Below are 900,535 nucleotides of genomic sequence, written 5' to 3' on the forward strand. Positions count from 1 at the left end.
CCGCACCAGCGCGGTGCGCTCATCCACCCGCACCGGCACGCTGCGGCCGTTGATGCTCAGCGTCAGCTCGTGGCCCTCGGCGCGCTGCATCACCGCGGCCACCGCGCCATTGTTCATGGAACTGCCGGGCGTCAGGTCCCACTCCGACTGGAACTGCCGCGTGGCGCTCGCCGGCAGCACCGTCACGGCCACGGCGCGCAGCCCGTCGCCCGCGGGCTCCGCCACCACGCCGAGATTGGTCCCCGGCGTCAGCTCCGCCAGCGTCGCGCGGCGCAGCGCGGAGACCGGCGCGTTCTCCGGCAGCGTCACCCTGGCTTGGCCGCCGTCGCGCGTCGCCACCGTCAGCACGCCATCGGCGAAGCCGGCGACGCGGCCGCGCAGGCGCAGCGCGGGCGCGCCCTGCGCGCTCGCACGCGTCGCCGCGAACGCCATGGAACCAACCGCGAGCACCGCGCGGCGAGACACACTCGGCATGACGCTCACCCCTTGGGAAGCACCGAGCCTATCACGCCCGTTCCGGAAGCAAGCGCCGAACTGCGAAGGTGGCGAAGTGTTAAAGCGCCGCGGTTCAGCCGACCGCTTCCGCCTCCACCTCCACCACGTAGCGGGGGTCGGCCAGCCCCGCCACCAGCAGCAGCGTGCTGCAGGGCTGGATCGGCCCGAACGCCTTGTCGCGCTCCGCCCGCCAGGTCGGGATCAGCGCCCGGTCGGTCAGGAACACGCCGAGCTTCACGATATGCTCCGGCCCCATCCCATGCGCGGCCAGGATCGCCTTGAGGTTCGCCAGCACCTGGCGCACCTGGTCCTCCCCGGCCGGCGCCACGCTGCCGTCCGGTGCCGCGCCGATCTGGCCGGAGACCACCAGCCGCCGCCCCGGCCCCTCGATCAGCGCGGCGTGCGAATAGCGCGAGCCCGGCGGCCGCACGCCCTCGGGGTTGCTGAACGTCACGGGCATGGTCGCTCTCCTCATGCTTGCAAGGCTGCCCGCAGCGCGGGCCGAGGCCGCGAATGCGGCCGCCCGGCGCCCGAGGGCACGGACGAAAAAATCAGCTCCTTGGCAGTTCCTCGCGCTCGATGCCGCCCGGCGCGCCGACCGGCGGCGGCGCCGCCCCCTCCACCAGCCAGGCCCGCAGCGCGCGGCGGATCTGGAACTCGAACTCCACGTTCAGCTCCTCCATCGCCTGGCGCACCACCTCCTCGGCCGCGCTGTTTCGCGCTGCCTCGGATTGCCCGCCGGGAAGGGTCCGCTGGCGCGTCGCCTGCGCCTCCACGAAGCCGACGCGCTGGCCCTCGCCCGAGACGATCTCCAGCCGCGCCTGCATCCGCACCGCGAAGCGGATGCCCGGGCCGCCGCCGAACAGCCCGCCGCCCCCGCCCGTCGATTCCCGCCGGAACTCCGCCGTCTGGATCAGGAAGCGCGCCTGGCCGGCGGTGCCCATCGGCACCAGCCGCTCCTCCGCCATCCGGCGCATCTCGGCATCCGGCCGCAGCGGCGCCGGCAGGTCCACCCGCACCGCGGTGGCTGGTGGCTCCGGAATCTCCACCGTCGCCACGTTCAGCCGGATCGGCGTCAGGTGCCGGTAGCCGCTGACCAGCGGCGGCAGCGGCTCCGGCTCGGCGCCCCCGCCGCCGGCGCAGCCCGCCAGCAGGGCGGGCAGGGCGACCAGCAGGGTCCGCCGCTGCGGCATCGGGCGTTTCTCGGCGCGCATGCGATAAGTGTAGCCCGGAAGCCGCGCGGAAGGGAAAGTCATGCCCGCCCGGCCCGGCCCTGCACCTCGTCGCGCTCGAAGCGGAAGTCGAGGTTGCAGAACTCGCAGGTCATGGTGATCGCCCCGCCCTCGGCCATGTGGTCCAGGTCGTCCGGGGGGAAGCCTTCCAGCACCTGCGCCAGCCGCGCGCGGGAACAGCGGCAGCCATAGGACAGCGCCCGCGCCCGATCGAGCGCCAGCCCCTCCGCATGGAACAGCCGGTGCAGCAGCCGTTCCGAGGCCAGGGAATCGTCCAGCAGCTCCTCCACCGTGATCGTGCCGGCCAGCATCAGCGCGGTCTGCCAGGCATCCTCCTGCGCTTCCGCATCGGCCTGCGGGTCCACCCCGCCCTCGCCGGCGACGCGTTCCAGCACCAGGGCCGCGGCGCGCCAGCCGGCCTCGGTCCGCGCGCAGGCCAGGTGGACCTTGCTCTGCAACTGCTCCGAGCTGCGGAAATAGGAGGCCGTCATGTCCGCCAGCGTCACGCCTTCCAGCGCGACGATGCCCTGGTAGCGGTCCATCTCCGGCCCCTGGTCGCAGGTGAAGGCGAGATAGCCGGTGCCGAGCAGCGCGCCCGCCGGCGGCGTGGGTTCCGCGCGCAGCATGCGGTTGAGCTTGTCCGCATCGGCCCGCGCATAGCCGCGCAGGGCGCCGCCTTCGGTGCAGTCGGCCAGCAGCATCGGCACAGGCCCGTCGCCCTTGGCCTGCAGGCTGAAGGAGCCGCGGAATTTCAGCGCGGTGGCCAGCGCCGCGGTCAGCGCCATGGCCTCGCCCATCATGGCCAGCACGGAAGGATGCAGGCTCTCGTGCCGGCCGAGCAGCGCCTCCGCCAGCGGGCCGAGCCGCACCAGCCGCCCGCGCACGGGCTTCAGGTGCAGATGGAAGGGCTGCACGCCGCGCGGCACCACCAGGTCGGGCACCGGCGGGCGGTCATGGTTCAGGAAGGCGGGGGTCGCCGAAGGCAGGGTGGGGTCGGTCAAGAGGCGGGACACCAGGGCAGGGGGAGGAAGGATCGCCCCCCTAGATAGGGTCACACGCCCCCGACGGCCACGCCGGAACTATCCGCCCAGTCCCGCCCAGCCCAGCCAGCGCTGAAAGAAGGTCTCGGAGCGCGGCTGCACGATGGGCGTGTCGCCCTCGGTGGTCTCGCGGCCGAGCGCGGCGTTCTCGCGCAGGCGCTGCGATTCCCGCGTGGGGTCCACCATGATGCCGGGCGTCGGCGGCGTGTTGAACCAGTTCATCAGCCGATCCACCGTGCCCTGCGGCGGCCGGTCGAGGCGCAGCGTCTCGGCATCCACCTGGCGGCGGATGTCGCCCCCCACCGGCCCGCCCGCCTGCGCCACCAGGGCGCGCTCCGCCGAGCTGGGCGCCGCGGCGGTGGCGCCGGGTGCGAGGATGGCGGCGGGGTCGCGGTTGTCCTGCGGCCGCGGGGCGCCCGGCGTCGGCACCGGCAACTCGCCAAGCCGCGGCGGCACCGAGAGCGGCGCGCGGGTGGTCACCTGGAACTCGTCCGGCGCGTCGCGGGTGAAGCCGAGGGTCCGGGCGGTGTCCCCGCCGCAGCCGGCGAGCGCCAGCAGCGGCAAGGCGATCAGGGCAGGGCGCAAGGCGATCATGGCTCCGAACGCTTAACCCTGGGCGATGGCCGGAACAAGGCGTCCGCGACCAGGGTCAGCACGCCGAGCACGATCGCGGCGTCGGCCACGTTGAACACGTACCAGTGCCAACCCCAGGCATGGGCATCGAGGAAGTCCACCACGGCGCCGAAGCGGATGCGGTCGATCACGTTCCCGATGGCGCCCCCGACCACGGCGCCGAGCGCCAGCGCGGTGGCGCGGTTCTCCGCCCGCGCCATCCAGCGCAGCAGGAAGCCCGCGATCACCAGCGCCAGCGCGCCGAGCGCGATCTGGGTCCAGGCCGCGTCGCCCGCCAGCAACCCGAAGGTCACGCCGCGGTTCCAGACCATGGTCAGGTCGAAGCCGAACGGGCCCCAGGCGATCAGCGGGATCTGCCCGACCTCGTCGAGGTCGAGCGTCTCCAGGATGAACCACTTGCTGACCTGGTCGGCGACCAGGATGACGGCGGCGAGGGTCAGGCCAAGGCGGAGCATCAGCCCCCCTGACCCTCCACCACCGCCTCGCATCGCCGGCACAGCGTCGGATGTGCGGCGGACTGCCCAACCTCCGGCAGCACCCGCCAGCAGCGGTCGCACTTGGCGCCGGGAGCCGGCTCCACCGCCACCTCGACCTCCGCGCCGCCGTGCAGCGCCACCTGGGAGGCGATCAGCACCTCCTCCCAGGCTTCGGCGGAGAGCGGCGCGAAGGCATTGCCGGTCAGCGCCACGCGCGCCTGCAGGGAGGACCCGATCATCCCGTTGCGCCGCGCCACTTCAAGCTCCGCCGTCGCGATGCCGCGGGCTTCCCGCAGGGTGGCCCACTTCGCACCCAAGGCTTCGTCTCGCCACGTCTCCGGCAGCACCGGCCAGTCCTGCAGGTGCACGCTCTCGCTCTCCGGGAAGCGCGCGAGCCAGGCTTCCTCGGCGGTGAAGACCAGCACCGGCGCGAGCCATGTCGTCAGGCAGCGATGCAGCTGGTCGATCACCGTGCGCGCGCTGCGGCGACGCAGGGAATCCTTCGCATCGCAATAGAGGCTGTCCTTGCGGATATCGAAGTAGAAGGCCGACAGGTCGCTCGCGCAGAAGGCGTGGATCTCGGGATAGACGCCGGTCCAGTCATGGTCGCGCTGCGCCTTTCGCAACTTCGCGTCCAGCTCCGTCAGCCGGTGCAGCACCCAGCGTTCCAGCTCCGGCAGCTCGGCATGCGGGACGATCTCGCTGCCGTCGAAGCCGTCGAGGTTGCCGAGCAGCCAGCGCAACGTGTTGCGGATGCGGCGATACAGCTCGCCCTGCTGCTCCAGGATGTTCTTGCCGATGCGCTGGTCCTCGGTGACGTCGGTGTTCATCACCCAGAGGCGCAGGATGTCGGCGCCGGACTTGGAGACGACTTCCTGCGGCGCCACCACGTTGCCGAGCGACTTCGACATCTTCCGGCCCTGCTCGTCGAGCACGAAGCCATGCGTCAGGATCGCCTTGAACGGCGCCACCCCGCGCGTGCCGACGCTTTCCAGCAGCGAGGACTGGAACCAGCCGCGATGCTGGTCGGAGCCTTCGAGATAGAGATCCGCCGGCCAGGGCAGGCCGCGTTCCGGCGTCAGGACGAAGGCGTGGGTGGAGCCCGACTCGAACCAGACATCCACGATGTCCATGACCTGCTCGTAGTCCGCAGGATCGCGCCCTTCGCCCAGGAATCGTGCGGCGGCGCCAGGCTGGTACCAGGCATCGGCGCCCTCCGCGGTGAAGGCCGCGACGATGCGGTCCATCACCGCCTGGTCGCGCAGCGGCTCGCCGGTGCGCTTGTCCACGAAGACGGCGATGGGCACGCCCCAGGCGCGCTGGCGGCTGATGCACCAGTCGGGGCGGTTCTGCACCATGGAGCCGATGCGGTTGCGCCCGATGTCCGGCACGAAATGCGTCGCCGCGATCGCGTCGAGCGCCTTCCGGCGGATCGTGTTGGTGTCATCCGTCCCGCCGGAGGCGGGCTCTCCATCCATCCGGATGAACCACTGCGGCGTCGCGCGGAAGATGACGGGCTTCTTGGAGCGCCAGCTATGCGGGTAGCTGTGCGTCAGCTTCCCCTTGCCGGCCAGCGTGCCGAGCGCCTGCATCGCGGCATAAACGGCGTCATGCGCCTTCCACACATGCAGCCCCTCGAAGCCGTGGGCGTGGCGCGTGTAGGTGCCGTCGTCGCCGACGGTCTCGGGGATCGGCAGGCCATGCGCGCGACCCAGAAGAAAATCGTCCTCGCCATGGCCGGGCGCGATGTGGACGAAGCCGGTGCCGGCCTCCGTGGTGACGAAGTCGCCGGGCAGCAGCGGCACCGCGAAGTCGTAGCCGCCTTCCGCCTCCGGCATGCCCTTCAGCGGATGCGTGGCGACGGCGCCGGCAAGCTCCGCGCCCTTCAGCACGCGCTTGATGGAATGCGCGCCGAGGCCCGTGTCCTTCTCGAACTGCGGCAGCAGCGGCAGCGCGACGAGCAGGAACTCTCCGACGCGCAGCAGGCTGCCCTCGTTCACGCCTTCCACATGCAGCAGCGCGTAGTCGATCTCCTCCCCATAGGCGACGGCGCGGTTGCCGGGGATGGTCCATGGCGTGGTGGTCCAGATCACCACGCTCGCGCCGACCAGGTCGGGTGCGCCGGCCTTCACGATGGAAAAACGCGCCCAGAGCGTGGGCGAGACGTGGTCGTGGTATTCGATCTCCGCCTCGGCCAGCGCGGTCTTCTCGACCGGGCTCCACATCACCGGGCGCAGGCCGCGATAGAGCGAGCCGTTCATCAGGAACTTGCCGATCTCGCCGGCGATCACCGCCTCGGACGGAAAGTCCATCGTGGCGTAGCGGCCCTGCCAGTCGCCTGCGACGCCGAGGCGCTTGAACTCGTCGCGCTGCACGCCGAGCCAGTGCTGCGCATAGGCACGGCATTCGGCGCGGAATTCCAGGACGGGCACCTCGTCCTTGTTCTTCTTCTTCGCGCGGTACTCCTCCTCGACCTTCCATTCGATCGGCAGGCCGTGGCAGTCCCAGCCCGGGACGTAGTCGGCGTCATGGCCGGCCATCTGGGCGGCGCGGTTGATGACGTCCTTCAGGATCTTGTTCAGCGCCGTGCCGATATGCAGCGGGCCGTTGGCATAGGGCGGGCCGTCATGCAGCACGAATTTCGGCTTGCCCGCCGAGGCGGTGCGAAGCCGGTTCCACAGCTCCATCCTCTCCCAACGGGCGAGCCAGTCGGGCTCGCGCTTCGGCAGGTCGCCGCGCATGGGAAAGTCGGTCTTCGGCAGGATCACCGTGCCGCGGTAGTCGCGGGCGGTCGGCGTCTCGGGAGCGTCGTTCATCGGTCGGGTCTCGGGCGGCCGGACGGGCCGCGGGGTTCAGCGGGATGCGCGCGCGCGAAATTCCCGGCCTTCAGCCGAAGGCCGGGCGGATAATTCGGGCAGGGACGAACATCCGGACCATGGCGGACATATGCGGACCCGGACGCCCGGGGGTCAAGCGCGGGGCGCGAGGCCCAGGGATGCGGCGAAGGCGGTGATCTCCTCCCGCAGGCGGGGGATGGCGCGGGCGGCAAGTTCGACGTTCGGAGCGGCCTTCCGATAGTCAAACCCTTCATAGACATGGCGGAAGACGTGTCGGAAGCCGAGCAGTTCCGCCAAGGACTTCTCGCTCTCCGGGCTGATGATGGCCGGGCGCACGCCGTCCACGGCCCGGGCGGCGCGCCGAAGCAGATCGCGGTGGAAGGTCCGCCCCTGCGGCACGTCGCCGTCCACAAGCTCCACCAGACGCTCAAGCGCCTTCTCCGCGGCACAATAGGCGTCGTGCAGATGCTTGCCGATGGCGAGCCCGTAGCTTTCCCGGTCGATGCCCTCGCGCTCCGCCAGCAGCGCCGCGCTGGCCGAGGCGCGCACGGCTTGCCGCGCCGCCATGTCGAGATCTGCCTCGATGTCAGTCCAGGCTGGAGGCGTCACGGCCCGTCTCCCGAATGCGATCCGCCAGGCGCTGCGAGGCATCAGGCAGGAAGACGATATCCGGCTCGAACCCCTCGCTGGCCGCGGCGCCGAACACCGCCCCGGCGGCTTCGTTCAGCACCTCCTCCGGCCCCTCCAGCGCCAGGTCGAGGTCCGAGCTGCGGTGGAAGCGCCCCGTCGCGAGCGAGCCGAAGACGATCACCTTCACGCCGAAGCGCGCCGCGGCCTCGGCAGCGGCCTTCGCGGCCTTGATCGCCTGCGCGCGATGCGCGGCGATGTGCCGGGCGTTGATCGTCTCCCAATCCGGATAGGTGCCGCTCATGCGGCGCAACCTACCACGCCGCGCCAAGCGCCTGCACGCCCCAGGCCACCGCGACGCCCGCCGGGATGGACAGGCCCATGTTGCGGGTGAGGATCTGCACCACCACCACGGCCACCGCGCCGGCCCAGGCGTACAGACCGCCATTGACCAGCGGCGGCGCGACATAGGCGGCGAACAGCGCGCCGGGCAGGTGGCGCAGCATCGCCTCCACGAAGGGCGGCGGGCGGAAGGTGCGGAGCAGGGCGTAGCCGCCGGCGCGGCACGCATAGGTCGCCAGCGCCATGCCGAGGATGGCGACAAGCACGTCCCATCGCACGGTCATGGCGTGGCCTTCCGGCGCATCTCGAACCAGGCGCCGAGCGTGGCGCCGGCGATGGTGCCGGCCAGCAGCGGCAGCGGGACCGGCAGGCCGAGCCGATGCGCCGCCACCGCGACCGCGGCGGCCACCAGCCAGGGCAGCAGGTCCGCCCGAGGCCCGCGCCACAGGCCGACCAGGATCGATATGAAGGCGGCGACCCCGGCGAAATAGAGCGGATGGCCCGGTGGCAGCCGCACGGCGCTGGCGCCGAGATAGCCGATGGCGGTCGTCACCACCCAGGCCACCCACAACCCCGCACCGATGCCGAGCAGGTAGCCCGCATCGCGCCCGCCGCGCCGCTGCTCCTGGATCGACAGCGCGAAGGAGTGGTCCACCATCGTCCACAGCGTGCCCCACAGCCGGATGCCGCGCAGGCGGTCCAGCCAGGAGGCGAGCGCCGCGCCCATCGGCGCCATGCGGATGTTCACCACGAAGGCGGCGATGATCACGGCGCCGATCGGCACGGGGTCCTGCCACAGTTCCAGAACCACGAGCTGCGCGGCGCCAGCATAGACCAGCGCGCTCATCAGCACCGTCTCGGCGAAGGACAGGCCCTTGCCGTCGGCAAGCACGCCGATCACCAGGCCGAAGGGCAGCATGCCGAGCCAGAGCGGCAGCCCGTCCCGCACGCCGCGCCACACGCCGTTGCGCGTGAAGATCACGCGGCGCGCGGCCGCCTGCGTTTCCTCCATCAGGGGACCGTCACGCCTGACGGGCGGCGAGCAGCCGCGCTTCGGCCTCGTCCGGCGGCATGGCGAGCGCGCGCTGCGCCACCGCGCGCGCGAAGCCGGCGCGGGCAAGGGCGCCGAGCGCCTTCAGGTCCGCGCCGTCCGCTGCCTCACGCGCGAAGGGGCCGATGCGGCGGCGGCGGCAGAAGGCGAGGGCGGCGTCGAGCTCGACCTCCTCGCCTGCCGGCAGCGCGGCGAGCGCGGTCTCCGCCTCCACGCCCTTCGCCCGCAGATGCGCCAGCGCGGCGCGCTGCGAGCGGCCGCTGCGCAGCAGGCGGCGCGCGCGGCTCTCGGCAAAGGCGCCGTCGTCCACCGCGCCCTGCGCCACCATTTGCCGCGCGACCTCCGCGGCCTGTGCCTTGGCCGTGGCTGCGCGGGAGGTGCAATCCGGCTGGCCTTCCTGCTCCGCGGCGCGCGCCCAGCGATCCACGCGGCGCTGCAGCACGCGGCGCAGCCCGGCCTCTGTCGCGGCGAAGCGGGCAAGATGCGCGAGCGCAATCTCCTGCAGCCTTGCGGCGTCGGGCGGTGGGCCGGCGGGGCGTGGCGTGGACTGGCGGCGTTGGTCGGCCATGCCTTGCTTCTGCCACGGCGCAGGCCGGGATGACGACCCATCCTTGCGCCGGTGCGGAACCGGACAGGTCGGGATCGCGTTCACGGGGCGCAATCACGGCAGGAGAAGCAACGCATGTCGAACACCAATCGCTGGCTGATGATGACGACGGCCGCCGCCATCTGCGCCGCGCCGATGCTCGCCTTCGGCCAGGCGAACACTGGTGGCGCAGCGCCCGGCGGCGACACGCAGCGCATGGACCAGATGGAGCGCGTGCAGCAGAACCCGGCGAACACCACGGGCAACGACGCCCGCCCCGGCGCCGCAAGCAGCACCGACGGCACGCCGGGCAACCCGCCCTCCACCGCGACGCAGCGCGCGCTCGATTCGGTGACCGGCCAGCGCACCGATCCGGACGGCACCGGCAACAACCCGCCCGGCACCGCCGCCGGCCGTGCCATCGATCGCGCCACCGACGGCAACACGACCACGACCACCACGACCACGCCGTCCAACCAGGCGACCGGTGCGACCACCACGGGCATGGCGGTGGACAGCGCGCGACTGAACGACGGCCGCCGCGCCAGCAAGATGATCGGCGCGAATGTCTACAACGAGAACAACGACAGCATCGGCGAGGTAGACGACCTGATCGTGCCGCAGGCCGGCGGGCAGCCGGTGGCGATCCTGTCGGTGGGCGGCTTCCTTGGCATCGGCGCGCGCCTGATCGCCGTGCCGTATGAGCGGCTGCAGTGGAACGCCGAGCGCGAGCGCTGGACGCTGCCGGGCGCCACCAAGGACAGCCTGCAGAGCCTGCCGGCCTACGAATACCAGAACGGGAACCGCCGCGGCTGAGCCGCGGACCGACCGCAACGCTGCCCGGCCGCCCCCGCGCGGCCGGGCGTTCCAGCCAAAGGATGATCCGATGACCCGCTTCCTTCTCGTGGCGGCGCTCGCGCTGCCCGTCGTCGCCTGCGCCGAATCGCGCGACGGCACGCCCGGCAACCCGGCCTCCACCGCGACGCAGCGCGCCTATGACCAGGCGACGGGCAGCCCGCGCACCAGCCCGGACGGCACCGGCAACAACCCGTCCGGCACGGCGGCGGAGCGCGCCTTCGATCGCGCGGCCGGCACCAACACCTCCGGCGCCTATCCCTCGCAGAGCGACGGGCGGGCGGGCAACCCGCCTGGCACGGCGGTGGAGCGCGCCTATGACCGCGCCACGGGGTCGAACACCTCGGGCGCGTATCCCTCGAACAGCGGCGGCGTGCGCCAGTAGTCGGCGCCCCGCGGCACCTGCCGCGGAACGACATGGCGGGCCGGTGGGGCATGCATGCCTCGCCGGCCCGTTGCGTTTTGACCCGCCGTGGCGATTCGGGCATTTTCGCCGGCTTCCGCGCCTGCCGGGGCAATCCGCCCGCGGCCCGCGCGGAGCTGGAGGAAGCGAGGAACATCGTGATTCCCGCCCTGATGCCGAACTACAACCGTGCCGACCTTGCCTTCGAGCGGGGCGAGGGCGCGCGCCTGTGGACGGCGGATGGCCGACGATTCCTCGATTTCGGCGCGGGCATCGCCACCACCTCGCTCGGCCACGGCCACCCGCACCTGGTGAAGGCCATCGCCGAGCAGGCGGCGAAGGTGATGCACGTCTCCAACCTGTATCGCGTGCCGCAGGCCGAGCAGCTTGCCGCGCGGCACGTGGAGAATTCCTTCGCGGACAGCGTGCTGTTCTGCAACTCGGGCGCCGAGGCGAACGAGGGCATGATCAAGGCCGTGCGCAAGTACCACGCCGAGAACGGCCACCCCGAGCGCTACCGCACCATCTGCTTCGAGGGTGCCTTCCACGGCCGCACGCTGGCGATGATCTCGGCGACCGGCAATGCGAAGTATCTCGCCGGCTTCGGCCCGCCGGTGGAAGGCTTCGACCATGTGCCCTTCGAGAACATGAATGCGCTGCGCGACGCGATCACGAAGGAGACGGCCGCGATCCTGATCGAGCCGATCCAGGGCGAGGGCGGCGTGCGCCCGGCCTCGCTGCGCTTCCTGAAGGAGCTGCGCGCGGTCTGCGACGAATACGGCCTGCTGCTGGCACTCGATGAGGTGCAGACCGGCATGGGCCGCTCGGGCAAGCTCTGGGCCTATCAATGGGCAGGGATCGAGCCGGACGTGATGTCCTCGGCGAAGGGCATCGGCGGCGGCTTTCCGCTCGGCGCCGTCTTCGCCAAGGAGCATGTGGCGAAATACCTGAAGCCCGGCACGCATGGGCACACCTATGGCGGCAACCCGCTGGCCTGCGCGGCGGGGAATGCCGTGCTGGACGTGATGCTGGCGCCGGGCTTCCTCGATGGCGTGGACCGCGTGGCGCGGCATCTCTGGCGTGGCATGGAAGGCCTGGCGCGCCGCCACCCCGAGGTGATCGCGGGCGTGCAGGGGGCGGGGCTGCTGGTCGGTCTCAAGCTGCACGACGTCGTGACCAACACGGCGCTGCAGGATGCCGCCGCGGCGGAGGGGCTGCTGACCGTGGCGGCGGGCATGAACGTGCTGCGCCTGGCGCCGCCGCTGATCATCACCGATGCCGATGCGGACGAGGCGATCGCGCTGCTCGACCGCGCCTGCCTGCGGGTCGCGCCGGATGGCGCGCGGGCGCACGCATCGCCGGCGAAGGTCGCGGCGCAGTGAGCGCTGCGCTGAAGGTGGCGGGCGGGGGGACCCAATCCCCCCGCCACTTCCTGGAGATCATGGATCACGATGCCGCGACGCTGCGCCGCATGCTCGACCTGGGTGTGCAGGCGAAGCGCGGCGGGGTGCAAGGCAAGCCGCTTGCGGGCAAGACCGTTGCGCTGATCTTCGAGAAGCCCTCCACCCGCACCCGCGTGAGCTTCGAGGTGGGCGTCCGGCAGCTTGGCGGGGACGTTGTCGTGCTGTCGTCGAAGGACATGCAGCTCGGCCGCGGCGAGACGCCGGCGGATACGGCGCGTGTGCTGTCGCGCTACGTGGACGCGATCATGCTGCGCACCGACAACGTCGCGAAGATCCGGGAGCTGGCGGAATATGCGACGGTGCCGGTGATCAACGGCCTGACCGATGTCTCGCATCCCTGCCAGATCATGGCGGATGTGATGACCTTCGAGGAGCATCGCGGCGGCATCGCGGGCCAGGTGATCGCCTGGACCGGCGACGGCAACAATGTGGCGCAGAGTTTCATCCAGGCTGCGGCGCGCTTCGGCTTCACCTTGCGCATCGCGACGCCGCCGGAGCTTGCTCCGCCGACGCAGCTGATCGACTGGGCGCGCGCGGAAGGGGCGAAGATCGAGCTGACCTCCGACCCGATCGCCGCGGTGAAGGATGCGCGCTGCGTCGTGACCGACACCTGGGTCTCGATGTCGGACGAGAAGCCGGACGGTGCGACGATCAGCCGGCACAACCTGCTGGCGCCCTACCAGCTCAACGCCGCGCTGCTGAAGCATGCCGCACCGGATGCGGTGGTGATGCATTGCCTGCCCGCGCATCGCGGCGAGGAGATCACCGACGAGGTGATGGACGGCCCGCAGAGCGTGGTGTTCGACGAGGCCGAGAACCGCCTGCACGCCCAGAAGGGCGTCCTGCTCTGGGCGCTGGGCCAGGGCTGACGCAGGAAGGGGTCCGCTGAGGGACGTCCTCCCCGGTTTTTCCGATCGTCAGGTCGCGTCGTAATCCACGGCGAGCGACGGCGTCGTCGGCCGGCTCTGGCAGGTGAGCACGAAGCCTGCCTCCGTCTCCCAGGGCTGCAGCGAGTAGTTGGTGTCCATCGCCACCGTGCCCTCGGTGACCTTGGCGCGGCAGGTGCAGCACATGCCGCCGCGGCAGGACCAGGGCACGTCGAGACCTTCGCGCAGCGCGGCTTCGAGCACGGTCTCGCCCGCTTGCATGGCGACGCTGCGGGTGACGCCGTCGAGCGTGATGGTGGCGGTGGCGACGTTTGCCACGGCGGCGGGATCCGCTTTCGCAGGCACGGGATGGGACGACGGCGTCGCGGACAGGAAGCGCTCGACATGGATGCGCTCGGGCGCGAGGCCGAGGGCTGCGAGGGCTTCGGTCGCCGCTTCAGGAAACCCGGTCGGGCCGCAAAGGAAGGCTTCGGCGATGCTGCCGGGCGGCGCCAGGCCGGGCAGCAGCGCCTGGATGCGTGCGGCATCGAGGCGGCCATGCAGGCTTTCCAGCTCGTGCTTCTCGCGCGACAGCACATGCAGCACGGCGAAGCGGTCGAGGTGGCGGTCCTTCAGCTCCTCGATCGCAGTGCGGAACATGATGTCGGCGGCGCTGCGGTTGCCGTAGAGCAGCACGAACCGGCTGCGGGGCTCACGCGCGAGGACGCTCGCGGCAATGGAGAGGATCGGCGTGATGCCGCTGCCGCAGGCGATGCCGAGGAACGTGCGCGGCGGCGCCGCGGGATCGGGCAGCAGGCCGAAGCGGCCTTCGGGCGGCATCGCGTCCAGCACGTCGCCGGGCTTCAGGTGATCCACCGCCCAGTCGGAGAAGCGGCCGCCCGGCACGCGCTTGACGCCGACGCGCAGCGCGCCCTCGTCGAGGCCGGCGCAGATCGAGTAGCTGCGGCGGATCTCCTCGCCGTCCACGATGCGGCGGAAGGTGAGGTACTGGCCCGGGGTGAAGGCGAATTGTTCGGCCGTTGCCAGGTCCGGCTGCAGGGTGATCGCGATGGCGTCGGGCGTCTCGCGGGCGATGTGCGTGACGCGCAGCGGATGGAAGCGCGTGCTGGTGACGGCGGTCATGGATGCGCGGTCCTGGCAGGGCGCGTGATTCGGCGCGGTGCATCGAAGGTGGGCGATGCGGACCCACCCTCACCCCATTCCTCTCCCGCCCTGCGGGAGAGGGGGCCTGTGGCCCCGGGCCTGGCGGGGGCGCGCATCGCTACAAACACTTGAAGTGGTCGAAAGGTTCGCGGCAGGCGGTGCAGCGCCAGAGCGCCTTGCAGGCGGTGCTGCCGAACTCGCTGAGCTTCTCGGTCGATGTGCTGCCGCAGCGCGGGCAGGCGATGTCCTCGTCCATGCCGAACAGGGCGCGGCGGCTGGCCTTCGGCGCGGGCGGGGCGATGCCGTATTCGCGCAGCCTGTCGCGGCCGGACTGCGTCATCCAGTCGGTGGTCCAGGCTGGGGAGAGCACCAGCTTCACGCGCGCGGCGATGCCGTGTTCGGCCAGTGCCGTCTCGATGTTGAGCGCGATCATGCTCATGGCGGGGCAGCCGGAATAGGTCGGCGTGATGTCGATCTCGACGGCACCGTGCTCGTCGACGCGCGCGTCGCGCAGCACGCCGAGATCGGCGATGGTGAGGACGGGAATTTCCGGATCGGGGATCTCGCCGGCGATGGCGAGGGCGGTGGTGCGGCGATGATCCGCATTGCCGGCGGTTGCGCTGCCCCCACCCCATCCCTCCCCCGCACGCGGGGGAGGGAGGCTCCGATGCGGGGCAGGAATCGAAGGGTCCTGCGACATCGCCATCACCACGTCGCCCCGGGATAGGCGCGTTGCAGGTGCTGCATCGTCGCGAGCATGTGGCCGAGATGCTCGGTGTGCACGCCGTGGCGGCCGCCCTGGTGCATCCAGCCATCCTTCGGACGCTCGAGCGTCGCCTCCGCCAGCACGCGCGTGACGGTCGCTTCCCACACCGGACGGATCGCTTCGGGGTCGGGCAGGACGCCGGCTGCGATCAGTGCGGAATCACTCTCCGAACGCACGAAAAACTCGCCGGTGAAGCGCCACAGGCGGTCCAGCGCATCGGCCGCGCGCGCGTGGCTTTCGGCGGTGCCGTCGCCGAGGCGGATCATCCATTCGGCGCTGTGGCGCAGATGGTAGGCGACCTCCTTCTCCGCCTTCGCGGCGATGGCGGCGAGGGTCGGGTCCTTGCTGCGCATCGCCGCCTGCCACCAGGGATGCAGGAAGGCGGAATGGAGGAACAGGCGCGCGATGGTCAGCGCGAAATCGCCCTTCGGCTGTTCCAGCAGCAGGAGATTTCGGAAGCCCGGCGCGTCGCGGAGATAGGCGTAGTCGTCCTCGGTGCGGCCGACGCCCTCGATCTCGGAGGCGTACTGGTACAGTGCACGCGCCTGTCCCAGCAGGTCGAGCGCGACATTCGCCAGCGCCAGGTCCTCCTCCAGCATCGGCGCATGGCCGCACCATTCGGAGAGGCGATGCGCATGCACCAGCGCATCGTCAGCGCGGGCGAGGATCGCATTCAGCAGCGGTGCGTCGGCGAGGGTGATGGTGGTCATCGAAAGGACTCCGCCCGGTCTCGATTCACGCAGCGGGAGAATGTGGACCCACCCTCACCCCGACCCTCTCCCGCCCTGCGGGAGAGGGAGACGGAAGGCGGGGCGGGCAGCGCCGCATCACATGTGCCCGACTTCGTCGGGCACCTCGTAGAAGGTCGGGTGGCGGTAGATCTTGTCGGCCGTCGGCTCGAACAGGCTGTCCTTGTCGGCCGGGTCGGACGCGGTGATCGCGGCCGACGGCACCACCCAGATCGAAAGCCCCTCGCCGCGGCGCGTGTAGGTGTCGCGCGCGGCCTGCAGCGCCATCTCGGCATCCGGCGCGTGCACGCTGCCGGCATGGCGATGCGCCAGTCCCGCGCGGGCACGAATGAACACTTCCCAGATCGGCATGGGCGCTTCGGTCATCGGCTTCACTCCGCGGCCAGCTTCTGCGCGGCCTGCCGGGCCCTGCGCTTCGCCGCATGCGCCAGCGCGGCCTCCCGCACCCAGGCGCCTTCGGCATGCGCGGCGCGGCGCGCTTCGATCCGTTCGCGGTTGCAGGGGCCGTTGCCGGCCAGCACCTGGCGGAACTCCCCCCAGTCGATCGCGCCGAATTCCCAGTGCTTCGTGGCGTCGTTGAAGCGCAGCGCCGGGTCGGGAAAGGTCAGGCCGAGATAGTGGCCCTGCGGCACCGTCGCGTCGACGAATTGCTGGCGCAGCGCGTCGTTGGTGAAGCGCTTGATCTTCCAGCGCATGGACTGGTCGGTGTGCGCGCTCTCGGCATCCGGCGGGCCGAACATCATCAGGGACGGCCACCACCATCGGTCCAGCGCATCCTGCGCCATCGCCTTCTGCTGCGCCGTCCCGCGGCAGAGCGTGAGCATGATCTCGTAGCCCTGGCGCTGGTGGAAGCTCTCCTCCTTGCAGATGCGGACCATGGCGCGGGCATAGGGGCCGAAGCTCGTCCGGCAGAGCGGGATCTGGTTCATGATCGCCGCGCCATCCACAAGCCAGCCGATCGCGCCGATATCGGCCCAGCTCAGCGTCGGGTAGTTGAAGATGGAGCTGTACTTCGCCTTGCCCGACAGAAGCTGCTCGACCAGCGCCTCGCGGCTGGTCCCCAGCGTTTCCGCCGCGGCGTACAGATAGAGGCCGTGGCCGCCCTCGTCCTGCACCTTGGCCAGCAGCGCGGCCTTGCGGCGCAGCGATGGCGCGCGGGTGATCCAGTTGCCCTCCGGCAGCATGCCGACGATCTCGGAATGGGCGTGCTGGCTGATCTGCCGCGTCAGGGTGCGGCGATACGCAGCCGGCATCCAGTCATTGGGCTCGACCTTGTCCTCGGCGGCGACGCGCGCCTCGAAGCGGGCCAGGCGCACGGGATCCTCGGCCTCGGCCGGGGCGGTGTCCTTCTGGTTCAGCGCCTGGGTGTACATGGGCGCGCGTCCTCCCTGAGGCATGGACGCCGCCTGATATGTCACAGGGGGTGCCGATAGCAAGCAAAATCCGTAACGCGTCAGCCGGTCGTGAAGCGCGGTGGGGTGGCGGCCGGCGGCAAGGGACCCGCCTCGTTGCGGCCTTCGGCGTCCAGCCAGCCTTCCGCATCGGGCGCGAGACGCGCGTACAGCCGCGCTGCCAGGGCACGGGCCTGATGGCCCGGCCAATCCCCGGGCAGCAGGGCGGCGGGCAGCAGCGGGTCGCGCAGCACCAGGCGGCGCCATTCATGCACCAGCAGCAACCGCAGGGGCAGTGCCTCCGCCGCGCGGAAGCGCGCTCCGGCCAGAGGCGCGAAGGCGTCGTGGAAACGGGCATAGCCGTCCGCCAGCCCTTCCAGCGGCCAGGCGCGGGCGGCGAGCAGCCGGGCCTCGTCGCCGTCGCGCGGCGGGGCGGCGAGCACGGGCGCGCCCTTCGGCAGCAACGCGGGATCGCCGGCCACGCCGAGCATCGCGCCCCCTGGAAGGTTGCCGAAACCCTGCGCCAGCAGCGCTTCCCGCACCGCCGGTTCGGCCAGCAGCACCAGTCGGAACCGCCCGTCCCAGTCGGGCGGCGCGCCGGCATAGATGCGCGCGGCGGCCGCGGCGAAGGCCTGCTCGCCGCGCGCGCCCAGGCGATAGAAGGAGTTGCGGCCGACGCGGTTGCGCGCGAGCCAGCCTTCCTCGGTCAGGCGCGACATCGCCGTGCGCACCTGGCCGGGCGTGCAGCCGAAGTGGTCGAGGATCGCCTGCAGGCTGCCGAGCCAGAGCGAGCCGCCGCGCGGCGCTACCGCATCGCCCCAGACCGTGACGATGAAGGAGGCGATGCGGGGCGCGCCCGTGCGCGCCAGCGTGGCGGCCAGGACGGATGCTTCACTCATGCCGTGTGGCGGCGCGGGCAGCCTCGCCGGCCGCGTCCGGAACGCCCGCGGCTTGTTCCATCGTCCATGGGCATGGAGAATAGGCCGTTCTGCCGGGACGCGAAGAGGGAGGCGAAAGAGAACGATGGCGACGTACAGCCTGACAGGCCTGCCGAACGACAACCTCTCCGGTGCCGACACCGTGGCGGACATCTTCGTCGTCGCCGGCCCGAACCGGCTTGTCGCCACGGATACGGTGCAGGGCGGTGGCGGCGCCTTCTCCGACCTGCTGCGCATCACGGCCAGCATCACCCTCGCGGCCTCCGCCTTCGCCAATGTGCGCGGCATCGAGCGGTTGCAGATCACCGCGGCCGGCGGCGCCGCGGTGACGCTGGGCGACGCGATGGCAAGCGACGGCGCGCTGGCCGCCTTCTACGTGTTCGGCAGCGGCGGGGGCGACACGCTGGTCGGCAGCGAGGTGTTGTCCAAGCCGCTGGCGATGACCGGCGATGCCGGGGATGACTGGCTGGTGGGCGGCGGCGGCGCGGATTCCATCGCCCCGGGAATCGGCGCCGACACGGTGGATGGCGGCGCCGGCAACGACACGGTCGAGATGGCGTTCGCCGCATTGACCGCGCAGGACCTGCTGGATGGCGGCGCGGGCAATGACGACCTGCTGCGGCTGACCGGCCCCTTCGCCAATCTGTCCGCCGCCTTCTTCGCGAATCTCGCCGGCTTCGAGCGGATCGAGCTGGATGCGGCGGCCCTCACGCCGCTGACCGCGACCGTCGGCGCCGGCTACACGGCTGGCGGCAACGCGCTGACCCTCAACGGCGCACTGGGCAACGACACGCTGCGCGCGATGGAGGCGCAGCTTGCGGTGGTGTTCCTTGGCGGCGCCGGCGACGACCGGCTGATCGGCGGCGGGTTCGGCGACACGCTGGTGGGCGATGCCGGCAATGATGTGCTGTTCGGCATGGGCGGCAGCGATGTGCTGGATGGCGGCGACGGCAATGACCGCCTGGTCGGCGATACCGGCAACGACCAGCTGATCGGCGGCAGCGGCAACGACACGCTGTTCGGCGGCAGCGGCGCCGACACGCTGTCGCTCGGCGCGGGGGTGGACCGGGCCGATGGCGGCAGCGGCAGCGACCGCTACCTCGTCTCGGTGACGGACCTGACCTCGGCCGACCTGATCGCGGACGAGGACGGCTCCGCGGATACGTTGGAGCTGCTGGATGTGTTCGACCGGGTGGCGCAGAGCTTCGCCGGCATCAGCATCAGCGGGACGCTGGCCGGACGCCTGCTGGGAATCGAGCGGTTCCTCATGGGATCGGGCAACGACACGGTGCTGGCCGCCAGCGCGATCGGCGACAGCGCCGGGGCGGATGCGGTGACCATCATCGGGGGCGCGGGCAACGACCGGCTGGATGTTGCTCAGGTGATGCGGCTCACCACGCCGCTGGGCGCCCTGCTCGACGGCGGGGAAGGAGCCGACACGCTGGTCGGCGGCCGCGGCGCCGATACGCTGGTGGCCGGCACCGGCAACGACCGGCTGCTTGGTGGGCTGGGCAACGACCTTGTCCTCGTGGCCGCGGAGGATCTCACCAGCGCCGACACGCTGAATGGCGAGGGCGGTACGGACACGCTGCGGCTGGTCGGCAATGCCTCGCTGGCCGCAACCGCCTTCGCCGGGGTTTCCGGCATCGAGGTCGTCGAACTGGCCAATGGCGGCCAGTCGGTGACGCTGCCCGGCGCCTTCGCCGATGGGCTCGGCTTCACCATGTCCACCATCCGCGGCGGGAACGGCGACGACTCCATCGATGTCAGCGCCTTCGCCTCCAACCGGCGCGTCACGACCGAGCTTGGCGCCGGCAACGACACGCTGATCGGCGGCGCGGGCAACGACACCGTGTTCGCCGGGGCAGGCGTGGACGAGATCCAGGTCGGCGCCGGCATCAACCGCGTGACCTTCGGCGCGGGCGAGCTTTCCGGGCTCGACATCGTCTCGGCCAGCACCGCAGGCGCCTTCGACACGCTGGTCGTGGGCGTTGCGGCGGGGCGGACCCTGGCCCAGGGCGCGTTCGCCGGGGTGACAGGGTTTGACACCTTCAACCTCGACGGCGGCGCGGGATCCGCCGCACGGCTGCCGTCCACCCTGATCACGCAGAGCGGGCAGTCCAGCGTGAATATCAACGTGGTCGGCGACAGCATGGCGGTGGATGGCCGCGCGATCGCCAGCGCCTTCCGCCTGGATGGCGGCGCCGGCAACGACACGCTGTTCGGCGGCAGCGGCGCCGACACGCTGGTCGGCAACAGCGGCGACGACGTGCATGTCGGCGGCGTGGGTGGCGACCGCATCTTCCTCGGCGCATCCGTGGCGTCGGACGACGTGGCGCTGCTGCGATCCGTGTCGGACGGGACGGCCGACATCAACACCACGCAGGACATCGCCGGCGCCGACAGCGTGAGCGGAACGGAGTTCGACGGCAACTACATCAAGGTGGACAGCTTCGGCTTCGGCCTCGCCGATTCCACGACATGGTTCGTCAGCAGCGTTCAGAACATCAGCCTGAACTACTCGGCGGCGCGGCTGGAAGGCGTGTCCGTCATCGGCGACGCCTTCGGATCGCTGAGCGCCGTCCGCAACGCGGTCGGGTCGCGTCTCACGAACAATGATCCGACGGTCTTCGAGAAGCTCATCCTGGTGATCACCGGGTTCTCGACGACGCGATTCGGCGTCTATTACTTCGAGGATCGCGACCACAACGCGACGGTGGACAGCGCCGACGTGCTGCGCCTGCTGGCCATCGGCACCGGGCCGGGGCCCACCTTCAGCGGCAATTCCGGCTTCCGCCTGACCTCGGATTTCGAGCTGCTGTAGATCTTGCGGCATGGCGCCGCCGCGCCACATCGGCGGCGCCATGACGCATCACCGCACGCCGCTGGTCGCCCCGCCACGCGCCTCCTTGCCGCCGATGCCGGGTTGGCTCGTGCAGGAACTGCGCAGCGACCATGCCGGGGAGACCGGTGCGGTGATGATCTATCGCGGGATCCTCGCCGTCTCCCGGGACGCGGGCGTGCGCGATTTCGCGTCACGGCACCGTGCGACGGAGCAGGGGCATCTGGACATGCTGGAGGCGCTGCTGCCGCCGGCGCGGCGCTCCCGGCTGCTGCCGATCTGGAAGGTCGCGGGCTTTCTCACCGGCGCGCTGCCGGCGCTGTTCGGGCCGCGCGCGGTGCATGTGACCATCGATGCGGTGGAGAGCTTCGTGGACCACCATTACCAGCAGCAGCTCGACCGGCTGGATGCGGAGGGCATCCATCCGGAGATCCGCGCGCTGCTGGCGCAGTGCCAGGCGGAAGAGGTGGAGCACCGCGACGAGGCGCGGGATCTGCATGGCGGCGCACCGGGCGTGCTGTTGCGCGCCTGGGGCTGGATTGTCGGTGCCGGCTCCGCCGCCGCGGTGATGGCGGCGAAGCGCATCTAGGCCGCCTGCCAGGGGCGCAGCGGACCCGGAATACGGAAATCGGCCGGCGGCTCGAAATCCCGCGCGGCACCGCGCGCAGTCTGCGCGCCCTGCGGGAAGCCGGTGCGGCCGGCATAGGCGTGGGTCGCGCGTTGCCGCGCCTCCCGATCCGCTTCCTCGCTGCGCAGCGCCTCCGCGCAAAGGAGGTCGAGCAGCGTGACGCCGCCGACGGCGGCGAGTCCGAGCGCCAGGCCCGCGGGGTTGCGGCTGCTGCGCAGGAACGCAAGCAGGGTCGCCATATCGAGCGCGTCGCCGGCGATGCGCCCCTGCATCCAGGGGCGGCGGTCCGTGGCGGCGAGCAGGCCGACGCCGTTCAGGATCTCGCGCAGACCGAAGGCGCGCAGCAGCGTCTCCTGCCCGCGCATCCCGAGGCCGCGCGCCAGGGGCCGCGCCGCCGCGACCTCCAGCAGGCCGAGGCCGATGGAGAACCAGCCGAGATGGCCGGCCATGCGCCCGGCGCTGCCGCGATGGCGATGTTGCGTCATGGCTTCAGCACCACCTTCACGCAGCCATCCTGCTTGTCGCGGAATGTCCTGTACATCTCCGGCCCCTCGGCCAGCGGCACGGTGTGGGTGATGACGAAGGAGGGATCGATCTGGCCGTCCTCGATCCGACGCAGCAGGTCGTCGGTCCAGCGGCGCACATGGGTCTGGCCGGTGCGGATCGTCAGGCCCTTGTTCATCACCACGCCCATCGGGAACTTGTCTGCGAGCCCACCATAGACGCCGGGCACGCTCAGCACGCCGCCAGGGCGCGCGAGGTAGATCATCTCCCGTAGCACATGGATGCGGTCGCTGCTCAGCATCACCGCCTGCTTTACCCGGTCATAGACGCTGTCGAGCGTGGAGGTGGCGTGCGCTTCCATTCCGACGGCGTCGATGCACTTCTCCGGCCCCTTGCGGTCGGTGAGCTGGTCGATGCGCTCCATCACGCTCTCTTCGTCGAAATTGATCGTGATGGCGCCGCCGGCCCGCGCCATGGCCAGGCGCTCCGGCACGCGGTCGATCGCGATCACCTGCTTCGCGCCGAGCAGCACGGCGGAGCGGATGCACATCTGCCCGACCGGGCCGCAGCCCCAGATCGCAACCGTGTCTTCTGGCTGGATGTCGCATTGCACGGCGCCCTGCCAGCCGGTGGGGAAGATGTCGGAGAGGAACAGCACCTGCTCGTCCGTCAGGCTGGACGGCACCTTGATGTGCGTCTCGTCGGCATAGGGCACGCGCAGGTATTCCGCCTGGCCGCCGGGATAGCCGCCGGTGAGCTGGGTGTAGCCGAACAGCCCCGCGGCGCGGCGGCCGAACACCTCTTCCTGCAGCTTGGCATTACGGTTGGTGGTCTCGCACAGCGAGAAATTGCCGCGCCTGCATTGCGAGCACTCGCCGCAGGTGATGGTGAAGGGGATCACCACGCGGTCGCCGACCTTCAGCTTGCCGCGCATGTCGGAGCCGACCTCGACCACCTCGCCCATCGTCTCGTGGCCCATGATGTCGCCCGACTGCATGGCGGGGATCATGTTGTCGTAGAGGTGCAGGTCGGAGCCGCAGATCGCGCAGGACGTTACCTTGATGATGGCGTCGCGCGGATGCTCGATGCGGGGATCCGGCACGCTTTCGCAGCGGATGTCTTCCTTGCCGTGCCAGGTGAGCGCCTTCATGCGCCGGGCCTCCGCCGATGTGTGCGGGCGGAACACGGGGCAGGGGGCGGGGTTCCGCCTGGCACGCTTCGGCAAATGCCTGCAGGCAACGCTACGGGCACGGTTTGACCCGGCGGGTGCGCACCCGTCATCTGCGCGGCAGGAACGCATGACCAACGGGGAGAACGCCATGCTTCGTCTGCTTCGCCGCGGCCTGCTGGCCGCCATGCTGGCCGCGCTGGCGCTGCCCGCGACCGCGCAGGATCGCAGCATCACCGTCGCCTCCACCACCAGCACCGAGCAATCCGGGCTGTTCGGTCACATCCTGCCCATCTTCACGCGCGAGACCGGCATCCAGGTGCGCGTCGTTGCGCTGGGCACCGGCCAGGCGCTGGATGTCGGCCGGCGCGGCGATGCGGATGTGGTGTTCGTGCATGACCGCGCGGCGGAGCAGCGCTTCGTGCAGGAAGGCCATGGGCTCGAGCGCAAGCATGTGATGTTCAACGACTTCGTCATCGTCGGTCCCGCCAGCGATCCCGCGGGCATCGCGGGCACGCGCGACACGGCGGAGGCGCTGCGCCGCATCGCCGCGGCGAAGGCGCCCTTCGTCTCGCGCGGCGATCGCAGCGGCACGCATGCGGCGGAGCTGCGGCTGTGGCAGCAGGCGGGTGTCGATCCGGCCACGGGCCGCGGCCAGTGGTATCGCGAGGTCGGGCAGGGCATGGGCCCCGCGCTGAACACCGCCGCGGCGCAGAATGCCTACATCCTGGCCGACCGCGGCACCTGGCTTTCCTTCCGCAACCGACAGGACCTGAAGGTCGTCGTGGAGGGCGATCCGCGCCTGTTCAACCAGTATGGCGTGATGCTGGTGAACCCGCAGCGCCACGCGCATGTGAAGCAGGCGGATGCGCAGCGCTTCGTGGACTGGCTGGTCTCGCCCGCTGGGCAGGAGGCGATCGCCGGCTACAAGATCAACGGGCAGCAGCTGTTCTTCCCGAATGCCCGCCAGCCCGAGCCGGTGAGCTGAGGAAGTCGAGCAGGCGGGCGTTGAAGGCCTCCGCCTGCTCCCAGTTGATGGCGTGGCCGGCTTCCGGCAGCACGTGCCACGCATGCGGCGGCAGATGCGCGGCCCAGACGCGCATCAGCGCCGGCGGCGCGTAGAGATCCGCGCCGGCCGCCATCACCAGCACCGGGCAGGATATCGCGCCGATCTTTTCGTATGTGTTCGGGGTGCGCAGGGGCTGCGCGGGCGCGCCCTTCTGCTGCGCGGATGCCTCGATGGCGATCCAGCGCGCCGTGCCCTCGGGATCGAGGGCGCGGAAGGTCGGGCCGACCTCGCGCAGCACGGCGGGCAGCGCCTTGAACTCGGGTGGGGTCAGCCGCGCATAGAGCGCCTGCAGGTCGGGCTCGCTGAACTGCCCGTTGCTGGCTGCGACGGTGAGGCTCAGCAGGCGGCCCGGCTGCCAGCCGGCGAAGTCGAGCGCCGCGAACCCGCCGCCGGCGACGCCGAGCAGGTGGAAATGGTCGAGCCCCAGGTGATCGGCGAGGGCGGCGAGATCCTCCGCGATGGAGCCGGGCTGCGCACCCGTCTCCGGCGCGGCCAGGCTGCTGCCCCAGCCGCGCCGGTCGAAGGCGATCACGCGGAATCCGGCCTGCGTCAGCGGCGGGAATTGCTTCTCCCAGACCGCGCTGGTGCCGGTGTTGGGATGCAGCAGGATGATGGGCGCTCCTTCGCCGCCGCTGTCGCGGTAGCAGAGGCGGACGCCGGGCAGATCGGCGTAACGCGCCGCGGGAAGTGCCGTGTCCTGCATCGCCGTGCCGATCCCTTGTCTTAGGTCAATCATACGGACTATGGGGACAAAAGGAAGCAGCCGGGACGATGCGGGCCATGACGAGCGCCGAGGATTTCGCCTTCGTGGATTGCGCGGGGCTCGACACCGCAGCGGCCTATCGGCTGGTGGTGGGCTGCGTCGTGCCGCGGCCGATCGCCTGGATCACGACGGTGGACGCGGCCGGGCGCGTGAATGCCGCGCCCTTCAGCAGCTACAACTACGTGGCGACGAGCCCGCCCATGCTGGCTGTGAACATCGCACAGCGCGCCGGCGACGGCGCCATCAAGGACACCGCGCGCAACATCCGCGACAGCGGCGAATTCGTGGTGAACGTCGCCACGGAGGAGACGATGGAGGCGATGCATGCGACCGGCTTCGAATACCCGCCGGAGCAGAGCGAGGCGCTCGCGCTCGACCTCGCGCTGCTGCCCAGCCGGCATGTACGCGTGCCGCGGCTGGCGGCGACGCCGGTGCAGATGGAGTGCCGGCTGGACAAGATCGTGCCGCTCGGACGCGGTGTGAACACGCTCTATATCGGGGAGGTCGTGGCCTTCCACCTGGCGCATCGCGTCTATGACGGCACGCGCGTGGACAGCGTGGCGATGCGGCCGGTCGCGCGGCTGGGCGGGCCGTATTATGCGGCGCTCGGCGAGATCATCCACCGTCCGATGCTGCAGCGCCCGCCGGGTGGGGAAGGCTGGACGGGCGCGGAGAAGCCGTAGCGCCGCCTGGCAGCAGCCGCGCATAGAGCGCGACGAGGCGCGCCGCTTCCGCCGGCCAGCCGAAGCGCGTGAGCGCGGCGGCGCGGCCGCAGGCGCCGAGTTCCGCGCGCAACGCCGGGTCGCGCAGGCGCAGCGCGGCCTCGGCGACGGCGCGCGCATCGGCGGTGTCCACCGCCAGTCCGCATCCGGCGGCGGCGACGACGTCCAGCACCTCCTCGGCGAAGTCCGGCACGATCACGGGCAGGCCGAGCAGCATCGCGTCGAACAGCTTGTGCGGCAGGGCCAGGCGATGGTTCTCGACGCCTGGCTGGAACAGCACGAGCGCGATGTCGCAGCGCGCGGCCTCAGCCAGCGCCGCCTCGCGCGGCAGCCAGCCATGCTTCTCGATGCGGTGCGCGACATCCAGCGCAGCGGCGCGTGCATCGAAGGCGGCCTCGCTGCCGTCGGTGAAGCGGCCGACCAGCACCAGGCGCGCATCCGCCGGCAGCAGCGCCAGCGCATCCAGCATGGTGAAGGCGCCGCGCGAGGCGCCGAGCGCACCGAGATGCAGCAGGCGCAGCGGGCCGGGCGCGTGGATGCGCGGCGGAATGCCGGGATCCCCGGCGTAATTGCGCACGCGGGTGCAGCGCGCTTCGCCGCCGAAGGCGTCGTCCAGCCCATCCTTCGCCACCACGACCGCATCGGCGCCGAGCGCCAGCAGGCGGCACAGCGCGGTCAGCGCGGCGCGGCCCAGCGGGCGCAGCGCGCGCGGCAGGCGCGGATCGAGGCGCGAGGGGTAATGCTCGTGCACGTCCAGCACCATGCGCGCGCCGCAGCGCCAAGCGGCGAGGCGGGCGGCCGCCCAGGAATCCGGCTCATGCGCGTGGATCACCGCGGGACGTTGCGCGGCAGCGGCGCGGGCCAGCGCGGCGATGCCCAGCACGCGCCCGCGCCAGCCCCGGCGCTTCGGCCCGTGGCTGTGCAGCGCCACGCCGTGCAGCACGGGCGCAGGCGGATCGCCGGGCGCGAGATGGATCACGCGATGCCCCGCCGCCGCCAGCGCCGCGCCTTCCTTGGCGACGATGCGGATGTCGTCGGGCGGGTGCGCGGCGGAGAGCATCAGCACGCAGCCCGTCACGCCACCGTCTCCACCAGCGCGACGAGATCGGCGGCGATGCGGCGCGCATCGAAGCGCTGCTCGGCCAGCCGCCGGCCATTGCGGCCCATCCGCGCGCGCAGCGCGGGATCGGCGGCAAGCGCGCGCAGCGCCGCAGCGAGTTGGGCGGCGTCGCCTGGCGGCACGGCGATGCCGCAGGCGCCGTCCGTGACCAGCCGTGCCGCGCGGCCGGGAACATTGGTGAGCATCGGCAGTCCCGCGGCGAAGCCGTCCACCAGCTTGTTCGGCGCCGTCCACTCCGCGAAGGCGGCGACCGGCGCCAGGCAATGCAGGCCGAGATCGGCGCCGGCGAGCAGCGCGGCCAGGCGCGGCTTCGGCAGCGGATCGAGGAAGCGCACCGGCAGGTTCTCGGACGCGGCGCGCGCCATCAGCGCCGGCTTGCGCGCGCCCTCGCCGACCAGCAGCAGCGTGATGCCGGCGCCGCGGAGCAGCGCGGCGGCGTCCAGCAGCGCCTCCAGCCCGTTCGCGGCGCCATGCGCGCCGGCATAGACGGCGAGCACCTCGCCCGGCGCGATCTCGGGCGGGCGCCAGGGCGCGACATGCGGGCCGAACAGGTCGAGATCCACGCCCTGCGGCAGCACCCGCGTTTTTCGCTCGCCGGCGCCCCGGGCGATGGCGGTCTGCGCGATGCCTTCGGTCAGCGCGATGACGGCGCTTGCGTTGCGGCAGGCTGCGTCGGCCAGCCGGTCCATCGCCGCCAGCACCGGCTTCGGCACGCCGCCGCCATGCGCGGACAGCGCGCGCGGCAGCTCGGGCCAGGGGTCGCGGATCTCGAACAGGAAGGGCGTGCCGCGCCGGCGCTGCGCCAGCAGGGCGGGGATCGCCACGGTCAGCGGCGTGGAGGAGGCGATCACCAGGTCCCAGGGCTCGACGAGCGCCACGCGCGTGGCGCGCGCGGCATAGCGCAGGAAGGCGGCGCTGCGCGCGGCGAGGCCCTGGGCGTTGCCGCAGGCGATGTCGCATTCGCGCAGCGCGAATCCCGCGACGATGCCGTGTCGCTCGCCGTGGCGGAACGGCCCTTCCAGGCCTGTCACCGCGCCCTGGTAGCGGCCGCAGAGCAGCGTGACGTCATGCCCCGCCGCCGCCAGCGCCGCGGCGTGGTGGAGGGACCGCGTTGCGGTGCTGCCCTCGGGCCGGGAGAAATGCTGGTGCAGGTAGAGAATGCGCAGCACGCGCGCGGAGCGTGCGGAGGCATGGGCGCGCGCAAGCGTAGCCGGCTCAGCGCCGGGCACAGGCCCGCACCGTCTCGATCACCCGCGCCTGCTCCGCCGGTGTCATCGTGCTGCCCGAGGGCAGGCAGAGGCCGCGGTCGAACAGCGCCGCCGCCGCGTCCCCGCCGGAATAGGGCGCATCACGGAACGCAGGCTGCAGGTGCAGCGGCTTCCAGGCGGGGCGGCTTTCCACGCCGGCCGCATCCAGCGCGCGGCGCACCGCCTCCCGGTCGGCGCCGAAGGCGGCCGGCTCGATCAGCGCGACGGTGAGCCAGCGATTGGACCGGCCCCAGTTCGGCTCCGTCAGGAAGGACAGGCCGGGCAGGTCGCCGAGCCCCGCGGCATAGGCGGCGAAGATCGCGCGGCGCCGCGCCACCCGCTCAGGCAGGGCGGGAAGCTGCGCCAGCCCCAGCGAGGCCAGGACCGAGGACAGACCATAGGCGTAGCCCGTCGTCTCATGCTGGTAATGCGCCGCAGGCTCCCGCGCCTGGCCGGCCAGCGCGCGGGCGCGGGCGATCAGCGCGGGATCGTCGGCGGCAAGCGCGCCGCCGCCGCCGGTGGTGACGATCTTGTTGCCGTTGAAGGAGAAGGCCGCGAGCCGCGCGCCACGGCCGGCATGCTGGCCGCCCCGGCCGAGCGAGCCCATCGCCGCCGCGCTGTCGCACAGCACCGGCACCCCCCAGCGTTCGCAGGCGGTGCCGATGGCGTCGAGGTCGCAGCATTGGCCGTAGAGGTCCACCGGCACCACGACGCGGGGCAGCCTGCCGCGGCGCGCGGCGCGGGACAGTTCCTCGGCCAGCAGGCCGGGATCGAGCGTGCCGCCCGGGCCGGTGGCGTCCAGGAAGCGCGGCACCGCGCCCATCTGCACCGCCGGCGCGACGGTGGCGACGAAGGTGAGCGTGGGCGCCCAGACCTCGTCCCCAGGCGCCACGCCGAGCACCCGGAAGCCGAGATGCAGCGCCGCCGTTCCGGCGGTGGTCGCCAGGACATCGGTGAAGCCGGTGGTCTCGGCCAGCGCGGCTTCGAAGGCGGCGGGCGTCGGACCCGCGGGGGCGACCCAGCCGGATTCGAGCGTCGCCCGCAGCCTGTCCAACTCGGTGCCGGCGAGGGCGGGGGGCGACAGCAGCAGCCTTGGCCGGGTTGGGCGCGGGAAGCGCAGCAGCGGATTGCGGATAACAGGCCCGGGCAGCACCACGCCATGAACCGTCAAGGCGAATTATCCTCAGCTCACAATCGCATCATGGTTGATAATTGGTGACCGAAGCAAGCGCTGGATGTGATGCAACCGAACCAGTTCAACCGATGTTCCCATCCGGGCCGTGGAAGGGCGGCGATGTTGCATGCCCGGGCGCACTGGCGCCGCGGCCGGAGACCCAGACCCGCAGCGTGCCGAGGATCAGCCGCAGGTCGGCCCCGAGGGTCGGTGGCGTGGTGGCGTAGTCCACGGCAAGGTCCAGGCGCAGGCCCCAGGGCACCGCATTGCGGCCGGCGGCGACGCCCGGCCCCGCGATGCCGGGCCGCACCCGCAGCATGCGCGCCTGACGGGCGGAGTAGTGCTGGAGGTAGTCGAGCGGCAGGGGTCGCGGCCCGACCAGGCTCATCTCGCCCCGCAGCACGTTGAAAAGCTGGGGCAACTCGTCCAGGCCGCTGCGGCGCAGCAGGCGGCCGAAGCCGTCCAGCCGCTCGGCGTCGCTGCCCGGCCCGGCCCGCATGGAGCGGAACTTCAGGAGTGCGAAGGGCTGGCCGCCGCGCCCGGCGCGCAGCTGGACGAAGACGATGGGCGAACCCAGCCGCAGCCGCACCGCCAGCGCCACCATCAGCCAGAGCGGCGCGGTGGCTACCAGCAGCGCCATCGCGCCGACGATGTCCAAGACGCGCTTACCCCAGCGCTCATACATGGCGGGGCACCGATGCGCGGGCCGGCGCGGAGGCGACGCCGAGGCTGAGCGCCAGGCCCAGCGCGAACCAGGCCATGCGGTTGCCGAGATCGGTGGAGACCATCACCGTCAGCGCGACCGGCAGCACCATCGCCGCGATGCGCGCGGCGCGCGGGGGCGCGTTGTGCCGCAGCAGCCGGATCGCGGCGACAAGCCCGCCGGCGAAGGCGCCGAGCCAGAGCAGCAGGCCCGGCAGGCCGGCCTCGGCCAGGGCTTCCAGCGCGTGGTTGTGCGGGTAGAGGCCGCGCCGCTCGCCATGCCCCGCGGCAATGGTGAACCCGCCGGTGCCGAGGCCGAAGGGCGCGGCGCGGCCGGCCCAATCCAGCGCCGCCTGCCACAGGCCGAGTCGCGCCTCCAGCCCGGCGGCCTCGCCGGTCAGGCGCTCCAGGGTGCGCAGCCCTTCGGCTTCCTGCGGTCGGAGCAGGAGAAGCAGCAGGAACAGCAGCCCGGCGGCGACGCAGGCAGCCAGCCAGGCGGCGGCAGCGCCGCGGCGTCCGTCCAGCCCGAGCCGCAATGCCGGCGCGAGGGCGACGCCGAGGCCGAGGGCGAGCAGCGCGGTGCGCCCGCCCGGCAGCAGCGCGGCGACGGCGAGCGCGCCCACCAGCAGCAGCCAGCCCAGCGCGGGGAGGGCGCCGCGCGATTCGGCCGCGCGGACCGCGGCGAGGCCCGCGGCAATGGCGAGCGCGAGGCCGGCGAGCTGGTGATGCACCTTGCCTGCTTCGGGGTCGAGCGCGGCGCGCCAGCCGCCAGCGAAGCGCCAGAGGATCACCGCCGCCAGCACCACGCCGATCAGCAGCGAGGCCGCGGCCAGCGCGCGGCGCGCGGCGGGCTCGGCGCCCACCAGCATGCCAATGGCGAGCATCGCCGGCCCGGCCAGCACCACCTCCGGCAGCTTGTCCGCGGCGACCAGGCGGGAAGCGGTCCAGCTTCCCGCGATCACCAGCCAAAGCGGCAGCAGCAGCGCCGCCGCCAGCGGCAGCGCCAGCACGGGATCGAGCCGCCAGCGCGCGGTGGTCGCCAGCACCGCCAGCAGCGGCAGCAGCAGGGCGAAGGCGGCCAGCGAGAGGTCGAAGGGCAGGGCGGCAAAGGGCGGCGCGGTCTTCAGCGCGCCTGCAAGCTGCAGGGTCGCGGCCAGCCAGCCGGCCACCAGGGCCAAAGCGTGGCGCGGCGCCGGGATCATTCGGCGGGCTCGGGCAGCGCGCCGAAGGGCGGCGGGCGGCGGGCGCGGCGCAGCAGCACGCCGGCAGCGACAAGCGCCAGCGATGCCAGGGGCGCGGCGACCAGCAGCAGCAGCAGCAACAGCGGGCGGTTGGGCAGGCTGGGCCGGATGCCCACGCTCGGCGCCGAGACCAGCCGCGCCGCCACCGCCTCATCCGCGGCGGCGACCACGCCGGCGCGCTGGCTCTGCGCGAGCAGTTCGTAGAGCGACTGGCGGATGTAGAGGTCGGGCTCGCGGTTCAGCCGATCCTCCAGCGCGGCGACCCGGCGGCGCGCGAGTTCCTCCAGGTCGGCGCGCACCTTGGCCTCGGCGAAGCCGTGCAGGTGTTCCAGCAGCGCCAGCGCCTGGTCGCGCTCGGGATGCGCGAGCGAGATCGTCCAGGTGACGGCGCCAAGATTCTGCGTGACGCCGAGGTTCCGTTCGAGCCAGGAGCGGAGGTCGTCAAGATCCGCCGCCTGTCGCAGGCCGAGCAGCGCGCGGATCTCGCCGCGAGGCGAGGCGGTGCGCCACGTGGTCAGTTCATCGAGGATCGGCGTCTCCGCCGCCAGTGCGCGCGCCGCCTCCACCGAGCGCAGCGCGCCGAGATAGATCGCGAAGTTGCCGGTCGGGCGGGGGTCGAGCAGCCCGCCGATGGTGGGCGTGGCGGAGAGCAGGGTGGAGGTGGCGATGCCGGTGGTCTCCGCCGGCGCGACGGTGGCTTCCGCCACATAGCTGCGCGGCCAGAGCAGCACGGTCGTGGCGCCGGCGCCGAGGAACAGCAGCGCCAGTAGGATGACGCGCACGCGGCGCGCCCAGAGGCCGGCGAACAGGTCATCGAGCGGCATCGGCTGCTGCCTCCGCGTGCAGGGTGATGGTGGTCGTCACGTCGCGGATGGGCGCGTCCGCGCGGATGCGCAGCACGGGCACGCGGCGGATGCGGCCGTAGCCAGGGCTTTCCCAACCGGTGAGCAGTTCGCAGGCGAAGGGCGCATCGGCCTGCGCGCGGAGCGTCGCGGCGGGACCGGTGATGCCATCGGCGTGCAGAGTCCAGTCGCCCGGCAGCAGGCGCCAATGCCAGGCGACGGATCGGAACGGCCCGCGCAGGCGATCCGCTACGGTCCAGGCGCGGCCGGCGACGGCGATGCGGCGCTCCGTGCGGTTGCCGCGCGAATCGCGTGCGACGGCGCCATCGGGCAGCGCCGCCATGCGCGGCCAGCCCGCCAGCAGGAAGCGTCCGGCGCGGGCCATCGGCTCGGTGTCGTCGAAGACCGGCGCGTTGTGCGCGGCGGCGCCCGAGAGCGCCGGCCACCACCAATCCGCCGGCGGGTCATAGCTGCCGGTGCCGCCGTCGCGGATCACCCAGTCGTCGCCGTTGCGCAGCGAGAGGTGCAGCAGGTCGCACTGGAAGGGCCGGAAGCGCAGTGGTCCGGTGCGCAGCACCGCGAAGGCGTCGCCCTCGCGCCAGCCCATGCTGCCGGCAGCGCTCCATCGCGCCGGCCGCGCCAGCATCGCTGGCGGTGTCGCCAGGCCGAGCCAGGCGCAACCGGGATCATCGGGTGCATCAGCCGACGACGCGCAGAAAAGCCTGGCCGCGCGCTCCAGGCTGCCGCGCGCATCGGCGGGACCGCGCAGCGCGAGATCGGCCAGCGCCGAGCCATCCTCCAGGCCCAGAGGCGGCGTCGCGCCGGTCGTGGGGTCGACCAGCCCGTGCAGCCAGCGCGTCAGCGCCGCCGCGCGATCGGCGAGCGGCGCGGGGAAGGGCGGCGCGCCATGCCGCCGGCGCAGCCACTCGACGACCGAGAGCGTGTCCAGCAGCACCCGCGCATAGCCCGGCGAGACCTGGGAGAAGCCGCCATCCGACGCGACCAGCCGCGCGACGCACCGCGAAAGCCGCGCCGCCGCGGCCCGCGTATCGCGCCCGAGCAGCAGCGCGCAGGCGAAAGCGCCGGCGGCCTCGCTGATCGGGTGGTTGTTGTCCTGCGCCAGCGCATAGAGCGGCGTCGCGGCGATCCGCGCGGCGCAGCATTCCAGAAGCGCGCGCGCGCCCGACGGCGGATTGCGGTCGGCCTCGAGCAGCGCCAGCGCCAGGGCCAGGTGGAGCGCGCGGAAGGCGGCTTCCTGGCCGCAGGCCCAGGCGACGCCGCGGAAGGGCGGGTTGGCGCGGCACCAATCCGCCAGCAGCGACTCGGCGCGGGCGAGATGGGCCGCCTCGGGTGCAATCCGCGCGGCCTGCGCCAGCAGCGGCAGTGCGGCCAGGCGGTTCGCTTCCCACACCGACCGGGCGCCGCCGGCGCGATGCAGCGCGATGTCGAGCGCATGCGCCACGGGATCGAAGCCGCCATGCCAGTCGGGCCGTTCCGGCAGCGCCGCCACCGCGGCCAGCACCTGCGCCGCCGCCGCATCCGCCAGCCCGGCTGGGGGCGGCGCGCGGCCGGGCAGGAAGGGAGAAACCGGAACAGGCCCGTCCCGCAGCCATCGCCGGGCCAGACCGACCTTCCGCGCCGCGCGGTCGGCGATCCAGAGGCCCAGCGGGCGTGGCCCCAATCGCCAGGCAGCGGAAAGCAGCGGGCCGGCCCTGCCCGTGCCGGCTGCCGACCCTGGCGGGTACGCAACCAGAACGTCATGGCTCGGCGAAGAAGCGGCTTGGTCAAGCATGGACTGCCTGACTATGCTACAACAGGTCGTGAATGATGCAGCACAATTTCATCTTGCAGTTGAGACTGCCTCGGTTACGTGCAGCCCTGTTGCTGGTGACCCTCGTGCTTGGCGTTCCGGCTCTGGCGCAGACCGGACCGGGCCAGCCCAGCGCGCCGGTCGGGCCCGGCAGCGCCACCCTGGCGCCGCCGCCCCTGCCGCCAACACTGCCCGGCGGCCTGCCCCTGCCGCAGCTTCCGGCCGGTGCCCAGCAGGAAATCCTGCAGCGCATCCTGGATGCCGCCGGCGGTCGCGCGCCGCCCGGCCCGTTGCCGGCCCCGGCCGCGCCGGCGGCCGCCATGCCGCCGCAATCCTATCCGGCTCCGATGCCGCCGCCAGCCTGGCAGCAGAACGGCGACCCGCTCTCCCACACCGAGGCGTTCTTCGCCGAGCGGCTGGGCATGCCGCTGCGCCAGTTCGGCTATGACAGCTTCCGGGGCGGACCGCCTTCCAGCCCTGTCATCGGTGCGCTGCCCGACGACTACATGGTCGGCCGCGACGACGAGCTGCTGCTGGCGCTGCGCGGCCGCACCCGCGCCACGCTGACGCTGCGCGTGCTGCGCGACGGCACGATCCTCGCCCCGGATTTCCCGCCCATCCCGGCCGCCGGGCGCACGCTGCGCGAACTGCGCGCCGACCTCGAAGCGCGCGTCGCGCGCGACATGCCCGGCACGGAGCTGTTCCTGTCCATCGGCCAGGTGCGTCAGATCGCGATCTTCGTCGGCGGCGAGGTGATGCGGCCGGGGATGCAGCCGCTGACCGCGCTGGCCACGGTGCTGGATGCGCTGCAACTGGCAGGCGGCGTGCGCAAGACCGGGTCGCTGCGCGCCATCCGCATCGACGGGCCCGGCGGCAGCCGCGTGCTGGACCTCTACACCGTTATCGCCGGCGTGCCGGGCAACCCCGACATCCGCCTGCGCGAGGGCGACCGCATCCTGGTGCCGGCGCTGGGCGGCGTCGTCGCGGTGGCCGGGGAGGTGACGCGGCCGGCGATCTACGAGCTTCCGGCCGGCGCGGTTTCCGCCCCGGTGACGACGATGCTCGGCCTGGCGGGCGATCCGCTGCGGCCGGCCGGCAACCGGCTGCTGGTGCAGGGCACGGACGGCGCGGGGCGGCGCTCCTTCACCGAGCTCGGCGCCGGCGGGATCGTGCGGCGCGGCGATTCCGTGCTGGTGCAGCCGGGTGCGGACGTTGTGGCGAACCGGTTGCGACTGGCAGGCCATGTCTCGGCACCCGTGACCCGTGCCGCCGCGCGCGGCGGCACGCTGCGCGCGCTGCTGGCCGACCCGCGGCTGCTGAAGCCCGATCCGTATCCGCGGCTCGGCGTGATCCTGCGGCTCGATCCGCGCACGCGGGTGCGGCAATTCGTGCCCTTCGACCTGGCCCGCGTGATGCAGGGCGGCGCCAATCCCGGGCTGCAGGAAGGCGACGAGGTGATCGTGCTCGGCAATGCCGACATCGCCTTCCTCGCCAGCCCGCCCGTCCAGCGCGCCCTGCGGGGCGAGGCGCCGCCCGCCGAGGCCTGCCCGGCGCTCGCGCAGCTTGCCATCGCCGCGCGATCGGCGCCGGCGCGCTTCGCCTTCGCCCGCGGCGCGGGCTTTCCCGACATCGGCGCGCCGCTCTGCCCGCAGGTCTTCCTCGACTATCCCCCGCTGCTCGCGTACCTGATCGACACCGCCGTGCTGGTGACGGGCGAGGTGAAGCAGCCCGGCCTGTTCCCGATCAGCGACGATACCGGCCTCGACCTCGTGCTGGCGGCGGCGGGCGGGATCACGGATGGGGCGGACCTCTCCGCCGTGGAACTCGCGCGCGAACCGAACGACCAGAGCGGCGCGATCCCCCTGACCCGCACGCTGCTCGACCTGCGCAGCCGCAATTTCCGCGCCGTGCGCCTTTCGCCGCGCGACGTCATCCGCGTGCCGCGCGGCTTCACCGACCGCGAGACCGGACCGGTCACGCTGGTGGGCGAGGCGGTGCGGCCCGGCGTCTACGACATCCGCCGCGGCGAGCGGCTTTCCGAACTGCTGGCGCGCGCCGGCGGGCTGACGCCGCAGGCCTACGCCTTCGGCACGGTCTTCACGCGGGAGAGCGTGCGCATCCGCCAGCAGCAGGGCTTCGAACGCTCCGCGCGCGACCTGGAATCCTCGCTGCTCTCCGTCGCCGCGGGCCAGGCGAATGCCGGCGGGCTCGGGCAGCAGCGCGTGGACCTCGGCGGCCTCGTCAACGCCGGGCGCGAGTTGGCCAACACGCTGCGCCAGGCACAGGCGGCGGGGCGCATGGTGGTGGAGGCCAACCCGGTGGTGCTCGCCGCGCGCCCCGAACTCGACGTGCTGCTGGAACCGGGCGACCTCATTGTCATCCCCAAGCGGCCGAACGAGGTCACCGTCGTCGGCGCGGTGCTGAACGCGGGCAGCCTGCAATTCGTCTCCGGCTGGCGCGCCAGCGACTACGTGCGCGCGGCCGGTGGCACGCAGCGCTTCGCCGACACCTCCCGCGCCTTCGTTGTGCTGCCCAACGGCCAGTCATCCCCCGCGGGCATGTCCGGCTGGCAGAGCGGCGGGCCGCCCGTGCCGCCCGGCAGCCTGGTGGTCGTGCCGCAGGACCCCTCCCCCTTCGAAACCCGCGGCCTGATCCGCGACCTCACGGCGATCCTGAGCCAGGTGACGATCTCCTCCGCGGCCCTGGCGGTGATCGCGCGCGAACTGCAGTGAGGGCGGGTGCCTCGGCAGGGGGGCGTTGCCCCCCTGCACCCCCCACCAGGAAGCTGAGCTTCCTGGACCTGCATTCCCTTCATGTCCCGAAGGGAGGGGGGCCGAAGTGCCCCCCTCCCTTCGGGACATAAACGAGTGTCGGGGTCCGGGGAGCTTCAAGCTCCCCGGCGGGGGCGCGGTGGCAGTGCCCCCGCCAAAGCACTGGCCCTCATAGCACTTCTCGCCGCGGCACCCGCCAACGCGCAGGAGGTGCCCGGCACTGGCTCGGATCTCGGGGGCGTGGGTCTGCTCGAGATGCGCAATGCGCGGTTCCGGCCGGATGGCACGCTGGAGGCGGGGGCGTCGTTGCGGCATCAGCGGCGGCTGTGGTTCGTGAACTTCCAGGCCTTGCCGTGGCTGGAGACGACGTTCCGCATTGCCGAGCGGCTGGATGGCACGACCGGCAGCGGCATGACGACCGACCGCTCCTTCGACGTGAAGATCCGGCTGGTGGAGGAGGACGATTTGTGGCCCGCGGTGGCGATCGGGCTGCAGGATTTCATCGGCACCGGCATCTATGGCGGCGAGTACATCGTCGCGTCGAAGCGCTTCGGGCCGCTGGATGTCACGGCTGGCATGGGGTGGGGGCGGCTCGGAACGTACAACGACGTGCAGAACCCGCTGACCCTGATCTCGCCCCGCTTCGAGCAGCGAGACCGGGAGGTGGGCGAGGGCGGGTTGTTGGGGCCGGGGACGTATTTCCGCGGCGAGGATGTCTCGCTGTTCGGCGGGCTGGAGTATTCGCTGCCGCCGCTCTGGACGCCGCTGGGCAGCGTGGAGGGCATCCGCGCGAAGGTGGAGGTTTCGGGCGATGCGCTGCGCGACGAGCGCGGCGGCTATCCCGCGAATGTCGCGAGCCTGGCGGGCCAGGCGCGCAGCCGCGTGAACTACGGGGTGCAATGGTCGAATGGCTGGCTCGATATCGGCGCCGGCTGGCTCTACGGCACGGATTTCGTGTTCCGCCTCTCGGCTCGCTTCGATCCGGCGAACCCGCCGGAGATCGAGCAGGCCCTGCCGCCGGCGATCGCGTCGCGCCCCGAGGCGACGCTGCCGGATGCGGAGGAAGCTACGAAGGCTGCCTTGCGGGAGGCGGGGTTCCGTCCTGTGGCCCTGCGCATCGCTGGCGCCGAGGCGCGCATCGCCGTGGCGGATGGGCCGTATCGCACGCTGGCGCAGGTGGCGGGGCGCGTGATGCGCGCGGCGCAGCCCTTCCTGCCGGCGGAGGTGCAGCTCGTCGTGCTGTCCTGGCGGCTGGCCGGGACGGAGATCGCGCGGCTGCGGATTCCGCGCGCCGCCTTCGAAGCCGCGCTCCGCGGCCATGGCAGCGCGGAGGAGCTGTTCTACGTGTCGGAGCTCGGGCCTGCGGCGGCGGATGAATTCGGCCGGATGAATGGCGGGCCGGGCTTCACCTGGGGCGTGGAGCCGCGCGTGCAGACGATCCTTGGCGATCCCTCCCGCACCTTGCGCTGGCAGGTGGCGGCGGTGGCGGGCGCGCGGGCGGAGGCAGGCTACGGCTTCGCGCTGGCGGGCAGCCTTTCGCTGGCGCTGATGGGCAACCTGGATGGCGGGCTGCCATCGGACAGCCAGTTGCCGCATGTGCGCAGCGACTATGCGCGGTATGCGCAGGAAGGCTCGGTCGCGATTCCGGCGCTGTATGCGGAGCGCATCTGGGCGCCGGCGCGCGACCTGTTCGCGCGCGTCACCGCCGGCATCCTGGAGCCGATGTACAGCGGCGTCTCGGCGGAGCTCCTGTGGCGGCCTTATGACAAGCCCTATGCGCTGGGCGTGGACATCGCGCAGGTGGTGCAGCGCGACTACGACGGCGGCTTCGGCACGCTGGGCTACAACGTGACGACGGGGCAGGTTTCGCTCTACACGGACCTGCCATGGTACGGGCTCTACACGGTGCTGCGCGCGGGGCGGTATCTCGCGGGCGACTGGGGCGGCACGATCGAGATCGGGCGGCGCTTCGACAGCGGCATCGAGGTGGGCGGCTTCGCCACCTTCACCGACGTGCCGTTCGCGACCTTCGGGGAGGGCAGCTTCGACCGCGGCATCTATGTGCGCGTGCCGCTGGACCTGTTCGGCATCGCGACGCGCAACATCGCGAGCGCGCTGATCCGCGGCGTGCAGCGCGATGGCGGCCAGCGCCTGGCGGTGGACAACCCGCTGTGGGAGATCACGCGGCCGGGGCGGGAGCGGGCGCTGGAGGAGGGCTATCGCGGCTTCCTGCGGTGAGGGAGTCAGGGGCGCTTCTCGATCCGCCCCTCGTAGCGCCCGCGCGAATCGTATTGCCGCACGGCGCCGCCGCTGCGCTCCGCGCGTCCGACATAGCGGCCGCGGTCATCGTAGTCACGGCGCGTGCCTTGCCCGTATTCGCTGCGGCCGGAATAGGCGCCGCGGTCGTCGTAGCGGCGGACCGACCCGTCGCGCTGCTCGGCGCGGCCGGTGTAGCGGCCGCTTTCGTCGTAGTGGCGCGTGGTGTCGCCATTGCGCTCGGCGCGCCCGACATAGCGGCCGCGGTCGTCGTAGAAGCGCGTGGTGTCGCCGTTGCGCTCGGCCCGGCCGATATAGCGGCCGCGATCGTCATAGCGCCGCTCGGTCTGAGCCAGGACCGGCAGCGCCACGCAGAGGAACAGCAGGACGAAGCGAAAAATCCGCATGGCGCGCAGGATGCTGCGCGTGGGTTGCGGCGGGGTTACGGCAGCATTCTGAAGATCGTGACCTCGCGCAGGGTGCGGTCCTCCAGCTCCAGGCTGGTCGGCACGGCGTGCCGCGCCATCGGCTCCAGGCCGTGGCCGGGCAGGTAGGCGCGGCCGGGATCGGCGACCCAGACCTCGCATTCCGACGCCATGGCGCGGAGCCAGGGCAGGATATGCGCGGTCATCGGCGCCTCGTAGCAGACATCGCCGGCGAGGATGACGTCCCAGCGGCATGCCGCGCCGACGATGTCGCCTTCCGGCGTCTGCACAGCCACGCCGTTCAGCGCGGCGTTGAGGCGGATGGCAGCCAGGGCGAGCGGATCGATCTCCGCCGCTTCCACGCGCGCCGCGCCGGCCATCGCCGCGGCGATGGCGGCGATTCCGCACCCCGCGGCGAAATCCAGCACGCGCTTGCCGCGCACACGCGCGGGCTCGTCCAGCAGAATCCGCGCGGTGGCCTGCCCGCCGGGCCAGGCGAAGGCCCAGAAGGGCGGCTCGATGTTCTTCTCGCGAAGCCAATCCTCGGTGGCCTGCCAGATCGGCGTGATTTCCGTCGCCAGGTGCAGCGCGATCTCCGGCACCAGGGATGCGCGCGCGACGGTGGTATGCGCGGCGACGAAGTCCTCCGGCGTCACAGCCGGCCGATCAGGAAGGCCAGCGCGATGACCAGCCCGGCTTCGCGATTGGACTTGAACAGGCGCAGGCACAGCGCGGGGTCGTGGATGTCGAGCGCCTGTGCCTGCCGCGACAGCATCCAGGCCGGCAACAGCAGCGCCAGGAAGAACCCGATGGAGGCATCCGCCAGAATTCCCGCCACGCCGAGCAGCAGGATCGTCGCCGCGTAGCAGTTCGACACGAAAGCGGTCGAATCGGCGCCGAACTTTCGGGCGGTGGAGCGGATGCCGACGAGCGCATCGTCCTCGCGGTCCTGATGCGCGTACACCGTGTCGTAGCCGAGGATCCAGAAGAAGCCCGCCGCCCAGAGCGCGAAGGCGGCCGGTTCCAGCGTGCCCGTCGCCGCCGCCCAGCCGGTCGGCGCCGCCCAGGAGAAGACGAAGCCCAGCACCGCCTGTGGCCAGTCCGTGATGCGCTTCGCCAGCGGATAGAGCGCGATCGGCACCAGCGAGAACAACCCGACCACGATCGCCGTCTTCGGCAGCGAGAACAGCACTGCCGCGCCGATCACGCACAGCGCCGCGAGGAACGCCACCGCCTGCCACGGCGTCACCGCGCCGGAGGCCAGCGGCCGCCCGCGCGTGCGCTCCACCTGCCGGTCCAGCTCGCGGTCCCAGAGGTCGTTCACCACGCAACCCGCGCCGCGCATCGCGAAGGCGCCGAGGGTGAACAGCAGGACCAGCCACGCGCCCTCCGCCCAGCCCGGCGCCGCGGCGGCGATGGCCCAGTAGCCCGGCAGCACCAGCAGCCAGGCACCGATCGGCCGGTCGAACCGCGCCAGCAGCATGTAGGGTCGCCAGGAGGAAGGCAGCCGCGCCACCCAGCCCTGCGCCCGGATATCCGTGAACCCGCTCATCCGGCATACCTGCCGGGGGGAGCCACCGCATGTCCATCCCACGCCTGCACCTGGACGAGACCCTGCGCGAGGGCGTGGAGCTGGAGGCCGCGCCCGGCCAGGCGCATCACCTCGGCACCGTGCTGCGCCGGTCGGTGGGCGATGCGGTGCGCGTGTTCAATGCGCGCGACGGCGAGCACGACGCCACCATCGCCTTCCTGCGCAAGGACCGGGCGCGATTCGCGATCGGGCCGCGCCGGCGCGATCCCGCGCCGGAGCCCGCGCTGCGCCTGCTGGTCGGCGCGCTGAAGCGCGACCCGATGGACTGGCTGGTGGAGAAGGCGACGGAGCTCGGCGCGACGCACATCCAGCCGGTGCTCACGCGCCGCACCATCGCCGACCGCGCCAATGCCGCCCGCCTTTCCGCCATCGCGCGCGGCGCCGCCGAGCAGTGCGAGCGGCTTTCGGTGCCGGAGGTGGCCGAGGCCCTGCCGCTGCACCGCGTGCTGGATGGCTGGGACGGCACAAGGCTGGTCGTCGCGATGGAGCGCAGCGCGGCGCCGCCCCTGCGGGAGGCCGTTGCCGGGCTGTCATCGCCGCTGGCGCTGCTGGTGGGGCCGGAAGGGGGGTTCGAGGGGGCGGAGCTTGACGATCTCCGCCGGCGTGCCTTTGTTGTGCCAGCCGCGCTCGGGCCCCGCATCCTGCGGGCGGAGACCGCCGCGGTGGCCGGTCTCGCGGCGCTGCAGGCGCTGGTCGGGGACTGGGCCGGAGCACCTGGGCGGGACTCCTCCCTGCACCAGGCAACACGCGGGTAGAGAACGCCAGCACGATGTCCAATCCCGGCGAGGCCGACCTCACGCCGATCACATCGGTTCGCCAGCTTGCGCTGTGGTTCGCCGCGGGCAGCAAGCCGCGCACGGATTGGCGCATCGGCACCGAGCACGAGAAGTTCGGCTTCGGCCGTGCCAATCTGGCGCCGCCGCCATACGAGCCTGCAGGCATCCGCGCGATGCTGGAAGGCATTGCGGCGAAGGGGTGGGAGCCCATCCTCGACAACGGCAGGCCGATCGGGCTGAAGCGCGGCGACGCCTCGGTCAGCCTGGAGCCGGGCGGGCAGTTCGAGCTGTCCGGCGCGCCGGTGCCGGACCTGCACGAGACCCGCGTGGAACTCGCGGCGCATCTGCGCGAGGTGCATGAGGTTGCGGGACCGCTCGGCCTCGGCTTCGCGCCGCTCGGCTTCCATCCGCTGGCGACGCGCGAGCAGATGCCCTGGATGCCGAAGGGGCGCTACGCGATCATGCGGAACTACATGCCGCGCGTCGGCGGCATGGGGCTCGACATGATGCTCCGCACCTGCACGGTGCAGGTGAACCTGGATTTCGGCGACGAGGCCGACATGGTGGAGAAGCTGCGCGTTTCGCTCGCGCTGCAGCCGCTGGCCACCGCGCTGTTCGCCAACTCGCCCTTCCTGGAAGGCAAGCCGAGCGGCTGGCTCTCGCTGCGCGGTCGCGTCTGGACGGACACCGATCCGGACCGCACCGGCATCCCGCCCGTGGCCTTCGAGGATGGCTTCGGCTTCGAGCGCTTCGCCGAGTACGCGCTGGACGTGCCGATGTATTTCATCATGCGCGACGGCCGCTACATCGACGCCGCCGGCGTGCCCTTCCGTGCCTTCATGGAAGGCCGTGCTGAGAAGCTGGCGGGCCACACCGCGACGATGGGCGACTTCGCCGACCACGTGACGACGATCTTCACGGATGTGCGGCTGAAGCGATTCCTGGAGATGCGCGGCGCCGATGCCGGCGGCGTGCCGATGCTGATGGCCAAGCCTGCACTTTGGACCGGCCTGCTGTACGATGCCGCCGCGCAGAAGGCGGCCGCCGCGCTGATCCGCGGCTGGTCGGTGCAGGACATGCGCGCGCTGCGGCTGGAAGTGCCGAAGACGGCGCTGAAGGCGACGGTCGGCGGCCGCGCGCTGCGCGACGTCGCACGTGACGTGCTGGCGATCTCGCGCGACGGGCTGCGCGCGCGCGGGCTGGGCGAGGAGGTGTATCTCGCGCCGCTGGAGGAGATCGCGGCGAGCGGCATGACGCAGGCCGAGCGCTGGCTGCAGCGCTACGATCGCGCCTGGGGCGGCGACGTCAGCCGGATCTTTGCCGAGGCGGAGGTGTGAATCCTGCCGCCTCCCCCGCATGCGGGGGAGGGTCGGGGTGGGGGCCGCGGCGACCCGACTCCCTCAGTACCTGCTCCGCCGCAGCCGCGCCGGCGCCTGGTCCGCCAGCGCGCGTTCCAGCAGGTCCGCCATCGCATTGTCCGATGACGCGATCATCAGCTTCGTCGCGGTCTTCGCATCCCGCGCGCGCAGCGCCGCCAGCAGCGCGCGGTGGCTTTCGGCGCTGCGCGCCAGCCGACCCGGGCCGAAGCCAAGCCTGAGCCGCAGCGCCTCCACCAGCGCCCAGCTGCGGTCCATCACCGCCGCCGCATCGGGGTTGCGCGCCAGCGCCAGCAGCGCGCGGTGGAAATCCTGGTTCGCCGCCATCGCGCCCACGCCATCGCCAGCCCGCGCCGCATCCCGGAAGCGCTCATCCAGCGCCGAGAGCGCTTCCAGATCCGCATCCGAGACGTGCCGCACCACATCCGGCACCAACAGCCCGAGCACCGCGCCGCGCAGGCGATAAAGGTTGCGGATGTCCTGCGGCGCCAGCACGCGCACCCAGGCGCCGCGATGCGGGTGGCTCTCCACCAGCCCCTCGCCTTCCAGCAGGCGCAGCGCGGCGCGCAGCGGCGTGGCGCTGACGCCGAGGCGCGCGGAGAGCGCGGCGACCGTCAGCTTCGCGCCGGGCGCCAGCGCGCCCTGCACGATCAGGCGGCGGAGCTGGGCGGTGACGTCGTCCTCGGCGGTGGCCATGCTTGATTCTATCAAATCCATACGGTTTGATGCAATCCAGCCAAGGGAGGAAAGCCGGCATGCGCCTGGCCGCCGGGCAGTTCCGCGAGTTGACGCAGGAGGATCTCGCCTTCGCGCGGCAGATCGGTTGCAGCGGCGTGACGGTGAACAAGCCGGATCTCGACAGCCCTGCCTGGGTCGCCTTCCTGAATCGCCAGTTCACCGCGAAGGCCGGGCCGCGCGCGCCGACGCGGCGCTGGTCGGCGCTCGACCTGATCCAGCTGCGCAGCGCGGTGGAGGCGCATGGCCTGGTGCTGGACTGCATCGAGGGCGTGCCGGCGAACCGGCTCGACAAGGCGATGCTCGGCCTGCCCGGCGCCGAGGAGCAGATCGCGGATTTCCAGGCGACGCTCCGCGCCATGGGCCAGGCCGGCATTCCCGTGCTCGGCTACAACTGGATCCCCGATGGCGTGTGGCGGACCGCGAAGGCCGCGCATGGCCGCGGCGGCGCGCTGGTGACCGCCTATGACGACGCGATCGGACAACGCGTGGCGACCGGCACGCTGCCGCCGCGCAGCGAGGCCGAGATGTGGGCGAACTGGGAACGCTTCATCGCCGCCGTGCTGCCCGTGGCGGAGGAAGCCGGCGTGAGGCTCTCGCTGCACCCCGACGACCCGCCGGTTCCCGTGCTGGACGGCGTCGCCCGCATCTTCCGATCCGAAGAGAGCTTCGCGCGCGCGATGGCCCATGCCGACAGCCCGATGCACGGCATCGCCTTCTGCACCGGCACCTTCGCCGAGTCCGGCGCGGACAGCATGATGCGCGCGCTTCGCCGCTTCGCGCGCGCGGGCCGCATCCACTACGTGCACCTCCGCAGCGTCGCCGGAGAATTGCCGCGCTTCGCCGAAGCCTTCGTGGACGAAGGCACGGTGGACCCCGTCGCCGTGCTGCGTGTGCTGCTGGATGCCGGTTTCGACGGCTTCGTCATCGACGACCACGTGCCGCATCTCGTGGACGACACTGTCTGGGGGCATCGCGGCCGGGCGCATGCCACCGGCTATATCGCCGGCATCCTGCGCGCGCTGCGCGCCTGAACGGGAGGAACGACATGACCGACATCACACGCCGCGCCGCGCTCGCGCTGCCGGGCCTGCTGCTCGCGCGCGGCGCAAGCGCACAGGATCGCCCGCTGCGCGTCGTCGTGCCCTTCCCGCCCGGCGGCACCTCCGACCTCATCGCGCGGCTGGTGCAGCCGGAGGTGCAGCGCATCCTCGGCCAGGTGGTGGTGGTGGACAATCGCGGCGGCGCCGCCGGCAATCTCGGCGCGGACAACGTCGCGAAGAGCCCGCCGGACGGCACGACGGTGCTGCTGACCGATCCCGGCATCCTGACCACCAGCCCGAGTCTGTTCTCCCGCCTGACCTACGATCCGGCGAAGGACTTCGATCCCGTCACGATGCTGATCTACGCGCCGTACATCCTGGCGGTGCATCCGGGGCTGCCGGTGCGCAACGCGGCGGAGCTTGCGGCCTATGCCAAGGCCAATCCGGGGAAGATCAACTTCGCCCATTCCGGGGTCGGCGCGCTGAACCACCTGACCGCGCTGGTGGCGGTGCAGCATTGGGGCGGCGAGGTGACGGAAGTGTTCTATCGCGGCGGCATGCTGGGCATCCAGGCCGCCTCGACCGGCGAGAGCCAGATGGTGGTGAACGGGGCGACCGCGACGCTGCCCTTCGTGAAGGATGGCCGGCTGCGCGCCATCGCCGTGACGGGCCCGCGCCGCCTGGCGGACCTGCCGGATGTGCCGACCTTCGCGGAACTCGGTTGGCCGGCGGCGGAAGCGGGCATCTGGCAGGGTCTGCTGGCACCGGCGGGGACGCCGGGCGCGATCATCGAGCGGCAGTACCGCGCCTTCGCGGAGGCGCTGCGCACGCCGACACTGACGCAGCGGCTGACGACGCTCGGCGCAGAGGTGCGGGCGGATGGTCCCGCGGATTTTCGCCGCTGGCTGGCGGCGGAGACGGAGGCCTGGGGCGCGGTGATCCGCGCCCGCGGCATCAAGCTGGACTGAGGTCGCGCCGCGTGGTGCGCCCTGCCTCGCGGTCGCTTCGCCGTTCGGGGATGGCGTTGGCGGGATCGGGGCGCTGGTCGGTCTCGCCGGGGCCCTTGCGCTCGCCGCCCGGACGTTCGGGGCGCAGCGCATCCTCCGTGCCACGGGGTTCGTCGATGCGGTCCTTGTCGTCCATGTCGGCCTCCTGACGGAGGAAACGCCCGGGCTGCCGGCGCGGTTCGCGCGCTCAGCCGGCGGCGACCGCGACGGCGACGGGTGAAGCGTCCAGCAGGTCCACCAGCCGCAAGGCGCCGCCGCGCAGCAGCGATTCCTGCTGGCCGGGGCGCAGCAGCCGCCAGACGCCGCGCTGGCGCAGGCGTTCGGGCAGGATCAGCGAGGTTGCGCGCCGCCCGCCGCCGACGGCCGGCGCCAGCCTGCCCGGCACCAGCCGTCCGAGCGGATGCAGCAGCCCCGCCACCAGCACGATGTCATCGCCGGCCATGCGCGCGGCGGCGATCACATGCTCGCGCAGCATGCCCTGGCAGGACAGCGGCTGCCATGAGCCTTCCTGGAACAGCATTGGATGCGCGCGGCGCAGGCCGAGCAGCGTCTGCGTCCAGTGCTGCTTGATCACGCCGTCCTGCCAATCCCGCGAAGGCGCGTCCAGCGTGCGGCGGCGCAGGTCGTAATCCACGGGGCGGCGGTTGTCGGGATCGACCAGCGAGAGATCCCAGAACTCCGTGCCCTGGTAGATGTCGGGCACGCCCGGCGCGAGGCATTTCAGCGCCACCTGCACCAGGCCCTTTGCCGCGCCGGCGGCGGCGATGGCTTCGGCCTGGGCGGCCACCTCGCGGTCGAAGCCGGCGGGGCGGGCGGGGTCGAAGATGCTGCGCAGGAAGCCGGCGCAGGCTTCCTCATAGGCGGTGTTGGGCATCGCCCAGTCGCTGTGCCGCTTGCCCTCGCGCAGCGCCTTCTGCAGCCAGCCCTGCATGCGGTCCAGGAAGGCGTCGAGGCTTGCGCGGTCAGCGGGATCCAGGCCGAGCGGCCAGGCACCGACCAGCGTCTGGTAGAGGTGCAGCTCGTCCGCCGCGTCGGGCGCCTGCGTGTCGTCCAGCAGCGCACGCAGCGGCGCGTTGAGGCGCCGCCAGCGTTCCACCGTCGCGGCCCAGCCTTCGGCCTGCTCGCTCAGCACCGAAAGCCGCGCGCGCACATCCTCGCCGCGCTTGTGGTCATGCGTCGCCGTGGCCGACAGCGCGAAGGGATCGCGCCGGCGCGCGCGCATGAAGCGGTGGAAGGTGGCGGGCGGGATCGCGAGCTGCGACGGGTCGGAGCCGACCTCGTTGCGCGAGACCAGGCGGAGGTAGCGGTAGAAGGCGGTGTCCTCCACCGATTTCGCGGCGACGGGGCCGGTGAGCTGCTGGAAGCGTCGCACCGCCTGATACGCGTCCTGCCGCTCCGGTCCCGGCTTCGCCTGGCGCAGCGCGGCGCCGGAGACGATCGGGCGGATCAGCGCGAGCAGGTCGCGCTGCGTCGCGCGCAGGTGGCGCGCGGCGCGGCTGAAGGCCCAGTCCAGCACATAGGCGTCGGCCTCGCGCCCGCCGGACAGCGAGGCGTAGGTGCGGTAGACCGGGAACTCCGCGACCACCGCGCGCAGCACGCGGCGCACGGCGGTGAGGGTGTGGTCGCGCGTTCGCAGGTCGCGCTGCAGCACGCGATGCACCAGAAGCGCGACGCCCGCGAGTTCCGCGGCCAGGTAGTCCGCCAGGATCTGCTGCCGCGCCGCGCGCTCCACCGCGTGGAAATCCGTGGCCGCCGGCGCGGCAGCGGCCCAGATCGCGTTGAGCGCAGGCTCGCCGGCGGGTTCGTGCAGCAGAGCGCCGATGCGGTCCATCACCTCGTAGCCGGTGGTGCCGTCCGTCATCCATTCCGCGGGCAGCTGCTCATGCCGCGCGATGATCTTCTCCACGACGATCCAGGGCTCGCGCGACAGGCCCTCCGGGCGTTCCGCGGCGCGTGCGGCCATGCGGCGGCGAAGCTTGCGGCAATAGGCGCGGGGATCGGCAAGGCCGTCCACATGGTCGATGCGAAAGCCGTCCACCAGCCCCGCCGCCCAGAGATCGAGCACCAGGCCATGCGCGGCTTCGAAAGCACCGGGGACTTCCACGCGGAAGCCGGCGAGGCCGTTGATGTCGAAGAAGCGCCGGTAGTTGATCTCGTCCGCCGCGGCGCGCCACCAGGACAGCCGGTAGTACTGGCGTTCCAGCAGCGCATGGAGCGCTGCGTCGCCGTCCTGGCGGGCATCGAAGCGTGCGAGCGCGGCGTCTACCGCGTCGCGCGCGGCGGGGTCGGCCAGCGCCTCGGCCAGCGCGCGCTTCGCCGCGGCGGCGCGCTCCCGCTGCTGCCGGCGCGGCGCAAGGCGCAGGCTGCGCCAGGCCTCGATTGCGGCATCCAGCGCCACATGGCCGCTGGGTGCGTCCGGCAGGATCGCAGCATAGTCGCGCGCGGCGATCGGGAAGCGGTGGTCAAAATACCAGGCGGAGATCGAGCCGTCCTGCGCATCGGCGCGCAGCGCGATCTCGCCGGCTTCCAGCGCCTCGCCATAGGGCAGGCCGAGGAAGGGTGCGAGGACGCGGCCCTGCAGCCGTACGTCGGCGGGATTCCAGTCGATGTCGAACCAGGTGGCGCAGGGGCTCGCCTCCCCCCATTCCAGCACGTCGAGCCACAGCGCGTTGTCGGCGCCGCCGACGCCCATGTGGTTCGGCACGATATCCAGCAGCAGGCCCATGCCATGCGCGCGCAGCGTGGCGACCAGCGAATCCAGCGCTGCGCGGCCGCCGAGGGCCGGGTTGATGCGCCCGAAATCCGTGATGTCGTAGCCATGCGTCGAGCCCGCGCGCGCCGCGAGCAGCGGCGAGGCGTAGAGATGCGAGACGCCGAGCGCATGCAGATACGGCACGATCGCTCGTGCGTCGTGCAGGGTGAAGCCGTCGTGGAACTGCAGGCGATACGTTGCGGTCGGCGTCATCCGCCGCCCTCGCGCCGCGCCGCATCCAGCGCGCCGAGGATTGCCACGGCCGGCTCCGCCTCCAGCAGCGCCGGCACCGGCGCGGGCAGGCGGCGGCGCCAGTTCGGATGCGCATCCGTCGTGCCCGGCAGGTTCACCTGCGGCTCCGACAGGATCGCGTCCTCGATGGGCAGCATCGCCAGCACGGATGGGGTGCGGCCGAGGAAGCGCGCGACGGCGGCGCCGAGGCGCGGCTCCGGCCCGGCCGGCGCATCGCCCTCGGCGCCGCCCTCCTCGTGCAGGCGCTGCCAGAGCGCATCGCGTTCGCGCTGCCGCGCCGCGCCTTCCGCGGCTTCGTCCTGGCCTTCGGGCAGCAGGCCGAGGCCAGCGCGCAGCCCGATATCCGCGCCGCGCCACCAGCCCGCGAGTGTCGGCATGTCATGCGTGGTGCTTGTCGCCACGGCGCGCGAATCGTAGCGCCAGGATGGCGCGAAGGCGCCGTCGTTCTCGCGTTCGAAGAACAGCACGCGCAGGCCGAGCAGCCCGGTCGAGACCAGCAGGTCGCGGAAGCCGTCGGGCAGCGTGCCGAGATCCTCGCCCACCACCACGGCCTGGCGCTTGTGCGATTCGGCGGCCAGCAGCCGCATCATGTCGCCGACGGGGAAGCGCAGATAGGCGCCCTCCGTCGCGCGCGCGCCGTCCGGCACGCACCAGATGCGCGCAAGCCCCATGACGTGATCGATGCGCACGCCGCCGGCGAAGGACATGGCAGTTGCGAGATCGTCGAGGAAAGGCGCGTAGCCCTGCGCGGCGAGCCTGGTCGGCGCGAAGGTGGTCAGCCCCCAATTCTGGCCAAGCAGGTTGAGCTGGTCCGGCGGCGCGCCGATGGAGACGCCTTCGAGCAATGCGGCGGTGCGCGACCAGGCGCGGCTGCCGCCGGCCTGCGTGCCGACGGCAAGATCGGCAATCAGTCCGATGCCCATGCCGGAATCGCGCGCCGCGCGCTGCGCGGCAGTGAGCTGGCGCGTGGCCAGCCATTGCAGGAAGACGTGGAATGCGACCTCCTCCGCATGCGCGGCGGCGAAGGTAGCGACCTCTGTGCTGCGGGGATCGCGCATCGGCGCGGGCCAGTTCCGCCAGTCCCAGGCATAGGGATCGGCGCGGAGGTGATGCGCGTGCAACGCCTCGAAATGCGCATGATCCTCGAGCCTCGTGCCGCCGTCCTGGCGGAAGCGCAGGAATTCGGCGCCCATCGCGCTCGGCGGGTGGAGATGCGCGGCGGCGAACTGCGCATGCAGCGCGCGCAGCAGCCGAAGGCGCAGCGGCAGCGCAGCGCCGTACTCCACCAGCGGCGCCGCTTCCGCGTCGGCGAGCGCATCGGCGATGCCAAGCTGCGCGGCGAGCGCCGCCGTCTTCGCGACCTCCGGCATGCCGCCGGGATCGACAAGCCAGCCATTCAGCCGCGTGCGACTGGACGGCGCATAGGGGCTGAAATGGCCGGCATCGGCGGCGAAGAGCGCGTGCACGGGGCTGAGCGCCAGCGCATCCGCGCCGCGCCGCGCCGCTGCGCGCGCCGCATCGGCCAATGCGCCGTAATGGCCGAGGCCGCCATCGCCGTCCTTGCGAAGACCGTAGATCTGCACGCCCAGTCCCCAGCACCGGCGCGATTCCAGCGGCCCCTGGAAGCAGCGCCGCGGCGCGATGGTGAGCGCGGCCTCGCCTTGCAGCGCGCCGCCGAGCATCAGCCGCGCCTCGCCCGGCTCGTCCGGCAGCATCAACACCAGCACGGGGCGTGGATCGCAAACCGGCTGCGCCAGGCCGTCCTGCACCACGCCCGAGTCTGTCTCGATGCGCCAGGCGATGGGCTGGTCCGGCGGGCAGTCGATGGGCAGCGCGACGTGCAAGTGCTGCCCAGCCGTGCCGGTGAGACGCGGCGGCAGGGGCGCGCGGGCCGCTTCGTCCAGCGCTGCGCCCAGCGCCGCCTCGGGATCATGCGCGTCGACGCCCTGCGCGCGCAGCAACAGGCGCAGCGTGTCGAGCCCGACGTGGTGATGGCGCCCCCGGAAGTCCTGCCACTGCGGTTCGAATCCGTGCAGCGTGGCCAGGCGGAGCAGTGCGTCGTCCGCGCCGCTCATGGCGCGGCGCCGCCATCCAGGCACCACACCGTCGCATGGCCCGGCAGCGTGCCGGAAGCGACCGCGGCGGCGGCATCGGGCGGCGTGGCATGCAGCGGCGCCGTATCGTGCGGCTGGATCGCGACGGGCTCGGCGCCGAGGTTGCACAGAAGGCGCAGCGTGCTGCCATCGCCCATGCGCCAGGCCGAGCGCACCGCCGCGGCGCCGATCGCTTCCGCCGCCAGCGCGGCGGCGCCCTGCAGGCGCGGCATGATCGCCGTGCGGCGCAGCGCGAGCAGCGCGCGCGTCGCCTCCAGCGCCGCGGCGTGCGCGGCCTGTGTCGCTTCCAGCGGATCGGCGCGAGACGCTTCGAAGGTCGCGGGCGCGTTGGGGTCGGGGATCGCGGCGCGTGCGGCATCGCCGGCGAAGGCGGCGAAGCGCGAGAATTCCCGCAGCCGTCCCTCTCGCACCGCCTTCGCCAGGTCGCCGGTGTAGTCGGTGAAGTAGAGGAAGGGCCGGCGGCTGGCCCATTCCTCGCCCATGAACAGCATCGGCACTTGCGGGCAGAGCAGCAGCAGTGCGCGCGCCGCATCCAGCGCGGCGGGCTCCGCCAGCGCAGTCAGCCGCTCGCCCAGCGCACGGTTGCCGATCTGGTCGTGGTTCTGCAGGAACAGCACGAAGGCGGTGGGCGGCAGATGGCCGGAAGGCTCGCCGCGCGGCACCCCGCCGCGATGCGGGGAGGCCTCGCCCTGATAGGCGAAGCCCTGCGACAGGCAGCGGGCGAGCAGCGCAGCCGGTGCCTCGGCGTAGTCGGCGTAGTAGCCATCCTCCTCGCCGGTCAGCAGCACATGCAGGCAGTGATGGCCGTCGTCGTTCCATTGCGCGTCGTAGCTGCCCGCGCCCAGATGCGACGCGGCGTTCTCGTCATGCTCCAGCACGAGATGCACGTGGCGGCCGGGCTCGACTTCCGCGCGAATCCGTTGCGCCATCTCCTTCAGCACATCGCGCCCGGGTGCGGATTCGATGGCGTGCACGGCGTCGAAGCGCAGACCGTCGAAGCGGTACTCGTTGATCCAGAGGATCGCGTTCTGCGTGAAGACATCGCGCACCGGCGCCTTCGAGAAGTCGATGGCCGCGCCCCAGGGCGTGTGCGTGCCGACCGCGAAGAAGGGTTCGGCATAGGCGTGCAGCCAGTTCCCTTCCGGTCCGAAGTGGTTGTAGACGACGTCGAGGAACACCATCAGGCCGAGCCCGTGCGCGGCATCCACCAGCGCCTTGAGATCGTCGGGCGTGCCATAGGCCTCGTCGGGCGCGAAGGGCAGCACGCCGTCATAGCCCCAGTTGCGCCGGCCCGCGAAATCCGCCACCGGCATCAGCTCCACCGCGGTGATGCCGAGCTGCGCGAGGCGCGGCAGTTCCGCCATCACGCCGCGGAAGCCGCCGAAGCTGCCGGGATGCAGCTCATACAGCACCGTCTCGTGCCAGGGCCTTCCCTGCCAGTCGCCATGCTGCCATGCGAAGGCTTCCGCGTCCGTCACGACGGACCAGCCCATCACATCGCCATCCTGCGCCCGCGCGGCGGGATCGGGCACGGCGAGATCGGGCGCGACTCGGTAGCGATACCGCGTGCCCGGCGGCGCCTTGGTCTCCACGCCGAACCAGCCCTGGCCTTCGGGCTGCATCGCAACCTCCGCACCGTCGCGCAGCACCACCGCCACGGCACGCGCGGACGGCGCCCAGAGGCGGAAGCGCGTGATGCCGTCGGCGCCCGGCTCGGCGCCGAAAGGCAGGTGGTGGCGGAAGCGGCGGACCGTCATGCGCTGGAGACCCTGGCGGCGAACACCGCCAACGCATGCGCGGGGAGCTCGATGCCTTCCTCGTCCATCTGCAACGGTGCTTCCGGCGCGCCCGTGTCCAGCACGGGCTGGAATTCCGCGCCGTTCACCGGTGCGCGGGTGAAGCGCACGGGCTGCCCGGCACCGTTCAGCATGATGCGCAGCACATCCGTGACGCCCGGCGCCGCGGCCGGTCCGGCAAGCTGCAACATCAGCGCGCGCCGCGTGGGATCGTGCCAACCTTCGGGCGACACCGGCGTGCCGTCCGGTTCCGACCAGGCGATGTCCGGCAGTCCCGGCAGCACGTCCGCGCCATGCAGGAAGCGGTCGGAGCGCAGCACCGGATAGGCGCGGCGGAGCTGGGTGAGGCGCGCGACGAAGGTGCTGATCTCCGCCGCTTCCGGCGGCGCGTCATCGCCCCAACGCATCCAGGAGATCGCGGTGTCCTGGCAATAGGCGTTGTTGTTGCCGCCCTGCGTGCGCCAGGCGGCGTCGCCCATCAGGATCATCGGCGTGCCGTGGGAGACGAAGACGGTGGCCAGCATCGCGCGTGCCACGCGAAGCCGCAGCGCCCGCAGCCCGGCATCCTCCGTCTCGCCCTCCTCGCCCCAGTTGGCGGAGTGGTTTTCCGAATGGCCGTCGCGATTCTCCTCGCCATTCGCCTCGTTGTGGCGCTCGGCGTAGGAGACGATGTCGCGCAGGGTGAAGCCGTCATGCGCGGCGACGAAGTTCACGCTCGCCCAAGCGCGGCGGCGGTCGTGGTCGAACAGGTCGGCCGAGCCGGCGATGCGCGCCGCGAGTTCCGGCCGCAGGCCTTCGTCGCCGCGCCAGAAGCGGCGCACGCCGTCGCGGAAGCGGTCGTTCCATTCGGCGAAGCCCGGCGGATGGTTGCCGAGCTGGTAGCCGCCGGGGCCGATGTCCCAGGGTTCCGCGATCAGCTTCACGCCGGCCAGCAGCGGGTCCTGGCGCAGCGCATCGAAGAAGCCGCTGCCGGGGTCGAAGCCGTTCGTCTCCCGCCCAAGGATCGTGCAGAGGTCGAAGCGGAAGCCGTTCACGCCATACTGCGTCACCCAATGCCGCAGGCTGTCCGTCACCATCTGGATGACGCGGGGGTGGGAGAGGTTCAGCGTGTTCCCGGTGCCGGTGTCGTTGATGTGGTGGCGGCGGTTGTCCGGCAGCAGGCGGTAGTAGCTGGCATTGTCGATGCCGCGGAAGGACAGCGTCGGCCCGCGCTCGTTGCCCTCCGCCGTGTGGTTGTACACGACGTCCAGGATCACCTCGATCCCGGCGGATTGCAGGCGCCGGACGGCGAGCCGCACTTCCTCGGGGTCGCGGCGGGAGAGGTAACGCGGCTCCGGCGCGAAGAAGCCGAGCGTGCTGTAGCCCCAATAGTTCTTCAGCCCGCGCTCGACCAGGAAACGGTCGTCCACGAAGGCGTGCACCGGCATCAGTTCCACCGCCGTCACGCCGATGCGCTGCAGGTGGTCCAGAACATAGGGATCGGCGAGGGCTGCGAAGGTGCCGCGCTCATGCGGCGGCAAATCCTGCAGCGTCGCCGTGAGGCCCTTCACATGTGCCTCGTAGATCACCGTGTCACGCCAGGGCCGGGGCGCGAAGTGCTGCGGCGGCAGCGCGACATCCGCCACGACCACGCCCTTCGGCATCGCCGCGGCGCTGTCGCGGCGGTCGAAGGACAGGTCCTCCCGCGTCGCGCCGATGCGGTAGCCGTACAGCGCGTCGCTCCAGCGGAGATCGCCGATCAGCGCGCGCGCGTAAGGGTCGAGCAGCAGCTTGTTCGGGTTGAAGCGGTGGCCTTCCTGCGGGCGGTAGGGACCATGCACGCGATAGCCATAGGGCCAGCCCGGCCCGATGCCGGGCAGGTAGCCATGCCAGACGCCATCGGTGCATTCCGGCAGCTCGAAGCGCGCAACCTCCTTGCGGCCGAGCTTGTCGAACAGGCAGACCACCACGCGCTCGGCGTGGTCGGAGAACAGCGCGAAATTCACTCCCATGCCGTCGAAGGTGGCGCCGAGCGGATGGGCGCGGCCGGCCTCCAGCCGGTCGGGAAAGCGCGGCACGCGCTCAGCCGCCCGCCGCGAGCAGGATCACCGTGCCGAGCGGCGGCAGGCTGAGCGAGAGCGAGTCGCCACGGCCATGGCTCGGCACCGGCTCAGCCGAAAGCGTGCCGTTGCAGACGCCGCTGCCGCCATAGACGGGCGAGTCGGTGTTGATCCGCTCGGTCCATTGTCCGCCCGCCGGCACGCCGATGCGGTAGCCGTGGCGCGGCACCGGCGTGAAGTTGCAGACCACCAGCGCGGAGGGCTCGCCCCAGGCGCCGTGACGCAGGAAGGCGTACACGCTGTTGACGCGGTCGTCGCCGATCACCCAGGAGAATCCTTCAGGGTCCGTGTCGCGGCGATGCAGCGCCGGCGTCTCGCGCATCACCAGATTCAGGTCGCGCACCAGGCGCTGGACGCCGGCATGCATGGGGTCATCGAGCGCCGGCCAGTCAAGCTGGGCGTCATGGTTCCACTCCCGCTCCTGCGCGATCTCTCCACCCATGAACAGCAGCTTCTTTCCCGGATGCGCCCACATGAACCCGAAATAGGCACGAAGGTTCGCGAAGCGCTGCCAGCGATCGCCGGGCATCTTGCCGATCAGGCTGCCCTTGCCGTGCACCACCTCGTCATGGCTCAGCGGCAGCACGAAATGCTCGCTGAAGGCGTAGACCAGGCCGAAGGTCATCTCGTCGTGGTGGTGCGTGCGGTGGATGGGATCGCGCGAGACATAGTCCAGCGTGTCGTGCATCCACCCCATGTTCCACTTGTAGCCGAAGCCGAGCCCGCCTTCGGAAACGGGCGCGGAGACCTTCGGCCAGGCGGTGGATTCCTCGGCGATCACCGTGGCCCAGGGGGCGTGCTGCGCCACCGCCTCGTTCAGCTCGCGCAGGAAGGCGACGGCTTCCAGGTTCTCCCGCCCGCCATGCACGTTCGGCACCCACTCGCCGGGCTGGCGGGAGTAGTCGCGGTAGAGCATGGAGGCCACGGCATCCACGCGCAGCCCGTCGCAGCCGAAGTCGCGCAGCCAATGCAGCGCGGAGGCGATAAGGTAGCCGCGCACCTCGTGCCGGCCGAAATTGTAGATCAGCGTGGACCAGTCGCGATGGAAGCCCTCGCGCGGGTCGGCATGTTCATAGAGCGCGGTGCCGTCGAAACGGCCGAGGCCATGCGCATCGGTCGGGAAATGCGCGGGCACCCAGTCCACGATCACGCCGAGCCCCGCGGCATGCGCGCGCGCGACGAAGCGGCGGAACCCATCGGGCGGCCCGAGGCGGGAGGTCGGCGCGAACATGCCGATGGGCTGGTAGCCCCAGCTTCCCTCGAAGGGGTGTTCCGTCACCGGCAGCAGTTCGAGATGGGTGAAGCCCATGCCGCTGGCGTAGGGGATCAGCTTGTCGGCCAGCGCGTCCCAGTTCAGCGGCTGGCCATCCTCGTGCCGCATCCAGGACAGCACATGCACCTCGTAGATCGAGATCGGCGCGTCGGGCGCGTGGGACGGACCGTCGCCATGGCTGACCGCTGGTGGGGCCGGTTCCGGCACGATGGAGGCGGTCGCGGGCGGGCGTTCCGCCTGGCCGCCACAGGGATCGGCCTTCAGCGGCAGCAGCACGCCCTCGGCGCCGATCAGCTCGTATTTGTAGCGTGCACCGGCGCCGAGGCGGGGGATGAAGATCTCCCACACGCCGGCTTCCACGCGCCGGCGCATCGGGTGCCGCCGGCCGTCCCAGCCGTTGAAGTCGCCGACCACGGAGACGCGCTGCGCATTCGGCGCCCAGACGGCGAAGCGCACGCCGGGCACGTCCTCCACCGTCATCACATGCGCGCCGAGCACGCGGCCGAGTTCGCGGTGGCGGCCTTCGGCGATCAGGTGCAGGTCGAGATCGCCGAGCAGCGGCGGGAAGGCGTAGGGGTCCTCCGTCTCCTGCACGGCGTCGGGCCAGGCGATGCGCAGGCGATAGGGCACGGGCTTCGAGAGTCGGCCGGCGAAGAGGCCACGCGGCTCCTCCGGTTCGAGCCGGCCGAGCACCGCGCCGTCGCGCGCGATGGCCTCCACGCCGCGGGCGCCCGGCAGGAAGGCGCGCACCAGCGTGCCCCCCTTCGCGTCGTGCGGGCCGAGCAGCGCAAAGGGGTCGCCATGGCGGCCTTCGGCGAGGGCGGCGAGGGCGGAATCCTGTGCTGCCATGTCACGCGGACTCCACGGTGGCGGCCTCGGCGCCCGCGAGAGCCAGAAGCGCCTCGATCGGGATGATCGCCCAGGCCGGGCGGTTGCGCAGTTCATAGGCAAGCTCGTAGGCGGCCTTGGCGGCGACGAAGAGGTCGGTCAGCGTGTCGCGCTGCGCCGGATCGGCCGGCCAGGCGGGGCTGTCCGCCATGGTCGCGCGATAGGCATCGAGGAAGACCTCGCGTGCTTCCTGCGCCCAGCGCGCCACGGCGGCGGGGCGCGGATCGGGCGCGCTGCCGGCATGCGGCGTCAGGTCGCGCAGCGCGGCGGCGGCGGCGTAGTCCAGGCTGCGCAGCATGCCCGCGACATCGCGCGCCGGCGTGCTGCGCGCGCGGCGTTCCTCCAGCGGGCGCAGCGGCTCGCCTTCGAAATCCACGATCACCGCGTCGCCGGCGGCGACCAGCACCTGCCCGAGATGCAGGTCGCCATGGATGCGCGTCTGCAGGCCGCCCGCATCGCCCTCGATCGGCTGCGCGACGCGTTGGAGCAGCGCCGCCCGGGCATCGAGCAGCGCGGCCGCCGGGCCGCGCGTCGCCTCCGGCAGATCGGCCAGACGGGCGCCGAGCAGGTCCAGCGCCGCCGCCATCTCCTGACGCGCCTCCGCCTGCCAGCGGTCAAGATCGGACTCACGAAGCGGCTCGGGCGCGAAGTCGGGATCGTCGGTCTCGCGCGCAAGCGCCAGGTGCATCTCCGCGACGCGGCGGCCAAGGGTGGCGAGGAAGGCCGGCAACGCATCGGGTGCGCCGTCCGCGACGGCGGCGGAGGCAACCTCCGCCTCGGTCGCGGCATCCTTCACCAGCGCATCCTCCAGCCGGCGCTTGAGCTGCGCCAGCGTCCAGGACCAGGCATCGCCCTGGTTGCGCACGAAGGCCTGCGCGACCGCGAGCGTGCGCTGCGACCCGTCGGGCTCGACATGCACGACATCGCCGAGGAAGGTGGGCGTGCCGTCGAAGCCGCCGGGTCCGGTGAGGTAGCGGCACATCTCCGCTTCCGGATGCTCGCCGAGGAAGGTGTGGCGCACGATCTTCAGCACGACCTCGCCGAGCATCAGCGTGGTGTTGGACTGCTCGCCGCCGAAGCGGCTGACCTCGGCTTCGCCGTCCGGCGCCATCCCGGCCAGGCGCTCGGCGGGGCGGAAGCGGATCTCGCCCTTGCCGCAGGGCAGCGTCGTGCCTTCCGCAAGCGCGGCGACCATGGCGCGCACGAAGGCATCGCGCGAGACGGCATCGGTGACGAGGCCAACGCGCCGGCCGCGGCGCGCGCGCGCCAGGGCAAGCTGGCTGGACAGCGCGGGGATGCGCTCGCGATCCTCGAACACCACCGCCAGCGGCAGGAAGTAGCGGTCGGTGCTGTCGGGCACGGTCTGCACCTCGATCAGCATCATCTCGCCTTCCGCGGTCTTCAGCGTGGCGCCGGCGGTCACGGGCGCTTCCGTCAGCCGCCTGCCCTTGCCCTGGTACCAGCGGCGCAGCGGCAGGTAGGCGGGCAGCACCGTGCGTTCGAAGGTGGCGCGGTCCTGCTCGCCGAAGGCGGTGGTGAGACCGTCGCGCAGCACGAAGGTGACGAGGTCCGGCATCATTGCCGGCGCCGGGCTGTGCCAGCGCGGCAGCGCCTGCTCATCCTCCAGCACGAACCAGTAGAAGCCATAGGCCGGCAGCGTCAGCAGATAGGGCAGGTCGCCGATCGGCGGGAAGGGCGTGCGGCCCAGCAGCTCCAGCGGCACGCGCGCATGCCAGGCGGAGAGATCGAGCTCCACCGCCTGCGGCGAGCGTGCGAGGTTGGCGACGCAGAGGATCGCCTCGCCCTCATGCTCGCGCACATAGGCCAGCACCTTGCGGTTGCCGGGATAGAGGAAGCGGTAGCCGCCGCGGCCGAAGGTGGCGGCATGCGCCTGGCGCACCGCGATCATGCGGCGCATCCAGTTCAGCAGGCTGTGCGGGTCCTGCGATTGCGCCTCCACGTTCAGCGCCTGGAAGCCGTAGATCGGGTCCATGATCGGCGGCAGCACCAGGCGCGCAAAATCCGCGCGGCTGAAGCCGCCATTGCGGTCGGGCGACCACTGCATCGGCGTGCGCACGCCGTCGCGGTCGCCGAGGAAGATGTTGTCGCCCATGCCGATCTCGTCGCCGTAGTAGATCACCGGCGTGCCGGGCATCGACAGCAGCAGCGAGTTCATCAGCTCCACGCGCCGCCGGTCATGCTGCATCAGCGGCGCGAGGCGGCGGCGGATGCCGAGGTTCAGCCGCGCGCGGCGATCCGTGGCATAGGTGCTCCAGAGATAGTCGCGCTCCTCATCCGTCACCATCTCGAGCGTCAGCTCGTCGTGGTTGCGCAGGAAGATCGCCCATTGGCAGGTCTCCGGGATGGGCGGCGTCTGGCGCAGGATGTCGGTGATCGGGTAGCGGTCCTCCTGCGCGATGGCCATGTACATCCGCGGCATCAGCGGGAAGTGGAAGGCCATGTGGCATTCGTCGGCATTGCCGAAATAGGCCTGCACGTCCTCCGGCCACTGGTTCGCCTCCGCCAGCAGCATGCGGTCGGTGTAGTGGGCGTCGATCTCCGCGCGGATCTTCTTGATGACGTCGTGCGTCTCCGGCAGGTTCTCGTTGATCGTGCCCTCGCGCTCCACCAGGTAGGGCACGGCGTCCAGCCGCAACCCGTCCACGCCCATCTTCAGCCACATGTGCATCACGTCGGTGATGGCGCGCAGCACGCGGGGATTGTCGAAGTTCAGGTCGGGCTGGTGGCTGTAGAAACGGTGCCAGTAGTAGGCCTGCGCCTCCTCGTCCCACGCCCAGTTCGACTTCTCCGTGTCGAGGAAGATGATGCGCGTCTCGGAGAAGCCCTTGTCGTCGTCGGCCCAGACGTAGAAGTCCCGCTGCCAGGATCCCTTCTTCGCCTTGCGCGCGCGCTTGAACCATTCGTGCTGGTCGGAGGTGTGGTTCACCACCAGCTCCGTGATCACGCGCAGGCCGCGCTTGTGCGCCTCCGCCACGAAGCGGCTGAAGTCGCGCATCGTGCCGTAGTCCGGATGGATGCCGCGGTAGTCGGCGATGTCGTAGCCGTCGTCGCGCCGCGGCGACGGATAGAAGGGCAGCAGCCAGACGGTGTTCACGCCGAGCCCGGCGATGTAGTCGAGCTTGCGGATCAGGCCCTCGAAGTCCCCGATTCCGTCGTCGTTGGAATCGAAGAAGGACTTCACATGCACCTGGTAGATGATGGCGTCCTTGTACCAGAGCGGGTCGGTCTCGGTCATGCACTCATTCCAGGGCGGGAGAGGCGCCAGATGGCGTAGGGAAGGATGGCAGGATCCAGGCGTCGGTGCTGCACCTTGCCGCGCCACCGCCAGGAATGGCCGGTGACGAGATCCTCGACCGCGATCTCGCCGTCGTCGGGCAGGCCGAATTCCCAGAGCGGCACCTCGAAGCCCGCTTCCTGCGCACGGAAGGGATCGAGGTTCACCAGCACCATGACCATGTTCGAGCGGTCCGGCGTCATCTTGCGGTAGGCGATGATCGCGTCGTTCCAGCAGTTCAGGAACTGCACGCCGAGATGCGTCTGCAGCGCGGGGTTCTCCCGCCGGATGCGGTTCAGCGCGGTGACCTCCTCGACGATGTTGCCGGGGCGGTCCCAGTCCCAGGCGCGCAGCTCGTACTTCTCCGAGTCGAGGTATTCCTCCTTCCCCGGCATCGGCGCGGCCTGGCACAGCTCGAAGCCGGTATAGACGCCCCAGAGGCCCGACAGCGTCGCGGCCAGCGCGGCGCGAATCAGGTGGCCCGGGCGGCCGGTCTCCTGCAGGAAGCGCGGATTGATGTCGGGCGTGTTGACGAAGAAATGCGGGCGGTAGAAATCCGCCGCTTCCGTCGTGGTCAGCTCCGACAGGTATTCCGTCAGCTCCGGCTTCGTGTTGCGCCAGGTGAAGTAGGTGTAGGATTGCGTGAAGCCGGCCTTCGCCAGGCGCTTCATCATCTTCGGCCGGGTGAAGGCTTCGGACAGGAAGATGGTGTCGGGGTGGCGCGCCTGGATGTCGGCGATCATCCACTCCCAGAAGGGCAGCGGCTTGGTGTGGGGATTGTCCACGCGGAAGGTGCGCACGCCCTGCTCGATCCAGTGCAGGATCACGTCGCGCAGCGCGATCCACAGGCCCGGGACGGCGTCGGGCGCGTAGAAATCGACGTTGACGATGTCCTCGTATTTCTTCGGCGGGTTCTCCGCGTAGCGCATGCTGCCGTCCGGCCGCCAGGCGAACCAGCCGGGATGTTCCGCCAGCCAGGGATGATCGGGGCTGCACTGGATCGCGAAATCCAGCGCGAGCTCCAGCCCATGCGCTTCCGCCGCGTCGACGAGACGGCGGAAGGCGGCGAGGTCGCCGAGTTCGGGATGCAGCGCGTCGTGCCCGCCTTCCTTCGCGCCGATCGCATAGGGGCTGCCGGGATCGCCGGGCCCGGCCTTCAGCGTGTTGTTGCGGCCCTTGCGGTTCTTCCGCCCGATCGGGTGGATCGGCGTGAAATACAGCACGTCGAAGCCCATTGCGCGCACACGCGGCAGATGTCCGATCACGTCGTCGAAGGTGCCGTGCCGCGTCACGTCGTTCGCGGCGGAACGCGGGAACATCTCATACCAGGAGGCGAAGGCGGCGGCGCGGCGATCCGCCATCACGGGATATTCCGCCGCGCTGCGGACCGACTGCGTGCGCTCCGCCCAGCGGCGCATCATCAGCCGCGTCTCCTCCGACAGCAGGTCGTGCAGCCGCCCGCCTTCCTCCGCCGCGACGAGCCGGCGCAGCAGGGCGGAGAAGCGCTCGGCATCCGCGCCCGTGGCCCGCGAGGCCGCGTGCTCCACCAGCGCGATACCTTCCTGCAGCTCCAGCACGATGGGCACGTCGGCCGCGTGCTTCTTCTCCACCTCGTCGCGCCAGGTGGCGAACAGGTCGCGCCAGGCTTCCACGACGAAATGGTGAAGGCCGGGCGCCATCAGCGGCAGGCGGCCGGTCCAGCGGTCGTTCTCGCCGCGGGTCATGCGCGCTTCCTGCCAGTCGTCGCTGCCCGGCGTGCGCCAGCGCAGCACGGCGGCAAGCTGGTCGTGGCCATCGGCGAAGATGTCGGCCGAGACCTCCACCGCCTCGCCCGCCAGGCGCTTCACCGGGAAGCGGCCATCGTCGGCGGCGGGGGCGACGCGCTCGATGGCGATGCGCGCGGCGGCGCGGGCGGCCCCGGCGCGGAGCGGCGGCGGCGAGGGCGCATCGCGCTGCGCGGCGCGGCCGGCGAAGACGCGGACCTCGCCGGGCGCCAGCACCACCGGACGGCCGGGCACGAGCAGGTCGGCCTCGGCGCCGGCGGGATGCACCTGGCGCAGCGCGGGAAAGCGCCCGTCGAAGGCGGCAAGCGCCGCATCGGGCAGCACGCTGGCCGCGGCGTTGGGGTAAGCATTGGCGAAGACCAGCGCGGCTTCGTTCGCGCGGCGCAGGTCGCCGCCGGCCACGCGCGCGAAGGCCGCGACAGGTGCGCCGGGGCCGGAAAGCGGCATGGCCTGGCCGGGCATGGCCAGCGCCGCCGTCGCGCGCATCAGGCTTATCGCGGCGGCGACGGCATCGGCCGGGCCGGCCTCGCCGCGGTCCTCCTGCCAGGTCCAATCCGCCTGGCGGTCGGCGGTGAGGTCGAGCGGGCGAGCGGCGCCCTGCTCGAAGCCCATGGGCATCAGCAGCCCGGTGCCGGTGGTGGCAGCCAGCATCGCCGCCCGCTCCAGCCCGCGCCGCCGGGCGGCGGGGTCCGCCGGCAGGCCGGCGGCGAGGCGCGGGCCGGCCGGGTCCTCCACCAGGCCGATGGCCGGCAGCTGCAGCCGGCGCCCTTCGTATTCGCGCAGCAGCCAGGGCGCCCTTCCATCCCACCAGGGCGTGCTGCCGACGCTGTGGGTGAAACCGGCGGCGGCCAGCGTTTCCAGCGCGGCCGGCCCGAGACCGGGGGTCCAGGCGATGGCGAGCAGGTCGGGCCGCAGGGCCTTGGCGCGGCCGAGCAACGCGCGCCAGACATCCCCCGGCACCCTGTCGGGGTCGAGCGCGCGCAGCCCGCCCAGCCCGGCCTCGACCCAGCCGGCGAGAATCGGCGTGAGAAGCCCGACCAGGTCGGCCAGGCAGTTGGGATCGTTGTAGCGCGGCGTGACCCGCTCGGGGCGCGACATGCCGCGGCGCGGATCGGGCGGCGTGTCGCCGCGGCCGGCGGCCGCGCGGAACAGCCGGGGATGGGCCGCGACCAACGGGGAATCCGCGGCCAGGCGGTGCAGCGGCAGGTCCACGGCGAGACGCAGCCCCTGTCGCTCCGCGGCGGCGGCGAGCGCCCGCAGGTAGTCCTGCGTCGTCCCGCCGCCGAGGGCGGGGTGGACCCGGTCGAAATCGGCGATGTCGAGGAGGTTGCCACTCAGCCCGGGCTGGCAGGGCGGCGCGATCAGCAGCGTGTCGAAGCCGAGATCGGCGATACGCGCCAGATGCACCTCCGCCGCCTCCGCCGTGCCGAGCATCAGCGGCGAGGCGTAGTAGATCGCGGGCGCGGCCGTGCGCCGCGTGGCCGGGTCGGTTCGGGCGACGTGCGGATGGGTTGCAGGAATAGCTCTTACTCCCAGGATGGCATCGATGCGGCGTTTCCCGAAAGGATATAAATAACGTCGGGCGCAGGGCGGCTTTCCGCCGGTGCGACTGGAAGTCCAGCGACCGAGGCCCGCGGGCCGGCACGCCGCAAGCGGTCGCGCCTCGCGCCGCAGGGCTTGGCGTAGGTGCCCGCTTCTGGCTTCAAGGTCAAAGCGTTTCTCGATCAACCCCGATTGAGGTCGGTCGATGTTTTTCTGTTCTTGAGCGATTCAGCGGGTGGAAGCGTGTCTCTCCTTATCGTGATCGGACGCAAGCCGGGCCTGTCCCGGTCTCGTCCGTGCCCCTTGCCTGGGTTGACGCGCCGGAGGCGGCGGCGTTTCAAGCCCGCGTCATTCTTCGCGATGGAGCCGCCGCGCATGGACCCCGCCATCAAGTCCGCCCTGATGGGCGTGACCACCGCCACGCTGACGACGGTGCTGCTGAAGAAGGGCGTGCGCTTCTGCTACGTGAACGGCGCCCGGCCCATCGTGCCCGGCAATTTCGCCCGCATCGTCGGCCCGGCCTTCACGCTGCGCTTCACGCCGACGCGGGAGGACCTGGCGACGGTGGATAGCTGGTCCTCGCCGCGGTCCACCCGCGCCGCGATCGAGGACATGCCGGAAGGCTGCGTCGCCATCGCCGATGCGATGGGGCTCACCACCGCCGGCATCTTCGGCGACATCCTCTGCGCCCGGATGAAGGTGAAGGGCGTGGCGGGGCTGGTGACCGACGGCATGGTGCGCGACGGCCAGGGCGTGATCGGCACCGGCCTGCCGGTGTTCTGCCAGGGCTATGTGGCGCCGGCCTCGGTTGCCGCGCTGAACTTCGTCGGCTGGCAGGAGACGATCGGCTGCGGCGGCGTGACCGTGGTGCCGGGCGACATCGTGGTGGCGGATGGCGACGGCGCGGTGGTGATCCCGCAGGCCATGCTGGCCGCCGTGACCGAGGCCGCGGTGGAGCAGGAGCGGCTGGAAGGCTGGATCATGAAGGAGGTCAACAAGGGCCTCGCTTTGCCCGGCCTCTATCCCGCCAATGCCGAGCACAAGGCGCGCTACGAGGCCGACAAGAAGGCTGGGCGCGCCTGACGCCCTCGGGCAGGGGGTATCCCGCGAACATGGCGGAATTGTCACCCGCCAGGGTATCGCGCGCGCCATAACCTTCCCGCGGGGGAAGCGGAGGGCGCAGGCCATGCGGGCCACGATGTTCGGGATTGCCGGCGCGCTGGCGCTGGCCGGTTGTGCCGCCCTGCCGCCGGAACCCGGCCCGCCGCCACCGGCCGGGTGGCAGAGCGTGGACCAGGGGCCGGAGTGGCGGATCGAGGACCGCGCCGCCTTCTACACCCAGGACCAGGGCTCCGAGATCATGCCGGCGGCCTGGATGGCGGCGCTGCGGCAGCCGGATGGCCAGCCGTTCCTGGCCGACCGCCTCACCCGCTACGGCTACCTGGTCAACGACACGAACCCGACCGCCAGCCTGCCGGTCGGCTTCACCCTGGCCGGCCCGCCCGGGCGGCAGGTGGTCGGCATGACCTGCGCCGCCTGCCACACGCGGGAGATCGAGATCCAGGGACGCCCCTATCGCATCGATGGCGGGCCGGCGCTGGCGGATTTCGAGCGCTTCCTGCTCGACCTCCGCGCCGCCGTGGCGCGGGTGCAGGACGACCACCTGGTGTTCGAGGCCTTCGCGACCGAGGTGCTCGGCGCGGGCGCCGACCTCCGCGGCAAGGAGGCGCTGCGGCGGGAGCTGGATGTCTGGTGGCGTCGCTACGCCACGATCATCGACCGCTCCCTGCCGAATGAGCGGATGTGGGGGCCGGGGCGGCTCGACGCGATCTCCATGATCTTCAACCGCGTCGCCGGGCTGGATATCGGCGCCGGGCCGGACCGGATCATCGAATCCAACATGGCCCCGGCGGATGCGCCGACGCGCTACCCCTTCCTGTGGAACGCCTCGCGGCAGGACCAGACGCAGTGGCCGGGCTTCGCCGAGAACGGCAACGACGTGCTGGCGCTGATCCGCAACCTCGGCCAGGTCTATGGCGTCTTCGCCAGCTTCCACCCGGTGCCCGACCGCCGCGTGCCGATCTTCCGCGTGAACTACGTGGCGCAGAACTCCGCGAATTTCGCGGGCCTCGGGCGGCTCGAGGAGCTGATCCAGCGCATCGGCCCCCCGCGCGCGCCCTTCATCCGCCGCACCCCGCAGAGCGATGCGCTGGCCGTGCAGGGCCGCGCGATCTTCGCCCGCGATCCGGCCCAGGGCGGCTGCGCGGTGTGCCACGACCCGCAGCCCGGCGCCTTCCGCTCGCTCACCCGCGAAAGCTGGCTGACGACGATCCGCGATGTCGGTACGGACAGCCGCGAGATCGGGCTGCTGGGGCGGCAGGTGCAGACCGGCGTGCTGGCGGGCAAGGGCATCCCGGGCTTCGGCACGCTGGGCACGACAGACAAGGCGGTGTCCGTGCTGGCGCTGACGGTGATCGGCGCCATCGTGCAGTATCCCTTCACCGGCCGGCTCGACCAGATGAGTCCGGACCGCCTGATCTCCCTGCCCGGCGAGGCGGGCGCGGCGGCCGCGGTGGTCACGACGCGCCGCCTGCGCCAGGCGATCCGCACCGAGTTGCCGACCGGCGCGCCCTATGAATCGCGGGTGCTGCAGGGGATCTGGGCCGCCGCGCCCTATCTGCACAACGGCTCCGTGCCCACGCTGGCGGACCTGCTGGAACCTGCGGCGAACCGGCCGGCGGCGTTCGAGGTCGGCACGGCCTATGATCCCGTGCTGGTCGGCCTGGCGCGGGAGCAGCCGCGCTCGCGCGGCCGGATCGTGACGACGGATTGCAGCGACCGGAACTCCGGCAACAGCCGCTGCGGGCATGAATACGGCACGGGGCTGTCGATCGTGGAGAAGCAGGCGCTGCTGGAGTATCTGCGGCGGCTGTAAGGAAAGACCCGGCGCCGCAAGGCACCGGGGCGACTGGCGTCCGCACGGGATGTGCGGATCACCGATGCGCGGCAGCGACGCTCAGCGGGCGGTGAGGGCGGCCTGGAAGAAGGCGACGACCCGCTGCGTTCCGTCCTGCGCGACGGCGGCGTTCCGCTGGAAGCGCACCATGCCGCCGGCGCCGCGGGCCGCGGCGGGGTCGCGGTAGTTCGCCGGGCGCTGCGTGTCCCAGCCATGCGTCGCGCCCGGGAAGACCTGCACCTGCGCCCGTGCCTGCGCCTGCGCATTGCCCGCCGCCGCGATCTTGCGGCAGGAGGCGCCGCCATCGGCATCGTAGTCGTCATCGGCGCCGGCCAGGATCAGCATGCGCATGCGGGGGAAGGCCTGGTTGACCAGCGCGGCCGCCGGGCCGCCGGCGTCATAGGCCCAGCAGGCTGGGTAGATCGGCAGCGCGGCGCGGAAATCGGGCCCGCCCGTGCCATAGGCCCGCCGCACCCCGTCGGTCGCGACCAGGATCGAGAGCCCGCCGCCATAGGACATGCCCATCACGCCCAACCGTCCGGGGTCGACCCGCGGGTCAGCCGCCAGGAAGCGCGCCGCGCCATAGACGTCCGGCAGCACGTCGGCGGAGCGGGGGCGGTTCGCCACGCCCTGGCCGGCGCCGATGCCGCGCGGCCGGAACATGTCCACCTCGAGGCTGGCGATGCCAGCCTGCTGCAGGGCCCGCGCATAGGCCTCGCCCCGGCCGTCCACGCCGCCCGAGCCATGCAGGATGATGACCGCCGCGACGCGCCCGGTGCCGGCCGGCAGGCGCAGCGTTCCGGGGATCTGCGAAGGCGGCGCGGCGCGCGGCTGCGCCCATTGCGGCAGGTTGGCCGGCAGGTAGGGCGGGAAGGTCACGGACCGGCTGTCCTGCGCGCCGGCCGGCGCGGCGAGGGAGGCGACCAGCCCGAGGGCCAGGAACAGGCTTCGCATGGTCGTCTCCGTCCGCCGCGAGGGCAGCGTCGCATGACCGTTGCGCCGTGCCAACCATCCACCGGTGGCGCGCTGCGCAGCTTCCCGTTTGCGGGCGTGGCGGAGGGCGCGCAAAAAAAGCCCCGGCACCTTGCGGGGCCGGGGCGAAGTGAGGTCCGCACGGCATGTGCGGAACCGCCGGGAGAAAACGTCGAGGCATCGCCTTGACGGTATGCAATCTAGTTCGGCGCCGCTCACGGCGCCGTGACGCCAGCATGAATCCCATGCAAGCTGCCGCCCCGAAAGGCAGGTGTCACCCGACGGCCACAGCGGTGGCGGCGTTCTGCGCAGGGGGCGGGCAGGCCTCGCGCAGCAGCGCGCCCTGCGCGCGCAGCCCGGCCTGGAGTTCCGCCACATCCACGGCGCGCGGCGCCACGCCGCGGTCGGCCGCGATGGCGGCCGCGACGCCGGCGGCGTGGCCGGTCAGCCAGCACTGGGGAATCTCGCGCAGGAAGGAATGGCTGGTGGCGTCGCAGGCCAGGTGCCGGCCCGGCGCCAGCAGCCCGTCCAGCGCCGCCGGGACGATGGCGCCGTAGGGCACCGAGACGGGCGCGAATTTCGGCGCGAGGCTGGGGGAGAGGCCGATCTCGTCCGGTGCGATGCGGCCGTCCCAGCAATCCCGCGTCACCGGGGACACGCCGCCCAGCCGCCGCGCATGGCGCACGCCGAGCTGCGGCGCCGACAGCATCGGGAAGGCGTTCTGGAAGCCCGGCGCCTCCGCCCGGTAGCGTTCGAGGTGGCGGAACATCAGGCGGTGGGAGATCACCTCCACCTCGCTCAGATCGTCCACCATCACGGCGGAATAGCCTGCCAGCCGCGGCCCCATGAACAGCGCCACGTCGTCGCGCCAGCTTGCGAAGGCCTTGTCGAAGAAGCCCACCGCTTCCTTGCCGCGGCGGACGAACTCGGAAAATTCCTCGGGCTGCCCGCCGCGCCAGGCGAGGTAGCGCGGCATGTCCACGCCGCCGAACACCCAGGAGGTGTTCATGCAGTGGTGGATGTCGCGGGTGTCGATGTCCTCGGCGAAGGCCGCCCCGGCCGCGGCGAACAGGTCGCCGTCGCCGGTGGCATCCACCGTCACCTTCGCCAGCACCGCGCGGCGGCCCTGCTTGCTCTCGAAGATTGCGCCGGCCACGGCGTCGTCGCGCAGGATCGGCGCGGCGCCCCAGGCGTGGAACACCAGATCCACCCCGGCTTCCGCCGCCATCTCCAGGCTCGCGGCCTTCAGGTGCTCGGGGCAGACGGTGGGGGAGTGGGTGACGATGCCGTGGAAGGCGGCGGTGCGCAGCGCCCACCAGGCGGCGGTCGCGGCCTCGCGCGAGCCCCAGGCCTCCCGCGGCGGGCCGGCCACCGCCTCCTTCGGCAGGCGGTCCAGCAATTCCTCCGCCAGGCCGCGGATCAGCAACTCGCCGTCCCAGCCGGTCATGCGGTCGATCCAGACGACGAGGCCCCCGGTGGAGAGTCCGCCCAGGTGGTTGTGGCGTTCCAGCAGCATCGTGCGGGCGCCGCGCCGCGCTGCGGCGACCGCGGCGGCCCAGCCGGCCGGCCCGCCGCCCACCACCAGCACGTCCACGACGGCATGCACGGGGATGTCCCGCGCGGCTTCGGTGACCGTCAGCCCGGTGGGCGCGCGGCGCCGTGCCGGGTCGCGCGCCGAAAAAACCTCGGAACGGAAGAACAGCCGGCCGCCCTCGGCCTGGTCCTGGTTGGTGCCCATCCCGCGAGCCTAGCCACGCACGGGCATCCGGCCCAGCTTCTTCCCGTTCCCCGGCGCGGCAATTATGGTCGGGTCATGCGCAACCTGCTGCAGGACGCCGACCGCGACCGCCTTCTCGCGCCGCTTGCCGGCGCGCTGGTCGGCGAAGTGCTGCTCGCCGGGCGGCCGCATCGCGCCGTGGCGGAGACGCTGGGCAGCAGCCTGTATCCGGCCCAGGCCAATGCCGCGGCCGTCGAACTGCTGTTCCAGCCGGGCATCCGGCCGGCGCATGCGGCGCTGGGCGACGCGCTGCTGGATTTCGTGATGGCGATGGCGGACGCGCCGGTCCCCAGCCGCCGCGCCGCAGCCGGCGGGCTGGCGCTGCAACGCGACGACCCGGGCGCGGTGGAGGCGGAGACGCCGTTCAGCCGCTTCTCCGGCGACCTGATGCGTGGCGAGGTGCGGCAGGCCCTGCGGGGTGGGGCCGCGATCCGGCACACCGGCAACCTGGTGGAGTTCCGCATCGGCCATCGCCGGTTCTGCGTGGATGCCGAGGAGACCATCGTCTCGGCCGGCGCGGTGCAGGAGGTGGACCGCATCGTGCTGCACCATGTCAGCACGATACGCGGCGAGGCCGGGCTGCTCCGCCCGCGGCCGGTCGAGGCCGGCACGCTGGAGATGCGCTACGAGTTGCGCGGCGACAGCCCCGTGGTGCGGGTGAAGGCCCGCTTCACGGCGGCGCGACGCCTCGGCCGAGTGCGCATCACCACGGCGGTGGACGGGCTGGACGACAGCGGGCTGGAGATCGGCGCGGCCCGGCTGCTGGAAGGCGGCGCCTGGCGGGAGGCGACGCCCCCCGCCGCGCCCGGCGCGACGAAATGGACGCAGGCGACGCCGGTGGCGCATCTCGCCCTCGGCCGTCCCGGCTTCCCGGAGGCGGCGCCGGTGCTGCATCTGCGCCCGCGCGACCCGGCGAAGGTCATGTCGGTCACGGCGCAGGCGCAGCGCGGCGGCGTGCTGCACTGGCTGCTGCTGCGGCACGGGCCGGTCTCGCTGGCCGCCGGGGAGACGCTGGCGGTGGAGGAGGAGCGCTTCCTCGGCGCCGGCGCCGTGGCGACCATCGCGGCGGCGATGGAACGGGGCGGGACGGGGTTCGACCTGGATGCGGCGCCGCCCTCGGGCGCGGCGATGCAGGCGGCCGCGGCGGCGCTGCTGCTGGATGACCGCGCCACGCCCGCGCGGCGGGAGGCGCTGCGCGGATTCCTGGGGCGGCAGGCCGAGCGGATCGAGGCGGCCGAGCCCGTGCCTGGCGACCTGGCCGGCGCGGCGATCGCCGCGGACATGCTCCGCCGTGCCGGCGAGGCGGAGGCCGCGGCCTTGCAGGCGCGGCTGCTGGCTCGCCTGGCGACGCTCTGCGACGCGGAGACGGGGGTCGTCCGGCCGGCATCGCTGGGCGGGCAGGCGCTGGCGATCCTGGCCTTCGCACGCGCGGCGGTGCGGCCCGATGCGCCCGATGAGGCGCGGCTGGTGGCGCGGCTGCTCGGGGCGGTGGCGGCGGAGCCGGGATCGGGGCTGCTGCTTGCCGGCGCGCCGGTGGATGCGGCGGCGGACCCCGAAGGGGTGGCGCTGCTCGCCCGTGCCGCCGGCTGCGCGGCGCTGGCGGCGGAGGCCGGCGGGTCCTTGCCCGAGGAGGTGGCCAACCGCGCGCGGGACCTGCACCGGGCCGCGGTGGCGCTGCTGCGCCCGCTGGTGCGGCCGCGGCTCGGCATTTTGGAGGTGGTGGGGCCGGCGGGGGTCACGGCGTCGCTGCAGACGCTTGCCACCTTGGCGCTGCTGGCGCCCGACCGGCTGATGCTGGACAGCCGCCCCGCGGATGCGGCCCCGGCGTGAGGCCACCGCTCCCGCTGCTGTATCTGTTGGCGCTGGCCGCCTGTGCCGCGCCGCCGCCGCCGGTGGTCTATCCGCCTTCGGCGGCGGAGCGCGTGGTGCGCATCGCGCTGTCGGAATGGCAGGATTGGGGTGGGCTGCAGCGCGACGCTTTCGCGCCTCCGTCGGAGGAAAGCCCCGAGGCCGACCCGCAGAACTTCCCCCGGGTGCTGGCCTATTGGCGCGCCGTGCCGACCGATTATGGCGCCATCGCCCGCAACCGCCAGCGCTACGAGGCGCTGATGGCGGGCGCGAGGCCGCCGCGCGGCTCGCTCTGGGGCGACTTCGCGTGGTCGGCGGCCTTCGTGTCCTGGGTGTTCGTCTCGGCCGGGGTGGATGCGCGGGAATTCCCGCCGAGCGCCACGCATTCTCGTTACCTGGACGGGCTGATCGCGGAGTGGCGGTACTACCCGCACCAGGCGCCTTTCGTGCCGCATGCGCCCGAGGAATACGCGCCGCGGGCGGGCGACCTGCTCTGCGTCGACCGCAGCCGGCGGCCCGTGCAGCACTGGACGCAGCTTGCCGCCGACAACGGCCGCGCGCGGCCGATGCATTGCGACATCGTCGTGCGCACCGCGCCCGGCGTGATCGAGGCAGTGGGCGGCAACGTGCTGGATTCCGTCACCCTGACGCGCTTCCCCGCCGACACGGCGGGAAGGGTGCTGCCCGCGCCCGATTGGGCGCCGCCCTTCGTGCTGGTGATGGAAAGCCGGCTCGGGCGGCTGCCGCCCTGGACAGCGGGCGACGCGCCCGCGACACCGCAAAATCAGCCGGTCGCGAGCTCCGCGGCGGCGCCGGGAGTACGCTGAATGACCGACCTGTTTGACCCGCTGACGCTGCGCGGCGTGACCTTCGCCAACCGCATCGGCGTCTCGCCCATGTGCATGTATTGCTGCGCCGACGACGGGAAGCCGACCGACTGGCACCTGGCGCATCTGCTGCAGCGCGCCATCGGTGGGGCGGGGATGGTGATGGTGGAGGCGACCGGCATCACCGCCGATGGCCGCATCACGCCGGGCGATGTCGGGCTGTGGGAGGATGGGCAGATTCCCGCCCATGCGCGGCTGGTCCAGGCGCTGGCGCATGCCGGCACGGTGCCGGCGATCCAGATCGGCCATGCCGGGCGCAAGGGATCGCGCCTGCCGGCCTGGTTCGACGGGCCGGCCGATCCGGGGTGGCAGATCGTCTCGGCCTCCGACCTGCCGATGGGCAAGTTCGACGCGCCGCGCGCCATGTCGGAGGAGGAGGTGGCGGCGATCCCGGGCCTGTTCGCCGCCTGCGCGCGCCGCGCGGTGCAGGCCGGCTACCGGCTGATCGAGGTGCATGGCGCGCATGGCTACCTGCTGCACCAGTTCTTCTCGCCGATCTCGAACCGCCGCAACGACCGCTGGGGCGGCGATTTCGAGGGGCGGACGCGGCTGACGGTGGAATCGGTGCGGGCCGTCCGCGCCGCGATCCCGGAGGACATGCCGCTGGCGCTGCGCATCTCCCATACCGACTGGATCGAGGGCGGCTGGACCACCGCGGACAGCGTGGAACTGGCGAAGCGGGTGAAGGCGCTCGGCGTCGATCTTGTCGACTGCTCCTCGGGCGGCATCGACCCGGACGCCCAGAAGATCCCGATCGGGCCGGGCTACCAGGTGCCGGGCTCGGTCGCGGTGCGGGGAGGCGCGGGCATCGCGACGGCGGCGGTCGGCCTGATCACGGAGCCTGAGCAGGCGCAGGCGATCGTGGCGGAGGGCAAGGCGGACATGGTCCTGCTGGCCCGCGCCGTGCTGCGCGACCCCTACTGGCCGGCCCGCGCGGCGGCCGCGCTGGGGCGGGTGGATGCCATCAAGGGCCCGCCGCAATACGACCGGGCCTGGGGGCAGATCGGGAAATTCGGCATCCGGCTGGAGACCGGCCTGCCGCTGCCGCCCCTGCCCGCGCCGCCGGGGCGTTGAGCCGCCTTCAACTCGCGAGTCCCGGCTGGTAAGGTGCCCGACCCCGCCGCAAGGCGGATCGGAGGCCATGCGGGCCTCGGCACCGTGCCGGGGCCGCCGCGAGACGTCGGGAAGTCGGGTGCCATGAAGTTCTCGGTGGACAGGGCAGTGCTGCTCAAGGCGCTCGCGCATGTGCAGAGCGTGGTCGAGCGGCGGAACACCATCCCGATCCTCGCCAACGTCCTGCTGGAGGCGCGCGAGGGCGGTCTGAAGCTGACGGCCACCGACATGGAGATCGCGGTGGTGGAGGAAGTGCCGGGCGTGACGGTGTCGCGCCAGGGCCGCACCACGGCGCCGGCGGCGACGCTGTATGAGATCGTGCGCAAGCTGCCGGAGACGGCGAAGCTGGAGCTGGACCATCCTGGCGGCGACGCGCAACTGACCCTGCGGGCCGGGCGCTTCGACGCGAAGCTCGCCGTGCTGCCGGTGGACGACTTTCCCTCGATGACGGAAGGCAAGCTGCCGCACCGCTTCGCCCTGCCGGCGGGCCAGTTGCGCGAACTCATCGACCGCACGCGCTTCGCCATCAGCACCGAAGAGACGCGCTACTACCTGAACGGCATCTACCTGCACGCGACCGAAGCCGGTGGCGCCAAGGTGCTGCGCGCCGTGGCAACCGACGGCCACCGGCTGGCGCGCGTCGAGGAGCCGCTGCCGGAGGGTGCCTCCGGCATGCCCGGCGTGATCATTCCCCGCAAGACCGTGAACGAGCTGCGCAAGCTGGCCGAGGAGGTGCAGGACGAGATCGCCGTCGCGCTCTCCGACACCAAGATCCGCTTCACGCTCGGGCCGGTGCAGCTCACCTCCAAGCTGATCGACGGCACCTTCCCCGAATACGAGCGGGTGATCCCGCGCGGCAACGACAAGGTGCTGAAGGTCAGCAAGAAGGACTTCGCCGAGGCGGTGGGCCGCGTGGCCGGCATCAGCAGCGAGCGGTCGCGGCCGGTGAAGCTGAGCGTCGACCGCAACCACCTGCTGTTGAGCGCGGCCAGCCCGGAGCTGGGCCAGGCGCAGGAGGAGCTGGACGGCGACACCGTGAGCTACGAGGCCGGGCCGCTCGAGATCGGCTTCCAGGCGCGCTACCTGAACGACATCACCGACCAGATCGTGGAGCAGGTGGAGTTCCGCTTCGCCGACGGCTCCGCCCCCACCATCGTGACCGACAGCGCAAAGCCCGAGGCGCTGTATGTCCTGATGCCGATGCGGGTGTAGCCACGGCTGCCGCGCCGCGGCCTGTGCGGCGGCGCGAGGATTGGTGAAACGGAAGGAGTGACGTCGCAGCGAACCGCGGAGGCTTCCGGCGGTTCTGGTCCCCGACAGGGACCGGACTCGCTTGGAGATCGTGACCGATGCGACGAAGGACTCTGCTCACCGCAGGCTGCTTCCTGCTGGCCACCCCCATGCTTGCGCGCGCCCAAGGCGCGGAAGGGGAGGTGGACCTCCTCCTCGTGCTGGCGGCGGATGTCTCGCAATCGATGCGGCCGGATGAGCTGCGGCTGCAGCGCCAGGGCTATGCGGCGGCGCTGCGCAATGCCGATGTACACACCGCCGTCGGCTCCGGCTTCTGCGGCGCCATCGGCGTGCTCTACATCGAATGGTCCGGGCTGAACGACCAGCAGGTGCTGGTGCCCTGGACCCGGCTGGCCAGCGAGGCGGATGCGGACGACATCGCCCGCGTGATCGAGACCGAGCCCCGCCGGGGCGGCGGCTGGACCTCGATCTCCGGCGCGATCGCGGCGGCGCGGGAGCAGATGGCGAAGGCGCCCTTCCAGGCGATGCGCCGCGTGATCGACATCTCCGGCGATGGCGAGAACAACCAGGGCGCCTCGCCGGAGGAGGAACGCGACGCGGCGATCGCCGAGGGCATCACCATCAACGGCCTGCCCATCGTGCAGGAAGGCGATCGCCTGGCGGCGGCGGGCCGGCCGGGCGAGACGCAGCTCGAGGAGCATTACCGGCGGCTGGTGATCGGCGGCGCCGGCGCCTTCCTGGTGCCGACACGCGGTTTCGAGGGCTTCCATCGCGCGATACGGCGCAAGCTGATCCTGGAGATCGCGGCGACCCCGCAGGCGCGGGCGCTGGCCGCCCTGGCTTGAAGTTCCGGCTTCGTTCGCCTAATATGCTATCGTTGATAGCAAGGGCGGAACGGAGCGGATGCCCCAGCTTCTGGTACGCAATGTCGATGAGGAGACGATCGCGCGGCTGAAGGCCCGCGCGGCGGCCAATGGCCGTTCGATGGAAGCGGAGTTGCGGGACGTGATCCGCACGGCTCTCAGCGCCCCATCGCTGGATGACCGCTGGGAGGAGTTCGAGCGCCTGGCAGCCCTGTCCCGCGCGATGACGGTCGAACGCCCGGCCGGCGCTGCGACGGCCGAGGAGTTGCTGCGCGAGTCCCGCGACGAACGATGAGTGCCTGCGTCCTGGATGCGTCCGTCGCGATCAAGCTGGTGGTGACGGAGCCGGGATCGGAGCACGCGCAGCGCCTGCGCGGCTGGCGTCTTCTTGCACCGGACCTGCTCTGGCCGGAATGCGCCAACATCCTCTGGAAGGCGGTGCGCCGTGGCATCTTCGGCCCCGTGCAGGCCGAGATGGCCTGTGCGGCGCTGCTGCGCCTGCCGTTCGAGATCGCGGGTTCCGCGGCCCTCATGCCTGGGGCGCTGCGGCGCGCGATGGCGCTCGGTCATCCCGCCTATGACTGCCTGTATCTCGAACTCGCGGAGCGGGAGGGCCTGCCGCTGGTAACCGCCGATCGCCGTCTGCTGACGATTGCCGATGCCGGTACGCGCGTGATCGGGCTGGAAGCGCTGCCCTGAGCCCCCCGCCCCCGCCGCTGCGCCTTACGCGCCTGCGGCTTACCGATTTCCGCTCCTACCCTGCCTTCGAGGCGCGCTTCGCGGGCCGTGTCGTCGCGATCGCCGGCGAGAACGGCGTGGGCAAGACCAACCTGCTGGAGGCGATCAGCCTGCTCGGCCCCGGCCGCGGGCTGCGCGGCGCGCGGGCGGCGGAGATCGGCCGTCGCTCGGGCGCGGAAAGCCGCGCCTGGGCTGCCTGGGGCCGCTTCGAGGGGCCGCTCGGCGCCTGCGACATCGCCACCGGCACGGTGGGCGAGGAGGGCGCGGATGCGCGGCGCAAGTGGCGGCTGGACGATGAGCCGCTGCGCTCCGGCGCCGAGTTGGCGGACCGCGCCGCGGCGGTGTGGTTGACGCCGCAGATGGACCGGTTGTTCCAGGAGGGTGCGAGCGGCCGCCGCCGCTTCCTCGACCGTCTGGTGTGGGCGCTGGAGCCGCACCATGCGCGGGAGGTCGCGGCGCATGAGACCGCCATGTCGGGCCGCAACCGCCTGTTGGCGGAGGGGCGGCGCGATGCGCGCTGGCTGGCGGCGCTCGAGGATGCGATGGCGCGGCACGCGGTCGCCGCCGCCGCGGCGCGCCGGGCGCTCGCCATGCGGTTGAATGCAGTGCTGGAAGCCGGCACCGCGACCGGCGCCTTTCCCGCGGCGCGACTCGACCTGCTGGACCCCATCGCGGCCGCGCTGGACCAGGCGCCGGCGCTGGCGGTGGAGGATCGCGTGCGCGAGGATCTGGCCGCCAATCGTGCCCGCGATGCCGCCGCGGGCGGCGCCGCGGTAGGCGCGCATCGCGCCGATCTCGGCCTGGTCCACCTGCCCAAGGACATGCCCGCGGAACTCTGTTCGACCGGGGAGCAGAAGGCGCTGCTGGTCTCGGTGGTGCTGGCGCATGCCGCGCTGATCGGCGCGGCCCGCGGCTTTGCCCCGCTGCTGCTGCTGGACGAGGTGGCGGCGCATCTGGACCAGGCGCGGCGGGAGGCGCTGTACGCGGCGCTTGCCGAACTGCCGGCGCAGGTCTTCCTGACGGGCACCGAGCCCGATATCTTCGCGTCCCTGAAAGGGTTCGCGGAAGGCTTCCGCGCCACCCCCTCCGGACTTGTTGCCCTGCCGGAATTCCCCGTGCCGAATCCCGCCTGAATCCCTATATTCAGCGGGATCAGCCGCATCACCCGAGGAGCCATCGCCGGCATGTCCGACGCCGCCGCGCGCGCCAATCCGCCGACCCCCGCAAATGAGGGTCCGGACGCCTATGACAGCGCCTCCATCACCGTGCTGCGGGGGCTCGAAGCCGTGCGCAAGCGGCCGGGCATGTATATCGGCGACACCGATGACGGCTCCGGCCTGCACCACATGGCCTTCGAGATCATCGACAACGCGGTGGACGAGGCGCAGGCCGGCTTCGCCACGCGCTGCGAAGTCACGCTGAACGGCGACGGCAGCGTCACCGTGGTGGACGATGGCCGCGGCATTCCCGTGGACATCCACCCGGAGGAAGGCGTCTCCGCGGCCGAAGTGGTGCTGACGCGGCTGCATGCGGGAGGAAAATTCAACCAGAACTCCTACAAGGTCTCGGGCGGCCTGCATGGCGTGGGCGCGGCGGTAGTGAACGCGCTGTCGGAGTGGATGGAAGTCCGCATCTGGCGCGACGGCACGGAGCATTTCATTCGCTTCGAGCATGGCGAGACGGTGCAGCCGCTGAAGATCATCGGGCCGTCGGAGCACGCCAACGGCACGGAGGTGACGTTCAAGCCTTCCGACAAGACCTTCACGAAGACCGAATACGAGTTCGCGGTGCTGGAACGCCGCCTGCGCGAGCTGGCCTTCCTGAACAGCGGCCTGGCGATAGAGCTGCGCGACGACCGGCACGTGCCCGCGCAGGAAGCGAAGTTCCGCTTCGACGGCGGGCTGGTGGCCTTCGTCGAATGGCTCGATCGCAGCAAGCAGCCGATCTTCAAGCCGCCGATCTCGCTGGTCAGCAAGGACACCGACATCGGCATCCGCGTGGAACTCGCGATGTGGTGGAACGACAGCCCGCATGAGGTGGCGCTGTGCTTCACCAACAACATCCCGCAGCGCGACGGCGGCACGCACCAGGCCGGCTTCCGCCAGGCGCTGACCCGCGTGGTGGCGAAATACGCCGACGACCTCGCGAAGAAGGAGAAGGTGGAGCTTTCCGGCGAGGACATGCGCGAGGGGCTGACCGCGGTCCTCAGCGTGAAGGTGCCGGACCCGAAATTCTCGTCCCAGACCAAGGACAAGCTGGTCAGTTCCGAGGTGCAGCCGGTCGTGCAGATGGCGGTGGCGGACGCGCTCGGCCATTGGTTCGAGACGCATCCGAAGGAAGCCAAGCAGGTCCTGGAGCAGGTCGTGCTCGCCGCCGCTGCGCGCAAGGCGGCGCAGTTGGCGCGCGAGAAGGTCGGGCGGAAGAACGCGCTGGATATCAGCACGCTGCCCGGCAAGCTCGCCGACTGCCAGGAGAAGGACCCGGCCAAGTCCGAGCTCTTCATCGTCGAGGGCGACAGCGCCGGCGGCTCCGCGAAGCAGGGGCGCGACCGGCGCTTCCAGGCGATCCTGCCGCTCAAGGGCAAGATTCTGAACGTGGAACGCGCGCGGATGGACAAGATGCTGTCCAGCGCGGAAGTCGGCACGCTGATCACGGCGCTCGGCACCGGCATCGGGCCGGGGCCTTCCGACAAGGGCGGCTTCGATCCCGCGAAGCTGCGCTACCACCGCATCGTCATCATGACCGACGCCGATGTGGACGGCAGCCATATCCGCACGCTGCTGCTGACCTTCTTCTTCCGCCAGATGCATGAGCTGATCAGCCGCGGGCACCTGTTCATCGCGCAGCCGCCGCTGTACCGGGCGAAGCGCGGCAATGACGAGCGCTACCTTAAGGACGACCGCGCGCTGGAGGACTTCCTGCTGGAGAAGGCGCTGGCGAATGCGCATCTGCGCTTCGCCGATGGGCGGGAGCTGCGCGGCGACGAACTGCGCGAGGAGGTGGACCGGCTGCGCCAGGTGCAGGCGCGCATCCGCCGCCTGGCGACGCAGGTTCCGGCCGAGATCGTGGAGCAGGCCGCCGTCGCCGGCGCGCTGACGCTGGATGCCGAGCGCGCGCCGAATGCCGCCGCGGTGCTGCAGCAGCGGCTGGATGCGCTGGCGCCCGAGAGCGAGCGGGGCTGGAAGGCCACGGCGGATGGATCGAGCCTGTCTCTCGGCCGCGTGGTGCGCAGCGTGGCGGAGCGCCATGTGCTCGACACCGCCGCGCTCAAGAGCGCGGAGGCGCGCTGGCTGGACGAGCGGCGCGAGGCCTTCGGCCGCGACTACGCCGCCGGGCCGGCGGTGCTGGGCTTCGATTCCTCGGAGAGCATGCAGCACGGCCCGCTGATGGTGTGGGACCGCATCATCGCCCAGGGGCGCCGCGGCCTGACCATCCAGCGCTTCAAGGGCCTGGGTGAGATGAATCCCGATCAGCTCTGGAAGACCACGCTCGATCCCGCGAACCGCACGCTGCTGCGTGTGCGCGTGGAGGACATCGAGGATGCCGAGCAGGTCTTCTCCACGCTGATGGGCGACGTGGTGGAACCGCGCCGCGACTTCATCGTGGAGAATGCGCTGAAGGTGGCGAACCTCGACGTGTGAGGCGGATCAGCGCCAGCCGATTCCGGCGCGCTGCATCAGCCGCATGACATAGGCCAGCCAGGCGATTTGCAGCGCGAGCGCCGGCAGTCCCGCCACCGCCTTGTATGGCGAGGGGATCGTCAGGAAGGCGACGACCATCAGCGCGTTGAAGGCGGCGAAGCCCCAATGCATCGCCGCCACTGCGCGCACGCCCATGCCGGAGCGCTGCGCGAGCTGGTACAGATGGGTGCGGTGCCCCTCGGTCAGGCGCGCGCCCATCAGCGCGCGGCGGGCCAGCGTGAAGCCGGCGTCGAACAGCAGGCCGAACATCAGCAGCGGCACGATGACGAAGGAGAGCTGCTGCTGGTCGAAGCGCGCCGCCGCGATGCCCAGCACCGCCATCATGAAGCCGGCGAACTGGCTGCCGACATCGCCCATGAAGATGCGCGCGGGATGCAGGTTGAAGGGCAGGAAGCCGGCGAAGCCCGCGGCCAGGAACAGCGCGGCGGCATAGACGAACCAGCCGCCCTGCCAGGCGGCGATGGCGCAGAGCGCGGCGGAGACGATCAGCAGCGTGCCGCCGACCAGCCCGTCCAGCCCGTCCATGAAGTTCACCGCATTGGTGCAGCTGACGATCCAGACCAGCGTCACCACCGGCGCGAGCCATCCGAGCTGCAGGATGCCGCCCCAGGGCATGGCGAGTTGCGTCACCACCAGCCCCATCGCCACTGCCACCAGCGCGGCCGCGCATTGCGCCAGCAGCCGGAAGCGGGCCGAGAGGCTGCGCATGTCGTCCGCCAGCGCGACGCCCGCGATGGCCAGCGCGGCCGCGATGACGCCGAGGAAGGGGCGCTCCGCGATACGCGCGAAATTCGCGGTGAGATATAGCACCAGCATCCCCGCCACGAAGGCCAGCACCACACCCACGCCGCCGCCGCGCGGCGTCGGCTGGGTATGCGCGCTGCGCGCGTTGGGCTGGTCGAGGATGGGGAAGGCGATCATCAGCCGTACGGCGATGGCGGAGAGCACGGCCAGCCCGGCCGCGAAGGCGAGGTGGGCGAGAAGAGCGGAAAGCTGCATCAGCGGATCAGCCGCGCCGGCTCCAGGCTGGCATAGATGTCGCCCGAATTCGCCTCATGCGGCAGTGCGGCGATCCAGGCGGCCATCGCGACGGCGTCCAGCGGCGCGTCATGCGCGAATACCATCTCCTCGCCCAGGCAGGCGTTGAAGGCGCGATAGCCCAGCAAATGCAGCCGATGGAGGCATGTCGCGGCGACGGCGCGCTGGATGGTGGTGAACTCGAAGGACAGGCTGCGCGGCGCGACCGTGAGGCCGGACAGCGCGACGGCCTCGTAGCCTTCCACGTCGATCTTCACGAAGTCCGGGCGGCCATGCGCCGCGGCGAGCGCGTCGAGCGTCGTCACGGGCAGGGGCAGTGCCGCATCCCAGACCTGGCCTTCCCAGCCCGCCGCGCCCTCCGCCGCGGCGACGAACTCCGCCGAGGCGGTGGCGACGGTGGGGTTCGCAGTGTTGATGCGCAGCACCGCCTCGCCGGGCTCGGCGCCGACCAGCGCCGCGATGCGGACGACGCCGGGATCGCGACCGAAGAACAGGCGCAGCAGGCGTACGAGGCGCGGCTGCGGTTCGACGGCGACGGCCCGGGCGCCCACCCGCCGGAAGCTGGCTGTCCGGTCGCCGACATGCGCGCCCACGTCGAAGCCCAGCTCCCCGGGCCCCAGGAAGCGCGCGTGGAAGATGTCCAGCGCCACGGCGCGGCCCGGCGCGTAGTAGGTGCGCAGGGAGCGGCGGATCGCGGCCGCGCTCGTCATGCGAAGACGACGGCCGCCCCGCCGGCCTGCTCGGGCGGCACCATGAGGCCCTCCGGCGCGTCGCGCAGCGGCAGGCCGGCGAGCAGCGCGCGCGCCGAGGCGCCGGCGTCGCTTGTGCGGATCACCACGCCCGCGATGAAGGGCAGCGCCGGCGCCGTCACGCCCGGCAGGGCGCGGTCCAGCGCCTCGGCCGGCAGCACGCGGATGCGGGTTTCCATCGCCGGGCTGCCCGGCCCTGCCGCGCGTGCCGCGCCGGGCAGGCGCAGGCGGAAGCCGGCGAGCGGGTCGGGCTCGGCCGGCACGCCCGCCAGGCGGGCGAGGCGGGCCATGGTCTCGGCGGGCTCGGCGCTGGCGACGATCACGCTTTCCAGCGACAACGCGCCGTTGCGATGGCCCATCCAGCGCGCATCCCAGACGAGTTCCGGCGTCAGGTGCTGCACGAGCTGCACGCGGCCTTCCGGCGCGTCGGGGAAGGGCAGGCGCGCGAAGCGCGCGATTGGCCCGCCAGGCTCGACCGGGCGCTGCAGCCAAGCGATGCCGGGGATGGCGAGGCCACCTGCGCGCAGCCGCGCCAGGTTGCCCTCGGCGTCGTCCATGGCCAGCGCCAGGATGTGGGCGCCGGCGTAGCGGGCGATGAAGCGATCCACCCCATTGGCGAAGAGTGTCGGGTCGGCGATGCCCAGTAGCTCGACATAGCCGTGGCGCAGGAAGGCGCAGCGGTTGACCGTGCCGAAGGGCTCGACCTCGCTGTCCGGGGTGCGGCGGCCGGATTGCTGCGCGACGGGCGAGAGCGCGAAGCCGAGCCGCTCCCACGCGGCCCAAAGGGGCGCGGGATCGGCGGTGCAGAGGCCGACATGGTCAAGGGCGAGTGCGATGCCGGTCATGGCTTGGGCCTCCCCCTCTCACGAACCGTCCTGCCCTCTCCACCCAAAGGGGGGAGAGGGAATGACGGGGGCATACTGCCCCACACCGCTCACGCCGGGCTCTCGTATTTGTCGAGCAGCCACTCGCGCGGCTCCGCCGCTGCCTCGCGGTACCAGCGATCGACCAGCGGATGCGCGCGCACGGCCTGGCAATAGGCCTGCGTCACGGCCGAAAGCTCCGGCTGCCAGGTGAGGAACCGAGTCACCACCGGCGCATACATCGCATCCGCCAGCGTGAAGGCGCGGCCGAACAGGAAGGGGCCCGTATGCGCGGCCAGCGCCTCCGCCCACAGCGCCTCGATGCGGGCGATGTCGGCCAGGCATTCGGGATTGCGGCCCCTGCCGGGGAAGCTGCGGCCGAGGTTCATCGGCATGGCCATGCGCAGCGCGCGGAAGCCGGCATGCATCTCGGCGGCGATGCTGCGGGCATGGGCGCGGGCGATACGGTCGGTCGGCCACAGGCTCGGCACATGCTCGGCGCAGTATTCGGCGATGGCGCTGCTTTCCCAGAGCCGCGCGCCGAGATGTTCCAGATAGGGCACCAGCCCGTTGGGCGAGATCGCCTTGATCGCCTCGGTCCCGCCGCCACCGGCCAGCGGCACCACCACCTCCTCCACGTCGAGGCCCGCCATCTGGACCATCAGCCAGCCGCGCAGGCTCCAGGAGGAGTAGCGCTTCGTCCCGATCACCAGCCTGCCATCGGCCATCAAAGGGTCTCCCGGTGTTGCGGCGCGGCTTATGGCACGCGCCCTGCCTTCCGGCCACGCCCCGCCGGGTCTATGGGGACCGGGCCATGGCTGCCACGGCTCGCGACCGAATCCTGACGAATCTGGGCCTCGACGCGGCGCTGGCCGCGCTCGCGGTGCCGGGGGCGCTGTGGCTGGCCGCGCCGGGCGCCTGGCCGCCGGCCACCTGGTGGCTGCTCGGCCTGCCTGGCGGCGCCGCCTGCCTGCTGCTGGCGGGCTGGCCCATCGGCCTGCCGCGGCAGTACTGGCGCTTCGCCTCGCTGCCGGACCTGCTGGTGATCGCCGGGTCGGCGGCGCTGGGGGCGGCGCTGTTCTGGGGGCTGCTGCATGCCACCGGCGCCTGGCGGCCGCCGAACCTCGCCTTTCCCGCGATCCATGCGCTGCTGCTGGGCGCGCTGCTCGGCGCGCCGCGCGTCGTGGCGCGGCTGCGCCATGCGGGGCGCATCGGGCCGCTGAACGGATCGCCGGTGCAGAGCGTGCTGCTGGTCGGCGCCGGCGATGGCACCGACCTCTACATCCGCGCCCTGTCGCAGGAACGCGGCGCCGCCTATCGCGTGATGGGCATCCTCTCGCTGCGCTCGCGGCAGATGGGGCGGCGGATCCAGGGGGTGGAGGTGCTGGGCACCGCGGAGGACGCGCCCGCCATCCTGGACATGCTGCGCGACGAGGCGCGGCTGCCTGCGGTCGTCGCCATCGCGACCACGCAGCTCCAGGGGACGGAGCTGCAGCACCTGCTGGATGCGTGCGACCGGCATGGCGTGCCGGTGAAGCGCCTGCCGAATCTCACCGCTCTGCGCCCCGCCGCCCGCCGCCCCGGCGAGCGGGCGGAGCCCGAGGCGCCCGTCGCGCTCCGCCCCATCGAGATCGAGGACCTGCTGGACCGCCCGCAGGTGCCGCTCGACCGCGAGGGCATGGCGCGGCTGATCCAGGGGCGGCGCGTGCTGGTCACGGGCGCGGGCGGCACCATCGGCGGGGAGTTGGCGCGGCAGGTGGCGGCGCTCGGGCCTTCCAGCCTGACGCTGCTCGATCACGGCGAATACGTGCTCTACGAGATCGACCTGGAATTGCGGGAGCGCCATCCGGAAGTGCCGCGCCGCGCGGTGCTGGCGGATGTGCGCGACGAGGATCGCATCCGCCGGCTCTGCGCGGAGATCCGGCCGGAGCTGGTGTTCCACGCCGCCGCGCTGAAGCACGTGCCGATGGTCGAGAACGACCCGCTGGAGGGGCTGCTGACCAACGCGCTGGGCACCCGCGTGGTGGCCGATGCGGCCCGGGACGCCGGCTGTGGGCTGATGGTGTTCATCTCCACCGACAAGGCGGTGAACCCGACCAGCGTGATGGGGGCCAGCAAGCGACTGGCGGAGATGTACTGCCAGGCGCGCGACCGCGAGGCGCGCGGGAATGGCGGGATGCGCGTGGTCACCGTGCGCTTCGGCAACGTGCTGGGCTCGACGGGGTCGGTGGTGCCGCTGTTCCGCCGGCAGCTCGAGCGCGGCGGGCCGCTGACCGTCACCCACCCCGACATGAGCCGCTACTTCATGACGGTGCGGGAGGCGGTGGGGCTGGTGCTGCAGGCCGCGGTGGTGGGCGCCACAGATCCCGCCGATGCGCCCCGGGAACTGCGCGATGGCGGCATCTTCGTGCTGGACATGGGCGAGCCGGTGAAGATCGTGGACCTCGCACGGCGGATGATCCGGCTGGCGGGGCTGCGGCCCGAGCAGGACGTGGAGATCCGCTTCACCGGGCTGCGCCCCGGCGAGAAGCTGTTCGAGGAGCTGTTCCACGGCCAGGAGCCGCCGCGCGCGACGCAGTTTCCGGGCCTGCTGGTGGCGGTGCCGCGCACCACGGATGCCGCCGAGATGGCCGCGGCGATCGACCGCATCGCGGCCTCCGCCACCGCCGGCGACGGCGAGGCCGCGCTGGCGGAACTGTCGCGCCTGGTGCCGGAATTCGCCTCGCCGGAGATCGGCTGAAGGCGCCTCAGCCCTGCCGGAAATACGGCCGTTGCCTGAGGCGCATCAGCACGATCGGGTAGGCCATCAGCGCCGCCTCGGCTGGCCGCGCGCCCGCGGCCAGCCTCCTCGCGGCTATTGCGGCGGTGGCGCCGGGGCCTGGCCGGACCGGGCGGCGTTGTAGCCCTGCAGGTAGGTGTTCCGCTGCTGCTCCAGGTGGTGGTTGTAGAGCGCGCCACCGGCCAGGCCGACACCGGCGCCGATCAGCGCGCCCACGCCCGCACTGGCCGAGAGCGAGCCGATGGCCAGGCCGCCCAGCGCGCCGGCGGCGGTGCCGATGGCCAGGCGCTCCTCCTGCGGGGTGATGGTGATGGGCTGCAGATTGCCGCCCGAGCAGGCCGAGAGACCGAGAAGCCCGATCACGGGCAGGATCATGATGCGTCGCATGGTCCGGCTTCCTCTCAGCGGCGGGCGCGGGTGGACGTGGCCGGCGCCGGCGGGCAGGGCCAGGTGGCGGCGGCGAAGCGGACCAGCCCATCCACGGCGGCGTCCTGCCCGTATTGCGGGTTGGCGCGCGCCCATGCGGCGAAGGCGGTCTGGAATTCCTGCTGGGTCGGGCCCGGACTGGGCATGCAGAAGGCCGGCCGCGTGCCTGCGACGCGCGAGACCACCGCGTGATGCTGGCCGGCGCCGATGATGAAGCCGCGGCAGAAGGCCGTTGCCGGCGCCTCCGAGGTCGCCGGGGCGGCGCCGCAGAGTTGGGCGAGGGTGGCGGTGCTGAGCGCCTCGCTGGCCGGCGTCTGCGCGAGCGCCGCGCCTCCGCTGCAGGCCAGTGCCAGGGCCGCGGCTGGCAGCCAACGGGTCATGGGCTTGTCTCTCCTTCCGCCGGGCTCGATGCCCGGTCTCATCGCAGGCTAGACGCAGGGCGCGCGTCGCTCCAAGCCTCGACCGAGGGTTTCGCTATCCCGATCCTGCCGCTCGCGGGCCGCCCGGGGCGCATGGCTGCCCCTCCGGCCGGCGGCATTGAGGCACGGGCGCATCGAGCGATAGCGTTCCACCCGATGCCGCCCTCGCAGAACAAGATGGCCCTGGATTCGCGCATGCGGGCGAATCTTCTTCTCCTGGCCATCTGCCAGGCGCTCGGCCAGGCCTGCAACACGATGATGCTCTCGGCCACCGCGTTGTCGGTGGTGACTTTCTACGCGAACCGCGACCTCGCGACGCTGCCGGTGACGATGCAGCATCTCGGCGTGATGCTGTGGGTGTTCCCGGCGGCGCTGCTGATGCAGCGGATGGGGCGCCGCTTCGGCTTCCGCGTGGGATCGCTGTTCGGGATGGCCGGGGCGGCGACGATCGGCACCGGCCTGTATCACGGCAGCTTCCTGGTGATGTGCGCAGGCGGCTTCCTGCTCGGCTATGCGGTGGCCTGCCTGCACCAGTACCGCTTCGCGGCGGTGGAGCTGGTGCCGCTCTCGCACCGCGCCAAGGCGATCTCCTGGGTGACGGCGGGCGGCATCGTCGCGGCCTTCGTGGGGCCGAGCCTGGTGCGCTGGACGCATGACCAGTGGATCCCCGTCTATATCGGCACCTATGCGGCGATCTTCCTGATCCATGCCGTCATCTTCACGGTGATGTCCTTCATCCGCTTCCCCGAATCGCGGATCGCGACATCGGGCGTGCCGGATTCCGGCACGGCGCCGCCGCGCCCGCTGGCGGAGATCGCGCGGCAGCCGCGTTTCGTCGCGGCGGTGGTCGCGGCGATGGTCGGCTATGGCGTGATGGTGTTCCTGATGGGCGCCTCGCCGCTGGCCATCGTCGGTTGCGGCATGCCGCATACCGAGGCGCATACGGTGATCCTGATGCATGTGCTGGGCATGTTCGTGCCGGCGCTGTTCACCGGCAACCTGATCACCCGCTACGGCACCACGCGCATCATGGCGGTGGGCGTGGTGCTGCTGCTGGCCGGTGTCGCCGCCGGGCTTGGCGGGCTCACCGAATGGAATTTCCGCATCGCGCTGACGCTGAACGGCGTCGGCTGGAACTTCCTGTTCGTCGGCGCGACGACGCTGGTGACCACCTGCTACCGGCCCAATGAGCGCGGCAAGGTGCAGGCACTGAACGACTTCCTGATCTTCGGCACGACGGCGATGATGAGCTTCACCGCCGGCTTCCTGCAGGAGCGGCTGGGCTGGTTCGCGCTGAACTGGTTCTCGCTGGCGCTACTGGCGATGGCGGCGCTGGCGGTGGCCTGGCTCGGCCTGCGGGAGCGGCGGCCGGTTGCGGCGGCGGCCTGACGGCGCGACGATCGGAACTGGCGCGCAGCCCCGCTTTCGCTGCTGGAGCAGATCGCCGTCCAGCCGATGCTCGGATGAGGAAGCCTTCCATGCGCATCGCGATGTTCAGCACCAAACCTTATGACCGCCGCTCCTTCGAGGCGGTGAATGCCGGGCACGACATCCTCTACCTCGAGCCACGCCTGGCGCCGGAAACCGCACCGCTGGCGGCCGGCGCGGAGGCAGTCTGCGTCTTCGTGAACGACGACGTCTCGGCCCGCGTGCTGCAGGTTCTGCATGCCGGCGGCACGCGGCTCGTGCTGCTGCGCTGCGCCGGGTTCAACAACGTGGACCTGAAGGAGGCGGAGCGGCTCGGGCTGCGCGTGGCGCGGGTGCCCGCCTATTCGCCGCATGCGGTCGCAGAATTCACCATCGGCCTGCTGCTGTCCCTGGTGCGCGGCATCCATCGCGCCTACCAGCGCACGCGCGACGGCAATTTCGCGCTGGAGGGGCTGCTCGGCTTCGACCTGCATGGCCGCACCGCCGGCGTGATCGGCACCGGCCGGATCGGCGTCCTTGTCGCGCGGGCGCTGGCGGCGGGCTTCGGCTGCCGCGTGCTGGCCTACGATATCCATCCCGATCCCGAACTCCAGGCGCTCGGCGTGATCTACACCGACCCGCGCAGCATCGCCGCCGAATCCGATATCATCACCCTGCACTGCCCGCTGACGCCGGAGACGCACCACATCATCCGCGCCGAGACGCTGGCGCTGGCCAAGCCCGGCCTGGTGCTGGTGAACACCAGCCGGGGCGGGCTGATCGACGCGGAGGCGGCGATCGAGGCGCTGAAGACAGGACGCCTCGGCGGCCTCGCCATCGACGTGTACGAACAGGAAGCGGATGTCTTCTTCGAGGACCTGTCGAACGAGATCCTGACCGACGACCTGCTGGCGCGCCTGCTGACCTTCCCCAACGTGCTGGTCACCGGCCACCAGGCCTTCTTCACCCGCGACGCCCTCGGCGCCATCGCGACGACCACGCTGAACAACGCGATCCTCATCGAATCCGGCCGCCCGCTCGGCGCATCCGACGTGCCGGCGCCGCGCGGGCCCTGAACGGCGCCGGGAGGGACGCCGTCCCTCCCGGACCCTCCCTGCCAAGGGGCAGTGGCCCCTTGGAACCCTTGAGTTCATGGGTTGGAGAGGGAGGGGTTCGGGGAGGGCAGCGCCCTCCCCGGCGCGTCTAGTAGCCCGCCGCGGCGTACGGCGTCGGTGCGTCGCGGCGGTAGACCAGCAGGTCGCGGCGGTAGGAGACGATGCAGCGGCCCTGCATGTCGCGGGCTTCCGTCTGCACGCTGAGGATTCCCTCATGCGGGCGGGACTTCGAATCGCGCTTGCCCAGCACGCGCGATTCCGCCTCGACGGTGTCGCCCACATGCACGGGGTGGGGCAGGCGGATCTCCGTCCAGCCGAGATTGGCGACGACGCGGCCGAAGCTGCGGGTAGAGAGCGCGGCGGCGGCGCCGATGACGAAGGTCTCCGGCACCTTCATGCGGCCTTCGCCGTGGCGCGCGATCCAGTCCAGGTCCTGGGTGCGCGGATCGGTGTCGAAGGCGCGGCGGCCGTATTCCACGCATTCATGCGCGTGGAAGCTGCGGCGCGGCGCGTGGAGGAAGCAGTCGCCCTCCCGGAAATCCTCGAAGAAGATGCCGACCTGCTCGGTGAGCGCGCCGTCGGCTTCCCGGCGGTACCCGGCGAAGCGCGGGTCGTCGTCGGCGCTGCCCTGCGGCGCGTCGGGTGCGGCGCCGCGGCGATGGATGGCGAGCGTGCCGCGCAGCTTGGCCACCACGGTGCCGTCCGGCTTCACGCAGCGGAACTCCACGGTCACGGCGCCGGTCGGGCCGTCGCTGGCGCTGTCCACCGCCAGCACCTCGCTCTCGGCATAGATCGTGTCGCCGCCGAACAGCGGCGCGGACAGCGCGATGCTGTCGAAGCCGAGGATCGCCGCGCGGTCGCCATAGGTCTTGTTCGCCATGCCGACCACCCGCTGCACGGTGGCGGTGGAGACCATCAGCGGCCGCTTCCACGCGGTCTGGTCGGCGTAATGCGCGTCGTAATGCAGCATCGCGGCGTTGAAGGTATCCAGCGCCTCCTCGACGTTGTCGCGCTGCGAGAGGGTGATGCCGGGACGATGGCGGAAGCGCATGCCCGGCGCGAAGGCTTCGAGCGGCAGCCCCCAATGCTCGCGCCAGCGCTGCGTGCCGACGGCGTAGTAGAAGCCATGCATCAGGTCGCATCTCCCAGGTCAGGCAGGCCGGCGCGGCGCAGCGAAGCGGTGTGCACGTAGCGGCCGGCGGGAAACAGGCTGCGGCTTGCCAGCAGCAGGCGTCCGGACCGGCCGAGATAGACGCGCCGCGTGAGTAGCGCCGCGCCGCCGGTCGGTGCCTGCAGCGTGGCGGCGTCGTCCGGTGGCAGGGCCACCGCTTCCAGGCTCTGGCGGATCGCCTCGACGTTCTCGGCATTGGCACGGGCGAGGCGCGTGGCGAGCGAGCCGCGGAAATCGTGCAGCGGTTCCGCCGCGATGCCGAGCGCGCGCGGCAGGCGATGGACCGAAAGGCACACCGGCAGGCCACCGGGCCCGCGGCGCAGCGCGCGCAGCGTGATCATCGCCGTGCCGGCGGCGATGCCGAACTCCCGCGCGGTGTCCGCATCGGCCGGCGCCTGTTCGCGCGACAGCAGGTCGAAGGCGAGGTCGGCGGTGAAGCGCAGCACCTCGTCCACGCTGCTGGCGTCGTGGACATAGAGATCGCGCGCCTCGGCCGCTTCGACGCGCGTGCCCGCGCCGCGTCGGCGGCTGACCAGGCCGCGCCGTTCCAGCTCCGCCAGCGCGTGGCGCAGCGTGATGCGGCTGGCGCCGAAGCGCTCGCAGAGCGCATGCTCGCCGGGCAGCAGGGCGCCCACGGGCGGATCGCCGGCGCGGATGCGCGCGGCCAGCGCCTGCGCGATCTCCTGCCAGCGCGCCGGCATCACACCACGCCGGCTTCGCGCAGCGCGGCGATCTCGCCGGCGTCGAAGCCGGCTTCCGCGAGCACCGCATCGGTATCGGCGCCCAGCGCGGGCGCGGGCGAGGAGGGGCGCGCGGCGACGGTGCTGCGCACGGGATTGGCCAGCACCTTCACCTCCGCGCCCTCGGCGCTGCGCAGCGTCTCGACCATGCCGCGCGCATGCACGAAGGGATTTTCGAGCGCCTGCGCGACATCATGGATCGGCGCCGCAGGGATGGCGCCGCCGAAGATCGCGAGCCATTCGGCGGTGGAGCGGTGGGAAAGCAGGCCGTCCAGCATCTCCGTCAGCTCGTGGCGCGCGCGCAGCCGGTCGGGAAAGCGGGCGTAGCGCGGATCCTGCCCGAGCTCCGGCACGCCCATCTTCTCGCAGAGCAGGGGCCAGAACTTCTCCTTGTTGCACATCAGGTAGATCCAGCCGTCGCGCGTGCGATAGGCCTGGCAGGGCACCAGCGAGGGATGCGCTGAGCGCGGCAGCCGGGTAGTGACGGCGCCGGCATTCAGGTACCAGTGCGCGATGTAGTTCAGGTCGAACAGCGCCAGGTCGAACAGGCTGACATCCACATCCATGCCCTGCCCCGTGCCGCGCGCGCGCATCACGCCGGAGACCAGCGCCAGGCCCAGCACCACGCCGGTCATCAGGTCGATGACCGACAGACCCATGCGGGAGGGCGCGCCCTCCGGGTCGCCGGTCAGGTGGAAGATCCCGGCCTCGGCCTGCATCAGGTAGTCGTAGCCGGGCCACTTCGCGCGCTCCCCATCGCGGCCATAGCCCGACAGATGCGCGCAGACGATGCGCGGATTGGCCGCGGCCAGCGCGGCGTGATCCAGGCCGAGCGCCTTCGGCACGTCGCCGCGCAGGTTGGTCGCGACCGCATCCGCCTTCGCCGCCAGCCGCGCGAAGGCGGCGCGGCCTTCCGGCCTGCCGAGATCCAGCGTGACACTGCGCTTGCCGCGGTTCAGACCCTGGAAGAACACGCTGCGCGCGGTCTCCGGCATCTCCGGCAGGAAATGCGGGCCGACGCTGCGCGCCATGTCGCCGCCATCGGACGGGTTCTCGATCTTGATCACCTCGGCGCCGAGGTCGGCCAGGAACTGGGTGCCGAAGGGTCCCGCGCCATACTGCTCCACCGACAGGATCCGCACGCCTTCGAGCAGGGGCAGCATGGTTTCTCCTTCAGGCGATGCGTTGCGGGGGTGGGCAAGTTGTCATAACAATTCACCGGGCCAGCGCCCCGCGCAAGCGGTCGGCGCCGGCCGGAGACATGGGAGGAAGTGCATGGCGGCAGCGAGCATCACGCGTCGCGCGGCGGGTCTGGCCGCGCTCGGCGCGATGGCGGCGGGCGGGGCGCGCGCCCAGGCCTGGCCGACGCGGCCGATCCGCCTGATCGTGCCCTTCCCCGCCGGGAATGCCGGCGACATCACCGCCCGCGTGATGGGCGAGGAACTCTCCAAGCGGCTCGGGCAGCCGGTGGTGGTGGACAACCGCGCGGGCGGCTCGGGCAGCATCGGCATCCAGGCCGTGCTGCAGGCGCCGGCGGATGGCTATACGCTGCTGGTCACCTCGCTCTCGCCGCTGTCCATCGTGCCGGCGCTGAATGCGAACCTGCCCTATGACGTGGAGCGCGACCTGGTGCCGGTCGCGCTGATCGGCTGGACCGGCATGATGCTGGTCGCCGCGCCGGATTTTCCCGCGACAGACCTGGCGGGCGTGATCCGGGAACTGCGCGCCAATCCCGGCAAGCACAACTTCGCCAATGTCGGCCCGGGCACGCTGAGCCATCTGACCGCGGAGCTGTTCCGCATAAGCCTCGGCCTGGAATTCGAGGGCGTGACCTATCGCGGCAGCGGCCAGGCGCTGATGGACGTGAATGCCGGGCGCGTGCCGCTGATGTTCGACGGCATGACCTCCTCGCTCGCGCAGGCACGGGGCGGGCGGGTGAAGCCGATCGCGGTATCCTCGGCGCGCCGCTCGATCTTCGCGCAGGACGTGCCGGCGCTGGCGGAATCGGGCGATGCGCGGCTGGCCGGATTCGAATCCGTCGGCTGGACCGGCATGCTCGCCGCGCGCGGCACGCCGCGCCCGATCGTCGATCGGCTGAACGCCGTGGTGAACGAGGCGCTGGCCGATCCCGCGCTGGCGCAGCGTTTTGCCGCGCAGGCGCTGGAGGTGTTCCCGCCCAGCACGCCCGAGCATTTCGCCAGCTATATCCGCGCCGATTCCGAGCGTTGGCGGCGCGTGGTGCGGGAGGCGAAGATCTCGGTGAACAACTGACTGCCGGACGCGGCGAAGCGCGTCGCTTCTTGACGCGGATCAACGCGCGCGCGGCGGTCCGGCGCCATCCTGCTCGGCAATCGAGAGGATGGCGCCATGTCCGGGACTTGGCACGACTGGCCGATCACCGCTGACCTGCGGGCGTACCGCGTCGGCGTGTTCGAGCAGCGCGCCGTCGTGCTCACGCGCTATCGTCTGGACAAGCGCGTGCAACTCGGCGCCTGTCCCGGCCTCTCCCTCGAATGGATCCGCCAGCACCAGCGCTGGCCCAACCAGACCTCGGCGGAACGGCTGCATGACCTCGACAAGCCGGAGGTCTGGGAGGATGCGGCGGATTACAGCTTCGGGTTCAACGATGCTCCGAGGCCGACCTATCCGGAGCGGATGCAGGAAGGCCTGCTGCTCGAGCCGAAGGTCACCTTCGAATCGGCCGATCCGATCGGCGAAGCTGCGGAATTCTGCACCTTCTTCGACCCGACGAACAAATACACGATGATCATCGTGCATCTGGATGGGGTGGACGCCGTCCATGTCTGCGCCGGGTTCAGCAGCAGCGCGGGGCGCTTCATCAGGACCAAGAGCCTGCTGCTGTTCGACGCGAACTATGGGGAGTTCGTCGTGGAATTGACGGGGTCCGCCATGCGCAGGTTCATGAAGGCATGGGTCGGGCAGTTCGCCACCTATGTGAACGGCCGCACGGGTGCGCATATCCCGCTGAAGGTCAAGCGGATCGAGGTGACGCAGCTCCAGGACGTCATCGGCACGCGCCCGCGTCGCTGACCGCGTGGTTCCGGGAAACACTGCCCGATATCAGGGCGCCCCCTCCGCTTCCAGCGCGCGCGCCGCGCGGTGACGGCGCAGCAGCCACCAGCCGAGGCCGATGGACACCGCGAGCAGCAGCCCCGCCAGGGATAGCTGCCAGGCGCCATCCACGCGGATGCCCTTGCCCAGCAGGGCAAAGACGATCGTCTGCGGCAGGTAGCCGAGCGCGGAGCCCAGCAGGAAGGGGCCGGGCTTGAGCGCGGCCATGCCGGCCAGCAGGTTCAGCGCGATGTTGCTGCCGACCGGCAGCAGGCGGAGCGCTAGCGTCGCCTCGAAAGGGCTGGCGGCGAGCACGTCGCGCAGCGGCCGCAGGCGCTTGCCGAAGCGCCCGCGCAGGCGGCGTTCCGCCCAATCGCGGCCGAGCAGCCGGGCCCAGCCATAGCTCGCCGCGCAGCCCAGCATCTGCGCGGCCAGCGCCAGCACGCTGCCGAGCACGGTGCCGTAGGCATAGCCGCCGAGGAAGGCGACGGATTGCCGCGGCACGCCGGCCGCCGTCAGCGCGGCGCCGACCAGCACGAACACGGCTTCGCCCCGAAACCCCTCGCCGCGGATCGAGCGGTCCACCCAGGCGGTACCGGGCACGCCGCCCATCTCCCGCAGCAGCGCGCCGGCGCCGAGCAGCCCGGCCGCGAGCAGCAGCAGCTTGCCGAGCGCCATCCAGCGCCCGCGCGGGTCGGCGGCCATTGCCGCGTTCAGCGCGGCGGCAGGCGCTGCGCGACGGGCCGCTTCCAGCGCCGCTGCAGCCAGATCACGCCGAGCATGTCGGAGACGCTGACCACCAGACGATCCAGCGTGCCGTAGTTGGACTTGCCGCGGATGCGTGGGCGGTGGTTCACCGGCTCGCTGACCACGCGCCCGCCCTGGCGCAGCACCAGGGCCGGCAGGTAGCGGTGCATGTGGTCGAAGCGCGGCAGGTCGAGGAACAGCGCGCGCGGGAAAAGCTTGAGGCCGCAGCCGGTGTCCGGCGTCGCGTCGCCGAGCAGGCGGGCGCGCACGGCATTGGCGATCCTGCTGGTCACGCGCTTCACGCCGCTGTCCTTGCGCGCGACGCGGTGGCCCGCCACCAGCAGCGGCACGCCCGACGCCGCCTCGGCGCGCGCGCGCGACCAGAGCTTCGGGATGTCGGCGGGATCGTTCTGGCCGTCGCCGTCCAGCGTGGCGATCCAGGGGGCGCGGGCCGCGAGCACGCCGCTGATCACCGCGGCGGATTGGCCGCAGGAGGTCGCGTGGCGCAGCGCCACCACGGGGAAGCGGGCCATCGCCTCGGCCAGCCGGGCGGCGGTCTCGTCGGAGGAGCCGTCGTCGACGCAGACCACCTCGAAGCGCACGCCGTCCAGCGCGGCCGCGATCTCCTCGACCAGCGGCAGGACGTTCGGCGCCTCGTTGCGCATGGGGATGACGACGGAGAGCAGCGGCGCGTCCTGCGCCACCGCCATTGCGGCAGCGGGACGATCCTCGGCGAGCAGGGCGTCGGTGTCGCTTGCGGCCGGCACCGGGTCGGCGCTGGCGGGCCGGTCCGGCCCCGGGGACAGGGCGGGGGCCATGCCCGGCGGGGTAGCAGGGGGGCGTGCGCGCGGCAAGCAGCCGGGACATTTGCGCCGTGGATGTGGGCGCGGGGCCTCGGCTTCACTATTATGTCGAACGATGCCCTTCGACCTACGCCCCCTGAGCCTGCCCGAGGCCGACCATCCCGCCCGCCGTGACGCCCGCGCCGTTGCGCGCTGGCTGCTGGGCGTTGCCGGGCTGGTGTGGCTGATGGTGGCGATCGGCGGCGCGACACGGCTGACCGGGTCTGGCCTGTCCATCATGGAATGGGCGCCGCTGTCCGGCGCGTTGCCGCCGATGACGGAGGCGGAATGGAACCGCCTCTACGACCTCTACCGCAGCATCCCGCAATATGCGCTGGTCAACCAGGGTTTCGGGCTGGAGGGGTTCAAGGGCATCTTCTGGCTGGAATGGCTGCACCGCCAATGGGGGCGGCTGATCGGCTTGGCCTTCGTCACCGGGCTGGCCTGGTTCTGGGTGCGCGGGCGCATTCCCCGCGGCTACAAGCCGCGTCTGCTGGGCCTTCTGGCGCTTGGCGGGCTGCAGGGCGCGATCGGGTGGTACATGGTCGCCTCCGGCTTCGAGGCGGATCGCACCGCCGTCTCGCCCTATCGCCTTGTCATCCATCTCGGCCTGGCGCTGGTGATCTATGGCGCGCTGGTCTGGACCGCGCTCGGCCTGCTGCGCCCGGCACCGGAAGGGCCGCCGGAGGCGCGGCCGGTTGCGGCGCTGGTGCGCGTCACCTTCTGGGCCCTGGTTGCGGCGATGCTGGCGGGCGGCTTCGTCGCCGGGACCCGCGCCGGTTTCACATGGAACACCTTTCCCCTGATGGATGGCGCGCTGGTGCCCACAGGCCTGCTGGCGCTGGATCCCTGGTGGCGGAACCTGACGGCCAATCTGCTCACCGTCCAGTTCAACCATCGGGTGCTGGCGACGCTGGCGGGGCTGGCGGCGCTCGGCGCCGTGCTGCTGGCGCTGTGGCGCCTGCCGCCGGGGCGGCCGCGGCGCGCGGTGCTGGGGCTGGGCGCGGCGGTGGCGCTGCAATACGCGCTGGGTGTCGCGACGCTGCTCTGGGTGGTGCCGGTCGCGCTCGGCACGCTGCACCAGGCGACGGCCGTGCTGGTGCTGACCGCGGCGCTGGTCGCGCTGCATGCCCTGCGCCCGGCACGCGCCCCCTGACATGGGCGCCGAGGCGCTGGCGCGCAGCATCCTCGATACGCTGCCGCAGGCGATCAGCGCCGTCGACGGGCAGGGCCGCTTCGCCTACGCCAATCCCGCCTTCTGGGAGGCGCTCGGCCTCGGGCCGGATTCCTGCCCCCTCGGCAGCCCCGTGCGCGACGTGGTGCGGCTGCTGGCCTATCGCGGCCGCTACGGCCCCGGCGATCCCGAAGCCCAGGTCGAGGCGGTGCTCGCCATCGACCGCAGCCGCCCGGCGCGGCGGCTGGTGACGCTGCCGGACAGCGCGCGCAGCGTCGAGATCGTCTCGGTCCCGCTACCGGATGGCGGCTATCTCAACATCGGCAGCGATGTCACCCCGCTTGTGCATGCGCGCGAGGAGCAGGCCGCGCGGGCGCGGCTGCTGGAAGGCACGCTCGCCCATCTGCGCAGCGGCATCGTGCGCTTCGATTCGGATCTCCGGGTCAGCGTCTGCAATCCCGCCTATGACGCGCTGGTCGGCCTGCCCGGCGGCTCGACCCGGCCGGGCCTGACGCATCGCGACCTCGTAGCCCTGCTCGACCGTCACGGAGAGTTCGCCAGCAGCGGCGAGGCGGAGGAGGTGATCGTCGCGCTGGAGCGGAACCGCAGCACCTCCGGCATGCGGCAGCGACGGCGCCCGACCGGCGAGGTGCTGCGATTCGACACCCAGCCGACACCCGATGGCGGCTGCCTGGTGGAGACCACGGACATCACCGCGCTGAAGCGGGCGGAGGACGAGGCCACGCGCCGCGCCGCGCTGCTGGACGGCATGCTGGCGGCGCTGCCGAACGGGGTCTGCGTCTACGGTCCCGATCGCCGGCTGCTGATGGTCAATGCCGCGTATCGACGCTTGATGTCCGGCACCGAGGCGGCGATCGGCGATCATGTGGAGGAGGTGGCCGCGCGCCGCGTGCGCAGCGGCGAATACGACGCCGAGACGGCGGCGCAGGTGCTGGCCCGCTATGGGCCGGCAGGCGCCGACCTGCCGCCGATGCGGCGCCATCGCCCGAACGGCATGGTGCTGGAGAACCGGATGGCCCGCATGCCCGATGGCGGCATCGTCTCGGTCTTCACCGACGTCACCGCGCTGCACCAGGCGGAGGAAGCCGCGCGGCAGCGCGCGGCGCTGCTGGACGGCGTGCTGGAGGCGCTGCCGCATGGCGTCTGCGTCTATGGCGGCGACCGCCGCGTAGCGATGGTGAACGAGGCCTATCGCCGGATCATGCAGGGCTCCCCGATCGCCGTCGGTGAGCATATCGAGCATGTCGCCGGGCGGCGCATCGCGGAGGGCGAGTTCAGCGCGGAATACGCCGCGGAGGTCCTGGCCGATCCCATTGGCGGCCTCGGCCAGAACGGCGAGCGCGTGCGCCGCCGCCGCAACGGCACCGTGATCGCGATCCGCGCGGCGCATCTGCCGGGCGGCGGCCACATCTCCGTCGTCACCGACGTCACCGCGCTGCACGCCGCGCAGCAGGAACTGCGCCATCGCGCCGCGATGCAGGCAGCGATGCTCGGTACGATCCGCCACGGCATCATCCTGTACGGGCCGGACCGGCGCGTGCTGGCGACCAATGCCAAGACGACCGAGCTGACCGGCATCCCACCCGACCGGCTGCTGCCCGGGCGTCTGATGGAGGACCTGCTGGACGAGCAGGTGGCGCGCGGCCAGATCGCCGCCGCCCAGGCCGCGCAGATGAAGGCCTATGACCGCAGCCAGCCGCTGCGCTACAGCCGCGTACGGCCGGACGGGCGCGTTCTCGACACCGTCTCGGAGCCGACGCCGGATGGCGGCTTCGTCATCACCTACAGCGACGTCACCGAGGAACGGGAGATCCGCGCCGAGCTGGAGCGTGCGCGCGCCCAGGCCGAGGCGGCGTCCGAGGCGAAGTCGCGCTTCCTGGCGACGATGAGCCACGAGCTGCGCACGCCGCTGAACGTGGTGATCGGGCTGTCCGAGGCGATCGGCCTGGAACGCGACGCGGAGCAGGCGCGCGACTACGCCGCCATGATCAACGAGGCGGGGCGGCAATTGTTGCAGCTGGTGGACGACATCCTCGACGTGGCGCGCAGCCAGACCGGGGCGCTGGCGATCCAGGACGCGCCGATCTGCTCGGCCGAGATCATCACGGGCGCCTTGGCCGCGGCGATGCCGGCGGCCGAGGTGGCACAGCTTCGGCTGGCCGCCGAACTCTCGGAAGGATTGCCGGCGCTGCGCGGCGACGGGCGACGCCTGCGGCAGATCCTCGACAAGCTGCTGTCCAATGCGCTGAAGTTCACGCCGCCGGGCGGCCGCATCACCGTCTCCGCGCGGACGGAGGCGGAGGGTCTGGCGATCCGGGTGATCGACACCGGGATCGGCATCCCCCCCGGCGAGCGGGAGCGCATGTTCGAGCCTTTCACCCAGCTCGACAGCTCCCTGTCGCGCCGCTTCCAGGGTTCCGGGCTGGGGCTGCACCTGGCGCGGACGCTGACTGTCGCGCTTGGAGGCACGCTGGGGCTGGAGGAGCCGGAGGGCTCGGGCACCGTCGCCGTGCTGTTCTTCCCGCCGGAGCGCCTGCTCCCCATATCCGAGGACGTGCCCGAGGCCGCGGGCGTGCTGCCGGCCTGAGTTCCCAGACCGAGGATCGCATCTTGACCGACGCGCTCGCCGCCACCGACACGCTGTTCTTCTCCACCCTCGACCGCGCGGCGGCCGAACGCCTGACCGCCGAGGCCGCGCGCGGTGCGGAGGATGGCGAGCTGTTCCTGGAGCACCGGGAGAGCGAGGCGATCAGCCTGGAGGATGGGCGTATCCGCTCCGCCTCCTTCGACGCGACGCGCGGCTTCGGCCTGCGCAGCGTCGCCGGCGAGGCCGCCGGCTATGCGCATGCCGCCGAGCTCTCGGAAGCGGCGCTGGCGCGCGCGGCGGAGACGGTGAAGGCGGTGGCGGCGGGCCATTCCGGCACGCTGGATGTCGCGCCGCGCAGCACCAACCGCCAGCTCTATTCCGAGCTGAACCCGCTGAGCGCAATGGATTTCGCGGCGAAGACCGGGCTGCTGCAGGAGATCGACGCCTATGCCCGCGCGAGCGATCCGCGCGTGAAGCAGGTGATGGCCAGCATCACCGGCGAATGGCAGGCGGTGCAGATCCTTCGCCCCGATGGGCGGCGCGTGGCCGATCTGCGCCCGCTGGTGCGGATGAACGTTGCCGTGGTGGTCGAGGCGAACGGAAGGCGCGAGACGGGCAGCTACGGCACCGGCGGACGTTTCGCCTACGATCGCGTGCTGGGCGAGGCGACCTGGAAGGCCGCGGTGGACGAGGCGCTGCGCCAGGCGCTGGTCAATCTCGACAGCGTGCCGGCCCCGGCGGGCGAGATGGAAGTTGTGCTCGGCCCGGGCTGGCCTGGCATCCTGCTGCACGAAGCCATCGGCCACGGGCTGGAGGGCGACTTCAATCGCAAGAAGACCAGCGCCTTCGCAGGCCTGCTCGGGCAGCGCATCGCCTCGCCCGGGGTGACGGTGGTGGATGACGGCACCATCCCCGACCGCCGCGGCAGCATCACCGTGGATGACGAGGGGACGCCGTCCGGCCGTACCGTGCTGATCGAGGATGGCGTGCTCGTCGGCTTCCTGCAGGACCGGCAGAATGCGCGGCTGATGGGCGTGCAGCCCACCGGCAACGGGCGGCGCCAGAGCCACGCCCACATCCCGATGCCGCGCATGACGAACACCGTGATGCTCGGCGGCACGCATGCGCCCGAGGAGATTATCTCCAGTGTGAAGCGCGGCATCTACGCGGTGAATTTCGGCGGCGGGCAGGTGGACATCACCTCCGGCAAGTTCGTGTTCAGCGCGTCGGAAGCCTATCTGATCGAGAACGGGAAACTCGGCGCGCCGGTGAAGGGCGCGACGCTGATCGGCAACGGGCCGGATGCGCTGACCAAGGTGGCGATGGTCGGCAACGACATGGGCCTCGATCCCGGCATCGGCACCTGCGGCAAGCAGGGCCAGGGCGTTCCGGTGGGCGTGGGTCAGCCGACGCTGAAGATGACGGGCCTGACCATCGGCGGCACGGCGGTGTAGCGCCATGCAGATCACGCGTGCGGGCACGCACCCATCCGGCAAGGGGCCGGCCGAGTATTTCACCGGCGCGGTGCGCATCGACCCGCTGTTCGACGCGGCCGATCCTGCGCGCGTCGCCGGCGCCAGCGTCACCTTCGAGCCGGGCGCGCGCACCGCTTGGCACACGCATCCGCTCGGGCAGACGATCATCGTCACCGCCGGCCTCGGATGGGCGCAGCGCGACGGCGGCGCGGTGGAGGAGATCCGTCCCGGCGACGTGGTGTGGTTCCCGCCGGGCGAGAAGCATTGGCACGGCGCGACGCCGACCACGGCGATGACGCATATCGCCATCCAGGAGAAGCTGGACGGCAAGGCCGTGACCTGGCTCGAGCAGGTCAGCGACGAGCAGTATCGCCGCTGAACGTATTCCCCCTTCACGAATCCGTGCGGCATTCAGCCTAGCCGCGATGTTGGCGTTCCCATCATGCCATCCGAACATGGCGGAGGCGGAAGGGAGGACGCAGGATGCGGCAGACGATCGTGGCGTTGGCTGGATGCATCACTGCGGCGATCTGGACGCCCGCGCCTGCGCAGGCGCAGGTGACGCTGTCCATCTCCTGCAGCGCGCTCGGCATCGAGGCACGGCTCTGCCGGGAGGGCGCGGAAGCCTGGGCGCAGCGCACCGGCAACCAGGTGCGGCTGGTCTCCACCCCCAACAGCGGCACGGAACGCCTGGCGCTGTATCAGCAGCTTCTCGCCGCGCGTTCTCCGGATATCGACGTGTTCCAGGTGGACGTGGTCTGGCCGGGCATCCTGGGCGATCACCTGCTGGACCTGAGCGGCAAGATCGACCCCGCGCCCTACTTTCCCGAGGTGATCCGCAACAACACGGTGGATGGGCGGCTGGTTGCGATTCCCTGGTTCGTCAGCGCCGGCCTGCTCTACTACCGCCGCGACCTGCTGGAGCAGCACGGGCATCAGGTGCCCGAGACCTGGCAGGACCTCACGCGCACCGCCACCGCCATCATGCAGGCGGAGCGTAGTGCCGGGAGCGAGCGCATGTGGGGCTATGTCTTCCAGGGCCGCGCCTATGAAGGGCTGACGGTAAACGGCATCGAATGGCTCGCCAGCCACGATGCCGGGCACATCGTCGAACAGGATGGCTCCGTCTCCGTGAACAATCCGCGTGCGGTGCAGGCGCTGACGCTCGCGCGCTCCTGGGTCGGGGAGATCACGCCGCAGGGCGTGCTCAACTACGCCGAGGAGGAGACCCGTGGCGTGTTCCAGTCCGGCAACGCCGTGTTCATGCGTAACTGGCCCTATGCCTGGCCGCTGCTGAATGCCGAGGACAGCCCCGTGCGCGACAAGGTGGGCGTCGCGGTGCTTCCGCGCGGGGACGTGCCGGGCGGGATCCATGCGGCTGGCCTGGGTGGGGAGCAGCTGGCCGTCTCGCGCTACACGGCGCATCCGGATGAGGCCATCGATCTGGTGCGTCACCTGACCAGTGCGGCGGAGCAGAAGCGCCGCGCCGTCGCCGGCGCCTTCTCGCCGGCGATCCGGGCACTGTACCGCGACGAGGAAGTCCTTGCGCCCAACCCGTTCTTCCGCGACCTGGTCGGCACGCTGGAAAGCGCCGTGGCGCGACCCTCCGCGGTGACGGGACAGCGCTACAACCGGGTGTCGGCGGAATTCGCGGAAACGTTGCATGCCGTGCTGTCCGGCCAGTCCGAACCCGCCGCGGCGCTGACGCGCCTCGACCGGCAACTTACGCGGATCGGGCGGGCGGGCCGCTGGTGAGCGCGGCTGGCGAACGGGTGGGGCGCTCGGCGGCGCCGGCCGCGCCGTTGCGCCTCCGCGCGCGGCTCTCCGGCATGCAGCGCCGGCGCCGGCGTGCCGCCTGGCTGTTCCTGGCGCCGATGCTGGTGGTGCTGGCGGCGGTCGCAGGCTGGCCGCTGCTGCGCACCGTCTACTTCGCCTTCACCGACGCCACGCTGTTCGAGATCGCCGACCATCAGTGGATCGGGGTCGAGAACTTCAGCTTCCTGGCCTCCGACCCGGATTGGTGGCAGGCGGTGTGGAACACCCTGCTCTTCGCCACGGTCTCAGTCGCGATCGAGACGGTGCTGGGCCTGGTCATCGCGCTGACGCTGAACACGAAGCTGCGCGGCCGCGGGCCGCTGCGCGCGGCGATGCTGATCCCCTGGGCGATCCCGACCGTCGTCTCCGCGCAGATGTGGAACTGGATGCTGCACGACCAGTATGGCGTCATCAACGCGGTGCTGCTGTCGCTCGGCGTCATCGCGACGCCCTGGGCCTGGGTGGCGGACCCGACGCTTGCGTTGTGGTCCGTGGTCGCGGTGGATGTCTGGAAGACCACGCCCTTCATGGCGCTGCTGCTGCTGGCCGCGCTGCAGCTCGTGCCGAACGACGTGTACGAAGCGGCGCGGATCGACGGGCTTGGGCCGGTTGGCATCTTCTTCCGCATCACCCTGCCGCTGATCCGGCCCGCGCTGATGGTGGCCGTGCTGTTCCGCGCGCTGGATGCGCTGCGCGTCTTCGACCTGATGTATGTGCTGACCGGGAACAGCCCCTCCGCCGCCTCGATGTCGGTCTATGCGCGCCAGCAGCTCGTCGATTTCCAGGATGTCGGCATGGGCTCCGCCGCCTCCAGCTTCCTGGTGATGGTGGTTGCCGCCTGCGCGGCGCTGATCATCACCGCGGGCCGCGTGCGCTTCGATACGGCGGGCCGGTGAGATGCGCCGCCCGTTTCGCCGCGCGCTCGGCCGCATCGCGCTCTATCTGCTGGTGGCGGTCATCGTGGTGTACACGGTGTTTCCCTTCTACTGGGCGGTCGTCTCCTCCCTGAAGAGCGGGCAGGCGCTGTTCGGCACGGAGCTCTGGCCGCGCGACCCGCAATGGAGCAACTACACCGCGCTGTTCAGCCAGCAGCCCTTCGCGCGCAACATCCTCAACTCGGTCTTCGTCGCCGGATCGGTGGTGCTGGTCTCGCTGGCGCTCGGCGCGGGCGCCGCCTATGCGCTGGGGCGCGTGCGCTTCCGCGGCCGCGTGCCGCTGCTGATGGTGATCCTGTCCGTCTCGATGTTTCCGCAGGTGGCGGTGCTGTCGGGCATGTTCGAGCTGATCCGCTTTCTCGGCCTCTACAACAACCTGTTGGGGCTGACGCTGAGCTACCTGATCTTCACCCTGCCCTTCACCGTCTGGGTGCTGACCACCTTCATGCGCGAATTGCCGCAGGAGCTGGAGGAAGCGGCGATGGTGGATGGCGCGACACCCTTCGTCACCGTCACGCGCGTCTTCCTGCCGTTGATGGCGCCCGCCATGGCAACCGCGGGGCTGCTGGCCTTCATCGCGGCGTGGAACGAGTTTCTCTTCGCGCTGACCTTCACCCTCACCAACGAGATGCGCACGGTCCCCGTGGCCATCGCGCTGATCAGCGGCGCTTCCGCCTTCGAGCTGCCCTGGGGGCGGATCATGGCGGCGTCGGTGATCGTGACGGTGCCGCTGATCCTGCTGGTGCTGGTGTTCCAGCGCCGGATCGTCTCCGGCCTGACGGCGGGCGCGGTGAAGGGCTGACCCGGCTTCCCTTTTGGCGCCTTTGCGGAGACAACAGCGGCACGGGCCGCGCTCCCCGACGGCCCGCGAGGGAACGCCCATGACGCCGCGCGGCCGCCACTTCTTCGCCAATCCGGGCCCGACCAACATCCCGGACAGCATCCAGCAGGCCGTGGCCCACCACACCGTGGACTTCAACGGCCCGGACTTCCTCGCGGTCTATGATGCCTGCATCGCCGGGCTGAAGCGCGTGCTGCGCACGCAGCAGCACCTGTTCATGTACACCGGCTCCGGCCATGCCGCCTGGGAAGCGACGCTGGCCAACCTGCTGTCCCCCGACGATCCGATCCTGGTCATCGAGACGGGCTATTTTTCCGAGACCTGGGGGCGCATGGCGACGGATCTGGGGCTGCAGGTGGAGACGCTGCCCGCCGACTGGCGCCGCGGCGTGGACTACGCCTCGCTGCGCGCGGCACTGGCGGCGGACACGGCGCATCGCTTCAAGGCGGTCTGCGCGGTGCACAACGAAACCTCCACCGGCATGACGCTGGACCTCCCGCGTATCCGGGCGCTGCTGGACGAGACGAAGCACCCCGCGCTGTTCCTGGTGGACACCATCTCCTCGCTTGGCTCGCTGGAGTATCGCCACGACGATTGGGGCGTGGATGCCGCGGTCGGCGGCAGCCAGAAGGGGCTCATGCTGCCGGTGGGCTTCAGCTTCACCGCCGTATCGGAGAAGGGGATGCGGGCGCATGAGTCCGCGCGCCTGTCCAAGCATTACTTCCACTGGAGCCGCATGCTGGAACGCCGGCATCGCAGCTTCATCGGCACGGTGCCGATCGCGCTGTTCTACGGCCTGCGCGAATCGCTGCGGCTGATCGAGGAGGAGGGCCTGGACAACGTCATCGCCCGCCACCATCGCCTGGCTGAGGCGGTTCGCCGCTGCGTGCGGCAATGGGCGGGCAATGACGGGCCGCAGCTCTTCTGCCTCTCGCCGGAGCGTGTCTCCGATTCAGTCAGCTCGATCCTTGTGCCGGAGGGGACCGACGCGGATGCGCTGCGCCGGCGCGTCGGCAGCATGAATGTCGCGCTCGGCGGCGGTCTCGGCCGGCTTGGGGGCAAGGTCTTTCGGATCGGCCATCTCGGCGACCTGAACGAGGCGATGATCCTGGGCATCCTCGGCGCGACGGAGATCGGGCTGCGGCTGGAACGCATGCCGCACGCCGATGGCGGCGTGGAGGCGGCGATGGGCTATCTGGCGGAGACCGCCGGCTGAGCACGGAATGCCCCGCCGGTATCTCGACCAGCGGCTGAAGCTGCCGCTGCTGCGCGTCGCGGACGCGCTGGAAGCGCATGGCAGCCTGCTGAAGGCCGCCTCCGCGCTCGGCCTCGGCCAGCCCGCGCTGACGCGCAGCCTGCAGGAGCTGGAGGAGATCGTCGGCACGCGGCTGTTCGATCGCCATCCGCGCGGCGTGCGCCCGACCGAGGGGGGGATGGTCGTCGTGCGCCTGGCGCGCCGGGTGCTGGCCGAGCTCCGCCGCGCGGACGACGAGCTGGACGCAGTCGGCAGCGCGGAGGGCGGCAGCGTCGCCATCGGCGTGCTGCCCGTGGCCGCGGTGGGCGTGCTGCCCGGTGCGCTGATCCGGCTGAAGCAGCGCCATCCCGCCATCCAGGTGCGATTGCAGCAGGGCCGCACGGAGGAACTGCTCGCGTTGCTCGCGGCGCGCGAGGTGGAGCTGGTCGTTGGCCGCCTCTACGCGCCGCCGGTCCCCGACGGCTTCCTGCGCGAGGCGCTGTGGGAGGAGCCGATTTCCATTCTGGCGCGCGCCGACCATCCGATCCTGGCCGGCGGCAGCCCCGTGACCAAGGATGCGCTCGCCCGCCACGACCTGGTGCTGCCCACCGTGACGCAGCGCGTCGGGCAGGAGATCGAGCAGCTTCTGTCGCTGCTCGGCCTGCTGCCGGCGGCGCCGCTCCGCTCCTCCTCCTACGGTTTCATCCGGGAGATGCTGCTGGCCAGCGACAGCCTCTCGGTCATGCCGCGGCTGATGATGGCCGGCGACCTGCTGCGCGGCACGCTGCGCGTGGTGCCGTTGCCGATCCCGGCGCCGGCGCGGCCCGCGGGGCTGATCCTTCCGCCGGATGCGGCGCCGTCCCCTGCGGCCGCCGCCTTCCTTGCCTGCCTGCGCGACCACCTCGCGGAGATTTCCGCCCGCGGGCTTGCCGATATGCCGAACAGTGATACCAAGCCGGCAAGAAGCGATAAGACTCGGCAGCGTGCCCGGCCTAGGTAGCGCGACAGGATGGAGGAGCGCGGCATGCAGGGCGAGGAGCCTGTCTGGGACATCGCCCATCTCGGGCATGTCGAGCTGCTGACGCCGAAGCCGGAGGAAAGCCTGCGCTTCTTCCGCGACGTCATGGGCATGACGGTCAGCGGCGAGAAGGGCGACAGCGTCTTCCTGCGCGGCTGGGACGATTACGAGCGCTATTCGTTGCAGCTCACCGCCTCGCACACCTCCGGCCTCGGCCACGCCGCCTTCCGCACCCGCAGCGCGCAGGCGCTGGAACGTCGCCTCGCCGCGTTGCGCGCCGATGGCTGCGAGGCGACGCGCCACGACGACAGCTTCGGCCATGGCGAGAGCTTCCGTTTCCGCGATCCGGACGGCCATGTCTTCGAGCTCTATTGGGAAACGGCGTGGTACGAAGCGCCGGCGGATCGCCGCCCCGCGCTGAAGAACCAGGCGGAACGCTATCCCGCGCGCGGCGTGAATGTCCGTCGGCTCGATCACTTCAATTGCCTGGCCGTGGATGTCCGCGCCTGCCGCGAATTCCTCCAGCGCACCCTCGGCCTGCGCTGCACGGAGCGCATCGAGCTCGACAGCGGGGAGGAAGCCGGGATGTGGCTGGCCTCCAACAACAAATCCTACGACCTCGCCTTCACCAAGGAAGCGCATGGCGTGCCCGGCCGCTTCCACCACGTCACCTTCGCGCTCGACAGCCGCGAGGCGATCCTGCAAGCCGCCGACGCCTTCCTCGAGGCCGGCGTCTTCATCGAGACCGGGCCGCACAAGCACGCCGTGCAGCAGACCTTCTTCCTGTATGTGTGGGAGCCCGGCGGCAACCGCGTGGAGGTCGCGCATGCCGGCGCGCGGCTGATCCTCGCGCCGGACTGGAAGACCATCACCTGGACCGAGACCGAGCGGAAGAAGGGCCAGGCCTGGGGCCTGAAGACCATCGAGAGTTTCCATACGCACGGCACGCCGCCGCTGCCCGACAGCAAGAGGTAGATGAAGATGCCCGCGAACACTGCACTCGTCGTCAGCGCGCATTCCGCCGATTTCGTCTGGCGCGCCGGCGGCGCCATCGCGCTGCACGCCGCGAAGGGCTACGAGGTCACCGTGATCTGCCTGAGCTACGGCGAGCGTGGCGAGAGCGCGAAGCTCTGGCGTCAGCCCGGCATGAGGATGGATCGCGTGAAGCAGGGACGCGAGGCGGAGGCGAAGCGCGCGGCGCAGGTGCTGGGCGTGCACGACATCCAGTTCTGGGACCTCGGCGACTATCCCATCAACCTGACCAGCGAAGCCTTCTTCCGCCTGGTGGACGTGTTCCGCGCGATCCACCCGAAGTTCATGCTGACCCATTCGGAGAAGGACATCTACAACCACGACCATCCCGCGGTGACCGCCTGGGCGCAGAACGCGCGCATCACCGCGCAGGCGCATGGCCACAACCCGCACCAGAAGGTGTTGGGCGCGCCGCCGGTCTTCCTGTTCGAGCCGCACCAGCCCGAGCAGTGCGACTGGAAGCCGGATGTGCTGCTGGGCATCGACAGCGCATGGGAGAAGAAGCGCGCGGCCATCGAGTGCATGGAAGGCCAGGAGCATCTGTGGGAGTACTACACTCGCGTCGCCCTGCAGCGCGGCGCGCAGGCGGCGCGCAACTCCGAGAAGAAGATCACCTATGGCGAGGGCTACCAGGCGGTGTTCCCGCATGTGGTGGAGACGCTGGCGTGAGCTTCCGGGTACCTCCGCGCCGCGCCGGCTTCGTGGACAGGCCCGATGGCGCGCGCATCGCCTATGAGGTCACGGGCGAAGGCCCGGCCATCGTCTTCGCGCATGGCCTGGGCGGCAACCTGATGTCCTGGTGGCAGCAGGTGGCGCATTTCGCGCCGCGCCACACCTGCGTGGCCTTCTCGCATCGCGGCTTCTTTCCGTCCGTCGCGCCCGCGGGAGGTCCCGATCCTGCCGAATACGCGGGTGACCTGGCGGCGCTGGTGGATGCGCTGGACCTCGGCGACATCCGCATCGTCTGCCAGTCCATGGGCGGCTGGACCGGCGTGGAATACGCACTGCTGCGCCCGGGCCGCGTGAAGGCGCTGGTGCTGGGGGCCACGATCGGCTCGCTCGATCCGCGCCAGGCGCCGGGCGGCGCGCCAACGCATGACGCGGCGGCGGCGCGGGCGGAGCTGGTGGCGCGCGGCATCAACCCCGCCGCAGGCGCGCGCATGGCGGAGGAGCAGCCGGCGCTGCACCACCTCTACAACCACATCTACGGTCTGAGCCAGGGCTTCGACCGGGAAGCGGTGCGCGCGAAGCTTCATGCCGGCCGCAATCGCGCACCGGCGAGCTTTGCCGCGGCGCAGACGCCGGTTCTGTTCCTGCCGAGCGAGGAGGATGTGGTGCTGCCCTATTCGGGCGCTGCCATGGCCGCGGCCGTGCCGGGCGCGCGTGCCGTGACGCTGCGCCGCGCTGGCCACTCCGGCCATTTCGAGCGCGCGGCGGAGTTCAACGCGATCGTCGAGACCTTCTTCCGCGAGGTCGGCGCATGAGTGTCGTCAGGCGCAACCCGCCCCGCGTGGCGCCGGAGCTCGCGGCGCAGTTCGCGCCCTATGGCGTCGCCACGATCCATGAGGCGCAGGGCCGCAAGGGCCTGCTGCAATCGCACATGCGCCCGATCTATCCGCGCGCACGCGCCATCGGCACGGCGGTGACCGTTTCCATCCCGCCAGCCGACAACTGGATGATCCATGTCGCGGTGGAGCAGTGCCGCGAAGGCGACATCCTGGTGGTCGCGCCGACCTCGCCCTCGGACGCCGGCTATTTCGGCGAGCTTCTGGCCTGCTCGCTGGCCGCCCGCGGCGTCGTCGGCCTGGTGATCGAGGCCGGCTGCCGCGACGTCGCGGCGCTGCACGACATGAACTTCCCGGTCTGGTCCAAGGCGGTCTCCGCCCAGGGCACGGTGAAGGAGACGCTCGGCAGCGTGAATGTGCCGGTCGTGATCGCCGGGCAGTCCGTGCATCCCGGCGACCTCGTCATCGGCGACGATGACGGCGTGGTGGTAGTGAAGCGCGGCGAGGCCGAGGCGGTGCTGAAGGCCAGCGCCGCGCGCGAGGCGAAGGAGAATGCGACGCGCGCGCGCCTCAAGGCCGGTGAGCTCGGCCTCGACATCTACGGCATGCGGGATGCGCTTGCGAAGAAGGGACTGCGCTACGAGGACCACGATGCCTGATCCCGTGACGCTGCGCGCCGCCATCGGCCGCTATCCGCACACCGAGGCGATCCTGTCGGGCGCCATTGCCTCGCCGACCGTCAAGCTGGACTGCGTGGACCTGCCGGTGCCGAGCCGCGCCTTCGCGCCGATGGTTCGGGAAGCGCGCTACGACGTCAGCGAGATGGCGATCGCCACCTTCCTGATGGCGAAGGCCTGGGGCAAGCCGCTGGTTCTGCTGCCCGTCACGCTCGCCGCCCGCTTTCAGGAGGGTGCGCTGCTCTGCCGCAAGGATGGGCCCGTGCAGCGGCCGGAAGACCTGGCGGGCAAGCGCGTCGGCGTGCGTGCCTACAGCCAGACCACGGGCCTGTGGCTGCGCGGCGTGCTGGCGGAACGGCACGGCGTCGCGTCGGACTCCGTGCGCTGGGTCACCTTCGAGGACGCGCATGTCGCCGAATACAGCGACCCACCCTTCGTGCAGCGCGCGCCGAAGGGATCGGACCTGCTTTCGATGCTGAAGGCGGGCGAGCTCGACGCCGCCATCTTCGGCAACGACACGCCGAGCGACCCGGCCCTGCGCACCGTCTTCCCCGATGTCGCCGCGGCGGGCGCCGCCTTCCAGGCGCAGCACGGCTTCGTGCCGGTGAACCACCTGGTCTGCGTGCGGCAGGACATCGCCGAGCAGCATCCGGCGATCGTGGCGGAGGTCGCGCGCATGCTGTGCAGCGCCACGGCGGGTACGTCGCTGCCGCAGGGCCGCGGTGCTCTGCGGCCGGCCATTGCGCTGGCCATCGAATACTGCGCCGAGCAGGGCCTGCTGCCGCGCAGGCTGACCTTGGAAGACGCCTGGGCCGGGCTGCCGCCCGGGATCGGCTGAAGTCGTATTTCATTCAGCAGGGAGGAAGAACACCATGTCCCGCATCACCCGCCGCGCGACTCTCGCCGCGGCGCTCACGCTGCCCGTTGCCGCGCGTGCGCAGACCTTCAACCGCCCGATCCGCATCATCGTGCCCTTCGGCACCGGCGGCGTCGCGGACCTGACGGCGCGCGCCGTCGCGCAGAACATCCAGCCGATCCTCGGCCAACCCGTGGTGGTGGAGAACCGGCCGGGCGCCGGCGGCATCGTCGCCGCGCAGGCGCTGATGCAGGCGCCGGCGGATGGCCACACGCTGATGGTGGCCAGCAACGGCACCGCGATCAGCGCCAGCCTGTTCCGCAACATGCCGCTCGATCCGCCGAAGGACCTGGCGCCGATCGTGATCATGGGCGCCTTCCCCATCGCGATCGTCGTGAAGCCGGATTCGCCGATCAAGGACGTGGCGGACCTCGTCGCCCGCATGAAGGCGGAGCCGGGCAAGCTGAACATCGGCACCATCACCCGCGGCAGCACCCAGAACCTCTCGGCGGAGCTGTTCAAGATCCGCACCGGGACCCAGGCGGAGACGGTGGTGTTCCCGCAGACGCCGCAGCTCGTCACTGCGCTGCTGCGCGGCGACGTGGACGCCGCCTTCGAGATCACCGGCCCGATCTTCGGCCAGATCCAGTCCGGCGCGATCCGCGTGCTGGGCGTGACCTCGGCCGAGCGGGCGGCGAATTTGCCGAACGTGCCCACGCTGCAGCAGCAGGGCGTGCCGGACTACGATGTCTCCTCCTGGAATGCGCTGGTCGCGCGCGCCGGAACGCCGGCCGAGGCGATCACCGCGATCAACCGCGCGGTGAACGAGGCGCTGGTCAAGCCCGAGCTGCGCAACGCGCTGACCGCGGTGGGCGTGGAGCCGCGCGGGGGAACGCCGGCGCAGATGGGCGCCCTGCTCGCGGCCGACACGGCGCGCTGGGCCGAGGTGATTCAGAAGGCGGGGATCGCGCAGCAGGGATGAGCAACACGCGCCAGATACCGACCTGCAAGGGGCCGGACCCGGATACGAAGACGCCGCGCTACCGGCCGCCGCCAGGCGCCTGCGATACGCATTGCCACATCTTCGGCCCGGGCGACGTGTTTCCCTACGCGCCCGACCGCGCCTACACGCCGCCCGACAACGGCTACGAGAACCTGGTGCGGCTGCACCGCATCCTCGGCATCTCCCGCGCCGTGATCGTGCATGCCTCCTGCCACGGCAGCGACATGACGGTGACGCTGGACGGCATCGCGCGCTCCGGCGGCACGATGCGCGGCGTGGCGGTGGTGGATCCCGGCGTCACCGATGCCGAACTCGCGCGGCTGCATGCGGGCGGCATCCGCGGCGTGCGCTTCAACTTCGTCAAGCATCTCGGCGGCATGCCGGACATGGCGTTCTTCCAGCGCGTGCTGGCGCAGGTGGAGCCGATGGGCTGGCATGTGGTGCTGCACCTGGACGCGCAGGACATCGTGCCGCTCGCGCCGGTGATCTCCGCGATCCGCATCCCCTTCGTCATCGACCATATGGCGCGCGTGAAGGCGAAGGACGGCGTGGATCAGCCGGCCTTCGCGCAGCTGCGCACGCTGATGCAGAACCCGCTGGCCTGGGTGAAGATCTGCGGCGCGGAGCGCATCAGCTCCACCGGCGCGCCGTTCCGCGATGCGCTGCCCTTCATCCGCACGCTGGCCGGCGATGCGCCGGACCGTCTGCTGTGGGGCACGGACTGGCCGCACCCGAACATTTCCGGCGACATGCCGAACGACGGCGACCTGGTGGACCTGCTGGCCGAGGCGATCGCCGACGAGGCGCTGCGCCAGAAGGTGCTGGTGGACAATCCGACGCGGCTGTACTGGGCGGACTGAAACTCAGCCCTTCCCGGTCGGCGCAAGGCGACTCGACAGCAATTCGCCGCGCCGCTCCAGCAGCGGATGCGCCACCGCCGCGATGTGCCCGCCGACGCGCCGCAGGTCGCGGATGGCATCCAGCACGAAGCCCGGCGTCGCGCCGGGCTCGCCCAGCGGCAGCGGGGCTGCGCGGGCGGCGCGGCGGGCCGCCGCGCGTTCGGTCGCGCGCAGCTCCTCCTTTGACTGGACGAGGCGGCGCGCGGCGGCGGCATCCTCCACCATGAACACCGCGACGGCCATGCGAAGCTGCTCGCGCAGCGCCTCGTGCAGCGCGTCGAGGTCGTGCCGGTCGCCTTCCGCCAGCGTCACGCCGCGCCGCATGCGCTTGGTGGCGTGGCGTGCGACGTCGCGGCTCAGCACGTCGGCGGCGTGTTCCAGCGCGATGGCGAAGGCCTGGATCTCGTTCAGGCGCCGCCCATCCTCCTCCGCCAGGCGTTCGATTGGGATCGCCGCCAGATAGGCCAGCACTGCGCGGTGCAGCCGGTCGACCACGTCGTCCATCTCGGCGAGTGTCTTCGCGGAGTCGCGATCCTCCGTGCCGAAGGCGCGGGCAGAGGCGTCCAGCATGCGCTCCAGGACATCGGCGATGCGCAGAACCTCCCGCTGCGCATTCGCCATGGCGACCGCGGGCAGGTCGGTCGCATGCGCATCGAGGTAGCGCGGCGCGGCCTCGTCCAGGGCGGGATTGTCGGGAAGCAGGCGCCGCAGCGCCCAGGCGAGCGGGCGCAGCATCGGAAAGGCGAGAAGGCTCATCGCCAGGTTGAAGGCGAGATGCGCATTCGCCACCAGCCGCACCGGCGAATCGTCCAGCGCTTCCAGCCAGCCCGTCACCTGCGGCAGGAAGGCCAGCACCAGCACGCAGCCCAGCACCCGGTTGACCAGGTTGCCCAGCGGCAGCCGCAGGCGCGCGCGGTCGCCGGCGCGGCCGCCGGATTGCAGCAGCGGGTTGATCGCGCTGCCGAGATTGGCGCCGACCACCATCGCGACCGCGGCCGGCGCCGTCAGCACGCCACCGCCGGCCAGCGTCGCGACGAACAGCACGCCCGCGATGGAGGAATGCGCCGCCCAGGCGATCACGGCCGCTAGCAGCAGGTTCGGCAGCGCCTCGTCGGCCAGTGCCGCCAGCACGCGGCCGAGCGTGGGCGAGGCCTCGACCGGCGCCAGCGTCTGCACCAGCATGTGCAGCGCCAGCAGCATCAGCCCGAGCCCGATGCCCACGCGGCCGAGATCGCGCCATTGTGCGCGGCTGCTCTTCCGGAAGGCGATGACGCCGACCAGGATCAGCAAGGGCGAGAGCCAGCCGATGTCGAAGGACAGCAGCTGCACGATCAGCGCCGTGCCGACATTGGCGCCGAGCATCGCGGCCAGGGCCGGCACCAGCGCCACGGCGCCGGTGGAGGCAAAGCCCGCGATCATCAGCGCGGTCGCCGTGCTGCTCTGCAGCGCCGCGGTCACGCCGAGCCCTGCCAGCATTGCCCGCCAGGGCCGGCCGAGCGCCATGCCGAGCATCGCCTGCAGCCGCCCGCCGAAGGCGCGCTCCACGCCGGACTGCACCATGTGCAGGCCCCAGAGCAGCAGCGCCGCCTCGCCGGCGAGCTGGACAAGCAGGCGCAGCTCGCTCATCGCCTGCGTGCCTCCGTCATGTCATCCGAAGGCAGAACGCGCGAAGCGGGCCAGGTTGTCATGGCCCATGCGCGCATAGGTGAGGGGGTGCGCCTTGGCGGGGTCCTGCTCGGCCTCCACCACCAGCCAGCCGGCATAGCCCGCGGCAGCGAGCGGCTTCAGCACGGCGTCGTAGTCCACGCAGCCATCGCCGGGGACGGTGAAGACGCCTTCCAGCACGGCGGCGAGGAAGGGCAGGTCGCGCGCCTTCACGTCCCGCATCACATCCGCGCGGATGTCCTTGCAGTGCACATGCACCACGCGTGCGGCGTGCTGCTTCGCGGCTCGCACGGGGTCGCCACCGGCAAAGGTCAGGTGGCCGGTGTCGAGCAGCAGACCCACATCCGGCCCGGTGCTGGCCATCAGCCGGTCCACATCCGCCTGGCTTTCGATGACGGTGCCCATGTGGTGGTGATAGGCGAGGTGCAGTCCGCGCGCCTTCAGCCGCCTGCCGAATTCCTCCATGCGCGGTGTCAGCACCTGCCAGTCGTCTTCCGACAGCACCGGGCGCCGCGACAAGGGCGTGGTGCGTTCGCCATGAATGGCGCGCGAGACTTCCGCATGCACCATCACGGTGCAGCCGAGCGCCGTCAGCAGCGCGATGTGCGGCTCCGCCTCCACCATCTCGGCGTCCACATCGCGTTCCAGCAGGCGCGAGCCGTACCAGCCGGAGACCAGCGCCAGCCCGTGCCGCTGCAGGATGGGCCCGAGTTGCGCGGCTTCGCGCGGGAACTTGTTGCCGAGCTCGAAGCCTTCGAAGCCGGCTTGTCTGCCTTCCGCCAGGCAGGTCTCGAGCGGCGTCTCCGCGCCGAGCTCCGGCATGTCGTCATTGGTCCAGGTGAGCGGGTTAATCCCGAGGCGGATTGCCATGCTCACGCTCCTGCGCCCTGGCGCTTGCGGTTGGTCTCGTAGTCCTGGCGCGCTTCCTTCTGCGCCGGCGTCGCAGGGGCGGCGGTGACCGGCACCTCCCACCAGGCGCCGCCTTCCGCGGTGCCGGTCTGCGGGTCCGTGTCGATCACGATCACCTGGGTCCGCTTCGCAGCCAGCGCTGCGGGCAAGGCCGCTTCGAGGCCGGCGATGCCGTCCACCTTCTGCGCTTCCGCGCCCAGCGCGGCGGCATGCGCGGCGAAATCCACGAAGGGCGCGGCATCGGGCAGCAGGTTGTTGAAGGGATCGCCGCCGGTGCCGCGCTGCAGGCGGTTGATGCAGCCGAAGCCGCGATTGTCCAGCACCACGATGGTGAGCTTCGCGCCGACCGCGACGGAGGTCGCGATCTCGCTGTTCATCATGAGGTAGCTGCCATCGCCGACCAGCACCACCACCTCGCGATCCGGCGCCGCGAGCTTCGCGCCGAGCCCGCCGGCGATCTCGTAGCCCATGCAGGAATAGCCGTATTCCAGGTGGTAGCTGGCGGCATCCGTGGCGCGCCACAGCTTGTGCAACTCGCCCGGCAGGCCGCCCGCGGCGCAGAGCACGATGCCACGCTTCGGCATGGCGCGGTTCACCGCGCCCAGCACCTGCGCATCGCTGGGCAGCGCGTTGGCCTTGGGCTTCGGCGCGGCGGTGACGCGATCCACCACGCGCTGCCAGCGCGCAACGGCGACGGTCGCCTTTTCCCGCCAGGGCTGCGGCGCCCCCCAGCGGCCGAGCGCGGCGGAGAGCGCCGCCAGGCCACGCGCCGCATCCGCCACCAGCGGCTGGGCGCCGTGCTTGTACGCATCGAAGGCCACGACGTTCAGCCCGAGCAGTCGCGCCTTGGGAAACAGCGCGCGCGAGCCGGTCGAAAAATCCTGCAGCCGCGTGCCGACGGCCAGTACGAGGTCGGCTTGCGCCGCCAGCGCATTCGCCGCCGCCGTGCCCGTCACGCCGATCGCGCCGAGATTGCCCGGAGCATCCCAGGCCAGGCTGCCCTTGCCCGCCTGCGTCTCCGTCACCGGCACGCCGTGGCGCCGTGCGAAGTTTGCGAGCGTTTCCTCCGCACCGCTGTATTTCACGCCGCCGCCGGCGATGATCAGCGGACGCTTCGCCGCCTTCAGCGCCGCAACCGCACCGCGCAGTTCGTTCGCGTCCGGCTCCGGTGCGCGTGGGCGCCAGAGGCGCTTTCGGAAGAAGTCGGACGGGACGTCGAATGCCTCCGTCTGCACGTCCTGGGGAAAGGCCAGCGTGACCGGCCCGCACTCCGCGGGATCGGTCAGCACGCGGAGCGCGGCCGGCAGCGCCACCAGCAACTGTTCCGGCCGCATGATGCGGTCGAAATAGCGCGACACCGGCCGGAAGCAGTCGTTCGCGGACACGGTCGCGTCGCCGAAATCCTCGACCTGTTGCAGCACCGGGTCAGGGCGACGACTCGCGAAGATATCGCTGGGCAGCAGCAGCACCGGCAGGCGGTTCACATGCGCCAGCGCCGCGGCGGTGACCATGTTGGTCGCGCCCGGCCCGATGGAGGTCGTGCAGGCCATCATCCGCCGCCGCGCATGGGTCTTGGCATAGGCGATGGCGGCATGCGCCATCGCCTGCTCGTTATGCGCGCGGAAGGTGGGCAGGACACGCCGATGCGCGTGCAGCGCGGGCCCCAGCCCGGCCACGTTCCCATGCCCGAAGATCGCCCAGATGCCGCCGAACAGGGGCAGGGTCCGGCCGCCGATCTCGGTCTGCTGTGCCGCCAGGAAACGGACCGTTGCCTCGGCCGCGGTGAGGCGTAGGCTGGCCATGAATCCTCCTCGCCGGGGGAGTTGTCCGGCGCGTCTTCTGTGTTACGGTTTGATGACAGTGGCCGCAAGCGGCCCAACCCGGAAAACGCCCAGAAAGCGCCCCAGTACACACGATGCTGCACTTCGCACAGTTCGGCGCCGGCAGGATCGGCGCCATCCATGCCGCCAACCTCGCAGCCTCCGGCCGCGCGCGGCTGAAGCACGTGGTGGACGTCCATCGGCCCGCGGCAGAGGCGCTGGCCGGCAGGTACGGCGCCGCCGTCAGCACAACCGAGGCCGCCCTTGCGGACCCCGAGGTCGGCGCGGTCATCATCGCCTCCTCCACCGACACGCATGCGGACCTGGTGATCGCCGCGGCGCGGGCCGGCAAGGCGATCTTCTGCGAGAAGCCGATCGATCTCTCCCTGGCGCGCGTGGATGCCTGCCTGGCGGAGGTGAAGAGGGCCGGCGTGCCGATGCTGGTCGGCTTCAACCGCCGCTTCGATCCGTCCTTCGCCGAACTGCACCGGCGCATCGGCGCCGGCGCCATCGGCACGGTGGAGCAGGTGGTCATCACCAGCCGCGACCCCGGCCCGCCGCCCGTCTCCTACATCAAGGTCTCCGGCGGGCTGTTCCGCGACATGACGATCCACGATTTCGACATGGCGCGCTGGATGCTGGGCGAGGAGCCGGTCGAAGTCTTTGCCCACGGCGCCAACCTCGTGGACCCCGCGATCGGCGCGGCCGGCGATATCGACAGTGCGATGGTGCTGCTGAAGACGGCGTCCGGCCGCATGGCCCACATCAACAACAGCCGCCGCGCCAGCTACGGCTACGACCAGCGCGTCGAGGTGTTCGGCAGCGGCGGGCGGCTGATCGCGGGCAACCGCACCGCAACCACGGTGGAACTGGCCGATGGCAACGCCGTCTCCGCCGACAAGCCGCTGCACTTCTTCCTGGAACGCTATGCCGACGCCTATCGGATCGAACTCGACGCCTTCCTCGATGCCTTGACGAACAAGACGCCGATGCCGGTCGGCGCCGAGGATGGCCGGCAGGCGCTGGTGCTGGCCGACGCCGCCTTCGAATCGCTGCGCAGCGGCGCCCCGGTGAAGCTGGGATGAGCATGCTGCCGAAGGTGCGGCTGGATGGCCGCACCATCCTGGTCACCGGCGGCACGCAGGGTATCGGCGAGGGCTGCGCACTGGCCGCGGCCGAGGCCGGCGCGGCGGGCGTCTGCATCACCGGGCGCAACGCGGCACGCGGCGCGGCCGTGGTGGCGAAGCTGCAGGCACTCGGCGCGCGCGCGCATTTCGTCGCGGCTGATCTCGCGGATGCCGCGGCGACGGCTGGCATCGTCGCGCAGGCGGAAGCCGCGCTCGGCCTGGTGGACGGGCTGGTCAACGCGGCGGGGCTGACGGATCGCGGCACCATCCTCGACACGTCCCTCGACCTCTGGGACCGGCTGTTCGCCATCAACGCCCGCGCGCCCTTCCTGCTGACGCAGGCCATGGCGCGGCGCCTGAAGGCAGCCGGCAGGCCCGGCGCCATCGTCAACGTCATCACCATGTCGAGCCATGGCGGCCAGCCCTTCCTCACCGGCTACGCCGCGTCCAAAGGCGCGCTCGCGACGCTGACGAAGAACACCGCGCTCGGGTTGCGGCCGCTGCGCATCCGCGTGAACGGCATAAACCTCGGCTGGGCCGACACGCCCGGCGAGCACGCGATCCAGCAGAAGGACGGCAACCCCGCCGACTGGCTGCAGCGCGCGGAACCGGCGCAGCCCTTCGGCCGGCTGATCCGCCCTGGCGACCTGGCGGGCCTCGCCACCTACCTGCTGTCGGACGCCGCGGCGATGATGACCGGCGCGCTGATCGACTTCGACCAGAACGTGATGGGTGCCTATGAATGACGCCGGCTGAACTCGCGCGCCGCCTGGATGCGATCGCGCCCGTCGCGCAGCAGGCAGCCGACCTTGCCGCGCGCATGCGCGCGAACGGCATGGCCGAGACGACGATGAAGGGCGCGCAGGATTTCCTGACGGAAGCCGATGGCGCCACCGAGCATTTCATCCGCCAGCAGCTCGAACGCCTGTTTCCCGGCGAGCCGGTGCTCGGCGAGGAAGGTGGCGGCACAGTGCCGAAGGACGGCCCGCTCTGGATCCTCGACCCGATCGACGGCACGGCGAATTTCGCGCGCGATGCGCATCGCTGGTGCGTCTCCATCGGCATGGCGCTGGATGGGCGCGCGATGCTGGGCGCCATCGCGCGCCATGCGCCGGCCGAGCTGATCCTGGGTGCCGAAGGCTGCGGCGCCACGCTGAACGGCGCGCCGATCCGCGCCGCCGCGACGTCGGATATCGGGCGCGCCATCGTCGAGGTCGGCTGGTCGCTGCGCCGACCGGCGGCGGCCTTCGTCGCCCTGGTGGGGCGCGTGATGGCCTCCGGCGCCGGCGTGCGCTCCTCCGGCTCCGGCACGCTGGGCCTGGTGGATGCCGCCATCGGCCGGCAGGACGCCTATATCGAGCTGCACATCAATGCCTGGGACGCCTGCGGCGCGCTGGCCATCGCGCGCGAGGCCGGCTGCTGGACGAACGACTTCGATAGTGGAGAATGGCTCCAGGCCGGCAACCCGATCTGCTTCGCGGCGCCGGCGCTCGGGCCGCGTCTTGCAGCGCTGATGCAGGACTGAGATCGTGCGATGATCAGGGAGGAAAGAACGATGAAGGCACCCCGCCGCCTTTTCGGCGCCATGCTCGCCGGCGCGCTCGCCGCGCTGCTGCCCGGCGCCGCCAGCGCCCAGGGCCAGCTCACCGTCTACTGCTCGGTGCAGGAGGAATGGTGCCGCCCGATGATGGCCGCCTTCGAGCGCGCCACCGGTATTCGCGTATCCATGACGCGCCGCAGCTCCGGCGAGACGATGACGCAGATCCGCGCCGAGGCGCAGAACCCGCGCGGCGACGTGTGGTGGGGCGGCACCGGCGATCCGCACATGCAGGCCGCGCAGGAGAACCTGACGGTCGAATATCGATCCCCCATGCTGTCGCAGCTGCATGACTGGGCGGTGCGCCAGGCGGAGCAGACCGGCTTCCGCACCGTCGGCATCTACGCCGGCGCGCTCGGCTATTCCTACAACGTGCCGGAGCTGAACCGCCGCCGCATCGCCGCGCCGCGCTGCTGGGCCGACCTGATCAAGCCGGAGTTCCGCGGCGAGGTGCAGATGGCCGATCCCAATACCTCGGGCACGGCCTACACCATGCTGGCGACGCTGGTGCAGATCATGGGCGAGGACCCGGCCTTCACCTATCTTCGCGCCCTGCATCGCAACATCAACCAGTACACCCGTTCCGGCGCGGCGCCGGCGCGTGCCGCCGCCACGGGCGAGACGCTGGTCGGCATCACCTTCCTGCATGATGCGGTGACGCAGAAGGTGAACGGCGCGCCCGTGGAACTCGTCGCGCCCTGCGAGGGCACCGGCTACGAGATCGGCTCCATGTCCATCATCCGCGGCGCCCGCAACATGGAACAGGCGCGGCGCTTCTACGACTGGGCGCTGACCGCGGAGGCGCAGGCGCTGGCCGAGCAGGCCAAGGCCTACCAGCTGCCGTCCAACCGCAACGCGCCCATCCCGCCGCAGGCGCCGCGCTTCGAGAACATCCGCCTGATCGACTACGACTTCGCGCGTTGGGGCAATGCGGAGACGCGCACCGCCCTGCTGACGCGGTGGGAACGCGAGGTGCGTGCCGGCGCCCGCTGATCCTGCGCCGCTGAGGGGGGCCACGCCTTGGGCGCGCTGAGCCTGGCCCGCCTTGCGCTGCTCTGCGCCGCGCTGGGGCTCTTGCTGCCTTGGCACGGCCTCGAAGGCGGCCTCTCGGAGGCCACGGCCTGGCCGGGCGGGGCCGCAGCGCCGCTGCCGGCCCTGCTGCTCGGCGGGGCGCGCTGGTGGCTGTGGCCGGTGCTTGCACTGCTGGCGCTGGCCGCGCTGCCGGTGCTGCGTGGCCGGGCGCCGGGCGGCACGCTCACGCTTGCCGGGGCCGGCATCCTCGCCTGGGTATTCCTGATGGGCGAGGCGATCGGGCTGCGCGGCCTCGAATGGCCGTGGCTCGCGCCGCTGCTCGGCGCGCCGCCGCCGCAGCCCGCGCTGGGCTGGGGCGCGCTGTTCGTCCTGGTCGCCGCCGCCGGCCTGTTCTCCGCCGGCATCGCGGCGCGGGGCGCCTTCCGCGCGGACGCCTTCATCGCCTTCCTGGTGGCGGGCAGCGCGCTGCTGCTGTTCCTGTTCGTCTTCGCACCGCTGACCACCATCCTCACCGCCGCCATCTATGACGGCGAGCGCTTCGCCCCCGACGTGCTGGCCGCGCGGCTTGCCGCGCCGGAAGCCTGGAGCCTGGCGTGCCTCGCCACCCACGAAGGCTGCGGCGTGGTGTGGAACACGCTGCTGCTGGCAACCCTGACGGCCACGCTCTCCACCGCCATCGGCCTGTTCTTCGCGCTGCTTGCGGTGCGCGGCGGCGTGCGCGCCGCGCCGGTGTTCCGCGCCATGACGATCCTGCCGCTGATCACGCCGCCCTTCGTTGTGGCGATGGCGCTGATCGTGCTGTTCGGCCGCACCGGCATCGTCACCACCTTCCTGTGGGACTGGTTCGATATCCCGCGCAGCCGCTGGATCTACGGCCTGCCCGGCGTGCTGCTGGCGCAGGTGCTGGCGCAGGCGCCGATCGGCTTCCTGCTGCTGGACGGGGCGCTGCGCGCGATCTCGCCGAGCCTCGAGGAAGCCTCCGCCACCATGGGTGCGCGGCGCTTCACCATCTTCCGCACCGTCACCTGGCCGCTGCTGAAGCCCGCGCTGGCCGCCGCCTTCCTGCTCGGCTTCGTCGAGTCGCTGGCGGATTTCGGCAACCCGCTTGTGCTGGGCGGTGATTTCGACGTGCTCTCCACGCGGATCTTCTTCGCCATCGCCGGCGCGCGCCACGATCCCGGCCGCGCCGCGGCGCTGGCGCTGCTGCTGCTGGCGCTGACCTTCGGCGCCTTCGCGCTGCAGGCGCTCTGGCTCGGCAGGCGGCGCTACACGACCGTCACGGGCAAGGGCGATTCCGGCCTCCCCGCGCCGCTGCCCAGGGGGCTGAAGCTCGGCGCCTCCCTCGTTGTGTGGCCGTGGATGGTGTTCACCGCGCTGGTCTACGGCATCATCCTGGTCGGCGGCTTCGTGCACGACATCGGCCGCGGCGACATGAGCTTCACCTGGCGCCACCTGGTCACTGCCTTCGAGGTGGAATGGCAGGGTGGGCCGGCGCTGCGCGGCGCCGCCTGGGACAGCCTGATCACCACCGTGGAGGTCGCCGCCATTGCCGCGCCGATCACGGCGGGGCTCGGCGTGCTGCTGGCCTGGCTGATCGCGCGGCAGGATTTCCGCGGGCGGCGCCTGCTGGAATTCATGACCATGCTGTCCTTCGCCATTCCCGGCACCGTGGTCGGCGTGTCCTATGTGATGGCGTTCAACGTGCCGCCGATCGAACTCACCGGCACGGCGCTGATCCTGATCCTGTGCTTCGTCTTCCGGAACCTGCCGGTCGGCGTGCGCGGCGGCATCGCGGCCCTGGCGCAGATCGACAAGTCACTGGACGAGGCGAGCGCCACCATGGGCGCGGGCGCGCTGGACACGCTGCGCCGCGTCGTGCTGCCGCTGATGCGGCCTGCCATCATCACCGCGCTCGCCTTCAGCTTCGTGCATGCGATGACGGCGGTGTCCGCGGTGATCTTCCTCGTCTCCGCGCGGCACAACCTGGCCACGGTCTACATCGTCGGCCGCGTCGAAGCCGGCGAGATGGCGTTGGCCATCGCCTATTCCACCGTGCTGATCGTCATCATGCTGGCCGTGGTGCTGGGCATCGAGAAGGTGGTGGGCCGCGCCCAGATCGGCCGGCGCGCCGGCACCAGCGCGGCGCGCGCCGCGCCCGCGACAGCGCCCGTCCGGGCGGGAGCCTAGATGTCAGACACCGCCATCGTCTTCGATCGCGTCACCAAGGCCTTCGGCACCGTCCGCGCCGTGGATGCGGTAAGCTTCTCCTTCCCGCAGGGCGCGCTGGTGACGCTGCTGGGCCCATCCGGCTGCGGCAAGACCACCACGCTGCGCCTGGTCGCCGGCCTGGAACTGCCGACCGAGGGCACCATCACCATCGAGGGCCGTGACGTCACCCGCCTTGCCGCCGCGGAACGCCGCATCGCCATGGTGTTCCAATCCTACGCGCTGTTCCCGCACATGAACGTGCTGGAGAACGTAGCCTACGGCCTGGTGGTGAACGGCGCGCGCAAGGCGGCGGCCGAGGCCGATGCGCAGGCGATGCTGAAGACGCTGGGGCTGGAGGGCCTTGGCGAACGTCTGCCCTCGGAGCTCTCGGGCGGGCAGCAGCAGCGCGTGGCCGTCGCGCGCGCGCTGGTGCTGCGGCCGAAGGTGCTTCTGTTCGACGAGCCGCTGTCCAATCTCGACGCCCGCCTGCGCCGCCGCGTGCGGGAGGATATCCGCGACCTGCAGAAGCGCCTCGGCCTCTCCGTGGTCTATGTCACGCACGACCAGCAGGAGGCGCTGGCGGTCTCCGACCTGGTTTGCGTGATGCGCAACGGCCGGATCGCGCAGATGGGCACGCCGACGGAGCTGTACGAGGATCCCGCCGACGCCTTCATCGCCGATTTCATGGGCGAGGCGAATGTGGTGGCGGGCGAGGTGCTGGGTCCCGGCCGGATCGCCATCGGCGGTGTCGCCCTGGAGACGCGGATGCGCGACCATCCCGCCGGGCGGGCGGAGCTGGCCGTGCGCCCGGAATCGATCACCCTGCTGCCGGGCGGCGAGGCCGGCCTGCCCGGCCGTATCCAGCGCGCGGCGTTCCTGGGGCAGACACGGGAATACGAGGTGGAGACCGCGGCCGGCGTGCTCTTCGTCGTCACCCCTGCCGCGGCCACGCCCTTCGCGGAAGGCGAGGGGGTTGCCTGCCGGCTGGAGCGGACGATTCCGTTGCGCAGTTAACGTGCGCGGCCGCGCGGGCGGCGATAGGCTGGCGCCATCCGCCCGACGGAGACCTGTCCATGCGCCACCTTCTCACCCCCTGCGCCGCGCTGCTGCTCGCGGTCGCCGCGCTGATGCCGAACGCGGCGCGCGCCGATTCGATCGACGGCAACTGGTGCACCGACACGGGGCTGCGAATGACGATCCAGGGGCCGAGCCTCGTCTCGCCCGGCGGTGCGCGCATGGCCGGCGACTACACGCGGCACGGCTTCAGCTACACAGCCCCGGCCGGCGAGCCCGGCGGCGGCGGGACCGTGACGCTGACCCTGATGGGCGAGAACATGGTCCGCGCGCAGGCGGCTTCGGGCAGCATCGAGCCGACCTGGCGCCGCTGCGGCCCGCCGGTGAGCTGACGCCTCCGCGCTACGCCTGGTGCGTGGCGGGGTGGAACAGTTCCTCCGGCGTCACCTCGCGCGTCGCGAGCCCATCCGCCACGGCATAGCGGCACATGGCGGCGATCTCGTCGCGGTTGCGCGCGAAGCCGTAGGGCCAGGGATCGCCACCCATGAAGGCGGCCTGCGACGCGGCCTCGGCCGCGATCCAGGGCAGCGAGACGCGCAGCACGTTCACCATCGCCAGCTCCGCCAGCGCCTGCGCCTTGGCCTCGGCGAAGGCGCGGTGCAGCGCCGCGGGCAGCTCCGGATGCGCGTCTGCCACGTCGCGACGGATCGCGATGCAATGCATGATCGGGAAGAAGCCGGTGGCCTTGAAATAGGCCTCCTCCGCCGCGCGCGCATCGAGGAACAGGCGCGTCACCGGCGCTGTCTGCTGCAGGAAGCAGGCGGGCGGGCGCGGGCCGATGAAGGCGTCGAGCCTTCCGTCCGCCAGCATCGCCTCCAGCGTCTCGCCGGCCGCGATGGTCTGCACGTCGAGGCCCGGCGGCAGTTGCAGCGGCGTGCGCTCGCCGCTGGAACGCCAGGCGATGCCGCGCGTGTCCACGCCGTGCTGGTCGCGCAGCATGCCGCGCACCCATAGCGCGGCGGTCTGCTGGTATTCCGGCACGCCGATGCGGCGCCCGGCCAGGTCTTCCGGGCGGTCGATGCCGCGATCGGTGCGCACATAGATCGCGCCATGCCGGAAGGCACGGGAGGGGAAGACCGGCACGCCGATGTAGCGGCTGTCGCCGCGCGCGACGGAGAGGATGTGGCTCGCCATGGAGAGCTCGGTGATCTCGTGCCGTGCTTCCCGCATGGCGATGCGGAACAGGTCTTCCGGCTCGCCGGCGATGCGGGCGATGTCGAAGCCTTCGATCGTCACGCGCCCCTCGTGGATAGGGCGCGTCCGGTCGCTCATCGTGCAGGCGAGGGTGAGGGTCATGTTGCCTTGGCGAGGTTCTCGGGCGTGAAGGGCCAGTGCCGGACGCGGACGCCGAGCGCATCGGCGATGGCGTTGGCAATGGCGCCGATGGTGGGGCCGAGGCTGCATTCCCCGGCGCCGAGCGGCGGCGCCTCCGGCCGCGCGATCAGCTCCACCGCGACCTCCGGCACTTCCGGGAAGCGCAGGATCGGGTAGCGCTCCCACGCATCGGAGGTGATGGCGCGCGTGTCGTGCCGCACCGCTTCCAGCAGGCACATCGAGGTCGCCTGGATGGCGCCGCCTTCCACCTGGTTCGCGATGCCGTCCGGGTTGATCGGCTCGCCCACATCCGCGGCGAGCCAGAGCCGGCGGCAGAAGACGCGCTCGGCGCATTCCACCTCCGCCACCGCCGCGCACCAGGCGCCGGTGCCCTTGTAGCGCGAGACCGCCAGGCCGAAGCCGCGGCCTTCATGCTTCGCGCGCGTCTCCCATCCCGCCATCCGCGCGGCGCGGGCGAGCACGTCGCGCGCGCGCGCATCGTCCAGGTGGCGCAGGCGATGCGCGAGCGGATCTTCGCCGACGCGCGCGGCGATCTCGTCCATCACGCTCTCGATCGCCCAGACATTCACCAGCGCGCCGAGGCCGCGCAGCGCACTCGCGCGGATCGGCATGGCCTGCAGCGTGTGCATCCCGACATGCAGCGCCGGCACGCGATACGGCGGCACGGCGTTGCGCTGCGCCCCGCCGCCGCCGGCCAGCGGCGGATTGATCGAGAGCGGCACCTCGAAGCCGTCCGCGATCATGGACGCCGCGAGCAGCGTCGGCAGCGCGCCGCGCCCGGGCCGCCCGGAATGGCCGTTGGAGGTCACCTGATGCGTCCACGCCAGCAGCGTGCCTTGCGCATCCGCCTCGGCCTCGATCTCCACCAGCATCGCGGGCGAGAAGGGCGACCAGCCCAGCTCCTCGGCGCGGGACCACATCAGGCGGATCGGCGTGCCGGGATGCGCGCGCGCGACCAGCGCGGCATCCAGCGCCACGTCGTCGGCGCCGTTGTGGCCGTAGCAGCCCGCGCCCTCCAAATGGTGCAGGACGATGTTCTCGGGCGGCAGGCGCAGCGTCTTCGCGAGGTCGGTGCGCAAATTGTAGATGCCCTGCGAATGCGTCCAGAGCTCCATCGTCGCGCCGTCCCAGCGCGCGACGGCGCAGGACGGCCCGATCGAGCCATGTGCCAGGAAGGGCCGGAAGAATTTTTCTTCGATTCGATGCGTCGGCTGCGGCGTCTGCGCGCTGCGTTCGGTGACGACGGATGTCTCGCGCGGTGCGCTGCGCAGCCAGTCCTCCAGCGCGGACTCATGGGGCAGCGTGTCGCGCTCGTCCCAGCGCGTACGGCGCGCGACGCGCTCCGCCGCCTGCTCCGCGTGGTGCTCCTCCGCGGCGACGACGGCGACGAAATTGCCGTCGCGCAGCACCGTCGCGCCGCCGGGCAGCGCGCCCTCATCCACCGCCGTCAGCACCGCGCCGCGGGAGGGCGGGCGCACCAGGCGCGCATGCAGCATGCCCGGCAGCCGCAGGTCGTGCACGAAGCGCGGCGCGCCGAAGACCTTGTCGGGCAGGTCGCGGCGCGGCGTGGAGGTTCCGGCGACGCGGCGCTCTGCGGCCGGCTTCGGCTTCGCCTCCGGCGAGGCCTCCACGGCCAGCAACCCCGCATCGGCCATGCTCCAATAAGAGCCGAGCACGCGGCCATCCGGCGCGCAGAATTCCCCGTCGCGAACGACGATGTCGTCGAGCGACACGCCGCTGCGCTGGGCGACAACGGACACAAAAATGCGGCGCGCATCGGCGCAGGCGTGGCGCAGCGCCATGCCGCTCTCCTGGATGGAGAGCGAGCCGGATGTCACCGCCTCGTCCGGGCTGTCCGGCGTCGCGGCGGGCTGCACGCGGATGCGCGCGAGCGCGACGTCCAACTCCTCCGCGCCGATCTGCGCGAGCGCGGTCAGGATGCCCTGGCCGAGCTCCACCTTGCCCGGCGAGATCGTGACGAAGCCCTGCGCGTCGAAGCGCAGCCAGCGGTCCAGCCGTCGGTTGACGTGCAGGCTGCCCGGCAGTCGCGGCCGTCCGTCGTCCACGACACCCTTGAAGGCCAGGTTCATGCCGGCGCCATCGCCTCTGCCGCGCGCCGCACGGCGCGGATGATGCGGTTGTGCGAGCCGCAGCGACAGAGATGCGGCGCGAGCGCCGCCGTGATCTCCGCATCGGATGGCTGCGCGACGCGCCGCAGAAGTGCTGCCGCCGCCATCAGGATGCCGGAGAGGCAATAGCCGCATTGCCCCGCCTGCAGGTCGAGGAAGGCCGCCTGCAGCGGATGCGGCGCCTCGGGCGTGCCGAGCCCCTCCACCGTCTCCACCTGCCGTCCCGCGGCGGCCGAGACGGGCAGCGTGCAGGCGAAGGCCGGCGCGCCATCGAGCAGCACGACGCAGGCGCCGCACTGCTCCGTCCCGCAGCCGAAGCGCGGGCCGGAAAGGCCGAGCGGCCCGCGCAGCGCGGCGAGCAGCGGCGCATCCGGCTCGATCTCCGGCGCGACCGGCGCGCCGTTCAGTCGGAATGGAATGGGCAGTGGTGTTTCCCCCACCCCGGTCCTCCCCCGCGAGGGCGGGGGAGGGAGAGGTACTCAGGCTGGCGTCATCTTCGCCATGCGGATGAACTCCGCCTGGCGGGTGATGTCGCGGCGCAGGAAGGCGTCGAATTCCGCGATGCTCATCGGCATCGGCGCGGCGCCCATGCGCGCTTGGCTCTCGCGCGTGGCGGGCAGGGCGAGGATGCGGTTGATCTCGGCGTTGATGCGCTCGCGGATCGGCAGCGGCGTCGCCGCCGGCGCCATGATGCCGAGCCAGATGGAGGCCTCGTAGCCCGGCAGCGCCTCGGCCACCGCGGGCAGGTTCGGCAGCAGCGGGCTGCGCTGCGGGCCGGTGGTGGCGAGCCCCCGCACGCGGCCTTCCTCGATCTGCGGGCGCATGGTGGGGATCGCATCGAACATGATAGGCACCTGACCCGAGATCAGCGCCGTGCGCGCCTCGTTCGAGCCGCGGAAGGGCACATGCGTCGCCTGCGCGCCGGCCATGGCCAGGAACACCTCGGCCGCCACGTGATAGGGCGTGCCGGGGCCGGAGGAGGCGTAGTCGTATTTCCCCGGATTCGCCTTCAGGAGTGCGATGAACTCCTGCAGGTTCTGCGCGGGCAGCGAGGGGTGGATCGCCAGAACGTGGTGCGCGATGTTGAGCGCCGCCACCGGCGACAGGTCGCGCATCAGCTGATACGGCCGGTTCGGCAGCAGCGTCTCGTTCGCCGTGTGCGTGTTCGACATCAGCAGCAGCGAGTAGCCGTCGGGCGCGGACTTCACCACGTTGTCCGCGCCGATCGTGCCGCCCGCGCCGGGCCGGTTCTCGATGACGAAGGGCTGGCCGAAGGCCTGCTGCAGCGGCTCCGCCAGGAAGCGCGCGGCGACATCGGCGGAGCCGCCGAGGCCGAAGGGCACCACGATTCGGACATTGCGCTGCGGCCAAGTGCCTTGGGCCTGCGCTATGGCGGGCACTGCCAGGCTCGCGGCGAGAATCGTACGGCGACGGATCATGGTCTTTCCTCCTTCGTCCCTTTCGGCGGAAAATCAGGCCTGATGGCCGAATCGGCAACCCCTCCGCCGCAACGTCGCGGGCGCCGACGACGCAACCCTGTCCGGAAGGCACATCCATGGCCGATACCACCCCGATGGAAACCCGCTTCGCCGCGGTGCGCACGCTGGCGCGTGGCTGGTGGCTGTTCCTGCTGCGCGGCATTGCCGGCATCCTGTTCGGCATCCTCGTCTTCATGTTCCCGGGTGCGGGGCTGGCGCTGATCCTCGCCTTCATCGCGGCCTGGATGGCGGTGGATGGCATCGCCTCCCTGATCCAGGCGGCGCGCGGCGAGCCCGACCTCACGGGCCGCCACCGCTCCCGCACCTGGCTGGCGCTGGACGGCGTGTTCTCGTTGCTGTTCGCGGCGGTGGTGCTGTTCATGCCGGGTCTGTCGGCCGTTGCGCTGGTGATCGCGGTGGGCGCCTGGGCGATGGTGGTGGGCGTGTTGCGGCTGGTGCTGGCCTGGCGCGCCGGGGACTGGATGCTGGGCGCGCTCGGCGCCCTGTCCGTGCTGATCGGGATCTGGCTGATGGCGGCGCCCGGGCCGGGCATCCTGGCGCTGGTCTGGCTGGTCGGGATCGAGGCGATCATGATGGGCGTGCTGTTCGTCGCCTTCGGCTGGCGCCTGCGCGCAATCGCCAACGACCCGCACGCGCCCCACGCGACGTAGAAGCGAGGCGGGGCGGCGAATGCCGCCCGCCCGCGACCCTCAGGGGATCACGAAGATGTCGGCGCTGGTGATGGCCGGCGCGCCGGTGAGCGTCGCGATGAGGGTGGCGCCGAACGCGCCGGTGCCGTCCGCGTCGAAAGACAGCGCGCCGCTGGCGTACAGCACCTGCGGCAGGGCGGCGGTCGGCGCGCCGGCGGCGAAATTCGCCGGGTTCAGCGTACCGACCGGCAGGCCCTTGAAGAAGCTGGCGTCGAGCTGGATCACGTCGGTGCCGGGCTGGAAATCCGTGATCATGTCGCCGCCATCCACCGGGCGGACATAGCGGAAGAAGTCGGCGCCCAAGCCGCCCGTCAGCGTATCCGCCCCCGCATCGCCGATCAGGATGTCGTTGCCGTTGTTGCCGATCAGCCGGTCGTTGCCGGTGCCGCCCACCAGCACGTCGCGCTGGTTGCTGCCGGCCAGTGTGTCGTTGCCGGCGCCGCCCGCCTGCTGGGACGCGCTGCCGGGAGCGCCGAAATTGTCGTCCGCCGCACCGCCGACCCGCGCCACGAAGGCGGAGGCCACGTTCTCCACCGTGCCGTCGCCATCCGTGTAGCGCGCCACCGCGCGCATCAGCGTGCCGTGCAGCGCCGCGCCGGGCACGAAGCCCGTGCCGTTCGCGCCCGCGATGTCCTGCCACGCCCCGCCCGTGAAGGCCTGCCAACGGAAGGCGATGTCGCCGAGGCCGTCCACGTCCTTGAGGTCGGCCGAGGCGGTCATCACGTTCGACCCGCCGTTCAGCAGCAGATTCACGATCCCCGTCGGCGCGTCGTTCAGCGGCGTCAGGTCCATGCGCGCCACGGCGCCGACCTTGTTCGCGCCGTCAGAGACGTCGAAGGCGAAGACGACGTTGCTGTTGTCGTTCAACGCGGGCGTGAAGCTCCAGGTGCCGTTGCCGTTGTCCACCAGCGTGCCGACGGGGTCGGAGATCACCGCGAGATCGAGCGCCTGCAGCGCCGCGCCTTCCGGGTCGGACCAGCCGGCCAGAAGCTGCGCCGGGGTGATCACCCGCGTCGCGTCCTCCGCGGACGGTGCCAGCGTCACCACGCGCGGGCCGGCGGGTGCGTCGTCCTCGGCCGTCACGGCGACGGCCAGGGAGGCGGCGGGCGGGGTGACGTTGCGCCATGCGGCAAGCTTGCCGCCGCCGAAGCCGCCGGCCACGAGGTCCGCGTGCCCGTCTCCGTCGAAGTCACCCAGTGTCGGCGTGCTGTCCTCCAACAACACACCATAGGAAAAGGGGCTGGTGGCGAGGCGGACGAAGCCCGAGTCGGTGTTGCGCCAGACCTCCAGCCTGGCGTTGTCATCGCCGAGGACGAGGTCGGCGCGCCCGTCCCGATCGATGTCGCCCAAGGCGGGCGCTGCATAGTCGAATGCCGGGACCCCGGCGAAGGGGTTGGTCGCGAACAGCTCGAAGCCCAGGCCCGTGTTGCGCCAGGCCGCGAGCGCGCCGAAATCCTCCCCCACCACGAGATCGGGCAGTCCGTCGGCATCGATGTCCCCGAATGCCGGCGTGCTGCGGGTGCCTACGTCGATCCCGGCGAAAGGATTGGTCGGGAAGTCCTCGAAGCCGCTGCCCGTGTTCCGCCAAGCCGACACGGTCCCATTCGCATTGCCGACGGCCAGGTCCAGCAGGCCATCGCCGTTGATGTCGCCAAGCGCGGGCTTGCTCAAGTCGCCCACGTCGATCAGCGCGAAAGGGTTTGTGACGAACGGTTCGAAGCCCGCCCCTGTATTGCGCCAGGCCGAAAGCATGCCGCTGGAATTGCCGACCACGAGATCCGGCAGTCCGTCGCCGTCGATATCCCCGAGCGCGGGCGCGGCGCCGCTGCCCGCGTTGATCGCGGCGAAGGGGTTCGCTGCGTCGCTGAGCAGCGTGAAGGCCGGGGCGGCCGGGCCGCCTGGGGCGCCGCCATTCGCCTGCACCAGATCGAGCGTCAGCGTGCGGAACAGCGTCGGCGTCTCGCTCGCATTGGCATAGGCCAGCCGCCCGAGCAGCGCCTGCACGGCCGGGCCGTCCGCCGCACCGGTCAGCGAGACGACGAAGGGCGCGCCCTCGCCGCCCGAGGCGGTGCCGAGCTCCGTCCCGCCGAAGCGGATGACCGTGCCGTCGAAGCCGATCTGTCCGGGCGCGTCGCCCTGCGGGAGGATGGTCACCCGGTCCTCCGCCAGGAGCCCGGCCACGGTCAGCGTCGCACCGGCGAGCGTGTCGCCCAGCGCGAAGGTGGCGGCCGGTGCGAGCAGCCGCGGCGCTGTATTCACCTGCCCCTCGGCAAAGGCCGCGAAGGCGCCGACGCCGCCGAGGCGCGGCACCTCCGGCACATTCGTGACGGTGATCGCGACGGCCTGGATGGTGGTGGCCGTGCCGTCCGATACGGCGACAACGATGTCGTGGACGTTGTCCCGGCCCTGGTCCTGCGGCTGCTCGAAGTCCGGCGCAAGGGCGAAGCGCACCGCGCCCGTGGCGTCGATGGTGAACAGCGCGGCATCGGCGCCGGCGAGCGACCAGGAGAGCGGGCCCGTGGCGTCCGCATCGCTGGCCGTCGCCTGCACGACGATGGCGCTGCCGTTCTCCGCGAAGGTCACGCTGCCCGACACGGTGAGCACGGGCAGGTCGTTCTCCGCGGTCACGGTGACCGAGACGGCGGGCAGGTCCGCCGTGCCGCGCCACGCGGTGAAGCGGTCGAAGAATTCGCCCGCGATCAGGTCGGCGCGTCCGTCGCCATCCACGTCCCCGATGGCGGGCTTGCTGGTGGCGCTCAGCGTCGCGCCGGTGAAGGGGTTGGCGGCAAGGGCCTGGAAGCCGGCACCCGTATTGCGCCACACGGAAAGCCCGCCCTCCTCGTCGCCGAGCACGAGGTCCAGCAGCCCGTCGCCGTCAAGGTCGCCCAGCGAGGGCGCGCTGAATTCCGTGACGCTGATGCCGTCGAAGGGGTTCGTGGCGAAGGCCACGAACCCCGTGCCGGTGTTGCGCCAAGCCGAGAGCGTGCCGTCGCTGCCGCCAAGCACGAGGTCCAGCAGCCCGTCGCCGTCGAGATCCCCGAGAGCCGGCGCCGCGCCGACGGGCGCGGTCACCCCGGCGAATTGGTTGCCCGGCAGCGCCTCCCAGCCCGTGTCGGCATTGCGATAGGCCGCGAGCCCTCCGCTGGAGCCCACCACGATGTCGGCCAGCCCGTCGCCGTCGAGATCCCCCAGCGCGGGCACCCCCCATGGCGCGACCGGCAGGCCCTCGAAAGCCGCGAACGGCTCGAAGCCCGTGCCCGTGTTGCGCCACGCCGACAGCCGGAAGCCGCCATCCGTACCGATCGCCACGAGGTCAAGGCGCCCGTCGCCGTCGAGGTCGCCCAGCGCGGGGGAAGCCCAGGCCCCGGCCTCGAAGCCGTCCACCGGGCTGGCCGCGCCCGTGAGCAGCGCGAAGCTCGGCGTCCAGGGGCTGCCGATCTTCTGGCCCGACGCGTCCGTCGCCATCAGCGTCAGCGTGCGTGCCGCGGTCGGCGTGTCGCTGACATTCGCATAGGCCAGCGCGCGGATCACCGCCTGCGTCGATTCCGCCGTCGCTGCATCATTGAAGCGCAGGATCAGCGCGGTTCCGTCCCCGCCCGTCGCCGTGCCGACCGCGATGCCGCCATAGCGGATGGTGGTTCCCTCGAACCCGACCTCGTCCGCCCCGTTTCCCTGGCTCAGGATCGTGATGCGGTCTTCCGGCAGCAGCCCGGCGACATGCAGCGTCCCGCCGGCCATCCCGTTCTCGGCGCTGAAGGCCACGGCGGGAAACAGCAGCAGCGGCCCCGCATTGGCGGCGTTCTCCCCGAAGGTCAGCGCGCCGGGCAGCACGGCCAGCCTCGGCGGTTCGTTGACATTCGTCACGACGATGTCCACCGCGCGGGATGCGCTGGCGAGCCCGTCGCTCACCGTCACCGTGATCCTGTGGACGTTGTCGGCCAGGGAATTCAGCGGGCCCTCGAAGTCCGGCGCCTGGTTGAACCGCACCGCGCCTGCGGAATCGATGGTGAACTGCGACGCGTCGAGGCCCTGCAGCGACCAGGTAAGGCCTGTCGCGCCGTCCGGATCGATCGCCGCAGCCTGGTAGGCGATGCCTGTCCCGTTCTCCGCGAAGCTCGCCGCACTGCCCGAGACGATCAGCGGCGCGTCGTTCTCCCGCGTGACAGCGACGGTGACGTTGCGCACCGTCGCGCTGCCGAACAGGGGCTCGATCGCGAGCGTCAGGGTCCGCGCGGTCGCCGGGGCGTCGAAGACGTTGGCATAGGTCAGCGCCTGGATCAGCGCATCCAGCGCCGTCGCGCTGGGCGCCGCGGTGAACGCGACGGTGAAGGTGCCGCCGACCCCGCCCGAGACCGTGCCGAACGGCAGGCCGCCGAAGCTGACGACGCTGCCGTTGAAGCCGATCTGGCCGGCGCCGATGCCCTGATTGGCGATCGAGACCCGATCCTGCGCGAGGAGGCCCGAGACCGAGATGCCGGTCAGCGCGACCGGGCCGCTGTAGCTGAGCGTCACGTCGCCATCGATGACCTGCGGCGCCGCGTTCACGGCGTTCTCGCCGAAGGTGACGCTCGGCCCGAAGCCTGTCAGGCTGATGGACATGTCCGCTCTCCGCCGCGCCCTTGGCGGGCCCCGGCGCCCGCGGCGTAGAGATTTATCAGCGTGTCGTCGTTCCGCAACGTTCCGCGCGGGCGGCGCCGGTCAGCCGGCGATTTCCACCATCACCGGCACGTGGTCGGACGCGCGCTCCCACCCTCGGGCGTCCTTCAGCACGTGATGCGCGCGCAGCCCGCCGGCGAGGTCGGGCGAGACCCAGACATGATCGAGCCGCCGCCCACGATCCGATGCGCGCCAGTCCTGCGCGCGGTAGCTCCACCACGTGTAGAGCTTCTGGTCCTCCGGCACGAAGTGGCGCACGGCGTCGTACCACTGGCCAGCGCGCATCATCGCCGTCAGCGCCTCCGTCTCCACCGGCGTGTGGGAGACGACGTCGAGAAGCTGCCGATGCGACCACACGTCGTGCTCCAGCGGCGCGATGTTGAGGTCGCCGACCAGCACGGCGCGCCGGAAGCCGCCGGCGTCGCGCCGCGCGGCGGACCAGGCGGTGGCCTCCGCGACGAAATCCAGCTTGTGGGCGAATTTCGGGTTGGCGTTGCGATCGGGCACGTCGCCCCCCGCGGGGATGTAGAAATCGTGCAGCTCGATCGGTCCGCCCGGCGCATCCAGCTCGACCGCCAGGTGCCGGCAATCGCCCTTGCCGCACCAGTCGGGATCGGTGCCCTCACGCACGGCGAAGGGCCGCTTCGAGAGGATGGCGACGCCGTTGTAGCCCTTCATCCCGCGCACGGCGCGATGCGGGAAGCCGAGTGCCTCCACGCCCTCATGCGGGAAGTGCTCGTCGGGGCACTTCGTCTCCTGCAGGCAGATCACGTCCGGCTCCAGGGCGGCCGAAAGATCCTTCAGCAGCGGCAGGCGCAGCCGGACGGAGTTGATGTTCCAGGTGACGATGCGCAGCGTCTTGCGCGCGGGCTTGCGGGCCAAGGCGTGTCCCTCGGAGTTCGGCGAACGCCCTATCTGCCCGCAGCGCCCGGCGTTGCAAAGCCGGCGCGCGCGGGGGATCGTCGGCGCCTCGGCGAAGGAGGCAGGGCATGTCGGACGATTACGCGCGGCGCAGCTATGGCGAGATCGGCGTCGGCTTCGGCCGCAAGCCGGGCATCGTGGTGGTGGACTTCATGCTGGCCTTCACCGACCCGGCCTATCCGCTGGGCGGCGCGCCGCTGGTGCTGCGCGCCTTCGAGAACACGCGCAGGCTGCTGGAGGTCGCGCGGCGATACGACGTGCCGGTCGCCACCTGCAACACCGCCTACATGAACGAGCGGGAGATGCCGTACTGGAAGATCACCGCCGTGCGCGAGACCTTCCGGCACGACCACCCGAGCGCGGCGATCGATCCGCGCATCTATGACCCGTCCTATGACCTCGCGGTCTGCAAGAAGGGGCCGAGCATCTTCTTCCAGACCGGCGTCGCGGACTATTTCGCGAAGGAGCGGGTGGACACGGTGATCGTGACGGGCTGCAACACCTCGGGCTGCATCCGTGCGAGCGCCATCGACAGCTTCAGCCACCGCTACCGCACCATCGTGCCGGAGGATTGCGTCGGCGACATCGAGGAGCAGCCGCACCGCGACAATCTGCGCGACATCGGCCGCCGCTACGTGGATGTCAGCGACCTGCAGACCGTGCTGGCGCAGATCGAGGAGTGGCGGAAGGGGAACGGGTAGCGATGGGGCGCGGAGCGAAACTGGCCCGAGCAAACAGTCCCGCCGGCACACTGCGCCCCCTGGCGCCCTGTCGTGGCTTTGCCACGACAGGATGAGCCGAACCCGCCAGGATCAGGTGCCAAGGCGGGGCCCCACGACGGTGCGAAGCGCCGTCGTGGGGAGTGAATCAGACGATCTTCGTCTTCACCTCGCCGACGCCCTCGACGAAGCCCTCGAGCACGTCGCCCTTCACCACGGCGGCGACGCCTTCCGGGGTGCCGGTCATGATCAGGTCGCCGGGCTCCAGCCGCACCAGGCCGGAGAGGTTGGCGATCACCTCGGGCACCGACCAGATCAGCTTCGACAGGTCGGACACCTGCGTGACCTTGCCGTTGACCTTCAGCTCGATCTTGCCCTTGGAGCCGTCATAGGACCCGTCATGCTTCACCAGCAGGCCCATCGGCGCCGAGTGGTCGAAGCCCTTGCCCATGTCCCAGGGGCGGCCGGTCTTCTTCGCCTCGTTCTGGATGTCGCGGCGGGTCATGTCGAGGCCGGCGCACCAGCCCCAGACATGCTTCAGTGCATCGCTGATGGCGATGTTCTCGCCGCCGGTGCCGATGGCGACCACCAGCTCCATCTCGTGGTGCAGGTTCTTGGTCTGGCTCGGATAGGGCATGTCGGCCCCGTCGATCACCACGGAATCGGACGGCTTCGCGAAATAGAAGGGCGGCTCGCGCGTGGGGTCGGAGCCCATTTCGATGGCATGCTCGGCATAGTTGCGCCCGACGCAGAAGATGCGGCGCACCGGGAACTTGCCGCCGCCCTTCACGGGCAGGTAGGCGACCTTGGGCGGTGCGATGACGAAGTCGGACATGCGTGTTCCCCAACTGGCAGCGCGGCCCTCTTACCCGTTGGCGGCGCGCGCGCAAGATCGTGAGGCGGGAATTCCGGGCCGTCGCGTCGAAAGAAAAGACGCCCGGTCAGGGGGGTGACCGGGCGCTACTTTCTACTTCCGATCGGAATGGTCGGGCGAGCCGGCAGGGGAACCGGACCGCTCCCCGGCGTAGTAGGGCCGGTTTGCAGACAATAGCGCGGCCAAGGCCTTCCATGCAAAAGGCGAATGCGCGTCCGTGCCACAGATTCGGCAAAAAGCGCATCAGGTCGCGCCGACTTGAACAGGTTCAACCGCCCGGCGGTTGACGTGCTCAGGCCGCAGCCAGGCGACGTGCCGCCGCTTCCGGGCGCTCGCCGGCCGACCAGGCGGCAGCGGCGGCGCCGAAGGCCTCGAACAGGGCGCGGCTCAGCCTGTCCTCCTCCCAATCATATTCGGGGTGCCACTGGACCCCCAGCACGAAACCCGGCGCATCCGCCACATGCACCGCCTCGATCGTGCCGTCCGGCGCCCAGGCTTCGGCGACCAGCCGCGGCGCCAGGCGCTTGATGCCCTGGTTGTGCAGCGAATTCACCGCCACGCCGTCCGGCCGCCAAGGCAGGCCCGCGCCGTTCCAGATCCGCGCCAGCATGCCATCCGTAGCCACGCGCAGTGCATGCGCCTTGCCCGTGCGCACCTTCGGCAGCTTCTGGTCGGAAGGGGTGGAGTGGTCGATCCGGCCCGGCAGGTCCTGGATGCGCTGGTCCAGCGAGCCGCCGAGCGCCACGTTCAGCTCCTGGAAGCCGCGGCAGATGGCCAGCACCGGCAGGCCCTGCGCGATGGCGGCCCGGATCAGCGGCAGGGTGGTGGCGTCGCGCAGCGGGTCCTCGGGCGTGCCCTCCGCATGCGCAGGACCCTCGTAATGGTCGGGGTGCACGTTGGACCGGCTGCCGGTGAGGATCAGCCCGTCCAGCCGCGGCAGGATCTCCGGCACAAGCGCCTCCCCGGCGGCGGGCAGCAGCACCGGCACGCCACCGGCCGGACCCAGGGTGCAGCGGACATAGCTGTCCGACGCGGCGTGGTTCGGCGTGCCGAAGAGCCCGAAGGCCTTGTTGCAGCAGGAGATGCCGACCATCGCGCGCATGTCCTCTAATGTCCTGCGCAGATGTGGCGGGATCAAGACATCGTTGCGTGTGTCGACTCGCCCTGCGCTGCATGGCTGGCGCGCCCGCTGTGCACATCGCAGACTGATTGCCGCGGCAAGGAGCAGATCATGATCGGACGACGGGGCACGCTCGGCGGGATGATCGCCGCGACCGGGCTCGCGGCGGGTCCCACGCGCGCCCAGGGGCCGGCCGGCTGGCCCGCGCGGCCGATCCGCTGGGTGGTGGGCTATCCCGCCGGCGGCGCCTCCGACATCTTCGCGCGGCTGATCGCGGGGCTTATGGGACCGGCGCTCGGCCAGGAGGTGCTGGTGGAGAACCGGCCCGGCGGCGGTGCCGTGCTGGCCGCGGAATCCGTCGCCCGCAGCCCGGCCGACGGCCACAGCTGGATGCATGTGGACAACGGCATCCTGGTCTACAATCCCGCGCTCTATACCCGCCTGCCCTACGATCCCGACCGCGACTTCACCGGCGTCGGCTTCATCGGCCTTTTCCCGCTCTATGTCGTGGTGCGCCCCGACAGCCCCTGGCGCGACTTCGCGGCGTTGCGCCGGGCGTCCCAGGCGAAGCCGCCGAGCTATGGCACGCCCGCCGTCGCCTCCCCGCACCATCTGGCGATGGAGTTGCTGAAGCGGCGCAGCGGCCTGTTCGCCGAGCATGTGCCCTATCGCGGCGGCCCGGCGGCGATGCAGGACCTGCTGGCGGGCAATGTGGACGTGGTGGTGATCGACACCTTCACCGGTGCGCCCTTCATCCGCGACAACCAGGTGCGCACCCTGCTGGCGCTGACCGAGCGCCGCACGCCGCTGGCGCCGGCGGTGCCGACCGCGAAGGAACTGGGCTACGACGCCGTCGCCTATGGCTGGCAGGGGATGAGCGTGCCCGCGGCGACGCCGGCGCCGATCCTGGATCGGCTGTCCCGGGAGATGATCGCGGCGATGCGGACGGAGCTGCTGACCAGCCGCCTGCGCGACCGCGACATCGAGTACCGCCCGCAATCGCCCGCCGAGTTCCAGGCCTTCGTGCAGGCGGAGAATGCGCGGTGGCGGCCGCTGATCCGCGAACTGGGAATCCGCCTGGACAGTTAGGGCGCGGCGAACTGCCCCGAATTTGCCGCGCCGGCGACAACACGGCGTCAATCCTTGTGCGTCAGAATGGGACTGGCCGGGCGGTGACACCGCCTGCCGCCAGGACGGCCCCTTCGCCCGCACCAGGTGACACGCCATGTCCGAGACGCTGCACCGCGTGATCGCCAGCCTCCGCCGCTGGCTGACCTACCGCCCTGAACGACGCTTCATGCGCGGCAGCCCCTGATCGGCCGCCGCGCGGCGGCATCAGGCATCGCGCTGGCTGTCGGCCAGGCCCTTGCCCATCAGCAGGCCAAGCTCGCCAGGGCGATCGCTGTATTCCCGCATGGTGCGATAGGGCACGGCGGTGATCTCGGTGATGACGTTGAGCTTCTCCGCGACGCTCAGCGCATCGAACTTCCGGCCGCCCGGCCATTTCTCGAACAGGATCGCCACCGCCTGCACCGTGCGCGCCGGAACGATCTTCAGCACCCGCTCATGTTCCGGGGTGATGTCGGCGGTGGTCAGGGTGCGGTTGGGCACGCTGGTGAAGGCCTGGCGGCCTTCCTGCGCCCGCGTGGCGACGGTCTTCGCGGCGGCAGGTGGCGTCGCGGTCAGGTCGCCGGCGCGGAAATCCAGCTCCGCGCCGTTCTCCTGCTCGATGAAGACGCGGTCGCCGTCGCATTCCACCACCGTGCCGCTGCGCTTTCCGTCCTTGTGCCAGACCTTCTGTCCCACGGCGAACATGCATCGGTCCCTTGCCGAAAGCCGCGGGAAGCCCGCAGCGTCGTTCCCGTTATGGCACGCCGGCGCGGTTCCGGCGACCGGAAGGCTCAGCGGAACACCAGCACCGGCACGCGGCAGGCGCGCAACAGGGCGGTGGTGGTGCTGCCGACCAGCAGGGTGCGGATGCGCGAATGGCCATAGGCCCCCATCGCCAGCAGGTCGATCCCGGCGGCGCCGACATAGGCCGCGATGGCGCCTTCCGGCTCGCCATGCAGGACCTCGGTGACGACCTGGAGACCGCCGCCCCGCAGCAGCTCCGCGGGCCGGTCGAGCTTCGGCGCGGCGGCTTGCGGCGCCACCGTCACCAGGTGGCATTCCAGTCCCTTCAGCAGCTTCTGCCGCACCGCGTAGTCGATGGCCTTCAGCGCGGCCGCTCCGCCATCATAAGCGATCAGCACGCGTGCGATGGGGCGGAAGGCGCGCGCCGCGACAAGGACGGGCAGCGCGCTGGCGCGTACCACGCGCTCCAGGTTCGCGCCGAGATGGCCCTTGTCGAAATCCGCCGCCTCGCCGCGCTTGCCGATCACGACGAGATCGGCGCCCGCCTCGAACTCCGTCACGGTCTCGACCACCGAGCCGTGCCGCTGGGTGAGCGTCACCTGCCCGACGCCGGCGGCGCGCAGGCGGCGCTCGGCGTCGTCCAGCAGCGCGCGGGCACGGCGCAGCGCCACGCGGCCGCGGGCCGCATCCACTTCCGCCAATTCGCGCAGCAATTCCTCGGAGGCGTCGAAGCCGATGGCGCCGCTGTGGTCGGCCGGCGGCCCGGACACCGCGCGGTCGAGCACGTGCAGCACCTGCACCGTCGCACCGCCCAGCCGCTGCGCCGCCCAGGCGGCGTGGTCGTAGATGCTTGCCGCGTAGACCGAGCCATCGGTGCAGGCCAGGATCCGGGACATCGCCGCCCCCCTCAATGCGCCGCCAGGCGTTCGAGCGCGCCCGGCTTGTCATGCGTGCCGAGGCGATCCACCAGCGTCGCGCTCGCCTCGTTCATGCCGAGCACCTCCACCTCCGTGCCCTCGCGGCGGAACTTCAGCACCACGCGGTCGAGTGCCGCGACCGCCGTCAGGTCCCAGACATGCGCGGCGGAGACGTCGATGACCACGCGCTCGATCGCCTCGCGGACGTCGAAGGCCTCGGCGAAGGCCTCGGCCGAGGCGAAGAAGACCTGGCCGGTGACGATGTAGCTGCGGGTGCGGCCATCCGCGGAGAGCTCCGAGCGGATGCGGAACAGCCGCGCGACCTTGCGGGCGAAGAAGATGCCCGAGAGCAGCACGCCCACCAGCACGCCCTGCGCCAGGTCGTGCGTGGCGACGGTGACGGCGACGGTGGCCAGCATGACGATGCTCGAGCTCTTCGGATGGACGCGCAGGTCGGCGATGGATTTCCAGGAGAAGGTGCCGATCGAGACCATGATCATCACCGCGACCAGCGCCGGCATCGGCATGTGCCGCACCAGGTCGCCCAGCACCATGATCAGGAACAGCAGGAAGCCGCCGGCGAACAGCGTGGAGAGCCGGCCGCGCCCGCCCGACTTCACGTTGATGACGGACTGTCCGATCATCGCGCAGCCGGCCATGCCGCCGAAGCAGCCGGCGACGATGTTGGCGATGCCCTGCCCGGCGCATTCGCGGTTCTTGTCGGAGCCGGTGTCGGTCAGCTCGTCCACGATCGAGGCGGTCATCAGCGATTCCAGCAACCCGACCACCGCCAGCGTCGCGGAATAGGGCAGGATGATCCAGAGCGTCTCCAGCGTGAGCGGCACCTGCGGCAGCAGGAAGGCCGGCAGGTCGGACGGCAGCTCGCCCATGTCGCCGACCGTGCGCACATCGAGGCCGAGCGCGATGGACACCGCCGTCAGCACCACGATCGCGACAAGCGGGGAGGGCACCGCGCGCGTGACGCGCGGCAGCAGGTAGATGATGGCCAGGCCCGCGGCGACCATGACGTAGGTGATCCCGGTGACGCCGATCAGCTCCGGCAGCTGCGCCATGAAGATCAGGATGGCCAGCGCGTTCACGAAGCCCGTCATGACGGAGCGCGAGACGAAGCGGATCAGCACGCCGAGCTTCAGCAGGCCGGCCAGGATCTGCAGCAGGCCGGTCAGGAGCGTCGCGGCCAGCAGGTATTGCAGCCCGTGCTCCTTCACCAGCGTGACCATCACCAGCGCCATCGCGCCGGTGGCGGCCGAGATCATGGCGGGACGACCGCCGACGACGGCGATGACCACGGCGATGCAGAAGGAGGCGTAGAGCCCGACCTTCGGATCGACGCCGGCAATGATGGAGAAGGCGATCGCCTCCGGGATCAGGGCGAGGGCGACCACCATGCCGGCGAGGATGTCGGCACGGATGTTCGGGAACCATTCGGCGCGCAGCCGGGCCAGGGACATGAACGGACTCCGGGAAGGCCGGCGGCGGCGGCCGGAGGCTTCGGTCAGACGGGGAAATGCGCGGAAGACGCCGGACAACCTGGGCCGCGGCATGGCTCCGCCGGGCGCATGGGCTGCACGGAGCGGCTCCTGGCGAGCCGCGACGGCCGGTCTTACGGGGGCGCGAACAGCATCGCGAAAGGTCTACCAGCGGCGTGCTGCAATGCACAATACAAAATCGGCCGGGCGCTTCAGCGCGCGGCTTCGAGCGCCTCCACCAGCATGCCCAGCAGGGTCACGCCGAAGACCCGCATGTTGTCGGCGCGGTCGGTGCTGCCGGTCTCGATGGTGCGCGCAAGCGTGACAGGGCCTGCGACGGCGAAGACGCCATGGCCCGCGGCATGGCCGTAGCGGTTGCCCGTGGGACCGGCCGCCCCCGCCTCGCCGAGGCCCCAGGTCGCGCCGAGGCGGCGCCGCGCAGCATCCGCCAGCAGCGCCGCCATCGCTTCCGAGGCCGGCGGCGTGGTCCGCAGCACATCGCCGGGGATGCCGAGCAGGGCCTCGCGTGCCGCCCGCGTGTAGACCACGCTTCCGCCGACGAAATAGGCGGAGGCACCGGGCAGCGCGAGCAGTGCGGCGGACACCAGGCCGCCGGTGGAACTCTCCGCGACGGCGATCGTCTCGCCACGCGCCTTGAGCAGCGTGCCGGCGCGTTCGGCCAGCGGCATCAGCCGGTCCATGGCTACGGCACCTCCGCGGCGGGCGGAGCGGGCGCGAGGTGCCTGATCGGCAGGCCGATCGCCTCCGCCACCAGGGTGCGGTGGCATTGGGCGGGATCGGCCTCCAGACAGAGCAGGCAGACCGGCTCCCGCGCCGCGCGCGCCTTGAGTTCGGCGAGCGCCGCCTGCGGCTCCACCCCGGCGAGATGGGCTGCGAAGATGCGGCGCATCGCCTCCGGCTTGCCAGCCCGCGCCGCCTGACGGCCGGCGGCCGGCGTGCCGAGGGCGGGCACGTGGTCATAGACGATGCCGGCCTCGGCCAGCGCGGCGGCCAGCGCCCGCTTGGCGAAGCCGGGGCGCCGGCTGTTGGCCAGCGCCCGCACATCCACCACCGTCGCGATGCCGGCCCGCTTCAGCGCCGCGACCAGCGCCGCCGGCGTCGCGGTCTCATAGCCGATCGTCGCGACGGATCGCTGCGTCACGTGCTGGCGGCCGTGTGCGCCATTCATTTCGACGCCGCGGCATGCGCCGCGAGGCAGGCGACGTCGAGGATCTGGTTCACCCCCGCCGACATCGGCACGATCTGCGCCGAATGCGTCAGCCCCGTCAGCAGCGGGCCGATCACCTGCGCGCTGGTCAGCTTCGGCACCGCCTTGGTCAGCACATGGGCGGCGTGCAGGCCGGGCATGATCAGCACATTCGCCGGCCCGGTCAGGCGGCAGAAGGGATAGAGCGCCGCGCGCAGCGCGGGATCGAGCGCCACGTCGGCCGACATCTCGCCGTCGAACTCGAAATCCGCGCCGCGCTCCGTCAGCAGCTTCACCGCTTCCCGGATGGAGCCGGGGATGGTGCCGCGCGGATCGCCGAAGGTGGAGAAGGAGAGGAAGGCCACGCGCGGCTCCAGCCCCAGCCGCCGCGCCGCCGCGGCCGAGCCGCGCGCGATCGCGGCCAGCGTCTCGGCGTTCGGGCGCTCATGGATCGCCGTGTCGGCCACCAGCACCGTGCCCGCGCGGCGCGCGACGACGATCGAGAGGCCGAAGATGGAGCGTCCGGGGATCGGGTCGATCGCCATGGAGATGCCTTCCATGGCCGCGGAGTAGGAGCGCGTGACACCGGTGACGATCGCATCCGCATCGCCGCAGGCCACCATGCAGGCGGCGAAGACGTTGCGGTCCTGGTTCACCAGGCGCTGGCAGTCGCGGAACAGGAAGCCGTCGCGCTGCCGGCGCGCATAGAGGAACTCCGCATAGCGGACGTTGGAATCCGACACGCGCGCATTCTGCACCTCGATCCCCGCCGGCAAAGGGATGCCGAGCGCGGCGGTGGTCGCGTTGATGCGGTCCTCCCGACCGACCAGCACCGGCGTGCCGTAGCCCGCATTGTGGAAGGCGATCGCGGCGCGGATCACCTTCTCCTCCTCGCCCTCGGCGAAGACCACGCGCTTCGGATTGTTGCGCACCGCCTCCGCGATGGCCTCCAGCGCGCCGACCGTTGCGTCCAGCCGGTTCGCCAGGTCGCGGGCGTAGCGGTTCAGGTCGGCCATCGGCTTGCGCGCGACGCCGCTGTCCATCGCCGCCTTGGCGACCGCCGGCGAGACGCGGGAGATCAGCCGCGGGTCGAAGGCGTTGGGGATGATGTATTCGGGGCCGAAGCGCAGCGACTTGCCGGCGCCGGCGCCGGCCACCTCCTCCGGCACGTCCTCCCGCGCGAGCATCGCCAGCGCCTCGGCGGCGGCGATCTTCATGGGATCGTTGATCGTGCTGGCGCGCACATCCAGCGCGCCGCGGAAGATGAAGGGGAAGCCGAGGACGTTGTTGACCTGGTTCGGATAGTCGGACCGACCCGTGGCGACGATCGCATCCGGCCGCGCGGCGCGCGCCTCGTCCGGCGTGATCTCCGGGTCGGGGTTGGCCATGGCGAAGATGATCGGCTTCGGCGCCATGGCGCGCACCATCTCCTGCGTCAGCGCGCCCTTGACCGACAGGCCGAAGAACACATCCGCGCCGTCAAGAGCCTGGGTCAGGGTGCGCGCCGTGGTGTCCACCGCATGGGCGGACTTCCACTGGTTCATGCCCTCCGTGCGGCCGCGCCAGATCACCCCCTTGGTGTCGCAGAGCAGCACGTTCTCGGGCCGCATGCCCATTGCCTTGACCAGCTCGGCGCAGGCGATGGAGGCGGCGCCGGCGCCGTTGATGACCAGCTTCGTCTGCTTGATGTCGCGCCCGGTCAGGTGGATCGCGTTGATCAGCCCGGCCGCCGCCACGATCGCCGTGCCATGCTGGTCGTCGTGGAAGACCGGGATGTCCATCAGCTCGCGCAGGCGCTGCTCGATGACGAAGCACTCGGGTGCCTTGATGTCCTCGAGGTTGATGCCGCCGAAGCTCGGCCCGAGATAGCGCACCGAGTTGACGAAGGCGTCCACATCCTCGGTATCGACGCAGAGATCGATGGAATCGACGTCGGCGAAACGCTTGAACAGCGCCGCCTTGCCTTCCATCACCGGCTTCGAGGCCAGCGCGCCGAGATTGCCGAGGCCGAGCACCGCCGTGCCGTTCGACACCACGGCCACGAAATTGCCCTTGGCCGTGTAGTCATAGGCCAGCTTCTTGTCGCGGTGGATGTGCAGGCAGGGCTCGGCCACGCCGGGGCTGTAGGCCAGCGAGAGGTCGCGCGCGGTGATCAGCGGCTTGGTCAGGCGGATCTCCAGCTTGCCGGGGCGGCCCTCGGCATGCATGGCCAGCGCTTCCTCGCCGGTGATGCGGGCCGTGCGGGTGTCGCTCACCGCTTCGCCCGGCGTCTTGCGCGCGTCGTCCATGGAAACCCGGTTCTCCCCAACCATCCACGCTTCATTGCAGCCCACGGCCCCGGAGGGAAGCGGGGCGCTTCGCAGATGCGAGCAGCGCCCGCGCCGCGGCTAGGCGCGCCGGACGTTCCAGGGATAGGGCGAGGAGCCGGGCAGGATGCCGGTGATGTCGCGCCGGAAGGCGGTGCGGATCACGAACTGTCCCAGCGGCACGAAGGACACGTCCTCCAGCGCCAGCTTGCCGAGTTCCGAGGCGATGGCGCGCTGGCGCGCCTCGTCCGGCGCGTTCACCCAGTCCTCGGCGAGCTGCTCGGCCTTGTCGTTCTTCCACCAGCCGAACCAGCCGCGCTCGCCCTGGCCGCGCACCAGGAAGGAGATGGCCGGGTTCGCCCAGGCGCTGGCGCCGCCGGTGGTGTGCAGCATGGACCAGCCGCCGCGCTCCACCGGCTCGCGATTGGTGCGGCGCTGCACGACCGTGCCCCAATCGGTCTCGGCAAGCTCGACATTCATCCCGATCCGCTTCAGCCGGTCCGCGCTGACCTGGCCGAGCGGGCCGATATCGGGGAAGTCCGTGGGGTTGATGATCACGGCCTTCTGCCCGGCATAGCCGGCTTCCCGCAGCGCGGCGCGGGCGCGGTCGAGGTCGCCCGGCATCACCGACGCGCCGAGATCCTCGAAATAGGGCGTGTGGCGCGGCCAGAGGCTGCGGCCGACCGACCAGTCCGGGCTGTCGCCGCCGCGGGAGGCGCGCATGTATTCCTCCTGCGCCACCGAAAGCCGCACGGCGCGGCGGATGCGCACGTCGTCGAAGGGCGGGTGCAGGCAGTTCATGCGCATCACCGCGAGCCGGCCGGCGGTGTCCGTCACCTCGCGCCGGATGTCGCGGGAGCGCGCCAGCAGCGCCTGCAGGTCGGGATGCGGGCGTTCCCACCAATCCACCTCGCCGGCCTGCAGCGCGGCGGCCGCGGTCGCGGCGTCCGGCAGGATGTGCCACTCGATGCGCGGGAAATGCGCGACCTTGCCGCCGGAGGTCCAGGTCGGCGTCTCCTGGCGCGGGATGTAGCCGTCGAACTTCTCGTAGACGACCTTGCTGCCGGAATTGAACTCGTTGGCCAGGAAGCGGTAGGGGCCGGAGCCGATCATCTCCGTAATGGCGCGGTTGGGGTCGGTGCGCGCGATGCGTTCCGGCATGATGAAGGGCACGGATGAATCCGGCTTGGCCAGCGCGTCCAGCATCAGCGGGAAGGGGCGCTTGAGCCGGATCACCATGGTGCGGTCATCCGGCGCGCTCCATTCCTCCGCCTGGCGGATCATGAGCTGGCCGAAGGGCTCGCGTGCGCACCAGCGCTGGATGGAGGCGATGCAGTCCACCGCGCGCACCGGCGTGCCGTCGTGGAACTTCAGCCCCTCGCGCAGGCGGATGCGCCAGGTGAGGCCATCGGCCGAAACCTCGTGCCCTTCCGCCATCTGCGGCTTCGGCTTGAGTTCCGCATCCACGCCATAGAGGGTGTCGAACACGTAGTAGCCGTGGTTGCCGGTGACGGTCGCGGTGGTGAAGATCGGGTCCAGCACCGCGAGGTTCGCCTGCGGCACCAGGCGCAGCGTGCTCGCGCGCGTGTTCTGCGCGACCGCGGGTGCGGCGATCGGGAGCGCCGCGGCAGTGGCGGCGGCCAGGAAGTCTCGGCGTTTCATCGTGAAGCGTCCCCCCTCAGACGGCAAAGGTCAGTTCGACCATGATCCCCGTGGGATCGTGCAGGAAGATCTGGTGCAGGGGGAAGCCGGGGACCGGCGCCTCGGTGAAGGCGACGCCAAGCCCGGCGAGCCTGTCCCGCGTCTCCTGCAGGCCTTCGGCGCGCAGGGCGACATGGCCGAAGGTGCCGTGCCCGACCGGCAGCGCCTCGTCCTCATCCACGCGGCAGATGACGTGCACCACCGCACGCGCGCCGGCCCAGAACCAGATGCCGGGCCGGTCGAAATTCGGCCGGTCGCCTTCCGTCAGCCCGACCACCTCGCCCCAGAAGCGGCGCATCGCCGGCAGGTCCTGTTCGCGGCAGCGGATGTTGATGTGGTCGAGCCCTGACACGGCCATGGCACGGTTCCTCCCTTGGGGAACGGAGCCTGCGCCCTTCAAGCGTTGCGCGTCCAGGCTTCGCGGGGGCACGGGTCAGATGCTGAAGGCGTAGTTCGCCACAAGGATCGCCGCCGCCCCGACCAGGATCGAGAGCAGCCGGATGAGGATGATCAGCCGCACGTCGCCGAAATAGATCTCCTGACCGTGCTCGGTGCGCCGCGGCGGCCGCTTCGTGTAGGCAACGCGCCCCGGCCCGTGCGAGCCGAGGCCCATCACCAGATAGGGGCGCCCCCGGTGCAGCCAGAGCCAGACAGGCCAGGCGAGGGTGGCGAAGGCGAGCCTGGCGCCGGCCCGCAGCCAGAACAGCAGCCGGGAATTGCGATACAGATGCAGCACGATCCAGGGATGGCGCCAATCGGCCAGGACCGTGACGAGCTCCGCCTTCTGCGCGGCGCCGCCGACGATGACATAGGCGATGACGAGGTCCTTGGCCCAGCCCGGCACCGCGAAGGGCAGCCAGAAGAACACGACGTCGAAGATGGTATGGAACACGACGGCGTAGGTCCTGAACAGCCCGGCCACCACGGTCGCCAGCGGCAGGCTCGCGAGGTCCAGCACCAGCTTCGCGGTGGAGACGGCGCCCATGGCGATGCCGATCCAGGCATAGGCGCCACCGATGCCCGCGCGATAGCTCGGCGGCGGGCGCTGTCGGCGCGGGTCCGGCATCGATCCTCCCTCCGGCGGGTGCGAAGCGTGCCCGCGCGACGGCCCGGCGGGCAAGCGACGCTTCGCAGGTCCGCCGGCAGGCGCTAGTCAAGCCGGGTGACAGACGGATCGGCCTCCGCCCCGCGCGACCGCGTCCCCCCCGCCGATGGCGCGACCCCTGCCATGGCGCAGTGGTTCGCGGCCAAGGCGGCGCATCCCGACGCCTTCGTCTTGTTCCGCATGGGCGATTTCTTCGAGCTCTTCTTCAGCGATGCCGAGGAAGCTGCGTCCATCCTGGACATCGCCGTCAGCCATCGCGGCGAGCATCGCGGCCAGCCCGTACCGATGGCGGGCGTGCCGGCGCATGCGCTGGACGCGTACCTTGCCCGGCTGATCCGCGCCGGCGCGCGCGTGGCGATCTGCGACCAGATGGAGACGCCGGAGGAAGCCAAGCGCCGCAAGGCGCCGACCATAAGGCGCGAGGTCGTGCGGGTCGTCACGCCCGCGACCGTGACCGAGGACGGGCTGCTCGAAGCCGCGCGGCCCGCCTGGCTGCTGGCGCTGGCGCCCGCCGAGGCCAAGGGCGAGGGAGATCTGGGGGCGGCCTGGCTCGACATCTCCACCGGCGGCTTCTGCACCGCCGTGCTGCCGCGCGCGGAACTGGGCACGCTGCTGGCCCAACTGGAACCGGCCGAGGCCGTCACCGTGCCGGACCTGGCGGAAGACCACGAGCTTGCGCAGCGCCTGCCCGGGCGCATCGCGCCGCGCCTGGTGCCGCGCGATGCGGCGCGGCTGGTGCGGGAGGCCTATGGCGTCGCCACGCTGGACGGTTTCGGCCGCTTCGCCGAGGCGGAGCTGGCCGCCGCCGCGCTCGCCCTCGGCTACGTCCGCGAAACCCAGGCCGGGCTGCTGCCGCGCCTCGACCCGCCGAGGCCGCAGACCGATGCCGCCGGCGCCCTGGCGCTGGATGCCGCGACGCGGCGCAGCCTGGAGATTCTCCGGGATCAGCGCGGTGGCACCGAAGCGACGCTGCTGGGCGCGGTGGACCGCACCCTGACGGCGGCGGGCGCGCGCGAATTGGCCGCGCGCCTGGCTGCGCCGTTGGCCGAGGCCGCGCCCATTGCCGCGCGGCACGATGCCGTCGCCTTCCTGCTGGGCGACGAGGCGACGCGCGGCGCGATCCGCACGGCGTTGAAGGGCGCGCCGGACATGGCGCGCGCGCTGGCGCGGCTGGCGCTGGATCGTTTTGCGCCGCGCGACCTCGGCGCGTTGCAGGCCGGGCTCGATCTCGCCGCGCATCTCGCGGCGACGCTCGCCGCGCCCGCCCTGCCGGTGCCGGCGCTGGTGGCCGAGGCCGCCGCCGCGCTGCGTGTCGACCCCGCGCTGGGGCAGGAGCTGGGCCGGGCGCTGGCCGAAAAACTGCCGGCGCGGCTGGAGGATGGCGGGATCATCGCCCCCGGCTACGACGGGGAGCTGGACGCGCTGCGCCGCCTGCGCGATGGCGGGCGGGAGGCGATCGCGGCTTTGCAGTTGGACCTCGCCCAGGCCTGGGGCGTGGCGAGCCTCAAGATCCGCCACCACCAGCAATTCGGCTTCCTCGCCGAACTCCCCGCCGCGCCGGCGGAGAAGCTGCTGCGCGATCCGCCGAAGGGCCTCAGGCCGGAGCACGCGCCGATCCACCGCCAGACCATGGCCAACGCCGTGCGCTTCACCTGCACGGCGCTGGCGGAGCTGGACCGCAAGGTGGCGGAGGCCGGCACCCGCGCCGCGGAGCGGGAGCGCGCCTGCGTCAAGCACATCCGGCGCATGCTGCTGGACGCCGGCGCGCCGATCGCGGAGGCCGCGCGCGCCATCGCGGAACTTGACATGCACGCGGCCGCCGCCGCGCTGGCGGCCGAGGGCGGCTGGTGCCGGCCGGAGATCACGGATCGTCCGGAGTTCTGCATCGTCGGCGGCCGCCATCCCGTGGTGGAGGCGGCGCTGCGCCGGGCGCGCGGTCCCGCTTTCGTGCCGAATGATTGCGACCTCTCGCCGGGACGGCGGCTTTGTCTGCTGACCGGCCCGAACATGGCCGGCAAGTCCACCTGGCTCCGGCAGAACGCGCTGATCGTGGTGCTGGCGCAGGCCGGGCTGTTCGTGCCCGCCGCCTCCGCCCGGCTCGGCCTGGTGGACCGGCTGTTCTCCCGCGTCGGCGGCGGCGACGACATCGCCGGCGGGCGCTCCACCTTCATGGTCGAGATGGCGGAGACCGCCGCCATCCTCAACGGCGCCTCGCCCCGCTCCCTCGTCGTGCTGGACGAGGTCGGGCGCGGGACCGCCACCTGGGACGGGCTTGCCATCGCCTGGGCAGTCCTGGAGGCGCTGCATGACCGCATCCGCTGCCGTGCCATCTTCGCCACGCATTTCCATGAACTCACCGCGCTGGCCGGCCGCCTGCCGGAACTGCGCCTGGCACAAATGAAGGTGCGGGAATGGCGAGGCGAGGTGGTGTTCCAGCATCTGGTCGGAGACGGCGCAGCCGAGAAATCCTGGGGCGTGCATGTCGCCCGCCTCGCCGGGGTGCCGCGGGTCGTGCTTGCCCGCGCGGGCCAGGTGCTGAGCGCGCTGGAGGCCAGGGCACGGGCGGGCGGCCCGGACGCGCTGGCTGAGGAACTTCCGCTCTTTGCAAGCGCCGCCACGCCAGCCCGGACCCCTCCGACCGACCCTCTGCACGCGACGCTTGCGGAGCTGGACCCTGATGCCCTCTCTCCGCGCGAGGCGCAGGAGGCGCTCTACCGCCTGAAAGCGATTGTTGCCCAGGATGCCGCAGCGCAACACGACGACACTGTTGCAGGCGACCCCGAGGCGGTATCGTGAAAGCGTGATCCGAATGAGCCTTGCGCACGCGCCGGACGCGGCTGGTTCGCCCGCCGCGGAGTCGCCCGAAGTGCTGCCCGACCTGGTCGCCGCGCTGCTGCCCGGTGGCCGGCCCATCCCGCGCGACGGCGCGCTGGGCCAGCTTCGCCGGCAGCTCGGCCGCATCCAGGGCAAGGTGCAGCGCGCCTTCGAGGCGCATGAGCTCTCCGGCCTGGCCGCGGCCCGCTGGCTGGCGGCGCTGACGGACGGGCTGGTCTCGGCCATCCATGCCTATACCGTCGCCATGGTGCCCTCCGGCCCCGAGGGCGGAACCAGGGCGGAGCCGGCCTTCGCCCTGATCGCCACCGGCGGCTATGGCCGCGGCGTGCTGGCGCCCTATTCGGATATCGACCTGCTGTTCCTGTCGGACCGGCCGCTCGGGCCGCAGGGGCGTCGGGCGGTGGAGTTCATGCTGTATCTGCTGTGGGACCTCGGCCTGAAGGTGGGCCATGCCACCCGCACCGTGTCCGAGTGCATCGAGGACGCCCGCGGCGACACCACGATCCAGACCGCGCTGATCGACGCCCGTTTCCTGGCCGGCGACGCCGCGGTGCATGCGCATTTCGACGCGGCCTTCGCCGCCTTCCGCAAGCAGTCGGGCCTGGCGGCCTTCCTCGCCGCCAAGCGCGCGGAGCGCGGCGCCCGCCATGCGCGCTATGGCGAGAGCCCCTTCCTCGTGGAGCCGCATGTCAAGGAAGGGCGCGGCGGGCTGCGCGACCTGCAGACGCTCTACTGGCTGGCGCGCCACGCCTTCGGCGTGCAGCGCATGCCGGAGCTGGTGGGCAAGGACAGCCCCGGCGGCGGGCTGCTGACGCCGCAGGAAGCGCGCGCCATCCGCCGCGCCTGGAATTTCCTTTGGACGGTGCGCTTCCACCTGCACTACGTGACGGGCCGCGCCGAGGAACGCCTCACCTTCGACCTGCAGCCCGTGGTCGGCGCGCGCATGGGCTACACGCGCCATGGCGTGCAGGACGGCGTCGAGCGCTTCATGAAGCACCTGTTCCTGACCGCGCGGGACGTGGTGCGGCTGACGCGCCTGCTGGAACCGGCGCTGGAACGCGCGGCCCTCGGCCCGCCCGCGGTGCTGCCCGCGGGGGACGCGGCGCTGACCCAGGCGGGAATGTCGCTGGCGGACGGCAAGGTGCTGTTCTCGCCCGACCGCAACGTCGCCGAGGACCCGGCCATCATGCTGCGGCTGGTGCGGGCCGCGCGCGACCGCGGGCTGGAGGTGCATCCACTGGCGCATCGCGCGCTGGTGCGCAATGCGCGCTACGCCGTCCGGCTGCGCGACGACGCGGCGGCCAACGCCATCTTCCTGGACATCCTCTCCGGCCGCGATGCGGCGCGCTGGCTGCGCATGCTGAACGAGGTCGGCTTCCTCAGCCGCTTCATCCCGGACTGGGCGCGCATCGTCGGGCTGATGCAGTTCGACACCTACCACGTCTTCACCGTGGAGGAGCACACGATCGAGGCGATCGGCGTGCTCGGCCAGCTCGAGCGTGGCGAGCTGCATGAGATCGCGCCGGTCGCATCGGAGCTGATCGGCCAGATCCAGTCGCGCCGTGCGCTGTATGTCGCGGTGCTGCTGCACGACATCGCCAAGGGCCGCGGCGGCGACCATTCCGAACTCGGCGCGGAGATCGCGCTGGATCTCTGCCCGCGCTTCGGCCTGACGCCGGAGGAGACGGAGACCGTTTCCTGGCTGGTGCTGAACCACCTGCTGGTCAGCCAGACCGCCTTCAAGCGCGACATCGACGACCCCAAGACCATCCTCGACATCGCCGAGACCGTGCAATCGCCGGAGCGGCTGCGGCTGCTGCTGGTGCTGACCGTCGCCGACATGCGCGCCGTCGGGCCGAAGGTGTGGAACGGCTGGAAGGCGACGCTGCTGCGCGAACTGTATTGGCGCGTGGCGGAGGTGCTGGCCGGCGGGCTTTCCGTGCCGGAACGCGACACCCGCGTGGCGCGGGCGCGGCAGGCTGCGGCGGCGCTGCTGGAAGGCATGCCGGAAGCCGATCTCGATCGCTTCCTCGGCCTCGGCTATCCCGGCTACTGGCTCTCCTTCGACCCCGAGACCCATGCGCGCCACGCCCGCATGATCCACGATGCCGAGAGCGACGGCGCGCCCCTGACCGTGCGCACCCGCGTGATCGAGGCGCGCGCGGTGACGGAAGTCACGGTCTATTGCGCGGACCATCCCGGCCTGTTCAGCCGCATCGCCGGCGCGCTGGCGGTGGCGGGTGCGAGCATCGTGGATGCGCGCATCCACACCATGACCAACGGCATGGCGCTCGACACCTTCTGGGTGCAGGACGCGGCCGGCGGCGCCTTCGATGCGCCGCATCGGCTGGCGCGGCTGGCGGTGCTGATCGAGCAGTCGCTCTCCGGGCGCCTGCGCCTGGAGGCCGAGATCGGCAAGCTGCGGCGCGAGCCCGCGCGGCTGCGCGCGGTGCAGATCCCACCGCGGGTGGTGATCGACAACCATGCCTCGAATTCGCACACGGTGATCGAGGTGAACGGCCGCGACCGGCCGGGCCTTCTGCACGACGTGACAGCGGCGATCAGCGAGAACGGGCTGCAGATCGGCAGCGCGCACATCACCACCTATGGCGTGCGCGCCGTGGACGTCTTCTATGTGAAGGACGTTTTCGGCCTGAAGGTGGAGAATGAGCGCAAGCTGAAGACGCTGCGCGACGCGCTGGTCGCCGCGCTCGGGGGCGCCGAGGCTGCGCCGGCGGAGGACGCCGTCAGGGCGGTGTGACCGCCCGCACCCGCATGGCGACCGCGAAGGCGGCCAGCGCGATGGCCGACGCCGCGAACAGCACGGTGCCCGCGGCGATGGCCGGGTTGCTGCCGATCCCCGCCAGCGCCGCGCAGAGCGCGCCGATCGCCATCTGGGCGAAGCCGTATAGGCCGGAGGCCGAGCCCGCCGCGCGCGGATTCACGCTGAGTGCCTCGCCCAGCGCCGCCGGGGAGGCCATGCCGGCGCCGAAGGTGAAGAGCATCATCGGCGCGACGACCAACGGAACGCTGAGCGCGCCGGCGAGTGCCGCACCCAGGAAAACCGCCGCGCCCGCCCCGCCGATCAGCGTGCCGCCGAACAGCAGCCGGCGCACCGGCACGCGCTGCACCAGGCGGCTGGCGGCCAGGCTGCCGAGCCAGGCGCCGAAGATGTTCAGCGCGAGATAGAGCCCGACCTCGCCGGGCGGGCGTCCGAGCTCGACGCCGAGGATGAAGGGCGCCGCGGCGATATAGGCGTACATCGCCGTCGTCGCGCAGCCGCCGCCGATCGCGAAGCCGAGGAAGCGCGGCGAGGCCGCGAGCCGGCGATAGCTGCGCAGCACCGCGGCGACTGATTGCCCTGTGCCGCGATGCGTCTCCGGCAGCAGCCGCCAGGCGAGCAGCAGGTTGAGCAGCCCGAGCAGGCTCAGCGCGACGAAGATCGAGCGCCATCCCGTCAGCGCGGCCAGCGCTGCGCCGATCAGCGGCGCCAGGCCGGGGCCGAGGATGACCATGAGGTTCATCAGCGCCAGGCGCTGCGCGGCCAGTGCCGTGGTCGTCCCGTCGCGAAGCATGGCGCGTGCGATCACCAGCCCGGCGCAGCCGCCGAGCGCCTGCACCAGCCGCGCCGCGGTGAGGGACTGCACGCCCGGCGCGGCGGTCGCCCAGAGACCGGCGGCGGTGAACAGTGCAAGGCCGGCCATCAGCACCGGGCGGCGGCCGAAGCGGTCGGAGACGGGGCCATAGACGAGCTGTCCGAGCGCCAGGCCGAGCACGTAGAAGCTGACGGTGAGCTGCATCGCGGCGGGCGTGGCGCCGAGCGCGGCGCCTGCTTCCGGCAGGGCGGGCACGAAGACATGCATCGCCATCGTGCCGCTGAGCGTGATCAGCGCGAGCAGCCAGAGCGGCGGCCGCGGATCGGGCGGCGCGCCGGGCTGGCCCGGCCTGTCCTGCTGCATGGGCCGAGCGTAGGCGATCCGGCGGGCGATGATAAGCGACGCGCCGGCGCGCGTGCTGCATGACGCTTCCTGACCAATTCGCACCGTGGCGGATGCGGAATGGCCTTGCCGCGTGAAGGCGCGCTGCGCAGGGTATCGCGATGCGATTGGCCGTTCTGATCGATGCCGAGAATGTGCCGCCATCCGCGCTCGACCAGGTGATGAGCGCGGTGTCGAAGCGCGGCACGGCAGAGACGAGGCGCGCCTACGGGCGTTGGCCGGAGGGCAAGATCGCCGCGTGGAAGGATGTGCTGCGCCGCCACGCCTTCTGCCGCGTTTCGCTGGACCCCTGCCTGCCGGGCAAGAATGCCGCCGACATCGCGCTGACGATCGGTGCGATGGAATTGCTGCACGAGGGGAAGCACGAGGGCTTCTGCATCGTCTCCAGCGACAGCGACTTCGCGCCGTTGGCGCGGCGCCTGCGTGAATCGTCGCGCAAGGTGTTCGGCTTCGGGGAGAGCAAAGCCTCGCCGGCTTGGCGAGAGGAGTGCAGCGCCTTCGTCGAGATCGGCGTCGTGCCTGAAGCGCCGGAGCGCATCGCGCTTCGCAAGCAAATCCTCGCGACTGTAAAGGCCGCCGGCGGCGTCGACGACTACATCCGTCTCAGCGCCGTCGGGCAGAAGCTGAGCGCTCAAGGCAAGCCGGTGCGCGGGCTGCTCAAGGTTATCGAAAGCGACCTTTTTAGCGGATCAGGCCTGCTCCAACTCAAGCGGCAGGGTATGCCGCCGGATGTCTTTGTCAGGCTGCTGTCAGCGGCGGCCGAATAGCCCTCCTACCACCGATACCCATACGGCCGCCCCCAATAGCCGTAGCCGCGCCAGGCGCCATACGGATAGCGCGGTCCCCAGTAGTAGGGCGCAGGCACCGGAACCGGCGCGACATAGGGATACGCGTAAGGATACGGATAGACCGGCGCGGCATAGGGCACCGCCACCGGCACCGGCGGCCCCTGCACGCTGTTGCCCGCTGCCGTCATGCATTGCGCGTAGGCCACGTCGTAATTCGCCTGCAGCCCCGCCGAGGACACCGCCGCCGTGTTGGCGCCCGCGATCGAGCCCGCCGCCAGCCCCGCGCCCGCCCCGATCGCCGCACCCGCGCCGGCCTGGCCGGTGGCCGAGCCGACCAGCGCGCCCGCGGCGGCGCCCACCGCCGTGCCGATTGCGGCGCTGCCGACCGCGGCATTCGTCGCCGCCTGCGCCGGTCCGCCATAGCCCGTTCGGGCCGCCGCGTAGTTGCGGCAGTTCAGGTCCTGCGCCTGGAATCGCTGCAGGTCGCCGCCTTGCGGCGGCATGGCCAGCACGGTCGGCCCCGAGGGCGGCACCACGGCACAACCGCCGAGGAGAAGGATCGGGAGAAAACGGACAGCGAATGGCTTCTGCATGGATCGAACAGATGAGGCTAAGTGAAGCTTTCGCAGCAGGCAACGCAACGTCAACAACCATACCGCGCGCCGACGCAAATGAGCAGCGTGGCATGCCAGCGTGAACGGAATCTTCGAAATTATCGGATACTCTGGAATATTGATGGCGTTGAGGACCGCAACTGCATATTGACTTGCTCTTCACCAGCAGCCTGCCCAGCGCCGCCGATGGCTCGTCCCGTAGGCGCAACCATAGCCGAGCCAGCACCGTTGTGGCTCGGCCTGCCATCTGTTGCCGTTACAGGCGGAAGACCAGGGTTTGCTGGCCGCACCGTATCGAGCAGGCAGGCTGGGTAGGGGTCACAGGGTCGAGCGCCGCTCGCCTGAGCCTTTGCCATGCCCATCGGCGCAACGACGCAGACAAGAACAACAAGAACGAACGGCACGGAGGAGAGTAAATACATGTCAATTTTCCTCAGTTTGGTCCACGCGGTTCGGGAACGATCATTGATACACCTCGGAAGGCGAAAGCGACTGGCCTTTCGAATTCGCGATCGGCAGAAAAATTGTTTCGTGACAAATGACTTCCGCCAACACCCCCCTGCGGTGAGCCTTCATTATTGTTGCGTCCGACTGATAATGAGGCGGAACTGTCACTGCGGCGTGCCCGACGCATTTCTATACGTTCGGTCGAAAAGACATAACTTACCATCAAGAGGCCTACTTCCACACTCTCGTCGATCATCTCCGGGCCGTGGACCATCTGTATTACGCGGGCCAACCTGTCCTTTCGACACTGATTGCTTTGCTCCGCGCACCACTTTGCGAGCTCTATGCTCGCTGACCAAGCATCGATTCCATAGCCGACAGCATGCGGGATGCTGATCTCCTCGAGGAATTCCGAATTGGAAGACCCATGAAGTTGGGCCGTATAAGCGCCAGCCGAAGCAAATGCAGTCCCGTCGATCTGACGTGTAATGTGAGGAAATCCGACTATAGAAACTGCAATTCTCCGATCTCCTTGTTCAACCGAGTATTGAAGGCGTCGGTTTATCCCTTGTGGTTCGCCCCGATTCTGCACAGATGTGTCACTGCCAGCCGGTTCGATCGACCGCTGCCGCGGGAAAACGGGCCGTCTGTGGATCGCATCGAGCAGAAGCTCATCAAGATTAACGTGCCCGATCCTGACGCCATGCCTGACGAGAGGCTCAGGCCTTTGATCTTGTTTTCGAATTGGAAATGCCCAAAGATCACCGACGTGCACATCCTCGCTGGGTGGATAAACGGGTCGCAATCCAATCGATTGCATGTTCTGAGCCCATATTTCCGGCGCAGTAGGGTCGGTGAACTGCTGACCGGCTGCAGTGCTCCGCACAGGCGCAAAGGCCTCGGTCGCAACCATCGCAGCGACTACGACTGCACACGATAGAGCAACGATCCGACCTTGATGCAGCACGATCGCTCTCGTAACGCCTGAACTGCGCGGAGGCTACGCTTCAGCCACCCAAATTAGCAATCAAGAATTTCCGCCTATCCCAGCAGCCGCCCGATCACCCGCGCCGTGTAGTCCACCACCGGCACGATCCTGCCGTAGTTGATTCGCGTCGGCCCCACCACGCCGATCGCGCCGACGATCCGCTGGTCCTGGGCGCTGCGGAACGGCGCGACCACCATCGACAGGCCGGCGCTGTCGAACAGGCCGCTCTCCGCGCCGATGAAGATCTGCACGCCCTCGCCGCGCTGCGCGAGGTCCAGCAGGCGCAGCATCGTCTCCTGCGTCTCCAGCCGGTCGAACAGGGACTGGATCTCCTGCACGCGCTGCACCTGGTCCAGGTTCTGCAACAGCTTCGCCTGGCCCCGCAGGATCAGCGTGCCGCCGACACCGCCCGACCAGGTGGCGAGACCCGCGGCGATCACCTGCTGCGTGAGTTCGTCGAGCGCCGTACGGTTCGCCGCCATCTCCGCCTGCACCGCGCTGCGGGTGTCGTCCAGCGTGCGGCCTGAAAGGCGGGCATTGAGGTAGTTGCCGGCCTGCACCAGCGCCGAGGGCGGCAGGCCGGGCGGCACCTCGATCACGCGGTTCTCCACCTGGCCATCGGCAGTGACCAGCACCACCAGCGCGCGGCCGGGGCCGAGGGCGACGAACTCGATATGCCGAAGCGGCGCCTCGCTTTTCGGCGCAACCACCAGTCCGGCCGCGCCGGCCAGGCCTGACAGCATCTGCCCCGCCTCGGCCAACGTGTCCTGCAGGCTGCGGCCGCCGGCGGCGCAGCGGGCGGCAATGGCGTCCCGCTCCTCCTCCGGCAGGGCTCCGAATTGCAGCAGCCCGTCCACGAAGAGGCGCAGGCCGCGCTCGGTCGGCAGGCGCCCGGCGGAGGTGTGCGGGGCAAACAGCAGGCCGGCATCCTCCAGATCCGCCATAACGTTGCGGATCGTGGCCGGGGAGAGCGCCTGCGGCAGGCGGCGGGAGAGGGTGCGGCTGCCCACCGGCTCCCCGGTCGCGACGTAGAGCTCCACCAACTCGCGCAGGATGGCGGCGCCGCGGTCGTCCAGGCCGGGCGGCAGCGGCGGCACCGCGGCGGCGGAGAGAGACATGGCCGGCGCCCGGACGGGGCGCGGTGGCCGGTGCATCGGACCCATCGTCCACAAGAGTAGGGAAGCGGCGCGTCCGGGGTCAACCGCGCCTGGACGCAGGGTCGGCGCCATCGCAGGGTGCGCCGCGATGCGCCGCCCCGCCCTTCTCGCGCTGCTCGCCAGCCTCGCCGCCGCGCCGGCACTGGCGCAGGACGATCCGTGGACGGCCTGCGGCCGCGCCATCGCGGAGGCCGAGCGCGGCGCCGGCATCCCTTCCGGCCTGCTGCTGGCCATCGCGCGGGTGGAAAGCGGCCGTCCGGCGCCGGGCGGGGGGGGCGCGCCCTGGCCCTTCGCCATCAACGCCGATGGCAGCGGGCGCTTCCCCGCCACGAAGCAGGCCGCCATCGCCGAGGTCGAGGCGCTGCGCGCCCGCGGCATCCGCTCGATGGATGTGGGCTGCATGCAGGTGAACCTGTTCCATCACCCGAACGCGTTCGCGGATCTCGACGCCGCCTTCGATCCGCCGCGGAACGTGGCCTATGCCGTGCGATTCCTGCGCGACCTGCGGACACGAACGGGCAACTGGTCCGATGCCGTGGCGCAATACCATTCGATGGAGCCGGGGCGGGGCCTCGCCTATCACTCGCGCGTGCGCATCGCGCGCGTGGCGGGCGGCACGCTGCTGTCCTCGCCTGCCGTGCTGCGGGGTCTTTGTGCACCGGGGCGGCAGGCGGCGGTGCTGGTCGGACGCAACGGCAAGCCGCGGATCGTCTGCCGGCGCTGAGGCGGCCGGCGCATCCGGGTTGCCCTGTCGCCCGTAGCGCCTGCATGGTTGCCACGATGAACGCCCCCACCGACCTTGCGCCGCTGCTGGCCGCCGTGGCGCGCGGCGATCGTGCGGCGCTGCGTGGCGTGTATGAACGTCAGTCGGTGCGGTTGTTCGGCGTGGCCAACGCCATCCTGCGCGACCGGGACGCCGCGGCCGATGCCCTGCAGGACGCCTTCCTGCGCGTGGCGCGGCGCGCCGGGCAATTCGACCCGGCGCGCGGCAGCGCGGAGGCCTGGCTCGCCGCCATCGTGCGCCACGCCGCGCTCGACATCGCCCGTGCCCGCGGGCGGGAGATCCCGACCGACGATCCCGCGCTGGGCGACCAGCCGGTGGAGGCCGATGCGCTGGACCGCGTCGCTGCCAGCGCCGAAGGCCGCCGCCTGCGCGACTGCCTGGCCGCGCTGGAGGCGAAGAACCGCGAGGGCATCCTGCTGGCCTTCGTGCATGGCCTTTCGCATGCGCAGATCGCTGCGCGGCTGGAGATCCCGCTCGGCACAGCGAAGGCCTGGATCCGGCGCGGCCTGCTGCGGCTGCGGGAGTGCCTGGCATGATCCCGGCCGATCCCGCAGCCCGCGACGCGCTGGCCGCCGAATACGTGCTCGGCACCTTGGAGGCGAGGGAAGCGACCGAGGTGGCGCACGCCTTGGCCACCGACGCCGCTTTGGCCGAAGCGGTGGCGCGGTGGGAGGCGCGGCTGGCGCCGCTCGCCGCGCTGGCGATGCCGGAGGCGCCGCCACCCGATCTCTGGTCGCGCATCGAGGCGAAGCTCGACCCCAGGCCCGCGGCGCCCGCGGCGTGGTGGCGGAAGCTGGCCGATCCCTGGCGGATTGGCGCGCTCGGTGCGACCGCCGTCGCGGCGGGGCTGGCGGCGTTCATCCTGCTGCGCCCCGCGCCCGCGCCGATGCTGATGACGGTGCTGCTGACCGACCAGCAGCAGCCCGCCTGGCTGGTGCAGGCCGAGGGCCGGGAGATCCGCCTGGCCGCGCTGAACACCCGCCCGCCGCCGTCCGATCGCGTGCTGGAACTGTGGGCGCTGCCGCAAGGTGCGACGGCGCCAACCTCGCTCGGCCTGATCCCCTCGGATGGGCGCGTGACGGTGCGGCCGACCACCATCCGGCCCTCGCCGGGCATGCTGATCGAGATCACGCTGGAGCCGCCGGGGGGCTCGCCCATCGGGCGACCGACCGGTCCTATCCAGTTCATCGGCCGCTTGGCGCCGGCCGCGGGGACGTAGCCCTACCGCCGCTTGCGCGGCTTCGGCGCGGCGAGGGCATGCGCTGCGTTCAGCGCGGCGACCAGCACCGCCTCCTCGACCGAAGCCAGGTCGCAGCGCGTCGCGCCCATGCGGCCCCAGCCGCCCGGAACCGGGCTGAAGGCGCCGGGGGCACGCTCGCAGAAATGGTCGCGCAGATCCGGGTCGAACATCAGGTTGATGTCGCCCGCCACGGGATCGAGCGTCGCGAAGGTCTTGCGCGGCGTGCGGAAGGCGGTGCGATGGAAATGCGGCGCTTCCGTCGCCGCCGGCAGGGCGAGAGCAAGGGCGCGGGCGCGATCGGGACTGACGGCCATGCCCGCAGCATGACGCCCCGTGTCGGCACGGCAACCGGCCGACGAAATTATTCGGCTCGCCTGCATCCGCCCATCGCGCCGACCCGTAGCGCCAGCAGCGGGGCCGTTCGGCGCCGCGCCACAAGGCAGGAGATCCGGTATGACGACCACACTCCGTTGCGCGCTGCTGGCGGCCGGGATGATCGCGGCCGCGCAGGCCGCCGAGGCCACCACGCTGATCGGCCTCACCGCCGACAACATGCTGCTGCGCATCGACAGCGAGACGCGCCGCGCCAGCGCGCCCGTTCGCATCACCGGCGCCGATGGCCGGCTGCTCGGCATCGACCAGCGCCCCGCCGACGGCAAGCTGTATGGCGTGACGGAGCGCGGGCAGATCGTCACGCTCGATCCGATGACCGGCGCCGCGACGCAGGTGTCCCGGCTGAACATGCCCTTCGAGAGCGGCGGGCGCGCCGTGGTGGACTTCAACCCCGTCGCCAACCGTCTGCGCCTGATGGGCATGACCGGCGTGAATTTCCGCGTGAACGTGGATAATGGCGAGGTGGCGCGCGACGGCACGCTGAAATACCAGGCCGGCGGCCAGTTCGCCGAGACGACGCCGCGCATCGTTGCCGGAGCCTACACCAACAGCGTCGCGGGGACGACGACGACCGCGCTCTACACCATCGACACGCTGGTCGGGGCCTTCAACCTGCAGGCGCCGCCGAATGACGGCGTGCAGCAGCCCAAGGGCATGTTCGGCACCAGCCTGCCGCCTGGCGTCGCCTTCGACATCCTGGCTGGCGAGGGCGGCGCCAATGCCGGCTTCGTCCTGGCGGCCGGCACGCTGCACAGGATCAACCTGGAGACCGGCGCGCTGACCGAAGCGGGCAGCGTGAGCGGCCTGCCGGGCAGCGAGCTTCTCGACATCGCCGCGATGCGCTGACCCGATCCCCTCCCCAGTGCATCGAGGCGGCCCGCCGTCGTCGCGCCCCAGCGACGACGGCGGGAAGGCTTTTTCAGGTCCGGTAGCTGGGGTCGATCCTGTCGAGCTTGCGCAGCAGCGCGGGCCACTCCATCACGCCATAGGGCCGCCGCGTGCCCGGCTGGTAGTTGTTCCAGGTCTCGTCCACGACCTTCTGCGGCACCTGCACGATCGTCTGCCCCGTCGCCTGCGCGGCAAGCTGCGCCTTGCAGGACAGTTCCAGGCGATGCATCCAGTTGAACGCCTCGCCGATCGTGCGGCCGACCGTCAGCAGGCCGTGGTTGCGCAGGATCAGCGCGGGGAAATCCGCGAGGTCATTGACCAGCTTGTCCTGCATGGCGACGTCGAGCACCACGCCCTCGTAGTCGTGGTAGCCGATCTTCGCGAAGCGCATCGCGGTCTGGTTCATCGGCAGCAGGCCGCATTCCAGGCTGCTGACCGCCATGCCGGGCCAGGTGTGGGTGTGGATGACGCATTTGTATTCCGGCTTGGCCTGGTGGATCGCGCCATGGATCACGAAGCCGGCGCGGTTCACCCCGTAGTTCAGCCCGTCCGGGAATTCCGGCTTCATCAGCACGTTGCCGTGGATGTCGATCTTGGTCAGCGAGGAGGCGGTGATCTCCTCGTACAACATGCCGTAGGAATTGATCAGGAAGGCGCCTTCCTCGCCGGGCACCGCCAGCGAGACATGGTTCGCGCCCATGTCGGCCATGCCGTAGATCTCCAGCAGCCGGTAGCAGGCCGCGAGGTCGATGCGGGCGTTCCATTCCGCCTCGCTCACGCGCTCGCGCAGCGAGGGGATCGTGAAGCGGTCGGCGGCGCTGTCGGGCATGGCGGCTTTCCTCCGTCGTGGCGGGCTGATGGCGTTGCCGCCTTTATCGCGCGGAAGCGGCGGCAGGCAAAGCGGCCGGCCGGCTACTCCGTCCGCAAGGCCTGGATCGGGTCGAGCATGGCCGCGCGGCGGGCGGGCCAGAAGCCGAAGAACAGGCCGGTCAGGCCCGATACGGCCACCGCCAGTCCCACCGCATCCCACTGGATCAGCACCGGCCAGCCGGCCCATTGCGACATGAGCTGCGACACCCCGATGCCCGCCGCCACGCCCGCGGCCCCGCCGAGCAGCGCGAGCGTCACCGCTTCCAGCAGGAACTGCCAGAGGATGTCGCGCCGCCTGGCGCCCACGGCCAGCCGCAACCCGATCTCCCGCGTGCGCTCCGTCACGCTCACCAGCATGATGTTCATCACCCCGATCCCGCCCACCACCAGCGACACGGCGGCGACGGCGGCGAGCAGCGTGGAGAGGGTGCGCGCGGAGGCGTCGCGCGTCGCGGCCACCTCCGCCAGATTGCGGATCTGCACCGTGTCGGGCTCGTTCGCGACCACGCGGTGGCGCTGGCGGAACAGCGCACGGAGCTGTTCCTCCACCACCTTCAGGTCCTCGCCCTCATGCACCTTCACGCTGATCGCGTTGACCGAGCGGAACCAGGCGCGCGACGCGCCCATGATGGACCGCCGCGCGGTCCAGAAGGGGATCAGCACGATGTCGTCCTGGTCCCAGCCGCCCTGGCCCTCGCCCTTGGCCGCGAGCACGCCCGCCACCTCGAAGGGCGTCGTGCGGATGCGCACCTGCTGGCCGACCGGATCGGCCTCGCCGAACAGGTTCTGCGCGACGGTGGCGCCGAGCAGCGCGAGCTTGCGCCCGCCGGCCGCTTCCTCCGGCGTGAAGAAGCGGCCGGCGGCGAGCGTCCATTCATGCGCGACCAGGTATTCCGGGTCGATGCCCTGCACGAAGGTCGGCCAGTTCTGGTTCTGGGCGACAAGCTGCTGCGGGCTGCGGATGAAGCCGGCGGCGACTTCGACCGCGGGCAGTTCGCGCTCGATCGCGCGGGCGTCATCCCAGGTGAGGTTCTGGCGCGCGCCCGCGCCCATGCGCACGCCGCCGAGGTTGATGCTGCCGGGCGTGATGACCAGCAGGTTCGATCCCAGGCTGCGGATCTGCGCCAGCACCTGTTCCCGCGCGCCGGCGCCGACGCCGACGGTCGCGATCACCGCAGCGACGCCGATGAAGATGCCGAGCGCGGTGAGCATCGCGCGCAGCTTGTTGGCGGCGAGCGCGGAGAGCGCGCCCCGCACGGCTTCGGGGAAGTCCATCCCGGGGCGGGTGGGCGGGAGAGGTGGGAGGATGCGCGCGGCGGCCTGCGTCGCGTTGGCCGCGGCCGTGCGGGTGGGGCGCTCGATGGTCACGCTGCCACGCCCTGCGGAAGCATCGCCGCCAGCGCCTCCGCCGCGTCGCGCGGCGCGTGCCGCGTATCCGCCACCAGCCGCCCGTCGCGGAAGCGCAGCATGCGCGCGGCGAAGCCAGCGACCTCGGCATCATGCGTCACCATCAGGATGGCGACGCCGGCCGCGTTCAGCGCCTGGAACAGCGCCATGATCTCCAGCCCCGTCACGGAATCCAGCGCGCCGGTCGGCTCGTCCGCCAGCAGCAGGTCCGGGCCGTTCACCAGCGCGCGCGCGATCGCCACGCGCTGCATCTGCCCGCCGGAGAGCTGGCTCGGCCGGTGGTGCAGCCGCTCGCCCAGCCCGACCATGGAAAGCGCCTCCGCCGCGCGGTCGCGGCGCAGGCGGCGACCCAGGCCGCGATAGATCATCGGCAGCTCGACATTGCCCAGCGCATCCACCCGCGGCAGCAGGTTGAAGGACTGGAACACGAAGCCCAGCCGGCGCGAGCGCAACGCCGCCAGGCGGTCGGCGGAGAGCGCGCCGGTATCCTCGCCCATCAGCCGGTAACGGCCGCGCGTCGGGCGATCCAGGCATCCGATCAGGTTGAGGAAGGTGGACTTGCCCGAGCCGGACGGCCCCATCGCCGCGACGAAGGCGCCGGGCTCCACCGCGACCGAGACCTCCTGCAACGCAGGAACGACGCCCTCCCCGGCGGGGTAGTGGCGCGTCAGGCCCTCCGTCTCGATCAGCGCGCCGCTCACCGGATGCTCCGCGGCGCACCGGCGGAGGCGCTGCGCGTCGCGCGCTCCGTGCCGATGACCACCTGCATGCCGTCCTCGAGGCCGCTGATGATCTCGGTAAGGCTGCCATCGGTGAGGCCGCTGCGGACCGCCATGGCGCGCGGTGCGCCGGTGGCCTCGTCCAACACCCACACGGTGCCGGCGGTGCCCCGCCCGGCGCCGCCGCCGCGCCCGGTGGCGAGCTTGGCGCGCTGGTCGCCGGTCAGCGCGCCGTTGAAGCGCGCGATCAGGCGCCGCCGCGCTGCCTGGGCCTGCACGCGGCGCGCCTCGCCATCCTGCGCCAGCGCCGCCATCCTTTCGCGGAACTCCGCTTCGGCCGCCGCGATCTCGGTGCGCTGCGCGGCGGTCAGGTCCTCCAGCTCGCGCAGCGCCTGCGCGATCATGTCGCGGCTGGCTTCCACCGCGGCGCCGCCTTCCGCGCCGCTGCCCGGCGGCCGCCAGCGCAGCGCGGCATTGGGCACGCGCAGCACATCCTCGCGCTGGTCGGCAATGATGCGCATGTTCGCCGTCATGCCCGGTAGCATCCGCCCGCCGACATTCGGCGCGGCGATCACCACCGTGTAGGTCACCACGTTCTGCACCGTGGTGGGGACCAGGCGGATCTCCTTCACGCGGCCTTCCAGCGGGAAGGCGGGATGTGCGGCGACGGTGAAGGTCACCGTCTGCCCGGCGCGGATGCGGCCGATGTCGCTCTCGTCCACTGTTGCCCAGACCTCCATCTCGTCCAGGCTGGCGGCGATCATGAACAGGATCGGCGATTGCAGGCTGGCCGCGACGGTCTGGCCGATGTCGATGTTGCGCGAGATCACCACGCCGTCGATCGGCGCGCGGATCGTCGCGTTCGCCAGGTCCACCTCCACCTGGCGCAGCTGCGCGGCGCGCTGCGCCTCCGCCGCCTCCGCCGCCGTCACCTGCGCCGCGGCGGTGCGCTGCGCCGCCTCCGCGCCGAGCAGCTCGGCCTGCTGCTGGGCGATGGCGGCGCGGGCGGCGGCGGTCTCCGCGCGCAGCCGCTCCGCCAGGAAGCGGGCGCGGGACAGGTCGCGCTCCGCGTTCACGCCACGGCTGCGCAGTTCCTGTGCGCGGGCGAGTTCGGCATCGGCGTCGCGCATCTGCGCTTCGGCGCTGTCCAGCCGGGCGCGGGCGGAATCGAGCTGGGCGCGGGCGGAGTCGAGATCGGCGGCCGCCTTGTCGCCATTGGCGCGGGCCACCAGCACCGCGGCGCTGGCGGATTGCAGGTCGGCCTCCGCGGCGGCCTGCCGCGCCTCGATGGTGCGGGTGTCGAGCCGCGCGACGGGCTGGCCGGCCGTGACGCGGCTGTTGAAGTCGGCGAAGAGCTCCCGGATCTGGCCGGACAGCTGGCTGCCGACCTGCACGGACAGCACCGGATTCACCGTGCCGGTGGCGGAGACGACCGCAGTGATGGTGCCGCGATCGACCTCCGCCAGGCGCAGGCGTGGGCCATCGGTGGCGGCGCCGCCCGCCCAGCCGGGCAGCCAGCCGCTCGCGGGCGCACCGGCCCACCACCCGGCGGCGCCGAGCAGGGCAAGCACGATCAGGATCAGCGGCAGGCGGCGCATCGCGGCCCCTATTTGCGCCCGGTGTTGTAACCCGCCTATCTCCACGGCGCATCCGGTGATGGGCGGGGAGGGGCAGCATGCGGCTGCTGGTTCTGGGGGCGGGGGCGCTCGGCGGCTATTTCGGCGGGCGTGCGCTGGAGCGGGGCCTGGAGGTGGTGTTCCTGGTGCGGCCGCGCCGCGCCGCGCAACTGGCGCGCGACGGGCTGCGCGTGGAGAGCCCGCTCGGCGACATCAGGCGCGCCGTGCAGACGGCGGAACGCGCAGGGCCGGGCTTCGACGCGGTGTTGCTCTCCTGCAAGGCCTATGACCTGGAGGACGCCATCGCCGCGATCCGCCCGGCGGTGGAGGCCGGCGCCTGCGTGCTGCCGGTGCTGAACGGGCTGGCCCATATGGACACGCTGAACGACGCCTTCGGCCCGGCCCAGATCTGGGGCGGGCTGGCGAAGTGCCAGGCGACGCTGGCCGCCGACGGCGTGGTGAAGCATCTCGGCGACTGGCGCTGGCTGACCTTCGGCGAACAGGATGGCCGCATGGATGGCCGCGCCGCGGCGCTGGCCGAAGCGCTCGGCAAGTCCAAGGGGCTGGAGGCCGAGGCCGTGCCGGACATCCAGCGGCGCATGTGGGAGAAGCTGGTGCATCTCGGCACCGTCGCGGCCGGCACGGTGCTGATGCGGGCCAATGTGGGCGAGATCGTTCGCGCGGGGGGGCGGGACTTCCTGCTGGCGCTGCTGGAGCGGAACGCGGCCATCGCGGCGGCGCATGGGCATGCGATGACGCCGGCCTTCCTGGACAGCTACCGCGCGTTGTTCTCCGACCCCGCCAGCGCCTACACCGCCTCGATGCTGCGCGACCTGGAGGCGGGCGGGCGGACGGAAGCCGAGCACATCCTCGGTTACCTCGCCGAGGCGGCGCGCCGCGCGGGGGTGGAGGACACGCTGCACGCGATGGCGCTGCTGCATGCCCGGGCCTACGACCAGCGCCGCCAGGCCGGGCGGCTGGCCTGATCCGGCCGTTCCCCCTATGGTCCCGGCGGCAAGGACCAGGGTTTGACCATGCGTGACCAGCGACAGACCGGCTACACGCCCGTGCTGCTGCCCGGCGTGACGCCGGAGGAGACGATCACGGTGCAGGAGCGGAAGGTGGGCTGCGACGGCGGCGGCGGTGCGCTCGGCCATCCGCTGGTCTATCTGCGCATCGTGGACCAGCAGGTGACCTGCCCCTATTGCTCCCGCACCTTTGTGCTGGCCGAGGGCGCAGGTGACGAGCACGGACACTAGCCCCGCCGCAGGCGGGACGGAGACGGCGCCGGAGGCCGGTGCGAACGGCAACGGCAATGGCCTTGGCCCGGTCGCGCCGGGGCAGAAGCGCCTGATCCTGGTGGATGGCTCGGGCTACATCTTCCGCGCCTTCCACGCCCTGCCGCCGATGACGCGGCCCGATGGCGTGCATGTGAACGCCGTCTACGGCTTCACCCAGATGCTGGCGCAATTCCTGTCGAAGCATGCCGCGAGCCATATCGCCGTGGTGTTCGACAGCGCGCGCCTGACCTTCCGCAACGACATCTACCCCGACTACAAGGCGCACCGGCCGGAGCCGCCGCCCGAGCTGATCCCGCAATTCGAGCTGATCCGCGAGGCGACCGAGGCGCTGGGCGTCTGCAAGGTGGAACAGCCGGGCTACGAGGCGGACGACATGATCGCCGCCTATGCCAAGGCCTTCGTGGCCGAAGGCGGCAGCGTCTCCATCGTGTCTTCCGACAAGGATTTGATGCAGCTGATCGGTCCCGGCGTGGAGATGCTCGACCCGATCAAGCAGAAGCCGATCCGCGAGCCGGAAGTGCTGGAGAAATTCGGCGTGACGCCGGACAAGGTGGTGGAGGTGCAGGCGCTGGCCGGCGACAGCACCGACAACGTGCCGGGCGTGCCCGGCATTGGCGTGAAGACCGCGGCGCAGCTCATCACGGAGTATGGCGACCTCGAGACGCTGCTGGCCAATGCCGAGAAGATCAAGCAGCCGAAGCGGCGCGAGGCGTTGATCGCCAATGCCGAGAAGGCGCGCATCAGCCGCCGCTTGGTGCAGCTCGACGCTGACGCGCCGATGCCCATCGCGGTCGAGAAGATGGTCGCCCGCGCGCCGCAGGCGGCGACGCTCGAAAAATTCCTGCGCGAGAATGGCTTCCGCAGCCTGCTCGCGCGGCTCGGCTTCGGCGACGGCGCGGGCACGGCGCGCGCGGTGCGCCACGCCGTCGCGGCCCCCGCCGCCCCCGCCGCCGCGCCGCAGGAGGCGCCCTTCGGGTCGTACGAGACGGTCACGACGATGGCGGCGCTGGAAGGCTGGATCGCCGCCGCGCGCACCGCCGGGGTCATCGGCTTCGACACCGAGACGGACGGGCTGAACTGCCTGCGCTGCAGCCTGGTCGGGCTTTCGCTCGCTGTTGCGCCGGGCAAGGCCTGCTACGTGCCGCTCGCGCACGAAGGCAGCGGCGACCTGATGGGCGAAGCGCGGCCGGATCAGCTGGACGCCGCGCAGGCGCTGGCCGCGCTGAAGCCGCTGCTGGAGGATCCTGCCGTCCTCAAGGTGCTGCACAACGCGAAATACGATTTGGAAGTGCTGTGCCGCGCGGAGAATGGCGGCATCGCCGTCTCCCCCGTGGATGACACGATGCTGATCTCCTACTCCATGGATGCCGGGCGCTGGGGCCAGGGCATGGACGAGCTGTCGCGCCAGCATCTCGGCCACCAGCCCGTCACCTTCGACAGCGTCACCGGCACCGGCCGCAACCGCATCCCCTTCAGCAAGGTGCCGCTCGACAAGGCGACCGCCTATGCCGCCGAGGATGCGGACGTCACGTTGCGGCTGTGGCTGCTGCTGCGCCCGCGCCTGCGGGAGGCGAAGGCGCTGGCGCTCTATGAGCAGGTGGAGCGCCGCATGGTGCCGGTACTGCGCGACATGGAGCTGCGCGGCATCAAGATCGACGCCGCCGAGCTCGCCCGCATCGGCGAGGATTTTTCCGGCAAGCTCGCGCAGTACGAGAAGCAGTTGCACGAGCTCGCCGGCCGCCCCTTCAATGTCGGCTCGCCGAAGCAACTCGGCGAGATCCTGTTCGACGAGATGAAGCTGCCGGGCGGGCGGCGCAGCAAGCTGACCGGCGCCTGGAGCACCGATGCCTCGGTGCTGGAGGAACTGGCCGCCAAGGGCGTGCAGATCGCCGAGGTCGCGATGTCGCACCGGCAGATCCAGAAGCTGAAATCCACCTATGTCGAGGCGCTGGCCCAGGCCGCGGATGCGCAGGGTCGCATCCACACCGACTACGCGATGGCCGTCACCACCACCGGCCGCCTCTCCTCCAACGATCCGAATCTGCAGAACATCCCGATCCGGACCGAGGAAGGTGCCCGCATCCGCGGCGCCTTCGTCGCCGATCCCGGGCATGTGCTGCTGTCGGCCGACTACAGCCAGATCGAGCTGCGAATCCTCGCGCATGTCGCGGACGTGCCGAGCTTGAAGCAGGCCTTCGCGCGCGGGGAGGACATCCATTCGCGCACCGCCGCCGACATCTTCCGGCTCGACCCCGCGCAGGTGGACAAGGAAGCCAGGCGACGGGCCAAGACGATCAATTTCGGCCTGATCTACGGCATGTCCGCCTTCGGCCTCGCGGCGCGGCTCGGCATTCCGCCGGGCGAGGCGCGCGCGATCATCGACGCCTATTTCGGCCAGTATCCCGGCGTGCGCGACGCGATGGAGCGCATCAAGGAGGACGCCCGCACCCGCGGCTACGTCCAGACCCCGTTCGGCCGGAAGATCTGGATTGCCGATATCGGCGCGAAGGACCCCGCCCGCCGAGCCGGCGCGGAGCGTGCGGCGATCAACGCGCCCTTCCAGGGCGGCGCGGCCGAGATCATCAAGCGCGCCATGGTGCGCGTGCCGCATGCGCTGCGCGATGCGGGCCTGCATGCGCGCATGCTGCTGCAGGTGCATGACGAACTCGTCTTCGAGGTGCCGGAAGCCGAGGTGGAGGCGACTGCCGCCCTGGTGCGGCGCGTGATGGAGGAGGCGGCGACGCTCTCCGTGCCGCTCTCGGTCGAAGTGGGGCATGGCCGCTCCTGGGCGGAGGCGCATTGAGCATCGCCACGGCGCCGCCGGAGGCCGCCGCAAGCTGGACGCCGGCCGAGCGCCGCCTGCTCGGCGCGGTCTCCGCCGCGCATGCGCAGAGCCATATCCACATGCTGGTCTTCCCGCCGCTGTTCCCGCTGCTGCGGGACCAGCTGGGCGTCGGCTTCCTGGAGCTTGGCCTCGTGGTCACCGTGTTCAGCGTGGTCTCCGCTCTGACCCAGGCGCCCGTGGGATTCATGGTGGACCGCCTCGGGCCGCGGCGGGTGCTGACGGCGGGGCTCGTCACCGGCGGCATTGCCTTCACCAGCTTCGCGCTGTTCGGCGGCTATGGCTGGATGATCCTGGCGGGCGCGATCGCGGGCCTGGCGAATGCCACCTTCCATCCTGCCGACTACGCGCTGCTGAATGGCGGCATCGGCGGCGCGCGCATGGGGCGCGCCTTCTCGCTGCACACCTTCGCCGGCTATGCCGGTGGCGCGGCGGCGCCGATGCTGATGCTGGGCCTGGCCGCGGCCTTCGGCGTGCAGGGCGCGGTGCTGGGCGCGGGGCTGATGGCCTTCGCCGCGGCGGCGATCGTCTGGCTGGCCTGTCCGCGCGACGTGAAGCCCGCGCGCGCAAGGCCGGGCGAGGGCAAGCCTGCCCGCGTGCTGTCGCCGGCGATCCTTGGCCTGACCGTTTTCTTCGTGCTGATCGCGCTGTCCATCGGCGGCACCAATGGCTTCGCGGTGGCGGCGCTGGTGGCAGGGCATGGCCTGTCGCTGACGATGGCGAGTGCGGCGCTGACGGCGCTGCTCGTCGGCAGTGCGACGGGCGTGCTGCTGGGCGGGCGGCTCGCCGACCGGTCGAGCCGGCACGGGCTGGTGGCCGCGGCGGGCTTCGCGGGTGCGGCGGTGGCGACGCTGGCCGTGGCGCTGCTGCCGTTGCCGGGCGTGCTGATCGTGGTGCTGCTCGGTGCCTCCGGCATCCTCAGCGGGCTCTGCATGCCGTCCCGCGACATGATGGTCCGCGCCGCCGCGCCGCCAGGCCAGGCGGGCGCCACCTTCGGCATCGTCTCCACCGGCTTCAACATCGGCGGGATGATCGCGCCGATCCTGTTCGGCTGGCTGATGGATGCGGGGCAGCCGAACGCGGTGTTCCTTCTGGGCGCCGTGTTCATGGTGATCACCGCGCTGGCGGCCGCGCTTCCGGAACTGCGGCGGCGGTAGGCTACGCGTCCAGCGCGTGCGCCTTCAGGTGGTCCAGGGCGACCACGGCCAGCGCCGCGACATGGGTGGCTTCCAGCAGCACGGGCGGCGCGACATTCGCCAGCCGCGCTTCCTCCCACCGCGCGGCACAGAGGCACCAGCGGTCACCTGGCTTGAGGCCGGCGAAGCCGTATTCCGGCATCGGCGTGGAGAGGTCGTTGCCGCGCGCCCGGCTGAAGTCCAGGAACTCGGCTGTCACCTGCGCGCAGACCACATGCAGGCCGAGGTCATGCGGCCCGGTGTTGCAGCAGCCGTCGCGGAAGAAGCCGGTCAGCGGCACGACCGAGCAGGGCAGCAGGGTGCCGCCGAGCACATTCTTCGCCGGCGCCGGGCCTTCGCCGCGTCCGCCGCGGCGCTGCGTGTCATCGAGGGGCATGTCAGGCCTCGATCAGCCCGAGGTGGCGCTTCACCTGCTCCATGTCGCCGCCGATGCGGTCAACGCGGCGCGACAGGCTGGCATATTGCGATTCGAGGATGCCCAGCCGCTCCTTGACCTCGGCGAGGTCAGCGCGGATCTCGCCCTGCTCCGCGCGAATGGCGCGGAGCAGCTCCAGAATCAGATCGGCGCGGCTGTCGCTCATGGCCGGAAGATAGGCGCGGCGGTCTCGCCGCGCCAGAAGCTTCGGCTCACGCCGCCGCGCGGATCGCGGCGGCCTTCACATCCTCGCCGACGGCGCCGGCGAAGCTCTCGAAGTTCGCCTCGAACAGGCTCACCAGGTGCTTCGCCTGCTTGTCATAGGCGTCCTTGTCCGCCCAGCTGTCGCGCGGGTTCAGCACGTTCGCGGGGATGCCCGGCACGGACTTCGGCATCATCAGGCCGAAGAAGGGATCGCGCACGAATTCCACCTGCGCCAGCGAGCCATCGAGCGCGGCGCGCAGCAGCGCGCGCGTGTGCTGGATGCTCATCCGCTTGCCGGTGCCATAGGCGCCGCCGGTCCAGCCGGTGTTCACCAGCCAGACCTGCGCGTTGTCCTGCTTGATGCGCTGCTCCAGCATCCGGCCGTACACCTCCGGATGGCGCGGCAGGAAGGGGGCGCCGAAGCAGGTGGAGAAGGTCGCCTGCGGCTCCTTGCCCAGACCCTTCTCGGTGCCCGCCACGCGCGCGGTGTAGCCCGACAGGAAGTGGTACATCGCCTGCGCCGGCGTCAGCTTCGCGATCGGCGGCAGCACGCCGAAGGCGTCGGCGGTCAGCATCACCACGTTCTTCGGCTTGCCCGCCATCCCGCCGGCGACGGTGTTGGGGATGAACTCGATCGGATAGCAGGACCGCGTATTCTCGGTCAGGCCGTTGTCGTCGAGGTCGAGGCTGCCGTAGTCGTCGCCCACCACATTCTCCAGCACCGCGCCGAAGCGATGGGTGGCGTCCCAGATCTGCGGCTCGGCCTCGCGCGAAAGCTTGATGACCTTGGCGTAGCAGCCGCCTTCGAAGTTGAAGATGCCCGCGTCCGACCAGCCATGCTCGTCATCGCCGATCAGCGCGCGCTCGGGGTCGCTGCTGAGCGTGGTCTTGCCGGTGCCGGACAGACCGAAGAACAGCGCGGAATCGCCGGCCTTGCCGACATTGGCGCTGCAATGCATCGGCAGCACGCCACGATCCGGCAGGATCCAGTTCATCACCGTGAAGATCGACTTCTTGATCTCGCCGGCATAGCTGGTGCCGGCGATGCAGATGGTGCGCGCGGCGAAGCTCAGCGCGATGCAGGTGCCGGTGCGGCAGCCGATCTCGGCCGGGTCGGCCTCGAATTCCGGCGCGTGCAGGATCACGTAGTCCGGCTTGAAGGAGGCCAGTTCCTCCCGCGCGGGGCGGATGAACATGTTGCGCGCGAACAGCGCGTGCCAGGCATTGGTCGTGACCAGGCGCACGCGGATGCGATGCGCGGGATCGGCGCCGGCGTAGAGATCCTGGGTGAAGAGCTCCGGCTTCTGGCCGAGCCAATCGCGCACCTGGCTGGTGAACTTCGCGAAATTGGCCGGTGGCATCGGCCGGTTCACCTTGCCCCACCAGACCGCGTCATGCACCTCCGGGTCGTCCACCACGAACTTGTCCTGCACCGAGCGTCCGGTGTGCTGCCCCGTGACCGCCATGAAGGCACCATCCGCGGAAAGCCGGCCTTCGCCCCGGCGCAGCGCATGGGCGTAGAGCCCGTTGGCAGTCAGATTGGCGTGAATATCCGCCGGGCCGGCGACGCCGGTCCCCGCGAGCGCTGCATCAGCGGACGTCATCAAGTGCCTCCACAGGGATGCGCGGACCGGGCGGGCGGGCGTCGAGCCGGTATCACCGCGCAATATCCACCCTTTGATGGGTGACTGCGGCGAAATTACGCCAGCTAAGCGATTGTGACAACGCGAACCGGCTGGTTACTCGCCTGACAAGCGCTTGTTCAGGGTGCTTCGCGCATCGCGGGTGGCGCGCACCAGTTCCACACGTGCGCCATTCGCGTCCTCGATCGGCGCGGACCAGCACAGGCGCAGCACGCGCTGCTCCAGTGCCAGGTCGCAACCATCGCTGTCCACCGCCGTCATCCGCCATGCGCCGGCCTCGCCGCCCAGCAGACCTTGCGCGATCGCGGCCACCGCATCGGCGTGGTCGGCGTTCATGTGCTCCAGGATGCCGGACTCGGCCTCCGACACCGCTGCCACGGCCTCCGGCTTCGGCAGCAGGTCGGACAGCTTCAGCCGCGTGGCGCGGGCGAAGCCGCCGACCAGCAGCGCCCCGCCCGGCTTGACCCGCCACAGCGCGAAATCGCCGAAATCGGCGTAGAGCGCCGCATAGGGATGCCGGGCGAGCCAGCGCGCCTTCAGCGCCGGCGCCTCGGCCTCCGGCACCGGCTCCGCCAGGCCGCTCAGCGTGACGCGGGGCGCGGTCTGCGGGTTCGGCCCCTCCGGCGCGCCGGTGAACAGCAAGGCGCAGCGCGGCTCCGTGCGCAGGTGCCGCGTATGTTCCGAAAGGCTCGACAGCAGCATCAGGGGCGAGAGATCCGGCGCGGTGGCCGGCGTGACCAGGCTGGCGAAGGGCTGCCCTTCCGCGCTGGTGGCGAGCGTCGCGGAAATCGCGCCGCGGATCAGCCGCCGCGCCTCGAAGCCAAGCCCTTCCGTCGCCATATCGTATCCCGCTGCCCGACCCGTCTTTGCCACAATCCGGCGCCAGATTGCGCACCGAGCATCGCCGCGGCGCGGCCATCCGTCGCCCCGCACATGCCCCAGGAGCATAGACCGTGCCCCCCACCATCGCGCTCGTGGACGACGACCGCAACATCCTCACCTCCGTCTCCATGACGCTGGAGCAGGAGGGTTTCCAGGTCCGCACCTACACCGACGGCGAATCCGCGCTGCAAGGCCTGCTGGCGCGCCCGGCCGACCTCGCCGTGCTGGACATCAAGATGCCGCGGATGGACGGGATGGAACTGCTGCAGCGCCTGCGCCAGCGCAGCCAGCTTCCGGTCATCTTCCTCACCAGCAAGGATGACGAGCTGGACGAGCTGATGGGCCTTCGCCTCGGCGCCGACGACTACATCACCAAGCCCTTCAGCCAGCGCCTGCTGCTGGAGCGTATCCGGGCCCTGTTGCGGCGGAACGAGGCCAGCCGCGCCGAAGGCAGCGGCACGCCGGCCGGCGGCATCATCGCCCGCGGCGACCTGGTGCTGGACGAGACCAAGCACACCTGCCTGTGGAAGGGCCAGCAGGTGCAGCTGACCGTCACCGAATTCCTGCTGGTGAAGGCGCTGGCCGTCCGCCCCGGCATGGTGAAGAACCGCGACCAGCTGATCGACGCCGCCTATGGCGAGAACATCTACGTGGACGACCGCACCATCGACAGCCACGTCAAGCGCGTGCGCAAGAAGTTCCGCCAGGTGGACAACGACTTCGCGCAGATCGAGACGCTGTACGGCCTGGGATACCGCTACAAGGAGGCGTGATCCCGGCCCTTCTGGCCGGGGCACCGATCCGCTAGCCTTGAGACGGAACGGATACGGGCCCGGATGCCGGACGCAAGCGGCGCGCCGCTGACGACTACGCGAAGCAAGGCCCGGCAGCGCCGCTGGCTCTCGCCGCTGCTGCGCCGCATCCTGCTGCTGAACGCGCTGCCGCCCGCGCTGCTGGCGGCGGCGCTGCTCTATCTCGACCAGTACCAGAACGGCCTGCTTGCGGCCGAGGTCGAGGCGCTGCGCACCCAGGCCCGCATCTATGCCGGCGCGATCGCCGAAGCCGCCACCCGCACCCGCGACGACCGCACCGTCCTCGTCCCCGAAGCCGCGCGCCCGTTGCTGCGCCGCCTGGTCGAGCCCTCGCCCAACACCCAGGCGCGGCTGTTCGACACCACCGGCCTGCTGGTTGCCGACAGCCGCGTGCGCGAGGGGCCGGGCGGCGCGATCACGACCGAGCCGCTCTCCCCACCGGAACCGCGCGGCGCCTTCGCCGGCACGGTGGGTGGCCTCTATGATCGCATCCTGTCCTTCCTGCCGATGCGCGGCTCGCCCGAAACTGTCACGGTGGATGTGAATCCGGACGCGCCCTCCTTCGACTGGCAGCCGGAATTCGGCGGTACGGGCAGCGCCCAGACCAGCAGCGACCGGCGGGAGGAGCTGCGCCTGGCGCTGGAAGGCGGCGTGCGCCCCTATATCCGCCGCACCGCGGAAGGCCGCCTGCTCGTCTCGGTCGCCGAGCCCGCGCGCCGTGGCGCAACTTCGGTCGGCATCGTGCTGCTGACCCGCGAGGCGCGCGAGGTCGATGCGCGCCTGCTGGAGATCCGCGTCTCCGTCCTCGCGCTGTTCGGCCTGGCGCTGGTGCTGACGGTCCTCGCCTCCTTCTACCTGGCGCGCACCCTCGCCACGCCGATCCTGCAGCTGGCGGAATCCGCGGCCGCCATGCGCGAAGGGGAAGGCCGCGCCGGCAGCGTTCCCGCCGCCGTGCTGGCGCGGAACGACGAGATCGGCGTGCTCGCACGCGACCTGCAGGACGCCGCCCGCGCGTTGTGGGCCCGCATCGACGCCAATGAGCGCTTCGCCGCCGATGTCGCGCACGAACTGCGCAACCCGCTCACCTCCGTCCGCTCTGCCATCGAGACGCTGCGCCGGATCGAGGACCCGCCGAAGCAGCGCCGGCTGCTGCAGATCATTTCCGACGACGCGGTTCGCATGGACCGGCTGATCAACGACATCGCCGACAGTTCCAAGGTGGATGCCGAACTCTCCCGCACCGTCGCGCAGCCGGTGGACGTGGCGCCCATCCTCGGCGCGCTCGGCGAACTCCACGCCGCCACGCGCGACGACGACGACCCGATCGTGGAGATCGAGACACCCGAACGCCTGATCGTGCGCGGCGTGGAGGGGCGCCTCGTGCAGGTGTTCCGCAACCTCATCGGCAACGCGGTGTCCTTCAGCCCGCAGGACGGCCATGTCTGGGTGCGCGCGCGGCCGGTCGGGGCCTTCGTCGAGGTCACCGTGGAGGACGAAGGCCCCGGCATCCCCGAAGCCAAGCTGGAAAGCATCTTCGACCGCTTCTACAGCGAACGCCCCACGGGGGAACGCTTCGGCCAACACTCCGGCCTCGGCCTGTCCATCTCCCGCCAGATCGTCGAAGGCCTGCGCGGCCGCATCGCCGCCGAGAACCGCCGCGACGCCGAAGGCCGCATACGAGGCGCGCGGTTCATCGTGCGACTGCCGGCGGCATAAGGGCGCGCGCGTTCGGGGATGGTCTCTCGGGGAGGACGCTGTCCTCCCCGAACCCCTCCTGCCAAGGGCCTGTGGGCCCTTGGAACCCATGCTTTCATGGTTGAGAGAGGGAGGGGGATGGAGGGCGCGATGGGCCAAGCGGCGGCGTTGGCCCCCTCCCTCTCTCAACCATTGAAGGGAGGTCCAGGAACCTCAGGTTCCTGGCAGGGAGGGTCCGGGAGGGACAGCGTCCCTCCCGGGAGCCGCGCCGAGCGTGTGTGCCCCTACGCCGCCGCGGCCGTCACGCGTGACCCGGCGTTCTCGTTCGCGGCTTTCACCAGCGCGGCGCGGTAGCGGTCGCGGCGCCATTGGAGGAAGCGCCAGGCGCCGCGGGCGGCGAGGTCGGAGAGGCGGCCGCGGGGTTCGAGGCCGATGGACTTGAAGATCATGCCCATGCCGCGCTCGATGTGGCGGTAGCGGTAGTGGGCCATGGCGCGGCCCATGTAGCCGGTGATGCAGCGGTCGTGCTCGTAGGGCGTCGCGGGATCTTCGTTGGAGCAGTGGAAGGCGTAGGCGAGCTCGTCGTCCTCACTTTCCCCGATGCGCCCGGCGGCGACCTTCAGCCGCTGCACGAAGGAGAGGTTCTCGCGCGCCAGGTAGCGGCGCATGTGGTCGTAGAACAGCTTGAAGTGCCGGTATTCGTCGGCCGCGATCAGGCGGCAGATCTCCTTCAGCACCGGCTCCTCGGAGGCCTCGCCGAGCGCCGTGTAGTAGGAGGACGTGCCGGTCTCCACCATGCAGCGCGCGATCAGCTCGCCGGTGCGGCTGCCGCGGATGGAGGCGTCGGCCTTGGTGTCGATGGTGTAGCCCGCGCGGTAGCGTGCGAAGGCCGCGGCGAAATCCCAGCCCGGATCGGCCAGGGAGGCCCAGCGGCCGAGCGCATCGCCGTGCTGGTTCTCTTCCACGGCCCAGTGGTTCGCCGCCTGCTGGAAATCGGGGTCATCGTGGAAGACGGAGTTGAGGTAGAGCGCGTAGTCGTCGCCGTTCCGCTCCACCATGGCGGCCGCCTTCACCAGCGGGATCGTCTCCGGGTCCACCTTTGACGGATCGAAGCGGTTCCAGGACACCTGCTCGATGCGCCAGTGCTTCATGGATCCCCCAAAGGCGCGAAAGGCGCCCGCAACCCTATGTTTTGCGAGCGCCTTTCCGATTCAAGCACCCGGCGGACCGGGCGAACAGGCCTGTCAGGCAGCCTGGGCGGCCTGCAGCATGGCGCGGGCGGAGAGCAGGCGCTCCATGGCTGCGTCCTGGCGCTCCGGCGATTCGCCGGCCGCGGCCGCGTAGGAGGCCTCGGCCTCCCGGATGCGGGTTTCGGCCTCGGCGCGGGAGAGCTCGGCCACCGGGGTGGCTTCGTCCGCGAGCACCGTGCAGCGTTCCGGCGTCACCTCGGCGAAGCCGCCGCCGACGAAGAGGCGATCGGTCACCTGACCGTTCTCCGTCACCTGGATCACGCCGCCGCGGAGCGTCACGATCATCGGCGCGTGTCCCGGCAGCACGCCCATCTCACCTTCGGCGGCGGGGATGACAGCCATCTCCACCTGCCGGCTGAGCAGCAGCTTTTCCGGGCTCACCAGTTCAAGCTGGAAGGTCGCCAATCAAACCCCCTTCGTGTTTCAACTCAGGCGGGCGGCGCAGCCGACCGAGGCCGCGAAGGCGGCCCGCCGCAAGTGCGGCGAGCCAAGGCCGCGGATGCGGCCGCCCGGCGCCTGAGGGCACCAAAAAGAAAGCTGAAGTCTGCCGCCGTCAGGCAGCAGCCTTCAGCGACTCGCCCTTCTTCACGGCGTCTTCGATCGTGCCGACCATGTAGAAGGCGGCTTCCGGCAGGTGGTCGTATTCGCCGGAGATGATCGCCGCGAAGCTGCGGATCGTGTCTTCCAGCTTCACGAAGACGCCCGGCGTGCCGGTGAACACCTCGGCGACGTGGAAGGGCTGGCTGAGGAAGCGCTGGATCTTGCGCGCGCGCGCCACGATCAGCTTGTCCTCTTCCGAGAGCTCGTCCATGCCCAGGATCGCGATGATGTCCTGCAGCGACTTGTAGGTCTGCAGGATGCGCTGCGTCTCGCGCGCCACCCGGTAATGCTCCTCGCCCACCACGCGGGGATCGAGCGCGCGGCTGGTCGAGTCGAGCGGGTCCACCGCCGGGAAGATCGCCATCTCCGCGATGGAGCGGCTCAGCACGGTCGTGGCGTCGAGGTGCGCGAAGGAGGTGGCCGGCGCCGGGTCGGTCAGGTCGTCCGCGGGCACGTAGATCGCCTGCACCGAGGTGATCGAGCCCTTCTTGGTGGAGGTGATCCGCTCCTGCAGCGCGCCCATGTCGGTGGCGAGCGTCGGCTGGTAGCCCACCGCGGAGGGGATGCGGCCCAGCAGCGCCGACACTTCCGCGCCGGCCTGGGTGAAGCGGAAGATGTTGTCGATGAAGAACAGCACGTCCTGGCCCTGCTCGTCGCGGAAATACTCCGCCATCGAGAGGCCGGAGAGCGCCACGCGCGCGCGGGCGCCCGGCGGCTCGTTCATCTGGCCATAGACCAGCGCCACCTTGGAGCCGTCGGTGTTGCCCTCGTTCAGCTTGATGACGCCGGCGTCCACCATCTCGTGGTAGAGGTCGTTGCCCTCGCGCGTGCGCTCGCCCACGCCGGCGAAGACGGACACGCCGCCATGCGCCTTCGCGACGTTGTTGATCAGCTCCTGGATGGTGACGGTCTTGCCGACGCCGGCGCCGCCGAACAGGCCGATCTTGCCGCCCTTCAGGTACGGGGCGAGCAGGTCGATCACCTTGATGCCGGTGACCAGGATCTCGGCGCTCGTCGCCTGGTCCTCGAAGGCGGGGGCGTCGCGGTGGATCGTGTAGTGCTTCTCGGCGACCACCGCGCCGCGCTCGTCGATCGGCTCGCCGATGACGTTCACGATGCGGCCGAGCGTGCCGTTGCCGACGGGCACGGCGATGCCCGCGCCGGTGTCGACCACCTCGGAGCCGCGGACCAGGCCGTCCGTGGTGTCCATGGCGATGGTGCGCACGGTGCGCTCGCCCAGGTGCTGCGCAACCTCGAGAACCAGCGTGCGATCCTCGATCTTCACGGTCAGCGCGTTGAGGATGGCGGGCAGGTCGTTCGGGAACTGCACGTCCACGACCGCGCCGAGGACCTGCGTCACCTTGCCAACGTTGTTCTTCATCGGTGCATCTTCCTCGTCAGACGGCCTCGGCCCCGGAGATGATCTCGATCAGCTCCTTGGTGATGTTGGCCTGTCGCGTGCGGTTGTAGTTGAGCGTGAGCTTGTTGATCATCTCGCCGGCGTTGCGCGTGGCGTTATCCATCGCGTTCATCTGGCTGCCGTAGAAGCCGGCATTGTTCTCCAGAAGCGCGCGATAGACCTGGATCGCCAGGTTGCGCGGCAGCAGCGTGGCGAGGATCTCCTCCTCGGCCGGCTCGTATTCGTAGAGCGCCTGCGGCCCGGTGCTGGCGGCTTCCGCCTCCGGCAGCGGCGCCGGGATCAGGCGCTGGGCGGTCGCCACCTGGGTGATCACGCTCTGGAATCGGTTGTAGATGAGCGTGCAGACGTCGAACTCGCCCGCTTCCAGCATCGCGGTGATGCGCTCGGCGACCGTCGCCGCATCCTCGAAGCCGATCCGCTTCTTCCCCATGAAGCTGATCTCGCCGACGATCTGGCGCGGAAATTCGCGCTTGAGATAGCTGGCGCCCTTGCGGCCCACGCTCAGCACCTTGACCGTCTTGCCTTCCGCTTCCAGCGCGCGGATGCGGTTGCGTGCGAAGCGGCCGACATTGGTGTTGAACGGGCCGGCCAGGCCGCGATCCGCGGTGACGACCACCAGCAGATGCACCTGGTCGCGCCCGGTGCCGACCAGCAGGGGCGGCGCGGAAGGCGAGCCGGCAACCGAGGCGCCGAGCGAGGCGAGCATGCGCGCCATGCGCTCGGCATAGGGGCGCGCCTGCTCGGCCTGGCTTTGCGCACGGCGCAGCTTCGCCGCAGCCACCATCTTCATGGCCTGCGTGATCTTGCGCGTGGACTTCACGCTGTTGATCCGGCCCCGGAGAGCCTTCAGGCTGGGCATGGTCCGCTACCTGGCGCCGGGGGTCAGACGAAGGACTTGGCGAAGCCGTCGAGGAAAGCCGTCAGCTTGTCCTCGGTCTCCTTCTTGATCTCGCGGTCGTTGCGGATCGCGGTCAGGATCTCCGGCGCGCGGGCCTTCATCTCCGAGAGCATCTGGCGCTCGAACTCGCCCACCTTGTTGACGGGGATGCGGTCGAGGTAGCCGCGCGTGCCGGCGAAGATCGCCGCCACCTGCTCCTCGACCGGCACGGGCGCGTATTGCGGCTGCTTCAGCAGCTCGGTCAGGCGCGCGCCGCGGGCGAGCAGTGCCTGCGTCGTCGCATCGAGGTCGGAGGCGAACTGCGCGAAGGCCGCCATCTCGCGGTACTGCGCCAGCTCCAGCTTGATCTTGCCGGCGACCTGCTTCATCGCCTTGATCTGCGCCGCCGAGCCCACGCGGGACACGCTGAGACCGACATTCACCGCGGGGCGGATGCCCTTGAAGAACAGTTCCGTCTCCAGGAAGATCTGCCCGTCCGTGATCGAGATCACGTTGGTCGGGATGTAGGCGGAGACGTCGCCGGCCTGCGTCTCGATGACCGGCAGCGCCGTCAGCGAGCCCGCGCCGAAATCGTCGTTCATCTTCGCCGCACGCTCAAGCAGGCGGGAGTGCAGGTAGAACACGTCGCCCGGATAGGCCTCGCGGCCCGGCGGGCGGCGCAGCAGCAGCGACATCTGGCGATAGGCCACGGCCTGCTTGGACAGGTCGTCGTAGAAGATCACCGCGTGCATGCCGTTGTCGCGGAAGTATTCGCCCATCGTGCAGCCGGTGTAGGGCGCGATGTACTGCATCGGTGCCGGGTCGGACGCGGTGGCGGCGACGACGATCGAGTACTCGAGCGCGCCGTTCTCCTCCAGCGTCTTGACCAGCTGGGCGACGGTGGAGCGCTTCTGCCCGATCGCGACGTAGATCGTGTAGAGCTTCTTGCTCTCGTCGCCGCTGGCGTTGACGCCCTTCTGGTTGATGATGGTGTCCAGGATCACGGCCGTCTTGCCGGTCTGGCGGTCGCCGATGATCAGCTCGCGCTGGCCGCGCCCGATCGGGATCAGCGCGTCGATCGCCTTGATGCCGGTCTGCATCGGCTCATGCACGGACTTGCGCGGGATGATGCCCGGCGCCTTCACCTCGACGCGGCGGCGCTCGGCGCCCTGGATCGGGCCCTTGCCGTCGATCGGGTTGCCGAGGCCGTCCACCACGCGCCCGAGCAGGCCCTTGCCCACGGGCACGTCCACGATCTCGCCGGTGCGGCTGACCGTGTCGCCTTCCTTGACGCCCTTGTCGTCGCCGAAGATCACGACGCCGACATTGTCGGTCTCGAGGTTCAGCGCCATGCCCTTGATGCCGGCGCCAGGAAATTCCACCAGCTCGCCGGCCATCACGTTCTGCAGGCCATAGACGCGGGCGATGCCGTCGCCGACCGTCAGCACCGTGCCGACCTCGGCCACGTTCGCCTCGGAGTCGAAGCCCTGGATCTGCTGCTTCAGGATCTCCGAGATCTCGGCAGGACGGATATCCATGTCAGGCAGCCCCCTTCATCGCGTACTGCAGTCGCTGCAGCTTTGACTTGATCGAGTTGTCGTAGAGGCGTGAGCCGATGCGGACGACGAGACCCCCCAGAAGCGAGGGGTCCACGTTCTCCTTCAACTGCACGCCGGAGAAGCCTGCTTCCGTCAGCCGCGCCACGATCTGGGCGCGCTGCGTGTCGGACAGCGGATGAGCGGTGTTCACATGCGCGATCTGCTGGCCGCGCCGTTCCGACAGCAGCGCCCCGAAGGAGGCGGCCACGGCAGGAAGCTGGTCGAGCCTGCGGTTCATGATCAGCACGCCGAGCAGGTTGCGCACCTCCGTGCCGATGCCCGCCTTCTCCAGGATGGCGAAGGCACCGCGGCGCTGCGCGCCGGAATCGAGGCGCGGATCGGCGACGAAGGCGCGGAAGCCCGCATCCTCGCGCCACACGGCGTAGAGCCGGTCGAGGTCGCCCCCGATGCGGTCCGCGGCGCCTGCCTCCTTCTGGCGGAGGTCGTCGACCACGCCGAGCAGGGCGAGCGCGTAGCGCTCCGCCACGCCGGTCGGATTCGGGGCCTGTACGGAGGCCGAGACGATGTCTGTGGAAGCGGAGGCCAAGGCGGTCCCGGTCCTGTGTCTTGGGCGGCACGCCGGCTTCGGCGCGGCCGATGGAGGCGCGCCAGGGGAAGGCCTAGGCAACCCCCCGGCAGCGGCGGCGCGGCCTTAACACGGGCTCTTGTGCACGGCAATATGTGCGGGACGCCGCGAGCGCCGGCGAGCCATGCGCGGCGGCGCTTCAGCGGCTGCCGATCAGCACCAGCACCACGCCGGCCACCACCACCAGGGCGCCGGCCATCTCCGCGGGCTTGGCCTTCTCCTTCAGGTAGAAGCGGCTGAAGGCCAGGGTGAACAGGATCTCCACCTGCCCCACCGCGCGCACCAGCGCCACCGGCGCCAGGGCGAAGGCGGAGAACCAGCAGGCCGAGCCGAAGGCCGAGAGCGCCCCCACCTGGGCGGAACTGCGCCAGCTTGCCAGGATCGCCCGCATCGAACCCGGCTCCCGCCAGGCCACCCAGGCGCCCTGCATCAGGGTCTGCAGCATGTTGGTGACCACCAGGATGGTCAGCGCCTTGTGGATGAGGTCGCCCGCCGGCATGGACTGGTTCGCCCAGCGGATCAGCACCGCGGTGAAGGCGAAGCCGAAGCCCGCCCCGATGCCGCAGAGCGCCGCGGGCTGGGTGATGCCGCGCAGCAACGCCGCCGGCGCCGTGCCCCGCCCGGCCAGCGAGAGATACAGTACCCCGCCGACGCCCACCGCGATGCCGAGCCAGGAGAGCGGGGCGAGGTTCTCGCCCATCAGCACCAGGCCCATGAGCGCGGCCTGCATGGCCTCGGTCTTGGAATAGGCCGTGCCGACGGCGAAGTTGCGGTAGCCGAAGGCCATGATCAGCAGGTTGGTGCCGAGGATTTGGCCGAAGCCGCCGAGCGCGCAGAGCAGGACGACGAAAGCTGTCATGCCCGGCACCGGCGCACCGCTCACCAGGCTGTAGAGCAGCAGCAGCGCCAGCCCGAAGGGCACGCCGTAGAGGTAACGCACCAGCCCCGCCGCGTTCACGGAAAGCTCGCCGCGCAGCCTCTGCTGCAGGGCGGTGCGCCAGCACTGGAACAGCGCGGCGGCAAGCGTAAACGGGATCCAGGGGGCCATCCGCTACCGTCTACTCCCTCCCCCGCTCGCGGGGGGTTCGATGCGCAGCATCGGACGCCGAAGTTGCGGCGACCCGACGCCGCTTACGCAGGCTGGTCGGGGTGGGGGCGGCGCGCCCTCTCAATCGGATGGCATCACCCCAGGCGCGGATCCAGCCAGGGGCGGTCCATGCGCTTCCAGGGCGCATGCGGTCCCGGGCCGAGCCGGATGCCGAGGCCGGGCGCCTGCGGCAGCGGCGCGGCCCCCTGGGCGAAGCGGAGGCTCTCGCCCTCGACCATGTCGAAGAAGGCCTCGGTCTCGCCGAACTGCACTTCCAGCAGCACGAAGTTCGGGATGACGGCGCAGAGATGCACCGAATGCGCGTGGCAGATGGGGCCGGTCGGGTTGTGCGGCCCGATCTCCACGCCCGCGGTCTGGGCCAGGGCGGCGATGCGGCGGATCTCCTCGATGCCGCCGGCATGCTTGGCATCCGGCATCAGTACGTCGTAGCAGCCGGCCTCGATCACCGGCCGATAGGCCGCCAGGCCCGCCAGCGATTCGGCGCCGGCCAGCCGCATGCCGCGGTCATTCGCCATGCCGCGCAGACGCACGATCTCGGCCCGGTTGGCCTCCGCAACCGGACATTCCAGCCAGAACAGGCGGAATTCCGCCACGTCGCGGACCAGCCCCGCCGCGCCGCCGGGGGAGAAGCGCCAATGCGCGTCCACCATCACCTCGATGCCCGGCCCCACCGCCGCGCGCACCGCGGCGATGCGCGCCAGACCCTCGGCATAGGCGGCGCGGTTCGTCTCGGTGAAGCCGTCCTCCCAGACCATCGGGTCGAAGGGGGCGAGCTTCACCGCGCCGAAGCCCTGCTCCACCGCGCGACGCGCGGCGGCGGCGAAGCCCTCCGGGCTGCGCGGGTTCGCGCCGCGGTTGATGTTGGCATAGAGCCGCACCGGATCGCGCAGCGCGCCGCCGAGGAACAGGTGCAGCGGCTGCCCCACGCGCTGCGCCGCCAGGTCGCACAGCGCCTGCTCGAAGGCCGAAACCACCGTCGCCGCGACGAGGCCGCCCTGAGCATGCGGAATCAGCCGCGCCAGGCGGTTGCGATGGCGTGCGTCCTCGCCGGCGACGTTGGCGGCAAGCCGCGTCGCCTCGGCCTCCAGCAGCGGCTCGTTGTTCGCCAGCGTGCATTCGCCGAGGCCGGTCAGCCCGTCCTCGGTGCTGACTTCCAGGAAGCACCAGTTGGTCTTCGGCGTGACGTTGATGCCGCGGAAGGCAAGGCTCCGGATGCGTGACACGGGGCTGCTACTCGACCTTGATGTTGGCGCGCTGCGCCAGGTCGCGCCATTTGGCGATGTCGCTGCGCACACGCGCCGCCAGCACATCCGGCGTGCTGGTGACCACCTGGCCGCCGATCAGCTTCACCTTGTCCGCGACTTCCGGCAGGCGGCCGATGCGCTGCAGTTCGGGCACCAGCCGGTCCACGATGGGCTGCGGCAGGCCCTTCGGGCCGAACAGCCCGTTCCATGCGATGGTCTCGAAGCCGGGCAGGCCGCTTTCGTTCAGGGTCGGCACGTTGGGCAGGTCGGGCCAGCGCTGCATGCTGGTCACCGCCAGCAGCTTCACCTCGCCGCGCGCGACGAAGGGATAGATGTTCACCAGGTTCGCGATCAGGAAGGGCGCGTCGCCGGTGATGACCGCCTGGCCGAACTGCGAGGCGCCGCGATAGGGGATGTGCTCCATCTGCACGCCGGCCATCTGCTTGAACAGTTCGGCCGAGAGATGCGCCGAGGAGCCGACCCCGCCACTGCCGTAGTTGTAGTGGTTGGGCGGCTTCGCCTTGATCGCCGCGATCAGCTCCGCGACGGTGTTCACCGGGAAGATGCGCGGATTGACCACCAGGGCATTCGGCCCCGTGACCAGCAGCGAGATCGGCGTGAAGTCGGTCTCCAGGTTGTATGGCAGGTCGCGGTAGATCGCGGCATTGATCCCGTTCGATCCGGCATTGCCGATCAGCAGCGTGGTGCCGTCGGGCGCGGACCGGAACACGTTCTCCACGCCGACGCGGCCGCCGGCGCCGGGCCGGTTCTCGACCACGAAGGACTGGCCGAAGGCGCGGTCCAGATGCGGGGCGAAGAGGCGGATGGTGGTGTCGTTGCCGCCGCCCGGCGCGCCCGGTTCGACGATCCGCACGGGGCGCGTCGGCCAGGACTGGGCACGGGCGAGGCCGGGCGCGGCGAGCAGGCTCGATGCGGCGAGCAAGGTGCGGCGGTGCATGGGCGTTGGTCCTCCGGGTTGTTCTTGCTGTCTGGCGGGTTTCCCCCACCCTGGCCCTCCCCCGCAAGGGCAGGGGAGGGAAGCGGTGCGATCAGCGGCGGATGCGGCCCCAGCCGGGATCCTCCGCCACCATGGCGCGCAGGCCGGAGCGGTCGAGCATCTGCTCCGATTCGCGGATCGCCGCCGCGTTGATGGCGGCGGGGTCGAGGTGCGCGGCCACCGCCTCCCGTAACAGCACGCGCCCGCCGACCACCACGTCGCGCACGTCATGGCCGTTGGCGAAATAGACCACGCGCGCCACCGGCATGTTCGCGGGCACCATGTGCGGGCCGGTGAGGTCCACGGTGATCACATCGGCCAGCTTGCCGACCTCCAGGCTGCCCAGCGTGTCGTCCAGGCCCATGCCCTTCGCGGCGTCGATCGTCACCATCTCCAGCGCCTTGCCCGGCGGGATCATCGTCTCGTCGCGGAAGGCGCGCTGGTGGTAGCGGATGCACTGGAACATGTGGCGGAACATGTCGCCCGAGCGATCCGGCGCGGTCGCGTCGGAGCCGATCATCACGGTGACGCCCGCCTCCATCAGCTTCGGCGCCGGGCAGTAGCCACGCACGGCGGCGATGGCCGACGGGTTGTGGACCACGCTCGCCCCCTTGCTGGCGAGGGTATCGATATCGGCGTCCGTCAGATCCGTGCAGTGGCTGTGCCAGGAATCCGGGCCGATCAGGCCGAACATGCGGTCCGCCATCTCGATGGAGCCGTTGCGGTGCCCGTCCTGGTGGAACCAGGCGCCGCGCTTGCGGCCGGCTTCGCGCACCAGATGTCCCTGGCGTTCGATCTCCTTCACCTTGGCCGGGTCGTGCTTGGCTTCGCGATACACCGGCATCAGCACGGCGACGCGGACATTCCCCTTGCCGTGCCAACGCTCCACGCCCGCGGTGATCGTGTCGAGCTGCTGCTCGAAGGAGACGGGGTGCTCGACGCCGTCCGGTCCGACATAGGGACGCGGGAAGGGCGGGCGTGTGGGGCCAAGCACCAGGACGGAGCGGATGCCCACCTCCTCCGTCGCCTGCGCATGCGCGTCGGTGAAGGCCGGATCATCCACGCGCCCGATGGAATCGCCGCCGCCGAGCAGCGAGACGCCGGTCGTCACGCCGAAGCGCAGGCGTTCATAGGCCGCAAGCTGCGCCTCCGCGCGCCAGAAGCTGGGCGGGGAGGCGAGGGTGTAGATGATGCGGCAGGCTTCCGACCAGGCGGCGCCGTCATTGTTGCCCATGGTCTTGACCAGCCCGTGGCCGGCATGGGCGTGGCCGTCGATGAGCCCGGGCAGGATCGCCTTGCCGCGCGCCTCGATCACCTGCTGCGCGCCAGGATGCGCGGACTCGACCTCGGCGGTCGGGCCGACGGCCAGGATCTTCCCATCCTTGATGGCGACCGCACCGTCCGCGATGACGCGGCGCTGCGGGTCCATGGTGATGACGGTGCCGCCACGGAGGAGGAGGTCGATCATATCGCGATGTCTCTCGGCGCTGCTTCTTTCCCTCGCCCCCCGGCAGGGGGAGAGGGTCGCAAAGGCTCGGCGCGCAGCGCCTAGCCGGAGCGGGTGAGCGGGGGTGCGCGACGCGCTGGAAGCGATGTGCCGACCAGCTTCGCGACCCCCTCACCCAGCCCTCTCCCCCTTCCAGGGGGAGAGGGTTCTTTCTGGAGCGGGAGAGGGCGCTCTCAATCCACCTTCACCAGCCACAGGCGCAGCCGGTTGTCCGGCGCCTGGCGCAGGTCGATGCCGCGCCGCGACGCCCAGGCGATGGGCTGCTGGAACAGCGGCACATGCGCGATTTCGGCGCGCTCGATCGCCAGCGCCTCGCGGATGAAGCGCTGGCGGCTCTGCTCGTCCGGCGCCTCGGCGGCCTGCGCCACCAGCGCGTCGAAGGCGGCGTTGGACCAGCGGCCGTAGTTCAGCCCGCCGGTGGTCGGCGAGTTGGTGCGCAGCACCTCGTTGAGCGTGGAATAGCTGTCCGCCAGCGGCAGGCCGGCATGGCCGAGCATGAACATCGAGAAGTCGCGGTTCGCGGTGCGCCGCGACCACACCGCGGTCGGCTCGCTCTGCAACTGCAGGCGGATCCCGACGCGCGCCAGCATGCCCGCGATGGCCTGGCAGGTGCGCTCGTCATTCACGTAGCGGTCGTTCGGGCAGACGATGCCGACGGTGAAGCCGTTCGGGTAACCCGCCTCGGCCAGCAGGCGCTTCGACATCTCCGGATCGAAGGGCAGGCGCGCATTGAGGTCCTGCGGCGCGCCGGCCAGGAAGGGGGAGACCATCATGCCCGCCGGCCACGCCTTGCCGCGCATCACGCCGCGCACCAGGGCGTCCACGTCGATGGCGCGGTAGATCGCCTCCCGCACGCGGCGGTCCTTCAGCGGGTTGCGGCCCTGCACGTCGCTGTAGAGAAGCTGGTCGCGCTCATGGTCGAAGCCGAGATAGATGGTGCGCAGCTCCGGCCCCTCGATCACCTGCACGCGCGGGTCCTGCATCAGGCGCGGAATGTCCTGCAGCGGGATCTCCACCGCGGCGTCGATCCCGCCCGAGAGCAGCGTCGCGGTGCGCGTCGCCGCCGAGCGGATCGGCTGGAAGGTGACGCGGGTCAGGTTGTGCTGCGGCGTGTCCCACCAGCGCGCATGCGGCTCCAGCACGGTGCGCTCGTCCGGGCGGCGGTCCACGATGCGGAAGGGGCCGGTGCCGTTCGCCGCGCGCGTCGCGCCGGATTCCTGCTGCTGCGCCAGGTTGGCCGGGTTCTCGGCGTTGTTCGCGCGGCTCCAGCCCTCGTCCATCATGTAGAACTGCGTGATGGATGCCAGCAGGATCGGGAAGGGACGATGCGTCTCGATCTCGATCGTGTGGCTGTCGATCTTGCGCACTTCCTTGATCTGGCCGAGCAGGCCGCGCGCCATGGACCCCGGCGCATTCACGCGCCGCCAGGTGAACAGCACGTCGTCCGCGTCGAAGCTCTCGCCATTGTGGAAGACCACGCCCTGGCGCAGCTTGAACCGCCAGACCGTGGGGCTGGTGCGTTCCCAGCTTTCGGCCAGCACCGGCTCGATCTCGATCCTGTCGTTGTGGCGCACCAGCGCCTCATAGACATTGCCGAGGAAGCTGTTGGTGAAGGTGTTGTTGGAAGAGTGCGGATCGAGCGTCAGCACATCCGCATTGTAGGCCCAGGTGAAGGGCTTGGCGGCGGCGGGCTGCGCCAAGACGGCGCCCACGGCAAGCAGGGCGCCGAACGCCCACGGTCGGAGTGCATGCCGCATCCGTCTTGTCTCCCTGTTCGGCAACAAGCCGAAAGCCTCCGACGCGGCGGGTGCGGCGTCAACTGGCCGAGCGGCCGAAATCCCGGCGAGCGTGGCGCGGTGGCGCGATGGGATCCCGGCAGGTCGTCATCGTCCCGTTAAGGAATCGCCTTCCGGGCTTCATCGCGGTGCGGTAACGGGTGGACGACCCCTGGGGAAGAGCATCCGACATGGCTGCCTGGATCAACGAGTTCCACTACGACAACGCTGGCGCCGACAGCGGCGAATTCATCGAGATCGCAGGCGCTGCCGGCACCGATCTCAGCGGTTGGGCGCTGGTGCGCTACAATGGCACCGTGCCGACCGCGGCGGTTGTGTATACCTCGCCGGGCACAATCACACTGACAGGCGTCATCCCGGACCAGCAGAACGGCTTCGGCGCGCTGTCCTTCAGCCTGCCGCAGGACGGGCTGCAGAATGGCGGCAATGACGGCTTCGCCCTGGTGGATGGCGACGGCATTGTCGTGCAGCTTCTCAGCTATGAAGGCGTGTTCACCGCCTCCGGCGGGGCGGCGGACGGGCTGACCAGCACCGATGTCGGCGTGGCGGAAAGCGGCAGCACCCCGGTCGGCGCCTCGCTGCATCTCGTCGGCTCCGGCGATGCCTATGAGGATTTCACCTGGGCCGCGACGACCGACGACAGCCCCGGCGCGGTGAATGCCGGCCAGACCTTCCAGGCCGCGGTGGTGATGCCCGTCATCAACGAGTTCAGCTTCAGCACCACCGGCCCCGATGTCGAGTATGTCGAGGTGAAGGCCGCGGCGAACACCGCCCTCTCCACGCTCTACCTGCTGCAGATCGAAGGCGATGCCGGCAGCAGCGCCGGCACCGTGGACAGCGTGCTGCAGGTCGGCACCACAGACGCCGCCGGCTACTGGCTCGGCAATGTCGCCGCCAACACCTTCGAGAACGGCACCGTCACCCTGCTGCTGGTCTCGGACTGGAGCGGCACGGTCGGCACCGACCTCGACGCCGACAATGACGGCGTCCTCGACACGACGCCCTGGACCGCGATCCTGGATAGTGTCGCGGTGAACGATGGCGGCGCGGGCGACATCACCTATGGCGGCGCGCCGGTGCTTGGCGTGGCCTATGACGGGCTGAGCTTCGCGCCCGGCGGCGCCAGCCGCATCCCCGACGGCGCGGACACGGATGCGAGCGCAGACTGGGTGCGCAACGATTTCGATCTGGCCGGCATCCCGGGCTTCACCGGCACGCCGGTGGTGGGCGAGGCGATCAACACGCCGGGCGCGCCCAACCAGGCCTACGCCCTGCCCACGGGCGCCAGCATCACCATCAATGACGCCGCCATCGCGGAAGGCAATGCCGGCACGACGCTGCTGACCTTCACGGTGGAGCGCAGCGACAACAGCGGCGCCTTCACGCTCGACTACGCGACGAGCGATGGCACGGCGACGGCGGGCAGCGACTACGAGGCGGCGAGCGGCACGCTGAGCTTCACGGCCGGCGGCGCGCTCAGCCAGACCATCACCGTCACGCTGAACGGCGACACCGATTTCGAGGCGAACGAGACCTTCTCCGTCACGCTGTCCAACCTGGTGAACAGCGTCGGCAGCGCCACGCTGGGCGATGCCGTCGGCGCCGGCACCATCGTCAACGACGATGCGAACCTGACGAAGATCCACGCCGTGCAGGGCGCGGGCGCGGCAAGCCCGCTGGTCGGCCAGACCGTCACGGTGGACGCCATCGTCGTCGGTGACTTCCAGAACGGCGACGGCGATGCCAGCCGCAACCTGCAGGGCTTCTACCTGCAGGAGGAGGATGCCGACGCGGACGCCGACGCACTGACCTCCGAGGGCATCTTCGTCTTCCAGGGCGCGAGCGTGCTCGGCGACGTGAATATCGGCGACCGCGTGCAGGTCACCGGCACGGTGTCCGAGTTCTTCGGCATGACCCAGATCAGCGCGGCCAGCATCACGGTCGTCAGCGCGGGCAACGCGCTGCCCACCGCCGCGGAGATCCTGCTGCCCGCCGCCGGCACCACGCTCAGCCAGATCAACGACATCCAGCCTGACCTGGAAGCCTATGAGGGCATGCGCGTCGTCTTCCCGCAGGTGCTGACCGTCACCGAGCAGTTCCAGCTGGACCGCTTCAACGAGATCAAGCTCGTCGCCGGCGACCGCCCGGTGCAGTTCACGCAGGAGAACGCGCCGGATGCCGCCGGCTACCAGGCGGCGCTGCAGGAGGTTGGCGCGCGGACCATCACCTATGACGATGGGCTCAATATCCAGAACGGCCCGATCGGCACGCTCGATGGCTTCGGCCCCACCTATGCCACCGCCAACGCGCCGCGCATGGGCGACACCGTCACCGGCCTGACCGGCGTGCTCGACTATCAATGGGCTGGCAACGCCGCCAGCGGCGCCACCTGGCGCGTGCGCGCGACGGAGGACGGTGCCAACAGCTTCGAGACGGCGAATGCGCGGCCGGAGTCCCCGCCGGATGTCGGCGGCACGCTGAAGGTCGCGTCCTTCAACGTGCTGAACTTCTTCACCACGCTCAATGCGAACGGCGCGACCACCGCCATCGGCCTGGAGCCGCGTGGCGCCAACAGCATCGAGGAGTTCCTCCGCCAGGCGGAGAAGCTGCTGACCACGCTAGATCTGCTGGGCGCCGACATCATCGGCCTGATCGAGCTGGAGAACGACTTCGCGCCCGGTTCCTCCGGCAACGCCATCGAGTACATCGTCAACGGGCTGAACGCGCTGGAAGGCGACGATGCCTGGTCCTGGGTGAACCCGGATACGCAGTTCGTCGGCACCGACGCGATCGGCGTCGGGCTGATCTACCGCAACGATGCGGTGCAGCTTGCCGATGGCACGACGGTGGCCATCCTCGACAGCGGCCTGATCGCGGAGGATGGCCGCGCGCCGATCGCGGCGAGCTTCGAGGATCTCGGCAGCGGCGAGGTCTTCACCGTCACGGTGAACCACTTCAAGTCGAAGGGCAGCGCCGCCGGCCTGCCGGGCGATGCCGATCTGGGCGACGGCCAGGGCTTCTCCAACGCCACGCGCGTGCAGCAGGCGCAGGAACTGGTGGATTGGCTTGCCACCGACCCGACCGGCGCGGATGACGCCGACGTGCTGATCATCGGCGACCTGAACGCCTATGCAAAGGAAGACCCGATCGCGCTGCTCGAAGCCGCGGGCTACGTGAATCTCGAGCAGCCCGGCGAGTACTCCTATGTGTTCGACGGGCTGACCGGCTCGCTCGACCACGCGCTCGCCTCGGCGTCCCTGGCCGCGAAGGTGGCGGGTGCGGCGGCCTGGCACATCAATGCCGACGAGGCGGATGCGCTGGACTACAACCTGGATTTCGGCCGCGACCCGGCGATCTTCGACGGCACCGTGCCGTTCCGCACCTCGGACCACGATCCGCTCGTGGTCGGCTTCGACTTCGCGGCAGCACCGGTGGCGGCCACGCTGACCTTCGACATCTTCCGCACCGGCACGCCTTCGGGCGACATCGCCGGCTTCGGCGGCCAGGTGACGGAGATCGCGTATCGCGACGACACCACCGGCGGCGTCAGCCTCACCGACACGCGCGACGCGGACGCGCCGCTGGCGGAGGACGGCGTGACGATCTCCGCCGAGGATGGCGACTTCGCGATCCACGGCATCGCCTTCAGCGACAATTCCGGCAATCGCCGCGCCGGCGCGGATCCGCTGCTGACGGTGACCTGGGACGAGAGCGGCCAGGAAGCCTCGATCGAGCTGCTCCGCACCTGGAACAGCTGGAAGAACCTGGTGGTGGAGAGCTTCGACGGCACTGCGCTGTCGGTGGACAACTTCGTCCATGTGGTCGTGGACCTCGCCGAGGCCATGGCGGACCTGACGATCGCGCTGCAGGGCACGAAGCGCGCGGATGTGACCACCGGCGACGGGGACGATGCGATCACGGTCGGCATCGACAGCAACACGGGCGCGCGCAACCTCATCAGCGTCGATGCCGGCGCCGGCGACGACATCGTGCGGCTCGGCGCCGCCGATCGCGCCTATGCGGCGCCGGTCTTCGGCCTCTCGCAGTTCGACACGCGGGCGGTGACGGAGGTGGTGCTGGGCGAGGGCGACGACCTGCTCTACGGCACGGCGTCGGACCACGACATGGCGATCTATGCCGACGCGCGCGAGGATGTGTCCTTCGCCGCCATCGCCGGCGGGGTGCGGGTGAGCACGCTGACCGAAGGCACGGACGAGCTGTTCGACGTCGAGTTCGTGCAGCTTGCGGGCATCCGCTACGCGCTGGACGCGCTGGTCTGATCATGGCGCGGGGCGGCGGGCCGGGTTAGCCTGCCGCTCCGTGAGCCCCCGCGACATCTCCGAACGGGCCGAGGCCGGCACCGGCGCGGCGAGCACCCGCCCGCGCCCGCCGATCTGGCTGCTCGTGGCCATGATCGGGCTCGGCCCCTTCACCATGCAGATCGTGGTGCCCTCGCTGCCGGCGATGGCGCGCGACCTCGGCGCCTCCATCGCCACCATCCAGCTCACCGTCACGCTGTATCTTCTGGCGGTCGGGATCGGTCAGCTCATCTACGGTCCGCTCTCGGACAGGTTCGGCCGGCGGCCGCTGCTGATGGGCGGGCTTGCGGTCTATGCCGTCTCGAGCCTCGCGGCGGCGCTCACCGATGGCGTGCTCGGGCTGGTGGTGGCGCGCAGCTTCCAGGCGGTGGGCGCCTGCGCCGGCGTGGTGCTGGCGCGCGCCGTGATCCGCGACGTCTGGTCGCGCGAGCAGGCGACCAGCGTGCTCGGCTACGTCACCATGGGCATGACCATCGCGCCGATGCTGGCGCCGGTGCTGGGCAGCCTGCTCGATGAAATCGCTGGCTGGCGCAGCACCATGCTGGCCTGCCTGGCCTTCGTGCTGCCGCTGGCCTTCGCGGCGTGGTTCCGCCTGCCGGAGACGCTGGCGGTGCCGCAGCGATTGCCGGGCATCGCCGCGATCTGGGGCGCCTATCGCAGCCTCTGGGCGGTGCCGGCCTTCCGTGCCTATGCCACGCTGACGGCCTGCGCCACGGGGGTGTTCTTCGCCTTCCTCGGTGGCGCGCCCTATGTCGTGGTTCAGGGCATGGGCTATTCGCCCGTGACCTTCGGCCTGGCCTTCGCCGCCGTGTCGATCGCCTTCGCGCTCGGCAACTGGATCGCCGGACGCTTCGCCGCGCGGCTCGGGCCGCTGCGCCTGCTGGAGATCGGCGTGGTGACCTGCACGGCAGGATCGCTGCTGGCCACGCTGCTGCTGGTGGCGCTGCCGCCGCACATCCTCAGCTTCTTCCTGCCGATGGGGCTGGTCGCGGTGGGCAACGGCATGACGCAGCCGAGTTCCATCGCCGGCGCGCTCTCCGCCCGGCCGCAACTCGCGGGCACCGCCTCCTCGCTGGTCGGCGCGATGCAGATGGTGTTCGGCGCGCTGATGAGCTTCGTCGTCGGCCTGGTCGAGTTCGGCGCCGGTGTGGGCACGGGGCTGACCATGGCGGGATGCGGGGTTGGCGCGCTGCTGGCGCTGCGCGCGGTGCGGCACGTCTCGCCGCGATAGCCCGCCGGCCTACCGCTGCGCCGCCTGCTCGGCCGGACGGCGGATCAGCACCGTGACGGGTGCGACGACCACGCCGCGCGATTCCAGCCCGGCGCTCCAGGCCGCGATCGCGGCGACGACGGAGGGCACCGGATCATTCGCCAGGCCCAGCGCGGAACCCTGGCGCTTCGCCATTTCCTCGAGCTCCGTCAGGCGGCGCTCGACCTCCACCCGCACGGCGGAGGGCTCGTCCAGCAGCAGGTCCACGCTGCGGCCGAAGGCACGCGCGGGCTGCGGCGCGCCGGGGCGGGGGTCGATGTAGAGCAGGCCGCGGCGGGTGAGGTTGGCCTGCACGATGCCCAGCAGCTCGGCATTGGCGGCGAAGCGCTCGCCGCGCATGCCGCCGAGGCCGCCGATGGCGCCCACCGCACCCTGGATGCGGGAGACCGACCAGTCGAGCCGATCCAGGTTCTCGCCCACGGTCAGGCTGGTCAGCAACGCGCGCTCGCCCGGATCGGCCTGCGCGCCGTAGCCCTGCGGCTCCAGCGGCAGCGCGATCAGCAGTTCCATGCCGCGGGCGCGGGCGCGTTCCAGCAGCGGCTCCTGGCGCAGGCCGTAGGGGCTGAAGGCGAGCGTCACGCCGCTGGGCAGGCGACGGATCGCCTCCTCGGAATGCTGCGCGAACAGGCCCATGTTGTTGATGATGATGCCCACGCGCGGTCGGCGGTCCTCGCGATCGAAGGGCCGGGCATAGGTGCGGATGGCGGACCGGCCTTCCGGACCCAGCCGCGGCACGGGGCCGTGCCGCGACGGTTCCAGGAGCGCCGGATCGGGCGGTGCGATCACGGGATCGGAGGTGACGAGCCGCGCCTGGGCGGCGCCCAGCGGGGGTGGCTCGGGCGCCAGCGGCGGGGCGGCTGGCAGGGGCTGCGCCACCGGCGTGGCCGGCGCGGAAGGGGGTTCCGGTTGGTTGGGCGGCACCGATGCCGCTGACGGTCCTCCCGAGGCCGCCGTCGGCGCGGCGATGGGCGCGGACGGCGGCTCCGCGGCCTGAGGCGCCATGGCCGCCGGAGCGGCATCGGGCGGCCCGAGCCATTGCAGCACGCCCGCGCCGCCGGCGAGGCCAAGCAGCACCACCGCCCAGAAGAGCGCGAGCAGCCTCATTCCCTCATTCCCCGTTCTCCGCGGGGAAGCGCCTCAGCCCGGCCGCCTCAGCGCTGCGCGCGGCGCTGCGGGCCGCCCTGGGCCGATGCCAGGTTGCGCAGGAACTGCACGGCCTGCTGGAGCTGATGGTCGGTCTCCGGCTTGGTGGGATCGAAGGCGGGCGCGCCTTCGGCGGGCATCTTCACGACCCGGTCCTGCACCCCGGCCGGCAGGTTCAGCGGCGGCGGCGGCGTGGCCGGCGGCTGCTGCTCGGTGGTGCGTTCCCCATTGTCGTTGCGCAGCGCTCGGCGCAGGTCGGCCTCGCGGTCGCGATGCGGGGCATTGGGATCGGGCCGCGTGGCCAGCACCTCGATGTCGGGCTCGATGCCGGTCGCCTGGATGGAGCGGCCGGACGGCGTGTAGTAGCGGGCGGTCGTCAGCCGGATCGCGCCATTGCCCGGGATGGGCATGACGGTCTGCACGCTGCCCTTGCCGAAGCTCTTCACGCCCATGACCACCGCGCGGCGGTGGTCCTGCAGCGCGCCGGCCACGATCTCGGAGGCGCTGGCCGAGCCGCCATTGATCAGGACCACCATCGGCAGGCCCTGCGCGATGTCGCCCGCCCGGGCGTTCCAGCGCTGCGCATCCTCGGCGCGGCGGGCGCGGGTGGAGACGATCTCCCCCTGGTCGAGGAAGTCGTCGGCCACCTGCACCGCCTGGTCGAGCAGGCCACCGGGATTGTTGCGCAGATCCAGGATCAGGCCCTTCAGGTTGCCGCCGGCCTGCTGACGCATCGTGGTGATGGCGCGGCGCAGCGCCGCCTCGGTCTGCTCATTGAAGGCGGTGAGGCGGACATAGGCGATGTCGCCGCCCTCCAGCCGGAAGCGGGCCACCTGCGGGCGGATCACGTCGCGGGTCAGCGTGAGTTCCACCGGCGCGCGCTCGCCCTCCCGCCGGATGGTCAGGCGGATCTGCGTGCCGCGCTCCCCGCGCATCTGCTCGACCGCTTCCTGCAGGGTCAGGCCCTGGGTGGACTGGCCGTTGATGTGGGTGATCAGGTCGCCCGGCTTCACCCCGGCGCGGGCCGCCGGCGTCTCGTCGATCGGGGAGATGACCTTGACGTAGCCATTCTCCTGCGTGACCTCGATGCCGAGGCCGCCGAACTCGCCGCGCGTCTGCACCTGCATGTCGCGGAAGCTGCGCGGGTTCATGTAGGAGCTGTGCGGGTCGAGGCCCTGGAGCATGCCGTTGATTGCGCTCTCGATCACGTCGCGATCGTTCACCTGCTCGACATATTCGGCACGGATGCGCTCGAACACGTCGCCGAACAGGTTCAGCAGGCGATAGGTCTCGGCCCGGCCGCTGTCCTGGGCGAAGGCCTGGATGGTCGGCACGGCGATGATCGGTCCGATCGCCGCCCCGGCCAGGAAGGCCGCACCGATGGCGCCCATGCCGAGCAGCCGGCGACGCCGGCCGCCGGCGGGCGCCGGTTGCGTGGCCTCCACGCTCGGAACCCTGGCGTCACGCCGCTGCGACGAACCCTGTCCAGACATGCCGGTCATGCGACCTTCCGATCCCTGCGCAGGCGCCGGGGGGCGCCCGCTTGCACACTATACACATCCATCGGGCCGATCACCCGACAGTCACCCGCGCGCCGCGAACCAGGGGCGCGGATCCACCGGCTGCCCGTTCCGACGCAACTCCACATAGAGCCTGGCGCCGCCATTGCCAGCGCTCCCTAGCAGTCCGACGGGCTCGCCCGCCAGCAGGCGCCTGCCCGCCGCGGTGTCGAGCCGGTCGAGCCCGGCCAGGACGAAATGGTATCCCCCGCCGCAATCCACAATCAACAACAGCCCGTAGGAGCGGAAAGGCGCGGCATAGACCGCACGGCCGGCGCAGGGAGAGACCACCCTGGCGCCGCCCGCGGCGGCGAAGGTCAGCCCGCGATGCGGCCCGCCGGCCACCCGGTCGCCCCAATCGGTCACCACGCGCCCCGCCACCGGCAAGGCGCGGCCCAAACGGGATGCCAGGGGCAGCGCGGCTTCCTGCCGCGACTCCGGGCGCGATTCCGGCGCATCGCGCGCCGCGCGCCGGTCGGCCTCGGCCAGGCGCCGCTCACGGGCCGCCTCGGCCTGGCGGCGCGCCTCGGCGGCGGCCCGGGCGGCGGTGTTGGCGCGCTCACGGGCTTCCTGCCTGGCCTGTTCGCGTTCCAGGCGCCGCACCGCCTCGGCCAGGTCGCGCGCCTCGCCGGCGGCGGCCTGGGCGCGCTCGGCGGCTTCGTCCCGTTCCTCCTCGGCGGCGGCCCGCAGCCGGCGCGCCTCGGCCAGCTCGGCCTCCACGGCCGCCTCGGCGGCGCGGGCCTCGCGCTCGGCCTCGGCCAGGGCGACCTCCTCGCGGCGCGCCGTGGCCAGCGCCTCGGCCGCTTCGTGCTGGGCTTCGCGCAGGCCGGCAGCCTCGTCCTCCAGCCGACGCACCAGGCCGCGCAGCACCAGGGCGCCGCGCAGCGCCTCCTCCGGCTCGGCGGGCACCGCGAGCACGGTCTCCGCGGGCCAGATGGCGAGACGGAGCATCACCGGCAGCACGGGGCGGAGCTGCTCGGCCTTGCTGCGCACTGCCGCGGCGGCGAGCTGGCCCGCCTGCCGTGCCGCAGCGGCGCGGGATTCCGCCTCGGTCAGCGCTTCCTCGGCAAGCTGGGCGCGCCGTGCGGCGTCCACCAGCCGGTCGGCAAGGCGGACCTCCTCCTCGGCGCGCTGCCGCGCCGCCGCCTCGGCGGCGTCTGCCGCGCGACGCCGTTCCGCCGCGACGCGCTCGGCCTCCCGCACGTCGCGGGCCGATTGCGGCAGGGCGGGCGCGGCGGGCAGGGCGAGCAGCAGCGCGAGGAGGGAGGCCTGCATGAACCTCCCGCCCGGCTGGCGGCCCGATGATGCGCTGCGCTGATCCTGCTGCATGCGTGCGGTCGCGATCCGACTCCCGTTGCCTTCCGGCGGCGCCGCAGTTTCGGCGCCCGGATGGGCTCCGCGCAAGGAACGCGGCGTTGCCGATCGTGGCAAAGCGTGACCGCGGAGCCGATCGGCCCCGGGCGAAAGGTGGCGGGGGGCGGGGCGTGCGCAATCGTCGCCTTCGCTTTGCCACAGGACGTTGCGATTGGGTGAAACAGGAATGTTGACCGCGACCTGCCGAATTCGTATCGCTTCGGCCCGCGCTGGCTGGCCCCCCCGGCCCTGCGAGACCTCCCGATCGATGCGTTCCGGATGACGGCTCCCCGGGTGCCGCATATTCACGATTGCGTGCAACTACCGGCCAAGAAAACAAAGTTCATTGTTCAACCCAGTGATGAACGGCGCAGGGCAATGCAACCACCCTTTCCCGCGGGCCTTGCCCCGGCACTCGCCGATCTCTGCGAGGCGCTCTGCGCGCGTGGTCTGGCGCTGACCTTCCGCCCTGATGCCGCGGGACCCGCGGAGGTGCTGCTGACCGTCGGCGACGGCCGCCTGCCGGACATTTCGCGCCTGCCGAGGCTGGCTGCTGGTGAGACCCACTGCATGCAGGACCCGGCCTCAGGGTGGGTCGGACATGTCGCGGCGACCTGCCATCATGGCACGCTCGAAATGGTTGTATACCGGGAATCGGTTGCGCTTACACCACAGGAATTGCTGACGGCACGGGCTATTCTCCGGACAGTAACGATAGCCCTCTGCGTCAATTCCTAGCGACGCACGCAATCCAAAGAGTTTCGCTCCGGAATTTTTATGCGCGCATCGATATGATCGATGCGCTATCCTTCGCCGTGCGGTGCTGCCGCGACATCCAACGAATGGCATGTCTTCAACGCCGACCTTACGGAATGAGGCCGCCATGCTTGAGATTTGTGAACCGGGTCATTGGGGCTCCGAGTCGCTGCGCCCGGTGCTGGTTGATGCAACTGCGGGGCTGGGATTGCGCGCGGCGGGCGTGATGATCCGGCTGGGGGGGGCGACGGCGATCGTGGTGAGCCACGGTCTCGAGCCCGACGCCATCGACGCCTATATCCGGCACTGGCATCGCATGGACCCCTGCCTTGCCGCGCTGGGCGGGCCGGTGGAAGCGCGGGCGGTGCGCGGTACCTCCCTGGTGGGCGGCGGCCTGTTGCAGCGTTCCTCCTTCCATCATGGCTGGCTGGTGCCGAACGGACTGGGTCCGTCTGCCTTCGCCGACATCTCCTATGGCGGCGGCGCGGCGGCTTGGCTGTTCGCCTATCGCGCGGAAGGTGAGCGGACCTTCTCCCGCAGCGACCTGCTGACACTGAAGGCGCTGGCCGGTGCGCTCTCCCTCTCCTTCCAGAGCCGCGCGCTGTCGGGCGGCGCGCTGGCGGCGGCCGCGATCCTGCGCAACGCGCCGGTGCCGCTGCTGCTGCTGCGCACCGATGCCACGCTGGTCTGGGCCAATGCGGCGGGCACGGCACTGACCCAGGTTGATGGCCCGCTGCGCCGCGCAGGCTCGCACGTTCTGCCGCAGGGCGTCGGCGCGGAGGCCTTCAGCCGCGTGCTGGAGGCGACGGCGACCAGCGGCCGGCCGCGCGCGCTGCGGTTGGATGGCCGCGCCGGTCCGACGGCGGCGAAGCTGCATCCGCTGCGGACGGGAAGCGGCCGCGCAACCGCCGTGGTGCTCGTCGCGCCGCGCGAGAACACGCCGCTGCCGGACACCGATACGCTGAGCTCCGTGCTCGGCCTGACGCGCGTGCAGGCCGAGGTCGCAACCCTGCTCTGCCGCGGGACGGAGACGCAGGACATGGCGACGCGGCTGGGCATCAGTCCGCACACGCTGAACGGGTATCTCGGCCGCATCTATGATCGTCTCGGGGTTACCAACAGGGTGCAGGCTGTGGTGCGCCTGCTCGGCGTATCCGCCGCATTGGCGCTGCTTTCCGACGATCCGGGCAGCGCGGAACGGGCCGAGCCGTCGCTAGAATCGGTGTAAGCGACGGTTGTATTTGCGCCCGACGCGGACAGTCTTCCCATCCATCCTCAGGCCGCAACGAAAAGCGGGCGCCTCCTAGACTTCGATCCAGCCGGTCAGTTCTCGCTGCCGGCCTCCCGCGCCAGTCCTGGCACGAGAGATCCCATCGAACTCAGGAGACGGGTCTCATGGCATTCTTCAAGTTCAAGCCCATCAATTTCCTGAAGTACCAGCTCAAGGGCACCGCGGCGGATGAGATGGTCGACATCTCCGACCAGATCATCCAGGCGGCCGAGACGAGCAACAGCCCGCCGCTGGCGAGCGACTTCGACTTCGACCTGCTGAGCCTTGCCGAGTTCACCACCATCGTGGTGAAGGCCGGCGGCGGCGCCGACACGGTGATCGGCGGCAACACGCTGCAGGCGATGCTCGACGCGAATGGCGGCGCCGGCAACGACTTCATCGAAGGCGGCGCGAATGTCGACAAGATCCTGGGCGCCCAGGGCAACGACACGCTGAACGGCTACGACAACAACGACTACCTCGATGGCGGCGCGGGCGCCGATTCCATCCTCGGCGGCAACGGCGCGGACACCATGCTGGGCGGCGACGGCGCCGATTCCATGTATGGCGAGGACGGCGACGACAGCATGGATGGCGGGCTCAGCGCCAACCTGATGGATGGCGGCGCCGGCAACGACACCATGACCGCCGGCACCCACAACGACACGATGTACGGCAGCGACGGCAATGACGACATCAATGCCGGCGGCGGCTGGAACCTGGTGTCCGGCGGCGAGGGCAACGACACCGTCGTGGCGCTCGGCGGCAACGACACGATCTATGGCGACAACGGCAACGACGTGATCGACGCCGGGGACGGCAACAACGAGGTGTATGGCGGCGACGGCAACGACGACATCTCGGGCGGTGCCCACAAGGACTATGTCGAGGGCGGCACCGGCGATGACACGATCGCCACCGATGGCGGCCAGGACACGGTGCTCGGCGGCTGGGGCGATGACGACATCAATGGCGGCGGCGGCGCCGATTCGCTCGATGGCGGGAAGGACGACGACACCATCGTCGGTGGCGGCGGCGCGGACACGATCAGCGACGGCTCGGGCGAGGACTGCGTCATCCTGTCGGATGGCAACAACGACCGTGTCATCGTCGCCAAGGACAATGACGCTGACTTCTTCAAGTGGGAGTCGCTGGGCGCCCCGGGCGGCAACCCCGAGCGCGACCTGCTCACCTATTTCGATGCAGGCGACCTGAACTCGACCAACTCCGACCACATCGACCTGCGCGGCAATGGTGCGCTGATCCTGCAGGTCTTCGGCCAGGTCGAGGGCGATGGCTGGCAGCTGTTCAATGGCGGCGCGCTGGCAGTCTACACCAGCGAGGCGGCATTCCTCGCCCACACCGCGAGCCTGATCATCGACATCGCGCCCGGCAGCTACGGGAATGCGACCTTCGGGATCAACGAGTTCGCCGAGGTGATCTTCGACCTCGGCACGAAGGTCTACGACGGCAACGGCGGCAGCATCTTCGGCTGACCCGACCGGCGTATCGGGGGCGGCTGCGCAAGCGGCCGCCCTTTTCTGCTGCCTCACGACGCAATTTCGCGGAATCGTGAGCACCGATTCTCGGATTATATTTTCTTCCTTAAATTGAGATGCGTTACGCTGCTGGAAACCAGGAGGCGAGCGGATGTCCAACATCATCGGCGATGGCGACAACGAAACGCTGGTGGGCGGCGCGGGCGATGACAGCATCATCGGCGGCGGCGGCGCGGACAGCCTGGTGGGCAATGGCGGCGACGACACCCTGGTCGCGGATGGCGGCGATACGCTGGAAGGCGGCACCGGCGAGGACGAGCTGATCGCCAGCGGCGCGCCCAACACCCTGTTCGGTGGCGAGGAGGACGACACCTACATCCTCAATTCCGCCGGCCACACCATCGTCGATACCGGCGGCGAGCAGGACTACATCCAGCTCGGCAATGCCGTGACCAGCTACACGCTGGGCGACGGCATCGAGAATCTCGGCGCGCTCGACGCCTTCAACGCCGGGGCGAATTTCGCGCTGACAGGCAACAGCGCAGACAACGTGATCAACGGCGCCGGCGGGGCGGACACCCTGATCGGCGGCGGCGGCAACGACTTCCTGGTCGGGCTGTTCGGGAACGACTCCCTCGTCGGCGATGGCGGCGACACGCTGCTCGGCACCGACGGCGCCGACACGATGGAGGCCACCGGCAGCGGCAACAACCTCCAGGGCGGCAACAACGACGACACCTATGTCCTGCTCGGCACCGGCAACACGATCACGGAAGGCGCGGCCGCCGGCACCGACACCGTGCTGGTGGGCGACGCCGTCACCAGCCAGACCCTGGCCGCGAATTTCGAGGTGCTGCGCACGCTGGACGCCAACAGCACGACCAGCTTCGCGCTGAGCGGCGGCGCCGGCGCGAACACCGTCGTCGGCGCGCTGGGCAACGACACGCTCAGCGGCGGCGGCGGCGCGGACAGCCTGGTCGGCGGCGGCGGGAACGACAGCCTCACCGCCAACGCCAACGACACCCTGCAGGGCGGCGCGGGCGCCGATACGCTGGCCGCCAGCGGCAGCGGCAACAACCTGCAGGGCGGCAACGACAATGACACCTATGTGCTGTCGTCGAACGCCACCATCACGGAAACGGGCGGCACGGATACGGTGCTGCTCAGCGGCTCGCTCGCCACCTACAGCATCAACAACACCGACCTGGAGGCGCTGGGCGCAGCGGACGCCGCCAGCACCGCGAACTACAACCTCACCGGCAGCGCGGGGGCGAATACGCTGTTCGGCGCGGCGGGCGCCGACACGATCACCGGCCGCGACGGCGACGACAGCATCAGCGGCGGCAGCGGCGGCGCCGACAGCCTGCTCGGTGGCGCCGGCGCCGACACCATCGAGGCCAGCGGCGGCGCTTCCACGCTGATCGGCGGCGCCGATGGCGACAGGCTCGTCGGCAACGGCAATGATTCGCTCGATGGCGGCGGCGGGGCGGACACCATCTCGCTCGATGGCGAGGGCAGCACCGCGGATGCGGGCGCCGGCACCGCCGATGTGCTGACCTTCGGCACCTCCGGCCTCTACACCGTCAGCGAAACGGCCGACGGGAATGACTTCTACACCGTCACCGGGCCTGGCGGTCAGACGAACCTGGTGAAGAACTTCGAGTTCGTCGGCGGTCCCACCGGCAACGAGGCCTTCGCGGCCGGCGGCAGCTTCGTCGTCTGCTTCGCGACGGGCACGCTGATCCGCACCGTGGCCGGCGAGGTGCCGGTGGAGACGCTGCGCGCCGGCGACCTGGTGGCGACCGTCTCCGGCCTCGGCGCGCCGTTCAAGCCCGTGCTCTGGGTCGGGCGCCGTCGCATCGTGCTGGCCGGGCATCCGGCGGCGGAGGCGCTGATGCCCGTGCGCGTGCGCGCCGGCGCGCTGGGCGAGAACACGCCGCGACGCGACCTGCTGGTCTCGCCGGACCACTGCCTGTTCCTCGATGGCGCGCTGGTGCCGGCGCGGCTGCTGGTGAACGGCAGCAGCATCGTCGTGGAGCAGCGGATGGCCGAGGTCACCTACTTCCATGTCGAGCTCGAAAGCCACGACGTGCTCCTGGCCGAAGGCGCGGCGGCGGAAAGCTGGATGGAGTGCGACAACCGGAGCTGGTTCGAGAATGCGCCGGTGGCGCTGCTCGCAGTGACCGGCACGCTGCAGGAAGCCGGCTCGGGCTGGGACGCCGGCCGCGCCTGCGCGCCCCTGCTGCATGGCGGGGAGCGGCTCGCCGCGATCCGTGCCGCTATCGCTGCGCGGGCGACGGAGCGACTGCGCGCGGCGAGCTAGCCCAGCAGCGACCGCCCCGTCATCGCCTCCGGCTGCTGCAGGCCCAGCAGGGCCAGCAGCGTCGGCGCGAGGTCGGCCAGCCTGCCGTCATGCAACGCCGCGCCGGTGGGCGCGTTGTGCAGCAGCACCGGCACGGGGTTGGTGGTGTGCGCGGTGTGCGGGCCGCCGGTGACGGGGTCCTTCATCAGCTCGGCATTGCCATGGTCGGCGGTGACGAGCAGCCGCCCGCCCGCCGCCGTGATCGCCTGCGCGATGCGCGCGAGGCCCGCATCCACCGCCTCGCAGGCCTTCGTCGCGGCGGGCAGGCTGCCGGTGTGGCCGACCATGTCGGCATTGGCGAAGTTCAGCACGATCAGGTCGTATTTCCCCGCCCCGATCGCCTGCACCGCCTTCTCCGTCAGGTCCGGCGCCGACATCTCCGGCTGCAGGTCATAGGTCGCGACCTTGGGCGAGGGCACCATGATGCGGTCCTCGCCGGGATAGACCGCTTCCTCGCCGCCATTCAGGAAATAGGTGACGTGCGGATACTTCTCGGTCTCCGCCATGCGGAGCTGCGTCAGCCCGGCCTTGCTGACGACCTCGCCCAGGATGTCGGCCATGGATTGCGGCGGGAACAGCGTCAGCAGGAAGGGGTTCAGCGCGGTGCTGTATTCCGTCATGCCCGCAGCGGCGGAGAAGCGCACGGTCGGGTCTGCGGCAAAGCCGTCGAAGGAAGGGTCGAGCAGGGCCGCAAGGATCTCCCGCACGCGGTCGGCGCGGAAATTGAAGCAGAGCAGCCCGTCGCCGTGATGCATTCCCGTGTAGTCGCCAATCGCCGCGGCGGGGACGAATTCGTCGAATTTCCCGTTCGCATGCGCGGCGGCGATGGCCTCCTGCGCGGTGGCGTAGCGGGCGCCTTCCGGGTTCACCATCACGTCATAGGCCTGCTGCACGCGATCCCACCGCTTGTCGCGGTCCATCGCGAAGTAGCGGCCGCAGACGGTGGCGATGCGCGCCCCCGGGGGAAGCTTCGCCTCGAAATCGGCCAGGAATTGCGGCGCGGCCTGCGGCGCGGTGTCGCGGCCATCGGTCCAGGCATGAACAAGAACCTGCAGCCCCGCCGCGGTCGCCGCCTTCGCCAGGGCGAGGGCGTGCTCCTGGTGGCTGTGCACGCCGCCGGGCGAGAGCAGGCCGAGCAGGTGCAGTCTGCCGCTGCCGGCCTTCACCTTCTCCGCCAGCGCCAGGAAGGCCGGCAGGCGGGCAATGCTTCCATCCTCGCAGGCGGCGTCGATGCGCACGAGGTCCTGCATCACCACGCGGCCGGCGCCGATGTTGAGGTGCCCGACCTCGGAATTGCCCATCTGCCCCTCGGGCAGGCCGACATCGCGGCCGGAGGTACGCAGGAAGGCGCGCGGCCCCTTGGCCCAGAGCGCGTCGAAGCACGGCGTCTTCGCCTGCTTCACCGCATTGTCCGCCCCATCCTCCCGCCAGCCCCAGCCATCGAGGATGACGAGCATGACCGGGCGGTGGGCAGGGCGGGGCATGGCAAGGTCCGTCAGCGGGGTGCGCGGCAGCTAGGACCTGCGCCCGCCAGGGTCAACCTTGCCGCGCGGCGCGCAGCTCCCGCACCTCCGTGCGCAGCGCGCGGATCTCGGCCAGCAGCACCTGGCTGTCGAGATGCGCTTCCGAACGCGCCGCGTCCGTCGCGGCCTGCACCGAGGCCGTGGTCGGGACGTCGCGCTGCTCGCGCAGCGTCTGGATGCTGTCCACGATCACGCCGATGAACAGGTTCAGCACGACGAAGGTCGCGATCAGGATGAAGGGCACGAAGAACATCCAGGCCAGCGGCTGCTGCGCCAGGATCGGGCGGACATTCGCCTCCGCCCAGCTTTCCAGCGTCATCATCTGGAACAGGGTGAACAGGCTCTGGCCCAGCGTGCCGAAGCGCTCCGGCGCGAGATCGCCGTAGAGCTTCGTCGCCATCACCGCGAAGACATAGAAGATCAGGCCCATCAGCAGGACGATGCTGCCCATGCCCGGCAGCGCCTTCAGCATCGCCTCTACCACCAGCCGCATCGAGGGCACGGCGCTCACCAGCCGCAGCACCCGCAGCACGCGCAATGCGCGCAGCACGGAGAGCGGGCCGGATGCCGGCATCCAGGCCAGGCCGACCACCACCAGGTCGAACAGCCCCCATGGATCGCGGAAGAAGCGGCCGCGGAAGGCATAGATCCGCAGCGCGAGTTCGGCCGTGAACAGCACCAGCAGGGTGCGGTCCACCGCCAGCAGCAGCCCGCCCCAGCCGGCCATGATGCTGTCGGAGGTCTCGAGCCCCAGCGTCACCGCGTTCAGCACGATCAGGCCGATGACGGTCTTCTGGAAGGCAGGCGACAGCACCAGGCGCGCGGTACGCGCGCGCGCATCGTCGGCCTCGTCGGCCCGCGTGAGGACTTCCTGCATGGTTCCCGGCTTCGTGAGGAGCTTTGTTGCCGCAGGGAATGGCGCCACGGCCGGGAGAGTTCAAGGGCGCCGACGTGGACGGTCAGCGATCCGATTCAGGTCAAGGGGCGCCCTACCCGCCGATGATCAGCGCCGGTACGCCGAAGATGCCGCGGTGGAAATGCAGCAGCGCCGCCCACAGGACCAGCCCGACCACCGGCGGCATCCAGCCGATCTCCGACAGCGCCAGCCGGTTCCGCCCGGCCAGGATCGCGCCGAAGGGCAGGATGGACGTCTTCGCCGCGAAGCCGCGCCAGGCCTCCGGTTGGCGCCGCGCGAGCTTGGCGTCGATGGAGGGCATGCCGGCAAGCGCGGTGACGAGGAAGGCGCCGAAGAACGCCAGGCTGGCGGTGTCGCCATTGCCGATCAGGTGCACGCCGGCCCAGAGGGCGAAGGACCACAGCATGGGGTGGCGGGTGATCCGCTGGATGCCGCGCGGTTCCTCGCCAAGCCCCTTGTTCCCCACGGCCGTCGGGTTTCGCTTGTGGCTTGCCATGAACAGCACGAAGGCCGCCAGCATGACGAAGGCCAGGATCCAACGCAGCCAGCCCGGCGCCGCCCAGAGGAAGGTGGTCTCGGCATTCTGCCAGGCCAGCACCAGCAGCAGGATGCTGACCGCGGACGCCACCGAAAAGGCGATCATGAATCGCCCTTCGCCCAGTCGCACCACCACGGCATCCCGCAGCCGCGTGCCGGAGACGCCGATATGGATGAAGATCCAGAGGGCGGCGGCGAGGATCAGCAGGGTCACGCGGCGGGCTCCGTGGCGGGGATACCGCAGCCTGCCCTGCCGGTGCCCGACCGGGCAACAGCGGGTGGCTCAGCGCGCGCCGCCGCGGGCCAGCAGCGTTGCCACCTCGGCGCCGCTGCGGCCGGCCCGGTCGCCGATCGTCGCCAGCGTCTCATGCGGCGCGGCCTCGATCCCGGCGGCGCGCAGCCGCGCAACCGCGGCATCGGGCGTCACGCCGAAGGCAGGCGCGGCCGCCTCCAGCCTTGCCCGCGACAGCGCGCCGAAGATCGCGCCGGGGCTGGCGTTGGAGGTGCTGCCGGTCATGCCGGTGAAGGCGACCGAGGCGCCGGCCGAGACCACGAAGGCGGCCAGCGCCAGGTTGCGCCGCAGATAGCCCGCGAAGGGCCGCCAGTTCTTCGTCAGGTGCCAGATCGCCACGGCCGAGAACACCACGCTCAGCCATTCGTGCGAGAAGCGGACCAGCCCGGCATTCCAGTGCAGCAGCAGCATGATGCCGGTCACGGTCGAGACCAGGAAGGCGACGATCGTCACGGGGGTCACGACGTCGCGGGTGATCAGTCGCGCAAGGCCGGGACTGCGATGGCTGGCGGGTGCGGTGGCGGCGGACATCGGGGAGGGCTCCTATGCTGCGATGCAACATCCGGAGCTTTCACCCTGCATGTTACGCGCCTGCGACGACGCGGCATGTTTCCTGCGACGAAGTGTGTCGGCCGCCGCTCAGCCTGGCCGCCAGGCGCGATGATAGGGATGGTTCTGCCGGATCGCCTGCGCGCGGTAGAGCTGTTCCGCCAGCATCCCCCGCACCAGGAAATGCGGCCAGGTCATCGGTCCCAGCGCGAGGCGATGGTCGGCCCGCGCCAGCACCGCCGGGTCCAGGCCCTCGGCGCCGCCGATCAGGAAGGCCAGCGGCTTTCCCGTGCCAGACCAGCGCTCCAGCAGGGCGGCGAAGCCCTCGCTGGGCGGCATTGCGCCGCCAAGGTCCAGCGCGACCGCAATCGCCCCGTCCGGCAGGGCGGCGAGCAGCGCCGCGCCCTCGCGTCGGCGCACCTCCGCGGCGCTGCCGCGCGCCTCCGCAATCTCCGTGACGGTCGGGGGCGGGCGCAGGCGGGCGGCATAGTGTTCGAACAGGGCGCGCTCCGGCCCGGGCTTGAGGCGCCCGACGGCCAGCAGCACGACAGGCCTATTCGTCGTCATCCTCCGTGGCGGTGGAGCCGCCCTGGCCGTCATCCGGCAGTACGGCGCGGTCCTCCGGCCCCGCGGCGGCGGGGCTGTCCGGGCCCCACATGCGCTCCAGCGCGTAGAGGCCGCGGGCTTCCGGCTTGAACAGATGCACCACCAGGTCGCCGGCATCGATCAGCACCCAGTCGGGGCTGCCCTGGATGGCGTCGCGCCGCAGCGTCAGCCCCTCCTTCTCGAAGGCGTCTTCCAGATGGGTGGCCATCGCCTGGATCTGCCGCTCGGCCAGGCCGGTGGCGATCACGAGGCGGTCGGCGTAGTCGGCGCGGCCGGTGACGTCGAGCACCACGACATTCTCGGCCTTGTCGTCCTCCAGGCTCTTCCGCGCCGCCTGGACCAGGCGGTCGAGCAGCGCGGGCTGGATCTTCGGCTGGCGGGCGCGCGGGGCACGGGCAGGGCGCGGAGCGGCGGGCTTCGCGGCAGGTTTCGCGGCCGGCTTGGCCGCGGGCTTTGCGGATGCGGTCCGGACCGCGGCCTTCGGCTTGGCGGACGGCTTGGCGGCCGGCGCGGCAGCCTTCCTCGCAGCCGGCTTGGCCGGCGCCTTGGCCGGCTTCGCCTTGGACGCCGCGGCGGGCTTGGTCGCGGCAGCCTTCCTTGGCTTCGCCGGTGGCGCCTTGGCCGCCGCGCGACGCGGCGCGGCCTTGGTGGTGTCCGGGTCTGCCTTTGGGGCGCGGGCTATGTCCGCCTCCTCTCGATTCGCCTCATGCTTCACCTAGCAGCCAGAGGCGCCGGCCGCATCCGCGGCAATGACGGCATGGCGCGCATTGCCGCCCGGCGTGGCGCGGGCGCATGCGCCGCGGCACCGCCCGCGGCGCGGATGGCCGTGGCGGAGGCGGGATGCTCGGCCGCGGGCACGAAGGCTAAGGGTGCGTGGGCCGGCTTGGCGCCGGCCAGCAGCGCGCCGGGCTTGCGACGATGTCGCGCCAGGCGCCGCGCTGCCTTGCCGGCCAGCGCCTTCCGCGTCCAGCCCGGTCGCGGCAGCACGGCGATGGGTGTCTTCGCCGCCAGCCGGGTCCAGCCCTGCCATCGTGGCAACTGCACCAAATTGTCGGCGCCGATCACGAAGACGAAGCGACTGCGCGGGAAGCGCCGGTGCACCGCGCGCAGCGTGTCCTCGGTGTAGCTTGTGCCGAGTTGCGCCTCGATGTCGGTGGCGATGATGCGCCGCCCATCGGCGATGGCGCGCGCCGAGGCCAGCCGGTCCTTCAGCGACGCCATGCCGGCGCGCGGCTTCAGCGGGTTGCCGGGCGAGACGAGCAGCCAGACCTCGTCCAGCCGCAGCGCGCGGCGCACGGTCTCCGCCACATGGCGGTGCCCGGCATGGGCCGGATTGAAGCTGCCGCCCAGCAGACCGATGCGGCGCTGCCTGCGGTCGCCGCGGGGGTTCGGACTCACGCTTCGGCGCCTGCGCGCGCCAGACGGCCGAAGGAACTCAACGGAAGCGGACGTCCACATGGACCGGCTGCGCGGCGAGGCCCTCATAGGTGACGCGGTAGCTGCGGCCCGCCTCCGGCCGGACCGGGGCGGAGAAGCCGCCGAGCGAGACGTAGTCGCCCGCCCGCAGCGTCCGTCCGCGCGCCTTGAGATCCGCCACCAGCCAGGCCAGCGCGTTCAGCGGCTGGCCCAGGATGGCGCGGCCGGGGGCGCGGCCCAGCTCCTTCGTGTCGTCGGCGAGCACCACCGTCATGCCGGCCAGCCGGGCGGCGAAGTCGGCGGTTGCCTCGGCCGGGATCGGCTCGCCCAGCACGCCGAAGCGGGCGCCGACATTGATCGCGACGATCATCGGCGCGGTCCAGGGTGCGTTGGGGGGATAGACGAGGTCGGCCAGCTCGATGAAGGGGATCACGCTCTCGACATGGCGGAGCAGGGCGATGGGATCGTCGCCGGCGGTGTTCACGCCCTCGTCACGGATGCGCACCAGCAGGTCGCTCTCGACGATCGGCAGGATGCCGAAATTCGCCGGCAGCTCGGCGCCGGAGCGTTCGCGGATGGTGCCGTGGAAGATCGCGCCGGCGACGGGATGGTTCACGCCGAAGCGGCCCTGGATCACCGGGTTGGTCAGCCCGACCTTCCAGCCGACCTGGTCGCCGAAGGGCTGGGCCAGCACCGCTACCAGCCGGTCCTGCGCGCAGAGCGCATCGGCCATGGTGAGGTCCGGATAGGGTGGCGGCGCCGGCGGGGCGCTGCGGTCCAGATAGGCGCGGGCGAAGCGCGCGACATCGGGAACCGAGGGGCAGGCAGCGAAGGCCATGCCGGGCGCAAGCGCCAGGCAGAGGGCGGCGAGAAGGCGGCGCATGGTTCCTCCCGTGCGAGGGGGCGGACTCTACACCAGCTTCGCGCCGCGCTGAATCGCTCCCTGCTATCGCCTCCGTCGGAGGCAAATGAGTTCGGACTCCATGGCGGAGCCGCCCAGCAGCAGCGACTGCGTGCCTTCGGCGGCGGCTGGGTGACAGCGCTGCGTTGCCTCAAGCTGCGCATCGCCGCTCTCTACAGCAAGCGGTCCGGACTGGTCGTCTTGTCGAGGTACGGAGTTTGGGCGAGATGCAGCGCCGGGGGATCCGAGGATGGCAACGATACTTGCTCTGGTTCGATTCGATGGCGAGCTCGATCGTAAGAGCTACTTACTGCGGCTTCTATGGCTGCTGGTGAGCGCCACCTTCTTCATCGTCGTGATTTGGACTCTGAGCGTCGCAGTCGGCGTACATATCGATGCGTTTTCGAGAGCACTACTGAGTACGAATTTGTCGCATGGCCCACTGTATCTCAGCATGACGGCAGCGCTTTACGTCCTGGCGGCCTTCCTCAGTGTTGCGGTTTCAGCAGCGACCGTCAGGCGTGTCAGGAATACAGGCTATAACCCGCTGTTCGCCGCTATCCCGATTGCATGCGGTGCTCTGGAAATTGTTTCGATGCCAGGCCCGCTCAAAGATTCGTTGAGTGCGTTGAACTTGATGCTGATGGCTGTGCTGCTGCTGTGGCCACCCCAGAAAAGCACGACGGATCGAGAATAGAAGGCCTGACAAGCAGTCGCCGCCGTCGGCCCTGGGCGGCAGCCCAAGGCTCAGGGGCTGTTGGAGAATGCCGGCGGCGCGTAGCCTTCGACGAACACCACCTCGCTGCGCGTGCTGGCCAGGCGCAGCTCCAGGAGGGGGCGGTATGCCGGGCTGGCGTAGAAGCCCTGCAGCGCTGCCATGGAGGGGAATTCCAGGACCACCAGCCGCTTCAGCGGCAGGTTGCCCTCCACCGCGCTCAGCGCGCCGCCACGCACAAGATAGCGCCCGCCATGCGCGGCGATCACCGCCGGCACGGCTTCGCGGTAGCGCTCGAAGCCGGCGGGGTCGGTGACCTCGATATTGGCGATGAGATAGGCGGCCATGCAGCGGGTCTCCGCGAGGGTCAGGGCCGGGTCTGGCCCGTGCCGATCACCTGGTAGCGATAGGTGCAGAGCTGCTCGAGGCCGACCGGGCCGCGCGCATGCAGCCGCCCGGTGGCGATGCCGATCTCCGCGCCGAAGCCGAACTCGCCGCCGTCGCAGAATTGCGTCGAGGCATTCCACATCCCCACCGCCGAACCGAGCCGCGCGAGGAAGCGCTGCGCCACCGACTCGTCCTGCGTGACGATGGCTTCGGTGTGCTCGCTGCCATAGCGGCGGATGTGATCCAGCGCGTCGTCCACGCCATCCACCACCTTCACGGAGAGGATCGCGTCGAGCCATTCCGTGCGGAAGTCATCCTCGGTCGCGGCGCGAAGGTCGGCACAGATCGCGCGCGCGCGATCATCCGCACGGAAGTCGCAGCCCAACGCGCGCAGATCGGCGACGATCGCGGGCAACAGGACGGGCGCGATGGCGGCGTCGATCAGCAGCGTCTCCGTCGCGCCGCAGATGCCGGTGCGGCGCATCTTCGCATTGGCGACGAGGCTGCGCGCCATCGCGTGGTCGGCTGCTGCGTGGATGTAGGTGTGGCAGAGACCCTCCGCATGCGCGAGCACGGGCACGCGCGCCTCCTCCATCACGCGGGTGACGAGGCCCTTGCCGCCGCGCGGCACGATCAGGTCGATCAGCCCCGCCGCGCGCAGCATCGCCGCGACGAAGCCGCGATCGGCGGTCGGCGCCACCTGCACCGCGGCTTCGGGCAGCCCGGCCTCGCGCAGCCCCTGTGCGATGCAGGCATGGATCGCCAGTGCGGAATGCAGGCTCTCGCTTCCGCCGCGCAGGATGACCGCGCTGCCCGCCTTGAGGCAGAGCGCGCCGGCATCGGCCGTCACGTTCGGGCGGCTCTCGTAGATCATACCCACCACGCCGATGGGCTGCGCCACGCGGCGGATCAGCAGGCCGTTCGGCCGCGTCCATTCGGTGATGACGCGGCCGACCGGGTCGGGCAGCGCCGCGACCTCCTCGATGCCCTGCGCCATCGCCTCCACCCGCGCCGGCGTCAGTGCCAGGCGGTCGCGGAAGGCGGGCGTCAGGCCGGTAGCCGCCGAGAGATCCTGCGCATTCGCTTCCAGCACCGACGCACTGCGCGCACGCAACGCGGCGGCCGCGGCGTGCAGCGCCGCATCCTTCTGCGGTCGCGGCGCGACGGACAGCGCATGCGCGGCTTCGCGCGCGTCGCGCGCGGCGGATTGCAGCAGGCGGGTGGCCTCGTCGGCGAGGGCGGTCATCGTGCGGGTCTCCTGGCGCCAGGACTAGCCTGGGGCGCGGACGGAGGGAAGCGTGCGCGCCGCAAGCCTCGCCTCATTCCCGATCCGAATGAGGCCGATGCGCGCCCGCGATTGGGCTTGCCGGGGAGCGCTGCACATCTGTCGCCGCGATGCAGGCGTCGTGCGCGAAACCCAAGCAATGCGCCGTTGTCGCACGCGAGTTCGTTGGCGACACGCTGCGGAAACGTGGCGCACGCAGATTGCCGGACATCGGAACACCGCGAAGGCAGCAGCCAGGCGGTGCCGAGGCGGCCAGGCAGAGCCAGGCCGCAACGGAAACCAGGAACAGGAGTATGAGTATCATGAACGCAGTCATCCGCTTCGCCGCCGGCGCGCTCGTCACGGTGGCCTTCGGCAGCGCCGCCGCGGCGCAGGACCAGTACGGCGTGCGCGTCGTCGGCTCGGGCGAGAACGCCTCGATGGTGTACAGCGGGCCGAGCGCGAACATCGTCGGCGGCGCGCGGACGCGCGTGGTCGGCTATGGCGAGAGCGCCCAGACCGTGGTCGACGAGGTGCAGTATGTGCAGCCCAGCCGCGTGGCTCGCGTGGTCGGCTCCGGCGAGAACATGAGCATCGTGTACGACGACGTCGCGCCGACGAGCCTGATGGCCAAGAGCGGTCAGCAGGACTGAGTGACGCGGCGGCGATGGGGCGGCGGGGATGCCGCCGTCCCATCGCGCGCCTCAGCGCGGCAGGCGCAAGCCCGCGAGGCGGACGATGCCGTCCGGGCGCGGTTCGAAGCCCTGCAGATCGCTGCGCATCGCCCAGAACCAGCGATAGTGGTAGAGGACGATGAAGGGCCGCTCGGCGAGCCAGATGCGCGCCGCCTCGCGATAGAGGCGCTGGCGCTCCGGCACGGCGGTCACGGCGCGGGCCCGCGCGAGCAGCGTGTCGAGCGCCGCGTTCGAATACTTGCCCCGGTTGAGGAAGCCGTCCGTCGCCACCCAGAAGGCGATGTTGCCATCCGGATCGGGACGGCCCGACCAGATGTTCATGGTCGCCTCGAAGTCGCCGCGCTGCGCCGCCGCGACCATGGTGGCGGCCTCCGTCACCTCCAGCTTGATGTCGAAGCCGCCCTCCGCCGCCATCGCCTGGATGATCTCCGCGATCTGCGCTTCGAGCGGCTGGTTCGGCACGCGGAAGGTGAAGCTCACCCGGTCATGCCCCGCCGCGCGCAGCAGCGCGCGCGCGCGCGCCGGATCGCGCGCGGGCGGCGCCAGATCGGCGAAGTGGAAGGTGGTGCCCGGAGGCTCGGGCTGGTTGTTCGGCGTGAAGCGCCCTTCCAGCGCGACCTGGTTGATGATGGCGCGGTCGATGGAAAGCTCGAACGCCTCGCGCACGCGCGGATCGGTGCCGAGCGGGTTCTGCGCCGCCGGCCCGTGGCCCGTGTTGATCTGGATGCCCTGATAGGCGATCGAGGCGCCGGCGACGAGGCGCAGCCGCCGGTCGCGCTCCAGCGCCGGGATGTCGGTGGGCGAGACGCGCTCGATCAGGTCGAGCTGCCCGCCGCGCAGGTTCAGCAGGCGCACGTTGTTGTCGGTGAGCGGCAGGAAGACCAGCCGGTCGAAATGGATGTTGGCGGCGTTCCAGTGGCCGGTGTGCTTCTCCATCTCGATCCGGTCCTGCGCGACGCGGCGCGTCAGGCGGAAGGGGCCGGAGCAGACGGGGTTCTCGCTCACGCGCTCGGCCATCGGCAGCACCGCGGGCGAGAGCATCATGCCGGCGCGGTCCGACAGCACGGACAGCAGCGGCGCGAAGGGTTCGCGCAGCAACAGGCGCACGGTGCGCGCATCCGGCGTCTCCACCGCGCTGACCTGCTGCAATTCGCTGCGGCGGCGGCTTTCCCGCGCGGTGCGATAGCGGTCGAGGTTGGCCTTCACAGCGGCGGCATCCACCGGCGCGCCATCGTGGAAGCGCGCGCCGTCTCGCAGCGTCAGCGTCAGCGCGCGACCATCGGACGACCATGCCCAGGCGGTCGCGAGTTCCGGCTGGAATTGCAGGTCGGGCCCGACATCCACGAGCTTGTCGCACATGGCCGCGAAGACGACGCGATCCACGAAGGCGCTGGACTGCGCGGGATCGAGCTGGTTCGGATCGGCGCCGATCCCGATGCGCAGCGTCGTCTGCGCGAAGGCGGGCGTGGCGAGCGCGAGAAGGGCGGCGGCAAGTCGAACGGATCGCATGGCGATGTCTCCTGCGGCGAAGCGGGAAGCCTGCCGCAGGATGCGCGTTGTGCGAAGCCTCGGTCGCTCAGGTGCCGGCCAGCACCACCAGATCGTCGCGATGGATGATCTCGTCCCGGCCCCGCCAGCCGAGGATGTCTTCCAGTTCCTCGCTGCGGTGGCCGGCTATGCGAGCCGCTTCGGCGGAATCATACGCCACCAGCCCGCGTGCCAGCTCATTCCCCCTGGCATCGCGCACGCTGACGGGATCGCCACGGCGGAACTCGCCCTCCACCGCGCGCACGCCGGCGGGCAGCAGCGAGGATCCCCGCGCCAGCGCACGCGCCGCGCCGGCATCCACCACCAGCGCACCCAGCGGCGCGAGCGAACCCGCGATCCAGCGCTTGCGCGCGGAGCGGCCGGCGGGCTCCGGCAGGAACCAGGTGCAGCGCGCGCCCTGCTCCATCGCGTGCAACGGGCGCTCCGCCTTGCCGAGCGCGATCGCCATGGCGCAGCCGGCGCCGGTGGCGATGCGGGCCGCGATCAGCTTGGTGCGCATGCCGCCGGAGGAATAGCCGGGCGGCGGCTCGCCCCCCATCGCCATGATGCGGTCGGTCACCTGCGGCACGATGCCGAGATGCTCGGCCGCCGGGTCCTTGCGCGGATCGGCGGTGTAGAGGCCGTCGATGTCGGAGAGCAGCACCAGCGCATCCGCCTCCACCATCTCGGCCACGCGGGCGGCCAGGCGGTCATTGTCGCCGAAGCGGATTTCCGTCGTCGCGACGGTGTCGTTCTCGTTGATGACGGGGATGCAGCCGAGCGAGAGCAGCGTGCCGAGCGTCGCGCGCGCGTTGAGGTAGCGCCGGCGGTCCTCGCTGTCCTCCAGCGTCAGCAGCAATTGCGCGGCGTTGAGCCCGACGGCGGACAGTGCCTGCGCCCAGGCACCGGCAAGCCGGATCTGGCCGACCGCGGCGGCGGCCTGCTTCTCCTCCAGCCGCAGCTTGCGCCGGGTGAGGCCCAGCGCGCGGCGGGCCAGCGCGATGGCGCCGGAGGAGACCAGTATCACCTCCGTCCCGCGCGCGCGCAGCGCCGCGACGTCGGCCGCCACGCCGGCCAGCCACGCTTCGCGCGGCGCCGCCGTCGCCTCGTCCACCACCAGGGCGGAGCCGATCTTCACCACCACGCGGCGGGCGCTGCGGAGATCGGGCTGGGCTTGGGCCGTCTGCTGCATGGCGGGCGCGCTTAGCACGCGAAGCCGGGGAGTGGGAGGGCGGCAGCGTACGTGCCGCAGGGTTTGATTCAGACGACGCCGAGCAGCGTCAGCAGCCCGGCCCCGGCGAGCCACAGCCACATCGTCTGTTGCAGCGGCAGGCCGGCGCGCTCTGCCACCGCGGCGGGCAGGGCGGAGAGTAGCAGCGTGCCGGTGGCGACGATCAGGCTCGCGCCGTAGAAGATCAGTTCCTGCACCGGCGTGATCACCGGCGGATACCAGAGCGGCCAGAGGCCGAAGACCAGGCCGAGCATGGGGCTGAACAGCCCGTTGGTCAGGCTGACGGCGACGATCAGGGCGAAGACGTTCTGCGGGGCCATGGCGATGCGCTCAGCCGGCCGGTGGCGCGAATCGCGGCGCCCAGCCCGCCGCCCACAGCCCGATGCCCAGCACCATGCGCAGCGTGAACACCCAGAAGGCGGCAACCAGCGGCAGGAAGCCCGGCGCCACGAAGCTCGGCACCATCCGGGCGGCGATGGCGACGGCCCAGTCCGTCAGGCGCCGGAAGGCGCGCCAGATATAAAGCGCGCTGTCCTGCGGGACGAGGAATTGCAGCATGAACCGCCCGATCAGCGTCCACCCGATCGCGGCGAGCCCGTAGATCACCACCCAGAAGGGCAGGTGTCCCAGGATGAAGTCCGATCCCTGCATGCGGGCCGCATCGCATGGAAGCCCGGACAAGGAAAGGGGCGGGGCGCCACCGGCACCCCGCCCCCCATGCTCGCCCGGCGATGCGCGTCAGTCGAGCGCGCGTTCGCCCTCCACCAGCCGCACGCCGCCGCGCGGGGTGCGGATGCTGTCGATGAAGTCCTGCATCGACTGGGATGGCGCCTGCGTCATCAGGCTGACGACATAGGTGACCAGGAAGGCCGCGGGGATGCCGAACAGTCCGCAGGAGATGTTGCGCACCCCAAACCAGAGCGGCATGGCGTAGTATTGCGTGCCGATCAGGTAGAACAGGCACACGCCGTAGCCCGCGATCATGCCGCAGATCGCGCCCGCCGATGTGGTGCGCTTCCACCACACGCCCATCACCAGCGCCGGGAACAGCCCCGATGCGGCGATGGAGAAGGCCCAGGCCACCATGGCCAGGATGCCCGCCGGCCGCGTGCTGGCCACCCAGGCCGCGACGATCGCCACGCAGATCAGCAGGATGCGCGCGACGATCAGGCGACGCTTGGCGTTCGCGTTCGGGTCGATCATCCGATAGTAGATGTCGTGGCTGAGCGCGTTGGCGATGGCCAGCAGCAGGCCATCCGCGGTGGAGAGCGCGGCGGCCAGGCCACCGGCGGCCACCAGGCCGGCGATCACATAGGGCAGGCCCGCGATCTCCGGCGTCGCCAGCACGATGGCGTCGGCGTTGATGGTGAATTCGCGGAACTGCAGGATGCCGTCGCTGTTGGCGTCGGCGATCCGCACCAGGCCGATGTCGGACCAGATGCCGACCCAGGCCGGCAGCTGCGAGATCGGCGTGCCGATCACGTTGGTGAAGACTTCCAGCTTGGCGAAGGCGGCATAGGCCGGCGCCGTGAAGTAGAGCAGGAAGATGAAGAAGAGCGACCACGCCACGCTCTGCCGCGCATCGCGCACGGAGGGCGTGGTGAAGTAGCGCATCAGGATGTGCGGCAGCGAGGCCGTGCCGACCATCAGGCAGAAGATCAGCCCGAAATAGTTGAGCGGATCATAGGTGGTGAAGGGCGTGATGTGCGACCGCGCGCCTTCCAGGGCCGGTTTGGTCGCGATCAGCGTCTCGATCTGCTCCAGCGCCTGGCCGTACATCAGCTGCGGCACCGGCACGCCGGTCACCTTGGCGGAGAGCAGCACCACCGGGATCAGGTAGGCGATGATCAGGATGATGTACTGCGCCACCTGGGTCCAGGTGACGGCGCGCATGCCGCCCAGCATCGAACAGACCAGGATGCCGGCAAGGCCGACGAAGACCGCGACCTCGAATGAGATGCCGAGGAAGCGGGAGGCGATGATGCCGGTGCCGAAGATCTGCGCCACCACATAGGTGAAGGACGCCGACATCAGCACCACCACGCCGCAGAGTCGCGCGAGGTTGCCGCCATAGCGGGCGCCGAGGAAGTCCGGCACGGTATAGGCGCCAAACTTCCGCAGATAGGGCGCGAGCAGGATCGCCACCAGCACGTAGCCGCCGGTCCAGCCCAGCACGAAGGCGAGGCCGTCATAGCCCAGCAGGTAGAGCGTGCCGGCCATGCCGATGAAGCTGGCCGCGGACATCCAGTCCGAGCCCGTGGCCATGCCGTTGTAGAAGGCCGGCACGCGCCGCCCCGCGACGTAGTATTCGGAGACCTGTGCTGTGCGCGAGAGATAGCCGATCAGCGCATAGACGCCGATGGTGAGGAAGACGAAGAGGTAGCCGATGATCCGGTTCGGCACCCCGATCTGCTCGAGGATGGCGAGGAAGATCACGAAGCCGGCGAAGCCGCCGGTGTACCAACCGTAGATCTTCCCAAGGTTCGAGAGGAAGTCGCCGCCCTGCGACTTGCCAGCGGGTGTGTCGGACATCCTATTCCTCCTCCACCCCGAACTCCTCGTCGATCGCGTTCTGGCGCTTCGCGAACCAGAACAGCATCACGACGAAGATGATCAGGCTGCCCTGCGCGGCCATGTAGAAGCCGAGCGGGAAGCCGATGAAGTGGATCTCGTTGAGCGAGGGCGCGAAGGCGTGGACGACGAACCCGGCCAGCAGCCAGATGATCAGCATCGTCCACATCAGCCCGGACGTCTTGCGCCAGTAGGCATCGGCGGTGGCCTTGTCCACCGCGGCGCCGGGTGGTCCCCGGCGCTCTTGTACGTCTCCCACCAAAGGCATACTCGTTTCTCCCCAAGAGTGTCGCGTCCCGGACATTCCGGTCCCGGCGATCGGATGTTACCGGCATTTCTGCGCCGTGAAATCTTCTCCTTCCGGGTCGCCATCATCTATCTGAAGGGAAAGCCGGCACCGGTGCCAAGGGGGAGTTCTTAAGAAATGGTCATCCGCCTGCTCCAGGGGCTCCGCCGGCGGCCCTCGGCCGAACCGGCCGAGCTGGAAACCTTCCTCGCGCGTCAGGCGGCCTACGTCGCGCAGAAGACCGTGCTGGACTATTGCCGCGTGAAGGTCGGGCGTGCGGAGCGCGAGGCCTTCGCCGATCCGGACTTCCAGGCAGCGTTGCAGCATTGCCGGTGGCAGACCTTCGCCGCGAGCGTCCAGGACGTGACCGCTATGCTGGAAGCCTGGCTCCGGCCGCATGCCCCAGGGCGCGAACCGGCGCTCGCCGCGGCGCTGTCGGCGATGGCGGGTGCGGTACTCGATTCGGCGCCGGCCCCGGCGGAGGAACGCCCGACGCTGGACGCGGCGCGGGAGGCGCTGCCGCACCACCTCGGCGTGCTGCAGGCGGTGCCGCCGGAGCCGGCGGACCGCATGCCGCTGCTGGCCGAAGGTCCGTTGTTCGCCACGCTGCCGATCCCGCCCGAGCAACGAATCGGCGAAACGCCCTCGATCAAGGGGTCGCTGCGGTTTCATTTCGTGGCCGTGCAGGGCGAGCTGGAGCGCAGGTTCGACGCGGCCGCCCTGGCGGCGCGCCTCACCGGGTGAGGGTGAGGGGCGCTGCCATACGGGGCGTTTGCAGGCGGCATGTCAGCGGTGCAATATGTTACGAATTTCCAAGGCTGACACTTAATCTGGACACAAATTAATCGGGCAACCCCTTGTTTGCACATGGAGCGTCAAGGATTTTGTGCGCCGCAGCATGGCTTGTGCCGGCTGTCGGCGCGTCCTGCGCGCCGGTCACATGCAACCGGGCCGGAGAAGCGGCCGGAAGGGGAAGGGATGGCAAGAGCGGTGGGTGCATCGGCGCGGCCGATGACGCCGGAGGAGCGGAAGGTCATCCTGGCCTCGTCGCTCGGAACGGTTTTCGAATGGTATGATTTCTACTTGTATGGTTCGCTCGCCGCCGTCATCGGCGCGAAGTTCTTCGGCATGTATGACGAGACCACGCGCAACATCTTCGCGCTGCTCGCCTTCGCCGCCGGCTTCCTGGTGCGGCCCCTGGGCGCGCTGGTCTTCGGGCGGCTCGGCGACCTGGTCGGGCGGAAATACACCTTCCTGATCACCATCCTGATCATGGGCGCGTCCACCTTCATCGTCGGCATCCTGCCCACCTCCGACCAGATCGGCTTCCTCGCCCCGATCATCCTGATCGTGCTGCGCATGCTGCAGGGCCTGGCGCTCGGCGGCGAGTATGGCGGCGCGGCGACCTATGTCGCCGAACACGCGCCGAACGGGCGCCGCGGCTTCTACACCAGCTTCATCCAGATCACCGCGACGGCCGGCCTGTTCCTGTCGCTGCTGGTGATCCTGTCCACCCGCTCGATCCTGGGCGAGGCGGTCTTCGCCGAGTGGGGCTGGCGCGTGCCCTTCCTGCTCTCGATCGTGCTGCTCGGCGTGTCCGTCTGGATCCGCATGCAGATGCAGGAAAGCCCCGCCTTCAAGAAGATGAAGGAGGAAGGCACGGGTTCCAAGGCGCCGATCAGCGAAGCCTTCGGCCAGTGGAAGAACGCCAAAATCGCGCTGTTCGCCCTGCTTGGCCTGGTGATGGGCCAGGCGGTGGTCTGGTACACCGGCCAGTTCTACGCGCTGTTCTTCCTCGGCACCGTGCTGAAGGTGGATGGCTTCACCACCAACATGCTGATCGCCTGGTCGCTGCTGCTGGGCTCGGGCGGCTTCGTCCTGTTCGGCTGGCTGTCCGACAAGGTGGGCCGCAAGCCGATCATCCTCGGCGGCTGCCTGATCGCGGCGGTGACCTACTTCCCACTGTTCCACGCCATCAGCCAGAACGCCAACCCGGCGCTGACCCGGGCGCATGAGACGATCGTCACCACGGTGGCGGTGGACCGCTCGACCTGCTCCTTCCAGTTCAACCCGACGGGCACGGCCAAGTTCACCCAGCCCTGCGACATCGCCAAGGCGGCGCTCGCGCGGCTCTCGGTGAACTACTCGGTGGAGAATGCGCCGGGCCAGCGCGACGCGGTGGTCCGCGTCGGCACCCATGAGGTCACGACGGCGCAGCCCAACTTCGCCCAGGCGCTGGCGGCGGCGGTGACGGAGGCGGGCTATCCGGCGGCGTCGAACCCGACCGTCATCAAGATGTCCAGCGCGTTCGACATCTTCAACGCAAGGGCGCTGACGCTGGTCGGCATCCTGACGCTGCTGGTGATCTACGTGACCATGGTCTACGGCCCGATCGCCGCGGCGCTGGTGGAACTGTTCCCGACGCGGATCCGCTACACCTCCATGTCGCTGCCCTACCACATCGGCAATGGCTGGTTCGGCGGGCTGATGCCGGCCACCGCCTTCGCGATCATCGCCCAGACCGGCGACGTGTATTCCGGCCTCTGGTACCCCGTGATCATCGCGGCGGCCACGGTGGTGATCGGCGCGCTGATGATCCCGGAAACCAAGGACCGGGACATCTTCGCCGACGACGCCGGTGGCGCGGTGCGCCATCGCGCGCCGCATGCGCTGGAGCCGGAATCCAGCCTGCCCTGAGCCGGCCGGCCAGGATGGATGCGCGCGGCGCCGGGGGGGCAACCTCCGGCGCCGTTGCGTTTCCGGGCCGGGCGGCTTGCTTTGGGTCAAGCCGGAAGGCTGCCAGTCATGGCAGGTTGCTCGGCATGACCGCGCCCTCGCCCGCCGCCGCCCTGCTTCACCCCGCCGCGCGTGCCGTGGGCGCCGTGCCGCCCGCCCTGCCGCCGGAGACGCCGGTGGCGGAGGCGGTGGCCGCCATGGTCGCCGCCCGCGCCTCCTGCGTGCTGGCGGCCGATGCGCAGGGCCGGCCGGTCGGCATCCTGACCGAGCAGGACATCGCCCGCCGCGTCGCCTTCCGCCTGCCGCCGGAGGCGCCGCTCTCCGCGGCGATGACGGCGCCGGTGATCGGCATCGGCGCGGAGGACGGGCTGTGGCGTGCCGTGGCCCTGCTGCGGGCGCATCGCCTGCGGCACCTGCCGCTGCTGGATGCGGAGGGGCGCTGCACCGGCATGCTGCATCGTGCCGAGGCGCTGGAGGCGGCGTCAGGCCGCATGATCGCGCACCTGGATGCCCTGGCCGGCGACGACGCCGCGGTGAAGCAGGCACAGGCAGGGCTGGCGACCGCGCTGCTGGACGAGGGGCTCTCCGCCAGCGAGGTCGTCGCGCTGGTGAGCGGCATCAATGCCGACCTGCATCGCCGCATCCTGGAACGCGCCGTCGCGGCGGAAGCCGAGGCTCCGACGGTGCCCTTCACCCTGCTGCTGATGGGCAGCCTCGGCCGCGGCGAATCGCTGCTGCGGCCGGACCAGGACAACGGCTTCATCCTGGATGACTACGACGACGCCGCGCATGACCGGGTGGATGCCTGGTTCCGCCGCGTGTCGGAGCGCTTCTGCATCGCGTTGGACCAGGCCGGCTTCACCCTGTGCAAGGGCGGGGTGATGGCGATGAACCCGCTCTGGCGGAAAAGTCGCACGCAATGGCGCGACCAGATGCGGCTCTGGGCCAGGCGGCGCGCGGGGGCGGCGCTGCTCTTCGCCGACATCTTCCTCGATTTCCGCGCCGGCTGGGGCGATCCGGCGCCGGCCGAGGCGCTGCGGGCGGAGGCGATGACGCTGCTGGCTGCGGAACCGGCCTGGATGGCGGTGCTGGCGGCGCAGAACGCGCAGCTCGGGATCGGTCTGACCTTCTGGGGCGGCTTCGCGGATGACGAGCCGGGTCCCGGCGCGCGCACCGACCTGAAGCTGCATGGGCTGATGCCGCTGGTCGCCGCGGCGCGGCTTTCGGCGCTACGCGCGGGCGTGGCGGAACCCGGCACGCCGGACCGCCTGGCGGGGCTGGCCACACGCGGCGTCATCTCCGCGAGCGAGGCGGAGCGGCTGCAGGCCGCCTTCGCCACGCTGCTCGATGCGGTGCTGCGCCAGCAGCTTGCGGATCTGGCAGCGGGCGTGGCGCCCGGCTCGCTGGTGGACACGGCCGCGATGCCGCCGGCCTCCCGCGCCGCGCTGAAGGAGGCGCTGAAGGCCGTGCGCGCCTTCGCGAAATCCACGACCGCCAACCTGACCGGCCGGGTGTGGTGAACGGCACGCTTGCGCTGACGCTGCAAAGTCTGGCCTGCTCTGCGCATAACGAACCGGAGGCTTCCCCGCATGACCACTCGCCGACGCCTGCTCGCCGCACTGCCGGCCAGCCTGCTCACCGCGCCCGCCCTGGCGCAGGGCACCGGAGGCTGGCCGAACCGCCCGATCCGCCTGGTGGTGCCGTATCCGCCCGGTGGCGGCAGCGACATCGCCGGCCGGCTGCAGGCGCAGGTGCTGCAGGAGGGGCTGGGCGTGCCGGTGGTGGTGGACAACCGCGCGGGCGCCGGCGGCACGGTCGGCACGGCGCATGTCGCCCAGGCCGCGCCGGATGGCTACGTGATCATGATGGCGAGCCCGTCCTCGCATATCGGCGCGCCGCTGATGTTCAAGACGCCGGGCTACGAGGGCGTGGACGACTTCACCGCCATCGGCACCTTCGCCAAGGGCACCGCGATGGTCTGCGTCAATCCGCGCGTCCCGGTGAACAACATCCAGGAGCTGATCGCCTATGCGAAGGCGAATCCGGGCAAGCTGAACTATGGCTCGGCCGGGGCGGGCGGCGCCAACCACATGCTCGGCGTGCTGTTCATGCAGCGCACGGGCGTGGAGCTGACGCATGTGCCGTATCGCGGCGCCGCGCCGGCCCTGGCCGACGTGATCGCCGGCAACATCCAGCTGGTCTTCGACAATTATGTCGGCGTCATCAGCACGGTGCGGGCCGGCCAGCTGCGCGCGCTGGCGGTCACCAGCCCGGAGCGCTGGCCGCTGGCGCCGGAATACCCGACGGTGCAGGAGCAGGGCGTGCCGAACTACGACCTGCCGAGCTTCTCCTCCGTGATGGGGCCGAAGGGCATCCCGGAGCCGATCGTCGCGCGGATGAACAGCATCCTGAACAACGCGCTGACCTCGCCCGACCTGATCGCCAAGCTGCATGCGCAAGGGCTCGCGCCCTTCCCCTCCACCCCGGCGCAGTTCGCCACGCTGATGCGCGAGCAGCGCACGGTGTGGCGCGAGCTGATCCGCTCGACCGGCCTGCAGCCGGAGTAGCCGCGCCGCTACGCCGGGGCGAGGGCGAGCCTGTCATAGGCCGCCTTCGCCGCCAGCGGGCTGGCGACGACGCCCTGATGCGTCCGGGCATGCTCGATAAGGCGCTGGAACTGCTCGAGCCAGCGCGGCTCGGCGATCGAGGTGTTGTGGAAGAGGTAGTGCACGAATTGCGGCCGGCCGCGCGCGGCGCCGCGGGCGCGGATCGCCTCATAGACCCGCACCAGGTTCGCCAGGTCGGACTTCTCGTTGTAGAGCGTGTTGATGTCGTCGGCGCCGGTGCCGTCATTGCCGAGCGGGATCTCGAACACGCGCGAGCGCGTGCCGCGTCCTTCCGGCCAGGTCGGGTCCTCCAGGCTGAGATAGCCGCCATCGTCCGGCGCGCCGATCCAGTTCGCATGGCAGAGCGGCTCGCTATAGCCGGGCGCGCCGGAGAGGTCGGCATGCAGCCCGGCTTCGTCGAGGATCGCGGTCATCCAGGCCGGGTAGGAGAAATGCCCGCCCTTGTAGGCGGTGGCGGTGACGCCGGCGGCCGCAAGCTCCGCCATGCGCAGCCGCACCATCTCCCGCATGTAGTCGGGCGTGATGTGGCCGGTGCCCTTGCCACGCAACTCCTCATGCGGATGGATGGCCACCTCCGCGCCCTGCGCGGCGGCCAGGCGGTACTGCTCCAGGAAGGGCGGTCGGTAGAAGGCGTCGCGGTTGTAGGCGCCGGTATGGACGGCCAGCACGTATTGCCCCTCCAGGAAGGCGCCGAGCCGCGCCACCACCTGCGCCAGCTCCTCGGCGCATTGCGCTTCCGGCGGCGGATCGGCGATGAAGTTCCGGTGCGGGCGCATCGGCCCGAAATTCGCCCAGCACACGTCGAGCGAGGGAACAAGATAGACGAGTGGCTCGGCCATGGGGCGCTCCGCTGCGGCTGCTGCGCGGCGAGTGTCACGGCAGGCGCGTGCCGGCGCAAGCGACGCAATTCAGAAGTTCTGCGCGACCTCCGCGATGCGCGCCGCCATGCGGCTGCGCAAGGCGAGGTCCGGCAGGCTGACCACGCCGCGGGCGGAGGCGCGCGACAGCAGGCTCATCCACAGCGCCGCCGTGGCGCGGGCATCGCCCAGCGCGTGGTGCCGGTGCTCGATCACCAGCCCGGCGCGACCGCAGAGCCCGTCGAGCGAGACGTCGGGCTCCCGCGGGTCCAGCCAGCGGGCCAGCATCATGGAGCACATCGCCGGGTTGGGCAGGCGCGGCGCACCCTGCCGCTCCGCCGCGCCGGCCAGCGCGGTGAGGTCGAAAGCGGCGTTGTGTGCCACCAGCACCGCGCCGGCGGCGAAGTCGCGAAAGGCGGCAAGCGCCTCGGCGGGCTTCGGCGCGTCGACGACCATTGCGTCGGTGACTCCGTGATAGCGGATGGAAACCGGCGGGATGCGCCGGCCGGGATGCACCAGGGTTGCGAAGCTGCCGGCTTCGACGCCGCCTTCCAGCCGAACGGCGCCGATCTGCACGATGGCGTCGCTCAGGCTCGGGCGCAGCCCCGTGGTTTCCAGGTCGAAGACGACATAGGGCTGCGCCTCGACCGGGCCATCCGGCAAGGGCGCGGCGGCGGGCGCCACTGGCGAGCCGACGGGCAGCGCCGTGAACAGCGAACGCCAGGATTGCCAGACGCCTCCCGCCATGCGCAGGAGGATGGCACAATGACCGCTGGCTGCGGAAGCACGGCGCCGTGCAACCGCGAGAGGGAGGATGGGGGATGGCCGGGAGCGTAACGGCGAGCCGCTACGACGCGGCTTACAGCGGCTGGAAGGCTGATCCCGACGCCTTCTGGACCCGTGCGGCGCGCGCGATCGACTGGACGACGCCGCCGGCCACGATCTTCGACCCATCTCTCGGCGTCTATGGTCGCTGGTTCCCTGATGGCGAGCTGAATACCTGCTGGAACGCCGTGGACCGGCATGTCGGCGCCGGACGCGGCGCGCAGGCCGCGATCATCTGGGACAGTCCCATCACCGGCCGCAGCGCGACGATCACTTATGCGCAGCTTCTGGACCGCGTCTCGCGCGTCGCCGGCGCTCTGGCGGCCCGCGGCGTGGCCAAGGGCGATCGGGTCATCATCTACATGCCGATGGTGCCGGAAGCGGCCATCGCGATGCTGGCTTGCGCGCGGCTTGGCGCGGTGCATTCGGTGGTGTTCGGCGGCTTCGCCGCGGCGGAGCTCGCGGCGCGCATCGCCGATGCCAAGCCGAAGGCGATCGTCAGCGCGTCCTGCGGGCTCGAGCCTGGGCGCATCGTGAAATACAAGCCGCTGCTGGACGCGGCGATCGCGCTCTCGCCGCACAAGCCGGGCTTCTGCCTGATCCTGCAGCGGCCGGAGAGCCCCTGCGAATTGACGCCCGGACGGGACGTGGACTTCCTGGAAGCCGAGGCGGAGGCGCCGAACGAGCCCTGCACGCCGGTGGCCGCGACCGATCCGCTCTACATCCTCTACACCTCCGGCACGACGGGCGCGCCAAAGGGCATCGTGCGCGACAATGGCGGGCATGCCGTGGCGGTGATGAATTCCATGGGCATGCTGTACGGGCTGCGCGCGGGCGACGTGATGTGGACGGCGTCCGATGTCGGCTGGGTGGTGGGGCATTCCTACATCGTCTACGGGCCGCTCTTCGCTGGCTGCACCAGCGTGCTGTATGAGGGCAAGCCGGTCGGCACGCCGGATGCCGGCGCCTTCTGGCGGGTTTGCGCGCAGCACGGCGTGAAGGTGCTGTTCACCGCGCCGACCGCGCTGCGCGCCATCAAGAAGGAAGACCCGGAGGGCCGCTTCGTCGGGCAATACGACCTGTCGAAGCTTGAGGCGCTGTTCCTCGCCGGCGAGCGCTGTGATCCGCCGACCGCGGAGTGGATCAGCGCGTTGCTGAACAAGCCGGTGATCGACCATTGGTGGCAGACCGAGACGGGCTGGTCCATCAGCGGCAATTTCCGCGGCTTCGGCCTGTTCGACAGCCGCTTCGGATCGGGCGGCAAGCCGGCGCCGGGCTACGACCTGCGCGTGCTGGACGAGGGCGGGCAGGAAGTGCCGCGCGGGCAGATCGGCACGCTGGCGGTGAAACTGCCGCTGCCGCCTTCCAACCTGCCGACGCTGTGGAACGCGGATGACCGCTTCCGCTCCGCCTATCTCGAGACCTTCCCGGGCTACTACAACACCTCGGACGCGGGGATGGTGGACGAGGACGGCTATGTCTGGGTGATGAGCCGCACCGACGACATCATCAACGTCGCCGGCCACCGCCTCTCCACCGGCGCGATGGAGGAGGTGCTGGCGGCGCATCCGGACGTCGCGGAATGCGCGGTGGTCGGCGTGAAGGATTCGCTCAAGGGCCAGGCGCCGATCGGGCTCGTCGTTCTGAAGGCCGGTGTCGCGCGCTCCGAGCCCGACATCGCGAAGGAACTCATCGCCCTGGTGCGCGAGCGCATCGGTCCGGTGGCGGCGTTCAAGGATGCGCGCGTGGTGGCGCGCTTGCCGAAGACACGCAGCGGAAAGATCCTGCGCGGGACGATCCGCAGGATCGCCGATGGCGAGAGCTACGCCGTGCCGCCGACCATTGACGACCCGGTCATCCTCGACGAGATCGGGGAGGTGTTGCGGGCCGCGGAGAAGTAGGATGGATGGCGGGAGCGCGCTGCTGCTGCGCAGCGACACGGAGCAGGGCGTCACGACCATCGCGCTCAACCGCCCGGCGCAGCGCAATGCCCTCTCCTTCGCGCTGCTGGGCGCGCTGCGGGATGCGTTGGCGCAGATCGCAGATGATCCGCGCGTGCGCGTGGTGATCCTGGCGGCGGAAGGCCCGGTGTTCTCTGCTGGGCACGATCTGCGGGAGATCACCGCGCGTCGGGACGATGCCGATGGCGGCCGCGGCTTCTTCGACACGGCGATGCAGCGCTGCGCGCAGGTGATGCAGGCTATCGTCGCCCTGCCGCAGCCGGTGATCGCGCAGGTGCAGGGCGTCGCCACCGCCGCCGGCTGCCAGCTTGTCGCCACCTGCGACCTGGCGGTGGCGAGCGAGGCCGCGCGCTTCGCGACGCCGGGCGTCGATATCGGCCTGTTCTGCTCGACGCCGGCCGTCGCGCTCTCCCGCGCGGTGCCGGCCAAGGCGGCGATGGAGATGCTGCTGACCGGCGAGATGATCGATGCCGAGGCGGCGCGGCGCATCGGCCTGGTGAACCGCGTGGTGCCGCCCGCGGTGCTTGCCGAGGCGACGCTGTCACTCGCTGCGCGTATCGCCTCGCGCAGCGCGCATACCGTGCGCATCGGAAAGGCCGCATTCCACCGCCAGCGCGGCCTGCCCCTGGCGGACGCCTACGCCCACTGCGCCGCGGTGATGACCGACAACCTGCTGGCCGAGGATGCGATCGAGGGGATCGGCGCCTTCCTCGGCAAACGCACGCCCATCTGGAAAGACCGCTAGAATGGCCGCCGCCGACTACGACGCCCTGCCGCGCGTCCCCGCCAACCATGTCCCGCTGACTCCGCTGCTGTTCATGGAGCGCGCGGCGCAGGTGTTCCCGGACAACACCGCGGTGGTGCATGGCGCGATCCGCCGCACCTACCGCGACCTGCGCGACCGCTGCGTGAAGCTGGCGCATGCGCTGAGCAAGGCCGGGATCGGCCGCGGCGACACGGTGGCGGCGCTGCTGCCGAACATCCCGCAGATGCTGGAATGCCATTACGGCGTGCCGATGACCGGCGGCGTGCTGAACACGCTGAACACGCGGCTGGATGCCGGCACCATCGCCTATTGCCTCGACCATGGCGAGGCGAAGGCGGTGATCGTGGACCGCGAACTGGTGCCGCTGCTGCGCGTCGCGCTGACGCAATGCAAGGCGAAGCCGATCCTGATCGAGGTGGACGACGCGGAAGCGAGTGAGGCCGCGCGCGCCAACCGCCTGGACGGCGCGACCGACTACGAAGCGTTCATCGCACAGGGCGATGCCGCCTGGCCCTGGATCATGCCCGGCGACGAGTGGGATGCGATCACGCTGAACTACACCTCCGGCACCACCGGCCGGCCGAAGGGCGTCGTGTACCATCATCGCGGCGCGCAGCTGCTGGCGATCGGCAACGTGCTCAGCGCGGGGATGGGCAAGCATCCCGTCTATCTCTGGACGCTGCCGATGTTCCACTGCAACGGCTGGTGCTTCCCCTGGACGGTCACCGCGCAGGCCGGCGTGCATGTGTGCCTGCGCGCCGTGCGCGGCGCCGACATGTGGCGGCTGATGGCGGCCGAGGGCGTGACGCACATGTGCGGCGCGCCCATCGTGATGTCCACGCTTCTGGCGACGCCGGAGGCCGAGAAGACGGCGCTGCCGCGCCAGGTGCAGTTCGTCGTCGCCGGCGCGCCGCCGCCGGAAGCGGTGCTGGCCGCGATGAAGGAAGCCGGCTTCGCGGTGTGCCACGTGTATGGCCTGACCGAGGTCTATGGCCCCGCCGTGGTGAACGAGTGGCACGCTGAATGGAACGCGAAGCCCACTCAGGACCAGGCCGGCCTCATGGCGCGCCAGGGCGTGCGCTACCTCGCGCTCGAGGGTCTCGACGTGATGGACCCCGACAGCATGGCGCCCGTCCCCGCCGATGGCGCCGCGATGGGCGAGGTGATGATGCGCGGCAACGTCGTGATGAAGGGCTACCTGAAGGACGCGGAGGCGACCCAAAGAGCCTTCGCCGGCGGGTGGTTCCACACCGGCGACCTCGCGGTGAAATACCCGGATGGCTACATCCAGCTGAAGGATCGCTCGAAGGACATCATCATCTCCGGCGGCGAGAACATTTCGTCCATCGAGGTCGAGGACGCGCTGTACAAGCACCCCGCGGTTGCCGTCGCCGCCGTGGTGGCGAAGCCCGACGAGAAATGGGGCGAGGTGCCCTGCGCCTTCGTCGAGCTCCGCCCCGGCATGACCGCGACCGCCGAGGAGCTGATCGTGCATTGCCGCCAGTTCCTCGCCGGCTTCAAGCTGCCCAAGCAGGTGCTGTTCGACGAGCTGCCCAAGACCAGCACCGGCAAGATCCAGAAGCATGTGCTGCGGACGAAGGCGAAGGGCTGACGCGAATTTCGCTTGCCTTGCGCGCCGCAGCACCCCAACCTTCCCTCATCGTCAACAACCGAAAGGAGGTGATCCAGTGTCTCATTGCAGTTCGGCGTATGCCGCGTCCGCGGCCTGGATCACTGCCATCGCCACCGCGACGGCGGGTCACTGAGGCGCCTGGGGCGTAATTGCGGCCGGCACGCCACCGGCAATGCGGGGCCTCGCGGCGGAAGCCGCGGGGCCCTTTCTCATTGTGCGAAGTTGTCTGCCGGCCTTGTTCGCGTTGCAGCCCGACAACATCATGCCGCCATGCGAGAGACGGCACGTGCCCTGCACCGGGTCAGCCTGCTTCTGAACGCCTGCGAGAAGGGCGAGGGCCGATTCCCGCCGACCGAGTTGTTCAACGAGGGCTGGATGCTGCGGCTCCTGCTCGACGCCGTGCGGGAGGTCGGGGCGCATGCGCATCCGCTGGCAATCGAGCCAGGGGCGACCTGGTTTTCCGAAGCGCTGCTCGGCTCCGCGTTCAGGCCGGCGCGTCGCGGAGATCCGCTCGGCGAAGGCTTCACCAGCGCGGATGCGGTGCTCGGCCACTTCGCTTTCCACGCGGGCAAGGCCGCCGGCCTGCGCCTGCTGCCAGACGCCCGCCAATTTGTCGTCGTGGAGGCCAAGATGTTCTCCGGCCTGTCCCCGGGCGTGCGGCAGGCGCCCGGCTTCAACCAGGCCGCCCGGAACATCGCCTGCATGGCCGAGGCCATCGCGGCTGCAGGTCTGGCGGTGGATCGCCTTGGCAGTCTCGGCTTCTTTGTCGTCGCCCCGCTGCCGGCCCGGCGTGGTCCGGCCGGCTGGAAGCTCGAGGCCCAGCTGGATCCCTGCGACATCCTGGCCACGGTGCGGGAGCGCATCGCCGGCTATGAACGCGCCGGGCGCGCCGAAGCCGCCAGGCTGCGAAGCTGGGAGCGCAGCCATGTCATGCCGCTGGTCACGCGGCTCGCCGATGAGAGGCGGCTTGGCGTCCTGTCCTGGGAAGCCTGCATCGACGCGGTTGCCGGCGTGGATCCGGCCGCCGGATCCGAGCTTGCGGGCTTCTACGGTCGCTGCGTCACCTTCGGTCGGCTTGCGGCCGCGTAGCGATCAGGCCGGCCTGCCGTAGCCCTTCAGCTGGGCCGCTGCTTCCGCAAGCTCCGCCTCTGACAGCAGCACGGGATCGAGCCGGGCTGCCAGCAGGTCCAGATACTGCCCCGCCAGGTTCTCGACCTCTCGCGCCAGCGCGACCGCGCCGGCCAGCGTCGCGCCGAGTGCGACCACGCCATGGTTCGCCAGCAGGGTCGCGCGCAGCCCGTCTCCCAGCGTGGCGACGCATTCCTGCGCCAGCGCCTCGGTGCCGAAGGTGGCGTGGGGCGCGCAGGGGATGCCCGCGCGCCCCACCGGGCCCGCCAGCGTGATCATGTAGTGGATGGGCGGGATGCCGCGCCGCGCGCAGGCCAATGCGGTCGCGCGCGGCGCATGGGTGTGCACGACCGCCTGCGCATCCGGCCTTGCGCGGTAGATGGCCGCGTGAAGCCGCCATTCCGAGGATGGAAGGCCATCGGTCAATGGCGTGCCATCCGGTGCGCAGTCCACCAGCGCGGCCTCGGTCATCGCGGCATAGGGCAGGCCGGAGGGCGTGATGACGAAGCCCTGCGCCGTGCGCAGCGACAGGTTGCCGGATTTCTGCGGCATATGCCCGGCCGCATCCAGCGCGCTTGCGGCGGCGACGAGCGCAGCGCGATCGGTCATCGGCGAATCCTCCTTCCGCGCATCATTGCGCGAAGCCGCCCCGCGCATCCATCATCCCTGCGAACCGGCGGGAACCGTGATCCATGATGGCGGCGATCTTCGGCGCGATGCTGCTCGCCCTGGTGCTGGCCGAGCTTCGGCGGACGTTGCTGGCCAATGCCGCGATCGCGCTCTGCATCGTCCTGGCGCTGTGGCTGTTCCAGTGGGAGATCCACAGCCCGGAAACCGGTTATGCCATCCCGTGGCTGCGGTGGTGATCGCGGTGCACGCGACGTTTGCCGCGCGGCTCGACCATCTGTTCCAGCTTGGCGTGCTGGCCGTGCTGGTCGGCATCCTCGCGGCCGCGCTGGTGATGCAGTTCGCCTATGGCGAGCTGCCCTGCCCGCTATGCCTGCTGGAACGCGTGGCGATGTTCGGCGTCGGCTTCGCCATCGTGCAGAATTTCCGCAACGGCTTCAGCGAGCGGATGACGGGGCTCGCGCTGATCTTTGCCGTGCTGCTGCTGGTGATCGCGACGCGGCAGAGCATGCTGGACATCGCCCCGCGCCCCGGCCACGCCTATATCGGTTCGGCCGTGCTTGGGCTGCACATGCCGGTCTGGGCGGCGGTGATCGGGCTGCTGCTGATCCTGGCGCATGCGCTGAAGATCACGCTGCTGGGCGCTTCGGCGCCAGGCGCGACGCCGATGCCGCTGCTGGCGGCGGCAGGGCGCGTGCTCGGCCTGGCGCTGCTCGGCCTGTGTGCCGTGAACTTCGTGGCGGTGGTGCTGCAATGCGGCCTGAACGAGTGCCACACCTTCAGCTACCAGTTGCTGTCCTGACCGTCGCCAGCGCCGCGAGGTCGGGCAGCGGCCGCCGACATTCGGCGATGTCGGCAAAGTGCCGTTCCAGCGCCAGCGCGGCATCCAGCGTGAAGGCGTCCGCGCCGCGCGGCCCCACCACCTGCAGGCCGAAGGGCATGCGGTTCTCGTCCAGGCCGCAGGGGATGCAGATCGCCGGATGCCCCATCATGGAGATGCCGTAGGTCACGCCGGAGGTGTCGAAATAGCCGGTCAGCGGAATGCCCTCCATCTCCGTCGGGAAAGGCAGTTCCTTCGGGAAGGGCGTCAGCGCCTGGCAGGGCAGCAGCAGCAGGTCGTGGCGCGTGAAGAAGTCCTGGAAGGCGCGGTAGATCCGCGTCTGCTCCGCCTGCGCGGCGGCGACATCCGCCAGCGAGTAGCGCAGCCCTTCCTCGTAGTTGCTGCGGGTGTTGCGGCCGAGAAGCGCCGGGTCCTGCTCATAGTATTTGCGGAAGCCGGCCAGGAAATTCGCGCAGCGGATCACCCGGTACGCCCGGTCGATGCCGGCCATGTCCGGATCCTCCGCCTCGCAGCGGCCGAGCGCGGGGGCGAGCGCCGCCATGCGCGAGAGGAAGACGCGGCGGATGCTCGGCGCAACCGGCGCGAAGCCGAGATCCACGGTGGTGGCGACGCGCAGCGAGGAGAGATCCACCGGCCGGCGCAGCGTCAGCGCCTGCGGATCGCCGAGGCGCGGATCGGCCATCGGGTCGCGGCTGTCCGCGCTCGCCATCACGCCGAGCAGCAGCGCGGTGTCAGCGACGTCGCGCCCCATCGGCCCCTGCACCGACAGCGTGGACCAGCCGATGCGCCGCTTCTCCGAGGCGACGAGCCCGGGCGTCGGCCGGAAGCCGACCACGCCGGACCAGGCGGCGGGCTTGCGGAGCGACCCGCCAGTGTCGGAGCCGGTGCAGAGCGGCAGCATGGAGGTGGCGAGCGCCACGCCCGATCCGCCGCTCGATCCCGCGCAGGACAGCGCGGGATCGAAGGCGTTGCCCGTGGCGCCGTAGACATCGTTCAGGGTGTTGCCGCCGGTGCCGAATTCCGGCGTGTTGGTCTTGGCGAGAATGATCGCGCCGGCCTGGCGCAGCGCGGCGACGATGCGCTCGTCCTTCTCCGGCACGTTGTCGCGGAACATCGGCGAGCCATAGGTGGTGCGCAGTCCCGCCGTGTCGTTCAGGTCCTTGATGCCGACGGGCAGGCCGTGCAGCGGGCCGAGCCTGTCGCCGCGCATCACCGCCGCTTCCGCGTCGCGCGCGGCGTCCAGGCCGCGGTCGAAATCGGTGGCGACCACGGCATTCACCGCGGGGTTCACCGCCTCGATCCGGCTGATGCAGTCGCGCAGCAACTGCACCGGGGAGATGCGGCGCGTGCCGATCAGCCGGCGGAGCTCCACCGCCGGCAGGTCGCAGAGCAGGGCGGCTGCGCCCTTCACGGTGCGCGCCGCGTCGCCATGGCCAGCGTGCCCTGGTTGGCCTGCGGCACATAGACGAGATCGGGCTTCGTCGCCCAGGTGGAGACCCAGAAGACCAGCGGCAGGATGGCGCGGTCGTTCATCACCGTGACCATCGTCTCCTGCAGGATCTGCCGGCGCCTGTCGTCGTCCACGGTGACCAGCGCCTGGCGGATGGCCGCATCCACCTGCGGGTTGGAATAGCGCCCACGGTTGGAACCGCCGAAGGCGCCGCCGCGGGTGTGCACGATGCCGACGAAGGTGCCCGCCGCCTCGCCGGTGCCGGCGCCCCAGCTATGCAGCATGTGCGACAGCTCGTTGCGCGCGGTGCGGCCGGAATAGACGGTGTGCGGCATCGTCTCGATCGAGGTGCGGATGCCGATGCGGCCCCACATCTGCGCCACCACCTGCACCGTGCGCGTGGCATTGACGATGCGGTCGTTGCTGGTGTGCAGCACGATGCGGAAGCCGTCCGGGTATCCCGCCTCGGCCAGCAATTGCCGCGCGCGCTCGGGGTTCGGCGTCTCCGGCTGGATCGCCGGATTGTAGCCGAAGAAGCCTTCGGGAACGAGCTGGTTGGCGCGCACCGCCTCGCCCTCGTTCACGCGGTCCACGATGATGTCGCGGTCGATCGCGAGCGAGAGCGCCTGGCGCACGCGCAGGTCCTGCATCGGGTTGCGCGGCAGCGGGTTGCCGTTGTTGTCGCTGGCATTGCCGGGGATCGGCACGGCGTTGTGCACGTCCACCGACAGGAAGGTCATGCGGTTGGTCTGGCCGGACCAGAGCCTGATGTTGGACTGCTGGCGCAGCCGCGTGATGTCGGTGCTCGGCACCTCGTTGATCATCTCGACATCGCCGGCGAGCATCGCGGCGACGCGTGCGGGGCCGAGGGCGATGACGCGGAAGGTCACGCGCTCCCACGGCTCGGCGCCGCCCCAGTAGTTCGGGTTGCGCTCATACACCATGCGGTCGCCGGGGATGTGCTGCACCAGGCGATAGGGGCCGGTGCCGATGGCCGCGCGCACCGCCTGGTAGTCCGGCGTGGTGGCCCCTTCGCCATGCTTGCGGGAGATGATGGAGACGGAGCTGAGGTCGATCGCCAGCAGCGGAGCCGGCCCATCCGTGTGCAGGCGGATGGTGTGCGGGTCCACCACCGTCCAGCCCTTGATCTGCTTGGTGTAGGTGCCGAAGGAACTCGGGCTGTTCGGCACGCGCGGCGCGCGCTCCAGCGTGAAGGCGACGTCGTCGGCGGTGAAGGGCGAGCCGTCATGGAAGGTGACGCCGCGACGCAGCCGGAACTCCCAGGTCGTGTCGTCCACCAGCCGCCAGGATTCCGCCAGGCCGGGTTCGATCTGCTGGTTGGCGTCCTGCTGGGTCAGCGAATCGAAGACATGCCGTGCCTGTGCGTTGTTGACGCCGTTGTTGTGGAAATGCGGATCGAGCGAGGTCGGCGCGGCGGCCAATCCGATGCGAAGCTCCTGCGCATGCAGGGTGGCAGCGGGGGCCATCGCGGCAAGCAGCAGCGTCAGGCTTCCGGCGGCAAGGCGGCTGATGGTGGCCATCGCGATCTCCGTTCGGTTGCAATGCGTGTCGCGCCGGGACGGCGCCTCGATACGTTCCTTCAGTCCTTGGCAAGCAGGTCGGTCAGCACGCGGTCGAAATCCTCCGCCGCCTCGTAGCTGACCCAATGGCCGGCGCCGGGGATCACGCGGAAGGGCACGACCGGGTCGGCTTCGCGCAGCACGGCGTGCCGCAGTTCCAGCGCGCCGCGCGCGATGTTGTCCTGCTCGCCCCAGATCGCGGCGAGCCGGCCGCGCAGTGCGGGCAGGCTGCGGCGCAGGATGTCGGTGCGGCTGATCTCCGGCGTGCGGATGCGCCCGGCTTCGGCATTGCGCTCCTGCAGGTGCAGCGCCAGCGGATCGATGCGCGACGGGTTCGCGAGCATCAGCACCTCCAGCGTCTGCCGGTGCACGGCCAGCCTTGCGTCGCGGTCGGGCAGGCGCCGCCAGGATCCCATGGGCGCCATCGGCGCGCGGGGCACGCCGAGCCCGTTGGAGCCGACGATCACGAAGCGCCGCAGGGACGCACCGAGCCGCACCGCGATGGGTCCGCCCAGCACGCCGCCGAAGGAGAAGCCGGCGAGGTCGATCTTGGTGCCTGCAGGCAGCAGCCGGTGCAGCCCGTCCACCACGATGTCGGCCATCACGCCGGCATCCTCCGGATCGAGCGGCGTTGCCGATTCGCCCATGCCCGGCAGGTCCGGCGCGATCACCATCCGCATACGCGACAGCGGCAGCACGTTGCGGATCCAGTGGCTCCAGGAGCCATAACCGCCATGCAGCAGCAACATCGGCGCACCCTCGCCCCAGATGCGCCAGACCATGCTGCCAGTGCCGCAGGGCGTCTCGACGCGCCGCGACAGGCCGGCGACATGCGCCTCGATCGCGGCGGGAGTTTCGCCCAGCGCCGCCATGTCCGGCGGGATCGGCGCCGGCGCGGTGAGCACCTGCTGCATCAGCGGCCCTGGAACACCGGCGGGCGCTTTTCCATGAAGGCCTTGCGGCCCTCGGTGTAGTCGGCGCTGTTGAAGCAGGTCTCGACATGGCCGCGCATCATCGCGGAATCCTGCTGGCTCTCCGGCTTCATCAGCTCGTTGACGATCGCCTTGGACGCCCGCTGCGACAGCGGCGCCTTCTCGGTCAGCGTGGTGGCGTAGCTGCGCACCGCCTCCTCCAGCGCCTCCGGCGCGACGACGCGGTTGATCAGCCCGACGCGAAGCGCTTCCTCCGCATCCAGGCGCCTGGCGGAGAACAGGATGTCCTTGGCGACCGAAGGCCCGACAAGGTTCACCAGCCGGCGCAGATTGTCCTGCGAATAGGCGATGCCGAGATTGGCCGCGGGGATGCCGAATTTGGAATCGGATGCAGCGAAGCGCAGGTCGGCCGTCATGGCGATGCCGAGCCCGCCGCCCATGCAGTAGCCCCGGATCAGCGCGATCAGCGGCTTGTCCAGCGCGGCCAGCGCGGCGCGCGCGCCGTCAGACACCTTGGCATAAGCCGCGGCCGCATCGGCATCCGCGCGCGACTTCTCGAACTGGGAGATGTCGGCGCCGGAGACGAAGGCCTTGTCGCCATCGCCCTGCATCACCACCACGCGGATCGCGGGATCGGCCTGGAAGTCGCGCAGGATCTCCGCCATGGCGCCCCACATTTCCAGCGACATCGCGTTGCGCTTGGCGGGATTGCTGAAGGTCATCCAGCCGATCCCGCCGGTCTTCTCCGACAGCATTCGTCCGGTCATCGTGGCGTTTCCTCAGATCACGTTGGTCTTGCGCAGGTCGGCGATCGCCTCGGCGTCGTAGCCGAGCTCCGCCAGTACCGCGTCGCTGTGCTCGCCGAGTTCCGGCGTAGGCATGCGCAGCGTCTCCGGCTGCGGCGCGGCGGACATGTTGATGGGCTGCCCGACGACGCCGAGCGTGCCGAGGCGGCCATGCTCCACCTTGCGCGCGATGCCGAGGTGCTGGACCTGCGGATCGTTGAAGGTCTGGTCGATGCTGTAGATCGGGCCGCAGGGCACGCCCGCCTTGGTCAGCAGGTCCACCAGGTCCTTGCTGCTCATCCCGCGCGTGACCTCGGCGATGGTCGCGTTCAGCGCGGCGCGGTTGCGGCTGCGCTTGCCGGTGTCGCTGAAATCGGGATGCGTCACCAGGTCCGGCCGGCCCAGCGCCTCGCACAGGCGGCGATACAGCCGGTCGCCGGCGGCGGCGATGTTCACCGTGCCGTCGCTTGTCGGGAAGACGCCGGTGGGCGTGCTGGTGGGGTGGTCGTTGCCGGCCTGGCCGGGCACCTCGTGGTCGATCAGCCAGCGGCTGCCCTGGAAATCGAGCATCGCGATCTGCGCTTCCAGCAGCGAGGTGTGCACCCACTGGCCCTCGCCGGTGTGCTCCCGGTCGAGCAGCGCGATCAGCACGCCCTGCGCCAGGAAATGGCCGGAGGTCAGGTCGGCGATGGGGATGCCGACGCGCACCGGCCCCTGGCCGGGTAGGCCGGTGATGGACATCAGCCCGCCCATCCCCTGCGCGATCTGGTCCACGCCAGGGCGCGTGGCGTAGGGGCCGCTCTGGCCGAAGCCGGCGATGCTGCCATAGACGATGCGCGGGTTGACCTTGCGGCAGGATTCGTAGTCCACGCCCAGCCGGGTCTTCACGTCCGAACGGTAGTTCTCCAGCACCACGTCGGCGCCTTCGACCAGCTTGAAGAAGATCGCCTTGCCCTTCGGATCCTTCAGGTTGAGCGTCAGGCTGCGCTTGTTGCGGTGCAGGTTCTGGAAGTCCGAGCCGTGCCGCCGCCCGATCAGCCCGCCGCCGGGCTCGTCGTCCAGCGCCGCGGGCGGCTCGATCTTGATGACGTCGGCGCCCCAGTCGGCGAGTTGCCGCGCGCAGGTCGGCCCGGCGCGATGGGCGGTGAGATCCAGCACGCGGAAGCGCGACAAGGGCAGGCGCGCTGCGGACATCGTTGTTCCTCCGGTCCCGGCGCCGCATGGCGCACATGGCAGGATGGCACCATGCGGCGAGGGGGGCGAGCAAGTCAGGCCCCCGCCACGCTTCCGCTGAACGGAATTTCCTGTTCCGTCAGCCTGGCGCCGGCAGGCTGCCCATGACGCGGGAAAGCCGCGCCGCGCGGTCCTTCAGCAGGCCGGCAAAGCGCGCCTCGTCGCCGGCCGAGAAGCGTGCCTGCGGCAGGGTGATGCAGAGATCCGCCACGACACGCCCGCGCGCGCCGAAAACGGGCGCCGCGATGCCGACCGCACCCTTCGTCTGCTCGCCGCGCGTGATGGCGTAGCCGCGCGCCCGGAAGCGGGCGAGGCGCTCGGCCAGCGCCGCGCGGTCCGGCGGCACCTGGCCATCCACCGGCGAAGGCTCGCCGCGCGCGAGGATGTCAGACAGTGCCCGCGGGCCGAGCCAGGCCAGCATGCAGAGGCCGGTGGCGCCCCAGAGCAGGGAGCGATTGCGGTGCATGCGGATCTCGTAGGGCACCGGCCGTGCCGCCGGGGCCATGTCCACGAACATCATCGTCAGCGTCTGCGGCAGCAGCACACCCAGCATGCAGGTCTCCGCCGTTTCCTGCGCGACATCCTCCAGCACCGGGCGCGCCAGGCGCAGCACGCCCGCCTTGCGCGCGGCCAGCGCGCCGATCCGGCTGAACTCCGCGCTGACCCGATAGCGCCGCTGCGGCGCGCGCTCGATCATGCCGGCTTCGATCAGCTGGTCCAGCAGGCGGTGCAGGGTGCTCGGCGCCAGGCCGAGCGCTTCGGACAACTCCTTGATGGAGGCGCTGCCCTGCGCTTCCGCCATGCTGCGGAGCAGGCCCACCACGCGTGCGACGACGCTCACCCCCGACGCGTCCGCCGCAGCGTCGCGCCCTGCCCTCTGCCTGCCGGGAAACGCGGCCGCCATGCATCCTCCGCCCATCCGCGGGCCATGCGGCGGGGCACGCATTCCGCAGAGCGGAAGCTGTCGCGATCGGACCCCCGGCGCAGGACCGCCTGCGGTGGTAATGTCATCATGTCGGACAGACCGCATCCAGGGGGAATTTGCACGATGACCACACATGGCGGGCCGCTGGCCGGCAAGGTTGCCATCGTCACCGGCGCGGCGCGGCGCAACGGGCGGGACACTGCCTATGCGCTTGCGGGTGCCGGCGCCGCTGTCGTGGTGAATACCCGTGCCTCGATGGCGGAGGTCGAGGGCGTGGCGGCGGAAATCCGCGCCCGCGGCGGCCGCGCGCTCGCGGTGCTGGCCGACGTCACGGAGGAAGCCGACGTCGCGCGCATGGTGGCGCGGACGGTGGAGGAGTTCGGGCGGCTCGACATCCTCGTGAACAACGCCGCCGACCGCGCGATCGCCCCCTTCACCGAATTGCCGCTGGCGGAATGGCGCCGCGTGATCGGCATCATCCTGGACGGCGCCTTCCTCTGCGCCCGCGCCGCCATCCCGCACATGATCGCGGTCGGCGGCGGGCGCATCGTCAACATGGGCGGCGTGACCGGACATATCGGGGCGCATCAGCGCGCCCATGTCAGCACCGCGAAGGCCGGGCTGGTTGGGCTGACCAAGGCGCTCGCGGTGGAATTCGGCGCGCAGGGCATCACCGTGAACTGCGTCGTCCCCGGCAAGATCGGCGGCCCGCGGAGCGCGACGGCGGGCGAGGCGCCGGGCAGCGGCGGCGGCGCGCGGGTGCTGACCGGCGGCGAAGGGATGACGGAGGAGGTGGCGGCGATGATCCTGCATCTCTGCCTGCCGGTCAGCCGCTTCATCACCGGGCAGTCGATCCACATCAGCGGTGGCGCCTACCTGCCTTGACCATGCCGCGCCCAGCGGGGCCAAGGACCTTCAGCCCGCAGCACGCCGGGAGGCATCCGCATGAGCAACGACACGACACCCGCCGGCGCAGCGCCGATGCAGGGGCATGGCGCCTACAACAGGCGCTCTGCCGTGCAGGCCTCCGGCGCCTCCCCGGCCTTGCCGCTGCTCGAGGATGCCGCGCGCGAGGTGGCGGTGCCGGCGGGAGAGGGGCCGGTCGTCATCGTCGATTATGGCTGCTCGGAGGGGCGCAATTCGCTCCTGCCGATGGCGGCGGCGATCGGCGCCCTGCGGAGGCGCATCGGATCCGCGCGCGAGATTTCGGTGGTGCATACCGACCTGCCGGGGAACGACTTCGCCTCGCTGTTCGAACTGCTCGCCTCCGATCCCGAGAGCTACCTGCGCAACGACGCGGCGACCTTCCCCAGCGCGGTCGGACGCTCCTTCTACGCGCAGATACTGCCCGCCTCGAGCGTCACCCTAGGCTGGAGCGCATGGGCCGTGCAGTGGCTCAGCCGCATTCCCGCACCGATCCCCGATCACGTGCAGGTCGCCTGCAGCCGCGACAGCGCGGCGCGCGAGGCCTTTGCCTGGCAGGCCGCGGAAGACTGGGCGACCTTCCTCGCCTGCCGCGGTCGCGAGTTGCATCCCGGCGGGAAACTGGTCGTGCTGACGATGGCGCGCACCGACGAGGGCGATTTCGGCTACCGTGCCCTGCTGGCCGCCATGTACGACACCCTGCGCGCCCTGGTCGCCGACGGTGTCGTGCGGGCGGAGGAGGCGGCGCGGATGGCAATCCCCACCGTCGGCCGCACCCGCGCCGAGTTCTCCGCGCCGTTCTCTGGGGCGGCCTTTGCTGGCCTGACGCTGGAACGTCTCGACATGCTGGATGGCGAGGACGGGATCTGGGACGACTTCGCGCGCGATGGTGATGCGCAGGCTTTCGGATCGCGCTGGGCGGGCTTTGCCAGTGCTTCGGTGCTGCCGACCCTGGCGCGCGATCTCGCCGGCGGCGCCGAGGATGCGCGGGCGGCGACGTTCATCGCGCGCATGGAGGCGGGGATGGCGGCGCGCCTGGCTGCCGCACCGGAACCGATGCTGATCCCGCTCGCCGCACTCGTGCTGGCCCGCGCCGCGGATCGCGGGTGATCCGCGCGCCAGCCACGGGAACGCTCCGCATCGCCGGCGGCCTGCGACCGCATGCAGCGGCAAGGCAGCGAAGTGTGTGCCGCGTTGCTGGCGGTGCATGAGGCGCCGATCTGCGCGGCCGAGACGGGCGCCTGACTGGTAGCGGGGCGAACGGATCCGCGCCCCGTTGCTACCTGCCTGCTACAGAGGCTGTTAGAGGCCTCGGTGGCGGGCTTGCTATGTGCTTGGAAAGATTGGCGGACCCGACACGATTCGAACGTGCGACCTTTGCCTTCGGAGGGCAACGCTCTATCCAGCTGAGCTACGGGTCCTTCCAGGCCTGCATACCCCGCCCGGCCGCCTCGGGGAAGTCCCGATGGTGCCGGTGCGCGCGCCTTGGGGAAGGGTCGGGCTGTGCGTTCATGCAGGCCCGGGCCGTTGCTCGCCTCGGCCGCAACGACGTGGCGCTTGGGTCCGGCGCCGTCCCGCAGATCGGGCCGATCCGACGGCACACGGCAACAACCCCCACAGCCAAACCGTCCAGCTTTGACGACAAAAGCGGCAGCTTGGCAGATTTTGTCGATAAGGATTGCCATGGCAGCGGGATCTGATCATGCTGCGCCCGACCATGGCCGCACCGCGACCCACAGCCGCTGCGCCGTCCGGCCCGGAGACGCAGGCGACGGCCGCTTTCCGGCGGCTGCGCGCGGAGATCCTGCAGGGACGGCTCGCACCCGGCGCCCGGCTCAAGGTTCTTGACCTCGCCGCGCGTTATGCGATCGGCCCGGCGCCGCTGCGCGAGGCACTGTCGCAACTCGCCGCCGAAGGCTTGGCGCGGCGGATCGAGCAGCGCGGCTTCCGCGTGGCCGATGCCGATCCGGCCGACTTCACCGGGCTGATCCGCACCCGTTGCCTGGTGGAGCCGCTCGCCCTGCGTGAAGCGGTGCAGTGCGGCGATGCCGCGTGGGAGGATGGCATTGCCGGCGCTGAGCGACGCCTGGCCCGCCTGCCACGCTCGCTCGAACGGCTGCGCTACGTTCCCAACCCGGCCTGGGAAGCGGCGCATCTCGCCTTCCACCGCGCCCTGATCGCCGCCTGCGGCGCGCCGCCGCTCATCGCCTTCTGCGAACGCCTGCGGGAGGAAGCCGACCGTTATCGCGCCCTGGCCGGCCCGCTCGGCTACCCATCCCGCGACGTGGCCGCGGAGCATGCAGCGATCGCGGCCGCTGCGCTGGACCGCGACGCGCCGCGCGCGGCAGAGCTTCTCACGCAGCATCTTGCCACCACCGGGGATTTCGTTCGCCAAGCGCTGGACGGCGTCGCGGCAACCCTGGGCCACGGCCGGCGCCGCATGACCCACGCCGACCACGACGCCGACCGATAGGGAAGCAGGGAAGGGAACGCATGCCCGCCAACGAGAGCCTGTTGCCGACGACGGTCGTCGGCAGCTACCCGCAGCCGGACTGGCTGGTGGACCGCGCCGTGCTCGCAAAGAACCTGGTGCCGCGCGTGCGCATGAAGCAGATCTGGCGCGTCGCGGAGGATGCGCTGGAGCAGGCGCAGGACGACGCGACTCTCGTCGCCATCCGCGACATGGAGCGGGCCGGCATCGACATCATCACCGATGGCGAGATCCGCCGCGAAAGCTATTCGAACCGCTTCGCGTTGGCGCTGGACGGGGTCGACGTCGACACGCCGGCCGAGGTGGTCGGGCGCACCGGCAAGGTCACGCTGGTGCCGCGCGTGGTGGGAAAGCTTCGCCGGCGCGAGCCGGTCGAGGTGCGCGACATGCGGTTCCTGCGCGCGAACACCGACCGGAAGGCCAAGATCACGCTGCCCGGCCCCTTCACGTTGTCGATGCAGGCGCATGACGAGCATTATGGCGACGAGGAAGCGCTCGCCATGGCCTATGCCGAGGTGGTCGCGGAAGAGGCGCGCGCGCTGAAGGAAGCCGGCGCCGACGTCATCCAGCTCGACGAGCCGTGGCTGCAGGCGCGGCCGGAACAGGCGAAGCGCTACGGCGTCAAGGCGATCAACCGCGCGCTGCAAGGCGTGCCCGGGCCGACGGTGGTGCATCTCTGCTTCGGTTATGCAGCGATCGTGACGGAGAAGCCCTCCGGCTATTCCTTCCTGCCGCAGCTTTCCGATTCCGTCGCCGACCAGATCTCGATCGAGGCGGCGCAGCCGAAGCTCGACCTCGGGATCCTGAGTGACCTGTCGAACAAGACGGTGATGCTGGGCGTGCTCGACCTCGGCTCACCGGAGGTCGAAACCGCCGAGACGGTGGCGGCGCGCCTGCGAGCCGGGCTCAAGCATGTCGCGCCGGAGCGGCTGGTGGCTGCGCCCGATTGCGGCATGAAGTACATGCCGCGCGAGCGCGCCTTCGGGAAGCTGAAGGCGCTGGCCGAGGGCGCGGCCATCGTGCGGCGGGAGCTGGCGGGCTGATGCGGCTGCTCGGCCTCTGCGGCAGCACTCGCACCGGGTCCTGGAATCGAGCGCTGCTGGATGCCGCGGCGGAACTCGCGCCGGCGGGCGTGACGATCGAGCCCTGGGATCTCCGGCGCCTGCCGATGTACGACGACGACATCCGCCTGGCCGGCTTTCCTGCGGAGGTCGTGGCGTTCCGCGAGGCGGTGCGCGCGGCGGACGGGCTGGTCTTCGCGACGCCGGAATACAACCGCTCCCTGCCGACCATCCTGAAGAACGCGATCGACTGGGCTTCGCGTGCGCCGGACCAGCCCTTCAACGGGAAGAAGGCGGCGATCATGACGGCGTCGAACGGCGCGCTGGGCGGCGCGCTCGCCAACCATCATCTGCGGCAGGTGCTGGTCTATCTGAATGTCTTCGTGCTGCCCGGGCCGGAGGTGATGGTCGGGCTCTCGCCGACGAAGTTCAAGGACGGCCGCCTGGCCGACGAGCCGACGCGGGAGGCGGTGCGCCGGCACATGGCGGCCCTGGCATCCTTCGCCAGGGCATAGGCGGCGTGCGGGAAGGGCGCTGCCCTCCCCGCCGTCTCACGAGGCCTTGGCGCGCGCTGCCAGATACTGTTCCAGGCTGATCCGGTTCGGCACCACCATGCCGGGCTTCGGCGTCACGCCGGCGAAGGGCGTCGCGTCGTCGTACCAGCATTGCGGCGCGGGATAGCCCCAATCCATCGTCGCCTTGCGCTTCGCCTCGTCCCAGCGCACCGGTTCCTGCTCCAGGTCCAGCATCTGCTTCGGCGATTCCGGGATGATCTCCACGCGGTGGCCGTCCGGGTCGCGGAAATAGGTGTACTGCACATGCCCCTGGTTGTGCCGCGCGGGGCCGCGTTCGACGAGCTGGCCGAAGCCGTGGATGCCGGCGGCGTCGCAGGCCTTCATCATGTCCTGCACGCTCGGCGTGCCATAGGCGAAGTGGTGCAGGCGCGGGCCGGGCCCCGGCATGAACACGATGTCCCAGGGGATGTCCTTGCGGTGCATGAACACGCCGGTCAGCGTGTCCTCCGGCCCGGCCACCACATAGTCCGACGTGCGGAAGCCGAGGCTGGTCCAGAAGGCGCAGGCGCCGGGGATGTCGGCGCTGTGCACCTGCAGGTGGTCGAAGCGCAGCGCGGCGGCGCCAGGGAAGTGGTCGGTCTCGATGGTCCGGCGCGGCATCAGCGTCATGCGCGCGCAGAACTCCACGGGCATGTCGTAGGGATCGCGCACCGCCAGCGTCCTGCCCTGGTGCGGGCGATCCACCCAGGCGGCGTGCAGCCCTTGTGCCTGAAAATGCTCGTGCGCCTTGTCGAGTTCGAGCTCGGTCAGCACGCGGAAGCCGATACGCTCGCAGCGCGGCTCCTCCGTCGTCTCGCGCAGGATCAGGCTGTGATGGCCCACCTCCTCGATGCCGCGGAGCCAGGCGACGTTCCCCTCGCGCGCGCTGACCACCAGGCCGAGCACGCGGGTGTAGAAGCGCAGGCTGCGCTCCATGTCGTTCACCGTCATCGCCGCGTAGCTGACGCGGGTGATGTTGAAGGGCGGGTAGAAGACCGGGGGCGGGATCGTGGCCATGATGGGATCTCCGAAGCGGGCGCGCGTCAGGCGCGCTTGAACCAGGGCTCGAGCGCGACGCGCAGCGGGCCGTTGATGCGTGCAACCGCGTTGTACCAGGCCACCGCCATCACCAGGTCCATCGCCTCGCGCAGCGGGAAGGCGGCGGTCAGCGCGTTCCAGGTGGCGTCGGTGACCTCGACATGCTTCGTCGCCTCGATCGCATAGGCGAGCACGGCGCGTTCCTTCGCATCGAACAGCGGCGAGGCGAGCAGGTCCTCAGGCTCCGTGCAGGCTTCCATCGCCTCGAGCTGCTCGCGCGGCGCGCCGCCCTTCAGCGCGGCGTTCCAATGCTTGTTGAATTCGTAGGTGGAGTTCGCCGCGCGCGCCGTCATGCACACGCCAAGCTCGCGGTAGCGTGCCGGCATCACCGCACCGCGCCGCATCTCCCCGGTGAAGTCCAGCAGCGGCGCCAGCAGGTTCGGCATGTTGCACAGCGCGAGGAAGACATGCGGCGCCGGGTCGCCGCGCTCCTTCAGCATGCGGTCGTAGACGGGCCGGAGTTCCTCCGGGAAGTCCTCGCGGCCGGGGAGAGGCACACGCGCCATGCAGTACGGCTCCGATCTGGGCGGGCGCCGGCCTGGCGCCCGCAATGCCTCAGGCGGCGATGTTGCGGTCGCGCACGAGCTTGCCCCAGAGCTGCCATTCGCGTTCCACCTTGGCGCGGAAATCCGCCTGGCTGAGCGAAGGCGCGAGCATCGAGGCCTCGAAGACGCGGCGCTGATTGGCGGGCTCCGCCATGATCTCGGAACAGGTGGCGTGCAGCTTCGCGACGATCTCCGGATCGGTGCCGGCGGGGGCGAAGAGGCCGAGCCAGAAGTCCGAATTGACCGCCGGCGCCACGGTCTCCGACACCAGCGGCACATCCGGGAAGATCGGCGACCGGCGCTCGCCCACCTGCGCCAGAGCGCGGCCATAGCCGTTGCGCACCAGGGGTGCACCATTCAGCACGTCGAACAGCGCGACATGCACCTGGCCCTGCATCACGCCCTGCGCCAGCAAGGCGCCGCCGTTGAAGGGCACATGCACCATCTCGGTGCCCGTCTCCGCCATGAACAGCTCCATGGAGACATGGCTGAAGGCGCCGATGCCGTGGCTGCCCAGGTTGAACTTGCCGGGATTGGCGCGCAGCTCCGCGACCAGTTCCTGGATGGTGTTGGCCTTGATCTCGCGTCCGACGACGATGATGGAGGGACCGGCCAGCGTTTGCACGATCGGCACCAGGTCGCGCGGCGTCTCGTAGGGGACGGGCCGGCGAAGATGCGGGCCAACCACCATCGGGCTGCTCGAGGCGAAGAGCAGCGTGTGGCCGTCCGGCGCGGCGCGGATGACGTACTGGGTGCCGACGATGCCGCCGGCGCCGGGGCGCAGTTCCACCGCAAAGGGGCGACCGAGCCGGCGTTGCAGCGGCTCCGCCAGCACGCGCGCGAAGATGTCGGGGCTGCCGCCGGGTCCCGTCGGGGCGATGATCGTCACCGCCCGGTTCGGATAGCTGCCCTGGGCGCGCAGGAGAGAGGGCATGCCGAGGGTCATCAGCCCTGCCCCGGTCAGCAGCGCGCCGCGTCTGGTGATGGTCATCTCGTTCCTCCCGCGATGGTGCGCCGCGGTCGCCGCCTGCGCGGCGATCCGGGCATCCCACTTGCTTCTGTCGAGCCTTGTTCCCGCGCGCCGGCCCGCAGCCGGGCGGTACGCGCGGAGCAGTTGAGAATCGATATTCCGGCGAGGCAAGGCGGATTATCGAGATTCTGTCGGGAGGGCCGCGGGCCGGGATGCCGCGGCATTTCCGGACCGTGGCTGGCTCGGCTAGCCTGTGCCGGAAACCGCCCACCGGCGCGCTGCACGGCCGCGCACGAAGGAAACAAGCCGATGAACGATGGACCCGTCCCCGGCTCCAACGAGGCCCGCAGCCTGCTCCAGGCGCTCTATGCGGAGATGGCGCCGCAGCATCTCTATCCGCTGTGGGAGGTGCTGAGCGCGCTGGTCACGCCCACGCCCAGCTCGCCCGTCCAGCCGCATCTCTGGCGCTACGATCCCGCGCGCACGCATCTGCTGCGCGCCGGCGACCTGATCACGGCGGAGCAGGCCGAGCGCCGCGTGCTGATCCTGGAGAATCCGGGCCTGCCCGGCAGTTCCGCCGTCACCACCAGCCTTTATGCGGGGTTACAGCTGATCCTGCCGGGCGAGGTCGCGCCCTGCCATCGCCATACCCAGTGCGCGCTGCGCTTCGTGATGGAAGGCGACGGCGCCTTCACCGCGCTGGACGGCGAGAAGGCGATCATGCGGCCGTTCGACCTGGTGCTGACGCCGAACTGGCAGTGGCACGACCACGGCAATGCCAGCGGCAGGCCGATGATCTGGCTGGACGGGCTCGACATTCCCACCGTGCGGCACTTCGCCGCCTCCTTCGCCGAGCGCCTGCCGGATGGCGCCATGGCGCATGCGGAGACGGCGCCGCCCGGCGACACGCTGGCGCGCTACGGACGGAACCTTCGGCCTTTCGGCGGGACCGCCTCGGCCCGACGCCCGGCCGGGCAGCCGCTGTTCCACTATCCCTATGCCGAATGGCGCGAGAGCCTGGCGGCGATGGCGCGCGCGGGCGATCCCGATCCGCATCTTGGCCATGCCCTGGAATTCGTGAACCCGGCGGATGGCGGGCCGGTGATGCCGACCATTGCCGCGCATGTCCGCCTGCTGCCCAAGGGCTTCGCGACGCGGCCACGCCGCGCCACGGATGCGACGGTCTTCGTGGTGGTCGAAGGCGCGGGACGCGCGCAGGTCGGCGAGCAGGATCTCGCCCTGGCGCCGCGCGACCTGCTGGTGGTGCCGGCCTGGGCCAGCCTGCGTCTGGCGGCGGACAGCGATCTGGTGCTGTTCGGCTATTCCGATGCCGCCGCGCAGCAGAAGCTGGGCCTGTGGCGGGAGGCACGGCTGTAGCCGCGCGTCCCTACCGGTCCATCAGCCCGTCGATCAGGTTGCGCAACACGGCGACGCCATCCGCCAGCCCGTCGAGTTGCGCCGGCCGGCCGGCAGCGTTGCCGGGCGCCGCGGCGAAGCCGCCGGCGCGGTCCTGCGTGAGTTCCGCCGCCGAAAGCCGCCCGTCGCCGTCGTAATCCAGGCTCTCCACCAGCAGCCGCGCCGCCAGGATGCCGCCCAGCGCGCCGGCGGCGACGGATCCGGCGACGCTTTCCTGCGTGCCGCCATCCTGCACCGCCGCGAGCCAGGCGGCGCCGCGCAGCAGCCGGGCGATCTCCGCCGGCGAGAGCTTGCCGTCGCCGCTGACATCGCCCTGGCGCAGCACCGCTTCCGCGCAGGCGCCGGGCGCCCCGCCCGTGCAGGACGCCTCGATCTGCTCCAGCGCGGCGAGGAAGGCGATGCCTTCCCCATGCAGCGCGGTGACGCTGGCGGGTGGCGTGGGGCAGCGGCGCCAGGCGATGACAGGCGCGTCGCCGGGCAGTCGGTCGTCGCGCGTCTTCGCCTCGGGCTCGATCGTCTCCAGGCCCTCCGGCCGCGCGCGGAACATCAGTCGCGGCGCTTCCGGCCCGTTTCCGATGCCGAGCGTGTAGGTGCCTGCCGGCCGTGTCTCGACAAAGCGAAACAGCCGGCCCGGCGCCTCCGCTTCGAGCAGCGCCGCGCTGCGGGCGGTCAGCGCCAGCATCGCATCGGGATCGGCGCAGTCGCCGCTGAACCAGGCGCCGCGAAGCGGCAGCGGCACCTCCTGCGCCGAGGCCGGGGCGGCCAGCAGCAGGGTGGCGAGAGCGGCCACCATGGCGCATGCGGTCTTCATCGGATCTCGATCTCCTCGCCGGCGCAGAGATCCACGCCGCGGCGCAGGACCTCGCGCCCGTCGCGGAACACGGCGACGAGGTCTGCGGCACAGGACTCCGCATCGGCCGGCTCGATCTCCAGGGTCATGCCGATCGGCAGGATGTCGTCGCCGAGCCGGTCCTCGCCACGCGGACCGCCGGGCGGCCCCGCATGGACCGCGATGATCGGCAGCCCGCCGCCATTGCGCAGCCGCAGCGCGCCGGGCGCCTGCGCGGCCGGCTCGGGCAGGACGGGTTCCTCCTCGTCCAGCCGCTCGGCGACCACCCAGCCGGGCCGCAGCACGATGCGGGTCGTCGCGCAGATATCCAGGGCGCGCCGTTCCTCCGCGGCGCCCTCGGCGAAGACGATGCGCAGATCGGCGAGGCAGGCGCCTTCCATCTCCACCGTCGTGTCCTCGTCCACGGCGAGCATCGCGGCGTTCAGCCGGTCCGGCCCCCAGTCGGAGTCGGACGAGGGCGAGAGATAGACCTGCCGTACCGTCGCCAGGTGGCGGTTGGCGAGCACGATGCGCCGCATCGGCGCCCGGTCGCTGCCGGTGCGGTCGAAGGCGATCTCGCGCGCGCCGCAGAGGTCCACGCGCCCGCGGACTTCCCCGCGTCCGTCGTCATAGACGGCGCGCAGGTCGAAGACGCAGTCGCGCGTGCGCATGCGCAGCAGGAAGCGGCCGGCGGGGGGGATGGCGGCCTGGCCGAGGCGGTCGCGGCCCCAATCCGGCGGCCCGCCGGCCGAGACGTAGAGCTCCCGCAGCCGCACCTGGCTGCGATTCGCGACCACCACCTGCAGCGTCGGCAGCGACGGGTCGCCGAAGACCAGGCGCGGCGTGGCGCAGAGATCGACCCCGTGCCGCACCTCCTCGCTGCCATCGGCGAAGCGCGCGACGGCGTCGAACACGCAGGCCGGCACGCGGCCCAGGTTGATCCGGTGGGTGCTCGCGGGGCGCACCACCTCGGCGCCGAGCAGATCCGGGCTGCGCAGGCCGCTGTCCGGTGGCGACAGGAAGAACTGCATCAGCACGAGGTCGGTCTCGTTCTGCAGCAGCACCGCGCGCTCGGCCGCAGGGGGAGAGGAGGGCGCGGGCGCCAAGGGCTGTGCCCGCACGGGCGCAACCAGCACGGCAAGCAGGGCCAGGGCGGCAAGCGCGCCGCGCGTCGGGGGGCCGAACGTCGTCATCCCGCTCCTCCGGTCGCTCCGTGGCTGGGACGGCGACAATGCTTCGGCCGGCCTGCACCCGGCAAGCGGGGGCGGTCCGTGCTGCCGGAGGGTTCAGCCTTCCATCGCCTCCGGCGTCGCTTGCGGCCGCAGCAGGGCGAAGGCGAGCAGGATCGCCAGCAGCAGGGCACCGGCCAGGGCGGGCGCGCGCCAGTCGCCGGCCAGGACGCGGTTGACCAGCAGCGCAGCGCAGACCAGGGCGCCGGCGGCCGGCACCGGCCAGGGCACCTCGAAGCCGCCATGCGGCTCGCCCGGGCGGCGCTGCAGGACCAGCAGCGCGAGATTCACCACGCTGAACACGGCCAACAGCAGCAGCACCGTGGCGGCGGCAAGCTGGCCGATGTCGCCGGCCAGGACGAGCACGACGATCACCGGCAGCAGCGCCAGGATCGCGACATGCGGCGTGTGGCGGCGCGGGTGGATCCGAGTGAGGGCGCGGGGGAACAGCCCGTGCCGCGCCAGGCCGAGCAGCAGCCGCGACGCGGTCACGTAGTTCAGCAGCCCGGTATTGGCGACGGCGAACAGCGTGATCGCCGCATAGCCCCATGGCGGGAACCAGGGTGCGGCGCGCGCCATCACCTCCACCAGCGGGCCCGGCGCCGCCGCCAACTCCTGCCAGGGCACCACCGAGACCGCCGTGATCGCCACGGCGATGTAGAGCGCGGTCGCCGCCAGCATCGCGGCGATGATGCCGATGGGCAGCGTGCGCCGCGGATCGCGTGCCTCCTCGGCGACGTTCAGCGTGTCCTCGAAGCCGATGAAGGCGAAGAAGGTCAGGATCGCGCCGGTCATCAGGAAGGACAGGCCGATGCCTTCGCCGGTCGGCGTCTCCAGCAGGGGCTGGCTGCCCCACCAGCTTGCGCCGACCGCGATCACCAGCAGCAGGCCGGCCGCTTCCACCACGGTGCAGACGATGTTCACCCACATGCTCTCGCGGATGCCGCGCAGCACGATGCCGGCGAGGATGAGCACGAAGCCGAGCGCGATCAGCACCGGCGGCACCGCGGGCAGGCCGGCGAGCGCGATCAGGTTCGCCGCCACCACATGCGACTGCGTCGCGACCGAAGTCAGGCCGGAAGCCATCACGGCAAGGCCCACGGTCCAGGTCAGCAGCGGCATCGCGAAGGCGCGGCCGGTGACATAGGCCGCGCCGCCCGCGCGCGGATAGCGGCTGCCGAGCGAGGCATAGGACAGGCCGGTCAGCAGCGCCGCCACCATGGCGACGACGAAGCCGAGCCAGACCGCCGATCCCAACTCGCCCGCGGCGCGCCCGACCAGGCCATAGATCCCCGCGCCGAGCATGCCGCCGAGCGTGTAGGCGAAGAGCTGGAACGGCCCGATGCTGCGCCGGAGGGCGGGCTGGGACGCGGCAGCCTGGTCGGTCATAGGCGGCTCCCCATGCAGTCGAGACGCGCCGGGCGCCCGGGCGGTTGCAACCGCCCGCCGTTTGCGCCGGTTCTGCGGCTGGCCTAGGCTTCGCGCAATGCCACGGATCGGTCGATTCCAGGGAGGAACCATGAGCTTCCGTCGCCGCAACGTCCTGACTGCCGCGCTCGGCCTTTCCGCCGGGGGCATGCTGTCCTGGCCCGCCGCCGCGCAGCAGCGCTTCGCGAACCTCTTCATGTTCATCCCTGCCGGCCCGGGCGGTGGCTGGGACGGGCTTGGCCGTGCCATCGAGCAGGTGGCGCGCGGCGCCGGCCTGGTCGGCAACTTCCAGTTCGAGAATGTCGGCGGCGCGGGCGGCATGGTCGGGCTGCCGCGCTTCGTGGCGCAGCGCCGCGGCCGCGGCGACGCGCTGATGGTCGGCGGTTCCGTCATGGTCGGCGCCGGCATCACCAACAAGTCGCCGATCACGATCAAGGATGTCGTGCCGATCGCCCGCATGACGGAGGAGATCGGCGTGGTCGTGGTGCCTGCCGCCTCCGAGTTCCAGAACATCGGGCAGGTGCTGCAGGCGCTGCGCAGCAATCCCGGCGCGGTGGCGGTGGGCGGCGGATCGGCCGGCGGCACGGACCACATCACGCTCGGCCTGGTGCTGAAGGCGCTCGGCCGCAACCCGCGCGAGGCGTCCTATGTCGCCTTCGCGGGCGGCGGGCCGGCCCAGGCGGCCATCATCGGCGGGCAGGTGAAGGCGGGCATCTCCGGCTATTCCGAGTTTGCCGAGCAGATCAAGGCCGGCCGGATGCGCGCCCTGGCCACCACCGGGGAACGCCGGTCCGATCCGAACATCCCGACGCTGAAGGAGAGCGGCGTGGATGTCGTCACCTCCAACTGGCGCGGCGTGTTCGGCGCGCCCGGCATCAGCGCGCAGCAGCGCCAGGCGCTGGTGGACCTGATGACGGCGATCCATGCGCTGCCGGCCTGGAAGCAGATGCTGGAGACCCGCGGCTGGGACGATGCCTTCCTGGCCGGGCAGCCCTTCGCCGAGTATCTGACGCGCGACATCACCGCGACCGAGGGTGTGCTGCGCGACCTCGGCCTCGCCACGTGAGGCAGGCACGGCCCGACCGCGCCGATCTCGGCGCCGGGCTGTTCGTCGTTGCGCTGGGCGGGCTTGCCGTCTGGCAGGCCCTGGCGATCCCGACCTCGCCGCTCTACGCGCAGGTCGGGCCGAAGCTGGTGCCCTGGCTCATCGCCGCCGGGTTGCTGGTACTCGGCGTCCTGCTGACGCTGGAGGCGCTGCGCGGCGGATGGTCGGCGGACATCCCGGACATCGCGGAGGCGCCGCCGCCCAATCCGCGATCGCTTGCGCTGCTGCTGGCGGCGCTGCTGGCGAACCTGGTGCTGATCGAGCCGCTGGGCTTCACGCTCGCGGCGACGGTGCAGTTCACGCTGGTGGCGGCCGCGTTCGGCTCCCGCGCCTGGCTGCGCAACGCGGCGATCGCCTTCGTCGTGGCGCTTGCGGCCTACACGCTGTTCGTCAAGCTGCTCGGCGTGAACATCGGTGCCGGGCTGGTCGAAGGCCTGGTGTTCGGGTGGCCGGAGTGAACCCGGCGGGGATGCGGTAATGGATGCCATCGCCGGCCTCTCGATGGGTTTCGCGAATGCGCTGAGCCTGACCAATCTCGGCTGGGCGTTGCTCGGCTGCTTCCTGGGCACGGCCATCGGGGTGCTGCCGGGCCTCGGCCCGGCGCTGACCATCGCGCTGCTGCTGCCGATCACCTTCAGCGTCAGCGCCACGGGTGCCTTCATCCTGTTCTGCGGCATCTTCTACGGCGCCATGTACGGCGGCTCCACCACCTCCATCCTGCTGAACACGCCGGGCGAGAGCGGCTCGATCATCACCGCGCTCGAAGGGGCGAAGATGGCACGCAACGGCCGTGCCGGGCCGGCGCTGGCGACCTCGGCCATCGGCAGCTTCGTCGCCGGCACGGTCGGCACGCTCGGCATCGCCTTCCTCGGCCCCGTCGTGGTGGAACTCGCGCTGCAACTCGGCCCGGCCGAGTATTTCTCCCTCATGGTGCTGTGCTTCGTCACGGTGTCCGCGGTGCTGGGCGGCAGCGCGCTGCGTGGGCTGACGAGCCTGTTCTTCGGCCTGCTGCTGGGGCTGGTGGGCATCGACCTGCAGACCGGCCAGCCGCGCCTGACCTTCGGAATCGTCGAGCTGCTGGACGGCGTGAACGTGGTGCTGGTCGCGGTTGCGTTGTTCGCGGTGGGGGAGACGCTCTACCTCGCCTGGCGCCATGTGGAGGGCAAGGCAGAGGTCCTGCCGGTCGGGCGCATCATGATGTCGCGCAGCGACTGGAAGCGGAGCGTCTGGCCGTGGGTTCGCGGCGCCGGCCTCGGCTTCCCCTTCGGCGTGATGCCGGCGGGCGGGTCGGAGATGCCGACCATGCTGAGCTACTACGCCGAGCGGAAGCTGGCCTCGCCGGAGGCGCGCAAAGAATTCGGCACGACCGGCGCGATCGAGGGCGTCGCCGGGCCCGAGGCGGCGAACAACGCCGCCGCGGCGGGCGTGCTGGTGCCGATGCTGACGCTTGGGCTGCCGACCAGCGCGACGGCGGCGATCATGCTGTCGGCCTTCCAGAGCTACGGCATCCAGCCGGGACCGCTGCTGTTCACGACGCAAGCGGAGCTGGTCTGGACGCTGATCGCGAGCCTCTTCATCGCCAATGTCATGCTCGTGGTGCTGAACCTGCCGCTGGTGGGGCTGTGGGCGCGCATCCTGAAGATTCCCCAACCCCAGCTGTACGCCGGCATCCTGATCTTCGCGACCATCGGCACATACGGCATCAGCAATTCCGTGGTCGATCTGATGCTGCTCTACGGCATCGGCATCATCGCCATGTTCATGCGGCGCTTCGACTTCCCGGTTGCGCCGGTGGTGATCGGCATGATCCTCGGCCCGATGGCGGAACAGGCGATGCGCCAGGCGCTGACCATCAGCCAGGGCGATTGGACCACCTTCCTGACGCGGCCCGTCAGCCTGGTGATCCTGCTGGTGGCGGCGGCGGCGCTGCTGGGCCCGCGGCTATATGGACGCTGGGTGCGGCGGATGGCGGGTTAGCGCTGGCAGCCTTTGCTTGCAGTGCACAGCAGATTGTGCGATTTTTGCACATGACCTTGCGTGACTACTTGCGAAGGACCGGAACGACGCTGACTGCCTTCGGCGATCGTGTCGGCGTGTCCCATACGACGGTCATGCGTTGGGCCGCCGGCCAGGCAGCGCCGCGCGACAAGGCGACCATGGAGGCCGTGGCAAGGGCGACGGACGGCGCCGTGACAGCAGCAGATTTCTTCACTCCGGCCGGACCGGCGCCGAGTCAGGGCCTGGCAGAAAGCCAAGCTCCCTTCGCCGAAGCCCGCGCCCTTGGTCTCGACCCCGACGCCGTCGCAGTGCGGGCGATCCAGGACGCCATCCGCGCGGAAAAGGCACGCCGCTGGCAGGAAGAGAACCGCGAGGCACTCGAAGCGCAGAACGCGTGGATCGAGAAGCACGGCCTGCCGCTTGCGAAGTATCGGATATTCTGACCAGGTGGCGCGCTTCGAACTGCATCGTGCGCCGCATGGGAGCGGCTACCTCCTGAACCTCCAGCACGACCTGCATGCGCATCTCTCGACACGGGTCGTCGCACCGCTTCTGCCGGTGGCCGATGCGCCGCCACCCGCGCGGGGCCTTAACCCGCAATTCGCGCTGGACGACGGCCCCCACATCCTCTTCCCACAATTCATGGCCGCTGTGCCGAGACGCGAGCTCGGCCGCTCGGTCGGCAGCCTCGATGCGCATCGCGACGAGATCACCCGCGCCCTGGACCTGCTGCTGACCGGCTTCTGAGCGCGACGGATCACGAAGTCGTTTGGTCTGTTTCCCGGAGGTTTCCGGCAGGACAGCGCGCTTGATCCGCTGCGCCCTTCACCCGAAATCCCCGCCATGATCGACGCCAAACAACTTCTCGACCGCTTCCTGGGATCGCAGGGCGGCAACCGCGCGCCCGGCGCGCCGGCATCGCCGGGCGCCGGGTTCCAGCTTCCCTCCGGCCTGTCAGACCTGACGCGGCATGTGCCCGGCGGCGCCGCCGGACTTGCGGCCGGTGCCGGGCTGCTGGCCACGATGCTTGGCGGGAAGAAGATGCGGAAGATGGCGGGCGGCGCCATCGGCTATGGCGGCGCTGCGGCGCTCGGCGCGCTGGCCTATCGCGCCTGGCAGAACTGGCAGGCACAGCCCGCCGCGCAGGCGGGGCAGCCCGCACCGCCCACGGCACCGGAGCGCTTCCTGCCCGGCGCAGCGCCGGCGGCCGATGGCGCGCCTTTCGAACTGGCCCTCGTGCGCGTGATGGTCGCCGCGGCGAAGGCTGACGGCCACGTCGATGCCACCGAGCAGCGCGCCATCTTCGAGGCGGTGGAGCGCGCCGGGCTGGATGCCGAGGCGAAAGCCTTCGTCTTCGACCTGTTGCGCCGCGACATCCCCTTCGAGGAGATCGCCGGCGGGGCCGCGACCCCGGAACAGGCGGCCGAACTCTATGTCGCCGCGCGCCTGTCGATCGATCCGGACGAGGCTGCCGAGCGCGCCTGGCTTGCCGCGCTGGCGCATCGCCTGTCGCTGCCCGACGGGCTGGTGGCGCAGATCGAGGCGGAAGCGCAGCGCAACGGCTAACCCATCCCGCGCCGGCCATGCCATGCTGTCCGGCACAGGAGGAGGGAACGCCATGATCCAACGCAGGATGCTGCTGGCGGCGGCAGCCGCCACGCTCGCCGCGCCGCGCGCCATGGCCTGGCCGGATCGGCAGGTGCGCTTGCTGGTGGGCTTTGCGCCCGGCGGCGCGGTGGACACCGTGGCGCGGCTGATCGCCGGCCCGATGGGCGAGACGCTCGGGCAGTCCGTGGTGGTGGAGAACCGCCCCGGCGCCAGCGCGAATATCGCCGCGGCCGCACTCGTCAGCAGCCCGGCCGATGGTCACACCGTGCTGATGGGCGCCTTCGCGCATGGCGTGAATCCCAGCCTGATCAACCTCGGCTACGACCTGCGGGAGCTGAAGCCGGTGCTGCAGCTCACCCGCGTGCCCACCGTGCTGATCGTGCACAAGGACAGCCCCTGGCAGAGCGCGGCGGAGCTGGTCGCCGCTGGCAAGGCGAAGCCGGAGGGGCTGACCTATGCCTCCGGCGGCGCCGGCACGGCGAGCCACCTGGCGCCGGAGCTGTTCGTGCGGCGCGTCGGCATGAAGGCGACGCATGTGCCGTTCCGCGGTGGCGCGCCGGCGATGCAGGCGGTGATGGGCCGGCAGGTGGACTTCATGTGCGAGAACCCGCAGCCCGCCTTCATGGCGGCGGGATCGCCGATCCGCCCGCTGGCGGTGTTCCGCACCACGCGGCTGCCGCTGTTCCCGGATGTGCCCGCGATCACCGAGGCAGGCTTCGGCGCGGGCCTCACGATCAATTCCTGGCACGGCCTGTTCGTGCGCAACGGTGCGCCGGACGAGGCCATCCAGCGCATCGTCGCCGCGGCGCAAGCGGCGATGGCGCGGCCGGAGGTGCGCACGCGGATCGAATCGCTGACGATCGAACCGGTGGAGAGCTCGCCCGCCGCCTTCGCCGCCTTCTTCGCCGACCAGGTGGAGACCTGGGGCAAGGTGGTGCGCGAGGCCGGCATCTCCGTGCAGTAGCTGCCGCACGCCCGCCATCATCCTGGCCGATGCGACGGGCGTGACCGACGAGAATCCGCTGCTGCGGCGCGCGCTGTTCGGCGCGCTGGTCGCGGCGATCGCCCTGCTGCTGCTGTGGCTGGCCTGGCGCGCCCTGGCGGCGGGCGGCGTGAACGCCATCGAGGCGTTGATCCTGCTGGCCGTGCTGCTGGTGACGCCCTGGGCGGCGCTCTCGGCCGCCAATTCGCTGGTGGGGCTGGCGATCCTGCTGGGATCGCGCGATCCGCCCGCCGCGGTGCTGCCGGCGCTGCGGCTCGCGCGGCCGGGCGTGCCGAACGCCGTCACCGCGCTCGCCGTCTGCATCCGCAACGAGGACATGGACGCCGTGTTGCCGCCGCTGGCGCGGCTGCTGGATGACCTCGCGGCGGCGGAAGCCGGCGACCGCTTCCGGCTGTGGCTGCTGTCCGACACGCAGGATGCGGCGCTGGCCGCGGCCGAGGAAGCGGCTGTGGCGCGCTTCGCCGACGGGCGCGCCAATGTCCGCTACCGGCGGCGGACGGAGAACACCGGCTTCAAGGCCGGCAACGTGATGGACTTCCTCGACCACCACGCAACGGACGAAAAGTTCTTCATCACGCTGGATGCGGACAGCGTCATGACAGCCGAGGCCGTGCGGCGCCTGGTCGCGGTGATGGAGGCCGATCCGCGTCTCGCTATCGTGCAGCAACTCATCGTAGGGCGGCCGGCGCTCGCGGCCTTCCCGCGGCTGTTCCAGTTCGGCATGCGCGCGGGCATGCGGAGCTGGGCGACGGGGCAGGCCTGGTGGCAGCTCGATGCCGGGCCGTATTGGGGGCACAACGCGATCCTTCGCTGCGAGCCGTTCCGGCAGCATGCACGGCTGGAGGCGCTGCCGGATGGCAGCCGCATCCTGTCCCACGACATGGTGGAATCGGTGCGGCTGCAGGCCGCCGGCTGGCGCGTGCGCTGCCTGCCGGAGGAGTCCGGCAGCCTGGAGGCGAACCCGCCCGCCATGCCGGAATTCATGCGCCGCGACGAACGCTGGGGCGCGGGCAACATGCAGTACTGGCAGTTGCTGCGCCTGCCGAACTTCACCGCGATGGGGCGCCTGCAACTGCTCCAGGCGATTCTTCTGTTCGTGGGCGCGCCGCTCTACGCCGCGATCCTGTTTCTCGCGGCGATCAACGCAGTCTCGGGCGGTGGCGCGGCGACGCCGATGGGCGCGCTGGCGTTGGCCATCTTCGCGCAGTGGCTCTGCTACTTCGCGCCGAAGCTTGCGGGCTACGCGCATGCCCTGCTGAAGGGCGAGGTCGCCGCGCGCTATGGCGGGCGCGCCGCCTTCGCGAAGGGCGCGCTGGCCGAGATCCTGTTCATGCAGCTCTTCGAGCCGCTCTCGACGCTCAACAAGGCGATCTTCCTGGCCACGCTGCCCTTCGGCCGCCGTACCGGCTGGGCGCCGCAGAACCGCGCGGAGCGCGGCATCGCCTGGGGCGACGCGGCGCGGCTGCTGTGGCCGCATACGCTGGTCGGCGTTGCGCTGACGCTCGCCTTCGCCAGCGTCTCGCTGCCGGCGCTGCTGCTGGCGCTGCCCTTCACGCTGGGGATGGTGCTGGCCGTGCCGCTCTGCGTGCTCAGCGCCGATCCCCGGATATCCGCCTGGCTGCGCGAACGCCGAATCGCCGCGACGCCGGAAGAACGGGTCAGCGGGTGACCACTTCCAGGAAATCGAGCAGCGCGCGGAGATCGGCCTCGTTGCCGACGCGCTGGATCGGCATCTTCGTCCCCGGCGTCACGACGTCCGGTCCGCGCGTGAACAGGTCCGCCACGCTCTCCCGCGTCCAGACGATGTCGCCGCGCGCCAGGCGGTCGGAGTATTCGTAGCCGGCGACGCTGCCCATGCGGCGGCCGAACAGGTTGTGCAGATGCGGCCCGGCCATGTTGCCGCCTTCGGCGGTCAGCGAATGGCAGGCCGCGCAGGCGCGGAACACGCGCGCGCCGTGCGGGCTTGCGCCCTCCGGGATGGCCTGCTCCGCCTCCGCGCCGAGCGGGCCGATGGGCCGGCCCGTCGCCGCGTCCCACCGCCGCACGCGGCGATCCGTGCCGCCGGTCCAGAGGCTCTTCCCGTCCGGCGCGAAGACCGCCGACCATACCGGCAGGCCGGGGCCTTCCAGCGTGTGCCGCAGGCGCAGCGTCGCCGGCTCCCACAGCGTGACGCTGCCGCCGAGCGAGGCGGCGGCGAGCAGCCCGCCATCCGCCGTCCCCGCCAGCGCGACGAGCGGCCGCGCGCCGGCCCGCACCTCCCGCACGCCGCCGTCGGGCGCGACGAGGCGCAGCATGCCGTCCACCCCGCCCACCGCCAGCGTGCCGTCCGGCAGCGCCGCCAGCGTGTTCTGCGGGAAGCCGAATTCTGCCAGCACCAGGCCCGGCTCGCCTTCCGGCCAGGTCCGGACCGTGCCGTCGAAGCCTGCCGTCGCCACGATGCCGTCGGGGCGGAAGGCCACCGCGTTGACGTTGCCCTGGTGGCCTTCCAGCACGCGCGCCGCGCCGGTCGCCAGGTCCCAGACTCGCGCCGTGCCGTCCCAGGCGGCCGAGGCCAGGAACCGCCCATCCGGCGAGAGTGCCAGCGCGGCGACCGGCTCCGTGTGTCCTTCCAGGATGCGCTCCGGCTGCGCCCCCGGTCGCACCGGCCAGAGCGCGATGCGCCCATCCTCGCCAGCCGAGGCGAAGCCGCCCCCTGGCAGCGGTGCCAGCGCATTCACCGCGCCTGCATGCCAGCGCACCACGGCGCGCGCGCGCCCGGCCTCGGGGTCCCAGACGATCATGGACTGGTCGAAGCCGGCGGAGGCCAGCGCGCCGCCGGAGACCGCCAGCACGCGCACCGGGCCGCCATGCACGGCCTCCTGCGCCTGGGCGGCGGGCGTAATCAGCAAGAGCAGCAGGAGAAGGAAGCGCATCGCGGCAAATTGCCGAACTCGCCGCCGGCTGCAACCATCCACGCCCCGATCCGCACTCAAGGAGCCGCGCCCATGACGACACATGACGAGGAGGTCGCCTGGGCGCGGCTGACCGCCGCCGAGATCCAGGCCCGCGCCAGGCCTGAGACCGTGGTGCTGATCCCCACCGCCTCCATCGAGCAGCACGGGCCGCACCTGGCAACCGGCGTGGACATGTGGCTGGCCTCGGCCGTTGCCGAACGCACCGCCCGCAAGCTGCAGGCGGCCGGCACGCCGGCGCTCGTCACGCCCTGCATCTGGTCCGGCTTGGCCGATCACCACATGCCCTTCGGCGGCACGCTGACCCTGGACGTGGACGGCTTCGCCGCGGTGGTCGGCGGCATCGCGCGATCCGTCGCGCGGCACGGCTTCCGGCGCATCGCGCTGGTCAACGGCCATGGCGGCAATGTGGAAGCGATCTTCACCGCCGCCATCGAGCTGACCAAATCGCTCGGCGTGCCGGTGGTGGGCGTCACCTACTGGCAGGCGAGCGCCGACCGCTTCGCGGCGATCCTCGAGACGCAGACCAATGTGCAGCATGCCTGCGAGGCCGAGACATCGATGGTCATGGCCGTGCAGCCGGATTGCGTGCGGGCGGAGAACATCGCGCGCGCGGTGCCGAAGCGCGCCAGGCCGCCAGCGCCGCCCGGCTTCAAGCGCCACCGCGGCTTCGTCGAGATGACCGACACCGGCGTGATGGGTGACCCCCGCGCGGCCAGCGCGGAGAAGGGCGAGCGCCTGCTGGAGGCGGCTTCCGGGCGCCTGGCGGAGGAGATGGCGCGGCCGGAGCTGTGGAACTAGAGAACGAGATCGTTCACCGAAAGCTGGCCCGGGATCAGCCCGGCCAGCAGCACGCCATCGCCGCCGCCGAGCGCGATGGAGATGCCGCCGGCCACGCCCTGCGCGATGTCCAGCACCGCAGCGGCATCCAGCCCGAAGCCGGTCAACACCAGCCGGTCCTGGCCAGGCGTGAAATCCTCGATGCGATCGAAGCCGTCGCCATGCCGCAGCACGAAGCTGTCGGCGCCGAGCCCGCCGCGCAGCGTGTCCGCGCCGGTGCCGCCCTCGATCATGTCGGGGCCGCCCGCGCCATCCAGGCTGTCATTCGCCGCGCCGCCGAGCAGGTGGTTCGCCGCGTCATTGCCGATGCCGATCCGGCCCGAGCTGCCAAGCCGCAGCATCTCCACTCCGCTGGGCAGCACGATGGCGAGCGGCGTCTCGACGATCAGCCGGTCGAGCTCGCCGCCGGCATCCTCGATCACGCGATCGGACGGGTCCTGCACGACATAGGTGTCGAAGCCGGCACCGCCCCGCATCGTGTCCGCGCCGGCGCCGCCGATGAGCAGGTCGCTGCCCTCGCGCCCGTCCAGCCAGTCCGCGCCGCCGCCGCCTTCCAGCCGGTTCGCCGCCTGGTTGCCCGCCAGCGTGTCGGCGCCGTCGCCGCCGATGGCGTTCTCGATCAATGAGGCGGTGTTGCCCTCGAAGAGCAGGCTGTTGAAGACGTTGCCGCGCGCCTTGGTGCCGTCGCGCGTATCCAGCGTGGCGAGCTGCCCGGCGGACAGCACCGACCAGGCGCCGGGCGCGAGGTCCACCGCGACGCCGTCGCCATAGTTCGACAGGTCGTAGGTGTCGCTGCCGCCGCCGTCCCATATCGTGAGGAAGACGCGGTTGGCATTGCCGCCGATGCCGGCGCCCGGTGCGCCCTGGCCGATGCCGTCCACGAAGCTTTCGCCTGTGGTCGGGTTCCAGCGATAGACGGTGTTCCCGGCACGATACCCGTAGTCGGCGCCGTAGAGCGACTGCAGTGCGGCGATGTCCAGCATCATCCAGCCCTGCGCATAGTCGAAGGTGCCGTTGGTGTAGCCCGAGGTTGTGGAGGCGCCGGTCTTCGACCGGTACGACATCACCGTGAATTCCAGGCTGTCCCATTCCAGCGGCATCGGCGCGAAGCCGTTCCAGCTCTCGTGCGGATGCTTCAGGCCGAGCGCATGGCCAAGCTCATGCACCGCCACCATGAACTGGTAGGTACCGAGCCGCGGCAGGTCGAAATTGTAGCGGCTGCCGAACCAGACATCGCCGCCCTCGCGCCCGTTCGGATAATAGGCCCAGGCGGTGGAGGGCGCCGAGGAGCGCGCGATGCGGATATCCGCCCATTGGTCCTGCGTTCCTTCCTGCAGCACCAGGCCGGTGAAGGACATCACGGATGGACCAGGGCTTCCCGGTCCGGTGCTGACGCCGGCCGCATCGCCCATCAGGATCTTGCGCACCGCGTCGCGCATCTGCGACCCGACCTGCGCGAAGCCGCGGGCCGGTTCCGAACTGCCGTAGAACGCCTCGTAGTCCGAGGCGCTGTCGGGAAAGGCAAAGGAGACGGGGTCGCCCAGGCTCCAGGCATACCCGCTCAGCACGCCATCCACCCCGGCGTGACCCGTGGGGGTCAGGCGAAGGGCCGGCGCCGTGGGCTCGGCCGAGGGGGCCGTGACGCCGAGGGGCGAATCCGAGCTGAAGCCGGTGGAGGCCCAGCACTGCCAACACATGGGAAAGGAGGTTCGCGGAGGGCCCGGCGTGGCGGCCGGTCCTTCTGACCTGGCCGGCCTCCGCCTCCTGCGGGGTGCGGGGCCACGCGCCGGCGCGCCCCGCAAGTCGCACCATCGCAGACGGCGGTGAAGGCTTGGTGAATGCCGCGCCCACCGGCATCACCGCCGGGCCGATTGAATGCCGCGCCGGTCCGGGCTAACGGAGGGGTCGCCGATGGGGCGTAGCCAAGCGGTAAGGCAGCGGTTTTTGGTACCGCCATTCCCAGGTTCGAATCCTGGCGCCCCAACCTTTTTGTAGGTCATGTGATGTGCGCCGTGCTGCGCACGTCGCCCTCAGACGCCGGCGCGCGCCTCCGCGCGCTTGGCTTCGCGGCACCGGCCGCGGCCGCCATTCGGCGGCTCGCCCGCCTCCGGCGGGCGCCCTTCCCGTGGCTCAGTCGGTGTGGGGTGCCAGGTTGGCCCGCGCCCGGCGGAGCAGCGCGACCAGGGTGGCGCGTTCCTCCCCGGACATGTCGCGCATCGCCTCGTCCAGCACGGCATGCGCCTCCGGCAGCAGCTTCTCGCGCAAGGCGCGGCCGGATGGCGTGAGGTGGATGGCCACCTTGCGGCGATCCTCCGTGCTCGGCTCGCGCCGGATCCAGCCGGCGGCCTCCATGCCGCGCAGCGCGATCACCGCGGTGGGTTCCTGCATGCCTGTGCGCTGCGCGAGCTCGCGCTGCGTCACGCCGTCGCGTTCCCACAGCACACGGAGAAAGTACCAGGCACCGAGCGTCGCGCCATGCGGCTGGATGCGCGCCTGGAGGTTGCGCTGGATGGCGCGGTTCAGTTCCCGCACCTGGTAGCCCAGGCTTTCGTCGAAGGGCAGCGGTGCGGCGCGCGGCCGCCTGGTCATCGCGGGCGGTTCGCGGCGGCGGTGAGCGTCGCGATCATGTCCTGCTCGGCCGCCGCGGCACTCATGTAGCGCGGCGCGGTGGTGACGAAGGGGCTTTGCGAGTCCGCGGGCATGTAGACGGCCAGGTAGAACAGGCCGGTCGCGGGATCGCGGGTCGGCTCGATGCGCAGCGTTGCCATGGCCTGTCCTCAATCCCCCGTTGCGACCTGGTGCCGCAGCGTCACCTCCTGCCCGGTGCGGGCAGAGTGCAGCAGCGCCAGGCAGGCCTCAAGCGTGGCCATGCCCCAGGCGCCGGTGTGCAGCGGCGCGACGCCGTCCAGCACGGCGGCGCAGAATTCGTCCAGCACCTCGCCGCGCGGCACCTCCGGCAGCGGCGCCTTGTGCAGCCAGCGACGGTCATCGGCATGCACCAGCACACCCTCCGCGGTCAGGCGGAGGTCGGCGCCTTCACAACAGGCGAGCAGGAAGCCGAACTGGTTGTGGAATGCGGGCGGCGCCGGATTGGGCAGGGGCGGCGTGTCGGGGCCGTAGGCGCGGCGTGCCTTGGCCGCCGTCTCGTCGGTGAGCGCGGCGAGCGCGCGGCGGGCGGTGCCGTAGCTTTCGGGATCGCGGCGCTGGCCCATCTCGCCGATCCAGCCCATCAGCTCGTCGGAATCGTAGCGGCCATGGCCGCTGTAGGTCAGCGTCGCGGTGGCGCCATCTGCGAAGCTCAGCAAGGCGGCATAGGCACCTTCGGTCGGTCGGGCGGGATCGAAGCCGAAGGTCTGCGCGCGCAGGCTGCGCAGCAGGCCGCCGCCGAGCAGCCGCACGATGTCGATCTGATGCGCGCCCTGGCTGAACACCACGCCGCCGCCCTGTTCCGTCACCAGTTCCTCCGGCCGGCGCGGGCGGTAGAGGAAATCGGTGAAGGTCAGCGCCGTCATCATCCGCAAGCGTCCATGCGCGCCGGAGGCGATCAGCCGCCGCGCTGCCAGCACCGGCCCGTCCTGGCTGTGGCTGTGGCCGATGACGAGTTGCACGCCCGCGCGCGCCGCCGCCTCCACCATCGCCGCGCAGTCTTCCAGCGTGACGGCCATCGGCTTCTCGACCAGGCAATGCAGGCCGGCGGCGCAGGCGGCCAGCACATCGGCGGCATGGAACTGGTGCGGCGTCGCGATGTAGACCGCCTCCACCTCGGGATCCGCGCAGAGCGCGGCGGCGTCGGCGTAGCCACGGCTGCCCCGAAAATCCTGTGCGAAGCGGGCGCGCGCCTCCGGCCGGGGATCGGCACAGGCGACGAGCTGCACGCGCTGATGCCAGGCCAGCGTCGGCAGCATCAGCGTGAAGGCGCGGCTGAGGCCGACGACGCCGAGCTTCAGCCGCCGCGTCACAGGTCCAGCACCAGCTCATCCGTGCCCGGCGCAGCGCGGGAGACGCAGGGCATGATCTGCGTGGCCTTCTCGTGCTCCATCAGCACGAGGTCGCGATGATCCGCGTTGCCGGCAACCAGCCGCGTGCGGCAGGTGCCGCAGGTGCCGGTCTCGCAGGAGGAGGCGACGTCGTGCCCCGCGGTGCGCAGGGCTTCGAGAATCGTCGTGCCGGCGGGCACCTGGATCACCGCATCGCTGCGCGCAAGCCGCACGCGGAACGGCACGTCATCGGGGCGCGTCGCCGCGGCGCCGGAAAAATCCTCGAAATGCACGGCGGAGGCGGGCCAGTGGCCGGTCATGTCGCGCACCGCCTGCATCAGCCCGCGCGGGCCGCAGCAATGCACGTGGCGACCCTTCGGCTGTTCCAGCACGGGCCAGAGATCGAAGGCGCGGTCGAGGTCGCCGCCATCGTGGTGGACCACCACCTTGCCCTTCAGCGACGGCGCGCGGAGGTCTTCCAGGAAGGCCGTCTCCGCCGGCGAGCGCGTGAGGTAGTAGAGCTTCCAGGGCGGCCGCCCCTCGGCCTGCAACTGGTGGATCATCGCCATGATCGGCGTGATGCCGATGCCGCCCGCGATGAAGATTCGCGACACCGGGCTACCCGCCATTGCGAAGTCGTTGCGCGGTGCCGTGGCCGGCAGCAGGTCGCCGGCCCTGATGCCGTCGCAGAGCGAGGCGCTGCCGCCTTGTCCGTTCGCCTCCCGCTTCACGGCGATGCTGTACCGGCTGGTGTCGCCGGGATCGCTGCACAGCGAATAGCGCCGCACCATGCCGTTCGGCACACGAAGCTGCAGATGCGCGCCGGCGGTGAACTCCGGCAGCGCCGCGCCTTCCGGGTCCGCCAGGTCGAAGCGGTGGATGTCCTGCGCAATGCGCTCGGCGGCCACGACCCGAAGCGGGCGGAAGGCGTCATCCTGCTGCATGCGCGGCTTTCTCCCGTCGGCTCGGACCACTTAGCCTTCTAATCATCCGGGTCAAGTGGGCGCGCGGCCGCCTTGCTGCCCCGGCCCTTAGACTGCTAAGCATCCGATCCTGTCCGGGCCGGCGACCGGAGCGAGGAGGACGCCCATGCTCACGCACGACGAGAACATGCTGCTCTGCCGCGTCGAAGGCGACGCGCCGATGGGCCGCTTCATGCGCCAGCACTGGCTGCCGGTTTGCCTTTCCGAGGAGGTCGAGGAGCCCGAGGGCAAGCCCGTGCGCGTGGAGATTCTGGGCGAGAAGCTGGTCGCCTATCGCGACGCCGAGGGACGGGTCGGCCTGGTCGGCGAGTTCTGCCCGCACCGCAAGGCGTCGCTGGTCTATGGCCGCAACGAGGAAGGCGGGCTGCGCTGCCTGTATCACGGCTGGAAAGTGGACGCCGAGGGCAATGTGGTGGAGATGCCCTCCGAACCGCCGGAAGCCTGCGCCGCCGCGAAGTTCAGGCACCCTGCCTATCCCACCGCCGAGGCGGGCGGCTTCGTCTGGGCCTGGATGGGCGCGCGCGACGCCATGCCGGACTTCGAGCCGCCGCCCTTCGCGCCGACGCCGGAGACGCGTGTCTCCATCGGCACGGCGCGCGTGGATTGCAACTGGGCGCAGGTGGTGGAAGGGCAGATCGACAGCGCGCATTCCTCCTCCCTGCATTCGTCCGACATGGTGCCGGCGCGGGTGGGGCGCGCGGGCGCGAATGCGAAGAACTGGACGCGGCCTTCCACTGACAAGGCGCCGCGGCTGCAGGTGCAACTCACCTCCTACGGCTTCCGCTATGCCGCGATCCGCAGGCCGATCCAGAACGCGGCGACGCACGACTATGTGCGCATCACCACCTTCGTCGCGCCGGTGACCAGCCTGATCCCGCCGAACGCCAGCTACAACGTGGCGCAGGTGACGGTGCCGGTGAACGACACCACCTGCATGTTCCACTTCATCGCCTGGGGCGAGGGGCCGGACGTGCCCTCCATGGCGGAGTGGCGGAAGTTCCTGTCGCTGACCCCCGGCGTGGACGTGGACCCCGCGCATGGCTGGCGGCGCCTGCGCGTGCGGGAGAATGACTACCTGCAGGACCGCAACCTGATGAAGACCGGCAACTTCACGGGTATCAAGGGCATCCCGGCGCAGGACATGGCGATGTGGGAGAGCATGGGCCCGATCGCCGATCGCACCAGCGAGCGCCTGGGCGCGAGCGACGTGGCGATCGTGCAATGGCGCCGGCTGATGATCGAGGCCGCGCGTGCCTTCGCCGAGGGCGCGCCCGCGCTCGGCCGCACGGAGCCGCATGTGCCGCTGCTGGACATCGCGAGCTTCGAAGGCGTGGTGCCGAAGACCGTGGATTGGCGCACGCTCGGCACGACGGAGCTGGAACGCGAGCTCTTCGTCGGCGCGCCGCCGGCCGTCGCCGCAGAGTAGCGCTACCTCCCCCGCCAGCGCCTCCCTCCCCCGTACTTGCGGGGGAGGGATGGGGTTGGGAAGCACCCTGAACGCCTCCGCGCACACGTCACCCAGGCGCCTCTCCCCCACCCCGATCCCCCCCCCCCCCCCCCCCGCGACGTGGCGGGGGAGGGAGCAGGAGCAGCGATGTCCGACCTTCAGCTCTCCATCGCCATCGGCCCCTATGACCGCATGATGCCGCTGGTCCGCGGCGAGGTGCGGATCGACGCGGTGGACCCGCAATTCATGCTGCTGGAGCCGGAGGAGATCTTCTTTCGTGCCATGCGGCACGAGGCCTTCGACATCTGCGAGCTGTCGCTGTCCAGCTACAGCCTGCGCGTCGCGCGCGGCGACAGCCCCTATGTCGCGGTGCCGGTCTATCCCTCCCGCGCCTTCCGCCACACCTGTATCGTGGTGCGCACGGATCGCGGCATCCACACGCCCGCCGATATGCGCGGCAAGCGCATCGGCATGCCGGAATACCAGCTCACCGCCAATGTCTGGGCGCGCGCCATCCTCGAGGAGGAATACGGCGTGCACCAGCGCGACATCGCCTGGGTGCGCGGCGGCTATGAGACGCCGGGCCGCATCGAGAAACTGAGCGTGACGCTGCCCGAAGGCGTGCGCGTGGAGAGTGCGCCGGAGGGCAAGACGATCTCCGGCATGCTCGCGGCCGGCGAGCTGGACGGCGTGATGGGCCCGCGCGCGCCCTCCTGCTTCGAGCGCGGCGACCCCAACATCAGGTGGCTGTTCGACGACCCGACGGCGGAAGCGACGGCATGGTTCGCCAAGACCCGCATTTTCCCGGTGATGCATGTGCTGGGCATCCGGAAGTCGCTGGTCGAGAAGCACGGCTGGCTGCCCGGCGCCGTGATGAAAGCGTTCGAGGCGTCGAAGCGCGTCGCGCTGGAACGCCTGACCGACACCTCCGCCACCAAGGTCACGCTGCCCTTCGTGGAGGAGAATCTGCGCCGCGCCCGCCAGTTGATGGGCGAGGATTTTTTCTCGTATGGCCTGTCAGCCAACCGGCATGTGTTCGAGTATTTCCTGCGTCATCACCATGCGCAGGGCCTGTCGGACCGCGTGCTGTCGCCGGAGGAACTGTTCCACCCGGCGACGCTCGAATCGCACAAGGTGTAGGGCGCTACTGCACCTTGATCTGCGCGGCCTCGATCACGCCGCGCCATTTCGCCGCTTCCGCCGCCATGAATCGCGCGAACTCGGCCGGCGTGTCGCCCACCGGCGCGAAGCCCAGCGTGGTGATGCGCTGGCGCGCTTCCGGCCGGGCCAGGGCCGCGACGAAGACGCCGTGCAGCCGATCGATCACCGGCTGCGGCGTGCCGGCCGGCGCCAGCAGCCCGTACCAGGCTTCCACGGAGATGTCGGGACCGCCAGATTCCTTGACCGTCGGCACCTCCGGGAAGGCGGGGAAGCGCGCAGGCGTGGTGACTGCCAGCGCCACCACATTGCCCGCGCGCACATGCTGCATGCTCGCGGGGCTGTCGAAGAACACCGCGGTGTCGCCGCGCATCACGCTCTGCGTCGCATCCGGCGTCTGGCGATAGGTGACGTTCGTCATCTGGATGCCGGCCGCGCGCAGAAACAGCTCCGTCGCCAGATGCGGCACCGTGCCGTTGCCGGCGGTGGCGTAGTTCAGCGCACCGGGCCGGGCCTTCGCCGCGGCGATCAGGTCGCCGATGGTGCGGAAGCCGAGCTCCTTGTTGGCGATCACCAGCAGCGGGCCGGTCGTCAGGCGCGAGATCGGCGCCAGGTCCTTCGCGGGATCGAAGCCCATGTCGCGATAGAGCCACTGGTTGATCACCAGCGGCGAGGCTGCGTTCAGCACCAGCGTATAGCCATCCGGCGCCGACTGCGTGACCGCACGCGTGCCGATGTTGCCGCCCGCGCCGGCGCGGTTCTCGATCACCACGGGCTGGCCGAGCGCTGCGGCGACCGGCTCGGCCAGCACGCGCGCGACGATGTCCGTGGGGCCGCCGGCGCCGAACGGCACCATGACCTTCACCGGCCGCTCCGGCCAATTCCCCTGCGCGCGCGCGCCCGGCACCACCGCCGGCGCGGCGAGCGTGGCGGCAAGCAGCGCGCGGCGTCGCAAGCGAAGACCCAGCATCGTTCTTCTCCTCCCTGTGGCGCTCGCGGCGCCTTCGTGTCGTTCAGACCGGATAGGCTTCCAGCAGGTCCACCGGATCGCCGTAGCGCTCGGCCATCGCACGGACCGCGGGATCGCGCAGCGAGAGCAGGTAGCCATCCTCGATCATCGGCTTGTTGCCGGCCGTCACCGTGCTGTCATAGGTGACGAGGTCCATGTGGATATGCGGCTCCTCCCAGTTCGGCATGACGCGCCGCAGATACTCGGAAGGCTGCAGCGCATTGATGCCGAAATGCAGCGCGCCCGGGGAATTCGGGCCGGCGGGATAGATGTCGAAGCGCGGCGCCTTCGGCACATGCCCGCAGCCCACCTCCTCCAGCGTGCCGCCGATCAGGTAGTCGCGCAGCACCTCCGCCTCGAAGCCCTCGCCATGCACGGCATGCACCACGTCGTCGCGGAACTCCACGCCGACCGGGCTGGCGAAAGGCTTGTCGAAGCCCACCGCCCATTGCGCCCAGATCATGCCCTCGATGCCGATCTTCTCCTCCGGCTGCAGGCCGACCATGCCGGGTTCGAACAGGTTGGGGCCATGCGTCGGCAGGTAGTGGACGTAGCAGCCATCCTCCTCGGCGGTGTTCTGGCCGCGCCAGCGATTGTGCCGCTTCAGCTTCTGCAGCATCGCGTCGCTGTAAGGGATGCGGAAATCGGTGCCGCGCGGATCGGTGAAGCGCATCAGGAAGTCGCCCTTCTCCGGGAACAGGCGGCCGGTGGCGCGCACGATCTCGCCCAGCAGCTCCACCGGGAACTGCGCCTGCGGCGTGTGCAGCAGGTCCAGGTCGCGGAAGAAGGTGATCTTCACCCAGCGCTGCCCCTTGTTGCGGCGAAGCGCCATGCAGAAGGGATCGATCACGCTGGCGAACCAGGTGGAGACGACGAAGGTCGCCCGTTCCAGCAGCGCCTTCGCCTCGTCCGGGATCGTCACGTAGCGCGTGCTGTCGCCCATGTAGGAGATGAAGGTTGCGCCGCGGCCGCGCGCCAGGCCTTGTACCGCCTGGATCACGCGGGGATCGAGCAGCGGATCGGTCAGCATCACCACATGGTCGCCGGGACGGATCGCCATGACGCGGCAGAAATTGTCCACGCCCTTCATGTAGGCGGCGACGTCGGATTGCGGGTGCGTCAGCTTGCGCGGCAGCCCGCGCCGGGTGGAGGAGGCGAGGATGTCCTCGATCCGGTTGGCGAAGCCGGGCATGACGATCTCCTCCTGGACGGTGCGCGGCGTGGCCGGCCGGCCGTTCAACTTCGAGACCTAAGTATCCCACCGCGCGAAGCTGTCAACCTTGCGGCGGAGGCTCAGCCCTTGCGGTCGCCGGGCAGTGGGATGCCCGTCAGCGCCTGCCAGACGCGAATGACGAAGCCATCGTCCGCACGGCCGTGCCCCATCGCGCTGGCCGCGGTGAAGAGCTGCTGCGCCTGGCTGGCGAGCGGCACCGGATGGTTCAGGCCGCGCGCCATCTCCGCCACCAGGCCGAGGTCCTTGACGAAGATGTCCACCGCGCTGCGTGGGGCGTCGTCGCCTTCCAGCACGCGCGCCATCCGGTTCTCGAACATCCAGGAATTGCCGGCGGCGCTGGTCACCACGTCATAGAGCTGGCGCGGATCGGCGCCGGCGCGGATGCCCAGTGCCATCGCCTCCGCCGCCACGGCGATATGCACGCCGGCCAGAAGCTGGTGCACCACCTTCACGGTGGCGCCGATGCCCGGTGCATCGCCCAGGCGCCAGACCTTGGTGGCGACGGCATCCAGCACGGATTGCGCGCGGTCGAAGGCGGCGGGGCTGCCGGAGGCCATCACCGTCATCTCGCCGCTCGCCGCCTTGGCGGCACCGCCGGAGACGGGCGCATCGAGGTAGAGCAGGCCACGCGCTTCCGCGGTCGCGGCCAGGCGGCGCGCATCGTCGGGCGACATGGTCGCGGAGGAGATCAACACGCCGCCGGGTGCGATGCGCGCGGCGCAGCCGGCCTCACCGAACAGCGCGGCCTCGGTCTGCGCGGCATTCACCACCAGCAGCAGCACGGCGTCCGTGCCTTCCGGGACTTCCGCCGGGCTGGCGCAGGCGGCTCCGCCGGCCGCGACGAATTCGGCGCGCGCGGCCTCCCGCAGGTCGCAGCCGGTGGTGGCCAGGCCCGCCCGCAGGCAGGACTTCGCCGCGCCCATGCCCATGGCACCCAGGCCGATCACCGCAACCTTCATCGTCCGCGCTCCTCCGCTGGCGCCAGGGTCGCGCCCGCGGCCGGTCAGCGCAAGACGAGCACGCCGATCTGGATCACGGCGGCGACGACGAGCAGCACCAGCACGATGCGGCTGAGGGTGGAGATCGGCGGCATCTGCCGCAGATGGTGCGGCCGGGGCGCTGCCGGAAGCCCCCGGCCCGCGCTATGCTTCCGCAGCTCCGCCCTCCGCCGCCGCGTCGCGGCGGCTGGCGAGGACGCGCTTCGCGAAGGAGACCTGCCGTGACCATCGTTCTGCTGCACGGGATCGGCGGCCCTTCCTGGGGCGACCTGCTGCCGGACGCGATGCATTGGCCCATGCCGGGCTTCTGCGGCACGCCCGCGCTGCCGGAGATGACCTTCCCGGCCCTGGCCGATGCGCTGCTGGAATCGCTGGACGTGAATCGGGTGTTCGAGGCGGTGCTGGTCGGGCACTCCATGGGCGGGATGCTCGCGCAGGAATTCTACGCGCGTTTTCCGCACCGCGTGTCGAAGCTGGTGCTCTATGCGACGACCGCGGCCTTCGGCGGCCGAGATCCCTCCTTCGCCGAAGCCTTCCTGAAGGCCCGGCTCGGCCCGCTGGAGGATGGGCGCAGCATGGCCGAGGCGGCGCCGGCCATGCTCGATGGGATGTTCGCCCCCGGCGCCGACCCCGAGGCGATGCCGCGCGCGATCGAGGCGATGGCCGCGATCCCGGTGGATGTCTATCGCGACACGCTGCGCTGCCTGACCACCTTCGACCGCCGCGCAGACCTGCCGAAGATCGCCGTGCCGACCCTGCTGATCGCGGGGGAGCGCGACCAGACCGCGCCGGCGAAGACGATGCAGCGCATGGCGGAGTCCATCCCCGGCGCGCGGCTGCAGGTGATCCCGCATTCCGGGCATCTCGCGCATCTGGAACATCCCGCCGCGTTCCGCGCGGCGTTGCTGCCCTTCCTGGCATGACGATGCCGGCTGCGCGGTATCCGTGCACCGTCATCAGCTGGCCCGTGCTGGCACGCTTTGCGCGCGGCAAGCTGGCAAGCACGGCCCAGCGCACGATCGTCAGCCGAGCAGGGTGATTCGGTGCCCGAAGCTGCGGCTCTCACCGGGCTCCAGGATCTGCAGCGCGGGCTTGTGGTGAAACTCGGTTGGCCGTCCGGCGAAATCCGTATGGCCGGCCCAGGGCTCGATGCACAGGAACTCCGCGCCCGGCTTCATCCAGATGCCGAGCTGTTCGAAGCCCTGCCACGCCACTTCCAGCCCCGGCGCGCCGGGTGCGGAGAAGCGCACATGGCGGCTTGCCGGCGCCAGCATCACCAGCGCGCCGCCATCGAACACGGAATCGCGCAGCGACAGGACGCGGCCATGCACCGGCGAAGGCTGCGGCGTCGGATCGAGCAGCCCGACGTTGCCGGGGCGATAGACTGGGGCCTCTTCCACCTGCTCGAATTCCAGCTTGTGCGAGGCCTTCTGCCCGGCGCCTGGCAACGGCCAGCGGAAGGCAGGATGCGCGCCGATGGAGAAGGGCAGGGGTGCCTCGGCCGGGTTCGTCACGGTGTAGCCGATGGCCAGGCTCGCCTCGTGCACCACGTAGGAAACCTCGAGCCGGAAGGCGAAAGGATAGGCCGTGTGCGTCGCGGGATTGTCGCGCAGCAGGAAGCGGCAGCCGGTGCCGGAATGCTCGGTCAGGTCGAAACGCTGGTCGCGCGCGAAGCCGTGCTGGCCGATGGGGTAGCGCTTGTCGCCTAGCCGCAGCAAATCGTCGTTCAGCCGGCCGATGATGGGGAACAGGATCGGTGCGTGCCGCGGCCAGGCCTCGCCGGCCTGCCACAGGAATTCCTCCCCGGCCGCGTCGCGCAGGCTGCACAGCTCCGCACCCTGTGGCTTCACGCGGGCAGTGACCCGATCGGAGCCGATCTCGACAATGCCGTCTTGACCTTCGCGCTCCGGCTGTATCTCTCGTGCCATGGCCCGCCTCGTCATGCTGCGGAGACTGCCTACCCTGCGCCCCCGGCCTCGCCAAGGCGCGGCGCTGCTGCTGCTCGGCCTGCTGGCGCTGGCCGGCTGCACGCCGGTGGTGCTGCCCGCCGGCCCGGCCATGACCGCGCCAGGATTGCGGGAGGATGCAATCATCGCCGCGGATGGCGCGGAACTGCCGCTGCGCCGCTTCGCGCCGGAAGGCCCGCCGCGCGCCGTGCTGCTGGCGCTGCACGGTTTCAACGATCACTCCGGCAATTTCCTGACCGACAGCATCGAGGCGCTGAACGGCGCCGGCTTGCTGGTCTATGCCTATGACCAGCGCGGCTTCGGCCGTGCGCCGAACCGTGGCTATTGGGCGGGGGCTGAGACGCTGGCGTCCGATGCGAACGCGGCGGCGCGGCTGTTGCGGCGGCGGCATCCGGACCTGCCGCTGTACCTGATGGGCGAGAGCATGGGCGGCGCCGTCGCCATCGTCGCCAGCGGCAGCGACATCCCGCCGCCTGTGGATGGCTATGTGCTGCTCACGCCGGCGATCTGGTCGCGCGAGGCGATGAACGGGCTGATGCGCGGGGGCCTCTGGTTCGTCTCCCGCACCATTCCTGCCTTGCCCTTCCAGGGCGGCGTCGGCGGTGTGGTGGCCAGCGACAACCCGGCCGCGCTGCGCCGCCTCGGCCGCGATCCGCTGGTGATCCGCAGCACGCGGGTGGACTCCGCCGTGGGGCTCGTGGACCTGATGGATGCGGCGGTCGCCGCCCTGCCGCTCTGCTGCCGCAACGCCGCAGGGCAACATGTGCCGACGCTGCTGCTGATCGGCGCGAAGGACAGCGTGGTGCCGAACTTCGCGAGCCGCGCCGCGCTGGCGCGGTTGCCGCCCGGCGCGCCCATGCGCCTCGGCGTCTATGCCGGCGGGTACCACCTGCTGCTGGCGGGGCGCGAGCGTGCGACGGTGGTGGACGACGTTCTCGCCTTCCTGGCTGCGCCGCAGGCGGCCTTGCCGTCCCGCGCGGACGACAACGTCGCGCCCTGGCTGGCCGGGCGCACGTTGCCGGTGACGGCCGTCAATCCAGGGTCTTGAAGACCGCGAACAGTTCGTTCTTCGCCTCGAAGCCGATGCCCGGGATGTCTGGCATCTGCACGCGGCTGTCCCGCACCGGCACGTCGTCGGCGAAGCCGCCAAACGGCGCGAAGACCTCCGGATAGCTCTCGTTCCCGCCGAGGCCGAGCCCGACGGCGATGTTCAGCGCGAATTGGTGCCCGCCATGCGGCACGCAGCGCCGCGGCGACCAGCCATGCTCCACCAGCATCTGCAGCGTGCGCAGGTATTCGACCAGGCCGTAGGACAGCGCCGGGTCGAATTGCAGGATGTCGCGGTTCGGCCGCAGCCCGCCATGGCGGATCAGGTTGCGCGCATCCAGCATGCTGAACAGGTTTTCTCCCGTTGCGATCGGCGGGCCGTAATGCTCGGCCAGCGTCGCATGGGTGCTGTAGTCGAGCGGATCGAGCGGCTCCTCGTACCAGCGCAGGTTGAAGGGGCGCAGCGCGGCGGCGTAGGTCAGCGCGGCATGCAGGCCGAAGCGGCCATTCACGTCCACGCAGAGTTTCTGGCCATCGCCGCCCAGCAGCTTCACCACGGCTTCGATGCGGGCGAGATCCTCCGTCAGCGCCTCCTTCAGGCCGGTGCCGGGCGCGCCGCCGATCTTCATCTTCACGGTGGAATAGCCCATGCCGAGGTAGCGCTTCATCTCCTCGACGAGCTGGTCCACGCCCTTGCCCGGATAGTAGTAGCCGCCGGCGGCATAGACCCACGCCGCCGCGTCGGCCTGGCCGCCATTGTAGCGGTCTGCGAGCAGGCGCCAGAGCGGCACGCCTTCCAGCTTCGCGGCCGCGTCCCAAAGCGCCATGTCCAACACGCCGACGGCGACGCTGCGCTCGCCATGGCCACCCGGCTTCTCGTTCTTCATCATCGCGGCCCAGGCGCCGGCAGGATCGAGGCGGCCCTGCGTGTCGGTGACCTGCGCGTCCGTCGCCTCGGTCAGGCGGGGCACGAACCGTTCCGCCAGCAGGCCCGGCTGGGCGTAGCGACCGTTGGAATTGAAGCCGTAGCCCGTCGCGCGCTTCCCGTCGCCTTCCACCGTCACCGCGACGATCGAGGCCGTCATCTTGGAGAAGTCGATATAGGCGTTGGCGATGGCGCTGCTGATCGGGGCGACGCCCTGCTTCACGCTGACGATGCGCATGCGGTTCGGTCCTGACTTTCCGCCCCCCTTGTCGCCCCGGCCCCGCCGGCCGCACAAGAGGCGACCGAGGAGACACCGATGAGCGACATCCTGCACGAGACGCGCGGGCCCGTGGCCTGGACCACGCTGAACCGCCCCCAGGCCCGCAACGCCATGACCTTCGCCATGTACGAAGGCCTGTTCGAGCAGGCGAAGGCGGTGGCGGAGAACCCCGCCATCCGCGCCTGGGTCATCACCGGCGCCGGCGGCAAGGCCTTCGCGGCGGGGACCGACATCAGCCAGTTCAAGGAATTCCGCACCGGCCAGGATGCGCTGGACTACGAGGCGCGGATCGACCGCGTTCTCTCCGCCATCGAGGACTGCCCGAAGCCGGTGATCGCCGCCATCGCCGGCGCCTGCACCGGCGGCGGGCTCGGCATCGCGGGCGTCTGCGACCTGCGCATCGCCGCGGCCAATGCGCGCTTCGGCCTGCCGATCGCGCGCACCCTGGGCAATTGCCTGTCCATGGCGAACTACGCGCGCTTCGCCGCGCTGATCGGCCCCGCGCGGGTGAAGGAGCTGGTCTTTACCGCCCGTCTCGTCGAGGCCGATGAAGCCCTGAAGGCTGGCCTCGTTTCCGAGTTGCTGGAGACGCCGGAGGCGCTGGAGACGCGCGCGATGGAGTTGGCGAACCACATCGCCGGCCTCGCCCCGCGCACGCTGACCGCGACGAAATTCGCCCTCAAGCGCCTGCGCCAGGCCGCCGGCACGATCCATGGCGACGACCTGGTGACGCTGTGCTTCGGCAGCCAGGATTTCCAGGAGGGCGTGACGGCGTTCCTGGAGAAGCGCGCGCCGAACTGGACCGGGAACTAGACCGGTTTCATCGCGGGCAGACGCGGCGAAACCGGTCTCGCTCCTTGAATGATCGCGTTTCCGAGTCGCCAAGCGTGTCCGCTTGGCTCGAAAATGCTCTATGCGTTCCGTCCCAGCACCTCCTTGTTGACCACCACGTCGGGATCGAGCGTTCCGGCGAAGAACCCAAGGACGGCCGCGGCGCTCTCCAGCGCCATGCGCCGCAGGCCTTCCTGCGTGCTGGCCGCGACATGGGGCGTGAGGATCAGGTTCGGCGCCGAGAGCAGCGCGATCGGCGTCTCGACCGGCTCCTCCTCGAACACGTCGAGGCCGGCGGCGGAGAGATGGCCGTCGGTGAGCGCGGCGGCCAGCGCCGCTTCCTCGACCAGGGTGCCGCGCGCGGTGTTCAGCAGCACCGCGCCGCGCTTCATGCCGCGCAGGAAGGCGCCATCCACCATGCCGCGCGTCTCGGCGTTGGAGGGGCAGTGCAAGGTGACGACGTCCGCCTCCGCTGACGCGGCCGCGAGATCCTCCACCGGCTCGTAGCCGGCGCCGCGGATCGTGCCCTTCGGCATGTAGGGATCGCGCACCAGCACGCGCATGCCGAAGGCCTGGCAGAGCCGCGCGACGCGCGTGCCGATGCGACCGAAGCCGAAGACCAGCACCGTCTTGCCGGCCAGCTCGAAGCTCGGCAGGTTCGCCTGCCCGCCCCAGACAAAACTCCGGACATTCGCGTCATAGCCGCGCAGCTTCCGCATGCTGGCCAGCATGAGCATCAGCGCGTGCTCCGCCACGCTGACGGCATTCGCCTCCGGCGTGATGGTCAGCGGGATCTTCCGGCGGGTCAGCGCGGGCACGTCGATGATGTCGTAGCCGACGCCGTGCCGGGCCAGGATCTGCAACCGGGAACAGTGCGACAGGAAGTCCTCGTCGACGCGGATGGTGCGCAGGATCAGTGCATCGGCTTCCGGCAGGCGCGCCGCCAGACCGGCCGGGCTGCGATCGGTCAACGTCTCCACCGTGAAGCCCGGCGTGGCGCGAATCACCGCCTCCGCATCCGGGTGGATCGGGTGGGAGCAGATCACATGCGGCATACGGCGGCCTTCAGAGTTGGTGATGCGCGGCAGGGCCGAGCACGGCTTCGCGGAAGCGCGCGGTGAGATAGGCGCCCTCGCGCGGCGGCAGCACCAGCGGGTGATTGCCCGGCGCGACCTTGACGTTGGCGAAGACCGGCGCGCTCGCCGCATGGATCGCCTCGCGCAGCGGCCCCAGCTCCTGCGCGCCATGCACCACGCGGGAATCCGCGATGCCGGCGCCGCGCGCGATGGCGGCGAGGTCCACGCCGTGGCGCGTCGCCGTCTCCTGCCCGCCTGTCTCGCTGTAATGCTCGTTGTCGAGCACCACGACCGAGAGATTGGCCGGCTTCTTCACCGCGATGGTGCAAAGCGCGCCGAGGCCCATCAGCATCTCGCCATCGCCGGTGATCACCAGCACGCGGCGCTGCGGCTGCGCCAGCGCGAGGCCGAGGCCCAGCATCGCCGCCCCGCCCATGCCGCCCCAGAGCGGAAAATTCTGCGGGCAATCGCCCGCTTCCGTGATGTCCCAGGCGGAGGCGCCGAGCCCCGCCACCACCAGAAGGTCGCCGCGATCCTTGAGCAGGGCCGGCACCACCTCGCGTCGGTCGAGCATCGCCCTCAATCCTTGCCGAAGGTCTTGGCGCCGATCAGCCGCTGCCCGAGCAGCGCCGCGGTCGGGCGATAGGTGTTGAAGGCGAGGCGGATCACCGCATCCACCACCGCCGGCACGTCCTGCGGCACGTCCGCGCGGCGCACCAGCGTGCCCATCGCTTCCAGCGTCGGCTGCACGGCGTTGCCCATCGGGATCTGCGCCGGGTTGAACTCCCCGAAGTCGCCGCGCATCGTCACGACCATCGGCAGCGGCGCGCGGTGCAGCACCGCCAGCGACAGCATGTTGATGCAGTTGCCGACGCCGGAGGACTGCATCAGCAGCACGCCCTTCGCGCCGCCGAGCCAGGAGCCCACGAGCATCGCCACGCCCTCCTCCTCGGTGGTCAGCGTCACGACGGTCATGGCGGGGTCGGCCAGGCAGCGGCGGATCAGCCGGGCGTGCCCGGCATCCGGCACCAGCGCCACCTGCGTGATGCCGTGGGTCTTGAGGATATCGAAGATGCGGTCCGGCCAATCGGCCGCCGCATCGGGGCGCATTTCCAGCGCGTCGCGGTCCATCCCGGTCCTCCCGAAGAGGGCGCATCCTTGGGCGGGGTCGTGCGGGCTGGCAAGACGGGGCGGGGGATGCCATCTGTGGCGGCATGGGCTTCGCGCACACGGTGGGCGGCACGCGCCATGTCTTTTCCGACCTCCGCACCCTGCTGGCGCGGGCAACGCCGCTGCGCTCCGGCGACGTGCTGGCCGGCGTGGCGGCGGAAAGCGCGGCGGAGCGCGTGGCCGCGCAGCGCGCCCTGGCCGACCTGCCGCTTTGCCATTTTCTTTCGGAAACGGTGGTTCCCTACGAGGACGACGAGGTCACGCGGCTGATCGTTGATGGCCACGACGCTGCCGCCTTCGCGCCGGTGTCGCACCTCACCGTCGGCGGCTTCCGCGACTGGCTGCTGGGCGACGCGGATAGCGCCGCGCTGGCAGCCCTGGCGCCCGGCCTGACGCCGGAGATGGTGGCGGCGGTCAGCAAGATCTGCCGGCTGCAGGACCTGGTGACGATCGCCGCCAAGTGCCGGGTGACCACGCGCTTTCGCAACACCATTGGCCTGCCGGGCACGCTCTCGATCCGGTTGCAGCCCAACGATCCCGTGGACGCCCCGAAGGGCGTCGCCGCGCAGATCCTGGACGGCCTGTTGCTGGGTGCGGGCGATGCCGTGATCGGCGTGAACCCCGCCACCGACAACGTCGAGAATCTCTGCCGCCTGCTGGCGATGCTGGACGGCATCCGCACGCGCTTCGATATCCCGACGCAGACCTGCGTGCTGGCGCATGTCACCACCACGCTGCTGGCGATCGAGCGCGGCGCTCCGGTGGACCTGGTGTTCCAGTCCATCGGCGGCACCCAGGCCACGAATGAAAGCTTCGGCGTGTCGCTCGCGCTGCTGCAGGAAGCGCGGGAGGCCGCGCTGGCCTTGAAGCGCGGCACCCTCGGCGACGACCTGATGTATTTCGAGACCGGGCAGGGCAGCGCGCTGAGCGCGGAGGCGCATCACGGCTGCGACCAGCAGACCATCGAGGCGCGCGCCTACGCCGTGGCCCGCGCCTTCTCGCCGCTGCTGGTGAACAGCGTGGTCGGCTTCATCGGCCCGGAATACCTGTTCGACGGCAAGCAGATCACGCGTGCGGGGCTGGAGGACCATTTCTGCGGCAAGCTGCTCGGCCTGCCGATGGGTGTGGATGTTTGCTACACCAACCACGCGGAGGCCGACCAGGACGACATGGATGCGCTGCTGACGCTGCTCGGCGTCGCGGGCGTCACCTATGTGATGGGCGTCGCGGGCGCGGATGACGTGATGCTCGCCTACCAGTCCACCTCCTTCCACGACGGGCTCTATGCGCGCGCCGCCCTCGGCAAGCGGCCCGCACCGGAATTCGCCGCCTGGCTGGGACGCATGGGCCTGGCGGAGCGCACGCCGGATGCGCTGCCTGCGCCGATGACGGACCTGCTGCGATGAGCGCGCCGACCTTGTGGCGCGACCTGCGGCGGTACACCCCGGCGCGCGTCGCGCTCGGCCGCGCCGGCAACGCGCTGCCGACAGCGGCGCATCTCGACTTCCAGGAAGCGCATGCGCGCGCCCGCGACGCCGTCTGGTCCGCGCTGGACGTTCCGGCGCTGGAGCGCGACGTCGCCGCGCTGGGTGCCTCCGTGCATCGCGTGGCGAGCGCCGCGCCGGATCGGCGCAGCTATCTGCTGCGGCCCGATCTCGGGCGGCGCTTGCCGGATGCGGATGCCGCCGCGCTGGCGGATGCCGCGATGCCTGGCAGCTTTGCCATCGTGCTGGCCGACGGGCTCTGCGGCACCGGCGTGCAGGCGCATGCGGTGCCGATGCTGGCGGCACTGCTGCCCGGCCTGCGCGCCGCCGGTTGGCGCCTCGCGCCCGTGGTGATCGCGCACCAGGCGCGCGTGGCCCTCGGCGATGCAATCGGCGAGTCCCTGCAGGCCGCCGCGGTCGCCGTGCTCATCGGCGAGCGCCCGGGCCTCTCGGCCACCGACAGCCTGGGCTGCTACCTGACCTGGGCGCCGCGGCGCGGCCGCAGCGATGCCGAGCGCAACTGCATCAGCAACATCCGCCCGGAGGGCCTGCCGCCGGACGACGCCGCGCGCAAGCTGCTGTGGCTGGTCGCCGCCGCGAAGCGGCTTGGCCAGACCGGAGTCGCGCTGAAGGACGAGGAGCCGGCGGTGTCGGCGCTGTCAGCCGAAGACGTCGGCCGGCGAATCGGCCCTTAAGCTCGCGCCGAGTTCCTGCCCGAGCCGCGCCGCATCCGCCTTCGCGCCGCACAGGCGTCGCTTCAGGAGGAAGGATCCGTCGGCGCGCGCGACCAGCCCGGTCAGCTCCACACTGCCATCCGCCTGCAGCCGCGCATGGCCGCCGATCGGCGTGCGGCAGGAACCGTCCAGCTCGGCCAGCAGCGCGCGCTCCGCACGGCTGGCGATGGCGGCCTCGGGGTCCTCGATGATGGAGAGCAGCTCACGCAGTTCCACGTCGTCGGTGCGCACCGTCACGCCGACGATGCCCTGGCAGGTCGCGGGCACCATGATCTCCGGGTCGAGAACGCTGCCGGCCTCATGCGCCAGTTCCAGGCGGCGCAGACCGGCGAGCGCCAGCAGCGAGGCCTGCGGCCCGCCCTCGGCGCGCACCTTGGCCAGCCGGGATCCGACATTGCCGCGGATCATCTCCACCTGCAGGTCGGGGCGTGCATGCAGAAGCTGGCTCTGCCGGCGGACGGAAGCGGTGCCGACAAGCGCGCCGTGTGGCAGGCAGGCGAAGGGGTCCTCCGCGTGGGGCGCGTTGCATTCCGGGCCGAGCACGATGGCATCGCGCGGATCCTCCCGGCGCAGCGTGCAGGCCAGCGCGATGCCCGGCGGCAGTTCCGTCTCCAGGTCCTTCAGGCTGTGCACGGCGAAATCGATGCGCCCGTCCGCCAGCGCCTCGTGGATCTCCTTCGCGAAGAGTCCCTTGCCGCCGATATCCGCCAGGCGCTTGTCCTGGATCTTGTCGCCGCTCGTCGCGATCTGATGTTCCTCGAAGGCGTTCACCTCCCGCAAGAGCGGGCAGACCCGGGTGATCAGCGAGAGGAAATGCCGCGTCTGCCACAGCGCGAGCGGCGAGCCGCGCGTGCCGACGCGCAGGGGCAGCGCGCGCGTCGTGCCGTGGCGATGCGGGGAGCCGCCGCCCGCGGAGCGGGCATCGAGGGCGGCGTCGAGCGAGGAAAGGCGCATCAGTCAGTCACTCCAGCGGGTCGCACGCGGGTCATGCACGGGCGAACCCGAACAGGTGGGCTAGGTCTTTGAAGAAGATCCGCACATGCGCCAGCGGATCGCGGCGCACGAGTTCCTTGTTCATGTAGCTCTGCCAGGTCAGGCGCTGGACGTCCTTGTCCTCGCAGATCTTGACGAACTTCTCCCGCCGCTTGTCGGAGGAGTACCAGAAATACTGCATGATCCCGAGGATCCAGAAGACGCGGCCGTGCTGCTTCATGAAGCGCTTGCGCGCCAGGCCGAGCGCCGCGGGATTGCCGGACGCACTGAATTCCTCCGCTGCGTCGGCGGCCAGCCGCCCGCCGAGCATCGCGTAGTAGATCCCCTCGCCGGAGGCCGGCGCGACGACACCCGCGGCGTCGCCCGCCAGGAGCACGTCGCGGCCGTTGTCCCACTTCTTCAGCGGCTTGAGCGGGATCGGCGCGCCTTCGTGGCGGATGGTGCGCACGCGGTCGAAGCCCGTGGCCTTGCGCAGCTCCGCCACCGAGCCGCGCAGCCCGAAGCCCTTGTGCATGGAGCCGGTGCCGATGCTGACGCGGTCCCCATGCGGGAAGATCCAGGCGTAGAAGTCGGGCGAGAGCTTCCCCTGGTAATAGACGTCGCAGCGGTCGGCGTCGTATTTCGGCACCTCGTCCTTCGGCGCCTCGACGATCTCGTGATAGGCGAAGACGCACTTCACCTTGTCCGCGCCCGGCACGGCCTGCTTGCCCACCTGGCTTCGTGCGCCATCGGCGCCGATCACCAGGCGGGCGCGCACGCGGGCGAGCGGCGCATCATCCTTCGCGCCTTTCGGCCGGTATTCCACCACCGCGACGCCATCGGGGTCGCGCGCAAGCGTCTCGAAGCTGCCGGTGGCGCGCACCGCGCCGGCCTCGGCTGCGCGCACGCGGAGGAACTCGTCGAAATCCTCGCGGTCCACCATGCCGACATAGCCGCCGGTGTCGATCGGCATGTCGACCTCCTTGTCGGAGGGCGAGACCATGCGGGCCGAGGTGATGCGCGCGACGATCAGATGAGCGGGGATATCGAAGTCGCGGATCAGCCGCGGCGGGATCGCGCCGCCACACGGCTTGATGCGCCCTGCCTTGTCCAGCAGCAGCACGCTGCGGCCGTTGCGCGCCAGTTCATGCGCCGCCGTCGCGCCGGAAGGCCCGCCGCCCACCACCACGACATCGAAGGTCTCGGCCGTCATCCCGCTTCCCCTGTCATGGTGCGGCCGGCGCCGCGTTGCCGAAGCCGCTGGCGCGTTCGGCGGCGCCCTTGCCGATGCGCAAGGCGAGTGCGGCCGCAACCAGGAACAGCGCCGCATCCGCCAGGAACACCACGGCAAAGCCGCCGCTCGCACTGCCGGTGAGAAGCCGCCCGAGGTCCAGCACCACCGTGCCGAGGAATCCGCCGAGGCCGAAGGCGATGGCCTGCGCCGCGCCGAACATCCCCATGCGCACGCCCTCGCGCCCGGGCCGGCCGTCGGCGACGAGTTGCATCATCGCGGCAATGGCCGCGGCGGCGAAGGCGCCATTCGCGACGCCCAGCGCGAAGAAGGCGGAGCGTAGCGGGAAATCGCCGCCCTGCGCCCCGGCGAAGGCGAGCACCAGCAGCACGCCGCAGGCCAGCAGGCACCCGCCGAGGATCCAGCCGCGCAGCGCGCGGATTCCACCTTTCGCCAGGCTGCCGACGATCGCGATCAGGATCATCCCCGCCAGCACGCCGCCATGCTGCACGGAAGAGAGGCGCGTGGATTCGCCGAGCGTCATGCCGAACACCGCGCCGGCGAAAGGCTCCAGGATCAGGTCCTGCGCGCTGTAGGCCAGCATGGAGACGAAGACGAAGAGCGTGAAGTGACGCGCCACCGGCTCGTCCCACACCTCGCGCAGCGCGGTGCGGAAGGCGGTCGGCGCCACATGCTCCCGCCGCGCGGCGACCGAGCCTTCGATGCCCGCCACGGCGAGCAGCGCAACAACGAAGGCGATGACCGAGACGGCCGCGCTGACCGCGATCAGGCGCTCCGGCGCATAGGGATCGAGCAGGCGGCCGGTCGTCGCGGTGGTCACCACAAAGCCCGCGATCATCATGATCCAGACGATGGAGGCCGCGGCCGGCTTGCGGGCCGGCGCCACGCGAGCGGCCAGCAGCACCAGCAGCGAGGTTCCCGCCGCGCCCACGCCAACACCGACCAGCAGGAAGGCGATCACGGCGAGCAGGATGCCCGGCAGCGGCGCCGTGGCCATCCACGCCGTCGCCACCGCGGCGAGCACGCCGCCCAGGCCGAGCACCGCCATGCCGCCGATGATCCAGGGCGTGCGCCGCCCGCCCTGGTCCGAGCCATGCCCGAGCCGCGGCCGCAGCATCTGCACCGCGTAGTGCAGCCCGACCAGCACGCCGGGCAGCGTCGCCGGCAGCGCGTGCTCCACCACCATCACCCGGTTCAGCGCGGCCGTGGTCAGCACGACGATCGCGCCGAGCGCCGTCTGCACCAGCCCAAGGCGGAGGATGCCGAGCCAGCCGAGGGGGGCCTGCATGCTCATGGCGCCAGCGCCACCGAGCAGGTCATCATGCCCGCGACGAACAGCGTCACGCCTGCGCCATTGTACCAGGGCGCCAGTCCGCGCGGATCGGTCAGCCACTTGCGCATGGCCAGGCCCTGCAGCCCGACCAGCACCGCGACGATGCCCGCCGCCACCGGCAAGCCCCAGACGAGCAGCAGCGCGACGACGATCATCTGCGGCACCGCCATCACCCAGCACGCCGCCAGCGCCGCGCGTTCCGGCCCCAACATCACCGGCAGGGATTGCAGGCCGAAGCGGCGGTCGCCCTCGATCGACTTGAAGTCGTTGATCGTCATGATGCCATGCGCCGCGAGGCCGTAGAGCAGCGCCACCGCCACCACGCGCGGATCCGGGGCCATGCCGGCCAGAACCGCCGCGCCGGTGATCCAGGGCAGCGCCTCGTAGCTCAGGCCGCAGGCGAGCGGACCCCAGATGCCGCTGCGCTTCAGCCGCAGCGGCGGCGCGCTGTAGATCCAGGCGAGCGTGCAGGCCAGCACCGTCGCGCCGAACCCCCAGGGCCCCAGCAGGGCGCCGACGAACAGCGACACGCCTGTCCAGCCGATCGCGACATACAGGCCCCACCGGCCGGGCATGCGTCCGGAGGGAATCGGCCGGTGCGGCTCGTTCACCGCATCCACATGCCGGTCGAACCAGTCGTTCACCGCCTGGCTCATCCCGCAGACCAGCGGCCCTGCCAGCAGGACGCCGAGAAGCGCCATCGGCCAGCGATCCCACAGCGAGGCGCCGGAGGCGACCACACCGCAGGCGAACGCCCACATGGGCGGAAACCAGGTGACCGGCTTCAGCAGTTCCAGCACCACGGCCGGCGAGGGCCGCGTGCGCGTAACGGTGGCGGTGATGTCTGCCTGGCCGGACATTCAGCTCTCCGGCCCGTCATCGCCGAGGTCGCCGAGCCCGTAGCGCCGCAGCTTCACGTAAAGGCTCTGCCGGCTGAGCCCGAGCATCTCGGCCGCGGAGGCGCGGTTGTCGCCGGTGAGGTCCAGCGCCGCCTCGATGCACAGCCGCTCGATCGCGTCCGTGGCCTCCCGCACCAGGTCCTTCAGCGGGACGCGGCCGATCAGCTCGGTCAACTGCTCGACGGATCGGGTCGCGCCGTTGCCCATGCGCGCCGGCGGCTTCGCCCGGGGCCCGATGTCACGCAGCAGGAAGCCGAAGCAGGGCTCCCCCCCATGCAGCACCGAGACGGCGGAAACCTCGACTTCCGTCAGCGCGCCGAGGTCGCCGCGCAGCATGGTCGTGAACATCCGGACGGAGCCGCGGCTTCGCAACGTCGCCAGCAGCACTTCCAGTTCGACGCCCTGCCGGCCCACCCAGCGCTCCAGCGCGACGCCACGCGCCTGCTCCTCGCCGGTGATCTGCACCATGTCCAGGAAGGCGGCGTTGGCGCTGAGGATGCGCGCATCGCGGTCCGTCACGACGAAGGCGTCCGGCACGCCGTCCATCACCTTCAGCAGCCTGGCGCCCTGCGCCACATTGCCATCGGCCGCCGCGGCGCCCTCCGCGCGTTCCAGCCGCACCAGGATCAGGACGCTGCCTTCCTGGCGGAAGGTGGAGGCCGAGACCAGCAGTTCCGGCCCGTCCTCGCCCAACCGGGCGCGCATGTCGTCCACGCGTCCGGCGCTGCGCAGCGTGGCGAGCATGGTCTGCAACCCCGCGCGATCCTGCGCGCAGAACAACTCCGGCACGGGTCGGCCTGGCAGGCGCCGCGTGGCCTGGGCGAACAGGCGCTGGGCCGCGGGATTGGCTTCGAGGATGCGCAGCGACTCGGAATCCAGCACCAGCAGCGGATCCACGGACATCTGGAACAGCAGCCGGTAGCGGGTCTCTGCCTGGCGCAGGCGGGAATAGTCGCGCTCCATCGACTGCTGCACCTCGACCAGGCGCTGTTGCAGCTGGGAGAGCGGACGAAGATCGCGACCGAACACCACGCGCCGCCCGGCGCGGCCGAGCGGCGCGATGGCGCAGAGGATCGGCACGGTGCTGCCTTCGGCCAGCACGTGGTTCACATGGCGCCAGCGCGGCGCATCCGAAGGCGTCGACGGATCGAGCAGCGCCTCCACCTTGCCGCGGCTGTCGCGGCTGACCGTGTCGATCCAGGGGCGGCCGAGCCAGGTGCCGCCATTGTCGAGGTCGTTCGCCAGCTCGTCGCTGCCGAAGCCGACATCGCGGATCGCGCCGGCATCATCCAGCACGAGAGCGACATCCGCGGACGCGACAACCAGTCCCGATGCCGCCTCCGCATCGAGCTGTCCGAGCGACGTCTTGGGGGCATTGAATGCTCTCACACCGCATCCCGTCCTTCATGCCGGGGGACCCCTCTGCAACCCGTCCTCCTGGTGGTCAATCATCGCAGTCGAAAATTGCGTCTGACGCCGAGTCTGTTGTTGTCAACTGTCATGCAAGAGAAGCGCGAGGAGCGTCTCGGCCTTCAGCACAGCCTGCTGCCCGTCCTGCGCCGTGGCATCCGCACCGACCAGCGCGGCGAGCTCCGGCCGGTCCACGAAGGCAAGGCCGCCCACCAGCACGCCGAGCTGCGGATTGCGCGAGGCGCGGCGAATGTCATGGATCAACGCCGCCAGCGCATCCGTCCGTGTCTCGCAGGCCAGCGAGAAGCCGACCATGCTGAACCACTGCTTGCGCGCCGTCGCGACCAGCTCGCGCGCCGAGGCGCCGGTGGCGCTGAACACCTCCCAGCCCTGGCGGCGGAAGAACTCGCTGACGAGCAGCAGGCCGAAGCTGTGCTGTTCGCCCGGCACGGCGGCGAGCAGGATGCGGCGCAGCGCGTCGTTGCGGCCGGGCCGCGCCTCGAATGCGTGGCTGTTCTCCAGCACCAGTTGCTGCAGGCAGCACAGGCCGACGGTGACGCTGGCGAAGTCGCAGCGATCCGCCAGCCAAAGATCGCCCAGCCGGCGCGCGACCGGCGCCAGCAGGTCCAGGTAGATGCACACCAGGGTCACGTCGCGCGCGCGCAGCCTTCCGATGAAGGCGCTGCCGCCGACGAGGTCGCCGGTCATGACGATGGCGGTGAGAGCCTCGACTTCCTCCGGCGTCGGCGCCTGCGCCGCCCTGTCGCCGCCGTCCGGCGTTGCTTCGGGCGGTCGCCGCGCCAGCACCAGGCGCGGAATGACGTCGACCTCCAGCGCCCGCGCAAGCCAAGCGACGCGCTGGCGTTCCGCCGCACGGTCGCGGGCGTTCAGCGCCCCCTCGGCATCGGCGAGCACGTCAGGCGTGGCGGGGGAGAACCCCGCCGGCACCGCCTGCACGCACTGTGCCGTGCTTTCACGCATCTCCACCTGTGGCTCTCCAGCAGCCATGGGTTTCGAGGTCATCGCCCTCTCCCGATCAGACTGTCACGGCGGCGGCCCCGAATGTCAATTCCGATTTACGTCAATGAAGCTTGACACCCGTGACGGCGCTTCTCTAGCCTTGCTCTACGAAGCGCGAAGTGGGGAGAAACATGCGGAAGTGCCTTGTCGCCGAAGCCGGAGATGATCGGCTGCGATGCAAGTCCTTCCGCGGCCTGCCGCAAAGTGCGGCGGCAGAACCCGCGCGACGCCCAGCGGACCGCCTTTGACAGAGGGTTGTCAAGCTATGCTTACAGCTAGCCGGATTGCCGGCCTTCTCGACGCCCTCGACAGCGCCCCGTGGGGTGCGACCTCGGGCCGGCGCATCGGCCGCGGCGACCAGCCGGGGCCTGCGCTCTACACCCCGGAGGAGCGGCGCCGCCGCGATTCCTCTCCATGGACGATGGTGCAGGGCGTCCTGGCCCCGCTGCAATTCGTGGTTTTCCTCGTCAGCCTCGGCCTGGTGCTGAACTACCTTGCCACCGGGGAAGGCCTGGCAACCGCCACGGCCTCGGTCGTGGTGAAGACCATGGTGCTCTACACGATCATGATCACCGGCTGCATCTGGGAGAAGGAGGTGTTCGGCCGCTGGCTCTTCGCGCCGGCCTTCTTCTGGGAAGACGTCTTCTCGATGCTCGTGCTCGCGCTGCACACGGCCTATCTGCTGGCGGTCTTCGCTGGCGTCGGCGACGGGCAGGGTCAGATGCTGCTCGCGCTGGCAGCCTATGCGGCCTATGTCGTCAACGCCGCGCAGTTCGTGCTGAAGCTGCGTGCCGCCAGGCGGCAGGAAGCGCGCATGGCACCGCTCGGGGGCATGCAGGCCACATGAGCGTCGCCTCGGCTGCCCCGATTGCCGTCGCCGGCTGCGCCCCGCGGCCGGTGCTGCGGGAGCGCGGGCAGCACGAGGTGTTCTGCGGCCTGACCGGCATCGTCTGGCTGCATCGCAAGATCCAGGACGCCTTCTTCCTTGTCGTCGGCAGCCGCACCTGCGCGCATCTGCTGCAATCCGCCGCCGGCGTGATGATCTTCGCCGAGCCGCGCTTCGCCACCGCGATCATCGACGAGCGCGACCTCGCCGGCCTTGCGGACTGCAACGACGAGCTCGACCGTGTCGTCGCCAGGCTTGTGGAGCGGCGGCCGGACATCCGCCTGCTGTTCCTCGTCGGCTCCTGCCCCTCCGAGGTGATCAAGCTCGATCTCTCCCGCGCGGCGCAGCGCCTGTCGCGCCGCTTCATGCCGAAGGTTCGCGTGCTGAGCTATTCCGGCAGCGGGATCGAGACCACCTTCACCCAGGGCGAGGATGCCTGTCTGGCATCGCTGGTGCCGGAGATGCCGGCCGAGCCCGGCACGGCGCGCTCCCTGCTGGTCGTCGGCGCGCTTGCCGAGGTGGTCGAGGACCAGATGCTGCGCCACTTCGCGGCGCTTGGCGTGGGGCCAGTGCGCTTCCTGCCGGGCCGGCGCGCCGCGGAACTGCCGCCGATTGGCCCGGGCACCCGCGTGCTGCTGGCGCAGCCTTTCCTCGGCGACACGCTGCGCGCGCTGGAATCGCGCGGGGCAACGCGGATCCCCGCCCCATTCCCGCTGGGCGTCGAAGGCACCAGCGCCTGGCTGCGTGCCGCGGCCGAGGCATGGGGCTGCCCGTCGGCGCGCATTGCGGAGTCGCTCGCCGCGGGCGAAGCGCGCGGGCGCGCCGCGCTCGCACGGCATCGCGACTCGCTGGCCGGCAAGCGCATCTTCTTCTTCCCGGACAGCCAGCTCGAGATTCCGCTGGCCCGGTTCCTCTCGCGCGAAATGGCGATGGAGCTGACCGAGGTCGGCACGCCCTATCTGCATCGCGACATCATGGCGGAGGAGCTGGCGCTGCTGCCCGACTCCGCGCGCCTGTCCGAAGGGCAGGACGTCGATCGCCAGCTCGATCGCTGCCGCGACGCGCAGCCGGACATCACCGTCTGCGGGCTCGGTCTCGCCAACCCGCTGGAGGCGGAGGGGATGGCCACGAAGTGGTCCATCGAGCTCGTCTTCACGCCGATCCAGGGCTACGACCAGGCGGGCGATCTCGCCGGCCTCTTCGCGCGTCCGCTGGACCGGCGCGCGCGGCTGGAGCTGTAGCCATGCAGCTCGCTGTCTGGACCTATGAAGGTCCGCCCCATGTCGGCGCGATGCGCATCGCCACCGCGATGCAGGGCGTCCACTACGTGCTCCACGCGCCGCAGGGCGACACCTACGCCGACCTGTTGTTCACGATGATCGAGCGCCGCGCCGCGCGCCCGCCCGTCACCTACACCACCTTCCAGGCGCGCGATCTCGGCGGCGACACGGCGGAGCTGTTCAAGACCGCGGTGCGCGACGCGTACGATCGCTACCGCCCGCAAGCGATGCTGGTCGGCGCTTCCTGCACGGCGGAGCTGATCCAGGACGATCCGGGCGGTCTCGCGAAGACGCTCGGCCTGCCGATTCCGGTCGTGCCGCTGGAACTGCCGGCCTATCAGCGCAAGGAGAACTGGGGCGCGGCCGAGACCTTCTACCAGCTCGTCCGCGCCTTGGCCGGCCCGCATGCGCCGCCGCCCGGCGAAGCCTCAAGCAGGCGCGCCTCCGGCGCGACGCGCGGCGCGGGCCGCCGCTGCAACATCCTCGGCCCGACGGCGCTCGGCTTCCGGCATCGCGACGACGTGGCGGAGATCCGCACGCTGCTGCAGGCGATGGGCTGCGAGGTGAACGTCGTTGCCCCGCTCGGCGCGACGCCCGCGGATCTCGCGCGACTCGGCGAGGCCGACTTCAACGTGGTGCTGTATCCGGAGGTCGCCGGTCAGGCGGCAGGCTGGCTCAAGCGAAGCTTCGGCCAGCCCTGCACCACGACGGTGCCGATCGGCGTCGGTGCCACGCGCCGGTTCTGCGCCGAGGTCGCGGCGCTGGCGGGCCTTCCGGCGCGGGCCGAAGACGCGGCGCTGCGCATGCCCTGGTACTCGCGCTCGGTGGACAGCACCTATCTCACCGGCAAGCGCGTCTTCGTCTTCGGCGACGCGACGCACGCCATCGCCGCCGCGCAGGTCGCCGCGAAGGAGCTCGCCTTCGAGGTGGTGGGCCTCGGCAGCTACAGTCGCGAATTCGGCCGCGAGGTGCGCGACGCCGCGAAGGCGCATGGCGTCGAGGCGCTGATCACGGACGACTACCTCGATGTGGAGGCGGCGATCGCCGCGGCGCAGCCCGAGCTGGTGCTGGGCACGCAGATGGAGCGCCACATCGCCAAGCGCCTGGGCATCCCCTGCGCGGTGATCTCGGCGCCCGTGCATGTTCAGGACTTCCCCGCGAGGCATTCGCCGCAGATGGGCGTCGAAGGCGCAAACGTCCTGTTCGATACCTGGGTCCATCCGCTGATGATGGGCCTGGAGGAGCATCTGCTGACGATGTTCCGAGACGATTTCGAATTCCATGACGGCGCCGCCGCATCGCACCTGGGTGCGAAGGCGGCGCCGGCCGAGCTGGGTCACGGGGCGGCGCCCGCCGCGCCTTCCGTGCCCGCGCCCGCGGCGGTGACTCCCCACGCCGTCGCGGGCGACCCCATCGCCTGGGGGACCGAAGCCGAGCAGGAGCTGAAAAAGATCCCCTTCTTCGTGCGGGGGAAGGCCCGTCGCAACACCGAACGATTTGCCGCCGAGCGCGGCATCGGCGTGATCACCCTCGAGACGCTGTACGATGCCAAGGCCCATTTCGCGCGCTGACGCGCCCGTGGTCCGCGTGGCGATCGTCACGATGGACAGCCACCTCGCCGGCGCGATGCTGCAGGCGCGAGGGGACCTGGCGCGCGAGATTCCCGGTCTGCAACTCGTCGTCCACGCCGCCGACCGCTGGTCCGGCGATCCCGGCGCGCTCGCCGCGTGCAACGAGGACATCGCCCAGGCAGACATCGTCGTCGCCGCCATGCTGTTCCTGGAGGAGCACATCGCTGCCGTGCTGCCGGCGCTGGCCGCGCGACGGAACGGCTGCGATGCGATGGTGTGCATGCTGTCGGCCGGCGAGGTGATGAAGCTCACGCGCCTCGGCCGGTTCGACATGGGTGTCGAAGCCACCGGCGTGATGGCGCTGCTCAAGAAATTGCGCGGCGCGAAGAAGGGCGGCAGCTCCTCCGGCCAGGGGCAGATGCGCATGCTGCGGGAACTGCCGCGGCTGCTGCGCTTCATCCCCGGCACGGCGCAGGACGTCAGGGCGTATTTCCTCGCGCTGCAATACTGGCTGGCCGGCAGCCGCGCGAACCTGGCCAATATGGTCCGCCTGCTGGTCAACCGCTACGCGACCGGGCCGCGCAAGGCGCTGGCCGGCACGCTGAAGGTCGCGGCGCCGGAGCACTATCCCGAAGTCGGCCTGTATCATCCGACGCTTCCCGCCCGCGTGACGGAACGGCTGGATCAGATCCCCGGCAAGGGCGCTGCCGGCACCGTCGGTCTGCTGGTGATGCGCAGCTACGTGCTCGCCGGCAACGCCGCGCACTACGACGGCGTGATTGCAGCGCTCGAATCGCGCGGGCTTCGCGTGATTCCCGCCTTCGCGTCCGGCCTCGACAACCGGCCCGCGGTCGAGCGCTTCTTCGTCAGGGACGGCGTGCCAGCGGTGGACGCGGTGGTGTCGCTGACCGGCTTCTCCCTGGTTGGCGGTCCCGCCTACAACGACAGCCATGCGGCAGAGGAGCTGCTCGCGAGGCTCGACGTGCCCTACATCGCGGCGCATCCGCTGGAATTCCAGACGATGCGCCAGTGGCAGGCGGATCCGCGCGGATTGCTTCCGGTGGAAGCGACGATGATGGTCGCGATCCCGGAGCTGGATGGCGGCATCTGGCCGATGACGTACGGCGGCCGCTGCGGCGCGGATGCGCAAGGCAAGACCTGCCCGGGCTGTGATGGCGTATCCTGCCAGCGCGACATGCGCGCGCATCCCGAGCGCGCCGAGCGGCTGGCGGAGCGGGTGGCGCGGCTGGTGGCGCTGCGGCGATCCGAACGGCGCGACCGCAAGGTGGCGATGGTGCTGTTCAGCTTCCCGCCGAATGCCGGGAACATCGGCACGGCCGCCTATCTCGGGGTCTTCGAATCGCTGCTGAACGCACTGCGCGCCATGGCGGCTGCCGGCTACGACGTCGAGGTGCCGGCGAGCCTGGAGGCGCTGCGCGACCGCGTGTTGCATGGCAACGCGGCGCAGTTCGGCGCGATCGCCAATGTCGCGGCCCGGATCGGTGCGGACGACCATGTCCGGCGGGAACGCTACCTGCCTGAGATCGAGAAGCAGTGGGGCCCCTCGCCGGGCCGCGCACAGTCGGACGGCGCCAGCATCCATGTGCTCGGTGCGCGATTCGGCAATGTCTTCATCGGCATCCAGCCCGGCTTCGGCTGGGAAGGTGATCCGATGCGCCTGCTGTTCGAGCGCGGCTTCGCACCGACTCACGCGTTCAGCGCCTTCTACCGCTGGATCCGCGAGGATTTCGGCGCGCATGCCGTGCTGCATTTCGGCACGCATGGCGCGCTGGAGTTCATGCCGGGCAAGCAGGCGGGGCTCTCCGCGGAATGCTGGCCGGACCGGCTGATCGGCGAGCTGCCGAATTTCTACCTCTATGCCTCGAACAATCCCTCTGAGGGGATGCTGGCGAAACGCCGAGCGGGCGCCGCGCTGATCTCCTATCTCACGCCGCCGGTGGCGAATGCTGGGCTGTATCGTGGCCTGCTCGACCTGAAGGCATCGCTCGATCGCTGGCGCGGGCTCGACCCGGCAGGCGACCCGGCCATGCGCGATGCCCTCGCGGAACTGGTGCAGGCGCAGGCGGCGGCGGTGGATCTTGCACCGGCCGAACCCGCCTGGTGCGCGGCCGAGCTGGATGCGCAGGTCGTCTCGCTCACCGCGGCGCTGCTGGAGCTCGAATACACGCTGATCCCGCACGGCCTGCATGTGATCGGCAGCGTGCTGACGCCCGATCAGCGGGCGCAGACGCTGGACGCGGCAGGCGTGACCGATGCGGCGGAGCGCGCGCGGCTGGAGGGCCTGCTTTCGGTCGATCCGGAACTGCCGGCGATCCTGCATGCGCTGGATGGCGGCTACATCCGCCCCGCGCCGGGTGGCGACCTGCTGCGGAGCACGGCCGTGCTGCCGACCGGGCGCAACCTGCACGGCTTCGACCCCTTCAAGATCCCGTCGGCCTTCGCCGTCCAGGATGGTGCGCGCCAGGCGGACCGCCTGCTGGCACGCCATGCCGAAGGCGGCGGAACGCTGCCGGAGACGGTGGCGATCGTTCTGTGGGGCACCGACAACCTGAAGACCGAGGGCGGTCCGATCGCGCAGGCGCTCTGGCTGATGGGCGCGGAGCCGCGGCATGACAGCTATGGCCGTGTCTCCGGCGCCAAGCTCATTCCACTCGAGAAGCTGGGCCGTCCGCGGATCGACGTGATGATGACCCTCTCCGGGATCTTCCGCGACCTGCTGCCGCTGCAGACGAAGCTGCTGGCGGAAGCCGCGCTGCTGGCGGCCAAGGCGGACGAGCCGCCCGCGCAGAACTACATCCGCAAGCACGCGCTGGATTTCCAGTCGCGCCATGGCGGCGAGATCGAGCAGGCGGCGCTGCGGGTCTTCGGCAACGCCGAGGGCGCCTATGGTTCCAACGTCAACGGCATGATCGACGCCGGCGTCTGGACCGACGAGGACGAGCTCGCCGAGACCTATGTGCGCCGCAAGGGCTTCGCCTATGGCGTGGACGGCAAGCCGGCGCGGCAGGACCAGGTGCTGGGCCATCTGCTCGGCAGCGTCGAGGTCACCTACCAGAACCTCGACAGCGTCGAGGTCGGGCTGACCACGATCGACCAGTATTTCGACACGCTCGGCGGCATCAGCCGCGCTGTCCGGCGGGCGCGCAACGGCGCGGAGGCCGCCGTCTATGTCGGCGACCAGACGCGCGGCGAGGGCACCATCCGCACCGTGGCGGAGCAGGTCGCACTGGAGACACGCACCCGCGCTCTCAATCCGAAGTGGTTCGAGGCGCTTCTGGCGCATGGCTATGAGGGTGTGCGCCAGATCGAGGCGCAGGTGACCAACACCATGGGCTGGTCCGCCACGACCGGCCAGGTCGCACCCTGGATCTACCAGCAGCTCGCACAGACCTACATGCTCGATCCCGAGATGCGCGTGCGCCTCGCAAAGCTGAATCCGACAGCATCCGTCCGCATCGCCAACCGTCTGATCGAGGCGCACGAGCGGAACTATTGGCAGCCGAGCGAGGACACCATCGAGGCGCTGCGCCGCGCCGGCGAGGAACTCGAGGACCGGTTGGAAGGCATTGCCGTGGAGATGGCCGCTTGACCGTAATCATGAGACCGCCGCCGAATTCCTCTTCTTCCCGCCTTGGCGACGGGGAAGGGTCCGTGCAGGTCCATGCCGATCCCCTCGCGAAGATCGAAGGGGCGACCGTCTTCGCCATCTACGGCAAGGGCGGCATCGGCAAGTCGACCACCAGCTCCAACCTCTCGGTGGCCTTCACCAAGCTGGGCAAGCGCGTGCTGCAGATCGGCTGCGACCCCAAGCACGACAGCACCTTCACCCTGACCGGGAAGATGATCCCGACGGTGATCGACGTGCTGGATTCCGTCGGCTTCCATGCCGAGGAACTGCGCGCCGAGGACTTCGTGTTCGAAGGCTACAACGGCGTGCTGTGCATCGAGGCCGGCGGGCCACCGGCGGGCACGGGCTGCGGCGGCTATGTCGTCGGACAGACGGTGAAGCTGCTCAAGGAGCACCACCTGCTCGAAGAAACGGACATCGTCATCTTCGACGTCCTGGGCGACGTGGTCTGCGGCGGCTTTGCGGCCCCGCTGCTGCACGCCGACCGCGGGCTGATCGTTGCCGCCAACGATTTCGACAGCATCTTCGCGATGAACCGCATCGTCGCCGCCATCAAGGCGAAGTCGGTGAACTACGGCGTGCGCCTCGGCGGCGTCATCGCCAACCGCTCACGCGACACCGACCAGATCGAGCGGTTCAACGCGGCATCGGGCATGAAGACGCTGGCGCATTTCCCCGATCTGGACGTCATCCGGCGCTCGCGGCTGGCGAAGAAGAGCCTGTTCCAGATGGACGACGCGGTGGCGGACGTGAAGGCGGCGCAGGACGAATATCTCCGCCTCGCGGCCTCCCTTCTCGCCGGTGTGACGCCGTTGGAAGCGGTGCCCCTGAAGGACCGCGAGATCTTCGACCTGCTGGGGTTCGACTGATGCCGACCCTGACCTACCAGGCCCGCCGCGGCGAGCTGCACGAGTATTTCGACCGCACAGCGATGCGGGCGTGGGAGCGGCTGACGTCGGATGCGCCGGTCAGCGGCATCCGCGCCACCGTGCGCGCCGGCCGCGACGCGATGCGCGGCACGTTGCTGTCATGGCTGCCGGCCGACCTGCAAGGTCTTCGGCTGCTGGACGCCGGCTGCGGCACCGGCGCACTGGCGATCGAGGCGGCGCAGCGCGGTGCGGACGTCGTCGCGGTGGACATCGCCCCGGCGCTGGTGCAACTGGCGCGCAACCGTGCGGCGGCCGCCGGCGTGGCGGAGCGCATCGTCTTCGGCGAAGGCGACATGCTCGATCCCGCACATGGCCGCTTCGACCACGTCGTCGCGATGGACAGCCTGATCCACTACCGGCCCGAGGACACGGTGCGCGTGCTGGCAGGGCTGGCCGCGCGCACGACCAGGTCAATGCTGTTCACCTTCGCGCCGCGCACGCCGCTGCTGGCGGCGATGCATGCCGCTGGCCGGTTTTTCCCGCGCGGAGACCGCGCACCCTCCATCGTGCCTGTCGCTGAAGCCGGCCTGCGCCGCCTGATCGCGGGCGAGCCTGCCATGGAGGGCTGGGCCCCCGGGCGCGACCGGCGCATCGCTTCGGGCTTCTATACCTCCCATGCGCTGGAGCTCGTCCGGCGATGAACCGCTTCGAGGCGAAGCTGGCGCGCATCTGGACGAAGGTCGGCAGCGAGATGCTGCCCTTCGCCGATGCCGTCTCGGCCGAGCTTCCGTGGTCGCGGCTGCTGCGCCTCTCGCTGTTCCAGCTCTCCTGCGGCATGATGGCGGTGCTGCTGATCGGCACGCTGAATCGCGTGATGATCGTGGAGCTGGCGGTCCCGGCGAGCATTGTCGCCACGATGCTGGCGCTGCCGCTGGTCTTCGCGCCCCTGCGCGCGCTGATCGGGTTCAAGTCGGACACCTACCGATCCGTGCTCGGCTGGCGCCGTGTGCCCTATATCTGGTTCGGCAGCATCGCTCAGTTCTCCGGCCTCGCCATGATGCCCTTCGCGCTGATCGTGCTCTCGGGCGACACCTGGGCGCCGCCCTGGGCGGGGCAGCTTGCCGCGGCCATCGCCTTCCTGTGCGTGGGTGCGGGCATGCACACAGTGCAGACCGTCGGCCTTGCGCTGGCCTGCGACCTGTCGCCGCGGAAGGCGCAGCCGAATGTCGTCGCCGTGCTGTCCCTGATGCTGCTGCTGGGCATGGTGGTCTCGGCGGTGCTGTTCGGCCTGCTGCTCTCGGATTTCAGCCAGCTGCGCCTGATCCAGGTGATCCAGGGCTGCGCCGCGGCGACGCTCGTCATCAACTTCATCGCCATGTGGAAGCAGGAGCCGCGCAACCCCGAGCGGACCAAGGGCATGGAGGAAGGCGACGCCGGCTTCGCGGAGAGTCTGCGGCAGTTGCGTGCCACGGGACCCTGGGGGCGGCGTCTCCTGGCGGCGGGGCTCGGCTTCGCCGGCTTCGCGATGCAGGACGTGCTGCTCGAGCCCTTCGGCGGCGAGATCCTCGGCCTGGGCGTCGGGGCTACCACGGGGCTCACGGCCCTGCTCGCCGGCGGCAGCGCCATCGGCTTCGTCGCGGCCGCTCGCTGGCTGGGACGCGGCGCTGATGCCCATCGGCTGGCCGCCTATGGCGCGCTGGTCGGCGCCTTCGCCTTCGGCCTCGTCGTCGTCTCCGCGCCGCTTCTCTCGATCCCGGCCTTCGCCCTGGGCGCGCTGGCGATCGGCCTCGGCGGCGGGCTCTTCGCCCACGCCACCTTGACCTCCTGCATGCGCTTCGCGCCGTCGAACCAGATCGGCCTCGCGCTCGGCGTCTGGGGGGCGGTGCAGGCCACCACCGCGGGCCTTGCGATCGCAACCGGCGGCATCCTGCGCGACGTGCTGAACGGCCTCGCCCTGACGGGCGCGCTGGGCGACGCGATGGCCGGGCCGGCCACCGGCTACCTGGCGGTGTACGGCATCGAGATCGTGCTTCTCTTCCTCACCGTGGCCGTCTTCGGTCCGCTCGTGCGTGGCACGGGCGCGCCGATGCGGTCGCAACCTGGATCCGGCCTTGCCGGGTCCGCCCAGATCTGAGGGATCAACGGAGGTCCGCCATGCCCACAGCCCCGACATCGGTCTTCCAGGACCTGGCTGCGCTATCGCTCTACCTGTTCTTCGCCTTCTTCGCCCTGCTGGTGCTGTGGCTGCACCGGGAAGGCAAGCGGGAGGGCTATCCGCTGATCTCGGATCGCGTCGGCCATCCGCTGCGCGCGCCCATCGAAGGCTTCCCGGCCACGCCGGAGCCGAAGCGCTTCCGCATGGCGCATGGCCATCACGACGTCCTCGCGCCCGGCCCGCATGAGGAGCGCGACATGGACCCGCTGATGACGCCCTATGATCCGTTCCCCGGCGCGTCCCAGATCGCGACCGCGGAGCCGATGCAGGCCGGCATCGGCGCGGCGTCCTACGCGCTGCGCTCCGACACGCCGGACCTGACCTGGGACACGCAGGAGGCGAAGATCGTCCCGCTGCGTGCCGCGCCGGGCTGGCACATCGCCGAGGGCGACCCTGAGATTCGCGGCCGGCCTGTCTTCGGGCTGGATGGCAAGGTCGCCGGCACCGTGGTGGATCTCTGGGTGGACAAGTCCGAGGTGCTGCTGCGTTACGTCGAGGTCGAGGTGATCGGCAGCGGCAAGCGCGTGCTGATCCCGCTCGGCCTGGTGCATTGGTGGGGCGACGGCCCGGTGAAGGCCGATACCGCCACCGGCGCGCAGATCGCCGCAGCGCCGACCACGGCGCATCCCGAGCGCGTGACGCTGCGCGAGGAAGACCGCATCAGCGGCTACTTCGGCGGCGGCGAGCTCTACGCGACGCCCGAGCGGGTCGAGCCGCTGGCATGAGCACCGCGCATCGCCCCACCTTCAGCGAGCATGACAGCGAGCCGGTGCCCGGCCTGCCCGGCCCGCTGCCGCAAGGCGAAGCGATCCTCTGGCAGGGCAGCCCCGGCTGGCGCGGCCTGGCGCGGCGCGCGATGCATCTGCGCGCGCTCGCCATCTACTTCGCCATCCTCGGCGCATGGAGCGCCGCGGTGCTGTCCTCGGAAGGCGCGGGCAAGCTCGCCGCCATCCAGGGCATGGGCTTCGTCCTGCTTCTCGGCACCGTGCCGATCGCGCTGCTCGCGCTCTATGCCTGGGCTTCCGCGCGCAGCACGCTCTACACCATCACGACGCGGCGCATCGTGGTGCGGACCGGCGTGGCGCTGCCGATGACGATCAACATCCCCTTCGCGGTGATCGGCAGCGCCGGCGTGGCGCAGCATGCGGATGGCACCGGCGACATCCTGCTGCAGGTGATGCCGCCGAATCGCATCTCCTGGCTGGCGCTGTGGCCGCATACGCGTTCCTTCCGGGTGCTGCGGCCGCAACCGATGCTGCGCGCCGTGGCGCAGCCCGACAGCGTCGCGCAGATCCTCGGTCGCGCGCTGGCTGCCGCGGCGGCGGTGCCGGTGCAGCCCATCGGCGCGCGTGCGCCGGCGAAGGCGGCGGACCGGCCCGCGGAAGCGATGGCCTGACGCCATGGCACAGGCGCTTCCCCGTCCGGCCTTCCTGCCGCGCAGCATGCTGCTGGCCGCTGCGGCGGTGGTCGGCGGCACGCTGATCCTGGCGGTGCTCGGTCACAAGGCGCCGGTGAACCCCGCCAGCACCGGCGAGAGGCCGGTCGCCACGCGCGACCTGCGCTTCGCCGATCGCGACGACGGGGCTGTGGTGATCACGGATGCGCGCACCGGCGGCGTGATCGAGGTGCTGCCGGGCGGCACCGAGGGCTTCGTGCGCGGCGCGATGCGCGGGCTGGTGCGGCAGCGGCGCGTGGCGGGGCAGGGAACCGAGCCGCCCTTCCGGCTCAGCACCTGGTCCGACGGACGGATCACGCTGGTGGATACGGCAACAGGCAACACGATGGAGCTGCACGCCTTCGGCAGGACCAATGCGGAGGCATTCCTGAAACTCTTGGCAACCGGGGAGTAGAGCCATGACGGACCACTGGGGAGTGGGCCGGGCGATCTTCGGCGGAAAGACCGTCGAAGTGCCTTGCACAGTGGAGATCGAGCGGACAGCGGAGTATTTCTTCGCCAACGCCATACCCGAAGGGATCGAGTTGCGTCCGGGCGACCGCGTGCTGGTGCATGGCACGCCGGATCACGTCGAGTTCGGCGAGAAGCGCGCCTTCGCCACCACGGCGACCGTGTATCTCGCCGGCCCCATCGAGCGCTTCTGGACCCGCTGGTCCGCGCTGTTCGAGGTGACCGAGCTCTATCACTGCGGCTTCGAGCCGAAGGAGGTCGCGGCATGAACGCGATGACGCCGGCGGGCCGCCCGTCCTCCTCCTCCGAAACGACGAAGATGGCGCTGACCGAGACGGTCCTGTCGCCGCGCTTCTACACCACCGATTTCGCCGCGATGGACTCGATCAGCGTCGAGCCGGTGCGCGAGCAGTGGGACCGGCTGATGGCGGAGTTCCACGCCGATCCGAACAAGGGCCATTTCATCCGCACCGCCGAGTTCGACGAATTCGACATCGAGAGCCTGCCCGTACCGCTGCAGAAGGAGTTCGTCGAGTTCCTCGTCAGCAGCGTCACGGCGGAGTTCTCCGGCTGCGTGCTCTACGCCGAGATCAAGAAGCGCGTGACCAATCCGGACATGAAGGACCTGTTCGGCGTAATGGCGCGTGACGAGTCGCGCCATGCCGGCTTCATCAACGACACGCTGAAGGACATGAAGGTCGGCGTGGACCTGGGCTTCCTGACCCGGGCGAAGAAGTACCACTACTTCCAGCCGAAGTTCATCTTCTACGCAACCTACCTGTCGGAGAAGATCGGCTACGCCCGCTACATCACCATCTTCCGCCAGTTCGAACGGCATCCGGAGCTGCGCATCCACCCGATCTTCAAGTGGTTCGAGAAGTGGTGCAACGACGAGTTCCGCCATGGCGAGGCCTTCGCACTGCTGATGCGCGCCAACCCCGACCTGGTGAAGGGCGTGAACCGCTACTGGGCGCGCTTCTTCCAGCTTGCGGTCTTCGCCACCATGTATGTGCGCGATCACGCACGGCCGGAATTCCACAAGGCGCTGGGGATGGACGCCACCGAATACGACATGCGCGTCTTCCGCATCACCGAGGAGATCTGCCGCCAGGTCTTCCCGGACACGCTGGACGTCGACCACCCCGCCTTCCTGCGCAACTTGCAGCGGTTGAACGGCATCGCGGAGGCGCTGGGCCGCGCCAAGGCGCAGGGCGGCATCCTGGGCAAGGCGAAGCAGGCGGCGCTGTCGACGGCGGCGGCGGCGATCTTCGCGCGGCTTTACCTGCTGCGTCCGCGCCGCCACGCGCTGCCGGACGACGCCCGCCTGTCGCCGGCCTGGTAGCGAAGGCGCCGCGTATGGCCGAGTTCGGGCTTCCCGCCCTCTTCACCCTCCTGATCTGGTGGTCGAGCACGGGCTTGATCATCTTCCTGGACGGGCTGCGGCGGGAGACCTTCCGCTGGACGATGCTCGGCGCCACCACGCTGCTGCTGACCGGCCTGTTCGGCCTGCATGTCCTGGCGCACGACACCAGCGTCACGGCCGCTTGGCTCGGCTTCGTCTGCGGGGTGCTGTGCTGGGCCTGGATCGAGATCGCCTTCCTCACCGGTGCCGTCACCGGGCCGCGCCGCACCGCCATCCCGCCGGATCTGTCGGGATGGCCGCGGCTGCGTGCGGCGATCGCCGTGCTGCTGTGGCATGAACTGGCGATCATGGCGCTCGCGGCGGCGATCGTGGCCTTGACATGGGGCGCGCCGAACCAGATCGGAACCTGGACCTTCCTTGCCTTCTGGGCCATGCGGCAGAGCGCGAAGCTGAACCTCTATCTGGGCGTGCGGAACCTTTCCGAATCCTTCCTTCCGGATCACCTGCGGTATCTGGAAAGCTATTTCGCGCGCCGTCGGATGAACCTGTTGTTTCCCGTCTCGGTGATTGCGGGGGTGACGGCCGTGGTGATGCTGGCGCTGGCTGCCATGGCACCGGACGCCACGCGGCACGAGACGGTGGGGCTCACGCTGCTCGCCACGCTCGTGGTTCTCGGCCTGCTCGAGCACGTGTTCATGGTGCTGCCGGTGCCGGCCGATGTGCTCTGGCGCTGGGGCCTTGCCTCGCGCACGCGGGAGGGACGGCAGGAACCGTCGAGCGCGGCATGACGGCGTCGTGCTTGATGCCGATCAAGGCCGCTGCGCCCTTCCGCCATCAGATTGCCTGTCGCGCCGCGCCGCCGCGACAGCGCCCGTGCCGCTCGGCGCCGATCCGTCACTGGGGGCCAAGATGAACTACGAAAGCTTCTTCCGCGGGCAGCTCGACGGCCTCCGGCGCGAAGGGCGCTACCGCGTCTTCGCCGATATCGAGCGGCAGGCCGGCAGCTTTCCCCGCGCCATCCGCCACGATGGCGGCCGCGCGCGGGAAGTGACGGTCTGGTGCAGCAACGACTATCTCGGCATGGGGCAGCATCCGAAGGTGCTGGCGGCGATGCATGCGGCGCTCGATCGCTATGGCGCCGGCGCCGGCGGCACGCGCAACATCTCCGGCACGAACCATGAGCATGTCCTGCTGGAGCGTGACCTGGCCGATCTGCACGGCACGGAATCGGCGCTGCTGTTCAACTCCGGCTACATGTCGAACTGGGCGACGCTGTCCACCCTCGCGGCGCGGATGCCCGGCTGCGTCATCGTCTCCGACGAGATGAACCATGCCTCGATGATCGAGGGCATGCGCCATTCCCGGGCCGAGCGGCGCCTGTTCCGCCACAATGACGTCGCGGATCTGCGCCGCGTCCTGGCCGAATTGCCGGCGGATGCACCGAAGCTGGTCGCCTTCGAATCGGTCTACAGCATGGATGGCGACATCGCGCCGATCGCTGCGATCTGCGACGCCGCCGATGAGTTCGGCGCGATGACCTTCTGCGACGAGGTCCACGCCACGGGGCTCTATGGCGCGCGCGGCGGCGGCATCACGCAGCGCGATGGCGTGGCGCACCGCGTCACCGTCATCGAGGGTACGCTGGCCAAGGCCTTCGGCGTGATCGGCGGCTACATCGCCGGGAGCACGGCGATGTGCGATTTCGTCCGCAGCTTCGCCTCGGGCTTCATCTTCTCCACGGCGCTGCCGCCTGCCGTCGCCGCCGGTGCGCGTGCGGCGATTGCGCATCTGAAGGGCAGCAACGAGGAGCGTGAGGCACTGCAGGAACGCGCCCGCACGCTGCGCCGGCGGCTGGATGCGATCCAGGTGCCGCATCTCGACAATCCCAGCCACATCGTCCCGGTGATGGTTTACGACCCGGTGCAGTGCAAGGCGATCAGCGACATCCTTCTGGACCACTACGGTGTGTATGTGCAGCCGATCAATTACCCCACGGTGCCGCGTGGCACGGAGCGGCTGCGCATCACGCCCGGCCCGGTGCACAGCGACGCCGACATGGACCATCTGGTCGCGAGCCTGGAGGCGGTTTGGTCGCAGTTCAGCCTGAGGCGGGCCGCCTGATGGACGCCGCCGGTTCCCAGGGGAGGGGAGCCGGGCGGGCCGCGGAGGTGCAGGACGACGCCGCGGCAGGTCCGATGCGGTCGCGCAGGGCAGCGAAGCCCGTCGCGCGGCCGGTGTTTCCGTTCTCCGCCATCGTCGGGCAGGACGAGATGAAGCTCGCCCTGTTGATCGCCGCGGTGGATCCCGCGCTGGGCGGCGTGCTGGTCTTCGGCGACCGCGGCACGGGCAAGTCCACCACGGTGCGCGCGCTCGCCGCGCTGCTGCCGCCGATGAAGGCGGTGGCGGGCTGCTCCTTCGCCTGCGATCCCGCGCGCCCCGCGCAGCTCTGCGAGGCCTGCCGCGCCGCCCCGCGGCGCGTGGCGATCACGGTGCCGGTGCCCGTGGTGGACCTGCCGCTCGGCGCCACCGAGGATCGCGTGACCGGCGCGCTCGACATCGAACGCGCGCTGGCCGAAGGCGTGAAGGCATTCGAGCCCGGCCTGCTCGCCCGCGCGCATCGCGGCTTCCTCTACATCGACGAGGTGAACCTGCTGGAGGACCACCTGGTGGACCTTCTGCTGGATGTCGCGGCCTCCGGCGAGAATGTCGTGGAGCGGGAGGGCATTTCGATCCGCCATCCCGCCCGCTTCGTGCTGATCGGCAGCGGCAACCCGGAGGAAGGCGAGTTGCGCCCGCAGCTCACCGACCGCTTCGGCCTCGCGGTGGAGGTGCGCACGCCGCAGGACCTGCCGACGCGGATCGAGGTGGTGAAGCGGCGCGATTCCTTCGATCGCGACCCGAAGCGCTTCTGCGCCGCCTGGGCGAAGGAGGAAGCGGCGACGCGCAAGCGCCTGCTGGCCGCGCGGCGCCTGCTGCCCAAGGTGCGCGTGCCGGAAGCGGCGCTGGAAGCGGCGACGCGCCTCTGCCTCGCCCTCGGCACCGATGGCCTGCGCGGCGAGCTGACGCTCATGCGTGCCGCGCGCGCGCTCGCGGCGCTCGATGGCGATCGCGAGGTCACGCTCGATCATCTGCGCCGCATCGCCTCGCCCGCGCTGCGCCACCGCTTGCGGCGCGATCCGCTCGACGAATCCGTTGCCGCGACCCGCGTGGAGCGTGCGCTCGCGGAAGTGCTGCCGGCGTGACCATGCGCGCTTCTCCCTCTCCCGCGTCAGCGGGGGAGGGTCGGGGCTTTCTCGCCGCCGATATCGAGCAGGCCGCACGGCTGCTTGCCGTGGATCCCTTGGGCCTCGGCGGCGCAGTGCTGCGCGCCCCGCCCGGCGCCGCCCGCGATGCCTGGCTCGCCGTGCTGCGCTCCGCCTTGCCGCACGGCACGTCCTGGCGCCGCCTGCCGCTCGGCGTGCCGGACAGCCGCCTGCTCGGCGGGCTCGACCTGTCCGCGACCCTCGCCGCCGGCCGCCCGATCGCCGAGCGCGGCGTGCTGGCCGAGGCCGATGGCGGCATCCTCCTCGCTGCCATGGCGGAGCGGATGGAGACGGCGACCGCCGCGCGCATCTGCGCCGTGATGGATGCCGGCGCCGTCGTCATGCAGCGCGACGGCCTGTCGGACCGTCTGCCCGCGCGCTTCGCGCTGGTGGCGCTGGACGAGGGAATCGCGCCCGAGGAGGTCGCGCCCGCCGCGCTGCGCGCCCGCCTCGCTTTCCATATCACGCTGCCCGACTCCGTCGCCGCGGCGGCATCAAGTGCCGTGAGTGCAGCGCAGGATGCGCGCACCCTGCTTCCGCACGTCACGCTGAACGACGACGTCGCGGAGGCCCTCTGCGCCGCCGCTGCCGCGCTCGGCGTGGACGATCCCCGCGCGGCGCTCTTCGCGCTGCGCGCCGCCCGCGCCGCCGCCGCGCTGGATGGCCGCCTCACCGTGAGCCGCGAGGACGCCAACCTCGCGGCGCGCCTCGTTATCGCCCCGCGCGCCACGCGCCTGCCGGCCAATGAGGAAGACCAGCCGGAGCCTCCGCCGCCCGAGCCGCCGCCTCCCGACAGCAGCGCGCAGAACGAGGACCAGCCCGATCGCGGGCCCGATGAGCGCGACCTGCAGGAGATGCTGGTCGCCGCCGCCCGCGCCGCGCTCCCCGCCGGCCTGCTCGAAGCGCTGCAACTCCGTGACGCCGCGCGCAAGCGCAACGGCGCCGAGGGCAAGGCCGGCGCGCGGCGCGACCAGGCGCAGCGCGGCCGGCCCGTCGGTACCCGCGCCGGCCAACTCCGGTCCGGCGCGCGCCTCGCGCTGGTGGAGACGCTGCGCAACGCCGCGCCCTGGCAGCCACTGCGCCGGCGCGAACGGCCGCACGGCCCGCCGATCCAGGTGCGCAAGGAGGACATCCGGCTCCGCCGCTTCCGTCACAAGGCGGGCACGACGGCGATCTTCGTCGTGGACGCCTCCGGCTCGGCCGCGTTGCATCGGCTGGCGGAGGCAAAGGGCGCGGTGGAGATGCTGCTGGCCGATTGCTACGTGCGGCGCGACCAGGTGGCGGTGGTCGCCTTCCGCGGCCAGCGTGCGGAGGTGCTGCTGCCACCCACGCCCTCGCTCGTGCGCGCGAAGCGAAGCCTCGCCGGCCTGCCCGGCGGTGGGCCGACGCCGCTCGCCTCCGGCATGGAGGCCGCCGCCGCCATCGCAGCCGAAAGCACGCGGCGCGGCCGCACGCCGTTGCTCGTGCTGCTGACCGATGGTCGCGCCAACATCGCGCGCGACGGCACGCAGGGAAGGCCGGCGGCGGAAGCCGATGCGCTCGCCGCCGCGGCGCCGATCCGGCTTGCCGGCATCCCGTCGCTGCTGGTGGACACCGCGCCACGCCCGCATCCCTTCGCGAAGCGCGTGGCCGAGGCGATGGGCGCCCGCTACCTGCCGCTGCCCGCCGCCGATTCCGCGCGACTCTCCGGCGCCGTCGCCGCCGCCAGGCCCGCGTGACCCATGGTGGACCGCCCCAACTGGGAGCGTGACGGGCGCGACTGGCCGAATCGCGAGCACAGCCGCTTCGTCACCGCCGCCGGTCTGCGCTGGCATGTGCAGATCGCGGGGCAGGGGCCAGACCTGCTGCTGATCCATGGCACTGCCGCCGCGACGCATTCCTGGCGCGACCTGTTGCCGCTGCTCTCGCCAAGTTTCCGCGTGATCGCGCCCGATCTTCCCGGCCATGGCTTCACCGACCTGCCGCCGCCGCAACGCCTGTCGCTGCCGGGCATGGCGGCCTCCGTCGCGGCGCTGCTGCAGGCCATGCAGGTGCGACCGGCCATCGTCGCGGGGCATTCCGCCGGGGCGGCCGTGGCGCTGCGCCTGGCACTGGATGGCCGCATCGCGCCCGATGTCATCGTGGCCTTCAACGGCGCGCTGCAGCCGCTCGGCGACAAGCACGCGGCCTTCTTCACGCGCGCCGCGCGCATGCTGGCCGGCCTGCCCTTCGTGCCGAGCCTGATGGCCTGGCGTGCCTCCAACCGCGCGGTGGCGGAGCGGCTGCTGATCGACACGGGCAGCCGCATCTCCGCGCGCGGCGTGGACCTCTATGCGCGGCTGTTCCGCCACACCAGCCATGTCGCCGCGGCGCTCGGCATGATGGCGAACTGGGACCTGCATCCCCTGCTGCGCGACCTGCCGCGATTGAAGCCGGCGCTGGTGCTGGCGGTCGGCAGCAACGACCGCGCCGTCCCCCCTGCGCAGGCGGAGCGCGTGCGGGCGAAGCTGCCGGCGGCGCGCATCGTCCGGCTGCCCGGCCTCGGTCACCTCGCGCATGAGGAACAGCCGGGGCAGGCCGCGGACCTGCTGCTGGAGGAGTTCGGCCGGCAGGACCGCACAAGCATCTCGCCCTCCGTGTCAGACTTGCCTTACAGTCGGGCCGGGTGACACGAGGGCTGGGGGATGCCGTTCGACGCGCCGGAGACCGTGCAAGCCGACCTGGCCGCCTGTCGCGGCCTGCTGGCCGGCGGCTCGAAATCCTTCGCCGCCGCGGCGCGGTTGCTGCCGCGCCGCGTGGCGGAGCCGGCAACCGCGCTCTACGCCTTCTGCCGGATCGCCGACGACCTGATCGACGAAGGCGGCGGCGCCGCGGGCATGGCGGAACTCACCGCGCGGCTGGACGGCATCTATGCCGGCACGCCGGCCGCCCATCCCGCCGACCGCGCCTTCGCCCGCGTCGTCGCGCGCTTCGGCATCCCGCGCGCCCTGCCGGAAGCGCTGCTGGAGGGTCTCGCCTGGGACACCGAAGGCCGGCAATGCCCGGACGAGCCGGCGCTGGAAGCCTATGCGGCCCGTGTCGCCGCGGCCGTCGGCGCGATCATGACGCTGCTGATGGGCGTGCGAGCCCCGGCCGCGCTTGCCCGCGCCTGCGATCTCGGCGTCGCGATGCAATACACCAACATTGCCCGCGACGTGGGCGAGGATGCGCGCAATGGGCGGCTCTACCTGCCGCATGACTGGCTGCGTGCGGAAGGCATCGAGCCGCGCGCCTTCCTCGACGCGCCGGCCTTCTCCCCCGCGCTCGGCCGCGTCGTCGCCCGGCTGCTGCGGCAGGCGGATGTTCTCTACCGGCGCTCCGAAGCCGGTATCGCCCTGCTGCCGCGGGATTGCCGGGCCGGCATCGGGGCCGCCCGGCTGATCTATGCCGAGATCGGCCGCCAGCTGGAGCGCCAGGGCCTGGATTCCGTCGCGCGCCGTGCCGTCGTGCCCCGGCATCGCAAGCTGCGATTGATGGCCGGCAGCCTGCGTCTGCCCGCCCCGCGTGCCGCGGATGTCGCGGCCCCGCCCCTGCCGGGCACCGACTTCCTGGTGCGCGCGGTGGAGGCCATGCCGCTCGAAGCCGGGCCGCCGAACGGCTTCAAGGAGCGCCTGCTGTGGGCGGTCGAGCTGTTCGACCGCCTGGAGAACCACACCGGCACAACTGTCAGGCTGGCTTGACACACATCAAGGCCAGGGACCTCCGCTTCGGGTGACGCTGCGTCGTCCGGCGCTTGCCGGAGAGGGAGCGTTCCAATGCGAATCGTCCTGATCCATCCGAACTACCATTCCGGCGGCGCCGAGATCGCCGGCAACTGGCCCCCCGCCTGGGTCGCCTATCTCTCCGGCTACCTGAAGGCCGAGGGTTTTTCCGACATCACCTTCATCGACGCGATGACGAACCACCTGAGCCACGATCAGGTGCGCAACCGTCTGCTGGATCTGAAGCCCGACGTGATCGGCGCCACCGCCATCACGCCCGCCATCTACGAGGCCGAATCGCTGCTGAAGATCGCCAAGGAAGCCTGCCCCGATGCCGTGACGGTGCTCGGCGGCATCCACGGCACCTTCATGTACGCCCAGGTGCTGGCCGAGGCGCCCTGGATCGACTGCGTCGTGCGCGGCGAGGGCGAGCAGGTGCTGACCGACCTCGTGCGCTGCGTGGACGAAGGGCGCTGGCCGGCGGAACGTGGCAGCGTGAAGGGCATCGCCTATGCCGAGGACGGCAAGGTGGTCGCCACGCCCGCCTGCCCGCCGATCAAGGATGTGGACCGCATCGTCGCCGACTGGGGCATCCTCGACTGGTCGAAATACATCTACATCCCCATGAACACGAAGGTCGCGATTCCCAACCTCGCGCGCGGCTGCCCCTTCACCTGCTCCTTCTGCAGCCAGTGGAAATTCTGGCGCGACTACCGCGTGCGCGACCCGAAGAAGGTGGTGGACGAGATCGAGGACCTGGTGCGCAACCACGGCGTCGGCTTCTTCATCCTGGCCGACGAGGAGCCGACGATCCACAAGAAGAAGTTCGTCGAGTTCTGCGAGGTGCTGGTCGAGCGCAACCTGCCCGTGCTCTGGGGCATCAACACCCGCGTCACCGACATTCTCCGAGATGAGGCGCTGCTTCCCTTGTACCGGAAGGCCGGACTCATCCACGTGTCCCTCGGCACGGAAGCGGCGGCGCAGCTGAAGCTCGACATGTTCAACAAGGAGACGACGGTCGCGCAGAACAAGAAGGCCATCCAGCTGTTGCGCCAGAACGGCATCGTGGCCGAGGCGCAGTTCATCGTCGGCCTCGACAACGAGACGCCGGAGACGCTGGAAGAGACCTATCGCATGGCACTCGACTGGGATCCGGACATGGCGAACTGGGCGATGTACACGCCCTGGCCCTTCAACGACCTGTTCAAGGAGCTGGGCGACAAGGTCGAGGTGTTCGACTTCTCGAAATACAACTTCGTCACGCCGATCATGAAGCCGGAGGCGATGGACCGCGCCACGCTGCTCGATCGCACGATGAACAACTACCGCCGCTTCTACCTGCGCAAGACCTTCCTGGGCTACCCGTGGATCCGCGACAAGGTGAAGCGGAAATACATGCTGGGCTGCCTCTGGGCCTTCGCGAAATCCGGCTTCCAGCGCACCTTCTACGACCTGGGCAAGGTCGGCTACTGGGGGCCGCAATCGAAGAAGAACGTGGACTTCCACTTCGACGAGAGCCGCACGCTGACAGCCGATGCCGCCCGCGCGCCGCACAACGCGATGTGGAAGACGATGCACCGCCCGAAGGTGAAGCTGCCCGCCGCGAACGCCGCGGCCGCGAAGGCCTGCGGCGGCGGCACGCAGCAACTGCCCGAATCCGTGAACAGCGCATCGCGGGACTGATCCGTTCTCTCCCTCCCCTGCGAAGCGGGGGAGGGTCGGGGTGGGGGCATCCACACACAGCCATGCACGCCGCCCTGACCGCTGCCGCCCGCATTGGCCCCAACGCCGTGACGCGCTTCGCAGAGGCGCTGGGGCCCGCGCGAGCGCAGGACATCTTCGCGCGCGCGGGTCTTTCCGACCGCCTCGCTAACCCGCCCGGCCGGATGGTGCCCGAAGCGGAGGTCACCGCGCTGCATCGCGTTGCGCGATCGCTGCTTGGGGAGACCGACGCCGAAGCTGCCTCCCGCGAGGCCGGCCGCCTCACCGCGCTTTACCTGCTCGCCAACCGCATCCCGCGCGTGCTCCAGGCGGTGCTGAAGCGACTGCCGGCCGGCCTCGCCGCGCGCATCCTGACCGACGCAATCGGCCGCCACGCCTGGACCTTCGCCGGCAGCGGGACGTTTCGCGTCATCCCCGGCCCGCCGATGCGCCTGGAGGTCGCGGGCGGCCCCATCCCGCGCGCGGGCGCCGCCGACCACCCGGTCTGCGGCTACTACGCCGCCACTTTCGAGACGCTGTTCCGCGCGCTGGTCAGCCCGCGCACGCAGGTGGCGGAGGTCGCCTGCGAAGCCATGGGCGCCCCCGCCTGCGTCTTCGAGCTGCGCTGGTAGCTACGCGACCACCGCGCGATACAGGTGCCAGGTCGCGTGCCCCAGCACCGGCAGCACCACCGCCAGGCCGATGAACAGCGGCAGCGACCCCAGGAACAGCAGAACCGCCACGATCAGCCCCCAGACCGCCATCGGCAGCGGGTTCACCGCGAAGGCGCGCACCGAGGTCGCCACCGCCTCCGCCACGCCGCCGTCGCGGTCCAGCAGCATCGGGAAGGAGATCGCGGTCAGCACCAGCACCGCCGCCGCGAAGCAGAAGCCGACGAGGTTGCCGAGCCAGATCATCCGCCAGCCCTCCGGCGTTTCGAACAGCGCCTGCTGCAGCGGCAGGTCCGCAGGCAGATGGCCGAGCGTCGCCGCGAAGATCGCATCGGCCGCCCAAAGCCACAGCAGGAACACGCCGACCAGCAGCACGCCGAGCGCGAAGATCGAGCCGATCGCGGGCGAGCGCAGCACGTCGAAGACGTTCACCCAGCTTGCCGCCAGCCCGCGTTCACGGCGCCGGCTGATCTCATAGAGGCCAAGCGCCGCAATCGGACCGACCAGCGCGAAGCCTGCCGCCATCGGATAGAACAGGTGCATCGCGTTGCCGCCGGCGGCGAGCGTCGCCGCCACCAGCCCGATCGCAGGGTACAGCACGCAGAGGAAGATGAGCTGCGTCGGCGTCTGCAGGAAATCCTGCAGCCCGGCCCGCAGCGCGGCCCCCAGCGCGTCCATGCCGATGCGCCGCACCTCCGGCGCCGATGTGGCGGTTCCCGGAGCTGTTCTCAGCACCTTGTCCACGCACGCCTCCTTCCCTTGGCTGGCGGGACTGCCCTTGCCGGTGCCGGCGGGGCCCGCTGCGGGCGACATGGCGAGGGTCGCGCCTGCCGTCGCCTCACACCCCTGCGAGCGGACGCTGCGTCGAAAGGCGTTGACTTGACTGTCAGGAAAAGCTGACACTGTCTTTGACAGGAAAGATTGACGGTCGGCTCCTGTCGCGCTGACGGACGGGCGCGGCGGGCCGAAGGGGGAGCCACCGCATGGATATCGCAGCGCGCATCGAGTCCAGCCTGGCGGACGCCGTGCTGCTCGCAGAGGCGACGGGTGCGCCGCCGCGCCTCGCCGCGGCGCTGCGGCACGCGGTGTTCCCCAAGGGCGCACGGATCCGCCCGCGCCTCACCCTCGCGGTTTCCGGCGCCTGCGGCGATGATCGACCCGCACTCGCCACCGCCGCCGCAGCAGCGATCGAGTTGCTGCACTGCGCCAGCCTCGTGCATGACGACATGCCCTGCTTCGACGATGCAGAGACGCGGCGCGGCAAGCCCAGCGTGCATCGCAGCTTCGGCGTGCCGCTGGCGGTGCTGGCCGGCGACGCGCTGATCATCCTCGCCTTCCAGACACTGGCGCGCGCCGCCTGTGCCGCGCCCGAGCGGATCGGCCCCGTGATCCTCGCGGTCGGCGATGGTGTCGGCGTGCCCTTCGGCATCGTTGCCGGCCAGGCCTGGGAATGCGAGCCGAAGGTGGATCTCTCCGAATACCAGCGCCAGAAGACCGGCGCGCTGTTCGCTGCCGCCTGTGTCGCCGGCGCAGCCGCAGCCGGCCATGTGGAGCCGGAATCCTGGCGCCTGCTCGGGGACCGCCTGGGCGAGGCGTATCAGGTCGCGGACGATCTGCGCGACGCGGTGGAGACGGAGGAGAGCCTCGGCAAGCCCGTCGGGCGCGACGTGGTGCTGGGGCGGCCGAGCGCCGTCGCGGAGTTCGGGCTGGATGGCGCCGTGGCACGGCTGCGCGCGCTCAGCGAAGCTGCCGTCGCCGCCATTCCGTGTTGTCCCGGGCAGGCCGCGCTGCGCGCGCTGATGCTGCAGGAAGCGCAGCGCCTGGTGCCGCGCAAGCTCGCCGCCGCGGCATGAGCGCGAGCCTGCGCATGGCGGCGGCGATGCCGCCGGGCTGGCGCGACCGCTTCCGGACGTGGCGCGAAGGATTGACCGCATCGCCGGGCTTCCGGCGCTGGGCTGCGGGGTTCCCGCTGACACGTCCCTTCGCACGGCGCCGGGCGCGTGCGCTGTTCGATCTCTGCGCGGGCTTCGTCTATTCGCAGGTGCTGCTGGCCTGCGTGCGACTGCATCTGTTCGACCTGCTCGAGCACGGGCCGGCGACGGAAGCCGCGCTGGCCAGCCGTACGCAGCTTCCGCCGGAGGCGCTGCAGCGCCTGTTGCGGGCGGCCGCCGCGCTGGACCTGCTGGCGCAGCGCGAGGACGGGCGCTGGGCGCTCGGCCCACTCGGCGCGGCCATGGTCGGCAATCCCGGCATCGCGGCGATGGTGGAGCATCACGCACTGCTCTATGCCGACCTCGCCGACCCGGTGGCGCTGCTGCGCCGGCCCCGCGGCGGCAATGCGCTGTCGGGCTACTGGGCCTATGCCGGCGCCACCGCGCCGCAGGCGCTGGGGCGGGACAGCACGCAGGACTACACGGCGCTGATGGCGGCCTCCCAGCCGATGGTCGCGGAGGAGGTGCTGGCCGCGTACGATTTCCGCCGGCATCGCTGCCTGCTCGATGTCGGCGGCGGCAGTGGCGCCTTCCTCGCTGCGGTCGCCGCTGCCGCGCCCGATCTGCGCCTGATGCTGTTCGACCTGCCTGCGGTGGCCGAACAGGGGCGCGAGCGCTTCGCGCGACTCGGCCTGGAAGGGCGTGCCAGCGTGCATGGCGGCGACTTCACGGCCGATCCGCTGCCCGAAGGCGCCGACCTGGTGAGCCTCGTGCGCGTGCTGCACGACCATGACGATGCGGTGGTGCTCGCGCTGTTGCGGCGCGTCCGCGCGGTGCTGCCGAAGGGGGGGCGGCTGCTGATCGCAGAGCCGATGTCCGCCACGGCGGGCGCGGAGCCGGCGGGCGATGCCTATTTCGGCTTCTACCTGCTGGCGATGGGTCGCGGGCGCCCGCGCCGGCCCGATGAGCTGCAGGCCCTGCTGGCGGAAGCTGGCTTCTCCGGCGCGCGGCTCCTGCCCACGCACACCCCGCTTCTGACGCGCGTGATGGTCGCAGATGCGGGGCATTAGTGATTCCAGTGTCAATTATGCTTGACAGTAAATCTTGTCAGGATACCCTGACGGTCGACAAAGGCTCGGAATAACCGGTGGACACGCTCGCTGTCGTCCTTGAAGCGCCAGAAAAGCTTGCACTCAGCAGGCTCGATCTCCTCGCACCCGGCGCGGAGGACGTCGTCGTCGACGTCGAGTTCAGCGGGATCAGCACCGGCACCGAGCGCCTGCTCTTCACTGGGCGCATGCCGAACTTTCCCGGCATGGGATACCCGCTGGTGCCGGGCTACGAATCCGTCGGCCGCGTCGTGGAAGCGGGGGCGCAAGCGAAGCGGCGCCTTGGCGAGCGCGTCTTCGTGCCGGGCTCGCGCTGTTTCGCGCCACGCGATGGCCAGGCGGTGCGTGGGCTGTTCGGCGGCGCGGCGCGCCGGCTGATCGTGCCGGCCGCGCGCGCGGTGCAGGTGGACGATGCGCTCGGCGCAGATGGCGTGTTGCTGGCGCTTGCTGCGACCGCGCAGCATGCGATCGCTGCGGGCGGGGTGATGCCCGACCTGATCGTCGGTCACGGCGTGCTGGGGCGGTTGATCGCGCGACTCGTCGTCGCTGCTGGCGGGCCACCCCCGGTCGTCTGGGAGCAGGACCCGAGGCGCGCGGATGGCGCGCAGGGCTACGACGTGCGCACGCCGGATGGCGATGAGCGCCGCGACTATCGATGCATCTGTGACGTGAGCGGCGATTCCGGCCTGCTCGATACGCTGATCCAGCGCCTCGCGGCGGGCGGCGAGATCGTGCTCGCCGGCTTCTACAGCGCGCCGCTGTCCTTCGCCTTTCCTCCGGCCTTCATGCGCGAGGCCCGCATCCGCGTCGCCGCGGAATGGCGCGAGCCCGACCTCGCCGCGGTGCAGTCGCTGCTCGCGGAAGGCAGGCTCCGGCTGGACGGCCTGGTAACGCATCGCAGCGACTACGCGCAGGCGGCGGAAGCCTATCGCACCGCCTTCGAGGATCCGCTTTGCCTGAAGATGGTACTCGACTGGAGGAACTGCCGATGAATGCCCCGGGCGGCTTCCAGCCGAACCGTACGCCGCAGGCTTCCATGGTCGAATCGCTGCGCGAGGAAGCCGCGCAGGGACCCGACCCCGTGCACACCGAGCCCGCGAAGAAGCAGACGCAGGTGATTGCCATCTACGGCAAGGGTGGTATCGGCAAGTCCTTCACCCTGGCCAATCTCAGCTACATGATGGCGCAGCAGGGCAAGCGCGTGCTGCTGATCGGCTGCGACCCGAAGAGCGACACGACCAGCCTGCTGTTCGGCGGCAAGGCCTGCCCCACCATCATCGAGACATCGTCGCGCAAGAAGGCCGCCGGCGAGCAGGTCGTGATCGGCGATGTCTGCTTCAAGCGCGACGGCGTCTTCGCCATGGAGCTCGGCGGGCCGGAGGTCGGCCGCGGCTGCGGCGGCCGCGGCATCATCCACGGATTCGAATTGCTGGAGAAGCTCGGCTTCCACGAATGGGATTTCGACTTCGTCCTGCTGGACTTCCTGGGCGATGTCGTGTGCGGCGGCTTTGGCCTGCCGATCGCGCGCGACATGTGCCAGAAGGTGATCATCGTCGGCTCGAACGATCTGCAGAGCCTCTACGTCGCCAACAACGTCTGCTCGGCCGTGGAGTATTTCCGCAAGCTCGGCGGGAATGTCGGCGTCGCCGGCCTGGTGGTGAACAAGGATGACGGCACCGGCGAAGCGCAGGCCTTCGCTGAGGCCGCCGGCATTCCGGTGCTCGCCGCGATTCCCGCGCATGAGGACATCCGCCGCAAGAGCGCGAACTACGAGATCGTCGGCCGGCCCGGCGGCGAATGGGCGCCGTTGTTCGAGGCATTGGGCGTTCAGGTGGCCGATGCGCCGCCGCTGCGCCCGACGCCCCTGACGCAGGATGCGTTGCTGGGCCTGTTCAAGGGCGATGTGGTGGGCCGCGACGTCGTGCTGCAGCCGGCCTCGCAGGAAGACATGCGCGCGGCAGGGGTCGTGCAGAAGCCCTCGCTCGAAGTGGTCTACGAGGGCGCCTGATGGACACGCTTCCGCCCGCCATCGCGCCTTCCGCGCCCGACGCTGCCGATCTCGGCTGCCATGCCGGCGCCGCGACGATGCAGGCGGCGGCGCGAGCGGCCGGCAAGAGCGCGGCGCTCGACCAGCTTGCGAAGGATTATCCGCGCGGCCCGCATGACCAGCCGCAGAGCATGTGCCCCGCTTTCGGCAGCCTGCGCGTCGGGCTGCGCATGCGCCGCGTCGCCACAATCCTCTCCGGCAGCGCCTGCTGCGTCTACGGCCTGACCTTCACCAGCCACTTCTATGGCGCACGCCGCACCGTGGGCTACGTGCCTTTCAATTCGGAGACGCTCGTCACCGGGAAGCTGTTCGAGGACATCCGCGACGCCGTGCATGAGACGGCGAAGCCGGAAGAGTATGACGCGGTCGTCGTCATCAATCTCTGTGTTCCGACCGCCTCCGGTGTGCCGCTGGAACTGCTGCCGAAGCAGATCGACGGCGTGCGGGTCATCGGGATCGACGTGCCGGGCTTCGGCGTGCCGACGCATGCGGAGGCAAAGGACGTGCTCGCCGGCGCCATGCTGCGCTACGCACGCACCGAGGCCGAGGCCGGCCCGGTCGCGCGTCCGCGCGCGATGGTGGCGGGCGAGCGGACCATCGCTTTGATCGGTGAGCTCTTCCCTGCCGATCCGATGGGAATCGGCGCGCTGCTGGCCCCGATGGGGCTGGGCCTGGCGCCGCAGACACCGGCGCGGGAATGGCGCGATCTCTATGCGGCGCTGGACTCTGTCGCGGTTGCGGCCGTGCATCCCTTCTACACGGCCTCGGTGCGGGAGTTCCGCGCCGCAGGCCGGCCGGTCGTGGGCTCCGGCCCGGTCGGCGTGGAGGGCACCGCCTCCTGGATGGAGGGCATCGCGAAGGCCGCGGATGTGCCGGCCGCGATGCTCGACGCCGCGAAGGCACGCATGCTGCCCGCGATCAAGGCCGCGATGGCCGCAGCACCGATCAGGGCGCGAATCACCGTCTCCGGCTACGAAGGGTCCGAGCTGCTCGTCGCGCGTCTGCTCAGCGAGGCCGGTGCGGACGTGCCCTATGTCGGCACGGCCTGCCCGCGCACGGAATGGTCGGACGCCGATCGCGAATGGCTGGAAGCGCGCGGCACGCATGTGCAGTACCGCGCCAGTCTCGAGCAGGACATGTACGCGATGCTCGATGCGAAGCCCGATCTCGCTCTCGGCACCACGCCGCTGGTGCAGAAGGCGAAGGAGCACGGCATCCCGGCGCTCTATTTCACCAACATGGTCAGTGCGCGGCCGCTCTTCGGTCCGGCCGGCGCCGGATCCATGGCGGGCATCGTCGCGGCGCAGACCGCCGGGCGCGAGCGCTTCGCGCGCATGGTGTCGTTCTTCGAGGGCGTCGGCACGCCGGATGGCGCGGGCTACGGCTTCAAGGACAGGCCGCAGGACCCGCCCGGCTTCCGCGAACGCCAGCGCAAGCTGCGCCTTGCGAAGCTCAAGGCCGAAGAAGCGGTTGGGACCTGACGATGCTCGTCCTCGATCATGATCGCGCTGGCGGCTACTGGGGGGCGATCTATGCCTTCTCGGCGGTGCGCGGCCTGCGCGTGGTGATCGACGGCCCGGTGGGCTGCGAGAACCTGCCTGTCACCGCCGTGCTGCACTACACCGATGCGCTGCCGCCGCACGAACTGCCGATCGTCGTCACCGGCCTGGACGAGGACAGCCTCAGCCAGAACGGCACCGAGCCGAATCTGAAGCGCGCCGCGGCGACGCAGGATCCGGACCTGCCGGCAGTGGTCGTCACCGGCTCGATCGCGGAGATGATCGGCGGCGGCGTCACGCCGCAGGGCAGCAACCTGCAGCGCTTCATCTGCCGCACCATCGACGAGGATCAGTGGCAGGCCGCGGACCGCGCCATCATGTGGCTGTGGACCGAATTCGGCGCGCGCGGGCGCAAGGTGCGCGCGCGCAACCCGAAGCTCGGGCCGCAGCCGCGCGTCAACCTGATCGGCCCGATCTACGGCACCTTCAACATGCCGTCGGACCTGGCGGAGATCCGGCGCTTGGTGGAAGGCATCGGCTGCGCGGTGAACCTGGTCTTCCCGCTCGGCAGCCATGTCGAGGACATCGCGAAGCTGCCCGACGCGGACGTGAACATCTGCCTCTACCGCGAATTCGGCCGCAAGCTCTGCGAGGAGCTCGACCGGCCCTGGCTGCGTGCGCCGATGGGCCTCTTCGCCACCACCAACTTCCTGCGCAAGCTGGGGGAGCTGACGGGCCTCGACCCCGAGCCCTTCATCGAGCGCGAGAAGCACACCACGATCAAGCCGCTGTGGGATCTCTGGCGCAGCGTCACGCAGGACTTCTTTGCCAGCGCGTCCTTCGCGGTGGTCGCGACCGAGACCTACACCCGTGGCCTGCAACGCTTCCTGGGCGAGGAGATGGGCGTGCCCTGCGCCTTCGCCTTCGCGCGCAAGCCGGGCGAGAAGCCGGACAACACGGCCGTGCGCGAGGCGATGAAGAAGAGCCCGCCGCTGGTGCTGTTCGGCAGCTACAACGAGCGGATGTACGCGGCGGAGCTGCGCAGCCGCGCCACCTACATCCCGGCCAGCTTTCCCGGCGCGATCATCCGGCGCGCCACCGGCACGCCCTTCATGGGGTACGCCGGCGCCACCTACATCGTGCAGGAATACTGCAACGCGCTGTTCGACGCGCTGTTCCACATCCTGCCGCTCGGCACCGATCTCGACCGTGTGGAGCCGACACCCGTCCGCCCCGCGGAAACATGGGACGAGGAGGCGGTGTCCCTCCTTGACGAACGCGTGGAGGCGGAGCCGTTCCTGCTTCGCATCTCCGCGGCCAAACGCCTGCGCGAGCAGGTGGAGAAGGCAGCACGCACTGCTGGGGAGCAGCGCGTCACAGCGGACCGTGTCGCACGCACGCTTTTGGAGAGCGTGGGATGAGCCCCGGTTCCCCAGCAAGTTCCCGCGCTTCGAACCGGCCGGCATCCGCCGCGCCGGCTCGGGGCGCGGGGCCGCCATGGCGGTTCGCCGCCTGGCAACCCGGCCGCGCGGGGTCTGCGCGGTAACGGCCGAAAGGCCAATAGGAGGCTCGAGGCATGGCCGAAGGTTCGCGAACCGGCCTGACTGAGGGCGAAGCGCGGGAGATCCACCGCCTGTTGATTCAGGGGTGGGCCTTCTCCGTCTTCGCATCCATGGGTGCCCACATCCTGGTGTGGCTGTGGCGCCCGCTCGTCTACGGCAACCAGATCGTCCCGCCCGACTGGCGTTTCTTCTAGTCGGACGGGAAGGAGAGACAGTCCATGCACAAGATCTGGATGGTGGTTGATCCGCGACGCTCGCTGTTCCTGGCGATGATCGCGGTAATCGCCGTGGCGACGATCCTGCATTTCGTCGTCATGAGCTCGCCCCGCTACTGCGACCACTGGGGCTGGTGCGCGACGTCGCCGACCTTCGTGCCCGGTCAGCCGGTCATCAGGTAGCGGCGGTCGCCGATGTCGATCCGCGGCAGCGGGTGGAGACCAACCGATCCCGCGGCCGGTGCGCATAACGATGCGCAAAGGCCGCGGTGCGGCGGGCCTCGCCCGCTGCCGGGGACGACGCAAGGGTCGGGCAAGCTGCTGCCTGGCCAGGATGGGAGCCTCAGTCCATGGCAATGCTGACCTTCGAACGCAAATACCGGGTCCGCGGGGGGACCCTGGTCGGCGGCGACCTGTTCGATTTCTGGATCGGGCCCTTCTGGGTCGGGTTCTTCGGGGTCACGACCGCTTTCTTCACCTTCATCGGCACGGCGCTGATCTTCATGGGCGCGGCCAAGCAGGGCACCTTCAATCCCTGGCTCATCAACATCCCGCCGCCCGACCTGGCCTATGGCTTGCGCCTCGCGCCGATGTACGAAGGCGGGCTGTGGCAATGGATCACCTTCTGCGCCATCGGGGCCTTCGTCTCCTGGGCGCTGCGCCAGGTGGAGATCAGCCGGAAGCTGGGCATGGGGTACCATATTCCCGTCGCCTACAGCGTCGCGGTCTTCGCCTATGTCACGCTCGTCGTGATCCGCCCCCTGCTGATGGGCGCCTGGGGCCACGGCTTCCCGTACGGGATCTGGAGCCACCTCGATTGGGTGTCGAACGTCGGCTACCAGCACCTGCATTTCCACTACAACCCGGCGCACATGATCGCCATCACCTTCTTCTTCACCACGGTGCTGGCGCTGGCGATGCATGGCGGCCTGGTGCTCTCCGCGGTGAACCCGCCGAAGGGCGACGTCGTGAAGTCGGCCGAGCATGAGAACGTCTATTTCCGCGACCTGATCGGCTACTCGATCGGCACGCTGGGCATCCATCGCCTCGGCCTCTTCCTCGCGCTGTCCGCCGGCTTCTGGAGCGCGGTGTGCATCGTGATCAGCGGGCCCTTCTACACCCGTGGCTGGCCCGAATGGTGGGGCTGGTGGCTCAATCTGCCGATCTGGCGCAACATCCACTAGGGGACGGGACACAATGAGCGCCGTCGTCGTCTACCAGAACATCTTCACGCGCATCCAGGTGCGCCCGCCGGAGGCCTATCCGGGCATTCCGCTGCCGCGCGGCGATGCCGAACGGGAAGGCAAGCCGACCTTCGTCCACCTGTTCGGCCTGCTGGGCGATGCGCAGGTCGGGCCGATCTATCTCGGCCTGCTCGGCGTGCTTTCGATCTTCACCGGCACGCTGGCTTTCGTGATCATCGGCCTGAACATGCTGGCCTCCGTGCAGTGGGACATCATCCAGTTCTTCCGCCAGTTCTTCTGGCTGGCGCTGGAGCCGCCGCTGCAGCAGCACGGCCTGCGCTTCCCGCCGATGCGCGAGGGCGGATGGTGGTTGGTCGCGGGCTTCTTCCTGACGATCTCCATCCTGCTGTGGTGGGCGCGAACCTATCGCCGCGCACGGCAGCTCGGCCTCGGCACGCATGTGGCCTGGGCCTTCGCGGCAGCGATCTGGCTGTATCTGGTGCTTGGCTTCTTCCGCCCGCTCGCCATGGGCGCCTGGAGCGAGGGCGTGCCCTTCGGCATCTTCCCGCACCTCGACTGGACCGCGGCGTTCTCGCTGCGCTACGGCAATCTCTTCTACAACCCCTTCCACGCGCTCAGCATCGTGTTCCTTTACGGCGCCACGCTGCTCTTCGCGATGCACGGCGCCACGATCCTGGCGCTTGGCCGCTATGGCGGAGAACGGGAGATCGAGCTGATCGTGGATCGCGGCACGGCGGCGGAGCGCGGCATGCTCTTCTGGCGCTGGTGCATGGGATTCAACGCGAGCTTCGAGAGCATCCATCGCTGGGCCTGGTGGTTCGCCGTGCTGTGCCCGCTGACCGGCGGCATCGGCATCCTGCTGACCGGCACCGTGGTGGACAACTGGTTCCTGTGGGCTGTCGAGCGTGGCTTCGCCCCTGAATATCCGCAACTCTGGGCGCCGGTCGCCGACCCGGCCCTGGCGCAGGGAGTGACGCGATGAAACCGCTGAAGCTCAGCTGGACCGCGCAGGCGCTGCTGGCCATCGCGGCCCTGCTGGTCGTCTATCTGGTGATCGATACCTTCGAGCGGCCGCCCATCCGGTCCACGCAGAACGGCTACCGCGGCACTGCGATGGAGCAGCTGCAGAACCCGCGCACCTTCCGCCTGGTGGCGGCGCGGAATGTCGTGCCGGAGGCGCAGCCGGCGGCGGAACCGCCGACGGACGACGCCGACAAGGCCTCGGCCGTCTATCAGAACGTGCAGGTGCTGGGCGAACTCAGCAACGGCCAGTTCCTGCGCCTGATGCAGGCGATGACCGAGTGGGTGGTGCCGGCGGCGATCCGGGACGAGGGGAATGGCTGCAACTACTGCCACAACCCTGAGAACCTCGCTTCCGACGAGGTCTACACAAAGGTCGTGACGCGCCGCATGCTGCAGATGACGCGCACGATCAACGCGGACTGGACCAGCCACGTCGCGGAGACGGGCGTCACCTGCTACACCTGCCATCGCGGCCAGCCTGTCCCGGCGAATGTCTGGACGACCTTCACCGACAATCGGTCGGGCCTGGTCGGTCCCACCGGACAGAATCGCGTGGCGCCGGCGGCCAACCTGTCGTCGCTGCCCTATGATCCCTTCACGCCCTTCCTGCTGGGCGACCAGGACATCCGCAACCTCAGCACCACCTGGCATCCGGGCACGAACCCCGACAACATCCGCGTGTCGGAGTGGACCTACTCGCTGATGATGTCGATGTCGCAGAGCCTCGGCGTGAACTGCACCTTCTGCCACAACACGCGTGCGATGGGCAGCTGGGCGCAGAGCCCGCCGCAGCGACTGACGGCCTGGCACGGCATCCGCCTCGCCCGTGCCTTGAACAACGACTACCTGCAGCCGCTCTCGCCGACCTTCGCGGCGCATCCCTGGGGGCCCGAGCAGTTCCAGAACGGCACGCGCCGCGTCGGCGAGATGCATGGCGACGCGCTGAAGGTGAACTGCGCCACCTGCCACCAGGGCGTGAACAAGCCGTTGCTCGGCGCGCCCATGCTCCGCGACTATCCGGAGCTGAACATGGTGAACCGCGCACCGCCGCGCACGGCGGCGGCGGTGCCCACGACGCAGGCCGCCCGCAACTAGGGCGCCCCGCCGCATGAACGCAGCACGGCCGGCGCACCCTTGCAGGGGTTCGCCGGCCGCAGCACATCCGGGCGCCGCCCATGACGACGCTCGCGACCTATCTCGGCCTGTTCGCCGCGGCCCTTGGCGCCGCTTCCATCCTGCCGATGCAGTCGGAGCCGATCCTCGTCGCGCTGCTCCTGCTGGGCGAGCAGCCGGCCTGGGCGCTGGTGGCGGTGGCGAGCCTCGGCAACACGCTCGGCTCCTGCCTCAACTGGCTCCTAGGGCGATGGGTGGAGCATTACCGCGACCGCAAATGGTTCCCGGTGCCGCGCGACAAGCTGGCGCGGGCGGAAGGCTGGTATCATCGCTGGGGCCGCTGGTCGCTGCTGATGAGCTGGGCGCCGATCGTGGGCGATCCGCTCACCGTCATCGCCGGCGTGCTGCGCGAGCCCTTCTGGAGTTTCCTGTGCCTCGTCGCCATCGCCAAGACCGGACGCTACGTGGCGCTTGCGCTGATCACCATCGGCTTCACCTGAACGGAGGCCCGCCATGCTCGACGCCATGACCGACCCGCGCCCGCATGCGGTGGTGATCGGTTCCGGCTTCGGTGGCCTGGCTGCAGCGGTCCGGCTCGGCGCGCGCGGCTGGCGCGTGACGGTGCTGGAGAAGCTGGATGCACCCGGCGGACGCGCCTATGTCTTCCGCCAGGACGGCTTCAGCTTCGACGCGGGCCCCACCATCATCACCGCGCCATACCTGCTGGAGGAGTTGTGGCAGCTCTGCGGCCGGCGGATGAGCGACGACGTCACGCTGCGCGCGATGGACCCGTTCTACCGGATACGCTTCGACGACGGCACGGTGATGGCGTGCTCCGCCGATCCCGAGACGACGCGCGCCGAGGTTGCGCGCATCGCGCCGGAGGACCTGCCCGGCTTCGAGCGCTTCATGCGCGATTCCGAGGCGATCTACCGTGTCGCCTTCGGTGAGCTGGCGGACAAGCCGTTCCACAGCTTCGGTGCGCTCCTGCGCGCCGCGCCCGACATGATCCGCCTGCAGGGCTACCGCACGGTGTTCGGCAAGGTCGGCGACTATTTCCGCAACCCGAAGCTCCGCATCGCCTTCAGCTTCCACCCGCTGCTGATCGGCGGAAACCCGATGACCACCACCGCCTATTACTGCCTGATCGCGCATCTGGAGCGGATGCATGGCGTGCACTACGCGATGGGCGGCATGGGCGCGCTGGTCAACGGCATCGCGGGCCTGATCGACGACCTCGGCGGCCGCATCCGCTGCAATGCGGAGGTGGCGGAGATCCTGGCGGAGAACGGTCGCGCGACAGGCGTGCGGCTCGCGGATGGCGAGCGGGTCGCGGCCGACATCGTCGTCTCCAATGCCGATGTCGGCTGGACCTATTCGAAGCTGCTGGCGAAGCACAAGCGGCGCCGCTGGACGGACCGCAAGGTGGCCCGCGCGCGCTACTCGATGTCTCTCTTCGTCTGGTATTTCGGCACGAACCGGAAGTTCGACGACGTCTATCACCACACCATGGTGCTTGGCCCGCGCTACGAAGGGCTGCTGCATGACATCTTCACCCGCAAGCACCTCTCCGAGGATTTCTCCCTGTATCTGCACCGTCCGACCATGACGGACCCTTCCCTGGCGCCGCCGGGCTGTGATGCCTTCTACGTTCTCTCGCCGGTGCCGCATCTCGGCAGCGGGGTGGACTGGGGCACGCGTGCGGAGCCCTATCGCGCGGCGATCCAGAAGCGGCTTGAGGAGACGGTGATGCCCGGCCTGGGCGACGCCATCGTCACCTCGCGCATGCTGACGCCGCAGGATTTCCGCGACCGCCTGCTGTCGGTGAACGGCGCGGCCTTCTCGCTGGAGCCACAGCTGTTCCAGAGCGCCTGGTTCCGCCCGCACAACCGCAGCGAGGAGCTGGAGGGCCTCTACCTCGTCGGCGCCGGCACGCATCCCGGCGCGGGTGTGCCCGGCGTGATCAGCTCGGCGAAGGTGCTCGACCAGCTGGTGCCGGAGGCGCTCGCCTTCCGGCGCTGAGCATCAGGCGGGCGCCGCCACGCGCAGCGCCCGCCCTGCGCCGCCGGCGAGATCCTCCAGCACCCTCGCCGCCGCCAGCCGCCCCGACATTGCCGCCATGGGGATGCCGGCACCCGGATGCACCGAGCCGCCGGCGCAGTAGAGGCCCGGCAGGCGCGTGGCGGCGCCTGGTCGCGCGAAGGTGCCGGTCGCGCCATGGCCCGCGCGCCCATACAGCGCGCCGCCGCTCGCCGGGAACAGCGCGTCGAAGCCGGTCGGCGTGGTCGGCACGGCTTCGCCCAGGTCGAGCTCCAGCCCGCAATCGCGCAGCACGCCGAGCGTGCGATCCGCCAGCGCCGGAAGCTCCGGCGTGAAGTCGTGGCTGTCGCCGTCGGGCGGCGCGTTGATCAGCAGCAGCATGCGCTCCGGCGTACCGTCGCCGATCTCCCCGAAGCCACGATCCTGCGCGCAGAGATAGACCGTCGGCGCGGCGCAGATCGCGCGCCGGCGGAAGACGGCGTCGAACTCCCCGGCGTAGTCCTCGGCGAAGAACACGTTGTGGTGCAGCAGCGGGAAGCCGCGCGTCGGCGCGTGCACGCACCAGGTCACGGCGGACAGCGATCGCGCGGCATCCGGCGTATCCGGCGCGGCGCGGCGGACGGCCTGCCCGAGCATCCCGCGCGCCAGCGCCGCGACATCGCCGTTGAACACGATGGCGTCGGCGGCGATCTCCTCGCCATCCGCAAGGCGCACGCCGCAGGCGCGGCCGTCGCGGAGGAGGATCTCCGCGACATGCGCGCCGAAGCGGAATCGCGCACCCTGCCGCTCGGCGAGCGCCTGCAGCGCCTGCGCCACGCGCACCATGCCGCCCTGCACCAGCCACACCCCGTCCTGCTCCACATGCGCGATCAGCATCAGCGTCGCCGGCGCCAGGAAGGGCGAGCAGCCGGTGTAGGTGGCGTAGCGCCCGAAAAGCTGCCTCAGCCGCGGATCGCGGAAGTGATCGCCCAGCGCCGACCACAGCGTGCGCCAGGGCGCGGTGCGCCACAGCGCGTCCAGCCGCCCCCAGCCGACACGCCGCACCAGCTCCAGCGGGGAAGGGCGCTCGGCGGCCATGAAGCTGCGCAGCAGCGTGCGGTGGATGTCGGCGCTGCGCGCGACGAAGTCGCGATAGCCCTGCGCATCGGCGGCGCCCGCAAAGTCGCCGATCGCCTCCGCCGAGCGGTCCACGTCGGCGAAGAGGTCGAGCCTGCCGCCCTGCCGCCACGCGTGCCGCGCCAGGATCTCCGCTGGCGCCAACGACAGGGCGTCGTCGAGACGCTCCCCGGCATCGGCGAACAGGCCCTCGAAGATCCAGCGCATGGTGAAGACGGTGGGGCCGGCATCCACGCCCTGCACCTGGCGCATCTTGCCGCCCGGTGTCGCCGCGCGTTCCAGTACGGTCACCGCGGCGCCGCGCCGCGCGAGGTCGGCGGCCGCCGCCAGCCCGCCCATGCCGGCGCCGATCACCAGCACGCGGTCCTGGCGGCGCCCCATGCCGCCATCCATGCTCAGGCCGCCTGCGCCAGTTCGCCGCGTCGACGCAGCCGCGCCGCGCGATCGATCGCCAGCCGGTGCCAGATGATGATGACCAGCCCGACGCTCAGGGGGATCGCCCACATCACCGGATGCAGTGCGAGCTCGGGGAAGATCCGCACGGAGCCGAAGGCCATGAAGGCGGTGTAGACGCTGATGCCCGCGCCGACGAGCGCCTTCACATGCTCCTTCAGCCAGTCCTCCCGCGTCGGATTGTCCTTCGCCAGGAACCACAGATTCGTCGCGCCCGTCGCGAGGCCGACCACGGCGAGGCCGATCAGCAGCTTCTCGCCCATCAGCCAGCCCTGGAAAGCGCAGTTGGCCGAGGTGGCGATGACGATCCACTGCCAGGCATACATCGCGCGTGTGCGGTTCAGCGCCTGCCGCCCGCGATGCCGCACCAGCATCCAGCCGTACCAGGTCAGGTTGATCGTCAGCGTGGAGGCGCAGAGCATCAGATGGCCGAAGAAGCCGCGCACGAACACCTCGTCGAAGCGCCCGACGAGCTGCGGATGCGTTCCCATCGGGTCAACCAGCGACAGCAGGCTCATGCCGAGGGCGAAGACGCCGGTGCACAGCAGCGCGAGCGTGAACACCTGCCCCCAGCGGCGATGGTTCACGCCGCCCTTGCGCCCGATCACCGGCACCCAGAAGGCGATGGCACCCGTCGCACCCGACAGGATGTGGGCGATGACCAGGGTATGGAAGATCCACAGCTCCACTCGCAGACCTCCTGTGGGCCGAAGTGACAATGCCACTTGACACTTTCGGCTGTAAAGCAGCGGAATGGGCGTCGTTGTAAGTCGCTGATGACAGGGCGACCCGGGCAGGACGGCATGACCGACGCGCCGATCATCGAGGACGCACCGGCGCGACGCGCCGGCGCGGCGGGCTGGGCGCCCTTCGTCCCGCCCTACACGCCGCCATGGCCCGCCGTGCCGTCGCTGTTCCGCGCGATGCTGCGCGGCGACGGCGACCTGCTCTCGCTGCTGCCGCGCGAGGCGTACCACATGAAGATCGGTCCGCTCGGCTATTCGCGCCGCTCGATCGTGGTGGTGAACGAGCCGGCGATGGTCCGCCACGTGCTGGCCGACCCCGAGGGCATCTTCCCCAAATCCGACCTGATGGTGCACGCGCTGGAGCCGCTGATCGGCGACAGTATCTTCGTGTCGTCAGGGGCGACGTGGCGCAGGCAGCGCGAGGCGATCGATCCCGCGTTGTCCATGATGCGCGTGAACCGCGCCTTTCCCGCGATGGAAGCCGGCTGCGAATCGGCCGAGGCCGAATACGACGGCCACGCGCAACAGGGCACGCCCTTCAGCCTCGACCTGGCGATGAGCCACCTGACGGCCGACATCATCTGCCGCACCGTCTTCACCACGACGCTGGCCACAAAGACCGCGCATGACGTCTTCGACGCCTTCACCGAATTCGAACGCCGCGTCGCCCAGGTGGAGATCCGCCGGCTGATATGGGACAAGGCCTGGACCAAGGCGCCGCAGAAGGCGCCGGTGCTGGAGGCCTGCGCCGTGATCCGCGCGCGCATCGGCGAATTGCTGGACACGCATCTCGATGCCGGCGCCAGCTTCGACGACATCGCGCAGCAGGTGATCGAGGCGCGCGACGACCTCGGCGCCAAGGCCTTCGACCGCGAGGAACTGATCGACCAGCTCGGCGTGCTGTTCCTGGCGGGGCACGAGACATCCGCCAGCGCGCTCACCTGGGCCTTCGCGATCCTCGCCTCGCAACCCGCGCTTGTCGCGCGCCTGCGCGCGGAGGTGGAGGAAGTGACAGCCGGCGGCCCGATCGAATTCCACCACATCAAGCGCCTGACGCTGACGCGCAACATCTTCCGGGAGACGTTGCGGCTCTATCCGCCGATCACCTTCCTGCCGCGCGTCGCGAACGCGGCGACCTCGCTGAACGGCTATCGCCTGAAGAGGGGCGCGCTGGTGATGGTGGCGCCCTGGGTGCTGCATCGCCATCGGCTTTACTGGAAGGACCCGAACCGCTTCGATCCCGACCGCTTCCTGCCGGAACGCGAGGATCAGATCACCTCCGGCGCCTATATCCCCTTCGGCATCGGGCCACGCATCTGTGCCGGCGCCGCCTTCGCCACGATCGAGGCGACGCTGCTGATCGCGCGGCTGTTCCGCCGCTACGACTGGACGCTGGACGCGCCCGACCGCATCCGCCCCGCCGCGCGCCTCACCACGCGACCCGTGGAGCAGGTCATGTGCCGCGTGAGGATGGCGTGACCGGCACCGTCCTCGTCACCCTCGGACGCCTGCCGAAAGGCCTCGACATCTGCCGCAGCTTCGCCCTGGCCGGCTGGCGCGTGGTGGTGGCGGAGCCGCATGCGCGCCATCTCTGCGGCGCGTCCAACAGCGTCACCCGCAGCGTCCCCCTGCCCGCGCCGGCGGAGGGCAAGCGCCTCTACCTCCAGCGGCTGGCGGAGGTCGCGCGCGCCCACGGCGCCGACCTCGTCGTGCCGGTCTCGGAGGAGGCGCTGCATGTCGCCTTCCTGCCGCGATTCCTGCCGGAGGTGCCGGTGTTCGCCATGCCGCCCGGCACGATGCTCGCGCTGCACCACAAGGGCCGCTTCACGGAGGTTGCGCGGGAGGCAGGCGTCGCGGTGCCGGAGACGCATCCGCTCGGCAGCGAGGACGCGGCAGCGCTGGCGCGTGCCGGCCGCGTCGTGGTGAAGCCCGTCCACTCCGCCGCCGGCCGCGGGGTGCGGGTGCTGGCCGAGGGCGAGTCGCTGCCCGCGCCTGAGCCCGGCGCGCCCGCCGTGGTGCAGCGCTTCCTGCCCGGTGCGGAGTTCAGCTCCTGCACGCTGGCGCGGCAGGGCAGCGTGCTCGGCACGGTGATCTATCGCGGCGTGCAGTTCGCCGGCTCCGTCGCCTGCGCCTTCGAACGGGTGGAGCACGCGGAGGCCGAGGCCTGGATCGCCCAACTGGTCGAAAGACTGGGCTGGTCCGGCTTCATCGCCTTCGACATGCGCGAGGACGCCGAGGGCCGCATCCACGGCATCGAGTGCAACCCGCGCACCACCAGCGGCCTGCACTTCTTCGAGACCGAGGACATCGCCGCTGCCATCCTCGGCGCGCGGGACACGGTGCGCCACCGCGAGGCCACGCGCCTGCAGCAATTCTGGTCCTGCCTGACCGAGACGCAGCTGGCGCTGTTCCGCCGCGATCCCGCCTTCGGCCGCCACCTGCGCAACCTGTTCAGCACGCGCGACGTCACCTGGGCGGCGCGCGACATGGCGCCACTGCTGACCATGCCCTGGACCGCCTGGCCGATCATGCGCGACGCCGCGCGCCAGCGCGTTCCCTTCGGGGAGGTCGCGACCCAGGACGTCGGCTGGTTCGAGGGCGAGGTGCGCGCCGCGCCTACCGCAGCGGCCGCGGCACCCGAAAGGGCAGCATCGCGTACATCAGCGGCGACCTGAAGCGATCCAGCGACAGGCTCTCATGCACGCCGGGCGCGTCCTGCCCCAGCAGCCGCGTGTGGATCTCCGAGCGCGAGTAGAACGGCGCATCGGTCAGCGTACGCGTCACGCGTACGGGGCCCTCCGCCCGCGTCGGCCGGCGGAGCCGCCACAGCGTGCGCGGCAGTTCCGCTTCTGGGGGCGGCGGGAAATCGGTCAGCGCGCCGTCATCCGTGGCCTTCAGCGCGAGAGACTGGGTGGTGCCGTCGCGGCGCTGCGTGTTGTAGAGAATCGCCGTCGCATCCGGCAGCGCCGCCCGACACCAGTCCCACTCGCGGAAATCCTGCTCGAGCGGCGCGGCGCCGGCATTGGTGTCGAAATAGGCCGCGCCCGACCAGCGCAGCGCCGGGCTTTCCAGTTCGACCTCCACGCGGGAGCGCGGCGCGATGGGCTGCCATTCGTGCCGCCCATCCGAATCGAGCGTCAGCCGCCGCGTGGACAGCGCCGTCGGATGCAGCCGCACCACGCCGCGCAGGCGCGAGGGGATCGGCGCCGTCACTTCCTCGATGCGCACGGTCAGCGTCGTGCCGTCCCATGTGAGCCCGCTCGGCCCGATCGTCAGCGTGTTGGCGTCGCGCCGCAGCGCATGCCGCCGGCGGTCCGTCATCGCCCATCGGGCGGGCGTGCCGTACAGCACGACGTTCAGGCAGCAATGGTCGTGCGGATCGCCGCCCGTGCCGCCCTCGGCCATCCGCGCCAGCGCATACCAGGGCGAGAACACCGTGCCGATGAAGGCGATGATCGTGATGCCGTGCTTCCCGTCGTCGGACAGCGCATCGAGGTACCACCAGCAATAGCCGCGCCGCGGCACCGGCCGGTCGAAGGCCCAGTCTCTCAAGCACGTTCCTCCACCACCCGCGCCGCGGCCAGTCGGCCGGAGATCGCGGCCATCGCCACCCCTGCGCCGGGATGCGTGCTGCCGCCCGCCAGGTACAGCCCCGGGAGCTTCGTGCGCGCGCCGGGGCGGCTGAACGCGGCCTGCCAGCCATGCACCGCCGGTCCGTACAGCGCGCCGCCGCTGCCAGGGAACAGCCGCTCGAATCCGGCCGGCGTGGTCACCGCGGCGTCCTCCGGCCGGCCATCCAGCGCGAAGCCGGCGCGGCGCAGGCGCTCGAACGCCGTTTCGCCACACCGCGCGATCGCTTCGGGCGGGATCGGCCGCGACTCCGCGCGTGCGGGGGCGCTGATCATCGCCAGCAGCCGTTCCGGTCCCGCGGGCGGCGCGGCCCCGCCGCCGCGGTCCAGCGCCCAGAGCGTCACCGTCGGCGTGGTCGGCAGCCTGGCGCGGTAACCGATCTCGGCATACTCGGCGGTGGGATCGTCGGCATGCGCCACGGCCTGCATCGCCAAGGGCAGACCCTCGGCCTGCGCCCGCAGCGCCCATGTGACCGCGGAGAAGGAGCGCCGCTCCGGCGCCAGGCGCTCCACTGCGCCGGCGGCGGCCGCGCCGAACCGCCCGGCGCCCAGGGCGGCGGCGTCCGCGTTCAGCACGACGGCGGCGGCGTCCAGCGTCTCTCCATCCGCAAGCCGCACGCCCTGCGCGCGGCCGCCCGCCACCAGGATCTCCCGCACCTCTGCCGCGTAGCGGAAGGTCGCGCCACGCGCGGCGGCGACGGCGGCCAGTGCTTCCGGCAGCCGCTGCATGCCGCCTTCCACCGACCAGAGCCCCTGCATTTCCACATGCGCCACCAGCATCAGGGTCGCCGGCGCCTGCAACGGGGAGGAGCCGACATAGCTTGCCACGCGGGCGAAGACCTGGCGCAGCCGCGGATCGGGGAAATGCTCGCCGAGCGCATCCCAGAGCGACGCGAAGGGGGAGGCGCCGAGCAGGCCCCGCAGCCCTGCCTGCGCCGCCAGCGCCAGCGCCCCCGGGCGCTGCGCCCGCAGGAAGGGCTGTTCCAGCGCGTCATGGATGCGCTTCGCCCGCTCGCGGAATGTGCGGTAGCCGCGCGATGCAGGCGCGCCGGCGAAGTCGCCGATCGCCGCAGCGGCCGCCTCGGCCTCCGCTGGCAGGTCGAGTTGCCTTCCGTCGGCCCAGGCATGCCGCCCAAGCAGTGGCTCGGCGCGCAGCGACAGCCTTGCTTCGAGGCTGTCGCCGGCCGCCTCGAAGATCTCCTCGAAGACATGGCGCAAGGTGAGCATCGCGGGGCCGGCGCCGATCCTTGTGCTGCTCGCCTCGACCTCCCGTATCTTCCCGCCGGGGGCGGCGGCCCGGTCGAGCACGAGGACCTCCCGGCCGCGTGCTGCCAGCAGCGCTGCGGCGACGAGGCCGCCGATGCCGGCGCCGACCACGATCACGCGCTGGCTGCGCCCCATCATGCGGCCAGGGAAAGACAAATCACGCGCATGTGTCAAGATCGCTTGACACTATGTCATGTTAAGCAAAGTGCTGACCACCCACTTGTTCTGGACAGGGTCCGTGTCTAAATTTGCGGCTCCGACGACAGCCACAGACCCGTTCTTCATCGCCCTCCCAGCGGAGATGGACGCCTCATGTCACGTCACGCCGCCGCCTGCCTTTCAGCTTGCGCTCGCGTGTTCGTGAGCGCAGATACCGCATCGTCATGAGCCGCGTCGTCGTCACCCAGCCGGATGTCACGCTGGTCCTCGACTGGGACGGGATCATCCGCGATGCGTCGGTCTCCGCCAGCCTGACAAGCGGCGGCTTGCAGGGCTGGGTCGGCCGCCATTGGACCGAGACGGTGGGCGAGCCCGCCAGCGACCAGGTCCGCCGGATGGTGGAGGACGCGCGCGCCAGCGGCGTTTCCGCCTTCCTCCAGGTCACCCAGCGTTTCCCCTCCGGCATCGAGTTGCCGATCGAATACACCACCGTGCGGCTCGGGGCGCAGGCCGGGCTGGTTGCGGTGGGCAAGAGCCTGCAGACGGTCCGGGAACTCCAGGCCCGGTTGCTCGCGGCACAGCAGGCGCGCGAGCAGGACTACTGGAAGTTGCGGGAAGTGGAGATGCGCTCCCGCCTGCTCTTCGACGCCTCCTCCGAGGCGGTCCTGGTGCTCGGCGCAGCCGATCTCCGTGTGATCGAAGCCAATCCCGCGGCGATCCGCGAACTCGGCCTGGCGCCTGGCTGGGACTTCGCCCAGGAAGTCGCGCCGCGCGATCGCAAGGCCTTCGCCGCGCTGCTCGGCCGAGCCAGGGAATCCGGCCGCGCGCCGGGCGTGCTGATGCATCTCGGCGCCGCCGGAGCGCCCTGGCTGCTGCGCGTGTCGCTGATGGTCGGCGATCCGGATCCGGCCTTCCTGATCCAGCTCGCCCGCGGCATGCCCGAGCCGGGGCTCGGCCTGCCGCGCGCCACGCCGCCGCGGACCGACGAGCTTCTCGAAGCCATGCCCGACGGCTTCGTGGTCGCCGATGCCGATGGCATCGTGCGCCGCGCCAACCGCGCCTTCCTCGACCTGGCCCAGACCGCGACCGAGGCGGCCGTTCTCGGCGAGCCGCTGACGCGCTGGTTCACGACGCCCGGCCAGGATGCCGCGATGCTGCTGCGCACCCTGCGGGAGCATGGCGAGGTCCGGCTGTTCCGGAGCACCGTCACCGGCGTTCTCGGCAGCGAGGAGGAGGTGGAGATCTGCGGTACCGCCAGCAGCGCTGGTGGTCCCGTGGCGATCTGCCTGCTGGTCCGCCCGGTCGGCCGCCGCCTGCAGGACGGACAGGGCGAGTTGCGCACCGCGCTCGGCGACGTGCTGAAGGAGATGGGCCGCCTGCCGCTGCCCGTGCTGGTGCGCAACACCGCGGCCGTGGTCGAGCGCGCCTGCATCGCGCAGGCGCTGCGCGGCGCCGACGGCAACCGCACCGCGGCTGCCGATGCGCTCGGGCTCAGCCGGCAGAGCCTCTACGCCAAGCTCGAACGCTACGGGCTGGTCGGGCCGCGCGATGCGGCCGAGGGCATCCTGGGATGAACGAGGTCGATCCCGCCGGATCGGCCGCGGCGCCGCGTGCCGCCGCCACCGAGGCCGACTTCGCCACCTGCGAGCGCGAACCGATCCATCAGCCCGGGCTGGTCCAGCCCTTCGGCCTGCTGCTGTTCGTGAGCGAGCCCGATTGCGTCGTGCTGCAGGCCAGCGCCAATGCCGCGGCGATGCTCGGCTATGACAAGGTGGTGGGCAGGCAGCTCCGCGACCTCGGCGGCGACCTTGCCAGCGCGATCCTGCCGCGCACGCTGGAGCCGCTGGACGGCGTGCCGGCGGTGCTCACCCTGCATGCCGGCGCCGACAATGCGCCCTTCGACGCGATGCTGCATCGCCCGCCCGGCGGCGGCCTCATCATCGAGCTCGAGCCCGCCCTCCCGCAGCCGCACATCGCGCGGCAGGTGGAGAACGCGCTGCACGCCTTCCTGTCCTGCTACGCTCTCAAGCCGCTCTGCGACGAGGCGTCGCGCGTGTTCCGCGAGCTCACCGGCTACGACCGCGTGATGGTGTTCCTGTTCGCGCAGGAAGGCCATGGAGAGGTCTATGCCGAGGAGCGGCGGCCAGACCTCGAAGCCTATCTCGGCAACCGCTACCCCGCGTCGGACATCCCGCAGGTCGCGCGGCGGCTCTATGTCCGTTCGCGCGTGCGGGTCACCGCCGATGTCGGCTACACGCCGGTGCCGGTGGAACCGGCGCTGAACCCGCTGACCGGCGGCCCGCTGGACATGTCGCTCTGCCTGCTGCGGAGCATCTCGCCCTCGCACATCCAGTTCCTGCGCAACATGAAGGTCGGCGCCTCGCTGGTGTGCTCGATCCTGGTGGGCGGGCAGTTGCGCGGCCTGGTCGCCTGCCATCACGACTCGCCGCGCCGTCCCTCCTTCGCGCTCCGCGGCGCCTGCGATCTGCTGGCCGAGGCGCTCGGCACGCGCATCGCGGCGCTGGAAGCCTTCGTGCAGTCGCAGGCGGAGCTCTCGGCCCGCCGGCTGGAGCAGCGCCTGGTGGAGGCGATGTCGCGCAAAGGCGACTGGCAGACGGCGCTGTTCGACAACCCGCTCACGCTGCTGCAGCCGATCGGTGCGAGCGGCGCGGCGCTGCTGTTCGAGGGCGGCGTGCAGACCGCGGGCGACGTCCCGGGGACCGACGCGCTGCGCGAGCTTGCGGCGTGGCTCGATTCGCGGCCGCGCGCGGGTCCGGTGGCAACGAACGCGCTGCGCGAGGTCGCGCCGCATCTCGCCGCGCTCACGCCCGTCGCGGCGGGCGTGCTCGCGGTGCCGATCTCCGATTCGCCCGGCGAGTATCTCGTCTGGTTCCGCCCGGAGCAGCCGCGCACCATCGTCTGGGGCGGGGACCCGCGCAAATCCGTGGAGATTCAGGGCGACCGGCGTCGCCTGATGCCGCGCTCCTCCTTCGCCAAATGGGTCGAGCTGGTCGAGGGCTCGGCCGAGCCGTGGTCGCCGGCCGAACTCGCCACCGCGCGGCTTGTCGGCGATTCCGTCGCCGATGCGGTCGTGCAGTTCCGGGCCGTGCGGCTGCTGATCGCGGAGGATCAGCTCGCGCAGGTGCGGCGGCAGGTCGCCGTCTCCTCGCAGCCGCTGGTGATCTGTGATGCGGATGGCGCAATCGGGCTGATGAACGCGGCGATGGAGCGGCTGCTGCCGGCGTTGCAGGGCGCGCGGCCGCGCCATGTGGAGGAACTCGCCCGCTTCTTCGCCAGCCCCGGCGAGGTGCGCCGCCGCCTGATGGAGCTGATCGACCTGCGCCAGTCCTGGAGCGGCGATGTGCGCCTGGCCGATGACGACGAGGGCGGCAGGCCGGTGACGGTGCGCGCCGATCCCGTTGTCGCCGCGCAGGACCGCGTGCTGGGCTTCGTGCTGATGTTCAATGATCTCGGCCAGAGGAAGGCGGCCGATGCGGCGCGGCGGCGATTCCAGGACGCGATCGCCGAAAGCCATCGCAGCCGCGCCGGCTGGCTCGACCACCAGGCCGATCCCGGTTTCCAGGCGGTGCTCGCCGCGGTGGTCGAGAATGCGCAGCTCGCCGCGCTGGAGATCGCCGAGGGCATCGAGATTGCGCGCATGCCCGCGATGCTCGAAAGCGTGCGCGCTTCGGTGACGCGGACCACCGAGGTGCTGGAGATGCTGGCGCGCCAGCTCGGTGCGCCGAAGCCCGGCGGCGGCGTCGGCGCTGGCGACTGAGATGCCGGAGGACGGCTCCCCCGGCAGCGTGCGCGCGATGCTGCGCGCCGCGACGGATGCGCAGCACCAGCGGCTGCACGTCCTGCCGGCCTTCGCGGCCCTGGCCGAGGGCCGTATCGCGTTGCACGACTACGCCGCGCTGTTGCAGCGAAAGCTCGGCTTCCATGCTGCGCTGGACGCGCGGCTCGAGGGCGTGGACGACCTCGCCGCGCTTGGTATCGACCTGGCGGAGCGGCGCCGCACTCCTCTGCTGCGGGACGACCTGCGCTGGCTCGGCATGTCCGACGCCGTGCCGCTCGCGCCGCTGCCGGTCTTGCGCGGCGCCGCGGAGGCGATGGGCGCGCTCTACGTCGCGGAAGGTTCGACGCTCGGCGGTCGGCAACTCGCCCGCGCCTTGGATGGGCTGCTGCCGCCAGGCGAGGATGGCCGCCGCTTCCTGTTGGGCCATGGCGCGCGGCATGGCGCGATGTGGCGCGACTTCTGCGGCGCGCTGGAGCGCTGCGGTGCCGACCTCGCGGCGCGTGATGCGATGATCGCCGGCGCCATCGCCACCTTCGCCGCCTTCGAGGCGTGGTTCAGCGTGCCGGAGGCGATAGCGGCCGCGTAACCGCAGCCCTCACCCGATCGCGCCCTCCGCCTCCAGCCCGCTGCCGCCATAGAGCCAGGCCAGGGTATCCCGCCATTCCGCCTGCGACTTCGCGCGCATCACCGCGTTGCGCAGCGCCGCATGCGCGCCGGCGGGGTGATACACATGCTCGCCGATCGCGCGCGACTGCAGCTGCACCCGCGCGGTGCGCAGCGCGCGCTGCGCGTTGTAGGCCGGCAGCGCGCGCGTCGCGTCGCCCTGATGCGCCTCCATCATGTGCGCCAGGCACACCGCATCCTCCATCGCCATGCAGGCGCCTTGCGCCATGTACTGCATCATCGGATGCGCGGCGTCGCCGAGCAGCGCGACGTTGCCGTCCACCCAGGTCGCCACCGGGTCACGGTCGCACAGCACCCACAGCCGCCAGTCGCGGCCGCGGCGGATGATGGATTGCGCGGTGGGATGCACATGCTGGAAGCCGGCGAAGACCTCGGCCGCGTCCACCGGCTTCCCTGCCACCGGCTCCGGCGCATCGTTGTGGTAGGTGACGACCAGGTTGAAGGTCTTCCAGCCCTGCAGCGGGTAATGGACGATGTGGCATTTCGGGCCCGCCCACAGCGTCGCCGCGTTCCAGCGCAGGTCCTCCGGCATGTCCTCCGTCGGGATCACGCTGCGATAGGTGGTGTGGCCGGAGACGCGCGGCCGGCCGTCGCCCACCACCTGCCGCCGCACGTTGGACCAAAGCCCATCCGCGCCGATCAGCGCGGCGCCGCGCACCGCCTCGCCATCCGCCAGGAAGGCCGTGACGCCGCCGGGGTCCTGTTCGTAGCGCGCGACGTCCGCGCTGGTGCGCAGGGCGACTCGGGGATGCGCGCGGCAGGCCTGCAGGAACACGCCATGCAGGTCGCCGCGATGGATGACGGCATAGGGATTGCCGAACCGCGTGCGAAACTCCTCGCCGAGATCGATGTGGCAGATCTCCTCGGCCGTCAGCGCATCCATCAGGCGCAGCCGGTCCACATAGATCGCCATCGCCCGCGCGGTGTCGCCGACACCGAGCCAGTCGAAGGCGTGGAAGGCATTCGGCCCAAGCTGGATGCCCGCGCCAACCTCGCCAAGCTGCGGTGCCTTCTCCAGCACCTGCACGTGGAAGCCCTTGTTGGCGAGGCCGAGCGCGGCGGCCAGCCCGCCGATGCCGCCGCCGGCGATCAGGATCGGAAGGGTCACTCCGGCTGGATTCCCGCTTCGTCCGCGATTCGCCCGTTCTTCGCGTTCTCCTCCGCGAGGAAGGCGGCGAAGCTGGCGGGGGTGTCGGTGGTGAAGGGATCGGCGCCCATCGCCGCCAGGCGCTGCGCGATCTCCGGCTCCTTGCCGATCTCCCGCAGCTTCGCAGCGACGGAATCGGCCGTGGCCGCTTGCAGGCCCTTCGGGCCCCACACCGCATACCACAGCGTGAAATGCAGGCCCGGCAGCCCGGCCTCGTCCACCGTCGGCACATCGGGCATTGCTGCGCTGCGGGCGGCCGAGGTGACGGCGAAGGCGCGCAGCCTGCCGCTGTCCACCAGCGGCTTGGCCGAGAGCAGCGGCGCCACCATCAGCGCGACATTGCCCGCCACCGCGTCGTTGATGGCCGGCGCCGTGCCGCGGTAATGCGCCACCACCGCGTCCGCCGCGCCGACGCGCCGCTTCAGCCCCTCGGCCGCCAGATGCGCCATCGAGCCCGCGCCGGAGGTGGAGAGCGTGTAGCGCTTCGGATCCGCCTTCATCTGGTCGGCGAGCTGCGCCAGCGTCTGCGCGCGCGAGGCTTCGGGATGGCCGACGATGACCAGCGGCGCGGTCGCCACGCGTCCGATCCCGGTAAAGTCGGTCATCGGATCGTAGGTAAGGCCGCGCACGACGCGGGCGCCCATCAGGTGGATGTCGGCATTCACCAGGAAGCTCTGGCCATCCGGCGCGCTGCGCGCGACATCGGCGGCGCCGATCGTGTTGTTGCCCCCGGCGCGATTCTCCACCACCCAGGCCTGGCCGCTCAGCGCCGCCAGCCGCGCGGCATAGAGCCGGCCGATCACGTCGATGGCGCCGCCCGGCGGGGCCGGCACCACCAGCCGCACCGGGCGCCCCTGGGCCAGCGCCCCGCGCGCGGCGAAAGCCGTGGTGGCCGCGGTCAGCAGCCTCCTGCGAAGCATGCGCAATCCTCCCCGTTCGTGGCGCAGAGCATCGCTGCCCGCCGGGCACTGTCAATCGCTCCGCGCTCCCTGCCCCGCCCTTGCGGGGGAGGGCCGGGGTGGGGGAAACCACGCAAGTCGATCTCAGCGGAACACCGAATGGATCCCCAGACCGAACTGGCCAAGGTGAAGGCCCGCATCCGCGCGCTTGCCGCGCGCACGGTCGAGCGCGGCTGCTCCGAGGCCGAGGCGATGGCCGCCGCCGCGAAGGTGGGCGAGCTGCTGGAGGTCTATGGCCTGTCCATGTCCGAGGTGGAACTGCGCGAGGAAGCCTGCGTGCAGCGCGTGATGGTCTTCAACGACCCGCGCCGCCAGGCGATGGGCTGGCTGTTCCCGGCCCTGCTGCGCTTCACCGAATGCCGCGGCTGGACGGCGGGCCGCGCCGACTACGTGATCTTCGGCCTGGAGCCCGACGTTCAGATGGCCGAGTACCTGATGCACGTCATCGCCGGCGCGTTGGGGTACGAGGAGGTGCGCTTCCGCAACAGCACTGACTATGCGCGGTCACGTGCCGCGCCGCAGGCCGTGCTGCGCAGTTTTCGCATCGGCTATGCCGACCGCGTCGCCGCCCGGCTCGAGGAACTCGGCGCGCATCGGCGTGAGACCGCGCGCCAGGCGCAAGCCGAGGCACAGCGCGCCGGCAGCGCCGGCACCGCGCTGGTGCTGGTGAAGGAGCGCAAGATCGAGGAAGGCTTTCGCGCGCTCGGCGTGCGGCTGCGCACCGTCAGCCGCAGCACCGTGGTACGCGACAAGGGCGCCTATGGCCGCGGGCGGGAAGCCGGCGGGCGGGTCGGCCTCGATCGCCCGGTGGGGCAGGGGCCCGGCACGGGGCGCCTGCCGCGGCGATGAGCCGCCGCGACGCCGCCGCGCGCCGGCTCTATGCCTGGGAGGATGCGGTGGTCGCGCCGCGCGACCGCAGCCTGGTGCCCTTCGCGCAGCTGCAGGCGCTGGTGGATCATGTCTGGGCGGCCGAGGGCCGGCACTTCCCGCCGCGCGTCCGCCCCCTGCCGAAGCAGGCGCGCCGCACCGTCGCCCGTGCGACGCGCACCGCCATCGAGGCCCCGGCGGAACTCGCCACCTGGGTGCTGCTGCACGAGCTGGCGCATGCGCTGGTCGCCGATGTGGACGGCAACGGGCTCGGCCACGGGCCTGACTTCGTCGGCACCTATCTGCGGCTGCTCGTCACCTATGCGCGCTTGGACAGTGCGATGCTGGAAGCGACGCTGCGCGAGGCCGGCCTCGCCTGGACGCCGGCCTGAGGCCGCTCAGCCTTCCCTGCGGCGCACCGTTCCGGCCAGCCCCAACATGCCGAGCGCGCCGGCCAGCAGCGGCAGGCTCGCCGGCGCCGGCACCTCGGTCGCCGCGCGGAACACGACGGTGAGGGTGTCCTGGGTCGCCAGCGTGTAGACATAGCTGCCCGGCGTCACGCCCATGGTGGCGAAGTCGGTGCCGGTGAAGGTCATGCTGCCGGTCATCGCGTCGCCGCTGACGTAGGTGGCCTCCACCCAGAGCAGGCCGCCGCCCACGAGCCCGCCGAACAGGTGCAGCACGAGCCCCGATCTTGAATCCGCAATCGTGTTCGTCACACCTGGGCCGAAGGCGTCCGGACCGAGGACATCATAGCCGTTCGTGGCGGTGCCCGCTGCTTCCGCCGAGACGATCACCGCGAGGCTCGGGAAGATCAGCGCACCGCTCGTCAGGCCGCCGATCGGCGATGTTGCCGGCAGGTCGAGCGAGCCGGAGAGCGTGCCGACGACATTCCCGCCCTGCTCGACGAAGGTGAAGGTGGCCGCTGCGTCGGCCTTGCCCGCCCACATTCCCCCGGCCGCCGCGAGCACCGCAGCCATCATTGCAGCACGCAGTCCACGCATCGCTCCGCTCCCCCTGTTCCGTGACGCGATCGTAAGGTGTGGTCGGGCCTGCGCGCAACCCCGGCGTGCAATCAGCCTCGCCGGCGCACCACCCCGCACAGGGCCACCATGCCCAGCGCCCCGGCCAGCAACGGCAGGCTCGCCGGCGTCGGGATCGCCGCGCCGAGGTTGCGGAAGCTCAACGTGAAGGTGTCGCCGTTCGAGAGTGTCCAGACATGGTCGCCGAACGCCACGCCGAGCTCGGCCATGGTCGCGTTCAGGATCATCGTGCCGTTCATCTCGGCACCGCTGACGTAATCCGTGCCGACCGCGACGACGTTGTCGAAAAGCTGGATCACCGAGCCGAGCACGAAGGCCGGGACCGCTCCATTGCCGGATCCGAAATTGGCCGGGCCCGTGACCGTGTAGCTGGACAGGGTGTCGCCCGTGGGGCTGCCGGCCACGAAATACGGGACATAAGGCGTGAAGGCGGCGGGCAGGGCCGGCATCGTTCCGGTGGGCGCCGGCAGGTCCAGGCTGCCCGACAGCGTGCCGACCGTGTCGCCGCCGGACTCCACGAAGATGTAGCTGGCGGCGGCGAGGGCCGGCCCTGCCGCGCCGATCCAGGAAGCCATCGCAAGTGCAGCCGCCGCGGCACAACAGCGCGTCATCGCGCGGCGGAAGCAGCGCGCGCCCCTGTCGCGGCCTGTGCCGCCACGGGCCGGCGCTGCACCCACCGCATGCATGAGCGGCATTGTCCCGGCTCCTCGTTCCCATGCGTATCGTAACGGTGGTGTCGTGCAAGGAAAAGCGGCTGCTTGACGCAGGCGCCCGTCGAAGGCGAGGCTCGGCCCACAGGCGGCGCCAGCACCGCCGGGGAAGGAGACGTTGCCCAATGGCGGTCCAGAAGCCCTGGTCCGGCGTCATCGCCGCGCCGTTCCTGCCCTTCGACACCGATCTCGCGATCGATTGGCGCACGCTCGAACGCTACATCGCATCCATCGCCGCCTCCGGCCCGCGCGCCATCGCGATGAACATGTCGGCGAGCGAAGCCTATTCGATGGAGCCGGAGGAACATGCGGAGGTCATCCGCGTGTGCAAGCGCGCGGTGGCCGGCGCGGTGCCGATCCTGTCGGGCATCACCAGCTCCTACAACGCGGGCGCGCGCCAGGCGGCACAGCGCATGCTGGATGCGGGCGCGGATGGCCTCGTCGTCTTCCCGCCACTCCCGATCACCCTGTTCAAGCCTGTCTCGCTGCAGATGGTGGTGGATTTCCACGCCGCCGTGACGACGGCGGCGGATGTGCCGGTCTTCGCCTTCCAGACGCCGACTTCGCCCTATCCCGCCGGCGCGACCGAGGCGCTGTCGCGCCTGCCCGGCATGGTGGGGATCAAGGATGCGGGCTTCAGCGTGGAGGGCACCTGGCAGACCATCCAGGAAGCCAAGGCGGGCGGCGATGCGCTGGCCGTGCTGACCGGCAGCGACACCTTCATCCTCGAAGCCATGCTGATGGGCTGCGATGGCGCGCTGATCGGCTATGCCGGCACGGCGACGACGGAGCTGATCCGCATGCACGAGCATGCGCGCGCCAACCGCGTGGCGGAGGCATACGAGATCTGGCGACGCCTGGCGCCGCTGGCGCAGGAATGCTGGAAGGCGCCGCTGATCAATTACCGCGTGCGCGTGAAATACGCGCTGCTGCGCCAGGGCATCTTCCCGAACGCGCTGTCGCGCCCGCCGCAGCCCGCGCTGACCGAGGAAGACCGCCGTGCGGTGGACGCGCTGTTCGCCGCGCATCGCTACGATGATCCGCGCTACCTGCCCGGCGCGCGCTGAGGGAAGGGAATACACCATGCGCATCCCGCGCCGCGGCCTGGCCGCGCTGCTGACGCTCGCCGCGCTGCCCGCGCGCGCCGAATCCTGGCCGCCCGCCAATCTCCGCCTGATCCTGCCCTACCCGCCCGGCGGGGTCGGCGATCTCACCGCGCGTCTTCTGACGCAGCACATGCAGGAGGCGATCCCGACGCGCATCGTGGTGGACAACCGCGGCGGCGGCGCCACGGTGCCGGGCACGCGCGCGATCCAGGCCGCGGCGCCGGACGGCACGACGATCGGCATGGTGGACAACGCCTTCACGATCAATCCCGGGCTGATGGGCGCGGACCTGCCCTATGACCCGCTGCGCGACTTCAGCTTCATCAGCCATGTCGCCGCGGCACCGATGGTTCTGGTGGTGCATCCCTCGCTCGGCGTGACCGACGTGCAGTCCTTCATCGCGCTGGCGAAGCAGCGTGGCGATTCCCTCGCCTTCGGCTCGGCCGGCAACGGCACGCCGGTGCACATCGCCGGCGAGCTGTTCCGCCGCGCCGCCGGAATCACCTGGACGCATGCACCCTATCGCGGTGCCGGGCCGATGATGACGGACCTGGTTGCCGGCACCGTGCAGGTCGCCTTCGCCACCGTGCCGACCGCGCTGGCCCAGGCGCGCGACGGCCGCATCCGCGTCCTCGCCGCCTCGGGGCGGGAGCGCCCGGCGCTGATGCCGGATGTGCCGAGCATGGCGGAGGCCGGGCTGCCGGATGTGTCGATCCGGGTGAATCTGGCGCTCGTCGGCCCCGCGGCGCTGCCGCCAGAGCATGTGAACGGGCTGTCGGCGACGGTGAAGCGGGTTCTCGCGCAGCAGGCGGTGCAGGAAAGGCTGCGCGCGCTGGGGCTGGTGCCGGTCGGCAGCACGCCCGACGAATTGCGCGCGCTGTTCGCAGCGGAGATCGCGCAGATGGCGGCGGTGATCAAGGAGGCCGGGATCAAGCCGGGGTAGGATAGGGCGACGCGCCTTACTCCGGCTTCTTGCCGCCCTGCAGCGTTTCCAACTGCCGGCGCAGCCGCTCCACCTCGGCCTGCAGCGCGACGATCCGCGCGGCCTCCCCTTGCGGCTCCGCCGGGTCCTGCCCGGCGCGGAAGGGCGCGAACAGGGTCATGGCGCGCTCCATCATCGCCATGTTCTGCTTGCCGATCTCCTCAAGCCCGCCGAACGGGTTGAACCCGCCCATGGACTGCTCCATCGCCCGGCGCATCTGGTCCTGCTGGCGGGAGAAGGCGCCCATGACGTTCTCCAGGTAGCGCGGCACCAGGGACTGCATGCTGTCGCCGTAAAAGCCGATGATCTGGCGCAGGAAGCTGGTGGGCAGCAGGCTCCGGCCCTTCGCCTCCTCCTCGACGATGATCTGGGTGAGCACGGAACGGGTGATGTCCTCGCCGGATTTCGCGTCGTAGACGACGAAGTGCCGACCCTGCCGCACCATCGTCGCCAGGTCGTCGAGCGTCACGTATGACGAGGATTCCGTGTTGTAGAGGCGCCTGTTCGCGTATTTCTTGACCACGACCGGCGGGGAGGCCGGCGTTTCGGCCGGAGCCGCCGGGGGGAGTGTGGTGTCTTGTGACATGCTGTCGCCCGCCTTCCGCGCGGCCGTTCCGCCGCATGATGCGGATGCTAACATGGGCTGCGCTGCGGTGCGAAATGCCCGATGCGTACCGCGGGCAATTCGCGCAGGGCGAGTTCCCGTCCCATGTGCCGGGACGCTAGAAGTGCGGCATGACCGGGGATCCCCCCAAACCCGACGACGCCGAGATCGAGCGACTTGCCGAGGACTGGATCACGCTCTGGCAGAGCGAGATCGCCGGTCTCGCGGCCGATCGCGAGGCCGCCGAGGCCTGGGCCGCCGCCACCTCCGCCTGGGCGGCGCTCGGCGCGGCCTGGCTGCGCGCGGCCGCGGCGCCGCCCTTCGGCCGCCCGCCCCCGGCCTGGCCCTTCCCAACCCCATTCCCCGGCCCGTTCGGCCATGACGGCGCCGCTGCGCCGCCGCGGACCCCGGCCGCTGCCGCTCCATCTGCTGATGGGAGCGAGCCGGGGGTGGCTGGCGCTGGCCGGGACGATGACGCAGTCCGCCAGCGCCTTGCCGAGCTGGAACGGCGGCTTGCCGATCTCGAAGGCGGGCCAGGCGGAACAGGCGCGGATCCTCGGTCGCCTCGCCGACGGAAACCACGCGCCTGAGCAGTTCCGGGCGGCGGTGCTGCGCCGCCTGCTGCGGGAGGACCGGGCGCTGCTGGCCGGCATCGCCGCCTATCGCCGCCATCCCTACACCCGCCGCCTGTCCGACCCGCCCGTGCGCTGGTCGGAGGGCGGGTCGCGCCTGCTGGACTATGCCGCGCCGGGCGCCGCGGGTCCGCCGGTGGTCTTCGTCCCTTCCCTGGTCAACCGTGCCTATGTCCTCGACCTCGACGAACGCAATTCGCTGCTGCGCTTCCTGGCGGGGCAGGGGGTGCGGGCCATGCTGCTGGACTGGGGCTGGCCGGGTGAGGCCGAGCGCCCGTTCACCCTGACGGACTATGTCGCCGGGCGGCTGGAGCGGGCGCTGATGGCGCTGCCGGAGCCCGCGGTGGTGGTGGGCTACTGCATGGGCGGGCTGCTGGCGCTGGCGGCCGCGCTGCGCCGGCCGGACCGGGTCCGCGCGCTCGGCCTGCTCGCCACGCCCTGGGACTTCCACGCGACGCCGGAGGAGACCACGCGCGCCGCCGCTGCCGCGGCGCTGCTGCCGGGGCTCGAGCCGCTGATGCAGGCCACCGGCACCCTGCCGGTGGACGTGATCCAGACGCTGTTCGCCGGCCTCGACCCTTGGGGCATCCCGCGCAAGTTCAGGGCTTTCGCCCGGCTGGACCAGGCCTCCCCCCGCGCCGCCCTGTTCGTGGCGCTGGAGGATTGGCTGAACGATGGCGTGCCCCTGGCTGCCCCCGTGGCGCGGGAGACGCTGGGCGGCTGGTATGGCGCGAATGCCCCGGCGCGGCTCGCCTGGCGCGTCGCCGGCGCGGCGGTGGACCCGGCCGAGGCGCGGCTGCCCGCCTTCGTCGCCATTCCCCATCGCGACAGGATCGTGCCGCCCGCCTCCGCCAGGGCGCTTGCCGCAAGGCTGCCGGCGGCGCGGGTGCATGAGGCCGAGGCCGGGCATATCGGCATGGCCGCGGGCAGCGCGGCGGAAGCGGCACTCTGGCGCCCGCTGCTGGCATGGCTGCAAAGCTTGTAGCGGACGCTGCGGCGCACCAAACTGCGGCCAACGCCAGATCCTGAGGAAGGGAAGCACCTCCCATGACCGAGATCGTCATCGCCTCCGCCGCACGCACGCCGGTCGGGGCCTTCAACGGGGCCTTCGCCAGCCTGCCCGCCCATGCCCTCGGCACCGTGGCCATCAAGGCCGCGCTGGACCGCGCCGGGGTGAAGCCGGAGGAGGTGGACGAGGTGATCCTCGGCCAGATCCTGACCGCCGGCGAAGGCCAGAACCCCGCCCGCCAGGCCTCGGTGGCCGCCGGCATCCCGGTGGAGCGCACCGCCTTCGGCATCAACCAGCTCTGCGGCTCCGGCCTGCGTGCCGTGGCGCTCGCCGCGCAGCAGATCGCCACCGGCGACGCCGCGATCATGGTCGCCGGCGGGCAGGAGAGCATGACCCAGGCGCCGCACTGCGCGAATCTGCGCGCCGGCCAGAAGATGGGCGGGCTGGAGCTGGTGGACACCATGCTCAAGGACGGCCTGTGGGACGCCTTCCAGGGCTACCACATGGGCAACACTGCCGAGAACGTCGCGCAGAAATACCAGTTGACCCGCCAGGAACAGGACGAGTTCGCCGCCGCCAGCCAGCGCAAGGCGGGCGAGGCGATGAAGGCCGGCCGTTTCAAGGACGAGATCGCGCCGGTGACGGTGAAGACCCGCAAGGGCGAGATCGTGATCAGCGAGGACGAGTATCCGAAGCCCGACACCACCATGGAGATCCTGGCCAAGCTGCGCCCCGCCTTCGCCAAGGACGGCACGGTCACGGCCGGCAATGCCTCCGGCATCAATGACGGCGCGGCCGCGGTGGTGGTGATGAGCGCGGCCGAGGCGGCGAAGCGCGGCATCACGCCGATGGCCCGCATCGTGAGCTGGGCGACGGCCGGCGTCGATCCCGCGATCATGGGGACGGGGCCCATCCCGGCCAGCCGCAAGGCGCTGCAGAAGGCCGGCTGGTCCATCGACACGCTCGACCTGATCGAGGCGAACGAGGCCTTCGCGGCGCAGGCCTGCGCGGTGAACAAGGATCTGGGCTGGGATCCGGCGAAGGTGAACGTGAATGGCGGCGCGATTGCGCTCGGCCATCCCATCGGCGCCTCGGGCGCGCGCGTGCTGAACACCCTGCTGTTCGAGATGCAGCGCCGCGGCGCCAAGCGCGGCCTGGCCACGCTGTGCATCGGCGGCGGCATGGGCGTCGCGATGTGCATCGAGCGCGCGTAGCGCTCCTGGGCGAAGGCAGGAGCGCCTGACCTAGGCGCCTCCGCGCCCGCTTCTACTCTCCCTCCCCCGCTTTGCGGGGGAGGGTCGGGGTGGGGGCACGACCGACGCTCTCCCAATCCCGCTCCCACCCACGCACGCCGCGACCACCAGCCCCACCACATCCTCCGCCACTTGCGGCGACCACAACGCGCCGACACCCTCCGCCCGCAATGTGCTGAACCCGTGCACCGCGGACCAGGCCAGTGCGAGCCGCGCCCGCCGCGCGCGCGGATCCATCCCCGGCACCGCCGCCGCCATCGCCTGGTCCAGCACCGCGAAAGCGTCCTCCGCCGCGGCGCGCCAGGCGGGATCGCCCCGGTCGATCAGGTCGGTGCGGAACATCAGCCGAAAATGGGCCGGGTTCGCCTGCGCGAAGCCGATATAGCCCCGCCCCGTCGCCGCCAGCCGCGCTGCCGCATCCGCTTCGGCCGGCAGCGCCGCGACCTCCGCGCGCATCGTCGCGGCCAGCCTTGCCTCCCCTTCCGTGACGAAGGCCGTCAGCAGGCCGCGCTTGTCGCCGAAATGCGGCGCGGCGGCGGAGTGCGAGACGCCCGCGCGCCGCGCACATTCGCGCAGGCTGACCGCCTCCGGCCCCGCTTCCCGCACGATGTCCGCGACCGCATCCAGCAGGGCGCGCCGCAGGGCGCCGTGATGATGCCGTCCTGCCCCCTTCGGTGTGACCGCCATGCCATGATCCTGGCCTCGCATGCAAAACTTGACAACGGTCAGTTGATTGGGCGAAAAACTGACCATTGGTCAGATCCGGGAGGCTCCATGCCCGCCGAGACGATCTTCTCCGCCGCCAACATGCTGGCCATGGCCGGTTGGCTGGCGCTGCTGCTCGCGCCGCGCGCCCGCTGGGCCAACTGGCGCCTCGCTGGCCTCGCCGTCCCCGGCCTGCTCGCCGCCCTCTACGTCGTGCTCCTGGCGATCCACGCCCCGGGCACGGAGGGCGGCTTCTCATCGTTGGCCGGTGTCGCCGCGCTGTTCCGGACGGAGGGCGTGCTGCTCGCCGGCTGGGTTCACTACCTCGCCTTCGATCTCTTCATCGGCGCCTGGATCTGCCGGCGCGGCGCGGCGGAGGGGATGAACGACTGGCTGGTGCGCCTCTGCCTGCCACCCACCTTCCTGGCGGGCCCCGCTGGCCTGCTGCTGTTCCTTGGCCTGCGACTGGCCTTCGCGAAGCGGGAGATCCCGGCATGAGCGCCGCCCTGCACGCCCCGACGGCGCCGGGCGCCATCTTCGCCGAGCTGCATCGCCGCCAGCCGATCCTGGCCAGTCTCGGCTGGGCCATGCTCGCGCTGCTGTTGCTCTGCCTTGCGGCCGCGGCGATCGACCCGCGGCAGTTCAACGGCGTCTCGGTCTGGGCGAAGCCGGCGAAATTCGCCGCCTCCTTCATCCCCTGGTTCTGGACCCTCGCCTGGGCCTGGGGCGTGCTGGCGCCCGCGGCCGCGAGAAGCGTCCCGGCGCAGTCGATCCTCTGGGGCACGGTCGCGGCCGCCCTGTTCGAGCAGGCCTGGATCACCTGGCGCGCCGCCTTCGGCCTGCCGAGCCACTTCGCCGAGGATCCGCTGGGCGGCGTGATGTACGGGTTGATGGGGCTCGGCGCGGTCACGCTCGTCGCGCTCGCCGCGCTCCTCGGCCTGCTCGTGCTGCTGCGCCCGCGCGCCGATCAGCCGCGACCCTGGGTGCTGGCGGTCGGCCTCGGCCTGCTGCTTGGCGGCGTGCTGGGCGGCATCTCGGGCGCGACCATCTCCGTGCTCGGCTCGCCGCATCTCGGCGGCACCGCGTCCAATGCCGGCGGCTTCGCACCCTTCTTCTGGTCGCGCGACGGCGGCGACCTGCGCATCGCGCATTTCCTCGGCGTGCATGCGATGCAGGCGCTGCCGATCCTCGCCCTGCTCGGCGCCGGATCGCGCGGCGTCCTGCTCGGTGCCGCGGGCTGGACCGTCCTGACCGCCGCCGCTTTCGCCCTCGCGCTTCGCGGCGTTCCGCTCTCGCCCTGAAGGCCCGTCTCGCGCAGCCTTGAGCGCCGGCACAACCGTCGCGCGTGCCATGCTGCCTTCCGGGCCCGCCACGGAGCCCTGGGAGGGAAGCTGTCATGACCAACGTCCGCCTCGCGCGGCGCGGCCTGCTTGCCGCTGCCGCCGCCGTCGCCGCGACACCCGCGCTGGCCCAGCGCCAGTATGGCCGCGGCGCGCCGCCGCAGCGCTATCCGGACCCCGACATCGTCGCCATCGACCCGCGCCGCTTCACCATGGGGCTCGGCAACGCCGCGATCCGGCGCCTGCACACCGGCATGCAATGGGCCGAGGGCCCCGCCTGGCACGCCACCGGCCGCTTCCTGGTCTGGTCCGACATCCCCTCCGACGAGGCGCTGCGGCTGAACGAGGAGGACCTCAGCGTCCATCGCCGCTTCCGCAGCCCCTCCGGCTTCTCCAACGGCAACACCTTCGACCGCGAGGGAAGGCAGATCGCCTTCCGCCACCTGCACCGCGACGTGGTGCGCTACGAGCCGGATGGCCGTGTCACCGTGCTCGCCGCGCGCGGCCCGGACGGGGCGTTCAACGCACCGAATGACGGCGTGGTCCATCCCGAGGACGGCGCGCTGTGGTTCACCGATCCCGGCTATGGCGCGCTGATGAACTACGAGGGTGAGCGCGTGCCGGACTCCGCCAATTCGCCGCGCCCCTTCATCAAGGAAGCGGTGTATCGCATCGATGCGCAATCGGGCGCGGTGACGAAGGTGACAGACGCGCCCTTCAAGCCGAACGGGCTCTGTTTCTCGCCCGACTACCGCATCCTCTATGTCGCCGACACCGGCGCCAGCCATTATCCGGAGGCCAAGAAGATCATCTGGGCCTTCGACGTGGACGGCCCGCGGCTGCGCAACCCGCGCACCTTCGCCGACACGACGCTGGACGGGAAGGCGGGCATGGCGGACGGCATCCGCGCCGATGAGCGCGGCAACATCTGGGCCGGCATGGGCTGGGTCGGCGACGGCTATGACGGCGTGCACATCTTCGCGCCGAATGGCGACCGCATCGGCCAGATCAAGCTGCCGGAGATCTGCTCGAATGTGTGCTTCGGCGGCACGCGGCGGAACATCCTGTTCATGACCGCGAGCCAGTCGCTCTACGCCCTGCCGGTGGAGACGCGCGGCGCGCATTTCTGCTGACACTCCGGCACCCCCGGCGATTGCGCTTGACGGGCGCGGTGTGCGCAAGGCGCAATCGCCGCAACGACAGGGAGGAGGACGCGCCATGATGCGCATGCAGGTTCTGCGTCGCGCCGCCATCGCCACGCTGCTGGCTGCCGGGCTCGGGCGCACAGCGTTCGCGCAACAGCCGTTGCAGATCGTCGTGCCTTTCCCCGCCGGCGGCGCAACCGATCTGATCGGGCGCATCATGCAGCCGGAACTCGGCCGGCTGCTCGGGCAGCCCGTGCTGGTGCGCAACGTCACCGGCGCCGCCGGCACCATCGGCACCGCGGAAGTGGCGCGGGCGCGCCCGGCGGGCGATGCGATGCCGACGCTGCTGCTCACGCCGATCGGGCCGATCTCGCTGCAGCCGCATATGCGCCGCCTTCCCTATGCGCCGCTGGCGGATTTCGTGCCGGTCTGCCAGGTGGCCGACACGCCGCTCTTCCTGCTGGTGAAGCCCGACGGCCCGGTGCGCGACGCCGCGTCGCTCGCCGCGGCGGCGCAGGCGCGGCGTGGGGAGCTGGCCTATGGCTCGGGCGGCGTCGGCACCATGCCGCATATCGCGGGGCTCTCGCTGACCCGCGCGATGGGGCTGGAGATGATCCATGTCCCCTATCGCGGCTCGGCCGAGAGCGGCCAGGCGGTGATCGCCGGGACGGTGGTGTTCACCATCGAGCAGGCGCCGCTGATCCACCAGTTCGGCATGCGCCCGGTGATGGTCTTCGCCGAATCGCGCAGCCCCGAACTGCCGGATGTGCCGACGGCGAAGGAAGCGATCGGCCAGGATCTGCGCTTCTCCATCTGGAACGGCCTGTTCGCGCCGGCCGGCACGCCGCCGGCGATCCTGGCGCGGCTGGAGCAGGCCTGCGCCGAGACGATGGCGACCGCGCCCGTCGTGGCTGGCATGGAACGCCTGAACACCCCGATCCGGCTGCGCCGAGGCGCGGCATTCGCCAGCCATCTCGCGGCCGAGGCGGCGGTGATGAGCCGGCTGATCGCGGAGAGTGGCGTGCGCGCGGAATGATCCGCGCGCGGCGGCCTCAACGCGCCTGAACCAGGACCCTACGCCGGACAGCGACCGCGCCGGCCGGCACGCCGGCGAACAGGTCCTTGCAGGCCTCCACGACGATGACACCGGCCAGCCGCGGGCAGGCCACGCGACCGCAGCGTTCCAGCACCGGCGCGGCCTTGCCCATCCAGCGCAGCCCGTAGGGCGGCACGAACAGCGCGGCCTCCTTCCGCTCGGCGCGGAACAGGTGGCGCGCGAGCAGCCGCTCGATCTGGCCGCGCGAATAGGGCTGGCCATGGCCGAAGGGGGTGCGGTCCAGATGCGCCCACATCCCCACCCGGTTCGGCACCACCAGCATCAGCCGGCCATCGTCGCGCAGCACCCGCCAGACCTCGCGCAGCAGGCGGCGCGCATTCTCCGCCCCCTCCAGCCCATGCACCAGCAGCACCCGGTCGAAGCTGCCGTCGGGCAGGGGCAGGTTCTCCTCCTCGGCCAGCAGCGTGGCGATGCCCGCGCGTGGCCGGAGCGGCTGGCCTCCGGCCAGATGTTCCGGCACCAGCGCCACGCAGCGATAGGCCTCCGCCCGCCACAGGCCCAGATAGGGTCCGGCCCAGCCCAGCCCCAGCACCGATTGGCCGGGCAGGGCGGGCCACAGCGCGGCCAGCCGCGCCGCCACCAGCCGCGCGGCGACATCCCCGCCGCGCGAGGCATAGAAGGCGGCCAGGCCGTGGACCTCGGTCGTCATGCGGACGATATAGGGCTTTCGGGCGCCGCATGGCACGGTGCCGCGGGCCCAGGCCGGGCAACGGGCGAGGGAGTGACGCGATGTCGCTGCGAATCGAGGCGGTTCCCTGCCTCCAGGACAACTATCTCTGGCTGCTGAAGGACGGGCCGACCGGCGCGGTCGCGATCTGCGACCCCGGCGAGGCCGGGCCCGCCATCGCGGCGGTGGAGCAGGCGGGCGGGCGGCTCGATTCCATCCTGCTGACGCATCACCATGGCGACCATGTCGCCGGCGTGGCCGAGCTCAAGGCCCGCTTTCCCGCGGCCAGGGTGGTCGGCGCCGCGCTGGACGCGCACCGCCTGCCACCGCTCGACCTGGTGGTGAAGGAAGGCGACATGGTGCCCGTCGGTGCCGCGCAGGCAGAGGTGCTTCACCTGCCCGGCCACACCACGGGCCATATCGCCTTCCACTTCGTGGCCGACCATGCGCTGCTCTGCGGTGACGTGGTCTTCGCCCTCGGCTGCGGCCGCCCGCTCGAGGCCGGGGGCATGGAGGCGCTGTGGCACTCGCTGCGCCGCGTCGCGCGGATGCCCGCCAACACCCGGCTCTGCTGCGGCCATGAATACACCGAGAGCAACGCCCGCTTCGCGCTGCATGTGGACCCCGACAACAAGGCGCTGAAGGCGGAAGCCGAAGCCGCCGGCGCGCTGCGGGCGGCGGGCCGCCCCACCGTGCCGACGACGCTGGCGCAGGAACTCGCGGCCAACCCCTTCCTGCGCGCGAAGGACCTGGCGGAGTTCACGGCCCGGCGCGAAGAGAAGAACCATTTCAAGGGATGAGCCACAGATGGCCATGAAGCTGCATTACAGCGCCAACAGCCCCTTCGCCCGGAAGGTGATGGCCTGCGCCGTCGCCCGCGGCATCGCCGACCGGATCGAGACGGTCGGCAGCAACCCGCATGTCTCGCCGGACGACCTGCTCCGGTCCAACCCGCTCTCCAAGATCCCCTGCCTGGTGCTTGAGGACGGCACGGCGATCTTCGACAGCCCGGTGATCTGCGAGTACCTCGATTCGGTGGGCGAGGCGAACGGCCTGTTCCCGAGTTCCGGCACGCCGCGCTGGGTGCGGATCTCCGTGATGCATGCGCTGGCCGACGGCATCGCCGATGCGCTGGTGGCGCGGCGGATGCATGGCGGCGCGCCGATGGACGAGGCCCGCAGCGCCTTCCTCGCCCGCCAGAAGGCGGCGGTGGCGCGCGGCCTTGCGGTGCTGGAATCCGATCCGCCCAAGGGCCTGTCCGACATCGGCGCGATCGCGGTGGCCTGTGCGCTCGGCTATCTCGATTTCCGCTTTGCCGACGAGCCCTGGCGCGCGGCGCATCCGCGGCTTGCCGCGTGGTTCGCCGAGGTCTCGCCGCTGGAGCCGCTCGCGCGGACCGTGCCGGGCGCATGAGCACCTCGCTCGCCTGGGACGAGCGCTTCGCCGGCGGCGACTTCCAGTTCGGCGAGGCGCCGAACCGCTACCTGGAGGAGCTTCGCCCCTGGCTCGCGGCGGGCATGCGCGCGCTGGCGCTGGGCGATGGCGAGGGCCGCAACGGCGTGTGGCTGGCCGCACAGGGGCTGCGGGTGACGTCGCTCGACTGGTCCGCTGTCGGCATGGCGAAGGCGGCGGCGCTTGCGGAACGCCGCGGCGTGGCGCTGGCGACCGTCGTCGCCGACGCCGCGGCGTGGGACTACCCCGAATCCGGCTTCGACCTCGTCGCCTGGATCTATGTCCACCTGCCGCCCGAGGACCGCGCGGCCGCCGCGCGCGGCGTGCTGCGCGCCATGGCGCCCGGTGGGCTGCTGGCGCTGGAATGCTTCACGCCGGCACAGCAGGGGCGGCGCAGCGGCGGGCCGAAGATGCCGGAGCTGCTGTGGTCGCGCGCCATCGTGGAGGAGCTGTTCGGCGAGCTGGAGGTGCTGGAACTGCTGGAAGGCACCGTCAGCCTGGATGAAGGCCCGCGCCACCAGGGCCCGGCCGAGGTGGTGCGGGCGCTGCTGCGCAAGCGCGGGTGATCAGCGTGCCCGCGCCGCGATGAAGCCGCCGCCGGCGACCATCAGCGTCGCGGCCGCCACGCGCAGCGACATGGTGCCCTCGCCGGCCGCGATCAGCAGCAGCGTGCTGGCCACCGGCACCGCATAAGCCAGCGTGCCGAGGAGCCGCGGATCGCCGCGCTTCATGCCGACATCCCACAGGAAGAAGGCCGCGCCCACCGGCCCGAGACCCAGTCCGACCGTCGCCAGCCATTGCCTCCCATCCGGCAAAACCGTGCCTTCAAACACCAGGTGCAGCAGCGCCGCCAGCGCCGCCGTCGCCAGGCAGAACCCCGCCACCGCCTCGGTCGGCACGCGCGACAGGCGCTGCGTGCCGGAGGTGACGGAATAGACCGACCACACCACCGCGCAGCCCGCCGCGGCCAGGAAGCCGGGCATGGCCTCCGGCGGGAAGGCGGCGCCGGGCCCGACGATCAGCAGGCAGCCCGCGAAGCCCAGCGCCACGCCCGCCAGCCGCGCCGGCCCCAGGCGCAGCCCCAGGATCGGCGCGGAGAGCAGCACGATCAGCAGCGGCCAGAGATAGTTGATGAGGTTCACCTCCACCGCCGGGGCCAGGGCGAAGGCGAGGAAATACAGCGCGTGGTAGCCGAACAGCCCGCCGACGCCGTGCAGCCAGGCGATCGGCGGCTGCGCCAGCCGCCGCGCCTCGCCGCGCGCCACCACGACGACGAGCCCGATCGTGCCGCCGATGGCGAAGCCCATCGCTGTCAGCTGCAGCGGCGGGATGCCGGCGGCCAGCCGGGACAGCAGCGCGAGGAACGCCCAGAGGATCAGCGCGCCGCAGCCGGCAAGCGTGGCGGAGGACATGGCGCGGCCTCATAGCCGCGCGCGGCACCCAGGCGAAGCCGGGGCGGGGGGCAGCGCTCGCCCCCCGCCCGTCGCAGTCTCAGAAGCGATAGCGCACGGCCGCGCCGATGACCCAGGGATTGAGGTCCGCCTGGCCGGTGACCGCACCGCCATTCACCCGCACGTCAGGGCTCAGATAGAGCTTCTTCACGTCCACATTGCCGATCCAGTTCGGCGTGATCTCCACGTCGACGCCGGCATTCAGCGCCCAGCCCCAGGCATTCTCGATGTCCACGGAGGTGATGCCCGCGCTGCGGCTGCCGCCCTCGCCGTAGAACACGGTGTAGTTCAGCCCGACGCCGAGGTAGGGGCTGATGCGGGAGGCCGGCAGCGGGTGGTACTGCAGCGTCACCGTCGGCGGCAGCGCCCAGACGCGGCCGAGATCGATGGTGCCGGCGCCCGGCACGTTGTTCACCTCCACGTCGTGGCGCGAGGTCGCCGCGATCACGTTCACCGCGACGTTCGGCGTGATGTAGTAGGTGAGGTCGAGCTGCGGCGTGATGGAATCGCTGGCGTTCGGCGTGCCGCCGATGCTGGTGCTGCCGCCGGACATGGGCAGAACGCCGATCAGCCCGGCACCGAGCACGAAATCGCCGGCGCGGAAGCCGCGTACCTCCTGGCCGAGCGCAGGCGCGGCCGCGACGGCGAGTGCCAGGGTCGCGGCGATCATCTTCACATTCATCTTCGAGGCCTTCCGATCCGCGGCGCGCCGCTGCGCGGCCGCGAACGGAAGTTTTCGACCCCGGGCGCGAAACAACCTTGATGCAGGTCAACCGGATGCTGCATCGCAGCGCGACGTTGCCGATATGCAACGCCCTGTCATTCCGGGAATCTCATCCCTTCTTCTTCTTCTTCTTCCGGGCGGCTTCCCCTGTCGGCCAGCCTGCCGCGTGCAGTTCCGCCAGCCGCGCCGGCAGCGCTGCACGCACAGCGGGCCGCGCCTGTTTGTCCTTCTTCCAGCGCTTCTTCTCGGGCTTGCTCATGCCGCAGCCGAGGCACCAGCCGGTGGCCTCGTCGTAGCGGCAGACATCGATGCAGGGACTCGCCATGCCCGCGCAACGCGCGGGCCGCCGCCGGGTGTCACGGCCAGAAGCGGTAGGCCACCGTCAGCCCGACCACGCCCTGGGTGGCGCTGCCGCGTTGCACCAGCGGGCTGTCCGCGGAATCGCCGAGGATGCGGCCGACCTCGCCGAAGGCGATCAGCGCCCAGCGGTCGTTGATCACATAGGTCGCGCCGCCCGCGAGGGCCGCGAACCAGTAGTCGTTCGGGGTGAACACCGCGTAGCCGCTGGTCTGCGACTGGGACGGGTCCACGCCGAACCAGGCCTCGGCGAAGCCGGAATTGCCCCAGGAGAGCCGGGGTCCGGCGGACAGGATCAGGTCCTGCCGCGGCCGGAAGATGCGGTCCAGCCGGGCTTCGGCCACCACGCCCGAATAGCCGCCGAAGGCCTGCCGCACCTCGCCGCGCGCCAGCCATTCGCGCGTGCCGTAGGAGACGAAGGCGCCGCCCTCGCCGGAGATGCCGATATCGCCCATGCCTGCCAGCGCAGGGTTGTCGTCCTGGTCGCGGCCGAAGCGCGGCTTGAGCACCAGCCCGGCGCTGAACCCGCCATCCCGCAGCAGCGTGGTCCCGAGGCCGTCGCGGAAGGACAGGAAGAAGGTGTCGTTCGGCGAGCGGATGTCGGGCGAGGCGAGCGGCCGGACGATGAAATCGTTGGAGCCGAGGTAGTCCGGCGAGAACAATGCGCCGACGCCGAGGCCGACACGCCACCGATCCTGCTGCGGCTGGCCGAAGGCCGGCGCGGCCTGCGGGGCGAGGCCGGTCTGTGCCAGGGCGGGTGCCGCGAGAAGGCACGGCAGCAGCGCGGCAAGGCCGCGCAGAAGGCGGTTCATCGAAGCGGGTCCCAGCGAGTTTCGCGGCGAGATGGTGTTCCGGCGCACGAATTCCACCGCTTTACCTTTCGCGCCCTCCCGGATAAGCGCCCGCGGGACACACTGCACAATCCGGAGACCAGCGCGGCATGCCGACGGACCTCGAGATCGCCCGCGCCGCGACCCTGCGCCCCATTGCCGAGATCGCGGAACGCGCCGGCATCCCCGCCGAGGCGCTGGAGCCCTATGGCAAATACAAGGCCAAGATCGACCAGGACTTCGTCGCGGAAGTCAGCGCCCGTCCGCCCGGCAAGCTGGTGCTCGTTACCGGCATCAGCCCGACCCCCGCCGGGGAGGGCAAGACCACCACCACCATCGGCCTCGGCGATGCGCTGAACGCGCTGGGCAGCAAGGCCATGATCGCGCTGCGCGAGCCCTCGCTCGGCCCCTGCTTCGGCGTGAAGGGCGGCGCCACCGGAGGCGGCCATGCGCAGGTGCTGCCGATGGAGGACATCAACCTCCACTTCACCGGCGACTTCCACGCCATCACCAGCGCCAACAACCTGCTCTCCGCGATGGTGGACAACCACCTCTACTGGGGCAACGAGCTTGGCCTCGATCCGCGCCGCGTCACCTGGCGGCGGGCGATGGACATGAACGACCGCAACCTTCGCGACTGCGTCGTCGGCCTCGGCGGGGCGACGCAGGGCGTGGTGCGGGAGGACGGATTCGACATCACCGTCGCATCCGAGGTGATGGCGGTGTTCTGCCTGGCGCGCGACCTGGCGGACCTGAAGGCGCGGCTCGGCCGCATGATCGTCGGCCGCACGCGGGACGGGAAGGCAATCACCGCCGCCGACCTCAAGGCCGATGGCGCGATGGCCGTGCTGCTGCGCGACGCGCTGTCGCCGAACCTGGTGCAGACCATCGCCGGCTCGCCCGCGCTGGTGCATGGCGGGCCCTTCGCCAACATCGCGCATGGCTGCAACAGCGTGGTGGCCACGCGCCTTGCGCTCGGCCTGTCCGACGTCGTCGTGACGGAGGCCGGCTTCGGTGCCGATCTCGGTGCGGAGAAGTTCCTGGACATCAAGTGCCGCATGGCGGGGCTGGAGCCCGGCGCCTGCGTCGTCGTCGCGACGGTGCGCGCGCTGAAGATGCATGGCGGCGTCGCCAAGGCCGATCTGGGCCGGGAGGACGTGGCGGCGGTGGAGCGCGGCGTGGTCAACCTCGCGCGTCATGTCGAGAACATGCACAAATTCGGCCTGCCCGTGGTGGTGGCGCTGAACCGCTTCACCTCCGACACGGCGGCCGAGATCGCCGCGGTCCAGCAGGCGATGGCGCGGCTGGATACGGAGGCCTTCCTGTGCACGCACTGGGCTGATGGCGCGGCGGGTGCGCTCGATCTCGCGCGCGCGGTGAAGGCGCGGCTGGATCGTGGCGCGGCCCGCTTCGCGCCGCTCTATCCCGATGCGATGCCTCTGGCGGAAAAGCTCCGCACCATCGCACGCGAGATCTACCGCGCCGCCGACGTCTCCATTCCCGCGCCGATGGCCCAGCGCCTGGCGCGCTGGGAACAGGAAGGCTTCGGCGGCCTGCCGGTCTGCGTGGCGAAGACGCAGTATTCCTTCAGCGCCGATCCGGCCGCGCTCGGCGCGCCGAGCGGCCATGTGCTGCCTCTGCGAGACGTGCGTCTCTCGGCTGGTGCCGGCTTCGTCGTGGCCATCTGCGGGGAGATCATGACCATGCCCGGCCTGCCGCGCCGCCCCGCCGCCGAATCCATCACGCTGGATGAAGCGGGTCGCATCGACGGGCTATTCTGAAGCGCGCCCCCGCGGCCAGCGCGGCGCGTCCAGCAGGCGCGCCAGCTCGTCCGGCACCGGCTCGGCGAGCGCGGCATCGTAGCGACGGGCCAGTTCGTCCCGCAGCCAGCGGTCGAAGGCCTGGTTGCCCGGATCATCCTCGTCGTGGTCGGGCTCTCGGCGCACCGCCGGGGGCGGTGGCGCCCCCGAGGATCGGAGTTGTGCGCTCATGCGGGAAGGAGCGTCCTGCGGGCCTCGTGGTTCCGCCTGTTCTCGCACGGCGGCAATGCAACCGTCACGAGGCGCAGCCCGCATCTGGAGCGATGGTTGCGCTGTGCCGTCCGTGCCGGTCCCACGTCATGCGAATACTTCGCGGGACCTTTCAGCGCCGCGCGTCGCCCACGCCCTGCAGGATGAAGCCGGCGAGCACGCGCGCCAGGCAGTCATGCAGCGCGTCGGCGACCTTCACGCGCCGATCCCGCGGCGCACGCTCCAGGTCGAGCGCCTCGGTCTCCGCCCAGTGGTTCATGATCTGCCAGCGGCTGAACAGCTGGCTTCCGGCCGCGGCTGCGGCGATGCGAAGCTGGTCGCGATACGGTTCCACATTCGCATTCGCGCGGAAGAAGCGCGAGAACTGCATGTCCATCAGGATCACGTCGGTCAGCTCGCCTCGGGTGGCGCGCAGCCGCGCCGCCGCCTCCTGGACAGAAGCCGACATCTCCTCGGGCGGCAGGCCGCGCGCCGCCTCCACCGTGCCGAGCTGCCAGATGATGAGATGCGGGCGGAACCGAGCGGCTTCCATCGCGATGATGCGCGCGTGCTCCGCCGCCGTGGTGCCCCGCCCCCCGAACACCTCGAGCTGCACTCTGGCTGGCGCCAGCCGTGATGCCAGCAGCGCCTGCAACCGCCGCGGCCAGCTGGCATCGGGGCCGGAGGTGCCGCCGCCGGCTGTGGAGGCGCTGCCCACCACCATGATCCGCAGGTCGCCGCGCGCGATGGCGGCGAAGGTGCCGGGCAGGGGGGCGGCCTCGGCCATGTCGGGCGGGGCAGGGCAGGCGTGTTCGGCGCGAGCGGTCGTCGCGCCCGGCGGCGAAAGCGCCAGGGCGGGGGCCAGCAGCAGGATCGCAGCCAGGCGGCGCATCGCGTTCATGGCGTAGCCGGCCCGCTCTGCGCCGGCAAGCTGGGCGGCGGGGGCTTCTTCCGCCGGCTGCCTTCGTTGCCATACCAGGCCCAGACCGCGCCCACGGCAACGAGCGCGGCCAGCCCCGCGAGGTTGACGGCAAGCTGCATCGGCACGCCTGCCGAGACCTCGATGGCGAGGCGCCCCAGGAAGGACAGGAAGATGCCGGCGCAGAAGACCGGCAGGCTCTGCTGCCCCATCAGGACAAAGGGCGTGCCCAGCCGGCCATGCAGGAACCGCGCCTGTGGCGGCATCAGATGCGCGATCAGCCAGGCCATCACCAGCACGCTGGCCAGCCTTGCCGGGTGCAGCCCGGCCTTGTCCACCCCCGCCATCCAGGCCGCGATCGCCTCGGGCCGTTCCAGGCCGAAGGCCGGGCCGTGCCAGACCAGGTTCAGCATCACCGCCACGGAAGCGAGACCCAGGATGGCAAGCGCCGCGACCCAGCGGTTCCAGGGAAAGCGTCGCGCGAGCCACGCCGGATCGGCGCGCGCCATCACCACGCCGATGGCGAACAGAAGCTGCCAGGCGAGGGGGTTGAAGAACCAGTCCCGCCCCGCCCAGCCTTGCGGCGCCAGGTCCAGCAGCCGCGCCGCGAGGTAGAGCGCCAGCGAAAGCACCAGCAGCAGGACCGGCCGCGCCAGCAGCGGCAGCGCCAGGGCGAACATCGCCAGCACCACGATGTAGAGCGGCAGGATGTCCAGGAAGGCGGGCTGGTAGCGCAGCAGCAGCGCCTCCAGCAGGGCGCGGTAGGGCTCCTGACCGAACGGGTCGAGCGCCAACTCGTCCAGATAGGCCGCCTGGTCGAGCAGTGCGGCGGAATAGCCGACCTGCGCGGTGAAGACGACGAAGAGGAAGATGTGGGCGACATAGAGCGTGCCCACCCGCCCGGCGATGCGCGCCGCGGCCGGCGCCCAGCCGTCGCGCTCCATCATGCGGCCATAGGCGAGGCCGGAGGCATAGCCGGCAAGCAGCACGAAGCCCTCCGTCGCATCGCAGAAGGCCACGTTGCGCAAGGTGAGATGGCCGAGCAGATTGCCGGGCGTGTGGTCGATGAAGATGAACCAGAGCGCCAGCCCCCGGACGAAGTCCACGCGAAGGTCGCGTCCGGGCCGGACGAGGGCAGAGAGGGCGCGCAGCATGCCACGCCACCTTCGCGGAGCCGGGACGGATGGCGCAAGCCTCGGTTGACGAACTCCTGCGCGAGGGTGCCGCGCGTCAAGCGCGGGGCGACCTGGATGGCGCCGCGCGGATGTACCGGAAGGTGCTCGCGCAGCAGCCGCGCAACGGCAATGCGCTGAACCTGCTGGGGCTGGTGGCGCGCCAGCGCGGCGATAGCGCTCGGGCCCTGGAACTTTCCACCCAGGCCGTGGCGCTGCGGCCGGACAGCCCGATCTTCCTGGCGAATCACGGAGCGGCACTGGCCGAGGCGGGCCGGCTGCAGGAAGCGGTGGCGGCGCTGCGGGCGGCGCTGGCGCGGCGGCCGGACGATGCGGTGGCGCTGCGCAACCTCGGGCAGGCGCTGACCACGGCCGGCAAGGCCTCGGCCGCGCTGGAGCCGTTGCGCCGCGCCGTGGCGCTGGCGCCCGAGGCGCCGGAGCCCTGGCTCGCCCTGGCGCATGCACTGCGCGAGGCGAAGGCGGAGGGCGCGGCGGAGGCGGCGCGGCGCGTGCTGGCGCTGCCCGCGGGCGTCGCGCTGCACGCCCAGGCGCGCTTCCTGCTCGCCGCGCTGGGCGAGGAGGCGGCGCCGGAACGCGCCCCCGCCGCCTATGTGCGGGAGCTGTTCGACCAGTATGCGCCGCGCTTCGACGCCGATCTGGAAGGCCGCCTCGGCTACCGCACGCCGGCGCTGCTGGCGGCGCTATTGGAGGCTGCCGGCGTCGCCGCGGACGGGTCGCGCCGCGTGCTCGACCTCGGCTGCGGCACGGGGCTGTCGGGCGTGGCGTTGAAGCCCTTCGCGAAGCGGCTCGTCGGCCTCGACCTGGCGCCGCGCATGCTGGCGGAGGCGGCGAAGCGCAGGCTTTACGATTCGCTGGAGGAAGCCGACCTGCTTGACGCCCTGCCGCGCCAGCGCGGCCGCTTCGACCTGGTCGCCGCGGCGGACGTGCTGAACTATCTCGGCGATCTCGCCCCCGCGTTGCACGGGATCGCGGAGGCGCTGGCGCCGGGCGGCCTCGCCGCCTTCAGCATCGAGGCCGGCGAGGGCGCGCCTTTCGCGCTCGGCGAGGGGCTGCGCTACCGCCACGATCCCGCGCATGTGGCCGTGCTGGCCGAGGCCGCCGGGCTCGTGCCCCATGCGCGGGAGGAGGCCGTGCTGCGCGAGGAGAAGGGCGTGCCGGTGCGCGGCGTGCTGTTCGTGCTACGGCGCGACTGAGCGCGCGATCGCGGCGACGTCGGCCGCCGCGGCGCAGGTGGGATGGCGCGTGAGCAGCGGCGTCTGCGCGCGGATCGCCTCCGGCACCTTCGCATCGCGCCGCACCAGCCCGGCGAGATCCAGCCCGCGGCCGAGGAAACGCCGCGTCGCCGCTTCCAGCGCGCCATGCACGCGCCGCGCGGCGGCCGGGCCGGCGGCCATGTTCACCACCAGGCGGGGCGCGGCCTGCGGCGCATCCTGCGCCAGCAGCTTCAGCACGGCATAGGCGTCGGTGAGGCTTGTCGGCTCCTCCGTCGCGAGCACCAGCGGGAGGTCGGATGCCGCCAGAAGCCGGCGCTGCGCCGGCCCGATGCCGGCCCCGATATCCAGGACGACATGCTGGAACGAGCCTGCGAGTTGCGCGGGCAAGGCCAGCACCGCCTGCATCTCCGCCGCGCCGAGTTCCGCCAGCGCGCCGGAGCCGGAGCGGCCCGGCAGCACGTAGAAGCCGGCGGGATGCGCGACCAGCGCTTCCTCCGCCGTCGCGCGCCCAGCGATCACCGCGCCGAGGTCGCGCGCCGGTGCCAGGCCGAGCTGCACATCGGCATTGGCCAGCCCGAGATCGGCATCCAGCAGCACCGCGCGCCGGCCAAGCTGCGCCAGCGCGTGCGCCAGCGTGATGGCGAACCAGGTCTTGCCCACGCCGCCCTTGCCCGAGGCCACAGCGATCACCTGCCCTGTCACGACGCCCCCTGCGCAAGACGCTGCGCCAACCAGCCGGGCGCCAGCGGCGTCAGCCCGGTTGCAATGTCCATGCCCGTGCCGGCCTCGGTGAAGGCGAGGTCGGCGGAGGCCGCCGCGGCCAGCACGCCGCCCAGCCGGCGCGCCGCATCCAGCCGTGTCGGCAGCAGGTGCCGGCAGCCCAGCAGGTGGAAGGCGCGCGCGGTCTCCGCCGCTTCCTCGGCGTCCAGCCCCGCGGGCAGCACCAGGACCTGCCGTCCCTGCGCGGCCTCGGCCAGCGCGGCGTGGCGGCGCGCGGCGGCATCGTCGAAGGGATCGCAGCCGGGCATGTCCACCAGGGCCGGCTGCCCCGCCGCGCGCCGTGCCAGCGCCTTCGCCAGCGCAGCCGGCGAATTCGCAATGGCCAGAGGCAGATCCAGCACGCGCGCGAAGGCGGCAAGCTGCTCCGCCGCGCCCGCGCGCCGCCCGTCGGCCGAGACCAGCAGCGGTTTCGTGCCGGCCAGCACCAGCCGCGTGGCGAGCTTCGCGCAACTCGTCGTCTTGCCCGCACCGGGCGGGCCGGCCAGCAGAAGTGCTGGTCCGTCGAGCGGCAGCGCTTCGAACCGGAAGACGCGTGCGATCGCCGCATCCAGCGCGCCGCCGGCGAGGCGCTGAGCCAGCGTCGCGGGCAGGTTGTGCCGGTGCAGCGCCGCGGGGATGGCCGAGGCGGCGCGCGCGGCATCGGGCGCGATCACCAGCGGCTCGTCGTCCGTGCTCTCCTGCGCAGCCGTCACCTCCACGCCGCCGGCGATGCGCCGCGTGCCGAGAATCACCGCCTCCTCGCCGAGTTCGGCGCGCAGCGTGGCCATCGCCTCGCTCATCCGCGCCGCACGTATGGTCCGCAGCCTCATCCGGCGACGGTACCCACCGTGCGGATGCGCGCGCGCGGGTGGATCTCGGCATGCGCCAGCACCACGGTCTGCGGCCGGAAGCGCTCCACCACGGCGCGCACATGCGCGCGGATGCCGCCCGAGCAGACCAGCACCGCCGGCTCGCCCTGCGCGCTCGCGCCGTCGAAGGCCTCGCGCAGCGCGCCCATGAACGCCGACAGGCGCGAGGGCGCCATGGCCAACTGCTTCTCCTCGCCCGGGCCGACCAGCGATTCGGCAAAGTCGCGTTCCCATTCCGGCGCGAGCGCGACGATGGGGATGGCGCCATGCGGCGCCCGCGCGGCGTCGCTGATCTGCCGCGCAAGCCGCGCACGCACCGTGGCGACGATGCCCGGCAGGCTGCGCGTGCCGGAGGCGGCGGCTTCCTGGATGCCTTCCAGGATCGTCGGCAGGTCGCGGATGGAAACCCGCTCCGCCAGCAGCGCCTGCAGCACGCGCTGCACAGTGCCGAGGTTGGCCTGCGCCGGGATCAGGTCCGAGACCAGGCGGCGATGTTCGGGCGGCAGCTCGTCGAGCAGCTTCTGCGTCTCGGCGAAGGAGAGCAGTTCCGGCATCGTGTCGCGCACGATCTCGGTCAGGTGCGTCGCCAGCACGCCGGCGCAATCCACCACGGTGCAGCCGAGCGCCAGCGCCTCCTCGCGCCGCGCTTCCTCGATCCAGGCGGCGGGCAGGCCGAAGCTCGGTTCCTGCACGCGCTCGCCCTGGATCGGCGGCGGATTGCCGGACGGATCGATGGCGAGGTGCAGCGGCGGCTTCAGCACGCCGCGCCCGGCCTCGATCTCCTTCACGCGGACGACGTAGGTGTCGGGCGGAAGCTGCAGATTGTCCTGGATGCGCACGCTGGGCAGCACGAAGCCCATCTCCTGCGCCGTCGTGCGACGCAGCGCGCGGATCTGTTCCGACAGCCGCGGCGCGTCGCCGGCCGCGAGGCTGAGCAACCCGTAGCCGAGCTCGAGCCGCAGCAGGTCCATCTTCAGCGCCTCTGCCGGCGGTGGCTCGCCCGGCGGGGGCGGCGGCGCGGCGGCCTCCGCCTCCTTGCGCTTCTCGCTGCGCCATTGCTCGCGCGCCAGCCAGCCGGCGACGCCCGCAAGGCTGAGGAAGGGCAGCGCCGGCATGCCCGGCAGCAGCGCCAGGAAGCCCGCCGCGCCGGCCGCCAGCGCCAGCGGCTTGGTCCCGCCGAGCTGCAGCGCCAGCGCCTTGTCCGCGCGCCCTTCCAGCCCGCCCTTCGTCACCACGATGCCCGCGGCGACCGAGACCAGCAGCGCCGGGATCTGCCCGACGAGACCATCGCCGACCGTCAGGAACGAGAAGGTCGTCACCGCCTCGCCGAAGTCCAGCCCGTGGCGCAAGGTGCCGATGGCGATGCCGGCGAGCAGGTTGATGCAGGTGGTGACAAGCCCCGCGATGGCGTCGCCGCGGACGAATTTCGCGGCACCGTCCATCGCGCCGTAGAAGCCGCTCTCCTCCTCCAGCTCCTTGCGCCGCGTGCGGGCCTCGGCCTCCGTGATGATGCCGGCGGAGAGGTCGGCGTCGATCGCCATCTGCTTGCCCGGCATGGCGTCCAGGCTGAAGCGCGCCGCGACCTCCGCGATGCGGCCCGAGCCCTTCGTCACCACGACGAAGTTCACCAGCAGCAGGATGGAGAAGACGATCAGCCCCACCAGCACGTCGCCGCCCATCAGGAAGCTGCCGAACGCGGAGATCACCGCGCCCGCCGATTGCGGCCCCTCATGCCCGCTGCTGAGGATCGCGCGCGTGGTCGCGACATTCAGCGCCAGGCGCAGCAGCGTGGTCAGCAGCAGCACCGTTGGGAAGGCGGTGAAGTCCAGCGGCCGGTGCATGAAGAGCGACACCATCAGCACCAGCACCGAGGCGGTGATGGACATCGCCAGCCCCATGTCCAGCAGCCAGGCCGGCAGCGGCACGACCAGTATGGCCACGAGCAGCACCACGCCGAGCCCGAGCGCGACATCGCCCGAGGGCTTCGCGTGGCCGACCCAATGCGGAAGGACGATGGTGCGCATGGCCTAGCCGAAGGGCAGCGCGATCGGCGCCTGCCCCGGTGCGGGCGGCACCGCGATGCCGGCGGCGCGATATTCCTGCAGCTTGTTGCGCAGCGTGCGGATGGAGATGCCGAGGATCTCCGCCGCGCGCGTGCGGTTGCCGAGGCAATGCGTCAGCGTCTCGAGGATCAGCTCCTGCTCCACCTCCTCCACCTTGCGCCCGACCAGTCCCGTGATGCGGAGCGCCGGGGAAGGCTGCGGGGCCGGCGCGCCGACCGGCGCTTCCGGTTGCCGCGGCTGCGTCAGCTCGATCGCGTCCAGCCCGATCTCCGCGCCATCCGCCAGCAGCACGGCGCGATGTACGCAGTTCTCGAGTTCGCGTACATTGCCCGGCCAGGGATGCGCGAGCAGCGCCGCCCGCGCCTGCGGCGAGAAGCCGCGCTGCGGCAGCCCGTTGGCGCGGGCGTAGCGCGCCCCGAAATGCTCGGCGAGCGGCAGGATGTCCGCCGGCCGTCCCCGTAGCGGCGGGATGTGCAGCGCGAGCACGTTCAGGCGGAAATACAGGTCCTCGCGGAAGCGGCCGCGCGAAACCTCCGCCGTCAGGTCGCGATGCGTCGCGGCCAGCAGCCGCACATCCACGCGCACCGGCGCCGTGCCGCCGAGCCGGTCCACTTCGCGTTCCTGGATGACGCGCAGGATCTTGGCTTGCAGGCGGGGATCCATCTCGCCGATCTCGTCCAGCAGCAGCGTCCCGCCATCGGCCTGTTCGAATTTTCCTTTCCGCGACGCGACCGCGCCGCTGAAGGCGCCCTTCTCGTGGCCGAACAGCTCGCTTTCCAGCAGCGTCTCCGGCAGGGCGGCGCAGTTCAGCGCGACGAAGGGGCCGCGCGCACGCCCGCTCAGCGCGTGGATGTGGCGCGCCAGCACCTCCTTGCCGGTGCCGCTTTCCCCGGTGATGAGCAGGCTCGCCTCGGCGCGCGCCAGTTGGGTGGCGCGCGCCAGCAGCGTGAGCATCGCGGGATCACGCGCGATCGGGCCTTCCGGCGGCGGCTCCGCGCCGGCGGCCTCCAGCATGGCGACGATCAAATCCGCATCCGGGGGCAGCGGCAGGAAGTCGCGTGCGCCGGCCTCGATGGCGCGCACGGCGGCGTCCGCATCCTCGGCATGGCCGCAGGCGACCACCGGGCAGGCGATGCGTTCGGCGTGCAGCGCGCCGACCAGCCAGGCCACGTCGTGGCGCAGATCCACCAGCGCGAGATCGGCGCCTTCCGACCGCAGACGCCCGAGCCCCGCGGCCACGCCTTCCGCATGCGCGAGCTTCGCCCCGCGCGCGATCGCCACGCGCGCCGCGGCCCCGAGTTCGCCTTCAAGCGAGCCGACGATCAGCAAGCGCGACATCACTGCCCTCCGCGATCGGCCTTGACGATTTCCGTCATCGTCACGCCGAGCCGGTTGTCATCCACCATCACCACCTCGCCGCGCGCGACCAGGCGGTTGTTGACGTAGATGTCCACCGCCTCGCCCAGCTTGCGGTCGAGTTCCACCACGGCGCCTCGGCCAAGCTTGAGAAGCTGGCTGACCTGCATCGTCGCGCGCCCCAGCACCGCGCTGACCTGCACGGGGATGTCGTACACCGCGTCCAGGTCGCGTTGCCCCGCCTGGCCCGCGCCCTGCTGCGCTTCCGTCACGGGGACGGGCTCGAAGCCTTCCTCGCCGCTCATGCTTCCTCGCTCCCGATCTCGAAGCCGGCCTCGCGCAGCGCGGCACGCACCGCCTCGCGCCGTGTTTCCAGTTCCACCAGGCAGGCGCCGTCGCGCCACGCGATGCGCGCATCGCCGTCCGGCAGGCTCGCATCGGATTCCACCGTCGGTCCGTGCGGCAAGTGCTGCGCGACGGCGTCCGCCAGTGCCGGCGCGACGAAGATCTTCGCCTCCGGCCGGTCCGCCAGTGCCGGCAGCAGCGTCGCCGCGACGCGTGCGATGAAGGGTGCGCCGCAGCGCGCCGCTTCCCCGGGCAACGCCGCATCCATCGCCGCGAGCAGCGTCGCGGCCAGCGCCTCCGCGGCCTCCTCCGCTGCCTGCCGGCCCTGTGCGGCGGCGTCGTGCAGTGCCGCCGCCACCTGCGCCAGGCTTGCTGCGATCGCCGCCTGCTGCGCAGCCGCCTGGCGGCGGATGCCTTCCTGCATGCCCTCGGCGAAGCCCCGCGCATGGCCATCCGCCTCGCCCTCGGTGCGCACCGCATCCAGCAACGCGGGATCGGGCGGCGCCGGCGTGTCCACCGGCGGCGGGCGCGACAGGTCCGGCAGGTGCAGCGCGAAGGCGGCCACGCGGAAATCCACGCTCATGCGATCATCTCGTCCTCGCGCCCGTCGGCCAGCTGGATCTGCCCCTGCGCAGCGAGGTCCTTCGCCTGCGAGACGATGGTGGCCTGCGCCTCGTCCACATCGCGCAGCCGCACGGGGCCGAGCGCGGCGAGGTCGTCCTTCAGCAGCTTCGCCGCGCGTTCCGAAAGGTTGCGGAAGAACATGTCGCGCATGGTCTCCGACGAGCCCTTCAGCGCCAGCACCAGCTTGTCCTTCGGGACGCTGCGCAGCAGCACCTGGATGCCGGCCTGGTCCAGCCGCTGCAGGTCGTCGAAGGTGAACATCAGCGCGCGGATCTTCTCGGCGCTTTCGCGGTTGCGTTCCTCCAGCGCGGCCAGGATCCGTGTCTCCGCCGCACGATCCAGGTTGTTGAAGATTTCCGCCATCACCTCATGCGCGTCGCGGCGCGACCCGCGGGCGAGGTTGGACATGAACTCCAGCCGCAGCGTGCGCTCCACGCCTTCCAGTGCTTCCTTCTGCACCGTCTCCATGCGCAGCATGCGCATCACCACCTCCATCGCGAAGCCTTCCGGCAGCAGCGACAGCACGCGCGCGGCATGGTCGGGCCGCACCTTGGACAGCACGACGGCGACGGTCTGCGGGTATTCGTTCTTCAGGTAGTTCGCCAGCACCGCCTCATTCACGTTGCCCAGCTTGTCCCACATGGTGCGGCCCGCGGGGCCGCGGATCTCCTCCATGATCTGCTGCACGCGCTCCTTCGGCAGCGATTTCAGCAGCAGCCGCTCCGTCACCTCGAAGGAGCCGACGAGATGCCCGGTCTGGCCCAGCGCCGCGGTGAATTCCCGCGCCACCTCCTCCACCTGCGTGGAGGAGACGGTGCCGAGCGCGGCCATGGCGATGGACAGGTCGCGGATCTCGTCCTCATGCATCAGCGCGAAGATCTTGGCCGCCTGCTCCTCGCGCAGCGCCAGCATCAGCGTCGCCGCCTTCTGCGGGCCGCTCAGTCCCTTGCCGCGGGCCATCAATCGTTATCCTCCGGCATCAGCCAGCGGCGCAGCACGGCGGCGCTCTGGTCGGGGCTGGCATCCACCATCTCCGCCAGCGCCTGCAGCGCGGAGGCGCGCAACTGGCCCTCCACCCGCTCCACGCTGACCAGGCGGTCCTCGGCCGGCGCGCCGTTCTCGCTTGCGGCGCCGGGCAGCGCCGCGGTGCCGCCGCCGGCGATGGCGGCCGGGCTGCCGCCGGGCAGCGCGCCCTCCGCGTCCACCCCGCCGGGCAGCGCGCCGGCGCCGGCCGCGGCGAGCGCGGGCGGCGGCGCCAGCGCCAGGCCGATGCGCCCCACCAGGGGGCGGCCGAGCAGCAGGATCGCCACCAGCGCCACCAGCGCCAGGATCGCGCTTTCCACGATGCGGCCCATCAGCGCGGGCGGGACAGTCTGGCCGAGGATGACGAAGCCTTCCGGCGGCGCATCGGCGGGCGGCGGCTCGGCGAAGCGCAGGCTGACGACCTCCACCTTGTCCCCGCGACGCTCGTCGAAGCCCACCGCGGAGCGCGCCAACGCGGCGATGCGTTCCATCTCGTCCGCCGTGCGCTCGCGCCAGCGCGGCGGGCCGCCCTCCACCGGCTCCCACACGCCATCCACCAGAACGGCCACCGAGATGCGCTTCAGCGAAGGCTGCTCGCGCGTGGTGCTGCGCGTCGTGCGGCCGATCTCGAAATTCGTCGTCTCCTCCTGGCGGGACTGGTCGGTGCGCGCGCCGCCCTGCTCGTTGGCGCCGCCGGGAAGCTGGTTCTGCACGGAGACATTGCCCGGTTCCGTGCTGCGGTTCGTCTCCTGCGTGGACTGCGTGCTGCGCGGCACCTGGTTCTCGGGGTCGAAGCGCTCCTCCTGCGTCTGCACGCGGTCGAAGTCGAGCTCCACCGCTGCTTCCGCGCGCACGCGGCCAGTGCCGAGCGTGCGTTCCAGCAGGTCCTCCACCGCGCGCGCCAGGCGCATCTCCTGCGTGCGTCGCAGCTCGTCGGCGGTCTGCGCCGCGGCCGGCCCGGACAGCGGCTGGCCGCCGCGCGCCAGCAGCTCGCCGCGGCTGTCCACGATGGAGACGTTCTGCGGCCGCAACCCGGGAACGGCGGTGGAGACCAGGTGCAGCACCGCCTGCACGCCTTCCCGGTCCAGCCGCTGCGCACCGAGCATGGTCAGCACCACGCTGGCCTGCGCCTCCCCGCGTTCGCGCGAGAAGGGCTCGCGCCGCGGCAGCACCAGGTGCACGCGCGCCTGGCGCACGCCGCTCAGGCCGCGGATGGTGCGCGACAGCTCGCCTTCCAGCGCGCGGAGGCGGTTGATGTCCTGCTGGAACGGCGTGGTGGTCAGGCGTTCGCCACGGTCGAAGATCTCGTAGCCGACGGACCCGCCCGCGGGCAGCCCTTCGCGCGCCAGCAGCAGGCGGATGCGCGGCACCTCGGCCTCCGGCACCAGCACCTGGCTGCCGCCGCCGGCCAGGCGGTGCGGGATGCGCTGGCGTTCCAGCGTGGCCACCACCTGCGCCGCGTCGCGCTGGTCCAGCTCGCCATACAGCAGCGCCATCGGGGGATCCGCCGCGCGCAGCGCCAGGAAGGCCAGCAGCCCCAGGATGGCGGCGCCGACGCCCGCCAGCGCGGCCAGGCGCATCGGCCCGAAGCCGCGCAACTGCGCGATCAGCCCGCCCATGCGCATCCTGCGCAGATCATCCCGGCACCTTGCTCCGCCGACCCTCGGCGGGCAGTTCTTGCCGGGTAGCGGTAACGGCGGAGTTAAGAGGACGGCATTTCCCGCAACTGATCGAATCCGACCGTCGCCGCGCCCATGCGCAGGATCAGTGCGCCGTCGCTGCGCGCGGCACCGGTCACGCGGCCCGTGACGGCAGCGGTGAGCGGCAGGTCCGTGCCATCTTCGGCGCGGCCGGTGACCACCACGCGATAGGCGCCGTCCTGGCGTTGCGTGCCGCTCGCGTCGCGGCCGTCCCAGCTCCAGCTCGTTGCCGCGCTGCCCAGCGTCACCGTCTCCCGCCGCAGCGCATTGCCGGTGGAATCCTGCACCTCGATCACCGCGCGCCGCGCCGCGCCCGCCGCCGGCAGCGCCACCTCCGCACGGCCATCCTGCAGCGGCAGCACGTCGCTCTCCACCGTCACGCGCCGGCCGATGAGGGAGGCCGTCTCCGCAAGCTGCCCGGCCTGCTGCAGCGTCAGCAGGCGTTCCAGCGTCTGGTTGCCGGCAAGCTGCTGCTCCACGGTGGCGAACTGCACGAGCTGCTGGGTCAGCGTCTCGGTGTCCATCGGCTTGGTCGGGTCCTGGTTCCGCAGCTGCGTGGTCAGCAGCGTCAGGAAAGTGCCGAGATCGGCCGAAAGGCGCGGCCCTGTCGCGGTGCCGCTGCTGCTGGTGGCGGAGACGGAGAGGCTGCCGCTCATCGCGCGAAATCCTTCTTCACAGGGCGAGGTCGATCAGGCCGCGCGGCGCGCCGCGCTGCGTCGTGGCGGCTGCTTCGCCGCGCGGGGCGGCTGGCGTCTGCGCCCGGGCGCCGCGGCGCTCCCGGCGTTCGCCGCCCTCGCCGCCAAGGCCGAAGGAGAGGCTCGCGCTGCGTCCCTCGCCACCAAGGCCGGCATCCGACAGCGCGCGCTCCAGCTCCGCACGGTCGCGCTGCAGCAGGGCGAGCGTCTCCGGCCGTTCGGCGCGCAGGCTGACGACGGCATCGCCGCCGCTGCGCTCGATCGCCACCTCCACGCGGCCAAGCTCGCCGGGTTCCAGCGTGAGTTCCAGCCGCGAATCCGGGCCGAGCGCGAGCGCGACCGCGAAGGGCGCCACCTGCCGCGCCGGCCAGGGCACGGGTGTGGCGGAACGTCCGGGCGTCGGGGCCGGATCGGCAGGTGTCGGCGCGGGCGGCGCCGTGGAGCTCGGCGCGACGAGGCCGCTCGTGTCGGGCGTGGTTGCCGTGGCGTCGGATGGCGCGGCGCCATGCCGGCGTTCCTCCGGTGACGGAGCGGCCGGCGGCGGCCCCGGCGCCGCCGGCGTTTCCGGGCTGGCTTGCACCGACGGCATGTCGGTAGCGGGTGGCGGCCGTGTTGGCGCCGCGGAAGACGTCCAGGGCGTGTCGCCGCGCGGCGTCGCTGCTTCGATCGCGGCCATGCGCGGTGCCGCCGCCGGCACGGCAGGAGGCTGCCGCGGCGGCGGCAGGGTTGCCGCCGCGCCGGGGACGGACGGCAGGGCAGCCGTTGCTTCCGTGCGCGGCTGCGCGGCATCCGGCGCAGGCGTGGCCGCCGCCTCGGCCACCGACGGCACCGGCTGAGGCGATGCGCCGTCCAATCGATGCGCGGCGTGGGGCGGGGCCGCTCCCGACCCGGCCTGCGCGACCGGTCGCACGACCTCCGGGGCCGCTTCCGCGACCTTCATCCGCGGCGCGGTGTCCGGCAGGCCGGCCGTCGCCTCGGGGATCGCGTCGCCTGGCGGCATCGCGACGGCTTCGGGCCGGGGCAATCCTGTCATGATCGTCGCGTCGCGGAGGTCAGGCGACACGGTGTCGGAAACGGGCGTGTCGATGGCGGCATGCAGCCCCGTCCGCGGCGTCGCGTCCGGCTGCGCCGCGACCGTCTCCGATGCGTCCGGCGCGATGCGGGCCGCCGCATGCGGCGTCGGCGTCATGCCCGGCCTCGGCGAGCCCGAGACCAGGGCGGCCGCTTCGAGGACGGGCGCTTCCCCCAGGGCTCGTTGCGGCAGAGCGGCCGGCGGCGCAGGGGGCATGGGAGGCATTGGCGGCGCAAGGACCGGTGGCGGCGTGTCCGACCGATCCGGCGTCGTCCCGGGCTCTGCGGCGGGCGCGTCACCCCGCTGTTCCTCCCCGCCCACGCCCGCCGGGCCCATGGCGAGCGCCGTCGCCGGCATCGCGGGAACGAGCGAGCCCGCCTCCGCCTCCGGGACCGGTTCCGCTTGCATCACGGGTGCGACGAGGCCGGCGAGCAGCGCCGCGAAGCCCGGCGCACCATCGGCGTCCGGCATGCCGGAGGCCGGCAGCGCCGGGAGGGCGGGAAGGGCGGGCAGCGCATCCATCGGCGCGCTCCTGCGCAAGCGTCATGCCGCGCCGTCGCCGCTCGCAGCCGGCAATCCTGCCCCTCCGCGCGGCAGAACCTGCCGGGACGCGGCAAGGCGCGCAGCACCCGGCCCTGCGCAGCGCTGGCACGGCGGTTGCGATCCCATGCGGCGAACGAATCCGCCACGAGGACCATCCCGGATGTCGCTGCTCGGCTCGATGACCACCGCGATCAGCGGCCTGACGGCGCAATCGCGTGCGCTCGGCAATGTCTCGGACAATGTCGCGAACAGCCAGACCGTGGGCTTCAAGCGCGTGGACACGAACTTCACGAGCTGGCTGACGCGCTCCACGCTCCGCCTGCACATGCCCGGCAGCGTGGAGGCGCGGCCCGACTACACCAACACCGTGCAGGGCGCGATCGAGCAGGTGGAGAACCCGCTGGCCATGGCCATCGCCGGCCAGGGCTTCTTCTCCGTCGCGCAGGCGCGGGGCGGCACGATCGGCAATCCGCAGTTCGACGAGCGGCAGTTCTTCACCCGCGCCGGCGACTTCGCGCTCGACCGCGACGGCTACATGGTAAACGGCTCGAGCTATTACCTCGAAGGCTGGCGCATGCTGCCGACCGGGGAGCCGGACCGCACCACGCTCGCGCCCATCCGCATCACCGAGCTGGTCTACAACCCGGTGCCGACCAGCAGCATCGACCTGGCGGCGAACCTGCCCTTCAACGTGCCGCAGGTCGCGGCCGTGCCGGCGGCCGCGCCCTGGGCGCCGGCGGAGCCACCGGTCTCCTCGGTGCTGCAGATCTTCGATGCGCTCGGCAACCAGCGCCAGGTGACGCTCGACTGGTGGAAGCTCGACGACGACACCTGGCGCCTGCGCATCACGCCGGCCGACGACACCCTGGCCCCGGCGAACGGCCGCTTCGTGGACGTCAATTTCGGCGGCACCATTGCCGCCGGCCCGCCCGTCGTCACCGCGCCGCCGGGCACCATCTCGTCCATCGTGCCGCTCGCGGGCACCACGGGCACGGTGCCGGCGCCGCTCGACACCGGCGATCCGGCCTTCCTCGGCTTCACCACGGATTACGGCTTCGGCGCGCAGGACATCAGCCTGCGCCTCGGCGGCTATGGCCTGCCGACGGGCCTCACGAACTATGCCGGCACCGAATACAGCGTGCGCGACCTCAGCCAGGACGGCGTGCCGCTCGGCGCCTATTCCGGCGTGATCGTGCGGGAGAATGGCGACGTCGCCGTCAACTACGACAACGGCCAGACGCGCATCGTCGCGCGCGTGCCAGTCGTCGCCTTCAACGACCCGGACAAGCTGCAGCGCCTGGACGGCCAGGCCTTCATGCGCACGGTCGAAAGCGGGGAGGCGCGGGTGACGGACGCCGCGACCAACGGCGTCGGCAAGCTGGTGACCGGTGCGGTGGAGCGTTCCAACGTGGACATCGCCAGCGAATTCTCGAAGCTGATCCTCGCGCAGCGCGCCTACACCTCCAACACGCGCATCGTCACCGCGGCGGATGAGATGCTGCAGGACACCATCAACATGCGGAGATAGCGCGTGAGTATCGTGCCCTCAAACGGCGGGCGCGCGCTCCGCGCGCTTGCCTTGCGCGTCACGCGCTGGCGTGCCGGCGGTGCGGGCAGCCTGGGCGCGGCGCGCATTCGCGCGCTCGGCCGGCCGATGGCCGGCCGCCAGTTCCGCGCCGTCGTCAGTGGTGTCCGATGACCCTCGATCTTGCCCTCTCCGTCGCGCGCAGCGGGTTGCGGCTGCTCGATCGGCAGATGGCGCGGACGGCGGACGACATCGCCAATGCCGGCACCGACGGCCACACGCGGAAGATCATCGAGGGCAAGGCGCTCTCGGCCGAGGGCATCGGCATCGGCGTGCGCAGCCTTCCCGTGGCGCGCGACGTGGATCTCGCGCTCCAGGCCGCCGAGATGCGCGCTGGCGGCGATGTCGCCGGGGCGGCGCTGCGCACCGACCTGCTCGCCGCCGTCGAGACCGCGCATGGACGGCCGGAGGATGGCGACAGCATCGGCGGCCTGCTCTCCGCGCTCCGCGCCGACTTCATCAGCCTGCGCGAGGCACCGGAGGACCCGATCCGCCGCAGCGCCGTGGTCTCCGCCGCCGGTGACCTCGCCGCGCGCTTCAACGGCGTCTCCACCGCGCTGGAACACACCCGCCAGGCCGCGCATGATGCGCTGGTCGACGAGGCCACAGCCGCGAATGCCGCCCTGGCGGAGATCGCTGGCCTCACCGTGGACATCCGGCGCGAACTGGCCGCCGGCCGCACCGCCGCCGATCTCGAGGACAAGCGCGACCTGGCGCTCGGAAGGCTGGCGGAGTCGCTCGACATCAGCGTGATCCGCGGCAACATGGGCGACGTCACCATCGTCGCGCGCGGCGGGATGGTGCTGCCGCTGGATGGTGCGCCGGCCTTCTCCGTCACGCCGGCGACCGTCGGCGTCGGCGCCTGGCATGGCGGCGCGGGCACGCTGCCCGGCCTGATGCTGCGCGGCGAGGACGTGACGCGCCGCGTCATCGGCGGCCGCATGGCGGCCGCGGCGGAACTGCGCGACCTGACCCTGCCGCGCATGCAGGCGGAGCTGGATCTCGCCGCGGCGCACACCGCCGCACGGTTCGAGGCGCAGGGCCTGCGCCTGTTCACCGATGCCGCCGGCACGGTGCCCGATGTCAGCCTGCCCTATCCGGGCGGCCCGATGCTGGGCTTCGCCGCGGCGATCAGCGTCAGTTCCGCGGTTGCCGCCGATCCGCGGCTGGTGCGCGACGGCACGCACGCCGTCGTCGCCGCACCCGGCGGCGCCACCGCCTTCACGCCGAACGTGCCGGGCGGCCCGACCGGCTTCGCGACGCTGCTCGACCGCGTGCTGGACTTCACCTTCGGTGCGAATGTCGCGACGGGCAGCGCGCAGCCGGCCATCCCGACGGGCGGGCTCGGGCCGGACGGCACGCTCGTCTCGGCGCTCTCCGGCCTTGCCTCGCTCGAATCCTATGGCGGTGCGCTGGTCGCCGCACAATCCGGCGCGCGCGCCGAGGCGGAAGCCGCGCGCGACCGCGCCAGCGCGCTCGGCGATCTGCTGGGCACGCGCATGCAGCAGCGTTCCGGCGTGGATGTGGACAAGGAGGTCGCGGCGATGGTCGAGCTGCAGAATGCCTACACGATCAACGCGCGCGTGATCGCGACCATCCAGGCGATGTGGGACGCGCTGTTCGGTGCCGTGAGGTGACGTCGCGGGCCGTGCTGAACCGCCGGACACCGGCGACGGAGGTGAAGGGAACCACCGCATGGCGATGATCACCACCCTCGGCGGCATGGCGCTGGACCAGCTCCGCCTGCGGCAGGACCTGGCGGTGATGACGCGCCAGGTCTCCACCGGCTTCGTCGGCGAGACGCATGGCGACCTTGGCGCCGGCTCCCGCCGTGCCATCAGCCTGCGCGGCGAGATCGCGCGCCGCGAATCCTATGTCGGCGCCGCCGATACGGCGCTCGCCCGCATGGACATGACGCAGGAGGTGCTCGCACGGCTGGAGGGAATCGCGTCCGAAGTCGCGGCGGAGACGCAGCGCGCCCGCACCCTCGGCACCTCCGGCGTCGAGACGCTGGCGCGGCGTGCGCAATCCGCGCTGGAGGAAGCGGCCTCGCTGCTCAACACGCGGCATGATGGCGACTATCTCTTTGCGGGCAGCGACCTCACGGGCATGCCGGTGCCGGACGACACGGCGATCTCCACCGGCGCCATGGCCACGGCGATCGCGGCGTCCGTCGCCACGCTCACGCCGCTGAACGCATCCGCGGTGCTGGCCGACACCGCCCTGATCGCCTCCGATCCGCTCACGCGCCCCTTCAGCGCGCATCTCGAAGGCGCCGCCCTCGGCGAGTCGCGCCGCGCGCTGCAGCTTGCCGATGGCGAGCGCGTCCAATGGGGCGTGCTGGCCAGCCAGGATCACACCGGGGAGGTTGCGCTCTCCTGGGGCCGCGAACTGCTGCGCGGGCTGGCGACGCTCGCCGCGCTGACGCCGGCCTCCGCCGCGCAGGTCGGCGGGTACGATGCGCTGCTCTCCGGCGTCGCCGACAACCTCTCGGGCGCGACCCGCGGGCTGACGCAGGAGCGCAGCGCGCTGGGCGCGGCGGAGCAGCGCGTGGAGCAGGGCCGCGAACGTCACGAGAACCTGCTGGTCGCGCTGGGCAGCCAGCTCGGCGCGATCGAGGAGGTGGACCTCGCCGCTGTCTCCGCCGCGCTGCGCCAGACGGAGCTCCGTCTGCAGGCCTCCTACGAGACCACGGCGACGCTCTCGCGGCTTTCGCTCGCGGCGCTGCTGCGGTGATCGCCTTCAGCGGCGGTTAAGCGGATGGGATGCAAGGTGGCAGCGTGCCGGATCGGTGGAGACTTGCGCCGCGGCACCTCCCGAGGATCGGGCACGCGGCGCGCCGCGTGGCGGCGAAGATCGCGCAGTCGCCGGCAAAGGCCGGCTGCCGGCAGGGCGGCCCACCCCCCGCTGCCCTGTCGACAGGTTGGGAGAGTGGCATGTCCACACTGGTGCTCGAATTGCGGGCGGGCGACCTGCTGGTCGTCAATGGCGCGTCGCTGCGCTTCCGCAGCCGCACGCGGGTGGAGCTCGTGGCGCGGGCGCGCTTCCTGTTCGGCAAGCAGGTGATGTCGCCCGAATCCGCGAACACGCCCGCGCGGCGCATCTATTTCGCGCTGCAATGCGCCTATGTCGGGCCGGAGGAGGAGCGCGAGCCGGCCATGGCGGATGCGCATCGCCTTGTCGCCGAGTTCCAGGAGGCGACGACGTCGAACATGGCGCGCCAGCTGCTGGAGCGCGCGCTGGCGCTGGCCGAGCAGGATGAGTGGTACCAGGCGCTGCGCCTGGTACGGCATGTGATGCGGCACGAGGCGACGGTGCTCGGGCTCGATCCGCAGACCGGGACCGCGCTGCCGCCGGGCGTGGCCGGGGCTGGCGCCGTGGCGATGGCGCGACCTGCACTGCACCACGCCGCGCAATGAGGACGTCATCCGGGTGCGCGACGTGCTGGCGCACGTCGCCCTCAGTCGCCGGCGCGCGCCTCCGCGCGCTTGGCTGCGCGGCACCGGCCGCGGCCGCCATTCGGCGGCTCGCCCGCCTGCGGCGGGCGCAGGGCGGCGCTTCGCGATCAGCTTTCTCGCCCTGCCTTCACGCTTCCTTCACCCGCTGAAGGCAGGATGATCGGGCGGCGCCGCGACAGGCGCCGCCTCCCGGTGCGGCATCTGCCGCACCGCCACCGCGGAAGGTCGCCAAGACGGCCCAGCCTCCGCGGAACGCAGGATCCAGGAGAGAGGACCATGTCCTCCGTCAACACCAATGTCGCCGCGATGGCGGCGATCCGTTCGCTGAGCTCCATCTCGAAGGACATGGGCAACACCCAGGCCCGCATCGAGAGCGGCTATCGCATCAGCCAGGCCAATCACGACCCCGCGGTCTTCGCCATCGCGCAGAACATGCGCGCCGACCTGAACGGCATGTCCGCGGTGAAGGACAGCCTGTCCTTCGGCAAGGCCGCGCTGACCACGGCGCGGGACGCGGCCACGAAGATCAGCGACGAGCTGGGCAAGCTGAAGCAGACCGTCACGCAGGGCCAGCAGCAGGGCGTGGACGTCAACCAGATCAACGCGCAGATCACCAACGCGCTGGCGAATATCGACGCCTATGCGCGCACGGCCACCTTCAACGGCGTGAACCTGCTGACCTCCGGCGTCGCGGGCGTGACCGGCGTGACGGACAACAACCTGAACGTCGTGCGCGACATCAACGGCACCACCACCTCCGTCACCGGCACGAACAGCACGGCGGCGGGGCTGGCTCTGGCCGGCCTGACTGCGGCCACCGGCGGCCGGACGCTGACCTTCGACGCGACCTTCGCCGCGGCGAATGCGGACACGATCAGCTTCAGCCAGGGCGGCACGACCTACACCTTCGAGTTCAGCGACGGCTCCGCGCCGCTCACCAGCACGCCGGGCCCGAACGCCCAGGTGTTCGACGTGCAGATCACCGCGACGGATTCGCCGCTGCAGGCGGTCTCCAAGCTGATCGGCCGGATGCAGTCCGAGGGCTTCGACGCCAGCCTGGACAACCAGGGCCGCCTGGTGGTGAACGGCAACATCGGTGCGATCACGCCGACCTTCGCCTCGGGCGGCGCCACCGCCGGCACGCTGCCGGGCGGCACGGGCGCGATCGCCGCGGTGGAAGGCGCGATCGACACGATGGGCACGCGGCTCGCCACCATCGGCGCCGCGCTGCGCCAGGTGGAGGGGCTGCAGGACTTCACCACCAAGCTGAACGACTCGCTGAAGGAAGGCCTCGGCGCGCTGGTGGATGCCGACCTCGCGGAGGAATCCGCGCGGCTGACCAGCCTGCAGACGCGCCAGCAGCTTGCGACGCAGTCGCTCTCCATCGCGAACCAGCAGAGCCAGTCGCTGCTCAGCCTGTTCCGGTGATCCGCCGCGCGGGGGCCAACACGGCCCTCGCGCCTCTCCTCGCGCCAGGGAAAGCGCCGCCGCCGCATGATGCACGCACGCTACGCCGCCCAGCAGAACGCCGCCGCCAATCCGCGCGAGATCGAGCTGCGCGCCTTCCGCTACGTGAACGGCCTTCTCGCCGGCGCCACCGACACGCCGGGCCGCGTCGCGGCGCTGCATAAGACGCATCGGCTCTGGTCGCTGCTGATTGCCGACCTCGCGCAGCCCGGCAACGCGCTCCCACCCGATCTCAAGGGCCGGCTTCTCTCGCTCGGCCTCTGGGCGCAGAAGGAGGCGGATGCGCGCATGGGCGACGCGTCCAGCCTTGAACCGCTGCTCGCCCTGCACCGTGACATGATCGCGGGGCTGGAGGCGCAGCGCCCGGCCGCCGCGGCGCCGCCCACCTTCGTCGCCGGCGCCGCCTGACATGCTCGCGGGCATCGGCGGCCTCGCGGCGCTGAACGTGGTGGAGCGACAGGGCGCCGCCCTGCAGGAACGCTTCAACGCCCGCCGCGACGTCGCCGCCGACATGGACCGCTTCCGCGAACGCGCCGCGGCTATCCCCGACATCGAGGCGCTGCTGAAGGACCGCCGCACGCTGAATGTCGTGCTGGAGGCCTTCCAGCTCGAAACCGAGATCGACAAGCGCGCCATGCTGCGAAAGGTGCTGACCGAGGATCCCGCCGCCGAAGGCAGCCTGGTCGGCCGCCTGACCGACCCGCGCTGGAAGCAGCTTGCGCAGGCCTTCGCCGGCCGTGCGGAGAGCCCGCTTGCCGACGGCGCGCTGGTGGAGCGCATCGTCGCCGGCGCGCTCACCAACCGCTACGAGAAGGAAATGGGGGAGGCCAATCCCGGCCTGCGGGAGGCGCTCTACTTCAAGCGGATGGCATCCAGCGCCACGACCATCCCCCAACTCATGTCCGATCGCGCGCTGGCCACGGTCGCGCGCGGCGCGCTCGGCCTGCCTTCGCAGTTCGGCCTGCTGCAGTTCGAGCAGCAGAGGGACGTGCTGACGCGGCGGCTGGATGTGGCGGATCTGCAGGATCCGAAGGCGGTCTCGCGCATGGTGCAGCGCTATGTCGCGCAGCTTCCGGCGACGCAGGCGAGCAGCCCGCTGACGGCGCTGCTCGACGGGTCCGGCAGCGCGAACGCGATCGCGAGCCTGGCCGCCGGCCTGCGACTCAGCGCCTGACGTCCAGCACCGGCGTCGCCTCGGCCGGTGCGGTGCGATAGGCGTCCAGTTCGCGCGCCGTCGGGATCGTGTGCACCTCCCCCTGCGAATCGCGAAACTCCAGCACCACCAGGTTCAAGGCGCTGTCGATGCGGACGCTCGGATTGGGCGTCGGCGGCGTGGCAGGGGCAACGTCCGGCGGCTGGGTCGGCGATGCGGCGGCGCTCGGCCGTGCGTGCTGGCGGGGCGGGGCCGGGGCGGCGGGATCGGGGATCATGACGGCCAGTCTACCTTCGGCGCCGTCCTGGCCAGTCACGCCACGCATCGGGGCTTCGCGCGGCCATCCCTCAGCCTATGCGACAGGCATGAAGGAATGCTTGCCGTGCCATGGCCCCGGCGCGGTTTGACGCGCGCGCCGCCCGGGCCGAAGCTGCGCGGCGGAACCTCCCCGTTGCTGCGTCTCACCGATCCCCGATTGCCGCCCCTGCTCTGGACAGCCGCGGCCGCCGTGCTTGGCGGCATGCTGTTCACGCTGCTGCACATCCCTCTGGCCTGGATGCTGGGCGCGATGGCGGCGACGGGCGCGCTGGCCTGGCACGAGAAGGCGGCGGTCGCCAAGCCGACACGCCCGATCGCGCTGATCTTCCTTGGACTCGGGCTGGGCCAGACCTTCACCCAGCCCGTGATGGCGGCGCTGGCCTGGGCGCTGCCCTGGCTGGTGCTGGGCGGGTTCCTGGCGATCCTGGCCGGCGCCTTCACCGCGAAGGTCTTCGCGCGGCTGGCCGGCACCGACCCGGAGACGGGCTACTACGCCTCGGTCCCCGGGGGCGTGATCGTCATGGCCATCCTGGCGCAGCGTGCCGGCGTCTCGGTGCCGGCGGTGACCTTGGCGCAGACGATCCGGGTGATGGTGGTGGTGGTGGTGGTGCCGCCGCTGGTCACCTGGCTGGCGCCGCGCGGCGGCGCCGACGCCTTCCTCAGCGAGCGGCCGGAGGTGGATCTCGCGGGCCTCGCGCTGCTCGTCGCGGCGGGCACCGCGGCGGCGCTGGCGCTGACGCGCACCGGGCTGGCGAACCCCTGGATGCTCGGCCCCTGCGCGCTGGTGATCGGCCTCTCGGCCTTCGGCGTGCTGCCCTCCGGCGTGCCCGTGTGGATGGTGAATGCGGCGCAGGTCGGCATGGGGATGTCGCTTGGCGTGCGGATGACGCGCAGCTTCATCCTCTCCTCGCGCCGGATCGCGCAGACCTCGGTGCTGACGACGCTGCTGCTGATCCTGCTGATGGCGGCGCTGGCGGTTGGCCTCGCTTTCGTCTCCCACCTGCCGATCGCCGGCGCGATCCTCGGCATGGCGCCGGGCGGCATGCCGGAGATGACGATCACGGCAAAGGCGCTGGAGGTCGGCGTGCCGCTGGTGCTCGGCTTCCACATCGTGCGTACGCTGATCTGCAACCTGTTCGTGCTGCCGATCTGGCGCCTCGCCCGCCGCCTCGGCTTCGCCTGAGGGCACAGCAAACGCGGCCCGCGCAGCGGGCCGAGCCAAGGCCGCGGATGCGGCCGCCCGGCGCTTGAGGGCACAGCAGAAGCGGCCCGCGCAGCGGGCCGAGCCGCCGAATGGCGGCCGCCGCTTGTGCGGCGAGCCAAGGCCGCGGATGCGGCCGCCCGGCGCTTGAGGGCACAGCAGAAGCGGCCCGCGCAGCGGGCCGAGCCAAGGCCGCGGATGCGGCCGCCCGGCGCTTGAGGGCACAGCAGAAGCGGCCCGCGTAGCGGGCCGAGCCAAGGCCGCGGATGCGGCCGCCCGGCGCTCGAGGGCACAGAAGAAGCGGCCCGCGCAGCGGGCCCGCGTCAGCCGGCCTGGAAGCCCAGACGGCGGTGGAGCCATTCCCGATAGGCCAGGGCAGCCTCGGGCCCGGGGCAGAGCGTGGCCAGCGCCTCCGCGGCTTCCTGTGCGCGCACCTGCCGCAGGCCGGACTCGGCGGAATCAGGCTCCGCCTCGCCCCAGCGCCGCGCCGCCGCCCGCCACAGCGCCACCACATCCGCCGAGGTCAGAGCGGGCAGCACCACCAGGGCCCGCGTTCGCAACCCCGCCGCGGCGGCACGGCAGCCGGCCAGCAGGTCGGGTTGCGCGGGGTCGGCCAGTACCTCGCCCAGCGTCGGGACATCGGGCAGGGCAGGGTCTCGCCCGTGCTTCGTACCGTCGAAGGCGAACCAGGGCGTCAGCCCGACGGCGGTGGCGCGAGCGGCGGCGCCTGGACCGGTCAACACCACGGCATCGGCCGAGCCGAGCGTCACCGCGACCTCCGGCGCCATGCCGGCCGGCAGGAACACCGGGGTTGCCGCGCGGCCGAGCAGGTCGAGCGCCAGCAGCCCCGCTGTCTCCGCCGCGGCCGGCCCGGGCAGGGCCAGGCGGACCGTCCCGGCCGCATTCAGTGCACCGCGCCCGGCCAGCAGCGCCGGCGCCAGGTTGCCCGCCACGGCAGGCCATTGGCGCGGCTCGAAACGGGCGCGGGGATCGCCGATCAGCAGGCTCTGCGTCGCCAGGCCCGGCAGCACCAGCAGCACACGACCATCGGCGGGCGTGGACACGGCGAAGCGGTTCGCCGCGGTGATGCCGTCGGCGCCGCCGAGCACGCTCACGCGCAACGCGGCGGCCTGCACCAGCCCACGGGCCAGCCCGCGCGCGGCGCGATGCGCGTAGCTCGCCGAGGCGCCCTCTTCCGGCCCCGGCGCGAGCAGCGTGGCGGCCTCCGGCACCGCGGTAGCCGCAGCCAGCGGGCGTGCCGCCGCCGCAGCGATGACGCTGCCCAGGACAGCCCGCCGGGTGGCGAATGGATGGGTCATCCCTCTGGCCTCCCTCCGGTTGAAGGGGCAGCTAGAGCCGGGGAATGGGGCCAAAAGGTGGCAACAACCGTCAGGCTTCCAGTCCGGGAGGGTTCAGCCATCCCGCCCCGCCGTCACGCCCGCGGCCCGGGACAGAGCCTGGAGCGTGCGATCCACCAGCCGCGGCAGCCCCGCCACGACGTGCCGCGCCTCCGCCTCCGCGCCCTCGACGGCAGCGCGTTCCAAGGCGGTGGCGGCCTCCCGCAGGGCGGCGGCGCCGAAGGTGCCGGCGGCGGATTGCAGCGCATGGGCCTCCGCCTCGATCAGCGCGAGCGGCGGTGCCTCCTGCAGCCGGCGCAGGCGGGAGAGGGTCTCGGCGGCGAAGACCCCGATCAGGTCGGGCAGCCGCCCGGGACCCACCGCGGCACGCAACTCCTCCAGCGTGTCGCGGACCAGCAGGGCATGGGCGGGGCCGGGTTCGGCCGCAGGCGGCACCGCACGCGGCCGGGCCGGCGCCGCCCCGAGCAGGGCCGCCACGGCGCCGAGCAGCCCGGCGCGGTCCACCGGCTTGGTCAGATGCGCGTCCATCCCCGCGGCCAGGCTGCGCGCCGTATCGTCCGGCATGGCGGAGGCGGTGAGCGCCAGGATGCGCACGCGCCCCGCCGGCCCTGACAGCGCGCGGATGCGCCGCGTCGCCGCATGCCCGTCGAGCCCCGGCATCCGCACATCCATCAGGATCGCGTCATAGGAACCGCTGGCCGCGGCCTCCACGGCGCTCTCCCCGTCGCGCACCAGGTCCACGTCGTAGCCCGCCTTGCGCAGGATGGACGCGGCGACGAGCTGGCTGGCCTCGCTGTCCTCGGCCAGCAGCAGGCGGGCGAAGGGCGCCTCCCCCGCGCGACGCGTCGGCAGCGGCGCGGCGGCTGGCCGCGCGGGCTCCAGCGGCGTGTCCGCCGATGCCTCCCGCAGCGGCAGCGTGAAGCGGAAGACGCTACCGGCGCCGGGCTCGCTTTCCACCCCGATCTCGCCGCCCATCAGCCCGACCAGGCGCCGGCAGATCATCAGCCCCAGGCCCGATCCGCCATGCCGGCGCGCCGTGCCGGCATCCGCCTGCTGGAAGCGCCGGAACAGGCGGCGGCGCAGCGACGGGCTGATCCCCGGCCCGGTGTCACGCACCGCCACATCCATCCGCCCGCCGTCGCGCGTCACGCGGACCTCGACGCTGCCGGCAGCGGTGAACCGGATGGCGTTGTCCACCAGGTTCATCAGCACCTGCCGCAGGCGCCCCGGATCGCCCATCACCCGCGCAGGCAGCATCGCGTCCAGGCTGGCGGTCAGCCGCAGCCCCTTGTCGGCGGCCGCGGCAGCCTGCAGCGACAGCACCTCCCGCACCGGTTGCGCGGGGTCGAAGGCGATCTCTTCCAGCTCCAGCTTGCCCGCCTCGATGCGCGACAGGTCCAGCAGCTCGTTCACCGTCCAGAGCAGCGTCTCGCCCGATCGCCGGGCCGTCTCGGCATAGGCGCTCTGCTCGGCGTCGAGCGGCGTGTCCAGCAGCAGGGACAGCGTGCCGAGCACGCCGTTGAGCGGCGTGCGCACCTCATGGCTGACGAAGGCGAGGAAGTCGGACTTCTCGGCGCTCGCGCGCTCCGCGGCGCGGCGGGCGAGGGCTTCCGCGCGCTGCGCCCGGCGCGCTTCCTCCTCGGCCTTCACGCGTTCGGTGACGTCGTGCTGGATGCCCATGAAATACAGGAGCTTCCCCGCGGCGTCGTGCACCGGCGAGATATGCAGCTCGTTGACGAAGCGCCGCCCGTCGCGCCGGTAGTTGGTGAGTCGGATGTCGATGGGCCGTGCCGCCGCGATGGCCTCGCGGATCGCCCGCACATCGGCCGCCGTGGTGCCGGGGCCCTGGAGGAAGCGGCAGTTGCGGCCGAGCACCTCATCCGGCGCGTAGCCGGTGATGGCGTAGAAGGCGCTGTTGGCGAAGACGATCGGGCAGTCCGGCTGGTTCGGGTCGGAGATGACCACGCCGGTCGGGGCCGCAGCCACGGCCGTGGCGATCGCCTCCGCGAAGCGCCCGGCCTCCGCCATCGCGATGGCGCCGCCCGGCGCCGCGCGATCAGCTGTCGTAGGCGATGAGCGCTTCGAACGGGACATCGAGGCGGTCGCGCCCCTTCAGGAAGGTCAGCTCGATCAGGCAGGCGGCGCAGGGCACCACCGCGCCGGCCTGGCGCAGCAGGGAGATGCCGGCGGACATCGTGCCGCCGGTGGCCAGCAGGTCATCCAGCACCACGACGCGCTGGCCCTTCTCCACGGCGTCCGCCTGCATCTCGATCCGGTCGGTGCCGTATTCCAGCGCGTAGTTCAGCCCGATGGTGAGCCCCGGCAGCTTGCGCGGCTTGCGCAGCATGACGAAACCCAGGCCGAGTTCGAGCGCGAGCGGCGCGGCGACCAGGAAGCCGCGGCTCTCGATGCCGGCCAGCACGTCCGGCTTGTGGGGCGCGATCTTGTCGGCCATCCGCGCCATGGCCGTGCGCCAGGCGCGCCCATGCCGCAGCAGGGTGGAGATGTCGTAGAACAGGATGCCCGGCTTCGGGAAATCCGGGATGCCGCGGATGTGGTCGCGCAGGTCGATCGCGGGGTCTGCTTCGAGCCGCGAGAAGGCGGCGGGGCTCGGCGTATCGGGCATCGGCAGCGTCGCACTCGTCACTCGTGGCGGAATGCGCGCGGATCGCCCGGCGCCGCAATGCCTGCGGCGCGGCCCGACCCGATTGCCTTCCTCGCCGGACAGGCTACGCCGCCGGGGGGTGGCGCCGCAACCGGGAGCGGCCCTTGGCAGCCTGCCGGCGCCGGGCCACATCGCGCGCGATGTCGCGCATGCTGATCGCCCTGATCGTCGGCTCCCTTGGCTTCCTGCTCTATGTCGGGACGGTGGTGTGGCTGGCCGACTGGGTGCTGGGCACCCATTGGCTGGTCGAGCTTGCCTATTTCCTCGTCGCCGGCATCGCCTGGGTCTGGCCGGCGCGCGCGCTGATGTTCTGGGCGGCGCGCGCCGGCGCATGAGCGCGGCCGTGGATCAGAATGGGCGCGAGATCGTGGCGTAGACCCGGTTGTCGCAGATCTTCTGGCCGCCGAAGCACTCGGTCTGGCTGAGATTGGTGAAGCTGAAGCCGACGGTGCCGATGAAGCCCCAGACGATCTCGCGCGAGACGGCGACCGAGCCCACCATGTAGTCGGGCGCGCCCCAGTAGCCGTCGTTCGGCCGGTTCACGCTGGCGAAGTTGCGGTCGATCCACTGGTAGCCGAGCCGGCCCGAGAGCGTGAACGCGTAGGGCAGGGCGACGTCCACGCCGCCTTCCAGGTAGAAGCCGTTGCCGGATTCGAAGTTGTAGTCGGGCGACCAGGCGAAGGTGCCGAGCAGCTTGAAGGGCGCGATCTCGTAGCTGACCTTCGCCTGCAGTTCCCACCAGTTGGGCGAGAAGCCGCCGGGCGGCTCGTCGTAGCCGGGATAGGCGAAATAGACGGCGCCAAGGTCGAACTTGGCACCGAGCGCCTGGAAGCGGTAGCCGAGGAAGCCGTCCAGCTCCTGGCGGATGTTGGTGCCGGCGAACATGGCGTTGGAGAGGAAAGCGCCGACATAGATGCCGCTCTCGTGCTCGACGTCGAGCGTGCCCTGGATCGCGGGCCGGTCGCGCGTCTGGCTGATGCCGCGGAACAGGTAGTCCGTGGCGACCAGCGGTGTTGTCGTGACGGTGAGGCCGAGGCTTTCGATGGTCTGCTGCGCCTGCGCCGCCCAGGGCGCGAGCAGGGACGCGCCAAGCAGGACGGCAGCGCCCAGGGAATGTGCAGAGGTCATGCGATCTCCGGAACGTGGGTGGATAGCCACACGCGCCGTCGCAAGCTGCACGCCAGGATCGCCGTGATGGAGAATTATTAATTCGTAACCGGATCGAGTATGTCGCGAACGAAAAACCCCGCCAGGGAGTGATCCCTGGCGGGGTTCGTGCGCCGCGCGCCGTCTGGTCGGAGTGAGAGGATTCGAACCTCCGGCCCCTGCGTCCCGAACACAGTGCTCTACCAGGCTGAGCTACACTCCGGCATGGCGCCTGGCCCATGCGGGCAGGCGTCGTCGGCGGCAGCGCGGCGAGGCGGGCCGTATAGCGAAGCGGCCGGGGCGCGGCAAGCCGGGTGCAACGCTTCGTCACGCTTCGGGCCGTTGCGCCCCCGTGAAGGCGCTGCAACCTTCGCGCGTCCCAGAGGAGGGGATGTCATATGCGCGTATGGAGACTGGCGGCCCTCGCGGCCGCGGGGTTGGGAATGGCAGGCGCCGCGATGGCGCAGGGCAACGTCATCGCCGAACGCAAGGACGGCATGCGGGAAATGGGGCGCCACCTCGAAGCCATCAACGGCATCCTGCAGTCGCGCGGCAATCAGGCGCAGATCGCTACCGCGGCGGATCGGATCATCGCCTTCTACAGCAACATCAATGCCCTCTATCCGGCGTCCTCGCTGACGCCGCCGGTTCCGCAGGGCCGCAGCGACGGACAGACTCGCGCCCTTGCGGCCATCGAGCCGAATCGCGCGGCATTCACGGAGTATTCGTCCGACATGGTGCGCCAGCTCACTGCCATGAAGACGGCGGCCGCGACCGGCGGCGTCACCCCGGAGATGCTCCGCGCAGCAGGCCAAGTGTGCGCAGGCTGCCACAACCAGTTCCGAGCGCGCTGAACGGCCGCCCTTTCCCTGGCCGGGCTGGGGAGAGGGCGCGCACGCCGCGCGGCCGCGCGATCAGAACATCGAATCCGGCCGCAGCGTCGTGATCCACCACACGAAGCCCACCGACCCGGCGAGGAGCACGGCTGCCAGCGCCGGGCTACCCAGCCTCGGGGCGATCAGCGGCTCGCTCCGTGGCACATCGATCACGCCCGTCACCATCGGCTTGACGAGGTTTCGCCCCAGCGCGCGGTAGACGATGACGGCCAGCACGTGCAGCACAGCGAAGGCCAGCAGGAGCCAGAACAGGCGCACATGCACCGATGTCGCCGCCGCGCTCAGATTGCCGTCCACCCGGCGCGCCAGGGGGCCGGCGGACAGCACGTCGTCGTCGGCGAACAGGCCTAGCGTCGCCTGCGCCAGCAGCAGGAGCAGCAGCAGCAGGACCATCCAGCCGCCGGCGGCATTGTGGCCGACCTCGAGCGGCGCATCGCGCCGCCGCAGATGTGCGAGGTGCCGCAGCGCCGCACCGGGCGCACGCAGGAAATGCGTGAAGCGGGCCGTCTCCGATCCCACCAGCCCCCAGGCGATCCGGAACAGCACCAGCGCCAGGATCGCGTAGCCCGAAAGGAAATGCAGGTCGAAGCGGCCGGTCTCGGCCGTCCACCAGGAAAACGGGATCAGCAGGACGATGGACCAATGGACCAGGCGGACCCAGGGGTCCCATACCTTCAGCCGGCGCACCGTGCCGGCCTGCTGCTGAACCGCCATGCCTGATCCCATCTGCTGCCGCGCGCAGTGTGGTGGGGAGGCGACGCGCCGGGCAAGTAACGGCCGGTGACGCGCCAACGCCGGAGGACGGATGCGGCTGCCTGAGGTGATCGCGACGCTCGACCTGCAGCGTGGCCCGGCCCTGGCGCTGGTGGTTGCGCTCGGCCTCGCGCTGGCGGCGCGCGCGCTGCGCCGGCCGCTGCCGGTCGGGCTGGCCGGCGGCGTGGCGGTGCTCGTTGGCTGGTGGCTGACCTTCGGCCTGCTGACCGCCAGCCCGCGGCAATTGCCGGAACGCCTGCCGCTGCTCCTGCTGATGCTGCTGTTGGCGACGCTGATCCTGCTGCCTCTGGCCCTGCGGTGGCGCAGGCTTGCGCCGGTGGCCGCGCTGCTTGGCGCGCTGGCGGCGGGGTGGTGGATGGCCGGCGCGCCGCTGGTCCGCGCGGACCTGCAGCGCGCGGCGCCGGTGCTGCTGGCGGTCGCCTCGGCGACGCTGCTGCTGGCTCTGCGGATGGCGCCCCGCTGGTCCTTCCTGGCGGCGGCCGCATCGCTGTTGGCGGGCCTGCTGCTTGTGCCCCTGCCGGGGCCGCCGCCGGTGCTCGGCGCGGTGCTTGTTGCCGCCGCGCTTGGCGCCGCCTGGGTCCCGGCGCGCGGCGAGGCCGCCCCCGCTGTCGCGGCACTGCCGCTGGCAGGCGCGATCATCGGCCTGGCGGCCTTGCCGGTGATTGCGCGTGGCGTGCCCGCCGACTGGGCGGTGGCCGCGGCGCCGCTCTGCGCCGTACTGCTGGGCATCCCGCTCGGCGGATGGCTGGCGGGCCGGTCCGGCGCCGCCCTGGGCGCGATCCTGGCCGGCGGCGGCTGTGCGTTTTTCGCTTTTCTGATACGCTGACGCATGATTGACTTGACTGCCGGAGTATCCCGGTGCCGGCGGAGGGGTCTGGGTCGGGAGCAATGACCGCCAGCGGGCGTGCCCTCCTCATCGTGGTTGCGGTCACCGCGGGGCTCGCCGGCTTCGTGGCTTCCCGCTTCGTCGCGCTCGCGCCGCAACCCGCGCCGTCCGCAGACGTGCCCGTGGCGGTCGAACCCCGCCCGCCGGCCGCGCAGGCGAGCGCGACGCCCCGTCCCGTCGCGGCCTCGTCGCAGCCGACGGCGCCGGCCGCGCCGGAGCCGCCCCGCTTCGACGTGGTGCGCATCGGGGCGCGCGGCGGCGCCGTGGTCGCGGGCCGGGCCGCGGCCGGCGCCGAGGTCGTGCTGATGGAGGAAGGCCGCGAGATGGGTCGCGCCCGCGCCGATTCGCGCGGCGAATGGGTGATCCTGCCGCCCGACCCGCTGCCGGCGGGCACGCGCCATCTGACGCTGCTCGCCCGCCTCGGCGGCGAGGACATGCCCGGCCCCGACACCGTGGTGGTGGTGGTGCCGGAGGCGCCGGCCCTGGCCGAGGCGCCACGGCTGCCCGCCGCCCAGGCCTTGCCGCCGCCCGCGCCGGCTGCCGCGGCCGGCCCGCCCCTCGCCGTGTCCACACCGGCTGCGGTGGCGATGGCGAGCGCCCTGCCGTCCGGGCCGGGCGAGGCGGCGCTTCCGGCGTTGCCGCGCCCTGCTATCGGGCCGGCCACGCCGGCGCCGCAGCCGGCAGGGACGGCCACGCCCGCTACCCGGCCCGCCGCCTCCCCGTCCTCGGCCGATCCGCCGGCCTCACCCCCTGCCACGCCTGCCCCGCCCGTGGCCGCGGAGGCGCCGCGTGCCATCGCGAGTCCCGGACAGCCCGCCGCCCCCGCGGCGCCCGCGCGCATCGCCGCCACGGGACAGCCGCTGGTCGTGCTGCTGCCGGGGGCGCAGCCGGAGGCGCGCGTGCTGCAGGCGCCCGCACCGCGACAGGGCCTGGCGCTCGGCCAGGTGGACTACGATCAGGCGGGCGCGATCCGCTTCGCCGGCACCGCTGCGCCCGGCGCCACCGTCCGGCTCTATGTCAATGACCGCCACACCGGCGACGCCCAGGCCGATGACCAGGGCCGCTGGAGCCTGGCGCCCGGCGAGGCCATCGCGATCGGGCGGCACCGCCTGCGCGTGGACCAGGTGGCCGCCGCCGGCGCGGTCGCCGCCCGCATCGAAGTGCCCTTCCAGCGTGACCGCCTGCCCGAAAGCGAGACGGCGCATGGCCGGGTGATCGTGCAGCCCGGCCACAGCCTCTGGCGCATGGCGCGGTCGGTCTATGGCCAGGGCGTCCGCTATACCGTGATCTACGAGGCGAACCGCGAGCAGATCCGCAACCCGCACCGGATCTTCCCGGGTCAGGTCTTCGCCATGCCCGGCATGGCGCCCGATGGCGGCGAAACGGCGCCGGCGGAATCCAGCCGGTCCAGATAGGGATCGAGCGCGAGGGCGAAGCCGACGAGCTGCCCGACGAGGGCGGTGGCGGTGGTCGGCGCCGGCAGCGCCGTCTCCGATTCCAGCCTCAGCCGATGGTCCGGCAGCAGGCGCAGCCGCCAGCCCGGCGGCAGTTCCGACGGCAGGGTGCCGAGCGCCGCCAGCATGCCCGCCCGCAGACCGGGCGACTCCGCGGTGTAGGGGATGGCGCCGGCGACGGCCGAAAGGCGCATGCGCCCGGCATCGAGCCGCGCCTCGCAGCCGCGCCCGCGCCAGGTGAAGCGCAGCGAGGGTGTCTCCCGCGCGTGCAGGCTGCCATCCGCTTCGACCAGGAAGGGGCCGTGCGGGATGCTAAGTTCGGGCTGCCGCGCGCCCTCGCGCGCGATCTCGGCTGCGGCCTGCATGCGCTCATGTTGTCCGGGAAGGGTGAAGGGACCATAACCGGGCGCATGGACCTTTCCTCGACGATCCGCCTGGTGCTCGCGAAGCCCCACCCGGCGGGCCGCCCCTTCATCTGGGGCGGCGCCGCCGTGGCGGTGGTCGGCGGCCTTATCCTCGGCGCCTGGCTGTTCTGGATCGCCGCCGCCTTCACCGCCTTCTGCCTCTACTTCTTCCGCGACCCGGAGCGTGTCGTGCCGAACCGGCATGGTGCCGTCGTCGCGCCGGCCGATGGCCGTATCGTCTCCGTCATGCCCGCGGTACCGCCGTCCGAGCTCGGGCTGGGAGACACGCCGCGCTGGCGCGTGGCGATCTTCCTGTCGGTGCTCGACGTGCATGTGAACCGCGCTCCGGTCGAGGGACGGATCACGCGCATCGCCTATCGCCACGGCGCCTTCGTCAACGCCGCGATGGACAAGGCGAGCGAGGACAACGAACGCAACGCGCTGGCGATCCGCCTGCCGGACGGGCGCGACATGGCGGTGGTGCAGATCGCCGGCCTGATCGCGCGCCGCATCGTCTGCACCGTGCGGGAGGGCGACATGGTCGCCACGGGCGAGCGCATCGGCATCATCCGCTTCGGCAGCCGCACCGACCTCTATCTGCCGGAAGGCGTGCGGCCGCTGGTCGCGGAGGGCCAGACGATGATCGGCGGCGAGACGGTGGTGGCGGAACTGCCGCCGCTCGTGGCGCGATGAGCGACCCGGCCCGCCGGCCGCAGTCGCTGCACCGCCTGCGCCGGCGCTTCCGCCCGCGCACCCGGCCGCGCTTCGAGGGGCTGAGCTTCAACCGGCTGATCCCCAACATCATGACCATGCTCGGCCTCTGCGCCGGGCTGGTGGCGATCCGCTTCGCGATCGACGGGCGCTGGCCGCAGGCCGCGGCCTTCATCGTGGTCGCGGGCGTGATCGATGGGCTGGACGGGCGCCTCGCGCGGCTGCTGAAGGCGACCAGCCGCTTCGGCGCCGAGTTCGACAGCCTGGCCGACTTCCTCTCCTTCGGCGTGGCGCCGGCGCTGGTGCTGTATCTCTGGTCGATGAACACGGTCGGGCCGCTGGGCTTCGTGCCCTGCTTGCTCTTCGCCGTCTGCTCCTCCCTGCGGCTTGCGCGCTTCAACGCGGCGCTGGATGTCGGGCTGGAGAAGCCGAAGCCTGCCTATGCCTACAACTTCTTCACCGGCGTGCCGGCGCCGGCCGGTGCGGGCTGTGCGCTGTTCCCGCTGTTCCTTGGCCTCGCACTGGATGAGCGCGGCTGGCATGCGACGGCGGAGGCGTTCCGCCATCCGATCCTGGTCGGCCTGGTGCTGGTGACGGTCGGCGGGCTGATGGTCAGCACGCTGCCGACCTGGTCCTTCAAGAACTTCAAGATCCGGCGCGAGATGGTGCTGCCGCTGCTGCTGGGCGTCGGGCTGTTCGTGGCGCTGCTGGTGGCCGAGCCCTGGGCGGCGCTGGCCGCGGCGGGGATCATCTATCTCGGCATGCTGCCCTTCTCCGTGCGGTCCTACCTGGCGCTGAAGGCGGAGGCGGAGGCGCTGATCGAGGACGCGCCGAAGGCGCCGGCGAACCTGCCTTGACCATGGGGCGCGCCGCCCCAGGTGCCGGGTGACGACAACGGGAAGCTCGGCATGGCGCGCGCAGTCTGGAATGGCCAGGTGATCGCCGAAAGCGATCGGTTCGAACTGGTCGAGGGCAATGTCTATTTCCCGCGCGCGGCGGTGAATGCGGAGTACCTCCGGCCTTCCGCACGCAGCACCGTCTGCCCCTGGAAGGGCACCGCCAGCTACCACGACGTGGTGGTGGACGGGCAGGTGAATGCCGGCGCGGCCTGGTTCTACGCCGATCCGAAGCCGGCGGCCGCGAATATTCGCGACCACATCGCCTTCTGGCAGGGCGTTGAGGTGGAGCGGTAGCAGACACATCGTTGCGCTGGGCGTCGCTCTGAGGCAGCATCCTTCCCGCGCTGGCAAGGCGCTTGGGGGAGAGCGATTCCGTGAAACGTCTGCTGTGCGCGGCGGTGGCCGCGCTGTGGTTCGCCGCCCCCGCGGTGGCGCAGGACGCCGCGCTGCTGGAGCGCGGGCGCTATCTCGTGGAGGTCACCGCGGCCTGCGGCAACTGCCACACGCCGATGGGCCCGCAGGGTCCGATGCCCGGGCGCCACCTGGCCGGCGGTGCGGTGTTCGACGAACAGCCCTTCCGCGCCGTCGCACCGAACATCACGCCGGACCCCGAGACCGGCATCGGCCGCTGGACTGACGCGCAGGTGGCCCGCGCCATCCGCGAGGGGATCCGTCCCGACGGCACGCTGATCGGGCCACCCATGCCCTTCGCCTTCTATCGCGGCCTGTCGGACCGCGACCTGGCCGCGATGGTCGCCTATCTCCGCACCGTCCCGCCGGTGCGCAACGCGACGGAGAAGAGCGTCTATCGCATCCCGCTCCCGCCGGCGTACGGCCCACCCGTCGCCAGCGTGCCGCCGCCGGCGGACAACGCGGTGGCGCGCGGGGCCTATCTCGCCGGGCCGGTCGCCCACTGCCTGGAATGTCACACGCCGATGGCGAACGGGCATAGCGACATGACCCGCCTGGGCGCCGGCGGCATGGAGTTCCGCGGCCCCTGGGGCGTTTCGGTCGCCCGCAACATCACGCCCGCGGGCCTGGGAAGCTGGTCCGACGCCGAGATCGAGAAGGCGATCCGGGAGGGCGTCTCGAAGGATGGGCGGCAGCTGTTCCCGCCGATGGCCTTCTGGGCCTATCGCACCATGAGCGCGGGGGACATGCGCGACCTGATCGCCTATCTCCGCAGCATGCCCGCGCAAAGGTGAGGATCCGCGGCACGCTGCCGCTGGTCGTGGCGGGCCGCGCGGTGACGATCACCGGCGGCCCGTTCGATGCCATCCCGCAGGGCGCCTTCGGCGTCTGCCTCGAGCCGGCGGCGCAGAAGGCGTGGCTGGCCGACATCGCGCTGCCCACGCCCGATTTCGGCCTGCCCGACCCCGTGGCGCTGCGCGCGGCCGTCGCCGCCGCGCTGGCGCAATTGGAAGCCGAGCCGGGGCGGCCGCTGCATGTCGGCTGCCGCGCCGGCATCGGCCGCACTGGCCTTTTTCTCTCGTGCCTGGCGCGCGCCGCGGGGGTGGAGGGCGACGCGCTGGACTATGTCCGCCGCCACTACCTGCCGGACGCCGCGGAGACCGAGGCGCAACAGGCTATGGCGCGGGGCTTCACCTGGCCCTGAGCCAGGCGAGCGCGCGGCCGTCGATCACCAGCAGCCCCAGCGCGATCACCGCCATGCCCGCGAAATGCCGCGCGGCCAGCGTCTCGTCCAGAAGCTGCGTGCCGAGCAGCAGCGCCGTCACCGGCACGAGCAGCGTCACCAGCATCGCATTCGTTGCGCCGGCCCGCGCGATCAGCGTGTAGAACATCCAGTAGGCCAGCGCGGTCGAGAACAGCCCGAAGCCGACCAATGCGATCACAGCAGCCTGCGGCGGCGCGGCGAGCGTCCAGGGCTGGTCGAACAGCAGCACCAGCGGCAGCATGATCAACGTGGAGGCGGCGCATTGCCCGGTCGCGGCCGGCAGCGGCGCCAGCCCCGCCCGCTTCACCCGCCGCGCCCAGACCCCCGACAGCCCGTAGGAAAGGCAGGCGCCGAGCGACAGCACGATGCCCAGCAGCTCCGCGCCATGCCCCGCCGTGAAGGCGGCCGGCCCGGCCAGGATCGCCACGCCGACCAGCCCCGTCAGCGCGCCGCCGAGCCGGTTCGGCGTGAGCTTCTCGTCCGTGGTCAGCCAGTGTGCGCAGAGCACGGCAAAGACCGGCGTCGCCGCGTTCACCACGGCGGCGAGGCCGGAGGGAATGTAGCGCTGGCCCATGATGATCAGCGCGAAGGGCACGGCGTTGTTGAGCAGGCCCATCCCGGCGCAGGCCAGCCATTGCGCGCGTCCGCGCGGCAATTCCATGCCGAGCAGCCGGCAGGCGAGCGCCAGCGCCGCGGCCGCGATGGCGACGCGCGCGAGCACGATGGTGAAGGGCGGGAAGCCCGTCAGCGCGACCGCGGCGAAGAAGAAGGAGGCACCCCAGACCAGCGAGAGCGCCAGCAGCAGCCCCCACTGCCGCGGCGTCATCGGACCCGGCATGGATCGCATCTGCGCCCGATTGGCCGTCGCCCGCCATCCGGTGGTTGCGCGCGTCTGGCATGTGCCAGAGTGGCCGACCCGGATGCATGACGACTGTCGGTCGTGCCCTCACCCACCCTCGCTGCGCGAGGGTCCCCCCTCTCCCGTTGTCACGGGAGAGGGCCAGCTTCGGCGCGACACGCTTGCCTCGTTCTCCCTCTCCACCCGCAGGGGGGAGAGGGTCGGGGTGAGGGGGGCGCGCAGGATGATGCGATGCCCGCTCTACCGCGCCGGCGTCGCTTCCATCAGCTGCGCCGTCACCAGCCGCCGCACCGGCGACAGCGCGGCGCCGAGCCGCAGCACTGCGCCGCGCAGCGCCCGCGCCGGCGCGCGATCATCGGTGTAGAGACTCGCGATGGTGTTCGTCGCCGCATAGAGCGGGAACGTCGCGCGGCGATGCGCCATCTCGTAGCGCAGCAGCCCGCCGGGATCGGCGATGTCGCGCCGGCGCGCGAGCGCGGCCCGCACCTGCTCCGCCAGGCGCTGCGCGCCGGCCAGGCCGAAGTTGAAGCCGTGCGCGGTGACGGGATGCATGCCCACCGCCGCATCGCCGATCAGCGCGAAGCGCGTGCCGACGAAGCGCATCGCATAGGTCGTCACCAGGGGATAGGCGTGCCGCGTGCCCGCGAGCGTCAGCGCGCCCCAGCGCGCATCCGTCCGGCGCGTCACATCGGCACCGAAGGCTTCGGGGGTCACCTCCATGAGGTCCGCAATCTCCCGCGCCGACAGCGTCAGCACGATGGAGGAGACATCGCCGCGCAAGGGCAGCATCGCCACCGTCTGCCCGCGCCCGAACCACTCCGTCGCGATGCCGTCATGCGGCTTCTCATGCGCGACGCGCGCCACCAGCATGGACTTGCCGAAGTCGCGCATGCGCGCCGCAATGCCCATCTGGCGACGCGCTTCCGACATGCGCGTATCCGCGGCGACGATCAGCCGCGCGCGGATCTCCCGCCCATCCGCCAGCGTCAGCGTGCCGCCGCGCGGCGCGGTGCGCACCGCGGTCACCGCCACGCCCGCGATCAGCGTCGCGCAGCCTTCGGCCTGCACGCTGTCGAACAACGCCTTCCGGATCAGGTGATTCGGCACGAGCATCCCGAGCGGCGTCTCGCCGGGCGGCGCGAAGTCCAGCACGAAGGGCGAGGCGCCGTCCTGCACGCGCGCGCGCTTCAGCGGCGCCATCTGCTCCTTCGGGATGCGGTCCCAGGCGCCGATCTCGTCCAGGATCTCCTGCGAGTGATGCGTCAGCGCGATCTCGCGCCCGTCGAAGGCAGGCTCGGCCAGCGCGGCTTCCGGCGCGCGTTCCACCAGCACCACGGACAGGCCGCTGCCGGCCAGCAGCCGCGCGAAGGACAGGCCCGCCGGGCCGGCGCCGATCACCGCGATGTCGCAATCCTGCATGGCCCGCTGCCTTCCGTTCAACGTTGCGCCGTCACCACCACGCCCGCGGCCTCGAGCTCCGCGATCTCCGCCTCGGAGAAGCCATGCGCCGCCAGGATGTCCGTGCCGTGCTCGTTGAAGCGTGGCGGGACGCTGCGTGCGCCGCCGGGCGTGCGGCTCATCTTGATCGGCGTGCCGAGGCCGCGGAACCAGTCGAGCTCCGCCACCATGCCGCGATGCGCGGTGTGCGGCGCGGCCATCGCCTCGTCCACGAACAGCACGGGGCCCGCCGGCAGGCCGGCGCGCAGCATGCGGTCGCACAGCGCATGCCCATCCTCGCTCGCCAGGCGTTCGTCCAGCAGCGCGTTCAGCGCCGCGCGGTTCTCCACGCGCAGCGCGTTGGTCGCGAAGCGCGGGTCCGCCACGAGGTGCTGAAGCTGGAGAAACTCGCAGAATTTCCGCCAGGCAGGCTCGTTGCCGCAGGCGACGAAGATCTCGCAGGTCTTCGTCGCGAACTTCGAGTAGGGGCTGATGTTCGGATGCGGGTTGCCCAGCGCCTTCGGCCGCTTGCCGTTCAGGAAGTAGTTGGCCGCCTGCGGGTGCAGCAGCGCCATGCCGCAATCATGCAGCGACATGTCGAGGAACTGCCCCTTGCCGCTGCGCGTGCGCTCGTTCAGCGCCATCAGGATGGCGATCGTCGAATAGAGCCCGGTGGCGAGATCCACGATCGGCGTGCCCATGCGCAGCGGCCCGGTGGTGTCGTCGCCATTGATGGACATCAGCCCGACCATCGCCTGGATCACCGCGTCGTAGCCCGGCAGCGCGCCGAGCGGCCCGTCGCCGCCGAAGCCGGAGACGCGGCAATGGATCAGGCCGGGAAAGCGCTTGGACAGCACATCGGCATAGCCGATGCCCCACTTCTCCATGCTGCCCGGCTTGTAGTTCTCCACCAGCACATCCGCGCCTTCCAGCAGGCGCAGCAGCACCGCGCGGCCTTCCGGCTTGGAGAGATCGAGCGCCAGCGCCTTCTTGTTGCGGTTCACGCCGATGAAATAGCTGGCATCGGCCTCGTGGAAAGGGGGACCCCAGCCGCGCGTCTCGTCGCCCTGCGGCGGCTCGATCTTGATCACCTCCGCGCCGTGGTCCGAGAGGATCATCGTGCAATAGGGGCCGCCCAGCACGCGCGTCAGGTCGATCACCTTCAGCCCGGCCAGCGAACCGGGCGAGGTCGCGAGCCCCTTGCCCTCGGTCATCGGGATCGCGTCGGTCATGCGGCCAGTCTCCTGTTGAACACGCGCGCGCAGAATTCCGGGTAGGTCTCGAGCATCCCGTCGCAGACCGGGCCGCGCAGCAACGCCAGTTCCTGCTCGGTCGGGTCCGGCGTCTCCGGCACTGCGTCTGCCACGTCGAAATCGAAGCCGGTCTGCGCGCGGATGGACTGCACGGTCTCGCCGGGATGCACGCTTTCCAGCGCGAAGCGCGCGCGCGCCGCGTCGAAGCGGAACACGCAGCGCCCGGTCACCAGCGCCTGCGCCATGCCGCGGCGGAACACGCCGGGTGGCGAGACTCCGGGTGCGGAGATCATGTCCACCTTTTCCACCAGCACGCGCGGGGAATGTTCCTCGCGGAACAGGATGGTGCGGCCGGTCATCATGTACATGAAGGCGCTGCCGAAGCTGCCGGGGAAGCGCGCTGCGGTGCCGGGCCATTCGCCGGTGCCGAGCAGGTTGATGTTCGCCTGCCCGTCGATCTGCCCGCCGCCAAGAAAGAAGAGATCCACGCGGCCCTGGCCGGTGAGGTCGAACAGCTCCCGCCCGCCCTCGGTGAAGGGATTGCCGCGCGGGCGCGTCAGCAGCGAGATGCGCAGCGGATTGCCCATCGCCTTCACCAGCAGGCAGGCGGCGGCCGGGATGGCGGAGGCATTGCCCACCGCCGCATGCCGCACCGGCGGCGCCGACGGGTCCAGGATCAGCCGCGCGACGGCGGTGGCCAGGCGTTCCTCGGGGCGGATGGTCATTCCGCGGCCTCCGCGCGGGGCGCCAGCACGTAGCGGTCGAGGTATTCGCGGAACCCGGCCTCGGTCTTCGCCAGCCGCGCATACTCTGCGTAATGCGCGATGTCGGCGGATCGCTCGTCCAGCAGCCCGCTCGGCCAGCTTCCGCGCGCGGCAACAGCGACCGCATCGATATAGGTGGCGGAGATGCAACCCGGCGCCAGGCGCTCATCCTCCAGCATGTTGCCGGGCACCATGCGCTCCACCGTGACGATGCTGCGCAGCGCGGCATGGGCGATGGTCGCCACCTCCCTCCGGCGGCCGACCCAGACATTGCCTTCCTCGTCGGCCATCGCGGCGTGGAAGGCGGCGATGTCCGGGCGGATGGCGGGCACCAGCAGGATCTGGTCCTCGGTGTCCGCGAAGGGGTTCTGCACCACCTTCCAGTCCGGGCGATGCGCCAGGATGTCGCTGCCGATCACCCCGCGCAGCGGCATGAAGGGCACGCCTTTCTCAGCCGCCTGCAGCGCCGTATGGATGGCGGGGCAGGTGGCGTCGCGCATGCGGATGCGCCCGGCGCGGACGGCCGCGGTGAAGCAGGGGGCGAAGCCGGCCTCGCCCAGCGTCACCGCGCTGGATTCGACCTCCGCCACGCAGCCGGCGCCGACCAGCAGGTCGGCGACATAGCCCGTGATGGGCACGCCCAGCACCCGCAGGCCCTTCGCCCCGCGCCGCACCAGGGCATGGCCCAGCGCGCAGGGCGGCAGGGAGTAGTCCGGCGGCACGGCAATCAACGCGCCATCCGGCACGGTCGCGGCCAGCGCATCGGCATTCGCCAGGAACATGCTTCCCTCCTTCGCCGACCCTACCTAATGGCTTGGCGAGGCAGCGCGAAGGGGGAAGGGCGCCGGTTCGCCCGGCGCGGGGCGCATGCTAGCCTCGGGCCATGTCCGGTCAGCCTGTCACCCTGCGCGGCCCGCGGGTCGTCCTGCGCCCCTGGCGCCTGCCGGAGGACCTCGATCCGCTTTTCGCCATCAACGGCGATCCCGCGGCCATGCGCTTCTTCCCGAATGTCCACGACCGCGCCGAGAGCGACGATTGGGGCCGCCGGATCGCTGCCGATTGCGCGAGCCGCAGCTACGGCTTCTGGGCGCTGGAGCTGCCCGGCGAGGGCCTGGTCGGCGCGGTCGGCATCAAGCCCGCGCCCTTCGAGGCCGACTTCACACCCTGCACCGAGATCGGCTGGCGAATCGCCACCCGCTTCCAGCGCCGCGGCCTGGCGGAGGAGGGGGCACGGCTGGCCCTGGCGCATGGCTTCGGCCCAGCCGGGCTGGACCGCATCGTCGCCTGGACCCCGCCTGTCAACGAGCCCTCCTGGCGGCTGATGGAGAAGCTCGGCATGCGGCGGGAGCGTGTCTTCGATCATCCGAGCCTGCCGGAGGGGCATCCCCTGCGGGCGCACCTGCTGTATGCGATCGGCCGCGCGGAGTGGATCGCGCAGCGCCTCGGCTGATCCCGCTTGCCAGCCGGCGCGCCATTCACCAATTAGCGGGGATGCGGCGCGCTCCCCCGGTCCTCGTCGTCATCGCGCTCGCCCCGTTGCTGGGCGGCGCCGCCTCGCCCGGCCCCACGGCGCCGGAGCTGGAGGCCGCGGGCTGGCGCAAGCTGCAATGGAACGGCATCCGACCGGCCAATTTCGCCGCCACCCCGAGCGGGGGCATCCGCATCTCCGGGCGGGGCGAGGCCAGCGTGCTCGCCAAGCCTCTGCAGGGCGCGGCCACCTGCCTGGCCTGGCGTTGGCGCGTGGATGCGGGTCCGCCGTCCACCGACCTTGCCCGCCGCGGCGGAGACGATCGGGCCGTGGCGATCGGCATCGGCTTCGCCGGCTTCGGGCCGCAGGCCGATCTCTCGGTGCGCATCCAGCATGCGGCGGCGCAGGTCGCCAGCGGCCAGTCCCGCCTGCCGCGCAGCGTGCTGATGTATGTCTGGGGCGGCACGGGCATGGAGGGGCAGGATTCGCCCGGCGGCTTCTTTCCCAGCCCGTGGAACCGCGGCATCGCGATGCTGCGCGTCCAGCGCCCCGCCGCCGCGCCGCGCGGCCGCTGGGTGGAGGAGCGGGTCAATCTCGGTGCCGATTGGCAGGCCGCTTTCGGCAGCAACGCGGTGCCGGCGGTGATGGAGGTGATCGTCTCCACCGACAGCGACGACACCGGCACGCCGGTGGAGGCGCAGGTCGAGAACATCCGGCTGGTGCCCTGCCGCTGAGGCAGCCCGGCGCGCGGGCTTTGCAGCCGCGCCGCCAGGCACCATCTTCCTGCCGATGGAGACCCTGCCGGCATGAGCGTCAGCCGCGATGAGTTCCGCGATGCGATGGCCCGGCTGGGCGCGGCGGTGAATGTCGTCACCACCGATGGCATCGCCGGCCGTGCCGGATTCACCGCCAGCGCCGTCTGCTCCGTCACGGACGATCCGCCGACGCTGCTGGTCTGCCTCAACCGCGCCAGCCGTGGCAATGCGCTGTTCAAGCGCAACGGCGTGCTCTGCGTGAACACGCTCGCTTCCGGCTGCCGGTCGCTCTCGGATGCCTTCGCCGGCAAGGGCGGGCTCGACACCGATGGCCGCTTCGCCCTGGCGCAGTGGAGCCGCCTGGTCACCGGCGCGCCGGTGCTGGACGACGCGGCGGTGGTCGCCTTCGACTGCCGCATCGCCGAGGTGCTGGAGAAGGGCACGCACAGCGTGCTGTTCGCGGAGATCGAGGCGATCCGCCAGGGCGCGCCCGGCGGCGCGCTGATCTGGTACCGCCGCGGCTATCATCCCGTGGGGGAAGTCGAGGCGGTCTGACTCCGTTCCCGGCCTGATTCCGCGTTTGAATCGGATTTGCGCCCCTGCCAGGCTGCCGGGCCGGAGGACAGGGCGATGTCGAACAACTATGCCGGGCTGCGCAAGGCCCTCGCGCGCGACAAGCCTGCGCTGAAGCGCTGCGCCGAACGCCTGCTCGCGCTGCGCCAGCACTTGGCACCGCTGCGCAAGCGCAAGAGCGACAGCACCCTGCTGCTGGCGACCTGGAACATCCGCGACTTCGATTCGAACAAGTTCAAGTTCGGCCCGCGGCTGCCGGAGACCTTCTACTACCTGGCCGAGATCATCTCCTGCTTCGACCTCGTCGCGCTGCAGGAGGTGGATCGCGACCTCCGCCCGCTGGAGACGCTGATGCGGATCCTCGGCCGCGAATGGGACTACATCGCGACCGACACCACGGAAGGCACCGGCGGCAACGGCGAACGCATGGCCTTCGTGTTCAACCGGGAGAAGGTGTTCTTCCGCAAGGTCGCGGGTGAGGTGGTGCTGCCGGAAGGGCAGCTCGTCGTCTCCCGCAAGAAGGTGAAGCCGCCGAAGGAGCAGCCGGAAGCGGAAGCGACCGATGTCGAGGTCAAGCAGCAATTCGCACGCACGCCCTTCCTCGTCGCCTTCCAGTCGGGCTGGTTCCGCTTCAGCCTCTGCACTGTCCACATCTACTACGGCAACGAGTCCGGCGAGCAGTTGAAGCGCCGCATCGACGAGATCGAGCGTCTCGTCCGCTTCTTCGCGGACCGCCAGGACAAGGCGAGCAAGCAGGAGAAGGACAGCAGCGGGGCGGTGGAGAACTACATCCTGCTCGGCGACTTCAACGTGGTCAGCCCCGAGCACAAGACGATGGCCGCGCTGAAGAGCGAGGGATTCACCGTCCCGGCGGCGATCGACGGCCGAAAGGTGCGCGGCCCGGACGACCATTTCTACGACCAGATCGCGGTCCGGGTGAAGGATGAGCGCTTCCGCGTGGCAGGCGGCGGCATCGTGAACATGTTCGCCGCCGTGTTCCGCGACACGCCGGAGGATCGTGCGATCTACGCGCCGCACATGCCGAAGGCGGACCCCGAGAAGGATGCCAGGTTCCGCGCGAAGACGCCGGAGGCGCTCTACCGCAAATGGCGCACCTGGCAGATGTCGGACCACGCGCCGCTATGGATCGAGATCGACACGGACTTCTCCGAAAGCTACCTCGCCGGGATCGCGGCAGGATGATCCGCTACCACTCGCCGTAGAACACGCCGGCCGCCTTGTGGCGGTCGGTGCGGAGCTCCGCCTCGGCCCAGGTGAGCGTGGTGCGCCGCTTCAGCCGCGTGAACCACGCCAGCAGCCGCTCCCGCATCGCGTCCATCACCGCATCGCAGGAGGGATCGGCGCCACGATCGAAGAACTCCTGCGGATCGGCGGCGAGGTCGAAGAGCTGCGGGCGGTAGCCGCTGGTCCAGTGCACGTATTTCCAGCGCGCATCGCGCACCATCCAGGCATGGTGCTGCCCCGTCGGATGGCCGAGCCGCCGGCGCGCGCCGCGGAAGGTCCAGTCCAATTCGCTGAACACCGCGTCGCGCCAGCCATCCGCGCTGGCGCGTGTCAGCGGCAGCAGGGAACGCCCCTCCACGACATGCTCGGCCGGATCGAGCGCCAGCGCATCGAGGATGGTCGGCACCACGTCGATCGCCTCGACGAAGCGATCCTCGGCCCTGCCGCGCGTGGCGTCGGCATCGGGTGAAGGATCGTAGAGGACGAAAGGAATGCGCTGGACGCAGTCGTGGAACAGCTCCTTCTCGCCCAGCCAGTGATCGCCGAGATAATCGCCATGGTCGGAGCAGAACACGACCAGCGTGTCCTTCCAGCGACCGAGCCGCTCCATCTCCGCCCACACGCGACCCAGATGGTGGTCGAGCTGCGAGATCAGCCCCTGGTACGCCGGGCGCACGGTGCGGATGCAGGCATCGTCCTGGAAGCTGCGCGAGACCTCCTCCTCCTGCCAGGCGCGCATCACCGGGTGGGCATCCGGCCCGCGCTCATCGGGGTGGCGGGAGACGGGCAGGCACTCGTTCTCGGAATACATCGCATGCCACGGCGCGGGCGCGATGTAGGGCCAGTGCGGCTTCACATAGGACAGGTGCAGCACCCAGGGCGCATCGCCCTGGCGACGCATGAAGTCGAGCGCGACATCGGTGGTGTAGGCCGTCTCGCTGTGCTGCTCCTTCACGCGCGCGGGCAGGCGCGCGTTGCGCATCTTCCAGCCGTTCAGCACGCGGCCATCGGCGTCCTCCACGGCGATGACGTAGTCGGTCCAGGGGTCCTTGCTGTCGTAGCCCTGCGCGCGCAGCCACGCGGCATAGGCGCTGTCAGGTTCGGCATGATGGCCGTCATGGCGGTCCACCAGGGTGAACCAGCCTTCGTCGAGCAGGGCCTTCAGGTCGTGCTGGCCATCAAGCTGCAGCCGCTTCATGCCGCGCGCATCGGGCAGCACATGCGTCTTTCCCGCGAGTGCCAGCGTTCGCCCCGCTTCGCGCAGGTGCCAGCCCAGCGTCACCTCGCCCACCGAGAGCGGCACGCGGTTGTGCGTGGCGCCGTGGGAGGAGACGTAGCGCCCGGTGTAGTAGCTCATCCGCGAAGGCCCGCAGATGCCGGACTGCACATAGGCCTGGGTGAAGCGCACACCCTTCGCCGCCAGCGCGTCCAGGTTCGGCGTCTTGAGGAAGGGATGGCCGGCGCAGCCCATGTGGTCCCAGCGCAGCTGGTCGCACATGATGAACAGCACGTTGCGGATGGCGGACATGGGATGCGTTCCGTTCTCGCCTCCGCGGCGCAGGGCGGGGGAGGCCGGGGTGTGGAAGGCCGCCGGGAAACCGGTGCGCCTGCGCAGGAGAGAACCACCGCACCCGGATGCAGGCAATGCACGCGGTGCCTGCCGTTCATCCCGACTCCGGCGCGACCTCGATCAGCGTCTGGCCGGGGCGCGCGGCGATCACGCGGCGCTCCGCCGTGCCGCCCTGCGCGAAGCGGGCGCTGAAGCGCAGCGTTCCGTCCGGCAGCGCCTCCAGCCGCGGCCCCGCGGCGTCCGCCACCACGACCGGCGGCACCGGGCGATCCGAGGTCTCGTCCGTCTCCAGCCAGGCGATCGCCGCGGCAAGCTGCGCGGCCGTGGCGCCGGAGCCGAGCAGCCCGTGCCAGTCGTCCTCGGCCTGGAAGCCGGGCCGCACCACGCCGGATTGCGTCACCAGCGCCTTCAGCCGCAGCCGCAGCCCTTCCGCATAGGCGAAGGCACGCACCGGCCGCAGCGGCGCGATGGAGACCAGGTGCGCGCCGGGCTCGGCGATGCCGAAGCGGCGCAGGTAATCGCGGTAGCGCTGCTCCGTTCCGGCCACGTGTCGCTCAACGCGGGATCAGCAGGCGGTGGCCGGCGGTCAGCGTGGGCCAGGCATTGGTCGCGGCATTCACCGCGATGTCGGGATTGGCGCGCACCAGCGCGGCTTCGGAGACGCCGTTCTGCGCCGCGATCCCCGCGCGCGTCTCGCCCGCGATCACCCAGTGGTCGCGCGCGCCGGGCAGGAAGGCGGTGGCGGGCAGCGTGTCGGTGATGCCGGGATTGGCCGCCTCGATCGCCGCCCGTGCCACGCCGCTGCGGGTAGCCAGGTCATCCAGGCCGGTGATCCCGGACGGGATGCGCAAGGCGCGCGCCGCGCCGGAAGCAGGCAGGCCGGTAAGCTGCGCGCCGGCTGGATCGAGGCCGATCATCTCGACATGGCCCTGGAAGAAGGCGGCGCGCACCGCCGCTTCGCCGACGCCGGCATGCGCCGTGCCGCCAGGTGGCGTGCCGCCGTCGCGGATGCGCTCGGCCTGGGCGCGATGCGCGACATACTGGGTGGGGCTTGCGCGGTCGGTCAGCAGCGTCGCGTCGGGCGTGGCGGGCGACAGCGCGCCTTCCACGGTGCGGCGCAGCGGTTCGGCGGTGCCGGCGCGCAGCTTCGGCATCACGTCGGTGTTCAGCGTGGACACCGTGAACATCTCGGTGAAGCCTTCCTTCATCGTCCCGCGGCCCTGGTCGGCCGCGGTGAAGGCGGGATGCGTCTGCAGGTGCAGCGTCTCATGCGTCGCGGTCTTGAAGGTGGACCAGCGCTGCTGGAGTTCCGCGCGGTTGCGGTCGGCACCGGGATCGAAGCGCGATTGCAGCGTGATGCCGCCGGTGCCGCGCTCGCTCCAGTCGGCCATGCGGTAGTCGATCAGCATGCGCCGGTTGTCCGGCCTGCCGACGGTGCTGGCGGCGGCGTATTCGTTCGCCACTTCCCAGCGGAAGGCGCCGCCCGGATCATCGGCGGAGGAATAATTGTGCGCCGCCAGGATGTCGGTGGCGAAGCGCCTTGATCCCGCGGCGCCTGCCGCGCCGGGCACGTCGTTCTCGAACAGCCACCAGGCGACGCCGGGCGCCAGGTCGGCGGAGCCGGTCATCGTGCTGCGGTCGGCTTCGCTCGAGATGTCGAAGATGTTCTGGCCGGCGCCGCTGGCGACGCGCGGCGCGCGATTGGCGACCTGTGCCGGCGAACTCGCCGCGGCATCCATCCTGCTGCCGTAGCGCCGCTCCAGCTCACCTCGCGCGGCATTGGCGATGTCCACCACGCCGGTCGGTGCCGGCCCGGCAGCCCCCGGGGCGGCGGCCGGTGCGATGAAGTCCACGCGCGGCCGCGCCAGCGCGGCGGTCACGGTCGGCAGCTTGAAGGTGAGGTAGGCATCGTAGGCGGCGAACAGCTCCGCCTTCATGGCCGCGCGCATCGCCATGGCGTGCAGGATCAGGGGCATCAGCGGCAGGCGCGGCACGCCGTCCCAGGGCGTGCGAGCCGGCGTCGGTGCCGGCGCCGGCCCGGGCCCGCCGGGCGCGGCAGGTGCAGGTGGCGCCACCGGCGCGGGGCGGCTGCTGGGGTCGAGCTCGAAGCCGATCTCGCGCGCCAGATCCGAACCCGGCACGGACGCGGCCGGCCCTCCGCCGATGCCGGCGCGCTGGTCCGGCCCGCGCGTCGTCGCGACCGGTGGCGCGGGCGCCGGCCCGGGAGGCGGGAAAGGCGCGTAGCCGGTATAGGGCCCGGCAGGCGGGGGCACCTGCATCTGCGCAACGCCGCTGGGCGCGCCGGACCTGGGCGCGCCGGAGCCGGTCGCGCGCGGCTGCGCCGGCGGCAGCGCTGTCACCCCGGCCTGGGCGGCGCTGCCCATGCGGGTCGCCTCGCTCTCCAGGGCCGGGTCCTGGTTCACCGCCACGCCGCCGCGCTGCCCGGTCGGCGAAACGCGCCCTTGCCGCTGCTGCATCGCATGCCAGGCCTCATGCGGCAGATGTGCCTCCTGCCCCGGGCCGAGATGGATCTCCGCACCGCGTGCGAAGGCGAGCGCGCCCAGCATGCCGGGCTGCGGCGAATCCCGATGCACCGCGATGCCGGCGGCGGAGAGGCCCGACAGGCGTTCTATGCCGCCGCGCAAGGGCTGCGGCAGGCCGGAGGGCGGCGGAGCGGGCGCAAGGCGCCAGTCGAAATAGCCTGGCTCGCGCGGCGGCATCGCCTCGCTCAGAAGCTGAACGGCCGGCGCGGGCTGGGCGAGGGAAGCCGGCTCGCCCTGCCGGACGGGCGAGGCGGGCGTTCGCGGCTTCTGGTGCACGGCCTGGCGCATGCGGCAGCCCCCGGACGAGGCGACGATACGGCCTGCGCGTCGGCGCATGCAAGAATTCGCGGCACGGCTGCGCTATCCTCCGGCCGAGGAGGACCACGTCATGCTTTCACGCCGCTGCCTCGCGCTTGCCGCGATGACGCTTGCCACGCCCGCCCTGGCGCAATCGGATCCGCTGCGCATCATCGTCAACTTTCCGCCAGGCGGTGCGCTGGACGGCACCGCGCGGCTGATCGCGGAGCATGCGATGCGCGCCGGGCGCGGCACGGTGGTGGTGGAGAACCGGCCGGGCGCCGGCGGCAATATCGGCGCGGCGGCGGCTGCACGCGCGCGGCCGGACGGGCGCACGGTGCTGGCGGCGCTCGACACCTCCGTCACGGTCAATCCGCATCTCTACCGCAATCTCGGCTACGAGGTGCAGGCGCTGGCGCCGGTCGCCAATCTCGGCAGCTTCGCGCTGGTGCTGCTGGTGCACCCTACGCATCCGGCGAAGACGCTGCCGGCGTTCCTGGCGGCGGCGCGGCGGGAGCCGCTGTTCTATTCCTCGGGCAGCGTCGGCTCCCCCGGGCACCTGGCGATGGAGCATCTGCGCCAGCTTACCGGCCTGCCGCCGGTGGCGCTGGAGCATGTGCCCCAGCGCGGCAATGCGGAGGCGCTGACGGCCATCGTCTCGGGCCAGGTGCCGGCGGGATTCCTGGCGCTCGGCGGCGGGCCGCAGCTTGTCGCCTCCGGGCGGCTGCGCGCGCTCGCAGTGTCCGGCGCCGCGCGCCATCCGCTGCTGCCGGACGTGCCGACCGTGATCGAGAGCGGCGTGCCCGGCTTCGAGGTGCGGATCGCCAACATCCTGTTCGCGCCAAGCGGCACGCCGGAAGCGGCGATGCAGGAGTGGTCCGCGCTGGCGCGCGACGCCCTTGCGACGGAGGCCGCGAAGCAGCGGCTGGCGGGCTGGGGGATCGATGCGCCGGAAGCGACCGCCGCCGCCTTCATCGCGGCAAATGACGCGCGCTGGGGGCGCGTGGTGCGGGAATCCGGTATGCGGCTGGATTGAACGTCCGGCGACTGCCCCCCACCCCGACCCTCCCCCGCAAGAGCGGGGGAGGGAGAGGGCGGCGGGAAGGCCGGATCACATCTCGGCGTAGGAGCCGTTCTTCCACACGTAGAACACGTAGTCCGGAACGGTGACGTCGCCCTTCTCGGTGAAGGAGATCTCGCCGAGCACGCTCTGCCAAGGGCCCTGCGCCTTCAGCGCCTGCGCGATGCGTCGCGGGTCCACGCCGTTGGTCTTCTTCGCCGCGTCCGCCCAGATCTGGATCGCCGCATAGGTGTAGAGAACATAGCCCTCGGGATCGACGTTCTTCGCCCGGAAGGCCTGCACGACCTGCGCCGCGGTGGCGCGCTTGCGCGGGTCGGAGCTGAAGGTCATCAGCGTGCCCTCGCCGGCCGCGCCGGTGATCTGCCAGAACTCGTTGGTCACCAGCGCGTCGCCGCCGATGAGCGTGATGTTCATCCCGCGCTCCTTGGCCTGGCGCAGGATCAGCCCGCTCTCGGTGTGGTAGCCGCCGACATAGACCACGCCGATATTGGCCGCCTGCAGGCGGGAGACGATGGCGGAGTAGTCGCGCTCGCCGGGGTTGTAGGCGCTGAAGAGCGTCTCCTGCTTGCCGGCGGCGTTCATCGCCTTCTTCGTCTCCTCCGCCAGGCCGCGGCCATAGGCGGAGTTGTCGTGCAGGATGGCGATGTTCCGGTCGCGCATGTTCTGCGCGATGTAGCGCCCGGCGACCTGGCCCTGCTGGTCGTCACGGCCGCAGACGCGGAAGGTGTTCCATTTGCCTTCCTCGGTGAAGCGCGGATTGGTGGAGGCGGGGCTGATCTGCAGCACGCCTTCCTCGGCATAGACGTCGCGCGCCGGGATCGAGCTGCCGGAGCAGAAATGCCCGGCCATCAGCGCGATGCGCCGGCCGGCCATCTGGTTCGCCACGCTCACCGCCTGGCGCGGGTCGCAGGCGTCGTCGCCGATCTCGAGCGCCAGTTGCCGGCCCAGCACGCCGCCCGCGGCGTTGAGGTCGGCCACCGCCTGCTCGGCGCCGGCGCGCATCTGGCCGCCGAAGGCCGCATACTGGCCGGTCATCGGCCCCGCGGTTGCGATGCGGATCGGGCCGCTGCCCTGCGCGAGGGCGCCGCGGCTCCCCGCCAGAATGGCCGGCGCGCCGAGCGCGCCCAGCATCACCGTCCTGCGCTTCAGCATCTTGCTATTCTCCCTGTGCTGCCGGCGCGGCCCGCGCCGCCTGCCTCAACCTAGGCGAGCCGCCCCGGCCGTGCCAGCCCGACCTTGCAACGGAGGGTCACGGCCCCGGAACGGTCAGCCCTGCAGCGCATCGATCGCCTGCGCCAGCGCGACGTCCCGTGCGGAGAGCCCGCCGGCGTCATGCGTGGTGAGAAGGATCTCCACCCGGTTCCACACATTGGACCATTCGGGGTGGTGGTCATGCTTCTCGGCCAGCAGCGCGACGCGGGCCATGAAGCCCCAGGCAGCGGAAAAATCCGCGAAGCGGAAGTCGCGGCGGATCGCGTCGCGCCCCTCGACCATCCGCCACTGCGGCAGGGTCCGCGGCAGGGCGGCGCGGGCGGCATCATCCAGTTTCTCGACCATGAACGAGATTCCTCCGGCTTGACGGGGCGATGCCGCTTGAGGTGGATGCGCCATGCCGCGCTTCCACCACCCGCCGACGATCGAGGACATCGTGGAACTGGCCGAGCAGGCCTTCGCAGCGATCCCGAAGGAACTGCGCGACCTGGTCCGTGGCACTGCCATCCTGGTCGAGGACGTGGCGGATGAGGAGACGGCCCGCGCGGTCGGGCTGGAAAGCCCCTGGGCGCTGACCGGCCTCTACCGCGGCACGCCGATGACGATGAAGAGCGTGCTGGACGTGCCCGCCGAGCCCGACACCGTTACCCTCTATCGCGAGCCGATCCTGCTGGAATGGATCGAGACCGGCGAGGACCTGTTCCGCCTGGTCCGCAACGTGCTGATCCACGAGATCGCCCACCATTTCGGCTTTTCCGACGAGGATATCGAGCGGCTGGAAGGCGACGGCGGCTGAACGCCCGCCGCCCCGCGCCCGCCCTTCACCCGCCGAAGGCGAGGATCGCCGCGGCAAGATCCTCCCCGGCCCAGCCGACCGACTTGAACACCGTCACCTCATCCTCCCGCCGGCGCCCCGGATGCGCGCTGCGGCAGAGTTCGGCCAACTCCGCGGCGACCGAGGCCTCGGTGATCGCGCCCTCGGCGATGGCTTGCACCACGTCCCCCGCCTCGGCCAGCCCGCCGGCGCGGGTGTCCAGCACCAGGGTGGCGCGGGCGAGCAGGGCCGCATCGCTCTCCCGCATGGCGGGGCGGAAGGCGCCGACCAGGTCCACATGCGTGCCGGGATCGACTTCGGCGCCGCGGACCAGCGGGGTCTCGGACAGGGTGGCCGCGGAGACGATGTCGAAGCCGCGTGGATCGGGGCTGGCGGCGGCGCGCGCCGGCAGGCCATGCGCGGCGAGGCGCACGGCCAGCGCGGCGGCATGGTCCGGGTTGCGCGACCAGATTGCCGCCTCCGTGATCGGGAAGCGGTCGCACCAGGCCTCGGCCAGCGCGGCCGCCACCCGCCCCGATCCGAGCACCAGCAGGCGGCGGCTGTCGGGGCGGGCGAGGAAGCGGCCGGCCAGGGTGCTGGCGGCGGCGGTGCGCCGGTCGGTCAACTCCCCGCCATCCAGCAGCGCCAGCGGCTCGCCCGTGGCCGCATCGGAGAGCAGGTAGGAGGCGTGCACCGCCGGCAGCCCGCGTGCCCCGTTCGCGGGCAGGACATGCACGATCTTCACGCCGGAATGCTGCCGGCCTGCACCGCCCGGCCGTTCCCAGGCGGGCATCAGGAGCAACGTTCCCTCCGGCCCTTCGGCCTGGGGCAGGGCGTGGCGATGGCGCAGCGGCGCTTCGCAGCCCTCCCGGAAGATCCGCTCCAGCGCCGCCTCCAGCGCCGGCCATGCCAGGGCCCTGCGCAGTTCCTCCGCCCCGATCTGGCGCATGGGTGCCCCCTTTTCCCGGCTGCCGATCGTCTGGCACCCCCGCGCCGGGGCGGGAAGGGGGCAGTGTTGACGCCGGGCCTCCCCCGCCCTGAAAGAATACCACCGTTGATCCCTTTGCAGGGCTGGCGCAGTCTCGCCAACGAAGCAGAGGGGGAGGCGGCCCGCAGCCGGCGGGCCGCACCACGTGAAGGAGAACACGCCGATGAAGGCATTGCACCGTGTCGTGACCCGCGCCGCAGGGGGGATCGCGCTCGCGGCGACCATTTCCCTGCCGGTCCTTGCCCAGCCCGCGGTGAGCGGCCCGACGCTCGATACCATCCGCCAGCGCGGCACGCTGATCTGCGGCGTCAACACCGGCCTGGCCGGCTTCGCCCAGCCGGACAGCCAGGGCGTCTGGCGCGGCTTCGACGTGGATTATTGCCGCGCGGTCGCCATCGCCCTGTTCAACGACCCGGGCAAGGTCCGCTACGTGCCGACCACGGCGCAGAATCGCTTTACCGCGCTGCAGTCCGGCGAAGTGGACATGCTGAGCCGCAACACGACCTGGACGCTGTCGCGCGACACCTCGCTCGGCTTCGACTTCACGGGCATCAACTTCTATGACGGCCAGGGCTTCATGGTGAAGGCCTCGACCGGCGTGAAGACGGCCAAGGAACTGGACGGCGCGACGATCTGCGTGCAGCCGGGCACCACCACCGAGCAGAACCTGACCGACTGGGCACGCGCCAACCGCATCAACTTCACCCCGGTCGTGATCGAGCGGCTGGAGGAAGTGGTGCAGGCCTATGTCGCCGGTCGCTGCGACGCCTACACGACGGACGTGTCCGGCCTGGCGGCCACCCGCTCCGCCCAGCCGCGCCCGGCCGAGCACACCATCCTGCCCGACGTGATCTCCAAGGAGCCGCTCGGGCCGCTGGTGCGGCATGGCGACCAGGCCTTCGCGGATCTGGTGCGCTGGATCCACTACGGCCTGCTGACCGCCGAGGAACTCGGGATCAATGCGGGCAATGTCCAGCAGGCGGTGCAGGGCGACAACCGCCCGGATGCGCAGCGCCTCGTCGGCCGCACCGGCGGCCTCGGGCGCATGCTCGGCGTGGACAACGCCTTCATGGTCAACATCATCAGCGGCCTCGGCAACTACGGCGAGATCTTCCAGCGCAACCTGGCGCCGATCGGGCTGCAGCGCGGGCCGAATGCGCTCTGGAACCAGGGCGGCCTGCAGTATCCGCCGCCCTTCCGGTGAGGGCATGGGGGCCGCGGCGCCGATCGTGGCCCCCTTCTTGCTTCGCAACCTATGCGACAGCCTGCATGACCGGACGAATGACGCAACGGATGTCTGACCGACTGGCTGCCGCCGACCGGCACTGCGCCCCCCGGCGCAGGGTCGCGCGCATGCCGGCGCCGGGCCGGGCGCCGCGAAGGGACTGAGCCCATGTCCTCCTCCACGTCGGATCCGCGCTTCTCCGCCGCAGGGCCGCCACGGCGGCCGCTGCGCCTGTCCTGGGGCGACGAGAGGCTGCGCGGCATCGTCTGGCAGTTGCTCGTCGTCGGACTGGTGGTGAGCGTCTTCTGGTGGCTCTGGTCCAACACCGTCCACAACCTCGAGGTGCGGCGCATCGCGACCGGCTTCGGGTTCCTGCAGCGCGAGGCGGGGCTGCCGATCGGCGAGAGCCTGATCCCCTACACGCCCGCGGACACCTATCTGCGCGCGTTGACCGTCGGCGTGCTGAACACGCTGAAGGTGGCGGTGATCGGCATCATCCTGGCCACCATCCTCGGCACGCTGGTGGGCATCGCGCGGCTGTCGCACAACTGGCTGCTGTCGAAGCTGGCCGCCTTCTACGTCGAGGTGATCCGCGACCTGCCGCTGCTGCTGCAACTGCTGTTCTGGTACACCATCCTGCAGGGCCTGCCCGGGCCGCGCCAGGCGCTGAACCCGGCGGAGGGCGTGTTCCTCTCCAACCGCGGCATGAAGCTGCCCTTCATCGAATGGACCAGCGTGCACTGGCTGGCGCTGCTGGCCATGGTGGTGGGCATCGTGCTGACCTGGCTCTATGCCCGCGTGGCGCGCGCGAAGCAGTATGCGGATGGCCAGCCGCGCAAGGTGTGGCCGGCGGGCGTCGCGCTGATCATCGGCCTGCCGCTGGCGGTGTGGGCCGCGCTCGGCGCGCCCTTCACGCCGGACATCCCGGCGCTGCGGGGCTTCAACTTCCAGGGCGGCATCACCGTCAGCCCGGAATTCTTCGCCCTGCTGATCGGCCTGGTCACCTACACCGCGGGCTTCATCGCGGAGATCGTCCGCGCCGGCATCCAGTCGGTGAATCAGGGCCAGTGGGAGGCCGCGGAGGCGCTGGGTCTCCGGCGCGGCGACATCCTGCGCAAGATCGTGCTGCCGCAGGCGCTGCGCGTGATCGTGCCCCCGATGACCAGCCAGTATCTGAACCTGACGAAGAACAGCTCGCTCGCCGTCGCCATCGGCTACCAGGACATCGTCAGCATCGCGAACACGACGCTGAACCAGACAGGCCAGGCGATCGAGGGCATCGCGATCATCATGCTGGTCTACCTGACGATCAGCCTGTCCATCTCGCTGTTCATGAACTGGTACAACGCGCGCATCGCGCTGGTGGAGCGCTGAGCGATGTCCGACATCACGCTCAACACTGCCGTCTCCCGCGTGCCCGGCGACGCATCCGCGCCGCGGGAGGCGCCGATCCGCACGACAGGCGCCGTCGCCTGGGCGCGGCAGAACCTGTTCGGAAGCTGGCTCTCCACGGCCGTCACGCTGCTGCTCGGCTACCTGATCGTCCGCTGGAGCATCGGCATCGTCGAATGGGCGTTCCTCAACGCGATCTGGGAGGTGCCGGTCGTCAACGGCCAGGCGCAGACCCAGGCCTGCCGGGAGATCAAGGGCATCGGCGCCTGCTGGGCGGTGATCACGGAGAAGCACCGCTTCATCCTGTTCGGCACCTATCCCTTCGAGGAGCACTGGCGCCCCGCGCTGGTCTGCGTCCTGTTCGTCTGCCTCTACGTCGTCTCCGCGATGCGGCGCTTCTGGAACTGGACGCTGGTGCCGATCTGGCTGGTGACGCTGACCGTCATCGGCGTCCTGATGTGGGGCGGCATCCTCGGGCTCAGCTATGTCCCGCAGGAGCGCTGGGGCGGGCTGCCGATCACGCTGATCCTGTCCACCTTCGGCCTCGCCTTCGCCTTCCCGCTGGCGATCCTGGTCGCGCTCGGCCGGCGGTCGAAGCTGCCCGCGATCAAGATGCTCTGCGTGCTGTATGTCGAGCTGATCCGCGGCGTGCCGCTGATCTCGCTGCTGTTCATGGCGAGCGTGATGTTCCCGCTGTTCCTTCCGGAAGGCATGAACATCGACAAGCTGCTGCGCGCGCAGGTGGCGATCACGCTGTTCGCCGGCGCCTACCTGGCGGAGGTGGTGCGCGGCGGCCTGCAGGCGCTGCCGCGCGGCCAGTACGAGGCGGCGGATGCGCTGGGTCTCAGCTACTGGCAGAAGACCGGCCTCATCATCCTGCCGCAGGCGCTGCGCCTGGTGATCCCGCCGCTGGTGAACACCTTCATCGGCTTCTTCAAGGACACCTCGCTGGTGCTGATCATCGGCATCTTCGACCTGCTGACGGCCGGTAAGACCGCGATCGTGGAACCCGCCTGGCAGGGCTTCGGCATCGAGGTCTACATCACCGTCGGTCTGATCTACCTTTGCTTCTGCTTCGCCATGTCGAAATACAGCCAGGGGCTGGAGCGCGACCTCAACCGGCATCGGCGCCGCTAGCCGATGCCGCCGCGCCTCAGCGACGAAAGGATGACAGGGGGTTCGAATGGGTGAGACTGCGACCGAGGTGCATATCGCCTCCGCCATGCGCACGGATGCGCCGCCGGCGATCGTGCTGGACGGCGTGAACAAGTGGTTCGGCGCGTTGCACGTGCTGCGCGATGTCAACCTCCAGGTCGCGGCGGGCGAGCGCGTGGTGGTCTGCGGGCCATCGGGGTCCGGCAAGTCCACCATGATCCGCTGCATCAACCGGCTGGAGCAGCACCAGGAAGGCCGGATCATGGTGGACGGCATCGAGCTGACCGACGACCTGCGCAGCCTGGACGCGATCCGGCGCGAGGTCGGCATGGTGTTCCAGAGCTTCAACCTGTTCCCGCACCTGACGATCCTGGAGAACTGCACCCTCGCGCCGATCTGGGTGCGCCGGATGCCGAAGCGCGAAGCCGAGGAACTGGCAATGGAATACCTGACCCGGGTGCGCATCCCGGAGCAGGCGAAGAAGTATCCGGGCCAGCTTTCCGGCGGCCAGCAGCAGCGCGTGGCGATCGCCCGCGCGCTCTGCATGAAGCCGAAGATCATGCTGTTCGACGAGCCGACCTCCGCCCTCGACCCCGAGATGATCAAGGAGGTGCTGGACACCATGGTGATGCTCGCCAACGAGGGCATGACCATGATCTGCGTGACGCATGAGATGGGCTTCGCGCGCCAGGTCGCGGACCGCGTGGTGTTCATGGACCGGGGCGAGATCGTGGAGAGCGGCGAGCCGGAGGCGATCTTCAGCAACCCGCAGACCGACCGCCTCAAGCTGTTCCTCAGCCAGATCCTGCGCGGCCACTAGGACCGGGGCACGGCGGCAGGGGCGCCGCGCTTGCGCCGCCACCGCGCCCGGCTCTATGCGTATGCGCGTTCCGCTACCGGAGCGCGATCTTGAGCCACTCTCCCGCGGCCGCCCGTCCGGTGACGGTCGCCGCCCTCATCGGCGTGCTCGGCGTCGTCTATGGCGACATCGGCACCAGCCCCCTCTACGCCCTGCGCGCGGCCCTGCTGCACTTCTCGGATGACGGGATCGAGCGCTGGGAGATCCTCGGGCTGCTCAGCCTGATCTTCTGGTCGCTGATCCTGACCGTCACGATCAAATACGTCACCTTCGTGCTGCGCGCCGACAACCGCGGCGAAGGCGGCATCCTCGCGCTGATGGCGCTGGCGCAGCGGCATGCGGCGACACCGCGCGGGCGGTGGGTCGTCGCGCTGATCGGCATCGCCGGCGCCTCGCTCTTCTTCGGCGACGGCATCATCACGCCGGCCATCTCCGTGCTGTCGGCCGTCGAAGGGCTAAAGGTGATCTCGCCCGCCTTCGAGGACCTGGTCATCCCGATCGCGCTCGGCATCCTGCTCGCCCTGTTCCTGGTGCAGTACCGTGGCACCGGCAGCATGGGCCGCATCTTCGGCCCGGTCTGCGCCCTGTGGTTCGGCGTCATCGGCCTGCTCGGCCTGATCGAGGTGGTGAAGGAGCCGGAAGTGCTGGTGGCGCTGTCGCCGCACCATGCCGTCACCTTCTGCATGCACTACAAGCTTGCGGCCTTCATCGCCTTTGGCTCCGTCGTGCTGGCGGTGACCGGGGCGGAAGCGCTGTATGCCGACATGGGCCATTTCGGCCGCAAGCCGATCGTGCGCGCCTGGGTCGCCTTCGTGCTGCCGGCGCTGTCGCTGAACTATTTCGGCCAGGGCGCGCTGCTGCTCTCCGACCCCGCCGCGATCGAGAACCCCTTCTTCCTGCTGGCGCCGCAATGGTTCCGCCTGCCGCTGGTCGTGCTGGCAACGGCTGCGACCATCATCGCCAGCCAGGCCATGATCTCCGGCGCCTATTCGATCGCGCGGCAATGCGTGCAGCTCGGCTTCCTGCCGCGGCTCGACGTGAAGCACACCAGCGAAACCGAGCAGGGCCAGATCTACATGCCACAGGTCAACATGATGCTGCTGATCGGCGTGGTGATCCTGGTGCTGGAGTTCCGCAATTCCGACAGCCTGGCGGCGGCCTACGGCCTGGCGGTGACGGGCACCTTCCTCTGCACCTCGAGCCTCGCGATCCTCGTCTTCCGCCGCGCCTTCGGCTGGCCCTGGGTCTTCGTGCTCGGCGTGTTCGGCCCGCTGTGGCTGCTCGATCTGGCCTATTTCATCTCGACCGCGCTGAAGATCCCGGATGGCGGCTATGTGCCGCTGATCCTCGGCATCGTGACCTTCACGCTGATGCTGACCTGGAAGCAGGGGCGGGAGCTGCTCTTCGCGCGCTTCCGCCAGGACAGCCTGCCGCTGAAATCCTTCCTCGCGCGCCTGCCGCAGAGCCGCACGGTGCGGGTGCCCGGCATCGCGGTGTTCATGACCGGGCAGGAGGATTTCGTCCCCGGCGCACTGCTGCACAACCTGAAGCACAACAAGGTGCTGCACGAACGGGTGCTGTTCGTCACGGTCGTGAACGAGGACGTGCCGCGCGCCGAGGATCGACGCGAAGTGACCGAACTCGCCCCCGGCATCCATCGCGTCATCCTGCGCTACGGCTTCCAGGAAAGCCCGAACATCCCGAAGGAGCTTGAATCGCTCAAGGATGTCGGGATCCCCTTCGAGCCGATGCAGGCCAGCTACTTCCTGGGGCGGGAGACGGTGGTCGCCGCCGCGGTGCCGAAGATGTCACGCTGGCGGCAGTGGCTGTTCACGCTGCTCAGCCGCAACGCCATCGCCGCGACGGAGTATTTCCGCATCCCGTCCGACCGTGTGGTGGAGCTGGGGGTGCGGGTGGCGATCTGAACTCCCGCCCGCGCCCTGGCGTTGTGCCGGCGCGTGGGTTGGACGGGAAAGGAGCGCGGGGTGACGGCCGAGCGGCTGGTGACGGTGACGCTGGCCCGTGCCTGGGACGCCGGCGAGCGGGCGGAGGAGGCCGGGCACATCGAGTTCGGCATCGTGCTGGATTCGCAGGGCCGCCCCGACATGCTCGCCTGGGAGCAGGACCCCGAGCCCTGGCCCGCGCAGCGCGTCGGACCGGGCCAGGCGGCGGAGCCTGGCGACGTCGCGCATGACGAGGATGGCTGGCAGCTGCGCTTCTTCGGCGCCGACGGCCCGGCGGCCGACGCGCCGCCGCATCGCATCCTCGATGCGTCCGGCCCGCTGCGCCCGGGCGAGGTGCTGACGCTGCGCGCGCCCGACGGCGAGGAGACCGCCTGGCGCGTGGTGAATGTCAGCGCGCGGGAGGGATAGGGCGACTCACTCCGCCGGCAGCATCGCCGCCGCGCGCCGCGGCACCGGAACCAGCAGCAGGCGCAGCAGCCGCCCGAGGAACAGCAGCGCGCCGAGCAGCCAGACCATGCCGGCCGCGATCGCCAGCCCCGGCGCCTCATGGATCACGGCGAAGTAGATGCCCACGGGAAAGGCCAGCGCCGATCCGGCGGACAGCGCGAATTGCAGCATCGCCGTCCTGCCCTCGGCCAGCGCGGGCCAGGCGCGCAGCGTGAGACCCATCAGCGCCAGCGATGCCCAGCCCACCAGGTTGGTGTGCGCATGCACCGGCATCAGCCGGAAGTCATGCGCCATGCCCATGCCGATGCCGAGCATGACGCCGGCCACCATGCAGGTCGCGGCGGTGACGAGGAACAGCAGGGGAAGGCGGGACATGGACGGTTTTCTCCTTGGAAGGTCCCGCCCGTATCGCGGCGCGATGTTTCGGCCTGATGCCACGCGGCGCGGAATCGGGTTGCGCGCGTGACAGCGTTCGAAACAGGTGAAATGCGCCTGAGCGCCCGGGGGCGGGTCAGCTCAGCAGTTGCCCGCCATCCACCACGATGGTCTGCCCCGTCACCCAGCGCGCGGCCGGGCCGGCCAGGAACAGCACGACATCCGCCACCTCCTCCGGCGTGCCGAGGCGGCCGAAGGGGATCGAGTCCAGGATGCGGTTGTAGAGGGCGGGATCGGTCGTGCGCCGCTGTTCCCAGCTTCCGCCGGGGAACTCGATGGAGCCGGGCGCCACGGCATTCACCCGCACGCCCTGCTGCGCGAAGGCCGCGGCCTGGCTCTGCGTGTAGTTGATCAGCAGTGCCTTCACCGCCGCATAGGCCGGGCTGCGCAGCGAAGGCCGGTAGCCGGAGATCGAGGAGACATTCACGATGCAGCCGCCGACCGCCTGCAGCAGGGGCGCGGCGGCGCGGCTGGCGCGCACCGTCGCCATCACATCCACCTGCAGGCCCTTCGCCCAGTCCTCCTCCGTGTCGCGCGCGCCGAAGCCGGAGGCGTTGTTCACCAGCACGTCCACGCCGCCCAGCGCCGCCGCGGCCTGCATCACCCAGCGCGTGACCGCCTGCGCTTCTGCAAGGTCGGTGGGGAGTGCATGGGCGCCGACGCCGAGCGCGGCGATCTCCGCCCGCGTCGCCTCCAGCGCCTCGGCGCCGCGCGCGCAGATGGAAACGGCGGCGCCCTGTCGTGCGAAGCCCAGCGCGATGGCGCGCCCGATCCCCTTGCTACCGCCCGCCACCAGCACGCGCTTGCCCGTGAATGCCGTCATCTTGTCCGCCCTTCCGTCATGCGCCGCCATGCAAGGCGTGCGGGCGCGGAATGGCAAGCCGACGGGGTGACGCTGCGAAGCGCGCGATGCATAACCGGCGGCAAGCTGATCGGGAGGGGTCCGATGCCGGACGACATGGGGCGCGGCGCAGCGCCGGCGACGGTGGCGGAAGCGTTGCTGGCCGACCTGGCGCGCCGCGGCACGCGGCGGATCTGGGGCGTGCCTGGCGGCGGCTCCTCGCTCGATCTCCTGCTCGGCATGCCGCGCTTCGGCATCGACTTCGTGCTGACGAAGCATGAGGGCGCGGCGGCGATGGCCGCGCTGGCCGATGCCGAGCTCACAGGCGCGCCGGGCGTGGTGCTGACCACCAAGGGGCCGGGCGTGGGCAATGCGCTGAACGGCCTGGCCTGCGCCAGCCTGGAACGCGCGCCGGTGGTCCTGGTCTCGGATGGCTTCACGCCGCAACAGCTCGACTGGGTGACGCACCAGGTCTTCGACCAGCGCGCCGCGAGCGCGCCCTATGTCGCGGGCTACGACACGGGCGAGGACGCCGCGAGCATCGCCGCGCTGCTCGATACGGCGCATCGCGAGCGCAGGCCCGTGCATCTCGACCTCACCGGCACCACGGCGCGCCGCGCACCTGGCGCGCGCAAGCCGCGCGCGCTGGCCGAGAAGCGCGCGCCCAATCTCGGCCATGGCGCCGCGCTGCTGTTGAATGCGCGCCGACCGGTGCTGATCGCGGGGCTGGAGGCAGCGGAACCGGACGCCGCCGTGGCGCTGCGCGAACTGGCGGAGGCGCTCGGCGCGCCGGTTCTTGTCACCTACAAGGCGAAGGGCGTGTTGCCCGATGCCCATCCGCTGCATGCGGGGATCTTCACCGGCGGCGCGCTGGAAGCGCCCTTCGTCGCGACGGCGGACCTGATCCTGACGGTCGGCCTCGATCCGGTGGAGCTGATCCTGCAGCCCTGGCCGTACCAGGCGCCTGTGGTGGACATCGCGCGGCGGCCCTTCCCGGTGCGCTATGTCGCGCCTTCCGCCACGCTGCACGGGCCGCTCGCGGCTTCCCTGCGCGGCCTGCATCGCGCCGTGCATCCGCTGGACTGGACGATGGCCGAGATCGAGGCGCATCGCGCCCGGGCCGAGCAGGCGCTGACATGGGACGGCGACCGCTTCGTGTCGCCGCCCGACATCGTGCGCATCGCGCAGCAGGAGGCACGGCGCGCCGGCCTGGCGCCGCGGGTCGCGGTGGATGCCGGCGCGCACATGTTCTCCGCCACCGCCTTCTGGCAGTGCGAAGCACCGCGCGACCTGCTGATCTCGAACGGCTTGGCGTCCATGGGTTACGCGCTGCCGGCCGGCATCGCGGCGGCGCTGCATGATCCCGCGCGCGGTGCGATCTGCTTCACCGGCGATGGCGGGCTGATGATGGTGGCGGGCGAGCTGGCGACCGCCGCGGCCGCCGGCGCGCGGCTGGTGACGGTGGTGTTCAATGACGGCGCGCTGTCGCTCATCGACATCAAGCAGCAGAGCCGGCAGTTGCCGCCCGCTGGCGTGCGATGGACGCGGCCCGACTTCGCCCGCGTCGCAGAAGGCTTCGGCGTGACGGGATTTGTCGCGACCGACGCCGAATCCTATCGCGACGCACTGCGCGCTGCCTTCGCATTGGACGGTCCTTCGCTGATCGACGTGCATGTGGACCCCGCCGGCTATCCGGCGCAGTTGCGGGCGATGCGAGGCTGATGACCACCACGATACCGGCGCTGCGTCTGGGCACGGCCTGGGCGCGACTCTGCGGGCTGATGGACGAAGCGGCGGAGACCTTCGTCCGCACCTCCTTCTCCTCCGTCGTGCGCGACAACTGGGACATGGCGGTCGGGCTGATGGACAGCGCGGGAAGGCAGGTTGCGCAATCCTCCCGCTCCGTGCCGAGCTTCGTCGGCACCATGCCGCGCACGCTGGCCTCGATGCTGGAGCGCATTCCGGTCGCGCGACTTTCGCCCGGCGACGTGCTGATCAGCAATGACGGCTATCTCGGCACCGGCCACCTCAACGACATCACCATGATCCGCCCGCTGTTCCGCAACGGCAGGATCGCCGCCTGGATCGGTAGCACCTTCCATTGCACCGACATTGGTGGCGCGCCGAGCGTTGACGCCCGCGATTCCTGGGAGGAAGGGCTGACCATTCCCGTCGCGCGCATCCTGCGCGGCGGCGAGGAGAACGAGGACGTCATCGCCTTCCTCGAAGCCAATCTCCGCATGCCGGAGGAAGCGCTGGGCGACATCCGCGCGCAGTTCGCGATGTACGACCAGGCCGCGCCGCGCCTGTTCCGCATACTGGAGGAGGAGGGCATCCCGGACCTTGATGCGCTCGCTGCCGACATCTTTGCGCGCTCCGAACGCGCGATGCGAGCCGCCATCGCGGCCGTGCCGGATGGCGAGGTGACGGACGAAGTGACCGCGGACGGCTTCGATCATCCCGTGACGATCCGCCTGCGCCTCGCAATCCAGGGCGACGGCATCACGCTGGATTTCACCGGCACGGATCCGCAGATCGCGCGGCCCGTGAACTCGCCGCTGAATTTCTCGCGCGCCTATTCGAACTATGCCGTGAAATGCGCCTTCGATCCGGCGACGCCCAACAACGACGGCAGCTTCCGGCCGATTACGCTGGTCGCGCCCGAAGGCTGCATCGTGAATCCGCGCCGCCCCGCGCCGGTCTGGGGTCGGCATCTGACCGGGCATTACCTGCCGATGCTGGTGCTCGCCGCGCTCGGTAGGCTGATGCCCGACCGGGTCATCGCGGAATCCGGCAGCCCGTTGTGGAACGTGTATTTCACCGGCGAGCATGCGGACGGCCGCCGCTACACGCGCATGTTCTTCATGAATGGCGGCCATGGCGCGGCGGCGTCGCATGACGGCCCGTCCTGCCTGTCCTTCCCATCCAACGTCGCGACGCAGCCGGTGGAGCAGTTCGAGAATGCCGTTCCGATGCTGCTGACGGAGAAGGCGCTGATCGCGGGGTCGGGCGGTGACGGCGCGCGCCGCGGTGGCCTCGGCCAGCGGCTTTCCTTCGAGGTCGCCGGCGAGAAGCCGGTGACCGCGACCTACCGCCACGAACGCGTGCAGCACCCGCCGCGCGGGTTGCTCGGCGGCGGCAGCGGTCGCGGCGGGCGCGACCTGGTCAACGGCAAGCCCGTGCCGGCCAAGGCGCGGATCGTGCTGCAGCCGGGCGACGTCATCACCTTCGAGACACCGGGCGGCGGCGGCTTCGGCGACGTGCGCGCGCGCAGCGCCGAGGATCGCGCACGCGACGTGGCGGAGGGCTACGTCTGATGAATGCGCGTGGCCCCCACCCTAACCCTCCCCCGCACTGCGGGGGAGGGAACAGGCGCCACCGCTCCGCTTCTCCCTCCCCCGCAGTGCGGGGGAGGGTCGGGGTGGGGGCCGCGCAACCGTCCAGTGAACATTGCGCATGACCGCCCCTTTCCGCATCGGCGTCGACATCGGCGGCACCTTCACCGACCTGGTCCTGCTGGACACGCGCGACGGCCGCCTGTTCAACGGCAAGATCCTCACCACGCCGCACGCGCCCGAGCAGGCCGTGCTGGACGGCGTGCGCGGCCTGCTCGCCGAGCACGGCGTCGCGGCGAATGAAATCCGCCACGTCATCCACGGCACCACGCTCGTCGCCAATGCGCTGATCGAGCGCCGCGGCGTGAAGACCGGATTCCTCACCACGCAGGGCTTCCGGGACGTGCAGGAGATCGGCACCGAGCTCCGCCACGACACCTACGACCTGTTCATGCGCCGCCCCGACCCGCTGGTGCCGCGCCGCCTTCGCTTGGACATCCCCGAACGCCTGCTGCCCGATGGCGGCATCCGCGCGCCGCTCGACGAAGCTGCCACGCGCGCCGCGATCCGTACGTTGCGTGAGGACGGCGTGAGCGCCATCGCCGTCTGCCTGCTGCACGCCTTCGCCAACCCCGCGCATGAACGCCGCATCGCCGAACTCGCGGCGGAGGAAGCGCCCGATGTCGCGCTCTGCCTGTCCTCCGACCTCGTGCCGGAGATCGGCGAATACGAGCGCGGCTCCACCACCATCGCCAACGCCTATGTCCTGCCGGTCTTCGCGCGCTACCTCGCACGCCTGGAATCCGGCCTGTGCGAGGCCGGCATCACGGGGCCGCTGTTCCTGATGCTCTCCGATGGCGGCACGGTCGCCGGCGCCGTCGCGGCGCGCCATCCGATCCGCCTGGTGCAGTCCGGCCCCGCCGGCGGCGTGCAGGCCGCGCGCGTCATCGGCGCCGCGGCCGAGGCGCCCGACGTGCTCTGCTTCGACATGGGCGGCACCACGGCGAAGGCCGCGCTGATCGATGGCGGCCAGCCGCAGCGCAGCCTGGACTTCGAAGTCTCCCGCGTCGATCGCTTCCGCAAGGGCAGCGGCCTGCCGCTGAAGGTGCCGGTCGTCGAGATGATCGAGATCGGCGCCGGCGGCGGTTCCATCGCGCGCGTCGATGCGCTGGGTCTCGTGCGCGTCGGCCCCGACAGCGCCAGCAGCGATCCCGGCCCGGCCTGCTACGGCCTCGGCGGCACGCAACCCACCGTGACGGATTGCGACCTGCTGCTCGGCTACCTCGCACCCAACAGCTTCCTCGGCGGCGCGATGCGGCTGGATGTCGCTGCGGCCGAAGCCGCGGTGCGCGAGACGCTGGCGAAACCGCTCGGCCTCTTGCCGGTCGAGGCGGCGTTCGCCGTGCATGAGACGGTCAACACCGCGATGGCGCAGGCCGCCGCGATCCACGCACTGGAGAAGGCACGCAGCATCGAGGGCTACACGCTGGTTCCCATCGGCGGCGCCGGCCCCGTGCATGCGGTGGAGGTCGCGCGCAAGCTCGGCATCGCGCGGCTGGTCGTGCCCGCGGGCGCGGGCGTCGCCTCCGCCTTCGGCTTCCTCGCCGCGCCAATCAGCTTCTCGCTCCTGCGCGGGCAGGTGGCGGCGCTCGCCACGCTCGACCTGGATGCGCTGCGCGCGATGCTCGCCGGCATGGAAACCGAAGGTCGCGCGCTGGTCGCGCAGGCCGGCGTGGAGGCCGCGGAGATTCGCGTCCGTGCTGCCATGCGCTATGCGGGACAGGGCTACCAGGTGGAGGCCGACGTCACCGCGCTCGATCGCGACGCGCTGCGAACCGCCTTCGAGGCGGAATACCGCCGGCTCTATGGCCGCGTCGAAAGCAACCTGCCGGTGGAATGCGTCGGGTGGCGCGTCACCGTCAGCGGCCCGACGCCGCAACTCGATCTCGCCGCCGCGCCCGCTGTGCATGGCAGCGCAGGCAAGGGCACGCGCCCCGCCTGGTTCGGCGGCCGCTTCCTCGAGGCCATGGTGCATGATCGCGGCGCCCTCGCCGCCGGCGATACCATCGTTGGCCCGGCGCTGATCGAGGAACGCGAGAGCACCCTGGTGCTGCCGCCCGGCGCGACGGCCCGCTGCGATGCCGCGCGCAACCTCGTGGTGACGGTCGGATAGGCGCGCCGGGGGCGTTCCCTGCGGGGCTACACCGCCGTCCGCCACTCCGAATGGGCGTCGGTCGTGCCGCGCACGACCGCTTCGTAGGCCGTCTGCAGGCGACGTGTCGTCGCGCCCGGCTTGCCGTCGCCGACGGGCAGGCGGTCCACGCTGGTCACCGCGACCAGTTCCTGCCCGGTGCCGCACAGAAACACCTCGTCGGCGATGTAGAGCTCCGTGCGGTCCACCTCGCGTTCCTCGAGCGGGATGGCATGTTCGCGGGCCAGGGTCATCACCGTGTCGCGCGTGATGCTTTCCAGGATGTCGCTGCCGCGATGCGGCGTCACCAGCACGCCGTCGCGCACCAGGAACAGGCAGGCGGCCGCCGCTTCGCTGACCTTGCCGCGCTGCGTCAGCAGCAGCGCGCTGTCATAGCCGTCGGCCTTGGCCTGCAGCGTGGCCAGGCGCGAGGCGTGGTAGTTCGCGCTCGCCTTTATCCGTGGCGGCATCGCGTTGTCCGGCAGCCGGGTCCAGGAGGAGACGGTCGCGGCGAGTCCCGTGGCGAATTTCGTGCTGCGCTCGCGCGGCAGGGCGGCGGCGATCCAGCCGACCGGTCCGGTGGTGGCCATCATGCCCATCGCCTCGATCTGCACCTGCACGCGCAGATAGGCGTCCTCATCCGGCGCGTTCAGCCGGATCACCTCCAGCACCGCATCGCGCAGCGTGTCCTTGGAAGGCGGGTCGGCCAGGCGCAGCACCTTCATGCCCTGCGCCAGCCGATCCAGGTGCTCGTCCAGCCGGAACACGGTGAAGGACCCGCTGGGGTGCCGATAGGCGCGCAGCCCCTCGAACACCGCGATGCCGAATGCGACGCCAAGCGCCAGTGGATGGATCCGCGCTTCCTCGAAGGGGATCGCCTTGCCGTTGTGGATGATGGTGTGCGCCTGCCACATGGACCCTTGCCGCCAGCTTGTGCGGGGGCGATCCTTGCGCCGAGGGCGGGGCGCGACAAGCCGCCCGCAGGGAATGCCAGGATGTCCGCATGGCCGTGATCGCCAGCACCGCCGATCCGCGATCCGAAACGTATCGCGCGAATGCCGCCGCGATGGACACGCTGGCGGCGGGCCTGCGCGCAACAGTGGAACGCATCCGCGAAGGTGGCGGCGAGGTCGCGCGCAAGCGCCATCTGGACCGTGGCAAGCTGCTGCCGCGGGAACGCATCCGCACCCTGCTCGACGCCGCCTCGCCCTTCCTCGAATTCTCCCAACTGGCGGCGCAAGGGATGTACGGAGAGGAGATCCCGGCCGCCGGCATCATCACCGGCATCGGCCGCGTCTCGGGCCGCGAATGCGTGATCGTCGCGAACGACGCGACGGTGAAGGGCGGCACCTACTACCCGATCACGGTGAAGAAGCATCTGCGCGCGCAGGAGATCGCAGAGCAGAACCGGCTGCCCTGCCTCTACCTCGTGGATTCCGGCGGCGCGAACCTGCCGAACCAGGACGAGGTCTTCCCCGACCGCGACCATTTCGGCCGCATCTTCTTCAACCAGGCGCGGATGAGCGCGGCGGGCGTTCCGCAGATCGCGGTGGTGATGGGAAGCTGCACCGCGGGCGGCGCCTATGTGCCGGCGATGTCCGACCAGGCGATCATCGTGCGCAACCAGGGCACCATCTTCCTCGGCGGCCCGCCGCTGGTGAAGGCCGCGACGGGCGAGGTGGTGACGGCGGAGGATCTCGGCGGCGGCGACCTGCACAGCCGCACCTCCGGCGTCACGGACCACCTGGCGGAGAGCGACGCACATGCGCTGGGCCTCGCGCGGCGCATCGTGGCCGGGTTGAACCGCGCGAAGGCCGCGGGCACCGACGATCCCGCGCCGCCCCGCGCGCCGCTGTACGAAGGCATTGGCGGCGTGATCCCTGCCGACATCCGCGAGCCCTATGACGTGCGGGAAGTGGTTGCCCGCCTCGTGGACGGGTCCGAGTTCGACGAGTTCAAGCCGCTCTACGGCCCCACGCTCGTCACGGGGTTCGCGCGCATCTGGGGCTATCGCGTCGGCATCGTCGCCAATAACGGAGTCCTGTTCAGCGAGAGCGCGCAGAAGGGCGCGCATTTCATCGAGCTCTGCGACCAGCGCGGCATCCCGCTGGTCTTCCTGCAGAACATAACCGGCTTCATGGTCGGCCGGAAATACGAGGCCGGCGGTATCGCCAAGGATGGCGCCAAGATGGTGACGGCGGTCGCCACCGCGCGCGTGCCGAAGTTCACGGTGATCATCGGCGGCAGTTTCGGCGCGGGCAATTACGGCATGTGCGGCCGCGCCTATTCGCCGCGCTTCCTGTTCATGTGGCCGAATGCGCGCATCAGCGTCATGGGCGGCACCCAGGCGGCGAGCGTGCTGTCGCAGATCCGGCGCGATGCGCTGGAAGCGCGCGGCCAGCAATGGCCGGAAGACGACGAACGAAAATTCAAGGCGCCGATCGAGGCGCAGTACGAGGCGCAGGGCAACCCGACCTATGCCAGCGCGCGACTGTGGGACGATGGCGTGATCGCGCCCGAGGATACGCGCATGGTGCTGGCGCTGTGCCTCTCGGCTTCGCGCAACAACCCCGTCGCGGGCTGGGCGGGGGAGGCGCGCTTCGGCGCGTTCCGGATGTGAGGCAAGTGGCGCGCATACCCCCACCCCGACCCTCCCCCGCTCCGCGGGAGAGGGAGTGTGTCGCTCCGGCCCAACAGACTCCCTCTCCCGCTTGCGGGGGAGGGTTGGGGTGGGGGGCCTCCGCTCCATGACCTTCTCCACCCTCCTCATCGCCAACCGCGGCGAGATCGCCTGCCGCGTCATCCGCACCGCGCGGCGCATGGGCCTGCGCACCGTCGCCGTCTTCTCCGATGCCGATGCCGATGCGATGCATGTCGCGCTTGCCGACGCCGCGATCCGCATCGGCCCCGCCCCCGCGCGCGAAAGCTATCTCAGCATCCCCGCGCTCCTCTCCGCCGCGCGCGAGGCCGGCGCGGAGGCCATCCATCCCGGCTACGGCTTCCTCTCCGAGAATGCCGACTTCGCCGAGGCCTGTGCGCAGGCCGGCATCGTCTTCGTCGGCCCGCCGCCCGCCGCGATCCGCGCCATGGGCAGCAAGGCCGCGGCGAAGGCGCTGATGGAGCAGGCCGGCGTGCCGCTCGTGCCCGGCTACCACGGCGACGACCAATCGGACGCCACGTTGCGCGACGCCGCCGCGCGCATCGGCTTCCCGATCCTGGTCAAGGCCAGCGCCGGCGGCGGCGGCAAGGGCATGAAGATCGCGGCCGATGCCGCGGCGCTCGAGGAAGCCATCGCACTCGCGCGCGGCGAGGCCAGCGCCGCCTTCGGCGACGACCGCCTGCTGCTGGAACGCTACCTGACGAAGCCGCGCCACATCGAGATTCAGGTTTTCGGCGACACCCACGGCAACGTCGTCAGCCTGTTCGAGCGCGACTGCTCCATCCAGCGCCGCCACCAGAAGGTCGTGGAGGAAGCGCCCGCGCCCGGCATGACGCCGGAACGCCGCGCCGCCATGGGCAAGGCCGCCTGCGACGCCGCGCGCGCCATCGGCTATGTCGGCGCCGGCACGGTCGAGTTCATCGCGGAGGGCAACACCTTCGCCTTCATGGAGATGAACACCCGTCTGCAGGTGGAACACCCTGTCACGGAAGCCATCACGGGCCTCGACCTGGTCGAATGGCAGTTGCGCGTCGCCGCCGGCGAGCCCCTGCCGACCCTGCAACCCGCGATCACGGGTCACGCCATCGAGGTCCGCCTTTACGCCGAGGATCCCGCCCGCGATTTCGCGCCCAGTGTCGGCATGCTGAAGCACCTGGCGCTGCCGCAGGGCGCGGGAATCCGCGTGGATGCCGGCGTGCGCACGGGCGACGCCATCCCGATCCACTACGACCCGATGATCGCCAAGATCATCGCCCATGGCGCGGACCGCGAGGAAGCGCGCCGCCGCCTGCTGCGCGCCGTCACGCAGACGGAAGTCGCGGGCGTGCGCACCAACCTGCCGCTGCTGCGCGCGATCCTCGCCAACCCGGATTTCACCGCGGCCGATCTCGACACCGGCTTCATCGCCCGCAATGCCGAGACGCTGCTCGCCCCCGCGCCGTCCGCGCCGCGCGCCGCACGCGCCGCCGCCGTGCTGCGCCTGCTGCGCGACGAGCCCGTGACCGATCCCGCGGACCCGCACTCGCCCTGGGGCCTGGCCAATGCCTGGCGGCTCAATGGCGAAGGCTGGCAGAATTTTTCGCTTGTGGATGGCGAGGCGACGCACATCATCCGCGCGCATCTCGGTGCGGCCGTCACCCTCGACCTCCCCGATGGCCCTGCGCGCATCGAAGGCGCACGCCACGATGGCGACGCGCTGTCCTTCCGCCTGGACGGCAACGCCATCCGCGCGCGCGTGCTGCGGGATGGCGATGCGCTCTCCGTCATCCTCGACGGCGCGACGCATGAGCTGCGCCACCGCGATCCGCGCGCCCCTTCGGGCATCGCCGACAGCGCCGGCGGGCGCGTCATCGCGCCGATGCCGGGCCGCGTGCTGCATATCCTCGTCGCACCCGGCGATGCCGTCGCGCGCGGCGCCGTGCTGCTGGTGATCGAGGCGATGAAGGTGCAGATGCGCATCACCGCGCCGGCCGAGGGCATCGTCGCCGCGATCCGCTGCGCCGTGGGCGAGCTGGTGGAGGATGGCGCCGAGCTCGTGACGCTCGAGGCCCCGCCGGGCTGAGTCGCACCGCGAAACCTGCTATGCAGCCACCATCTCAGGGGGAGGAAACACGATGAACAGCATCACCCGCCGTGGCGCGCTTGCGCTCGGTCTCGGCGCGCTCGCGATGCCCGCGCTGGCGCAGAACCGCACCGTGCGCTTCGTCGTGCCCTATCCGCCGGGCGGCACCACCGACCTCACCGGGCGCCTGATCGCGCCGAAGGCGGCCGAGGCGCTCGGCCAGACCTGGGTGATCGAGAACCGTTCCGGCGCGAATGGCGCGGTGGGCGCGGAGGCGGTGGCGCGCAGCGCGGCGGATGGCAACACGCTACTCTACTCGAACGAGGTGCTGACCGTGCTGCCCTTCGTGCAGCGCAACGTGCCCTTCGACCTGCAGGCCGATTTCACCCCGGTCGCGCGCACCGTCTCGATCCCCTATGTGATGATCGGCACGCCCGGCCTGGCGCCGCGCGACCTGGCCTCGCTGCTCGCGGCGCTGCGCGCGAAGCCCAACGACTTCTCCTTCGCCGGCTCCTCGCTCGGCTCGGTGGGCCAGCTTGCCACCGCGGCGCTGTGGCAGAAGCTCGGCGTCGAGACGACCTTCGTCTCCTACCGGGGCACAGGCCCGGCGATCAACGACCTCGTCGCGGGTTCGGTCAGCCTGTTCATCGCACCCGTCGGGCCGGCCGTACCGCTGATCCGCGACGGCCGCGCCCGCGCCTATGCCGTCACCAGCGCCCGGCGCGAGGCGGTGCTGCCGGATGTGCCGACCCTGGCGGAATCCGGCTTTCCCGACCTGGTCTATGAAGGCTGGTGCGGCATGTGGGCGCCGAAGGGCCTCGCGGCCGATCTCACGGCGCGGATCAACGCCGCGGTGAATGCCGGTGCGAACGACCCGGCGGTGAAGGAACGCATGGCGGGCCTGGGCCTCACTGCGCTGAACGAGACGCCGCAGCGCTTCGCCGAGATCATCGCCGCGGAGATCCCGCGCAACCGCGATCTGGTCGCCGCCGCCCGCATCCAGCCGCAGTAGCCCGCGTCGCCGCTTTCTCCCTCCCCCGCATGGGGGGAGGGTCGGGGTGGGGGTAAGCGCGCCTCTGCTGCCCAGGCGCGTCCTTCAGCCCCGCCCGCCGCGCCGCGCGGCGCTCGCCGGCGGCGTCGCGCCCGGCGGGCGACCCGCATCGAAGCCAAGGAAGCCGATATCCGGCTGCGGCGCACCGCCGTCATTCGCCCAGAGCCGCGCTGAGCGGGGCAGCGAAGGCTGGGACTGCTGTCGCGAGGAGGCACGCGCCGCCGCCGTCAGCGCGGCGTCGCGCCGCGCCTGGTTCGCGGCGGGCCGCTGTGCCGGCGCGGCGTCGGGCGGCGGCGCCTGCAGGCCGAGCGGGCCGGGCGCGGGCGGCGGGCTGCTGCCACCCTGCGCCATGTCGCGGGCCGAGAGCAGGTAGAAGGCGATCTCGTGCCGTCCCTGATCCACTGCCGCGTCGATCGGGCTCAGGCCGAGTGCGTTGCGCGCGCTGAGATCCGCCCCGCGCGAGACGGCATCCCGCGCCGCGGCAAGGTCCCCGCGGGCGATGGCATCGAACAGCGCGGCGTTGGGCGACAGGGTCGCGTTGCCCTCCCCCGGCGGGATCGGCGCCGGGCTCGGACGGGCGGAGATGCCGGGAAGCGCCGGCGCCGGGGCGCTTCGGACCTGCGGGGCCTGCTGCGGACGGATCATCCCGGGGCCGCTGCCCTGGGCCGCCGCGTCGGGAGCAGGCAGCAGTCCCGGCATGGCCAGCAGCGGGGCGAGGAGTGTGAGGCGGAGGGCAGCGCGCATGCCGCGAAACTAGGCGGCCAGTGGGGGCGAGGGAAGGCCGTTCCGCCGGTTCAGCAGCCCTGTCCGCGGAAGGTGAAGTTCTCCACCACCTGGTTGCGGAGGATGAAGGTGACGTCGCAGGTGACGGTGGCGTAGCTCGCCGGGGCCGGCCAGCCGCCGCGATAGCCCCAGGGGCCCCACATCGGCGCATAGGCGGGCGCAGCCACGGGGATGACGCTGCGCTGCTCGAACAGCAGGAAGCGCCGCCCGTCCAGCTCATAGGTGCGGGTCGGCACGCCCAGCTCGCTCAGCAGGTCCAGTTCGCTGCGTCCGATCCAGACGGACAGCCGCTCCTGCAGGGTCGGCCCCTGGGCGCAGGCGGCCGCCAGCAGCGCCAGGGCCAGGGCGAGACCACGTGGCGCGGTCATCTCCCTTCCCGCCGCCAGGCCACCACCGCCAGGCCGAGCACCAGCGGCAGCGCCAGCCAGGGCGGCAGCAGCGGCACCGCGGTGATGCCGGTGACGGTGTGGTCGGCATTGCGCCGCAGCCCGATCCAGCCCGGACCATGGGTGTCGCGCCCGAGCGCCACGCGGCGCAGCTCCGGCAATGCGGGCGTCGCCTCGGCGCCGAGCCAGCGGATCGCGCCGCCGGTCGCATCGCTGACCGGGCGCAGCCGGTGATCGTCGGCGCGGAGGTCGGCGATCTCCAGCGGGTTGCCGGCCTCGGCCGCGGCGAAGGCGGTGCGACGGCCATCGGTGGCCTGCCAGACGCCCGGCGTGGTCGCGGGCATCTCCACCACGGCGCGGCCGCCCTGCGCCACGGGCGTGTGGCGGCTCGTGCTGCCATCGGGGGTGGTCACCGTGATCTCCGGCGGCGGGCCGGCCTCCAGGCTGCGCCGCAGCACGGTGAGCTGGCCGTGCTCGATGCGCGCCGTCAGGTCCTCCTCCTCCAGCTCAGGCTCCTTCATCGTCCAGTGGGCGATGCGGCGCAGCAGCTCGGCCTGCGGACCGCCGCCGTCATGGCCGCGCGACCAGAGCCAGATGTGGTCGGACAATACAAGCGCGACGCGCCCCTCGCCCACGCGGTCCAGCACCATCAGCGGCGTCCCGCCGGGACCATCCATCACCGTCGCGCCGGAACGTGCATCCGCGCGCAGCGCGCGGTACCAGCGGCCCCAGCTCGGATCTCCCGGCCCCTCGGCCGGGTTGGCGCCGGGCAGGTCCTCGGTCACCGGGTGCCGTGCACCGGTCGGGGTCACGCGCGGCCGGAAGGGCTGTTCGAGCAGTGCCGCCTGCGCCGCGCCCGGCCCGGTCGGCGGCCGCGCCGGCAGGATCTGGCCGAGCGGCGTGGCCGCCAGGCTGGTCGGGCCGAGGAATTCCGGCCCCACCGCCATCAGCAGCGCGCCGCCGCTGCGCACGTAGTCGGCGATGTTGCGCAGATAGACCGGCGGCAGCAGGCCGCGATTGGCGAAGCGGTCGAAGACGATCAGGTCGAAGTCGCGCAGCTTCACCTGGAACAGCTCGCGCACCGGGAAGGCGATGAGCGCCAGCTCGTGCAGCGGCGTCAGGTCGTCCTTCTCTGGCGGGCGCAGGATGGTGAAGTGGACCAGGTCCACATTGGGGTCGGCCTTCAGCAGGCGCCGCCAGGTGCGTTCCCCGGCATGCGGCTCTCCCGAAACCAGCAGCACCCGAAGGCGGTCGCGCACGCCGTTGATGCTGACCACGGCGCGGTTGTTGATCTCCGCGACCTCCCCGCCGCGCGGGTCGCCCGCGACGCCCGGCCGCGTCTCCGCCGTCATCTCCACCACGGTCGGGCCGCCGCGCTCGATGGTGAGCGCGATGCGGTGCTCGCGCCCGACGGGCACGGATTCGACGCGGGGCGTGCCGCCGTCGCGCCGGATGGACAGGCGCGCGGCACCGCCGGCGTTCGGCACGCCGAGATCCTCGACGACGACGCGCAGCTCCACCTGCCGTCCGACGATGCCGTAGCCCGGCGCCTCCACCACGCGGATGCGCCGGTCCACCTCGCCCTCGCGGCCCGGAAGCAGCAGGTGCAGCGGCGCGTCCAGCGTGGGTGCGGGCGGAATGTCGTGCACCTGGCCATCGCTCAGCGCGATCACGCCGGCCAGCCGCGCGCGCGGGATCTCCGCCAGCGCCCGCTCCATCGCGGTCCAGAGCCGCGTGCCCTGATTGCCCGCTTCCGGCACGTCCACCATGCGCAGTTCGAGTTCCGTCAGCCGCTTGGCGCGGGCCTCAAGCGCAGCGCGCGCCGCCTCGATCTGCGCGGCGCGGGGACCGAGCATGGCGCTGTCGCTGCGGTCCACGACCATCAGTGCGATGTCCGGTCGGGTCTCCCGCGTCTCCTCGACAAGACGCGGGTTGGCCAGAGCGAGGACCAGCGCCGCGAAGGCCGCGAGGCGCAGCAGCGCGCCGCGCGCGGGCAGGATGCGCCGCTTGCCCTCGGCGGTGGTGACGACGCGGATCAGCGCGGGCGCCAGCGCAAGCAGAGCGACGACGGCGAGCGCGATCAGCAGCCAGACGGGGATGACCGGCGCGAAATCGATGCCGGCGAGCACGTGGTTCATTTATCGAATGCCCTCAGACGCCGCGCGGCCGCTCCGCGGCCTTGGCTTGCGCGCCTCAGACATGGGACGCCAGGCGGGCAGGGCGTGAGCCGCGCGGGGCCGCTGTCGCGGCCTTCTGCCCTCAGACGCCGGGCGGCCGCTCCGCGGCCTTGGCTTGCGCGCCTCAGACGTGGGACGCCAGGCGGGCAGGGCGTGAGCCGCGCGGGGCCGCTGTCGCGGCCTTCTGCCCTCAGACGCCGGGCGGCCGCTCCGCGGCCTTGCCTTGCGCGCCTCAGACACGGTGTGCCGACGGGGCGGGGCGTGAGCCGCGCGGGGCGCTGCGCGGCCCAAGAGGTAGGGGGGCGCGCCATCAATTCCCCAGCCTTTCCAGGATGGCCGGCACATGGACCTGGTCGCCCTTGTAGTTGCCGGTGAGCGCGTACATCACAAGGTTCACGCCGAAACGGTAGGCCAGCGTGCGCTGCCGCGCGCCGCCGGGAATGGTGGCGTAGGGGTTGTTGCCGCGCGCATCCACGGCCCAGGCCGCCGCCCAGTCATGGCCGCCGATGATCACGGGGCTCACGCTGTCATTCGCGCGGTCCTGCTCCCGCGCCACCCAGACGCTGCCGCCAGTGAAGCGGCCCGGCAGGTCCTGGAGCAGGTAGAAGGCACGCTTCAGGACATGGTCCTCCGCCACCGGCGCAAGCGGCGGCACCGTCAGGTCGCGCGAGACCCGCCGCAAAGCGGCGCGGGAACCCGGAGAAAAACCCTCGCCGGAGCCCTCGTCGCGGGTGTCGAACAGGATGATCCCGCCTTGGCGCATGAAGGCGTTCAGCGCCGCCGCGGCGCGCGCATCGGGCTGCGGCGCATCGGGCAGCACCGGCCAGTAGAGCAGCGGGAAGAAGGAGAGGTCGTCCTGCCCCGGCGTCACGCCATGCGGATCGGCCAGCGCGGCGGCGGTGCGGCGGTTCACGAAATCGGAAAGCCCCACCAGGCCGGTGCGGGAGATCTCGTCCACCTCCGCATTGCCGGTCAGGACATAGGCCAGCCGCGTCGCCAGCGCGGCATTGCCCTCCGGCTGCGGCTGCGCCGCGGCGGGCATGGCCAGCAGCGGCGCGAGCAGCAGCGGCAGCATCACGCCGCGCGCCAGGGCCGCGCGTGGCCGCGCAAGCAAGCCCCGCAGCAGCAGCGAGACGATCAGATCCGCCACCAGCAGCAGCAGCGCCGCCGCCAGCAGCCACGGCCCGAGGTCGCGCTCCGCTGGCACGCCGCCGATCGCCTGAAGGCTCGACCCCGGCGGCGGCGCGGCCGCGACGCGCGGCGCGGGAATGCCGGCGCCGAGATTGAGCGCGCGGCGCTGCGTGGTCTCGCTGCCGGCCACGCCGAGCCCGTACCAGCCGGGCGGATGCCGCGGGGAAGGTGGCTCGGCCTCGATGCGGGACGCCGCGATGGGCTGGGCGCCGGCCAGCGGCGGGCCGAGCCGCCCGAAGCCGTCCAGCGTCTCCAGCGGCGCCAGCGGCGCTTCCCCATCCGCGCCGGCGACGCCGGCCGAGAGCGCGACGACACGCCGCAGCATGTCCACGAACAGGCCTGACAGCGGCAGGTTGGACCAGTCGGCATTGGCGGTGATGTGGAACAGGACGATCCGCCCCGCGCCGCGTGCTTCCTGCGTCACCAGCGGCGTGCCGTCCGCCAGCCGCGCCCAGGTCTTGCCGGTAAGGCGGGCGGAGGGCTCCGCCAGCACCTGCCGTTCGACCGTGACTTCCGAAGGGGGTGTGAGCGTGGCGAAGGGCGAGCCTTCGGGGAAGGGTGCCAGACGCTGCGGCTGCTCCCAGGAGAGTGCGCCGCCGATCTGCCGCTCGCCCGCCCGCAGCGGCACGGGGAGCAGCGGATCGGGCGCTTCCGCCACGCGCGGCCCGGCGAAGCGCAGCAGCGTGCCGCCTTCCTCCACCCAGCGCGCCAGGGCCTGCCGCTCGCGCTCCTCCGCGATGGGACGGTCGGCCAGGACCAGCACGGAGAGGCGGCGCTGCAGCAGTTCCTCCACCGTGCCGCGACGCATCTCCGCGAAGGGCGAGAGCGCGCGGTCGATGTAGAACAGCTCGCCGATCAGCGGGGCGTCGACGGCGGTGCTGGCGCCGCCGGCGATCAGCCCGACCGGGCGACGGCGGAAGCGCTCATCCAGCAGCACCGTCGCATTGGCGCCGTTCACCCCATCCAGGTCGAGCCGCACCACCTGGTTGCGGATCTCCAGAGGCAGGGGCAGCGCGGCCTCGGCCTCCGAAGCGCCGGCCGGCACCGGCACCACGGCGCGGTCGAGGGTGCGGCCATCGCCGGTGCGCGCCAGCACCACCGCTTCCGATGGCACCGGCAGCGGCGTGGTGCGCAGCGTGACGATGAGGCGGTCCGCCTCAGCGCGCGGCGTGGTCAGCACGCGGGTCGGGCGTCCTTCCGAGCGCGCGACGGTCAGCGCGCCGCCTTCGGCCAGGGCAGCGGCCAGGGGCGAGAAGCCGTCGCCCTCCCGCGCATGCTCGATCCCGTCGGCGACATAGAGCGCGGCGAAGGGGCCGGGATTCTGCTCCCGCCAGGCGGCGAGCGCCGCGAAGGCCGCGCCGCGATCCGGCGCCCAGGGCTTCGGCCGCAGCGCGGCGACGCGCCCGGCCATCTCCTCCGCCGGCATCAGACCGGTGGCGCGCAGCGCTTCCGGCCCCGCGGCGGGGGCGGTGAGCAGCAGCGCGGTGCGGCGGCCCTCCCGCGCGGCGGAGGTGAGCGCGGCTTCCACCGCGGCGGCGCGGTCCGGCCAATCGGCGCCGGCGGCCCAGCCATCATCCATCACGATCAGCAATGGGCCCGCCCCGCCCTGCGCGCCGGACGGTCCCCAGACCGGGCGGGCAAGGCCCAGGATGATCAGCGCCGCGGCGACCAGGCGCAGCAGCAGCAGCCACCAGGGCGTGCGCTGCGGAGTCTCCTCCGGCGCGGGCAGGTCGCGCAGCAGGCCGATGCCGGGGAAGTCCTGGCGCTTCGGCGCGGGCGGGGTGACGCGCAGAAGCCAGTAGAGGATCGGCAGCGCGGGAAGGGCGAGGAGCAGCCACGGGGCCGCGAAGGCAATGGGGCCGAGGGTCAGCATGGGGTGCGTCTGTCGTCACGAGTGCCGGCTGTCGGTCGGGCCCCCACCCCAGCCCTCCCCCGCACTGCGGGGGAGGGAGCGCCGGCGCAACCTGCTCCCTCCCCTGCGAAGCGGGGGAGGGTCGGGGTGGGGGCGCGACCGACCTCGATCGACCGAAAAAACATCACGCCGGCGCCAGCATCTGGTGCAGCGCCAGCAGCGCCGATTCCGGCGGCTGGTCCGTGCGATGCGTCGCGAAGGTCCAGCCGGCGGATTGCGCGATCGCGGCGAGGCCGGCGCGATGCCGCGCCAGACGTTCCGCATACAGCTCCCGCACCGCTTCCACGCGGGGCACCAGGGCAGGGGGCATCGCCGACTCGCCGACCTCCTCGAAGCGGACCCGGCCGGCATAGGGAAGCGTCTCCTCCGCCGGGTCCAGCACCTGCACCAGATGGCCTCGCACCCCCTGGGTGGCCAGCGCCCCGATCGCCTTGCGCGTCGCTTCCAGCGGTTCCCAGAAATCGCCGAACAGCACGGCGCGGGCATGGCGGGCGATTCGGGCATCCTCCGGCCGCGGCGCCATCTGCGGCAGCGATCCGGCGATGACCGGCAGCGCATGGCGCCCCGCGAAGGGGCGCGGCAGGCCGAACAGCCGCACCCGCTCGCCGCCGCGCAGCAGCAGCGAGGCCAGCGCCAGCAGCAGCAGTTCCGCGCGCAGCGTCTTGCTCGGCATCTCCTTCGAGGACCGCCACGCCATGCCCGGCCCGGTGGCGGCCCAGAGCGCGACCGTCTGCGCCGCCTCCCACTCCGTCTCGCGGATGAAGAGGCGGTCGGACTTGCCCGACTGCCGCCAGTCGATGCGGCTCGCCTGGTCGCCGGCGACATAGGGCCGGAACTGCCAGAAGGCCTCGCCGGGACCGGCGCGACGGCGGCCATGCAGGCCCGGCATCACCGTCGCGGCGACGCGCTCCGCCTGCACCAGCAGGGGCGGCAGGCTCGCGCCGAGCTGTTCCGCCCAGGGGACGACGAGGGCAGCCGGCGACCTAGCCAAGCTGCGCCTTCAGCCGGTCGAGGATTTCGGACAAATGGACGCCGTCCGCACGGGCGGAGAAGTTCAGCGCCATGCGGTGCCGCAGCACCGGCTCGGTCAGCGCCAGCACGTCCTCGATGCTGGGCGAGAGGCGCCCTTCCAGCACGGCGCGGGCGCGGGTGGCCAGCATCAACGCCTGCGCCGCGCGCGGCCCCGGCCCATAGGCCAGGTGGCGCCGCACATCCTCGAGCTCGGTCGTCTCGGGCCGGGCGCCACGCACCAGGCGCAGGATCGCCTCCACCACGCCCTCGCCCACGGGCATTCGGCGGATCAGGGTCTGCGCCGCCAGCAGCTCGGGCCCGCTCATCGCCTGGATGGGCTTCGCCTCGCTCGCGCCCGTCGTCGCCAGCAGCATCGCCCGCTCGGCGGCGAGATCGGGGTAGGAGACGTCGATCTCCAGCAGGAAGCGGTCGAGCTGGGCTTCGGGAAGGGGATAGGTCCCTTCCTGCTCGATCGGGTTCTGGGTGGCCAGCACGTGGAAGGGGCCGGGCAGGGGATGCACCTCGCCGGCGATCGCCACCTTGTGCTCCTGCATCGCCTGCAGCAGCGCCGACTGCGTGCGGGGGGAGGCGCGGTTGATCTCGTCGGCCATCAGCAGCTGGCAGAAGATCGGTCCCTTGATGAAGCGGAAATGGCGCTTGCCGTGCGCGTCCTCCTCCAGCACCTCGGAGCCGAGGATGTCGGAGGGCATCAGGTCCGGGGTGAACTGCACCCGCTTCGCGTCCAGCCCGAGAACGGTGCCGAGGGTCTCGACCAGCTTGGTCTTGCCTAGGCCCGGCACGCCGACCAGCAGCACATGGCCGCCGGAGAGAAGGGTGATCAGCGTGCGCTCCACGACCTGTTCCTGGCCGAAGATGACGCGGCCGATGGATTGGCGGACGCGGGCGAGGCGCTCGGCCAGGGCTTCCGCCTCGGCGACAAGCAATCTCGGTTCCGTGGGGTCTGCCACTTCAACCATGCGGGTGAGGCTCCCTATATCCGCAGCCGGTGCATATGGTCCGAGTATCCAACTTGCCCATCCGCTCCGCCAGCACGGTTACACCTTGTGTCAGGGGCGGGTGGCATGGCTGGTGGCGCGACGGTGGGCACGGGACGGCGCGGATGCTCGGACAGGGTGCGGGTACTTCACGGATGCGGGAACAGCCATGACGATCGGCCATCCGGAGAAGGCGCGGAACGGGCAGCAGGGACGCGGCGGCCCGCCCCGCCAGCGCCATGATTGCGGCGCCTTTCCCATGCGGATCGCCAAGGACGGCACTTGGTTCTACCGGGGCAGCCCGATCGGCCGGAAGGAGCTGGTCTGCCTCTTCGCCTCCGTCCTGAAGCGCGAATCGGACGGCGCCTATGTGCTGGAGACGCCGGTGGAGCGCGGCCGGATCGAGGTGGAGGACGCGCCCTTCGTCGCGGTCGAGATGTTCTGGCGCGACTGCGCCGATCCCTTCGTGCCCAACCCCAAGCCGCGGCAGTGCCTGACCTTCCGCACCAATCTCGACGAGATGGTCACCGCCGATGGCGACCACCCGATTCGCGTCGCCATCGACCCGAAGTCGCGCGAGCCGCGCCCCTACATCACCGTGCGCCCGGGGCTGGAAGCGCGGATCAACCGCGCGGTGTTCTACGAACTGGTCGCCCTTGCGCAGCCGGAGACGCTCGACGGGCGGGAAGTGCTGGGCGTGTGGTCCGAGGGCGTGTTCTTCCCGATCGACGAGGCGCCGGCCGAGATGGGCCTCCGCCGCGCCGCGGAGTGAAACCGCTTCTCACGCGCGAGCATATCGCCGAGCGTCTCGCCGACCCCCTGGCCCTCGCGCGCGCGGCCCCGACCTTCTCCGACGATGCCGAGGCCGCTTCCCTGGCGGGTGGCCTGCGCGAGGCCGCGGTGCTGGTGCCCATCGTCTGGCACGACGCCACGCCCTCCATCCTGCTGACGTTGCGCTCCGAGCGCCTGACGGCGCATGCCGGCCAGGTCGCCTTTCCCGGGGGGCGGCTGGAGCGCGGCGAGACCGCCGAGGCCGCGGCGCTGCGCGAGGCCGCCGAGGAGGTCGGGCTGGATCCTCGTCTGCCGGTCATCGCCGGGCAGTTGCCGGAGCACCTCACCGGCACCGGGTTCCGGGTGACGCCGGTGGTCGCCTTCCTCGATCCGCCGCTGACCCTCACCCCCGATCCCGGCGAGGTCGCGGCGATCTTCGAACTGCCGCTGGCGACCGTGCTCGACCCCGCGGCGCCGGAACGCCGCAAGGCGGATTTCCGCGGACGCCTGCGGGAATTCTGGGTCTGGCCGCATCCCGAGCACCTGATCTGGGGCGCCACCGCGACCATGCTGGTGAGCCTGGCGCGCGTCCTTCGGGACTGAAGCGGGGTGCCGGTCCCGGCCAGGGCCTCTATATCCGACTCATGGCCGCCGTCATTGCTGTCCTGCTCACGCTGCTGCCCTTCGCGCTCTATGTCGCCTGGCGACGCTATGGGCCGAGCACCGGCGAACCTTCCTCCGGCATGGTGGTGTCGTTGCTGCTGGGCGTCGGGCTGATGCTCGGGGTCGCGGTGTGGTGGGGGCTGTCGCGCAGCTTCGATCCGCAGGGGCAATACGTGCCTGCCGTGCTCGGCCCGGATGGCCGCGTGCAGCCCGGCCATGCGGAGCCGCGCCCGTGACCATCGGCGGGGACGATCCGCCGCAGGCACGCATCGCCCCGCCCGCCTTCCTCTCCGATCCCGCCCCGGCCGCGGTGCTGGCCGCACTGCCCGGCGCGCGCGCCGTCGGCGGCTGCGTGCGCGATGCGTTGGCCGGGCGGGCCGTGCATGACGTGGACGTCGCCGCGCCGCTGCCGCCGGCCGAGATCGTGGACAGGCTGCGCGAGGCCGGGCTGAAGGTGTTCGAGACCGGGCTGGCGCATGGCACCGTCACCGCCGTGCTGCAGCACCAGCCGGTGGAGGTCACCGCACTGCGCCGCGACATCGCCACGGATGGCCGCCACGCCGAGGTGGAATGGACCACCGACTGGCGCGAGGACGCGGCCCGGCGCGACTTTTCCATCAATGCCATGTCCTGCGACGCGGCGGGCAACCTCTGGGACTATTTCGGCGGGCGGGAGGATCTGGCGGCGGGGCGGGTGCGCTTCGTCGGCGATGCCGCGACCCGGCTTGCCGAGGACTACCTTCGCGCGCTGCGATTCTTCCGGTTCTGGGCGCGCTACGGCCGTGGCGCGGCCGATCCGGCGGCGCTCGCGGCGATCGCCGACGCGGTGGAGGGCTTCCGCGTCCGCATCGCGCCCGAGCGGATCTGGATGGAGCTGAAGCGCCTGCTGCAGGCGCCCGACCCGGTGCCGGCCATCGCGCTGATGGAGGGCACCGGGCTGCGCGCGGCGGCGCTGCCGGAAGCGGGTCCGGTCGAGTCGCTGCGCCGGCTGATCGCGCTCGGTGCGCCGGCGGACCCGCTGCTGCGGCTGGCGGCGTGGCTGCCCTTCGGGGCAGGCGTCGTACCGGGCCTGGCGCGGCGGCTGCGGCTGTCCGGCGAGGAGCGCGGGCGGCTGATGGCGCTGTGCGAGTCGTTGGAGTCGCGGCCCCCACCCCAACCCTCCCCCGCAAGCGGGAGAGGGAGTGTGTCGCTCGGGGCCACCGGGCTCCCTCTCCCGCGGAGCGGGGGAGGGCGGGGGTGGGGGGAGGACGACGCCGCGCTCCGCCGCGTCCTCGCCACGCGCCCGAAGCGGCAGGCGCTCGACGAAGCCTGGCTTGCCGAGGCCCGCGACGGCCACGACCGGGCCGGACTCCGCGCGCGCATCGCCGCGATGGACGCACCTGTCTTTCCGCTGTTCGGCCGCGACCTCGTGGCGCGCGGCGTCCCGCCGGGACCGGCCGTCGGCGCCCTGCTTACCGGTCTGAAGTCCTGGTGGCTCGACTCCGGCTGCACCGCGACTCGCGCGGAGCTTCTGGACGAACTGGAGCGCCGGAAAGATGCCGGGGCGGCGGACGGGCCCGCCGCCCCGGCTGGAGGAAAGCCGGCGGGGACCTGACAGATCCGCCGACGCTTCGGAACAAAACTAGAACTAGCGCATCCCCGCCGCGAAGGCAAGCCCCTCGCGCCGCCCCCCTCTCCAGGCTAGACCGCGGGCCATGGCCCGCCCTGCCTTCGATGCCGCCTCCCTCCCGCTGGTCCGGCGGCTCTGGCGGGAGCATGTCAGCCAGCATCCGCGCCTGCTGATCCTCGCGACGGTCTGCACCATCGGCGTGGCCGGCTTCACCGCGCTCTATCCCCTCATCATCCAGCAGGCCTTCAACCGCTTCACCGAGGGCGATCCGAACGTCGTCTGGTACCTGCCGCCGATCATCATCGCGGTCACCTCCGGCAAGGCGCTGTTCCAGTTTGGCCAGGCGGTCGCCACGCAATCCGTCGTGCTGCGGGTGATCGAGGGCATCCAGCGCCGCCTGTTTGCCGCGCTGACCCGCGCCGACCTCGCGCAGGTCGCCCGCGTCGCCCCGGCCAGCAACGCCGCGCGCTTCACCACCGATGCCGGCCTGATCCGGGAGGCGCTGACCAAGGCGATCAGCGGCGTCGCCGATGTCTTCACCATCATCGGCCTGGTCGGCTCGATGCTGTGGATGGACTGGAAGATGGCGCTGCTGGCCGCGGCACTCTATCCCGTCGCCGCCGTACCGATCCTGCGCATCGGCAAGCGCATCCGGCGCGCATCCGCTGGCATGCAGGACCGCGTGGGCGAGACCGCGGCGCTGCTGACCGAAAGCTTCGGCGCCGCGCGCGTGGTGCGGACCTATCGCCTGGAACAGGCGGAGCAGGCGCGCGCCGACGCCGCCTTCGAACGCCTGCGTGAGAGCACCTACACGATCCAGCGCAACCGCGCCCGGCTCGACCCCGTGCTGGAGGCGCTTGGCGGCCTGGCGGTGGCGGGCGTGCTGGGCTTCGTCGGCTGGCGCGTGGCGGAAGGGCTCGGCACGATCGGCGACTTCACCGGCTTCGTCGCCGCGCTGCTGATCGCGGCGCGCCCGGTGCGCGCGCTCGGCAGCCTGAACGCCGCGCTGCAGGAAGGACTGGCGGGGCTTTCGCGGGTCTACGCCACGGTGGACGACAAGCCGCGCATCCAGGATGCGCCCGATGCGCGCCCGCTGCCGGAGGGCCATGGCCGGATCGTCTTCGACGCCGTCGGCTTCGCGTATGAGGGCGTGCCCGACGCCGCGCTGCGCGATCTTTCGTTCCTGGCCGAGCCCGGCCGGACCGTTGCCCTTGTGGGGCCTTCGGGCGCGGGGAAATCCACGGCGCTCGCGCTGGTGCCGCGGCTCTATGACGTCACGAACGGACGCATAACGCTGGATGGCGCGGACCTGCGCGGCGTGACGCTCGCCTCGCTGCGCGACGCGATCGCCTATGTCGGCCAGGACGCGGTGATCTTCGACGACACCGCGCTGGCCAACATCGCCTGCGGCCGCCCCGGCGCGACCCGCGCGGAGGTGGAGGACGCGGCCCGCGCCGCCGCCGCGCATGATTTTCTTTCCACGCTGCCGCAGGGCTACGACACGGTGCTTGGCCCCGGCGGGCAGCGGCTGTCCGGCGGCCAACGTCAGCGCGTGGCGCTCGCCCGCGCCCTGCTGCGCAACCCGCGCGTGCTGCTGCTGGACGAGGCGACGAGCGCGCTCGACGCCGAGAACGAGGCCCTGGTGCAGGAGGCGATCGGGCGGCTCCGCGCCGGTCGCACGACCCTGGTGATCGCGCATCGCCTGTCGACCGTGCGCGATGCCGACCTGATCGTGGCCATGGAGAATGGCAGCGCGGTGGAACAGGGCACCCATGCCGAGCTCATGGCGCGCGAAGGATTGTACGCGCGGCTGGTCCGCACCCAGGCCTTCGTGGCGTAGAGCGGCGGCATTCCGTGATTGCCAGCCGAGCGACCGCGTGCTGGGTTGTGCCTGCGCGTGTGTTTCGCGCAATGGTTGAGTGAGCGAGGGCTTGGCGAGCAACGGACCCCATCTGCCGGCGCTTGATGGCCTGCGTGGCGTCGCGGCGATGTGGGTCTTCGCCCTGCATCTCTTCGACGAGGGCAGCGGCCATGCCTCGCCCGGCTATCTCGGCGTCGATGTCTTCTTCGTCCTGTCCGGCTTCGTGCTGTCGCATGCCTATGGCCGGCGCCTGAAGGACACCGGCGACTATGCGCGCTTCCTTCGCGCCCGCCTGGCGCGCATCTACCCGCTGCACCTGCTGACGCTTCTGGTCGTCGGCGCGCTGGTGCTGCTCTGGCCCGGCTTCGCCGCCTCCTATGGCGATGTCGAGGAGCGCTTCGGCCCCGCCGCCTTCGTCGCGCAGCTCCTGCTGGTGCAGAACTGGGCGTATTTCCTGCCGACCTCCTTCAACACCCCCGCCTGGTCGCTGAGCGCGGAATGGGCGGGCTACCTGGTGTTCCCGGCCTTTCTCCTGATCGCCGCGCGCGGGCGGCATCCCTTCTGGCTCGCCACGGGCTGCATGGCCTGCCTGGCTGCGCTGCTGCTGCTCTGGGGCGTCGAGGAAGGCGGCACGGGATCGCCGGGCATGCTGCGGATGGCCTTCGGCATCCTCGCGGGCTGCCTGGTGCATCGGGCCTATGTCGCGGGCTACCGGCTGCCGCCGGTTCCGGCCTCCCTGGCCATCCTGCTGCTGCTGGCCCTGGCCCATATCCCGGATGCGTCGCTGATCGGCCTGCTCGGCTTCCCGGCGCTCGTGCTGCTCTGCGCCCGCGGCGACGGTCCCCTGGCGCGGGTCTGCGGCGCACGGCCGGTCGTGTGGCTCGGCGTGATCTCCTACTCGATCTATCTCTGGCACTGGATCGTGATCCAGGTGGCCGTTCGCCTGCCCTGGCCGGACGCGGCCGAGCCGGTCCAGCCGCTTGTCATCGTCGCCGTCGTGATCGGGCTCAGCGCCGCGTCCTATGCCTGGGTCGAGAAGCCGGTGCGTGCGCGCGTCATGCGTGGTGGCCAGGCGGCCGCGGCCACACCCGCGCATGGCGCGCCCGTCGAGGCGGAGCTATCCCGGCGCCTGCCCTGAGGCGGCGGTCATGGCCGCCCCGCAAGGAGAGGCCGAGCCGATGCGCCAGGACTTCCCCGATCCCGACCTGCTGCACCCCATCCCCGCCACGCCGCGCGTGGTCCAGCTCGCCCCGCTGATCGCTTCGCAGGACGCGGTCGCCAATGTCTCTGCCGGGCGCTTCAGCTATTACGACGACCCGGAGCACGCGACCGGCTTCCTGGCGCGCAACGTCCTCTACAATTTCGGCTTCTCCGGCGCGCGGCTCGAGATCGGCAGCTTCTGCGCCATCGCGACCGGCGCGCGCTTCGTCATGCCGGATGCGATGCATGCGATGGGCGGCGTCTCCACCTTTCCCTTCGCGATCCTGGGCGGCGCCTTCGCCGCCGGGCTCGATCTCGGCGCCTATCCCTTTCCGCAGGCGCGCGACACCGTCATCGGCCACGATGTCTGGATCGGGATGGAGGCGCTGGTGATGCCGGGCGTGCGCATCGGCCATGGCGCGGTGGTGGCGGCGCGCGCGGTGGTGACGCAGGACGTGCCCGACTATGCCGTGGTCGCCGGCAACCCCGCCCGCGTGGTGCGCCGGCGCTTTCCGGAGGATGAGGCGGCGCGGCTCGTCGCGCTCGGCTGGTGGGACTGGCCGGTGCAGCGCATCGCCGCCGCGATCCCGGCCCTGGTGCAGGGCGGCATCGCCGCGCTGGAGCGGGCCGCCGCCCGGCATTGACTCCCGGCGTGGATGCGAAAGACCATTGCGCGTCTGCAAACAGGGAGCCGACAAAGATGTCCTGGGGACGAGGCCTTACGGCCGCGGCCGTCGCCGCCTGCGCCGCCTTCTTCACCACGCCGGCCTCGGCCGGTCCGACGCTCGACGCGATCCGCGCGCGCGGCCAATTGGTCTGCGGCATCCACACCGGCGTCGCCGGCTTCGCGCTGCCGGACAGCCGCGGCACCTGGCAGGGGATGGATGTCGATCTCTGCCGCGGGCTGGCGGTGGCGATCTTCAACGACGCGTCGAAGGTGCGCTTCGTGCCGCTCTCCTCCTCCACGCGCTTCACGGCGCTGGGCTCGGGCGAGATCGACGTGCTGTTCCGCACCTCGACGCAGACGATGCTGCGCGACACCACGCTCGGCCTGCGGCATGCGGTGACCTATTTCTACGACGGCCACGGCTTCATGGTGCGCGCCAATCTCGGCGTGCAGAAGGTGGCGGAGCTCAACGGCGCGACGATCTGCCTGATCCAGGGCACGACGAACGAGCAGGTGACCGCGGACTACTTCCGCAGCATCAACGTGCCGTTCCGCCCGGTGGTGTTCGAGCGCACCGACCAGGCCTCCGAGGCGCTGTCCGCCGGCCGCTGCGACGCCTTCGGCACCGATGCCTCGCAGCTTGCCGGCGTGCGATCCTCCATGCCGAGCCCGAACGACTGGACCATCCTGCCGGAGCGCTTCTCGAAGGAGCCCTACGGCGCGTATCTGCGCCGCGGCGACGACGAATGGTTCGACCTGGTGCGCTGGTACACCTATGCCGTCATCGAGGCCGAGGAGCAGGGCATCACCCGCGCCAATGCCGAGGAGCGGCGCCGCACCAGCGTGAACCCGAACACGCGCCGCCTGCTGGGCGTGACGCCGGAGCTTGGCCAGTCGCTGAAGCTCGATCCGCTCTGGGCCTACAACGTGGTCCGCGCGATGGGGAATTACGGCGAGATCTATGACCGCCATTTCGGCCCGCAGACCCCGGTGAACCTGCCGCGCGGCCCGAACCAGCTCTGGATGAATGGCGGCCTGATCTACGCGCTGCCGCTGCGCTGAGCGAAGCGGGCGCTGCGCCGCCGACAAGCCCTCTCCACCCGCAAGGGGGGAGAGGGTTGGGTGAGGGGGGGCGCCGAGGAGGCAGTCCGGCCTTCCTCGCAGGCGTCTTCCCCCAGCCGATCCCTTTGCCGCGAACGGGGGCCGCGCGTCCTACTCCCTGCGCAGCACCCCATCCACCAGCCGGTCGGCCCAGGCCTTGCTCGTGAAGGCCGCGCGCAGCGCCGCCTCGTCATAATCCTCCCGCACCCAGTCCAGGAACGGCTTCGGTCCGCGCGCCGCGACGAAGGCCGCGTATTCGCGGAAGAAGGCGTCGAGGATCCCCGTTCGGCTCGCCGCCACATGGCCGAAGCGCCAGTGCAACTGGTCGAGCGCCGCCTGGACCGGGCGCCCCTGCAGCAGCAGCCAGATCCCCGCGACCAGGCCCGTGCGGTCGGCGCCCGACTTGCAGTGGATCAGCAGCGGCTCCGGCATGTCGGCGAACAGGCCGGCGATGCGCAGGATGCGGTCCTTGTGCGGCGCGCCACGGCTCTCGAAGGGCGCATCGGCATGGATCAGGCCCAGCTCCCCGGCCCGCGCGCGCCCCAGCGCGTCCGACCCGCAATCCTGCCGGTGTCCGCGCAGATTGATGACGCTGCGCAGCCCGTGGCGGCGCTGCGCCTGGGCCAGTTGCCAGGGGAGCGGGTGGTTGGAGCGATACAGCCGGCCCGGCTCCACCACGCCCCAGTTGCGCCAGGACAGGCGCAGCAGGGCGTGATCCACCAGAAGGCTGTTGAGCCAGGCGCCGCGGCGGCCGGCCTGGGTCGAGAGGTCGGGAGGCACGGCGCCGATATGGCCGGGCCCGGCGCCGAAGGCCAGATGCCGCGCGAACGCGATGCGCGGCGGGGCGTTCTGGTCCCTCCATCACAGGGACAGGACGTCATGTCGAACAAGGCCAAGATGCCGCCGGTGCCGGCGGACCAGGTCAGCCCCGCCGGAACGGGCAGCGCCACGCCCGGAAAGGGAAGGCTGCCGCAGGAACAGGCGGAGCAGAACGCGGAATCCAAGAACCGCGAGACCGAGCAGCAGGGCCGCCAGGGCAACACCTGGCAGAACACGCACCACCAGGGCTACCAGCAGGATCGGTAGGGGATCGGCGGCAGGCGGAAGACCGGGGCAACCAGCCCCGGCCCCCGCCAACGCTGGCTACTCGACGCGGGCGCCGCTGACCCGCACCGCCTCGACCCAGCCCGGCCGGTCGCGGTCGGCGCGGGCGGACATCTCCTCCGGCGTGGACCACACGGCCAGGGCGCCGGCGCGGAGGAAGCGCTGCTTGAAGCTGTCCTCCGCGGCGATGCCGCGCAGCGCCTCGTTCAGCCGCGCGATGATCGGGCGCGGCGTGCCGGCGGGGAAGACAAAGCCCTGCCAGGAGGTCAACACGAAGTTGGGCACGCCCGCCTCCGCCATGGTCGGCACGTCCGGCATGGTCGGCCAGCGCTCGGCCGAGGTCACGGCCAGGCAGCGCATCCGGCCCTCGGTGATCACCGGAACGTAGCTGGCGAGGTTGTCCAGCGCGAAGTCGAGATCGCCCGAGAGCATCGCCGGGATGGTCTGCGCCGCGCCGCGGAACGGCACATGCGTCGCCTCGATGCCCAGGCGCGCGGCGAACAGCGCGCCGGAGAGATGCGGCGTCGTGCCGACGCCCGGCGAACCGTAGGAGATCCCGCCGCGCTTGGCCTTCGCCCAGGTGATGAACTCGCCGAGCGTCTTCGCCGGGTTGTGCTGCGCCGCGACGATGGCCGCGTTCGGCAGGTCCCAGGCGATGCCGGCGGGCACCAGGTCCTTTGCGGGGTCGTAGGGCAGGCGGGCATACAGCACCGGGTTGATGCAGAGATGCCCGACCGAGGCGATGGAGAACACCGACCCGTCCGGCGTGGACTTCGCCATCGCGTCGAGGCCGATATTGCCGCCGGCGCCCGCGCGGTTCTCCACCAGGAAATTCGCGCCGAGCACCGCCTGCAGACGCTCGGCGTAGAGCCGCACCAGCACGTCGGTGGAGCCGCCGGGCGGCCAGGGCACGATGATCCGCACATTGCCCGAGGGCCATTGCGGCTGGCCGAGCGCCGGCGCGGCAAGGGGTGCGGCCAGCGCGGTGGCGAGCAGGCTGCGGCGTGCGATCATCGGGCGTCTCCCTGTTGCTTGACGCCGCGTCGGTGGCACGGGGAGGGGCGCAAGGCAAGGTGCCGTGCCGCTCCCCGGCCTGCGCCGGAAGCCTGCCGCGGATCAGCCGTCCCGGCGTGCCTGCGCCGCCTTGTTCTGCTGGCTGACGCTGCCGACGCGGCCCGGATTGACGCCGCGATGGCCCTTCCCGCTCGGGTTGGCGCGCATGCCGCGGCCGGCCGTCGGGCCGCCCTGCGGATGCGCGGCCCGCGCCGCCTGCTTGCGCGCCAGTGCCGCCCGCATCGCCGCGCGATGCTCCTCCCGCCGGCGCTCCTCGGTCAGCGCGTCGAAGCGGCTGTTCACGCGCTTCAGCGCCGCGGCATAGACCTGCTTGCGCTGCGCCAGCTTGCCGTGCTCGGCGGTCGCGGCGCGGCGGGCATCGCCCTTGCCGGACCGGGCGCGGCGGCCCTCGCGCAGCAGGTCGCGCGCCTTGGCATGGTGCTCGCGCAGGCGGTTCGCCAGGCTGCGCAGTTCCTCGGCGGGCAGCGCCTCGATCTCCGGGTAGTGGGTCGGTGCCACGACCTGATAGGCCGCTTCCCCGAGCAGGGCGCGCTCGTCGCGCTTGGTGGTCGCCATGTCTGAAGTCCTCCTCGCGCGCTGATACGGTGCCGGCGCGACCGGGTCCAGGCCCACCCTTCTCAGGCTTGGCCGAGGCGTTCCTGGCTGAAGGGGAGGCTGCGGATGCGCCGGCCGGTCAGCACCGCGAGCGCATTCGCCACCGCCGGCGGCACGCCCGGCACGCCGGGCTCGCCCACGCCGCCCATCGGCGCGCCGCTCTCCACGATGCGCACCTGCACGCGCGGCATCTCGGCGCGCGACAGGATGCGGTAGGTGTCGAAATTGCGCTGGCGCGGCCTGCCATCCTCGAACACCACCGCCTCGAAGGCGGCTGAGGACAGGCCGATGCAGACGGCGCTTTCCACCTGCGCCGCGACGATGGCGGGATTGACCACGCTTCCCGGATCGATCGCCACGAAGACCTCGTGCACCACCGCCGCCCCGTCGCGGACGGACACCTCCGCGATGGTCGCGACCTCCGAGCCGAAGGGCGAGGCCATGGCAAGGCCGCGCGCGCGGCGCGTGCCATCCGGCGTGTCGTAGGGCCCGCGCCGCCAGCCGCCCGAAAGCTCAACCACCGCGTCCAGCAGCGCGAGGTGCCGCGCGCTATGCGCCAGATGCGCCCGGCGGAAGGCCAGCGGGTCCTGCCCCGCGGCCTCGGCGACCTCGTCGAGGAAGGCCTCGTAGAAGAAGTCGTTCATCGAGTGCCCGACCGAGCGCCAGAAGCCGATGTTCACCGCATGCGGCACATGCACCCAGTCCACCCGGCGGTTCGGGATGTCGTAGGGCTTGCCGGCGAGGCCCTCCACCGCGCTGCTGTCCATCGGCGGGTTGCCGAGCCGCTCCGGGCCGAAATGCCGCGCCACCGGCCCTTCGCCGGGCACGGTCGCATGCAGCGCCACGATGCGGCCCTGCCCGTCCAGCCCCGCGCGCAGCCGTGCGAAGGACAGCGGCCGGTAGGCGTCGCGCGAGAACTCCTCCTCGCGCGTCCAGATCACCTTCACCGGCTTCTCCACCGCGCGTGCCAGGCGGATGGCCTGGTTCATCGGGTGCTGTGGGCCATAGGCGAAGTGCCGGCCGAAGAAGCCGCCGAGCAGCGGCGAATGGATGCGCACCTTTGCCGCCTCGATCCCCGCCTCGCGCGCGGCGATGCCCTGGAACAGCTCCGGCGCCTGGTTCGGCACCCAGGCATCCAGCGTGCCGTCGGCGTTGAAGCCCACCGTGGCAGAGGGCGGCTCGAGCTGGGCATGGGCGAGATAGGGCGCGTCGTAATCCGCCTCCACGCGCTGCGCCGCGGCCGCCAGCGCGGCCGGCGCGTCGCCGCGGAGGTCGCCGGCAGGGTTGCCGCCCGCATCGGCCTGCGCCCGCAGCAGCCCGAGATGCCCGGCGGAGGAAAAATCCTCCGGCACCACCGCCTGGCCGGAGAGCGCGGTCCAGACCACCTCCAGCTTCGCCGCCGCCTGGCGGGCGCGCCAGAAGCTGTCGGCCAGCACGGCCACCGCGCCGGGCAGGCGGTGGACGGAATGCACGCCGGGCATGGCGCGCAACGCCGCCTCGTTCAGCACCTCGCCCGGCTCGGCGCCCGCTCGCGGGGCGTGCCGCACCGCGGCCTGCAGCATGCCCTCCACCGCCATGTCGATGGCGTAGCGCGCCTGGCCGGTGGCCTTGGCGCGGCTGTCGAGCCGCGGCGCCGGGTGGCCGATCAGCCGGAACGGACCGGCCTTCGGCCGCGCATCGGCCGGCACGGGCAGCGCCGCGGCGTCCTGCGCCAGGGCGCCATAGGCAATGCGGCGGCCGGAGGGTGCATGCACGACGAAGCCCGGCTCGGTGCTGCATTCCGTCAACGGCACCGCCAGCCGTTCGGCCGCGGCCTGCACCAGCATCGCCCGCGCGGTGGCGCCGAGCAGGCGGAAATGCGCGTAGCTGCCGCGCACGGAGAAGCTTCCGCCGGTGACGCGGCGCGTGCCGCCCGCCAGCACCTGGTAGTCAGCGCCGGCGGGCGCCGTCTCGACCGCGAAGGCGTCGAGATCGGCGTCCAGCTCCTCCGCCACGATCTGCGCGACCGCGGTGTGGATGCCCTGGCCGCCCTCCGCGAAGGGGCTTTGGAGCGTGATGCGGCCATCCGGCGCGATGGCCAGATAGGCCGCGACCTTGCGCGCATGGGGCGTGGCCGGCGCCGGCTTTGCGCGCCCTTCGCGGCGCGGCAGGCCGATGGCCAGCACCAGCCCGCCGCCCAAGGCGCCGGCCAGCGCGGCACGGCGCGAGAGATTGCGCGCCCTCACGCCGGCTCCGCCGCGCGCCGCACCCCGGCGGCGATCGCGTTGTAGGTGCCGCAGCGACACAGATTGCTCATCGCGGCCTGGATTGCGGCCTCGGAGGGCCTCGGCGCCTGCTTCAGCAGGGCGGTGGCCGCCATCACCTGGCCGGACTGGCAGTAGCCGCATTGCGGCACGTCCAGCGCCACCCAGGCCTCCACCACGCGCCGCCCGACCGGATCGGCCTCGACCGCCTCGATGGTGGTGATGGCGCGCCCGCCGAGATCCGCCACCGGCAACTGACACGAACGTATGGCGACGCCGTCCACCAGAACCGTGCAGGCGCCGCATTGCGCGATGCCGCAGCCGTATTTCGTGCCGGTGAGGCCCAGCGTGTCGCGCAGCACCCAGAGCAGCGGCGTATCGCCTTCGACCTCCACGCGGCGCCGTTCGCCATTCACGGTGATCTCGACCATTCCCGGCCTTCTCCTGGACGCGCTCCCCGAAGGCGCCTGGCCGGCAAGGTGTCGCCCCCGGCGCAGCCTGTCGAGCGACGGCTTGTATCGGTGCGCCGCCGCAATCGGCCTGTCAGGGCCAGCCGGTCTCCGGCGGCAGGGACATCAGGATGGCCTCGACATTCCCGCCGGTCTTGAGCCCGAAGATGGTGCCGCGGTCGTAGAGCAGGTTGAACTCCACGTAGCGCCCGCGGCGGACCAGCTGGTGCGCGCGTTCCTCCGCCGTCCAGGGCTCGTGCATCCGCTTGCGGACGATGGCGGGGTAGGATTGCAGGAAGGCCTCGCCGACGTCGCGGGTGAAGGCGAAGTCGGCCTCGATCCCCTTGCCCGGCGTGCGGTCGCCCAGCCAGTCGTAGAAGATGCCGCCGAGGCCGCGCGGCTCCTTGCGGTGCGGCAGGTAGAAATACTCGTCGCACCACTGCTTGAAGCGCGGGTAATAGGTCTCGTCGTGGCGGTCGCAGGCGGCCTTGAAGGCGGCGTGGAAATCGGCCGCGTCGTCCTTCGAGTGCGGCGCGGCGTGGTCCATCGGCGTGATGTCTCCGCCGCCGCCGAACCAGGCATTCGTGGTGACGATGAAGCGCGTGTTCATGTGCGCCGCCGGCACGCGCGGACTGCGCATATGCGCGACGAGCGAGACGCCGGTGGCGAGGAAGCGCGGATCGGCCTCGGCGCCCGGGATCTGCTTGCGGAATTCCGGGGAGAACTCGCCGAAAACGGTGGAGACGTTGACGCCCACCTTCTCGAAGACGCGGCCCTTCATCACGGACATCACGCCGCCGCCGCCCTCGGGCCGGTCCCAGGCGGTGCGGACGAAGCGGCCCGGGGGCATCCCGGCATGCGGGCCGGACGCAAGCGCATCCTCGCAGGCCTCGAAGGCGGCGCAGAGCCGGTCGCGCAGCGATTCGAACCAGCCGCGGGCGGTGGGGACCAGGGGGTGGTCGAGCGGGGCGGGCTGCCCGGTCATCGTGTGGCGAATCCTCCGCGCGGCGCGGTGATCGCGCCCGTGCGGGCAAGATTGGCAGGGCCCCGCAGGGCTGGCGACCCCCGCGCGGCGCGCGCCTTGCCGCGATTTCAGGATCGGGGCCGGATGGACAGCCTTGAAGTCGCGCCTTTATATGCGCCGCAACGTCGCCGTGGGCCGGCGCAGGCAACCCATGCTCGTCCGCGTTGCGGCGGGCGCCGGGGCCGCGTCAGCCAGGATTGGATTGACGCCGCGCGCCGCCGCCAGCGGTGGCGTGTCGCGGAAGGGGAAGAACGATGGCCGAAGCGATGGCGCCCCACCCGGCGCCCCATGGGGAGGCGGGTGACACCCGCCGCGACTTCCTGAAGCTCACCGCGGGTGCCTTCGCAGCGGTCGGCGTCGGCGCGATCGCCTGGCCCTTCATCGATTCGATGAACCCGGCGCGCGACGTGCTGGCGCTCTCCAGCACCGAGGCGGACCTTGCGCCGGTGGCGGTGGGGCAGGCGATCACCGTGTCCTGGCGCGGCAAGCCGGTCTTCATCAAGCGCCGCACGGAGGAGGAGATCCGCGCCGCGCGCGCCGTGCCGCTCTCCGAGCTGCGCGATCCGCAGACGGACCAGTCCCGCGTGATCCGCGATCCCTGGCTGGTGGTGATCGGGGTCTGCACGCATCTGGGCTGCATCCCGCTGGGCCAGAAGCCGACCGACCCGCATGGCGATTTCGGCGGCTGGTTCTGCCCCTGCCACGGCAGCCACTACGACACATCGGGGCGCATCCGCCTCGGCCCGGCGCCGGCGAACCTTGCGGTTCCCGAATACGCCTTCACCTCCGACACGCAGATCCGCATCGGCTGATCCGGCGCCGGGGCGCCTTCCGCGTCCCATCCGGCGGCCCGACCAACCCGAGGAGCCACAGTCCCGATGGCCATCGGCCTTCACCAGAGCGACTTCAAGAACCCGGTTGTGCGCTGGATCGACAGCCGCATGCCGATCTTCACCATGATGCAGAAGGAGTACGGGACGTTCCCAACGCCCCGTAACTTCAACTACTTCTGGAATTTCGGCGCGCTCGCGATGATCAACCTGATGATCATGATCGCGACCGGCATCTTCCTGTCGATGCACTACACCGCGCATACCTCGATGGCGTTCGACAGCGTCGAGCGCATCATGCGCGACGTGAATTTCGGCTGGCTGCTGCGCTACGTGCACATGAACGGCGCCAGCATGTTCTTCATCGTCGTCTACATCCACATCTGGCGCGGCCTCTGGTACGGTTCCTACAAGGCGCCGCGCGAGCTGCTGTGGATCCTCGGCGTGGTGATCTTCCTGCTGATGATGGCCACCGCCTTCATGGGCTACGTGCTGCCGTGGGGCCAGATGTCCTTCTGGGGCGCCACCGTCATCACCAACCTGTTCAGCGCCATCCCCATCGTCGGCGAGAACATCGTGATCTGGCTGTGGGGCGGCTTCAGCGTGGACAACCCGACGCTCAGCCGGTTCTTCAGCCTGCACTACCTGCTGCCCTTCGTGATCGTCGGCGTGGTGTTCCTGCATGTCGCGGCGCTGCACATCACAGGCTCGAACAACCCGCTCGGCATCGACCCGAAGGGCCCGCAGGACACCATCCCCTTCCATCCCTACTACACCATCAAGGACAGCGTCGGGATGGTGGTTTATTTCATCGTCTTCGCCTTCCTGGTGTTCTTCGCGCCGAACTACCTGGGCCATCCGGACAACTACATTCCTGCCAACCCGCTGGTGACGCCGGCGCATATCGTGCCGGAGTGGTACTTCCTGCCCTTCTACGCGATCCTGCGCGCGGTGCCGGACAAGCTGGGCGGCGTGGTGCTGATGTTCGCCTCCATCGCCATCCTGTTCATCCTGCCCTGGCTCGACACCTCCTCGGTGCGCTCCATGCGCTTCCGCCCGGTGGCGAAGTGGTTCCTGGTGCTCTGGGGGCTGAACTTTGCGGTGCTGATGTGGGTGGGCGCGAAGCCGGCCGAGGGCCACTACGTGACCATCGCCCGCTTCGCGACGGCGTATTACTTCCTGTATTTCCTGGTGATCCTGCCGCTGCTCGGCCGGCTTGAGCGGCCGCTGAGCCTGCCGGAAAGCATCGCCAAGCCCGTGCTGCGCGGGGGTGGGCCGCTGCCCGCCGGCGCCGCGGCGAAGCCGATGGAGAAGGCCTGATGCCGCGCGTTCTCGCGAAGATGGGGCGCAACCTGGTGGGCGCCCTGATGCTGGGCGCCGCGGCGCTGGCGGTGACGCCGATGGCCTCCACCCCGGCGCGCGCCGCCGGGGAGGCCATTCCGCTGCCGGCGACGCAGTTCTCCTTCGAGGGGCTGTTCGGCACCTTCGACCGCGCCAGCCTGCAGCGCGGCTTCCAGGTCTACAAGGAGGTCTGCTCCGCCTGCCACGGCATGCGCCAGCTCTTCTACCGCAACCTGCTCGAGATCGGCCTGACCGAGGCGCAGGTGCGCAACATCGCCGCACAGTTCGAGGTGCAGGACGGGCCCAACGATTTGGGCGAGATGTTCGAGCGGCCGGCACGCATCTCCGACCATTTCCGCCGCCCCTTCCCGAATGACCAGGCGGCGCGCGCGGCAAACAACGGCGCCCTGCCGCCCGACCTTTCGGTGATCGTCAAGGCGCGGGCCGGCGGCGCGGACTACATCCACGCCCTGCTGACAGGCTACACCGACCCGCCCGAGGGATTCACCCTCATGGACGGGATGAACTACAACAAGTACTTCCCCGGCCATCAGATCGCGATGCCGAACGTCCTCAACCCGGGCCAGGTGGAATACGCCGACGGCACCGAGGCGACGGTGGACCAGATGGCGCGGGACGTGACGACCTTCCTCGCCTGGGCGGCCGAGCCGGAGCTCGAGCAGCGGCGCCAGATGGGCGTGAAGATCATCCTGTTCCTGATCGTGATGGGTGGTCTGACCTACGCCGTGAAGCGCCGCATCTGGGCCGATGTGAAGCACTGAGCGGCCGAGACCTGCCGCAGGGATCGAAGGGGCCGCCCCCAGGGGCGGCCTCTTGCCGTTCAGGCACCAGCCGCCGGATACCCGGAAGCCCGTGACGCGCAAGCCGCCCGACCTTGCCTTCGGCCTGGAGGATCTGCCTCCGCCGGCCGTGCTGCTTGCGACCGCGCTGCAGCAGCTCACCATCATCGTCATCATCATCTTCCCCGCCATCATCGTCGCGCGGGTGATCGAGGCGCCGCCAGAGCAGGCCGCGGCGCTTCTGAGCCTGACGATCCTCGCCTGCGGGGTCGGCACGATGCTGCAGGCGATACGGTCCCGCTGGATCGGCGCCGGCTATCTCGGGACGATCGCGGCCGCTTCGTCCCATTTGCCGCCCTCGATCATCGCGGCGCAGCAGGGCGGGCTGCCGCTGGTGGCCGGCATGACGGTGGCGAGCGGGCTGTTCACACTGCTGCTGGCGCGGTTGCTTCACCGGCTGCGCGCGCTGATGCCGCCCGAGATCGTCGGCGTGGTGGTCATGCTGATCGGCCTCGGCGTCGGGCTCGCGGGTCTGCGCCTGCTGTTCGGCGCAACCGAAGCCGCACCGCCCATGGCCGAGGACCTGCTCATCGCCGCGGCGACGCTGGCGCTGACCGGCGGCCTGTCGGTGTGGGGGCGCGGGCCATTGCGCTGGGCCTGCGTGGTGGTCGCGATGCTGGCCGGCAGCCTGCTCGCCGCGGCGCTGGGCCGGCTTGACGGCGCGGGCGCAGCGCTCGGTTCCGTACCCCTGGCCGGCCTGCCGAGCCTCGGGCACCTCGGCTACGCCTTCGATCCGGCGCTGCTGCCGGTCTTCATGGTCGCCGCGGTCGTCTCCGCGCTGAAGACGGTCGGCCTTGTCGCGACGCTGCAGAAGATGAACGACGCCGCCTGGGTCCGGCCCGAGCCGCGCAGCCTCGCCGGTGGCGTCACGGCCGATGGCGTCGCGACCGTCCTGGCGGGTCTGATGGGTGCACCGGCAGTCAACATGAGCCCGACCGGCGTCGCGATCCAGTCGGCCACCGGCGTCACCAGCCGGATCATCGCGCTCGGGGTCGGCGCGCTGGCGGTGCTGGTCGCCTGCTCGCCGCGCCTCACCGCGCTGCTGGCGCTGGTGCCGGGCCCGGTGATCGCCGGCGTGCTGGTACACGCCGGCGCGCTGATGATGGCGAACGGCATGCAGGTGACGACCTCCCGCATGATGGATGCGCGGCGCAGCCAGGTGGTCGGCCTGTCCATCCTGGCGGCGCTGGCGGTGGAGACGCTGCCGCAACTCGCCGCCTCGGCGCCGGCGTTGCTGCGACCCGTTCTCTCCGCCGCGGCCTGCGGCACCCTCGTCGCGCTCCTGCTGAACGCGGCGCTGCGCATCGGCGTGCGGCGGCAGGTCAGCCTGACGGTGCCGGCGGACGCGATCATCGAGGCCGAGGTCGCCGATTTCGCGACGCGCGCCGGTGCCTCCTGGGGCGCACGGCCGGAGGTGGTGGCGCGCGCCGCTGAACTGGTTTCCTGGTGCCTCGACGCGATCATCCATTCCGGCCTGGCGCGGGGGCCCGTGACGGTGAAGCTCGCCTTCGACGAGTTCCGCCTGGACGTGCTGATCAGCTATCGCGGCGCGCCGATCGAACTGGCGGAGACGGCGCCGACGCCCGACGAATTGCTGGACGATGACGGCGCGGCGGCGCGGCTGGCCGGCCACATGATCCGCCGCCGGGCGGAGCGCGCCGCGATCCGCAGCCGAGACGGCACCACGGAGCTGCGCCTCGCGCTCGACCACTGATCGGCACCGAGGCTACATCTGCCCGATCAGCTGCTGCCGGAGTCCCCTCCATGTCCGACCAGATCACCCCCGTCATCGGCCTGATCGGCGGATCGGGCCTCTACGACATCCCCGGCCTCGAGGAGCGGGAATGGCGGCGGGTGGAGACGCCCTGGGGCGTGCCCTCCGACGAGATCCTGTTCGGGCGCCTGGCCGGCGTGCCGGTGCGCTTCCTGCCGCGGCATGGCCGCGGCCACCCGACCCCGCCCTCCGACCTGAACTACCGTGCCAATATCGACGCGATGAAGCGCGCGGGCTGCACGGAGATCCTCTCGCTCTCCGCGGTCGGCTCGCTGAAGGAGCATCTGCCGCCCGGCCATTTCGTCATCGTGGACCAGTTCATCGACCGCACCTTCGCGCGGAAGAAGACCTTCTTCGAGACAGGCTGCGTTGCGCATGTCTCCATGGCGCATCCGGTCTGCCCGCGACTGGGCGACACGCTGGAAGCCAGCGCGCGCAAGCTCGGCCTGCCGGTCACGCGCGGCGGCACCTACCTGGTGATGGAAGGTCCGCAATTCTCGACCAAGGCGGAGAGCGAGCTGTATCGCCAATGGGGCTGCAGCGTGATCGGCATGACCAACATGCCCGAGGCGAAACTCGCCCGCGAGGCGGAGCTCTGCTACGCGACCGTCGCGATGGTGACCGATTTCGACTGCTGGCACCCCGACCACGACCACGTCACCGTCGAGCAGGTGGTCAAGGTGCTTTTCTCGAACGCGGACAAGGCACGCGCCCTGGTCGCCGATGTGGTTCCGGCGCTGGGGGCACGGCGCGGCCCGTGCCCGGCGGGCTGCGACCGTGCGCTGGACAACGCGATCATCACCGCGCCGGAGAAGCGCGATCCCGCGCTGATCGCGAAGCTGGACGCGGTGGCCGCCCGGGTTTTCTGACGTTTCGCCTGCCCCCGCGTGCTCTTCTCCCTCCCCCGCGTGCGGGGGAGGGCGGGGGTAGGGGCTGAGCGCCGACTACCCCAGGTGCTTCCTGAAGAAGTCCAGCGTGCGGCCCCAGGCCTGCTCGGAGAGTTCCTTGTTGTAGCTGCCGCGGTCGTCGCAGCCGAAGCCGTGCTGCCCGCCCTCATAGACGAAGATCGTGACGTTCGGCTGGGCCTCGCGGATCGCCTCCACGTCCTTCATGGGGATCGAGGTGTCGAGCGTGCCGAAATGCAGCTCCACCGGGCAGTTCGGCGTCTCGTTCCGCGTGCCGGCGATGCCGCCGCCGTACCAGCCATTCGCCGCGGCGAAGCTCCTGGTGCGCGTGGCGCCCCACCAGGCGACGGTGCCGCCCCAGCAATAGCCGACGATGCCCTTCTTCGCGCCGGAGGGCAGTGCCGCCGCCGCGGCCTCGATGTCGGCGATCGTGCCGGCTTCCGGCACCTTGCTGCGCAGCTCACGCCCGCGCGCCACGTCCTCCGCGGTGTAGCCGAGCTCCACGCCGCGCTCCGTGCGGTCGAACAGCGCCGGCGCGATGACGGCGTAGCCCTGCTGCACGAAGCGGTCGCAGACATGGCGCATGTGGCTGTTGACGCCGAAGATCTCCTGCACGACGACGAGCGCCTTCTTGGCGTCCTCCGGCCCGTCCTTCCAGGCGGAAAGCGTGTGTCCGTCGGCGGCGGTGAGGTCGATCCACATGGCGCATTCCTTCCTGGCGAGTGTGCGCCTAATCTCCCCGCATGGCGGAGATCGTCAACCTCAGCAGGGCCAGGAAGGCGCGTGCCAGGGCCGAGGCCGAGGCGCAGGCCGCGGCGAACCGCGCCAGGCACGGCCGCAGCAAGGGGCAGAAGCAGTCCGACCGCGCCGAGGAAGACCGGCGGCGTCGCCTGCTGGACGGCGCGAAGCGCGCGGATGAGCCGGAGCGATGAGGCCGTTCACACCGGTCTGAGCCGTGCCCGACCCGCGAGAGCGTTGTAAAAAAGGTCGTTTCGTGTCAGTATTCGACCAAACTCGAGGCGCCGGCCGATCGACCTGCCGCGCCGCCCGTCCGACCGGAGAAGGCCGATCATGGCGACGTTCCAGTATCTGCTCGACAAGGTGCGACAGGCGCCGTTCGAGACGGAGCCATTCAAGCACGTCTACATCACCGATTTCTTCTCGCGCGACGACTTCGCCCGCATCGTCGCCGACCCGCAGATCAAGCTGCGGCCGGCCAAGGACGACCGCGACCTCGTCAACACCCTGCATGCCGCCGGCTACAAGGAGATCAGCTTCCCCGGCACCACGACGGATGTCGAGACCTACCTGGCCTGGCACAACAGCGGCGCGCGGCAGACGGGGGTGAACAACGAGAACTGCGAAGGCTTCGGCGTGACCATGCGCCTCAAGCAGCCGCAGCCCGGCTCGATCCTGGCGGATCTCGACCGCTTCATGCGCACGCGGGCCTTCTGGTCGGTCCTCGCCGACAAGTTCGGCATCGACCTCGACGACGTGACACCGGATTCCGGCATCCAGAAATATCTCGACGGCTATGAGATCAGCCCGCATCCGGACATCCGCCGCAAGGCGCTGACCTTCATGATCAACATCAATCCCGCCGAGGATTCCGAGAACATCGAGTACCACACGCACTACATGCGCTTCAAACCGGAGCACGACCACATCCGCGTCAAGTGGCGCGACGAGACCGACAAGGAGCGCGAGTGGGTGCCCTGGTCGAACTGCGAGACCATCCGCCTGCAGCGCCCGAACAACAGCATCGTCATCTTCCACCCGACGGAGGAGACGCTGCACGCGGTGCGCGCGAACTACGATCACCTGGGCACCCAGCGCACGCAGTGCTACGGCAATCTCTGGTACTCGAAGCCCGGCCCGCTCGGCTCCTACTGGAGCATGCCCGCAACAGTCGCCCGAAAGGTTGTTTCCATCTTCCGCTGACCCTGGGATTACGAAGGGCTTGCGGCTATCAATCCGGGGTTATGGCCGCCCTTACAACCAGACAGCGAATCGCGGATCGGGTCGGCAATCTCCTGGGTGGCGCCACCTGGGGGGTTGTCGCGGCCGCGACGGCCATCCTTCCGGCCTATAGCCGGCGGCGCGTGCGCGACCAGGCGATCCGCCATGCGCGGCTCGCCTATCTCCTTGGCGGCGGCTCGGGCGTGGAACGGCTCGGCTACGATGAGCCGGAGACCCGTGCCTATCTCGACGACCACGTGACCGGAGAGGGCGTGTTCTGGGACATCGGTGCGAATATCGGGGAATTCGCGCTGCACTGCGCCGCACGTAACGACCGGGTGCGGATCTATGCCTTCGAGCCGGTCGCGGAGAACTACGCCGTGCTCGCGGAACGGGTGCGCGATGGCGGCCTCGGGGACCGCGTGCATGCCCTGCCGCTGGCGCTCGCCGCGCGCAACGAGCTGACCGCGATCACCCTGTCCAACCTGTTTGCCGGCTCCGTCCGCAACGTGCTGGACGGCCGCACCGACCAATACGGCAACGTGCCCAAGGCCGGTCGCCAGGCGGTCCTCGCCATCCGTCCGGACGATGCGGTCGCGCTGTTCGGCGTGCCGCGGCCCGATCACATCAAGCTCGATGTGGACGGGCTGGAGCCCGAGATCCTTGGCGCCGCGCCGGACATCCTGCGTTCGGTCCGCAGCGTCCTGGTCGAGGTGAAGGGCCGCTACGCCGAGAACGCCGCGCTGATCGAAGCGCCGCTGCAGGCGGGCGGCCTGGCCGAGGACATGGCCTTCCGCGAACGCTGGGGCGGCGAGAACCGGCTTTTCCTGCGCCCGGCCTGAATCGCTTCTGTCGAAATCGGCACGGCTTGCGCGTCATCTTGTCGGCGGCGCATCGGCGCGCGCCGGGACAGGAGAGACGACGATGCAGGCGATGCTGCTGATCTACAGCGACCCCGACGGCATGAAGACGGTGAGCGAGGCGGATCTCGCCACCATGTGGCAGGCCTATGGCGCCTATACCGAGGCGTTGAAGGCCGCCGGCGCCTTCCTCGCCGGCGCGCCGCTGGAAGCCGCCGCCACGGCGCACACCGTGCGGCTTGCGGCGGGCGCGCCGCAGGTGCTGGACGGCCCCTATGCCGAGACCCGCGAGCAGCTCGGCGGCTACTACCTGATCGAGGTGGAGGACATGGCATCGGCGCTGCGCTGGGCCGCGCGCTGTCCCGGCGCCGCGCATGGCATCGTCGAGGTGCGCGGCGTGCGCCGGGGTCCCGGCGATTGAACGCGGCCTCCGTCGCGGAGGCCGTCGCGCGGGAGGGGTATGGGCGGCTGCTCGCCTTCCTCCTCGCGCGCGGTACGCCGCTGGCCGAGGCCGAGGACGCGCTGGCCGAGGCCTTCGCCGCCGCGCTGGCGCATTGGCCGGCGCGCGGCGTACCGGAGAAGCCGGAGGCTTGGCTGCTCACCGCCGCGCGGCGGAAGCTCGCGGACGGCCATCGCCGCCGCGCCACGGCGGGCGCCGCCGCCCCGGAGCTGCGCCGCCGCGCGGCGCTGGCCGGCAGTGCCGAGGAGGAGGAGGCGATCCCCGACCATCGCCTCGCCCTGCTGCTCGCCTGCGCGGCGCCCGAGGTGGAGCCAGCAGCGCGCGCGCCGCTGATGCTGCAATGCGTGCTGGGCCTGGACGCGGCGCGCATCGCCTCGGCCTTCCTGGTGGCGCCGGCCGCCATGTCGCAGCGCCTGGTGCGGGCCAAGCGGCGCATCGCGGAGGATGGCGCCCGCTTCGGCCTGCCGGGACGGGATGCGCTGGCGACGCGGCTCGCGCCGGTGCTGGAGGCGATCTATGCCGCCTACACCGCCGGCGGGAACGACGCCGCGGATGGCAGCGCGCTGGCGGCCGAGGCGGCCTGGCTCGCCCGGCTCTGTGCCGCGCTGGCACCGGAGGAGGCGGAAGCGGCGGGCCTCGCCGCGCTGCTGCTGCATCTGGAGGCGCGCCGTCCGGCCGCGCGCGATGCCGAAGGACGCTACGTGCCGCTCTCCGCCCATGACACCGCGCGGTGGAACCTGCCGATGCAGGCCGAGGCCGAGCGCCTGCTGCGCCAGGCATCGGCGCTCGGCCGGCACGGCCGCTACCAGTGGGAGGCCGCGGTGCAGTCCGTGCATGCGGCGCGGCGCGTGACGGGGCGGACGGACTGGCCGGCGATCCGCCTGCTCTATGACGCGCTGCTCGTCGCGACGGGCTCGCCGGTGGTCGCGGTGAACCGCGCCGTGGCAGTGGCGGAGACCGAGGGCGCGGCGGCGGGCCTGGCGGCGCTGCGCGCTGCCGGCGCCGACGCGCGGCTGGCGGAATACCAGCCCTATTGGGCGGCGGTCGCCGCGCTGGCCGCGCGCGCCGGCGAGGCGGCAGTGGCGGAGGCGGCGCGGCAGCGTGCGGCGGGCCTCGCCACGGACCCCGCGATCCGCGCCTTCCTGCTGCGCACCGAGGCGCCGCCGGCCTAGGATGCGGCGGAACCCAGGGAGGACGGGATGCCGCGCACCACGACGAGCCATGCCGCCGATGCCAGCTTCGAACGCGGGCTGCGCGCCTTCTTCGAATACCGCGACCTCGGCATCCGCGGCGCGACGGAAGGCGCCTATGGCGCGCATGTCATCCGCGCCGTGCCGGGCGCGCATGCCACGGGCCAGTGGCACACCCATGACCTCGCCTTCCAGATGTTCTTTGTGCTGAAGGGCTGGGTGCGCTTCGAATACGAGGACGTCGGCGAGAAGACCTTCCGCGCCGGCGATTCCTGCTACCAGCCGCCGCGCATCCGCCATCGCGAGATCGCCCATTCGGACGACCTCGAGCTGCTTGAGATCACCGGCCCCGCCGAGTTCGCGACCGCCGAGGTCAGCGCGCCATGACGGGCTGATGTCCGGCGTCCGATGGCTTGACGTTGCCGCTGCTGCGGTTACGACTGCGCGCCGAGACAACATCCCGCGAGCGGCGGGAACCGTGCTCCCGAAGCGCCTAGGATGCCCCTGGCGATCGGTGCATCCGAAGGTGGGGACATCCATGCAGCGCAAACTCGTGGCGGAGTGCCTTGGCACGCTCTGGCTCGTGCTCGGTGGCTGCGGCAGCGCCGTGCTGGCCGCGAAATTCCCGGAAGTCGGCATCGGCCTGGTCGGGGTCTCGCTGGCCTTCGGCCTGACGGTCCTGACCATGGCCTACGCCATCGGCCATGTGTCGGGCTGCCACCTCAACCCCGCGGTCACGCTGGGCCTGGTCGCGGCCGGTCGCTTCAGGGCCAGCGATGCGCCCGGCTACATCGGCGCGCAGGTGGTCGGCGCGATCCTCGGGGCCCTGCTGCTCTACATCATCGCCTCCGGCGCCCCCGGCTTTACGGGCGGGCTGGCGGCGAACGGCTACGGCTCGGCTTCGCCGGGCCAGTACGGCCTGTTTTCCGGCCTGGTCACCGAAGTGGTGATGACCTTCTTCTTCCTGTTCATCATCATCGGCTCGACGCACGGCAAGGCGCCCGCCGGCTTCGCGCCGATCGCCATCGGCCTCGGCCTCACGCTCATCCACCTGATCTCGATCCCGGTGACCAACACGAGCGTGAACCCGGCGCGCAGCACCGGCCCGGCGCTGTTCTCCGGCGGCACGGCCATTGCGCAGCTCTGGCTGTTCTGGCTGGCGCCGATCGCCGGCGCGGTGCTGGCCGGCCTCGCCGCGCGCTGGCTGCATGACGAGGCGCCGGGCGCGATCATCGAGGGCGACCGCGCGCGCTGACGGCGCGCCATCGACCAGCACGCTTCCGCGTGACGCGGCGGGCACGCTCCGGCGTGACCCGCCGCAATGGCGCTTTCCAATTGGGCGTCCCAGCAGGCTAGGCTGGCGGAACCGACACGTCCGGCCCGCGAAGGCCGGCGCATGGGGGACGCCAGGATGTCGCGCACGCCGCTCTTCGCCGCGCTTCGCCACGCCGTGACCTTGGCGGCTGCGGCGCGGGCGCCCTCGGCGCCGCCGCTCGACGAGCTTGCCGATCCGGCACGCTTCGGCCGTCGTCGCCTGCTCGGCGGCGCTGCGGTCGCGCTGCTTGCGCCTGCGCTCCCCGCCCGCGCGGAGATCCGCATCGCGCGGCGCGATGCGCGCATCGCGGTGGTGGGTGCGGGCCTCGCCGGCTTGGTCGCGGCGCATCACCTGGCCGAGGCCGGCGGCAACGTCACCCTCTACGAAGCGAATACCCGCATCGGCGGGCGCATCCTCTCGGGCCGCGGCGTGGTGGGGGAGGGGACCGTCGTCGAACTCGGCGGCAGCTTCATCAATGGCGAGCATGCGGACATGCTGGCGCTTGCCCGCGAATTCGGCCTGCCGCTGGAGGATGGCGCGGCGGAGGCCGGCCCGCCGCTGCTCGGCACCTTCTTCTTCGCGGGCGCCCATCGCACGCTTGCCGAGATCGCCGCCGAATCTGCTGCCTTCCTGCCGCGGCTGGAGGCGATGCGCGCCCTGCCGGAGGCGGCGAAGGCCGAACTCGACCAGCGTTCCGCCGCCGCGCTGCTGGATGAGTTTGGCGTCTCCGGCTGGCTGCGCAGCCTGCTCGACATCGGCCTGACGCAGGAAATGGGGCTGGAGCCCGACCGCATGTCGGCGCTGTACCTCGTGGAGTATTTCGCGCCGGACCCCGCGCGGCCGCAGCGCGGCCTGTTCTCCTCCGACCAGCGCTTCCAGATCGAAGGCGGCAACGACCGGCTGCCGGCCGCCATCGCGGCGAAGGTCGGTGGCCGCATCCGCCCCGGCCACCGCCTGGTCGCGCTGCGCCGCCGCGGCAGCGGCTACGTCCTGAGCTTCGACCGCGGCACGTCGCGCGAGGTGACCGCCGACATCGTCGTGCTGGCGCTGCCGGCGACGATCCTACGGAGCGTGCGCCTCGACATCGACGCGCCGCCGCTGACCCGCCGCGCCATCGCGGAGCTGGGCTACGGCACGAACGCGAAGCTCTTCGCCGGGCTGACGGCGCGGCCCTGGCGCGCGCAGGGGCGCAGCGGCGAATGCCTGAGCGACCTCGGCATGCAGACGGTGTGGGAGGATCACGGCCGCCCCGGCACCGGCGCCGGCGCAATGACGATCTTCGCCGGCGGTCGCGTTGGGGCGGGCTTCGGCCAGGGCCGCGCACCGGACCGCGCGCGGGCGGCAATCATGGCGGTGGACGCCGCGCTGCCCGGCGCGGCCGTCGCCTTCAACGGCCGCACCAGCCGGATGAACTGGCCCGGCAACCCCTATGTCGGCGGCAGCTATTCCTGCTTCGGGCCGGGGCAATGGATGGGCTTCGCCAACGCCTTCGATCCGGTGGATCGCGTGATCTTCGCGGGCGAGCACACGGCGGAACACTCCGGCTACATGGACGGCGCCGCGCAGTCGGGGCGCGCCGCCGCGGAAGCGGTGGCGCGGGTGCTGGCGTGACTGCTGCCTTCACTCCACCTTGGCGCCGGAAATCTGCACCAGGCGCTGCCAGCGCGGCGTCTCGTCGCGGATGAGCTGGACGGCGGCGGCGGGCGTCTCGCTGACAACGGCGTCGTAGCCGAAGGGGCGCAAGGCCGCGACGAAATCGGGCGCGCTGCCGACGCGGCGGATCGCGGCGTGCAGCCGCACCACCTCGACCTCCGGCGTCGCGGCCGGCAACATGATCGCGTTCCAGGAGCGGATGTCGAAGCCCTCGAGGCCCGGCGTCTCGGCGAAGGCGGGCACGTCCGGCAGCAGCGCCATGCGCCGGCCGGAGGTCGCACCAAGAAGCTTCACGCGGCCCGCGGTGGCCTGCGGGATCAGCGTGGCGGGCAGGTCGGCGCTGCCCTCGATCGTGCCGGCGATCAGGTCCGTCGCCGCCTGCGCGCCGCCGCGATACGGCACCAGCGTGAGGTCCGCGCGCGACTGCGCCACCAGCGCCGACATCGCGAGATGCGTCACCGTGCCCGCGCCGGCATGCGCCACGCGGAAGCCGCCGGGATTGGCGCGCGCCCAGTCCAGCAGCGCCGCCAGGCTGGTCCAGCCGCGCTGCTGCGCGATCTGCGCATTCGCCGCCAGCAGCACCGCGCTGTCGGTGATCTGGGTGACCGCGCGCAGGTCGCGCGCCACGTCGAAGGGCATCGAGGGCTGCAGGAAGGGCGCGGCGCAGAGCGTGGCGGCGCCGATGATGCCGATGGTCGTGCCGTCCGCCGGCGCCTTGGCGACGGCATCCGCGCCGATCAGCCCGCCGCCGCCGCTGCGGTTCTCCACGATCACCTGCTGGTCCAGCACCGGCATCAGCCGGTCCGCCAGAGCGCGCCCCATGCTGTCCACGCCGCCGCCGGGAGGGAAGGGCACGACGATGCGCAGCGGGCGGCGCTGCTGCTGCGCCAGCGCGGGTGTCGCGAGGGTGGCGAGCAGCAGCGTGCGGCGGGCAAGGCGGGGCATCGGGTTCTTCTCCGGCAGTTGTCCGCCCCAGCCTAGGCTGGGCCCGGCCGGATCGGAAAGCTCAACCGAAGGGACCGCGCGCGGCGATGCCGGCGGGGATGGCGCCGCGCCGCGCCGCTTCCTCCCACACCCGCGTGATGGCGGCGCGCCCGCGGCGCGTGACGCTGGCGGCATCGGCCGTCATCACTTGGCCGCCGCGCAGCAGCATGCGCCCCTCCACCATCGACAGCACCAGGTCCGCCGCGCTGCCATTGGTGATCAGCGCCTTCAACGGATCCCACACCGGCTGGTAGCGCGAGGAGGAGAGGTCGAACATCACCAGGTCCGCGCGCTGGCCCTTCGCGATCAGGCCGAGATCGTCGCGCTGCAGCGCCAGCGCCGAATCGCGCGTCGCCGCGCGCAGGATGCGCGGTGCGGCCAGGCCATGCGGCGCGCCCGACTGCACCTTTGCGAAGATCGATGCCGTGCGGATCTCGTGCAGCATGTCGAGCGTCACGCCATCCGTGCCGATCCCCAGGCGCAGCCCCGCCTTCTCCATCCGCGCCAGCGGCACGAATCGGCCGGAGCGCGCGAAGGCGAGCGGGCAGGAGGCCAGCGCGGCGCCTTCCTGCGCGATGGTCGAGAACTCCTCGTCCGTCGCGAACATCCCATGCGCCAGCACCACGCCCGGCCGCAGCAGCCCGAGGTCGCGCAGATGGTCGATGGAGCCCTTGCCGTATTGCTCCTTCACGCGGGCGATCTCGATGAGGTTCTGCGCGGCGTGGATGGAGACGATGGTCTGCCGTGCCCGCGCCGCTTCGTTGATGCGGCGCAGCAGTTCCGGCGTGTTGGAATCCGGGCCGTGCGGGCCGAAGCCCACGCGCGTGACGCCGCGCGGGCCCTCGTCGAAGCGGTCGAACAGCGCGAGCGTCGCCTCGAAGCCCGTTTCGCGCGCCGTCGTGTAGGTCGCCTTGCCGTCCGCGGTCATGCCGACCGTCTCGCTGAAGGTGTAGGGGCAGGACCAGGAGCGCAGGCCGAGCCGCTTCGCGCGTTCGATGAACGGCCACTGCGCCACGCGATACACGTCCAGCAGGCCGGTCATGCCGCAGCGCAGCCCTTCCAGCAGCGCCATCTCCGCGGCGTCGCCGATCTCCTCCTCCGTCATCACCGCCGCCGCGACGTCGCCGAGCGGCATCAGCAGGGAGAAGACGATGTGGCCCGGCAGGTCGCCCGGCGCGATGTCGTCCGCCAGGCCCCGGAACAGCGGCCCCGACAGTGCGTGGTTGTGCAGGTTGATCAGGCCGGGCAGCAGAAGCGCATCCGGTGCGGCGATGCGCTCGGCATCGAGCGTCGGACGTTCGGTGACGACATCGGCAATGGCGCCGTCGCGCACGATCACATGCACGCCGCGGCGCAAGCCATGCTCCGCGTCCCACACCCAGCCCGGCTCGATCACCAGCGTCACGGCAGCGTCCCCCGGAAATGCGCGATCAGCGCGGAGATGGTCAGCACGGACAACGCGGTGGAGACCACCACGGCGCTGCCGGAGCGGTCGGCGCCGGTGGCGTAGCGGCGCGCCAGGATGAAGGCGTTGGCGCCGGTGGGCAGCGCCGCCATCGTGACCGCGACCGCCATGTCGATCGGCGCGAGGCCGAGCAGCAGGCCCGCCGCGAAGACCAGCGCCGGCAGCACGAAGAGCTTGGCGATGACGATGGCCGCTGTCTCCTTCAAGACCGCGCTGGCCGCGATGCCGGCGAGTCCGCCGCCGAGGCAGAACAGCGCCATCGGCGGCGCGGCGCCGCCGAGGAAATCGAGCGTGCGCCGCAGCACCGGCGGAACGGGCAGCCCAAGCAGGTTCCAGGCGAGCGCGGCGAAGACGGCCAGCACCACGGGATTGCGTGCCATGCCCAGCAGCGTCGCCTTCACCAGCCGGCGCCAGGGCGCGGTGGCGTTCAGCCCGACCTCGATCATCATCGTCGCCATGCCCAGCACGATGACGGTCTGCAGGCCGAGGATCGCCAGCATCGGCGGCACGCCGGCCTGTCCGTATGCCGAGAGGATGATCGGCACGCCCATCATCACGGAATTGCCGAACACGCAGGACAGTCCGAACACCGCGGCTTCCGCCATCGTCAGCTTCAGCATGCGCTGTGCGAGCGGGATCAGCGCGAAGAAGAAGACGACGGAGACGCCGAGCAGCGCCACCGCCGCGCCGCCGCCGCCCTCATGCGGCCTTGTGCCGCCGGAGAACAGCAGCGCGGGCGCGGCGAGGCCGAAGACGAAGAGCGTCATGCCCTTGAATGCCGCGTCGTCCAGGATCTTCCGCCAGGCCGCGACGTAACCGAGCGCGATCAGCGCGAAGACCGGCGTGACGATCTCGAGGAGTTCGGTCATGGGGTGATGAAAAGTCCTCTCCACCCGAAGGGGGGAGAGGGTTGGGTGAGGGGGGCGTGCCGATGGGGCGTCGCCGCTTGAACGAAAGGCCCCCCGAACCCGCTCACCGCGCCAGCAACCCCTCCACGAACCCCGGCACCCAGGGCTGCCGCGCGCGCGTGCTGCGGGAGGCGTGCAGGATCGCGCGCACCTCCGCGACCGTCCGGTCGAAGTCACGGTTCACCAGCACATGGTCGAAATCGGCCCAATGCGCGATCTCCGTGCGGGCGATGTCGAGCCGCCGCGCGATCTCCGCCTCGCTCTCCTGCGCACGCCCGCGCAGCCGTCGTTCCAGCTCCGCCAGGGAAGGCGGCAGCAGATGGATGCCGACCACGTCGCCGGGGAGCCTTTCGCGCAACTGCCGATGGCCTTGCCACTCGATGTCGAACAGCACGTCGCGGCCTTCCGCCAGCGCCTGCTCCACCGGGCCGCGCGGCGTGCCGTAGGACCGATCGAGGAAGCGCGCGTATTCCAACAGCTCGCCGCGCTCCACCATCGCGTCGAACTCCGCTTCCGAGCGGAAGAAATAATGCACGCCGTCCAGCTCACCGGGCCGCCGAGCGCGCGTCGTCGCGCTGATCGACAGCGACAGGTCTGGCTCCATCTCCAGCAGCGCGCGCGACACGCTGGTCTTGCCGACGCCCGGCGCCGAGGACAGCACCAGGCACACGCCGCGACGCTGCATCGCGCTGCTCACTCGACGTTTGCCGACTGCTCGCGCAGCCGCTCGATTGCGGCCTTCAGCTCCAGCCCCAGCCGCGTCAGCCCGACGCTCGCGCTTTTCGAGCACAGCGTGTTGGCCTCGCGCACGAATTCCTGCGTCAGGAACTCCAGCTTGCGCCCCACCGCATCGCCGGCGCCGAGCAGCCGCCGCGCCTCCGCGACATGCGCGGCCAGCCGGTCCAGCTCCTCCCGCACATCGGAGCGTTGCGCCAGCAGCGCCACTTCCTGCGCCAGGCGTTCCTCCGGGATGCGTGCGCGCACCTCGCCTTCACCCAGGATCTTCGCGAGATTCTCCATCAGGCGCTGGCGCTGCGCCTCCGGCTGATTCGCGGCCTCGCCGGCGGCCTGCACGCGCAGCGCCTCGATCTCGTCCAGCAGCACGCCGAGAATTTTCGCGAGTTGCGCGCCTTCCCGCGCGCGGGACGCCGCCAGCGCGGCCAGCGCGGTGTCGAAGGCGGCGAGCATGGTCGCGCGCTTCGCCTCCTCCACCGCCTCGTCCGGCTCGGCGATCTCGGCGCGCAGCACGCCGGGCAGGGCCAGGATCGCCTCGGCGCGCGGTGGCGGCGCGCCGAGGCGCTGGGCGACCGCCTGCGCCAGGGCGATGGCCTGGTCCAGCGCGGCCGGATCGGGGGTGAGGCGCGGCGCGCGTTCCTCGCGCTTCAGCGTCAGCGTGGCGGAGACATTGCCGCGCTTCAGCCGCTTGCCCGCGGCCTCCCGCAGCGGCGCTTCCAGCGCGTCCAGACCGTTCGGCACGCGCAGCCGCAGGTCCAGCCCCCGCCCGTTGACGCTCCGCACCTCCCAGACGAAGGAGGTGCCGTCCGGCAGCGTGCCGCTTTCGCGGGCGAAGCCGGTCATGGAGGCGAGCGTGCTCATGCGCGGGTTGTCCTCCGAGGCGGGCAGGAGGGCAAGCGTGGCAGCGTGGCCGTGGACCGATGTGGCGATCACCGGGGCGTCGTCCGGCCTGGGCCGGGCCTTGGCGGAGACCTGCGCCGCGCCGGGCGTCACCCTGCATCTTTCCGGCCGCGACGCGGCGCGGCTGGCGGCGGCCGCCGATACCTGCCGGGCGCGCGGCGCGACGGTGCGGGACGCCGTGCTGGACGTCACCGACGCCGCCGCCACCGAGGCCTGGCTCCGCGCCTGCGGACGGCTCGACCTGGTGATCGCCAATGCCGGCATCTCCGGCGGCACCGGCGGCGTGACGGAGCCCGCGGCGCAGGCGCAGCGGATCTTCGCCACCAACGTCACGGGCGTGCTGAACACCGCGCTGCCGGCGATCGAGGCCATGGCCGCCCAGCCTGCCGGCGCCGACGGCGTGCGCGGGAGGGTCGCCGTGATCGCCTCCATCGCCGCCTTCGTCGCCGCGCCCGGCGCGCCGGCCTATTGCGCCTCCAAATCCGCGGTGCAGCGCTGGGCGGAGGCGCTGGACGGCGCGGAACGCCTGCGCGGCGTGCGCCTGCACGCGGTCTGCCCCGGCTACATCCGCACGCCGATGACGGCGAAGAACGACTTCCCCATGCCGTTCCTGATGGATGCGGAGGAGGCCGCGCGCCGCACGCTGCGCGGCATCGCCCGCGGCCGCCTCCGCGTGGCCTACCCGCTGCCGCTCTACCTGGCGGCGCGACTCGTCGGCGCGCTGCCGCCGGGGCTGCGGAACGCGCTGTTCAGCGGGGTGCCGGCGAAGCGCGTGGCGGAGTGAGCGGGAGCGGGGAGGGCGCTGCCCTCCCCGAGCCCCACCCGCCAGGAGCCTGAGGCTCCTGGACCTGCCTTCAATGGGTTGGAGAGGGAGGGGGCGGGCACGCGCTCAGGGCCATGCGGTCGTGCGGCCCCCTCCCTCTCCAACCCATGAACTCAAGGGTTCCAAGGGGCCACTGCCCCTTGGTGGGGAGGGTCCGGGAGGGGCAAGGCCCCTCCCGCCACAGCTACCGCGCTCGCGTCGTCGCCAGCCACACGCCGGCCAGCACGATCGCGCCGCCTGTCAGCACTAGCGCCGAGGGCATCTCGCCCAGCAGCAGCGCGCCGACGGCCGCCGCGAAGGGGGGCTGCAGGTAGCCGACCATGGAGGCGTCGGTGACGCGCGCCCGCGCCAGCAGGCTCAGGAACATGGTCAGCGGCACGGCCGAGGCGAAGATGCCGAGCAGCGCGATCACCAGCAGCGTCTCCACGGGCACGGCATAGGCGCCGGCCGGGGCCAGGGGCAGCGAGATCAGCAGCGCCGCGCCGCCGGAGACCAGCTGCTGCCCCAGGGCAAGCTGCGCGGGCGATTCGGGCCGCACCCGCCGCGCATAGATCGTACCCAGCGCGTAGGAGAAGCCGGAGAGCAGCACCATCAGCCCGCCGGTGAAGGAGGCGCGGCCCGCCAGCGCGTCCGGCCCCAGCAGCACGGCAATGCCGGCGAAGCCCACCAGCAGCCCTGCCACGGCGCGCCGCCCCGGCCGTTCCTCCCGCAGCAGCGCCACGGTCAGCAGCGCCACGATCAGCGGCGTCGCGGCATGGATCAGCGCGGCCGGCGCCGCCTCGATCCGGCCGAGCGCATAGGCGGTGAGGAGATTCGGGACCCAGCCATTCGTCGTGCCGAGCAGCAGCCAGTCCCGCAGCCGCAGCCGCCCGCCGAGCTGTCGTGTGACCAGCAGGAAGGCCAGCACGCCGGCCGCCGCGAACAGCCCGCGCAGCGCGGCCAGCGCCAGAGGCGACATGTCCATCGCCACCATGCGCAGCAGCGGGAAGGACGACCCCCAGAGCCCCCCGATGACGAGAAGCCGCCACCAGAGCGCCGGACCCGTCAGGGTCATCGCGTGCCGCCGGCGTTCCTCTGCCGCTCGATCTCGCGCCAGCGGGCGACGTTGCGGTTGTGGTCGTCCAGCGTGCGCGCGAAGGCATGGCCGCCGCTGCCATCGGCGACGAAATACAGGAACTCCGTGTCCTCTGGGTTCAGCACGGCGCGCAGCGCATCGCGGCCTGGGCTGGCGATCGGGCCGGGCGGCAGGCCGCGGGTGCGATAGGTGTTGAAGGGGTGGTCGCGGTCGAGGTCGGCACGGGTCAGCGGCCGGTCCAGCACGCCGCCATCGGCGGCGGCATAGGCGACGGTGGGGTCGGATTGCAGCGGCATGCCCCGCCGCAGCCGGTTGATGAAGACGCCGGCGACCTTGCCGCGCTCCTCCGCCTTGCCGGTCTCGCGTTCCACGATGGAGGCCAGGATCACCGCCTGGCGCGGCGTCACCAGCGGCAGGTTGGGCTGCCGCGCCGCCCAGAGCTCGGCCAGCGCCGCATCCATCGCCTGGTCGGCGCGGCGGACGACCGCGGCGCGCGAATCGCCCCACTGATAGGCGTAGGTCTCCGGCAGGATCTGGCCTTCGTCGAAGCGCGGCATGGCGCCGGTCAGCCCCTCGGCGCGCTCCAGGATGGCGGTGATCTGGCCGACGGTGAGGCCCTCGGGGATGGTCAGGCGGCGCTGCACGGGGCGGGCGGTGCGCAGCACCGCCAGCACCTCCTGCAGGCTGGCGCCGGCGGGGAAGACGAACTCCGCGGCGCGCAGCGCGCCCTGGCTTCGCGTCGCCCAGGCAGCGACGAGGAATTCACGCTGGTCCGCGATCACGCCGCGCTCGGCCAGCGCGCCGGCGATGGCCGTCAGCCCGCCCCGCGGCACCACCATCTGCGTCGGCTCGGCCAGCGGTCCGGGCGCGACATAGGCGCGCTGCGCAAACCACCAGCCGCCTGCGCCGAGGCCGGCAAGCAACAGGAGGAGGATGACGAGGACGGAGGAAAGGCGACGCATGCGCCCTGTCCTCTGGCCGTCGCGGCGCCGGGTGGCAAGGGGCGCCGGCGCCGCTTCGTGTAACGTGTGGTCGTCCGCTCGCCGGCCTGGCCTGCGTCAGCCTGCCTTGCGCGGGTGCCGTCGGCGCTGCGCGAGAAGCAGGACACCGGTGGCCAGCAGGACGAGCGAGCCCGGCTCCGGCACGCCGACAGGGTTGCCGTTCTCGTCGGTGAGCCACTGGATCTGGATCTGCCCATCGCCGAAGATATTGCCGCCCGCCGTCGCGAAGAAATCCAGCGCGAATTGCGGGTTGTACCACGAACTGCCCCCGCCACCGGCGCCGCCGTCGGAGGACAGGAAGTTGCCCTGCCCGCCGCCGCCGCCGCCGCTGTAGCCGCCGCCCCCGCCACTGCCGGCGCCGTCGATGAAGCTGCAGGCGCCGGCGCCGCCGCCGCCGAAGCCGCCGGCTGCGCCGATGCAGCCGCCCGGTCCGCCCGGTGTCCCGCCGGCGCCGCCGTTGAGGAAGCTCAGCCCGCCCGTGGAGGTCGGCCCGTTGCCGCCGTCGCCGGAGAATCCACCCCCGCCGGCGCCGCCGCCGGCTGCCGTCGCGCCGCCCCCGCCGGTGCCGGCCGTACCGCCGGCACCGGCGCCATCCTGCTTCCCTGCGCCGCTCGGGACGCCGGGACTGTCCTCCACGGCGCGTCCGTCCTGGCCTCCGAACTCGCTTGGTCCGCCGCTGCCGCCGCCCGCGATCAACAGCGGCACGGGACCGCCTCCGCCGCGCTGCAGCACGATGAAGCTGCCGCCGCCCCCACCGCCGGCAAAGGGGATCGCCGTGCCGGGCTGCGGCGGCACCGACTGGCCTCGGCCGCCGACGAGGATCGTCAGGACGTCGCCTGCTTCAAGGAGAAACCGGCCGGCGATCACCGCGCCTTTCCCGCCGGGGTAGATATCCGTGGGTGGACCTTCGATCGAACCGTCTCCGCCATCCGCGCCATAGGCAATGAGGCGGTAGGTCCCGGCGTAGGGGATGGTGCAGGACTGCATGGCGCCGGTGTAGGTGAAGCCCACGTTGATCGGGCCTCCGACGCAGTAATTGACCGGCCCTGCTTCGGCCCGCCCAGCCGCGATGAGGACAGCAGGTACCAGCAGGCCCACGGCCGCCAGGCCATGCAGGATGCGCATGCAATGTCTCCCGGTCCGGGTCCGGCAGACCCGATGCGGGCATGACACTAGATGCCGTTGCGAGAGCGCGACAAGCAGCCTGCGGTTGCACGTCGACGCCGGGCGCTGGCGGCCATCACGCGCGCGGCGCACGCCGCGCGCGACAGCGTAAGAAAGCCGCGCTACGCGGCGCGGCGGAACACGATGCTGGCGTTGGTGCCGCCGAAGCCGAAGCTGTTCGACAGCGCGACCTCGATCTTCCGCTCCTGCGCCTGATTCGCCACGCGGTCGATCGGGCTCTCGCGAGAGGGATTGTCCAGGTTGAGTGTCGGCGGGGCGATGCCGTCGCGGATCGCCATGATGGAGAAGATGCCCTCCACGGCACCCGCGGCACCCAGCAGGTGGCCGACGGCCGACTTGGTCGAGGACATCGCGAGCCCCTTCGCCGCGTCGCCCCAGAGCCGCTCGACCGCGCCCAGTTCGATGTCGTCGCCCATCGGCGTGGAGGTGCCGTGCGCGTTCACGTACTGCACCTGGTCCGGCCGCACGCCGGCCGAAGCGAGCGCCGCCCGCATCGAGCGATAGGCGCCATCGCCGTCCTCGCTTGGCGCGGTGATGTGGTGCGCGTCGCCGGACATGCCGTAGCCCACCACCTCGGCGTAGATCTTCGCGCCGCGCTTCTTCGCGTGCTCGTATTCCTCGAGCACCACCACGCCCGCGCCCTCGCCCATGACGAAGCCGTCGCGGTCCTTGTCCCAGGGGCGGGAGGCCTTGGTCGGCGTGTCGTTGAAGGCGGTGGAAAGCGCGCGGGAGGCGCAGAAGCCGGCCATGCCGATCTCGCTGACCGCCGCCTCGGCGCCGCCGGCGACCATCACGTCGGCATCGCCGAGCGCGATCAGCCGGGCCGCGTCGCCGAGCGCATGCACGCCGGTGGCGCAGGCCGTGACCACGGAATGGTTCGGTCCCTTGAAGCCGTAGCGGATCGAGACATGGCCGGAGGCCAGGTTGATGAGCGCGGAGGGGATGAAGAAGGGCGAGAGGCGGCGCGTCTTGCCCTGGAAGATCTGCACCGACGCCTCGTAGATGGTCGGCAGCCCGCCGATGCCGGAGCCGATCATCACGCCGGTGCGGACGCGGGATTCCTCGTCCTCCGGCAGCCAGCCGGCGTCCTGCACCGCTTCCTCCGCCGCGACGAGCGCGAGCTGGATGAAGCGGTCCATCTTCTTGACGTCCTTGACCGGGATCCACTCCGCGACGTCAAGCTTGCCCTCGGATTTCGGCCCCTGCGGCACCTGGCCGGCGACCTTCGATGGCAGCGCGCTGACATCGAAGGACTGGATGGCGCCGAGGCCGGATTCACCGGCCGTCATGCGCTTCCAGACATGCTCCACGCCGAGCCCGAGCGGGCAGGCGATTCCCATGCCCGTGACAACGACGCGCCGGGGCGCCGCAAGATGACCGAACACGCCCGATTTCCCCCTGCCTTGCCGTGCGAAAGCGGGCGGCTCAGGCCGCCTTCTGCTTCTCGATGTAGTCGATCGCGTCCTTGACGGTGGTGATCTTCTCGGCGGCGTCGTCCGGGATCTCGACCCCGAAGGCCTCCTCGAACGCCATGACCAGCTCGACCGTGTCGAGGCTGTCGGCGCCGAGGTCGTCGATGAAGGACGCCTCCGGCGTGACCTTCGCCTCTTCCACGCCGAGGTGCTCCACGACGATCTTCTTCACCTTCTCCGCGGTGTCGCTCATGGACCGGGGTCTCTCCTGCTGCGGTCGTGCCGTGCCCGCCTGGTGCGGGGCGGTTCCTTGTAGGCTGTCCGAAACGCCATGCCGAGCCTGCGGGCGCGGCCGCCCGGGACCGGGAGGCCGGGGCGGCGCGGCTCTAACATGGAAGCGTCACTTGGCCTAGGCGCGCGCGATGTGCAAGCGGTCGTGTCCAACTCCCGGGGGCGCCGGCCCCACCCCCCCGCGCCGCAGCCTTCCGGACCATTGGACGCTGGATGCCGGCTGCCGTAGCGTAAATGCCGGCCGATGCAAGTAATGACCCTGCCCTCCGTGCTGCGCGTCCGGCCCGGCGAGAGCCATCCCGGCCGGGACGGGCTGTTCGGGCGCGTGCACGCCTTCCGGCTGGTGCCGGGGCGCGAGGGCAGCATGGAGGTGCGCACAGTCCAGCTCGGCGCGGCCACCATCGGGATCGTCGAGTCGGTGGGCCATGACATCGCGCTCGACGAGCCGGCCCGCCTCACCTTCCTTGTGCCGCTTGCCGGCGGGCTTGGCGTGGATGCCGGGCGTGGCCGGCTGGAGGCGCGGTCGGGCGGCGGCCTTCTGCTCGGCACCGGCCATCGTTCCACGCAGGTGCGGGCGCCGCGATCGGGCCTGTTCCGGGCGCTGGTCGCGATGACGCCGTGCCGGTCCGACCCCGATGGCGGTCCGGCGGAGACGCCGTTCCGGACCGTGCCGCGGCTCGGCGCGGAACCGGCGGCGCGCGCGCTGACCGCCTATCTGCACTACCTCGCCCGGGAGCTTGTCCGGCCGGACGGTGCGCTGAAGCGCCCCACGACCCGCCGCGCCGCGGGGGCGCTGATCCTCGACCTGATGGCCGAGCTGGACCAGGTCGGGGCCGGGACGCCAGCGTCCGGATCAGGCGCGGCCGAAGGCCGGGTTCGCCTGGCCGAAGGCTACATGGAGGCGAGGGCGGGGGACGAATTGACGATGGCCGAGGTGGCGCGCGCGGCGGGCATCGGGGTGCGGGCGCTGCAACTGGATTTCCAGCGCATCCGGGGCATGTCGCCGCGGGCGGTCCTGCACCGCTTCAGGCTGGAACGCGCCTATGCCCGCCTCCTTGCCGGCGATCCCGCGACGACGGTGACGGACATCGCCCTGCTCTGCGGCTTCACCCATCTCGGCCGCTTCGCGGCGTCCTATCGCGCCCGATTCGGCGAGACCCCCTCCGAGACGCTGGCGCGCGGGCGGCGCTGATCCGCGCCGATTCGCTTTGCGGACAGGCCGCTTCGCAAAGCGGATTTCCGGCTCCCGCGCGGCCTGCCAGACCTTCCGCAACGGGTTCTGCACGGTGCCGGATCGGCCGGCAGGGTGCGGCCCTGACGAAGGGATGGGCCACGCCATGCTGCACCGCCTCCTGCTTGCCGCCAGCCTGCTCGGTACCGGTCTCGGGCTCGTTGGCTGCAACCAGCCGCCCCCGCCTGCGGCCTCGACGCCCCCGGCCGCGGCAACGCCCGCCGCGGCCAGCGCGCCGGCCGCCCCCGCCCGCCCGGCCGCGCCCAGCGTCGCCGACCTGGTGGGCGCGCGCGGTTCCAGCGGCGAATCGGAACTGCAGTCGCGCGGCTATACGCCGGCGCGCACCCGGGGGCTCACCGCCTATTGGTGGCACCTGGGCGGCGCCTGCGTGCGGGTCGTGACCAACCAGGGCCGCTACCAGACCGTGGAGAACGTCGCTGCCTCGAATTGCGGGCACTGACGCAAGCCCCGCCATGCCGCGCCCCCCGCGGCATGGCGGGCACCCACCTTCCCCGAGGGAGCGACGCGATGCGCCTGTCCGCCAGCCTGCTCGGCACGATCCTTCTGCTGCTCGGCCAGATCGCGCCGGCCGCGGCGGATGATCCGGTCCGGCATGTGCGCGTGCATTTCGAGCGCGGCACCAGCGGCGCGACCCTGAACGGCCATGTCGAGGGACGGGAGAGCATCGAATACAAGCTCAATGCCCGGCAGGGGCAGATGATGCGTGTGGACCTGCAATCGCGCAGCACCGCCGTGTATTTCAACATCTTCGAGCCGGGGCGCCGGCCGGGCAGGGATGCCGCGCTCTTCATCGGCGAGACCGGCGGCAACAGCGCCGAGTTCCGCACCGCGCATGCAGGCGACTACCTCGTGCAGGTGTTCCTGGTCCGCGCGGCGGCGCGGCGCGGCGAGAGCGCGGCGTATTCGGTGCGCTTCGCCATCACGGGCGACAGCCCCCAGGCGCAGGCGGCGCATGCCGCGCCGCGACCCTCGACGGATGCCCGTGTGCCGGGCACCGCGTTCAACGCCACCGGCGAGATCCCCTGCGCCCGCGAACGCGGCCAGCCGATGGGCTCCTGCCGATTCGGCGTGCGGCGGGAGGGCAACGGCAATGGCGCGATCACCGTCTTCTGGCCGGGTGGCGGGAACCGCGTGATCTTCTTCGAGGACAACACGCCGATGCGTTTCGATGAATCGCAGGCCGATGGCGGTGCCCGCATGACGGTCGGGCACGAGGCGGACCTCTATCAGGTCCGCATCGGCAACCAGCGCTTCGAGATCCCCGAGGCGGTGATGACCGGCGGCTGAGCGCGCTGCCGACCGGCCGGATTCCGTGCTTCCGGCGGGGAGGGCGCGCCTCAGAACATCGCCATTCCGCCATTGACGTGGATGGTCTGCCCGGTGACCCAGCCGGCCTCGGCGCTGGCCAGGTAGACCACCGCCGCGGCCACGTCCTCGGGATTGCCCATCTTCTGCGTGGGGATGCGCGACAGCAGCGTGGTCCGCGCCGCTTCCGGCAGCGCATCCGTCATGGCGGTCTTCACGAAGCCGGGGGCCACCACGTTCACCGTGACGCCGCGTGTCGCGACCTCCTGGGCGAGGGACTTCGACATGCCGATCAGCCCGGCCTTGGCGGCGGCGTAGTTCGCCTGGCCGGCATTGCCGGTGACGCCGACGATGGAGGCGATGGAGACCACGCGACCCCAGCGCTTCTTCATCATCCCCCGCAGCGCCGACCGCGCCAGCCGGAAGGGGGCGTTCAGATCCACCTCCAGCACCGCGTTCCAGTCGGCGTCGCCCATGCGCAGCGCCAGCATGTCCCGCGTGAAGCCGGCATTGTTGACCAGGATGTCGAGGCTGCCGGCCTCCGCCTCGATCTTCTCGACCAGCGCGGCCGGCGCGGCGGGGTCGGTCAGGTCGGCCGGCGCCACGATCACCCGCGCGCCGCCGAGCGACTCGGCCACGCGGGCCAGTTCCGCCTCGCGCCGACCGGTGATGGCGACGGTCGCGCCCTGGCCGTGCAGCGCCTTGGCGATCGCCTCGCCGATGCCGCCGGTTGCCCCCGTGACGAGGGCGACCTTGCCCGTCAGATCGAACATGGTGCGGCCCTCCCTCTCAGAGCGTCTTGAGAAAAGCTTCGACATCGGCGGGCGTGCCGACGGCCTCGGCCTTCGCCTCGGGTGCGAGACGCTTCATCAGGCCGGTCAGCACCTTGCCGGAGCCGATCTCGACGAAGCGGTCGCAGCCCATGCCGGCCATCGCCAGGATGCATTCGCGCCAGCGCACCGTGCCGGTGACCTGCTTCACCAGCAGGTCGCGGATCTCCGCCGGGTCGGTCGCCTTGGCGGCGGTGACGTTGGCGACCACCGGCACGACGGGGGCGCGCATCGCCGCGCGGTCCAGCGCCTCCGCCATCACATCGGCGGCGGGCGCCATCAGGGCGGAATGGAAGGGTGCCGAGACGGGAAGCTTCATAGCCCGCTTCACCCCGGTTTCCTTCGCCTTCTCGATGGCGCGGTCCACCGCGGCGGCGGCGCCGGAGATCACGATCTGCCCGCCGCCATTGTCGTTGGCGACCTCCACCACCTCGCGCTTGCCCGTCTCGGGGTCGGTCGCGGCGGCAGCGCAGATCTCGCGCGCCTGGTCGAATTCGGCGCCGAGCAACGCGGCCATCGCGCCGGTGCCGGGCGGCGTCGCCTTCTGCATCGCCTCCCCGCGCAGGCGCAGCAGGCGCGCGGCGGTGGGGATGTCGAAGGTGCCGGCGGCGGCCAGCGCGGCGTATTCGCCGAGGGAATGGCCGGCCACCAGCGCCACCTTGTCGCGCAGCGCGAAGCCGCCTTCCTTCTCGATGACGCGCAGCACGGCGAGGGAGACCGCCATCAGCGCGGGCTGGGCATTGGCGGTGAGCGTCAGCTCCTCGGCCGGGCCCTCGAACATCAGGCGGGAGAGCTTCTGCTTGAGGGTCTCGTCCACCTCCTCGAACACCTCGCGGGCGACGGGGAAAGCGGCAGCGAGGTCGCGGCCCATGCCGGGGGCCTGGGAGCCCTGGCCGGGAAAGGTGAAGGCGAGCGCCATGACGGAGCCGTGATCCTGGCGGTTGGAGGTCGGGCCGCCTAGGGCGAGGAAAGGGGGGGCGTCAAGGGGCGGGGCTTCCGCCTCGCCCCGCCGCGGGCGCTCAGGGGAAGATCCGCGCCCAATCCTGCTTCATGGAAATCAGCTGCCAGCCGCGGCGCGGCGCCTCGTCCATCGCGCGGGCCAGATGGCCGATCTGGCTCTCCCGGTCATAGGCGTATTCGCGCTCGGCATCGTCGTGATGAACGATCATGCCGAGCCGCTTGCCCGATCCTTCCGTGGCGTATTGCAGCATCTGGAAGTCGCCGTCGGAATTGCCGAAGGCGGCGATCGGCCGCTGGCCGATCTGGCGGGCGATGCCCACCGGCTTGCCCGGCCCGTCATCGACGAAGTCCACCGAGGGCTCGCGCGTCAGCACCACGCGCCCGTCGCGCTCGCCCGGCTTCAGCGCGAAGGTGGAGCCCACCACGCGCCAGGGCGGGATGCCGTAGGTCGCCTGGCTGAAGGCGCGGACGAACTCCACGCCCCCGCCGGTGACGATGAAGCAGGTGAAGCCGCTCGCCTTCAGGAAGGCCAGCACCTCCAGCATCGGCTGGTAGACGAGCTGCGTGTAGGGCCGCTGCCAGCGCGAATCGCGCGCGGTGGCGAGCCAGTCCGCGGCGACGCTGCCGAATTCCTCCGGCGTGTTCCCGGCCTGCGCGGCGCCGGCCAGGCGCATGATCCCGTGCACGCCGCCGGCCGCGACTCCGCGCAGGTCTCCGGCGACCGCGGCGCGGAACACCGGGTCATGCGTCCAGTCCGGGTGCTGCGCCGCCAGCGCCTTCATGCGGTCCATGATGAAGAGGACCTGCGTGTAGACCGGCTGTTCCACCCAGAGCGTGCCGTCATTGTCGAAGGTGGCGATGCGGCTCTCCGGGGGCACGAAATCCGGCCCGCCCTCCCGCGTGACCGCGCCGACGAAATCGCGCAGCGCCTGCTTGCGCGGCCCGTCGCGCCAGGAGGGCAGGGGATCGGCCGGCTGGGCCTGCGCGCGCGCGAGGAGGGGCGCGGCGGCAAGGCCGAGGGCGGAGAGGCTCAGCGCCCGCCGTGTCAGTGCGAAGGGTCTGTTGCCTGTCATGGGCGATGCTCCTCCCGCGGGTGTCATGCCGGTGTCGTGCCGGACGCGGCGACGGATCATGCTTCGCCGCCGCGTCCGCGCAACACTACTGATTCATGCGCCGCCCACGTTCGATCGCCCGCTCCACCTGCTGCTTCACCTCCTCCATGTTGAAGGACGCTCCTCTCTGCATCGGGGGGAACTCGACGAAGGTCTCAGCATAGCGCGCGACCTCCTGCTGCACGAAGACGAATCGCCAGAACTCATGGACGTAGAACTGATAGAAGTTGAGCGTCCCGTTCGCGCCGTTCGGCATGCCCAGGCGCTCGAAGGGATCGAGGCGGAGATTGGTGATGATCGGCCAGTCGAGCTGCACGGTGCCGCCCAGCCAGCCCTGCGGCTGGTCGAGGAAGCGGTATTTGTAGTCGCCGATGCGCACCGCGGCGAGCTGCGTCTGGGTGAAGTAGAAGATCTCGTTGCGGCTGCTCGGGCCCCGGCCGGTGATCAGGTGCGTCTGGTCGTAGCCGTCGAGATGCACCTTGTAGCTCGTGCCGTTGAGATCCTTGCCCTGGCGCAGCTCCGTCTTGATGTCGGCGTTGCCGGCGAGGCTCACGAAGGTGGGGAACCAGTCGAGACCGGAGATGAGCCCGTTCTCGACCTTGCCGGCGGGGATGCGGTTCGGCCAGCGTGCGATGCAGGGCACGCGGAAGCCGCCTTCCAGGCCCATGCCCTTGGCGCCGGCGAAGGGCGTGTTGCCGCCATCGGGCCAGGTGAAGGTCTCCGCGCCGTTGTCGGTGGTGAAGACGACGATGGTGTTGTCGTCCAGCCCCTGCCTGCGCAGATGCTCCATCACCGCGCCGACATTGTCGTCGAGCTGCTTCATCCCCGCCTCGTATTCGTACCAGCCATTCTGGCCGTTGCGCTGGCCCTGGTAGTGCGGGGAGAGATGCGTGATGACGTGCATGCGCGTCGGGTTCATCCAGCAGAAGAACGGCTTGCCCGCCTGCACGGAGCGGTCGATGAAGTCCTTGACGTTCTCCGTGATGGCTTCGTCGAAGGTCTGCATGTTGTAGCGGATGCCGTCCATCGGGCGCGGCGGCAGCGGTCCCTCGTCGATGATGCGCTGCTTGCCCACCTTGCCCCAGCGCGGCTGCTCGGTGGGATCGTCCACATTGGTGGCGAAGCTGCGCACCAGGTTGCGCGGCCCGACGCGGTCCTTCAGCTCCTGCGGGTAGGAGAACCAGAACGGGTCCTCCATCGCGTCGAGATGGTAGAGGTAGCCGAAGAACTCGTCGAAGCCGTGCAGGGTCGGCAGGTATTCGTTCCGGTCGCCGAGGTGGTTCTTGCCGAACTGGCCGGTGGCGTAGCCCATCGCCTTCAGCGCCGTCGCGATGGTGGGCGCCGCGGCCGGCATGCCCACCGTCGCGCCGGCCTGGCCCACCGTGGTGAGGCCGGTGCGGATCGGCAACTCGCCCGTGATGAAGTTGGCGCGGCCGGCGGTGCAGGAGGCTTCCGCGTAATAGTCGGTGAACAGCATGCCCTCCGCGGCGAGCCTGTCGAGGTTCGGCGTCGAGGTGTTCATGATGCCGCGGTTGTACGCGCCGATGTTGAACCAGCCGACATCGTCGGCCATGATGAACAGGATGTTGGGCTGACGTCGCGCGCCTGTTGTCGCGGCCGGCGCCGCGGCCGGAGCGGGCGCGCCCGGCCTTGGCTGCGCCAGTGCGGGGCCACCGAGTGCGGCGCTTGCTGCCAGGGCGCTGCCGCCAAGCAGCAGGCTGCGGCGGGAATTGCGTCGTTCCATGTCATGTCCCTCCGATACTAGAGTACTGAGCGCGCAATCAGCCGCCCCGCCGATCGCGATGGATGCAGTGGAAGCCGACATGGCTCATGCCGGTGTCCACCATCCGCGGTTGCCGCGTCGCCGGCCGGTCGAGGCGGCAGCGGGAGTGCGCGCATGAGACGCTGCCGCCCTTCACCACCTTGCGCGCGGTCGTAGCTGCCCTTCATTGCTGGCCCGAGCGGGACGCGGCAGGGCTTCGGCGGAGCGGCGGCATCGCGCGCGGCGAACCTGTCCGTGGTCCACTGCCAGACATTGCCGGCATCCGGGCGATCGCCCATGATTTCCACAATGGCAACGATCGCCACCAAGTCCCGCCCTCGCGTGTCGAAGAAAGGTTGCCACCGCCTGCGGCCCATCGCTAATGAGCAGAGCGCAATCTCGTCTTCCATCCAGGTTATGGCCTGAGTGGACCAGCGAAGTGTCGGCTCGATATGCTTGAAACCCGCGACCTTCGCCTGCTCCGCGCCATCGCGAGCAATGGCAGCCTGGTGCGCGCCGCGCGCGAACTCGGTGTCAGCCAGCCTGCGCTCACCCGCAGCCTCGCGGCGCTGGAGGCGAAGCTGCGCGGGCCCGTCTTCGAGCGTAGCCGCAAGGGCGTGATCCCCACCAATCTCGGTCGCGTGCTGCTGGCCGAAGCCGACGAGATCCTCCTCCGTCTGGAACGCCTCGAGCGTACGGCAACGGAAGCGAATGGCGGCAGCATGCGCGAATTGCGCATCGCAGCCGGCAACTACGTCACCGAAGCCGTGGGTGGCCGCGCTGCGGCACGCATGCTGGCGGTCCAGCCTTGCACCCGCGTGCGCCTCATTCCCGGCGACTGGGCGGACGTTCAGCGTCTGCTGAACGCGCGCGAGGCTTCGCTGGGCCTTCTCGACCTCGGCGGCTTCGACCGCGATTCCGGTCTTGAGGCGAAGGCGCTGCCGCCCCTGCCCGGCTTCTTTCTCGCGCGCCGCGGTCATCCGCTGAGCCGGCTCGACGCGCCGACGCTTGCCGACATCCTGGCTTGGCCCGTCATCCTGATCGGCCGCGTCACGCAGAACCTTCAGGGGCCGATGGTGACAGCCCGGGAGACTGCACGACTTGCCGCCCATGCGCATGCCGCCTTCCCGGCGATGGTGAACGAGAGCCCCGCCGCCGCGGTCAACCTGCTGCCGTACTGCGACGCCGTGCTGCCCCTCACCTTGCCGAATGCCGGCGCCGCCTTGCGCAGCGGTGAGGTGGTGCCGATCCGCTGGCGGGAGCCGTGGCTTTGCCTGCATCCCGGCGTCGTCCGGCTGCGCAACCGCCCCTTGGGTGAGGCGGAACGGGCTTTTCTCGATCTGTTGCAGGATGCCACGAGCATGGCCGAGGCCGAGAGTCGTGCCTTCCTGCAGGACCTCGGCCTGTCGGCGGAGTGCCTCTGAAGCAAGATCCGACCGGCTGTGAACGACCGACCGGATCTTGCAGCAGAAAGAGCGTTCGAGCGGCGCCCGTTCAGCCTCCCGACGCCGCCTCTTCCATCTGGCGCAGCACGCCTTCCAGGTTGAAGCTGTCCGGACGCTGGCGCGGCGGGAACTCCTTGAAGCTCTCGTAGAACTGCCGCGCCATCGCCTGCGCCGGCACGAACAGGTAGACGCGGTCCATCACCCAGTCATTGTAGGTGTTGCTGCTCTCGTCGGCGCGTTCGAAGGGGTCCATGCGCAGGTCGAACAGCTTCGGCACGCGCAGCGTCACGAAAGGCTCACGCCAAACGCCGAAGCCCACGCCGCGATTCTCCAGGAACACGACCTTCCAGCGCTCATAGCGCATCGCGACCATCGCGCCATCGTCGTTGAAGTAATAGAATTCCTTGCGCGGGCCTTCCTGCGTCTGGCCGGTGAGCACGGGAAGCTGGTTGTAGCCGTCCAGATGCACCTTGTAGGTGCGGCCCTGCGTCGTGAAACCCTGCAGCAGCTTCTGCTTGATGTCGGCATCGCCCGCCGCGGCCACCAGGGTGGGGAACCAATCGAGATTGGAGATGATGTTGTTGCTCACGCTGCCGGGCGCGATCCGGCCCGGCCAGCGCACGGCGCAGGCCGTGCGGAACGCGCCTTCCCAATTGCTGTTCTTCTCGCTGCGGAAGGGCGTGATGCCGGCATCGGGCCAGGTGTTGAAATGCGGGCCGTTGTCCGTGCCGTAGATGACGATGGTGTCGTTCGCCATGCCGAGGTCGTCGATCTTCTTCAGGATCTGCCCGACCTGGTCGTCATGCTGGAGCATGCCGTCGGCATACTCGTTGAGCCCCGAGCGGCCGCGGTAGTCCGCCGGCACATGCGTGCGGAAATGCATGCGGGTCGCGTTGAACCAGACGAACATCGGCTCGCTCGCGCGGTGCTTGCGGTCGATGAAGTCGAGGGCCGCGGTCAGGAACTCGCCGTCCACGGTTTCCATCCGCTTGCGCGTCAGCGGGCCGGTGTTCTCGATGCGCTGCGTCCCGTCCGGATTGGCGAAGGACTTGATGACGCCGCGCGGGCCGAAGCGGCGGCGGAACTCGGGGTTGCGCGGGTAGTCCTCGTTCTCCGGCTCCTCCTCGGCGTTCAGGTGATACAGGTTGCCGAAGAACTCGTCGAAGCCGTGCATGGTCGGCAGGTGTTCGTCGCGGTCGCCGAGGTGGTTCTTGCCGAACTGGCCCGTCGCGTAGCCCATCCCTTTCAGGATGCGCGCGATGGTCGGGTCCTCGGGCTTCATGCCGGCCTGCGCGCCGGGCAGCCCGACCTTGGAGAGGCCCGTGCGCACCGTCGCCTGGCCCGTGATGAAGGAAGACCGGCCGGCGGTGCAGGACTGCTCCGCGTAGTAGTCGGTGAAGCTCATGCCTTCGTTGAACACGCGGTCGATGTTGGGCGTGCGGTAGCCCATCTGGCCGCGGCTGTTGTAGCTGATGTTCCACCAGCCGACGTCGTCGCCCCAGATGACGATGATGTTCGGGCGCCGGGCGGCGCCACCGGCGGGCGCGGGCGCGGCCTGCTGCGCCTGGGCGAGTTGCGTGCCGGGCAGCGCGCCGGTCGCGAGCCCCGCGGCGCTGCCGAGCAGAATGTTACGGCGCGACGCCGCGCGCGTCTGGTCTGCCATCGTCGTCTTCTCCCTATGGTCCATTCGTCATGCGTCGCGGAGCACGCAGCGGAAGCCGATGTGGCTCATGCCCGTGTCCACCATCTGCGCGTGCCGCGCAGCAGGCCGATAGCGCCGGCAGTAGGAGGGCGCGCAGAGGAAGCTGCCGCCCTTCACCACCTTGCGCGGGATGCGGATGCGCGGCTGCGCGGGGTCGTAGCTGCCCTCCATCGCCGGTCCGCGCGGGTCGGCCGGGGCGCAGCAGGGCTTGGCGGGATCGGCGGCATGGCGCGCCGCGAACCAGTCCGTCGTCCACTGCCAGACATTGCCGGCCATGTCGTGCAGGCCGTAGCCGTTCGGCGGATAGCTGGCGACCGGTGCGGTGCTCGCATGGCCGTCGGCGGCGAAGTTGCGCCAGGGGAAGGGGCCCTGCCAGGTGTTTGCCATGTGCCGCCCGCCCGGCGTCAGCTCGTCGCCCCAGACGAACTCGGCGCCATCCAGGCCGCCGCGCGCGGCGAACTCCCATTCCGCCTCGGTCGGCAGGTCCTTGCCGGCCCAGCGGGCATAGGCCTCGGCATCCTCATAGGCCACCTGCACCACGGGATGGTCGGCCCGGGTCTCGATGTCGCTGCCGGGGCCTTCCGGGTGGCGCCAGCAGGCGCCCTTCGTCCAGTGCCACCAGTTCGCGATGACGGTGGTGTCCACCGGCCCATCCGTCATGCGGAAGACCAGCGCGCCCGCCGCCAGCATCCCCGGCTTCGCGCCCGGATAGGCGGCGGGATCGAGCGGCCGTTCCGCCACGGTGACGTAGCCGGTCGCGGCGACGAAGCGGGCGAACTCCGCGTTGGTCACCGTGGTGCGGTCCATCAGGAACGGGCTGACCGTCACGCGATGCGCCGGCCGCTCCTCAGGATAGTGGTGGTCGGAGCCCATCAGGAACGCGCCGCCGGGGATGCGGTGCATGCCCGCGGGCGCGGCTTCGGCGGTGATCGCGGCGGCGCTCGTCATGCTCGGCGACTCCCCTCCCTCGCAAATGTTGCCAAAACCCGAATGCCGCGCGCCAATGCCGGAACGGCAATCTTCGCTTGTCGCCGGAGGCATATGATCGAGGTCCGCGACCTCCGCCTGGTGCTGGAGATCCATCGCCAGGGCAGCCTGGTGCGGGCGGCGCGCGTGCTGAACGTCGGCCAGCCCGCCCTCACCCGCAGCCTGGCAGCGCTGGAAGCCCGGATGCGTGGCCCGCTGTTCGAGCGTCACCGGCAGGGCGTCATCCCGACCAATCTCGGCCGCGCCCTGCTGGCCCAGGCGGAGGACATCCTCGGCCGGCTGGAGCAGGTGGAGCGCGGCATGGCGGAAGTGCGCGGCGGCTCGGTGCGCGACCTCTCGGTGATCGCCGGCAACTATGTGCTGGAAGCCGTCGGCATGACCGCCGCGATGCGCATGATCCCGCTCTACCCGCGGGTGCGGCTGAAGCTGTTGGGCGGCAACTGGGCCGATGTGCCGCGCGTGCTGCTGGCGCGCGAGGCGACGCTCGGCCTGCTCGACCTGCGCGGTGCCGAGCTCGATCCCGGGCTGGAAGTGGAGCCGCTGCGGCGCCAGCCGGGCGTCTTCGTCGTCCGCCCTGGCCATCCGCTGGCGCAGCGGCCGGACATCGGGCTGCCCGACATCCTCTCCTATCCCTTCATGTTCATCGCGCGCGCGCCGCAGGCCGTGCAGGGCCACATGGCCGCCGCGCGCGAGGCAGCCCGCGCGGCCGGCTCGGCGCATCCCGCCTTCCCCGCCATCATGCATGACAGCCCGACGGTCGCCGTCGCATCGCTGCGGCATGGCGACGCCGTGGCGGCGGCGACGCTGCCGATCGCCCTGCCGGCGCTGCGCGCGGGCAGCGTGGTGGCGCTGCGCTGGCGCGAACCCTGGCTGTCCTTGCATCCCGGCGTGATCCGCCTGCGCGGACGGCCGGCGCAGGAGGCGGAGCAGGCCTACCTGGACCTGCTGCGCGACGCCGACGCCGAAGCCGAGCGCGAGGCGCGGGAATGGTGCGCGGCGAACGGCCTGTCGGCCGAGTGCGGCTGAACGGGGCTGGCCCTGCGCTTCGGAAAGGCTTGCCCCGGCCCGGCAGCAGTCCTATACGCCCCGCTTCCCTGCCGGGACCCGAGGCATCGGTCCCGGCTATGCCCGCTTGCGCGCGGTCCGGCCACGGGGCCGGATCGCCGCAAACAGGATCGCGGCACGGGTCGCGCCTGGGGCTGAGCCAGCCGAAGGGAGACCCGATGCCACTCTACGAATGCGTGCTGATCGCACGCAACGACGTCACGCAGCAGCAGGTCGAGGCCATCGCCGACCAGGTCGAGCAGACGCTCAAGGCCGGGGGCGGCGAGGTGCGCAAGCGCGAATACTGGGGCCTGCGCGGCCTGGCCTACAAGATCAAGAAGAACCGCAAGGCGCATTACATGCTGCTCGGCGTGTCTTCCCCGCCGGCCGCCCTGCAGGAAGCGGAGCGCCAGCTCGGCCTGCATGAGGACGTGCTGCGCACCCTGACCATCCGCGTCGAGGAGCTGGAGGAAGGCCCGTCCGCCATCCTGGCCCGTCGCGGCGAGGATCGCGAGCGCGACCGCGGCTTCCGCGGTCCCCGTCCGGCCGGGCGCTTCAGCTCGGGCCGCGGCGGCGGACGCGAGCGCGACGACCGCGAGGAATTCCGCGCGCGCCCGCGCGAGGAAATGGACACCGGCATGGACGGGGAGTGAGCCAACATGTCCGACGCCGCTGACGACACCGCCCTGAGCCCCGCCGGGCGCCGCCCGGCCGTGGGCGCCCGCCGCCCCTTCTATCGGCGCAAGAAGTCCTGCCCCTTCTCCGGCCCGAACGCGCCGAAGATCGACTACAAGGACGTCCGCCTGCTGTCCCGCTTCCTGTCGGAGCGCGGCAAGATCGTGCCGAGCCGCATCACCGCGGTCAGCGCGAAGAAGCAGCGCGAGCTGGCGAACGCCATCAAGCGCGCCCGCTTCCTGGCGCTGCTGCCCTACGTGATCAACGACTGATCCGGGGAGCATAGGACCATGATCGAACTGATCCTGATGCAGCGCGTGGAGAAGCTCGGCCAGATGGGCGAGCTGGTGAAGGTGAAGCCCGGCTTCGCCCGCAACTACCTCCTGCCCCAAGGCAAGGCGATCCGCGCCAGCAAGGAGAACCTGGCCCGCTTCGAGAAGGAGCGTGCCCAGCTCGAGGCGCAGAACATCAAGCGCCGCGAGGAGGCGGAGCGCGTCGCCGAGCGCGTCTTCGGGCTTTCCGTGGTGATCATCCGCGCGGCCGGCGAGAGCGGCAGCCTCTACGGCTCCGTCTCGTCCCGCGACATCGCCGATGCCTGCAAGGCGCAGGGCGGCCTGACGGTGGACCGCAGCCAGGTGCTGCTGGAGCAGCCGATCAAGACCACCGGCATCGTGCAGGTCCGCGTCGAGCTCCACCCGGAGGTGATCATCCCGGTGGGCGTCAACGTGGCGCGTTCGCAGGAAGAGGCCGAGAAGCAGGCCCGCGGCGAGGACCTCCGCGCTGCCGAGCAGTCCGAGGCGGAGAGCCTGGAGGCCGAGCTGGCCGCCGAACTCGCCGAGCTCGGCTCCGCGATGGATCGCTGAGCACGGCCGACCGGGCCTCGGCCGCGTCCTGCGGCCGATCGGTTTGAAACGGGGCGGATCGGGGGCAACCCTGATCCGCCCCGCGCTTTTCCGGCGCTGGAATCCCGTATGCAGCTCGCGTTATGCTTGCCGAAACGGGGATGACCGGCGGAAGGAACCCCGTGGCGGAAGGGGGGCGCGATGTTCCGCAGGCTCTTCGACAGCGCGATGGCGGGGTTCGTCCTCCACGGGCGTCTCACCGTCCACTACGCCGACGGCGCCGTTGCGCAATTCGGGCCGGGTGACGGCCCGGAAGCGGCCTTCCGCCTGCGCGATGCCGCGGCCACGCGCCGGCTGGTGCTGAACCCGGCGCTGGCCATGGGCGAGCTCTACATGGATGGCGGGCTGGAGCCGGTAGGCTGCGACATCGGCGCGCTGGTGGAACTGCTGGTGTTGAACCATTGGCAGGGCGGCAGCCATCCGATGGACCGCCTGCTGTCCATGGTGCGGCAGGCGAAGCGCCGGCTGGACCAGCTCAATCCCGTGCCGCGCGCGCGGCGCAACGTGGCGCATCACTACGACCTGGACCGGCGGCTGTTCAGCCTCTTCCTCGATCGCGACATGCAGTATTCCTGCGCCTACTACGCGCGCGGCGACGAGACGCTGGACGAGGCGCAGATTGCCAAGAAGCGGCACATCGCCGCGAAGCTGCGCCTCGACCGCCCGGGGCTCGAGGTGCTGGAGATCGGCTGCGGCTGGGGCGGCATGGCGATGACGCTGGCGCGCGATTGGGGCGCGCGGGTCACCGGCATCACGCTGAGCCAGGAACAGCTCGAGGTCGCCCGCCAGCGCGCGGCGGAAGCCGGGCTTTCCGATCGCTGCCGCTTCGCGCTGATGGACTATCGCGCCTGGGACCGGAAGGTGGACCGGGTGCTCTCCGTCGGGATGTTCGAGGCGGTGGGCCTGCTGCATTTCCGCCGCTACTTCGGGGTGATCCGGGACGCGATGAAGCCGGATGGCGTCGCGCTGGTGCATGCCATCGGCCGTGCCGCCGGCCCGGCCAACACCAATCCGTGGCTGGCGAAATACATCTTCCCCGGCGGCTATTCGCCGGCACTGTCGGAAGTCGTGCCGGCGGTCGAGAAGGCGGGGCTCTGGATCACGGATCTCGAGATCCTGCGCCTGCACTACGCCATGACCATCGCCGAATGGCGACGCCGCTTCGCGGCCAAGCGGGACGCCATCCAGTCGCTCTATGACGAGCGCTTCTGCCGGATGTTCGAATTCTACCTGGCAGGCTGCGAATTCACCTTCCGCCATGGCGACCACATGAACTGGCAGATCCAGCTCACGCGCGAGCGCATGGCGCTGCCGCTGACCCGCGACTGGATCATGGAGGCGGAGCGGCGTGCCGCGGCCGGCACGATCCTCCCCGCTATCCACACTCATCCCCAGGCGGAGGGGGGCGCGGCGACTCGGGCAGCGGTCTAGACTGGGGGCATGAACACCTTCGGCCCCGGTCCGTCCCCTGCCGGCGAGGGCCTGTTCGGTCTCTCCCAGCGGCTGCCGCCCGCCAACATGGAGGCCGAGCAGGCGCTGCTCGGCGCGCTGCTGGCCAACAACAAGGCCTATGAGCGCGTCGGCGAGTTCCTGGCCGCCGAGCATTTCGTGGACCCGATCCACGGCCGCATCTTCACCGCCATCCAGCGCCGCATCGAGGCCGGGCAGCTTGCCGATGCCGTCACGCTGCGCGCGGAATTCGAGCACAATGGCCTGCTCGACGAGGTCGGCGGCCCGGCCTATCTGGCGCAGCTCCTCTCCGCCATGGTCGGCGTGATCAATGCCGGCGAATACGGCCGCGTCATCCACGACGCCTGGATGCGCCGCCAACTCATCGACCTCGGCGAGACCGTGGTGAACCGCGCCTTCGGCGCCGAGCCCGAGCTGGACGCGCTGCAGCAGCTTGAAGCCGCGGAACAGAGCCTGTTCGACCTCTCCAAGGACAATGCGGCGCAGGGCGGCTTCGTCAGCTTCGAACGCGCGCTGGCGACCGCAGTGGACCACGCCGCCGCAGCCTTCTCCAATCCCGGGGGCGTCTCCGGCCTGTCTTCCGGGCTGCGCGACCTGGATCGCAAGACGGGCGGGCTGCACAAGTCGGACCTCATCATCCTCGCGGGCCGTCCCGGCATGGGCAAGACGGCGCTGGCGACCAAGGTCGCCTTCGGCGCGGCGCGCGCCATCCTGCGCAAGGCGCGCGACGAGAACCCCAACGCGGTGCCGCGCGGCGGCGTCGCGATCTTCTCGTTGGAAATGAGCTGCGACCAGCTCGCCACACGTCTGCTGGCCGAGGAGAGCCGCATCTCCGGCGACCGCATCCGGCGCGGCGACATCCTGCAGCGCGACTTCGACAAGTTCGTGGAAGTCAGCCGCGAGCTGCAGTCGCTGCCGCTCTACATCGACGACACGCCGGCGATCACCATCAGCGCGCTGCGCACGCGCTGCCGGCGGCTGCAGCGCACCAGGGGCCTGGACCTGGTCGTGGTGGACTACCTGCAGCTGATGCGGCCGGCCGCCGGCACGCGGCCGGAAAGCCGGGTGCTGGAGATCAGCATGATCACCCAGGGGCTGAAGGCCATTGCGAAGGAACTGGCCGTGCCGGTGGTGGCGCTGTCGCAGCTGTCGCGCGCGGTCGAGAGCCGCGAGGACAAGCGTCCGCAGCTTTCGGACCTGCGCGAATCCGGCTCGATCGAGCAGGATGCCGACATGGTGATGTTTATCTACCGCGACGAATACTACCTGGCCCAGCGCCAGCCGAAGGAGATGGGCTTCGACAATTCGGAGAAGTTCGGCGCCGCGATGGACAAGTGGCAGAAGGACATGGAGGAGGCGCACAACAAGGCGGAGCTGATCATCGCCAAGCAGCGCCACGGCCCGACCGGCACGATCAAGCTGTTCTTCGAGGGCGAGTTCACCCGCTTCGGCGACCTGGATACGCAGCATGATGGCGGGTATGGGGACTAGGTGATTCCCGCCCGCCCCGGCCAGGCCATCCTGCACGTCGATCTGCCCGCCATCGTCGCCAATTGGCGCGACCTGGTCACGCGCCACGGCGCGCCCTGCGCCGGCGTGGTGAAGGCGGATGCCTACGGCCTCGGCGCCGCGCCGGTCGCCCGCGCGCTGCAGGCCGCAGGCTGTGCGACCTTCTTCGTTGCGCATCTCACCGAAGGCATGGCGTTGCGGGCCGCGCTCGGTGCCGGGCCCGACATCATCGTGCTGGACGGCTTTCCGCCGGGCGCGGATGAGGATGCCGCGCTGGTGCCCGTGCTGAACCACCTCGGCGACGTAGCCGCCCATGCCGCCGCTGGCAGCCGTGCCGTGCTGCATCTCGATACCGGCATGGCGCGGCTCGGGCTGGATGCGCAGGATCAGGCCGCGTTGGCGCAGGACCGCACGCGGCTGCACGGCCTGCGGCTGCTCTGCGTCATGACCCACCTGGCCTGCGCCGACGAGCCGGACCACCCGCTGAACGAGACGCAGCGCGCCCGCTTCGCGGACGCCGCCGCCCGCATTGCGCCCGGCACGCCCCGCAGCTTTGCCAATTCCTCCGGCATTTTCCTCGGCGAGGGCTTCCGCTCCGACCTCGCCCGCCCCGGCTGTGCGCTCTACGGCATCAACCCCACCCCGGGTGCCCCCAACCCGATGCGCCAGGTCATGCGCGTGGAGGCCGAAATCCTGCAGGTGCGGCAGATCGCGGCCGGCGACACGGTGGGCTACGGCGCATCCTGGCAGGCGGAGGAACCGCGGCGGATCGCCACCGTTGCCGCAGGATATGCGGATGGCTACCTTCGCGCCCTCTCCGGCCGGTCCTTCGCGCTCCTTCACGGGCGGACCGTGCCGCTGGTTGGCCGGGTATCCATGGATTTGACGACGTTCGACGTGACGGATGTGCCGCAGGCGGCACCGGGCGACCGGCTGCTGCTGATCGGCGGAGAGGGCAACACGCCCGACGACGTCGCGGCGCGTTGCGGCACGATCGGCTACGAGATCCTCACCTCGCTCGGTGCGCGCTACCATCGCGCCTACGATGGTGACGAGCTGAGCGCCTCCGGCGCGTGGGGCGCCTGAGCCCTTGGATCGTGCCCTCGACCTGACCGCGGCACTCGGCCGCGCGGCCATTGCCACGCTCCGCGGCACCGGCGCCATCGCGCTGTTCGCGGTGGAGGCGATCAGCCACCTGTTCCGCCCGCCCTTCTATGGCCGGCTCTTCCTGCGCGCCTTCATCGAGATCGCCTGGTTCAGCCTGCCGGTGGTGGCGCTCACGGCGGTGTTCACGGGGATGGTGCTGGCGCTGCAATCCTACACCGGCTTCGCGCGCTTCAACGCGGAAGGCGCGGTGGCGAATGTGGTGGTGCTGTCCATCACGCGCGAGCTCGGCCCGGTGCTGGCAGGCCTCATGGTGGCCGGGCGCATCGGCGCCGCCTTCGCCGCCGAGATCGGGACGATGCGCGTGACGGACCAGATCGACGCGCTGAACACGCTCTCCACCAATCCCATGAAATACCTGGTCGCGCCGCGGCTGCTGGCGGGCACCATCGCCATGCCGCTGCTGGTGGTGATCGCGGACATATTGGGCGTGATGGGCGGCTGGCTGATCGGCACGCAGCAGCTGGGCTTCGCCTCCGGCGCGTATCTCAAGGCGACCTTCGACTTCCTGCAGGCCTGGGACGTGATCTCGGGCCTGATCAAGGCCGCGGTGTTCGGCTTCGTCGTGACGCTGATGGGCTGCTGGTGCGGCTACACCTCCGGCGGCGGCGCGCAGGGCGTGGGGCGCGCGACGACCTCCGCCGTGGTGTCCAGCTCCATCCTGATCCTGGCGCTGGACTACGTGCTGACCGCGATGATGTTCACGCGATGAGCGGCGCGGGCGCCCCTCCGCGCGCCGAAGGCGCGACCCCCAAGATCAGGCTCCGCGGACTCGCAAAAAGCTTCGGGCCGAAGCTGGTGCTGGACGGCGTGGACCTCGATATCCGCGCGGGCCATTCGATGGTGATCCTGGGCGGGTCGGGCTCCGGCAAGTCGGTGACGATCAAGTGCATCCTGGGGCTGATCACGCCGGATGCGGGCACGATCGAGATCGACGGGCGCGACCTGTCGAAGCTCACGCGCCGCGAGCGGGAGGCGGTGAACGACCGGATCGGCATGCTGTTCCAGAACGGCGCGCTGTTCGATTCGCTGCCGGTCTGGGAGAATGTCTGCTTCAAGCTGCTCGCCCAGAACCGCATCACGCGCCGCGCCGCGCGCGACAAGGCCGCTGAGGTGCTGGCGCAGGTGGGCCTGGCGGCGAGCGTGGGCGACCTCTACCCCAGCGAGTTGTCGGGCGGCATGCAGAAGCGCGTCGGCTTGGCGCGTGCCATCGCCGCCGAGCCGGACATCATCTTCTTCGACGAGCCGACCACGGGGCTCGACCCGATCATGGGCGCGGTGATCGACGGGCTGATCGTGGATTGCGTGAAGCGGCTGGGCGCCACGGCCGTCAGCATCACCCATGACATGGCGAGCGCGCGCCGCATCGGCGACGACGCGGCGATGATCCATCGCGGCAGGATCGTGTGGACCGGTGCGGCGGCGACGCTCGGCGAGACGGGCAACGCGATGGTGGACCAGTTCGCGCGCGGGGAGCGCGAGGGGCCGATCCAGATGGAGCTCAGGAAGTAGCCGCTCAGGCCATTGCCGACGCCTGCCGCCGCCGTACGCGCAGGAACAGCAGCGCAACCAGCGCCAGGTTCACAATCCCCGCCAGCGCCGCTGCGCCGAAGCCCAGCGCGTAGGATCCGGTCAGGTCGAAGAACAGGCCCGCCTGGAAGCCGCCGACCGCATGGCCGATCCAGGCGAAGCCGAGGATCACGCCCATCAGCGTCGCCCGCTGCGCGGCCGGCGTCAGCATGCGGGCGGTGACCAGCACGGTCGTCATCACGCCCGCATAGCCGAAGCCGTAGATCGGCGCGAAGAGGTAGAACTGGCCGAGGTCGGTCAGCCGCGTGAAGGCGAAGACCGCGCTCGTCTGCCACAGCGAGGCGGTCATGTAGGCCGGGATCGGCCCGATCAGGTCGGCCAGCTTGCCGAAGGCGACGCGGCCCAGGATGGCCGCCATCAGCATCGCGAACAGCACGCCCGACGCATCCGTGCCGGAGATGCAGAGACCCTGGATCAGCGGCACCAGGTGCATCAGCGGCACCGACATGCAGGCGCAGCAGAGCAGCGTGGCTGCGCTGAGCCACGCCACGGCGAGGCGCGGCGGGATCGGCGGGGCTGGCTCGGCGCGCATCGCTACGCCGCCCACGGCGCGCTGCGGCTCCCGCATCAGCATCGCGAGCGGCACCATCACCGCGATGGAGGCGAGGCCCAGCACGAGGAAGGCGCCGCGCCAGCCGAGCTGCTCGATCAGCCATGCGGCGAGGAACGGCACGCCGCCCTGCCCCGCCGCCTGTCCGGCCGAGGCGATCCCGATGGCAAGCCCCGCGCCTGCCGGGAACCAGCCGCCGATCAGCGCGAAGAGCGGCGCGAACAGACCCGCGCCGAAGATCCCCGCCACGAAGAACAGCAGGTAGAACTGCCACAGGCCACTCGCCCCCGCGGCCAGCATCACGCAGAGGCCGACCGCCGTCGTGCCGGCCAGCGCCACGCGGCGGATCGGCGTGCGGTCGGCGACCGCGCCCATCACGATCCCGCCGATCGCCAGCCCCGCCAGCCCGGCCGAGTTGATCAGCGCGACGGCGCCGCGCGGCCAGCCGAACTCGGCCTCCAGTGGGACGAAGAACACCGACAGTCCGTTGACCAGCTGGCCCATGGCGATGGCCAGGATCACGGCGACGGCGCCCACGATCACCCAGCCCTGACGCGATACCGGCATCGACATCGCGAGCCTCCTCGCTCCTGCGCCGCCACTCTCCACTTGCCGGGTTTCACGACCATGTCGCGGAGGACGGAAAAGGCGTACCGCGTGTTGCAATGGGCGCTTCTGCCGGCGGTGCTGCTGCACTATGTCTTGAGCGTTCCCGTTTCGTGCCGAAGGACCCGCTCTTGGCCAAGGATCGCACCCGCTTCGTCTGCCAGGCCTGCGGCGCCGTCGCGCCGAAATGGCAGGGGCGTTGCGACGCCTGCGGCGAGTGGAACACGCTGGTCGAGGAAGTGGCCGAGGCGCGCGGCCCCGGTCCTGCGGCCAAGGCGGCCGGTGGGCGCCGGCTGGAATTCGTCGGGCTGGAAGGAAAATCCGCGCCGCCTGCCCGCATGCTGACCGGGATCGCGGAGCTGGACCGCGTGCTCGGCGGCGGCTTCGTGCCTGGCTCCGCCGTGCTGGTCGGCGGCGATCCCGGCATCGGCAAGTCCACCATCATGCTGCAGGCCGCCGCGCGCATTGCCGCCGCCGGCCGCCGCGCCCTCTATGTGTCGGGCGAGGAGGCGGTGGAGCAGGTGCGGCTGCGCGCGGCGCGGCTGGGGCTCGCCAAGGCGCCGCTCGGCCTCGCGGCCGCGACCAGCCTGCGCGACATCGCCGCCGGGCTGGAATCGGAGTCCGAGGCGGCGGTGGTCATCATGGATTCGATCCAGACCGTCTGGCTCGATGCGCTGGATTCCGCCCCCGGCACGGTCAGCCAGGTGCGCGCCTGCGCGGCCGAACTGATCCGGCTGGCCAAGACCCGTGGTTTCGCGCTGGTGCTGGTGGGTCACGTCACCAAGGAAGGCACGCTCGCCGGCCCGCGCGTGCTGGAGCACATGGTGGACGCGACGCTGCATTTCGAAGGCGATCGTGGCCACCAGTTCCGCATCCTGCGCGCCGTGAAGAACCGCTTCGGCGCCACCGACGAGATCGGCGTCTTCGAGATGACCGAGCAGGGGCTGGTCGAGGTCGCCAACCCCTCCGCCCTGTTCCTGGCCGAACGCCGCGGCAATGTCTCGGGCAGCGCGGTCTTCGCCGGCATCGAGGGCACGCGCCCGGTGCTGGTGGAGGTGCAGTGCCTGCTCTCGCCGAGCGCCGGCGGGCAGCCGCGGCGGCAGGTTGTGGGCTGGGACTCCGGGCGGCTTTCCATGCTGCTGGCCGTGCTGGAGGCGCGCTGCGCCATGGGGCTCGGCATGAACGACGTCTATCTCAACGTCGCGGGCGGCTTGCGCATCAGCGAGCCTGCCGCCGACCTCGCGGTCGCCGCGGCGCTGATGAGCGCGGCGACCGACCGCCCGACCGATCCCGGCATGGTCTATTTCGGCGAGGTCGGCCTCTCCGGCGAGGTGCGCCAGGTGGCGCAGGCGGAGGCGCGCCTGCGCGAGGCCAAGAAGCTCGGCTTCGAGGCCGCGACCCTGCCCCGCCGCATCGCACGCGGCAGCGCGCCGCTGCCCGCCGTGCCCGGCCTGAAGTTGAAGGAAGCCGGCCACCTCGCCGACCTCGTCGCGGAATTCGCGGCCAGCACGGTCAGGCGCAAGAAGGACGCGTCCGAGCCCGCTCAGGTCCGGGCGTGACGGCCGTGCCCGGGCAGCGTCAGAGGCTGCCGCTTTCCTCCCCGAGCACCGTGTAGCAGCGGGCGCGGCGGGCGCTGTCCTCGGGCAGGTCCTGCATCGCCGCCATCTCCAGCCGGCCGAGCAGGCCCGCGGGCATGTCGTCGTGATGCTGGCGCGGGATGCGCCGGATCACCACGTCGCCGCCATAGGTCGCGAAGCCGATATCCTCGTCATGGTCCGTGTAGCCGGTGTCGCTGCCGGTGCCGGTCCAGCCTTCCGCGCGCCACGCGGCCTCCCGCGCATCGAGGTCGGCGGCGCCGCAGGCGGCGAAGATGGCGATCATGCGGCCCGCGGAACGCTCCTCGGCCAGCACCGCGACGGGCACGGCGCCGCGCCGCAGACCCTCGCGGTAGAAGGCGCGGTCCTCCTCCGGCAGGGCGGAGAGGCGCAGCGGCGGGGCAGGCGCCTCGGTGCTGGGGGCGGGCTGGGTTGCATGCACGGCGACGCCGGAGGGGCCGACACCGGCCTTGCGCAGGTGGCTGGCGGCCTCCTCCGCCTCCGCGCGGCTGTCGAACAGGCCGACGACGATGAGCTGCGGCATGGGGCGATCCTCCTTCTGCGGAACCATGCAGGGGCAACGCAGGCGGGCCGCCCCGGATCGCCGGCCGGTGGCAAGATGACACCCCTCGACCCGCCCGCTATACCGCCCGCGCGATGACCTGGGTTGATGGCGTGGTCCTGGCGGTGCTGCTGCTCTCGGCAGGGCTGGCCTATTTTCGCGGGATGGTCCGCGAGGTGCTGGGCGTCGGCGCCTGGATCGGCGCGGCCATCGCCGGCCTGATCGCGCAGCCTTCCGTCACGCCCCTGGTGCTGGACTATGTCCAGCCGGACTGGCTCGCCTCCGGCGTCGCGGTGGGCGCCGTGTTCCTGGTCGTGCTGATCGTGCTCAAGATCCTGATCCATTGGCTCGCCGGCCATGTGCAGCGGTCGGCCCTGGGTGGCGTGGACCGCGCGCTGGGCTTCGTCTTCGGCCTCGCCAGGGGTGCCTTCGTGGTGGTGCTTGCCTATATCGTGGCAGGGCTGGCGGTGCCGGCGATGGAGCGCTGGCCGGAGGCGGTGCGCCAGGCCCGCAGCCTGCCGCTCGCCGCCGATGGCGCGCGCTGGGTCGTGGACAAATTGCCGCCGGATTTCCGCCCGCTGCTGCCGCAGCAGGGCGCGCAGCAGCCGGGACTCGAGCAGATTTTGAGGCCGGCGGCGCGCAGCCGGACCTGAAGGACCGCGATGGACGAGATGGCCACCACCTCCCCCTGGGAGGATGACGACAAGCCGCATGAGGAATGCGGCGTCGTCGGCATCTGGGGCAGCGCCGATGCCGCGGCGCTGACCGCGCTCGGCCTGCACGCCCTGCAGCATCGCGGGCAGGAAGCCGCGGGTATCGTCTCGATGGAGGACAGCGGCGTCTTCCACGCCCACAAGGGCCGCGGCCTTGTGGGCGACAATTTCGGCGATGCGGCGGTGATCGCCGGCCTGCCGGGCCGCGCGGCGGTCGGCCACAACCGCTACGCGACGACCGGCGAGACGGCGCTGCGCAACGTCCAGCCGCTCTACGCCGATTTCGAGTTCGGTGGCTTCGCCGTGGCGCACAACGGCAACCTCACCAACGCCCACACGCTGAAGCGCGCTTTGGTGCGGCGCGGCTGCCTGTTCCAGTCCACGACCGACTCCGAGGTCTTCGTCCATCTCATCGCCATCAGCCTCTACTCGACGGTCACCGACCGGCTGATCGATGCGCTGAAGCAGGTGCAGGGCGCGTACAGCCTGGTCGCGCTGCACAACGGCGCGCTGATCGGCGCGCGCGATCCGCTCGGCGTGCGGCCGCTGGTTATCGGGCGACTGCCGGCGGGCGGCGCCCATGTGCTGGCGTCCGAGACCTGCGCGTTGGATATCGTCGGCGCCGAATTCGTCCGCGACGTGGAACCGGGCGAAATCGTCGTGATCAACGACGAGGGGCTGACCTCCCTCCGCCCCTTCGCCAAGCAGCCCAGCCGCTTCTGCATCTTCGAATACATCTATTTCGCGCGGCCGGATTCCATCGTTGAAGGCACCCCCGTCTACGACACGCGCAAGCGCATCGGCGCGGAACTCGCGCGGGAGAGCGCGGTGCCGGCGGACGTGATCGTGCCGGTGCCCGATTCCGGCGTGCCCGCGGCAATGGGCTACGCGGCGGAGGCGAAGCTGCCCTTCGAGCTCGGCATCATCCGCAACCACTATGTCGGCCGCACCTTCATCGAGCCGACCGACCAGATCCGCCATCTCGGCGTGAAGCTGAAGCACAGCGCGAATCGCGCAATCATCGAGGGCAAGCGCGTGGTGCTGGTGGACGATTCCATCGTGCGCGGCACCACCAGCCGAAAGATCGTGGAAATGGTGCGCGCCGCCGGAGCGACCGAGGTGCATATGCGCATCTCCTCGCCGCCCACCACACATTCCTGCTTCTACGGGATCGACACGCCGGAACGCAGCAAGCTGCTGGCGGCGAAGCACGACGTGGCGGAGATGGCGCGCATCATCGGCGCGGACAGCCTGGCCTTCATCTCGCTGGATGGGCTCTATCGCGCGCTCGGGCGGAACGGGCGCGATGCCGCCTCGCCGGCCTTCTGCGACGCCTGCTTCACCGGCGATTACGCGATCCCGCTGGCAGACCTGCAGGACAACGCGCAGCGCCCCGTCTCGCTGCTTGCGGCGGCGAATTCATGAGCACGCTGCCGCTCGCGGATCGCGTCGCGCTGGTCACCGGCGCCTCGCGCGGCATCGGCGCGGCGCTGGCGCTGCAACTCGCGACGATGGGCGCGCAATGCGTGCTGCTGGCGCGCACCCAGGGCGGGCTGGAGGAGGTGGACGACGCGATCCGCGGCGCCACCGGCCGCGGCGCCACGCTGCTGCCGATGGACCTGCAGCGGCAGGAGAAGGAGCTCGACATGCTCGGCCCTTCCATCGTCGAGCGCTTCGGCCGTCTCGACATCCTCGTGCATGCGGCGGGCGTGCTGAACAAGCTGACGCCGGTGGCGCATATCGAGCCGCGCGATTGGAACGAGGTGGTGGCGGTCAACATGACCGCCGCCTGGCGCCTGATCCGCACCTGCGACCCGCCGCTGCGCGCCTCCGATGCCGGACGCGCGGTGTTCCTGACCAGCTTCGCGCTGGATGCGCATACTGCCTATTGGGGCATGTACGGCGCGGCGAAGGCGGGGATGGAGCATCTGGCGCTGACCTGGGCGGCGGAGGTGTCGAAGACGCCTTTGCGCGTGAACATCGCCGATCCCGGCGAGGTCGGCACCTATCTGCGTGCCCATGCCTTCCCGGGCCAGGACAAGGCGAAGCTGCGCACGCCGCAGGATGTCGCGCCTGGCCTCGCGGCACTGTGCACGCCCGAGGAAACGCGCCACGGCGCGCGGGTCGCCATCGAAGCCTGAACCGCTTGCCTCAAGCCCTCTCCCCACTCAGGGGGGAGAGGGTTGGGTGAGGGGGGCGGCGAGAAACGGGAGGGCACTCGAGCGGGTGCGCCCGCCCGTCACGCATCCCCGCGCGTCAGCACCAGCAGCGTGTCCTCCTGCCGCCCGAGGATCTCCGGGATCGTCACGCGGTGCAGCGCGGCGTCGAAGCCCAGTTCGCGCAGCGCGTAGCGGTCGCCGATGGCGCGCAGCGTCTCCTCCGGCGCCGTGCAGCGCAGCGCGTTGAACTCCATCAGCACGGTGATGTCGGGGCTGCGGTCCAGCACGCGCTGCATGCCCGCCCAGACCTGCTCCTCCGCGCCTTCCACGTCGATCTTGATGAAATCCACTGGGCCGTCCGCGAGGTCATCCAGCGGCATCGCGCGTACCGCGACCTCGAGCGTGTCCTCCTCCTCCTCCGGCGCGACGCGCGGCGTGCCGTCCGGCAGCAGGCGACCGTTCTTCGGATCGGACAGCGCGGCGCGGAAGCGCAGCGTGGCCACGCGATCGGATGCCGCCAGCCGTTGCACCGCGGCATTGTGCCAATAGCCGTTCAGCGCCAGCGTCCGCTCGCACAACAGGGCCAGGCGCGGGTTCGGCTCCAGCGCCAGAACCTTGCCCTGCGCGCCGACGAGATCCGCCATCAGCACCGCGTAGTAGCCGAGATTGGCGCCGACATCCCAGGCGACATGGCCGGGGCGGATACGGCGCAGCATGAACTCCGTGCACCACATCTCCCAGTAGCCATCGAGCATCAGATGCGGCGCGAGGCCCATGTCGCGGCTGTCCACCAGGAACTTGTACTTCCCGAGCACGCGGCACAGCACGGTGTGCTGGTCGAGCGTGACGGTCTGGCAGCGGGCGCGCACCGCTGCCTGCAGTGCCTGGCGCGGCGGCGCGGCGCGCAGGTCCTCCAGCGTCAGCAGCGTGCCGCGTTCCGGCTGCGCACCAAGGTTGGCGCCGCGGCGCCCGAGCCTGTCGATCAAGCCGCTCATCCGGGGGGAAGCTAGAGCCGCGCTTGCGCGGCCGCAACGCCGCGGGCCGAAACGCTTGCGTCCCGCTGGCCGCCAATGGGAAGCTTCCACCGCTGCGGCGCGTTGTGGCCGCAGGAGGCACGCCATGCCGAAGCAGAACATGACGCAAGGGAGGATGAGCATGCGGGAGCCCGTGCCCTGGTGGCAGGCCGAGGCGCCCTTTGCGCTGCTGCTGGCCTCCGCGCTGGCGACGCCGCTTGTGGTGCTGGACCAGGGCGGCGACCTGCGCTTCGCGATCCTGGCCGGACTTGTCGTGCTGAGCGTTCCCGGTGCCGCGATCGAGAGCATCGTCGGCGTCGTACGGGCCGCTGTTCACCTCCGCGGCGAGTGAGGCGCCAGCACGCGACAAGTTGCGGCGTGCTGGTCACCGACGGCACGCATCTTCTGCTGGGGCGCTTCACCGGCCTGGCGCTCTGGGACATTCCGAAAGGGCTGGCCGAGCCTGGCGAAGCCTTCGACCGCGCGGCGTCGCGCGAACTCGCCGAGGAGACCGGGCTCGATGCCCCGGCCGCGGCGCTGCATCCGCTCGGCCTGCATCGCTATCGGCCCGGCAAGGACCTTGCGCTGTTCCTGTGGCGCGTCGCGGCGATGCCGGCGCTGGAAAGCCTCTCATGCCGCTCGATGTTCCGCGCCCGCGACGGACGCTGGCTGCCGGAATTCGATGCCTTCGCCACGCCCGGCTGGGACGAGGCGCTCGGCCGCGTCGGGCGCAACATGGCGCGCGTGCTGACCGGGATTGCCGCCAGCGCGCGTCAGCCCTCCTCCTCGGCATAGGGGTTGTCCGTGCCGCGCAGGTTCAGCCGGATCGGCACGCCGGGCATGCCGAAGGCTTCGCGGAAGCTGTTCACCACGTAGCGCCGGTAGTCCTCGGGCAACTGCTCCGCGCGGGTGCCGAACACGGCAAGCGTCGGCGGCCGCGCCTTCGGCATGGTCACGTAGCGCAGCTTGATGCGCTTGCCCTCGACCAGCGGCGGCTGGTGGCGCTCCTTCATGGCTTCGAACCAGCGGTTCAGCTCGCCCGTCGGCACGCGCCGGTTCCACAGCGCGTAGACGTCTCGCACCGTCGGCATCAGCTTCTCCACGCCGCGCCCGGTTGCCGCCGAGATCGGCACCACCGCTACGCCCTTGGACTGCGCCAGGCTCGCCGTCAGCACGTCCTCCAGCGCCTTGCGGGTCTTCGCCCGGTCCTCCACCGCGTCCCACTTGTTCAGCGCGACCACCACGGCGCGGCCTTCGCGCTCGGCCAGCCGGGCGATCCGCAGGTCCTGCTCGTCCATGCCCAGCAGCGCGTCCAGCACCAGCACCACCACCTCCGCCTCCTTCAGCGCGGCGAGGGTGGCGGAGACGGACATCTGTTCCAGCCGGTGGGAGATGCGCGCCTTCTTGCGCATCCCTGCGGTGTCCACGATGCGCACCGGCCCCTCGGCGTCGCGGAATTGCAGCGCAACGGCATCGCGGGTCAGGCCCGGCTCGGGACCGGTGATCATCCGCTCCTCGCCGAGCAGCGTGTTCACCAGCGTGGATTTCCCGGCGTTCGGGCGGCCGACGATGGCGATGCGCAGCGGCCGCTCCGCGTCTCCCCGCGGCGCGCGGCCGCCTTCGGTCAGCCGGTCGCGGATCTCGTCATGCAGGCCGCCGATGCCGTCGCCATGCTCCGCGCTGACCGGCAGCGGATCGCCGAGGCCGAGCTCATAGGCTTCCATCGCCATCTGCGTGCCGAGCCGTCCCTCGGACTTGTTCGCCACCAGCACCACCGGCAGGCCGGAGCGGCGCAGCCAGTTGCCGAAGGCGCGGTCGGCGGGGGTGATGCCGGCGCGGGCGTCGATCACGAAGATGGCGAGGTCCGCGGCCTTCAGCGCGGCTTCGGAACTCGCGCGCATGCGTCCGGGGATGGTGTCGGGCGCGGCTTCCTCCAGCCCGGCGGTATCGGCCAGCAGCACGTCGAGACCGCCGATAATGGCCTCGGCTTCCTTGCGGTCGCGGGTGACGCCGGGCGTGTCGTCCACGATGGCGAGCTTGCGGCCCACCAGCCGGTTGAACAGCGTGGACTTGCCGACATTCGGGCGGCCGAGGATGGCGATGCGGTGCATGATCGCACCCCTGTAGCACAGGCCGGGCGCCGTTGCGCCGGCCCGGGCCGGCCTGGATCCTGGTTACTCAGCGCAGCGCAATGAGCGTCCCGTCATCGGCGAGCAGCACGAGCGTGCCATCCGAAACCGCCATCGGCAGGGAGGCGGAGGACCCCAGAGGCACGCGGCCGATGATCTCGCCCCCGACGGGATCGAGTTGCAGCAATTCGCCCTTGGTGGAGGGGATCAGCACGCGTCCGCCCGCGACCAGCGGATGGCCGAAGCGCGCCGGATCGCCGCGCCGACCGCCGGGCGGCTCCGGGTCCAGGGTGGTGACCCAGCTCACCGCGCCGTCCTCGCGCCCGATCGCCAGCGCGTCGCCGCCGCTGGTCACGGCGAAGGCCCAGTCGCCCGCGGTCGCCACGCCGGCGCCGCCGCCGAACGGGCGTTCCCACAGGCGCCGGCCGCTGCGCAGGTCCACCGCGATGGTCAGGTTGCCCTGGCCGACCGCGATCACCCGGCCGCCCGCGATTGTGGGCAGGCCGGTGATGCCGACGATATCGGCCAGGCTGGACCGCCCGACCGCGCCCAGACTCTCCGCCCAGAGCAGCCGGCCGTCCGAGGCGCGCAGCGCCAGCAGCTCGCCGGAGCCGAAGCCGGCGACCACGGCCTCGCCCTCCACCGCGGGCGCCGGCAGGCCGAGCGGGACCGTCGGCAGGACCTGCGCGCGATGCAGCCAGAGCCGCCGGCCATCCTCGACGGAATGGGCTGTGAGCTGGTTCTCGATGGTCGGCACGAAGATGCGCCCGCCCACCACCGTGGGTGCGCCGCGCGCCGCGCTCGGCAGGCGTTCGCGCCAGCGGACCGAGCCGCTGGCGGGGTCGAGCGCCATGACCTCGCCCGCGCCGGTGGCGACATAGACCACCCCGTCCGCCACCGCCGCGCCGCCGCCGAGGGGCGAGGCACTCTCGTCTTCCGGCGTGCTGTCGATCCGCCAGCGCTGGCGGCCATCCGAGAGGTTGGTGGCGGACACCATGCCCCAGGCGTCCACGGCATAGACCACGCCTTCGGCGATGACCGGGCCCGTGACGATGCGCTGCCGATAGCTCGAGCCCGAGCCGATGGAACTGCGCCAGGCGATGGCCAGGCTCTCGCCGACCGCGACATTGCCGGGTGCATGGCTCGGCGGGCCGCCCGTCATCGGCCAGGCGGCGACCGGCTCGGCTGCGGGCAGGCTGACACGGCCGGCTTCCGCGGCATCGGCGCTGAGAGGCGGCTCAGGCCGCAGGACGCTGCGGCGGTCGCCGGGCAGGCGGACCTTGCGCTCGCCCATGATGTTGTCGAGGCTGCTGCATCCGCCGAGCAGCGCGGCGGCGCCGAGCAGGGCATGGCGGCGAAGCACGCGCCCGCTCATGTGCGAAGCCCCGCGGCGACGCGCTGCGCCCTTTCGCGCACGCCGGCCGGGGCGGACTGGTCGGCCACCAGCCCGTCCAGGATGCGCTTCGCCTCGGCCGTCTGGCCGCGGCGGACGGCGATCAGCGCCTGCGCCTCCAGCGCCGAGGAGCGCCAGGGATTGCCGGCACCCGTCAACGGCGCGATGCGCGCGGCCAGCAGTGCGGGGTCGGCAGAGTCGATGCCGTGGCTCACCGCCAGCAGCGTCGCCAGGTCACGGTACAGCGGATCGGCGCCGGTATCGGCGGCCACCTGGTCCCACAGCGCGATGGCGCCTGGCAGGTCGCCGGTCTCGGCCTTCAGCGCCGCGGCGCGCAACCGCGCCAGGGTCTGGTAGCCGCTGGGCGATTCGCGGGCCAGGGCGGCGAAGCCGTTGCCGGCCGCGGCGAGGTCCGCGCCCTCGCGTTCGCTTGCCCGGTGCAGGCTCAGATAGGTCTCGGCCGCCGCCGCGGCCTGCCGCGCCTCGTACCAGCGCCAGCCCTGCCAGGCACCGGTCGCGGCCAGCGCCGCAAGCACAACGCCGAGCGCGACCCCGCCCCAGCGCTGGGCCAGTTTCCGCGCCCGCTCGGCGCGCAGATCCTCCTCGACCTCGTCGAAGATGTCGGGCACGTGCTGTCCTTCCGCCTGTCCGGCCGGGCCGGGGCGCGGACCATACAGGCGCGGTCACGGGGCGTTAAGCCCGGCGGGGCGAGGCTGTCCCCATGCGCCTGCCGCAACCCCTCTGGCTGCCCCTGCTCGCCCTGCCGCTGGGAGGGTGCTGGATTGACGCGGCCATAGGCCCGGCCGCCGTGGTGACCGGCACCTCCATTATCCTGATCGGCCGCACCCCGACCGACGTGCTGGCGAGCCTTGCGACGGGGCGCGACTGCTCCGTGGTGAATTACGAGCGGCGGCTGCCCTATTGCATGGAGCTGCCGGGCCCTCCGCCGCCTGCGCCCTTCTGCACGCCCTCCCTGGGCCGGGCGGATTGCTGGACCATGCCGCCGCCCGGTGCGCCTCTGCGCGGCATCGCCGATCCGCCGCGGCTGCCGGAGCCTCCGGCGCCGGGGCCGCGCTGGAGCCTGGATACGATGCTGAACGGCCCGATCAGCCGCTGACTCCCGGCGCGCCCTTCGGCGTCGAGGCGCGCCTCATCCCCGGAATTGCACCGGAACGCCCTGAGCGGTGCCGAGCACCTCGTCCTCCCGCATGGCGACGCGGCCGCGGATCACGGTCATCACCGGCCAGCCCGTGCAGCGTTGCCCGGCGAAGGGGGTCCAGCCGCAGGGGGAGACGATCCAGCTCTCCTCGATGGTGCGGCTCCGCTTCATGTCCACCACGGTGAAGTCGCCGTCATAGCCCGCGGCGAGCCGCCCCTTGCCGACCACGCCATAGACCCGCGCCGGCCCCGCGCACATCAGGTCCGCCAGGCGCGAGAGCGAGAGCCGTCCGGCGCTGACATGGTCCAGCATCAGCGGCACGATGGTCTGGACGCCGGTGAGGCCCGAACCGCCGGTCGGCCAGGGCTTTTCCTTCGATTCGCGTGAATGCGGCGCGTGGTCGCTGCCGACGGTGTCCACCGTGCCGTCGGCCACGGCGGCCCAGGCGGCATTCAGGTGGCGCTGGTCGCGGATGGGCGGGTTCATCACCGCATAGCCGCCGAGCCTGTCATACGCCTCGTCGGTCTGCGTCAGGTGGTTCAGCAGGACCTCGACCGTGCAGAGATCCCGGTAATCTTTCAGGTATTCCAGTTCCTCCGCGGTCGAGACGTGCAGGATATGCGCCGGCCGCCCGGTCTTGCGCGCCAGCGCCATCAGCCGCCGCGTGCCGAGGAAGGCGGTCTCCACGTCGCGCCATTCGGCATGCATGCGATAGGGCATGCCGGTGGTGTAGTTCGGCTTGCGCGCCTGCAGGCGGTACTCGTCCTCGGAGTGGTAGCTGATGCGGCGGCGGCCGGCGCGCATCACGCGTTCCAGGTTCTCGTCATCCTCCACCATCAGGTCGCCGGTGGAGGAGCCTGCGAAAACCTTGATGCCGCAGACATTCGGCTGCAGTTCCAGCTCCGCGAGGCCGGCGATGTTGGTCTTGGTCGCGCCGACATAGAAGCCGATGTCGCACCAGGCGCGGCCCTTCACATGCGCGCGCTTCCAGTCGAGGCGGGCGGTGTCGGTGATGGAGGGGCTGGTGTTCGGCATGTCGAACACCGCCGAGAGCCCGCCGAGGAGCGCGGCCTTCGTCCCGGTCTCGATGGTCTCCACGGCGGGGTCGCCGGGCTCGCGCAGATGCACATGGCTGTCGATCAGGCCGGGCAGGACATGCAGGCCGGTGCAGTCCACCTCCTCCGCCGCATGGGCCATGCGCAGGTCGCCGATCGCGGCGATGTGCCCGTTGCGCACGCCGACATCCGCCTTCTCCATGCCCCAGGGCAGCACCAGCGTGCCGCCGCGCAGGACGAGATCGAAGCTCTGGGCCATGGGCGGAAGGTTCCTCTGGGACGGGCCGGTCGGGCTTCCTATACTCCAAGGCGCCATGCCGGACAGCGCCACCCTCTACGACAAGGACTGGTACGCCTGGACCCAGGACCAGGCTGCGCGGCTGCGCGAGCTGGCGCCCTCCCAGCGGCCGAACGGGCTGGATGTCGAGCACCTGGCCGAGGAAGTGGAGGACATGGGCAAGTCGGACCGGAGGGCGGTCGAATCCCTGATCCGCAACGCCCTGCTGCACCTGCTGAAGCTGGAATTCCATCCCGACCAGCAGGCGCAGCGCGGCTGGCGGCGCGACGTTCGTGAGTTTCGCCGTCAGCTTGAGGTGCTGTTCCGGGATAGCCCGTCGCTCTACGCCCGCCGCGAGCAGTTCGTGCGCGAAGGGTGGGCGCGTGCGCTGCGCGACCTGCAGCAGGACCTGCAGGAGGATGCGCCGGCTTCCCTGCCGCTGCCGGACGATGTGACGTCCGGCGTCCCGCGCTACGACCCCGATCGCGAAGTGCTGAGCGAAGACTGGTATCCCGCCCCGCGCACCTGACGCATCACCCGCGCGAGGCCAGCACCTCCCAAACATCGCCGTCGCCGCCCGCGCGCTCAACGTGCGCGCGGTGCCACAGCGCGTAGAACAGCAGATGCCACGCCGCGAAGCCGCGATGCTTGTCGCCGCCGGCATTGCGGAACAGCGCGGCCACGCGATCCGGCCGCGCGATCTCCGCCACGCCCGGCTGCGCCGCGACCAGCGGGCCGAGCCTCTCGCCGACATTGGCGATCCAGGCCGCGACGGGCACGGTGAAGCCCTGCTTCGGTGCGAAGGGCCGGCTGCTCGGCAAATGGCGGGAGAGCCATTCGCGCAGCAGCCACTTGCCCGTGCGCCCGCGCACCTTCAGCCCGTCCGGCAGGCGCCAGCACGCGGCCGCGACGCCGGGATCGAGGAAGGGCGTGCGGCCTTCCACCGCATGCGCCATCAGGCAGCGATCCAGCTTCAGCAGCAGGTCGTTCGGCAGCCATTCCGCGATATCGGCCGCCTGCGCCGCCATCAGCCGCGTGCGCCCCGGCATCATCGCCGCCGCCTCTGCCGCGGCGATGCCGTCGCGCCAGGTGGAGGGCGGCTCCCGCAGCACATCGGTCACATGGTCGAAGCTGCCCGCGGCGCGCGGCTGCCGCCCGCCGAGCCACCAGGGCCGCATCGCGCTGCGGTAGCGGCCATAGCCCCCGAAGATCTCGTCGCCGCCCTCGCCGGAGAGGACGACCTTCACCTCCTGCCGCGCGCGCCGCGCGAGGAACCAGGATGGGATGATCGCGTAATCCGCGGCCGGATCGTCCATCGCCGCCACGATCTCCGGCAGGTGGCGCCAGACCTCGGCTTCCGTGATGGTCACGGTGGCGTGACGCGCGCCGGTGGCGGCGGCGGCGGCCTCCGCGGCCTGCTGTTCATCGGCCGCGCCTGGCACGTCGAAGCGCGCGGTGTAGGCAAGGACGGGCTTCTCGTTCAGCCGCGCCATCATCGCCAGCACGGCGTTGGAATCGATGCCGCCCGACAGGAACAGGCCATAGGGCACGTCGCTGCGCTGGTGCAGGCGCACGCTGTCCTCGAAGGCGGCGTCGAAGCGGGCGAGCGCCGCCTCGGCCTCGATCGGCTCAGGCCCGCCTTCCGGCAGGGCCGCGCGGCGGTGCCGCTCCACGATGGCGCCATCGGCGACGACGATGGTTTCCCCGGGCACCACGCGGGTGATGCCTTCGAAGATGGTCTCGGCGCCCGTGGTGAATTGCAACTGCATCAGCTCGTCGCGCGCCTCGCGCCGGATGCGCGGAGCAACCAGCCCGGCTTCCAGCAGCGCGCGCGGTTCGGAGGCGAAGGCGATGCCACCCTCGACCTGCGCGATGTAGAGCGGCTTGATGCCGAAGGGATCGCGCGTCAGCACCAGGCGCCGGTCGTGCCGGTCGTGCAGCGCCACGGCGTACATGCCGCGCATCGCCTGCGCGTAGCCATCCAGCCCGTCGCGGCGGAACAGGTGCAGCGGCGGCTCGCAATCGCTGCCGGTGGTGCAGGCCAGCGCATGCGCCTCCCGCAGCTCGAGGTAGTTGTACACCTCGCCATTCGCGACCAGCGCGGCGGGGCCGGCGAAAAGCGGCTGGTCGCCAGTGGCGAGGTCGATGATGGCAAGGCGGGTATGCGCCAGGCCCACATTGTCCGCGAGGTGCAGGCCCGATCCGTCCGGCCCGCGATGCGCCAGCGCGCGCGTCATGGCACGCAGCACGCCCTCGTCCGGCGTCATGCCCTGGCGCAGCGCGATGCCTGCGATGCCGCACATCTAGGCGTGCACCTTGGCGGCTTCGTCGAGGAAAGTACGCCACGCCGCGAGCACCGGGCCTTCCGCGTGGTGCGCTTCGAATTCGGCACGCCCGGCCGCCGCGATGGCGTCCGCGCGCGCGCGATCCGCGAGAAGCGACGCGATGGCGGCGGCCATCGCCGCGTGGTCGCCGATCGGCACGAGCAGGCCGGTGCGCCCATCCGCGATCAGCTCGCGCGGACCGTCCGAGGCCGCGGCCACCACGGGCCGTGCTGCGGCGAAGCCCTCGATCACGACATTGCCCAGCGGCTCGATGCGCGACGGCACGACGAGCATGTCGCTCGCCGCGAGCAGCGCGCCAACATCCTGCCGCCAGCCGAGGAAGGCGATGCGCGAGGCGATGCCGAGTTCGTGCGCCAGCGCTTCGAGCGCGGCGCGCTCCTCGCCCTCGCCGGCCAGCGCCAGATGCACCTCCGCCGGCAGCAGCGCCATCGCGCGCAGCAACGTCGAAAAATCCTTGTTGGGGTGGAGGCGGCCCATGGCGAGCAGGATCGGCACGCCGGATGGCAGGGGCAGGGCAGCCGGCGCGGAACCGGCAAGGTCGGCGGCGAAGTTCGGCAGGTGGCGCAGCCTCTCGCGCGGCCAGCCCTGGCCGGCGATCCAGTCGCAGAGACCGCGTGTGTTCGCCACCAGCAGGTCGCAGCCGCGATAGTAGCCGAGGTCGTATTGCCCACCGAGCCGGCCCACGAGCGTCCACGCCTCGCCCTGCGAGGCGGCGCGGGCGAAGCGCGCGGCGCGGTTCATCCAGGCGACGACGACCTGCGGGCGGAAGCCTTCGAGCGCGCTGCGAAGGCGCGGTGCGGTGAGCAGGTCGAAGGGACCGCCGAAGCCGAGCTCCACCGCCTCCAATCCGCCGGCGGCGAGGCGCGCGGCGCGTTCGGTGTTGCGGCGGATCACCGGCAGCACGCGCAGCCCGCTGCGATGCTGCGCGAGGACGAGGCGCTCGTAGAACCCCTCGGCGCCACCATGCGCCGCGCCGGCCATGACATGGGCGACCCTCATGCCGGCACGGGCTGCGCCAGCAACCCCTCCGCTGCGGCGACGACGCGTTCCACCGGCAGCCGCGTCATGCTGGTGTGGAAGGGCTCGCCATCGGCCGAGACGGCGACGCTGCGCGGCCCCACCGGGCCATATTCGCGCGCATCGGACTGCCCGAACAGCCCGACCACCGGCGCGCCCGTCGCCGCGGCCAGGTGCATCAGGCCGGAATCATTGCCGAGATAGAGCGCCGCGCGTCGCAGTACCGCCGCCACTTCCGGCAGGCTCAGCGTGCCAACGAGGTCCACCGCACCGGGCAGCGCCGTCAACACCGGGGCTGCCATCGCCCGCTCCTCCGCGCCCGGCCCGCCCAGCACGGCAATGCCTGCACCCGCCAGCGCGCCATCCGGCGCCGTCAGCGCCTGCGCGACGGCGACAAACCGCTCGGCCGGCCACACCTTCTGCGACCAGTTCGCGGTCGGCCCCAGAACCAGCCAGGGGCCGCCCGGCAGCAGCGCCGCCGCGCGCGCCTCGTCTTCCGCCGCGGTCCACGCGACGGGAAGGGGCGGGGGCGCGAGCCCGAGCAACGCGCCCAGATGCGTCAGCCGGTGCCCCGGCCGCCGTCCGCCCTTGCCCACCAGGCGACGCCGCGCCGGCACCATCCAGGCGAGCGCCGAGGCGCGGAGATCCACCACCAGGTCCCAGCGCGTGAAGGCCACCTGCGCCCAGAGCGTCGGCCAATGCAGCGACCAGCGCCGCTTCTCCACCACGATCAGCCGCTCCAGCCCCGGCATGCGGGCGAAGACGCCGGCCGCGGCAGGGCCGCACGCCACCGTGATCCGCGCCGCGGGATGCGCGCGGAGCAGGTGGCCGAGCAGTGCGGTGGAGAGCACGGCGTCGCCGATCCGGGTGGCGGTGACGAAGAGGATGCGCATCGGTTTCGCCGGCTCTAGCACGGCATCGCCCCCCGCCCCACCCCGCGCGGCCGAGCACGCGGGATGTTGCATCCCCGGCAGGCCCCTCCCACCTTGTCAGACATGCCGATCGCTGTCTTGCCGGGCCGAGGGGTGGTGGAGGTGACGGGCCAGGACCGCGTCGCCTTCCTGCAGGGCCTCGTCTCCAACGACGTGACCCAGGCCGCGCCGGGCCAGTCCGTCTGGGCCGCGCTGCTGACGCCGCAGGGCAAGTGGCTGGCCGATTTCTTCGTTCATTCAGACGGGCAGCGCCTGCTGCTGGATTGCGCGGTGGAGCAGGCGGGGCTGATCGTGACCACGCTGTCGCGCTTCCGACTGCGGGCGAAGGTGGCGCTGCGCGATGCCTCGGCCGACTTCGCGGTGCATGCCGCCTGGGGCGAGCAGCCGCCGTACGGCGTGATCGCCGCGCGCGATCCGCGGCTTCCCGAGGCCGGCTGGCGCGTGCTGGCGCCGGCGCTGCTTTCCGGCGCGCTGGATGCGGCGGAATACGAACGCCACCGTTTTTTGCTCGGCCTGCCCGAGCCCGCCGACATGGAGGCGCAGAAATCGGTGCTGCTCGAAGGCGGATTCGACGAGCTGCACGGCGTCTCCTGGTCCAAGGGCTGCTACATGGGCCAGGAACTCACTGCTCGCACCAAATACCGCGGGCTGCTGAAGAAGCGGCTGTTCCCGGTCCTGGTGACGGGTCCGCTGCCGGCGCCCGGCACGCCCGTGACGCGCGACGGCGTGGAGGTCGGCGAGATGCGCAGCGGCCGCGACGACCGCGGCCTCGCCCTGCTGCGCATCGAGGCAGTGGAGGCCGGCGGCCGCTTCGCCTGCGGCGCAGCGGAGCTGGCCCCGCACATCCCCGGCTGGATGCGCCTGCCCGCGCGCGAGACCACCTGACGGATTCCGCTATCCGTTGACGACGCTGCCGCCGTTCGGGTGCAGCACCTGGCCGGAGATGTAGGAACTGTCCGCGTTGCTGGCCAGGAAGATGTAGCTCGGCGCGACCTCGTCCGGCTGTCCCGCGCGTTCCATCGGCGCGCCGCTGCCATGTCGGGCCGTACGCTCCGCATCGAAGCTTGCGGGGATCAGCGGCGTCCAGATCGGCCCGGGTGCCACGGCATTGACGCGGATCTTCCGCTTCTCCAGCGCGACGGAAAGGCTGCGCGTGAACGCCACGATCGCGCCCTTGGTGCTGGCATAGTCGATCAGCGTCGGATTGCCCTTGTAGGCGGTGATCGAGGTCGTGTTGACGATCGCGCTGCCTTCCCTCAGGTGCGGCAGCGCGGCCTTCGTCATCCACATCATGCCGAGAATGTTGGTGCGGAAGGTCCGCTCCACCTGTTGCACCGGAATGGCGGAGAAATCCTCGCAGACATGCTGCTCGGCGGCGTTGTTCACGAGGATGTCGAGGCGCCCGAGCCGTTCGACCGCCTGCTTCACGGCCTGCCGGCAGAAGCCGGGATCGCCGATGTCGCCGGCGAGCGCCAGGCAGCGGCGGCCCTCGGCCTCGATGCGCCGCTGCGTGTCCTGCGCGTCCTCCGTCTCGTCCAGGTAGAGGATCGCGACATCCGCGCCTTCCTTGGCGAAGCCGATGGCGACCGCGCGGCCGATGCCCGAATCGCCGCCCGTGACGAGCGCCACCTTGCCCGCGAGCTTGCCCGAGCCCTGCCAGGTCTCCATGGCGGAGGCCGGACGCGGCTGCATCGCGCCTTCGCGACCCGGCTGGTGCTGCTGTTCCTGCGGCGGGAAATTCTGTTCGGGCATCGGTCGGACTCGCTGCGCTGCTGCCAAGGGCAACGGCGCGATGCGCGGCCGGTTTCAGCGCGGCGGACGCTCTCCTGGCAGGGCGGCGAGCACCACCGCCACGAGCACGAGGCTCGCGATCCACCAGGCCTGCCAGGCGCCGAAGGACAATTGCCCGGTGGCTGCGCCCGCCACGGCGGCACCGAGGGCGGCCGGCGCCGCGGGCATGGCCCCGGCTGTCAGCATCACGGTGGCGGCCAGCAGCGCCGCCAGCGCCGCGCCGATCAGGCCGAGTTCCAGCCAGACCTGCAACGCGTTGTTGTGAGTGTGCAGCGGCAGGCGCCGCGCCGCCTCCGCGCCGAACCAGTCGCGCGCCTCGGGGGAGGTCAGGCCGAAGCGGTCGAGCGTGGCGCGCTCGAAGCGGTCGACGCCGCCCGGGATCTCACGGCTGGATTCCATGCCCCAGCCGAGCAGCGGCCGCTCCGCAATGCGCTCCGTCACGAAATCCCAGATCAGCACGCGGTGCGCGGCGGAAGGCGGCAGCGCGGCGAGGTTCGGTGCGCGGTCCAGCACGGCGGCGAAGAGCAGGGGCGCGGTCAGGAATACCAGCGCGAGCGACGCCGCCGCGACCCGTGCGGCAAGCCGCGGCGCCCACCGCGCGGCAAGCGCCGCGAGCATCCCCGCGACCGCCGCGATCTTGGCGGATTCGCCCGGCAGCCACACCGCCACTGCCACGCCGCCGAGGATGAGCGCAGCGCGCAGCAGGCGCGGCGCCTGGGGCACGGCCAGCACCAGCGGCAGCAGCAGCGCGACGAGCGAGACAGTCGGCTTCAGCCCGAAATCCACGAAGGGCGTCCAGGGCGGGAAGCCGCGCACCGCCAGGCGGAACAGGTTCTGGCTGCCATGGTCGAAGGCCAGCAGCGGGATGCCGAGGCAGAGCCCGATCACCAACGCCGCCCCCAGGCGCGCGCGATGCTCCGGTGCGTCCTGTTCAAGCGCGCGTGCCGCGGCCGCGCCGAGCAGCAGCAGTGCGACGAGGCTCGCCACCGTGCCCAGCGCGCGATCCGGCTCGATCGACCAGAGCGCGGAGATCGCGGCCCAACCGAGCAGCGCCAGCGCCGGCAGCAGCAGCGGCTTCCAGCGTGGCCATGGAAGGCTGCGGTGGTTGCGGGTGTGCGCGACCAGCGTGAGCGCCAGCGCGATCGTCACCGCAGGCGCCATGGCGCGGAACTGCGCGACCGCCATCACGGGCGCAATCGCCAGCAGCACCGCGAGCGGAAAGCTGGCGGAGCGAAGGAACGGATTCACCGCCCGTGCTTCTCCGGCTCGATCCGCGCCTTCAGGTAGGACAGCAGCGGGAAGGCGCCTGTGCAGAAGGCGAGCAGCACACCCATCGCGCCTTCCCGGTAGCCATTGCGCGAGACGTAGCTCTTGAAAGCCCGCGACACGAAGCGGCGGAGATTGCCCGCGAGCGTGCCGATGTTGCCGCTCGCGATCAGGTCGGCGGCCTTGGCGGAGGAATACTTGTCGAGCCGGCGCAGCATGTCGGAGATGTCGCGGTCCACCAGGTGGATCAGCGCGCCCCGCGTGATCTTCGGGCCTTCCGCGCCCGTCCAGTCCAGCCCCGGATGCACGCGCTGCGCACGCCAGCGCTTGGCGCCTTTGCGTGACAGGCGCGGCACGGAGGTGGTGCCGAAACTTCCCGCCCAACCGTATCGCACCAGCCGCTCGCCGACATAATTGTCCACCGGCACCTGGTGCCAGGCGTGCTGCGACGACGCGATGGTCGCGTGGATGGCGGCGGCGAGATCGGGCGTGACGCGCTCATCCGCGTCGACCTCCAGCACCCAGTCGCCGGTGCAGGCGTCGAGGCCCGTGTTGCGCCGCGCGCCTTCCAGCTCCCACGCGCCTTCGATCACGCGCGCACCGTGCTCGCGCGCGATCGCCGCGCTGCCATCCGTGCTGCGATCCAGCACCACCACGACCTCATCCGCGAAGGCACAGGACGCCAGACAATCCGGCAGCCGCTGCTCCTCGTTGCGCGCGACGACGAGGGCGGAGAGGCGGGGTGAGGTCATGCGGCGACGGGGAGGGCTCTGCCCTCCCCGCACCCCTCCCGCCAAGGGGCAGTGGCCCCTTGGAACCCATGAGCGTTAGCGCCGGGAAGGGAGGGGGCCGAAGTGCCCCCTCCCTTCCCGGCGTTGAACTGATCAAGGTCCAGGAGGCCACGCCTCCTGGCGGGGGGTGCAGGGGGGCGGAGCCCCCCTGCGGCCGCGCGGCTCACGCCGTCCTGTCGCCGCCGCCGGCGAGGGCCGCCTGGGCTGCCGCGAGGCGTGCGATGGGGACGCGGTAGGGCGAGCAGGAGACGTAGTCGAGGCCGGTCTTGCCGCAGAAGTGGATGCTGGCCGGGTCGCCGCCATGTTCGCCGCAGATGCCGAGCTTGAGGTCGGCCTTGACCTTGCGGCCCTTCTCCGCGGCGATCTCCACCAACGCGCCCACGCCGTCCACGTCGATGGAGACGAAGGGGTCCTTCGGCAGGATGTTCTTCTCGACATAGACCGGCAGGAACTTGCCGGCGTCGTCGCGCGACAGGCCGAACACCGTCTGCGTCAGGTCGTTGGTGCCGAAGCTGAAGAAATCCGCGCTTTCGGCGATCGCATCCGCGGTCAGCGCCGCGCGCGGCAGCTCGATCATCGTGCCGACGAGGTACTCCACGTGGTAGCCGGATTCGGCGAAGACCTCCTGCGCCACCCTGTCCACCAGCGCGCGCAGGATCTCGAGCTCGCGCTTCGTCATCACGAGCGGGATCATGATCTCCGGCACCGGCGCCTTGTGCGTCTCCTTGCCGATGGCGACCGCGGCCTCGAAGATCGCGCGGGCCTGCATCTCGTAGATCTCGGGGAAGGTGATGCCGAGGCGGCAGCCGCGATGGCCGAGCATCGGGTTGGCTTCCGAAAGCTCCGAGACGCGCCGGCGCATCGCCGCGACATCGGCGCCGAGGTCGGCGGCGACCTCCTCGATCTCCTCCTCCTTGTGCGGCAGGAACTCGTGCAGCGGCGGGTCGAGCAGGCGGATCGTCACCGGCAGGCCCGCCATGATGCGGAACAGGTCGATGAAGTCCTGGCGCTGGAAGGGCAGCAGGCGCGCCAGCGCGGCGCGGCGGCCGCCTTCCGTCTCCGCCATGATCATCTGCCGCACGGCGCCGATGCGCTCGGGATCGAAGAACATGTGCTCGGTGCGGCAGAGCCCGATGCCCTCCGCGCCGAATTTCCTCGCAGTCTCGGCATCGAGCGGCGTTTCCGCGTTGGTGCGCACCTTCAGCTTGCGGACGGAATCCGCCCACTCCATCAGCGTCGCGAAATCGCCCGAGAGCTTCGGCTCGATCATCGCGACGGAGCCGACGAAGACCTCTCCGGTCGCGCCGTCCAGCGTGATGGTCTCGCCGGCATTCACCCGCTTGCCGCCGGCGCTCAGCACCTGTTGCGCATAATCCACGGTGATGCTGCCCGCGCCGGCCACGCAGGGCCGCCCCATGCCGCGCGCGACGACGGCGGCGTGGCTGGTCATGCCGCCGCGCGTCGTCAGGATGCCCTTCGCGGCGTGCATGCCGTGGATGTCCTCAGGGCTCGTCTCGATACGCACGAGGATGACGGCCTCGCCCTTTGCCGCGCGCGTCTCCGCCTCGTCGGCCGAGAACACCACCACGCCGCAGGCCGCGCCCGGCGAGGCCGGCAGGCCCTTCGCCAGCGGCTTGCGCGGCGCCTTCGGGTCCAGCGTGGGATGCAGGAGCTGGTCCAGCGCCTTCGGGTCGACGCGCTTCACCGCCTCCGTGCGGTCGATCAGCCCCTCGCGTGCCATGTCCACGGCGATCTTCAGCGAGGCCGCGGCGGTGCGCTTCCCGTTGCGCGTCTGCAACATGTACAGCTTGTTCTGCTGCACCGTGAACTCGATGTCCTGCATGTCGCGGTAGTGCTTCTCGAGCGTCGCGCGAACCTGCACCAGCTCGGCATAGGCGTTCGGCATGGCCTCTTCCATGCTGCGCTCGCCGGGCTTCGAGCGTTCCTTCGCCATGGGCTGCGGCGTGCGGATGCCGGCGACCACGTCCTCGCCCTGCGCGTTGATCAGGTACTCGCCGTAGAACACGTTCTCGCCCGTGCTGGGATCGCGCGTGAAGCACACGCCGGTGGCGCAGTCATTGCCCATGTTGCCGAACACCATGGCCTGGACGTTGACGGCGGTGCCCCAGTCCGCGGGGATGTCGTGCAGGCGGCGATAGGTGTTGGCGCGCGGGTTCATCCAGCTTCCGAACACCGCGCCGATCGCGCCCCAGAGCTGCTGGTGCGGGTCCTGCGGGAAGGGCTTGCCGGTGACTTCCTCCACCATGTCCTTGTAGCCGGCGACGACGCGGTGCCAGTCCGTCGCGCCGAGCTCGGTGTCCTCGGAGACGCCCTTGTCGAGCTTCACATGCTCGATGATTTCCTCGAAGCGGTGATGGTCCACGCCGAGCACGACGGAGCCGTACATCTGGATGAAGCGGCGATAGCTGTCCCAGGCGAAGCGCGCGTCGCCCGACGCGGCCGCGAGGCCGTCCACGGTCGCGTCGTTCAGGCCGAGGTTCAGCACCGTGTCCATCATGCCGGGCATCGAGACGCGCGCGCCGGAGCGGACGGAGACGAGCAGCGGTTTGTGGTGGTCGCCGAACTTCGCGCCGACGGCGCCTTCCACGCGCGCCAGCGCGCGCTCCACCTGGTCCTTCAGGTCGCCGGGATAGCTGTTCTGGTGGGCGTAGTAGTAGGTGCAGACCTCGGTGGTGACGGTGAAGCCGGGCGGCACGGGAAGGCCGATGCTCGCCATCTCCGCCAGGTTGGCACCCTTGCCGCCGAGCAGGTTGCGCATGTCCGCGCGGCCTTCGTTGTGGCCGGCCCCGAAGCTGTACACCCACTGGGTCATCAAGCTGTCTCCTGCCCTGGGGGACGTTCGAGGGCCTCGGCCGGCGGCACCGGCGAAACCCCCACCCCGCCCCTCCCCCGCAAGCGGGAGAGGGAGAATGGATTGCGCGACTGGTCCCTCTCCCGCGCAGCGGGGGAGGGTCGGGGCGACGAACGGGCGGCTTGCGCTCCGCCGGCCATCACCCCTCGATCTTCGAGAAGTCGGCCACGGCGTCCATGGCGGTCCGCAGCCGGTTGAGCAAGCGCAAACGGTTCTGCCGGAGTTCCTTTTCGGGCGCATTGACCGTCACGCGATCGAAGAAGGCGTCCAGCGGCCCGCGCAGAGCGGCGAGTGCGGCCATGGCTTCCGGGTATTTTTCGTCGTTCAGCGCGCCCTTTGCGGCGGGTTCCGCGGCATCGAGGGCGGCGGCGAGGGCCTGCTCCTCGGGCAGCGCGAGCAGGGCGGCGTCCACCGCGCCGGCATGCGGCCCGTCCTTCTTCTCCTCGATGCGCAGGATGTTGGCTGCGCGCTTGTAGGCGGCGAGGAGGTTTTTTCCCGTGTCGGATTCCACCAGCGCCTTCAGCGCATCGGCGCGGGCGAGCAGGCGCAGCAGGTCATCCTCGCCGGCGGTAAAGGCGGCGGCGACCACGTCGTGCCGCGCGCCTTCGGCGCGGAGCTGGACGCGCAGGCGTTCGGCGAGGAAATCCACCAGGCCGGCCGCGAAGGCGGCGACCATCGGCGGATGCGCGCTGCCGGCGGGCGGCTTCCAGCCGGCGTTCAGCTTTTCCTGCGCGACGGCCATGCCGAATTCCGGCGCCGGTGAGACGCCAACCGCCTGCGGGAAGCCGAAGAAGGATTCGGCGAAGGCGTCGGCCAGGCGCAGCCGCAGTCCGTTCTCACGGACGATGCGGATAATGCCGAGTGCGGCGCGGCGCAGCGCGAAGGGATCGCCGCTGCCGGTCGGCCGCTCATCGGCGGCGAAGAAGCCGGCGAGGGTGTCGAGCTTGTCGGCCAACGCAACGGCGACAGCAGTCGGTTCGGAGGGAACCGCGTCGCCCGGTCCGAGCGGACGATACTGCGTGCCGATCGCGTCGGCGACGAGCGCGTCCTCGCCCCGGGCGCGCGCGTAGTAGCGCCCCATCACGCCCTGCAACTCCGGGAATTCTCCCACCATGCCGGAGGCGAGGTCGGCCTTGGCGAGTTGCGCCGCGCGCGCCGCAAGGTTCGCATCGGCCCCGATATGGGGCGCGAGCCAGCGCGCCAGACGCTCCAGCCGCGCCACACGCTGGCCCTGCGTGCCGAGCTTCGCGTGGAACACCACCTCGTCGAGCTTGGGGAGGAAATCCTCGAGCTTCTGCTTGCGGTCCTGGTCCCAGAAGAAGCGCGCATCCGAAAGCCGTGCGCGCAGCACGCGCTCATTGCCCGCGACCAGCGCGGCGCCGCCGTCGCTGGCGGCGATGTTGGCGACCACGCCGAAGAAGGGCGCCGCGGACCCGTCCGGCCTGACGACGGAAAAATAGCGCTGGTTGACGCGCATGGTGGCGCGCATCAGTTCCGGCGGCAAATCCATGAAGGCGTCGTCGATGCGGCCGAGCAGCGGCACCGGCCACTCCACCAGCCCCGCTACTTCCTCCAGCAGCCCGCGATCCGGCACCATTTGCACGCCGTGCGATGCGGCGAGCGTGTTCAGCCGTTCCTCGATGATCGCCATGCGCTCGCCGGCGTCGATGATGACGCGGCGATGCCGCAGCTCCGCCTCGTAGCTGGCGAAGGAGAAGACGGCGACCTCTCCGGGTGCCATCACGCGATGGCCTTCGGTCAGGTTGCCACTACGCAGCCCATGCGCGTCGTCATCGCCCTGCTTCAGGTCGAAGGGCACGACCTCGCCGTCGAGCAGGCAGAGGATGCGCTGCAGCGGCCGCACCCAGGTGAAGCTGCCGCCCGAGCCCCAGCGCATGGATTTCGGCCAGGCGAAGCCGCGGATCAGCTTCGGCATCTCGCGCGCGATCAGGTCGCGGGCTGCCAGCGTCTCGCCGGGCTTGTCCAGCACCCAGAAGCCGTTGCGCTCCACGAGCGCCGACTTCTCCGCGCCGTGCTTCTTCAGGAAGCCGGCGAGCGCCGCGTCCGGCGCGCCGATGCGCGGGCCGCGTTCCTCCTTGCCCTCCGTCGTGACCTGCGCGCGCAGCATGGCGGCCAGCGCGATGCGCCGCGGGCCGTGGAAGGCGCGCGGCGCGCCTTCCATCACCGGCGCCAGAGCGGCGGCCACGGCGCGTGCAAGGTCGTCGGCGCCGCGCGCCTGCATGCGCGCGGGAATTTCCTCGCTGAACAGTTCGAGCAGAAGTTCGGGCATGCGCTACAGCGCCCTTTTCACATCGGTCTGGGCGAAGTCGTCGCCCTTGAACAGCAGCGGCTCGTTCCGCTCGATCGCGAGCGCATAGGCGAAGCAGTCGCCCAGGTTGAGCCCGGCCTTGTGCCGCCCCTTGCCGAAGCGGCGCCAGCCTTCCTGCGCGACGCGCGCGGTTTCGCCGGTGATCGGGCAGATCTCGGCGCCGACGCCGGCGACCCAGCGCTCGATCGGCATCGGCGCGCCTGTGGCCCGGCGGCCCTCGATGACGGTCGTCGCCTCGACCAGGGTCACGGCCGAGACGCGGATCGCCTGCGCGGCCGCGATCGCCTCGCTGTAGAGTTCGGCGTCAGCCTCGCGGAACAGGATCGCGCAGATGGCCGAGGTATCCACGATCACTTCGGCGTCCCGTTCTCGTCGTAGAGATCGGAATGGTCGCTGGTGCGCAGATGCGGCGGCGTCGCGGCAGTCACTTCGGCGGCGAGTTCCTCCATGAACTTCAGCCGCTTTTCGTAATCGGGGTGCCGGCCAGGCGCCGCGCCCTTCTCCTTCTCGACCCGCGCCAGTCGCTCCTCCAGCGCCGAGACCACGGCCTGGGTCTTGCTCTCGCCGGTCAGGGCGACGAGGCGGCTGACGAGTTCGTCCGCGCGGTCGCTCTTGATGTTCAACTGACCCATCGCGCCCTCATGGTAGAAAGCGCAGGGGATATGGTAGAAACAGGGAGGGCCGGCAACCTCACGCGGCTTTCTCCCCCGCCAGCCAGGCCTCGCAGCAGCGCTTCGCCAGGGTCCGCACGCGCCCGATAAAGGCCTGCCGCTCCGCCACGCTGATCGCGCCGCGCGCATCCAGCAAATTGAAGCGGTGCGATGCCTTGATGCACTGGTCATAGGCCGGCAGCGCCAGGCCGCGATCCACGAGCGCGGTGCATTCCTTCTCGGCGTCGGCGAAGTGCTGGAACAGCATCGCGGTGTCGGCGGCCTCGAAATTGTGGTGCGAGTATTCCACCTCGGCGCGCTTGAACACCTCGCCATAGGTCACGCCGCGGCCGTTGAAATCCAGGTCGTAGACGTTCTCGACGCCCTGGATGTACATCGCAAGGCGTTCCAGGCCATAGGTCAGCTCGCAGCTCGGCACCTCGCAGGGGATGCCGCCGACCTGCTGGAAATAGGTGAACTGCGTCACCTCCATCCCGTCGCACCACACTTCCCAGCCGAGGCCCCAGGCGCCGAGCGTCGGGCTTTCCCAGTCATCCTCGACGAAGCGGATGTCGTGCAACATCGGGTCGATGCCGAGCGCCCGGTAGCTCTCGATCAGCAGGCGCTGCGGGTCGGGCGGGGACGGCTTCAGGATGACCTGGTACTGGTAGTAGTGCTGCAGCCGGTTCGGGTTCTCGCCATAGCGGCCATCGGCGGGGCGGCGACTGGGCTGCACATAGGCCGCCTGCCAGGGCTTCGGCCCCAGCGCGCGCAGCGTGGTCGCCGGGTGGAAGGTGCCGGCGCCGACTTCCATGTCGTAGGGCTGCAGGATCAGGCAACCCTGCTCGCCCCAGAAGCGGTGGAGGCGCAGGATGATATCCTGGAAGGAGGGGGGCTTTTCGGGCATCTCGGGGCGCGGAATAGACCAGCCGAGGCCTTGGGCCAACTGCGCGGGGAGCATCCGATGACCGAAACGACACCGCGCGCCGCCGCCGAGGCGCTGGTCGGCGGCTATTACGCCGCCTTCAATGCCGGGGATCGCGCGGCGATGTGCGCCCTTCTGGCCGAGGATGTGGCGCATGACGTCAACCAGGGCGGGCGCCGCACCGGCCTTGCCGCCTTCCGCGCCTTCATGGCCCAGATGGACGCGGCGTACGAGGAACGACTGGAGGACATCGTGGTCATGGCGGATGCCACAGGCACCCGCGCCGCGGCGGAGTTCGTGGTCGTCGGCAAGTATCTACGCAGCGAGCCCGGCCTGCCGGAGGCTCGCGGCCAGGCCTATCGCCTGCCGGCCGGCGCCTTCCTGGCCATCGCGGAGGGGAAGATCACGCGCGTGACGACCTACTACAATCTGCAGGATTGGATTGCGCAGGTCTCGGCGTGACGGCGCCGACCGCCGAAGCGCTGCTGGCGGCCGTTCGCGCCTGGGTCGAGATCGAAAGTCCCACCAACGACGCCGCGGGCGTCAACCGCGTGGCGGACCATGCGGAGGGGCTGCTGCGAGGCATGAGTGCGACCATCGAGCGCACGCCCGGTCGCGACGGCTTCGGCGACATCCTGGTCGGGCGCGTGCCGGGTGACGAGCCCGGGCCGGGCCTGCTGCTGCTCGGCCACATGGACACCGTCCATCAGCGCGGCAGCTTCGGCTTCCGGGTGGAGGGCGAGCGCGCCCATGGCCCGGGCATCTACGACATGAAGGGCGGCAACGCGATGGCGCTGGAGGCGCTGCGCCACCTGCATGCGCAAGGCCGCCGCCCACGCCTGCCGGTGAGCGTCATGATGATCCCGGACGAGGAGGTGGGCAGCCCGACCTCCCGCGCCGCCATCGAGGCGGAAGCCCGGCGGCACCGCGCGGCGCTGGTGGTCGAGCCTTCAGGCGAGGGAGGGAAGTTCACGGTCGCCCGGCACGGAATCGCGCGCTGGCATCTGCGCACGCTCGGTCGCCCGGCCCATGCCGGCGCCTATCACGCGGAAGGCCGCAGCGCCGTGCGGGAGATGGCGCATCACATCCTGGCGCTTGAGGCGCTGACCGACCATGCGCGGAATTTCTGCGTGAATATCGGCCTGGTGCAGGGCGGCACGCATGAGAACATGGTCCCGGCCGAATGCCGCGCCATCTGCTACGCGCTGGTGCCGACGGCGACCGAGGCGGCGGAACTGCGCGCGGCAGTCCATGCCGTGTCCCGGCACGATCCCGACATCCGCACCGAGGTGACGGAAGGGTTGGGCCGCCCTCCCTACGGGAAGACGCCGGCGATCCGGGCGCTCTACGACCACGCCGCCGCGTTGGCGGCGGAGACCGGCCTGCCCTCGGCGGGGGAGCGCGTCGCGGGCGGGGGCAGCGACGGCAACTTCACCGGCGCGCTCGGCGTGCCGACGCTGGACGGGCTCGGCGCCATCGGCGGCGGCCCGCATACCCGCGAGGAATACATCGAGCTCGCCTGCCTGGTGCCGCGCACCCGGATGCTGGCAAGGCTGTTCGAGACGCTGGGTCCCGGCGTGGCCGGGCTGTGATGGAGGAGACCCCGATGGATCGCGCGTCCTGGGAGGCGGGTCTCGCCCGCGACGGCTTCGCCGGCCCGCTCGACCGGCGCATGGAGGCCGGCCAGGCGGCGCCCGAGCACACCCACCCCTTCGACGCCCGCCTGCTGATCCTGGACGGCGCGTTCATCCTGACCTGCCAGGGCGAGACCCGCCGCTACGGGCCGGGCGAGAGCTTCGAACTGGCCGCGAACACCCCGCATGCCGAGGCCTGCGGGCCGGAGGGCGCGACGTATCTGGTGGGGCGCCGCGCCAGGGATTGAGGCTTGGACGGCGGCGCAAGGCTGCCCTGGCCCTGCGTCCCTGGCAGCATTGCAACGGAGTCCCGCATGGCCCCGCTCGCCCGTCTGAAAGCCTCCTTCCGCGCCTCGGTCGGCGACGTCGTCTTCGGCATGGAGGACGGCACCGTCTCGATCTTCGGGCTGGTCTTCGGCATGGCGCTCAGCGCACCGGACAGCCAGGCGGTGCTGCTGGCGGGCGCCACCGGCGCGGCTGCCGCCGCGGTCTCGATGATGGCCGGCGCCTATCTGGACGCGAAGACCGAGGCCGATGCAGCGCGCCCGCAGCCCGCCGCCGCGGCGGATGCGAGCGCCGGACGCATTGCCGCGCGTCTGGTCGCCACCGGCGTCCCGCCCGCCCAGGCCGAGGCACTGCGCCGGGCGCTGGCGACCACGCCCGGCGCGCTGGCTGCCATCCGCACGGAGGTCGCCCCCGCCACGCCACCCGCCGCCAGCCCGGTGTCGCACGCCGCCTGGATGTTCGCCGCCGATCTGTTCGCCGGGGCCGTGCCGGTGCTGCCCTTCGCCTTCCTGCCGCTGGAGCAGGCGCGCATCGTCTCGGTCGCGGTCACCGCGGTGCTGCTGGTCGCGCTCGGCGTCGGCCGCGGCCTGGTGGGGCAGCGCGGCATCGCGCGCGCCACGGCGGAGACGCTGCTGGTGGCCGCCGCCGCGGCCGCCGCCGGCGTGGCGATCGGCCGGCTGGTGGCCTGAGCTACAGGCCGAGCCGCGCCCAGGCGGCGCGTTCCTCCGCCGCGGCTGCCAGCGCTTCGGCGGACAGGCCCGGTAGCAGGCGCATGAACCAGGGCGGGCGGCGCTGGCCGATGCTGACCACCTGCGCCTTCTCCCCGAAGCGCGCCTTCACCTCGGAAGAGGCTTCGCCCAGCCGGTCGGCGAGGCCCAGCGCCACTGCCTGGCGGCCTGTCCAGAAGCGGCCGGTGAACAGTTCCTCCTCCGGCGCCTTCAGCTTGCCGGCGCGGCGGGTGCGGATCCAATCCTTGAAGACCTCGTGCAGTTCGCCAAGCAGACCGTGCAGGCGTTCGACATCCTCAGGACGCTCCGGGCGGAAGGGGTCGAGAAAGCTCTTCTCCGTGCCCGCCGTGTGCATCCGCCGCTCGACGCCGAGGCGCGACAGCGCATCGGACAGGCCGAAGCTGGCGCTGATCACGCCGATGGAGCCGACCACGCTGGCAGGGTCCACCACGATCTCATCCGCCGCGCAGGCCAGCCAGTAGCCGCCGGAGGCGGCAGCGTCCTCGACGCAGGCGATCACCGGCACCTTCTTCTCCTCCGCCAGCCGCCGGATGCGCTGCGCGACGAGCGAGGACTGCACCGGCGACCCGCCCGGCGAATTCACCACCAGCACCACGCCCGCCAGGCGCTTGAGCGCGAAGGCGCGCTCGATCAGCGGCGCCATGGACTGGGCCGAGATGCCGGAAGGGGCGAAGCCGCCGCTGCGGGCGGCGATCAGGCCGGAGAGGCGCAGCAGCGCCACCCGCGGCTGGCGTGACAGGAAGGGAAGCTTCATCGCCCCATAGATGCGCGCGCCGGCCGCCTGGGCAAGCGCCGCGCGCTGCGGCATAGCTGCGGCGACGGAGGGACTGCATGGACAAGGCGCGTCGCGTCATCGTCGCCGGCGCCGGCCCCGCGGGGCTGGTGGCGGCCGCGTATCTGGCCGGGGAGGGCATCCCGGTCGCCATCGTGGAGCAGGAACGCGACCTGCCGGACGATTTGCGCGCCTCCACCTTCCACCCGCCGACGCTCGATATGCTCGGCCGCTTCCCTGGCGTGGTGGACCGGCTGATCGCGCAGGGGCTGATCTGTCCAACCTGGCAGTTCCGCGACCGCGCGACGGGGCCCATCGCCACCTTCGAGATGGCCCGGCTGAAGGATGACACCGCGCATCCCTACCGGCTGCAGTGCGAGCAGTGGCGCCTGACGCGCATGCTGCGCGACATCCTTTCGGACTCGCCCGACGTGGAATTCCTCTACGACGCGAAGGCGACCGAGGTCGCGCAGGATGCGGACGGCGTGACGCTGACGATCGAGCGCCCGGACGGCAGCGCGGAACAGCTTCGCGGCGCGTATCTGGTCGGCGCGGATGGCGCGCGCAGCGCGGTGCGGCGGTCGCTCGGCATCGGCTTCGAAGGGATGACGATCCCTGAGACCTATCTGACGCTCTCCACCACCTTCCGCTTCGAGGACCACATCCCGCAGCTGGCGAACATCGCCTACATCTCCGACCCCGAGGAATGGTACGTGCTGCTGCAGGCGGCGGGGCTGTGGCGCGTGCTGCTGCCGACCGCGCCCGAGGAAGCGGCGGATGAATCCCGCATGCTGGCGCCCGCGCGGATCGAGGAACGCATGCAGGGCGTGTGGCCGAACCCGCAGCGCTATGAGGTGCGCCATCGCACCGCGTATCGCGTGCATGAGCGCGTGGCGGACAGCTACGTGAAGGGCCGCGTCTTCCTGGCGGGCGATGCGGCGCATATCAACAACCCGCTCGGCGGGATGGGCATGAATGGCGGCGTGCACGACGCCTTCAACCTGGCGCAGAAGCTCTCGGCCGTGTGGCGCGGCGAGGCGGAGCTGGCGGTGATGGAGCGCTATTCGCGCCAGCGCCGGAAGGTGGCGCTGGATGTCGTGCAGCAGCAGGCGCTGCGGAACCGCCAGCTGCTGAACCAGCGCGACCCCGCCGTGCGCAAGGCCTATCACGACGAGCTGCGCGGCATCGTCGCGGATCCCGAGAAGCACCGCGCCTATCTGCTGCGCAGCTCGATGATCCAGTCGCTGCGCGACCTGGAGGATGTGGCGTGAGCGGTCATCCGGAGGCCGATATCTACCACCGCCAGGGCATGGGCCAGCGCGCCGGCATGGGCGAGCGGCCCGCGCTGGTCATCGTGGATTTCGTGAACGGCTTCGCCGATCCCGAGCATTTCGGCGGCGGCAATATCGGCCCGGCCATCGCGCAGACGGTGAAGCTGCTCGCCTTCGCGCGGCGGCATGGTTGGCCCGTCGCGCATACCCGCGTGGTCTATGCCGATGACGGCGCGGATGCCGGGGTCTTCACGCGCAAGGCGCCCTCGCTGCTGAAGCTCACGGAGCACAGCAAGCTGTCGCAGATCGTGCCGGAACTTACGCCTGCGAAGGGCGAGCATATCGTGCGCAAGCAGGGCGCGTCGGGCTTCTTCGCCACCAACCTTGCGATGTGGCTGACCCAGCAGCGCGCGGACACCGTGGTCGTCACGGGCTGCACCACGTCGGGCTGCGTGCGCGCCACCGTGGTGGACGCCATGCAGCACAATTTCCGCACCATCGTCGCCACCGACTGCGTCGGCGACCGCGCGCTCGGCCCGCATGAGGCGAACCTTTTCGACATGGGCCAGAAATATGCGGACCTGATGACGCGGGCGGAGATCGAGGCCGCCGTCAGCGGATGATTGGTGCTGGCGCCGCCTGCGGCGCCAGCACGATGGCCGGCGCCGCGCGCCAATCCGGCGCAAGCACCCAGATCCCGTCGAATCGCGCGAGCAGGTCGCGCCCGGGATCCATCCCCTGCCGCGCCGCCGCCAGCGCCTCCTCCGTGCCCAGGGCGTAGAAGGTGCCGGGCTCGTGCCGTCCCGTGGCGAGCGCGGCCGCGACGGCGGCGTTCAGAGCCTCCACCCGGCGCGGATCGAGACGCGCGAGATACACCGCATCCGTCGGCAGGCCGCGCGTGGCCGCGAAGACCGCGATCTCCTCCCAGTGCCGGGCCTGCATGCCTGTCGGCGCCAGGCGCACGCGATCATAGTGGCGCGCGGCCTCGGTCCAGAAGGCATCCTGCAGGCGCAGCGGCGCGACGGCGGGGCCTTCGGGGAAGTAGCGCGCCAGACGCGCGAAGCCGGGCTGCAGATCGGCGAACTGCACCAGCGCCAGCACCGCCAGCATCGCGCCCGCACGCGCGGCGCCGAAGCCGCGCAGCAGGGCGACGATGGCCGCCAGCAGCAGGGCATAGGCGAAGGGCCAGAGGAATCGTTCGCTGGCGCGCAGCGCATCGGCGGCGTCGAGAAGCGCAGGCGGCAGCGCAGCCAGTTCCAGCACGCGCCCGCCGACCGAGACGCGATGGCTGATCGCGATCGCCAGCAGCCCGAGCAGCACCAGCAGGAGCGGCCAGCGGGCGCGCAGCCAGGGGAAAGGCCGCCGCGCATAGCCGATGGCGCCAAGCAGCAGCGTCAACAGGACGCCGAGGCCGAGATAGGAATGCCCAACCTCCCAATGGTCCGGGCCGGGGAGGTCCGGCAGGAACCGGCTCCAGATCTCCGCGTCGAAGGGCGCCAGAAGGTCCAGCTGCATCTCGCCATAGCCGCCCCAGGTGCCGCCGAAGCCGGCGCCGAGCGCGAAGAAGCCGGCGAGCCACAGGCCGAGAAGGCCGGCGCCCGGCGCCAGCACCGCCTCCGGTGCCAGCCAGGCGCTGCGGCGGGTTCGATCCACCGCGCGGGCCAGCCAGTCGCCGGCCCACAGCGCGGCGACCATCGGCAGCAGGTAGGCATGGATCAGCGACGCCGCGAGGATCAGCCCCGCCCATTGCAGCAGCCGCCAGCCCGGCGCCGCGCGGGTCAGCGCCAGGTACAGCCCGGCCAGGATCAGGAAATGCGCCCCCAGCGCGAAATGCCCGCCCAGCCGGTTCAGCATCATGGGGGAGAGCGCGAACAGCGCGGCACCGGCCAGGCGCGGCAGCGGATGCGATGTGGCGAGCCCGATCAGCCGCCAGGCCAGGAACGTCTGCAGCGCGCCGCAGGCAAAGATCCACAGGCCCCAGTACTGCGTCACCTCCACCACCGGCCGCAGCGCCTTGAACAGGAAGGCCAGCAGCGGGATGGAATCGGAATAGAAGATGGAGGATCCGATCTCGATGCCCCAATCCCGGTTCAGCCCCGGCGGCATCGTCCAGGGGCTGCGCGCGAAGTAGGTCCAGCCGAGCCAGTACTGCACCGGATCGGGACCGATCGTGCCGGTCAGCATCCATCCGGTGTGGGACGGCGGCAGGATGTGCCAGCCATAGGTGAAGGCGATGACGGCGATGCCGAGCGCCGTTGCCGCAAGCCCACCCAGCCTGTCGCCTGTTCGCATCGCCGCACCGCTCCTGCCGGGGTGCGAACGCCGGACCGCGGTCTTCGATCCAGGAGGGAGCGCAAGACCGTCAAGGTCCGGACGAACGCCCCCTCATGCGTGCGTATGCTACAAGATTACGTCAATATTGCGTTTCTTTCATGTGAAGCGCAGGGCCTGTCTCGGATCAGACGACCTGGTTCTTCAGCGCCTCGCCGCGGCCGAGCCGCGCCAGGTTCTCCTCCATGAGGTCGAGCACATTGTCCTCGTAGCGGCGCGTTTCGCCGCCGGTGTGCGGCGTGACCAGCACGTTCGGAAGCGTCCAGAGCGGGCTTTCGGCCGGCAGGGGCTCCTCCGCCGTCACGTCCAGCGCGGCCTGGCCGATGCGGCCGGAGCGCAGCGCCGCGATCAGCGCGGCCTCGTCGCAGACACGGCCGCGCGCGACATTCACCAGCGTCGCGCCAGGCTTCATCGCGGCGAAGGCGGCCTCGTCCATCAGCCCGCGCGTCTCGTCGGTCAGGGCGCAGGTCAGCGCGACGATGTCGGCGCGCGGCAGCATCGCCTTCAGCGCGGACATCGGGTGGATCTCGTCGGCGCCCTCCGCGCCGTTGGCGGGGTCGCGGCGCAGGCCGACCACCTTCATGTCGAAGGCCTTGGCCAGACGCGCCAGCCGCCCGCCTATGCGACCGATCCCGACGACCAGCAGCGTCTTGCCGCCAAGCTCGTCCTCGCGCTGCGTCAGGTCGCCGATCATGCCGCGCCAATGCTTCTTCCCCTGGTTCGCGCAGGCTTCGGGGATGCGGCGCGCCATGGCCAGGATCAGCGCCATCGCGTGCTCCGACACCGCATTGGCATTGGCGCCCTGCGCGGAGGCCAGGCGGATGCCGGCCTCGGCCAGCGCCTTGCGGTCGTACTGGTCCACGCCGGCGCTGATGGACTGGATCAGCTTCAGGCGACCGCCGGGCCTGGCGAAGCTGTTGCGCCAGAGGCCGGAGACCAGCAGCACATCGGCCTCCGGCAGCTTCGCCTCCAGCTCCTCCAGGCTGCGCACCTCGATCACCGGCAGCGCGCCGCCGCGGGCGGCGTAGCGTTCCGCGAAGCGGTAGGCGACATGGGCGAAGAGGAGCGTCGGCTTGTCCTGCATGGTCTGTCCGTTCGGGTTGCGTCGGCTGGCAGGTAACCGCCCGCCCAGCACCGGCACAAGGTCAGCCGCGGGTCAGCAGCACCCGGGCCAGCCGGTCGAACTCGGCGATGCTCAGCGTTTCCGCGCGGCGGTCGCCGGCGATCCCCGCGGCCGACAGCAGCTCGTCCGCATCGCCCAGCGACTTCAGCGCACCGCGCAGCATCTTGCGCCGCTGGCCGAAGGCGGCCGCGGTCAGGCGCTCCATCGCGGCGAACAGCGCCGGGCCGGGGTCCTGCTCATACGGCACGAAACCCACCACGGCGGACCACACCTTCGGCGGGGGGGAGAAGGCGCCCGGCGGCAGGCTCAGCAGCAGGGTGCATCGGCAACGCCACTGCGCCAGCACGCCGAGCCGTCCATAGGCCTCCGTGTCCGGCGCCGCGGTGATGCGCTCGGCGACTTCCTGCTGAAACATCAGCGTCATGGATTCCAGCGCCGCGGCCCGGCGCAGCCAGCCCACCAGCAGCGGCGTGCCGACGTTGTAAGGCAGGTTGGCGACGACCTTGCGCGGCGGCGCCAGCAGCACGACCGGGTCGAGCCTGAGCGCATCGCCTTCGATCACCTGCAGGCGCCCTGGATAGGCGGCACCGAGCTCCGCCAGCGCCGCGACGGCGCGGCGATCCAGTTCCACCGCGACCACCTTCTCGGCGGCCGTGTCCAGCAGCGCGCGGGTGAGCCCGCCGGGCCCTGGTCCGACCTCCAACACCTGCCGCCCCTCCATCGGCCCGGCGGCGGAGGCGATGCGGGCGCAGAGGGCGGGATCGAGCAGGAAGTGCTGGCCGAGCGACTTGCGCGCTTCCAGCCCGTGCCGCGCGATGGTCTCGCGCAGCGAGGGCAGCGCGGGCGTTGCTGGCGCGCTCAGATCAGGCGGACCGCGGAGCGGCCCGAACGGCCGCAGGCCAGCCGCGCCCAGACCGCCTGTGCCACGGGCGCATCAGTGCGCCACGCCGGAGGCGTGCCTTCGGCACGACGTGCGCCCGGCGCCTGAGGGCCCAGAATCACGTATTCCTCATCTCGATCTGCGCGCGGCGGCGCAGGTCGCGCTGGAGCTGGCGAGCCAGCAGTTCGGCGCGCTCGCGCACGATCACGCCGCGCGCCATGTCCGGCGTGATCTCGGCTTCGTTCCGCACCTCGCGCGAGCAGACCATGATCACGGCGATACCGTCCGGCGCGATGATCGGCTGGCTCGCCCGGCCGACCGCCAGGCCTGAGATCAACTGGCGCAGCGGCGGCGGGGTGAGTTGTTCCTGCCGCACCACCCCTGGATCGGCCGGCCTGTCGCTGCCGGAGGTGCGGGCGGCGGCTTCCATCGCCTCGCAGCTGCGGGCCGCGCCTGCGAGCGCCTGCGCGCGTTCAAGCTGCTGCACCTGCTGCGGGGTGGGCGCGTCCGGGTTCAAGGCCGAGTCGAAGGGGAAGAACACCTGGCGCATGCTCAGGATCGTCGCGTCGTCCCGCCCGACCAGGCGGCGCTGGCGCAGCGCGACGATCTGGAAGCCGCCGGGCACCCGGATCGGGCTGCTGATGGCGCCGGGCGGCATCTGCGTGACGATGGCCGCCACGGCGGGGTCCATCGCTTCCTGGCCCTGCCAGCCGAGGTCGCCACCCTGCAGCGCCGTCTGCGCCTGGCTGAACTGCGTCGCCGCCAGCGGGAAGGGCACGCCGGCGCGAAGCTGGCCGACCACGTCATCCACGAAGCGGCGAACCCCGGGCTCCTCCGCGGGGTCGTCCACGGGGATGAAGATCTCCGAGATCAGGAATTCCGGCTGCCCCTCGCGCGCCTTCTGCGCCGCGATGAACTCGTTGATCTCCGCCTCGCTGGGCTGCGCCTGGGGGCCCAGCAGCGCACGGATCAGCCTGGTCCAGCCGATCTGCACGCGGATCTGGTCGAACAGCACCCGCGGCTCCACCCCGGAGCGGCGAAGCTGCGCCACCAGCCCGCCGGCGGGCAGGCTGTTCCGCCTCTCCAGTTCCGCGATCGCGCTCGCCACGTCCACATCCGACACCGGCACCCGGCGGCGCTGCACCTCCTGGAAACGCAGCTTCTCGTCCACCAGCAGGCGGGTCACCTGCGGCGTCAGGCGATCGAGCACCTGCGCGGAGACGGGCAGGCCGGCATTGATGGCGAAGAGCCGGCGGCGACCATCCACATCGGCGGTGGTGACGATGTCGCCATTGACGACCGCGACGATGCGGTTGGTCTGTGCCAGGGCGGGCACGGGCGCACCGAGCGGCACGGCCGCCAGGGCCAGGCAGAGGAGCAGGGCGCGGGCGATGGGGCGCATCCGGACTTCCTAGAATATTTTCAAGCCAAGCGGAATCGCCTGGCGACCCCGAAAATGCGAACAAACACAACGCCAGAGAGCATGCTGCGTTCGCTCGCGCTCACTTCGGAGTTTGCTAGCCTCTTGTTTTCAGAGCACCTTCACGCGCTCAGATGATCCCATCCGAACGCGATCTGCTCTGGGAGCGCCCCGCCGCATCCGGATGCGGCGGGAGGGCCCTGAGCGCGGCCCTGCGCCGAGGGAAGGCTGTCCCTGCGCTCGCCCGTCAAAGCGCCCTGATCCCGAAATCGCCGATGGTCTTCAGCGTCACCCGGAACAGCAGCATGGTCCCGGTCGGGTCGTCCTGCAGGGTCGATGGGTTCTGGATCCAGCGGCGGATCAGCCGCGTCTCGAAGATCAGGCACTCATCCTCGTAGGTCAGGATGCCCTGCGCCGCCACGGGCTCGTCGCGGAAGCGGTCGTAGCGGCCGAAGGCGCCGACCCGCCAGTTCTCGTTGATGCGAAGGAAGCCGCCCGCGCTGATCTCGTTGCGCTTAGGGTATGAGCCGTTCGGCGCCTCCTGGGTGCCGAGGAAGCCGCCGCTGAGCGAGAAATTGCCGGCGAAGACCGTGCCCGTGATGTCCCACAGCTCCTGCTGGCCGGTTTCGGCGGAATAGCGGCTGCGGCCCAGCATCTCGAACCACGGCACCGGCGCCAGGCGGGCGCGCGCGACGTAGTCGGAGCGCTGATTCTCCAGCCCCGATCCGGGCGGGAACAGGGGATCGTCGCTGGTGCGGAAGCTTCGCCCGACAAGGCCTTCAAGCTGGCCGCCATTCGGGAACAGCCAGGCGCCGCGCAGCGCCGCGTCCACGCGCGTGCCGCCTTCCTGCCGGTCGCGGCCGGGATAGCGGTTCAGCTCGAACAGGGTGGCGTCGGTGAATTCCAGGTCGAGGCTGTCCTCGGCCGGGATGTTGGTCTGCGTGCCGGTCTGCGGGCCGGTGACGAACTGCACCCGCGGCTCGATGATCTGGGACCCCCATTGGCCGGCGGAGCGTGCGAGCGGATAGCGCAGGTCCACCGCGCCGCGGACATTGCCCATGGTCCAGTTGCCGCCCTGACCCGGCGGGCCGAAGAACGGCGCCTCCTGCAGGTCCTGCACATAGCCGGCCAGAAGGTCTGCGCGGCCGCGGATCGTCCAGATCTCGCCGGCATGGCCGACCAGCGGCAATTCGTATTCCGCGCGCGTCCCGACGCGGCGCGAATTCGTGCCCTCCGACCGGAAGATCGAATAGCCCTGCGCATCCACGCGGAACTGGCCGCCGAGCCGGTCACGCTCGAACAGCCATTCGGCATAGCCATAGGGCAGCACCAGCGGGGTCTGGCCGGTGGTGTTGGTCTGCAGCAGGCTCTGGTAGAGGCGGGAATCCCCGCGAACATAGCCCTGCGTGCCCCAGAAGCCTTCGAGGAAGGCGTTGGAGGTGAGGGTCTGCGGCGAGCCGTAGCGATAGGCGCGCAGGTAATCCGCCGAGGAGGCGCGGTTCAGCGCGAAGCCGGTGCGCCAGTTCTCGTCCAGCGAGAAGGCGCCCTGCGAGAAGAAGTTCCAGCCCATCCCCTGCTCGTCGAGATCGCTGCCGGTCAGGTTGCCGAACGAGCCGTCCAGCGCGATCACGCCCGTATTGAAGCGGCGACGATAGGCCAGGGCCAAGCCGCCGACCTGTTCGGTGGACAGCGTCGCGCGGATCGTCGCGTCGGAGCTGTCGTCGATCACCCAGTAATAGGGCTGCTCGTAGAAGCCCCCGAGCACCTGGGTGATGCCGAAGGTGGGCGACAGGAACCCGCTGATGCGCGGCGCGCCGGGCGCGGCATGGCTGAAATAGGGCGCATAGAACATCGGCAGCCCGAACAGCTCGAGCGAGGCGTCGCGGTAGCGCACGCGCTGCTCCTGCGAATGCAGGCTGGCGATGCCGGCGCGCAATTGCCACAGCGGCGGACGGTCCGGATCCTCGGGGCAGAGGTTGCAGGGCGAATAGACCACGCGGGCGAGGTCGGTGATGTCGCCGCCGGTGCGCCGTGCGCCGGCCGCGGCGACGCGCGCATTGCCCGCCAGCAGGCCGCGGATCCCTTCCAGCACCGCGTCGCGCATGCCGCCGGAAAGCTCGGCACGGTCCGCGAACAGGATCTGCCCGTCGGGCTCGATCAGCACGACGTTCCCGCTGGCGGTCGCGACGCCGGTGGTGCGGTTGTAGGTGAACTGGTCGGCGCGCAGGACGCGGTCGCCCTGCCAGGCTTCCACCCGGCCGCGGGCGGTGACCGTGTCGCTGTTCTGGTCGAACTCGACCTCCTCCGCGGTGAAGGTCACCGGTTCGTCGGAGGCGGCGCCACGGCCCTCCAGCCCAGGAATGCCGAGCTGGGCGCGCACCGGTTCCGGTGCCAGCAAGGGCAGCAGGCCGAGCAGGAAAAGGCCGCGTCGCATCGCCCTCATCAGCCGTCTTCCAGATGCAGGAGCAGGGCCAGCGCCAGCAACAGCCCCGCCACGGTCGGCGCCCAGGCAGCCAGCGGCACCGGCAGCGACCCGGCCTCGCCGAATTCGTTGCTGATGCGATCCACCACGAACAGCGCGAAGCCCGCCGCGACGCCGCCGGCGATCATCTGCGCCACGCCGCCGCGGCGGTTGTGCCGCATCGAGAAGCCGGCGGCGAGCAGCGCCATGGACAGGGCCAGGATCGGCATGGACAGCAGCGACTGGAACTGGATGCGATGCCGCACGGCGGAGAAGCCCGCCTCCTCCAGCACGGCGATGAAGTCGGGCAGCGACCAGAAGCTCAGCGTCTCCGGCGAGGCGAAGCTGTCCTCGATCCGGTTGGCGGTCAGCTCGGTCGGCAGTTCGATCGTGGCCGGTGCGCTCGGGCGCCGGTCCTCGCCGAAGGTCACCGCATTCTCCAGCACCCAGCGGCCGGGCGCGAGATGCGCGGTCGGCGCCTCGATCCGGGCCAGCGGCCGGTCTCCGGCCGAAAGGCGCCATACCGTCACGCCCTGCAGTTCGAAGGGCCCGCGGCCGGTGCCCGGCCTTGCCGCGGCGGGCCGGCCGGTGAGGATCGCGACACCCTGCGGATCGAGCTCCCGGTCGCCCTGGCGCAGCCAGAGCCGCCCCCCCGCCAGCGACGACATGCCGCCGCCTGTGCGCAGGAAGGTCTGGTCCATGCGTTCCGCGCGCGCCAGCATCATCGAGGACAGCGGCGAGATCCCGGTGACCGCGATCGCGCCGAGCAGCAGCGCCACCAGCGCCGGCCCGGTGAGGAAGCCCCACGCCGAGACGCCCGCCGCGCGCGCCACGATCAGCTCGGAGGAACGCGTCAGCCGCCAGAAGGCGACGATGCCGCCCAGCAGGATGGCGAAGGGCAGGATCTGCAGCGCGACGAAGGGCAGGCGCAGCGCGGCGATGGTGGCGGGGATGTCGAAGCCGACATTGGGCCGCGTCGCCGCGCGGCGCAGCAGCTCGATGAAGTCGAACAGCGCGACCAGGCCGGTCAGCGCGGCCAGCATGATGATCGTCGCGGCGAGGAAGCCGCGCGCGACATAGAGCGTGAGGGTCGGCGTGAAGGTCATCGGCCCGCGATCACGCCGCCGCCGTTCGCGCACGCTGCCGCGGCAGCCCCGGCGCGCCGATCATCCACCACAGCGCGATCACGCCCGGCGCGATGGCATGCACCCAGACGAGCCAGACGAAGCTGTTCTCGCGCGTCGCAAGGTTGCCGATGGTCAGCCCGACCGCCAGCAGCGCGACGGTGATGCCGATGCCGGCCGCCAGCCGCAAGCCGCCGCCATGCCGGCGGAACTGCCCGGTGAGCGCCACGGCGAGCGCCACCAGCGCATAGGACAGCGCGGTGAGCGGGGCCGACATGCGCTGATGCGCCTCCCCGTAGAAGCGCGCGACATCGCGGGGACGCAGCCCCTCCTCCGGATCGGGGTCGAGCAGCTCGGGGATGCTGCGTTCCCGCGAATCGCGGGCGCGCACCTCCTCCTGCCGTGTGGCGCGGGCCAGGTCCACGCTGTTCTCGGCGAAGGACAGCGCGTTCAGCCGCGGCGGCTGGCCGTTGGGGCGCTGCTCCATCTGCTCGCGCACGCCGTTGATCAGCAGCACGCGCGGGCCTTGCGGCGTGGTGGTGATCCGGCCCTGCTCGGCGATGATGGTCACCGGCGCGCCCGGCTCGCGCTGGTCGTGCACCAGGATGCCGCGAAGCGTGCCGTCGCGCTCCCGCGCGCGGGCATAGACCGTCAGGTCGTTGCCGACGGAGGAGAAGACGCCTTCCTGCAGCAGGATCGCCGCCATCTGGTTGCGGATCTCGAACTGCCACATGCGGAAGGCGCCGTGCGACAGCGGCACGAGCCACATGTTGAGCAGGTAGCCGATGGCGACCGAGATCGCCGCCAGCGTGATCGCCGGGCGCGCCAGGCGCATGGGCGAGAGCCCCGCCGCGCGCATGACGACAAGTTCGCGGTCGCTGTTCATCCGGACATAGACGAACAGCACGACGACGAAGGTGGTGATGGGCAGGATCACCGCGACGAAGCCCGGGAGCATGAGGCTGGTCAGCTCGATGAAGACGCCGAGCGACAGGCCGCGGTCCAGCACCAGCTCGATGAAGCGCAACGATTGCGTCAGCCAGACCAGCGCCGCCAGGCCCGCCGTCACGGCCAGCAGGCCGCCGGCGAGCTGGCGGAAGATGTAGCGGTCGATCCGGGTCATCCGCCCCTCCCTACCACCCCGGGGGCGGTCAGGGCAGCACCTTCCCCGGGTTCATGATCCCGCGCGGGTCGAGCGCGGCCTTGATGGCCTGCATCGCCGCGAGTTCCGCCCCGCCGCGCCAATCCGCCATCATGTCGGTCTTGAGCCGGCCGATGCCGTGTTCCGCGCTGAAGGAGCCGCCGAGGTCGCGGACCACCGCGTTCACGCAATCCATGATGTCGTGGCTGCGCGCCAGGAAGGCGGCGGGGTCCATGCCCGGCGGCTGTTCCAGATTCATGTGGATGTTGCCGTCGCCGATATGGCCGAAGGGCACCGGCCGGCTGCCCGGGATCAGCTCCACCAGCGCCGCGCAGCAGCGGCGGATCATCTCCGGCACGGTCGAGACGGGCACGGAGACGTCGTTCTTCACGCTCGCGCCCTCGCGCTTCTGCGCCTCCGGATGCTCTTCCCGGATGCGCCAGATCCTCTGGGCCTGCGCCTCCGATTCGGGGAGGGCGGCATCCAGCACCTCGCCGGCCTCCAGCGCCTCTGCCAGGACCGATTCGGCCATGGCGCGCAGCCCGGCATCGGGGCGGGAGGATGCGAGGTCCACCAGCACATAGTGGTCGGCGCGCTCGGCCAGCGGCAGGACCACGCCCTCGATGTGCCTCACGCAGAAGTCAACGCCAGTGCCGGACATGTATTCGAAGGCGCGCACCGCGCTCTCGTCGCGATCACGGAAGCGCCGGAACAGCGCCAGCGCAGCGTCCTCGTCCCGCACCGCGCAGAAGGCCAGCGCGGTGTCGCGCGCGCGGGGGAACAGCCGCAGCACGGCCGCGGTGACGATCCCGAGCGTGCCTTCCGCGCCCACCAGCAGGTGGCGCAGCGCATAGCCGGTGTTGTCCTTGCGCAGCCGCCGCAGCCCGTTCCAGATGCTGCCGTCGGGCAGCACGGCCTCCAGCCCCAGCATCAGCTCGCGCGCATTGCCGTAGCGCACGGTGGTGTTGCCGCCGGCATTGGTGGAGAGCACGCCGCCGATCGTCGCCGTGCCCTCCGCGCCCAGGCTGAGCGGGAACAGGGCGCCGGCCTCTGCCGCCTTCTCCTGCGCGGTCTTCAGCACCACGCCCGCCTCTGCCGTCATCGTCATGTCGAGCGCATCGAGCGCGCGGATGCGGTTCATCCGAGCAAGGGAGAGCACCAGGTGCCGGCCGCTCCCGTCCGGCGTGGCGCCGCCGACCATGGAGGTGTTGCCGCCCTGGGGCGTGATCGGCGTGCCCGTGGCGGCGCAGAGACGCACCACCGCGGCGACCTCCTCGGTGGAGGCGGGGCGGGCGACGGCGAAGGCGGCGCCGCGGTACAGCGCGCGCCAGTCCGACAGGTGCGGCGCGATGTCCGCGGCGTCGGTCAGCAGGCCGCGCGGGCCGAGGATCTTGTCCAGTTCGTCGAGCAGGCGGGCGGGCGGCAGCGAGTCGGGCATGGCGCCCCTTCTACAGCAAAAGCGCGCCCGCCACCGCCCCGGCGCCGAGCACCCAGAGCGGGCTGCGGTCGCTGCGCCAGACGAACAGGGTGGAGCCGATGGTCAGCGCCACCGCCACCCAACCTGTCGCGGCGGTGACGCCCAGCAGGATGCCGGCGGCCAGGATCAGCCCGACCGCAATCGGCACCAGTCCGCGCTCCACCAGGCGCAGCTTCGCATTGCCGCGCAGCCGCGTCCGCAGGCGGGAGAAGCCGTAGGCCAGGAACCCCGCCGGCACCGTCATCCCCGCCGTCGCCACCAGCATCCCGGTGAGGCCCGCGACCTGCCAGCCGATCAGCCCCACCACCAGCACGTTCGGCCCCGGTGCCGCCTGCGCCAGCGCGAAGAGCTGGGCGAAGCGCGCATCGTCCATCCAGCCATGCACCTCCACCACCATGCGGTGCATCTCCGGCACCACGGCGATGCCGCCGCCGACCGCGATCAGCGAGATGGACATGAACCCCCAGGCAAGTTGCCAGAGGATCTCGGTCGTGCCGCTCACCGCGCCGGCTTCGCGGGCAGGCGGTCGGTCCACCAGGCGGCGGCGATGCCGAAGGGCGCCAGGCCCAGCACGATCACCGGCAAGGGCAGCCGGAGCACCGCCGCGCCGAGCAGCGCGGCGATGCCCACACCCAGGACCGGCAGGGCGGGGCGCAGATTCTGCACCATCTTGAGCGCGGTGCCGATCACCATCCCAGCCGCCGCCGCCGCGGTGCCGGCCAGCACCGCCCGCACCAGCGGCAGGTCGCCCCAGCGGTCATGCGCCCAGGCCATCAGCACCAGCACGGCCATCGGCCCGCCGAACAGGCCGAGCGAGGCCAGCACCGCCCCGCGCGCCCCGTGCCAGCGCTCGCCGAGCTGGATCGCGACATTCAGCGCATTCGGGCCGGGCAGCGCCTGGGCCAAGCCGAGCACCTCGGCATAGTCCTGCTCGGACAGCCAGCGCTCCTCTTCCACGATCACCCGGCGGGCCCAGGCATTGACCCCGCCGAAGCCGATCAGGCCGATGCGGAGATAGGTGAGGAACAGCTTTGCGAGGCTGGGACGCGGCGCTGGATCGGGCGGCATGCGCCGAACGGAGCGCCTGCCGCCCGCGCGATCAAGCCCCCGCGGCGGGACGGCGGCGCGCCACCATCAGGCCGGCCATCCCGACCAGCAGCAGCCCCACCGCGCCGGGCGCGGGGATCGCGGCCATAGCGGTATCCGCGATCAGCAGATGGGCGGCCGCGGAGGGATGCAGGTCGTCGAAGAACAGCGAGGTGGCCTGCTGGCCGGGGCTGCACACCAGGTTGGCAGGGTTGGTGACGGTGTAGTTGACGGGGCCGCCCACCAGGCAGGCATCCGTCGCGTTGGTCAGGCCGAAGGCACCGGGATTCGCCACGGCGCGGTTGATCAGGTCGAAGGTGTCCACCTCCAGTACCCGGACGCCCTGCTGCGCATCGAAGGCCGCCAGGCCACTCGCGAGCGCGGTGTTGAACGCGGCCGCGATGCCGGTGCCCGCGGCGCTGGAGAGCGGGTCGCCGTTCAGCCGCGGCGTCTTGCCCAGATCGGGCAGGTTCAGCACCAGGAAATTGCGTGCGCCGGCATCCTCGAGCGCCTGCAACTGGCCGAGCAGTGAAGAGACGGAGGTCGCGATGGCGTTGTTGACGAAGATGGCGCGTGCGACGGGGTCGGCGATCACGCTGGCATCCAGCAGCGTCTGCAGCATGTCGTTCGACCCCGCCCAGACGGCGTAGAGCGCGTTGGAGGGGGCAGCGCCGCCGGTCGCGACGAGGAACGAGGCGACCTGGCCGGGAAGGTTGATGAAGGTGCCGAAGGACGGCGGCAGCGGCGGCGGCGGCGTCGCTGTGGTGGTCTGCGCGAGGCCATAGGCATAGACGTTGCCGCCCGCGAGGGAGGGCGCGCTCGATCCGAGGCCGAGACGCTGGGACAGCCGGTCGGTCCAGGTGTTGCCGTTGGTGAACTGCCCCGCGGCATAGGGGGCGACCGGCGCCGCGCCGGCGGTGGCAAGGAACAGGTTGCCACGATCCGTCAGGCTGTCGCCGAAGGCATAGACGCCGGCATAGCCGGCCTCGGCCGGGCGTGCGACGAGCGGCGCGGCTGCGATCAGGCCAAGCATCACCACGCGCTGGACGAAGCGGCGCATCATCACTCTCTCCTCCTGGTTGCAGGGAGGTTCCCGCAGCCCGGCCATTTCGGCAAGCTCACGAACGGGTGAGGGCACAACCCATGCGCACGGCCGCGCCCGTAAGTCGGCCGTTGATCGGATATCAAAACAGTGCCATCGTGAAAGAATGGCGAAACTAAGTACACAACATATCAAAAAGCGAGCTCTTGAGCTCCTTGCTGAAGCGCCGGACGGGGTCAGGTATGGCACGCTTGTCAAAATGATCCATGCTGAAGCGCCGGACACGCCAATCAATACGATCGGTGGATCTATCCATGACCTCCGTGTTAAGGGCGATGAAATCGAAGTCCCAACCAAGGGCCTTTGGGTGCTGAAGAACTCCGCGCTTCCGACTACAGTCGTGCCTGTTGTATCGAAGGGACACGGGAAGAACAACAACGCGTCACAACTCGCAGAGGTAAGCTTCTACGAGCCCCTAGCGAATTGGTTGCGCGACGAGGCGGATGAAGTAACAGAAGCTTTTCCGCTTGGCGGGGCAGGGTTTAAGGATAAATGGGGCACCCCTGACGTAGTAGGCGTATTGAAGCCAAAGACAGGCGATTTTGTGCCCTTTCCATTGGAGATCGTGGCAGTAGAGCTTAAGATAGATCCTTACCAATCCATAACAGCATTTGGTCAGGTCTGTGCTTATCGGCTTTTTTCTCACCGCGTGTATTTAGCGATGCCAGAGACAATACCAAATGCTGATCGCGACCGTCTCGAAAGCCTCTGTTCACTATTCGGAATCGGACTGATTTTTTTTGAATCGGATTCTTCGGACCCATCATTTCGTCTGGAGGTCCGTGCTATTAGAAATAGTCCAGATATGTTCTACGCAAACGACTTCGCGCGGCGCCTTCATCGTGCAGAACCGAAGATTTTCCATAAACTCTTCTGAGAACCCCTTTTCCTGCGATCTATCGACGCGGCGCGGCCGCGCGTGCCAGGCGGTCGTTGATCGCGGCGCCGAGCCCGGCTGTCGGCACCGGCATCGCGGCGATGCGCGTCAGTCCCAGGCGCTGCCCCTCCGCATCCAGCCAGCGCAAGCCGGCGAAGAGCCGCGCCGCCGCTTCCTGCGTGTCACCGCCAGGCGAGAGGTTCCACAGCGCGCCGGCGCCGTGCAGCGGCGTCGGGCCGAAGGCGAGCAGCGCCTCCCCGGCGCCGACCTCCGTCGCGTCCGGCCGCACCGGCAGGGATGGCGCGTAGTGGGACAGCAGCATCCCCGGGCTGCGCAGGCTCCGCGTCGCCTCGGCGGCGGACAGCGGTACGGGGCGGCCGACCGGCCCGATGGCGGCCTCGACCGCCTCCACCGGCACGCCGCCGGGCCGCAGCAGCACCGCGCCGCCGGCCGAAATGTCCAGCACGGTGCTTTCCACCCCGACGGTACAGGGCCCGCCATCCAGCACAGCGGCGATTCGGCCGCCCAGGCTTTCGAGAACATGCGCCGGCGTGGTCGGGCTGACGCTGCCGGAGCGGTTCGCGGAGGGTCCGACCACCGGTCGCCCGACCGCCCGCAGCATCTCCAGCGCCAGGGGATGCGCGGGCACCCGCACCGCCAGCGTGTCCAGCCCCGCCCCGGCCAGCAGGTCCACCCGGCTTGTCGCGCGCCGCGGCAGGACCAGCGTCAGAGGGCCGGGCCAGAACAGGCGTGCCAACTCGCGCGCCCGGTCGTCCGCGACCACGTCGGAATCGAAGGCCGCAGCAGCCGAAGGAAAATGACAGATCAGGGGATTGAAGTGGGGACGGCCCTTGGCCGCGAAGACCGCCGCGACGGCGCGCCCGCCGAAGGCGTCAGCGCCGAGGCCGTAGACCGTCTCGGTGGGGAAGGCGACGAGTTCGCCCGCGCGCAGCAGCGCGGCGGCTTCCGCGGGATCGGTGATGAGGCGCGTCATCCCAAGCCGCGCGCCAGGAAGGGCGGGTTGGCCCAGCCGGGCTTGCCATAGCGCATCGGCGTGCCGTCCCACTCCGCGACGTCGCCGCCCGCGGCGCGCAGCACGGCCTCGGCGGCGGCGGTGTCCCATTCCATGGTCGGGCCGAAGCGCGGGTAGAGATCGGCGCTGCCTTCCGCCAGACGGCAGAATTTCTCCGCCGAGCCGATGTTCACGATGCGCTGCGCGCGCCGGGCACGGGCGAAGTCGGCGATGCGGGCGTCCTTCGCATAGTGCCGGCTGGCCATCACCACCGGCCCCTCCGCCGGCTCGCGCCGCGCGGCGATGTTCGTGCGTCCGCCGGCGGCTTCCTTCCACGCGCCGAGGCCGACGATGCCACTGAACAGCTCGCCGGTCGCCGGCAGCGCCACCGCGCCGAGCAGCGGGCGGCCCGCCGCCACCAGTCCGATGCACACGGCGAAGCTGTCGGTGCCCTCGGCGAATTCGCGCGTGCCGTCGAGCGGGTCCACCAGCCAGAACCGGTCCCCGCGCGCGGCGACATGCCCGGCTTCCACCTCCTCCTCCGCCACCACGGGGATCGTCGGCGCGGCTTCCCGCAACCCCTCCACGATCAGCGCCTCGGCGATCCGGTCGGCGGCGGTGACCGGCGAGAAGTCGCGCTTGCGTTCCACCGCGAAGCCGCCGGCGCGCACCGCCATGATGGCGTCGGCGGCCCGGCGCGCGAGATCCGCCGCCAGTTCGAGCAGGGCCCTGTCATCCATGGCAGGCGCCTTACAAGCCGGGGGACGCGGCGCCAAGCCGCACCCGCTTGCCCCGACCGCCGCGCCCGGTGATAGGCTGCGACAAGACGAAAGAAACGGAATCGCCCGCGCATGCCAGACATCGCCTTCGTGAAGCCCGCCCTGCCCCGCAGCGGGGCGCTGGTGCTCTGCATGACCGAAGGCGACCCGCCCGCCGGCCTGGCCCGCGAGGCCGAGGAGGCCAGCGGCGGCCTGCTCGCCCGCGCGCTGGAGGCCGCCGGCTTCAAGGGCCGCAAGGGCCAGGCGACCACGCTCTACGCCCTCGGCCCCTGGAGCCGGGTGGTCGCGGTCGGCCTGGGCAAGGCGGCGGAGCTCTCGGCCGAGGCCGCGGAAGCCGCCGGCGGCGCCATCGCGCCGGCGCTGGCGCAGGAGCGCGAGGCGACCGTGGCCGCCGAGGCGCTGGACGCCAGGTTGGCCGCGCATCTCGGCCTGGGTGCGCTGCTGCGCGGCTGGCGCTTCGACCGCTACCGGACGAAGGAGAAGGAGGAGGACAAGCCCAAGCTCGAGCGTCTCGCGATCGCGACCGGGAATGTCGCCGCGGCGAAGTCCGAATTCGCCCCGCTGCGCGGCATCGCCGACGGCGTCTTCCTGGCGCGCGAACTGGTCAGCGAGCCGCCGAACGTGCTGCACCCCGTTGAATTCGCCGAACGCTGCAAGGGACTGGAGCGGCTCGGAGTCGAGGTCGAGGTGATGGGGCCGAAGGAGCTGAAGAGGCTCGGCTTTGGCGCGATGCTCGGCGTGGCGCAGGGCTCGGCGCATGAGGCGCGCATGGTGGTCATGCAGTGGAAGGGCGCGCCGCGCGGCAGGAAGCAGAAGCCGCTGGCGCTGATCGGCAAGGGCGTGACCTTCGACACCGGCGGCATCTCCATCAAGCCCGCCGGCGGGATGGAGGACATGAAGTGGGACATGGCCGGTGCCGGCGCGGTGGTGGGCGCGATGGCCGCGATCGCCGGGCGCAAGGCGAAGGCCGATGTGGTCGGGCTGGTGGGCCTCGTCGAGAACATGCCCTCCGGCACCGCGCAGCGGCCGGGCGACGTGGTGAAGACCGCCTCGGGCCAGACGGTGGAGGTGATCAACACCGATGCCGAAGGGCGCCTGGTACTCGCCGATGTCATGTGGTACTGCCAGGAGCGCTTCGATCCGCGCGGCATGGTGGACCTCGCCACGCTGACCGGCGCGATCATCATCGCGCTCGGCCATGAGCATGCGGGCCTGTTCAGCAACGACGAGGCGCTGGCCCAGCAGGTGATCGCGGCCGGCGCTTCGGTGGGCGAGAAGTGCTGGCGCATGCCGCTCGGCGATGCCTACGACAAGCAGATCAAGTCCGACATCGCCGACATGAAGAATGTCGGCGGGCGTCCCGGCGGCTCCATCACCGCGGCGCAGTTCCTGCAGCGCTTCACCAACGGCAAGCCCTGGGTGCATCTCGACATCGCCGGCACGGCCTGGAGCAGCAAGGATTCGGCGACGGTGCCGAAGGGCGCGACGGCCTTCGGCGTGCGGCTGCTGGACCGCCTCGTCGCGGAGACGATGGAGGAGGGCTGAGCCCTTCCCATGCTGAAGGTTTCCTTTCGTCGCGCCTCGCCCGATCCGGCGCTGCCGCTCGTGCGCCCCATTGCCGCCGTGCCCGCGGGCATGGAAGCGGTCGCGGCGGCGCAGGGCTTTCGTGCGGAAGCGGGGCAGGTGCTGGAAGCGGCGGCGGCGCCGCGGCGCATCTGGCTCGGCCTCGGCGCCGGCACGCGCCAGGAGGCCGAGATCGCCGGCGCCGCCGCGGCCGCGCGGTTGCACGAGACGCCACAGCTTCTGCTGGATGCGACACGGCTCGCCGTGGAGACCACCTGCGCGCTTGCCGCCGGCGCCGCGCTGCGCGCCTGGCGCTTCGATGCGCATCGCACGCGCGACGTCGCGCCGCGCCTCGCGCGCCTGGTCGTGCTGACCGAGGATGTCGCCACGGCGAAAGCCTGTTGGGAAGCGACGAGTGCGGCGGTGCGCGGTTGCCTCTTCGCGCGCGAGCTCGTCGCGGAGCCCGCGAACCACCTGACGACGAAGAGCTTCGTGAAGCGCCTGGAAGGCCTGGCCGAGCACGGCATCCATGTGGACGTGCTCGGCCGCAAGCGGCTGACGCGCGCGGGCTTCGGCGGGCTGCTCGCGGTGGGCGCGGGCGGCTCCACGCCGCCGCGACTCGCGGTGCTGCGCTGGCGCGGCAGCATCGCCGCGCCGCCGGTGGTCTTCGTCGGCAAGGGCATCGTCTTCGACACCGGCGGCATCTCCATCAAGCCGGCCCAGGGGATGGAGACGATGCGCGCCGACATGGCGGGTGCGGCCGCCTGCGCGGGCGCGATGCTGTCGCTCGCGCTGCGCCGCAGTCCCGCACCCGCCGTCGCGGTGCTGGCGATCGCGGAGAACGCGACGGATGCGCGGAGCTACCGCCCCTCCGACGTGTTGCGCATGCTCTCGGGCCGCACGGTGGAGGTGGTGGACACCGACGCCGAAGGCCGCCTGGTGCTGGCCGATGCGCTGCACTACGCCACCAGCCGCTTCCGGCCGCGCGCGGTGGTGGACCTCGCCACGCTGACCGGCGCCATCGTGTCCGCGCTGGGGCATCATCGCGCCGGGCTCTTCGGCAACGACGCGGCGCTGATGTCCGCCCTCGCCGCGGCGGGGGAGGCGGTGGGCGAGGCGCTGTGGCCGATGCCGATCGGCGAGGGCCATCGCGCCGACCTCGCTTCCGACATCGCCGACCTGCGGCAATGCATGCCGTCGGCGCGCGGGGAGGGCGGCTGGGCGGCACGCTTCATCCCCGACGCCTGCCACGCCGCCGCCTTCCTGCGCGAATTCGTGGCCGAAGGCGTGCCCTGGGCGCATCTCGACATCGCCGGCGTGGACACGCAGGACGCGCCGCATCCGCTCGGCCCCGCCGGCCCGACCGGCTTCGGCGTGCGGCTGCTGGATGCGCTGGTCGCGGCGCAGTTCGAGGAAGAGGACCACCATGCGGCGCCTTGAGACGCGGCGTCGCGATGTGTATATCGGACCGGCTTCATACACATCGGTCCCGCGATGCGCACCAACATCGACATCGACGACCGCCTGATGGCGGAGGTCCTGAAGGAAACCGGCCTGCCCTCCAAGCGGGCGGCGGTGGAGGAGGCCTTGCGGACCCTGCTCCGCCTTCGTCGGCAGGCCCGGATCAGGGAACTGCGCGGCAAGATCGCTTGGGAAGGCGACCTGGAGGAGAGCCGCAGGTCTTGATTCTGGTCGATACCTCGGTGTGGGTCGACTTCCTGCGCGACACGCCGAGCCCGGAGGCCGTTCTGCTCGACCGAATCCTCGACCGCCAGACCATCGTCGTAGGCGACCTCGTGCTGTGCGAGGTCCTGCAGGGCGTCGCCAACGAAGCGGCCGCGGCGCGTATCGAGGAGATGCTGCGAGAGTTCCTCATCATGCCCGTCTTGGACGACACGCTCGCCAGCGCGGCCGCCCACAACTTTCGTCATCTGCGCGGCTGCGGCGTGACGGTCCGGAAGACGATCGACCTTCTTATCGGGACCTTCTGCATACGGCATCGCTTCCGGCTGCTCCATCGCGACCGTGACTTCGACGCGATGGAGCAGCATCTCGGCCTGCGCGTGCTGCACGCCTGACGCCATGGCCGAATACGGCTTCTACCACCTCACCCGCACGCCGCTGGAACGCGCCCTGCCGCGGCTGCTCGGGCGCGTGCTGGATGCCGGCGGGCGCGCGATGGTGCTGCTCGGCAGCCGGGAGCGGATGGAAGCGCTGGATGCCGCGCTCTGGACCGCGCCGGAGCCGGACTGGCTGCCGCATGGCACGCCGCGCACGGGCCACGCCGCGCTGCAGCCGATCTGGCTGACCACCGAGGACGCGCCGGCCGAAGGCGCGCCCAACGCCGCGCGCTTCCTGTTCCTGCTGGACGGCATGACCTCCGCCCGGCTCGGTATGTTCGAGCGCGTGCTCGACTTGTTCGATGGCAGCGACGAGGCGGCGGTGCAGGCCGCGCGCCAGCGCTGGCGTGATGCCAAGGCCGCCGGCCATGCGCTCACCTATTGGCAGCAGGGCGCGCGTGGCTGGGAGAAGGCGGGCTGAGCGTGGCGCATGGGAACACCCTGCGCACGAACCGCCCGCGCAACTTGCGCGCGCCGCGCCGCGCGCCCTAGCGTGCGCGCGCGCCACACGGCGCGAGGAGACGGGCGATGAAGATCGTCAAGGACCGGATCGAAGGCATCCCCTTCCACGCCAGCCCGCATGTGCGGGGAAAGATCACGCCGCGCTTCCTGGTGATGCACTACACCGCCGGCGGCTCCGCGCTGGGCTCGGTGCAGGCCATCGCCAATCGCGGCCTGTCCGCGCATCTCTTCGTCGATCGCGACGGCGCGGTGATCCAGACCGTGCCCTTCAACGTCGAGGCGCTGCATGCCGGACCTTCGAGCTGGCGCGGCTTCAACGGGCTGAACGGCCATTCCATCGGCATCGAGGTCGCCAATCTCGGCTGGTTCGACCAGCGCGTCGCCGGCGGCTGGACGCGGGAGGGGCTGGGCCGCGTGCTGGCCGACAGCCAGGTGATCGTCGCGCGCCACCGCCATGGCGGGCCGGAGATGGCGTGGGAGATCTTCCCCGACGCGCAGCTCAAGGCGCTGGCGGAACTCACCCTGCTGATCCGCGCCGCCTATCCCTCGATCCAGGAGGTGGTCGGGCATGACGACATCTCGCCGGGCCGCAAGCAGGATCCCGGCCCGGCATTCGCGATGGCGCGATTCCAGGGGCTGGGCGGCGCGGCGGGATCGGGTTCGCTGGCGGACAACGACCTCGGCCAGTTCGAGGTGATCTCGCGCGACACGCTGAACATGCGGGGCGGGCCGGGCACCGACTTCAAGGTGCTGAAGAAGCTCGCGCCCGCCAGCAAGCTGCGCGTGCTGCGCGAGCAAGGGGAGTGGCGCATGGTTGACCTGGAAGGCGACGGCAATCCCGACGGCTTCGTGCACGGCGCCTTCCTGCGCCGGCTGGGAAGCTGAGCGCGGGGCGCCGCCGCGGCGCCCCGCGCCCGCCTCAACCGTCCAGCTTCACGCCGGTGAGCTGCACCATCTCCGCCCAGCGCGCCACCTCGCTGCGCTGGAAGGCCGCGAAGGCCGCCGGCGGCATCGGATCGAGCGTGAACCCGGCTGCCTGCAACCGCCGCTGCACCTCGGCATCGGACAGGGCGCCGAGGAAGGCGGCGGCAAGGCGCTCGGCCATCGGCGCCGGCAGCCCGGCCGGGCCGAACACGCCGAACCAGGCATCCACCGCCATGTAGGGCACGCCAGCCTCCGCTACGGTCGGGATGTCCGGGAAGCCCGCCACGCGCTGCGGCGCCCCGATGGACAGCGCACGCAGCCGCCCCTCGCGGATGAGGTTGGCGACGGTGGGGAAGGTGGAGACGTAGAAGTCCACCACGCCCGCGACCGTGTCCGTCGCCGCCGGCGCGGCGCCGCGATAGGGCACATGCGTCGCGTCCATGCCGGACCGCCGCACGAAGGTCTCCGCGATCACATGGCTGGCCGAGCCGGCCTGGGAGGACGCGTAGCTCACCTTGCCGCCGTTGCGGCCCATCGCCTGCAGCTCGGCCATGCTCTGCGCGCGCGAATTCGCCGGCACCACCGTCGCGTGATGCACGGTGCCGAGCTTGGCGACCGCGGTGAATCCCTCCACCACGTTGAAGGGCAGCCGCGCCATCATCGCCTGGTTCGAGGCATGGGTCTGGTTGTGGCCGATCATCAGCGTCAGCCCGTCCGGCGCGGCGCGGAAGGTCGCCTCCGACCCGATCACCCCGCCGCCGCCGGCGCGGTTGTCCACCACCACGGGCTGGCCCAGCGTCGCCGCGGCCTTCTCGCCGGTGACGCGGGCGAGGATGTCGGTGGGGCCTCCGGGCGGCGCCGGCACGATCAGCCGGATCGGCCGGTCGCTGGCCTGGGCCAGGGCGGGCCGGCCCAGAGCCAGCGGCGCGGCAGCAAGAAGGAAGGCACTGCGGCGAGTGAGATGCATGGCGGAATTTCCTCCCGAGGATCGGCGCGGCTTCGGCCCGCTTGCGCGCGCGGTCAAGTCTCCGTCAGACGACAACCGATCGTTGCGGCGGCTCCGCCGCATCTGGCACCATTGCGCATCCTTCGATGGGCGAGCGAGGGTCATGGCCATGCTGGAGCGCGAGACGGTTCAGGCCGACGCACCGCGACCGGTGCCGCAGGCGATGGTGGCGACGGAGCCGGCCACGGCGCGCGCCCTCTGGCCCACCTTCATGCGCCGCACGCTCTGCGAGGACACGCTGCGCCACACGCCGCCGGAGGCCTCCGCAAAGTAGCGCGGTCATGGCGTCGTGCCGTTCTGGCCGATGCCGAACAGCCCGCGCAGGAAGCCCGGGGTCAGCGCCGCCAGCGGATTGACCGACACTTCGGGATCGGCCAGCGCCCCGTTCAGCCGGAAGGTCGCGGCAAAGACGCCGCCACCGCGTTCCGGCGAGAAGATGCGGCCGAGGATCGGGATGTTCCCGAGCAGGGAATTGAAGATGTAGGCGGGCACGATCGTGCCCTCCATCGCCAGGCGCTGCCGCCGGCGGTCGAGCGTGCCGCGCGCCGTCAGGCCGAGCGAGGCGGAGAAGGCGCGCGCCTCTTCCAGCCGCAGCGCCTCCGGCGTCAGGGTGAAGGGCGCGACCATCTGGGCGAAGTTGAGCCCCGGGCCGGACAGCGCGTCGAACAGGCCGAACAGCGTCATCGCCTGCAGCAGCTTCCCGAAGGCGGGCGCATTGCGCACCGCGAAATCCTGCATCTCCGCCGTGCCGGTGAGCGGCGCGCCCGGCGCGTTGCTGGCATAGGTCCCGGTCACCGTCAGCCGCCCGCCCTCCAGGTGCTGCAGCACGTCGAGGGTGGAGAGCAGCGCGCCGGCATCCTGCGCCGTCACGCGCAGCTCGCGGCCCTGGCCCTGCGGCTGCAGCGCGATCTCGAAGCCGCCGCGCGCCCCGGCGCGCCCAGTCAGCCGCCCGGCACGCAGGACGCCATGCGTGTCGATCTGCACCTGCGCCTCCACGGCCGCGAAGTCCCGACCCTGGCCGACCAGCACGCGATCGAAACGGGCCTGCACGGCGAAGGCCGGGCCGGTGCCCTGGTGGCGGGTCTCTACGCCATGGTCCTGCGTCATCCGGCGGCGCAGGTCGAGCGCGGCGCCGCGGGCCGAGACCTGCCATGTGCCGTCGCCGCGCGAGGGCGGGCGCACCTCGCCGGCGAAGCGGCTCGCTTCCAGCCGCCCCTCCGCGATCACGGCACGACGCAGCCGCGACCCGCCGTCGAATTCCGCGCTGCCGCGCAGGAACAGCGACGGCGCCTCGACCCGGAAACTCTCGATCGCATCCAGGCCGCTGCCGTTCAGCCGCAGTACCAGGTCGGCGCCGGCGTTCTGCCCGGCCGGCTTGCTCCATCCCATCGGCTCCAGTTCGAGCCTTGCGTCGCGCAGGTCACCGCGGATGGTGGCGGTGCCGACGCCACTGCGCCGCTGCTCGTAGCGCAGGTCTAGCCCGAGCGGGCCGGTCAGCACCGCCTCGTGCCCCACCTCCAGCGTGGCCAGATGCTCCCCGGTGGTGCGGCCTTGCAGCGTTGCGCGCAACACCACCTGGTTCGCCGGGCCGCCGCGGAAATCCGCCTCCAGCCCCAGCCGGCCCGAGACCTGGGCGACCGTGCCGGTGCCGGTGGCGCGCAGCCCGTTGGTGTCCACGCGCACATCGAACTGGCCGCGTTCCAGCGGCCGTCCGAGCACGACATCGGGCACCCTGAGGTCGCGCAGCTTGCCTTGCGCCCCGACGGTGATCCGCTCGGCCGGCAGGTCGGCCAGCAGGGGAAAGGCCAGCGTCACCCTGCCTTCCAGCGAGCCGCGCGCGCTCTGCACGGGCAGGGCCCGCTTCTCGAACAGGTGCAGCCGCGGGTGCTTGAGCAGCGCCAGCCCGTCCGCCGCCGGGCCGGCCACGGCCAGGGCGATCTCCGCCTGCTCCGTCTCGCCGGGCGGGAAGCGGATGCGCACCGTGCCGTCGCTGAGCTGCAGCGCCGTGCCGGATTGCCGTGCCGCGGCGATCTCCACCGTCACGGCGTCCAGCCCGAACACCACCCGGCCATTCGCGCCTTCCGCGGGCGGGATGGGGCGCAGCCAATGCACGGTGGCGTCCGCAACATCCAGCGTGCCGTCCGCCCGGGTGACACGCAGATCGCCGAGCTCGGCATCGGCCTGCAAGGCAATGTCGAAGCTTCCGTTCCGCGCGGTGCCCGCGGTGATGTTCTCCACCACCCATTCCCGCGCGCCGGGCGCCAGCCCCGATGGCCACCAGGTGCCGAGACCGCCGGCCGGCACCGCATCCACCCCGAGCTGCGCCGTCATCGTCCAGCCCGCATCGCCGCGGGTCACGCTGCCTTTGGCGCTGATCGTCGGCGCCTGCTCGCCCGCCAGGCGCAGCCGGACCTGCCGCAGCGTCGCGCCGCGCGGCTGCACCTGCACGTCGAGCTCCGCGCCCGCGATCGGGACCGTCCCGGCCTGGGCGAGATCGAGCTGGCCGGCCCCTGCATGCGCGACCACCTCCAGGCCCCAGACCGCGCCATCGGTACTGACCCGCCCGCGCAGCTCGCCCTGCACCGGCGCGTCCAGCATCGCCATCGGTTCCAGTCCGGGCAGCGCCGCCGCGAGCTGGCGCGTGTGCAGGGCCGGCAGGGCGAAGCGGAAATCCACCTGTGCCGGGTCGCCGCTGGCTTCCGCCGTGCCGCTGACGGGAATCCGCGCCTCGCCGAGCTGCAGCATCGCGGAAACGCGGCCGGCAATGCCGCCCTGCGGCCGACGCTGCAGGTTGAGCGCGACGTCGTCCAGCGCCCAGACGGCGCCGATCTGCGCATCCTCCACCACCACCCGCGCGCCGGTAATGGCCAGGCTGCGCAGCGCGTCCAGCGGCTCGGCATGGCCCGGCGGGCGCATCATGAGTGCCAGCCGCTCGCGCAGCTCCGCCCCGCCATCCTCGGTCGCTGCCTCCGGCGCCGCACCCGGCGGGCCGAGCTGGAGCGACATCCGCCCTTCCTCGTCGCGGCGCAGCCGCAGCACCGGGCCGCGCAGCTCCAGACGGCTCGGCGCGATGGCGCCGCGCAGCAGCCAAGGCACCGACAGGGAGGCGTGGGCGTCCGGCAGCTCCGCCTTCAGCGCGCCGTCCTGCCCGATCACGCGCACCGCGGAGAGGCGGATCTCCACCGGCGCGGCGCCGTCCGCATGCCGGCTTTCCCAGCCGACCGAGACATGGCCGATCGAGATGCGGGCATCGTCATCCGGCGCATTGATCGCGTCCTCGATATGCCGGGCCAGGAAATCCAGCGGGATTGGGCCCTGCGCCAGGCGCCAGCCCAGCACCGCCAGCGCCAGCAGCAGCAGCAGGGCGAGGGCGAGCAGGACATGGGCGGCGCGGTGCGCCTCCCGCGCCACTTGACCGGCGGCCCGCCTCACGCCTTCCCTCCGCGACCATGGCGAGAACCAGAGAGGCGGCGGCCGCCGCCGCGCCCGTCGCGCAGCAAGGCGCCAGCCGCCTGCCGCGACCCTTCGACCCGGAGGCGGCGTCGCAGCTCCTCGCCCGCTTCGCCGAACGCGGCGCTGCCGAGCAGGCCTTCGCCGGCGGGGCGGAGGGCGCCGCGCTGCTGGCCGCGATGGGCGGGCATTCCACCTATCTCGCCGACCTCGCCGTGCGGGAATCGCAGACCCTGCTGCGCATGGCCGAACGCGGGCCGGACGCCGCCTTCGCGCTGGCGGTGGACCCGCTCGGCCGCGCCGACCCGGATGCCAGCCGGGCGCAGGTGGCCGCGCTGCTGCGCCAGGCGAAGCGCCAGGCGGCGCTGATCGCCGCGGCGGCGGACCTGGCCGGCCTCTGGCCGCTGGATCGCGTCACCGGCGCGCTCTCCGACCTGGCGGATGCCTGCACCGATTATGCCTGCGCGCATCTGCTGCGGGAGGCGCAGTCCCGCGGCGAGTTGAAGCTGGCCGGCGGCGTCGCGCGCCACGACCCGCGGGCGACGGGGCGCGGCTCCGGGCTGACGGTGCTCGGCATGGGCAAGCTCGGCGGGCGGGAGCTGAACTACTCCTCTGATATCGACCTCATGGTGCTCTACGATCCGGTCGCCGCAACCTACGACGCCGATCGGGCCGGCGCCATCTATGTCCGTCTCGCCCGCGATCTGGTCCGGCTGCTCGAGGAACGCACGGAGGGCGGCTATGTTTTCCGTACCGACCTGCGGTTGCGGCCCGACCCGGCGGCGACGCCGCTCGCCGTCTCCCTGCCCGCCGCCATCTCCTACTACGAGAGCATGGGGCAGAACTGGGAACGTGCCGCGATGATCAAGGCACGCCCTGTCGCCGGCGACCGCGCGTTGGGCGACGCCTTCCTGCGGGAGATCCGGCCCTTCGTCTGGCGCCGCCACCTGGATTTCGCCGCCGTCGCCGACATCCACTCCATCAAGCGGCAGATCCACGCCCACAAGGGCGCGCGCGGCGCGCATGCGCGGGTGCAGGTGGAAGGGCACGACGTGAAGCTCGGGCGCGGGGGCATCCGCGAGATCGAGTTCAGCACCCAGGTGCTGCAACTGATCTGGGGCGGGCGCGATCCCGCGCTGCGCGATCCCACCACGCTCGGCGCGCTGGCCGCGCTGGTCGCCGCCGGGCGGATCGACCGCCGCACCGCGGCCGACATGGCCGATGCCTATGTCTTCCTGCGCAATGTCGAGCACCGGCTGCAGATGGTCGCCGACCGCCAGACCCATCGCCTGCCGGAGGATGCGGAGGGGCTGTCACGCATCGCCTCCTTCCTCGGCTTCGACAGCGCGGAGGCCTTCGGCCAAGCGCTGACCGGCCACCTGACGCGGGTGGAGCGCGCCTATGCGGGCCTGTTCGAGGCCGCCCCGGACCTCGGCACGAATGGCGGGGATGCCGGCGGCAGCCTGGTCTTCACCGGGGTGGAGGACGACCCCGAGACGATCGAGACGCTGCGCCGCATGGGCTTCCAGAATCCGCAGGCGGTCGGCGCGATGGTGCGCGGCTGGCATCACGGCCGCACCCGCGCCACCCGCAGCGAACGCGCGCGGGAGTTGCTGACCGAGATCATGCCCGCGCTGCTCGGCGCCTTCGCGAAGCTGCCGCAGCCCGACCAGGCGCTGATGCGCCTGGACGCCGCCTTCAACCGCATGCAGGCCGGCGTGCAGGCGCTGTCGCTGCTGCACCGCAACCCCGCGCTGCTCGACCGGCTCGCCTTCGTGCTGGGCGCGGCGCCGGCGCTGGCCGACCACGTCGCGCGCAGCGCCGCGGCGCTGGATGCGCTGCTGTCGGGCACCCTCGCCGCGGATACGGACGCCGTCGCGCCGCTGCCCGCTCTGGTGAAGGAGGCGCGCTACCTGGAGGAGGCGCTGGACGCCACGCGCCGCGTCGTGACGGAGCGGCGCTTCGAGATCGACGCCGCCGCGCTGGAAGGCCGGGTGGACGTGGACGCCGCCGGCACCGCGCGCAGCGACCTGGCGGATGCCGCGATCGCCGCGCTGCTGCCGCGCATCGCCACGGAGTTCGCGCAGCGCCACGGCAAGGTGAAGGGCGGCGCGCTCGGCGTCGTGGCGCTCGGCAAGCTCGGCGCGCGGGACATGCTGCCGGCCTCCGACCTCGACCTGATCCTGGTCTACGACCATCCCGAGGAGGTGCTGGAAAGCACCGGCGGCGCGAAGTCGCTGCCGCCGAGCCAGTATTTCGGCCGGCTGGCAAACCAGGTCGTCGCCGCGCTGACCGCGCCGGGCCTGGAGGGCAAGCTGTTCGAGGTGGACATGCGGCTGCGCCCCTCCGGCTCGAAGGGGCCTGTCGCGGTCTCGTTGTCAGGCTTCGCGCGCTACCAGGCGGAAAGCGCCTGGACCTGGGAGCGCATGGCGCTGACCCGCGCACGTTTCGTCGCCGGCGCGCCGGGGCTCAAGCGGAAGATCGAGGCGGCGCTGAAGGCCGCGCGCACCCGCCCCGCCGATGCGGCGCAGGTGCTGGCCGATGCCGGCGCGATGCGTGCGCGCATGCTGCGCGACCTGCCGGCGGAAGGCCCCTGGGACGTGAAGCTGATGCCGGGCGGCCTGGTGGAGGCGGAGTTCGTCGCCCAGGCGCTGCAGGTGGCGCATGCGCATCGCGTGCCCGCGGTGCTGTCGCCCACAACCCGCGTCGCGCTGCGCAACCTGGCGGCCGCCGGGCTGCTGACGGCCGCCGAGGCGGCGACGCTGACCGAGGCGGACCGCTTCTGGCGCGCGATCCTGGCGCATCTGCGCCTGACCGTCGGCCGCTGGAACGAGGAGGCGCTGCCGGACGCCGTGGCGGGCGGCCTGCTGGCCGCGGTCGGCAAGAGACTGCCGGAACCGCCGGTTGACCAGTTCGCATTGCGCACACAGATGCGGGCGACGGCGGACGAAGTGCGCGCGGTGTTCTTGCGCCGCATCGGCCTGCCGGACGGCAATTGACGGAGGGGTTTCTGGGAATGCCTGCAGCGAAGCAGCCGGCGGCGCCGGCGAAGAAGGTGGCCGCCGCGCCGGCGGCCAAGGCCGAGCCGGCTGGCCCGGCGGAAGGCGCGACGGCGCCTGCCTTCTCCATGCCCGCCAGCGGCGGCCGCACCGCCAGCAGCGCGGCGCTGAAGGGCAGGCCCTACCTGCTGTATTTCTACCCGAAGGCCGACACGCCCGGCTGCACCAAGCAGGCCTGCGGCGTGCAGGAGGCGCTGCCGCAATTGGGCAAGCTCGGGCTCGAGGTGATCGGCGTCTCGCCCGATCCCATGAAGCCGATCGAGAAATTCGCGGAGAAGTACAAGCTTAGCTTCCCGCTCGCCTCCGACGAGGACCACAAGGTGGCCGAGGCGTATGGCGTGTGGGTGGAGAAGTCCATGTACGGCAAGACCTACATGGGCATGGAGCGATCCAGCTTCCTGGTCGGCGCCGACGGCAAGGTGAAGAAGGTCTGGCGCAAGGTGAAGCCGGAGGCGCACGCGGCCGAGGTGATGGAGGCGGCGAAGGCGCTGTAGCGCGGGGCCGGCGCCCCGCCGCGTTCAGCGCATCAGAACCTCGGATGCCTGCTGGGTCGCGTCCACCGCCTCGGTCACGCGGCGCAGCGCGCCAGTGATCTCGGCGAGGGAGGCATCCACCCGCGCCATCGATTCCGCGGCGTCCTGCACATTGCCGGACATGCCGCGGGTCACCGCGCTCTGCTCCTCGACCGACGCCGCGGTGACCGCGACATTCTCCGTCATGGTGTTGATCGAGGTCCGGATCGCCGCCACCGCGCCTGCGACGTCGAGCGAGGTCGCCTGGATGCGGTCGATCTCGCCGGCGATCTGGTCGGTGGCCTTCGCCGCCTGCACCGCGAGGCTCTTCACCTCGGAAGCGACCACCGCGAAGCCCTTGCCGGCCTGGCCCGCGCGGGCGGCCTCGATCGTGGCGTTGAGCGCGAGCAGGTTGATCTGGCTGGCGATGGTGCGGATCACGTCCACGATGCCGGACATCGACTTCGCCGCTTCCGCGAGCCGGTCGGCGCTGCCGCCGACGCCCACGGCCTGATCGAGCGCCGCGGCACTGACCGTACGGCTCGTCGCCATGGTGCGCGCGATCTCGTCGATGGACCCGGCGAGCTGGTTGCTGCTGGCCGCGACCTCCCGCACATTGGCGAGCGTGGCGTTGGCCGCCTGCGCGACGGCGCCTGCGCTGCTGGTCGATTCGCCGATGCCGCGGGTCATGTCGTCGATCAGCCCCTTGAGGCGGGCCTGCATGTCGATCTTCTCGGTGACGTCGGTGGCGAACTTGACCACCTTCGTGACCTTGCCGCTCTCGTCCAGGATCGGGTTGTAGGCGCCTTCGAGCCAGGCGACGCGCCCGCCGCGCGCGACGCGCTTGAAGCGGGCGGCGCGGAAATGCCCGGCGCGCAGTTCGTTCCAGAGCGCGATGTATTCCGGCGTCTCCGCCCCACCGGGCTCCATGAACATGCTGTGGTGGCGCCCCTGGATCTCCGGCAGCGCGTATCCCATGGCGTCGAGGAAGTTCTGGTTGGCCGAGAGGATCGTGCCGTCCGTCGCGAACTCGATCACCGCCATGTTGCGGTGGATCGCGCGGAGCTGCGCCGCGTAATCGAGGTTCAGCAGCCGGTGCCGCGCATCGCTCCATTCCACGACGAAGCCGATCCGCGCGCCCTTGTCCTGCAGCGGTGTGACCAGCAGGTCGAAGACGCGCGAGCCGACCCGGATGGTCGCGGCATGCGGCTTGTCCAGCGCCGCGAGCATGCCACGCTGATGCTTCGGGTTCTTGTGGAAGATGTCGATGTTGCTGCCGAGCAGCGTCTTCGTATCGAAGCGCGGCAACTCCCGCTTCAGCTCCGCCTCCGACTCGCGCATCAGCGCCATGGCGGAGGCGTTGACATAGGTGATGTTCAGCTCCGCATCGGCGATCATCACATTCGCCCGGACGGAATCGAGCGCAGCGATGCGGGGCGTCAGATTTTCATGTTTCGGGGCGCGCAGGAACACCGCGTGCGTCTCCGTCGCCTGTTGACGAGGAGCTTCATGCACCGCGCAGAATGAAGGAGGGCTTAATTGCCCCCCGTCACGCCCTCAGGGCTGGTCCGGGCCGGTCCTTCCGTTCCGTGGTGCGGGCAGCACGACCATGGCGACGATCGCGGTGAACATCGCGCCGCCGATGGCGAAGAGCAGGGCGCAGATCAGGGTGATCGCGACAGCGTCGCTGCGGTTGCCCGCCTGCTCAACCATCCAGGCGGCCAGCGCGATCGCGCCGCAGGCGGCGGTGAAGGCGAGTCCCCAGCCGATCACCAGCCACGGGCGCCGCTGCGCGAGGCCGATGCGCGGCTTCGGCGCCATGGCGGAAAAGTGCTCGAACACGCGCACCGCGTCGGCGCGGGCCGTGGGTGCGACCGGCACCCGGAGTGCCATGCTGATCGTCCCGCCGAAGCGACCGCGCGGATAGACCAGCAGGAACTCCATGCATTCCGGCGCGCCCGGGGGCTGCAGCCAGCGGAGCCCCAGCATTTCCGGGATGCTGAAGCGGCGCAGCGGGTGATAGGATCCGTTCACCATCGCCTGGTGCCGGCCGAAGCGCACCTCGACCGGCGCCGTCGCGGGCTGGAGCGTCGCGTGGTCCGGCAGTCCGCCCGGCGCGGCGGCGCAACGCGCGGCGAAGGCGCGGAAGGCGTCCCAGGCCGCAGGCTCCACCTGCCAGCGCGCCATCATCCCGCGCCCGCGCGCCAACCGCCAGGCGCCGAGGCCCGACAGCGTCGAGACGATGCCCATGACGATGCCGAAGGCGACGAGCGGCATGCCGATGGCGGCGAGGGCGATCACGGTGTAGTCCTCCCCGCCCGTCTTCAGCGTGAAGGACGCGGTCACCATCGCGCTGCCGAGCAGCGCGGCGAGCCACCACCAGGCAGCGTTGCGGAACGGCGTGCGCATCACCGCGATGGAGCCACGCGCGGCTGCCGAGCTGCAAGCTAATCCGCGGGCGTCAGCAGATCACCTATCCGGATGGCGGCGCCCTCGATCACGCGCGCGGTGATGCCGCCCTGACCGCGCACGGCGTTGTAGCCACCGGCGCCGAAAGTCTCCTCCATGCGGGAGCAGGGGTGGCATTCGCCGCTGTGCTCCAGCAGCGCCGCGCCGATGCGGAAGCGCCGGCCCTTCAGCGCCAGCAGGTTCACGCCCTGGATCACGAGGTTGCGACGCAGCGCCTCGGGCGGGACCGACTCCCGTCCCAGGAAGGACGCGATGGCGGCGAGGTGCTCGGCAGCGATCAGCGTGACCTGGCGGGCACCGGTGGCGCTGCCGCGCCAGCGGTCGCCGATCAGGCCGCGACCCGGTTCCAGCAGCGCCTGCTCCACCGTGAGCATCGGCGCGCGCCGTTCGGGACGCAGCCCGATCCAGACCAGGCGGCCGGGCCGCATCGGCGCGTCAAGCAGACGCGCCAGCAGCGACCCTTCGGGCGGTCTCACCCCGGCCGCACCAGCAGGTGCTTCTTCTTGCCCAGCGAAAGTTTTCCCGAGTCGCCGCGCAGGTCCTGCAGCGTCACCTGCGCGGCGGGATCCGTCACCGGCACGTCGTTCAGCCGCACGCCGTTCTGCGCGATCAGCCGCCGCGCCTCGCCCTTGCTGGCGACAAGCTTGGCGGCGACGAGGATGTCCACCACGCCAGCCGGAAGCGCGGCGACATGCGTCGGCAGCGTCTCGGCGGCCACACCTTCCTCGAAGGTGCGGCGCGCGGTTTCGCTCGCCTGCTCGGCTGCGTCGCGGCCGTGCAGCAGCGCGGTCGCCTCGGTGGCCAGCACCTTCTTCGCCTCGTTCACCTCGGCACCCTGCAGGGCGGCCAGCCGCGCGACCTCTTCCATCGGCAGGTCGGTGAACAGCGCTAGGAAGCGGCCGACATCGGCGTCCTCGGCGTTGCGCCAGAACTGCCAGTAGTCATAGGGCGCGACCTTCGCGGCATCGAGCCACACCGCGCCCTGCGCTGTCTTGCCCATCTTCGCGCCGGAGGCCGTGGTGATCAGCGGCGTGGTGACGACATGCGCCTCCGCCCCCGTCACGCGGCGGATCAGGTCGGCGCCCATGACGATGTTGCCCCATTGGTCGGAGCCGCCCATCTGCATCGCGACGCCGTGCCGCCGCGACAGCTCCAGGAAGTCGTACGCCTGGAGCAGCATGTAGTTGAACTCGAGGAAGGAGAGATTCTGCTCGCGGTCCAGGCGCTGCTTCACGCTCTCCATCGTCAGCATGCGGTTGACGCTGAAGTGCTTCCCGATGTCGCGCAGGAAGGGGATGTAGAGCAGCGCGTCCAGCCATTCGGCGTTATCCAGCATCACTGCGTCGGTCGGGCCGTCGCCGAACCGAAGAAAAGCGTCGAAGACGCGGCGGATGCCGGCCTTGTTCGCCGCGATCCGCGCCTCGTCCAGCAGCGGCCGCGCCTCGTCGCGGAAGGAGGGGTCGCCGACCTTCGTCGTGCCGCCGCCCATCAGCACCACCGGCTTGTTGCCGGTGCGCTGCAGCAGGCGCAGCAGCATGATCTGCACGAGCGAGCCCACATGCAGGCTGTCGGCCGTGGCGTCGAAGCCGATATAGCCGGGCAGCGGGCCCTGCTTCAGCCGCGCGGACAGCGCCGCCTCGTCGGTGGATTGGTGGATGAAGCCGCGGCGGCGGGCCTCGTGCAGGAAATCGGCGTTGCTCATCTCGGTGCGGTGCTTTCGAAGGCCGGCGGTGGTAGCACACCGGCCGAAATGCTGAGAACCATCGGACTGATGAGCGGCACCTCGCTGGACGGGGTGGACGCGGCCTGGGTGGAAACGGATGGCGAGGCGATCGCCCGCTTCGGCCCGACCCTGACGCTCCCCTATGAGCCCGCGCTGCGGCGCGACCTGCGCGCCCTGCTGGACCGCGCGCCCGAGTTGCAGCCGGACGACGCCTTCCTGGCCGATTGCGTCGCGCGGCTGACCCTGCGGCATGTGGAGGCCGTGAAGGCGATCGGCTGGCAGGCGGATCTGATCGGCTTCCACGGCCAGACCATCCTGCATCGACCGAAGCGGCCGGGATGGAACGGCGTGCCCTTCACCTGGCAGGTGGGCGATGCGGCGCGGCTGGCGCGCGAGACCGGGCTGTCCGTCGCGCATGATTTCCGCTCGGCCGATGTCGCGGCGGGCGGGCAGGGGGCGCCGCTGGTGCCGGTGGTGCATGCGGTGATGGCACGCGCCCTGCCGAAGCCGTTGGCGGTGCTGAATCTCGGCGGCGTCGGCAACGTCACCTGGATCGGGGCCGATGGAGACCTCATCGCCTTCGATACCGGCCCGGCCAATGGCCCGCTGGACGACTGGGCGCGGCGCTCCACCGGGGAAGCCTATGACCGGGATGGCCGGCTCGCCCTGGCGGGGCAGCCGGATGGCGGCGTGCTGGCGCGGCTGATCGCGCATCCCTACCTGGCGGCGCCGCCGCCGAAATCGCTGGACCGGCTGGATTTCGACCGTGCGCTGAAGGAAGCCGGCGCCGCCGCGCTGTCGCCGGCGGATGGCGCCGCGACGCTGGTGGCGTTCTGCGCCGTCTGCGTCGCCGCGGCGGCACGGCATTTCCCGGCGCCCCCGGTGCAATGGCTGGTTGGCGGCGGCGGGCGGCGCAACCCGGCGATCATGCGGGCGCTCGCCTCCGCACTGACGGAGCCGGTGCGCCCGGTGGAGGTTGCGGGCTGGAATGGCGATGCGCTGGAGGCCCAGGCCTTCGGCGTGCTCGCCGCGCGCGTCTGGCGTGGCCTGCCGCTCACCTTTCCCGGCACCACCGGCGCTCCCGGGCCGCTGCCTGGCGGGCGGATCACCGGCCCGCTGCTGTAGCACGCCATGAAAAAGGGCCGCTCCCCCGTGGGGAAGCGGCCCTGTCGGACGCGGCGTGCGGCCGGATCAGTCGGCAGCGAGCGCCGCGGCCGGCTGGCGACGGTTCAGCGCCATGTTGATGTGGTCCTCGGTCGCGTCCGCCACCTGCTCCGCCTGCGGCGGGGTGAAGATGTGACCGGCCGTCGCCATGACGCGGTAGTCGATGCTGATGCCCTTCTGGGTGTTCAGCTTCTCCACCAGCTTCCGCACGCTGCTCTCCGGCACCAGCTCGTCATCGGCGCCGTGCAGCATCAGCCCGTTGCAGGGACAGGGCGCGAGGAAGCCGAAATCGTAGTGGCTGGCCGGGGGGCTGATGGAGATGAAGCCCGACATCTCCGGCCGCCGCATCAGCAGCTGCATCCCGACATAGGAGCCGAAGGAATACCCGGCGACCCAGAGGGAGGAGGCGTTGGGGTTCACCGCCTGCAGGAAGTCCAGCGCCGCCGCGGCATCCGAGATCTCGCCGATGCCGCCATCGTAGCGGCCCTGGCTGCGGCCGACGCCGCGGAAGTTGAAGCGGAGCGTGGAGAAGCCCATCGCCTGGAAGCGCTGATACAGCGCGTGGACGACGCGGTTGTTCATGGTGCCGCCATGCAGCGGGTGCGGGTGCAGCACCAGGGCGACCGGGGCGTTGGCCTGCTTCGCGTGGTGATAGCGGCCTTCGAGCCGGCCATCGGGGCCGGCGAACATCACTTCGGGCATCGCGCGTCAGGTCCAGTCTCGGTTGCGACCGCGGCGCGGGGCGCACGCCGGGCCAATTGGGGAACCACGCAGGCCGCCGCCGCGACCCATCCATGTCGGCACGCCACGACTCATCCCCGCCAGGCCCCGCCCCCGGAAGTCCCGGCCTGCCTGCAATTGTTGACGCGGCAGGTCGGAAACAATAGCTTCGCCCCGTTGACCCGCTGGGGGGTCACAAGGCTCCGGTCTTGGCTCTGGTGGGTGCGAGGTGGCCCGCGCCCGGACGCCCGGGGCGGGCTCCCGAGCCCCCGGGTAAAGAGAATATAGTGCGTCGAACGCGGGTTTCATATCGGATTCACGGCATGGGGCCCATGTTCCTCCGTCTGGGCAGGGGAGACGTGGCGCAGGATAGGGAGAGAATCCTCACGGAAGCGTGTATGCGGTCCGAGCGCTCCGCGCCATGAGACTCTCGACACGTGGCCGCTACGCCGTGATGGCGATGGTCGAACTGGCCGCGCGCGCCCATGGCCCTTGCTCGCCCGGTCAGGGCGAGGTTGCGCGCCAGGTCAGCCTGGCCGAGATCGCCCAGGCGCAGCATCTCTCCCTGGCCTATCTGGAACAGCTTTTCGGGCCCTTGCGCCGCGCCGGGCTGGTCGCTTCCGCCCGCGGTCCCGGCGGCGGCTACCGCCTCGCCCGCCCTGCCGCGGAGATCTCGATTTCCGCCATCGTGAATGCCGTGGACGAGCCGATCCAGGCGACCCGCTGCGAGGCCGGCGGCCCCGGTTGCCTCGCGGGCCAGCGCTGCCTCACGCATGACCTCTGGGCCGAGCTCGGCGAGCAGATCCGCATCTTCCTGGAAGGGGTCAGCCTCGCGGATGTGATCCGCGCCCAGGTGATCGGCCGCGCCGCCCCGCCGCGCGATGCCGCGCGGGATGAGAGGCCGGCCTGATGCCGGCGGAGCGCCCGCGGAGCGCGCTCTACCTCGACGCCAATGCCACCGAGCCGCTGCGGCCGGAGGCGCGGGCGGCGGCGCTCGCAGCCATGGACATCGAGGGAAACCCGTCCTCCGTCCATGCCGCCGGCCGGGCCGCGCGGCGGGTGCTGGAGGTGTCACGGGAGCGGCTCGCTGCCTGCTTCGGCGCCGCGCCCGCCGACCTGGTCTTCACCGCCGGCGGCACCGAGGCGAATGCGCTGGCCGTAAGCGGACTCGGCGGCGGACGCCGCGTGCTGGTGGGCGCCACCGAACATCCCGCCGTGCTGGCGGCCGCGCCGGGGGCGGAAATCCTGCCCGTCCTGGGAGACGGGACGCTCGACCTCGCGGCGCTGGAGCAGGCCTTGGCCGGGCCGCCGGCCCTGGTCTGCCTGATGGCCGCGAACAACGAGACGGGCGTGCTGCACCCGCTGGCCGAGGCCGCCGCGCTGTGCCGTGCTGCCGGGGCGTTGCTGCATGTGGACGCGGTGCAGGCGGCGGGGCGGCTGCCGATCGCCGTCGGCGACGCGGATTCGCTCGCGATTTCGGGCCACAAGCTCGGTGGGCCGAAAGGCGCCGGGGCGCTGCTGCTGCGGTCCGGGCTGGCCTTGCGTGCCCTGGTCGCCGGTGGCGGGCAGGAGCGCGGCCGTCGCGGCGGCACGGAGCCGCTGCCCGCCCTAGCCGGCATGGCCGCCGCGGCCGAGGCGGCCCGGCCCGGGGAGGCCATCCGCCTCGCTGCCCTGCGCGACGCACTCGAGAGCGCCTGCCTGGCGTCGGGCGCCCGCATCGCCGGCGCCGGCGCGCCGCGCCTGCCCAACACGACCAGCCTGATCCTGCCGGGCGTGCCCGCCGAGACCCAGGTCATCGCGCTGGACCTGGCGGGCGTGCGCGTGTCGGCGGGGGCGGCCTGTTCCTCCGGCAAGGTCGGGCGCAGCCATGTGCTGGCGGCGATGGGCCTCGGCGAAGACGCCGCCTGCGCCGTCCGCGTCTCGCTGCCCTGGAACGCGCCGGAGGACGCCGCGGACCGCTTCGTCGCGGCATGGTCGGGCATGCGCGCGCGGCTCTCGCGCAGCGCAGCCTGACGCGCCACATAGTCGCGGATGACCCGGCCGAACCGACCGATCTACCTGGACAACCACGCGACCACGCCGGTGGACCCGCGCGTGCTGGCCGCCATGCGCCCCTGGTGGGAGCAGAATTTTGCCAACCCGGGCTCGGTGGAACACGCGCTGGGCCGCGCCGCGGAGGCGGCGGTGGAAGATGCGCGGGCGCATGTCGCCGCGCTGATCGGCGCCGAGCCTGCGGAAATCCTGTTCACCTCCGGCGCAACGGAATCGAACAACCTTGCCATCAAGGGCGCCGCCCGGTTCGCCGCAGCGCAGGGCACGGAGCGCCGCCGCGTGGTAACCCTCGCCTCCGAGCACAAATGCGTCCTGGAAAGCGTGAAGGACCTCGGCGCCGAGGGCTTTGCGCCCGTCATCCTGCCGGTGCGACCCGACGGGCTGCTCGACCTCGGCCTGCTGGAGGCGACGCTGGCCGAGGCGCCGACGCTGCTCGTCTCCGTTATGGCCGTGAACAACGAGATCGGCGTGATCCAGGACCTGGCCGCCATCGGCGAGATCGCCAAGCGTCACGGCGCGCTGTTCCACACCGACGCGGCGCAGGGATGCGGCCGCATCGCGCTCGATGTCGGCGCGATCCGCGCGGATCTGCTGTCGATCTCCGGTCACAAGCTCTACGGGCCGAAGGGCATCGGCGCGCTGTATGTCCGCCGCCGCCCGCGCGTGCGCGTCGCGCCGCTCTTCTCGGGCGGCGGGCAGGAGCGCGGCCTGCGCTCCGGCACGCTGCCCGCGCCGCTGATCGTCGGCCTGGGCGAGGCCTGCCGCATCGCCGCGGCGGAGGCGGCGCTGGACGCGGGTCGTATCGCCGGCCAGCGCGACCGCTTCCTGGCCGCGATCCAGGCCGAGGTGCCGGGCATCTTCCTCAACGCCGAACCGGAGCGCCGCGTCGCCGGCAATCTTTCGCTCGCCTTCCCCGGCGGCGTCACCGCGCAGCAGATCATGGAGGCTGCGCCGGACGTCTGCGTCTCCACCGGCTCGGCCTGTTCCTCGGCCGAGATCGAGCCATCCCATGTGCTTCGGGCGCTCGGCCTGCCGGAAGCCAGGGCACGCGCCACCTTGCGGATCGGGATCGGCCGCTTTACCTCCCCCGCCGAGGTGGACCTGGCCGCCGCGGCGCTGGGCGCCGCCTGGCGCCGGGCCATCGCGTCGTTCGAGAGCGTCCAGGCCAGGTCGGCTGGCGCGGCGGAGTAGGGCTCGCAATGCCGAAGATGACTTTCATCGAGCGCGACGGGACGCGCAAGGAAGTGGACGCGCCGCTTGGCCTGTCCGTGCTGGAGATCGCCCACAAGCACGGCGTCGACATCGAGGGCGCCTGCGAAGGCAGCCTCGCCTGCTCCACCTGCCACGTGGTGGTGGACGGCGCCTGGTTCGGCAAGCTGAACAGCCCCACCGAGGATGAGGAGGACATGCTCGACCTCGCCTTCGACCTGCAGGAGACCTCGCGCCTCGGCTGCCAGATCATCATGACCGAGGCGCTGGACGGGCTGGTGGTGAAGCTCCCCGCCGGCACCCGCAACGCCCTGGGCTGACCATTTCTCCCTCCGCCGCTTGCGGCGGAGGGTCGGGGTGGGGGCTGCACGACCTGACATGAACGACACCACCCCTTACGGCTCCGCCACCGGCCTCTATCGCCGCCTGAAGCAGGCCAACGCGGGCGACTGGCAGGCCTACACCTGGCATCCCTTCGTGCAGGGGCTCGCCGACGGCTCGCTGCCGCTGCCGGCCTTCAAGCGTTACCTGGTGCAGGACTACCTGTTCCTCGTGCAGTTCGTGCGCGCCTTCGCGCTGGCCGCCTACAAGGCCGAAAGCCTCACCGCCTTCCGCGAGAAGGCCGGCGCGATCCAGGCGCTGCTGCACGAGATGACGCTGCATGTCGGCTATTGCGCCGAGTGGGGCATCGCGGAGGACGCGATCCTGGCCGAGCCGGAAGCCGCCGAGACGGTCGCCTACACACGCTGGGTGCTGGACCGCGGCATCGCCGGCGACATCCTCGACCTGGAGGTCGCGCTCGCGCCTTGCACGGTGGGCTATGGCGAGATCGCACTCGCCATCGAGGCGAGCCCGACGCGCCGGCGCGACGCCAACCCCTACGAATCCTGGATCGCGATGTATGCCGGCGACGAATACCAGGCGCTGGCGCGCGGCGCCGCTGAGCGGCTGGACACGCTGGGCGAGAGCCATGGCGGCTTCCCGCGCTTTGCTGCACTGAGCGCCGACTTCGGCAAGGCCGCGCGGCTGGAAGCGGATTTCTGGCGGATGGGCCTGCGGGGATGAAGGTTCTCGTTGCCATGTCGGGCGGCGTGGATTCCTCCGTCGTCGCCGGGCTGCTCAAGGAAGCCGGCCACGAGGTGGTCGGCGCCACGCTGCAGCTCTACGACCACGGTGCGGCGGTGGCGAAGAAGGGCGCCTGCTGCGCCGGGCAGGACATCCACGACGCGCGCAGCGTCGCCGATGCGCTCGACATCCCGCACTACGTGCTGGACCGCGAGGCGCGCTTCCGCAGTGCGGTCATTGAGGACTTCGCCGACAGCTACGCCCGCGGCGAGACGCCGATCCCCTGCATCCGCTGCAACCAGACGGTGAAGTTCCACGACCTGGTCGAGCTCGCCCGCGATCTGGGCTGCGAGGCGCTGGCGACCGGCCATTACGCGCGCCGCGTGGAGGGTGCGAATGGCCCCGAGCTGCACCGCGCCGCCGATCCCGCGCGCGACCAGTCCTACTTCCTCGCGCTCACCACGCCCGATCAGCTCGGCTTCGCGCGCTTCCCGCTCGGCGACATGCCCGACAAGGCGGCGGTGCGCGCGGTGGCGGACCGGCTCGGCCTGAAGGTGGCGCAGAAGCCCGACAGCCAGGACATCTGCTTCGTCCCCTCCGGCCACTACGCCGAGACGGTGGCGAAGCTGCGGCCCGCCACCGCCGAGCCCGGCGAGATCGTGGATGCCGAAGGCCAGGTGCTCGGCACGCATCGCGGCATCGGCCGCTACACGGTGGGGCAGGGCCGCGGCATCGGCATCGGCGGTGGCGAGCGGCTGTATGTCGCCGCCGTGGATGCGCCGCGCCGGCGCATCGTGGTCGCTCCGCGCGCCGCCTTGCCGAAGGACGAGGTGGTGGCCGGCGAGGTGAACTGGCTGATCCCCCCGCCCGCCGGGCCGATTGCCGTCCAGGTCAAGCTGCGCGGCCGGGAAGCGCCGCGCGCCGCAACCGTCGCCTGGGACGCCGAGGGTGGCGTGATGCGCGTGCGCCTGGCCGAGCCGAATGTCGCCGCACCCGGCCAGGCCTGCGTGGTCTATGATGGCGACCGCGTCCTTGCCGGCGGCTTCCTGCGCGCCGCGTGAAGGCGGCCGGCGCGGTTGACAATGCAGCCCCCTGGGGGCTACGCGGCGGCTCCCCCGAACCGGGTTCACCCTTGGGGCGGCGTAGCTCAGCTGGTTAGAGCACGGCACTCATAATGCCGGGGTCAGCGGTTCAAGTCCGCTCGCCGCTACCATCCTCCCACAGCGCCTACAGGCCCACCGGCTGCCCCGCCACGGCGACGGAAAGCGCCGAGGGTTCAAGCAGCTTTTGCGCGACCGTCGTCGTGCGCGCCGTGGTCAGCGCCCGCAGCCGCTCCGCGCGTTCGTTCAGCCAGTCGAGCGGACGGCCGTTGCGGCGCAGCGCGAGCAGCGTGCCGGCGATGCGGCGGCTGTCGGTGAATTGGAGCGGCAGGTTGCCGGTCAAGAAGGCCACCGCGTCGTCCAGTTCCTCGCGCGTCGGTCCCTGCGACGCCATGCGCGCCCATTCCTCGCGCGTCACCGCCAGCGTCTCCGCCACGCGCGCATTGTCGGTGGCGGAGGAACCGATCACCACGCCCTGCCCGAACAGCACGTCCAGCCCCGCCCCGATGCCATAGGCGAGCCCGCGCTGCACGCGCACTGCCTCCATCAGGCGGGAGGAGAAGCCGCCGCCTGCCAGCACGCGCAGCACCACCTGCGCGGCCTCCCAATCCGGGTCCGTCACCGGCAGGCCCGGCTGGCCGAACAGGATCGCCGATTGTGGCGAGGCGACCTCCACGATGCGGCGGTCAAAGGCGGTGAAGGCGGGCAGGGGCGGCGCCTCCGGCGGCGCGCCGTCCGGCAGCCCCTCGAACAGCGCGGGGATCAGGCGGGCGAGTTCCTCCGGCGTGATCGCGCCGGCCGCCGCCACGAGCAGCCCGTCCGCGCGGATCTGCCGGGACAATGCGCCGCGGATTGCCGCCTCCGGCAGGGTGGAGAGCGTTTCCACGGTGCCGTTGGTCGGCCGCCCCGCGGGATGATGTGGATAGGCCGCGGCCCAGAAGGCGCGCCCCACCTGGCCGCGCGGCGTCTCCAACTGGGCGCGGGCGCCGGCCACGGCGCGGGCGCGCACCCGCGCCACCGCTGCCTCATCGAGCCGCGGTGCGCGCATCGCCAAGTTGGCCAGCCGCACCGCTTCCGGCAGCGCCGGGCGCAGCGCGCGCAGGGAGCCTTCGAAGCCGTCGCGCTCGGCCTGGAAGCCAAGGCCGATGGCTTCGTCGCGCAACGCATCGGCGAAGGCCCGGTTGTCGAGGTCGCCGGCGCCTTCGGTCAGCAGCGCGGCGCCCATTGCCAGGGCGCCGGCATGCTCCGCCGCATCGAGCGCGGCGCCGCCGCGCCAGGCCCAGGCGATGGAGACGACCGGGACGGACTGGTCCTCGATCAGCCAGGCCGAGCGGCTGCCCGCGGTGACCGTCTTGATATCGAGCTCAAAGGTGGCGGTCATGCCCGCACCTCCGCCGGCGCCGCGACGCCTTCGGGCAGCAGCCAGCCGCTGGCCGAGGGCGCCTTGCCCAGCACCGCGACGGCAGCTTCGGCCACCTGATCCCGGGTGACCGCACGCAGCCGCGCCGGCCAGAACTCCACGGTGTCGAGCGGCAACCCGACGGCCAGCGCGCCGCCGATCATCCGTGGGGCGGCGCCCAGCCCATCCAGCGCCAGGAGCGAACCCGCCGTCATCTGCCGGATGGAGCGCGCGACCTCGGCCTCGGTCGGGCCGCCGGCATCCAGCAGCCGCTTCACTTCGGCGATCGCGGCTTCCTCGACACGGCCGGGCTCCACCTCGCGCCGCGGCACGGCGGAGACGCCGAAATCGGTCCAGGAGGCGCTGTCGGAATCGTAGGACGCACCGGCGGAGACGGCGAGACCGGTTTCCACCAATGCGCGGTGCAGGCGCGATCCGGTGCCGCCGCCCAGCAGATGGCGAAGCACCTCCAGCGGCTCGCCCAGCCGAGTCTCGCCGGCGGTGAGGGAAGGTGCCTGCCAGGACCGCAGGAACACCGCCTCACCACGCAGGCGCGGGTCGTTGCGGGTGTAGCGCGGCGTGGGGATCTCGGCCGGCGGCGACGCGCGGTCGCGCGGCACGGGGGGGCCTGCCGGCAGCGCGCCCCAGCGCTGCTCCACCACCTCCCAGAAGGCGTCGGGCGGCACGGCGCCGGCCACCACCAGCACGGCATTGCCGGCGGCGTAGCGGGCGCGGTGGAACGCGATCAGGTCGGCATGGGTGATGGCGCGGATCTCGTCCTCCCAGCCGATGATGGGGCGGCCGTGCCAGTGCTGCGGGCCCCACATCGCCGCCTGGAAGCCTTCGAAGAACAGCGCGCGCGGCGAGGAGCCGGTGCGCTGCGCACGCTCCTCCAGGATCACCTGGCGCTCCGATTCCAGCTCGCTTTCCGGCAGGCGGGCGGCGGCGAAGCGGTCGGCTTCCATCAGCGCCACCAGGTCGAGCCGGCTGGCCTCCACATGCTGGAAATAGGCGGTGACGTCGCGCGAGGTGAAGGCATTGTCGTTGCCGCCCTCCCGCGCCACGCGGCGGGAGAACTCGCCGGAGGCGACCTGCGGGCTGCCCTTGAACATCATGTGTTCGAGGAAATGCGCCACCCCGGACCGGCCATGCGGGTCCTCGCCGCCGCCGGCGGAGACATAGGCGTATTGCGCGATGACCGGCGCGCGCCGGTTCTCCACGAAGGCGACGCGCAGCCCGTTCGGCAAGGTTCGCAGCGTGGCGCCGAACAGCGGGCGTTCCGCGATCGCAGCGGGCAGGGACGGCTGCGCCGAGGCGTCGGCGGGCAGCGCGGTGGCGGCTGCGCAGGCGGCGGCGGCCTGCAGGGCGGTGCGGCGGGTCATCGGGCGCATGGCCCGAAGGTGGGCCTGCCGCCCGCATCGGCCAAGCCCGCCATTGGTATCGAAAGGTGAACGCCCGCCGCCCGGCGGGCGAGGCTGGCGGGCGGGCGCTTGCGCATCGGCGCAGTCTAGACCGCACTGCGCCCCGGCGTCATGCCGCCAGCAGATCGAGCCTGACGGAGAGCGATGCGACCAGCCCTGCCTCATGCCATTGCCGCACGACCTGGCTGCCGAGCATCGTCGCCGCGATCCGGTCCGACATCGTCATGCCGAAGCCGGGAAGCCCTGGCGGCCCACCCAGCGCCGGTCCGTCCTGCTCCGCCCAGCACAGCTCCAGCCGCGCGCCGTCCAGCCGGGCGGAGAGCAGCACCGTGCCCCGGGCGCTGGCCAGGGCGCCATGCTTCGTCGCATTCGTCGCGAGCTCATGCACCAGCAGCGCCAGCGCGGTGGCGGCGCGGCGCCCCACCGGGATTGCCGCCGACCCCGCGCCGAGATCCAGCCGCACCGCATCCGCATAGGGCGCGGCGATCTCCGCCAGGAACGCCCCGAGCGGCGAGGTGCCGTTGCCGTCGGTGGCATCCGACTCCGGCTCGACATGGCGGTAGATGCCGGCGAGCGCCACGATCCGCTTGCGCATCGCCGCGGCGAAGACCTGCGCTTCCGGCGTGCTCCGCGCCGCCAGCGAGATCAGGCCGGAGACCACCGCCATGATGTTCTTCACGCGGTGGGTCAGTTCCCGCTGCACTGCCTCCGACCGTTCCGCCGACTGCCGCCGCGCCGTGATGTCGAGCAGCACGCCGCGCAGCCGCGTCGGCTCCGCGCGCGCATGCAGGGCGAGCCAGCGCAGTGCGCCATCCAGTCGGGCGGGAAACTCCGCCGCCAGCCGCGGCGCGCCGCGGGCCAGCGCGTCGGCGATGCGGCCGTTCACGCGCGCCTGAACCTCCGGCGCGACCTCCGCGGCCAGGCCGAGATCCGCCAGCAGCCTGCCGAGCGGATCGGCGGCGGCTGTGGCGGGTGGGGCCAGGTCGAACAGCCACAGCTCCGGCGCGTCGGCGCTCACGCGGGACCCCCTTCCGGCGCGCCGCCCCATGCGGCACCGGAACGCGCTTGAGACCACGCGCGCAACCAATCGTCTGCCCAATAGTGAACGCAACCGTTCCCGGCACGTTGATGCCGCGAGCGCGACGATGAACCGTGGGGGCTGAAGCGATGGATGGGCTTGCACGTGCCACCGCGGCACACAACGCCGGCGAGGGTCCGACCAACAACCTGCTGCGTGCGCTGCGGCCAGCCGACCTGGCGCTGCTGCGCCCCGCGCTGGAGCCGTGGATGGGCCAGGCGTCGACGCTGATCTACCGGCCCGGCGACCTGGTGGACTACGTGTATTTCCCCTGCGGCGGCGCGCTGGTCTCCTTCAAGGTGACGCTGGAGGATGGCCGCGAGGTGGAGACGGCGCTGGTCGGGCGGGAAGGCGCGGTCGGCGGCATCGTCAGCCAGGGCAACCTGCCCGCCTTCGCCCGCGCCGAGATCCAGGTGGCCGGCGCCTTCCTGCGCCTGCGCCTGACTGCGCTGGAGGCGGCGAAGCGGGAATCGCCCGCGCTCGACAGCCTGTTCGCCCGCTACGCCGACTGCCTGATGGCGCAGATGTTCCAGGCCATCGCCTGCAACGCCGTGCACTCCATCGAGCAGCGTACGGCGAAGTGGCTGCTCGCGGCCATCGATCGCACCGGCGCGGACAGCGTCGCGCTGACGCAGGAACAGGTGGCGGGCATGCTCGGCGTCGGCCGCAGCTACATCAGCCGGGTGATCCAGGCGATGAAGGCGCGCGGCCTGGTGGCGACGCGACGCGGTGGCCTCACCGTGACGGACCCGCAGGGGCTCGGCGCACTCTCCTGCGAATGCAACACCGCGCTGCGCCGCCATTTCGACGAGGTGCTGCGCGGCGTCTATCCGCGTTCGGCCGAGACGCGCCGCCTCGCGAGACTGGCATCGGCGCCGCGCGCGACGCGCTGACTGCACCCGTTGGCCACGATCGCGTGAGGGCGCTGTGCCTGGCCGTACTCGGTGGTGTGCGGTCGGGGCGCGCCGTGCCTGCACCAAGCCGCGCTCGCGCCGCGGCTCGATCCGACCCACCAATCCTTTCGATCACAACAATTGAGTGGGGCGGTCGCGGCGCCGCGCCTAGCGTCCGCCGCGACACCTGCAGGAAAGGACAAGCGCCATGGACAACAATGTCGGCGATCCTCTGGGCTGCCCGGCGCGGCAGCCCGCCGCCCTCCGCTCCCTGCTGGGGCGCACCAACCGCGACTGGTGGCCGAACCAGCTCTCGCTCGACATCCTTCACCAGAGGGGTCGCAGCGGAAATCCGATGGGCGACGACTTCGACTATGCGAAGGCGTTCCTCTCGCTCGACTACGCCGCGGTGAAGCGCGACCTGCACGCGCTGATGACCGACAGCCAGCCCTGGTGGCCGGCCGACTACGGCCATTACGGCCCGTTCTTCATCCGCATGGCCTGGCACAGTGCCGGAACCTATCGCACCGGCGACGGCCGTGGCGGCGCATCCTCGGGCGGGCAGCGCTTCGCGCCGCTGAACTCCTGGCCCGACAACGCCAATCTCGACAAGGCGCGACGCCTGCTGTGGCCGATCAAGCAGAAATACGGCCACAAGCTGTCCTGGGCCGACCTGATGATCATGGCCGGCAACGTCGCCATCGAATCCATGGGTGGCCCGGTCTTCGGCTTCGGCGGCGGGCGCGAGGACGTGTTCGAGCCGGAGAAGGACATCTACTGGGGCACCGAGGAGGAATGGCTCGGCGACACCCGCATCACCGAGGAGAAGGCGCTGGAGAGCCCGCTCGCGGCCATCCAGATGGGTCTGATCTACGTGAATCCGGAAGGACCGGGCGGCCATCCCGACCCGGTCGGCTCCGCCCGCGATATCCGCGAGACCTTCGCGCGCATGGGCATGAACGACGAGGAGACCGTCGCCCTGACCGCGGGCGGCCACACCTTCGGCAAGTGCCACGGCGCCGGCGACGCGAAGAAGATCGGCGCCGAGCCGGAGGGCGCGGATATCGCGCAGCAGGGCCTCGGCTGGCAGAGCGGGCATGAGAGCGGCATCGGAGACCACACCATCACCAGCGGCCTTGAAGGCTCCTGGACGCCGCACCCGATCACCTGGGACGGCGGCTATTTCCACATGCTGCTGGACTACGACTACGAGCTTGTCACCAGCCCTGCCGGCGCCAAGCAGTGGCAGCCGATCAACCAGAAGCCCGAGGACATGGCGCCCGGCGCGCACAGCCCGGATCGCCGCGTGCCGACGATGATGACGACGGCCGACATGGCGATGAAGGTCGATCCGAAATACCGCGCGATCTCCGAGCGGTTCCGCGCCGACCCCGCGGCCTTCGCCGACGCCTTCGCCCGCGCCTGGTTCAAGCTGTGCCACCGCGACATGGGCCCGAAGGCGCGCTACCTCGGCCCCGAGGTCCCGGCCGAAGACCTGATCTGGCAGGATCCGATCCCGAAGGCGGACTACGTCCCGATCAGCGCGACCAATGTCGCGACGCTGAAGGACAGCATCCTCGCTTCGGGCCTCACTGTCGCGGAGCTGGTGGCGACGGCCTGGGGTGCGGCCTCGATCTACCGCGGATCGGACCATCGCGGCGGCGCCAATGGCGGCCGCATCCGCCTGGCGCCGCAGAAGGACTGGGAGGTGAACGAGCCGGAGCGGCTGGCCCGCGTGCTCGCCGTCTATGAACGCATCAAGGCGGAGTTCGACGCATCGGCCGCGGGTGGCCGGAAGGTCTCGATCGCCGATCTCGTCGTGCTCGGCGGCACCGTGGCGGTGGAGAAGGCGGCACGGGATGCCGGGTACCGGGTGGACGTGCCGTTCTCGCCCGGCCGCACCGATGCCTCCGCCGCGCAGACCGACGCCGAAAGCTTCGAGGCGCTGGAGCCCCGCGCCGATGGCTTCCGCAACTACCTTCAGACCTCCTTCAACGTGCCGACGGAGGAACTGCTGATGGACCGGGCCCAGCTCCTCGGCCTCAGCGCGCCGGAGATGACGGTGCTGCTCGGCGGGCTGCGCGTGCTCGGCGCGAATCACGGCGGCCGCAAGGAAGGCGTGCTCACGGAGCGCCCGGGCCAGCTCACCAACGACTTCTTCGTCAACCTGCTGGACATGGCCACGGCGTGGAAGATGGAGGATGGCGACGCCGACGAGGTCTTCGTCGGCACCGACCGCCGCACGCACCAGCGGAAATGGACCGCGACGCGAACGGACCTGGTTTTCGGTTCCAACGCGCAGCTTCGCGCGCTGTCGGAGGTCTATGCGGCCGCGGATGCGGGAAGGAAGTTCGTGGACGACTTCATCGCCGCCTGGACCAAGGTGATGAACGCCGACCGTTTCGACCTGGCAAGGCACTGAACCGCGGCGGCCTGCCGCGGCGAGCGCCACGGCAGGCCGCGCGCATCGTCACCCCTCGCGCAACATGCGGAGGGAGGGGTCGCGCACGTAGCGCAGGTAGGACCGCACCTTCCTCAGCCCGCCCTGCTCGCCGAATATCCGCTCCGCTTCGTCGTCGGAGATGAAGGGCAGGACCACCGATGCGCACGAAGCCCTGTCCGCCGAGCTGCCGCTGGGCGGCTTCCGCGCCTACGTCCAGGACTGCCGGCGCGCGAGGGCGAGCAGCAGCAGCCCGCCGAGGACCGGCAAGAGCGATCCGGGTTCCGGAATGGATGCCCCCGGCGCCAACACCTGCACGGTGAAGCTGTCGGCCGTGTCCCCGCTGCCCCAGCTATAGACAAAGGTGCCGACGACCAGCCCGAGCGAGGCGAAGGATTCGCCGAGGAACATCAGGTGGCCGCCGAGGCCGGTGCGTGAGACGTAACCCTGCGGCAGCCCGATCATGCCGACCGCGGCCTGGAAGGTGAACCCCGTGCCGTCCGAGCGGTCGGCGAAATGAAGGCCGGCATGCCCGAATTGCGGCGGGCCGGCGATGCCTGTGTAGAAATCGAGCGGCACCAGCCCTTCGGCGACCCCCAACATCCCGAGCGAGGCATTGACGGCACCCCGGCTGACCTCGCCGGACCCGGCAGGCGCAAGGCTCGCCGTGTCGATTGAGCCGCTGCCATTGCCGGCGACGTATCCAGCGCCCTGGCTGAAGCTGAAGGTGAAAGCGGCTTCTGCCGGGGCTGCACCCAGCGCGCCAAGCAGGGCGGCCGCGGCCAGTGCCAAGGATGCCGCGCGTGTCTTCCGGAACATCGTCTCCTCCTCTGGCCATGCCTGCGCCGTCGTCTGGCCGCCATGCTGCAACCTGGCTCACCCGGGGTGGTGGACTGCCGGGGATCGACGCGCAGACGCCGGATCTCTGTCCTCGCCGCAGGCGGATTGGGCGGGCCGCCCGGCGTCGGGCCCCGCGCGGTCGGTCAGGCCGGCGGCAGCCGGCGGCGGCGCGCCGCCGCCGAAAGGCCGAGCAGCCCTGCCGCGAGCAGCGGCGCGGAGGACGGTCCCGGCACCGCGCTCGCATCCGTCCCGAACTGGAGCAGCAGGAAGTCCGTGGCACCGGGTCCGCTGCTCCAATGCCAAGCATAGGCCCCGGGCGTGATGCCGAGCGAGGCGAATGTCGCGCCGGGGAATGTCATGGTCGCCGTCAGCGGCGTGCCCGAGACGTAGGTGGCGGGGACGGCGAGATAGAAGAATCCCGGCGCGAAGGGCACGATGCCAAGGCCTGCGCCCGTCGTGGTCGGAACCGGGCTGGCCGGGCCGGGACCGAAGCCGGATGCACCGACATCGCCCATGTAGAGCGCAAGCTCGCCAGTCCCGTCCCCGCCAAGGAACGATCCACTCGACGGGTTGAGACCCGGTGCGCCGGCCGAAAGGGTCTCAACGAACTGCAACGGGTCGAGCTGCAGCGATCCAGACCCTGTTCCAACGACACTCCCGCCGCTTTCCGAGAAGATGAACCCGAAGGCAGCTTGCGCGGGTCTGGCGGCCAAAAGGCCGGAGCAGAGAAGGCAGGCCCCGGTGAGAGCCACGATCACCCGCTCCTGCATCACCATCATGGTGCCCTCCGTCCCGTCGGATCGCAGCCGGCTAGCCTGCGTTGCAGCATCGCAACATCCATGCCTCAGCCGGCAGGGCGCCGGCAAGCGGCGTTACACGCCGCAACACCGGGTTCCGCACGGGAAGCCTCCCTGCCTACCTGCGCGCTTCCGTCAGTCCTCCATGCGCGGGCGCAGCATGCAGGCCAGGATGTGTTCGGCCTTCTCGGTTTCCACCGTGGCGATCTGCATGCGCTCGAGCTGCAGGACAGGCGAGGGCGCTGCGAAGGCTCTCGACCTCGGCCCCGCTGAGGCTGACGCGCTCCTCCACGCCGGCGAGGATCACCTGCAGACAGGCCTGGATGCGCTTGCCGAGGCCGTCCGCGGTACGCCACCTGCGATTGACGCGGGGAGGGGACATGCTTCCCCTGCCGTGAACGGGGCAGGCCCAGGCCAGGCACTGCGGAACGCCCCTGCAACGTCCGGTTTGCCTCAGTGTCCGGCAGGCTGCCTTTCGCCGCGCCGTCTCATTGCCTCATCCCTGCGCCATCGCCCGGCCGAAGGCCTCGACCACCGCCGGCGTGCCCGCGGCCATGATGGTCGCGACCATCCGCGCATAGTCGGCACGCGTCAGCTTCGCGCCCTCGCGGTGCCACAGGTAGTGCCAGTTCAGCATGGCGAAGAAGGACATCGTCAGCGGCATCAGCAGGTGACGGTGCCGTCCCGCCTCCGGGTCGAGCTCCGCGATGATGCAAGCGGCTTCCTCCACCAGTGCGCGTTCCAGCGCCTTCAGCGCCTCCTGCCGCTCGGCCGAGAGCAGGGAGAGGCAGGCGATCTGCACGCGGTGCACCGCATCCGCATCCCGGTAGGCGTCGAGCAGCAGGAAGGCGAAGGTCTCGAGCCGCTCGCGCGGGCTGCGCGTGAGCGTGTGCACGCCGCGCGCGATCTCCACCAGCTTCTGCAGGTGCTGCGCCAGAACGTCGAAGAGCAGTTCCTCCTTGTCGCGCCAGTAGTGGTAGACCAGCGCCTTGGAGACGCCGCAGGCCTGGGCGAGCATCGCGAGCGAGGCGCGGTCGTAGCCGTGCTGCGCAAACAGCTCCGCGGCCTGCGCCATGATCGCCTGGCGCTTCTCGAAATGGTCGGCGGCGCGAGGGCGTGCCATCCTACTTCCTCTTGTCGATCACGCGCCGCGCCTTGCCGAGGCTGCGCTCGATCGCGCCGGGGTCGCGCACGTCCACGGCCGCGGAGATGCCGATCATCTCCTTCACGTGGTGCGCCAGCGCCAGCGCGGCTGCGTCGCGTTCGCCGCCATCGCTGCCGGGCTCGCATTCCACCGCGATGGTCATCGCATCCATTGGGCCCTCGCGCGTCAGGATCAGCTGGTAGTGCGGCGCGAGATGCGGGACCCGGAGAATCTGCTCCTCGACCTGCGAAGGGAACACGTTGACGCCGCGCAGGATGATCATGTCGTCGCTGCGCCCGGTGATCTTCTGCATCCGCCGGAAGGCGGGCCGTGCCGTGCCGGGCAGCAGCCGCGTCAGGTCGCGCGTGCGGTAGCGGATGACGGGCATCGCCTGCTTGGTGAGCGATGTGAAGACCAGCTCGCCGGGCTCGCCATCCGGCACCGGCTCGCCGGTCTCGGGGTTCACGATCTCCGGGTAGAAATGGTCCTCCCAGATATGCGGGCCGTCCTTGGTCTCGACGCATTCATTGGCGACGCCGGGGCCCATCACCTCGGACAGGCCGTAGATGTCCACGGCGTGCAGGTCGAAGGCCTCCTCGATCTGCGCGCGCATCGCCTCGGTCCAGGGCTCGGCGCCGAAGATGCCGACCTTGAGCGAGGATCTGCGCGGGTCCACGCCCTGCCGCCGGAACTCGTCGAGCAAGGCAAGCATGTAGGAGGGCGTGACCATGATGATCTCCGGCCGGAAATCCTCGATCAGCTGCACCTGGCGCTCGGTCATGCCGCCGGAGACGGGGATCACGGTGCAGCCCATCGCCTCCGCGCCGTAATGCGCGCCGAGCCCGCCGGTGAACAGCCCGTAGCCATAGGCGACATGCACCATCATCCCCGGCCTGCCGCCGCTGGCGCGGATCGAGCGCGCGACGAGCGCGGCCCAGGTGTCGATGTCCTGCTTCGTGTAGCCGACGACGGTCGGCTTGCCCGTGGTGCCGGAGGAGGCGTGGATGCGGACAACCTGCTCGCGCGGCACGGCGAACATGCCGAAGGGGTAGTTGGCGCGCAGGTCGGCCTTGGTGGTGAAGGGGAATTTGCGTAGGTCTTCCGGGTCGCGGAAATCGAGCGGCGTGACGCCCGCCGCGTCGAAGGCACGGCGGTAATGCGGCACGTTCTCGTAGGCGTTGGCGAGGGTGGCCGCGATGCGTTCGCGCTGCAGCGCGCGAAGCTGCGGCGGCGAGAGGCGCTCGCCCTCGTCCAGCAGATGCTCGGGCGGCGGATCGCCGAGGCGCGTGGTCATGGCGTGACCTCCACGAGATGGCCTTCGATGATGCGGGACAGGCCACGGAACACGGCGACCGGCTTGCCCTCGCCGTCGCTGACGGTGACGTCGGTGATGCCGCTGCGACCGGCCGCATTGGTCTGGACCGCGCGCGCCGTCAGCGTGTCGCCGAGCTTCGCGGGGCGCAGATAAGTGATGCTGTTGCTCTGCGCGACGGCGCGGCGGTTGAAGGAGTTGCAGGCGAAGGCGAAGGCGGAATCGGCCAGCGCGAAGATGAAGCCGCCATGGCAGATGCCGTGCCCGTTCACCATGCGCGGCTCCACCACCATGGTCAGGTCCGCCTCGCCCGGTGCGATGCGGGCGATGCGCATGCCGAGCCCGGCGGAGGCGCGATCCTCCGCCCACATCGCCGCGGCGCAGGCTTCGGCGAGCTGCTGGGGTGTCATTCGGGCGCGCCTTCGAAGCGCGCGGCGCGCTTCTGCTGGAAGGCCGCGACGCCCTCCGCATAGTCCGCACTGCGGCCGAGCTCGCGCTGCATCCGCGCCTCCAGCGCAAGCTGGGCGTCGAAGCCATTGCCCTCGGCCGCGGCCAGCGCACGCTTCGTCGCCGCCAGCGCGCCGCCCGGCAGGCGCACCAGGCGGTCGCAGAGTTTCTCCGCCTCGGACATGACCGCGTCGGCCGGCACCGCACGCCAGACCAGCCCCATCGCCGCGGCATCGGTGCCGCTGATGGGATCGCCGAGCATCGCGAGTGCCCGCGCACGCGCCGGTCCCGCGAGATGCGTCAGCGTCCAGGTCGCGCCGCTGTCGGGGATCAGGCCGATCCGGATGAAGGCCTGCGCGAAGCGCGCATCCTCGGCCGCGAGGGTGATGTCGCAGGCGAAGGCGATGGAGGCGCCCGCGCCGGCGGCGACACCATGCACCGCGCAGACCACCGGCTTCGGCAGGTCGCGGATCGTGCCGACGAGGCGATTCCAGCCACGGTCAAGCACCGCGCCGAGATCGGCCTCCGGCCCCGTCAGCCCCGGCTCCGCCAGGTCCTGCCCCGCGCAGAAGCCGCGCCCGGCGCCGGTGATCAGCACCGCACGACAGGCCGGATCGCGCCCCGCGTCTTCCAGGGCATCGCACAGCGCAGCGTGCAGCGTGGCATCGAAGGCGTTGAGCTTCTGCGGTCGGTTCAGCGTGAGCTTCCGCCAGCCCTGCCGCTGCTCGACCAGCAGCGGTCCCGTATCCTCCGCCATGCGCCCCTCCCTTTCGGTTTCCTCTTGACTGTGCTGACAGACTAAGACTATAATCCTAGAGCCGCCTCGCCATTGACTGTCCGTTCGGTTAATCTATTTTCGTGCCCCGCCAGGGTCAACATGGCGAGGGAGGATGCGATGGCGGGGAACATCCGTGACGCGCTGTTCGCGCAACATCGCGCGACGCTCGACCAGGCGATGCAGGCCGCACGCAGCCGCGCCTGGTTCTCCGCCTACCCCGAGGCGCCCTCCGGCAAGATCTATGGCGAGACGGCGAAGGCCGATGCGGAGGCCGCCTTCGCCGCGCTGCTCGCAAAGCCCTTCGCGCCGGGGGCGCGGCAGGTCGGCGCCGAGGTCTCGCCCTGGGGACCGATGCTCGGCATCACCTATCCGGCCGAGGATGTCGCGACGCTGGCCGCCCGCGCGGAAGCCGCCGCGCCGGCCTGGGCGGAGGCCTCGCCGGAGCATCGCGCGGGCATCTGCCTGGAGATTCTGCATCGCCTCAACCGCGACAGCTTCCTGATGGCGCAGGCGGTGATGCACACCACCGGCCAGGGCTGGGCCATGGCCTTCCAGGCAGGCGGGCCGCATGCGCAGGATCGCGGGCTGGAAGCGGTCGCCTATGCGATGGAGGAACTCGGGAAAATCCCCGGCGCGGTGCGCTGGAGCAAGCCGGCGGGCAAGGAGACGCTCAACCTCGACAAGACGTTCCGGGTCATCCCGCGCGGGGTCGGTCTGGTGATCGGCTGTGCGACCTTCCCGACCTGGAACGGCTATCCCGGCCTCTTCGCGGATCTCGCCACCGGCAATGCGGTGATCGTGAAGCCGCATCCGGCGGCGATCCTGCCGCTTGCGCTGACGGTGCGCGCCGCGCGCGCCGTGCTGGCGGAGGCGGGCTTCCCGGAAGACGTGGTGCAGCTCGCGCCCGATACCGCTGAGGCGCCGCTTGCGGCCGACCTCGCGCGGCATCCGGCGATCGGCATTGTGGACTTCACCGGCGGCCCGGCCTTCGGCGCCTGGCTGCGCACGCATGTCGCGGGCGCCAAGCCGCTCCACACCGAGGAAGCCGGGATCAATCCGGTGGTGCTGCACTCCACCGCCGACTTCGCCGGCCTGTGCCGCAACCTGGCCTTCTCGCTCAGCCTCTACAGCGGACAGATGTGCACCGCGCCCCAGAATCTTTTCGTTCCGGCCGAGGGCATCGCGACCGAAAGCGGCCCGAAGAGCTTCGACGAGGTGGCCCAGGCGCTTGCCGCCGCGGTGGATGCGCTGCTCGCCGACCCGGCGCGCGCCGCCGGCGTGCTCGGCGCCGTGCAGAACCCGGCGACGCTGGATCGCATCTCCGCCGCGCGCGGCTTGGGCCGCGTGGTGCGCGACAGCGGCGCGGTGGAGATGCCGGGCTTCGCGGTTGCGCGCAGCGCCACGCCGCTGATCGTCGCGGTGGACGCCGCGGACCGTGCCGCTTGGGGCGAGGAGCGCTTCGGCCCCATCGCCTTCCTGATCCGCTGCAGGGATGCCGACGAAGCGCTCGCGCTGGCCGCGGGATCGGTGCGCGAGAAGGGCGCCATCACCGCCCTCGTCCACAGCACGGACGAGGCGTTCCTGCAGCGCGCCGAGACAGCCTTCGGCAAGGCCGGCGTCGCGCTCAGCGAGAATCTCTGCGGCGGTCTGTTCGTGAACCAGTCCGCGGCGTTCAGCGACTATCATGTCTCGGGCGCGAACCCGGCCGGCACCTCCTGCCTGACGGACGCCGCCTTCGTCGCCAACCGGTTCCACATCGCGATGGCGCGGCGCCCCGCCGCGGCCTAACGTCCGTCGCAACGACACAGGGAGGAACGTCACATGGGTCTCGGTTCGATGCTCCGCCGCGGCGTGCTCGCGCTCGGCGCGGCGGCGGCGGTGGCGCTGCCGGCGCTGGCACAGCGCAACGATCCCATCCGGATCGGCGCGGTGCTGTCCGTCACCGGCCCCGCCAGCTTCCTCGGCGACCCCGAGGACAAGACGCTGCGGCTCTACGTCAACCGCATCAACGCCGCGGGCGGCGTGAACGGAAGGCCGATCCAGCTGATCGTCTATGACGATGGCGGCGACGCCAACCGCGCGCGCACCTTCGCGACCCGCCTGGTGGAGGATGACCGCGTGGTCGCGATGGTCGGCGGCACCACCACCGGCACGACCATGGCCATGCGCCCGGTCTTCGAGGATGCGCGCATCCCCTTCATCTCGCTCGCCGGCGGTATCGAGATCATCGACCCGGTCTCGCCCTACACCTTCAAGACGCCGCACACCGACCGCATGGCCTGCGAGAAGATTTTTTCGGACATCCGCGCGCGCGGCCTGTCGCGGGTCGCGCTGATCTCGGGGACGGACGGGTTCGGGCAGTCCATGCGCACGCAATGCCAGCGCGTGGCGCAGGCGGCGGGCATCACCATCGTGGCCGATGAGCAGTATGGCCCGCGCGACTCCGACATGACCCCCCAGCTCACCCGCATCCGCAACACCCAGGGCGTCGAGGCCGTTGTGAATCCCGGCTTCGGCCAGGGCCCGGCGATCGTCACGCGCAACTATGCGCAGCTCGGCATCCGCCTGCCGCTCTATCAGTCGCACGGCGTCGCCAGCGCGCAGTTCATCCAGCTCGCGACGCCGCAGGCCGCCGAGGGCGTGCGCCTGCCCGCGGCCGCGCTGCTGGTTGCCGAGCAGCTGCCGGCGAACGATCCGCAGCGCCAGGTGCTGATCGACTACAAGACCGCCTTCGAGCGCGAGACCGGTCAGCCCGTCTCGACCTTCGGCGGCCATGCCTATGACGGGCTGATGGTCCTGGTGGAGGCGATCAAGCGCGCCAACAGCACCGACGGCACGCGCCTGCGCGACGCGATCCGCCAGACCCGTGGCTTCGTCGGCACAGGCGGCGTCGTGAACATGAGCAACACGGACCACATGGGGTTGGATCTCAGCGCCTTCCGGATGGTCGAGATCCGCAACGGCCAGTTCGTGCTGATCGGGAATTGACGACGTCTCCCTCCCTCGCTTGCGGGGGAGGGCCGGGGTGGGGGCAGGTGACTGGGGTGCGCCGATCCTGCGGCCCCCACCCAACCCTCCCCCGCAAGCGGGGGAGGGCTTTTTCGTGACCGCAGAGCTCCTGCAATTCCTGGTCTCCGGCCTGACGGTCGGCGCGGTGTATGCGCTGGTCGCGCTGGGCTTCACGCTGATCTACAACGCGTCGGACGTGGTGAATTTCGCGCAAGGCGAGTTCGTCATGCTCGGCGGCATGGTGACGGTCTTCGCCACGGCGGCCGGCCTTGCGCTGCCACTGGCGGCGGCGCTGGCGATCCTGGTGGCGGTCGCGGTCGGGCTGCTGCTGCATCGCTTGGCGATCGAGCCGGCGCGGGGCGCCTCCGCCGTCACGCTCATCATCATCACCATCGGCGCCAGCATCTTCCTGCGTGGCGTCGCGCAGATCGTCTTCGACAAGCGCTTCCACCAGATGCCCGGCTTCTCCGGCAACGACCCGATCCTGCTCGCGGGCGCGGCGATCCTGCCGCAGAGCCTCTGGGTGCTGGGCGGCGCGATCCTCGTCTTTCTCGGCCTTTTCGTATTCCTCGAGAAGACGCTGCTCGGCAAGGCGGTGCTGGCGACGGCGGCGAACCGTCTGGCTGCGCGGCTGGTGGGCGTGGACACCTCCTTCGTGCTGGCGCTCTCCTTCGGGCTGAGCGCGGCGATCGGCGCGCTCGCGGGAATCCTCATCACGCCGATAACGCTGACCTCCTTCGATGTCGGCACCATGCTGGCGCTGAAGGGGTTCGCGGCGGCGATGCTGGGCGGCATGGGCAGTCCGCTCGGCGCGGTCGTGGGCGGGCTATTGCTCGGCCTGCTCGAAAGCTTCGCGGCGGGCACGATCTCCTCCGCCTACAAGGACGCGGTCGCCTTCGTGGTGATCCTGGCCGTGCTGTTCACCCTGCCGCAGGGCCTGTTCGGGCGGCGCAGCGTGGAGCGCGTGTGATGGGCTCCCGCTGGGCGACGCTGATCATCCTCGCGGCCGTCATCGGCACGATCCCCTGGTTCTTCCCGACCGGCTTCTACTTCCGTGTGGCCGCGCTGATCTGGGTGACGGCGCTGGCCGCGGTCGGGCTGCAGATCCTGATGGGGCAGGCGGGGCAGGTCAGCCTTGGCCATGCCGGCTTCGTCGGGATCGGTGCCTACACCATGGCGCTCGGGCCCAAGCTGCTGGGGATCGACGTGCTGCTCTGCCTGCCGCTCGGCGCTGCCATCGCGGGCGGCGTGGCCTTCGTAGTCGGCCGGCCGATCCTGAAGCTCAAGGGCCACTACCTGGCGGTCGCCACGCTCGGCTTCGGCATGCTGGTGACGATGGTGCTGGTGAACGAGTTTGCGCTCACCGGCGGTCCCGACGGCATCCGCGTGCCGCGCGCGGAGATCGGCGAATGGCGCATCCGCGGCGGCGAGACCTTCTACTGGATCACCGGCGTCGCGCTGCTGATCGGCGTCTGGATCGCGCTGAACCTGCAGGCGAGCCCGGCGGGCCGGGCGCTGGCGGCGCTGCATGACAGCGAGGTCGCGGCGCGCACGGTGGGCATCGATGTGGCGAAGCACAAGCTGCGCGCCTTCGTCATCGCCGCCGTCTATGCCGCGGTGGCCGGCGGGCTGCTCGCGCTGATGAACGGCTTCGTCACGCCGGATGCGGCGGGCTTCCTCGCTTCCATCGAATACGTGACGATGGTGGTGATCGGGGGCCTCGCCTCGGTGCCCGGCGCGGTGGTCGGCGCGGCGCTGCTGGTGCTGCTGCCGCAGACGCTGACCTTCCTGCACGACTACGAGCAGGCGGCGATCGGCCTGCTCATCATGCTGTTCATGATTTTTCTTCGCGCCGGCATCGTGCCGGGCCTGGCGGGACTGCTCCGCCGCAAGCCGGCATGAGTTCCCGCGGCGAGGCCCTGCTGTCGGCCGAAGGCATCGGCATCGCCTTCGGCGGGCTGCGCGCGCTCGATGGCGTCGGCTTTTCCGCGCGCGCGGGAGAGATCCTCGCCATCATCGGCCCGAACGGCGCAGGCAAGACCACGCTGTTCAACATCGTCTCCGGCCTCTACCGCGCGAGCGAGGGACGCATCGTGCTGGACGGGCAGGACGTGACGCAGGCGCCGCCGCACCGCCTGGCGGCGCTGGGCCTGTCGCGCACCTTCCAGAACCTGCAGGTGTTCTTCCGCATGACGGCGCTGGAGAACGTGATGGCGGGGCGGCACCTGCGCGAAGGCTCGACGCTGTTCGCCGACCTGTTCCGGCTGCCGCGCTCGCGCCGCGCCAATGCGGCGACGCGCGATGCCGCGATGGCGCTGCTGGAGGAGGTGGGGCTGGCCGACACGGCCGAGCTGCCCGCCGGCTCGCTGCCCTACGGCGCGCTGAAGCGGCTGGAGATCGCGCGCGCGCTGGCGACCGAGCCGCGCGTGCTGCTGCTGGACGAGCCCGCCGCCGGCTGCAACCCCGTGGAAACGGAGGAGATCGACGGCCTCATCGCGCAGGTCGCCGCGCGCGGTGTCGCGGTGGTGCTGATCGAGCACGACATGAAGCTGGTGATGCGCATCAGCCGCCATGTCGTCGTGCTGAACCAGGGCCGCATGCTGGCGGAAGGCACGCCCGAGCAGGTGCGCACGAACCCCGAGGTGATCGCCGCCTATCTCGGCACGCATGGCGTGAAGGAGGCCAGTCTTGCTTGAGGTGCGGGACCTGCAATCCGCCTATGGCCGGATCCTCGCACTGAAGGGCGTCTCGCTGCGCGTCGAGACCGGCGAGATCACCGCGATCGTCGGCGGCAACGGCGCGGGCAAGACGACGCTGCTGCGCTGCCTCTCCGGCGTGCAGCCGGTCAGCGCCGGCCGCGTGACCTTCCATGGCGAGGACATCACCGGCTGGACGCCGCATCGCCGCGTCGCAGCCGGCATCGCGCAATCGCCCGAGGGCCGGCAGGTCTTCGGCCCTCTGTCCGTCGAGGACAATCTGCGCCTGGGTGCGTTCCGCCGCGGGCGCGCGACAACGGACGAGAATCTGGAAAGCGTCTTCGCGATGTTCCCGATCCTGCGCGAGAAGCGCGCGCTGCCGGCCGCGGGGCTTTCCGGCGGGCAGCAGCAGATGCTGGCGATCGGCCGCGCGCTGATGAGCGAGCCGCGGCTGCTGCTGCTGGACGAGCCGAGCATGGGCCTGGCGCCGGTGCTGGTGGACCAGATCCTGGAGTCGGTGTTGGCGCTGAAGCGTTCCGGCGTCACGGTGCTGCTGGTGGAGCAGAATGCGAGTGCGGCGCTGGCGATCGCGGACCGGGGCTATGTCATCGAGACGGGGAAGATCGCCTTCAGTGGAACGGGGCCGGCGCTGCTCCATGATCCGGGGGTGCGGGAGGCTTATCTGGGGGTGTAGCGGGTATGGGTTTCGGCTTACCCCCCACCCCATCCCTCCCCCGTAAACGGGGGAGGGGGGCTCGCAGCGCCGTCGGCTGGCGCCCGTCGCATAACCGAGCCTACAGCGCGCAGTGCTTCCCTCCCCCGTTTACGGGGGAGGGATAGGGTGGGGGGAAGCCGACTTCCGCAGTTCCGCGATCACCTCGGCAATCCGCAGCAGAACACCGTCGAGGTTCTCGGTCACCTCATTGTTCCAGAACCGCAGTACGTTCCACCCCGCCTCACGCATCGCGGCATCGCGCACGGCGTCTCGCATATCGCCGTGCTGGCCGCCATCCACCTCGACGACGAGGCGCAATTCGACGCAGGCGAAGTCGGCAATGTACGGAGGGATCGCATGCTGGCGGCGGAAGGTGGCGCCGAGCGCGTCGAGGCGGATCGCGCGCCAGAGCTTGTGTTCTGTCGGGGTCATGTCGCGGCGAAGGCTGCGCGCGCGGTCGCGGAGGCCGTGGTCGCGCATATCGGGTTCCCCCCACCCCATCCCTCCCCCGTGAACGGGGGAGGGAGCCGCTACAAGTCGTTCGGGGCCACTCCGCCTTTCGCGACGATCATGGTGCTCGTTGGAAGCCGTCTGCTTCCATTTGCTCGACGCAGGCCCGAAGGTCCACTGCGTCGCGCATGGAAGGCAATATGAAGTAGAACTCGGTCGTGCAGGTCACGGCGGCTCCAGTCTCCGATCGAACGAGCCGAACTGAATCGCGCGAGCACGCGGACAAGAGAACTGCCCCAGCAAGCAGCGCGGCGACAGCGGGCAGGGGGCGGGCCATCACCGCGCCATCTGCACCACGCCATGCTGCTCCCGCACCGCGTGGAACTTCAGCGCCGGAAAATCCTCTTCCGCCCGCTTGCGCCGCCAGTCGGAGCTGAACAGCGCAACATACTCGCCGTCATGGTCCTCCGCCGTGTCGCTGCGGTTGGTTGCGGCCCAGCGATCGATCTCGCCGCGGTCGCCGGTGATCCAGCGCAGCACCTGCCAGCGCGTGGCGTCGAAGCCCGCCGGCACGCCGTATTCGACCTTCAGCCGCGATTGCAGCACGTCAAGCTGAAGCTGCCCCACTACGCCCACCACCGGCGGGCTGCCGTCCAACGGACGAAAAATCTGCACCACGCCTTCCTCGGCCAACTGGTCGAGCGCGGTGCGCAGCTTCTTCGCCAGCATCGGGTCCTCCAGCCGCACATGTCGAAGGATCTCGGGTGCAAATGACGGAACACCCTTGAAATTGACCTCCTCGCCCTCGGTCAGCGTGTCGCCGATGCGCAGCGTGCCGTGGTTGGCGATGCCCACCACGTCGCCCGGCCAGGCCTCCTCGGCCACCTGGCGTTCCTTGGCGAAGAAGAACAGCGGCGCGTTCACCGGCACCTGCTTGCCGGTGCGCACCTGGCGCAGGCGCATGCCCTTGGTCAGCCGCCCGCTGCACAGCCGCACGAAGGCGACGCGGTCGCGGTGGTTGGGGTCCATGTTGGCCTGGACCTTGAAGACGAAGCCGGTCAGGCGCGGCTCCTCCGGCTCCACGTTGCGCGGGTCGGCCGGGCGCATGCCGGGCGGGGGGGCGAAGCGCGAGAGGCCTTCCAGCAGGTGGCCCACGCCGAAGTCGCGCAGCGCGCTGCCGAAGAACACAGGCGTCAGCGTGCCCTCGCGGAAGGCTTCGAGGTCGAAGGGCTTCAGGCCGGCCTCGGCCAGCAGCACCTCCTCCTCGAGCGCCGTGGCGCGCTCGGCGCCGACCAGCTCCGCGATCTTCGGGTCGTCGTAGCCGCTGACCGAAATACCTTCGTCCTCGGTCGCGTCCACCGGCATCAGGCGCTTGGCCAGGATGTCGTAGGTGCCCCAGAACTCGCTGGCGCGGCCGACCGGCCAGGCGACCGGGGCGGCATCGAGCGCGAGCGTCTTCTCGATCTCGTCGATCAGCTCGAAGGGATCGCGTGCCTCGCGGTCCATCTTGTTGACGAAGGTGACGATCGGGATGTCGCGCAGGCGGCACACCTCGAACAGCTTGCGGGTCTGGCTCTCGATGCCCTTGGCGGCGTCGAGCACCATCACCGCGGCGTCCACCGCCGTCAGCGTGCGGTAGGTGTCCTCGGAGAAATCCTCGTGGCCCGGCGTGTCGAGCAGGTTGAACACCACGCCCGCACGCTCGAAGGTCATGACGCTGGTCGCGACGGAGATGCCGCGGTCCTGCTCGATCTTCATCCAGTCCGACCGCGTGCGTCGCGCATTGCCCTTGGCGCGCACCGCGCCGGCAAGCTGTATCGCGCCGCCCTTCAGCAGCAGCTTCTCGGTCAGCGTGGTCTTGCCCGCGTCGGGGTGGGCGATGATCGCGAAGGTGCGCCGCCGCGCGGCTTCCCGCGCGACCGCGTCAACGGCCAGGGTTTCGCTCATGGCCGGGCATATAGCGTTTCGCGGCCCGCCGTATCAGCCCCGGGAGCGTTCCAATAACCGCACCAGCCCATGCACCCCGCGCATCACCGGGGCGGGGTGGTCCAGCCGCTCCGCCATCTCGACCAGGGCGCCGATGATCGGGCCGAGTTCCAGCCGCCGCCCGGCCTCCAGGTCCTGCAGCATGGAGGTGCGGAAGGCGCCGATGCGGCGGGTGACGGCCATGCGCTCCGCGATGGAGCCGAGCGGCGCCAGGCCGATCGCCTGCCCGAGCGTGTCCATCTCCGCCATCATCGCCTCCGCCAGGCCGCGGACGCCGGGCTCGTCCAGCATGTCGGAGAGCGTCGCGCGGCAGAGGGCGCTGAGCGGGTTCATGTTCGAATTGCCCCAGAGCTTGCGCCAGATCTCCTGGCGCAGGGCGACGGTGGGCTCGGCCGGGATGCCGCCGGCGCGGAGCGTGGCGACCGTTGCGTCCAGCAGGGCGGCATTGCCGGTGCCCATGTCGCCGATCGGCAGGCGGTCGGCCTTCGCCAGGCGGATCACCCCGGGCGCCGCCACGCTGGCGGCGGCATGCACCACCGCGGCCAGGATGCGCCCGGGTGGGATGGCGGCCGCGAGCGCCCCTCCGGGGTCAACGCTGTCCAGCGCCTGGCCCTGCAGCCTGCCGCCGAAGCCCTGGAGGAAGAACCAGGGCACGCCGTTCTGGGCCGAGAGCACGCGCGTCTGCGGCCCCATCGCGGCCTGGATCAACGGCAGAGCGCCCGGCAGGTCCTGGCCCTTGATCCCCAGCACCAGCAGGTCCGGAAGCGGGAGGGCGTCCGGGCTCTCCGCGGCGCGGATGGGGTGGCGCTGCTCGGCGGCGCCGTCGCGCAGGACCAGGCCGTCCCGCCGGAGCGCCGCGAGCGTGGCGCCGCGGGCGAGCGCCGAAACCTCCGCCCCGCCGGCCGCAAAGCCCGCAGCCAGCCAGCCGCCGATCGCGCCGATGCCGAGAACCGTGACCTTCATGCCGAATCCCTCTGCCCGAAGGGACGCGGTGCGGCAACAATGCCAGGCACCGAACCGGAGGACCCTGGATGATCGCGCGCCGCGCCCTGCTCGCCCTGCCCCTGCTGGCCAGCCCAGCCTTCGCGCAGCCGGCGCCCTGGCCGCAGCGGACGGTGCGGCTGATCGTGCCCTTCCCGCCCGGCGGCACCACGGATGTGCTGGCCCGGGCGCTGGCGGCGAAGTGGCAGGAAGGCTGGGGCCAGCAGGTGGTGGTGGACAACAAGGGCGGCGGCGGCGGCGTGATCGGCACGCAGGAGGCGTTCCGGGCCGCGCCTGACGGCTACACGCTGGTGCTCGGCAACAACCAGACCCAGGCGACGAACGGCGCGCTGATGACGAACCTGCCCTACGACCCTGCGGGCTTCGCCGCCATCACGCTGGTCGCGCGCGCCCCGCATGCGCTGGTGGTGCCGGCGTCCTCCCCCGCGAAGACGGTGGCGGAGCTTGTGGCGCTGGGGCGGCAGCCGGGCAGGGGGCTGTCCTATGCCTCGCCCTCCGCCGGTTCCTCGGCGCATCTGATGAGCGAGACCTTCGCGCGGCGGAACGGCATGAACGTGACGCATGTGCCCTATCGCGGCGCCGGGCCGGCCGCGCAGGACCTGGCGGCGGGAACCGTGGATTTCATGATGGCGACCTGGGCGAGCGTCTCCGGACTGGCCTCGGGGGGCCGTATCCGTGCGTTGGGCGTCGGCGGCGCAACGCGCTTCCCGGACCTGCCGGATGTGCCGACGCTCAAGGAGCTCGGCTACGACTATGTCTCCGGCGATGCCTGGTTCGGCCTTTTCGCGCCGCTCGGTACTCCGGCGCCGATCCTGGAAAAGGTCCATGAGGCGACGGTCGCGGCGTTGTCGGACCCCGTACTGCGCGGCCGGCTGGAAGCCGCGGGCTTCCGGATCGCGACGATGACGCCGGCGGAATTCGGTCCGTTTCACCAAGCCGAGGTCGTGCGCTGGGCGGCGCTGGTGAAGGAATCCGGGGTGACGCTGACGAACTGAGCCGGCCGACTCACGAACTGATGAGGGGGGTGGGTTGCGCGCTTCGCACCCCATGACCCCTTCACCTTCGCCTTGCCAAAGGCTACATGGGCCGCGATGCAGACGAAGAAGCTCTTCGATTTCAACGAGCGCAAGAACGCTGCGGAGGAGGCCCGCAAGGCCGCCGCCGAGAAGTTCTCCGCGATGAAGGCCCGCCTCGACGACCCCGAGGTGCAGAAGCGCATGGCCGAGCAGAAGGCCGTGGCCGAGGCGCGCGCGGCGCGCGAGGCGGAGAAGCGTGCCGCCAGGCTGGCCGAGAAGCAGGCGGCCGAGGCGGCCCGCCAGGCCGCGAAGCGCGAGGCCGAGCGGAAGGCGCAGGAAGAACTCGCCCGTCGCCGCGCCGCCGAGATCGAGGCCGCGAACGCCGCCGCCCGCCGCGCCGCGGACCAGCGCAACCGCGCCGTCACCCTGGCTGCGGCCCACAAGGCGATGCAGGACGCCCGCAAGGCGCGCCAGCGCTGACGCTGCCGTTGCGGCGCCGCCCGGCGCCGCGATCCCAGTAGCCTGTTTTCACGTCCGTCATGACCCCGCCGTCAGCGTCGGCGGAAGTCTCGCGGCAATGCGCGCTGCCGAGGCCCGCACGGCGGGTGCCAGCGCCAGCAGCGCCTCGCGGCTGAGCCGGAACGCCGGCACCGTCAGGCTGATGGCGCCATGCGGCCGGCCATGCCGGTCCAGGATCGGCGCGCCGAGGCTCCGTACCTCCGCCGCCTGCTCGCCATCGTCCAGCGCGAAGCCGTCATCGCGTGCTGCATCGAGCGCCGCCTCCAGCGCCGCGCGCGTGACCAGGGTGTTCGGTGTGTGCCGGACAAGCCGGATGCGACCGAGCAGCGCGGCGCGGTGCTCCGCCGGCAGGAAGGCCAGCACCGCCTTGCCCGTGCCGCTGCAATAGGCCGGGCCGCGCGCGCCCACCCGCAACCGGAAACTCACGGGATCGCGGCTGTCCACCTGCGCCAGGTACAGCATCTCGTCGCCGTCCAGCACGGCCAGGCGCACCGTCTCTCCGGTCCGGTCGCGCAGGCCTTCCATCTCCTCCTCGGCGGCGGCGCGCAGGTCGAGTCCGGCCCAGGCCTGGTTCGCCAGCGCGATCAGGCGCAGCCCGAGCCGCCAGCCGCCGCGCGGGTCCGGCCGGGCGAGCCCCTCCTCCTGCAGAGCCGCCAGGATGCGGTGCAGCGTCGCCTTGGAATGACCCGTGGCCGCGGCGAGGTCGGTGAAGCGGCACGGCGCCTCGGCCTGCGCGATCGCGGCGAGCACGTCGACATGGCGGGCGAAGACGCTGCGGGGCGGCGTCGGGATTGGGGGCGCGCGGTCTCTGGGCATGGCTCCGGCCATGAGGGGATGCGGGTGCTGCTTGACGCGCCGAGGCGGCGCGCGGCAAGATCACATAGAACGGAACTAAGTTTCGATCAATGAAACTTCCGGCCTTGCCGGGGAGGATCGCCGCGTGACCCCATTGCCGCGCCTGTCGGGCGTGCATCCCATCCTCTATGCCTTCTACGGCCCGGACGGCCGGCTCGACCGTGCCGCGCTGGACCGCCAGGTGGATGTCAGCCTTGCCGCCGGTTGCCACGGCATCGCGCTGCTCGGCCTGGTGACCGAGGTGTTCCGGCTGTCGCCGGACGAACGCCTCGACCTCGTGGGCTGGGCCGCCGCACGGATCGCCGGCCGCGTGCCGCTGATGGCGACCGTCGCCGAGGCCAGCGTGCACGGCCAGCTCGACTTCATCGCCGAGGCGAAGCGGCGCGGTGCCGACTGGGTGGTGCTGCAGCCGCCGCCGTCGAAAGGGGTCCCTGAACGAGAGGTGCTGCGATTCCTGGGCGCGGTGGCGGACCGCTCTCCGCTGCCGGTCGGCGTGCAGAACAACCCGCTCAACATGGAGGTTTCGGTCTCCAACGACGCGCTGCTGGCGTTGCACCGGAACCACCCGAACATCCGTTTCATGAAGGCCGAGGGCCCGGCCGTGTCGGTCGGCGCCTTCGCGCGCGAGGCATCGAGGACCTGCGACGTCTTCGCCGGCCATGGCGGGATCGAGTGGCCGACCAACCTGCGCAGCGGCTGCCAGGGGCTGATCCCCGCGCCCGAGCTGGTCGACGCACAGGTCGCGATCTGGACGCACTGGGCTGCCGGCGAGACGGAGAAGGCCGAGGCGCTGCACCGCGCCATCCTGCCCGTGGTGGTCTTCATGTCGCGCGCCCTGCCGCTGCTGATTGCCTATGGCAAGCGGCTGATGGCCGCGCGCATGGGCTGGCCCGCCGTGCATCCGCGCATGCCAGAAGCTTCTGTCACGCCCTTCGGCATGGAGGAGCTCGCGCGCTTCGCGGCGCTGCTGGGCCCGCTGCACGTCGAGCCAGGGCACCCGCTTTCCCCCGCGCTGCGCCGCTGCGCGGGGTTGGACGCCTGACGAAGGGAGGAACACCGATGACCACCACACGTCGCGGCCTGCTGGCCGGCGCCGCCGCACTCGCCGCGCCGGCGGCCATGGCGCAACCCGCCTGGCCGGAGCGCGGCCTGCGCATCATCGTGCCGCTTTCGCCGGGCGGCATCTCGGACACCATGGCGCGCCTGGTGGCGGAGGCGCTGCAGCAGCGGCTCGGCCGGCCGGTGGCGGTCGAGAACCGGTCGGGCGCCGGCGGCGCGATCGGGATGGAGGCGGTCGCGCGCGCCGCGCCGGATGGCTACACGCTGGGCATGGGCAACATCGCCGCGAACGCGATCCTGCCCGCCATGATGCGCGACCGCCTGCCTTATGACGCGGTGGCCGACTTCACGCCGATCTGCCTGGTGGCGCGCACGCCGAGCGTTCTGGTGGTCAATCCGCAGAAGGTTCCCGTGCGGGACCTCGCGGAATTCATCGCCTTTCTCCGCGCCAATCCGGACCGGCTCAACTTCGGCTCCTCCGGCGTCGGCACCAGCCTGCACCTGGCGATGGAGATGCTGATGCTGGAGACCGGGACGCGCATGACGCATGTGCCCTTCCGCGGCTCCTCCGACATGATCACCGCGATGGTGGCCGGGCAGGTGGACCTGGCTGTGGACAGCTTCGCCACGGCCTGGCCGCATGTGCAGGCGGGCCGGCTGCGGGCCATCGCCGTGCCCACCGCCGAGCGGCTGCCCTTCGCGCCGGAGCTGCCGACCATCGCCTCCGTGCTGCCCGCGGTGCAGCTCAATCCCTGGCACGGCATCATGGGGCCGGCAGGGATGCCGGCGCCGATCGTGACGCGGCTGAACACGGAGATCGTGGCCTATCTGCGCGACCCCGCGGTGGTGCGGCGCTTCGCCGGCTTCGGGGGCGTCGCCGCGCCCGACACGCCGGAACAGTTCCGCGCGCTGATGATCGAGGACCGGGATCGCTTCCGCGCCCTCATCGCGCGCACCGGCATCACCCCGGGCTGAGCGCGTCATGCCCGCCATCGCCTCGGTCGAGGCCTTTATCGTGGTCGTGCCGCGCGACGTTCCCTATCTGGGGCCGCTGCGTGCGGGCGAGACGATCAACACGCGCGGCTACTTCATCCGCCGTGGCAACCGCAGCGCCTATCCCGCCACCGACACCTCGGTGCTGGTGAAGGTCACGACGGCATGCGGCTGCGTCGGCTGGGGCGAGAGCTACGCCATCGTCGCGCCCGGCGCGGTGGCGGAGATCGTGACCGACCTGCTCGGCCCGCTCTGCATCGGGCGCGACGCGCGCGATCCGATCCCGCTGCACGAGGACCTGTACGACACGATGCGCGTGCGCGGCTTCGTCAGCGGCTATTTCGTGGACGCGCTGGCGGGCCTCGACATCGCGGTGTGGGATGCGGCGGCGCGGCTGGCAGGGCTGCCGCTCTGCCGGCTGCTCGGCGGGCAGCGTCACGCGTCGCTGCCGGCCTATGTCTCGGGCCTCCCGCGGGAGACGCTGGCCGCCCGCGTGGATCTCGCCCGCGACTGGCAGGCGAAGGGCTTTGACGCGGTGAAGTTCGCCGCCGCGGTCGCGGAGGAAGGCGAGGAGGCGGAGATGGCGGCGCTGCGCCGCGCGCTGGGTCCCGGCATGCGCATCGCCTGCGACATGCACTGGAAGCACACCGCCCTGGCTGCCACGCGGCTGATCGACCGCATGCACGCGCACGACCTGTGGTTCGCGGAGGCGCCGGTCGCGCCCGAGGATATCGAGGGCCAGCGCGAGGTCGCGGCCAAGGCGCGCACCTCCGTCGCGCTGGGCGAGGAATGGCGCACCGCCTTCGAATACCGCCCGCGCCTGATCGGCCGCTGCATGGACATCATCCAGCCGGAGATGGCGCATACCGGCGTGACGGAGTTCATGAAGATCGGCCGCATGGCGGAAGCCTTCCACTGCCGGGTGATCCCGCATGCCTCCATCGGCATCGGCATCTTCCAGGCGGCAAGCCTGCAGGCCTCCGTCGCGCTGCAGAATTGCGACGGGCACGAATACCAGCACTCGATCTTCGACCGGAACCTGCGCTTCGTGACCGGCGACATGGCCTGCGCCGACGGCGCCTATCGCCTGCCGTCCGGCCCGGGGCTGGGCGTCGCGCCGAGCGAGGAGGTCTGGCGCTACGCGCGCCAGCATCACCCGGCCTGAGTCACCTTCAGCGCAGCAAGGCGGCGAGCGGCGGGCAGCATGCCCGCATCGCCTCGCTCGCCGGCAGGCCGAGCGCGCGGCAGGCGGCGAAGGCCATCGCCAGGTTGGACGACAGCAGCGGCACGCCGAGCCGTGCCTGCATCCATTCCATGGCGTCCAGCGTCGCCGCGCCGGTGCCGGAGATCAGCACGGCGCAATCCGTGGGCGGCGCCAGCTTCGCAAGGCCGTCGGCGACCTCCTCCGGCGTCAGGTCATAGGCGCGGAAGCTGTCGGAGACCTTGAACGACTCCACCAGGTCGAGCCCGGCTGCGGCCCAGTAGCGCTCCGCGCGCTCCGTCAGCCAGCCCGGGTAGGGCGAGAACAGCAGCAGGCGCCGGCGCCCCAGCGCCGAGAGCGCCGCCGCGATGGCGCGGGCGGCGAGGATCACCGGCCTGCCGGCATCGGCCGAAAGCCGATCCTGCAGGGCCGCGTCGTCCTGCGGCGGCAAGGCATAACTGGGGCCGGTGATGCCGACCAGCACCGCATCGAGCGGCAGCGCGCCGAAGGCACCGAGCGCGGCTTCCACATGACCGAGATAGACGGCGTTCCGCTGTTCCAGCGTGGTGTTCGGCATCACCGGCAGCCGCGCGACATGCAGTGCTGCCTGGTGCGGCAGAAGGTGCCGGGTCTCAGGCTCGACCGCCGGGTTGGCGGAGGGCGAGAGCAGGCCGACGCGATGCGTGGGGTGCCAGCGGCGGGGCGGATGGGTCATGGCGCGCCGGCCTTCGCGATATCGAGCATGCTTGCCTCCCGCGCCCAGGCGCGCGCCTGATCGGGTGCGAGCGCCGCCATGCGCGCCACTTCGCCGGCCGGATCGGCGGCGACGCGCGCATCCGTGCGCGGCAGCAGCGCCTCCCGCACCGTGCGCAGACGCGCCGCGGCCCATGCATCCAGCAGCGCATCGCCGTGCCCGTCGAGCACGCGCCGCAGCGTGGCGGCCAGGGTCATCGCATCGTGGACGCCGGCATTCATGTTCATGCCGCCGCGCGTGTTCGTCAGATGCGCCGCATCGCCCGCCAGAAGCACGCGACCGGCGCGATAGGTCACCGCCATGGCCTTGCGCACGCCATACACGTCGCGCCCCGTGATTGGCATCTCCGCGACCTGCGGCAGGAACCGCCCAAGCTGCGCGCGGGCGTAGACATCCGAGAGCGCGTCCAGGTCGGTCATGTCCGGCGGCATGCGCAGGATCACCCGCCAGACCTCCGGCATGCGCAGCAGCGAGCAGGAGCCCTCCGCGTCGTAGAGATAGCCGAGACCATCCAGCGCCGGCACATGCGCGCGCAGGTCGAGCGGCGTCAGCAGCCGCAGAACGCGATGCGCGTAGTCGTTGGTCTCCGCCGCGATTCCGGCCAGGCCGCGCACCGCGCCGGAGGAACCATCGCAGCCGATGAGGTAGCGCGCGCGGTGCGACGAGCCATCCTCGCAGGTGACCGTGACGCCGCCATCATCCTGCGTGAGTGCCGCGACGCCGGCGTCGAAGCGCACGCTATTGGCAGGCAGCGCAGCCAACAGCGCGGGCGTGAGGTAATGCTGTTCCCGATGCCAGCGGAAGGGAAAGCGCGACTCCTCCGCCAGGATGCCGAGGTCGAGCGTTGCCACCGCGCCGCTGTCCACGCGACGCCAGAGGATGCGGTCCACCTGCACGCCGCCCGGGCGCAGCGCAGCAAAGACGCCGAGCTCGTCCAGCGCCTCGAGCGTCGGCGGATGGAAGGTGGAGGCGCGCGACGCCGTGGACAGGCCCTCGCGCTTCTCCAGCACCTGCACCGCGATGCCCCGCCGTTGCAGCGCCAGCGCGAGCGCCAGGCCGACAGGGCCCGCGCCGGCTATCAGGATATCCGTCATCCGAAGAGCCCTTCCGCGGGTGCGTCATCCAGCACCGCGGCGAGGGCGCGCGCGACGCCGGCATCGCCCAGCGTCGGGCCGGCGAAGCGCGCGAATTTCTCGCAGGCTTCCGGCTCTGTCATTGGGCGATCGGGATCGCCCGTGACGCCGGTGACGGCTTCGCGGACGCCATCCACGGCGAGCGTCGCGCCGCGCTTGCCGGCGGCGGTGAGCGCGCTGTCCTCGACCAGCTCGACCATCGCTTCCAGGGCGCGAAGCTGCGGATCGGCGAGGGCTTCCTCGGTGTAGGCGGCAGGGCCGAGATCGCCCTGCACCAGCGCGGCGGCGACGGCCCAGCTCAGGCTGAACTGCGCGGAGATGGCGGCGCGCGGCGCGCGGTTGCCGGCATAGCGCAGCGCCTCGGCATAGGTCGACAGCGTGATCCGCCGCGGCGTGGCGGGCACGCGGTCGCGCAGCGCGATCGCGGCGGCAGCGCCGTAATGCGCGTGGCGCACGCCAGCGAAGGGTTTCAGGTAGGCGTGTTCGAGCAGCCAGGCGCCGGGCGGGGTGACGACGGCCATGCCTGCATGGCCGAGTGCGATCTTCCGCGCCTGCGCGAAGCCATCTTCCGGCGCATCCATCCCTGCGATTGCTGCCGCCGCCGCCATGCTGCCGAGCAGCGCGGCATGCGCGGGATAGGCGTTGCGCCCGTCCATCCCCGCCGCGATCGGCGCATAGAGCGAGAAGGGCACCTGGCAGGCCACCAGCCGCACCGCGCGCGCGATGCCGGCCGCGTCCAGCCCCATCAGCCGCGCGGCGCAGGCGGCGGCGCCCAGGCTGTGCCAGGAGCCGTCCACATGCATGCCCGGCCTGATGCGCCACGCCTCGCCGGCGCGCGCCGCAACCTCGTAGCCCAGCGCGAAGGCGGCGAGGCTGTCCTGCGCCGAGGCGCCGCGCGCGCGCGCGACCAGCGCAAGCGGCGCCACCGGCAAGGCGGGCCTGCCATGCGCGATCGCCAGGCCCTCATTCGCCTCGTCCCAGCAGGTGGCGGTGGAAAGCACCGCCGCGGCCGCGCCCGGGGCCAGGCGCGCGCCCGCCAGGGCGACATCGCCGGGGAAAGCGTATTCGAGCGCGCGCGCAAAGCCTGCGACGCGCGGATGCCGCAGCCCCGCCAGCGCGCAGCCGAGGCTGTCCAGCAGCAGCAGCCGCGCCTTCCGCGCCGCCGCGCTGCCGGCAGCCGGCCCCGGCACCGCCCAGGCGATGGTCTCCTGCAAGATCAGTCCGCGCGCGCGCCGGAACGCTGCACGGCCTCGCGCCACACCTGGCGCTCCCGCGCCATCAGCGGCACCAGCGCGGCGCGGCCCTGGGGCATCGCGTCGGCGCGGCGCTGCTGCAGCACGGCCGCCCAGTCCGGGCTTTCCAGCACGGCCTTGAAGGCCGCTTCCAGCCCGGCCTGGATCGGCTCCGGCAGCGCGGACTGGATGAACAGGCCATACCAGGGGCTGGCATCGAAGCCCGGCAGCGTCTCGGCCACGGCGGGCACTTCGGGCATCGCGCGGAAGCGCTGGCCGGAACTGACCGCGATGGCGCGCAGCGGTCCGCCCTGGCCGACCTGCGGCGCGGAGGTGGCGAGGCCATCGAAGGCGACGGGGATTGTGCCGGCGATCATGTCGGTCAGCAGCGGTGCGCTGCCGCGATAGGGCACATGCGTCATCTCGATGCCGGCCATGCTGCGGAAAAGCTCCATCGAGAGATGCGTGAAGCTGCCGACGCCGTTCGATCCGTAGTTCAGCCCGCCCGTCGTCGCCTTCGCCTTGGCGATGAGCTGCGTGACATTCGTCACGTCCGGCGCCGCCTTCGGCGAGACCACCAGCAGGTTCGGCTGCTGGCCGAGCATGCCGATCGGCGTGAAATCCGCATCCGGGTCATAGGGCAGCCGCGCATAGAGCGCCTTGTTGATGGCGATGATGCCCTGCGTCGCGACCAGCACCGTGCTGCCATCCGGCGTCGCGCGCGCGACGAGTTCGGCCGCGAGGTTGCCGCCGGCGCCGCCGCGGTTCTCCACCACCACCGTCTGGCCGATGCGCGCCTGGAGCTGCTCGGCGCAGGCGCGGGCCAGGATGTCCGTCAGGCCGCCGGGCGCAAAGGGCACCACAAGGCGCATCGGCCGGCCGGGCGTCCAGGCAGACTGCGCCTGCGCGATCGCCGGCATTGCGAGGAGCGTCAGCGCAGCGCGCCGGCCAAAGCGAAGGGTCATGCTGATGCCTCTTGTTGTCAGAAGAAGGTGCGGATCGCGCCGGTGATGCGGAACTCCTCGTCCACCAGCGGGATCGCCTGCCACTTGTCGAAGGTGGTGCAGGGATGCGCGACGCCGAGCACGACGATGTCGGCGACGCGCAGCAGCCCGTCGGCCGGGCCGATCAGGTAGCCATGCTGGTCGTTCATGCCCGTGACCTTGTGGAAGGCGCCGAAGGGCATGGATTTCGTCTCGCCGGCGCGGATTAGGCGCAGCGGCACGGGCCAGCCCGTGTCGAAGCCGATGTCGCGCTTGCCGCAGGTGATGATGGCGCGGCCGGGCTCCGGCACGGATTGCACATGCGCCCAGACCTCCATCGCCGCCTGCAGGTCGCCGACTGGCCAGTCCAGACCGAGGCTTTCCCTGCGCATGCGCTTGTAGGACTGCTCGTAGCCGAGGCTGTCATGCGTGACATAGCAGCCGCTGCGCAGCACGCGCCGCACCGGCAGGCCGAGATCGCCGGCTTCGGCGAGGCGCGGGCCGATGCGGTCGAAGAAGGCGGAGCCGCCGGCGGTCAGCAGGATCTCCGCATTGCCGAACAGGTTCTGCGCCGCGCAGGTGCGTGCGGTGTCGTCCAGCGTGCGGAGGAAGGCATCGACCTCGGCGGTCTCGGCCAGCAGGCCCTCGAAGGCTTCCACGCCGGCGAGGCGGAGGCCCGGTGCCGCGGCGATGGCGCGCGCGACCTCCAGAGCGGTCTTCGTGTCGCGTGCACCGGTGCGCCCGCCCATTGCGCCGACTTCCAGCAGCACGTTGAGCGGCCTGTCGTGGCCCGCGCGCGCAGCGCCGATGGTGAGGCCCTCCACCACCGCGAGGCTGTCGGCCAGGACGTACAGGTCGAACTCGGGATCGGCGATGGCGGCGAAGGCGGCGTCCACGGCGATGCGGCCGACCGGCTGGTTCGCCCAGATCACGCGCTTCATGCCGAAGCGCCGTGCAACCTGCAACTGGTGCATGGTGGCGACGGTGATGCCCCAGGCGCCTTCCGCGATCTGCATCGCCCAGATCTGCGGCGCCATCGTCGTCTTGCCATGCGGGCAGAGCGAGAGGCCGTTGCGCCGCGCGAAATCCGCCATCCAGCGCGCGTTGCGGCGCATGCGGTCCACGCGCAGCACGGCGAGCGGGAGCGGCATCTCCGGCAGCGCCCAGCCCTGCGCGCCGATCTCATCGAGCCGCAGCGAGGCGCCGGGCTTCACGCCCTTGACCGTGCCGCCGAGCCGGAAGCCCGCGATCGCCTCGTCGCGCGGGGCGAGCGGATCGCCGACCGACATGCCGTCCATCACTGCTTGTAGTCCGGCTCTTCCTTGTCGAGGATGCGGCGCCAGGCGTTGAGGTGCAGCCGCGCATCGTAGCGGTCGCCCCAGGGCCCGTTGTAGCGGCGGCGCAGGCGTTCCGGCAGGTGGTGCATCGCCTGGCCCGTGGACATCGCGGTCATCTGGTACATCGCGGTGCGCTCCGCGATGAAGCATTCGTCGAAGGCATCGGCGACGGTCGGGCCGACCACCGTGACGCCATGGCCGCGCATCACCATGGTGGACTTATCGCCGAGGCAGCGCGCGATGCGGTCGCCTTCCTCATTGTGGTGCACCGGCTCATCGCCCTCATGGTCGTAGACGATGCGGTCGTTCAACGCGAGGTTGTTGTGGTGCGACAGGTGCATCTCCGCATCCCGCAGCAGGGACAGCGCAGTCAGCCAGCGCGGATGCACATGGATCACGCAGGCGGCGTTCGGGTTCAGCAGGTGGATGCGCGCATGGATGTGGAAGGCGACCTTGCGCAGCTCCCCCTCGCCGCGCAGCACGGTGCCATCCAGGTCGCAGACGATGAGGTCCGACGCCTTCAATTCCTGGAACAGATAGCCGCGCGGATTGATCAGGAAGCGCGGCTCCTTCTCGTCTGGCAGCATCAGCGAGTTGTGGTTGCCGATCTGCTCGTTCCAGCCTTCGCGCGCGGCGACGCGGAACACCGCCGCCATGTCGCAGCGCAACTCCCACTCGCGGGCCTCGGCTTCGCTGTTGCTGCGGGCCTCGATGATGGCGGCCATGGCTGTGCCTTCCTCGTGTTGCCGTTCGGGCGAGCCTACATATCCCGGGCGATCACCGCTACCGGGTCGCCCGCCTTCACCCGTCCGACATGGCGCACGCACCAGAGCAGGCCGGTTGCCTTGTAGGACAGTGCAATGGGCGGCGCGACGGGATCCTCGATGCGGTGCAGCAATCCCGCCGGTCCATCGGCCTGGACGGTGTGACCAAGCGGATGCGCAGCCTCCCATATGCCGTCGGCCGGGGCGAAGACGTAATGCGCGAGGTCCGGCACGGTCATCCGGCGCGACGGGCCGTATTCTCCGACTTCGGGAAGCCCTTCCAGCACGCCGGCATGGCGCAGCACGTTGCGCACGCCGCGCTTCGTGATGGTCAGCGCCGCCGGGCTGAGGCGCCCGCCCCCGCCAAGCTCGGAAGAGAGCGCGACGATGCCGCGGTTCTCGGCCGCGGCCAGCAGGGTCGGGCCAGCATTCACCTCCTTCAGCAGCAGCGTGACCGGCGCACCGAAGGCATCCGCCATCGCCAGCGTGCGGGCCTGCATCCCCGCATGGTCCAGGATGTGGCCGACCGCGCTCGGCACGATGTCCATGCCCGTGCCGCCGCTGTGCAGGTCCATCTGGTAGTCGCAGATCGGCAGCAGCACGCTGTCCACGAAATGCGCAAGGGAGAGCGCGAAGCCGCCGAAGGGATCGCCCGGGAAGCAGCGGTTGAAGTCGCGGCCGTCGAGCGGCGAGAGGCGCTTGCCGGCGGCGCAGGCGGGGTAGTGCATGGCCGGCAGCAGGATGACGCGGCCCTGCACCTCCTCCGGCCGCAACGTGCGGGCGAGGTCCAGCAGCGTGACCTGGCCCTCGTATTCGTCGCCATGGTTGCCGGCGGTCAGCAGCACCGTGGGACCCGTGCCGTTCGCGACGACGACGATCGGCACCTGGATGGTGCCCCAGCCGGAATCGTCGCGCGACTGCGGCACGCGAAGGTGGCCGACCTGCCGACCACTGCCCCAGAGGTCCACCTCCGGCACCACCGGGCTGTTCGTCATCCCGCGATTTCTCCGCATTGATGTTTCTCGTGACCCGACGGTAGCATCCTCCCGCGAAGACGGGAGAGGGGACGGCTATGCTGACGCGACGTGATCTAGGTCTGGCTGCCGGGACGGCCGCGCTGCTGCCGCTGGCGAAGCCGGCGCTGGCGCAGGGTGCGCGCGGCTCTGTGGTGATGGCGCAGCAGGCGCAGCCGCCGAGCCTCGACGCGCAGGTCACCAGCGCGCAGGCCAGCCGCAACATCAATCTGCATGTCTACGAGACGCTGTTCGCCCGCGACGAGGCTGGCAACCCGCAGCCCGACCTGGCCGAAGGCGTGGACATCTCGGCCGACGGGCTGACCTATCGCTTCGGGCTGCGCGATGCGCGCTTCCACAATGGCAAGCGCATGACCAGCGCCGACGTGAAGGCCAGCCTGCTGCGCTATGGCCGCGTGGGCGCATCCGCCTTCATCATGCAGCCGGTCGAGGCGATCGACACGCCGGATGCGAAGACCGTGGTGGTGCGGCTGAAGAACCCGAGCCCCGGCTTCATCGCCGGCATCTCCTCCCCCCGCGCGCCCTGCGCCATCATCCCGGAGGAGGAGACGGGCAAGGAGGCCAGCAAGATCGAGGTGATCGGCACCGGCCCCTTCCGCTTCGTGGAGTACCGCCCGGACAGCCATGTGAAGCTGTCGCGCTTCGGCGACTACGTGCAGAACACGAAATACCAGGGCATGGACGGCTTCGCCGGCCGCAAGGTGGCGAATGTCGAGGACATCCTGATCCGCTTCGTGCCGGAGGCCGGCGCGCGGACAGCCGGGCTGCAGACCGGCGAGATGCACATCCTGGAAGCCATCGCCGTGCCGGCCGCCCAGCGGCTGCGCAATGACCGCACCCTGGTGATGCACGAGATGATGCCCTGGTCGTTCCAGACGCTGATGCTGAACCACGCCATGGCGCCGATGAACAACCCGGTCTTCCGCCGCGCGTTGCAGGCCGCGCTCGACCTGGAGGAGGTCATGGCGATCTCCACGGACGGGCTCTACCGCATGCTGCATGGCTGGCAGCATCCGGGCACGACCTATTTCGCGGGCGACGTGGGCAAGCCGCTCTACAACATCAACAACAAGGATCGTGCGCGCGCCCTGCTGCGGGAATCCGGCTACCGCAACGAGGAGATCATCATGCTCGGCGATTCGAGCTTCTCGAACCACCAGGCGACGATCGTCACCGCGGCGGAGCAGCTGAAATCCATTGGCGTGAATGTCCGCACCGTGATCACGGACTGGCCGACCGCCTTCAGCCAGCGCAACCAGCGCACCGGATGGCACATGTGGGCGCTGATGCTCGGCATCGAGCCGTATGAGGGACCCTATGGCGTGGTCGGCTTCTTCGGCGGCAACGCCCCGGTGCAGCATGTGCGCGACGAGGTGATCGACGATTGCCAGCGGCGGCTCAACACCAGCCTGGCCGAGGCCGACCGCAAGAAGGCGGTCAGCGACTTCCAGGCGCGGATGTACGACCAGGCCATCGCCATCAAGTGCGGCGATGTCGGCATCGTGCAGGCGACGCGCGCGCAGGTGCGGGACTACAAGCCTTATCGCATCCCCCGCATGTGGGGGATCACGCTCTCCTAGCGGCGAGTGTGGCGCTATGCGGCGGGGCGGCTGCTCACCGCCCTGCCGGTGCTGCTCATCGTCTCGCTGCTGTCCTTCGGCATCGTCTGGATCGTCCCGGGCGACGTCGCCGCGGAGATGGCGGGCCCGACCGCCACCGCGGACGAGGTGGAGCGCCTGCGTGAGCGCCTGGGCCTGACCAAGCCCTGGCAGGAGCAGATCGTCGGTTGGTATTCGGCGCTCGCGCAAGGCGACCTTGGCGAGAGCATCCTGCTGCGCCAGGGCGTCGGCGCCGCCATCGTGGAGCGGCTTCCGGTCACCCTGTCGCTGACCTTCACCGCGCTGGCGATCGCGCTCGTCATCGGCACCGCGCTCGGCGTGCTCGCGGCGGTGCGCGCCGGCCAGGCGGCGGACCGCGCGGCGATGGGCACGGCGCTGATCGGGTTCTCGCTGCCGGATTTCTGGCTCGGCCTCGTCTTCGTGTATCTCTTCGCCGTCGTGCTGGGCTGGCTGCCGACCGGCGGCTACGTGCCCTTCACCGAGGATCCGCTGGGCTGGGCGCAGGCGATGATCCTGCCGGCGGGCACGCTGGCGCTGTCGCAGATGGGCCTCTTCGCGCGCATGACGCGGGCTTCGATGCTGGAGGTGCTGCGCCAGGATTACGTGCGCACCGCGCGCGCGAAGGGCATGCCCGGCTGGATCGTGGTGGGCAAGCACGCGCTGCGCAACGCGCTGATCCCCGTGGTGACGGTGGCCGGCATTGCCTGCGGCGTGCTGCTCGGCGGCGCCGTGGTGATTGAGAGCGTGTTCAGCCTGCCCGGGGTAGGGCGACTGATCGTGGGCGCGATCCAGCGGCGCGACTATCCCGTGATCCAGGGCGGGCTTCTGATGACCGCGACCATCTTCGTGTTGGTGAATCTCGCGGTGGATCTTCTGTATGCCGCGCTTGATCCCAGGATCCGCCATGGCCGGCGCTGAAAGGCGGCAACGCCCGCCCGGCGCGCTGGCGCGGCTGCTGGCGCATCCCTCCTTCCGCTGGGGGCTGCTGCTGTTCGGCGTGGTGGCGCTGTGCGGGCTGCTGGCCGCCTGGCTGGCGCCCTATGATCCGCTGCGCAACAACTTCCGCACGCGCTTCCAGCCGCCATCCGAGCTGTTCTGGTTCGGGACGGACCGCTTCGGCCGCGACATCCTCTCCCGCACGCTGTTCGGCATCCAGGTTTCGCTGCGCATCGGGCTTGGCGTCGCGCTGCTGACCGCGGTGATCGGCGGCGCCATCGGCGCTGTCGCGGGCTTCTGGGCGCGGGCCGATGGACCGATCATGCGTGTGATGGATGCGCTGATGGCCTTTCCCGCGGTGCTGCTGGCCATCGCCCTGGCCGCGGCGCTCGGCCCATCGGAGCTGAACGTGATCGTCGCGCTGTCCATCGCCTATGTGCCGCGCACCGCGCGCGTGATGCGCGCCGGCGTGCTGGTGGTGCGGGAGTTCCCCTTCGTGGAAGGCGCGCGCGCCATCGGCGCTTCGCCGGCGCGCGTGCTGCTGCGCCATGTGCTGCCGAATGCGATGGCGCCGCTGGTCGTGCAGCAGACCTATGTCTTCGCGCTGGCCGTGTTGGCCGAAGCGGTGCTGAGCTTCCTGGGCGTCGGCCCGCCGCCGCCGACGCCGACGCTGGGCGGCGTGATCGCGGATGGGCGTGACTTCATCCAGGAAGCGCCGTGGATCTCCATCACGCCGGGCGTGGTGATCGCACTGGTGGTGCTGGGGCTGAACCTGATGGGCGACGGGCTGCGCGACGCGCTCGATCCCAGGCTGCGCACGGCCATCCGATGACGCTGCTGTCCGTGCAGGATCTTGCCGTCTCCTTCGGTCCGACGCGCGTGCTCGAGGACGTGTCCTTCGACATCGCCGAAGGCGAGGTGCTCGGCGTGGTCGGCGAGTCCGGCAGCGGCAAGTCCATGACCGCGCTGGCCATCATGGGGCTGCTGCCCACGCATGGCCGCGCCACGGGCCGCATCCTGTTCGGTGGCGACGATCTGCTGACGCTGCCGGAACACGCGATGCAGCGGCTGCGCGGGGACAGCGTGGCGATGATCTTCCAGGAGCCGATGTCCTCGCTGAATCCGGTCTTCACCATCGGCGACCAGATTTCCGAAGTCCTGCGGCGCCATCGCGGCATGAGCCGCCGCGCCGCGCATGCCGAGGCGATCTCGCTGCTGAAGCTCGTGGAGATCGCTGCGGCCGAACGTCGCGTCGACGAGTATCCGCACCAGCTTTCCGGTGGCATGCGCCAGCGGGCGATGATCGCCATTGCGCTGGCCTGCCGGCCGAAGCTGCTGATCGCGGACGAGCCGACCACCGCGCTGGATGCCACGGTGCAGGCCGGCATCCTCGACCTTCTGCGTGGGCTCAGGCAGGAGCTCGGCATGGCGGTGCTGCTGATCACGCACGACCTCGGCGTGGTCTCCGACATATGCGAGCGCGTCGTGGTGATGTATGCCGGCCGCATCGCGGAGACGGGCGCGGCCGAGACGATCTTCGCCCAGCCGGCGCATCCCTACACGCGCGCGCTGCTCGCCGCGATTCCGCGCCTGGAAGGCCCGGTCGGCGACCTGCCGGCGATCCCGGGCGTGGTGCCCGCGCCTTTCGACTTCCCGGCGGGATGCCGCTTCGCGCCGCGTTGCGCCTTCGCGATGCCGGCCTGCGAGGCGGCGCCGCCGCCGCTGCGCGCGCTGCCCACCGGTACCCAGGCCGCCTGCATCCGCGCGGAGGACGTCGCGTGAGCGCGCTGGTGGAGGCGCGCGCGCTCGGCAAGGTCTTCCGCGGCGGCGTGCGGGCTGTGGATGGCGTGGATGTGGCCATCGAAGCCGGCGGCACGCTCGGGTTGGTGGGCGAATCCGGCTGCGGCAAGTCCACCCTCGCGCGCCTGCTCATTCGCCTGATCGAACCGGACAGCGGCAGCCTGACCTTCCGCGGCCAGGACATCACCCATCTGCCGGACCGCGCGATGCGCGCCCTGCGCCGCGACATGGGCATCGTCTTCCAGGACCCCTTCGGCAGTCTCAATCCGCGCATGACCGTGCGCGACCTGGTGACGGAGCCGATGCGCGTGCACGGTATCGGCGATGCCGCCTTCCGCCGCGCGCGCGTGGCCGAGCTGCTGGCCACGGTGGGGCTGCTGGCGGAGCATGCCGAGCGTTATCCGCACGAGTTCAGCGGTGGCCAGCGCCAGCGCATCGCGATTGCCCGCGCGCTGGCGACGGAGCCGGCCTTCCTGGTCTGCGACGAGCCGACCTCGGCGCTGGATGTCTCGATTCAGGCGCAGGTGCTGAACCTGCTCCGCGAATTGCAATCGCGCCTGGGGCTGGCCTGCCTGTTCGTGAGCCATAACCTGGCGGCGGTGCGGCACATGGCACCGCGGGTCGCCGTGATGTATCTCGGCCGCGTCGTCGAGGAGGCGCCGCGCGACCGCCTGTTCGGCGCGCCACAGCATCCCTACACGCAGGCGCTGCTCTCGGCCGCGGCGGAACCCGGCGGCGAGCGGCGCACGCGCATCGTGCTGAAGGGCGAGGTGCCGAGTCCGGCCGATCCGCCGAGCGGCTGCCGCTTCCGCACGCGCTGCCCCCGGGCGGTGTCGCGCTGCGCGGCGGAAGAACCGCACCTGGCCGAGGTTGCCCCCGGCCAGCGTGTCGCCTGCCATTTCCCGGGCGCGCTGCGCCCGGAAGAGATCAGCGGCCCTTGAACTGCGGCGGGCGCTTTTCCATGAAGGCGCGACGGCCCTCGATGTAGTCCTCGCTCGCGAAGCAGGCCTTCACCAGCTTGTCGCACAGCGCCTCGTCGGCGGCACCGCGATCCTTCAGCGCTTCCCGCACGATGACCTTGACGCTGCCGACCGTCAGCGGCGCGTTGCCGGCGATGGTCTTCGCGTAGTCCAGCACGAAGGCTTCGAGTTCCTCGTTCGGCACCACGCGGTTCACAAGCCCCATGATGCGCGCATCCTCCGCGCCCCACTTCTTCGCGGTGAAGAAGATCTCCTTCGCGAAGCTCGGGCCGACCACGTCCACCAGGCGCCGGATGCCCTCGATGGGGTAGCCGAGGCCGAGCTTCGCGGCGGGCACGCCGAAGCTGGCCGTCTGGCCGCAGATGCGCAGATCGCAGGTGACGGCGAGCGCGGTGCCGCCGCCGATGCAATGGCCCTGGATCATCGCGATGGTCGGCTTCGGCAGGTCGGCCAACAGGTCGTAGACCTTCTTGGTCTGCACCTGGTAGGCGTTCACCGCCTCCTCGCTCGCGCGCTCGCTCTCGAACTTCGAGATGTCGGCGCCGGAGACGAAAGCGCGGCCGCCCGCGCCGGTCACCACCACCACGCGCACCGCATCATCGTTGGTGAAGTCGGTCAGGATGCGCTCGGCGGCCTGCCACATCTCCATCGAGACGGCGTTGTGGCGCTCGGGGTTGTTGAAGATCATCCAGCCGATGCCGTCGGCCTTGCGGGCGAGCATCTTCTCGCTGCCCGTCACCATCATCCCGTCCATCGCAAGCGTCTCCTCAGATCACCTGGCGCGCGCGCAGGTCGTCGATGGTGGCCTTATCCAGGCCGATCTCGACGAGCACCTCGTCGGTGTGCTGGCCGAGTGCCGGCGGATGGCTCACCACCTTCGACGGCGTGCGGGAAAGGCTGATCGGCTGGCCGACATAGGCGACATCGCGCCCATCCGCCGCGCAATGCTGCGCGACGCCGAGATGCTGCACCTGCGGATCGGCGAACATCTCGTCCACCTTGTAGATCGGCCCGCAGGGCACGCCCGCGGCATTCAGCTTCGCCACCCAGTTCGCCATGGTGTCGGTCAGCGTCACCGCCTCGATCTCGGGGTTCAGCGCGTCGCGGTTGGCGCTGCGTGCGGCGGCGGTGGCGTAGCGCTCATCCTTCAGCCATTCGGGCTTGCCCAGCGCCTCGCAGAAGCGCTGCCAGATCTTCTGGCCGGTCGCGGCGATGTTCATGTAGCCGTCGCTGGTCTTGAATACGCCGGTCGGTATCGAGGTCGGGTGGTTGTTGCCCGCCTGCTTCGGCACCTGGCTCTCCATAAGCCAGCGGCTGGCCTGGAAATCCAGCATGAAGATCTGCGCCTGCAGCAGCGAGGACTGCACCCATTGGCCCTTGCCGGACACCTCCCGCTCCAGCAGCGCGACCAGGATGCCCTGGGCCGCGAAGATGCCGGCGGTGAGGTCGGCGATGGGGATGCCGACGCGCACCGGGCCCTGCCCAGGCAGGCCCGTTATGGACATCAGCCCACCCATGCCCTGCGCGATCTGGTCGAAGCCCGGGCGGCCAGCATAGGGGCCGTCCTGCCCGAAGCCGGAGATCGAGGCGTAGACGATGCGCGGGTTCACCGCCGCGATCGCCTCGTAGTCGATCCCGAGGCGCTTCTTCACGTCGGGGCGGAAATTCTCGACGATCACGTCGGCCGTCTCGGCAAGCTTCTTGAACAGCGCGACGCCTTCGGGCGACTTCAGGTTGAGCGTCATCGCCCGCTTGTTGCGATGCAGGTTCTGGAAGTCGGAGCCGGTGCGCGGCCCGCCCATGGGATCACCCTCATCCAGTGCGGGCGGCATCTCGATCTTGATGACCTGCGCACCCCAGTCGGCGAGCTGGCGCACGCAGGTGGGACCGGAGCGCACGCGCGTCAGGTCCAGCACCTTGAAGCGCGAGAGCGCGGTCGAGGCCTGGATGGCGTGGCCTGGGGCGACGTGACCTTCGGGCATCGGCGGATCCTCCTTCGGTCCGACTGCATAACACCGGGCATCCTCGGCGCAAACTGTTGACAGATGACAATCACCATGGCCAGTCTCGCATCATGGAGGAGACCCGGACCCGTGGCGGCGCCGGACGCGCGGGCGAAGGTCCCGGCGCGCAGGAAGCGCCCCCGCCCAGCGCGCTCGACATCGTGCGCACGCGCTCGCTCTCCTCCCTTGTCGCGCAGGAACTGGAGCGCATGATCCTCGCCGGCACGCTGGCGGCCGGGGAGCGGCTGAACGAGCAGTCCCTGGCCACGCGCCTTGGCGTCTCGCGCGGGCCGGTGCGGGAGGCGGTGCGCGGGCTGGAGCGTTCGGGCCTCGTCGTCGCGGTGCGCAACCAGGGCAGCTATGTGCGCCAGGTCAGCGCCGAGGAGGCGCTGGAGATCTACGACCTGCGCGCCGCGATCACCGGGCTTGCCTGCGCGCGCCTGGCCAAGACCGCGACGGCGGCGCAGCTCGCGGTGCTGCGCGGCTTGGTGAAGCGCATGGACGAGGCGCGCAAGGCGGGCGAGGCGCCTTCCTACTACGCCGCCAACCTGGAATTCCACGCCGCGCTGCTGGCCCAGGGTGCCGGCCCGCGCACGCGCCGCCTGTACGAGGAGCTCGGCAACGAGCTGCACCTGTTCCGCCGGCGCGCCCTGGTGGAGCCGGAGAACATGCGCGAGAGCAACGCCGAGCACGCCATCATCCTGCGCGCCATCGCCGCAGGCGACGATGCGGCCGCGCGCGCGGCGGGCGAGGCGCATATCGCCGGAGGCAAGCGCCGCTTCCGGGCCACCGACATCACCACGCCGCAATCAGCGGCAACCAAGGGAGTGAACGGACATGACGCAGGCGATCCACCTTCGCCGCCGCGGGCTGCTGCTGGGCGGCGCGGCGCTGGGCGCGGGCCTCGCGGCGCCGCGTAGCCTTTCCGCGCAGGAGGCCTTCCCCTCCCGCACCATCGAGGTTGTGACGCATGCCGGCGTCGGTGGCGGCACCGACATCACCGCGCGCATGATGATGGTGCAGGCGCCGGGCGTGTTCAAACAGGAATTCCTGGTGGTGAACCGCACCGCCGGCAGCGGCGCGCAGGCGCTGCAATACCTGGCGAGCAAGCCGGCGGACGGCCATACCATCATCCTGGTGACGCAGACGCATCTGCTGACGCAGCTGCGCAACCCCAACCTGCCGCAATTCGCCGACCTCATCCCGGTGGCGCGCGCCACCGCCGACCCGCAGCTCGTGCTGGTGCGGCGCGACAGCCCCTTCCGCACGCCGCAGGACCTGGTGGAGGCGGGCAAGCAGCGCTCGCTGCGCTTCGGCGGCACGCATGTCGGCGGCGTGGATCATGTGACCATCTTCGCCTTCGGCCGCGCGGCCGGCATCCAGCGCCCGACGCTGGTGCCCTTCCGTGGCGGCGGCGAGATCGTGATCAACCTGGTCGGCGGCAACATCGACACGGCGGTGGTGAACCCCGGCGAGGCGGAGGCGCAGTTGCGCGCCGGCGAGCTGCGGCCGCTGATCTCCCTGGCGGATTCACGGCTCGACGCGTTCCGCGACGTGCCGACGGCGAAGGAGCTCGGCATGAACGTCACGGGCTACACGCTGCGCGGCTTCTGCGTGCTGAAGGGCACGCCGGAGGATCGCGTGGCCAAGCTGGAGCAGGGGCTGATCGAGGCGATGTCCGGCCCGATCTACAAGAGCTACCTGCAGAACACCGGCCAGGCGCCGGACAGCGTGGCCGGCCGGCAGGCCTGGGCCGCGCAACTCGCCGAGTTCCATAAGGACGGGCGCGAGGCGCTGCAGGCGCTCGGGCTGCTGCGCGGGTGATGCGCGCCGCGCGCAACCCGAACCACGCCATAGCGGCGGCCGTGGCGGCGGTGGCCGCGGCGGCCTTCGCCGGCACCTTCTGGTTCGATCCGGTGCCGGAGGGGTTGCCGGGCCTGGGCGCGGTGGACTTTCCGCGCCTGGTCTGCGTACTGCTGTTCCTGCTGGCGGGTCTGCTTGCGCTGAAGCAGGGCAGCAGGCCGAGCGAGGAGGAGGCGCCGCCGCTCGACCGCGGCGCCTGGCTGATCTTCGGCGCCTGCCTGGTGTTCCTGCCCGCGATGGAAGTACTGGGCATCTGGGGCGCGATCCCGATCTTCCTCGTCGCCACCGGCCTGATCTGGGGCGAGGTTCCGCTGCGCACCCTGGTGCTGAACGCCATCGGCCTGACCGTGGCGCTCTGGGTCGTCTTCGTGCGCATCTTCCAGTTGACCCTGCCCTCCGGCTGGCTCGGCGCGATGCTGGGGCGCTGAGCGATGGAAGCCTTCCTCGGCGGGCTCGCCATCCTGGTCGATCCTTATGTGATGCTGATGGTGCTGCTCGGCACCGTGCTCGGCATCTTCGTCGGCGCGCTGCCGGGCATCAGCGGCTCCACCACCATCGCGCTGCTGCTGCCGATGACGATCGCGATGGGTCCGGTTCCCGCCATCTGCTTCCTCGGCGCGATCTACTGCGCGGCCAATTTCGGTGGCTCGATCACCGCCATCATGGTGAACGCGCCGGGCGATCCTTCTGCCAGCGCCACCGCGCTCGAAGGCTACAAGATGGCCGAGAAGGGGCAGGCGGGGCTCGCGCTCGGCATGTCCGCCGTCTCCTCGGCGATCGGCGGCATCGTCTCCGTCATCGTTCTGATCTTCGCCGCGCCGATGCTGGCGCGCGCCGCCTACAGCTTCGGGCCGCCCGAGTATTTCGCGCTCGCGCTGTTCGGGCTTTCGATGTGCGCGGCGATCGGCGGGGACAGCCCGATCAAGAACCTGATCGCCGCGGCGCTCGGCCTGCTGATCGCGACGGTCGGCATGGACCTGACCACGGGCGTGGAGCGGTTCAGCTTCGGCATCTACGAACTGTCCGACGGCATCGGCTTCGTGCCAGTGCTGATCGGCCTGTTCGCCGTAGGCGAGATGCTGGACCAGGCGGCACGGCGCGTCGGCAAGGCGCAGATCATCCATCTGGATGCCGCGCGCGTGCCGGGCTGGGCCGAATTCAAGAAGTGCAACCGCTCGATCTGGATCGGCAGCGGCATCGGCACCTTCATCGGCGCCTTGCCGGCGCTGGGCGCCACGACCGCGGCGCTGATCGGCTACAACGAGACGCGGCGCTGGTCGAAATACAAGCATGAATTCGGCAAGGGCAGCATCGAGGGCGTGGCCGGGCCGGAGGCGGCGAACAATGCCGCGGTCGGCGGCTCGATGGTGCCGACGCTGGCTCTCGGCATCCCCGGCAGCGCGACGACGGCGATCATCCTGGCCGCGCTGATCGTGCAGGGCGTGCGGCCCGGCCCGCACCTGTTCAACGAACAGCCGACGCTGCTCTACGCGGTCTTCGCCTCCATGCTGGCGGCCAACATCTTCTACCTGGTGATGGGCCTCTACATGGCGAAGCTGTTCGCGCGGATCTCGTTGATCCCGCCGGCGATCCTGTGGCCCGCGGTCTTCGTGCTGTCCATCATCGGCGCCTATGGCCCGAACCAGTCGATGGGCGACGTGGTGATCATGCTGGTCGCCGGCGTGGTCGGCTTCCTGTTCCGCCGCACCGGCTTCTCCCCCGCGCCGCTGATCATGGGGCTCGTGCTCGGCGGCATGGTGGAGGAGACTCTGAAGCAGAGCCTGATCATCTTCGGCGACGATCTGACTGGCTTCCTTGGCCGGCCGATCGCGCTCGCGCTGTTCGCGGTGACCGCCACGGGCCTGCTGTGGCCGGTGCTGTCGCGGCTGCTGCGGGTGGCGCGGGCCGCACGCGCCTGAGAAGCGGGCCGGGTTGTCGCCCGGCCCTCTCCCCGCCTAGGGTGCCGGGGCTGACAGGGAGACCCGGATCATGACGAACGGCAACACCGTATCACGCCGCGCCCTTGGGCTCGGCGCCGCGGCCGCGCTTGCGGCATCCGGCGCGGCGCATGCGCAGGCGCCGCAATTCTTCCGCATCGGCACGGGCAGCGCCGGCGGCACCTATTATCCGATCGGCGGCATCCTCGCGAACGCGATCTCCTGCCCGCCCGGTGCACCCTGCAACACCGCCGGTGCGACCGATGGCGTGCCTGGCATGGTCGCCGTCGCGCAGGCGACACAGGGCAGCGTGCAGAACGTGAACCTCGTGCAGTCGGGCAATGCGGAAAGCGGCTTCACGCAGTCCGACGTTCTGCACTGGTCCTACACCGGCACCGGCCTGTTCGAGGGGCGGCCGAAGCTGGAGCGGCTGCGCTTCCTGGCGCACCTCTTCCCCGAGCACATCCACGCCGTGGTCCGCAAGGACAGCGCGATCCAGAACTTCACCGACCTGCGCGGCAAGCGCATCGCCATCGGCCTGCAGGCCTCGGGCGCGCGGATCGGCAGCGAGCTGATCCTGGAAGCGAACGGCATGCGCGCCGGGCGCGACTACAATGCCGAGTATCTCAACCAGGCGCAGGGTACGGAGCGGATGCAGGATCGCGGCCTGGACGCGACCTTCACCGTGGTCGGCTATCCCGCAGCGGCCTTCACTGAGTTCTGCAGCCGCACCGGGTGTCGAATCCTGCCGATTCAGGGCGCCGAGGCGCAGAAGGTGATGGAGCGCGCGCCCTTCTACGGCACGGGCGTGATCCCGCGCACCGCCTATGAGGGATTGACCGCCGACGTGCCGACGCTGACCGTCGGCGCGCTCTGGGTGGTGCGCGACAGCGTGCCGGAAGCGACCGTCTATGCCATCACGAAGGCGCTGTGGTCGGAGACGACGCGCGGCCTGCTCGACCGCGGCCATGCCAAGGGCAAGGAGATCGTGAAGGAAGGCGCGCTGACCGGCCGTGGCGTGGTGCCCTTCCATCCGGGCGCGGAGCGCTACTACCGCGAAGCCGGCATCCTGCGCTGAGGCGCGAGGCGTGAGCGGGGAGCGCGCGAAGCTCGACCTCGAAGCCGCGGCGAAGCTGGAGAAGGAAGCGGACAGCGAGCTCCGCTTCCGCGACCTGGCCGGCTTCGCCGTGCCCTTCGTCTCGACGCTCCTCGTCGCGCTCTCCCTGTTCCACTACTACACCGCCGGCTTCGGCATCCTGACCGAGCACTGGCACAAATCCATCCATCTGGCCGCGGTGCTCGGCCTGATCTTCCTGATGTTTCCTGCGGGCCGCATCTGGTTCGGCCCGACGCTCGGCAACGTGCCGCTGCTGGACTGGGTGCTGGCGGGGCTGGTGGCGGCGGCGGCGATCTACCTGCCCATCGTCTTCGACGACCTGACCTTCCGCATCGGCATGCCCAACGAGACCGATGTCATCATGGGCACGATCATGGTCGTGCTGGTGCTGGAAGCGACGCGGCGCGCCATGGGCTGGGTGCTGCCGGTCATCGTGATCGTGTTCATCCTTTACGCCCTCTACGGCAACCACCTGTCGGGCGTGCTGTCGCATCCGGGCGCGGACTGGGCCGGCTTCGTCAACCATGTCTACCTGACGCAGGAAGGCATCTTCGGCATCCCCGCGAAGGTCGTGGCGACCTATGTCTTCCACTTCGTGCTGTTCGGCGTGATCGCGACCCGCATGGGTCTCGGTCAGTTCTTCATCGACATCGCCAGCGTCATCGCCGGGCGGTATCCGGGCGGGCCGGCGAAGGTGGCGGTGCTGTCCTCGGCGATGTTCGGCTCGATCAGCGGCAGTTCCATCGCCAACACCGTCACCACGGGATCGCTGACGATCCCGGCGATGAAGAAGGTGGGCTACAAGCCGCATTTCGCCGGCGCGGTGGAAGCGGCGGCGAGCGCGGGCGGGCAGATCACGCCGCCGATCATGGGCGCGGCCGCCTTCGTGATGATCGAGTTCCTGGAGATCCCGCTGACCACGCTGCTGATCGCCGCGGCGGTTCCGGCGGCGATGCATTTCTGGGGCGTCTTCGTGCAGGTGCATTTCGAGGCGAAGCGCCTCGGCCTGCGCGGCATGGAGCCGGACGAGTTGCCGAAGCTCTGGCCGACGGTGCGCGACGGCTGGCCCACGGTGATCCCGCTGGTGCTGCTCGTCTGGGTGATCATGGAGGGCTACACGCCCTACCTTGCCGCCTTCTACGGCATCACCGCCTGCATCGTCGTCGGCTTCATCAACCCCCGCAACCGCCTGACGCTGCGCGACCTGTGGGACGCCTTCGACATCGGCGCGCGCTACGCGCTGGCGGTGGGCGCCGCGGCGGCGGCGGTCGGCATGGTAGTGGGCGTGGTGACGCTGACCGGTGCGGGCTTCCGCATCGGCTTCATCGTGACGCAGGCGGCGGCGCAGACGGCGGCGATGTTCCAGCCGCTGGCGGATTTCCTGCCGACCGGCTGGGTCAGCATCCAGGCGCTGACGCTGTTCCTGACGCTGCTCTTCGTCGCGCTGATCTGCATCGCGATGGGGGCAGGCATCCCGACCACGGCGCTCTACATCGTGCTGGCGGCGATCGCGGCGCCGTCGGTCGTGCAACTCGGCGTGCCGCCGATCGCGGCGCATCTGTTCATCCTGTATTTCGGCATCCTCGCGGACCTGACGCCGCCGGTCTGCGTAGCGGCCTATGCCGCGGCCGGCATCGCGGGATCGAATCCGTTCCGTACCGGGCTGACGGCGTTCCGGCTGGGCGCGGCGAAGGCGACGGTGCCCTTCGTCTTCGCCTATGCGCCGACCATGCTGATCATGGTGGATGGCTTCACCTGGACGGATTTCGCCTTCGTCACCTTCACCTGCGCGCTCGGCGTGCTGGTGCTGGGCGTCGGCCTGACCGGCTATGCCTTCACCCATATGGGCATCGGCTCGCAGGTGCTGCTGGTGGCCTCGGCGCTGATGATGGTCTCGCCGAACGGGCCGCTGACGCTGGTCGGCATGGCGATTGCGGCACCGGTGGTGGCGCTGAACTGGCTCCGCGCGCGTCGCGCTACGCCGGTGCCAGCCCGACCGTGAGCCCGCCGCAGACATAGAGTGTCTGCCCCGTCACGAAGCCGCTGCGGTCGTCCAGCAGATAGGACGCGGCATGCGCGATGTCTTCGGGTGTGCCGAGGCGCTTCACCGGCACGCCCTCGATGATCGCGCGGGTCTTCGGGCTGTTGTCGGGATTGGCGCGGCGGAACAGGTCCGTCGCGATCGGTCCTGGCCCGATGGCGTTCACCGTGATGCCCTGCGCGGCCAGTTCCAGCGCCCAGGTGCGGGTCAGCCCGATCAGCCCGGCCTTGCTGGCGGCATAGGCGGTGCGCAATTCCTTCCCCAGGGCGGCGCGGGAGGCGATGTTGACGATGCGCCCGAAGCCCGCGTCGCGCATGGTCGGCAGCAGCGCCTGCGCCGCCAGCACCGCGCTGCGCAGGTTCACATCCATCACCGCGGCCAGGTCCTCGATGCTGGTGTCCTCCAGCAGGGCAGGGCGGACGATGCCGACATTGTTGACCAGCCGCGTCGGCGCGTGCTTCGCCACGGCTTCCGCCAGCACGGCGCGCGCCTGCCCGGCATCGGCGAAGTCGCAGCGGAAGAAGGCCTCGTTCGGCAGCGCGTCCTCGGGCTCGCGCAGGTCGAGCGTGACGGGCCGCCAGCCAGCCTCGGTGGCGCGGCGCGCGATGGCGCGGCCGATGCCGCCGGCACCGCCGGTGATGACGATGGCGCTCAACGGAACGTCTCCTCAAGCCAATTGGTGACGCGGTCCGCCAGCGCATCCCGCGCCGCGTCCAGCATCATGGCGTGGCCGAACTCGTCCAGCAGCGCGAAGCGGCTGCCATGCCAGGCCGCGGTGCGCACCACGGCATCCGCCGGGATCAGCTTGTCGCGCCGCGCGCCATAGACGACGCAGGGCTTGCCGAGGCCCCAGGCCGGCGGGACGGGTTGCGGCGCCTGCGCTTCCAGCAGCGCCGACCGGCTCTCCCCGCCCATGCGCGCGAGGTGGCGGATGGCCACGCCATCCGGCAGCGCGCCGGAGAACAGGGCGCGGCGCAGCACCGCCGCCTCGGCCGCGGGGCCGGCCGGTTCGGTCATGCGCGACAGCGCGCGCCAGAGCGGCGGATCGGCCATGGCGAGCCGCCAATTCGCCCAGGCGAGCCCCTCCGGCGGCACCGGCGCCAGCAGCGCGCAGCCCAGCACGGCGGTATCGGCCAGCATGCGTTGCGCGACGAGGCCGCCGAGCGAATGGCCGACCAGCACGGCGGGGCGCCGCATCGCCTCCAGCGCCGCGCGCGCATCGGCCATGAAGTCCACCAGCCCGGCCGGTGCGCTCGGGTGTCCGCGGCCGAAATCGGGGGCGAAGACCGCGTGCCCCGCCGCGGCTAGGCGCGCGCCGAACCCCTCCTGCCACACCCATGCGCCGCAGGCCGCGCCGTGCAGCAGAAGCAGAGCGGGGGCCCCGGCGCGTGGCACGGGCGGGTCCCAGGCCAGCAGCGTGCCGCGGGCATAGCGCAAGGGAACGGCATCGGGAGACCGCATCGCCCGATCCTGGCGCCGCCCGCCGCGCGCGGCAACGGGGCCGGGCGCGATGGCGCGACGGCGGGCCGGCATCCTATGGTCGGCGGATGCATCATGGGCCCGATCCGGTGCTGGCGACCTTCGTCGCCTGCATCCTGCTTGCCTTCCTGTTCGGCGCAGCCGCCCGCGCGCTGAAGCTGCCGGCGATCATCGGCTACATCGTCGCGGGGATCGTCGTCGGCCCCTATACGCCTGGCTTCGTGGCGGAGCATGGCGTCGTCTCCGCCATGGCGGAGCTGGGCGTGGCGCTGCTGCTGTTCTCCGTGGGGCTGCATTTCCGCCCCGCCGACCTGCTGGCGGTACGGCATGTCGCGGTGCCGGGCGCGCTCGGACAGATCGCGCTGGCCAGCGGCCTGGGTGCGGTTGTCGGCGTCCTGGCGCTTGGCCTTGGCTTGGGCGCCGCGCTCGCCTTCGGGCTTGCGATGGCGATCTCCTCCACCGCCGTGGCGACGCGCGCGCTGGAGGAGCGCGGGCGGCTGGGCAGCGAGGCCGGGCGCATCGCGCTGGGCTGGCTGGTGATGCAGGACCTGGTGGTTGTCTTCGCGCTGGTGATGCTGCCGGCGGTGGCGGGCGTGCAGCAGGACGAGGACGGATCGCTGGGCTACGAACTGGGCAAGGCGGCGGTATCGCTCGCAGCCTTCCTCGGCGTGATGTGGGTGTTCGGCCGCCGGGCGCTGCCCTGGCTGCTGGTGCGCGTGGCGCGCGGCGGCTCGCGCGAGCTGTTCACGCTGGCGGTGCTGGCCATGGCCCTTGGCGTGGCCTTCCTCGCCTCGACGCTGTTCGGCGTGTCCTTCGCGCTCGGCGCCTTCTTCGCCGGCGTTGTGCTGGGCGAGAGCGACCTGGGCCACCAGGCCGCGGCCGAGGCGATGCCGATGCAGCGCATCTTCGCCGCGATCTTCTTCGTCTCGGTCGGCATGCTGCTGGACCCGGCCGCGGCGATGGCGCAGCCGCTGGCCGCGGCGGCCTCGGTGCTGGTGGTGCTGCTGGCGGTGGCGGGCGGCACCTTCGGCCTTCTGCTGCTGCTGCGCGTGCATCCGCGCACCGCGGCGACCGTCGCCGGCTCACTGGGGCAGATCGGCGAGTTCTCCTTCCTGCTGACGGAGGTGGCGGTGCGGCGGGAGATCCTGCCGGATGCGGTGCGCGGCCCGGTGCTGGTGGCGGCGGTGGCGACGATCCTGCTGACGCCGCTGCTGCTGCGCCTGGCAGAAGCAGCGGCGCCGCGGCTGGAGCGGTCGGCACGGCTGGCGCTGTGGCGCGGCGAGCGCCGCCCCCGCCGCAGCCTGACGGCAACAGCGCCGATGGCGGGCCATGCGGTGGTGGTCGGCACCGGGCGCGTCGGCGCCCTGGTGATCCGCGCACTGCGCGAGCACGGCCTGCCGGTTGTCGCGGTCGAAGAGAACCGCCAGGCCGCCGAGCGTTTGGTGGCGGAGGGCACGGCAGCGGTCTGGGGCGATGCCACAAGGCCGGAGGTGCTGAGCGCGGCTGCGCTGGACCGCGCGCGGCTTCTGGTGATCGCGCTGCCCGGCGCGGTGGAGGCGCGCGCCGTGCTGGCGCTGGCGCGGGCGGCGAACCCCGCCATCCACGCCATCCTGCGCACCCACAGCGACGAGGAAGCGGTGCTGATGGAAGCGGAGGAAGGCGTCGGCCTGGTGATGATGGGCGAGCGGGAAGTGGCGCTGGGCATGGCCGACTACGCCATGCTGCATCTGGGTGTCGCGCCCGGCGCCGCGCAGGCCACGGTGGAGGCGCTGCGCGGCCGGCGGACAGGGTGACGCCGGGCGGGGTGATGGCGGGCGCTAAGTGACCGTTTGAGAATGCCGGTGGCTGAGGCCCCGCAGGGGATTTTTCGTCCCTGGAAGGCGCCGGACGCCGCCGATGCTGGTTGCATCGGCAAGTCCGGCAACGCAGCAGGGGCGGAAAGGACCCGCGGAGCCGACCCGCCCGGTGTTCTCAAACGGTCACTAAGGCCGCGGCAGTTCCTGCTCCACCAGCGTGGCGAAGAAGCTGGCGCCGACCGGCAGCAGTTCGTCGTTGAAATCGTAGCGCGTGGTGTGGACCGGGCGCGCGCCCTTCTCGCCCTGGGCCTGGCCGAGCTTGATGTAGGCGCCGGGGCGGTCCAGCAGGAAATACGCGAAATCCTCCGCGCCCATCACCGGCGGCTTGTCGCGATGCACGCGGCCGCCGCCCAGCACGGTCTCCGCGGCGCGCGCGGCGCGGCGCGCCTGCTCGGCGTGGTTCACGGTGGGTGGGTAGCCGCGCTTGTATTCCAGAGTCACGGTCGCGTCATGCGCGGCGGCGGTCGCCTCCACGATGCGGCGCATCTTCTGCTCGACCAGGTCGCGCACGGCGGGGGAGAGGGTGCGCACGGTGCCGTTCAGCATCGCCTCGTCCGCAATCACGTTCTGCGCTGTTCCGGCGTGGAACTGCGTGATGCTGATGACGGCGCTTTCCAGCGGGTCCACCCGGCGGGAGGCGATGGTCTGCAGCGCGGTGACGATCTGCGCGCCGACCACCACCGGGTCCACCCCGGCATGCGGCCGCGCCGCATGGCCGCCGGCGCCGCGCACGGTGATGGTGAAGCCGTCGGCCGCGGCCATCATCGCGCCGTAGCGGATATCCGCCTGGCCCAGCGGAAGGGTCGGGTCGTTGTGCAGCCCATAGACGGCGTCGCAGGGAAAGCGCGCGAACAGGCCTTCGTCCATCATCACCTTGGCGCCCGCGCCGCCTTCCTCGGCGGGCTGGAAGATGAAGACGACGGTGCCGTCGAAGTTCTTCGTCTCTGCCAGGTATTTCGCCGCGCCGAGCAGCATGGAGGTGTGACCGTCATGGCCGCAGGCATGCATCTTGCCCGGCGTGACCGAGGCATAGGGCAGGCCCGTTTCCTCCGGCATCGGCAGCGCATCCATGTCGGCGCGCAGTCCGATGGAGCGCGTGCCGCTGCCGGCGCGCAGCACGCCAACGACGCCGGTGGTGGCGATGTTCGCATGCGTCTCGATGCCCCAGCTCCGCAACAGCTTCGCCACCTGCTCGGCGGTGCGGTGCTCCTGGAAGCAGAGCTCGGGGTTCTGGTGGAAATCCTGGCGCCAGCCGGCCATCTCGGGCTGGAACTCGGCGATGCGGTTGAGGACCGGCATGGTTGTCCTTGTCTCGGGCGTGATCAGGCGAACGCTATAGCACGATGGCCTCATCCGGGTTGAGCACCCGGACGACATAGGCATCCACCAGGGGGGCGTATTCCTCCCACAGGCTGCGCAGGCGCGGGATGGGGGCGGCGTCGCCATCGACCCGCAGATCCACCAGGGCGAAATCATGCGCGCCGAACACCATCAGGCTGGCGGAGCGGACATCGCCATGCTCGCCGCCCGCGGCTTCTCCGGCTTCCAGGCCGCGCACGAGGCGCTCGGCCAGCGGCAGCTCAGGATGCGCCGCGAAGGCCTGCGCCATGGCGTCCGGCACCCTGGCGCTGGACAGGATGTTGCCGATGGCGACCACGTCGCGCGCATGCGCCGCGCCGGATTCGGGCTTCACCCGCGCGCCGTGGAAATGCGCGGTACGCCCCGCGGCGTCGATCGCGGCAAGCTGGCGCCACTTATGGTCGGGGGTGGAGGCAACGAGCGCAGCGATGGTCTCCTCCGCCGTGCAGCCGGAGCGCAGCAACCCGATGCCGCGCGGGCCGAGGCGCGGATCGGTGCGGTGCTGGGTGAGCACGGCGCCCAGGCCGGGTGCCACCGCATGCACCCGCGCGCCCACTGCGAGGGAGGAGGTGGTGGCGGCGGCGCCGAACTGGCCGGTGCGCGCGCAGCGGCCGATCAGGGAGAAGGTCATCGTGCCATGCGCCTGGGCGTCAACGCCGGGCCTGGGCGTAGTCCCAGTAGGTGAAGTTGAAGTCCTGGCCGGCGCGGGCCTGCAAATGACAGCCGAAGCAGCTGTTGAGCGGAATGTTGCGGCGTTCGCCGCTGCCGGTGAAGGCGGCGTATTCCCATTCGCCGTTGCGCTGTTCCGGCCCGTAGCCTTCGCCCCAGCCGGCTTCCTTCTGCTGCGTGCCGATGGCGATCCAGCCGGGCTCCGGGATGAAGCGGCCGGCGGTGTCGAGCAGCGGGTTGCCCTGCGGGTCGAGCCGCGCGCGCGTGTCGGCCATGATCAGCAGCGTGCCATGCGGCGCCGGCTGGCCGCTGCGGATGGCGGCAAAGGATTCGGGATTGACGTACATGTGGCGGATGATCTTCCGGTCGGCCTTGTCCACCGTAGCGTAGCGGACGAAGCGCTGCTGCCAGTCGGCCGGCAGGGTGATGTTCTGCGGCCCCGGCGCGTAGCTCGGCCGTGTCTGGGCGGTGGCCAGGGCGGTCAGGGCCAGCAGGGCGGCGCCCGCGGCCAGCATCGTCCGTTGCATGGAGGTCCTCCTGCCGGCGCGTCGCCGGCAGCGCATCAAGCCACGCGCCGCGCAGGGAAGCCAGCCGGATCGCGGGCCGGCCGGCCCCTGGCGCCGCCAGGCCTCTGCCGATATCAGGGAAGCCACGTTGCGGAGGAAGCGCGATGAAGGACGCCCTGCTGGCCCTGGACCAGGGCACCACCTCCACCCGCGGGATCCTGCACGACGCCGCGCTGGTGCCGCGCGCCACGGCACAACTGCCGCTGGAGCAGCACTACCCGTCGCCAGGCTGGGTGGAGCATGAGCCGGAGGAGATCTGGCGCGCCAGCCTGGCCGTGCTGAAGCAGGCGCTGGCCGATGGTGGCGTCGCGGCCGCCAGCCTGGCCGGCATCGGCATCACCAACCAGCGCGAGACGACGCTGCTGTGGGACCGCGCCACGGGCCGCGCGCTGCATCGCGCCATCGTCTGGCAGGACCGGCGCACCGCGGCGCATTGCGCACGGTTGGGGGCGGAGGGCGCGGCGGCCATGATCACCGCCAGGACCGGGCTGCTCTGCGATCCCTATTTCAGCGCGACGAAGCTGGCCTGGCTGCTGGATCACGTGGCGGGTGCCCGCGCCGCGGCGGAACGCGGCGAACTGGCTTTCGGCACGGTGGATTCCTTCCTGCTGTGGCGGCTGACCGGCGGGCGGGTGCATGCGACCGACGCCACCAATGCCTGCCGCACCATGCTGTACGACATCCGCCGCGGCGACTGGGACGATGAGCTTCTCGCGCTGTTCCGCATCCCGCGCGCGGTGCTGCCGCGCATCCTCGATTGCGCGGCCGAGTTCGGCACGACGGACCCGGCGCTGCTCGGCGCCGCCGTGCCGATCCGCGGCATCGCCGGCGACCAGCATGCCGCGATGCTCGGCCAGGCCTGCTTCGCGCCGGGCATGGTGAAGTCCACCTACGGCACCGGCTGCTTCGCGCTGCTGAACACCGGGGAGACGCCTGTGGCGTCGCACAACCGCCTGCTGACCACGCTGGCCTGGCAGCTCGGCGGCAGACGCAGCTATGCGCTGGAAGGTGCGATCTTCGTGGCCGGCGCCGCGGTGCAATGGCTGCGCGACGGGCTGAAGCTGATCCGCGAGGCGGCGGAGACCGGCGCCTTGGCGCAGCAGGCCGATCCCGCGCAGCATGTGGTGTTCGTGCCGGCCTTCGTCGGCCTCGGCGCGCCGCATTGGGATGCCGAGGCGCGCGGCGCGATCTTCGGCCTGACGCGCGGGACGGGGCCCGCGGAGATCGCGCGGGCCGCGCTGGAAGCCGTGGCGTTCCAGACCCGCGACCTGGTCGAGGCGATGGAGGCGGATTGGTCGGCCGAGGGTGCCAAGCGCGTGCTGCGCGTGGATGGCGGCATGGTGGCGTCGGACTGGACGATGCAGTTCCTCGCCGACCTGCTCGGCGCGCCGGTGGACCGGCCGGTGGTGCAGGAGACGACGGCGCTCGGCGCGGCCTATCTCGCGGGGTTGCAGGCGGGGCTGCTGCCACCGCCGGGACCATCCGTCGCGCATTGGCGGCTGGAACGTCGCTTCACGCCGCGCATGCCGCGGCAGGAAGCGGATCGGCGCTACGCGCAATGGAAGGACGCCGTCCGGCGGGTGCTGTCGTGATATTCGACGATCTCGGCGTCACGCCCATCATCAACGCGGCCGGCACCAACACGCGGCTGTCGGGCGGCATGATGCACCCCGCGGTGACCGCCGCCATGGCGGAAGCCGCGACCGCCTGCGTGGACATCCTCGAGCTGCAGGCCGCCGCCAGTCGCGCGATAGCCGAGGCGACCGGCGCGGAGGCCGGCATCGTGACCGCCGGCGCCTCCGCCGCGCTGCTGCTCGGCGCGGCGGCGTGCCTGGCGCGGCTCGATACCGCCGCGATGGATGCGCTGCCGGAAGCTGGCGAGCGGCGCGACTTCGTCATGGCGCGCAGCCAGCGCAACATGTACGACCGCGCGCTGCGCGTGGCCGGCGGGCGCATCGTGGAGGTCGGCATCCCCGATCGCTTCAGCGGCGCCGGCGTGCGCGACGCCTCGGCTGGCGAGATCGCCGCCGCGATTACCCCGCGGACCGCGGCCGTCTTCTGGGTTGCGCAGCCCTGGAGCGAGCCTTCGCTGCCGGATATCGCTCGCGTGGCACGCGATGCCGGCGTGCCGTTGCTGGTGGACGCCGCGGCGCAACTGCCGCCCGCCGGCAACCTGCGGCGCTTCATCGCGGAGGGCGCGGACCTCGTCTGCTTCTCCGGCGGCAAGGCGATCGGCGGGCCGCAATCCAGCGGCATTCTTGCCGGGCGGCGCGACCTGGTGTGCTCGGCGCTGCTGCAGATGCTGGATCTCGACCTGCCCGAGACGCAGTTCCGCCTGCCGCCCGAGTTTGCCGGCAACGCTGCCCCGCCGCGCCTGCCGCAGCACGGAATCGGGCGGTCCTGCAAGGCAGGGAAGGAGGAGGTGGTCGGCCTGCTCGTCGCGCTGCGCCGTTTCGTCGCGGAAGCCGATGCGGATCGCACGGCGCGGCTGCGTGCGGTGCTGGAACGGGTGCGCGCGGCGGCAGGCGCGGGCGAGATCGCGCAGGGCGCCGTGCCGCTGCTGTTGCTGCGCCCGCGCGACGCCCGCGCCGCCGAGGCCGCGCTGCGCGCGCAGCGCATCCATGTGAACCAGGGGCGTCTGCGCGAGGGGCTTCTGGTGGTCAACCCGCTGGCCCTGGCGGAGCGCGATCTGGATCGTCTCGGCGCCGCGCTGGCGCAGGCGATGCAGGACGCACCCGGCTGATTGCGCGCGACCGAGGCGCGATCTACGACACGGCGACCGGACAGGAGACAGACGCTTGGAGGAGCTGGACGCCATCGTCATCGGCGCGGGCGTGGTGGGGCTGGCGGTGGCGCGGGCGCTTGCGCTGGCCGGGCGCGAGGTGTTCGTGCTGGAGGCGGCGGAGGGCATCGGCACCGAGACCTCCTCGCGCAACAGCGAGGTGATCCATGCCGGGATCTACTACAAGGCCGGCAGCCTGATCGCGCGGACCTGCGTGGAGGGGAAGTGGCGGCTCTATGATTTCTGCCGCGAGCGCGGCGTGCCCTTCCGCAATTGCGGCAAGCTGATTGTCGCCACCGATGCGGAAGAAGCCGAGAAGCTGGAAGGCATCCGCGGCCGCGCCGCGGCGAATGGCGTGGACGACCTGCGCAGGCTGACGCGGGAAGAGGCGCTGGCGCTGGAGCCGGCGCTGCACTGCACGGCGGCGCTGCTCTCGCCTTCCACCGGCATCGTGGACAGCCACGCCTTCATGCTGGCGCTGCAGGGCGAGGCGGAGCATGCCGGCGCGATCTTCGCGTTCCATGCGCCGGTCAAGGCAGGGCGCGCGACGGAGCAGGGCATCGAGCTCGATGTCGGCGGCGCGGAGCCGATGCGGCTGCGCGCGAAGCTCGTGGTGAACGCCGCCGGGCTGCACGCGCCGGCGCTGGCGCGTCGCATCGCCGGCATGCCGGCGGAACACGTGCCCGGCGCGTGGTTTGCGAAGGGCAACTACTTCACGCTGACGGGGCGCACGCCCTTCAGCCGGCTGATCTATCCCGTGCCGGTGCCGGGCGGGCTGGGGACGCATCTGACCATCGACCTCGGCGGCCGCGCGCGCTTCGGCCCCGATGTGGAGTGGGTGGAGGGCATCGACTACGCGGTGGACCCGCGGCGCGGCGACAGCTTCTACGCGGCGATACGGCGCTACTGGCCGGAGCTGCCGGATGGCGCGCTGGAGCCCGGCTATTCCGGCATCCGGCCGAAGATCGTGCCGCCGGGCGCACCCGCACAGGATTTCGTGGTGCAGGGCGCGGCGGAGCATGGCGTGAAGGGGCTGGTGAACCTGTTCGGCATCGAGAGCCCGGGGCTGACGGCCTCGCTCGCCCTGGCCGATCATGTGCTGGCGGCGGCGGGGATGGAGGCGCCCGACGACTGACGCGGAAGCCAGGTGCTTCCTGGGCAATGTCGGTCGCGCCCCCACCCGGCTTCGCTGCGCTCAGCCACCAGCCTACGTATCGGCGGCAGGCCGCCGCAACTCCGGCGTTCGACGCCTTCGGCGTCGAACCCCCCGCTGCGCGGGAGAGGGAGCGTTGGCGCGAGCTTCTCCCTCTCCCGCGAAGCGGGGGAGGGTCGGGGTGGGGGTCTTCGCCTCAGCCCCCAGGCGCACCCTGCGTGTTCACGTACAGCGCATAGAGCGAATGCGCCGCGGCCATGAACAGGCGGTTCCGGTGCCGCCCGCCGAAGGCGACATTCGCGCAGCGTTCCGGCAGGTCGATGAAGCCGATCGGCGCGCCTGCGCTGTTGAACACCTTCACGCCGTCCATCCCCGGTCCGCCCATGCCCCAGCCGCACCACAGGTTGCCGTCCACATCCACGCGGAAGCCGTCGGGCGTCTCGCCGGGCGCGCAGTCGATGAGGACGCGCCGGTTGCGCAGCCTTTCGCCATCCACGTCATAGGCCAGGATCTTCCGCGGCTCGGCGCGGCTTTCGACGACGTACAGGATCTTCTCGTCGGGGCTGAAGGCCAGGCCGTTCGGGTGGTCGATGTCGTCCGCCACCAGCGTGATCGCGCCGCTCGCGCCGTCCACGCGATAGACATTGGTGTGCGGCAGTTCCGCGACGTGGCGCTCGCCTTCGTAGAAGCCGCCGATGCCGAAGGGCGGGTCGGTGAACCAGATGCTGCCGTCGCTCTTCACCACCACGTCGTTCGGGCTGTTGAGCTTCTTGCCCTGGTAGCTGTCGGCGAGGACCGTGACGCCGCCGTCGTATTCGTGCCGCACCACGCGACGCCCGCCATGCTCGCAGGCGACGATGCGGCCCTGGCGATCGCGGGTGTGGCCGTTGGCATTGTTGGACGGCTTGCGGAAGATGCTGACCGCGCCGGTCTCCTCGTCCCACTTCAGGACGCGGTTGTTCGGGATGTCGGACCAAAGCAGGCAGCGCATGTCGCCGAGCCAGACCGGACCTTCGCCCCAGCGGCTGCCGGTCCACAGCCGCTCCACCGAGCTCAGCGCCAGGTGGTAGCGCTTGAAGCTGGGGTCCAGCGCGCGGATCGCGGGATCGGGGTAGCGAAGGCTCTCGGTCCAGGTCATGCGGGGCATCCTCCCTCTCTCTTGGCGAAGCGGCGCCAGGCGCGCCATGCTGCCGCGAAGCGCGGGGGAGGGGAACCATGGCGGGTGTCACGGCGCGCAGGGTTGCATCCCGTGCGCCAGCCTTGTCGCCAAGCGCCGCGCCGTCGGCCGGGCGCGCGGCCAAGCCGGTGTCGGCGCGCGCCGCGGCGACGCGGCAGCGCATCCTCGATGCCGCGCTGGTCGAATTCGCCGAGAAGGGACTCGCCGGCAGCCGCGTGGACGAGATCGCCGCGCGCGCCGGCGCCAACAAGCGGATGCTCTACGCGCATTTCGGCTCCAAGGAGGAGCTGTGGCTTACGGTGCTGGAGCGCGCCTACGCCGCCAAGCGCGAGGAGGAGCGCGCGGTGGTGGTGGAGGGCCTGGCGCCGGCGGAGGCGATGGCACGGCTCGTTGCCTTCAACCTGCGCTACACCGCCCGTCACCCGGAGTTCGTCGCGCTGCTGAACCAGGAGAACCTGCACCGCGCGGCCTATCTGCGCCGGTCGGAAGACGTGCCGGCGCTGTATTCCCCGATCCCGGAGGCGCTGCGTGGCGTGCTGGCGCGCGGCGAGGCCGCGGGCGTGTTCCGCGCGGGCGTGGACCCCATGCAGCTCTACATCTCCATGCTGGCGCTCGGGCACTTCTATGTCGCGAACCGCCACACCCTCTCCACCATCTTCGGCGCGGCGCTGGACACCGAGGCGGCGATCGGCGAGCGGGAGCGCCACATCATCGAGGTTGTCCTGGGCTATCTGCGGCCTTGACCGTCCCCGCCGACGCAGGGTAACCAACCGGTTACCGACGGAGGGAACAACAGCACCATGGCGGAGCGCCGCATCGGCCTCATCATGAACGGCGTTACCGGCCGGATGGGGATGAACCAGCATCTCATCCGCTCCATCGCCGCGATCCGCGCCGAAGGTGGCGTGAAGCTGGCGAATGGCGACCGGGTGATGCCCGACCCGATCCTGGTCGGCCGCAACCGCGAGAAGCTGGAGGCGCTGGCCAAGGCGCATGGCGTCAGCCGCGTCAGCACCGACCTCGATGCCTGCCTGGCCGATCCGAAGGACGAGCTGTTCTTTGACGCCGCCACCACGCAGATGCGCGCGGCGCTGCTGCGCAAGGCGATCGCGGCCGGCAAGCACATCTATTGCGAGAAGCCGACGGCGGACAATCTGGACGACGCAATGGACGTCGCGCGCCGCGCCAAGCAGGCCGGCATCAAGGCCGGCGTGGTGCAGGACAAGCTGTTCCTGCCGGGGCTGCGCAAGCTGAAGATGGTGATCGACAGCGGCGCGCTCGGCCGCATCTGCTCGGTGAAGGGCGAGTTCGGCTACTGGGTGTTCGAGGGCGACCTGCAACCGGCGCAGCGGCCATCCTGGAACTACAAGAAGGCCGAGGGCGGCGGCATCATTCTCGATATGCTCTGCCACTGGCGCTACGTGCTGGACAACCTGTTTGGCGAGGTGCAGGCCGTCTCCTGCCTCGGCGCCGTCCACATCCCCGAACGCATCGACGAGCAGGGCAAGCGCTACAAGGCGGATGCCGATGATGCGGCCTATGCCACCTTCCAGCTCGCCGGCGGCATCGTCGCGCACATCAACAGCAGTTGGGTGACGCGCGTGCGGCGCGACGACCTCGCCACCTTCCAGGTGGATGGCACGCATGGCTCGGCCATCGCAGGACTGCAGAAGTGCTGGACGCAGAGCCGCGTGAACACGCCCAAGCCGGTGTGGAACCCCGACATCCCGCAGCCCATCGACTTCTACGCGGGCTGGCAGGAAGTGCCGACCACGCAGGACTACCCGAACGGCTTCCGCGCCCAGTGGGAGCTGTTCTTTCGTTACCTCGCGGGAGAGGTGGCGACCTATCCCTGGGACCTGCTGGCAGGGGCGAAGGGCGTGCAGCTTGCGGAAGCGGGGCTGCAATCCTGGGCGGAACGCCGCTGGATCGACCTGCCGAAGCTGGAGGTGTGACGGCGATGCCGACGATCAATCTTCCGGCTGCCTCCGGCCGTATCGAAGCCTTCGCCACCAGCGCGCCCCGGAACTTCCCGAAGGCGACGCCGCCTTTCCCGCGCGTGGCGCTCGCCGCCGCGCATGTGGTGGCTGATCCGCTGGCGGAGCAGGATCCCTGGCTCGACGCCAAGGTCGACTGGGACCGCACTATCGCCTTCCGCAAATACCTGTGGTCGCTCGGCCTTGGCGTGGCGGAGGCGATGGACACGGCGCAGCGCGGCATGGGCCTGGACTGGACCGCCGCGCAGGAGCTGATCCGGCGCAGCCTGGACGCGATGAAGGACGTGCCGGGCGCGGTCATGGCGAGCGGCGCGGGCACGGATCATCTCACGCCCGCACCCGACGTCAGCGTGGACGACGTGATCCGCGCCTACGAAGAACAATGCGAGGCGGTCGAGAAGATGGGCGGCCGCATCATCCTGATGGCGTCGCGCGCCCTGGCCAAGGCCGCACGCAGCCCCGCCGACTACGAACGCGTCTACAACCGCATCCTCGGCCAGGTGAAGCAGCCGGTGATCATCCACTGGCTCGGCGAGATGTTCGACCCCGCGCTGGAAGGCTATTGGGGCAATCACGACCACATGGCCGCGATGGAGACGGCGCTCGCCGTCATCCACGCCAATGCCGCCAAGGTGGACGGCGTGAAGATCTCGCTTCTCGACGACAGGAAGGAGATCGCGATGCGCCGCCGCCTGCCGAAGGGCGTGCGGATGTACACCGGCGACGACTTCAACTATGCGGAGCTGATCGCCGGCGACGAGCAGGGCTATTCCGACGCGCTGCTCGGCATCTTTGATCCGATCGCGCCGGCGGTGGGCGGTGCGCTGGCGTCGCTTCAGCGCAACGACCTGACGACCTTCCACGATATCCTGGCGCCGACGGTGCCGCTCAGCCGTCACATCTTCAAGGCGCCGACACGCTTCTACAAGACGGGCGTGGTGTTCATGGCCTGGCTCAACGGCCACCAGGACCACTTCGTGATGGTCGGGGGACAGCAGAGCGCGCGCAGCATCCAGCACTTCTCCGAGCTGTTCCGCCTGGCCGACAAGGCCGGCCTGCTGCGCGACCCGGACATGGCGGTCAGCCGCATGCGTTCGCTGCTCGCGGTGCATGGCGTCGCCTGATGCAGATCTCGCTCAACACCGTCACGGTCAAGGAGCGCTGGAACCTCGCACAATGCATCGAGGGCTGCGCGCGGCATGGCATCGCGGGCATCTCGCCCTGGCGCGACGTGTTGCAGGCGATGGGCGTGGAGAAGGCGGCGAAGCAGATCCGTGACGCGGGCCTGACCGTGACCGGCCTCTGCCGCGGCGGCATGTTTCCGGCCGCGGACGCGGCCGGGCGCGCCGCCGCGATCGAGGACAACCGCCGCGCCATCGCGGAAGCGCACGCCATCGGCGCGCGCTGCCTGGTGGTGCTCGGCGGCGGCCTGCCGCCGGGTTCGAAGGACCTGCCCGGCGCGCGCGAGCAGATGCGCGAGGGCCTGCACGCCATCTTGCCGGATGCGCGCGCCGCCGGCGTGACGCTGGCGCTGGAGCCGCTGCACCCCATGACCTGCGCGGATCGTTCCGTGCTCTCCACGCTGTCCCAGGCGCTCGATCTCTGCGACGAGCTGGGCGAGGGCGCGGGCATTGCGCTCGATGTGTACCACGTCTGGTGGGACCCCGATCTCACGCGCCAGGTGGCGCGTGCCGGCAAGCGCATCGCCGCCTTCCATGTCTGCGACTGGAAGGTGCCGACCACGGACACCGTCTTCGACCGCGGCCTGCCGGGCGAGGGCGTGATCGACATTCCCGCCATCCGCCGCATGGCGGTGGAGGCCGGCTATTCCGGCGGATTCGCGGAGGTCGAAATCCTCTCGACCCGCTGGTGGGCAAGGGACCCGGATGAGGTCCTGGACGAAATCACCAGGCGGCACCAGACCGCCGTGTGACGCGCAACGAAGACCGGGAGAAACGCAACCATGACAACCCTATCGCGACGCAGCCTTCTCGCCGCGGCGCTCACGGCGCCGATTCTGCCGACAGCCGCACTTGCGCAGGCCTGGACGCCGACGCGCCCGATGCGCATGGTCGTCCCCTTCCCGCCCGGGGGCGCGACGGACGTGGTCGCGCGCATCCTGGCGGAGCGCATGCAGGCGAAGCTCGGCCAGCCCGTCACGGTCGAGAACCGCACGGGCGCCGCCGGCAATGTCGGCGTGGAGAATGTCGTGCGCAGCGCGCCCGATGGCTACACCACCTTGATGGGAACGACGGGCACGCTGACCATCAACCCGCATCTCTACAGCAACATGACCTTCAACCCGGTCACCGACTTGGCCGGCATCTCCATGGCCTTCACCACCGATCACGTCGTCATCGTGAATCCGGCAGTGCAGGCGCAGACGGTGCAGGAGCTGGTGGCGCTGCTGAAGGCCCGGCCGGGGCAGCTTTCCTTCGGCTCCGGCGGCAATGGCAGCTCCACGCATCTGGTGCCGGAGCTGTTCCGACTGGCGGCGGGCGTGGAGATGCAGCACGTGCCCTATCGCGGCAGTGCGCCGGCGCTGAACGATACGGTGGCGGGCAATGTGCAGCTCATGCTGGACCAGCTTCCCTCCGCCCTGCCGATGATCCAGGCGGGTCGCGTGCGGGCGTTGGCCGTGACCGGCCCGCGGCGCTCCGCGCTGCTGCCCAACGTGCCGACCATGGCGGAAGCCGGGCTCGCGGAAGCGCAGGCGACCTCCTGGGGCGCGGTGATGGCGCCGGCCGGTACGCCCGCCCCGGCGATCGAGCGGCTCAACGCCGTGATCCGCGAATCGCTGGCCGAGCCCGCCACCCAGCAGCGCCTGGCGGCCGCCGGCGCCGATGCCGTCTCCTCCACGCCCGCCGAGCTCGCAGCCCTCATCCGCAGCGAATCGGAGAAATGGGGCCGCGTCATCCGCGAGGCCCGGATCACCGTGAACTGAGGTGAGCCCGGCGGCCCGTCACCATCGCGCAGGCCGCCTGGCCGGGGACGAGCCCGGGCTCTGGCCGCTGCTCGTCCTCGGGATCGCCGCGCTGGCGGCGGCGATCCTGCTGTGGATGGGGCGGACGCCGATATGCACCTGCGGCTATGTCTCGTTCTGGCACGGCGAGGTGAACAGCAGCGGCAATTCGCAGCACCTGACGGACTGGTACACGCCATCGCACATCGTGCACGGCTTCCTGTTCTACGCCGCCACCTGGCTTGTACTGCGCCGCGCCGGCTTCTGGCCGCGCCTCGCCCTCGCCACGCTGGTGGAAGCCGCCTGGGAGGTGGTGGAGAACACCGAGGCGGTGATCCGCCACTACCGCGAAACCACCATCTCGCTCGACTATTTCGGCGACAGCGTTATCAACTCGGTCATGGACATCGCCGCGATGTGGGTCGGCTTCTGGCTCGCCGCGCGGCTTCCTGTGTGGCTCAGCGTCGTGCTGGTGCTGGCCATGGAGTTGTTCGTCGGCTGGATGATCCGCGATAACCTCACGCTGAACGTGCTGATGCTGCTCTGGCCGCTGGAAAGCGTGAAGTCTTGGCAGTCAGGGGGCGGCTGACACCTCCGTGCGCCCGCAGCGCGCGCGGCGGCCCTCCGCGAAGTCCAGCAGGCAGGCGGCATAGCCGAAGGTGAAGCGCCAGTCTCCGCCGCCGCCATGCCCGATGATTCCGCGAGGGCGGTCGAGCAGCAGCAGCCCCGCGCTGCGCATGCGCAAGGCGGAGAAGATCTCGGCCCGCGCTTCGGGATCGGGATCGAACTCGTCGCCGGTGAAGTTCGCCACTGCCACGCGCGTGCGCGGGCTGTGTGCCGAGGCGACGATTCGGCGCAGATCATCCAGCGCCCATGCATGGGCGGGGCTGCCGCGCGGGCCATGCGCGGCCGGCGCGATCGCGATCACCGCATCGGCGAGGCCCGGCTCGTCAAGGATCTGCAACGCGTTCCAGGCGCCACGTGACTGCCCGCCGGCGACCACGCGAGCGTAGCCCTGACGGCGCAGCAGGCGCAGCGCCTGCCGCATCCAGGCGGCGCCGGCCTCGGTCTCGTCCGTCGCGGGGTCGCGGTCCAGGCGGATGACGTCATAGCCGGCATTGTTGAAGGCCCGCACATGCGGCTGCGGTTGCGAACCACGGCTGTCCGCGCCGCCGGGCGAACGGCCATGCGCCCAGAGATAGACGCCGCGCGCTTGCGTCGGGCCATGCCACACGAAGCGGGGATCAGGCTGCAATGCCCAACCGGCGCCACTTGCGAGCGGGCGCTGCGGTGCGGCGGGCAGCGTCGCCTCCAGCCCGGGCCAGACCACGGCGAGGTCGCGTGCATAGACCGTGCAGCCGGTGCCGCCCCACGTCCGGCAATTCTCCAGCGCGCGTTCCTCGGTGGCCGTGGCATCATCCTCGATGGCGGCCGCCCAGCCCCAGGCGCCGTCGCGCGACAGGGCGAAGACTCGCGGCGTGGGCTGGAGCAGGAAGCGGGCGTAATCGGCGCGCCCGGCTTCGGCCAGGAAAGGCGGGCGGGCGGTGTCCAGCAGGGGCGGCGTGTCGCCATGGGCCTCCGGAGCGAGGAGAACCACGGCCAGGGTCAGATATCGGAATATTGACTTCAACATACCGTCATCAAGGGAACCATGATCGCGCGAGCCTTGTCCAGCCCGGACAGCGGTCCGGTGCACAGCTGTCGCGAGTGCGGTACGGAAGTCGCGTGTGTTCCGCGGAGGAGTGCTGCCCCGCCGGGGGCGACCTTGCCCCGGCGGCCCGTCGGCGGCATGTTCCGCCGCCTTTTCCTACCCTCAGGGGACCAAGATGCGCGTCAAGGACGTGAAGAAAGTCGTCCTCGCCTACTCCGGCGGCCTCGACACCAGCGTGATCCTGAAGTGGTTGCAGACCACCTATCGCTGCGAGGTGGTGACCTTCACCGCCGATCTCGGCCAGGGCGAGGAGCTCGGCCCGGCGCGCGACAAGGCGCTGCTGCTCGGCATCAAGCCCGAGAACATTTTCATGGACGACCTGCGCGAGACCTTCGTCCGCGACTTCGTCTTCCCGATGTTCCGTGCGAACGCGCTCTATGAAGGCATGTACCTGCTCGGCACCTCCATCGCGCGCCCGCTGATCGCGCAGCGCCAGATCGAGATCGCGGAGCAGGTCGGCGCCGATGCCGTGGCACATGGCGCCACCGGCAAGGGCAACGACCAGGTGCGCTTCGAGCTGAGCTATTACGCGCTGAAGCCGGACATCAAGATCATCGCGCCCTGGCGCGAATGGGAACTCACCAGCCGCACGAAGCTGATCGAGTTCGCCGAGGCGCACCAGATCCCGATCGCCAAGGACAAGCGCGGCGAGGCGCCGTTCAGCGTGGATGCGAACCTGCTGCATTCCTCCTCGGAAGGGAAAATCCTGGAGGAGCCCTGGGATGCGCCGGACGAGATGGTGTGGCAGCGCACGATCAGCCCGGTGGACGCGCCGGACAAGGTCACCGAGATCACCATCGAGTTCGAGCGCGGCGACGCCGTCGGCATCAACGGGGAGCGCCTGTCTCCCGCCGCGCTGCTGGCGAAGCTGAATGCGCTGGGCAAGGAGAACGGCATCGGCCGGCTCGACCTGGTGGAGAACCGCTTCGTCGGCATGAAGTCGCGCGGCTGCTACGAGACGCCGGGCGGCACGATCCTGTATGTCGCGCACCGCGCGATGGAATCCATCACGCTGGACCGTGAGGCCGCGCACCTCAAGGACAGCCTGATGCCGCGCTACGCGGAGGCGATCTACAACGGCTTCTGGTTCGCGCCGGAACGCCGGATGATGCAGGCGCTGATCGACGAGAGCCAGAAGAGCGTGAACGGCACGGTGCGGCTCAAGCTCTACAAGGGCAACACCATCGTCAGCGGCCGGCAGTCGCCGAACAGCCTGTATTCGATGAAGCACGTCACCTTCGAGGATGACCAGGGCGCATACGACCAGTTCGACGCCCAGGGCTTCATCAAGCTGAACGCGCTGCGGCTGCGGCTTGGCGCCATGGCGGGAAGGCGGGGCGGGGGTCTGTAGCCCTCGCCGCTACATTCTTGACCGGGATCGGAGTGCGTCTGTAGCCTTCGACGCTCCGACACGAAGGAACGACGCATGAAGATCGGCAAGCGGCAGGCAGCAGCCCTGCTTGCGGCGGCGGCACTGCCTGCCCCGGCCATGGCGCAGTCGGCGCGCGAGATCCGCCAGCGCACGCTGGTCGTCGGTGTGCCCTCCGATCCCGCCAATCTAGAACCCGGCACCAACCGCGCCGAGCCGATCGGCAGCGAGATCATCCTCAACGTCTTCGACACCCTGGTCGCATGGAAGGCGCCTGCCTTCGACACGCTGGAAGGCCGCCTCGCCGCGTCCTGGACCGTCTCGGCCGATGGCAAGGTGTTCGACTTCGCGCTGCGGCCGAACGTGAAGTTCCACGACGGCACCGCCTGCGACGCGGCGGCGGTGAAGGCCGCCCTAGAGCGCACCAAGGCGATCAACCCCTATATGCGCGCGAGCTTCGACCCGATCGCGGGCATCGAGGCCACCGGCCCGCTCGCGCTGCGTATCACACTGAAGGAGACGATGCCCGTCTTCCTCTCGCTGCTGGCGCAGCCGCAGGCGGCCATCGCGAGCCCGACGGCGTGGCAGCGCCATGGCGACGCGTTCAACGTGAACCCGGTGGGCACCGGCCCCTTCCGCTTCCGCAGCTACCGCCGCGACACCGATGTGGTGCTCGAGGCGAACCCCGAGTATTTCCGCGGAGCGCCGCAGCTGTTGCGCATCATCTACCGCATCATCCCCGATGCCTCCACGCGGCGCCTTGAGCTGGAGAATGGCGGGCTCGACATCGTGCACCAGTCCGGCCAGCTCGCCGCGCCGCCGGTGCAGGATGTGCGCGCACTGCGCAGCAATCCCGACATTGAGGTGATCGAGGTGCCGAGCCAGATCATCCGGCAGCTCGAATTCAACAACAATCGCCCGGACAGCCCGGTGGCGGATGTGCGGGTACGCCGCGCGATCCAGCACGCCATCGACTATGACGGGCTGCTGAGCGGCATCTTCGGTGGCACGGCGGATCGCGTGTACGGGCCGCTGACGTCCAACTCCTGGGCCTTCGACACGCGCATGCGCGAACTCGCGCCTCGCCACGATCCGGCCGCCGCGCGGCGGCTGCTGGCGGAGGCGGGAATCCAGCCGGGCCAGCTCAAGCTGACCATGTATTCCTTCCAGGGCGCGCTCTGGGGCGCGGTCGCGACCTTCCTGCAGGCGAACCTCGCCGCAGTGGGGATCGAGGCGACGATCGCGCAGACCGAGTTCCCCGCCTATCGCGCGCTGCATGTCGCGGGCCGGCACGAGATCGCGCTGGATGGCCGCCAGCCCTGGTACAACGACCCGGACGCGCACATCACCATCGGCTATCTCTCCTCGCTCGCAGACAGCGCGATGACCTTCCGCATGCCGAAGGATGAGGCGCTGGATTCCCTTATCCTCCGCGCGCAGACCGAAGTGGATTTCGAGCAGCGCAAGGCGCTGTATCACCGCGTGCAGGCGGAGATCGTGGCGCGCGCGCCGGCCGCCTGGCTGTTCAGCCCGAAGCTGATCGTCTTCCGCCGCAAGGGCGTGCAGGGCCTGGTGGTGAACAGCGCGCCGCCGCTGAACGAATACTGGAGCGTGAGCAAGGGCTGAGGCGCGCCCCGCATGGGGCGCATGATCGCGCAGCGGCTGCTGGCCTTGCTGCCGGTGCTGCTGCTGGTGCTGCTGATCGTCTTCGCGCTGTCGCGCCTGATCCCCGGCGACCCCGCGACCACGCTGCTCGGGCCGGGCGCGACAGCGGACCAGATCGCCGTGCTGCGCGAGCAGCTGCGGCTCGACGAGCCGCCTCTGCTGCAATTCTTCTCCTATCTCGGCGGCGTTGTTCAGGGCGATCTCGGGCGCTCCCTGAAGAGCGGCGCGGCTGTGACGCAGGAGTTGCTCGAACGCCTGCCCGCCACGCTGGAACTCGCGGTCAGCGCGACGCTGGTGGCACTGGTGATCGGCATTCCCATCGGCGTGCTCTCCGCCATCCGGGCGAACACGCTGCTGGACCATGGCGTGCGCATCGTCTCGCTCGCGGGCGTCTCCATGCCGGCCTTCCTGCTGGCGGTGCTGCTGCAGTTGGTGTTCGGCATCTGGCTCGGCTGGCTGCCGATCTCCGGCCGCAACAGCCCGTATTTCCTGGGCGATCCCGTCACCGGCTTCGCGGTGCTGGACGGCTTCCTCACCGGCGACCCCGAGGCCGCCTGGGACGCGGCGCGCCACCTGGTGCTGCCGGTGATGGTGCTGGCCGCCTTCCTGGCGGCGACGCTCGCGCGCTTCGTGCGCAACGCGATGCTGGAGGCGATGACGGAGGACTACATCCGCACCGCGCGCTCGAAGGGCCTGTCGGAGCGCAGCGTGGTTTTCGTACATGGCCTGCGCAACGCGCTGCTGCCGGCGCTGACCGTCCTCGGCATCAAGTTCGCGGAGCTGCTGGGCGGTGCGATCCTGACCGAGACGGTCTTTGCCTGGCCGGGCGTCGGCCGCTACATGTTCGACGCCATCCGCAACCGCGACTATCCGGTGGTGCAGGGTGCGACTCTGGTCTTCGCGCTGCTGTTCATGCTGGTCTCGCTCGGCGTGGATCTGCTGCACGCCGCGCTTGATCCGCGCATCCGCAGGCGTGTGGGACAGTGACGGAGGCGCTGCGCTTCCTGCGCCGCAACCCGCTGGCCGCCTTCGGCGCGGCGCTGCTGGCGGCGATCCTGCTGGCCGTGCTGGCAGGGCCGCTCCTTGCTCCCTCGCCCATCGCCATCGACATGGCGCAACGGCTTGCGCCGCCCAGCGCGGAGCATCTGCTTGGCGCCGACTTCTTCGGTCGCGATGTCCTTTCGCGCGTGCTGAGCGGGGGGCGCGCCACGCTGGCGATTGGCGTCGGCGTGGTCGCGCTGGCCTTCGTGTTCGGCACCGCCTTCGGTCTGCTCTCCGGCTATCTCGGCGGCTGGGCGGACATGGCGATGATGCGCTTCGTGGATGCGATGCTGTCCTTCCCCTCCCTGGTGCTGGCCATCGCGCTGGCGGCCGCGCTGGGGCCGAGCCTGACCAATGCGATGCTCGCCGTCGCCATCGCGCTGGCGCCGCAATTCGCGCGGCTCGCGCGGGCGCAGGCGCTGTCCATCTCGGTGCTGCCCTATGTCGAGGCCGCCATCGCCTGCGGCAGCACGACGCGCGCGATCTTGTGGCGGCATGTGCTGCCGAACGGCATCGGGCCGCTGCTGGTGCAGGCCTCGCTGGCGGTGGGCAGCGCGATCCTGCAGACGGCGAGCCTCGGCTTTCTCGGCCTCGGCGCGCAGCCGCCGGCGCCGGAATGGGGCGCGGATGTCTCCGCCAGCCTGCAGTACCTGCGGGAGACGCCCTGGGCCGCGCTGGCGCCGGGTGGCGCGATCCTGCTGACCGTGCTGGCCTTCAACCTCATTGGCGACGCGCTGGGCGACTGGTTCAACCCGCGCCGGCGCACGCAGGAGTCGTGAGCATGCAAGCGGACTACGCCATCACCTTCTTCTACTACGACGACATCGCGGCCATCGCGCCCTTCTACGAGCAGACGCTGGGCTTCGAGCTGATGGTCGACCAGGGGCTGGCGCGCATCTATCGCGTCGGACGCAGCTATTTCGGCATCGTCGACGGCAACAAGGGCCATCTGCGCACCACGCCGAAATCCGCGGCGCTGTTCTGCATGGTGACGGACGACGTGGAGGGCTGGCATGCGAAGCTCGCCGCCGCCGGCGTGCCGAACCTCACGGAGATCCGCAGCGCCACCTGGTGCGACAAGTTCTTCTTCTTCGAGGACCCCGCCGGCTACGCGCTGCAGGTGCAGCATTTTCGTTCGTCGGAGGTCGCGGCGCTGTTCCGATGAGCCTGCGCGCGCTGCTCGATCACTGCGCCGCCACGATCCTGTTCGTGCGTGACGGACGCGCGGTGACGTTGGCGGAAGGCTGCATACCCGCGCTCGTGGATTTCAGCTTCGAGGACAAGGAAGCGAAGGGCCTGCGCCGCCTGCGCGACGCCACGCCGCACCCGCCGCAGTACTTCTCTGCGTTGGAAGTCGCGCAGGACGCACCGGTGCTGCTGCTGGTGGGCGAGGCCGGGTCCGGCAAGACGGTGCTGGCGCGGCGCCTCGCGCTGCACCTGGCCGGCGAGGCGCTGGGCGATGCGCGCTTCAACCTGGCGACGCTGGCCTCCGACGTGCCGCGCGACGAAGCGGGCACGCTCGTGCGGGAGTCCTGGGCGGCGCCCATCCTGCCTCATCTGCTGACGGCGCCGGTGGCGACGCTTCCCGACGACGGACGGGTCATCATCGACGAGGCCGAGACGCTGGGGGAGGGCGGTGCCGCGCTGCTCGCGGATCTCGCCGCACGCGGCCGCCGCGCCATCCTGCTCGGCGATGCGGAGGCCTGCGGCGCCTGGCCGATCCCGCCCGGCGTGCGGCGCCATCGCCTGCTGCCGTTCCTGCCGGCGCAGCGCGCCGCGTGGCGCGCGCGGCATGGCGGGCCCGAAGATCTTCCAGCGCATCCTGGCATGATGTCGCTCGCCGTCGCGGGCGTGTCGCTGCACGATCTCGCGCCGCACGCCGCGACCGCGTTCGCGGCGCTGCGCGACGGTGTGTCGCCGGCGGACCCGACGCTCGGCCGGCGCTTCGTGCTGGAACGATTGGCCGCGCGGCACATCGCGACCCTGCCCGTGCAGGACGTTGCGCAGCTTGCCGCCGATCGGCGCTGGCACGCCACGCTGCGCCACCTGCGCGGCGATGCGCCGCTGGCCGAGGCACTGCTGGCGACCAGACGCAGCGACCTCGCCGTGCTCGCCGCCGACATCGCGCCGCCCATCCCCGCGCTGCGCGATGCGCTGGCCGCCGCCATCGCGCGCGACGACCTGGCGCTGCCCGCGCGCATCCGTGCGGGGCGGCACCTGGCGCGGCTGGGCGATCCGCGCGATCTCGCGGAGCTCGTCGCCGTGCCGGGCGGCGACTACGCGATGGGATCGGCGCTGCATCCGAATTCCGCGCCGCCGCACCGCGTCACGCTCGCGCCCTTCCGGATCGCGCGCTTCCCGGTGACCAACGCGCTCTATGCCCGCTTCGTGGACGCGACGGGCCGCGCCTGGACCTCCGCCGATGGGCGCGATCCCACGATGGCGAATGCACCCGCGACGGATCTCTCGTGGCACGATGTGCGCGCCTTCTGCGCCTGGCTCACGCCGATCTGGCGCGACGAGGGTCGCATCGCGGCGGAGGAGATCGTGCGCCTTCCGACGGAGCCCGAATGGGAAGGCGCCGCGCGCGGTGCGCAGCCGGCCGCCGATGCGCAGGTCTATCCCTGGTCGGGCCCCTGGGCGGCGCTGTGCTGCAATTCCGAGGAAGCGGGGCTGAACGACCGCTGCGCCGTCGGCCTGTTTCCCGCCGGCCGCTCGCCCTTCGGCTGCGACGACATGGCAGGCCAGGTGTGGGAGTGGTGCAGCACCAACTGGGGCGAGGACATGGCCACGCCAACCTTCCGCTACCCCTATGACGCATCGGATGGCCGCGAGGACGCCGATGCCGCGCCGTCCGTGCGGCGCGTTTTGCGCGGCGGGTGTTTCTCGTCCGGTGCCGAGAAGGCGACCTGCACCTATCGCGGCAGCCTGGAGCCCGCGGGCTCCTGGCGCGGCAACGGCTTTCGCGTCGTCATTTCCCGACCCGCGCCAGCACCTCGGCACGCAGGAAGCGCTCGACCAGCAGCATGAAGGCGATGCTCGGCACCAGCAGGATCAGCGCGGTGATCGCGGCGATCTGCATGTTGCCGCCGGCCGCGGCGCTGAACAGCAGCAGCGGCAGCGTCCGCACCTCCGGCGCGCCGACGAAGTAGCTGGCGGTGAACTCGTCGAGCGATTCCAGGAAGACGAAGATCGCGCTTGCGGCGATGCCGGGTGCGGCCAGCGGCAGCGTGACGGTGCGGAAGGCGGTGAGCGCGCTGGCGCCGATGTTGCGCGCGGCGAGTTCCAGATCGTCCTCGATCGCGCTGAATGCCGCCGTCGCGATCCAGATCGAATAGACCAGGCCGTGCGCCGCATGCACCAGCACCACGCCGAGCACCGTCCCGTTCAGGTCGAAGGTGAAGAAGATGCGGGCGATGTTGATGTAGACGGGCAGGTTCGGGAAAGCCTGCGGCAGCAGGAACAGCAGCAGGATCAGCGCGCGCCAGCGCAGCTTCGCCTTGGCCAGCGCCCAGGCCGCCGGAATGGACACCGCCAGGCACAGCAGCGTCGTCAGCGAGGCGATCCAGATGGAGAGCCACAGGCTTTCCATCGCCTGGCCTTCCGGCCGGAACACGCGCTCCCAGTAGCGGAAGCCGTATTGGGAGGGCAGGCGGTTCGGCCAGAACCAGGCCTCCGCCACGCTCCACAGCAGCAGGTTCGCGACCGGGCCGAAGATGAAGAAGGCGAAGGCCGCGAGCAGCAAGGCGCGCGGCAGCCACCAGGCGATGCCGGTCCTCACGTCGCGGCCCGCCTTACGGGCCGAGGCCGCGAATGCGGCCCGCCGCCGATGCGGCGAGCCAAGGCGGCGGAGCCGCCGCCCGGCGCTTGAGGGCACATCAACGTCCCGCTTCCCGCACCGAATTGCGCAGCCACGCCCAGGCCACCAGCCCGCTCGCGATGCAGGCGATCAGGCCGAGCGCATTCGCCGTGCCGTAGTCGCCCATCGCGTTGATGCGCCAGGCCATCGCCACGGTCAGCATGGTCGGGCTCTGGCCGCTGATCATGATCGGCACGGAGAGCACGGACATCATCGTCACGAAGCTCAGCACCAGCGCCACCATGATGTTCCGCGCCACCTGCGGGATCACGATTCCGAACAGGATGCGCGCGCGCCCCGCGCCGAGGTTCTGCGCCGCCTCGATCCCCGCGCGGTCCAGCGCGGCCATGGCGCCGGCGACCAGCAGCGTCGCGAAGGGAAGCTGCTTCCAGACGAAGGTGATGATGATGCCGCGCCAGTCCAGGAAGCTCTGTGCCCAGTCCTGCGGCATCAGGCCGAGCCAGATGAGCGTGTTGTTCATCAAGCCGTTCTGCCCGATGAAGCCGCGCATCGCCTGTGCCGCCACAATGAAGGGGATGAACAGCGGCCAGCGATACAGCGCCGCCAGGATGCGCCGCGCGGTGCGGTTGCGGCCGAGCGTGAGGTAGCCGCCGATGGCGATCGCGCCCGCGCCGATCAGCGCGGTGGACAGCGCGACGATCAGCAGCGTGAACAGCAGGTCCGTGCGATACAGCCCCACGGCGCGCCCGATGTTGTCGAGCGTCGGTCCTTCCTTGCCCTCGAAGGCGCCCGCCACGGAGAAGCCGAGCGGCAGCAGGAAGAAGGCGCCGACGACGAACAGCGCCGGCGCGAGCAGGAGATAGGGAAAGAGGCGGGTGAGGAAGGTTGCGCGGCCCCCACCCCGACCCTCCCCCGCACTGCGGGGGAGGGAGTTGTTGCTCAATTCATCACCACCCGCTCATACGCCTCCTGGATGGCCTTGAAGAAATCCGCCTGCGGCATCGGGCGGGCGCCGGCGGCAAGCTGGTCGGGGCCAACGTCGCGGAACAGGCGGCCCCAGGTCTGTTGGTCGAGATGCTGGCGCACATGCTGCGCGTCGATGCCGGGCAGCCAGTTGAAGCGCTTCACGATGCCCTCGGCCTGCACCTGCGGGCTGGTCGCCAGCTCGATGAACTTGCGGGCGAGGTCGGCATGCGCGGCCTTGTCGGGGATCACGTAGTACATCGGCTGGCCCGGCAGGCCACTGGCCGGCAGCACCAGGCGCATGTTCGGGTTCAGCCGGCCTTCCGACTGCCAGGTGTAGAACATGTCCATCCACACCGGTCCCATGTCGATCTCGCCGCGGTTCAGCGCGTCCAGCGTGCCGGCATTGCCGGGCGTGATCGTGACGGTGCGGTTGAACTCACGCAGCCGCTGCAGCGCCGGTGTCAGCGCAGCAACGGCGTCGGCCGTGTACGGCCCCTCGATCAGCCGCTTCTGGTCCGGGCCGAAGGCGTAGGCCCAGCCGAAGACGAAGCCCACGCCGGACATGCCGCCGCGGATCCCGTTGTAGCCGAAGCGGCGGGGGTTCTGCTTCGCCCACTCCTCCAGCGCCTGGAAGCTGGTGGGCGGGTTCTGCACGCGCGCCGGATTGTAGGCGATGGCGACCTGGCTGTTGAACATCGGCATGACGTAGCCGTCCACGTTCTGGCCCAGCGCATTGCGCGTGACGGCGCTGGTGGCCAGGTTGCCGGTGTTGGCCTGGTCGCGATAGCGCGTGAGCAGGCCCTCGCTCACCATGCGCCCCGCCATCGCCTGGTGCACCACGGCAACATCCACGTCCACGGACTGCGCATTGGCGCGGCGCTGCGCCTCCAGCCTTTCCCAGATGCGCTGGCTGCCGGCGTCGCCCGGCCCGGTGCCCACGGCGCGCACGGTCACGCCCGGGTTCTGGCGGGCGAACATGGGCCCGAGATAGTCGGTGATGTAGTCCACCATGTTCTGGTCGCCGGCCGTCATCACGTTGAGCGTGACGCGCTGCTGGGCGGCGGCCGGCAGCGCCGCGGCGATGGCGGCGGATGCGAGAAGCAGGGAACGACGGTTCATCTGGGTCTTCCTCCTCTGTGCGATGGCCGGGCCGGTTCCTATCCGGCCTCGGCGTAGTCCCGATGACGATGCGGTGACGCGGGCGTGTCAGGGAAGCGATGCGCGGCGGCCGTAGGAATGCCGAGCCGTACGGAAGCGCCCGGCGCGATGCGCTCCGGCACGTCCACCAGCGCCTCCTCGGCGCCGATGCGGATGGCGGCGCGCCAGCGCCCGCCGGCATAGGCGCAATGCGCCACCGTGCCGTCGAAGACCGGGCCGTCCAGCGTCTCGTCCCCGCCGAGCAGCCGGGCTTCCTCGGGGCGGAACATCACCACCCCGCCCGGTACGAGCAGCCGGTTGGTGGCGCCGAGGAAGTCGGCGACATAGGCGTTGGCCGGCCGGTGCCACAGCTCCTCCGGCGGGCCGGCCTGGGCGATGCGGCCTTCCTCCAGCACCACGATCCGGTCGGCGAGGATCATCGCCTCCTCCCGGTCGTGGGTGACATGGATGGCGGTGATGCCGAGCGCCTGCTGCAAGGCGCGCAACTCGTGCCGCACGCCCTCGCGCACGCGGGCATCGAGGTTCGACATCGGCTCGTCCAGCAGCAGGATCTCGGGGTCCACGGCGAGCGCGCGCCCCATCGCGACGCGCTGGCGCTGCCCGCCGGACAACTGCGCCGGCAGGCGGGCGCCGAGGCCCTCGAGCCGCAGCAGCCGCAGCATCTCCTCGACGCGCGCGGCGATGCGCGCCTTGTCCCAGCCGCGCACGGCAAGCCCATAGCCGATGGTCTTGGCGACGCTCATGTGGGGCCAGAGCGCGTAGGACTGGAACACCATCGCCGCGCCGCGCTTCTCCGGCGGCGCGGCCGTGATGTCCCGCCCGCCCGCCAGGATGCGGCCGGCGGTCGGCTGCACGAAGCCGGCGATGGCGCGCAGCAGCGTGGTCTTGCCGCAGCCGGAGGGACCCAGCAGCGCCACAAATTCCCCCGCGGCCACGGCCAGCGAGACCTCGTGCAGCACGCGGGTGCGGCCATAGGCGACGGCCAGCGCCTCGATCGTCAGGTCGGTGCCGCGACGCGGTGTCGTTTCCATCCCAGGGGCGAGGCTATCCCGCGCCATGCCGGGCGGGAAGCGGGCAGGGCACCTGCCCCCTCCCCGTGCCCGCCCGGCCGGACTACATCTGGCCGGATGCGCTACATCTCCACCCGCGGCGAGGCCTCGCCCCGCGACTTCGAGGGCGTCCTGCTCGCCGGCCTGGCCGAGGATGGCGGGCTGTTCGTGCCCGAGACCTGGCCGGTGCTGACCACCGCCGAATGGCGCGCCCTGCGCGGCCTGCCCTATCCGGCGCTCGCCGCCCGCGTCCTCGCGCTGTTCACCGGCGGCCAGCCGGACGAGGCGGCGCTGAAGCCCCTGCTGGAAAAGGCCTATGCCGGCTTCGGCCACCCGGCCGTCTGCCCGCTGGTCCAGCTCGACACCCGGGTCTTCGCGCTGGAGCTGTTCCACGGGCCCACGCTGGCCTTCAAGGACATGGCGATGCAGGCGCTCGGCCTGCTGTTCGACACCACCCTGGCCCGCAGGGGGGAGCGGGTGACGATCGTTGGCGCCACCTCCGGCGATACCGGCTCGGCCGCCATTGAGGCTTGCCGGGACCGGGAGGCGGTGGACATCGTGATCCTGCACCCGGAGGGCCGCACCTCCGCGGTGCAGCGGCGGCAGATGACGACGGTGCTGTCGCCGAACGTCGCCAACCTTGCCATCTCCGGAAGCTTCGACGACTGCCAGGATCTGGTGAAGGCGATGTTCGCCGACGCGCCCTTCCGGGGCGAGATGAAGCTGGCGGCGGTGAACTCCATCAACTGGGCCCGCGTCGCTCTGCAGATTCCCTATTACGTGGCCTCCGCCCTGGCGCTGGGCGCGCCGGACCGGGAAGTGGCGTTCAGCGTGCCCACGGGCAATTTCGGCAATGTGCTCGCCGCCTGGGCGGCGCGGCGGATGGGGCTGCCGATCGCGCAGCTCATCGTGGGGTCGAACCGCAACGATATCCTCACCCGCTTCCTGGCGGCCAACGACATGACGGTGCGGTCGGTGGAGCCCTCCCTCTCGCCGTCCATGGACATCCAGGTCTCCTCCAATTTCGAGCGGCTGCTGTTCGAGCTGCTGCACCGGGATGCGGGGGCGACCGCCGAGACCATGCGGCGTTTCCGCACCGAGGGCCGGATGCCGATCCCCGACACCGCCTGGAGCGAGGCGACCCAGATCTTCCGCGGCTTCGCGCTGGACGACGCCGGCACGCTGCAGGAGATCGGCCGGCTGTGGCGGGACTGCGGCTACCTGGCAGATCCCCACACCGCCGTTGGCACCGCCGCCGCCCTTGCCGTGCCGCCGACCGACCCCGCCATCCCCATGGTGGTCGCCGCCACGGCCCACCCCGCGAAATTCCCGGATGCCGTGCACAAGGCCACCGGCATCTCGCCCCCGCTGCCATCGCGCCTGGCCGACCTATATGACAGGCCTGAGCGCTTCACCCGACTGCCCGCGGAGCTCGACGCCATCGAGGGCTTCGTCCGGGCGCATGCGCGCCGCAACACGGCGTGACGACAAGGACCGACATGACCGATGCCATCCGACTGACGCGGCTTCCGTCAGGCCTGACCGTGGTGTCCGAGAAGATGCCGCGGGTCGAGACCGTCTCCTTCGGCGCCTATGTGGATGCCGGGGCGCGGCACGAGACCGCGGTGGAGAACGGTGTCTCCCACTTCCTCGAGCACATGGCCTTCAAGGGCACCGCCAAGCGCGACGCCGCCGCCATCGCGCGCGAGATCGAGAATGTCGGCGGCCACCTGAACGCCTACACCTCGCGCGAGAACACCGCCTTCTACGCCAAGGTGCTGAAGGAGGATGCGGGGCTTGCCGCCGACATCATCGGCGACATCCTGAGCCACTCCACCTTCATCCCGGAGGAGCTGGAACGCGAGCGCGGCGTGATCCTGCAGGAGATCGGCCAGTCCAACGACACGCCGGACGACATCGTCTTCGACCATTTCCAGGCCACGGCCTATGCCGCGCAGGCGATGGGGCGGCCGGTGCTGGGCACCGAGGACACCATCAAGCACATGAAGCGGGAGGCGCTGACCGGCTACATGCAGCGCCATTACGGCGGCAAGCGCATGGTGATCGCCGCCGCCGGCGCGATCGAGCATGACGACCTGCTGGACATGGTCGGTCGGCACTTTGCCGACCTGCCGGATGCCGTGCCCGCCGCTGCCGAGGGCGCGCGCTACACCGGCGGCGAGTTCCGCGAGGAGCGCGACCTCGACCAGGTGCACCTGGTGTTCGGCTTCCCCGCCGTCGCCGCGACCGACCCGCTGAACTTCCCGACGCAGCTTCTGTCCACCCTGCTCGGCGGCGGCATGTCCTCCCGCCTGTTCCAGGAGATCCGGGAGAAGCGCGGCCTGGTCTACTCCGTCTATTCCTTCGTCTCGCCCTTCGCGGATTCAGGTCTGTTCACGGTGTACGCCGGCACCGGCGAGGACCAGGCGGAGGAGCTGGTGCCGGTGGCGCTGGAGGAATTCCGGCGCGTCCAGAAGGACGTGACGGAGGACGAGCTGAACCGCGCCAAGGCCCAGCTCCGCGCCTCCCTGCTCATGTCGCTCGAGAGCACCGGCAGCCGCTGCGAGCAGCTTGCCCGGCAGCTGCAGGTGCATGGCCGCATCATCCCGGTGGAGGAAACGAAGCAGAAGATCGCGGCGGTGACGGTGGAGCAGGTGCAGGCGGCCGCGGCGCGCATGTTCCGGGCGACGCCGACCCTGGCGGCGCTGGGGCCTGCCGGCAAGGTGCCGGCGCTGCCGAGCATCGCGGAGAAGCTGGCGGCGTGAGGGGGGCGAAAGCCCCCACCCCGACCCTCCCCCGCTGCGCCGGAGAGGGAGCAGGGGGCGCCATTCATCCCTCTCCCGCGGAGCGGGGGAGGGTGCCTGAGCAGAGCGAAGGCGGGTGGGGCTCAGCCCTGCCCGTCCGCAGCGGCTCCGCCGCGAAGGGTATGCGATGAACGATCTTGACCGACTCGCCGATCTCGTTGCCGCCGCGAAGCGCGCCGGCGCCGATGCGGCGGACGCGCTTCTGGTGCAGAACGCGTCGCTCTCCGTCTCCCGCCGCCTCGGCAAGATCGAGCAGCTGGAGCGCGCGGAGGGCTGGGACCTCGGGCTGCGCGTGTTCCTCGGCAAGCGCCAGGCGATTGTCTCCTCGACCGACCCCGACCCCAGGGGCTTCGCCGCACTGGCGGAGCGCGCGGTGGCGATGGCCAAGGTCGTGCCGGAGGATCCCTATGGCGGCCTGCCCGACCGCTTCGACACGCCGCGCGATGCCGGCCCGCTCGACCTGTTCGATCCCACCGAGCCCAGTGCCGAGCAGCTCATCGCCCGCGCGGCCGCGGCCGAGGACACGGCGCTTGCGGTGAAGGGCGTGACCAACAGCGAAGGCGCCGATGCCTCCTGGGGTCGCGTGCGCATCGCGCTGGCGATGTCGAACGGCTTCGCCGGCACCTATCAGCGCAGCTCGCACAGCCTGTCCTGCACCGCGCTGGCGGGCCAGGGCACGGCGATGGAGCGCGACTACGAATGGTCCTCCGTCGTGCATCTGGCAGACCTGGACGACGCCGCGGAGATCGGCCGCAAGGCCGCCGAGAAGGCCCTGGCGCGGCTGAACCCGACCCGGCCGAAGACCGCGCGCATTCCCGTGGTGTACGACCCGCGCGTTTCCGCCTCGCTGCTCGGTCACCTGACCGGTGCGATCAACGGCGCGGCTGTTGCGCGCGGCACCTCCTTCCTGCGCGACAGCCTCGGGCAGCAGGTGCTCGCGAAGGGGCTGACGGTGCGCGACGACCCCACGCGCCGGCGCGGCCTGCGCTCACGCCCCTTCGATGGCGAGGGCATGGCGGGCCGGCCGCGCGCCATCGTGGAGGATGGCGTGCTGACCACCTGGATCCTCGATTGGCGCGCGGCGCGGCAACTCGGCATGGAATCCACGGGCCATGCCAGCCGCGGCACGGGCGGCCCGCCCGGCCCGGCGCCCACGAATCTCTGGCTGGAGGCGGGCAGCGTGACGCCGGCCGCGCTGATGGCGGACATCGCCGAGGGCCTCTACGTGACGGACCTGATCGGCATGGGCGTGAACGGCGTGACCGGCGACTACAGCCGCGGCGCCGCCGGATTCATGATCCGGAAGGGCGCGCTGGCCGAGGCTGTCAGCGAGATCACCATCGCCGGCAACCTGAAGGACATGCTCCTCCACATGACCGCCGCGGACGACCTGCGCTTCCGCCGCGGCAGCGATGCGCCGACCATCCGCATCGAAGGCATGACGCTCGCCGGCGCATGAGCGGCGGGGCTGCGATCACCCGGCAGGAGGTGGAGTTCGCCTACCGCCTGCTGCTCGGCCGGCCGCCGGAAAACGAGCGGGCCTATGAATACGGGCTCTCCGCCGGCGACATCGAGACGCTGCGGCGCTGGATCATGGCCAGCCCCGAATTCATGCTGCGCCTGCGCAACGACGCGCCCGGCACGCTGGCGCGATGGGTGGCGCAGCAGCAGCAGGAACGGGAAGCGCTGGAACTGCAGGAGGACGGGCCGCCGCGCATCGTCTTCCTGCACATCATGAAGACCGCCGGAAATTCGCTGCGGCGGCGCCTTGAATCGCTGGTCCCGCCCGGGACGGTGCGGCCGGAGCCGCTCGGCCGCCCCGCACTGTTCCCGGTGGAGCATTTCGCGGCCTACCGGCTGATCGCGGGCCATTTCTCGGCCGTGGATGCGGCGCATGTGCCTGGGCCCAAGCGCGTCTTCACCGTGCTGCGCGAACCGCGCGAGCGGCTGATCTCGCTCTACGTCTACTGGTCCCGCCACCGCGAGGAGGTGATCGCGGAGCGGCGGCTGGAGCAGCAGGCCATCGCGCGCCGGTCCACGCTGCTGGAGTTCCTGCGCAGCAAGGCGCCGGAACTGCGCGCCAACCTGCACAACGCGATGACGACGATCCTGGCCGGCGACTACGTCTATGCGGGCGGCGGTCGCTATGCGCATCGGCACTTTCCCGACAAGCCGCAACTGACGCGGGCGGAGCTGCTGCATCGCGCGCTGACCAATCTTCTCTCCTTCGACTACGTCGCCTTCGTGGACCGGCTGGAGGAGGACAGGCCGAAGCTGATGAAGGCGCTCGGCCTGCCGGATACCGGGCCGTTGACGCGGGAGAATACGCGCGAGCAGGTGGATGCCATGCTGGAGCCGGCGCGCGAGATTGCGGTCACGCCGGAGGAGGAGCGCGAGCTCAGCCGGCTGACCGAGCTCGACCGCATGCTCTACCGCCTGGCGCGCCAGCATTACGGCTGACGCGCCAGGCGGCGTCGTCTGTTCGGCGGACCGATTGAGACCTGTGGGGCTGACGCCCCCTCCAGCCATCGGGCCGGTTCAGCCGAAGACATCCCCCGGACCGCCGAAGCCGCCGGCGCCGCCGAAGAGCGAGCCATTGGCGATCGCCGCTTCCAGATCCGCCTCGCTGACGTCGTGGAAGCGCGCGACCGCTGTCCAGCCGTTCGACGCCGACTGCGCCATCAGCAGCGAACCGACACCCGGCGCGTTGAACACCAGCAGCACGTCCTCCGCCGTATCGCCCGGGCCAAGATTGGCGCCGAAGAAGGCATCGGCGAAGCCGATGCGGTCCTTGCCGAGCTCGAAGCCGTGGATCTCGTCGAGGCCGATGTCGCCCACCTCCCAGCGCAGCGTGTCCTGGCCGGAGCCCAGCACGACCTGGTCCGCGCCCTGCCCGCCGCGCACGGTGTTGTTGCCCCCGCCGGTGACGATGACGTCGTTGCCCGCATCGCCGAACAGGCGATCACTGCCCTGCCCGCCGGTGGCGTTGTCGCCGTGGATGGTGTCGTGGCCGGAGCCGCCATGCACGGTGTCCGCGCCGGATCCGGAATAGACCACGTCGTTGCCGCTGCCGGCATCCACGTAGTCGTGCCCGCCGCCGCTCTCGATGCGATTGTGCGCGGTGCTGCCGAACAGCACGTCGCTGCCTGCGCCGGTGACGATGTTCTCGATGCTGTAGAGGCTGTCATTGCCGAGGTCGCTGACGGCACTGCCAAGTCCGAGATTGATCACCACGCTGCCGGCGGTGTTGAACACCGCCGTGTCGGTGCCGCCGCCGCCATGGATGTAGTCGTTGCCGCTGCCGCCCTCGAGCCGGTCGTTGCCGTTCTCGCCCTTCAGCCAGTCGTTGCCGGCGCCGCCGAGCAGCACGTCGTTGCCTTCCCCGCCTTCGAGCGAGTCATGGCCGTTGCCGCCATCGACGGTGTCGGCGCCGTCGCGTCCATCGATGGTGTCGTTGCCGCCATCGCCCCAGAGGCGGTTGGCGACATGGTTGCCGAGGATCTCGTCCGGCAGCAGCGAGCCGCGGAAATTCTCGATGCTGTCGAGGGTGTCCAACTCCCAGCCGGTGCCGTTCGGCCATTGCTGGGCGACGGTGCCGGCGGCGAGATCCGCGTTCACGCGCGTCGTGGAGTTGATGTAGCTGACTTGGTCGGTGCCGGTACCGCCGTAGAAGAAGGCGTTGCCGTCCATGCCGTTGACCGCGCTGCGGGCGAGGAAGAGATCGTTGCCGGCATAGCCGTACATGAACACGACGCCTGCCGGCTGATCGAGCACGTCGTTGCCGCTCGTGCCCTGCACGATGACGGGGGTGACTTCCGGGGGTGCGTTGGACATGACTCTGGTCCTCCTGTGGAACGGGGTTGCAATACCCGCCACGGAGAAGCGAATGTTTCAGTTGTTTCGCCAGTTTTGCCGGGATGGCTATTAGTGGCGAAGCAATGGAAACCTGCGCCTCTTCGATCGGGCGCTCATTTGTTAATGGGAATACTGTGCCCGATGGAACGAGCAGGCCTGCACGCGCCCTATGCGGAAATGCCGGCAGGCGCCGGATCTTGTGAGTGGAATGCGCGGAGAAGGCGCGGCGACAGGGAGCCGGAGGCGCCGCCTCCGGCCCTGCGCGATCAGTCCACCACGATCTCGCGCACCTGCACCTGATTGTCGGCGCGATGCGTCACGTTCACCCCCGTGCGATGCGCCCAGGGGATCATCATGTGGTATAGTGGGATGTGGCCGAGATCCGCGTTGTGGATCGCATGCGCCTCCCGGATCAGTGCGCGTCGCGTCTCCGGATCGCCTTCGGCGTCGATGCGCGGCAGCAGCGCGTCGAAGGCCGGGTTGGAATACCCGCCTGCATTCCAGGTCGCCGCGCCGCCGACACCGCGGGAGGCCATGACGGCGCGCATCGTGTAGCTGGCGTCGAAGGTCGGCACGCCCCAGCTCAGCATGTAGAGCATCGGCTCCTGCCGCCGCAGCCGCTGGCTGAACACCGCGTTCGGATGGATCGTCAGCTGCGCGCGGATGCCCACGCGGGCCAGCATCGCCGCGATCGCCTGGCACGCCTCGTCATAGGTGCCGACGGGGCAATCCATCGGCACGCTGAAGCCGTTCGGATAGCCGGCCTCGGCCAGCAGCGCGCGGGCGCGGGCGGGATCGAAGGGCGTGCGGCGGTCGGTCTGCTCCGACCAGCCATTGACGAACTGCGTCCACATGCTGCCGGTGGGCACCCCCTGGCCGCGCAGCGTGGCCCGGCGCAGCGCATCCAGGTCCAGGGCATGCGCCATGGCCTGGCGCACGCGCAAATCCTGGAACGGGTTGCGGCCGCGCACGTCGCTGCCGGTCAGTTCCGGCAGGTCCTGTCGCATGCCGACCATGACCGTGCGGTTCTCCTGCCCCTCCAGCACGCGAAGGCGCGCGTCGCGCTGGATGCGCGCGACATCCTGCACCGGCACCACATGCACGAAATCCACCTCGCGCGAGAGCAGCGCGGCGATGCGCGTGGCGTCGGAAGTGAGGGTGATGTGATGGTACTCCGTGACGTTGCCGCGCGCGGCATTGGCGGCCCAGCCCCACCAGTTCGGGTTGCGCACCATCACCGTGCGCTGGTCCACCTCGCGCGCGCGGATCACGTAGGGACCGGTGCCGTTGGCATTGCGGACGGTGAAGGTCTCCTCCCGCTGCGCGAAGTTCTGCGGCGCCGTCGCGCGGTTCGCCTCCGACCAGCCGCGGTCCATGATCATCACGCGCGTCATCTTGTCGGGGATGACCGGATCGGGGACGCGGGTGATCACGTCGACCGTCAGCCGGTCGCGCGCCTCGACCCCCGCCACCGTGTCTACATAGATCCCGTAGTTGGAGGTCGGCAGCAGCGCCCGCTGGATCGAGAACACCACGTCGTCGGCATCGAAGGCCTCGCCGCCGGCGAAGCGGACGCCGTCGCGCAGCGTGAAGCGCCAGCGGGTCGGCTCCATCTGCTGCCAGGACGTGGCCAGGGCCGGCTGCACCTTCAGGTCGTCGCCGCGCCAGGTCAGCCCCTCATAGACCTGGTGGACCACCAGGAAGGTGAAGAGCGCGTTGGTGGCGTGCGGGTCCAGCGTCGCCGCGTCCACACTGGTGGCCAGCCGGAACACCCGGTTCGGCGCCTGCTGGGCCGCGGCCGTGCCCCCGAGCGCCAGCAGCGCCGCCGCGGCTGCCCCCAGCCGCCACCGCATTCGTCCGGGCATGCCCGATCTCCTTCAGGTTGAATGCGCTCAGCCTGGGGCCGAAGGGGGTGGCATCGCAATCCGGATGAACACCACCTATATTCCCTGTCACAAACCCATGGAGACGCCCGAACCCATGTTCCACCGAGCTTCCACCCGCCGGCGCGGCGCGGCCCTGTTCGCCGCCTTCGCCGTGGTCGCGTTGGCGCTTGCGCCGGCAGTGGCGGAGGCGCGTGCCGGTGGCCGCGGATCGGCGGGCAGCCGCGGCAGCCAGACCTATTCGGCGCCGCCGGCCACCCGCACCGCACCCGGCACGGCCAGCCAGTTCCAGCGCACCGAAACGCCGCGGCCCGCGCCGGGCGTGAACCAGCCCGCCACCCGTCCGCCGGTCGCTGCCGGCGCGCAGGGCGGCTTCTTCAGCCGCAACCCGCTGATGGCGGGGCTGATGGGCGGTCTGCTCGGCGCCGGCCTGTTCGGCCTGCTGAGCGGTTCCGGCCTGTTCGGCGGCCTGGCCGGCTTCGCCGGCTTCCTCGGCCTGCTCCTGCAGATCGCGCTGATCGCGGGCCTGGTGTTCCTGGTCATGCGCCTGATCCGCGGCAACCGTCAGCCCGCCATGGCCGGCGGTCCCCAGGGCCTGGCGCGGGAGATGCACGGTGGCACCGGGCCGCGTCCGATGGGCGCGGTCGGCGGCGGCGGGCGCGGCAGCGTGCCGCAGGTCCGCCCGATCGAGATCGGCGCCGCCGATTTCGACACCTTCGGCCAGCGCCTGGTCGAGGTGCAGGACGCCTGGTCGCGCCAGGACCTGCCGACGCTGCGCCGGATCTCCACGCCGGAGATGGAGCGCTACTTCGCCCAGGACCTCGAGGATCTGAAGGCGCGCGGCTGGACCAACACGGCGCGCGACGTGCAGCTCGAGGCCGGTGACCTCTCCCAGGCCTGGGCGGAGCCCGATGGCCAGGAATACGCTACGGTCGCGATGCGCTTCTCGATGGTGGAGGTCACCACCGATGCGCAGGGCCGCGTGGTAGAGGGCCACCCGACCAACCGCGAGACGGCGACGGAGCTCTGGACCTTCACCCGCCGCCCGGGCACGCAGTGGGTGCTGTCGGCGATCCAGCAGACGGGGTGAGGGCGGCGTGGCAGGGGGCCTTGCCCCCTGCACCCCGACCAGGGGCCTGAGGCCCCTGGACCCGCGTCCGCTTAACGCAGAAGGGGAGGGGGCTTTCGCCCCCTCCCCTTCTGCGTTGAAACACGAATGTGGGGGTTCGGGGAGCTTCAAGCTCCCCGGCGGGGGCACGGGGGCAGAGCCCCCGCGAACAGCAGCCTCACGCCGCGGCTGGAACGCTGACGCCCATCTCCGCCAGGGTGGCCTCGATCTGGCGCAGGGCGAAGCGCATGTCGTGCTCGGTGATGGCGCCGATGCAGGCGATGCGGATGGTCGGCGTTTCGGTGTTCCAGAAATTGCTGATCAGCACGCCGCGCTGCTTCATCAGGCTGATGAAGCGCTTGAAATCCCAGTTGGGATGCCGCGGCTGGTGGACGTTGACGATGATCGGGCCCTGGTGCCGGCGCTCCACGTACGGCGTGAAGCCCAGCGCGACGAGGCCGTCGTAGAGCACGTCGCGGTTCCGGCTGTAGCGCGCGAGCCGGGCGGGCTGGCCGCCCTCCGCGTCGTAGAGGTCCATCGCGATACGGAAGGCGCGCAGCGCCTGCACGGCCGGCGTGAAGCGGAAGCTGCCCCAGCCATTCACCACGGCGTGGCGATAGACGTCGTGCAGGTCGAGCAGCCAGGATCCGGCATTGCCCGCGCAGGCTTCCAGCCGCGCGATGGGCGCCACCGCGAAGCCGAAGCCCGGCAGTCCTTCCAGGCACTTGTTCGAGGTGAACACCACCACGTCGCATTCGGGATGTTCGGAGAGCCTGAAGGGCAGCGCGCCGAAGCCCGAGACTGCGTCGCAGATCATCCGCTTGCCGGCGGCGTGGATCACCGAGCCGAGGATGTTCGGATCGTTGACGATGCCGCTGCCCGTCTCGCTGACGATCACCGCGACATGGCTCACATCGGGATTGTCGCGCAGCGCCTGCGCAAGCTTCTCCGGCGCCATCGGCTCGGTGTCCGGGCCGGAAAGGGCGACGACGACGCGCCCGGCCTCGGTCGCCAGCCGCACCAGGCGGTCGGCGTAGTTGCCGTTGCGCACCACCAGCAGCTTGCCCCCGGCGGGCACGAAGGTCCGCACCGCCGCCTCCACGATCATGTGGCCGCAGCCGGGCAGCGGCAGCGCGACATCCACGCCCTCGGTTCCGCCGGCAATCCTCACGATGCGCGGGCGCATGCCCGCGTATTCGGCCCTGAACTCGTCGTCCCAGGGGGCGATGTCGTCGCCCATCACGGCGCGCACTTCGGGGCGGGTCTGCACGGGGCCGGGAATCAGCAGGAGCATGGCGGAACCTGAGGCAAATGCGGGCGCGCCTTATGCGCCCGGCCGCGGCATGCCGGCAACCAGCGTGCCGGTCAGCTCCCGCCGCAGCTTGCGCAGGATGGCTTCCGCGAAGTCGGGGTAGTCGGCGCAGCTCATGGCGAAGCTGCCGGGCCCGCCGATGACCTCGGCGGCGTAGTGATCCAGCAGGTCCGGCTCCTCGTTGAGGATCGCCAGGCCGTTCACGGTGATGCCGGCGGCGACGGCCAGATCGCGCACCGGGCCTGGCGGGCGCCCCTGGTTGTGGCGGCCGTCGCCCGAGACATCCAGCACCAGCCGCGCCGCATCGGCCGGCACGCGCGCCAGCAGCGCGAGGCCCGCTTCCATGCCTTCGCCCAGCGCGGTCGCGCCGGGGCGGGGCAGGCGGGGTGTGTTCTCGATGGCATAAGCGAGCGCGGCGGCGCTTTCCGCGCCATCGAGCCGGGTCCAGCCCACCGCCAGGTCGCGCTCGCCCACACCGGACCACAGCAGCAGGCACAGCGCCGCCGCACTGCGCGGGCCGGACGTGGCGGCCGCCAGCACGCCGGGGTCGCGCAGCGCCGCGGCGGTGCCGCCGGCCATCAGCGCGAACTCCTCGAAATCCACGCTCGCCGAGACATCCATGGCAAGGCAGAGGGCGACGTCCACAGGCTGCATGCGGAGCCTTGTTGCAAAGCGCGGGTCAAGCCGCCATTGGACTCGCAGAGCTTCCGGAGACGAAAGAGATGGACAGACGCGGATTGATCGGGGCCGCTACCTTCGGCGCCGGGCTGCTTGCCGCGCCGGCGCTGCGCGCCCAAGGGGGCGCCTGGCCGAACCGTCCGGTGCGGGTGATCGTGCCCTTCACGCCGGGTGGCGCGACGGACGGCATGGCGCGTGTCACTGCGGCGAAGCTGCAGGAGAAGCTCGGCCAGACCTTCGTGGTGGAGAATCGCGCCGGCGCGAACGGCGCGATCGGCGGCCAGGCGGTCGCCCAGGCGGCGCCCGATGGCTACACCTTCCTGTTCTCCGCCAGCATCCAGATCCTGGCGCGGCTGGTGATGCAGAACCCTGGCTACGATCCCGTGGCGGACCTGCTGCCGGTCACCCGCGTGGGCGAGGGCCCGCTGCTGCTGGTGATGAGCCCGAACCGGCCGCAGACGACGCTGGCGGAGGTGGTAGCCGCGGCGCGCGCCAATCCGCGGGAATGGTCCTTCGCGGTCTCCTCGCTCGGTGCGGCGGGGCATCTCGCCACGATCGAGTTCATCCGCCAGGTCGGCAGGGATCTGACGGCGGCCTCCTATCGCGGCACCGCGCCGGCATTGACGGATGTGGTCGCTGGCAACGTCCAGCTCATGTTCGACCCGATCCTGGCCACCCTGCCGCAGGTGCGCTCGGGCCGGGTGAAGGCGCTGGCCATCACCGCGCCGCAGCGCAGCCCGGCGGCGCCGGAGATCCCGACGGCGGCGGAGGCGGGGATGCCCGGCCTCGACATCCAGTCCTGGTGGGCGCTGTGGGGTCCGCGCGGCGTGCCGGAAGCGATCACCGGCCGCATCGCGGAGGTGCTGAAGGTCGGCATGTTCGAGCCGGATGTGACGGCCCGGGTCGCGACCCTCGGCATCACGCCCATGGCCCAGAGCGGTGCCGACTTCGCCGCCTTCATCGCCCGCGACTTCGAACGCAGCCAGCAATTGCTGCGGCTCGCCAACTTTCAGCCGGTCTGACCCGCTTCCCCGCCGCGCCCGCTGCCGACGGTCAGGTTACGCCCTGGACAGGCAAACGCGGCGCCTTCCTCACGGGGGCGTGAATCCGCCCCTGTCGGTCCGCCTCGGCTCATGCTACGTACGCCGTCGGGGAGCTTCACCGGCGGCAAGCCGGCTGTGTCGAGGAGGAGGGGTCCGCCATAGACGGCCTGCGCCAGACGCCGCATGCCCTGCATGCGGACGAGCACCCCATTCCCGTCTCCGAACTGGTCTGCGGTATCGCGAGAAGTTGGCCCACCGAGCGCGTCACGCTCGGCGCGCTGATGCAGGCGCTTGGCCCGCGCGGCTACGGCGTGCTGATCGTGCTGTTCGCCCTGCCGAACCTGCTTCCGGTCTACATCCCCGGCCTCAGCCCGATCTTCGGCATCCCGCTGATGATCATCTGTGCCCAGCTTGCGATGGGGCTTCCCGCACCGAGGCTGCCGCGCTTCCTGACCGCGCGCTCCATGAAGCGGACCGACCTGCTGCTGATCGCGGAGAAGGCGACGCCCTGGCTCCGCCGGGTCGAGCGCTGGGTACGGCCGCGCCCCTCCTTCGTCACCAGCCGTGTCGGCGAGCGGCTGATCGGTGCCTACGGCGTCTGGCTGTCCATGATCGTGATCGTGCCGCTGCCCTTCACCAACGGCCCGCCGTCGCTCGCCTGCCTGATCATGGCGATCGGCTTGATGGAGGAGGACACGCTGACCATCTTGGGCGGGGCGGCCTTCGGCATCGTCGCCAGCTTCCTGGGCCTGTCCATCATCGGGACGGTCTTCTATGCGCTGATCGCGGGGTTCAACTGGCTGTTCGGACTACCCTGACCCTGTCTGCCGCGGCGCGATGACACTGGACCACGCCCACGCCAGGCCCGAGGCCGAGGACACGGCACCGATCTCGCGCATCATTGCCGAGGTCGCCGCCGCCTTTCCCGGCGAGCGGATCAGCCTTGGCGCCATGGCAGAGGCGTTCGGCGACCGCGCCTACGGCATCCTCTCGCTGCTGCTGCTGCTGCCGGGGCTGCTGCCGGGCATGGCAAGCGTCTTCGGCACGCCGCTGCTGATCATCGGCATCCAGATGGGCCTGGGCTTCCGGGCGCCGCGCCTGCCGAAGATCCTGGCGCGGCAGAGCATCAAGCGGTCCGACCTGCTGCGGCTGGCCTCCGCCTCTTCGAAGGGGCTCGGCCGCATCGAGCGCTTCGTGAAGCCGCGCCCCGGCTTCTTCGTCAGCCCGCTCGGCGAGCGGCTGATCGGCTGGTTGACGGCCTATGTGGCGATCATGCTGATCCTGCCGGGGCCGGGCACCAACGGCCCGCCGGCCTTCGGCAACATCGTCATGGCGCTGGGCCTCATCGAGCATGACAGCAAGGTGGCGGGGCTCGGCGTGGTGCTGACCATCCTGGGCTGCGTCTTCGCCACCGTCGTTCTGGGCGTGCTCGCCTGGCTCGGCATCGAGGCGCTGCATTGGCTGTTCTGAGCCGTGCAGGCTTTCGCAGACGCACGCGCGGTGATCTAATCGCATCCATGCGCAGGTGGCCCGCAAGGGCTGAAACGGGAACGCGTGAAGTCGGGCCTTCGCCGACAAGTCCGCGGCTGCCCCCGCAACTGTAGGCGGAGCGTTTCTCCCCACACGCCATTGGGCCGCACGCGGCCCGAGAAGGCGGGAGGAACCCCGGGGTGCATCACCCCGGCACTCCGCGAGCCAGGAGACCGGCCAGCGCAGAGACGTCCCGCGCGTGCCGGGCGGGGTGCACCGGCGCAACGGAGCTTGGCTCCGCCAGTGGCGACGACGCCAGCCGTCCCGTGCGGGAAACCGTGCGGGGCATGTCGTCACGCCGCACGGAGGATCCGATGCGCCGCCTGTTGCTTCTCTCCAGCGCCATCGCGCTGTCCTGGCCTGCCCATGCCCAACAGCTCACCCAGTCCATCCCCGAGACCATCGTCACCGCCACGCGCATCCCGACGCCGCAGGACCGCGTGCCTGCCTCGGTCACTGTCATCACGCGCGAAGACATCGAGGAGCGCGGCTATCGCACGCTGGCCGATGCGCTGGTCTCCGTGCCCGGTGTGCGCCTGGTGCAGACCGGCGGCATCGGCCAGCAGGCCAGCGCCTTCGTGCGCGGCGCGGCATCGCGCCAGGTGCTGGTGCTGCTGGACGGCGTGCCGCTGAACGACCCTTCCGAGCCGAACGGCGCCTTCAACTTCGGCAACGAGCTGCTGGGCGACATCGAGCGCATCGAGGTGGTGCGCGGCCCGGCCTCCTCGCTCTACGGCTCCGGCGCCGTCGGCGGGGTCATCAACATGATCACGCGGCGCGCACCGGCCAACACGCCCTTCCAGGGTTTCGGCCAGGGGGCGCTCGGCACCAACCGCACCGCGACGGGCTACATCGGCGGCGCCGGCACGACGGAACGCTGGAACTGGCTGGCGATGGGCGAGGGCCTGTCCACGCGCGGCGCCGACGCCACCGCGCCGCGCTTCAACGCGAACACGGGCGAGCGCGACGGATTCAGCGGCGCCGCGGCGACCGCGCGGCTCGGCTTCCGCCCGGATGCGGACAGCCTGGTGCAGGGGCTCGTGCGCTGGCGGGAGAACCAGACCAGCCTCGACAACGTGCCGCGCGACGATCCCAACAACGAGATCACCGACCGGATGCTCTACGGCCAGTTCCAGGCGGAGACGGTGATCGGCGGGATCTGGACCACGGGCCTGCGGGCTTCCTATGTCGGCACGAACCGGCGCAACCTGAACCTGCCGGACCCGTTGCAGCCCGTCAGCGCGGACGACCAGTTCCGCGGCGACCGCCAGACCTATGAATGGGGCAACATCGTGCAGTTCGGCGAGGTCGGCGCGCTGCGCGACGTGGCGCTGACCTTCGGCGTGGTGCATGCGCTGGAATCGACCGACAGCCGCAGCGGCGCGCAGCCCTTCCAGACCACCACCGACGCCAGCGCACGCCAGAACACCTTCAATGTCGGGTTCCAGGCGCGGCTGTTCGAGCGGCTCGACGTGCAGGCCGGCATCGCGCAGGAGGAGGCCGAGGACTATGACGGCTTCACCGCCTGGCGGCTCGGCGGCACGCTGGCGCTGCCCGAGATCAATTCGCGGCTGATCGCCTCGGCCGGCACGGCCTTCAAGGCGCCCTCGCTCTACCAGCGCTTCGGGCGCATCGGCACGACCTTCCGCGGCAATCCGGACCTGCGGCCGGAGGACAGCTTCAGCTGGGAAGTCGGCATGGAATCCGACATCCCCGCCTTCGGCAACAGCGCCTTCGCCACCGCCGGCGCCACCTGGTTCCGCACGGAGTTCAACAACCTCATCAACTTCAACGCCGCCTTCTCCACGCTGGAGAACATCGATACGGCGTCGGCGCAGGGCGCGGAGCTGTATCTCACGCTGCGTCCCGCCGCTTGGCTGGAGCTCTACGGCGCCTGGACCATCACCGAGGCGCAGGACGACAACGGCAATCCGCTGCCGCGGCGGCCGCGCAACGTGGCGACGGCGAATGCGCGCATCGCCTGGGACCGCTTCGTGGTGGTGCCGGAAGTGCTGTTCACCGGCGCCTCGCCGGAGGGCGCCTTCGCGAGCTATCGCAACACCGGCGCTTCCGTGCCGGTGCCCGACTACAACAAGTCCGGCATGATCTGGAACCTCACTGCGACATTCCGCGCGACGGAGCGGATCAGCGTGTTCGCGCAGGGCAGCAACCTGACCAACAGCCGCTACGAGCCCGCCAACGGCTTCGTGCTGCCCGGCCGCACCGCGCTTGCTGGCGTTCGCTTCGTCTTCTGATCCTGCTGTCCCCTCCCCCGCAATGCGGGGGAGGGTGGCCGACTACGCAGCGCGGCGCCGCGCACTGCTTTCCGCCGCGCTTTCCGCCGCGCTCTCGCTGCCTTCCAGCGCGGTCAGGAACTGGCGGCACCAGGCCGACGCGTTGTTCGCGCGCACCGCCGCATCCATCGGCTTCCAGCGGGCCTGCCGCTCATCTGCCGGCATGGTGAGCGCGACGTCGAGCGCTTCCGCGATGTCGTCGGGATCCATCGGGTTGACCAGCAGCGCACCTTCCAGCTCGCCGGAGGCGCCGGCGAAGCGCGACAGCACCAGCACGCCGGGATCCTCCGGGTCCTGCGCCGCGACGTACTCCTTCGCCACCAGGTTCATGCCGTCGCGCAGCGGCGTGACCAGGCCGATCTTCGCCAGCCGCATGTAGCCGGCCAGCGTCGGCCGCGCGACCGCGCGGGTGATGTAGCGGATCGGTCCCCAATCGGGCTCGGCATACTGGCCGTTGATGCGGCCGACGCTCTCGTCCAGCTCGCGGCGCAGCGCGCGATAGCTGGCGACATCGCCGCGGCTGACCGGCGCCACCTGCAGGAAGGTGACGTTGGACCGATGCCGTGGGAAGCGCTGCAGCAGCTTGCCGAAGCCGGCGATCCGCTGCGGCAGCCCCTTCGTGTAGTCGAGCCGGTCGATGCCGATGGCCAACGCGCGGCCGGCCAGGGAAGCGCGCAGCTGGTCCACCTCCTTCGTGCGGAAGCGGCGCGCGGCGAGGTTCGCGAAGCCTGCGGCGTCGATGCCGATGGCGAAGGTGCCGACCCGCGCCGCCGCGTCCTGCTCACCGATGCCGAACAGCGCGCCGCGCAGGTTCTCCGCGTCGTCGTCGGTCTGCACGCCGATCGCGTCATGCGCGCCCATCGCTGCCAGGATCGCCTCGGCCTTCGGCATGCCCATGATCACGGAGCGCGGCGGGAAGGGCACATGCAGGAAGAACCCGATCTTCTGCCGGCAGCCCAGCGCGCGCAGTTCCGCCGCCAGCAGGAACAGATGGAAGTCGTGCACCCAGATCGTGTCGTCGGGCCGCAGCATCGGCGCGAGCGCGGCGGCGAAAGCCGCATTCACGCGGCGATAGCCCTCCCAGTCCTCGCGCGCGAATTTCGCGATGCCGAGCCGGTAGTGCAGCACGGGCCAGAGCGCGCCGTTGGCGAAGCCGAGATAATAGTGCCGGTAGTCCTCCTCGCTGAGATCGAGCGTGGCGTAGGTGACGCGGCCCTTGCGCTGTTCCGTGGGCGCGGCGGCGGGCTCTGCGACGGTGGCGCCGGACCAGCCGAACCACAGCGCATCGCGCCGCTGCAAGGCGTCCTTCAGCGCGACGGCCAGCCCGCCGGCGGTGGCGCCGCGCTCACGCGGGTCGGGCACGCGGTTGGCGACGATGACGAGGCGGCTCATCGGGCGGTGGCCTCCGCCGGGGCGTCGAGCCTGGCCAGCCACTCGCGCAGCGCGGCGGGCGTGCCGAACGCCTCCTGCAGGCGCAGGCCGCGCCCGCCGAAGCTGCGCGCGGCCTCCATCCCGGCCTCGTCCGTGACGTCGTCGCCAATGAAGACGGGGATGCGTCCCGCGAAGGGCGCGCGCGCCATCAGCCGTTGCACGGCCGAGGCCTTGGAGACAGCGCGCGGCTTCACCTCCCACGCCATATGCGCGGGCATGAGGACGAAGTCGTCGGCATCCGCCAGCAGGCCCTCGATCAGGTCGCGGCCGGGTGCGCCGGCTTCGGGTGCCTCGCGGAAATGCAGCACGAAGCCATGCGCCTTGGGCTCCACCAGCGCGCCGGGGAAGCGGGCGGCCAGCGCCTTCGCCTGGCGCTGCCAGTCCGGCGGCGGGGCGGGCAGTGGCATGCGCTCGGCGCGCGAATCAGGGGCCGCGCGGAGGACAGCGCCATGCTCGCCAGCCATGGCCAGGGGCACTTTCAGGAAGGAATCGAGCTCGGCCAGCGGCCGGCCCGAGACAATGGCCAGCGCACCTTCCAGGCGCGTCGCCAGGCGACGCAGCAGCCCCGGCAGGGCGGGCGGGATCACCACCGCCTCCGGCCGGGGGGCGATCTCGACGAGCGTGCCGTCGAAGTCGAGGAAGAGCGCTGCCCGGTCGAGGGCGATCGGGTGAGCGTTCATGCCGCGTTACATAGCAGCAACCGGCCGGATGTGGGGGACCGCTCGCGACTTTGTGCCCAGATCCGGGCGTAATCGTGTCAGCGCGATGGCGGTACCGATGCCCGCGCGAGCGCCATGGCCGGCGGCAGCACGCCAAGCAGGACCCAGTGCACGAGCGCGGAATCGCGCGTCATCAGGCCGAAGCCCCAGGCCAGCAGCGCCAGGATCTGCGCCGCGATCAGCCAGGCGACGGAAATGGCGAAGGCGCGGGGCGCGGCGTCGAGCACCGCAAAATACTGCTTCACGGCGGAATGTCCGGCGTCAGGGCGTGGCGGCGGGGGAACGAGGCAAAAATCGTATACCTATCATGCGGCCGCGTCTACACGAAAACGCGAGCGACGGTCCGCCGGGGCGCCCCGTTTCCCAGCGTCGCGATCCATCGTAGGACTCGCGCCGCAGCCCCTGTGGCGGAACGGTAGACGCAGGCGACTCAAAATCGCTCGCCCGAGAGGGTGTGGGAGTTCGAATCTCCCCGGGGGCACCAGGCTGCAACATTCCGGACGGCGCAGTTTGGCCAGCGCGGCGCATCAATCCAGCCGCACCGCGATCCCCTCGGCGCCCTTCACAGTGGGGAAGCGCGCCATGATCTCGGGGTCGTGGCCCGGGATCACCAGCGTCTCCGCACTCGCCAGCGAGCGTAGCCGCCGGAAGCCGTCGAGCGTTGCGCCCACGTGGTAGACCCACGGGAAGGGCAGGTTGCGTTCGAAATTCTCGAAGAAATGCGTGGCGTCGGAGGCAAGCACCAGCCAGCCCTGGCGGGTCCAGACGCGCACCACCTGCTGGCCGTCGGTGTGGCCGCCGACGCGATGCACCGTGATGCCCGGCCGCAGCGCGCCGTCGCCGTCGTGATAGGTGAGCCCGCCCTCGAACAGCTTGCGCACCGTCGCCGCGATGTCGTCGGGGTCGTAGCCGCCGCGCAGCACGGCGTGACACATGCAGGGCCCTGTGGCGTAGGCCATCTCGGCGGCCTGCAGGTGGAAGCGGGCGCGCGGGAACAGGTGCTGGTTGCCGCAATGGTCGTAGTGCAGATGGGTCAGCACCACGTCGTCCACGGCGTCCGGCGCGATGCCGAGGCAACGCAGCCCCTCGGTCGGGCAGCGCAGATGCTGCCGGCCGCGCTTCGCCGCCACCTTCGCGTCGAAGCCCGTATCCACCACCACGGTGCCGGACGGCCCGCGCACGACGAAGACGAAATAGTCGAAGGGCATCGGCGCGTCATGCGGGTCGCCGCCGAGGAAGTTCTCGGCGCGCGTCCGCGCGGCGTGATGCGCGAAGCGGACGGCGTAGACCTCGTTGACCTCGGGATCGGACATCGGTGCTTCCCGTTCAGGCGATGGTGAGGCCGCCATCGACGGTGATGGTGGAGCCGGTGACATAGCCCGCGCCTTTCCCGGCGAGATACACCACCGCGCCCGCCACATCCTCCGGCGTGCCGGCGCGGGCCAAAGGCACCGGCGCCAGCTTGCGCGCGCGGAACTCGGCGTCGGCGAGCATGTGGCGGTTGATGTCGGTCTCTATCGTGCCGGGCGCGACGCAGTTCACGGTGATCCCGTGCGGCGCGAGTTCCAGCGCCATGCTCCGCGCCAGCATCATGACGCCGCCCTTCGAGGCGACGTAATGCGCGAGGTCCGGGCTGGCATGCGCCTGGTTGATCGAGGAGACCATGACGATCCGCCCGCCGCCCCCTCGCCGGACCATGCGCTGCGCGGCGGTCTGCGCGCAGGCGAAGTAGCCGCGCAGGTTCACGCCATGCACCGCATCCCAGTCGGCATCGGTGATCTCGAGAAAGGGCTTCCGCTGGATATGCGCGGCGTTGCAGACGAGGATGCCGAGGCCGCCGAGCGCCTCGTCCGCCTGCACCACCGCCGCACGCGCGGCGGCGGCGTCGCCCATGTCGGCATGTACCAGCACCGCGCGCCGGCCGAGTGCCGCGATCTGCGCAGCCAGGTCGTCCGCCTTCGCGCGGTCGCGATACCAATGAACCGCGACATCGGCGCCCGCCTTCGCCAGGCCGAGCGCGACGGCGCGGCCGATGCCGTGGCTGTCCGCGCCGGTGACCAGCACGGTGTTGGCGAACAGGCTCATTGCGCCGGGACGACATCCATCGCCAGCGTCTCCTCATCCGTGCGCAGGCGCACGATGGTCGCGCGGTCGCGCCACACGGCCCAGGCGTACTTGATGACCGTGAGCGGCAGCGTGGCCCGGTCGGCGGTGAACAGGCGCGCGGCTTCCATCAACTGCTCGCGCCGCTTGCCCTGGTCCAGTTCCGACCCGGCCTGCTCCACCAGCGCATCCACGCGCGGGTTCGCGTAGCCGCGCCAGTTGAACTGGCCGAGGCGCCGCGCGGCGTCGGCGGAATGCGCGATGGCGGAATAGGTGTAGTATGCCTCGCCGGTGATCGTGCCCCAGCCCGCCATGGTGGCGGAGAGCTCGCCGCGCGGACGCGCCGAGAACAGCACCGCCACCGGCATCGCCGCCGGCTGCACCTCGATGCCGATGCGCGCCAGCATCTGCACCAGCGCGGTGCCCACCTCGCGGTCGCCCGGCAGGCGGTCCGCGGTGAAGCTCAGCGTGAAGCGGAAGCCGTTCGGCAGGCCGGCTTCGGCCAGCAGCTGGCGTGCACGCGCGAGGTTCGGCCGCACCTCGGGGATCGCGGGATCGTAGCCGAAGATGCCGCGCGAGACGATCTGGGTCGCCGGCGCGCCCATGCCTTCCATCGCGATCTCCGACAGCGCCCGGCGGTCGATGGCGAGGTCGATCGCCTCCCGCACGCGCGGGTCGCGGAACGGATTGCTGGCGAGCGGCGAGCCGTCCTTCGCGCTGACCTGCGGCGTCCGCTCGCGCAGGTCGAAATCCATCAGGAAGACGAAGATCGTCTCCTGCGTCGGCACCGCAAGGCGCTGGTTGCGCTGCAGTGTCTGCACGTCCGACGCGGTGACGCGACTGATCATGTCCACCTGCCGCGCCAGAAGCTGCGCGGTGCGTGCGGCGTCGTTGGAGATCTCGCGTCGCACCACGCGCTGCCAGGGCTGCGCGCCGCCCCAATAGCCATCGAAGCGTTCCAGCACCAGCTCCTGCCGCGGTGTCCAGGACACGTAGCGATAGGGGCCGGTGCCGATGGCGGCGCGGCCGGAATTGAACGCCTCGCTCGCCGTCTCCCGCGTGGTGTTGGCGGCGGCGCGCGAGGAGACGACCAGCAGGCGCACCAGGTCATTCGGCAGCGTCGGCGCGGGCTCCGCGGTGGTCAGGCGGATCGTGTAGGGGTCCACCACCTGCACGCCCTGGATCCGGCGCGTGTAGAGCGTGGCGGGGTTCGGGCCGGTGACGCCGGGGATGCGTTCGATCGAGAAGCGCACGTCCTCGGCGGTGAAGTCGGAGCCGTCGTGGAACTTGACCCCGCGGCGCAGCCGGAACTCCCAGGTGGTCGGCCCGACGGCGCTCCAGGATTCCGCCAGCGCGGGCTGCACCTGCAGATTCTCGTCCGCGCGCACCAGCGTGTCGTAGATGTGCTTCAGCGCCTCCACATGCACGCCGAGCGCGCTGAAATGCGGATCGATGGATTCCGGCCCGGCGCGCACGCCGATGGTGAGCGTCTGCGCAAAGCCCTGCGAGGCGGCGAACAGGCCGGCAGCAAGGGTCAGGGCGCGAAGTGTGCGCATGCCGAACATCAGCCAATCTCCCGAACAGCGTCGGAGCCTAGGCGCGTCTGCGCGCCCGGCGCAACCGGGCTAGATGGCGATCGCCGCCGCGGGCCGGCGCGGATCGGCCGCGGCATTCAGCAACCCGCTCGCGGGATCGCTGCGGATCAGTTCCACGCAGCCGGCCAGCGCGGTCCATTCGGGCCAGTCGGCGATGACGTGGCCGCGTGCAGCGAGCGCTGTCTTCACCTCCGCGCCGATGCGCCCTTCCAGCGCAAGCCGCCCGGGGAAGTAGTCATGCGGCGAGGACGACGACGGGAAGGCATAGGTGGCGACGCGCGGCGCCTCCACCGCCTCCTGCGGGCTCATGCCGAAATGCAGCAGGTTCAGCAGCACCTGCAGCATCGCCTGCGGCTGCACGTCGTTGCCCGGCGTGCCGAAGGGCATCACGCCGCCATCGGCAAGTTCCATCAGCGCCGGCATCGGCGTCAGCCGCGGGCGCTTGCCGGGCGCGTAGCCGGCGGGATGCGCGGGGTCGGTGCGGTTCTGCGATCCGCGTCCCGACACCATCAGCCCCGTCCCCGTCACCAGCGGCCCGGTCCAGGATCCGTCCGATGGCGTGGCGGAGACCGCGTTGCCCCAGCGATCGATCACGCAGACATAGGAGGTGCCGGCCTCGACCGGCGGCTCGTGTTCGCGCGAGGGCGCATCGGCCGCCGCCGGCCCGGCACCGATAAGCCGTTCCGGCATGCCCGGATGCGCGCGCTGCCGGTCGATGCCCGCGACGCGGCGCGCGACATGTGCGTCGGAAAGCATCTCCGTCATCGGTACGTCCACGAAGGCGGGATCACCCACGTGGTATTCGCGGTCGGCGAAGGCCGCCTTCAGGCATTCGGCGATCAGGTGGAGGTAGTCGGGCGTGTTGTGCGCCAGCCCGTCCAGCCCGGCGCGCTCCACCAGCAGCAGCGCCTGCGCCAGCGTCGGCCCCTGGCACCAGGGGCCGCAGGTGAAGAGACGGTTGCCCCGCCACACCACTGACAGTGCGGGCTCCACCGGCGAGCGATAGGACGCCATGTCCGCCATCGTCAGGAAGCCGCCCTCCTGCGCCTGGAAGCGTGTGATCTCGCGCGCGATGTCGCCGCGGTAGAAGGCATCATGCGCCGCCTGCAGCCCGGCCTCCCGGCCGCCCGAGAGCGCGGCGCGCTCCTGCTCGATCATGTAGCGCAGGGATTTCGCCAGGTCGGACTGCACGAATTTCTGGCCGACCTTCGGCAACTCGCCGCCGGGCAGGAAGATCGCGGCGTTGTACGGCCAGCGGCGATAGCCGGCTTCGTTCTTCGCGATGTTGTTGGCCAGCACGTCATAGACGGCGAAGCCTTCCGCGGCGAAGCGCAGCGCATACTGTGCCACGTCTCCGAAGCCCATCGTGCCGTGCCGGCGCAGCGCGGTGATCCACGCATCGGGTGCCGCCGGCACCACCGTGCGCAGGACCCCCGGCGGCATCTTGCCGCCATGCGACTCACGAAAGAGGTCGCGCGGGATGGACATGGGCCAGGGGCCGAGGCCGGCGATGGTCTCCACGCGCCCATCCGCCAGCCGGATCAGGATCGGTGCGACGCCGGCGACGCTGACGATGTCCGGGTGCAGCACGCCCAGTGCGATGCCCGCAGCCGCCGCCGCATCCACCGCATTGCCGCCGCCCTCCAGCACCGAGAAGGCGGCGGCCGAGGCCAGGTAGTGCCCCGCGGAGACGGCGTGGCGCGTGCCGGAGATGGTGGGCCGCGTGGTGCGCATCGGCCTCAATCCATCTTCGCGCCGGACCGCCGCGCGATGTCCGCCCAGCGGCCGATCTCCACCGCCATGTAGTCGCGGAATTCCGGCGCGGTGGAGCTTTGCGGCCGCATGCCCGCGGTGATCATCGTCTGCTGGAAGGGTTCGCTCTGCGTCACCTGCCGGATGCCGTCGCTGAGCTTGCGCAGGATCTCCGGCGGCAGCCCGGCGGGGCCGGCGAAGCCGAGCCAGCCGCTCGCCTCGTAGCGCGCGAAGCCGGCTTCCACGAAGCTCGGCACCTGCGGCAGCAGCGGATCACGGGAGCGTCCGGTGGTGGCGAGCGCGCGGATCTGGTCGTTGCGCACCGCCGCCAGCAGGGAGTTGATCGTGTTGAACAGCATGTCCACCTGGCCGCCGAGCAGCGCCGTCAACGCCGCGGGGCTGCCGCGATAGGGCACGTGCACGATGTCCACCCCGGCCTCCAGCCGGAACAGCTCCCCCGCCATGTGGGTGGAGGTGCCGCTGCCCGCCGACGCCCAGGTGAGCTGCCCCGGCCGCGCCTTCGCCGCGGCGACGACATCAGCCACGCTGCGGAAGGGCGAATCCTGCTTCACCGCCAGCGCGCAGTCGTTCGACGCGCCGAGGCCGAGCGGCGTGAAGGAGGTCAGCGGATCATAGGGCACGCTCGGCAGAAGCGCCGGCGAGATCGCCATGGAGGAGGAGTTGATGACGCCGATCGTGTAGCCATCCTTCGGCGCCTTCGCGATCAGGTCGCTGCCGATGGTGCCGCCGGCGCCGACGCGGTTCTCCACCACCACGGGCTGGCCCCACAGCTCAGCCAGGCGCTGCGCCACGACGCGGCCCAGGATGTCCTGCCCGGACCCGGCGGCGGAGGGCACGATCATGCGGATCGGGCGCGTCGGGAAATCCGACTGGGCATGAACGGAACCGGGCGCGGCGAGCGCACCGAGCGCGAGGAGAACGGGGCGGCGGCGGAGGGCGGCTGGCATGGGTCACCTCGGGAAGCGCGCAGGATCATGCCGCCAACAGGGCGGTGACCGTCAACCGCCCGCCAGGGACGCAACCGCGCCGGCCCGTTGCCGTTGACGCCGCGCAGCAGGGCAGGGCGCGCATGAACGGCATCGTCTACATCATCGGCGCGGCGGTGATCGTGCTCGCGATCCTCGGCTTCGTCGGCTTCCGCTGATCAGCGGCGCACCTGCGCAAGCGGGAAGCTGCGCAGGTCGCGTTGCGCCGTGCGGAACACCGCATCCTGCCGGTGCCGCTTTTCCGCCGCGAGCTGCGGCACGCGGCGCATCACCCATTCGCCCAGCGCCAGCGCGCTGACGCGCCCCTCGCCATCCACCGCGGCGCGGCCCTGCAGGCCTTCGCGCAGCGCATAGGCGAAGACGCCGTTGCGGTCGTCGTAGCTGTCCAGCGCCTCCTGCACGCTGGTGCTCGCCGCCAGCAGGAAGCGCCCGGTCTCGTTTCCCAGCGCGGAGAGCTGGTCCACCGTGAGCTGCCCGGCATGGCATGTGTCGAGCAGCAGGAAGGCGTCGCGCGCGCGGATGCGCGACAGGGCGGAGACCAGCGTGGTGTCCTCGATCCCCTGCCGCCGCAGCGTGCCCCAGCTCGACAGATCGGCAGTATCGTGCGGCAGGAACAGGAAGCGGTTGTCCGGCTCCGTGCGCACGCCATGCCCGGCGAGGTACAGCACGAAGGTGTCGCCCGGCGCGGCATCGCGCGCAGCCGCGTCCAGCGCCGCCAGGATGCCGTCGCGCGTCGCCTCCGCATCGCGCAGCACGGTGCTCCGCACCTCGCTGAACAGGCCCTGCGCCTGGCGGCGCAGCGTGTCCGTCACCGTCTCCGCATCCGGCACGGCAAAGCGCAGGTTCATCGCGGGATTGGCATAGGCGTTGACGCCGATGGCCAGCACCACCAGCCGCGCCGCGCCGGCCGGCGCCTGCGGCGCGCCGGCGCGGCGCAGATCCAGCACCGGGCCTTCGGCGAAGACCGCGCGGTCCTCGTCATGCAGGCGGGTCGCGATGCGGTTCGGGCCCGGATCCAACGCGACCTCGACGAGGGTCTCGCCCCGCGTCGCTGCCTCCACCCGCGCCGCCAGCCGGTCGTTCACAAGCACGTCGAGCGGGCCGAGGCCGAGGCCGCGATCCGTCGCGGTCAGGCCGAGGCGTAGTGTCGTCGCGCCCTCCGGCAGGCTGCGCGTGTCCCAGGCAAGCGCCGCGCAGCCCTCCGGCGTCACGGCGCAGAGGCTGCCCGGCGCAAGCTGCGGCAGGCGGCCGAGCCGCGCACGGATCTCGCCGAGTTCCGCCAGCCGCGCGAGGCCGGGCTTCGCATCGCCGGCGATCCGCGCATGCACGGCGGCGGGCGCGTAGAGCGCGCGATAGGCCTGGCGGAAGCTCGCCCATTCCGGCGTCTGGTTGCGGCCGCGGTTGAGATGCAGCCCGACGAGTTCCTGGCCGCCATAGGGCGCGTGGTCGAACAGCCCTTCCGGCGTCCAGAGCACCCAGCGCAACGTCTGCGCGTGGATGAACAGCGCGGCCTGCTCGGCGATGTCCTCGCCGGCCAGACGGTACCAGCGCAACGTGCCGTCGCCGAGCGCGGCAACCGCGACATCGCCGGCGACGGCGAGGCCCCAGGCGGCGCCCGGCAGCGCCAGCGCGGCGCGCGGCTGGCCGCCGGCGTCATAGAGGCGCAGATGGTTGTCGCTGCCGAGCAGGATGCCGCGGTCGCCCGGCAGCAGCGCCAGGCTGCGCGCGAACTCGCCCTCGCCCAGGCGCAGCGGCACGTTGCCCAGCCGCGGGCGGTTGGAGTTTCGCCAGTCGGCCGCGACCTGCAGCTTGCCGACGCCGCTTGGCGCCGCGGTCACGAAATCCGTGGAAGTGCCAGGTGGCAGCAGGCGCCCCGTACCGGCGTCGAAGACGATCGGCTGGGCATCCGGCCGCAGCGCGATACGCAGCTTGAGGCCGTCCGGCGAGAGGGCCAGCGTCGCGCCGGTGTTGCGGAAATCCGCGCCGGGCGGGCGCGGCGCGAAGGCCAGCGCGCCATCCGGCCCCAACCTGCCCCAGCCCGGATCTGCCGCGGCATAGGCGACGCCGCCGCCATGCGGCAGCGCCAGCAGATGCGCAATGGCGTCGCGCGCGGCGGGGATGTCGGTGGCGGGGCCGAGGCCGAAATCCTGCCAGCGGCGGATGACGAAGTCGCGCCGCTCCTCCCCGCCGCCCGCACCGGCGCTGCCGGGCAGGCTGGCGATGCCGCGCTGGCCGCGTGGCGCGGCGCGCGTCGTGGCGGCCGCGGTGCGGCTCGCTTCGGGGCGCCGCGCATAGCCGGCCGCGTGAAGCTGCACGCCGCCACGGCCATCGGCCGCCCAGGCGACGGCGGGCAGGCCCTCCCCGGCGAGGCCGGTGGTATCGGGCGCAAAGACCAGGCGAAGGTCGGCGGCGGCCAGTACTTCCACGCGCAGCCGGTCCTCGAAACCGACGGCGAGCAGCGCGCCATCGGGCGACCAGGCCAGGCCGAAGGGGCGGGCGCCCTGGACGGGCACGCCTTCCGCCAGCTTCCGGCCATCCGCCGCGCGATGGACCCGCACCTTGCCATCCGCGCCGGTCGCGGCGAGCCGCGCGCCGGTCGCATCGAAGGCCAGCATGCGCGCGGAGGCGGCATAGCCCGCATCTTCCCAGGCGAGGCGGCCATTCGTCGCGTTCCAGATCCTGATGCCCGCCCGTCCGCCGAGCGCCGCGGCCAGCATGCCGCCATCCGGCGAGACCGCGAGATGCTGCACCGGCGCGGGCAGGCCGGGCAGTCGCGCGATCAGTACGCCGCGCTGCACATCGAAGACGTAGATCGCGAAGGCGCCGTCCCAGGCGGCGGCGGTGAAGCCGGCGGCGAAGGCGCGGCTGCCATCCGGCGACAACGCAACGGCGTAGAGCTCGCCCTCCCCTTCCGGTGCGATGGGCACGCGCAGCACGCCGCGCGGCGTGCCATCCGGCAGGTCCCACAGGCGGAGCGTCTTGTCGTCCGACACGCTGGCGAGCAGACGTCCCGCCGCGTCGGTTGCCAGCCGCGCGACGGGCGCGGTGTGCGCCGCGGCCTCGATGCGCAGGAAGGCCTGCTGCGGCGGCTCCCCGCCTGTTGCGCGCGATGCGGGCTGGGCCAGCGCCGCGGGGACGAAGCCGCCGGCGATCCAGGCCGCGGAGCCGAACAGCGCGCGCCGCGTGATCGCCGCGGCGTGCAGCTCAGCTCGCGGCGAGTTCGAAGCCCTGGCCCTGCACGGCCCGCTCTGCATTGCTGACGCTCTCGGTGAAGTTGTCGCGCCGCGCGATGTTGCTGGCGGCGAGGGAGCGCACATCATTCCCGGCCGTCACCGCGGTGACCTCCAGCGCGGGGCTGCCAAGGTTGCGTGCCTCGGGGAAGGCGCTGGCCGGAGCGTAGCCGCGGACGCCGCCGGGCGCCTCGACCAGCGCGAAACCGCCGGTCGCGGGCTGCAGCGTCACGCGCTCCCGCGGGTTCACGCGCGCGATCTCGGGCGCCGACGGGTCGGGGCGCAGTTTCAGCGGCACCGTCGTGCGGGTCTGCACCGGCACGACACGGCCGACCGAGGCGCCGGCAAGCTGCACCTGCGCCTTGGTGCCGGGGGCGACATTCTCGATGGCGGTGTCGAATTCGGTGCCGCGCTTGCTGATCTGGCCGTTGATCGCCTGGGCGGATTGGATGTCCCGCTGCGTCAGGGCGCGCACCTGCGCCATCGACGCCTCGGCCTGCGGGCGGGTCATGGTGCCGTCGCGGTAGGCGGTGCGGATGCGCTGCGCGGTGCCGAAGCGGCAATCCATCAGCTGATTGAAGGCAAGCTGCGTGCGGTCGATCTGCGCATTCTCGTTCGCGAGGTCGCCGGCGATGCTGGCGTTGAGCGAGGCCTGGTCGGATGCCTGCTGCTGCCGCGCCTGGAAATATCCGGTGGCGCCGCCGGCAAGCCCGCCGGCCAGCGCGCCGATGCCAGCCCCGGCCGCGATGCCGCTGCCGCGCTGCCCGGTGGCGGCTGCGAGGAGCCCGCCAAGCACGGCGCCGCCCACCGCGCCGATCGCTGCGCCGCGCACGATGTCCTCGGCGAAGTAGTTGCCGGTCGAATCCAGCGCGACGACCTGCGCCCGACAGGGGTCGCTGCCGTCATCGGCGCCGATGCGTGCGTCGCGCGTCGAGACGCAGCCGGCCAGGATGGCCGCGGAGGTGGTCAGCGCGACTGCGCGGCGGAAACGATTCAGCATGACACCCCGCGTGGGTCGGACCGGCGTTTGCGCGAGCGTAACCCCGTCCCGCGAAATCTTCCAACATGCAATCAACCCCTCGCCGTCTCCGCCCCGGCCTCGACCGCCACGGCCGTGACATTGTCGGAGGCTTCGCGTGCCAGCGCCGCCGCGATCAGCAGTTCCGGCGCCAGGGCCGCGTCGGGCACGGCGAGCAGGGTTGCGATCTCGCCGGCCGGCAAGGTCTTGGTCAGGCCGTCGCTGCACAGCAGGAAACGGTCGCCGGGCAACACGCGGTCGGAGGTCTTGTCCACCTCCAGCCCGTCCTCCCCCGCGCCGACGGCGCGGGTGATGACATTGGCGCGTGGATGGCTCTCCGCCTCGTCGGGGTGCAGCATCCCCGCATCCACCAGTTCCTGCACCAGCGAGTGGTCGCGGGTGATCTGTTCCAGGCTGCCCTGCCGGAGGCGATAGAGGCGTGAATCGCCCGCCCACAGGCAGGCGAAATGCCCGCCGCGCACGATCAGCACCACGACGGTGGAGGCAATGGTGCCGCCGCCCTGCCGCGCGCCGGCCTCTCGCAGTGCCTCATGCACCAGGGCCAGGCGCTGCCGCACCTCGCCCAGCACCTGCCCGGCCGGCAGGTCGTCCGGGATGGCGGCGAGGGCATCGCGGATCATGCCGGAGGCGACCTCGCCCGCCTCATGCCCCCCGGCGCCGTCGGCCACGGCCCAGAGGCCGGCTTCCGGCCTGTCCAGGTAGCTGTCCTCGTTGTGGCTGCGCCGCGCGCCGGGATCGGTGCGGCCGGAGGAGCGGAACCGGCCGGCGAGCAGGCTGCTCATGGCACCTCGTCCGACAGCATGGCAGCGAAGGCGGCCGTGCTGGGCAGCGCGCCGGCCGCGAAGCGGCGCGGGGCGACGCGCGGCGCGCCCTGCGTCCACCATTGCGCCGCGGCGCCATCCGGCGTGAAGGCGGGCGGCGCCGCCACGAGCCGTTCCGCCAAGCGGTCGGGTGTCGCGTCCGACAGCACGGCCTCGAGGCCGGCGTCTTCCAGCACGCCGAGCCAGGCCTCGTCGACCGCGGGCGCCACGCGCAGATCCGGTGTCACGGCTGCCAGCGTCAGCGGCCAGTGCCGCCCGGCGCGGTCCACGCTGGGCAGCATGAGGCCAGCCACGGCCTCCGCTCCGCACTGTCCCGGCGGCAGGGCGAAGCGCCAGACCGGCGCCTCCAGCCAGGCGGCCAGCCATGTCTCACCCAGGATCTCGCGGCTGCCGGGCATCACCTCGGCAAGCCATCCATCCCAGGCATCGCAGAAGCCGCGCGGCAGGCCGCGCATGCAGAAGTCGCCGCGCGCCGGCAGCTTGCCGAGGAACCCGATCCGCACCTCGGCGAGCGCGTCAGTCATGCGTGCCGCCCAAGGCGGACCGCGAAGCGGGCCGAGGCCGCGAATGGGGCCCGCGCATCAACCGACAGCACCCGCAGGCGCGGCCGTGGCCTGCGCGTAAGCCAAGCGCCGCAGGCGCGCCGGCGTTTGAGGCACCTAGAGACTCGGGCATCGGAATTCACGCAGCACGTTGGTGGAGAACGGGTTCAACGTGGAGGACGCGCGGATGTCGTAGACGATGCTGCGCTCGCCCGACTGGAAGCTGAGGGTGAAGCGCTCCGCCGCGCCGGCGCGCTCGATCCGGCCCATCTGGAACATCCGGATCAGCGCCCAGGGCCCGTTCGCCTGCAGCACGCCCGAGCCGCTGGATGGCGCGGGGTCGAAGACCAGCCGCACATTGGTCATCCGGTTCGGCCCTGGCCAGGTCACCTGCGTCGACCGCGTCGGGCCGTGCGCATAGGTGATCACCACGCCATCGAGATCGAGCGTCGCCTGCCGCGCGCCGGGATCGAGCGATTGCGGCGCGATGTCGAAGCGGAAGGTCGGCTGCGGCTGGCCCGCGAAGAACACGTCGCGGATCACCGCCGCGCGCTGGAAATTCGCCACCGCCTCCGCCCCGACCGGGGAGGGCACGCCATCCACGGATTGCGGCCGCCAGTTGCGCCCGGACATGTCCACGAAGGGGCGGATCTGCGTGTTGAAGAAGGTGTCGAGCATGCCGCCCGGCGCGAAGAGCCGCGCGAAATCGTCCATCGGCATCTCGTTCGACGCACCCGGCGCGAAGGGGAAGCGCCCGTTCACCGCCTGCTGGCAGAGCTGCGCCGGCGAGACGCCGCCGCCCCCTCCGCCACCGCCGCCACCACCACCGGCGCCGCCGTTCCAGGCCGCCGCGGCCGCCGCGCGCACGCCGCCGCCGCGGAGCGCGATGGCGTTCTGCGCGATGCCGGTCAGCCAGCGCGCGACGGGTTCGGGCTGACGCGACGCCTCGGCGCGCAGCAGGGCCACGGGGTCGGCGCCCGTCGGCAGTGGCGCGGTCTGTCCCGCCGCCTGCGCCTGGGCGAGCTGCGCCAGTTGCTGCTGCAGCTGCGTCAGCAGCGTCAGCAGGTTGTCGAGCGGCGCGCCCGGCCCGCTGCCGACCAGGTCGCGCAGCGCCTTGTAGCGCTCATCCACGGCGATGCCCGGCGGCGGCGGCGGCGGCCCGCCCGCCTGGCCGAGCACCGCGCCGAGGCGTGAGGCGACGCTGCCCGCCGCGCCTTGCGCAGCAGCCTGCGCCGCCGCGGCGATGCCGCCCGCGGCGGCGGCTGCTGCACCGGCGGGCGCAGGCGGCGGCTGGCTCAGGGTAAGTTGCCGCGCGACGGCGACCAGCAGGTCGCGCATCGGCGATTGCGGCGCGCCCATGATGAAGAGGTCCTGCACCGCCTGCGGCAGGCTGCGGAGCTGCACGACATTCAGGTCGGCCAGCATCGCATCCCATTGCCGGACGTATTCGGCGACATAGAGCGCGACCACGTCGCGTTCCAGCGTCTGCACCGCCGGGCTGTTCGGATCGATCTCCGCGCGCTGGCCCAGCACCCAGGATTCGTTCGCGACCTCCCGCGCCGCATTCGGCAGCGAAGGCAGCAGCACGCGATGGAAGCCTTCCACCGTGTAGAAGCCGGGGATGCCCTCGGTCAGCGGCTTGCCGGAGCCGCGCACGAAAAGCCGTGCGCCGGCAGCGCCCGCCGCATCTCCGGGCCGCCACGGCGGCAGGCGCGTGGCGGCGGCGGAGGGGCGGATGCGGGAATAGACGCGCTCGGCCAGCGGGATGCGACTGAAGGCGCGCTGCGCTTCCTCGACCAGCGCGCCATCCAGCGGAACCTGCGGCAGCGGCGCGGCCAGCAGTGCGGTCAGATGCGTCGCCAGGTTCTCCCGCAGGGGCGCGTTCGGCGCGCCGGGATAGGTGTTGTTCCAGTCGAGCGCCATCCACTCCTTGACCAGGTCGCGGTCGAGCGGGCCGGCGGAGCCGAGCATCAGGTAGATGCGCGTGGCTTCGTAGAGCAGGTCGGGCTGCGCGAAGGCGCCGCGCATCTGCGCCTCCAGCCGCCACAGCAGCCGCGGCAGGAAGGCCCGCTGCAAGGCGTGGCGGTAGATGACGTTGCCCGCCGCCTCAAGCTTGTCCGCCTGCGAGAGGCCGAGCCCGGCCTCGGCCGCCGTCGCCTCGTTCGGCAGGGCGCGCGCGGCATCCAGCACCGGCGCGATGCGTTGCAGGTCGCCGTCGTTGACGGGATCGGTCAGCGCGTTGCCGGCTTCCTTTTCGTACGCGGCCAGCGCGGTCGCGAATTTCGCCGCGCCGCTTTCCGCATTGCCGCGCTCCATCCAGAGCCAGGCGCCGCCGCCGAAAAGCAGCAGCAGGCTCGCCGCCCAGGCCGCGGCGCGCAAAGCGCGGTCGCGCCGCACGCCGGCGGGATTGGCGGAGCCGAGCATCGCCTCGCCGAAGATCACCTCCTTCAGCAGGCGCTCGAGGAAGTAGGAACGTCCGGATTCCGGGCGCAGCGCCGGCGCGCGGCGCTGGTCGATGCCGAAGCCGCGTGCCAGCACGCCGGTCAGGCGATCGATTGGCGTGCCGTCCTGCGTGCCGGAGGTGAAGTAGATGCCGCGCAGGAAGGGCGCGGGATCCAGCCGCGACCCCGCGAAGGCCTCCGCAAGGAATTCCTTCAGCGGCGCTTCCAAGCTGCCGAGCTGGGTCGGGAAGCCCGCGATCAGGGCGCGGCGATCCGGGTTGCGCTCGGCCTGCAGGCGGTCCAGCACCCGCGCCTCGATGCGGTCCACCAGGGTGCGGAATTCCGCGTCGAAGCCGGCGACGGGTTCCTTCTCCGCAGGCGGGAAGGTGGTGCCCCAGACCTGCGCGCGCTTCTCGCGGTCGAGGTCGTCGAAATACTCGGTGAAGCCGCGCAACAGGTCGGCCTTGGTCAGCAGCAGATAGACCGGCACACGCACGCCGAGGCGGTCGGTGACTTCCTTCACGCGGCGACGGATTGCGCGCGCATGCGCCTGGCGTTCCGGCGCGGGCGCCGTCGCAATCTCCGGCACCGAGATCGCCACCAGCACGCCGTTCAGCGGTTGGCGCGGCCGGTTGCGCTTGAGCAGGTCGAGAAAGGCGTCCCAGCCCGCCTTGTCCACATTCGCGTCGGAATCCTGGGTGGTGTAGCGGCCGGCGGTGTCGATCAGCACTGCCTCGTCGGTGAACCACCAGTCGCACAGGCGGGTGCCGCCGGCGCCGGCGATGGCGCCCCCTCGCCCGGCCTGGCCCATCTCCGCCGCGAGCGGGAATTTCAGCCCGGCATTCAGCAGCGCGGTCGTCTTGCCCGAACCGGGCGGGCCGATGATGACGTACCAGGGCTGCTCGTAGAGATAGCCGCGCGTTCCGCGTGCCTTGGCGAGCGTGCCGAGCGCCGCGGTCAGCCGCTCTCGCAGCTTCTGGGCTTCCTCGTCTGCGGCGAGAGCGGCCGGGTCGGGCCCGGCGGCTGCGCCCTGGACGAGTTCGCTCTCCTTCTTCGCGTGTCGGCGCGAGATCCAGAAATTCACGCCGAACCAGATGAGGAAGATGACCGCGACGATGATCGCGCGCGGGATCCAATCCTCCAGCGCGTCGAGCAGCGGGCCGAAATACCAGACCAGCCCCGCGATCAGCGCGGCGCCAACGAACGAGAGAATCCAGCGCCAGGGGAGGCGGGACATCAGCGGCCCTCCCGACGCAGCAGCACCTCGATGCGGCGATTGGCCTCGCGGCCCTCGGCGGTGTTGTTGTCGGCCACGGGCTCCGTGTCGGCGCGGCCTTCGAAGCTGATGCGCGCGGGATCGCCGAGGCCGCGCAGGATCGCATCCCGCGCCGCCTCGGCCCGAGCGGCGGAGAGCGCGAAGTTGGAGGGGAAGCGCACGGTGCGGATCGGCTGGTTGTCGGAATGGCCGATCACCAGCACGGGCCCGGGTTCGTCGCGCAGCGCCTCCCCGATGCGGGTCATGATCGGCAGGAAGTTCTGCGACAGCGTCGCGCTGCCGGAGGGGAACATGCCGCGGTTGCGGATGCGGATCAGCGGCGCGGCGTCGGTGCCGAGGACGGCGACGATGCCCTGCTGGATCTCCGGCGCGAGGAAGGCGCGCAGCTTGTCGAGCGTGCCCGGCGCGGGCGGCGCGGCCGGCGGCGGCGGGGGCGGCGGCGGACGCACCGGCGCGACGCGGGCGATCTGCGGCATGGCGGCGGGCGGCGCGGCCTGCGCGCGCGCCAGCAGTCCGTCCGTCTGCGATTCCAAGCCGCCGGAGAGCCAGACGAACAGTCCGCCCAGCATCGCCGCGACGGCGCTCGCCATCACCCAGATCGGCACGCGCGCCCTGGCCGGGCGATAGGGCGCCGCGACGCCGTGCCAGCGCGCGGACAGCTCGGGGTCGGGCGTCGCGCCGCGCTGGCGCGTGATGATCGCGTAGAGCTCCTCCCGCACGCGATCCAGCTCGGCCGGGCCACGCGGTGACAGGCGGTAGCGGCCCTGGAACCCCAGCGCCAGGATCACGTACATCAGCTCCAGCACCGGCAGGCTGGTGCCGGGCGATTGCTGCAGCTTCTGCAGCAGCGCGAAGAAGCGCTCGCCGGCCTGGACCTCCTGGTGGAAGGTGCTGATCAGGGACCGGTTGGCCCAACCGCCCTGGCTACCCCAGGGCGTGTTCAGCACGACGTCGTCGAGCCCGGCGCAGAGCGCGTAATGCGCGGGGCGAAGCTGCTCCATCGGCACGCCGGCGCCGCGCGCCTCCTGCTCGAAGCGGCGCATGGCGGCGACGGCGCGCTCGCGCAGCTCGCCAGGATCGGGCTGGCTGACGGTGTTGCGCAGCCGGCCGATGAGTTGCAGCAGCGGCTGCGCGGCCGAGAGCAGCGGCGAGGTGCCGATGCCCGGCAGCGTCAGCGTGTCGTCCATCGGCGCCGCGGCAACGGGCGCGGCCATCCGCGGGGGCGCAGCGGCGGCGGGCGCAGCCGTGCTGGGCGGCGTTCTGCGTCCGCCCGGTGCGGGGCGGATGACCGTGCGGTCCTCGTCGTTGAACGGGTTGTCGCTCACGCTGCTCCTCCCGTCCGCCCCAGGCTAGCCGCGGATCGCCCAGAGTTCGAGGCGGAGATTGGGAAACTCGCCGGAGACATGGATCGCGAAGCCGCCGGAATTCTGCATGTGCGCCCAGTGCGGGCTGCCGCGGTCCAGCTCGAAATAGACGGCGCCGGCGTAGAAGGGGATCTGCCGCGGCGCGACGGGCAGCGGGCGGACGGAGATGCCGGGCATCGCCACCGTCACCAGCTCCCGGATGTATTCCGCCGCGCCGATCTTCACCTGCGCGGGGAACAGGCGGCGCAACTGCTCCGCCGGCATGTCCGCCTGCACCGACAGCACGAAGGACGCCGCGCGCAGGATGGAGCGGTCCGTCAGCGGCCCGACGCGCACGCCATGCTTGCGTTCCTGCAGCGGGATCGCGACGGCGGTGGTCTCGATGACGGCGGAGAGCGAGCGGCGCAGGTCGGCGACCACAGGCGCGAAGCTGCGCTGCAGATCCTCGTGCCGGTAGGCCGGATAGGCGCTGGGCCGCCGCGTGGTCTCGGTGAAGGTGGCGAACTCGCCGGCCATCTGTACCAGCGTCGCGTAGAGCTCCTCCGGATGCACCGCGCCGGAATCGCCCCAATGCATCAGCAGTTTCTGCCAGCGATTGATGGATTGCAGCAGCAGGAAATCGGCGACCTCCGCCACCCCGCGCGCGCCGGGCGCGTTCAGCCTGGCGGCCAGTGCCTCGCCGCGCTGGTTCAGCATGCCCGCGAATTCCGCGAGCAGGCCTGAAAGCTGCTGCCCGGCGGAACAGACCAGCGCCGGGGGGATCCAGCGCTCGTCGAGCTGCACCTGGCGCGTGGCGGAGACTTCGACGATGCGCGCCAGTCCGATGCAATGATAGCCGGAGCGGTCCTCGCCCTCGAGCATGTAGCGCAGGCGCAGCTTGCCGACCTGCAACTCGGCCGGCTGGGGGGAGGCGGAGTGCGTGTCATAGGCGCCGAAGGGATTGGCGGCGTAGCGACCCTCGCCGCCCGGCCCCGCGATCTCCGGCGCGCCGGGCTGGCGGATCGGCAGCGCCAGGAAGACCAGCGCGTTGCGCGTGTTCTCCGGCAATTCGAGCGGCGGCGGGTGGTCGGCCTCGGCGGGCATGGCGAAGGCGGTGCCGTCCTCGAACAGGCCGGCGGCGGAGGCGACGGCGAAGCGACCGGTGGCGAGTAGGTCGCGATCCAGCGCGAGCTCCGTCACGCCCCAGGGATGCGCGCGCAACGGCCGGAAGGCGCCGCGCACCAGGCTTTCCAGCCAGCGATCCTGCTGCTGGAAGTGCTGGGCGCGCAGGAACATGCCTTCCTGCCAGACGACGCGGCTGGCCCAGGTCACAAGAAGCGGCCCAGATCGGAGCGTTGCCCTGGCGTCATGCCGTGACCCTTGGTTGCGCCGGCGACGGTATCAGCATCGACCCGCGACCGTAAGACGAATCAACCTTCGCGCGTGGCGATCACGGCGTTCCGCTCCAGCCTCACGCGGATGGTGGAGGGGCCGGAGGTCGCGATGGGCACCACGGCGCGCCAGCGCGCGCCGCTGTCCACGTCCCGGAACAGCGCCACCAGCCCGATCGCCTGCACGCCCGGGCGCAGTTCCCGTGTGATCTCGCGACTCTCGCCGGGGGCGATGACAAACTGCTCCGACCCTGCGCTGTCGGCGCCGAGTGTCGCCTGCTCGCGCTCAGTCAGGGCGAAGACGTCGCCGCGCTCGAACTTGGCGGTGGCGTTCAGCAGGAAGACATGCAGCGCGACCGGGGAAGGGCGGCCGGACGGATCGGGGTTCTGGTCCGCGCTGCCCTGCACCTTCAGCGTGACCACCGCTGGCGGCGGTGGCGTCGCACCGCAGGCGCCGAGAAGCAGCAGGGAAGCGAGGGCAAGGCGTCGGGTGATGGTCATGATTCCTCCGGTCGTGCCGCTGCCTCGCGCAGCGCCTCCTCATAGGCCCGGGCGAAGGCCTTGCCGAAGGCGCTGTCGAAGTCGTCGGCCAGCGCCGCGACCAGCGCCGCATGCTGCGCCTCGAAGGCCTCGAAGGCGCGCGCCTTGCGCTGGACCGGCAGCAGACCGCCGCTGCCCGCGGCATGCTGCGCCGCCTCCGGCGAAAGCTGCGCCAGCATCTCCCGCACCGCCTTCTGCATCGCGGCCATCGAGGCAAGCTCGTGCAGCTTCACGTCGCGCAGCGCCTCCGCCACCGACTCCGCCGGCGCCATGCCGGCGCGCCTCCCGGTACCGAGCAGCGCGGCCAGCGCATCCTCGTCATCGGCCGAGAACTTCAGCGGGTTGTTGCCGCGGGCACGGATCATCGTCTGCTCGATGCGGAACTCGCCCTTGATCGCGGCGCGCGCGATCAGCACGGCACGCAGGCCGGAAACCAGGGCGCGGAAAGCACCGCCGAGCGCTTCCATCGTCGCCGCCGGATCCTCGATGCGCGCGCCCGGCACGCCGGCGCCGCGCAGGAAGGCGGCGAGCAGCGCGCCGTCGCCCGCCGCCGAGACCGGCGGCGCGATGGGCGCGGTTGGCGTTGCCGCGGCAGCGGGTGGGGGCGCGAAGGCGGGCGGCGCGCTTTCGACGAAGGGCGGTGGCTGCGGGGGTGGCGGCTCCGGCGGGGCAAAGGCTCCCGGCGGCGTGGGCGCGGGCGCCGGAGGTGGCGGGGGCGCGGCCGGTGCGGCGGGCGGCAGCAGCGGCTCATCCAGGTCCCAGTCATCCGGCAGCAGCGGCGCGCCCGGCGTCGCTGCAGGCGGACGGAAGGCGTCCGAGACGGCAGGGCTGTGGTCGGCCAGGCTCGGCCCGGCAAAGGGGTCGGCTTCCTGCGGCGCCAGCGGGTCGAAGTCGGGCGGCAGCATCGGATCCTCGTCGCGCCACGACGGGGGCGGCGGCGTTGTGGGCTGCGCGGCCTGGGGCGCGGCGGCGAAGGGATCGTCGTCGAAGGGATTGCCGGCGCCGAAGGCGCTCGCGGGTGCCGACGGCGTGGTCCCGATGGCATCCTCCTCGATGCGGAGCTCGATCTCGTAGGCACCGAGCCGGATGCGGTCGCCGTCGCGCAGGTCCCGCACCTGGCCCTGCCCGATCGGATCGCCCTCGCGGTTCAGGTAGGTGCCGTTGGTGCTGGTGTCGGCGATCTGCCAGCCGCCGTTGCGGAAGGCGAGCACGCAATGGCGCTTGGACAGGTGCCGGTCGGGATCGGCCAGCACCCAGGAATTGTCCGGCGCGCGGCCGAGCGTGAACTCGCCGCCGCCGGTGGAGCGCGTCTCCGGCGCGACGCTGTCGGGGCAGCGCAGGGTGGAGAGCGTCAGTCGCATCTCAGTTGATCAGCACCGTGAAGCAGCCCATCACGATCACGCCGCCATGCGCCGTGGAATCGCCCATGCGCGCCGCCGGCAGGCCGCCGATCAGCGTCGTCGTGGATCCCATGATGATGACATCCGGCGGGCCGACGCAGGTCGCCATGTCCGTGACGCGGGCGGCGGGCAGGCCGCCGATCAGCACCGTGGGGCAGCCCGGCGGCAGGATCGGTCCGCCGACATGCGGTACCGGCCCGTTGAACATCGGGCAGGTATGCATGTCCGAGACGCGGGCGGCGGGCGGCATGGCGCTATCCTTCCGGCGGCAGGCGGCCGGCGCCGCCCGCGGCGATGTCGCGCGCCGCGTCCAGGAACCGCGCGAGCCGCGCATCGCGCTTCAGCGGATCGCCTCGTACTGCCGCCAGGTTGACCGATCCTGAAATCGCCGTGCCGGTCAAATGCGGCGCGGGCGGCACCTTGGGCACGTCCGGCGGCGCCATGGAATCGCCGGCCCAGAAGGCGCCCACCGCCGCCCAGGCTTCCGGCGTGTCGAAGCCGTGCTTCTGCGCCAGTTCGAAGGCGGCGCGGCGCGTCTCGTCGGATTGCCGCCGCACCCAGGTCTCCGCGGCGCTGCAGAGCTCGACAAGCTTCTCCGCGCCCGTGGCGGGCATGGTGTGGCGCGCGCACATGCAGGCCCACCACACAGCCTCGCGCTTCGGCAGCGCATGCGCGGCAAGCTTCGCCGCCTCCAGCAGGAAGCCCGAGCCGGCAAGCCGCTCGATCGCATCCGGCACGCGCGCAATGCCGGCGATCGCGGCCAGCGCCTCGGGCGGGGCGGCGATGCGTCCGACCAGTTCCTCCAGCGGGCCATCGAGCTTGGTCTGCGGCTGCGGCGCGTTCATCAGTTGATCATCAGGATGCCGCCCTTGAGGGTCAGCATCCCGTCTCCCTTCACCGTGGTCATGGGCGAGACCAGGTCGGCCTTCGCGTCGGCCTTCAGGGTCAGCATCGTGCCCTTCACCGTGATCCCGCTCGGCGTGATCTCCAGCGTGTTGGAGCCGACCTTGAGCGTGATGCCCTGCGCCGCCTCGATCGTGACCTGCCCGGCGCCGACCTTCACATCATAGGCGCCGGTCTTGACGTCCATCTTGTAGTTGCCGGTGTCCACCGACTCCTCGTAGTTGCCGGTCTTCACGGCGACGGCGTAGTTGCCCTGCTCCACCGTCAACGCACGGTCGCCCTTCACCGTCAGCGTCTGCTTGCCCTTCACGGTGAAGGTGTCGTCCACCTTGACCTCGACGATGCGGCAATTGTCCACCTTCAGATTGAGGTCGTTTTCGACCTCCATCTTCAGGTCCTTCTGGGCGTGGAGAAACACCAGCTCCTCGCCCTTCTTGTCGTCGAAGGAGAATTCCGAGAACTCCTCCGCGCCGCCATCGTCGGTGGACTTCGTGCGGAAGCCGGACTTGGTCTTGTCGGCCTTCGTGAAGATCGGGCTGTCGGTCCCGTTGTAGAGGCCGCCCAGCACCACCGGCCGGTCAGGGTCGCCATCCATGAAGCCGACCGCGACCTCGGTGCCGACGCGCGGGATGAACTGCCCGCCCCAGCCCTTGCCGGCCCAGGGCTGCACCACGCGGGCCCAGATCGCCTGGTCGGGCGCCGCTTCCGCCCGGTGATCCCAGAAGAAGCGCACCTTCACGCGGCCCAGATCGTCGGTGAAGATGTTGCCCTCGCTCTCCGTGCCGATCACCACTGCGGCGTGCAGGCCATACATGCGGGGCCTGCGCGTCTCCAGCGGCTGGCGCCAGGGCACCGGCTCGGGGAAGGCCTGGAAGCTGTTGTGGTAGGCCGGTGGCGCGCCGCCATTCAGCCAGCTTTCGTCCGTCGCCTCGTGCGTCACGCTGCGCACGGCGTAGGTGCCCTCCGGCAGGAAGCGGTCGCCGCCGGTCACCTCGAACAGATGGCCCGGGCTGAGCACGATCCATGCGCCGTCGCCCGTATGCAGCGATGCCGACGCCTCCTGCGCTTCCATGCGCAGGCGGGCGCGCGCCGCGGCAACCTCGGGGTCGTCGGTGCCGGCCGGCCACAGGAAGGCCTCGGGGCTCAGCGCGCCGGTGGATTTCATCACCGTCGCCTGCTCGCCCTTCACCTCGGTTCCCGGGCTTTCCGGATTGTAGTCGGCGGTGCGCTCCTTGCCGCGCGCCACGGCATGCAGCGGGCGGAGCCCGGCGATCAGCGCCCCCTGCGCCGGCAGCGCGCCGAGATCGGCGAGGCTTGCATTGGCGTCGGTGACCACCACCGTCTCGGTCGTATCGGACTGCTCGAAGAAGTAGAACCAGCCCGCCTCCTCCATGATGCGGGCGGCGAAGCGGAGCGCGCTCTCGTTGAATTGGGTGCGGTAGGGAAGCGGCGGGTTGTCGCCGGTGATGCGGAAGGCGTAGTCGGAGATCCCGGCTTCATCGAACAGAGTCTCCAGGATCTCCTGCGCCGTCTTCTCCTGGAAGACACGGCAGTCATTGGCCAGGGATAACGCCCAGAGTCTCGGCACGATCTTCAGCGTGCAGCCGTGAAAGCCGCGGATATCCTGCGACAGCGGCAGGTATTCCCGCACCAGCCCGTGGAAGCGGCGCTCCACGCCGTCGCGGCGCAGCATCACGCAGGCCGTCTTCTGCAGCACGTCGCCGGGCGGCAGCGGAGACTCCCCGGCATGAACCGCGGTGACTTCCAGCTCGTAGGGTTCGGAGATCGTCTCGCGCGCGGTCAGGCGAACCGGGGCAAGCATGTCGGGCGAGCCGTCCAGTGTCATGGACAGCAAGGCCGTGCTGCGATCCGGTAACGCAACCGGCATGTTCGAGCCCTGTCCCCCGGCCGACGCTCCAACGCCGGCGCAGCCTAACGCTACCCGGCGCTGCACGCCAGTCACACGCGCCACCCCGGAAAATTGGGGGCGACGCTTGCGCCTGCGGGCCGAGGCCAGCAAACTGAACCTGTATCCGTCCAGGCGAGGGTAAGGCTGGCATGAGGGTGTGGCAGCGCGCAGCCGGGCCGATGCTGGCGCTCGTCCTTCTGTCGTCGCCGGGAGGCGCGCAACAGATCGGCCCCGTGCCGCAGGGCTCGCCCCTGCCGCGCATCCTGCCGCGTGCCGCACCCGATGTCGGCCCAGCCGCGCCCGAGGTGCCGCTGCCGGGCGAGACGCCGATGCCCGACGTCGCCGTGCCCATCGTCTCCGTGCGCATCGAGGGCGCGACGGCCTATCCGCTCTCCCGGCTCGAAGCCCTGCTGCCGCCGCTGACCGGGCCGGCCGTTCCGCTCGCCCGCGTGGAGGAGGCGCGGCTGGCGCTGCTGCGCCGCTACCGCGAGGATGGCTACGTGCTGACCGGCGTCTCCGCCGAGGTCGAGGCCGACGGGCGCCTGCGCTTCCTGGTCGCGGAGGGCCGCATCACCGAGGTGCTGCTGGATGGGGACATCGGCCCGGCTGCGACGCAGGTGCTGCTATTCCTGCAGCGCTTGGTCACGCCCGGCCCGCTCGACCAGGCCTTGCTGGAGCGGCAATTGCTGCTGGCGCAGGAGGTGCCGGGCGTCACCATCCGCTCGGTGCTGCGGCCGGTGCCCGGTGGCGATCCGGGCGAGCTGCAGCTCATCGCGCAGGTCTCGCGCGCTTCATGGTCCGGCCTGTTCGCGGCGGACAACCGCGGCTACGAGCTGGTCGGGCCGGAACAGGCCGTGGTCGCTCTGAGCCTGAACAGCTTCACGCAATTCGGCGAGCGGACGGACGTGATCCTGTTCCGCAGCTTCAACGACACCCAGACCTTCGGCCAGGTGGCGTTCGAGACCTTCCTCGGCGGATCCGGGCTGAAGTTCCGCATGCAGGGCGGCACCGGCGCCTCCAACCCCTCTGGCGCGCTCCGCGCCATCGGCTACGAGGGCAGCACGTCGCTGCTCGGCGGCTCCTTCATCTATCCGGTGATCCGCCGGCGGAGCCAGGTGCTGACCGCCTTCGCCGGCTTCGAGGCGCTGGAGAACGAGATCCGCCTGGCCACGGCCGGCGGCGGCGAAGCACGGGCCAGCTTCGACAGCCTGCGCGTGCTGCGCGCGGGCGGCGAATGGGCGTCCCAGGATGTGCTGCTCGGCGACGCCTTCCCGGCCTTGAACAGCGCCAATATCCGGTTGAGCCAGGGACTGCCGGGGCTGGGTGCCAGCGCGAACGGCGCGGCGCTGGCGGGCCGCGCGGGGCAGGTGGTGGACTTCTTCAAGGTCGCGGGCGAGGCCACGCGCAGCCAGGCGCTGTTCTCCCCCTGGGATGGCGCGCTGTTCGGCGTCTTCGGTCTGGTCGCCTTCCAGTGGTCGCCGGACGTGCTGCCGCCGATCGAGAAATTCTACCTTGGCGGCCTGCGCCTCAACCGCGGCTACTATGCCGGCGAGGTCACCGGCGACAGCGCCTTGTCCACCTCGGTTGAGCTGCGGCTGGACGATGCCTGGACGGTGGACCTGTTCGGCCGCAGCACGGATGTCGCGGCGCAGTTCTATCTGTTCTATGATTGGGGCCAGAGCTTCGAGAACCAGCCGGACCAGCCGAACAGGCTGCTGTCCTCGGCGGGCGGCGGCGTGCGTTTCCTGGTGGACCGGCGGACCGAAATCCAGTTCGAAGGTGTCACCCGCTTCAACCGCTACCCGCAGGGCCAGCTTCCGGGAATCGAGCCCTTGTCGCAGGACGCGGCCTACTGGCGCGTCGTGACGCGCTTCTGAGGGGGACGACGATGGCGCGGCGCGCGCGACGCAAGGGGCAGGCGAGCCAGGGTTGCGCCGTGCTGCGGCTGCGCCGCGGCGCGCTGCTCGGCACCACTGCGCTGCAGGCGGGCTTCGCGCTGGCCTTCGCCCTGCCCGCCGCTGCGCAGCCCGCGCCTTCGGCCGGGCCGCAGGGCGGTGCGGTGGTGGCGGGGCAGGCGAGCATCGCCCGGCAAGGCAATGCCACCACCATCACCCAGTCCACCGATCGCGCCGCCATCGACTGGCGCACTTTCGACGTCGGCCGCGACCACACCGTGCGCTTCCAGCAGCCCGGCGCCGGATCCATGACGCTGAACCGCGTCACCACGCCGCGGCCTTCCGAGATTGCCGGGCGCATCCAGGCCAATGGCGGCGTCGTCATCATCAACGGCGCGGGCGTGCTGTTCCATCGCGGCGCGCAGGTGGAGGCGCAGAGCTTCATCGCCTCCACCGCCGACACCACGAATGCAGCCTTCATGGCGGGACGCCTGCAATTCGACCGGCCAGGCCGCCCAGGCGCCCGCATCGAGAACCGCGGCGAGATCACCGTGCGGGAGGCAGGGCTCGCGGCGCTGGTGGCGCCCGGCGTCGCCAATTCCGGCACGATCCGCGCCCGCCTCGGCACCGTCGTACTGGCCGGGGCGGAGACGCATACGCTCGACCTGCATGGCGACGGGCTGGTTGCCTTCGACGTCACGGGGCAGGTGCGCACCGCGCCGACCGGCGCGGACGGCCAGCCCGTGCAGGCTCTGGTGACGAATACGGGCGTCGTCGTGGCCGAAGGCGGCACGGTGCTGATGACGGCGCGCGCCGCCGATGGCGTGGTGCAGCAACTCGTCTCCGCGGGCGGCAGCATCCGCGCGGACAGCGTCGGCGAGCGGACGGGCAGCATCGAGATCGCTGGCGTCGGCGGCGGCATCCGGGTGCACGGGACCGTCGCGGCGGACGGCACCCGGCCTGCGGAGCGCGGCGGCACGGTCGTGGCGCGTGCCACCGGCGATGTACAGGTCGCGTCGACGGCGCGAATCTCCGCCTCCGGCGCGGCGGGCGGTGGCACGGTGGCGGTTGGCACTACGGCCGCGCGCGCCAGGGCGCAGGGCGGCGGCATCCCGGCCGATGCGGCGCGGCGCGTCGATGTCGCGGCGGGCGCCGAGATCCGCGCCGACGCCAGCCAGGCCGGCACCGGCGGTCGCATCGCCTTCATCGGCCGCCAGGCGGTCGCGATGGCCGGCAAGGTCGCCGCGCGCGGCGGTGAGAAAGGCGGCGATGGCGGGCGCGTGGAGGTCTCCGCGGAACGCAGCATCAGCCTCGTCGGCAGCGTCGAGACGATGGCGCCGCTGGGGGCGGCAGGCACGCTGCTGATCGATCCGCTGAACCTGACGATCGGCGGGGGCGCCGACAGCATCGCGCCCGGCGGTCCTCCGGTGCAGGTGCCGGCAGGGCTCGACGCCGCCGATGACGCCACGCTGACGGTCGCCACCGTCGTGTCGCTGCTCGGCAGCAACAACGTCCGGCTGGAAGCCATCAACGACCTCACCGTGTCGGAGGCCATCAGCTTCACGACAAACAGCAATGCGCTGACGCTTGCAGCCGGCAACAACGTGGTGGTGAACCAGGCGATCAGCCTGAAGGGCGACGTGGCGCTGCTCGCCTCCGACCCCGCCATTACCGGCGCGACGGCGAGCGGGCAGGTGCAGGTCAATGCGCCCGTCAGCTCGCTCGAGGGGTCCGTGCTGATGTGGGCGGCCGGCAGCGACGGTGCCGTGGTCTTCGCGCCGCTTGCCAGTTCGGACGCCGCCACCACGCTGACCCTCGTCGCGAACAGCATCACGCTGCCCACCGCCACCATCGCGGTGACGGCGCCGCTGGTGGAACTCAGCCCGAACGCCGGGTGGGCGCTGTCCTTCGGTGCCGGCGCCGCCACCGGGCTGACGCTGCCCGACCTGTCCTCCATCACCGCAGGCACGATCCGTCTCGGCGGAGCGACGCTGCCGGGCAGCGGGCTGACGACGCTGGCGAGCGCCACCAGCCTCGCCGGCAACATCGATCTCGCCGGCATGAATCTCGACCTGCGCGCCACCGGCGCCGTCGCGCGCAGCGGAGGCACGCTGAGCGGCGTGGCCGCGCTGACCGGCAGTGCCGGGACCGGCTTCGCCATGGACGGCGCCTATCACCAGGTGACGACGCTCGGCGCCATCGCCTCCACGGGCGGCCGCGTTTCGCTGAAGCTTGCCGGCGACCGCACGCTGTCCACGCTCCCCACAGCACCCGGCGGCTTCCACATCGAGGCCGAGGGCGACCTGCTCGCTCCCTCCGCCATCGCCATCGCCGGGGAGATCGCGCTCACCGGCGCGAAGGTCTCCACCAGCGCCACGCTGCAGAGCACCGGCGGCGCGGTGGTGCTGACCGGCACCGGCGCGGGGGTCGATCTGGGGGCGGCCGTGACGGCCGCAACGCGCATCGGCATCCGCGCGGACGTCTTCGACCGCAACGGCCATGCGTTGACCACCGGCGGCGGCGGCGTGGTGGAGATCGCGCGCCACAGCGCCGGCCAGCAGGTGGTCAGCGATTTCGGCGGGCTGTCCACGGGGGCGCTGCGGCTGGGCGCGGTGACGGCACCCGGCGCCGGTTCGTCATCCACGGTTGCGACCAGCCTCAAGCTCGCGGCGTCGCCCGGCCCAGCGCCGGGCTTCAACACGCTCGACCTGCGCACGAGCGGCGCGGTGACGCAGAGCGTGGCGCTGAACCTCTCCACGGTGACGCTGCGCGGCACGGCCGGCAGCATCAGCCTGGACAATCCCGCCAACGCCATCGCGACGCTCGGCCCGCTCAAGGCGACGACGGGCGATCTGCTGATCGCCACCGGGGGCGACCTGGCGGCGACGGCGGCGATCACCGCGAACGGCAGCGCGACGCTGCGCACGAACGGCACGCTGACCGTGCAGGCTGCCGCCTCCGTGACGGCCGATGCCATCACGCTGAAGGCGGGCGCGGGCGGGATCGTGCTGGACGGCGACCTCGATGCGGGCGGCACCTTGCAACTCGGCTCCACCGGGGCCGTCAGCGGCGCGGGCGCGGTGAGCGCGGGCACGCTGACCGGCGCGGTCGGGTCGCTTGACCTCGGCGGCACCACGCCGGCGGCGATCGGTGCCATCGGCAGTTTCTCGTCGCAGGGCGCGTTCAGCCTGGTCGCCGCGGGGCCGGTTGCGGTGACCGGCACGCTGCAGGCGGCCCAGGTGAACAGCGGCGCGCTGAACCTTTCCCTTGCATCGGGCGCCCTCACCGTCAGCGGGGGCATCGCGACCGGCAACGGGGGCGCCGCCGGCGGCGACATCACGCTGGTCGCGCCCGGTGGCGTGACGCTACAGGGCGGCGTGCAGGCGCGCGCCGGTTTCGGCGCGTTCGGCGACATCGCGATCACCGCGGCATCCGGCCAGATCGGGCAGACGACGGGCAGCGTCACCGCCGCGCGCAACCTGACCCTCTCGGCGGCCACCGGAATCGCGCAGACCGGCGGCGCGCTGGATGCGCAGCGTCTCGACGCGACGGTCAGCGAAGCCGGCGCGGCGGTCGACCTGGGCCGCGCCAACCGGCTCGACATGCTCGGCGCCTTGACCGCGCCGGGTGGGATCAGTGTGAACAACAGCTTCGCACTTGGCATTGTCGGTCCAGTGCGTGCCGGCCAGGCCCCGGTGGGAGCGGCGCAACCGGGCGCGCCGGCCGACCTGCGCATCACCGCCGCCGGGGCGCTGAGCGTCGCTGGCGAGTTGACGGCGGGGCAGGCGGCGGGCGGCGGCGCGCCGGCGGTGGCCGGGCGCATCGTCCTGCAATCCAACGACGGGACGACCCGCGGCGGCGCCACCTCGGCCGCGGCAGTGGATATCGCGCCGGGCGCCTCGCTTGCCGCGCGACGCAGCGGCGGCAGCGGGGGCACGATGGCGCTCACCGCGGAATCCGCGCTGCCCGGTGGCGGCGTGGTCAGCGTGCGTACGCCGGTCTCGGCGCTAACGGCGGGTGGCATCACGGTGACGGCGAACAGCGTCGCGGTCGGCGGCGGCTTCTTCGGCAACGGCGCGCTGCTCGCGCCGTCCGGCCGCATCACGCTGAACACCGAAGCGCTGTCGCTGGAGGGCTTTCCCCCGGGTGGGCTGAACCTCTCCGCCGCCGGCGGCACCGTGGCGATCGCGCCGCGCAGTGCGGGTGTGGCCGTCTCGCTCGGCGGTGCCGGCCCGGGCCTGGCGCTTGGCAGCGCGACGCTCGCGCGCATCGGCGCCGATGTGCTGCAGCTCGGGCGGGCCGATGGGGGTACCGTCACCGTCGTCGGCTCCGCGGCGCTCGGCACGGTGGCGACGCTTGCGGTGCTGTCCGGCGGCGATCTTGCCGCGCAGGCCGGCGGCGTGCTGCAGGTGAACCGGCTGACGGCCGATGTCGGCGGCAGCATCCGGCTCGAATCGCCGGGCGGTCCGCACCAGATCGGCACGCTCGCGGACCTCACCGCCGGCGGCGCCATCGCCTATCGCGGCCAGGGCAGCGTCATCGTTGATGGCGCAGTGCAGGCCGGCACGGATGTGCTGCTCGCCACCGGCGCAGGCGGCACGCTGAGCGTGCAGGGCGGCGCCGCGGTGACGGCGGGCTCGGGCGGGACGGTCACGTTGCAGGGCGACGATGTGGCCCTCGCTGGCCCCGTCACCGCGCCAGGCGGGCGCATCGAGATCCTGCCGGTGACCTCCGGCACGCAGATCACCCTCGCCGGCGCCGGTGGCCTGTCGCTGCTGCAATCCGACCTGGGTCTTCTGTCCGCCGAAACGCTGTTGCTGGGCGCGCGCCAGGGCGGCGTGCCGGTGGCCGGCAATCTCCTCGTGGCGGGGCTTGCCGACCTGACCGGTCGCGCGAACCGGCTGCAGCTCGGCCTGCAGGGCGTCGCCTTCGATGCCGGCGCGGGCAGCGGAATCGTCGTGGCGCGGCTCGGCGAGGCAACACCGGGCACTGGCCTGAATGTCGGCGGCCTGGTGCTGCTGGGCGACGGCAACCGCATCGGCGCGGTGGACGCCTTCCGCAGCGGCGGCACCTTCGCGCTGAGCAGCGCCGTGCCGCTGGCGATGGCAGGGCCGGTCGAGGCTGCCGGCGCGATACTGGTGACAGGCACGGCCAGCGGCATGGGGCTGACCGTGACCGGCAGCCTGGCCTCCGGCACGCTGGGTGGCGCGGCCTCGGGGTCCGCCGGCCCGCTGACGCTGGAAACCACGCAGGGCGGGCTGACGCTGGCGAGCGGCGCGGCCGTGCAGGCGCGCAACGGCGCGCTGCTGGTCCGCGGCGCGACGTCCGGTGCGGGCGGCGCCACCACCATCGCCGCGGGCGCGACCGTGACGACGGCCCAGGATGCGACGATCCGCGGCGATGCGGGGCTTGTCATCGCCGGCACCGTCATCGCCGGCACCGGCGTGCAGCTGCGCGCCACCGAGGGCAGCACGGCGCCTGCGCTCAGCCTGACCGACACCGGCAGCGTGACGACGAGCGCCGGCGACATCGGGGTGACCGTCACCGGCAGCGGCGCGGCGGTGCTGGATGGTTCGGTGATCGCGCCCGGCCGGCTGGTGCTGACTGGCGGCAGCGTCTCCGGCACCGGATCGGTGCAGGTCGCGGCGGTGACGGGCAGCGCGCGGTCGCTGGCGCTGACCGGCACGGCGAACCGCATCGGCGCGCTGGAGGCGCTGACCACCACGGTCGGCGGCATCACGCTGAACGACCTCGATGCCTTGACGATCGCGGGCATGGTGCAATCGGCCGGACCGGCGACGCTCTCGGCGCCCAGCCTGACCATCCCGCTCGGCGCCGTGCTGGCCGCGCCGGGCGAGACCATCCGCATCACCGCGGCCGATTTCATCCATGCCGACGGCCAGGTGATCGCGGGAACGCTGATCGGCGGCGCGGCATCGGGCAACGCGCTGTTCGGCAATGGCGCGAATGCGGTCGATGTCGTCGGCGACTTCGCGGCGGGCGGCAGCTTCGTCTATCGCGGTGCGACCACGCTGCTGGTCTCCGGCGACGTCGCCGCACCGGGCGGCGTGACCATCGGCACGACGGCGGCGGGGCCGGATGCGCTGCGCCTGACCGGCAGCGTGACCGCTTCCGCCGGTGCAGTTGAACTGGACGCAGGCGCCGGCGGGATGCGGCTGCTCGGCGACGTCACGGCGGGTGGCAGCGTGACGCTTCTGGCGGCAACGCTGGTGCAGGAGTCCGGCAGCGTCATCGGCGGTTCGGTGCAGGCGACGGCCGCGGGCGCGGCGACGCAGGCCTCGGGCGCGACGCTGCGCGCGAGCGGAACGGACCTGTGGTTCACGGCCGGCAGCTTCGATCTCGCAGGCACGCTGGAGGCGGCGCGCGACGTCGTGCTCACGGCAACTGCGGGCAACGGCATGATCTCCGGCGCGCTGACGGCCGGGCAGGATGCGGTGCTGTCCGTGGCGGGCGGCACGCTTGCGCTGAGCGGCACCTCGCAGGCGACGCGCGACGTGAGCGCGACGGCGGATGGCGATGTGAGCGTTACGGGTAGCGTCACCGCGGAAACCGGCGCGCTCAGCCTCGTTTCGACCGCTGGTGCGCTATCGCTGGCGGCGGATGTGACGGCGGCGGGTGCGGTGACGCTGCAGGCGTTCGGCGCGCTCGATCAGTCGAGCGGGAGCGTCGAGGGGGCGTCGGTGCAGGCGACGGCCGGTGGTGCGGCAACACAGACAGCCGGCGCGACGCTGCGCGCGACAGGCAGCGATCTCGGCGTGCAGGCTGCAAGCTTCGATTTGGCCGGCACGCTGGACGCGGCGCGCGATGTGGCGCTGACTGCGATAGCGGGGAATGGCGTGGTCTCCGGCGCGCTGACAGCCGGACAGGACGCGATGCTGTCCGTGAGCGGCGGCACGCTGGCGCTCAGCGGCTCGGTGCAGGTCGTGCGCGACATGAACGCGACATCGAGCGGCGATCTGGCGGTGACGGGCAGCGTCACCGCGGATACCGGCGCGCTCAGCCTGGTCTCCACCGCGGGTGCGTTGTCGCTGGCGGCGGATGTGACGGCGGCGGGTGCGGTGACGCTCTCAGCCTTCGGCGCGATTGATCAGTCGAGCGGGACCGTCGAGGGCGCGTCGGTGCAGGCCACCGCAGGCGGCGCGGCGACGCAGGCCTCGGGCGCGACGCTGCGCGCGACGGGCACCGATCTTGGCGTGCAGGCGGCGCGCTTCGACCTGGCCGGCACGCTGGACGCGGCGCGCGACGTGGCGCTGGCGGCGACCGCGGGGAATGGCGTGGTCTCTGGCGCGCTGACGGCGGGACAGGATGCGGTGCTGTCGGTCACGGGGGGCACGCTGGCGGTTGCCGGCCCTGTCCAGGCCACGCGCGACGTGCGCGCGGGATCGAGTGGCAATCTGGCGGTGACGGGTCGCGTTACGGCGGATACCGGTGTCGCGAGCCTGATCTCGACGGCGGGTGCGCTATCGCTGGCGGCAGATGTGACGGCGGCGGGTGCGGTGACGCTGCAGGCTTTTGGCGCGCTGGATCAGACCGCCGGGATGATCGCGGGTGCGTCCGTGCAGACAATGGCCGGCGGTGCGGCAACCCAGGCCGCCGGCGCGACGCTGCGTGCAACCAGCACGGACCTCGGCGTGCAGGCCGCGAGCTTCGATCTCGCGGGCACGCTGGACGCGGCGCGCGACGTCGCACTGACGGCGACCGCGGGGAATGGCGTGGTCTCCGGCTCGCTGACGGCCGGGCAGGATGCAGTGCTGTCCGTGACCGGCGGCACGCTTGCGCTCAGCGGCTCGGTACGGTCGACACGCGATGTGAACGCGACATCGAGCGGCGATCTGACGGTCACGGGCAACGTCACCGCGGATACCGGCACGCTCGGCCTGGTCTCCACCGCTGGTGCGCTGTCCTTGGCGGCGGATGTCAATGCGGCGGGTGGAGTGACGCTGCAGGCTGCGACGACGTTCAACCAGACTAAAGGGATAGTGCAGGCATCCTCGATCGCGCTCATCTCCAACGACATCGTGACCATGAGCGGCAGTGTGCTGTCGGCGGTCGGGGCGCTGTCGTTCAATGCTGCTGGCGATATCGAGGCACAAGGACTCATCGAGACAGCGAAGCTGACCGGCGCAGCGGGAGGAAGCGCACTGTTGTCCGGCGGCAACCGAGTCGTGGCACTTGGCAGCTTCACCGCTGGCAACAACTTCACTCTGAACAACAGCTTGGAACTGAAGGTGAGTGATCGCGTCACAGCCGGCAACGAACTTGTGCTTGGGCTGCGCGGCGCACTCGTGCTCGACGCTCCTGGTGCACCCTTCGCGCTCGACGCACCAACGCTGCGCGTCGAGAGTGCTGGAGTTCTGCAGAGATTCGGTGCCGTGCGCACCGGCCTGCTCGATCTGACTTCCGGCTCGGATGTGACGCTCGACCTGCCGACAAACCAGATCGCCGCGCTTCGCGCAGCGGTGACGACGGACCTGACGCTCCGGACGGACAGCAACCTCACGATCCAGGCCGTCGTCAGCGCGGTCGGCAGCGCTTCCATCACCGCCACGGGAGATGTCCTGATCCCGACCGGCTCCACGCTGGAGGCGGACGTGCAGATGGTGCTTACGGGGGCACAGATCTTGACCGCGGGTGACCTCACGGCACCGTCGCTGAGCCTCACAGCGACAGCCGGCGACATCGAGCAGTCCGGCGGCACCATCCGCTGGAACTCCGGGACGGCGACGCTGAACGCAAACGCAGACATCCGTCAGACCGGCGGTCGGCTCGTCAGCAACATGCTCGGCACGCTGACGGGCAACGCTGGTGGCAGCGTGAGACTAACGCAGGCGGCGAATAACTTCAGCCTGTTCGGCCCATTCGCGGCAGCGAATGGACTTGCCGTCACGCATGAATTTCTGATGAACGTCTTCGGCCCGCTGGACGCAGGCGCTGGCGCATTGACGCTGGAGGCGGGTAGCCAGATCGTTGCTCAGTTCGTGTCCCTGGCTGGCGCTTCCGCGTCGCTGCGCGCTGGATCTGGCGTGACGATTGGCAGCATCGCGGACCTCACGGTCACCGGCGCATTGTTGATCAGCGCGCCCGGTTTCACGACTCTCGACGGCACCATCAGTGCGGGCTCGGCGACGCTCTCGCTCGGTAGCCTCTTGCAGCAGGGATCGGGCGTTATCGCGATTGATGGGCCGCTTTCTCTCACCGCATCCGGAAACGCCTTACTGTCTGGCCAGACCAGCGCGAGTGATGCATCCATCGCCGTCGGTAGCCTCACGCAGTCGGCGGGAAGCGCAATTCGTACATCAGGCTTGCTGACGATCGACAGCCTGGATTCGCTCACGCTGAACGGTATCGTGACGAGTGGCGGTACGGCGGCGCTTCGGGCGGGCGGCGCGTTCGTGCAGCAGGCGGGCGCCAGGCTTGACGCCAGCGGGCCCCTCAATCTCGTTGCCGGTACCGACATCACGCTCGACGGCGTCGTGTTGGGCGACTTGATCGGGCTGCAGGCCGGCCGCGACATGGCACAAGCGGCCGGTGGCAGCCTCGCCACGCCGGGCGCCGTGCAGATCAACGCCGCGGGCAACGCCGTGCTGGATGGCAGCGTCACCGGCGCGACCATCGCCATCGGCACCGGCCTCGCCACCAGCCAGCAGGCGGGCGGTAGCCTGGTTGCGACCGGGCCGCTCACGGTCACGGCCGGCACCGACATCACGCTGGACGGCATCGTCTCCGGCAATCCGATCCGCCTGCAGGCCGGGCGCGACATTGCGCAGGCGGCCGGCGGCAGCCTGACGACCCCCGCCGACCTGCAGATCAACGCCGCAGGCAATGCGGCGCTGGATGGCAATGTCGGCGCCGCCAGCATCGAAATCAGCACAGGGCTCGCCACCAGCCAGCAGGCCAGCGGCAGCCTGGTCGCCAGCGGGCCGCTCACCATCACCGCCGGCACCGACATCACGCTGGATGGCGTCGTCTCCGGCAATCCGATCCTCCTGCGATCCGGCCGCGACATCGCGCAGGCCGCGAGCGGCAGGCTCAGCACCAGCACGCTCACCCTCGCGGCCGGCGGCAATGCCAGCTTCGCCGGCACGATCCTGGCCGAGCTGCTGACCGGCACCGTCGGCGGCGCGCTGCTCGCCGATGGCACCGCCAACCGCATCGCGCTGCTGCGCGATTTCGCCGCGGGGCAGAGCCTCATCCTGGACAACGATACGGCACTGCAGGTCGAGGGCAGCATCGCCGCGCCTTCCATCATCGTCACCACGACCGGGCCGCTCAGCCTCGGCAACGTCGCGCTGTCTACCTCCGGCGTCCCCTATGTGGAGCCGCCGCCCGGCCCGATCGTCGAGACGCGGCTGCCCGATCCAATTCCCTTCACGCCGGGCGCGGTGTTCGAGACGGGCGCCAACACGCTTGATGTCGGCACGCTGACCGTCACGCCGCAGGGCACGGAGAACGCCACGCTGGCGCTGCGCCTGCCGGCCAGCGGCGGCACGCTGCGCCTGGAGGGCGAACTCAACGCGCCCACCACCGATGTCACCTTCGACCTCGGCACAGGCGGGCGCGTCACCGGCCGGATCGACGTGCGCAACCTGCGCGTGCTCGGCCTCGGCGGCAGCGCCGACCTGGAAGGGCGGGTGCGCGGCTTCGACGGGTCCGCGGCGGCCTCCGTCTCCGTCATCGGGCCGCAGCTCGAACCGGAATACCAGATCAACAATTGCCCGGTCGGATCGGTGAATTGCGTGCTGCTGATCGTGCAGCTTCCGGTCGTGACGGACCCGCTGAAGGAGCTCGGCGTCTCCACCACGCGCGACGACCGGGACGACCCCGACATCTACGTGCCCAACGTGGCGGAGCGCGACTTCTGATGCGCAAGCTGCTCGCCCTGCCGCTGCTGCTCGCTCTCGCCGCCTGCGAGACGCCGCCGCCATCGGCCTTCGTCGGCGGCAGCAGCGCGGCGGAGGGCGAGCCTGTCGGCAACAACACCGTCGGCGAGGCCTGCACCCAGCAGCGGCATCGCGACCGCTCCGCCGACATCTATTGCGGCACCTGGCAGCAGCCCAGCGCGCGGCTACGCCCGGCGACGGAAGGCGGCGACCTGCAGACGCTCGCCACCTCCGGCCCGTGGCGCGCCGGTCTCGATTCGCGCTTCGCCTGCGGCGCGCCGCGCAGCACCAATGTCCTCGGCGGTGCGCCCGCTCTCCTGATGGAGTGCACGCGCCGCGCCGGCGGCTGGCCCTATGTCGCGCTGGTCGTCTCCGTCGGCAGCGAGAACTGGCTTGCCGATGGCGTGCTGCCCGCCCTGCCGGCTATGGAACGCGCGATCGGCCAGGCGACGGGACGGCTGCGTGCCGAGGCGGGCACGGCCGCCCCGGCCTCCGGCGCCGAGGCGCTGGTGGCGGATCGCCTCGCCGCCCGCGCCTTCGGCTCCAACGACATCGGCACCTATGAGGCGCTGATGCAGGCGGGGATCCGTGCCAACCAGGCGGAGAACGCCGCCGCCGCGGAGACCGCCTACCGCGCCGCGCTCGGCGTGCAGGAGCGCGCGCTGGGCAAGGACAACCCGGCGCTGGCCAACACGCTCGCGCTGCTGTCGCTGCAGCTTTCCAACCAGGGCCGCTACCCCGCGGCGGAGGAGGCGCTGACGCGGGCCGAGGCGCTTTCCCGTCGCCCCGGCGCCGAGGAAGGCATGAGTGCCCGCATCGCGCATTACCGCGCGCTGCACATGCTGAACCTCGATCGCAACGCGGAGGCGCTGGCGCTGCTCGACGAGGCCGCCGCGGACTACGCGAAGATGCTGCCGCAGAGCGTGCTGAATGCGCGCCCCGCGCCGCGCACGCTGGCCGATTCCTTCGCGGGCGGCGAATTGCTGACCAGCCCGGCGACGCGCTCCGCCCTGCTCGGCCTGGTGGAGGTGCGGCGCTACCGCTCCATCGCGCTGCGCGCGCTGGGTCAGGAGGCCGAGGCCGATGCAGCGTTGCGCTCCGCGGCGACGCTGGCGCGCGCCAATCGCGTGGCGCTGCCGGTGGTCTCCGCGCGACTGACGCGCAGCGTCGCCATGGCCGATGCACAGCGCGGCGAGTCTGCCGGTGCAGCGACGGGGCTCTCCCAGGCGGCGGCGGCCTTCGCGCGCGGCGTGCCGGGAACCCGCCCGGTCGCACGCACGTACCTGCTGCGCGCGCAGCAGCTCTCCCGGCTGGACCGGCCTGCCCAGGTGATCGAGGCCTGCCGCTCCGCCATCGCGGTGCTGACGCTGCTGCGCTCGGGCGTGGAGGCGGAGCTGCTGGAGCCCTGCCTTGCCGCCTTCGCCGAAGCCGCGCGGCGCAGCCCCGGTGAGGCGCAGGCGCTCCTGGCGGAGATGTTCAGCGCCGCGCAGCTCGCGCAATCCGGCCTGACCAGCCGCCAGATCGACCAGGCGACCGTCCGGCTGGCCGATGGCGCGCGCAACCCGAGCGCCGGCGAGGCGATCCGGCGCTACCAGGATGCGCAGAACGCGCTGGGCGACCTGCTGCGTGAACGCGACGAGCTGGTGGCGGAAGGCAATGCGCGCGGGGCCGCCGCGGATGCCGTGGACCGCCGCATCGCCGCGGCCCGCACGACGCTGGCCGAGGCCGACGACGCGCTGCAGGCGGCCGCGCCGCGATACGGCCAGCTCGTGCAGCAGGCGACCAGCGCGGCGGACGTGATGGCCGCGCTGCGCCCGGGCGAGGCCTTCGCCAGCGTGGTGCTGACCGGCAGCGGTGGCTGGAGCTTCGCGCTGCGCGACGGCCGGATCGCCACGGCCCCGGTGCGCGGCGGAGAGGCGCGGGTCGCCGAACTCGTGCGCCGTGTGCGCGCGGGCATTGAGCGCACGGGCCCCGGCCTGCCGCGCTTCGACGCGGCTGCCGCGGCGGAGCTCTACACGCTGACGCTCGGGGATCTGGACGCCTCGCTGGAGGGTGCGACCGCACTGACCGTCGCGCCGAGTGGCCCGTTGCTCGCCTTGCCCTTCGAGGTGCTGCTGACGGGCCCCGCCGATCCGAACCGGCTTTCCGCCGCGCCCTTCCTGGTGCGGCGCTTCGCGATCTCCCATGTGCCGGCGGCCGCGAACTTCGTGGGGCTGCGGCGGCTGGAGCCATCCCGCGCCTCGCGGCCCTGGTTCGGCTTCGGCGATTTCCGCGCGCCGAGCCGCGCCCAGGCGGCGCGCAGCTTCCCGGCCGACAGTTGCGCCGACAGCGCCACGCTCTTTGCCAACCTGCCGCCGCTGCCATCGGCGACGCGGGAACTCGACGCTGCGCGGCAATTGCTGGAGGCCGGGCAGCGGGACCGGCTGCTCGGGCTGGAGTTCACGGCGGATTCGGTGCGCCGCGCGCCGCTGCGCGACTATCGGGTGCTGCATTTCGCCACCCATGCCGTGCTGCCATCCGAGATCGCCTGCCAGCCGGAACCCGCGATCCTCGCCTCCACCCCGCCCGCCGCCCCGGATGCCGCGCCGGCGCTGCTGACGGCCTCGGCGATTGCCAATCTCGACCTCGATTCCGACCTCGTGATCCTCTCCGCCTGCAATTCCGGCGGGCCGGCGGGGACGACGGCCGGCGAAAGCCTCTCCGGCCTGGCTCGGGCCTTCTTCTATGCGGGCGCGCGGTCGCTGCTGGTGACCCATTGGGCGGTGGACGACCGGATGGCGGCGTATCTCGTGGTGAAGACCCTGGCGGAGATGCGCGGCGGCCGCGGCCCGGCGGCGGCGCTGCAGGCGGCGCAACTCTCGATCCTGGACGACGCGGGGAAGGGCCTGCCGGAGGAGGCCGCGCATCCCTTCTTCTGGGCGCCTTTCGCCGTGATCGGTGAGGGCGGGCCCGTGCGCCCTGTTCCCGTGGCGGCCGCTTCGCGCCTATGATGCGGCGGTCATGCGGGAATCGCGTGTGAGTGGAAAAACCGGAAGGACGGACAGAAGCGCGGGTCGCCTTGCCCCCGCGGGTCTGACCGTGTGATCGAGGCCGGCGGCAAGCTCGGCAAGTATGAACTGCGCGGCACGCTCGGCCGCGGAGCGATGGGCGTCGTCTATGACGGCTACGACCCCATCATCGCGCGGCGCGTGGCGATCAAGACCGTCAAGCTGCCCAATGCCGACGACGCCGAGGGCCAGGAGGAGCTTGCCCGCTTCCGGCGAGAGGCGCAGGCGGCGGGCCGGCTGACGCATCCGAATATCGTCGGCGTCTACGACTACGGCGAGGACCAGGGCGTTGCCTACATCGTCATGGAATTCGTCGACGGGCCGACGCTGAAGAGCCTGCTGGACAAGCAGGAGCGCATGGCGCTGCCGGACATCGCCCGGGTGATGGAGGACGTTCTGTCGGGCCTGGCCTTCAGCCACGCGCGCGGCATCGTCCATCGCGACATCAAGCCCGCCAATGTCATGCTCACCTCCGACGGCCGCGCGAAGATTGCCGATTTCGGCATCGCGCGCATCGAGAGCAGCAGCATGACCCAGGCCGGCACGGTGATGGGCACGCCCGCCTACATGTCGCCCGAGCAATTCATGGGGCAGACCGTGGATGCGCGGACCGACCTCTATTCCTCCGGCGTGCTGCTCTACCAGCTGCTGACGGGCGAGCGGCCGTTCGAGGGCGGCATGACCGCCATCATGCACAAGGCGCTGCACACCGAGCCGCCGCGACCCTCCGACCTGTCCGTGACGGCGCCGCCGGCGATGGACCCGGTGGTGGCGCGCGCGATGGCGAAGCGGCCGGAAGCGCGCTTTCCGAACGCCGAGGCCTTCGCCGCGGCGATGCGCGCCGCGCTCGCCGCGCCGGCCGCGCTGGCTGAGCCATCGGCCGAGGCGACGATGATCTCGGCGCCGCGTGCGGCGTCCCCGGCGCCTGCACCGGTGACGCCCCCTCCCGCGGCCGTCGCGTCGCCGATGGTGGATCCGACCGTGCCGGTGAAGCGCGGCGCGCCGGTGGTGCCGATCGTCGCCGGGCTGGCGCTGCTGGCGGCGCTGGGCGGCGGTGCCTGGTACATGCTTGGCGGCGGCTCCCCGCCCGCACCGACGCAGGTCGCGACGGCGCCGACCGCGCCTGCGGCCCCGGCCGCGCCGGCACCCCCCTCCGTCGCGACGCCGGCGCCGAGCCCGACCCCGCCGGTCCAGGAGCCGCCGGCGGTGACGCCGGCTGCGCCGCCCGTCGCGCCATCCGTCGTTGCGGCAGAGCCGCCCGTCAGGCTGGAGCCAGCGGCGCCGCCCGCCGTCGTGGCCGCGCCGCCTGCCTCCGTTGCCGCGCCGCCTGCGGCCTCGCCGGCGCCGGTGGCCTCGACGCAGCCGCCGACGCAGCCTGCCGCGCCCGTGCCGAGCACTCCGGCGATCGCACCCCCGCCCGCGGCTACGACGGCGCAGCCGTCGCCGCAGCCGGCCGTGGCCGCGCCGGCGGCGCCAGAGCCTGCGACGCAGTTCGCCGCTCCACCGCTGGCCAAGCCGGTGACGCCGGTGGAGACGACGCCGACGGCACGGCCAGCAACCCCGTCGCTGCCACCGCCGGCGACGGCCCCGCCCGTGCAGCCGCCGCCGCAGGCGCTCGCGCTCGGGCCGGTGGCGCCGCGCCCGCCCGCGTCGCCGCCCGCGCCACCGGTCCAACCCGCAGTGCTGCCGCCCGCGTCTGTGGCGCGCGCAGCGCTGGCCGCGGCGCTGCCCTCCGTCACCTGTTCGCTGGTCTCCGGCACCGCCACGCCGGAGCGCCTGACGCTGCGCGGCGTGGTCGGGCAGGGTGCTCCGGAACGCGCGCTTCGCGAGGCTTTTGCCAACGGCGCCGGATCGCTCCCGCGCGACTGGCGCGTGGCCAGCTTCGATGCACCCTTCTGTACGGCACTCGACACGCTGCGCCCCGTTGCGCAGCCCTTCGGCACCCCGGGCGAGCTATCCGTGGCGCTGGCCGGCAACGCCACGCGGCTGCGCGACGGCGAGTTGGTGACGGTGGTGGTGAACGGGCCCGACTTCCCGGCCTATGTCTATGTCTCCTTCCTGGTGCATGACGGCACGCTCGCGCATCTGCACCCGACACCGACCGATCCCTCGCGCCAGCTTCCTGCAGGCGGCACGCTGCGCCTTGGCGATCCCGCGATCGGGGGGCCGGCCTGGGCGGTCAGCCCGCCCTTCGGCGTGGACCTGATCATTGCCGTCGCTTCCTCCGTGCCGCTGTTCGACAAGCCGCGGCCGGATGACGAGGACACGGCCGCCTATCTGCGGGACCTTCGCGTCGCACTGGAGCGGGCGCGGCGCGGCGGCGCGCGGCTGGCGTCGGATGCCTGGCTGCTGGATACGGTGGCACGCTGAGGCGTGCGGCTGCGCTCATGCTTGGCGCAACACGTGCGGCGAAGCCAAGCGCCGGCGGCGCGCCTGCTGTCGAGGGCACGAAGGTGAAACCTTCGTGCACTGTCCTCAGTTCTTGTTCTCGTAGCAGTGGAAGGCGAGATAGATCGTCTCGTTGTCGTACCACATCGTGATCTCGTAGCTGAAATCCACGTTGCCGACGCGCCGGCGTTCGCTCTGGCTCGTCAGCGTGGTCTTCGCGCCGCGCACGAAGCAGTTGCCCTGTGCGTTCACCGTCGCGGTCCAGCGAGCGGTGATGTACTCGGAGACCATCTGCGCGGCTTCCTGGCCGTGCACGTCGTAGTAGGCGAGCCGGTCATCTCCGTCATTGGCCGGGTTCACCTGGCCCTTGTGTGCGCGACGCGGCGTGATGCCGCGCTGCTTCGCCAGCGCGTGCAGACCCGAATCATGCGCGGTCTGCTCGAAGACCTCGATGAAGGCGACGAACTCCTTCTGCAGAGTACGTGGCGCCGTGCGGGACGAGCGCGGGGCGCCGGTGACGCCAAGCTGCCCGCGCCACACCTCCGCGAAGAGCTTGGCGTTGTCGCCGCTGAGGGCCTTCGGAACCGGCATGGTGGTCTGTCCGTGTCACGATGCGCCGGGTGCTCCGGCACGCGACGCCGCGATGCGGCGCTGCGCGGCAGGCCGCGATGGCGCCTGCCGCGTCGCGCGCGAGGCTCGCGCGGCGGCGCCGTCAGGCGTTCGCCTTCATCTCCTTCAGGTCGAAGGAGACCTTCTCGCCGTCCTTCACGCCGATCTTCGGGTCCACGACCTTCGGCACGACCTCGACATGGGCGAAGTTGAGCGAGAGGCTTTCGGTGGGCTTGTCGCCGCCGCTGCTGAGCGAATAACCGGAGATGCCGGTATCCTTCAGCTTCACCACCAGATAGACCTCCTGCTTCTTCGCACCGGTCGTGGTGAAGTGGATCTCGACCAGGCGGCTCATCTCGCCGGCCACCGATTCCTCGAACAGCTTGGAGGAGGAGGAGGCGTCCCACTGCTTCGTGCAGGTGATCTCGCTGATGCTCGGTTCACTCGCCTCGCGGTTCGACCCCGATCCGCGCGCCGAGGCGATGCCGCGGCCGGCGCCCATCTGGACGCTGCCGAGCTCGATCCAGTCCTTGAACCCGTCGGTCGTGACGGTGCCCTTGATGTCGCCGTACTTCATGTAGATGGCCATGACTGCGCTCCTTTACTGCCCTGCTCTCGTGACTTTCAGGCCGCCTCGATCGCGTAGGTGAAGCCGCCATCCGGGGCGAGGCCGACCCGGACGCCCCCGACCTGGCGACCTTCCGCCAGGTGGGACAGCACCTCCGCCGACAGTTCCGGCAGCAGGGTGCGGGAGAGGATGTTCTCGACGTTGCGCGCGCCGGAGGATGCCTCGGTGCAGCGCGCGGCGATCGCTTCGACGAGTGCCGGGTCCCAGTCGAACCCGGCGCGGTAGCTCTCGAAGACGCGCTTGCGGATGCGGTTGAGCTGGAGACCCACGATCTGCCGGATGATCGCATCGGGCAGCGGGAAATAGGGCACCAGCGTCACGCGCCCGAGAAAGGCGGGCTTGAAGTACTTCATCAGCTCCGGCCGCAGCGCCGCGGCCAGGCCATCCGCGTCCGGCGCGGTGTCCGGGTCGGCCATCAGCTTGGTGACGAGGTCGGTGCCGGCATTGGACGTCATGATGATGACGGTGTTCTTGAAGTCGATGTCGCGGCCTTCGCCGTCCTTCATGTTCCCCTTGTCGAACACCTGGAAGAACACGTCCTGCACGCCCGGATGGGCCTTCTCCATCTCGTCGAGCAGCACGACGGAATAGGGCTTGCGGCGCACGGCTTCCGTCAGGATGCCGCCCTCGCCATAGCCGACATAGCCGGGCGGGCTGCCCATCAGCAGCGAGACCTTATGCTCCTCCTTGAACTCGGTCATGTTGATGACCGTGAGGTTCTGCTCGCCGCCATAGAGCAGTTCGGCGAGCGTCAGCGCGGTTTCCGTCTTGCCCACGCCGGAGGTGCCGACCATCAGGAACACGCCGATCGGCTTGCGCGGATCGGTCAGCCCGGCGCGGGAGGTGCGGATGGCCTGCGCCACGGCTTCGAGCGCGTGCGGCTGGCCGACGACGCGGGCCTCCATCGCCTGGCGCAGGTTCAGCACCGTGCGGATCTCGTCGCCGCGCATCCGGCCGGCAGGGATCCCGGTCCAGCTCTCGACGATCTCCGCCACCGCCTGGCCATCCACCACGGGATGCACCAGCGGGTGCTCGCCCTGCAGCGCGCGAAGGTCAGTGGCGAGCGCGGCGAGGCGTGCGCGCAGCCCGTCCTTGTCGCCGATATCCTCGGGGTTCTCGACGGCGCTGCGGACCTCCGCCAGTTCGGCGGCCAGCGCCTTCTCCCGCTCCCAACGGGCATCGAGTTCCGCCAGCTCCCCTTCCGCCCTCGTCTTGTCGGCGATCAATTCATCGCGACGGACGGCGAAGTCCGCCCCCGCCGCCATCTCGCGGCCGACGATGCCGAGCTCCGTGGTGATCAGCTCGATGCGCCGCCGCCGATCCTCGATGGCCGCGGGTATCGCGGCCTGGCTCATCGCGACGCGCGCACAGGCGGTGTCGATCAGGCTGACGGCCTTGTCCGGCAACTGGCGCGACGGGATGTAGCGCGCGGAAAGCCGCACCGCCTCGCTGACGGCCTCGTCCAGGATGCGCACCTTGTGGTGCTTCTCCAGCGTGCCGACCAGGCCGCGGATCATGGCGATCGCGATGGGGATCGTCGGCTCCTCGACCTTCACCACCTGGAATCGGCGGGTGAGGGCGGCGTCCTTCTCGAAATACTTCTTGTACTCGGCCCATGTGGTGGCCGCGACGGTGCGCAACTCGCCGCGCGCCAGCGCCGGCTTCAGCAGGTTCGCCGCGTCGTTCTGGCCCTGCTGGCCGCCGGCGCCGATCAGCGTGTGCGCCTCGTCGATGAAGAGGATGATCGGCTTGGGGCTGGCCTTCACCTCGTCGATCACCGACTTCAGCCGGTTCTCGAATTCGCCCTTCACGCCCGCGCCGGCCTGCAGCAGCCCGAGGTCGAGCGTGCGCAGCACCACGCCCTGCAGCGCCGGCGGCACGTCGCCCGCCGCGATCTTGAGCGCAAGGCCCTCGACCACCGCCGTCTTTCCCACGCCGGCCTCGCCGGTGAGGATCGGGTTGTTCTGGCGGCGCCGGGTGAGGATGTCGACGACCTGGCGGATTTCCGCGTCGCGGCCGAGGATTGGGTCGATCCTGCCAGCCTTGGCGCGGCCGGTGAGGTCGGTGGTGAACTGCTCCAGCGCTGTGCCGCCTGTCGGTGCCGGCGCCTCGCTTCCCGCCGCTTCGGCGCCCGCGGCGGCGGCCGGCGAAGCCGCCTGCGATTCCGGCGTCGCGCCGCAGATTGCCCCGTAGTCGCGCTTGAGCTGGTCGGCAGGGATGCGCGCGAACTGGCCCGACGCCTCCCTTGCGCGCCGCGCCAGCGCCTCGTCGGCGACGAGCGCGAGGATGACGTGGCCGGTGCGCACGCGGTGCGCGTTCAGCTCGATCGAGCCGAGCAGCCAGCCCTGCTTCAGCAGCTCCACGACATCGGGCGAGAGCGAAGGCGCACGCGCATTGCCGGTCTTCATCCGGTCGAGCGCCTTGCCGAGATCGGCGGCGAAGCGCGCCATGTCCACGCCGTAGTGGCGCAGGATCGCGGCGCAGTCGGTGTCGGTGCGGTCGGCGAGGGCGAGCAGCAGGTGCTCGACCTCGACATTGTAATGGCTGCGGGACAGCGTGAGGCCCGCCGCCGCTTCCAGAGCGCGCCGGCACGGGTCGTTCAGCCGTCCGACGAGCTGCTTCAGATCGACCCCGGCCATCTCACCCCCTTTGGCGGAGCAACCCTATGTGATAATGCCCCGTTCCGTCCAGCAACGTTCGCGCGTCGCAACTCCGCGCGGGCCGTTGCGCGGCACCGGCCGGGGGGACCGCCGCATGAGTGATGACTCGCCGGTAATGCCGGAAGGTTTCGACCTTCCCGTGCTGCTCGCGCCGATCGGCGGCGATGCGCCGCAGGGCACCGACCTGCGCGAGGACTACTCGGCGCAATCCCCGTATTTCCGCTTGCGCGACGCACGCTCCGAAGCGCGCGAAGCGGAGCGTCGCGCGGAAACCGCCGGTGACGACACCGAGGCGGCCGTGCCGCCTCAATGGAAGACCGTCGTCTCGCTGGCGACAACCGCGCTCGCGGAACGCAGCAAGGATCTGGAAATCGCGGCCTGGCTGACCGAGGCCTCCGTGCGGCTGCATGGCCTGCCGGGACTGACCGCGGGCGCGCTGCTGATCCGCGGGCTTGCCGAGGGGTTCTGGGACGGCGTCTTTCCGCTGCCGGACGAGGACGGGATGGTGACGCGCGTCGCGCCGATCACCGGCCTCAGCGGCGCGGAATCCGATGGTACGCTGATGCCGGCGTTGCGTCGCCTGCCGCTGTTCCGCCGGCCCAGCGGCGAGAACTTCGCCTGGTGGCAGTACGAGCGCTCTGAGGAACTGGCGACGATCGCGGACGAGGCGCGCCGCCAGGCGCGGTTGGAAGCCGGCACGCTCAGCATGGGCGACGTGGAGAAGGAGGCGGTGGCCGCCGGCGCAGCGCATTTCGCCCGGATGCGCCGCGCGCTGTCCGATGCGATCGCGGCCTGGAGCGGCATGGGCGAGGCGCTGGACGGTCTGGCCGGCGCCGACGGCCCTTCCACCGGCCGCGTGCTCGCGCTGCTGCGCGCCATGGCGGAAGTCGTCGCCCGCTTCGCGCCCGCCGAGGAGGAAGGCGCGGCCATTGAGGCGGCGGCGGCGGAGGAGGCGGGCGACGCTGGCGCCGCACCTCCCAGCGGGCCCCGCGCACCGGCGGCTTCGGCCGGCCGCTCGCGCGAGGAGTTGCTGCGCCAGCTCGTCGAGATCGCCGACTACTTCCGCAAGACAGAGCCCAATTCGCCGCTGGCCTACACGCTGCAGGACGCCGTGCGCCGAGCCCGCATGACCTGGCCGGAGCTGCTGACCGAACTGGTGCCGGACGAGGCCTCCCGCGTCGCCATCCTGACTTCCCTCGGCATCAAGCCGCCGGAGCCGGAAGCCGGGGCCGAGTGACAGGCGCGAACCGATCCGACTACCACGGATTGCCGCACAACGTTCCCATGCACGCTTTCTTGACCCGTCCGGGCGGAACAACCTAGCATCCACCCGATCCGCGGTGAGAACTCGGCGCGGCCCCGCCTCGATGGGGGGCGGCTCTTCTCTCCCCGCGGTCGGCCCAGCCGCGAGGAAACCGCGCCATGAGTGAAAGCATCCACGGCAAGCTGAACCGCGTGCGCAAGCCGCGGGTGCACATCACCTACGAGGTCGAGACCGAAGGCGCGGAGGTGGTGCGCGAGCTGCCCTTCGTCGTCGGCGTGATGGGCGACTTCTCCGGCGATCCCACCGCGCCGCTGAAGCCGCTCACTGAGCGGAAGTTCGTGCAGATCGACCGCGACAACTTCAACGACGTCATGGCGTCCTTCACCCCCGGCCTGAAGCTGAAGGTGGAGAACACGCTGGCCGGCGACGGGAGCCAGATGGCCGTCGAGCTGGCCTTCAAGTCGATGGACGATTTCGACCCGGCGCGCGTGGCCCAGCAGGTGCCCGCCCTCGCCGCGCTGCTCGAGACGCGCGCCAAGCTGCGCGACCTCATGAGCAAGGTGGACCGCTCCGAGGAGCTGGAGGGGCTGCTGGAACAGGTGCTGAGCAACGAGGCCGAGATGAAGAAGCTCTCTTCGGAACTCGGCCTCGGCACGAAGGAGGGCTGAGCGATGTCCGAATCCGCAGCCGCCGGCGGCGCCGCCGCCACCACCACGGAAAGCCTCGGCCTGCTCGACCAGGTCGTCTCAGCGACCAAGCAGACCGAGCCCGACCGCGCGCAGGACCTGGTGAAGAACCTGGTCGAGCAGGCGCTGGCCGGCACAGTCACCTTCGACAAGAACCTCTCCCGCACCTTCGACCGCGCCATCGCCGCGATCGACGCCAAGGTCTCGGCGCAGCTGAACGCGATCATGCACGACCCGAAATTCGTGAAGCTGGAGGGGTCGTGGCGCGGGCTGCACTACCTCGTGCAGAACAGCGAGACGGGCACGGCGCTGAAGATCCGCACGCTGAACCTGCCGAAGCGCGAGATGACGCGCGACCTGACCAAGGCGGTGGAGTTCGACCAGAGCCAGCTCTTCAAGAAGCTGTATGAGAACGAGTTCGGCACGCCAGGCGGCGAGCCTTATGGCGCGCTGATCGGCGACTACGAATGGACCAACCATCCGGACGACGTCGAGACGCTGCGGCTGATGTCGAACGTCGCCGCCGCCGGCTTCTCGCCCTTCATCTCCGCCGCCGGTCCGGGCATGTTCGGCTTCAAGGACTACACGGAACTGTCGAAGCCGCGTGACCTCGCGAAGATCTTCGAGGCGCCGGAATACATGAAGTGGCGCAGCTTCCGCGACAGCGAGGACAGCCGCTTCGTTTCCCTGGTGATGCCGCGCGTCATCGCGCGCCTGCCCTATGGCGAGAACACCAAGCCGATCGAGGAATTCGGCTATGAGGAAGCACCGGCCGATTCCGTGACGGGCGCGGCGAAGCCGATGAACCACAACGACTACTGCTGGATGAACGCGGCCTATGTGATGGGCGCGCGGATGACCGACGCCTTCGCCAAGTATGGCTTCTGCGTCGCCATCCGCGGCGCCGAGGGCGGCGGCAAGGTGGAGAACCTGCCGACGCATCTGTTCACCTCCGACGACGGCGACGCGGATTCGAAGTGTCCCACCGAGATCGGCATCACCGACCGCCGCGAGTTCGAACTGTCGAACCTCGGCTTCCTGCCGCTCTGCCACTACAAGAACACCGACTACGCCGTGTTCTTCGGCGCGCAGACCACGCAGAAGCCCAAGAAATACGACCGGCCGGAGGCGACGGCCAACGCCGCGATCTCCGCGCGCCTGCCCTACCTGATGGCCACCGGCCGTTTCGCGCACTACCTGAAGGTGATGGCGCGGGACAAGATCGGCTCCTTCATGGAGGCGCAGGACTGCGAGAAGTGGCTGAACCGTTGGATCAACAACTACGTCAATTCCAACGTGAATGCCGGGCCGGAAATGAAGGCGCGCTACCCGCTGCGCGAGGCGAAGGTCGAGGTGAAGGAGATCCCGGGCAAGCCCGGCTCCTACAACGCCGTCGCCTACATGCGGCCGTGGCTGCAGATGGAGGAGCTCACCACCTCCATGCGCATGGTCGCCCGCATCCCGCAGAAGGCCTGAGGCCTCTCCGCACTTCTCCCTCCTCCGCGCGCGGGGGAGGGCCGGGGTGGGGGCGGCGCAGGGCCATGACGGCGAGCGCATCATGACCGCCGCGGCCACCGCCGACGAAACGGTCATCCTTCGCCCGGCGCGCGCCAAGCCGCCGCTGCGCGAGGCGGTGTTGGCAGGCGCCTTTCTCGGCGAGCGCAACGCCGGAGCTGCCGCGCGCCTCGCCGGTTTCGCGCGCGCCGGCACCGCCGCCGACGCCCTGCGCGACTGGTTCGGCGCCGCCGCCAACCGCCTGCTGACCGACACGGACGCGCTGCGCGGCGCGCTGGATCGCGACATCGCCGCGATCGACGCGCAGATCGGCGCACAACTCGACGCCATCCTGCACCATCCGCGCTTCACCCGCTTCGAGGGGAGCTGGCGCGGCCTCGCTTGGCTGGTGGAGGGCATCGAGCCCGGTCGCCGCGTGAAGGTGCGCGTGCTGCCCGCCTCCTGGGCGGAGATCTGCCGAGACCTGGAACGCGCGCCGGAATTCGATCGCAGCACCATGTTCCGCCTCGTCTACGAGGAGGAGTTCGGCATGCCCGGCGGCGAGCCTTACGGCGTGCTTTTGGTGGACCACGAGCTGCGCCATCGCCCCGCCGCCGGCGCGCCGACCGACGACGTCACCGCCGTCGCGTCGCTGGCTGCGGTGGGCGCTGCCGCCTTCGCGCCGGTGATCTTCGCCGCGCATCCCGCTCTCCTGGAAGTGGATTCCTGGCCTGAACTGCAGGCGGTGCAGGATGTCGCCGCGCCCCTGGGTGGGCCGGAACATGCGCGCTGGCGTGGCCTCGCCGGCCGAGCCGATCTCCGCTTCGTCGGCGTGACCCTGCCGCGCCTGCTGGCGCGTCCGCCCTGGCGCGACGATCCCGCGCGGGTGGACCGCTTCCGCTATGCCGAGCGGGCAGCGAATTGGCGCGACCGTGTCTGGATGTCCGCCGGCTTCGCCTTCGCCGCAAGCGCCTGCCGCGCTTTCGCCCAGCATGGCTGGCCCGCCGATGTGCGCGGTGTGGAACAGGACCGGCCGAGCGGCGGCCTGGTGGAGCGGCTGCCGGACGAGCCCTTCGCTTCCGGCCCCGCCATCGCCTGGCAGCGCGTCCCGGCGGATGTCTCGCTGACCGACCGGCAGGAACGCGCGCTGGTGGATGCCGGGCTGATGCCGGTCTGCGCGCTGCCCTATTGCCACGAGATGGTGTTCGGCGCCGTGCGCAGCCTGCAGGCGCCGGCGCGCCACATGGGCGCGAACGCGATGGCGGCGGATGCCAGCGCGCGGCTTTCGGCGCAGGTCAACGCGCTGCTCTGCGCGGCGCGCTTCGCGCACTACCTCAAGGTGATCGGGCGCGACATGGTCGGCAGCTTCCAGACCGCGGGCGACATCCAGCGACGGCTGCACGAGTGGCTACAGAAGCACGTCAATTCGAACCGCAACGCCACCGGCGAGCAGCGCGCGCGCTATCCGCTTTCGGAAGGGCGGATCGAGGTGGAGGAGAAGCCGGGCAAGCCCGGTACCTTCGGCTGCACCATGCACCTGAAGCCGCACTATCAGCTTGACGATGTTTCGGCCACCTTCATCCTTCTGACCGAGATTTCCGCGCCGGGCCGCAGAGGAGGAACCGCATGAGCGCCACCGCCGAGGGGCCCGGCGCCCTGTTCCATGCCGGCCGTCTTGCCGATGCCGTCGCCGCTGCTGGCGCCGCGGTGAAGCGCGCGCCGACGGATCTCGGCGCCCGTGTGCTGCTGGCGGAGATGCTCGCCTTCTCCGGCAATGCCGAGCGCGCCGACGTCATCCTGGATGCCGCCAGCGACATCGAGCCCGCGGCCGCCGTCGCGGTCGCCGAGTTCCGCCAGCTGCTGCGCGCGGAAGTCGCCCGCCGCCAGTTGTTCCGCGACGGCCGCGTGCCGGAATTCCTGGGCGAGCCAAATGAATCGCAGCGCCTGGCGCTCGCCGCTCTGGTGGCAAGCCGCGCGGGCGACGGCGCCGAAGCCGCGCGCTGCGCCGCGGAAGCCGAGGCCGCGCGCATCCATGCCGCCGGGAAACATGGCACCACGGTCTTCGACGACATGCGCGACGCGGACGACATCCTCGCCGGCAGCTTCGAGGTGCTGACGACGACCGGGAAATACTATTGGATCCCGATCGAGCGCGTCGCCCATGTGGAGTTCCACGCGCCGAAGCGTCCGCGCGACCTGCTCTGGCGCCGCGCGAGCATGTCCGTGACGGACGGGCCGGATGGCGACGTGTACATCCCCACCACCTATGCCCCGCCCGAGGGCATGGCGGACGATGCGCTGCTGCTGGGACGCGCGACGGATTGGGTGGGGCCGGAGGCCGGGCCGGTGCGCGGCCTCGGCCTGCGCACCTTCCTGCTGGGCGAGCATGCCGCGACCATCATGGAGCTCGGCACGCTCGACTTCACGCGCGCGGGCTGAACGCGGTGTCGGGGCAGGGGACCACCGGCCGGCGTGACCGCGGCGAGCTGCGCGCGCAGTTGCCGCTGCTCGACCGCCTGCTGGACGATGCGCCCGATGAGACGCGCGACCGCGTGGCGTCGAACGCGGAGGTGCTGGAGACGCTGCGTGCGGCGGTACGCCGCGATCTGCAATCGCTGCTCAACGCGCGCCGCCGCTGGCGATCCTGGCCGCCGGCGCTGCGCGAGCTGGCGACCTCGCCGCTCGGCTACGGCCTGCCCGACTTCGCCTCCGGCGCCTTCGGCGATCCCGCCCGGCGGGAGGCGCTGCGGCGCGAGGTGGAGGACACGATCCGCCGCTTCGAACCGCGCTTCCTGTCGCTGAAGGTGCAGGTGCTGGACGGGACGGACACGCTGACCGGCACGCTGCGCCTGCGCATCGAGGCCCTGCTGGACGCCGACCCCGCGCCGGAGCCGGTCGGCTTCGACACGGTGCTGGACGCCGCGCGCGACGAGGTTGTGGTGCGGGAGACGGGGGTTTGAGCGGCAGCGCTTCCCAAGCCAATCCAAGGCCGGCGAAGCCGGCCCGCGCGGCTTACGACCCCATGCTCCGGCGCGCCATGTCTGAGGCGCGCAAGCCAAGCGCGCGGATGCGCGCGCCGGCGCCTGAGGCATGCAAGCGTGTCTGACGCGCTGCTGCCCTACTACAACCGCGAGCTGGATGCGCTACGTCGCCTTGCCGCGGAATTCGCCGTTGCGCATCCGAAGATCGCAGGCCGCCTGCGCCTCTCGCCGGATTCCGTGGACGACCCGCATGTCGCGCGCCTGCTGGAAGGCGTCGCCTTCCTCGCCGCGCGCGTGCATCACCGGCTCGACGACGAGTTCCCCGAACTCACCGACACGCTGCTGGAGGTGCTCTACCCGCATTACCTCGCGCCATTTCCGTCCTGCTTCGTCGCGCGCCTCGCGCCGCAACAGGGCTTGCAGAACGGCGCGCAGGTGCCCGCCGGCCTGGTGGTGGACACCGAGCCCGTGCGCGGCGAGCGCTGCCGCTACCGCTCCGCCTATCCCGTCACCGTCTGGCCGGTGGAGATCGAATCCGCGCGCCTCTCCGGCCTGCCCATCCTGGCGCCGGCGAATCCGCTCGCCACCGGGGCCGTCGCCTGCCTGCGCCTGGTGCTGAAGGGCATCGCGCCGGATGTCACCTTCACCAAGCTCGGCATGGAGCGGCTGCGCCTGTTCCTGCGCGGTGCCAACGCGCCGGCGCTGCACGAGCTGATCTCCGCCCACGCCATCTCCGTCGGCTATGCCGACAATGCCGGCGACACGCGGCCGGTCATCCTGGGCCGGGAGGCGATCGAGCCGGTGGGCTTCGCGCCGGAGGAGGCGCTGCTGCCCTGGCCCGCGCGCGCCTTCGCAGGCTTCCGCCTGCTGTCCGAGTATTTCGCGTTCCCTGAGAAATTCCTGTTCCTCGACCTCTGCCGGATGGAGGCGAAGACGCTTGTCGGCGCCGGCAACCGCATCGAGGTCTTCATCTGGCTCGACCGCGCCGTGCCGGAGCTGGAGCGCACGGTGGACGCCGACAGCTTCGCGCTGGGCTGCACGCCGCTGGTGAACCTGTTCCCGCAGCGCTGCGAGCCGATCCGGCTGGACGACACCGCAATCGAGTATCGCGTGGTGCCGGATTCGCGGCGCCCGATGGCGACCGAGGTCTGGTCCGTCACCCGCGTGCGGGAGCCCTTGCAGGATGGCGGCACGCGCCCCTGGCGGCCCTTCCACCGCCTGACCCATGCCGACCCCGAGCCCGGCACGCCGGGCGGCAGCTACGCGACGGTGCGCCATGCCGGCACGCCGCCGGATGGCGGGACAGAGGTGTTCCTGGCGCCGCATGATCCCGACCTCGCGCCGCGCCGCGCGCGCGATGCGGTGCTGTCGGTGGATGCGCTCTGCCTCAACCGCGACCTGCCGACCGAACTGCCCTTCGGCGGCGGACGTCCCGCGCTGAAGCTCGTGGAAGGCGTCACCGCCATCGGTGCGCTGCATGCGATGACCGCGCCGACGCCGACGCTGCGCCGCACGCTGCGGGAGCGCACGGCCTGGCGTCTGGTCTCGCAGCTCTCGCTCGGCCAGCTTTCGGTGGTGGGCGGCGCGGAGGGCGCGGCGGCGCTGCGCGAGGTGCTGCGCCTGCACGACCTGCGCGACTCCGCGGAGACGCGCGCGGCGATTGCCTCGCTGCTCGGCGTCACCTCCGCGCCGGGCGCGGCGCGGCTGCCGGGCGGGCCGCGCGGCCTCGGCGGCAGCTTCGTGCGCGGCCTCGACGTCACGCTCACCTTCGACCAGCGAGGATGGCAGACGGGCGGGCTGTTCGTGCTGGCCTCGGTGCTGGATCGCTTCCTCGCGCTGCATGCGACGGTGAACTCCTTCGTGCGCACCCGCGCGGTGCTGCGCGGCGCGTCCGGGAACGCCGCTGCCTGGCCCGCCCGCGCCGGCTGGCGGGTGTTGTTGTGACGAAGGAGGCACGCGCGCCGCTGGAGCGCCTGCAGGCGGAGCCGGAGCGCTTCTCCTTCGACGCCGCACTCCGCCTGCTCTGCGCCGACCGCCGCACGGCGGAGCCGGCGGAGGCCGCGCGCTTCCACGCGCCTCACGGCCTCGCCTATCCGCCCGGCGATGTGCTGCGCTTCGATCCTGCGGGACAGAACGCTCCGCCCTCGCTCACGCTCGGCCTGATCGGCCTCACCGGCCCCGCCGGCGTGCTGCCGCGCCACTACTCCGAGGCGGTGGTGCAGCAGGTGCGGGGACGCGCGCGCAGCCTGCCGGAATTCCTGGACATGCTCGCGCAGCGCATGATCGGGCATTTCGCCAGCGCCGGCACGAAGTACCGCATGCAGCGCGCCGCCGACATGGCGCGGCTCGATCATGGCGACGAGGGCAGCCCCATCGCGGGCGTGCTGCTCGCGCTCGCCGGCCACGGCACGCCGCATCTGGCGGACCGCGTCGCCGCGGGCGCCGATCCGCTGATGCACTACGCCGGCCTCTTCGCGATGCGGCCACGCTCGGCGGAGCGGCTGCGCGCGCTGGTGTCCGACTGGCTCGGCCAGCCGGTCGAGGTGGAGCAGTTCGCCGGCGCCTGGCTCGCCCTGCCGCCGGACCAGCGCACGCGCCTGCCGGTCGGCATCGGCAGCGGTCAGCATGCGCGGCTCGGCGTGGACGCGACGATCGGCGTGCGCGCCTGGGATCCGTCTGCGCGCGTCGTGCTCCGCCTCGGGCCGCTGGACGGACCGGCCTTCGATTCGCTGCTGCCCGACCGGCCTGCGCTGGAACGCTTGGTGTCGCTGGTGCGTGCCTTCCTCGGCGGCGAGACCGGCTTCGCCATCAACCCGGTGATCGCGGCGCCGGAGATCCCGCCGCTGCGCCTCGACCCCACCGCATCGCCGGCGCCGCGCCTGGGCTGGAACACCTGGCTGCCTTCCGCGCAGCGCCGCCCCGATGGCGATGAGCCGCTCTTCGAGGCCGAGATCGTCGAGTTCTTCGCCAGCGCCGCACGCGCCGGCGACACCATCCGCGCCGGGAGCGCAGCCTGATGACGGCAAACTGGGGCGGCGGCTACGTCACCGACATCCACTACGACCACGGCTACTACCGGGAGCAGTCGCCAACGCAGCTTCGCTTGGCGTGCCTGCTCTCCGGCGTCGCGGTGGACCTGCCGCAGGAAGGCGCGCACTACCTGGAACTCGGCTGCGGGCAGGGCATCGGCGCGCTCGTCGTCGCCGCCTCCAACCCGTCCTGGCGCGTCACCGCGGTGGACTTCAACCCCGCGCATGTCGCCGCGGCCCGCGCCTTGGCGCGCGAGGCAGGGCTCGGGAACGTCACCTTCCTGGAAGCCGACCTGACGGAGTTCGCCGAGACCGCCACGGCCGCGGCGCTGCCCGAGGCCGACATCGTCACCATGCACGGCGTCTGGAGCTGGGTGGCGCCCGCGGTGCGCGCCGGCATCGTACGTCTGCTGAAGGCGAAGCTGCGCGCGGGCGGCATCGCGCATGTCAGCTACAACGCGCTGCCGGGCTGGCAGGGCCTGCTGTCCATGCAGCGCCTCGTGCGGGAAGCGGGCATCCGCCTCGCCGCGCGCAGCGACCGCCAGGCCCAGGCGGGCTTCGCGCTGCTGCGGGAGATGGCGGCGACGGAGCCGCATGGACTGACCGCGGATTCGCGCATGACCGCCTGGCTCGCGGAGGTCGGCGGCTATACCGGCACCTACCTCGCGCATGAATTCATGAACGCGCACTGGTCGCCCTGCTGGCAGGCCGATGTGGCGGCGGACATGGCCGAGGCGCGGCTGGACTGGGTCGGCTCGGCCGGGCTGATCGAGAATTTCGCCGAACTCGCGATGACCGCGCCGCAGCGCGCGATCTACGACCGCTTCGAGGATCCGGCGATGCGCGAGCTGCTGAAGGACCTCTGCGCCGCACGCACGCTGCGTCACGACATCTACATGCGCGGCGCGCGCCGCATGACGGTCGGCGCGCGCGACGCCGCGCTGTCCGAGCTGACGCTCGCGCTTATCGTCCCGCAGGACCGCGTGCAGCTCGAGGTGCAGGTCGCGGCGGGGCGCGCCGAGCTGTCGCCGGCCTTCTACGGGCCCGTTGTCGCCATGCTCGGCGCCGGTCCCGCAAGGGTCGCGGAGCTTCTGCACGCGCCCGGCGCGGTCGCCACGCGGGAGAACCCGGCGGAGCTGGCAGGGCTGCTGGTCGGCACCCGCCAGGCCGCGGTCGTGGCGCGACCCGGCGCCGCCCCTACCGAGGCGTCGCTCAGCCTGAATGCCGCGTTGGCTCGGCGGCTAGCGATGACGGAGAACCTCAACCGCGCCGCCGTGCTGGCGAGCCCGATGCTCGGGGCGGGCCTGCCCTGCGCCACGGCCGATCTCTTCGTCGCGGGGCAGAAGATGGCGGGAAGGACTGAGCCCGACCTCGAGGCCTGGGTCGCGCAGCTCGGCGAGACGCTCGACGCGGAGAACCAGGGACGCCTGCGGGAAGCGCTGGCCCGGGGCTGGGACGAGATGCTGCCGCTCATGCGCCGGCTGGGCACGGTGCCGGCCTGAGAGTTCGGGCTGCCATCGGCCGAGGCATCGCGCCGATGGCGCGGATGTGCTTTGATGCTGCCAGGAAACAGCTTCTGGAGGGACGCCCCATGCGCTGGACCTTCGCCCTTGCCGCCCTGATCGGTGTCGCCGCGCTCCCGGCCGGCGGCTTTGCGCAGTCCAATCCCAGCTCGCAGCAGATCATCGATGCGCTGCGCCCCGGTGGGAACCTGCTGGGCGGGCCGACCCGCGGCATCCGCCCGGTGAACCCGCCCGCGGCGGCCGACCAGCAGACGCAGCCGGCCGCGGCCGCTCCGGCGGCTGCCGCGCCGCGCCCGGCCGCGCCGCCGGTACCGCAGGCCGCAGCGAACACCGCGCCGCCGCCCATCTCGGGCCCTTCGGTCAATCTGACCGTTACCTTCGCCAGCGGCTCTGCCGAACTGACGCCGCAGGCGGTGCGCACGTTGAACGAGCTGGGCAAGGCCCTGGCCAGCGCGGACCTCTCCGGCTTCCGCTTCCGGGTGGAGGGGCATACCGACACGGTGGGCTCGGCCGAGATGAACCAGGCCCTTTCGGAGCGGCGTGCCGCGGCGGTGGTGAACTACCTCGTCTCGCGCTTCGGCATCGCGTCGAGCCGGCTGGAGGCCGCGGGGCTGGGCGAGAGCAACCCGCTGGTGCCCACGGGCGACGAGGTGTCCGAGTTGCGGAACCGCCGCGTGCAGGTGGTCAATATCGGCGCCTGACGTCGCGTCAGGGCCGGCGGTTGGGCCATGGCCTCGGACGGCGCGGATGACACGGTCCGCCTGCCGCCCGGGCGACGCGCGCTGCCCGCCGCGCCACCGCCGACGCCGCTCCCTTCGCGTCGCGGCGCGTGGCCATGGATCGCGCTGACCCTGTTTGCCTTGGTTGCCGCTGGCGGCGCGGCGCTGTTCTGGCAGCAGCGCGCCGCGGCACCCGCGCGCGAGCCGGTCCTCGCCGCTCCGCCCCCTGCGCGCCCGGCTGAGCCGGCCCCCCTGGCCGCGCAGGCGCCGCCCGCTGCGCCATCGCCGCCGATGGCGACGGAGGCGGAGATCCTGGCCAACGACGCGCCAGAACTCGTCATCCGGCGCTTCGCCGCGAACCCGGATATCGTCGTGCTGGACTTCCCGACGCTTGCCGGCCAGGCGCGCATGCTGAACCGGGTCGCCGCCCTGGTCGAGAAGTCAGGCCTGCCGCGCGACCGCGTGCTGGACGATGCGGCGCTGGATGAGGCGGAGCGCGCGGCGGGCGGCACTGCCGATACCTTCTACTACGGCCACAACTACCGCGCCGCGGACCTCGCACGCTTCTTCGCCCTGGCGGACGCCGCAGGCATCGGCCTGAACGCCGAGGAGGAGCGGCTGCGCGCCCTTCTCGGCGAGCTCGGCTGGCTGCGGCCGGACGCCCATGGCGCCCTGGTGTCGGTGCCGCATGCCGGCGTCGAGCCCTGGCTGGATGCGCGCGCCCGCGGGGCGATGCTGCGGCACGAGCTGTCGCATGGCGAGTTCTTTACGCGCCCGGCCTATGCCGCGCTGGTTTGGCGCTTCTGGCGGGAGATGCTGACGGAGGAGGAGCGCGCGCAGTTCCGGCTGCTGCTGGCGAAGGCGGATTACGACCCGGCGCTGGAGGAGGTGATGGCGAACGAGGCGCAGGCCTTCCTTTTCCACACGCCCGATGACCGTTTCTTCCGCCCCGGCTCCGCGGGCCTGTCGGATGCGCGCATCGCCGCGCTCCGCGCCGCCTTCATGGCCGACATGCCGGAAGGCTGGCTGCGCGAGGCGATGACGCGCTGAGGGGCGCGACACCATATCGATCCCAAGCGGCCGTGCCGTTCGGGGACCACGCCATGTCAGAGACCACGCAGATCGTCTGCCCGCATTGCGACGCCATCAACCGCGTGCCCGCCGCCCGGCTGGCCGACGGGCCGCGTTGCGGATCCTGCCACCGCGCATTGTTCGAGGCGAAGCCCGTCGCCCTGGACGAGACGCGCTTCCGCCGCCACCTGGCGCAAAGCGGGGTGCCGCTGCTGGTGGATTTCTGGGCGAGCTGGTGCGGTCCGTGCCGTGCGATGGCGCCGGAGTTCGAGGCCGCGGCAAAGCAGCTCGAACCGGGGATGCGGCTGGCGAAGGTCTCGACCGAGGAGGCGCCGCGACTCGCCCAGGAACTCGGCATCACCGGCATTCCGTTGCTGGCGCTGTTCGCCCATGGGCAGGAGGTGGCGCGTCAGGCCGGCGCGCAGCCCGCGCGACGCATTGTCGCCTGGGCCCGCAGCGCGGCGCCGCGATAGGCGACGACAGGCAGCCTCAGGCCGGCTGCGGGCAGAAGACTTCCTGCAGCACGCTGATGACCCGCTCCACGCGCGGATCGGCGACGCGGTAGTGAATGGTGGTGCCGGTGCGCCGCGTGGTCACCAGCCCATCCTCGCGCAGCTTCGCGAGATGCTGCGACACCGCGGGCTGCGACAGCCCGACATGCTTCGCGAGGCGGCCGACATGCGCCTCCCCCTCGGTGATCAGCATGCAGAGCAGCAGGAGCCGCCGCTCATTGCCCAGCAGGCGGAGCAGGGCTGCTGCCTCCGCGGCGCCCTGAGCCATGACGTCTTCCAGCTTCGGGGGCGCGGACTGCGCCCCCTCCTCCGGCATGTCCTCTCCGACCTTGTCCACGGCCAGCAATCCACTCCAGGGTCGAGGGGAACTAACCACAGCGAGGCGCTACTGCAAGTGCGAAGGCGTAGCCGATTGTTCCGGAAGCCGCACCTAATGTTTCCGCCGGGGCGCATCCGGGAGAATGGCGGCAAATTCCAGCAGGGATGGCGTCTCGGCCGCCGGCGCCTTCGGCTCGGTCCTGGTCCGGCTACGCTTCGGCTTGGCCGCCGACTCGGTGCCGGGTTCCGGCGCGGCGAGGACCGGGGGCTCCTCGATCGGCTCGACGGGCGGCGCGACGCGCCGCGTCGGGACCGGTGCGGGCGCCAGGCTGTCCAGTGCGGCGGAGAGATCGTCGATCAGGTCCGCGACGTCCTCGAGACCAACCGAGAGACGGATCGTGCCGTCCGTTATGCCGAGCTTCGCGCGCTCTTCCGCGCCGACGCGCATATGCGTTGTGGTGGCGGGGTGCGTCGCGAGCGACTTCGAATCGCCGAGATTGTTCGATACATCCACGATGCCGAGCGCGTTCATGAAGCGGAACGCCGCGTCCTTCCCGCCCTTCACCTCGAAGGTCACGAGGCTTCCGCCGGCGGCCATCTGCGCCTTGGCCAGCCCCTGCTGCGGATGGTCGGCGCGGAAGGGATAGAGCACGCGCGCCACCTCCGACCGCTCCGCCAGGAAGTCCGCGATGGCGGCGGCGGAGCGGCACATCGCCGGCAGGCGCAGATGCAGCGTCTCCAGCCCCTTCAGGATGATCCAGGCGTTGAAGGGCGAGAGGGCGGGGCCGGTGTTGCGCACGAAGGGCTGCAGCACCTCGTCCACCCATTTCTTCCGCCCGAGCACGGCGCCGCCGAGCACGCGGCCCTGGCCATCCATGTGCTTGGTGAGGGAGTACACGATCACGTCGGCGCCGAACTGCAGCGGTTTCTGCAGCAGCGGCGTGGCGAAGACGTTGTCCACCACCACCACTGCGCCGGCGGCATGGGCCAGGTCGCTGACCGCGGCGAGGTCCACCATGTCCAGCATCGGGTTGGACGGCGTCTCCAGCAGCACGAGGTTCGCCGGCGTGGCGAGTGCCGCCTTCCACTGGTCGAGGTCGCCGCCATCGACGAATTCCGCGCGGATGCCGTAGCGCGGCAGCAGGGTGGAGACGATCCAGTGGCACGATCCGAACAGCGCACGGCTGGCCACCACGCGGTCGCCGGTCTTGAGATGCGACAGCAGCGCGGCATGCACCGCCGCCATGCCGGTGGCGGTCAGCCGGCAGGCTTCCGCGCCTTCCAGCAGCGCCAGCCGGTCCTCCAGCATGGTGACGGTGGGATTGCCGAAGCGCGAATACTGGTAGTGCTGCTCGGTGCCGAGGAAGGTCGCCTCCGCCTGTTCGGCACTGTCGTAGACGAAGCCGGAGGTGAGGAAGAGGGCTTCCGCCGTCTCGTCGAAGCCGGAGCGCATCTGTCCGCCGCGGACCAGGTGGGTGGCGGGTCGCAGGGGGCGGTCGGGCAGGCGCTTGGCCATCGGGACACCTCGTTGGGCGGCATGGCCGTGCGGGCCACGCGACTGGGGTGTCCGGCCCCTGTCACGGGGCGTGGCGAGGGCGCGATGCGCCGTCGCGACGGCCGTTTAGCGCGCTTGTTTTCGGGGGCTTCCGCCACCGCCCGGAGACCCGGGACCTCGCCGCAAGCAGGCCGGACAAATCGCGAGGGGCGTCGCCGCCGGCTTCGTGCTTAAGCCTGTGCGGCCGGGGTGGTCAAGGCGGCTTGCTTGGCGCGGCGGCACGCCCCTATAACCGTGTGACCTCAGGGCTGCGGGCGTAGTTCAGAGGTAGAACGTCAGCTTCCCAAGCTGAATGTCGTGGGTTCGATTCCCATCGCCCGCTTTCCCCGCCCTGGCCTCGATCACCCCTCGAATTGCGGATCCACCTTCACGCGCAGCGCCTGCGCCAGGCGGTTCGTCTCGCTGGCCATGCCGACCACCGCCAGCAGCTCGCCATGCTGCGCCTCCGTCATGCCCTTGGCGCGCGCGGCGGCGGTGTGGCTGGCGATGCAGTAGTCGCAGCCATGGGCGATGGAGACCGCGACGTAGAGCATCTCCTTCACCACGGGATCGAGCGCGCCGGGCGCCATCACCGCGGACAGGCTTTCCCAGGTGCGCGCCAGCGTCGGCGGGTGCACCGCCAGCGCCTTCCAGAAGTTGTTCACATCCGGCACGCCGCGCGCGGCCTTGATGGCGTCGTAGACGGCGCGCACCTCGGGTGGTGCATCGGCGTATTCGACCAGCCTGGTCATGCGGCGGGCAGCGGCTTGTAGGGCAGGGGGCGGAAGCTGGTGGCGTAGTAGCGAAGGTCCAGCCAGACGCCGGATTGCACATAGGGGTCCTCGCGCCAGAAGGCCTCGGCCTCGGCATGCGTCGGGTGGCGGGTGACGGCGACCGAGCCGACCATCTTCCCCTCCGGCGCATCAAGGATCGCACCGCCCATCAGCAGCGTGCCGTCCTCCGCATATTGCCGCACGCGCGCGAAATGGCCGGGACGCGCGGCCAGGCGGCGGTCCTGCGCGGCGGGATCCTGGCCGTCGCGGGCCATCGTCACGGTATGGCTGCGCCCGCCCGCAGCGGCTTGGGGCCAGCCGGCATAGGGCAGGGGCGCGATCCGGAAGGAATGCGTGTCGATCCGTTGCCACACGCCCCGTCGGGCGAAAGGCTCCTTCCCGAGATAGGCGTCCAGCCCCGCCTTGTCGGTATCGAGCACCATGACCGAGCCCAGGCTGTTGCCGGCCTCGTCATGCAGCGGCAGGCCCAGCGCCAAGCGCCCTGCCTCCGCTTCCGCGGTGATGACGGCGACGTGCTCGTCCCGCGCCGCCGCGCGCCGCGCCGGCGCTTCCGCATCCGTGCCGTCGAACGCAATGATCAGCCAGGCCATCGCGTGCTCCCCGATCGCTGTTCGATCCTTTCGCCCGCAAGGCGGGCCGCGCGGCGCGTGCAGGCGTGCCCCAGGCGCAACACGCCTGAGGCAGGCGAGCCAAGCCGGCTGGGGCTAGTACATGTGCTGGCCGCCATTGATGGAGAGCGTGGAGCCGGTGATGAACTCGGCCTCGTCGGCGGTCAGGAAGGCGACGCCGCGGGCGATGTCCTCGGCCTTGCCCAGACGGCCGATCGGGATGCGCGCAATGATCTTCTGCAGCACGTCTTCCGGCACGGCGCGGACCATCTCGGTGTCCACATAGCCTGGCGCGATGGCGTTGACGGTGACGTGGTTGCGCGCACCTTCCTGGGCCAGCGCCTTGGTGAACCCGTGGATGCCGGACTTGGCCGCGGCGTAGTTCACCTGGCCCATCTGCCCGGCCTGGCCGTTGACGCTGCCGATGTTCACGATGCGGCCGAACTTGCGGTTGTTCATGCCGTCCCACACCGCCTTGCACATGTTGTAGCAACTGCCGAGGTTGGTATCGATCACCTGGTCCCACATCTCCCGGGTCAGCCGCTTCATCATGGCGTCGCGGGTGATGCCGGCGTTGTTCACCAGGATCTCGATCGGGCCCACCTCCGCCTCGATCTTCTGCACGGTGGCCTGACAGGCGGCGAAGTCGCCGACATCGAATTTGTAGCAGGGGATGCCGGTGCGCTCGGTGAAGGCCTGCGCCGCGGCGTCGTTGCCGGCGTAGCTGGCGACGACCTTCCGCCCCGCGGCCTGCAGCGCCTCGCTGATCGCGGCGCCGATGCCCCGCTGCCCACCGGTGACAAGTGCCACGCGTGCCATGCTGTTGCGTCCCCTTCCTGAAGTCCCTGTGGAGGCCCGGCACGTCGGCGGCCGGAGCGCCTCCCATCCTCGCAAGCCCTGCGCGCGAGGGCAAACACGGTTTCTCCCGGCCTCGCCTGGGGCGGGTTGATGTGCATCAAGGCGTTCCGCAATCCCGCCGGATATCGTTCGAATCGTCCCGAGGCGCCAAGCGCGCCGCGAGGACGTTCCTGGACGTTTCCTCCCTCAACTCCACCCCGGTGGGATTCCCGCCGGGGTTATTTTTCGCTGGTGACGTTCGGCGCGCCGGCGGAGAAACATCGCAAATTTCCGACGTTCGGCCATGGCAATGCCGCAACAACTCAGGTTCTACAACTCGAAATTGAAAACGACCCCGAGTGATTGCGCCTTCACGCGGGCGTGAGTTGTATGCAAAAGAGGGTCTGCCGCTTCTGCATGTGCCCCTTGGGATCTTCAACGATGAAGACACGCATGGACGCGAAGAACGAGACCGCGCCGGTCGACCGTTCCGCGCTGGTTCTGATGCTCGCCTATGTGGAAGCGGAATGCCGCCGCCTTGGCGCCGAAGCTGCCGCGAAACACGCGGCCATGGCCGCAGCGCTGGTGCCGGAACTGGCGGCAAGCGTGCGCGCGCCGCTGCACTGACCGCGGTCGGGCGGCGGCGTCAGCCCCGCCGCAACAGGAACAGCCCCTGCTCGCCGAACAGGTTCGCAAGCCACGGCGAGCGCTTCCAGGGCGAGCGCAGGCCCTTGTCGTCCACCGCCAGCCAGCGCTCCACAACATAGCCCTCCATCGCGCAGAGCATGAAGAAGTCGCGGATGGTGCAGGGGTGGATGTTGGGCGTCTCGTACCAGGGCCTGTCCCAGGTCTCGTTGTCCGGCATGCGGCCCGCCGTCAGCAGCGTCCAGCGAAGCTGCCAGTGGCCGAAATTCGGGAAGGAGACGATCGCGTAGCGGCCGATGCGCAGCATCTGCCGCAGCACCTCCCGCGGGCGCTCCACCGCCTGCAGCGTGCGCGACAGTACGACATAGTCGAAGGCGCCGTCGGGGTAGAAGGCCAGGTCGGTATCGGCATCCCCATGGATCACCGGCAGGCCGGCGGCCACGGCCTGCGTCGCCTCCGCCATGTCGATCTCGATGCCGCGCGCATCGGCGCCCTTCTCGCGCGTGAGATGCGCGATCAGCTCCCCGTCGCCGCAGCCGATATCCAGCACGCGCGCGCCCGGCGCGACCATCTCTGCGATCAGCCGCAGGTCGAGCCGCATGTTCTTCGCGACGAAGCGCACCTCGCCCGGGGCGTCCGGCACTTTCCTACGATGCTCCGCGGTGACAGGCCGCGGCTGATCTAGACGTCGCGGCCCGCCCGGTCCAGGGGCGCGTGGCCGCCCTTAGTTGATTGCATTGTCCGTCGGCTGCTCCGCCTTCCAGGAGGTCCGCTGCGCCGCGAAGTTCTTGTACACCTGCTCGCCGGCGACAATCGGCTCGAACTCCGGCCCGGCCGGCGCCTGGCCGACCAGCGTCATCGGGTCGATGCGCGTGTGCCAGGAGGGGTGCACGAAGAGCGGCATCGAGTAGCGCTCGCGGCCGGAGCTGTTGAACACCTTGTGCAGCGCCGCCTTGTAGCGCCCATTGGTCCAGCGCTTCAGCAGCTTGCCGACATTGATCACCATGGCGTCGCGGTTCGGCACGACGGGCAGCCACTCTCCCGCGGGGCCGAGCACGAACAGCCCGCCATTCATGTCCTGCACCAGCAGCGTCACCAGGCCCTGGTCCTCATGCGGGCGCACGCCGATGTCGGTCACCTCCGCCACCTTCTCGGCGGGCGGGTAGTGGATGATGCGCATGTTGGAGTAGCTGGCCTTCGACGCGTCGGTGAAGAAATCCTCCGCAACGCCGAGGTGCAGCGCGGCCGCGGCGAGGATCTGCTGCGACAGCCCGTACATGGCGGCGTAGCAGGCCTCCAGCCGCTCGCGGAAGCCGGGCATCTCGGGCCAGGGCGTCGCTGCATAAAGCGGCAGCTGCAGAAGCTCCGGGTCGGTGGTGCGCCAGATATGGCCGACGCTGAACGCCTCCTGGCCGTTCGGCTTGCCGGTCTTCTCGCTGACGCCGTCGAACATCGGGATGAAGCCGCGATTGGTGCGGCGGTCCTGCACCTGGCGTTTGAAATCCTCCGGCTGGTCGAAGAAGGCCTCGGCCGCGGCGAAGGCGGCATCCAGCGTCTCGCGCGGCACGCCATGCCCGGTGAGCTGGACGAAGCCGTAGCGCTCGAAGGCGTCGCCCATGGCCATGGCCATCGCCTTGCGCTCGGCGGGCGTGCCTTCGCGGAAGGCGGTGAAGTCGAGGGTGGGGATCGCGTCCATCGTGATCACGGGCTCCTCAACTCACGCCGATCTCGAGCCGGCGCTGCGCGGGCGGCGGCAGGTAGGCGTCCGTGTAGACCTCCGCGACTGTCAGCTTCTGCGGCAGGCCGAAGGCTTCCTCCACCGCGCGGATGCCGCGTTGCAGCCGTGTGGGATCGACGTTGGAGAAGCCGTTCTGCCGGACATTGTCGGTGATCAGATGCTGCTCGGCGTTGAACTGGTAGCGCTCCATCTCGATCGCCTCGTCGGTCAGCGGTTCCTGCGCCTTCAGCGCCGCGATGCTTTCGGCAGGGTGGTGGTAGGCATAGGCGAGGCTCTTGAAGAGCGCGCGCAGCGCGCCGCGCACCACCTCGGGGTTCGCCTGCGCGAAGGCGCGGGTGGTGAGGAAGGCGGTGGAATACAGGTCCAGCCCATGGTCGCGGTAGAACATGATCCGCTGCTGCGGCAGGTCCATGCCCAGCTTCTTCAGCGACAGCGCGGTGGAGGTGACGATGCCGGTGATGCCGTCGGCGCGGCGCTGGACCAGCATCGGCTCGCGCAGCTCGCCGCGCACCGTCACCCAGTTGATCTTCGCGAGGTCCACGCCGGCGCGGCTGGCGAAGACCGGGAAGAGCTGCCGCCCCGCATCCTCCTGCGGCGCGGCCAGCGTCTTCCCTTCGAGGTCCTTCGGCACCATGATCGCGCTGTCGGCGCGGACGGTGCAGCAGAGCCCGTTGCGGTCGGCCGCGATGCCGATCACCATCAGCCCCGCATTCGGGTTCTCCGCCATGAATTTCAGCGTCGGGTTGATATCGGCCTGGCCCATCGCGAAGGAGCCGCCGGCGATGTCCACCGGCACCCGCCCGGAGCCGAAGCCACGCGAGAGCTCGATGTCGATGCCCTCGGCGCGGAAGAAGCCCTTGTCGCGGCCGAGCAGGGCGTAGGAGTTCGGCCCCTGGAAGGCCCAGTCCAGCGTGAATTTCAGCCGCGTGGGCGCCTGGCCACGGGCGATGCGCGGAGTGGCGAGCAGGGCCGTGGCGGCCAGAAGATGGCGGCGGGCCAGGGTGAAGGGCATGCGGGCGCTCCTCAGCGGACCGAGGAGACATGCGAATATGGTGCCGCCGTCAGCTTCGCGGTTGCGGGCGGCTTTGCGCGCCTGGATGCGAAGGGCCGTGCCGCCTGCCGCGCCAGTCTGCCCGCGGCGCGGTCACCGTCCGCCCGGGACATGCGCGAAAAATTCGCCTGGCCCGACGTCGATTCCGCCCTGCCACGTTCGTCGCAGGATCAGGCAGGCCATTCCGGCCGGCCCGCAACAGAGGAACGGACCCCATGCGCGTGATGGTGATGGTGAAGGCGACCGAGGACAGCGAGGCGGGCCGCCCGCCGACGCAGGAGCTGATGGACGCCATGATGAAGTTCAACGAGGAGCTGGTGAAGGCCGGGATCATGCTGGCGGGAGACGGCCTGAAGCCGACGTCGGCGGCGAAGCGCGTGCATTTCGACGGCGCGAACCGCACGGTCACGGACGGCCCCTTCACCGAGACCCGTGAGCTCGTCGCCGGCTACTGGATCTGGCAGGTCAAGGACATGGACGAGGCGGTGGCCTGGGTGAAGCGCTGCCCCAACCCGATGTTCGGCCCGAGCGACGTCGACATCCGCCCGCTCTACGAGATGGAGGATTTTTCGGAGGTACTGACGCCAGAAATCATCGCGCTCGAGGCGAAGCTTCGCAAGGAAGTCGGCGGCTGAACTTGCCCTTCGTCACGCCCCGTCCGATGACGGGGCGTGGCGGATGACACCCATCGCGCGATCGAAACCGTTTTCCGCATCGAGCGGGCGAGGCTGATCGCCGGCCTCGCCCGGCTCACGCGCGATGTCGGCCGCGCCGAGGAACTGGCGCAGGACGCGCTGCTGGTCGCGCTGACGGAATGGCCGCAGACCGGCGTGCCGCGCAATCCCGGAGCCTGGCTGCTGACGACCGCGCGGCGCCGCGCGCTGGACGCGCTGCGTCACGCCCGGATGCGCGACCGCAAGCATGCCGAGATCCTCCGTCAGTCACAGGACGCCGAGGACGTGCCGGCGCAGCTCGACGCCGCGCTGGATGACGACCTCGGCGACGAGCTGCTCGGCCTCATCTTCGCCGCCTGCCATCCGCGGCTGTCGCGGGAGGCGCGCGTGGCGCTGACGCTCCGCCTGCTCGGAGGGCTGAGCACGGAAGATATCGCCCGCGCCTTCCTGACGCCTGAAGCGACCATCCAGCAGCGCATCGTCCGCGCCAAGCGCACGCTGGGCAGCGCGGGGCTGCGCTTTGAGGTGCCGCGCGGCGCGGCGCGCGCGGAACGCCTCGCCTCGGTGGTGGAGGTGATCTACCTGGTCTTCAACGAGGGCTATGCCGCGACGTCGGGCGAGGATCTGATCCGTCCTGCCCTCTGCGCGGAGGCGCAGCGCCTGGGCCGCATCCTTGCGGGCCTGCTGCCGGACGAGCCGGAGGTGTTCGGGCTGCTTGCGCTGATGGAATTGCAGGCCTCCCGCTTCGCCGCGCGGACGCGTCGCGACGGGTCGCTGGTGCCGGTGACGGAGCAGGACCGCACGCGCTGGGACCGGTTGCTGATCCGCCGCGGCCTCTCGGCCCTGGCGCGCGCCGAGGCGCTGGGCGGCGCGCATGGCCCATACGCCTTGCAGGCTGCGCTGGCCGCCTGCCATGCGCGCGCCCCGACCGCGGCGGCGACGGACTGGCCGCGCATCGCCGCGCTCTACGACACGTTGCTGGCGGCGATGCCGACGCCGGTCGTCGCATTGAACCGCGCCATCGCGCACAGCATGGCCTCTGGGCCCGGGAAAGGCCTCGCGCTCCTGGCCGGGCTCGAAGGCCTGCCGCAACTGCAGGATTTCGCGCCGCTGCCGGCGGCGAAGGGCGACTTCCTGTTCCGCGCCGGCCGCCTGGCGGAGGCACGGGCGTGCTTCCGCCAGGCTGCGGCGCTGACGCGCAACGGGAAGGAGCGCGACTTCCTGCTGGCGCGCGCTGCGGCCTGCGGGGGCAAAAACCGGGGCTGATCGCCGCTCCGTCACGGCACGCCGAGGAGGAAGCCGGGCGGCGCCTGCAGATCCAGCCGCACCGCCTTCACGCCGGGCAACGCCTCGGCCAGTACCCGCAGCGCGCGCGGTACCTCCGGTGAGCGGCACCAGCCATGGAAAGTCACCACCCCGGCCTCGACCGAGGGAAAGACATGATAGGCATCGGCCCAGGGCTGCTGCCGCATCGCGCGCTCGACCTCGCGCAGCAGCCGCGCATCGGACACCGCCGCCTCCGCCACCACCGGGGCGCCGAAGGCGAGGCCGAGCAGGTCGGCGCGCGAGACGATGCCCACCAGCTTGCCATCGCGCAGCACCGGCACGCGCTTGACCCCGCGCTGCTCCATCATCTGCGCGATCGCCTCGGCCGTCGTCTCCTCCTCCACGGTGACGAGATCGGTCGTCATCACGTCGCCCGCGCTTTGCCCATGCAGCCGGGTGAAGGCCTTCGCGCTGTCGGCGGCGCGGGCGGAGAGCAGGTTGCGCAGCCACCCGCCCTGCCGGCCCGCGGCCTCTCCGGCCAGGCGTCGGACCAGATCGGCCTCCGTCACGATGCCCTGCACGGCGCCGTCGGCCCCGACGACGGGGACGGCGGAGATGCCCCGATGCGCCAGCAGCCGCGCGACCTCGGCGAGGCGCGTCTCCGGCGTCACCGTGACGACCGCGGTGGTCATCAGGTCCTTGGCGTGCATGGCGGTTCCTCCCTCCCGTGTTGTCGTTGATGCTGCCGCATACTGCGCATGTTGCGGCACTCAGGCGGCCAGCAGCACCGGCAGCGGCGGGGCGGCATCCAGCAGGTCGGTCGTCGCGCTGCCGAAGACGAGGTTGTGCAGCGGCGCATGGCGCACGGCCCCCATGACGAGCATCGCCCCCTCCACCTCTCGCGCCTTGGCGACGAGTGTCCCGAGCACGCCGCGCCCGGATTTCTGCTCGGCGGCGAAGCTCGCACGCGCACCGTGCCGGGCGAGGAGGCGGCAGAGTTCGATGCCGGACTGCCCCTGCCGCAGGGCCTTGTCGTCGCTGACCGTGACCACCAACGTCTCGGCCGCCGTGCGAAGAAAAGGCATCGCGCCATGCACCGCCCGCACCGCGGCGGGGGTCGCATCCCAGGCGATGACGACGCGCTTCGGGGGAAGCGCCAGCGGCGCAGCCGCGGGCGCGAGCAGCACCGGGCGGCCGCCATCGAACACCGCGGCCCCGATCAGCATGCGCTGGCCCGCACCCGGCGCGCGCGGCAAGCCGATCAGGCCGAGGTCGCTCACGCGAAGATGATCCGCCATCACCTCGCCGATGCCATGCGCGAAGCTGCTGCGGGCGCGGGCTTCGCAGCGGATGCCGCGCCGCTGCGCCGCGGCGATGACCTGTGCCACCGCTTCCTCCTCCCGCTTCGCCAGGTCCCAGCTTGGCAAGTTGGCTTCGGCAAGTGTCGTCTCGATGGGAAAGACGAGCGCGGTGAGCTGCGCATCGTGCAGCGCCGCCAGTGCGAAAGGCCGTTCCAGCGCGGCCTCCAGCGCCGCGCGCTCCGTGGGCTCCACATGCGTGGTGATGGTGGTGATCGTCATCTCTCTTGGTTCCCGGCATTGGCCGGTGCGACGCGCGCCCGGCGGTTTGTGAGCGACAGGTTCACCTCACCGACCTGCGCCGTCATTGACGTGAATCAAGTCACGCAGGGGTGCACTCGCCTATCGTCAAAAACACCGCATGCTGTGCTGGGTCGGGTGAAGATGCGCGGACGATGCATCGCCCTGGCCGCAGCGACATCATTTGCGCAGCGCACCGCTGTCACTGATCTTTTCTGCCAGTGATGGCCTCGTCACGGGAAACGAGGAAGGCCATGCACGCATATGACGCGAGTACTCCGCTCGATATTCCACCGCGTGGCATCCTGCTGGCGACGGATCTGAGCTGCCGCTGCGATCGGGCGCAGGATCGTGCGGTGCGGCTTGCCGAGCGCTGGGGCGCCACGCTGCACCTGCTGCACGTGGTCGAGCACGCGGCGGCACTCGCACCGGCATGGCGGCACGGCCGGCCGGCGCGCGAGGTCCTTGCGGAGCGGCGGCTGCGTGCCGCGACCGAAGGTCGCGCTGTCCGGGCGGAGCTTCTGCTCCGGCAGGGATCGCCGCCATCGGCGATCCTGGATGCGGCGCAGGAGACGGCATGCGACGTGATCGTCGCCGGCATCGCGCGCGGCGACACGATTGGCCGCGCAATTCTCGGCTCAACGGTGGAAAGGCTGGTGCATCGCGCGCCGATGCCGGTGCTGGTCGTGAAGAACCGCGCCGAGCGCGACTATGATCGCCTCGTTGTCGCCACCGACTTCTCGCCCTCCTCGGCGCAGGCGCTGCGCCAGGCGCTGCGGCTGTTTCCGGACGCACGGAAGACGCTGCTCCATGCCTACCGCGTGCCGTTCGAAGGCTTCATCAGCAAGGACGCGAATCGCGAGGAGATGCTGGGGAATGCGCGGCAGCGATGCGCGACATTCCTTGCCGACGCCGCGATCCCGCAGTCGGCCCGCGATGGCCTGGACTGCCGGATCGAGTACGGATCGCCCGACGACCTGATCGCTGCCCATGTGTGGGATGCGGATGTGGATTTGGCCGTGGTCGGCACGCATGGCAGCAGCGGCGTCTTCGACATCCTGATCGGCAGCACGGCGGAGCGGCTGCTGGAATACCTGCCCTGCGACGTGCTGGTCGTCCGCGAGCCGCGCTCGCTGCCCGCCATGCAGCCCGCGACCGCAGGCGCGGCAGGACCGGGCGCCGCCTGAAGCAGGCCCCGGCAAGGATCAACGCCATTCTGGGAGAGACAGCATGCCGACAATGAAGGCGACGGTCTTCGTGGAGAAGGGCCGGATCGAACTGCGCGAGAAGCCGATCCCGGAGGTCGGCCCGCTCGACGCGCTGGTGAAGGTGACGACGACGACGATCTGCGGAACGGATGTGCACATCCTCAAGGGCGAGTATCCCGTGCAGTCCGGCCTGACCATCGGGCATGAGCCGGTGGGCGTGATCCATCGCCTCGGCTCCGCCGTGAAGGGCTATCGCGAGGGACAGCGCGTCATCGCCGGCGCGATCACGCCCTCCGGCACGTCCAATGCTTGCCTCTGCGGCTTCTGCAGCCAGGACGGCGCCGGCACGGCGCATGGCTGGAAGCCGCTCGGCGGCTGGCGCTTCGGCAACACCATCGATGGCTGCCAGGCCGAATACGTCCTGGTGCCGGACGCCATGGCCAATCTGGCGCCGGTGCCGGACGGCCTCACCGACGAGCAGGTGCTGATGTGCCCGGACATCATGTCCACCGGCTTCGGCGGCGCGGAAAGCGGCGCCATCCGCATCGGCGATTCCGTCGCGGTCTTCGCGCAGGGGCCGATCGGGCTCTGCGCCACCGCGGGGGCGAAGCTGATGGGCGCGACCACCATCATCGCCGTGGACCGCGTGCCGGAGCGGCTGGAGATGGCCAGGCGACTCGGCGCGGACCATGTCGTGGATTTCTCGCGGCAGGATCCGGTGCAGGCGATCCGCGACCTCACCGGCGGGCGTGGCGTGGATGTCTCGATCGAGGCGCTTGGGCTGCAGGCCACGTTCGAGGCGGCGCTGCGCGTGCTGCGGCCGGGCGGCACCCTCTCCTCGCTCGGCGTCTATTCGACGGACCTGCGTATCCCGCTCGATGCCTTCGCGGCGGGGCTCGGCGACCACCGGATCATCACCACGCTCTGCCCCGGCGGGAAGGAGCGGATGCGCCGGCTGATGGAGGTGATCGCCGGCGGCCGCGTGGACCTCAAGCCGCTGGTGACGCACCGCTACCGGCTGGACGACATCGTCGAGGCCTACGACCTGTTCAGCCAGCAGCGCGACGGCGTGATGAAGGTGGCGATCACGCCCTGAGCGGCCGCTCCGCTACAGGCGCTGCCCGCCAAGCAGGCCGGACTGCTCGCGCGTGATGCCCATCGCGCGCTGTGCGAAGGCCTTCTTCAGTGTGGGCATCTGGTCCACCGCGGCGATGCCGAGCCGCCGCGCGAGGCGCACCGGCGCAAGGTCGGTGCCGAACAGCCGTTCGAGCGCGTGCGTCGCGGCCAGCATCAGCATCGCATCGGGGCGCGCCCGCGCCTGGTAGCGCGCGAGCACTAAGGCGCTGCCCGGATCCTCGCCGGCATGAACCGCCGCGATCACCTCCTCCGCCAGCGCCGCGACGTCGCGGAAGCCGAGGTTGAGGCCCTGGCCGGCGATCGGGTGGATGCCATGCGCGGCATCGCCGACCAGCGCCAGGCGCTGATCGGTGAAGCGCTGCGCCCAGAGCGCCGCCAGCGGATAGGACCAGCGCCGCCCGATCGGCCGTATGCGGCCGAGATGCCCGCCCAGCCGCCGCGCAAGCTCGTGCCCGAAGGCGGCGTCGTCCATCGCCAGGAAGCGGCGGGCAAGCGGCGTGCGCTCGCTCCAGACATAGGCCGAGGCGTGCGGCAGCTCGGCCGTGCCGAAACCGCCGGGACCGGCGAGCGGCAACTGCGCGAAGGGGCCGTTGGGCAGGAACATCTCGAGCGCGGTGCCGCGATGCGGCCGCTCATGCGCGAAGGCGCCGACCATCCCGGTCTGGCCGTAGTCCCAGCGGGTGACGGGAATGCCCGCCGCGGCGCGCAATGGGCTCTCCCGGCCTTCCGCCCCGATGACGAGCCGCGCGCGGATCAGCGGCCCGCCCGCGATCGCGATCTGCGCGCCGTCGGCGTCGCGCCGGATGGCGGCCGTGGCCGGGGCGAAGGCGTGCAGGTTGGGCAGGGAGTGCAGACGCGCGTTGAGCGCCACGCGGAGCGCGCGCGCCTCCACCATCCAGCCGAAGGGCTCGCCCTGCGCGATACCGGCGGCGTCGAAATCCAGCCCGAGCGACGAGGGCCTGCGGCCGGGCCTGCCGTCGCGTACCCGGATATGGCGGATCGGCTGCGGTGCCATCGGCAGATGCGCCCAGATGCCCGCTGCCTCCAGCAGGCGCCGGCTGGTCAGGGCGATGGCATAGGCACGGCCGTCGAACTCCGGCAGTTCCATGGGCGGCAGGGGTGCGCGGTCCACCACCGCGGTCGGGATGCCGGCTGCGGCAAGGGTGGTGGCGAGGGTGGCGCCCACCGGCCCGGCGCCGATGACGCAGGCGGTGACGTCGAGCGTGTCGGTCATGCGCCGAAGGTCGCGATGTAACGGGGATTCGGCAAGGGTTAGGCAATTGCCCGTTTTTTGTGCACATCTCACCTGCCGTTCCAGGAGGCGCCCTCACCGCGACCCGCACCGCCAAGCGCGGGCGACAGCGCAGCGCTTTGGCACGCCGCTTGGATTGCCCTCGGTGACTCTGCCTGGGCAAAGGGGAAAGCGGCGCGATGAAGCTGGTGATGGCGATCATCAAGCCCTTCAAGCTGGACGAGGTGCGCGACGCGCTCACCCCGCTCGGCGTGCAGGGACTGACGGTGACCGAGGTGAAGGGGTTCGGGCGGCAGAAGGGCCAGACCGAGATCTACCGGGGCGCCGAATACCATGTGAGCTTCCTGCCGAAGCTCAAGATCGAGGTCGCCGTCGCGGCCGAACTGGTGGACGCCGTGGTCGAGGCGATCGCCGGCGCCGCGCGCACCGGCAAGATCGGCGACGGCAAGATCTTCGTCCTGGACCTCGAGCGCGCGCTCAGGATCCGCACCGGCGAAACCGACGGCGCCGCGCTTTGAGCCGAAACGCCAAACCGAACGACAAGGGATGCACGGAATGAGGATGCTTGCGCGCGCCGCGCTTCTGGCGCTGCCGGCGACGATGGCGGCCGGCGCCGCCTTCGCGCAGGATGCGAAGATCGACACGGGCGACACCGCCTGGATGCTGACCAGCACGGCCATCGTGCTGATGATGACGGTGCCGGGCGTGGCGCTGTTCTACGCGGGGATGGTGCGGAAGAAGACCGTGCTGGCCACGATGATGCAGTCCTTCAGCGTCTGCGCGCTGGTCGCGGTGCTGTGGATGGTGCTGGGCTACAGCATCGCCTTCGGCGAGGGCGGCGCCTATTTCGGCGACCTCTCGCGCCTGCTGATGCGCGGCATGGCGGAAGGCTGGGACAAGCCCTTCACGCTGGGCAGCGGCGACGCCGCGGTCGCGACGACGATCCCCGAGAGCGTCTTCGCGATGTTCCAGATGACCTTCGCGATCATCACCGCCGCGCTGATCACCGGCGCGGTGGCGGACCGCATGAAGTTCTCGGCGCTGCTGGTGTTCGTGACGCTGTGGACCCTGCTGGTCTATTCGCCGGTCGCGCACTGGGTGTGGCACCCGAATGGCTGGATCTTCGCCCTTGGTGCGCTGGACTTCGCCGGTGGCACGGTGGTGCACATCAATGCCGGCGTGGCGGGCCTGGTCGCGGCGATCGTGCTGGGCAAGCGGGTTGGCTACGGCCACGACAACATGGCGCCCTACAACCTGGCCTTCGCGGTGATCGGCGCGAGCCTGCTGTGGGTGGGCTGGTTCGGCTTCAACGCGGGCTCCGCGGTGGGCGCCGGCGCGCGCGCGGGCATGGCGATGCTGGTTACGCAGATCGCGGCGGCGGGCGCGGTGCTGAGCTGGCTGGTCGCGGAATGGGCGACCAAGGGCAAGCCCTCGGTGCTCGGCGCGATCTCCGGCGCGGTCGCCGGCCTGGTGGCCATCACCCCGGCGGCCGGCTTCGTCCTGCCGGGCTCGGCGCTGATCATCGGCGTGGTCGCGGGCCTCGCCGGCTTCTGGGGCGCGACGGCGCTGAAGCACTGGTGCGGCTACGACGACAGCCTCGACGCCTTCGGCGTGCATGGCGTGTGCGGCATCGTGGGCGCGCTGCTGACCGGCATCTTCGCCTATGGCGCGCTCTCGGCCACGCCGGCCGCGCCGGAGGGCATCAGCGGCAGCGTCGAGCAGCTGCTGATCCAGGTCTACGCGGTCGCGGCGGTCTTCGTCTTCACCGCGGTGATGACCTTCATCCTGCTCAAGGTGGTGGACGTGATCGTCGGCCTGCGGGTGACCGAGGAAGAGGAGCGCGAGGGCCTCGACGTCGCACTGCACGGCGAGCGCCTCGGCTGAGCGCGGAGGTCCGGGGGCGGCGCGCGAAAGGCACCGCCCCCGCAACGGCGAAGGGCGCCGGGATCACTCCCGGCGCCCTTCGTGTGTTTCGGCCCCGCCGGCTGAGCGCGCCTCAGGCCGCGCGCTTGCCCATCGGGCAGGTGTTGACGCCGAGCAGCGGATAGACCGGGCAGAAGCCGACCAGCGCCGTGCCCAGCGGCACCAGCCCCAACAGGCCCCACCAGCCCAGCGGCCCGAAGGCGCCCAGCGCCAGCAGCACCACGCCCGCCACGATCCGCAGCATCCGGTCCACGCCGCCGACATTCCGTGTCATTGCCCGTCTCTCCTTGCCTCGCGCGGCCTTGCGCCGCGTGACGCCACGATCAGACCACCGCGGGGACGCCGTGTCGGTGACGATGTCACGCGCTCTGGACGCGGTGCGCCGGAACCGCCTATGGGCGCGGCATGGCGCGGATCCCCACCATCCCCGAGACGGCGATCGAGGAGCAGTTCCTGCGCGCCTCCGGCCCCGGCGGGCAGAACGTCAACAAGGTGGAGACGGCGGTGCAGCTGCGCGTGCATCTCGACCGCGCCGGCCTGCCGGACGCGCTGCGCGAGCGTCTGGTGCGCCTGGCCGGCCGCAAGGTGACGCAGGAGGGCGTGCTGGTGATCGAGGCCGGCCGCCACCGCAGTCAGGACCGCAACCGCACGGATGCGCGGGAGAGGCTGCAGGCGCTGTTGGCGAAGGCGGCTGAGCCGCCGCCGCCGCCGCGCCGGGCGACGAAGCCGACGCGGGCCTCGCGCGAGCGTCGGCTTGAGGGCAAGGCGCGGCGCAGCGGCGTCAAGCGGATGCGGACCGAGCGGCCGGGGCCGGAGTGAGGCCGGCGCGGCCCCTCAGGCCGGCACTTCGTCGGTGAAGACGCTGAACTCGGCCAGGGTGCAGGGGCCGAAGGTGGTGGCGATGGCGACGTCGGTGGCGTCGCGCCCGCGCGCCATCAGGATCCGGCCGATGCGCGGGGTATTGTTGCGCGCGTCGAAGACGTGCCAGCGATCGTCGAGCCACACCTCGAACCAGGCGGCGAAATCCATCGGGCCATGAGGCGGCGGCACGCCGATGTCGCCGAGATAGCCGGTGCAGTAGCGCGCGGGGATGTTGACGCAGCGGCACAGCGCGACGGCGAGATGCGCGTAGTCGCGGCAGACGCCCTGCGCTTCCGCGAAGGCTTCCGAGGCGGTGCGGGTGGGCCGCGCGAATTCGTAGCCGAAGGCGATCCGCCCGTGCACGTAGTCGCAGATCGCCTGGACCCGCGCCCAGCCCGTCGGCCCCTGGCCGAACGTCGCCCAGGCGAAATCCGCCAGCCGGTCCGTGTCGCAATAGTGGCTGCCCAGCAGGTACAGCAGCATCGCGTCCGGCAACTGCTCCACCGGCTGCTGCTGCGCCTGGGGCGCAAGGATGTCGGGGGTGCCGGGATCCTCGATCAGCAGCCGGGTGGAGATCACCAGCCGCCCCGCCGGCGCGACGATTCGCGTGACGAGGTTGCCGAAGCTGTCCTCGTAGTGGCGCGCGGCGACCGCGGGGTCGAGGGTCAATTCGTGCGGCCCCACCAGGTCCGGCAGGCGCGACGGGTGTGGGCTGACGGTGAGCAGCATCGGCGTCGGCTGCGGGCAGTCATAGGCAATGCGGCAACCGGCACTGATGCGCATCGGCAAGTCCTTCTGATCGTGCAGTCGGGTCGCCCCCCGCAAGGGGGCGAGGCTGTCTGCGCCGCTATCGCCCAAGCCGGGTGGAGCAGGCGTAGACGACGTCCTGGTCGACCGCGGTGGAGCCGGGCATCGCGGCCCATTGGCGCGCCAGGTCGTTGCGGACCTGCCAGTTGGTGGTGTCGAACCCAGGCGAGGCAGCCTTCGCGCGCTCCGAGCAGACCTCGGCCTGCAGCGAGACGAGGCTCGCGCGTTCCGCCGCCGCGGCGGTGCTTGTGCGAATCTGGAAGCCGGCGAGGCCGGAGATGATCGGGCCGGCGACGACGCCGATCGCCAATCCCATGACCATCGGCTTGGCCAAGGCCCACCGCGCCGCAATGTTCCCGCTCATGCTGCTCGTGTCGTTCATCTGCTGATCTCCCTGGCCTGGGGCGAACAAAATCGCATTCCGACCGGGACAAGAGCGATCCAGGTGCTCGGGCCGCTTTCTTGCTGCGTTGGCGTTTCGCCATATGGCACTGCGGCAGCCATATTACACCCGCGCGACGAATATTATTCGGAATTATTTTCCGATCTTGGGCAGATCGGCCAATATTTCTGGCGCTATTCGCCGCTGGCGCGCAATTCCAGCGCCGGCCTGTCCAGGATCGTCACCGCGCCCCGCCCGATCGCCACAAGCCCGTCCTTCGCCAGCGCGCTCAGCCGCCGCGTCACCACCTCCCGCGCCGTGCCCACCTCCACCGCCAGCTCGGCCTGGGTTGCCGCGACCTCGGCGGTGCCGCGCGCCAGCAGCGCCTCGGCCAGGCGGCGGTCCACGCTGCGGAAGGACAGCGCCTCGATCCGCGCCATCAGCGCGCCGATCCGGGCACCGAAGCCGGCCAGGACGAAGCGGCGGAAGGCCGCGCTCTCCGCCACCAGCGCGTCGAAGGCTGGGCTCGGCAGCAGCAGGCCCTCGACCGGCGTCTCGGCCTTGCCCTCAGCGGCGTAGAGCTCGCCCGAGAACAGGCAGGCGGTGGTCAGCAGGCAGGCCTCGCCGGCGGCGACGCGGTAGAGCAGCAGGGCGTGGCCATCCTCGGCGATCAGGTCCACCCGCACGGCGCCGGCGCCCACCATGACGAAGCCGCGGCAGGGGTCCCCGGGGCGGAACAGCACCGCGCCCGCCGGCGCGGCCAGCGGCGCGGCGGCGCCGAGGATGCGGCCGCGCAGCCCCGCTTCCAGGTCCGGTGGCAGCGCGTGTTCGGCGGCGGGGCTGGGCGACATGAGGCGATCCTGCCCCGATCCCGGCCGTTGCGGAAGCAGAGCGTGCAAATCGAGGCACTTCCGGTGTAGAACTCCCGTCCTGCTTGAGGACTGCCGAACGAATGCCGCGCGCCATGGATGGACGCCCGGCGCCGGGGGCGATGGGCGATCGCCTTGCCGCCGCCGGACGCCGTTTTGCCTCTCCCGCCGTCAAGGCGGCGATCCGCCGCAGGCTGGCCGAGATGCTGGCCCTGCTGCTGGTGCTGGCCGGGCTCGTCGCCGTCGTGGCGCTGGCGACCTACGACCCCTCCGATCCCTCCTGGTCCACCGCGACGGCGCGGGAGACGCGCAACCTCGCCGGCCCGTTCGGCGCCCACCTGGCCGATGTGCTGCTGCAGGGCGTGGGCTACGCCGCCTGGCTGCCGGTGGCCTGCCTGATGACCTGGGCCTGGCGGCTGGCGACGCATCGCGGCCTCTCGCCCTTCCCGCTGCGGCTGGCCTGCCTGCTGGCCGCGCTGCCGCTGACCGCCGCCTCGCTCGCCCTGCTGCCGCTGCCGGAGGCGCTGCCGGCCCCGCCTGGCCCCGCCGGCGCCGCCGGGCCGCCGCTGGCGGAGATGGTGCTGGAATTTCTCGGGCAGGTGCTGGGGTCGGTGGGCGCGGGCATTGCGCATCTGATCCTGTGGGGCGTGACCGCGCTGCTCTCCTTCATCGCGCTCGGCCTCAGCCTGGGCGACTGGGGCAGGGCGGGGCGCGCGGCGGGGTCGGCGGCGCTGGTCGCGGCCTCCGGAGCGGGCCGCGTCGCGGCGAGCGGCGCCGGGACGCTGGCCAGCGCGGCAGGCGAGGCGCATCGCTCCGGCCTGCCGGCGCGCGTCTTCGGCGCGGCGGCGCGCGCCTTCACCTGGCCGGTCCGCGCCGGCTTCGGCGCGCTGCGCCGCCGGCGGGAGGCGCCGCTGCCGCTGTCGGAAGTGCTGCGCCGGGCCGATGAGGCGGCGGAGGACGGTCCCACACCCGGCGCTGTCCTGCGGCGGCGGGAACCCGCGATCGGCGTGCCCGTGGTGACGCGCGAGGCGGAGGCCTCGCCGCCTCCGCCAGCCGCCGCGCGCAAGCCGGCCGCGCCGCGTGTCGCCGAGCGCAGCGCGCCACGGGCCGCCGCGGAGACGCGCCAGCCCAGCCTGCCTCTGGTGGAGGAAGCCTGGCGCTTCCCGCCGCTCGACCTGCTGACGGGGCCGCCGGTGAAGCGCGTCGCCGGACCTTCGGAGGAGGCGCTGCAGGGCAACGCCCGCATGCTGGAGACGGTGCTGGAGGATTACGGCGTCCGCGGCCGCATCGTGGAGATCCGCCCCGGCCCCGTTGTGACGCTGTACGAGCTGGAACCGGCGCCAGGCACGAAATCCGCCCGTGTCATCGGCCTGGCCGACGACATCGCGCGCAGCATGTCCGTCACCGCCGTGCGCATCGCGACCGTGCCCGGCCGCAACGTGATCGGCATCGAGCTGCCGAATGCGCGGCGCGAGACGGTGCTGCTCTCCGAACTGCTATCCTCCGAGGATTGGGCACGGCATCCCGGGCGGCTGAACCTGGCGCTCGGCAAGGACATCGGCGGCGGATCGGTGATCGCCGACCTCGCGCGCATGCCGCATCTGCTGATCGCAGGCACCACGGGCAGCGGCAAGTCGGTGGCGATCAACACGATGATCCTGTCGCTGCTGTACCGCCTCAGCCCCGACGAATGCCGCTTCATCATGATCGACCCGAAGATGCTGGAATTGTCGGTCTATGACCGTATCCCGCATCTGCTGGCGCCGGTGGTCACCGATCCGCGCAAGGCGATCGGCGCGCTGAAATGGACGGTGCGGGAGATGGAGCGGCGCTACCGCGCCATGTCGCAGCTCGGCGTGCGCAATATCGCCGGCTACAACGACAAGGCGACGGCCGCGCGGCAGAAGGGCGAGGTGCTGACGCGCCGCGTGCAGGTCGGCTTCGACCCCGAGACCAACAAGCCGCTGTTCGAGGACCAGCCCCTGGCGCTGGAGCCGCTGCCGATGATCGTGGTGGTGATCGACGAGATGGCGGACCTGATGATCGTCGCCGGCAAGGAGATCGAGGCCGCGGTGCAGCGCCTGGCGCAGATGGCGCGCGCGGCGGGCATCCATGTGATCATGGCGACGCAGCGCCCCTCGGTGGACGTGATCACCGGCACGATCAAGGCGAACTTCCCGACCCGCATCAGCTTCCAGGTGACCTCCAAGATCGACAGCCGCACCATCCTCGGCGAGCAGGGCGCGGAACAGCTTCTGGGCCAGGGCGACATGCTGCACATGGCCGGCGGCGGCCGTATCAGCCGCGTGCACGGCCCCTTCGTCAGCGATTCCGAGGTGGAGGAGATCGTCGCCTTCCTGCGCGAGCAGGGCGAGCCCGCCTATGTGGACGAGGTGACGGAGACCGAGGACGAGGATGGCGACATCGGCGCCGCCGCGGGCATGCTCGGCGGCAACACCGATGGCGAGGCCTCGCTCTACGATCGCGCAGTGGAACTGGTGACGCGCGAGGGCAAGGCGAGCACGAGCTTCCTGCAGCGCCATCTCGGCATCGGCTACAACCGCGCGGCCAAGCTGATCGAGCAGATGGAGAAGGAAGGCGTGGTGAGCCCCGCGAACCATGTCGGCAAGCGCGAGGTGCTGGCGCCGGGGCCGCGGGACCGGGAGTAGCGGTTGGCGCTGCTCGGTGTCGCGCTCGGTGGGCTGCTGATGCTCGGCGGTGCGGGCGCGGCGCTCTACGCCCTGCAGGATCGGCTGATCTACTTCCCCGATCCGACGCCGCCGCCACCGCCCGCGCTGGTGGGCCTGCGCGGCGTGGAGGCACGGACGCTGCGCACGGCGGATGGCGTCGAGATCCTTGCCTGGGACGTGGCGGCGCGCGACGCGCGGGCGCCGGTGGTGCTGTATCTGCACGGCAATGGCGGCAGCCTGCTGCATCGCGCGATGCGCGTGCAGCGCTTCCAGCGCGAGGGATGGGGCGCGCTGTTCGTGCAGTGGCGCGGCTATGGCGGCAATCCCGGCACGCCGAGCGAGGCGGGGCTTTCGGACGATGCGCGCGCCGGCCTCGCGGCGCTGCAGGCCGATGGCATCGCGCCGTCGCGTATCGTGCTGTGGGGTGAATCGCTCGGCACCGGCATCGCGGTGCGGCTGGCGGCGGAGCAGCCGGAGGCGGTCGGCGCCGCGGTGCTGGAATCGCCCTACACCAGCCTGCTGGACCTGGCGAAGCGGCACTACCCGCTGCTGCCCGCGTCGCTTCTGCTGCGCGACCGTTTCGACAGCCTCTCGCGCATCGCGGAGGTGCGCGTGCCGATCCTGATCCTGCAGGGATCCCGCGACACGCTGGTGCCGCCGGCGATGGGTCGCGCCCTGGCCGCGCGTGCGACGGCGCCGGTGGAGGTGTGGGAAGCACCGACCGCCGGGCACAACGAGATCGGCGCCGCCGGCGGCGTGGAGGAAGCGGCGCGATTCCTGGGGCGAAGCCTGCCAGCGCCCTGAGGCGTCTTGTGGAGTCCTCTCTTATATGGGAATTTCTCTCGTATGAGAGAGGATCTTGAGGCGCGGCTGGCCCGGCGGCTGGCGGCGCTGCGGCTGGAGCAGGCGCTGTCGCTGGACGACCTCGGCACGCGCACCGGCATCAGCCGCGCCACGCTGTCGCGCATCGAGCGCGGCGAGGTCAGCCCGACCGCGACCCAGCTCAACCGGCTCTGCGTCGCCTTCGGCTGGACGCTGTCGCGGCTGATGGCGGCGGCGGAGGGCGAGGCTCCGGCGCTGGTGCGCGCTGCCGACAATCCCGCCTGGACGGATGCGACCACCGGATTCCACCGCCGCGCCGCCTCCCCGCCCGGGCCCGGCCTGCGTGTGGAGATTGTGGAAGCGGAACTGCCCGCAGGCGCCACCATCGAGTACGAGACGCCGCCACCGATGCCGGGGATGGAGCAGCATGTGCTGGTGCTCGCCGGCGCGCTCGATTTCTCCGACGGCGGCCAGCTCTTCGCCCTGCGCGCGGGCGACTGCGCGCGGGTGAAGCTGCGCGGTCCCACGCGCTTCCACGCCAGCGGGCGCACGCCCGCCCGCTACATCGTCGTCATCTGCCCGCCGTGAGGAATGCCATGCGCATCGAGGAACTCGACCATGACGGCGCGGCGCGCGAGCTGCCCGGGCTGGCGGAGATCCTGCGGCGCTGCGTGGAAGGCGGCGCGAGCGTGAACTTCGTGCTGCCCTTCACGCAGCAGGATAGCGAGGCGTGGTGGCGCCGCGCGGTGCTGCCGGGCCTCGCTGCGCGCGACCGGCGGCTGCTGGTGGCACGCGACGCGGGGCGTCTGCTCGGCACGGTGCAGCTTGCCTTCGCGCCGCAGCCGAACCAGGCGCATCGCGCGGATGTCACGAAGCTGCTGGTGCATCCGGAGGGTCGCCGCCGCGGCATCGGCCGCGCGCTGATGCTGCGGCTGGAGGGGGTCGCGAAGGAGGAAGGGCGCAGCCTGCTGACGCTGGATACGGTTGCGGGCAGCGGCGCGCAGTTTCTTTATGAGTCTCTCGGCTGGACGCTGCTCGGCGTCGTGCCCCGCTTCGCGCTGTCCACGGATCGGACGATGCTGGAGGGGTCGGCGTTCTTCTGGAAGGAGATCCGGAACCCTCTCCACCCGTAGGGGGGAGAGGGCAGGGTGAGGGGGCGTGCAGAAGGATGAGCAGGCGCACAACCCTCGGCGTCCCCCTCACCCAACCCTCTCCCCCATAAGCGCGGGAGAGGGCTTTCCCTGCAGTGGGCTAAACCTTCCCGCCATCCACGACGAAATACTGCGCCGTGACCATCGCGCTGTCGTCGGCGGCCAGCCACAGCGCCATGCGCGCGATGTCCGGCGGCATCACCTTGCGGTGGATGCTCTGCGCTGCCAGGTGCCTCTCCACGCCTTCCGGTGTCGCCCACAGCGCTTCCTGCCGCTCGGTGAAAACCCAGCCAGGCACCAGCTCGTTCACGCGGATGCCATCGCCGCCAAGGTCGCGCGCCAGGCCGCGGGTCAGGCCGCGCACGGCGGATTTCGCAGCGGTGTAGGCGGGCATGCCCCCCTGCCCGCTCATCCAGCTCACGCTGCCCATGTTGATGATCGAGCCCTGCTTCGCCGCGCGCATGCCGGGGGCGACGGCCTGGGCGCAGAAGAACATGTGGCGCAGGTTGGTGGCCATGCGCTCGTCCCAGTAGTCGGGCTCCACCGTCTCCAGCCCGTGGCGGTCGTCGCGCGCGGCGTTGTTCACCAGCACCAGCGGATCGCCGAGCTGCGCGCGCACCTCCGCAATGGCGGCGCGCAGCGCGGCGATGTCGCGCAGGTCGCAGCGCAGGAACAGCGCGCCGGTCGCCGCGGCGACCTTGGCGCCATGCTCCGCATCGAAATCCAGGAATGCCACGCGCGATCCCTGGCGCGCGAATTGCGCGACCATTTCCGCGCCGATGCCGGAGGCACCGCCGGTGATCAGCACCACGCGGCCGCGCAGGCTGGGATAGGTGGCGAAGCGGTCTTCGGTCATGCGGATATCCTCCGGTGCGGGAACGCGTCGCGACAGGTTCTGTTGCTAGCTTTCCAGCAGCGGCTGCGGATCGAGCCAGGTCTGGTACCAGGACAGCGAGAAATGCAGGTGCGGGCCGGTGACGCGCCCGGTGGCGCCGATCTTGCCGATCGGCTGGCCGCGCGCGACCGTCTCGCCCTCGCCGACCAGGCGCTGCGACAGATGCGCATACAACGTGTTCACGCCATGCCCGTGATCCACGACAAGAAGCTGGCCGAAGAAGAAGAAATCGCCGGACAGCGTGACCCGCCCCGCCAGCGTGGCGCTGACCGGCGTGCCGGTGGGCGCGGCGATGTCGAAGCCGAAATGCGGCTGTCGCGGCTCGCCATTCAGGATGCGCTGGCTGCCGAAGACGCCGCTGATGCGGCCGCGCGCGGGCCAGTCGAGCGGCTCTGTGAAGCCGGTGAGGCCGGAATCCAGCGCCCGCGCGGCGGCAAGCTGCTCGCGCTCCGCGGTGATGCGGCGCAGCGCCGCGGCATCGGGCGTCACCTGCGCCGGCGGCAGGCCGGTGATGCGCTGCACCGACCAGTCGCGCTTGCGCACCGACAGCGCGCGCACCTCGCTGCGGCCATCGGGCTGCGTGACGGACAGCCGCGCGCCCGCGCCGTGATCGCGGCCGAAGCCGAAGGCGAAGTCACCCTGCGGGCTGACCCGGACGGCGCGCCCATCCAGCGACAGGCGCGTGCCGGGCGCGACGCTGCCGACCACGAGCCCGCCCTGCGCCGGCTCGCCCCGCCATTGCAGCGCCCGTGCGCGGCCTGCAAGCAGCAGGACAGGCGCGGCGAGAATCATGCGGCGTGCGATCACAGCAGCGATCCCTGGTCCGTGGCTTTTTTCGTCCGGGCGCGGCGCGGCGCCTCGCCTTCGGCCGTCGCAGCGACCTGGCCATCGGCGAAGCCGAGCGTCAGCTTCGCACCAGGCGTCACCGCAGCGGCGCGGGTCACCGGCTCGCCCTCGGCGTCGCGCACCAGGGCGAAGCCGCGTGCGAGCACGGCGTTGTAGGACAGCGCCTCGAGCTGGCGCGACAGGCCCGCGAGCGTCGCGCGGCGTTCGCGCAGCAAGGCGAGCACGGGCGCGGAGGAAAATGCATGCAGCGCGCGCGCGCCGCGCAGCCGCTGCACCCGCCGCGCGAAGGCGGCCTCCCGCCTGCCGTCCAGCAGCGCGACGGCGTGGCGCCGCGCATTGATGGCCTCGCGCGGATGCGGCACGGAAAGCGGCGTCAGCGCATCGCGCTTGATCCGCACGAAGGCGCGCAGCGCATCGGGCAGGCATTCCCCGGCTTCGTCCAGGCGCCGGCGGTATTCCAGCACGCGGGCGGGAATGTCGGGCAGGCGGCGCTCCAGCCGCAGCAGCGTCGTCTCCGCCGCGCGCAATTGCCGCATCGCCGCGCCGCGCAGGCGCGCGCCGGTCTGGTCCAGCGCGGCCAGCAGTTCGGCGCGTGCGGGCACGGCGAGTTCCGCCGCGGCGGTTGGCGTCGGCGCACGGCGGTCGGAGGCGAAGTCGATCAGCGTCGTGTCGGTCTCGTGTCCGACGGCGGAAATCAGCGGGATCGGGCACAGCGCGGCGGCGCGCACGACGATCTCCTCGTTGAAGGCCATCAGGTCTTCCAGGCTGCCGCCGCCGCGCGCGACGATCAGCACGTCCGGCCGCGGCACCGGGCCATCCACCGGCAGGCGGCCGAAGCCTTCGATGGCGGCGGCGATGCGCTCCGCGGCGCCCTGCCCCTGCACCGGCACGGGCCAGAGCAGGATGCGGCGCGGGAAGCGGCGCGCGATGGTGGTGCGGATGTCCTGGATGACCGCGCCGGCCTCGCTGGTCACCACGCCGACCACGCGCGGCAGCGCGGGCAGGGCGCGCTTGCGTGCGGCCTCGAACAGGCCTTCCGCCGCCAGCTTCACGCGCAGCTTCTCGATCCGCGCGAGCAGCGCGCCCTCGCCGGCATACTCCAGCCGGTCGATAACGAGCTGGTATTTCGACCGGTCAGCATAGGTGGTGAGCTTGCCGGTGGCGATCACTTCCACGCCGTTCTCGGGCTGCAGCGACAGCCGCGGCACGGCGGATTTCCACACCACCGATTCCAGCTTGGCGGATTCGTCCTTCAGCGACAAATAGATGTGGCCGGATGGGTAGCGCTTGCACTCCGTGATCTCGCCGCGGACGCGCACGCGGCCGAAGGCGCCTTCCAGCGTGCGGCGCACGGCGCCGGAGATTTCCGAGACGCTGAATTCGGGGACGTTTACCCCGGGTGGCGGCGGCGTGGTGTCCATGGCCGGACCCTATGCTAGGACGCCCCGGCGCGGAACCGGCCGCGCGGGACGTTGCGGGGTGGCAGCATGCGGGTGCTGGTGGTGGGCGGCGGCGGACGCGAGCATGCGCTGTGCTGGGCGCTGTCCCGCTCGCCCCTGCTCACGAAGCTGTGGTGCGCGCCCGGCAATCCGGGCATCCCGGAGGTCGCCGAATGCGTGGCGATCGGTGCGACCGACATCCCCGCCCTCGTGCGATTCGCGCGCGACCAGGGTGCCGACCTTGTCGTGGCCGGGCCGGAGGCGCCGCTGACGCTGGGCCTGGCCGATGCCTGCGCGGAAGCGGGCATCGCCTGCTTCGGGCCGAGCGCCGCGGCGGCGCAGCTGGAAGGCAGCAAGGCCTTCTGCAAGGCGGTGGCGGATGCGGCCGGCGTGCCCACCGCCGCCTGGCAGCGATTCACCGATGCGTCGGCCGCGCGGGCATACGTGCGGGAACGCGGTGCGCCCATCGTCGTGAAGGCGGATGGCCTCGCCGCCGGCAAGGGCGTGGTCGTCGCCGCGACGCTCGCCGAAGCCGAGGCCGCGATCGCCGACATCATGGAGAGCCGCGTGCATGGCGAGGCCGGCGCCACCGTGGTGATCGAGGATTTCCTGCAGGGCGAGGAGATCTCGTTCTTCGCGCTCTGCGATGGCGAGACGGCGCTGCCCTTCGGCGCTGCGCAGGACCACAAGCGCGTGGGCGAGGGCGATACCGGCCCCAACACCGGCGGCATGGGCGCCTACTCCCCGGCGCCCGCCTTCACGCCGGAGTTGCAGCAGCAGGCGATGGATCGCATCGTGCTGCCGACACTCACGGAAATGGCGCGGCGCGGCACGTCCTTCCGCGGCGTGCTCTTCGCGGGGCTGATGCTGACGGCGGAAGGCCCCAAGCTGATCGAGTTCAACGTCCGCTTCGGCGATCCCGAATGCCAGGCGCTGCTGCTGCGCCTGCGCTCGGACCTGCTGCCAGCGCTGCTGGCCGCCGCGCAGGGCGATCTCGCGGGCGTGCGGCTGGACATGTCCGACGATCCCAGCCTGGTCGTGGTGATGGCGGCCGAGGGCTATCCGGCGACGCCGCGCAAGGGCACGGAGATCCGCGGCCTCGAGGCCGCCGGCGCGCTGCCGGGCGTGCGCATCTTTCACGCCGGCACCGCGCGCCGCGCGGATGGCACCATCATCGCCGATGGCGGGCGCGTGCTGGGCATCGGCGGCACCGGCGCGACGCTGCGCGATGCGCGCGACGCCGCCTATGCCGCGGTGGACGCGCTGGACTGGCCCGGCGGCTTCTGCCGGCGCGACATAGGCTTTCGGGCCCTGTGAAGGAGGCGACGCAGTTGGACAGACCGCTCATCGCGATCGACGGCTACAATCTCTCGCTCGAACAGGGCACCGGCGTCGCGACCTATGCACGCGGCCTGTCGCACCGGCTGAAGGCGCTCGGCGCGGAAGTCGGCATCCTCTACGGCCACCGCTCTTCCGCCGGGAAGGACGGGCTGCTGCGGGAAGTGACCTTCTTCGATCCGCGCGGCGACCTGCCGGGCTGGCGCAGGCCGCTCGACGACCTGATGCGCATGGCGAAGATGCGCTTCGGCGTGGACGCGGTGCAGGTGCCGATCGGCAGCGTGGAGACGACCGCGCTCTCCGCGCGCCTGCCCGCCTTCGACCGCATCTGGAACATCCCGAGCCTCTACCGCGCCGCGGTGCTCGGCTTCGGCGCCAGCCATCGCTTCGGCCGCGTGCGCCTGCCCAACGCGCCGAAGCTGATGCACTGGACCTATCCCGTCCCGCTGACCGCCGAGGGGCCGAACAAGGAAGCGCTGCCGAACATCTACACGATCCACGACCTGGTGCCGCTGCGCCTGCCCTTCACCACGCTCGACAACAAGAAGCGCTATCTCGGCACGGTGCGCGGCATCGCGGAACGCGCGGCGCATATCGTGACGGTCAGCGAGGCGTCGCGCCGGGACATCGTCAACCTGCTCGGCGTGCCCGAGCACAAGGTGACCAACACCGGCCAGGCGGTGGAACTGCCGGATGTCGCCACGCTGAAGCCGGAGGCGCTGGTCCGCGCGGAGCTGGAAGGCTTCTTCGGCCTGCACTGGCAGAAATACTTCCTGTTCTTCGGCGCGATCGAGCCGAAGAAGAATGTGGGGCGGCTGATCGAGGCCTATCTCGCGGCCGGATCGCACTATCCGCTGGTGATCTGCGGCAAGCAGGCCTGGAACGCGCATCAGGAACTCGGCCTGCTGTATGAGGACGACCGCCGCGAATTCGTCCCGCGCGGCCCGATCGAGGGCGTGCAGGGGCTGCAGCGCAAGCTGCGCGACAGGGTGATGCTGATCGACTACGTGCCGGGCCGGCTGCTGACCGGCCTGATCCGTGGCGCACGGGCGATGCTGTTCCCCTCGCTGTATGAGGGCTTCGGCCTGCCGGTGGTGGAGGCGATGCATCTCGGCACCGCCGTGATGACCTCCAACACTTCCGCGCTGCCGGAAGTGGCGGGAGACGCGGCGCTGCTGGTCGATCCCTACGACACCCGCGCCATGGCGGAGGCGATCCAGCGAATGGACGCGGACGATGCGCTGCGGGCGGAACTTGCGTCGCGCGGACCGAAGCGCGCCGCGACCTTCAACGCGGAGGATTACGGCAGGCGGTTGTCTGAGATGTATGCGCGGCTGGGGATCAGGCTGGGGGCGTAGCCGGCGACGGGTTTCCCCCACCCTGGCCCTCCCCCGTAAGGACGGGGGAGGGTATTGGCGCGCGCAGGAACACCAGCCGCGCGGCGCCGTGTGCGCGCTCCGCAACCGCTTCGAAACCCGGCACGTCCAGGACCTCGTCGCGCGCGACCTCCGCGACGACCAGCGCATCGGGGGCGAGCCAGCCGGAGGCGGCCAGCGCCTGCACGGCGCGCGCGACGACATCCTTGCCATAGGGCGGATCGAGGAAGACCAGGCCGCACGCCGCATCCGCGCGCGGCGGCCTCGTCGCATCGCCGGCGATCACGCGCGTGTTCGCCTCCGCCTTCAGCGCCGCGATGTTCGTGCGCAGCGCGGCCAGCGCGGCGCGGTCCTGCTCGATGAACACGGCCTTGGCCGCGCCGCGCGAAAGCGCCTCCAGCCCCAGCGCGCCGGTGCCGGCAAAGGCGTCCAGCACGCGCGCGCCTTCCACGCGCTCGCGGCCCGCCCAGGGCGCGTGCCAGAGCATGTCGAACAGCGCCTGGCGGACGCGGTCCGAGGTCGGGCGCGTCGCCTCGCCGGCCGGCGCGACCAGGCTACGACCGCGGTGACGGCCGGCGACGATTCGCATGCGGCCTGCGCGGCGCGGCGTTGCGGGCGCGGGGAATGGTGCGCGAACCCGGCGGCGGCGCTGGCGGAGCCGGCGCGGGCGGCGCTTCCGCCGGACCCTCGCCGCCGCGCCGCCGCACCGGCTTCTCGCCGATGCCCAGCTGGTCGCGCAGGATGCGCGGATGCACCTCCTCCACGCCCGCGCGTGGCAGCGCGCCGAGCTGGAAGGGGCCATAGGCCACGCGGATCAGCCGCGTCACCTGCAGGCCGAGATGCGCCATCACGCGCCGCACCTCCCTGTTCTTGCCTTCCTTTAGGCTGACGGTGAGCCAGGCATTGGCGCCCTGGCGGGAGTCGAGCCCCGCCTCGATCGGGCCATAGGAGACGCCCTCCACGGTGATGCCGCGCGCCAGGTTGGCCAGCGCCCGCTCGTCCACCGGGCCATGCACGCGCACGCGGTAGCGCCGCAGCCAGCCATTGGAGGGCAGTTCCAGCCGCCGCGCCAGCGCGCCGTCATTGGTCAGCAGCAGCAGCCCTTCGGAGGTGATGTCGAGCCGCCCGATGGAGACCACGCGCGGCAGGCCCGGCGGCAGCTTCTCGAAGACTGTGGGGCGGCCCTGCGGGTCGCGATGCGTCGTCACCAGCCCTTCGGGCTTGTGGTAGCGGAACAGCCGCGTGCGCTCGGGCGCCGCCACCGGCTTGCCCTCCACCGCCACCTTGTCGCCGGCGGCGACGAAGGTCGCGGGCGTCTCCACGGTCTTGCCGTTGAGCTTCACCTTGCCCTCGGCGATCAGCTTCTCCGCGTCCCGGCGGGAGGCGACGCCCGCGCGCGCCAGCCACTTCGCGATCCGCTCGCCGCGCTGGGTGTCGTCCTCGTCCTCGTCGCTCATCGGCGGCAGGCCGCGACGAACGCCGAAAAAATCATGGGGTCGCGCGGGTCCACCGCATATTCCGGGTGCCACTGCACGCCGAGGGCGAAGCGGTAGGCCGGGTGCTCCACGCCTTCGATCACGCCGTCAGGGGCGATGGCGTTGACCAGGGCGCCCTCGCCCGGCGTCGCCACCGCCTGGTGGTGCGCGCTGTTCACCGAAAGCCGCTGCGCGCCGACGATGTCGCCCAGCTTCGTGCCCTCCAGCACGCGCACGGTGTGGCCCGGCTCGGTGCGGGGGTTGGGCTGCTCATGCGCCAGCGCGCCTTCGACCTCGTCCGGGATGTGCTGGATCAGCGTGCCGCCGAAGGCCACCGCCAGAAGCTGCTGGCCGCCGCAGATGCCCAGCACCGGCAGGTCCTGCCGCAGCGCCTCCCTCACCGCGGCCAGCTCGAAATCGGTGCGGCCGGGCTTGAGCGTGACCTTGGGATGCGGCGCCCCGCCGCCCCAGAGCGCGGGGTCCACGTCGAAGGCGCCGCCGGTCACGAGCAGGCCGTCCAGCGTATCGAGATACGCGGCGGCCAGTTCCGGGTGGTGCGGCAGGGCCACGGGCAGGCCGCCCGCGGCGATGACGGCGGAGAAATAATTCTGGCGGAGGGCATACCAGGGCAGCTTCGACCAGCCGCCGGCCGGTTCCGCATCCAGGGTGACGCCGATGAGGGGGCGGGCGGGCATGCCGCGTTGCTAGACCTGCGCGCCGTGTCGCGGCAAGCATCTCCCATGTCGCCGATGGAGATCGCCCTCGCCGAGGCCCGCGCCGCCGCCGCCCGCGGCGAGGTGCCGGTGGGCGCCGTCGTCACCGACGCCGCGGGGCGGGTGCTGGCCAGGGCCGGCAACGCGGTGGAGGCGCGGCGCGACCCTTCCGCCCATGCCGAGATGCTGGCGCTGCGCGCGGCCGCCGCGGCGCGCGGCGACAAGGTTCTGCCCGACGCCACGCTGTGGGTGACGCTGGAGCCCTGCGCCATGTGCGCCGCCGCGGCCAGCTTCTTCCGGGTCAAGCGGCTGATCTTCGGAGCCTACGACCCGAAGGGCGGCGGCGTCGAGCACGGCCCGCGCCTGTTCGCCCAGCCCACCTGCCACCACGCGCCAGAGGTGGTCGGCGGCGTGCGGGAGGGCGAGGCCGCGGCGCTGTTGCGCGATTTCTTCGAAAGCCTGCGCAACCGCGACTGATCGCTTCACGATCCGGGCATCCGCAAAGCGCGGGGCCGGCCCGCTCGTTGCCAGGGCATGATTGCGCCAATCCGGCCCGTCCGCCTTTTCCGGCGCACCCGCGCGCTGCCCACGCCGGCGCGCTATGCGATGACCCTCGCCCTGGTCGGCGTCTTCACCGCGCTCGACCTGCTGGCGATGCCGTCGGCCCCGCATTTCGCGGTCGCGCCCTATCTGGTGGCGATCCTGCTCTCCGCGGCGCTGTTCGACAGCGGGACCGGGCTGTTCGCCACCGCGCTGTGCACGGTCCTCGCGGGCTGGCTGCACCTCGGCCCCGGCGTCGAGGAGGGCTGGATCGCGCTGTTGCTCTTCGCCTGCGTCGGCGTCGCCATGGCCCTGGTCACCGAGGCCCTGCACAAGGCGCTCGCCCGGTCCGAAGCGATGGAAGGCGCGCTGCGCCGGGCGGAGCGCACGCGGACGCTGCTGCTGCATGAGTTCCGCCATCGCACGCGCAACGACCTCGGCTCGCTGATCGGCCTGCTGATCCTGCGGTCGCGCATCGCGCCGTCGGCGGCGGCACGCGAGGCGCTGCGTGACGCTGCGGACCACGCGATGGCGCTGGCGCGGGTGCATGCCCGGCTGGCGCTGGACGAGGGGCTCGACCTCGGCGCGGAGCGGCCGATGGTGGACACAAGGGATTTCGTCTCTGGCCTCTGCGCGGACATCGATGCCTCCTCCACCGCCGAAGGGCCGGTGCTGGTGCGTCTGGTGACGGAGGCGGAATCGCACGCGCTCTCGGCGGAGCGCGCGGTGCCGCTCGGCCTCGTGCTGAACGAGTCGGTGGCGAATGCGCGGCGCTACGCCTTCCCCGATGATCGCGGCGGCATCGTGCAGGTGCGCTTCCGGCGCGAGGGTGCCGACTTCGTGCTGACGATCGCCGATGACGGCATCGGCCTGCCGCAGGAGGACGAGGTGGAGGCGGCGCCACCCGACAGGGTGCCGGGCGCCGGCCTCGGCACGCGGCTGCTGCGGGCGCTGGCGGCGCAGCTTCGCGGCCGCTTCGCGCGCCATGCCGGCCCGGCCGGCAAGGGCACGGTGGTGGAATTCCGCTTCGCCGCGGCAGAACCTGGCACCTAGCTAACCGGCAACTTGCTCCGCCTCAGGGTCCCAATGCCACGGCGTCGCGGGGCCGATCGCGACGCCGCCCTGGAAGCGGGGCGTGGGCACATGACGCTCCGCGCCGGCCAGCACGGCCACGCCGCGATCGGTCAGGCGCCAATGCGGGCCTGGATGCAACAACCGGCGCGGCCCTTCCGAGAGCCGCGCGAGGTAGTCCAGCACCATCAGGTCGGTCACCTGGAACACCGGATCGGCCTGGAGCAGGGCGCGGAAGATGGTGTCCGCCTCGTGCAGGCCGGCGGACGCCGCCTGCAGCACCAGACGCTCGGTCAGCGCCAGCCCGTCCGTCGTCCACGGCAGGTCCTGCAGGTGCCGGCGCAGAGCCTGCGCGAGGTGGGGCAGCGCCGAGGGCACGCGCCACAGCGCGTCCAGCGCCCGCGGGTCCTCCGCCGCGAAGGCCTCCCAGGCGAGCGCCCCGGCCTCCAGCTGGGCGCGCGTCAGCGGCGCGGGCTCGAGCGCTGCGAGCTCCGCATCGCTCAGCAGTGCGAAGGGGCGGACGCCGTCGGCGGGCATCAGGAACAGCCTGCCCTCCAGCCCGCGGCGCTCGGCCAGCAGCCCCAGCACGCGGATCAGCGCCGCCTGGTCCCAGAGATCGTGCTCGAACCACAGCAGCACGCGCTCGTGGCGGTCGAGCCCATTCAGCGCGGCGTATTCGGCGCCGAGGCGCAGCCGTACCTGTTGCAGCGGCGCGCGGTAATGCAGGGCGACGAAGCGCGCGCGGATGCCGAGATAGGCCATCAGCCCCTCGGCGGCGACCGGCCCCTGGCAGACCGGGTCGGCGAAGGCGAGATACGCCCCCTCCCATCCCGCGGCCGGCAGGCGCGGCCGCAGGTCGTCGCCGCAGCGCAGATGCGCGGTGGTCAGAGCCTGAGGCCGAGGCGGCGGATCATCTCGCCTTCCTCGGCATACTGCTTGCGCGCGAAGGCAGCGTAGTCCTCGGGGCCGAGATACCAGGGCGCCATGTCGAAGCGATCCAGGATGGCGACATGCGCCGGGTCGAACAGCGCGGCCCGGAACGCCTCGTTCAGCGCGGCGACCACGGCCGGGTTCATCCCCTTCGGGCCGGCGATGCCGTAGGGCGAGGCGGAGACGATGTCCACGCCGCTCTCCTTCAGCGTCGGCACGTCCGGGAAGCGCTTGGCGCGCTCCGCGCTCCACACCGCCAGCAGGCGCAACTGGCCCGACTTCACCAGCTCCGCCCAGCCGGAGCTGTCGGAGCTCACCTGGATCTGGCCGCCGAGCAGCGACTGGGCGTTCTCGGCCCAGCCGCGGAAGGGCACATGCGTCCAGGAGATCCCGCGCATGCCGGCGATCTGTTCCATGGTGATGTGCAGCGAGGTGCCGACGCCGGGTGTGCCGTAGTTCACCTTGCCCGGATTGGCCTTGGCGTAGTCCAGCAGCTCGCCGAGCGTCTGCCAGGGCGCATCGGCCCGCACCACGGTGCCGAACAGGTAGCCGGTGAGATGCGTGACGTAGGTGAAGTCCTCCAGCGGGTTGAACAGCGCCCGCTGCGCCATCTGCGGGTGGCGGAAGACGCTGATCGGGATCTGCGACAGGGCGTAGCCGTCCGGCCGCTCCTGCAGCAGCGCCTGCGGGCCGAGCACGCCGCCGGCGCCGGCCTTGTTCTCGATGATCACGGGCTGGCCCAGGCGCTTTGCCACCTGCTCGCCCAGGGCGCGCATCTGGATGTCGGTGGTGCCGCCGGCGGCCCAGGGGACGATCAGGCGGATCGGCCGTTCGGGAAAGCGCCCGGCCTGGCTGCCCTGCGCGCGGACCGCGGGTGCGGCGAGCAGGCCGGCGCCGGCCAGCAGGGCGGCGCGGCGGGTGGTTGCGAGGGTCATGGCGGGCCTCCCGAATGCGGCGCGCCGTTCGCGGCGCGTCCGGTGTCTGGCGTCATGGCTAGCGGTCGCGGCGCGGGGCGGCAAGCGGGCGCGGCGCCACGCCGCCGCGCCCCGCAAGGAATGATGCGCCCAACGCAGCTTAGCGAAGGATTCAGGCTGCCATACCAGGATGGTTGCATGCCGAAGCGACTCCTCCCGCGCCGCCCGCAGGCCCTGCTGCTGGCCGGCGGGCTGCTGATCCTGACCGCCCTCGGCGCCGCCGCCGCCTTCGAGAGCAACCGCCACCTGAAGGAGAAGCAGGGCGCGATCGTCGGCCTGCATCGCCAGGCGGCGGAGGCGCAGCGCCTGCTGCTGCTGCTCGCCGAAAGCCACGCCGCGACACACCAATGGCTGCTCTCCGGCCGCGCCGAGGACCGCGACGCCGCGGTCCGGAGTGGCGATGCGCTGCGGCATACCGGGCGGGAGCTGGCGGGACGCCTGGCCGCGCCGCTGGACGTGCGTGGCCTGCCGTCGCTCGGCGCCACGCTCGAACATGTGCTGCGGGTGCGCGACCAGGCGCATGCGCTGAACGAGACGGCGGGGCAGGAGGCGGCGCGCCAGGTCGCGGCTGAGGGCAGCGGCCTCGCCGCGACCGCGCAGATGCGTGACGTGCTGGGCGAGTTCCGCCAGGGCATCGAGGCCGACCTCACCGCGCTCGATGCCGAGCTGCGCGAGGGGCAATGGATCGGCCTGCTGCTGGTCGGCGCCTCCTCCGCGGCGATGCTGGCCATGCTGCTGGCCGCGATCGGCCAGCTTGCCCGGCGGCGCAGCGCGGCGGAGCGGGCCAGCGCGGCGATGGATGCGCGCGGGCGGGAGGTGGCGGCGCTGTTCCGCATGGGCGAGCTGCTGCAGAGCAGCCACGCGCCCGAGGACATCCGCCGCGTCGTCTCCCACACCGCGGCGGAGCTGCTGCCGGCGCTGTCCGGCGCCTTCTACGTGTTCAACAATTCCCGCGACCGGCTGGACATGCTGGGCCTCTGGGGCGCGCGCGGCCTGCCGCCCGACCTGCCGGAGCATTTCGCCCCCGAAGAATGCTGGGCGCTGAAGCGCGGCCGGCCGCATGGCCCCGCCGCCGGCGACAGCCTGGCCTGCGACCACCTTGGCGGCGCCGAGACTGCGCTGCTCTGCGTGCCGATGCAGGCGCGCGGCGAGGTCTATGGCGTATTGTCCTTCTTCCATCCGGAAAGGCGCGCGATGTCGCCGCAGCAGGTGGAGCTGGCGCAGGCGCTGGCCGATGGCGTGAGCCTGGCGCTGGCGAACCTCGCCCTGCGGGAAAAGCTGCGCAACCAGGCGCTGCGCGACGAGCTGACGGGCCTGCACAACCGGCGCTTCCTGGAAGAGACGCTGCCCCGCGTGCTGGCGCATGCGGAGCGGCGCAACGCCTCGCTGGCGGTGATGATGCTCGACCTCGACCATTTCAAGCAGGTCAACGACCGCTATGGCCACGCCACCGGCGACGCGGTGCTGCGGGAGGTCGGGCGGCTGCTGCTGGCGCGACTGCGCCGGATGGACCTCGCCTGCCGCTATGGCGGGGAGGAACTGTTGATCCTGATGCCGGACTGCACCGCCGCCGAGGCGCTGGTCCGGGCGCGGGAGATCTGCGCGCAGATCCGCGGCCTGCGCGAGGCGATCGGCGGCACGCTGCCGCAGGTCACGGTCTCGATCGGCGTCGCCGCCTGGCCCGAGCATGGCGAGCAGATCGGCCGGGTGATCGAGGCCGCGGACGCCGCGCTCTACGCCGCCAAGCGGGCCGGGCGCGACCGCGCCCTGCCGGCCGAGGCAACCGTCGAACCCCTGCCCCTGCCGGGGTGAGCTTCCCTTTTGCGGGGGGGTGCGACATATCCCGTCCGCCGGCCCGGGCCGGTTGTGCAAGTTCAGGCAGGATTCCCGCATGTCCGCAGCGAGCGCCGACCAGATCGTGCCCGTCATCCTCTCCGGCGGCACCGGGACGCGCCTCTGGCCGCTGTCGCGCGAGGGCTATCCGAAGCAGTTCTGGCCGCTGGCCGCCGGCCGCACCATGCTGCAGGAGACCGCCGGCCGCGCCCAGGGGCCGCGCTTCGCCCCGCCGGTGGTGGTGTGCAGCGAGCCGCACCGCTTCCTCGTCGCCGAGCAGATGCGCGAGATCGGGCTGGACGGCGCGCAGGTGGTGCTGGAGCCGGTGGCGCGGAACTCCGCCGCCGCCATCGCCGCCGCCGCGCTGCTGGTGGGCGAGCACCGGCCCGACGCGGTGCTGTGGATCCTGGCCGCCGACCATGCGATCACCGACGTCCCCGCCCTGCAGGGCGCGCTGGAGGCCGCGGCGGCGGCGGCGCGGAACGGCAAGATCGTCACCTTCGGCATCCGCCCGACCCGCCCCGAGACCGGCTATGGCTACATCGAGGCCGGCGCGTCCCTGCCCGGCACCGAGGCCGGCGGCCATGCCGCGCAGCAGGTCGCCCGCTTCCTGGAGAAGCCCGACGAGGCGAAGGCCAAGGATCTCGTCGCCGGCGGACGGCATCTCTGGAACAGCGGCATGTTCGTCGCGACCGCGCGCACCCTGCTGACGGAGTTCGAGGCCTTCGCGCCGGGCGTGCTGGCCGCGGTGCGGGAGGCGGTGACCGGGGCGGAGCGCGACCTGGGCTTCGTGCGCTTGGGCCCCGGCTTCGCCGCCGCGCCCTCGATCTCCGTGGACTACGCCATCATGGAGCGCACGACGCATGCCGCCGTGGTGCCCTGCGATCCCGGCTGGTCCGATGTCGGCTCCTGGGATTCGATGTGGGACATCACGCCGAAGGACGCCGCCGGCAATGCCACGGTCGGCCCGGTGGCGCTGGTGGATGCCCGCAACTGCTTCGTGCGGTCGGAAGGCATCCTGGCCGGCGTGGTGGGGCTGGAGGATGTGGTGCTGGTCGTCACCGACGACGCGGTGCTGGCCTGCCGGCGTGACCGCGCGCAGGACGTGAAGAAGCTGGTCGAGGCGCTGAAGGCCGGGAAGCGCAAGGAGGCGACGGAGCACCGCAAGGTGTACCGCCCCTGGGGCAGCTACGAGGGCATCGCGCTGGGAAGCCGCTTCCAGGTGAAGCGGATCATGGTGCGGCCGGGCGCGAAGCTCAGCCTGCAGAAGCACTTCCACCGCGCCGAGCACTGGGTGGTGGTGGACGGCACCGCGATCGTCGAGAAGGACGCGGAGCGCATCCTGCTGCGCGAGAACGAGAGCGTCTACCTGCCGCTGGGCTGCGTCCACCGGCTGGAGAATCCCGGCATGATCCCGCTGACTCTGATCGAGGTGCAGGTGGGCTCCTATCTCGGCGAGGACGACATCGTCCGCTTCGAGGACACCTACGGGCGCGCCTGAGCTTCGTGGCTTGCGTTCCCTCCCCCGTTTACGGGGGAGGGTCAGGGTGGGGGCCGCTCAACGCCCGTGAACGGCGACATGCGCGACCCCGTCCTCTCGTTGCCCCAGCAATCCATTTCTGTCACCCTCGCCCGGCGCGTAAGACGCCTGCCCGGGAGAGTGCGTCATGGATCCGGTCCACAACCAGACCAGCGACACCTACTACGCGACGCTGAGCGAAGCGATCGCGGTGTCGCAGCCCGGCGACGTACTGGTCCTCGCACCCGGCAGCTATGTCGAGGACTTCCCGGACATCACCCACAGCCTGACCATCCGCTGCGACGACGGCATGGCCGCGCTCACCCGCGCCACGCCGCTGACGGTGGATGGCCGCGCGATCCTGAACGTGCCGGGCAATCTCGGCGTCGATCTCACCCTGGTCGGCCTCGAGATCTCCGGTGCCGCCCGGCCCGGACCCGATCCGAACGGCGCGGGCGTGCTGCACGAATTCGGCAACGGCAACCTGACGATCGAGCGCTGCTACTTCCACGACAACCAGAACGGCCTGCTGGTGGGCGGGGTGAACGAGTTCACGCCCGGAGGCGGATCGCACATCGTGATCCGCGACTCCGAGTTCAGCGACAACGGCGCGCCGCCCGGCAGCGCCTATGCCGCCGGCGGCAAGTGCCACAACATCTACGTCAACGGGGCGTCCAGCCTGCTGATCGAGGACAGCTACATCCACTCGGTCTTCTCGCAGGGCCACCAGATCAAGTCGCGCGCCGCGGTCAACATCATCGTCAACAACCGCATCGAGGACCTGCCCCAGCTCGGCCCCACGGGCTACGGCTCCAGCTACTCGATCGACCTGCCCAATGGCGGCATCGCCGTGATCCGCGGCAACATCATCGAGAAGGGCCCCTACTCCGTCAGCAAATACGTTATCCACTATGTCGGGGAGGGCCAGCGCTACGCCGAGAACTCCCTGCTGGTCGAGGACAACCAGTTCGTCAACAAGCGGCCGGACGGCGCGACCATCCTGCTGAACCAGCTCGACGCCAGCGCCATCGCCGGCATCCCCGTCACGGTCGTCAACAACAGCTTTGCCGGTCCGCATCCCTACGCCTTCGCCGGCGACATGTATGTCGGCGGCGCGAGCGACGACCTGCTGCTGGGCGGGCCGGGCGCGGACAGCCTCACGGGCGGCCTCGGCAACGACACCTACCTGGTGGACAATGCTGGCGACCTCGTCGCGGAAGCGGCGGGCGAGGGCGCGGACACCATCCTGACGACGCTCTCCGCCTTCACGCTCGCCGCGAATTTCGAGGCGCTGGCGTATGCCGGAGCAGACGACTTCGCGGGCACCGGCAACGGCCTCGCCAACATCCTCGAAGGCGGCGCGGGCGACGACACGCTGGATGGCGCCGCCGGCGCCGACACGATGCGGGGCGGCGCGGGCGACGACCTCTACTACATCAACGAGATCGGCGATCTTGTCATCGAGCTTGAGGACGAGGGCGTGGACGGTATCGTCACCGCCCTCGCCACCGTGCTGGCCGACGGCGTCGAGAACCTGACGCTGACCGGCAGCAGCGGCGTCGCCGGCACCGGCAATGCGCTCGACAACCTGCTGCAGGGCAATGGCGGCGGGAATTCGCTCTCGGGCGGGTTGGGCGACGACACGCTCTCCGGCGCGGCGGGCAACGACGTGCTGGATGGCGGCGCGGGGGCGGACAGTCTCTCGGGCGGCATCGGCAACGACCTCTACTTCGTGGACGATGCCGGCGACCTGGTGACGGAGGCGCCCGGCGCCGGCATCGACGAGGTGCGCGCGAGCCTCGGCGCCTTTGCACTGACCGCCGACGTCGAGAACCTGACCTTCATCGGCACCGGCGGCTTCGCCGGTACCGGCAATGCGCTGGCGAACCGGATCATGGGCGGCGCAGGCGACGATTCGCTCAAGGGCGAGGGCGGCGCCGATTCGCTCTCTGCCCTGGCCGGCGCCGACACGCTGGATGGCGGCACCGGCGCCGACACCATGGCGGGCGGCACCGGGAACGACACCTATGTGGTGGACAGCGCTACGGACAAGGTGACGGAGGGCGCCGGCGGCGGCATCGACACGGTGCGCACCACCCTCTCGGTCTATACCACGCCCTCGCAGGTGGAGCGGCTGGTCTTCATCGGCACCGGCAACTTCGCCGGCACCGGCAGCAGCCTGGCGAATGCGATCACCGGCGGCGACGGCGCGGACACGCTGAATGGCGGCAGCGGCGCCGACACCCTGACCGGCGGCGCCGGCAACGACACCTATGTGCTGGACAATGCCCAGGATCGCATCGTGGAGACGGCCGGTGGCGGGACCGACACCGTGCGCACCACGCTGCGCAGCTACACGTTGGGCGCCGAGCTGGAACATCTGGTCTTCACCGGCACGATGAGCTTCGCCGGCACCGGCAATGCCGGCGGCAACCGCATCACCGGCGCCGGCGCGGCGGACACGCTGGATGGCGGCACCGGCGCGGACACGCTGACCGGCGGCGCGGGCAACGATGTCTATGTGCTGGACGATGCCGGCGACGTGGTGGTGGACAGCGCCGGCAACGACACGGTCCAGACGCGCCTCGCCGCCTTCGATCTCGCCGGGTATGCCGCGGTGGAGAACCTCGCCTTCATCGGCACCGGCGGCTTCGCCGGAATGGGCAATGCGCTCGCCAACCGCCTTACCGGCGGGGCGCAGGACGACCGCCTGGAAGGCGGGCATGGCAACGACACGCTCTCCGGCGGGTCGGGGGCCGATACGCTGGTCGGCGGCGACGGTGCGGACAGCATGGCAGGCGGCCTCGGCGACGATGTGTTCGTGCTGGCCGAGGCCGGCGATCTGGTGCTGGAGGCCGCGGGCGCCGGCATCGATACGGTGCGCACCAGCCTTGCGGCCTACACGCTCGGCAGCAATGTCGAGGCGCTGGTCTTCACCGGCACGGGCGGCTTCGCCGGCACCGGCAACAGCCTGGACAACGCGCTGACCGGCGGCGATGGCGCCGACACGCTGAACGGCGGCAGCGGTGCCGACACGCTGACCGGTGGGCTCGGCGACGACACCTATGTGGTGGACAGCCTGCTCGACCTGGTGGTGGAGCAGCCGGGCGGGGGCACCGACACGGTGCGCACCAACCTTGCGAGCCTGACGCTCGGCGCGGAGCTGGAGGCGCTGGTCTACACCAGCACCAACAGCTTCCGCGGCACCGGGAACGACGCCGCGAACGCCATCACCGGCGGCAACGGCGCCGACACGCTGGATGGCGGCGCCGGCGCGGATACGCTGAGCGGCGGCGCGGGCAACGACCTCTACATCGTGGACGACGCGGGCGACGTGGTGATCGACAGCGCCGGCAGCACCGACACGGCGCAGACCACGCTCGCCAGCTACCTACTGGCCGAGGGCGTGGAGCGGCTGGTCTTCGCCGGTGCGGGTGGCTTCGCCGGTACTGGCAATGCGCTGGCGAACCGCATCACCGGCGGCGACGGCGCGGACACGCTGGATGGCGGCGCGGGGGCCGACACGCTGATCGGCGGCGCGGGGGCGGACCTGTTCCGCTTCGTCGCCGGTGAGGCGGATGGCGACGCGGTCAGCGACTTCGCCGGCGACGGCCTGCTCTTCATCGGCTTCGGCACGGCGGCGGAAGGCGCCTTCGTCACGAAGATCGCGACATCCACCTTCCTGGTCAGCTCCGGCGACGGGCTGGCGACGGCGACGATCCGGCTCAGCGGCGTCGCGGCACTCGACCCGGCGGACTACGCCTTCACCTGACGCTTCCGGCGCCGGCGCGGGCACGCTACGGAAGGTGTCATGCCCGCCGATGCGCCGCCGCCCCGCCCGGGCGCACCCGAGGATACGCGCCCGCCGCTGGCCGAGGCCGAGGCGCGGCGCGCCGCCGGCGACTGGCGCGGCGCTGCCGCCGCCTATGCCGCGCATCTGGCCGCGCGGCCGCAGGACTGGCCGGTCTGGATCCAGCACGGGCATTGCGTGAAGGAGGCCGGCGACCCGGCGGGCGCGCTGGCGTCCTATCGCCGTGCCGAAGCCGGGCTGCCGGACGATGCCGACCTGCAGCTCCAGATCGGCCATGCGCTGAAGCTGACCGGTGACCTGGCCGGCGCCCGCGCGGCCTATGCCCGTGCGCTGGAACTCGACCCGGTGCATGGCGCGGCCTGGCAGGAAGTGGCTTCCCTGCTCGGCAGCACCGGCGCGGCGGCGGAGCCGGCGGGCCTCAGCCTGCTGGACGATCTGCGCCTGGTCTTCGACCTGTCGGACCTGATGTCCTGGTTCGGCAGCAACCGCGCGCCGAGCGGCATCCAGCGCGTGCAGATGGAGATCGCCGCCGCCGCGCTGGCGCGCGATGCCGCGATGGCCGAGGTGCGGCTGGCGGTGTTCCGCCCGCAGCGCGGCGCCTGGCGCGAGCTGCCGCCGGAAGCCTTCCGCCGCCTCTGCGCCCTGTCGCGTGGCGGCGCGGATGCCGCGGATTCCGAATGGCAGGCCACGCGCGCCCAGGTCGAGGCGATGCTGGACGCGGCGCCGGACATGGTCTTTCCGGACGGCGCCTGGCTGGTGAACCTCGGCTCCGCCTGGTGGCTCGCCGGCTATCACCAGGCGGTGCGCGCGGCGCGGGCGCGGCAAGGGCTGCGCTATGCCGCGCTGGTGCACGATGCCGGACCGATCGTGATACCCGAGCACAGCGAGCCCGCCGTCTCCGCCCGCTTCGCGCGCTGGTTCACCGCGCTGGCCGGCGCGGCCGACCTGGTGCTGGCCGTGTCGGACTCCACCCGTGGCGACGTGACCCGGTTGGCCGAGCAGGCGCTGACGGGCCTGCCCTTCCCGCCGGTGCGGCTGATGCGCCCCGACGGCGTGCTGCCGCCGCTTCCCGCCGCCGCGCCGCATCCCCGCGAGGCCGAGCTGCTCGGCGCGCCCTATGTGCTGTGCGTCGGCACGATCGAGAGCCGGAAGGATCACCTCTTCGTCCTGAACGCGTGGCTTGCGCTGCTGCGCCGCCATGGGGATGCCGTGCCGCCGCTGGTGCTGGTCGGACGCGCCGGTTTCAACGCCGCGCCGGCGCTCGCGCTGCTGCGCCGCGCGCCGGTGCTGGCCGGGCGCGTGACATGGCTGGACGATGTTGCCGACGATGCGCTGGCGCGGCTCTATGCGGGCGCGCTGTTCACCATCTACCACTCGCAGCACGAAGGCTGGGGCCTGCCCGTGACGGAGGCGCTGGCCGCCGGCAAGGTGGTGCTGGCGCCAGGCCACAGCGGCTTGCTGGAATCCGGCCAGGGCCTCGCCCTGCACCATGCCCCCGGCAGCGAGCCGGAATTTCTGGACCTCGTGGAGAAGCTGCTCTTCCAAGCGGGATTCCGCGAAGCCGCCGAAGCGCGCATCGCGGCAGGCCGGCGGCTGCGAAGCTGGCGGGCGATCGCCGCGGAGCTGGTGGAGACGCTGCGCGCCGTCCCGCCCGGTGCGCCGGCCACGCTGCCGCCGCCGCCGCTCGGCACGGTGCACGGTATCGGCGAGAGCACCGCCGCGCAGCCCTCGCCGGCCATGCTCTGGTCGGAGATGCTGCGTGAGGGCGCCGGCTGGCAGGTGCCGGAGATGTGGGGCTGCTGGACCAGGCCGGGCCGCGCGCTGCTGCGCCTGCCGCTGCCCGCCGCATCGGGTCCGCTGCGCCTGCACCTCGCGCTGCGCGGCCCGGACGCCCCGCGGGAGGTCGCGCTGCGCGTCGGCCGCGGCGCGCGGCAGGTGGTGCAGGTCGCGCCCGATGCCCGGCCCGTGGTGGTGCTGGACCTGCCGGAGCCGGGGTCGGTGGCTGAGATCGTCATCGAGGCACAGCCCGCCGAGGAGGATGCCGCGCCCGACATCGGGATCGGCGCGGTCGCGGTGATGGCCTGCGCGCCGGAGGATCTGGCGGCGCGGCTCGGCTTCCTCGAACGCCTGCGCTTCGTCTGGCCGGAGATGGCGAGCGCGCGATAGGCTGCCGGCGACAAAGCCGGGAGCGGATGGATGCGCAGCCTCGTCATCGAGCCACGCTGGATATGGGATGCGGCGGGCGGCCTGCGCGGCGGCCGCTTCGTCATCGTGCAGGATGGCCGCATCGCCGATGTGGTGACCGAGCGCCCGACGCTGGACGCGGAGCGCATCGCGCTGCCGGACGGTTTCCTGCTGCCGGGCTTCGTCAACCTGCACAACCACGCCTTCAGCGCGCCGCTGTTCCGCGGCCTGGCTGACGACATCGAGGAAGGCGACCTGCCGGGCGACATCGTCTACGCGCTGCTCATGCCGCTCGGCGACATCGCGGCGGAGGCGCTGAGCGAGGAGGAGATCGGCGACGTCGCGGAGATGGCGCTGATCGAGACGCTGAAGGGCGGCTCCACCACCATCATGGATGTGTGGCGGCTGCAGCAGGCGCCCTTCATCGAGCGCGGCCGGCGGCTCGGCCTGCGCACCTATTCCTGCCCCTACCTGTTCTCCACGCCGAAGATGGACATGACGCCGGACGGCAGGCCGATCACCGCGCCGCCCGCCGCCGACACCGGCTTCGACACGGTGATGGACCTGTTCCGGCGCTACGACGAAGGCCCGCGTGGGCGCACGCGCATCGGCTTCGGGCCGCATGGCCTCGACACCTGCACGCCGGAGCTGCTGACGCGGATCGGCCGCACGGTGGAAGAGATCGGCTGCCCGCTGACCATCCACGCCGCACAGAGCGACGTGGAACTGCAGATTGTGCGCGAACGCTACGGCAAGTCGCCGATCGAGCACCTGCGCGACATGGAGCTGCTGCGGCCGGGGACCGTGCTGGCGCATTGCGTGAAGGCGACGGACGAGGAGCTGGCGATCATCCGCGCGCAGGACGCGGCGGTGGCGTCATGCCCCTACGCCTTCGCACGCAGCGGCCTCGGCGTGCCCTTCGCGCGCTTCCTCGACAGCGGGGTGCGGCTCGGCGTCGGCACGGATGGCGTCGGGCTCGACATGGTGGCGGAGCTGCGCGCCGCGCAGATGCTGGCCAAGGTGCAGGCGGGGCGCGGGGGCATCGCCTCGGCCGAGGCGATGCTGCGCTCCGCGACGGCTGGCGGCGCGACGGCGATCGGGCGCGACGACCTCGGCACGCTGGCCAAGGGCGCGGCGGCGGACCTGCTGCTGTTCGACCTGTCGGCCGCACGCTACCAGCCGGTGTGGAACCCGCTGCAGGCGCTGCTGACCAGCGGCGTCGCGGCCGACCTGCGCCTGCTGATGGTGGATGGCGTGGCGCTGCTGCGGGATGGCCGCGTGACGACGGCAGACGAGGCCGCTGTCACGCGCCGTGGCGCGGCGGCGATCCGGAAGGTCTGGGACAAGGCGCGGGCGCTCGGGCGCATTCCCGCGCGCGTCGCCGCGCGCGGTGCGGCCTAGAGGCGCCGGCGCTACACGATCTTCCGGTCTGCCGGCAGGAAGCGGTCGGTGTAGGTGAAGTCCATCGGCGGACGCACCGGGATGCCGAACGCTTCCGCCACCTGGCCAGCCGAGCGTTCGAAGCGCGCACGGTCCACGCTGCTCACGCCGTTGGCGCGCACATGCGGCGTGAGCAGCGCGACCTCGTTGATCAGCTCGTTGCGCGAGATCTCCAGCCGCTCATCGATCAGCGGCTCGCGCCGCTTGAGCGAAGCCATGGCCGCCGCAGGGTCGGCGATCATGCCGCGCAGGCCGAGGATCGTGGCGTTCAGGAAGGCGGTGATCGCGTCCCCATTGCGTTCGGCAAAATCCTTCCGCACGACGAGGCCGGAGGAATAGAGCTCCACCCCCCAGCGGTTATACTGCAGCCAGCCGATGTTCTCGCGCGGCACGCCGGCGCCCACCATGTTGAGCGCGGTGGTCGTCAGGAAGCCGAGCGTGGCGTCCGCGCGGCGCTGCACCACCATCGTGTCGCGCAGCTGCGCGGTGACCGACAGCAGTTCGATCTTTCCCATGTCGAGCTGGTTGGCGCGGGCGAAGATCGGGAACAGCAGCCGCGTGCCCTCGCCATCCGTCACCGAGATCCTGCGCCCCTCCAGATCCTTTGGCTTCTCGATGCCGGAGGACTTCAGGAAGATCGCCGCGTTCGGCGAGGCGTCGTAGAGCACGAAGACGGAGGTGAGCTGCGCGTTCGGGTTCTCGTGGTTGAACTTCAGCAGCAGGTTGGTGTCGGCGAAGCCGATGTCGTAGGTGCCGGCAGCGATCTTCGTCATCGTGTCGCCGGAGCCGAAGCCGCGGTCGATCTGCACGTCGAGCCCGCGATCGCGGAAGTATCCGCGGTCGGATGCCAACGTCCAGCAGGAATGTGCGGATTGCCAGGTCCAGTCGAGGCAGAAGCGCACGCGGCGCGGCGCGGTCTGTGCCTGTAGCGACGGCGCGGCAAGTGTTCCAACCGTCGCGGCCAGCAGGCCGCGACGCGCAAGGCGGATGTTCATGGCTGCTCCCGGGGCGTGGTTCCCGCCAGGAGGCTACATCGCGGTGTTGCGGCGCCGCAAGAACGATGCGGCGCCGCGGCGGTCAGTCGAAGGTGCGGTAGACCAGCGCGGTCTGGAAGATCACGTTCAGCAGGTCGCTGCCGATCTGGAAGTATTTCGGATCCAGCGCCGGCAGCGCGACCACCTCGTCGCCGGGCTCCGGCGCCTCGTTCGCCTCGAGGATCAGGCGCCCGGACGCCTTGCGGATCATCACTGAGGAACTCGATCCGCGTTCGGCGTAGCCGCCCGCGGCCTGGATGTAGTCCGACAGCCGCATGTTCTGCTGCCAGACGACGGCCTGCGGCGCGCGCACCTCGCCGCCCACCAGCACGGTGTCCACACGCTCGGGGATGACGATGGTGTCGCCATCCTGCAGCCGGACATCCGCGCAGCGCCCGCCACGATCCATCACCACCAGCCTTCCCTCCGGCTGGATGCGGCGGCCGCGCTGGATGTAGGTGGAGATCAGGTTCGCCTCGGAGGCGCGGATCTGCGCCACGCCCGTCGTCGCGGACACGGCAAGGAACAGCTGCCGCTCAAGCCGGTCCAGCGCCTCGTTGATGGTGCGCTGCTGCGCCTGCGCCAGACCCGGCCGCAGCAGGAAGACGCCGCGCGTGTTGGCCAGGCGCGGATCCACCTCGATGTAGTTCAGCACGGTGCAGAGCGAGGTGTCGCGGCCGGCGATCAGCACCGACGGGCCGATGCGGCTGCCCTCCACGCTGACGCGCACGGTCGGCGCCGGCGCATCGGTGATGAAGCTGACCGTGTCCTGGTCGAGCAGCTGCACCGAGGCCAGCTCGCGCACCGTGACGTAGCGCGCGAAAGGCTGGCCGCCGCGGGTGCCGCGCACCACCGCATTGGTCGCGGCCGGCAGCGGCGCGGCGAGGCGCACCAGTTCCGAGCCCTGCATCGCGCGGCCGGCGACCTCGAACAGGAAGTTGTTGCGCACGGAGCCGTCGGCACCCACCAGCGCGCCCTGCGCCGCGACCACGATGGTGTCGCCTTGCTGCAGGTTGATCTGCGGCAGCGTGCCGTTCAGCAGGAAGGCGTAGAGATCCACCCGCGCGACGTCGCGCCCGCCGCGGCGGATCGCGATGTTGCGGAAGCTGCCGCGGCCGGGATCGACGCCGCCGGCGCGGGCGAGATAGTCGATCACGCTGTCCGAGGCGGAGCCGAGATGCCGGCCCGGCAGGCGGACGTAGCCGGTGACGAAGACGCCGAGCGAGCCGGTGGACAGCACCGTCGCATAGACCTGCACCTGCTGCGCATAGACGCGCCGCACCTCGGTCTCGACCACGCGCTGGATGTCCCCGGCGCGCGTGCCGGCCAGGCGGATCGGGCCGACCTGCGGAATGAACACGTTGCCGTCGGGGTCGATGACGGATTGCACCGTGCCTTCGACGAAGCCCCAGATGGTGATCGAGACGCGGTCGCCCGGACCGAGCACGTAGTTCGGGTTCGGCGTGTCGGTCGGGCTTGGCGGCGCCCGGCTGAACAGTGTCGCGCCGAACACCGCGGTGGCGGGGCCCGGCACGCGCATCGGGTCGCCCAGCGGCCCGATGACGGTCGCGCCGCCCTCCGCCTGTGTGGCGGTGCCCAGCCGCTGGGTGCTGGTCGGGTCGCCGCGGTTGAGCAATGCGTCCACACCCGCCGCCGCAGCGCCGCCCTGCGGCTGCTGCAGCGTGGCGGGGGGTTGCTGCCCGCGCAGATTGAGGCTGGGTGGCAGCAATTGCGCCCCGGCGGGGATCGCCTGCAGCAGCGCCGCGCCGAGCAGGACCAGAAGGCGGATCTTTCGCAGCACCATCTCAGCTCGCATGCTCACGGGCGCTCACCACCAGCATCCAGCCGATGCCGAACAGCACGGTGAGGCTGACGAAGACCGTCAGGGTGTTGAAGGTTGCGCGGGGATACAAAGCGTATTCCGGCATCTGCGGCTCCGACACGCGCATCACGAAGACCTGCTGGCGCAGCGCGTCGGACCGCGCGGATTCCAGCGAGTTCACCGCGGAGCCGAGCTCGCGGTCGGCCATCATCCGCTCGAGCTCCAGCCGCTCGAAGGCGGCGACCTGCTGGGTCAGGCGCTCATCGCCGCGGGTGACGCGGGCGCGCTCCGTCGTGATCTGCTGCTGCAGCGCCGCCACACGGTTCTGCAGCACCTGGAGCTGCGGATTGTCGGGCCGCATGAAGCGGCGGCGCTCCTCGTATTCGGTGCGTGCGGTGGCGAGCGCCGTCTCCAGCGCGGTGATCGTCGCCACGGCGCCGCCGGCCGTGCTGGCCGGGTCGAAGGCCTGCTCACGCTCGCGGAAGGCGATCAGCGCCTCGCGCGCCGCGAGCACGCGACTCTCGGCCTTGTTCACGTCCTCCTGCGCGGCGCGCAGCGTGTCGGCGATGCTGCGCGCGGAAAAGGTGTTAACGAGGTCTTCCGACCGCCGCAGCACGTCCTGCGCCAGGCGGTGGGCATCCTCGGGCCGGAAGGCGTGCACGCGCAGCTGCATCACGCCCGTCTCCGGGTCGAGGCTGACGATCACCCGGCGGCGGAAATACCAGGCGAGCCATTCCAGCTTCGGCTGCTCCCACCACAGCTTGCCGATCTCGTCCGCTTCCGGCCGGCGCCACATCTCGACCAGGTTGAGGTCCTTGTTGATGCTGGTCACCGCGGAATAGCTGCTGATCCAGGACGCGACGGCGCGCGATTCCTCAACGGCCGGCCGGGCGCCGGAGAGCGCGCTGGCAATGCCGCCTGCGCTGCCGCCGAGCATGTCGGCGCCGCCGCCGCCACCGCCGCTCCGGTTGCGCACCAGGAAGCGCGCCTCCGATTCATAGATGTTCGCCGCGTAGAACACGTAGTAGCCGCCCACCAGCAGCGTCGGCAGCAGCACCAGCAGAATGTACCAATGGCGCACGCGCATGCGCCAGCGCGGTGCCTCGCGCTGCGGCGCCAGGGTCCCGACGGCCAGAACGGGCGGCGCGCCGGCCGAGGCGAGGGGCTCAGAGGGCCTCGTAGGTGGCGATAGCTTCATCGAGTTCCTCGAAGAAGGTCAGCCGGCCCTCATGGAGGATCGCGGCGGTTTGGCAGAAGGTACGCACGTGCCACGGCTGGTGACTCACCATCACCAGCGCGCGGCTGCGAAGCTTGGTCTCCAGGATGTGCTGCGTGCGCTCCATGAAGCGCTGGTCGCCCACGCTGGTGGCCTCGTCGATCAGGTAGCAGTCAAAATCCATCGCAAGCGACAGCCCGAGCAGCAGCCGCGACATCATGCCCGCGGAATAGGTGGAGACAGGCATGTTCATGTAGTCGCCAAGTTCGGCGAAATCGTTGACGGCCTCGACCAGCTCTTCGACCGGCCGCTCGTAGATGCGCGCCACGAAGCGGGCATTGTCCGCGCCGGTCAAGGAGCCGTGCACGCCGATGCCGTGCGCCAGCGGCCAGGACACCGACATCCGCCGCTCGATCCGTCCCTGGTTGGGATACTCCACGCCGCCGAGCAGGCGCATCAGCGTGGACTTGCCGGAGCCGTTGCGTCCGAGGATCCCCAGCCGATCGCCGGGGCGTATGACCGCGGTGGCGTCGCGCAGGATCCAGCGCTTCCCCTTGCCGCGCACCTCGTAGAACTTGCTGACGCCGCTCAGCAGGATCATGCAGGCGCGCTCAGAATTCGAGCTTCGGGCGCACGGCGCGCAGCGCCGCGAGGCCGAGCAGGTTGACCACCGCCACCCAGAACAGCACGAAGCCGGTGCTGTAGAAGCTGGGCAGCGCCTCGCCGAAGAAGCCTTCGCGCACCATCTCGTGGATATGCGCCTGCGGGTTCAGCAGCAGCATGTTGCGGACGATCGGGTCCATCGCCATCAGTGGCACCAGCGCGCCGGACAGCGGCAGGCTGAGATAGACCAGCGGGTGGATCAGCCGCTCCGCGATCTCCCACCTCGCGGAGGCGGCGGCCGCCAGCAGCCCGAGCCCGTGCGCCAGCAGGAACAGCAGGATGATGCCGGTCAGCAGGATCGGGATGTCGGAGGGCGGCTGGTCGGCCCAGATCCACACGCCGACGACGATCAGCGCCATCACCGTGACCACCGCGGTCATCTCCAGCGCGTGCCGTGCCAGCACCACGTCCAGCAGCTTGATGCGGGAGTGGTAGAGCAGCGTCATGTTCGAACGCAGCGTTCCCGGCGCGCGGGAGATGATGGCGCGGAAGGTGAAGTAGGGCAGGTAGCTGACCAGCGCGAAGACGAACATCGAGACGCCGGGGATGCTGTGGCCGAAATCGAAGGTGGATTTCAGCGTGGCGATGGCGCCGGCCAGCAGCAGCGGCTCCAGGAACAGCCACAGGAATCCCAGTTGGTTCCGTCCGAAGCGCGTCTGCATCTCGCGCATCAGCAGGGCGTGGATCACCTTGCCCTGGCGGCGGAAGCCCTCCAGCGTGCGGGGCATCCCGTTCTGGCTGTCATCCCCGCGCCGGAACTGCCAGCCGGTGGCGCTCAAGGCCGCGGTACTCCGCCGCCGCGCAGCAACGGTCGCGCCTGCGCCCATCCGCCGCCTTCCGCCTGGCAGTAGAGCTGCGCCCGCTGCAGCGTGCCGGTGCCGACCAGCACCTCCCGGCATTCGCGTCCGCTTGCGGCGTAGTAGGCGCGTGCGACGCGGACGGTGGCCGGGCGGCCATCGGTCAGGACCACGCTGGATGCGCCGCCGGGCGCCGACTGGGCGACAAAGGCGCTCAGCGGGTCGGCTGGCACCGGCGCCGCCGCGGTTGCCGTCTGCTCCGCCGATTGCGACCAGCCGAGCCCGCTGGCACAGCCGCCCAGGAGCAGCAGCGCCAGCATCGCGGCCGGTCCCACAGGGCGGGCGCCCCGCCGGACCATAGGCAGATCGGTGGAGTGGCGCGTGACGCGCAAGGACACAGTGCTTTGCATCACTTGCAAGGTGTAGCTGATACGATGAATCCAGGCAAAACAGTATGGCACGCCATGATGGGTCGCACGCAAAGGTTGTCCCGACCTGTTGCCGCGATGCCGCTGCGCGTCGCTCGCGTTCCGCGGTAACATCCCGTTGTGCCGGACGCCATGCTGCCCCTGCCGGTGCCGGCCCCCCTGCTTGCGGCTTGGCCGCATCTGCCTGCCTTCTGGCCGGAACGGCGCCTCGTCGCCGGCCCGCCCGGCCTTGCGCCGGCCTTCGCGCCGGGGCCGTTCCGGCCACCGAGCCTGGGCGGGCGGGAGATGCCGGTGGCGCTGATCTGCGCCGAGGCGCCCGACCCGGTGGCGGCCGCCCTCGCCCAGCCCGTGCCGGTCATGCCGGGCCTTTCCGCGCTCCTGGCCCGCTTCGCCGCGGCCCGGCTGGGCGGGCCGCCGGGGCTGCCCGATCCCGGGCCTGCCGGGCTGGGCGTGCCGGCGCGCAGCGCGGTGGTGGTGCTCGATCCCTGCGATGCCACGCGGCGGGCCGAGGCGCTGGCCTGGCTGGCCGCCGCGCGGGCGACGCCCGGCCCGGTGCTGGTGGCGCGTGATCCCTTCGCCACGGGAGCGCCGGTCCTGCCCGGCAGCCTGCCGGCGCTGGATCCCTGGACGCTGCTGGACGGCGCGCGGGTCCTGCACGGCGCCTCCCGCGACATGGCGCTGCTGGCGATGGCCGCCGGCGTCACGGTAGCGGACGGTCCCTTGGCCGGCCTGGATGGCCAGGAATGCTGGGCCCGGCTGCTCGCGGCGACGCGCTGCGCCGATCCCTTCCGGCGCCGTCCCTGCCGCGTGGAGGAGGCGGTCGACCTGCTTGCGCTGTGGAAGGCGCGTGCCGCCGAGGGAAGGCAGGTCGCCGCCTGCCTCGGCATCCATCCCTACAAGCGTCCGCGCCTGCGTGCGCTGCTGGCCTCCGACCGGCCGCCTCCCGGCTTCCACGCCACGGCCGGCCGCGCCATCGCCGCGGCGCGGCGAGGCGGCGGCGCGCTGCTGACCTGGAGCGCCTCCGCCCCGGACGACCTGCCCGCCCGCGCTGCGGCCGCGGGCGTCACGCTGCTCTGGCTGGAGGACGGGTTCATCCGTTCGGCCGGATTGGGCGCCGCGTTCCGGCCTGGAGCGTCCTTCGCGCTGGATCGGCGGGGCCCCTACTACGATCCGGCGCGGCCGAGCGACCTCGAGCAACTTCTTGCCACCGCCGATTTCCCGCAGTCGCTCCTGGCCCGCGCGGCCACGTTGCGCCAGGCGATCGTCGCGCGCGGCATCACCAAATACAATCTCGGCGGCGAGGCACCGCGCATCGCCGCGCCGCCGGGGCGCCGGCGCATCCTGGTGCCCGGACAGGTCGAGGACGACGCCTCCGTGCGGCGCGGCGGGGCCGGGATCAGCGGCAACCGCGCCCTGCTGCACCGCATCCGCGCCGCCGAACCCGACGCCTTCCTGGTCTACAAGCCGCATCCCGACATCGAGGCCGGCTACCGCCGCGGCCGCATCCCGGCCGCGGAACTCGCCGGCCTGGCGGACCTGGTTCTGGAAGGCGCGCCGATGGCCGCGGTGCTCGAACAGGTGGACGCGGTCCACACCCTGACCTCCCTGACCGGCTTCGAGGCGCTGCTGCGCGGCATCCCCGTCACCTGCTGGGGCATGCCCTTCTATGCCGGCTGGGGTCTGACCGAGGACCGCGCCGCACCGCCCCGCCGCGGCCGCGCCCTCAGCCTGGACGCGCTGGTGGCGGGCGCCCTGATCCTCTATCCGCGCTGCCTCGACCCGCTGACCGAACTGCCCTGCCCGCCGGAGGTGCTGATCGAGCGGATGGACCAGCCCGCGCTCTTCCCGCCCGGCCGCTTCGCCGGCCTGCGCGCGGTTGAGGGCTTCGTGCGGCGCAGCCTCGCCCGTCTCCGGGGGCTGCGGTGAGGGCGTTCCGGTCGGTGGTGATCTCCGGCGCCTCGCGCGGGCTGGGCGCGGCGCTGGCGCGGCGCTTCGCGGCATCGGGCGCGCGGTTGCTGCTGGTTGCGCGAGATCGCGACGCGCTGGAGGCCGTGGCCGCGGACTGCGCGGCGCGCGGGGCGGCGGTCGAGATCGCAGCCCTCGACGTCGCCGAGGCCGCGCGGCTTGCTGCCGCCCTGGCGCGCTTCGAGGCCGCCGGTCCGGTCGATCTCGTCATCGCCAATGCCGGGGTGCTGGCCGGCACCGCCAGCGCGGGCGGCGCGGAAGATCCCGATGCGGCGGCACGGCAGGTCGCGGTGAACCTGCTCGGCGCGATTCACCTCGTCGGGCCGCTTCTGCCGGGCATGCTGGCGCGCGGGGAGGGGGCGGTGGCGCTGGTGGCCTCGCTCGCGGCCTTTCGCGGCCTGCCGGACAGCCCCGGCTACTCCGCCAGCAAGGCGGGCATGCTCGCCTGGGGGGAGTCGCTGCGTGCCGCGCATGCCCCGCAGGGGCTGCGCGTCACCGTGCTCTGCCCGGGCTTCTTCGACAGCGCGATGGGCGCGCGCCACCTCGGCCGCCGCCCGTCGAAGATGACGCTGGACGACACGGCCGCGCGTTGCGAGAGGGCGATCCGCGCCGGCCGCGCGATGGCGGCCTTCCCGCCCGCGCTGGCCTGGCCGCTGCGCCTTCTCGCGCTGCTGCCTTCGCCGCTGGCGGATCGGGCGATCCGGCTGGTGCGCTTCCGCATCCGCCCGGAACCGCCCTGACGCGCGCTATTTCGACATGCCTGGGCCGGAGACGCCGGTGGCGCCCATCGGCGCGCCGGCCACCCCCGGCGGCGGGCCGCCGGCGGCGCGGGACAGGCGCACGCGGTCGCCGCGGGTGATCACCACGCGGTCGCCGACCTGCAGCCCTTCCTCGTTGGTCTGCACCACCGCGATATCCACGCCGTTGTCCTGGCGGACGATGAACTCGATGGCGGCGCCGCGGGTCACGCCCTGGCCGATGGCATTGCCGGCGAGGCCGCCGACGATGGCGCCGCCGATGCCGGCCAGCGCGTTCGAGCGCCAGTCGCCGCCGATGAAGCTGCCCGCCACGCCGCCCGCCGCCGCGCCTGCCAGCGTGCCGACCGTGCCGTCGCCCTGCACCTGCACCGGCCGGGAGCCGACGATGGTGCCGAAGGAGACGCTGGCCGCCTGCCCGAGTCCCGCGCGCGAGACCGTCGTGCCGGTATTCGCCGGCGCGCAGGCCGGCACGGTGGCGAGCAGCGCGAAGGCCGCGATCAGGGGGAGGGCAGGTTTCGTCATGCGCATCGCGATCGGTCCCGTCTTGCCTCCGGACGTGCCGGCTTCCGCGCCGAACCGCCCCGGTCCTCATTGAACTGCGCGCAGTGGAACGACGCCCGGTGGCGCGGGCACGGCGCGCATTGCCATTCTTCTGCCTTGATCCCGGCCTTGCGTATACCCGCCCCCGGGTAGTAGGGGGTTGGTTTCTGGACTTGGCTCACGGCGTTAACGCGGCGCTTGAAGGCGTCGCTGCAATTCCTGGGTCAGCGTGCTTGAACGACGGGACGGAGTCGGGGTTGGCCCGGGTCGCCGCGGCCGTGGGGACGGCAGTGGCACCATGGGGGGGCGGGCCTCGGGGACCGACACCCGGCAACCGACGGAGTGCGAGCATGACCCGGTCCCGGCTGGCGCAGCGCATGCGACCGATCATGGCGTGCCTGCTGCTCGGCACGCTCGCCGCCTGCGGCACGCAACAGGCGGCGGTGCGCGCCCCGGTCTCTGATGGCGCCTGGCCTCGCCCTTCCGGCTATGATCCGCCGGGTCCGCCGCATGATCCCTGGGGTCCCTACATCAGCCAGGCCTCCCGCCGCTTCGACATCCCGGAGCGCTGGATCCGTGAGGTGATGCGCCAGGAATCCGGCGGGCGGGTTTCCGCGACCAGCCGGGTCGGCGCGATGGGCCTGATGCAGGTGATGCCCGGCACCTACGCCGAGCTGACGCGCCGCTACGGGCTCGGCGGCGATCCCTATCATCCCTGGGACAACCTGATGGCCGGCACGGCCTATCTGCGGGAGATGTACGACCTCTACGGCTCGCCGGCCTTCCTGGCCGCCTACAATGCGGGGCCGCGGCGGCTGGAGGATTATCTGTGGGGCAGTCGCGGCCTGCCGACGGAGACGCGGAACTACGTCGCGCGCATCGGCCCGCGCATCCAGGGCAGCAGCCCGACGCGCCGCGCGCCGCCGGAGGTCTATGCCGCTGCCGAGCTGCCCCTCAACATCCCCGCCGGTCCGCGCCGCGGCGACCGCGCCACCATGCTTGCGCTGCGCGAGCAGCGGCAGGGCGCCGACCCGGGCATCCGCGTCGCACAGCTTCCGCCCGGCCCGGTCGTGGCGATGGCGCCGATCCCCGACGGCAGCACCAGCAGCCCGCCGGCGCCGTACCAGGTCGCGTCGGCCGGCTCGGTGGTGGCGATGGCGCCTGTCGCCAGCCTCGGTGATTTCCAGCGCCGCATGGAGCCGATCGTCAGCCCGGGCGACCGGCCCGTTTCGGTCCAGGCGGTCACCCGCATGGACCCGATCGTCAGCCCCGGCGATCCCGGCACGATCAGCGCCGAGCCTCTCGCGCCGCCGCCCAGTGCCGTGGCGGCCGCGCCGGTTTCGCGCGGCTTCTCGCTGATCCCGCAGGCGCAGGCCGGCACGCTGCCGGTGCCGCCGCGGGTCCTGACGCCGCCGGTGCCCACGGCCGCCCGCTCGGGCGGCGCCTGGGGCGTGCAGGTCGGCGCCTTCGCCTCGCAGAACCTCGCGCGCAACGCGGCCAACCAGGCGCGCTCCCGCATGGGCGTGGCGGGGACGCAGGTCTCGGTGGAGCGCGTCTCCCAGGGCCGCTCGACGCTGTATCGCGCGCGGGTGACGGGCCTTGGCTCGCGCGGCGCCGCGGAGCAGGCCTGCACGCGACTGCGCGGCGGCGCCTGCATGGTGGTCGCGCCCGGCGCCTGAGGCGCCTGACCTCCCTACAGCCCTGGCCTTCCCACTTGGCCAGGGCCGTGCTCCTCTCGGATCCGTGATCCAGGGAGGAAGTCCAACATGACCAGGGAGCATCGCGGCGCGCTGCGCGGCATGGCCCGTGCGGCGCTTCTGTCTGCCGCGCTCGCCGCGCCGGGGGCAGCGCAGGCCGATCCGATCTCGATCCTCTTCATAGGCAACAGCTACACCTTCGGCCGCGTCGATCCCGCGATGTCCTACAACGCGGCCAATGTGCGCGACATGACGGCGCCGACGCAGCCCGGCTTCGGCAACACGACGGGCTCCAACCTCTATGAGCCGCATCCCTGGGGCGGCGTGCCCGGCATCTTCAAGGCGCTGACCACGCAGGCCGGGCTCGACTACGATGTCGCGCTGTCCACCCGCAACGCGGCCTCGCTGCGCGGGCACTATCTCAACACCAATCCGGTGGGCTGGAACCTGCGCAGCAACATCGCCACGCAGCGCTGGGACAAGCTGGTTCTGCAGGAACTCAGCGACGGTCCGCTGCCGGTCGGCACCACGGGCAATGCACGGCCCGGCTCCTTCACCATGTATGCGACGCAGCTCGCCGAATACGCGCGCAGCCAGAGCACGGACCGCAGCTTCACGGAGACGCAGCTCTTCGGCTCCACCCAGGCCTGCCGGGACGCCACCGGCAATTCCGCGAACACCTGCAACAACACCGTGCGCAGCGTCACCGGCAATCCGAACACGAACCCGGATACCGAGGTGTTTCTCTACCAGACCTGGGCACGGCCGAACCTGATCGAGGGCGGCGTCGTCACCAGCACCGACGACACCACTGGCGAGGTCACGCGCACCACCACCCCGATCACCGGCCCCTATCCGGCCGCGGACGGGCTGGAGCGGATGACGGAGGATCTGCGCGCCTCCTACGCGGCCGTGCTGGCAGCGCGCCCGGACCTGTTCGCCGACATCGCGCCGGTCGGCGAGGCCTTCCTCGCGGCGGTGCTGAAGGGTATCGCGACGCGGAACATGTATGCGCCGGATGCGCTGACGGATGGCCTCATCGACCTGTGGTTCGACGACGGCACCCATGCCAGCGCATGGGGTTCCTATCTCAGCGCGCTGACGCTTTTTGGCACCATCACCGGCCTCGATCCCCGCATCTTCGGCCGGGACGAGCAGGCGGCGCTGGATCTCGGCATCAGCGCGCGGGAGGCGGTGCTGCTGCAGCGCATCGCAGCGGAGACGCTGGGCCTGCCGGTGCCTGCTCCGGGTGCCGCGCCGGTGATGCTGGTGGGGCTGCTGGCGCTCGGCGCGCTGCGGCGCCGCAAGGATCGCCAGCCGGCCTGACGGCCGACCAGCGCAGCAATGCACTGATCCCGGGCTTGCGCCCGGGGCCGCACTCTGCACCCTGCGCGTCCGGCCAAGGAGGACGCGCCCTGCACGACCATCCGCTGGACGCGCTGTTGCGTCCACGCTCCATCGCCATCATCGGCGCGTCCGACGATCCCACGCGGATCGGCGGGCGGCCGCTGTCCTACCTGAAGACTCGCGGCTTCGCCGGGGCGATCCTGCCGGTGAACCCGAACCGCGCGACGGTGCAGGGTCTGCCGGCCTTCGCCGACATCGCGAGCCTCCCGCAGGCGCCGGACGCCGCGATCATCGCGATCCCCGGCGAAGGGGCGATCGCGGCGGCGGAGGCACTCGGCGCGCGCGGCTGCAAGGCGGCGATCACCTTCACGGCCGGCTTCGCCGAAGTCGGGCCGGACGGCGCGGCGATGCAGGACCGCCTGGTGGCGGCCGGGCGCCGCCACGGCATGCGCATCGTCGGGCCGAACTGCCTCGGCCTGTTCAACGCGCCGCTCGGCTACTTCCCGATCTTCTCCGCCAGCGTGGAGCAGGGCTGGATCCCGGGCGTGGTCGGCATCGCAAGCCAGTCCGGTGCCTATGGCAGCCACCTCTTCGCCGCGGCGCGTGCGCGCGGCATCGGCGTGCCCGTGCTGGTGACGACCGGCAACGAGGCCGACCTGCACCTGGCCGATTTCATCGAATGGATGGCGGCGGCCGACGAGGTGCAGGTGATCGCCGCCTATGCGGAAGGCATTCGCGACGGCGTGCGCTTCGTGCAGGCGCTGGAAGCCGCGCGACTCGCGCGAAAGCCCGTGGTGATGATGAAGGTCGGCCGCAGCGCGGTGGGCGAGGCCGCGGCCCAGTCGCACACCGCCTCCATCGCCGGCGACGACCGCGTGCTGGATGCGGTGCTGGCCGAGTTCGGCGTGCATCGCGCGCGCACGACGGAAGAACTGCTGGATGTCTGCTACGTTGCGCAGAAGCGCATCTATCCGTTCGGCAACACGCTGGGCGTGGTGACGATCTCGGGCGGCGCGGGCGTGCTGATCGCGGACGCCGCGGAGGCTGCGGGGCTGCCGATGCCGGAGATGCCGCAGGCCGCACAGGCGAGGCTGAAGGCGCTGGTGCCCTTCTCCTCGCCGCGCAATCCGGTGGACTGCACCGCCCAGGCCTTCAACGACATGAAGGTGGTCGGCGCCTTCGCGGAAAGCATGGCGGCGGATGGCGGCTACACCAGCCTGATCGCCTTCTTCACCGCCTGGGGCGACAGCGCGACGATGACGCCGCCGCTGCGGGCCGAGCTGAAGGCGGTGCTGGACCGGCACCCCGACCGGCTGTTCCTGCTCTCGATCCTCGCCTCGCCGGAACGCACGCGCGAATGGGAAGCGGATGGCTTCCTTGTGCTGGAGGACCCGACGCGCGCCGTCGTCGCCCTCTCCGCCCTCGGCCGCTTCGCCGATTCTTTTGGACGGCTGCCGCGGCCGGGTGGGGAAGTGGGGCTCCTGGATTTGCCGGCACAAGCGCCTGACGAGGCCGGCGCCAAGCGCATCCTGGCGGAGGCGGGCGTGCCGGGCGTGCCGGAACGCGCCTGCGCGACCGTAGAGGACGCGGTGGCCGCGGCGCGCGAGATCGGCTTCCCGGTCGTCGCAAAAATTCTCTCGGCGGACATCCTGCACAAGAGCGAGATCGGCGGCGTGCTGCTGAACCTGGCCGACGAAAGCGCGGTGCGGGACGGCTTCGCCACGCTGATGGCGCGCGGCGCCGAACGCGCACCGAAGGCGCGCATCGACGGCGTGCTGGTCGCGAAGCAGGTCCGCGACGCGGTGGAGATGGCGATCGGCGTGGTGCGCGACCCCGTCTTCGGCCCCGTCGCCATGGTCGGCCTCGGCGGTGTCTTCATCGAGGTGTTTCGGGACGTTGCCTTCCGGCGCTGCCCGGTGAGCGAGGAGGAGGCGGGAGAGATGATCCGGTCGCTGCGCGGCTTCCCGCTGCTGGATGGCGCGCGCGGCCGGCCGAAGGCCGATGTGCCGGCGCTCGCGCGCGCGCTCGCCGCGCTCTCGCGCTTCGGCATGCAGCCGCGTGTCCGCTCCGCCGAGGTCAACCCGCTGATGGTGCTGCCCGAAGGACAGGGCGCGCTGGCCGCGGACGCCGTCATCGAACTGGACTGACCATGCCCATCACCTACGAAAGACTGCTGAACTTCCCGATCCCGGATGTCCGCCAGCGGCTGCGATGGCAGGATGCTGCGCTGTACGCGCTCTCGCTTGGCTGCGCGCAGGATCCGATGGACGAAGCGGAGCTGCGCTTCGTCACCGAAGGCGCGGCGATGCGCGCGCTGCCGACCATGGCGGTGGTGCTCGGCTACCCCGGCTTCTGGCTGCGCGACCCCACCACCGGCGTGGACGCGCTGCGCCTGGTGCATGGCGAGCAGGCCATCACGCTGCACGGCACCCTGCCCGTGGAAGGCGAGGTGATCGGCCGGTCCCGCGTGACCGGCATCGTAGATCGCGGCGAGGGCAAGGGCGCGCTGCTCTACTCGGAGCGCGTCATCCTGGATGCCGCTACGGGCGAGAAACTCGCGACGCTGGAGCAGACCACCTTCCTGCGCGGCGATGGTGGATTCGGCGGCCCATCCGGCCCGGTGAAGAAGCCCGCGCCGGAGCCGGAGGGCGCGCCGGCGATCACGCTCGACCTGCCGACGCGGCCTGAGATGGCGCTGCTGTATCGCCTGAACGGCGACCACAACCCGCTGCACAGCGACCCCGCCGTGGCGGCGAAGGCCGGCTTCCCGCGCCCGATCCTGCACGGCCTGGCGACCTTCGGCGTGGTCGGGCGCGCATTGCTGCGTGCGGTGTGCGGCGGCGATCCCGCGCGCTTCGGCCGCATGGAATGCCGCTTCTCCGCACCGGTCTTCCCGGGCGAGACCATCCGCACGGAGATCTGGCCGCAGCCCGGCGGCGCGGCCTTCCGCGCGCGGGTCCTGGAGCGCGACGTGGTGGTGGTGGGGAACGGCGCCTTCCGGGCAAGGTGACGTTCGGGCGGCAATTCGCCAAATACGCGCATATTGGAATTGTTTTCCAACCTACGATGCTTGTGTCCACCGGCGCGCTGCGCGACTCTGTCCTCCGCTGAAGCGGGGAAGGGCGGGCGGCCATGGCGCAGATCACCGGCACGGCTGGCAATGACCTGATCCGCACCGCCGCGGCCGGCGGGTCCAACAACGGCCTGCCTGCCGCCAGCCCCGGCGGCGGCGATGTGATCCTCGGCGCCGAGGGGGCGGACACGATCCTGCCCGGCACCGGCTGGAACATCGCCCTCGGCGGCACGGGCAACGATTCCATCGCGCTGGCCGATGCCGGCTACGCCTTCGGCGAGGCGGGGGACGATGTCCTCGCCACGACGGGCCAGGCGATGCTGGACGGCGGCACCGGCAACGACACGCTCAGCGCCACGGGCAGCCTCGGTGCCGTGCTGCGCGGCGGGGATGGCCCGGACCGGCTGTCGGGCGGGCACGGCAATGACCAGCTTGCAGGCGATGCCGGCGCCGACACGATCCTCGGCTCGCGCGGCAACGACACCGTGGATGGCGGCGAGGGCGCCGATGTCATCGACTATGGCGCGCTCGGTGCAGGTGTGCATGTCCTCGCCACGCCCTTCGGCGGCTTCGTCCGCATGGCCAAGATCGCCACCGCCGGCGGTGCCGTGCTCGGAATCGACACGCTCACCGGCATGGACGGCTTCGTGGGCACCGCGGGCCATGACCGCCTGCTCGGCAGCGGGCTCGACGAGAGTTTCGCCGGCGGCGCGGGGAACGACACCATCGGCGGCGGCGATGGCTTCGACACGCTGCGCTACGACAATGCAGCGGGTCCCGTCAGCGTGAACCTGGCGACCGGCCGTGCCTCGGACGGGCTGGGCGGCACGGACTTGCTGCGCTTCGCCGCCCCCGGGCGGAGCAGCATCGAGATGGTGGTCGCCGGCGCGGGTGCGGACACGCTGATCGGCGATGGCGGCGACAACTGGCTGCGCGGCGGCGCGGGTGCGGATCTGCTGGACGGCGGCGCCGGGTTCGACGTCGCGGACTGGTCCGGCGATTCCACCGTGACCGGCGTGCTGGCCAATCTCGGCGCGGTCGCGGTGGGCGGCGTCGCCGGCGGCAGCGCGCGCGATTCCTCGGGCGCGACGGACACGCTGCTGTCCATCGAGGGTCTGCGCGGAACGGCCGCGGCGGACACGCTGATCGGCTCGGACGCCGACAACCTGCTGGGCGGGCAGCGTGGCGCGGATTCTCTGCAAGGTGGCCTCGGCGACGACACGGCCGATTACGGCGACGATGCCGACCCGAACGGCGATGGCTTCGGCGTGATCGTCAACCTCTCGGACGCCGCGCTGGTGCTTGCAGCCTTCGGCGCCGAGGGCGCGCGGACCGTGGCCGGGCATGGCGCGCGCGACGGCTGGGGGAATACCGACCTGCTGTCCGGCGTGGAGGGCGCGCGCGGCAGCCTGCACAATGACGTGCTGGTCGGGCTGGAGCGCGCGCCGGCCTTCACCTTCGCCGGCGTGGCGTTCCACGCCCGGGATGCCTCGGTGCTGCGCGGCGGGCTTGGTGCCGACACGATCATGGGCGCCGACCCGGATGACGGCGTCATCGCCAGCTACCGCGACGACGCGGGCGGCATCGTTGCGCGCCTCGACCTCGGCATCGCCGTGCAGGACGGCTTCGGCACGCTGGACACGCTGGTGAACGTCTTCGGCATCGAGGGCAGCTTCTCGGACGACCTGATCGTCGCCGGCGACAACGGCGCCTTCATGCAGGGCGGCGGCGGCGACGATACGCTCGCAGGCGGCCTGGGCTTCGACCGCGTCAGCTATGCGCGGGCGGCCGCCGGCGTGGCGGTGGACCTATCCGCCGGCACCGCAGAGGATGGCGATGGCGGTACGGACAGCCTCGCCGGTACCATCGAGTTCGTCGCCGGCAGCCGCTTCGCCGACCGTCTGGCGGGCGATGCGGACGGCACCTGGTTTCTGGGCCTCGCGGGCGCGGACACCTTCATCGGCGGCGCCGGCGAGGATTTCGTTTCGTACTACAGCGCGAGCATCGACGTCGCGCGCCCGGTCCATCTGGATGCGATGATCAACCTGCAGGCCGGCTGGGCCTGGGATGGCGACGGATCGGGCGCGCAGGGGTCGCTGGATCGCTTCACCAGCATCGAGCATGCGCTCGGCAGCGCGGGCGCGGACACGCTGTTCGGCTCCTCCGGTGCCAACAGCCTGCACGGGGCGGAGGGCGACGATTCCGCCAGCGGCGGCGGCGGCAACGACATGCTCGCGGGCGGCGCCGGCGCCGACACGCTGGACGGCGCCGGCGGCTTCGACACCACCGATGGCGGCTCCGGCGACGATGTGCACATCGTGAACAGCCGCTTCGACCTGGTGATCGAGGCGGCGGGCGGCGGCAACGACACCGTCTTCGCCTCCAGTTCCTACTGGCTCGGTGCGGCGGCGGAGGTGGAGATGCTGCGGCTGTCCGGTGGCCTGTCCACCAACGGCTTCGGCAACGGCTTCGACAACATCCTCATGGGCAATGGCGGCAACAACCGGCTGGAAGGTGGCGTCGGGCTGGACGACCTTTATGGCCTGGACGGGGCCGATACGCTGGTCGGCGGCAATGGCGCGGACACGCTGACCGGCCATGACGGCGCGGATTTCTTCTACTTCGAGAAGGCCGCCGAGAGCTTCCGCGCCGGCGTGGACCTGATCACGGACATGGAGACGGGCTTCGACCGCATCGCCTTCACCAATATTCCGGGCAAGCTCTTTGCCGGCGTGGCGCAGGCCGGCGTCGGTTTCAACGGCGCGGTCTCCGTGATCTTCGCCAGCCTCGGCACCGGCGCGAACACCTATGCGGAGGTGATGGACGGGCTGAACGCCGCGCTCGGCGGGTCGGGCAACGTCACCGCCAGCGGCGGGCTGCTGCAGGTCTGGCAGGTGGACGTCGCGGGGGGCAGCGCGGCGGGGACATATGTCTTCGTCAATGACGGCATCGCGGGGGCGCTGGCATCCGCCGACATGCTGGTCGCCGTGACCCTTTCGGGCGGGCCGCTCTCCGCCGGGGACTTCCTGCTGGCGTGATGCTGGACGGGTCGCGCCCGTCCGGGTAACTCCGCTGCCAGACGGGCGGAGGAGCGGCAGACGCGCATGATCAACAAGATCGTCCAGTCCATCGCCGACGCGCTCGCCGGCGTGAAGGACGGCTCGACGGTGCTGATGGGCGGCTTCGGCGCCGTGGGCCAGCCGGACGAGCTGATCGAAGGCCTGATCGAGCAGGGCGCCAAGGACCTGGTGGTCGTTGCCAACAATGCCGGCGCGGGGCGTGTCGGCCTGGCGAAGCTGATGGAGATGGGGCGCGTTCGGAAGATCATCTGCTCCTTCCCGCGCTCCGCCGGCTCCACCGTGTTCGAGGAGCTGTATCGCGCCGGGAAGCTGGAGCTGGAGATCGTGCCGCAGGGCACGCTCGCCGAGCGCATGCGCGCCGCCGGCGCCGGCATCGCCGCCTTCTACACGCCGACCGGCGCGGGCACGAAGCTGGCGCAGGGCAAGGAGACGCGGGACTTCAACGGCCGCGCGCATGTGATGGAGCTGGCGCTGAAGGGCGACGTCGCGCTGATCGAGGGCTGGGAAGCCGATCGCTGGGGCAACCTGACCTATCGGGAGAGCGGGCGGAACTTCAACCCGGTGATGGCCATGGCCGCCGACCTCACCGTGGCGCAGGTGCACCATCTGCGTGAACTGGGAGAGATCGCGCCGGACAACGTCCATACGCCCGGCATCTTCGTGAACCGCGTCGTGCAGGTCGTGCGCGGCGCGCCTTGGATTTAGCGCGGCCGATTCAGACCTCCGGGCCTTCGGCCCTGCGGTCATCGGACGCGGGCTCTCGTTCTGGAAGGAGTCGCGAACCCATGTGGAACCGTCAGCAGATGGCCGCCCGCGTCGCGCAGGACATCCCGGAAGGCTGGTTCGTCAACCTCGGAATCGGCATCCCGACGATGGTCGCCGACCATGTTCCGTCCGAGCGCGAGGTGATCCTGCACAGCGAGAACGGCATCCTCGGCATGGGTCCCGCGCCGGAGAAGGACAAGGTCAATGCCTGGCTGGTGAATGCCGGCAAGCAGCCGGTCACGCTGCGGCCCGGCGGCAGCTTCTTCCACCACGCCGACAGCTTCGCGATGATCCGCGGCGGCCACATCGACCTGTGTGTCCTCGGCGCCTTCGAGGTGGCGGAGAATGGCGATATCGCGAACTGGGCGACCAGCGAGAACGACAGCGCGCCCGCGGTCGGCGGCGCGATGGACCTCGCCGCCGGCGCGAAGCGGCTCTGGGTGGTGATGGAGCACACCACCAAGGACGGCACGCCGAAGCTGGTGGAACACTGCGGCTATCCGCTGACCGCGATGGGCGCGGTGCAGCGGGTGTACACGAACCTTGCCGTGGTGGATGTCGTGCATGGCCGCGGCTTCGTGGTGCGCGACATCGTGCCGGGTCTTTCTCTGGCGGATGTGCAGGCCAAGACCAGCGCGACGCTGCACGCCGATGGCTGAGATGCAGGTCCGGTCGGCGCGCGACGCCGGCGTGCTGACGCTGACGCTCGACTATCCCGCACGCCGCAACGCGCTGGCGGTGCCGCTGCGCGAGCAACTGCACGACCTGCTGGAAGCGGCGCAGGGCGATCGCGCGATCGGCGCCATCGTCGTCACCGGCGCGGGCGGCACCTTCTGCTCGGGCGGCGACATCTCCGGCATGGATGTGTCGGACCACGCCGGCGGGCTGGAGCGCATGCGGCGCACGCATCGCATCATCCGCCTGATGGTGGCGGGCCGCCTGCCCATCGTCGCGGCGGTGGAAGGCTGGTGCGTCGGCGCGGGGCTGTCCGTCGCCTGCGCCTGCGACACCATCGTCGCGGCCGAGGACGCGAAGTTCATGGCGGGCTTCGGAAAGGTGGGCCTGATGGCCGATCTTGGCCTGCCCTTCACCCTGCCGGCGCGCATCGGCAACGGTCGCGCGCGCCAGTTCTTCCTCTACGGCACGCAGGCAAGCGCGGCCGAGGGCGAGCGCATCGGCCTGGTGGACCATGTCGTGCCGAAGGGCGTGACGCTGGAAAAGGCGCAGGAACTCGGACGCTTCCTGGCCGCGCAGGCCGCACTGCCGATCGCGCTCACCAAGCGCATCCTGGCCGAAGGGTTGGAACGCGCGCTGGAAGACGAACGCCAGTTCCAGACCGCCTGCTTCCTCAGCGCCGACCATGCCGAGGGCAAGGCGGCCTTCCTCGGCAAGCGCGAACCGAAATTCGGCGGAGGACCGCGATGACCCAGTTCTGGCGCCTGCCGGCCACCGAGATCGCCGCGCTGGTGCGCGGCAAGCGCGCGAGCGCGACCGAGGTCGCGAAGGATGCGCTCGCGCGGCTCGACGCCGCAAACCCCGCGATCAACGCCGTTGTGGATCACCGGCCCGAGGACACGCTGGCCGAAGCGGCGCGCGTGGATGCGATGATCGCGCGCGGCGAGGACGCCGGCCCGATGGCGGGCGTGCCGGTCACCATCAAGGTGAACGTGGACCAGGCGGGCTACGCCACCACCAACGGCCTCAAGATTCAGAAGGACCACCGCGCGACGGAGGACAATCCCGTCGTCGCGAACCTGCGCAAGGCGGGCGCGGTGATCCTCGGCCGCACCAACACGCCCGCCTTCTCGCTGCGCTGGTTCTGCCGCAACGGCCTGCATGGCCACACGAAGAATCCCTGGGATCCCGGCATCACGCCCGGCGGGTCTTCCGGAGGCGCGGCTGCAGCCACCGCAGCCGGCATCGGTGCGATCGGGCACGGCACCGATATCGGCGGCTCCGTGCGCTATCCCGCCTATGCCTGCGGCATCCACGGGCTGCGGCCGACCCTCGGCAGAATCCCGGCCTGGAATCCGTCGCTGCCGGATCGGCACATCGGCGGACAGATCATGGCCGTCTCGGGTCCGCTCGCGCGCACCATCGCCGATGTGAAGCTTGGCTTCGAGGCGATGAGCGCGCGCGACGTGCGCGAGCCCTGGTGGGTCGGCGCGCCCATGGAAGGCCCGCCCGCGCCGAAGCGCGCGGCGCTCTGCATGCGCCCTGAGGGCCTGGCGACCTCCGCACCCGTCGAAGCCGCGCTGCGCGACGCCGCGAAGCGGCTGGAGAACGCCGGCTGGACGGTGGAGGAAGCGCCGCTGCCGCCGTTGCGCGAACCCGCGCAACTCCAGGCGTTGCTGTGGCTCGCGGAAACGCGCCGCGGGCTGAACAAGGCCATCGCGGCGGAGGACGATCCCGACGCGACGTTCGTCTATACCCAGATGGAATCGCTCTGCCCCGCGCCCGACCTGTTCGGCTTCATGGACGCGCTGCAGAAGCGCGTCGGCTTCGTGCGGGAGTGGATGGAGTTCTTCGAACGCTTCCCCGTCGCGCTCTGTCCCGTCTCCGCCGAGCTGCCCTTCCGCGACCAGCAGGATGTCGAAAGCGTCGAAGTCTTCCGCGCCGTCATGGAAGCGCAGCTCACCCAGGTCGGACTGCCGCTGATGGGGCTGCCCGGACTGACCGTGACCACCGGCCTGGTCGGCCGGACGCCCGTCGGCGTGCAGCTCGTCGCCGGCCGCTACCGCGAGGACCTGCTGCTGGACGCCGGCGCCGCCATCGAGGCCGCCGGCACGCCCAAGACGCCGGTCGAGCCGCAGGTCGCCGCCTGAATGGCCGAGGGACCAGCGCGGCAGCGACCGCGCGCGGCCCTGAGCAGAGGCTCCTAGTCGGGCTCGGTCGCCGCAACCGGCGGCGAGACGAAAGCCGAGGGCGCGCGTTCCGCCCAGAGGAGCAAGGCATCCAGCGCCGGGCAGAGCGCTTGTCCCCAGTCGGTCAGGTGATACTCGACCTTGGGCGGCACCTGATGATGCACGATGCGCGCCACGACGCCGTCCGCCTCGAGCTGGCGCAACTGCTGGATCAGCATCTTCTGCGACACGCCGGGAATGGCGCGCTCCAGATCCGAGAAGCGCCGGACCTGACCACCGAAGAGCTGGAACAGGATCACGAGCTTCCATCGCCCTTCGAGTACCCGGATCACGTCCTGCACGCCCTGCGCGGCCGTCTCCGCCGTGTAGGCCGCACGCTTACCCTCAGGTAAGTCGCTTACCTTTCCGTCTGTTCTTGTCATCCGGGCAGCCTAGAAACAGCTTCACCGCGGAGCAAGCAACCGCGGAGACATGCGATGACCGATGCACTGCCAGAACCGATCGCGGCCTATGTCGCGGCGAATGCCCGCCTGGATGCGAATGCCATGCTGGCGCCCTTCGCACCGGACGCGGTCGTGCGGGATGAGGGTGGGCGCCATGTGGGCCGGGATGCGATCCGGGCCTGGATCGACGCGGCGACGATCGCCAGCCGCGCCGTCTTCTCACCCGAGACGTGGCGCGAACAGGATGGCCGCTTCATTGTCGAAGGGCCGACTGCGGGCGACTTTCCCGGCAGTCCGATCCGCTTCACCTTCCGCTTCACCCTACGCCACGGCGCGATCACCGACCTGGATATCGCGTGATGCCGCCGCACCAGGATGCAGCCGAGTTCGCGGGCGCCGCGTCCTCGTGACGGCGGGCAGCAAGGGCGCAGCGACGGCGGCACCATTCCGACCGTCCAGACCTACCCCGCGCTGCGCCCCCGAGCACCTGTCGCGGCCGCATCGATCGCCCGTGTTCGCCTCCGTGAACATGCAGGCCCGCCGGCGTTCGCAGGCGTGAACGCCAACCAACCTGCCGGCTTGGCGGCAAAGCCCGTAACGCACTGAAACCATTATGCAGGCCGGACGTGGCACGGCGCTTGAACTGCGGTGTCGGTCATGGCCTTCCCCGACATCGCCCTCGTCCTGCCGCTTGCCATCGGCCTGGTCGCCGCCGCCCTGGCGGCGCGGCTGGGCGGGCATCGTGCCGCGATCGCCGGATCCGTCGCGGCCGGGTTGGCCTTCCTTGCCTATGTGCTGGTGTCCGCCGGCGCCGAGGGCGGGGCGGCGCCGGCGAGCGCCTTCTGGTCGGTGCCGTCCCTCGGCATCGCGGGCGGGCTTCGGCTCGACGGCCTGTCGCTTCTCCTGGCCCTGCTCATCACCGGCATCGGCGCGCTGGTGCTTCTCTATGCCGGGCGCTACCTGCAGGGCGATCCGCGGCTGACGCGCCTGGTCGTGCTGCTGCTGCTGTTCATGGTCGCGATGCTCGGCGCAGTGACGGCCGACGACGTGATCACGCTGTTCGTCTTCTGGGAACTCACGAGCATCGCGTCCTTCTTCCTGGTCGGCTACGACCACGAGAAGGCGGGTGCGCGGAAGGCCGCGCTGCAGGCGCTGCTGGTCACGGGCGGCGGTGGCCTCGCGCTGCTCGCGGGCCTGATCCTGGTCGCCATGGCCGCGGGCACCACCAGCCTGTCCGGCATCATCGCGGCGCGGGAGGCGGTGCTCGCGCACCCCGCAGCGATGCCGGCGATGCTGCTGGTCGTGCTCGGCTGCTTCACCAAGTCGGCACAGTTCCCCTTCCACTTCTGGCTGCCGAACGCGATGGCGGCGCCGACACCCGTCTCGGCCTACCTGCATTCGGCGACCATGGTGAAGCTCGGCGTCTACCTGCTGGCGCGGCTGAGCCCGGTCTACCAGTCCGAGGCGCTGTGGCAGGACCTGTTGACCGGGGCCGGGCTCCTGACCGCCGCGACGGGCGCTTTGCTCGCGCTGCGCGAGAACGACCTGAAGCGCGTGCTGGCCTACACCACCGTCACCGCGCTCGGCACGCTGGTGCTGCTGATCGGCATCGCGCCCGACCTTTCGGCGACCGCGGCCGTGACCTTCCTGCTGGTGCACGCGCTCTACAAGGCAGCGCTCTTCCTCGTCGCCGGCATCCTCGACCACGAGACGGGCACGCGCGACGCCGCGGCGCTCGGCGGGCTGCGCCACGCCATGCCCTGGACGGCGGCGGCGGCGGTGCTGGCGGCGCTCTCCATGGCCGGGCTGCCGCCCTTCGTCGGCTTCGTCGCGAAGGAGATCGTCTACGAGGCCAAGCTTGCCACCGGCGGCGCGGCCGGGGTGGTTGCGGGCATCGGCTTCCTGGTGAACGCCGCGATGGTGGCGGTGGCGGGGCTGCTCTCCTGGCGGATCTTCTTCGGGCCGCGCCGCCCGACGCCGCGCGCGCCGCACGATCCGCCGAAATCCATGCTGGCCGGACCGGTGCTGCTGGCCTCTCTGGGGCTGCTGGCCGGCGCGGCGCCGGGCCTGGTCGGCGCCTGGCTGCTCGACGACGCGGCGACCGCCATCCTCGGCCGACCGGTCGAGGTGCCGCTGAAGCTCTGGCACGGCTTCACGCCGGTGCTCGCGATGAGTGCGGCGACCATCGCGCTCGGGCTGCTGATCCTGCTCGGCTGGGAAAGGCTGATGCCGCGGCTGCGCGGCGTTGCGGCGATGGACAGGTTCGGCCCGTCCCGCGGTTACGACCGCGCGCTGGCGCGCGTGATCGACTTTGCCGAGGGCACGACGCGCGCTGTCCAGCACGGCAGCCTGCGCGGCTACATGCGGACGCTGCTGCTGGTTGCGGCGCTGGCGCCGCTGGCGGTGCTGCTGGCACGCGGTGGCGTGGACCTCCCGGAGAGCGGCGGGCTTGATCCGCGCGCCTTCGCCTTCGGGCTGGTCGCGCTCGGCGCGGTCGCCACGGCGCTTGCCCGCAGCACCTTCGCGGCGGTGATGGCTGTCGGCCTCGTCGGCTTCGGCACGGCGCTGGTCTTCCTGACGCATGGCGCGCCGGACGTCGCGCTGACCCAGTTCACGGTGGAGGTGCTGCTGGTCGTCATCCTGGCGACCGTGCTGATCCGCCTGCCGGTCAAGGCGCGCGACATCCGCACGCCGCGTCAGCGCGCGGGCGACGCGGCCGTGGCGGTCGCGCTCGGCGGCTCCGTCGCCATGCTGCTGCTGGCGGTGCTGGCCTCGCCCTTCGATCCGCGGCTCGGCGAATGGTTCGGGGAGAACAGCGTGCCGGCCGGCCATGGCCGCAACGTGGTGAACGTCATCCTCGTGGATTTCCGTGCGCTCGACACGCTGGGCGAGATCGCGGTGCTCGCCATCGCGGCCTTCGCCGTCATCGCCCTGCTGCGCGGCGCCGCGCGGCCCCTCCGGCCCGGGAACTGAGATCGTGGACGCCTCCCTCATCCTGCGCGTCTCGGCGCCGCTTCTGCTGTGGGTGCCGATGGCCGTGTCGGTCTATCTGCTGATCCGCGGCCATAACGCCCCGGGGGGCGGCTTCGTCGGCGGCCTCGTCGCCTCGGCGGGGCTGGTCTTCTACGCGATCTCGCGCGGGCAGGAAGCGGCGCTGCGGGCCATGCGTCTGCCGCCCGCGAGCTGGTGCGGGATCGGGCTGCTCACGGCGCTCGGCAGCGGGCTGCTCGCCTGGCTCGATCCGTCGGCGGGCTACCTGACGCATCGCTGGTGGTTTCCCGACATCAGCGTGACCCTGCCGCTCGGCACGGCGCTGGTCTTCGACATCGGCGTCTACCTGACGGTCATCGGCACGATCACGGCGATGGTCTTCGCCCTGGTCGGCGAGGAGACGGGCTGATGGAAACGGCGCTTGCCCTGACCATCGGCGTGCTCGTCGCCGCCGCGGCGTACCTGCTGCTGGCGCGCGACCTGCCGCGCGCGCTGCTCGGCTTCGTTCTGCTCGGGACGGGCGCGAACCTCGCGATCCTCGCCGCGGGGCGCGTCGGGACGATGGCACCGCCGCTTGTCGCTTCGGGCGCGGAGGCGCTGGCCGCCGGTGCGGCGAACCCGCTGCCCCAGGCACTGGTCCTGACGGCCATCGTCATCGGCTTCGGGCTTGCTGCCTTCGCGCTGGTGCTGGTGATGCGCGCGCATGCCGAGTTCGGCACCGCCTGCGCCGAGGACATGGACGAGGCAGAACGCCCCGACGAGGTGCCGGCGACCGCCAGGCCTGCCCTGGCCCCCGCGGCGGCGCGCAAGGAGGCAGCCTGATGCGCCAGTTTCTCCTCGCCTCGCCCATCCTGATCCCGCTCGTCGCCACTGCCGTCACGGCGATGCTATGGTCGCGGCCGGCGGCGCAGCGGCGTGTCGGCCTGGTCGCCGCCACGCTTCTGTTTGCCACGACGCTCGGGCTGCTGGGCGAGGTGCTTTCCGGCGGCATGGTGGTCGGGCAGATGGGCAACTGGCCCGCGCCCTTCGGCGTCACGCTGGTGGTGGACCACCTCTCCGCCGCGATGCTGGTCATCACCGGGCTGATGGGGCTTGCCGTCGCGGTGTACGCGATGGGACCGCGGGCTGAGGAACGCGACCGCGCGGGCTTCCAGCCGTTGTTCCATGCGCTGCTGCTGGGCGTGGCCGGCGCCTTCTCCACCGGCGATCTTTTCAATCTTTATGTCTGGTTCGAGGTGATGCTGATCGCCTCATTCGGGCTGCTCGTGCTGGACCGCACGCGTGAGCAGCTCGATGGCGGCATCCGCTACGTGATGCTGAACCTGGTCGGCACCACCTTCTTCCTGCTGGCGGTCGGGCTGCTCTATGGCCTGACGGGGACGCTGAACCTGGCCGACATGGCGCGGGTGGCGCCGGGGGTGGAGAACCAGGGCGCGCTGGCGGCCGCGGCGGTGCTGCTGCTGGTCTCCTTCGGCGCCAAGGCCGCGGTCTTCCCCCTGTTCAACTGGCTGCCCGCTTCCTACCACACGGCCTCGATGCCGGTCGCGGCGATCTTCGCCGCGCTGCTGACCAAGGTCGGCGTCTACGCGATCATCCGCGTCTTCACCCTGGTCTTCGCGCATGACCACGCGCTGTTCGGCCCGCTGGTCGGCGCGATCGCCATGGCGACGATGGTAGTGGGCGTGCTGGGTGCCGCGGCGCATTACGACATCCGCCGCATCCTGAGTTTCCACATCATCAGCCAGATCGGCTACATGCTGGTCGGCGTCGCGCTGATGACGCCGCTCGCGATCGCGGGCAGCGTGCTCTACGTGATCCACCACATCGTGGTGAAGGCGAACCTCTTCCTGGTCGCCGGTGCCGTGCGGCAGATGGGCGGGTCCTTCGCGCTGGCGCGGCTCGGCGGGCTGTGGGCCACGGCGCCGCTGCTCGGGCTGCTGTTCCTGATCCCCGCGCTGTCGCTCGCGGGCATTCCGCCGCTGTCGGGCTTCTGGGGCAAGCTGGTCGTCATCCGCGCGGGGCTGGAGGCGGAAGCGTTCCTGCTGGCGGGCGTCGCGCTCGCGGTCGGGCTGCTGACGCTCTACTCCATGATCAAGATCTGGAACGAGGCCTTCTGGAAGGCCGCGCCCGAGCCTGCGCCAGCGGCCGGATGGACGCGCGCGCAGCGTCTCGCGACCTTCGCGCCGATCGTGCTGCTCTGCGGCGTCACGCTGACCATCGGCTTCTGGGCCGAGCCCTTCGCCGCCTTCTCGATCGCGGCCGCCGAGTCGCTGCTGGATCGCGAGGGCTACATCGCCGCGGTGCTCGGCGCGCAGCCGACGCGGCTGGCGGAGGCCGTGCCATGAGGCGCGCGCTCGCCTGGGTGCGCGTCGGCGCCACCTTCGTCGCGGAACTCGCGAAGTCCACGCTCGCCACCATCCGCGCCGTGCTCGGCCGGCCTGAGCGGCTGCGGCCCGCGATCCTCGCCGTGCCGCTCGATGTCCGCTCGGCGGGCGGGACGGTGCTGTTCGCCGATATGGTCACGCTGACGCCCGGCACCACCAGCCTCGAGGTCTCGGCCGATGGCCGGACGCTCTACGTCCATGCGCTCGACGCGCCGGACCGGGAGGCGGCGATCGCCGCGATGAAGTCCACGCTCGAGGCCCGCGCGCGGGAGGTGCTGCCATGACCACCGGCCTGATCCCGATCGCCGCGGGCATCGCCGCCGCGCTCGTCGCACTCGGATGCATCCCGGTCGCGGCCCGGCTTCTCGCCGGCCCGTCCTCGGCCGACCGCGTGATCGCCACCGACATGCTCGGCCTGCTCGGCGTGTGCATCGCCGCGCTGGTCGCGCTGATCGCCTGGCATCCGGCCTTCCTCGACATCGCGCTCGGCATCGCGCTCGTCGGCTTCCTCGGCGCGGTCGCCTTCGCGCGGCTGATGGAACGTGCGAGCGTCGCCACGGCGCAGGAGCCCGCCGAATGAGGGCCGCGGTCGAGATGCTGGCCGCGCTTCTGCTGGTCGGTGGCGCGGGCATCGTGGCGCTGGCCGCGCTTGGCGTGGCGCGGCTGACGGATCCCTTCATGCGCATGCACGCCGCCGCCAAGGCCGGCGTCGCGGGGGCTGGCCTGCTGCTGCTCGGCGCGGGGCTCGCCTTCGGCACGCCGGGCGCGCTGCTCACCTCGCTCGCCGCCGTGGGTTTCCTGGTGCTGACCGCGCCGCTCGCCTCTCACGCGCTCGGTCGCGCGGCCTATGTCGCCGGCGCCCCGCTCGGCGCCGCATCGCTCGCCGACGCCCTGTCGGGCGTCCTCCACCGCAAGGTCTTCGATATCGACCCCGCCCGCACCGCCCGGCCCCGGCCGGCCCGCGAGCCTTTCGCGAAGGACAACGCCATGAGCGCCATCCCGGAGTTCCGGCGGCCGGCCGATCCGGCCTTCCTGCAGCGCGGCCAGCAGGCGGCCGAGCCCGTCGCGCTCCGCCGCATCCTCTGCTGCCTGGTCGGCGGCCCCGCGCAGGCCGAGGCGACGGAGGAGGCGATCGCGCTCGCCCGCGACGCCTGCGCGCAACTCGTCGGCCTTTCGGGCGCGGGCCAGTCCTCGCCGGAATGGCGCGGCCCCTACGGCATCGGGGGCGCCTTCTGGTCGGAATGGCTTGCCAGCCGCAGCCGTGCCCGGATGCGCGAGAACGCGGCCGCCGCGCTGCATCACTTCCACGAGGCGACGTCCGCCGCGCCCCAGATCGATGCGCAGGCGCGGCACGAGGAAGCGGAGCCGCGCGTCCTGGCGCGGCTGCTTGCCGGCCATGACCTCGTGGTGCTCCCCGCCGGCGCCGGGCCGCACGGCTTTGCCTGCGATCCGCGCGACGAGATCGCCTCGGGCCTCGCCCGCGCCCGGGTGGCGCCCGTGCTTCGCGTTGCACGCCGGCCCCGCCGACCGGTGCGCGACGTGGTCCTGGTGGTCGGCTCCTCCGAGGCCTGCGGCGCCCTGGCTGCGGGGCTGGTGCGGTCCGGCCTGTGGCCCCAGGCATCCATCGCCATCCAGCCGGTCGCGGATGACCGTCACGGCGTCCGGGCGATGGCGGACGCACAGGCCGGGCTGCTGCGCGCCCATGGCCGGCGCGTCACCGTCCTCCCCTCCGTGGACCTCGACTTCGAGGCGCCCGATCTCCGCGCCCGCCTCCTCCGCTACGACGCCGCAGTGTTGTCCTGCCTCTCGACACGTCACGGCGGCTTCATGGACAGCATCCGCAACTGCGTGCACGAGGTGACGGCCGAAGCAGTGCCGGTGACCCTCTTGCCCTGACCGGAACCGGGCGGGCAGGGTCGGGCCATGAACGCCGTCCCGCTGCCTGATACCGAGCGCAAGACGTTCCAACCTGCGGCCGGCGCAGCCGGCCGAGGCCGCGAATGCGGCCCGCCGCATGTGCGGCGAGCCAAGCGCAGCGCCGGCACTTGAGGGCATGAAGGTGAAACCGTCATGCGCCCGGTATGAGCCGCCCCGGCCGGGCGTCGCCTCCGACCGGCCGCGGGCCCTGCGCCTGCCGCCCGCGCTCCGCCTGCCGGCCGCGGCCGGGGCGGTGGTTTTCGCGGTCGCGGTGTGCACGACCCAGGTCGCGATGCAGGTGACCAACCGGGAGGCCGACCGGCAGTTGGAACGCCTCGGGCAGGTCTACCTGGATGGGCTGGCCGCAAGCGTGCGCCTCGGCCTGGAGGCGCGCGATCCCGTCTATATCGAGGGCCGCTTCCGCCGTTCATTCGGCGAGCAGCGCGGCGTTCCGGAACGCGCGCTGTTCGCCTTCGCGCCGGGCGGCGAAATGCTTGCGCGGCACGGAGATGCGGCGCTGACGGAGGATGCAGCCCGTGCCGCGCCGGATGACCGCATGCGGCTGGACGAGGCGGCCGGCATCGCGTGGGTGGGGCGAACCGTGACCGGCGAAGCGGAGCCCGCCGGCCGCCTGGTGGCGGCGCTCGACATCGGTCCCATGCTGGCCGCGCGGGCACGCCTGTCCTGGACGATCGTCGTCGTGGACCTGCTTCTCGCCAGCCTCTTCGCCGCGGCGACGTGGCTGGTCCTCCGTCGGCTCGGTCGGCCACTCCGCGCGCTGGTCGAGGGCTTGTCGGAGGGCGCGCATCGTCCGCCCGCGCGCCTCCCCGACGATATGCTGGCAGCGGCCGACCCGCGCACGGCCCAGATGCTCGCCGCCTACAACCGCATGGTGGACGGCGTCCGGGAACGCGAGCTGCTGGCGGCAGAGCTGGCGGAGCGGGACCAGGCCGCGGCGCTCGGACGACTGGCGGCGACGATTGCGCACGAGGTCCGCAACCCGCTCGGCGGGTTGGCCACCGCCGTCTCCACCCTGCGCCGCTTCGGCGACCGGCCCGAGGTGCGCGAGGAATCCCTTGCCTTCCTGGAGCGCGGGATCGGCGCGCTGGACCGCATCGTGACCAGCACGCTGAATGTCTACCGCCCGGCAGACGACCGGCGGCTGACACGCTCCGATCTCGAGGACCTGCGCCACCTGCTGCGCCCGGCCGCGGAACGGCAGGGCGTCTCGGTGAAGCTCGAGTTGGACCTGCCGTCCGAGGAACTGGCGCTGGGTTCCGGCGGCGTGCGGCAGGTGCTGTTGAACCTGCTGCTGAACGCCTGCGCGGCGACCCCGCCTGGCGGTCGCGTCGGCCTGCGCGTGCGGGTCGAGGGCGAGGCGATGATCTGCGAGGTGACCGACGAGGGGCCCGGGCTCGATCCCGCCCGCCTCGGCCCGGCCGGCATGGGCGCGCCGTCGCGCCGGCTCGGGCTCGATGTCGTGGTGGGGCTCCTCGGCAGCCTGGACGCGCGTGCCTCCGTCATGGAACGTGACGGCGGCGGCACGCTGATCCGCCTGGCCATCCCGCTTCGCGCCGGAGCGCCGGCATGAGCATGCGCCGCCTGGTGCTGGTGGTGGAGGACGACCCGGTCCTCGGCCCTGCCCTGGTCCAGCGGCTGCACCTGGAGGGCTACCGCCCAAGGCTGACCGCGACCGGCGAGGCAGCGCTGCGGGAGGCGCGGTCGGTCCGCCCCGATGCCGTGCTCAGCGACATCCGCCTGCCCGACATGTCGGGCGAGGACGTCTATCGCCACATGATCGGCGAGCTCGGCGCGCTGCCGGTGTTCTTCATGACGGCCTTCGGGGATGTCGCGCAGGCCCTGCGCCTCGTCCGCGCGGGCGCGCGGGACTACCTGACCAAGCCCGTGGACGTGGACCGGCTGGTGGAGGCGCTCGGCCAGGCGTTGGCCGCCGGACACGCCGCGCCAGGGGCCGAGGCCGACCTGCCGGAACTCGGCGTCTCGCCGGCGATGCGCGCGGTGGAAGCGGTGCTGCGGAAGGCGGCGCGGGTGGACGTGCCGGTGGTGCTGACCGGTGAGACCGGCGCCGGGAAGGAGGTCGCGGCCCGCTTCCTCCACGCCGCCTCGCCGCGCAGCGCGCAGCCCTTCGTCGCGGTGAACTGCGCGGCCATCCCGCGCGACCTCGCCGAGAGCACGCTGTTCGGCCATGAGCGCGGCGCCTTCACAGGCGCCTCGTCACGACAGGCCGGCGTCGCGGCGCGGGCCGGGGCCGGCACGCTGCTGCTCGACGAGGTGGCGGAGCTGGCGCCCGAGCTCCAGGCGAAGCTGCTGCGGCTGGTGCAGGAGCGCAGCTTCCTCCCGCTCGGCGCTGCGGTGGAGAAGCCCTTCGCCGCCCGGCTGGTCTGCGCGACCCATGCCGACCTGGCCGCACGGGTGCGGGAAGGGCGCTTCCGGGAAGACCTGTTCTACCGCCTGAACGTCATTGCCGTGGAGGTGCCGCCCCTGCGGCGGCGCCCGGAGGATCAGCCCTGGCTGGCCGCGCGGCTGCTGGCGGAGGCTGTCGCGCGCTTCGGGCTCGGCCCGCGCCGCCTCACCCCTTCGGCGACCGCTGCCCTGGCGGATCACGATTGGCCGGGCAACGTGCGGGAGTTGCGCAACCGCGTCGAGCGCGCCGCGGCCCTGGTGGATGGCGAGGAGATCGGCGCGGGCGATCTGTTCCCCGAGCTTGCCCTGGAGACGCGCGACGAGGCCACCGCGAACCTGCAGGGGCCGCTTGCCGCGGCGCTCGATGCGGCCACCCGCGCCGCCGTCGAGGACGCGCTTCAGCGTGCCGGCGGCAGCCGTGCCGATGCGGCGCGGCTGCTGGGCATCTCCCGGACCACGCTCTGGAAGCGGATGCGTGCCCTCGGCATGGCGGGATGATGCGCGAGGGGGCGCGCGCTGCGGGCCGGGGTAGTCCAGGGCGATGCTGCTCCTCGTCCGAGGCGAGCGTGTCGCAGCGGTGGCGGACCGTGCGTCAGCCGCCATCCGGCGTCGCAGGCGCGACATGCAGCACAGGTCCCGCCGCCGCCTCCGCATCCGCGGGATCATGCGTGACCATCAGCGCCGGGATGCCGAGCCGCAGCACGCGCTCGAACACGAACTCCCGCATGCGGCCGCGCAGCGCAACGTCGAGCTTGCCGAAAGGCTCGTCCAGCAGCAGCGCGCGGGGCTCGGCCAGCAGCGTGCGCAGCAGCGCCACGCGGGCGCGCTGACCCCCCGACAGGGTCGCCGGATCGCGCGGGCCGAAACCGCCGAGTTCCGCTTCCTCCAGCGCCGCCGCAATCCGTGCTTCACGTGCGCGGCGGTCGCGCAGCGACGCCGGCAGGCCGAAGGCGAGGTTCCCGGCCACGGAGAGATGCGGAAACAGCAGGTCATCCTGGAACAGCAGGCCGATGCGCCGCCGGTGCGGCGGCAGCGCCGAGACATCCTTGCCGTCCAGCGTCACGCGCCCGCGCGCCCGGAAGGCAGGGTCCAGCGCGCCGGACAGCCAGGCCAGCAGCGTGGACTTGCCCGAGCCCGACGGGCCCATCACCGTCACGACCTCGCCCGGCGCCACCGCCAGCCGCGACACCGCCACCAGGCTGCGCTCCGCCAGGGTGATCTCCAGCTCCTCGATGACCAGGCTCATGCCGGGCGCATGCCCCGCCGATCGCGGTGCAGCCAGGTCGGCAGCGCCACGGCCAGCGCATAGGCGGCCAGCGGCATCAGCGCCTGCAGCGCCGCATAGGCGCCGAGGATGCGCCGGTCGGCGCCGGCGGCGAGCGTCACCGCCTCGGTCGTCAGCGTGGCGATGCGGCCGGCGCCGGCGAACAGCGTCGGCAGATAGAGCCCGACCGAGACGGCGAAGCCGACGGCCGCCGCGACCAGCAGCGGGCGCAGAAGAAGGCGGCACTTCACGGTCAGGAACACGCGCCACGGCCCGGCGCCGAGCGCTGCGGCGCCGCGCGCGTAGCGCGGGTCGAGCGCGCGCCACGGATCGGCCAGCGACAGGAACACGTAGGGCAGCACGAACAGCAGATGGGTCCACACCACCGCGCCCATCGTGCCGTCCAGGTCGAGCCGCACCAGCGCCACCTGCCAGCCGAACAGGAAGGCGATCTGCGGCAGCAGCAGCGGCAGCCAGATCAGCAGCAGCGCCCGCCGCCCCGGGCGCAGGCCGTGGCGCTGCTCGGCTTCCAGGCAGGCCAGGGTGAGGAGCAGCGCGAGGCCGGTCGCCGCCAGTGCGACGGCGAGGGTCGCCGTCGCGGGAACCGCGATCGCCGGCACCTGCGCCTGCCATGTGGCGAGGGTGAAGGCGGCGGGCAGCGCCTCGGGGAAACGCCAGGGCCCGGCGAAGGACCAGACGAGCAGCACGATCAGCGCCGCTGCATTGGCCGCGAGCAGCAAGCCCATGAGGGCCGGCGCGGCGAGGCCGAGCACGACACCGCCGCCACCGCGCCCGCCCGCGGCGATCCAGCGGCGCCCGAGCACGGCCGCGACGCGCTCTCCCAGGCGCCACAGCAGGATCGCGCCGAGCACGACCAGCAGCAGCAGCAGCGCGCCTGCCGCGGCGGGGAACCACATGGTCAGCTCGCGGTCGGCGAACCAGCGCAGCACGAGCGCCGAGAGCGTCGGCGGGGCGCCCGGACCCAGGATCAGCGCCACGTCCACGACCGACAACGAAAAGACCAGCACCGCGTAGAGCGGCAGGCGAAGCTGCGGATAGAGCTGCGGCAGCACCACCTTCAGCCAGCCCGTGACCGGCCCGTAGCCGAGCGCCGCGGCGGCGCGCATGCCCTCGGCCGCGCGCACCTGGCCCAGGCCGGCGAAGGCCATCAGCAACAGGTAGGGCACTTCCTTGAGCGTCAGGCCGGCCACCAGCGCGATGCCCCAGGGGTCGTTCACCGTCGCCCAGTCGGGCGGCCTGTCCCAGCCCGTCGCCCAGGGGCTGAGCGCGCGCGCGATCCAGCCCGACGGTGCCACGAGAAAGGCGAAGCCAATGGCGAGCGCCGCGTGCGGCGTCGCCAGCAGCGGCGCGAGCGCGGCCTGTGCCCGCCGCGCAAGCGGGCTGCCCTGCGTCGCCGCGCAGAAGGCGATGACGAGCAGGAAGGACAGGATTGTCGCCGCGAAGCCCGTGCCCAGCGTCAGCAGCACCGCGCGCCCGAGCCCCGGCGCATCCAGCAGCGCGCGCCAGGGCTCGAGCGAGAGCGTCGTGCCGCCGAGCGCCGGCAGCCATCCGAAGGCCGGCAGCAGCGTGCCCGCCAGTCCCGCCGCGATCGGCCCGAGGAAGAGCCCCGCGGTCAGCCAAGGCGCCGCCTTCAGCAAGGCTCAGCGCCCGTAGCGGCTTTCCCATTCCGCGGTGATGCGGGTCATCCAGGACGGGTGCGGTTCCTGCAGCGGGCGCCCCAGCGCCTCCGGCTGCAGGATCGCCGGGTTGCGCGGCAGGGCGGCGAAGCGGGCGCGCTCGGCCGGCGGCAGCGCCGCGATGTCGAGCACGGTCGGATTGCCCAGCACGCGCGGATCGGCGCCATATGCCTGCGCTTCCGCCGAGAGCAGGAAGTCCGCCGTGACCATCGCCGCGGCGGCGTTCGCCGCATTGAACGGGATGGAGACGAAGCTCGTGTTGCCGATGGTGCCACGGTCCAGCACGAAGGGGCGCGCGGTCGGGGGAAGCTGGTTGTTGGCGATGGCGACCGCGGCCTCGGACGGGTTGAAGGTGATATAGAGGTCGAGCTCGCCATCCAGCATCAGCGGCCGCTGCGCCGGCCCGTTCTCCGGGAACTGCCGGCCGCCGCGCCAGAGATGCGGGCGCAGCCGGTCATACCAGGCCCAGAGCGCGTCGGCGGCGGGGCGCAGCGTCTCCTCCGTCACGGGCCGCAGCAGCGCGGCCGGGTCGGGGGCGACCTCGCAGAGCGCCTGCTTCAGGAAGGTGACGCCCATGAAGTTGCGGACGTTCGGATGCGTCGTGCGACCGGGATTGGCACGCGCCCAGACGACGAGTGCCTCCATGCTGCGCGGCGGGTCCGGCACGCGGGTGGAATCGGCGATGAACACGACCTGCGCCATGCGCCACGGCGCGGCGAGGCCCTCCACCGGCACGGTGAAATCCACGACGGTGGAAGGCTTGCCCGCGCGGTCGATGAAGCGCGCATTCGGCAGGCGGTCCACGAAGGGGCCGAAATGCAGACCCTGCTGCTTCATCGCCAGGAAGTTCGGCCCGTTGATCCAGATCATGTCCACGCTGCCGCCGCTGGTCCGGCCGGCGGCCTTCTCTGCGACGACGCGGGCCACGGCCTCGGCGGTGTCGCGCAGGCGGACCTGGCGGAGATCGACGCCGTGCAGCGCGCGCAGGCGCCCGCCGGCCCAGGCGATGAAGGCGTTGGTGCGGTCGTCGCCGCCCCAGGCGTTGAAGAACACCGGGCGGCCGCGCGCCTCGGCCAGCACGGCGTCCCAGGGGGCAGAGAGCAGCGGATGGCCCGGTGTCTGCGCGCCCGTGGCACCTGGGGAGGCGAATGGCGCGGCGAGTGCCGCAAGCAGCAGGGGGCGGCGCGGAAGGGTCATGCGGTCACCTCGTGATGGAACGCGCGGGGCTGCGGCAGGGCCCCGGAACGGGCCAGGACAGGGAGGCGGCCGGAATCGCGCCGCCGCGAACCGAAGGCGGCGCCCACCGGCTCAGCCGGCAAGGATCGGTTCGGCGCGCGTGGCCAAACGCCGGGCGCGCGCCGCCTCGATGCGCGCGCCCAGCACCTCCTCGTGGAAGCGGTCGCAGCCGATGCAGAGATTGGCGTAGGGGCGCCCCTGCGGATCGGTGGTGCGCGACTTCGCGCGGAACAGCTCCTCGGTCCAGCCATGCGCGAGGCCCATGCGCTCCGGCTTGCCGGCGTTGATCGCCTCATAGACCGGGTCGCCGGCGAGGCTTTCCAGGATGCCGATCAGCGGCTCCTCCGTCAGGTTGCCGAGCGGGAGCCTGGTCTTGATGCAGCAGGGATAGACGCTGCCGTCCGGCTCGATCGAGACTTCCGAGCCGTTGTAGCGGTGGCGCAGGAAGTTCAGCCCGCCGGACCAGCGATTGCAGAAATTGTCGGCGATGGTCGCGTGCGACAGCCCGTTCTCCCAGGCGCGGCCGCGCGGCCAGAGCTTGCCGATCCAGCTGTCGGGCGTCGCACCGAAGAAGGAGAAGAGCGGCCCCTCCTCCTCGAACCATTTGCGGTGGGTCGAGGAGACGCCGGAGGGGCGCATCCCCTCCGCCTCCATCATCGCCGTGAGCTTCGCCTTGAAGGCCGCCTGCTTCGCCTCGCCCTCCATGCCGACATGGAAATCGTCCACGCCCGCGACCGAGATCATCCATACCCCACGGTCCAGCAGGTCGCGCACGATCTCCGCGGTAAGCAGGTCGCCTGTGGTCTGCACGATCACCTTCACGCCGCCGACGCCGCGGTAGCGGGCGACGAGCCCCTCGATCACCCTGTAGGTGACGCGGCTGCGCACGGGATCGAGCAGCGCCTCCCCGCCCGACAGGATGATGCGCCCGACCTTCTCGGGCAGCGAGCCGTCGGGATTGGGGTCGTCGGTGTCGAGATAGGTCATGCGCGCAGGCAGGTTGGCCAGCACCCGCGGCGTGTTGCGCTCCGCCTCCGCGACGACGCGCTCGAGATCCGCCCTGACATAGGGGCGGAAGCGGTCCTCGTAGCAGTGGCGGCACTTGCGATGGCACGCCCAGGCCATCACCCAGTAGATCGACTCCATCGGCACTCCCGGCCACGCGGTGATCTCAGGACAATTCAGGTGTCCTTCGCCGGCTGTCCAGCAGAGGTTACGCCGATCCGCCGCTCAACCTTCGGTGCCGCCCCGGAAAGGGACAGAAACCCGGCCCGTTACGGAACCCTGCCGCACCGCGATACCGAGTACTGCCGTCATTGCCCTGGCCCGCGACCTCGGGGCGCGCCGGGTCACCCGCTTGCGGTGATGCCGAGGTCGCGCACGAGCTGGATATAGCGGGCCTGTTCGCTGCGCATGAAGGCGAGCAGCTCCTCGGGCGTGCCGGGTGACGGCTCAGCCCCAAGCACGGCGAGCTTCTCGCGCACTTCGCCGCTCGTCAGGATGTCGCGCGCGGCGGCGTTCAGTGTGGCGATGGCGGCGGGCGGCGTGCCGGCGGGCGCGAGCAGGCATCCCCAGGAGGTTGCGCCGTAGCCGGGGAAGCCCTGCTCGGCGACGGTCGGCAGGTCGGGCAGCAGCCGCGAGCGCGTCGGTCCGGCCAGCGCGAGCAGGCGCAGCGTGCCCGCCTGCACATGCGGCGCGACGGCGGCGTAGGCGTCGAACATCATCTGCGTGCGCCCGGCCAGCAGGTCGGCATGCGCGGCGGTGGAGCCGCGATAGGGGATGTGCTCCATCTCCACGCCCGCGCGCTTCAGCAGGTCGGCGGCGAAGATGTGCGGGTTGGAGCCGTTGCCGGAGGAGGCGAAGGCCGCGCGGCCGTTCTGCGCCTTCGCCCAGGCCATCAGCTCCTGCACGTTGCGCGCGGGATTGCTGGCCGGCACGACGAGCACGAGCTGCACATGCGCGGTCAGCGTGATGGGCGCGAAATCGGCGATGGGATCATAGGGCAGGCTGGGGAACAGCGCCCTGTTCACCACATGCGAGGACGCGACCATCAGGATGGTGGTGCCGTCCGGCGCCGCCTTCGCCACCGCCTCCGTGCCGATGATGCCGGAGGCGCCGGCGCGGTTCTCCACCACGCCCGACTGGCCGAACGGCCCGCGCAGCCGCTCCGCGATCAGCCGCGCCGTGATGTCGGAGGCGCCGCCCGCGGTGTAGGGGACGATGAAGCGCACCGGGCGATCCGGCCGCCAGCCCTGCGCCTGCGCGGCGACGGGCAATGCGAGCGCCGCCGCGGCGAAGGCGCGGCGGGTGAGGCGTGCGGTCATGGTGTTTCCTCCTCTTCCTTGTCAGTAGGCCGGCTTCACCGGGAACCAGCCCGGCCGGCGGTCGTCGAGATAGGCGCCCTCGATGCGGCTGACGGCGTGGCGTTCCACCTGCGCCTCGTCCACCGTCACGCCGAGGCCGGGGGCGGTCGGCACGGCGAAGCAGCCATCGTTCAGATCGAAGGTCTCGCGCACGATGTCGCCGGCGAGATGCGCATGCTCGGTGTCGAGCGCGATCGTCATGTTGGGGATCGCCGCGGCGAGATGCAGATAGGCCGCCTGCGACAGGCCGAGCTCCGCACCGGAATGCAGCGTGACGGGAATGCCGACGCCTTCGCAGATCGCGGCCTGCTTGATGACGGGCCAGAGGCCGCCGGCCTCGTGCGGGTCGAGCAGGATCACGTCCGCCGCTTCCGCCCGCACGATGTTCGCGACGTCGGAGAGCGTATAGGCGCTCTCGTCCAGCGCGATGGGCACCGGCTGCGACTGGCGCAGCAGCGCATGCCCCGCCAGGTCGTCGAGCTCCAGCGGCTGCTCGATGTATTGCAGGTCGAATGGGCGCAGCTTCTCGAGCATGCGTTTCGCCGTGCCGGGGGTCCAGGCGCCGTTGACATCGGCGCGCAGCATCAGGTCGGGGCCGATCACCGCGCGCACGGCGCGGACCAGCGCGATGTCGGTCGCTTCCGACATGCCGACCTTGACCTTGAAGCTGCGATGCCCGCGCGCGAGATAGGTGCGCGCCGCTTCCGCCGCGGCCTGCGGCTCGCTTTCCAGGATGTAGGCCGCCATCTCCGCGCGGTCGCGCCATAGCCCACCCCAAAGGCGGTGCAGCGGCTGGCCGCAGGCGCGGCCGAAGGCGTCCCACATCGCCATCTCGACGGCGCAGATCGCCATCACCGCGGCCCGCTTGTGGTGGTAGTAGCCGGCGCCGAGCACATGGCGATGCAGCGATTCCGCCTGGTCCACGGTCTTGGTCAGCGCGATGGGCAGAACGATGCGTTCCAGCACGGCGGGAATCGCATCCAGCAGGCAGATCGTCTCGCCCCAGCCGACGGTGCCGTTCGCCGTCTCGATGCGCACGACCAGGCGCGTCGCGCCGCTGCGACGGCCGGAGGCCCATTCCATGTCGGAATGGAAGGGCATCCGCAGCATCCAGTGCTTTGCGGCGACGATGCGGAGTGGGTCGGTGGTCATGTGAATCCCAAGGGAGGACGGCCGGTCCAGGCGCGGATGCGCGGGCTGACCACGGCGGCGGCCATCTGCGCGGTGAGGCCGCCATCCACTGGCAGGTCCACGCCGGTGATGAAGGCGGCGGCGTCGGAGGCGAGGAACAGCGCGGCCTCCGCCACATCCTCGGGCCGGCCGAAGCGGCCGAGCGGATAGGCTTCCTCGGTCAGCCGGATGTCCTCCGGCTGCAGTTTCGCGGCGAAGGCTTCCGTCACGATCAGCCCGGGCGAGAGTGCGTTCACGCGGATGCCGAGCGGCCCGCATTCCACCGCCATCTGCCGCGTCATCGCATGAATGCCGCCCTTCGCCGCGGCGTAGGCGGCGACGCAGGGCTGGCCCTGCATCGCGTTGACCGAGGCCATGTTGACGATGGCGCCGCCGCCGCGCGGACGCATGGCGCGTACCGCCTCGCGCGAGAGGCGGAAGGCGCTGCGCAGGCAGATGCCGAGGGTCGCGTCCCATTCCTCGTCGCTGGTGTCCAGCAACGGACGCACGGTGGTGACGCCGGCATTGTTCACCAGCACGTCGGGCCCACCATGCGCGATAGCGGGTGCAAGAATGCGCGTCGGAGCATCGTCATCGGCGACATCGGCGAAGACCTGTTCCGCGGCGGTCTCGGCGGCGACGCGCGCCAGGCCCTCGGCATCGCGATCGGCGAGGACCAGCCGCGCGCCAGCGGCGGCGAAGCGCAGCGCGATGGCGCGGCCGATGCCGGCGGCGGCGCCGGTAACGACGCAGAGTTTCCCCTCGAGCGTCATCCCTTCACCGCCCCCGCCGTCAGCCCCTGCACGAACCAGCGCTGCACCAGCGCGAAGGCGATCACCACCGGCAGCGACGCGACGAGCGAGGCCGCCATCGCTGCCCCCCAGTCCTGCCGCATCTCGCCGAGCTGCGACATCAGCAGCCCCGGTCCGACCGTGCGCAGTTCCGGCGAGGTGACGAGCGTCATCGCGTAGAGCAGGTCGTTCCAGGCCCACATGAAGGAGTAGAGGCCGACGGTGACCAGGCCTGGCACCGAGACCGGCAGCACCACGCGCAGCAGGATGCCGAGCTCCGACGCGCCGTCGATGCGTGCGGCTTCCATCAGCTCCTCTGGCAGGCGCACGAAGTATGAGAAGAGCATGTAGGTGCCGGTCGGCAGCGCGAAGACGATGTAGGCGATGGTGAGACCAAGCCGCGTGTCCAGCAGCCCCGCCGCCTGCAGCAGCGGATAGAGCGAGATCAGCAGCACCGCGAAGGGGAACATCTGCGCCGAGATCATCAGCGCCATCAGCGGCTTGCGCCCCCGATAGCGGAATCGCGCGAAGGAATGCGCGGCGAGTGTCGCCAGCACGGTCGTCAGCAGCGCCGCCCCGCCCGCGGTCAGGAGCGAGTTCGTCAGCCAGAGCGGCAGGTCGCCCTGCCCGATCACGCCGCGAAAGTTGTCGAGCGTCGGCGCGGCCGGCAGCAGCGTGGGAAAGCGAACAAAAATCTCGGCGGTCGGCTTGAAGGCGGTGGAGACCATCCAGAACACGGGGAAGCCGAGGAAGGCCGCCAGGACAAGGAAGGTGCCCGCGAAGACCCAGCGTGCGGAGCGGGAAGCGAAGTCGAGCATCCCCTCACGCCTCCTTCATCACGCCGCGCAGGCGCAGGAAGGCCGGGCCGACGATGGTGAGGAACCACACGACGCCGACCGCCGCCGCAAGGCCGAGATTCCACGCCTGGAAGGCCTGGCGCTGTACCTCCACCGACATCACCGTGGTGGCGCGCACCGGGCCGCCGCCTGTCATCGCGTAGATCACGTCGAATTGCTGCAGGTTGCCGAGCGCACCGAGCACCAGCAGCACGGCGATGGTCGGGCGGAGATGCGGCCAGGCGACGTGGCGGAAGACATGCCAGTTGCCGGCGCCGTCTATGCGTGCGGCCTCCACCTGCTCGCGCGGCAGGGATTGCAGCCCGGCGAGCAGGAAGGCGGAGAAGAGCGGGATGGAGAGCCAGGTCTTCGCCGCCACCACGCCCGCCATCGCGCCCGACGATGTCGCGAGCCAGGCGACGGGCTCGTCCAGCAGGCCGAAGGTGAGCAGCACCGCGTTGAGCAGCCCGTATTGCCCGTTCAGCAGCCAGGCCCAGAGGAAGGCAACGACGGTGGAAGGCAGCACCCAGGGCAGCAGCGACAGCGCGCGCACCAGGGTGCGGCCGCGAAAGCGCTCATTCAGCACGATGGCCCAGGCGAGGCCGAGCGCGAAGGTCGCGGCCGTCGCAAGCACCACGAACACCACGGTGACCAGCCACGTACCGATGATGGTCCCGTCTTCCCACAACTGCACGAAGTTGCCGAAGCCGATGAAAACCGGCTCGGTGGTCATCAGCGTGTCTTCGTAGAAGGCGCGGCGCAGCGAATCGAGGAAGGGAAACAGGATCACCGCGCAGAACACCGCCATCGCCGGCAGCACGAGCAGCAGGCCGGTGCGCGCCTGCGCCCGGGCCAGGCCGCCCGGGCGCGGCGCGGGCCGAACCGGCTGCCGTGCGATGGCAATACTCATGCGTCAGGTGCGCCGCTGGTTGGCGGTGGCGCGGCGCAGCCGGTTCGCCATGTCGCCGATCGCCTGGGCGGGCGGCTTGGCCTGCAGCAGCGCCGCCTGCACTTCCTCGCCGACGATGTTGGTGATGTCGGCCGCATTCGGCCAGGTGGAGGGCTCGTCCATCTCCGCCGTGCCGGCGTTGCGCGCCCATTCCACCACATAGGCATCGTCGCCGAGCTTCGCGAGCGCCGAGCGCGTGACGGGGAACAGCCCGACCGCGCGGAAGTAGCGCAGCTGCACCTCGTCATCCATCGCAAGATGCCGCACCAGTTTCGCCGCGGCCGAGTCCCCGGCGATGCGGGCGCCGCGCGCATTCGGCAGCACCAGCAGGTGCCCCCACATCAGCGACCGCGTCGCATCGCCCGCGCGCAGCACGGGTGTCGCGAAGGCCGCAACATTGGCGTCGAAGGCCGCGCCCTGGCCGGAGTTGTCGCGCGCGAAACCACGGGCGAGCGGCGCGTCGTGATAGAAGGCGGTGCGGTTCTGGCCGAACAGGCGGCGCGCATCGGGCCGGTCCACGTCGCGCGCGATCAGCCCCTCCTTCGCAAGATCCACCAGGAAGGACAGCGCGGCGCGCGCGGCGTCGCTCTCCACCGCCACCTTGTCCTCGGCGTCGAACAGCCGCCCGCCGAAGGTCCACAGCCACACCTGGTAGTCCGGCGACATGGTCAGGTTGTTCTTGGTAGCGAAGGCATAGGGTACGACCTCCGCATTGGTCCGCTTGATGCGGCGCAGCGCATCGGCGAAGGCGTCCACCGTGCGCGGCGTCTCCGTCACGCCGGCATCGGCGAGAACCTTCCTGTTGGCCACCATGCCGATGGAGGCCGCGGTCCAGGGCAGGCCGAGCTGCGCGCCGCCGACCTGGCCGATGCGCAGCAGGCCGGGATCGATCGCCTGCGCGATCTCCGCGCCCAGCACCTCCCGCATGTCGGCGGGGCGCAGCACGCGGGAGAATTGCGGCAGCCAGCGCTCCGCCAACTGCACCACGTCCTGCGGCTGGTTGCTGCGCTGGCGCAGCACCAGGTTCTGCTGCATCTGCGCCCAGGGGAAGCCGACGATGTCGAGCCGGATGCCGGGATTCGCGGCGCGGAAGCCGTCGAAGGCCTGGGTCAGTACCGGCTTCGACGCCGCCTCGTCCTGGCTCCAGCCGACATAGGTCAGCGTGCTGCCTTGCGCGCGTGCCGTGCTGGAAGCCGCAAGCGCCGCCGCGCCACCCAGCAGCGCGCGTCGTCCGAGTGCCATGTGAAGCATGTCCATCCTCCCTTCCATGTTCATCCGCCGAAGGCGCCGACCGGCGCGCCGGCGACACCTGGCTCGATTGCGAAGACCGAGCCTGACAGCGGCGCCTCCGCAAGCTGCGCGGCGGAAAGCCGCACGCGCGCGCTGGTCACGAACAGCGTGCGCAGATCCTTGCCGCCGAAGCAGACCGAGGATGGCCGCGGCACCGGCAGCGAGACGAAGCGATCGAGCGTGCCGTCCGGCGCATGCCGCGCCACGCCCCAGCCATCCCAGAGCGCGATCCAGACGAAGCCCTCCGCATCCACGGCCAGGCCATCCGGCTTCGCGGCGCCGTCGAAGGTCACGAAAGCCCGCCTGTTCGTCGCCGCGCCGGTCGCGAGCTCGTAGTCATAGGCATAGACGGTGCGCGTGCCCGTATCGGTGAAGTAGAAGGTCCGGTCGTCCGGGCTCCAGCCCAGGCCGTTGGAGATGTGCAGCCCGGTCTCCACCGCGGTCAGCGTCAGGTCGGGATCGAGCCGCCACAGCGTGCCCTGTCCCGGCCCGGCGTCGATCGCCATGGTGCCGGCGAACAGCCGCCCGGCGCGATCGCATTTCGCGTCGTTGAAGCGGTTGCCCGGCTTGTCCGGCTCCGCCACCCGCAGAGTTCCGGTGACGCCGCCTTGCAGATCGAGCGCGCGGAAGGCATTGCCCATCATCGCGACAAAGCCGCCTTTCGCGCGCGGCACGACGGCGCCGACCAGCTCGCCCACCGGCAGCACGCGATCCTCGCCGCTGGCGGCGTCGCTGAGATGCACCGCAGGCGCAAGGATATCGACCCACAGCAGGCGTCGGGCATCGGCGAGCCAGACCGGCCCCTCGCCGAGGAAGGGCCGCGCCTCCACGGCGCAGCGCACGCCCGGGCTCGGTGGCGCGGAAGGCCGCGTGGTGGCGATCGACATTTCGACATGCCCCGCATTGCCGGAGATGCGCCGCGCCGCCTCGATCACCTCGCGGCCCAGCGCATGCAGGCGATCCGGCGGCAGGCGGAAGCTGGGGCCGAGCACGCAGACCGCGGCGATCGGCTCGCCCAGATGGTCCACGACGGGCGCGGCGACGGCGGCGACGCCTTCGGTGCTCTCCTCGAGCGAGACGGCGTAGCCGCGGGCCTTGACCAGATCGAGGTCGCGCTGGAAGGCGGCGGGGTCGGTGATCGTCGCGCTGGTGAGCGGGGTGAGGGGCAGGGACTGGATGCGCCGGCGCCGCTCCGGCGGCGGCAGATGCGCCAGGATCACCTTCCCGCAGGCGGAAGCATGCAGCGCGGTCCGCGCGCCGACGCCATTGCCGAGCCGCACGCCGGACCGTGCGGCTTCACGCTGGTCCACATAGACGCAGCCATCGCCATCCAGCAGCGCGAGCCGTGCCGTCTCCCCGCTGGTGGCGGCAAGACGCGCCAGTTCCGGCTCCGCGGCGCCGCGCAGGTCGAGCGAGTCCCAGACGCGATGGGCCATCTCGAACACCTTGAGGCCGAGGCGCCAACTGCCCTCGGCCGCGTCCTGCCGCAGCAGGCCGGCTTCGGCCAGCGCGCCGAGCATGCGGTGCACGGTGCCCCGCGGCAGCCCGGCCTGCTCGGCCACGGCAGCAGTGCGCAGCGGGCCATCCGCCGCAACGATGTCGAGCAGGCGCAAGGCGCGCACCAGGGCCTGCGTGCCCTGAGCACCGTCAGCGTGGGACTCGACGGGCGGCTTCGGCTTCGGCGCCGGGCGGCGCGCGCTGTGTTGGACCACCATATGGGCAGGCTGACCACGATGTGGTCAGCGGACGCTAGGCGAGCTCTCGTCCCGGCGCAAGTGCCGCCCGGCCCGCGGCGTCGACGCGCATGGGAACCCTGTGCAGGAGTCACGGCCCCGTGGCCGCCGCGCTCGGGCCGATCGCGATGTGTGGACGGCCCCTTCGAAGCAAGGGCGATGATGGGTTCTGGCGCCGCGGCCGCGTGCGGTCATCGTCCGGCCTTGGATGCCGCGGGTCTGTCCGTTCTTCCGGATGATGGCGGACGATGCGTTCAGCGGGGCCGGCCGGCCGCCTTGCTGCGCGTCACTGCGCCTGCCCCGCCAGCACCGCGGCGAAGAAGCCGCTGACCTGCGCGATCGCGTCCTCCGCCGCGGCCTGGCTTCCGGCCGCGGCGGGCGCGCTGCAGCCGCGATGCAGCAGCGCCAGCGCCGCGACCCGTCCCGCCCGCAACGCCGCGAGCGAGGCACCCTGGTCGAGTGCCAGCACGCCGATGGGCTGCCGGGCGATACGCGGATGCGCCGCCAGCGCTTCGAGCACCGCGTCGAGCGGGTCGCCCTGGCGGTGGCGGATATCCAGAACGGCGAGGCCGGCGCCGAGCATCCGATCCCTGTACGGGCTGCCGTGGCCTTCGCCGCGTTCGTTATCCAGGATCACCACGGCGGGCGTCACGCGGTCCGGTGCGCCGCCGGGCAGCACCAGAACGCCGCGCGCCGGCCCGGCGTCGAAGGCCTCGATTTCCTCGAACGGCTCGGGCGGATCCTCCGGCTCGGCCTGCGGCCGTGCCGGATTGCCAAGCAGCAGCGCCGCCAGCACGCCGAGCCGGCACCAGCGATGCAGCGCCGCGGATGGGAAGGGTCGGTCGGTTCGCATCGGTGCGCTCCAGTCGCATCAGGTGGGCATCCGCTATGCCCGTGTCGCGCCGCGGCGCTCCGTGACCTGGGTCACAGGCGGCGCAGGACGTGATGCTGAGTCTGGCCTTGCTGGTGCGGGAGAAGGATGCGCGCCTGCCGGAGCTTGCCGTGCTGCGGGTCAGGCCCAGCCTGACCGCCCTGCTGCTACGCCTTGGATGGCTGCATGCTTCCGGCGGCCTTGCGGTGTCGCCGCCGCGCCCGCATCACGCGCAGGCGGCGCGCACCGGCACCTGCCGCGAGGTCGTCTCACGCGTGCGCAGCGCCTTGCAGCGCTAGGGTCCGGCGGTGTCCGCGCGCGGAGGGCTTCCGCTGCCGCGACCCGAGCAGCTTGCGGCCGAGGTGGAAGCTGGCTGCCGCGCGGCCGAGGCGCGCTGACGCGCCGACACGCCCGCCGGCAACGTTGCGCCGGCGCTATGCGCCCTCGGGATCCTTGCCGGCCATGGCGGCCGCACAGAAGATTTCGAACTTCTCCTTGATCACAGGCGCGGCCTTTTCGCGTGGCACGACCTGGTAGAGCCGGTAGCCGGCTGCCAGGACGACGTGGAAGAATTCGTGCAGCGCGAAGAGCTGCTCATCCGATAGCCCGTCCGGTGGCGCCTCGCAGCGGATCCGCGCCGCCAGCTCATGCATCGGCTCCTTGGCACGCGTCTGCGTCGGCTTCTTCACAGGTCGCTCCCCCCTCTATGCAGGTGACCGAAGGGAAGCATATGTGCATAGCGTCAGCAATCGAGATGGTTGCGCCGAGCGCGTAGCCGCGAAGCATAGTGGCCTGGAGCATGCGACGATGTCCCATCAGACCACGATGTCGGCGACCACGGCTGAGCCAAGCATCCGCCAGCCGGATCTCGCGGGCAGCTACGTCTACAAGTTCGAGGGCAATGCGATGCGGAACAACGTGCCGCACCGCATCTGCGGGATCGGCCGCTTCACGCTCGATGCGCAGGGAGGGCTCGAAGGGAGCCATACCTCCTCCGGCACGCCGCTGCAGGGATCGGTCCGGGATGGCGTGCTGGTCGCCACCTTCCAGCTCAAGGGCACGATGTTGCTCGACGAGACTGCTCTGGGCAATGCCGACATCGTCTTCACCAGCGACAACGCGACGCTGGACAGCGTGCATGGCAAGTTCCGCTTCGCGGTCGCCGGCACGCCGGACCGGGTCTGGCTGATGTCCACCGGCGCGACGGTCATCGGCAAGGCCGAGCCCGTCAACATCGCCGAGCTCGTCATCATCGAAGCCGTGCGGCTGCCCCATGGCTGAAGCGGTCCGACTTCGCACGGCGCGGGCTTCCGGGTTGCGCTGAAAGTGGCGCGTCCCCTGCCGCCGGCGCCGACCGTGGCGCGCACGAGGCTGGCGGAACGGCGGCAACTCACCGTGTTGTTTGCCGATCTCGTCGAATCGACCCGGCTCGCCGCCGCGATGGACCCGGAGGACTGGGCCGAGATCCTGCATGCCTATCAGCAGGGCTGCGCCGCGGCGATCGAGTCGGCCGGCGGCTTCGTGGCGGAGATGCAGGGCGATGGCGCGGTCGGCTATTTCGGCTTCCATCACGCCAGCGAAAGCGATGCCGAACGCGCCATCCGCGCCGGGCTGGCGCTCTGCCGGGCGATTCCGAAGAGCCATGCAGCGCAGGGTGCGCCGCTCGGCGTGCGTGTCGGCATCGCGACCGGCCTCGTCCTTGTGGATCATGCGAACCAGGCGACAGCGAGGGCCGGGCCGGGCGCGGTCGGCAAGACACTGAACCTGGCTGCGCGACTGCAGTCCCTTGCCGCCGCCAACGAGGTCGTCATCTCCGACGCGACCAGGCGGCTGGCGGGTGGGCTGTTCGCCTGCGAGGATCGCGGGCAGGTCACGCTCAAGGGCTTCGGGGAGCCCGTGCAGGTCTGGCAGGTCGTCGGCCAAAGCATGCTGCGCAGCCGCATACACACGGCAAGCGGCGCGTCGCCCGTGCGCATGGTGGGGCGGCAGGAGGAACTGGACGTCGTGCTGGCGGCATGGCGCGAGGTGCAGGACGGACGCGGTCGCGTCGTCACCATCCTCGGCGAGGCCGGGCTCGGGAAGTCGCGCTTCGTCGCGGAGTTTCGGCACCGGATCGCCGCGGACAGGCACAGCTGGATGGAGGATGGCGGCTCGCAGTTCTTCAGCGGCACGCCGTTCCATCCGGTCTCTCAGGTGATCCGGCGCATCGTCGACCCCGGCGGGAACCTGACGCCTGCGCGCTTCCATGCGCGGTTGCGCCGCCTGCTGGCGCGATGCGAGGTCGGGCTCGCCAGCGCCCTGTCGGCCTTCGCCGACATGCTCGACCTTCCGGTGGATGCGGAACGCGGCCAAGCGCTGGCGCCGACGGCAGCAACCCGCGCCTTGCTGTTTGCCGCGCTTGCGGAATGGATTCGCGGCGCCGCCCGGTCGCGGCCGCTTGTCCTCGCTTTCGAGGACCTGCACTGGGCCGACGCATCGTCCCTGGAACTGCTCGACTTCATCGGCGGGGCGATCGGCTCGCTGCCGGTTCTGCTCCTGACGACGACGCGGACCCCACGGCGGCCGGTGCAGGACGCCGCCCGCGGCATCGTCGTGCCGCTCCGACCGCTCGTCGATGCCGAGCTGCGCGAGATGCTCAGCGGCCTGGAGCAGGGCGCCGGCCCGCTGCCGTCGCAGGAGCTGAGCCGGGTGATCCAGCGCGCCGGCGGCGTGCCGCTGTTCGGCGTCGAGCTGGCGCATCTGGTCCGCGAGCAGCGCGCCGCCGCCGGCACGCAGACCGGGCCGGAGGACGCCCAGGTGCCCGGCAGCCTCGCGGACCTGCTGATGGCGCGGCTCGATCAGCTCGGCCCGGCGAAGGGCCTGGCCCAACTTGCCTCCGTCATCGGCACGGACGTTCCACGCACCATGCTGCTCGCCTTGTCGGACATGCCGGAGGGCGCGCTCCGCGCGGGCATCGCCACCCTGCGCCAGCATGGCATCCTGAGCGCGACGGACCGGCATCGCGGGATCTATGCGTTCCGCCACGCCATGCTGCGCGACGCCGCCTATGGCTCGCTGCCAAAGAGCCGGCGACGCGACCTGCACCGGTCGGTCGCCGCCGCGATACGGGATGCCGCCGGTGGTCAGGCCGCATCGAAGGCGGAAATCCTGGCGTATCACTGGAGCAATGCCGGCGAGCCGGATGCCGCGATCGCCGCATGGACCGAGGCGGGCCAGTACGCGAGCGAACGCCGCGCCTTTGTCGAGGCGGAGAGCGCCTATAGCGCCGCGCTGGCGGCCTTGCGCCAGCAGCCGGATTCGACGGAGCGGGACCACCGGGAGCTGCAGCTGCTGGGGCTCTACGCCCATGTGCTGCGGATCACGCAGGGGCTGTCCGCGCCGCGGACACTGGAGACGACGGCGCGCGCACGCGCGCTGGCCGACGCGCGCGGGGACAGCGAGCAGCAGTTGCTGCAGGCCTGGGCCACCTGGGCCGCGGCATCCAGCGGCGGCGACTTCGACACCGGGCTGGTCCTGGCGAGACAGTTCGAGCAGCTGGCCTTCGCCAATGGTCAGCCCCGGCACCTTGCGGCGGCGCACATGATGCTGATGACCTCGAAGTTCCGGGTCGGCGACATCGGCGGAGCGGAAGAGGCGTTCCAGCGGGGATCGGCCTATTTCGACGAGGCGGCCTTCCACGCGCAGCCCGGTTGGATCGCACAGACCTTCGGCAATGCCGCGATGATCGCCTGGACGCTGGGCGACGAGGCCGAGGCGCAGCGGAGGATCGGGGCCGCGCTGTTCACCGGGCGCGGTGACGACAATCCCTTCGACACCGTGTACGGCCAGACCATGCACACGGCCTATCTCAACCTGGTCGGGCGATACGCGGAGGCCGCGCGCCACGCCGCCGACAGCATCGCCCTGTGCGAGAAATACGGGATCGCCCAGTTCACCGCCAGCACGCGGGTGATCCTTGGGCGCGCCAAGGTCGGGCTCGGAGCTGTGGAGGAAGGCATCGCGCTGATCCGCGACGGCATCGCGGAGATGCAGGCGAAGCGCATCCGCGTCGCCATGACGCGCTATGTCACCTGGCTGGCGGAGGGATGCCTCGCCGCGGGCAACGTCGCCGATGCGCTCGCCGCGGCCGATGAGTCGCTGACGGTGAACCCGCGCGAGTTCTTCTACCGCCCCGAATCCATGCGCGTGCGCGGCCTGATCGCGTTGCGCGCCGGACGGTTCGACGAGGCCGAGCGGGATCTCCTCGATGCGGTGCAGCTGGCCCGGCGCATGGGTGCCGTGCGGCATGCCGAACGCGCGCAGGACAGCCTGCGATCCCTGCGGCAGGGACGCGGCGCACGGGCCGCCTGAAGCGGCGTGTGGCGCTTGCGGAGGCAGGCCATGCGCGCTCTTCTTGGCGTGCGCAGCCGGCCCAGGAGAGCCATGCCCGTACCGAAAGCCGAACTGGCCCGCTTCCCGCTGCTCGCCGCGCTCGAGGAAGACCGCCTGGCCGGCCTGGCGGAGCTGGCGAGCATCCGCAGCTGCGTGGAAGGCGAGTTGCTGCTCGATTTCGACGACGAGAGCCGCGACATCTTTCTCATTCTCGAGGGCGGCATGCGCATCGTGCTGCGCGCGCCGTCGGGGCACGAGATGATCTTCCGCGATGTCGGACCCGGCGAGGCATTCGGCGAGATCGCCGCGATCGACGAGCGGCCGCGATCGGCTTCCGTGACGGCGATCCATCGCACGCGCCTCGCCGTGCTGCGGGCGGAGCCGTTCATGGCGGCGATCCTGTCCTCGCCGGCTGCCGCGCTTGCCTGCATGCGCCATCTGACGGCGCGGCTGCGCGAGAAGGATGAGCGCCTGCTGGAACTGACGGTGCTGCCGGTGCGTCTTCGGCTCTGCGCCGAACTGCTGCGCCTGGCGCGCCCGGCGGCGGGCATGCGGCGGATCTCGCCGCCGCCGCCGCATCACGAGCTTGCGGCGCGAATCGGCACGCGGCGCGAGGTGGTCTCGCGGGAGCTCATGGCGCTCGCCGCGGGCGGGCTGATCGAGGCGGATCGCCGGGCAATCCGGCTTCTGCGGCCGGACGAGCTGGAAGCGGAGCTGCGCACGGCGCTCGGCGCGGCGTGGGACGACTGAGGATTCCGCTGCTGCGGCGCCGGCTGCCCTGGGCGGCACCGGCGGCGGCGCGATAGACTTCCGGCGAAGCAGGCGCGGCAGGGCAGTGCGCCCGGTTCGCCTGCGCGCCATCGCGTCCGATGCCGTCAGCGGCGCGGGCGCGGCGGCACAAGACCGGACCATGGACCTGCCTGTATGCGATCGCTCCTTCCCGTGCTCGGCGGCTCCCGCCGCCGCTTCGACAGTCTGTCCGCGCAGGAGATCCTGGCGCTCGCCATCTCCTCGGAGGAGGAGGACAGCCAGATCTATGCCCTGTACGCCAGCCGGCTGCGCGACCATTACCCGGCCTCGGCCGCCGTCTTCGACGGCATGGCGGCCGAGGAGAACGAGCATCGCCGGCGGCTGATCGACCTGTATCGCGCGCGCTACGGCGACCTGATCCTGCCGATCCGGCGCGAGCACGTGGCCGACTTCTACGCCCGCAAGCCGGTCTGGCTGGTCGAGAATCTCGGCCTGGACCGCATCCGGGAGGAAGCGCGCGCGATGGAGCAGGCCGCGCGCGCCTTCTACGTCGCGGCGGCCGGGCGCACCACGGATGCCGAGGTCCGCACGCTGCTCGGCGACCTGGCGGCGGCGGAGGCGCAGCATGAGCAGGGCGCCGACGCGCTGATGGAGGATCGACTCGGCGGCGGCGCCGGCGCCGAGGAGGACAGCGCCGCGAAGCGGCAGTTCGTGCTGACCTGGGTCCAGCCGGGACTCGCGGGGCTGATGGACGGCTCCGTCTCGACGCTGGCGCCGATCTTCGCCACCGCCTTCGCCACGCAGGACCCCTGGACGACCTTCCTGGTGGGACTCTCCGCCTCGCTCGGCGCCGGGATCTCGATGGGCTTCACCGAGGCGGCGCATGATGACGGCAAGCTCTCCGGCCGCGGCGCGCCGTGGAAGCGCGGCCTGGCTTCAGGGGTGATGACCGCGCTGGGTGGGCTTGGCCATGCGCTGCCCTACCTCATCCCCCATTTCTGGACCGCCACGGCGATCGCGCTTCTGGTCGTCTTCGTGGAACTCTGGGCCATCGTCTGGATCCAGAACCGCTACATGGAGACGCCGATCGGGCGCGCCATGTTCCAGATCCTGCTGGGCGGCGGCCTGGTACTGGCCACCGGCATCCTGATCGGCGGATCGTAGCCTTCCGCAGCGGGCGGCCGGGCGCGGGCAGCCGCCGCGACGGCGATCGGCCGGCGCCGGAGGCTCAGCCGATCAGTCCGAGACTGCGGGAGAGGCTGCAGAGGTGACCAGCAGGGCGCGGCCGGCCTGGGCATTGGTCAGGGGACTGGCGGGCAGTAGAGGTCGCGCAGCACGGCCAGGACGCGGGCGGCCTTCGGCTCGGCCAGTCGGTAGAACACCGTCTGCGCCTCCCGCCGCGAGGCGACGAGCCCGGACTCGCGAAGCGTCGCGAGATGCTGCGACAGCGCCGGCTGGGAGAGTCCTACCGCCTCGGCCAGCGCGCCCACCGTCATCTCGCCCTCGGCGACGAGATGACAGAGCAGCAGCAGCCGGTTCTCGTTGGCCAGGAGGCGGAGCAGCCCCGCCGCCTCTCCCGCCTTCTCCTGCAATGCCCCTGGGTCGTCAGGACCCTCCAGCGTCGCTCCGCCCATCCGGCTACGTATCCCCAATTAGCATTATCTAAATAAGGGAAATCATATATTTATTTTCAAGCCCCGAACTCCGATGCCGTGTGAGCCCAGACGACCGCCCTGAGCGCTCCGCCTTCTTCGACGAACCGCCCGACACGATCCGCCATCTCGCACGGGAACCGTTGGCGCGGCGGGCCGCGCTCACCGATCCTTCGATAGATCGGGACCACACGTCCGGCACCGCTTTCGCCGATCGAATACGGGATGGCGCGCGCGTGATCCGGGAGCGATGATTCGAGCACACCGGATGCGCCGGGATCGCCAAGGAGAGGCCCGCAAGGACGCTGCCCTGTTTGGCTTTCTCATCGCCTCTATCGCGTGGCGGTTCACGCTGTCGTCAAGGCGACGGATCGACCAAGTCGCGCGGATTGCTCCTGCGTAACTTTCCTGATAGGCGCATCGACGGATGAGCCCCGTAGATCGCGGCGTGCCGCCGCGTTCCGGGCAGGTACCCTGGCCATGTTCCGGCGCGCTTGTCCTGCCCCTACATCTGGGCGGTCCGCGCAGGCGTGCGCCGGGAGCGACCCCGGGCAGCACGGCAGGGAGAATGGAGCAATGGGGATCACGGACCATCTTTCCGCGGCTGACGTGATCCTCGGCCTCGATGTGCCGACCAAGTCGGCCGTCCTGCAACGGCTTGCCACCGAGGCCGCCCAGCGCCTGGGCCGGCCGGAGGCTGAGGTGCTGGACGCAATCGAGTCGCGGGAGCGCCTGGGCTCGACGGCGCTTGGCCGCGGTGTGGCGCTGCCGCATGCGCGGATGGAGGGCGACGCGCCGCCGGTTGTGCTGTTCGCGCGGCTGCGTCATGCCGTCGAGTTTGAGGCCCGCGACGAGGAGCCCGTGGATCTCGTGATCCTCGTCCTCTGGCCCGACGAATCGCCTGAAGGATTCCTGCCGATGCTCTCGGACACCTGCCGGTCGCTGCGGGACGCGCAGATCCTGCGGCGGCTGCGCGCGGCCGCAGCGCCGGAGGAGATCGTGGCGTTGCTCGCCGCCCCGGCAACGCCGGGGCCGGTGTGACGTCCTGCGGCGCCGCGACGGCGCTTGCTGCAGGAATTGGGGGCTGACCCGCGCCGATGCCGGACGCGCTTCCTCTCCTTGCCATCCTGGTCCTGCCCTTCATCGGCGCGGTCGTCGCCGGCCTGCTGCCGACGCACGCGCGCAACGCGGCCGCGGCCCTGGCCGGCGGGATCGCACTCCTCGGCATGTCGCTGGTCTGGGCGGCCTATCCGACCGTTGCCGCGGGCGGCGTGCTGCGCGCGGAGTTCGCGTGGATGCCGGCGCTCGGCCTGAACGTCTCGCTGCGCATGGACGGCTTCGCCTGGCTGTTCGCCGGGCTGGTCACGGGCATCGGTGCGCTCGTCGTGCTCTATGCCCGCTACTACATGTCCGAGAACGACCCGGTGCCGCGCTTCTTCGCCTTCCTGCTCGCCTTCATGGGGGCGATGACGGGGGTGGTGATCTCGGGCAACCTGATTCAGCTCGTTTTCTTCTGGGAGCTGACGAGCCTCTTCTCCTTCCTGCTCATCGGCTATTGGCACCACACGGCCGCCGCGCGCGACGGCGCGCGCATGGCGCTGACCATTACCGCGACCGGCGGGCTGGCGCTGTTCGCGGGCGTGCTGGTGCTCGGTCATATCGTCGGCAGCTACGAGCTGGATGCGGTGCTGGGTGCCGGGGATCGCATCCGCGAGCATGCGCTCTATCTGCCCGCGCTGCTCCTCATTCTGCTGGGCGCCCTGACCAAGAGCGCGCAGTTCCCCTTTCACTTCTGGCTGCCGCATGCGATGGCGGCGCCGACGCCGGTCTCCGCCTATCTCCACTCTGCCACGCTGGTGAAGGCGGGCGTGTTCCTCATGGCGCGGCTATGGCCGGTCCTGTCCGGGACGGATGCCTGGTTCTTCATCGTCGGCACGGCCGGGCTGATCACGATGCTGGTCGGCGCCTATATCGCGATCTTCCAGAACGACCTGAAAGGGCTGCTGGCCTATTCGACGATCAGCCATCTGGGGCTGATCACGCTGCTGCTCGGCCTGAACAGCGCCCTCGCGCTGGTGGCGGCGGTGTTCCACATCCTGAACCACGCCGCCTTCAAGTGCTCGCTGTTCATGGCCGCCGGCATCATCGACCATGAGACGGGCACCCGCGACATCAGGCGCCTTTCCGGCCTCAATCGCTCGATGCCGTTCACGGCGCGGCTTGCCCTTGTGGCGGCGGCGGCGATGGCGGGCGTGCCGCTGCTGAACGGCTTCCTCTCCAAGGAGATGTTCTTCGCGGAGGCGCTGACGGCCGAAACGCCGCTCGGCCTGCTGAACCTGCTGCCCTTCGCCGCGATGCTCGCCAGCGCGTTCAGCGTCGCCTACTCGCTGCGTTTCATTCACGGCGCCTTCTTCGGGCCGGAGCCCACGGACCTGCCGCGCAAGCCGCATGAGCCGGCGAACTGGATGCGCCTGCCCGTCGAGTTCCTGGTGCTGATCTGCATCATGGTCGGCGTGCTGCCGGCGGCGACGGTGGGACCCTTCCTGGCCCTCGCCGTGCGGTCGCTGCTCGGCGATGCCGTGCCCTACTACAGCCTGGCGGTCTGGCACGGCGTGAACCTGCCCCTGCTGATGAGCATGGCCGCCACCGCCGGCGGCATCCTGCTCTACCTGCTGCTGCACCGCCTGCTGCGCGGCGGCATCGAGAGGCCGCCGCTCCTCGGGCGCCTGGAAGGCCAGCGAATCTTCGAGCGGACGATGGTGTTCCTGTCCTGGCGGATGGCACGGCGGGCCGAGGCGCTGGCGGGCACGCGGCGCCTGCAGCCGCAGCTTCGCCTGATCGTCGGCGTCGCGTTCCTGGCCGGCGGCGCGGCGGTGTGGCTGCGGGGCCTTGGGCCCGGCAACCTGCCGCTCACCGCGCTCGATCCGGTGATCGCGCTGGTCTGGCTGACGGGCGGCGCCTGCGCGATCGGTGCGGCCTGGATGGCCAAGTTCCATCGCCTGGCGGCACTGATCCTGCTGGGCGGAGCGGGCCTTGCCGTGGTCGTCACCTTCATCTGGTTCTCCGCCCCCGACCTGGCGCTGACGCAGTTGACGGTGGAGGTCGTCACCACCGTGCTGCTGCTGCTCGGCCTGCGGTGGCTGCCCAAGCGGGTGGAGGTCGCGGGCGATCGCGGTCCGGAGGTGCTGAACCGCACGCGCCGGCTGCGCGATCTCAGCCTGGCCGTCGCGGCGGGCGGTGGTCTCGCGGCGCTGTCCTATGCGGTGATGACGCGCGTGCCGCCCGAGATCCTGGCGCAGCATTTCCTGCAGCGCGCCTACACCGAAGGCGGCGGCACCAATGTGGTGAACGTCATCCTGGTGGATTTCCGCGGCTTCGACACGCTCGGCGAGATCTTCGTCGTCGCCGCGGTCGCGCTGACCGCCTATGCGCTGCTGCGGCGATTCCGACCTGCGCCGGACAGCGTCGCCCTGCCGGAGCAGCAGGTGCTGGCAGGGGGGAGAGTGGCCGGGACGGCGGTGACGGGGCGCGGCGAGCCGCGCGACGGCGCGGACTGGCTGCTGGTGCCCTTCACCCTCACGCGGCTCGTCTTCCCCGCCATGCTGATCGTCGCGGTCTTCCTGCTGCTGCGCGGCCACGACCTGCCCGGTGGCGGCTTCTCGGCCGGCATGGTGGTCGCGATCGCGATCATCCTGCAGTACATGATCGGCGGCACCGACTGGACCGAGGACCGCCTGCGGCTGCTGCGCCCGCGGCTGTGGATGGGTTCCGGCCTGCTGATCGCCGCCGGCACGGCGCTCGCCGCGCTCGCCTTCGGCCGGCCGTTCCTGACGACCTACTTCGCCTATGCGGACCTGCCGCTGATCGGCGAAGTGCCCACAGCCAGCGCGCTGGTCTTCGACATCGGGATCTTCGCCCTGGTGGTCGGCTCCACGCTGCTGATGCTGGTGGCGCTGGCGCACCAATCCGTGCGCGGACGCCGCGCCACGCCGCGCGTGCCCGCCAGGCCCGCCGCCGCTCCAACGCCGCTTGCCGTGGCGGGGGAGGGCTGATGGAACTCGTCGTCTCCCTCGCCATCGGGGTGCTGGCCGGCTCGGGCGTGTGGCTGCTGCTGCGGCCCCGCACCTTCCAGGTGATCATCGGCCTGTCCCTGCTGTCCTATGCGGTGAACCTCTTCATCTTCTCGACGGGCGGGCTGCGCACCGGCGCCGCCGCGATCCTGGAGAAGGGGCAGGAGGGCAGCCTCGGCCAGTTCGCCGACCCGCTGCCCCAGGCGCTGGTGCTGACCGCCATCGTGATCGGCTTCGCCACCACGGCGCTGCTGCTCGTGGTGCTGCTTGCCGCGCGCGGCCTCACCGGCACGGATCATGTCGACGGGCGGGATCGCGGGCGGTGAGCGGCTGGACCGACCACCTGGTGGCCGCGCCGATCATCGTGCCGATGCTGGCCGGGGCGGCGATGGTGCTGGCCGGGGATCGCTGGCGCTGGCTCGTGGTGACGCTCGGCCTGATCTCGACGGTGACACTGGTCGGGCTCGCCATCGCGCTGCTCGGGATGGCGGACGTCGCGCAGCTGCGCATCTACCGCCTGGGCGACTGGCCGGCGCTGTTCGGCATCGTGTTGGTGCACGACCGACTTTCGGCGCTGATGCTGGCCCTGGTCGCCGTGCTCGGTCTGGCGGCCTTCGTCGCCTCGCTCGCGCGGTGGGACCGCGCGGGCGCGCATTTCCATCCGCTGTTCCAGTTCCAGCTCATGGGGCTGAACGGCGCCTTCCTCACCGGCGACCTGTTCAACCTGTTCGTCTTCTTCGAGGTGATGCTCGCGGCCTCCTATGGGCTCGCGCTGCACGGGTCGGGTACGGCGCGGGTGCGGGCGGGGCTGCACTACATCGTCATCAACCTGGTCGCGTCGCTGCTGTTCCTGATCGGGGTGAGCGTCGTCTACGGCATCTCCGGGACGCTGAGCATGGCCGAGCTCGCCGCGCGCATGCGGGATGTTGCGACGGAGGACCGCGCCCTGCTGGAGGCGGGGCTCGCGGTGATGGGCATTGCCTTCCTGATCAAGGCCGCGGTCTGGCCGCTCGGCTTCTGGCTTCCCGGGACCTATGCGGCGGCAAGCGCGCCGGCTGCGGCGATCCTCTCGATCCTGAGCAAGGTCGGCGTCTATGCGGTGCTGCGCGTCTGGCTGCTGCTGTTCGGCGCCGAGGGCGGGGCGTCGGCGGGCTTCGGGGCCGCGATCCTGCTGACCGGGGGGCTGCTGACGATCGCCTTCGGCTCGACTGCCGTACTCGCCGCGCAGAGCCTGCCGCGGCTGGCAGGGTCGAGCGTGCTGGTGTCGTCCGGGACGCTGCTGGCCGCCGTGGGCCTGGGGCAGGCGGCGGTGACCGGCGGCGCGCTGCTGTACCTCGCCAGTTCCGTCCTGGCCCTGGGCGCCCTGTTCCTGCTGATCGAGTTGTTGGAGCGCGGACGCGAGGTCGGCGCCGACGTGCTGGCGGTGACGCGGGAGGCCTTCGGCACCGGCGAGGAGGAGGACGACCTGGAAGACCCCGAGGCGGTCGGCGTCGCCTTCCCGGCCATGGTCGCGATCCTCGGGCTCGGCTTCGCCGCCTGCGCGCTGCTGCTGGCGGGGCTGCCGCCGCTCTCGGGCTTCCTGGCCAAGTTCGCAATGATGGCGCCGCTGCTCGGACCCGCAGGCGCGCCCATCCCCGCCTCCAGCTGGGTCGTCGTCGCGGCGCTGCTGCTGTCGGGGCTCGCGACGCTGGTGGCGATGCTGCGCACGGGCATCGACGTGTTCTGGACCTCCCCGCCCTCGGCCGTGCCGCGGGTGAGCTTGCTCGAGATCGCGCCGATCGGCCTGCTGCTTGCGCTCTGCGTCGCGCTCACCGTCGCGGCCGGGCCGGCGCTGGACTACATGCTCGCCGCCGCCGAGGCGCTGCATGCGCCCGGCGCCTATCTCGACGGCGTGATGGGCGCGGCCGCTTCCCTGCGCGAGACGAAGCCATGAGGCGGCTGCTGTCCTATCCGCTCCTCGCGCTCTGCTTCCTGTTGCTCTGGCTGCTGTTGCAGCAGAGCGTCTCGCCCGGCGCCATCCTGCTCGGGGCCGTGCTGGCGGCGGCGGGGTCCGGCATGCTGGCCGTGCTGATGCTGCCGAAGGGAAGGCTGGGCCGGCTTCGCCTCGTGCCCGGCCTGCTGCGCGACGTGCTGGTGGAGATCGTGCGGTCGAACAACGCCGTCGCCCGCATCATCCTGCAGCCGCGCGAACCGGGCGCGCGCCGCTCCGGCTTCGTCCACATCCCCCTCGACATGCGCAATCCCTACGGCCTGTCCGCGCTCGCCTGCATCCTCACCGCAACGCCCGGTACGGTCTGGGTGGATTACGACGCGCGTGGCGGAACGATGCTGATGCACGTGCTCGACATGGTGGACGAGGAGACCTGGGTGCGCACCATCAAGCAGAAGTGGGAGCGACCGCTGATGGAGATCTTCGAATGAGCGCCGTGGTGCTCGGCTGGTCCCTGCTTGCGGCGCAGTTGATGCTGGCGTTGGCGATGGGCTGCGCGACGCTGCGCGTGCTGCTCGGGCCACGCGCGCAGGATCGCGTTCTCGCCCTCGACACACTCTATGTGAACGCCGCGATGCTGCTGCTGGTGTTCGGCATCCGGACCGGGACCACGCACTACTTCGAGGCGGCGCTGCTGATCACGCTGCTCGGCTTCGTCGCGACCGCGGCGCTGTCGAAGTTCCTGATGCGCGGCGAGGTCATCGAATGACCGGCGGGGCGTCGGTTCCCCTCTGGGCGGCGCTGCCGGTGGCGCTTCTGGTGCTGCTGGGCGCCGCGCTCGGCCTGACGGGCTCGATCGGACTGCTGCGGCTGCGCGGCTTCTACGAGCGCCTGCACGCCCCCACCCTGGCCACAACCCTCGGGATCGGGAGCATCCTGCTGGCTTCGATGCTGTTCTTCTCGGTGGCGCAGACCCGGCCGGTGGTGCACGAGGTGCTGATCACCGTATTCGTGGTGATCACCACGCCCGTCACGCTGATGCTGCTCGCACGCGCCGCGCTGCATCGCGACCGGACCGAAGGCAGCCCCGGCGTCCCACCGCCGCTTGCGCCGGCGCCGGACGGCGACGCAGGCATCTGATGCGCGCCGCCGCGGTGTCGCCCGGAGCCTGCCCCGGAGCCTGCCGCTGCAAGCCTCAGCCCTTGGGCTTCGCGCCCTCGGCTTCGGCCGGATGGGTCTCGGCGCCCGCCGCGGGCGCGGAAGTCTCCTGGTCATCCGCACCCTTCGCGGTGCGCTTTTCCAGCTTTGCCGCTGCCTTGGCCTGCTTGGCGCGCTCGCGGTCCTTGCGTTCCATGCTGTAGTTCGGCTTTCGCATCCTTGATCCTTGTCGAGGAGTTGTGCGCCCCGGCGCGGGCCGCGCCGGAGCATACACATGCCCGCGCAGCCGCACTGCACGATCCGCTACCCGGTGCGGATCGTCGAGTCCCCGGCCAGGTCCGCGCCTGCACGCCGCGCAGCCGCGGATCGGCCTCGCCCCTGCTGACGGTCAGGTGACGAGGTGACGGGTGGCCATGGCGGGCGGTGGCTGGTAGTGCCCGTCGATGAACGCCAACAGCGAGAAGTCGGCAGAACCGGGAAAGCCGGACGACGCCGTGCCGGCCACCCCGTCGCGGGCCGAAGCCTATCGGGAGCGATTCCGCCAGTCGCAAGCCATCGCGGCACAGGTCGCCCGGGCGCGCGCCGCCGGAGGGCAGCCCAGCGAGAGCGAAGCGGCGCGGCTTGTGGCTGAATTCCATGCGCGGGGCGGAAAGGTGACGGTATGTCCGCAGCCCGAGGAGACGCCGCCAACGGACAGCGGCCGCGGCGGGCGGAACGGTCGCGGGTAGTTCAGCCGAACAGCGTCTTGGGGCCGGATCGAAGCTGGCTCTCGCGCACCACGCGCTCATGCCCATCGCGCTGGCTCCGGACGCGGTATTCGCGGTCGGCTCCGTCATTCGGAAGCAGCCGCTGGACCGTGTAGGTCCCGCGCGGCATGTTGCCGTCGAGGCGGCCGGGGACGAGTTCGACGCTCTGTCCGATCGAAAAGCTGTGCTGCGCCATCGTGGCTCCTTCTCGGGAAGGGTGTGGGCCGAACGATGACCCGCATCGCGACGCGGCCGATCGGGATGCCGAGGGCCGCGCGCGTGTCGGCGGGACTGCCGAAGCCGCCCCGCCTCAGTCTGGCTCAGGCCATCCTGAGATTGCAGGCGGACGTCTTGCCCTGCTGGCCCTGCTGGACCTCGAACTCGAGCTTGTCGCCCTCGCGGATATCCTGCAGGCCGGAGCGCTGCACATCCGAGATGTGGAGGAAGACATCCTTCGAGCCGTCATCCGGCTGGATGAAGCCATAGCCCTTGGTCGCGTTGAACCACTTGACGGTGCCGGTGGACATGTGGGGTGTTCCGTTCATGTAGAAGAGCCGCCGCGCGAACGCCGCGCGTCGGATCAAGCGTCGAGGGGAAACGGACACCAGGCTCGGCGCTCGCTGAGGAGCAGGGGACCAGGCCGAACCAGCACGAGGTTGACACTCCCAACTTGGATCACCGGCGGCGCCGATGCAACCTTTATCTCAGCACTTTCGCGTGGCCGCCGGGGAGGCGCCTGCCTGCGAACCGCCAGTGGGGCGCACAAGGAGGCGGGACTCAGAGGGCCAGCACGTCCTGTTCCCATCGCCCGCGCGAGAAGACGGCGACCTGGAAGCTTCCGTCATCCGACCATAACACGCTCATCACCCGCGCGCCGGAAAGCCGGATGTCGAGGCCGTATGGCAGGTCCGGCTCGCTGTGCTGCCGCTTGAGCGCCTGGCGGTAGCCGGGCGAGGAGGCCTCACCCGGTTGCAGGTCGTTGAAGGGTGTCCAGTGCTCGAACTCCCAGGCGTCGTGGCGCCAGGAGACGACGCGGACCGTGTCGCGCTGGACCTCGATCGCGCCATGGGAGCGGATAAGCGGCAGCAGGTGATCGCGTATGGCGAGCGCGTCGCGGTCGCCCGAAGCCACGAGCCGCAGCGTCATGTTCCCTCCGCTTCGCGCGGCGCCGATGCCGCGGGACGGCAGCGGGCATCGCGGCCCTGGCACGCCGCAGGATACGGAAGGCGCGGGCTCCGGGCGAGCGCGGATCGGGCTGCCGGCCAGCGCAGGCGCCGACCGCCCGGGATCATCGGACGCCCGGATCGTAGTCGAGGGGAGGCGCGTCCCGCCAGCCACCGGGCGAAGCCGCCCAGTCCGCAGGCGCTTCCTCCTGGAACGCCACCGCGGCATCGGCTGCCGACAGACCTTCCGCCGCGTTGTCCTCGAGCAGGAAGGCATGGCCGCGCGTAGCACCGCCGCCTTCCGTCGCCGGCACCACGAAGAGCATCCCGCCGTCGAGCAGCGCGTCGGCGAACAGCGCACGCAGCGTCTCCGGCGCGATGTCCGGCGCGCCATCCGCGACCCGGATCGCCGCGACGCCGTCGGTGCCGCCCGTCAGCAGGGCGCTGCCATTCCGTACGGAGAGGAGATGCGCCTGCAGGGCATCGACCAGCGCCCCGTCCGCCTCCATCTCGTCATCCCGCTCGTCGTCGTCCTCCTCCTCCTCCTCGATCTCGGGGTCGTCCGGAACGGCGAGCTTGACGCGGCGGAGGAGATCGAGGGCGCGCGCGAGCGAGAGCGGCGGCTCGGCCAGGCCGCCGCCCGCGGCATCCGCGAGGACGGCGAGCCAGGCATCCAGGCGATCGCCCGCCGCTTCCTCGTCCTGGTCGTCCTCGGCGGCGCGGATGTCCATCGGCAAGGTGAGGCCGAGCAGGCAAACGTCCCGTTCCGTCGGCGCGGCCCGCGCGATCGGCGGCTCGATGCCATTGGCCAGTGCCTCGGCCGTGTCGCGCAGTTCGGAAGGCTTCAGACGCGGGAGTGCCGCCGTCGGGATCCAGTAGGGGGCAAGGATCAGTTCCACGAAGGATGGGTCGAGCGCGATGCCGGCCAGCCGGCCCTGCAGGGTGCCGGGGATCTCGGCGCTGCGCGGATCGTCGCCGTCGCGCAGCACGGGGCTGACGAAGAGCATCGCCTCCCGCTGCCGGCCCTTGTCGCCCAGGACGCAGCCCGCGGCCACGAGATCGATCTCGTGTCGCGCATAGGCGTAGTCTTCCGGCTCCAGCATCCGCTCGACGATGCCGAGCGCGCCATCCAGGCGCTGCGACAGCAGCTCCTCGGCCAACTCGCCGATAAGGCTCTCATCGGCGTCGGGGTCCGTTGCCCAGCGCGCTATGCGCGCCGCGAGCGTCCGGCCCTGCGCAGGCTTGCGCGGCGCTTCCTTCAGGTCCGCGGCATTGAGCCCGAGCGCCTTCAGTGCGGCTTCGCCGGACAGCGCATCTTCAGGCTCTCCGGGGTAGTCGGCCGGATCGGCCTCCGACGGCGCCTGGCGGTCGAGCCATGCGCGCATCGGGCCGGCGCGGAGGCGCAGGACGGTGATGTCATGCCCGATCCGGTAGGCCGCGCGTGCGGCGGTGCGCACGATGCGGGCGTGCAGGGCGTTGTCGATGTGCTCCGCGTCCCTGTGCGCCAGCCGGAAGGTCTCCTCGTCGGCATAGATCCGCATCAGGACCTCGTCCTCGTCCTGCTCGTGGACGAGATCGAGCAGGTGGGTGACCGACGCGACGATGGCGTTCGCTTCCGCGATCTCGGACCTGGACATGCTGTGCTCCTCGGCTGGCCGGCGCCCGGCGTGGCCGGCCCTTGCGCCCAAGGTCGAGGATGGGGGGCGGGAGAGCAAGCGGTGCGGCCCGGGCGCTGCGCACGGCAGGTCCCGGAGCCGCGCAGGGCTCACGGGGCCGGCTCGCGCCTGCCCAGCGGATAGGCGCTGATGTCGTCGCGCAGCGGCTGGGTGAGCATGCGGTCCAGCCGCAATTCGCTGGCGTCACGGAACTGTTCGATGCCGATGGTCATCGCCGCGTGCCCCGCCGCGGGCTGCGCGCGATAGGTGCCGAAGAGCCGGTCCCACAGGGCCAGATTGAAGCCGAAATTGCTGTTGGTCTCCTGCGGCCCGACCGAGTGATGGACGCGGTGCATGTCGGGCGTGACGAGTATCGGCCGCAGCGCGCGATCCAAAGCTTGCGGCAGCCGCAGATTGGCGTGGTTGAACATCGAGGTCGCATTGAGCAGCACCTCGAAGATCAGCACGGCGACGGCGGGAGCGCCGAGCGCCACGACCACCGCGAACTTGATGACCATGGAGAGGATGATCTCGGCGGGATGGAAGCGCAGCCCGGTGGTGACGTCGAAGTCGAGATCGGCGTGATGCATGCGGTGCAGCCGCCACAGCGCCGGCACGGCATGGAAAAGCACATGCTGGAGGTAGATGGCGAGGTCGAGCAGCAGGATCGCCAGCAGCAACGCCAAAGGTGCCGGCAGCCCCAACCAGGGGAGCAGCCCGACGCCATGTCCTTCGGCGGCGAGCGCGACGCCCACCGCGGCGGTCGGAAAGACCAGCCGCAGGACAAGCGTATCCACGAAGACGATGCCCAGGTTGCCTGGCCATCGCCGCAGCCGGCCGAAGGACCGGGCCCGGCGCGGCAGCATCGCCTCCAGCCCGGCCATCAGCGCCAGCACGCCGGCGAAGGCGGCCAGGCGGATCACGGGCTCGTTCGCGAGGAGGGCGTCCATGATGCGCGTCCAGGTCGAGGGACCCCGAGCGGCCCGGCATCATTCAACCACATGGGCGCAACGCCGCCGAGACGCTGCGCCGCGGGTCCCTCAGGGCCGCAGGATGATCTTCGGCGCGGCCGAGCGGCCGGAGCCGAGCTCGGCGAAGGCGGCAGCACCTTCGGCCAGCGGCCGTTCCTCCACCCAGGCGAGATCGCCCAGCACGCCGTCGGCGAGCGCGGCAAGCGCCTGCTCCATGTCGGCGCGCGTGTAGCAATAGGTGCCGAGCACCGCGACCTCCTGCAGGGTCATGCGGCGCGTGTCGAGGCCCGGCTCGCTGTCCTGCAGCCCGATATGCAGGATCACGCCGCCGGCGGCGACCGCGGCGCTCGCCATACGGCGCGTGATGCCGCTGCCGACGGCATCGAAGACAAGATCGAAGGCACCGGCTTCGGGCGGCGTCGCGCGCGGGTCGAAGGGCTCGGCCGCGCCGGCCTGCGCCACGGTGCGGCGGCGGCCCTCGCCGGTCTCGGCGAGCATCGTGTTGCGCGCGCCCCAGGCGCGCAGATAGAGCGCCGCAAGCAGCCCGATAGCGCCGCCGCCGATCACCAGGCAGCGCGCCTCCGCCACCGGCCGCGCCAAGGCGCGCTGCGAGAGATGCAGCGCGTGCAGCACGCAGGCGGTGGGCTCGGTCAGCGCGGCGGCGATGTCGCTGGCGTGGTCGGGCACGGCGATGAGGTTGGCCTCCGGCGCGGCCACGGCTTCCGCGAAGCAGCCGGCGTATTGCATGCCCAGCATCGTGCGGTTCGGGCAGAGATGCGTGCGGCCTTCCGCGCAGCGCGCGCAGCGGCCGCAGGGGATCAGCGGGTTCGGCACGAAGCGCCTGCCGTCCGGCGCGCGGCCAACCGCCTCATGCCCCAGGATCATCGGCGGCACGCGGCGCGGGTCGTGGCCGTGATAGGCATGCAGGTCGCTGCCGCAGATGCCGGCGGCATCCACGCGCAGCAGCACCTGCTCCGCGCCGCGCGGCGCCGCATCGGGTTCGTCGCGCAGCGCCATGCTGTCGGCGCCGAGGAAGACGAGGGCCTTCATCGCGCGGTGAATCCTCCATCCACGAAAAGCGTCTGGCCCGTGACGTAGTCCGCCGCAGGCGAGCACAGGAACACCGCCGCGCCCTGAAGGTCCTCGAGCCGCCCGTTGCGGCCGAGGCAGGTCTGCGCCGCGAGGCGTTCCGAGCGCGCGGCATCGGCGAAGACCGGCGCGGTCAGCGCGGTGGGGAAGAAGCCCGGCGCGATGGCGTTGCAGGTCACGCCGAAGCGGCCCCAGGCCTCGGCCATGGCGCGCGTCGCCTGCATCACGCCGCCCTTGGCCGCGCCATAGGGAATGCTGTCGGGCATCGCGCGCACGGATTGCAGCGAGGCGATGTTCAGCACGCGTCCCCAGCCCTTCGCGCGCATCCCCGGCAGCAGCGCGCGGGAGAGGAAGAAGGGCGCGGCAAGCATGCTCTCGATCTGCGCGTCCCAGGCAGTGTCCTCCACCGCGTCCCAGGGCTGGCGTGCGTTGAGACCGGCGGCGTGCACCACGATATCCGGCGCGCCGAACGTTTCCGAGCTGCGCGCCGCGAGATCGGCAAGGGCGGCGCGATGCGTCACGTCGCCCGCGCAGGCCGCGGCGCGCGCCCCGAGCCGCGCGACCGCGTCATGCAGCCCCTCTGCACGGCGCGCACAGAGCACCACGGAGGCGCCGGCACCATGCAGCGCCTCGGCAATGGCGAGGCCGATGCCGGACGATCCTCCGGTGACAAGCGCGACCCGGCCCTCCAGCGAAAAGCGGGCGAGGATGGGTGTCATGGCCGCCTCGCCGCCTCCAGCTCCTCCGCGACGATGTGCGCGATGGCCTCGCACGCCTCGGCGGGCAGCGAGAGCGGGATGCGCATGTCGCAGAGCTGCGCCAGCACCGAAGCGGTGCGCGGCGGCGTCCGCGCATCGGGCAAATAGTGCCAGTGGCGCGGCGTGCTGGTGTAGCCCTCCGCCGCCGCGCCGCCGAACCACTTCAGGAACACGCCACGCGCGCGGCAACCGCCGAGGAAGCGGTGGAAGGCCTCCTCCCCGAGGTCCGGCACGGCGAACTGGATGGAGCTCTGCACATGCTCCTCCTGCTGGGGGCGGTGCGGCAGGCGGATGCCGGGAATGGCGCCGAGCAGCGCCGCGAGGCGCGCATGCCGGTCGCTCCAGACCCGCGCGCGCTCCGCCAGCAGCCGAAGCTGCGGCCGCGCCAGCGCCGCGGCGAGGTTCGACAGGCGCAGCGAGAAGTTGGGCGTCAGGTCCTTCCACCGGGCGAAGGCTTCTTCCGAGGGCCGGGCGCGATGCTGGCCGTAGAGCATGTAGCTGCCGGAGGCGAGGATGGCGCGTGCCGCGAGGTCCTCGTCGTCGGTGACGATCAAGCCGCCCTCGCCGGCATTCACGTGCTTGTAGGATTGCAGGCTGAAGCAGCCGGCGCGGCCGAAGCGCCCGGTCGGGCGGCCCGCCCATCGCGCGCCCATGGTGTGGGCGCAATCCTCGATGACGGCGAGGCCGAGGCCGTCGCACAGCGCCATCAGCCGGTCCATATCGGCGATGTGGCCGCGCATGTGCGACAGCAGCAGGTGCCGCGCGCCCGTCGCCGCCGCCTTCCGCGCCAGGTCATCGAGGTCGATGACGAGATCAGGCGTCACCTCCACGATCACGGGCTCGGCGCCGGCATGCACGATGGCGCCGGGCACCGGGGAGAGGGTGAAGCCGTTCATCAGCACGCGGTCGCCCGGCCGCACGCCGCTGCCGAGCAGCGCGAGGAACATCGCACTGCCGCAGGAATTCACGCCGACGCAGTAGCGCGCGCCGACCAGCGCGGCGAACTCCGCCTCGAGCAGCGACGCGTCCGACGCATCGCCGAGCGTCTCGCCGTAGCGGTGCAGCCAGCCGCCCCGCAGCAGCGCCGTTGCGGCGGCGACCGCATCCTCCGGCACCTCCGGCGGCGCGCCGAGATCGAGCGCCAGTCGCTCCGGCGCGGCCATCACGCCTCGACCGGCTCGCCGAGCGGGAGGTTGTGGCCCGGGAACCAGCGCGCCAGGCGCAGGTCCGCGGTGCGCGCATGCGCCTCCATGCCTTCCAGCCGGGAGATCCGCGCGGTGACTTCGGAAAGACGCTTCGCGCCGTCCCGCGTCGCGCTCTGCCAGGTCAGCGGCTTGAGGAACTTGTGGACGGACAGGCCCGCGGAATAGCGCGCGGCGGCCTTGGTCGGCAGCACATGGTTCGGGCCGCTGCACTTGTCGCCGAAGGCGACGGTGCTTTCCTCGCCGAGGAACAGGCTGCCGTAGTTGGTCAGTCGCTCGCGCCACCAGGGCAGGTCGGCGCATTGCACCTCCAGGTGCTCGCAGGCGTAGCGGTCCGACAGCGCCGCGGCTTCCTCCCGGCTGTCGCAGAGCGCGACTTCGCCATAGTCGCGCCAGGCGGCCTCGGCTGCGTCGCGCGCGGTGGGCGGCAGCGCCGCGATCAGTTCCGGCACGCGCGCCATCACGCGCTCGGCCAGCGCGCGGTCCAGCGAAACGAGCCAGGCCGGCGATTCATGGCCGTGCTCCGCCTGACCGACCAGGTCGGCGGCGACGATCTCGGCATCGGCGGTTGCATCGGCGATCACCTGCACCTCGGACGGGCCGGCGAAGACGTCGATGCCGACGCGGCCGAACAGCATCCGCTTGGCTTCCGCGACATACTTGTTGCCGGGACCGACGATGACGTCCGCCGGCCTGCCGCCGAACAGCCCGAGCGCGAGCGCGGCGATCGCCTGCACGCCGCCGATCGTCAGGATGGTGTCGGCACCCGCGGCGTGCATGGCGTAGAGCACCAGCGGATGGATCGGACCGCCGCGATAGGGCGCGCTGCACGCCACCACATGCTGCACGCCCGCCGCCTTCGCGGTCGCGATGCCCATATAGGCGCTGGCGATATGCGCGTAGCGGCCGGTCGGCACATAGGCGCCGACGCAGTTCACCGGCACGATGCGCTGCCCGGCCATGACGCCGGGGGAGACCTCGATCTCGAAGTCGGTCACGCTGGCGCGCTGCGCTTCCGCGAAGCGGCGCACATTGGCGATGGCGGCGTCGATGTCCTCCTTCGCCTGGGCCGGGATGGCCGCGACCGTGCGGGCGATCTCCTCCGGCGTGACGAGGATCTCGCCTTCCCACTTGTCGAGCTCGCGGGCGAAGCGGCGCGCGGCCGCCTCGCCCTCGGCCTCGATGGCGGCGAGCATGCGGCCCGCCACCTCGCGCGCCGCATCCTCGTTGCTGGCGGGCGTCCGGGCGGCGCGCTTCAGCCAGGTGACCGCCATGGTTCAGCGCGCCTCCGCGAAGGCCGACAGACGCGCATCGTCGGCGACGCGCTTCATGTACTCGTCGGTGACGTAGTTCCGCGGCTCCGGCACCTGCTGCAAAGTGCCGACAGCCTTCAGGTATTCGCCGAGCTTGCCGAACCAGCCATCCACGGTGGACGCGCCGGCGGAGCGGTCGAGCAGGCGGAGCTGCTCGCGCAGCGTGAAGGTCGGCCGCGTGTCGATCTCTTTCTCGAGGTATTTCTCCGGCAGCGTCACGCCGCCCTGCTGGTAGAACTTCGCCATGAGCTGCACGGTTTCCGCGCGGTTCTGCTTCTGCCAGGCGACGGAACGCAGATAGACGGCGAGATAGGCCGCTGCGCGCGCCGGCTGCTCGCGCGCGAAATCGGCGCGCAGGATCAGTGCGCCCGGCACCGTCGCCCCGGCATCCTTGCCCGAGCAGATCACCACGCCCTCCGCGCGCTCCTCCAAGGTGTAGATGTTCGGCGCCCAGACACCGGCCAGCGTGCCGTTGCCCGAGGAGAAGGCGCTGATGATCTGCGCCTGGCCGAGATTGACGAAGGTGACGTCGCGCCGCGACAGCCCCCATTTCTCCAGGCAGGCGAAGGCAGCGTATTCGCCGGTGGAATTCGTCGTGAGCAGGATCTGCTGGCCGCGCAGCGAGGACGGGTTGGCGCGGATGCGCTCGACATCGGCGCGGCGCGCCACCAGCGCGTTGCCGGCGCTCTCGTCATTGGTGATGCCGACGGTCAGCAGCCCGAAGCGCTGCGCACCGAGCACCGCGGGCGCCGAGCCGGTGCCGCCCGCATCCCAGGCGCGCGCGGCAAGTGCTGCGACCTGCGGCGCGCCGGCGGCGAAGGTGGAGAATTCCGGCTGCAGCCCGACCTCGCGCCACCAGCCCTTCTCGGTCGCGATGAAATACGGCAGCGCCCAGTAGAGCGATGGCTGGTAGGACACCTTGATGGTGGTCAGGCCCTGCGCCGTGGCCGGGCGGATGGCCGGCAGGGCGAGCGCGGTGGCGAGCAGCGTGCGGCGATGCATGGACGTTCTCCTTCCTGTTGCTCTGGTGGTTCAGTCGTCGGGGCGGATCTGGTCGCGCAGCAGCCGCCAGACATGGGTGCGGAGGTGGGTGAAGCTCGGCAGGTCCATCACGGCATCGATCGCCATGCCGTCCCAGCCTTCCGCCTCGCGGGTCGCGCGCACATCCACGATCTCCCGCAGGCGGCCAGGATCGCGCGCCAGCACCACGACGCGATCGGCGAGGTAGACGGCCTCCTCCACCGCATGGGTGATGAAGAGCGTGGTGCGCGGCTCCCGCCGCGTCAGGCGGACCAGCTCCTCCTGCATGACCGTGCGGGTCTGCGCATCCAGCGCGCCGAAGGGCTCGTCCATCAGCAGCACGTCGGGCTCGATGGCGTAGGAGCGGGCAATGGCGACGCGCTGCTGCATGCCGCCGGACAGCTGGTGCGGGTAGCGGTCCTCCGTGCCTTCCATGTTCATCAGGCGCAGGTAGCGCGCCACCACCTCGTCCTGCTTCGCGCGCGGCGCGCCCTGGCAGCGCAGGCCGAAGGCGATGTTCTCCCGCACCGTCTTCCACGGGAACAGCGCGAATTGCTGGAACACGACGGCGCGGTCGGGCCCGGGCGCGGTCACCCGCTTGCCGCCCACCGTCACCTGGCCGGAGGTCGGGTGGTCGAGGCCCGCGGCCATGCGCATCAGCGTCGTCTTGCCGCTGCCGGACGGGCCGACGACGGCGACGAACTCACGCTCGGCCACGGTGAGCGAGACATCCGACAGCGCCACGAAGTCGCTGCCGCTACGGGTCCGGAAGGCCTTGCCGACGCCCTCGAAGTGGATGTCCTTCATGCCTGCCCCCAGCGCGCCTTCACCAGCGTCTCCATGCGGCGCAGCGCAACGTCGAGCGCGAGCCCGATCACCCCGACCGCGAGCATCCCCGCCATGACGATGGAAGGCGCGAGGTTGGACTGCGCCTGCACCATCACGTAGCCAATGCCCGCGGAGGCGACGATAAGCTCGGCGCCGATCAGCGACTGCCAGGCAAGGCCGGCCGAGACGCGCAGCCCCGCGACGATGGAAGGCAGGCTGCCGGGCAGCAGCACCTCCGCCATGATGCGCGGGCCGGACGCGCCCAGTACCTGCGCGGCCTCGACGATGCGCGGCTCCACCAGCTTGGCGCCGCGATAGGCATTGATCAGGCAGGGCGGCAGCGCGCCGGCGAAGATCACCATCACCGGCCCGCCGATGCCGGTGCCGAACCACAGCGCCGCGAAGGGCACCCAGGCGAGGGGCGCCACGAAGCGCAGCATCTCGAAGATCGGGCTGACGATGTCGTCCAGCAGGCGCCAGCGCCCCATCGCGAGGCCGAGCGGCACGCCGACCAGCGCGGCAAGCCCGAAGCCCATGGCGAAGCGGCCGAGGCTGGCAGCCAGGTGCTGCAGCAGCGTGTGGCCGGCGAAGGGCTCGAAGCTCAAGCGCCAGGCGGTGGAGAGCACGTCCACCGGCGTCGGCAGCGCGTTGTGCGAGACGAGGCCGGAGGCGGCCACGCCCTGCCAGATCGCGAAGAAGGCAATGGTGCCGAGCAGTGTCAGCCCCCAGCGTTCCAGCGGGCTCAGCTGCGCCACGGGATCAGCCTCCGCTCCGCCTCGCCGAGCAGCTTCGTGGTGGCGGCGCCGAGGATGCCCACCACGACCATCGCCACGGCGATCATCGCCGGGTTGATGTCGCGATAGGCGGCGTCCAGCACGCGACCCAGGCCGAAGAAGGCGCCGACCAGCTCCGCCGCGACCAGCGTCGTCCAGGATGCCTGCAGCGAAAGCCGCAGGCCGGTGAAGATCATCGGCAGCGCGCCGGGGATGATGACCTCGGTCAGCATCCGCCAGCGCCCCGCGCCATGCACCTGCGCGGCCGCGATCAGCGTGCGGTCCACGCCGCGCACGCCGGTCCAGGTATTGATGACGGAGGGGACGAAGGCGGCGAACCAGATCACCAGCACCTTCGCCGCGTCGCCCAGGCCTAGCCAGACGATGGCCAGCGGAATCCAGGCGAGCGGCGGGATCGGGCGCACCAGCAGGAAGGCGGGGTTGAGCAGCGCCTCCGCCCGCGGCGAGACGCCCATCAGCAGCCCGAGCGGCACGCCGGTGAGCGCGGCGACGACGAAGCCCATCAGCACCAGCCGCGTCGAGTGCCACGCCTGCACCCAGAGCGTGCCGCCGGCATAGCCATCGGTGACGAACTGGTCGAGCGCGCCGCGGAACTCGGCGGGGGAGGGGAAGCGATAGGGCGCGACGAAGCCGGTGCCGGTGGTCAGCACCCACCACAGCGCCAGCAGCCCGACGATGCTGAGCGCGCCGACCACGCCGCGACGCCCGATGCCGAGCGCGGGCAGGCGGCGGATGGCGCGGGGCGCGGCGGGCGCGAGGCCGGCAGCGCGGCCCTGCGCCGGCATGTCGGGTGCCGACATCCTGGCGTTCCTGCTCCCTTGTTCTTCCTGTCGCGCCCGACGAAGCGGGGCGGACGGAGCGTTTGTAATCGCTTTCAGGAAGCAAGCATGCGGCCATGCTCGATGTCAACAATGAAAGCAGCGTAGCTTGAAGCTGCTCAGGAAACCGCTTACACAAGCCGCGTGCGCGAGCAGGCTCGCATCAGCGATGTGGCCGCGGCGGCGGGCGTCTCCGTCGCCACCGTCAGCCGTGCGCTCAACACCCCCGATCGCGTGACCCCGGCCTTGCGCGCGCGCGTCACCGATGCCGCCACGCGGCTCGGCTATCTCGGCAACGGCGCGGCGCGCGCGCTCGCCTCGCGCCGTACGGGTGCGATGGGCGCGCTGGTGCCCACGCTGGACAACCCGGTCTTCGCAGCCTGCATCGACGCCTTCCAGCAGCGCCTCGACGCGCATGGCATGTCGCTGCTCGTCGCGACCGCCGGCTACGACGCCGCCGCCGAGACGCGCGGTCTGCGCACGCTGCTGCAGCGCGGCGTGGATGGCATCCTGCTGGTCGGCGCGTCGCATGAGCCCGAGACCTGGGCGCTGCTGCCGCCAGGCCTGCCTGCCGTCGTCACCTGGACGCACCGCGCGGAGGGTTGCGTCCTGCCCTGCATCGGCTTCGACAATGCCGCCGCGGCGGCACGCATCACGCGCCACCTGCTGTCGCTGGGCCATCGGCGCATCGGCATGATCGCAGGCGTTTCGCTCGGCAACGACCGCGCGGCCGCGCGCATCGCCGGTGTCCGCGCCGCCTTGGCCGAAGCGGGCCTCACCCTCGCGCCGCCGCTGCTGGCGGAGCGTGCCTACAGCGTCGCCGAGGGCAGCGCCGCCATGGCGACCCTGCTCGCGCTGCCCGATCCTCCGAGCGCGGTGATCTGCGGCAACGACCACCTCGCTTTCGGCGCGCTGGTGGCGGCGCGGCGGGCCGGCCTCGTCGTGCCTGTCGACATTTCGGTCACCGGCTTCGACGACCTCGATTTTCTCGCGCATGGCGATCCGCCGCTGACCACCGTGCATGTGCCGGCCGCGGAGATGGGTCGGCGCGCTGCGGACCATCTTGCCGCGCTCGCCGCCGGCCAGGCGCCGCCGCCGCCGCTTGAGCTGGAGGCGCCGGTGATGCTGCGCGGCACCACCGCGCCGCCGACGCCGCGCCGGTCCTGACCATCGGCAGCCGGCCTCGATGCCGTCGTCGGTGACGAGGCGCGCACGCCGCCCTGTCGCCGGCTGCCGGGTTCAGCGCGGCTTCAGGCCGAGGATTTCCCGGGCCTGCGCGACGCTCGCCACCTCGCCGCCGAGCGCGTCCACGATCATCGCCGCCTTGGCGACCAGCGCTGCGTTGTCCGGTGCCAGCACGCCCTTGCGGATGAACACGTTGTCCTCCAGCCCGACGCGTACATGGCCGCCGAGCAGCCAGGCCTGCGCCAGCATCGGGTACTCGAAGCGGCCGATGCCGAAGCCGCTCCACACCGCGTTCGACGGCAGCTGGGAAGCCAGGTACGCCATGGTCGCCGGGTTCGCCACGGCGCCGTACCGGATGCCGAGAACGATCTGGAAGAACGGCTTGTCGTTCTCCAGCGTGCCGTCCTTCAGCAGGTCGTTCGCCAGCTGGATGTCGCCGCTGTCGAAGCATTCCAGCTCCGGCTTGGTCCCGGCTTCGCGGATCAGGCGTGCCATGACGCGCAGGTTCTCCGGCGTGTTGATGACGACGGAACTGCCGGAATACATCGTGTTGAAGTCCAGGCTGCAGATGTCCGGGCGCAGCGCGACCACATGCTCCACGCGGCGTTCCGGCGCGGTCAGCGTGGTGCCGGGCGCCGCCAGCTTCGGATCACCCGGCGTCGGTACGAAGCGCTGGCCCGGTCCGGTGGTGAGGTTGATCAGTACATCGGTGCCGCTGTCGCGGATGCGTTCCACCGTTTCCCGGTAATGGCCGAGTTCCATGGAGGGGCGGCCATCGGGATAGCGGACATGAATATGCACGATGGCCGCACCCGCCTTCGCGGCATCGATGCACGCCTTGGCGATCTCCTCCGGCGTACAGGGCAGGCCCGGATGATTGGCCTTGGTCGTGATGTTGCCGGTGACGGCGCAGGAGATGATGGTCGGCATGGGTCGCCTCAGGCGTGTGAGAGAATGGAGTGGCCGGGCACGGACCTGCGTGCGCGCATGACCAGGCCGGTCGAGGATTCCAGGATGAACCGGTGGCGTCGGTCCAGCCCACCATAGGCGATATCCGTCAGCGCCTTCCACCGTGCAGGAGACGGGCCTTCACGGAAGGCATGCGCCGGCGCGGCTTTTCTCCGGTTCAGAGTATGTCAAGTGTCGAGGTCATGGCGCAGCGTGCGCAGGGCCTGGACGAGTATGTTGGTGGTGTTGAAGCAGATCATCCGCGCGCCGCGACCGGTGAGGTCCTTCGCCTGCGCGGCGTTGCGCGCGATGGTCGCGAAGGCGGGGCCGTCCGGGATCGCCTGCAGCTGGGCGCGGATGCGGTCCACCGCCGCCGTCACCTCGGGATGGCCCATGTTGCCGAGATGGCCCATCGAGGCGGCGAGGTCGTTCGGGCCGACGAAGACCGCGTCCAGCCCCGGCGTGCGGGCGATGGCCTCCACATGCGGCAGCGCCTCGGTGTCCTCGATCATCGCGATCACGGCGGTGCGCCCGGCCTGTTCGCGCAGCACCGTCGCGCCGTCGCCGGTGCCGTGCCGCGCGGCACGCGACAGCGTACTGATCCCGCGCTTCCCCAGCGGCGGGTAGTAGGCATGCGCGACGATGCGCTGCGCAACGTCGGCGCTGGTCACATGCGGCACCAGGATGCCGTCGGCGCCGACATCGAGCACATGGAGGATGGTGTCGGCATCGCCGCGCGGCACGCGCACCAGCGCGGCGATGCCGGAGGCGGCTGCGGCGCGCAGCATGTTCTCCAGCGTCTCGAGACCGGCGGGCCCGTGCTCGGTGTCGATGATCACGAAGTCGAAGCCGGACCAGCCCGCGATCTCGACCGTCGCCGGGGAGGGCAGGCCGAGGAAGAAGCCGTGCAGCGGCACGCTGCCCTTGAGTCTCGCCTTGAAGGGCGGCTTGTCGGCCATGTGGATGGTCCCTTGTGATGCCTGGGGCGGAGGCTGCCTGTGCGTGTCGTCGCGCGGGCAAGGATGGCCGCTCTCTGATGGCGTTCCTCGATCGGGTTCCGCCTGAACCTGCCATCCGGCGCCGCGGCAGATCCGTTGCCGCGACGACTCGGCGTGCCCATGGAGGTCCTCCAGCGGGGCACGACACGGCCGGCGGCCTGGTTCAGCGGCGTATCAGCGCCCGCGGCAGGCGAGACAGCGGGCGGCAGCCGCTCTCGGTGACGACGACGGTCTCGCTGACCGCGACCGTGAAGCGCGCATAGTCGCGCAGCGTGATCGGCACATGGAACACCATGCCGGGCTCCAGCGGCACGTCCACGCCCTTGTAGAGGCTCAGGATGTTGCCCTCCCCCCAGTCCGGCGCGAAGGAGATGCCGATCGAGTAGCCCGTGCGCTTGCGATAGCCCGCGGTGTGGCCGGCCCTGTCGATGATGTCCTGCGCCACCTGATGCACCGCTGCACAGGTCACGCCGGGCTTCATGAAGGCCATCACGGCCTCCAGCGCCTCCAGGCACACGGCGTACATGTCGGCGGTGCGCTGCTCGACCTCGCCGGTGAAGACGGTGCGGAACAGCGCGGCATGGTAGCGATCGTAGCAGGCCGCGGTTTCCAGCACGGTCACGTCGCCAGGCTGGATCGTGCGGCGACGCCAGGTGGCGTGCGGAATGCCGGAGCGCGGGCCGGAGACGACGAAGGGCTCCATGCCCACATACTCGCCGCCGGCGGCGATCGACGCCTGCATCACGGCTGCTGCGATCGTGTTCTCGTTTGCGCCGGCCTTTACCAGCGCGAGGCCCGCTTCCATGCCGGCGTCGTTCGCCATCGCCGCCTTCTCCATGGAGGCGAGTTCCAGCGGCGACTTCACCCGGCGCAGCGGCTCCACCATGCCGGCGCCGTCCTCGAACTCGCCGAAAGCGGCGGCGAGTCGCGCATACAGGTTCACGGTGAGGAACCAAGCATTCTTGTCGATGGCGACGCGCTTGCCTTTCCAGCCACGCGCCTTCAGCGCCTCCGCCACGGCCACGGCGGGATCGTCCGCGTCGTCATAGCCCTGGATCGAGGACAGCCGCGTGTTGGCGCGCGCGTTGTAGGTCTCAAGACCGCGGTTCACCAGGAACGCCTCGCCCTGCAACGGGATCGCGAGGCACTGGAAGGTATAATAGCCCGGCGTCTGCTGGCCGCTGAGCCAATAGACATTCTCCGCGCTGCTCGTGAGGTAGAGATCGAGCCCCTTCGCCGCCATCGCCTTGCGCAGCGCATCCTGGCGACGCGCGAATTCCTCCGGCGGGAAGGCGCAATCCATCCCCTGCGGCACGCGCGCGAGCAGGTCCTGCGCGCTGGGTTCCGGTGCGGCGGTCATCGTCGTCTCTCCTGGCGGATTCACGCCGGCATCATGGCCAGCGCGATGTCGCGATAGATCGCCGCCGCCGCGTGCAACTCGTCAAGCGGCACATGCTCGTCCGGCTGATGCGCCACGGCCAGCGACCCCGGGCCGAGGATGATCCCGGCGGCGCCCGCGGCGGCCATGTGCACCAGGTCGCAGGCGCCGGGGAAGCCGCGCGGCACATCGGCTTGCGCACCGTGGCGCCGCGCGATCTCGAGCGCGGCCTGCACCAGCCGATGATCGGCGGGCGTGGCGACTGGCCCGCCGGTGGTCGGCTTGCGCGCGACGATCTCGGCCTCGACCCCTGCGGCGGCGAACAGCGCCTCGATCTCCGCGACGGCAGCATCTTCCGTCTCGCCGGGCAGCAGGCGACGGTCCAGCAGCAGGTCGCAGGCGTCGGGCACGATGTTGTCGGCCAGTCCCGCGCTGGCGCGCGTGACGGTCAGGCTGGCGCTGCCGAGCAGGTCGTGGCCCGGGCGCGCGGCGATGTCGGCAGCCAACGCCTCGATCCGCAGCAGCAGCCGCGCGGCGTCGAGGATGGCGTTGCGGCCGAGATGCGGCGTGCCGCTATGCGCGGTGCGGCCCTTCACGCGCACCACGGGCCGCAGGCTGCCCTTGTGCGCGGTGAAGACGGCGTTGTTGGTCGGCTCGCCCACCACGGCAAGGTCCAGCGCCGGCCGGCTGGCGGCGAAGGCCCGCGCGCCGGCGCTCGCCACCTCCTCATCCGCGACGAAGGCGGCGATCAGGGTGCCGGACCAGGCATGTCGGTCCGCTGCCAGGGCGGCGCAGGCCTCCACCATCGCTGCCAGGCTGCCCTTCGCATCGCAGGCGCCGCGCGCGAAGAGCTTGCCGTCGCGGAGCGTCGGCGCGAAGGGCGGCGTGGTCCACCCTTCGCCCGCCTGCACGACGTCGCAATGCGTGTTGAAGGCGAAGCGCGGCCCGCCGCCATTCGCCAGCGTGGCGACCAGGTTGGGACGGCCGGGGAACAGCTCGTCCAGTCGCACCTCGAAGCCAAGCGCGCGAAACTCCGCGGCGAGCGGCTCCGTGGCGCGGGATTCGTTGCCGGGGGGATTCTGCGTGTCCGCGGCGCAGAGCATCATCACGCGTTCCACCAGGCGCCCGGCGTCCAGGCCCATCCGGCTCAGCTCCCCATCGTCCAGATCGGCGCGGGAAGGGCCTTCGCGTCCAGCACCACGCCCATGCCGCGCGCATGGGTAAGGCAGGCAGCGCCGCGGTGGTAGCGGAGCCCGCGTGCGGGGTCGTCCACGATGCCATAGGCGCCGTACAGCTCCGCATGGCGCGGCCGAACCGCCGTCGCCGCCTGCACTGTCGCTGCTGTCGCCAGGGCGCCCTCGTTCATCTGCCCGACCATCACCGCAATGCCCGCTTCCTGCAAGGCCTGTGCCTGCGCGAGCAGCGCGCGCGGTCCGCCCGCCTTCGGCAGCTTCACATGCGCAAGGAAAGGCGGGCCGAGGCGCATCAGCGCCTCCACATCCGCCGCGGTCTTCAACCCCTCATCCGCCATCACGGGCAGGCCCGTGCGGGACCGTACCGCGGCAAAGGCGGCCCAGTCGCCGGGCGGCGTCGGCTGCTCGACATACTCCAGCGCAAGCCCGTCCAGCAGCGACAGCCGCGCGACGCTCTCCTCCACGCTCCAGGTGCCGTTGGCGTCAACCGCGAGTTGCACATCCTCGCCGATGGCGCGACGGATCTCCTGCACGCGGATCGCCTCGTCCCGCGGCGATTCGACGCCAAGCCGCACCTTGATGGCCGTGAATCCTTCGGTCACGTAGCGCGCGGCGCGCGCCACGGCGTCAACCAGCGGCGTGCCTGCGAAGATGCACTGGTTCGAGGCGATGGGCGGAGGCGGTCCGCGCTCCCCGCCGTCGCCGATCAGCGCGGCAACGGAGAGGCCGCGACTGCGTGCGATGCCGTCCAGAAGCGCGCATTCCACCAGGTTGCGTGCGATCGGATGCGCCCGGCTGGCGTCCAGAAGCGTCAGCGCGTGATCGGGTTCGTGCGCGCCCAGCAGCGGTGCGAGGGCTTCCGCGACGAGTGCCGGCACGCGATCGGCCGGAACGCCGCTGGCATAGGCGATGTTGGCGCGCGCCTCGCCCCAGCCTTCGCCACCCGACCATGCGGCATGCAGGTACAGCGCGTCGAGCCCCGCAACCGGTCCGGAGGAGGCGGTGAAGACCTGCAGCCCATCCGCGTAGGACAGGCAATGACGATGCAGCCGGAAGCGCACGGGACGGGAGCATCCGCCTGCACGCGCCGCGTGTAAAGCACCGTCGTTACGGATCACGAAGGCGTGCCAGATCCTCCATCAGCAACCGCGTCAGCTGTCGCGCCGGCGCTGTCGGAGTACGGCCTTCGGCGACCAGAAGCCCGATGCGCAATTCGTTGATCGCGGCATTCTCGAAGGGCCTCCACACCATCTCGCCCCTGGCGATCTCATCGAGGAAGCCGAGCCGCGTGAAGAAGGCGATCCCCATGTTCAGCCGCAGCGCGACCTTCAGTGCCTGGATGGAGTTCGACACCAGGCGTGGCTTCAGCCCGGCGCGAAAGCGCGCGAAGTCGGGGTCGATATCGGCCGATCGCGGCAAGGGGCCGGCCTGCGCCAGGAATGGGAAGGCTGCGGCATCCTGGAAGGCGATGGCGCGCCGGTTCGCGAGCGGGTGGTCGGAGGGCATGACCACGCCGATCGGGGCCGGCAGTTCCGCCGCGAAATGCACGGCGCGGGTATTGCGCGCGACGAAGGCAAAGCCGAGATCGGCCGCGCCATCCGCGACGAGTTCCGGCACATCGGCTGGCGCCACCGCATCCAGCGCGTAGGACACAGCGGGGAATTTCGCGCGGAAACGGTCCAGCGCACGAGGCAGGAAATCCACCAGCAGGCTGTCGATGGCGACGATGCTGACATGACCGGACCGTGCCCCGCGGAGATCGTCGATCTGCGCGCGCACCGCGTCGAAATCGTGTAGCGTCGCGGTGACGTGGCGCAGCAGCAGCTCGCCCGCCGCGGTCAGGCGCATCCCGCCATGCAGCCGGTCGAAGAGCCTGGTGCCGAGCTGGTCCTCGAGCTTCAGGATCTGCCGGTTGAGCGCGCTGGCCGCTACGTTCAGGCTGGCCGCGGCGCGCCGGATCGAGCCGAGCCGCGCCGTCTCCCGGAAATAGGCCAGCGCGGCGGCGTGCAAGAGTGCCGATGCCCTACTGCTCCCTCCCCCGCATTGCGGGGGAGGGTCGGGGTGGGGTCGCGACCATCATCACGCGCCGCGCCAGACGGGCTTGCGCTTCTCCACGAAGGCCGCGACGCCCTCGTCCTGGTCCTTCGACTGCAGCGCCTCGATCAGCGCCGGCAGCCGCGCCGCCTGGGCTTCCTGCGCGGAGAGATGCGCGGTGCGCCGCACGCATTGCTTGATGGCGCGGACGGAAAGCGGCGCGCAGAGCAAAATCTGCTCAAGCCAACGATCCACCGCGGCGTCGATCTCGTCGTACGGCACCACCTCGTTCACGAGGTGGTAGGCCAGCGCCTCCGCGGCCGTGATGCGGCGGCCGGTCAGCATCATGCCGAGCGCCATGCGATACGGGATCTGCCGCTGCAGCAGCGCCATGCCGCCATCCAGCGGCAGGCGTCCGAGCCGTGGTTCCGGCAGGCCCATGGTGGCAGTCTCGGCGGCGACGATCAGGTCGCAGCCCAGCACCATCTCGAACCCGCCGCCAAGCGCATGGCCGTTGACGCGCGCAATCACGGGCACGTCCAGCGTGGTGCGCAACGCGATGCCGCCGAAGCCGCCGGGGCGAGGCGCGGCCCAGTATTCCAGGCCGGTGACGTTGCCGGAATCCTTCACATCGGCGCCGGCGCAGAAGGCGCGCTCACCGGCGCCCGTCAGCACCACGGCGCGGATGTCGCGGTCGCCCTCGATCTCGGTCCAGATGCGCTGCAGCTCCGCTTCAGTCTTGCGGTCCACGGCGTTCATCGCCTCGGGCCGGTTCAGCGTGACGCGGGCGACGTGGTCCCTGACTTCGAAGAGAACGCTCATTCGGCCGCCATCTGCTTCGTCAGTTCCGCCTTCACCTCGTCGGTGTGACGACCCAGGCTTGGCGGGGCGATTCGCAGGGTGACGGGCGCGTCGGTCATCTTGATCGGCGAGCCGACCAGGCGCATCGGCTCGATCTCGCCGGGGCCTTCCAGGATCATCTCGTTGATGACCGCCTGCTCGTCCTCCAGCGCCTCGGCCAGGCTGCGCACCGGCGCGCAGAGCAGGTCCTCGGCTTCCAGCCGCGCCAGCCAGTAGGCGGTGGTGTTGGAAGCGAAGCGCTCGCGGAAGATGTTCTGGAGCGCCGGCTTGTTGGCGACCTGTGCGGCGAAATCCGCGAAGCGCGGGTCCTTGCCGAGATGCTCGACGCCGAGCGCCGAGGAGATCGAGCCAAGCGGGTCGGCCTTGAAGGCACCCACCATGACCAGCGCGCCGTCTGATGTCGGAAAGACGCCGGACAGCGGCATGGCACCCCAGTTCACCTCCTTGCCGCGCATCAGATAGGCCGCGCCCTCCTGCGTCTGCGCGGCCAGCATCGAATCCAGCAGCGAGACGGCGATGCGTTGGCCGCGGCCGGTCTTCTGGCGCTGCAGGATCGCGAGCAGCACGCCCTGCACAAGGTGCATCCCCGCGGAGTAGTCGGCGAAGGTGGTGGCGTGGACCGTCAGCGGCTGGTCGGCATTGGAGCGGCGATGCATGACGCCGCTCATCGCCTGGGCCAGCACGTCCTGCCCGCCCTTGTACGCATAGGGGCCTTCCAGGCCATAGCCGGTGCCGACGGCGTAGATGATGCGCGGGTTGATCTTCGACAGGTCCTCCCAGCCGAAACCCAGCCGCTCCATCACGCCGGCGCGGAAATTGTTCACCACGACATCGGAGGTGCGGGCCAGGTCCAGCACGACCTGCCGCTCCTCCTCCTTCCGCAGGTCCAGCACCACGCTGCGCTTGTTGCGGTTGAGCGAGCAGAAGACCGGCCCGAGCAGCCCGGCGGGATCGGGGAAGGCCGTGCGGGAGAGATCGCCTTGCGGCCGCTCGATCTTGATCACGTCGGCGCCGTAGTCGGCGAGCATCTGCGTCGCCACCGGCCCCATCATCACCTGGGTGAAGTCGATGACGCGGATGCCTTCCAGAGGCAGCGGAGTGGTCATGCGGCGCGCTCCAGCAGCTTCGCATTGGCCGATGGGATGTCGCCCGGATCGCCGCCCTGGGCGCGCACGCGGGCGCAGATGTCCTTGACCGGCACGGCGCGCAGCGAGACCCCGCGGCGCGCGGCCAGCGCCGCCGCGATGCCGGCCGATTGCCCCATCGCCATGCAGGGTGGGATCTCCCGGGAATTCTTCTGCGCCGATTCCGTTGCCGAATAGTGCCGGCCGGCGACGACCAGCCCTTCGATCCCCTTCGGCAGCATGGAGCGATAGGGCGTGTAGTAGTCGCGGCCGCGCGCCACCGTGTCCGGGAACCAGACGCGGTCCATCACGTCGTCCTTGGTGACCACGTAGTCGCCGATCAGCAGCCGCGTCTGCCGGATGCCAAGCTGTGGCGCGACATCCACGACGAAGCAGTTGGCGAAGCCCGGCATGTTGGCGCGGATGAAGTCCACCATCGCATAGATGCGCCTGCGGCCCTCGAAATCCGCCTTGGTCGTGTCGGCGACCGAGATGCCGTCCAGGCCCACCATGTGCGGGCAGTTGCACCACACCACGCCCGGCAGCGGCGTCTTCAGCCACCACCGATCCCACGACCCGCCGATTATTTTTTTCGCTTGCTTGTCCAGTTCCGCGAAGCGCTGCGGCTCTTCCCAACGAAAACGCTCGGCGGTGTCGGTGTCCACGCCGCCGAGGCGGAAGACCGTGGTCAGCATGTAGCTGCCATGCACATGCGGGCTGCCGGCGGCGACCGCCACATCCAGGTCGCCGGTGGCGTCCACCACCACGCCGCCCATGATGGCCTGGCGGCCTTCCTTCGTCTCGCAGATCACGCCGGTGATGCGGTCGCCCTCCATCACCGCGCGGGAGAACCAGGAATTCAGCCGCACATCCACGCCGGCCTCAGCGATCATCTCGTTGGAGACGCGCTTCCAGCCATCGGGGTCGAAGGCGGCGGCCATCACGATGGGCTGGACCTTGCCGCCGGCGCGGAAGTCGAACAGGCCCCAGCTCGCCCACTTCATGTGCATCTCGAGCGTGGCGTTGCGCTCGGCTTCCGGCGGGAAAACGCAGGCGTCGATGCGCGCCATGCGCTCGATCATCTCCATGCACAGGCCGGTGGTGGTGATCTCGTTGCCGTTGTGCATGTCGTCCAGCACCAGCACCATCCCGCCCGCAGCGAGACCGCCGAGATAGGGGTAGCGCTCCAGCAGCGTGACGCTCGCGCCTTCGCGCCGCGCGGCGACGGCGGCGGCGAATCCGGCGGGCCCGCCGCCGACGACGACGACATCGCTGCGCGCGACGACGGGGGCCTGGCCGGCCGCCTCGGTGATGCGTTCGGTCATGGGCGTTTCCTCAGGCGTTGTTGGCAGGCTGCCAGCGGATGAAGTAGCGCTCGGCCGCGACGATCACGGCGAAGAACAGCACCGAGAAGGCGCTGCCGACGATCACGGTCGCGTAGAGCATCGGGCTGTCGAAATTGTACATGGACTGGATGATCAGCGCGCCGATGCCGTAGGTGGAGCCGATCCACTCGCCGACGATGGCGCCGATCACGGCCGTGGAGGCGGCGATCTTCAAGGCCGAAAAGAGATATGGCAGGGCGTTGCGAAGCCTGAGCTTGAAGAAGATCTCGCGCTCGCTGGCGGAGAGCACGCGCATCAGCTCCATCGCCTGTGGGTTCACCGATTCCAGCCCGCGCACCATGTTCACCAGCGTGGGGAAGAAGCAGATCAGCGCCGCGATGGCGATCTTGGGCTCCATGCCGTTGCCCATCAGCAGCACCAGGATCGGCGCCTTCGCGACGACAGGGATGGTGTTGATCAGCACCACGACGGGGAAGAAGGCTTCTTCTGCGGTCTTGCGGTGAACGAAGACGGTGGCGACGGCGATGGCCGCCAGATTGCCCAAGGTGAAGCCCGCGAAAGCCTCGATCGCGGTCGGGACCAGGTTCGCCAGCAGCACGTCCCACCGCTCGAACAGCGTCGCCAGGACAAGCTGCGGTGACGGCGCGACGAAGCGGGGCACCTCCCAGAACCACACGATGAAGGCCCAGAGGCCGATGAAGCCGCCGATTCCCGCCACCGGCAGCAGGCGCCTGCGCCAGGCCAGGCGGCGCATCTTCCTGTGATGCGCTTCCTCGGCCGCGCGCAGGCCGGGGTCGGCGGAGAGGTCCGCGGTGGTCGTGCTCATGCGGCGCGGCGTCCCATGGCGTCACGGAGGCCCGCGACAATGCGGATGAACTCCGGTGTCTCGCGGATCGTCAGGTCGCGGTCGCGCGGCAGGTCCACCGCGACACGCGCCGCGACACGGCCCGGATTGGCCGCCAGCACAAGCACCTGCTCGCCGACGAACACCGCTTCATAGACGGAATGCGTGACGAACAGGATGGTGGTGCCCGTCTCCGCCCAGATGCGGCGCAGCTCCTCGTTCAGGCGGTCCCGGGTGATCTCGTCGAGCGCGCCGAAAGGCTCGTCCATCAGCAGCAGGCGCGGGCCGCCAAGCAGCGCACGCGCGATGGAAACGCGCTGGCGCATGCCGCCGGAGAGCTCATGCGGAAAGCTGTTCTCCCAGCCTTCCAGGCCGACGAGCTTCAGCAACTCCTTCGGCGTCGGCGCCCCCGGCGGCAGGGACCTTGCGCCGCCGACTTCCAGCGGCAGCTCCACATTCTGGATTGCCGTGCGCCAAGGCAGCAGCGCCGCGTCCTGGAAGACGAAGCCCAGCGCCCGGGCCGCGCGCGCTTCCGCAGGCGTCGTGCCGAATACGGTGGTCGTGCCCGAGGACGGCGCGACCAGGTCCGCCACCACGCGCAGCAGCGTGGATTTTCCGCAGCCGGAGGGACCGAGCAGCGAGAGGAAGCCGCCCGGCTCCACGTCGAAGGAGACGTCGTGCAGCGCGGTCACGGTGCGGCGGTCCGTAACGAACCGCACCGTCACATTGCGGCAGTCGACAGCGGCCGTCATCACCCGATCTTCGGTCGTGCGTCCGCCGTCATCCGCAGGATGTTCATCGTCATCACGTCGTCCAGCTTCGGCGCGGCACCGCGGAACTGGCCGAGCTGCGCATAGAGGTCGATCTGGTCCTGCCAGACCTTGGGGTCCATCGTGCCCCAGCCCTCCGCCGCGGTCTTCGGGCTGAAGGCGTATTGCAGCATGACGTCCAGCGCCTCGCGCTCATCGGCCAGCTTCAGGTTGGTGAACTCCTTCACCAGCATCTCCGCCGCCTGGTCGCGGTTCTGGTTCGCGAAGGCCCAGCCGCGGCCCGAGGCACGCAGGAACTTCGCCAGCACATCGGCGCGCCGTTCGATGGTCTGCTGGGTGGCATAGTACGGCAGGGCATAAAGCCGCACGCCCGTATCCCACAGCCGCATCACCACCGGGTCGGGGATCACCCGCATCGCCGTGGTGTTGGTCAGCCAGCCCGTCACCACATCCACCTGCCCGGTCAGCAGCGGCGACATGTCCGCGCCCATCGGGATGACCTGCACCTGATTCTCGGCGATGTTGTGCTTGGCGAGCATCGCGCGCAGCAGGATCACCGCCGTGCTCTGCGTGCCGACCTTCTTGCCGATCAGGTCGCGCGGCTCCCGCACGGGCTTCGACGCGCGGGAGATGTAGCTGAAGGGATGCTCCTGCGCGCCGGCCGCGAAGCAGCGGATCGGGATGCCCTGGCTGGACGCCAGCATCAGCGATGGCGAGGAGGAGACCTGCCCCACCTCGAACCGGCCGGAAGCGACGATCGCCACTCCGTCGATGCTCGGCCCGCCGGCCTGGAAGCGCAGCTCCAGCCCTTCCTGCTCGTAGTAGCCGAGCTGCTTGGCGCAGACCTCGCCGATCTGGTTGCCCGAGAGCAGCCAGCCGAGCTGCAGGTTCACCACCGTGCGCCCCTGCGCGGAGGCCTCCACCCCCACCATTGCACCGGCCGGCGCCGCCGCCGATGCCTTCAGCAAGGTCCTGCGCCCGATCGCCATCCCTCGGCTCCCTCTCGCCTGTTCGTGCTCGGCCCCACCCCCCGGCGGAGTCCGGCCATGCATGCAAGCATGGGCGGGGCGTTCGCAGAAGTGCAGAATTGTGGTGCTGGCGTGCGCATTTTGCGAACGCTTGACCACGGACCGCACCGGCGGTCCGCTCGCCCGGGCGAGGGTGGGAGAGGCGCATGGCGCTGGTGCTGCAGGGCGGGACGGTGCTCACCGTGGATGCCGAGGACCGGGTGCTCCGCGGGGTGGACATCCGCATCGAGGCCGGGACGATCGCGGCCATCGGCCCCGGCCTGGCGAGCCCCGGCGACGAAACGCTGGATTGCCGCCGCGGCGTGGTCATGCCCGGCCTGGTGAATGTGCACACCCACGCAGCGACCGCCCTGTTCCGCGGCCTGGCCGAGGACCTGCCGCGCGACTTCTGGGCCGGCGCCTACAAGGTGCCGGGCGAGGAGCGCTTCGGCCCGAAGGACTACGCCCTGTCGCTCCGCGCCGCCTGCGCGGAGTTCCTGGCCAATGGCGTCACCTGCATCGCGGACCGCCTGGCCGGCATGGACCGCCTGGCGCCGGTGATCGAGGCGAGCGGCTTGCGCGCGGTGGTCGGCAGCACCCTCACCGACCGGCGGGCCGAGGACGCCTGGCGCGAGACGGATGCGCTGCTGGACCACTGGGGCACCGATCCCGCGCGGTCGCGCGTGACGGCCGCCATCGCACCGCATGCGCTGGATTCGTGTTCCGACGACCTGCTGCGCGCCTGCGCGGCGCGCGCGCAAGCCAGCGACGCGCGCGTCGTGCTGCATGTCGCGCAATCCGCGCCGGAAGTCGCGGCGGTGCGCGCGCGCGGCCATGCGGGCGCGCTCGCCTGCCTGCGCAAGGCCGGGCTGACAGGCCCGCGCGTGGTCGCCGCGCATTGCATCTACCTCGACGAGTCGGAGATGGAGGGCTGGTGCGCGGACGGCACCGCCATCGCCCATTGCCCCGCCAGCAACCTGAAGATCGAGGCACGCACCATTCCGCTGCACCGCTATGCTGGCTGCGTGCCGGTGGGCCTCGGCACGGACTGGACCGCCTCCGACAACAGCATGGACATGTTCTGGGAAGCGCGACTCGCCGCGCTGGTCGGCAAGATGAATGCCGGCGACCCCACCGCGCTGCCGGTCCGCACCATGCTGCGCATGCTCACGATCGAGGGCGCGCGCGTGCTCGGTCTCGATCACCTTGTCGGCAGCGTGGAGCCCGGCAAGCGCGCCGACCTGATCGTGCTGGACCGCGACCGGCTGGAGATGGCGCCGGCGCACGACCTGGCTGCGAACATCCTCTATTCCGCCTCGCCGCGCAGCGTGCGCGACGTGCTGGTGGATGGCGTGGTCCTGAAGCGCGACCATCGCCTGGTGCGGGACGACGAGGCCGCTCTCGTCGCCGCGATGGACGCTGCCGGCTGGGTTCGCTGACCCGCCGGAAAGGGTCTAGGCAGCGCGCGTCGCCTGCGCCATCCTCAACCTGTTACGCGCGTCGCAGGTTTGCTGCGGTGCGCCAAGAATGCCGGTTGTGCAGTGCAGTAGGATCCTGGGGAGGATCCCCTCGTAGCGCTTGCGATGCGCTTCGCGTGGCACGCCTTCCCGCCACGCATGTCGTGGTGGCCGGACCTTCGCCTGTGACGACCTTGGGGCGCACCGCGTCCCGGCACAGGCGTGAGGAGGAACGGCGTGAAGGTCACGCAGGCCAGGTCTCCCGAGCATTTCCACAAGGTCGTGGATTGCCAGCACGCGTGTCCGGCGCATACGCCGGTTCCCGAATACATCCGGCTGATCGCCGCGGGCCGCTACACCGACGCCTATATGGTGAACTGGTGGTCGAACGTCTTCCCCGGCATCCTCGGCCGCACCTGCGACCGCCCCTGCGAGCCCGCCTGCCGCCGCGGCCGCGTCGAGGAGGAGCCGGTCGCGATCTGCCGCCTGAAGCGCGTCGCGGCCGACAACAAGGATGACGTGACGGGCCGCATGCCGAGACCCGCCGCGCAACTCAACGGCAAGCGCATCGCCTGCATCGGCGCCGGCCCGGCCTCGCTGACGGTGGCCCGCGACCTCGCCCCGCTCGGCTACGATGTCACCGTGTTCGACGGCGATGCCAAGGCCGGCGGCTTCATCCGCACCCAGATCCCGCGCTTCCGCCTGCCCGAGGAGGTGATCGACGAGGAGGTCGGCTATGTGCTGAACCTCGGCGTACGCGCGCGTCTGGGCGAGCGCGTCGACAGCCTCAAGGCGGTGCTGGCGGAAGGCTACGATGCGGTCTTCGTCGGCACCGGCGCGCCGCGCGGCCGCGACCTCAGCGTTCCCGGCCGCGAGGAGGCGGCGGCCAACATCCATATCGGCATCGATTGGCTCAACTCCGTCTCATTCGGCCACATCAAGTCCGTTGGTCGCCGCGTGGTCGTGCTCGGCGGCGGCAACACGGCGATGGATTGCTGCCGCTCCGCCCGCCGCCTCGGCGGGCAAGACGTGACGGTGGTGGTGCGCTCCGGCTTCGAGGAGATGAAGGCGAGCCCGTGGGAGAAGGAGGACGCGATGCATGAAGGCATCCCGATCCTCAACTACCTCGTGCCCAAAGAATTCACCCATGCCGATGGCCGCCTGACCGGCGTGCTGTTCGAGAAGGTGGCCGCGCAGCGCGACGCGACAGGCCGCCGCCAGCTTCTGCCCACCGGCGAGCCCGACCTGCACATCCCCTGCGACGACGTGCTGGTGGCGATCGGGCAGGAGAACGCCTTCCCCTGGATCGAGCGCGACATCGGGCTGGAATTCGATCGCTGGGGCCTGCCGAAGCTCGACCCGAGGACGCACCAATCCACCATCCCGAACGTCTTCTTTGGCGGCGACGCCGCCTTCGGCCCGAAGAACATCATCTGGGCCGTCGCGCATGGCCACGAGGCCGCGGTGTCCATCGACCTGTTCTGCCGCGGCGAGGACATCCAGAACCGCCCGCCGCCCGAGACCTCGCTCATCAGCCAGAAGATGGGCATCCATGAATGGAGCTACGACAACGACGTCTCCATCGATCTCCGCTTCAAGGTACCCATGCGGGAGGCCGAGATCGCGCTGAAGGACATCCGCACCGAGGTGGAGCTCGGCTTCACGCCGGAACTCGCCTTCAAGGAAGCCGAGCGCTGCCTGAACTGCGACGTGCAGACGGTCTTCACCCCGAAGCTCTGCATCGAATGCGATGCCTGCATGGATATCTGCCCGACCGACTGCATCAGCTTCGTGGAGGATGGCGAGGAGAGCGAGCTGCGCATGCGGCTACGCGCGCCCGCCAACAATCCGTCGCAGGACCTCTATGTCGGCCTCGGTCTCAAGACCGGGCGCGCGATGGTGAAGGACGAGGATGTCTGCCTCCATTGCGGGCTCTGCGCCGAGCGCTGCCCGACGGGTGCCTGGGACATGCAGAAATTCCTGCTCGAGACCGCGAAGCCGAAGGCGCAGCCCTGCGGCCGGGCCGCGGCGCCACGCATGCCGGCGCCGGTCGCCGCGCCCGAACGCTGAGGACAGCCATCGCCATGCCTCTCGCCGCCACCAACGACTTCGTCGTCAAATTCGCCAACGTCAACGGCTCCGGCTCCGCCTCCGCCAACCAGCTCTTCGCCAAGTCCATCCTGCGCATGGGCATCCCCATCGCCTCGCGCAACATCTTCCCGTCGAACATCCAGGGCCTGCCGACCTGGTTCGAGGTGCGCGTCTCCGGGGCCGGCCATCTCGGGCGGCGCGGCGGCGTGGACCTGATGGTGGCGATGAATCCGCAGACCTGGGACCGCGACATCGCGGAGATCGAGCCGGGCGGCTACCTGTTCTACGACTCCACGCGCCCCATCCCGGCTTCGCGCTTCCGCCAGGACATCACCGTGATCGGCGTGCCGCTGACGGCCATGTGCAACGAGGCCTATGAGGATCCGCGGCAGCGCCAGCTGTTCAAGAACATCATCTATGTCGGCGCGCTCTCGGCCCTGCTGGACATGGACCCGGAGGCACCCGCGCAGCTCATCCGCGAGCAGTTCCGAACGAAAGAAAAACTGATCCAGCCGAATCTCGACGCCTTGAAGATGGGCCGCGACTGGGCGATGGCGAACCTCACCTGCCCGATCGGGCTGACGCTTCGTCGCATGGATGCGGTCGGCGATCGCATTTTCACCGATGGCAATTCCGCCGCCGCGCTCGGCGCCGTGTATGGCGGCGCGACGGTCTGTGCTTGGTATCCGATCACGCCGTCGACGTCGCTTGCGGAAGGCTTCGAACGATACGCCCGCAAGTTCCGCACCAACCCGGACGGCACGAAGCGCTACGCCATCGTGCAGGCCGAAGACGAGCTGGCGAGCATCGGCATGGTGATCGGCGCCGGCTGGAACGGCGCGCGCGCCTTCACCGCCACCTCCGGCCCCGGCATCTCGCTCATGGGGGAGTTCGTCGGCCTCTCCTACTTCGCGGAGATCCCGGCGGTGATCTTCGACGTGCAGCGCGCCGGACCTTCCACGGGCATGCCGACCCGCACGCAGCAATCGGACGTTCTCGCCGCGGCCTATGCCAGCCACGGCGACACCAAGCATGTGGTCCTGCTGCCCGAGGACCCGCATGAATGCTTCACCATGGGCGCTGACGCCTTCGACCTGGCGGACCGGCTGCAGACGCCGATCTTCGTCCTGCTCGACCTCGACATCGGGATGAATGACTGGCTCTGCGAGCCCTTCCGCTGGGATGACGCCCGCAGCATGGACCGCGGCAAGGTGATGACCGCGGAGGAGCTGGAGGAAGGAAAGACCTTCGGCCGCTACCTGGATGTTGATGGCGATGGCATCCCCTTTCGTACCTGGCCCGGCACGCATCCCACCAAGGGATCCTTCTTCACCCGCGGCACCTCGCGCGACCGCTATGCGCGCTACACCGAGGAAGGTGCGGCCTATGTGGACAACATGCAGCGGCTGCTGCGGAAGTTTGATACGGCGAGGCAGATCGTGCCGCGTCCCGTCGAGACGCAGGCGAAGCAGTCGACGCCGCTCGGCGTGATCTTCTACGGTTCGACCTCGGCCGCGATGCGGGAGGCGCTTGAGGCGCTGGAGGCGGACGGCATCCACCTGGACGCGCTGCGCGTCCGCGCCTTCCCCTTCCACGACGAGGTGCTGGACTTCGTGCGCCGGCACGAGCGCGTCTTCCTGGTGGAGCAGAACCGTGACGCGCAGCTGCGCACGCTGCTGGTGAACGAAGGCGAGATCGATCCCGCCCGTATCGTGCCGGTGCTGCATTACGACGGCACGCCGATCACCGCCCGCTTCATCCGCGCTGCCATCGCCGACCGCGCGAGTGCGACGAATGTCATCCCGCTGTCGCGGATGGGAGCCGCCGAATGACCTTCCTCAACAAGTCCCGGTTCCACCACCCGCAGCTTGCGCCCAACGCGCTCGGGCTGACACGGCGCGACTACGAGGGCGCGATCTCCACCCTCTGCGCGGGCTGCGGCCACGATTCGATCAGCGCCGCGATCATCCAGGCCTGCTTCGAGCTGGACCTGCCGCCGCACCGGATCGCGAAGCTGTCGGGCATCGGCTGCTCCTCCAAGACGCCCACCTACTTCCTCGGCGCGGCGCATGGCTTCAATTCGGTGCATGGCCGCATGCCGTCGGTGCTGACCGGCGCGAACCTGGCCAACCGGGACCTCGTCTATCTCGGTGTCTCCGGCGACGGCGACAGCGCCTCCATCGGCCTAGGCCAGTTCGCGCACAGCATCCGCCGCGGCGTGAACATGACCTACATCGTCGAGAACAACGGCGTGTACGGGCTGACCAAGGGCCAGTTCTCCGCCACCTCCGACAAGGGCTCGAAGGCGAAGAAGGGGACGATCAACACCGACGAGCCGATCGACATGGTGGCGATGGCGCTGCAACTCGGCGCCACCTTCGTCGGCCGCAGCTTCTCCGGCGACAAGACGCAGCTCGTGCCGCTGATCAAGGCTGCGCTGCGCCATCCCGGCGCCGCCTTCATCGACTGCATCAGCCCCTGCGTCGCCTTCAACAACCACGAAGGCTCCACCAAGAGCTTCGACTTCGTGCGCGCCCACAACGAGGCGGTGAACCGCCTGGACGTCATCCTCGGCCGCGACCACATCGAGGCCGAATACGAGGCCGGGACCGCCATCGAGGTCACGCAGCACGACGGCACCGTGCTGCGCCTGCGCAAGCTGGCCGAGGAGCACGACCCGACCGACCGCGTCTCCGCCATGAACTACCTGCAGGAACGCAAGGCGGCCGGCGAGATCGTCACCGGCCTGATCTTTGTGGACCCGGAGGCCGATGAGCTGCACGGCCATCTCGGCACCATCGCCGGGCCGCTGAACGCGCTGGGCGATGCCGATCTCTGCCCAGGAGCAGCGGCGCTGGAGAAGGTCAACGCCGCCTTGCGTTGAGGCGGCTGATTCACCGCTCCGGCGTTTCCGCCTCCGCAGATCAGGCGCCTCGCACCCTCAATACATCAGGCGCTTATCCAGCACGTTGATCATCTCCTGCCGGCGCCCATCCAGCCAGCAGCGCAGATTGTGCAGGAAGATGTCGGTGATGCGGGCGTTCTCGCTGTCCACCGTGCTGGCCGAATGCGGGCTGATCAGCACGTTCGGCATGTCCCACAGGGGGCTTTCCGACGGCAGCGGCTCCACCTCCGCCACGTCCAGCGCGGCGAAGCCGATATGGCCGCTCTGCAGCGCCGCGATCAGCGCCGGTTCCTCCACCACCTGGCCGCGTGCGATGTTGACGAAGGCCGCGCCCGGCCGCATCGCCGCGATCGCCGCCGCATCGATCATCCGCTCCGTCTCCGGCGTGTGCGGCACGGTCACGACGACCGCATCGGCGCGCGACAGCGCTTCATGCAGCGCCGACGAAGGAAGAACCTCGTCGAACAGGTCGTTATGCGTCCGCGCCTTGGCGGGGTCCCGCGCCACCGCGACCACGTGCATCTCCAGCCCCTTCGCCACCTTGGCACTGCCGCGGGCAAGATCGCCGGCGCCGATGATCACCAGCGTCTTCCCGCCAACCTCGTCGGCGCAATAGCGCGTCCAGCGATGCGCGCGCTGTTCCGCCTGCAGATGCGCCAGTCCCCGGAAATGCGCCAGCAGCGCAGCGAACACGAATTCCGCCAGTGGCCGCGCATGCACGCCGCGCGCGGTCGTCACAAGGATGTCGCTCTCCTGCAGCCCGATGCGCGCGATGTGCTGGCCCACGCCCGTGCTGGTCGCCTGGATCCAGCGCAGCTTCGCGGCCTTCTTCAGGTCCTCGGCGGAGGGAATGTCGAAGCTGATCGTCGCTTCCCGCAGCATCGCATCCCAGCGTGCGGCCTGATCGGCGTTGCGGGTGAACGGCGCGCCCTTGTGATCGTTCCTGTAGCGCGTGGGCGGCAGCAGCTCCGGTTCGTACATCACCTCGACACGGTCGGGGGCCAGCGCCCGGATGCGCGCCACATGCTCGGCTTCGAGCGGGGAGGAGATGAAGATCTTTTCGCGTTCCATCTGGATCACTTGCGGCGTTGCGTGGCCATGATGGGGACGGAGGCCGCATGGTGGCAACCGAGGGAGCCCTGATGCCTGATCCGATCCGCCCCGCATGAGTGTCGCCGCCGAGGTTGCGCCGAAGCCCGGCCCGCTCGCGTCGCTCCGCCAGCTGAATCGTCGCACCCTGCCGCCGCTGCTGGTCTATCTGGCCGCCGGTGCCAGCGGCTTTGCGGCGATCGCGGAGACCTTCTGGGTGCGGGAGCGACTTGGCCTCTCCGCCACGGCGCTGCTCGCGCTCGCCGCCTGGCTGACCGTGCCCTGGACGCTGAAGATGGTGATCGGCCATCTGGTGGACACGGTGCCAATTTTCGGTTCACGCCGCCGTGCCTACATCCTGCTCGGCGCGCTGCTGCAATGCGGGGCGGGCCTCGCGCTGGCCTTCGCGGCGTCCGGCGCCACATCCCTGACGCTGGCGGAGATCCTGTACATCGCCGCCTCGCTCACCGCGGTGGTCGGGCTCGTGGTGCAGGATTGCGTTGCGGACGCGATGACGACCGAGGTCGTGGACCGCACCGCGCCCGATGGCTCGCCGCGCACGCCGGAGGTGGTGCAGGCAGAACTCGGCGACGTCCAGGTGTTGGGCCGCGTCGCGCTGATGGGCGGCGCCTTCGCGGTGGCCGGCATCGGCGGCTGGGCCGCGCAGGTGCTGCCGGTCTCCACTGTCTTCCTGATCGGCGCCGCCGTGCCGCTGCTGTCCATCGCCGCGGCGATCCTGGCACAGGAGACGACCTCGCCACGCGAGCGTCCGGACCTGCGGATCCTCGGGGGCGGCGCGGCCTTCGCCGGCGGGCTGCTCGCGCTTGGCGTCGCCGATCCGCCCTTCGCGCCGGAGATCGGCCTTCTGCTCTCCCTCGGCGTCATCATCTATCTGCTGCGCACGACGATGGAGGGCGTGCCGGTTGCGACACAGCGCGCGATGGCCGCCGCCGCCGCCGTGATCTTCGCCTTCCGCGCCGCGCCGCCCGCCGGGCCGGGCCTGCAATGGTGGCAGATCGACGTGCTCGGCTACGACCAGGCCTTCTTCGGCGTGCTGGCGCAGATCGGCACTGGGCTCGCCATCGCCGGCTCGCTGCTGCTGGGCGCGCGGATGGTGCGGCTGCCGCTGGGAACGGTGCTGGGCTGGCTCGCGATCCTCGGCGCGGCCTTCTCGCTGCCGACCATCGGCATGCTGTTCGGATTACACGAATGGACCGCGGCGCATCTGGGCTTCGGCGCGCGCACCATCGGGCTGGTGGACACGGCGCTCTCCGCGCCGCTGGCGCAGCTCGGCATGATTCCGATGCTGACCCTGATCGCGGTGCACGCGCCGCCCGGAAGGCAGGCAACCTGGTTCGCGCTGGTCGCCAGCCTGATGAACCTGGCCCTGCAGGCCGGCAATGTCTTCTCCCGCGGGTTGAACGCCGCCTTCCCCGTGGCGCGTGGCGACTATGCCGAGCTGCCGGCGCTGGTGATCTCGGCGACGGTTCTCGGCCTGGTGCTGGCGCTCGGCGCCATTGCGCTGCTCGGCCGCTGGATCGCGCCCGGCAAGCCGCCGGAGGCCAGCGCCCCCGCGACAGGATGAGGCAGGTCTGTCATCCTGGGCGCCATGGCCCGCAGGACTGACGGCGCGCCGGCCAAGGCGCAGCGGCACCGCCGGATCCTGGCGGCGCTGACCACCGACCCGACCGTGCGCATCTCCGCGCTGGCGGCGCAGTTCGGCGTCTCCTCCGAGACGGTGCGCCGCGACATCGAGGAGCTTTCGGCCCAGGGCGCCGTCCGCCGCACCTATGGCGGCGCCTCCGTCACCCATGCCGGGGTGCAGCCGGAATTCTCCTCGCGCGAGCGCATGGCGGTGGCGGAGCGTGCGAGGATCGGCGCGGCCGCGGCGGCCATGGTGCAGGACGGCGCGGTGGTGATGCTGGACGCGGGCAGCACCACCACGCATTTCGCCCGCGCCCTGGCCGCCCGCGGCATCGCCGCCACCGTGCTGACCAACAGCCTGACCGCCGCGACGGAACTGGCCTCCGGCGGCGGGCCGGCGCTGCGCGTGCTGCTCTGCCCTGGCGAGGTGAGCGTGGCGGATCGCGGCGTCTTCGGCTCCGAGACCGAGGCCTTCCTGCGCCGGTTCAATGCGGATCTGGCCGTGATCGGCGCATCCGGCCTGACGGAGGAGGGGCCCTGCGAGGTGGTCTCCCGCGCCGCCTGGGTGAAACGGGCCATGCTGGCGCGCGCGCCGCGGCGGCTCCTGCTGGCGGATTCGGGCAAGTTCGGGCGCGGGTTGCTGGAGTGCGTCTGCCCGCTGGCCGAGCTGACCGATCTGGTCACGGAAGCGGCGCCGCCGGCCGGGCTGGACGCGGCGCTGACCCGGGCGGGGCTGCGGGTGACCCTGGCCGGGCCGCCTTCGTGAAGTTGTGGACCTCCACATCAGTTGCGGGATGTGCCACATTGGGCCGATGGGTTCGATGACACGCCCGCCGGCCCCGCCCGCCGCGCTCGCCGACGCTCCGCCGGAGCGGCTGGCCGCGCTGCGCTGGGTGCTGACCGATATCGACGACACGCTCACCACCGATGGGCGCCTGACGGCGGAGGCCTATGCCGCGCTGGACCGGCTGCATGTCGCGGGCCTGCGCGTGGTGCCCGTCACCGGCCGGCCCGCCGGCTGGTGTGACATGATCGCGCGCCTCTGGCCGGTGGCCGCCGTGGTCGGCGAGAACGGGGCGCTCTGGTATGCGATGGATCACGGCGCCCGGCGCATGCGCCGCCACCATGTCCAGGACGATGCCACGCGCGCCGCGGCCCGGGCGAGGCTGGAAGCGATGGCGGCCGAGGCGATGGCCCGCGTGCCGGGCAGCCGCATCTCCGCCGACCAGCCCTTCCGGGCCTTCGACATGGCCGTGGACTTCGCCGAGGATGCCGGGCCGCTGCCGCTGACGGAGGCCGAGCGCATCGCCACGGTGTTCCGCGCCGGCGGCGCCATGGCGAAGGTCAGCTCGATCCATGTGAATGCGTGGATCGGCGAATGGGACAAGCTGGCGGGGCTGCGGCATCTCTTCGCGACGCTCTGGCAGCCGCTTGAACTCGTGCTGGACCAGGTTGCCTTCCTTGGCGACAGCCCGAACGACGCGCCGCTGTTCGGCGCGGTGCCGCTTTCCGTGGGCGTGGCGAATGTCGCGCCCTTCCTGCCCGGCATCGCCTGCGCGCCGGCCTATGTGACCGCGGGCGCCGGTGGCGCCGGCTTCGTCGAGTTCGCCGAGGCGGCGCTCGCCGCCATCAACAAGAAGGAGGAAACGCAACCATGATCCGACGCCTTCTGCCCGCCGCGGGCTTCGCGGCCGCGCTGCTCGCGACCATGCCGTGGTCGCAGACCCTGGCGCAGTCCAGCTGCGGCTTCCGTGGCGCGCTCGACGACGCGTATTGCGACGAGAACCGCGACATGGTGGCGGATGTGCCGACCGACGCGACGCGGCTGCGCGATCCTTCGACGCTCGTCTTCGCCTACACGCCGGTCGAGGATCCCGCCCTCTATGCCAGCCAGTTCCGGCCCTTCCTGGACTATCTGACCCAGTGCACCGGCAAGCGCGTGGTGTATTTCCAGGTGACGTCGAATGCGGCGCAGGTGGAGGCGATGCGCTCCGGCCGCCTGCACATCGCAGGATTCTCCACCGGTCCCACCGCCTTCGCGGTCAATCTTGCGGGCGCCGTCCCCTTCGCCATCAAGGGCAACCCTGAGCAGTTCGAGAGCTATCGCGTTGCGCTCATCGTGCGCGCCGACAGCCCGATCCAGACCGTGGCCGACCTGAAGGGCCGCCGCGTCGCGCACACCTCCGCCACCTCGAATTCCGGCAACCTCGCGCCGCGCGCCTTCTTCCCGGGCCTGGGCCTGGCGCCGGACACGGACTACCGGGTGATCTATTCCGGCGGCCATGACCGCAGCGTGATGGGCGTGAATGCCGGCGATTACGATGCCGCTCCCGTCGCATCCGACGTGTTCAACCGGATGATCGCGCGCGGCCAGGTGAAGCGTGAGAACTTCCGGGTGATCTGGCAGTCCGATCCCTTCCCGACCAGCAGCTTCGCCCTCGCGCATGACCTGCGGCCGGAGCTCGCGGCGCGCATCCGTCAGTGCTTCTTCGACTACCGCTTCCCCGAGGCGATGAAGCGCGACCTCGGCGGCAATGACCGCTTCTGGCCGGCAACCTACGCCCAGCAATGGGCGCCGGTGCGCGCCGTGGCGGATGCGGTGAACGCGCCCTACAACCGCAGCGCCTGGGACGCCGAGAGCCGTCGCGAGCTGGAGGCCGAGCAGCGCCGCAACCAGCAGCGCCAGCAGCAGCAGCAACAGCCGGCGCAGCGCACCCAGTGAACCACATGGCCGCGCAGACCATCGGCACGCGGGGGCTCGTCCTCCGCGGCCTGGCGAAGGAATACACGCCCGGCAAGCCGGTGCTGCGCGGCATCGACCTCGCCTTCTCGCCAGACGGGATCACGGCGATCATCGGCCCGTCCGGCACCGGCAAGTCCACGCTGATCCGCTGCATCAATCGTCTGGTGGAACCCACCGCCGGCGAGATCCTGCTGCATGGCGAGGATCTCGCGAAGCTGCGCGGCCGCGCGCTGCGCCTGGCGCGCCGGCGGATCGGCATGGTCTTCCAGGAATACAACCTGGTCGAGCGCCTTTCGGTGATGGAGAACGTGCTCTCCGGACGGCTCGGCTATGTGCCGCTCTGGCGTGCCTGGCTGCGGAAATACCCGGAGCAGGACGTCGCCCGCGCCTTCGACCTGCTTGACGCCGTCGGGCTGCCGGAACAGGCGACGCGCCGCGCGGATGCGCTCTCCGGCGGCCAGCGCCAGCGCGTGGGCATCGCGCGCGCGCTGATGCAGCAGCCGGAGCTGCTGCTGGCCGACGAGCCGACCTCCTCGCTCGACCCGAAGACGGCGGTGGAGGTGATGGAGCTGCTCACCCGCCTGACCGCGGCGGCGGGCGTGCCGGTGATCGTCAACATCCACAATGTGGACCTCGCCCGGCGCTTCGCGCAGCGCATCATCGGCATGTCCGGCGGCGCGGTGGTGTTCGACGGCCCGCCCGAGGCGCTGGAGTCGCACCATCTTCAGCAGATCTATGGCGGCGAGGATTGGCTTTGAACCAGGCCGCCCTCGCCGCGCGCCGTGCCTTCGCGCCGAACTGGGCGGCGCGTGGCGCGCTGATCGCGCTTGCCATCTATTCCGTCTATGCGATGGGCCAGCTCGACATCACCTGGGATCGGCTGGCCACCGGCTTCGGCGAGGCCGGGCGCTTCCTCGCCCGCATGTGGCCGCCGAATTTCGAACGCTGGGGCCTGCTGGTCGAGGGCATGCTGGAGAGCATCCAGATCGCGATCCTCGCTTCCGCCCTCGGCATCCTGCTCTCGCTGCCGCTCGGGCTGATGGCGGCGCGCAATCTCTCACCTGCGATCCTGAGCGCGCCGACGCGCGCCTTCATCGCGCTGTGCCGCAGCCTGCACTACGTGATCGTCGCGATCCTCTTCGTGAAGGCGATCGGCTTCGGCGCGCTCGCCGGCGTCGCCGCACTCACCATCGCCTCCATGGGCTTCATCGCCAAGCTCTTCGCCGAAGCCATCGAGGAGATCTCGATGAAGCAGGTCGAGGCGATTCGCGCCACGGGCGCGGGGCTCGGGGCCGTGCTGCTCTACGGCGTGCTGCCGCAGGTCGCCTCCCGCTTCACCGGCTTCTGCCTCTACCAGCTCGATTCCAACCTGAGGAATTCGACCCTCGTGGGCATCGTTGGCGCCGGCGGCATCGGCGGCACGCTGTTCGCGGCGTTCAAGCGCTTCGACTACGACTTCGTCGCCGCCATCCTGATCTCGATCATCGCGCTGATCTTCCTGGCGGAGGTCATCTCCGGCCGCATCCGGGCGGCGATGCGATGAGCGCCCAGGCCGGCATCGCGGGGCCGATGGCGCCGCTGCATCGCGAATGGCACCGCTTCACGCCGCAGCAGCGCATCGCGCGCTGGCTGGTCTGGCTGGCGATGGTCGCCGCCCTGGTCTGGGCCATCCGCTCCGTCGAGATCATCCCGGAGTTCCTGGCCGACGCGCCGGAGCAGATGGCCGACCTTCTGGTGCGCATGTGGCCGCCCGACCTGGCGCACTACTATCCAGGTGTTCACGCCGCGCTGGTTGAGACGCTGCACATCGCCACGCTGGGCACCCTGTTCAGCTTCCTCCTCGCCGTGCCGCTGGCCCTGCTGGCGGCGCGCAACATCTGCCGCAACCGCCTGGTCAACGGGCTGGCGCAACTGATGCTGGTCTCCTCGCGCAGCGTGAACTCGCTGGTCTGGGCGCTGATCTTCGTCGCCGTCTTCGGCCCCGGCGCCGCCGCCGGCACCTTCGCCATCGCCTTCCGCTCCGTCGGCTTCGTCGGCAAGCTGCTGGCCGAGGCCCTGGAGGAGACGAACCGCGGACCGGTGGAAGCGCTGACCGCGGCCGGCGCGCCCTGGGGCAGTATCATGCTCAAGGGCGTCTGGCCGCAGGTGCAGCCGGCCTTCTGGGGCATCGCCCTGTTCCGCTGGGACATCAATGTCCGCGAGAGCGCCGTGCTCGGCCTTGTCGGCGCCGGGGGCATCGGCGTGGTGCTCGACGACGCCATCAACTTCTTCCAGTGGGAGCGTGTCGCAACCGTGCTTCTCGCGATTCTTGCCGTGGTGATCATGGCTGAGATCGTGGTCACGCGGATCCGTGCACGGCTGATCTGACCCTCATGCGCGACAGCTTCGACCTTCTTGTCATCGGCGGCGGCGTCAACGGCGCCGGGATCGCCCGCGACGCGCAGGGCAGGGGGATCTCCACCTGCCTGGTGGAGCGGGGCGACCTGGCCGGCGCCACCTCCTCCGCCTCGTCGAAGCTGATCCATGGCGGGCTGCGATACCTCGAGCAGTACGAGTTCCGCCTGGTGCGGGAAGCGCTGGCCGAGCGTGAGGTGCTGCTGCGCATCGCGCCGCACATCGTCTGGCCGATGCGCTTCGTGCTGCCGCACCGGCCGGAGATGCGCCCGCGCTGGATGATCCGCGCCGGACTGTTCCTGTATGACCATCTTGCGCCGCGCGTCAGCCTGCCGGGCACGGAGAGCATCGCCGTCGCCCGCCATCGCTATGGCGAGCCGCTGCAGCGCGAGATCACCAGCGCCTTCGCCTATTCCGATTGCTGGGTGGAGGACAGCCGCCTGGTCGTGCTGAACGCCCGCGACGCCGCCGCCCGCGGCGCGGAGGTGCTGGTCCGCACCAGCTTCGTGGGGGCGGAGCGCGAGGGCGATGCCTGGGCCTGCCGTCTGGTCGGGCCCGACGGCGTCGAGCGGCGCGTGCGCGCGCGTGCACTGGTCAACGCCGCGGGACCCTGGGTGATGAATGCGCAGGACGCCGCGCATGCCCGCGCGCAGGACCGCGTGCGGCTGGTGCGCGGCAGCCATATCGTGCTGCCGGCGCTCTATGACGGCCCGCAGGCCTACATCCTGCAGAACGACGACCGCCGCGTGGTCTTCGTGATCCCCTACGAGGGAAGATTCTCGCTGGTCGGCACGACGGACGTGCCGCATGAGGGCGACCCGCGCAGCGCGCACTGCACGCCGGAGGAAGCGGCCTATCTCTGCCGCGCCGTGGCGCGGCAGTTCAAGGATGCCCCGGACCCGCAGGAGATCGTCTGGACCTATTCCGGCGTGCGCCCGCTGCATGACGACGGCGCGGACAATCCCTCGGCCGTCACGCGCGACTACGTGCTGAAGACGGATGCGCCGGAAGGCCAGGCGCCGCTGCTGACCGTCTATGGCGGCAAGATCACCACCTATCGCCGGCTGGCCGAGGAGGCGGTGGAGAAGATCGGCGCTGCGCTCGACAAGGCCGGCACCCCCTGGACCGGGACGGCGCCGCTGCCGGGCGGTGAGTTCGGCGGTCTCGACCTGCCGGCCTTCGAGGCGGAGATGGCGCGCCGTCACCCCTGGCTGCCGCAGCCGGCGCTGCATCGCATGGTGCGCGCCTATGGCAGCGACCTCGACACGCTGCTGGATGGCGCGAGCGGGCCGAACGCCATGGGCGAGGAATACGGCGCCGGCTTCACCGAGCGGGAGCTCGATTGGCTGGTTCGGCACGAGTGGGCGCGCACCGCGGACGACGTGCTGTGGCGGCGTTCGAAGCTCGGCCTGCACATGCCGGAGGAAGGGCAACAGCGGCTCAGGGCGCGTCTCGGCGCCTGAGCGTCTTGGTGGCGGCGGAGGGCGCCGCTAGGCTTCGCGCGCTTCAACCCGCCGAGGATCGCCGATGACGCCCCCCGAACGCCTGCGCGCGCTGCTTGCCGAGCCCGGATTCGTCGTGATGCCTGCCGTGTGGGACGGCATCAGCGCGAAGCTGGCGGCCGAGGCGGGCTACAAGACCGCCTTCCTCTCCGGCTCCTGCGTCGCGGCGAGCCGTCTTGGTGGGCCGGATCTGGACCTGGTGTCCTTCGGCGAGATGTTCGACAGCTTCACCATGGTGCGCAATGCCGCGCCGGAGACGCTGATCCTGGCCGATGGCGATCATGGCTACGGCAATGCGATGAACGTGCAGCGGACGGTGCGCGCCTATGGCCGGGCCGGCGCCGCGGCGGTGCTGATCGAGGACAAGATCACGCCGCGCGCGCTGACCTCGGCGGGCAAGCCCTGCCTGCCGCGGGAGGAGGCGCGGATGAAGATCCGGGCCGCGGTGCAGGCCGCGAAGGAGTCCGGCATCCTGGTGCTGGCGCGCACCGATTGCCGACCCACGCAGGGCATCGACGAGGCGGTGGCGCGCATCGAGATGTATGTCGAGGAGGGCGCCGACATCCTGTTCCTGGATTCGCCGCATGATGACGAGGAGATCCGGCGCGGCGTGGCCGCGGCCGCTGGCCGTCCGAGCTTCTGCGTGCTGTCGCCGGGCGCACCGCGCGCAACGCCGGACCGCAAGAAGGCCGAGGCGCTGGGCTGGAAGATCGGCACCTATCCGACGGGCATGCTCTCGCCCGCGATCGCCGGCATGAAGGCCGGCCTGGCTGCGCTGCTGGCCGGCGAGGCGGAGGCGTCCAGCGCGCTGCCGCCCCCGGAACTGCGCGCCACCCTGGGCTACGGCGACTACGACGTGAAGGCCAAGCCTTTCATCGTCTGAATGGAGGGGCGCGGGGACGATCATCGTCCCCGGCAGGAGCGCGAGGGCAGCGCCCTCGCTTCTCTCAAATCGCCCGCGCCGCGATCTCTCCTTCGCGGATCGCCGCGTCCGCGCGTCGCGGCGCCAGTGCATCGCCGATGAGCTTCACGTCGAGGCCCTGCGTGCGGCGCGGCGCCAGCGTATGGAACAGCGCGTCCTGCGCTTCCGCGCCCAGCACCAGCACGATGCTGTCGAAGCCGTCCTTTACGATCTCCTCGCCGGTGTAGATGTCGCGGAAGTGGGCGGCGTCGCCTTCGATGCGCGTCAGTTCCAGGTCGGTGGCGAAGCGCATGCCCATGCGGCGGAGCATGCCGTAGGTCTTGCCCCAGTCGCGGCTGCCGGCGAGGTCGGGCGCCGCCTGGCCGAGCCAGGTGACGAACTCCACCTCGGCGCCTTGCGACGCCAGGTATTCCGCCGTGACCACGCCCTGCCGTCCGCCGAGCCCGTCATAGACCAGCGCGCGGCGGCCCGGCGCGCGGGGCTCACGCAGCGCGTCCATGTAGGAGAGGACGTTGGGCTGGTCGGTGCCGGGCAAGGCGGCGCCGTTCCAGTTCTGCGGGCGCAGCGGTGTCCAGCCATGGCGCAGGCCCTGCGATCCCGTGGCGACCACGATCGCCTCGTAGCCGTCGGCGAGCAGCACGTCCGCATCGGCGATGGTCTGCAGGCGGATGTCCACGCCGGCCTTGGTCACTTGGTTCTCCAGCCAGTCGGCGATGCCGAGCAGCTCGCGGCGGGACGGCGCGCGGGACCACAGGCGGATCTGGCCGCCGAGCTCATGCCCACGCTCGAACAGCGTGACGGCGTGGCCGCGTTGCGCGGCGGTCAGCGCGGCGCGCATGCCGCCGGGCCCGCCGCCGACGACCGCGACCTTCTTCGCACGAGCCGCGCGCTTCAGCGTGCCGGTGCCGAGGTCTCGCTCATTGCCCGCAGCAGGATTGTGGATGCACGCGATCGGCGCCTGGGCGAAGATCGAGGTCATGCACCAGTTGGCGCCGACGCAGGGCCGGATCTCGGCACCCTCGTCGCGCGCGGCCTTCGCCACCCATTCGGGATCGGCGATCAGCGCGCGCGCCATGGCGACGAAGTCGCAATCGCCCGCGGCCAGGTGCTTCTCCGCTTCGGCCGGCGTCACGATGCGGCCGACGCCGACCACGGGAATGCCGTTCGCCGCCTGCCGCACCTGCCGCGTCGCCGCCATCTGGTAGCCGTGGCTTTCGGGCGAGGTCGGGTAGATCAGCATGCGGTTGAGATAGGTACCGTGGCTGCAGGAGACGTAGTCGATCAGGCCGGAAGCGGTCATGCGCCCCGCAATCTCCGCCCAGTCCGCCGGACGCAGCCCGCCCTCATGCCCGTCATCGGAGTTGATGCGCACGCCGACGATCATGTCCTTCCCGCATTCCTCGCGCGTCGCCTGGATGATCTCCATCACCAGGCGCAGGCGGTTGTCCAGGCTGCCGCCGAAGGCGTCGTTGCGATGGTTCGTGGCGGGCGAGAGGAACTGGTTGAGCAGGTAGCCATGCGCCATGGAGTGCACCTCCACGCCGTCCAGCCCGCCGCTGCGCGCGTGGCGCGCCGTCAGCCGGTAGCCTTCGCGGATCGCATCGATGTCCTCCACCGTCATTGCGTGCGGCATTTCGCGATAGACGGCGCAGGGCACGGCTGAGGGCGCCCAGACCGGTGCGCCGGAGGCCACCGAGTTCGTCTCCCGCCCGCGATGCCAGGGCTGCGCCAGCAGCAGCGCGCCATGCTCATGCACCGCCGCCGCGATCTTCTGGTATTGCGGCACCATGCGCGGATCGAAGGACAGCGCCTTGCCGCGATAGGGCAGGGAGGTCTCGTGCACCGCCATGCATTCCATGGTGATGACGGCGACGCCGTGCTTCGCGCGCTCGGCGTAGTAGGCGACATGCGCGTCGGTGAAGACATGGTCCTTCACCAGCAGCGTGGCATGCGCACTCATCCAGGTGCGGTTGCGCGCCGTCTTCGGGCCGATCCGGATCGGGCTGAAGAGGGTTGGGTAGGGCGACTTCGACGTTTCCTGCATGGGCCGAGCCTTGCCATGGCGGCGCGCTGCGTCAAGATTGTCCGGACAAGACGAAGCGGGCGGAGCGCGGGCCTTGGCGGATCTCGACACGGATCTGGTGGTCGTCGGCACCGGCGCGGCGGGCTGCGGCGCGGCGCTGGCTGGCCTGGCGCGTGGGCTGCGCGTGGTGGTGGTGGAGAAGTCGGAACGCCTGGGCGGTGCCACGGCGTCCTCGCTCGGCGGTCTCTGGGTGCCGGAGAACCACCTGATGGCGGCGGCCGGGTTCAGCGACAGCCTGGACGCGGCGCGGCAGTACATGCGGTTCCTGTCGGGCGGCTACGCGCTGGCGCCGATGACGGAAGCCTATCTGCATTCCTCGCGCATCGCGTTGCGCGACTTCGCGGAGGCCGGCGTGCCGTTCCGGCTGCTGCGCGGCCTGCCCGACCACTACTATCCGCAGGCCGAAGGCTCCGTTGCCGATGGGCGGCTGGTGGAGGCGATGCCGATCGCGCGGGACGCGCTCGGCCCCTGGGGCGATCGGCTGGAGGAGGGCGTCTACAACGAGGCCGGGGTGAGCTGGGGCGACGCCATCGCCTGGGGCGGCCTCGGCGCACGCCAGGCGTGGCCGGAGCATGAGCTGGAAGCGCGGCGGCAGAAGCGCTTGTTGGCTGCGGGGCCAGCGCTCGTCGGGCAGTTCCTGGCGCGGCTGATGGAAGCGGGCGTGCCGATCCTCGCTGGCTTCCGCGCGGAGCGGCTGCTCGTGGAGGATGGCCGCGTGGCGGGCGTCGAAGGCCCGCGCCGCATCCGCGCGTCGCGCGGCGTGGTGCTGGCCAGCGGCGGCTACGAAGGCAGCCCGGAACTGGTTAACCGCTTCGAGGGCCTGCCCGACTGGATGAACATCTTCCCGCGCTCGGTCGAGGGCGACGGGATGGTGATGGGCAGCGAGCTCGGTGCCGCGGTGTGGCGCGTGCCGAACAACCTGGCGATGCTGGTGGGCTACGCGATCCCCTCGCCCACCGAGACGGGCGAGCAGGTGTTCTTCAGCGCCGGACTGCGCGGTCTCTCCTATCCGCACAGCATCGTGGTGAACGATAAGGCACGCCGCTTCTGCGACGAGAGCCAGTTCCAGCATGTGGTCGCCGGGCTGACGCGCTTCGACCTCGGCGCACACCGGCATCCGAACCTGCCGGCCTGGATGCTGTTCGATGCGCAGTATCTGCGGCGCTACAGCTTCGCGCGTCGCCCGCCCGGCGCGGAATTGCCGGATTGGGTGATGCGCGCGCAGACGCTGCCGGAACTGGCGGTCATGCTGGGCCTGGACGCGGCCGCACTGGCCGACACCATCGCGCAATTCAACGCAGGGGCCGAGCGCGGCGAGGATCCGGAACATGGCCGCGGCTCCTCGGCCTTCGCGCGCTCCACCGCCGGCGATCCGCATGCGAAGCACCCGAATCTCGGCACGCTGGCGGAGCCGCCCTTCTGCGCTGTGCGCATCAAGCTCGGCGGCATCTCCGCCGCGGGCCTTCTGACCGATCCCGATGCGCGCGTGCTGCATGTGCGCGGCCAGCCCATCCCGGGCCTCTACGCCTGCGGCAACACCGCGGCGCCGACGGAATCCGGCGCGGGCTACCAGGCGGGCATCTCGCTGATGCGTGGTCTCACTTTCGGCTGGCTGGCGGCGCGCCACGCCGCCGTCCAGGACGACAAGGCTTCACAAGGAGGACACAGGGAATGAGCATCACCATCCCACGCCGCGGCCTGCTGGCCGCCACTGCGCTCCTGCCGCTGCCGGCGCTGGCGCAGACTCCCTGGCCCTCGCGGCCGATCCGCCTGGTCGTGCCCTTCGCGCCGGGCGGCACCACGGACATCGTTGCGCGGATCCTGGCGCAGCACATGCAGGAGAGGCTGGGCCAGCCCGTGGTGACGGAGAACCGGCCCGGCGCCGGTGCCACGCTCGCCTCCGGCCAGGTCGCGCAGGCGGCGCCGGATGGCTACACGCTGCTGATCTCGAACAGCGCCTCGCACGGCATCTCGCCGAGCATGTTCAAGAACACGCCCTATGATTCGATGAGTGACTTCACGCATATCGCGCTGGCGGCCACCACCTCCAGCGCGGTGATCGTCAATCCGCGCTACCCCGCGCAGACCTTCCCGGCGCTGCTGGAACTCGGCAAGTCGCGCCCCGACGGGCTGGATTTCGCCATCTCTGGCCACGGCACCACCACGCATCTGCTGGGCATGCGCATCGGGCTCGCCACCGGGATCAGGATGAACCCGATCCCCTATCGCGGCGCCGGCCCGGCGCTGCTGGACGTGATGGCCGGTACGGTCGGGCTGATGGTGGACGGCCTGCCGTCTTCCATCGGCCATATCCGCGACGGTGCGGTGAAGGCGATCGCGGTCGCCGATCCGCAGCGCAACCACAACCTGCCGCAGGTGCCGACGCTGATCGAGAGCGGGCTGCCGGGCATGACCTCCTATTCCTGGTTCGGCGTCTCGGGTCCGAAGGGCATGCCGGCGCCGATCGTGGACCGGCTGAACACGGAGATCCGCGCGATCCTGAAGCTGCCGGCCGTGCAGCAGCGATATCGCGAACTGACGGCGGACCCTGCGGACATGACCCCCGCGCAATACACGGCCTTCATCGCGGAGGAACTGCGCGTCTGGGCCGATGTGGTGCGCCGCACCGGCATCACCGCGAACTGAGCCGTCGCGCGCGATGGCGGAGAGCGGTCTCGCCGCCGCGCGCCGCCTTCTCGATGGCGGGCAATACGCGGCGGCGGCTTCAGCCTATCGCGAAGCGGCCGCGGCGTATCCTGGCCTTGCCGCGGTCTGGGCCGGCCTCGGCGGGGCCAATGCTGGCCGGGGCGAGTATGGCGAGGCCATCGCGGCTTTCCGCCGCGCCCTCACCCTCTCGCCGCAGGATGCCGCGCTACGCGTGAACTTCGCGCGCGCGCTGTTCGCCCTCGGTCATGTCACGCCGGCCATGCAGGAGACCGAGCGCGCCATCGTGGAAGGCACGCCGGAGGTGCGCGCGGTGGCGCTGCGCAACCAGGCGATCATGGCGCCGGGCGATCCCGCGCTGGACAATGCCGCCATCCTCGCGATCCGCCGCCGCTGGGCGGAGGCCGAGGCCGCCTCGGTGCGTCCGCTGAACGCCAGGCCGCGGCGCGGTCCGAAGCTGCGCATCGCCTATACCGGCGCCTTCTTCGACAAGCCCAACTGGATGAAGATGTACATGGGCGTGATCAACGCCCATGACCGCGCGCGCTTCGAGGTGAACCTGATCGTGGATGGCGGCCTGCCCTGCGCGGAGGCTGGCTATCGCGACCACGATGCCGACCGCATCTGGCATGTCGATGGTGTCCCGAACGAGACGTTGGCGCAGCATATCGTGGCGGCGGGGATCGACGTGCTGGTGGACCTCAACGGCTACAGCCACCCGTCGCGCCTGCCGCTGCTGCTGCATCGCGCGGCGCCGGTGCAGGTGGCGTGGAACGGCATGTTCGCCACCACCGGCTTCCCGCATCTGGATGCGCTGGTCGGCGATGAATGGGCGATCCCGCCGGAGGAGGAGCGCTTCTGCACGGAGCCGCTACGGCGTGTCGCGCAGACCTACCTGCCCTTCGCCATGTTCTACGCCACGCCGCCTGTCGCGCCGCCGCCTTGCCTGCGCAACGGCCACGTCACCTTCGGCAGCTTCGCCTCCGCCTACAAGATCACCGCGCCGACCATCGGCCTGTGGGCCGCAGTGCTGCGCGCCTGCCCGGATGCGCGGCTGCTGCTGCGCAATCGCGCGCTGGACCATGCTTCGAACCGCGCCGACCTGCTCGGCCGCTTCGCCGCGCAGGGCATCGCGGCGCAGCGCCTGACGCTGCTGGGCGGCGCGCCGCATGCGGACTTCCTACGTGGCTACGACGAGGTGGACATCGCGCTCGACAGCATCCCCTACAATGGCGGCACGACGACGGTGGAGGCGCTGTGGCAGGGCGTGCCGGTGCTCACCACCATCGGCGATCGCTGGGCGGGCCGCACCAGCCGCTCGATCCTGATGGCGGCCGGGCTGCCGCACTTCGTCGCGCCCGATGCAGCGGGCCTTGTCGCACTGGCCGCGCGCCTCGCGGCCGATCCGCCGGCGCTGGCCGCGCAGCGCGCCACGCAGCGCGACCGCATCGCCGCCAGCGCCGCCGCCGATCCCGCGGCGCTGTGCCGGGAGCTGGAAGCGCTGTACCTGGATCTCGCGCGCTGAGCCTCAGCCGCAGCGCACCGACATGCCGCCATCCACCACCAGCTCCGTGCCGGTGACGAAGCGCGCTTCCTCCGAAGCCAGGAACAGCACGGCATTTGCGGTGTCGCGCCCGTCGCCCGCGAAACCGAGCGGAATGCGCGACAGGCGCTGCTTCACCAGCGCCTCGACATCGCCGCCGGCGCGCTGGCCGGCCAGCCGCACCTCCACCATCGGCGTGTGCATCTGGCCCGGCACCACCGTGTTCACGCGGATGCCCTTCGCCGCGTATTGCACCGCCACCACGCGCGAAAGCTGGATGACGCCCGCCTTGGAAGCCGCATAGGCCACCTGCGCCGCGCCGGTCCATCGGATGCCGGAGGTCGAGGCCATGTTCACCACCGCGCCGCCGCCCTGCCGCTCCATCACCGGCAGCACATGCTTCAGCGTCAGGAAGACGCTCTTGAGGTTGGTGTCGATCTGCAGGTCCCAGGCGTCTTCCGCCATCTCCACCGGCCCGCCCGCGGCGGAGCCGCCGACATTGTTGACCAGCACGTCGATGCGCTGATGCCGTGCCACCACAGCCGCCACCAGGCGCGCGATCGCGGCGCCGTCCGTCACGTCCAGCAGCGCCGTCTCGAAGCGACCGCCCTCGGCGGCGATGCGCTCGGCGGTCTCGGTCATCGACTCCGGCTTGCGGTCCACGCCGATCACCGTCGCGCCTTCCCGCGCCAGGGCCACCGCGATGGCGCGACCATTCCCCCAGCCCGGCCCGACGCAGCCGGCGCCGGTGACGATCGCGACCTTGCCGGTGAAGCGCGCGGCCATGGTGTTCCTCCCTCGATGCCGTCGGCTGCTTGCCGCGAATTTCCGCTGCGTGCAACGTGCTTCCGCAGGTCGGAAAATCAGGTTACAAGGCGCGCGTGAGGAAACCCGAGACGACGGCAAGAAGGCCAGGAAGGCCCGCCGCACCACGCCTGGCGCCCGACACGGATGGCAATGTCCGCGCCGTCGACCGCGCCCTCGCCCTGCTGCTGGCCTTCGGGGACAACGAGGCCGCGCTGCCGCTGGCCGACATCGCCCGCCGCGCCGGGCTGCACATGACCACCGCGCTGCGCCTGCTCGGCACGCTCGAACATCACGGCTTCGTCCGCCGCCTGCCCGCGGGCGGCTATGCGCTGGGTCCGCAGCTGCTCGTGCTGGGCGAGCGCTTCCGCCGTGGCTTGCGGCTGGAAGACCACGTGCTGCCCGCGCTCGAGCGACTGCGCGACGAAAGCCATGAGAGCGCGGCCTTCTTCGTGCGCGAGGGCGCGGCGCGGCGCTGCCTGTTTCGCCGCGACAGCCCGCAGCCGGTGCGCACCGTCGCGCAGGAAGGCGCGGTGGCGCCGCTGGGGATCGGCGCGCATGGGCGCGCGCTGGTCGCTCTGGAGGCCGACCCGCCGCCGCGCCTGCCCGTCGTCAGCCGTGGCGAGCGGCTGAAGGAAGTGGCCGCAATCGCCGCGCCGGTACTGGATTCGCGCGGAGAGGTGGCGGGTTCCATCGGCATCACCATGCCGCTCTACCGCTTCGACGCGGCGGCGGAGGCGCTGTGCCTGCCGCTGGTGCTGCGCGAGGCGGTGGCGCTGACCCGCGCACTCGGCGGCGACCCCGCGCCGGTCGCGATGCTTGGCAGGCAAAGTCCGGAGATCGCAGCATGAGCAGCCCGCCGCAACAGCACTACCTCTCGGTTCGCCCCGACTGGCTGGCGACGACGCCGGAAGACGCGCTGGATCCGGCCCAGCCCATCATCGACCCGCACCACCATCTGTGGGACCGGCCGGGCTGGCGCTACCTGCTGCATGACTTCCTGGATGACCTGAACAGCGGCCACGACATCCGCTCCACCGTCTACATCCAGGCCCGCGCGATGCATCGCGCGGACGGGCCGGAGGCGATGCAGCCCGTGGGCGAGACCGAATTCGCCAACGGCATCGCGGCGATGAGCGCCAGCGGCGGCTACGGCAGGATGCGCGTGAATGCCGGCATCGTCGGATTCGCCGATCTGCGCCATGGCGACGCGATCCGCCCGGTGCTGGAAGCGCATGTCGCCGCGGGCAGCGGCCGCTTCCGCGGCATCCGCCACATCGCCACCTGGGACCCCGAGCCTGAACTGCTCAATCCCGCCTACACGCCGGCCGAGGACATGCTGGACAGCGCGGCCTTCCGCGCGGGCTTCGCGCATCTGGCGCCGCTCGGCCTCAGCTACGATGCGTGGCTCTACTTCCACCAGATCCCGCGCCTCACCGCGCTCGCACGCGCGTTCCCCGGCACGCCCATCGTGCTGGACCATTGCGGCGGCATCCTCGGCATCGGCCGCTACGCCGGCAGGCGTGACGAGGTCTTCGCGGCCTGGTCGGCCGCGACCGGCGAACTGGCCGGCTGCCCGAACGTGATGGTGAAGCTCGGTGGCCTGGGCATGCGCCAGCCCGGCTTCGGCTTCGAGGCGCGGGCCCGCGCGCCCTCCTCCATCGAGCTTGCGGAAGCCTGGCGCCCCTGGATGGAGCGATGCATCGAGGCCTTCGGCACCGCGCGCTGCATGTTCGAGAGCAACTTTCCCGTGGACAAGGGCGGCTATGCCTATGGCGTCGGATGGAACGCGATGAAGCGCATCGCCGCCGGCGCCACCGCGGAGGAGAAGGCCGACCTGTTCTGGCGCAGCGCCGCCCGCTTCTACCGTCTGCCGGATATCGGCTGACGCAACCCGGTTTCACGTCAGCACGCAGGAGGAACACGCATGAAGTTCAGAAGCATCGCCATCGCGCTGCTCGGCCTGGTGGTCGCCTTGCCCGCCTTTGCGCAGGACCGTTTCCCGACGCGGCCGGTACGCTTCGTCGTTCCCTTCGCCGCGGGCGGCCCGAGCGACATCGTCGCGCGCCTGCTGGCGCCGCACATGCAGCAGACGCTCGGGCAGCCGGTGGTGGTGGACAACCGCGTCGGCGCCGGTGGCGTCACCGGCGTGGACGTGATCGCGAAAGCCGCGCCGGACGGGTATGTGTTCGGCATCGGCAGCGCCGGCGCGCTGGCGATCTCGCCCAATCTCGGCCGCGGCACGCCCTACAACCCGCTGCAGGATCTCGCGCCGGTCACGCTCGGCGTGCTGGTGCCGGAGCCGGTGGTGGTGCCGGGCATCTCGCCCTATCGCAGCCTGCAGGATCTGGTGAACGATGCGCGGGCGCGGCCGGGCGCGCTGAACTTCGGCTCCACCGGCAACGGCTCCATGCCGCATCTGGCCGCCGAGCAGCTTCGCGCCGCGGCGGGCCTCGACATGGTGCAGATCGCCTACAACAGCGGCGGGCAGCTCGCCACCGCGATCCTGCGCAACGAGGTCCAGCTCGGCTTCGCCGACCTGCCGGTGCTGCTGCCGCATATCAGCGCCGGCACCATGCGCGCGCTGGCGGTCGGTACGCCACAGCGCGTGAGCTGGCTGCCGGACGTGCCGACCTTCCGCGAGCTCGGCATGCCCAGCGTGGATGCCAGCAACTGGCACGGGCTGATCGCGCCGGCGCGTACCGAGCCGCAGGCGCTCGCGGCGATCCGTCGTGCGGCCATCGCGGCGCTGCAGGATCCCGACATCAGGGCAAAGCTGAACCAGCAGGGCGCCATTCCCGGCGGCAACAGCCCCGAGGAATTCGGCGCCTTCATGCGCAGCGAGCTCGCCAAATGGGGCGAGGTCATCCGCAAGAACAACATCCGCGTGGATTGACCAACGCTAGCCGAGGCGCCGCGGGTCTGGCGCGGCCATCAGCGCCTCGGCATTTGCTTCGTCCACCAGCCAGTGGCGGAACGCCTGCGCGGCCGGTCGCTGCCGGCCGGGCGGCAGCAACAGCCAGTAATGTTCGCCGGTCGCCGCCTCCGTCCCGGGCAGGGGCGTGAGGCGGCGGCGGCGCACCTCCTCCGCCACATAGGCGGGCGGGCAGATCACCGCGCCGAGTCCCTCCAGCGCGGCCTGGATCGCCAGCGACGTGCTTTCGAACAGCAGTGGCTGCACCGGCCCCGCGCCTCCGCGCTGCGCGGCCTGCCAGGTCGCCCAGTCGCCGGGCCGCACGCGGCTGCCAAGGCGCGTCAGCCCCGCGGCACCTTCGCGACGCAGCGCCGCGGGCGTCGCATGCGGCATCAGCGTGATCGGCTGCAGCCGCAACGCGCCCTTCTGCGGCGGGCCGGCATGGCTGCGCACCGCGACATCGAGCCCCTCCCGCGCGAAGTCCACCTGTGCTGCCGTCGAGGTCATCACTTCGATCTCGATCGCCGGGTGCAGCGCACGGAAGCGCGGCAGGCGCGGGATCAGCCAGCGCAGCGCCCAGGTGGTGTAGGCGCGCACCCGCAGCGGCGCAGCCGGCCCGGCGCCAAGTTCCGCCGTGGCCTGGCGGATGGCGCCGAACGCCTCGCGCAGCGCTGCGGCGTAGCGCGCGCCGGCCTCGGTCGGCACCACGGCATTGGCGCCGCGCTGCAGCAGGGCGACGCCGAGCACGGTCTCCAACTCCCGCACGCGCCGGCTGACGGCAGGCTGTGTCACATTCAGGCGCGACGCCGCGGCAGCAAGGCTGCCACGCTCCACGGCAAGCGCGAAGGCGTGCAGCGCGGCGAGCGGCGGCAGGCGGTCCATCGGCGCAGCCTAACAAAATCTTGGGGCAGGGCAAAGATTCAAAGCTCGACCGCCGCGGTTCCGGGGTGCAGAAGATGCGGCCGAAGAAGCACAAGGAGGAACCCGTCATGCGCCGTCGCCACGCCCTTGCCCTTGCGGCCCTGCTGCCAATGCCGCGCCTCGCGCGCGCGCAGCAGGCGGATTTCCCGACCCGGGCGATGCGCCTGGTCATCCCCTTTACGGCCGGCGGCAGCAACGACATCGTCGGCCGCTTCATCGCGGAGGACATGGCGGCCCGGCTCGGCCACCCCATCGTCATCGAGAACCGCGGCGGTGCCGGCGGCGTGCTGGGCACCGACCTGGTCGCAAAGGCGGCGCCCGATGGCTACACCATGCTGCTCGCGGGCAGCGGCAGCTTCCTGATCTCCTCCCTGGTGCAGCCGCGCCTGCCCTTCGATCCCGAGAAGGATTTCGCGCCCATCGGCTTCATCGGCGCCGCGCCGAACGTGATCTGCGTCAACCCCAGCGTGAATGCCCGCAACCTTCGGGAGCTTCAGGCCGTGGCGAAGGCCTCGCCAACACCGATGCGCTATGGCTCGCCCGGCGTCGGAACCACGGGCCATGCGCTCGGCGCGATGATCGGCGTGGTGCTCGGCGCGGAGCTGGAGCCGGTGCACTACCGCGGCACCGGACCGGCCCTGACGGATGTGCTGGCGGGGCGGCTGGAGATCATCACCAACGCGTCCGCGCCGCTGCAGCCGCATATCGCCTCCGGCCGGCTGCGCGCGCTGGCCATCGCCGGCAAGACCCGCAGCGCCGCGCTGCCGGATGTTCCGACCAGCGTGGAACAGGGCTTCCCGGAGCTCGACAGCGCCACCTGGTATGCGTTGCTCGCGCCGGCCGGCACGCCGGCTGACCGCATCGCGATCCTGCATCGCGCGCTGAACGCGACGCTCAACGATCCCGCCATCCGCCGCAAGCTGGTGGAGAACGGGGTGGACGAGATCGCGCCGAGTGCCACGCCCGCCGATCTCGCCGCCCTGCTGGTGGAGGAGCGGACGCGCTGGAAGCGCGTGGTGGAACGCGCGAAGCTCCGCGTCGAATAGATCTCCGCGTCGCATAGAAGGACCGACAGCATGAGCGAAGAAACCGCCATCGCCTACGCGGTGGAGGATGGGATCGCCACGCTCCGCATCAATCGACCGGAGCGGCGCAACGCCATCGACGACGCGACGCGCCGGGAGATGATCGCCGCGCTGGAGGAAGCAGGGGCCGATGCCGCCGTGCGCGCGCTCGTCGTCACCGGCACCGGCAGCGCCTTCTGCGCCGGCGGCGATGTGCGCGGCATGCAGCAACGCCTGTCCGCCCCGGCCGAGGAGGTCGCCTTCAACGGCTGGCGCCGCCAGGGCCGCACGCATCGCGCCGTCGCGCTGCTGCACAACTTCCCAAAGCCCACCATCGCCGCGGTGAACGGCGCCGCCGCCGGCCTTGGCTGCGACGTCGCGCTGGCCTGCGACTTCGTGATGGCGGCGGAGAGTGCGCATTTCACCATGAGCTTCGTCGCCCGCGGCCTGATCCCCGATGGCGGCGGCATGTATTTCCTGCCGCGCCGCGTCGGCCTGGCGCGCGCGAAGGAACTGGTGTTCAGCGGCCGCCGCGTCGGCGCGGCGGAGGCGCTGGCGATGGGCATGATCGAGCGCGTGGTGCCGGATGCCGAGCTTCCCGCCGCCGCCGCGGCGTGGGCGAAGGAGCTCTCCGCCGGCTCACCCGCCGCGTTGGCACTCGCGAAATCCGTGCTCGACCGCTCGCTGGAGATGAGCTTCGAGGACGTGCTGGCGGAAGGCGCGAAGGCGCAGGCCATCTGCTACACCACCGGCGAGCACCGCGCGTCCGTCGAAGCCTTCCTACAGAAGTCGAAGCGATGAGCGGGCTCGATCGCCTGCTGCGGCCGCAGAGCGTCGCGGTCATCGGCGCTTCGGCGGATGTCACGCGCACCACGGGCCGGCCTGTCGGCTATCTGCAGCGCCACGGCTTCGGCGGCGCGATCTGGCCGGTCAATCCGCGCGTGCAGCAGGTCGCGGGTCTGCCCTGCTTCCCCGATGTGGCGAACCTGCCCGGCGCCCCCGATGTCGGTATCGTGCTGCTCGCCGCCGACCGCGCAGAGGCCGCCTTGCGCGCGCTGGCCGAGCGCGGCGCCGCGGCCGCCATCGTGCTGGCCGGCGGGTTTGCCGAAAGCGGCGGCGACGGCACGGATCGCCAGGCGCGATTGAAGGCGGCGGCGGGCAGCATGCGCCTGCTCGGCCCGAACACCATCGGCCTCGTGAACCTGACGGACCGCGTCGTGCTCTCGGCCTCCGGTGCGCTGGAGGTGGAGGATCTCGCGGCGGGGCGCATCGCCCTGGTCTCGCAATCCGGCGGCATCCTCGGCGCGGTGCTGTCGCGTGGCGCGGCGCAGGGGATCGGCTTTTCAAGCCTGGTCGCCACCGGCAACGAGGCGGACATCGATGTGGCGGACGTGCTGCATCACCTCGCGGACGATCCCGCCACCGACGTGGTCGCGCTGTATGTCGAGGGGCTGCGCCGGCCGGATGCCTTTCGCGCCGCGGCGCGCAAGGCCGCATCCGCCGGCAAGCGCATCGTCGCCTACAAGGTCGGGCGCTCGGAGGCCGGGGCGCAGGCCGCGATCTCCCACACCGGCGCGCTGGCCGGCGCGGATCGGCTGTACGACGCGCTGTTCCGCCAGCTTGGCATCGTTCGCGCGGAGCGCTTCGCGGATTTGCTGGACATCGCCGCCGCGCTGGCCACGCGGCGCGTCGCGAAGGGGCGTCGCGTTGCGGTGCTGACCTCCACCGGCGGGGCGGGCGCGCTGCTCGCCGACAGCTTCGGTCTGGCCGGTTTCACCCTGCCGCCGCCCGATGCGGCAACCGCCGAACGGCTCGGCGCGCTGACGGGCGAGGCCGCCGTGGCAAACCCGCTGGACCTGACGCTCGCCGGGCTGAAGCCGGAGGTGCTGAACGGCGCGATCGCCGCGTTGCTGGACAGCCCGAGCTACGACGCGCTCGCCGTCGTCGTCGGCTCCTCCGCGCTGGCGCAGCCCCGCCTGGCGGCGGATGCCATCGCGGCGGGGCAGGCGCTCGGCGACAAGCCGCTGCTCGCCTATCTCAGCCCGCATGCGCCGCAGATCGGCGCGGCCCTGCAGCGCCAGGGCATTCCCGCGACGAGCGCGCCGGAAGCCGCGGCAACGATGCTCGCCGCGCTTGCCACGCCGGTCGCGGTGACGCCCGCAGCGAACCTGCCGCAGCCCGCGCCGGACCTCGCCTCCGGCCCGTTGGACGAGGCGGAGAGCAAGGCCCTGTTCGCGCGCTTCGGCATCACGCCAGTGCGCGAGGTCGCCTGCGCCACGCCGGAGGAAGCCGCCGCGGCCGCTGTGGGCCTTGGCGAAACCGTCGTGCTGAAGGCGCTGTCCCGCCACCTCGCCCACAAGAGCGATGTCGGTGGCGTACGGCTGGGCGTGCCGGTTGCCGAGGTCGCGGCCGAAGGTGCAGCGATGCTCGCCCGCGTCACGGTCGCTGCCGGCCGCGCGCCGGACGGGCTGCTGGTGCAGGAACAGCTTCGCGACGGCGTGGAGGTGATCCTCGGCCTGCAGCGCGATCCGCTGCTTGGCACTGCGATCCTGCTTGGGATGGGTGGCGTCGCTGCGGAGCTGTTCGGCGACACCGCGCTGCGCCTGCTGCCGCTGGATCGCGCCACGGCGGAAGGCATGCTCGACGAACTGCGCGGCGCGCCGCTGCTGCGCGGCTTTCGCGGGCGCCCGCGCGCCGATGTGCCCGCGCTGATCGATGCGGTGCTGGCCTTTGCCGCGATGGGCGAGGCGCTCGGCGCCCGGCTTGTCACCGCGGAGATAAACCCGCTCTTCGTCCTGCCGGAAGGGCAGGGCGTGCGGGCGGCCGATGCGCTCGCGGTGCTCGCCTGATCAGGAGGCTTTGACTCCTGACCCGCGGGTAAGACATCCTTCCCTCAGCGATGATGGGAGGAATGCCGATGTTCCGCAGGACCCTGCTGCGCGGCCTGGCCGCCGCGCCCTTGCTGCCCGCGGCCGGTGCCTTCGCGCAGCAGCCGGCCACGACGCGCATCGTAATCCCCTTCGCCGCCGGCGGCCCGATCGACCTGATCGGTCGCTTGCTGGCGGAGAAGCTCGGCAGCAGGCTCGGCAGCACCTTCATCGTGGACAACCGCCCCGGCGGCAACGGCGTGGTGGCCGGGCAATACGTCTTCCGCGCGCCGACCGATGGCTCGGTGCTGTATTTCGGCGCGGTCTCCACCTTCTGCATCACGCCGAACCTCGAGGCGAACATGCCCTTCGATCCCCGCGCCTTCACGCCGGTGACGCGCGTAGTGGTCAGCGGATCGGGCCTGGCGATCAATGCCGCGATTCCCGCGCGCACCGTGCCCGAACTCGTCGCCTGGGCGCGCGGCCGCGGCCAGCCGCTGAAGGTCGCATCGAACGGGAACGGCAGCATCGCGCATGCCTGGCTGGAGCTGTTCCGCAAGGCGACCGGCCTCGACATCCTGCACGTGCCCTATCGCGGCGCCGGGCCGGCGCTGGTCGCGATCACCGCGGGCGAGGTGGATGCCGGCTTCTCCGACCTGCTGGTGCAGTTGCCGTTGGCGCGCGACAACCGCATCCGCATCCTCGGCCTGGTCGGCACCGAACGGCATCGCGCGGCGCCGGACATTCCCACCATCGCCGAGCAGGGCTTCCCCGGCGTCAACGGGCTGAGCTGGTCCGGCATCGTCGCGCCGCCGGCGACGCCGCTGCCGCTGCGGACCCGCCTGGCGGAAGCGATTGCCGAGGCGCTATCCGACCCCGCCATCGAGCAGCGGCTGATCAGCTTCGGCTCCGCGCCTGCGCCGATGACGCCGCCGGAATTCGGCCGTTACCTGGAAGCGGAGACGGCGTTCTGGGCGCAGGTTATCCGGGACGCCCGCATCACGATGGGATGAGGCGCGGCCATCAAGCGCCGCCGTCATCCTCCGGCGGTTCGTAGGGGATGGCGTCATCCACCATGCGCCAGATGCGCCGCCCCGACCCGGTGCGCCGCTCCTCCATGATGTGGCCGGGCAGGCCGCCGGCGCGAGAGACCACGGCCATCGCGCGCATCGCTTCCAGCGGGATGCCGATCTCGCAGAGCAGCGCGGCGATGGCGCCGGTCGCGTTGATGGTCATGTGCCGCCCGAGCGCCGCATCCAGCGCGACGCCGAGGGCGCGCAGCACGCGGATATGATCGCCCTTCAGGTCCAGCTCCTCGCCAATGGCCAGCAGGCGCAGCGCGCGGGGATCGTCTGGCTTGTGCAGGCGGTGGCCGAAGCCCGGCAGCGCCGCCTTGCGGGTCATGTGGTCGGCCACGACCGCTTGCGCGAAGGCCTCCGCATCGCCACCGCGTTCGACGCCTTCGCGCAGGATGCGCGCGCAGCCTTCCATGGTGCCGACGAAGACGCTGCCGATCGGCAGCAGACCCGCCGCCATCGCCACCTGGCTCTCGCCGGGCACGTTGTCCGCGATCAGGCGCGTGACGATGGCGCTGATGGTCATCCCGTGCTCCATCAGCGTGACCAGGCAGGCATCCAGCACCTTGGTCTCGGTCGCACCCGGCATCCGGCCGGTGGTCAGGAAGTAGACCATCTCGGTGTAGGTCCGGTGGCCGATCAGCTCGTTGACCAGGTCCTTGCCGCGGACGGTGATGCTGGTCTCGGTCGAGGTCGCGATGTTGGTGGCGAGCTTGCGCTGTTTCGAAGGATGCATCGCCTCAGCCCTTTGCCTGCTCGGCCAGCCCGTGCAGCAGCAGGCCGATCAGTTCCTCCGCCACCTGGCCGAAGCCCAGCGGGCCGCGCGGATCGTAGCTTTCGAGGATCCAGCCGACGGCGCCCGCCCAGGCGCTGACGACCACCTTCGGGTCGCAGCGCCGAACCGAGCCATCGGCGATTCCTTCGGCGACCAGGGTGCGCAGCCGGTCGCGACGCGCGCGGCGGCGACGGTCAAGTTTCTGTCGCAGCGGCGGCGGCAAGGCGCGCTGCTCGCGCAATGGCACGATATGCGAATCGGGCGTGGCGCCGTTCAGCAGATAGGCGCGGACATAAAGCTCCATCTTCTCGAGGCCAGAGCGGCCTTCCTGCGTGGCGCGATCGAGCGCCTGGTCCGCGAGGTCGAAGGCCTGCACGTAGCATTCGTACAGCAGCTCCTGCTTGTTGCGGAAATAGTAGTAGACGGCCGGCTTGGTGATGCGCAGCCGCTCCGCGATGTCGTCGATGGAGCACAGCGCGAAGCCGCGCTGGTTGAACTGCCGTGCCGCTTCCGCAAGGATGGCGGCGCGCCGCGTCTCGTAATCCTGGCTGCGGTCGAACACCGCGGCCCGGCTCGTGCGTTTCCTCTGGCTCATGCCGCCGTCCTAGGCGGCCGCTGGGCGCTCGTCCAGCGCGAAGTGCGATAGGAACTTACCCATGGGTCAAATCGCGCGTTGACCATCTGCGCTATCCCGGCCGATCCTGCGGCCGGAGGAATTGCCTGCCATGCTGGAGATGGAGATCCGCCCGGAGCTGGCGGAGATGCGCCGGGAGGTCCGCCGCTTCGTGGAAGCCGAGCTGCGCCCCTTCGCGGAGGCGATGGACCGCGGCAGCGACTACCCGCCCGGCCTGACGGAGGCGCTGGCACGCCAGGGCTTTCTGGGCATCCGCCTGGCGGAGGAGCATGGCGGCGCCGGCATGGGCCTGGCGCAATACTGTCTGGTGCAGGAGGAGCTGGCCCGTGGCCACCCGATCTTCCCCGTGCTGGTGGCGAGCTCCAGCGGGCTGACGCCCATGGCCATCCAGCGCCACGGCACGCCGGCGCAGAAGGCGCGCTACCTGCCGAAGCTGCCGCGCGGCGAATCGCGCACCGCCTTCGCGCTGAGCGAGCCTGAAGCGGGATCGGACGCCGGCGCAATTCGCACGCGGGCGCGGCGCCAGGATGGCGGCTGGGTGATCAACGGCATGAAGCAGTTCATCTCCAATGCCGATGTGGCCGATCTGTTCCTGGTGATGGCGGTGACAGACCCCGAGAAGGGCGGCGGCGGCGGCGTCACCGGCTTCCTGGTGGAGCGCGGCACGCAAGGCCTCGTCGTCGGCCGCGTGGACCGCACCATGGGCACCGATGCCTGGACCGTGGCGGAGGTGATGCTGCACGACTGCGTCGTGCCGGAGGATGCCGTGCTCGGGGAGGTCGGCCAGGGCTTCCGTCTCGCACTGGAGGCGCTGGACGAAGGTCGGCTCAGCGTGGCCAGCATCTGCCTCGGCACCGCCGACCGCATGCTGGAGCTCTCCGTGGCGCAGGCCAAGGCGCGCCGCACCTTCGGCGCGCCGCTGGCCGACCGCCAGGCGATCCAGTGGATGATCGCCGATTCGGCGGTGGAGGTCGCGACCGCGCGCAGCCTGCTCTATGAGACGATCCGCGCGCGGGAGGCCGGGCGCCCGACCGGCGTGATGGCCAGCATGTGCAAGCTGCATTGTTCCGAGATGGCCGGCCGCGTCGTGGATCGCGCCGTGCAGATCCATGGCGCCATGGGGCTGATGCGCGGCCAGCCGGTGGAGCGCGCCTTCCGCGACATGCGCCTGTTCCGCATCGGCGAAGGCTCTTCCGAGGTGCAGCGCATGGTCATTGCGCGCGGGCTTCTGCGCGGCATGGCTGGCTGAGTCTGCTCCCCCGGCGGGCACACCGCGCCCGCGCATGCCCAGCAAAGCGGCTGACCAACGCGGCGTGCCGAAGCGATCCAACCTTCCCGCATCCGGCACGATAGTTGCTTCGCTTTCCGCCACGTGCGGAGCGCGTGGCCATGCCCGTCATCGAGGCGCGACCTTCTGCGATCGAGTTCGACCCCGGCAGCGCCGCGCTGCTGGTCATCGACATGCAGCGCGACTTCCTGGAGCCGGGCGGCTTCGGCGCGGCGCTGG

At 71.3% G+C, this 900,535-nt stretch carries 818 protein-coding genes, 6 tRNA genes, 1 pseudogene and 1 riboswitch (2 of these 826 running past the window's edge); of the genes and pseudogenes, 417 read left to right on the forward strand and 408 right to left on the reverse strand.

What is annotated here, in order from left to right:
• From E4T13_RS24890 to E4T13_RS24945, 12 genes are all read right to left on the reverse strand, one after another.
• Window positions 1-432 carry the 5' portion of a hypothetical protein gene (locus tag E4T13_RS24890; RefSeq protein WP_137181069.1) on the reverse strand. The gene continues 132 nt to the left of window position 1, outside the view, so only the first 432 of its 564 coding nucleotides appear in the window; the start codon lies at window positions 430-432; its stop codon lies off the left edge, out of view.
• Between the two features lie 136 nt (window positions 433-568).
• Window positions 569-955, reverse strand: coding sequence for a RidA family protein (locus E4T13_RS24895; RefSeq protein ID WP_137181070.1), 387 nt, complete (start codon window positions 953-955; stop codon window positions 569-571).
• A 91-nt stretch (window positions 956-1,046) separates the two neighbouring features.
• Complete coding sequence (locus E4T13_RS24900; RefSeq protein ID WP_137181071.1) at window positions 1,047-1,709, reverse strand: hypothetical protein; 663 nt, start codon at window positions 1,707-1,709, stop codon at window positions 1,047-1,049.
• 38 nt (window positions 1,710-1,747) lie between these two features.
• Window positions 1,748-2,728 (reverse strand): Hsp33 family molecular chaperone HslO, encoded by a 981-nt coding sequence (locus E4T13_RS24905; RefSeq protein ID WP_137181072.1) that lies wholly within the window; start codon window positions 2,726-2,728, stop codon window positions 1,748-1,750.
• A gap of 78 nt (window positions 2,729-2,806) precedes the next feature.
• The gene (locus tag E4T13_RS24910; RefSeq protein ID WP_137181073.1) at window positions 2,807-3,361 is read right to left on the reverse strand and encodes a DUF3035 domain-containing protein; all 555 of its coding nucleotides are present in this window, start codon (window positions 3,359-3,361) and stop codon (window positions 2,807-2,809) included.
• Window positions 3,358-3,855 carry a signal peptidase II gene (gene lspA, locus E4T13_RS24915; protein WP_137181074.1) on the reverse strand — a complete coding sequence of 166 codons (498 nt, stop codon included), beginning with the start codon at window positions 3,853-3,855 and terminating at the stop codon, window positions 3,358-3,360. Before lspA ends, E4T13_RS24910 begins: the two co-directional genes overlap by 4 nt.
• Window positions 3,855-6,692 (reverse strand): isoleucine--tRNA ligase, encoded by a 2,838-nt coding sequence (ileS, locus tag E4T13_RS24920; protein WP_137181075.1) that lies wholly within the window; start codon window positions 6,690-6,692, stop codon window positions 3,855-3,857. Before ileS ends, lspA begins: the two co-directional genes overlap by 1 nt.
• A 153-nt stretch (window positions 6,693-6,845) precedes the next feature.
• A complete protein-coding gene (locus E4T13_RS24925; RefSeq protein WP_137181076.1) occupies window positions 6,846-7,322 on the reverse strand; it encodes a hypothetical protein in 477 nt (158 codons plus the stop codon).
• Entirely contained in the window at window positions 7,300-7,644 is a 345-nt protein-coding gene (locus E4T13_RS24930; protein WP_170985235.1) for a nucleotidyltransferase family protein, read from the reverse strand. Before E4T13_RS24930 ends, E4T13_RS24925 begins: the two co-directional genes overlap by 23 nt.
• Before the next feature lie 10 nt (window positions 7,645-7,654).
• Window positions 7,655-7,966 (reverse strand): AzlD family protein, encoded by a 312-nt coding sequence (locus E4T13_RS24935; RefSeq protein WP_137181078.1) that lies wholly within the window; start codon window positions 7,964-7,966, stop codon window positions 7,655-7,657.
• On the reverse strand, window positions 7,963-8,694 hold the full coding sequence (locus E4T13_RS24940) for an AzlC family ABC transporter permease (RefSeq protein ID WP_170985236.1): 732 nt from the start codon (window positions 8,692-8,694) through the stop codon (window positions 7,963-7,965). The genes E4T13_RS24935 and E4T13_RS24940 overlap by 4 nt, the downstream gene beginning before the upstream one ends.
• Window positions 8,695-8,704: 10 nt before the next feature.
• Window positions 8,705-9,301 carry a regulatory protein RecX gene (locus E4T13_RS24945; RefSeq protein ID WP_137181079.1) on the reverse strand — a complete coding sequence of 199 codons (597 nt, stop codon included), beginning with the start codon at window positions 9,299-9,301 and terminating at the stop codon, window positions 8,705-8,707.
• Window positions 9,302-9,415: 114 nt separating this feature from the next.
• On the opposite strand from E4T13_RS24945, the gene E4T13_RS24950 reads away from it, so the two are divergent.
• The 4 genes from E4T13_RS24950 (at window position 9,416) to argF (ending at window position 12,909) form a co-directional block, all read left to right on the forward strand.
• Complete coding sequence (locus tag E4T13_RS24950) at window positions 9,416-10,135, forward strand: PRC-barrel domain-containing protein (protein WP_137181080.1); 720 nt, start codon at window positions 9,416-9,418, stop codon at window positions 10,133-10,135.
• A 70-nt stretch (window positions 10,136-10,205) separates the two neighbouring features.
• Complete coding sequence (locus E4T13_RS24955; RefSeq protein ID WP_206030303.1) at window positions 10,206-10,559, forward strand: hypothetical protein; 354 nt, start codon at window positions 10,206-10,208, stop codon at window positions 10,557-10,559.
• A gap of 176 nt (window positions 10,560-10,735) precedes the next feature.
• Window positions 10,736-11,959: an aspartate aminotransferase family protein gene (locus E4T13_RS24960; protein WP_170985237.1), complete on the forward strand. Its 1,224-nt coding sequence runs from the start codon at window positions 10,736-10,738 to the stop codon at window positions 11,957-11,959.
• Window positions 11,956-12,909, forward strand: a complete 954-nt coding sequence (gene argF, locus E4T13_RS24965) for an ornithine carbamoyltransferase (RefSeq protein ID WP_137181081.1) — start codon at window positions 11,956-11,958, stop codon at window positions 12,907-12,909. The genes E4T13_RS24960 and argF overlap by 4 nt, the downstream gene beginning before the upstream one ends.
• Before the next feature lie 48 nt (window positions 12,910-12,957).
• Here the strand turns inward: argF and E4T13_RS24970 are convergent, their stop codons facing one another.
• From E4T13_RS24970 to E4T13_RS24995, 6 genes are all read right to left on the reverse strand, one after another.
• Window positions 12,958-14,049, reverse strand: a complete 1,092-nt coding sequence (locus E4T13_RS24970; protein WP_137181082.1) for a 2Fe-2S iron-sulfur cluster-binding protein — start codon at window positions 14,047-14,049, stop codon at window positions 12,958-12,960.
• A gap of 139 nt (window positions 14,050-14,188) precedes the next feature.
• A complete protein-coding gene (gene paaD / locus E4T13_RS24975; RefSeq protein ID WP_240791282.1) occupies window positions 14,189-14,776 on the reverse strand; it encodes a 1,2-phenylacetyl-CoA epoxidase subunit PaaD in 588 nt (195 codons plus the stop codon).
• Window positions 14,776-15,546: a 1,2-phenylacetyl-CoA epoxidase subunit PaaC gene (gene paaC / locus E4T13_RS24980; RefSeq protein ID WP_137181083.1), complete on the reverse strand. Its 771-nt coding sequence runs from the start codon at window positions 15,544-15,546 to the stop codon at window positions 14,776-14,778. The genes paaD and paaC overlap by 1 nt, the downstream gene beginning before the upstream one ends.
• A 117-nt stretch (window positions 15,547-15,663) precedes the next feature.
• Window positions 15,664-15,951 carry a 1,2-phenylacetyl-CoA epoxidase subunit PaaB gene (gene paaB / locus E4T13_RS24985; protein WP_137181084.1) on the reverse strand — a complete coding sequence of 96 codons (288 nt, stop codon included), beginning with the start codon at window positions 15,949-15,951 and terminating at the stop codon, window positions 15,664-15,666.
• A gap of 5 nt (window positions 15,952-15,956) precedes the next feature.
• Complete coding sequence (paaA, locus tag E4T13_RS24990; RefSeq protein WP_137181085.1) at window positions 15,957-16,958, reverse strand: 1,2-phenylacetyl-CoA epoxidase subunit PaaA; 1,002 nt, start codon at window positions 16,956-16,958, stop codon at window positions 15,957-15,959.
• An 80-nt stretch (window positions 16,959-17,038) separates the two neighbouring features.
• Entirely contained in the window at window positions 17,039-17,875 is an 837-nt protein-coding gene (locus tag E4T13_RS24995) for a PaaX family transcriptional regulator C-terminal domain-containing protein (RefSeq protein ID WP_137181086.1), read from the reverse strand.
• Between the two features lie 124 nt (window positions 17,876-17,999).
• On the opposite strand from E4T13_RS24995, the gene E4T13_RS30935 reads away from it, so the two are divergent.
• Window positions 18,000-20,738: a calcium-binding protein gene (locus E4T13_RS30935; protein ID WP_170985238.1), complete on the forward strand. Its 2,739-nt coding sequence runs from the start codon at window positions 18,000-18,002 to the stop codon at window positions 20,736-20,738.
• A gap of 10 nt (window positions 20,739-20,748) precedes the next feature.
• Window positions 20,749-21,345: a demethoxyubiquinone hydroxylase family protein gene (locus E4T13_RS25005; protein ID WP_137181088.1), complete on the forward strand. Its 597-nt coding sequence runs from the start codon at window positions 20,749-20,751 to the stop codon at window positions 21,343-21,345.
• Here the strand turns inward: E4T13_RS25005 and E4T13_RS25010 are convergent.
• Entirely contained in the window at window positions 21,342-21,869 is a 528-nt protein-coding gene (locus tag E4T13_RS25010; RefSeq protein ID WP_206030304.1) for a cyclase dehydrase, read from the reverse strand. The two genes, E4T13_RS25005 and E4T13_RS25010, sit on opposite strands and share 4 nt — an antisense overlap.
• Window positions 21,866-23,038 (reverse strand): zinc-dependent alcohol dehydrogenase, encoded by a 1,173-nt coding sequence (locus E4T13_RS25015; protein WP_137181089.1) that lies wholly within the window; start codon window positions 23,036-23,038, stop codon window positions 21,866-21,868. The genes E4T13_RS25010 and E4T13_RS25015 overlap by 4 nt, the downstream gene beginning before the upstream one ends.
• Before the next feature lie 178 nt (window positions 23,039-23,216).
• Between E4T13_RS25015 and E4T13_RS25020 the strand changes: the two genes are divergently transcribed.
• Window positions 23,217-24,044 (forward strand): substrate-binding domain-containing protein, encoded by an 828-nt coding sequence (locus tag E4T13_RS25020; protein ID WP_408906402.1) that lies wholly within the window; start codon window positions 23,217-23,219, stop codon window positions 24,042-24,044.
• Here E4T13_RS25020 and E4T13_RS25025 read toward each other — a convergent pair.
• Window positions 23,989-24,828, reverse strand: a complete 840-nt coding sequence (locus E4T13_RS25025) for an alpha/beta fold hydrolase (protein WP_170985240.1) — start codon at window positions 24,826-24,828, stop codon at window positions 23,989-23,991. The two genes, E4T13_RS25020 and E4T13_RS25025, sit on opposite strands and share 56 nt — an antisense overlap.
• Before the next feature lie 77 nt (window positions 24,829-24,905).
• Between E4T13_RS25025 and E4T13_RS25030 the strand changes: the two genes are divergently transcribed.
• A complete protein-coding gene (locus E4T13_RS25030) occupies window positions 24,906-25,571 on the forward strand; it encodes a flavin reductase family protein (RefSeq protein WP_137181091.1) in 666 nt (221 codons plus the stop codon).
• On the opposite strand, the gene E4T13_RS25035 is transcribed toward E4T13_RS25030, so the two are convergent.
• The 7 genes from E4T13_RS25035 to E4T13_RS25065 form a co-directional block, all read right to left on the reverse strand.
• Window positions 25,504-26,688: a glycosyltransferase gene (locus E4T13_RS25035; RefSeq protein ID WP_137181092.1), complete on the reverse strand. Its 1,185-nt coding sequence runs from the start codon at window positions 26,686-26,688 to the stop codon at window positions 25,504-25,506. The genes E4T13_RS25030 and E4T13_RS25035 overlap by 68 nt on opposite strands.
• Window positions 26,685-27,899, reverse strand: a complete 1,215-nt coding sequence (locus E4T13_RS25040; RefSeq protein WP_240791283.1) for a glycosyltransferase family 4 protein — start codon at window positions 27,897-27,899, stop codon at window positions 26,685-26,687. Before E4T13_RS25040 ends, E4T13_RS25035 begins: the two co-directional genes overlap by 4 nt.
• 46 nt (window positions 27,900-27,945) lie before the next feature.
• Window positions 27,946-29,148, reverse strand: coding sequence for a DegT/DnrJ/EryC1/StrS aminotransferase family protein (locus tag E4T13_RS25045; RefSeq protein WP_240791284.1), 1,203 nt, complete (start codon window positions 29,146-29,148; stop codon window positions 27,946-27,948).
• Window positions 29,149-29,233: 85 nt separating this feature from the next.
• Entirely contained in the window at window positions 29,234-29,809 is a 576-nt protein-coding gene (locus E4T13_RS25050) for a sugar transferase (RefSeq protein ID WP_240791285.1), read from the reverse strand.
• A gap of 19 nt (window positions 29,810-29,828) precedes the next feature.
• Window positions 29,829-31,055 carry an O-antigen ligase family protein gene (locus E4T13_RS25055; protein WP_137181094.1) on the reverse strand — a complete coding sequence of 409 codons (1,227 nt, stop codon included), beginning with the start codon at window positions 31,053-31,055 and terminating at the stop codon, window positions 29,829-29,831.
• A complete protein-coding gene (locus E4T13_RS25060) occupies window positions 31,052-31,918 on the reverse strand; it encodes a Wzz/FepE/Etk N-terminal domain-containing protein (RefSeq protein WP_137181095.1) in 867 nt (288 codons plus the stop codon). The genes E4T13_RS25055 and E4T13_RS25060 overlap by 4 nt, the downstream gene beginning before the upstream one ends.
• A complete protein-coding gene (locus tag E4T13_RS25065; RefSeq protein ID WP_240791286.1) occupies window positions 31,905-33,617 on the reverse strand; it encodes a heparinase II/III family protein in 1,713 nt (570 codons plus the stop codon). Before E4T13_RS25065 ends, E4T13_RS25060 begins: the two co-directional genes overlap by 14 nt.
• A gap of 206 nt (window positions 33,618-33,823) precedes the next feature.
• Between E4T13_RS25065 and E4T13_RS25070 the strand changes: the two genes are divergently transcribed.
• Together E4T13_RS25070 and E4T13_RS25075 are read left to right on the forward strand one after the other, a co-directional pair.
• Window positions 33,824-36,478, forward strand: coding sequence for an SLBB domain-containing protein (locus E4T13_RS25070; RefSeq protein ID WP_240791287.1), 2,655 nt, complete (start codon window positions 33,824-33,826; stop codon window positions 36,476-36,478).
• Between the two features lie 210 nt (window positions 36,479-36,688).
• Window positions 36,689-38,755, forward strand: a complete 2,067-nt coding sequence (locus tag E4T13_RS25075) for a YjbH domain-containing protein (protein WP_256370483.1) — start codon at window positions 36,689-36,691, stop codon at window positions 38,753-38,755.
• 5 nt (window positions 38,756-38,760) lie between these two features.
• Here the strand turns inward: E4T13_RS25075 and E4T13_RS25080 are convergent, their stop codons facing one another.
• From E4T13_RS25080 to ubiA, 3 genes are read right to left on the reverse strand one after another with little or no spacing between them, the layout of a single operon-like run.
• The gene (locus tag E4T13_RS25080; RefSeq protein ID WP_137181098.1) at window positions 38,761-39,180 is read right to left on the reverse strand and encodes a type IV secretion protein Rhs; all 420 of its coding nucleotides are present in this window, start codon (window positions 39,178-39,180) and stop codon (window positions 38,761-38,763) included.
• Window positions 39,181-39,215: 35 nt separating this feature from the next.
• Window positions 39,216-39,854, reverse strand: coding sequence for a methyltransferase (locus tag E4T13_RS25085; RefSeq protein WP_137181099.1), 639 nt, complete (start codon window positions 39,852-39,854; stop codon window positions 39,216-39,218).
• Window positions 39,851-40,750, reverse strand: a complete 900-nt coding sequence (gene ubiA / locus E4T13_RS25090) for a 4-hydroxybenzoate octaprenyltransferase (RefSeq protein ID WP_137181100.1) — start codon at window positions 40,748-40,750, stop codon at window positions 39,851-39,853. The genes E4T13_RS25085 and ubiA overlap by 4 nt, the downstream gene beginning before the upstream one ends.
• Before the next feature lie 29 nt (window positions 40,751-40,779).
• Between ubiA and E4T13_RS25095 the strand changes: the two genes are divergently transcribed.
• Both E4T13_RS25095 and E4T13_RS25100 read left to right on the forward strand, forming a co-directional pair.
• Window positions 40,780-41,544 carry a 16S rRNA (uracil(1498)-N(3))-methyltransferase gene (locus E4T13_RS25095; protein WP_137181101.1) on the forward strand — a complete coding sequence of 255 codons (765 nt, stop codon included), beginning with the start codon at window positions 40,780-40,782 and terminating at the stop codon, window positions 41,542-41,544.
• A gap of 14 nt (window positions 41,545-41,558) precedes the next feature.
• Entirely contained in the window at window positions 41,559-42,902 is a 1,344-nt protein-coding gene (locus E4T13_RS25100; RefSeq protein WP_137181102.1) for a glutamate--cysteine ligase, read from the forward strand.
• A gap of 63 nt (window positions 42,903-42,965) precedes the next feature.
• Here the strand turns inward: E4T13_RS25100 and E4T13_RS25105 are convergent, their stop codons facing one another.
• On the reverse strand, window positions 42,966-43,637 hold the full coding sequence (locus tag E4T13_RS25105) for a GntR family transcriptional regulator (protein WP_170985241.1): 672 nt from the start codon (window positions 43,635-43,637) through the stop codon (window positions 42,966-42,968).
• A 59-nt stretch (window positions 43,638-43,696) separates the two neighbouring features.
• Between E4T13_RS25105 and E4T13_RS25110 the strand changes: the two genes are divergently transcribed.
• Both E4T13_RS25110 and E4T13_RS25115 read left to right on the forward strand, forming a co-directional pair.
• Window positions 43,697-44,710: a mannonate dehydratase gene (locus E4T13_RS25110; protein ID WP_137181104.1), complete on the forward strand. Its 1,014-nt coding sequence runs from the start codon at window positions 43,697-43,699 to the stop codon at window positions 44,708-44,710.
• A 14-nt stretch (window positions 44,711-44,724) separates the two neighbouring features.
• On the forward strand, window positions 44,725-45,687 hold the full coding sequence (locus E4T13_RS25115; protein WP_137181105.1) for a tripartite tricarboxylate transporter substrate binding protein: 963 nt from the start codon (window positions 44,725-44,727) through the stop codon (window positions 45,685-45,687).
• Here E4T13_RS25115 and E4T13_RS25120 read toward each other — a convergent pair.
• Genes E4T13_RS25120 through E4T13_RS25155 form a run of 8 tightly spaced genes read right to left on the reverse strand, consistent with a single transcriptional unit; the run spans window position 45,674 to window position 63,413 of the window.
• Window positions 45,674-45,862 (reverse strand): hypothetical protein, encoded by a 189-nt coding sequence (locus E4T13_RS25120; RefSeq protein ID WP_137181106.1) that lies wholly within the window; start codon window positions 45,860-45,862, stop codon window positions 45,674-45,676. The genes E4T13_RS25115 and E4T13_RS25120 overlap by 14 nt on opposite strands.
• 51 nt (window positions 45,863-45,913) lie before the next feature.
• On the reverse strand, window positions 45,914-48,691 hold the full coding sequence (gene treY / locus E4T13_RS25125; protein ID WP_137181107.1) for a malto-oligosyltrehalose synthase: 2,778 nt from the start codon (window positions 48,689-48,691) through the stop codon (window positions 45,914-45,916).
• Window positions 48,688-50,805, reverse strand: coding sequence for a 4-alpha-glucanotransferase (gene malQ / locus E4T13_RS25130; RefSeq protein WP_137181108.1), 2,118 nt, complete (start codon window positions 50,803-50,805; stop codon window positions 48,688-48,690). The genes treY and malQ overlap by 4 nt, the downstream gene beginning before the upstream one ends.
• The gene (treZ, locus tag E4T13_RS25135) at window positions 50,802-52,601 is read right to left on the reverse strand and encodes a malto-oligosyltrehalose trehalohydrolase (protein WP_137181109.1); all 1,800 of its coding nucleotides are present in this window, start codon (window positions 52,599-52,601) and stop codon (window positions 50,802-50,804) included. Before treZ ends, malQ begins: the two co-directional genes overlap by 4 nt.
• The gene (gene glgX, locus E4T13_RS25140) at window positions 52,598-54,697 is read right to left on the reverse strand and encodes a glycogen debranching protein GlgX (RefSeq protein ID WP_137181110.1); all 2,100 of its coding nucleotides are present in this window, start codon (window positions 54,695-54,697) and stop codon (window positions 52,598-52,600) included. The genes treZ and glgX overlap by 4 nt, the downstream gene beginning before the upstream one ends.
• 4 nt (window positions 54,698-54,701) lie before the next feature.
• A complete protein-coding gene (glgB, locus tag E4T13_RS25145) occupies window positions 54,702-56,861 on the reverse strand; it encodes a 1,4-alpha-glucan branching protein GlgB (RefSeq protein ID WP_137181111.1) in 2,160 nt (719 codons plus the stop codon).
• A gap of 1 nt (window position 56,862) precedes the next feature.
• A complete protein-coding gene (gene treS, locus E4T13_RS25150) occupies window positions 56,863-60,156 on the reverse strand; it encodes a maltose alpha-D-glucosyltransferase (protein WP_137181112.1) in 3,294 nt (1,097 codons plus the stop codon).
• A complete protein-coding gene (locus E4T13_RS25155; protein ID WP_137181113.1) occupies window positions 60,153-63,413 on the reverse strand; it encodes a maltotransferase domain-containing protein in 3,261 nt (1,086 codons plus the stop codon). Before E4T13_RS25155 ends, treS begins: the two co-directional genes overlap by 4 nt.
• 483 nt (window positions 63,414-63,896) lie before the next feature.
• Between E4T13_RS25155 and E4T13_RS25160 the strand changes: the two genes are divergently transcribed.
• Both E4T13_RS25160 and E4T13_RS25165 read left to right on the forward strand, forming a co-directional pair.
• The gene (locus E4T13_RS25160) at window positions 63,897-64,604 is read left to right on the forward strand and encodes a ribonuclease activity regulator RraA (RefSeq protein ID WP_137181114.1); all 708 of its coding nucleotides are present in this window, start codon (window positions 63,897-63,899) and stop codon (window positions 64,602-64,604) included.
• A 103-nt stretch (window positions 64,605-64,707) separates the two neighbouring features.
• A complete protein-coding gene (locus E4T13_RS25165; RefSeq protein WP_137181115.1) occupies window positions 64,708-66,456 on the forward strand; it encodes a di-heme-cytochrome C peroxidase in 1,749 nt (582 codons plus the stop codon).
• Between the two features lie 81 nt (window positions 66,457-66,537).
• Here the strand turns inward: E4T13_RS25165 and E4T13_RS25170 are convergent, their stop codons facing one another.
• The gene (locus E4T13_RS25170) at window positions 66,538-67,431 is read right to left on the reverse strand and encodes a dienelactone hydrolase family protein (RefSeq protein WP_170985243.1); all 894 of its coding nucleotides are present in this window, start codon (window positions 67,429-67,431) and stop codon (window positions 66,538-66,540) included.
• A 292-nt stretch (window positions 67,432-67,723) separates the two neighbouring features.
• Window positions 67,724-69,187, reverse strand: coding sequence for an FAD-dependent oxidoreductase (locus tag E4T13_RS25175; protein ID WP_137181117.1), 1,464 nt, complete (start codon window positions 69,185-69,187; stop codon window positions 67,724-67,726).
• Window positions 69,188-69,262: 75 nt separating this feature from the next.
• On the opposite strand from E4T13_RS25175, the gene E4T13_RS30075 reads away from it, so the two are divergent.
• The 9 genes from E4T13_RS30075 (at window position 69,263) to gyrB (ending at window position 79,567) form a co-directional block, all read left to right on the forward strand.
• Window positions 69,263-71,056: a hypothetical protein gene (locus E4T13_RS30075; RefSeq protein ID WP_170985244.1), complete on the forward strand. Its 1,794-nt coding sequence runs from the start codon at window positions 69,263-69,265 to the stop codon at window positions 71,054-71,056.
• Window positions 71,053-71,901 carry a DUF2272 domain-containing protein gene (locus E4T13_RS25185; protein ID WP_137181118.1) on the forward strand — a complete coding sequence of 283 codons (849 nt, stop codon included), beginning with the start codon at window positions 71,053-71,055 and terminating at the stop codon, window positions 71,899-71,901. The genes E4T13_RS30075 and E4T13_RS25185 overlap by 4 nt, the downstream gene beginning before the upstream one ends.
• Window positions 71,902-73,035 carry an NADH:flavin oxidoreductase/NADH oxidase gene (locus E4T13_RS25190; RefSeq protein ID WP_137181119.1) on the forward strand — a complete coding sequence of 378 codons (1,134 nt, stop codon included), beginning with the start codon at window positions 71,902-71,904 and terminating at the stop codon, window positions 73,033-73,035. It abuts the gene before it with no gap.
• 123 nt (window positions 73,036-73,158) lie between these two features.
• A complete protein-coding gene (gene dnaN / locus E4T13_RS25195) occupies window positions 73,159-74,286 on the forward strand; it encodes a DNA polymerase III subunit beta (protein WP_137181120.1) in 1,128 nt (375 codons plus the stop codon).
• A gap of 137 nt (window positions 74,287-74,423) precedes the next feature.
• Entirely contained in the window at window positions 74,424-75,170 is a 747-nt protein-coding gene (locus E4T13_RS25200; protein WP_137181121.1) for a DUF1194 domain-containing protein, read from the forward strand.
• 58 nt (window positions 75,171-75,228) lie between these two features.
• Window positions 75,229-75,483 carry a FitA-like ribbon-helix-helix domain-containing protein gene (locus tag E4T13_RS25205; RefSeq protein ID WP_137181122.1) on the forward strand — a complete coding sequence of 85 codons (255 nt, stop codon included), beginning with the start codon at window positions 75,229-75,231 and terminating at the stop codon, window positions 75,481-75,483.
• A complete protein-coding gene (locus E4T13_RS25210) occupies window positions 75,480-75,887 on the forward strand; it encodes a type II toxin-antitoxin system VapC family toxin (protein ID WP_137181123.1) in 408 nt (135 codons plus the stop codon). Before E4T13_RS25205 ends, E4T13_RS25210 begins: the two co-directional genes overlap by 4 nt.
• A 32-nt stretch (window positions 75,888-75,919) precedes the next feature.
• Window positions 75,920-77,059 carry a DNA replication/repair protein RecF gene (recF, locus tag E4T13_RS25215; protein ID WP_408906403.1) on the forward strand — a complete coding sequence of 380 codons (1,140 nt, stop codon included), beginning with the start codon at window positions 75,920-75,922 and terminating at the stop codon, window positions 77,057-77,059.
• 51 nt (window positions 77,060-77,110) lie between these two features.
• On the forward strand, window positions 77,111-79,567 hold the full coding sequence (gyrB, locus tag E4T13_RS25220) for a DNA topoisomerase (ATP-hydrolyzing) subunit B (protein ID WP_137181125.1): 2,457 nt from the start codon (window positions 77,111-77,113) through the stop codon (window positions 79,565-79,567).
• 6 nt (window positions 79,568-79,573) lie between these two features.
• Here gyrB and E4T13_RS25225 read toward each other — a convergent pair whose 3' ends face one another.
• The 4 genes from E4T13_RS25225 to E4T13_RS25240 form a co-directional block, all read right to left on the reverse strand.
• Window positions 79,574-80,626 carry a glycosyltransferase family 4 protein gene (locus tag E4T13_RS25225; RefSeq protein ID WP_137181126.1) on the reverse strand — a complete coding sequence of 351 codons (1,053 nt, stop codon included), beginning with the start codon at window positions 80,624-80,626 and terminating at the stop codon, window positions 79,574-79,576.
• Entirely contained in the window at window positions 80,626-81,375 is a 750-nt protein-coding gene (locus E4T13_RS25230; protein WP_137181127.1) for an FkbM family methyltransferase, read from the reverse strand. The genes E4T13_RS25225 and E4T13_RS25230 overlap by 1 nt, the downstream gene beginning before the upstream one ends.
• Entirely contained in the window at window positions 81,372-82,259 is an 888-nt protein-coding gene (locus E4T13_RS25235; protein WP_137181128.1) for a VOC family protein, read from the reverse strand. Before E4T13_RS25235 ends, E4T13_RS25230 begins: the two co-directional genes overlap by 4 nt.
• An 89-nt stretch (window positions 82,260-82,348) precedes the next feature.
• Entirely contained in the window at window positions 82,349-83,005 is a 657-nt protein-coding gene (locus E4T13_RS25240; RefSeq protein WP_137181129.1) for a glutathione S-transferase family protein, read from the reverse strand.
• Between the two features lie 86 nt (window positions 83,006-83,091).
• Between E4T13_RS25240 and E4T13_RS25245 the strand changes: the two genes are divergently transcribed.
• Window positions 83,092-85,017 carry a nucleoside-diphosphate sugar epimerase/dehydratase gene (locus E4T13_RS25245; protein ID WP_137181130.1) on the forward strand — a complete coding sequence of 642 codons (1,926 nt, stop codon included), beginning with the start codon at window positions 83,092-83,094 and terminating at the stop codon, window positions 85,015-85,017.
• A 114-nt stretch (window positions 85,018-85,131) separates the two neighbouring features.
• Here E4T13_RS25245 and E4T13_RS25250 read toward each other — a convergent pair whose 3' ends face one another.
• A complete protein-coding gene (locus E4T13_RS25250; RefSeq protein WP_206030306.1) occupies window positions 85,132-85,443 on the reverse strand; it encodes a glycine zipper domain-containing protein in 312 nt (103 codons plus the stop codon).
• Between the two features lie 14 nt (window positions 85,444-85,457).
• Complete coding sequence (locus tag E4T13_RS25255; protein ID WP_137181131.1) at window positions 85,458-85,862, reverse strand: Rap1a/Tai family immunity protein; 405 nt, start codon at window positions 85,860-85,862, stop codon at window positions 85,458-85,460.
• A 216-nt stretch (window positions 85,863-86,078) separates the two neighbouring features.
• Here E4T13_RS25255 and E4T13_RS25260 point away from each other — a divergent pair, with 216 nt between their 5' ends.
• A complete protein-coding gene (locus E4T13_RS25260; RefSeq protein ID WP_170985245.1) occupies window positions 86,079-87,290 on the forward strand; it encodes an MFS transporter in 1,212 nt (403 codons plus the stop codon).
• Between the two features lie 89 nt (window positions 87,291-87,379).
• Window positions 87,380-88,384, forward strand: a complete 1,005-nt coding sequence (locus tag E4T13_RS25265) for a 2-hydroxyacid dehydrogenase (protein ID WP_137181133.1) — start codon at window positions 87,380-87,382, stop codon at window positions 88,382-88,384.
• Between the two features lie 127 nt (window positions 88,385-88,511).
• On the opposite strand, the gene E4T13_RS25270 is transcribed toward E4T13_RS25265, so the two are convergent.
• Genes E4T13_RS25270 through E4T13_RS25280 form a run of 3 tightly spaced genes read right to left on the reverse strand, consistent with a single transcriptional unit; the run spans window position 88,512 to window position 91,497 of the window.
• A complete protein-coding gene (locus E4T13_RS25270) occupies window positions 88,512-89,555 on the reverse strand; it encodes a MaoC family dehydratase (RefSeq protein WP_137181134.1) in 1,044 nt (347 codons plus the stop codon).
• A complete protein-coding gene (locus tag E4T13_RS25275; RefSeq protein ID WP_137181135.1) occupies window positions 89,555-90,295 on the reverse strand; it encodes a GntR family transcriptional regulator in 741 nt (246 codons plus the stop codon). The genes E4T13_RS25270 and E4T13_RS25275 overlap by 1 nt, the downstream gene beginning before the upstream one ends.
• The gene (locus tag E4T13_RS25280; protein ID WP_137181136.1) at window positions 90,295-91,497 is read right to left on the reverse strand and encodes a CaiB/BaiF CoA-transferase family protein; all 1,203 of its coding nucleotides are present in this window, start codon (window positions 91,495-91,497) and stop codon (window positions 90,295-90,297) included. Before E4T13_RS25280 ends, E4T13_RS25275 begins: the two co-directional genes overlap by 1 nt.
• A 112-nt stretch (window positions 91,498-91,609) precedes the next feature.
• Between E4T13_RS25280 and E4T13_RS25285 the strand changes: the two genes are divergently transcribed.
• Together E4T13_RS25285 and E4T13_RS25290 are read left to right on the forward strand one after the other, a co-directional pair.
• Window positions 91,610-92,605: a tripartite tricarboxylate transporter substrate binding protein gene (locus E4T13_RS25285; RefSeq protein ID WP_170985246.1), complete on the forward strand. Its 996-nt coding sequence runs from the start codon at window positions 91,610-91,612 to the stop codon at window positions 92,603-92,605.
• Between the two features lie 96 nt (window positions 92,606-92,701).
• Window positions 92,702-93,385 (forward strand): hypothetical protein, encoded by a 684-nt coding sequence (locus tag E4T13_RS25290; RefSeq protein ID WP_137181138.1) that lies wholly within the window; start codon window positions 92,702-92,704, stop codon window positions 93,383-93,385.
• Window positions 93,386-93,415: 30 nt separating this feature from the next.
• Here the strand turns inward: E4T13_RS25290 and E4T13_RS25295 are convergent, their stop codons facing one another.
• Together E4T13_RS25295 and E4T13_RS25300 are read right to left on the reverse strand one after the other, a co-directional pair.
• Window positions 93,416-94,111 (reverse strand): TVP38/TMEM64 family protein, encoded by a 696-nt coding sequence (locus tag E4T13_RS25295; RefSeq protein ID WP_137181139.1) that lies wholly within the window; start codon window positions 94,109-94,111, stop codon window positions 93,416-93,418.
• An 8-nt stretch (window positions 94,112-94,119) separates the two neighbouring features.
• The gene (locus E4T13_RS25300; protein WP_137181913.1) at window positions 94,120-94,863 is read right to left on the reverse strand and encodes a glycosyltransferase family 2 protein; all 744 of its coding nucleotides are present in this window, start codon (window positions 94,861-94,863) and stop codon (window positions 94,120-94,122) included.
• 208 nt (window positions 94,864-95,071) lie between these two features.
• On the opposite strand from E4T13_RS25300, the gene E4T13_RS25305 reads away from it, so the two are divergent.
• From E4T13_RS25305 to E4T13_RS25380, 16 genes are all read left to right on the forward strand, one after another.
• Complete coding sequence (locus E4T13_RS25305) at window positions 95,072-96,151, forward strand: COX15/CtaA family protein (RefSeq protein WP_137181140.1); 1,080 nt, start codon at window positions 95,072-95,074, stop codon at window positions 96,149-96,151.
• Window position 96,152: 1 nt separating this feature from the next.
• Window positions 96,153-98,777 carry a PAS domain-containing sensor histidine kinase gene (locus tag E4T13_RS25310; RefSeq protein WP_170985247.1) on the forward strand — a complete coding sequence of 875 codons (2,625 nt, stop codon included), beginning with the start codon at window positions 96,153-96,155 and terminating at the stop codon, window positions 98,775-98,777.
• Window positions 98,778-98,800: 23 nt separating this feature from the next.
• Window positions 98,801-100,231: a metalloprotease TldD gene (gene tldD, locus E4T13_RS25315; protein WP_240791289.1), complete on the forward strand. Its 1,431-nt coding sequence runs from the start codon at window positions 98,801-98,803 to the stop codon at window positions 100,229-100,231.
• Window positions 100,232-100,235: 4 nt separating this feature from the next.
• A complete protein-coding gene (locus tag E4T13_RS25320; protein WP_137181143.1) occupies window positions 100,236-100,631 on the forward strand; it encodes a cupin domain-containing protein in 396 nt (131 codons plus the stop codon).
• 104 nt (window positions 100,632-100,735) lie between these two features.
• Window positions 100,736-102,007, forward strand: a complete 1,272-nt coding sequence (locus tag E4T13_RS25325) for an ABC transporter substrate-binding protein (RefSeq protein WP_137181144.1) — start codon at window positions 100,736-100,738, stop codon at window positions 102,005-102,007.
• Window positions 102,004-102,963 (forward strand): carbohydrate ABC transporter permease, encoded by a 960-nt coding sequence (locus E4T13_RS25330; protein WP_306768508.1) that lies wholly within the window; start codon window positions 102,004-102,006, stop codon window positions 102,961-102,963. Before E4T13_RS25325 ends, E4T13_RS25330 begins: the two co-directional genes overlap by 4 nt.
• Before the next feature lies 1 nt (window position 102,964).
• Window positions 102,965-103,804: a carbohydrate ABC transporter permease gene (locus tag E4T13_RS25335; RefSeq protein WP_137181145.1), complete on the forward strand. Its 840-nt coding sequence runs from the start codon at window positions 102,965-102,967 to the stop codon at window positions 103,802-103,804.
• 79 nt (window positions 103,805-103,883) lie between these two features.
• Entirely contained in the window at window positions 103,884-105,059 is a 1,176-nt protein-coding gene (locus tag E4T13_RS25340; RefSeq protein WP_137181146.1) for an alanine--glyoxylate aminotransferase family protein, read from the forward strand.
• A gap of 7 nt (window positions 105,060-105,066) precedes the next feature.
• Window positions 105,067-106,077, forward strand: a complete 1,011-nt coding sequence (locus tag E4T13_RS25345) for a LysR family transcriptional regulator (protein WP_137181147.1) — start codon at window positions 105,067-105,069, stop codon at window positions 106,075-106,077.
• A 24-nt stretch (window positions 106,078-106,101) separates the two neighbouring features.
• Window positions 106,102-107,070 carry a catechol 2,3-dioxygenase gene (locus E4T13_RS25350; protein ID WP_137181148.1) on the forward strand — a complete coding sequence of 323 codons (969 nt, stop codon included), beginning with the start codon at window positions 106,102-106,104 and terminating at the stop codon, window positions 107,068-107,070.
• The gene (locus E4T13_RS25355; protein ID WP_206030307.1) at window positions 107,071-107,796 is read left to right on the forward strand and encodes a PIG-L deacetylase family protein; all 726 of its coding nucleotides are present in this window, start codon (window positions 107,071-107,073) and stop codon (window positions 107,794-107,796) included. It abuts the gene before it with no gap.
• A complete protein-coding gene (locus E4T13_RS25360; RefSeq protein WP_137181149.1) occupies window positions 107,793-108,611 on the forward strand; it encodes an alpha/beta fold hydrolase in 819 nt (272 codons plus the stop codon). Before E4T13_RS25355 ends, E4T13_RS25360 begins: the two co-directional genes overlap by 4 nt.
• Window positions 108,608-109,291 (forward strand): 4-carboxy-4-hydroxy-2-oxoadipate aldolase/oxaloacetate decarboxylase, encoded by a 684-nt coding sequence (locus E4T13_RS25365; protein WP_137181150.1) that lies wholly within the window; start codon window positions 108,608-108,610, stop codon window positions 109,289-109,291. The genes E4T13_RS25360 and E4T13_RS25365 overlap by 4 nt, the downstream gene beginning before the upstream one ends.
• Complete coding sequence (locus tag E4T13_RS25370) at window positions 109,284-110,147, forward strand: ABC transporter substrate-binding protein (protein WP_137181151.1); 864 nt, start codon at window positions 109,284-109,286, stop codon at window positions 110,145-110,147. Before E4T13_RS25365 ends, E4T13_RS25370 begins: the two co-directional genes overlap by 8 nt.
• A gap of 34 nt (window positions 110,148-110,181) precedes the next feature.
• Window positions 110,182-111,147: a tripartite tricarboxylate transporter substrate binding protein gene (locus tag E4T13_RS25375; protein ID WP_137181152.1), complete on the forward strand. Its 966-nt coding sequence runs from the start codon at window positions 110,182-110,184 to the stop codon at window positions 111,145-111,147.
• Window positions 111,144-112,028: an amidohydrolase gene (locus E4T13_RS25380; RefSeq protein ID WP_137181153.1), complete on the forward strand. Its 885-nt coding sequence runs from the start codon at window positions 111,144-111,146 to the stop codon at window positions 112,026-112,028. The genes E4T13_RS25375 and E4T13_RS25380 overlap by 4 nt, the downstream gene beginning before the upstream one ends.
• A gap of 3 nt (window positions 112,029-112,031) precedes the next feature.
• On the opposite strand, the gene E4T13_RS25385 is transcribed toward E4T13_RS25380, so the two are convergent.
• Genes E4T13_RS25385 through iolD form a run of 3 tightly spaced genes read right to left on the reverse strand, consistent with a single transcriptional unit; the run spans window position 112,032 to window position 116,443 of the window.
• Window positions 112,032-113,693, reverse strand: coding sequence for a Na/Pi cotransporter family protein (locus tag E4T13_RS25385; RefSeq protein WP_137181154.1), 1,662 nt, complete (start codon window positions 113,691-113,693; stop codon window positions 112,032-112,034).
• 21 nt (window positions 113,694-113,714) lie between these two features.
• Window positions 113,715-114,602 carry a myo-inosose-2 dehydratase gene (iolE, locus tag E4T13_RS25390; RefSeq protein WP_137181155.1) on the reverse strand — a complete coding sequence of 296 codons (888 nt, stop codon included), beginning with the start codon at window positions 114,600-114,602 and terminating at the stop codon, window positions 113,715-113,717.
• Between the two features lie 2 nt (window positions 114,603-114,604).
• Entirely contained in the window at window positions 114,605-116,443 is a 1,839-nt protein-coding gene (iolD, locus tag E4T13_RS25395; protein WP_137181156.1) for a 3D-(3,5/4)-trihydroxycyclohexane-1,2-dione acylhydrolase (decyclizing), read from the reverse strand.
• A 113-nt stretch (window positions 116,444-116,556) separates the two neighbouring features.
• On the opposite strand from iolD, the gene iolG reads away from it, so the two are divergent.
• The 7 genes from iolG to E4T13_RS25430 are packed head-to-tail and all read left to right on the forward strand — an operon-like array spanning window position 116,557 to window position 123,831.
• Window positions 116,557-117,546 carry an inositol 2-dehydrogenase gene (gene iolG, locus E4T13_RS25400; protein ID WP_137181157.1) on the forward strand — a complete coding sequence of 330 codons (990 nt, stop codon included), beginning with the start codon at window positions 116,557-116,559 and terminating at the stop codon, window positions 117,544-117,546.
• Window positions 117,543-118,334: an SDR family oxidoreductase gene (locus E4T13_RS25405; RefSeq protein WP_137181158.1), complete on the forward strand. Its 792-nt coding sequence runs from the start codon at window positions 117,543-117,545 to the stop codon at window positions 118,332-118,334. The genes iolG and E4T13_RS25405 overlap by 4 nt, the downstream gene beginning before the upstream one ends.
• The gene (locus E4T13_RS25410) at window positions 118,331-119,113 is read left to right on the forward strand and encodes an inositol monophosphatase (RefSeq protein ID WP_137181159.1); all 783 of its coding nucleotides are present in this window, start codon (window positions 118,331-118,333) and stop codon (window positions 119,111-119,113) included. Before E4T13_RS25405 ends, E4T13_RS25410 begins: the two co-directional genes overlap by 4 nt.
• Before the next feature lie 30 nt (window positions 119,114-119,143).
• A complete protein-coding gene (locus E4T13_RS25415) occupies window positions 119,144-120,178 on the forward strand; it encodes an ABC transporter substrate-binding protein (RefSeq protein WP_137181160.1) in 1,035 nt (344 codons plus the stop codon).
• Window positions 120,179-120,205: 27 nt separating this feature from the next.
• Entirely contained in the window at window positions 120,206-122,404 is a 2,199-nt protein-coding gene (locus E4T13_RS25420; RefSeq protein WP_137181161.1) for an iron ABC transporter permease, read from the forward strand.
• Complete coding sequence (locus E4T13_RS25425) at window positions 122,405-123,439, forward strand: ABC transporter ATP-binding protein (protein WP_137181162.1); 1,035 nt, start codon at window positions 122,405-122,407, stop codon at window positions 123,437-123,439.
• Window positions 123,440-123,498: 59 nt separating this feature from the next.
• Entirely contained in the window at window positions 123,499-123,831 is a 333-nt protein-coding gene (locus tag E4T13_RS25430; protein ID WP_137181163.1) for a hypothetical protein, read from the forward strand.
• A 10-nt stretch (window positions 123,832-123,841) separates the two neighbouring features.
• Here E4T13_RS25430 and E4T13_RS25435 read toward each other — a convergent pair whose 3' ends face one another.
• Genes E4T13_RS25435 through E4T13_RS25450 form a run of 4 tightly spaced genes read right to left on the reverse strand, consistent with a single transcriptional unit; the run spans window position 123,842 to window position 128,402 of the window.
• Window positions 123,842-124,795, reverse strand: a complete 954-nt coding sequence (locus tag E4T13_RS25435; RefSeq protein ID WP_137181164.1) for a hypothetical protein — start codon at window positions 124,793-124,795, stop codon at window positions 123,842-123,844.
• Window positions 124,792-126,924: a xanthine dehydrogenase family protein molybdopterin-binding subunit gene (locus tag E4T13_RS25440; protein WP_137181165.1), complete on the reverse strand. Its 2,133-nt coding sequence runs from the start codon at window positions 126,922-126,924 to the stop codon at window positions 124,792-124,794. Before E4T13_RS25440 ends, E4T13_RS25435 begins: the two co-directional genes overlap by 4 nt.
• Window positions 126,921-127,403, reverse strand: a complete 483-nt coding sequence (locus E4T13_RS25445; protein WP_240791290.1) for a (2Fe-2S)-binding protein — start codon at window positions 127,401-127,403, stop codon at window positions 126,921-126,923. The genes E4T13_RS25440 and E4T13_RS25445 overlap by 4 nt, the downstream gene beginning before the upstream one ends.
• Before the next feature lie 39 nt (window positions 127,404-127,442).
• Complete coding sequence (locus E4T13_RS25450; protein ID WP_137181166.1) at window positions 127,443-128,402, reverse strand: tripartite tricarboxylate transporter substrate binding protein; 960 nt, start codon at window positions 128,400-128,402, stop codon at window positions 127,443-127,445.
• 116 nt (window positions 128,403-128,518) lie between these two features.
• Here E4T13_RS25450 and E4T13_RS25455 point away from each other — a divergent pair, with 116 nt between their 5' ends.
• Window positions 128,519-129,112, forward strand: coding sequence for an HdeD family acid-resistance protein (locus tag E4T13_RS25455; RefSeq protein ID WP_137181167.1), 594 nt, complete (start codon window positions 128,519-128,521; stop codon window positions 129,110-129,112).
• Between the two features lie 39 nt (window positions 129,113-129,151).
• On the opposite strand, the gene E4T13_RS25460 is transcribed toward E4T13_RS25455, so the two are convergent.
• Together E4T13_RS25460 and E4T13_RS25465 are read right to left on the reverse strand one after the other, a co-directional pair.
• Entirely contained in the window at window positions 129,152-133,750 is a 4,599-nt protein-coding gene (locus E4T13_RS25460; protein WP_137181168.1) for an FG-GAP-like repeat-containing protein, read from the reverse strand.
• A gap of 99 nt (window positions 133,751-133,849) precedes the next feature.
• Window positions 133,850-134,689 carry an exodeoxyribonuclease III gene (locus E4T13_RS25465; protein WP_240791291.1) on the reverse strand — a complete coding sequence of 280 codons (840 nt, stop codon included), beginning with the start codon at window positions 134,687-134,689 and terminating at the stop codon, window positions 133,850-133,852.
• A gap of 107 nt (window positions 134,690-134,796) precedes the next feature.
• Between E4T13_RS25465 and E4T13_RS25470 the strand changes: the two genes are divergently transcribed.
• On the forward strand, window positions 134,797-135,429 hold the full coding sequence (locus E4T13_RS25470; RefSeq protein WP_137181169.1) for an isochorismatase family protein: 633 nt from the start codon (window positions 134,797-134,799) through the stop codon (window positions 135,427-135,429).
• Between the two features lie 166 nt (window positions 135,430-135,595).
• On the opposite strand, the gene E4T13_RS25475 is transcribed toward E4T13_RS25470, so the two are convergent.
• Entirely contained in the window at window positions 135,596-136,282 is a 687-nt protein-coding gene (locus tag E4T13_RS25475) for a fumarylacetoacetate hydrolase family protein (protein WP_137181170.1), read from the reverse strand.
• Between the two features lie 331 nt (window positions 136,283-136,613).
• The gene (locus tag E4T13_RS25480) at window positions 136,614-137,423 is read right to left on the reverse strand and encodes a gamma-glutamyl-gamma-aminobutyrate hydrolase family protein (protein WP_137181171.1); all 810 of its coding nucleotides are present in this window, start codon (window positions 137,421-137,423) and stop codon (window positions 136,614-136,616) included.
• Window positions 137,424-137,552: 129 nt separating this feature from the next.
• On the opposite strand from E4T13_RS25480, the gene E4T13_RS25485 reads away from it, so the two are divergent.
• On the forward strand, window positions 137,553-138,530 hold the full coding sequence (locus E4T13_RS25485; RefSeq protein ID WP_137181172.1) for a tripartite tricarboxylate transporter substrate binding protein: 978 nt from the start codon (window positions 137,553-137,555) through the stop codon (window positions 138,528-138,530).
• A gap of 246 nt (window positions 138,531-138,776) precedes the next feature.
• Here the strand turns inward: E4T13_RS25485 and E4T13_RS25490 are convergent, their stop codons facing one another.
• From E4T13_RS25490 to E4T13_RS25530, 9 genes are all read right to left on the reverse strand, one after another.
• The gene (locus E4T13_RS25490; protein WP_137181173.1) at window positions 138,777-139,256 is read right to left on the reverse strand and encodes a hypothetical protein; all 480 of its coding nucleotides are present in this window, start codon (window positions 139,254-139,256) and stop codon (window positions 138,777-138,779) included.
• An 86-nt stretch (window positions 139,257-139,342) separates the two neighbouring features.
• Complete coding sequence (locus E4T13_RS25495; RefSeq protein ID WP_137181174.1) at window positions 139,343-140,191, reverse strand: universal stress protein; 849 nt, start codon at window positions 140,189-140,191, stop codon at window positions 139,343-139,345.
• An 11-nt stretch (window positions 140,192-140,202) separates the two neighbouring features.
• Complete coding sequence (locus E4T13_RS25500) at window positions 140,203-141,684, reverse strand: SulP family inorganic anion transporter (RefSeq protein ID WP_137181175.1); 1,482 nt, start codon at window positions 141,682-141,684, stop codon at window positions 140,203-140,205.
• Window positions 141,685-141,914: 230 nt separating this feature from the next.
• The gene (locus E4T13_RS25505; protein ID WP_137181176.1) at window positions 141,915-142,403 is read right to left on the reverse strand and encodes a CinA family protein; all 489 of its coding nucleotides are present in this window, start codon (window positions 142,401-142,403) and stop codon (window positions 141,915-141,917) included.
• Between the two features lie 2 nt (window positions 142,404-142,405).
• The gene (locus E4T13_RS25510) at window positions 142,406-142,864 is read right to left on the reverse strand and encodes a DUF488 family protein (protein WP_206030308.1); all 459 of its coding nucleotides are present in this window, start codon (window positions 142,862-142,864) and stop codon (window positions 142,406-142,408) included.
• A gap of 23 nt (window positions 142,865-142,887) precedes the next feature.
• Complete coding sequence (locus tag E4T13_RS25515; protein WP_137181178.1) at window positions 142,888-145,197, reverse strand: NADP-dependent malic enzyme; 2,310 nt, start codon at window positions 145,195-145,197, stop codon at window positions 142,888-142,890.
• Window positions 145,198-145,296: 99 nt separating this feature from the next.
• On the reverse strand, window positions 145,297-146,877 hold the full coding sequence (locus tag E4T13_RS25520; RefSeq protein ID WP_137181179.1) for an ABC transporter substrate-binding protein: 1,581 nt from the start codon (window positions 146,875-146,877) through the stop codon (window positions 145,297-145,299).
• A 16-nt stretch (window positions 146,878-146,893) separates the two neighbouring features.
• A complete protein-coding gene (locus tag E4T13_RS25525) occupies window positions 146,894-147,274 on the reverse strand; it encodes a VOC family protein (RefSeq protein WP_137181180.1) in 381 nt (126 codons plus the stop codon).
• Between the two features lie 75 nt (window positions 147,275-147,349).
• Window positions 147,350-147,982 (reverse strand): hypothetical protein, encoded by a 633-nt coding sequence (locus E4T13_RS25530; RefSeq protein ID WP_137181181.1) that lies wholly within the window; start codon window positions 147,980-147,982, stop codon window positions 147,350-147,352.
• Between the two features lie 162 nt (window positions 147,983-148,144).
• Between E4T13_RS25530 and mutS the strand changes: the two genes are divergently transcribed.
• Both mutS and E4T13_RS25540 read left to right on the forward strand, forming a co-directional pair.
• Window positions 148,145-150,817: a DNA mismatch repair protein MutS gene (gene mutS, locus E4T13_RS25535; protein ID WP_137181182.1), complete on the forward strand. Its 2,673-nt coding sequence runs from the start codon at window positions 148,145-148,147 to the stop codon at window positions 150,815-150,817.
• A 13-nt stretch (window positions 150,818-150,830) separates the two neighbouring features.
• Window positions 150,831-153,617 carry a [protein-PII] uridylyltransferase gene (locus tag E4T13_RS25540; protein ID WP_137181183.1) on the forward strand — a complete coding sequence of 929 codons (2,787 nt, stop codon included), beginning with the start codon at window positions 150,831-150,833 and terminating at the stop codon, window positions 153,615-153,617.
• Here E4T13_RS25540 and E4T13_RS25545 read toward each other — a convergent pair.
• Complete coding sequence (locus E4T13_RS25545; RefSeq protein WP_137181184.1) at window positions 153,604-154,815, reverse strand: multidrug effflux MFS transporter; 1,212 nt, start codon at window positions 154,813-154,815, stop codon at window positions 153,604-153,606. The two genes, E4T13_RS25540 and E4T13_RS25545, sit on opposite strands and share 14 nt — an antisense overlap.
• Before the next feature lie 146 nt (window positions 154,816-154,961).
• Here E4T13_RS25545 and E4T13_RS25550 point away from each other — a divergent pair, with 146 nt between their 5' ends.
• Complete coding sequence (locus E4T13_RS25550) at window positions 154,962-155,621, forward strand: NYN domain-containing protein (RefSeq protein WP_170985248.1); 660 nt, start codon at window positions 154,962-154,964, stop codon at window positions 155,619-155,621.
• A 5-nt stretch (window positions 155,622-155,626) separates the two neighbouring features.
• Here E4T13_RS25550 and E4T13_RS25555 read toward each other — a convergent pair whose 3' ends face one another.
• Both E4T13_RS25555 and hrcA read right to left on the reverse strand, forming a co-directional pair.
• Window positions 155,627-156,178 carry a glycine zipper family protein gene (locus E4T13_RS25555; RefSeq protein ID WP_240791292.1) on the reverse strand — a complete coding sequence of 184 codons (552 nt, stop codon included), beginning with the start codon at window positions 156,176-156,178 and terminating at the stop codon, window positions 155,627-155,629.
• Window positions 156,179-157,744: 1,566 nt separating this feature from the next.
• On the reverse strand, window positions 157,745-158,845 hold the full coding sequence (gene hrcA / locus E4T13_RS25560) for a heat-inducible transcriptional repressor HrcA (RefSeq protein ID WP_137181187.1): 1,101 nt from the start codon (window positions 158,843-158,845) through the stop codon (window positions 157,745-157,747).
• Window positions 158,846-158,936: 91 nt separating this feature from the next.
• Here hrcA and E4T13_RS25565 point away from each other — a divergent pair, with 91 nt between their 5' ends.
• From E4T13_RS25565 to E4T13_RS25575, 3 genes are read left to right on the forward strand one after another with little or no spacing between them, the layout of a single operon-like run.
• Window positions 158,937-159,572, forward strand: coding sequence for a transglycosylase SLT domain-containing protein (locus E4T13_RS25565; RefSeq protein ID WP_170985249.1), 636 nt, complete (start codon window positions 158,937-158,939; stop codon window positions 159,570-159,572).
• Window positions 159,573-159,628: 56 nt separating this feature from the next.
• Window positions 159,629-160,168, forward strand: a complete 540-nt coding sequence (locus E4T13_RS25570; protein WP_137181189.1) for a sigma-70 family RNA polymerase sigma factor — start codon at window positions 159,629-159,631, stop codon at window positions 160,166-160,168.
• Complete coding sequence (locus E4T13_RS25575; RefSeq protein WP_137181190.1) at window positions 160,165-160,851, forward strand: anti-sigma factor domain-containing protein; 687 nt, start codon at window positions 160,165-160,167, stop codon at window positions 160,849-160,851. The genes E4T13_RS25570 and E4T13_RS25575 overlap by 4 nt, the downstream gene beginning before the upstream one ends.
• 2 nt (window positions 160,852-160,853) lie before the next feature.
• Here the strand turns inward: E4T13_RS25575 and E4T13_RS25580 are convergent, their stop codons facing one another.
• Window positions 160,854-161,186, reverse strand: coding sequence for an MmcQ/YjbR family DNA-binding protein (locus tag E4T13_RS25580; RefSeq protein ID WP_137181191.1), 333 nt, complete (start codon window positions 161,184-161,186; stop codon window positions 160,854-160,856).
• Between the two features lie 139 nt (window positions 161,187-161,325).
• On the opposite strand from E4T13_RS25580, the gene E4T13_RS25585 reads away from it, so the two are divergent.
• On the forward strand, window positions 161,326-162,111 hold the full coding sequence (locus tag E4T13_RS25585) for a DUF4394 domain-containing protein (protein ID WP_137181192.1): 786 nt from the start codon (window positions 161,326-161,328) through the stop codon (window positions 162,109-162,111).
• A 73-nt stretch (window positions 162,112-162,184) separates the two neighbouring features.
• Here the strand turns inward: E4T13_RS25585 and E4T13_RS25590 are convergent, their stop codons facing one another.
• The 4 genes from E4T13_RS25590 to E4T13_RS25605 all read right to left on the reverse strand — a co-directional run bounded on the left by E4T13_RS25590 (window position 162,185) and on the right by E4T13_RS25605 (window position 166,747).
• Window positions 162,185-162,982: a class II aldolase/adducin family protein gene (locus E4T13_RS25590; protein WP_137181193.1), complete on the reverse strand. Its 798-nt coding sequence runs from the start codon at window positions 162,980-162,982 to the stop codon at window positions 162,185-162,187.
• 83 nt (window positions 162,983-163,065) lie between these two features.
• A complete protein-coding gene (locus tag E4T13_RS25595; RefSeq protein ID WP_240791293.1) occupies window positions 163,066-164,391 on the reverse strand; it encodes an ABC transporter permease in 1,326 nt (441 codons plus the stop codon).
• On the reverse strand, window positions 164,388-165,131 hold the full coding sequence (locus E4T13_RS25600; protein WP_170985250.1) for an ABC transporter ATP-binding protein: 744 nt from the start codon (window positions 165,129-165,131) through the stop codon (window positions 164,388-164,390). The genes E4T13_RS25595 and E4T13_RS25600 overlap by 4 nt, the downstream gene beginning before the upstream one ends.
• Complete coding sequence (locus E4T13_RS25605) at window positions 165,128-166,747, reverse strand: efflux RND transporter periplasmic adaptor subunit (RefSeq protein ID WP_137181195.1); 1,620 nt, start codon at window positions 166,745-166,747, stop codon at window positions 165,128-165,130. The genes E4T13_RS25600 and E4T13_RS25605 overlap by 4 nt, the downstream gene beginning before the upstream one ends.
• Window positions 166,748-166,824: 77 nt before the next feature.
• Here E4T13_RS25605 and E4T13_RS25610 point away from each other — a divergent pair, with 77 nt between their 5' ends.
• Genes E4T13_RS25610 through E4T13_RS25625 form a run of 4 tightly spaced genes read left to right on the forward strand, consistent with a single transcriptional unit; the run spans window position 166,825 to window position 172,065 of the window.
• Complete coding sequence (locus E4T13_RS25610) at window positions 166,825-167,751, forward strand: 2-dehydropantoate 2-reductase (protein WP_137181196.1); 927 nt, start codon at window positions 166,825-166,827, stop codon at window positions 167,749-167,751.
• 48 nt (window positions 167,752-167,799) lie between these two features.
• A complete protein-coding gene (locus E4T13_RS25615; RefSeq protein WP_137181197.1) occupies window positions 167,800-168,024 on the forward strand; it encodes a zinc-finger domain-containing protein in 225 nt (74 codons plus the stop codon).
• On the forward strand, window positions 168,005-170,869 hold the full coding sequence (gene polA, locus E4T13_RS25620) for a DNA polymerase I (RefSeq protein WP_408906400.1): 2,865 nt from the start codon (window positions 168,005-168,007) through the stop codon (window positions 170,867-170,869). Before E4T13_RS25615 ends, polA begins: the two co-directional genes overlap by 20 nt.
• Window positions 170,866-172,065: an MFS transporter gene (locus E4T13_RS25625; protein ID WP_206030310.1), complete on the forward strand. Its 1,200-nt coding sequence runs from the start codon at window positions 170,866-170,868 to the stop codon at window positions 172,063-172,065. Before polA ends, E4T13_RS25625 begins: the two co-directional genes overlap by 4 nt.
• 1 nt (window position 172,066) lies before the next feature.
• On the opposite strand, the gene E4T13_RS25630 is transcribed toward E4T13_RS25625, so the two are convergent.
• The 4 genes from E4T13_RS25630 to E4T13_RS25645 form a co-directional block, all read right to left on the reverse strand.
• Complete coding sequence (locus E4T13_RS25630; protein ID WP_137181199.1) at window positions 172,067-172,480, reverse strand: DUF2237 family protein; 414 nt, start codon at window positions 172,478-172,480, stop codon at window positions 172,067-172,069.
• Window position 172,481: 1 nt separating this feature from the next.
• Window positions 172,482-172,685 (reverse strand): hypothetical protein, encoded by a 204-nt coding sequence (locus E4T13_RS25635; protein ID WP_137181200.1) that lies wholly within the window; start codon window positions 172,683-172,685, stop codon window positions 172,482-172,484.
• A gap of 46 nt (window positions 172,686-172,731) precedes the next feature.
• Window positions 172,732-174,327, reverse strand: coding sequence for a phosphoenolpyruvate carboxykinase (locus tag E4T13_RS25640; RefSeq protein WP_137181201.1), 1,596 nt, complete (start codon window positions 174,325-174,327; stop codon window positions 172,732-172,734).
• Window positions 174,328-174,462: 135 nt separating this feature from the next.
• Complete coding sequence (locus E4T13_RS25645) at window positions 174,463-175,206, reverse strand: HugZ family protein (RefSeq protein ID WP_137181202.1); 744 nt, start codon at window positions 175,204-175,206, stop codon at window positions 174,463-174,465.
• A 113-nt stretch (window positions 175,207-175,319) separates the two neighbouring features.
• On the opposite strand from E4T13_RS25645, the gene E4T13_RS25650 reads away from it, so the two are divergent.
• Window positions 175,320-176,021 (forward strand): response regulator transcription factor, encoded by a 702-nt coding sequence (locus E4T13_RS25650; RefSeq protein ID WP_137181203.1) that lies wholly within the window; start codon window positions 175,320-175,322, stop codon window positions 176,019-176,021.
• Between the two features lie 63 nt (window positions 176,022-176,084).
• Window positions 176,085-177,776 (forward strand): stimulus-sensing domain-containing protein, encoded by a 1,692-nt coding sequence (locus tag E4T13_RS25655; RefSeq protein ID WP_137181204.1) that lies wholly within the window; start codon window positions 176,085-176,087, stop codon window positions 177,774-177,776.
• Between the two features lie 263 nt (window positions 177,777-178,039).
• Here E4T13_RS25655 and E4T13_RS25660 read toward each other — a convergent pair whose 3' ends face one another.
• The 11 genes from E4T13_RS25660 to E4T13_RS25710 all read right to left on the reverse strand — a co-directional run bounded on the left by E4T13_RS25660 (window position 178,040) and on the right by E4T13_RS25710 (window position 190,699).
• The gene (locus tag E4T13_RS25660; RefSeq protein WP_137181205.1) at window positions 178,040-178,906 is read right to left on the reverse strand and encodes an acyl-ACP desaturase; all 867 of its coding nucleotides are present in this window, start codon (window positions 178,904-178,906) and stop codon (window positions 178,040-178,042) included.
• Between the two features lie 93 nt (window positions 178,907-178,999).
• Window positions 179,000-179,410, reverse strand: a complete 411-nt coding sequence (locus E4T13_RS25665; protein ID WP_137181206.1) for a F0F1 ATP synthase subunit epsilon — start codon at window positions 179,408-179,410, stop codon at window positions 179,000-179,002.
• Between the two features lie 148 nt (window positions 179,411-179,558).
• Window positions 179,559-180,986 (reverse strand): F0F1 ATP synthase subunit beta, encoded by a 1,428-nt coding sequence (gene atpD / locus E4T13_RS25670; protein ID WP_137181207.1) that lies wholly within the window; start codon window positions 180,984-180,986, stop codon window positions 179,559-179,561.
• A gap of 16 nt (window positions 180,987-181,002) precedes the next feature.
• Window positions 181,003-181,884 carry a F0F1 ATP synthase subunit gamma gene (locus E4T13_RS25675; RefSeq protein ID WP_137181208.1) on the reverse strand — a complete coding sequence of 294 codons (882 nt, stop codon included), beginning with the start codon at window positions 181,882-181,884 and terminating at the stop codon, window positions 181,003-181,005.
• 23 nt (window positions 181,885-181,907) lie between these two features.
• On the reverse strand, window positions 181,908-183,440 hold the full coding sequence (gene atpA / locus E4T13_RS25680) for a F0F1 ATP synthase subunit alpha (RefSeq protein WP_137181209.1): 1,533 nt from the start codon (window positions 183,438-183,440) through the stop codon (window positions 181,908-181,910).
• Window position 183,441: 1 nt separating this feature from the next.
• Window positions 183,442-184,047 (reverse strand): ATP synthase F1 subunit delta, encoded by a 606-nt coding sequence (gene atpH / locus E4T13_RS25685; RefSeq protein ID WP_137181210.1) that lies wholly within the window; start codon window positions 184,045-184,047, stop codon window positions 183,442-183,444.
• Window positions 184,048-184,225: 178 nt separating this feature from the next.
• Window positions 184,226-185,134, reverse strand: a complete 909-nt coding sequence (locus E4T13_RS25690; protein WP_137181211.1) for an EamA family transporter — start codon at window positions 185,132-185,134, stop codon at window positions 184,226-184,228.
• Window positions 185,135-185,268: 134 nt separating this feature from the next.
• Window positions 185,269-186,417, reverse strand: coding sequence for a mandelate racemase/muconate lactonizing enzyme family protein (locus E4T13_RS25695; RefSeq protein ID WP_170985251.1), 1,149 nt, complete (start codon window positions 186,415-186,417; stop codon window positions 185,269-185,271).
• A 7-nt stretch (window positions 186,418-186,424) separates the two neighbouring features.
• The gene (locus tag E4T13_RS25700; RefSeq protein ID WP_137181213.1) at window positions 186,425-187,396 is read right to left on the reverse strand and encodes a tripartite tricarboxylate transporter substrate binding protein; all 972 of its coding nucleotides are present in this window, start codon (window positions 187,394-187,396) and stop codon (window positions 186,425-186,427) included.
• Between the two features lie 91 nt (window positions 187,397-187,487).
• Window positions 187,488-188,903 carry an amidohydrolase family protein gene (locus E4T13_RS25705; protein ID WP_137181214.1) on the reverse strand — a complete coding sequence of 472 codons (1,416 nt, stop codon included), beginning with the start codon at window positions 188,901-188,903 and terminating at the stop codon, window positions 187,488-187,490.
• Window positions 188,904-189,115: 212 nt separating this feature from the next.
• Window positions 189,116-190,699, reverse strand: coding sequence for an ABC transporter substrate-binding protein (locus E4T13_RS25710; RefSeq protein ID WP_137181215.1), 1,584 nt, complete (start codon window positions 190,697-190,699; stop codon window positions 189,116-189,118).
• A 209-nt stretch (window positions 190,700-190,908) separates the two neighbouring features.
• On the opposite strand from E4T13_RS25710, the gene E4T13_RS30320 reads away from it, so the two are divergent.
• Both E4T13_RS30320 and E4T13_RS25720 read left to right on the forward strand, forming a co-directional pair.
• A complete protein-coding gene (locus E4T13_RS30320) occupies window positions 190,909-195,018 on the forward strand; it encodes an ExeM/NucH family extracellular endonuclease (RefSeq protein WP_206030311.1) in 4,110 nt (1,369 codons plus the stop codon).
• 40 nt (window positions 195,019-195,058) lie between these two features.
• Window positions 195,059-196,288 (forward strand): multidrug effflux MFS transporter, encoded by a 1,230-nt coding sequence (locus E4T13_RS25720; protein ID WP_170985252.1) that lies wholly within the window; start codon window positions 195,059-195,061, stop codon window positions 196,286-196,288.
• Window positions 196,289-196,297: 9 nt separating this feature from the next.
• Here the strand turns inward: E4T13_RS25720 and E4T13_RS25725 are convergent, their stop codons facing one another.
• The 3 genes from E4T13_RS25725 to E4T13_RS25735 form a co-directional block, all read right to left on the reverse strand.
• On the reverse strand, window positions 196,298-197,431 hold the full coding sequence (locus tag E4T13_RS25725; protein WP_137181217.1) for a divergent polysaccharide deacetylase family protein: 1,134 nt from the start codon (window positions 197,429-197,431) through the stop codon (window positions 196,298-196,300).
• A gap of 47 nt (window positions 197,432-197,478) precedes the next feature.
• Window positions 197,479-198,861 (reverse strand): S41 family peptidase, encoded by a 1,383-nt coding sequence (locus E4T13_RS25730; protein WP_137181920.1) that lies wholly within the window; start codon window positions 198,859-198,861, stop codon window positions 197,479-197,481.
• 192 nt (window positions 198,862-199,053) lie between these two features.
• Window positions 199,054-200,304: a peptidoglycan DD-metalloendopeptidase family protein gene (locus tag E4T13_RS25735; RefSeq protein WP_137181218.1), complete on the reverse strand. Its 1,251-nt coding sequence runs from the start codon at window positions 200,302-200,304 to the stop codon at window positions 199,054-199,056.
• A 357-nt stretch (window positions 200,305-200,661) separates the two neighbouring features.
• Between E4T13_RS25735 and E4T13_RS25740 the strand changes: the two genes are divergently transcribed.
• The 4 genes from E4T13_RS25740 (at window position 200,662) to E4T13_RS25755 (ending at window position 206,230) form a co-directional block, all read left to right on the forward strand.
• On the forward strand, window positions 200,662-201,120 hold the full coding sequence (locus tag E4T13_RS25740; RefSeq protein WP_137181219.1) for a hypothetical protein: 459 nt from the start codon (window positions 200,662-200,664) through the stop codon (window positions 201,118-201,120).
• 145 nt (window positions 201,121-201,265) lie between these two features.
• Window positions 201,266-202,366: a PAS and helix-turn-helix domain-containing protein gene (locus E4T13_RS25745; RefSeq protein ID WP_170985253.1), complete on the forward strand. Its 1,101-nt coding sequence runs from the start codon at window positions 201,266-201,268 to the stop codon at window positions 202,364-202,366.
• A gap of 167 nt (window positions 202,367-202,533) precedes the next feature.
• The gene (locus tag E4T13_RS25750) at window positions 202,534-203,904 is read left to right on the forward strand and encodes a calcium-binding protein (protein WP_137181221.1); all 1,371 of its coding nucleotides are present in this window, start codon (window positions 202,534-202,536) and stop codon (window positions 203,902-203,904) included.
• 154 nt (window positions 203,905-204,058) lie between these two features.
• The gene (locus E4T13_RS25755) at window positions 204,059-206,230 is read left to right on the forward strand and encodes a Hint domain-containing protein (protein WP_137181222.1); all 2,172 of its coding nucleotides are present in this window, start codon (window positions 204,059-204,061) and stop codon (window positions 206,228-206,230) included.
• Here E4T13_RS25755 and gpmI read toward each other — a convergent pair.
• The 8 genes from gpmI to E4T13_RS25795 form a co-directional block, all read right to left on the reverse strand.
• A complete protein-coding gene (gene gpmI, locus E4T13_RS25760; protein ID WP_240791294.1) occupies window positions 206,227-207,753 on the reverse strand; it encodes a 2,3-bisphosphoglycerate-independent phosphoglycerate mutase in 1,527 nt (508 codons plus the stop codon). The two genes, E4T13_RS25755 and gpmI, sit on opposite strands and share 4 nt — an antisense overlap.
• Window positions 207,754-207,805: 52 nt before the next feature.
• Entirely contained in the window at window positions 207,806-208,669 is an 864-nt protein-coding gene (locus tag E4T13_RS25765; protein WP_137181223.1) for an ion transporter, read from the reverse strand.
• 112 nt (window positions 208,670-208,781) lie between these two features.
• Window positions 208,782-209,459 (reverse strand): NnrU family protein, encoded by a 678-nt coding sequence (locus E4T13_RS25770; protein ID WP_170985254.1) that lies wholly within the window; start codon window positions 209,457-209,459, stop codon window positions 208,782-208,784.
• Between the two features lie 69 nt (window positions 209,460-209,528).
• A complete protein-coding gene (locus E4T13_RS25775; protein WP_137181225.1) occupies window positions 209,529-210,068 on the reverse strand; it encodes a DUF4405 domain-containing protein in 540 nt (179 codons plus the stop codon).
• A 108-nt stretch (window positions 210,069-210,176) separates the two neighbouring features.
• The gene (locus tag E4T13_RS25780; protein ID WP_137181226.1) at window positions 210,177-210,653 is read right to left on the reverse strand and encodes a 23S rRNA (pseudouridine(1915)-N(3))-methyltransferase RlmH; all 477 of its coding nucleotides are present in this window, start codon (window positions 210,651-210,653) and stop codon (window positions 210,177-210,179) included.
• Window positions 210,640-211,407 (reverse strand): ribosome silencing factor, encoded by a 768-nt coding sequence (rsfS, locus tag E4T13_RS30940; RefSeq protein ID WP_306768509.1) that lies wholly within the window; start codon window positions 211,405-211,407, stop codon window positions 210,640-210,642. Before rsfS ends, E4T13_RS25780 begins: the two co-directional genes overlap by 14 nt.
• Window positions 211,404-212,090, reverse strand: a complete 687-nt coding sequence (locus tag E4T13_RS25790) for a nicotinate-nucleotide adenylyltransferase (RefSeq protein ID WP_240791295.1) — start codon at window positions 212,088-212,090, stop codon at window positions 211,404-211,406. The genes rsfS and E4T13_RS25790 overlap by 4 nt, the downstream gene beginning before the upstream one ends.
• Window positions 212,091-212,127: 37 nt before the next feature.
• Window positions 212,128-212,991, reverse strand: coding sequence for a 2-keto-4-pentenoate hydratase (locus E4T13_RS25795; protein WP_137181228.1), 864 nt, complete (start codon window positions 212,989-212,991; stop codon window positions 212,128-212,130).
• Window positions 212,992-213,259: 268 nt separating this feature from the next.
• Between E4T13_RS25795 and E4T13_RS25800 the strand changes: the two genes are divergently transcribed.
• Window positions 213,260-213,706, forward strand: a complete 447-nt coding sequence (locus E4T13_RS25800; RefSeq protein ID WP_137181229.1) for a hypothetical protein — start codon at window positions 213,260-213,262, stop codon at window positions 213,704-213,706.
• 50 nt (window positions 213,707-213,756) lie between these two features.
• Here the strand turns inward: E4T13_RS25800 and E4T13_RS25805 are convergent, their stop codons facing one another.
• Window positions 213,757-214,071, reverse strand: a complete 315-nt coding sequence (locus E4T13_RS25805; protein WP_137181230.1) for a DUF1330 domain-containing protein — start codon at window positions 214,069-214,071, stop codon at window positions 213,757-213,759.
• Window positions 214,072-214,091: 20 nt separating this feature from the next.
• Complete coding sequence (locus tag E4T13_RS25810; RefSeq protein ID WP_137181231.1) at window positions 214,092-215,357, reverse strand: glutamate-5-semialdehyde dehydrogenase; 1,266 nt, start codon at window positions 215,355-215,357, stop codon at window positions 214,092-214,094.
• Between the two features lie 341 nt (window positions 215,358-215,698).
• On the opposite strand from E4T13_RS25810, the gene E4T13_RS25815 reads away from it, so the two are divergent.
• Entirely contained in the window at window positions 215,699-216,028 is a 330-nt protein-coding gene (locus E4T13_RS25815) for a hypothetical protein (protein WP_137181232.1), read from the forward strand.
• 51 nt (window positions 216,029-216,079) lie between these two features.
• Here E4T13_RS25815 and E4T13_RS25820 read toward each other — a convergent pair whose 3' ends face one another.
• The 6 genes from E4T13_RS25820 to E4T13_RS25845 all read right to left on the reverse strand — a co-directional run bounded on the left by E4T13_RS25820 (window position 216,080) and on the right by E4T13_RS25845 (window position 221,616).
• Window positions 216,080-217,579, reverse strand: a complete 1,500-nt coding sequence (locus tag E4T13_RS25820) for an ABC transporter substrate-binding protein (RefSeq protein WP_137181233.1) — start codon at window positions 217,577-217,579, stop codon at window positions 216,080-216,082.
• Window positions 217,580-217,646: 67 nt separating this feature from the next.
• Window positions 217,647-218,789, reverse strand: coding sequence for a glutamate 5-kinase (proB, locus tag E4T13_RS25825; protein WP_137181234.1), 1,143 nt, complete (start codon window positions 218,787-218,789; stop codon window positions 217,647-217,649).
• Between the two features lie 68 nt (window positions 218,790-218,857).
• Window positions 218,858-219,148, reverse strand: a complete 291-nt coding sequence (locus E4T13_RS25830; RefSeq protein ID WP_137181235.1) for a hypothetical protein — start codon at window positions 219,146-219,148, stop codon at window positions 218,858-218,860.
• Between the two features lie 10 nt (window positions 219,149-219,158).
• Complete coding sequence (locus tag E4T13_RS25835) at window positions 219,159-219,479, reverse strand: YggT family protein (protein ID WP_137181236.1); 321 nt, start codon at window positions 219,477-219,479, stop codon at window positions 219,159-219,161.
• 87 nt (window positions 219,480-219,566) lie between these two features.
• Complete coding sequence (locus tag E4T13_RS25840; protein ID WP_137181237.1) at window positions 219,567-221,360, reverse strand: sodium:solute symporter family protein; 1,794 nt, start codon at window positions 221,358-221,360, stop codon at window positions 219,567-219,569.
• A 1-nt stretch (window position 221,361) separates the two neighbouring features.
• A complete protein-coding gene (locus tag E4T13_RS25845; RefSeq protein ID WP_240791296.1) occupies window positions 221,362-221,616 on the reverse strand; it encodes a DUF4212 domain-containing protein in 255 nt (84 codons plus the stop codon).
• A 207-nt stretch (window positions 221,617-221,823) separates the two neighbouring features.
• On the opposite strand from E4T13_RS25845, the gene E4T13_RS25850 reads away from it, so the two are divergent.
• The 4 genes from E4T13_RS25850 (at window position 221,824) to E4T13_RS25865 (ending at window position 226,988) form a co-directional block, all read left to right on the forward strand.
• Complete coding sequence (locus E4T13_RS25850) at window positions 221,824-222,429, forward strand: hypothetical protein (protein WP_137181239.1); 606 nt, start codon at window positions 221,824-221,826, stop codon at window positions 222,427-222,429.
• 234 nt (window positions 222,430-222,663) lie between these two features.
• A complete protein-coding gene (locus E4T13_RS25855; protein WP_206030312.1) occupies window positions 222,664-224,382 on the forward strand; it encodes an MFS transporter in 1,719 nt (572 codons plus the stop codon).
• A 125-nt stretch (window positions 224,383-224,507) separates the two neighbouring features.
• A complete protein-coding gene (locus tag E4T13_RS25860; RefSeq protein ID WP_170985255.1) occupies window positions 224,508-225,941 on the forward strand; it encodes a DUF294 nucleotidyltransferase-like domain-containing protein in 1,434 nt (477 codons plus the stop codon).
• A gap of 69 nt (window positions 225,942-226,010) precedes the next feature.
• Window positions 226,011-226,988, forward strand: a complete 978-nt coding sequence (locus E4T13_RS25865) for a tripartite tricarboxylate transporter substrate binding protein (protein WP_137181241.1) — start codon at window positions 226,011-226,013, stop codon at window positions 226,986-226,988.
• Window positions 226,989-226,996: 8 nt separating this feature from the next.
• On the opposite strand, the gene E4T13_RS25870 is transcribed toward E4T13_RS25865, so the two are convergent.
• Together E4T13_RS25870 and E4T13_RS25875 are read right to left on the reverse strand one after the other, a co-directional pair.
• A complete protein-coding gene (locus E4T13_RS25870; protein ID WP_137181242.1) occupies window positions 226,997-227,887 on the reverse strand; it encodes a hypothetical protein in 891 nt (296 codons plus the stop codon).
• A gap of 69 nt (window positions 227,888-227,956) precedes the next feature.
• A complete protein-coding gene (locus tag E4T13_RS25875; RefSeq protein WP_137181243.1) occupies window positions 227,957-228,652 on the reverse strand; it encodes a PolC-type DNA polymerase III in 696 nt (231 codons plus the stop codon).
• 74 nt (window positions 228,653-228,726) lie between these two features.
• Here E4T13_RS25875 and E4T13_RS25880 point away from each other — a divergent pair, with 74 nt between their 5' ends.
• The 4 genes from E4T13_RS25880 to E4T13_RS25895 all read left to right on the forward strand — a co-directional run bounded on the left by E4T13_RS25880 (window position 228,727) and on the right by E4T13_RS25895 (window position 234,179).
• Window positions 228,727-230,631 (forward strand): AMP-binding protein, encoded by a 1,905-nt coding sequence (locus E4T13_RS25880; protein WP_137181244.1) that lies wholly within the window; start codon window positions 228,727-228,729, stop codon window positions 230,629-230,631.
• 1 nt (window position 230,632) lies between these two features.
• Window positions 230,633-231,436: an enoyl-CoA hydratase gene (locus E4T13_RS25885; protein ID WP_137181245.1), complete on the forward strand. Its 804-nt coding sequence runs from the start codon at window positions 230,633-230,635 to the stop codon at window positions 231,434-231,436.
• A gap of 1 nt (window position 231,437) precedes the next feature.
• A complete protein-coding gene (locus E4T13_RS25890) occupies window positions 231,438-233,069 on the forward strand; it encodes an acyl-CoA synthetase (RefSeq protein ID WP_137181246.1) in 1,632 nt (543 codons plus the stop codon).
• Between the two features lie 291 nt (window positions 233,070-233,360).
• Window positions 233,361-234,179, forward strand: a complete 819-nt coding sequence (locus E4T13_RS25895) for a hypothetical protein (RefSeq protein WP_137181247.1) — start codon at window positions 233,361-233,363, stop codon at window positions 234,177-234,179.
• A gap of 3 nt (window positions 234,180-234,182) precedes the next feature.
• Here the strand turns inward: E4T13_RS25895 and E4T13_RS25900 are convergent, their stop codons facing one another.
• Entirely contained in the window at window positions 234,183-234,827 is a 645-nt protein-coding gene (locus E4T13_RS25900) for a class II aldolase/adducin family protein (protein ID WP_240791297.1), read from the reverse strand.
• Window positions 234,828-234,910: 83 nt separating this feature from the next.
• On the opposite strand from E4T13_RS25900, the gene E4T13_RS30080 reads away from it, so the two are divergent.
• Window positions 234,911-235,084 (forward strand): hypothetical protein, encoded by a 174-nt coding sequence (locus E4T13_RS30080; RefSeq protein ID WP_170985256.1) that lies wholly within the window; start codon window positions 234,911-234,913, stop codon window positions 235,082-235,084.
• On the forward strand, window positions 235,069-235,647 hold the full coding sequence (locus E4T13_RS25905; RefSeq protein ID WP_137181249.1) for a disulfide bond formation protein B: 579 nt from the start codon (window positions 235,069-235,071) through the stop codon (window positions 235,645-235,647). Before E4T13_RS30080 ends, E4T13_RS25905 begins: the two co-directional genes overlap by 16 nt.
• On the opposite strand, the gene E4T13_RS25910 is transcribed toward E4T13_RS25905, so the two are convergent.
• From E4T13_RS25910 to E4T13_RS25935, 6 genes are all read right to left on the reverse strand, one after another.
• Window positions 235,625-237,097 carry an amidase gene (locus E4T13_RS25910; RefSeq protein ID WP_137181250.1) on the reverse strand — a complete coding sequence of 491 codons (1,473 nt, stop codon included), beginning with the start codon at window positions 237,095-237,097 and terminating at the stop codon, window positions 235,625-235,627. The two genes, E4T13_RS25905 and E4T13_RS25910, sit on opposite strands and share 23 nt — an antisense overlap.
• Window positions 237,094-238,677 (reverse strand): ABC transporter substrate-binding protein, encoded by a 1,584-nt coding sequence (locus E4T13_RS25915; RefSeq protein ID WP_137181251.1) that lies wholly within the window; start codon window positions 238,675-238,677, stop codon window positions 237,094-237,096. The genes E4T13_RS25910 and E4T13_RS25915 overlap by 4 nt, the downstream gene beginning before the upstream one ends.
• A gap of 59 nt (window positions 238,678-238,736) precedes the next feature.
• Window positions 238,737-239,630 (reverse strand): alpha/beta fold hydrolase, encoded by an 894-nt coding sequence (locus tag E4T13_RS25920; RefSeq protein WP_137181252.1) that lies wholly within the window; start codon window positions 239,628-239,630, stop codon window positions 238,737-238,739.
• Window positions 239,630-240,415, reverse strand: a complete 786-nt coding sequence (locus E4T13_RS25925) for an enoyl-CoA hydratase (RefSeq protein WP_137181253.1) — start codon at window positions 240,413-240,415, stop codon at window positions 239,630-239,632. Before E4T13_RS25925 ends, E4T13_RS25920 begins: the two co-directional genes overlap by 1 nt.
• A 12-nt stretch (window positions 240,416-240,427) precedes the next feature.
• The gene (locus tag E4T13_RS25930) at window positions 240,428-241,627 is read right to left on the reverse strand and encodes a CaiB/BaiF CoA-transferase family protein (protein ID WP_137181254.1); all 1,200 of its coding nucleotides are present in this window, start codon (window positions 241,625-241,627) and stop codon (window positions 240,428-240,430) included.
• Between the two features lie 118 nt (window positions 241,628-241,745).
• Window positions 241,746-242,507, reverse strand: coding sequence for an IclR family transcriptional regulator (locus tag E4T13_RS25935; protein ID WP_170985257.1), 762 nt, complete (start codon window positions 242,505-242,507; stop codon window positions 241,746-241,748).
• A 207-nt stretch (window positions 242,508-242,714) separates the two neighbouring features.
• Between E4T13_RS25935 and E4T13_RS25940 the strand changes: the two genes are divergently transcribed.
• Both E4T13_RS25940 and E4T13_RS25945 read left to right on the forward strand, forming a co-directional pair.
• Window positions 242,715-243,476, forward strand: a complete 762-nt coding sequence (locus E4T13_RS25940; protein ID WP_137181256.1) for an SDR family NAD(P)-dependent oxidoreductase — start codon at window positions 242,715-242,717, stop codon at window positions 243,474-243,476.
• A gap of 60 nt (window positions 243,477-243,536) precedes the next feature.
• Window positions 243,537-244,625, forward strand: coding sequence for an SAM-dependent methyltransferase (locus E4T13_RS25945; protein ID WP_137181257.1), 1,089 nt, complete (start codon window positions 243,537-243,539; stop codon window positions 244,623-244,625).
• 234 nt (window positions 244,626-244,859) lie between these two features.
• On the opposite strand, the gene E4T13_RS25950 is transcribed toward E4T13_RS25945, so the two are convergent.
• Window positions 244,860-244,936: transfer RNA gene (locus E4T13_RS25950), tRNA-Arg, on the reverse strand.
• A gap of 281 nt (window positions 244,937-245,217) precedes the next feature.
• Here E4T13_RS25950 and E4T13_RS25955 point away from each other — a divergent pair.
• The 3 genes from E4T13_RS25955 to E4T13_RS25965 are packed head-to-tail and all read left to right on the forward strand — an operon-like array spanning window position 245,218 to window position 247,582.
• A complete protein-coding gene (locus E4T13_RS25955; RefSeq protein ID WP_137181258.1) occupies window positions 245,218-245,988 on the forward strand; it encodes a GntR family transcriptional regulator in 771 nt (256 codons plus the stop codon).
• A gap of 20 nt (window positions 245,989-246,008) precedes the next feature.
• On the forward strand, window positions 246,009-247,049 hold the full coding sequence (locus tag E4T13_RS25960) for a uroporphyrinogen decarboxylase family protein (protein ID WP_137181259.1): 1,041 nt from the start codon (window positions 246,009-246,011) through the stop codon (window positions 247,047-247,049).
• Window positions 247,049-247,582 (forward strand): NADPH-dependent FMN reductase, encoded by a 534-nt coding sequence (locus E4T13_RS25965; protein ID WP_137181260.1) that lies wholly within the window; start codon window positions 247,049-247,051, stop codon window positions 247,580-247,582. The genes E4T13_RS25960 and E4T13_RS25965 overlap by 1 nt, the downstream gene beginning before the upstream one ends.
• A gap of 36 nt (window positions 247,583-247,618) precedes the next feature.
• Here E4T13_RS25965 and E4T13_RS25970 read toward each other — a convergent pair whose 3' ends face one another.
• From E4T13_RS25970 to E4T13_RS25980, 3 genes are read right to left on the reverse strand one after another with little or no spacing between them, the layout of a single operon-like run.
• A complete protein-coding gene (locus E4T13_RS25970) occupies window positions 247,619-248,638 on the reverse strand; it encodes a VOC family protein (protein ID WP_137181261.1) in 1,020 nt (339 codons plus the stop codon).
• Between the two features lie 26 nt (window positions 248,639-248,664).
• Window positions 248,665-249,225, reverse strand: coding sequence for a carboxymuconolactone decarboxylase family protein (locus tag E4T13_RS25975; protein WP_137181262.1), 561 nt, complete (start codon window positions 249,223-249,225; stop codon window positions 248,665-248,667).
• 49 nt (window positions 249,226-249,274) lie between these two features.
• Complete coding sequence (locus E4T13_RS25980; protein WP_137181263.1) at window positions 249,275-250,255, reverse strand: tripartite tricarboxylate transporter substrate binding protein; 981 nt, start codon at window positions 250,253-250,255, stop codon at window positions 249,275-249,277.
• 288 nt (window positions 250,256-250,543) lie between these two features.
• On the opposite strand from E4T13_RS25980, the gene gtdA reads away from it, so the two are divergent.
• Window positions 250,544-251,611 carry a gentisate 1,2-dioxygenase gene (gene gtdA / locus E4T13_RS25985; protein WP_137181264.1) on the forward strand — a complete coding sequence of 356 codons (1,068 nt, stop codon included), beginning with the start codon at window positions 250,544-250,546 and terminating at the stop codon, window positions 251,609-251,611.
• 10 nt (window positions 251,612-251,621) lie between these two features.
• On the opposite strand, the gene E4T13_RS25990 is transcribed toward gtdA, so the two are convergent.
• The 3 genes from E4T13_RS25990 to E4T13_RS26000 all read right to left on the reverse strand — a co-directional run bounded on the left by E4T13_RS25990 (window position 251,622) and on the right by E4T13_RS26000 (window position 255,097).
• Window positions 251,622-252,461, reverse strand: coding sequence for a hypothetical protein (locus tag E4T13_RS25990; RefSeq protein WP_137181265.1), 840 nt, complete (start codon window positions 252,459-252,461; stop codon window positions 251,622-251,624).
• Complete coding sequence (locus E4T13_RS25995; RefSeq protein ID WP_137181266.1) at window positions 252,458-253,672, reverse strand: hypothetical protein; 1,215 nt, start codon at window positions 253,670-253,672, stop codon at window positions 252,458-252,460. The genes E4T13_RS25990 and E4T13_RS25995 overlap by 4 nt, the downstream gene beginning before the upstream one ends.
• 93 nt (window positions 253,673-253,765) lie before the next feature.
• On the reverse strand, window positions 253,766-255,097 hold the full coding sequence (locus tag E4T13_RS26000; RefSeq protein WP_137181267.1) for an APC family permease: 1,332 nt from the start codon (window positions 255,095-255,097) through the stop codon (window positions 253,766-253,768).
• A gap of 130 nt (window positions 255,098-255,227) precedes the next feature.
• On the opposite strand from E4T13_RS26000, the gene E4T13_RS26005 reads away from it, so the two are divergent.
• From E4T13_RS26005 to mdoH, 8 genes are all read left to right on the forward strand, one after another.
• The gene (locus E4T13_RS26005; protein ID WP_137181268.1) at window positions 255,228-256,202 is read left to right on the forward strand and encodes a tripartite tricarboxylate transporter substrate binding protein; all 975 of its coding nucleotides are present in this window, start codon (window positions 255,228-255,230) and stop codon (window positions 256,200-256,202) included.
• Window positions 256,199-256,699, forward strand: a complete 501-nt coding sequence (locus tag E4T13_RS26010) for a tripartite tricarboxylate transporter TctB family protein (RefSeq protein ID WP_137181269.1) — start codon at window positions 256,199-256,201, stop codon at window positions 256,697-256,699. Before E4T13_RS26005 ends, E4T13_RS26010 begins: the two co-directional genes overlap by 4 nt.
• A 19-nt stretch (window positions 256,700-256,718) precedes the next feature.
• A complete protein-coding gene (locus tag E4T13_RS26015; protein WP_137181270.1) occupies window positions 256,719-258,218 on the forward strand; it encodes a tripartite tricarboxylate transporter permease in 1,500 nt (499 codons plus the stop codon).
• A gap of 50 nt (window positions 258,219-258,268) precedes the next feature.
• Window positions 258,269-258,682: a type II toxin-antitoxin system CcdA family antitoxin gene (locus tag E4T13_RS26020; protein WP_206030313.1), complete on the forward strand. Its 414-nt coding sequence runs from the start codon at window positions 258,269-258,271 to the stop codon at window positions 258,680-258,682.
• A gap of 4 nt (window positions 258,683-258,686) precedes the next feature.
• Window positions 258,687-258,986: a CcdB family protein gene (locus E4T13_RS26025; protein WP_137181271.1), complete on the forward strand. Its 300-nt coding sequence runs from the start codon at window positions 258,687-258,689 to the stop codon at window positions 258,984-258,986.
• A gap of 96 nt (window positions 258,987-259,082) precedes the next feature.
• Window positions 259,083-259,805, forward strand: coding sequence for a tellurite resistance TerB family protein (locus E4T13_RS26030; protein ID WP_137181272.1), 723 nt, complete (start codon window positions 259,083-259,085; stop codon window positions 259,803-259,805).
• Between the two features lie 52 nt (window positions 259,806-259,857).
• Window positions 259,858-260,811 (forward strand): tripartite tricarboxylate transporter substrate binding protein, encoded by a 954-nt coding sequence (locus tag E4T13_RS26035; RefSeq protein ID WP_137181273.1) that lies wholly within the window; start codon window positions 259,858-259,860, stop codon window positions 260,809-260,811.
• A gap of 40 nt (window positions 260,812-260,851) precedes the next feature.
• Window positions 260,852-262,519, forward strand: coding sequence for a glucans biosynthesis glucosyltransferase MdoH (gene mdoH, locus E4T13_RS26040; RefSeq protein WP_137181274.1), 1,668 nt, complete (start codon window positions 260,852-260,854; stop codon window positions 262,517-262,519).
• On the opposite strand, the gene E4T13_RS26045 is transcribed toward mdoH, so the two are convergent.
• On the reverse strand, window positions 262,509-263,762 hold the full coding sequence (locus E4T13_RS26045; protein ID WP_137181275.1) for a c-type cytochrome: 1,254 nt from the start codon (window positions 263,760-263,762) through the stop codon (window positions 262,509-262,511). The two genes, mdoH and E4T13_RS26045, sit on opposite strands and share 11 nt — an antisense overlap.
• A gap of 72 nt (window positions 263,763-263,834) precedes the next feature.
• On the opposite strand from E4T13_RS26045, the gene E4T13_RS26050 reads away from it, so the two are divergent.
• Entirely contained in the window at window positions 263,835-264,602 is a 768-nt protein-coding gene (locus tag E4T13_RS26050; RefSeq protein ID WP_137181276.1) for a creatininase family protein, read from the forward strand.
• Here the strand turns inward: E4T13_RS26050 and E4T13_RS26055 are convergent.
• Window positions 264,599-266,338 carry a M10 family metallopeptidase gene (locus E4T13_RS26055; protein WP_137181277.1) on the reverse strand — a complete coding sequence of 580 codons (1,740 nt, stop codon included), beginning with the start codon at window positions 266,336-266,338 and terminating at the stop codon, window positions 264,599-264,601. The two genes, E4T13_RS26050 and E4T13_RS26055, sit on opposite strands and share 4 nt — an antisense overlap.
• Before the next feature lie 215 nt (window positions 266,339-266,553).
• Here E4T13_RS26055 and E4T13_RS26060 point away from each other — a divergent pair.
• Window positions 266,554-266,625: transfer RNA gene (locus tag E4T13_RS26060), tRNA-Gln, on the forward strand.
• A gap of 146 nt (window positions 266,626-266,771) precedes the next feature.
• Here the strand turns inward: E4T13_RS26060 and E4T13_RS26065 are convergent.
• From E4T13_RS26065 to E4T13_RS26080, 4 genes are read right to left on the reverse strand one after another with little or no spacing between them, the layout of a single operon-like run.
• Window positions 266,772-267,230, reverse strand: coding sequence for a MarR family winged helix-turn-helix transcriptional regulator (locus E4T13_RS26065; protein ID WP_137181278.1), 459 nt, complete (start codon window positions 267,228-267,230; stop codon window positions 266,772-266,774).
• Window positions 267,227-267,409, reverse strand: coding sequence for a hypothetical protein (locus E4T13_RS26070; protein WP_137181279.1), 183 nt, complete (start codon window positions 267,407-267,409; stop codon window positions 267,227-267,229). Before E4T13_RS26070 ends, E4T13_RS26065 begins: the two co-directional genes overlap by 4 nt.
• Window positions 267,410-267,418: 9 nt before the next feature.
• Window positions 267,419-268,600, reverse strand: coding sequence for a Gfo/Idh/MocA family protein (locus tag E4T13_RS26075; RefSeq protein WP_240791298.1), 1,182 nt, complete (start codon window positions 268,598-268,600; stop codon window positions 267,419-267,421).
• Window positions 268,597-269,562 (reverse strand): PDR/VanB family oxidoreductase, encoded by a 966-nt coding sequence (locus E4T13_RS26080; RefSeq protein ID WP_137181280.1) that lies wholly within the window; start codon window positions 269,560-269,562, stop codon window positions 268,597-268,599. The genes E4T13_RS26075 and E4T13_RS26080 overlap by 4 nt, the downstream gene beginning before the upstream one ends.
• Before the next feature lie 145 nt (window positions 269,563-269,707).
• On the opposite strand from E4T13_RS26080, the gene E4T13_RS26085 reads away from it, so the two are divergent.
• Window positions 269,708-271,027: a Rieske 2Fe-2S domain-containing protein gene (locus E4T13_RS26085; RefSeq protein ID WP_137181281.1), complete on the forward strand. Its 1,320-nt coding sequence runs from the start codon at window positions 269,708-269,710 to the stop codon at window positions 271,025-271,027.
• 168 nt (window positions 271,028-271,195) lie between these two features.
• Window positions 271,196-272,188 (forward strand): PhnD/SsuA/transferrin family substrate-binding protein, encoded by a 993-nt coding sequence (locus tag E4T13_RS26090; protein ID WP_137181282.1) that lies wholly within the window; start codon window positions 271,196-271,198, stop codon window positions 272,186-272,188.
• Between the two features lie 4 nt (window positions 272,189-272,192).
• Here E4T13_RS26090 and E4T13_RS26095 read toward each other — a convergent pair whose 3' ends face one another.
• The 3 genes from E4T13_RS26095 to ltnD are packed head-to-tail and all read right to left on the reverse strand — an operon-like array spanning window position 272,193 to window position 275,408.
• Window positions 272,193-273,176, reverse strand: coding sequence for a tripartite tricarboxylate transporter substrate binding protein (locus tag E4T13_RS26095; RefSeq protein ID WP_170985258.1), 984 nt, complete (start codon window positions 273,174-273,176; stop codon window positions 272,193-272,195).
• A 43-nt stretch (window positions 273,177-273,219) separates the two neighbouring features.
• Window positions 273,220-274,455, reverse strand: a complete 1,236-nt coding sequence (locus tag E4T13_RS26100; RefSeq protein ID WP_137181284.1) for a hypothetical protein — start codon at window positions 274,453-274,455, stop codon at window positions 273,220-273,222.
• 53 nt (window positions 274,456-274,508) lie between these two features.
• The gene (ltnD, locus tag E4T13_RS26105; RefSeq protein ID WP_137181285.1) at window positions 274,509-275,408 is read right to left on the reverse strand and encodes an L-threonate dehydrogenase; all 900 of its coding nucleotides are present in this window, start codon (window positions 275,406-275,408) and stop codon (window positions 274,509-274,511) included.
• Between the two features lie 260 nt (window positions 275,409-275,668).
• Between ltnD and E4T13_RS26110 the strand changes: the two genes are divergently transcribed.
• Window positions 275,669-276,370 carry an alpha/beta fold hydrolase gene (locus E4T13_RS26110; protein WP_170985259.1) on the forward strand — a complete coding sequence of 234 codons (702 nt, stop codon included), beginning with the start codon at window positions 275,669-275,671 and terminating at the stop codon, window positions 276,368-276,370.
• A gap of 99 nt (window positions 276,371-276,469) precedes the next feature.
• On the opposite strand, the gene E4T13_RS26115 is transcribed toward E4T13_RS26110, so the two are convergent.
• Window positions 276,470-277,375, reverse strand: coding sequence for an aldose 1-epimerase family protein (locus E4T13_RS26115; RefSeq protein ID WP_137181287.1), 906 nt, complete (start codon window positions 277,373-277,375; stop codon window positions 276,470-276,472).
• Between E4T13_RS26115 and E4T13_RS26120 the strand changes: the two genes are divergently transcribed.
• On the forward strand, window positions 277,374-278,462 hold the full coding sequence (locus E4T13_RS26120; RefSeq protein WP_240791299.1) for an alpha/beta hydrolase: 1,089 nt from the start codon (window positions 277,374-277,376) through the stop codon (window positions 278,460-278,462). The genes E4T13_RS26115 and E4T13_RS26120 overlap by 2 nt on opposite strands.
• Here the strand turns inward: E4T13_RS26120 and E4T13_RS26125 are convergent.
• Window positions 278,446-279,624: an enolase C-terminal domain-like protein gene (locus E4T13_RS26125; RefSeq protein ID WP_137181288.1), complete on the reverse strand. Its 1,179-nt coding sequence runs from the start codon at window positions 279,622-279,624 to the stop codon at window positions 278,446-278,448. The two genes, E4T13_RS26120 and E4T13_RS26125, sit on opposite strands and share 17 nt — an antisense overlap.
• A gap of 78 nt (window positions 279,625-279,702) precedes the next feature.
• On the opposite strand from E4T13_RS26125, the gene E4T13_RS26130 reads away from it, so the two are divergent.
• On the forward strand, window positions 279,703-280,479 hold the full coding sequence (locus E4T13_RS26130) for an enoyl-CoA hydratase/isomerase family protein (RefSeq protein ID WP_137181289.1): 777 nt from the start codon (window positions 279,703-279,705) through the stop codon (window positions 280,477-280,479).
• A gap of 98 nt (window positions 280,480-280,577) precedes the next feature.
• Here the strand turns inward: E4T13_RS26130 and E4T13_RS26135 are convergent, their stop codons facing one another.
• Genes E4T13_RS26135 through E4T13_RS26145 form a run of 3 tightly spaced genes read right to left on the reverse strand, consistent with a single transcriptional unit; the run spans window position 280,578 to window position 282,704 of the window.
• Window positions 280,578-281,552, reverse strand: coding sequence for a hydroxyacid dehydrogenase (locus E4T13_RS26135; RefSeq protein WP_137181290.1), 975 nt, complete (start codon window positions 281,550-281,552; stop codon window positions 280,578-280,580).
• Window positions 281,553-281,562: 10 nt separating this feature from the next.
• Window positions 281,563-282,147: a thiamine pyrophosphate-dependent enzyme gene (locus E4T13_RS26140; protein ID WP_137181291.1), complete on the reverse strand. Its 585-nt coding sequence runs from the start codon at window positions 282,145-282,147 to the stop codon at window positions 281,563-281,565.
• Window positions 282,148-282,152: 5 nt separating this feature from the next.
• A complete protein-coding gene (locus tag E4T13_RS26145) occupies window positions 282,153-282,704 on the reverse strand; it encodes a thiamine pyrophosphate-binding protein (protein ID WP_137181292.1) in 552 nt (183 codons plus the stop codon).
• Between the two features lie 83 nt (window positions 282,705-282,787).
• Between E4T13_RS26145 and E4T13_RS26150 the strand changes: the two genes are divergently transcribed.
• Entirely contained in the window at window positions 282,788-284,149 is a 1,362-nt protein-coding gene (locus E4T13_RS26150; protein WP_137181293.1) for an ethanolamine ammonia-lyase subunit EutB, read from the forward strand.
• Window positions 284,146-284,922, forward strand: coding sequence for an ethanolamine ammonia-lyase subunit EutC (gene eutC / locus E4T13_RS26155; protein ID WP_137181294.1), 777 nt, complete (start codon window positions 284,146-284,148; stop codon window positions 284,920-284,922). Before E4T13_RS26150 ends, eutC begins: the two co-directional genes overlap by 4 nt.
• Here eutC and hemC read toward each other — a convergent pair.
• From hemC to E4T13_RS26185, 6 genes are all read right to left on the reverse strand, one after another.
• Window positions 284,887-285,915, reverse strand: a complete 1,029-nt coding sequence (hemC, locus tag E4T13_RS26160; protein WP_137181295.1) for a hydroxymethylbilane synthase — start codon at window positions 285,913-285,915, stop codon at window positions 284,887-284,889. The genes eutC and hemC overlap by 36 nt on opposite strands.
• 31 nt (window positions 285,916-285,946) lie before the next feature.
• A complete protein-coding gene (locus E4T13_RS26165; protein WP_137181296.1) occupies window positions 285,947-287,146 on the reverse strand; it encodes a geranylgeranyl diphosphate reductase in 1,200 nt (399 codons plus the stop codon).
• A gap of 13 nt (window positions 287,147-287,159) precedes the next feature.
• A complete protein-coding gene (locus E4T13_RS26170; RefSeq protein WP_240791300.1) occupies window positions 287,160-288,479 on the reverse strand; it encodes a BCD family MFS transporter in 1,320 nt (439 codons plus the stop codon).
• Window positions 288,476-289,378 (reverse strand): chlorophyll synthase ChlG, encoded by a 903-nt coding sequence (chlG, locus tag E4T13_RS26175; RefSeq protein ID WP_137181297.1) that lies wholly within the window; start codon window positions 289,376-289,378, stop codon window positions 288,476-288,478. The genes E4T13_RS26170 and chlG overlap by 4 nt, the downstream gene beginning before the upstream one ends.
• Entirely contained in the window at window positions 289,379-290,806 is a 1,428-nt protein-coding gene (gene ppsR, locus E4T13_RS26180) for a transcriptional regulator PpsR (protein ID WP_137181298.1), read from the reverse strand.
• A gap of 102 nt (window positions 290,807-290,908) precedes the next feature.
• On the reverse strand, window positions 290,909-291,850 hold the full coding sequence (locus E4T13_RS26185) for a B12-binding domain-containing protein (RefSeq protein ID WP_137181299.1): 942 nt from the start codon (window positions 291,848-291,850) through the stop codon (window positions 290,909-290,911).
• A gap of 262 nt (window positions 291,851-292,112) precedes the next feature.
• On the opposite strand from E4T13_RS26185, the gene bchF reads away from it, so the two are divergent.
• The 20 genes from bchF to bchJ all read left to right on the forward strand — a co-directional run bounded on the left by bchF (window position 292,113) and on the right by bchJ (window position 314,940).
• Window positions 292,113-292,694, forward strand: a complete 582-nt coding sequence (bchF, locus tag E4T13_RS26190; RefSeq protein WP_137181300.1) for a 2-vinyl bacteriochlorophyllide hydratase — start codon at window positions 292,113-292,115, stop codon at window positions 292,692-292,694.
• On the forward strand, window positions 292,691-293,974 hold the full coding sequence (locus E4T13_RS26195) for a ferredoxin:protochlorophyllide reductase (ATP-dependent) subunit N (protein WP_137181301.1): 1,284 nt from the start codon (window positions 292,691-292,693) through the stop codon (window positions 293,972-293,974). Before bchF ends, E4T13_RS26195 begins: the two co-directional genes overlap by 4 nt.
• A 2-nt stretch (window positions 293,975-293,976) precedes the next feature.
• Complete coding sequence (gene bchB / locus E4T13_RS26200) at window positions 293,977-295,584, forward strand: ferredoxin:protochlorophyllide reductase (ATP-dependent) subunit B (RefSeq protein WP_137181302.1); 1,608 nt, start codon at window positions 293,977-293,979, stop codon at window positions 295,582-295,584.
• Entirely contained in the window at window positions 295,559-299,194 is a 3,636-nt protein-coding gene (locus E4T13_RS26205) for a magnesium chelatase subunit H (RefSeq protein WP_137181303.1), read from the forward strand. The genes bchB and E4T13_RS26205 overlap by 26 nt, the downstream gene beginning before the upstream one ends.
• Window positions 299,195-299,202: 8 nt before the next feature.
• Window positions 299,203-300,102, forward strand: coding sequence for a ferredoxin:protochlorophyllide reductase (ATP-dependent) iron-sulfur ATP-binding protein (gene bchL / locus E4T13_RS26210; protein WP_137181304.1), 900 nt, complete (start codon window positions 299,203-299,205; stop codon window positions 300,100-300,102).
• Window positions 300,102-300,803: a magnesium protoporphyrin IX methyltransferase gene (bchM, locus tag E4T13_RS26215; RefSeq protein ID WP_137181305.1), complete on the forward strand. Its 702-nt coding sequence runs from the start codon at window positions 300,102-300,104 to the stop codon at window positions 300,801-300,803. The genes bchL and bchM overlap by 1 nt, the downstream gene beginning before the upstream one ends.
• The gene (locus E4T13_RS26220) at window positions 300,800-302,236 is read left to right on the forward strand and encodes a PucC family protein (protein WP_137181306.1); all 1,437 of its coding nucleotides are present in this window, start codon (window positions 300,800-300,802) and stop codon (window positions 302,234-302,236) included. The genes bchM and E4T13_RS26220 overlap by 4 nt, the downstream gene beginning before the upstream one ends.
• Before the next feature lie 20 nt (window positions 302,237-302,256).
• Window positions 302,257-303,042, forward strand: a complete 786-nt coding sequence (gene puhA / locus E4T13_RS26225) for a photosynthetic reaction center subunit H (protein ID WP_137181307.1) — start codon at window positions 302,257-302,259, stop codon at window positions 303,040-303,042.
• A complete protein-coding gene (gene puhB / locus E4T13_RS26230; RefSeq protein ID WP_137181308.1) occupies window positions 303,039-303,713 on the forward strand; it encodes a photosynthetic complex putative assembly protein PuhB in 675 nt (224 codons plus the stop codon). Before puhA ends, puhB begins: the two co-directional genes overlap by 4 nt.
• A 4-nt stretch (window positions 303,714-303,717) precedes the next feature.
• The gene (puhC, locus tag E4T13_RS26235) at window positions 303,718-304,167 is read left to right on the forward strand and encodes a photosynthetic complex assembly protein PuhC (RefSeq protein WP_137181309.1); all 450 of its coding nucleotides are present in this window, start codon (window positions 303,718-303,720) and stop codon (window positions 304,165-304,167) included.
• A gap of 4 nt (window positions 304,168-304,171) precedes the next feature.
• Entirely contained in the window at window positions 304,172-304,492 is a 321-nt protein-coding gene (locus E4T13_RS26240; RefSeq protein WP_137181310.1) for a hypothetical protein, read from the forward strand.
• Window positions 304,489-305,565 carry a magnesium-protoporphyrin IX monomethyl ester (oxidative) cyclase gene (gene acsF / locus E4T13_RS26245; RefSeq protein ID WP_240791302.1) on the forward strand — a complete coding sequence of 359 codons (1,077 nt, stop codon included), beginning with the start codon at window positions 304,489-304,491 and terminating at the stop codon, window positions 305,563-305,565. The genes E4T13_RS26240 and acsF overlap by 4 nt, the downstream gene beginning before the upstream one ends.
• A 14-nt stretch (window positions 305,566-305,579) precedes the next feature.
• Window positions 305,580-306,374: a putative photosynthetic complex assembly protein PuhE gene (gene puhE / locus E4T13_RS26250; protein WP_137181311.1), complete on the forward strand. Its 795-nt coding sequence runs from the start codon at window positions 305,580-305,582 to the stop codon at window positions 306,372-306,374.
• Window positions 306,375-306,495: 121 nt separating this feature from the next.
• Entirely contained in the window at window positions 306,496-307,707 is a 1,212-nt protein-coding gene (gene hemA, locus E4T13_RS26255) for a 5-aminolevulinate synthase (protein ID WP_137181929.1), read from the forward strand.
• Window positions 307,708-307,781: 74 nt separating this feature from the next.
• The gene (gene bchI, locus E4T13_RS26260; RefSeq protein ID WP_137181312.1) at window positions 307,782-308,828 is read left to right on the forward strand and encodes a magnesium chelatase ATPase subunit I; all 1,047 of its coding nucleotides are present in this window, start codon (window positions 307,782-307,784) and stop codon (window positions 308,826-308,828) included.
• 89 nt (window positions 308,829-308,917) lie between these two features.
• Window positions 308,918-310,606 (forward strand): magnesium chelatase subunit D, encoded by a 1,689-nt coding sequence (locus tag E4T13_RS26265; RefSeq protein WP_240791303.1) that lies wholly within the window; start codon window positions 308,918-308,920, stop codon window positions 310,604-310,606.
• A 3-nt stretch (window positions 310,607-310,609) separates the two neighbouring features.
• Window positions 310,610-311,536 carry an alpha/beta fold hydrolase BchO gene (gene bchO / locus E4T13_RS26270; protein ID WP_137181313.1) on the forward strand — a complete coding sequence of 309 codons (927 nt, stop codon included), beginning with the start codon at window positions 310,610-310,612 and terminating at the stop codon, window positions 311,534-311,536.
• Between the two features lie 15 nt (window positions 311,537-311,551).
• A complete protein-coding gene (locus E4T13_RS26275; RefSeq protein WP_137181314.1) occupies window positions 311,552-312,586 on the forward strand; it encodes a phytoene/squalene synthase family protein in 1,035 nt (344 codons plus the stop codon).
• Window positions 312,587-312,661: 75 nt separating this feature from the next.
• Window positions 312,662-314,290, forward strand: coding sequence for a magnesium-protoporphyrin IX monomethyl ester anaerobic oxidative cyclase (bchE, locus tag E4T13_RS26280; RefSeq protein WP_137181315.1), 1,629 nt, complete (start codon window positions 312,662-312,664; stop codon window positions 314,288-314,290).
• A gap of 62 nt (window positions 314,291-314,352) precedes the next feature.
• On the forward strand, window positions 314,353-314,940 hold the full coding sequence (gene bchJ / locus E4T13_RS26285; RefSeq protein WP_137181316.1) for a bacteriochlorophyll 4-vinyl reductase: 588 nt from the start codon (window positions 314,353-314,355) through the stop codon (window positions 314,938-314,940).
• Here the strand turns inward: bchJ and E4T13_RS26290 are convergent, their stop codons facing one another.
• Window positions 314,941-315,723 (reverse strand): DUF2189 domain-containing protein, encoded by a 783-nt coding sequence (locus E4T13_RS26290; RefSeq protein WP_240791304.1) that lies wholly within the window; start codon window positions 315,721-315,723, stop codon window positions 314,941-314,943.
• A 239-nt stretch (window positions 315,724-315,962) separates the two neighbouring features.
• On the opposite strand from E4T13_RS26290, the gene E4T13_RS26295 reads away from it, so the two are divergent.
• The 13 genes from E4T13_RS26295 (at window position 315,963) to E4T13_RS26355 (ending at window position 328,705) form a co-directional block, all read left to right on the forward strand.
• A complete protein-coding gene (locus tag E4T13_RS26295; RefSeq protein ID WP_137181318.1) occupies window positions 315,963-316,832 on the forward strand; it encodes a polyprenyl synthetase family protein in 870 nt (289 codons plus the stop codon).
• Complete coding sequence (locus E4T13_RS26300; RefSeq protein WP_137181319.1) at window positions 316,829-317,980, forward strand: methyltransferase; 1,152 nt, start codon at window positions 316,829-316,831, stop codon at window positions 317,978-317,980. The genes E4T13_RS26295 and E4T13_RS26300 overlap by 4 nt, the downstream gene beginning before the upstream one ends.
• 77 nt (window positions 317,981-318,057) lie before the next feature.
• Window positions 318,058-319,011 carry a chlorophyll synthesis pathway protein BchC gene (gene bchC / locus E4T13_RS26305; RefSeq protein WP_137181320.1) on the forward strand — a complete coding sequence of 318 codons (954 nt, stop codon included), beginning with the start codon at window positions 318,058-318,060 and terminating at the stop codon, window positions 319,009-319,011.
• Between the two features lie 44 nt (window positions 319,012-319,055).
• A complete protein-coding gene (locus tag E4T13_RS26310; protein ID WP_137181931.1) occupies window positions 319,056-320,027 on the forward strand; it encodes a chlorophyllide a reductase iron protein subunit X in 972 nt (323 codons plus the stop codon).
• Window positions 320,027-321,547 (forward strand): chlorophyllide a reductase subunit Y, encoded by a 1,521-nt coding sequence (gene bchY, locus E4T13_RS26315; RefSeq protein WP_137181321.1) that lies wholly within the window; start codon window positions 320,027-320,029, stop codon window positions 321,545-321,547. Before E4T13_RS26310 ends, bchY begins: the two co-directional genes overlap by 1 nt.
• 2 nt (window positions 321,548-321,549) lie before the next feature.
• Complete coding sequence (bchZ, locus tag E4T13_RS26320; protein WP_137181322.1) at window positions 321,550-322,986, forward strand: chlorophyllide a reductase subunit Z; 1,437 nt, start codon at window positions 321,550-321,552, stop codon at window positions 322,984-322,986.
• Window positions 322,987-323,141: 155 nt separating this feature from the next.
• Window positions 323,142-323,321, forward strand: a complete 180-nt coding sequence (locus tag E4T13_RS26325; protein ID WP_137181323.1) for a hypothetical protein — start codon at window positions 323,142-323,144, stop codon at window positions 323,319-323,321.
• Window positions 323,322-323,345: 24 nt separating this feature from the next.
• Entirely contained in the window at window positions 323,346-323,525 is a 180-nt protein-coding gene (pufA, locus tag E4T13_RS26330; protein ID WP_109869663.1) for a light-harvesting antenna LH1, alpha subunit, read from the forward strand.
• 167 nt (window positions 323,526-323,692) lie between these two features.
• On the forward strand, window positions 323,693-324,526 hold the full coding sequence (pufL, locus tag E4T13_RS26335) for a photosynthetic reaction center subunit L (protein WP_137181324.1): 834 nt from the start codon (window positions 323,693-323,695) through the stop codon (window positions 324,524-324,526).
• A gap of 13 nt (window positions 324,527-324,539) precedes the next feature.
• Window positions 324,540-325,529 (forward strand): photosynthetic reaction center subunit M, encoded by a 990-nt coding sequence (gene pufM / locus E4T13_RS26340; protein WP_137181325.1) that lies wholly within the window; start codon window positions 324,540-324,542, stop codon window positions 325,527-325,529.
• Window positions 325,526-326,665: a photosynthetic reaction center cytochrome PufC gene (gene pufC, locus E4T13_RS26345; protein ID WP_137181326.1), complete on the forward strand. Its 1,140-nt coding sequence runs from the start codon at window positions 325,526-325,528 to the stop codon at window positions 326,663-326,665. The genes pufM and pufC overlap by 4 nt, the downstream gene beginning before the upstream one ends.
• Before the next feature lie 80 nt (window positions 326,666-326,745).
• The gene (locus E4T13_RS26350; protein WP_137181327.1) at window positions 326,746-327,183 is read left to right on the forward strand and encodes a YqaA family protein; all 438 of its coding nucleotides are present in this window, start codon (window positions 326,746-326,748) and stop codon (window positions 327,181-327,183) included.
• Between the two features lie 13 nt (window positions 327,184-327,196).
• Window positions 327,197-328,705 carry a phytoene desaturase gene (locus tag E4T13_RS26355; protein WP_137181328.1) on the forward strand — a complete coding sequence of 503 codons (1,509 nt, stop codon included), beginning with the start codon at window positions 327,197-327,199 and terminating at the stop codon, window positions 328,703-328,705.
• A gap of 3 nt (window positions 328,706-328,708) precedes the next feature.
• Here the strand turns inward: E4T13_RS26355 and crtD (E4T13_RS26360) are convergent, their stop codons facing one another.
• Window positions 328,709-330,220, reverse strand: a complete 1,512-nt coding sequence (gene crtD / locus E4T13_RS26360; RefSeq protein WP_137181329.1) for a 1-hydroxycarotenoid 3,4-desaturase CrtD — start codon at window positions 330,218-330,220, stop codon at window positions 328,709-328,711.
• Window positions 330,221-330,234: 14 nt separating this feature from the next.
• Window positions 330,235-330,981, reverse strand: a complete 747-nt coding sequence (locus tag E4T13_RS26365; RefSeq protein ID WP_206030315.1) for a hypothetical protein — start codon at window positions 330,979-330,981, stop codon at window positions 330,235-330,237.
• A gap of 114 nt (window positions 330,982-331,095) precedes the next feature.
• Here E4T13_RS26365 and E4T13_RS26370 point away from each other — a divergent pair, with 114 nt between their 5' ends.
• Window positions 331,096-332,517, forward strand: a complete 1,422-nt coding sequence (locus E4T13_RS26370) for a cytochrome P450 (protein ID WP_137181330.1) — start codon at window positions 331,096-331,098, stop codon at window positions 332,515-332,517.
• Window positions 332,514-333,713 carry an ATP-grasp domain-containing protein gene (locus E4T13_RS26375; RefSeq protein WP_137181331.1) on the forward strand — a complete coding sequence of 400 codons (1,200 nt, stop codon included), beginning with the start codon at window positions 332,514-332,516 and terminating at the stop codon, window positions 333,711-333,713. The genes E4T13_RS26370 and E4T13_RS26375 overlap by 4 nt, the downstream gene beginning before the upstream one ends.
• Here E4T13_RS26375 and E4T13_RS26380 read toward each other — a convergent pair.
• Together E4T13_RS26380 and crtD (E4T13_RS26385) are read right to left on the reverse strand one after the other, a co-directional pair.
• Window positions 333,655-334,590, reverse strand: coding sequence for a carotenoid 1,2-hydratase (locus E4T13_RS26380; RefSeq protein WP_240791305.1), 936 nt, complete (start codon window positions 334,588-334,590; stop codon window positions 333,655-333,657). The two genes, E4T13_RS26375 and E4T13_RS26380, sit on opposite strands and share 59 nt — an antisense overlap.
• A complete protein-coding gene (gene crtD / locus E4T13_RS26385; protein ID WP_240791306.1) occupies window positions 334,587-336,089 on the reverse strand; it encodes a 1-hydroxycarotenoid 3,4-desaturase CrtD in 1,503 nt (500 codons plus the stop codon). Before crtD (E4T13_RS26385) ends, E4T13_RS26380 begins: the two co-directional genes overlap by 4 nt.
• A gap of 227 nt (window positions 336,090-336,316) precedes the next feature.
• Between crtD (E4T13_RS26385) and ppsR (E4T13_RS26390) the strand changes: the two genes are divergently transcribed.
• From ppsR (E4T13_RS26390) to E4T13_RS26400, 3 genes are read left to right on the forward strand one after another with little or no spacing between them, the layout of a single operon-like run.
• Window positions 336,317-337,666 (forward strand): transcriptional regulator PpsR, encoded by a 1,350-nt coding sequence (ppsR, locus tag E4T13_RS26390; RefSeq protein WP_137181333.1) that lies wholly within the window; start codon window positions 336,317-336,319, stop codon window positions 337,664-337,666.
• Window positions 337,663-339,870: a PAS domain-containing sensor histidine kinase gene (locus tag E4T13_RS26395; RefSeq protein ID WP_137181334.1), complete on the forward strand. Its 2,208-nt coding sequence runs from the start codon at window positions 337,663-337,665 to the stop codon at window positions 339,868-339,870. The genes ppsR (E4T13_RS26390) and E4T13_RS26395 overlap by 4 nt, the downstream gene beginning before the upstream one ends.
• A gap of 1 nt (window position 339,871) precedes the next feature.
• Entirely contained in the window at window positions 339,872-340,477 is a 606-nt protein-coding gene (locus E4T13_RS26400; protein ID WP_137181335.1) for a biliverdin-producing heme oxygenase, read from the forward strand.
• 9 nt (window positions 340,478-340,486) lie between these two features.
• Here E4T13_RS26400 and E4T13_RS26405 read toward each other — a convergent pair whose 3' ends face one another.
• Both E4T13_RS26405 and E4T13_RS26410 read right to left on the reverse strand, forming a co-directional pair.
• Entirely contained in the window at window positions 340,487-341,683 is a 1,197-nt protein-coding gene (locus E4T13_RS26405) for a 3-hydroxybenzoate 6-monooxygenase (protein ID WP_137181336.1), read from the reverse strand.
• Complete coding sequence (locus tag E4T13_RS26410; RefSeq protein WP_137181337.1) at window positions 341,680-342,642, reverse strand: tripartite tricarboxylate transporter substrate binding protein; 963 nt, start codon at window positions 342,640-342,642, stop codon at window positions 341,680-341,682. The genes E4T13_RS26405 and E4T13_RS26410 overlap by 4 nt, the downstream gene beginning before the upstream one ends.
• A 138-nt stretch (window positions 342,643-342,780) precedes the next feature.
• Between E4T13_RS26410 and E4T13_RS26415 the strand changes: the two genes are divergently transcribed.
• Window positions 342,781-343,530 carry a DUF2786 domain-containing protein gene (locus E4T13_RS26415; protein ID WP_137181338.1) on the forward strand — a complete coding sequence of 250 codons (750 nt, stop codon included), beginning with the start codon at window positions 342,781-342,783 and terminating at the stop codon, window positions 343,528-343,530.
• Window positions 343,527-343,940 carry a SprT family zinc-dependent metalloprotease gene (locus tag E4T13_RS26420; RefSeq protein WP_137181339.1) on the forward strand — a complete coding sequence of 138 codons (414 nt, stop codon included), beginning with the start codon at window positions 343,527-343,529 and terminating at the stop codon, window positions 343,938-343,940. The genes E4T13_RS26415 and E4T13_RS26420 overlap by 4 nt, the downstream gene beginning before the upstream one ends.
• Window positions 343,941-343,946: 6 nt before the next feature.
• On the opposite strand, the gene E4T13_RS26425 is transcribed toward E4T13_RS26420, so the two are convergent.
• On the reverse strand, window positions 343,947-344,552 hold the full coding sequence (locus tag E4T13_RS26425; RefSeq protein WP_137181340.1) for a hypothetical protein: 606 nt from the start codon (window positions 344,550-344,552) through the stop codon (window positions 343,947-343,949).
• Between the two features lie 71 nt (window positions 344,553-344,623).
• Window positions 344,624-345,166 carry a hypothetical protein gene (locus E4T13_RS26430; protein ID WP_137181341.1) on the reverse strand — a complete coding sequence of 181 codons (543 nt, stop codon included), beginning with the start codon at window positions 345,164-345,166 and terminating at the stop codon, window positions 344,624-344,626.
• A gap of 260 nt (window positions 345,167-345,426) precedes the next feature.
• Between E4T13_RS26430 and E4T13_RS26435 the strand changes: the two genes are divergently transcribed.
• On the forward strand, window positions 345,427-346,368 hold the full coding sequence (locus E4T13_RS26435) for a dihydrodipicolinate synthase family protein (protein ID WP_170985262.1): 942 nt from the start codon (window positions 345,427-345,429) through the stop codon (window positions 346,366-346,368).
• Between the two features lie 16 nt (window positions 346,369-346,384).
• Window positions 346,385-347,350 carry a tripartite tricarboxylate transporter substrate binding protein gene (locus E4T13_RS26440; RefSeq protein ID WP_170985263.1) on the forward strand — a complete coding sequence of 322 codons (966 nt, stop codon included), beginning with the start codon at window positions 346,385-346,387 and terminating at the stop codon, window positions 347,348-347,350.
• A gap of 16 nt (window positions 347,351-347,366) precedes the next feature.
• Here the strand turns inward: E4T13_RS26440 and phaR are convergent, their stop codons facing one another.
• Entirely contained in the window at window positions 347,367-347,975 is a 609-nt protein-coding gene (gene phaR, locus E4T13_RS26445; protein ID WP_137181344.1) for a polyhydroxyalkanoate synthesis repressor PhaR, read from the reverse strand.
• A 396-nt stretch (window positions 347,976-348,371) separates the two neighbouring features.
• Here phaR and E4T13_RS26450 point away from each other — a divergent pair, with 396 nt between their 5' ends.
• Window positions 348,372-349,610 carry an alpha/beta fold hydrolase gene (locus E4T13_RS26450; protein WP_137181345.1) on the forward strand — a complete coding sequence of 413 codons (1,239 nt, stop codon included), beginning with the start codon at window positions 348,372-348,374 and terminating at the stop codon, window positions 349,608-349,610.
• Window positions 349,611-349,672: 62 nt separating this feature from the next.
• Window positions 349,673-350,848, forward strand: coding sequence for an acetyl-CoA C-acetyltransferase (locus tag E4T13_RS26455; RefSeq protein ID WP_137181346.1), 1,176 nt, complete (start codon window positions 349,673-349,675; stop codon window positions 350,846-350,848).
• 30 nt (window positions 350,849-350,878) lie between these two features.
• On the opposite strand, the gene E4T13_RS26460 is transcribed toward E4T13_RS26455, so the two are convergent.
• Window positions 350,879-351,574: a TetR/AcrR family transcriptional regulator gene (locus tag E4T13_RS26460; protein ID WP_137181347.1), complete on the reverse strand. Its 696-nt coding sequence runs from the start codon at window positions 351,572-351,574 to the stop codon at window positions 350,879-350,881.
• Between the two features lie 87 nt (window positions 351,575-351,661).
• On the opposite strand from E4T13_RS26460, the gene E4T13_RS26465 reads away from it, so the two are divergent.
• From E4T13_RS26465 to E4T13_RS26480, 4 genes are all read left to right on the forward strand, one after another.
• Window positions 351,662-352,090: an ABA4-like family protein gene (locus tag E4T13_RS26465; protein ID WP_137181348.1), complete on the forward strand. Its 429-nt coding sequence runs from the start codon at window positions 351,662-351,664 to the stop codon at window positions 352,088-352,090.
• Window positions 352,087-352,893 (forward strand): hypothetical protein, encoded by an 807-nt coding sequence (locus E4T13_RS26470; RefSeq protein ID WP_137181349.1) that lies wholly within the window; start codon window positions 352,087-352,089, stop codon window positions 352,891-352,893. Before E4T13_RS26465 ends, E4T13_RS26470 begins: the two co-directional genes overlap by 4 nt.
• 95 nt (window positions 352,894-352,988) lie before the next feature.
• Window positions 352,989-354,065 (forward strand): SMP-30/gluconolactonase/LRE family protein, encoded by a 1,077-nt coding sequence (locus tag E4T13_RS26475; protein WP_137181350.1) that lies wholly within the window; start codon window positions 352,989-352,991, stop codon window positions 354,063-354,065.
• A gap of 85 nt (window positions 354,066-354,150) precedes the next feature.
• The gene (locus E4T13_RS26480; protein WP_137181351.1) at window positions 354,151-355,113 is read left to right on the forward strand and encodes a tripartite tricarboxylate transporter substrate binding protein; all 963 of its coding nucleotides are present in this window, start codon (window positions 354,151-354,153) and stop codon (window positions 355,111-355,113) included.
• A gap of 16 nt (window positions 355,114-355,129) precedes the next feature.
• Here the strand turns inward: E4T13_RS26480 and E4T13_RS26485 are convergent, their stop codons facing one another.
• Window positions 355,130-355,843, reverse strand: coding sequence for a class I SAM-dependent methyltransferase (locus E4T13_RS26485; protein WP_137181352.1), 714 nt, complete (start codon window positions 355,841-355,843; stop codon window positions 355,130-355,132).
• A gap of 80 nt (window positions 355,844-355,923) precedes the next feature.
• On the opposite strand from E4T13_RS26485, the gene gloB reads away from it, so the two are divergent.
• Genes gloB through E4T13_RS26500 form a run of 3 tightly spaced genes read left to right on the forward strand, consistent with a single transcriptional unit; the run spans window position 355,924 to window position 357,879 of the window.
• A complete protein-coding gene (gloB, locus tag E4T13_RS26490; RefSeq protein ID WP_137181353.1) occupies window positions 355,924-356,661 on the forward strand; it encodes a hydroxyacylglutathione hydrolase in 738 nt (245 codons plus the stop codon).
• Between the two features lie 7 nt (window positions 356,662-356,668).
• Window positions 356,669-357,274: a glutathione S-transferase N-terminal domain-containing protein gene (locus E4T13_RS26495; RefSeq protein ID WP_408906401.1), complete on the forward strand. Its 606-nt coding sequence runs from the start codon at window positions 356,669-356,671 to the stop codon at window positions 357,272-357,274.
• The gene (locus E4T13_RS26500) at window positions 357,271-357,879 is read left to right on the forward strand and encodes a bifunctional 2-polyprenyl-6-hydroxyphenol methylase/3-demethylubiquinol 3-O-methyltransferase UbiG (RefSeq protein WP_137181354.1); all 609 of its coding nucleotides are present in this window, start codon (window positions 357,271-357,273) and stop codon (window positions 357,877-357,879) included. The genes E4T13_RS26495 and E4T13_RS26500 overlap by 4 nt, the downstream gene beginning before the upstream one ends.
• Here the strand turns inward: E4T13_RS26500 and E4T13_RS26505 are convergent, their stop codons facing one another.
• The 4 genes from E4T13_RS26505 to E4T13_RS26520 all read right to left on the reverse strand — a co-directional run bounded on the left by E4T13_RS26505 (window position 357,880) and on the right by E4T13_RS26520 (window position 360,657).
• Window positions 357,880-358,725 carry a DMT family transporter gene (locus tag E4T13_RS26505; protein WP_137181355.1) on the reverse strand — a complete coding sequence of 282 codons (846 nt, stop codon included), beginning with the start codon at window positions 358,723-358,725 and terminating at the stop codon, window positions 357,880-357,882.
• Window positions 358,726-358,804: 79 nt separating this feature from the next.
• The gene (locus E4T13_RS26510; RefSeq protein WP_137181356.1) at window positions 358,805-359,446 is read right to left on the reverse strand and encodes an OmpW family protein; all 642 of its coding nucleotides are present in this window, start codon (window positions 359,444-359,446) and stop codon (window positions 358,805-358,807) included.
• Between the two features lie 151 nt (window positions 359,447-359,597).
• The gene (locus E4T13_RS26515; RefSeq protein WP_137181357.1) at window positions 359,598-359,813 is read right to left on the reverse strand and encodes a DUF1289 domain-containing protein; all 216 of its coding nucleotides are present in this window, start codon (window positions 359,811-359,813) and stop codon (window positions 359,598-359,600) included.
• Between the two features lie 31 nt (window positions 359,814-359,844).
• Window positions 359,845-360,657 (reverse strand): MipA/OmpV family protein, encoded by an 813-nt coding sequence (locus E4T13_RS26520; RefSeq protein WP_137181358.1) that lies wholly within the window; start codon window positions 360,655-360,657, stop codon window positions 359,845-359,847.
• A gap of 128 nt (window positions 360,658-360,785) precedes the next feature.
• Here E4T13_RS26520 and E4T13_RS26525 point away from each other — a divergent pair, with 128 nt between their 5' ends.
• Window positions 360,786-362,456 carry a formate--tetrahydrofolate ligase gene (locus tag E4T13_RS26525; protein WP_137181359.1) on the forward strand — a complete coding sequence of 557 codons (1,671 nt, stop codon included), beginning with the start codon at window positions 360,786-360,788 and terminating at the stop codon, window positions 362,454-362,456.
• On the opposite strand, the gene E4T13_RS26530 is transcribed toward E4T13_RS26525, so the two are convergent.
• The 3 genes from E4T13_RS26530 to E4T13_RS26540 form a co-directional block, all read right to left on the reverse strand.
• On the reverse strand, window positions 362,448-362,666 hold the full coding sequence (locus tag E4T13_RS26530; protein WP_137181360.1) for a hypothetical protein: 219 nt from the start codon (window positions 362,664-362,666) through the stop codon (window positions 362,448-362,450). The genes E4T13_RS26525 and E4T13_RS26530 overlap by 9 nt on opposite strands.
• 151 nt (window positions 362,667-362,817) lie before the next feature.
• Complete coding sequence (locus E4T13_RS26535; protein ID WP_137181361.1) at window positions 362,818-363,585, reverse strand: SGNH/GDSL hydrolase family protein; 768 nt, start codon at window positions 363,583-363,585, stop codon at window positions 362,818-362,820.
• Window positions 363,582-364,757, reverse strand: a complete 1,176-nt coding sequence (locus E4T13_RS26540; protein WP_137181362.1) for an OpgC family protein — start codon at window positions 364,755-364,757, stop codon at window positions 363,582-363,584. The genes E4T13_RS26535 and E4T13_RS26540 overlap by 4 nt, the downstream gene beginning before the upstream one ends.
• 29 nt (window positions 364,758-364,786) lie before the next feature.
• On the opposite strand from E4T13_RS26540, the gene E4T13_RS26545 reads away from it, so the two are divergent.
• A complete protein-coding gene (locus E4T13_RS26545; protein WP_137181363.1) occupies window positions 364,787-365,989 on the forward strand; it encodes a methyltransferase in 1,203 nt (400 codons plus the stop codon).
• On the opposite strand, the gene E4T13_RS26550 is transcribed toward E4T13_RS26545, so the two are convergent.
• The 10 genes from E4T13_RS26550 to E4T13_RS26595 all read right to left on the reverse strand — a co-directional run bounded on the left by E4T13_RS26550 (window position 365,975) and on the right by E4T13_RS26595 (window position 377,038).
• Complete coding sequence (locus E4T13_RS26550) at window positions 365,975-366,700, reverse strand: P-loop NTPase (RefSeq protein ID WP_240791308.1); 726 nt, start codon at window positions 366,698-366,700, stop codon at window positions 365,975-365,977. The genes E4T13_RS26545 and E4T13_RS26550 overlap by 15 nt on opposite strands.
• An 8-nt stretch (window positions 366,701-366,708) precedes the next feature.
• Window positions 366,709-367,569: a GTP-binding protein gene (locus E4T13_RS26555; protein WP_240791309.1), complete on the reverse strand. Its 861-nt coding sequence runs from the start codon at window positions 367,567-367,569 to the stop codon at window positions 366,709-366,711.
• A gap of 26 nt (window positions 367,570-367,595) precedes the next feature.
• Window positions 367,596-369,662, reverse strand: coding sequence for a flagellar biosynthesis protein FlhA (gene flhA, locus E4T13_RS26560; protein WP_137181365.1), 2,067 nt, complete (start codon window positions 369,660-369,662; stop codon window positions 367,596-367,598).
• Window positions 369,663-369,665: 3 nt separating this feature from the next.
• The gene (locus E4T13_RS30945) at window positions 369,666-371,039 is read right to left on the reverse strand and encodes a sigma-54 dependent transcriptional regulator (protein WP_137181366.1); all 1,374 of its coding nucleotides are present in this window, start codon (window positions 371,037-371,039) and stop codon (window positions 369,666-369,668) included.
• A complete protein-coding gene (fliN, locus tag E4T13_RS26570) occupies window positions 371,039-371,362 on the reverse strand; it encodes a flagellar motor switch protein FliN (RefSeq protein WP_240791310.1) in 324 nt (107 codons plus the stop codon). Before fliN ends, E4T13_RS30945 begins: the two co-directional genes overlap by 1 nt.
• Complete coding sequence (locus E4T13_RS26575) at window positions 371,359-371,985, reverse strand: FliH/SctL family protein (protein WP_137181367.1); 627 nt, start codon at window positions 371,983-371,985, stop codon at window positions 371,359-371,361. Before E4T13_RS26575 ends, fliN begins: the two co-directional genes overlap by 4 nt.
• Window positions 371,982-372,986, reverse strand: a complete 1,005-nt coding sequence (fliG, locus tag E4T13_RS26580; protein ID WP_137181368.1) for a flagellar motor switch protein FliG — start codon at window positions 372,984-372,986, stop codon at window positions 371,982-371,984. Before fliG ends, E4T13_RS26575 begins: the two co-directional genes overlap by 4 nt.
• Window positions 372,986-374,668 (reverse strand): flagellar basal-body MS-ring/collar protein FliF, encoded by a 1,683-nt coding sequence (gene fliF, locus E4T13_RS26585; protein ID WP_137181369.1) that lies wholly within the window; start codon window positions 374,666-374,668, stop codon window positions 372,986-372,988. The genes fliG and fliF overlap by 1 nt, the downstream gene beginning before the upstream one ends.
• Before the next feature lie 83 nt (window positions 374,669-374,751).
• Window positions 374,752-375,405 (reverse strand): flagellar hook assembly protein FlgD, encoded by a 654-nt coding sequence (locus E4T13_RS26590; RefSeq protein ID WP_137181370.1) that lies wholly within the window; start codon window positions 375,403-375,405, stop codon window positions 374,752-374,754.
• Window positions 375,406-375,421: 16 nt separating this feature from the next.
• Complete coding sequence (locus tag E4T13_RS26595; protein ID WP_137181936.1) at window positions 375,422-377,038, reverse strand: flagellar hook-length control protein FliK; 1,617 nt, start codon at window positions 377,036-377,038, stop codon at window positions 375,422-375,424.
• Window positions 377,039-377,219: 181 nt separating this feature from the next.
• On the opposite strand from E4T13_RS26595, the gene E4T13_RS30085 reads away from it, so the two are divergent.
• From E4T13_RS30085 to E4T13_RS26630, 8 genes are all read left to right on the forward strand, one after another.
• Window positions 377,220-378,587 carry a flagellar hook protein FlgE gene (locus tag E4T13_RS30085; RefSeq protein ID WP_170985264.1) on the forward strand — a complete coding sequence of 456 codons (1,368 nt, stop codon included), beginning with the start codon at window positions 377,220-377,222 and terminating at the stop codon, window positions 378,585-378,587.
• Window positions 378,588-378,590: 3 nt separating this feature from the next.
• Complete coding sequence (locus E4T13_RS30090; RefSeq protein WP_170985265.1) at window positions 378,591-378,758, forward strand: hypothetical protein; 168 nt, start codon at window positions 378,591-378,593, stop codon at window positions 378,756-378,758.
• Window positions 378,755-380,281: a FlgK family flagellar hook-associated protein gene (locus E4T13_RS26605; RefSeq protein ID WP_137181372.1), complete on the forward strand. Its 1,527-nt coding sequence runs from the start codon at window positions 378,755-378,757 to the stop codon at window positions 380,279-380,281. Before E4T13_RS30090 ends, E4T13_RS26605 begins: the two co-directional genes overlap by 4 nt.
• A 58-nt stretch (window positions 380,282-380,339) precedes the next feature.
• Complete coding sequence (locus E4T13_RS26610; protein WP_137181373.1) at window positions 380,340-381,380, forward strand: flagellin; 1,041 nt, start codon at window positions 380,340-380,342, stop codon at window positions 381,378-381,380.
• A gap of 200 nt (window positions 381,381-381,580) precedes the next feature.
• Complete coding sequence (locus E4T13_RS26615; protein ID WP_137181374.1) at window positions 381,581-382,063, forward strand: flagellar biosynthesis repressor FlbT; 483 nt, start codon at window positions 381,581-381,583, stop codon at window positions 382,061-382,063.
• A 315-nt stretch (window positions 382,064-382,378) separates the two neighbouring features.
• Window positions 382,379-383,530 carry a flagellin gene (locus E4T13_RS26620; RefSeq protein WP_170985266.1) on the forward strand — a complete coding sequence of 384 codons (1,152 nt, stop codon included), beginning with the start codon at window positions 382,379-382,381 and terminating at the stop codon, window positions 383,528-383,530.
• Window positions 383,531-383,596: 66 nt separating this feature from the next.
• On the forward strand, window positions 383,597-383,977 hold the full coding sequence (locus E4T13_RS26625) for a flagellar biosynthesis regulator FlaF (protein WP_137181376.1): 381 nt from the start codon (window positions 383,597-383,599) through the stop codon (window positions 383,975-383,977).
• 1 nt (window position 383,978) lies between these two features.
• Window positions 383,979-384,743 carry a DUF1217 domain-containing protein gene (locus E4T13_RS26630; protein ID WP_137181377.1) on the forward strand — a complete coding sequence of 255 codons (765 nt, stop codon included), beginning with the start codon at window positions 383,979-383,981 and terminating at the stop codon, window positions 384,741-384,743.
• Here the strand turns inward: E4T13_RS26630 and E4T13_RS26635 are convergent.
• On the reverse strand, window positions 384,733-385,047 hold the full coding sequence (locus E4T13_RS26635; protein WP_137181378.1) for a hypothetical protein: 315 nt from the start codon (window positions 385,045-385,047) through the stop codon (window positions 384,733-384,735). The two genes, E4T13_RS26630 and E4T13_RS26635, sit on opposite strands and share 11 nt — an antisense overlap.
• A gap of 126 nt (window positions 385,048-385,173) precedes the next feature.
• Between E4T13_RS26635 and E4T13_RS26640 the strand changes: the two genes are divergently transcribed.
• Complete coding sequence (locus E4T13_RS26640; protein ID WP_170985267.1) at window positions 385,174-386,223, forward strand: AbrB family transcriptional regulator; 1,050 nt, start codon at window positions 385,174-385,176, stop codon at window positions 386,221-386,223.
• A 341-nt stretch (window positions 386,224-386,564) separates the two neighbouring features.
• Here the strand turns inward: E4T13_RS26640 and E4T13_RS26645 are convergent, their stop codons facing one another.
• The 3 genes from E4T13_RS26645 to E4T13_RS26655 form a co-directional block, all read right to left on the reverse strand.
• Window positions 386,565-387,560 (reverse strand): hypothetical protein, encoded by a 996-nt coding sequence (locus E4T13_RS26645; RefSeq protein ID WP_137181380.1) that lies wholly within the window; start codon window positions 387,558-387,560, stop codon window positions 386,565-386,567.
• A 93-nt stretch (window positions 387,561-387,653) separates the two neighbouring features.
• Window positions 387,654-389,627 (reverse strand): ATP-binding protein, encoded by a 1,974-nt coding sequence (locus E4T13_RS26650; RefSeq protein ID WP_170985268.1) that lies wholly within the window; start codon window positions 389,625-389,627, stop codon window positions 387,654-387,656.
• Between the two features lie 28 nt (window positions 389,628-389,655).
• On the reverse strand, window positions 389,656-390,171 hold the full coding sequence (locus E4T13_RS26655) for an adenine phosphoribosyltransferase (protein ID WP_137181937.1): 516 nt from the start codon (window positions 390,169-390,171) through the stop codon (window positions 389,656-389,658).
• Between the two features lie 242 nt (window positions 390,172-390,413).
• Here E4T13_RS26655 and E4T13_RS26660 point away from each other — a divergent pair, with 242 nt between their 5' ends.
• Window positions 390,414-390,599: a DUF2842 domain-containing protein gene (locus tag E4T13_RS26660; protein WP_170985269.1), complete on the forward strand. Its 186-nt coding sequence runs from the start codon at window positions 390,414-390,416 to the stop codon at window positions 390,597-390,599.
• A 13-nt stretch (window positions 390,600-390,612) separates the two neighbouring features.
• Here the strand turns inward: E4T13_RS26660 and E4T13_RS26665 are convergent, their stop codons facing one another.
• Complete coding sequence (locus E4T13_RS26665) at window positions 390,613-391,392, reverse strand: TorF family putative porin (RefSeq protein WP_137181383.1); 780 nt, start codon at window positions 391,390-391,392, stop codon at window positions 390,613-390,615.
• A gap of 164 nt (window positions 391,393-391,556) precedes the next feature.
• Window positions 391,557-391,633 (reverse strand) — tRNA-Pro (locus tag E4T13_RS26670).
• 235 nt (window positions 391,634-391,868) lie between these two features.
• Between E4T13_RS26670 and E4T13_RS26675 the strand changes: the two genes are divergently transcribed.
• On the forward strand, window positions 391,869-392,264 hold the full coding sequence (locus E4T13_RS26675) for a cytochrome c (protein ID WP_170985270.1): 396 nt from the start codon (window positions 391,869-391,871) through the stop codon (window positions 392,262-392,264).
• 60 nt (window positions 392,265-392,324) lie between these two features.
• On the opposite strand, the gene E4T13_RS26680 is transcribed toward E4T13_RS26675, so the two are convergent.
• The gene (locus E4T13_RS26680; protein ID WP_137181385.1) at window positions 392,325-393,020 is read right to left on the reverse strand and encodes a cytochrome b/b6 domain-containing protein; all 696 of its coding nucleotides are present in this window, start codon (window positions 393,018-393,020) and stop codon (window positions 392,325-392,327) included.
• A gap of 91 nt (window positions 393,021-393,111) precedes the next feature.
• Here E4T13_RS26680 and E4T13_RS26685 point away from each other — a divergent pair, with 91 nt between their 5' ends.
• Window positions 393,112-393,906, forward strand: a complete 795-nt coding sequence (locus E4T13_RS26685; protein ID WP_137181386.1) for a hypothetical protein — start codon at window positions 393,112-393,114, stop codon at window positions 393,904-393,906.
• Between the two features lie 62 nt (window positions 393,907-393,968).
• Window positions 393,969-395,381, forward strand: coding sequence for a LysM peptidoglycan-binding domain-containing protein (locus E4T13_RS26690; RefSeq protein ID WP_137181387.1), 1,413 nt, complete (start codon window positions 393,969-393,971; stop codon window positions 395,379-395,381).
• Here the strand turns inward: E4T13_RS26690 and E4T13_RS26695 are convergent.
• Window positions 395,306-395,785 (reverse strand): hypothetical protein, encoded by a 480-nt coding sequence (locus tag E4T13_RS26695; protein ID WP_137181388.1) that lies wholly within the window; start codon window positions 395,783-395,785, stop codon window positions 395,306-395,308. The two genes, E4T13_RS26690 and E4T13_RS26695, sit on opposite strands and share 76 nt — an antisense overlap.
• A 45-nt stretch (window positions 395,786-395,830) precedes the next feature.
• Between E4T13_RS26695 and E4T13_RS26700 the strand changes: the two genes are divergently transcribed.
• From E4T13_RS26700 to E4T13_RS26720, 5 genes are all read left to right on the forward strand, one after another.
• Window positions 395,831-396,517 carry a phosphatidylserine decarboxylase gene (locus tag E4T13_RS26700; protein ID WP_137181389.1) on the forward strand — a complete coding sequence of 229 codons (687 nt, stop codon included), beginning with the start codon at window positions 395,831-395,833 and terminating at the stop codon, window positions 396,515-396,517.
• Window positions 396,514-397,392 carry a phosphatidylcholine/phosphatidylserine synthase gene (locus E4T13_RS26705; RefSeq protein ID WP_137181390.1) on the forward strand — a complete coding sequence of 293 codons (879 nt, stop codon included), beginning with the start codon at window positions 396,514-396,516 and terminating at the stop codon, window positions 397,390-397,392. Before E4T13_RS26700 ends, E4T13_RS26705 begins: the two co-directional genes overlap by 4 nt.
• A gap of 51 nt (window positions 397,393-397,443) precedes the next feature.
• Entirely contained in the window at window positions 397,444-397,728 is a 285-nt protein-coding gene (locus E4T13_RS26710; protein WP_137181391.1) for a DUF427 domain-containing protein, read from the forward strand.
• Between the two features lie 80 nt (window positions 397,729-397,808).
• Complete coding sequence (locus E4T13_RS26715) at window positions 397,809-398,639, forward strand: c-type cytochrome (RefSeq protein ID WP_240791311.1); 831 nt, start codon at window positions 397,809-397,811, stop codon at window positions 398,637-398,639.
• Window positions 398,636-399,049 carry a hypothetical protein gene (locus E4T13_RS26720; protein ID WP_137181392.1) on the forward strand — a complete coding sequence of 138 codons (414 nt, stop codon included), beginning with the start codon at window positions 398,636-398,638 and terminating at the stop codon, window positions 399,047-399,049. The genes E4T13_RS26715 and E4T13_RS26720 overlap by 4 nt, the downstream gene beginning before the upstream one ends.
• On the opposite strand, the gene E4T13_RS26725 is transcribed toward E4T13_RS26720, so the two are convergent.
• From E4T13_RS26725 to E4T13_RS26745, 5 genes are all read right to left on the reverse strand, one after another.
• Window positions 399,036-399,947: a DMT family transporter gene (locus E4T13_RS26725; RefSeq protein ID WP_240791312.1), complete on the reverse strand. Its 912-nt coding sequence runs from the start codon at window positions 399,945-399,947 to the stop codon at window positions 399,036-399,038. The two genes, E4T13_RS26720 and E4T13_RS26725, sit on opposite strands and share 14 nt — an antisense overlap.
• Before the next feature lie 261 nt (window positions 399,948-400,208).
• On the reverse strand, window positions 400,209-401,387 hold the full coding sequence (ubiM, locus tag E4T13_RS26730) for a 5-demethoxyubiquinol-8 5-hydroxylase UbiM (protein WP_137181393.1): 1,179 nt from the start codon (window positions 401,385-401,387) through the stop codon (window positions 400,209-400,211).
• A gap of 17 nt (window positions 401,388-401,404) precedes the next feature.
• Window positions 401,405-402,637, reverse strand: coding sequence for a CaiB/BaiF CoA-transferase family protein (locus tag E4T13_RS26735; protein ID WP_137181394.1), 1,233 nt, complete (start codon window positions 402,635-402,637; stop codon window positions 401,405-401,407).
• Window positions 402,634-403,383, reverse strand: coding sequence for a CoA-transferase (locus E4T13_RS26740; protein WP_137181395.1), 750 nt, complete (start codon window positions 403,381-403,383; stop codon window positions 402,634-402,636). Before E4T13_RS26740 ends, E4T13_RS26735 begins: the two co-directional genes overlap by 4 nt.
• A complete protein-coding gene (locus tag E4T13_RS26745; RefSeq protein WP_137181396.1) occupies window positions 403,380-404,204 on the reverse strand; it encodes a CoA transferase subunit A in 825 nt (274 codons plus the stop codon). Before E4T13_RS26745 ends, E4T13_RS26740 begins: the two co-directional genes overlap by 4 nt.
• Window positions 404,205-404,305: 101 nt before the next feature.
• Here E4T13_RS26745 and E4T13_RS26750 point away from each other — a divergent pair, with 101 nt between their 5' ends.
• From E4T13_RS26750 to E4T13_RS26765, 4 genes are all read left to right on the forward strand, one after another.
• On the forward strand, window positions 404,306-404,872 hold the full coding sequence (locus tag E4T13_RS26750; protein WP_137181397.1) for a GNAT family N-acetyltransferase: 567 nt from the start codon (window positions 404,306-404,308) through the stop codon (window positions 404,870-404,872).
• Window positions 404,873-404,913: 41 nt separating this feature from the next.
• Window positions 404,914-405,624, forward strand: a complete 711-nt coding sequence (locus E4T13_RS26755) for a DUF3047 domain-containing protein (RefSeq protein WP_137181398.1) — start codon at window positions 404,914-404,916, stop codon at window positions 405,622-405,624.
• Between the two features lie 72 nt (window positions 405,625-405,696).
• Window positions 405,697-406,200, forward strand: a complete 504-nt coding sequence (locus E4T13_RS26760; protein ID WP_137181399.1) for a flavin reductase — start codon at window positions 405,697-405,699, stop codon at window positions 406,198-406,200.
• Between the two features lie 75 nt (window positions 406,201-406,275).
• Entirely contained in the window at window positions 406,276-407,421 is a 1,146-nt protein-coding gene (locus tag E4T13_RS26765) for an endonuclease/exonuclease/phosphatase family protein (protein ID WP_137181400.1), read from the forward strand.
• Window positions 407,422-407,425: 4 nt separating this feature from the next.
• Here the strand turns inward: E4T13_RS26765 and E4T13_RS26770 are convergent, their stop codons facing one another.
• From E4T13_RS26770 to E4T13_RS26780, 3 genes are all read right to left on the reverse strand, one after another.
• Complete coding sequence (locus tag E4T13_RS26770) at window positions 407,426-408,991, reverse strand: sulfatase-like hydrolase/transferase (protein WP_137181401.1); 1,566 nt, start codon at window positions 408,989-408,991, stop codon at window positions 407,426-407,428.
• 136 nt (window positions 408,992-409,127) lie between these two features.
• The gene (locus E4T13_RS26775) at window positions 409,128-409,580 is read right to left on the reverse strand and encodes a hypothetical protein (RefSeq protein WP_137181402.1); all 453 of its coding nucleotides are present in this window, start codon (window positions 409,578-409,580) and stop codon (window positions 409,128-409,130) included.
• Between the two features lie 7 nt (window positions 409,581-409,587).
• Entirely contained in the window at window positions 409,588-411,864 is a 2,277-nt protein-coding gene (locus tag E4T13_RS26780; RefSeq protein WP_137181403.1) for a hypothetical protein, read from the reverse strand.
• A gap of 100 nt (window positions 411,865-411,964) precedes the next feature.
• On the opposite strand from E4T13_RS26780, the gene E4T13_RS26785 reads away from it, so the two are divergent.
• The gene (locus E4T13_RS26785; RefSeq protein ID WP_170985271.1) at window positions 411,965-412,909 is read left to right on the forward strand and encodes a tripartite tricarboxylate transporter substrate binding protein; all 945 of its coding nucleotides are present in this window, start codon (window positions 411,965-411,967) and stop codon (window positions 412,907-412,909) included.
• 75 nt (window positions 412,910-412,984) lie between these two features.
• On the opposite strand, the gene E4T13_RS26790 is transcribed toward E4T13_RS26785, so the two are convergent.
• Both E4T13_RS26790 and E4T13_RS26795 read right to left on the reverse strand, forming a co-directional pair.
• Window positions 412,985-414,106, reverse strand: a complete 1,122-nt coding sequence (locus tag E4T13_RS26790) for a branched-chain amino acid ABC transporter substrate-binding protein (protein ID WP_137181405.1) — start codon at window positions 414,104-414,106, stop codon at window positions 412,985-412,987.
• Window positions 414,107-414,220: 114 nt separating this feature from the next.
• On the reverse strand, window positions 414,221-414,511 hold the full coding sequence (locus E4T13_RS26795) for a 4a-hydroxytetrahydrobiopterin dehydratase (protein WP_137181406.1): 291 nt from the start codon (window positions 414,509-414,511) through the stop codon (window positions 414,221-414,223).
• Window positions 414,512-414,563: 52 nt separating this feature from the next.
• Between E4T13_RS26795 and E4T13_RS26800 the strand changes: the two genes are divergently transcribed.
• A complete protein-coding gene (locus E4T13_RS26800) occupies window positions 414,564-414,962 on the forward strand; it encodes a metallopeptidase family protein (RefSeq protein WP_137181407.1) in 399 nt (132 codons plus the stop codon).
• 25 nt (window positions 414,963-414,987) lie between these two features.
• Here the strand turns inward: E4T13_RS26800 and E4T13_RS26805 are convergent, their stop codons facing one another.
• Window positions 414,988-415,929, reverse strand: coding sequence for an ornithine cyclodeaminase family protein (locus E4T13_RS26805; protein WP_137181408.1), 942 nt, complete (start codon window positions 415,927-415,929; stop codon window positions 414,988-414,990).
• 202 nt (window positions 415,930-416,131) lie between these two features.
• Here E4T13_RS26805 and E4T13_RS26810 point away from each other — a divergent pair, with 202 nt between their 5' ends.
• From E4T13_RS26810 to E4T13_RS26835, 6 genes are all read left to right on the forward strand, one after another.
• Entirely contained in the window at window positions 416,132-417,172 is a 1,041-nt protein-coding gene (locus tag E4T13_RS26810) for an amino acid ABC transporter substrate-binding protein (RefSeq protein ID WP_137181409.1), read from the forward strand.
• A 189-nt stretch (window positions 417,173-417,361) separates the two neighbouring features.
• Window positions 417,362-418,567, forward strand: coding sequence for an amino acid ABC transporter permease (locus E4T13_RS26815; RefSeq protein WP_137181410.1), 1,206 nt, complete (start codon window positions 417,362-417,364; stop codon window positions 418,565-418,567).
• A 3-nt stretch (window positions 418,568-418,570) separates the two neighbouring features.
• Window positions 418,571-419,722: an amino acid ABC transporter permease gene (locus tag E4T13_RS26820; protein ID WP_137181411.1), complete on the forward strand. Its 1,152-nt coding sequence runs from the start codon at window positions 418,571-418,573 to the stop codon at window positions 419,720-419,722.
• 85 nt (window positions 419,723-419,807) lie between these two features.
• Window positions 419,808-420,560 (forward strand): amino acid ABC transporter ATP-binding protein, encoded by a 753-nt coding sequence (locus tag E4T13_RS26825; RefSeq protein WP_170985331.1) that lies wholly within the window; start codon window positions 419,808-419,810, stop codon window positions 420,558-420,560.
• Between the two features lie 89 nt (window positions 420,561-420,649).
• Window positions 420,650-422,524 carry a potassium transporter Kup gene (locus E4T13_RS26830; RefSeq protein ID WP_240791313.1) on the forward strand — a complete coding sequence of 625 codons (1,875 nt, stop codon included), beginning with the start codon at window positions 420,650-420,652 and terminating at the stop codon, window positions 422,522-422,524.
• A gap of 60 nt (window positions 422,525-422,584) precedes the next feature.
• Window positions 422,585-422,971 carry a hypothetical protein gene (locus E4T13_RS26835; RefSeq protein ID WP_137181413.1) on the forward strand — a complete coding sequence of 129 codons (387 nt, stop codon included), beginning with the start codon at window positions 422,585-422,587 and terminating at the stop codon, window positions 422,969-422,971.
• A 6-nt stretch (window positions 422,972-422,977) separates the two neighbouring features.
• Here E4T13_RS26835 and E4T13_RS26840 read toward each other — a convergent pair whose 3' ends face one another.
• Entirely contained in the window at window positions 422,978-423,385 is a 408-nt protein-coding gene (locus tag E4T13_RS26840; RefSeq protein ID WP_137181414.1) for a cytochrome-c oxidase, read from the reverse strand.
• A gap of 136 nt (window positions 423,386-423,521) precedes the next feature.
• Window positions 423,522-424,268, reverse strand: a complete 747-nt coding sequence (locus E4T13_RS26845; RefSeq protein WP_137181415.1) for an SDR family NAD(P)-dependent oxidoreductase — start codon at window positions 424,266-424,268, stop codon at window positions 423,522-423,524.
• 123 nt (window positions 424,269-424,391) lie between these two features.
• On the opposite strand from E4T13_RS26845, the gene E4T13_RS26850 reads away from it, so the two are divergent.
• The 3 genes from E4T13_RS26850 to E4T13_RS26860 all read left to right on the forward strand — a co-directional run bounded on the left by E4T13_RS26850 (window position 424,392) and on the right by E4T13_RS26860 (window position 429,794).
• Entirely contained in the window at window positions 424,392-426,008 is a 1,617-nt protein-coding gene (locus E4T13_RS26850; protein ID WP_170985272.1) for a thiamine pyrophosphate-binding protein, read from the forward strand.
• Entirely contained in the window at window positions 426,008-427,603 is a 1,596-nt protein-coding gene (locus tag E4T13_RS26855) for a hydantoinase B/oxoprolinase family protein (protein ID WP_137181417.1), read from the forward strand. Before E4T13_RS26850 ends, E4T13_RS26855 begins: the two co-directional genes overlap by 1 nt.
• Before the next feature lie 139 nt (window positions 427,604-427,742).
• On the forward strand, window positions 427,743-429,794 hold the full coding sequence (locus E4T13_RS26860; protein WP_137181418.1) for a hydantoinase/oxoprolinase family protein: 2,052 nt from the start codon (window positions 427,743-427,745) through the stop codon (window positions 429,792-429,794).
• A gap of 26 nt (window positions 429,795-429,820) precedes the next feature.
• Here E4T13_RS26860 and E4T13_RS26865 read toward each other — a convergent pair whose 3' ends face one another.
• Entirely contained in the window at window positions 429,821-430,726 is a 906-nt protein-coding gene (locus E4T13_RS26865; protein ID WP_137181419.1) for a branched-chain amino acid transaminase, read from the reverse strand.
• A gap of 89 nt (window positions 430,727-430,815) precedes the next feature.
• Between E4T13_RS26865 and E4T13_RS26870 the strand changes: the two genes are divergently transcribed.
• The 3 genes from E4T13_RS26870 (at window position 430,816) to E4T13_RS26880 (ending at window position 435,545) form a co-directional block, all read left to right on the forward strand.
• Window positions 430,816-432,432: a carboxyl transferase domain-containing protein gene (locus E4T13_RS26870; RefSeq protein WP_137181420.1), complete on the forward strand. Its 1,617-nt coding sequence runs from the start codon at window positions 430,816-430,818 to the stop codon at window positions 432,430-432,432.
• 127 nt (window positions 432,433-432,559) lie between these two features.
• On the forward strand, window positions 432,560-434,533 hold the full coding sequence (locus E4T13_RS26875; protein ID WP_137181421.1) for an acetyl-CoA carboxylase biotin carboxylase subunit: 1,974 nt from the start codon (window positions 432,560-432,562) through the stop codon (window positions 434,531-434,533).
• Between the two features lie 52 nt (window positions 434,534-434,585).
• A complete protein-coding gene (locus E4T13_RS26880) occupies window positions 434,586-435,545 on the forward strand; it encodes a tripartite tricarboxylate transporter substrate binding protein (RefSeq protein WP_137181422.1) in 960 nt (319 codons plus the stop codon).
• A gap of 84 nt (window positions 435,546-435,629) precedes the next feature.
• On the opposite strand, the gene E4T13_RS30095 is transcribed toward E4T13_RS26880, so the two are convergent.
• From E4T13_RS30095 to E4T13_RS26910, 6 genes are all read right to left on the reverse strand, one after another.
• On the reverse strand, window positions 435,630-436,328 hold the full coding sequence (locus E4T13_RS30095; protein ID WP_170985273.1) for an ankyrin repeat domain-containing protein: 699 nt from the start codon (window positions 436,326-436,328) through the stop codon (window positions 435,630-435,632).
• Between the two features lie 50 nt (window positions 436,329-436,378).
• Entirely contained in the window at window positions 436,379-436,735 is a 357-nt protein-coding gene (locus E4T13_RS26890) for a hypothetical protein (protein WP_137181423.1), read from the reverse strand.
• On the reverse strand, window positions 436,732-438,891 hold the full coding sequence (locus E4T13_RS26895) for a hypothetical protein (protein WP_137181424.1): 2,160 nt from the start codon (window positions 438,889-438,891) through the stop codon (window positions 436,732-436,734). Before E4T13_RS26895 ends, E4T13_RS26890 begins: the two co-directional genes overlap by 4 nt.
• 349 nt (window positions 438,892-439,240) lie before the next feature.
• Window positions 439,241-441,994, reverse strand: coding sequence for a DUF4159 domain-containing protein (locus tag E4T13_RS26900; protein WP_240791314.1), 2,754 nt, complete (start codon window positions 441,992-441,994; stop codon window positions 439,241-439,243).
• Window positions 441,995-442,157: 163 nt separating this feature from the next.
• Window positions 442,158-443,024 carry a DUF58 domain-containing protein gene (locus E4T13_RS26905; protein ID WP_240791315.1) on the reverse strand — a complete coding sequence of 289 codons (867 nt, stop codon included), beginning with the start codon at window positions 443,022-443,024 and terminating at the stop codon, window positions 442,158-442,160.
• Window positions 443,017-444,021, reverse strand: a complete 1,005-nt coding sequence (locus E4T13_RS26910; protein ID WP_137181425.1) for a MoxR family ATPase — start codon at window positions 444,019-444,021, stop codon at window positions 443,017-443,019. The genes E4T13_RS26905 and E4T13_RS26910 overlap by 8 nt, the downstream gene beginning before the upstream one ends.
• Window positions 444,022-444,214: 193 nt before the next feature.
• Between E4T13_RS26910 and E4T13_RS26915 the strand changes: the two genes are divergently transcribed.
• From E4T13_RS26915 to E4T13_RS26950, 8 genes are all read left to right on the forward strand, one after another.
• Window positions 444,215-444,811: a DUF1285 domain-containing protein gene (locus E4T13_RS26915; protein WP_170985332.1), complete on the forward strand. Its 597-nt coding sequence runs from the start codon at window positions 444,215-444,217 to the stop codon at window positions 444,809-444,811.
• A complete protein-coding gene (locus E4T13_RS26920) occupies window positions 444,808-445,413 on the forward strand; it encodes a CoA pyrophosphatase (protein ID WP_137181427.1) in 606 nt (201 codons plus the stop codon). Before E4T13_RS26915 ends, E4T13_RS26920 begins: the two co-directional genes overlap by 4 nt.
• A 41-nt stretch (window positions 445,414-445,454) precedes the next feature.
• Window positions 445,455-445,709, forward strand: a complete 255-nt coding sequence (locus E4T13_RS26925) for a hypothetical protein (RefSeq protein WP_137181428.1) — start codon at window positions 445,455-445,457, stop codon at window positions 445,707-445,709.
• Window positions 445,706-447,067 (forward strand): CCA tRNA nucleotidyltransferase, encoded by a 1,362-nt coding sequence (locus E4T13_RS26930; protein WP_240791316.1) that lies wholly within the window; start codon window positions 445,706-445,708, stop codon window positions 447,065-447,067. The genes E4T13_RS26925 and E4T13_RS26930 overlap by 4 nt, the downstream gene beginning before the upstream one ends.
• 100 nt (window positions 447,068-447,167) lie before the next feature.
• Window positions 447,168-448,922 (forward strand): ABC transporter ATP-binding protein, encoded by a 1,755-nt coding sequence (locus E4T13_RS26935; RefSeq protein WP_137181429.1) that lies wholly within the window; start codon window positions 447,168-447,170, stop codon window positions 448,920-448,922.
• Between the two features lie 79 nt (window positions 448,923-449,001).
• Window positions 449,002-450,081 carry an acyltransferase gene (locus E4T13_RS26940; protein WP_137181430.1) on the forward strand — a complete coding sequence of 360 codons (1,080 nt, stop codon included), beginning with the start codon at window positions 449,002-449,004 and terminating at the stop codon, window positions 450,079-450,081.
• Between the two features lie 40 nt (window positions 450,082-450,121).
• Window positions 450,122-450,787, forward strand: coding sequence for a CatB-related O-acetyltransferase (locus E4T13_RS30950; RefSeq protein WP_137181431.1), 666 nt, complete (start codon window positions 450,122-450,124; stop codon window positions 450,785-450,787).
• Window positions 450,788-450,843: 56 nt separating this feature from the next.
• Entirely contained in the window at window positions 450,844-451,872 is a 1,029-nt protein-coding gene (locus E4T13_RS26950; RefSeq protein WP_137181432.1) for an amino acid ABC transporter substrate-binding protein, read from the forward strand.
• A gap of 150 nt (window positions 451,873-452,022) precedes the next feature.
• Here the strand turns inward: E4T13_RS26950 and E4T13_RS26955 are convergent, their stop codons facing one another.
• The gene (locus E4T13_RS26955) at window positions 452,023-452,691 is read right to left on the reverse strand and encodes a tyrosine-protein phosphatase (protein ID WP_137181433.1); all 669 of its coding nucleotides are present in this window, start codon (window positions 452,689-452,691) and stop codon (window positions 452,023-452,025) included.
• 99 nt (window positions 452,692-452,790) lie between these two features.
• Between E4T13_RS26955 and E4T13_RS26960 the strand changes: the two genes are divergently transcribed.
• A complete protein-coding gene (locus tag E4T13_RS26960) occupies window positions 452,791-452,997 on the forward strand; it encodes a hypothetical protein (protein ID WP_137181434.1) in 207 nt (68 codons plus the stop codon).
• Window positions 452,998-453,054: 57 nt separating this feature from the next.
• On the opposite strand, the gene E4T13_RS26965 is transcribed toward E4T13_RS26960, so the two are convergent.
• The 5 genes from E4T13_RS26965 to hemF all read right to left on the reverse strand — a co-directional run bounded on the left by E4T13_RS26965 (window position 453,055) and on the right by hemF (window position 458,360).
• Entirely contained in the window at window positions 453,055-454,029 is a 975-nt protein-coding gene (locus E4T13_RS26965; protein ID WP_137181435.1) for a tripartite tricarboxylate transporter substrate binding protein, read from the reverse strand.
• A gap of 102 nt (window positions 454,030-454,131) precedes the next feature.
• Window positions 454,132-454,644 carry a hypothetical protein gene (locus E4T13_RS26970; RefSeq protein WP_137181436.1) on the reverse strand — a complete coding sequence of 171 codons (513 nt, stop codon included), beginning with the start codon at window positions 454,642-454,644 and terminating at the stop codon, window positions 454,132-454,134.
• A gap of 62 nt (window positions 454,645-454,706) precedes the next feature.
• On the reverse strand, window positions 454,707-456,908 hold the full coding sequence (locus tag E4T13_RS26975; protein WP_240791317.1) for a molybdopterin cofactor-binding domain-containing protein: 2,202 nt from the start codon (window positions 456,906-456,908) through the stop codon (window positions 454,707-454,709).
• Window positions 456,905-457,357 carry a (2Fe-2S)-binding protein gene (locus E4T13_RS26980; protein WP_137181437.1) on the reverse strand — a complete coding sequence of 151 codons (453 nt, stop codon included), beginning with the start codon at window positions 457,355-457,357 and terminating at the stop codon, window positions 456,905-456,907. The genes E4T13_RS26975 and E4T13_RS26980 overlap by 4 nt, the downstream gene beginning before the upstream one ends.
• Before the next feature lie 112 nt (window positions 457,358-457,469).
• A complete protein-coding gene (hemF, locus tag E4T13_RS26985) occupies window positions 457,470-458,360 on the reverse strand; it encodes an oxygen-dependent coproporphyrinogen oxidase (protein ID WP_137181438.1) in 891 nt (296 codons plus the stop codon).
• Window positions 458,361-458,653: 293 nt separating this feature from the next.
• Between hemF and petA the strand changes: the two genes are divergently transcribed.
• The 5 genes from petA to E4T13_RS27010 all read left to right on the forward strand — a co-directional run bounded on the left by petA (window position 458,654) and on the right by E4T13_RS27010 (window position 464,073).
• A complete protein-coding gene (gene petA, locus E4T13_RS26990; protein ID WP_137181439.1) occupies window positions 458,654-459,211 on the forward strand; it encodes a ubiquinol-cytochrome c reductase iron-sulfur subunit in 558 nt (185 codons plus the stop codon).
• 66 nt (window positions 459,212-459,277) lie between these two features.
• Window positions 459,278-460,549, forward strand: a complete 1,272-nt coding sequence (locus E4T13_RS26995) for a cytochrome b/b6 (RefSeq protein WP_137181440.1) — start codon at window positions 459,278-459,280, stop codon at window positions 460,547-460,549.
• The gene (locus E4T13_RS27000; protein ID WP_240791318.1) at window positions 460,549-461,352 is read left to right on the forward strand and encodes a cytochrome c1; all 804 of its coding nucleotides are present in this window, start codon (window positions 460,549-460,551) and stop codon (window positions 461,350-461,352) included. Before E4T13_RS26995 ends, E4T13_RS27000 begins: the two co-directional genes overlap by 1 nt.
• 91 nt (window positions 461,353-461,443) lie before the next feature.
• Window positions 461,444-463,144: a solute carrier family 23 protein gene (locus E4T13_RS27005; protein ID WP_170985274.1), complete on the forward strand. Its 1,701-nt coding sequence runs from the start codon at window positions 461,444-461,446 to the stop codon at window positions 463,142-463,144.
• Window positions 463,145-463,194: 50 nt separating this feature from the next.
• On the forward strand, window positions 463,195-464,073 hold the full coding sequence (locus E4T13_RS27010) for an S-methyl-5'-thioadenosine phosphorylase (protein ID WP_137181442.1): 879 nt from the start codon (window positions 463,195-463,197) through the stop codon (window positions 464,071-464,073).
• Between the two features lie 75 nt (window positions 464,074-464,148).
• Here the strand turns inward: E4T13_RS27010 and E4T13_RS27015 are convergent, their stop codons facing one another.
• Window positions 464,149-464,811 (reverse strand): dienelactone hydrolase family protein, encoded by a 663-nt coding sequence (locus tag E4T13_RS27015; protein WP_137181443.1) that lies wholly within the window; start codon window positions 464,809-464,811, stop codon window positions 464,149-464,151.
• Window positions 464,812-464,852: 41 nt separating this feature from the next.
• Here E4T13_RS27015 and E4T13_RS27020 point away from each other — a divergent pair, with 41 nt between their 5' ends.
• The 8 genes from E4T13_RS27020 to E4T13_RS27055 all read left to right on the forward strand — a co-directional run bounded on the left by E4T13_RS27020 (window position 464,853) and on the right by E4T13_RS27055 (window position 471,504).
• Entirely contained in the window at window positions 464,853-465,041 is a 189-nt protein-coding gene (locus E4T13_RS27020; protein WP_137181444.1) for a DUF4169 family protein, read from the forward strand.
• A gap of 139 nt (window positions 465,042-465,180) precedes the next feature.
• Window positions 465,181-466,050, forward strand: a complete 870-nt coding sequence (locus E4T13_RS27025; protein WP_137181445.1) for a hypothetical protein — start codon at window positions 465,181-465,183, stop codon at window positions 466,048-466,050.
• A 161-nt stretch (window positions 466,051-466,211) separates the two neighbouring features.
• On the forward strand, window positions 466,212-466,910 hold the full coding sequence (locus E4T13_RS27030; RefSeq protein WP_170985275.1) for an FkbM family methyltransferase: 699 nt from the start codon (window positions 466,212-466,214) through the stop codon (window positions 466,908-466,910).
• 82 nt (window positions 466,911-466,992) lie between these two features.
• Window positions 466,993-467,349 (forward strand): YciI family protein, encoded by a 357-nt coding sequence (locus E4T13_RS27035; protein ID WP_137181447.1) that lies wholly within the window; start codon window positions 466,993-466,995, stop codon window positions 467,347-467,349.
• Window positions 467,346-468,560, forward strand: a complete 1,215-nt coding sequence (locus tag E4T13_RS27040; RefSeq protein ID WP_137181448.1) for a DUF6596 domain-containing protein — start codon at window positions 467,346-467,348, stop codon at window positions 468,558-468,560. The genes E4T13_RS27035 and E4T13_RS27040 overlap by 4 nt, the downstream gene beginning before the upstream one ends.
• Window positions 468,561-468,587: 27 nt before the next feature.
• Window positions 468,588-468,965, forward strand: coding sequence for a cupin domain-containing protein (locus E4T13_RS27045; RefSeq protein ID WP_137181449.1), 378 nt, complete (start codon window positions 468,588-468,590; stop codon window positions 468,963-468,965).
• Window positions 468,966-469,116: 151 nt separating this feature from the next.
• Window positions 469,117-469,833, forward strand: coding sequence for an aquaporin Z (gene aqpZ, locus E4T13_RS27050; protein ID WP_137181450.1), 717 nt, complete (start codon window positions 469,117-469,119; stop codon window positions 469,831-469,833).
• 156 nt (window positions 469,834-469,989) lie between these two features.
• On the forward strand, window positions 469,990-471,504 hold the full coding sequence (locus tag E4T13_RS27055) for an NAD(P)/FAD-dependent oxidoreductase (RefSeq protein WP_170985276.1): 1,515 nt from the start codon (window positions 469,990-469,992) through the stop codon (window positions 471,502-471,504).
• A 9-nt stretch (window positions 471,505-471,513) separates the two neighbouring features.
• Here the strand turns inward: E4T13_RS27055 and E4T13_RS27060 are convergent, their stop codons facing one another.
• From E4T13_RS27060 to E4T13_RS27080, 5 genes are all read right to left on the reverse strand, one after another.
• Entirely contained in the window at window positions 471,514-472,491 is a 978-nt protein-coding gene (locus E4T13_RS27060) for a tripartite tricarboxylate transporter substrate binding protein (RefSeq protein WP_170985277.1), read from the reverse strand.
• Window positions 472,492-472,552: 61 nt separating this feature from the next.
• Entirely contained in the window at window positions 472,553-473,935 is a 1,383-nt protein-coding gene (locus tag E4T13_RS27065; protein WP_137181453.1) for an amidohydrolase family protein, read from the reverse strand.
• Complete coding sequence (locus tag E4T13_RS27070) at window positions 473,932-474,864, reverse strand: AEC family transporter (RefSeq protein WP_137181454.1); 933 nt, start codon at window positions 474,862-474,864, stop codon at window positions 473,932-473,934. Before E4T13_RS27070 ends, E4T13_RS27065 begins: the two co-directional genes overlap by 4 nt.
• A gap of 103 nt (window positions 474,865-474,967) precedes the next feature.
• On the reverse strand, window positions 474,968-475,588 hold the full coding sequence (gmk, locus tag E4T13_RS27075) for a guanylate kinase (protein WP_137181945.1): 621 nt from the start codon (window positions 475,586-475,588) through the stop codon (window positions 474,968-474,970).
• A gap of 8 nt (window positions 475,589-475,596) precedes the next feature.
• Window positions 475,597-476,499 (reverse strand): YicC/YloC family endoribonuclease, encoded by a 903-nt coding sequence (locus tag E4T13_RS27080; protein WP_240791319.1) that lies wholly within the window; start codon window positions 476,497-476,499, stop codon window positions 475,597-475,599.
• A 37-nt stretch (window positions 476,500-476,536) separates the two neighbouring features.
• Between E4T13_RS27080 and E4T13_RS27085 the strand changes: the two genes are divergently transcribed.
• Window positions 476,537-477,322, forward strand: coding sequence for an SDR family NAD(P)-dependent oxidoreductase (locus tag E4T13_RS27085; protein ID WP_240791320.1), 786 nt, complete (start codon window positions 476,537-476,539; stop codon window positions 477,320-477,322).
• Between the two features lie 223 nt (window positions 477,323-477,545).
• Here the strand turns inward: E4T13_RS27085 and E4T13_RS27090 are convergent, their stop codons facing one another.
• The 5 genes from E4T13_RS27090 to E4T13_RS27110 form a co-directional block, all read right to left on the reverse strand.
• Window positions 477,546-478,415: a DMT family transporter gene (locus tag E4T13_RS27090; protein ID WP_137181456.1), complete on the reverse strand. Its 870-nt coding sequence runs from the start codon at window positions 478,413-478,415 to the stop codon at window positions 477,546-477,548.
• On the reverse strand, window positions 478,412-479,398 hold the full coding sequence (gene mltG, locus E4T13_RS27095) for an endolytic transglycosylase MltG (protein ID WP_137181457.1): 987 nt from the start codon (window positions 479,396-479,398) through the stop codon (window positions 478,412-478,414). The genes E4T13_RS27090 and mltG overlap by 4 nt, the downstream gene beginning before the upstream one ends.
• A gap of 96 nt (window positions 479,399-479,494) precedes the next feature.
• Window positions 479,495-480,562, reverse strand: coding sequence for a PEP-CTERM sorting domain-containing protein (locus tag E4T13_RS27100; protein WP_137181458.1), 1,068 nt, complete (start codon window positions 480,560-480,562; stop codon window positions 479,495-479,497).
• A 161-nt stretch (window positions 480,563-480,723) separates the two neighbouring features.
• On the reverse strand, window positions 480,724-482,007 hold the full coding sequence (gene fabF / locus E4T13_RS27105; protein ID WP_137181459.1) for a beta-ketoacyl-ACP synthase II: 1,284 nt from the start codon (window positions 482,005-482,007) through the stop codon (window positions 480,724-480,726).
• 40 nt (window positions 482,008-482,047) lie between these two features.
• Window positions 482,048-482,287, reverse strand: a complete 240-nt coding sequence (locus E4T13_RS27110; protein WP_137181460.1) for an acyl carrier protein — start codon at window positions 482,285-482,287, stop codon at window positions 482,048-482,050.
• A 291-nt stretch (window positions 482,288-482,578) separates the two neighbouring features.
• On the opposite strand from E4T13_RS27110, the gene E4T13_RS30955 reads away from it, so the two are divergent.
• The 3 genes from E4T13_RS30955 to E4T13_RS27125 all read left to right on the forward strand — a co-directional run bounded on the left by E4T13_RS30955 (window position 482,579) and on the right by E4T13_RS27125 (window position 484,864).
• A complete protein-coding gene (locus tag E4T13_RS30955; RefSeq protein WP_170985278.1) occupies window positions 482,579-483,517 on the forward strand; it encodes a helix-turn-helix transcriptional regulator in 939 nt (312 codons plus the stop codon).
• Between the two features lie 145 nt (window positions 483,518-483,662).
• Window positions 483,663-484,016, forward strand: a complete 354-nt coding sequence (locus E4T13_RS30325; protein ID WP_206030317.1) for a hypothetical protein — start codon at window positions 483,663-483,665, stop codon at window positions 484,014-484,016.
• A gap of 68 nt (window positions 484,017-484,084) precedes the next feature.
• Window positions 484,085-484,864, forward strand: coding sequence for a hypothetical protein (locus E4T13_RS27125; protein ID WP_137181462.1), 780 nt, complete (start codon window positions 484,085-484,087; stop codon window positions 484,862-484,864).
• Window positions 484,865-484,914: 50 nt separating this feature from the next.
• On the opposite strand, the gene fabG is transcribed toward E4T13_RS27125, so the two are convergent.
• The 4 genes from fabG to E4T13_RS27145 all read right to left on the reverse strand — a co-directional run bounded on the left by fabG (window position 484,915) and on the right by E4T13_RS27145 (window position 489,528).
• Window positions 484,915-485,655, reverse strand: coding sequence for a 3-oxoacyl-[acyl-carrier-protein] reductase (gene fabG / locus E4T13_RS27130; protein WP_137181463.1), 741 nt, complete (start codon window positions 485,653-485,655; stop codon window positions 484,915-484,917).
• A gap of 16 nt (window positions 485,656-485,671) precedes the next feature.
• The gene (fabD, locus tag E4T13_RS27135; protein WP_137181464.1) at window positions 485,672-486,631 is read right to left on the reverse strand and encodes an ACP S-malonyltransferase; all 960 of its coding nucleotides are present in this window, start codon (window positions 486,629-486,631) and stop codon (window positions 485,672-485,674) included.
• 100 nt (window positions 486,632-486,731) lie between these two features.
• Entirely contained in the window at window positions 486,732-487,745 is a 1,014-nt protein-coding gene (locus E4T13_RS27140) for an HAD family phosphatase (protein WP_137181465.1), read from the reverse strand.
• Between the two features lie 85 nt (window positions 487,746-487,830).
• Window positions 487,831-489,528, reverse strand: coding sequence for an arylsulfatase (locus E4T13_RS27145; RefSeq protein WP_137181466.1), 1,698 nt, complete (start codon window positions 489,526-489,528; stop codon window positions 487,831-487,833).
• Window positions 489,529-489,998: 470 nt separating this feature from the next.
• On the opposite strand from E4T13_RS27145, the gene E4T13_RS27155 reads away from it, so the two are divergent.
• Window positions 489,999-490,970 (forward strand): LysR family transcriptional regulator, encoded by a 972-nt coding sequence (locus tag E4T13_RS27155; RefSeq protein WP_137181468.1) that lies wholly within the window; start codon window positions 489,999-490,001, stop codon window positions 490,968-490,970.
• 70 nt (window positions 490,971-491,040) lie between these two features.
• Here E4T13_RS27155 and E4T13_RS27160 read toward each other — a convergent pair whose 3' ends face one another.
• Together E4T13_RS27160 and E4T13_RS27165 are read right to left on the reverse strand one after the other, a co-directional pair.
• Window positions 491,041-492,654 carry an arylsulfatase gene (locus tag E4T13_RS27160; RefSeq protein ID WP_170985279.1) on the reverse strand — a complete coding sequence of 538 codons (1,614 nt, stop codon included), beginning with the start codon at window positions 492,652-492,654 and terminating at the stop codon, window positions 491,041-491,043.
• A 27-nt stretch (window positions 492,655-492,681) separates the two neighbouring features.
• A complete protein-coding gene (locus E4T13_RS27165) occupies window positions 492,682-493,641 on the reverse strand; it encodes a formylglycine-generating enzyme family protein (RefSeq protein WP_137181470.1) in 960 nt (319 codons plus the stop codon).
• Window positions 493,642-493,734: 93 nt separating this feature from the next.
• On the opposite strand from E4T13_RS27165, the gene E4T13_RS27170 reads away from it, so the two are divergent.
• The 9 genes from E4T13_RS27170 to E4T13_RS27210 all read left to right on the forward strand — a co-directional run bounded on the left by E4T13_RS27170 (window position 493,735) and on the right by E4T13_RS27210 (window position 501,956).
• Window positions 493,735-494,706, forward strand: coding sequence for a LysR family transcriptional regulator (locus E4T13_RS27170; protein WP_170985280.1), 972 nt, complete (start codon window positions 493,735-493,737; stop codon window positions 494,704-494,706).
• A gap of 197 nt (window positions 494,707-494,903) precedes the next feature.
• Complete coding sequence (gene rpsF, locus E4T13_RS27175; RefSeq protein ID WP_137181472.1) at window positions 494,904-495,377, forward strand: 30S ribosomal protein S6; 474 nt, start codon at window positions 494,904-494,906, stop codon at window positions 495,375-495,377.
• Window positions 495,378-495,383: 6 nt separating this feature from the next.
• Complete coding sequence (gene rpsR, locus E4T13_RS27180; protein ID WP_137181473.1) at window positions 495,384-495,671, forward strand: 30S ribosomal protein S18; 288 nt, start codon at window positions 495,384-495,386, stop codon at window positions 495,669-495,671.
• Between the two features lie 18 nt (window positions 495,672-495,689).
• On the forward strand, window positions 495,690-496,262 hold the full coding sequence (rplI, locus tag E4T13_RS27185) for a 50S ribosomal protein L9 (protein ID WP_137181474.1): 573 nt from the start codon (window positions 495,690-495,692) through the stop codon (window positions 496,260-496,262).
• 180 nt (window positions 496,263-496,442) lie between these two features.
• Complete coding sequence (locus E4T13_RS27190) at window positions 496,443-497,732, forward strand: cyclopropane-fatty-acyl-phospholipid synthase family protein (protein WP_137181475.1); 1,290 nt, start codon at window positions 496,443-496,445, stop codon at window positions 497,730-497,732.
• A gap of 9 nt (window positions 497,733-497,741) precedes the next feature.
• Complete coding sequence (locus E4T13_RS27195; protein WP_137181476.1) at window positions 497,742-499,262, forward strand: replicative DNA helicase; 1,521 nt, start codon at window positions 497,742-497,744, stop codon at window positions 499,260-499,262.
• Window positions 499,263-500,366: an alanine racemase gene (gene alr, locus E4T13_RS27200; RefSeq protein WP_206030318.1), complete on the forward strand. Its 1,104-nt coding sequence runs from the start codon at window positions 499,263-499,265 to the stop codon at window positions 500,364-500,366. It abuts the gene before it with no gap.
• 4 nt (window positions 500,367-500,370) lie between these two features.
• Complete coding sequence (locus E4T13_RS27205) at window positions 500,371-501,156, forward strand: ABC transporter permease (RefSeq protein ID WP_137181477.1); 786 nt, start codon at window positions 500,371-500,373, stop codon at window positions 501,154-501,156.
• Complete coding sequence (locus E4T13_RS27210) at window positions 501,153-501,956, forward strand: ABC transporter ATP-binding protein (RefSeq protein ID WP_137181478.1); 804 nt, start codon at window positions 501,153-501,155, stop codon at window positions 501,954-501,956. Before E4T13_RS27205 ends, E4T13_RS27210 begins: the two co-directional genes overlap by 4 nt.
• A gap of 4 nt (window positions 501,957-501,960) precedes the next feature.
• On the opposite strand, the gene E4T13_RS27215 is transcribed toward E4T13_RS27210, so the two are convergent.
• On the reverse strand, window positions 501,961-503,157 hold the full coding sequence (locus E4T13_RS27215) for an MFS transporter (protein ID WP_137181479.1): 1,197 nt from the start codon (window positions 503,155-503,157) through the stop codon (window positions 501,961-501,963).
• 164 nt (window positions 503,158-503,321) lie between these two features.
• Here E4T13_RS27215 and radA point away from each other — a divergent pair, with 164 nt between their 5' ends.
• Window positions 503,322-504,749 (forward strand): DNA repair protein RadA, encoded by a 1,428-nt coding sequence (gene radA / locus E4T13_RS27220; protein WP_170985281.1) that lies wholly within the window; start codon window positions 503,322-503,324, stop codon window positions 504,747-504,749.
• Window positions 504,750-504,768: 19 nt separating this feature from the next.
• Here radA and E4T13_RS27225 read toward each other — a convergent pair whose 3' ends face one another.
• Window positions 504,769-505,329, reverse strand: a complete 561-nt coding sequence (locus E4T13_RS27225; protein ID WP_137181481.1) for a hypothetical protein — start codon at window positions 505,327-505,329, stop codon at window positions 504,769-504,771.
• 113 nt (window positions 505,330-505,442) lie between these two features.
• On the opposite strand from E4T13_RS27225, the gene E4T13_RS27230 reads away from it, so the two are divergent.
• The 3 genes from E4T13_RS27230 to E4T13_RS27240 are packed head-to-tail and all read left to right on the forward strand — an operon-like array spanning window position 505,443 to window position 508,201.
• The gene (locus E4T13_RS27230) at window positions 505,443-506,000 is read left to right on the forward strand and encodes a CvpA family protein (RefSeq protein WP_137181482.1); all 558 of its coding nucleotides are present in this window, start codon (window positions 505,443-505,445) and stop codon (window positions 505,998-506,000) included.
• A gap of 9 nt (window positions 506,001-506,009) precedes the next feature.
• The gene (purF, locus tag E4T13_RS27235) at window positions 506,010-507,485 is read left to right on the forward strand and encodes an amidophosphoribosyltransferase (RefSeq protein ID WP_137181483.1); all 1,476 of its coding nucleotides are present in this window, start codon (window positions 506,010-506,012) and stop codon (window positions 507,483-507,485) included.
• Window positions 507,482-508,201: an SDR family NAD(P)-dependent oxidoreductase gene (locus tag E4T13_RS27240; RefSeq protein ID WP_137181484.1), complete on the forward strand. Its 720-nt coding sequence runs from the start codon at window positions 507,482-507,484 to the stop codon at window positions 508,199-508,201. The genes purF and E4T13_RS27240 overlap by 4 nt, the downstream gene beginning before the upstream one ends.
• 98 nt (window positions 508,202-508,299) lie before the next feature.
• Here the strand turns inward: E4T13_RS27240 and E4T13_RS27245 are convergent, their stop codons facing one another.
• The gene (locus E4T13_RS27245; protein ID WP_170985282.1) at window positions 508,300-509,205 is read right to left on the reverse strand and encodes an FkbM family methyltransferase; all 906 of its coding nucleotides are present in this window, start codon (window positions 509,203-509,205) and stop codon (window positions 508,300-508,302) included.
• 133 nt (window positions 509,206-509,338) lie between these two features.
• On the opposite strand from E4T13_RS27245, the gene E4T13_RS30100 reads away from it, so the two are divergent.
• Together E4T13_RS30100 and E4T13_RS30105 are read left to right on the forward strand one after the other, a co-directional pair.
• Window positions 509,339-509,584 (forward strand): hypothetical protein, encoded by a 246-nt coding sequence (locus E4T13_RS30100; protein ID WP_170985283.1) that lies wholly within the window; start codon window positions 509,339-509,341, stop codon window positions 509,582-509,584.
• A 26-nt stretch (window positions 509,585-509,610) separates the two neighbouring features.
• A complete protein-coding gene (locus E4T13_RS30105) occupies window positions 509,611-510,027 on the forward strand; it encodes an NUDIX hydrolase (RefSeq protein ID WP_170985284.1) in 417 nt (138 codons plus the stop codon).
• Here the strand turns inward: E4T13_RS30105 and der are convergent.
• From der to E4T13_RS27265, 3 genes are all read right to left on the reverse strand, one after another.
• Entirely contained in the window at window positions 510,006-511,343 is a 1,338-nt protein-coding gene (der, locus tag E4T13_RS27255) for a ribosome biogenesis GTPase Der (RefSeq protein ID WP_137181486.1), read from the reverse strand. The genes E4T13_RS30105 and der overlap by 22 nt on opposite strands.
• A 67-nt stretch (window positions 511,344-511,410) precedes the next feature.
• Complete coding sequence (locus tag E4T13_RS27260) at window positions 511,411-512,736, reverse strand: PQQ-binding-like beta-propeller repeat protein (protein ID WP_137181487.1); 1,326 nt, start codon at window positions 512,734-512,736, stop codon at window positions 511,411-511,413.
• A complete protein-coding gene (locus tag E4T13_RS27265) occupies window positions 512,733-513,383 on the reverse strand; it encodes a tetratricopeptide repeat protein (RefSeq protein WP_137181488.1) in 651 nt (216 codons plus the stop codon). Before E4T13_RS27265 ends, E4T13_RS27260 begins: the two co-directional genes overlap by 4 nt.
• Window positions 513,384-513,475: 92 nt before the next feature.
• Here E4T13_RS27265 and E4T13_RS27270 point away from each other — a divergent pair, with 92 nt between their 5' ends.
• Window positions 513,476-513,871, forward strand: coding sequence for a hypothetical protein (locus tag E4T13_RS27270; RefSeq protein WP_137181489.1), 396 nt, complete (start codon window positions 513,476-513,478; stop codon window positions 513,869-513,871).
• 33 nt (window positions 513,872-513,904) lie between these two features.
• Here E4T13_RS27270 and E4T13_RS27275 read toward each other — a convergent pair whose 3' ends face one another.
• Window positions 513,905-515,227 carry a dihydroorotase gene (locus tag E4T13_RS27275; RefSeq protein ID WP_240791321.1) on the reverse strand — a complete coding sequence of 441 codons (1,323 nt, stop codon included), beginning with the start codon at window positions 515,225-515,227 and terminating at the stop codon, window positions 513,905-513,907.
• On the opposite strand from E4T13_RS27275, the gene E4T13_RS27280 reads away from it, so the two are divergent.
• Complete coding sequence (locus E4T13_RS27280; protein WP_240791322.1) at window positions 515,226-515,774, forward strand: DUF29 domain-containing protein; 549 nt, start codon at window positions 515,226-515,228, stop codon at window positions 515,772-515,774. The genes E4T13_RS27275 and E4T13_RS27280 overlap by 2 nt on opposite strands.
• Window positions 515,775-515,778: 4 nt before the next feature.
• On the opposite strand, the gene asnB is transcribed toward E4T13_RS27280, so the two are convergent.
• Genes asnB through E4T13_RS27295 form a run of 3 tightly spaced genes read right to left on the reverse strand, consistent with a single transcriptional unit; the run spans window position 515,779 to window position 519,500 of the window.
• On the reverse strand, window positions 515,779-517,548 hold the full coding sequence (asnB, locus tag E4T13_RS27285) for an asparagine synthase (glutamine-hydrolyzing) (RefSeq protein WP_137181492.1): 1,770 nt from the start codon (window positions 517,546-517,548) through the stop codon (window positions 515,779-515,781).
• A complete protein-coding gene (locus tag E4T13_RS27290; RefSeq protein WP_137181493.1) occupies window positions 517,549-518,589 on the reverse strand; it encodes a glycosyltransferase in 1,041 nt (346 codons plus the stop codon).
• Window positions 518,586-519,500, reverse strand: coding sequence for a glycosyltransferase family 9 protein (locus E4T13_RS27295; protein ID WP_137181494.1), 915 nt, complete (start codon window positions 519,498-519,500; stop codon window positions 518,586-518,588). Before E4T13_RS27295 ends, E4T13_RS27290 begins: the two co-directional genes overlap by 4 nt.
• Window positions 519,501-519,602: 102 nt before the next feature.
• Between E4T13_RS27295 and E4T13_RS27300 the strand changes: the two genes are divergently transcribed.
• The gene (locus E4T13_RS27300) at window positions 519,603-520,424 is read left to right on the forward strand and encodes a folate-binding protein YgfZ (protein ID WP_137181495.1); all 822 of its coding nucleotides are present in this window, start codon (window positions 519,603-519,605) and stop codon (window positions 520,422-520,424) included.
• A 9-nt stretch (window positions 520,425-520,433) separates the two neighbouring features.
• Here the strand turns inward: E4T13_RS27300 and E4T13_RS27305 are convergent, their stop codons facing one another.
• From E4T13_RS27305 to E4T13_RS27340, 8 genes are all read right to left on the reverse strand, one after another.
• A complete protein-coding gene (locus tag E4T13_RS27305) occupies window positions 520,434-521,291 on the reverse strand; it encodes an SDR family oxidoreductase (protein ID WP_137181496.1) in 858 nt (285 codons plus the stop codon).
• A gap of 54 nt (window positions 521,292-521,345) precedes the next feature.
• Window positions 521,346-522,578 carry an O-antigen ligase family protein gene (locus tag E4T13_RS27310; protein ID WP_137181497.1) on the reverse strand — a complete coding sequence of 411 codons (1,233 nt, stop codon included), beginning with the start codon at window positions 522,576-522,578 and terminating at the stop codon, window positions 521,346-521,348.
• Window positions 522,575-523,348, reverse strand: coding sequence for a glycosyltransferase family 2 protein (locus tag E4T13_RS27315; protein WP_137181498.1), 774 nt, complete (start codon window positions 523,346-523,348; stop codon window positions 522,575-522,577). The genes E4T13_RS27310 and E4T13_RS27315 overlap by 4 nt, the downstream gene beginning before the upstream one ends.
• Window positions 523,349-523,550: 202 nt before the next feature.
• A complete protein-coding gene (gene ppdK, locus E4T13_RS27320; protein ID WP_137181499.1) occupies window positions 523,551-526,220 on the reverse strand; it encodes a pyruvate, phosphate dikinase in 2,670 nt (889 codons plus the stop codon).
• A 178-nt stretch (window positions 526,221-526,398) separates the two neighbouring features.
• Window positions 526,399-528,549 carry a glycine--tRNA ligase subunit beta gene (glyS, locus tag E4T13_RS27325; RefSeq protein WP_137181500.1) on the reverse strand — a complete coding sequence of 717 codons (2,151 nt, stop codon included), beginning with the start codon at window positions 528,547-528,549 and terminating at the stop codon, window positions 526,399-526,401.
• A 3-nt stretch (window positions 528,550-528,552) separates the two neighbouring features.
• Complete coding sequence (locus E4T13_RS27330; RefSeq protein WP_240791323.1) at window positions 528,553-528,936, reverse strand: type II toxin-antitoxin system VapC family toxin; 384 nt, start codon at window positions 528,934-528,936, stop codon at window positions 528,553-528,555.
• Window positions 528,937-528,938: 2 nt separating this feature from the next.
• Window positions 528,939-529,220 (reverse strand): type II toxin-antitoxin system VapB family antitoxin, encoded by a 282-nt coding sequence (locus tag E4T13_RS27335; protein ID WP_137181502.1) that lies wholly within the window; start codon window positions 529,218-529,220, stop codon window positions 528,939-528,941.
• A 58-nt stretch (window positions 529,221-529,278) separates the two neighbouring features.
• A complete protein-coding gene (locus E4T13_RS27340; RefSeq protein ID WP_137181503.1) occupies window positions 529,279-530,145 on the reverse strand; it encodes a glycine--tRNA ligase subunit alpha in 867 nt (288 codons plus the stop codon).
• Between the two features lie 57 nt (window positions 530,146-530,202).
• Between E4T13_RS27340 and E4T13_RS27345 the strand changes: the two genes are divergently transcribed.
• The 4 genes from E4T13_RS27345 (at window position 530,203) to E4T13_RS27360 (ending at window position 532,771) form a co-directional block, all read left to right on the forward strand.
• Complete coding sequence (locus E4T13_RS27345) at window positions 530,203-530,625, forward strand: ketosteroid isomerase-related protein (protein WP_137181504.1); 423 nt, start codon at window positions 530,203-530,205, stop codon at window positions 530,623-530,625.
• Entirely contained in the window at window positions 530,622-531,755 is a 1,134-nt protein-coding gene (locus E4T13_RS27350) for a M20 family metallopeptidase (RefSeq protein ID WP_137181505.1), read from the forward strand. The genes E4T13_RS27345 and E4T13_RS27350 overlap by 4 nt, the downstream gene beginning before the upstream one ends.
• A 14-nt stretch (window positions 531,756-531,769) precedes the next feature.
• Complete coding sequence (locus tag E4T13_RS27355; RefSeq protein ID WP_137181506.1) at window positions 531,770-532,045, forward strand: cupin domain-containing protein; 276 nt, start codon at window positions 531,770-531,772, stop codon at window positions 532,043-532,045.
• A 66-nt stretch (window positions 532,046-532,111) separates the two neighbouring features.
• Entirely contained in the window at window positions 532,112-532,771 is a 660-nt protein-coding gene (locus E4T13_RS27360; protein WP_137181507.1) for a VIT1/CCC1 transporter family protein, read from the forward strand.
• A 1-nt stretch (window position 532,772) separates the two neighbouring features.
• Here the strand turns inward: E4T13_RS27360 and E4T13_RS27365 are convergent, their stop codons facing one another.
• Window positions 532,773-533,585, reverse strand: a complete 813-nt coding sequence (locus tag E4T13_RS27365) for a S49 family peptidase (RefSeq protein ID WP_137181508.1) — start codon at window positions 533,583-533,585, stop codon at window positions 532,773-532,775.
• Between the two features lie 77 nt (window positions 533,586-533,662).
• Between E4T13_RS27365 and E4T13_RS27370 the strand changes: the two genes are divergently transcribed.
• Window positions 533,663-534,874: an NAD(P)/FAD-dependent oxidoreductase gene (locus E4T13_RS27370; RefSeq protein WP_137181509.1), complete on the forward strand. Its 1,212-nt coding sequence runs from the start codon at window positions 533,663-533,665 to the stop codon at window positions 534,872-534,874.
• Window positions 534,875-534,912: 38 nt separating this feature from the next.
• Window positions 534,913-535,497, forward strand: a complete 585-nt coding sequence (locus tag E4T13_RS27375; RefSeq protein ID WP_137181949.1) for an isochorismatase family protein — start codon at window positions 534,913-534,915, stop codon at window positions 535,495-535,497.
• Here the strand turns inward: E4T13_RS27375 and E4T13_RS27380 are convergent.
• From E4T13_RS27380 to E4T13_RS27430, 11 genes are all read right to left on the reverse strand, one after another.
• Entirely contained in the window at window positions 535,487-537,166 is a 1,680-nt protein-coding gene (locus E4T13_RS27380; protein WP_137181510.1) for a DUF6311 domain-containing protein, read from the reverse strand. The genes E4T13_RS27375 and E4T13_RS27380 overlap by 11 nt on opposite strands.
• A gap of 166 nt (window positions 537,167-537,332) precedes the next feature.
• On the reverse strand, window positions 537,333-538,289 hold the full coding sequence (locus tag E4T13_RS27385; RefSeq protein ID WP_137181511.1) for a D-2-hydroxyacid dehydrogenase: 957 nt from the start codon (window positions 538,287-538,289) through the stop codon (window positions 537,333-537,335).
• A gap of 61 nt (window positions 538,290-538,350) precedes the next feature.
• Window positions 538,351-539,190 carry a 16S rRNA (adenine(1518)-N(6)/adenine(1519)-N(6))-dimethyltransferase RsmA gene (rsmA, locus tag E4T13_RS27390; protein WP_137181512.1) on the reverse strand — a complete coding sequence of 280 codons (840 nt, stop codon included), beginning with the start codon at window positions 539,188-539,190 and terminating at the stop codon, window positions 538,351-538,353.
• A gap of 136 nt (window positions 539,191-539,326) precedes the next feature.
• Window positions 539,327-540,610, reverse strand: coding sequence for a peptidylprolyl isomerase (locus E4T13_RS27395; RefSeq protein ID WP_137181513.1), 1,284 nt, complete (start codon window positions 540,608-540,610; stop codon window positions 539,327-539,329).
• Window positions 540,611-540,875: 265 nt separating this feature from the next.
• A complete protein-coding gene (locus E4T13_RS27400) occupies window positions 540,876-543,062 on the reverse strand; it encodes an LPS-assembly protein LptD (RefSeq protein WP_137181514.1) in 2,187 nt (728 codons plus the stop codon).
• 8 nt (window positions 543,063-543,070) lie between these two features.
• Window positions 543,071-544,195 (reverse strand): LPS export ABC transporter permease LptG, encoded by a 1,125-nt coding sequence (lptG, locus tag E4T13_RS27405; protein WP_137181515.1) that lies wholly within the window; start codon window positions 544,193-544,195, stop codon window positions 543,071-543,073.
• Window positions 544,196-544,205: 10 nt separating this feature from the next.
• Window positions 544,206-545,336, reverse strand: a complete 1,131-nt coding sequence (gene lptF, locus E4T13_RS27410) for an LPS export ABC transporter permease LptF (protein WP_137181516.1) — start codon at window positions 545,334-545,336, stop codon at window positions 544,206-544,208.
• A 28-nt stretch (window positions 545,337-545,364) separates the two neighbouring features.
• Window positions 545,365-546,792, reverse strand: coding sequence for an FAD-binding oxidoreductase (locus E4T13_RS27415; RefSeq protein ID WP_137181517.1), 1,428 nt, complete (start codon window positions 546,790-546,792; stop codon window positions 545,365-545,367).
• Between the two features lie 10 nt (window positions 546,793-546,802).
• Window positions 546,803-547,333 (reverse strand): chromate transporter, encoded by a 531-nt coding sequence (locus tag E4T13_RS27420; RefSeq protein ID WP_206030319.1) that lies wholly within the window; start codon window positions 547,331-547,333, stop codon window positions 546,803-546,805.
• Window positions 547,330-547,899, reverse strand: coding sequence for a chromate transporter (locus tag E4T13_RS27425; protein WP_137181518.1), 570 nt, complete (start codon window positions 547,897-547,899; stop codon window positions 547,330-547,332). The genes E4T13_RS27420 and E4T13_RS27425 overlap by 4 nt, the downstream gene beginning before the upstream one ends.
• Before the next feature lie 31 nt (window positions 547,900-547,930).
• Entirely contained in the window at window positions 547,931-548,980 is a 1,050-nt protein-coding gene (locus E4T13_RS27430; protein ID WP_170985286.1) for an SGNH/GDSL hydrolase family protein, read from the reverse strand.
• 238 nt (window positions 548,981-549,218) lie between these two features.
• Between E4T13_RS27430 and E4T13_RS27435 the strand changes: the two genes are divergently transcribed.
• Window positions 549,219-549,896, forward strand: coding sequence for a hypothetical protein (locus E4T13_RS27435; protein ID WP_137181520.1), 678 nt, complete (start codon window positions 549,219-549,221; stop codon window positions 549,894-549,896).
• Window positions 549,897-549,915: 19 nt separating this feature from the next.
• Here E4T13_RS27435 and E4T13_RS27440 read toward each other — a convergent pair whose 3' ends face one another.
• A complete protein-coding gene (locus E4T13_RS27440) occupies window positions 549,916-550,890 on the reverse strand; it encodes an L-threonylcarbamoyladenylate synthase (RefSeq protein ID WP_137181521.1) in 975 nt (324 codons plus the stop codon).
• On the reverse strand, window positions 550,887-551,648 hold the full coding sequence (cysQ, locus tag E4T13_RS27445) for a 3'(2'),5'-bisphosphate nucleotidase CysQ (protein WP_137181522.1): 762 nt from the start codon (window positions 551,646-551,648) through the stop codon (window positions 550,887-550,889). Before cysQ ends, E4T13_RS27440 begins: the two co-directional genes overlap by 4 nt.
• Window positions 551,649-551,759: 111 nt before the next feature.
• On the opposite strand from cysQ, the gene E4T13_RS27450 reads away from it, so the two are divergent.
• The 6 genes from E4T13_RS27450 to E4T13_RS27475 all read left to right on the forward strand — a co-directional run bounded on the left by E4T13_RS27450 (window position 551,760) and on the right by E4T13_RS27475 (window position 556,717).
• Window positions 551,760-553,232, forward strand: coding sequence for a leucyl aminopeptidase (locus tag E4T13_RS27450; RefSeq protein WP_137181523.1), 1,473 nt, complete (start codon window positions 551,760-551,762; stop codon window positions 553,230-553,232).
• 9 nt (window positions 553,233-553,241) lie between these two features.
• Window positions 553,242-554,690, forward strand: coding sequence for a M17 family metallopeptidase (locus E4T13_RS27455; RefSeq protein WP_137181524.1), 1,449 nt, complete (start codon window positions 553,242-553,244; stop codon window positions 554,688-554,690).
• Between the two features lie 54 nt (window positions 554,691-554,744).
• A complete protein-coding gene (locus E4T13_RS27460; RefSeq protein WP_137181525.1) occupies window positions 554,745-554,936 on the forward strand; it encodes a type II toxin-antitoxin system VapB family antitoxin in 192 nt (63 codons plus the stop codon).
• Window positions 554,933-555,328, forward strand: coding sequence for a PIN domain nuclease (locus tag E4T13_RS27465; protein ID WP_137181526.1), 396 nt, complete (start codon window positions 554,933-554,935; stop codon window positions 555,326-555,328). The genes E4T13_RS27460 and E4T13_RS27465 overlap by 4 nt, the downstream gene beginning before the upstream one ends.
• A 4-nt stretch (window positions 555,329-555,332) precedes the next feature.
• The gene (locus tag E4T13_RS27470) at window positions 555,333-555,791 is read left to right on the forward strand and encodes a DNA polymerase III subunit chi (RefSeq protein WP_137181527.1); all 459 of its coding nucleotides are present in this window, start codon (window positions 555,333-555,335) and stop codon (window positions 555,789-555,791) included.
• Between the two features lie 107 nt (window positions 555,792-555,898).
• Window positions 555,899-556,717 carry an N-acetylmuramoyl-L-alanine amidase gene (locus tag E4T13_RS27475; RefSeq protein WP_137181528.1) on the forward strand — a complete coding sequence of 273 codons (819 nt, stop codon included), beginning with the start codon at window positions 555,899-555,901 and terminating at the stop codon, window positions 556,715-556,717.
• A gap of 34 nt (window positions 556,718-556,751) precedes the next feature.
• Here E4T13_RS27475 and E4T13_RS27480 read toward each other — a convergent pair whose 3' ends face one another.
• The gene (locus tag E4T13_RS27480) at window positions 556,752-557,723 is read right to left on the reverse strand and encodes a tripartite tricarboxylate transporter substrate binding protein (RefSeq protein ID WP_137181529.1); all 972 of its coding nucleotides are present in this window, start codon (window positions 557,721-557,723) and stop codon (window positions 556,752-556,754) included.
• A gap of 142 nt (window positions 557,724-557,865) precedes the next feature.
• Between E4T13_RS27480 and E4T13_RS30110 the strand changes: the two genes are divergently transcribed.
• Window positions 557,866-558,036 carry a hypothetical protein gene (locus E4T13_RS30110; protein WP_170985287.1) on the forward strand — a complete coding sequence of 57 codons (171 nt, stop codon included), beginning with the start codon at window positions 557,866-557,868 and terminating at the stop codon, window positions 558,034-558,036.
• 5 nt (window positions 558,037-558,041) lie between these two features.
• Here E4T13_RS30110 and E4T13_RS27485 read toward each other — a convergent pair whose 3' ends face one another.
• On the reverse strand, window positions 558,042-561,194 hold the full coding sequence (locus E4T13_RS27485; protein ID WP_137181530.1) for an AsmA-like C-terminal region-containing protein: 3,153 nt from the start codon (window positions 561,192-561,194) through the stop codon (window positions 558,042-558,044).
• Window positions 561,195-561,211: 17 nt separating this feature from the next.
• On the opposite strand from E4T13_RS27485, the gene E4T13_RS27490 reads away from it, so the two are divergent.
• Together E4T13_RS27490 and bcp are read left to right on the forward strand one after the other, a co-directional pair.
• Entirely contained in the window at window positions 561,212-564,211 is a 3,000-nt protein-coding gene (locus E4T13_RS27490; protein ID WP_137181531.1) for a bifunctional [glutamine synthetase] adenylyltransferase/[glutamine synthetase]-adenylyl-L-tyrosine phosphorylase, read from the forward strand.
• 17 nt (window positions 564,212-564,228) lie between these two features.
• Complete coding sequence (gene bcp / locus E4T13_RS27495) at window positions 564,229-564,765, forward strand: thioredoxin-dependent thiol peroxidase (RefSeq protein ID WP_137181532.1); 537 nt, start codon at window positions 564,229-564,231, stop codon at window positions 564,763-564,765.
• A 24-nt stretch (window positions 564,766-564,789) separates the two neighbouring features.
• On the opposite strand, the gene E4T13_RS27500 is transcribed toward bcp, so the two are convergent.
• The 4 genes from E4T13_RS27500 to tyrS form a co-directional block, all read right to left on the reverse strand.
• Window positions 564,790-566,181, reverse strand: a complete 1,392-nt coding sequence (locus E4T13_RS27500) for a methyl-accepting chemotaxis protein (protein ID WP_137181533.1) — start codon at window positions 566,179-566,181, stop codon at window positions 564,790-564,792.
• Between the two features lie 159 nt (window positions 566,182-566,340).
• A complete protein-coding gene (locus tag E4T13_RS27505; RefSeq protein ID WP_137181534.1) occupies window positions 566,341-567,192 on the reverse strand; it encodes a hypothetical protein in 852 nt (283 codons plus the stop codon).
• A 38-nt stretch (window positions 567,193-567,230) separates the two neighbouring features.
• Window positions 567,231-567,728, reverse strand: coding sequence for an MOSC domain-containing protein (locus E4T13_RS27510; protein WP_240791324.1), 498 nt, complete (start codon window positions 567,726-567,728; stop codon window positions 567,231-567,233).
• Window positions 567,725-568,954, reverse strand: coding sequence for a tyrosine--tRNA ligase (gene tyrS, locus E4T13_RS27515; RefSeq protein WP_137181535.1), 1,230 nt, complete (start codon window positions 568,952-568,954; stop codon window positions 567,725-567,727). The genes E4T13_RS27510 and tyrS overlap by 4 nt, the downstream gene beginning before the upstream one ends.
• A gap of 51 nt (window positions 568,955-569,005) precedes the next feature.
• On the opposite strand from tyrS, the gene E4T13_RS27520 reads away from it, so the two are divergent.
• A complete protein-coding gene (locus tag E4T13_RS27520) occupies window positions 569,006-570,100 on the forward strand; it encodes an anhydro-N-acetylmuramic acid kinase (protein ID WP_137181952.1) in 1,095 nt (364 codons plus the stop codon).
• A gap of 66 nt (window positions 570,101-570,166) precedes the next feature.
• Here the strand turns inward: E4T13_RS27520 and E4T13_RS27525 are convergent, their stop codons facing one another.
• The gene (locus tag E4T13_RS27525; protein ID WP_137181536.1) at window positions 570,167-570,841 is read right to left on the reverse strand and encodes an alpha/beta hydrolase; all 675 of its coding nucleotides are present in this window, start codon (window positions 570,839-570,841) and stop codon (window positions 570,167-570,169) included.
• A 439-nt stretch (window positions 570,842-571,280) separates the two neighbouring features.
• Here E4T13_RS27525 and E4T13_RS27530 point away from each other — a divergent pair, with 439 nt between their 5' ends.
• The 7 genes from E4T13_RS27530 (at window position 571,281) to E4T13_RS27560 (ending at window position 576,398) form a co-directional block, all read left to right on the forward strand.
• A complete protein-coding gene (locus tag E4T13_RS27530; protein ID WP_137181537.1) occupies window positions 571,281-571,769 on the forward strand; it encodes an Rrf2 family transcriptional regulator in 489 nt (162 codons plus the stop codon).
• Window positions 571,769-572,872 carry a cysteine desulfurase family protein gene (locus E4T13_RS27535; RefSeq protein ID WP_137181538.1) on the forward strand — a complete coding sequence of 368 codons (1,104 nt, stop codon included), beginning with the start codon at window positions 571,769-571,771 and terminating at the stop codon, window positions 572,870-572,872. Before E4T13_RS27530 ends, E4T13_RS27535 begins: the two co-directional genes overlap by 1 nt.
• Before the next feature lie 18 nt (window positions 572,873-572,890).
• Window positions 572,891-574,102, forward strand: coding sequence for a cysteine desulfurase family protein (locus tag E4T13_RS27540; RefSeq protein ID WP_137181539.1), 1,212 nt, complete (start codon window positions 572,891-572,893; stop codon window positions 574,100-574,102).
• A gap of 8 nt (window positions 574,103-574,110) precedes the next feature.
• The gene (locus E4T13_RS27545) at window positions 574,111-574,440 is read left to right on the forward strand and encodes a ferredoxin family 2Fe-2S iron-sulfur cluster binding protein (protein WP_137181540.1); all 330 of its coding nucleotides are present in this window, start codon (window positions 574,111-574,113) and stop codon (window positions 574,438-574,440) included.
• A gap of 58 nt (window positions 574,441-574,498) precedes the next feature.
• On the forward strand, window positions 574,499-575,185 hold the full coding sequence (locus E4T13_RS27550; RefSeq protein WP_137181541.1) for a TenA family protein: 687 nt from the start codon (window positions 574,499-574,501) through the stop codon (window positions 575,183-575,185).
• Window positions 575,182-576,246: a tRNA 2-thiouridine(34) synthase MnmA gene (gene mnmA / locus E4T13_RS27555; RefSeq protein ID WP_137181542.1), complete on the forward strand. Its 1,065-nt coding sequence runs from the start codon at window positions 575,182-575,184 to the stop codon at window positions 576,244-576,246. Before E4T13_RS27550 ends, mnmA begins: the two co-directional genes overlap by 4 nt.
• A 75-nt stretch (window positions 576,247-576,321) precedes the next feature.
• Window positions 576,322-576,398, forward strand: a tRNA-Met gene (locus E4T13_RS27560).
• Window positions 576,399-576,412: 14 nt separating this feature from the next.
• On the opposite strand, the gene E4T13_RS27565 is transcribed toward E4T13_RS27560, so the two are convergent.
• The 3 genes from E4T13_RS27565 to E4T13_RS27575 form a co-directional block, all read right to left on the reverse strand.
• Window positions 576,413-577,666 (reverse strand): pitrilysin family protein, encoded by a 1,254-nt coding sequence (locus E4T13_RS27565; RefSeq protein ID WP_137181543.1) that lies wholly within the window; start codon window positions 577,664-577,666, stop codon window positions 576,413-576,415.
• Complete coding sequence (locus E4T13_RS27570; RefSeq protein WP_240791325.1) at window positions 577,663-579,066, reverse strand: pitrilysin family protein; 1,404 nt, start codon at window positions 579,064-579,066, stop codon at window positions 577,663-577,665. The genes E4T13_RS27565 and E4T13_RS27570 overlap by 4 nt, the downstream gene beginning before the upstream one ends.
• Window positions 579,067-579,214: 148 nt before the next feature.
• Window positions 579,215-580,123 (reverse strand): sensor histidine kinase, encoded by a 909-nt coding sequence (locus E4T13_RS27575; RefSeq protein WP_170985288.1) that lies wholly within the window; start codon window positions 580,121-580,123, stop codon window positions 579,215-579,217.
• A 149-nt stretch (window positions 580,124-580,272) separates the two neighbouring features.
• Here E4T13_RS27575 and E4T13_RS27580 point away from each other — a divergent pair, with 149 nt between their 5' ends.
• Window positions 580,273-581,076 carry a Crp/Fnr family transcriptional regulator gene (locus tag E4T13_RS27580; protein ID WP_137181546.1) on the forward strand — a complete coding sequence of 268 codons (804 nt, stop codon included), beginning with the start codon at window positions 580,273-580,275 and terminating at the stop codon, window positions 581,074-581,076.
• A gap of 208 nt (window positions 581,077-581,284) precedes the next feature.
• Complete coding sequence (gene katG, locus E4T13_RS27585; protein WP_137181547.1) at window positions 581,285-583,498, forward strand: catalase/peroxidase HPI; 2,214 nt, start codon at window positions 581,285-581,287, stop codon at window positions 583,496-583,498.
• Window positions 583,499-583,546: 48 nt separating this feature from the next.
• Here katG and E4T13_RS30850 read toward each other — a convergent pair whose 3' ends face one another.
• The 7 genes from E4T13_RS30850 to E4T13_RS27615 all read right to left on the reverse strand — a co-directional run bounded on the left by E4T13_RS30850 (window position 583,547) and on the right by E4T13_RS27615 (window position 588,813).
• Complete coding sequence (locus tag E4T13_RS30850; RefSeq protein ID WP_256370479.1) at window positions 583,547-583,675, reverse strand: hypothetical protein; 129 nt, start codon at window positions 583,673-583,675, stop codon at window positions 583,547-583,549.
• Window positions 583,676-583,726: 51 nt separating this feature from the next.
• Complete coding sequence (locus tag E4T13_RS27590; RefSeq protein ID WP_137181548.1) at window positions 583,727-584,335, reverse strand: PEP-CTERM sorting domain-containing protein; 609 nt, start codon at window positions 584,333-584,335, stop codon at window positions 583,727-583,729.
• Between the two features lie 164 nt (window positions 584,336-584,499).
• Window positions 584,500-585,135 (reverse strand): hypothetical protein, encoded by a 636-nt coding sequence (locus E4T13_RS27595; RefSeq protein WP_137181549.1) that lies wholly within the window; start codon window positions 585,133-585,135, stop codon window positions 584,500-584,502.
• 514 nt (window positions 585,136-585,649) lie between these two features.
• On the reverse strand, window positions 585,650-586,276 hold the full coding sequence (locus tag E4T13_RS27600; RefSeq protein ID WP_137181550.1) for a TetR/AcrR family transcriptional regulator: 627 nt from the start codon (window positions 586,274-586,276) through the stop codon (window positions 585,650-585,652).
• 1 nt (window position 586,277) lies between these two features.
• Window positions 586,278-587,591: a phenylacetate--CoA ligase PaaK gene (gene paaK / locus E4T13_RS27605; protein ID WP_137181551.1), complete on the reverse strand. Its 1,314-nt coding sequence runs from the start codon at window positions 587,589-587,591 to the stop codon at window positions 586,278-586,280.
• Window positions 587,588-588,019: a hydroxyphenylacetyl-CoA thioesterase PaaI gene (gene paaI / locus E4T13_RS27610; protein WP_137181552.1), complete on the reverse strand. Its 432-nt coding sequence runs from the start codon at window positions 588,017-588,019 to the stop codon at window positions 587,588-587,590. Before paaI ends, paaK begins: the two co-directional genes overlap by 4 nt.
• Window positions 588,016-588,813, reverse strand: a complete 798-nt coding sequence (locus E4T13_RS27615) for an enoyl-CoA hydratase-related protein (RefSeq protein ID WP_137181553.1) — start codon at window positions 588,811-588,813, stop codon at window positions 588,016-588,018. The genes paaI and E4T13_RS27615 overlap by 4 nt, the downstream gene beginning before the upstream one ends.
• A gap of 138 nt (window positions 588,814-588,951) precedes the next feature.
• On the opposite strand from E4T13_RS27615, the gene paaN reads away from it, so the two are divergent.
• From paaN to E4T13_RS27645, 6 genes are all read left to right on the forward strand, one after another.
• The gene (gene paaN, locus E4T13_RS27620) at window positions 588,952-590,622 is read left to right on the forward strand and encodes a phenylacetic acid degradation protein PaaN (RefSeq protein ID WP_137181554.1); all 1,671 of its coding nucleotides are present in this window, start codon (window positions 588,952-588,954) and stop codon (window positions 590,620-590,622) included.
• A 33-nt stretch (window positions 590,623-590,655) separates the two neighbouring features.
• Window positions 590,656-591,822, forward strand: coding sequence for an ABC transporter substrate-binding protein (locus E4T13_RS27625; RefSeq protein ID WP_137181555.1), 1,167 nt, complete (start codon window positions 590,656-590,658; stop codon window positions 591,820-591,822).
• A 115-nt stretch (window positions 591,823-591,937) separates the two neighbouring features.
• Entirely contained in the window at window positions 591,938-592,813 is an 876-nt protein-coding gene (locus E4T13_RS27630; protein ID WP_137181556.1) for a branched-chain amino acid ABC transporter permease, read from the forward strand.
• Window positions 592,813-593,745: a branched-chain amino acid ABC transporter permease gene (locus E4T13_RS27635; protein ID WP_137181557.1), complete on the forward strand. Its 933-nt coding sequence runs from the start codon at window positions 592,813-592,815 to the stop codon at window positions 593,743-593,745. Before E4T13_RS27630 ends, E4T13_RS27635 begins: the two co-directional genes overlap by 1 nt.
• Window positions 593,742-594,539, forward strand: coding sequence for an ABC transporter ATP-binding protein (locus tag E4T13_RS27640; protein WP_137181558.1), 798 nt, complete (start codon window positions 593,742-593,744; stop codon window positions 594,537-594,539). Before E4T13_RS27635 ends, E4T13_RS27640 begins: the two co-directional genes overlap by 4 nt.
• Window positions 594,532-595,233: an ABC transporter ATP-binding protein gene (locus E4T13_RS27645; protein ID WP_137181559.1), complete on the forward strand. Its 702-nt coding sequence runs from the start codon at window positions 594,532-594,534 to the stop codon at window positions 595,231-595,233. Before E4T13_RS27640 ends, E4T13_RS27645 begins: the two co-directional genes overlap by 8 nt.
• A gap of 129 nt (window positions 595,234-595,362) precedes the next feature.
• Here the strand turns inward: E4T13_RS27645 and E4T13_RS27650 are convergent, their stop codons facing one another.
• The 3 genes from E4T13_RS27650 to E4T13_RS27660 all read right to left on the reverse strand — a co-directional run bounded on the left by E4T13_RS27650 (window position 595,363) and on the right by E4T13_RS27660 (window position 598,653).
• Window positions 595,363-595,734, reverse strand: coding sequence for an endonuclease domain-containing protein (locus E4T13_RS27650; protein WP_137181560.1), 372 nt, complete (start codon window positions 595,732-595,734; stop codon window positions 595,363-595,365).
• Window positions 595,735-596,040: 306 nt separating this feature from the next.
• Window positions 596,041-597,651, reverse strand: coding sequence for a peptide chain release factor 3 (locus E4T13_RS27655; RefSeq protein WP_137181561.1), 1,611 nt, complete (start codon window positions 597,649-597,651; stop codon window positions 596,041-596,043).
• 33 nt (window positions 597,652-597,684) lie between these two features.
• On the reverse strand, window positions 597,685-598,653 hold the full coding sequence (locus tag E4T13_RS27660) for a 2-dehydropantoate 2-reductase (protein WP_137181562.1): 969 nt from the start codon (window positions 598,651-598,653) through the stop codon (window positions 597,685-597,687).
• 68 nt (window positions 598,654-598,721) lie between these two features.
• Between E4T13_RS27660 and E4T13_RS27665 the strand changes: the two genes are divergently transcribed.
• Both E4T13_RS27665 and E4T13_RS27670 read left to right on the forward strand, forming a co-directional pair.
• A complete protein-coding gene (locus tag E4T13_RS27665) occupies window positions 598,722-599,687 on the forward strand; it encodes a tripartite tricarboxylate transporter substrate binding protein (RefSeq protein WP_137181563.1) in 966 nt (321 codons plus the stop codon).
• Window positions 599,688-599,783: 96 nt separating this feature from the next.
• Window positions 599,784-600,188 (forward strand): DUF6481 family protein, encoded by a 405-nt coding sequence (locus E4T13_RS27670; RefSeq protein ID WP_137181564.1) that lies wholly within the window; start codon window positions 599,784-599,786, stop codon window positions 600,186-600,188.
• Window positions 600,189-600,245: 57 nt separating this feature from the next.
• On the opposite strand, the gene E4T13_RS27675 is transcribed toward E4T13_RS27670, so the two are convergent.
• A complete protein-coding gene (locus E4T13_RS27675) occupies window positions 600,246-601,043 on the reverse strand; it encodes an IclR family transcriptional regulator (protein WP_170985289.1) in 798 nt (265 codons plus the stop codon).
• Between the two features lie 124 nt (window positions 601,044-601,167).
• On the opposite strand from E4T13_RS27675, the gene E4T13_RS27680 reads away from it, so the two are divergent.
• From E4T13_RS27680 to E4T13_RS27690, 3 genes are read left to right on the forward strand one after another with little or no spacing between them, the layout of a single operon-like run.
• Window positions 601,168-602,124: a dihydrodipicolinate synthase family protein gene (locus E4T13_RS27680; protein ID WP_170985290.1), complete on the forward strand. Its 957-nt coding sequence runs from the start codon at window positions 601,168-601,170 to the stop codon at window positions 602,122-602,124.
• Between the two features lie 17 nt (window positions 602,125-602,141).
• Window positions 602,142-603,116 (forward strand): tripartite tricarboxylate transporter substrate binding protein, encoded by a 975-nt coding sequence (locus E4T13_RS27685; protein WP_137181567.1) that lies wholly within the window; start codon window positions 602,142-602,144, stop codon window positions 603,114-603,116.
• Between the two features lie 7 nt (window positions 603,117-603,123).
• Window positions 603,124-604,299 (forward strand): mandelate racemase/muconate lactonizing enzyme family protein, encoded by a 1,176-nt coding sequence (locus E4T13_RS27690; protein ID WP_137181568.1) that lies wholly within the window; start codon window positions 603,124-603,126, stop codon window positions 604,297-604,299.
• Window positions 604,300-604,306: 7 nt separating this feature from the next.
• Here the strand turns inward: E4T13_RS27690 and E4T13_RS27695 are convergent, their stop codons facing one another.
• From E4T13_RS27695 to E4T13_RS27725, 7 genes are read right to left on the reverse strand one after another with little or no spacing between them, the layout of a single operon-like run.
• The gene (locus tag E4T13_RS27695; protein WP_137181569.1) at window positions 604,307-605,050 is read right to left on the reverse strand and encodes an arylmalonate decarboxylase; all 744 of its coding nucleotides are present in this window, start codon (window positions 605,048-605,050) and stop codon (window positions 604,307-604,309) included.
• Window positions 605,047-606,183, reverse strand: coding sequence for an NAD(P)/FAD-dependent oxidoreductase (locus E4T13_RS27700; RefSeq protein ID WP_137181570.1), 1,137 nt, complete (start codon window positions 606,181-606,183; stop codon window positions 605,047-605,049). The genes E4T13_RS27695 and E4T13_RS27700 overlap by 4 nt, the downstream gene beginning before the upstream one ends.
• Entirely contained in the window at window positions 606,180-607,436 is a 1,257-nt protein-coding gene (locus E4T13_RS27705; RefSeq protein ID WP_170985291.1) for an MmgE/PrpD family protein, read from the reverse strand. Before E4T13_RS27705 ends, E4T13_RS27700 begins: the two co-directional genes overlap by 4 nt.
• 2 nt (window positions 607,437-607,438) lie before the next feature.
• Window positions 607,439-608,419, reverse strand: a complete 981-nt coding sequence (locus E4T13_RS27710; protein ID WP_137181572.1) for a tripartite tricarboxylate transporter substrate binding protein — start codon at window positions 608,417-608,419, stop codon at window positions 607,439-607,441.
• Window positions 608,420-608,436: 17 nt separating this feature from the next.
• Window positions 608,437-609,726 (reverse strand): alanine racemase, encoded by a 1,290-nt coding sequence (locus E4T13_RS27715; RefSeq protein ID WP_170985292.1) that lies wholly within the window; start codon window positions 609,724-609,726, stop codon window positions 608,437-608,439.
• 8 nt (window positions 609,727-609,734) lie between these two features.
• Window positions 609,735-610,499: a class II aldolase/adducin family protein gene (locus E4T13_RS27720; protein ID WP_137181574.1), complete on the reverse strand. Its 765-nt coding sequence runs from the start codon at window positions 610,497-610,499 to the stop codon at window positions 609,735-609,737.
• Between the two features lie 35 nt (window positions 610,500-610,534).
• Window positions 610,535-611,533 (reverse strand): succinylglutamate desuccinylase/aspartoacylase family protein, encoded by a 999-nt coding sequence (locus tag E4T13_RS27725; protein ID WP_137181575.1) that lies wholly within the window; start codon window positions 611,531-611,533, stop codon window positions 610,535-610,537.
• Between the two features lie 77 nt (window positions 611,534-611,610).
• On the opposite strand from E4T13_RS27725, the gene E4T13_RS27730 reads away from it, so the two are divergent.
• From E4T13_RS27730 to E4T13_RS27750, 5 genes are read left to right on the forward strand one after another with little or no spacing between them, the layout of a single operon-like run.
• Window positions 611,611-613,152: an ABC transporter substrate-binding protein gene (locus E4T13_RS27730; RefSeq protein WP_137181576.1), complete on the forward strand. Its 1,542-nt coding sequence runs from the start codon at window positions 611,611-611,613 to the stop codon at window positions 613,150-613,152.
• 6 nt (window positions 613,153-613,158) lie between these two features.
• A complete protein-coding gene (locus E4T13_RS27735) occupies window positions 613,159-614,109 on the forward strand; it encodes an ABC transporter permease (protein WP_206030320.1) in 951 nt (316 codons plus the stop codon).
• A complete protein-coding gene (locus E4T13_RS27740) occupies window positions 614,096-614,959 on the forward strand; it encodes an ABC transporter permease (RefSeq protein ID WP_137181577.1) in 864 nt (287 codons plus the stop codon). Before E4T13_RS27735 ends, E4T13_RS27740 begins: the two co-directional genes overlap by 14 nt.
• A complete protein-coding gene (locus E4T13_RS27745; RefSeq protein WP_137181578.1) occupies window positions 614,956-615,909 on the forward strand; it encodes an ABC transporter ATP-binding protein in 954 nt (317 codons plus the stop codon). The genes E4T13_RS27740 and E4T13_RS27745 overlap by 4 nt, the downstream gene beginning before the upstream one ends.
• Window positions 615,906-616,868, forward strand: coding sequence for an ABC transporter ATP-binding protein (locus E4T13_RS27750; protein WP_170985225.1), 963 nt, complete (start codon window positions 615,906-615,908; stop codon window positions 616,866-616,868). Before E4T13_RS27745 ends, E4T13_RS27750 begins: the two co-directional genes overlap by 4 nt.
• Here the strand turns inward: E4T13_RS27750 and E4T13_RS27755 are convergent.
• A complete protein-coding gene (locus E4T13_RS27755; RefSeq protein ID WP_206030321.1) occupies window positions 616,855-617,661 on the reverse strand; it encodes an enoyl-CoA hydratase in 807 nt (268 codons plus the stop codon). The two genes, E4T13_RS27750 and E4T13_RS27755, sit on opposite strands and share 14 nt — an antisense overlap.
• A gap of 13 nt (window positions 617,662-617,674) precedes the next feature.
• Window positions 617,675-618,889, reverse strand: coding sequence for a CaiB/BaiF CoA-transferase family protein (locus tag E4T13_RS27760; protein WP_137181580.1), 1,215 nt, complete (start codon window positions 618,887-618,889; stop codon window positions 617,675-617,677).
• Window positions 618,890-618,981: 92 nt separating this feature from the next.
• Between E4T13_RS27760 and E4T13_RS27765 the strand changes: the two genes are divergently transcribed.
• The 6 genes from E4T13_RS27765 (at window position 618,982) to E4T13_RS27790 (ending at window position 625,829) form a co-directional block, all read left to right on the forward strand.
• The gene (locus tag E4T13_RS27765; protein WP_137181581.1) at window positions 618,982-619,830 is read left to right on the forward strand and encodes an FCD domain-containing protein; all 849 of its coding nucleotides are present in this window, start codon (window positions 618,982-618,984) and stop codon (window positions 619,828-619,830) included.
• Entirely contained in the window at window positions 619,748-620,734 is a 987-nt protein-coding gene (locus E4T13_RS27770; RefSeq protein ID WP_137181582.1) for a tripartite tricarboxylate transporter substrate binding protein, read from the forward strand. Before E4T13_RS27765 ends, E4T13_RS27770 begins: the two co-directional genes overlap by 83 nt.
• Window positions 620,734-621,201 carry a tripartite tricarboxylate transporter TctB family protein gene (locus E4T13_RS27775; RefSeq protein ID WP_137181583.1) on the forward strand — a complete coding sequence of 156 codons (468 nt, stop codon included), beginning with the start codon at window positions 620,734-620,736 and terminating at the stop codon, window positions 621,199-621,201. Before E4T13_RS27770 ends, E4T13_RS27775 begins: the two co-directional genes overlap by 1 nt.
• Before the next feature lie 3 nt (window positions 621,202-621,204).
• Window positions 621,205-622,692, forward strand: a complete 1,488-nt coding sequence (locus E4T13_RS27780; RefSeq protein ID WP_137181584.1) for a tripartite tricarboxylate transporter permease — start codon at window positions 621,205-621,207, stop codon at window positions 622,690-622,692.
• A 70-nt stretch (window positions 622,693-622,762) separates the two neighbouring features.
• Window positions 622,763-623,788 carry a TAXI family TRAP transporter solute-binding subunit gene (locus tag E4T13_RS27785; protein ID WP_137181585.1) on the forward strand — a complete coding sequence of 342 codons (1,026 nt, stop codon included), beginning with the start codon at window positions 622,763-622,765 and terminating at the stop codon, window positions 623,786-623,788.
• Between the two features lie 10 nt (window positions 623,789-623,798).
• On the forward strand, window positions 623,799-625,829 hold the full coding sequence (locus E4T13_RS27790) for a TRAP transporter permease (RefSeq protein ID WP_137181586.1): 2,031 nt from the start codon (window positions 623,799-623,801) through the stop codon (window positions 625,827-625,829).
• Here E4T13_RS27790 and E4T13_RS27795 read toward each other — a convergent pair.
• Complete coding sequence (locus E4T13_RS27795; RefSeq protein WP_137181587.1) at window positions 625,804-626,523, reverse strand: SDR family oxidoreductase; 720 nt, start codon at window positions 626,521-626,523, stop codon at window positions 625,804-625,806. The genes E4T13_RS27790 and E4T13_RS27795 overlap by 26 nt on opposite strands.
• Entirely contained in the window at window positions 626,520-627,329 is an 810-nt protein-coding gene (locus E4T13_RS27800; RefSeq protein WP_170985294.1) for an alpha/beta hydrolase, read from the reverse strand. The genes E4T13_RS27795 and E4T13_RS27800 overlap by 4 nt, the downstream gene beginning before the upstream one ends.
• Before the next feature lie 86 nt (window positions 627,330-627,415).
• Between E4T13_RS27800 and E4T13_RS27805 the strand changes: the two genes are divergently transcribed.
• Window positions 627,416-629,140 carry a cation:proton antiporter gene (locus E4T13_RS27805; RefSeq protein WP_170985295.1) on the forward strand — a complete coding sequence of 575 codons (1,725 nt, stop codon included), beginning with the start codon at window positions 627,416-627,418 and terminating at the stop codon, window positions 629,138-629,140.
• Between the two features lie 189 nt (window positions 629,141-629,329).
• Here E4T13_RS27805 and E4T13_RS27810 read toward each other — a convergent pair whose 3' ends face one another.
• Genes E4T13_RS27810 through E4T13_RS27820 form a run of 3 tightly spaced genes read right to left on the reverse strand, consistent with a single transcriptional unit; the run spans window position 629,330 to window position 631,758 of the window.
• On the reverse strand, window positions 629,330-630,502 hold the full coding sequence (locus E4T13_RS27810; RefSeq protein ID WP_137181590.1) for a M20 aminoacylase family protein: 1,173 nt from the start codon (window positions 630,500-630,502) through the stop codon (window positions 629,330-629,332).
• Between the two features lie 34 nt (window positions 630,503-630,536).
• On the reverse strand, window positions 630,537-631,193 hold the full coding sequence (locus E4T13_RS27815) for a DUF1028 domain-containing protein (RefSeq protein ID WP_137181591.1): 657 nt from the start codon (window positions 631,191-631,193) through the stop codon (window positions 630,537-630,539).
• Between the two features lie 19 nt (window positions 631,194-631,212).
• The gene (locus E4T13_RS27820; protein ID WP_170985296.1) at window positions 631,213-631,758 is read right to left on the reverse strand and encodes a cytochrome P460 family protein; all 546 of its coding nucleotides are present in this window, start codon (window positions 631,756-631,758) and stop codon (window positions 631,213-631,215) included.
• Between the two features lie 143 nt (window positions 631,759-631,901).
• Here E4T13_RS27820 and glpK point away from each other — a divergent pair, with 143 nt between their 5' ends.
• Genes glpK through E4T13_RS27835 form a run of 3 tightly spaced genes read left to right on the forward strand, consistent with a single transcriptional unit; the run spans window position 631,902 to window position 635,714 of the window.
• Window positions 631,902-633,389, forward strand: coding sequence for a glycerol kinase GlpK (gene glpK, locus E4T13_RS27825; protein ID WP_137181593.1), 1,488 nt, complete (start codon window positions 631,902-631,904; stop codon window positions 633,387-633,389).
• Window positions 633,386-634,540 carry a DegT/DnrJ/EryC1/StrS family aminotransferase gene (locus tag E4T13_RS27830; RefSeq protein WP_170985297.1) on the forward strand — a complete coding sequence of 385 codons (1,155 nt, stop codon included), beginning with the start codon at window positions 633,386-633,388 and terminating at the stop codon, window positions 634,538-634,540. The genes glpK and E4T13_RS27830 overlap by 4 nt, the downstream gene beginning before the upstream one ends.
• A 55-nt stretch (window positions 634,541-634,595) precedes the next feature.
• On the forward strand, window positions 634,596-635,714 hold the full coding sequence (locus tag E4T13_RS27835) for an NAD(P)/FAD-dependent oxidoreductase (RefSeq protein ID WP_137181595.1): 1,119 nt from the start codon (window positions 634,596-634,598) through the stop codon (window positions 635,712-635,714).
• A 214-nt stretch (window positions 635,715-635,928) separates the two neighbouring features.
• Here E4T13_RS27835 and E4T13_RS27840 read toward each other — a convergent pair whose 3' ends face one another.
• Window positions 635,929-636,870: an SMP-30/gluconolactonase/LRE family protein gene (locus E4T13_RS27840; RefSeq protein ID WP_137181596.1), complete on the reverse strand. Its 942-nt coding sequence runs from the start codon at window positions 636,868-636,870 to the stop codon at window positions 635,929-635,931.
• A 167-nt stretch (window positions 636,871-637,037) separates the two neighbouring features.
• Between E4T13_RS27840 and E4T13_RS27845 the strand changes: the two genes are divergently transcribed.
• The 6 genes from E4T13_RS27845 to E4T13_RS27870 are packed head-to-tail and all read left to right on the forward strand — an operon-like array spanning window position 637,038 to window position 642,457.
• Entirely contained in the window at window positions 637,038-637,652 is a 615-nt protein-coding gene (locus tag E4T13_RS27845) for a TetR/AcrR family transcriptional regulator (RefSeq protein ID WP_240791326.1), read from the forward strand.
• 57 nt (window positions 637,653-637,709) lie between these two features.
• Window positions 637,710-638,864 (forward strand): Gfo/Idh/MocA family protein, encoded by a 1,155-nt coding sequence (locus E4T13_RS27850; protein WP_137181598.1) that lies wholly within the window; start codon window positions 637,710-637,712, stop codon window positions 638,862-638,864.
• 5 nt (window positions 638,865-638,869) lie between these two features.
• Window positions 638,870-640,030: a dihydrodipicolinate synthase family protein gene (locus tag E4T13_RS27855; RefSeq protein WP_137181599.1), complete on the forward strand. Its 1,161-nt coding sequence runs from the start codon at window positions 638,870-638,872 to the stop codon at window positions 640,028-640,030.
• Window positions 640,030-640,839: a sugar phosphate isomerase/epimerase gene (locus E4T13_RS27860; RefSeq protein ID WP_137181600.1), complete on the forward strand. Its 810-nt coding sequence runs from the start codon at window positions 640,030-640,032 to the stop codon at window positions 640,837-640,839. Before E4T13_RS27855 ends, E4T13_RS27860 begins: the two co-directional genes overlap by 1 nt.
• Before the next feature lie 30 nt (window positions 640,840-640,869).
• Window positions 640,870-641,850 carry a tripartite tricarboxylate transporter substrate binding protein gene (locus tag E4T13_RS27865; protein WP_137181601.1) on the forward strand — a complete coding sequence of 327 codons (981 nt, stop codon included), beginning with the start codon at window positions 640,870-640,872 and terminating at the stop codon, window positions 641,848-641,850.
• Window position 641,851: 1 nt separating this feature from the next.
• Window positions 641,852-642,457: a DUF2585 domain-containing protein gene (locus E4T13_RS27870; RefSeq protein WP_240791327.1), complete on the forward strand. Its 606-nt coding sequence runs from the start codon at window positions 641,852-641,854 to the stop codon at window positions 642,455-642,457.
• Here E4T13_RS27870 and E4T13_RS27875 read toward each other — a convergent pair.
• Window positions 642,443-643,465: a hypothetical protein gene (locus E4T13_RS27875; protein WP_137181602.1), complete on the reverse strand. Its 1,023-nt coding sequence runs from the start codon at window positions 643,463-643,465 to the stop codon at window positions 642,443-642,445. The two genes, E4T13_RS27870 and E4T13_RS27875, sit on opposite strands and share 15 nt — an antisense overlap.
• A gap of 229 nt (window positions 643,466-643,694) precedes the next feature.
• Here E4T13_RS27875 and E4T13_RS27880 point away from each other — a divergent pair, with 229 nt between their 5' ends.
• The 6 genes from E4T13_RS27880 to E4T13_RS27905 all read left to right on the forward strand — a co-directional run bounded on the left by E4T13_RS27880 (window position 643,695) and on the right by E4T13_RS27905 (window position 650,684).
• Window positions 643,695-644,930 carry an argininosuccinate synthase gene (locus E4T13_RS27880; RefSeq protein WP_137181603.1) on the forward strand — a complete coding sequence of 412 codons (1,236 nt, stop codon included), beginning with the start codon at window positions 643,695-643,697 and terminating at the stop codon, window positions 644,928-644,930.
• A gap of 75 nt (window positions 644,931-645,005) precedes the next feature.
• On the forward strand, window positions 645,006-646,574 hold the full coding sequence (locus E4T13_RS27885) for an ABC transporter substrate-binding protein (RefSeq protein ID WP_137181604.1): 1,569 nt from the start codon (window positions 645,006-645,008) through the stop codon (window positions 646,572-646,574).
• A 12-nt stretch (window positions 646,575-646,586) separates the two neighbouring features.
• Entirely contained in the window at window positions 646,587-647,600 is a 1,014-nt protein-coding gene (locus tag E4T13_RS27890; protein WP_137181605.1) for an ABC transporter permease, read from the forward strand.
• A complete protein-coding gene (locus E4T13_RS27895; protein ID WP_137181606.1) occupies window positions 647,597-648,433 on the forward strand; it encodes an ABC transporter permease in 837 nt (278 codons plus the stop codon). The genes E4T13_RS27890 and E4T13_RS27895 overlap by 4 nt, the downstream gene beginning before the upstream one ends.
• Window positions 648,434-648,435: 2 nt before the next feature.
• Window positions 648,436-648,819, forward strand: coding sequence for a VOC family protein (locus tag E4T13_RS27900; RefSeq protein WP_137181607.1), 384 nt, complete (start codon window positions 648,436-648,438; stop codon window positions 648,817-648,819).
• Window positions 648,816-650,684 carry an SUMF1/EgtB/PvdO family nonheme iron enzyme gene (locus E4T13_RS27905; RefSeq protein ID WP_137181608.1) on the forward strand — a complete coding sequence of 623 codons (1,869 nt, stop codon included), beginning with the start codon at window positions 648,816-648,818 and terminating at the stop codon, window positions 650,682-650,684. Before E4T13_RS27900 ends, E4T13_RS27905 begins: the two co-directional genes overlap by 4 nt.
• Here E4T13_RS27905 and E4T13_RS27910 read toward each other — a convergent pair.
• From E4T13_RS27910 to E4T13_RS27925, 4 genes are all read right to left on the reverse strand, one after another.
• Window positions 650,626-651,435, reverse strand: coding sequence for an ABC transporter permease (locus E4T13_RS27910; RefSeq protein WP_137181609.1), 810 nt, complete (start codon window positions 651,433-651,435; stop codon window positions 650,626-650,628). The two genes, E4T13_RS27905 and E4T13_RS27910, sit on opposite strands and share 59 nt — an antisense overlap.
• A gap of 97 nt (window positions 651,436-651,532) precedes the next feature.
• Complete coding sequence (locus E4T13_RS27915) at window positions 651,533-652,417, reverse strand: ABC transporter permease (RefSeq protein ID WP_137181610.1); 885 nt, start codon at window positions 652,415-652,417, stop codon at window positions 651,533-651,535.
• Window positions 652,414-653,559, reverse strand: a complete 1,146-nt coding sequence (locus E4T13_RS27920) for an extracellular solute-binding protein (RefSeq protein WP_137181611.1) — start codon at window positions 653,557-653,559, stop codon at window positions 652,414-652,416. Before E4T13_RS27920 ends, E4T13_RS27915 begins: the two co-directional genes overlap by 4 nt.
• A 38-nt stretch (window positions 653,560-653,597) precedes the next feature.
• The gene (locus tag E4T13_RS27925; RefSeq protein WP_137181612.1) at window positions 653,598-654,629 is read right to left on the reverse strand and encodes an ABC transporter ATP-binding protein; all 1,032 of its coding nucleotides are present in this window, start codon (window positions 654,627-654,629) and stop codon (window positions 653,598-653,600) included.
• Between the two features lie 96 nt (window positions 654,630-654,725).
• Here E4T13_RS27925 and thrC point away from each other — a divergent pair, with 96 nt between their 5' ends.
• From thrC to E4T13_RS27945, 4 genes are all read left to right on the forward strand, one after another.
• Window positions 654,726-656,132 carry a threonine synthase gene (gene thrC / locus E4T13_RS27930; RefSeq protein WP_137181613.1) on the forward strand — a complete coding sequence of 469 codons (1,407 nt, stop codon included), beginning with the start codon at window positions 654,726-654,728 and terminating at the stop codon, window positions 656,130-656,132.
• Window positions 656,133-656,146: 14 nt separating this feature from the next.
• Window positions 656,147-657,412 carry a pitrilysin family protein gene (locus E4T13_RS27935; RefSeq protein WP_137181614.1) on the forward strand — a complete coding sequence of 422 codons (1,266 nt, stop codon included), beginning with the start codon at window positions 656,147-656,149 and terminating at the stop codon, window positions 657,410-657,412.
• A 166-nt stretch (window positions 657,413-657,578) separates the two neighbouring features.
• Window positions 657,579-658,910 (forward strand): TldD/PmbA family protein, encoded by a 1,332-nt coding sequence (locus E4T13_RS27940; RefSeq protein WP_137181615.1) that lies wholly within the window; start codon window positions 657,579-657,581, stop codon window positions 658,908-658,910.
• Window positions 658,907-659,911 carry a sulfotransferase family 2 domain-containing protein gene (locus E4T13_RS27945; protein ID WP_137181616.1) on the forward strand — a complete coding sequence of 335 codons (1,005 nt, stop codon included), beginning with the start codon at window positions 658,907-658,909 and terminating at the stop codon, window positions 659,909-659,911. Before E4T13_RS27940 ends, E4T13_RS27945 begins: the two co-directional genes overlap by 4 nt.
• 78 nt (window positions 659,912-659,989) lie before the next feature.
• Here E4T13_RS27945 and E4T13_RS27950 read toward each other — a convergent pair whose 3' ends face one another.
• Both E4T13_RS27950 and E4T13_RS27955 read right to left on the reverse strand, forming a co-directional pair.
• Window positions 659,990-661,285, reverse strand: a complete 1,296-nt coding sequence (locus E4T13_RS27950) for a calcium-binding protein (protein ID WP_137181617.1) — start codon at window positions 661,283-661,285, stop codon at window positions 659,990-659,992.
• 287 nt (window positions 661,286-661,572) lie between these two features.
• The gene (locus tag E4T13_RS27955; RefSeq protein ID WP_240791328.1) at window positions 661,573-663,171 is read right to left on the reverse strand and encodes an ABC transporter substrate-binding protein; all 1,599 of its coding nucleotides are present in this window, start codon (window positions 663,169-663,171) and stop codon (window positions 661,573-661,575) included.
• A 115-nt stretch (window positions 663,172-663,286) separates the two neighbouring features.
• Between E4T13_RS27955 and E4T13_RS27960 the strand changes: the two genes are divergently transcribed.
• The gene (locus E4T13_RS27960; RefSeq protein WP_137181618.1) at window positions 663,287-664,279 is read left to right on the forward strand and encodes a Tim44 domain-containing protein; all 993 of its coding nucleotides are present in this window, start codon (window positions 663,287-663,289) and stop codon (window positions 664,277-664,279) included.
• Between the two features lie 196 nt (window positions 664,280-664,475).
• Here E4T13_RS27960 and E4T13_RS27965 read toward each other — a convergent pair whose 3' ends face one another.
• The gene (locus tag E4T13_RS27965; RefSeq protein WP_137181619.1) at window positions 664,476-665,591 is read right to left on the reverse strand and encodes a 2-aminoethylphosphonate--pyruvate transaminase; all 1,116 of its coding nucleotides are present in this window, start codon (window positions 665,589-665,591) and stop codon (window positions 664,476-664,478) included.
• Between the two features lie 30 nt (window positions 665,592-665,621).
• Window positions 665,622-666,263 (reverse strand): DUF1194 domain-containing protein, encoded by a 642-nt coding sequence (locus E4T13_RS27970; protein ID WP_137181620.1) that lies wholly within the window; start codon window positions 666,261-666,263, stop codon window positions 665,622-665,624.
• 68 nt (window positions 666,264-666,331) lie between these two features.
• On the opposite strand from E4T13_RS27970, the gene E4T13_RS27975 reads away from it, so the two are divergent.
• The 4 genes from E4T13_RS27975 (at window position 666,332) to E4T13_RS27990 (ending at window position 671,115) form a co-directional block, all read left to right on the forward strand.
• Window positions 666,332-667,309 (forward strand): tripartite tricarboxylate transporter substrate binding protein, encoded by a 978-nt coding sequence (locus E4T13_RS27975; protein WP_137181621.1) that lies wholly within the window; start codon window positions 666,332-666,334, stop codon window positions 667,307-667,309.
• A 245-nt stretch (window positions 667,310-667,554) separates the two neighbouring features.
• Window positions 667,555-668,148, forward strand: a complete 594-nt coding sequence (locus E4T13_RS27980) for an exopolysaccharide biosynthesis protein (protein ID WP_256370484.1) — start codon at window positions 667,555-667,557, stop codon at window positions 668,146-668,148.
• A gap of 19 nt (window positions 668,149-668,167) precedes the next feature.
• The gene (locus E4T13_RS27985) at window positions 668,168-668,800 is read left to right on the forward strand and encodes an exopolysaccharide biosynthesis protein (protein WP_137181623.1); all 633 of its coding nucleotides are present in this window, start codon (window positions 668,168-668,170) and stop codon (window positions 668,798-668,800) included.
• Between the two features lie 36 nt (window positions 668,801-668,836).
• Window positions 668,837-669,057: riboswitch (cobalamin riboswitch) on the forward strand.
• Between the two features lie 90 nt (window positions 669,058-669,147).
• The gene (locus tag E4T13_RS27990; protein ID WP_137181624.1) at window positions 669,148-671,115 is read left to right on the forward strand and encodes a TonB-dependent siderophore receptor; all 1,968 of its coding nucleotides are present in this window, start codon (window positions 669,148-669,150) and stop codon (window positions 671,113-671,115) included.
• Window positions 671,116-671,157: 42 nt separating this feature from the next.
• Here E4T13_RS27990 and E4T13_RS27995 read toward each other — a convergent pair whose 3' ends face one another.
• The 3 genes from E4T13_RS27995 to E4T13_RS28005 form a co-directional block, all read right to left on the reverse strand.
• Complete coding sequence (locus E4T13_RS27995) at window positions 671,158-672,546, reverse strand: trehalose-6-phosphate synthase (protein WP_137181625.1); 1,389 nt, start codon at window positions 672,544-672,546, stop codon at window positions 671,158-671,160.
• The gene (gene otsB / locus E4T13_RS28000; protein ID WP_137181626.1) at window positions 672,543-673,265 is read right to left on the reverse strand and encodes a trehalose-phosphatase; all 723 of its coding nucleotides are present in this window, start codon (window positions 673,263-673,265) and stop codon (window positions 672,543-672,545) included. The genes E4T13_RS27995 and otsB overlap by 4 nt, the downstream gene beginning before the upstream one ends.
• A gap of 77 nt (window positions 673,266-673,342) precedes the next feature.
• The gene (locus E4T13_RS28005) at window positions 673,343-673,549 is read right to left on the reverse strand and encodes a hypothetical protein (RefSeq protein WP_137181627.1); all 207 of its coding nucleotides are present in this window, start codon (window positions 673,547-673,549) and stop codon (window positions 673,343-673,345) included.
• 153 nt (window positions 673,550-673,702) lie between these two features.
• Here E4T13_RS28005 and E4T13_RS28010 point away from each other — a divergent pair.
• A tRNA-Leu gene (locus tag E4T13_RS28010) sits at window positions 673,703-673,788 on the forward strand.
• Window positions 673,789-673,831: 43 nt separating this feature from the next.
• On the opposite strand, the gene E4T13_RS28015 is transcribed toward E4T13_RS28010, so the two are convergent.
• From E4T13_RS28015 to E4T13_RS28035, 5 genes are all read right to left on the reverse strand, one after another.
• On the reverse strand, window positions 673,832-674,617 hold the full coding sequence (locus E4T13_RS28015) for an N-acyl homoserine lactonase family protein (protein WP_137181628.1): 786 nt from the start codon (window positions 674,615-674,617) through the stop codon (window positions 673,832-673,834).
• 13 nt (window positions 674,618-674,630) lie between these two features.
• Window positions 674,631-675,389, reverse strand: a complete 759-nt coding sequence (locus E4T13_RS28020) for an SDR family NAD(P)-dependent oxidoreductase (RefSeq protein WP_137181629.1) — start codon at window positions 675,387-675,389, stop codon at window positions 674,631-674,633.
• Complete coding sequence (locus E4T13_RS28025; protein ID WP_206030322.1) at window positions 675,386-676,963, reverse strand: ABC transporter substrate-binding protein; 1,578 nt, start codon at window positions 676,961-676,963, stop codon at window positions 675,386-675,388. Before E4T13_RS28025 ends, E4T13_RS28020 begins: the two co-directional genes overlap by 4 nt.
• A 69-nt stretch (window positions 676,964-677,032) precedes the next feature.
• The gene (locus E4T13_RS28030) at window positions 677,033-678,736 is read right to left on the reverse strand and encodes a gamma-glutamyltransferase family protein (protein ID WP_137181631.1); all 1,704 of its coding nucleotides are present in this window, start codon (window positions 678,734-678,736) and stop codon (window positions 677,033-677,035) included.
• Between the two features lie 5 nt (window positions 678,737-678,741).
• A complete protein-coding gene (locus E4T13_RS28035; RefSeq protein WP_137181632.1) occupies window positions 678,742-679,722 on the reverse strand; it encodes a tripartite tricarboxylate transporter substrate binding protein in 981 nt (326 codons plus the stop codon).
• 44 nt (window positions 679,723-679,766) lie between these two features.
• Here E4T13_RS28035 and E4T13_RS30115 point away from each other — a divergent pair, with 44 nt between their 5' ends.
• Window positions 679,767-679,919 (forward strand): hypothetical protein, encoded by a 153-nt coding sequence (locus E4T13_RS30115; protein ID WP_170985226.1) that lies wholly within the window; start codon window positions 679,767-679,769, stop codon window positions 679,917-679,919.
• Here the strand turns inward: E4T13_RS30115 and E4T13_RS28040 are convergent, their stop codons facing one another.
• The 12 genes from E4T13_RS28040 to E4T13_RS28095 form a co-directional block, all read right to left on the reverse strand.
• A complete protein-coding gene (locus E4T13_RS28040) occupies window positions 679,920-683,015 on the reverse strand; it encodes a caspase family protein (RefSeq protein ID WP_170985298.1) in 3,096 nt (1,031 codons plus the stop codon).
• Window positions 682,966-683,991: a hypothetical protein gene (locus tag E4T13_RS28045; RefSeq protein WP_137181634.1), complete on the reverse strand. Its 1,026-nt coding sequence runs from the start codon at window positions 683,989-683,991 to the stop codon at window positions 682,966-682,968. The genes E4T13_RS28040 and E4T13_RS28045 overlap by 50 nt, the downstream gene beginning before the upstream one ends.
• Before the next feature lie 71 nt (window positions 683,992-684,062).
• Complete coding sequence (locus E4T13_RS28050) at window positions 684,063-684,812, reverse strand: PP2C family serine/threonine-protein phosphatase (RefSeq protein WP_137181635.1); 750 nt, start codon at window positions 684,810-684,812, stop codon at window positions 684,063-684,065.
• Window positions 684,809-685,375 carry a type VI secretion system-associated protein TagF gene (gene tagF / locus E4T13_RS28055; RefSeq protein WP_137181636.1) on the reverse strand — a complete coding sequence of 189 codons (567 nt, stop codon included), beginning with the start codon at window positions 685,373-685,375 and terminating at the stop codon, window positions 684,809-684,811. Before tagF ends, E4T13_RS28050 begins: the two co-directional genes overlap by 4 nt.
• 135 nt (window positions 685,376-685,510) lie before the next feature.
• Entirely contained in the window at window positions 685,511-689,071 is a 3,561-nt protein-coding gene (gene tssM, locus E4T13_RS28060; RefSeq protein WP_137181637.1) for a type VI secretion system membrane subunit TssM, read from the reverse strand.
• Window positions 689,071-690,435: a type VI secretion system protein TssL, long form gene (gene tssL / locus E4T13_RS28065; RefSeq protein ID WP_137181638.1), complete on the reverse strand. Its 1,365-nt coding sequence runs from the start codon at window positions 690,433-690,435 to the stop codon at window positions 689,071-689,073. Before tssL ends, tssM begins: the two co-directional genes overlap by 1 nt.
• A 24-nt stretch (window positions 690,436-690,459) precedes the next feature.
• A complete protein-coding gene (gene tssK / locus E4T13_RS28070; RefSeq protein WP_137181639.1) occupies window positions 690,460-691,785 on the reverse strand; it encodes a type VI secretion system baseplate subunit TssK in 1,326 nt (441 codons plus the stop codon).
• Window positions 691,786-691,883: 98 nt separating this feature from the next.
• On the reverse strand, window positions 691,884-692,345 hold the full coding sequence (tssJ, locus tag E4T13_RS28075; RefSeq protein ID WP_137181640.1) for a type VI secretion system lipoprotein TssJ: 462 nt from the start codon (window positions 692,343-692,345) through the stop codon (window positions 691,884-691,886).
• Complete coding sequence (tagH, locus tag E4T13_RS28080; RefSeq protein WP_137181641.1) at window positions 692,342-693,745, reverse strand: type VI secretion system-associated FHA domain protein TagH; 1,404 nt, start codon at window positions 693,743-693,745, stop codon at window positions 692,342-692,344. The genes tssJ and tagH overlap by 4 nt, the downstream gene beginning before the upstream one ends.
• Window position 693,746: 1 nt before the next feature.
• Complete coding sequence (locus E4T13_RS28085; protein WP_137181642.1) at window positions 693,747-694,034, reverse strand: PAAR domain-containing protein; 288 nt, start codon at window positions 694,032-694,034, stop codon at window positions 693,747-693,749.
• Window positions 694,035-694,038: 4 nt separating this feature from the next.
• Window positions 694,039-694,629, reverse strand: coding sequence for a DUF6931 family protein (locus E4T13_RS28090; protein WP_240791329.1), 591 nt, complete (start codon window positions 694,627-694,629; stop codon window positions 694,039-694,041).
• The gene (locus E4T13_RS28095) at window positions 694,629-696,575 is read right to left on the reverse strand and encodes a type VI secretion system Vgr family protein (protein WP_137181643.1); all 1,947 of its coding nucleotides are present in this window, start codon (window positions 696,573-696,575) and stop codon (window positions 694,629-694,631) included. The genes E4T13_RS28090 and E4T13_RS28095 overlap by 1 nt, the downstream gene beginning before the upstream one ends.
• A 170-nt stretch (window positions 696,576-696,745) precedes the next feature.
• On the opposite strand from E4T13_RS28095, the gene E4T13_RS28100 reads away from it, so the two are divergent.
• The 4 genes from E4T13_RS28100 to E4T13_RS28115 all read left to right on the forward strand — a co-directional run bounded on the left by E4T13_RS28100 (window position 696,746) and on the right by E4T13_RS28115 (window position 714,809).
• Entirely contained in the window at window positions 696,746-698,473 is a 1,728-nt protein-coding gene (locus E4T13_RS28100; protein ID WP_137181644.1) for a ShlB/FhaC/HecB family hemolysin secretion/activation protein, read from the forward strand.
• A gap of 11 nt (window positions 698,474-698,484) precedes the next feature.
• Window positions 698,485-709,374, forward strand: a complete 10,890-nt coding sequence (locus tag E4T13_RS28105; protein WP_137181645.1) for a filamentous hemagglutinin N-terminal domain-containing protein — start codon at window positions 698,485-698,487, stop codon at window positions 709,372-709,374.
• Entirely contained in the window at window positions 709,374-712,382 is a 3,009-nt protein-coding gene (locus E4T13_RS28110; RefSeq protein ID WP_137181646.1) for a CHAT domain-containing protein, read from the forward strand. Before E4T13_RS28105 ends, E4T13_RS28110 begins: the two co-directional genes overlap by 1 nt.
• A 90-nt stretch (window positions 712,383-712,472) precedes the next feature.
• Window positions 712,473-714,809, forward strand: coding sequence for a serine/threonine-protein kinase (locus E4T13_RS28115; RefSeq protein WP_137181647.1), 2,337 nt, complete (start codon window positions 712,473-712,475; stop codon window positions 714,807-714,809).
• 105 nt (window positions 714,810-714,914) lie between these two features.
• On the opposite strand, the gene E4T13_RS28120 is transcribed toward E4T13_RS28115, so the two are convergent.
• From E4T13_RS28120 to tssH, 3 genes are all read right to left on the reverse strand, one after another.
• Window positions 714,915-715,418, reverse strand: a complete 504-nt coding sequence (locus tag E4T13_RS28120) for a hypothetical protein (protein ID WP_137181648.1) — start codon at window positions 715,416-715,418, stop codon at window positions 714,915-714,917.
• Between the two features lie 121 nt (window positions 715,419-715,539).
• A complete protein-coding gene (locus E4T13_RS28125) occupies window positions 715,540-716,025 on the reverse strand; it encodes a type VI secretion system tube protein Hcp (RefSeq protein WP_137181649.1) in 486 nt (161 codons plus the stop codon).
• A gap of 35 nt (window positions 716,026-716,060) precedes the next feature.
• Window positions 716,061-718,703: a type VI secretion system ATPase TssH gene (tssH, locus tag E4T13_RS28130; protein ID WP_137181650.1), complete on the reverse strand. Its 2,643-nt coding sequence runs from the start codon at window positions 718,701-718,703 to the stop codon at window positions 716,061-716,063.
• 115 nt (window positions 718,704-718,818) lie between these two features.
• On the opposite strand from tssH, the gene tssA reads away from it, so the two are divergent.
• The 12 genes from tssA (at window position 718,819) to E4T13_RS28190 (ending at window position 731,964) form a co-directional block, all read left to right on the forward strand.
• Complete coding sequence (tssA, locus tag E4T13_RS28135; protein ID WP_137181651.1) at window positions 718,819-719,961, forward strand: type VI secretion system protein TssA; 1,143 nt, start codon at window positions 718,819-718,821, stop codon at window positions 719,959-719,961.
• Window positions 719,962-720,146: 185 nt separating this feature from the next.
• A complete protein-coding gene (tssB, locus tag E4T13_RS28140) occupies window positions 720,147-720,656 on the forward strand; it encodes a type VI secretion system contractile sheath small subunit (RefSeq protein ID WP_137181652.1) in 510 nt (169 codons plus the stop codon).
• A gap of 3 nt (window positions 720,657-720,659) precedes the next feature.
• Window positions 720,660-722,150 carry a type VI secretion system contractile sheath large subunit gene (tssC, locus tag E4T13_RS28145; protein ID WP_137181653.1) on the forward strand — a complete coding sequence of 497 codons (1,491 nt, stop codon included), beginning with the start codon at window positions 720,660-720,662 and terminating at the stop codon, window positions 722,148-722,150.
• Between the two features lie 82 nt (window positions 722,151-722,232).
• Window positions 722,233-723,798 (forward strand): type VI secretion system contractile sheath large subunit, encoded by a 1,566-nt coding sequence (gene tssC, locus E4T13_RS28150; protein ID WP_137181654.1) that lies wholly within the window; start codon window positions 722,233-722,235, stop codon window positions 723,796-723,798.
• Entirely contained in the window at window positions 723,795-724,607 is an 813-nt protein-coding gene (locus E4T13_RS28155) for a type VI secretion system accessory protein TagJ (RefSeq protein WP_137181655.1), read from the forward strand. The genes tssC (E4T13_RS28150) and E4T13_RS28155 overlap by 4 nt, the downstream gene beginning before the upstream one ends.
• A gap of 5 nt (window positions 724,608-724,612) precedes the next feature.
• Window positions 724,613-725,128 carry a type VI secretion system baseplate subunit TssE gene (gene tssE, locus E4T13_RS28160; RefSeq protein WP_137181656.1) on the forward strand — a complete coding sequence of 172 codons (516 nt, stop codon included), beginning with the start codon at window positions 724,613-724,615 and terminating at the stop codon, window positions 725,126-725,128.
• Between the two features lie 138 nt (window positions 725,129-725,266).
• Entirely contained in the window at window positions 725,267-727,093 is a 1,827-nt protein-coding gene (gene tssF / locus E4T13_RS28165; RefSeq protein ID WP_137181657.1) for a type VI secretion system baseplate subunit TssF, read from the forward strand.
• Window positions 727,090-728,166: a type VI secretion system baseplate subunit TssG gene (tssG, locus tag E4T13_RS28170; protein ID WP_170985299.1), complete on the forward strand. Its 1,077-nt coding sequence runs from the start codon at window positions 727,090-727,092 to the stop codon at window positions 728,164-728,166. Before tssF ends, tssG begins: the two co-directional genes overlap by 4 nt.
• Window positions 728,166-729,680: a class I SAM-dependent methyltransferase gene (locus E4T13_RS28175; protein ID WP_137181659.1), complete on the forward strand. Its 1,515-nt coding sequence runs from the start codon at window positions 728,166-728,168 to the stop codon at window positions 729,678-729,680. Before tssG ends, E4T13_RS28175 begins: the two co-directional genes overlap by 1 nt.
• 89 nt (window positions 729,681-729,769) lie before the next feature.
• Complete coding sequence (locus E4T13_RS30330; protein WP_137181660.1) at window positions 729,770-730,402, forward strand: OmpA family protein; 633 nt, start codon at window positions 729,770-729,772, stop codon at window positions 730,400-730,402.
• 27 nt (window positions 730,403-730,429) lie between these two features.
• A complete protein-coding gene (locus E4T13_RS28185) occupies window positions 730,430-731,470 on the forward strand; it encodes a hypothetical protein (RefSeq protein ID WP_137181661.1) in 1,041 nt (346 codons plus the stop codon).
• A gap of 53 nt (window positions 731,471-731,523) precedes the next feature.
• A complete protein-coding gene (locus tag E4T13_RS28190; protein ID WP_137181662.1) occupies window positions 731,524-731,964 on the forward strand; it encodes a co-chaperone YbbN in 441 nt (146 codons plus the stop codon).
• Between the two features lie 16 nt (window positions 731,965-731,980).
• Here the strand turns inward: E4T13_RS28190 and E4T13_RS28195 are convergent, their stop codons facing one another.
• The gene (locus E4T13_RS28195; RefSeq protein WP_240791330.1) at window positions 731,981-732,340 is read right to left on the reverse strand and encodes a helix-turn-helix transcriptional regulator; all 360 of its coding nucleotides are present in this window, start codon (window positions 732,338-732,340) and stop codon (window positions 731,981-731,983) included.
• A gap of 306 nt (window positions 732,341-732,646) precedes the next feature.
• Window positions 732,647-733,837: pseudogene (gene metZ / locus E4T13_RS28200) on the reverse strand (O-succinylhomoserine sulfhydrylase); the annotation flags it as partial.
• A 289-nt stretch (window positions 733,838-734,126) separates the two neighbouring features.
• On the opposite strand from metZ, the gene E4T13_RS28205 reads away from it, so the two are divergent.
• Window positions 734,127-734,198: transfer RNA gene (locus E4T13_RS28205), tRNA-Gly, on the forward strand.
• A 19-nt stretch (window positions 734,199-734,217) separates the two neighbouring features.
• Here E4T13_RS28205 and E4T13_RS28210 read toward each other — a convergent pair.
• The 3 genes from E4T13_RS28210 to phbB all read right to left on the reverse strand — a co-directional run bounded on the left by E4T13_RS28210 (window position 734,218) and on the right by phbB (window position 736,076).
• Entirely contained in the window at window positions 734,218-734,607 is a 390-nt protein-coding gene (locus E4T13_RS28210) for a carboxymuconolactone decarboxylase family protein (protein WP_137181664.1), read from the reverse strand.
• The gene (locus E4T13_RS28215) at window positions 734,604-735,239 is read right to left on the reverse strand and encodes a YciI family protein (RefSeq protein ID WP_137181665.1); all 636 of its coding nucleotides are present in this window, start codon (window positions 735,237-735,239) and stop codon (window positions 734,604-734,606) included. The genes E4T13_RS28210 and E4T13_RS28215 overlap by 4 nt, the downstream gene beginning before the upstream one ends.
• Window positions 735,240-735,353: 114 nt before the next feature.
• Window positions 735,354-736,076: an acetoacetyl-CoA reductase gene (phbB, locus tag E4T13_RS28220; protein WP_137181666.1), complete on the reverse strand. Its 723-nt coding sequence runs from the start codon at window positions 736,074-736,076 to the stop codon at window positions 735,354-735,356.
• A 471-nt stretch (window positions 736,077-736,547) separates the two neighbouring features.
• Between phbB and E4T13_RS30125 the strand changes: the two genes are divergently transcribed.
• A complete protein-coding gene (locus tag E4T13_RS30125; RefSeq protein WP_170985300.1) occupies window positions 736,548-736,721 on the forward strand; it encodes a hypothetical protein in 174 nt (57 codons plus the stop codon).
• 19 nt (window positions 736,722-736,740) lie between these two features.
• On the opposite strand, the gene metW is transcribed toward E4T13_RS30125, so the two are convergent.
• The 3 genes from metW to E4T13_RS28235 form a co-directional block, all read right to left on the reverse strand.
• Window positions 736,741-737,340, reverse strand: a complete 600-nt coding sequence (gene metW, locus E4T13_RS28225) for a methionine biosynthesis protein MetW (protein ID WP_137181959.1) — start codon at window positions 737,338-737,340, stop codon at window positions 736,741-736,743.
• Between the two features lie 123 nt (window positions 737,341-737,463).
• Complete coding sequence (locus E4T13_RS28230; RefSeq protein WP_137181667.1) at window positions 737,464-738,435, reverse strand: isopenicillin N synthase family oxygenase; 972 nt, start codon at window positions 738,433-738,435, stop codon at window positions 737,464-737,466.
• Window positions 738,436-738,451: 16 nt separating this feature from the next.
• Window positions 738,452-739,489 (reverse strand): ABC transporter substrate-binding protein, encoded by a 1,038-nt coding sequence (locus E4T13_RS28235; protein WP_137181668.1) that lies wholly within the window; start codon window positions 739,487-739,489, stop codon window positions 738,452-738,454.
• A 254-nt stretch (window positions 739,490-739,743) separates the two neighbouring features.
• Between E4T13_RS28235 and E4T13_RS28240 the strand changes: the two genes are divergently transcribed.
• Window positions 739,744-740,163 carry a YciI family protein gene (locus tag E4T13_RS28240; RefSeq protein WP_137181669.1) on the forward strand — a complete coding sequence of 140 codons (420 nt, stop codon included), beginning with the start codon at window positions 739,744-739,746 and terminating at the stop codon, window positions 740,161-740,163.
• Window positions 740,164-740,199: 36 nt separating this feature from the next.
• The gene (locus tag E4T13_RS28245; protein WP_137181670.1) at window positions 740,200-741,468 is read left to right on the forward strand and encodes an RNA polymerase sigma factor; all 1,269 of its coding nucleotides are present in this window, start codon (window positions 740,200-740,202) and stop codon (window positions 741,466-741,468) included.
• 11 nt (window positions 741,469-741,479) lie between these two features.
• Here E4T13_RS28245 and E4T13_RS28250 read toward each other — a convergent pair whose 3' ends face one another.
• Together E4T13_RS28250 and E4T13_RS28255 are read right to left on the reverse strand one after the other, a co-directional pair.
• On the reverse strand, window positions 741,480-742,178 hold the full coding sequence (locus E4T13_RS28250; RefSeq protein ID WP_137181671.1) for a CBS domain-containing protein: 699 nt from the start codon (window positions 742,176-742,178) through the stop codon (window positions 741,480-741,482).
• A 60-nt stretch (window positions 742,179-742,238) separates the two neighbouring features.
• A complete protein-coding gene (locus E4T13_RS28255) occupies window positions 742,239-743,048 on the reverse strand; it encodes a universal stress protein (protein WP_137181672.1) in 810 nt (269 codons plus the stop codon).
• Window positions 743,049-743,320: 272 nt separating this feature from the next.
• On the opposite strand from E4T13_RS28255, the gene E4T13_RS28260 reads away from it, so the two are divergent.
• The gene (locus E4T13_RS28260; protein ID WP_170985301.1) at window positions 743,321-744,253 is read left to right on the forward strand and encodes a universal stress protein; all 933 of its coding nucleotides are present in this window, start codon (window positions 743,321-743,323) and stop codon (window positions 744,251-744,253) included.
• Between the two features lie 43 nt (window positions 744,254-744,296).
• Window positions 744,297-745,370, forward strand: coding sequence for an NAD(P)-dependent alcohol dehydrogenase (locus E4T13_RS28265; protein ID WP_137181674.1), 1,074 nt, complete (start codon window positions 744,297-744,299; stop codon window positions 745,368-745,370).
• Window positions 745,371-745,382: 12 nt separating this feature from the next.
• Here E4T13_RS28265 and E4T13_RS28270 read toward each other — a convergent pair whose 3' ends face one another.
• Window positions 745,383-746,645, reverse strand: a complete 1,263-nt coding sequence (locus E4T13_RS28270) for a UbiH/UbiF/VisC/COQ6 family ubiquinone biosynthesis hydroxylase (protein WP_137181675.1) — start codon at window positions 746,643-746,645, stop codon at window positions 745,383-745,385.
• A 197-nt stretch (window positions 746,646-746,842) separates the two neighbouring features.
• On the opposite strand from E4T13_RS28270, the gene E4T13_RS28275 reads away from it, so the two are divergent.
• Both E4T13_RS28275 and E4T13_RS28280 read left to right on the forward strand, forming a co-directional pair.
• A complete protein-coding gene (locus E4T13_RS28275) occupies window positions 746,843-747,181 on the forward strand; it encodes a P-II family nitrogen regulator (protein WP_137181676.1) in 339 nt (112 codons plus the stop codon).
• A 37-nt stretch (window positions 747,182-747,218) separates the two neighbouring features.
• The gene (locus E4T13_RS28280; RefSeq protein WP_137181677.1) at window positions 747,219-748,547 is read left to right on the forward strand and encodes an ammonium transporter; all 1,329 of its coding nucleotides are present in this window, start codon (window positions 747,219-747,221) and stop codon (window positions 748,545-748,547) included.
• A 112-nt stretch (window positions 748,548-748,659) separates the two neighbouring features.
• Here E4T13_RS28280 and E4T13_RS28285 read toward each other — a convergent pair whose 3' ends face one another.
• Window positions 748,660-748,860, reverse strand: coding sequence for a DUF2892 domain-containing protein (locus tag E4T13_RS28285; RefSeq protein ID WP_137181678.1), 201 nt, complete (start codon window positions 748,858-748,860; stop codon window positions 748,660-748,662).
• Between the two features lie 131 nt (window positions 748,861-748,991).
• Here E4T13_RS28285 and arfB point away from each other — a divergent pair, with 131 nt between their 5' ends.
• Entirely contained in the window at window positions 748,992-749,405 is a 414-nt protein-coding gene (gene arfB / locus E4T13_RS28290) for an alternative ribosome rescue aminoacyl-tRNA hydrolase ArfB (protein WP_137181679.1), read from the forward strand.
• Between the two features lie 15 nt (window positions 749,406-749,420).
• On the opposite strand, the gene E4T13_RS28295 is transcribed toward arfB, so the two are convergent.
• The 3 genes from E4T13_RS28295 to E4T13_RS28305 all read right to left on the reverse strand — a co-directional run bounded on the left by E4T13_RS28295 (window position 749,421) and on the right by E4T13_RS28305 (window position 751,487).
• Complete coding sequence (locus E4T13_RS28295; RefSeq protein WP_137181680.1) at window positions 749,421-750,230, reverse strand: transglutaminase family protein; 810 nt, start codon at window positions 750,228-750,230, stop codon at window positions 749,421-749,423.
• A 64-nt stretch (window positions 750,231-750,294) separates the two neighbouring features.
• Complete coding sequence (locus E4T13_RS28300; protein ID WP_137181681.1) at window positions 750,295-750,636, reverse strand: hypothetical protein; 342 nt, start codon at window positions 750,634-750,636, stop codon at window positions 750,295-750,297.
• 194 nt (window positions 750,637-750,830) lie between these two features.
• Complete coding sequence (locus tag E4T13_RS28305) at window positions 750,831-751,487, reverse strand: Crp/Fnr family transcriptional regulator (protein WP_137181682.1); 657 nt, start codon at window positions 751,485-751,487, stop codon at window positions 750,831-750,833.
• A gap of 113 nt (window positions 751,488-751,600) precedes the next feature.
• On the opposite strand from E4T13_RS28305, the gene E4T13_RS28310 reads away from it, so the two are divergent.
• Genes E4T13_RS28310 through E4T13_RS28325 form a run of 4 tightly spaced genes read left to right on the forward strand, consistent with a single transcriptional unit; the run spans window position 751,601 to window position 756,150 of the window.
• Window positions 751,601-754,174 carry a DNA translocase FtsK 4TM domain-containing protein gene (locus E4T13_RS28310; RefSeq protein WP_240791331.1) on the forward strand — a complete coding sequence of 858 codons (2,574 nt, stop codon included), beginning with the start codon at window positions 751,601-751,603 and terminating at the stop codon, window positions 754,172-754,174.
• 3 nt (window positions 754,175-754,177) lie between these two features.
• A complete protein-coding gene (locus E4T13_RS28315) occupies window positions 754,178-754,999 on the forward strand; it encodes an alpha/beta hydrolase (RefSeq protein ID WP_137181683.1) in 822 nt (273 codons plus the stop codon).
• A 42-nt stretch (window positions 755,000-755,041) separates the two neighbouring features.
• Window positions 755,042-755,605 carry a helix-turn-helix domain-containing protein gene (locus E4T13_RS28320; protein WP_137181684.1) on the forward strand — a complete coding sequence of 188 codons (564 nt, stop codon included), beginning with the start codon at window positions 755,042-755,044 and terminating at the stop codon, window positions 755,603-755,605.
• Window positions 755,606-755,613: 8 nt separating this feature from the next.
• The gene (locus E4T13_RS28325; protein WP_137181685.1) at window positions 755,614-756,150 is read left to right on the forward strand and encodes a GNAT family N-acetyltransferase; all 537 of its coding nucleotides are present in this window, start codon (window positions 755,614-755,616) and stop codon (window positions 756,148-756,150) included.
• Window positions 756,151-756,268: 118 nt separating this feature from the next.
• Here the strand turns inward: E4T13_RS28325 and E4T13_RS28330 are convergent, their stop codons facing one another.
• From E4T13_RS28330 to xseA, 3 genes are read right to left on the reverse strand one after another with little or no spacing between them, the layout of a single operon-like run.
• Window positions 756,269-757,024 carry an SDR family NAD(P)-dependent oxidoreductase gene (locus tag E4T13_RS28330; RefSeq protein WP_137181686.1) on the reverse strand — a complete coding sequence of 252 codons (756 nt, stop codon included), beginning with the start codon at window positions 757,022-757,024 and terminating at the stop codon, window positions 756,269-756,271.
• Window positions 757,025-757,069: 45 nt separating this feature from the next.
• Window positions 757,070-757,870 carry a M23 family metallopeptidase gene (locus E4T13_RS28335; RefSeq protein ID WP_137181687.1) on the reverse strand — a complete coding sequence of 267 codons (801 nt, stop codon included), beginning with the start codon at window positions 757,868-757,870 and terminating at the stop codon, window positions 757,070-757,072.
• Window positions 757,867-759,330 (reverse strand): exodeoxyribonuclease VII large subunit, encoded by a 1,464-nt coding sequence (gene xseA / locus E4T13_RS28340; RefSeq protein ID WP_137181688.1) that lies wholly within the window; start codon window positions 759,328-759,330, stop codon window positions 757,867-757,869. Before xseA ends, E4T13_RS28335 begins: the two co-directional genes overlap by 4 nt.
• Window positions 759,331-759,396: 66 nt before the next feature.
• On the opposite strand from xseA, the gene purD reads away from it, so the two are divergent.
• Window positions 759,397-760,665: a phosphoribosylamine--glycine ligase gene (gene purD, locus E4T13_RS28345; protein ID WP_137181689.1), complete on the forward strand. Its 1,269-nt coding sequence runs from the start codon at window positions 759,397-759,399 to the stop codon at window positions 760,663-760,665.
• A 14-nt stretch (window positions 760,666-760,679) separates the two neighbouring features.
• Window positions 760,680-762,044, forward strand: coding sequence for a glycosyltransferase family 1 protein (locus tag E4T13_RS28350; RefSeq protein WP_170985302.1), 1,365 nt, complete (start codon window positions 760,680-760,682; stop codon window positions 762,042-762,044).
• Here E4T13_RS28350 and rsmD read toward each other — a convergent pair.
• The 3 genes from rsmD to E4T13_RS28365 are packed head-to-tail and all read right to left on the reverse strand — an operon-like array spanning window position 762,028 to window position 764,232.
• A complete protein-coding gene (rsmD, locus tag E4T13_RS28355) occupies window positions 762,028-762,651 on the reverse strand; it encodes a 16S rRNA (guanine(966)-N(2))-methyltransferase RsmD (protein WP_137181691.1) in 624 nt (207 codons plus the stop codon). The genes E4T13_RS28350 and rsmD overlap by 17 nt on opposite strands.
• Window positions 762,617-763,519, reverse strand: coding sequence for a pseudouridine synthase (locus E4T13_RS28360; protein WP_137181692.1), 903 nt, complete (start codon window positions 763,517-763,519; stop codon window positions 762,617-762,619). Before E4T13_RS28360 ends, rsmD begins: the two co-directional genes overlap by 35 nt.
• Window positions 763,516-764,232 (reverse strand): gamma-glutamyl-gamma-aminobutyrate hydrolase family protein, encoded by a 717-nt coding sequence (locus E4T13_RS28365; protein ID WP_137181693.1) that lies wholly within the window; start codon window positions 764,230-764,232, stop codon window positions 763,516-763,518. The genes E4T13_RS28360 and E4T13_RS28365 overlap by 4 nt, the downstream gene beginning before the upstream one ends.
• Before the next feature lie 45 nt (window positions 764,233-764,277).
• On the opposite strand from E4T13_RS28365, the gene E4T13_RS28370 reads away from it, so the two are divergent.
• Together E4T13_RS28370 and E4T13_RS28375 are read left to right on the forward strand one after the other, a co-directional pair.
• The gene (locus tag E4T13_RS28370; RefSeq protein ID WP_137181694.1) at window positions 764,278-764,727 is read left to right on the forward strand and encodes a nucleoside deaminase; all 450 of its coding nucleotides are present in this window, start codon (window positions 764,278-764,280) and stop codon (window positions 764,725-764,727) included.
• Window positions 764,728-764,856: 129 nt separating this feature from the next.
• Window positions 764,857-765,843 (forward strand): sensor histidine kinase, encoded by a 987-nt coding sequence (locus E4T13_RS28375; protein ID WP_170985303.1) that lies wholly within the window; start codon window positions 764,857-764,859, stop codon window positions 765,841-765,843.
• Here E4T13_RS28375 and E4T13_RS28380 read toward each other — a convergent pair whose 3' ends face one another.
• Complete coding sequence (locus tag E4T13_RS28380; RefSeq protein ID WP_137181696.1) at window positions 765,844-766,623, reverse strand: hypothetical protein; 780 nt, start codon at window positions 766,621-766,623, stop codon at window positions 765,844-765,846.
• A 122-nt stretch (window positions 766,624-766,745) separates the two neighbouring features.
• Window positions 766,746-767,726 carry a tripartite tricarboxylate transporter substrate binding protein gene (locus tag E4T13_RS28385; RefSeq protein ID WP_137181697.1) on the reverse strand — a complete coding sequence of 327 codons (981 nt, stop codon included), beginning with the start codon at window positions 767,724-767,726 and terminating at the stop codon, window positions 766,746-766,748.
• Window positions 767,727-767,903: 177 nt separating this feature from the next.
• On the opposite strand from E4T13_RS28385, the gene E4T13_RS28390 reads away from it, so the two are divergent.
• The 5 genes from E4T13_RS28390 (at window position 767,904) to E4T13_RS28410 (ending at window position 778,513) form a co-directional block, all read left to right on the forward strand.
• The gene (locus E4T13_RS28390; protein WP_170985304.1) at window positions 767,904-769,577 is read left to right on the forward strand and encodes a GGDEF domain-containing protein; all 1,674 of its coding nucleotides are present in this window, start codon (window positions 767,904-767,906) and stop codon (window positions 769,575-769,577) included.
• A 79-nt stretch (window positions 769,578-769,656) separates the two neighbouring features.
• Window positions 769,657-771,099 carry a mannose-1-phosphate guanylyltransferase/mannose-6-phosphate isomerase gene (locus E4T13_RS28395; protein WP_137181699.1) on the forward strand — a complete coding sequence of 481 codons (1,443 nt, stop codon included), beginning with the start codon at window positions 769,657-769,659 and terminating at the stop codon, window positions 771,097-771,099.
• Window positions 771,100-771,265: 166 nt separating this feature from the next.
• On the forward strand, window positions 771,266-774,889 hold the full coding sequence (locus E4T13_RS28400) for a right-handed parallel beta-helix repeat-containing protein (protein ID WP_137181700.1): 3,624 nt from the start codon (window positions 771,266-771,268) through the stop codon (window positions 774,887-774,889).
• 39 nt (window positions 774,890-774,928) lie between these two features.
• Window positions 774,929-777,094, forward strand: coding sequence for a glycosyltransferase (locus tag E4T13_RS28405; RefSeq protein WP_137181701.1), 2,166 nt, complete (start codon window positions 774,929-774,931; stop codon window positions 777,092-777,094).
• 30 nt (window positions 777,095-777,124) lie between these two features.
• Entirely contained in the window at window positions 777,125-778,513 is a 1,389-nt protein-coding gene (locus E4T13_RS28410) for an amidohydrolase family protein (RefSeq protein ID WP_137181702.1), read from the forward strand.
• A gap of 11 nt (window positions 778,514-778,524) precedes the next feature.
• Here the strand turns inward: E4T13_RS28410 and E4T13_RS28415 are convergent, their stop codons facing one another.
• From E4T13_RS28415 to E4T13_RS30130, 6 genes are all read right to left on the reverse strand, one after another.
• On the reverse strand, window positions 778,525-779,547 hold the full coding sequence (locus E4T13_RS28415; RefSeq protein ID WP_137181703.1) for an ABC transporter substrate-binding protein: 1,023 nt from the start codon (window positions 779,545-779,547) through the stop codon (window positions 778,525-778,527).
• A gap of 82 nt (window positions 779,548-779,629) precedes the next feature.
• Window positions 779,630-781,402, reverse strand: a complete 1,773-nt coding sequence (locus E4T13_RS28420; protein WP_240791348.1) for a polysaccharide biosynthesis/export family protein — start codon at window positions 781,400-781,402, stop codon at window positions 779,630-779,632.
• On the reverse strand, window positions 781,392-782,495 hold the full coding sequence (locus E4T13_RS28425; protein WP_170985305.1) for a capsule biosynthesis protein: 1,104 nt from the start codon (window positions 782,493-782,495) through the stop codon (window positions 781,392-781,394). The genes E4T13_RS28420 and E4T13_RS28425 overlap by 11 nt, the downstream gene beginning before the upstream one ends.
• 79 nt (window positions 782,496-782,574) lie before the next feature.
• Window positions 782,575-783,225: an ABC transporter ATP-binding protein gene (locus E4T13_RS28430; protein WP_137181705.1), complete on the reverse strand. Its 651-nt coding sequence runs from the start codon at window positions 783,223-783,225 to the stop codon at window positions 782,575-782,577.
• 10 nt (window positions 783,226-783,235) lie between these two features.
• Window positions 783,236-784,066 carry an ABC transporter permease gene (locus E4T13_RS28435; protein WP_170985306.1) on the reverse strand — a complete coding sequence of 277 codons (831 nt, stop codon included), beginning with the start codon at window positions 784,064-784,066 and terminating at the stop codon, window positions 783,236-783,238.
• On the reverse strand, window positions 784,063-784,404 hold the full coding sequence (locus tag E4T13_RS30130) for a DVU3141 family protein (protein ID WP_170985307.1): 342 nt from the start codon (window positions 784,402-784,404) through the stop codon (window positions 784,063-784,065). The genes E4T13_RS28435 and E4T13_RS30130 overlap by 4 nt, the downstream gene beginning before the upstream one ends.
• A gap of 240 nt (window positions 784,405-784,644) precedes the next feature.
• Between E4T13_RS30130 and E4T13_RS28445 the strand changes: the two genes are divergently transcribed.
• Together E4T13_RS28445 and E4T13_RS28450 are read left to right on the forward strand one after the other, a co-directional pair.
• A complete protein-coding gene (locus E4T13_RS28445) occupies window positions 784,645-786,438 on the forward strand; it encodes a hypothetical protein (protein ID WP_137181707.1) in 1,794 nt (597 codons plus the stop codon).
• Window positions 786,435-787,217 carry an SDR family oxidoreductase gene (locus tag E4T13_RS28450; protein WP_137181708.1) on the forward strand — a complete coding sequence of 261 codons (783 nt, stop codon included), beginning with the start codon at window positions 786,435-786,437 and terminating at the stop codon, window positions 787,215-787,217. Before E4T13_RS28445 ends, E4T13_RS28450 begins: the two co-directional genes overlap by 4 nt.
• Before the next feature lie 6 nt (window positions 787,218-787,223).
• On the opposite strand, the gene E4T13_RS28455 is transcribed toward E4T13_RS28450, so the two are convergent.
• Window positions 787,224-787,757 (reverse strand): glycine zipper 2TM domain-containing protein, encoded by a 534-nt coding sequence (locus tag E4T13_RS28455; protein WP_137181709.1) that lies wholly within the window; start codon window positions 787,755-787,757, stop codon window positions 787,224-787,226.
• Window positions 787,758-788,125: 368 nt separating this feature from the next.
• Here E4T13_RS28455 and E4T13_RS28460 point away from each other — a divergent pair, with 368 nt between their 5' ends.
• From E4T13_RS28460 to E4T13_RS28500, 9 genes are all read left to right on the forward strand, one after another.
• On the forward strand, window positions 788,126-789,454 hold the full coding sequence (locus tag E4T13_RS28460; RefSeq protein WP_137181710.1) for a transglycosylase SLT domain-containing protein: 1,329 nt from the start codon (window positions 788,126-788,128) through the stop codon (window positions 789,452-789,454).
• Window positions 789,455-789,541: 87 nt separating this feature from the next.
• Window positions 789,542-790,798, forward strand: a complete 1,257-nt coding sequence (locus tag E4T13_RS30720; protein ID WP_137181711.1) for a hypothetical protein — start codon at window positions 789,542-789,544, stop codon at window positions 790,796-790,798.
• 116 nt (window positions 790,799-790,914) lie between these two features.
• Window positions 790,915-792,966 (forward strand): acetate--CoA ligase family protein, encoded by a 2,052-nt coding sequence (locus tag E4T13_RS28470; RefSeq protein WP_240791332.1) that lies wholly within the window; start codon window positions 790,915-790,917, stop codon window positions 792,964-792,966.
• Window positions 792,967-792,968: 2 nt separating this feature from the next.
• Window positions 792,969-793,829 carry a MaoC/PaaZ C-terminal domain-containing protein gene (locus tag E4T13_RS28475; RefSeq protein ID WP_137181712.1) on the forward strand — a complete coding sequence of 287 codons (861 nt, stop codon included), beginning with the start codon at window positions 792,969-792,971 and terminating at the stop codon, window positions 793,827-793,829.
• A gap of 122 nt (window positions 793,830-793,951) precedes the next feature.
• Window positions 793,952-796,930: a calcium-binding protein gene (locus E4T13_RS28480; RefSeq protein ID WP_137181713.1), complete on the forward strand. Its 2,979-nt coding sequence runs from the start codon at window positions 793,952-793,954 to the stop codon at window positions 796,928-796,930.
• Window positions 796,931-796,996: 66 nt separating this feature from the next.
• Complete coding sequence (locus tag E4T13_RS28485; protein WP_137181714.1) at window positions 796,997-797,677, forward strand: 3-oxoacid CoA-transferase subunit A; 681 nt, start codon at window positions 796,997-796,999, stop codon at window positions 797,675-797,677.
• A gap of 80 nt (window positions 797,678-797,757) precedes the next feature.
• Window positions 797,758-798,396: a 3-oxoacid CoA-transferase subunit B gene (locus tag E4T13_RS28490; RefSeq protein WP_137181715.1), complete on the forward strand. Its 639-nt coding sequence runs from the start codon at window positions 797,758-797,760 to the stop codon at window positions 798,394-798,396.
• Window positions 798,389-799,162 (forward strand): enoyl-CoA hydratase/isomerase family protein, encoded by a 774-nt coding sequence (locus E4T13_RS28495; RefSeq protein WP_137181716.1) that lies wholly within the window; start codon window positions 798,389-798,391, stop codon window positions 799,160-799,162. Before E4T13_RS28490 ends, E4T13_RS28495 begins: the two co-directional genes overlap by 8 nt.
• A complete protein-coding gene (locus tag E4T13_RS28500) occupies window positions 799,159-800,562 on the forward strand; it encodes an amidase family protein (protein WP_137181717.1) in 1,404 nt (467 codons plus the stop codon). Before E4T13_RS28495 ends, E4T13_RS28500 begins: the two co-directional genes overlap by 4 nt.
• A gap of 53 nt (window positions 800,563-800,615) precedes the next feature.
• Here the strand turns inward: E4T13_RS28500 and E4T13_RS28505 are convergent, their stop codons facing one another.
• Window positions 800,616-800,942, reverse strand: coding sequence for a helix-turn-helix domain-containing protein (locus E4T13_RS28505; protein ID WP_240791333.1), 327 nt, complete (start codon window positions 800,940-800,942; stop codon window positions 800,616-800,618).
• A gap of 135 nt (window positions 800,943-801,077) precedes the next feature.
• Here E4T13_RS28505 and E4T13_RS28510 point away from each other — a divergent pair, with 135 nt between their 5' ends.
• The 10 genes from E4T13_RS28510 (at window position 801,078) to E4T13_RS28555 (ending at window position 811,258) form a co-directional block, all read left to right on the forward strand.
• Window positions 801,078-801,404 (forward strand): nuclear transport factor 2 family protein, encoded by a 327-nt coding sequence (locus E4T13_RS28510; protein WP_137181719.1) that lies wholly within the window; start codon window positions 801,078-801,080, stop codon window positions 801,402-801,404.
• A 297-nt stretch (window positions 801,405-801,701) separates the two neighbouring features.
• The gene (gene mbhE, locus E4T13_RS28515) at window positions 801,702-804,017 is read left to right on the forward strand and encodes a hydrogen gas-evolving membrane-bound hydrogenase subunit E (protein WP_137181720.1); all 2,316 of its coding nucleotides are present in this window, start codon (window positions 801,702-801,704) and stop codon (window positions 804,015-804,017) included.
• Between the two features lie 4 nt (window positions 804,018-804,021).
• Complete coding sequence (locus tag E4T13_RS28520; protein WP_206030324.1) at window positions 804,022-804,444, forward strand: MnhB domain-containing protein; 423 nt, start codon at window positions 804,022-804,024, stop codon at window positions 804,442-804,444.
• Window positions 804,444-804,857 (forward strand): NADH-quinone oxidoreductase subunit K, encoded by a 414-nt coding sequence (locus E4T13_RS28525; protein WP_137181721.1) that lies wholly within the window; start codon window positions 804,444-804,446, stop codon window positions 804,855-804,857. The genes E4T13_RS28520 and E4T13_RS28525 overlap by 1 nt, the downstream gene beginning before the upstream one ends.
• Entirely contained in the window at window positions 804,857-806,380 is a 1,524-nt protein-coding gene (locus E4T13_RS28530) for a proton-conducting transporter membrane subunit (RefSeq protein WP_137181722.1), read from the forward strand. Before E4T13_RS28525 ends, E4T13_RS28530 begins: the two co-directional genes overlap by 1 nt.
• Window positions 806,377-806,703: a Na+/H+ antiporter subunit E gene (locus tag E4T13_RS28535; RefSeq protein ID WP_137181723.1), complete on the forward strand. Its 327-nt coding sequence runs from the start codon at window positions 806,377-806,379 to the stop codon at window positions 806,701-806,703. The genes E4T13_RS28530 and E4T13_RS28535 overlap by 4 nt, the downstream gene beginning before the upstream one ends.
• The gene (locus tag E4T13_RS28540) at window positions 806,700-806,999 is read left to right on the forward strand and encodes a monovalent cation/H+ antiporter complex subunit F (protein ID WP_137181724.1); all 300 of its coding nucleotides are present in this window, start codon (window positions 806,700-806,702) and stop codon (window positions 806,997-806,999) included. Before E4T13_RS28535 ends, E4T13_RS28540 begins: the two co-directional genes overlap by 4 nt.
• Window positions 806,996-808,315, forward strand: coding sequence for a monovalent cation/H(+) antiporter subunit G (locus E4T13_RS28545; RefSeq protein ID WP_137181725.1), 1,320 nt, complete (start codon window positions 806,996-806,998; stop codon window positions 808,313-808,315). Before E4T13_RS28540 ends, E4T13_RS28545 begins: the two co-directional genes overlap by 4 nt.
• A gap of 157 nt (window positions 808,316-808,472) precedes the next feature.
• Entirely contained in the window at window positions 808,473-809,927 is a 1,455-nt protein-coding gene (locus tag E4T13_RS28550) for a HAMP domain-containing sensor histidine kinase (RefSeq protein ID WP_170985308.1), read from the forward strand.
• The gene (locus E4T13_RS28555; RefSeq protein WP_137181727.1) at window positions 809,924-811,258 is read left to right on the forward strand and encodes a sigma-54 dependent transcriptional regulator; all 1,335 of its coding nucleotides are present in this window, start codon (window positions 809,924-809,926) and stop codon (window positions 811,256-811,258) included. Before E4T13_RS28550 ends, E4T13_RS28555 begins: the two co-directional genes overlap by 4 nt.
• A 94-nt stretch (window positions 811,259-811,352) precedes the next feature.
• Here the strand turns inward: E4T13_RS28555 and E4T13_RS28560 are convergent, their stop codons facing one another.
• The 12 genes from E4T13_RS28560 to E4T13_RS28615 all read right to left on the reverse strand — a co-directional run bounded on the left by E4T13_RS28560 (window position 811,353) and on the right by E4T13_RS28615 (window position 824,942).
• Window positions 811,353-812,006, reverse strand: a complete 654-nt coding sequence (locus E4T13_RS28560) for an ATP-binding cassette domain-containing protein (RefSeq protein ID WP_137181728.1) — start codon at window positions 812,004-812,006, stop codon at window positions 811,353-811,355.
• Window positions 812,003-813,682: an ABC transporter permease gene (locus E4T13_RS28565; protein ID WP_137181729.1), complete on the reverse strand. Its 1,680-nt coding sequence runs from the start codon at window positions 813,680-813,682 to the stop codon at window positions 812,003-812,005. The genes E4T13_RS28560 and E4T13_RS28565 overlap by 4 nt, the downstream gene beginning before the upstream one ends.
• A gap of 3 nt (window positions 813,683-813,685) precedes the next feature.
• Window positions 813,686-814,918 (reverse strand): ABC transporter substrate-binding protein, encoded by a 1,233-nt coding sequence (locus E4T13_RS28570; protein WP_137181730.1) that lies wholly within the window; start codon window positions 814,916-814,918, stop codon window positions 813,686-813,688.
• Between the two features lie 111 nt (window positions 814,919-815,029).
• The gene (locus tag E4T13_RS28575) at window positions 815,030-816,103 is read right to left on the reverse strand and encodes an SPASM domain-containing protein (protein WP_137181731.1); all 1,074 of its coding nucleotides are present in this window, start codon (window positions 816,101-816,103) and stop codon (window positions 815,030-815,032) included.
• Between the two features lie 203 nt (window positions 816,104-816,306).
• Window positions 816,307-817,281 carry a tripartite tricarboxylate transporter substrate binding protein gene (locus E4T13_RS28580; protein WP_137181732.1) on the reverse strand — a complete coding sequence of 325 codons (975 nt, stop codon included), beginning with the start codon at window positions 817,279-817,281 and terminating at the stop codon, window positions 816,307-816,309.
• A gap of 21 nt (window positions 817,282-817,302) precedes the next feature.
• The gene (locus E4T13_RS28585) at window positions 817,303-818,472 is read right to left on the reverse strand and encodes a mandelate racemase/muconate lactonizing enzyme family protein (RefSeq protein WP_137181733.1); all 1,170 of its coding nucleotides are present in this window, start codon (window positions 818,470-818,472) and stop codon (window positions 817,303-817,305) included.
• Window positions 818,469-819,263 carry an SDR family NAD(P)-dependent oxidoreductase gene (locus E4T13_RS28590; protein WP_137181734.1) on the reverse strand — a complete coding sequence of 265 codons (795 nt, stop codon included), beginning with the start codon at window positions 819,261-819,263 and terminating at the stop codon, window positions 818,469-818,471. Before E4T13_RS28590 ends, E4T13_RS28585 begins: the two co-directional genes overlap by 4 nt.
• Window positions 819,260-820,099, reverse strand: a complete 840-nt coding sequence (locus E4T13_RS28595) for a carbohydrate ABC transporter permease (RefSeq protein ID WP_137181735.1) — start codon at window positions 820,097-820,099, stop codon at window positions 819,260-819,262. Before E4T13_RS28595 ends, E4T13_RS28590 begins: the two co-directional genes overlap by 4 nt.
• A gap of 4 nt (window positions 820,100-820,103) precedes the next feature.
• Window positions 820,104-821,027 carry a carbohydrate ABC transporter permease gene (locus tag E4T13_RS28600; protein WP_137181736.1) on the reverse strand — a complete coding sequence of 308 codons (924 nt, stop codon included), beginning with the start codon at window positions 821,025-821,027 and terminating at the stop codon, window positions 820,104-820,106.
• A 3-nt stretch (window positions 821,028-821,030) separates the two neighbouring features.
• On the reverse strand, window positions 821,031-822,323 hold the full coding sequence (locus E4T13_RS28605; protein WP_170985309.1) for an extracellular solute-binding protein: 1,293 nt from the start codon (window positions 822,321-822,323) through the stop codon (window positions 821,031-821,033).
• A 14-nt stretch (window positions 822,324-822,337) separates the two neighbouring features.
• Window positions 822,338-823,978, reverse strand: a complete 1,641-nt coding sequence (locus tag E4T13_RS28610; RefSeq protein WP_170985310.1) for an SMP-30/gluconolactonase/LRE family protein — start codon at window positions 823,976-823,978, stop codon at window positions 822,338-822,340.
• Between the two features lie 397 nt (window positions 823,979-824,375).
• Window positions 824,376-824,942, reverse strand: a complete 567-nt coding sequence (locus tag E4T13_RS28615; protein WP_137181739.1) for a hypothetical protein — start codon at window positions 824,940-824,942, stop codon at window positions 824,376-824,378.
• 92 nt (window positions 824,943-825,034) lie between these two features.
• Here E4T13_RS28615 and E4T13_RS28620 point away from each other — a divergent pair, with 92 nt between their 5' ends.
• Window positions 825,035-825,259, forward strand: a complete 225-nt coding sequence (locus tag E4T13_RS28620; protein WP_137181740.1) for a hypothetical protein — start codon at window positions 825,035-825,037, stop codon at window positions 825,257-825,259.
• A 135-nt stretch (window positions 825,260-825,394) separates the two neighbouring features.
• Here E4T13_RS28620 and E4T13_RS28625 read toward each other — a convergent pair whose 3' ends face one another.
• Complete coding sequence (locus E4T13_RS28625; protein ID WP_137181741.1) at window positions 825,395-825,649, reverse strand: hypothetical protein; 255 nt, start codon at window positions 825,647-825,649, stop codon at window positions 825,395-825,397.
• Window positions 825,650-825,767: 118 nt separating this feature from the next.
• Here E4T13_RS28625 and E4T13_RS28630 point away from each other — a divergent pair, with 118 nt between their 5' ends.
• From E4T13_RS28630 to mbfA, 4 genes are all read left to right on the forward strand, one after another.
• The gene (locus E4T13_RS28630; protein ID WP_137181742.1) at window positions 825,768-826,241 is read left to right on the forward strand and encodes a hypothetical protein; all 474 of its coding nucleotides are present in this window, start codon (window positions 825,768-825,770) and stop codon (window positions 826,239-826,241) included.
• A gap of 45 nt (window positions 826,242-826,286) precedes the next feature.
• On the forward strand, window positions 826,287-829,310 hold the full coding sequence (locus tag E4T13_RS28635) for an AAA family ATPase (RefSeq protein ID WP_137181743.1): 3,024 nt from the start codon (window positions 826,287-826,289) through the stop codon (window positions 829,308-829,310).
• 72 nt (window positions 829,311-829,382) lie between these two features.
• Entirely contained in the window at window positions 829,383-830,081 is a 699-nt protein-coding gene (locus E4T13_RS28640; RefSeq protein ID WP_137181744.1) for a Crp/Fnr family transcriptional regulator, read from the forward strand.
• Between the two features lie 174 nt (window positions 830,082-830,255).
• Window positions 830,256-831,245, forward strand: a complete 990-nt coding sequence (gene mbfA / locus E4T13_RS28645; RefSeq protein WP_137181745.1) for an iron exporter MbfA — start codon at window positions 830,256-830,258, stop codon at window positions 831,243-831,245.
• A gap of 137 nt (window positions 831,246-831,382) precedes the next feature.
• On the opposite strand, the gene E4T13_RS28650 is transcribed toward mbfA, so the two are convergent.
• On the reverse strand, window positions 831,383-831,715 hold the full coding sequence (locus E4T13_RS28650; RefSeq protein WP_137181746.1) for a helix-turn-helix transcriptional regulator: 333 nt from the start codon (window positions 831,713-831,715) through the stop codon (window positions 831,383-831,385).
• A 594-nt stretch (window positions 831,716-832,309) separates the two neighbouring features.
• Here E4T13_RS28650 and E4T13_RS28655 point away from each other — a divergent pair.
• Genes E4T13_RS28655 through mnhG form a run of 7 tightly spaced genes read left to right on the forward strand, consistent with a single transcriptional unit; the run spans window position 832,310 to window position 838,873 of the window.
• Window positions 832,310-832,774, forward strand: coding sequence for a PTS sugar transporter subunit IIA (locus tag E4T13_RS28655; RefSeq protein WP_137181747.1), 465 nt, complete (start codon window positions 832,310-832,312; stop codon window positions 832,772-832,774).
• Window positions 832,775-832,830: 56 nt separating this feature from the next.
• On the forward strand, window positions 832,831-835,785 hold the full coding sequence (locus tag E4T13_RS28660; protein ID WP_137181748.1) for a monovalent cation/H+ antiporter subunit A: 2,955 nt from the start codon (window positions 832,831-832,833) through the stop codon (window positions 835,783-835,785).
• Window positions 835,785-836,129: a Na+/H+ antiporter subunit C gene (locus E4T13_RS28665; protein WP_137181749.1), complete on the forward strand. Its 345-nt coding sequence runs from the start codon at window positions 835,785-835,787 to the stop codon at window positions 836,127-836,129. Before E4T13_RS28660 ends, E4T13_RS28665 begins: the two co-directional genes overlap by 1 nt.
• Entirely contained in the window at window positions 836,126-837,736 is a 1,611-nt protein-coding gene (locus E4T13_RS28670) for a monovalent cation/H+ antiporter subunit D (protein ID WP_137181750.1), read from the forward strand. The genes E4T13_RS28665 and E4T13_RS28670 overlap by 4 nt, the downstream gene beginning before the upstream one ends.
• Complete coding sequence (locus E4T13_RS28675) at window positions 837,733-838,224, forward strand: Na+/H+ antiporter subunit E (RefSeq protein ID WP_137181751.1); 492 nt, start codon at window positions 837,733-837,735, stop codon at window positions 838,222-838,224. Before E4T13_RS28670 ends, E4T13_RS28675 begins: the two co-directional genes overlap by 4 nt.
• The gene (locus E4T13_RS28680; RefSeq protein ID WP_137181752.1) at window positions 838,221-838,502 is read left to right on the forward strand and encodes a K+/H+ antiporter subunit F; all 282 of its coding nucleotides are present in this window, start codon (window positions 838,221-838,223) and stop codon (window positions 838,500-838,502) included. The genes E4T13_RS28675 and E4T13_RS28680 overlap by 4 nt, the downstream gene beginning before the upstream one ends.
• Window positions 838,499-838,873 (forward strand): monovalent cation/H(+) antiporter subunit G, encoded by a 375-nt coding sequence (gene mnhG / locus E4T13_RS28685; RefSeq protein WP_137181753.1) that lies wholly within the window; start codon window positions 838,499-838,501, stop codon window positions 838,871-838,873. Before E4T13_RS28680 ends, mnhG begins: the two co-directional genes overlap by 4 nt.
• Window positions 838,874-838,928: 55 nt before the next feature.
• Here mnhG and E4T13_RS28690 read toward each other — a convergent pair whose 3' ends face one another.
• Window positions 838,929-839,087, reverse strand: coding sequence for a hypothetical protein (locus E4T13_RS28690; protein WP_170985227.1), 159 nt, complete (start codon window positions 839,085-839,087; stop codon window positions 838,929-838,931).
• Window positions 839,088-839,334: 247 nt separating this feature from the next.
• Between E4T13_RS28690 and E4T13_RS28695 the strand changes: the two genes are divergently transcribed.
• On the forward strand, window positions 839,335-839,619 hold the full coding sequence (locus E4T13_RS28695) for a hypothetical protein (RefSeq protein ID WP_137181755.1): 285 nt from the start codon (window positions 839,335-839,337) through the stop codon (window positions 839,617-839,619).
• A gap of 1 nt (window position 839,620) precedes the next feature.
• Here E4T13_RS28695 and E4T13_RS28700 read toward each other — a convergent pair whose 3' ends face one another.
• The 13 genes from E4T13_RS28700 to E4T13_RS28760 all read right to left on the reverse strand — a co-directional run bounded on the left by E4T13_RS28700 (window position 839,621) and on the right by E4T13_RS28760 (window position 851,230).
• Entirely contained in the window at window positions 839,621-839,833 is a 213-nt protein-coding gene (locus E4T13_RS28700) for a hypothetical protein (RefSeq protein ID WP_137181756.1), read from the reverse strand.
• 124 nt (window positions 839,834-839,957) lie between these two features.
• On the reverse strand, window positions 839,958-840,164 hold the full coding sequence (locus E4T13_RS28705; RefSeq protein ID WP_137181757.1) for a cold-shock protein: 207 nt from the start codon (window positions 840,162-840,164) through the stop codon (window positions 839,958-839,960).
• A 250-nt stretch (window positions 840,165-840,414) separates the two neighbouring features.
• Window positions 840,415-840,783, reverse strand: a complete 369-nt coding sequence (locus E4T13_RS28710) for a hypothetical protein (protein ID WP_137181758.1) — start codon at window positions 840,781-840,783, stop codon at window positions 840,415-840,417.
• Between the two features lie 142 nt (window positions 840,784-840,925).
• Window positions 840,926-842,437, reverse strand: a complete 1,512-nt coding sequence (locus E4T13_RS28715; RefSeq protein ID WP_137181759.1) for a hypothetical protein — start codon at window positions 842,435-842,437, stop codon at window positions 840,926-840,928.
• Window positions 842,438-842,565: 128 nt separating this feature from the next.
• A complete protein-coding gene (locus E4T13_RS28720) occupies window positions 842,566-843,405 on the reverse strand; it encodes a sterol desaturase family protein (RefSeq protein WP_170985311.1) in 840 nt (279 codons plus the stop codon).
• A 90-nt stretch (window positions 843,406-843,495) separates the two neighbouring features.
• Window positions 843,496-844,476, reverse strand: a complete 981-nt coding sequence (locus E4T13_RS28725; protein ID WP_137181761.1) for an alcohol dehydrogenase catalytic domain-containing protein — start codon at window positions 844,474-844,476, stop codon at window positions 843,496-843,498.
• Window positions 844,473-845,234, reverse strand: a complete 762-nt coding sequence (locus tag E4T13_RS28730) for an SDR family NAD(P)-dependent oxidoreductase (protein WP_137181762.1) — start codon at window positions 845,232-845,234, stop codon at window positions 844,473-844,475. The genes E4T13_RS28725 and E4T13_RS28730 overlap by 4 nt, the downstream gene beginning before the upstream one ends.
• Window positions 845,231-846,436, reverse strand: coding sequence for a DegT/DnrJ/EryC1/StrS aminotransferase family protein (locus E4T13_RS28735; RefSeq protein WP_137181763.1), 1,206 nt, complete (start codon window positions 846,434-846,436; stop codon window positions 845,231-845,233). Before E4T13_RS28735 ends, E4T13_RS28730 begins: the two co-directional genes overlap by 4 nt.
• A complete protein-coding gene (gene hisD, locus E4T13_RS28740; RefSeq protein WP_137181764.1) occupies window positions 846,436-847,749 on the reverse strand; it encodes a histidinol dehydrogenase in 1,314 nt (437 codons plus the stop codon). The genes E4T13_RS28735 and hisD overlap by 1 nt, the downstream gene beginning before the upstream one ends.
• Before the next feature lie 3 nt (window positions 847,750-847,752).
• The gene (locus tag E4T13_RS28745; protein ID WP_137181765.1) at window positions 847,753-848,790 is read right to left on the reverse strand and encodes an ABC transporter substrate-binding protein; all 1,038 of its coding nucleotides are present in this window, start codon (window positions 848,788-848,790) and stop codon (window positions 847,753-847,755) included.
• Between the two features lie 30 nt (window positions 848,791-848,820).
• Window positions 848,821-849,615, reverse strand: coding sequence for an ABC transporter ATP-binding protein (locus tag E4T13_RS28750; RefSeq protein WP_137181766.1), 795 nt, complete (start codon window positions 849,613-849,615; stop codon window positions 848,821-848,823).
• Window positions 849,612-850,391: an ABC transporter permease gene (locus E4T13_RS28755; protein ID WP_137181767.1), complete on the reverse strand. Its 780-nt coding sequence runs from the start codon at window positions 850,389-850,391 to the stop codon at window positions 849,612-849,614. Before E4T13_RS28755 ends, E4T13_RS28750 begins: the two co-directional genes overlap by 4 nt.
• A complete protein-coding gene (locus E4T13_RS28760; RefSeq protein ID WP_240791334.1) occupies window positions 850,379-851,230 on the reverse strand; it encodes an ABC transporter permease in 852 nt (283 codons plus the stop codon). The genes E4T13_RS28755 and E4T13_RS28760 overlap by 13 nt, the downstream gene beginning before the upstream one ends.
• Before the next feature lie 162 nt (window positions 851,231-851,392).
• On the opposite strand from E4T13_RS28760, the gene E4T13_RS28765 reads away from it, so the two are divergent.
• The gene (locus E4T13_RS28765; RefSeq protein ID WP_137181768.1) at window positions 851,393-852,415 is read left to right on the forward strand and encodes a substrate-binding domain-containing protein; all 1,023 of its coding nucleotides are present in this window, start codon (window positions 851,393-851,395) and stop codon (window positions 852,413-852,415) included.
• A 72-nt stretch (window positions 852,416-852,487) separates the two neighbouring features.
• Here E4T13_RS28765 and E4T13_RS28770 read toward each other — a convergent pair whose 3' ends face one another.
• The 12 genes from E4T13_RS28770 to E4T13_RS28825 form a co-directional block, all read right to left on the reverse strand.
• Complete coding sequence (locus E4T13_RS28770) at window positions 852,488-853,363, reverse strand: 3-keto-5-aminohexanoate cleavage protein (protein WP_137181769.1); 876 nt, start codon at window positions 853,361-853,363, stop codon at window positions 852,488-852,490.
• Window positions 853,364-853,569: 206 nt separating this feature from the next.
• Window positions 853,570-854,340: an HpcH/HpaI aldolase/citrate lyase family protein gene (locus tag E4T13_RS28775; RefSeq protein WP_137181770.1), complete on the reverse strand. Its 771-nt coding sequence runs from the start codon at window positions 854,338-854,340 to the stop codon at window positions 853,570-853,572.
• A gap of 202 nt (window positions 854,341-854,542) precedes the next feature.
• Window positions 854,543-855,739, reverse strand: a complete 1,197-nt coding sequence (locus E4T13_RS28780; protein WP_137181771.1) for a Xaa-Pro peptidase family protein — start codon at window positions 855,737-855,739, stop codon at window positions 854,543-854,545.
• A 20-nt stretch (window positions 855,740-855,759) separates the two neighbouring features.
• Window positions 855,760-856,899, reverse strand: a complete 1,140-nt coding sequence (locus tag E4T13_RS28785) for a M20 family metallopeptidase (protein ID WP_137181772.1) — start codon at window positions 856,897-856,899, stop codon at window positions 855,760-855,762.
• Window positions 856,900-856,904: 5 nt separating this feature from the next.
• Window positions 856,905-858,011 carry a mandelate racemase/muconate lactonizing enzyme family protein gene (locus E4T13_RS28790; protein ID WP_170985312.1) on the reverse strand — a complete coding sequence of 369 codons (1,107 nt, stop codon included), beginning with the start codon at window positions 858,009-858,011 and terminating at the stop codon, window positions 856,905-856,907.
• Window positions 858,012-858,057: 46 nt separating this feature from the next.
• Entirely contained in the window at window positions 858,058-858,960 is a 903-nt protein-coding gene (locus E4T13_RS28795) for a LysR family transcriptional regulator (protein ID WP_137181774.1), read from the reverse strand.
• 69 nt (window positions 858,961-859,029) lie between these two features.
• Window positions 859,030-859,806 carry an enoyl-CoA hydratase-related protein gene (locus E4T13_RS28800; protein ID WP_137181775.1) on the reverse strand — a complete coding sequence of 259 codons (777 nt, stop codon included), beginning with the start codon at window positions 859,804-859,806 and terminating at the stop codon, window positions 859,030-859,032.
• Window positions 859,803-860,951, reverse strand: a complete 1,149-nt coding sequence (locus tag E4T13_RS28805; RefSeq protein WP_137181776.1) for a CaiB/BaiF CoA-transferase family protein — start codon at window positions 860,949-860,951, stop codon at window positions 859,803-859,805. Before E4T13_RS28805 ends, E4T13_RS28800 begins: the two co-directional genes overlap by 4 nt.
• Window positions 860,948-862,294 (reverse strand): FAD-dependent oxidoreductase, encoded by a 1,347-nt coding sequence (locus tag E4T13_RS28810; protein WP_137181777.1) that lies wholly within the window; start codon window positions 862,292-862,294, stop codon window positions 860,948-860,950. Before E4T13_RS28810 ends, E4T13_RS28805 begins: the two co-directional genes overlap by 4 nt.
• Before the next feature lie 10 nt (window positions 862,295-862,304).
• A complete protein-coding gene (locus E4T13_RS28815; RefSeq protein ID WP_137181778.1) occupies window positions 862,305-863,141 on the reverse strand; it encodes an ABC transporter permease in 837 nt (278 codons plus the stop codon).
• A complete protein-coding gene (locus tag E4T13_RS28820; RefSeq protein ID WP_137181779.1) occupies window positions 863,138-863,911 on the reverse strand; it encodes an ABC transporter ATP-binding protein in 774 nt (257 codons plus the stop codon). The genes E4T13_RS28815 and E4T13_RS28820 overlap by 4 nt, the downstream gene beginning before the upstream one ends.
• On the reverse strand, window positions 863,911-864,918 hold the full coding sequence (locus tag E4T13_RS28825) for an ABC transporter substrate-binding protein (protein WP_137181780.1): 1,008 nt from the start codon (window positions 864,916-864,918) through the stop codon (window positions 863,911-863,913). Before E4T13_RS28825 ends, E4T13_RS28820 begins: the two co-directional genes overlap by 1 nt.
• Window positions 864,919-865,103: 185 nt before the next feature.
• On the opposite strand from E4T13_RS28825, the gene E4T13_RS28830 reads away from it, so the two are divergent.
• From E4T13_RS28830 to E4T13_RS28845, 4 genes are all read left to right on the forward strand, one after another.
• On the forward strand, window positions 865,104-866,375 hold the full coding sequence (locus E4T13_RS28830; protein WP_137181781.1) for an amidohydrolase family protein: 1,272 nt from the start codon (window positions 865,104-865,106) through the stop codon (window positions 866,373-866,375).
• A 255-nt stretch (window positions 866,376-866,630) separates the two neighbouring features.
• Entirely contained in the window at window positions 866,631-868,463 is a 1,833-nt protein-coding gene (locus E4T13_RS28835) for an FAD-dependent oxidoreductase (protein WP_137181782.1), read from the forward strand.
• A 14-nt stretch (window positions 868,464-868,477) separates the two neighbouring features.
• Window positions 868,478-870,316, forward strand: coding sequence for a 2-oxoacid:acceptor oxidoreductase subunit alpha (locus E4T13_RS28840; protein WP_137181783.1), 1,839 nt, complete (start codon window positions 868,478-868,480; stop codon window positions 870,314-870,316).
• The gene (locus tag E4T13_RS28845; RefSeq protein ID WP_137181784.1) at window positions 870,313-871,368 is read left to right on the forward strand and encodes a 2-oxoacid:ferredoxin oxidoreductase subunit beta; all 1,056 of its coding nucleotides are present in this window, start codon (window positions 870,313-870,315) and stop codon (window positions 871,366-871,368) included. Before E4T13_RS28840 ends, E4T13_RS28845 begins: the two co-directional genes overlap by 4 nt.
• A 57-nt stretch (window positions 871,369-871,425) precedes the next feature.
• On the opposite strand, the gene E4T13_RS28850 is transcribed toward E4T13_RS28845, so the two are convergent.
• Window positions 871,426-872,460, reverse strand: a complete 1,035-nt coding sequence (locus tag E4T13_RS28850) for a D-2-hydroxyacid dehydrogenase (protein ID WP_170985313.1) — start codon at window positions 872,458-872,460, stop codon at window positions 871,426-871,428.
• Between the two features lie 94 nt (window positions 872,461-872,554).
• Between E4T13_RS28850 and E4T13_RS28855 the strand changes: the two genes are divergently transcribed.
• From E4T13_RS28855 to E4T13_RS28895, 9 genes are all read left to right on the forward strand, one after another.
• Complete coding sequence (locus E4T13_RS28855; protein WP_137181786.1) at window positions 872,555-874,063, forward strand: folate/biopterin family MFS transporter; 1,509 nt, start codon at window positions 872,555-872,557, stop codon at window positions 874,061-874,063.
• Window positions 874,064-874,087: 24 nt separating this feature from the next.
• Window positions 874,088-874,888, forward strand: coding sequence for a DeoR/GlpR family DNA-binding transcription regulator (locus tag E4T13_RS28860; protein ID WP_137181787.1), 801 nt, complete (start codon window positions 874,088-874,090; stop codon window positions 874,886-874,888).
• 55 nt (window positions 874,889-874,943) lie between these two features.
• Entirely contained in the window at window positions 874,944-875,780 is an 837-nt protein-coding gene (locus E4T13_RS28865) for an HAD family hydrolase (protein ID WP_137181788.1), read from the forward strand.
• On the forward strand, window positions 875,777-876,844 hold the full coding sequence (gene phnD / locus E4T13_RS28870) for a phosphate/phosphite/phosphonate ABC transporter substrate-binding protein (RefSeq protein WP_137181789.1): 1,068 nt from the start codon (window positions 875,777-875,779) through the stop codon (window positions 876,842-876,844). The genes E4T13_RS28865 and phnD overlap by 4 nt, the downstream gene beginning before the upstream one ends.
• A gap of 5 nt (window positions 876,845-876,849) precedes the next feature.
• Window positions 876,850-877,623, forward strand: a complete 774-nt coding sequence (gene phnC, locus E4T13_RS28875; RefSeq protein WP_137181790.1) for a phosphonate ABC transporter ATP-binding protein — start codon at window positions 876,850-876,852, stop codon at window positions 877,621-877,623.
• Complete coding sequence (gene phnE, locus E4T13_RS28880; RefSeq protein WP_206030325.1) at window positions 877,620-878,408, forward strand: phosphonate ABC transporter, permease protein PhnE; 789 nt, start codon at window positions 877,620-877,622, stop codon at window positions 878,406-878,408. The genes phnC and phnE (E4T13_RS28880) overlap by 4 nt, the downstream gene beginning before the upstream one ends.
• Window positions 878,405-879,232 (forward strand): phosphonate ABC transporter, permease protein PhnE, encoded by an 828-nt coding sequence (phnE, locus tag E4T13_RS28885; protein WP_137181792.1) that lies wholly within the window; start codon window positions 878,405-878,407, stop codon window positions 879,230-879,232. The genes phnE (E4T13_RS28880) and phnE (E4T13_RS28885) overlap by 4 nt, the downstream gene beginning before the upstream one ends.
• 5 nt (window positions 879,233-879,237) lie before the next feature.
• Window positions 879,238-880,722 (forward strand): glycerol-3-phosphate dehydrogenase, encoded by a 1,485-nt coding sequence (gene glpD / locus E4T13_RS28890; RefSeq protein WP_137181793.1) that lies wholly within the window; start codon window positions 879,238-879,240, stop codon window positions 880,720-880,722.
• A 64-nt stretch (window positions 880,723-880,786) separates the two neighbouring features.
• Complete coding sequence (locus E4T13_RS28895; protein WP_137181794.1) at window positions 880,787-881,644, forward strand: oxaloacetate decarboxylase; 858 nt, start codon at window positions 880,787-880,789, stop codon at window positions 881,642-881,644.
• 64 nt (window positions 881,645-881,708) lie between these two features.
• Here E4T13_RS28895 and E4T13_RS28900 read toward each other — a convergent pair whose 3' ends face one another.
• Window positions 881,709-883,727, reverse strand: a complete 2,019-nt coding sequence (locus tag E4T13_RS28900) for an FAD-dependent oxidoreductase (RefSeq protein ID WP_137181795.1) — start codon at window positions 883,725-883,727, stop codon at window positions 881,709-881,711.
• Between the two features lie 73 nt (window positions 883,728-883,800).
• Between E4T13_RS28900 and E4T13_RS28905 the strand changes: the two genes are divergently transcribed.
• The 3 genes from E4T13_RS28905 to E4T13_RS28915 are packed head-to-tail and all read left to right on the forward strand — an operon-like array spanning window position 883,801 to window position 887,955.
• Window positions 883,801-885,441: an FAD-dependent oxidoreductase gene (locus tag E4T13_RS28905; protein WP_170985314.1), complete on the forward strand. Its 1,641-nt coding sequence runs from the start codon at window positions 883,801-883,803 to the stop codon at window positions 885,439-885,441.
• A complete protein-coding gene (locus E4T13_RS28910; protein WP_137181797.1) occupies window positions 885,438-886,412 on the forward strand; it encodes a tripartite tricarboxylate transporter substrate binding protein in 975 nt (324 codons plus the stop codon). Before E4T13_RS28905 ends, E4T13_RS28910 begins: the two co-directional genes overlap by 4 nt.
• A gap of 13 nt (window positions 886,413-886,425) precedes the next feature.
• Window positions 886,426-887,955: a tetratricopeptide repeat protein gene (locus E4T13_RS28915; RefSeq protein WP_170985315.1), complete on the forward strand. Its 1,530-nt coding sequence runs from the start codon at window positions 886,426-886,428 to the stop codon at window positions 887,953-887,955.
• A 3-nt stretch (window positions 887,956-887,958) separates the two neighbouring features.
• Here E4T13_RS28915 and E4T13_RS28920 read toward each other — a convergent pair whose 3' ends face one another.
• Window positions 887,959-888,759 (reverse strand): SDR family NAD(P)-dependent oxidoreductase, encoded by an 801-nt coding sequence (locus E4T13_RS28920; protein ID WP_137181799.1) that lies wholly within the window; start codon window positions 888,757-888,759, stop codon window positions 887,959-887,961.
• 95 nt (window positions 888,760-888,854) lie between these two features.
• Between E4T13_RS28920 and E4T13_RS28925 the strand changes: the two genes are divergently transcribed.
• From E4T13_RS28925 to E4T13_RS28935, 3 genes are read left to right on the forward strand one after another with little or no spacing between them, the layout of a single operon-like run.
• Window positions 888,855-889,628 carry an IclR family transcriptional regulator gene (locus tag E4T13_RS28925; RefSeq protein WP_170985316.1) on the forward strand — a complete coding sequence of 258 codons (774 nt, stop codon included), beginning with the start codon at window positions 888,855-888,857 and terminating at the stop codon, window positions 889,626-889,628.
• Window positions 889,625-890,665: an amidohydrolase gene (locus tag E4T13_RS28930; RefSeq protein WP_137181801.1), complete on the forward strand. Its 1,041-nt coding sequence runs from the start codon at window positions 889,625-889,627 to the stop codon at window positions 890,663-890,665. Before E4T13_RS28925 ends, E4T13_RS28930 begins: the two co-directional genes overlap by 4 nt.
• A 39-nt stretch (window positions 890,666-890,704) precedes the next feature.
• Window positions 890,705-891,673, forward strand: coding sequence for a tripartite tricarboxylate transporter substrate binding protein (locus tag E4T13_RS28935; RefSeq protein WP_137181802.1), 969 nt, complete (start codon window positions 890,705-890,707; stop codon window positions 891,671-891,673).
• Between the two features lie 6 nt (window positions 891,674-891,679).
• Here the strand turns inward: E4T13_RS28935 and E4T13_RS28940 are convergent, their stop codons facing one another.
• On the reverse strand, window positions 891,680-892,573 hold the full coding sequence (locus E4T13_RS28940) for a LysR substrate-binding domain-containing protein (protein ID WP_137181803.1): 894 nt from the start codon (window positions 892,571-892,573) through the stop codon (window positions 891,680-891,682).
• Window positions 892,574-892,680: 107 nt separating this feature from the next.
• Here E4T13_RS28940 and E4T13_RS28945 point away from each other — a divergent pair, with 107 nt between their 5' ends.
• The 4 genes from E4T13_RS28945 to E4T13_RS28960 all read left to right on the forward strand — a co-directional run bounded on the left by E4T13_RS28945 (window position 892,681) and on the right by E4T13_RS28960 (window position 897,556).
• Window positions 892,681-893,658, forward strand: coding sequence for a tripartite tricarboxylate transporter substrate binding protein (locus E4T13_RS28945; RefSeq protein ID WP_137181804.1), 978 nt, complete (start codon window positions 892,681-892,683; stop codon window positions 893,656-893,658).
• 30 nt (window positions 893,659-893,688) lie between these two features.
• Window positions 893,689-894,477, forward strand: coding sequence for an enoyl-CoA hydratase/isomerase family protein (locus E4T13_RS28950; RefSeq protein WP_137181805.1), 789 nt, complete (start codon window positions 893,689-893,691; stop codon window positions 894,475-894,477).
• The gene (locus tag E4T13_RS28955) at window positions 894,474-896,525 is read left to right on the forward strand and encodes an acetate--CoA ligase family protein (RefSeq protein ID WP_137181806.1); all 2,052 of its coding nucleotides are present in this window, start codon (window positions 894,474-894,476) and stop codon (window positions 896,523-896,525) included. The genes E4T13_RS28950 and E4T13_RS28955 overlap by 4 nt, the downstream gene beginning before the upstream one ends.
• Window positions 896,526-896,593: 68 nt before the next feature.
• On the forward strand, window positions 896,594-897,556 hold the full coding sequence (locus E4T13_RS28960) for a tripartite tricarboxylate transporter substrate binding protein (protein ID WP_170985317.1): 963 nt from the start codon (window positions 896,594-896,596) through the stop codon (window positions 897,554-897,556).
• A 10-nt stretch (window positions 897,557-897,566) separates the two neighbouring features.
• Here the strand turns inward: E4T13_RS28960 and E4T13_RS28965 are convergent, their stop codons facing one another.
• Both E4T13_RS28965 and E4T13_RS28970 read right to left on the reverse strand, forming a co-directional pair.
• The gene (locus tag E4T13_RS28965) at window positions 897,567-898,355 is read right to left on the reverse strand and encodes a citryl-CoA lyase (RefSeq protein WP_137181808.1); all 789 of its coding nucleotides are present in this window, start codon (window positions 898,353-898,355) and stop codon (window positions 897,567-897,569) included.
• 4 nt (window positions 898,356-898,359) lie between these two features.
• Window positions 898,360-898,989: a TetR/AcrR family transcriptional regulator gene (locus E4T13_RS28970; RefSeq protein WP_137181809.1), complete on the reverse strand. Its 630-nt coding sequence runs from the start codon at window positions 898,987-898,989 to the stop codon at window positions 898,360-898,362.
• 130 nt (window positions 898,990-899,119) lie between these two features.
• Between E4T13_RS28970 and E4T13_RS28975 the strand changes: the two genes are divergently transcribed.
• Together E4T13_RS28975 and E4T13_RS28980 are read left to right on the forward strand one after the other, a co-directional pair.
• Entirely contained in the window at window positions 899,120-900,277 is a 1,158-nt protein-coding gene (locus E4T13_RS28975) for an acyl-CoA dehydrogenase family protein (protein WP_137181810.1), read from the forward strand.
• Between the two features lie 140 nt (window positions 900,278-900,417).
• On the forward strand, window positions 900,418-900,535 hold the beginning of the coding sequence (locus E4T13_RS28980; RefSeq protein WP_137181811.1) for a cysteine hydrolase family protein. 566 nt of this gene lie beyond the right edge of the window; the window shows 118 of its 684 coding nt (coding positions 1-118); its start codon is at window positions 900,418-900,420; its stop codon lies off the right edge, out of view.

It is taken from the genome of Roseomonas sp. AR75 (assembly GCF_005222815.1).
Lineage (GTDB): Bacteria > Pseudomonadota > Alphaproteobacteria > Acetobacterales > Acetobacteraceae > Falsiroseomonas.

Bases quoted from the DNA above. Each gene is read 5' to 3' on its own strand.
- E4T13_RS24895 (WP_137181070.1), bottom strand. From the start codon at position 955: ATGCCCGTGACGTTCAGCAACCCCGAGGGCGTGCGGCCGCCGGGCTCG.
- E4T13_RS24900 (WP_137181071.1), bottom strand. From the start codon at position 1,709: ATGCGCGCCGAGAAACGCCCGATGCCGCAGCGGCGGACCCTGCTGGTC.
- E4T13_RS24910 (WP_137181073.1), bottom strand. From the start codon at position 3,361: ATGATCGCCTTGCGCCCTGCCCTGATCGCCTTGCCGCTGCTGGCGCTC.
- lspA (WP_137181074.1), bottom strand. From the start codon at position 3,855: ATGCTCCGCCTTGGCCTGACCCTCGCCGCCGTCATCCTGGTCGCCGAC.
- ileS (WP_137181075.1), bottom strand. From the start codon at position 6,692: ATGAACGACGCTCCCGAGACGCCGACCGCCCGCGACTACCGCGGCACG.
- E4T13_RS24930 (WP_170985235.1), bottom strand. From the start codon at position 7,644: ATGAGCGGCACCTATCCGGATTGGGAGACGATCAACGCCCGGCACATC.
- E4T13_RS24935 (WP_137181078.1), bottom strand. From the start codon at position 7,966: ATGACCGTGCGATGGGACGTGCTTGTCGCCATCCTCGGCATGGCGCTG.
- E4T13_RS24940 (WP_170985236.1), bottom strand. From the start codon at position 8,694: ATGGAGGAAACGCAGGCGGCCGCGCGCCGCGTGATCTTCACGCGCAAC.
- E4T13_RS24945 (WP_137181079.1), bottom strand. From the start codon at position 9,301: ATGGCCGACCAACGCCGCCAGTCCACGCCACGCCCCGCCGGCCCACCG.
- E4T13_RS24950 (WP_137181080.1), top strand. From the start codon at position 9,416: ATGTCGAACACCAATCGCTGGCTGATGATGACGACGGCCGCCGCCATC.
- E4T13_RS24955 (WP_206030303.1), top strand. From the start codon at position 10,206: ATGACCCGCTTCCTTCTCGTGGCGGCGCTCGCGCTGCCCGTCGTCGCC.
- E4T13_RS24970 (WP_137181082.1), bottom strand. From the start codon at position 14,049: ATGACCGCCGTCACCAGCACGCGCTTCCATCCGCTGCGCGTCACGCAC.
- paaD (WP_240791282.1), bottom strand. From the start codon at position 14,776: ATGGCGATGTCGCAGGACCCTTCGATTCCTGCCCCGCATCGGAGCCTC.
- paaC (WP_137181083.1), bottom strand. From the start codon at position 15,546: ATGACCACCATCACCCTCGCCGACGCACCGCTGCTGAATGCGATCCTC.
- paaB (WP_137181084.1), bottom strand. From the start codon at position 15,951: ATGACCGAAGCGCCCATGCCGATCTGGGAAGTGTTCATTCGTGCCCGC.
- paaA (WP_137181085.1), bottom strand. From the start codon at position 16,958: ATGTACACCCAGGCGCTGAACCAGAAGGACACCGCCCCGGCCGAGGCC.
- E4T13_RS24995 (WP_137181086.1), bottom strand. From the start codon at position 17,875: ATGAGTGAAGCATCCGTCCTGGCCGCCACGCTGGCGCGCACGGGCGCG.
- E4T13_RS30935 (WP_170985238.1), top strand. From the start codon at position 18,000: ATGGCGACGTACAGCCTGACAGGCCTGCCGAACGACAACCTCTCCGGT.
- E4T13_RS25005 (WP_137181088.1), top strand. From the start codon at position 20,749: ATGGCGCCGCCGCGCCACATCGGCGGCGCCATGACGCATCACCGCACG.
- E4T13_RS25010 (WP_206030304.1), bottom strand. From the start codon at position 21,869: ATGACGCAACATCGCCATCGCGGCAGCGCCGGGCGCATGGCCGGCCAT.
- E4T13_RS25015 (WP_137181089.1), bottom strand. From the start codon at position 23,038: ATGAAGGCGCTCACCTGGCACGGCAAGGAAGACATCCGCTGCGAAAGC.
- E4T13_RS25025 (WP_170985240.1), bottom strand. From the start codon at position 24,828: ATGCAGGACACGGCACTTCCCGCGGCGCGTTACGCCGATCTGCCCGGC.
- E4T13_RS25030 (WP_137181091.1), top strand. From the start codon at position 24,906: ATGACGAGCGCCGAGGATTTCGCCTTCGTGGATTGCGCGGGGCTCGAC.
- E4T13_RS25055 (WP_137181094.1), bottom strand. From the start codon at position 31,055: ATGATCCCGGCGCCGCGCCACGCTTTGGCCCTGGTGGCCGGCTGGCTG.
- E4T13_RS25060 (WP_137181095.1), bottom strand. From the start codon at position 31,918: ATGCCGCTCGATGACCTGTTCGCCGGCCTCTGGGCGCGCCGCGTGCGC.
- E4T13_RS25080 (WP_137181098.1), bottom strand. From the start codon at position 39,180: ATGCGGATTTTTCGCTTCGTCCTGCTGTTCCTCTGCGTGGCGCTGCCG.
- ubiA (WP_137181100.1), bottom strand. From the start codon at position 40,750: ATGAGCGGGTTCACGGATATCCGGGCGCAGGGCTGGGTGGCGCGGCTG.
- E4T13_RS25095 (WP_137181101.1), top strand. From the start codon at position 40,780: ATGTCCATCCCACGCCTGCACCTGGACGAGACCCTGCGCGAGGGCGTG.
- E4T13_RS25100 (WP_137181102.1), top strand. From the start codon at position 41,559: ATGTCCAATCCCGGCGAGGCCGACCTCACGCCGATCACATCGGTTCGC.
- E4T13_RS25105 (WP_170985241.1), bottom strand. From the start codon at position 43,637: ATGGCCACCGCCGAGGACGACGTCACCGCCCAGCTCCGCCGCCTGATC.
- E4T13_RS25110 (WP_137181104.1), top strand. From the start codon at position 43,697: ATGCGCCTGGCCGCCGGGCAGTTCCGCGAGTTGACGCAGGAGGATCTC.
- E4T13_RS25115 (WP_137181105.1), top strand. From the start codon at position 44,725: ATGACCGACATCACACGCCGCGCCGCGCTCGCGCTGCCGGGCCTGCTG.
- E4T13_RS25120 (WP_137181106.1), bottom strand. From the start codon at position 45,862: ATGGACGACAAGGACCGCATCGACGAACCCCGTGGCACGGAGGATGCG.
- treY (WP_137181107.1), bottom strand. From the start codon at position 48,691: ATGACGCCGACCGCAACGTATCGCCTGCAGTTCCACGACGGCTTCACC.
- malQ (WP_137181108.1), bottom strand. From the start codon at position 50,805: ATGAGCGGCGCGGACGACGCACTGCTCCGCCTGGCCACGCTGCACGGA.
- treZ (WP_137181109.1), bottom strand. From the start codon at position 52,601: ATGACGGTCCGCCGCTTCCGCCACCACCTGCCTTTCGGCGCCGAGCCG.
- glgB (WP_137181111.1), bottom strand. From the start codon at position 56,861: ATGGCAGCACAGGATTCCGCCCTCGCCGCCCTCGCCGAAGGCCGCCAT.
- treS (WP_137181112.1), bottom strand. From the start codon at position 60,156: ATGACCGAGACCGACCCGCTCTGGTACAAGGACGCCATCATCTACCAG.
- E4T13_RS25155 (WP_137181113.1), bottom strand. From the start codon at position 63,413: ATGCTCGGCACGGCGGAGGCGGCGGAGGTGCATCTGGCGCGTATCGCC.
- E4T13_RS25160 (WP_137181114.1), top strand. From the start codon at position 63,897: ATGGACCCCGCCATCAAGTCCGCCCTGATGGGCGTGACCACCGCCACG.
- E4T13_RS25165 (WP_137181115.1), top strand. From the start codon at position 64,708: ATGCGGGCCACGATGTTCGGGATTGCCGGCGCGCTGGCGCTGGCCGGT.
- E4T13_RS25170 (WP_170985243.1), bottom strand. From the start codon at position 67,431: ATGCGAAGCCTGTTCCTGGCCCTCGGGCTGGTCGCCTCCCTCGCCGCG.
- E4T13_RS25175 (WP_137181117.1), bottom strand. From the start codon at position 69,187: ATGGGCACCAACCAGGACCAGGCCGAGGGCGGCCGGCTGTTCTTCCGT.
- E4T13_RS30075 (WP_170985244.1), top strand. From the start codon at position 69,263: ATGCGCAACCTGCTGCAGGACGCCGACCGCGACCGCCTTCTCGCGCCG.
- E4T13_RS25190 (WP_137181119.1), top strand. From the start codon at position 71,902: ATGACCGACCTGTTTGACCCGCTGACGCTGCGCGGCGTGACCTTCGCC.
- dnaN (WP_137181120.1), top strand. From the start codon at position 73,159: ATGAAGTTCTCGGTGGACAGGGCAGTGCTGCTCAAGGCGCTCGCGCAT.
- E4T13_RS25200 (WP_137181121.1), top strand. From the start codon at position 74,424: ATGCGACGAAGGACTCTGCTCACCGCAGGCTGCTTCCTGCTGGCCACC.
- E4T13_RS25205 (WP_137181122.1), top strand. From the start codon at position 75,229: ATGCCCCAGCTTCTGGTACGCAATGTCGATGAGGAGACGATCGCGCGG.
- E4T13_RS25210 (WP_137181123.1), top strand. From the start codon at position 75,480: ATGAGTGCCTGCGTCCTGGATGCGTCCGTCGCGATCAAGCTGGTGGTG.
- gyrB (WP_137181125.1), top strand. From the start codon at position 77,111: ATGTCCGACGCCGCCGCGCGCGCCAATCCGCCGACCCCCGCAAATGAG.
- E4T13_RS25225 (WP_137181126.1), bottom strand. From the start codon at position 80,626: ATGCAGCTTTCCGCTCTTCTCGCCCACCTCGCCTTCGCGGCCGGGCTG.
- E4T13_RS25230 (WP_137181127.1), bottom strand. From the start codon at position 81,375: ATGACGAGCGCGGCCGCGATCCGCCGCTCCCTGCGCACCTACTACGCG.
- E4T13_RS25235 (WP_137181128.1), bottom strand. From the start codon at position 82,259: ATGACCGGCATCGCACTCGCCCTTGACCATGTCGGCCTCTGCACCGCC.
- E4T13_RS25240 (WP_137181129.1), bottom strand. From the start codon at position 83,005: ATGGCCGATGGCAGGCTGGTGATCGGGACGAAGCGCTACTCCTCCTGG.
- E4T13_RS25245 (WP_137181130.1), top strand. From the start codon at position 83,092: ATGGCTGCCACGGCTCGCGACCGAATCCTGACGAATCTGGGCCTCGAC.
- E4T13_RS25250 (WP_206030306.1), bottom strand. From the start codon at position 85,443: ATGCGACGCATCATGATCCTGCCCGTGATCGGGCTTCTCGGTCTCTCG.
- E4T13_RS25255 (WP_137181131.1), bottom strand. From the start codon at position 85,862: ATGACCCGTTGGCTGCCAGCCGCGGCCCTGGCACTGGCCTGCAGCGGA.
- E4T13_RS25260 (WP_170985245.1), top strand. From the start codon at position 86,079: ATGGCCCTGGATTCGCGCATGCGGGCGAATCTTCTTCTCCTGGCCATC.
- E4T13_RS25265 (WP_137181133.1), top strand. From the start codon at position 87,380: ATGCGCATCGCGATGTTCAGCACCAAACCTTATGACCGCCGCTCCTTC.
- E4T13_RS25270 (WP_137181134.1), bottom strand. From the start codon at position 89,555: ATGCATGGCTTCTACTACGCCGTCGGCACGCAGCGCTGGCGCGAGCAT.
- E4T13_RS25275 (WP_137181135.1), bottom strand. From the start codon at position 90,295: ATGCCGGCGCGCTGGCAGGAGATCGCGCAGGCGCTGGCCGCGCGCATC.
- E4T13_RS25280 (WP_137181136.1), bottom strand. From the start codon at position 91,497: ATGCTGCCCCTGCTCGAAGGCGTGCGGATCCTGTCGGTGGAGCAGTAT.
- E4T13_RS25285 (WP_170985246.1), top strand. From the start codon at position 91,610: ATGGCGGCAGCGAGCATCACGCGTCGCGCGGCGGGTCTGGCCGCGCTC.
- E4T13_RS25290 (WP_137181138.1), top strand. From the start codon at position 92,702: ATGTCCGGGACTTGGCACGACTGGCCGATCACCGCTGACCTGCGGGCG.
- E4T13_RS25295 (WP_137181139.1), bottom strand. From the start codon at position 94,111: ATGGCCGCCGACCCGCGCGGGCGCTGGATGGCGCTCGGCAAGCTGCTG.
- E4T13_RS25300 (WP_137181913.1), bottom strand. From the start codon at position 94,863: ATGGCGGTGGCGCAGGACGCGCCGCTGCTCTCCGTCGTCATCCCCATG.
- E4T13_RS25305 (WP_137181140.1), top strand. From the start codon at position 95,072: ATGCCCTTCGACCTACGCCCCCTGAGCCTGCCCGAGGCCGACCATCCC.
- E4T13_RS25310 (WP_170985247.1), top strand. From the start codon at position 96,153: ATGGGCGCCGAGGCGCTGGCGCGCAGCATCCTCGATACGCTGCCGCAG.
- E4T13_RS25320 (WP_137181143.1), top strand. From the start codon at position 100,236: ATGCAGATCACGCGTGCGGGCACGCACCCATCCGGCAAGGGGCCGGCC.
- E4T13_RS25325 (WP_137181144.1), top strand. From the start codon at position 100,736: ATGCGGCAGACGATCGTGGCGTTGGCTGGATGCATCACTGCGGCGATC.
- E4T13_RS25335 (WP_137181145.1), top strand. From the start codon at position 102,965: ATGCGCCGCCCGTTTCGCCGCGCGCTCGGCCGCATCGCGCTCTATCTG.
- E4T13_RS25340 (WP_137181146.1), top strand. From the start codon at position 103,884: ATGACGCCGCGCGGCCGCCACTTCTTCGCCAATCCGGGCCCGACCAAC.
- E4T13_RS25345 (WP_137181147.1), top strand. From the start codon at position 105,067: ATGCCCCGCCGGTATCTCGACCAGCGGCTGAAGCTGCCGCTGCTGCGC.
- E4T13_RS25350 (WP_137181148.1), top strand. From the start codon at position 106,102: ATGCAGGGCGAGGAGCCTGTCTGGGACATCGCCCATCTCGGGCATGTC.
- E4T13_RS25355 (WP_206030307.1), top strand. From the start codon at position 107,071: ATGAAGATGCCCGCGAACACTGCACTCGTCGTCAGCGCGCATTCCGCC.
- E4T13_RS25365 (WP_137181150.1), top strand. From the start codon at position 108,608: ATGAGTGTCGTCAGGCGCAACCCGCCCCGCGTGGCGCCGGAGCTCGCG.
- E4T13_RS25370 (WP_137181151.1), top strand. From the start codon at position 109,284: ATGCCTGATCCCGTGACGCTGCGCGCCGCCATCGGCCGCTATCCGCAC.
- E4T13_RS25375 (WP_137181152.1), top strand. From the start codon at position 110,182: ATGTCCCGCATCACCCGCCGCGCGACTCTCGCCGCGGCGCTCACGCTG.
- E4T13_RS25380 (WP_137181153.1), top strand. From the start codon at position 111,144: ATGAGCAACACGCGCCAGATACCGACCTGCAAGGGGCCGGACCCGGAT.
- E4T13_RS25385 (WP_137181154.1), bottom strand. From the start codon at position 113,693: ATGAGCGAGCTGCGCCTGCTTGTCCAGCTCGCCGGCGAGGCGGCGCTG.
- iolE (WP_137181155.1), bottom strand. From the start codon at position 114,602: ATGGCAATCCGCCTCGGGATTAACCCGCTCACCTGGACCAATGACGAC.
- iolD (WP_137181156.1), bottom strand. From the start codon at position 116,443: ATGGCCAGCCTACGCCTCACCGCGGCCGAGGCAACGGTCCGTTTCCTG.
- iolG (WP_137181157.1), top strand. From the start codon at position 116,557: ATGCTGCACTTCGCACAGTTCGGCGCCGGCAGGATCGGCGCCATCCAT.
- E4T13_RS25405 (WP_137181158.1), top strand. From the start codon at position 117,543: ATGAGCATGCTGCCGAAGGTGCGGCTGGATGGCCGCACCATCCTGGTC.
- E4T13_RS25410 (WP_137181159.1), top strand. From the start codon at position 118,331: ATGACGCCGGCTGAACTCGCGCGCCGCCTGGATGCGATCGCGCCCGTC.
- E4T13_RS25415 (WP_137181160.1), top strand. From the start codon at position 119,144: ATGAAGGCACCCCGCCGCCTTTTCGGCGCCATGCTCGCCGGCGCGCTC.
- E4T13_RS25425 (WP_137181162.1), top strand. From the start codon at position 122,405: ATGTCAGACACCGCCATCGTCTTCGATCGCGTCACCAAGGCCTTCGGC.
- E4T13_RS25430 (WP_137181163.1), top strand. From the start codon at position 123,499: ATGCGCCACCTTCTCACCCCCTGCGCCGCGCTGCTGCTCGCGGTCGCC.
- E4T13_RS25435 (WP_137181164.1), bottom strand. From the start codon at position 124,795: ATGACCCTCACCCTCGCCTGCACGATGAGCGACCGGACGCGCCCTATC.
- E4T13_RS25440 (WP_137181165.1), bottom strand. From the start codon at position 126,924: ATGAACCTGGCCTTCAAGGGTGTCGTGGACGACGGACGGCCGCGACTG.
- E4T13_RS25450 (WP_137181166.1), bottom strand. From the start codon at position 128,402: ATGATCCGTCGCCGTACGATTCTCGCCGCGAGCCTGGCAGTGCCCGCC.
- E4T13_RS25455 (WP_137181167.1), top strand. From the start codon at position 128,519: ATGGCCGATACCACCCCGATGGAAACCCGCTTCGCCGCGGTGCGCACG.
- E4T13_RS25460 (WP_137181168.1), bottom strand. From the start codon at position 133,750: ATGTCCATCAGCCTGACAGGCTTCGGGCCGAGCGTCACCTTCGGCGAG.
- E4T13_RS25470 (WP_137181169.1), top strand. From the start codon at position 134,797: ATGTCGGACGATTACGCGCGGCGCAGCTATGGCGAGATCGGCGTCGGC.
- E4T13_RS25475 (WP_137181170.1), bottom strand. From the start codon at position 136,282: ATGTCCGACTTCGTCATCGCACCGCCCAAGGTCGCCTACCTGCCCGTG.
- E4T13_RS25480 (WP_137181171.1), bottom strand. From the start codon at position 137,423: ATGCGCGCGATGGTCGGCATCTCCTGCTGCAACAAGGCCTTCGGGCTC.
- E4T13_RS25485 (WP_137181172.1), top strand. From the start codon at position 137,553: ATGATCGGACGACGGGGCACGCTCGGCGGGATGATCGCCGCGACCGGG.
- E4T13_RS25490 (WP_137181173.1), bottom strand. From the start codon at position 139,256: ATGTTCGCCGTGGGACAGAAGGTCTGGCACAAGGACGGAAAGCGCAGC.
- E4T13_RS25495 (WP_137181174.1), bottom strand. From the start codon at position 140,191: ATGTCCCGGATCCTGGCCTGCACCGATGGCTCGGTCTACGCGGCAAGC.
- E4T13_RS25500 (WP_137181175.1), bottom strand. From the start codon at position 141,684: ATGTCCCTGGCCCGGCTGCGCGCCGAATGGTTCCCGAACATCCGTGCC.
- E4T13_RS25505 (WP_137181176.1), bottom strand. From the start codon at position 142,403: ATGGACCGGCTGATGCCGCTGGCCGAACGCGCCGGCACGCTGCTCAAG.
- E4T13_RS25515 (WP_137181178.1), bottom strand. From the start codon at position 145,197: ATGGACGACGCGCGCAAGACGCCGGGCGAAGCGGTGAGCGACACCCGC.
- E4T13_RS25520 (WP_137181179.1), bottom strand. From the start codon at position 146,877: ATGAAACGCCGAGACTTCCTGGCCGCCGCCACTGCCGCGGCGCTCCCG.
- E4T13_RS25525 (WP_137181180.1), bottom strand. From the start codon at position 147,274: ATGGCCGTGTCAGGGCTCGACCACATCAACATCCGCTGCCGCGAACAG.
- E4T13_RS25530 (WP_137181181.1), bottom strand. From the start codon at position 147,982: ATGCCGGACCCGCGCCGACAGCGCCCGCCGCCGAGCTATCGCGCGGGC.
- mutS (WP_137181182.1), top strand. From the start codon at position 148,145: ATGGCGCAGTGGTTCGCGGCCAAGGCGGCGCATCCCGACGCCTTCGTC.
- E4T13_RS25540 (WP_137181183.1), top strand. From the start codon at position 150,831: ATGAGCCTTGCGCACGCGCCGGACGCGGCTGGTTCGCCCGCCGCGGAG.
- E4T13_RS25545 (WP_137181184.1), bottom strand. From the start codon at position 154,815: ATGCAGCAGGACAGGCCGGGCCAGCCCGGCGCGCCGCCCGATCCGCGG.
- hrcA (WP_137181187.1), bottom strand. From the start codon at position 158,845: ATGCACCGGCCACCGCGCCCCGTCCGGGCGCCGGCCATGTCTCTCTCC.
- E4T13_RS25565 (WP_170985249.1), top strand. From the start codon at position 158,937: ATGCGCCGCCCCGCCCTTCTCGCGCTGCTCGCCAGCCTCGCCGCCGCG.
- E4T13_RS25570 (WP_137181189.1), top strand. From the start codon at position 159,629: ATGAACGCCCCCACCGACCTTGCGCCGCTGCTGGCCGCCGTGGCGCGC.
- E4T13_RS25575 (WP_137181190.1), top strand. From the start codon at position 160,165: ATGATCCCGGCCGATCCCGCAGCCCGCGACGCGCTGGCCGCCGAATAC.
- E4T13_RS25580 (WP_137181191.1), bottom strand. From the start codon at position 161,186: ATGGCCGTCAGTCCCGATCGCGCCCGCGCCCTTGCTCTCGCCCTGCCG.
- E4T13_RS25585 (WP_137181192.1), top strand. From the start codon at position 161,326: ATGACGACCACACTCCGTTGCGCGCTGCTGGCGGCCGGGATGATCGCG.
- E4T13_RS25590 (WP_137181193.1), bottom strand. From the start codon at position 162,982: ATGCCCGACAGCGCCGCCGACCGCTTCACGATCCCCTCGCTGCGCGAG.
- E4T13_RS25605 (WP_137181195.1), bottom strand. From the start codon at position 166,747: ATGCGCCGCCTGCCGCTGATCCTGATCGTGCTTGCCCTGCTCGGCGCC.
- E4T13_RS25610 (WP_137181196.1), top strand. From the start codon at position 166,825: ATGCGGCTGCTGGTTCTGGGGGCGGGGGCGCTCGGCGGCTATTTCGGC.
- E4T13_RS25615 (WP_137181197.1), top strand. From the start codon at position 167,800: ATGCGTGACCAGCGACAGACCGGCTACACGCCCGTGCTGCTGCCCGGC.
- E4T13_RS25630 (WP_137181199.1), bottom strand. From the start codon at position 172,480: ATGCCCCTCGATGACACGCAGCGCCGCGGCGGACGCGGCGAAGGCCCG.
- E4T13_RS25635 (WP_137181200.1), bottom strand. From the start codon at position 172,685: ATGAGCGACAGCCGCGCCGATCTGATTCTGGAGCTGCTCCGCGCCATT.
- E4T13_RS25640 (WP_137181201.1), bottom strand. From the start codon at position 174,327: ATGACGTCCGCTGATGCAGCGCTCGCGGGGACCGGCGTCGCCGGCCCG.
- E4T13_RS25645 (WP_137181202.1), bottom strand. From the start codon at position 175,206: ATGGCGACGGAAGGGCTTGGCTTCGAGGCGCGGCGGCTGATCCGCGGC.
- E4T13_RS25655 (WP_137181204.1), top strand. From the start codon at position 176,085: ATGCCGGACGCAAGCGGCGCGCCGCTGACGACTACGCGAAGCAAGGCC.
- E4T13_RS25660 (WP_137181205.1), bottom strand. From the start codon at position 178,906: ATGAAGCACTGGCGCATCGAGCAGGTGTCCTGGAACCGCTTCGATCCG.
- atpD (WP_137181207.1), bottom strand. From the start codon at position 180,986: ATGAAGAACAACGTTGGCAAGGTGACGCAGGTCCTCGGCGCGGTCGTG.
- E4T13_RS25675 (WP_137181208.1), bottom strand. From the start codon at position 181,884: ATGCCCAGCCTGAAGGCTCTCCGGGGCCGGATCAACAGCGTGAAGTCC.
- atpA (WP_137181209.1), bottom strand. From the start codon at position 183,440: ATGGATATCCGTCCTGCCGAGATCTCGGAGATCCTGAAGCAGCAGATC.
- E4T13_RS25690 (WP_137181211.1), bottom strand. From the start codon at position 185,134: ATGGCCCCCTGGATCCCGTTTACGCTTGCCGCCGCGCTGTTCCAGTGC.
- E4T13_RS25700 (WP_137181213.1), bottom strand. From the start codon at position 187,396: ATGCACCGCCGCACCTTGCTCGCCGCATCGAGCCTGCTCGCCGCGCCC.
- E4T13_RS25705 (WP_137181214.1), bottom strand. From the start codon at position 188,903: ATGATCGACCTCCTCCTCCGTGGCGGCACCGTCATCACCATGGACCCG.
- E4T13_RS25710 (WP_137181215.1), bottom strand. From the start codon at position 190,699: ATGCGGCATGCACTCCGACCGTGGGCGTTCGGCGCCCTGCTTGCCGTG.
- E4T13_RS30320 (WP_206030311.1), top strand. From the start codon at position 190,909: ATGGCTGCCTGGATCAACGAGTTCCACTACGACAACGCTGGCGCCGAC.
- E4T13_RS25725 (WP_137181217.1), bottom strand. From the start codon at position 197,431: ATGAGGCTGCTCGCGCTCTTCTGGGCGGTGGTGCTGCTTGGCCTCGCC.
- E4T13_RS25730 (WP_137181920.1), bottom strand. From the start codon at position 198,861: ATGGGCGCCATCGGTGCGGCCTTCCTGGCCGGGGCGGCGATCGGACCG.
- E4T13_RS25735 (WP_137181218.1), bottom strand. From the start codon at position 200,304: ATGCAGGCCTCCCTCCTCGCGCTGCTGCTCGCCCTGCCCGCCGCGCCC.
- E4T13_RS25740 (WP_137181219.1), top strand. From the start codon at position 200,662: ATGACGGCTCCCCGGGTGCCGCATATTCACGATTGCGTGCAACTACCG.
- E4T13_RS25745 (WP_170985253.1), top strand. From the start codon at position 201,266: ATGCTTGAGATTTGTGAACCGGGTCATTGGGGCTCCGAGTCGCTGCGC.
- E4T13_RS25750 (WP_137181221.1), top strand. From the start codon at position 202,534: ATGGCATTCTTCAAGTTCAAGCCCATCAATTTCCTGAAGTACCAGCTC.
- E4T13_RS25755 (WP_137181222.1), top strand. From the start codon at position 204,059: ATGTCCAACATCATCGGCGATGGCGACAACGAAACGCTGGTGGGCGGC.
- gpmI (WP_240791294.1), bottom strand. From the start codon at position 207,753: ATGCCCCGCCCTGCCCACCGCCCGGTCATGCTCGTCATCCTCGATGGC.
- E4T13_RS25765 (WP_137181223.1), bottom strand. From the start codon at position 208,669: ATGCAGGAAGTCCTCACGCGGGCCGACGAGGCCGACGATGCGCGCGCG.
- E4T13_RS25775 (WP_137181225.1), bottom strand. From the start codon at position 210,068: ATGTCCGCCGCCACCGCACCCGCCAGCCATCGCAGTCCCGGCCTTGCG.
- E4T13_RS25780 (WP_137181226.1), bottom strand. From the start codon at position 210,653: ATGACGACGAATAGGCCTGTCGTGCTGCTGGCCGTCGGGCGCCTCAAG.
- E4T13_RS25795 (WP_137181228.1), bottom strand. From the start codon at position 212,991: ATGCGCCGCCTTCTCGCCGCCCTCTGCCTGGCGCTTGCGCCCGGCATG.
- E4T13_RS25800 (WP_137181229.1), top strand. From the start codon at position 213,260: ATGGCAACGATACTTGCTCTGGTTCGATTCGATGGCGAGCTCGATCGT.
- E4T13_RS25805 (WP_137181230.1), bottom strand. From the start codon at position 214,071: ATGGCCGCCTATCTCATCGCCAATATCGAGGTCACCGACCCCGCCGGC.
- E4T13_RS25810 (WP_137181231.1), bottom strand. From the start codon at position 215,357: ATGACCGCCCTCGCCGACGAGGCCACCCGCCTGCTGCAATCCGCCGCG.
- E4T13_RS25815 (WP_137181232.1), top strand. From the start codon at position 215,699: ATGAACGCAGTCATCCGCTTCGCCGCCGGCGCGCTCGTCACGGTGGCC.
- E4T13_RS25820 (WP_137181233.1), bottom strand. From the start codon at position 217,579: ATGCGATCCGTTCGACTTGCCGCCGCCCTTCTCGCGCTCGCCACGCCC.
- proB (WP_137181234.1), bottom strand. From the start codon at position 218,789: ATGCAGCAGACGGCCCAAGCCCAGCCCGATCTCCGCAGCGCCCGCCGC.
- E4T13_RS25830 (WP_137181235.1), bottom strand. From the start codon at position 219,148: ATGGCCCCGCAGAACGTCTTCGCCCTGATCGTCGCCGTCAGCCTGACC.
- E4T13_RS25835 (WP_137181236.1), bottom strand. From the start codon at position 219,479: ATGCAGGGATCGGACTTCATCCTGGGACACCTGCCCTTCTGGGTGGTG.
- E4T13_RS25840 (WP_137181237.1), bottom strand. From the start codon at position 221,360: ATGTCCGACACACCCGCTGGCAAGTCGCAGGGCGGCGACTTCCTCTCG.
- E4T13_RS25850 (WP_137181239.1), top strand. From the start codon at position 221,824: ATGGTCATCCGCCTGCTCCAGGGGCTCCGCCGGCGGCCCTCGGCCGAA.
- E4T13_RS25855 (WP_206030312.1), top strand. From the start codon at position 222,664: ATGGCAAGAGCGGTGGGTGCATCGGCGCGGCCGATGACGCCGGAGGAG.
- E4T13_RS25860 (WP_170985255.1), top strand. From the start codon at position 224,508: ATGACCGCGCCCTCGCCCGCCGCCGCCCTGCTTCACCCCGCCGCGCGT.
- E4T13_RS25865 (WP_137181241.1), top strand. From the start codon at position 226,011: ATGACCACTCGCCGACGCCTGCTCGCCGCACTGCCGGCCAGCCTGCTC.
- E4T13_RS25870 (WP_137181242.1), bottom strand. From the start codon at position 227,887: ATGGCCGAGCCACTCGTCTATCTTGTTCCCTCGCTCGACGTGTGCTGG.
- E4T13_RS25875 (WP_137181243.1), bottom strand. From the start codon at position 228,652: ATGGCGGGAGGCGTCTGGCAATCCTGGCGTTCGCTGTTCACGGCGCTG.
- E4T13_RS25880 (WP_137181244.1), top strand. From the start codon at position 228,727: ATGGCCGGGAGCGTAACGGCGAGCCGCTACGACGCGGCTTACAGCGGC.
- E4T13_RS25885 (WP_137181245.1), top strand. From the start codon at position 230,633: ATGGATGGCGGGAGCGCGCTGCTGCTGCGCAGCGACACGGAGCAGGGC.
- E4T13_RS25890 (WP_137181246.1), top strand. From the start codon at position 231,438: ATGGCCGCCGCCGACTACGACGCCCTGCCGCGCGTCCCCGCCAACCAT.
- E4T13_RS25895 (WP_137181247.1), top strand. From the start codon at position 233,361: ATGCGAGAGACGGCACGTGCCCTGCACCGGGTCAGCCTGCTTCTGAAC.
- E4T13_RS25900 (WP_240791297.1), bottom strand. From the start codon at position 234,827: ATGACCGATCGCGCTGCGCTCGTCGCCGCCGCAAGCGCGCTGGATGCG.
- E4T13_RS30080 (WP_170985256.1), top strand. From the start codon at position 234,911: ATGATGGCGGCGATCTTCGGCGCGATGCTGCTCGCCCTGGTGCTGGCC.
- E4T13_RS25915 (WP_137181251.1), bottom strand. From the start codon at position 238,677: ATGGCCACCATCAGCCGCCTTGCCGCCGGAAGCCTGACGCTGCTGCTT.
- E4T13_RS25920 (WP_137181252.1), bottom strand. From the start codon at position 239,630: ATGCAGCAGGTGCTCACCGCGCCGGCGCCGATCCCGCCGGACATGGCG.
- E4T13_RS25925 (WP_137181253.1), bottom strand. From the start codon at position 240,415: ATGACCGGACGAATGCTGTCGGAGAAGACCGGCGGGATCGGCTGGATG.
- E4T13_RS25930 (WP_137181254.1), bottom strand. From the start codon at position 241,627: ATGTCCGCAGCGCGCCTGCCCTTGTCGCGCTTCCGCGTGCTGGATCTC.
- E4T13_RS25940 (WP_137181256.1), top strand. From the start codon at position 242,715: ATGACCACACATGGCGGGCCGCTGGCCGGCAAGGTTGCCATCGTCACC.
- E4T13_RS25945 (WP_137181257.1), top strand. From the start codon at position 243,537: ATGAGCAACGACACGACACCCGCCGGCGCAGCGCCGATGCAGGGGCAT.
- E4T13_RS25955 (WP_137181258.1), top strand. From the start codon at position 245,218: ATGCTGCGCCCGACCATGGCCGCACCGCGACCCACAGCCGCTGCGCCG.
- E4T13_RS25960 (WP_137181259.1), top strand. From the start codon at position 246,009: ATGCCCGCCAACGAGAGCCTGTTGCCGACGACGGTCGTCGGCAGCTAC.
- E4T13_RS25965 (WP_137181260.1), top strand. From the start codon at position 247,049: ATGCGGCTGCTCGGCCTCTGCGGCAGCACTCGCACCGGGTCCTGGAAT.
- E4T13_RS25970 (WP_137181261.1), bottom strand. From the start codon at position 248,638: ATGGCCACGATCCCGCCCCCGGTCTTCTACCCGCCCTTCAACATCACC.
- E4T13_RS25975 (WP_137181262.1), bottom strand. From the start codon at position 249,225: ATGGCGCGTGTGCCTCTCCCCGGCCGCGAGGACTTCCCGGAGGAACTC.
- E4T13_RS25980 (WP_137181263.1), bottom strand. From the start codon at position 250,255: ATGACCATCACCAGACGCGGCGCGCTGCTGACCGGGGCAGGGCTGATG.
- gtdA (WP_137181264.1), top strand. From the start codon at position 250,544: ATGAACGATGGACCCGTCCCCGGCTCCAACGAGGCCCGCAGCCTGCTC.
- E4T13_RS25990 (WP_137181265.1), bottom strand. From the start codon at position 252,461: ATGAAGACCGCATGCGCCATGGTGGCCGCTCTCGCCACCCTGCTGCTG.
- E4T13_RS25995 (WP_137181266.1), bottom strand. From the start codon at position 253,672: ATGACGACGTTCGGCCCCCCGACGCGCGGCGCGCTTGCCGCCCTGGCC.
- E4T13_RS26000 (WP_137181267.1), bottom strand. From the start codon at position 255,097: ATGACCGACCAGGCTGCCGCGTCCCAGCCCGCCCTCCGGCGCAGCATC.
- E4T13_RS26005 (WP_137181268.1), top strand. From the start codon at position 255,228: ATGAGCTTCCGTCGCCGCAACGTCCTGACTGCCGCGCTCGGCCTTTCC.
- E4T13_RS26015 (WP_137181270.1), top strand. From the start codon at position 256,719: ATGGATGCCATCGCCGGCCTCTCGATGGGTTTCGCGAATGCGCTGAGC.
- E4T13_RS26020 (WP_206030313.1), top strand. From the start codon at position 258,269: ATGACCTTGCGTGACTACTTGCGAAGGACCGGAACGACGCTGACTGCC.
- E4T13_RS26030 (WP_137181272.1), top strand. From the start codon at position 259,083: ATGATCGACGCCAAACAACTTCTCGACCGCTTCCTGGGATCGCAGGGC.
- E4T13_RS26035 (WP_137181273.1), top strand. From the start codon at position 259,858: ATGATCCAACGCAGGATGCTGCTGGCGGCGGCAGCCGCCACGCTCGCC.
- E4T13_RS26045 (WP_137181275.1), bottom strand. From the start codon at position 263,762: ATGCGCTTCCTTCTCCTGCTGCTCTTGCTGATTACGCCCGCCGCCCAG.
- E4T13_RS26050 (WP_137181276.1), top strand. From the start codon at position 263,835: ATGACGACACATGACGAGGAGGTCGCCTGGGCGCGGCTGACCGCCGCC.
- E4T13_RS26055 (WP_137181277.1), bottom strand. From the start codon at position 266,338: ATGTGTTGGCAGTGCTGGGCCTCCACCGGCTTCAGCTCGGATTCGCCC.
- E4T13_RS26065 (WP_137181278.1), bottom strand. From the start codon at position 267,230: ATGACCAGGCGGCCGCGCGCCGCACCGCTGCCCTTCGACGAAAGCCTG.
- E4T13_RS26070 (WP_137181279.1), bottom strand. From the start codon at position 267,409: ATGGCAACGCTGCGCATCGAGCCGACCCGCGATCCCGCGACCGGCCTG.
- E4T13_RS26080 (WP_137181280.1), bottom strand. From the start codon at position 269,562: ATGCAGCAGGATGACGCCTTCCGCCCGCTTCGGGTCGTGGCCGCCGAG.
- E4T13_RS26085 (WP_137181281.1), top strand. From the start codon at position 269,708: ATGCTCACGCACGACGAGAACATGCTGCTCTGCCGCGTCGAAGGCGAC.
- E4T13_RS26090 (WP_137181282.1), top strand. From the start codon at position 271,196: ATGTCCGACCTTCAGCTCTCCATCGCCATCGGCCCCTATGACCGCATG.
- E4T13_RS26095 (WP_170985258.1), bottom strand. From the start codon at position 273,176: ATGCTGGGTCTTCGCTTGCGACGCCGCGCGCTGCTTGCCGCCACGCTC.
- ltnD (WP_137181285.1), bottom strand. From the start codon at position 275,408: ATGAAGGTTGCGGTGATCGGCCTGGGTGCCATGGGCATGGGCGCGGCG.
- E4T13_RS26120 (WP_240791299.1), top strand. From the start codon at position 277,374: ATGGCCCGCCTCGTCATGCTGCGGAGACTGCCTACCCTGCGCCCCCGG.
- E4T13_RS26115 (WP_137181287.1), bottom strand. From the start codon at position 277,375: ATGGCACGAGAGATACAGCCGGAGCGCGAAGGTCAAGACGGCATTGTC.
- E4T13_RS26125 (WP_137181288.1), bottom strand. From the start codon at position 279,624: ATGCGCATCGTCAGCGTGAAGCAGGGCGTCGCCCCGATCAGCAGCGCC.
- E4T13_RS26130 (WP_137181289.1), top strand. From the start codon at position 279,703: ATGAGCGACATCCTGCACGAGACGCGCGGGCCCGTGGCCTGGACCACG.
- E4T13_RS26135 (WP_137181290.1), bottom strand. From the start codon at position 281,552: ATGCCGCATGTGATCTGCTCCCACCCGATCCACCCGGATGCGGAGGCG.
- E4T13_RS26140 (WP_137181291.1), bottom strand. From the start codon at position 282,147: ATGCTCGACCGACGCGAGGTGGTGCCGGCCCTGCTCAAGGATCGCGGC.
- E4T13_RS26145 (WP_137181292.1), bottom strand. From the start codon at position 282,704: ATGGACCGCGACGCGCTGGAAATGCGCCCCGATGCGGCGGCCGATTGG.
- E4T13_RS26150 (WP_137181293.1), top strand. From the start codon at position 282,788: ATGGGCTTCGCGCACACGGTGGGCGGCACGCGCCATGTCTTTTCCGAC.
- eutC (WP_137181294.1), top strand. From the start codon at position 284,146: ATGAGCGCGCCGACCTTGTGGCGCGACCTGCGGCGGTACACCCCGGCG.
- hemC (WP_137181295.1), bottom strand. From the start codon at position 285,915: ATGCGCCTTTCCTCGCTCGACGCCGCCCTCGATGCCCGCTCCGCGGGC.
- E4T13_RS26165 (WP_137181296.1), bottom strand. From the start codon at position 287,146: ATGACGGCCGAGACCTTCGATGTCGTGGTGGTGGGCGGCGGGCCTTCC.
- E4T13_RS26170 (WP_240791300.1), bottom strand. From the start codon at position 288,479: ATGAGCATGCAGGCCCCCCTCGGCTGGCTCGGCATCCTCCGCCTTGGG.
- chlG (WP_137181297.1), bottom strand. From the start codon at position 289,378: ATGTCCGGCCAGGCAGACATCACCGCCACCGTTACGCGCACGCGGCCC.
- E4T13_RS26185 (WP_137181299.1), bottom strand. From the start codon at position 291,850: ATGACCTCGAAACCCATGGCTGCTGGAGAGCCACAGGTGGAGATGCGT.
- bchF (WP_137181300.1), top strand. From the start codon at position 292,113: ATGCTTACAGCTAGCCGGATTGCCGGCCTTCTCGACGCCCTCGACAGC.
- E4T13_RS26195 (WP_137181301.1), top strand. From the start codon at position 292,691: ATGAGCGTCGCCTCGGCTGCCCCGATTGCCGTCGCCGGCTGCGCCCCG.
- bchB (WP_137181302.1), top strand. From the start codon at position 293,977: ATGCAGCTCGCTGTCTGGACCTATGAAGGTCCGCCCCATGTCGGCGCG.
- E4T13_RS26205 (WP_137181303.1), top strand. From the start codon at position 295,559: ATGCCAAGGCCCATTTCGCGCGCTGACGCGCCCGTGGTCCGCGTGGCG.
- bchL (WP_137181304.1), top strand. From the start codon at position 299,203: ATGAGACCGCCGCCGAATTCCTCTTCTTCCCGCCTTGGCGACGGGGAA.
- bchM (WP_137181305.1), top strand. From the start codon at position 300,102: ATGCCGACCCTGACCTACCAGGCCCGCCGCGGCGAGCTGCACGAGTAT.
- E4T13_RS26220 (WP_137181306.1), top strand. From the start codon at position 300,800: ATGAACCGCTTCGAGGCGAAGCTGGCGCGCATCTGGACGAAGGTCGGC.
- puhA (WP_137181307.1), top strand. From the start codon at position 302,257: ATGCCCACAGCCCCGACATCGGTCTTCCAGGACCTGGCTGCGCTATCG.
- puhB (WP_137181308.1), top strand. From the start codon at position 303,039: ATGAGCACCGCGCATCGCCCCACCTTCAGCGAGCATGACAGCGAGCCG.
- puhC (WP_137181309.1), top strand. From the start codon at position 303,718: ATGGCACAGGCGCTTCCCCGTCCGGCCTTCCTGCCGCGCAGCATGCTG.
- E4T13_RS26240 (WP_137181310.1), top strand. From the start codon at position 304,172: ATGACGGACCACTGGGGAGTGGGCCGGGCGATCTTCGGCGGAAAGACC.
- acsF (WP_240791302.1), top strand. From the start codon at position 304,489: ATGAACGCGATGACGCCGGCGGGCCGCCCGTCCTCCTCCTCCGAAACG.
- puhE (WP_137181311.1), top strand. From the start codon at position 305,580: ATGGCCGAGTTCGGGCTTCCCGCCCTCTTCACCCTCCTGATCTGGTGG.
- hemA (WP_137181929.1), top strand. From the start codon at position 306,496: ATGAACTACGAAAGCTTCTTCCGCGGGCAGCTCGACGGCCTCCGGCGC.
- bchI (WP_137181312.1), top strand. From the start codon at position 307,782: ATGCGGTCGCGCAGGGCAGCGAAGCCCGTCGCGCGGCCGGTGTTTCCG.
- bchO (WP_137181313.1), top strand. From the start codon at position 310,610: ATGGTGGACCGCCCCAACTGGGAGCGTGACGGGCGCGACTGGCCGAAT.
- E4T13_RS26275 (WP_137181314.1), top strand. From the start codon at position 311,552: ATGCCGTTCGACGCGCCGGAGACCGTGCAAGCCGACCTGGCCGCCTGT.
- bchE (WP_137181315.1), top strand. From the start codon at position 312,662: ATGCGAATCGTCCTGATCCATCCGAACTACCATTCCGGCGGCGCCGAG.
- bchJ (WP_137181316.1), top strand. From the start codon at position 314,353: ATGCACGCCGCCCTGACCGCTGCCGCCCGCATTGGCCCCAACGCCGTG.
- E4T13_RS26295 (WP_137181318.1), top strand. From the start codon at position 315,963: ATGGATATCGCAGCGCGCATCGAGTCCAGCCTGGCGGACGCCGTGCTG.
- E4T13_RS26300 (WP_137181319.1), top strand. From the start codon at position 316,829: ATGAGCGCGAGCCTGCGCATGGCGGCGGCGATGCCGCCGGGCTGGCGC.
- E4T13_RS26310 (WP_137181931.1), top strand. From the start codon at position 319,056: ATGGTCGAATCGCTGCGCGAGGAAGCCGCGCAGGGACCCGACCCCGTG.
- bchY (WP_137181321.1), top strand. From the start codon at position 320,027: ATGGACACGCTTCCGCCCGCCATCGCGCCTTCCGCGCCCGACGCTGCC.
- bchZ (WP_137181322.1), top strand. From the start codon at position 321,550: ATGCTCGTCCTCGATCATGATCGCGCTGGCGGCTACTGGGGGGCGATC.
- E4T13_RS26325 (WP_137181323.1), top strand. From the start codon at position 323,142: ATGGCCGAAGGTTCGCGAACCGGCCTGACTGAGGGCGAAGCGCGGGAG.
- pufA (WP_109869663.1), top strand. From the start codon at position 323,346: ATGCACAAGATCTGGATGGTGGTTGATCCGCGACGCTCGCTGTTCCTG.
- pufL (WP_137181324.1), top strand. From the start codon at position 323,693: ATGGCAATGCTGACCTTCGAACGCAAATACCGGGTCCGCGGGGGGACC.
- pufM (WP_137181325.1), top strand. From the start codon at position 324,540: ATGAGCGCCGTCGTCGTCTACCAGAACATCTTCACGCGCATCCAGGTG.
- pufC (WP_137181326.1), top strand. From the start codon at position 325,526: ATGAAACCGCTGAAGCTCAGCTGGACCGCGCAGGCGCTGCTGGCCATC.
- E4T13_RS26350 (WP_137181327.1), top strand. From the start codon at position 326,746: ATGACGACGCTCGCGACCTATCTCGGCCTGTTCGCCGCGGCCCTTGGC.
- E4T13_RS26355 (WP_137181328.1), top strand. From the start codon at position 327,197: ATGCTCGACGCCATGACCGACCCGCGCCCGCATGCGGTGGTGATCGGT.
- crtD (WP_137181329.1), bottom strand. From the start codon at position 330,220: ATGGGGCGCCGCCAGGACCGCGTGCTGGTGATCGGCGCCGGCATGGGC.
- E4T13_RS26370 (WP_137181330.1), top strand. From the start codon at position 331,096: ATGACCGACGCGCCGATCATCGAGGACGCACCGGCGCGACGCGCCGGC.
- ppsR (WP_137181333.1), top strand. From the start codon at position 336,317: ATGAGCCGCGTCGTCGTCACCCAGCCGGATGTCACGCTGGTCCTCGAC.
- E4T13_RS26395 (WP_137181334.1), top strand. From the start codon at position 337,663: ATGAACGAGGTCGATCCCGCCGGATCGGCCGCGGCGCCGCGTGCCGCC.
- E4T13_RS26400 (WP_137181335.1), top strand. From the start codon at position 339,872: ATGCCGGAGGACGGCTCCCCCGGCAGCGTGCGCGCGATGCTGCGCGCC.
- E4T13_RS26410 (WP_137181337.1), bottom strand. From the start codon at position 342,642: ATGCTTCGCAGGAGGCTGCTGACCGCGGCCACCACGGCTTTCGCCGCG.
- E4T13_RS26415 (WP_137181338.1), top strand. From the start codon at position 342,781: ATGGATCCCCAGACCGAACTGGCCAAGGTGAAGGCCCGCATCCGCGCG.
- E4T13_RS26420 (WP_137181339.1), top strand. From the start codon at position 343,527: ATGAGCCGCCGCGACGCCGCCGCGCGCCGGCTCTATGCCTGGGAGGAT.
- E4T13_RS26425 (WP_137181340.1), bottom strand. From the start codon at position 344,552: ATGCGTGGACTGCGTGCTGCAATGATGGCTGCGGTGCTCGCGGCGGCC.
- E4T13_RS26430 (WP_137181341.1), bottom strand. From the start codon at position 345,166: ATGGCTTCCTGGATCGGCGCGGCAGGGCCGGCCCTCGCCGCCGCCAGC.
- E4T13_RS26435 (WP_170985262.1), top strand. From the start codon at position 345,427: ATGGCGGTCCAGAAGCCCTGGTCCGGCGTCATCGCCGCGCCGTTCCTG.
- E4T13_RS26440 (WP_170985263.1), top strand. From the start codon at position 346,385: ATGCGCATCCCGCGCCGCGGCCTGGCCGCGCTGCTGACGCTCGCCGCG.
- phaR (WP_137181344.1), bottom strand. From the start codon at position 347,975: ATGTCACAAGACACCACACTCCCCCCGGCGGCTCCGGCCGAAACGCCG.
- E4T13_RS26450 (WP_137181345.1), top strand. From the start codon at position 348,372: ATGACGGCGCCGCTGCGCCGCCGCGGACCCCGGCCGCTGCCGCTCCAT.
- E4T13_RS26455 (WP_137181346.1), top strand. From the start codon at position 349,673: ATGACCGAGATCGTCATCGCCTCCGCCGCACGCACGCCGGTCGGGGCC.
- E4T13_RS26460 (WP_137181347.1), bottom strand. From the start codon at position 351,574: ATGGCGGTCACACCGAAGGGGGCAGGACGGCATCATCACGGCGCCCTG.
- E4T13_RS26465 (WP_137181348.1), top strand. From the start codon at position 351,662: ATGCCCGCCGAGACGATCTTCTCCGCCGCCAACATGCTGGCCATGGCC.
- E4T13_RS26470 (WP_137181349.1), top strand. From the start codon at position 352,087: ATGAGCGCCGCCCTGCACGCCCCGACGGCGCCGGGCGCCATCTTCGCC.
- E4T13_RS26475 (WP_137181350.1), top strand. From the start codon at position 352,989: ATGACCAACGTCCGCCTCGCGCGGCGCGGCCTGCTTGCCGCTGCCGCC.
- E4T13_RS26480 (WP_137181351.1), top strand. From the start codon at position 354,151: ATGATGCGCATGCAGGTTCTGCGTCGCGCCGCCATCGCCACGCTGCTG.
- E4T13_RS26485 (WP_137181352.1), bottom strand. From the start codon at position 355,843: ATGACGACCGAGGTCCACGGCCTGGCCGCCTTCTATGCCTCGCGCGGC.
- gloB (WP_137181353.1), top strand. From the start codon at position 355,924: ATGTCGCTGCGAATCGAGGCGGTTCCCTGCCTCCAGGACAACTATCTC.
- E4T13_RS26495 (WP_408906401.1), top strand. From the start codon at position 356,669: ATGGCCATGAAGCTGCATTACAGCGCCAACAGCCCCTTCGCCCGGAAG.
- E4T13_RS26500 (WP_137181354.1), top strand. From the start codon at position 357,271: ATGAGCACCTCGCTCGCCTGGGACGAGCGCTTCGCCGGCGGCGACTTC.
- E4T13_RS26505 (WP_137181355.1), bottom strand. From the start codon at position 358,725: ATGTCCTCCGCCACGCTTGCCGGCTGCGGCGCGCTGATCCTCTGGGCG.
- E4T13_RS26510 (WP_137181356.1), bottom strand. From the start codon at position 359,446: ATGAATGTGAAGATGATCGCCGCGACCCTGGCACTCGCCGTCGCGGCC.
- E4T13_RS26515 (WP_137181357.1), bottom strand. From the start codon at position 359,813: ATGGCGAGTCCCTGCATCGATGTCTGCCGCTACGACGAGGCCACCGGC.
- E4T13_RS26520 (WP_137181358.1), bottom strand. From the start codon at position 360,657: ATGAACCGCCTTCTGCGCGGCCTTGCCGCGCTGCTGCCGTGCCTTCTC.
- E4T13_RS26525 (WP_137181359.1), top strand. From the start codon at position 360,786: ATGCCGACGGACCTCGAGATCGCCCGCGCCGCGACCCTGCGCCCCATT.
- E4T13_RS26530 (WP_137181360.1), bottom strand. From the start codon at position 362,666: ATGAGCGCACAACTCCGATCCTCGGGGGCGCCACCGCCCCCGGCGGTG.
- E4T13_RS26535 (WP_137181361.1), bottom strand. From the start codon at position 363,585: ATGAACGCGATGCGCCGCCTGGCTGCGATCCTGCTGCTGGCCCCCGCC.
- E4T13_RS26540 (WP_137181362.1), bottom strand. From the start codon at position 364,757: ATGCTGCGCGCCCTCTCTGCCCTCGTCCGGCCCGGACGCGACCTTCGC.
- E4T13_RS26545 (WP_137181363.1), top strand. From the start codon at position 364,787: ATGGCGCAAGCCTCGGTTGACGAACTCCTGCGCGAGGGTGCCGCGCGT.
- E4T13_RS26555 (WP_240791309.1), bottom strand. From the start codon at position 367,569: ATGAGCGAGGCGATGGCCACGCTGCGCGCCGAACTCGGCGAGGAGGCG.
- flhA (WP_137181365.1), bottom strand. From the start codon at position 369,662: ATGCGCACCATCGTCCTTCCGCATTGGGTCGGCCACGCGAAGCCCTCG.
- E4T13_RS30945 (WP_137181366.1), bottom strand. From the start codon at position 371,039: ATGTCGCGCTTGCTGATCGTCGGCTCGCTTGAAGGCGAACTCGGGGCC.
- fliN (WP_240791310.1), bottom strand. From the start codon at position 371,362: ATGAGCGGCGAGGAAGGCTTCGAGCCCGTCCCCGTGACGGAAGCGCAG.
- E4T13_RS26575 (WP_137181367.1), bottom strand. From the start codon at position 371,985: ATGAGCGTGGATTTCCGCGTGGCCGCCTTCGCGCTGCACCTGCCGGAC.
- fliG (WP_137181368.1), bottom strand. From the start codon at position 372,986: ATGGCCCGCGGCAAGGGACTGAGCGGCCCGCAGAAGGCGGCGACGCTG.
- fliF (WP_137181369.1), bottom strand. From the start codon at position 374,668: ATGGGCGGGCTGATCGCGCAGTTGCGCGGCTTCGGGCCGATGCGCCTG.
- E4T13_RS26590 (WP_137181370.1), bottom strand. From the start codon at position 375,405: ATGAGCGGCAGCCTCTCCGTCTCCGCCACCAGCAGCAGCGGCACCGCG.
- E4T13_RS26595 (WP_137181936.1), bottom strand. From the start codon at position 377,038: ATGGATGCGCTGCCCGCCCTTCCCGCCCTCCCGGCGCTGCCGGCCTCC.
- E4T13_RS30085 (WP_170985264.1), top strand. From the start codon at position 377,220: ATGTCGCTGCTCGGCTCGATGACCACCGCGATCAGCGGCCTGACGGCG.
- E4T13_RS26605 (WP_137181372.1), top strand. From the start codon at position 378,755: ATGACCCTCGATCTTGCCCTCTCCGTCGCGCGCAGCGGGTTGCGGCTG.
- E4T13_RS26610 (WP_137181373.1), top strand. From the start codon at position 380,340: ATGGCGATGATCACCACCCTCGGCGGCATGGCGCTGGACCAGCTCCGC.
- E4T13_RS26615 (WP_137181374.1), top strand. From the start codon at position 381,581: ATGTCCACACTGGTGCTCGAATTGCGGGCGGGCGACCTGCTGGTCGTC.
- E4T13_RS26620 (WP_170985266.1), top strand. From the start codon at position 382,379: ATGTCCTCCGTCAACACCAATGTCGCCGCGATGGCGGCGATCCGTTCG.
- E4T13_RS26625 (WP_137181376.1), top strand. From the start codon at position 383,597: ATGATGCACGCACGCTACGCCGCCCAGCAGAACGCCGCCGCCAATCCG.
- E4T13_RS26630 (WP_137181377.1), top strand. From the start codon at position 383,979: ATGCTCGCGGGCATCGGCGGCCTCGCGGCGCTGAACGTGGTGGAGCGA.
- E4T13_RS26635 (WP_137181378.1), bottom strand. From the start codon at position 385,047: ATGCGTGGCGTGACTGGCCAGGACGGCGCCGAAGGTAGACTGGCCGTC.
- E4T13_RS26645 (WP_137181380.1), bottom strand. From the start codon at position 387,560: ATGACCCATCCATTCGCCACCCGGCGGGCTGTCCTGGGCAGCGTCATC.
- E4T13_RS26650 (WP_170985268.1), bottom strand. From the start codon at position 389,627: ATGGCGGAGGCCGGGCGCTTCGCGGAGGCGATCGCCACGGCCGTGGCT.
- E4T13_RS26660 (WP_170985269.1), top strand. From the start codon at position 390,414: ATGCTGATCGCCCTGATCGTCGGCTCCCTTGGCTTCCTGCTCTATGTC.
- E4T13_RS26665 (WP_137181383.1), bottom strand. From the start codon at position 391,392: ATGACCTCTGCACATTCCCTGGGCGCTGCCGTCCTGCTTGGCGCGTCC.
- E4T13_RS26675 (WP_170985270.1), top strand. From the start codon at position 391,869: ATGGCGCAGGGCAACGTCATCGCCGAACGCAAGGACGGCATGCGGGAA.
- E4T13_RS26680 (WP_137181385.1), bottom strand. From the start codon at position 393,020: ATGGCGGTTCAGCAGCAGGCCGGCACGGTGCGCCGGCTGAAGGTATGG.
- E4T13_RS26685 (WP_137181386.1), top strand. From the start codon at position 393,112: ATGCGGCTGCCTGAGGTGATCGCGACGCTCGACCTGCAGCGTGGCCCG.
- E4T13_RS26690 (WP_137181387.1), top strand. From the start codon at position 393,969: ATGACCGCCAGCGGGCGTGCCCTCCTCATCGTGGTTGCGGTCACCGCG.
- E4T13_RS26695 (WP_137181388.1), bottom strand. From the start codon at position 395,785: ATGCAGGCCGCAGCCGAGATCGCGCGCGAGGGCGCGCGGCAGCCCGAA.
- E4T13_RS26700 (WP_137181389.1), top strand. From the start codon at position 395,831: ATGGACCTTTCCTCGACGATCCGCCTGGTGCTCGCGAAGCCCCACCCG.
- E4T13_RS26705 (WP_137181390.1), top strand. From the start codon at position 396,514: ATGAGCGACCCGGCCCGCCGGCCGCAGTCGCTGCACCGCCTGCGCCGG.
- E4T13_RS26710 (WP_137181391.1), top strand. From the start codon at position 397,444: ATGGCGCGCGCAGTCTGGAATGGCCAGGTGATCGCCGAAAGCGATCGG.
- E4T13_RS26725 (WP_240791312.1), bottom strand. From the start codon at position 399,947: ATGCCGGGTCCGATGACGCCGCGGCAGTGGGGGCTGCTGCTGGCGCTC.
- ubiM (WP_137181393.1), bottom strand. From the start codon at position 401,387: ATGCAGGATTGCGACATCGCGGTGATCGGCGCCGGCCCGGCGGGCCTG.
- E4T13_RS26735 (WP_137181394.1), bottom strand. From the start codon at position 402,637: ATGACCGACGCGATCCCGATGACCGAGGGCAAGGGGCTCGCGACCTCG.
- E4T13_RS26740 (WP_137181395.1), bottom strand. From the start codon at position 403,383: ATGACCATCCGCCCCGAGGAACGCCTGGCCACCGCCGTCGCGCGGCTG.
- E4T13_RS26745 (WP_137181396.1), bottom strand. From the start codon at position 404,204: ATGTTCCTGGCGAATGCCGATGCGCTGGCCGCGACCGTGCCGGATGGC.
- E4T13_RS26750 (WP_137181397.1), top strand. From the start codon at position 404,306: ATGTCCGGTCAGCCTGTCACCCTGCGCGGCCCGCGGGTCGTCCTGCGC.
- E4T13_RS26755 (WP_137181398.1), top strand. From the start codon at position 404,914: ATGCGGCGCGCTCCCCCGGTCCTCGTCGTCATCGCGCTCGCCCCGTTG.
- E4T13_RS26760 (WP_137181399.1), top strand. From the start codon at position 405,697: ATGAGCGTCAGCCGCGATGAGTTCCGCGATGCGATGGCCCGGCTGGGC.
- E4T13_RS26765 (WP_137181400.1), top strand. From the start codon at position 406,276: ATGTCGAACAACTATGCCGGGCTGCGCAAGGCCCTCGCGCGCGACAAG.
- E4T13_RS26770 (WP_137181401.1), bottom strand. From the start codon at position 408,991: ATGTCCGCCATCCGCAACGTGCTGTTCATCATGTGCGACCAGCTGCGC.
- E4T13_RS26780 (WP_137181403.1), bottom strand. From the start codon at position 411,864: ATGCGCCAGGCCGTGCACCAGAAGCCGCGAACGCCCGCCTCGCCCGTC.
- E4T13_RS26785 (WP_170985271.1), top strand. From the start codon at position 411,965: ATGCTTTCACGCCGCTGCCTCGCGCTTGCCGCGATGACGCTTGCCACG.
- E4T13_RS26790 (WP_137181405.1), bottom strand. From the start codon at position 414,106: ATGCTGAAGCGCAGGACGGTGATGCTGGGCGCGCTCGGCGCGCCGGCC.
- E4T13_RS26795 (WP_137181406.1), bottom strand. From the start codon at position 414,511: ATGGTCGAGAAACTGGATGATGCCGCCCGCGCCGCCCTGCCGCGGACC.
- E4T13_RS26800 (WP_137181407.1), top strand. From the start codon at position 414,564: ATGCCGCGCTTCCACCACCCGCCGACGATCGAGGACATCGTGGAACTG.
- E4T13_RS26805 (WP_137181408.1), bottom strand. From the start codon at position 415,929: ATGCGCCAGATCGGGGCGGAGGAACTGCGCAGGGCCCTGGCATGGCCG.
- E4T13_RS26810 (WP_137181409.1), top strand. From the start codon at position 416,132: ATGAAGGCATTGCACCGTGTCGTGACCCGCGCCGCAGGGGGGATCGCG.
- E4T13_RS26815 (WP_137181410.1), top strand. From the start codon at position 417,362: ATGTCCTCCTCCACGTCGGATCCGCGCTTCTCCGCCGCAGGGCCGCCA.
- E4T13_RS26820 (WP_137181411.1), top strand. From the start codon at position 418,571: ATGTCCGACATCACGCTCAACACTGCCGTCTCCCGCGTGCCCGGCGAC.
- E4T13_RS26825 (WP_170985331.1), top strand. From the start codon at position 419,808: ATGCGCACGGATGCGCCGCCGGCGATCGTGCTGGACGGCGTGAACAAG.
- E4T13_RS26840 (WP_137181414.1), bottom strand. From the start codon at position 423,385: ATGTCCCGCCTTCCCCTGCTGTTCCTCGTCACCGCCGCGACCTGCATG.
- E4T13_RS26845 (WP_137181415.1), bottom strand. From the start codon at position 424,268: ATGACGGCATTCACGGGCAAGCGCGTGCTGGTGGCGGGCGGTAGCAAG.
- E4T13_RS26850 (WP_170985272.1), top strand. From the start codon at position 424,392: ATGCCGGACGACATGGGGCGCGGCGCAGCGCCGGCGACGGTGGCGGAA.
- E4T13_RS26855 (WP_137181417.1), top strand. From the start codon at position 426,008: ATGACCACCACGATACCGGCGCTGCGTCTGGGCACGGCCTGGGCGCGA.
- E4T13_RS26860 (WP_137181418.1), top strand. From the start codon at position 427,743: ATGACCGCCCCTTTCCGCATCGGCGTCGACATCGGCGGCACCTTCACC.
- E4T13_RS26865 (WP_137181419.1), bottom strand. From the start codon at position 430,726: ATGTGGCAGGCGCACACCATCATCCACAACGGCAAGGCGATCCCCTTC.
- E4T13_RS26870 (WP_137181420.1), top strand. From the start codon at position 430,816: ATGGCCGTGATCGCCAGCACCGCCGATCCGCGATCCGAAACGTATCGC.
- E4T13_RS26875 (WP_137181421.1), top strand. From the start codon at position 432,560: ATGACCTTCTCCACCCTCCTCATCGCCAACCGCGGCGAGATCGCCTGC.
- E4T13_RS26880 (WP_137181422.1), top strand. From the start codon at position 434,586: ATGAACAGCATCACCCGCCGTGGCGCGCTTGCGCTCGGTCTCGGCGCG.
- E4T13_RS30095 (WP_170985273.1), bottom strand. From the start codon at position 436,328: ATGCGCGCTGCCCTCCGCCTCACACTCCTCGCCCCGCTGCTGGCCATG.
- E4T13_RS26890 (WP_137181423.1), bottom strand. From the start codon at position 436,735: ATGACCGCGCCACGTGGTCTCGCCCTGGCCCTGGCGCTGCTGGCGGCC.
- E4T13_RS26895 (WP_137181424.1), bottom strand. From the start codon at position 438,891: ATGAACCACGTGCTCGCCGGCATCGATTTCGCGCCGGTCATCCCCGTC.
- E4T13_RS26900 (WP_240791314.1), bottom strand. From the start codon at position 441,994: ATGCTGACCCTCGGCCCCATTGCCTTCGCGGCCCCGTGGCTGCTCCTC.
- E4T13_RS26910 (WP_137181425.1), bottom strand. From the start codon at position 444,021: ATGGTTGAAGTGGCAGACCCCACGGAACCGAGATTGCTTGTCGCCGAG.
- E4T13_RS26925 (WP_137181428.1), top strand. From the start codon at position 445,455: ATGGCCGCCGTCATTGCTGTCCTGCTCACGCTGCTGCCCTTCGCGCTC.
- E4T13_RS26935 (WP_137181429.1), top strand. From the start codon at position 447,168: ATGGCCCGCCCTGCCTTCGATGCCGCCTCCCTCCCGCTGGTCCGGCGG.
- E4T13_RS30950 (WP_137181431.1), top strand. From the start codon at position 450,122: ATGCGCCAGGACTTCCCCGATCCCGACCTGCTGCACCCCATCCCCGCC.
- E4T13_RS26950 (WP_137181432.1), top strand. From the start codon at position 450,844: ATGTCCTGGGGACGAGGCCTTACGGCCGCGGCCGTCGCCGCCTGCGCC.
- E4T13_RS26960 (WP_137181434.1), top strand. From the start codon at position 452,791: ATGTCGAACAAGGCCAAGATGCCGCCGGTGCCGGCGGACCAGGTCAGC.
- E4T13_RS26965 (WP_137181435.1), bottom strand. From the start codon at position 454,029: ATGATCGCACGCCGCAGCCTGCTCGCCACCGCGCTGGCCGCACCCCTT.
- E4T13_RS26970 (WP_137181436.1), bottom strand. From the start codon at position 454,644: ATGGCGACCACCAAGCGCGACGAGCGCGCCCTGCTCGGGGAAGCGGCC.
- E4T13_RS26980 (WP_137181437.1), bottom strand. From the start codon at position 457,357: ATGGTCGAGATCACCGTGAATGGCGAACGGCGCCGCGTGGAGGTCGAA.
- hemF (WP_137181438.1), bottom strand. From the start codon at position 458,360: ATGACCGGGCAGCCCGCCCCGCTCGACCACCCCCTGGTCCCCACCGCC.
- petA (WP_137181439.1), top strand. From the start codon at position 458,654: ATGGCCGAAGCGATGGCGCCCCACCCGGCGCCCCATGGGGAGGCGGGT.
- E4T13_RS26995 (WP_137181440.1), top strand. From the start codon at position 459,278: ATGGCCATCGGCCTTCACCAGAGCGACTTCAAGAACCCGGTTGTGCGC.
- E4T13_RS27000 (WP_240791318.1), top strand. From the start codon at position 460,549: ATGCCGCGCGTTCTCGCGAAGATGGGGCGCAACCTGGTGGGCGCCCTG.
- E4T13_RS27010 (WP_137181442.1), top strand. From the start codon at position 463,195: ATGTCCGACCAGATCACCCCCGTCATCGGCCTGATCGGCGGATCGGGC.
- E4T13_RS27015 (WP_137181443.1), bottom strand. From the start codon at position 464,811: ATGTGGATCGACCTCACCGCCGCCGACGGACACACGCTTTCCGCCTGG.
- E4T13_RS27020 (WP_137181444.1), top strand. From the start codon at position 464,853: ATGGCGGAGATCGTCAACCTCAGCAGGGCCAGGAAGGCGCGTGCCAGG.
- E4T13_RS27025 (WP_137181445.1), top strand. From the start codon at position 465,181: ATGGCGACGTTCCAGTATCTGCTCGACAAGGTGCGACAGGCGCCGTTC.
- E4T13_RS27035 (WP_137181447.1), top strand. From the start codon at position 466,993: ATGCAGGCGATGCTGCTGATCTACAGCGACCCCGACGGCATGAAGACG.
- E4T13_RS27045 (WP_137181449.1), top strand. From the start codon at position 468,588: ATGCCGCGCACCACGACGAGCCATGCCGCCGATGCCAGCTTCGAACGC.
- aqpZ (WP_137181450.1), top strand. From the start codon at position 469,117: ATGCAGCGCAAACTCGTGGCGGAGTGCCTTGGCACGCTCTGGCTCGTG.
- E4T13_RS27055 (WP_170985276.1), top strand. From the start codon at position 469,990: ATGTCGCGCACGCCGCTCTTCGCCGCGCTTCGCCACGCCGTGACCTTG.
- E4T13_RS27060 (WP_170985277.1), bottom strand. From the start codon at position 472,491: ATGCCCCGCCTTGCCCGCCGCACGCTGCTGCTCGCCACCCTCGCGACA.
- E4T13_RS27070 (WP_137181454.1), bottom strand. From the start codon at position 474,864: ATGACCGAACTCCTCGAGATCGTCACGCCGGTCTTCGCGCTGATCGCG.
- gmk (WP_137181945.1), bottom strand. From the start codon at position 475,588: ATGCAGCGTCGCGGCGTGTGCCTGGTGCTGTCCTCGGCGCCGGGCGTC.
- E4T13_RS27080 (WP_240791319.1), bottom strand. From the start codon at position 476,499: ATGAGCACGCTCGCCTCCATGACCGGCTTCGCCCGCGAAAGCGGCACG.
- E4T13_RS27090 (WP_137181456.1), bottom strand. From the start codon at position 478,415: ATGACCCTGACGGGTCCGGCGCTCTGGTGGCGGCTTCTCGTCATCGGG.
- mltG (WP_137181457.1), bottom strand. From the start codon at position 479,398: ATGCGTCGCCTTTCCTCCGTCCTCGTCATCCTCCTCCTGTTGCTTGCC.
- E4T13_RS27100 (WP_137181458.1), bottom strand. From the start codon at position 480,562: ATGCGCATCCTGCATGGCCTGGCGGCCGTGGGCCTGCTGGTACCTGCT.
- E4T13_RS27110 (WP_137181460.1), bottom strand. From the start codon at position 482,287: ATGAGCGACACCGCGGAGAAGGTGAAGAAGATCGTCGTGGAGCACCTC.
- E4T13_RS30955 (WP_170985278.1), top strand. From the start codon at position 482,579: ATGACCCTGCCCTCCGTGCTGCGCGTCCGGCCCGGCGAGAGCCATCCC.
- E4T13_RS30325 (WP_206030317.1), top strand. From the start codon at position 483,663: ATGCTGCACCGCCTCCTGCTTGCCGCCAGCCTGCTCGGTACCGGTCTC.
- E4T13_RS27125 (WP_137181462.1), top strand. From the start codon at position 484,085: ATGCGCCTGTCCGCCAGCCTGCTCGGCACGATCCTTCTGCTGCTCGGC.
- fabG (WP_137181463.1), bottom strand. From the start codon at position 485,655: ATGTTCGATCTGACGGGCAAGGTCGCCCTCGTCACGGGGGCAACCGGC.
- fabD (WP_137181464.1), bottom strand. From the start codon at position 486,631: ATGGCGCTCGCCTTCACCTTTCCCGGCCAGGGCTCCCAGGCCCCCGGC.
- E4T13_RS27140 (WP_137181465.1), bottom strand. From the start codon at position 487,745: ATGACAGGCAACAGACCCTTCGCACTGACACGGCGGGCGCTGAGCCTC.
- E4T13_RS27145 (WP_137181466.1), bottom strand. From the start codon at position 489,528: ATGGAACGACGCAATTCCCGCCGCAGCCTGCTGCTTGGCGGCAGCGCC.
- E4T13_RS27155 (WP_137181468.1), top strand. From the start codon at position 489,999: ATGCTTGAAACCCGCGACCTTCGCCTGCTCCGCGCCATCGCGAGCAAT.
- E4T13_RS27160 (WP_170985279.1), bottom strand. From the start codon at position 492,654: ATGGCAGACCAGACGCGCGCGGCGTCGCGCCGTAACATTCTGCTCGGC.
- E4T13_RS27165 (WP_137181470.1), bottom strand. From the start codon at position 493,641: ATGACGAGCGCCGCCGCGATCACCGCCGAAGCCGCGCCCGCGGGCATG.
- E4T13_RS27170 (WP_170985280.1), top strand. From the start codon at position 493,735: ATGATCGAGGTCCGCGACCTCCGCCTGGTGCTGGAGATCCATCGCCAG.
- rpsF (WP_137181472.1), top strand. From the start codon at position 494,904: ATGCCACTCTACGAATGCGTGCTGATCGCACGCAACGACGTCACGCAG.
- rpsR (WP_137181473.1), top strand. From the start codon at position 495,384: ATGTCCGACGCCGCTGACGACACCGCCCTGAGCCCCGCCGGGCGCCGC.
- rplI (WP_137181474.1), top strand. From the start codon at position 495,690: ATGATCGAACTGATCCTGATGCAGCGCGTGGAGAAGCTCGGCCAGATG.
- E4T13_RS27190 (WP_137181475.1), top strand. From the start codon at position 496,443: ATGTTCCGCAGGCTCTTCGACAGCGCGATGGCGGGGTTCGTCCTCCAC.
- E4T13_RS27195 (WP_137181476.1), top strand. From the start codon at position 497,742: ATGAACACCTTCGGCCCCGGTCCGTCCCCTGCCGGCGAGGGCCTGTTC.
- E4T13_RS27210 (WP_137181478.1), top strand. From the start codon at position 501,153: ATGAGCGGCGCGGGCGCCCCTCCGCGCGCCGAAGGCGCGACCCCCAAG.
- E4T13_RS27215 (WP_137181479.1), bottom strand. From the start codon at position 503,157: ATGTCGATGCCGGTATCGCGTCAGGGCTGGGTGATCGTGGGCGCCGTC.
- E4T13_RS27225 (WP_137181481.1), bottom strand. From the start codon at position 505,329: ATGCCGCAGCTCATCGTCGTCGGCCTGTTCGACAGCCGCGCGGAGGCG.
- E4T13_RS27230 (WP_137181482.1), top strand. From the start codon at position 505,443: ATGACCTGGGTTGATGGCGTGGTCCTGGCGGTGCTGCTGCTCTCGGCA.
- purF (WP_137181483.1), top strand. From the start codon at position 506,010: ATGGACGAGATGGCCACCACCTCCCCCTGGGAGGATGACGACAAGCCG.
- E4T13_RS27240 (WP_137181484.1), top strand. From the start codon at position 507,482: ATGAGCACGCTGCCGCTCGCGGATCGCGTCGCGCTGGTCACCGGCGCC.
- E4T13_RS30100 (WP_170985283.1), top strand. From the start codon at position 509,339: ATGCCGAAGCAGAACATGACGCAAGGGAGGATGAGCATGCGGGAGCCC.
- der (WP_137181486.1), bottom strand. From the start codon at position 511,343: ATGCACCGCATCGCCATCCTCGGCCGCCCGAATGTCGGCAAGTCCACG.
- E4T13_RS27260 (WP_137181487.1), bottom strand. From the start codon at position 512,736: ATGAGCGGGCGCGTGCTTCGCCGCCATGCCCTGCTCGGCGCCGCCGCG.
- E4T13_RS27270 (WP_137181489.1), top strand. From the start codon at position 513,476: ATGCGCCTGCCGCAACCCCTCTGGCTGCCCCTGCTCGCCCTGCCGCTG.
- E4T13_RS27280 (WP_240791322.1), top strand. From the start codon at position 515,226: ATGGGCGGAAGGTTCCTCTGGGACGGGCCGGTCGGGCTTCCTATACTC.
- E4T13_RS27275 (WP_240791321.1), bottom strand. From the start codon at position 515,227: ATGGCCCAGAGCTTCGATCTCGTCCTGCGCGGCGGCACGCTGGTGCTG.
- asnB (WP_137181492.1), bottom strand. From the start codon at position 517,548: ATGTGCGGCATCGCAGGCATCGCGCTGCGCCAGGGCATGACGCCGGAC.
- E4T13_RS27290 (WP_137181493.1), bottom strand. From the start codon at position 518,589: ATGAGGGTCGCCCATGTCATGGCCGGCGCGGCGCATGGTGGCGCCGAG.
- E4T13_RS27295 (WP_137181494.1), bottom strand. From the start codon at position 519,500: ATGCGCATCCTCTTCGTCACCGCCACCCGGATCGGCGACGCCGTGCTC.
- E4T13_RS27300 (WP_137181495.1), top strand. From the start codon at position 519,603: ATGCCGATCGCTGTCTTGCCGGGCCGAGGGGTGGTGGAGGTGACGGGC.
- E4T13_RS27305 (WP_137181496.1), bottom strand. From the start codon at position 521,291: ATGCCCGAACAGAATTTCCCGCCGCAGGAACAGCAGCACCAGCCGGGT.
- E4T13_RS27315 (WP_137181498.1), bottom strand. From the start codon at position 523,348: ATGACCTCACCCCGCCTCTCCGCCCTCGTCGTCGCGCGCAACGAGGAG.
- ppdK (WP_137181499.1), bottom strand. From the start codon at position 526,220: ATGACCCAGTGGGTGTACAGCTTCGGGGCCGGCCACAACGAAGGCCGC.
- glyS (WP_137181500.1), bottom strand. From the start codon at position 528,549: ATGCCCGAACTTCTGCTCGAACTGTTCAGCGAGGAAATTCCCGCGCGC.
- E4T13_RS27335 (WP_137181502.1), bottom strand. From the start codon at position 529,220: ATGGGTCAGTTGAACATCAAGAGCGACCGCGCGGACGAACTCGTCAGC.
- E4T13_RS27340 (WP_137181503.1), bottom strand. From the start codon at position 530,145: ATGCCCGAAAAGCCCCCCTCCTTCCAGGATATCATCCTGCGCCTCCAC.
- E4T13_RS27345 (WP_137181504.1), top strand. From the start codon at position 530,203: ATGACCGAAACGACACCGCGCGCCGCCGCCGAGGCGCTGGTCGGCGGC.
- E4T13_RS27355 (WP_137181506.1), top strand. From the start codon at position 531,770: ATGGATCGCGCGTCCTGGGAGGCGGGTCTCGCCCGCGACGGCTTCGCC.
- E4T13_RS27360 (WP_137181507.1), top strand. From the start codon at position 532,112: ATGGCCCCGCTCGCCCGTCTGAAAGCCTCCTTCCGCGCCTCGGTCGGC.
- E4T13_RS27365 (WP_137181508.1), bottom strand. From the start codon at position 533,585: ATGAAGCTTCCCTTCCTGTCACGCCAGCCGCGGGTGGCGCTGCTGCGC.
- E4T13_RS27370 (WP_137181509.1), top strand. From the start codon at position 533,663: ATGGACAAGGCGCGTCGCGTCATCGTCGCCGGCGCCGGCCCCGCGGGG.
- E4T13_RS27375 (WP_137181949.1), top strand. From the start codon at position 534,913: ATGGGCCAGCGCGCCGGCATGGGCGAGCGGCCCGCGCTGGTCATCGTG.
- E4T13_RS27380 (WP_137181510.1), bottom strand. From the start codon at position 537,166: ATGCGAACAGGCGACAGGCTGGGTGGGCTTGCGGCAACGGCGCTCGGC.
- E4T13_RS27385 (WP_137181511.1), bottom strand. From the start codon at position 538,289: ATGCAGGACAAGCCGACGCTCCTCTTCGCCCATGTCGCCTACCGCTTC.
- E4T13_RS27395 (WP_137181513.1), bottom strand. From the start codon at position 540,610: ATGCGCCCCATCGCCCGCGCCCTGCTCCTCTGCCTGGCCCTGGCGGCC.
- E4T13_RS27400 (WP_137181514.1), bottom strand. From the start codon at position 543,062: ATGCGACGCGGCCTTTTCCTGCTCGGCCTGCTGCCCTTGCTGGCACCG.
- lptG (WP_137181515.1), bottom strand. From the start codon at position 544,195: ATGACCTTCACGCCGACCCTCACGCTCTATGTCGCGCGCGGCTTCCTC.
- lptF (WP_137181516.1), bottom strand. From the start codon at position 545,336: ATGACCCGGATCGACCGCTACATCTTCCGCCAGCTCGCCGGCGGCCTG.
- E4T13_RS27415 (WP_137181517.1), bottom strand. From the start codon at position 546,792: ATGCCCGACTCGCTGCCGCCCGCCCGCCTGCTCGACGAACTGGACAAG.
- E4T13_RS27425 (WP_137181518.1), bottom strand. From the start codon at position 547,899: ATGCCGCCCGATCCAGCGCCGCGTCCCAGCCTCGCAAAGCTGTTCCTC.
- E4T13_RS27430 (WP_170985286.1), bottom strand. From the start codon at position 548,980: ATGATGCGCCGCTTCGTCCAGCGCGTGGTGATGCTTGGCCTGATCGCA.
- E4T13_RS27435 (WP_137181520.1), top strand. From the start codon at position 549,219: ATGATCCATGCTGAAGCGCCGGACACGCCAATCAATACGATCGGTGGA.
- E4T13_RS27440 (WP_137181521.1), bottom strand. From the start codon at position 550,890: ATGACGCGCCTCATCACCGATCCCGCGGAAGCCGCCGCGCTGCTGCGC.
- cysQ (WP_137181522.1), bottom strand. From the start codon at position 551,648: ATGGATGACAGGGCCCTGCTCGAACTGGCGGCGGATCTCGCGCGCCGG.
- E4T13_RS27450 (WP_137181523.1), top strand. From the start codon at position 551,760: ATGCCAGACATCGCCTTCGTGAAGCCCGCCCTGCCCCGCAGCGGGGCG.
- E4T13_RS27455 (WP_137181524.1), top strand. From the start codon at position 553,242: ATGCTGAAGGTTTCCTTTCGTCGCGCCTCGCCCGATCCGGCGCTGCCG.
- E4T13_RS27460 (WP_137181525.1), top strand. From the start codon at position 554,745: ATGCGCACCAACATCGACATCGACGACCGCCTGATGGCGGAGGTCCTG.
- E4T13_RS27470 (WP_137181527.1), top strand. From the start codon at position 555,333: ATGGCCGAATACGGCTTCTACCACCTCACCCGCACGCCGCTGGAACGC.
- E4T13_RS27475 (WP_137181528.1), top strand. From the start codon at position 555,899: ATGAAGATCGTCAAGGACCGGATCGAAGGCATCCCCTTCCACGCCAGC.
- E4T13_RS27480 (WP_137181529.1), bottom strand. From the start codon at position 557,723: ATGCATCTCACTCGCCGCAGTGCCTTCCTTCTTGCTGCCGCGCCGCTG.
- E4T13_RS30110 (WP_170985287.1), top strand. From the start codon at position 557,866: ATGGCCATGCTGGAGCGCGAGACGGTTCAGGCCGACGCACCGCGACCG.
- E4T13_RS27490 (WP_137181531.1), top strand. From the start codon at position 561,212: ATGGCGAGAACCAGAGAGGCGGCGGCCGCCGCCGCGCCCGTCGCGCAG.
- bcp (WP_137181532.1), top strand. From the start codon at position 564,229: ATGCCTGCAGCGAAGCAGCCGGCGGCGCCGGCGAAGAAGGTGGCCGCC.
- E4T13_RS27500 (WP_137181533.1), bottom strand. From the start codon at position 566,181: ATGATCGCCGATGCGGAGCTGAACATCACCTATGTCAACGCCTCCGCC.
- E4T13_RS27505 (WP_137181534.1), bottom strand. From the start codon at position 567,192: ATGCGCACGCCGTTCCGCAACGCTGCCTGGTGGTGGCTCGCCGCGCTG.
- tyrS (WP_137181535.1), bottom strand. From the start codon at position 568,954: ATGAGCAACGCCGATTTCCTGCACGAGGCCCGCCGCCGCGGCTTCATC.
- E4T13_RS27525 (WP_137181536.1), bottom strand. From the start codon at position 570,841: ATGCCCGAAGTGATGTTCGCCGGCCCCGATGGCCGGCTCGAAGGCCGC.
- E4T13_RS27530 (WP_137181537.1), top strand. From the start codon at position 571,281: ATGAGACTCTCGACACGTGGCCGCTACGCCGTGATGGCGATGGTCGAA.
- E4T13_RS27535 (WP_137181538.1), top strand. From the start codon at position 571,769: ATGCCGGCGGAGCGCCCGCGGAGCGCGCTCTACCTCGACGCCAATGCC.
- E4T13_RS27540 (WP_137181539.1), top strand. From the start codon at position 572,891: ATGACCCGGCCGAACCGACCGATCTACCTGGACAACCACGCGACCACG.
- E4T13_RS27545 (WP_137181540.1), top strand. From the start codon at position 574,111: ATGCCGAAGATGACTTTCATCGAGCGCGACGGGACGCGCAAGGAAGTG.
- E4T13_RS27550 (WP_137181541.1), top strand. From the start codon at position 574,499: ATGAACGACACCACCCCTTACGGCTCCGCCACCGGCCTCTATCGCCGC.
- mnmA (WP_137181542.1), top strand. From the start codon at position 575,182: ATGAAGGTTCTCGTTGCCATGTCGGGCGGCGTGGATTCCTCCGTCGTC.
- E4T13_RS27565 (WP_137181543.1), bottom strand. From the start codon at position 577,666: ATGACCGCCACCTTTGAGCTCGATATCAAGACGGTCACCGCGGGCAGC.
- E4T13_RS27570 (WP_240791325.1), bottom strand. From the start codon at position 579,066: ATGACCCGCCGCACCGCCCTGCAGGCCGCCGCCGCCTGCGCAGCCGCC.
- E4T13_RS27580 (WP_137181546.1), top strand. From the start codon at position 580,273: ATGGATGGGCTTGCACGTGCCACCGCGGCACACAACGCCGGCGAGGGT.
- katG (WP_137181547.1), top strand. From the start codon at position 581,285: ATGGACAACAATGTCGGCGATCCTCTGGGCTGCCCGGCGCGGCAGCCC.
- E4T13_RS27590 (WP_137181548.1), bottom strand. From the start codon at position 584,335: ATGTTCCGGAAGACACGCGCGGCATCCTTGGCACTGGCCGCGGCCGCC.
- E4T13_RS27595 (WP_137181549.1), bottom strand. From the start codon at position 585,135: ATGATGGTGATGCAGGAGCGGGTGATCGTGGCTCTCACCGGGGCCTGC.
- E4T13_RS27600 (WP_137181550.1), bottom strand. From the start codon at position 586,276: ATGGCACGCCCTCGCGCCGCCGACCATTTCGAGAAGCGCCAGGCGATC.
- paaK (WP_137181551.1), bottom strand. From the start codon at position 587,591: ATGACCACGCGCCTCGGCGATCCGCCGCCCGAGCATCTGCTGGACGAG.
- paaI (WP_137181552.1), bottom strand. From the start codon at position 588,019: ATGACACCCCAGCAGCTCGCCGAAGCCTGCGCCGCGGCGATGTGGGCG.
- E4T13_RS27615 (WP_137181553.1), bottom strand. From the start codon at position 588,813: ATGGCGGAGGATACGGGACCGCTGCTGGTCGAGCAGCGGCAGGGCTGG.
- paaN (WP_137181554.1), top strand. From the start codon at position 588,952: ATGGCGGGGAACATCCGTGACGCGCTGTTCGCGCAACATCGCGCGACG.
- E4T13_RS27625 (WP_137181555.1), top strand. From the start codon at position 590,656: ATGGGTCTCGGTTCGATGCTCCGCCGCGGCGTGCTCGCGCTCGGCGCG.
- E4T13_RS27635 (WP_137181557.1), top strand. From the start codon at position 592,813: ATGGGCTCCCGCTGGGCGACGCTGATCATCCTCGCGGCCGTCATCGGC.
- E4T13_RS27640 (WP_137181558.1), top strand. From the start codon at position 593,742: ATGAGTTCCCGCGGCGAGGCCCTGCTGTCGGCCGAAGGCATCGGCATC.
- E4T13_RS27650 (WP_137181560.1), bottom strand. From the start codon at position 595,734: ATGCGCGACCACGGCCTCCGCGACCGCGCGCGCAGCCTTCGCCGCGAC.
- E4T13_RS27655 (WP_137181561.1), bottom strand. From the start codon at position 597,651: ATGAGCGAAACCCTGGCCGTTGACGCGGTCGCGCGGGAAGCCGCGCGG.
- E4T13_RS27660 (WP_137181562.1), bottom strand. From the start codon at position 598,653: ATGAAGGTCACGGTTCTCGGCATCGGCGCGATCGGCGGCTGGCTGGCT.
- E4T13_RS27665 (WP_137181563.1), top strand. From the start codon at position 598,722: ATGATCGCGCGCCGCGCCCTGCTCGCCCTGCCCCTGCTGGCCAGCCCA.
- E4T13_RS27670 (WP_137181564.1), top strand. From the start codon at position 599,784: ATGCAGACGAAGAAGCTCTTCGATTTCAACGAGCGCAAGAACGCTGCG.
- E4T13_RS27675 (WP_170985289.1), bottom strand. From the start codon at position 601,043: ATGCCCAGAGACCGCGCGCCCCCAATCCCGACGCCGCCCCGCAGCGTC.
- E4T13_RS27685 (WP_137181567.1), top strand. From the start codon at position 602,142: ATGACCACCACACGTCGCGGCCTGCTGGCCGGCGCCGCCGCACTCGCC.
- E4T13_RS27690 (WP_137181568.1), top strand. From the start codon at position 603,124: ATGCCCGCCATCGCCTCGGTCGAGGCCTTTATCGTGGTCGTGCCGCGC.
- E4T13_RS27695 (WP_137181569.1), bottom strand. From the start codon at position 605,050: ATGACCCATCCGCCCCGCCGCTGGCACCCCACGCATCGCGTCGGCCTG.
- E4T13_RS27700 (WP_137181570.1), bottom strand. From the start codon at position 606,183: ATGACGGATATCCTGATAGCCGGCGCGGGCCCTGTCGGCCTGGCGCTC.
- E4T13_RS27710 (WP_137181572.1), bottom strand. From the start codon at position 608,419: ATGACCCTTCGCTTTGGCCGGCGCGCTGCGCTGACGCTCCTCGCAATG.
- E4T13_RS27715 (WP_170985292.1), bottom strand. From the start codon at position 609,726: ATGTCGGTCGGCGATCCGCTCGCCCCGCGCGACGAGGCGATCGCGGGC.
- E4T13_RS27720 (WP_137181574.1), bottom strand. From the start codon at position 610,499: ATGGCCGCCATCATCGAGGCCCGCAGCAACAGCGAAGCCGAGGCCCGC.
- E4T13_RS27725 (WP_137181575.1), bottom strand. From the start codon at position 611,533: ATGACGAACAGCCCGGTGGTGCCGGAGGTGGACCTCTGGGGCAGTGGT.
- E4T13_RS27730 (WP_137181576.1), top strand. From the start codon at position 611,611: ATGCTGACGCGACGTGATCTAGGTCTGGCTGCCGGGACGGCCGCGCTG.
- E4T13_RS27740 (WP_137181577.1), top strand. From the start codon at position 614,096: ATGGCCGGCGCTGAAAGGCGGCAACGCCCGCCCGGCGCGCTGGCGCGG.
- E4T13_RS27745 (WP_137181578.1), top strand. From the start codon at position 614,956: ATGACGCTGCTGTCCGTGCAGGATCTTGCCGTCTCCTTCGGTCCGACG.
- E4T13_RS27755 (WP_206030321.1), bottom strand. From the start codon at position 617,661: ATGGACGGGATGATGGTGACGGGCAGCGAGAAGATGCTCGCCCGCAAG.
- E4T13_RS27760 (WP_137181580.1), bottom strand. From the start codon at position 618,889: ATGCCCGAAGGTCACGTCGCCCCAGGCCACGCCATCCAGGCCTCGACC.
- E4T13_RS27765 (WP_137181581.1), top strand. From the start codon at position 618,982: ATGGAGGAGACCCGGACCCGTGGCGGCGCCGGACGCGCGGGCGAAGGT.
- E4T13_RS27770 (WP_137181582.1), top strand. From the start codon at position 619,748: ATGACGCAGGCGATCCACCTTCGCCGCCGCGGGCTGCTGCTGGGCGGC.
- E4T13_RS27775 (WP_137181583.1), top strand. From the start codon at position 620,734: ATGCGCGCCGCGCGCAACCCGAACCACGCCATAGCGGCGGCCGTGGCG.
- E4T13_RS27780 (WP_137181584.1), top strand. From the start codon at position 621,205: ATGGAAGCCTTCCTCGGCGGGCTCGCCATCCTGGTCGATCCTTATGTG.
- E4T13_RS27785 (WP_137181585.1), top strand. From the start codon at position 622,763: ATGACGAACGGCAACACCGTATCACGCCGCGCCCTTGGGCTCGGCGCC.
- E4T13_RS27800 (WP_170985294.1), bottom strand. From the start codon at position 627,329: ATGCGGTCTCCCGATGCCGTTCCCTTGCGCTATGCCCGCGGCACGCTG.
- E4T13_RS27805 (WP_170985295.1), top strand. From the start codon at position 627,416: ATGCATCATGGGCCCGATCCGGTGCTGGCGACCTTCGTCGCCTGCATC.
- E4T13_RS27810 (WP_137181590.1), bottom strand. From the start codon at position 630,502: ATGCCGGTCCTCAACCGCATCGCCGAGTTCCAGCCCGAGATGGCCGGC.
- E4T13_RS27815 (WP_137181591.1), bottom strand. From the start codon at position 631,193: ATGACCTTCTCCCTGATCGGCCGCTGCGCGCGCACCGGCCAGTTCGGC.
- E4T13_RS27820 (WP_170985296.1), bottom strand. From the start codon at position 631,758: ATGCAACGGACGATGCTGGCCGCGGGCGCCGCCCTGCTGGCCCTGACC.
- glpK (WP_137181593.1), top strand. From the start codon at position 631,902: ATGAAGGACGCCCTGCTGGCCCTGGACCAGGGCACCACCTCCACCCGC.
- E4T13_RS27840 (WP_137181596.1), bottom strand. From the start codon at position 636,870: ATGACCTGGACCGAGAGCCTTCGCTACCCCGATCCCGCGATCCGCGCG.
- E4T13_RS27850 (WP_137181598.1), top strand. From the start codon at position 637,710: ATGGCGGAGCGCCGCATCGGCCTCATCATGAACGGCGTTACCGGCCGG.
- E4T13_RS27855 (WP_137181599.1), top strand. From the start codon at position 638,870: ATGCCGACGATCAATCTTCCGGCTGCCTCCGGCCGTATCGAAGCCTTC.
- E4T13_RS27860 (WP_137181600.1), top strand. From the start codon at position 640,030: ATGCAGATCTCGCTCAACACCGTCACGGTCAAGGAGCGCTGGAACCTC.
- E4T13_RS27865 (WP_137181601.1), top strand. From the start codon at position 640,870: ATGACAACCCTATCGCGACGCAGCCTTCTCGCCGCGGCGCTCACGGCG.
- E4T13_RS27880 (WP_137181603.1), top strand. From the start codon at position 643,695: ATGCGCGTCAAGGACGTGAAGAAAGTCGTCCTCGCCTACTCCGGCGGC.
- E4T13_RS27885 (WP_137181604.1), top strand. From the start codon at position 645,006: ATGAAGATCGGCAAGCGGCAGGCAGCAGCCCTGCTTGCGGCGGCGGCA.
- E4T13_RS27890 (WP_137181605.1), top strand. From the start codon at position 646,587: ATGGGGCGCATGATCGCGCAGCGGCTGCTGGCCTTGCTGCCGGTGCTG.
- E4T13_RS27900 (WP_137181607.1), top strand. From the start codon at position 648,436: ATGCAAGCGGACTACGCCATCACCTTCTTCTACTACGACGACATCGCG.
- E4T13_RS27905 (WP_137181608.1), top strand. From the start codon at position 648,816: ATGAGCCTGCGCGCGCTGCTCGATCACTGCGCCGCCACGATCCTGTTC.
- E4T13_RS27920 (WP_137181611.1), bottom strand. From the start codon at position 653,559: ATGAACCGTCGTTCCCTGCTTCTCGCATCCGCCGCCATCGCCGCGGCG.
- E4T13_RS27925 (WP_137181612.1), bottom strand. From the start codon at position 654,629: ATGGAAACGACACCGCGTCGCGGCACCGACCTGACGATCGAGGCGCTG.
- thrC (WP_137181613.1), top strand. From the start codon at position 654,726: ATGCGCTACATCTCCACCCGCGGCGAGGCCTCGCCCCGCGACTTCGAG.
- E4T13_RS27935 (WP_137181614.1), top strand. From the start codon at position 656,147: ATGACCGATGCCATCCGACTGACGCGGCTTCCGTCAGGCCTGACCGTG.
- E4T13_RS27940 (WP_137181615.1), top strand. From the start codon at position 657,579: ATGAACGATCTTGACCGACTCGCCGATCTCGTTGCCGCCGCGAAGCGC.
- E4T13_RS27945 (WP_137181616.1), top strand. From the start codon at position 658,907: ATGAGCGGCGGGGCTGCGATCACCCGGCAGGAGGTGGAGTTCGCCTAC.
- E4T13_RS27950 (WP_137181617.1), bottom strand. From the start codon at position 661,285: ATGTCCAACGCACCCCCGGAAGTCACCCCCGTCATCGTGCAGGGCACG.
- E4T13_RS27955 (WP_240791328.1), bottom strand. From the start codon at position 663,171: ATGCCCGGACGAATGCGGTGGCGGCTGGGGGCAGCCGCGGCGGCGCTG.
- E4T13_RS27960 (WP_137181618.1), top strand. From the start codon at position 663,287: ATGTTCCACCGAGCTTCCACCCGCCGGCGCGGCGCGGCCCTGTTCGCC.
- E4T13_RS27965 (WP_137181619.1), bottom strand. From the start codon at position 665,591: ATGCTCCTGCTGATTCCCGGCCCCGTGCAGACCCGCCCCGAAGTGCGC.
- E4T13_RS27970 (WP_137181620.1), bottom strand. From the start codon at position 666,263: ATGCAGCCTGTGGACGTCGCCCTCTGCCTTGCCATGGATGTCTCGGCG.
- E4T13_RS27975 (WP_137181621.1), top strand. From the start codon at position 666,332: ATGGACAGACGCGGATTGATCGGGGCCGCTACCTTCGGCGCCGGGCTG.
- E4T13_RS27985 (WP_137181623.1), top strand. From the start codon at position 668,168: ATGACACTGGACCACGCCCACGCCAGGCCCGAGGCCGAGGACACGGCA.
- E4T13_RS27990 (WP_137181624.1), top strand. From the start codon at position 669,148: ATGTCGTCACGCCGCACGGAGGATCCGATGCGCCGCCTGTTGCTTCTC.
- E4T13_RS27995 (WP_137181625.1), bottom strand. From the start codon at position 672,546: ATGAGCCGCCTCGTCATCGTCGCCAACCGCGTGCCCGACCCGCGTGAG.
- otsB (WP_137181626.1), bottom strand. From the start codon at position 673,265: ATGAACGCTCACCCGATCGCCCTCGACCGGGCAGCGCTCTTCCTCGAC.
- E4T13_RS28015 (WP_137181628.1), bottom strand. From the start codon at position 674,617: ATGTCCGATCCCGAGGTCAACGAGGTCTACGCCGTCCGCTTCGCGCAT.
- E4T13_RS28020 (WP_137181629.1), bottom strand. From the start codon at position 675,389: ATGAGCCTGTTCGCCAACACCGTGCTGGTCACCGGCGCGGACAGCCAC.
- E4T13_RS28025 (WP_206030322.1), bottom strand. From the start codon at position 676,963: ATGCGCACACTTCGCGCCCTGACCCTTGCTGCCGGCCTGTTCGCCGCC.
- E4T13_RS28030 (WP_137181631.1), bottom strand. From the start codon at position 678,736: ATGCGCACCACGCGGCCCACCATCTCCGGCACGCGCCACGCCGTCTCC.
- E4T13_RS28035 (WP_137181632.1), bottom strand. From the start codon at position 679,722: ATGCCAGCCGCCCTCCGCCGCCGCCCCGTTCTCCTCGCGCTCGGTGCG.
- E4T13_RS28040 (WP_170985298.1), bottom strand. From the start codon at position 683,015: ATGCAGAGCGGGCCGTGCAGGGCCAGGGCTTCGAACTCGCCGCGAGCT.
- E4T13_RS28045 (WP_137181634.1), bottom strand. From the start codon at position 683,991: ATGCTGAATCGTTTCCGCCGCGCAGTCGCGCTGACCACCTCCGCGGCC.
- E4T13_RS28050 (WP_137181635.1), bottom strand. From the start codon at position 684,812: ATGAGCAGCCTGCTCGCCGGCCGGTTCCGCTCCTCCGGCCGCACCGAT.
- tagF (WP_137181636.1), bottom strand. From the start codon at position 685,375: ATGACTGACGCGCTCGCCGAGGTGCGGATCGGGTTCCTCGGCAAGCTG.
- tssM (WP_137181637.1), bottom strand. From the start codon at position 689,071: ATGTCCCGCCTCCCCTGGCGCTGGATTCTCTCGTTCGTTGGCGCCGCG.
- tssJ (WP_137181640.1), bottom strand. From the start codon at position 692,345: ATGACCATCACCCGACGCCTTGCCCTCGCTTCCCTGCTGCTTCTCGGC.
- tagH (WP_137181641.1), bottom strand. From the start codon at position 693,745: ATGCGACTGACGCTCTCCACCCTGCGCTGCCCCGACAGCGTCGCGCCG.
- E4T13_RS28085 (WP_137181642.1), bottom strand. From the start codon at position 694,034: ATGCCGCCCGCCGCCCGCGTCTCGGACATGCATACCTGCCCGATGTTC.
- E4T13_RS28090 (WP_240791329.1), bottom strand. From the start codon at position 694,629: ATGAACGCGCCGCAGCCGCAGACCAAGCTCGATGGCCCGCTGGAGGAA.
- E4T13_RS28095 (WP_137181643.1), bottom strand. From the start codon at position 696,575: ATGCCGGTTGCGTTACCGGATCGCAGCACGGCCTTGCTGTCCATGACA.
- E4T13_RS28100 (WP_137181644.1), top strand. From the start codon at position 696,746: ATGAGGGTGTGGCAGCGCGCAGCCGGGCCGATGCTGGCGCTCGTCCTT.
- E4T13_RS28105 (WP_137181645.1), top strand. From the start codon at position 698,485: ATGGCGCGGCGCGCGCGACGCAAGGGGCAGGCGAGCCAGGGTTGCGCC.
- E4T13_RS28110 (WP_137181646.1), top strand. From the start codon at position 709,374: ATGCGCAAGCTGCTCGCCCTGCCGCTGCTGCTCGCTCTCGCCGCCTGC.
- E4T13_RS28120 (WP_137181648.1), bottom strand. From the start codon at position 715,418: ATGCCGGTTCCGAAGGCCCTCAGCGGCGACAACGCCAAGCTCTTCGCG.
- E4T13_RS28125 (WP_137181649.1), bottom strand. From the start codon at position 716,025: ATGGCCATCTACATGAAGTACGGCGACATCAAGGGCACCGTCACGACC.
- tssH (WP_137181650.1), bottom strand. From the start codon at position 718,703: ATGGCCGGGGTCGATCTGAAGCAGCTCGTCGGACGGCTGAACGACCCG.
- tssA (WP_137181651.1), top strand. From the start codon at position 718,819: ATGAGTGATGACTCGCCGGTAATGCCGGAAGGTTTCGACCTTCCCGTG.
- tssB (WP_137181652.1), top strand. From the start codon at position 720,147: ATGAGTGAAAGCATCCACGGCAAGCTGAACCGCGTGCGCAAGCCGCGG.
- tssC (WP_137181653.1), top strand. From the start codon at position 720,660: ATGTCCGAATCCGCAGCCGCCGGCGGCGCCGCCGCCACCACCACGGAA.
- tssC (WP_137181654.1), top strand. From the start codon at position 722,233: ATGACCGCCGCGGCCACCGCCGACGAAACGGTCATCCTTCGCCCGGCG.
- E4T13_RS28155 (WP_137181655.1), top strand. From the start codon at position 723,795: ATGAGCGCCACCGCCGAGGGGCCCGGCGCCCTGTTCCATGCCGGCCGT.
- E4T13_RS28175 (WP_137181659.1), top strand. From the start codon at position 728,166: ATGACGGCAAACTGGGGCGGCGGCTACGTCACCGACATCCACTACGAC.
- E4T13_RS30330 (WP_137181660.1), top strand. From the start codon at position 729,770: ATGCGCTGGACCTTCGCCCTTGCCGCCCTGATCGGTGTCGCCGCGCTC.
- E4T13_RS28185 (WP_137181661.1), top strand. From the start codon at position 730,430: ATGGCCTCGGACGGCGCGGATGACACGGTCCGCCTGCCGCCCGGGCGA.
- E4T13_RS28190 (WP_137181662.1), top strand. From the start codon at position 731,524: ATGTCAGAGACCACGCAGATCGTCTGCCCGCATTGCGACGCCATCAAC.
- E4T13_RS28210 (WP_137181664.1), bottom strand. From the start codon at position 734,607: ATGACCAGGCTGGTCGAATACGCCGATGCACCACCCGAGGTGCGCGCC.
- E4T13_RS28215 (WP_137181665.1), bottom strand. From the start codon at position 735,239: ATGGCCTGGCTGATCATTGCGTTCGACGGCACGGATGCGGAAGCGCCG.
- phbB (WP_137181666.1), bottom strand. From the start codon at position 736,076: ATGGCACGCGTGGCACTTGTCACCGGTGGGCAGCGGGGCATCGGCGCC.
- E4T13_RS30125 (WP_170985300.1), top strand. From the start codon at position 736,548: ATGGACGCGAAGAACGAGACCGCGCCGGTCGACCGTTCCGCGCTGGTT.
- metW (WP_137181959.1), bottom strand. From the start codon at position 737,340: ATGCGGCTCGACCTGCGGCTGATCGCAGAGATGGTCGCGCCGGGCGCG.
- E4T13_RS28230 (WP_137181667.1), bottom strand. From the start codon at position 738,435: ATGGACGCGATCCCCACCCTCGACTTCACCGCCTTCCGCGAAGGCACG.
- E4T13_RS28235 (WP_137181668.1), bottom strand. From the start codon at position 739,489: ATGCCCTTCACCCTGGCCCGCCGCCATCTTCTGGCCGCCACGGCCCTG.
- E4T13_RS28240 (WP_137181669.1), top strand. From the start codon at position 739,744: ATGCGCGTGATGGTGATGGTGAAGGCGACCGAGGACAGCGAGGCGGGC.
- E4T13_RS28250 (WP_137181671.1), bottom strand. From the start codon at position 742,178: ATGCACGCCAAGGACCTGATGACCACCGCGGTCGTCACGGTGACGCCG.
- E4T13_RS28255 (WP_137181672.1), bottom strand. From the start codon at position 743,048: ATGACGATCACCACCATCACCACGCATGTGGAGCCCACGGAGCGCGCG.
- E4T13_RS28260 (WP_170985301.1), top strand. From the start codon at position 743,321: ATGCACGCATATGACGCGAGTACTCCGCTCGATATTCCACCGCGTGGC.
- E4T13_RS28265 (WP_137181674.1), top strand. From the start codon at position 744,297: ATGCCGACAATGAAGGCGACGGTCTTCGTGGAGAAGGGCCGGATCGAA.
- E4T13_RS28270 (WP_137181675.1), bottom strand. From the start codon at position 746,645: ATGACCGACACGCTCGACGTCACCGCCTGCGTCATCGGCGCCGGGCCG.
- E4T13_RS28275 (WP_137181676.1), top strand. From the start codon at position 746,843: ATGAAGCTGGTGATGGCGATCATCAAGCCCTTCAAGCTGGACGAGGTG.
- E4T13_RS28280 (WP_137181677.1), top strand. From the start codon at position 747,219: ATGAGGATGCTTGCGCGCGCCGCGCTTCTGGCGCTGCCGGCGACGATG.
- E4T13_RS28285 (WP_137181678.1), bottom strand. From the start codon at position 748,860: ATGACACGGAATGTCGGCGGCGTGGACCGGATGCTGCGGATCGTGGCG.
- arfB (WP_137181679.1), top strand. From the start codon at position 748,992: ATGGCGCGGATCCCCACCATCCCCGAGACGGCGATCGAGGAGCAGTTC.
- E4T13_RS28295 (WP_137181680.1), bottom strand. From the start codon at position 750,230: ATGCGCATCAGTGCCGGTTGCCGCATTGCCTATGACTGCCCGCAGCCG.
- E4T13_RS28300 (WP_137181681.1), bottom strand. From the start codon at position 750,636: ATGAACGACACGAGCAGCATGAGCGGGAACATTGCGGCGCGGTGGGCC.
- E4T13_RS28305 (WP_137181682.1), bottom strand. From the start codon at position 751,487: ATGTCGCCCAGCCCCGCCGCCGAACACGCGCTGCCACCGGACCTGGAA.
- E4T13_RS28310 (WP_240791331.1), top strand. From the start codon at position 751,601: ATGGATGGACGCCCGGCGCCGGGGGCGATGGGCGATCGCCTTGCCGCC.
- E4T13_RS28320 (WP_137181684.1), top strand. From the start codon at position 755,042: ATGAGAGAGGATCTTGAGGCGCGGCTGGCCCGGCGGCTGGCGGCGCTG.
- E4T13_RS28325 (WP_137181685.1), top strand. From the start codon at position 755,614: ATGCGCATCGAGGAACTCGACCATGACGGCGCGGCGCGCGAGCTGCCC.
- E4T13_RS28330 (WP_137181686.1), bottom strand. From the start codon at position 757,024: ATGACCGAAGACCGCTTCGCCACCTATCCCAGCCTGCGCGGCCGCGTG.
- xseA (WP_137181688.1), bottom strand. From the start codon at position 759,330: ATGGACACCACGCCGCCGCCACCCGGGGTAAACGTCCCCGAATTCAGC.
- purD (WP_137181689.1), top strand. From the start codon at position 759,397: ATGCGGGTGCTGGTGGTGGGCGGCGGCGGACGCGAGCATGCGCTGTGC.
- rsmD (WP_137181691.1), bottom strand. From the start codon at position 762,651: ATGCGAATCGTCGCCGGCCGTCACCGCGGTCGTAGCCTGGTCGCGCCG.
- E4T13_RS28360 (WP_137181692.1), bottom strand. From the start codon at position 763,519: ATGAGCGACGAGGACGAGGACGACACCCAGCGCGGCGAGCGGATCGCG.
- E4T13_RS28365 (WP_137181693.1), bottom strand. From the start codon at position 764,232: ATGCCCGCCCGCCCCCTCATCGGCGTCACCCTGGATGCGGAACCGGCC.
- E4T13_RS28370 (WP_137181694.1), top strand. From the start codon at position 764,278: ATGTCGCCGATGGAGATCGCCCTCGCCGAGGCCCGCGCCGCCGCCGCC.
- E4T13_RS28375 (WP_170985303.1), top strand. From the start codon at position 764,857: ATGACCCTCGCCCTGGTCGGCGTCTTCACCGCGCTCGACCTGCTGGCG.
- E4T13_RS28380 (WP_137181696.1), bottom strand. From the start codon at position 766,623: ATGGCCTATCTCGGCATCCGCGCGCGCTTCGTCGCCCTGCATTACCGC.
- E4T13_RS28385 (WP_137181697.1), bottom strand. From the start codon at position 767,726: ATGACCCTCGCAACCACCCGCCGCGCCGCCCTGCTGGCCGGCGCCGGC.
- E4T13_RS28390 (WP_170985304.1), top strand. From the start codon at position 767,904: ATGCCGAAGCGACTCCTCCCGCGCCGCCCGCAGGCCCTGCTGCTGGCC.
- E4T13_RS28395 (WP_137181699.1), top strand. From the start codon at position 769,657: ATGTCCGCAGCGAGCGCCGACCAGATCGTGCCCGTCATCCTCTCCGGC.
- E4T13_RS28400 (WP_137181700.1), top strand. From the start codon at position 771,266: ATGGATCCGGTCCACAACCAGACCAGCGACACCTACTACGCGACGCTG.
- E4T13_RS28405 (WP_137181701.1), top strand. From the start codon at position 774,929: ATGCCCGCCGATGCGCCGCCGCCCCGCCCGGGCGCACCCGAGGATACG.
- E4T13_RS28410 (WP_137181702.1), top strand. From the start codon at position 777,125: ATGCGCAGCCTCGTCATCGAGCCACGCTGGATATGGGATGCGGCGGGC.
- E4T13_RS28415 (WP_137181703.1), bottom strand. From the start codon at position 779,547: ATGAACATCCGCCTTGCGCGTCGCGGCCTGCTGGCCGCGACGGTTGGA.
- E4T13_RS28420 (WP_240791348.1), bottom strand. From the start codon at position 781,402: ATGCGAGCTGAGATGGTGCTGCGAAAGATCCGCCTTCTGGTCCTGCTC.
- E4T13_RS28425 (WP_170985305.1), bottom strand. From the start codon at position 782,495: ATGCGCGTGCGCCATTGGTACATTCTGCTGGTGCTGCTGCCGACGCTG.
- E4T13_RS28430 (WP_137181705.1), bottom strand. From the start codon at position 783,225: ATGATCCTGCTGAGCGGCGTCAGCAAGTTCTACGAGGTGCGCGGCAAG.
- E4T13_RS30130 (WP_170985307.1), bottom strand. From the start codon at position 784,404: ATGCTGGCGCTGCTGCTCCTGGGCGGCTGTGCCAGCGGGCTCGGCTGG.
- E4T13_RS28445 (WP_137181707.1), top strand. From the start codon at position 784,645: ATGCTGCCCCTGCCGGTGCCGGCCCCCCTGCTTGCGGCTTGGCCGCAT.
- E4T13_RS28455 (WP_137181709.1), bottom strand. From the start codon at position 787,757: ATGACGAAACCTGCCCTCCCCCTGATCGCGGCCTTCGCGCTGCTCGCC.
- E4T13_RS28460 (WP_137181710.1), top strand. From the start codon at position 788,126: ATGACCCGGTCCCGGCTGGCGCAGCGCATGCGACCGATCATGGCGTGC.
- E4T13_RS30720 (WP_137181711.1), top strand. From the start codon at position 789,542: ATGACCAGGGAGCATCGCGGCGCGCTGCGCGGCATGGCCCGTGCGGCG.
- E4T13_RS28475 (WP_137181712.1), top strand. From the start codon at position 792,969: ATGCCCATCACCTACGAAAGACTGCTGAACTTCCCGATCCCGGATGTC.
- E4T13_RS28480 (WP_137181713.1), top strand. From the start codon at position 793,952: ATGGCGCAGATCACCGGCACGGCTGGCAATGACCTGATCCGCACCGCC.
- E4T13_RS28485 (WP_137181714.1), top strand. From the start codon at position 796,997: ATGATCAACAAGATCGTCCAGTCCATCGCCGACGCGCTCGCCGGCGTG.
- E4T13_RS28490 (WP_137181715.1), top strand. From the start codon at position 797,758: ATGTGGAACCGTCAGCAGATGGCCGCCCGCGTCGCGCAGGACATCCCG.
- E4T13_RS28495 (WP_137181716.1), top strand. From the start codon at position 798,389: ATGGCTGAGATGCAGGTCCGGTCGGCGCGCGACGCCGGCGTGCTGACG.
- E4T13_RS28500 (WP_137181717.1), top strand. From the start codon at position 799,159: ATGACCCAGTTCTGGCGCCTGCCGGCCACCGAGATCGCCGCGCTGGTG.
- E4T13_RS28510 (WP_137181719.1), top strand. From the start codon at position 801,078: ATGACCGATGCACTGCCAGAACCGATCGCGGCCTATGTCGCGGCGAAT.
- mbhE (WP_137181720.1), top strand. From the start codon at position 801,702: ATGGCCTTCCCCGACATCGCCCTCGTCCTGCCGCTTGCCATCGGCCTG.
- E4T13_RS28525 (WP_137181721.1), top strand. From the start codon at position 804,444: ATGGAAACGGCGCTTGCCCTGACCATCGGCGTGCTCGTCGCCGCCGCG.
- E4T13_RS28530 (WP_137181722.1), top strand. From the start codon at position 804,857: ATGCGCCAGTTTCTCCTCGCCTCGCCCATCCTGATCCCGCTCGTCGCC.
- E4T13_RS28535 (WP_137181723.1), top strand. From the start codon at position 806,377: ATGAGGCGCGCGCTCGCCTGGGTGCGCGTCGGCGCCACCTTCGTCGCG.
- E4T13_RS28540 (WP_137181724.1), top strand. From the start codon at position 806,700: ATGACCACCGGCCTGATCCCGATCGCCGCGGGCATCGCCGCCGCGCTC.
- E4T13_RS28545 (WP_137181725.1), top strand. From the start codon at position 806,996: ATGAGGGCCGCGGTCGAGATGCTGGCCGCGCTTCTGCTGGTCGGTGGC.
- E4T13_RS28550 (WP_170985308.1), top strand. From the start codon at position 808,473: ATGAAGGTGAAACCGTCATGCGCCCGGTATGAGCCGCCCCGGCCGGGC.
- E4T13_RS28555 (WP_137181727.1), top strand. From the start codon at position 809,924: ATGAGCATGCGCCGCCTGGTGCTGGTGGTGGAGGACGACCCGGTCCTC.
- E4T13_RS28560 (WP_137181728.1), bottom strand. From the start codon at position 812,006: ATGAGCCTGGTCATCGAGGAGCTGGAGATCACCCTGGCGGAGCGCAGC.
- E4T13_RS28570 (WP_137181730.1), bottom strand. From the start codon at position 814,918: ATGACCCTTCCGCGCCGCCCCCTGCTGCTTGCGGCACTCGCCGCGCCA.
- E4T13_RS28575 (WP_137181731.1), bottom strand. From the start codon at position 816,103: ATGGAGTCGATCTACTGGGTGATGGCCTGGGCGTGCCATCGCAAGTGC.
- E4T13_RS28580 (WP_137181732.1), bottom strand. From the start codon at position 817,281: ATGACCGCACGCCTCACCCGCCGCGCCTTCGCCGCGGCGGCGCTCGCA.
- E4T13_RS28585 (WP_137181733.1), bottom strand. From the start codon at position 818,472: ATGACCACCGACCCACTCCGCATCGTCGCCGCAAAGCACTGGATGCTG.
- E4T13_RS28590 (WP_137181734.1), bottom strand. From the start codon at position 819,263: ATGACGCTCGAGGGGAAACTCTGCGTCGTTACCGGCGCCGCCGCCGGC.
- E4T13_RS28595 (WP_137181735.1), bottom strand. From the start codon at position 820,099: ATGCTCGACTTCGCTTCCCGCTCCGCACGCTGGGTCTTCGCGGGCACC.
- E4T13_RS28600 (WP_137181736.1), bottom strand. From the start codon at position 821,027: ATGAGTATTGCCATCGCACGGCAGCCGGTTCGGCCCGCGCCGCGCCCG.
- E4T13_RS28605 (WP_170985309.1), bottom strand. From the start codon at position 822,323: ATGGACATGCTTCACATGGCACTCGGACGACGCGCGCTGCTGGGTGGC.
- E4T13_RS28615 (WP_137181739.1), bottom strand. From the start codon at position 824,942: ATGCGAACCGACCGACCCTTCCCATCCGCGGCGCTGCATCGCTGGTGC.
- E4T13_RS28620 (WP_137181740.1), top strand. From the start codon at position 825,035: ATGCTGAGTCTGGCCTTGCTGGTGCGGGAGAAGGATGCGCGCCTGCCG.
- E4T13_RS28630 (WP_137181742.1), top strand. From the start codon at position 825,768: ATGTCCCATCAGACCACGATGTCGGCGACCACGGCTGAGCCAAGCATC.
- E4T13_RS28640 (WP_137181744.1), top strand. From the start codon at position 829,383: ATGCCCGTACCGAAAGCCGAACTGGCCCGCTTCCCGCTGCTCGCCGCG.
- mbfA (WP_137181745.1), top strand. From the start codon at position 830,256: ATGCGATCGCTCCTTCCCGTGCTCGGCGGCTCCCGCCGCCGCTTCGAC.
- E4T13_RS28650 (WP_137181746.1), bottom strand. From the start codon at position 831,715: ATGGGCGGAGCGACGCTGGAGGGTCCTGACGACCCAGGGGCATTGCAG.
- E4T13_RS28655 (WP_137181747.1), top strand. From the start codon at position 832,310: ATGGGGATCACGGACCATCTTTCCGCGGCTGACGTGATCCTCGGCCTC.
- E4T13_RS28660 (WP_137181748.1), top strand. From the start codon at position 832,831: ATGCCGGACGCGCTTCCTCTCCTTGCCATCCTGGTCCTGCCCTTCATC.
- E4T13_RS28665 (WP_137181749.1), top strand. From the start codon at position 835,785: ATGGAACTCGTCGTCTCCCTCGCCATCGGGGTGCTGGCCGGCTCGGGC.
- E4T13_RS28675 (WP_137181751.1), top strand. From the start codon at position 837,733: ATGAGGCGGCTGCTGTCCTATCCGCTCCTCGCGCTCTGCTTCCTGTTG.
- E4T13_RS28680 (WP_137181752.1), top strand. From the start codon at position 838,221: ATGAGCGCCGTGGTGCTCGGCTGGTCCCTGCTTGCGGCGCAGTTGATG.
- mnhG (WP_137181753.1), top strand. From the start codon at position 838,499: ATGACCGGCGGGGCGTCGGTTCCCCTCTGGGCGGCGCTGCCGGTGGCG.
- E4T13_RS28690 (WP_170985227.1), bottom strand. From the start codon at position 839,087: ATGGAACGCAAGGACCGCGAGCGCGCCAAGCAGGCCAAGGCAGCGGCA.
- E4T13_RS28695 (WP_137181755.1), top strand. From the start codon at position 839,335: ATGAACGCCAACAGCGAGAAGTCGGCAGAACCGGGAAAGCCGGACGAC.
- E4T13_RS28700 (WP_137181756.1), bottom strand. From the start codon at position 839,833: ATGGCGCAGCACAGCTTTTCGATCGGACAGAGCGTCGAACTCGTCCCC.
- E4T13_RS28705 (WP_137181757.1), bottom strand. From the start codon at position 840,164: ATGTCCACCGGCACCGTCAAGTGGTTCAACGCGACCAAGGGCTATGGC.
- E4T13_RS28710 (WP_137181758.1), bottom strand. From the start codon at position 840,783: ATGACGCTGCGGCTCGTGGCTTCGGGCGACCGCGACGCGCTCGCCATA.
- E4T13_RS28715 (WP_137181759.1), bottom strand. From the start codon at position 842,437: ATGTCCAGGTCCGAGATCGCGGAAGCGAACGCCATCGTCGCGTCGGTC.
- E4T13_RS28720 (WP_170985311.1), bottom strand. From the start codon at position 843,405: ATGGACGCCCTCCTCGCGAACGAGCCCGTGATCCGCCTGGCCGCCTTC.
- E4T13_RS28725 (WP_137181761.1), bottom strand. From the start codon at position 844,476: ATGAAGGCCCTCGTCTTCCTCGGCGCCGACAGCATGGCGCTGCGCGAC.
- E4T13_RS28730 (WP_137181762.1), bottom strand. From the start codon at position 845,234: ATGACACCCATCCTCGCCCGCTTTTCGCTGGAGGGCCGGGTCGCGCTT.
- E4T13_RS28735 (WP_137181763.1), bottom strand. From the start codon at position 846,436: ATGGCCGCGCCGGAGCGACTGGCGCTCGATCTCGGCGCGCCGCCGGAG.
- hisD (WP_137181764.1), bottom strand. From the start codon at position 847,749: ATGGCGGTCACCTGGCTGAAGCGCGCCGCCCGGACGCCCGCCAGCAAC.
- E4T13_RS28745 (WP_137181765.1), bottom strand. From the start codon at position 848,790: ATGCATCGCCGCACGCTGCTCGCCACCGCGCTCGCCCTGCCGGCCATC.
- E4T13_RS28750 (WP_137181766.1), bottom strand. From the start codon at position 849,615: ATGAAGGACATCCACTTCGAGGGCGTCGGCAAGGCCTTCCGGACCCGT.
- E4T13_RS28760 (WP_240791334.1), bottom strand. From the start codon at position 851,230: ATGTCGGCACCCGACATGCCGGCGCAGGGCCGCGCTGCCGGCCTCGCG.
- E4T13_RS28770 (WP_137181769.1), bottom strand. From the start codon at position 853,363: ATGCCGACCATCATCTCCTGCGCCGTCACCGGCAACATCACGACCAAG.
- E4T13_RS28775 (WP_137181770.1), bottom strand. From the start codon at position 854,340: ATGGCCGACAAGCCGCCCTTCAAGGCGAGACTCAAGGGCAGCGTGCCG.
- E4T13_RS28780 (WP_137181771.1), bottom strand. From the start codon at position 855,739: ATGACCGCCGCACCGGAACCCAGCGCGCAGGACCTGCTCGCGCGCGTG.
- E4T13_RS28785 (WP_137181772.1), bottom strand. From the start codon at position 856,899: ATGGGCCTGGACGCCGGGCGCCTGGTGGAACGCGTGATGATGCTCTGC.
- E4T13_RS28800 (WP_137181775.1), bottom strand. From the start codon at position 859,806: ATGAGCGTTCTCTTCGAAGTCAGGGACCACGTCGCCCGCGTCACGCTG.
- E4T13_RS28805 (WP_137181776.1), bottom strand. From the start codon at position 860,951: ATGACCACTCCGCTGCCTCTGGAAGGCATCCGCGTCATCGACTTCACC.
- E4T13_RS28810 (WP_137181777.1), bottom strand. From the start codon at position 862,294: ATGACCGAACGCATCACCGAGGCGGCCGGCCAGGCCCCCGTCGTCGCG.
- E4T13_RS28815 (WP_137181778.1), bottom strand. From the start codon at position 863,141: ATGAGCACGACCACCGCGGACCTCTCCGCCGACCCCGGCCTGCGCGCG.
- E4T13_RS28820 (WP_137181779.1), bottom strand. From the start codon at position 863,911: ATGACGGCCGCTGTCGACTGCCGCAATGTGACGGTGCGGTTCGTTACG.
- E4T13_RS28825 (WP_137181780.1), bottom strand. From the start codon at position 864,918: ATGGCGATCGGGCGCAGGACCTTGCTGAAGGCATCGGCGGCGGCGCCG.
- E4T13_RS28830 (WP_137181781.1), top strand. From the start codon at position 865,104: ATGGCGCTGGTGCTGCAGGGCGGGACGGTGCTCACCGTGGATGCCGAG.
- E4T13_RS28840 (WP_137181783.1), top strand. From the start codon at position 868,478: ATGCCTCTCGCCGCCACCAACGACTTCGTCGTCAAATTCGCCAACGTC.
- E4T13_RS28845 (WP_137181784.1), top strand. From the start codon at position 870,313: ATGACCTTCCTCAACAAGTCCCGGTTCCACCACCCGCAGCTTGCGCCC.
- E4T13_RS28850 (WP_170985313.1), bottom strand. From the start codon at position 872,460: ATGGAACGCGAAAAGATCTTCATCTCCTCCCCGCTCGAAGCCGAGCAT.
- E4T13_RS28855 (WP_137181786.1), top strand. From the start codon at position 872,555: ATGAGTGTCGCCGCCGAGGTTGCGCCGAAGCCCGGCCCGCTCGCGTCG.
- E4T13_RS28860 (WP_137181787.1), top strand. From the start codon at position 874,088: ATGGCCCGCAGGACTGACGGCGCGCCGGCCAAGGCGCAGCGGCACCGC.
- E4T13_RS28865 (WP_137181788.1), top strand. From the start codon at position 874,944: ATGACACGCCCGCCGGCCCCGCCCGCCGCGCTCGCCGACGCTCCGCCG.
- phnD (WP_137181789.1), top strand. From the start codon at position 875,777: ATGATCCGACGCCTTCTGCCCGCCGCGGGCTTCGCGGCCGCGCTGCTC.
- phnC (WP_137181790.1), top strand. From the start codon at position 876,850: ATGGCCGCGCAGACCATCGGCACGCGGGGGCTCGTCCTCCGCGGCCTG.
- phnE (WP_137181792.1), top strand. From the start codon at position 878,405: ATGAGCGCCCAGGCCGGCATCGCGGGGCCGATGGCGCCGCTGCATCGC.
- glpD (WP_137181793.1), top strand. From the start codon at position 879,238: ATGCGCGACAGCTTCGACCTTCTTGTCATCGGCGGCGGCGTCAACGGC.
- E4T13_RS28895 (WP_137181794.1), top strand. From the start codon at position 880,787: ATGACGCCCCCCGAACGCCTGCGCGCGCTGCTTGCCGAGCCCGGATTC.
- E4T13_RS28900 (WP_137181795.1), bottom strand. From the start codon at position 883,727: ATGCAGGAAACGTCGAAGTCGCCCTACCCAACCCTCTTCAGCCCGATC.
- E4T13_RS28910 (WP_137181797.1), top strand. From the start codon at position 885,438: ATGAGCATCACCATCCCACGCCGCGGCCTGCTGGCCGCCACTGCGCTC.
- E4T13_RS28915 (WP_170985315.1), top strand. From the start codon at position 886,426: ATGGCGGAGAGCGGTCTCGCCGCCGCGCGCCGCCTTCTCGATGGCGGG.
- E4T13_RS28920 (WP_137181799.1), bottom strand. From the start codon at position 888,759: ATGGCCGCGCGCTTCACCGGCAAGGTCGCGATCGTCACCGGCGCCGGC.
- E4T13_RS28930 (WP_137181801.1), top strand. From the start codon at position 889,625: ATGAGCAGCCCGCCGCAACAGCACTACCTCTCGGTTCGCCCCGACTGG.
- E4T13_RS28935 (WP_137181802.1), top strand. From the start codon at position 890,705: ATGAAGTTCAGAAGCATCGCCATCGCGCTGCTCGGCCTGGTGGTCGCC.
- E4T13_RS28940 (WP_137181803.1), bottom strand. From the start codon at position 892,573: ATGGACCGCCTGCCGCCGCTCGCCGCGCTGCACGCCTTCGCGCTTGCC.
- E4T13_RS28945 (WP_137181804.1), top strand. From the start codon at position 892,681: ATGCGCCGTCGCCACGCCCTTGCCCTTGCGGCCCTGCTGCCAATGCCG.
- E4T13_RS28950 (WP_137181805.1), top strand. From the start codon at position 893,689: ATGAGCGAAGAAACCGCCATCGCCTACGCGGTGGAGGATGGGATCGCC.
- E4T13_RS28955 (WP_137181806.1), top strand. From the start codon at position 894,474: ATGAGCGGGCTCGATCGCCTGCTGCGGCCGCAGAGCGTCGCGGTCATC.
- E4T13_RS28960 (WP_170985317.1), top strand. From the start codon at position 896,594: ATGTTCCGCAGGACCCTGCTGCGCGGCCTGGCCGCCGCGCCCTTGCTG.
- E4T13_RS28965 (WP_137181808.1), bottom strand. From the start codon at position 898,355: ATGCATCCTTCGAAACAGCGCAAGCTCGCCACCAACATCGCGACCTCG.
- E4T13_RS28970 (WP_137181809.1), bottom strand. From the start codon at position 898,989: ATGAGCCAGAGGAAACGCACGAGCCGGGCCGCGGTGTTCGACCGCAGC.
- E4T13_RS28975 (WP_137181810.1), top strand. From the start codon at position 899,120: ATGCTGGAGATGGAGATCCGCCCGGAGCTGGCGGAGATGCGCCGGGAG.